Raw genomic sequence first — 912,269 nt, 5'->3', positions numbered from 1 at the left:
GCGCTACCCCCCGTAAGTCTGTGCTCAAGTTCTGCCACAGATTTGCCGAAGGTGTCGCCATGAGCCTTGCCGGACGCAGGGGCGCGCACTTAACATGCGGCGCGCGGACGGCAGGCCGACCTTGCTGCCGCGCTCCCGCCCCGGCGGCTTCCCGCCATTCCAGACGTTGCTTGAACCATGACCCTGCACGATGCCTCCGGGCCCTCCGATGCCAATGCCGGATCCGGCGCTGAACCCGGTGCCGAATCCGATCTTGAGGCCGTTGCGCCGCCCGATGAGCGTTACCGGCTGACGCACAACTCGCAGATCGGCACCGTGCTGCGCGACCTGTCGTGGCAGAAGTGCATGCTGAGCGTGCGCACGCGCACCGGGCACCAGTTCGTCACGTCGATCCTGCAGGTCGATCCGGTCGATCGCACCTTTGTCTTCGACTGGTGCAATGCGGATGCCGAACGGCAGTCGCTGATGACCTCGGAAGAGAACGCTTTCTCGGGGTTGCTGCGCGGCGTGCCGGTCAACTTCGTGGTGGGCCAGCCGGCTGCCACGCGCTTTGAGCAGGGGCCGGCCTTTGTCGTCAGCTTCCCGGAGAAGCTCTACCACTTCCAGCGCCGGCGGCATTTCCGTGCGCGCACGCTGGTGACCAAGGGCTACCGCTGCGAGATCCGCAAGGCGGACAACACCGCGCTGTGCCTGGACATTGCCGATCTGTCGCTGTCAGGTGTGGGACTGCGTTCGAAGACGGTCACGGACGAGCAGTTGCCGGTGGGCACCACCGTCGGCACGTGCCGGCTGGACTTCCGCGAACTGGGCAAGCTCGAGCTGGACCTGCAGGTGGTCGGCCACTGGCTGGTGGGCCACGACGACAACGCCATCCACCATTTCGGCTGCGCCTTCGTCAATCCGGACGGGCGCATGGAGAACTTCCTGCAGCGGCTGGTGTTCTCGCTGGAACTCGCGCACCGCGGCTGAGCCGGCGGGAGCGGCCCGCTCGCGCGGGCCGACGCGCGCGACGCAGCTCGCTATCGCAAGAAAGGTAGGAAAGGGATCAGGAGCCGACCATCCGGCCGATCGCCGCGGCGGCTTCGCGCATCGGCGGCAGCAGCCGCGTAATCATCTCCGCCTCCGACACGCGTGCGGCGCGCACGCTCACGCTCAGCCCTGCCAGCACGATGCCCGAGGCCGAGCGCACCGGCACGGCCATCGCACGTAGGCCCGGCTCCAGCTCTTCGTCGACGATCACGTAGTCCACCTCGCGCGCGCGCTCGAAGCACGCTTCCAGCTCCTGGCGCGAGACCTTGGTCTGCAGCGTGCGCGGGCGCAGTTCGGCATGCTCGAAGAAGCCGTCCAGCACCGTGGCGGGCTGGTGCGCCAGCAGCAGCCGGCCGTTTGAGGTGCAGTAGGCGGGCAGGCGGCTGCCCATGCCGAGTGAGTAGTTGAGGACCCGCTGCACTTCGGAGCGCACCAGGTACAGGATGTCGGTGCCGTCCAGGATCGCCAGCGCGCAGGTTTCATGGATGCGCGCGCTCAGGTTGTCCAGGATCGGCTGCGCCAGCGAGACCAGCGAGGTCGACGAGAAATATGCATGCCCGAGGTGCAGCACGCGCGGGCGCAGCGCGAACTGGCCGTCCTGCTGGCTGACGTAGCCCAGCTGCTCCAGCGTATAGAGGCAACGCCGCACCGAGGCGCGCGAGAGCTGCGTGCGCTGCGCCACCTGCGAGATCGTCAGCGGGCGCTTGCGCTCCGAGAAGGCTTCCAGCACGGTCAGCCCCCGCGCCAGCGACAGCATGAAGTTGGGATCGCCGGCAAAGCTGCTCAGCAGGTCGGCCTGGGGGCGGGCAACGCGGACGGTGTCGGCCTGGGCATGGCCAAGACCGATGGGGCGGAGGACTTCCATAGGCGGGGTGGCGTCTCGGGTCGTTGTTCGATAATCGCGCAATCTTAAACCGGCTTGGCGGCGGGGGCCAGCCCCGGATGCGTTCCCGACTGGGTTTGTGCGCCGCCCGCTGCCCGCGTCGCCCCGCTGCGGTGTCTCAGCCGCGCTGGCGCTCGGCGATCTCGTAGAGCGCCATGCCCCCCAACATCGCCCCGACAAAGCCCCACGCCTTGGCATAGCCCGCCCCGAGCGCCACCAGCGCCGGGCCCGGGCAAAACCCGGCCAGCCCCCAGCCCACGCCGAAAGCGGCACTGCCCAGCACCAGCCGCAGCGTCACCGCCGAGGCGGTCGGCCAGTGCATCGGCAGGCCCAGCCAGGAGCGAGCGCGCCGGCGCGCGAGCGCAAACGCCACCACGCCGACCAGCACCGCGCCGGCCATCACAAAGGCCAGCGACGGGTCCCAGGCGCCCGCCAGGTCCAGGAAGCCCAGCACCTTGGCCGGGTTGGCCATGCCGGACACGATCAGGCCGATGCCGAACACCAGGCCGGCCAGCAGTGCAAACAGCGTCGGAAGGAGCGCGCCCATGTCAGCTACCCAGCAGGTGGCGCTGCACCAGCACCGTCAGGAAGCCGGCCGCCATGAAGGTCAGCGTGGCCACCAGTGAGCGCACTGAACCCCGCGACAAGCCGCACACGCCGTGCCCGCTGGTGCAGCCGCCCGCGTAGCGGGTGCCAATGCCGACCAGCAGGCCCGCCGCCAGCACCTGGCCCCAGCTTGCATCGATATGCGCCTGCGGCATCGCGCCAAGCGCGTTGGCCAGCCACGGTGCCAGCAGCAGCCCCGCCACGAAGGCGACGCGCCAGCGGGTGTCGCCGTGCGGCAGCATCAGCAGCCCACCGACGATGCCGCTGATGCCGGCAATGCGGCCCAGGCCCAGGATCATCAGCGCCGCGGCCAGTCCGATGACCAGCCCGCCGGCCAGCGACAGCCAGGGCGTGAAATGGGTGAAATCGATTTGCATGGGGGATGTCAGCCGGAACGGCCGCCAGCGCGGCCCGAGGCGGGGATTATAGGCGTCGTAGGGTCGCGCGCAGGGCCCGTCTTCCAAGGGCAGCCATGCGCCGCATGCGGGGCGAACGCCCATAAAAAAAGTCACCGCTGGGAAGCGGCGACCGGGGAAGGGTCGTCATTCAAGAGGGGGTCTTGGTGACAGGAAAAGTATAGACATTTGGATTAAGACATTACATACAACTTTGGTGGGGGTTGCCTGGCGCACAGACAGCCGGCCACCGCTTCAGTACGGCTTGCCCAGGTACAGGTAAAAACTGTACGTGCGCGCGGCGGCGCGGCCGTAGGCGAGGTAGAGCGGTCCGAGCGGGCTGTCCAGTGCCAGGAAGACCGAGCCGGACTTGAGCAGCCCGGTCGGGCTGCCCGGCACCAGCGGAGCGCCCATGCGGCCGGCTTCCAGTGAAAAGCCGGCATAGACCCCTTGCAGCAGGGTCTGCTGTGCCAGCTTGTTGTAGTACATCAGCCGCGCGAACTGCAGGTTGCCGCCCAGCAGTTGCCCGGTGGCGTACCCAGACTGCTGCAGGAAGCCGCCCCACTGGAACAAGTCATATCGCGGCAGCGGATTGCCGCCAATATTGCTGCCGACCTTGAAGCCGAGCGAAACCGTATGGTTGCCCCATGAGTGCGCATAGACGCCGTCGGCTTGCGCCTTGACGTAAGTGTCGTCGGCGCCCAGCCCCGGCTGCGAGGCATACACCCGGGCCGAGGCCGCATAGCCGAAACGCGGGAAGTCCACGCTGTCGAGCTGGTCGAAGAACAGCCGCCCGGTGATGGCGCCGCGCCGGATATCGCCCGGCCCGGGAGATAGCACCGCCGGCCCGGTGCTCAGCGTGGCGTCCAGGGTGCCGGTCTGCACGCCAACGCGCAGCTCGCCATACTTGGTGAACTGGCTGCCCACGTCCAGCGCCACGTCGAAGCGCCGCAGGTCGTAGGTGGCGATGCGCGTGCTGCCCTGGAAGATATTGACCGGGCGCCGCTCCAGCTCGATGCGCGGCGCGATAAAGAAGTACTGGCGCGTGTTCAGCGGCTGGTAGAACTCGCTGGTCAGCGACGACGTCTGGCCCGCCTGCAGGTCGGTGCGCCATTCCGCGCCCAGCGAGTTCAGCCAGGTGCGGCGGTAGCTGCCCACCAGGTTAAAGAACGCATCGCCGCGGAAGTCCGAGCTGAGCCCGAGCCCGAAGCGCAGGTAGTCGGGCCCGTACGATTTCTCCACCGCATTGACCACCAGCACGCGCTTGCCGGGCTCTTCCAGGATGCCGTAGTTGACGTGCTCGAAGTCGCCGGTGCCGAACAGGCGGCGCATGTCCTGGTCGAGCGTGGCCTGGTCGACCGGCTCGCCAGGTTTGGTCTCCATCACCGCGGTGGCGTACTCCGGGTTGACCCGATGCAGCGGCGCCATGCGGATCTCGTCCACCGGGCGGGTGTCGGGTGGCAGCACCGCCTGCTGCACCGCGCGCAGCTGCGCGTACTGCGCCGGCGGCAGAGCCAGTGGGGCCAGCCGGTCGGCCACCTTGCGCGCGGCGGCCTCGCCGATGGGCACGGGCGCGAGCAGGTGGTCGAAATCCGTCGCGGAGAATTCGCCCAGCGCGGGCTCGATCAGCACGTCGGTGGGGCGCAGCGAGGCCAGCGACGCGCGCACGTTCTGCTCGGTCAGGATATTGAGCATCTGGCCGGTCACGCCGATGATCGAGTTCAGTTCCTCGCGCTTCATCAGCGGCGTGCCCAGGTTCACGGCGATCACGATATCGGCGCCCATGCTGCGCGCCACGCCGACCGGGAGGTTGTCGGTGAGCCCGCCGTCGACCAGCAGCCGGCCCTCGTACTCGGCCGGCGCCACCGCGCCTGGCACCGACATGCTGGCGCGCATCACGTTGGCCAGTTCGCCCTGGCTGAACACCACCGGCGTGCCCGCCACGAGGTCGGTGGCCACTGCCCGGTACGGAATCGGCAGCTTGTCGAAGTCGCGATAGCCTGGCGCGCGCGCGAGCTGGCGCAGCACGGTTTCCAGCTGCACGCCGGAGACCGCACCCTTGGGCAGCAGCAGGCCCTTGGCCTGCACGCCGATCTCCGGCGTAACCAGGTTGGTGAAGTCATCCTGCTTGCGGCGCACGGTCAGGTCCTGGCGCGGCGGGCGTTCCTTGAAGATCTTGTCGGTGCTCAGGCCGCCGACCAGCCGCTCCATCTCGGCGGGCGACATGCCGGTGGCATAGGCGCCGCCCACCAGCGAACCCATGCTGGTGCCGGCGATGCAGTCGACCGGGATGCGCAGTTCTTCGAGGACCTTCAGGACGCCGATATGGGCGGCGCCGCGTGCGCCGCCGCCAGAGAGCACCAGGCAGATGCGCGGACGCGTGCGCCCGGCGGCCAGTGGCGTGGCGAATGCAGTGGACGGGTCGGCAGCGCCGCTGCCCGACGCTTTGGCGGGAGATGGGACGTCCGCGGCCACGGCTGCGCCGGCCGCCAGCGTGAAGGCCGCGGGCAGCAGCAGGGTGCGCAACCATTGGGAGGTGGCTGCCTTCATGGTTTTGTCATGTCCGCTGTCGGCGCAATGGTGTGTACGCCAGTTTCCCTGCCTGTCCGGGGCCGGGTCGGGGCTTGGGCTATCTTCGGGCAAAACGCCCCATTCGGGGCCGTGTTCGGCACACCGTGCAAAAACAATTCATCACCCCGCACGGAAGCGTGCAGATCGCCGCGCCCACGCCAGCCGTGCGCCGCGCATGGCCTGCGCAACGACTAAGATGGACGCAGGCAAGGTTACTGGGGGGTGTGTGTACGGTTATTTCTTTTGCCAGACCGCCGCGGGCCAGCTCACGCTGATCCCACGCGAGAAGGACTGGATGCTGATGCTGGGCAATGGCGTGATGGGGAGGTTCCCGGATGCCCAGGCAGCAGTGGATGCCCTGCACGGCGGCGCACTGCGCGTGCAGGGCCGGCGCATCGATGCCGGCGCGCTGGGCGTGCCGGCACGCGCGCACGACTGGCTCTACCACGTACTGAGCCGCTGACGCGGCGCACCGGCGGGCACGCTGACCCGCCAGAGGGGGAATCGCCATGACTGCCCTTGTCGAGTGGACCCGCGAGCATACCTGCCGGCTCTTTCCGATGTCGGCCGAATACAGCCCCGGTGGCGGCAGCCAGGTGTACATCAGCTGGCAGGCCGAGCCGGAAGGCTCGCCCGGGCGTTGCCGCATGAGCGCTGCGCTGCAGTTCGACCAGAGCGTGATCGATGCCGTCTACCTGGCCGACGCCACCGAACTCGACCGCATCGGCGCCAGGCTGGCGCGGCTGGTGTCGCGCTGGCTTGCCGATGACGACATCGCCTGCCTGGCCGGCACGGCGCTGGTGATCCCGGTGGGCGAGGTGCTGCTCAGCCACTGAGCGGCGCGGCGCGCACGTGCGGCGCACGGCTGGGGTGCGCAGGCGGGGTGTGGCCGACGGGAATATACTGGTGGCTGATCCGCCATTTGCCTGTTTTCGCGAGCCGTACGTGTCCCAAGTGCCCCCCGACGACCCCCGCCCGGCGCCGCCAGAGCGCCCGGGCGATGACGAATGCTGCGGCTCCGGCTGCGATCCCTGCATCTTCGACTACTACTACCAGGAGCTGGACCGCTACCGCGAGGAACTGCGCGCCTGGGAGGCGCGCCATGCCGAGGACCCGGCCAGTTGAACGCGCCGCTGAATTCACCCCGGGCCGCTGAAGCCGCCGAGTCCGCGCTGCTCGACTTCGTGCAGCGCCATCCACGCCTGTTCGTGCTGACCGGCGCCGGCATCAGCACCGACTCCGGCATCCCCGGCTACCGCGATGCGCGCGGCCAGTGGCAGCGCTCGCCGCCGATCACGCTGCAGGTTTTCCTCGGCTCGCACGCCGGACGCCAGCGCTACTGGGCGCGCAGCATGCTGGGCTGGCCGGTGGCGTGGCAAGCGCAGCCCAATGACGCGCACCATGCGTTGTCGCGGCTCGGCGAGCAAGGGCGGCTGACCGCACTGGTCACGCAGAATGTAGACGGCCTGCACCAGCGCGCCGGCAGCCAAGGCGTGATCGAGCTGCACGGCAGCCTGGCCAGCGCCATCTGCCTGGACTGCGGCACACGCCATGACCGCGCCGGCCTGCAGGACTGGCTGCTTGCGCAGAACGCCGCGCTGCGCGACGTGATCGCCGAGCCTGCCGCCGATGGCGACGTGCATTTCGAATCGCCGCTGTTCGCGCAGTTTCGCGTGCCCGAGTGCGGGCGCTGCGGCGGCGTGCTCAAGCCAGACGTGGTCTTCTTCGGCGAGTCCGTGCCGCGAGCACGCGTCGATGCCGCGCGTGCGGCGCTGGAGGCCGCGGACGCGATGCTGGTGGTGGGCTCGTCGCTGATGGTCTATTCCGGCTACCGCTTCTGTGTGTGGGCTGGCCAGATGGGCAAGCCCGCGGCGGCACTCAATCTCGGCACCACGCGCGCGGATGCGATGCTCGCGCTGAAGGTCGAGGCGGGTTGTGCGCCGGCGCTGCAGGCGCTGGTGAAGCAACTGGAGCAAGGCGCGCCGGCCTGAGTGCTGGCCGCAGCGCTCACAGATTTCGAAAGACGCCGTTGACGCGGCCGCCGCACAGGCATAGCATCGCCAGACCTTCTGTTCGAAGTCTTTTCCCGAATCCCGCCATGACCGCAGACCGCCAACGCCCCGTCAACGCCGCGCCCCCGTGCGACGCGTTGCCGTGCGCGCGTCGCCAGCCTGCGTTCGCTTCTGTCGCACCGCCGCCGCCGTTCTCCGGCGGCGCGCACCCGCCCCCGCCGCCGCTGCGCGGCTGACGGGCACGCACCGCAGCCCCCCTCGTCTCCGGTAATTCCGCAACCGTGTGCCTGCGCGCACGGCAGCCGCACGCCTGTGCGCGCCTGTCGTCGCCCGTGCGCACGCCTGCGCCGGAGCCTGCCATGCTGACGACAGATGACCTCCATGACGATCGAAAAAGACTGCGCGGCGCAATTGGGCGCAGCGACCGACACACGTAACCAGGCCTCCGTCTGGGCCACGCCGCTGTTCGTGCTGCTGTGGAGCAGCGGCGCCATTGCCGCCCGGCTGGCGCTCGACCACGCCACGCCGTTCGGCCTGCTGACGCTGCGCTTTGCGCTGGTGCTTGCCGTGCTGTGCGCCATCGACCTGGCGCGGCATCGGATGCTGCCGCCGCGCGGAGAACGGCTGCACGCGGCGCTGACCGGGTTGCTGCTGATCGGCGGCTATTCCGTTTTCTACTTCCTCGCCCTCGACCACGGCATGACGCCCGGCGTTCTGGCCACCGTGCTCGGCGCGCAGCCGATGCTGACGCTGCTGCTGACCGAGCGGCGCTTCTCCGCGCTACGCCTGGCCGGACTGGCGCTGGCGCTTGCAGGGCTGGCACTGGTGGTGGCCGAGAGCCTGCTGCTGGCGCGGCTGTCGCTGGCGGGCGTGCTGTGCGCGCTGGCCTCGCTCGCCAGCATGACCGTGGGCGCGATCCTGCAGAAGCGCATCACGCGCGCGCCCGCCGAGGTGCTGCCGCTGCAGTACGGCGCGAGCCTCGCGGCATGCCTGCTGTGCCTGCCGTTCCAGCCCTTTGCATTCGAACCATCGCTGGCGTTCGCGCTGCCGCTGTTGTGGCTGACGCTTGGGATCTCGATCGGCGCGACGCTGCTGTTCTATCGGCTGATCCGCGCGGGCAACCTGGTCAACGTGACCAGCCTGTTTTACCTGGTGCCCGCTGGCACGGCGTTGCTGGATTACCTGCTGCTGGGCAACCGGATGGCGCCGCTGGCGATTGCGGGAATGTTCGCGGTGCTGGCGGGACTCGCGCTGGTGTTCCGCGGTGGGCGGGGTTGAGGCCGGGGTGAGCATGCGAGGACGGACGCTGGCCGCACGCCGGTGTAGCCTACCGATGCTTCACCTCCACCCGCACCTCGTCCTTGCCCACCGTGATCGCGCCCGGCTCCACCTCCTGGCCGCCGAAGCGCAATTCCTCGGGCTTGAAGGTGTACACCGGATAGTCCTTCAGCAACTGCTGCGCAACCACCGCACCGATCGCATTGAGCTGCTCGCGATACTGGGCCATGCCGGCCACTTCCACCTGCTGCACGGTCGGGTTGTCGAGCAGCACCGCGCGTTTGGCCGCGTCATAGCGCACGCCGCTGTTCAGCGAGAGCTTGCCGTTCACCGGCGGCGAAGGCAGCAAGGCGTTGGTCAGGCGCGCGTCGAGCTGGGTGGTCACGCGGTTGTTGGCCTCATCGAGCACCAGGCGCGGATGGCTCAGCTGCACGCTGACCACTTCGGCATAACGCAGCGTGGCCGGGAAGCGCTGCTCGATGGCGGTCTGCAGTTCCAGGCGGCTCAGCGTGTATTCGCCGGTCCAGACGTTATAGCCGGCCAGTGCGGAGGTGGCGGTGGCGATGGCGGCCGCGGCGAGGAACAGGGGAGGGTGCAGGCGCATGTGGCGGATGGTGCGCGCCTGGCAGGCGCGTCAAGGGATGGAGTCAGCCAGTCAGACCGCGCGCATAGGATGGCGTTCCGTCACATGGCCAATGGGCCCGTGCCGGAGCGGGCCGCGGCGATCAGTAGTGCGGCGGGATTTCCTGCTGGGGATCGGCCTCGGCGGCCGTGGTGGCGGCGCTGCGCACCTGCTGGTACAGCGCGCGAAACTGCTCCTGCAGCAGGTCCATCTGCTGCTGCTGGCGGGCCACGGTGGCGTTCAAGGTTTCAAGCAGGTCTTCCTGGAAGGCGAGCTTGATTTCGAGTTCGGTGATGCGGTCGTCCATGGCGTGGTCTCTTGGGTTTCTCCGGCAGGCGGCGCATTGTAAGCCCGGGGCGCGTCCCCACCGGGAAACCCACGTAAATCCCGCTTACTTTGGCGCGGTCAGCAGCATCCACATGATGCCGAAACGGTCTGTGACCATGCCGAACTGCTCGGCAAAGAAGGTCTTGTCCAGCGGCATCACCACCTGGCCGCCTTCCTTCAGGCCGTTGAAGGCCTTCTCGACCGCGGCCTTGTCAGGGTAGTTGATCGCCAGGCCGAAGCCCTGGAAGTTCGGCTGGTTCGAGCAGCGGCCGTCGGAGGCCATGATCACGCTGTCGCCGACCTGGAACTCCATGTGCATGACCTTGTCTTCCGTTCCCGGCGGAGGCTGGCAGCCGGGGTCGGCCTTTTGGGGCTCGGGGTTCTCCTTGAACGACATACGCATGTTGACCTTGGCGCCAAGGGTCTTCTTGTAGAACTCGACAGCTTCGTCGCAACGACCTTCGAAGAAGAGATAGGGCTGGACTTGCATGACAACTCCTGTAAGTGGGCCGCCCCGGAAGACAGCCATGAAGAAGGCAGCGTGGATATCGGCAAGGCGCGTGCGCCGCCAGGCGACGGCGACTGGCGCACGCTTTTGTGTACGCCGTCCACAATACCTTAGCAAAGAAAGTGGGCGGTGTCCACATCAACCGAAAGCCTGGTTTTGCTGCGCCCGTGCGCGGCGCGCTGCACTAGAATGGCCGCGAACCTGCTTCCGCCTGACCCCTTTAGACATCCGGGACCGCCTTGCGTTACGAACTGACCGACCTGCGCCTGTTCCAGGCGATTGCCGACGCACAAAGTCTCTCCGGCGGCGCATTGGCCACGCATATCACCGCGTCAGCCGCCAGCTACCGGCTGAAGAACCTCGAGCATGCGATGGGCACGCCACTGTTCGTGCGCAGTGCGCGCGGCATGGAGATGACGCCGGCCGGCGAGACGCTGCTGGTCCACGTGCGCGAACTGCTGCTTGGCGTCGAGCGCATGCATGGCGAAGTCGGACGCTTCTCGGCGGGGCTGAAGGGCAATATCCGGCTGCTGGCCAACAGCAGCTCGCTCAACGGCTTCATCATTCCGAGCGTGAGCCGCTTCCTGCTGGCCAACCCGGATGTGAACATCGACCTGGAGGAACGCGCCAGCCAGTCGATCCTGACGGCGGTGGCGGCGCACGAGGCCGACGTCGGCATCCTGGCCGGCGATTACCAGAGCACTGGCGACACCGCCAACGTGCGCTCGGTGCGCTATGCGCGCGACGAGCTGATCCTGGCGGTGGCCGCCGACCACCCGCTCGCGCGCGAGCCGGAGGTGCGCTTCGGCGCGGCGCTGGCGTTTGATTTCGTATGCATGAGCCGCACCAGCAGCAACTTCCTGTTCCTGCGCGACATGGCGCAGCGCGCGGGCAAAAGTCCCAACGTGCGGTTGCACGCGCACAGCTTCGATGCGGTGCTGTCGCTGGCGGAAGCCGGGGTCGGGGTGGCGCTGGTGCCGCGCAGCGTGGCGGCCCAGGCGCTGCGCGAGGCGCGCGTGGTCGGCGTGCGGCTGGCCGAGCCTTGGGCGTTGCGCGAACTGAACCTGATCGTGCGCGCCGATGGCAAGCTGCCGGCGTTTGCCGAGGCGTTCGCGCAGTTCCTGCTGAACGATCCGCGTGTGGTCGCCACGCGCGAAGGCGGCGCCGTAGCCAGCACGGCGCCGTAACAACGCATCAGCGCTTGCGATTCAGGAAGGTCGCCATGTGCTGCTGCGGCTCGCCGGTGTCGAAGGCGCTGCCGAACTCGGCCACGCTGTTGTTGATCGACACATCCAGCGGTGCATCTTCCCACTCGCGCAGCAGGCGCTTGTGCTGGCGCAATGCGACGGGGCCGAAGCCAGCCAGCAGCGCGGACACGCGCTCGACTTCCAGGTCCAGCTCTGCCAGCGGCACCACCCGGCTGACCAGGCCCCACTGCAACGCTTCGGCGGCGTCGGCAATCTCGCCGGTCAGCAGCATCCACGCCGTGCGCGCATTGCCGATCAGGCGCGGCATCAGCGCGGCGTGGATCACCGAGGGGATGCCGACCTTCACTTCCGGCATGCCAAGCTGCGCGTTGTCGGCGGCGATGCGGATATCGCACGCCAGCGCCAGCTCCAGCCCGCCGCCTAGGCACCAGCCCGGCATGCGCGCGATCACCGGCACCGGCAAGTGGCGCACCGCGTCGCACAAGCGGCGCAGGCCGCTGATAAAGGCTTCCGCGCTCTCGCGGTCCAGCGCCGCCATCTCCTTGATATCGGCGCCGCCGACAAAGCCCTTCTCGCCCGCGCCGCGCAGCACCAGCACGCGCACGGCGTCATTGGCGGCCAGTGTTTCGATGGCGCGCGTCAGCGAGGCGATCACCGGCGTGCTCAGGATGTTCAGGGAACCCGCCTCGCGGATGGTGACGGTGGCAACGCCGCGCGCGTCGATCTCGACGCCGGCGTGCGCTTCGTTTTGCTGTTCGCTCATATTGGTCCTTGCTTACTGGAGCTTGGTGAAATGGATGTCCTCGACCACCTTCTTCCAGTGCGCGTTCTGGCCCCGCACCAGGTCCGAGAAGGCCTGGCGCGAGGTTGGCGCCGGGATTGCGCCCTGCTTCTCGATGGCGGCGATCACCTCCGGCTCGGCCAGCACCTTGCGCACGGCTTCGTTGAGCTTGTCGAGGACCGGTGCGGGCGTGCCCGCCGGGGCGCCAAGGCCGAACCATGAGGGGTTGTTCATCGCCGGCAACCCGGCTTCGGCATAGGTCGGCACATTGGGCAGCACCTTCAGGCGCTGCTTCGCGGCAACCGCCAGCGGCTTCAAGCGCCCACCCTGGATCAGGGCGGATGACGAGGGGATATTGTCGAACACCACCTGGATCTGACCCGCCACCGCATCGTTGAGCGCCGGGCCCAGGCCCTTGTACGGCACGTGCAGCATGCGCGTGCCGGTGCCGTTCATGAACAGTTCGCCGTTCATATGGCTCAGCCCACCGTTGCCGGACGAGCCGAACGAGTACTTGCCCGGGTTTGCCTTCAGCAGCTTGATGAACGCCTGCAGGTCCGTGGCCGGGAACGACGGGTTGACCACCAGCACGTTGGGCACGTCGGCCAGGTTGCTGATCGGCGCGAAGTCTTTGACCGGGTCGTAAGCGGTCTTCAGGTAGACGTTGGGATTGACCGCGTGCGAGCTCTCCACCTCCATCACCAGCGTGTAGCCGTCGGCCGGTTGCTTGGACGCATAGGCGCTGCCAACCGCGCCGCCGGCGCCGGGGCGGTTCTCCACCACCACCGGCTGCCCGAGCATCGGACCCAGGTGCGTGCCGACGATGCGCGCGATGATGTCGGTCGTGCCGCCGGCGGCGTAGGGAACGATCAGCTTGATCGGCCGGTCGGGGTAGGCGGCATGCGCGGTACCCGCTATGCCGAGCAGGGCAATGGCGATCAGGGTTGGCTTCATCAGGTGTCTCCGTGTCAGGGTTATCGGTCTTGTGGTGTTGGTCAGCTCGCCGGACTGTGCTCGCCGAGCAGCGGCGGCGGTGGCAGCGGTGGCAGCGGGCCGTCGTGCCCCGCCAGCATCGGGTTGCGCACCATCGGCACGCGTCCCATTACGGGGTGCTCGGCCACCTGCATCAGGCCGCGGTGCTGCACCTGCGGATGGGCGAAGACCTCATCCATGGTGTGGATCGGCCCCCAGGGCACGCCGTTGGCATCGAAGGCCTCGGTCCATGCGGCACGGGTGCGCGTGGCGAAGACCTCGGTCAGCAGCGCGCGCAGCGCCGGCAGGTGTTCGATGCGCGCAGAGTTGGTGGCATAGCGCGGGTCCTGCGCCAGTTCAGCCAGGCCAGCCACCGTGCAGAAGCGCGCGAACTGGCCGTCATTGCCGATCGCCAGGATCAGGTGGCCGTCTGCGCAGCGGAACACTTCATAAGGTGCGCAGTTGGGATGGGCGTTGCCGCTGCGCTGCGGGTTCTGGCCGGATACCAGATAGTTGGCGGCCTGGTTGGCGTTCATCGCCACCGCCACATCGAGCAGCGCGATATCGAGGTGCGTGCCCATGCCGGTCGCCTGCCGCTGGTACAGCGCGGCCAGTACGGCCGAGGTCGCATACATGCCGGTGCTCAGGTCCACCACCGCCACGCCGGTGCGCAGCGGCCCGGCGCCAGGCGTGCCGTCGGGCTGGCCGGTATAGCTCATCAACCCGCCCATGCCCTGGAACACGTAGTCATAGCCAGGCTTGTCCGCCATCGGCCCGCTCTGGCCGAAGCCGGTGATCGACAGATAGACCAGGCGCGGATTGATCGCCTTGAGCGTGTCGTAGTCCAGCCCGTAGCGGCGCAGCGTGCCGACCTTGTAGTTCTCAACCAGCACGTCGGCCTCGCGCGCCAGCTCGCGTACCTGCGCCGCACCCTCGGGCGTGCCGTAGTCGATCGCGACGGAGCGCTTGCCGCGGTTGCAGCAGATGAAGTAGCCGGACAGGCGGGCATCGTCCTCGGTGCCGGGCGACTCCAGGTAGGGCGGACCCCAGCCACGGGTATCGTCGCCCCGCTGCGGGTGCTCGACCTTGGTCACCTCGGCGCCCAGGTCGGCCAGGTTCTGGGTACACCAGGGACCGGCCAGGATGCGCGACAGGTCCAGGACACGGACCCCTGCCAGGGCGCGATGCAGCATGATGACTCCGCTTTCGAACGACAATGCGGCGGAGTATAGGGAGGGGCTTCCAGGCGAACCAGTCGAGAGTTTTTAAAGGCGCGTTCGCGGGATTTCAACGCTCAGGGACGCTGCAGTACGGGTGGCTGCGCCGCCCTGGCCTGCCCCGCCGTTTGGCGCGTGGGCGTTGCCGTGTCACAATTCGCGTTTGGCACTGACTCGGCACGTGACTCGGCCGGCCGCGTCGCCGTGCTTCCCGCCGCCCTGGCGCGCGCAGTGGAAGCCCGCCCAAGAGCCGACAAATTCACTTAGATTTTCTGGCGATGACTACCATCCTTCAGCACATTCCTTCCGGCCAGCGCGTCGGAATCGCCTTCTCCGGCGGCCTTGACACCAGCGCGGCACTCCTCTGGATGCGCCAGAAGGGCGCCGTCCCCTACGCCTACACCGCCAACCTGGGCCAGCCGGACGAGCCCGACTACGACGACATCCCGCGCCGCGCCAAGGCCTACGGCGCCGAGGAAGCCCGCCTGGTCGACTGCCGCACGCAACTGGTGGCCGAAGGCATCGCTGCCATGCAGTGCGGCGCGTTCCACATCTCCACCGCCGGCATCACTTACTTCAATACCACCCCGATCGGCCGCGCCGTCACCGGCACCATGCTGGTCGCCGCGATGAAGGAAGATGGGGTAAATATCTGGGGCGATGGCAGCACGTTCAAGGGCAATGACATCGAGCGCTTCTACCGCTACGGCCTCCTGACCAACCCCGGCCTGCAGATCTACAAGCCGTGGCTGGACCAGCAGTTCATCGACGAACTGGGCGGCCGCGCCGAGATGTCCGAGTTCATGCGCCAGAACGGCTTCGACTACAAGATGTCGGCAGAAAAGGCGTACTCGACCGACTCCAACATGCTGGGCGCCACCCACGAGGCCAAGGACCTGGAGCACCTGGATTCAGGCATCCGCATCGTGCAGCCGATCATGGGCGTGCAGTTCTGGCGCGATGACGTGGAAGTGAAGCGCGAAGAAGTGACCGTGCGCTTCGAGGAAGGCCAGCCGGTTGCACTGAACGGCCAGACCTTCGCCAACAGCGTCGACCTGTTCATGGAAGCCAACCGCATCGGCGGCCGCCATGGCCTGGGCATGAGCGACCAGATCGAAAACCGCATCATCGAAGCCAAGAGCCGCGGCATCTACGAAGCCCCGGGCCTGGCGCTGCTGTTCATCGCCTACGAGCGCCTGATCACCGGCATCCACAACGAAGACACCATCGAGCAGTACCGCGACAACGGCCGCCGCCTGGGCCGCCTGCTGTACCAGGGCCGCTGGTTCGACCCGCAAGCCATCATGCTGCGCGAAACCGCCCAGCGCTGGGTGGCCGGCGCCATCACCGGCGAAGTCACCATCGAACTGCGCCGCGGCAATGACTACTCGATCCTGAACACCACCTCGCCCAACCTGACCTACAAGCCGGAACGGCTGACCATGGAGAAGGGCGAGTCGATGTTCACGCCGCTGGACCGGATCGGTCAGCTGACGATGCGTACGCTGGATATCGTCGATACGCGCGAGAAGCTGCAGACATATGCCAAGTCGGGGCTGCTGTCGACGAAGGTGAGTGCTTCGTTGCCGAAGCTGGAAGACTGAGCGGGGCGCTGAATGGCGCAACGCTGGCAGTAAGAGGACCGGCACCTTTGGGTGCCGGTTTTTTTGCAGTCTGCTCTGTGCCCCGGACTGTGGATGGACGGCCTCGCTTGTTGCTGTGTAGAGTTACGGAACACTGAGCAAGGCTTGTATTCATGTCGCCCGGTCTAACCATCCCTGCCACCATCCTCGCCGTCGCCAGCTCCGCGACGCATGACTTCGCCAAGCAACTGCGCGACGAAATCCAGCTGCTGCCGGGCCTCGGCGTAGAAGGCGACGCCCACGCCGGCCAGACCGTCAAGCACCGCTCGCGTGTACACGTCGACCCGACCCAGCCCAACCTGCGCCAAGTCCACCTGATCGGCACCGAGCTTCACGCCGAACTGGCACGTGCCGGCTTCGATGTCGGGCCTGCCGATCTCGGCGAGAACATCACCACGCAAGGCATCGACCTGCACGCGCTGCCAGTTGGCACGCAGCTAAAGCTGGGCGCAAGCGCCATCATCGAACTGACCGGCCTGCGCAATCCCTGCGCACAGATCGAAGCCTTCCAGCCGGGTTTGCTCGCACAGGTACTAGGGCGGGCTGACGACGGCACACTGATTCGCAAGGCCGGCGTCATGGGCATTGTCATCGCGGGTGGCGTGGTGCGTGCTGGCGATGTGATCGCCGTCAGGCTGCCGCCGCCTCCTCATCGCGTCCTGGAGCGCGTCTGACGAGGGCCACCGCAAGGCTATCCCCACCGGCGTACACTGTTGCATCCCGACCTCCGGAGACCCGCGCCCATGTCCGCCCTGCGCACCCTCTACCCCGAAATCGAGCCCTATCAGACCGGCATGCTGGACGTCGGTGACGGGCACGTCATCCACTACGAGCGCGTCGGCACGCCCGGCGCCAAGCCGGCGGTGTTCCTGCACGGCGGGCCAGGTGGCGGGATTTCGGCGGACCATCGGCGGCTGTTCGATCCGGCGCGCTATGACGTGCTGCTGTTCGACCAGCGCGGCTGCGGAAGCTCGACGCCGCATGCGGGGCTGGAGGCCAACACCACCTGGCACCTGGTGGACGATATCGAGCGCCTGCGCGCGCTGGTGGACGTGGAGCGCTGGCTGGTGTTCGGCGGCTCGTGGGGCTCGACGCTGGCGCTGGCGTATGCGCAGAAGCATCCGGAGCGTGTCAGCGAGCTGGTGCTGCGCGGCATCTACACGGTATCGCAGGCAGAGCTGGACTGGTACTACCAGTACGGCGTGTCGGAGATGTTCCCCGAGAAGTGGGAGCGCTTCCAGGCGCCGGTGCCCGAAGCCGAGCGCGGCAACATGATGGCCGCCTACCGCAAGCTGCTCACCGGCGACGACAAGGACAAGCAGGTGGAAGCGGCGCGCGCTTGGAGCGTGTGGGAAGGGGAGACGATCACCCTGCTGCCGGATGCCGACAACAGCGCCAAGCATGCCGACGGCCATTTTGCGCTGGCCTTTGCGCGGCTGGAGAATCATTACTTCACTCACCGCTGCTGGCTGGAAGACGGGCAACTGCTGCGCGATGCGCACAAGCTGACCGGCATCCCCGGTGTCATCGTACACGGCCGCTACGATATGCCTTGCCCGGTGCGCTATGCCTATGCGCTGCATCAGGCGTGGCCGAAGGCCGATTTCCATCTGATCGAAGGCGCCGGCCATGCGTGGACGGAGGCGGGCATTCTCGACCAGCTGATCGCCGCGACCGACCGCTTCGCGGCAGCGGGATGACCGACTGGCCGCGTACAACCACAAAACCAGGAGACAACGCATGCAACTGTTTGCCCACCCGTTCTCTTCCTACTGCCAGAAAGTCCTGATCGCGCTGTACGAGAACGCGATCCCGTTCGAGTTCCGCATGCTGTCGCCCGACCATGAGCAGAACATGGTTGAGCACGCCGAACTGTGGCCGCTCAAGCGCATGCCGGTGCTGGTCGATGACGACCGCATCGTGCTCGAATCCAGCATCATCATCGAATACCTGGAGATTCATCACCCCGGCCCGGTGCGTTGGCTGCCTCAATCGGCCGACGCGGCGCTCGAGGTCCGCCTGCTCGACCGTTTCTTCGATCAGTACGTGATGACGCCGATGCAGCGCATCGTGTTCGATTTCATCCGCCCTGAGGAGCATCGCGATGCCTTTGGCGTGGCCGAGGCGCGCAAACAGCTCGAGACAGCCTACGCATGGCTGGAACAAACGCTGGCCGGCCGTGAATGGGCCGCTGGCAGTGACTTCACGCTGGCCGACTGCGCGGCGGCGCCCTCGCTGTTCTATGCCGACTGGGTGCATCCGATCCCCGCGGATTGCGCCAACTTGCGCGCCTACCGCAGCCGGCTGCTGGCGCGGCCGTCGTTTGCGCGCGCAGTGGAAGACGCACGTCCGTACCGCGGGTTCTTCCCGCCCGGCGCACCGGACCGGGACTGAGCGCAGGCCCCCGGAGATTCGCCGATGGACCGCCTTGCCGCGATGGAAACCTATGTCAGCGCGGTCGAGGCCGGCTCGTTCTCGGGCGCGTGCGCGCGGTGCTGACCGACTGGACGCTGCCGCCGGTCGACCTGTGGGCAGTGTTTCCGTCAGGCCGGTTGGCCACCTCGAAGGCGCGCGCGTTCGTGGCCTTCGTCGAGGAAATCCTTGCCAATGCGGGCCATGCCGGGGCCGCGCAGCCATGACACGGCCCCACATGCCGCTCAGGCGGTCGCCGCAGCCCGCTGCAGCAACGGCAGCATCTCCGACGGATCGGGCCGTTGGGTGTAGTCGTCTACCTGGGGGCGGAGATCGCGCGCTTGCCGGTCACGCCGGCGTGAGCAGGCGCGCTGGGGCGCTCAACGCACGCGTCCCCGCGCTACTAGAACCGTGAGCGGCCGCGCCAGCAGCGTGCTGGCCAGCGCCATCAGCAGCAAACCGGAAAACGCCGTCGTGCTGATGATGCGTGCGTCCAGCAGCACGGTCAGCACCACCACCTCGACCAGCCCCTTGGTCTGCAGCAGTGCGCCCAGCGCCAGCGCATCGGACCAGCCCATGCCCGAGCGCCGCGCAGGAACCGCCACGCCGGCCATCTTGCCGGCAATGGCGATGGCCAGCGACACCGCCGCGATCAGCAACGCCATGGGATTGTGCAGCGAGATCTCCGTACGCAGCCCGGCGGCGAGGAAGAAGAAGGGCAACAACACCACCACCGTCACCGGTTCGAGCTGCTGGCGCACGCGCTGGGCTTCGCGCGTGGGCCACACCAGCCCGGCCACGAAGCCGCCCATCACGTGGTGCAGCCCGGCCAGCTCGCCCAGGAATGCCGACGCCAGCACCAGGAACAGTGCCAGCGCCAGCAGCAGCTCGGTCTCGGGCGGCCGGCGGCGCAGCAGCCAGGCCAGCGCGGGGCGCACCGCCAGGAACATGAATGCCAGGTAGGCCCCGGCACGGGCGGTCACGGTGGCGACGCCGTCATTGCCGCCGTGCTGCAGCAGCACCACCGTCAGGAACAGCCACACCCAGGCATCGTTGACCGCCGCGCAGCGCAGCGCCAGCTGGCCCAGCGGCGTGCCGGTCAGGCGCATCTCGCGCAGCACCGCGCCCAGCACCGGCAGCGCCGTGACGGCAGTGCAGATGCCCATGGCGCAGGCGAACCAGTAAGGATCGGTGCGTTCGCCGCCCACCGGCCAGCCGGCTCCCATCATCCACCACCCGGCTGCGGCGCCGAGCGCGAACGGCACGGCGATGCTGCCCAGCGAGATCTGCACGGTCGCGCGCCATTGCGCGGGCACGCTGTCCTCGCGCAGGTGCAGGCCGGTCAGGAAGCAGAACAGCGTCACCGCCAGCCACTGCAGCCCGGACAGCATCGGCAGGTGGTCGGGCCCGAACAGCGCGGTCCAGCCCTGCGGCGCGAGCTGCCCGAATACCGACGGGCCCAGCAGGATGCCGGCCAGCACCTGCACGCAGACTAGTGGGAACACCGACTGCAGGCCGGCGCCGCGCCACAGCAGGTAGGGCAGTGCGACCACCAGCATCGCCTGCAGGAAGAAGATACTGACTGCGTTCATTGCGCGGTCCTCCTGGTACTTACCATTTCGCCTCTCGCACTTCCTGCAGCAGGCGGCGCAGCTCGGGTTCGAGTGCGCGGTCCTGCACGATCAGCGGGATCTCCGCCTGCAGCCGCTCGGCCAGCGGCTGCAGCGGTTGCGGCAGCGTATAGCCAGTGCGCAGGCGCAGCGCGATGCCCTGGCGCACCGCGACCAGCATCGCGGCCGCCACCTGCTCTGTGAGTTCCAGCACGCGCAGGCAATCGCGACTGGCGATGGTGCCCATGCTGACCTTGTCCTGGTTATGGCATTCGGTCGAGCGCGAGAACGCGGTCGCCGGCATGGTGTGCTTGAGTGCCTCGGCAGTCCATGCCGAGGCACCGATCTGCACCGCTTTCAGGCCGTGGTTCAGCGGCGCGTCGGCACCGGTGGCGCCAGACAGGTTGGCCGGCAGCCCGTTGTTGTAGCGCGGATCGACCAGCGTGGCGAGCTGGCGGTCCATCAGGTCGGCGACGCTGGCGACCGCGGTCTTGAGCGCGTCCATGGCGAAGGCGATATGCCCGCCGTAGAAGTGGCCGCCGTGCAGCAGGCGCTCTTCGTCGGGTTCGACCAGCGGGTTGTCGTTGGCGCTGTTCAGTTCGGTCTCGATCCAGCGCCGCGACCAGTCGAGCGCGTCTTCCAGCACGCCGATCACGTGCGGCGCGCAGCGCAGCGAGTAGCGGTCCTGCAGCCGGTTGGCGTGCCGCGGCGCGCGCGAGTCGCCCAGCAGGTGGCGGATGCGCTGCGCGGCGCGCTTCTGGCCGGGGTGCGGCTTGGCGTCGAACAGCGTGGCGTCGTAGTGGTAGGGGTTGCCGTCCACCGCCGCCACCGCGGCGGCCGTCAGCGTGGCGGCCAGCTTCGCCAGGTTGGCGGCGCGCTGCCACGCGAGGCAGGCCAGGCCGGTCATCACCGCGGTGCCGTTCATGATCGCCAGCGCTTCCTTGGGGCGCAGCCGCAGCGGCTCGCGGCCGATCGCGGCCAATGCTTCGGCGGCGGGCTGGCGCCGGCCCTGGTACACCACCTCGCGCTCGCCGCACAGCGCCGCCGCGACATACGACAGCGGCGTCAGGTCGCCGCTGGCGCCGACCGATCCCTCGGCGGGAATGCACGGAAGCACGTCATGGGCGAGAAACGCGGCGAGCTGCTCCAGCAGCGCGGGGCTGACCGCCGAATAGCCCTGGCATAGCGAGGCCAGCCGGGCGGCGAGCACGGCGCGGATCTCGTTGGCGTCCAGCAGCCGGCCCAGCCCGCAGCCGTGGAAGGTGTACAGGTGCACCGGCAGCTCGTAGGCGCGTGCCACCGGGACCGTGGTCTCGCACGAATCGCCGTAGCCGGTGGTGACGCCGTAGACGCGGCCGTCCTCCTGCAGCAGCCGGTCCAGGAAAGCCATGCCGCGCGTGATGCGGGCGCGGAAGGCCGGCGCATCGGACAGCATGGCACCAGCGCGGCGGTGCGCCAGTGCGGCCACCGCTTCGATGGTCAGGGGCGTGCCGTCAAAGACCACCGACGTGGCGGTGTTGGCGGCATCGAACGCAAAGTGTTCAGACATCGGTTCAGGCATTCATCATTGCAGCGGCGCGGTGCCGGAGGGCACGAGCCGCCAGTAGCGGGGAACGGGCATTCCCGGCGCGGTCATGGCACGCAGGTCGTCAGAACAGAGTGCGAGCACGTGGTTGTCGTGCAGCCACGTACAGGCATTGGCGTCCTGCGCGCCCGACGCCGCCTCGATCCCGAGCCCATGGCCCAGCATGGTGGCAAACAAGCCACCGCCGTGGCGCTTGAGTCCCGCCTCCTTCAGCGTCCACGCATGCGCAAACCGGTGCACGGTATCCGCCGGAGCGGCGGTGTGGTCGGCGAGCGCGGCACGCTCGACGTCCGTGGTGATCGCGTCATACAGCGCATCCAGTCCCTTGCGCGACCGGCACGGTTCGAGATCGAGTCCGAGCGCAGCGACGCTCACTGCGCAGGCAACCAGGTCGCCGCTGTGGGAAATCGACAGCTTCGCGGGCACGCCACCGGATACCACCGGCGCGGCATCGGCGCCGCCCGTCAGCATCCAGTCCCGCCACGCGCCGCCGAACGCTTCGGCCAGCAGCGCACGCGCCAGCCAGCGGCCGGCGACGAACTGGCCGCGCCGCCGCGCCGCCTGCATCGCGGCCAGGCGCGCCAGTTCGCCTTCAGACATCCATGACTGCGCGTCGGGCGCCTGCGCGGCAAGTTCCGTCACGCCCCCAAGGCGCAGCCAGGTGGTCATTACTGCGCGATCCTGGCGTAGGTGCCCTTGAGCGCAACGCCCACCACCACGGCGCCGGCGTGGCATTCGTAGTCGGTCGGGCTGGCGACTTCGTTCTTCTTGTAGTAGCTGACGATGTCGATCACCGCATTGGCGCCCTGCGACTTGGCCGTGTCCTGCAGCGCGATCAGCGCCGACAGCGCGGCCCAGCGGCAGCCGTCTTCATCGCTCTTGCCCACGCCGTTGGTCTTGCGGTTGGAGACGCCCGAATCCATGCGCTGCAGCACCTTGGGGGTCTTCTGGCCGGAGAGGTAGAAGCGGAAGGAATCGTCGAGCTTTTCCTTGGCCTCGGGCATGTCGAGCACTTCCTGCAGCGGCATCATGTACTTGGTGTCGCGTGCGTGCGCGGGAGCCGACAGCAAGGCGCTGGCGCACAGGGTGATGGCAACGACAGAGAGAGCGGATTTCAAAGATCTTCCTTTTTGTTGGTTGGCAATCTAGAAAGGACTTCAGTCTTCCCAACGGCGGAACACCAGCGAGGTGTTGATCCCGCCAAAAGCGAAGTTGTTGCTCATCACGTAGTCCACGTCCAGCTGGCGCGGCGTTTCCATGATGTAGTCGAGGGGCGCGCAGCGCGGGTCGGGCGTGCTCAGGTTCAGCGTGGGCGCGAACCAGCCGTCGCGCATCATTTCGATGGTCATCCAGGCTTCCAGCGCGCCGCAGGCGCCCAGCGTATGGCCCATGTAGCTCTTGAGCGAGCTGACCGGCATCGAAGGACCGAACACCGCATGCGTGGCGTGCGATTCGGCGATGTCGCCGTGGTCGGTGGCGGTGCCATGCGCGTTGACGTAGCCGATGCGGCCGGGCTCGAGGCCCGCGTCTTCCAGCGCCAGGCGCATCGCCACGGCCATGGTTTCGGCCTTGGGCTGGGTCACGTGCGCGCCATCGCTGTTGGTGCCGAAGCCGACGATCTCCGCCAGGATGCGCGCGCCGCGCGCCTGCGCGTGCTCCAGTTCCTCCAGCACCAGCGTGCCCGCGCCTTCTCCAAGCACCAGGCCATCGCGCGCGCTGTCGAACGGGCGCGGGGTGGCCTGCGGGGTGTCGTTGCAGGTGCTGGTGGCAAAGAGCGTATCGAACACCGCCGCCTCGGTGGCGTCGAGTTCTTCGGCGCCGCCCGCGAGCATCGCCACCTGGCGGCCGGAGCGGATCGCCTCGTAGGCGTAGCCGATGCCCTGGCTGCCTGAGGTGCAGGCGCTCGACGTGGTCACGATGCGGCCGGTGATGCCGAAGAACACGCCGATATTGACGGCCGTGGTGTGCGGCATCATGCGGATATAGGTGGTTGCGCTGATGTCCTCGGTAGTGCGCTCGCTCCGCATGCGGCCGAAGTCGGCGACCGCCTCGGGGGTGCCGGTGGACGACCCATAGGCGATGCCGAGCTTGCCGCTGGCCAGCAGCGGGTCGCCCACGAGGCCGGCGTCCTGCAACGCGGCTTCGCTGGCCAGCACCGACATCAGCGCCACCTTGCCCATCGAGCGCGTCAGCTTGCGCGTGTAATGCGCCGGCAGCACCAGCGGCGGCACGGGTGCGCCCAGCATCGTGTTCAGGCCCTTGATGCCTTCCCAGTCCGGCATGCGCACGACCGCGCTGCGGCCGGATTCCAGGGTGCTGCGCACCGCGGCCCAGTCATTGCCCAGCGCACAGACTGCGCCGGTTCCGGTGACAACGACGCGCTTCATCCGAACATGCCCCCATTGACCGAGATCACCTGGCGCGTGATATAGCCCGCGTCGGGCGACATCAGGAAGGCCACCGTGGCGGCCACCTCATCCGGCGTGCCCAGGCGGCGCGCCGGGATCATGCGCAGCGCTTCGTCGCGCACGTGCTGCTCGACCATGTCGGTGTCGATCAGCCCGGGCGCGACGCAGTTGACGGTGATCGCGCGCTTGGCGAGCTCGATCGCCAGCGCCTTGGTGGCGCCGATGATGCCGGCCTTGGCCGCGCTGTAGTTGGTCTGGCCGCGGTTGCCCACCAGCCCCGACACTGACGACAGCGTGACGATGCGGCCCGGCTGGCGCCGCTGCACCATTGGCATCACCACCGGGTTGAGCACGTTGTAGAAGGCATCGAGGTTGGTGTGGATCACCTCGTCCCACTCGGCGCCGCTCATCGCCGGGAAGGCCGCGTCGCGCGCCAGGCCTGCGTTGCAAACCACGCCGTAGTAGCAGTCATGCGCGGCGATGTCGGCCAGCAGCACGGCGGCGGCTTCCTCGCGCCGGGCCACGTCGAAGGACAGCACACGGGACTTGCGGCCGCAGGCGCGTACCGCGTCGGCGACGGATTCGGCCTCTTCGCGGCGCGCGCGGCAATGCACCACCACGTCATAGCCGTCGCGGGCCAGCCGCAGGGCGATGGCGCGTCCGATGCCGCGGGACGAGCCCGTGACCAGCACGGTCGGATTGGTCATAACTCTTGTCCTTGCAGAAAGGCCTGCGCATCCGCAGGCTGGAAGACGGAGACATTGGCGCGGGCGACCTCGCGGCCATCGAGCGCCAGCCGGCAGGCGAACTGGCCCAGGCCGTTGTCGCCGGTCAGCTCCGCCTGCACGCTGATCGTGAGTTCGCTGCCGACGGGAAAGGCCGGCACGTCGCATTCATAGCGGCGCGAACCCAGCAGGAAGCCGATGCCCGGCGGGCGTCCCGCGCGCCGGTCGCGCACGCCGGCCCACGCGGCGATGGCCTGCGCCATGTATTCGATGCCGACCCAGCCGGGCATGCCGGCGGGATCGACGAAGAGTTGCCCGGGCCGCACCGTCGCACGTGCGGTGCAGCCGTTGTCGTCGGCCTGCACCAGTGCGTCGAGCAGCAGCATGGCGCCGCCGTGGGGCACCACTTGGGCGATGGGCGGCAGGGTTTGCAGATCTTGCATGGTTTATCCCTCCCCCAGCACCAGCACGCAGTTGCTGCCGCCAAAAGCGAACGAATGGCTCATCACGTAGCGCGGTGCGCGCCCGAGCGTGCTGCCCGGGCCGGCGACGTGCAGCACTGGCAGCGCGGCATCGGCCGCGCCGTCCCACCAGTGCGGCGGCAGCTTGCCATGCGGATTGCCGTTCAGCGTCAGCCACATCAATGCGGCTTCGATTGCGCCGGCCGCACCGAGCGTGTGGCCGGTCAGCGGCTTGGTGGAGCTCACGGGCACCTCGCGGCCGAGCACGTCGGCGACAGCATGTGCTTCCATCACGTCGTTGGCCGGCGTGGCGGTGCCATGCAGGTTCACATAGTCGATCGCCTCTGCGCCGATGCCCGCCCGCGCCAGCGCCTGCTGCATCGCCAGGCGCGCGCCCTTGCCCTGCGGGTCCGGTGCGGAGACATGGAACGCATCCGATGACTCGCCCCAGCCGGGCAGGCGCACCGGGCCCGGCTCGCGCGACATCAGGAACAGCGCCGCGCCTTCGCCAAGGTTGATGCCGTTGCGGTTGGCCGACAGCGGATTGCAGCGCGCCGCGCTGACCGATTCGAGCGCGGAAAAGCCGGCTACGGTAAAGGCACACAGCGTATCGACGCCGCCGGCAAGCACCACGTCAGCCAGCCCATGGCGCAGCAGCCGTGCGCCGGCGGCAAGTGCCTTGGCGCTCGATGAGCATGCGGTCGAAATGGTGTAGGCCGGCCCCTTCGTTCCCAGCACTCCTGCGAGGAAGCTCGCCGGCGAGCCCAGCTCCTGCTGGCCGTAGTGGTAGCTCTGCGGGAAGGCATTGCCGCGCACCAGCGCCTGCACCGCCAACTCGCCTTCGCGGATGCCGGAGGTGCTGGTGCCCATCACCACCGCCACGCGCGCGGGACCGACACGGGCGATCGCGTCATCCACCGCCGGGCGCACCTGCGCCAGTGCGTCGAGCAGCATGGCGTTGTTGCGGCTGCGATGGCGCGGGTCGGTGTGCGCCGGCGCAGCATCGTCCGCAAGATCGTTCACCGTGCCGAGCAGCAGCTGGCGGCCCGGGCTGTAGCGGTCGGTGACTTCACCGGCCAAGGGGGCGTCTGCCTGCCACATGGCTTCGCGCACGGCATCCTGCCCGCGGCCGAGCGCACAGCGGATGCCGACGGTGTTCAGGAACGCCGTCATGCCGCACCGCCTTGCGCCGGAAGGTTGCGGATCGTCAGCCGGTAGCCGTCGCGGTACTGCACGAACAGCGTGGTGGCCGCATCCGGAAAACGGATCTCGGCAACGGTTTCGGTGCCCTGGCGCAACTGGCGCAGTGCGGGTGTTGCGTCGAAGCTCCATCCCGCGGGCAATGCGGCGCGGATCGCGTCAGCCGGCCACAGCGACAACTGCAGGTCGCTCAGGATGCGCTCCGGCTGCAGTTCCGCGGGCGCCCATGGCGAGCGCGAGACCTGCAGGTTCGTCCCGTCCCAGCTCAGCCGCGCCAGCACCTGCCCGCCGGCCACGGCTGCGAGCCGCGTGTGCGCGGCATCGGCTTCCAGCAGCGCCATCAGCTCGCGGCGCTCGGTGCGGCCCTGCAACTGGAACTCGACGATGATGTGCTGCTGCAGCTTCAGTTCGCGCTGCAGCGATGCCGGCGGCAGGCGCAGCAAGGCCGTGGCACCGGGCTGCGGCGCGGCGTGCTCGGGGGCGGCACCCGGGGCGGCACAGCCCGCTGCCAGGGCAGCGGCCAACACCAGCGCGGACAAGGTAAGGCGGCGCATCAGACCTTGCAGAACTCTTCCAACACCGCCAGCCGGCGGCGCGGCTCGGCGACGAAGGGATTGTTGCGGTCCCATGCGTAGCCGGCCAGGATCGCGGAGATCATGCCGCGGATTTCCGGGGTGGCGTTGGGGTGGAAGATCAGCTTCTGGAAACGGCCTTCGTACCAGGCTTCGACAAAGACGCGGAAGCAGTCCACGCCGGCCTTGAGCGGTTGCGCGAACTCCTTCTCCCAGTCCACGGTCTCGCCGGAAAGCTGGCGCACCAGGCATTGCGCGGCGAGGCTGGCCGACTTGAAGGCGATGGTGACGCCGGAGGAGAACACCGGGTCGAGGAACTCGCCGGCATTGCCGAGCAGCGCATAGCCGTTGCCCCACAGCGATTTCACATTGGCCGAGTAGCCTGCGATCTGGCGCGCCGGGGTGTCCCATTGCGCATTGGCGAGCAGCCCGGCCAGGCCCGGCTCCTCGTTCACCAGCGCTTGCAGGCGCTCGGTCTCGGTGCCGGTGTAGCGGTCCAGGAAGGCCTTCTCGGCAACCACGCCCTGCGAGCAGCGGCCGTCGGAGAACGGGATGGTCCAGTACCAGACGTCCTGGTGTTCTGGATGCACGCTGATCAGGATCTTGTTGCGATCGAACTCGCCCGGCGCGATGTGGTCTTCCACGTGCGTGAAGATCGCGCTGCGCACCGGGAAGCCCGACGGCGATTCCAGGTTCAGCAGGCGCGGCAGGATGCGGCCGAAGCCGGAGGCATCGAGCAAGAACTTCGCGCGCACCGTGTACTGGCTGCCGTCCGGCGCGCGCACGGTGACCTCGGGCTGCGCGCCACTCACGTCGACGTTCTCGACCAGGTGCGAGAAGCGCACCTCCGCGCCCTGGCGTGCGGCGTCGCGGATCAGCACGTCGTCAAAGCGCGCGCGCTGCACTTGGTAGGTGGTGCCCCAGCCGGGCGAGAACTTCTCGCGGAAGTCGAACGCGGTCTGCTGCGTGCCGCGCGAGAAGGCGGCGCCGTTCTTGTACTGGAAGCCCGCTTCCACCACCGCGCGCAGCATGCCGGCCTCTTCGATATAGGCCATGCTCTGCGGCAGCAGGCTTTCGCCGATCGAAAAGCGTGGGAACGTCTCCTTCTCGATCACCAGCACCGGGATTCCGTGCTTGCGCAGCAAGCCGGCCGCGACCGAGCCCGCAGGGCCTGCGCCGATGATGACGACATCCGTGGTTTCCGTTTTCATCAGACTTGCTCCGAGAAACCCCGCCCTTCAGGGCCTTCAGGGCGGGGAGTGAAAGGAGCGCCGCCGACAGGCGGCATTCCCAAGTTAGAATGGCCGGCATGCTTCTCGTCTATCGCTACCGGGTGAAGTCGCTGAACGGCCTGCTCAATCAGCAGAGCCGCGTAGTGAACTACGTCTGGAACTTCTGCAATGATACGCAGAAGCACGCGCTCAAATGGGGCAAAAAATGGCCTACGGGCTTCGATCTGAACGTGCTGACGACCGGCAGCAGCAAGGAGCTCGGCATCCATTCGGGTACCGTCAATGCGGTTTGCGAGCAGTACGCCAAGTCGCGTAGCCAGCATCGCCGGCCCTATTTGCGCTATCGCGGCCGCAGATCCCTCGGCTGGGTGCCGCTCAAGGGCCGGGATCTCAAGCGCTCGGGCGACGCATTCCGCTTTGCCGGCAGCACATTTCGCGTGTTCAACTCGAGGCCCCTTCCCGAGGGCAAGATCAAGGACGGCACGAATTTCTCGCGCGACGCCCGGGGCAATTGGTTCCTGAACATCGTGATTGAAGTTGCCGACACTCAGGCCCGCTGCCCGGAACGCGGCGTCGGCATCGATCTGGGCTTGAAGGACCTTGCCACACTCTCCACCGGCGAGAAGATCGGGAATCCGCGCCACCTTGGCCAACTTGAGCAAGCCCTTGCCAAAGCGCAGCGTGCGCGCAAGAAACGACAGGCCACCAACGTCCACGCGCGCATCACCAATGCGCGGCGTGACTTCCTGCACAAGCTCTCGCATCGCATCGTGCGGGACTTCGACTACATCGCGGTGGGTAATGTGAATGCCGCCAGCCTCGCCAGAACCAGCATGGCGAAGTCCGTCCTCGATGCAGGCTGGTCGTCCTTCCGCACAATGCTCGCGTACAAGGCGATTGCGCATGGCGCGTGGTACGAGGAAGTCGACGAACGTTTCACCACCCAGGTCTGCTCTTCGTGTGACACGATGCCGCCGGAGAGGCCGAAAGGTATCGCAGACCTTGGAATAAGGCAGTGGGTATGCAGTCGATGCGGTGCTGTACATGATCGCGATGTGAACGCTGCGCTAAATATCCTTGCCCGATCGGGACATCGATCGCCTGCAGAGGGAATCTCCTCCCTTTAGAGCCTAGGGAGGAGAGGATGTCAAAAGCTTCAATCTCAATACTCAGGGACTGCGAGATGACGGGAACAGGCTCGTGGCTCAGTGCCCGCCATGCGAATTTCCTTGCTGCGCCAGCGGCCGGAACCAGGGCGACAGCACCCAGACCGCGCCGACGCCGGCCAGCATGGTGACGCCGAAGGCATGCAGCGCCGGCGTGGACGACAGCGCCAGCAGGCCGAAGGCGAGCAGCGTACTTGCGGCGCCCAGCACGATCGCCGTCCACGATACGCCATCGCCGGGGTGCTCCAGCAGGAAGATGCCGTAGTCGACGCCGACGCCAAGCAGCAGCGCCAGCGCCAGCACCGGGAACAGCTGCAACGGCACGTGCAGCCAGCCCAGCAGCGCCACGCTGAACAGCGCCGCCAGCAGGGTCGGCACCAGCGCGCGCCAGGCGGCGCGGCCGTAACGCCACGCCAGCAGCACCGAGACCGCGGCGGCGCCGGCCAGCAGCAGCCAGGTCATCAGCACGCGGTAATGGTGCAGCAAGCCGGACAGGTCCGCCACCCGGTCGACCCATTCGACGCCCGCTACGCCGGCCACGGCGGCCTGCACCTTGGGCATGGTCTTCGGGTCGTCCAGGCCGCGCAGCAGCATCACGCTGGCGTAATTGCCGTCCTTGCCTTCGCGGCCCACCCACAGGTGGCGCAGGGCTTCCGATACCGGATGGGCCAGCCACACCGGCAAGGTCAGCACTTCGTCCGGTCCGGCCATTTCGGTGCTGGCAGCGTGGCTGGCGGCCGTGCCGGTCACGTGCGCGACGCGCTCGCGCACCTGCGCCTCCAGCATCGATGCGAGCGCCGCGTCTGCACGCTGGCGTGCCGCCGAGGGGACCCAGTCGGACAGCGCGACAAAGCCGTCGATGCCGCCGTCCGCCATGATGCCAGCCAGCGCCGTCTTGGCGGCTTCCTCTCGCTGCAGCACCTGGTCGGCAGAGTCGCCGCGCACCAGCAGGAACTGGGCCGGGCTGGGGCTGCCGAGCAGGCGGCCGGCGGTGCGCTGGGCTTCGATCAGCGCTGGGGGCGAGCTTTGCAGCTGGCGCACGTCGTCCACCACCTTCACCTGCAGCAGGCCCGGCACGATAAAGGCGGCGAGCATGGCTGCCAGCAGCAACGTGCGGCGATCGGCGCGTGCGCGCGGCCACCGCGCCAGGCTGTCTGCCAGCCACGCGGACAGCCGCGTCGGCCGCAGGCTGCCGCGGTCGAGCAGCGGGAACCACAGCACCACGGTCAGGAATGCAGCGACCAGGCCTACCGCCGAGAACAGCGCCATCTGCCGCAGCCCCGGGAACGGCGCGATGCCCAGCGCCAGGTAGGCGACCACGCTGGTGGAGAGCGCCAGCGTCATGCCCGGCAGCAGCCGGCGCATTACGCCCGCCGGCGTGCGCCGGCCATCGGCCTGCCGCGTCACGAAGTAGTGGATGCCATAGTCCTCGGCGACGCCAACCAGGCTGGCGCCGAACACCAGTGTAATCAGGTGGACGCGCTCGAACACGGCGCCGGTCACGGAGATCGCCGCGGCGGTGCCGATCAACAGCGACAGCGCCACCAGCACGATCGGGCGCAGCGAGCGGAAGGCCAGCCACACCAGCAGCAACACCGCCGCCAGCGAGCCCAGCCCGATCGCGTTCATCTCGAAGCTGGCCTGCGCCGCCGCCGTCTCGGCGTGCAGCGGGATGCCGGCCATCACCACGCGCACCGCATCTTGTCCCTGGCGCGCGCTGGTATTGGCCGTGGCCAGCAGGTCGCCGTAGTCGGTATCGCCGCTGACCGAGAACGCGGGCTTGCTGATGCGATAGGTGAGCAGCACCCAGTGCATGCCTTCGGCCGAGAACGCCGCCAGCCCGTCGCGCTCGCGCACGCGGGTCAGGTCCGCGCGCGACAGCCACCAGCCCTGCCACAGCCCCAGCGGATCGGCCGACCAGCCCGACAGGCTGGTGCCGGCCGAGAACTGGTACAGCCGCGCCAGCGCCTGCTGCGCCAGCGTGTCGGCATCGGCGCGGCCGAGCATGGCGCGCTGGGCGTCGGTCAGCAGGTGGTCGCGCCAGGGGCGGTAGAAGGACAGCGCAGCGTCGAAGTCGAAGGCGGCGATCCTGTCGACCGGGCGCAGCAGCTCGGAATGCGCGCCGGTGGCCTGGCCGAAGCGCTGCGCGGCCGTCTTTGCCTGCTGCCAGTCGGGCGCGCCGACCAGCACGATGATCTCGCGCGAGACGCCGTCGGCCAGCTGGCGCAGCACGCGGTCGGCGGTGGCGGTGCGCTCGCTGCCGGGCAGCAGCGCCATCACGTCGGTATCGATGCGCGCGCTGCGCCAGAAGCTGGCCTGGTGCAAGGCCAGCGCCAGCACGGCCAGCAGCCAGGCGAACGCCAGCACGCGGGCCAGCGGCGCCATGCCCGCCAGGCCGGCGCGGGCACGGACCGGAACGCGGTTGGCGGAATCACTCAAAGCGCTGCGCCTCCGCGGCGGAAAGTCTTGGCGCCGCCACCGGCTCGAGCAGGCGGATCTGGGTGGCATCACCGCCCGCCTCTTCCAGCCGGATGCTGCGCACGAAGCGGTCGCCGCTCAGCTCGATGCGGGCAAAGGCGCGCCGGATGCCGCTGTCGGTGGGCGTCAGCGTCAGTGCCCAGCTGTCCTTGCCAGCCAGCTTCGCATCCAGCGCAAAGCGCGTCGACAACTTCGACAGGTCGCCACGCAGCACCGCGATCATCGATTCGCCGACAACGCGCATCGCCGGCTGCTCGTCGGCGGCAAGACGCTGCTGCACCTGGCCGTCGGCGCCGCGCACCACCAGTTGCGTGGGCGTTACCAGCAGGCTCGACACGATCGGTTCGCGCGTGGTCCAGGCCAGCCCGCGTTCGCGGGCCAGCACGAAGTCGCCGCGCGAGAGCAGCGGATTGGTAAAGCCCGCAAGCTGCCGCTTCTGCTCGAAGCGGCCGCGGATCACCGGCGCATCGGCCAGCCGTGCGGCGATGGCGCCGAGCGTATCGGCAGCCTGCGCCGGCAACGCCGGCACGCAGGCAAGCGCCGCGAGGGCGGCCAGCAAGGTGCGGCGCTTCATGGCTTCACCCCCAGCCGTTCCCACAGCACCGGCGGACACTCGTAGCACATCTCGCCGGTGCGCATGTCCACTGCTACCTGCACCGAATAGCCCTTGGTCAGGCGCTCGCCGGTGGTGGCATCGCGCAGCACGTAGTCGATCTTGAGCCGGTTTTCCCACTCGACGATGGTGGCACGCACGATCACGGTTTGTCCGTAGACCAGCGGGCGCACGTAGCGCAGGCGCAGGTCGACCACCGGCCACGCATAGCCGGAATCGCGCATCGCGGGATAGTCGTACTGGAACCGCGCCAGCAGCGCGCAGCGCGCCTGCTCCAGGTAGCGCACATAGTTGCCGTGCCACACCACGTCCATCGGGTCGAGGTCGTGGAAGGCGGGGCTGAGGGTGATCTCGTGGCTGAGGTCTGGGGTCATGGCGCTGTGAGGGTCGGTCGCGGGCTCAGCGCGCGCGCCCGGGCGTGTTGTCCGGGTCGGCCCAGAAATCGTAGAAGTTGAACCAGTCGTACGGCGACAGCACCAGCAACTGCGCGAGCCAGTCGGCATAGGCGGTGGCATAGCCGGTCAGCGCCTCGGCGCGGCCGGCGCGCGGCAGGCGCACTTGGCGCGCCAGCTCGGTAAAGCGCAGCAGGTGGCCATCGCCGTGGCGGATGCAGCCCATCGCGAACAGCGGGCAGTCCATCAGCGCGGCCAGCACATAGGGGCCGACGGGGAAGCGCGCCGGCGCGCCCAGGAACGGCACGCTGACGGCGCGCCCGCCGTGGGCCGGTGCGCGGTCGCCGGCAATGGCGACGAACTCACCGGCGCGCACCTTGTCGGCCAGTTCCTGCGCGGTGGCCGGCGAGATCTCGTCGACTTGGTACAGCTGCAGCGTCGAGCCGGGATCGAGCCGGGCCAGGATGCGGTTGAAGCGCTGCGCATGCGCGGTATGCACCAGCACGGTCAGGCGCAGGCCAGCGCGATGGCGGGCCAGCACGCGGCACAGCTCCAGGCAGCCCATATGCGCGGTGACGATGATGCCGCCCTGGCCGCTCTCGATCTGGCGCAGCATCACCTCGGCGCCTTCGCGCGTGACGTTGCCGAAGGCATAGCGGCCGCCGATCGCCAGCAGCTTGTCGAGCAGCGTGTCGGCGAACGCGTACAGGTGGCGCAGCGTATGGCGCGCGCCAGGCAGCGGGCCTTGCGCGCCGGTAGCGCGATGCGCGCGGCGCAGGTAATCGAGCGAGGCGCGGCGCGCCGCGCCATGCGCGAGCCAATAGTAGGTCACGACCGGGTACAGCACCGCGCGAAACGCCAGCCGCCCGAACAGGCGGTGGATCGTGTACAGGCACCACACGCCCCACACGCAGGTGGCCTCGCCGATGCGGCTCCAGTGGCGCGCGGCGGGTGTGCTTGCGGGCGGGGCCGCGCCGGGTGCGGTCGTGCTCATGCCAGCTTGCGTCCCATCAGTACGGGCAGGCGCCACAGCATGCCGAAGAACAGGCGCGTATGCATCCACGAAATGCGCAGGTTGTCGCGCCAGACGCGGAAGTGCGAGACGCCGTCGCTGGGGTAGGTCACCGGCGTCGGGATATTGATGATGCGCACGCCGCGCCAGACCAGCCGTACCAGGATCTCGATATCGAATTCCATGCGCGGCCCGATGCGCGCGGCGCGCGTCAGCGGCACCACGTCGGCGAGCGGATAGACGCGCAGCCCGCACATCGAATCGCGCACCGCGAACGACAGCGTGTGGACCCAGACCCACACGTGCGTCAGGTAGCGCCCGATCAGCCGCGCGCGCGGCACCGAGGCGTCGTAGACGGGGTTGCCGCACACCATTGCCGCCGGATGGCGTTGCGCCATGTCGAGGAAGGTGGGGATGCAGCCGGCATCGTGCTGGCCGTCCGCATCGATCTGCAGCGCGTGGGTGTAGCCCGCGCGCCAGGCGGCCTCGAAGCCAGCCATCACGGCCCCGCCCTTGCCCTGGTTCTGTTCGAGTCTGACCAGCGTGACGCGGCCGTCCGGGCGCGCGGCGAGCTCGTGCAGCACTGCGGCGCATTCGGCATTGCTGCCGTCGTCGACCAGCAGGCAGGACACCGGATGCGCCAGGATCGCATCGACCATGGCGCCGATGGCGCGCTCGTGGTTGTAGACCGGCACCAGTACCACCGGATGGAAGTCGGCGTCAGTCATGCTCGCTCCTGAAGATGATGCGGCCGCTGGCGTGCGGGCCTGCCGCGGAGGTCAGCCGGAACGCCAGCGCGGCCTTGGCCGGCAGCCATTCCAGGTCCAGCCGCACCTGGCTGCCGGGGCGGATCACGCCCTGGAACTTGAGCACGTCCAGCCGCAGGAAGCGCTCGCGCGGCGGCACCGGCAGGCGCTGCGGCGCCAGCGTCATGACCCAGTCGATCTGCGCCACGCCGGGCACGATCGGCGTGCCGGGGAAATGCCCGTCGAAAATCGCCAGGTGTTCGCCGACGTCCAGCGTGGCGGCGGCGGCATGTTCGCTGCTTTCGATCCAGACCGCGCGCGGCAGTGTCTGGCGGAACAGTTCGCGCAGCATCGCCTCGGTGGTCTTGCCCTGAGCATTGCAAGGCAGCGCTTCGGTGGCCAGGTGCCAGCGCCGCGGCAGCGCGAGCGGATCGACGGTGTCGGCCAGTGCCGCCTTCAACGCGGCGATCAGCGCGGGCCGGCCGCGAATCTGGCCAAAGCCGGCCAGCATGGCGGCGCCGGCTTCCGCCAGCACCACCGCAGCCGCCACGCGCGTGCCGACATCCAGATCCACCAGCACCACGCGCGCATCCAGCACCAGCGGCGAGGCCGCCAGCGCCTGCTCGATGCGGGTCAACGACACGCGCTTCTCTTCGATCTTGGCGACGCGGTCGGCGCGCCCGGCCAGCACGAAGCCCTGTTCGCCGTCGGCCAGCGCACGGTCCGCGCAGACATGCCAGTCGTCAGTGGGCAGGTGCGCCGAGCGCACCGCCAGGAAGCCGTCCTGCAGGCGCCAGGCCACGCCGGGCAGCGCCGTCCAGCGGTCCTGCTGGCGTGCGCGCTGGCGCCAGGCGATGCCGCCGGTTTCGGAGCTGCCGAAGACTTCGATGGGCGATTGCCCGAGATGGCGCAGCGCGTCGTCCGCCGCCGTGGGCGGCAATGGCCCACCGGAGGAGAACACCGCACACACCGCCGCGCGGGCAGCGGACCAGTCCAGCGATTCCGGCATGCGGCGCAGGTGCGCCGGGCTGCTGACCAGCACCACCGGCGCACTGTCGCAGGCGGCGACCACTTCCTCATGGAAGGCGAGGCGCGCGTGCGGCAACGCGCGGCCGGCTGCCAGCGGCCACAGCACACAGAACAGCAGGCCGTAGATATGCTGGTGCGAAACCGTGGTCAGCAGCCGAACGTCCGGCGGCAGTTGCGCGCCAAAGGCGGCTTGCAGCGCGCCGGTTTCCGCATCGAGCTGCGCCAGCCGCTTGTGGATGGCCTCGGGCGCGCCGGTGGAGCCGGACGTGAACAGCGTGACGCCAGTATCGTCGGGCGACAGCGGCGGCCAATCGCCGGCATCGCCGTCGAGGTCCTGCCGCGGCTGCAAGCCATCCGGCAGTTCGCCGGCCCAGCCGTCAGTGTGCACGCGTAGCGCCTGCAGCGTGTCCGGGCGCATGTCGCCGGGCAGCACCACGTGCTTGCCCGCATGCCATGCGCCGAAGAGGGCGGCGGCGAATTCCTGCGTCGATTCGATATGGATGGCCCAGCGCGCGCACGGCGCTACGGCAAAGGCCGCGCGCCATGCGGCCGCGCGGGCCAGCAGGCGGGCGGCGTCGGCATCGGCGCCGGATTGCGCTGCGACGCGGCGAGCCAGCGCCGCCATCGCGCCGCGGATACCCGTCCACTCAGTCATGACGGCTCCTTGCCATGACCTGCCGGCGCACCAGCCACTCGCCCGCGAACATCGCCCCGATCAGCACGTAGGCGATGGCGCCGTTATAGAGCGCCCACACGCGGTCGCTGGCAAACCAGGCGGTGGCCAGCGCAATCGAGCCGTTGCCGCAGAAGAACAGGCACCACGCAGCGGTGACCCTGCGCGTGTAGGCCACGCCGGCCTGCGGCAGTTCCGGGTCGCGCAGCCGGGCCAGGCGCTCCACCACGGTGGGCGGACGCCACAGGCTCCAGCCGAACACCGCCAGCAGCACCGCGTTGACCAGTGCCGGGTAGAGCTTGAGCGGCATCGCCTCGCCTGAGGCGAGCACCGCCAGCGCGATCGCGCCCGCGACCAGCGCCAGCGGGCGCCAGCCGGCGTGCCGCACTGCGGCCAGGCGCAGCAGCATCAGCGCTACCAGCAGCAATGCCACCATGCGCGGCGGCCAGTACTGCAGCCCGACATAGACCGCCACCGGGTAGCACAGCGTCAGCGCACCCAGGCTCCAGTTGCGCCACGCCATCAGGCCGTCGCAGCGGAATCGGAGTCGATCAGCAGCGCCAGCGCCTGCACCACGTCCTGAATGGTGCGCACGGATTTGAATTGCTCGGGCTTGAGCGGCTTGTCCAGCATCGGCTTGAGCTTGACCAGCAGGTCGACTGCGTCGATGCTGTCGATGTCCAGGTCTTCGTAGAGCCGGGCTTCCGGCCGGATGCGGTCGGCGTCGATTTCAAAGGAGTCCTGCAGGACTGCCGAAATGCGCGCAAAGATTTCGTCGTGGGTCATGGCCTTGCCTACCAGCTTGAAAGTATCGGATACCAGGGGCGTACTCAGGCCGAAGCCTGTTCGGCGCGATGCGCGGTGACGAATGCCGCCAGCGTGGCAACGCTGGCAAAGCGGGCGCGTACCACTTCCTTGTCGCCGCTCATGGAGACGCCGAAGCGCTTCTGCAGCGCCAGGCCGAGTTCGAGCGCATCGATCGAATCCAGGCCCAGCCCTTCGACGAACAGCTGCGCATCGGTGTCGATGTCTGCGGGCGCCACTTCCTCCAGCGACAGCGACGAAACGATCAGTTCTTTGATTTCTTGCTCAAGCGCCTGCACGGCGTATCTCCCTGGAAAAGTAAGCGGTCAGTGCCAGCGTGACCTCGCGTACGGCCATGGCGTCGTCGGTGCCGGCTTTCGCCAGCTGCCGGGTGTCAAAGTCTTCGCGCACGTCGATGACGTAGCGCGGCCTGCGTACCGGTACGCGGTACCACTTCTCGCCCTTGCGCAGCGTGGGCGGCTCGCAGCGGATCACCACCGGTGTCAGCGCAAAGCCGCCGCGCACCGCGATATTGGCGGCGCCGCGCTGCAGCCGCAGGCTGCCGTCGGCCGGGGTGCGCGTGCCCTCCGGAAAAATCACGAGGTTGTTGCCCGCGCGCAGCGAGGCGATGCAGTCCTGCACCATCTGCGCGCCCGAATCGTTCTGCACATAGCCGGTGGCCAGCACCGGCCCGCGCGTGAACGGGTTGCGCGCCAGGCCCGCCTTGACCACGCAGTCGGCACGGCGCGTCAGCGCGATCAGGAACACCACGTCGATCAGCGAAGGGTGGTTGGCCACGATCAGCAGCCCTTGGCGTTGCAGCCGCTGCGCGTTGCGCACCTCGTAGCGGATCACGCCCACCGCGCACATCAGCCACAGGAACAGCCGGAACGCGTGGTGGATCACGTTCTTGCAGATGCGCTGGCGCCGCGCCGCGCTCCATGGCGCCAGCGCGAGCGCCGGGAACACCAGCACGCGCAGCACCAGCCCGCCCAGCCCGAAGCCGGAAAAGCACAGCCCGGTGGCGCATACGCGCCAGGCGCGCTCCATTCTCTCAACCATCGCGCTCAACCATGGCGCTGCCACCGCCAGCCGGCATGCTCGCCCCGATGGCACAGTTGGGCGTCGCCGGCCAGCATGAAGCGCAGCACGTCCAGCCCGTGCGGCAGTCGCGGCGCGGCCGCTGCCGCGGCGGGTGCATCCGCGAGCGCCAGCGTGTAGCAGGGTTCGCCCGCGCGCGGCGCGCCGAGGCGCCAGCACCAGCCATACAGGCAGGCGGGCTCATCCGCGAACGCGGCGTAGGGCGCGGCCACGGGTTCGTCGTAATGGACCAGCATCACTTCGGGTGCGCCGTCCGCGAGCAGGCTGCAGGCTTCGAGCAGCGCCGTCTCCACGGTATCGCGCCCGGCGGACACGGCCAGCAGGTTGCCGGTATCGGCCAGGTCGATCGAGCGCAGCGCGCCGATGGCGTTGTGCACCGACAGGCCGAACGCGGTCGGCGACAGTGCATCGCCGGCCGCCAGTTCGCTGAGCATCGTCACCAGCCGCCCGGTATCGCCGTGGCGCGAGGCAAACACCGCGGGCACCGCGGCCGCGCTATCGCCCGGCGCGCAGCCATAGGCCGCGGCCAGCGCCACGCGCCCCAGCACGGGCAGGCGCCGGCGCAGCATCGCCGCCATCTCCGGCAGGGCCGGGGGCTGCGACGGCGGCGCTGGCAGGTGCGGGGCCGCGCTCCATGCGCGCCAGTCGTCGGCGGAGTGCAGGCCGCCCGCCCAGGCCGACCAGGCCCGGATGGCGAAGGTCACTGCCACGCCTTGCTCCGTTGCGCCGATGCTGCCGCTCATGCCCGCCCGCCTTCCGCGCAGGCCGGACACCCGCGGGCCAACGGCGCGCCGCACTGGCTGCCGGAAGCGAAAGGGAGGGCATGGCGATTCATGATGCTGGCGGGAAAAATGGACGGTGAAGGGGCGGGATTTTGGCGGGCGTCATTTTACTCAAACCGACCCCGGCCGAATGTCAGAAATATTGCTGCTGTGGCGAAAATGCTTATCGGACGGCGGAGATTTATCTCAAGGCCTGCAACCCGCACGGCCTTGCCAGCATTGGCTTTACCCCACTATCGAGGGGCGTCCCAAATGGCGTATTCGGAATATTCCGAGCAAATTGGCTACATTGTCTGATTGACACCGGCGCGAAGCGCCCATGGCGGCTGGCAATTGACCTGAGAGCCACATATGCCTGCCATTTCTGTCGATTCTTTCGCTGAATGGCCGGTAATAAAAGCCCAAATACCGTTGATTTTGCCACGTTGTTCCGCGCCGGCGCCGGCGCCGGCAGGTTTGGCCAAGTCCCGGCAAAATGTCGGATCGTGGTCACAGCCGACCCCGCCACGGTTTTTCATCGCTTTGTCATAGTCCGGCGCGCCTTGCCGCGCCCACCGAAGGAACCGCCATGCCAGATACCACCATGCCTTACCGCCGCCTCGGCGCCAGCAACCTGCGCGTTTCGCCGCTGTGCCTGGGCACCATGATGTTTGCCGACCAGACCGACGAGGCCGAGGCCGCCCGCATCGTCGCCAGCGCGCGCGATCACGGCGTGAACTTCATCGATACCGCCGATGTGTACAGCAAGGGCGGGTCGGAGCAGATGGTCGGGCGGCTGCTGACCGCCGACCGCCACGACTGGGTGCTGGCGACCAAGCTGGGCAACGCGATGCAGTCCGCGCCCAACCACTCGCACTATTCGCGGGTGTGGATCACGCGCGCGGTCGAGGACAGCCTGCACCGGCTGGCGACCGACTATATCGACGTCCTCTACCTGCACCGCGACTACCCCGGCGAGAACCTGGAAGAGGCGGTGCGCGCGATGGGCGACCTGGTGCGCAGCGGCAAGATCCGCTACTGGGCGGTGTCGAACTTCCGCGGCTGGCGCATCGCCGAAATCGCACGGCTGTGCGGCGAGCTGGGCGTGCCGCGGCCGGTGGCTTGCCAGCCGTACTACAACCTGCTGAACCGGATGCCGGAGGTGGAGATCCTGCCCGCGTGCGAATACTACGGGCTGGGCGTGGTGCCCTACAGCCCGGTGGCGCGCGGCGTGCTCACCGGCAAGTACGCGCCCGGCCAGACTCCGGGACAGGGCACGCGCGCGGGGCGCTCCGACCGCCGCATGATGGAGACCGAGTTCCGCGACGAATCGCTGGTGATCGCGCAGCAACTCAAGACCCATGCCGAGGGCCGCGGGCTCACGCCGGGGCAGTTCGCCACCGCATGGGTGCTGGCCAATCCGATCATTTCGTCGGTGATCGCGGGACCGCGCACGCTGGCGCAGTTCGAGGATTATTTCGGTGCGCTGAACGTTGCCATCACGCCCGAGGAAGAGGCGATGGTCGACGCGCTGGTGTCGCCGGGGCATGCCTCGACCCACGGCTATAACGATCCGGGCTACCCGTTCGGCGGGCGCCCGGTGGCACGCGCGCGGATCGCCAAATAATAGTCCCCGATCGCGCCCGATGGCAGCGCTGCATGGGACCTGGGATGTGGCGCAAGCGCTGCCTAGATTGAGGCATGTTCGCAATGGCGCGATGACCTTGCGCACGGTTGCTGCATGCTGGCTTTACTCCTACTAATATCAATACAGGCGGCGCGCGCGGTGCGTGCGCCGCGAGAAAATTGCGCTTCGAGCCGGTGCGAAGACACCCCCTTCGCGCAGCACCGGCCCAACAGGGAAGCCCAAACGTGTCGCGTCGTGGCTGGATCTTCGCTGGCTTGGCGGTCGCCCTAACGGGCGGCGCCTACGTTGTGTATAGCTTTGTCGCAAGCGAAGTGCGCAATTCGCACTGGCAGGCGCGGCTGATCGGCAGCCTTGGCCAGCGGCTGACGTTCGAGATCCAGCCGGGCGCCAGCGACAGCATCCGTTTCCCGCATTCCGGACCCTATGACGCGCGCATGGGCTACGGCATGCTGCCCAGCTTTGCAAGGCGGCTGGAGCAGCGCGGCTACGTGCCGGCCGAACAGGCGCGTATGTCGCCGGACATGGTGCGGCTGATGGACCAGGGCCTGTTCGCGCCCTACCGCGAGAAAAACCAGGCGGGCCTGCTGCTGCGCGACTGCAACGGACTGACGCTGGCGTTCGAGCGCTATCCGCAGCGGCAGTATGCGGATTTCAACGCGATCCCGCCGCTGCTGGTGAGTTCGCTGCTGTACGTCGAGAACCAGGGCCTGCTCAACCCGGAATACCCCAATATGAACCCGGCGCTGGACTTTCGCCGGCTGTCGCGCGCAGTGCTCGACCAGATGATCCGGCTGGCCGACAAGTCGCACGACGCCCCCGGCGGCAGCACGCTGGCCACGCAGATCGAGAAATACCGGCACTCGCCCGAAGGCCGTACCGCGTCGATTCCGGAGAAATTCCGCCAGATGGCGTCGGCGTCATTGCGCGCCTACCTGGATGGGCCCGACACGCAGCGCGCGCGCGAGCGCATCGTGGTCGACTACCTGAACACCGTGCCGCTGTCGGCGCGCGAAGGCTTCGGCGAGATCAACGGCATCGGCGACGCGCTGTGGGTCTGGTACGGCGAGGACTTCAGCGAGATCAACCGCCTGCTGAAGGAGCTCGACCAGCGCGCGCCCGAGCCGCGCCAGGCGCAGGCCTTCAAGCGCGCGCTGTCGCTGATCATCTCGCAGCGCCGCCCGTCCTACCACCTGCGCCGCGACGATACCAACCTGGATGCGCTCACCGCCAGCTACCTGCGCCTGCTGGCGGCCAACAACGTCATTACCGCCGAGCTGCGCGACGCCGCACTGGCGCAGCCGCTGGAGAAGGCGGCGCCGCCGCAGCGCCCGGCGCAGGAGCCCTTCGTCACGCGCAAGGCCGTCAACCGCGTGCGCGCCGACATCACCCGGCTGACGGGGGTGGAAAGCCGCTACGACATGGACCGGCTCGACCTGACCGTGGACAGCACCATCAACCGCGAGGCGCAGCGCATCATCACCGAGACGCTGCAGCGCGTGAACAACAAGGCCGATGCGCGCGCCATGGGCCTGTACGGCCACAACCTGCTGCGCGACAACGATGACCCGTCGAAGCTGACGGCGAGCTTCACGCTGTTCGAGCGCGTGGGCAACGCCAGCGTGGTGCGGGTGCAGGCCGACAATATCGACCAGCCCTTCGACGTCAACAGCGGCGCACGCCTGAACCTGGGATCGACCGCCAAGCTGCGCACGCTGGTGACTTACCTGGAGATCATCAGCGAGCTGCACTCGCGCTATGCCGGCATGAGCGGCGACGAGCTGGCCGCGGTGCACCTGGCGCGCCAGGACGCGCTCAGCCGCTGGGCGGTGGACTACCTGTCCAAGACCCGCAGGCCCGCCGAGCGCGAGCTGATGGCGATGCTCGAAGCCGCCATGGAGCGCAAGTACTCCGGCAGCGCCGGCGAAGGCTTCTTCACCGGCGGCGGCCTGCAGAGCTTCACCAACTTCGAGCGCGAGTCGGGCGAGCGCAACATGACCGTGCGCATCGGGTTCCAGCATTCGGTCAACCTGGTCTTTATCCGCATGATGCGCGACATCGTGCGCTATGAGATGTTCCATGCCAAGCCGGACATGGGCGACCTGTTCGAGGACCGCAACGCACCCGGCCGGCGCGAGTACCTGGAGCGCTTTGCCGACCAGGAAGGCAGCGCCTACATGACCAACTTCTACCAGCGCTACCGTGGCAAGGATTCGGCGCAGCGCCTGGACACGCTGCTGGGCCGGGTACGCATGACCATTCCGCACCTGAACGCGGTGCGCACGTCGGTGACGCTGCTGAGCGCACGGCCATACCTGGATGAGGCCAGCTACATCCACATCATGCGCGCGCGCCTGGGCGACAAGCAGCTGGCCAAGGAAGACCTGCCGGCGCTGTACCGCAAGTACGGCAAGGACAAGTTCAACCTCAACGACCGCGGCTACCTGTCACGCGTGCATCCGCTGGAGCTGTGGATGGTGGAGTACCTGGACCAGCATCCCGACGCTACGCTGGCAGAGGTGCTGCGCGCCAGCACCGCCGAGCGCCAGGAAGTTTACAAGTGGCTGTTCAAGACGCGCAGCAAGGCCGGGCAGGACAACCGCATCCGCACGCTGCTGGAGCAGGACGCCTTCACCCGCATCGCGCGGCGCTGGCAGCGCCTGGGCTATCCGTTCGATTCGCTGACGCCGTCGTACGCCAGCGCCATCGGCGCCGCCGGCGACCGCCCGGCCGCGCTGGCGGAGCTGGCCGGCATCCTGCTGGCGGGTGGCGTGGTCACGCAGAACGCCGCGGTACGCAGCTTGGCCTTCGCCGACGGCACGCCGTACGCCACGCGCTACGTGCTGCAGCCGGGGCAGGGCAAGCGCGTGTTGCCGGCCGAAGTGGCCGCGCTGGCGCGTCGCTCGATGCTGGATGTGGTGGAACGCGGCACTGCCAAGTCAATCCGCGGCGCGTTCACGGTGCCGGGGCGGGATGGCACGACGCTGATGGTGGCGGGCAAGACCGGCACCGGCGACCAGCGCTTCCAGGTGTACGGTCCGGGCGGGCGGCTGATCTCGTCGCGTTCGGTGAACCGCTCGGCGACGTTCGTGTTCACGCTGGGCGAGCGCTTCTTCGGCACCGTGGTGGTCAACGTGAGGGAGCCCTACGCAGTGCGCTACAGCTTTACCAGTGCGCTGGCGGTCAGGGTGCTGCGTGCGATCGCGCCGCAGGTTTCGGCGATGGCGCCGGGCGGCGACCGCGCACTGCTGCGTTGCCGCGACGCGGCCCCGGGGCTGCTCGCCCCGCGCGGGCCGACCATGGCCGCGCCGACCGAAGCCGTGCCCGGCGCCGCGCTGGCGCAAGGGCTCGAGGCCCGCCCGCAGATGGCCGAACCTGCGCCGGCGCCCCCCACACCTTCCAAGCGCGAGGTGCCGAGCCTGGCCGATGCCAACGACGCCGTGGTGCGCAAGGCCAGTCAGCCCTTGCGGCGCACCATGCCGTAGATCACCAGCAGCACGATCGCACCGATCACCGACGCAATCCAGCCGGCGGGTTCGCCCGGCTGGTACCAGCCCAGGGCGCGGCCGACGTAGCCGGCGATCACCGAGCCCAGGACCCCCAGGACGATGGTCATGATCCAGCCCATCTTGTCGTCGCCGGGTTTGACCGCGCGCGCGATCAGTCCGACGATGAGGCCAACGAACACGGTGCCAATGAATGCCATCATGGTGCGCTCCCGGTGGTGGTCTGGATCGATGCCGGCCGCACATGATGCGGCCGGTTGCGCTTCATGATACACGCCGCGGCGCGGCGTGTATGACGGGCATGTAACAAAGTCCACCGGGCCGCCGGCGGCGCTCAGGCCCCCGCCAGCCGGAACTGTCCGACCGCGCGGTGCAGGGCATCGGCCTGGTCTTCCAGCGATGCCGCCGCGGCCGCGGCCTCTTCCACCAGTGCGGCGTTCTGCTGCGCCATCTGGTCCATCTGCGACACCGCCTGGTTGACCTGCTCGATGCCGCCGGTCTGCTCCTCGGTGGCGGCGCGCATTTCGCCCATCAGGTCGGTCACGCGCTTGACCGCCTCGACGATCTCGTCCATCGCCTTGCCCGCGCTCTCCACCAGCACCGCGCCATCTTCCACGCGCTGCGCCGAGTTGCCGATCAGCGCCTTGATCTCCTTGGCGGCGGTGGCGCTGCGCTGCGCGAGCGTGCGCACCTCGCCGGCCACCACGGCAAAGCCGCGCCCTTGCTCGCCGGCGCGGGCGGCTTCCACCGCGGCGTTCAGCGCCAGGATATTGGTCTGGAAGGCAATGCCTTCGATCACGGCGATGATGTCGACCACCTTGCCCGAGGCGTCCTTGATCTCGCCCATGGTATCGACCACCTGGCTGACGATGGTGCCTCCGCGCACGGCGATGTCGGAGGCGCCTTCTGCAAGCCGACTGGCCTGGCGCGCGTTCTCGGCGCTCTGGCGCACGGTGCTGGTCAGCTGCTCCATGCTGGCGGCGGTTTCCTGCAGCGAGGCGGCCTGCTCCTCGCTGCGGCGCGACAGGTCGGCGTTGCCCGCGGCAATCTGCTTGGCCGCGCCCGCGATCGAATCAGCCGAGCCGCGGATGCTGCCGATCGCACCGGTCAGGCGCGACTGCATGCGCTGCATCGCAAAGAGGATGCTGTGCTGGTCGCCGGGGCGCACCTCCACCTGGCCGGCGAGGTCGCCCTCGGCAATGCGCCCGGCGATATGCGCGGTGGTGGCCGGCTCGCCGCCGAGCTGCTTCTGCAGGCTGGCGGAGACGCGCACCATCACCAGCGTCATCAGTGCGCCGACCCCGAGCAGCAGGCCGAGGGCCTTCAACAGCTCGGTGCGAAACGCCGCGTCGATGTCATCCAGGTACAGTCCGGCGATAAAGTTCCAGTCCCACGGGCGGAAGTTGGCAACGTAGCTCAGCTTGGGCTGCGGCGCCTCGGCGCCCGGCTTGGGCCACAGGTAATGGACGAAGCCCTTGCCCGCGCCCTTGCCGATCTCGGCGATATCTCGGAACAGGTAGACGCCGTTGGGATCTTTCATGTCCGACATGTTCTTGCCGTTCATCTCGGTCTTGAACGGGTGCATCACCACCACGGTGTCGGAGCGCATCAGCGTGAAATAACCGTCGGCGCCGAAGCGCATCGCGCGCACGCGCTCGATGGCCTGCTGCCTGGCCTCGTCCTGCGACAGCTTGCCGGCCTTGGCCAGCGCCTCGTACTCGGCCACCACGGAGTAGGCGGTGTCGGTCACGTGGGCCAGGTCCAGGCGCCGTTCTTCCATGCGCAGCTCGCGTATATGCCAGGCGTTCCACAGCGTGATGCCGAGCAGGCATATCCAGCTCAGCACCAGCGGCAACAGCAGTTTCTTTTTTAGGCTCAGGTTGTCCAACATTGCGTTCACTCCTCCTTCTTCCGCGCACTGCGCATGGCTTATCGGTGATGCTCACGGCGACACTCATCGCGCTGTCACTCATTGGTGACAACTGTCGGCGACACTGGCTGGTATAGGGCCAGCGGCATATGGGTGTGCGTCTGCGGCATAACGGCGGGGGCGCAAACTAACTTAATTGGGGTAATACCGCCCATGAAGCCATTGTGGTTGATTGGCTTTAATACAACTGCCATCGGAGTGTCGTATGCATCGCTTCATGTGCGGCGCGAGTGATGTGCGCTTCGCGCCTGTACCGCGATCGGTCAGAATCGCGCGTTGTTCCCATTGACTGAACCATGCTTCCAAAAGGCGATATGGCTACCCTGCCCAGCCCCTCCGATAACACCCGCCAACAGGACGGACCGCTTGCCGTGTTCCTAGTCTTCCTGCGGCTGGGGTTGACCTCGTTCGGCGGGCCGGTGGCGCACCTGGCGTATTTCCGCGAGGAACTGGTGCGCCGGCGGCGCTGGATCAGCGAAGCCGCCTATGCCGACGTGATCGCGCTGTGCCAGTGCCTGCCGGGGCCGGCCAGCAGCCAGACCGGTATCGCGCTGGGGCTGGCGCGTGCCGGTTATGCGGGCGCGCTTGCCGCGTGGATCGGTTTCACGCTGCCGTCGGCGCTCGTCATGATCCTGTTCGCGCTGGGCGTGTCTCACTACGGCATGACCGCGGCGCCCGGCGTGCTGCACGGGTTGAAGCTGGTGGCGGTGGCGGTGGTGGCGCAGGCGGTGTGGGGCATGGCGCGCAGCCTGTGTACCGGGCCCGTGCGCATCGCCATCATGATCGTGGCCGCCGGCATCGTGCTGGCGCTGCCTGGCCCATGGACCCAGGTGGCGGTGATGGCCGCGGCGGCGGCCGCAGGGATCGCGTTGCTGCGGCCGGCACTGGCGGGCGCGCATGAACCGCTGGGGATGGCGGTCACGCATCGGGCGGGCGCACTCGTGCTGGTGCTGTTTGCCGTGCTGCTGGCCGGGCTCCCGTTGCTGGCGCAGGTCGTCGCCGACCCTGCCATGCGCATGTTCGATGCGTTCTACCGTGCCGGTGCGCTGGTCTTCGGCGGCGGGCACGTGGTGCTGCCGCTGCTCGATACCGCGGCGGTGGCACCGGGCTGGGTCGGCAAGGAAACCTTCCTGGCCGGCTATGGCGCGGCGCAGGCCATGCCGGGGCCGCTGTTCACCTTTGCCGCCTTCCTGGGCGCGTCCATGCAGATGCCGCCGACCGGCTTTGCCGGCGGGTTGCTGTGCACGCTGGCGATCTTCCTGCCCGGCGCGCTGCTGGTGATAGGGACGCTGCCGTTCTGGGAAAGCCTGCGCCGCAACCGGCGCGCGCAGGCGGCGCTGGCCGGCGTCAATGCCGGTGTGGTCGGGCTGCTGCTGGCGGCGCTGTGGGATCCGGTGTGGACCAGCGCCGTGCAGGTGCCGCTCGATATCGTGCTGGTCGCGCTGGCGCTGCTCGCGCTGATGGTGTGGAAGCTGCCGCCGTGGCTGGTGGTGGTAGCGAGCGGCGTGGTGGGGTGGGCGGCCGGGGCGTGGTTGTGACGTTCGGCTGCCGCGCTTAACGAGGCGGCGGCGGCGGTGCGTGCGGCAAGGCATGTAACGCGCTGTAATGTTGAGCGGTCACCATTCGTTTGCGCATTCAAATGAGAACGATTATCCTTCTCTCTTGCGTCAATCATTGTGACAACAATGACACAGCCCTTGCTGCCACAGGTGCGCAAGGCGGCGCCCGAGCTTCCAGGACATAAAGGCAACAACTGGCCGCAGGCCGCGCCAGCACCGTGCCCGCCGACCAACCGCAATGACCCAATCCCAGCCGGCTTCCGGCCAGCAGCGCCGCGCCTTCTGGCTCAAGCATCTCCACCAGTGGCACTGGATCAGTTCCGCGATCTGCCTGATCGGGATGCTGCTGTTCGCCATCACCGGCTTCACGCTCAACCATGCGGCGCAGATTGAGGCAAAGCTTGCGGTCGAGAACCGGCACGCCACCATGCCCACGCGCGTGCTCGACAAGGTGCGCGCCGAAGCGCCCGCCAGCGACGCCCAGGCGCGCGAGCGCAAGGCGCCGGTACCCGCGGCGTTGGCCGACTGGCTGGCGCAGGCGCTGGACGTCGACACCCGCGGGCGCGAGGCCGAATGGTCGGCGGACGAGATCTACGTGGCCTTGCCGCGCCCTGGCGGCGATGCCTGGGTCAGCGTCGAGCTCGACAGCGGCGAGGCCCAGTACGAAAAAACCACGCGCGGCGCGATCTCCTACCTGAACGATCTGCACAAGGGCCGCAATACCGGCGCCGCGTGGAGTCTGTTCCTGGATGTGTTCGCGCTGGCGTGCGTGATCTTCAGCGTGACCGGCCTGTTCCTGCTCAAGCTGCATGCGGGCGGACGCGTGGCGACGTGGCCGCTGGTGGGGCTGGGGCTGGTGGCGCCATTGCTGCTCGCCATCCTGTTCATCCACTGATCGACCCATTCTTCTTCCTGCATCTCACTGACGAGGTTCCTTCGATATGCGCCGACTGCTCACCGTCACCCTGACCGGCATGGCCGCGGTTCCCTTGGCGGGACCCGCGATGGCCGCCGACCTGAACGTCAAGGTGGAAATCCCGCGCCTGAACGTGGCCGAATACCACCGCCCCTATGTGTCGATGTGGGTCGAGCGCGCCGACCAGAGCCCCGTACAGACGCTGGCGGTCTGGTACGACGGCAAGCTCAAGGACGGCGAGGGCACCAAGTGGCTCAAGGACATGCGCCAGTGGTGGCGCAAGGCCGGCCGCGACCTGCATATGCCGGCCGACGGCATCTCTGGCGCCACGCGCGCGCCGGGCGAGCACGCGGCCAGCTTCAGCGACGGCAAGACGCCGCTGGGCAAGCTGCCGGCGGGTAACTACCAGCTAGTGGTGGAGGCCGCGCGTGAAGTGGGCGGGCGCGAGCTGCTGCGCGTGCCGTTCACCTGGCCGCCGCAATCCGCGCAGACCGCCCGCGCCAAGGGCGAACACGAACTCGGCGGCGTGACCGTCGAACTGAAGCCGTAAATCTCCCGGAGCCCCGACGATGAAACCTTCCGCGATCCTGTCCGCCGTTCCTTCCCGCCTGGCCACCCGCGTGGCCGTGCTCGCCCTCGCCGCGCTGGCGCCGCTGGCCGCGCATGCGCACCGCCAGTGGCTGCTGCCGTCGGCCACCGTGCTGTCCGGTAGCGATCCGTGGGTGACCGTGGACGCCGCCGTCTCCAACGACCTGTTCTATTTCGAGCACGTGCCGATGCGGCTCGACAACCTGCAGGTGACCGCCCCCGACGGCAGCGCCGTCAAGGCCGAGAGCGCGGCCACCGGCAAGTACCGCAGCACCTTCGACCTGCACCTGACCCAGCCGGGCACCTACCGCGTGGCGGTGGTCAACAACGGCCTCTTCGCCAGCTACAAGGTCGACGGCCAGACCAAGCGCTGGCGCGGCACGGCCGAGAACTTCGCCAAGGAAGTGCCGGCCAACGCGCAGGAGCTGCAGGTCACGCAGGCCGAAGGCCGCATCGAGTCCTTCGTCACCGCCGGCAAGCCCAGCGACAAGGGCCTGCGCATCGCCGGCCGCGGCCTGGAGCTGGCGCCGATCACGCACCCGAACGACCTGGTCGCGGGCGAAACCGCCAGCTTCCGCCTGCTGCTCGACGGCAAGCCCGCCGCCAACCTGAAGGTCTCGGTGGTGCCGGGCGGCATCCGCTATCGCGACCAGCTGCAGGAGTTCAGCGCCACCACCGACGCCGACGGCAAGTTCAGCGTCAAGTGGCCGGCGCCTGGCATGTACTGGATGGAAGCCGAGGTGCGCGACGACAAGGCGACCTTCAAGCAAGCCAAGTCGCGCCGCGCCGTCTATGCGGTGACGATGGAAGTGCTGCCGCAATAAGAGGCTGACGGTTTGAACCGCGTCCTCGTTCCCGTCGCGCTGTCCGCGCCGCCGATGCCGCCCGCGGCGCAGGTGCGGCTGCACCGCTGGTGCGGTGAGAGCATGGGCACGACCTGGTCGGTGGCGGCGTTGTTGCTACGGGCGGCTGATGCCGATCGCATCGCCGCAGGGATCCGGGCCGTGCTCGATGGCGTGGTCGCGCAGATGAGCAACTGGGAAGCGGATTCGGACCTGAGCCGCTTCAATCGCGCCGCGCCGGGCAGCTGGCACACGTTGCCGGACGACTGCTTCGCGGTGCTGCAATGCGCGCTGCAGGTGGCGCGCGACAGCGGCGGTGCCTATGACCCGAGCGCCGGCCCGCTGGTCGACCTGTGGGGCTTCGGCCCGGCGCCGAAGCGTAGCGCGCCGCCATCGCCTGACGCGGTGCAGGCGGCACGCGGCCGCTGCGGCTGGGTGCGCATCGAAGTCGATGGGGCAGGCAAGCGCGCGCTGCAGCCCGGCGGCGCCTCGCTGGACTTCTGCGCCATCGCCAAGGGCTTTGCCGTCGACGCGGTGGCGAGCTACCTGCGCGAGCAAGGCCTGGACCACCACCTGACCGAGATCGGCGGTGAACTGCGCGGCCATGGCGTCAAGCCCGACGGCATGCCGTGGTGGGTCGCGCTGGAAACGCCGCCGGGGCTCGGCACCGGCGCAGCGGGGCAGACGCTGGTCGCGCTGCACGGCTTGTCGGTCGCCACCTCCGGCGATTATCGCCGCTACTTCGACAGCGACGGCCGGCGCTACGCCCATACCATCGATCCGCGCACCGGCTATCCGGCCAGCCACGCGCTCGCTTCGGTCACGGTGCTGCATGCGCAGTGCATGCTGGCAGATGCGCTCTCTACCGCGCTGACCGTGCTCGGCCCCGAGGCCGGCATGGTGCACGCGCACCGCCACGGTATCGCCGCGCGCTTCCTGGTGCGCACGCCGGACGGTTTCGAAGAACACCTTTCCCCGGCGTTCGCCGCGATGCTGGCATGAGCCGGCCTTCCGCTTTCGCCGGCGCGAGCTGGCTCGCCGTGGCCGGCGGCGTGGCACTGGCGCTGCTGGGCCCGTCGCGCGCCGTCACGGCAGCCGGTGTGGTTGCGGCCTATGCGGGCTTCTGCGGCGCGGTGATCGCGCACCATCGCCAGCGGCGCGCGAGCGTGGCGGCGTTGGCAAGCCCCGCGGACGACGCCACGCTGGTCGCCTATGCCAGCCAGACCGGGTTTGCCGAGCAACTGGCGCTGCAGACCGCCACCGCGCTGCAGGGCGCGGGCATGCCGGTGCAGCTGCTGTCGCTGGCCGAGGTCGATGCAAGACGCCTGGCCGCATGCCGGCAGGCGCTGTTCGTGGTCAGCACCACGGGCGAGGGCGACGCGCCTGACAGCGCTTCCGGCTTTGCGCGCCGCTTGCTGGCCGGCGCGGATGGCCTGCGCGAACTGCGCTACGGCATCCTGGCGCTGGGCGACAGCAGCTACGCACGCTTCTGCGCCTTCGGCCACGCGCTCGACGGCTGGCTGCAACGCCATCGCGCGCAGCCGCTGTTCGACCTGATCGAAGTCGACAACGGCGATGCCGGCGCGCTGCGCCACTGGCAGAACCACCTGTCGGCGCTGAGCGGCGGCGCCGAGATCGCCGACTGGGAACGCCCGCGCTACGGCAGCTGGCGGCTGGCGCAACGCCGTCACCTGAACCCGGGCAGCCAGGGCGCGCCGGCCTTCCATATCGCGCTGGCACCGCAAGCAGGCGCCGCATTGGACTGGCAGGCCGGTGACCTCGCCGAGGTCGGCCCCTGCCACGCACCGGCCGAGGTCGAGCGGCTGCTGGCGCGGCTCGCGCTGGATGGCGGCACACCGGTGCGCTGCGATGGCCACGCCATGACGCTGGCCCAAGCGCTCGCCACGCGCATGCCGTTGCCCGAGCCGCACTTTGCCGCGATGCAGGGCCTGCCGCCGCAGCAACTGGTGGACGTGCTGTCGCCCCTGCCGCACCGCGAGTATTCGATCGCATCGCTGCCGCAGGACGGCACGCTCGAGCTGCTGGTGAGGCAGACCCGCCATGGCGATGGCCGCCTGGGGCTGGCCTCCGGCTGGCTGACGGCCCATGCGCAAGCGGGGGCGCGCATCGCATTGCGCATCCGCACCAACCGCAGCTTCCATCCGCCGGCCGACGACCGGCCGCTGATCCTGGTCGGCAACGGCACGGGCCTGGCCGGGCTGCGCGCGCATCTCAAGGCTCGCGCCGCGGCGGGACAGCGGCGCAACTGGCTGTTGTTCGGCGAGCGTTCGGCGCAGCACGATGGTTTCTTTGCCGATGAGCTGGCCGCGTGGCAGGCCGATGGCACGCTGCAGCGCGCGGACCTGGTGTGGTCGCGCGACGGCGGCGCGCTGCGCCACGTCCAGGACGCGCTGCGCGCGCATGCCGGCGCGGTGCGCCAGTGGGTCGACGACGGCGCGGCGATCTATGTCTGCGGCAGCCTGCAGGGCATGGCCGGCGGCGTCAACGACGCGCTGGCGGAGATCCTCGGTGAGGACACACTGCGCCAGCTGGCCGACCACGGCCGCTACCGGCGCGACGTCTACTAAACCTCGTAGCTGCAAGCAACTGCCGTGCGGAGATCGGCCGCGCGGCTCGCGCCCGGGCCGGGCATGCACTATCTTCGGTGTGGTCTGCAAAGCATCTGCAGCCAACAACAATACCGAGGAGACCTGATTGATGTTAAGCACCCCCCGCCGCATCGCGGCCGCGCTGGCCCTGCTCGTCACCACATCGGCCGCCATGGCCCAGGCACCCCGCGCCGAACGCCTGGCTGTACCCGGCCTGGAAAAACCCGCCAGTGTGCTGGTCGACCGCTGGGGCGTGCCGCATATCTATGCCGGTACGCTCTACGACGCCTTCTACGTGCAGGGCTTCATGGCCGCGCGCGACCGCCTGTGGCAGATCGACCTGTGGCGCAAGCGCGGCCTCGGCGAAATGGCCAGGGACTTCGGCCCGGCCTATGCCGACGGCGACCGCATGGCGCGCGCGGTGCTGTTCCGCGGCGACATGTACCGCGAATGGCTCGCCTACGGCTCCGACGCCAAGCGCGTGGCCGAGGCCTTCGTGGCGGGTGTGAATGCCTACGTGGCGCTGACCGAGCAGAAACCCGAACTGCTGCCGCCTGAATTCCGCAAGCTCAACTACAAGCCCGCGCGCTGGCGCGCCGACGATATCGTGCGCATCCGCCACCACGGCCTGACGCTGAACTTCACCGGCGAAGTCGAGCGCGCGCAGCTCTACTGCCGGGCCAGGAACGAGGCCGCGCGCGCCGACTGGCTGCGCCGCGAACTCGATCCGCCGGTCGAGCCCAAGCTGAACCCTGGCCTCGATCCCTGCACGGTGCCCGCGGCCGAACTGCGCCGCGCCTATGAACTGGCCACCGCCGCCGCGCGCTTCCCGAAAGAGGCGTGGACCACCGAACAGGCCGGCACCATCCCGCTCGACCAGCTCTACGCGCTGGTCGATCCCAACAGCGATACCGGCCGCAGCCTCGGCTCCAACAACTGGGTCATCGGCGGCAAGCGCACCGCCACCGGCCGCCCGATCCTGGCCAACGACCCGCACCGCTCGCACGGCGCGCCCAGCCTGCGCTATATCAGCCACCTGAACGCGCCGGGGATGTCGGTGATCGGCGCGGGCGAGCCCTTTCTGCCAGGCATCTCGATCGGGCACAACGGCACCATCGCCTTCGGCCTGACGCGCTTCTACATGGACCAGGAAGATCTCTACGGCTACGAGCTGAATCCGGCCAACCCGCGTGAATACAAGTACAAGGGCCGCTGGGAGCCGATGGAGACCGTCACCGAAGAGATCGCGGTCAAGGGCGAGTCCGCGCCGCGCAAGGTCGCGATCGACTTCACGCGCCACGGCCCGGTACTCCACGCCGATGCCGCGCGGGCGTGGGCGCTGCGCGCCGCGTGGCTCGACTACGGCATGGCGCCGTACTTCGGCTCGATGGACTATATGCGCGCGCGCAACTGGGACCAGTTCCGCGGCGCCATGAACCGCTGGGGCGCGCCGGGCGAGAACCAGGTCTATGCCGACACCGGCGGCAATATCGGCTGGGTCCCGGGCGGGCTGACCGTGAACCGGCCCAACTGGGACGGCCTGACGCCGGTGCCGGGCGACGGGCGCTACGAATGGGCCGGCTACCGCAATATGGACGAGCTGCCATGGGCCTATAACCCCACGCCAGGCTATATCGTCACCGCCAACGAGAACAACATCCCGCCCGAGCACCCGGCCGCCAAGCTGGGCGTGGGCTACGAATGGAGCGACAGCTCGCGCGCGCGCCGGCTCAAGGCGGTGGTGGGCGCCAGTCCGCGCAGCTCGGTGCAGGACTCGATGGCATGGCAGAACGACACCGTGTCGATACCGGCGCAGCGGGTGGTGGCGCTGGTGAAGGACCTGCGCAGCGACGATGCGCAACTGGCGCGCGGCCTCAACCTGCTGCGCGGCTGGGACGGCAACGAGCGCGCCGACAGCGCCGCGGCCGCGCTGTTCGAGGTCTGGTTCAGCAAGCACCTGCGGCCGGCGGTGGTGCACGCGTCGCTGTCGCCGGAGTCCGCCAGGCTGGTTGGCGCGGGCGATGCCGCGCGCGTGCTCGCGGTGCTGGAGCAGCCGGGGCCGTGGATGCCGGTGGAGCGGCGCAATGCGGTGATGCTCGAATCGCTGAAGGCGGCGATGGCCGAGGTCGAGGGCAAGCTTGGTCCCGATCCGCGCGCGTGGCAATGGGGCAAGCTGCACACGGCGGTGTTCTCGCATCCGATGGACCCGATCCTGACGGATGCCGAGCGCCAGCAGTACAACGTGAATGCCGGACCGATCGGCGGCTCGGCGTTCACGCCGATGAATACCAGCTATCGCAATTCCGACTTCCGGCTGACCGCGGGGGCGTCGTTCCGCATGGTGCTGGATGTGGGCGACTGGGATGCGTCGCGCGTGGTCAATACGCCGGGGCAGTCGGGGAATCCGGCCAGCCCACACTATCGCGACCTGGCGCCGTTGTGGGCCAAGGGGGAGTATTTCCCGCTGGTTTATACGCGCAAGGCGGTGGAGAAGGCGAGTCGGGAGAGGCTGGAGTTGGTGCCGCAGTGAGTCTTCGTATGCCGGCGTATCGCAGGCTCATGCGATTCAGGGAGGGCCATTACGCCAGGCAAACGCACCCCTCTCCCGCGCGTGCTTGCCTTTACCCACATCTCGACAGGAAAGGTTGTAAACCGGATTGGACGGTGTTAACTTCGGGTGAAGTTGACAATCAGTGGTGGCAATTTTGCCTGATACGGAAGATCTGGAAGACTGGGCCAGCGACGAATTCGGTGGCGCTCAATTGGGCGATGCACGTCGCACGCAGCGCCTTGTGGCATTGGCGCGCGGACTGGCGCAAAAAGCCCATGTTTCGTTCCCGCAGGCCTTGAGTGGTGCCCAACTCAAGGCAGCATATCGCTTCTTTGATAATGAGGCGGTTGACCCGGACGGAATACTGGCGAGCCACGTCACTCAAACCGTGGGTCGCATGCAGCAGGTACCTGTCGTATTGGCGGTGCAGGACACCACGGAATTCAATCTGGCAAATTTGCCCGCGACTGAGGGACTTGGTCACGGCACGGGCGGCAATTTGCACGGATTCATGTTGCACAGCGTGCTGGCGGTGACGCCTGAGGGCCTGCCACTGGGCGTGTTGAGCATGAAGACGTGGGTGCGTGCGCCGCAAGCATCGGGCAAGGCCAGGCAGCGCCGGGCGCTGTCCATTCGTGACAAGGAAAGCGTGAAGTGGCTGGAGGGGCTGGAATGCCTTGAGCCGCTCAAGATGCAGTGTCCGGACACGCACCTTGTTGCCGTCAGCGATCGCGAGGGCGATGTGTATGACGTGTTCCTGGCGCCGCGCCCAGCGGGGGTGGACTGGTTGGTGCGGGCCGCCTGGAATCGGGGCGTGGACCACCCAGAGAAGTATCTGTGGGAGACGGTTGCTGCGGCTCCTGTACTTGGGGAGACCGTACTGCACGTGCCCAGGAGCGGCGCCAGGCAGGCGCGTAGCGCCCGACTGGCTTTGCGCTGTGTGCCCGTCCAACTGCGACCGCCGCGCAGCCGCGGTGCAGAGGCCCTACCGAGTCTCGAAGTATTTGCCATTCACGCGCTGGAACTCGACCCGCCCGAAGGCGTTGAGCCGCTCGAATGGATGTTGCTCAGTTCAATGCCCACCCAAACGCTGGAAGATGTGCTCGAACGGCTGAGCTGGTACGCCCGTCGCTGGACCATTGAATCCTGGCATCGTGTCCTGAAAAGTGGCTGCCAGATCGAAGCCCGGCAGTTCGGGACGCTGGAGCGGTTCCTGCGGGCCACGGCGCTGTTCGCCGTAATCGGCTGGCGCATCTTGTACGCAACTATGCTGGGCCGGCTCGAAGCCGATATCCCTTGCTCGGTGCTACTGCAATCGCTCGAATGGCAGGCCTTGTACTGCCGCACGCACGGCACAACCAAGCCACCAGAGCAGGCACCCAAACTCAGCGAAGCGGTCCTTTGGGTCGCCAAGCTCGGTGGCTACCTGGGTCGCAAAAACGACGATCCCCCCGGTGCTACTGTCCTCTGGCGCGGCTTCCTCGTTTTGCACGAAATCACCGAAATGTATCGGATCTTCCAGAAAAACGAGTAAGCCGCCGGAAGTTGTGGGTAAAGGCAAGCCCGCGCGTGGGAGAGGGGTGGGGGAGCAAACCGGCGCCGGGCGACGCGCGCCATCTTCACTTCAACATCTTCATCAACGCCTCCGCCGCCACCTCGCCGCGCGCAAGCCGCGCGTCAGGCGCGGTTGACCACCGGCACCAGCGCGCCTTGCACCGCACGCGCGGCATCGGACGCGAGGAACAGGATCACGTCGGCCAGCGCATCCAGGCCGACCCAGCGCGCGTGCTCGGCATCCGGCATGGCCTGGCGGTTCTCCGGCGTATCGAGGATGCTGGGCAGCACCGCGTTGACGCGGATGCCGCGGTCGCGCAACTCGGCCGACATCGATTCGGTCACGCGCGCCAGCGCGTCCTTGGAGGCGCAGTAGGCGCCCATCTGGGCAAGGCCGCGCGCGGCGGAGTTGGCGCCGACGTTGACGATGCTGCCGCCACCGGCTTCGAGCATATGCGGCACCACCACGCGCGCCAGGTTCAGCACGGTGCGCACGTTCATGTCGAACAGGTGGTCCCAGGCCGCGGCGTCGGTCTCATGCACGGCCGGACCCATGGCGAAGCCGCCGGCCAGGTTGCAGACCACGTCGATGCGCCCGCATGCCTGGATCGCCTGCTGCACGGCTTGTCCGAGCTGCGCGGCATCGAGCAGGTCCGTCTGCAACGCCACGTGGCCGTTGCCGGCCTCGGGCAGCGGGGCCGCATGCCGATCCAGCAGCACCACCCGCGCGCCCGCCTGGGCGAAAGCCTGCGCCACCGCGCGGCCGAGGTTGCCGCGCGCGCCGGTGATCAATACGTTCTTGCCGTTGAAGTTCATTTTGGGGGCTCCTGCGCCATGGCGGCGCGCATGATCGGATCAGAAAAGACGCAAGCCAGTCTACAAAACGCCGACCAACATATGCTTGCGAAATTGCCCCGGGCTAACCCTCGAAACGCACAGGAAGTTGCGCGCTTACGGCTTGTGCTGCCGTGGTGGCTTGCGTCGCGGTGCTTCCGGCTCAACGCCCGCGATCACCGGTGCCGCCGCCGTCCGTTCGAGAAACGCCACCAGCAGCCGCGCCGCAGGCGAGAGCAGCTCAAGGTCGCGGAAGCAGATCGCAAAGCGCCGCCGCGCCCAGTCATTGCGCAGCGGGATCACGCGCAAGCCAAAGGTGGCGGCGATTGGCGCGGCGATCTCGGCCGGGATGATGGTGATGCCGAGTTCCGCGCGCACGCAGCGCAGCGCCGCGTCGAAGGTCGATACCACCGCGCGGTAGGCGATGCGCCGGCCCAGGATCGCGGCATAGCGCGTCAGCATGGTCTGCACCGCCGTCTGGGCGGGCATGCCGATATGGTCGTAGCCGAGCGTGTCTTCGAACAGGCAATCGTACGCCCCGGCCAGCGGATGCCCGGCGTGCACCACCGCCGCCAGGTGGTCGGCGCGGTAGGGCCGGGTCTCGAAGCCCTCCAGGTCCGCCGCATCCCAGCAGATGCCAAGCGGCGCCGAGCCCTCGCGCAAGGCGCGCACCACGTCGCTGCTCAGGCTCTCCTCCACGGTGACGCGCACGTCGCGGTGTTCCGGCTGCTGCAGGAACGCGGCGATGTCGTCGGGCAGCGATTCCGCCATCGACGACACCGTGGCCAGCAGCCGCACCTGCCCGCGGATGCCGGAGCCGTAGTCCGCCATGTCCCGGGCCACGCGATCCGCCGCGGCCAGCATCGCGCGCGCATGCGCCAGCACCATCTCGCCGGCGGGCGTGGGGATCACGCCGCGGCGGCGGCGTTCCAGCAGCGTGGCGCCGACGGTCTCTTCCAGCTGCGCCAGGCGCTTGCTGATGGCGGAAGCGACAATATGTTCCTGCTCGCCCGCGCGCGCCATATTACGGGTTTCGCAGACGGCGACGAACAGGCGCAGCGTGGTGAGGTCGAGATCTCGCATTGGGGGCGTCGGTGTTTCCGGAATGGAATGGTAGCCGCGATATGGGTGCTTTATCGGCTCATTCGGGAATTCCCGCAGGTATGGCAGTGGCGCTTTAGAGACTTTCCGATTCGGAACGTTATCGTGCATAAATCACCGCTTCAGCTTGTCGCCAGAAACTCATAGAGTTCTTCCGTCGCCTCCTCCGCGGGGCCTTTCCCGAAGCCCCAAACCATGACCGCCCCTATCCCCCGCCATGCCGTAATCCGCGAAGTCGGCTTGCGCGACGGCCTGCAAAGCATCCGCACCATCCTGCCCACCGCAAGCAAGCAGGCGTGGATCCGCGGCGCCCACGCCGCTGGCCTGCGCGAGCTGGAAGTGGGCTCGTTCGTGCCCGCTCGCCTGCTGCCGCAACTGGCCGATACCGCCGAGCTGGTGGCCTTCGCCCGCACGCTGCCCGGCCTGTTCGTCTCGGTGCTGGTGCCCAACCTGCGCGGTGCGCAGGATGCGCTCTCCAGCGGCGCCGACCTGATGATCGTACCGCTGTCGGCCAGCCATGCGCACAGCCTGGCCAACCTGCGCAAGACGCCCGACGAGGTGGTGGCCGAAGTGGCGCGCATCCGCGCGGCGCGCGATGCCAGCGGCGCCAGGACGCTGATCGAAGGCGGCGTCGGCACCGCCTTCGGCTGCACGCTGCAAGGTCACGTCGATCCCGACGAGGTGCTGCGCCTGATGCAGGCGCTGCTCGACGCCGGCGCCGACCGCGTCAGCCTGGCCGATACCGTCGGCTATGCCGATCCGCGCATGGTGCGCGAGCTGTTCGCGCGCGCCGTCGAGATCGCCGGCGAGCGCTTCTGGTGTGGCCATTTCCACGACACCCGCGGACTCGGGCTGGCCAATGTCCACGCCGCGCTGGACGCGGGCGTGACGCGCTTCGATGCCTGCCTGGCCGGCATCGGCGGCTGCCCGCATGCGCCCGGCGCCAGCGGCAACGTTGCGACCGAAGACCTTGCCTACATGCTCGGCAGCATGGGCATCGACACTGGTGTCGACATCGCCCGCCTGCTGGCGCTGCGTGAAGACGTCGCCGCTTGGCTCAAGGATGAAACCCTGCACGGCACGCTGTGGCGCGCCGGCCTGCCCAAGACTTTCCCGGCCCAGCATGCTGGCGCCGCTTTCTGAGACGCAAGATGACCCAAGACAGCAACAGCAACTCCCTGCCGCTCGCCGGCATCCGCGTGGTCGAATTCACGCATATGGTGATGGGCCCCACCTGCGGCATGATCCTGGCCGACCTGGGTGCCGAGGTGATCAAGGTCGAACCGCCCGGCGGCGACAAGACCCGCAACCTGCCGGGCCTGGGCATCGGCTTCTTCCGCGCCTTCAACCGCAACAAGAAGAGCGTGGTGCTCGATATCACGACCGAGGAGGGGCGCGCCGCCGCCGCGGAGCTGGCCGGCCAGAGCGACGTGCTGCTGGAGAACTTCCGTCCCGGCCTGATGCAGAAACTGGGGCTGGACTACGCCACGCTGTCGCGCGACTACCCGCACCTGATCTACGTCTCGCACAAGGGCTTCCTGCCCGGCCCGTACGAGAACCGGCTGGCGCTGGACGAAGTCGTGCAGATGATGGGCGGCCTGTCCTACATGACCGGCCCCAGCGGGCGGCCGCTGCGTGCCGGCACCTCGGTCAACGACATCATGGGCGGCATGTTCGGCGCCATCGGCGTGCTGGCCGCGCTGCGCGAACGCGACCGCACCGGCCGCGGCCAGGAGATCCAGAGCGCGCTGTTCGAGAACTGCGTGTTCCTGGCCTCGCAGCATATGCAGCAGTTCGCGATGACCGGCGAGGCGCCGCCGCCGATGCCGTCGCGCGTCTCGGCGTGGAGCGTGTATGACGTGTTCACGCTGGCCGGGGACGAGCAGCTCTTTATCGGCGCGGTCAGCGACAAGCAGTTCGTCACGCTGTGCCAGGTGCTCGAACACCCGCAGCTTCTCGGCAAGCCCGAGTACGCCACCAATACCTCACGCGTGGCCGTGCGCCCGCAACTGCTCGCAGAGCTGGGCGCGATCCTGCGCCACCATCGCTCCGACGAACTGGCGCCGAAGCTCGAAGCCGCCGGCATCCCCTACGCGCCGATCGTGCGCCCGGACCAGCTACTCGACGATCCGCACCTGCTCGCCAGCGGCGGACTGGTGCCGATGCAGGCCGACGATGGTTCGACCACGCCCACGGTGCTGCTGCCGCTGCTGATGGGCGGGCGCCGCCCCGGCGTGCGCCGACCGCTGCCCAGGGCCGGCGAGCACAACGAAGAGATCCTGTCGCAGCTCGGCAAGGGCCGCGTTGGCTGAATGGCACGACGGGCATGCCGCGCCACAGCGGCAGCCCGCAAAACGACATCACGATAACGATACGGAGACAACCTCATGCAACGCCGTACCCTTCTCAAGTCTGGAGTGGCGCTGGCCGCCGTGTTCGCCACTGCGCTGGCCGTGCCTGGCTTCGAAGCCCTGGCCCAGGGCGGCACCGGCAAGCCAGTGCGCCTGATCCTGCCGATCAGCGCCGGCTCCGGCGTCGACACCATCGCCCGTGCGGCCGGCCCGGCACTGGGCAAGGCCTTCGGCCAGCCGGTGGTGATCGAGAACCTGCCCGGCGCCGGCGGCATCACCGGCGCCGCGGCGGTGGTCAAGGCGCAGCCGGATGGCAGCACGCTCGGGCTAGTTTCGAACAACCACGTGATCAATCCCAGCGTGTTCCGCTCGATGCCGTTCGATGCGATCCGCGACATCACGCCGATCAGTGTGATCGGCGCCACGCCGCTGGTGCTGGTGGTCAATCCGAAAGTGCCGGCAAAGAACGTGAAGGAACTGGTGGCGCTGCTCAAGGCCAAGCCTGACGGCTACAACTATGGCTCGTCGGGCAACGGCACCATCATCCACCTGGCCGGCGAGATGTTCCTCGACGAGGCGGGCGTGAGTGCGCGCCACGTGCCGTACAAGGGCACCGGGCCGATGCTGAACGACCTGATCGCAGGCCAGGTGGAGATGGGCGTGGTTGCGCTCAATGCCGTGGCTCCGCATCTGAAGGCGGGCACGTTGCGCGCCATCGGCCTGTGCGGTGACAAGCGCACCGCGGCCGCGCCCGAGATCCCGACCATCGCCGAGCAAGGGCTGCCCCGATACAACGTCGCGGGCTGGTTCGCCGTGGTCGGCCCGGCCGGCATGCCGCCCGCGGAAGTGAAGCGCGTGCACGATGCCTTTGCCAAGGCCTTCACCTCGCCCGAAGTGCTCGAGGCGATGAAGAAGCAAGGCACCGTGATCGAACCCGGCACGCCCGAAGCCGCGGCCAGCTTCTTCCGCAGCGAGGCCACGCGCTACGCCGCATTGGTGAAGAAGGCCAACGTCAAGGTCGAATAGCGCACCGCACGCATCCATCCACACTATCCACAACATGACTCTCTACAAGCTTGGCGAGCTCGCGCCCGCCATCGCCGGCAGCGCCTTTGTCGCTGCCGAAGCCACCATCATCGGCCGCGCCGAACTGGCCGATAACGTCTCGGTCTGGCCCGGTGCCGTGATCCGCGCCGACAACGAGCCCGTGACCATCGGCGCCGGCAGCAACGTGCAGGAAGGCGCGGTGCTGCATACCGATCCCGGTTGCCCGCTGACGCTCGGCGCCGGCGTGACCGTGGGGCACCAGGCCATGCTGCACGGCTGCACCGTCGGTGACGGCGCGCTGATCGGCATCCAGGCGGTGATCCTGAACAACGCGATGATTGGCGCCGAGTCCCTGGTGGCCGCCGGCGCACTGGTGACCGAGGGCAAGCAGTTCCCGCCGCGCTCGCTGATCCTGGGCTCGCCCGCCAAGGCCGTGCGCGAACTGACCGATGACGAAGTGAAGAGCCTGCGCGCAAATGCCGAGGACTATGTCCGCCGTGCCGCGCAGTACCGGGTGGCGCTCGAGAAGATCGGCTGATGGGCATCCGGCATATCTTTTGAGGCAGCGGGGCGCTGCCGTGCAGCCAATGCGCGCGGCGCCTAGAATCGTCCTGCATTCACCCGTCGCGGCATCCACCGGATCGCCGCCACGCCACACAGGAGAACGACGATGCCAGACAAGCCAGTCAGGATCCCCGGCCCCGACCATCCCATCACTGTCACGCCGACCTCCGGCCGGATCGTGGTCAAGGTCGGCGGTATTACCGTGGCCGACAGCGATGCCGCGCTGACGCTGCGCGAGGCCGACTACACGCCGGTGCAGTACATCCCGCGCGAGCATGTCGACATGGCGCAGCTGGAACGCACCACACACGCGACCTACTGCCCGTACAAAGGCGACTGCAGCTATTTCTCGATCCCCGCCGGCGGCGAGCGCTCGCGCAATGCGGTGTGGAGCTACGAGACTCCTTACGACGCGGTGGCCGCGATCGCATCGCACCTGGCCTTCTATCCGGACCGGGTCGACAGCATCGAAATCCTCCAACGCTAGCACGCAGGGTGCCGCCACGCAGGGCGGCATATCCATCCGCGAAACCTGTCGTTCCCTCATCCGCAGTGCACTGCTATCGTCTTTACGGCCGCATCCTCGCAGCGGACTCCGGCGTCATGCGCAAGCCCGTATTGGCACCGTTGAAGCACACGTGGCATGCACGCCGTTGCCATGCTTGCATTTCCGCGAGGCATGGCCTTTCATGAAGTCTTCCCGCAGCGGCCCGCCACCCCCCGGCGGATACCGTTCACGCCGCGAGCCGCCACGCCTTGTCCTGCATCGCAGCGCCAACCGCCCGGGAGGCACCATCATGCTCGGACTCACGCAGCTTGGCCTCGTCCATACCCTGATCAGCATCGCGGCACTGACGTGCGGCCTGGTGTCGTTGTGGCGCACGGGAGTGATTCGCGTGAGCAGCGCGCTGGGCTTCAGCTACGTGATCGGCACCACGGCGAGTTGCCTGACTGCCTTCGGCATCTTCCAGCATGGCGGTGTCGGCATGCCGCATGTGCTCGGTGTCATCACGCTGTTTGTGCTGGACGTGGCGGCGTATGCGGCGCGCGGCTCGTTCGGGCGCCCGGGCCGCTATATCGAAGTGGTGGCGCTGTCGCTGACGGTGTTCTTCCACTTCATCCCCGCGCTGACCGAGACCGGCAGGCGGCTGCCGGTGGGCAACCCGGTGTTCGCCAATGCCGACGCACCCGAACTCAAGGCGATCGTCGCCGTGCTGTTCGTGGTGTTCCTGGTGGGTGCCGTGTTGCAGGTCCGCTTCCTGCAACGTGAGCCGGAGGCTGGCATGAGGACTTTCCCCGGGCGCATCGCCTGAAAAATCTCTTACGGTGCGAGCGCCGCATCGATCATCGCCACGCCCAGCCCGACCAGCAGCGCCACGGCCGAGGCGATAAACCATCGCACCGTCTTGCGGTATTCCTCGACGGCGTCGTCCTCGATGCGCAGCGCGCGGAACAGCGCGACGATCTGCAGCGACACAGCGGCCAGCAGCGAGACCGCGGCGAACAGCGCGCGCAGGTTCCAGTGGCCAGGGGTCTCGAAGCCCCAGAAGCGCCAGAACGCCAGCGAGAAGCCCAACAGCACGGTGATGGCGGTGATGATGCCCTGGCGATAGCCGTTGGGCACCACCTGCGGAGCCGGCGTGGCGGGTGGGGTGGCGGGTTCTGCTGCATCCATGGCGCGTCTCCGGGTCGGCGGTGGCGTTGGATGCAGTCTAGTGCGGATCAGCCTTTGCTGAAGATGCTGTAGAAATCCGGCGCGCCGCTGTCGGGCATGCTCAGGTCGAGCGAGGCTTCGATGTGTTCCAGGTGCTCGGCCATCAGCGCGCTGGCGCGCGCGGCGTCGCGCTGTTCGATCGCGTCGATCAGCTGGCGGTGCTCGTGCTCGGCACAGGCGGGGGCGCCGGGGCGGTCATACAGTGTGATGATCAGGCAGGTCAGCGAGACCATCTCGCGGATCAGCTTTTCCAGGATCGCATTGCCGGCCATCTCGGCCAGCAGGATATGGAATTCGCCGGACAGGCGGATCATCGCGGCGCGGTCGCCACGGCCGCGCGCGTTGTCCTCTTCCATTGCATGGCGGCGCAGGCTGCGCACCTTGGCCGGCGTGGCGCGTTGTGCAAGCTCGGCGGCCAGCGCGGGCTCGACCACGCGGCGTGCCTGGAACACCTCGCGCGCTTCGTCCACCGTGGGGCTGGAAACGAAGGCGCCGCGGTTGGGCACCAGCGTGACCAGCTTCTCATGCGCCAGGCGCGCGAACACCTGCCGGATGCGGGCGCGGCTGGCGCCGGTGACTTCGCACAGGCGTTCTTCCACCAGCTTGGTGCCGGCCAGCAGGCGGTGCTCCATGATGGCGGTCAGCAGGCCGAGGTAGATGGCCTCGGTGGCGGAGGCTTCGCTGGCCTCTGTGCCCGCGGCTTCATCCGGTGCGGCATTGTTGGCCTTGGTTGCGGCCCTGGCCGGGGCTTTCGTTGCGGGCCGGCGCGGCGCCCTGGCTGCCGCGTCGGGCGCCGCCTTCTTCGATGTGGTTGCCATATCAGGGTACGGACATTCAGCCTGTCGCCGGAACTGGCGACGAAATCCGGCTATATCGTACACAAATATGGCGACGCGCACGGCGCTATCAGGCCGCGGCGGCTTCCTCGCGTAGCTTGCCGACGGTATCCGCGCGGCTCGCCGGCTGCCACGGATGCGCCTGCGCCCAGTGCCGCGCGATCTCGACACGGCGGCAGATCCACACCTTGTCATGGCCCTGCACATAGTCGAGGAAGCGCTGCAGCGCGCGAAAGCGGCCCGGCCGGCCGAGCAGGCGGCAGTGCATGCCGATCGACAGCATCTTCGGGCTGTCCAGGCCACCGGGATCGCCCTCCTCATATAGGACGTCGAACGCATCCTTCAGGTATTGGAAGTACTGCTCGCCGGTGTTGAAGCCCTGCGGCGTGGCAAAGCGCATGTCGTTGGAGTCCAGCGTGTACGGCACCACCAGGTGCGGCTTCTTCTCGCCGCTGGTGACTTCCACCTCGGTCCAGAAGGGCAGGTCGTCGCCGTAGTAGTCGGAGTCGTACAGCAAGCCGCCGTGCTCGACCACCAGCCGGCGCGTATTCGGGCTGTCGCGGCCGGTGTACCACCCCAGCGGCATCTCGCCGGTCAGCTCCTTGATGATCTGCATGCCGATGCGCATATGCTCGCGCTCGGTGGCTTCGTCGATGCCCTGGTAGTGGATCCAGCGCCAGCCGTGGCAGGCAATCTCATGGCCCAGTTCGACAAAGGCGCGCGTCAGTTCAGGATGGCGCTGCAGCGCCATCGACACGCCGAAGATGGTGAGCGGCAGGCCGCGCTTCTCGAACTCGCGCAGGATGCGCCAGACGCCGGCGCGCGAGCCGTATTCGTAGATCCCCTCCATGCTCATGTGGCGGTCGGGGTAGGCCGCGGCGCCGACGATCTCGGAGAGGAACTGTTCGGAGGCAGCGTCGCCGTGCAGCACGCAGTTCTCGCCGCCTTCTTCATAGTTGAGGACAAACTGCACGGCGATGCGGGCGCCGCCGGGCCAGCGGGCGTGTGGCGGCTGCGCGCCGTAACCGATCAGGTCGCGTGGGTAGCGTGGCTGGAGCATATTGCTTTGGCAGGAAGAGGGGGTCGAAAGAAGGTCAGTTGAGCGCATAAGGCGCCAGCATGCCGGCGTACGCCTTGGGCAGCGGCCGCGCCCAATCGCCGCGCTTGCTGGTGGCCAGGCGCACCGAGACCAGCGCCTCGGCCATCTTGACCGCGCACACCACGCCATCGATCACCGGCGCGCCGATGGCGTCGGCGATCTCGTCGCACAGGTCGGTCATGCCGGCGCAGCCGAGCACGATGCATTCGCTACGGTCTTCGGCGAGCGCGCGGCGGCAGGCCTCGGTGATGATGCGGCGCGCGTCCGAGCCCGGGCGCTCCAGCTCCAGCACCGGCAGGTCGCAGGCGCGCACGTTGTTGCAGAAGCGCTCCATGCCATAGCGCTCGGCCAGGTGCCAGGCGATATTGCAGGTGCGCGCCAGCGTGGTCACCACGCTGAAGCTGCTGCCGACCATGCTGGCCATATGCATCGCGGCCTCGGCAATGCCGATCACGGGCCCGCGCGCCACCTCGCGCGCCGCATACAGCCCAGGGTCGCCGAAGCAGGCGATGACGTAGCCGTCCACGCCTTCCTGCTCGCCGGCCAGGATCTCGTCGAGGATGCCGGGCACGGACAGCGCCTCGTCATAGTGGCTCTCGATCGAGGCCGGTCCCATGCGCGGGCTGACCGCGCTGATGCGCGTGCCCGGCGCCGCCACGGCAACGGCGCACTGGCCGATCTTCTCGGTCATGGTCTGGGTGGTGTTGGGATTGATGATCTTCAGCTTCATGGACGCGGCTCTGCGAAGGTGCGGTCGAATGGATGGGGCGGTCGGGATCAGGCCTGGCTGGCGGCGCGGTTGCCGAAGTGGGCAGCCATCATGCGCGGCGCCAGCTGGCGGTACAGCACCAGCGCGATACCCATGCCGATAAACCAGCTGTAGTTGGCCGCAGGCTGCCACGCGGGCACTACCACGCACAGGATCGGGATGATTGCGGCCGGGATCATGGTGGCCACCGCTGCCGGATTGAAGCCGTTGCGGTACCAGTAGCGGCCGCGCGGGCTCAGCGTGTACAGGTCGTCGACCTCCACGTGCTGGCGGCGCACCAGGTAGTAGTCGGCGATCAGGATGCCGAACAGCGGCCCGATAAAGGCGCCCAGCACATCGAGCGTGTAGTGGATCACGGCCGGGTTGTTGTACAGGTTCCAGGGCGTGATGAAGATCGATGCCACCGCGGCGATCATGCCGCCGGTGCGCCAGCTGATGTGCTTGGGCGATACGTTGGAGAAGTCGAACGCCGGCGAGACGAAGTTGGCGACGATATTGATGCCGATGGTCGCGGTCATGAAGGTGAACGCGCCCAGCAGCATGGCGAAGGTGCTGTCGATATGGCTGACGGTTTCCACCGGGTCGGTGATCAGCTTGCCGAACACCGGCAGCGTGGCCGAGGTGGTGATCACAGTCAGCAGCGAGAAGCCCAGGAAGTTGACCGGCAGCCCCCAGAAGTTGCCGCGCTTGACCGACTTGAAGTCCTTGGCATAGCGCGAGAAATCGCCGAAGTTCAGCATCGGGCCAGAGAAGTACGACACCACCAGCGCGATCGCGCTCAGCATCACCGGTACCGCTTCCCAGCCGGTGTACTTGATGAAGCTCAGCGTGAAGTTGACGTTCTCCCAGCCGGCCTTGCTGACCAGCCAGATCGCCAGCGCGATCATCACCACGTACACCGCCGGGCCGGCCAAGTCGATGAACTTGCGGATGGTTTCCATGCCGGTCCAGAACACCAGCGCCTGCAGCACCCACAGCACCATGAACGCGGCCCAGCCGAGCGTGGACAGGCCGGCAAAGCCATGCAGCTTGACGTCGGAATAGGGCGCAAGTGCCGGGAAGAAGTGCAGCGCCAGCACCAGGAAGGCGCTCGACGCGAGATAGGTCTGGATGCCGTACCAGGCCACCGCGATCAGGCCGCGGATCACGGCGGGGATGTTGGCGCCGAGCACGCCGAACGACGCGCGGCAGATCACCGGATAGGGCGTGCCGGTCACCTGGCTGGGCTTGGCGACCAGGTTGCAGAAGAACTGGACGATCAGGATGCCGACGAGCAGCGATACCAGCACTTGCCAGCTCGTCAGGCCGAGCGCGAACAGGCTGCCGGCGGTGATGTAGCCGCCAACGCTGTGCACATCGGACATCCAGAAGGCGAAGATGTTGTAGGTGCCCCAGGTTTGTTTGCGCAGGGGGGCCAGGTCTTCGTTGGTGAGGCGGTCGTCGTAACTCGGCTTGATCAGGGCGTTGCCGTGGGGGGCGTGCCCGGCTTGCACGTCTGGCGCGTCGGTTGGCGTGGCGCTCGTTTGCATCATCTGAGTCTCCTGGCAGATGGTTGTCTTGACGATAGGCGAACGTGCGGCCGTGTGGCTCTTTTGTGCGCCTTGAGTGGGTTGTTGTACTGTCTACTAAATTGTCGACAAAAATTCGTGTATGTGTAGACGATGTTGTAGATCATGGATTCTTGATTGTCAACATTCGATTTCCCTGAAGAGGGGGAGGCGTTGGCGGCTGGTGCCTGCGGCATGCGTCGGTCGATGCTCGACGGCTCTCGCTGCTGGTGACATGTCGCCGTTGAACCAAGCGGTTCAAGCAACGACAACATGTCACCAGCAGCGAGAGCTATCGAGCCACCAAACAAAAAACCCCACTCCGAAGAGCAGGGTTCTGCAAGGCACACCATCCAGCTACAACAACAACTCAATAAGCAATCCTCGCCGTCAAGCTAACACTGCGAGGATCCCCCGGCTGCAGGTAGTTCTCATACTGGAAGCCCCAGTAGTGCTTGTTAGTCAGGTTGTTCAACGCCGCACGCAGCGTCACGTCCTTGCCTGCAACGCGTGTGTTGTAGGTCGCACCGACGTTAAACACCGTATAGCCAGCCGTCTCCAGCGTATTAGTCGCATTCAGCTTGGTGCCCCCCGTGTACTTGCCATCAACGCCAAGACGCAACCCCGGCACGAACGGCACGCGATAGCTCACGCGGCCGGCGAACACGAAGTCCGGCGCGCCAGCAACGCGGTTGCCACTGTTGGGGTTGCCCTTGTCGTAGTAGGTGTCCAGGTACATCGCGCTGGCGCCGAATTCCCACTGCGAACCCAGGCGATACACACCCGCCAGTTCCACCCCTTGGTAGATCGAGGTGCCGTCCTGCTGACGCGTCGGCACGCCGCCGCTGATGCTGTCATACTCCGCGCCGCGCTCGATCCGGAAAGCGGCCGCCGTGGCGCTCCACTTCTGTTGGTCGGCCTTGACGCCAACTTCATACTGCTTGCTGCGAATTGGGCTCAGCAGCTGGCGCGCGTTGGTATAACCGTCCGGCACGATCGAGCCCGGCTCCAGCGCTTCCACGTAGCTGGCATAGACCGTGGCCGTCGGCACCGGCTTGAACATCAGCGCGAGTGTGGGCGTCACCACGGCGCTCTTGCTGTAGCTCGACGTCACCGGCACATACCCGTTCTGCTCGAAGTTGGTCACGCGCAGGCCCGCCAGCACCGACCAGCGCTCGGTCAGCTGCACGGTATCGCTGGCAAACACCGACTTCTGCGTGATGTCGCTGTTGCGCACCTTGTTGAACGCCGTCGAGCTGAAGTACGTGTTGGTATTGGGCAAGAAGATATTGCCGGTGCCGATCACAGCGCCGAAGCCGTTGTTGTCATAGCGGTCGATCTGCTTCTGCCACGACAGGCCCGCCACCAGCTGGTGGCCGAACGGGCCGGTGCGGAACTTGCCTTCCAGCATCGCCTGCCACTGGCCCACCTGCTGGTTCTGCGCGGTGTCGAAGCGCATGTCGCTGTAGTCCCCAGCCTGGTTCAGCAGGTTGTAGGTACTCTCGTTGCGGCTGCGGTTGACCTTGGTGAAGCTGTAGTTGGTGCTGACCGCCCAGTCCGGATTGACCTGGTAGCGCAGGCCCGTGGTGTAGAGCTGTAGGTTGGTGTTCAAGTGCTGGTCGGCGCCGGCGAAATTGCGGATGCGGCCCGACACCGCGGCCGGCAGCGCCGTGTCGCCGTAGCTCCAGAAGCTGAACGACGGCATCTGCCCGGTGGCGCGGCGGTCCTGGTAGATCGAGTCGAAGGTCCAGGTCAGGTCCTTGGTCAGGCGTGCGTCCAGGCCCAGCGACACCGTGTCGCGCTTGATATTGCGCGCGTTGTAGGGTGTGCCTTCCTCGTGCGTCGCGTTCAGGCGGTAGCCGAACATGTTATTCGGGCCGGCGCGGCCGCCCAGGTCGACGTGCTCGCTCCACACGTTGGCGGCGCGGTAGCCGAGCTCGAACGAGGCGGTGAAGGTGTCGGTCGGCTTCTTGGTGACGTAGTTGACGATGCCGCCCGGCGTGGCAAAGCCGTACATGAAGCCCGGCAGGCCCTTGAGCAGTTCCACCTGCTCCAGATGCTCGTACGGCAGCGTGATGCCGTAGGCCACGAACGGCAGGCCGTTGATCTTGAAGCCGTTCTGCCAGTCGATCTGCAGGCCGCGCACGGTCAGGTAGCTGGACCAGCTGTTGTAGCCGTTGCTGTTGTCGGTGACCGAGGCGTCCATCGCGAACACGTCGCCCAGCTTGCTGACCTGGCGGTCGGCGAGGTCTTCGCCGGTGACGATGGTGGTGGAGTAGGGCGTGTCCAGCTGCGTGCGCGAGCCGAGCGCGCCGGCGCTGGCTTTTTTCTCAAGCTGCAGGCCGGAATCGTCCACCGCGGTGGCGGTGACGGTCACCGCGGGCAGCGACTGCGCGTCGGCCGGGGAGGTGGTTTGCTGCGCCAGGGCGGCCGCTGCGGGGAAACCAGTCAGGACGGCCAGTTGCGCCAGCACGGCGAAATGGCGGGGTTTGGGTGCGCGAAAATGCGCGGCGCGGATGACTGGGCGGCTCATGAGGCAGGGTGAGGCGAGTGGGCCAAAAGGCGAATGTAGATACAAATGCGAATAATTCGCATTTACGAAAAGTCCGAATGATGCCTAGGCCGGGGTGGGGCGTCAAGCTGCGGGGTGGGGTGTTGTGGTGAAAGCAACGGATGGCTCGCGTAGCCCGCTCGCGCTACGCTGTTCGCCTGACTCGCCTAAGGATTGCTGGAGCCTGCCCTGTCTGCTTCGACTTCGTTCGTGCCCGGATCGACGCGCAAATCAAGGAAGAGGCTTCCGCCGTGCTGGCAGCGCTGGGCCTGACGGTGTCAAGCGAACAACCCTACAACGGCTTCTGAATTCCCTCATACACCTTATCCAACTCCGCGATCCGCTCGTTATACCGCTGCTTCAGGCATTCGACATTGCGCCCGCACTGCCGCCGCTGCTTCAGCCACGCCCGCTGCTTGTCCTGCATGTCGCCCCGCACCCCCATTGCAAACAGCCCGCTAAGCAGCTTGTATTTGGTGCTCAGCTCCACGTCCTTGTCATTGAGTGCGCGGTCGGCGCAGATGGCGATTTCATCCGGCAGGCGCGCCTTGCCGCAGTCGAAGCTGGCGGCATTGGCAAGTGGTGCGGTGAGAGCGCCCAGCAGGGCAAGGGAAACAAGCCGGTGGTGAAGGTGCATCGTGCTGTCCTCGGGCGAAATCGGGCGAAATCGGGCGTCGATTAAAGGGCGCGCAGCGCGTATGCATCGCGCGCCCCAACAAGGATAGCTCGCACCCCGCCGCTACAGCCCCAGCTGCTTCGCTGCCAGGTCCTTCATGATCTCCTCCGCGCCGCCGCCGATCATCATCACCTTGACCTCGCGATACAGCCGCTCGACCCGGCTGCCACGCATATAGCCCATGCCCCCAAGCAGTTGCACGGCGCGATCCGCGCAGAACTGGAAGGTGCGCGTGGCCTGGTTCTTGGCCATGGCGATCTGCGCCACCGGCGCGGCACCGTCGTCCAGGCGCGCGGCCAGGTCGTCGAGCAGCGCGCGCGTGGCTTCGATGCGGGCGGCCATGTCGACCAGCTGGTGGCGCACCACCTGGTGGTCGGCCAGCCGCTTGCCGAAGGTGCGGCGTTCGCGCGCCCAGGCCAGCGCGTCGTGGAAGCAGACCTGCGCATAGCCGCATGCGGCTGCGGCCAGCGCCAGCCGTTCGTGGTTGAAGTTGCGGGTGATGGCGGCGAAGCCCTTGCCTTCCTCGCCGATGAGGTTCTCCACCGGCACGCGGCAGTCCTCGAAGAACAGCTGCGCGGTGTCCGACGCCCACCAGCCCATCTTCTTCAGCGGCGTGCGCGTGAGGCCCGGTGTATCGCCCTCGACCAGCAGCAGCGACACGCCGCCAGAGCCCGGTCTGCCGGTACGCACGGCCACCGTGATGTAGTCCGCGCGCATGCCCGAGGTGATGTAGAGCTTGGTGCCGTTGACCACGTAGTGGTTGCCCTCGCGGCGCGCGCTGGTCGTCAGTTGCGCCACGTCGGAGCCGGCACCGGGCTCGGTGATCGCCAGCGCGGAGATCTTCTCGCCCGACAGGATCTGCGGCAGCACGCGGGCCTTGAGCGCATCGCTGCCCACCGCCGCGATCGGCGGCGCGCCGATGGTGTGCGAGAACAGCCCCGAAGCGATGCCGCCCGAGCCGCCCCAGGCGCGCTCCTCGAACAGGATCATGCGGTAGAAGGCATCGCAGGGCGCCCCGCCATATTCCTCCGGAAAGCCCGGCTGCAGCAGCCCGGCTTCGGCCGCCTTGCGGTACAGCTCGCGCGGGAAACTGCCGGCTTCGTCCCAGGCTTCGGCATGCGGGGCGACTTCCTTCTCGAAGAAGCGCCGCACGCTGGCGCGGAACGATTCATGGTCAGCGCTGTAATAGCGCGGGTTGGGCGGCTGCAGGATCATGGTGTCGATCCTTCGGCGGACGGTGTCAGGCACTGCGGCAGCGTGTAGAGCGGAAAGCCGTTGAACGGCTGCGAGCGCCGGTGCTCGGGCAACGCCCACGTGTGCTTGGCATTGGGCACGCCGCCATCGATGCGCAGGGTCGAGCCGGTGATGAACGACGCCGCCGGCGACAGCAGGAACACCACCGCCGCCGATACCTCGGCCTCGGTGCCCAGCCGCTGCAGCGGCACCTTGCGCGCGAGCTGGCGGATCTTGGCCTGGAACTCGGGCGGATAGGTGTCGAAGCCGCTCGAGGCGATCCAGCCCGGCGCGACCGCGTTGACGCGCACGCCGGCCGCGGCCCATTCGCAGGCGGCGGTCTCGGTGAAGGACAGCATGCCCGCGCGCGCCGCGCCGGAGTGGCCCATCCCCGGCATCCCATTCCACATGTCGGCGATGATGTTGACGATGGCGCCGCCGTTGGCTTCCATCCATTGCGTGAAGCACTCGCGCGCTACCAGGAAGCCGCCGGTCAGATTGTTGCGCACCACCGCTTCCCAGCCCTTCAGGCTGATATCGCGCAGCGGCGACGGGAACTGGCCGCCGGCGTTGTTGAACAGGCCGTCGAGGCGGCCATGCGCGGCCAACATCGCGGCCACCGTGTCGCGCACCTGCGCTTCGTCGCGGATATCGCAGGCGTGCAGCGTGATGCGGCTGGCGGCTTCGGGCTCGGCGGCGACGATCTCGGCCTTTACCTGTTCGAGCTTGTCGAGCTTGCGCCCGGCCAGCGCCAGGCCCGCGCCCAGGCTGGCGAGCTCGTGCGCGGTGCAACGGCCGATGCCGCTGCCGCCGCCGGTGATGAGGATGGTGCGGCCCGCGAACAGCCCGCGATGGAAGATCGATCGGTATGGCATGCGGTGCTCCGGGATCATGGATTGGCGCTCAGGCCGAGCCGCTTCACCAGCTTGCCCTGGCTGTCATAGCGCTGGCGCGCGAAGGCGGCGTAGTCGGTGCTGCTCAGGTAGGCGGTTTCCTGGTCGAACCGCTCCAGCATCTGCTGCATGGCCGGATCGTTCAGCGCCTTGCGGAAGGCGTCGTGCAGCACCTGCACCGCCTGCGGGTCCAGGTTGCGCGGCCCGGCGATGCCGAAGGGCGAGGTCGACACCATGTCCAGCCCCACGTCGCGCAGCGTGGGCACCGCGGGCCAGCGGCGCGAGCGCGCGGCGGTCCACAGCACCAGCCAGCGCGCCTTGCCGCTGTCGACGTAGGGCCCGATGCCGCCCGCGGTCACGCCCAGGTCGATATGCTGGCCCATCATCGCGGTGATGATCTCGGACTCGCCCTTGTACGGCACGTGGTTGAGGCGGATGCCGAGCTTCTGGCTGACCTCTTCCATGGTCACGTGCATGGTGCTGTTGGTGCCGGTGGTGCCGTAGCTGATCGCGCCGGGGCGCTTGCGCGCGTCTTCCACCATCTCCTGCCAGGACTTCCACGGCGCCTGCTCGCGCACCGCCACGCCCAGCGTGTAGCCGGTCAGGTGGATCACGTAGGTGAAATCCTGCATCGGGTCGAACTGGGTCTTCTGCAGGTGGGGCAGGCGGAACACCGGCTCCGGCATGATCGTCAGCGTGTAGCCGTCGGGTTTGGCGCGCGCCACCACGTTGGCGCCCAGCACGCCGGCCGCCCCCGGGCGGTTCTCCACCACCACGCGCTGGCCCAGCGTCTTGCTGGCGCCTTCGGCCAGCGTGCGCACCAGGGTGTCGGTGGCGCCGCCCGCGGCGAAAGGCACGATCAGCGTGACCGGCTGCGCCGGGAAGCCGCTGGCGTGCGCCTGGCGCGGTGCCAGTGCGCCCAGCGGCCCCAGCGCGCCGAGCCCCAGCAGGGCGAGCGTGCCGCGGCGGCGGCGGTCGTCGATGGCTTCGGCGGCCGTCCTGGCTATGCCCGTCTTCATTGCGCACCTCCTTCGGGATGGGATGGGGCCATCAGCACCAGCGCGTCGAGGGCCACGGCGCCCTGGCCGGCCTCGCGCACCAGCAGGGGATTCACTTCCATTTCCGCCAGGCCGTCGCCCAGCGCCATGGCGGCATCGGACAACCCGGCAATGGCGGCCACTGCGGCATCGATGTCGGCAGGCGGCTTGCCGCGGAAGCCGGTCATCAGCCGGTAGCCGCGCAGGCTGGCCAGCATCTCGCGCGCCATGTCGCGGTCCACCGGCAGCAGGCGGTGCGCCACGTCGTGGAAGATCTCGGTGAAGATGCCGCCCAGGCCTACCGTCATGGCCAGCCCGAAGACCGGGTCGCGCGTCACACCGACGATCAGCTCGCACACGCCGCCGGCCATCTTCTGCACCAGCACGCCGCGCTGGCGCGCCTGTGGCAGGGCGCGGGTGGCGGCGGCTACTACCTCGGCGGCCGCGGCCTGCACCTGCGCCGCATCGGCCAGGCCCAGCCGAACGCCGCCTATCTCGGTCTTGTGGGCGATGTCCGGGCTCAGCACCTTGACCGCCACGGGGTAACCGATGGCATCGGCGGCCGCCGCGGCTTCCTGTGGCGTGGCCGCAGCGGCTTCGGCGCCAACCGGTACGCCGAAACCTGACAGCCATTGCTTGGCCTGGTGTTCGTCCAGCGTCTCGGCGGGCAGGTAGCCGGCCGCGCCGGTGGTGGCCTGTTGGCGCAGCGCCATCCAATGCGCGGTTGGTGTTGCCGTGCCCAACCAGCCGACATAGGTACCCAGCGCCTTGGCCGCGCGCGCGCAGTCGGGGAACAGCGCGACGCCGGCGGCGGCCAGCTTCGCGCGGCTTGCGGGCTCGCCGGTGGTGGCGACCACGATCAGGCGGTTGGTCTGGCCGGCCACGGCGACCAGCTCGTCGGCCATGCGGTCGAGCAGGTAGGCAGTGGCGTAGAGGAAGATCGCGTCGATGCCGTCGGCGGCGGCCAGCTCGTTTAGCACCGCATGGGCCAGGCCCTCGCGGTTGAACAGTTGCCCGGTCATGTCGACCGGGTTGGCGGTGGCGCCGATCTCCGGCACCGCCGCCTGCAGGCGCTGTTGCACCCCTTCATCCAGGCGCGGCACTTCCAGCCCGGCGGCGCTGAGCAGGTCGGCGGAGAGCGCGCCCATCGCGCCGGAGACCGATGCCACTACCACGCGGCGCCCGGCGCTGCGCTGGCGGAAGCCCGCCAGATGGGCGAGGTCGGTCAGGTGCGTCGGATCGCTCGCCTGCATCGCGCCCAGCTGCGCAAACGCGGCGCGATAGATCGCCTGGTTGCCCGCCAGCACCGCGGTATGCGACTGCGTGGCGGACGAACCCGCCTCGCTCTCGCCCGCCTTGAGCACGATCAGCGGCTTGTCCGCGGCGCGCAGCCGGGCGGCGGCATTGATAAAGCGCGGCCCGTTGCGCAGCCCTTCCACGTAGCCGACCACGGCGCCGGTGTGCGCGTCGTCGGCCAGGTAGTCAAGGTAGTCGGCGTAGTCCAGGCAGGCTTCGTTCCCGGTATTGATGAACTGGTGGAAGCCCACGTCCATCTGGCGCCCGGTGGCGTAGACGATGGCGCAGACATTGCCGCTCTGCGTCAGCAGGCTGACGTGGCCGGGGCCGTCCTGCGGCGGGAAGGCGCGGAAGGTGGTGGCAAAGGCGGTGATGGCGCGCGTGGTCAGGTTGGCCAGGCCCATGCAGTTGGGGCCGGCGATGGCCATGCCGGTCTCGCGTGCAAAGGCGGTCAGCTCGGCCTGCCGCGCGGCGCCGGCCTCGCCCGCCTCGGCAAAGCCGGAGGCGTACAGGATCGCGGCGCGGATGCCGCGTGCGTGGCAGCGCCGCAGTTGCGGCAGCACCTCGTCGGCGCCCAGCGCCAGCACCGCCGCGTCGGGGGTGTGCGGCAGCGCTTCGATGTCGGGATAGCAGGCCAGCCCGGCGATTTCGGCATAGCGCGGGTTGACCGGGTAGACCGTGCCGCGATAGCCGAGGCGCTGCAGGTGGTCCAGCGCCACGCCGCCGATGCGGCTGGTGTCGCGCGAGGCGCCCACGATGGCGATCGAAGCGGGCTCGAGCAACAGGGACAGGGCGGTGCGGCTGGCGGTGCCGGCCGCGGCGGAAGGGGAAAGGCTCATTCGTTGTCTCCATCCTTCCCGTACCGGAAGGTGAGCCGATTCAAGCCGATTGCACCGGGCCGCGGCAAGCGCATGGGCGTGGACTGTGCACATTGTGAACAGCCGCCCATGATGACTGGCCTATGTCTCAGGTGCAGCCGGTGATGTGCGCCCGGCGCCGCTCCGTAGGGTGCGGCAGCGTGCGGTGTAGGACAAACACCCGGTGCGGAAAGGAATGGCACTGCTGCCGCGGCCACGGACCGCGGTATATGTTTGGAGGGTGCGGGCGCTGCACGCCGGCCGGCGTGTGCAGCCGCCCATCCCCGGCGCAGGGAGACCTTGACGGATGTTCCAGACGCTCTGCCATTTCCCGTTCGATGCCAGGCGGCCAGGCACCGCGGGCTGGCTCACGCGCCTGCGCCGGTTCGCTGCCCTCGCGCTGGTCTTCACGCTGGGGGCCGCCGCGATGGGTGGCTGCACCAGCCTGCCGGCCTCGGCACAGCGCACCCCCTCGACCGCGCCCGCCAACACGGCCGACACGTCGCTGGGCAAGGTGCTCACGCGGCGCCTGGCGCAGCATCCCGGCGAGTCGCTGTTCTATCCCCTCGCCTCCGGGCCCGACGCGCTGGCCGCGCGGCTGGCGATGGCGCGCGCCGCCGAGCGCAGCCTGGACCTGCAGACCTATATCTTCGAGCCCACCGGCACCGGCGCCGCGGTGCTGGGCGACATCATCGATGCAGCCGACCGCGGCGTGCGCGTGCGGCTGCTGCTGGACGACCTGAAAACCGGCGGACTGGACGAGGTCCTGTCGGCGGTCGATTCCCACCCCAATATCGAAGTGCGCCTGTTCAATCCGTTCGCCAACCGCAGCATGCGCTGGCTGGAAATGCTGGTGGGCTTCAAGCGGCTGGACCGGCGCATGCACAACAAGTCGATGACGGTGGACAACCAGATGTCGCTGGTGGGCGGGCGCAATGTCGGCGACGCCTACTTTTCCGCCCGCCCCGACATGGACTTCAGCGACCTGGACGTGCTGATCGCCGGGCCCGCGGTGCCGCAGGTGTCGGCCGTGTTCGACGAATACTGGAATGATGAGTCCTCGTACCCGGTCGTGGCGCTGATCCCCGCCGGCAAGGAGGCACCGGTCGAGATGCGCAACCTGCGCAAGCGGCTGGAGGCGCGCGGCGACCTCGCGAAAACCAGCCCCTATGTGCAGGAGTTGCTGGATTCCGGCCTGGCCAAGGGCATCGAGAGCGGCCACATGCCCGGCTACACCGGCAAGGCCACCGTGGTCTCCGACAAGGCCGCCAAGATCACGCACCAGACCGACGACGAGCCGGGCCATGCCACCGCCCGGCTCGAGAAAATGATCGGCAGCGCGCAGAAGGAGGTCCTGCTGATCTCACCGTACTTCGTGCCCGACGACGACGGCGAGGCATGGCTGATCGCGCTGGCCGGGAGCGGCATCCGCGTGCGCATCCTGACCAACTCGTTCGCCGCCACCGACGTGAGCGCGGTCCACGCTGGGTATGCGCCGCACCGCCAGGCGCTGGTGGCCGCCGGGGTAGAACTGTATGAGCTCAAGCCGAGCGCCTACGCGGAGCTTGCGGCTCGCGGCAAGTCCGCGCGCGGTTCGCGCTCGCGCTCGTGGCTGTCTTCCAGCCGCGCCAGCCTGCATGCCAAGAATTACATCGTTGACCGGCGCCTGGTGTTTATCGGCTCGCTCAACATGGACCCGCGCTCGGCCAAGCTCAATACCGAGATGGGCATCGTGCTGGACAGCCCCGCGCTGGCCGAACGCATGATCAAGTCCACCGAGGACGGGCTGCTCGACATGGCCTACCGCGTCGGGCTGCAGACCGATGGCGACGGCGGCAATCCGCGCCTGACCTGGACCACGCGCGAGAAAGGCCAGCTCACTGTCTATGACAGCGAACCCGACATGGGTCCGCTGCAGCATCTGGGCATCGGCGTGCTGCGTGTGCTCCCGATCAAGGAAGAGCTATAGACCCCCTGCGGCGCTGCCCGGCGCCTTTCCTGAACCGGGGTTTGGGGGTATGGTTTTCCGCTTCGTTGCGTGTGCAAAGGAGCTCCATGAAAGCCGCTGTCCTGCATCAACCCAAGACCCCGCTCGCGATCGAAGACGTTGCCATCGGCAAGCCTGGCCCGCGTGAAGTGCTGGTGCGCACCGCCGCCGTGGGCGTGTGCCATTCGGACCTGCACTTCCTCGATGGCGCCTACCCGTACCCGATGCCGGCTATCCTCGGCCACGAGGCCGCGGGTGTGGTCGAGCAGGTTGGCTCGGAAGTGCGCACGGTCAGGCCCGGCGATCACGTCATCACCTGCCTGTCGGCCTACTGCGGCCATTGCGAGCATTGCCTGACCGGCCACCTGTCGCTGTGCACCGAGCCCGATACGCGCCGCCGCGAGGGCGAGGCGCCGCGCCTGATGGCGCGCCAGGGCGGGCCGATGAACCAGTTCCTGAACCTGTCGGCGTTCGCCGAGCAGATGCTGATCCACGAACACGCGCTGGTGGCGATCCGCCGCGACATGCCGCTGGACCGCGCCGCGCTGATCGGCTGCGCGGTGACCACCGGCATGGGCGCGGTGATCCATACCGCCAAAGTCCAGCCGGGCGAAACCGTGGCCGTGATCGGCTGCGGCGGCATCGGGCTGGCCACGGTCAACAGCGCCGCGATTGCCGGCGCCGGGCGCATCATTGCCATCGATCGCGTGCCGGCCAAGCTGGAGCTGGCGCGCAAGTTCGGCGCTACCGATGTGATCGACGCAGGCAATGCCGACGTGCCCGACGCGGTGCGCACGCTGACCGGCGGCGGCGTGCACCACGCCTTCGAGGCCATCGGCCTGAAGCAGACTACCGAGCAGGCCTTCGCCATGCTGCGGCGCGGCGGCACGGCCACGATGATCGGCATGATCGCGCCGGGCGTCAAGATTGAACTGAAGGGCAGTGATTTCCTTGCCGAGAAGCGCATCCAGGGCTCGCTGATGGGCTCCAACCGCTTCCCGGTGGACATGCCGCGCATGGTGGACTTCTACATGGCCGGCAAGCTGCACCTGGACGAGCTGATCGCGCAGCGCCTGCCGCTGGAACGCATCAACGACGCCTTCGACGAACTGCGCCGCGGCGAGCTGGCGCGCTCGGTCATCATGTTCGGGTAAGCCGGGCGCGGCTCAGGCGGCCGGACGCCAGCTGCCGTGGAAGCCGAACGGCACGCGGTGCGACAGGTGGACCAGCGCGACCGGGCCGGTCTCGATGGCACTGGCGTCGTAGACGGCGAGGTCGCTGCGATGCTCGGCGCCGCGGTACACCGTGGCCAGCAGCCAGCCGTCGCCTTCCGCGCTGTCCGGCGCGCGCGGCACGAACACGGGTTCGGACACGGCATCGCCCGCTGGCAACTGGTGCGTGCGGCGCGTGTTGGTGCGCAGGTCCAGGTGCACCAGCGTGTCATAGGTGCCGCGCTCCGTGGCTCCGTGCTGGCGCGATGCGAAATAACCGTGGCGGTAGGACCGTGTTGAAAAGCGTTCGTCGATGCGCGGGAATTCGCCGGGCATGTCGTCGATCCATGCGCGCGTGAAGCTGTCGGTGTTGCCGGCCAGGTCGAAGCTCCAGCGGCACAGGCGCGCGCGGTTGTCGGCGCCCTCCGCGGCGGCGTTGAACAGCGGCGCGCTCTCGTACTGCATCACGTCTGCAACGATGTGCTCGCCTTCTTCCCACGCATTCATCACGTGGAACACATAGCAGGGCTCGCCGCGGAACCAGCGCAGCTGCGCCGGGCTGCCGCCGCGCGGCATGATGCCGATATGCGTGCCCAGGTGCGGCTCCCACGCATAGGCGGGCTCGCCGCGCACGGCGCGTTCCATGCTGCCGGTCAGCGGCATGACCGGGAACAGCACATGGCGCTGCGTAACCATGAAGTCGTGGATCATGCTGGCGAAAGGCGCCTCGAAGTGTTCCAGCCGCGTTAGACGCCCGTCGCCGTCGACCACGCCGTAGCGCATGGTTTTCGTGAACGGCCCGGTGGCGGCATAGGCAAAGAACACCATCTCGCCGGTGACCGGGTCGATCTTGGGGTGCGCGGTCATGGCGCCGGGCAGCTTGCCGCCATAGCTGCAGTTGCCGCGCGTGGCCAGCGTGTGCGGGTCCATCTCGACCGGCAGGTCGGCTTCTTCCAGCGCCAGCAATTTGCCCGCATGCCAGACGATATGGGTGTTGGCGACGCCGTCTTCCTGCCCCTGCACCGACGGATCGGTGGTGCCCGGGTTGCCCCAGCTGCCGAACAGCGCGTGCCCGGCGGCGCGTTCGCGCCCGAACTTGTTGGTGCGCACCCAGCGGTTGTTGTAGCGCACGCGCCCGTCTTCGAGATGGAAGGCATGGACCATGCCGTCGCCGATAAACCAGTGGTACTGGTCGTCCCGCGGGGCATGCTGCGGGTTCGGGCCGTTGCGGTAGAGCGTGCCGTGCAGCGCGCGCGGCAGCTCGCCGCTGACGGGCAGGTCGTGTGCGTCGCACTCCATCAGGATCGGCGCGAAATTGCCGGCCAGGCAGGCGAGGGGCGGGAAGGGCTGGGTCATGGGGCGGGTCTCCGGCAACACATGTCGAAGATTAGTCGCCAGGCGCCGGGCCGGTGTAGGTCTTCAGGAGGGAATGCCTGGAAACCAGCCTGTAGCGTGCCGCCGGCCGCCTGCGCCATTGTTCGCCCTGTGGGACAATCGCGGCGCAAGCGCCGCCTTCCTGACGCCCACGCCGGAGCGGGACCGGCGGCGCTGCAACGACGAGGCGCCGCATGAAGACAATCGAATGGAAGGACTGGGAAATTTTCTGCCGCGTGGTAGAGGGCGGTGGCTTCACCCAGGGCGCCGAACTGGCTGAGGTTCCCAAGTCGTCCGCCAGCGCCGCGGTGGCGCGGCTGGAAAGCCAGCTCGGCATCCGCCTGTTCGAACGCACCACGCGCCGCGTGCGCGTGACCGAGCGCGGCCAGCGCCTGTACGAGCGCGTCGCGCCGCTGTTTGCCGAACTGCACGAGATCAGCGCCGAGGCCGCCTCGGTCAGCGCGGAAGTCAGCGGCCTGTTGCGCATCTCCACCCCGTATGAAGTCGGCTCGCAGCACCTGTCGGAAAGCCTGACGCGCCTGCTGCGCGCCCATCCTGCCCTGCGCGTGCAGGTCGACGTGAGCTGGGATCAGCCCGACCTGATCCGCCACGGCTATGACCTGGCGTTCGTGATGACCAATACCGGCCTGCACGACACCTCGTTCGCCAGCAAGCGCGTGGTGCTGATCGACCGCGGCTTCTTTGCCGCACCGGCGCTGATCCGTGCGCGCGGCCTGCCGCGCACGCCGCAGGACCTGCAAGGCTGGCCGACGCTGGGCCATCCCGAGGACAAGTATTGGGAATTCCTGCGCGACGGCGTGGAGATCGCGCGCGTGGATGTCGAACCCCGCATCTGCACGCACAACGCCGAATTGCGGATGAAGGCGGCCATCGACGGCCTGGGCGTGGTGCGGCTGTCGCCGCGCCTCGTGCAGGACCAGGTCGGGGAGGGGCAGCTGGTGCGGGTGCTGCCGGCCTATACCTCGTCGCCGCTCAAGGTCTATGTGCTGATGCCGGCGCGCAAGCTGATGCCGGCCAGCGTGCGGGTGTTCCTGGACGTGCTGGAACAGACCCTGGGGGTGCCCGACGCGCGCCGGCCGGCGCCGCGCAAGCGGGAGACGACGGCGCTGTAATGCCTGAGGTCCGGCCTATGCGGCTTCGACACCCGCGAGCAGCACCAGGTCAGCAATGGCCTTGCCTCCGGCCGAGATATGGGTACGCATGGCCTCCGCCGCAGCATCCGGATTGCCGGCGACCACCGCCTCGACCACATAGCCGTGCTCCCGATATGAACTCGGCACGCGCGCATCGTTGATCAGCCCCTTCTGCTGCCAGTAGATCGCCAGCCGCCGGCGCAGCTGGACGATCTGCTCGGACAGGAACGGGTTTGCCGCGGCCTGGTACAGCACGTCGTGGAACTTGCGGTTCGCCTCGATGTAGCCCGCCGTATCGCCTGCCGCCACATGCAGTCCGGCGGCCTCGTGTGCCTGCGCGAGTACCTTCTTGCCCGCCGGCGAAATCCTTTGCGTCGCCAGCCGGGCCACCACCCCTTCCATTTCCGCGAGGGTCTCGAACATGGCCACCAGCTCAGCGGCGCTGGGCTTGTGCACGAACATGCCAGCGCGCGGCACGATCGTGATGAGCCCCTGCGCGGCCAGCATCAGCAGCGCTTCCCGAACCGGGGTCCGCGAGCTGTCGAACTTGTCGGCCAGCGCTTTCTCGTCAATCTGCGCGCCCGGGCGCAAGGCGCCGGTCTGGATGGCGGAAACGACGCTTTCTCTAATCTGGTCTTGTAGCGATTGCACGGGTATACACCTGTTTGTCCCATATCAGAAATATCTGTAGGCTTCATGAATATATCAGATGGCCTATGGAGATATTACGGGATGGATGATAACGCACCACTGCTGACTTTTGACGGTCCGGTCGCAACGATCTGCCTGCGTCGCCCGGAAGTCGCCAATCGCCTCAGTCCCGGCGACCTCGGGCGGCTGCGCGAGCACATCGACGCAGTCAATGCGATGGAACGGGTGCTGGTGCTCCGCTTTGTCAGCTCGGGCAAATATTTCTGCAGCGGCTATGACATCGGCGCCCTCGCCGGCAAGTCGGACGAAGGCGCCCTGAACTTCGGCGAGGTCATGGACGCCATCGAGGCGGCCCGCCCCGTCACCATCGCGGCCATCAACGGCGGCGTGTATGGCGGCGCTACGGATCTCTGCCTGGCGTGCGACTTCCGTATCGGCGTACCCGGCTGCGACATGTTCATGCCGGCGGCGCGGCTGGGCCTGCACTTCTATCGCGGCGGCATGGAACGCTATGTGTCCCGGCTGGGATTGAACGCCGCCAAGCGCCTGTTCCTTACGGCAGACAAGATCGATGCGCGGGAGATGCTGCGCATCGGCTTCCTCACCGAAATCGTTGACCCCCCGATGCTGCAGGCTCGCGTGGACGAACTGTCCAGCCAGCTTGCCGGCATGGCGCCGATCGCCCTGCTGGGAATGAAGACACACCTGAACGCCATTTCCCGTGGCGCGCTCGATGCCGACGCGCTGCAGCGGGACATGCATCGCTCGGAAACCTCCGCGGACCTCCGCGAAGGCGCGACTGCGTGGAAAGAAAAGCGCAAGCCGGTATTCAACGGAAAGTAGCACCACAGCTACGGAGGAGACGACCCCATGACGACGACCGCAATCCACCTGGCGGCGCTGGCCGCATTGGCACTGGCCGTGTCGGCCCACGCCGCGCCGGTTGACTACCCGACCAAGCCCATCCGCCTGGTGATTGGCTTCCCCGCCGGTGGCGGCGCCGACAACACGGCGCGCCTGTATGGCGACGCGCTCAGCCGCGAGCTGGGCCAGCCCGTGATTGTGGACAACAAGCCCGGCGCCGGCACCACCATTGCCGCGGAGTTCGCCGCCAAGGCGCCGCCGGACGGCTATACCCTCTACATCGCCACGGCCAGCCTGATGGGCGGCGACAAGGTGCTCTACAAGAACATCAGGTACCAGCCTTCGGACTTCATCCCGATTACCCGGCTGGTGGCGGCGCCGATGATCCTCGCGGTCAACAAGGACACCGGCATCAGGAATGTGGCCGAGCTGGTGGCGCGGGCCAAGGCGCAACCGGGGGCGCTTAACTACTCCTCTTCCGGCAACGGCGTGATTACCCACCTGGCCGGCGTCCAGTTCACCAGGCTGGCCGGCGTGCAGATGACGCACGTGCCCTTCAAGGGCGGGGCGCCGTCGGCGCAGGCGGTCGCTGCCGGCGACGTGCAGCTGACCTTTGGCACCGCACCGTCGGTCAAGCCGATGATCGACACGGGCAAGGTCGTCGCCATCGCCGTGACCTCCGGCCAGCGCTCGCCGGCCAACCCGCAGTTGCCGACCATCGCCGAAGGCGGGGTCAAGGGCTATGACCTGTCAGCCTGGTATGGACTGTTTGCCCCGGCAAAGACTCCCCCGGAGATCATCGACAAGCTGTTCGCCGCGACCAGGAAAGTCATGGCGGATCCCGAACTGAAAAAGCGGTTCCTGGCGCAAGGCGATGAGGTCTCGGTATCGGGCTCGGTGGCGGAGTTCCGCGAGTACGCGGCGCGCGAAGGCAGGCTCGGTGTCGACCTGGCGGTCTCGAGCGGCGCAAAGATCGACTAAACCACGGAGAGCGTAATGACAACAGCAAGTGGCCAACTCCCCCTCGCGGGACTGACCGTGGTGGACCTGACACGGGTGCTCGCCGGCCCGTACTGCACGATGATGCTTGCCGATCTGGGCGCGCGGGTGATCAAGATCGAGAACCCGGCCGGCGGCGACGATTCGCGGCAGGTCGGCCCGTTCGTCGACGGCGAGTCGGCCTACTTCGCGTCGATCAACCGGAACAAGGAATCGATCGCGCTCGACCTCAAGAACCCCGACGACCGCAAGGTGCTTGACCGCATGCTCGCCACGGCGGACGTGCTGGTGGAGAACTTCCGCGCCGGCGTCATGGAGAAGCTGGGGTACACCTGGGAAGCCCTGCACGCCCGCTACCCGCGGCTGGTCTATGCCTCGATATCCGGCTTCGGGCAGACCGGCCCGTATCGCGCCCGCCCGGCCTACGACATGGTGGTGCAGGCCATGGGCGGGCTGATGAGCGTGACCGGCGAGGCGGGCGGCAATCCGGCGCGGGTGGGCGTTTCCATTGGCGATATCGGGGCCGGCCTGTATGCGACCATCGGCATCCAGTCGGCGCTGCTCGAGCGGGTGCAAACCGGCCTCGGCGAACGGGTCGACATTTCCATGCTCGATTGCCAGGTCGCACTGCTGGAAAACCCGATTGCCCGCTATTCCGCGACCGGGGGCGTGCCCAAGCCACTCGGCACCCGGCACCCGTCGATTACCCCGTTCGACATGTTCGCCACCAGCGATGGCTTTATCGTCATCGCGGTCGGCAACGACGCCTTGTTCGCGAAGCTCTGCGACGCGCTCGGCCGTGGCGAATGGGCGCAGGAAGAACGCTTCGCTACCGTGCCGGCGCGCAACGAGCACCATGTCGCGCTCAAAGCCTGCCTGGAACAGCGGCTCGCCGACGCGTCCACGGCCGAATGGGAGGCGGTCCTTGAAGCCGCGGGCGTGCCGCATGGCCCGATGAACAGCGTGCCGCAGCTGGTCAGCAATCCGCATGTCCAGTCGCGCGGGATGATCCTCGATATCGGCATTGGCGACGGCAAGGCGCTGCAGGTGGCCGGCAACCCGGTCAAGATCGGGACGGTCGAGGCGCTTTCAGGGGTACGGAACCCGCCTGCGCTGGACCAGGACCGGGAGCGGCTGCTGGCGGAGTTCTGCGGCTGACGGGCGGACGGACCCGCGCGCCTCAGTACGGCTGGTCCGCCGGCCGGATCTCGAAGCGCAGCGTCTCCGCGATATCCAGCATCTCCTCATCGTCCTCGCTGCGCGTGATCCACCCGCCGTAAGTGTCGCCGTCGGTGTCCCATTGCCACAGCGTATAGCCGGCCACGCGCAGCTGGTTGTGCGCCGCCTCCATCAGCTCCGGCACGCTGGTGCCCTCCAGGAAGGCCTCGTCCTCGGGATCGTCCGTGCCCCAGTCGAGTTCCAGGTCCATCCGCTCGCACAGCTGGTTCAGGCAGCCGATAAAGGACTGGCAGTCCTTCCAGTCGACAAAGAAGCCGGACTGCCAGTCGATGACCTCGCGGATCACCCAGAGCAGTTCCTGGCCGTCGGTGTCATCGTCCTCGGCGTCGAGCAATGCATCCTCGAACATCGCCAGCTGCGCCGAGGTCTGCGCGCTGTCGCCAAGATTGATAAGGGCGAAGAAACGCGCGATGGCGTCCTGCGTGTCGTCGTCCAGTGATGTGGCCATGATCGTCTCCTGAGGCTGCGCGGTCTGCTATGCCGCGATGCGCATGATCTCGCGTTGGCCGGCCGGTGTCACGCGCAGCGCACGCGAGGTGCGCGTGGTCTCCACCCAGCCGCGCTCCAGCAGGCTGCCCAGCAGCGCCGCGCCCAGCGCGCCGCCCAGGTGCGGCTTGCGTTCGCTCCAGTCCGGGCAGGTGCAGGCGAACTGCCGCCGCTTGCGCCGCGCCGCGTCCACGTCGATGCCCAGCCCGGCCAACGCCTGCGCGCCGTCGCCGCCCAGCTCCACGCGCTGCGCGGCCAGCACCAGCCAGCCGGAACGGGTCATCCGCTCGAACAGGCCCACCGCCAGCTCGCCCGCCAGGTGGTCATAGCAGGTGCGCGCCTGGCGCAGCGCCGCCGGTGCCGTGCGCGATACCGACACGTCGCGCAGCCTTGGCGGCTTGCTGGCCAGCGAGGCCGACGCCAGCGCCTCGATCGCTACGCCGATCTCGGGCGCGGCCAGCCGGTAGTAGCGGTTGCGCCCGCGCGTCTCCACCACCAGCAGGCCGCCCTCGCTCAACCGCGCCAGGTGGCCGCTGGTCGATGACGCCGACAGGCCGGCGATCAGTGCCAGTTCGCCCGCCGGGCGCGCACTGCCATCCATCAGCGCCCACAGCATGGCCGCGCGGCCGGGATCGGCGAGCAGGCCCGCCAGCTGGCTGATGCCGGGTGCGTAATCCATGGTTTGGCTCCGGGTGAAATGTGTAATGCGGAGTATAGAGCCGGGATGGGGTTGTTGACCTCGGGGAATAAAGTCCTTCCAAGGGAATAAAGTGCTTGCAGCGGGAATAACAGTTTTACCGAATCAACACCCATCGGCCGAGGCTCGGCTTGCGACATATCGGTGGCCCGGGAATGTACGAGAGTTGCAGCTTGCGAGCATGTGCGCGCCAAAATCTGCTGGCGCTGTCATTAAAGATTCACGATGCATGTGCACCACAGCGGAGTCGACAGAACTATACTTTCATTTCCATTATGCTAGAGATGTGGAATCGTGTGTTTGTCGCATTGCGTCATTGCGTTGGAGGGTAACCAAACATGAGGAAGCAAGCCTTCAGGCTCGTGGTGGGCGCTATCATCCTCGCGGCTGCCGCTGGCGCGGCTCGCGCAACCGAAGTAACGGGTGCGGGCTCAACCTTTGTCTACCCTATCCTTTCTAAATGGTCATCGGACTACGAGCAGGTGTTCGGCCACAAAATCAACTATCAGTCCGTCGGGTCTAGCGCAGGTATTGCACACATCAAAGCCGCCACAGTCGACTTTGGTGCCAGCGACATGCCGCTATCGGCCAACGGGTTGGCTTCCTTGGGGATAGGGCAGTTTCCTTTCGTCATTGGAGGCGTAGTACCCGTGGTCAACATCGACGGCGTGGTTCCTGGCAAGATTCGCTTCACCGGACCACTGCTAGCCGACATATACCTCGGAAAAATCACGATGTGGAACGACCCGGCGCTCGCGAAAGTGAACCCCGGCTTAGCGCTCCCAGCGGCAAAGATTACGGTGGTGCATCGCTCGGACGGCTCCGGTACGACATTCAACTGGGTGAACTATCTGACGAAGGTCAGCCCCGAATGGAAAAGTCGGGTCGGGGAAGGTACCGCGGTGGACTGGCCTACTGGCGTTGGCGGCAAGGGCAATGAAGGTGTTGCTGCCTATGTGAACCGGCAGAAGAATTCTATTGGCTACGTCGAGTTTGCCTATGCGCGGCAGCAGAAGATGGCATATGGTGTGGTGCAGAATCGGGCTGGCAATTTCATTGAACCCAGTGCCAAGGCGTTCCAGGCGGCTGCGGTCACCGCTGACTGGTCAAAATCGAAAGATTTCGAACTGGTGATGACGGATGCCAGTGGCCCGGAGGCTTACCCGATTACCGCAACGGTCTTCATCCTCATGCGCAAGCAGCCGAAGAGTGCAGCCAAGTCCAAGGTTGCGCTGGAGTTCTTCAAATGGACCTTTGAGAACGGGCAAAAACAAGCCGAGGCGTTGGACTATGTTCCATTGCCTGCGGCTCTGGTCGCTCAAATTGAGTCTTACTGGTTGACTAGTTTCAAGTTCTAACGCGGATGATTTCCAAGACTCTGCGCGCGCACCAAGGAGTCAGCGCCGGGTGTCGGCCTGCGCGGTCATTGTTTCTGCGCCTCCTGCTCAAGGGCCTCCTGTGTGAGGTGTCGGACGTCAGTGCCCTTGACGATATAGATGGTGAACTCGGCGATGTTTGTGGCGTGGTCACCGATGCGCTCGATAGCCTTGGCGATGAAGAGGTAGTCCAGCGATACTGATATCAGCTTCGGGTCTTCCATCATGTAGCGCATGAGCTTGCGGACGAAGCCTCGAAACTCCTCATCCAGGGCCGGGTCCTTCCGACCTATCATTGCTGCCTCACTCGCATCAAGCCTTGCAAAGGCATCCAGGGCCTTGTGCAGCATTTCAACAGCCAGTGCGGCCGAGACGCGGACCTCTGAAAAGTCGATGGTGGAATGCGAGACTTGGCCAATGATGCGCTTCGCGCGCTTTGCAATTTTGTAGGCTTCGTCCCCGACACGCTCCAAGTTCGTGATGGTCTTGGATATCGCCATGAGTAATCGCAAGTCGCGCGCAGTGGGCTGGCGGCGGGCAATGATATAGCTGCAATGGGCATCTATCTCAATCTCCTGCCGATTGACACGTTGTTCCGCTGCGATGACGTCATCAGCAATGGCTATGTCGAAGGTCTCCAACGCGCGGATAGCCGATTGAACCTGTGCCTCGACCAGTCCACCCATCAGCAAAACTTCCGTGGAAATATCGGTGAGGTCGGTTTCAAACTGGCTGGACAAATGCTTCTCGGTCATACTGCTTCCCCAAGTCAGCCGAAACGGCCGGTGATGTAGTCCTCCGTTGCTTGTTTACCTGGTTTCAGGAAGATTTGATTGGTCTCGCCATACTCGACAAGTTCGCCCAGATACATATACGCTGTGTAGTCGGAAACACGGGCGGCTTGCTGCATGTTGTGGGTCACGATGAGAATCGTGACGCGCGACCGCAGTTGACTGATAAGTTCCTCGATGCTGCCCGTTGCAATCGGGTCCAAGGAGGAAGTTGGCTCATCAAACAATAGAATCTCGGGGTCGGTCGCCAGGCACCGCGCGATGCACAGACGCTGCTGCTGTCCCCCGGAAAGCGCGGTACCCTGTGACTGCAACCGGTCCTTCACTTCGTCCCATATGGCCGCTGCACGTAGCGCCTCCTCAACACCCTCATCAAGCCTCGAGCGGCTCTTTTCACCCCGCAGCCGCAACCCGTAAGCGACGTTCTCGTAGACGGACTTGGGGAAGGGGTTCGGCTTCTGAAACACCATGCCAATGCGCATCCGTACTTCAATGGGGTCGACTCTGGGGTCGAGGATGTTGGTGTTGTCCGGATATAGCCGGATGCTGCCCTCATACCGGTTGCCGGGATACAGGTCGTGCATGCGGTTGAATGAGCGTAGAAGTGTCGATTTGCCACACCCAGACGGTCCAATCAAAGCGGTCACACGCTTCTCCTGGATAGGAAGATTGACTCCCTTCAAAGCATGGAACGCGCCATAGTAGAAGCCGAAGTCGATGGCAGCCGCCTTGACTGTTGACGGTTCCAGGGCGTGAGGTATAAGCCCTGGCGAAAAGTTATTGCGTGCAGGAGCGGCGGGTTCCCGCTGGCCTTCCGCGGGCATGGTGTTGCTTACCATTTGATGGCCTTCCTCAGACGATAGCGAATCCAGATGGCGAGTGCATTCATCGAAAGTGTCATCAGAACCAGGATGAAGCCGGCGGCCGCGGCGTTCCGTTGAAAGGCCTCTTCGGGCCGGGATGTCCAATTGAACATCTGAATCGGCATGACGGTGAATCCCGACCAGAGCCACTCGAAATTGAGCCAAGGGAAATCTGGCGAAACGGGGGACTGCGGCAGGAATGCGATGAAGGTCAGCGCCCCGATGGTGATGATGGGCGCAGTCTCACCGATGGCCCGCGACATGCCAATGATGACACCGGTCATGATACCGGGCATGGAATACGGCACGATGTGGTCACGGGTGACCTGCCAGCGAGTGGCTCCCAGTGCATACGCGCCCTCACGGATATGCTGCGGGATGGCTCGAATCGACTCGCGCGTAGCGACAATGACGATGGGGAGGATAAGAAGAGCGAGCGTCAAGCCGGCAGACAGGATGCTCTGACCGAACCCAAAGCCATAGACGAAGATGCCCAGGGCAAGCAGCCCGTAGACAATGGACGGAACACCAGCGAGGTTGGTGACATTGATTTCGATGATGTCGGTAACCAGGTTCCTGGGCGCATACTCCTCCAAATATGTGCCGGCAGCGACGCCCAGCGGAACGGCAGTGACTGCGGTGACAAGCATCACCAGCAGGGAGCCAACCCAGGCGGAAAGGATGCCAGCCTGTGGGGCTCGTCTCGAAGGAAAATTCGTGAAGAACTCGGGAGTGAGGCGCTCCCAGCCCGTATAGGCCATCTGGAGGAAGAGCGCGACGAAGGTCAGCACGCCCACAAGCAACGCGAGAAACCCTGCGATGGCGAAGAAGAGGTCCCATCGCTTGTTGGTCCTGATGATGCTGCGAATGGCATCGAGCGGCGGCAGTGGCATGGCGTGCCCCTCAATAGGCTTCGCGATAGCGACGGCGGATGACGTGGCCGAGGATGTTGAAGAGCAACGTCATCAGCATCAGCGTCAGACCGGCGGCGAAGATGGACTGATAGCCGATGGAACCGTGAGGCAGGTCACCTAATGCTACCTGCACAATGTAGGCGGAGATGGTCGCAGCAGGCTCCAGCGGATTCATCGTGAAATTGGGCTGCATGCCGGCGGCCACCGCAACAATCATGGTTTCACCGACCGCGCGAGAGATACCCAGGATGTAGGCCGAGAGAACGCCGGACAAGGCTGCCGGTACGACGACCCGCATAGCGGTCTGGAACCGTGTGGCGCCCATCGCGTATGAACCCTCTCGCAAACTCATCGGTACGGCGCGCATGGCATCCTCGGCTAACGAACTGACGTAGGGGATGATGGCGATGCCCATCACGAGCCCGGCGGATAGCATATTGAAGCCGGGTAGGGAAGGTATCCACGCTTGTAGCAGCGGAGTAACCACGGTGAGTGCAAAGTAACCGTAGACGATAGTCGGGATGCCGCCGAGCAATTCCAGGAACGGCTTAATGACTTCCCGAAGCGAGGGATTCGCGAACTCGGAGAGGTAGATGGCGATGGTCGTGCCGAGAGGAATTGCTACGGCCAGGGCTACCAGCGAAGTGGTCAATGTGCCGAGGAGCAACGGAAGGATGCCGTAGCGAGGTTCGGAGAAAAGCGGTGCCCACAGCGTATCGGTGAAGAAGTCCCCGACCGGGATATTGGCGAAAAAGTGGGCTGATTCGCTAACCAGTACCCACACGATTCCCAGCGTGGTAATAACCGAAACCGAGGCAGCAAGGAACAGAATGAATTCAATCAGGCGCTCAGTGGTATTCCGGAAGGCTTTCTTGGCGAGTCGCTCACTGACCACATGCGAGGTCACGTCATCCGCTGAAGTGGTAAGGGTTGAGGAGTCCGGCATAGGAGCCTTCACACGAGCGTTATGACTGGGCGCGGACTGATGCGCGCGCCCGACGACCGTTACAGCTTTGCTTCGCGGGCTAGTACAGACTCGATAGTTGCACCGACGTCCGCTTCGCCGCCGAAGACCGTGCCGAGCTTCTTCCTGGCCAGGTGTTCAGCGGCTGTCGTGTAGGCCTTTGCCGGCAGAGGCACGTATTTCACCTCTGCAGCCAACCGCTCACCGTTCTGCAAATAGTAGGTCACGAACTCCTTGACCTCAGGCTTGTCGAGAGACTTCTCGTTGACGTAGATGAAGATTGGTCGCGAGAGGGGATTGTAGGAGCCATCAATGACGCTCTTCTCGCCCGGAAGAACAGGCTTGCCAGCCTTGTTCACAATCGGCACAGCCTTGAGTTTGCTCTTGTTTTCTTCGTAATAGGCGTAGCCAAAGTAGCCGATGCTATTCACATCGCGCGAGACGCCCTGGACCAGAACATTGTCGTCTTCCGAGGCGGTGTAGTCACCGCGCGAAGCCTTGGCTTTGCCAACAACGGCTTCAGTGAAGTAATCGAAAGTACCGGAATCGGAACCTGCGCCGAACAGCTTCAAGGGCGCGTCGGGGAAGGATGCGTCAACTTGCTTCCAGGTAGTGACCTTGCCCTGCGCCGCTGGCTCCCACATCTTCTTGAGCTGCTCGACGGACAGTTGCTTGACGAATGTGTTCTTCGGATTGACCACCACCGTCAGCGCATCGAAGGCAATGGGCAACTCGTAGTACTTGATACCAGCCTTGGCGCAGGCCTCCATCTCCTGTTTGAGGATGGGTCGGGAGGCATCTGTAATATCAGTTTCGCCCCGGCAGAACTTCTTGAAGCCACCCCCGGTTCCTGAAATTCCGACGGTGACCTTGATGGCATTTTTCTTCGCCTTCTGAAAGTCTTCTGCAACGGCTTCCGTGATGGGATAAACGGTGCTCGAGCCATCGATTTTCACGATAGCCTGGCCATGCGCGGCATGCGAACCTACAGTTAGCGCTACTGCCGCGAGGACGGAGTGAGAGGAGAGGCGCATCACGGACTCCCTGAGCAAATGAGTGGACAAGGCCAGGTTAGGAAGTACATTTCCATAAATCTAGGCGTATAGAAGCATGGGCTCGACATATGGCGACGAGATGACCGTCCAGACGCCGGAATGACATGCTGCGCTCCAGCGTTGCGCTATCGGTCTCAAGGGCCCTACATTTCAACAAATGATGAAGAGCGAAACTGCAGTTGCGGCTCTGGCTGCACTTGCCCAGACCTCCCGACTTTCCATATTCCGTCTCCTGGTCCAAGCGGGTCTTGACGGTGTGAATGCCGGCCGCATTGGCCAAGAGCTAGGCGTGCCGCCGGCGACACTATCCTTCCACTTGAAGGAACTTGTGCACGCTGGCTTGATTGCGAGTACGCAGGAAGGGAAGTTTGTTATCTACCGCGCCCAGTTCGACCGTATGTACGAGTTGATTGGGTTCCTCATGGAGCACTGCTGCGACGGGCATCCCGAAGACTGCGGCATGGCTGGCGTCCAATGCACGCCAAAGAGTGCCAAGCGGACGAAGCCAGCTGTCGAGGCTGCCTGATAGGCCGTTCCCCTTGCCTTCCCGGGCCGTGGCTCCGCGTGCGAGCAGTTTGATGCTGAGGATAAGGCGTCTATGCCAGTGCCTGGGCTGAGGGCAAAGCTCTGGGGATATGTGGAGAATCGACCGCACCACGTCGTCTTGTTCTGTGCGGCGCTTTCGCTCGCCCTGATTGCGATCCTGTGCTGGCGCGCGGCTGGCATCCTCAATGACCGCCACCTGGCACAGGTACGGCACGAACTGGACCGCACCAAGGTCGCCGTCACGGCATTCATGGAGCAGGAGCTGCGCCGGGTGCAGACGCTGCGCCAGGTAGCCGAGGAGTCGCTGCAATCCCGGCAGGGCAGCGATGCGACCGCGCCGGATTCCCAGTTGCAGGCCGCCTATGCCGGCCGCAACCAGCCGACCTGGCAGCTGCCGCTATCCGCGGGCGGGCCCGTCGCTGTCGGCTTTGGACCCACTGAGCTTGCCAGGCTTCCCGCGTATCTGCGCAATGACGAGACCCTGCTCGCGGATCTGGCCGCGGCGCATACGGTGGGACGCTTGCTGCAGATCACGGCCGGCAATCTCGAGTTTGAAGCAGCCGGTCGCTTCGTGTCCCGCAACGGCTTCTATATAGGGGTGCCGCAAGACACCATCGCGCCCCATCGCGGGCTGGAGCGTTTTGCCGGCATGCCCCTCTATCGCGACACCATGCCAGACCGCAACCCGCAGCGGCACGTGGTGCGCACGCCTGTCTACGTTGGGCTGGCCAGGCCGGAGTTGCGCTTCGCAGTCAGCGCGCCGGTCTACCTCGGGAACGACTTTCGCGGCGCCGTCGTGCTGGAAATCAGCCAGCGCATGCTCAGGCGTGCGCTGGGCGAGACCGTGCCGGGGCCGGGCAAGCGGATACTGGCGGCGCGCAACGGCGAGGTCATCGCCATCAGCGAGCCAGGCATGGCGCCCGGCCAGCAATGGCCGCGAGATTTTGGGGGGACGTGGCGCAATGAATCTGCCGCTGACTTGTGGGCGCGCGGGGAGGGCACGCTGCGGCGCGCGGGTCAGCATCTGCTGTTTCGCCGGGTCGGAAGCACCGACCTGTTGCTGGTGGAGGAGATTTCCGACGCGCAGCTTGTCGCCGCCTTGTTCCGGGATCTGCGCTGGCCGCTGGTAGGTGTGGTGGTGAGCATTGGCCTCTTGCTGTGGGCGTCGCTGGCGGTGATCTCGCGGCTGTTCGCTCGCCTGATCGAGCGTGGCGAAGCGTTGCGCGCGCTGGCCGAACACGACGCGCTGACAGGGTTGGCCAATCGGCGCGCGTTCGAGCACCGCTTCCGGCTCGAACGCGATCGCCGGCATCGCAACCCCGAGCCGCTGTCGCTGGTGCTGGTGGACGTCGACCATTTCAAACGTATCAACGACACCTGGGGCCACGCCAACGGCGATCGCGCGCTGGTCGCGCTGGCCGACGCCTGCAGGGACGGCTTGCGTACCGTCGATTTGCCGGCGCGCTTCGGCGGGGAGGAATTCGCCCTCCTGCTCCCCGCTACCAGCCTTGCAGAGGCCAGCCGCGTGGCCGAGCGCCTTCGCGCAACGGTAGCCGCGCTGGCGGTGCCCGCCATCGGCGACGAGGCGTGGCCCGACGACGATGCCCACCGGATCATCTCGTTCACCGCTTCATTCGGGGTGGCAGAGATGGGTGCGGACCGCGTCGACGAACTCGAGCAACTCGTCGGCGTGGCCGACCGGCGGCTGTATCAGGCCAAGGCGATGGGCCGCAACCGGGTCGTGGCAACCGATGTGGCAGCCGATGACGCAGCGGTTGCCAGCGCACCATCCCCTACAGCGCGATCTTCACGGTCTTGAACACCGTTCCCCAGCGCTCGACTTCCTGCTTCAGGTATTGCCTGAACTCTTCGCGCGAGCCGCCGACCACGATCGCGCCCTGCGACTCCAGCTTCTCGCGCAGGTCCGCCGACGCCAGCGCCTTGTTCACTTCCGCATTGAGGCGGTCGAGGATCGGCTTGGGTGTCCCGGCAGGTGCCAGCAGCCCGTTCCAGGAGTCGGCTTCGAAGCCGGGCAGCCCCGATTCGTCCATGGTGGGAAGCTGCGGCATCTGCGGCAGCCGCTTTTTCGACGCCACCGCCAGCGCGCGCGGGTTGCCGGACTTCAGCGCCGGCAGTGCCGACATCGACGTCATGAAGACCATGTCCACGGTCCCTGCCATCAGGTCGGTCAGGGCCCCGGACGCACCCTTGTAAGGGATATGGAGCATGTCGATGCCGGCCTTCTGCTTGAGCAGTTCGCCGGCCAGGTGCTGCGAGCCGCCCGCGCCGCTGGAGCCGAACGTCAGGCTGCCCGGGCGCTGCTTTGCGAGGGCGATCAGCGACTTCAGGTCGCGTACCGGCAGTTTGGTCGACACCGCCAGCACGGCCGGCGCGTTCATGACATTGGCGACAGGCTCGAAGCTCTTCTGCACGTCGAACTTCAGCCCCTTGTACAAATACCTGGTCATGGTGATGGGCGCCGCGGCCAGCAGCAGCGTATAGCCGTCCGGCGCCGCCGACGCGACATACTCCGAGGCAATGTTCGAGCCGGCGCCGACCTTGTTTTCCACGACCACGGGCTGGCCCATTGACGCCTGCAGCTTGCTGGCCAGCAACCGGGCCGTAAGGTCGGTCGGGCCACCAGCCTGGTAGCCGACGATGATGCGGATCGGCTCGGATGGGTAAGCGGCGGCAGCCATTGCTCCGGTCGGGGCGAGGGCGGTGCCGAGCGCCAGCAGGATGCCGGCCACCGTGCCTCTGGACGCGCGAGGTTGTTGCATGTTGTTGTCTCCATGTGTGATCGGGGATGCGGGCGCCTTCGGCGGGAAGCCGGGCGCTTCTACCGCTCGCGTCGTGCCGCTTTGCAGCACCGGTGCGGACGGTCCGTTCCAGCGCAATAGTGGGCGATTCCTCCGCGGGGGAGAAATTCCGATTCCGCTGTGTGGGATGACAAAAACTCAACCCTGCAAGGAAGGCCGTGCGCGCACGTCGCGGTCTTCCAAAAAGTCATGGCTGGCCCCGCAATTGGAAGTTCTCATCCGGCTCCGGGTCGGCGACGATCAGGGTCCAGCCACGCTGCGCCCGTGCGCGCGAAGATGAACACGACACCATGACGATCATCGAGACCTTTGCGGCCTACGCCGCCGATCCCGGCGCAGGCGCCGACACCCCTGAAGTGATCCATCACGCCAAGCGTGCCGTGGTCGACTGGTACGCCGCGCTGATCCCGGGCGTGGTCGAGGCGCCGGCGACGCTGCTTGAGCACGCGCTCGCCGACGATCTCGACCGGGGCGGCGCGCGGCTGGCACTGGGACGCAGCGCCACCGCCAGGACGGCCGCGCTGATCAACGGCACCGCCGCGCACACGGTCGAGGTGGACGATATCTACAAGCACGCCATCTATCATCCCGGCGCACCGACCATTGCCGCCGCACTCGCCGCGGGGCAGCAACGCCAGGTCAGCGGCATGGCCTTCCTGCGCGCAGTGGTCACCGGCTACGAGGTGTCGACCCGCATCGGCGCCGCCATGGGCCGCACCCACTACCGGTACTGGCACAACACCGGCACCGTCGGGACCTTTGGCGCGGCGGCAGCGGCCGCCGCCATCCTGAAGCTGGACGCGATCCGGACTGCGCATGCGCTGGCAACCTGCGCGACCTTTGCCGCGGGCCTGCAGCAGGCGTTCCGCATGGACTCCATGTCCAAGCCACTGCATTCCGGCCGCGCCGCCGAAGGCGGGCTGCTGGCGGCACTGGCGGCCGAGGCCGGTGTCACCGGCTCGCTGGACGTGATCGATGGCGAAGCCGGCCTCGGGCGTGCCATGAGCGATGGCCCGGACTGGCCGGCCGCTGCCGCGACGCTGGGCCGCGAGTACAACATCACGCAGATGACCTTCAAGAACCACGCCTGCTGCGGCCACACCTTTGCCGCCATCGACGGCGCGCAGGCGCTGCAGCGCGAGCACCGGTTCACCGTGGACGAGATCGAGAGCGTAAGCGTGGCCACCTACGGGCCGGCGCTGGAGGTGGCCGGCAACCGCAATCCGCGCACGGCCGCCGAAGCCCGCTTCAGCCTGCCGTATGCCGTGGCAAGCGCGCTGATCCATGGCAGCGTGCGGCTCGCGGCCTTTACCCCGCAACGTCTTGCCGATCCCGCCATCCGCGCGTTGATGGGCCGCATCGAGCTGCAGGTCGACCCCCGGCTCGATGCGGCATTCCCCGGCCAGCGCGCGGCGCGCGTCACGGTGCGTACCCGCGATGGCAGGTCGTTCGAGTACCTGCAGCCGAACCGAAAGGGCGATCCGGAGGAGCCGCTCAGCGACGCGGACCTCAACGACAAGTTCCTCGAACTCGCCGGACCGGTGCTGGGCGCGCCGGCGGCAACGGACTTGCTGCAACGCCTGTGGCAGCTCGAATCCGCGGCGTCGCTGCCGTGATGGCGGGCGGTGGGTAGTCCCGCCGGGCCCCGCGTTGCCTGGCCGATATAATGAGTACCCACTTTCAGGCATGCAAACGGATGGCGCGGCGTATCCCTCCCATGAACCCGTTGCGGGTTTTCGAAGTCGTTGCCCGCACCCAGAACCTCACGCTGGCTGCGCAGGAGCTGCATGTCTCGCAATCGGCCGTCAGCCGGCAGATTGCGGTCATTGAAGGCTATCTCGGCGTGGAGCTGTTCCGCCGCGAACGGCATGGCGTCACGCTGACACGGGCGGGCCAGGCTTACGCCGAGGAGGTCGTGCCGGCCTTCGACGCGATCGCCAATGCCACCGCGCGCCTGCTGCGCAGCACGTCGCAGGGCGCCTTGCGGGTACGCACCTACACCACCTTCGCCGCCAAGTGGCTGATCCCGCGGCTGCCCGATTTCCAGGCCCAGTATCCCAGCATCGAGGTCCGCATCGACAACGCCATCCCGGACGTGGATTTCGACCGCGACCCCGCCGATGTCGCGATCCAGTACGGTGACGGACGCTGGCCGCGGGTCAGCGCCGAACTGCTGTTTCATGACGAGATCGAGCCCGTCTGCACGCCGGCTTACCTCCGCGCGCACCGTGCGCCGCGGGGCAAGCTGGAGCCGCTGCTGCGCCACCGCCTGCTGGTGTCCCACTACCGGCGCACCGACTGGGACGACTGGCTCGCCTTTGCCGGCCTGAGCGGCATCGCGCAGGGCACCGAGCGCATGAGCTTCGGCAGTTCGGTGCTGACGTGGCAGGCAGCGCTGGATGGACTTGGCATTGCCATCGGGCAGACGGCGATGCTGAAGGCCGAGTTCGACCACGGCCGGCTGGTGCGCCCGTTCGCGCTGCCCCTGACGCGCGACAAGGGCCATTACCTGGTGCGCCCCGCAGTGCAGCGCGAATCGCGCAAGGTAGCGATGTTCCGCGACTGGTTGCTGGAGACTGTGGCGCGCGAGAAGGCTGACGCCACTGAGCCATAAGTCCCAGATCGGCCCCCACGGCCGCACGGCGCCGCTGCCATGAGTTTTTGTTCTGGCTCGCCGCCAAACGCGAAGTTCACAACGTTCTCGATTTCACCGATCCTGACCCTGTCGACGATCCGAATCCAAGAGAACAGACCATGAACTTTGAACTCAGCGAAGAACATCAGGCATTTGCCGAATCGGTGCGCCGGTTCGCGCAGGACCGGCTCGCCGCCGGAGCGCTGGAGCGCGCCCATTCCGCCCAGTACCCCTGGGACGTGGCGCGCATGCTGGCCGAGCAAGGCCTGCTCGGCATCGCCTTTGCAGAAGAAGACGGCGGGCAGGGCGGCACGCTGATGCATGCGGTGATTGCGATCCAGGAGATCGCACTGGTCTGCCCGAAGAGCGCGGACATCGTGCAGGCGGGCAACTTCGGCCCCATCCGCACCTTTGTCGAATACGCCAGCGCCGAACAGAAGGCACGCTTCCTGCCGGACCTGCTGGCCGGCAGGAAGCTGATTGCGCTGGGCATGACGGAGCCGGATGCGGGCTCGGCCGTGACCGAGCTGAAGACTTCCGCGCGCCGCGACGGCGACCACTACGTGATCAACGGCAGCAAGATCTTCTCGACCCATAGCCCGGAGGCCGAGCTGTTCCTGGTCTATGTGCGCTTCGGCCCGGGCGTGGGCGGCATCGGCTCGGTGCTGGTGGAGCGCGGCACGCCGGGCTTCCAGGTCGGCGAACCGTCGAAGTTCATGAGCGGCGAGGAATGGTGCCAGCTTTACTTCGAGGACTGCCGCATCCCCGCCGCCAACCTGCTGCTCGGCGAGGGCGGCTTCAAGCGCCAGATTTCAGGCTTCAACGTCGAGCGGCTGGGCAATTCGTCGCGCTCGCTGGCGCTCGGCCGCCATTGTTTCAACGTGGCGCGCGAGCACGCGCGCATCCGCAAGCAGTTCGGGCGCGAACTGTGCGAATTCCAGGGCGTGCAGTGGAAATTCGCGGAGATGGCGCTCAAGCTCGAATCGGCGCAGTTGCTGCTGTATCGTGCCGCGATGGAAGGCGAGCATGGCCTGCCCTCGGCCCACAGCACCGCCATGGCCAAGCTGGCCTGCAACCAGGCTGGCTGGGATGTTGCCAACGAGGCGCTGCAGATCATGGGCGGCATGGGCTACAGCCAGGAATCGATCGTGGAATACTGCCTGCGTCGGATCCGTGGCTGGATGATCGCGGGGGGCTCCATCGAGATCCTGAAGAACCGCATCGCGGAAGGCGTCTTCGAGCGCACGTTCCCGCAGCGCGCGCCGAAGGCAGGCTGACCCGGTGCCCCAGGCGACTAGCGGATATACAAAGACAAGACAGGCAGGCATTAAAGGCAGGTAATCCAGGATGAACACCACAACCACCGCTCCCTTCCATGCGGATCCCGCGCTGGCCCAGGCGCTGCTCGCCCCTCGCAGCGTGGCGCTGTTCGGCGCCTCGGACGACGCGGGCAAGACCGCCGGCCGGCCACTGAAGTTCCTGCGTGCGGCAGGGTACGAGGGGAACATCTACCCGATCAACCCGAACCGCAGCACCGTGCAGGGCGAAACGGCCTATGCGAGCCTGGCCGCATTGCCCGAAGTCCCCGAGCATGTGTTTATCCTGACGCCGACCGACACGGTGCCGGATGCGGTGCGCGAATGCGCCCGGCTCGGCGTGAAGGTGGTCACCATTCTGGCGAGCGGCTTCTCGGAATCCGGCGCCGAAGGCGTCGCGCGCGAAGCCGCACTGCGCGCGCTGTGCGAGCACAGCGACACCCGCATGCTCGGCCCCAGCAGCCTTGGTGTCGTCAATCCCCGCGCGGGCCTAGTGCTGACCGCCAACGCGGCCTTCGCGGAGCCGGAGCTGCCGCAGGGACGGGTGTTCGTGGCCTCGCACAGCGGCAGCATGCTCGGTGCACTGGTGTCGCGCGGCAAGGCCCGCGGCGTCGGCTTTGCCGGGCTGGTGTCGGTGGGCAGCGAATCGGACCTGTGCGTCGGCGAGATCTGCATGGCCACGCTGGACGATCCCGCCATCGACGGCTACCTGCTGTTCCTGGAGAGCCTGCGCCATGGCGACAAGCTGCGCGCCTTCGCGCTGGAGGCGGCAAGGCGCGGCAAGCCCGTGATCGCCTACAAGCTCGGGCGTTCGGCCGCCGCGGCCGAGATGGCAGCCACCCACACCGGCGCGCTCGCCGGTGAGGATGACATCGCGGATGCCTTCCTCAAGGATCTCGGCATCGCCCGCGTCGGTGTGCTGGAAGCGCTGCTCGAGGCCTTCCCGCTGGCCAGGCGCATCCCGCTGCACGGCGCAGGCGCGCCGCTGCGCCGCGTTGGCGTGGTGACCACCACGGGCGGCGGCGCGGCGATGGTGGTGGACCAGCTCGGTATCCGCGACGTGGTGGTCGAGCCGGCCTCCCCGGCCACGCTGGAGAAGTTCGCGGCGGCAGGCATCGCCGTGTCGGCGGGCCGCGTGCTCGACCTGACCCTGGCCGGCACCAACTACAACGTGATGAAGGGCGCGCTCGACATCATGTTCGATGCGCCGGAATTCGATATCGTGCTGGCGGTGGTCGGCTCGTCCGCACGCTTCCAGCCCCAGCTTGCGGTGAAGCCGATCATCGACAGCGCTGCCAGGCCCAAGCCGTTGGCAGCGATGCTGGTACCCGACGCGCCGGAAGCACTCGCCGCGCTGACCGCGGCAGACGTGCCTTGCTTCCGCTCGCCGGAGGCCTGCGCGGACGCCATCGCCGCGCTGCTTGCGCGCAGGACGCCCGGCGCGCAGCCCACGGTGCAAGGCGCGGGCGCTGCGACCGCCGCTTCGCTGAGCGAAGCGCAGGCGTATGCGATCCTCGACGAACTAGGCGTGCCGCATGCCCCTGCCGCGACCATGCCTCTCGCAGGTCCCGCAGGCAAGCTGCCCTTTGCCTTCCCGGTGGTGGCGAAGGTGTGCTCGGCGCAGATCCCCCACAAGACCGAGGTCGGCGGCGTGGTACTGGGCATCCAGGACCAGGCCGGGCTTGACGCCGCGCTGGCCACGCTGCGGCGGAACCTGGCCGAGCGTGCGCCCGACACGCCGTGCGACGAAGTGCTGGTGCAGCCCATGACCCGCGGGCTGGCCGAGGTCCTGGTGGGCTATCGCGTCGACCCCGAAGCCGGCCCCGTGATCATGCTTGCCGCCGGCGGCATCTGGGCCGAAGTCGCGCGTGACCGCAGCATCCGGCTCGCGCCCGTCAGCGTCGAGGTCGCGCGCGAGATGATCGCCGAGGTCAAGGCCCTGCAAACCGTATCGGGCCTGCGCGGCAGGCAGCGCGGCGACCTCGATGCGCTCGCGCGTGCCGTCAGCGCGCTGTCGCAGCTCGCATGCAAGCCGCAGCTGCGCATTGCCGAGGCGGAGGTGAATCCCATGATGGTCCTGCCCGAAGGACAGGGCGTGCTCGCCGTCGATGCGCTGGTGCTGAGTTCATGACCGCGCGCGCAGCCGACCTCCATGCGGCAGGCGATGCGGGTTTGCTGGCCCGGCTGGAGCGCATGGCCATTCGCCACGACGTGGCGCACCTGGGGCGCACCGTGGTCTGGTGCCGGTTTGGCGAAGGCACGCCGCTGGTGCTGCTCCACGGCGGCCACGGCAACTGGATGCACTGGGTGCGCAATATCGAGGCGCTGGGCACGCGCCATGCGCTGTGGATTCCGGACATGCCGGGCTTCGGCGACTCCGATACGCTGGCCGGCGACGACCACGCCCCCGACCGGCTCGACCGCCTGGCACAGGCGCTGATGGCCACGCTCGACCAGCTCGTGGGCGAAGGCAGCGAGCTGGGCATCGCCGGCTTCTCCTTTGGTGCCCTGGTTGCCGCTCAGATGGCGGCCACGCGGCCGCGGGTTACGCGGCTTGCGCTGCTGGGCCCGGCCGGCCATGGCGGCCCGCGGCGCCAGGGCCAGCCCATGCAGGACTGGCGCATCGACAACGAGGAGGAAATGCGCCGCAGGCTGCGCCACAACCTGCTGGCCTTGATGCTGCACGACGAGGGGCTCGCAGACGGGCTCGCCATGGCCGTCCATGAGCAGGCATGCAAGGCGACCCGCTACCGCAGCCGCGCGATCTCGCGCCAGGCAAGCCTCGGCGACGCGCTCGCCGCATACGGGGGTCCGACCTTGCTGATGTGGGGCGAGCACGATGTCACCGCGGTGCCGGTCGACGTGGCGCAACGGCTGGCGTGCGGCGCGAGCCACCGCGACTGGTGCGTGATTCCGGCGGCCGGACACTGGGTCCAGTTCGAGCGTTGGCAGGAAGTCAATCCGATGCTGCTGCGCTGGTTCTCTGAAGCGGGGCAGCGCTGATGCGCGCGAATTGAGGGAATGCGATTCAGGCCTGGCCCGGCGAAAACACCATGCACACCGGGCTGCCGGTCTGCGCGCTGAACCCTGTGGGCGACAGCCGGCCCGACGACGGATGGATGTGGAAGGCGACGATGGTGTCGCTGTCTTCATTGAGCCCGTAGAGCAAGCGCCCGTTGGGATGGGTCGCGAAGAAGCGCGGCGTGCGCCCCTGCGACAGGTCCGTGCCGGCAAAGCGCAGCAGGCCCGTTCCCGGGTCGACGGCAAACACCGCGATGCTGTCGTGGCCGCGGTTGGACGCATAGACGAAGCGGCCGCTGCGATCCACTTCGATCTCGGCCGCGCGGCTGTTGCCGGTGAAGGTTTCGGGCAAGGTTGGCAGGATCTGCACGGGCGTGAGTTGCGCGGTCGCGCAGTTGTACGCATACGTCGTGACCGTCGAGTCCAGCTCATTGACGACATAGGCATGGCGGCCGTTGGGATGGAAGACGACGTGGCGTGGCCCGGCCGACTCCCGTGACTCGACAAAGGCAGGCGACGCCGGTGTCAGCTTGCCTTTCTCGAAGCGGAACGAGAACGTGCGGTCGAGCCCCTTGTCCGGGACGATGACAAAGTTGCCGGACGGGTCGAACGGGTTGAAATGCGGCTTGGCCTGCTTTTGCTCGGTACGGTGCGGCCCGATGGGGCCGTCCAGCCTGACCAGCTGCGTCATCTCGCCCAGTGCGCCGTCATCGGTCAGCGGCAGCACGGCCAGGCTGGCGCCGATGTGGTTCGAGACCACGATGTACTTGCCCGTCGGGTCCAGCGCCAGGTGCACCGGGTTCTTGCCGTGGGTGCTCTGCCGGTTGATGAACTCGATGCGTCCGGTGGCGCGGTCGACCGCAAAGGCGCTGATGTCGCTCATGTCGCCATGCACGCTGTAGAGGCGGTCGCCCCGCCGGTTCAGCGCCAGGAAGGACGGATTGACCAGGTCCTTGACCACCTGGGCCGGTTCCAGGGCACCGGTGTCCGCATCCACGCGAAACACGCTGATCCCTTCTCCGCGGGCGTTGCGATCACGGGTGGTCCGTGAGCCGAGATAGGCGTACATGAACTTTCCTTTCGATGGATGGGTGTTGGTCCTGACGCTGTGCTCAGCATGCGCGGGAATGGCGATCGCGCCAATCCCCGCGAGGGCGACGGCGGAGGCTGCGCCTTGCAAGAGCCGGCGTCGGCTCTGTACGGGGTGAGGGCAGCCTGCGCCAGGGTATCGATGCTGCACTTCCGTCTCGAGCGTTGAGGGTGTTGACATAGGGCTTCGGGTTTTCGCTTGATTGCATTTTTGAGCAAACACATGCAAAAATACAGTCATGGAAAACACTAATCACTTCCCGGCAGGGTCGATGAGTGTCGACAGCGCCACTTATCGCATCGTTGACCTTCCCGCCCTCATCGGCGCAAGGCTGTGGCGCTTGCCTGTCGTGCTCCGGCTGTTGCTGGAGAACGTGATCCGCAATGCCGAGGGCAGGGAGCGCGACGAGGCCGTCGCCGGCATCCTGGCCTGGCTCGAGCGCGGCACCAGCGAGGTGGAGATTGCCTACCAGCCCGGGCGCGTGCTGATGCACGACACCACCAGCACCCCCGCCCTGGTCGACGTCGCCGCGATGCGCGATGCCGTCGCCGAAGCCGGCCGCGACCCGAACCTGCTCAATCCGGTGCTGCCGGTCGATTCGTCGGTGGACCACTCGCTGGCGGTCGAGTACTACGCCCGCGCCGACGCGGTGCCGCTGAACCTGGAAACCGAGACGCGCCGCAACGCCGAGCGCTACGGCTTCCTGCGCTGGGCCTCCAAGGCCCTGCACGGCGTGCGCATTCATCCGCCGGGCACCGGGATCATGCACACCATCAACCTCGAACAACTGGCGACGGTGGTCAAGACCGAGACCCGCGGCGGCGAGCCGTGGGCGGTGCCGGACACCATGATCGGCACCGACAGCCATACGCCCATGATCAACGGCATCGGCGTACTGGGCTGGGGCGTCGGCGGGCTGGAGGCGCAGACGGTGATGTTCGGCATGCCCGTGATGCAGCGCATCCCCGACGTCATCGGCGTGCGCCTGACCGGTGCGCTGCAGGCCGGCGTGCTGGCGACCGACCTGGCACTGACCGTCACCAAGCGCCTGCGCGACCTCGGTGTCTCGGGCGAGTTCGTCGAATTCTTCGGCCCCGGCGTCTCAACGCTGTCTGCCGGCGACCGCTCGGTGGTGGCCAACATGGCGCCCGAGTACGGCGCCACCACCGGCTTCTTCCCGGTGGACGAGCACACCCTGGCGTACCTGCGCAGCACCGGCCGCGACGAGGCCGCGATCGCGCTGGTCGAGGCCTATACCCGCCGCGTCGGCCTCTGGTTCGACGGCGAGGCGCAGCCGTGCTACACCACCGTGCTCGACCTGGACCTCGGCACCGTCGGCATGCACGTCGCCGGCCCGCGCCGGCCGCAGGACCTGCTCGGCTATGCCGACACGGCACGCGCGTTGCAGCCCTTTGACTTCACCCCGTCGCGCGCCCGCCCGGACATGCCGAAGCACCCGGTCGCGATCGCGGCGATCACGAGCTGCACCAATACCACCGACCCCGCGCTGCTGGTCGCCGCCGCGCTGGTCGCACGCAAGGCGCGCGCGCTTGGCCTGCGCGTGCCGTCGTGGATCAAGACTTCGATGGCGCCGGGATCGCCCGCCGCCGCGCGCTATCTGGAACGCGCCGGGCTGATGGAAGACCTGGCGGCGGTCGGCTTCGACATCGTCGGCTACGGCTGCACAACCTGCATCGGCAACTCCGGTCCGCTGACCCAGCCGATCCACGACGCCATCGCCGACGGCAGCGCGCTGCCGGTCGCGATCCTGTCGGGCAACCGCAACTTCCCGGGACGGGTCCATCCCGACCTGAGCCTGGGCTTCATCATGTCGCCGCCGCTGGTGGTCGCGTTTGCGCTGGCGGGCAACGCCGAAGCCGACCTGAGCCGGGACGCGATCCAGACCGGCGCGGACGGTACGCCGGTGTTCCTGAAGGACCTGTGGCCGACGCGCGAGGAGATCGCCGCACTGGTGGCGCGCGGCGCCCAGCCTGCCGACTACCGCGACGCGTTCCGCGTTGCCACCGCGAACCCGCTGTGGCATGCGTTGCCTTCGCCCGACACGCCGCGTTATCCGTGGAACCCGGCGTCGACCGCGTTGCGCCGCCCGCCGTTTGCCTCGATCGACCAGGGCAGCCAGCTCGGTTCGTACGAGGCTTACCCGCTGCTGGTGCTCGGCGACGACATCACCACCGACCATATCTCGCCGGCCAGCGCCATTCCCAAGGACAGCTTTATCGCTGATTTCCTGGTATCGCGCGGCGAGGATCGCGACGACCTGAACGTGTTCGCCTCGCGCCGTGGCAACTGGGAAGTGATGATGCGCGCGGCGTTCTACAACAAGACGCTGGTCAACCTGCTGCATTCCGAGGTGCCGGTGGGCCACACGCTGCACATTCCCGGCGGGCAGGTGCAGCCGATCTTCGAGGTGGCCGAACGCTACCGCGCCGATGGCGATGCGGTCGTGCTGGTTGCCGGCGAACGCTATGGCACCGGCTCATCGCGCGACTGGGCCGCCAAGGGGCAGCGCCTGCTGGGGATCCGGGCGGTCATTGCGCTGAGCTTCGAGCGGATCCATCGCTCCAACCTGATCGGCATGGGCATCCTGCCGGTCCGGCTGCCCAGGAACGCGGGGCCTGACACGTTGCATATCAAGCTTGGCGACAAGATCCACGTGGATGCCCCCGCGCATGCGATCGCGCCGCGCTGCCGGATCCCGGTGCGAATCGTGCGCGCCAGCGGCGCCGTCGACGAGATCGAGGCAACGGCCGCAGTCGAGACACAACTGGAAGTCGAGCTGCTGCGCCGCGGCGGCGTCATCCCGTTGATCCTGCACAAGACGCTCGCGCAGCCGGCGGGTTGAGCGGCAGCAACGCCACGACGTCATGCACTACGACAAGTCCATTGCCACACTGAAACCCTGACCTGTATTCCCATGCGCCCTGATCCTGAACTCCTCGCCGCCTTTGCACCGACCGGCGTGCTGCGCGCCTCCATCAACCTCGGCAATCCCATCCTGGCCAATCGCGGCGAGGACGGGCAGCCGTTCGGTGTGTCCGTCGACCTCGCCAACGCGCTGGCGCAAAGACTCGGACTGGAACTGAAACTGGTCGTGGTCGATGCCGCCGGCAAGTCCGTCGAGGTCGTATCCGGCGAAGAGGCCGACGTCGGCTTCTTTGCGGTCGATCCCAAGCGCGCCGCGACGATCCGCTTCACGGCGCCCTATGTGCTGATCGAAGGCTATTACCTCGTGCGCGACGACTCGCCGATCCGCAGCAACGCAGAGGTCGATGTGGCAGGCAACCGCGTCGCGGTTGGCAAGGGCAGCGCCTACGACCTGTTCCTGTCGCGCGAGCTGAAGGCGGCGCAGATCGTGGCCGCGCCGACATCGCCGGCGGTGGCACAGACCTTCCTCGAACAAGGCCTGGAAGTGGCCGCCGGCGTCAGGCAACAGCTTGAAGCCGATGCAGCGAAGCACCCTGGACTGCGTTTGCTGGACGAGCGCTTCATGGTCATCCGGCAGGCGATGGGTATCGCGCAGAGCCGGGGCAGCCGCGCCGCGCAATACCTGCATGCGTTTGTCGAGGAGATGAAGGCAAGCGGCTTTGTCGCGCAAGCGCTGGCACGCCATCGGATCGCCGGTGCGTCGGTCGCGCCTGCAGAAAACCTTGCCTGAGTAGTCTTTGCTGTCCCGCAGGTAGCGAGCGGCAGCAGCACGAACCGGCTCTTCGCAACAAAGTGACGAGCCGGTGATCTGCGTTTCCAATCTGATAACGATCGCCAGCCTCTGAGGTCGCATCCGCATTGCGGAAGCGACGTGCCGTCTGGCGCGCTTCTCCTGTAAACCAAGGCTTTATTGGGCCGCTCCGGTTTGCCATTGCCTCCGGATCATTCTCCGATCGCGAACGATACTTTCGCCATTCCTCACTTTTCATCGCAGTCCCCACTGCATAGCATCGAAGAAAACAAAATCCATGTTGCTGCGGCCGGCCCGGCCCCCGCACTTCGGAGACAACACCACGCACAGGGCAACCACCTACGCCCTGCTGTCCACCGCCTCAGGCGGACCTGCATTCCTGCACCGGCAGCCGCGCTGCCGGCACAGACCACCGAACAGATTGAAAAAAGGAGACTCCATGCTTGCCATCATCAACCGGCTTGCGTCCGCCACGGCGCTGACGCTGCTTACCGCTACAGTGCCCCTGCACCTTGCCCACGCACAGGCACCACTGGAACTGAAGATCACCGCCCCGGCCGCGCCCGGCGGCGGCTGGGACGGCGCCTCGCGCTCGCTGCAGCAGGCCATGGTCGCGAGCGGCGCAGCGAAGAGCGTGCAGGTCAACAACATCCCTGGCGCCGGCGGCACGGTGGGCCTGGCGCAGTTCGTCAATAACGCCAAGGGCGACGGCAACCAGCTGATGACGATGGGCATCACCATGCTCGGTGCGGTAGTCACCAACAAGGCGCCGGTCAGCCTCGACAAGGTCACGCCGATCGCCCGCCTCACCGCCGATCCGCTGGTGGTAGTGGTACCTGCCAACTCGCCGCTGAAGACGATCCAGGATCTGTCGGCAGCCATCAAGGCGGATACCGGCAAGGTGGTCTGGGCCGGCGGCTCGGCAGGCGGCGCGGACCATATGCTGGCGGCACTGGTAGTCAAGTCGGCGGGCGGCAACACGGCCCGGCTGAACTACGTGCCTTTCTCGGGTGGCGGTGAGGCGCTGGCGGAAATGCTGGGCGGACGCGTCACGGCGGGCGTGTCGGGCTACAACGAGTTCGAGAGCCAGATCAAGGCCGGCAAGCTGCGCGCGCTGGCGGTCTCGTCGGCGCAACGGCTGCCCGGCATCGCCGTGCCGACGCTAAAGGAGCAAGGGCTCGATGTCGAGCTGCTGAACTGGCGCGGCATCGTGGCCGCGCCCAACGTGTCGCCGCAACAGGCCGCCGCACTGGCCGCTGCCGTCGAGAAGGCCGTGAAGTCGCCGGAATGGCAGAAGATCCTGAAGGCCCGCGGCTGGGACGATGCCTACCTGCCCGCGGACAAGTTCTCGGCCTACCTGAAGACCGAACAGGCGCGCGTGCGCGACATCCTCGCTTCGATCGGACTGGCGAAATGAAAGCGATGTCCACTGATGCAGACCGCGGTCGAGGCGCCGTGACCCCCGCCACCCCCGCCACGCCCGCCACGATCAAGCGCTTCGAGCCTGCCAAGGCCATCGTCGGCGCCGGGCTGTTGCTGCTGGCGCTGGTCGTGTTCATCGATGCGAGCCAGCTCCCGCCGCCGCCGGCCGCCGGCGTCGGCCCCTCTGCAGGCATGCGCTTCGTGGCCGTACTGCTCGCCGTGCTCGGCGTGGGGCACCTGGTGGTCGCTGTGCGTCGCGGCACGGCCGAGGCCACGGCGCCGCGCGGGCCGATGAACTGGAAGGCGGTCGGCTGCGTGCTGGCCGGCTTGCTGGCGCTGATCGCCGCACTGCAGCTGCAGCTTGGCTTCGTGCTGGGCGCCACGGTGCTGTTCATCGCCACCGCGCGCGGTTTCGGCGAACGGCGCATGCTCAGGTCGGCCGCGATCGGCCTGGTCCTGAACCTGCTGGTGTATGCGTTCTTCGCCAAGGCATTGTCGCTGGGGTTGCCCGGCGGCCCGCTGGAACGCCTGGTCTTCGGTTGAGCGGGAGTCGTCATGGATGTCTTTACTTTTCTTGCACAGGGCCTCGCCGTCGCGGCGCAGCCCGGCAATCTGCTGTTCGCCGGCATCGGCGTGCTGCTCGGGACGATGGTCGGGATCCTGCCCGGCATCAGCCCCTCGCTGACGGTGGCGCTGCTGCTGCCGGTCACGTTCAAGCTCGATCCGACCGGGTCGCTGATTATGTTCGCCGGGATCTACTTTGGCGGCATGTACGGCAGCTCGACCACGGCGATCCTGATCAATACCCCGGGTGAAGCGGCCTCGATCGCCACCGCGATCGAAGGGCACCGCATGGCGCGCGCCGGCCGCGCAGGCCAGGCGCTTGCCACGGCCGCCATCGGCTCCTTCGTGGCCGGCACGCTGGCGACCGTGGGGCTGGCGCTGCTGGCGCCGGTGCTGGTCGACGTGGCCGTGCAGTTCACTTTGCGCTGATGGTGCTGGCCTTTGTCACGGTATCGGCGACCTTCGGCGATTCCACCCTGCGCGGCCTCACCAGCCTGGCCGTTGGCATCGGCATGGGCCTGATCGGCATCGACAAGCTGACCGGGCAGGCCCGCCTGACCTTCGGCGTACCCGAGATGCTCGACGGCATCCAGGTGACGACGCTGGCCGTCGGCCTGTTCGCGATGGGCGAGACCTTCTCCTCGGCCGCACGCTTCACCGGTGTACAGGACAAGATCGAAGCCGTGAAGGGCGGACTGCGCATGACCGCGACCGACTGGAAGCGTTCATGGAAGGCCTGGCTGCGCGGCACCGCGCTCGGCTTCCCGATCGGTGCGCTGCCCGCTGGCGGCGCGGAAGTGCCGACGTTGCTGTCCTACACCATCGAGCGCAAGCTGACCGACCACAAGGATGAGTTCGGTCGCGGCGCCATCGAAGGCGTCGCCGGACCGGAGGCCGCCAACAACGCCGCCGCCACCGGCACGCTGGTGCCGCTGCTGACGCTCGGCCTGCCGACCTCGGCGACCGCGGCGATGATGCTGGCCGGCTTCCAGCAATACGGGCTCGTGCCCGGCCCGCTGCTGTTCGCCGACAAGCCCGACCTGGTGTGGGGCCTGGTGGCCAGCCTGTTTATCGGCAATGTGATGCTGCTGGTGCTGAACCTGCCGCTGATCGGCATCTGGGTGCGGCTGCTCAAGCTGCCGCAGCCGTGGCTGTATGCCGGCATCCTGGTGTTCGCGGCAATGGGCACGCTGGCGGCGAATCCCTCGATCGTCGAACTCGCCATGCTGGTTGTGTTCGGCCTCATCGGCTTTGCCATGCGCTGCCTGGATTACCCGGTGGCGCCGATGATCGTCGGGCTGATCCTGGGGCCCATGGCCGAAAGCCAGTTCCGCCGGGCGATGCAGATGAGCCTGGGCGATCCGTGGGTGTTCCTTTCCCATCCCGGCTCGGCTGCCTTGCTGGCCATCGCCGCCGCCGCGCTGATCGCTCCGTTCGTCTTCAAGGGCCTGCGCAAGATGCACGGCTCGGACGAATGACCGAGGGGCGGCCACGCCGTCCTGACCAAGCATCAGCGACAAACACAATCAGGAGGTAGACACCATGAACCTGCCATTCTTCAACCGGCGATTGCCGAAGCGCCTCCTCGCGGTGTTGCTGTTCGGCCTGGTATCCGGCGCCGCGCTGGCCCAGGGCAGCTATCCGACGCGCCCGGTCACCATCGTCGTCCCCTTTTCCGCGGGCGGCGGCGTCGACACCATGGCGCGCGTGCTTGCCGAGAAGCTGCGCACCGTGCTCGGACAGCCGGTGGTGGTGGAAAACAAAGGTGGCGGCAGCGGCATGATCGGTGCCCAGGCCGTGGTCAAGGCGCCCGCCGACGGCTACACCCTGCTGATGGGCTCCGCCGGCGAAACCGCCATCAACCCGTCCGTCTACAAGAGCCGCATGCAGTACGCGCCGCAGACGGACCTGCTTCCCATCAGCCTGATCGTCAAGGTGCCTAACGTCGTCGTCGTCAATCCGTCGCTGCCGTACAAGACCATCGACGAGTTGATCGCGTACGCCAGGGCCAATCCCGGCAAGGTGCGCTACGGCACCAGCGGCGTGGGCAATCCGCAGCATCTCTCCGGCGAGCTGATGGCCAGGCAGGCGGGCGTGCAGCTCACCCACGTTCCCTATCGCGGCGCCTCCAATCAGTTGCTGGATGTGATCGGCGGCAATATCGAGATGACCTTCGTCAGCCTCGCCGGGGCGCGCCAGTTCATCAAGGACGGCAAGGTGCGCGCGGTGGGCACTACGTCGCAGGGCAAGAGCCCGCTGGCGCCGGAAATTCCCGCGATCTCCGATTCGGCGAGCCTGAAGGGCTATACGCTGGAAAACTGGTTCGGCCTGTTCGCGCCCAAGGGCACGCCCGCGCCGGTGGTGGCGCGCCTGAACGCCGCGGTGGCCGAATCGCTCAAGGATCCCAAGCTCGACGCCCGGCTGCGCGAACTGGGCGGCAACCCGAGCCCGTCGTCGCCGGAGCAATTCAAGGCCTTCATCCAGCAAGAGTCGGCGAAGTTCGCGCGCATCGTCGCCGACGCCAGGATTACGCCCGACAGCTGAGCCACGCGGGAGATAGAATCTGCGCGTTGTCCGCCCACGGAGGCAGCCACTGCGATGCGATACGACCTGACCAGTCTGGAAGTCTTTGTTACCGTCGCGGACGAGCAGAACCTGACGCGCGCCGCGGCGCGCCGCAACCTTGCTGTTTCCGCCGTCAGCAAGCGCATCGCCGAGCTGGAAGAAGAGGTCGGCTGTGCCCTGCTGGTGCGGTATCCGCGCGGCGTCGGGCTGACGCCCGCAGGCCAGGCCCTGCTGCACTACGCCAGGCAACTGCTGCACACGCTTCACCAGATGGAGAACGAGCTCAGCGAGTATGCCGACGGCATCAAGGGCCATGTGCGGCTGCACGCCATCAATTCAGCGCTGGTCGAGTTCCTGACGCCGGACCTGCACTCCTTCATGAAGCAGTACCCGCTGATCCGGCTGGATATCGAGGAGCATCCTGGCGGAGCGATCGTGCGCGCCATCGCCGAAGGGGCAGTGGAGGTCGGCGTGTTCTCGGCCCACACGCCGGCGCCCGGCCTGCAGGTGTTTCCATACCGTGTTGACGAGCTTGTTGTCGCTGTCCCGGAGGGACACGAGTTCGCGGGCAAGCGTCGTGTGTCCTTCTTCGAACTTGCCCAGCATGAGCTTGTCGTGCCGCACACCCAAAGCTCCGTACATGCTGTCCTCGAGCGCCAGGCCAAGGAGGACGGTGTGCAGTTGAAGCAGCGAATCCGGGTCAGCAGTTTCGACTCGATGTGCCAGCTGGTGGCTGGCGGCTTTGGTCTGGCGCTCATGCCTCGCGGCGTGCTGCGGCCGTTGGCGCGCACCCTGAAGTTGAAAGCGGTGGCAATCGATGCGGAATGGGCAACCCGGCCGCTGGTGATCGGTGTTCGCGACTACGAAGCGGTCTCGCATGCGGCCCGGGCATTCGTGGATCATCTTCGGCAGCAAGCTGGTTAAGCCTGTACAACTTACTGGCGAGGTTTCTGCTGCGCCACATGGGACTGCCTTGGCGCTGTGCCTCCGCCGGCATGCATGACTCGATTTCCGCAGTCGGGCCCGACCCGGAGCAACGTCTTGCGACGAAAGAAAATGCGGCGTCTAATTGACTGAGCGAAAGTCGGAGGCTCCATGGCGCGCTGCACAATCTGCGGAATTGACAATGCCGAGGGCGCCAATTTTTGCGAGCAGTGCGGCGCCAGGCTGGCACGCCTCTGCGCTCGCTGCGGCCAGGCACTGAATCCGGCCGCGCGTTTCTGCAATGCCTGCGGCACGCCCGTCGGCGACTTGCCGCAAGCGTCTGCCGCGGCTCCCGTCCAATACACCCCGCCCCATCTGGCCGAGCGTATCCGTGCCGAGCAAGCCGCGCTGGAGGCGCGCGGCATGACCAGCGGCGAACGCAAGACCATCACCGTCCTGTTCGCCGATATGGCGGGTTCGACCGCCCTGATCCACGACCGCGACCCGGAAGCGGCCCTGCGCCTGATTACCCCCGTCGTCGAACTGATGATGGAGGCCGTGCACTACTACGAAGGCTATGTGGCCAAGTCCCTGGGCGACGGCATCCTGGCGCTGTTCGGCGCTCCCATTGCGCACGAGGACCATCCCCAGCGCGCGCTGTATGCCGCGCTGCGCATGCAGGAGGCGATGCGCCGGCACAGCGACCGGATCCGGCTGGAGCAAGGCATCTCGCTGCAGATCCGCGTGGGCATCCACACGGGCGAGGTGGTGGTGCGCTCGATCCGCAAGGACGACCTGCGGACCGACTATGAGCCGGTGGGGCCCACCATTCACATCGCCTCGCGGATGGAGACGATGGCCGCGCTGTCCTCGATCCTGGTGAGCGACTCGACCCATAAGCTCGCGGAGGGGTATTTCGACTTCAAGGCCCTGGGCGCGGCCCAGGTCAAAGGCGTGCCCAAGCCGCTGGAGGTCTACGAGGTGCTTGGCCTGGGCGCGCTGCGCACGCGCCTGCAAGTGGCGGCGCATCGCGGGCTGGCGCGCTTCGTGGGCCGCGAGGCCGAACTGGCGGCGCTGCACGGGGCGCTGGAACTGTCCACGGCCGGCAACGGGCAGATCGTCGCCGTGGTGGGCGAGGCCGGCGTCGGCAAGTCGCGGCTGTTCCATGAGTTCAAGGCGCGCTCGCAGCGCGGTTGCCTGGTGCTGGAGACCTTCTCGGTGTCGCACGGCAAGGCCTTTGCCTATTTGCCGCTGATCGAACTGATGAGGAACTATTTCCAGATCACCGCGCAGGACGATGACCGGCGCTGCCGCGAAAAGCTCACGGGCAAGGTGCTGACGCTGGAGCGCAGCCTGGAAGGCCAGATGCCCTATCTGCTCTACCTGCTGGGCCTGGGCGAGCCTGGCTCGGCGGTGGCTGACATGGGCGCCACGCTCCGGCGCGAGTGCGCCTTCGAGGCCATCACTCGCCTGCTGGTGCGCGAGAGCCAGAACCAGCCCGTCCAGCTGGTGTTCGAGGACCTGCAATGGCTGGACAGCGAGACCGAGGCTTTCCTCGCCTACATCGTCGAGCGCGCGGCGGATGCGCGCATTCTCTTGCTGGTGAACTACCGGCACGAGTACCGCTGCGCCTGGGGTGGCAAGGGCAATTACACCGAATTGCGGCTCGCTCCGCTGGGGCCGGACGAGGCGCAAAGCTTGCTCAGCGCCTTGCTCGGCGATGACCCCGGCCTCGGGCCGCTCAGGCAGCTGATCCTGGAGAAGACCGAGGGCAATCCCTTCTTCATGGAGGAGGTGGTCCAGACCCTTGCCGAGGAGAATGCGCTGCTCGGCGAACCTGGCCATTACCGCATCGAGAAGACCCCTGCCGCGCTGCATATTCCGACCACCGTACAGGGCGTGCTCGCGGCGCGCATGGATCGGCTCCCCCTCGCGGAGAAGGAACTGCTGCAGACCCTGGCCGTGATCGGCAAGGAGTTCCCGCTGAGCCTGATCCGCAAGGTCACCGGGCTGGAGCAAGACCCGCTGTACGCACTGCTGGCCAGCCTGCAGGCCGGAGAGTTCATCTACGGGCGGCCTGGCTTTCCGGAGGTCGAGTACGCGTTCAAGCATGCGCTCACCCAGGAAGTCGCAGGCAACTCGCTGCTGTCGGAACAGCGCGGCACGCTGCATGAACGCACGGGGCGGGCCATCGAATCGCTCTTCCGTCATCAGCTGAAAGACCACTGCAGCGAACTGGCCCACCATTACAGCCTCAGCGGCAATACGCCGAAGGCGGTTGAATACCTGCTCTGCGCCGGGCGGCAGGCGCTTGAGCGTTCGGCACACCTCGATACCATCCGTCATCTGGGTACGGCGCTGGAACTGGTGGCACGCTTGCCCCAGACGCCAGAACGCACGCGTCAGGAAATTGCATTGCGCGTCGCGCTTGGGCCGGCGCTGATCGCCGCGAGGAGCTTTTCCTCGAACGAGGTGGAGGCCAACTACAAGCGGGCGCTGAGCTTGTGCGAGATGGAAGGCGAGACCTCGCAGCTGTTCCAGGTGAAGTTTGGCTTGCGCACGTTCTATTCCATTCGTGCGCAGCATCAAACGGCGCATGAACTCGGAGAGGCGATGCTCAGCCTGGCTGAGAACGCACAGGATCCGGTGTTGATGGGGCACGCCGAGGTCGCGCTGGGAATCACCTCTTACCTTCAGGGCGAATTCCGCGCCGCCCGGACTCACCTGGAGCAGGGGCTTGCCCACTATCAGCCCGAACAGCAGCACCTCCACGTCGGTCTTTACGGGCAGGACGCGGGGGTCCGTGGCCTCAGCTTCCTGGCACAGGTGCTGTGGCACCTGGGGTATCCGGCCCAGGCCCGCGACAAGAGCCAGGAGGCGCTGGCGTTGGCCCGTCAGCTCCCTCACCCGTTCAACCTGGCGCTCGCCCTGGTCCATTCTGCCGAAGCGCATCAGTACCGGCATGAGGTGCAACTGGTGCAAGAATGCGCCGATGCCGCCATCGCGCTCTCGACTGAACAAGGGTTCCCGTTCTGGCTGGCGTGGGCAACCGTCATCAGCGGCTGGGCGCTGGCAGAGCAGGGGCGCGAGGAGGCGGGAATCGCTCGGATGCGCGAGGGCCTGGCCGCATACCAGGCCCTGGGCGCCGAATTGGCACGGCCGCATTTTCTCGGCCTGCTGGCCACGGCGTATGCGTCCGCGGGACAGGCGCGGGCGGGACTGGATGTGCTTGCCGACGCCCTGGCCGCTGTCGCCAACACAGGCGAGCGCTACTATGAAGCGGAGCTGCATCGGCTCAAAGGCGAGCTCCTGCTGCAATGCGCGACCGCGGGCACGGAACAGGAAGCGGCGCAAGCATGCTTTCACCAGGCCATCGAGATCGCCCGCCGGCAAGGCGCGAAGTCCCTCGAGCTGCGCGCGGCGCTGAGCCTGGCCAGGCTATGGCAACAGCAGGGCAAGACGGAAGCGGCACGGCAGATACTGACGGGCCTTCAAGAGGCCTTCACGGAAGGTTTCGACTCGGCAGACTGGCAGCAGGCCAAGGCATTGCTGGATGCCTTGGCTCAGGAGGCTGGCGGCATGCCTTGAGCCGCCGATACCTGCGGGCGCGCTTCTGCCGGTCAGAGCGGGTAGAACGGGGCTTCGCCCTTGACGGTCATCCACTGCCATTGGGTGAATTCTTCCCAATTGGCGGGCCCGCCGATGCTGCTGCCGTTGCCGGAAGCGCCAACCCCGCCGAACGGGTTCACGACCTCGTCGTTGACGGTCTGGTCGTTGATGTGCAGCAGGCCCGTGCGCAGTTGCTCGCCGAGCCTGATGGCACGGCCGACGTCGCGCGAGATGATGGCGGCTGAAAGGCCGTACTCGGTGTCGTTGGCCATGCGGATCGCATCGTCGTCGCTGTCGAAGGGGACCACGACCGCCACCGGCCCGAAGATCTCCTCGCGGAACGCGGGATTGTCAGGTTGTACGCCGCTCAGCACGGTGGGCTGGAAGAACAAGCCTTCATAGCTGCCACCGGCTTCCAGCGTGGCGCCGGCCTGTTGCGCCGCCTGGACGATCCGGTAGGCATGATCCCGTTGTTGTGCGTTGATCAGCGGCCCCAGTGCCGCATCGGAACGTGCGGGGTCGCCGGCCACCAGCGTCTTTGCCTTCGTCACCAGCCGGTCCAGGAAGCGGGCGTAGATGGGGCGCTGCACCAGGATCCGTCCGGTCGCCATGCAGATCTGGCCCTGGTGCAGGTAGGCACCCCAGGCGGCATTGGCCACTGCGATGTCGAGGTCCGCGTCGTCCAGCACGATCAGCGAGTTCTTGCCGCCCAGTTCGAGCGAGACCTTCTTGAGGTTGCGCGCGGCGGCCTCGCCGACCTTGCGCCCGGCACCGGTCGAGCCGGTGAACTGGATCATGGCGACATGCGGTGAAGTGGTCAGCGCCGCGCCGGCATCCGCGCCGCCGGGCAGCACATGGAGCACGCCCCTGGGCAGGCCGGCCAGTTCGAACAGGCGCGCGATCACCAGGCCGCCGCAGACGGCGGTGCGCGGGTCCGGCTTGAGCACCACGGCATTGCCCACGGCCAGGGCCGGAGCCACCGCTCGCATGGCGAGATACAAGGGGAAATTGAACGGCGAGATGACGCCGACCACGCCAAGCGGCCTGCGGCGCGCAAGGCTGAGCCGGCCGGGCGTGGAAGGGAGCACCTCGCCCTGGCTGCGCGAAGGCAGGCCGCTGCATTCGTGCAGCAACTTGATCGTCACGGACGCTTCGAATGCCGCCTTGTTCCGTGTCGATCCGCTTTCCCTCACCAGCCAGTCGACCAGTTCTTCGAAATGGGCTTCGGCCAGGTTGGCTGCCGTACGCAACACCTTGGCACGGGCTTCATACGGCGTGGCGTACCAGGCGGGCTGGGCGCGGCTGGCGTCTGCCGCCGAGCGGCAGACCAGCTCCGCGTCCGCCAGCGCGAGCGGCCCCAGCGGGGCGCCGGTCGCGGGCTCGATAACCTCGGCGGGAGGCAGCGTCCCCGCTTGCCACTCGCCGGTATAGAGCCTGGCATGCCAGAGGTCTTTGCCAAGCAGGAGGGAGGTGTCAGTCATCGCAGTTCCTTGATCGTTCCGGGTGGATCCCGGCAGCAACGATCATCGATCAAACTGCGTCCGCAAAATTGACTGGGTTGTGCGAATCGTTTGTCTGGGTTGTGCAGGCCGCCGCGACTAGCGGCTGGTGCACGGAATCCGGTTGTCCGCGCGGGCCAGGCGGCGCTGCGCCGACGGCGTCATGCCATAACGCTGCTGGAACAGGCGGCTGAAGTGCGCGGCCGTCGAGAAGCCACAGCGCCACGCGAGTTCGCCGATACTCAGGTGCGCGAACTGCGGGGAGGCCAGCATCTGATGGGCACGTTCAAGACGTTGCGACCAGAGGTATCGCATCAGCGAGGTGTTGTCGGCTTTGAAGACCCGGTTGAGGTAGTTCACGGACAATTTCATCCCGTTTGCGATGTCGTTCGCACTCAGTCCCGCGTCGCCCAGGTGCTGCTCAAGAAATTGGTCGACGCGCAGGCGGATGGCGTCGGCCGCCCGGGTCCTGGCACAACGGTGATCTTCTCCGATGACGATATCCATCAGGCCCAGCAGATGGTTCGCAAGGCTGGCCCGGGTCCGTTCCCGGACCGCATGACCGTGCGTGCCCGCCATCCGGATCATGCCTTGTATCACCTGGGTATCCGGCAAAAGGGGATCCGGCGCGAGCCAGCCGTCGAGCTGGCAGCGAATGCCGCGCTGCCGCAAGGTGCTGCGCGGGCATGAGACCACGATCAGGTGGGTCTGGTCGTCGATCGTCTCCGTGAACGGGTTGGCGGGATCCACCACGGCGATGCTTCCCGTTTCGAAGCGCTGGCGGAACCCCCTGCGCTCCAGCGTCATGCCGCCGCTTTCCACCAGCTTGACGTAAAGCGCCGGGGCATTTGCGGGTGTGGATCGCACAGGCGTGAGCACCTGGGGGCTCATCCGCACATCCGCCACATCCATGTCATCCATGCTCTGGATGCCGACTGCCGAGACAAAGGGATTTCCGGCGGGAAGGTCACATTCCAGCCCGAAACGGTCCCTCAACAAGGCGCTCCAGCGGGAAAACGGCATGGCCGTGGCCATGCCGCCTTGCGGGGGCGTTGCTCGTGAAGTGTCCATCCGGGTAGTCTCCTGTCCCTCAACTTTGTGCGCTTTGCGACAGGTGCTGGCTGGTACTTGGCTGGCCTGCCCACCTGTCTTGCCTATGCTGAGGGCAAGCGCTTCGGAGGTAAAGCGGGAATTTCCCGATCAGGAATGGATTGCCGGGTGCGTTTGCCGCCCAGCGGAGTGCTTTCGCCGCGACGTGTTGGTCGCGGCAATGGCTGCTGCCGCGCTGGTAGTGGGGTGATCCGGACGGTCTATCTACAGTTCGTGCCGCGGCGCACCCAGCACCTGTTCGAGACACCGGATGATCTCCGTGTCCTCGAACGGCTTGCTGATAAAGCAGGCCGCTCCTGCCGCGCGGGCGCGCTGCTCATAGCGTTCCTTCTCAAATGCCGTCATGAAGATGACCGGCATCTGCAAGCCCCGCGCGCGCAGCGCCTCGCACAGCACAAAGCCGTTCATGCCAGGCATCTGCACGTCCGTGATCACGCATGCAATGCCGCCGATCGAGGGGGATTGCAGCAGTTCCTGTCCGCCCGCGTAGAGTTCCACCGCCAGGTCGAAGGAGCGCACCAGCCGGCCCATGGCGTGTCGCACGGCAGCGTCGTCGTCGACGATGGCAATCACGAGGGTGGCAGTCACGCGAATTCCTTGAGTATCCGTGCGCGATGGCGGAGGTCACGCAAGCATCAAAAGTTGTGCCGCATGCCTAGCGCCAAGGTCTGTGGGTCGGCACCGGCGCGAATGCCCAGGTCGTTGATGGCGAAGTCATAGACCGCGTTGCGCTGGTTGTTGATCCGGCTGTAGTAGGCGTACAGCGCCGTGCGCCGGGACAGCGGGTAGTCGTAGCCGACCGTGAACTGCGTGGCACCCGTCTGCGCGCCGCTGCGGAAGAAGCCGATGGTGTCGGTCGACGAGCCCGTGCCGTTGGCCGCATAGGCCAGCCCGATGCGTACGCTGCCGGTTCCCGCCTGCTGCACCAGCGAGACGTAGTACGCGTTGCGCTGCAGGTCGCCGCTATCGGTGCGGTAGTGCAGGTGCTCATACACCGCGGCGATGCGCGTGCCGGCAAGCACCTGCCACGCCATGCCGGCCTTGAGCGCATCGTCGTTGCGGCCGGCGGCCTGGTAGTGCTGGTGGCGCTCCCAGGCCAGCGTTGCGTTGAGCGGCCCGCGCTCATAGACCGCGGCGACCGAGTACAGCGCTGGATTGCGCGGGACGGAGGCCTTCTCCTCGGGCAACCCCCAGCCCAGCCACAGGCTCACGCCGCGCCATTGGGGCGTGCGGTATTGCAGGATGTTCTTCTGCCGCCGGTCGAACGAGCTGGTGTTCTCGACGTTGTCCGTGCTCGACGCCGAGCCATTGCCGATCAGCGCCATGTAGCCGGCCGTGGTGGGGTAGTACGGGTCGTACCCCATCGTCGCTTCGGTGTAAGGCGTGTGCCAGTGCCCCATGAACAGCAGGCCGTAGCTGCCCTGCAGCCCGATGCGCGAGTTGCGGCTGGCGATCTGGCCCTCGCCGGTATCGAGCGACAGGTTGCTTTCGATCTGCCAGACGGCCTTCAGTGATCCGCCCAGCTCCTCTTCGCCGCGCAGGCCGAATACCGAGCGATTGTTGGTCTGGCGCACGACGCTGCCGAGGTCGGTGCCGTCGGTGGCGGTGCTGGCGCGGCTGTATTCGATGGCGGTGTTCAGGCGGCCATAGACCGTCACGCTGCTCGCCGCGAGTGCCGGCGCGCACAGCAGCGCCAGGCCGGCGCCGAGCAGCGCGAGCGAAGCCGCGTCAGTGCGCGGCATCGTCCGCGGCGGGCCTCTTGCTGGCAGCGCTCAGCGTGGGGCCGGGCGTACCGGTGATCTTCGGCATGCACTCGGCATGGAACCACGCGGCGGTGACCGGTTCGCCCGCCAGCATGCGCTTGATCGGCGGCACCACCTGTTCGCCGATCAGCATGCCGAGCAGGCCGATCAGCGCCACCACCGGCGGCGCCGGCGAGCGGACCTGCATCACGGCGTAGATGATGCCGACCAGGATGCCGGCGGCCAGGGAAACGAGGTAGAGCTTCATCGGAAGGGCTCCTGGAAAATGTCAGTGGCGGGACGGCGCCGCGGGCAGGCCGACGCCGAGCAGGTGGCGCACGCGCGGTGGTGTAGCGCCGGTATGGAAGCGCGTGACCTCGCGCTGCAGGTCAGCATCGGCATGGGGGACGCGCCGGTGCTGGCGCAGGTGTTCGGCCCACGATTCGACCAGGAACCACTCGGTCAGCAGCTCCGGATCGGCCGGGTCTTCCATCACGCCCCAGTTGAAGGCGCCGTCGCGCAGGCGTTCTTCCGAGAGCTGGTGCACCGCGCGCAGGAAGGCGTCGCGATCGTCCGCGCGCACGCAGTACTCGATCAGGATCATTACCGGGCCACGATCGTGGGCGATCTCGTCGGCGCCTTGCGGCTCGGGCCAGTGCTGCGCGGGCCCCAGGTCTTCTTCGCCGCGCGGCAGCCGCAGGCGATGCAGCAGCAGCGCCGCAACCACCAGGCCGCCCGCGGCCACCAGCAGGCCGCCGGAAATGCCCAGCGCCTGGGCAACGAAGCCCCACACCAGGCTGCCTGCCGCCATGGCGCCGTTGAACACCATCTGGTAGACCGCGAGCGCGCGCCCGCGCACCCAGTTGGGCAGGATCGCCTGCGCCACGCCGCCGAGCGTGGTCAGCGCGGTGATCCAGGCCGCGCCGAGGAACAGCAGCAGCGGTAGCGCGACCCACACCGGCGGCGCGATGCAAAGCACCGCCATCACCACCGCGGTGACGATGGCCGACAGCAGCACCAGCCCGTCGGCATCGAGCTTGCGCTGCAGGCGCGGCATCACCAGCGCGCCGAGGATCGCGCCGAGGCCGACCGCGCCCAGCAGCACGCCATACAGGCTGGCGCCGCCGTGCAGCAGCTGCTTTGCCACCAGCGGCAACAGCGCCCAGATGCTGCTGCCGAAGGCAAAGTGCACGGCGGCGCGCGCCAGCACGATATGCAGCTTGCTGTGCGCGCGGGTAAAGCGCATCCCGGCGCGGAACGCGCCGAAGAAGTGTTCGCGCAGCGGGTCGGCCTCACGCGCCGGGCGCTTCCACCACAGCAGCGCGGCGATCACGAAGACATAGCTGACGAGGTCCACGCCATACGTGGTGGCCGCGCCAAACGCCGCCAGCAGCAGGCCGCCGGCGGCGGGACCGATCGCACGGGCGATGTTGACGCCGAGCGCATTGAGCGCGACGGCGCGCTTGAGTTCCTGTTGCGACACCAGCTCCGGCACGATCGATTGCCAGGTCGGGCCCATCATCGCCGCGCCGATGCCGCCGAGAAAGGCCATGCCGATCAGGATCTCGATGGTCAGCGCCTGGCGCCAGGCCAGCACCATCAGCGTGCCGCTGACCATGGCCAGCCCGACCTGCACCGCGATCAGGAAGCGGCGGCGGTCCAGGATGTCGGACAGCACGCCGGCGGGAATTGCGAGCAGGAAGACCGGCAGTGTCGCGGCGGCCTGGATCGTGGCGACCGCGGCCGGTGAAGTGGAAAGGTCGGTGGCCAGCCAGGCGCTGGCCACGTCGCGCATGAAGCTGCCGATATTGCCGAGGATCGTCGCGGCCCACAGCACCGCGAAGGTGGCCTGCGCCAGCGGCGCGAAGGTGCCGCCGCCGGCGGGCGCGGGCGAAGGGCGGATTGCTTGCTCTGCCATGCCGGTCACCTGTCCTTTTCGGTGAGTCCCTTGCGCTCGGTGCGTTCGCGCAGGTCATGCCACGCCACCAGCAGGAAGCCGCCGACCAGGCCAAGATGCTCGAAGAAGGCATTGGCCATCATGAAGCGGGCATCGGGCGGCGCCTGCCAGAAGCGGTTGGCGACGAAGGTGGCCGCCAGCGTGAAGGCTGCCAGCGCCAGCGCGCCGAGCCAGCGGCGCCAGCCGAGCAGGATCATGGCGCAGGCGCCCAGCTCCAGCACGATGGTCGCAATCGCCATCGGCACCGCCGGCGACAGGCCGAAGTGCTGCATCTCGGCGATCGCGCCGGGGAAGTCGGCCAGCTTGACCAGCCCGCCCTGCAGGTAGGCCGCACAGAGCAGCAGCAACGCGAGCCAGCGCAACCAGCCGGGCAGCGGATGGGTGGCGCCACCAGCGGAGGCCGGCGTCAGCGAGGTAGTCGGTTCAGTCATGGCCGGGTCTCCGCATCAGGTTGAGGCTCAGAATGCCCAGCAGGAACAGCCGAGCGCGCCCCAGAACGAACCCTCGTCCGAGGTCGGCACGCCGGAGGTCCAGGCTTTGGCATGCGCGTGGCCGTGTACGCCACACGAGCTGGCGCAGCCGCAAGCAGTGTTCAGCGCCAGCTTGCGCGCCTGCGGCCGTGGCTGGTAGCCGCCGACGTGCCGCACCGGCGACCAGTCCGGCATCGCCGGCGGAATCTCGGGCGAGAGCTTGCCGAAGTCGCCATCGCCATAGACCACCTTGCCGCCGAGAATGGTCATCACCGAGGTGATGTCCTGGATCTCGTCGCCCGGCACGCTGAAGTAGTCGGCCGACAGCACCGCCAGGTCGGCGAGCTGGCCCACCTTGATCTGGCCCTTCTTGCCGACTTCCGACGAGAACCAGGTATTGGCCTCGGTCCACAGCCGCAGCGCGGTCTCGCGATCGAGCAGGTTGGCCTGCGGGTACATCGACATGCCGCCCACGGTCTTGCCGGTGGTCAGCCAGTACAGCGATACCCACGGGTTGTACGAGGCCACGCGCGTGGCGTCCGTGCCGGCGCCGACCTTGACGCCCTTCTCCAGCATCTTCTTCACCGGCGGGGTGGCTTCTGCGGCGCGCGCGCCATAGCGTTCGACGAAATACTCGCCCTGGTAGGCCATGCGGTGCTGCACGGCGATGCCGCCGCCGAGCGCGGCGATACGGTCGATATTGCGGTCGGAGATGGTCTCGGCGTGGTCGAAGAACCAGTTCAGGCCATCGAACGGGATGTCCTTGGCGACCTTCTCGTAGACGTCGAGCGAGCGCGTGATGGTCTGGTCGTAAGTCGCATGCAGGCGCCACGGCCAGCGCTTCTCGGCGAGCAGGCGGATCACGGGCTCGAGGTCGGCCTCCATCGACGGCGCCATGTCGGGGCGCTCGACGCGGAAATCCTCGAAATCCGCCGCGGTGTAGACCAGCATCTCGCCGGCGCCGTTGTGGCGGTAGAGGTCGTCGCCCTGGCCGGGCTTTACCTTCGACGTCCAGGTCTTGAAGTCGCTGAGTTCTTCCTTGGGCTTTTGCGTGAACAGGTTGTAGGCCAGCCGCACCGTGAGCTGCCCCTCCTTGTGCAGCTCCTCGATGATGCTGTAGTCCTCGGGATAGTTCTGGTAGCCGCCCCCTGCGTCGATCACGCCGGTAACGCCCAGCCGGTTGACCTCGCGCATGAAATGGCGCGTGGAGTTCTTCTGGTATTCGGGCGGCAGCTTCGGGCCCTTGGCCAGCGTGGCATAGAGGATGGTGGCGTTGGGCTTGGCCAGCAGCAGGCCGGTCGGGTTGCCGCGCGCATCGCGCAGGATCTCGCCGCCGGGCGGGTTGGGCGTGTCCTTGGTGTAGCCCACCGCGCGCAGCGCGGCGCCGTTGAGGATCGCGCGGTCGTACAGGTGGAGGATGAACACGGGCGTATCGGGCGCCACGGCGTTCAGCTCCTCCACGGTAGGCAGGCGCTTCTCGGCGAACTGGTGCTCGGTGAAGCCCCCCACCACGCGCACCCACTGCGGCGCAGGGGTACGCGCGACCTGGTCCTTCAGCATGCGCATCGCATCGGCCAGCGAGCGCACCCCGTCCCAGCGCAGCTCCATGTTGTAGTTCAGGCCGCCGCGGATGATATGCATATGGCTGTCGATCAGCCCGGGAATGGCCCGCCGGCCCTTCAGGTCGACGACCTTCGTCTGCGCCCCGGCCAGCTTCATGATGTCCTGGCGCGTGCCGGCGCCGACGAAGCGTCCGTCGCGGATGGCAACGGCATCCGCCTGCGGGTTGGATTTGTCGAGCGTGGCGAACTTGCCGTTGACGAGGATGAGGTCGGGTGGGGTGCTTGCCTGCATGGCTAAGATCTCTGAAGAAGCCGCCGCGCCCAGGGCGGCAGCGGAGGCGATGAATTGCCGGCGGGTAACTGACATAAGGTTTATGCGTTCAGGAAGGCCAGCAGGTCGGCATTGACCTCGTCGGCGTTGATGACGCACATGCCGTGCGAGGCGCCCGGGTAGACCTTGAGCGTAGCCTGCCTGACGATCTTGGCCGACAGACGCGCCGAGTTATCGATCGGCACGATCTGGTCGTCATCGCCATGCAGGATCAGCGTGGGCACGTCGATCTTCTGCAGGTCCTCGGTGTAGTCCACCTCCGAGAACTCCCGGATGCAGGCGTACTGGCCAACGATGCCGCCGGCCATGCCCTGCGCCCAGAACGCGTCGATGGTGCCCTGCGAGACCTTGGCGTCCGGACGGTTGAAGCCGAAGAACGGCACCGCCAGATCCTTGTAGAACTGCGAGCGGTTCTCGGCCACGCCATTGCGGATGCCGTCGAACACATCGACCGGCAGGCCGTTGGGATAGGCCGTGGTCTTCAGCATCAGGGGCGGCACGGCGCCGATCAGCACGGCCTTGGCCACACGGCTGGTGCCATGGCGGCCGATGTAGTGCGCGACTTCGCCGCCGCCGGTGGAGTGGCCGACCAGCGTCGCGTCCTTCAGGTCGAGCGCGTCGAGCAGCGCCGCCAGGTCGTCAGCGTAGGTGTCCATGTCATTGCCCTGCGCGGGCTGGTCCGAGCGGCCGTGGCCGCGCCGGTCATGGGCGATCACGCGGAAGCCCTGCTGCGCGAGGAACAGCATCTGCGCATCCCAGGCATCGGCATTGAGCGGCCAGCCGTGCGAGAACACGACCGGGCGGCCCGCGCCCCAGTCCTTGTAGAAGATGCGGGTGCCGTCTTTGGTGGTGACGAAGCTCATGGGAGATCCTTTCCAGGGAGAGTGGGACGACGCTGTCGAACGCTCGCTTATGTCGAACGCTCGCTTAGCAAGCTCAGCGAGATCAGCGGGCCGGCACCGGCGCGACCGACTCGTGCGGCGTCGCCGTGCGCTGCGGGGCCTTGTGGACCATGGTGTAGGCATAGTCGACACCCATGCCGTAGGCGCCCGAATGCTCCTTGACCAGCTTCATCACGGCGTCATAGGTGTCGCGGTGGGCCCAGTCGCGCTGCCATTCGAGCAGCACCTGCTGCCAGGTCACGGGCACGGCGCCGGCCTGCACCATGCGCTGCATCGCGTAGTCGTGCGCTTCCTTGCTGGTGCCGCCGGAGGCATCGGCCACCATGTAGATCTCGTAGTTGCCTTCAAGCATCGCGCACAGCGCGAAGGTGGTGTTGCAGACCTCGGTCCACAGGCCGGCGACGATGACCTTGTTGCGGCCGTTGGCCTTGAGCGCGTCGCGGACTTTCTGGTCGTCCCACGAGTTCATCGAGGTGCGCTCCAGCGTCTTCTGGTCCGGGAACACGTCGAGCAGTTCCGGATAGGTGAAGCCCGAGAATGACTCGCTCTCGACGGTGGTGATGGTCGTCGGGATATTGAAGATCTTTGCCGCCTTGGCCAGGCCGACGACATTGTTCTTCATCGCCTGGCGGTCCATCGATTGCACGCCGAACGCCATCTGCGGCTGGTGGTCGATGATGATCAGCTGGCTGTTGTGCGGGGTGAGGACTTCGAGCTTCGGATTGGACATGATGTCGTTCCTTGGGACAGGGTTGAGCGCAGGCGCGCATGAGAGGGATCGCCGGATCCGGGGGATGACCGCAGCGCAGTCCAGTGGAAGACTAGTTGGCATCGGCGCCTGCGGCCAGTCGTATGTTCGTATTAGTCGGTGCCGCCCCGGATGCGCCGGCATGGTGCGTGGGCGGCCGCAGCTTCGCGGGGGATGCGGTGGCTGGCGCGCATCCGACTAATACATTGGTATGAGTGGCCAGTGCGTCACTGCCGTGCTCAACGCGCGGTCGTTGCGGTGACGTACTTGCTGGTTATAATCGGCGTCACCGTTCCGAGCGACTGGAGATCTGACCGTGACATCCCAAAGCCTGGAGCCTGCCGACGCCAGTGCGAGCGATGACGCGATGGTACTGGTGGTGGACGACGACGCCGCGCTGCGCCGCGCGCTGGGCAGCCTGTTTCGCTCGGTCGGCCTGAACGTGACCTTGTTCGCCTCGGCTGCTGAACTGCTGGCGTTCCCCGTGCCCGACACGCCCTGCTGCCTGGTGCTCGATGTCAGGCTGCGCGGCCCGAGCGGGCTCGACCTGCAGTCCCGCCTCGGCCAGATGGGCATCCCCATCCCGATCATCTTCATGACCGGCTACGGCGATATCGCCATGACCGTCGCGGCCATGAAGGCGGGCGCCGAAGACTTCATGCCCAAGCCGTTCCGCGACCAGGACCTGCTCGATGCGGTGGCGGCCGCGCTGGAGAAGGACCGTCTGCGTCGCGAGGGCCTGCGCCAGGTCGAAGCGCTGCGCGCCCGCCACCAGGCACTGACGCCACGAGAAACCGAGGTCATGGGCCTGGCGGTGGCGGGCCTGCTGAACAAGCAGATCGCCGCCGAGATCGGCATCAGCGAGGTGACGGTGAAGATCCACCGCGGCCAGGCCATGCGCAAGATGAAGGCGCGCACCTTCGCGGAACTGGTGCTGATGGCGCAGCAGCTCGGCATCTGCAAGGTCGGCGACTGAATGGCCGGCCCGCGCGGGCGGCGCCTCACCTCTTGAACTGGGACGACGCACGCATCTTCCTCGCGGTTGGGCGGCGCATGCGGCACTCGAACATGCCATTGGGCGGCATGGCGAAGCGGGTTTCATTCCGGGATCTGCATGAGCTTGCCTCCGGGCCCTCCGACCAATCCTTGCACCCATGACGTCTGGCAACCGCCCGAAGCGGGCATCCGAGCTGACCTTCGACCACGCCTGGCTGATGCGGGTGGCGCAGACCGTGCTCCATGTGTCGGGCGGCATCAGCTATCTCGAACTGTCCGACCCGCGCACCGACCCGCACACGCAGGCCCGCTGGTTCGCCCGCAGCGCGCCGCTGCCAGCGTGCGAGCCGTTGCAGGACGAAGCGCGCTGGGCCGGGCGCCTGCAGGCGGAATGGGCGGCCGTGCCGGTGGCGACACTGCGCACGGCGGACCGCATGGTGGTGGTGTACGGGGCCGGGGCGTCGTCGACGCTCGCCGCCGCATTGACCGCTGGCCCCATGCCCCTCGCGCGCTTTCTCGAACTTGCCATCGGCAGCGCGCGTGCCGTGGCGGCCGCGCATGCGCACGGCCTGCTGCATGGTGATATCCGGCCACACAACCTGCTGGTCGACGGCAGCGCCGGCGTGCGCCTGACAGGCTTTGACCATGCCACGGCGCTCGACGTGATGCCGCCCGTGGTCCCGCATCCCGGTCCGGCTGCACTGGCGTATCTCTCGCCTGAAGTCGCCCGCCACGACCAGGTGCGCACCAGCGCCAGGTCGGACCTCTATTCGCTCGGCGTCACCTTCTACCAGATGCTGACCGGCGCGCTGCCGTTCATGGCCGACTCGCCCACGGCCTGGCAGCACGCCCATCTCGCCATCGAGCCGGTGCCGCCGCAGGCGCGCCAGCCAGACATTGCGCCCGTGCTGGGTTCGATCGTGCTCAGGCTGATGGCCAAGGACCCGGCGGACCGCTACGCCGGCGCCACCTCGCTGCTGGCCGACCTGCTGCGTTGCCAGGCGGACTGGCGCGAACACGGCGAGATCACGCCGTTCGCGCTCGATGCCGCCGGAGCGACCTCCACGCTGAACGTGTCAGGCGAACTCTTCGGCCGCGAGCGTGAAACCGCTATGCTCGCCGATGCACTGGCGCGCGTCAGCCACAGCGGCAAGTCGGAACTTGTGCTGATTGCCGGCGCCGCCGGCACCGGCAAGTCCGCGCTGGCGGCCTGGCTGTCGTGCCAGGCGGGACAGCAGGGCGTGTGCTTCGCCAACGGCAAGAGCGACCAGCTGCAGCTCGATATTCCCTACGCGCCGGTCGCGCAGATGATCCGGGCGCTGACGCTGTCCCTGCTGGGCGCGCCGGAAGCCGCGCTGGCGCCGCTGCGGGAGCGCTGGCTCGGCGCGCTGGCGGGGCAGGGCAGGGCCATCGCCGAACTGGTGCCCGAGGCCGGGCACATACTGGGCCGCACCGCGCCGCTGTCCGACGTGCCGGCGCAGCAGGCGCAGGACCGCGCGGAGACCGCCATCCTGGCCACGTTCTCCGCCTTCGCCGACAAGGGCGCGCCGCTGGTGCTGTTCGCCGACGACCTGCAATGGGCGGACGCGTCGACCATCGCCCTGCTCGAAGCCTTCACCGCGCAACGGCCGGCCAACCTGCTGCTGATCGCCGCCTATCGCGATCACGGCCATGACGTCGAGCAGCGCTTCTCCTGGCTGCTGCATGCCAATCGCTCCGGCGCGCTGCCGGTCACGCGCATCGCCGTCAGGCCGCTGGCCGGGCAGGACCTGACAGAACTGGTGGCGGCCGCGCTCAACGAGCCGCCAGCGCGCGTGGAGGCGCTGGCGCGCGCCGTGCATGCCAAGACCGCGGGCAACCCGTTCTTCTCGTACCAGCTGTTGCGCGCACTGGTCGACGATGGCGTGCTGACTTACCGCAACGACCGCGGCGACGACAGCGGCGGCTGGGAATGGAGCGAGGCCGACGCGGCGCAGAACCGGTATACCGACAGCGTGGTCGACCTGATGACGCGGCGCTTCGCCAGGCTGCCCGGCGTGGGCACGGCGCTGCTGCAGCAACTGGCGTGCGTGGGCATGCGTTGCGAGGAAGGCCTGCTGGCGTGCGTGGCGCAGCTCAGCCCGCTGCAGGTCAGCGAGCGGCTGCGCCCGTTCATGGACGCGGGACTGGTGGTGCGCGTGCCGGACGGCTATGCCTTCCAGCATGACCGAGTGCTGGAATCCGCGTATGCCATGACCGATCCACGGGACCGCCCGGCCGCGCATGCCCGCATCGCCGGCATCATGATCGAGCACTGGCAGGACCAGCTCGCCGGGTATGCCTTCGAGATCTGCAACCAGATCGAGCGCGCGGCCGGCCATGCCTTGTCGGAAGCGGAGCGCGTCGCCTTCGTGCCGGTGCTGCTGCTGGCCGGCAAGCGCGCCAAGCGCAGCGCCGCGATCGCGCAGGCCACGCGCTACACGGACACGGCCTTCGCGCTGATGCAGCCGTCGTGGTGGTCGACGCACTACGCGCTTGCCTACGCCGCCAGCCTGCTGCACTGCGAATGCCTGCTGGCACAGGCCAAGCTGGAGCATGCATCGCGCCAGATCGATGCGCTGCTCACGCGCGACCTGCCGGCGCCGGACAAGGCCGCCGTGCATCGCCTGAAGGCCAGCCTGCAGACCGTGCGCTCGGACTACGAGGGCGCGATCAACGCCGCGCTGTCCGGCCTGGCGCTGCTCGAAATCCACCTGGAGCGCGGCCCCACGCCGGCGCGCATGCGCGAGGCCTATGACGCGGTCAGGACGGCGCTGGGCACGCGGACCATCGACAGCCTGGGCATGTTGGCGGCGACCAACGACAGTCGCATCCAGACTGCCATGGGCCTGCTGTCCACGCTGATCTCCTCGCTGTTCGTGCGTGACGGTATCAGCTTCCTGCACGTGGCCAAGATGGTCGAGCTGACGCTGGAGCACGGCGCCACGCCTGAATCGCCGTATGGCCTGTCCTGGTTCGGCGTTTTCATCGCCAGCCTGTACGAGGAATACGAGGACGGGCTCGCCTGGGGACAGGCGGCGATGGACCTGATCGACCGCCATGGCTACGAGGCCGAGCGCATCGCCACGCTGGTGGCGGTCGACCAGGTCAGCGCCTGGACCCGGCCGCTGTCCTACGCGCTGGGCCATGCGCAGCGCGCGGTCACGCTGGGGCGGGCCTCGGGCGATATCGGCATGGCCTGCTATGCCTGCAACCATATCGCCTCCGACCTGCTCGCCATGGGCGAGCACCTGCGGCTGGTGGAGGAAGAGATCGGCCGTGGCCTGGCGCTGACGCGGCTGGTCCAGTACCGGGATATCGAACTGATCCTGTATTCGCAGCATCATTTCCTGCATCGGCTGCGCGTTGGCGACGAGGCTGCGCTACATGGCGAGGCCAGCCGCCAGATGACCGCGGCACAGCGGGTCGCGCGCAGCATCTCGCTGCCGACCAGGTTCTGGATCTGGCTCTACGACGGCATGGCGTCTGTGTTCCGGCAGGAATGGGACAACGCAGTGCGCAGCCTGACGCAAGCCAAGGCGCTGATCTGGTCGGCGCCGGCCCATTTCAACGTGTCGGATTGCCGGCTGTACCTTGCCATCGGGCTGGCGCGCTCGGCCGCGGCTTCATCCGATCGCGGCCAGGTCATGGGTGCCCTGGCCGCGCATCGTGATTGCTTCGCGCGTTGGGCAGCGCTGAACCCGCTGACCTTCCACGGCAAGCTGTTGCTGGTCGACGCGGAGCTGGCGCGCCTGCGCGGCGATGCGCTGCAGGCGCTGGCTTGCTATGAGCAGTCGGCCACCGCCGCCGCCGCCGCGGGATTCGTCCACGAACAGGCGCTGGCGCACGAGCTTGCCGGCATGCTGTGCGAAGCCAGCGGCCTGCCGACGGCGGCGGCGCAGCATCTGCGCGCGGCCCGCGCCGGCTATCGCCGCTGGGGCGCGGATCACAAGGCCATGCTGCTGACCACGGGCTATCCGCAACTGGACGAGGCAGGGCCTGGCGAGGCCGCCGCCGGTGCCGCCGACAGCAAGCACACCGCGGCGCGCTGGGAACTGGGCATGAAGGCTGCCAGGGCGATGTCCACGGAGATCGTCATGGACCGGCTGATCGAAACCCTGATGACCCATGTCGTGATCCATGCCGGCGCGCAGTACGGCTTGTTGCTGCTGATGCGCGGCGAGCAGCCGATGATCGAAGCCTCCGGCCGCGTGGTCGATGGCAACGTGGCGGTTGCGCTCGGCGCGGCGGTGCCGACCGAGCAGGCCTTGCCGCTGGCGGTGCTTAACAGCGTGCTGCGAACCCGGCAGACGCTGGCGCTGGACGACGCCATGGTCGAGGCGCCGTCGATCCGGACCAAGGGCGCCATCCCCAACGGCTTGCGCTCGGTGCTGTGCCTGCCGCTGCTGCGGGGCGGCAGCCTGATCGGCGTGTTCTACCTGGAAAACAACCTGGCCCCGGGGGTCTTCGATGCAGCCCGGATCGCGGAACTGGAAGTGCTGGCACCGCAGGTCGCGATCTCGCTGGAGACGGCACGCCTGTACGAACAACTGATCGACGAGAACAACCGCCGCGTCGCCGCCGAGATGAACCTGCACACGGCGCGCTCGGAACTGGCCCGCACCTCGCACCTGACCGTGATGGGCAGCCTGGCGGCGTCGATCGCCCACGAAGTGAACCAGCCGCTGACGGCTATCGTAGCCACCGTGGACGCCAGCCTGCGCTGGCTGAACCGGCCCAGGCCAGAGATCGCCGAGGCGCTGGACGGGTTCACCGATATCAAGCAGAACGCCATGCGCGCCGCCGAGATCATCCGCGCGCTGCGCGCGCTGGCCAAGCAGGCCCCCGCGGTGCTCACGCCGCTGCAGCCCGACGATGTGCTGCGCGAAGTGCTGAGCATGGTGCGCGTGGATACCGACGAGCACAACGTCAAGGTCGTCACGCGCCTGGCGGCGGGACTGGCGACGGTCGAAGCCGATCGCGTCCAGCTGCAGCAGGTGGTGCTGAACCTGGTCACCAATGCGCTGGATGCGATGGCGCAAACGCCGGTCGAGCAGCGCGAGCTGGTCGTGACCTCGTACCGGGAGCAGGACACCGTCGTCGTCAGCGTGCAGGACCGGGGCGCGGGCATTCCGGACGAGGTGCTGGGCCAGGTGTTCGAGCCGTTCTTCACGACCAAGGAGGACGGCATGGGCATGGGGCTCGCCATCTGCCGTTCCATCATCGAGGCGCATGGCGGCACGCTGCAGGTCCGCGCCCGCCGCGGCGGCGGCAGCGAGTTCATGTTCCGCCTGCCGGTGTGCGAGGGAGTGCCGCCGCTGGCGGGCGCCTCCTGAGCACATCGCGACGCGGGCGATGGGGTGCCGGCGCTGGCGAACCGGCAAATGCGGACTTCCGCTTACGCCGCGGCTTGCGCCGGCAAGCGTCCCGCCGGTCTTTCCAGGCCCAGGTGCGCGCGCAGCGTGGTGCCCTCGTATTCCGTACGGAAGATGCCGCGCCGCTGCAGGATCGGCACCACGCCGTCGACAAAGTGCTGCAGGCCATCCGGCAGCACATCGGGCATCAGGTTGAAGCCGTCGGCGGCGCCGTGGCGGAACCAGTGTTCGATGTCGTCGGCGATCTGCTCGGGCGTGCCGACGATCACGCGATGCCCGCCGCCGCCGGCGAGTTCGCGGATCAGCGCGCGCACCGTCAGGCGCTGGCGCTGCGCCAGCGCCACGGTGGCGCGGAAGAACGTGTGGTTGCCGTTGGCGGGCAGGGGCAGGTTATCCGGCAGCGGCGCGTCCAGGCTGAGACGCTCCACCGGGATGCCAAGCGTTCCCGCTACGCGCGTGAGGCTGTAGTCCCACGGAATCAGGTCGACCAGCTCGTCGCGGCGTTGCCGTGCCTGCGCCTCGGTGGCGCCGATGATCGTGGTCAGGCCCGGCAGCACCTTCACCGCGTTCGGCCCACGCCCGAGCGCTTCGGCGCGCGCATTGATCTCCCGCTTGTAGGCGAGCGACTCGTCGAACGACTGCGAGGCGGAGAACACCGCTTCGGCATGCAGCGCCGCCAGCTCGCGGCCATCGGCGGATCCGCCGGCCTGGAACACGACAGGATGGCCTTGTGGCGAACGTGGCAGGTTCAGCGGCCCCTGCACGTCGAAGAACGTGCCGTGGTGGGCAATCGGCTGCAGCTTGCCGGTATCGACAAAGCGCCCGCTGTCCTTGTCGCCAATAAAGGCGTCGTCTTCCCAGCTGTCCCACAGCGCCTTGACGATGCGGGTGAACTCGTCGGCGCGCGCATAGCGATGCCCGTGCTCGGGCGGCGCGGCCCGGCCGAAGTTGCGCGCCGAGCCGGCATCGGCCGTGGTCACCACGTTCCAGCCGGCACGGCCGCCGCTGACATGGTCTAGCGTGGCAAAGCGGCGGGCGATGTTGTAGGGCTCGTTGTAGCTGGTCGATGCCGTGGCTACCAGGCCGATATGCGTGGTGGCCGCCGCGACGCTGGCAAGCAGCAGGGTCGGTTCCAGCGCCGTGATCGGCCGGAAGTTGATCTGGTCGGCGATCGAGGCATTGTCGGCCAGGAAGATCGCGTCGAACTTGCCCGCTTCGGCGATGCGCGCCACGCGCACGTAGTGGCCGACGTCGAAGAACGCGCGCGGATCGCTGGCGGGCAGCCGCCACGCCGACGGCACGAAGCCGGCATGGAGGGCGTTGATATTGAGGTGCAGCTGTCGCTGCGAGGGGCTTGCTGTCATCGGGGTCTCCGGGCCGCTTCCTCAGAACACGCGGCCTTCGGTGAGGTGCGTGGTGTCGCCGTTGAGGTGGTACGCGCCCACCACCCGCGCCTTGTGCAGCAGCGGGTTGTGGCTGAAGATCGTGCGCAGGTTGCGCCAGTGACGGTCGAAGTTGTGCCGCCGTGCAGTCGCCGAAGCGCCGCCGGCTTCGAACAAGCGCTCCGCCACGTGCAGCGCCAGCTTGCTGACCACGAGCTGGGTCTGGGCCGTTGCCAGGGCGCCTTCCAGCACCAGCGCTCCGGCGTCGTCCGTCTGCGCCAGCAGCGCATCGGCCGAACGGTCCAGCACGCGCGCGTTCTCGCGCACCAGCGCGTCGATGGCATGGCTGTGCGCGGCCAGGTCGCCGATCACCTGCTGGATGAAATGGTCCTCGCGCGCGGTCGGCGCCGGGCTGTGCAGCACCGGGCGGCCATGGTCGAGCACATAGTGCCGGGCATCGGCCCAGGCATTGCGCACGATACCCGCAGCCACCGCGACGAGGTGCAGCTGGCGCAGCGCGCCGCAATGGCGTCCGGCCAGCGTGCTGTTGGCGCGCGGCGCCACTTCATCGGCGAACACCTGCACGTCATCGAACAACAGGCTGCCGCTGGCCGTCATCCGTTGCCCCATGCCGTCCCAGTCGTCGACCACGCTGAAGCCGGGGCGGTTGGTCGGGATGATGATGAAGACGTCGGCGCCGTCGGCGTCGCGCACGTTGATGCGTGCGTAGTCGGCAAAGGCGGTGCCGGTGGCGTAGTACTTCTTGCCGCTCAGGCGATAGTGGTCGCCGTCTCGGCGCAGCGCGGTGGTGATTTCTCCCGGGCGCGAAGTGCCGCGCTCGGTGGAGGCGCCGCCGAAGGTCGCGCCCTCGACGATGCGCTGTACCTGCAGGTCGTTGAACGCCGAGCGCGGCGCCAGGCGCAGCAATTCGGTCTGGTCGAAGTGGATGCGCAGCGCGTGCGCGACATTCGATTCGTCGGCCGCGATGGTGGCGATGACCTCGAACAGGTCGACCAGCGATCCGCCCAGCCCGCCCCATTCCACTGGCAGCCTAAGCAGCCCGAGTCCGGACTTGCGGAACAGCGCGAAGCCCTCATAGGGCAGCACGCGCCGCGCCTCGCGCGCGGCGGCGTCGACGCCGATGTCCTGCGCCAGCGCCGGCACCTGTTCCAGCGCGGCGCGCAGCGCATGCCGGGCATCGAAGTCCAACGGTGCGTTCATGAGTGAGTCCCTCCCTGACGGATGCGTAGGGGCTCAGGATAGGGAACGGGGGCCGGCGGGGGAACGAAGGAAAGGCCATATCGATATGCGCAGAGACTTGCGCGGCGATACGATGCAGAGCCAGACCGAAACGGCGACTGAGGCCTCGGAGCGTGGCAGGGCGCGGTTCGTGGCGCGTTGTCGAGAGACCAGGCTGTCAGCCTGGTACGCATGCCATGGTGCCGGATGCGTGGGTCCGGATCTGGAATGAATCAGCGCCTGCTTCAAATCAAAAAGAGGATCCACAAGCCTATGCCCGTGGATCCTCTGAAGCCGGGAATGACGTGGAAAGTGTCGCTTAGCGGATGGTCGGCATTCAGGCGGAGACAACCTCTGCTAATGAAGTGCAACGCCAGGTCAGTAGCATGAGCGGTGGGCTAGACCGAGCACGGCTGACTCAGCGAAATACGCGTCTTGCAGACCGGCTGCACATCAGAACTTGTGCCGAACGCCAATCGCGGCACCCAGCATGGTGCTCTCGCCCCTGCCCAGGGAATAGCTGTTGCCAAGAGCGAGGCTGCTGGCATAGCCATTCGCCGCCGAGTCGAGCGTCAGGCCAGCGTTCTTGGAAAACGCCGTGGTCAGGTAGACGTCAGTGCGCTTCGAGAAGCCGTAGGTGGCAATGAATGCAACCTGCCAGGGATTGGCAACGGACGTACTGCCGAACAGGTTCCTGACGTTGTCGTAGTTGTACTCGACCGTGAGTTCCAGCGCGGGTATGACCTTGTAGCTGGCGCCGATCCAGTAGAAGTCATCCCGTTTTATCAGGACATCTCTCTGATCCTTGTTCATGTTCCAGCGGTAGCCGGCCATGATCTTGGCGGTGGTGCCGAACGTGTAGCTGGCCGCCACGGCAGCACTCTTGAAGGTGCCGGTGCCGGTGCCAATGGTCGGATTCAGCTGATCGTAGCCAGCGGCCACGCCGAACGCCCCGCCGTTGTAGCTCAGCCCTGCGCCGTAGGCGGAGTCCCGACGGAACTGCCCGGGTACCTCGCCACTTCCACCCAATGCAACGCCCCCGGGTGTTGTTTGCGGCAAGGCCAGTCCGGTGCCGAAGGACCAGTGCGCCGAGGCGCTCAGCGGACCAAAGACACCCTTGTACTTCGCGGTGTTGTCTTCGCGGAAGTTCGGGCCGAGCAGCACTGCCGACGGCTCATACAGCGTTCCGTAGGCAGCCGGAACGAAGTTTGCCATTACATCGAACAGCGACGTGTACTGGCGACCAAAGGTGATCTGCCCGTAGCGATCGCTCTGCAGGCCAACATACGCATTACGGCCGAAGATGCGGCCACCTTGCTGCAGCGTGCCGGTATCCAGGTTAAAGCCCGATTCCAGCACGAAGATCGCCTTGGTGCCGCTGCCCAGGTCCTCCACGCCGCGCAGACCCCAGCGGGAACCTGCCAGGCCGCCGGAGTCCATGCGGTAAACCCTGTTGCCCGGCCCCGGATTGAATCCATTGGCGGCGGTCGGTACCACGCCGACATGATTGACATACTCGATGGCCATGTCAGCCACCCCATAGAGGGTGACGCTCGATTGTGCCGAGGCCACGCCGGCGAAAGTGCCCAGTGCGGCCAGGGTGATGAGCGAGCCTGTCCATCGAGCCCGTCCGTCTGACTTCAGCGCTTCCCCTTGCCTGACCCAACGCTTGTTCTTGTCCTTCCTCATCTGCAACCTTGCCTCCCTTGTCTGTGTTCTTGGTTGATTCGCAATGACCTGGCTGCCGGCTTACTGCCCGCAGGCCGGGCCTTGCCTTGCCGTTGCCGCCATGGAACGGTCCCACGGGCTTCACCTGACAGCTGAAGCCCTTGCTGCTGCTTACAACTCCTGAATCAGTTCCTCCGCCATCGGCCACGTGCCATATCCATCGGCTGGCGAAAGATGGCCGACGTGGCCGGCGTCGACGAAGCGGCTGTCCCAGTCCTGCGCAAGCTCGCGGATGCGCTCGAACTTGCCGATCGGGTCATTGCGGCTGGCGACGACGATGCTGGGAAACGGCAGGCGCTCGCGCGGCACCGGTGTCCAGCCATTCCTCGCCAGCGTCTGCGGGTCGGAGTAGCCGGCGGGCAAGGGCGTCTCGTAATCAGGAGGTGCGGCCAGCAGCGCCCCCTTGATTTCGCGGCTGGCTTGTTGCGCCCAGTGCACGGTGATCAGAACGCCGACGCTGTGGGCCACCAGGATGACCGGGCCTTCGATGCCGCTCACGACGCGATCCAGGTTGGCCACCCGCGCACTGCGCAGCCTTTGGTCCTGGTCGATCTGGGGCACGATGTGTACGGCTCTGCCTTGCTTCTGCAAATGCTCGGCCAGCAGCGTTTGCCAGTGATCGGGCATGTGATCGCGCAGGCCCGGGACGATCACAACCGTCGGCAGCTTGTTGGAGGTCATGGAGTTCGAGTTCATAGTTAGGCGTGGACGTTCCCGCGCGACGGCGGGATGCGTGGCGTGGCCAGCGTCTCGTGGTAATGCGGTCGCGCCTATGCAGTGCCGGGCGCGTACCATCCTCAGAAGGGGCGATCGCCCTTGATCGTGGCGCGTTCCATCCTGCGCGGCGCCGGCCAGTAGTCGCTCACGGCGTAGTGCTGTGTCGCCACGTTGTCCCAGATCGCTACGCTGTTCGGCTTCCAGCGGAAGCGCACCTGGTACTCCGGAATCGCAGCCTGGCTGATCAGGTAGTTCAGCAGCAGGCTTGCGCCCGGGGTCTTGTCCTGGCCGACGCGCACGTTCTCCGGCGTGTGGTAGTTGATGAAGTGCGTCGAGAACGGTCCCACGTACAGGATCTTTTCTCCTGTCTCCGGGTGCGTCCTGACCACCGGGTGGTCCACCAGGGGGTTCTTCCGCACCAGTTCCTCACGCTCCTCCGTGGTCATGATCGCGCCGAACGAATGCTCGATCCCATGCTTGGCACGCAGACCCGCAATCTTCTGCTTGATCTCTTCCGGCAGGTTCTTGTAGGCCTCGACCATGTTCACCCAGATGGTGTCGCCACCCACGTCCGGGCACGAAATGCAGCGCAGCACCGCGCCCTTGGGCGGGCTCGCGCGCCACGACGCATCGGTGTGGTAGGTATTCTCGAAATGATCCCGCTTGTCGCTCTTGTAGATCTCGATCAGGCCCGGGTACCCCGGTACCGTATTGTTGACAGGGTGGTCTTCCAGCTCACCGAAGCGCCTGGCGAATGCAACATGGTCGGCGCGCGTGATGTCCTGGTCGCGGAAGAACAGCACCCGGTGTTTCAACAGCAGTGCCTTGATCTCCGCAAACAGCGTATCGTCCCGCGCCACGTCGGCGAGATTCACGCCCGACAGTTCGGCTCCAATCGAGCATGTGAGGGGATTGACTTGCATAACGACTCTTCCTTTGGCGTGTGAGATTGACAGGCCCACCGGCCGGTAGCAGATAGCCTGGCTTCGATTGTCGGCACTCGCGTCACCGCGCGCTTGACCCATCGCGCCACAATTTGGCGAGTCGCGCCAGGACCACGGAAAGTGGCAACGCTGCCGCTGAGCGAGCCCGGAACTTAATCGGCAACGAGCACGATCTTGCCCATGTGCTGGCTGCTCGCGATGTACGCGTAGGCGTCGGCGATCGCATCCATCGGGAAGGTGCGGTCGATCGGGAGGCGAAGCTTGCCTTCGCGGAAGAATGGAAGCAGATCGCGTGCGCACGCCTGGATGCAATCGAGGCGTTCCTGCCAGGCGCTGATGTCGGGCCGAGGGTATCGATGCGGACCCGGTCGTCAGGCGGTCCACGGTACTGGCATGGCTAGCCTGCTCACATAAGCAGTTCGCCGCGCCAGCGCGTCGGTGACTTGCCGAATTGCGCGCTGAACCAGCGAGAGAAGGTGCTTACCTCGGAGAACCCGACCAGCATCGCGACCTGGGACACGGGATATCTGTGGTCCCCAAGGTAGCGGTTGGCCAGGCCGCGTCGGACCTCATTCACCACGGAGGAGAACTCTTCGCCTTCCTGCTCAAGCCGTCGTTGCAGCGTGCGGGCGCTCATCCCGAGCTTCTCGCCCACCTGGTCGATGCCGCTTCGGCCGCGCGGCAACAGCATGTGGACCGCGCGACGGACGTTGGACGCCATGGAAGCCTGTCTGCCGCGCGAATTCTGGTCAAGGAACTCCTTGGCGTAGCGGGACAGGTTCACGTCGCCCAGCGGATTGGGTCGATCAAGGTCCTGCTGGTCCAATATGATGCCGTTAAAGTCGCATCCAAAGTCGACTCTTGTGCCGAACAGCCGATGGTGGATATGAAGGCTTGCGGGCGCGGCATGCGAGAAATGCACGCTGCGCGGCTTCCACCGTCCCCCCAGCATCGATTTCATCAGGCACAGCAGCGCGCCGACCGAAAGCTCGACACGCTGCCTTCCCGGCTCGGACCTCTCCGTAATCAACTGCTGATGGACGATGGCGATATCGTCGGCTTCCTCGACGTGGAGGGAAAGGGACTCGCTCAGCAGGTGACGATAGGTCTCCACCTGCCCCAGTGCATGGCGCAGCGTCGGCTGGTGCTGCAGCAGCAGGCTGATGGGGCCGAAGTCAGACAGCCGCCACGCTTCCGCCATCAGCAGGCCCACCGAAGCGCAGCTGGAGGCCTGCTCGGTGGAATCCAGCACCTCGGCCAGCCACGCTTCCGGGACATGCAGGTCCGGCGAACATATACAGGACTGGTCGGCCCCGACGTGGTGGATCATGCGCTCCGGGTCGACACCCAGCGTGCGGGCAATCTCGGAGAACTTGACCAGGAGGGCGCTGCGAATCAGGATGCTCATGGGATCTCAGGCGAATCGTCGCCGGTCGGTGACGCGGCGTTGCTGACAGTGAAGGTATTTTCAGCCCCAGGCTGTGTCAAGATTCCTATATAGAAGTTGGAGTAAACACCTATCGCGAGGTGCGGCCGGAGGCGCCCGCTCGCCGGCTCCCGTGCACTGCACACATGCGCCACCGTCCGGCCGCTCTCCCGGCAAGCCGACAACGTCAGTTGTCGCTGATCCGCGCTCAGAACGTCTTGCGCAGGAAGCCCTGGTTGCCCCCGTTGCGATTGGGGGCGAAGCCGTTCGCCTGCAGGGATTCCTCCACCGTGTCATAGAACACGCCGATCTTCGAGATCTCGCGCGCCTGTTTCGCGGTGGCGATCTCGCGGCCGAACTCGCGCGAGATCCGCACCAGCTGCTCGATCTGCTTCACCGTGCTCATCTTCTCGGTGCGGGACTGGTTCCACAGGCAGTCCTCAGTGCCGCAGCGCACGTGCAGGCCCGCGGCAATGCCCATCATGTTGACCGGCAGTACGTTGCGCACGTTGCTTTCCACCGTGACCACGGCGCCATCGGGCACAGCTCGAATGAAGTTTGCGAGGCTGTAGACACTGGGCGTATCCATGCCGCCGGCGATGGCCACCCAGTTCATGACCAGCGGGCCCTTGTAGAAGCCGCGGCGCATCAGACGCTCCACCGACTCAAAGCTGTTGAGGTTGTAGCACTGGAATGCACTCTGGATGCCCTTGGCAGTCAGGCGGCGGACATGCTCCTCCACCCAACCCGGCTGCGCGGGCACCGTCATTTCCTTGTAGGCGTCGAAGATCGCGGGGTTTGCGCGCGAGGTGCCCCTGAAATCCGCATCTTCGGCCTGATCGGTGACGTTCATCTGCGAGGTGTTGACGGTCACCGTGACCTGGTCCGGCGTGGGTTCGAGATCGGCCAGCATGTGGCGGGTATCGTCAGACAGCCACTTGGCGGCCTGGCCTTCGTTCTCGGGGGCGAAGGAGATCGAACCGCCGACCTGGATGATCATCTCGGGCACCGCCTTGCGCACGCCGGCAACCAGTTCATTGAACTTGGACAGGCGCTTGCTGCCCCGGCCATCGAGTTCGCGCACATGCAGGTGCAGCACCGTGGCACCGGCGTTGTAGCAGTCCACCGCCTTCTGGATCTGGTCTTCCATCGTGACCGGGATGTCCTCGGGAAAGTCGCCAGGCAACCAGCCGGGCGCATAGGGTGCGGCCGTGATGATCAGGGGTTGCTGGTTTTCGGGGAAGAGGTGGCCGTCGAGAAAATTCATGTTTGTTCTCCAGGGGGATAGGTTGCGGTCGGTTCAGCAGGAGGCATCCGGCTTCGATCCGTTCCCCCGAGTATCCCGGGCACCCGCAATTCCCCGCTTGCTTATCGGGGACATTCATTTGCTTATTTGGGACAGAGAAGAAAACGAGAAGTGGCGACGTCCGCAAGCGGCGCTCTAGACATGCCTGCTATCCCGGGTGCTGCAGGATTTCGCTTGCCGCCGGCAGGCCGGGCCCTTGGCGCGATTTGCAAAGACTCTGTCGTGCAATGCAAAGCGCCTGGCGGAGCGACCCCACAGAATCTGTGTTCAGTCGCCACCCAGTTGGCACCACGAAAGGAATTTCGATGAAACGCGCCCCCTCGATTGCGCGCCAGGCCCTGGCGCTCACGATTGCCCTTGTTCCACTGCTGTCGGCCGCGCCCGCGGCGAATGCCGCCGAGTGGCCGACCAAGCCCGTGCGGATCATCGTTGGCGCCCCGCCGGGTGGAACGGCAGATATCCTGGCGCGCCTGTTTGCGCATGAGCTGCAACGCCCGCTCGGACAGCCTGTGATCGTGGAGAACAAGGCCGGCGCAGCGGGAACGATCGGCGTTCATGGCCTGCTGTCGGCGCCGCGGGACGGCTACACCTTCCTGTTGATTCAAAAGGGCATTGCCGCGGAAGTGCCCCACACCATGCAGGTGTCCTACGACCCGTTCAAGGAAATCGTTCCGATTGCACAGCTTACCCGGCAGGGCCTCGTACTTGTCGGCAATCCCGGCCTGCCCGCGAAAAGCCTCGGCGAACTGATCACCTATGTCAAGGCGAACCCGGGCAAGGTCGACTATGCGAATTTCGGTCCCGGCATGCGTAGCCAGACCATCGCTGTGCAATTCAATCGCCTTGCCGGACTGACGGCGGGGAACGTGAGCTACAAGGGGTCGCCGCCTGCGTTACAGGACGTCATGGGCGGGCACGTTCCGCTCATGTTCGACGGCCCGGCAACTTCGCTTCCGTTCATCAAGTCGGGGAAGCTACGGGCCTTTGCCATTGCCTACCCCAAGCGGGTCCCCGCGCTCCCTGATGTGCCGACCTTCGCCGAACTGGGATTCCCCGACCTCAAGGAAGTCAGCTGGATGGGGCTCTGGTCAGCGCAAGGCGTACCGCCAGCTGTGGTGTCGAAGATGCGCGACGCCGCGCTCAAGGCGACGCAATCGCCGGAAGTCCGGAAAAAGGTCGAGGAACTGGGCATGGAGGTCGGTTCGGCGGCTACCAGCGAAGAGCTTTCCGCGGACGTGCGTGAATCCCACGAACGCCAGGGCAAGCTATTGCGCTCGATCAACTTCAAGGCTGAATGAAGCGGAGACACCAGTCATGGCAGCACCCCAAAGCAAGGTCATCGTGACCTGCGCCGTGACCGGCGGAATTCACACGCCGACCATGTCGCCTTACCTCCCGATTACGGGGGATGAGATCGCCCGGGAGGCGATCGCGGCCGCCGAAGCCGGCGCCTCGATCGTCCATCTGCATGCGCGCAAGCCCGAGAACGGCCAGCCGTCGCAGGACCCGGCGCTGTTCCGGGCCTTTCTTCCGACCATTGCCGAGCGTTCGGATGTGGTGATCAATCTCACCACCGGCGGCGCGCCAAACATGCTGGTGGAAGAGCGGCTGCAGCCCGCGTTGCAGCTCAAGCCGGAAGTGGCTTCGCTGAATATGGGTTCGATGAACTTCGGCCTGTATCCGATGCTTGGCCGGCACAAGGAATTCAAGTACGACTGGGAGCGGCCTTACCTGGAAGGTTCGGAAGACCGGGTGTTCCGCAATACCTTCAAGGAGATCCGCTACATCCTTGAATCCTGCGCAGACCATGGCACCCGGTTCGAAATCGAGTGCTATGACACCAGCCACCTCTACACGGCGGCGCATTTCATCGACCGCGGCATCCTCAAGCCACCGTTTTTCATTCAGTCGGTCTTTGGCCTGCTGGGCGGAATCGGCTCTCACCCCGACGACGTCATGCATATGCGCAGGACGGCGGAGCGGCTGTTCGGCAAGGACTACTACTGGTCCGTGCTGGGCGCCGGCCGCAGCCAGTTTCCGCTTGCCACCATGGCAGCGTCGATGGGCGGAAATGTCCGGGTGGGGCTCGAGGATTCCCTCTGGGATGGGCCGGGCCGGCTCGCAACGAGCAACGGCGGGCAAGTGCAGCGCATTGTTTCGATCCTGAGATCGCTGAACCTGGAAGTGGCGACGCCCGATGAAACGCGCGACATGCTGCAACTGAAAGGAAAGCATGCGGTCGCGTTCTGACCCGCTGTGCGCAACCGCGCACCGTTCCTCGCATTCGCGGCCGGTCGTCATGGGGCTCCGAGGCAGTCGCGAAAGCTATGCAATACGTCGGCAAACTTATCCGTAGCGCCAGCCTGAACGGCTACATCGAACTGGTGGAGTCGCTCGGGCGCGATCCCCATGCCTTCCTGCGAGGCGTGGGACTTTCAGCGCGCTTGCTGGAAAACCCCGAAACGCCCATCCCCAGCCACGCCGTGCGCGAACTGCTCGAAGTCACCGCGCGCGCTACCGGCGTGGAGGACCTTGCCCTGCGGCTGGCGGCGCGGCGCAGCTTCTCCAACCTGGGGCCCATCAGCCTGGTGCTGAAGGAAGAACCTACCCCACGGCAGGCGCTCGATACCTTGTGCCGCTACCTGAAACTGCTTAGCGCCACCCTGATGACTCGCATCGAGGACGCCGGGCCGGCCGTGATCATCCGCGATGAGCTTCTGCCCAGTCCCGGCGTGGCCATGCGGCAGGCAACGGAACTGGCGGTCGGCGTGAAGTTCCGCATCCTGCGCGAGCTGATCGGTCCCCAGTGGCGGCCGCTTCAGATTTGCTTCACGCACCGCCCGCCCGTCGACGCGTCGGCGCACCGCGCCTTCTTCGGACGCAGCCCGACGTTCAACCAGCCATTCAACGGCCTGGTCTGCGCGGCGGCGGACCTGCAAATTGCGCGCACGCCCGACAATCCCGGCGCCGCGCGCTTCGCGAGGGACTACCTGGAGGCGGCGCTGCGGCACCGCGAAGAAGGCGTGCGCGAATCATGCCGGGAACTGATCCTGGCCTTGCTACCGGGTGGGCGCTGCACGACCCAGCAGGTGGCGCATCTCCTGCGCGTCGATCGCCGCACGCTGCACCGTTACCTCAGCGCCGAAGGGCTGACATTCTCAGCCCTCCTCAACCAGGTGCGCTCGGAGCTGGCGATGCGCCACCTGCAAGAGAGCGACCTACCGATCGGGGAGGTCGCGGGGCTGCTGGGCTTTTCGGCGCAGAGCAGTTTCTGCCATTGGTTCCACGCCGCGTTTGGTTGCAGTGTCACGGACTGGCGCAAGCGGGGAGCCGGGGACTCATCCTTGACGGATCCCAGGCTGAATCAATCCGATCCATTAGTTCTGTTTTGAGACAAAAGAGGAATACATGATGACTCGCCCCGTCGTTCTGGTTACCGGAGCTACCTCCGGGATTGGCCGCGCAACCGCGCTCGCATTCGGTCGCGAGGGCGCTCAGCTGGTTTGCTCCGGCCGCAATGTCTCTGCCGGCGCCGCGCTTGTTGCCGAACTCCGCGACATGGGCGCCGAGGCCGAGTTTGTCGCGGCCGACGTCAGCAACGAGGAGCAAGTCCGCGAACTCGTCGACCGCACCGTTTCGCGCTTTGGACGGCTCGATGTTGCAGTGAACAGTGCAGGAACGGAAGGAACGGGCGGGTCGATTGTCGACCAGACTGTCGAATCCTATTCGGCGACCTTCGACGCCAATGTCCTGGGGACGTTCCTCAGCATGAAGCACGAGTTGCGCGTGATGCTGGCGCAGGAGCAGGGCGTTGTCGTGAACCTTTCCTCCACGATGGGAAGCCGCGGCAATGCGCAGAATCCGATGTATGTCGCGAGCAAGCACGCGATCGAGGGCCTGACCAAGGCTGCTGCCCTGGAGGCAAGCAGGTCCAACGTACGCGTGAATGCCGTGGCGCCTGGCCCCATCGACACAGGCATGCTGGAGCGCATTGCGGGAGGCGCCGAGCGGATCGCGGCAGTTGCCGCGACCATCCCGGCCGGTCGCATCGGCACCGCGGAAGAGGTCGCCGATGCCATTGTCTTCCTGGCGTCAGATCGGTCCAGGTATATCTCGGGTCAGATTCTTGGCGTCAACGGCGGCAAGACCGCCATGTAGTCCCCCACCTGCGCGCTATCCAACGGTCAGGGCCGGCCCCAGGGAACTGGCCCCCCGTTCACGAGCTGCCTACGTGTTACGCAATCGGCGCCTGAGAGGGTCTATGGCGACATGATGTGGCTGTGGCGTGGTTTTGTATGTAATATACAGAATATCACAAAGCCACCGACACCAGCCATGCTCGATCCCTCGCTGTTTGGTCGCCTGTCCTTTACCCCTGCCGAACCGCGCCACGCGCCGCTGCCGCCCGGGCGCCACCACCTGGGCGTGGCCGGCGCGCGCGATGCCGTGCTGTTCGTCCCGGATAGCCTCGACCCCGCCACGCCGGTGCCGCTGCTGGTGATGTTCCATGGCGCCGGCGGCTTCCCGGAAAAGGTCCTGCCCCACCTGGAGTCGCATGCGCAGCGCCACGGCTTCCTGGTGCTGGCACCGCATTCAATGTTTCCGACCTGGGACATCGTGATCGGCGGCAACGGCCCCGACCTGGAGCGGCTGCACCAGGCGCTGACGGCGGTGACCTCGCGCTACCGGATCGATCCGCAACGGCTGGGCTTTGCCGGCTTCTCCGACGGCGCGAGCTACGCGCTCTCGCTTGGCATCACCAACGGCGATATCGCCAGCCATGTGATGGCGTTCTCCGGCGGCTTCATGTCGGTGTTCATGCAGGAGGGCGCGCCCCGGGTGTTCGTGGCGCACGGCCTGGACGACGAGCAGCTGCCAATCGCGACCAGCGGCCGTGCCAATGCGGCCAGGCTGAAGGCCGCCGGCTACGACGTGCGCTACGTCGAGTTCGATGGCCTGCACGTCATCCATCCGCCGGTCGTCGACCAGGCGATCGAATTCTTCCTGCAGTGACACGCCGGACCCCGGCGTGCGCGGGCAAGCCAATCAACCGGAGTGTGGTCCATGGACTTTGAAATTCCGCAGGCGCTGGTCGATCCCCTGCTGGCGCTGATCGAAACCGGATCGCCGCTGGCGAAGCAGCTGCAGGAGCATGGCGTGTGCCACGGCGACATGCTGGTGTCGAGCAAACTGTTCGATGCGCACGCGCTCAATTCGCTGTACACACTGAGCAAGTCGCAGAACCAGCGCGCGCTGATGTTCCAGATGCTGGCGCTGGACAATATCCACAACGCTCCGCAGGCGCGCACGATCCCGGGGCTCGACCAGCTGATCCCGGGCCTGGTGGCCTACCTGGCGCGCGATGCCATCGATGGCTGGCTCTACCAGCGCAACCGCGACGGCGTGCTGCTGCCCTGGCTGGTGCGCCGCATGCGCTATGTCGCGCCCGACCAGGGCATGCCCTACGTGGTGGTCGACATGCTGGCCAATACCATGCAGTCCGCCAACTCGGAACTGACCGACCACCACAAGCGCCGCGCCGGCATGACCACCTCGATGGTGATCACGCGCGACGATATCGCCAACCGCACCATCCCGGAGCTGCTGGCGGAGTTCGGCTTCTACAAGGAATGCGCGGAGTTCCGGCAGGAATACGAGCAGCACGCGCGGCGCTTCGTGCGTTACCAGCGCCGTTTCGGCGCGCAGTTCGTCGCCGCGCGCTCGGCGTTGACGGTCGATGCCAAGGGCAGCGTCGAGCTGACGCGCATCGCCGAGGTTGCGCCGGCCCGGTGCGTGAACGACGAAGAACGGCTGGAGCGCCGCTTCGAAATGAGCTGCGACCCGGAGTTCTGGCGCGATGCCGGCGTGGACGAGGGCTTCGAGCAGGTGCCGCTGCACTGCTATGTGCACCTGTTCCACCTGGAATGGCACCGCAATATCTGGGTCCATGTGCAGCACCTGTCCGAATACCGCTATCAGCCCGAACTGCGCGACAAGCTGGTGCTGCCGGCCCATCACCGCGACCTGATCGATATCCTGACCTCGCATATGGACGTGCTGGTGCCGGACTTCGTGCCGGGCAAGTCCGGCGGCACCACCATCCTGTGCCAGGGCGCGCCGGGGCTGGGCAAGACGCTCACTGCCGAGGTCTATGCCGAGGTCGTCGGCAAGCCGCTGTATCGCGTGCATTCGGGGCAGCTCGGCACCACGGCGGCGTCGGTCGGCGCCACGCTGACCGGGATCCTGCGCCGCGCCATGCGCTGGAACGCGATCCTGCTGCTCGATGAAGCGGACGTCTATATCCGCTGCCGCGACAACGACCTCGAACACAACGCCATCGTCGCGGAATTCCTGCGCACGCTGGAATATTTCGATGGCCTGCTGTTCATGACCACCAACCGCATCGGCGATGTCGACGATGCCATCCTGTCGCGCTGCATCGCCACCATCCACTACGAGACGCCCGGCAAGGACGATGCACGGCGGCTGTGGCGGCTGCAGGCCGCGCAGTTCGGCGCGGAACTGGGCGATGGCTTGATCGAAGTGCTGATACGCGCCTATCCGAAGGCGAGCGGGCGCGATATCAAGGAATTGCTGAAGCTGGCGACGCGCTATGGCAAGGCGAAGGGGATTCCGTTGTCGGAAGATGTGTTCCGCTTGTGCGGGCAGTTCCGGGGGATCGGCTAGGCGGCGCGGTCTGTCATGCGCCCGCGAACAGCGACTTGCGGATGATCGCGTGCACCCCCCAGTTGCCATTGACCACCTGCGTGATGCCAAAGTCGACCGCAACCGAGATCAGCGTGATCGCCTCATCCTCGCTCAGGCCCTTGACCGACATCAGGAAGCGCCGTGCCTTGCGAAACGCATCGCGCATGGCCTCGTCCAGGGTCGACTTCAGGTAGATGTGGCTCTGTGCCTTCTGCCCCAGCTCGGCCAGGTGGTTTGGCGAGCTGAAGCCGTGGAGCACCCATTCATCCGGCGTCTCGACCAGCGGGTAGGTCAGGTCTGCAAACGGCGCGCCGGGAGCGATCTGCGTGGCCTTGTGCAGAATCAGCTGGAATTCGCCGGTCAGCGAGCATTCGATGGCGGTGCCGCACAGTTCGGAATCCCCCTGGGAAGCATGCGGATCGCCGACTGAGAGCAGGGCGCCAGGCACGGCCACCCGCAGGAAGACACTGGCGCCGCGCGTGACCCGCCAGTTGTCGAGGTTGCCGGCGAAGCTCGACGGCGGGATGGAATCGATCAGCCCGTCCTGAGCCGGGGCCACCGCAATCACCCCGAAATGCGGGCGAATCGGGATGTCGATGCCGCGCAGCACGTCGTGTCGCTTGACGATGGTGGCGTGGTCGACGGGCACGCCGGGGTAGTCGATGGTGGGATGCAGCACGCCGAACGGGTCGCGCTGCGGGGTCCAGCGGAAGTTGTAGACCGCGCGTGCCCGGCCGTCGGCGCGCTCGCAATCGATCTCGAAGACCGTGACGACCTCGCGCTCGCGCGGTTCGGTCAGCATGTCCCGATAGTGGAAGCCCCACCACGTCGCCGCATTGGCGCCGAACGCCTTGCCCGCGAAACGCGGATCGGCGCACGGTCGCGGGCGCACGTCGAGGATCCGGACTTCCAGCACATCGCCGGGCATGGCGCCGCGCACGGCCACCGGGCCGGTGCAGATATGCACGCCGAAGCCTTCGCCCGCGCCGCGGCCATAGACCGAGGCATCGATCGGGCCCGCGCCGCGCCGATTGACATTCTTCTGCTGCGCGGTCCAGTGGAACACGCTCTCCGCGCCGGCGTCGCCTGCGACCATGCGCTCCCAGTCGTCAGCGGCATGCTGCGTCAGCGTTTCGAGCGTGAGCCTGTCGCCCGATTCGACCTCGAGTACCGGTGCCAGGTCGTGGCTGAGATAGCCCCAGTGGACGGTCTTGTCGGTGGCGCGAAGCCAGTGGTGCCGCTCGCCCAGGCGCCCGTCATGCGCTCCTGCGCGGGCCGGCTGCACGGGCGTCCTGGTCCTGGACGCGCCATCGTCCGGTGCTGCCGCAGGGAGCCGCGCGTTGACGGGCAGGCCCCGCGAGACCTTCTGCGTCAGCAGCCTGGCCGGGGCGAGCGTCATTTGCTCGCGATATGCGCTCGGCGACAGGCCGAACTGGTCGCGGAAGGCGTGGCTGAAGTAAGAAGGGTCGTTGAAGCCCCAGCGATAGCAGATATCGGAGACCGTCAGACGGTCGTAAAGCGGATTGGCCAGGTCGGCCCGGCACCGTTCGAGTCGGCTGGTGCGCAGGTACGCCGAAAAGCTGCTGCCCGACTTCTCGAACAGTTTCTGCAGATAGCGCGCCGAGACATGCTCGTCCGCCGCAATGGCGGCCAGGCTCAGGCCCGACTCGGCCAGGCGGGCATCGATGCGCCCGCAGACCCTGGCGAAGATCGCCGCCCGTGACGACGTCATGCCGGGAAGCGGCCGGGGCTGGACGTTTGCCAGCGCGGCGGTCAGGAATTCCGGGATGGTGCTGTCGAAGGGCTGCAGCGCCCGTGGCTCCGCCGCGACGATGGTCTCGAAGCTCTCTGCGATCGATTGCAGCACGCGCGCGAACAGTGTCGCGGTGTCGCCGCCCAACCGCATCGCCGCGCGCGGCAAGGGGGCGGCGATGCGCGCCGTCAGCGCCGTACCGAGATGGACAGCCAGCAGGCGGAACGGCGTGGCAAGCGCCAGCTCCGGGCCGGCGCCCTCGGGTACGCACAGGATGTCACCGGCTTGCAGGCGCTCGCGGACCGGCGTCGCGCCCAGCATGGCTTCGCCCTCGGCCAGCATCAGCAGCATCAGGCCGCGGCCTTCGCCGGCAGTCACGGCCAGCGTCTGCGGCACCGACGCGATATAGGCCAGCTCGATGCCGGCGGCTGTCGCCCTGGACTGGATCGCACCGTGCAGGGTGTGGTCCGCGCACAGGCTCTCACAGCGCAAGCGCACCGCCCTGAGCTGGTCACGCCACGCGGCGCCGCGCCGGTTGCGCGGATAGGCTTCGGTGGAAAATGGCGACAGGTGCAAGTTCAGCCTCCCTGGCATCGGCCTGCAACGGTAATGGGGTAGACGCGCCGCCTACCCCGTTTCTGCCTTGCCGTGCGAAGGCTGGCACCGTGGCTAGCCAAACAGCAGCTGTCCTCGCATGGCCGCCACCAGAACAAAGCCGGCAAACGTGCCAAAGATGGCGAAGATGCCGCCAAGCACGTTTGGTGCAGGGATCGGGGCGCGTACCGCAGTGTAAACAACCCCCGTCACCAGGCCAACGGCCGCGGCCTGCAATTCCGTACTGCCCAATGCGATCTCGACCATTGCATTCCCCATGCTCATGAATCCGCAGTGACGGCGTCGCGTACCGGCGGGCGACCGAAGGTGATGCTGCGGCGCCAGGCGTGGACGATCAGGTAGCCGATATAGGTAAAGAGGATGGCGAAGATACCGCCCATGACGTTCGGTGCCGGGATCGGCAGGCCCAGCCAGGCGTACAGCGTGCCCGTGACCAGCCCGACGACCAGCGCAACGATCTCGTTGCGACCTATGTAGACGTATTGCATGAACTCTCCGTTCGATCGGCCGCCCGGGCGGGCAATGGCTGGCCGCGGCGCCCGGCGGCATGGTTTCGGAATGCGGGCCTGGGCGGCGCTCAACCCTTCTGCCGGGGCGGGAAGATTGCCCGGGGCATCGTGCAATGGATGCCTTGGGTGCCGTCGACAACCTGGGTGACGCCGAAATCGGCGGACACGCTCATCAGCGAATAGGCGTCGTCGCGCGACAGCCCTTGCTGCTCGGTCAGCAACTGGATCATGTCGCGCGCGGCGTTCTTGCCGGCTTCGTCGAGATCCTCGTGAAAACCATGGACGACCCAGCAGTCAGGCGTTTCCAGCAGCGGGGACGGAAAGTGGAAGTCCTTGCGCAGCACCACCTGGAACAGCACGTTCAGCGAGGCCTCGATGGCGGTGCCGCTGATTTCGCCATCGCCCTGCGAGATATGCGGATCGCCGATCGAGAACAAGGCGCCGTCGACTTCGATCGGGTAGTACATGGTGGCGCCGGCGCCGATGCGCCAGTTGTCGATATTGCCGCCGTGCCGGCCGGGTTGCACGGTGGAGACTCGCCCCCGGGCGTCCGGTGCCACGCCGGCCGTGCCGAGATGGGGCCGAACCGGTACGCGCACCCCGGCCAGCGCGGGCTGCCGGCAGCATTCGCGCTGGTCGACAATCTTCCCGGGGGTGGTCAGCTTGCCCGGATAGTCGTAGGCATAGAGGGCGTGGGCGGTGTTGGATGCGTTGTCCAGCTCGTAGATGGTGACGCGTTCCTTCTCGAACTCCGGGTACAGCTGGCCCCAATGCGCGGCGACGTTGGCGCCGAAGCGGAAGCGCGGAATCATCTGCAGGTAGCGGACCTCAAGCACGTCGCCGGGCTTCGCGTCTTCCACAAAGATCGGACCGGTCATGATATGCACGCCGGGATTGCGGTCCTCATGGGGGATCTGCTCGTAGATGGCGCGCACGGCATGGTCCATCATCAGGTCGGGTGCGTCGCCGGCGTGGTGGGTGACCGCTTCCGCGCGGATGATATCGCCGCTCCTGACGGTCAGGGCGGGCGCCCTGGTGGCTTCGAAATAGCCCCAATGCACGGTATCGGGGCGGGCAGGCAGGTCATGCAGCATGTTGTCTCCTTCTTGTTGTGGTGCGGGATTCCGCCAGGGCGCGGGCCCGGCCGGACAGGCGCGGCGAACGGCGATGGGAGCAACGGGAATGCGTGAAGGTCATGAACCGCCCTGCCTGGAATCCCGCTTGCGCCGCACACCGGGCATGGGCCAAGGGGCGGTGAGCTAATGGTAGGAAGGCGGGCTGGCGGGGCCCTAGGGCGATACGCCCCGACAGCTTGTGCTGCAGCGAACTAACGTAAACCCGGCGTCATGCGCCAGGCCGTGCGGCCCTGGATGCTGCGGCTTGCCCGCCTGCAGCTGCGATCCGCCAGCCGTTCAGACAAGAAAAAAGGCCAGCGCAAAGGCGCTGGCCGTTTCGTCTTGAGCTTGCGGACTGCTGTCGATGCGATCAGGCACGTGCGCCCTCGCCGTACGGGTCGAACGCGCCAACCCGGCTGCCTTCGGTGTAGGGATCGAAGCTGCGCGCCGGCGATGCCGATACACCGCTGCGCTCCAGGCCGGCCAGCGTGCGGGCGCCGTCCACATACGGGTCGGGCTTGCCGGCACGGGCGCCGTCGGTGAAGGCGTCGTGCGAGCGGAATTCATAACCATACTTGTCACCCGGCACCGTGATGGCGGCCAGCGTGCGGGCGCCGTCCAGGTACGGGTCGGCCTTGCCGGCGCGGGCGCCGTCGGTGAAGACGTCTTGCGTGCGGAAGTTGTAGCCGTACTTGTCGCCGGGCAGCTGTTCGGCGGCGGTGGCGGCTTGCGCGGTGCCCAGGGCGGCCAGCGACAGGATCAGCGCGGAAACGAGGCGGGTGGTCTTGGTCATGAAATTTCTCCAGGTCTTGTTCGTTGAATTTGTCAGAACGTGTTGTGTTGCGTGTGTGCCGTTCATGTAACGAACTATAGGCGGGGTAGCGGCCTGGAAAGTGGGCTTGTGCTGGATAAGTTATTCAGAAAAATTGAATAACGACTGGGTGTCCGCGCGTCGTAATGTGAACGCGTTTAGATGCGACCACCGGCCCTCGTGGATGCTCCCCTTGCCCGCTCGCGGGAGAGGGGTGCAGACCGCCAGGTATCGCGGCGATGACGCAAATGTAATGACCCCGTCGCGATAGTGGCCGGCACCACTCGGTTAAACTTGCGGCTCGCTGTCTCCGCCACGTCGGATGCCAGCGCAAGCCGCCCGACCATGCAACGCCTCCTCCTCATCCTCCTTGCGCTCATCCTGCCGCTCCAGTTCGCCTGGGCGGGAGCGGCGGCGTATTGCCGGCATGAGGTGGCGGCATCGGCCAAGGCCCATCTGGGGCACCACGAGCACCAGCACAAAGCCGACAGTGGTGCGCACAGCAAAGCCAGCGACAAGCCCGGCGGCACGGTCAGCGACAAGGCCGCCGACGCCGATAAGCTCGGCCTGGCCGATCCCGATTGTGGCATCTGCCATATCGCCTCGCTGCCGTTCGCGCGCGCCGATGCGCCTGAGGTGCAGGCCATGCGCCGCGTCGAACTGGCGCCGCCGGCTTCGCAGCCAGGCTTCTCGTCCCACAGCGCGCGGGCGCCCGACCGTCCGCAGTGGCTGCGTCTCGCCTAGCCGGCGAGACGACGCGCTTCCCCGCTCTCCCTGATGCCCTGACGTCAGGCGTCTCGCCGAATTCCCCGATTTCTTTCCTGGTGCAATTCGATGCGAAGACTTTTGCTGCCGCTTGGGCTGGCGGCCGCCCTATCCAGCCCGTTCTCCGGCGTCGCCCAGACGCCGCCTCCCGCCATGGCGCCCGTGGATGGCAAGCCATTGGCATCCCCCGCCGCGCAGGAGCCGTCCGGCACGCTGACGCTTGACGCCGCGCTGGCGCTGGCCGAAGCCGGCAGCTTCGCGCTCTCGGCCGCCGGCAAGGAACTCGACGCCACCGAAGGCGACGTCACGCAGGCGCGCGTGCTGCCCAATCCGGAGCTGGCGGTGTTGATGGAAGACACGCGCCGCGCTACGCGCAACACCACCGGCCAGTTCAACCTGCCGATCGAGCTGGGGGGCAAGCGCGCCGCGCGCATCGGCGTGGCCGAGCGCGGGCGCGAACTGGCGCAGGCCGAGCTGGGCAGCGTGCGTGCCGAGCTGCGCGCGGCGGTGATCGCGCGCTTCTTCGGCGTGCTGGTGGCGCAGGAGCGCGTGACGCTGGCCGAGGGCTCGGTCGGCATCGCCAGCAAGGCCGCCGCGGCCGCAGGGCGGCGCGTCGCCGCGGGCAAGGTCGCGCCGCTGGAAGAAACGCGCGCCCGGGTCGAGCAGGCCAATGCCGAGCTGGAGCTGGCCGAAGCTACCGGCGCGCTGCAATCGGCGCGGCAGTCGCTGGCCGCGCTGTGGGGCAATACCGCGCCCGGCTTTGCGCAGGCGCGCGGCGATCTCGATGCGCTGCCGTCGCGACCCGCGCCCGCCGCGCTGCAGGCTGCGCTGGAAGACGCGCCGCTGCTGGCGGCGAGCCGGCTGTCGGCCGAGCGCAGCCGCGCCGAAGTGGCGGTGGCGCGCAGCCGCCAGTACCCGGATGTCACCGTGAGCCTCGGCGCCAAGCGCGACAACGAGGCCAACCGCAATATGGCCGTGCTGGGCGTAGCCATCCCGCTGCCGCTCTTTGACCGCAACCAGGGCAACCTGTACGCGGCGCTGCGCCGCGCCGACAAGGCGCAGGACGCGCATGCCGCCAATCGCATCCGGCTGGCGAACGAACTGCAGCAGGCCTCGACCCAGCTCTCGGTAGCACGCGCCGCGGCGCAGACGCTGCAGTCCTCGGTGCTGCCCGCGGCCGAGCAGGCCTATGCCGCCGCCACGCGCGGCTTCGAGGCGGGCAAGTTCAATTTCCTCGACGTGCTGGACGCCCAGCGCACGCTGTTCCAGGCACGCATCCGCTACCTGGACGTGCTGGCCCGCACCTATGACGCCGCGGCCAGCATCGACCGCATCCTCGGACACTGATACGGAAGGCTTCAAGCATGGCAATGAGCAAGCAACAACGGGCCGCCGTGGTGGCCATCCTGGTCGTCGGGCTGCTGGGCGGCGCGGCGATCCTCTTTACCGGCAAGGGCGGCGGCGCCGGGGAGGAGGCCGGACATGGACACGCCGAACATGGCGACGAGCACGCGCACGGCAAGGACGGGGACAAAGCGGCCGACCACGGCGGCGCCAGCGCGCCTGCCGTGCCGCCGCAAGCCGAGAGCAAGCCGCACCTGGTCACGCTGACGCCCGCGCAGATCGAGCAGGCCGGCATCGGCCTCGCCACCGCCGGTCCCGCGCCCTTGCGCAGCAGCGTCGATTTTCCGGGCGAGATCCGCTTCAACGACGACCGCACCGCGCACGTGGTGCCGCGCGTGGCGGGCGTGGCGCAGGCGGTGCCCGCCAACCTGGGCGAGCAGGTCGCCAGGGGTCAGGTGCTGGCAGTGATCGCCAGCACGGCGCTCGCCGAGCAGCGCAGCGAACTGCTGGCGGCGCAGCGGCGCGAGGCGCTGGCGCGCGCCACCTACGCGCGGGAGAAGACCTTGTGGCAGGAGAAGATCTCCGCCGAACAGGACTACCAGCAGGCGCGCACGGCGCTGGAAGAAGCCCGGATCGCGGTGCAGAACGCGCGCCAGAAGCTGACCGCGATCGGCGCCACCGAGGCCCCCGCCGGCAAGGGCGGCAGCCTGAACCAGTTCGCGCTGCGCGCCCCGTTCGACGGCATCGTGGTGGAAAAGCACCTGTCGCTGGGCGAGGCGGTCAAGGAAGACGCCAGCGTTTTCACCATCTCCGACCTGAGTTCGGTATGGGCCGAGTTCGTGGTGTCAGCGCGCGACCTGGACCAGGTGCGCGTGGGCGAGTCGGTCACGGTGCACTCGAGCGCCTCCGACACGCAGGCCGAAGGCAAGGTGTCCTACGTCGGCGCGCTGCTGGGCGAGCAGACGCGCACCGCCAAGGCGCGCGTGACGCTGGCCAACCCTGGCATGGCGTGGCGCCCGGGGTTGTTCGTCACCGTCAGCGTGCTGGGTGTGCCGGTGCAGGCGCCGGTGACGGTGGCCGCGGATGCGGTGCAACAGGTCGACGGCCAGAGTGTGGTCTTCGTCGCGGTGCCGGGCGGGTTTGCGGTACAGCCGGTCAAGACGGGCCGCACCGGCGGCAAGCTGGTGGAGATTACCGAAGGCCTGCAGCCAGGCGCGCGCTATGCCGCGGCCAACAGCTTCATCCTCAAGTCCGAGCTGGGCAAGTCCAGCGCCGGGCACGAGCACTGAGCGGGAGGCAGCCATGTTCGAACGCCTGATCCGCTTTGCCATCGAGCAGCGCTGGCTGGTGCTGCTGGCCGTGCTGGCCATGGCCGCGCTCGGCCTGTACAGCTATACCCGGCTGCCGATCGACGCGGTGCCGGACATCACCAACGTCCAGGTGCAGATCAACACCGCCGCGCCGGGCTACTCGCCGCTGGAGACCGAGCAGCGCATCACCTATCCGGTCGAGACCGTGATGGCGGGCCTGCCGGGGCTGGAGCAGACGCGCTCGCTGTCGCGCTACGGGCTGTCACAGGTGACGGTGATCTTCCGCGACGGCACCGATATCCACTTTGCGCGCCAGCTCGTCAACCAGCGCATCCAGGAAGCGCGTGACAAGCTGCCCGCCGGCATCACGCCCGCGATGGGGCCGATCTCGACCGGCCTGGGCGAGATCTACCTGTGGACAGTCGAGGCCGACCCCGGCGCGCGCAAGCCTGATGGCACGCCCTACACGCTCGCGGACCTGCGCGAGATCCAGGACTGGGTGATCCGTCCGCAATTGCGCAACGTGCCGGGCGTGACCGAGGTCAATGCGATCGGCGGGCATGCGCGCGCCTACGTGGTCGCACCCAGCCTGGAGCGCATGGCGTCGTATGGCCTGTCGCTGGCCGACGTGGTGGCCGCGCTGGAGAAGAACAACGACAACGTCGGGGCCGGCTATATCGAGCGGCGCGGCGAGCAATACCTGGTGCGCGTGCCGGGCCAGGTGCGCTCGCTCGACGATATCCGCGAGGTGATCGTCGGCACCGCGCAGGGCCAGCCGATCCGCGTGCGCGACGTCGCCACCGTGCAGACCGGCGGCGAGCTGCGCACCGGTGCCGCCACCGAGAACGGCCGCGAGGTGGTACTGGGCACGGTGTTCATGCTGATCGGCGAGAACAGCCGCACGGTGTCGCAGGCGGTGGACCGCAAGATGGCGGAGATCAACCGCACCTTGCCCGCTGGCGTGGAAGCGATCACGGTCTACGACCGCACCACGCTGGTCGACAAGGCCATCGCCACGGTCAAGCAGAACCTGCTCGAAGGCGCGGTGCTGGTGATTGCCATCCTGTTCCTGTTCCTCGGCAACCTGCGCGCGGCGCTGATCACCGCGCTGGTGATCCCGCTGTCGATGCTGTTCACCTTCACGGGCATGGTGCACTACCGCGTCAGCGCCAACCTGATGAGCCTGGGCGCGCTGGACTTCGGCATCATCGTCGACGGCGCGGTGGTGATCGTCGAGAACTGCGTGCGCCGGCTGGCGCATGCGCAGGAACGACACGGCCGTGTGCTGACGCGCTCCGAACGCCTGCACGAAGTCTTTGCCGCCGCGCGCGAGGCGCGCCGGCCGCTGCTGTACGGGCAGCTGATCATCATCGTGGTGTACCTGCCGATCTTCGCGCTGACCGGGGTCGAGGGAAAGATGTTCCACCCGATGGCCATCACCGTGGTGCTGGCGCTGCTGGGGGCGATGGTGCTGTCGGTGACTTTCGTGCCGGCGGCGGTGGCGCTGGCCATCGGCAACCGCGTGGCCGAGCGCGAGAACCGGCTGATGGCGTGGGCGCGCCGGCGCTATGCGGTGCTGCTGGAGCGCTCGCTGGCGGCCACGCCGGTGGTGCTGACCTTTGCCGGCGTCGCGGTGGCGCTGTGCCTGGCGATCGCCACGCGGCTGGGCAGCGAGTTCGTGCCCAGCCTGAACGAGGGCGACCTTGCCGTCCAGGCGCTGCGCATCCCCGGTACCAGCCTGACGCAGTCGGTGGCGATGCAGCAGCAGGTGGAGACCACGCTGAGGGTGAAGTTCCCGGAGATCGAGCGCATCTTCGCGCGCACCGGCACCGCGGAGATCGCCTCGGACCCGATGCCGCCGAACATCTCCGATGGCTACATCATGCTCAAGCCGAGGTCGCAATGGCCCGAGCCACGGCGCACCCGCGACGAACTGATCGCGGCGATCCGCGAGGAGGTCGGCAAGCTGCCGGGCAACAACTATGAATTCTCGCAGCCGATCCAGCTGCGCTTCAACGAGCTGATCTCGGGCGTGCGCTCGGACGTGGCGGTCAAGGTGTTCGGCGACGACAACGCCGTGCTGGAGCAGACCGCCAACCGCATCGCCGCTGTGTTGCAAGGCATCCCGGGCGCTGCCGAAGTCAAGGTCGAGCAGACCACCGGCCTGCCGATGCTGACCGTCAATATCGACCGCAACAAGGCGGCGCGCTATGGCCTGAACATGAGCGATATCCAGGATGCGGTGGCGATCGGGATCGGCGGCAAGACGTCGGGCACGTTCTTCAGCGGCGACCGGCGCTTCGATATCGTGGTACGCCTGCCCGATGCGGTGCGCGAGGACGTGGAAGCGCTGCGGCGCCTGCCGGTGGCGCTGCCGAAGGACAGTGCCGCGCGCACCAGCTATATCCCCCTCAGCGAGGTGGCCACGGTGGAGCTCGCCCCCGGCCCCAACCAGGTCTCGCGCGAGAACGGCAAGCGCCGCATCGTCGTCAGCGCCAATGTGCGTGGGCGCGATATCGGCAGCTTCGTGCCCGAGGCCGAGGCGGCCATCCGCGAGCGCGTGCAGGTCCCGGCGGGCTACTGGACCAGCTGGGGCGGCACGTTCGAGCAGCTGCAGTCCGCCACCGAGCGCCTGCGCGTGGTGGTGCCGCTGGCGCTGGGGCTGGTGTTCGTGCTGCTGTTCGCCATGTTCGGAAATGTGAAGGACGGGCTGCTGGTTTTCACCGGCATCCCGTTCGCGCTGACCGGCGGCATCCTGGCGCTGTGGCTGCGCGGCATCCCGCTGTCGATCTCGGCGGCGGTGGGCTTTATCGCGCTGTGCGGCGTGGCAGTGCTCAACGGGCTGGTGATGCTGTCGTTTATCCGCTCGCTGCGCGAGGGCGGGCAGGGGCTCGATGACGCCATCCGCCAGGGCGCGCTGACGCGGCTGCGGCCGGTGCTGATGACGGCGCTGGTGGCTTCGCTCGGCTTCGTGCCGATGGCGCTGGCGACCGGCACGGGGGCCGAAGTGCAGCGGCCGCTGGCCACGGTGGTGATCGGCGGCATTCTGTCGTCGACGGCGCTGACATTGCTGGTGCTGCCGGTGTTGTATCGGCTGGCGCACAGGAACGACGAGGCGGCGGCGGAGGCGGCGCAGGGGGAGGGGGAGTTCGTGCAGGTGGAGACGTAAGCGGCGCGTGAAGACGCATCAAAGACACGTGGTTCCCGCGTACCCGGGAACCCGGCGACTCTTGGCGGCGCAATCGATCTTTCACGACACCGTGAAGCGTTTGCGCCGCGCACGCGGCAAACTGGCAGCACATTCAGCCCCCAATGTGCCGCCATGCTGACAGCCACCCTGCCCGATACCGGGATCGACCCGCTCAGCGCCGTCATCCATCCCGACCCCTATCCGTATTACCGGGAGTTGGCCGCCCGCCGGCCATTCTTCCGCGACGAGCGCCTCGGCCTGTGGGTCGCCGCCGGCCCGCGTGAAGTGGCGGCAGTGCTGGCCCATCCCGACTGCCGCGTACGCCCGCCCGCGCAGCCGGTGCCGCCCGCGCTGGCCGGCACCGCTGCCGGCGACCTGTTCGGCCGGCTGATCCGGATGAACGATGGCGCTGCCCATGCGCCGCTGAAGCAGATCCTGATGCCGATGCTGGCAGGCATCGACCCGGCCGCCGCGGCCCTGCGTGCGGCGGCGATGGCAACGGTGATCGATGCCGGCGCTGCCACCGGCACGCCCGGAGAGCGCGTCAACCGCTGGCTCTTCACCTTGCCTGTGGTGACCGTGGCCGACCTGCTCGGTTTGCCCGTTGCCGAAGGCGACGGGGCGACGGCGGTTGCGCAGCGCGTAGCGGCCTTCGCCGCCGCGCAGTCGCCACTGGCCGATGCGCACACCGTGCGCGCCGGTGCGGAGGCCGCGCAATGGCTGGGCGCATGGCTGGCCGATACCACGCCCGGCGACGGTCCGCTGCCGGCGCTGCATCAGGCCGCGCACGCCGCCGGCATCGATGCGCAGGCTGTCGCCGCCAACACCATCGGCCTGCTGGTACAGGCCTGCGAAGCCACCGCCGCGCTGGCCGGCAACACGCTGCTGCGGCTGGGCCGCGGCGCGTCGGACCTCGCGCTGCAAGCCGTGGTCGCCCGGGTCGCGCAAGACGATCCGCCGGTGCAGAATACGCGCCGCTTCCTCGCCGCCGATGCGCAGCTATGCGGCCATGCCGTCAAGGCGGGCGATGCCGTGCTGGTCCTGCTGGCGGCGGCATCGTGCAGCGGCCTCGCCGGCGGTGCACGCCCATGGACCTTCGGCCACGGCCGCCACGCCTGCCCCGGCGAGCGGCTGGCGCAGGCGCTGGCCGCCGCCACGGTCGCGGCGCTGCTGGAGCGCGGCGCCGATCCCGCAGCGCTGGCGCAGGCTTTCCGCTATCGTCCGTCGCTGAACGCGCGCATGCCGCACTTCCTCTGAGCCCAACAACGCAATCACCGGAGACCCTCATGATCGCCATCATCTTCGAAGTCGAGCCCGCACCGGGCCGCAAGGACACCTACCTGGACATCGCCGCGCACCTGCGCCCCGAACTCGAGGCCATCGACGGCTTTATCTCGGTGGAGCGCTTCCAGAGCCTGACCAACCCCGGCAAGATGCTGTCGCTGTCATTCTTCCGCGACGAGGCCGCCGTGATCGCCTGGCGCAATACGCTGGCGCACCGCCAGGCGCAGGCCGCCGGGCGCGGCGGCGTGTTCGCCGGCTACCGGCTGCGCGTGGCGCAGGTGCTGCGCGACTACGGCATGAACGAGCGCGACGAGGCGCCCGCCGACAGCCGCGCCGTGCACGATCACAAGGCAGGCTGAAGGGGGCAGCGATGACGATCGAAACAATCGGCACGCAAGCCGCCTTTATTGGCCTGACCTTCCTGCTCGCCGGTTTCGTCAAAGGCGTGGTGGGTCTGGGCCTGCCTACGGTCGCGGTGGGCATGCTGGGGCTGGTGATGCCGCCCGCGCAGGCCGCCGCGCTGCTGGTGGCGCCGTCGATGGTGACCAACGTGGTGCAGCTGGTCAGCGGCCCGCGCTTCGGCCTGCTGGTGCTGCGGCTGTGGCCGATGCTGGTGGCGATCTGTGCCGGTACGTGGCTGTGCGCGGCGCTGGTGCCGGCGGGCATGATGACCCATGCGACCCCGGCGCTCGGCGTGGCACTGGTGCTGTATGCGGTGGTGGGGCTCGCCGCTGTGAAGCTGGTGGTGCCGGCGCACGCGGAACGCTGGATGGGCCCGCTGGTCGGGCTGGTCACCGGCGCGATCACGGCGGTGACGGGCGTGTTCGTGATCCCGGCCGTGCCTTACCTCCAGGGCCTCGGACTTGAAAGGGAAAGCCTGGTGCAGGCGCTGGGTCTGTCGTTCACCGTGTCGACCATCGCGCTGGCGGTGAGCCTGGCGCTGGGCGGTTCGCTGCTGCATATGCCGGTGCTGGGCGCCTCGGTGCTGGCGCTGGCGCCCGCGCTGGGCGGCATGTTCATTGGCCAGTGGCTGCGCCACCGGATCAGTGCTGAGCGTTTCCGCAAGCTGTTTTTCTGTGGCCTGCTGGTGTTGGGTGGAGAGCTGGCGATGCGCGGGTTGTCGTGAGCGCGGCAGTCCCCGCATGGCATCAGACTGCGGGCAAACTTGCACGCTGCTGGCTTGCTCCCTCTCCCGCGAGCGGGAGAGGGAGCACCCAAGGCGGTAACCCATCGGGTCAGTATCAGGCGGCCACTTACTGCCCCGCCTGCACCACGCGCCCGTTCAGCGGCTGTACCGGCCGCGCATTCATCCGGTACAGCTGGCGGAATGCCGCCAGCTGCGCCGGCGAGATTTCCACCGGCGTCTTCAGCACCTGCCAGCGCACATCCTCGCTGCACGGCGGCGTGGTCAGCGAGCCGGTGAAGGCCCAGTAGGACTGCTGCGCCGGCAGCAGCGCGGCCACATCCAGCTGCGCGGCCAGCTCGCGCGACTCGCCGGCCTTGCCCGGCAGGCTGGCAAAGACCGGCTTGAGCGCGGCGTTCTCGCGGCCGGACTTGAACAGCACCGCCACCACCGCGAGCTTGCCTTCGGCGTTCTGGTGCACCAGGTGCGCCACCAGCGGATAGGTCTTGCCGTTGATCTTCTCTTCGCTGGGCGTGTGGAAGTGGAACTGCAGCAGCTTGTAGGGCACGCCGTCGAGTTCGATCTGCCCCGCGGCGGGCAGGTTGACCTGGACGGTATGGCCGTTGTTGACCACGGTGGCCGGCGCCGCGGCATAGGCAAAGCCGATCGGCTTCAGGTCCGCGCGCTTGGCCTTGCCGGTGCGGATATCGATCGGGGACTGGTGCTTGCCCAGCGCGCAGGTCTTGTAGCCCGCGTCGAGTTCGGCCCAGTGCGGTGCGCCGGTGGGCCCGGTGTAGCTCCAGTGTGGTTCGTTGCCTGCCCACGCGGCAGGGGCGAGCAGGGCTGCACAGATGGTGAAAGTCGGCAGCTTGATGGTCATGTCGATGCGTCCTCGTGTAGGTGACCCCATGTTTTCCGATGCCCCGGTCGGTCTGGTCTTCGTGCCAGGTCGTCGCCCCGGGCCCGAAATCATGCAGCAAAACCGCTGCCCGGCGAACATTGCATTGCTGAATTCCGGTCTGCATTGCGCTTATCTCTGGTATGGCCGGGATGCGCGCGGCAGCAACCCGCAGCCGGGGCTGACACCGGCGGCTGCCGATACGCTCGACGTGGCTTCGCTGAGGCGGCCGGCTACAGCGTGGTCAGGTGGACGGTCAATGACAGCGCATCGCGCAGCAAGACGCCGGACGACAGCGAGTTTGTCCAGATCCGCCTGCCGAAGGCGCTCAACCTCGCGCGCTGAGGCTTGCGGCCCTGGCGTCGGGCAAAGACCTTCGCCGTCGTTCCCGCTCGCGCGGGAACGACGGGTAGCAGGGTTGGGAGGTTGGCAGGGGTTGAGGGGACTTAATGGGGCCGCATTCCGGCCTGGTAGCCCGGGTTTTCTTCCAGCTGCGCACGCACCGCGGCGATATGGTCGCCGGCGGCATCGACGGCGTGTTCCAGATCGTCCTGGCTGCAGCCCAGCTCGCGGCACCAGTACTGCACTTCAAGCGGATCCATCAGGTTGACGCGGCCCGGATCCAAAGGCCTGAACTGGCTTGTTGCATCGATCATGCTTGCCTCCTGTCCGTGCCTCGGGGCGACACGGCCATTGCATTGTAGGCAGTCATCCGGCGCGCGTTGCATGCAACCTGGAGACTTTTCCGCATTCCCCCCTCAAACGCCTCGTCTGCCTCGCACCCTTCGCGACTCGGCATATGATGCACGGGTTACCCATGCCGACAGGACGCCGCATGCCCCGCTCTTCCGGCGCGAGACTCTGGTCCACGCTGAACAAGACCGCTACCCGCAACGCCCGCCGCATGCAGCGCGCGGTCAACAAGAATTTCACCAAGCCGATGACCGAGGCCATCGTGCGCAACGCGGTGAAGCAATCCGCTGTGGTCACGGCCGCCACCCAGCGCGCGCTGACCGGCGTGGTCTCACCCGTGCAGGCCCCGGAGAGCCGCGGCAGCGGACGCTGGGAGGAGGGCGCTTGGGGCGGGCCGCTGACGCCGCGGCGCTATCGCATCTTCGTGCCGGCCGGCGCCACCGCCTCGCATCGCGCCCCCATGCTGGTGCTGCTGCATGGCTGCGGCCAGGACGCCGCGAGCTTTGCCGCGGTCACGCGTGCCGCCGCAGTGGCGCGCGAATCCGGCTGGGTGGTGTTGCTGCCGGAACAAAGCTCGCAGGCCAACGCGCAGCGTTGCTGGAACTGGTTCCGCCCTTCGGTGCAGGGCGCTGCCGAGGCGGGGCAGCTGATGGGACTGATCGATAACGCCTGCCGCAGGCATCCGGTCGCGCCCGACCGCATCAGCGTGCTGGGCCTGTCCGCGGGCGGTGCGATGGCGCTGATGCTCGGGCTGCGCTACCCGGAGCGCATTGCCGCGGTGGGTTCGCATTCCGGCGCGGTGCCCTGGAGCGCAGCCAATGCCGCGCAGGCGACGCGCGCGATGCGCGGACAGCGCGGGCCCGATGCGCAGGCCATGCAGGCCATGCGCGTGGGGCTGGCCGGGCGCCGCCCGCCGCCGCTGTTGCTGCTGCACGGCGATGCCGATGGCGTGGTCGACTTCAGCAACGCCACCGCGACCGCAGCGATGTGGATGAACCTGCAGCCGGAAGGGGCGCACCCGCTAACCGGCGTGCCAGCGCGGCGCATCCAGCGCGGGATGCGGCGGGCGGTGGATGTGTTCGACTGGACGGCGAGCAAGTGGCCTTACGTGCGCCTGGTGCGGATCGAGGGGATGGGGCATGCCTGGAGCGGCGGGGCTGGCGGGCATGCGTTTTCCGATCCGGCGGGGCCGGATGGGTTGAAGATGGCGCTGCGGTTTTTTCTGGCGGCTGGGGGGTGAGGGGCTCGGATTCATGGCCGGCCTCGGCCAGGTGCCGGACGACTTCGATCAGATGGGGTACGAAATCTGGCGCACGCCAGGCTGACCGATTCCACGAGCCGCTTCGCGCTAACCCAGCGTCACCGGCTCAATCACCACATCACTCTCCGCACAGGCCACGCACGGCAGGATCAAGCCTTCCTCCTTCTCATCCAGGCTTAGCCCCGGCCATTCGATCCGGTAGCGGATCGTCCCCGCGTGCAGCCGGCTGGCACAGGCGCGACAGGTCCCATTGCGGCAGGAGTTGGGCAAGGCCACGCCTTCAAGTAGCGCGGCTTCGAGCAAGCTCAGCGCCGCAGGCGCGGTGAAGCTCACGTCGCCCGGTAGCACCCGTGCGGTAAATTCCGCGCCCTCGTCCGAATCCACCGTCTCTCCCTCAGCCATGCGCACCATCCTCCGCTTGCGGAAACTGGGCACGGCCATGCGTCGCGTCGCGCAGCGCGTCGCGAGCCGCGTCGACCTGGGTGGCAGGTAGCCGAATGACCAGGGTGGCCATTACGCCATAGGCGGTGTCGGCCAGCGTGCAGCCATGCTGCGCTTCCTGCTCGATCCAGCGCCGCACGCGCGGCTCGTCGGCATAGTCCACCGCCACCACCAGCGTGCCATAAGCGATGCGCTCGACACGTTCGGCCGACTTCAGCGCCGCCGCGATGGCATCGGTGTAAGCGCGCACCAACCCGCCAGCCCCCAGCTTGACGCCGCCGTAGTAGCGCACCACCGCAGCCAGCACGCCGTCGAGGTCATGGTGGCGCAGCACCTCCAGGATCGGCCGTCCCGCCGTGCCGGAGGGCTCGCCGTCATCGGACATGCCCGACGCGCCGCCAGCAAGCAGCGCCCAGCACACGTGCGTGGCGGTCGGATGCTCGGTGCGCAGCGCCTGGAGCGCGGCCATCGCGGCCTCCCGGTCGGCCACCGGCAGCGCCAGCGCCAGGAAGCGGCTCTTGCGGATTTCGATCTCGGCCTGGACGGGGTTGGCTAGCGTGTAGGTTGGCAAGCGGAGGGAATGGAAGGCAGGAGAAACGGCGGCGGCCGGCACTCGGTTTCCGCGCCTGTGGGGCCGCGGAAGGCAAACGGGGAGTGTACCGCAGCGGCCGCCATGTCATCGCAGGGCGCCCGGCGATTTTGTGTTGCATCGTCAACCTGGTGTCATATACGCGCCATACGATCCGCAGCGGACGAGCGCAATGCCGCCCGCCGCCCGCCTGTGCCAACAGGTGCCCGGCCGCCTTCGCGGCTGGCCGGAGCGATCACGCAGTCAAAAACCAAATCCATCCTTTTCCCCGGATCAAGAAAATGCATGAACAACCTGATGTTGGCCGCCGCAAGGCGCTGAAACTCCTGGCCGGCGCGCCGATGCTGCCGCTTGGCTTCGCTTCGGCCGGGCTGCTGGCAGGCTGCGGCGGTGGCAACGACGCCGTTGCCGCACCCGCTCCCGCCCCGGCGTCTGCCGCCACCTTCACCACGGCAGAGTTCGTCCCGATGAGCGCGCCCACGCTGGCCGACGCGGCAGCCATGGCGACCACCACCGTGGGTTCGAGCCTGAAGGTGTCGTTCAGCGACGGCAGCAGCCAGACCTACAAGCTCGCCTACCAGCCGTTCTTCGTCACCGGCGACACGCTCTCCGACGGCAAGGGCGGCACCATCGTCGCCGGCGGCTACTACGACATCAACAACAAGCCGATCATGGATACCTCCGTGGCCGGCAAGGAACGCCAGTTCTTCTCCGACGCGCCGGACGGCAGCTCGCTGCTGACCGTGGCCAACCCGACCGTGGCCGGGGTCAAGGGCAACACCGTGTTCGCCGTGGTGCAGTTCGAGTACACCACGCGCAACCAGAACAACGTCAGCATGTACGGCCTGCTGCCGTCGCCGATCGCCATCGTGACGCTGGACCAGGACCCCGCCACCGGCAAGCTGACCCCGGTGAAGTACCACAACGTCGATACCGCGGACGTCAACGGCCTGTGGATCACCTGCGGCGCCAGCCTGTCGCCGTGGAACACCCATCTGTCGAGCGAGGAGTACGAGACCGACCTGATGGACGTCAACGCCGTCAAGCAGCTGCAGGGCTACAGCCAGAACCTGTACGGCGACCCGGCCCGCGCCAACGCCTACAACTACGGCCACCTGCCGGAAGTCACGGTCAACCCGGACGGCACCGGCACCATCAAGAAGCACTACTGCCTGGGCCGCATCTCGCACGAGCTGGTGCAGGTGATGCCCGACGAGCGCACCGTGCTGATGGGCGACGACGCCACCAACGGCGGCCTGTTCCTGTTTATCGCCGACAAGGCGCGCGACCTGTCCAGTGGCTCGCTGTACGTGGCCAAGTGGCACCAGACCTCGGGCGTGGGCCCGGGCAGCGCCACGCTGTCATGGATCAAGCTCGGCAGCGCCACCAGCGCCGAGATCCGCGCGCTGGTCGACGGCGGTATCAGGCTGGCCGACATCATGGACGTCAAGACCGCCGATCCGTCCGATACCAGCTACACGCGCATCCTGTACAACGGCAAGCCCAACTGGGTGAAGCTCGTGCCGGGCATGGAAAAGGCCGCGGCCTGCCTGGAAACCCACCGCTACGCCGCGCTGGTCGGCGGCAGCCTGGGTTTTACCAAGATGGAAGGCACCACGGTCAACATCAAGGACAAGAAGGCCTACTCGGCGATGTCGCGCATCGAGGCGAGCATGCTCATGGGCAATGCCGCCAACGCCGGCGATATCCAGGTCGAAGGCCCGTACTCGGGCGCCGTCTATGAGCTGAACCTGAAGGGCGGCCAGGCCGACAAGAACGGCGCTGCGATGAACAGCGAATGGGTGCCGGTCGACATGGCCGCCGTGCCCGCGCTGGTCTCCGAGGACCTCGGCGGCGGCAAGATGAAGCAGCAGGATGCGCTCGGCAACTTCGCCAATCCGGACAAGGTCGCCACCCCGGACAACCTGAAGTTCTCGGAAAAACTGCGCACGCTGTTTGTCGGTGAGGACAGCAACACCCACGTCAACAACTTCCTGTGGGCCTACAACGTCGATACCAGGACGCTCAGCCGCGTGCTGTCGTGCCCGGCCGGCGCCGAGTCCACCGGCCTGCATGCGGTCGATGAGATCAACGGCTGGACCTACATCATGAGCAACTTCCAGCACGTCGGGGACTGGGAGTCGCCGCTGCATGACATCGTCAAGCCCATGCTGGATCCGCTGGTGCGGGCCAACTACAAGGACCGGTTCGGCTCGGCGGTGGGGTACCTGACAGGGGATCCGACCGGGGTGAAGCTGGCGAAGGCCTGAAAGCGCAACGAAGTTCGGATGTGAAAGCGGCGGGCATTTGCCTGCCGCTTTCTATTCGGAGGCGGTCAGCCCGCTTCCGTCGCATCCACCCGCATGCCCAGTGCGGCCAGCTTGCGGTACTGTCGCCGTCTTGCGGCGACGACGCGGCTACCCCGTGGCCGAGCAGAACTGGCCCAGCCGCCGGATCGCCGAAGCGCCCGGAGGCGCGGTGGTGGGGAGGTCTTCGTCGCCGAAGTACGAACGCGTGATCTACCGCATCCCGGCACACCGTTGACGCGGTGCGGCAAGACTCCGCCATCGCTCTGCGCTTGGCCGCCTTTGCGCCCCGACTCTGCTACGCTAGTCATTCCCCCGCATTGCTCTCGTTCCCATGACTGACCAGACCCGAGATCCCGACGCACGCCGCATGGCGCCCGCCACCGAGCGCAACCGCGAGCCGATCCTGGCAGTGCTGCGCAATGTGCTGCCCGCCAGCGGCACGGTATTGGAAGTCGCCAGCGGCACCGGCCAGCATGCCGTGTACTTTGCCGCCGCACTCCCCGGCCTGACCTGGCAACCGAGCGATCCCGATGCTGCCGCGCGCGAGTCGATCGCCGCGTGGACCGCGCATGCGGGCGTGGCCAACGTACGTCCGCCGCTGGCGCTCGACGTGTGCCGGCAGCCGTGGGGCATCGACGCTGCCGCCGCGGTGGTCTGTATCAACATGATCCATATTTCGCCATGGGCCGCGGCCGAGGCGCTCTTTGCCGGCGCCGGCAAGCTGCTGGGCCCGGGCGGGGTGCTGTACCTTTACGGTCCCTACCGCCGCGGCGGTGCGCATACCGCGCCCAGCAACGCGGCCTTCGACGCGCAGCTGCGCGCCACGGATCCGGACTGGGGCGTGCGCGACATGGAGGATGTGATCGCACTGGGCGCGGCGCAAGGCATGCGCTGCGACGAGCCGGTGCCGATGCCGGCCAACAACTTCAGCCTGGTGTTCTACGTCAAATAGAATCAGATAGGTACCGTTTTTTTGCAGTGGCGGTTCGGGTCCCGCGTGACGTGGGAACTTACCGAGCCGGGCTGCAACTCGCACCAGCGCAAGCATATTCGCGGATCATGCCTCCCATGCAGTTCACGCGATACATGTCGCCGGCTTCACTGCTTGCGACCAGCAGCGCGGCACCGACCGGCATGCACATGTCCCGATTGGCCAGAGCCTCCACACTGTGTGAGTGCGGGCCGGGGCGGGGCGTAGGGAGTACGGGTTTCGGCAGGGCTGATGCAGGAGCTGCAGCGGCTCGCGTTTCCACGCCGCAGCCGCGCTGCACACTTAATGCCTGCAGGTCGTGCATGCGCGCCGTGGCGCTCTCTGTGGCCGCGCTCTGTTCCATCACATTGCCGATCCCAAAGTCGCCCAGGAAGGCGAGGACCGACCGGCCGTCGAACTGGCTTTCCCTGTCCACATGCTGTATGAAGCCGTTGACCTTGGCTTGCTCCAGCGCGATCTCGCGGCAGCTCAGAGTTTGTCGTTCGAAATCTGTCACCGTCCCCTGACGCCCATAATGCTTCGTCGCGCAGCCTTGCGCAGCAATCAGACAAATGCCGATCGCCAAAATTGATCTTTTCATGGCTCCCTCCCCCGTCGTTGTTCCGGAAAGGGTAGGCCCGTGAACTCTTGCCTTCATATCCGCCAGAAGAATGAGTCCTATGAACCCTTGCCCTGGACACGGGCCTCGAACTTATTTCTACAGACTAAGTAATAGTCGTGGCGCAGGTCATACACCAGATGGTTGATGTGATAGGGCAAGCCGGATGACCACCAACCGTGCAAGATACGGCCAGCAAAAGTGATGAATCTACGATACCGCCGCCCGGCCGGTAACGGAGGAAGACCGCGCAAGCAGCGCAGCGCTAGCGCTCTCAGCCTGGTGTTCCGCAAGTAAGCCGCGGCGCGCTTCAGCCGCGCACCAGCATCACGATAGCCGTCGCGATCAGGCACACGGCGAACGCGGCGCGCAGGCGCCGCTCCGGCATCCGGTGCGCCAGCGCCACGCCCCACGAGATCGTCAGCATGCCGCCCAGCGACAGCGGAATGCCGCTGGCCCAGTCGACGTGGCCCGCGTGCGCATAGGTGGCCAGCGCGACCACCGCCCCCGGCGTTACCAGTGCCAGCGCCAGCCCTTGCGCCGCCGCCTGGCGCAGCCCGAACAAGCCCACTAGCGCCGGCGCGGCCACCACGCCGCCGCCCACGCTGAAGAACCCCGAGAACGCGCCGCCGACCACGCCCACCAGCGGGATCCAGCGCGGCGACACGCGCGCCTGCTGCGCCGTGATGGCACGACCCGGCAGCAGGCGCCACAGGAAGTACAGCGCCAGCCCGATCATGAACACGGCAAAGACGCGCCGCAGCAGCTGCGCATCCATCGCGGTGGCGGCACGCGCCGACAGCCAGGTCGCCAGCACCGCCGACAATCCCAGCACCACCGCGGTACGCAAGGCGATGTCCGCGCGCTTGCGGTATTGCCAGAAGCCGATCACCACATTGGGCGCGATCATCACCAGCGCGGTCCCCTGCGCCAGCTGCTGGTCCATGCCGTAGAGCAGCCCCAGCGCGGGAATCGCGATCAGCCCGCCGCCGATGCCGAACAGCCCGCCCACGGCGCCCAGCAGACCACCAAGTCCGAAGATCAGCAGGGAAGACAGCAGGAAATGTGCAGACATTGCGGGAACGGCGGTGATGCGAGGGGAAGAGGGAAGAAGCGAATGCGGGGCGAACGAGGACGCGCGGGCGGGCTCAATCATACGCGAGCAGGCCACGCGGCGTATTGCACTAGAATCGTCCGATCATTCGAGCCACGCAGCGACACAGCCGTGCCGCCGCACCTCTCACGGAGAAGACATGAAGGTAGAGAACATCCTGCAGACCATCGGCAATACCCCGCATATCCGCATCAACCGCCTGTTCGGCAACAGCCATGAGGTCTGGATCAAGTCCGAGCGCAGCAATCCCGGCGCTTCGATCAAGGACCGCATCGCGCTGTCGATGGTGGAGGACGCGGAGCGCCGCGGCGTGCTCAAGCCGGGCGGGACCATCATCGAGCCGACCTCGGGCAACACCGGCATCGGCCTGGCCATGGTCGCGGCCGTGAAGGGCTACAAGCTGGTGCTGGTGATGCCCGACAGCATGTCGGTCGAGCGCCGCCGCCTGATGCTGGCCTACGGCGCCACCTTCGACCTGACGCCGCGCGAGAAGGGCATGAAGGGCGCGATCGCGCGCGCCGAGGAACTGGTCGCCGCCACGCCGGGCGCATGGATGCCGCAGCAGTTCGAGAACCCGGCCAACGTCGACGTGCACGCGCGCACCACTGCGCAGGAAATCCTGAACGACTTCCCCGAGGGGCTGGATGTGCTGATCACCGGGGTCGGCACCGGCGGCCACCTGACCGGCTGCGCCAAGGTGCTGAAGGACAAGTGGCCGCAGCTCATGGTCTATGGCGTCGAGCCGGTGGCCTCGCCGGTGATCTCCGGCGGCGCGCCGGCGCCGCACCCGATCCAGGGCATCGGCGCGGGCTTTATTCCGAAGAACCTCGATACCTCGCTGCTCGACGGCGTGATCCAGGTCGATGCCGAACCCGCGCGCGAGATGGCACGCCGCTGCGCCCGCGAAGAAGGCATCCTGGTCGGCATCTCCTCCGGCGCCACGCTGGCCGCGATCGCGCAGAAGCTGCCCGAACTGCCGGCCAATGCGCGCGTGCTGGGCTTCAACTACGACACCGGCGAGCGCTACCTGACGGTGGAAGGGTTCCTGCCGGCGTAAGCGCCCGAGCGCCTCGACCTCGATTCAGCGCGACAGCAATCCGTGCCGCTTGTGCCAGTCGACCAGCGATTCATCGGGCCATGTCGCGCAATGCACGTGCCCCTTGCCCTTGGGCACATCGACCCACGGCGCCGCAGAATCCAGCCCCGCCTCCACCACCTCCGGCGGGCGCGGCAGCGGCGTGTCGATGGCAGACGCATGCGGATACACGAGGTCCGGCCAGCGCGGGTCCCACAGCCACAGCGCGCTGCCGCACTTCACGCAGAAATGCCGCTGCGCCGGCGAACGCCGCGCGCGCTTGCCCGGCTCGCGCATCACCGCCTGGTAGATGCCCAGATGCTTGCGGCCGCGCACGCGCAGGGTGGCAGCGTCGCCGCCGAGATTGATCGCATAGCCGCCGCCCCCGGCCGTCTTGCGGCAGATCGAGCAATAGCAATGCATGTACGGGTAGGGGGAATCGGCTTCGAGCGAGAATTGGATGGCGCCGCAATGGCAGGAGCCGTCGAGATGCATGGTGTGGGCCTTTGCGCGGTGGCGGTCTGGACAGTCCCTTGACTGTAGAAAACCGTGCGCAAAGTGCAAAGCTGGCGACGACCGCTACAACGCCTTGCGGAATGTCAGGTTGATGCGCAGCCGCCCCAGCAGCGGATGGTCGCCGTCGGCCAGCGGCGCCACGCCGTGAAACGCCAGCCGCGACGGCCCGCCCCATACCACCACGTCGCCATGTGCCAGCCGCACGCGCTGCGGACGATCGGCGCGGCGCATGCCGCCGAACAGGAAGATGGCGGGCAGCCCCAGCGACACCGAGACGATGGGCGCGTTGAAATCGCGCTCGTCGCGGTCCTGGTGCAGCGACAGGCGAGTACCGGGTTCGTAGCGGTTGATCAGGCAGGCGTCTGGTTCGAAGCCGGCAAAGCCGGCCTGCGCCGCCGCAGTAGTGGCCAGCTGGCGGAAGCTTGCCGGCATCTCCGGCCACGGCTGTCCGCTGAGCGGGTCGATCGGGTCATAGCGATAGCCGCGGGCGTCCGAGACCCAGCCGGCGTGGCCGCAGTTGGTCATGGCCACAGACATTTTCAGGCCGCCGGGCGTGATCATGTGGCGCCAGGGGGCGGCGGTGGCGATGGCCTGCACGTCTGCGAGCAGCGATTCGGCGTTGGGACGGGCAACGCCGCGCAGGACGACGGCGCCATCGGCGAGGGGCTCGGAGGTCAGTGTGGCGGGGGCGGCGTCGTCGAGGTTGTCGAAGAGGTCGAAAGTCATGGGGCAGGGGCCGGAGGCGCTGGCAGCGGCAATCCCTTGCATTGTCCTCCTTGCCTGCCCAAGTATGCAGGCATGTCAGCTGACGGTTATTTCCAGTCGCTTGCCCAGCACGCGAAAGGCGGCTTCGACGGTATCGAGCCTGGTTGTATGCCGAAGGTGCGGATAGCAGCGTCCAAATGCACGTGTCGCCACAAAAACCCGGCGCTGCGAACGGGGTTATCGGGGTTTATACTTATGATACTGAATTGCCGAATTTCGCCGGCCGGCGGCCAGCTGCCCGGTCCCCCGCATCATGAAACGCCTCCTCGCCTACAGCCTCGTCACCTGGCTTGCCGCCGCCGTCCTGATCGTCGGTGGCGATTCGCCGGCCATGATTGCGCTGAGCGGCGTGGTCGCGCTGGGCGGGTTTGACCTGCTGCGCCCCTGATCGACCGGAAACGCCATAAGAAAAGGCCGCCTGCAAGGCGGCCTTGTTGCATCTCCCGTGCGGCAAAACCATGCGCCGTCCCGGGGGCGCCATCAGGCGAACGTATCAATCTCCCCACGCCCTGGCGTCCGCGCCGGCCGCACGGTCGCGGTAGCCGGAGCCGCCGCGGGCTCGGCAGCGGCCAACACCCCGGCACCAAATCCCGCCTGCCCCCGCCCATTCCCCGGCGACTGCTGTTGCTGCCCATTCCCCGCCTGGCTGGCGAAGCCGTCGGACCCCACTGAAGTCTGGCCGAGCTGGATCCCGTTTTCCGACAGCGCGGTGCGCAGATGCGGCAGGGCCGCTTCCACCGCGGCACGCACCGCCTGGTGCGGCGAGACGAACTGCGCCTGCGCCTGGTCGTTGACCACGTTAAGCACCACCTTCAGCGGCCCGAGGTCGGGCGGGTTCAGTTGCAGCTCGGCGCTTTGCTGGCCTTGCGTGCTCAGCCGGATCATCTGCTGGCCGAGGGCCTGGGGCCACTGGCTGTCGTACAGCGGCGGTGCGACCACGGGGCGGCTGGCAGCTGCGACCGCGGCGGCGGAAGCTGACGGGGTCTGCTGGCCGGCCAGCGTGGCCGCCAGCGCGGGCGTGCTGTCGGCGCTGGCCGTCGCGGTCGTGGTCTCGCCGGTGCGGGCGGCGGCCTGCGCGGCGGCAAACGGTGCCGCGGCGGGCTTTGCGTCCTGAGTGGCCGCAAGCGGATCGGCGCGCTGCTGGCCGATACCGCTGTCCGGGCGCTGGCCTGCAGACTGCCCGCCAGTGTCCCGCTGCGCGTCCAGGGCGGCGCCAGGCACGGCCTGCGGCGCGGCGGCCGGCGTCTTGCCGTCGGTTCCTGCCGCGGCGTTGCCCTGCATGGCCGCGCGCTGCGAGGCGATGGTGGCCAGTGTGTCGGCGACGGAGGGCTGGGCGGGCCTGGCTTCGGCGGTGACCCCCTGCAGCGTGTCCGGCAGCTTCGTGACGGCAGGCTGCATGGCGTCGGATTGCGTGTCCGGGGCGGCAGCGGCGGTCGGCTGCGTGGCGCCAGCCAGTGCGGCGTGCAGCGCGGCGCTGCTGCCCGCGTCGCCAACACCGCCGACGGCGCCTGCAGTCGACGGAGCCGGCGTGGCCGGCAGCAGCATAGCCAGTGCGGCGGCAGCGGCTGCGTCGGTGGGCGCGGCGGCGGTGGTGTCGTCTTCGTCCTTGTCCTCGCTGCCGTGCGTGTGAGGTTTGGTGGTCGAGGCCGCCTGCTGCGGCTTGCCGGCGTCGGCAGGCGCCGGCTGGGCGGCGGCCGGCTTGCTGTCGCTGGCGGCGCCCTTGTCCTGCGCAGCGGTGTCCTTTGCGGCCGGCGCCGGAGTTTGCGGCTTGCTGGCTTCGCGTGCGCGCGTCAGCGCGTCGCCGAATCCGCCGGCGGCGGTATCTGCCGCGGCGCGTCGGTTCGCATCGGCGGCATTGGCGGCGCTGCTGACAATCTGGCTGATATCGATCATGTGGTCTGTAAAACGGTCCGGGCTTAGCTGAGCCGGCTGGCCGTGGTGCGGGCCAGGCGGGCGGCGTATTCGTCGGTGGCGCGCTGCTCGCGGCGCGCGGCGACCTGTTCTTCCTTGGCCTCGGCGCGCGCGATCAGCGTGTCGAAGGAGTTCAGGCGGCGCTTCTGGTGCTGCCAGTGGTTGCGCCCGGCCAGCAGGTCGGCCTCGGCCTTGGCCAGCGCAGCGGTCTGCTGGCGGATGGCGTGGTCGAGCGAATCGAGAAAGCGCGAGAAATCCTGCCAGCGGCTGGAGGTCATGCCCTCGGCCGCCACGACCTGCATGCGCGCGCGGTATTCCTGCCGGTATTGCGTGAGCTGGTTGAGCTGTTGCTCGGCTTGCGTGCGCAGGCCCTGCAGCCGGCCCAGTTCCCGCGCCGCGGCGTCGGTGTCGTTCTGGGCGAGGTCCGCCAGGGTATTAAGCGGTGAATGCTTGACCATGTTCACTCCTGTCGAAGAGGCTGTGCAGGTGGGCAATGGCGTCGTCGTAGCCGGCGCGTTCGTGGATGTCCTGCTGCAGGAAGGCTTCCATGCGCGGGTGCAGGCGGATCGCCAGGTCCAGCTCCGGGTCGTTGCCCGGCACGTAGGCGCCCACGCTGATCAGGTCGCGGTTGCGCTGGTAGCGCGACATCAGCTGCTTGAAGCGGCGCACCGAGCCGAACTGCTGGTTCGGGATCAGCGCGGTCATGGCGCGGCTGATCGATGCTTCCACGTCGATGGCCGGGTAGTGGCCGGCCTCTGCCAGGCTGCGCGACAGCACGATATGGCCGTCCAGGATGGCGCGCGCGGAATCGGCGATCGGGTCCTGCTGGTCATCGCCTTCGGTCAGCACCGTGTAGAACGCGGTGATCGAGCCGCCGCCTTCGGGGCCGTTGCCGGTGCGCTCGACCAGCGTCGGCAGCTTGGCAAAGACCGAAGGCGGATAGCCCTTGGTCGCCGGCGGCTCGCCAATGGCCAGCGCGATCTCGCGCTGTGCCATGGCGTAGCGCGTGAGCGAATCCATGATCAGCAGCACATGCTGGCCCTGGTCGCGGAAATACTCGGCCAGGCGCGTGGCGTAGGCCGCGCCCTGCATGCGCAGCAGCGGCGAGGTATCCGCCGGCGCGGCCACCACCACCGAACGCGCGCGGCCCTCGGGGCCGAGGATGTTCTCGATGAATTCCTTCACTTCTCGGCCGCGCTCGCCGATCAGGCCGACCACGATCACGTCGGCGCTGGTGTAGCGCGCCATCATGCCGAGCAGCACGCTCTTGCCCACGCCGGAGCCCGCAAACAGCCCCATGCGCTGGCCGCGTCCCACGGTCAGCATGCCGTTGATGGCCCGCACGCCGGTATCGAGCACGGTCTCGATCGGGGCCCGCATCAGCGGGTTGATCTGTTCGCCGGCCAGCGGCACTTCCAACGCGGCGGTGAGCGGGCCGAGGCCGTCTAGCGGACGGCCAGCCGCATCGAGCACGCGGCCGAGCAGGCCCGCGCCGACCGGCAAGCGCTTGGAGCCCGGCTCGCGCGGCATGGCCGCACCAGCCGGTTGCGGCGACGGCTCGAGCGGATAGACACGCGCGCCAGGCAGCAAACCGACCACATCGGATTGCGGCATCAAGTACAGACGATCCGCACCAAAACCAACGACTTCCGCTTCCGCGGTACGCGGGGCGTTGCTGTCGGTAGTGAATTGCCCTGCAGGCAATTCGATCAGGCAGTCGCTGCCCACCGGCATGCGCAGGCCCACGGCTTCGAGCACCAGGCCCGCGGCGCGGGTCAGGCGACCGCAGCTGCGCTTGCTGTCGAGTCCGGCGATGCCGGCGGATGCCGTGTTCAGCGCGCCGATCCAGCGTTGCGTATGCGGGATTGCGGCGCTATCCGGCGCGGTCGTATCGTGCGCGGCGGTGTCAGGCATGCGGCGGCTCCCACCGGTCGTCGCGGCCCAGCGCCTTGACCACGCGCGTCCAGCGCGTGGGCAGCGTGGCATCGCGCTCGCCGCTGGCGGCGCTGGCGGTGCAGCCGCCGCGCGCCACCGTCGGATCGGCGCGCACGGTCCATCCGGCAGCTTGCAGTTCGCCGTGCAGGTGGGTTTCCACAAGCGCCACGTCGTCGGGATGGAGCAGCAGGCTGGGCGAGCCGCACAGCGCGGGCTCGCTGGCCAGCAGCTCGCGCACTGCCGGCAGCAGCACGTCAGGGTTCTCCGCCACGGCGCTGCGCACCAGCTGGCGCGCCACGTCCAGCGCCAGCGACACCAGCGCTCGCGAAACCTGATCGTCCACGCCATTGAGCGCGCCGCGGAAGTTCGCGGCCAGCGCCTGCAGCTGCGCGGCCTCGTTACGGGCGGCTTCCAGCCCGCGGGCATAGCCCTCGCGATGGCCGTCGCCATAGCCCTGCGTCTGGCCCTGGGTGTAGCCCTGGGCATAGCCTTCCTTGCGCGCGCCTTCGCGCATCGCATCGAGGGCCTCGAAGTCGACCGGCGGCGGCGCGGGCTCGGCCGGTACCAGCGGCATCATCTCGGGTGGCTCGCTCTCGCGCGGATCGAGCGAGCCCATCTGCCAGCGCTGCCAGCCGGCCGCGCCACCGCGCGCACGGCGCGGGGGCTCGAACGGCGCAAAGCCGCCGGGATCGGCGGCAGCGGCTCCGCCGGCTCCGCCGGCAAGGGATTCGCCGCGCAGCGCGTGGCGTGCGGCCGAGCCGCGCTCAGACATAGGCATCGTCGCCTCCGCCGATCTGGACTTCGCCCGCATCCGCCAGGCGTCTTACCACCTGCAGGATGGCCTTCTGCTCGGCCTCGACCTGCGACACGCGCACCGGACCCAGCGCTTCCAGGTCCTCGCGCAGCATCTCGCCGGCACGGGTCGACATATTGCGGATGAACTTGTCGCGCAGCTCCTGCGGCGCGCCCTTGAGCGCGACGATGAGCGATTCGGTGGCGATTTCCTTGAGCACGCGCTGGATGCCGCGGTCGTCGACCTCCAGCAGGTTCTCGAACAGGAACATCTCGTCGATGATCTTCTGCGCCAGGTCGCCGTCGTGCAGGCGCACGCCGTCGATCACGGCTTCTTCGTGCGCGGTGCTCATCAGGTTGATGATCTCCGCGGCCGTACGTACGCCGCCCATGCGGCTGCGCTTCAGGCTCTGGCCCGCCAGCAGCTTGGTCAGCACGTCGGTCAGTTCCTGCAGCGCGCCCGGCTGCACGCCGCCGAAGGTGGCGATACGCAGGATCACGTCGTTGCGCAGGCGGTCGGTGAACAGCGCCAGCACCTCGGACGACTTCTGGCGGTCCAGGTGGATCAGGATGGTGGCGATGATCTGCGGGTGTTCGTCGCGGATCAGCTCGGCGATCGCAGTCGAATCCATCCAGTTCAGCGAGTCGATGCCGCCGCCCGGATCGCGCGATTCCAGGATGTCCTCGATCACCGACTGCGCGCGTTCCTCGCCCAGCGCCTTGTTCAGCACGCTGCGGATAAAGGCGCTGGAATCGACGTTCAGCGCCAGGTACTGCTCGGTCTCGGAGCGGAACTCGCCCAGCACCCCGGCCATTTCCTCGCGGGTGACCGAGCTGAGCGTGGCCATGGCCGAGCCCAGTTCCTGCACCTCGCGTTGCGACAGGTGCTTGAATACCTCGGCCGCGGCGTCCTCGCCGATCGCCATCATCAGGATGGCGCTCTTCTGCAGGCCCGATTCGGAGATGGCTTTAGCGGTTGTCATTGGAAATCCAGTTCTTGATCACGCTGGCGACCAGTCGCGGGTCACGCTGGGCGGCGTCGCGCACCAGCGCGAGGTCGCTTTCGTACTTGGCGGCGAGTCGCAGGACTTCCGGATTGGCCGGCTCTTCCGGCGGCAGCAGCACCGCCTCCATTTCGTCCCTGGCTTCCGGTGCCGGCAGCGGCGGCGTGGTGTAGCGGCGCAGGATCGGGCGCGCCACCTTGAACCATACGAACAGCGCCAGCAGCGTCAGCAGCAGGTAGCCTGCGCCGGTCTTGGCAAGATCGATCATTTCAGGCTGTTTCCACAGCGGCACCTCGGGCGTAACGGCCTCGCGGTCTGCGGTGAACGGGCTGTTGACTACGTTGATGGAGTCGCCGCGGTCAGCGGAGAACCCCATCGCTTCCTTGGTCAGGTTCTGGATCTGCGCCAGCAATGCCGGCGGCAGCGGCTGCGCGACGAGCTTGCCCTTGGCGTCGGCCATCTGGCGGTAGTTCACCACTACCGCCACCGACAGGCGGCGCACGCCACCCGGTGCCTGCTGCACGTGGCGCACGCTGCGGTCCAGCTCGTAGTTGACGGTGGAGTCGCGGCGGTTGCTGCTCGGGCCGCTCGATGCGGTCGCGGCCGCGCCTTGCGCGGCCTGGCCTTGCCCTTGCTGGCCCGGCTGCCCGGCCACCGGCGCTCCCGCCTGTCCAGGCGCCTGGCCCGCCCGCGGCGTCTGCGGCGTGGTCACCGGCGCGACGGCGGCAGCGGGCGGCTGGTTCGACAGCGCGCCGGGCACGCCGCCCGGGGGGGTCGCGCCCTGCTGGGTCGACTCGCTGGTCTGCTGGCTACGGATCGCCGTGCGAGTGGGATCCTGGTTGGGCTTGTAGCTCTCGTCGGTGTGCTCGACGATGGAGAAATCGACGTCGGCGGTGACCTGTGCACGCACATTGTCCTTGCCGACGATCGGCGTCAGGATCGCTTCGATGCGCTTCAGGTAGTTCTGTTCCAGCGCATTGACATACTTGAGCTGGGTGGCGTCGAGCATGCGCTCGTTGCCGGTATTCGACAGCAGGTTGCCGTGCTGGTCGACGATCGAGATCGACTTGGGCGTCAGTTCCGGCACGCTCGACGACACCAGGTGGCTGATCGCCGCGACCTGGCCTTCATCGATGGCGCGGCCCGGGTGCAGCTGCAGCACGATCGACGCGGTCGGCTTCTGGCGCTCGCGCACGAACAGCGTCGGCTTGGGAATGGCCAGGTGCACGCGGGCCGACTGCACCGCGGCGATGGATTCGATCGAGCGTGCCAGCTCGCCTTCGAGCCCGCGCTGGTAGTTGACCTGCTCGGCAAACTGGCTGATGCCGAACTTCTGGTTGTCCATCAGTTCCATGCCAGTCGTGCCGCTCTTGGGCAGGCCCTGCGACGCCAGGCGCAGGCGGATTTCGTGGACCTTCTCGGCCGGCACCATCACCGCACCGCCGCCTTCGGCGAACTTGTACGGCACGTTCATCTGCTGCAGCGACAGCAGCACCGCGCCGCCATCGCGCTCGGACAGGTTGCTGTACAGCACCTTGTAGTCTGGGCTGCGCGACCACAGTACGCCCACGGCGATGGCCGCGGCCAGCGCGGCGCCGGCCAGCATCAGCGGCAGCTTCGGGTTGGCCTTCAGGCGCTCCAGCACCTCGGCCGAGCGCCCGGGCAGCGCCACTGCCGCGGTCATGCGCGTGCTCCTGTGCCGCGATGGTCGCCACGGCGGGGGCGAAGATGACCGCCATGGTCGTCGGCACGGCTCACATTACGCTGCAGATAAAACACGCGTACTCCCGAATGGATGGTTGTCTGGCGATGTCCCGGAACCCGGCGCAAGGCGACAGCCCGCGCTTCTCCGGCACGGTGGCAATGATCGGCCAGACTTGAGGCCGACAATCGGGCGAACAGACCGGGTTTTCTGTCCGAATTCGGTCCATGGCGCGAAAGGGGCGGCGGGTACTCTGCTCGGGCTGAAACTCGGCGCGGACCGCCTGCCTTTCCTGCAGGCATGTGATCAAAGGGCCGCGCCATTGACTGAACCGAGCCAGTCCGGGCCCGGCGCCCCGCGCCGGCGGCCGGCACATGACGACGCCAATGACCACTATCACTTCCATCGAGGCCATGCTGCAGCAACTGCGCGGCCTGCCCCAGGTTGCCTCGGACAACAACGCCAGCCAGTCGGCTGCGCCTGTCGCCGGCGGCGGGTTTGCCGGAGAGCTGCAGCGCTCGCTGGGCCGCATCAACGCCGCCCAGGAACGCGCTTACGGCCAGGCCGAGGCGTTCGAGCTGGGCAAGCCCGGCGTGGCGCTGAATGATGTGATGATCGACCTGCAGAAGGCGAATATCTCGTTTCAGACGGGGGTGCAGGTGAGGAATCGGTTGGTGGCGGCGTATCAGGAAATGATGAATATGGGGGTGTAAGCCGGCCCGGGAACCATGCCAGCGACCCCTGCACCGCGCGAGCGGGCAGGGGTCGTTTGCTTCGCGGCGGTTCCCAGGCGGGCGTCAGAGGCGGAAGTACTCCGCGATCGCCGGTTCCGCGGCGGGCTTGCAGACCAGCTCGCCGCCCTGTCCACCAAACACCAGGCAGTTGCCCGGCGTATCCCGGTTGATCACGCCGACGCCCTGGGCAAGCACCGATCCCGCGCCCACATGGCTGCGCCCGATGATGGCGGAGTTGGGATACATCACCACGCCTTTGCCGATCACCGGCGCCACGCCGTGGTTCTTGCCGACGGTGGAGTTCTGGTAGAGCACCAGGTAGTTGCCGTAGGTGGCCTTGGCCAGCACTATGCCGACCGAATGGCCGATAAAGAACACTTCCGGCATCTCGATCTCATAAAACAGGTCGATGCCGTTGAGCGCCTTGTTCAGCAGGAACAGCCGCGTGCAGGCCTGTGCGTCGCGCTCGTTGCGCCAGATCGTGTTGGCCAGGTAATAGAGGTACTGGCAGTGCTGGCTGGAATGCAGGTAGTTGAAGGTGCCTGGCTTCCACATCTTCACTGCGTCGATGCAGCGGCCGGTGCGTTCCAGCGCCTCGTCCAGGTTGCGCGTGATGACCGGCAGCAGGGCGCCGGCCTGTCCGTCCGGCACCAGCGAGCCGATCTGGTTGCAGGTATAGGCCGCCAGGCTGGCGCGGGTCTGCCCGATCAGTTCCATCGTTGAATCTCCTCAAGCCGTGCGTCCACCACGTCGCGTACGTCGCGCGGGACGACGTTGAGCGCATGCAGCCGTTTTACGCTGCACTGCGCCGCGGATTGCGGTGCGGACGCGCGCGCCAGCTCGACCGACCAACCGTGCCGCGCAAACACGGCGGCCAGCTCGGCGTTGGACACGTTGGCGCCGCTGGCCACGTTGAAGATGCCGGTGGCGGGTGTCTCGCACAGTGCGACCAGCGCCGCCACCACGTCATTGAGATGGATGTAGTCGCGCACGAACCCGGCATCAGTCTCCAGGCGGAACACCCGTTCGCGCGCGGCGCGCTGCAGCCACTCGGACAGGAAGCCGGGCGCGTCGTCGTCCCAGTCGAACACGCACGACAGTCGCGCCACGGCGGCACGGCCCGGCGCCTGCGTCAGGCACAGGTTTTCGCCGAGCGCCTTGGACAGGTCATAGAGCGCACGGGGGTTGATCGGGTCGAGCGTCAGCGGCTCGGCCTCGTCGCCGGCCGCTAGCGCGCCGCTGTCATAGAGCCGCGTCGACGACAGGTAGACCAGGTGCGCGAAGTGGCCGGCACGCAGCACGTCTGCCAGCAGGCCGACATGCGCCTGCACCGTGTCGAACGGGCGCGCCGCGTAGTCAGCGGTCAGCCCGGCGCAGTAGTAGACCTTGCCCAGGTCGCGTGCCAGCAGCTCGGGATCGCCCCGCTGTGGGACATAGACGTTGCGCCCGGCACGGCGCAGTGTGTCGACCAGGCGCCGGCCGACAAAGCCGGCGCCGCCGATGACAGTGCAATGCATGACGTGCGGCGCTCAGTGGATCGGGTGGTGCAGCGCCGGGTCGCGGTGCCACAGCAGCTTCGGGCTGACGCCGGGGCACAGCGCGAAATCCGCCGAGCGCAGGATGGCGGGGTCCTTGACCGCCACCATGTTGAAACCATGCGGCGGGCCATCGAGGTAGATGTTGTCGACCGGCACCAGCTCGATCGGCCGGCCCTGCATGTCGACATTCGAATTGAAGTCGCGCACCGCATACACGTGGTAACCGTAGCGCGCCAGTTCGCGCACGATTTCGGCATTCTGCAGCCCCTGGCTCCAGTCGACGTAGTGGCGATGCACCTCGAATACCAGGTTGGGCGCCTCGCCGGCCGGGCGCGCCAGCTGCCTCGTGGCGCCGCGGAACACGTTGAGCTCGGCGCCTTCGATATCCAGCATGATCAGGCTGAGCTTGTCGATGCCTTGCTGCGCGCAGTAGTCGTCGACGGTGATGGTGGCGAAGCTGGACGAGTTTTCGTCAACTTCTGCCCCCGCCTCGGCGCGTTCGGCATGCGCGAACGAGTCGTGGCCCACCAGCCGCAGCTGCGAGGTGCTGTCGGACCACAGCCCCAGGCGCCAGCTCCGGATATTGCCGACCGCGTTCAGCTCGGCATTGCGTCGCAGCATGCTCAGCTGGTCGGGATTCGGCTCGAACGCATGGCAGGTGCCGCCGGCCTGCGCCAGCCGGCGCGCCATCAGCACCACCTGGTCGCCGAAGTAGGCGCCGCCCACTACCGCGTGGCCGCCCTGCGCGGACAGTGCCAGCAGCAGCTTGGTGGTCTGCGGCTCCCACACGTGGTCCGGCTGTTCCGGCGTGCTCATCAGGAAGTCGCGGGCGATCTTGGTGCGGTACAGGAACTCGAACACGGTGCCGTCGGCCAGCGTCTTGCGCAGGCGCGTGGCCTCGGTGTGCAGCGCGTCCACGATCGGGCCGGTGATGTCATCGCGCACGCTGCCGGCATAGCCGCCGAAGTCCTGCTCGATGGCCTTGCACAGCGCGATGACCTTGTCGCGGGCGGTGGCGTTGCTGGCGACTGCCTGCAGCGCGGCGGACAACTTCTGGAATGCTTCGGTGCTCATGGTGTCTCGGCGGATAGGTTCGGTAGAAGGTGGAATCAACGCTGCGCCTGCTCGTCCAACTCGGCCAGCGTCGGCAGCGCGAGATCCTTGGGCGAGATCAGCCGGTGCTCGCAGTCCGGCCAGGCAAGGCCGATATCGGGGTCGTTCCAGCGCAGGCCGCGGCTGCTGTGCGGATCGAAGGGCACCGTCATCTGGTAATACACCTCCGACAGCGCGGTCAGCGTCTGGAAGCCGTGGGCCACGCCTTTGGGGATATAGACGGCGCGCTGCGACTGCGCCGACAGCTCGAAAGCCTGCCATTGCAGGTAGCTCGGCGAATCGCGGCGCAGGTCGACGATCACGTCATGGATGGCGCCGGTGGTCACGCGCACCAGCTTGTCCTCGGCGGCGGCGCCGGCCTGGAAATGCATGCCGCGCAGGATCCCCGCGCGCGTGTTGCGCGAGACGCTCTGCTGCACGAAGCACGCGTCCAAGCCGTGCCGGGCGAATGCGTCGGTGCAGACGGTGCGGGCAAAGAAGCCGCGCTCGTCGTGCAGCGGCTCGGGGTCGACCAGCCAGGCGCCGTCGATGCGGGTCGGCGTGAAGATCATGGATGGACCACCGTCTGCGGAATGGCGGTGACGAACCGGCCGCCCCAGCTACGGATCCCGGCCATCTGCTGCATGATCTCGTCGCGGATATTCCAAGGCAGGATCAGCAGGTAGTCGGGCCGGCGCTCGTCAATGGCCTCGGGCGCCAGCACCGGGATGCGCGTGCCCGGCAGCAGCTTGCCCTGCTTGGCCGGGTTGCGGTCCACCACGAAATCGACCAGGTCGGCCCCCGCGCCGCAGTAGTTCAGCAGGGTGTTGCCCTTGGCGGCTGCACCATACGCGGCAACGCGCTTGCCGGCGCGCCTGGCATCGATCAGGAAACCCAGCAGGTCGCGCTTGGCCTGGCGCACGCGTTCGGCAAAGGCTGCATAGCGGGCTGTCGAAGCCAGCCCGGTAGCCTTCTCTTCGTCGAGACAGGCCTGCACCGCGGCCGTGACTGCGTGGCTCGCGCCGATCTGGCAGGCGTACAGGCGCAGGCTGCCGCCGTGCGTGCTCAGGTGTTCGATGTCGAAAGCGCGCAGGCCGGCGTGTGCCAGCACCGGCATCAGCGCGGTCAGCGACAGGTAGGAATAGTGCTCGTGATACAGCGTATCGAACTGGTTCTCGTCCAGCAGCCGCAGCAGGTGCGGGAATTCCAGCGTGACCACCCCTTCGGGCTTGAGCACCACCGGCATGCCGGCGACGAAGTCGTTGATGTCCGGCACATGCGCCAGCACATTGTTGCCCAGCAGCAGGTCAACCTGCCAGCCGTCGGCGGCGAGTGCGCGCGCGCTGTCGGCGCCGAAGAACACTTCGCGCGTCTGCACGCCCTTGTCGCGCGCCGCTGCTGCGGTATTCGCCGTTGGCTCGATTCCCAGGCACGGCACGCCGGCCTGCACGAAGTACTGCAGCAGGTAGCCGTCGTTACTGGCGATCTCCATCACGCGGCTGTGCGGGCCCAGCGCAAAGCGCTCGCGCATCGCGCTGACATAGCGCCGCGCATGCGCCAGCCAGGACGTCGAATACGACGAGAAGTAGACGTAGTCGTCATGGAAGTGCGCCGCCGCCGGCGTGGCGTCGCGCAGCTGCACCAGCCAGCACTGGCCGCAGACCATGGCGTGCAGCGGATAGAAGGTCTCGCCCTGAGCGGCATGCTCGGGGCGGATAAAGGCATTGGAGATCGGCGACAGGCCGAGATCCACCACAGTCTGTTCGAGCGGCGCGCCGCAGGCGCGGCAGGCCGGTTGGATCGCGAGGTCGGGGTTCATGCGGCGTCAGGTTGCGGTGCGGGTCAGGCGCAGAACGCCTCGATCTGTTGTTCGGTGATGGCGCGGGCCTGGCCGGGCTCGCGCAGCACGCGGCGATACCAGTCGGCGGTTTCGGCCAGCGCCTGTTCCAGGCGCCAGCGCGGGCGCCACGCCAGCATCTGGCGCGCGCGGGCGCAGTCCAGCAGCAGCAGGCCCGCTTCGTGCGGGCCATTGACTTGCGGCTGGGGCATCCAATGCAGTTCCGGCCAGTGCTGCTGCAGGCCGGACAGCACCGTGCCCACCGAGACATTGTCCGCACTGTCTGGCCCGAAATTGAAGGCGGTGGCAAAGTCCTGCTCGCCCGCCACCAGCCGCGATGACAGCAACAGGTAGCCGTAGAGCGCCTCCAGCACGTGTTGCCAGGGGCGCGTGGCGTCCGGATGCCGGATCTGCAGGGTGGCGCCGGCGACCGCGGCGCGTGCGGCGTCGGGGATCAGCCGGTCGGCGGACCAGTCGCCGCCGCCGATCACGTTGCCGGCGCGCGCGGTGGCCAGAAGCACGCCGCGCCCGGCAAGGAAGGACTGGCGGTAGCTGGCCGCCACCAACTCGGCCGCGGCCTTGCTGGCGCTGTAGGGATCATGACCGCCGAGCGCATCGGTCTCGCGGTAGCCCCACGGCCATTCCTTGTTCTCGTAGCACTTGTCGGTGGTGACGACCACCGCCGCGCGCACGGTATCGCAATCGCGCACGGCGTCGAGCACGTTGGCGGTGCCGACCACGTTGGTGGACCAGGTCGCAAGCGGATCCCGATAGCTGGCCCGCACCAGCGGCTGCGCCGCCAGGTGCAGCACCAGTTCGGGCCGGGCCGCGCGCATCGCGGCGCGCAGCGACACGGTGTCGCGGATATCGCCGACGGTGTGCGCGACCATGGTGTCGCCCACGCCGGCCAGCGCGAACAGGCTGGGGTTGGTCGCTGGCGCCAGCGCGTAACCGCTGACCTTTGCCCCCAGGCGCGCCAGCAGCAACGCGAGCCATGCGCCCTTGAAGCCGGTGTGGCCGGTCACGAAGACGCTCAGACCGCGATAGCAGCCAAAACTCCCCGGGAGCCCGGAACGCGGGTCGATCACCATGTCTTCCACGGCGCGGCGCCGGATTGCCACAGGTCTTCCAGCAGGTTCTTCTCGCGCAGCGTATCCATCGGCTGCCAGAAGCCGCGGTGCTCGAACGCCACCATCTGCCCGCTGGCCGCGAGCTTGCGCATCGGGGCTTCTTCCCAGCTGGTGTGGTCGTCCTCGACCAGGTCGATCACGTCGGGATGCAGCACGAAGAAGCCGCCGTTGATCCAGGCGCCGTCGCCGCGCGGCTTCTCGGTGAAGCCCACCACCTTGTCGTTGTCGCGCTCGAGCGCGCCGTAGCGGCCGGGCGGCTGTACCGCGGCTACGGTGGCACGCTTGCCGTGCGCGCGGTGGAACGCGATCTCGGCGGAGATGTCGATGTCCGAGACGCCGTCGCCATAGGTGAAGCAGAACGGCTCGCCGGGAGTCAGGTAGGAGCGCACGCGGCGCAGGCGCCCGCCGGTCAGGGAGTCCTCGCCGGTGTCGACCAGCGTCACGCGCCACGGCTCTGCCTTGCGCTGGTGCACGGTCATGCCGTTCTCGCGCATGTCGAAGGTGACGTCCGACATGTGCAGGAAGTAGTTGGCGAAGTACTCCTTGATGACGTAGCCCTTGTAGCCCAGGCAGACCACGAACTCGTTGACGCCATGCGCCGAGTACATCTTCATGATGTGCCAGAGGATCGGCTTGCCGCCGATCTCGATCATGGGCTTGGGGCGCAGGTGCGACTCTTCCGAGATGCGGGTGCCGAGGCCGCCGGCGAGGATGACTGCCTTCATACTGGTACCTCGGCGGCTTCCGGTGCCGCCGCGGCCTGCGTTTTCACTTCGATCCCCAGGATCTCGAACACCGATGGCACCGGCGACGCTTCCAGCGTTTCCAGCATCAGGCCGAACTGCTCGTGCAGCAGTTGCGCCAGCGAGGACTTGTCCAGTTTGCCCTCATCGAGCCAGTGTGCCAGCAGGCGATAGAGGGGCAGCGCATAGGGGCGCATGCCGATACCCTCGACCAGCAGCTCGATGGCATAGGCCTTGTCGCCGCTTTCATATTCGGTGATGGCCAGCGCGTAGGCGACCATCCAGTGCCGGTACCAGCTCGAGGTCAGGTTTTCCAGCAGGTTGCGCAGCGGCGTGTATTCACGCTGATGCAGGTGGGCCGCCACCGACAGCACGATATCGTTGTAGCCGTGCCAGGTGCCGCCGAAATACACGCCCTGCGCCGGCGACAATTCGCGCGGCGGCACCGGCTTGGCCGGGGCGACCAGTTCGCCCAGGCGTTCTTCCAGCCACGCCGCGAAGCCGGCGGCATCGCACATCGCGCTCTGTTCGGCGCGCTGGCGCAGCGACAGGCGCAGTGCATTGAGCTGCTCGACGTCGTCGGCCAGTGCGCAGGCCACTTCGACATAGCGTTGCGGGGTGTCGCAGATCAGTTCGTCCAGGCCGGTGGCGTGCAGGAATGGCGCCGACACGCGCTGGTGGAACATGCCGCCCGCCAGCGAGACGACGGGCACGCCCATCCACAGCGAGTCGCAGGTGGTAGTGCCGCCGGTGACCGGCGTGGTGTCCAGGGCGATGTCGATGCGGTGATAGGTCAGGTACTGGTTTGCGCTGGAGCGCGCTACCAGTTCTACCCGTGAGGTGTCGATGCCGTGGGCGCGCAGGCGTTGCTCCATGCGTTCGCGCAGGCTGGGCTGGTCCAGGCCGCTGGCCTCGATCAGCAGGCGGCTGCCGGGGCAGTTGGCCAGCACCGCGCTCCAGAGGTCCAGCGTGGGTTTCGTCAGCTTTGCCATGCCGTTGCAGGAGCCAAAGGTGATGTAGCCGTTGGCCAGTGCCGGCGTCTCATTGACGCGGTAGCGCGGCTCGTAGATGGCCAGCGGGTTGCTGACCAGCGGATGGTAGGCGCAGAACACCGGCGCGCGCAGCAGCGTTTCGGTGTAGTTGTCGTCGCAGCCGTCGGGGTCGCCGATGCTGTCGGTGACGCGATACCCGATCTGCTTCATGCCGGTGGTGCCTGGATAGCCAAGCCAGGTCAGCTGCACCGGCGCCAGTTCGTGGACCATATAGGTCAGCGGCGAAGCGCCGGCGTAGCCGCCGAGGTCGATCAGCGCGTCGAGCCCGGCGCTGCGCACCTGCGCCACGACCTCGGCTTCGCCCAGGCGCGAGACGTCGAGGAACTCGTCGGCATACTGGCGGATCTTCTCGGTGACGCGGTCCTGCGAAGGATTCAGCGACACCAGCACCAGTTCGAAGCGGCTGCGGTCCAGGTTGGCAATCAGCGGGATCAGGAAGTAGGCGCAGGCATGCAGGCGCAGGTCATTGGAGAAGATGCCCAGGCGCACCCGGCCCGGGCGCGCCTGCCAGGGAGCACCCGCGGCGGGCGACTGGCTGGCCAGTGCTTCGGCCCAGGCCTGCGTTTCCGCCTTGATCCGGGCGGCGTCGATGCGATGGTCGTACAGACATGCGAACAGCAGGTTGGTGCGGTTGTGGCGATGAGCCGGTGCGATCGCGCAGGCCTTGCGGAAGTAGGGGATGGCCTCCACCGATTCGCCCGTCTCACGCATCGCGGAAGCGTAGTTGCCCAGCGCGGCGGGATCCTCGGGCGTCAGTTGCAGCGCGCGGGCGCCGGCCTGGCGCGAGCCTTCGTAGTCGGCCAGCCGGTACAGCACCGACGCGTACTCCTGCCACACGCCGTCGCCCTTGGGATCGATATCCAGGCTCATTTTCAACACCTTGGCGGCGCGCTTGTACTGGGCGCGCTGGACTTCGATCAGGCCCAGCAGGGCCAGCACGCGGGCATGCCGCGGGTATAGCTGCGCGGCCAGCTCCGCCGCGGGCTGGGCTTCTTCGATGCGGCCCAGGTTCAGCAGCGACGCCGCCTTGATGAAATGCAGGTCGCCGGAGCGTATGCCCGTGCTCTCCGCCTGCGCAAGGGTGCGCATCGCCCCCGCAAAATCGCCGGCCTGGAATTCTGCGCGCGCCTTGTCGAGCAGGCGTTGCGGCGGGGCGGCGGCGGGGATATGGCGAGGCATTGCGGCGGTCTCCGGTGACGAGGTATGGGCCATTGCCGCGCATGACGGGGCAAGGCTAGGGGAATGTAACAAACGGTTCCTCGCATCACCGGCGGAAAAACAGGCCCAAATCGCGCCTATTTCTCGGGGCTGGAAGGAGGGTGCGGCGGGCGGCGGGCAGCATCCGCCGCGTGCGGCCGCGCGACTTATGGCGCCGGCGCGTCGGCCGTGACGCTTTCCAGTTCGTACAGCCACGCCAGCAGCTCGGCCACCGCCACATAGAGCTGCGGCGGGACATTGCTGTCCAGGTCGACCTGCATCAGCAGGTTGACCAGCGTGGGTGAATCATGGATATAGACGCCCGCCTCTCTGGCGCGGGCGATGATGGCCTCGGCGGTCACGCCATAGCCCTTGGCGACGACGCGCGGCGCCTTGTCGCTGTGCCGGTAGGTAAGCGCGATGGCCGCGCCGCGGTCCTGGCTGGATTCACTCATGGGTTGGCTCCGGCGTCGTCCTGCGTCTGCACGTTCAGGCGCTGCAACGGGATGCCTTGCGCTTCCAGCCGGCTGCGCAGCAGCGGACGTGCGGCGATAAAGCGCGCGGCAATATCGGTTTCGGCGGTGGCCACGCGCGCTTCGAGGCCGGACGGGCCGAGCGTCAGCAGCACCTCGACCGTGCCCAGGTTGGGCAGTTGCAGCCGCAGGCGGCTCGACCACGGCCGGCTGGCATCGTCCGGCGCGGCGCCGCCGGCGTCGGAGTCGGCGCGGCGAACCTCCCATGCCATCGGCACGCCGGGCCAGGCCTCGCCGGCAAAGCGGAACTGCTGCGTGGCCAGCAGTTCCAGCTGCTGGCGCACCACGCCCTCGGTGGCGGGATGGATGGCGGGGCCGGCAGGCGCGGACTGCCTGGCGGCATCGGCGGCAGCGGCATCGCCCGGATCGGCGGCGCGCGACGCATGCGCCGCGAGCGCGTCGGGCACCGGGGCACGCGCGGCATCGGCGGTGGCCTGGTAGGCCCGCGTTGCCATCGATGCCACGGACGGGCGCGGCGGCGCGGCGTCGGCCGCGGCCTCGCGACTGTATGGCGCGGTGGAGCCGGCGCCCTGGCGCACGCCCTGTTCGGCGGGCGCATGGCTGTGCGCCACGCGCGGATCGCGCGGCGACGCCAGCGCTTCGGCCAGCACCTGCGAGGCAGGGATCAGGGGCGGTGCCGAAGGCCTGGGCGGTTCGGCGCCGGGCGCGGTGCCGTTGTAGGTCAGCAGCGCGGAGGGCGGCGCGTTGCCGGCCGGCGCTTGTGGCTGGGCCACCGCAGCCGATGCGGCTGGCCGTGGCACGCTTGCCTGCGGCTCCTGCCGGATGCCGGGCAATGCGCGCGCGCCGGCGACCCACTCCGCCAGGTGCGATTCATAGAAGAGCCCGCTCTGGCCCACCGCATTGGCCAGCGCCGCGGCCGCCGCTTGCGCGGAGGCCGGCGTGGGCGCGCTGCCCAGCAATGGCGCCGCAGGGCGGACCGGCTGGGCCTCGATGCCGTCCATCACCGCCAGGATGGCGCGCGCGGCCGCGCTCAGCGATTCCCGCGTCGAGGTGCCCGGCAGCAGCCCGGCCTGGCCCGGTACGCCGTTCGGCCCGGCGGCCTGCTGGCTGTGGCGGATCGCCTGGCCGGTGGAGTTCTGGACATTCGACTCCGTGGCCTCGGGCACGGGCTGGAGCGCGGCGAGTTTGTCGATCACCAGCGCCGTGCGCAGCTGTTGCGGGTCCGGGGCCTGACCGGGTGCCAGGCCTGGAGGCAGATGGATGCCGGTCATACGGGTCGGAGGAAATGCAGGCGGGGTGGAAGACGCGCGCGACGGACCCGGTGGCCCGCCGCGGTCGGCCTGACGTTGTCGTCAGGCGATCGTCAGGCTGTAGCGCCGTAAGCGGCGGACAATTCGAACTGGCGGCGCGAGCTGGTCAGCATGTCGCCAAGCTTCTTCAGCTGCGGTACGGCCAGGTCGCGGATGCGGGCATCGTAGGTCAGGATGCGGTCCAGCAGCTGGTACCGGCGCATGCGCTCCGAGTCGGAGAACGGCGCGTCGTGGTCCAGCTGGCGCAGGCGGTCCACCCGCGCCAGGTAGCAGCGCTGGAGTTCCGTGACCTGGTCCCAGTCGGCGGCCTGGGCAGCCTCCAGCATGCGTGCAGACAGCGCGAGGATTTCCTCGTAGCAGGTGACGATCGGGGAAAACTCAGGGAGGGAAGCCATTTCAGTTGTCCTGTAAGGCGGGCTGCCGGTCGGAGCCCTGGGCCGTGTCATCGATCTGCGCCCAGGCCGAGGCCAGGCTTTCGAGCAGGGCATCGACCTCGGCCAGCAGGGCCGCGTCGCTGCGCAGGTTGGCCAGCATCAGCCGGCGCACCATGTATTCATAGAGGGATTCGAGATTGGCAGAGATCTCGCCGCCGGCCTCGTGGTCCAGCACCGCGCGCAGCCCGTTGTCGATGATGTCGATCGCCTTCGAGATGGCGTTGCCGCGCGCCGGCACGTCGCCGCCCTCCAGGTGGAACTTCGCCCGCGCGATGGCAGCGCGGGCGCCGTCGTACAGCATGGCGATCAGCTTGTGCGGGCTGGCGCTCATGGCACCGGTCTGGACGCCCACCTGGGCGTAGGCGTTTGCGGCTTGGCGGGCGAACATGGCTGGCTTCCTCTGGCTTGCGGTGTTTGCGCTGGGCGCTTACTTCGTCGTGGTGTTGTTCAGCGCGGAGAACTGCTGCGTCAGGTAGCTGCTGGTGCGGTTCATCTGCGCGACCAGCAAGTCCAGCTGTGTGAACTGGGCCTTGTAGCGTTCCACGGTGGCGTTGACGCGATCCTCCACGCGGTTATAGTTGTCCTCCAGGCCCTTCAGCGTCTTGGTGATGCCGTCCTGGGCCGCCTTGAGCGCGCCGTCGGTCTTGCTCAGGCCATCGATATAGTCGCTCGCCTGCTTGCCCAGGCCGCCGGCATTCGCGGTGCTGGAGAACATGTTCGTGACGCCGCCCAGGTTGGTATTCAGCGCCTTGGTCAGCTTGGTGTCGTCCAGCTTCATGGTGCCGTCCTTTTCGAACGTGACACCGATGTCGATCAGGGTGACCTTGCCGCCATTGCCGTCGTCCATGGCGCCGCCCAGCATCGAGCGCAGGCGCGACTGGATCGCACGCAGCGTGGTGTCGCCGGTCAGCGCCGCGGAGGTGCCTGCGTCGGTATCGAAGGCGGTCAGCGACTTGGCCGTGCTCTGGATATTGTTGTACGCGGTGACAAAGCCCTGGATGGCGGCCTTGATCGCCTCGTTGTCGCGCGTGACCACCAGCGACGTGGTGCCGGTCTTGGCCAGGTTCATGGTCACGCCCTGGGCCGCGTCCACTACCGTGTTGCTCTGGCTGACCACGTCGATGCCGTTGATCTTCAGCGTCGCGTTGGCCGGCGGCACCTTCTGCTCCATCTTGTTGACGCCGGCCGCTGCGGCCGGGTCGAAGGCGATCACGTTGTTCAGTGCCGCATCGGTCGACGACACGCGCATGGTGGCCTGCGTGCCGGTCTTGTCGGAGGTCAGCACCAGGCGGTAGGGGCTGGCGCTGCCGTCGTTGACGATGCTGGCGGTCACGCCGATGCCGGCCTTGTTGATGGCGTCGCGCATGCCTTCGAGCGAGGACCCGGCCGGGATCGTGACCTTCTTGGTGCTGGTTGCCGCGCCGCCGGTGGCAAGGGCCTCGCCGAAATCGAACACGATCTCGCCGCCGCCGATCGCGGCCTTCTGGTCGGCAACGTTGCCGCTGACCAGTGACTGCGCAGTGGCGAGCGTGTTGACGGTGATACTGTAGTTACCGGGCACCGCGTTGGCGGCAGTCGTCACGGACATCACGTCGGCCGAGCCCACGGCGGCCTTGACCGCGCCGAAGGTGGCGGCGTCGGACAGCTTCTTGGCCGCAGCCTGGTAGGCGGACAGCACGCTCTGCACCTGGCTGTAGGCCGACAGCTTGGTCTGGTAGCTCTTGGCCTGGTTGGTGATCGCGGTGAGCGGCGCCTGCTCAGCCGTCTGCAGGTTCTGCAGCAGCGTGTTCAGGTCCAGGTTGGAACCGATGCCGAGGGAGGAGATCGTTGCCATGCTTGTCGTGCCTCTTCTTCTTCAACTGTTGTTCGGGTGCGCTGCGCCGGCTTGCGGCCCAGGGTGGCTCAGGCCGCCTGGCTGACGAACAGCCCCTGCAGCTTGTCGATGGCGCGGGCGACGCGCAGCACCTCTTCGGTGGGCATCTGCCGGATCAGTTCGCCGGTTTCCCTGTCGATCACCTTGGTGATGACGCGGTGCGTAGTGTCGTCGATCTCGAAGCGCAGGGCGATCGACGTAGTCTTGAGCGCATCGACCAGTTCGCCGATGGCGGCGCCCGCCTCCACGGTGTCGGCGGCGTCCGCGGCTAGCGTAGCCGGAGCGGCGGCGTCATCCCGGCGAACGGCCTGGCCGGCGCTACGCACCGGGGCCACGGAAGCGACCGCGCCCGCCAGCACATCGGATGGCAGGCGCATTGCGCTCGGGTTCACTGTCGGGGAAGGCGCCATGGTCTGCTCCGTCCGGGTTGGCGTGGTTCACATTCGGTTTGAAACGCTTTGCAGGCAGCGGTCTGCCTGCGAAACGCTCCGCGGGCAAAAAGGCCGGGCCTTGCGGCCCAGCCTTTCATGCCCGTTGCCGTTGCGATTAACGCAGCAGCGACAGCACGCTCTGCGTGGTCTGGTTGGCTTGCGCCAGCACCGAGGTACCAGCCTGTTGCAGGATCTGCGCGCGGGTCATGTTCGACACTTCCGTTGCGTAGTCAGCGTCCTGGATGCGCGAACGCGAAGCCGACAGGTTGGTCACGGTGGTGCCCAGGTTGGCGATCACGGAGTCAAAGCGGTTCTGCACGGCACCCAGCGAGCTGCGCAGGTCGTCCACCTTTTGCAGGGCGGCGTCGATCGAGGCCAGCGGGTTGCTGGTCGCACCGCGCTGCAGGGACGACACGTCGAGCTTCGAGGTGTCGATGCTGTAATTGGCGGTCGTGCCCGATGCCCCGGTCGACGTCGGGTTGGCAGCGTCGATGCCGATGTAGAAAACCTGCTCCGTGCCGGTGGCAATGTCGAAGCCGCTGGCCTTGAGAGCCGTGGATTCAGCAGCGCTACCGGCGCTGATTCGGACTTCCGCGAACCAGTTGTCATTGCCATCAACGATGGCCCTGTTCGTAAAGTTCACGCTGCCGCCGGCGATACCCAGCTTGGTGGCCAGGGTGCCGCCTGTAGCTTCGGAAACGGATGAAGTGGTCAGCGCGGTGCTCGAACCGAACACCTTCTGGAAGTCGCCGGCAGCCGCGTGCGCAGCCGTGGTCGCTACGGCGGCGCCGTTGAAGGTGTTGGCACCCTTGGCCTTCGGGCCATTGACGTTAAAGCTGGTCAGGTTCAGCGTCGAGGAGCTGATTTCTTCCAGGTCGATGGTGATCGTTTCCGAATCGTTGGCGCCAACCTGGACGGTCAGCGGCTTGGCGGCGGACGACAGCACCTTAACGCCGTTGAAGTCGGTCTGGGCCGAGGTACGGTCGATTTCCGACAGGCGTTGCTTGATTTCGTCCTGGATCGACTTCAGGTCCGAAGCCGAGTTCGAACCGTTGGCAGCCTGCACGCTCAGTTCACGGATACGTTGCAGGTTGTTGTTGACTTCGGTCAGCGCGCCTTCGGTCGTCTGAGCCAGCGAGATACCGTCGTTGGCGTTGCGCTGGGCTTGCGTCAGGCCGCGGATGTTGGCGGTGAAGCGGTTCGCAATGGCCTGGCCGGCGGCGTCGTCCTTGGCGCTGTTGATGCGCAGGCCCGACGACAGGCGCTGGATTGCCGTGTTCAGCGACGATTGCGAAGCATTCAGGTTGTTCTGAGTCATCAGAGACAACGAGTTGGTGTTAATGACTTGCGCCATGGTACGACTCCTATATGCAAAGTTTTGGGCATTCCGGCTAGTGCCGTAACGTTGGCTGCCTGCTTTGCAGGGCGTAGAGTGCCTCCGTTGCTTGGGTTATCGACCGAGCTCGGCAAAGGTTTAGAGTGATCTCTGCGATAGTTCGATGGGTGTCGACGGGCGAACGAAGGCATCCCGCCCCTTGGCGTGGGACGGCTGGAAGGGCGTGGCATGCGCGCCGGCGGCGCCAGCTTCAGCGTCGCTTGCGGGTGCGCGGTATATAGATAGGCACGAAGTCCGGCCGGGTCACCGGCGCGGGCAGTTCGGGCACGTCGGCCATGCCCGGGGTGCCGGGAGCGGCGGCCGGGGTGATCAGCGCAATGGCTTGCTTGTAGACCAGGGTGGGTTGGTTGTCGTCCAGTTGCCGGCCGAGCAGCAGCATGTAGTCGTCCGTGGCCAGGACGATGCCCTGCAGCCGCGTGCCGTTGGACAGGTGCACGACCACCGGGGCGCGGCTGTTGGAATGTGCCGCGAGTTGCTGGAACTGCGTTTGTTTGCGGCGGGTTCGCTTGGGCCCGCTTTCCTTCTTCTTCACGACGACTCCGGAAGAGCCCACAAGGGTTCTGGCGGCTGATAACGGTCCGTTGGCCGGCGGCATGGGGAGCGGCACGGCCAGGGCGGCAGGAGAAACATCCGCTCTCGGTACCGGCGGTGGGGCTGGCCGTCGGGGCCACGGTGTCGACGGGCCCGGCGCTCGGACCCCGGGGCGTCACGCAGGTGCCGGCGGTTGGCGCTGCCAGAAGAGAAGGGGAATACTTCAAGGTTGAGAGTAACAAAGTTTTACAAACCTTGACGGGCAGAGCGTCGTTCTGCAACTAGAGGCCCTGCTCTACAAAAAACCTTGCTATCTCGTACGTGGTATTGTAACAGACTTGCCATCGCACAATCCTTGCGGTGGGCGAGGGGGCGACCGCTGTCGTGCCAAGGGCTCGCGGGAAATTCGCCAACTCCTGCTAAAAGTATCCCGGTGTGGCGAAGGGGTGCAAAATACTAAAAGTGCGCAAGCAGACGCTTAGTGTCATAAGGGAATCCCCTGAAAGAAACGGGATTTACACCTCATGTAAGCGCGTTTATATTCATCACCAGAGCCGGTTGGCTCAAGCAGTCCTGGAAAGCCTACGAGCACCCCGCGCGTGGGCTTCTTTTTTTGACCCACGTCGTTTGGGCCGCGCTCTGTGGCGCTACGGTCGGAATTAACCGACCGGTCGGAATGCCCGCCGAGATTAAAAGCCGCCGCGGCTTTGCGCAATCCTCCGAATAGCGGGGGTTTTTGCCATCAATTCTCATTTCCCTTCAAGAAGTGTTCGCTGAACGCCGATAGACCGCCAGCGCTGCCGCCTGGCTGGCAGGACCGCGCTCATACGAACAAAACATATCCAGTTCAGAAGGGAGCGTTGTGATGGCATGGTTCCGAAACCTAGGCATAGGGGTTCGCCTGTCCCTGGCCTTTTTCCTGGTGGTGGTGCTGCTGGTGGGCATCGCCGTAGCGGGCGTGGCTGCCCTGGGCGGCATGAACGACGCGATGCGCATGACCGTCGAGGGCCGCCTGCTGAAGGTGCTGGACCTGAACCGGGTCAAGGAACACGCGCAAGAGGTCGGCATCATGGTGCGCGACGCCACGCTGACCGAGGACCCGGCGATGGCTGCGCAGAATGCCGAGCGCATCCAGGCGCTGCGCAAGTCGATGCAGGAAACGCTGGCCGAGATGGGCAAGGTGACGGCGGCTTCCGGCCGGCCGGACCTGCAGAAGCTCTTTGCCGACCTGGACGCGGCGCGCCAGGCCTACGACGGCCAGCTCGACATGGTGTTGCGCCAGCTCGGCGCCGGCGAGTTCGCCGGCGCGCGCGCCGCGCTGGTGGTGACGCTGCCGGCCGCGCAGGGGCCATATTTCGAACAGCTCGACCGCATCGCGGCGATGGGCCGTGCCAGCGCGGTCGAGGCGGTGAAGGAATCCGGCGCCAGCTACGCCTGGACCCGCAACCTGCTGTTGGGCATGGCGGCGGCCGCGGCGGCGCTGGCCGTGGTGCTGGGCATCGCCATCACCCGTTCGGTCACGCGGCCCGTACGGCAGGCACTGAAGGCGGCCGAGGCGCTCGCCACCGGCAACCTGCGCTACCGCGTCGCGGTGCACAGCCGCGACGAGACCGGGCGCATGCTGGCCGCGCTGGAGCGTGCATTCGGCCACCTGTCGGGGCTGGTGCAGGGGATCCAGCGCGCCTCAGGCTCGATCGAGGGCGCCACGCGCGAGATCTCGCGCGGCAATGCCGACCTGTCGCAGCGTACCGGGCAGCAGGCCGCGTCGCTGCAGCAGACCGCGGCGTCGATGGAGCAGCTGACCTCGACCGTGCGCCAGAATGCCGACAATGCGCGCCAGGCCAGCCAGCTGGCGGTCAACGCGTCGGAGGTCGCCTCCGAAGGCGGCCGCGCCGTGCGCGAGGTGGTGCAGACCATGGACAGCATCTCGAAGTCTTCGTCGCAGGTGGCGGAAATCACCGGCGTGATCGAGAGCATCGCCTTCCAGACCAATATCCTGGCGCTCAACGCGGCGGTGGAAGCCGCGCGCGCGGGGGAGCAGGGGCGCGGCTTTGCCGTGGTGGCGACCGAGGTGCGCAGCCTGGCGCAGCGTTCTTCGGCGGCGGCCAAGGAGATCGCCGAGCTGATTGGCGGCTCGGTGCGCCAGGTGCGGGAAGGCGCGCGCCAGGCCGAGGAGGCCGGCCGCACCATGGACGACATCGTCGGCGCCGTCGGGCGCGTGACGCATATCATTGGCGAGATCTCGGCGGCCAGCACCGAGCAGACCGCCGGCATCGAACAGGTCAGCCTGGCGGTGACGCAGATGGAAGGCGTGACCCAGCAGAACGCCGCGCTGGTGGAGCAGGCCGCCGCGGCCGCGCACAGCCTGCTGCACCAGGCCGACGGGCTGGTGGCCGAGGTCGGGCGTTTCGAGGTGGAGGCCGAGGCGCCGCAGGCGCCGCACGAGACGGCTGCCGCGATGGCTGCAGCCGTTCCCGCGGCTGCCCCGCGTGCCCCGCTGCGTCCCACCCCGCGCGCGAACCCGCGCACCGCTCCGCCCAGGGCCGCGGTCCCGGCGATGCCGGCCGAGCCGGCACCGGTTGCCCCGCGCGCCGCGCGGCCCGCGCCGGTACGGGCGCAGCCCGCCGCCCGGGCACCAACCGCCGCCGCGCCCGCACGCCGGCCTGCTCCGGCCGCTCCTCAATCCAGACCGCCCGCACCGCAACCCAGGCCGTCCGCTGGGCGCCCGCCGGCCGTCCCCGCCGCGAGCCGTCCGCCGGTCGAACGCAAGCCGCAAAAATCCGTGCTGCCGGCGCGGGCGCCGACCACACCGACCCGCCAGCGCCCGCCCGTCACCCACCGCCGCCAGGAGCCGGTGCTGCAAGCGGCGCCGCGCCGGCGCGCGGCACTGCCCGCCATGGCCGACGCGGGCGACTGGGAAACCTTCTGACCGGGTAGCGGCATCGGCGCCGGCACCCCAGCCAGCAACGGCTGCACGAAGCGCCTACAATAGGCGCTCTCCTTGACTCCGCAACAAGAGCAGGCCCGGCCACCGCGCAGCGCCCCCGTACCCCCAGGTACCGTTGCACCCGGCCGCGATCCCGCCGTTCGCAGGTGCCCATGACCGCCGTCTCCCCCCAGCCGCCGCAGCCTGCGGCCGCCAGCACTTCCGCTCCCGCTACCGCCTCGCCTGCGCCGGTCCCGGTCATGCAGGTGATCTTCGGCCTGATGCTGGCGATCCTGCTGGGCGCGCTGGAGCAGTCCATCGTCGCGGTGGTGCTGCCCGATATCGCGCTGCAGCTCAACGGTTTTGACAACATGGCGTGGGTGATCTCCGCCTACCTGGTGGCGTCCACGGTGACCACGCCGATCTACGGCAAGCTCTCCGACGTGCTGGGCCGGCGCTCGGTACTGTCCTTTGCCATCGTGCTGTTCCTGCTGGCCTCGGTTGCGTGCGCGCTGGCGCAGACCATGCCGCAGCTGATCCTCGCGCGCATCCTGCAGGGCCTGGGCGGCGGCGGCCTGCTGTCCGTATCGCAGGCGACCATTGCCGACGTGGTGCCGCTGCGCGAGCGCGGGCGCTACCAGGGCTATGTCAGCGGCGTGTGGGCCGTGGCCAGCATGGCGGGGCCGGTGATCGGCGGCTATCTCGCGCACTTCCTGTCATGGCGCTGGATCTTCTGGATCAACCTGCCGCTGGCGTTCCTCGCGCTCGTGACCGTGCGCCGCGCGCTGCGCCACCTGCCCGCGGGCGGGCGCCGGCACCGCATCGACTATATTGGCGCGCTGTTGTTTGGCGCGGGCCTGAGCGGCGTGCTGGTGTTCCTGACGCGGCTCGGGCAGGGGCAGTCGCCGTGGCGGCCAGACACGCTGGCGATGCTGGTCGCCGGGCTCGCCGCGCTGGTGCTCTTCATCTGGCAGGAGCGCCGCGCGGCCGACCCGGTAATCCCGCTGGCCATGCTGCGCGTGCCGACCGTGGCGATCTGCTGCATCACGCTGTTCCTGTGCTTCTTCCAGCTGATCGCGATGTCGGTGCTGCTGCCGCTGCGCTTCCAGGTGGTGGGCGGTGCGCAGGCCGATGCCGCGGCGCTGCGGCTGGTGCCGCTGACGCTGGCGATCCCGTTCGGCGCGTTCGCGTCCGGGCGGCTGATGTCGTGGAGCGGGCGCTACAAGCCGCTGCAGATGGCGGGCTCGCTGGTGGCACCGCTGGCGATCGTGGCGCTCGCCTTCGTTGACCCGCGCTCGGCGTGGCTGAGCGCGCTGGTGATGGTGGCGCTGGGCTTCGCGATCGGCCTGCAGCTGCCCAGCGGCCTGGTGGCGACGCAGAACGCGGTGCCGCTGCAGCATGTGGGCGTGGCCACCGCGCTGACGGCGTTCTCGCGCATGCTGGGCGGCGCGGTCGGCGTGGCGGTGCTGACCACGGTGCTGATCGCACTGCTGCGTCACGGCGGCATGGCGGTCACGGACCTGGGCGGCGGCGAAGACGTGCTGATGCAGATGTTCCACCGCGTGATGGCGGGCGGCCAGGCCGATGGCGATGCCGCCGCGGTGCGGCAGGCCGCCGAGCATGCCTTCCGGCTGCTGTTCCTGATGAGTGCGGGGGTATCGCTGCTGGCGCCCTTCCTGGTGGCGCGGCTGCCGGAGACGGTGCTGCGGGGCAGCCCTGGCAGCACCGCCAGCGCGGCGGCTGCCGCGGAATAGCGTAGCGGCAGTCGCGCGCTCAGCCGGCAGGGGCCCCTTCGCCGCGGGCCACGCGCCGCCGCGCGCGTGCCGCCAGGCCGGCCCCTAGCACCCAGCGCAGCGCGGGCGCCAGCACGCGCATGCCGGCCAGCGCGGCGGGGCGCCGTATCGACGGCCCGTCCAGGTCGAGTTCGTGCCGCGCCCACGGCGGCAGCAGGGCGATGCCCGCATCGGCCATGATGCGCACCGCCGGCTGCAGCAGCGGGTTGGCGACCGGCATCTTGCGCACCAGCCGCACCACCTCGCGGGTGCGCTCGCTGGCCTGCAGCTGCGGCCGCATCGCTTCCAGGTAGGCCTGCACGGCGGCGCACGAGCGCGGCACATCGGTGGCGCCCAGCATCTGCGCGATGCGCGCGACCTCGTCGTAGTAGCGGTCCTGCTCGGCCTCGCCGAGCGGTCCGACATAGCGCAGGTAGCCCGCCATAAAGCTCGACACCTCGGCCACGTGCACCCATGTCAGCAGCGCCGGGTCGGAGGCCGCATAGTGCCGCCCGTCCGGCGCCACGCCCACCACGCCGGCATGGATGCGCCGCACGCGCTGGATCAACGCCATGGCATCGGCACGGCTGCCGTAGGTGGTGCCGGCGATGAATTGCGCAGTGCGCCCCAGGCGCCCCTGCATGTCGGTGCGAAAGCTCGAGTGGTCCCACACGCCGGCCAGCGCCAGCGGATGCAGCGTCTGCAGCAGCAGCGCGCTGACGCCGCCGGCGAGCATCGAAGGGAAGTCCGCATGCACGCGCCAGCAGACCGCGTCCGGGCCGAACAGGCCGGGGTCGCCGGGCGGGTTGTCATAGTCGAGGCTCAGGCCGGAGTTGCTGCGCGTGAGCGCGCGCACGTGCGCGCCGGCACGCCCGCGCAGCTTTGCGGAGAGATGGTCTAGCGGGCCGCGCGGGCGCTGCGGAGGGCGACCGGTGGCGGGGTCGGTAAAGCTGGACAAGAGCGGTGGCGCTGCAAGGAGGATGTCACGGCCAGCATACACGGGATGCGGCCGGCGTGCGCAGGCCGTGCCGCAGAGGCGGCTGCACAAAAAGGGCCGGAGTTCCCTCGCGGGAGTTCCGGCCTGTCAATTTCCGGCGTATGCCCCTGCGGCAACACCGCATGTTGCTGCCGCACATACCCGGATAGCTGCCTGTTGTCGTCAGCTACTGGGGCTGGTTGACCGGCTTACGGCTGGCGTTGTCCGCCCTGACCGCTTTGCTGGCCACCCTGCTGGCCGCTTTGCTGACCGCTGCGTTGATCGCCTTGCTGGCCCGGTTGCGAGCTGCCGCGATCCTGCTGTTGCTGTTGATCCTGCTTGCGATCCTGGTTACCCATCTGACCGCCGCCTTGTTGTTTATCTGGCTGCTGTTGGCCGCCGCGTTGGCCCGTCTGCGACTGTTCCTGTTGCTTCTGGCCCGACTGCGATTGACCCGGCTGTTGCTGCTGTCCCATTGCTAGTCTCCTTGGCGCGGCGAACTGCCGCATAGCTGTCTCGCAATCACCATGCCAAGCACGACAGCGCCGCCGCGCCGCGCGTTCCGAACCATGGCAGGCCGCATGGATCGGATAAGGCACTGCGGCAGGTAGCCCGCTTTTACAACAGGTGGCCCGATTTACACACGCGGAGCGTCGTAAAGCATGCGTGGCGGCCTAAGGTCACGCGGGTACGGAGCTTGCACAAAAATGCCTTACCAGTGGTTCGTGCGGCGTGCGAGTCATGCGTTGCGGCGAACGCACTGGGAACCCGTACAGGAGAAAGCCATGCGAATTCCCCGAACCTCCGCGCGCACCTTGCGGATGGCATGCGTGTCCGCAGCGCTGGCGGCGGCTGCCGGCAGCGCGCTGGCACTCGACAAGAGCGGCCTGATCTTCGTTGCGGCGGACAATGCGCCCGCGGCGCCCGTCAACTCCGCGCCGGGCATGCCCGGACGCGCCGATCCCGATCGCAGCGCCGCTCCGGACGAGGGCGCCGACAAGGCCAAGCAGGCGGTCGAGGACGGTGCCATCACTACCAAGATCAAGACCAAGCTGCTGGCGACCAAGGACCTGAAGTCCACCGGCATCCATGTGAAGACGACCAACGGCAAGGTCGATGTGACCGGCACGGTGCCCAGCAAGCAGCAGCACGACATGGCGCTGGACGCGATCCGCGGTGTGGAGGGTGTGTCGTCGGTGAATGACAACTTGAAGGTGTCGGTGCGGTGAGGGGGCAGGGGGCGCGTCAAAGCGCGCGTCGAGCTGGATAAAACCGAAGGCCCCGCTTGGTGTGGTTCTTAGCTAGACCACCCCTCACCCCGGTCCCTCTCCCCATGAGGACCATGAGGGGAGAGGGAGAACACCTTGCTTAGGCACGCTCGGGCGGCTTTGGCGCACTCAAAACCGATCTCCTCTTCCGCGTCGGAGTTCGGAGTTCGTTGGCACTACGCCGCCTGCTTCCTCCGCGCGGTGCCGGTACTCTTGCGCGCCGCCGGCGCGCGTTTCGCCGGCGCATGCTTGGTGGCCGTGCCGGCACGCTTTGCCGGCGCCGCAGCCCGTTTGGCCGTCGTCTGTTTCTTCGCCGCCGCATGGCGCGCGGGCGCCTTGCGGCGCGTGCGGCCTTCGCTCCCGGTCTCCTCTTCGGCGTCCTCGGCTTCGGCCTTTGCCCGTTCCTTGCCGCGCGCCGGCTCTTCCTCCGCCTTGCCGCGGTGATCCAGGCTCTTGCGCAGCAGTGCCACCATGTCGATGACCTTGGCTCCCTGGCGCGGCGTCTCTTCCTCTTCGGCAGGCTGCGTCAGCTGGTGGGTGTTGCCGGATTCGATCTTTTCCTCGATGCGCGCCATCAGGTCGTCGCGGTAGGTGTCGCGGTACTGCTCGGGTTCCCAGTCCTGGCTCATGTCCTCGACCAGCTTGGTCGCCATCTCGACCTCGCGCGCGTGCGCGCCGGTGGCCTTGCCCTTTGCCGCCTTGGGCAAGTGTAGTTCGGATATCGGCAGCACTTCGTCGGCGAAGCGCATGGTGTTGAGCACCAGCGCATCGTCATGCACCAGCAGCGCGGCCAGGTGCTGCCGCGCGCGCAACACCACCAGCGCCAGCGCGGCGCGGCCGGTGCGGCGCATGGTCGCGAGCAGCAGTGCGTAGCCGCGCTCGCCGCGCTTGTCGGGCTCAAGGTAGTACGGCGTGTCGAAGTAATAGGGCGGAATGCTTTCCGCGTCGACAAAGCTGACGATATCCACCGTCTGCGTGGCCTCGACATTGGCCTGGCGGAAATCCTCGTCGTTGAGCAGCACGTACTCGTCCTTGGCGTACTGGTAGCCCTTGACGATATGTTCCTTGTCGACCGGCTTGCCGGTGCTCTTGTTGATGCGCTGGTATCCCACCGGCGCCATGTCGCGCACGTCCAGCAGGTCCAGGTCGAGCGTCTGGTTGCGCGACGCGGGCCGCAGCACGACAGGAATGTTGACGAGGCCAAAGGTGATGGCGCCTTTCCAGATGATGCGGGACACTTGACGGCTCCTTTGCGCTAAGCGCGCGGGGGCGCGCTGGCACTGCTTGCACGTTGCGGCGGCGGAGGCGGCGTATCCCCGGGCGGCGGGTCGGCCACGGGTTCGGGTTCGGGGATGCCCGGGGGGTGCTCCGGCGGCGGGCTTTCAGGCTTGCGCGTCGGGATGTCGGGTTCAGGCGTGGTATGCACGGAGGCTCCTTGTTGCGGGTTGGTTCGGTTGCGGCCGCTACGCGCGTTCGCTGCCAAGTGCATCCAGCAGTCGCGTGAGCGCCTCCAGGTCGGCCGGCTTGACCAGGTGCTGGTCGAAGCCCGCTTCCAGCGCGCGGCGGCGGTCTTCGGGCTGCCCGAAGCCGGTCAGCGCGACCAGCGTGGCACCGCGCATCTCGGGCAGCGCGCGCAGGCGGCGCGCGGTCTCGAAGCCGTCCATGGCGGGCATGCCCAGATCGAGCAGCACCACCTCCGGCCGTACAGCGGGCGCGCGCGCCAGTGCGCTGGGGCCATCGGGGGCGGTCACCACGGTATGGCCGAGGGTCTGCAGCGTCATGGTCATGGCCTCGAGCGCATCGACGTTGTCGTCGACCACCATGATCCGGCGCGGCACGCCGCTGCGCGGCGCGGCCTTGCCGGTGCCGGGATGCCACTTCTGCCAGGGCTCCACCGGCAGCGTCACCGTGAAGGTGCTGCCCTGTCCGGCGCCGGGGCTGTGGGCGCGAATCACGCCGCCATGCAGGCGCACCAGCTTCTGCACCAGCGTCAGCCCGATGCCGGGCCCTTCATGGGGGAAGGCGCCGTGCGCAGGCTCGGGGGGCGCGCCGTCTTCAGGCGGCGCCAGCGGATCGAACAGCTGCCGCTGCAGCGCCTCGGACAGGCCGGTGCCGTTGTCGCGCACGTTGACGATCACGTGGCCCGCGTCGTCGAGCGTGGCATCCACTGTGATCTGTCCGCCCGCGGGCGTGTAGGCCGCGGCGTTGTGCAGCAGGTTGCTGAAGATCTGCGTAAGCCGCACCAGGTCGCCGCGCACCGGCAGTGGCTGCTCGGGCAGCGACAGGCGCAGCGTATGGCGGTAGGCGTCCAGCACCGGACGCACCGCTTCCACCGCCGTATTGAGCGCGGTGCGCAGCTCCACCAGGTCCTGGCGCAGCGTGATGCGGCCCTGGTTGAAGCGCGAGATATCGAGCAGTTCGTCCACCAGCCGCGTCAGGTGGTGCAGCTGGCGGCCGATGACGTCGCGCGCGCGGAACATGTCCTCGCGCGATGGCGACAGCTGCTGCAGCAGGTCCGCGGCGCTGCGTAGCGGTGCCAGCGGGTTGCGCAGTTCATGCGCGAGCATCGCCAGGAAGCGGTCCTTGCGCCGTTCCTCGTCGCGCAGCGCGCGCTCGGCGCGGTTGTGCAGCGTCACGTCCTGGCAGGTGCCGGCGATGCGCAGCGGCGGGCTGTCTTCGGCGCCTGCGGTTTCAGCGTCCTTGCTGGCGCCGCGCACGGGGAAAGCGCGCGCGCGGATTTCGCGCAGTTCGCCGCCCGGGCGTGTCAGCTGGAACTCGATATCCATGCGCCCATCGCGCAGCATGCGTTCGAACGCGGCTTCCACGCGCGCACGGTCGGCGGGCACCAGGCGGTCGAGGCAGCGGCGCGGATCTTCCATCAGCTGCTCGGCGGAATGGCCCCACAGCGCCGCGAACGAGCGGCTGACAAAGAGCAGGCGCTTTTGCACCGGGTCCAGGATCCAGACCACGTCCGCCATCGATTCGGCCAGCTGGCGGAACATGTCTTCATTCTCGTGCAGCGCCTGCGAGGTGCGGTGGTAGGCATCCTCGGCGCCGCGCAACCGCAGCAAGGCCTGGATGCTCGACTGCACTTCCTCGGGCTCGGCGGGTTCGACCAGGTAGCCGTCGGCGCCGCAGTTCAGCGCCTCGACCCGCTGGCGCGACTGCGCCAACCCGGACGAGGTCAGCAGCACCAGCGTGCGTGCGGTGTGCGGGTCCTCCTTGAGCAGCCGGCACACGTCCAGCCCGCTGATATCGGGCAGGCGTGCGGACAGTAACACCAGCGCCGGCGCATGCTGGCGGACCAGTGATAGCGCGGAATGGCCGGTGGCGGCTTCGATCACGGAGAACTCGCCGCCGCGGTGCAGGATGCGGCTCTTGACGTAGCGCGGCCCCTCGCGGTCGTCGACGTTGAGGATAAGGGGCGCGGGGTTGGGGGTGTGCGGAGTCATGGCGTCACGCAACCGTGCGCCGGCGCGCCGGTCGAGAAGCCAGCGGGGGCGCCGGCATGGCCGCGCCGCACCAGGTCGATGTGTAAAACTGCGCCGGCCGGCTCTGGCCGTTTGCAATTGTTGCCCCACTGGTGCGCCTGCTGGTTGTCGTAATTACATGCGTACAGAAGTGATCCATCATCGTTCCCCCTTGGCGTCGGCATGGTCGCGGTCTTCACTGAGGCCGTCATGCGTGGCAGTGGCAAGAGGCGTGCCGGGCAGGCGGCGCGTTGGCCGCTTTGCCGTCATCATTGCCACGAAGCTGGCCGGTGCCTGCCTCGCTCACTTGCGCGCGGCTTCGCCACTGTGGGCTTCCGCGCTGGGCGAGGTGCCGCCATGCGGGCCAGCCGTGCCCGGCGCCTCGGCGGCCTTCTGCGGGACTTTGCCGGGTTCGGTCGTGGCCCCCGCGCTGCTGCCCTTGCCGAAACGCGCAGCCAGCTGGTCCTGGACGCGCCCCAGCGCATCGGCCTGGAGCTTGGCAGCTTCTGCCTCCTTGGCCTTCTTGGCCTCGGCTGCCTGCTGCTGCTCCGGCGTGGGGGCGGGCAGGCGTGCATGCAGCGGGCCGGCCGCGAACGACAGCATCGCGCAGGACACCAGCAGCCGGTGCAGCGCGCGGCAGCCACGCGGCGCGGCGGTATCAGGTGCGCCGGCGGCGCGTATCTTCCGGGGAATAGCAAGTCGGCGCATCGCGGTGTCCTCCTGTGTTTGCTGAGTCGTCGGGCACTGCAGGCAGTGCCGCGACGTGCCCGTCGCGGGCGTGCTCATGGGGCGTGATCACGGAGGGAACGTGGCAAGAAATGTGCCGCTCGATGTTGGCGCCGCCAGTTGCGCCGGGCGCCGCGGCCCGCGCCAGTGTCGCTAGCGCACGTGGCCGAGCCTTGCCGCGGCCCGCGTGATGGCCTGCCGCGTGCCAGCGTAGTCCGCCCAGGGGTCGTCCGCTTCCAGCGCTTCCAGCCTTGGCTCGACGTTGGCGACGGTCCATTGCGCCGAGCCTTCCAGCGCGTCGAGTTCTTCCCACGACACCGGAATCGACACGCCCAGCCCTGGCCGCGCGCGTGCGGAAAACGCCGCTGCCGTGGTGGCGCCGACACCATTGCGCAGGTAATCGATGAAAATCTTGCCCACGCGGTTGCGCGCGCCGCTCTTGGCAACGAAGCGCTGCGGGATGGTCGCGGCGACGTGGCGCACCACGTCATGGGCAAAGCCCTTGACCTCGTCCCAGCCCGCGCGCGGCGTGACCGGCACCACCACATGCAGGCCCTTGCCGCCGCTGGTCTTCAGGAAGCTGGCCAGGCCCAGCTCGTCGAGCAGCGCCTTCATCAGCGCGGCGGCCTCCTGCATATGCGACCATGCCACGCCTTCGCCCGGGTCCAGGTCGAAGATGATGCGGTTGGGCCGGTCGATGCTGCGCTTGCTGGCGTTCCAGGTATGGAACTCCACCACGTTGAGCTGCGCGGCCGCGACCAGCGCCTGTTCCGAGACGATTTCCAGCAGCGCTGGATGCCCCGGCCACAGCCCGGGATCGAGCACGTTGATGCCGTCCACGCGCAGCGTGTCGCCATGCCGCTGGAAGAACTGCTCGCCGCCCACGCCCGAGGGCGCGCGCACCATCGCGATCGGGCGCCCGCGCAGGTGCGGCAGCATCAGTGCAGCGGCGCGCTCGTAGTAGCGCACCAGGTCGCCTTTGGTCAGGCCCGAGGCGGTGTCGATCACGCGCCCGGCATTGCTGATGGCAACCTTGCCGCCGGCGGCGGTGGGGCGCTTTGCCGCCGCGCCTGATTTCGCTTTTGCTCCGGTTCCTGTCTTCGTGCTGTCGGCCCTGGCAGTCTCCTTTACGGTCTTTGCCGCGGCCTTGCCCTTCGCGGCAGCCTCGGCCGGGCGTTCCACCGACACCGCGCTCGCGGGTTTGTCGCTGCGCAGCCCATGGAAGACGGCATGGCGCACGCGGCCTTCGCGCGTCCAGCTGCCGAACGACACCTCGGCCACCAGGTTCGGCCGCACCCAGTGGCCCTTGACGCCGGCGGGTACCGTGTCGAACGGCGGGTCATCGGCGCGCAGCGCGTCCAGCTGCTTGCGCAACACGCCGAGCATGCGCGTGTCGAAGCCGGTGCCGACGTTGCCGGCGTAGCGCAGCCGCCCGCCGCTGTCATGTACGCCGAGCAGCAACGAGCCGATGCCTTCGCGGCTGCCCTTGGGGTCGGTGAAGCCCGCCACCACGAATTCCTGGCGCAGCGTGCATTTGAGCTTGATCCACGTGTTGCTGCGCGCGCTCACATATCTGGAATCCGCGCGCTTGCCGATCACGCCTTCCAGCTTCATGCGGCAGGCGGCATCGAGCATCTCTTCGGGGCTCGCTTCAAAGTCCTCGCTGAACCGCAGCCGCGCCGAGGTGTTGTGCTCGAAGATCCGCCGCAGCAGCGCGCGCCGCGCCACCAGCGGCACCTTGCGCAGGTCATGGCCGGCAAAGTACGGCAGGTCGAACGCGAAGTACTGGATCGCCTCCACCCGCGATGTGTCGAAGGCGTTCTGCAGCGCCTGGAAGTCGGTCTCGCCATGCTTGCCGATCACCACGATTTCGCCGTCGAGCCAGCCGTCGGGCAGTCCCAGCGCGCCGACGTCGCGCGCCAGCGCGCGCAACCTGGCGGTCCAGTCATGGCCCTGGCGCGTGAACAGGCGCACGTCCTTGCCGTCGATGCGCGCCAGCAGCCGGTAGCCGTCGAACTTGATCTCGTAGCGCCAGGCCTGGGAAGCGGACGGGGGGTTTTCCACCAGCGTGGCCAGCTGCGGCGCCAGCGCCAGGGGCAGTGCCGCGCGCGCGGCCCCGTGCGGGGGCTTCAGGGCCTTCACTGAGGTGCCTGCCGGTGCGGCCTCCGCGTCGTCAGGGTTCTGCGCGCGCTTTGCCTTTCCCGTGGTGGGGGAGCGCTTTGCCGGGGCCTTGCGTTCGGTGCCACCCAGCACGCTGTCAGGCATGGCCTCGACCACATCGAACTCCGACGCCGGCACCGCGGCTTCGTCGCGTTCCTTGATCAGCAGCCAGGCGTCCTGTTCGCCCTGCGCCTTCTGCCGGCTGCCGTGCATGCGCACCAGCGTCCAGTGCCCATGCAGCTTCTCGCCGCGCAGCTCGAACTTCAGCTTGCCGGCGCGATACCCGGCTTCGGCGTCGCCCACCGGCACCCAGCTGCCGCGGTCCCAGACGATCACCGTGCCGGCGCCATAGTGGCCGGCGGGGATCACGCCCTCGAAGCCGGCGTACTCCATCGGATGGTCTTCGACATGGACGGCCATGCGCTTGTCGGCGGGGTCCAGGCTGGGGCCCTTGGGCACCGCCCAGCTCTTCAGCGTGCCGCCCAGTTCCAGGCGGAAGTCATAGTGCAGTCGCCGCGCGGCATGCTTCTGGATCACGAAAGACAGCTCGCCGGCGCGCTTGCGTGGCGCGGGCCGGGCGCGCGCCGCGGCGGCGCCGGGCTCGGGCGTGGCGCCGAAGTCGCGCATGCGACGGTATTTGTCGAGCGCGGCGGGCGCCGTGCCGGCGGTGCGCTTGCGCGCGGGGGCCGCTGCCTTGGTAGCGGACTTGGTAGCGGACTTGGTCGGGGTCCTGGTTGGGGACTTCGCTGCCGCCTTGCGCGCAGCCGCACGCGGCGCCTTGGCGGCGGCAGTACCCGCGCGCTTGCCGGTGCGCTTTGCCGGGGTGCGGCCTTCACCTGGATCCTGCCGCGTCGTCTTGGCCATGGCTGTCGCCGGTTGCAGGGGAATGCATCCAGCTTAGGCAGCACATGGCCTTGCCGAAATCGGCGCCCGTCCTACAGGCGCCGTGGGCTGGGGACGCGGTATGTGGTTCTTACCGGGCGTTGTAATTCTGCGGCACCCGTCTCGCGACGTTATCCGCGCCCGTACCGGTGCGCCTTGGCGCACCGGACGGGAATACTCCTTGCGACTAGCTAGAGGCATGCCCGGCGCCGTGCCGGGGCCATCCGAGGAGGAAGCGGCAGATGAAACCAACCCTGAAAAAGATCGGCTCACAGGTCATTGTGCTGACCGGCGCCAGCAGCGGCGTGGGCCTGGTCACCGCGCGCAAGGCAGCGCAGCAGGGCGCGCGCCTGGTGCTGGTGGCGCGCAGCGAGGATTCGCTGCACCAGCTGGCGGAAGAACTGCGCGAGCATGGCGCCGAAGTCATTACCGTGGCGGCCGACGTGGGCAAGCATGAAGATGTCGCGCGGGTGGCGCAGACGGCCATCGAGCGTTTCGGCGGCTTCGATACCTGGGTCAACAACGCCGGCGTGACCATCTTCGGGCGCCACTGCGATGTGCCGCTGGAAGACCAGCGCCGGCTGTTCGACACCAACTACTGGGGCACCGTGCACGGCTCGCTGGCCGCGGCGGCGCACCTGCGCGAGTGCGGCGGCGCCATCATCAACATGGGCAGCGAGGCATCGGATGGCCCGTTGCCGCTGCAAAGCGCCTACGCGGCCTCGCAGCATGCGATCAAGGGCTTTACCGATTCGCTGCGAGTGGAGCTGGAACAGGAGCAGGCGCCCGTCAGCGTGACGCTGATCAAGCCGGCCGGGCTGGAAACGCCGCTCGCGCGGCATGCCAAGAATTTCCTCGATGTCGAGCCGCGTCTGCCGCCGCCGCTGTATGACCCGGCGCTGGCCGCCGACGCGATCCTGTTCGCGGCCGAGAACCCGCGCCGCGACCTGTTCGTCGGCGCCGCCGCCAAGGCCTTCTCGGCGGCGGCCTACCACGCGCCGCATACCTTCGACCGCTTTATGCGCCGCTTTATCGGCCGGGCCCAGCAGACCCGCCACCCGGCCGGGCCGCTCGAGGACAATGCGCTCTACGGGAGCGGCAGCGGGCTGCAGGAGCGCGGCGGCACGCAAGGTGCGCTGCACTCGTGCCCGTACACCACCACGGCGCGGTACCCGATGCTGACGACCGCGCTGGTGGTCGGCGCCTCGGCCGCGCTGGCCGCAATGGTCCAGTTGCGGCGTTCGCGCTAGGTGCCATGCTGCCCCGCGTGCGGAGCCGTTCCACGCGGGGCTTTCGCCCCTTTGATGCCTGTGCTCCCCCGAAAGGGTGCGGCGAGGCCTGGTGAAGCCAGAACGGGTGGCGCATGGGCCGCGAGCGCCTATCATTGACACGGATGCCCGCCAAATGGCGGGCATTTGGCCCTGCGCCGCGCGGTTCCGGCCGGGACTTGCCGATTTCCATCTCCACCTATGCAGAAGGTGCGCTCATGGCCGAGCCGCAAACGGCAAAAGGTGTCCGCGCGTCACCCGTTGGCGAACCAGGGGGCGCCATGGCGGGCCATCCCACGCAGCAGCAGGCCATCCAATACGGGCGCCTGCTCGATGCCGTGCAAGACTGCGCCGTGTTCGAGACCGATGCGGACGGCCGCATCGCGCTATGGCCCGAGGTCGCGCGCAAGGTGTTCGGCTACAGCGCCGACGAGATCCTCGGCCGCCACTTTTCCTGCCTGCACCGCCCCGATGACATTGCCGCCGGCCTGCCGCAGCAATTGCAGTGCATGGCCGCGCAAACCGGCAGTGCACGCGACCAGGGCTGGCGCGTGCGCCGCGACGGCAGCCTGTTGCAGGCGGACTGCATGATGCTGGCGATCGGCGCGGAGATGCCGGGCATGCCGTCGCCGAACGGGGATGCAGCCACGGCCGCGTCCAGCGGTTTCGTGGTGTCCTGCCGCGACATCACCGTGCAGCAGGCTGCCACCGAACACGCCGCGCTGGCCGAGTCGCGCCTGCGCCTGCTGGCCGATAGCCTGCCCGGCACCGCGATCTGCGAACTGGACCTCGACGGCACCATCCGCAGCTGGAATGTCGGTGCGCAGGCACTCTCCGGCTATGCCGAAGCCGACGCCGTGGGCCAGCCGCTGGCGCTGCTCTACACCCGCCAGGACGCTGCCGCGGGGCGCCACCGGGTGGCACTGGATGCCGCCCGCGCCTGCGGGCAGTGGGCGGGCGACGAGCGCGTGGCGCGCAAGGACGGCACCATCGTGCGCTGCCAGGCGCGCATCGTGCTGGTGCGCGACGCCGGCGGCTGTCCCAACGGCCTGCTGTGGACCGCGCGCGACCTCAGCGACGCGCTGCGGCTGGAGGTGCTCGAGACCGGCAACCGCCGGCTGCAGTCGTTCCTGGCCATCCTCGCGCATGAACTGCGCAACCCGCTCGCGCCGGTGCGCAACGCGGTGGAGGTGATTGCGCTGACGCCCACCGCCGATACCCGCATCCGTCACTGCGCCGAGATCATCGACCGGCAGCTGCACCAGCTCGAGCGGCTGGTCAACGACCTGCTCGACGTCGGCCGCGTGACCGCGGGCAAGATGAAGATGGAGTTGACGCCGACCTCGTACAACGATGTCGTGACCGCCAGCCTCGACGCGATCCGGCCCATGCTGGACGCCGCCGGCCAGCAACTGGTCGTGGAACTGCCGGCTACCTCGCCCTATGTGCGCGCCGACGCGGCGCGGCTGGGGCAGGTGCTGCTCAACCTGCTCAGCAACGCCACCAAGTACACGCCGTGCGGCGGCACCGTCAGCGTGCGCGTGAGCGTGGAGCCGGCGCGCGTGGTCACGGCCGTGTCCGACACCGGGCGGGGCCTGCCGCTCGCGGCGATGGACCGCATCTTCAACCTGTTCTCGCAGGAGGCCGAGGCCGGCAGCCGCAGCGGGCTGGGCATCGGGCTGGCATTGGCCAAGGCGGTAGTGGAAGCGCATGGCGGCGCGATCCAGGCCGACAGCGCCGGCGCCGGCAAGGGCAGCACCTTTACCGTGATCCTGCCCCGCGTCACCGGCCGCGCGCGCGAGGCGGACGCGCGGCCGCCGGGAACGGTGCCGCGCAGGCGCGTGCTGGTGGTGGACGACAACGCGGATTCGGCCGACAGCATGGCTGAGTTGCTGTCCCTGCTCGGCCACGAGGCGCGCGCGGCCCACGGCGGCCAGCAGGCGCTGGCCGTGGCTGGCGAATTCCGCCCCGACTGCGTGCTGCTCGACCTGGAGATGCCCGACATGTCGGGCTATGAGGTCCTGCAGGCGATGCGCCAGGCGGGCGCGGACCGCGGCGTGCAGTTCCTGGCGCTGACCGGGCGCGGCACCGCCGAGGAGCAGCGACGCAGCCAGCTGGCGGGCTTTCATGCGCACCTGACCAAGCCACTGGCGCTCGATGCCTTGTCGCACGCGCTGGCGCAGCCAGCGGGCAAGGGCCAGCCGCCGGACCAGTCCTAGAGCGAGCGGTAAGCGTCCAGCCGGTTGTATAGCGTCTTCAGGCTGATGCCGAGCGCGCGCGCGGCCTGGCGCTTGTCGCCGTCAAAGCGCGCCAGCGTGGCCATGATGATCTCGCGCTGGGTGTCGGCCAGCGTGGTGCCCACGCGCACGTTGACCACTCCGTCGACGGTGGTCGGGCGCGGTGGCTGCGTGGCCAGGTTGGGGTTGCCGATTTCCACCACCTTGTCGGCCAGGATAAAGGCGCGGTAGACCGCGTTCTTCAGCTCGCGCACATTGCCAGGCCAGTCGTAGCGCACCAGCCGGTCCAGCGACGCGGCCGAGAACGCCTTGTCGGTGTGCTCCATGGCGTTGTACTCAGCCAGGAAATGGCGCGCCAGCGGCACGATATCGTCCAGGCGCTCGCGCAGCGGCGGAATATGCAAGGGGAACACGGCCAGCCGGTACAGCAGGTCCTCGCGCAGGTGGCCTGAGCGCACGGCCTCGACCGGATCGCGGTTGGTGGCCGCCAGGATGCGCACATCGGTGACGATCATCGTGTCGCCGCCGACGCGGTGGAAGGTGCGCCCCTCCAGCACCCGCAGCAGCTTGATTTGCATCTCCAGGGGCATCTCGGTGACTTCATCGAGAAACAGCGTGCCGCCCTGGGCCTGCTCGAAGTAGCCGGCCTTCTGCTCGATCGCACCGGTGAAGCCGCCTTTTTCATGTCCGAACAGTTCGGATTCGATGATCGTGGGCTGGATCGCGCCGCAATTGACGGCGATAAAGGGACCCTTGCGGCGCGCGCTACGCTCGTGCACGGCCCGCGCCACCACTTCCTTGCCAGAGCCGCTTTCCCCTACGGCGAGCATGGTGACGTCGGTGGGCGCAACGCGCTCGATCTGCGCCAGCAAGCGCCGCATCGCGGGCGCGGTGCTCTCCCACAGCAGCGTCACCTGCGACGGCACCGCCCGGCGCGGCGCGGGCTCTCCCCCGGACGCGCTGCCCGGGTGGCTGGAATGGGAGGCGGCGTTGCTGCGCCGCGGTGTGCTGGCAGTCACTGTCACGGTCACTGGCGCCTCGGAGGCCTCGCAGCGGGGCGAGTCAAGTCATGGGAAGGTGGGAACTTCCTATGCTAGCCTTTGCCACGGGGGCTTGCCAGACGTGCGTGAACAGGCGCGGAAAGTTCCGACAGCCGTGTCAGACGGACACCGGCAACGACCGTGCCTGCCCGCGCTTAGACTTGCAATACGCAGTGCAGAACCCCCGGTGCAGTGCCAGTGTCGTCGCCTGTACCTGCCGCCGAGCCACGCCTCGCATGGAGCGTGCCGGCGGATCGTTCCCGTTGCCCCCGGCCGGAGCCAGCCCAAAAGCTACCGCCGCAATGCACGGAGAGCCAGGCGCGCGCAGGGTTGCGCTCAGGACTCTATTAGGTCTCACTGACGGATCGTATGCCCCACATCCTGATTGTCGATGACGATGAAAACGCCTGCGCCGCGCTGGCCGAGATCGTGGCCATGGAAGGCTTCAGTTCCGCCACCGCAGGCACCTTGCGTGAAGCCCGGCTGCAGATCGGCTGGCGCATGCCCGACGCGATCGTCGCGGACCTGCGCCTGCCCGACGGCAACGGCATGGAACTGTTCGACGAGGTCGGCGCGTCCGGCGTCGAGGTGATCCTCACCACCGGCTACGCCAGCGTGGAAAGCGCCGTGGAGGCGCTGCGCGCCGGCGCCACCGACTACCTCGTCAAGCCCATCAACGTGGCGCGGTTGCAGACCGTGCTCAAGCGCCTTGCCACCACCGGCGAGCTGCGCGCCGAGATCCATTCGCTGCGCGGCGAACTGCGCCGCTATGGCCGCTTCGGCCGGCTGATGGGCAGCTCCGAAGTGATGCAGGTAGTCTATGACCAACTCGCGCGCGTGGCGCCCACCGAGGCCACCGTGCTGCTGATCGGCGAAAGCGGTACCGGCAAGGAGCTGGCCGCGCAGACCGTGCACGAGCTTTCGTCGCGCCGGCGCCAGCCGTTCCTGGCGGTCAACTGCGGCGCGATCTCGCCCACGCTGATCGAAAGCGAGATGTTCGGCCACGAGCGTGGCAGCTTTACCGGCGCGGACCGCCAGCACAAGGGCTATTTCGAGCGCGCCGACGGCGGCACGCTGTTCCTCGATGAAATCACCGAGATGCCGGCCGAGTTGCAGGTCAAGCTGCTGCGCGTGCTGGAAACCGGCACCTTCATGCGCGTGGGCACAAACCGTGAATGCCACTCCGACGTGCGCGTGCTGGCCGCCACCAACCGCAACCCGGAAGAAGCGGTGGCGGACGGCAAGCTGCGCGCCGACCTGTTCCACCGCCTGAACGTGTTCCCAGTTGAGCTGCCGCCGCTGCGCGCGCGCGGCGACGACGTGCTCCAGATCGCCAACCTGATGCTGGACCAGCTCAATGCCGAACAGGGCACGCAACGCCGCTTCGCGCCGAATGTGCTGGAGAGCCTGCGCCTGCACGCCTGGCCGGGCAATGTGCGCGAACTGCGCAACTTCGTGCAGCGGGCCTTCATCATGGCCGACGACGACCTGATCACCGAAGTGCAGGTGCCGCTGCAGGTGGCGGCCACGCAGGCGCCGGGCGCGGCGGTGGTGTCGGTGCCGGTGGGCATGTCGCTGGCCGACGCTGACCGGCAGCTGATCTTCGCCACGCTGGAGCAGTGCGCCGGCGTGAAGAAGCACGCGGCCGAGATCCTGGGCATCAGCCTGAAGACTTTGTACAACCGGCTGGAAGATTATGCCGCCCGTGGCGAATTGCCGGAGTGGTTGCGCGCCTCGCGCAACGACAACGGTTCGTCCGCCACCGGGTGACGGCGTGCGTGCCGGCAAGCGGTTGCGGCGGTTCGCGTCCCGTGGTGGCCTACGGTGCCCCCGTGCCGCACGCTTCTTGCTTCAGCCAAAGTAGCCAACCAGGCCGACACGATGATGCTTGAGCAACCGCCGCAATCCGGCACGCCGGACGTCTCTGACCGTCCTCCCCTGCATGGCGCTGGCCATGCAGGAGCGCGCAGCGATGCCACCGCCTCGCTGGACGGGCTGGCCGTGCAAAGCGTGCAGGAAGTGAGCGCGCTGATCGAGCAGTCGGCGCACGACTTGCGTTCTTCCCTCAATGCCATCCAGAGCTGGGCCTACGTGCTGGACCGCGCCTTCGATACTGCACCCGCGCCGGCGCAGCGCGCGCTGGACGGCATTCGCGCCGGCATGCAGCAACAGCTCGCGCTGATCGAGGAAATGGAAGAAGGGGTGCGGCTGCTCGCCGACGAGGCGGTGCCGCGCTGGCAGCAGGTCGACCTGCTCGAAGCCGTGGCCCAGGCCATTGCCGATCGCCGCGCGGCGGCGGAGGCGCGCGGGGTGCTGCTGTCGCCGGTGACCACCGACGGCGCCGGTGATTCCGCCTACGTCATCGACGCCGACGCGGCGCGCCTGGCGCCGCTGCTGCGGCACCTGCTGGTGCACTGCATCTGGCGCGCCCCGGCCGGCGGCACGATCGCCGTACAAATTGCCGGCGAGCCCGACCACGTCAGGCTGCGCATCACCGAAAGCCCGCCGCTGGACCAGCAGCGCAGCGCCAGCCGGCTGGCCGCACTGACCGACTTCTTTGGCCGCCGGCCCCCGGCGGCGGATGGCGCCCCACCGGCGCGGCAAAGTACCGCACTGCTGCTGACCCGCCGCATGGTGGAACTGCATGGCGCCGTGCTGAGCGCGGAAAGCGATGGCTGCGACAGCGACAAGATCAGCGTCTGCATCGCGGTCCGGTTCCCGCGGCATGTGCGCGGAGGGTGAGCGGTCGCGCGCGGCGCGATGACGGCCTCAATGTGCGTTCATAACGCTTCCATGGCGATGTAGTTTTTACAGGCGTGCGGTGCGCGCTACGCGTACCGCTTGCCAGAGCGCGGCGCGCCCGCCGCAGCCTGACCGCAGCCCCACGGCAACATGGCGGCCCCCACGGCAGGCCCTGCCTCCGCTCCCGCCCGCATGTGCCATCCGCCTGGCATCTGGCCCGCGCCTTGCATGGGTAAGTTACTCAACCAAGGAGGGACCAACCATGCCCAAAGCCAGCCGCCCATCCGAGAAGGCCGCGCAGGTTGCCCGCAAGTCGTCCGGCGCGAAGTCCGACATGAAGTCCGACAAGGCGCAGGCCGCCCGCAGCTCGCGCGCTTCGGCTGCTTCCGCAGGCAAGGCCGGCAAGAGCGGCGCGGCGATGAAGGCCGCAAAGCCTGCCGCAAAGCCCGCAGCCAAGGCCGTGGCAAAGCCGGCCGCGAAGCCTGCGGCGAAGTCAGCCGCTAAGGCAGCCGCCAAGCCTTCCGCCAAGCCTGCCGCCAAGGCAAGTGCCAGGCCGTCAGCGAAGCCTGCCGCCAAGCCGGCCGCGAAGACCGGCAAGTCCGCCATGGCCAGTCCTGGCGCACGCGCCGGCCGTGCCGAAACCGGCAAGGTCGCCAAGGCCGGTGACAAGCCGCGCAAGGAAGGCAAGACCTACCAAGCTGCCGTCGACGATTCCCTGGAGATGACTTTCCCCGCCAGCGACCCGATCTCGCCAAGCGCGGCCATGCATGCCGAGAAGAAGACGCAGACCGCGCGCGACGATGTCGACTGGAAGCTCAAGCGCGGCAGCGAACAGCAGCCCGCAGGTGCCAAGCCAGCCGGTCAGCGCAAGGGCTCGACCGGCCGCCGCTGAGAGCGAGCACGTCAGCCACCTTTAGTCCATGCGCGGCAGCGCGGCGCCACCGGCGCTGCGCTGCGGCCCGAACCCATCGGATGAACGAAAAGGAGCCAGCATGTCCGCCATCATTGCAGGTCGCTTCGACAGCTTTTCCGCCGCAGAAACCATAGCCAGCCGGTTGAAGGCGCACGGGTTTGCGGACAAGGACCTCAACCTGTTCTACGTCAACCCGCCGGGACAACACGCGGCCTATCCGCTGGGCGGCGACCACGCCGCCGATGCAGGCGCGCGCAAGTCGGGCATCGGTGCCATCGCCGGCGTGCTGATCGGCGCCGCGGTGGGCGCGGCACTGGGCGCAGCGCTGATTTCCGCGGTGTCGGCCGCGCCGCCGCTGTCGATCCTGGTGATGGTGTTTGCCGTTGGCCTCGGTGCCTACCTGGGGTCGCTGGCCGGCGCGCTGGCGCTCGCGCGCAACGTGCGGCGCGACCCGCTGACCGGGCAGCCGGCGGTGCGCAACGCCGGCGTGGTGCTGGCCGCGCATGTGGCCCGCGGGAACCCGGCCGCGGTGGCGGACCTGCTGCGCCAGGGCGGCGCCAAGGACGTGGAGCGCGCCGATGGCCGCTGGGTCGACGGCCGCTGGGCAGACTTCGATCCGACCGTGCCGCCGGTGCCGGCGGAAAACCCGAGAACGCGCGAATACAGCTAGCGCAGTGCGGGCGCGGGCGATGCCAGCGCCGGCGTCCTTCCATCCCAAGGCATAAACGGAGGTGTCCATGAATCCAGTCCAACCTGAATCCCCGGGCGAACAGCCGCGCGGCGCATCGATCGTCGGCGGCATCGACCGCAATTCCCCGGGTCCCGGCCCGTTCGTGATGGCCGCCGATACGCTCGAGGGCAACAAGGTGGTTGACCCCGCGGGCGACGATATCGGCACCATCGACCACATCATGATCGACGTGCTGGGCGGACGCGTGGCCTACGCAGTGATGGCCATGGGCGGCTTCCTCGGCATCGGCGAGAAGCTGTTCGCCCTGCCGTGGTCGGCGCTGACGCTGGACACGCGGCGCAAGTGTTTCGTGCTCGGCGTCGAGAAGGACCGGCTCAAGGCCGCGCCGGGGTTCGACAAGGACCACTGGCCGAGCATGGCCGACTCGCAGTGGGCCACCAGCATCCACCAGTACTACGGGATTTCGCCGTATTGGGAAGCGGATCGCTACGATCCATGGGAAGACCGCAAGTAGCTTATGCGGTCATCCGGGGGGAGGCCCGGCGCCGGCATGGATCCGGCGCCGGGCCTTTTCTTTTTTTTCACACCTTATGGTGGACCTGCCCCGACGGTTTGCGCGCGGGATCCGCGTTCATGCCGCTGTGCTGCGGCTGCCCCTTTGGCTCGGGCGCGGGCTGGCGGCGCAGCGACAGTTCGTTATGTACCCCGAGCACGCCCGCGCTGACCGCTGCGGCCTTCTCGATGCGCTGCGCGACCCCGACGTCGTCCACGCAGCCGCGCACGGTCACGCGGCGATCCACCACGTCGAGCGTGACGCCTTCAGGAAAGCGGCCAGCGAAGGCCGCGGCAATCTCGGCGCGTATGGCCACGCGCAGGGCTTCGTCATCGGCGGCTGAGGAGGCGTTGCGGTTCATCATTGCTCCTTTGCTGGAATCGAACATCTGAAGGCGTACCCCGCCTTCGCTGCGTAGCCTGTGACCGGCGCAAGAAGCATTCCCGCCAACGCGCCGTCGCGCATGCGAGCGTTTCCACTCCGCACACCGGTGGCGTCGGCAAGATTTATCACCCGATGTAGAAAGGAAAGTCGCGCCGCAGCCCGGACAACGCCAACGGCGGTACAAGTGCAGCGCGCGTTGTAGGACTGCGCCCGCTGCACTTTGGCACCGCGCTCCATACAATGAAATCAGCATGCCGCCGCGTGGCGGTTCAATGTCGGGAGCGCAACGATGAGCAAGACCAGTCCAATCCTGCCGGGCATTGGCCATCAGCCCAATTCCGGCAAACATGCCCGCATGCTGCATGTGTTCGACCGCTTCGCCGGTGCCGCCACGCGCCAGGCGGGCTCGCCCACCGCGTTCGTGCTGGCCGTTGGCGTGGTGGTGGCCTGGGGCATTACCGGGCCGATTTTCGGCTATTCCGAGACCTGGCAGCTCGTTATCAATACCGGCACCACCATCGTCACCTTCCTGATGGTGTTCCTGATCCAGCAGAGCCAGAACAAGGACGCGGTCGCGGTTCACCTGAAGCTCAACGAACTGCTGGCCTCGCATCGCGAAGCCAGCAACATGCTGGTGTCGATCGAAGACCTGGACGAAGAGGAACTGCGCCAGCTGGTCAATTTCTATCGCCACCTGGCCGAGCTGGCCGACAAGGAGGACGGTATCAAGTGCAGCCATTCGCTGGACGAGGCGCGCGAGAACCACGCGGCCAAGCTGCAGGCGCGCGCGTCGCGCCGCGGGCCTGCACAGGATGAGCCAGTGCGGGCGGATACCGGTTCTACCGCCGCGGTCAGCCCCTAGCCGGGCCGCGCCGGGCCCCGCCATGCCGTCGCCTCCCCCCGTGCCGTCGCGCACAACCCAGCAAGGAGCCAGCCGTGTCCGATCCCAACCAGGCAACGAAGCGCAAACGCGCGGGCAGGGCCGCCACGGCCTCGCCGCCGGGCCGCAGCGTCATGGTCTACGGCTGCGAGCCGCTGGGCGATGCCGACAGCCACCATGGCACGACCCTTGCCAATATAGCCCGCAAGGTGGCCGATATCGCGGGCTATGCCTTCGCCGGTGCCTACGCCGCGCCGGGCGCGGGGCAAACCGCGCCCTACCTGGTGCCCGCGCAGACGCTGGTGGGCGCCGACCTGGCCGCCAGCCTCGGCGTGCAGGGCGAGAGCGACCTCTTTGGCGGCGTGGTGCCGTACGCGTTCGTGGCCACCAAGGCGATCACGCACGGCCTGGTGGAACCGGGCGCGGCGGCACCGCAGGGCTGGTGCGAGGGCTTCGTGCAGCGCGTGGTGGGCGCGACCCTGCCGGGCTTTACCGCGTTCACCGTGGCCGACGCGCGCGTGGCCGGCAAGCGCCTGCTGGCGCTGGGACCGGTGCGGCTCAAGGAGCCCTGCGGCATCGGTGGGCTGGGCCAGCGCGTGGTCGACAGCGAGCGCGCGCTGGACGAGGCGCTGGACGCGATGCAGGCCGATATCGTCGAAACCCTCGGCCTGGTGCTGGAGCGCGACCTGGACGCGCCCCAGACCTACAGCGTTGGGCAGGTGGAGCTGGCCGGCCTGCGTGCCGCCTACTGCGGCACGCAGAGGCTGACGGCCAACAACCGCGGCCAGCAGGTGTACGGCGGCTCGACGCTGACGGTGGTGCGCGGCGGCTTTGACGCGCTGCTGGAGCAACCATTCGATGCGCGCACGCAGGCCGCGGTACGCGCGGCGATGGTGTACCACGACGCCGCGCTGGCCTGCTATGGCGGCATGGTGCTGTCGCGCTGCAACTATGACGTGGCCTTCGGGCCCGCGGCCGGAAGTGCCGACCGCGAGTGCGTGCTGGGCGGCGTGCTGGAGCAGTCCTGGCGCGTGGGCGGCGCGACCGGCGCCGAACTGGCTGCGCTGGCGGCGCTGCGCGAGGATCCGAGGCGCACGCGCGTGGTGGCCTCGACCCGCGAGGTGTACGGCAACGGCGTGCAGGTGCCCGACGATGCCGAGATCTATTTCCAGGGAGAGGACCGCCATGTCGGTCCTCTGACCAAATACGCACGACTGGAGCGTGAATCCGATGGCAACGCATGAAGAACTCCTGCAGATACAGACCGAGGGCGGCACCATTGCCGGCACCCTGATCAGTCCTGAAACCAAGCTGCCCGGGGTGCTGTTCGTCCATGGCTGGGGCGGCAGCCAGCAGCAGTACCTGGCGCGCGCGCGCAAGGTGGCGGGGCTGGGCTGTGTCTGCCTGACGTTCGACCTGACCGGCCATGCCGGTACGCGCGCGGAGTACGAAACCGTCACCCGCATGCGCAACCTCGCCGATGTGGTGGCGGCCTACGATTTGCTGGTGCGCCAGACCGAAGTGGACCGCAACGCGATCGCGGTGGTGGGCAGCAGCTACGGCGGCTACCTCGCCGCACTGCTGACCACCTTGCGCCCGGTGCGCTGGATGAGCTTCCGCGCGCCGGCGCTGTACATGGATTCCGGCTGGGAACTGCCCAAGCGCCAGCTGCATCGCGAACAGGACCTGGTCAGCTATCGGCGCAGCGTGGTGCCCCCGGAAAGCAACCGCGCGCTGCGCGCCTGCTGCGCCTTCGCCGGCGACGTGCTGGTGATCGAATCCGAGAGCGACCAGGTGGTGCCGCACGCCGCGGTGATGAGCTATGTCGACGCCTGCCTGCATGCCAATTCGATGACCTACCGCATGATCAAGGGCGCCGACCACGGCCTGACCGACGAGGAAAGCCAGCGCGCCTACACCAGCCTGCTGGTCAACTGGCTGCGCGAGATGATCACCGTCGCGCGCGCCGGCCCGGTCAGCGCGGAGCGCGCGGTGCCACCCAGGCCGCGGCCCGCGCCCCCGGAGCACGAGGAGGAGCTGGGCATGGCGGGCGCCATGTCGGGCACCGGCACGTCGCCATCAGGCGCGAGCGCCCCGCCGGCCCGCGCGGAATAGCGTGCCCGCGCCAGCCTTGCGACGGCCATGGATAGCGCGCTGGCGACCACAGAGGCCGCCGTCACGCTCGAGGCCGTGCTGCGCGACGCGGGCCTGCGCTATGTCGACGACAGCGGACCGGGCATCACGCGCCGCCGCCACGGCAGCGGCTTCCGCTATATCGGTCCCGACGGCGAGCGCGTGCGCGATGCCGGCACGCTGGCGCGCATCGCCGCGATGGCGATCCCGCCGGCCTATGAATCGGTGTGGATCTGCGCGGACCCGCGCGGGCACCTGCAGGCCACCGGGCGCGATGCGCGCGGGCGCAAGCAGTACGTCTACCACGCCGAATGGGCGGTGCTGCGCGATACCGACAAATACGGCCGGCTGCTGGCCTTTGGCACCGCGCTGCCGCGGCTGCGGGCGCGCGCCACGCGCGACCTCGGCCGCAACGGCATGCCGCGCGAGAAGGTGGTCGCCGCGGTGGTGGTGCTGCTGGACGCCACGCTGGTGCGTGTGGGCTCGCCGCGCTACGCTCGGCAGAACCGCACCTACGGCCTGACCACGCTGCGCCGCCGCCATGTGACCGTGCGCGGCAGCCGGCTGCGCTTCCAGTTCAACGGCAAGAGCGGCATCACGCATGACGTCTCGGTCAACGACCCGCGCCTCGCGCGCATCGTGCGCAACTGTGCCGACCTGCCGGGGCAGCGCCTGTTCAAGTACCGCGACAGCGACGGCGAGATCCGCGAGATCGGCTCGGCCGACGTCAACGCCTACCTGCAGGAAGTCACCGGCGGCGACTTTACGGCGAAGGATTTCCGTACCTGGGCCGGCAGCGTGCATGCGCTCGCGATCCTGCGCAAGCTGCCCGAAGCGGACAGCGAGAGCGCGCGCAAGAAGGCCGTCGCGGATGCGATCCGCCAGGTGGCGCACCAGCTGCGCAACACCATGGCGGTGTGCCGCAAGTGCTATGTGCATCCGGAGGTGATCGACGCCTACCTTGCCGGCGCGCTGCAGGCACGCGGCAAGGCGCCGTCGGCGACGCGGCTGCGCGCGGACGAGGCGCGGCTGCTGCAACTGCTGGCGAAGACAACCTCCGGGGCCGGCAAGTGAGCGCGCGCGGCGAGCGGGTTCAGCAGGGCAGCGGGCCGATATAGCCGGGCAGTTCGCGCGCACCCGCCGTATGCGCCAGTTGGAACGCGCGCGCGAGGGCAATGGCGAAGTGGTGCTGCGTGTCGAACGGCCCCGGCACGTTGCGCCGGAAGTAGTCCGCCCAGCGGAAATCCGGGTAGGCCGTTTTTACCTTGCGGTAGCCGCCGGCCAGTTGCACGAATGCCTCCAGGCTGCGGTAGGGATCGTCGCGCATGTCGTGGATCGCGTCCGGCAGCTCCGTCAGAGGGCGGCGCCGGCCGTGCTCGTCATACGGGTGGACCATGTGGTTGGCCACCATGTGGCGCCAGAATGCGCGCGCATCCATGTCGCTGAGGTCAGTGCGCACGAGGCCGGGCACATGGGTCAGGCCCAGGTCGTGCCAGGCGCGCACCCAGTGGTGGTGATCGACCACGTACAGCGCCTGCTCCGGGCCGATCACCAGATGTACCCGGTGCCGGTCCAGGAACGCGGCGCGATGCTCCGGCGGCACGCGCCGGGTGGTGTGGACCTTCTGCGCGACGTGGTAGGCGCCGACCGTGATCTGGGTGGGATGCAGGATGTCCAGCGGCACCATCAACTTGCTGTCGGGCCTGAGTTTGCGTGGAGAGCGAGGCATAGGGGCAGGGGCGGGGCGCGGCAGGGCCGCGCCCGTCGTCATGGTTGGCGGTCAGCTCTTGTTCAGCGTGCGGTCCGGTGAGGTGCCGGCGGGACTGGTGCCCGAGGCGGTGCCGCTCGTGCTGCCACCGGTGCCGCCGGTGCCCGATGTGCCCAGGCTGCCGCTGCGGCCGCCCAAGGTCTCATCGCCGCCGACTTCGGATCCCGCTGCCCACGCGCTGCCCGACTGGCGCTGCACGCGCAGGCGGTTATCCACTTCGGTGACGCCAAACACCGCATCGGCGATCTCCTCGATCACGTACTTCTCGCGGCGCTCGCGCACCGTGCCGTCCAGCGTTACCACGCCGTTGGCGACCTCCACCGTGACCTCGCCGACATCGATATACGGGTTCATTGCCAGGCGTTCGCAGACGTCTTCGCGCACGCGCTCGTCCGGGCGGTGGTAGCCCTTGGGGCCTACCGCGCGGCGCCCGGCGTGGCGGCTGCCCTGTCCGGCCTGCTCGGCATAGGGCGTGCGACGGTGGTAGCCGGGATCGTCCGGATATACGCGCTGGCCGCCGCTGTACGACTGGCCGCCGCGGCCGGCGTCGCCAAAGTAGCCGCCGCCATAGCTGGGCTGGCCGGCGCGCTCCTCGCGATCGCGCTCCATGCCTTCACGCCAGTGCATCGCGCGGCCGCCGCGTTCGCCCCATTCGCTGCGTTCGCGCCGCTCGTCCTCACCGCGCCAGCCGCGGCCTTCGCCGGCGCCCTGGCGGGCGCGTCCGTAGCCTTCATCGCGCGGGCCCAGTTCGCTGCTGCGGCCGCGCGGACCGAAGCGGTCCTCGTCGCGGTAGCCATAGCCGGATTCGCGCTCCTGGCTGCGATAGCCGCTGTCCTGCGGGTTCGGGCGATAGCCGCCATAGCCGCTGCTGTACGGATGCCCGGTGCCGCCGGTATCCGCGGCGCCGTAGCCCTGTTCGCCCCAACTGCCGCGGCGCTGGCCCGCCGGCGTGTCCTGCTGGTACCACGCGCCGCCGCGTTGCGGCGCCTGGCTGCCGCGCCCAGCGCTGCCCTGGCCGTTGTCTTCGCCGCGCCAGTCCTCGCCCCATTCCTGGCCCCAGTCTTCCGAGCCGCTGCCCAGGCGCTCGTCGCGCCGGCGTTCCGGCTGGCCGCCTTCGCGGCGCTGCGCTTCGTGGCTGCCGCGGCTGCGGCCGCCGCGGTCATTACGGAAGTTGAACATATGTGCCTCCTGGCTGTGGCGGCCCGTGCGGGCCGCCGCCTTGCAGGTGCGGCGGTGCGGCAAGCGGGCCTGAACGTTCATGCCTGAAAAGGCCGCAAAAACCGTGCCCCGCTGCGGCGCTGCCCGTGGGCCGCACGCAGCGGCGGCGCGCTGTAAGGATTGCCGGGCGATGTAACGGTTACGGGCGCCGCCGCAGGCACGCTGCGGCGGCGCTGGCGCGTGCGCGCCGCCGGGCAGAACGGCCGCGGCTTGCCGTTCGCGGCATGGAACTTGCGCAGCACGTGCAAAGGCTCTTGCGCGTCTCCCCGGCTGGTCCGATGCGCGCAACAAGCGGCCCCCGCAGTCAGGAGAGAACCATGTCCACACCCTCCACACCCTCCACACGCAAGAGCGTTCCACCCCAGCACCAGGACCGCCAGCCAGGGCTGGAAGCCCCCATGCGCCCGCAGCCGGACAGCGGCGCGGATGACTATGTCGGCAGCGGCCGGCTGAAGGGCCGCGTGGCGCTGGTCACCGGCGGCGACAGCGGCATCGGCCGCGCCATCGCGGTGGCGTTCGCGCGCGAAGGCGCCGACGTCGCCATCGCCTACCTCAACGAACATGCCGACGCGCGCGCGACCGTCGAACTGGTCGAGGCCGCCGGCCGCAAGTGCCTGGCGATCGCCGGGGACCTGGCCGACCATGCGCATGCCGAGGCCGTAGCCCGGCAGACGCTGCAGCAGTACGGCAAGCTCGACATCCTGGTCAACAACGCCGCCGAGCAACACCCGAAGGAATCGCTGGAAGACATCGATGCCGAGCAGGTCGAGGCGACCTTCCGCACCAACGTGTTCGCGATGTTCCATCTGACCCGCGCGCTGCTGCCGCATATGAAGCCCGGCTCGTCGATCCTGAACACGACTTCGGTGACCGCGTATCGTGGCAGCAAGCATTTGCTGGACTACTCTGCTACCAAGGGCGCGATCGTGTCGTTCACGCGTTCGCTGGCGCTGCAGGTGGTGGAGCGCGGCATCCGCGTCAACGGCGTGGCGCCCGGCCCGATCTGGACGCCGCTGATCCCGTCGACCTTCACCCCCGAGGAAGTCGCCGAGTTCGGCAAGAAGACGCCGATGGGCCGCCCGGGGCAGCCGTTCGAAGTGGCGGGGGGTTATGTCTTCCTGGCGTCGGACGCTGCCAGCTACATCACCGGGCAGATTCTGCACATCAACGGCGGGGAAGTCGTCAACGGTTGATCCCGGCCGCGCGCCGCGGCGCCGCGCATGTAGTTCGGGGCCGCGTTTTGCAAATATTGCACGGGCGGCGTGCGCCATGCTCCGCAACATGCCGCAAGCGTTGCCAGGGTTGCTGCATCACGCGCGGGCGTGGCTCTTGCAATGCGAATTGAGCAGTCACGGCCATTGCCGATATCAATCAGGGAGCCATCATGTCACCGATCGTAGCCGGACGTTTTGAATCGCTCGCCAGTGCGGAAGACGCGGCGCGCACGTTGTTCACACGCGGGTTCTCCGTGTGGGACGTATCGATCATGTCGATGCGACAGGGCGCCGCCGGCGCCGCGCCGCCGGGTGGCGTGATGCTGGCCGCGTGCGTCACCAACGGCCTGGATTCGGTCGTGGTCGACGTGCTGCGCGAAGCCGGCGCCAGCGACGTGGAGCGTGCCCAGGGCAGTTGGGAATGCGGCCAGTGGACCGATTTCGACCCTGCCACGCACGGTGAGCCGGTGCAGGACGGCGAGGGCGAGTTCTGGCCACGCCCGATCGCCCGGGAAGCGGTTGCCGAGCAAAGCACCGGCAACGAGGACCCCGGCAGCGAGCTGGAGCACTACGTCGAACGCAAGCGTGTCGAGCACGACTGAGCGCCGCGCGGGCGCGGCAGACGACGGCGAGGCCAGACGCAGCGGCACGGAGCGCGCCGCCGCGCCACGCCGGCTGCGCGGCAAGGCCATGGCTGAACTGGCGCGCCTGCGCCCGACGCAGCTGACGCTGGGCTACGTCCACGTCAACCACAAGATCGAAGTGACCCGGCGCCACGCCGATCCCGAGGACCTGGACGCGCTGCGGCGCTTCCTGCGCCGCCATCGCCTGAAGACCATCGCCGGGCCGGGCGGCGACCTCTATATCGTCGATCACCACCACTGGGCGCGCGCCTGGGTGGAGCTGGGCTATGAGTGGGCGCCGGTGCAGATCCTGCACGATCTCAGTCACATGAGCGCGTCGGCGTTCTGGAAGCGCATGCGCCGGCTCGGTCATGTCCACCCCTATGACGAGCACGGCAAGCTGCTGGGCCCGAAAGCCCTGCCGCCAACCGTGATGGGCATGCGTGACGACCCCTATCGCAGCCTCGCCGCGTTTACACGCGAGGCAGGGGCCTACCGCAAGCCGGGCAATGCCTATGGGGACTTCTGCTGGGCCGGCTTCCTGCGCGAGCGGGTGGAACAGGACATGCACAGCATTGCCGGCTTCGGCCTGGCGCTGGCCGAGTCGATCCGGCTGGCGCGCAGCGCCAAGGCCCGGCGCTTGCCGGGCTACTGCGGTGCGGCTGCGGGCAAACGCCGCAATGGCGCAGCCGCCGCCAAGGGGAAGGATGCGGGCAACGGAAAGGCGGGGCGCGCGGACAGCCCGAAGGGATAAGCGAAAAATAACCTGCGCGGAGCGGCACACCACCAATGCAAAGGGGCAGGCGCGATGGCCTGCCCCTGTCTCGCTGGCCCAGGCAACGGGCCCGCGCGGATCAGCTTTCCGACTTGTGCTTCGGCATGCCCTTGGTCTTGGTCGATGCCATCTTGTCGAGTTCCTTCTCGCTCATCGACTTGACCATCGAGCGTGAAGGCCCTTTGAGCGATCCGGCCTTCTTTTCGCCGCGCTTTGCGGAGAGCGCCGCTCCCGCGGCCTGCTGTTGCGCCTTGGATTTTGCTGGCATGTCAGTCTCCTTGCGAAGGGTGGAAAAGAACCGGTGGAGAGGAACCAGGCGATGCACCGGCACACGCCCGCGCTTCGTTATAGGCCGCTCAGGCGGAGCCTGCAAGCAGGCGCCGCTGCGCTGCCGCCGTGCGCGCGGGTGTGTGCCGGCGTGCATCGCCCGCTGGCTAGCCAGGACGCTATATCCTGCCGAGCACCACGAGCAGCACCACGATCAGGACGATCAGGCCCAGGCCGCCGCTTGGCCAGTAGCCCCAGCCGGAACTGTACGGCCATGCCGGCAGCGCGCCGACCAGCAGCAGGATAAGAATGATCAGAAGGATGGTGCCGATACCCATGGCGTGCTCCTTGTTCGTGGATCGGGGAAGCCGCGGCTTCCGTTCCGAAGTGACCCGCAGGGGTTTGCACAAAAGGCCACTACTCAGAATCCAGCGTAGAACAAGGCACGCGTACGTCCCTCCGGACAAGGGCTGAAATCGGTGTAGGAATCGGACGACGCCGGGAGCGCACGGCTGGCGCGTGGCGCGCCGCACAACGGCTGTGGCGCTCGCTGGTACCGCCCATGGTGGCGCAACGGCAGCGCAGTGCGCAAAGCGCCTCAGCCGGCTTCGGTGAGCCTGTGCTCGACCGCATAGACCGCCACCTGCACGCGGCTGGCCAGGTTCAGCTTCTTCAGGATGTTTTGCACGTGGATCTTCACCGTGCTTTCTGCCACGCCGAGATCGCGCGCGATCTCCTTGTTGCTTTCGCCCCGCGCCAGGCCCTGCACGATCTCGCGCTCGCGCGCGGTCAGGCGCGGGGCTTCGTCCTGGCGCGGCACGGCCAGCGGTGCCGGCGCGCGGAACTGCGCCACCAGCTTGGCGGTCATGCTGTCGGAGATCACCGGTTCGCCGGCGGCGGCGCGGCGGATGCCTGCGATCAGCGCTTCAGTCTCGATGTTCTTGATCAGGTAGCCGCGTGCGCCGCTGCGCAGCGCCGCGGCCAGTTCCTCGGCTTCCTCGGACACGGTCAGCACGATCACCGCGGTTTGCGGCAGGTCTTCCACCAGCAGCTGCAGCGCCTCCAGTCCCGACAGGCCCGGCATGTTCAGGTCCAGCAGGATCACGTCGGGGCGGTGCTGCTTGGCGCGCTTGATGCCTTCCACGCCGTCGGCGGCTTCGTCGACGATCTCGAAATCGGTCTGCCGCTGCAGCAGCGCGCGGATGCCGGAGCGGAACAGCGTGTGGTCGTCGATCAGCAGGATGCGGATGGTCATGGCTGGATTCCGGTGGTCTGGGTAGTCTTGGTGTCGGGGCGGGCGGCGGCTTGCGCCGTGGCGGGCAGGACGAGTTCGATGCGCACGCCGCGCCCCGGGCCGGCCTGCACGTGCAGCTGCGCGCCCAGGCGCGCGGCGCGCTCGCGCATGATGTTCAGGCCGATATGCGCATCGGCGCGCGTGGCCAGCTCGTCGGGATCGAAGCCTTCGCCGTCGTCCTGCACCACCAGGCGGAACTCACGCCCGTGGCGCAGCGCTACCGTCACGTGCGCGGCCATGGCGTGCTTGCGCACATTCGAGAGCGCCTCCTGCAGGATGAACAGCACCTGCAGCTGCTGCTCGGGCGAGAGCGGGCGGCCCGCGCCATCGTCGTCGATGCTGAGCGCGGCCTCCGTGCGGCACTGGCGGCGGAACCTCCCCACGGTTTCCTCCACCGCCGGGCGCAGTTCGCCGGTGCCCAGGCGCGAGCGGAAGTTGTTCAGCAGCTCGCGCACGTCCTGGTAACTCTCTTCCACGCCGTGGCGCAGCATCGGCACGATCTCGCGGGTCTCGGCCAGGTCGTCGCGCGTGACTGCGGCGTCGAGCAGCTGCACCTGCAGGTTCAGGTAGTTCAGGCCCTGCGCGATGCTGTCGTGCAGGCCTTGCGCGACCAGGTTGCGCTCTTCCACCACCGCGAGCTGGCGCGCGGTGGCCGACAGCCGCAGGTGCTCCAGCGCGGTGCCAAGATGCTGGCCGAGCGTTTCCAGCAGCTGGCGGTCCGACGGCGGCAGCGTGCGCGGCGCGCGGAAATGAAGCGCGAACACGCCGGTGGCGCCGCGCTGGCTTTCGATGCGGAACGCGGCCAGCGCCTGGAAGCCGCTGCGCGCGCAGGGCGTTGCGTCCCCGGCGGCGATGCCGCCGCGCGGCGCCGTGCGCAGGTCGGCGATGGCCACCACCGCCGCGCGCGTGGCGTCGCCGCAATGGCAGGCGTCGGCAGTGGCGCAGGCATCGGCATCGGCCAGCGACGCCGGTAGCCCGGTGGCCGCCAGCAGGTGCATCCTGCCGTGGCGGCTGTCGAGCACGCGCACGCTGCCGCCCTCGGCGTCAAACTGGCGCATCACACGTTCCAGGAAGCCGCGCGCCATGGCTTCGGCGTCGCTGGCCTGGTTCAGGAAGGCGGCCATGTCGTACAGGGCTTCCAGGTCGCGGTTCTGGCGCTCCAGCTCCGCGGTCTTTTGCGCCACGCGCGCCTCCAGGTCCTGGTACAGGCCCTGCAGCTCGCCCGCCATGCGGTTGAAGCCCTCGTTGAGCGTGCCGAACTCGTCCCGGCTTTCCACCGGCAGGCGCAGCGAGAACTCGCGCGCGGCCATGCGCTGCAGGCCGTCCTGCAGGCGCAGCACCGGCAGGATGATCCACAGGTAGAGCAGGTAGATCACCGCCACCGTGCCCACGCACGCCATCGCGGCCAGCGCTGCCTGCGACAGCCGCAGCAGGTCGGTCTTGCGCGCGCTGTCGTGTTCGATCATGCCGACCAGGCGGTCAGCCTGCGCGACAAAGCCGGGCAGCGCGGCGATGTACTGGTCCGGCGCGGCAGCGTGGCCCCCATCCGGCAGCGCCAGCGGCCGCAGCAGCTGCTGCCAGTCCTGCGTGACGCGCGCCATCTGCGCGTGGATGGCGGGCTCGTCGGGCAAGAACAGCGGCCGCGCCGGGTTTCCCTTCTTCAACTGGGCCAGCGTGGTGTCCAGCGCATGCACCTGCATCGCGAGCGCGTCGGACCGCCGCTCCTGCGCCAGCGACAGCTCGATCGCCACGCGGTTGGCGCGCATGCGCAGGCTGCCGGCGTCGTTGATGGCGGCGCCGGCGCCTTCTAGCTTCCAGGACAGCCACAGCGTGCCGGAGATCATGCCCAGCACGACCAGCAGCACCGCCAGCGACAGAGAGATGATGCGCGTGGACAGGCGGTGGCGCAGCGCCGGCAGGCCGGAAGCGGCAGGGGGGTCGGTTTGGGGCATGGTTCGGTATCGGGGGCTACCTGGGGGCTACCTGGAGGCTACGGCGCTCGGGCGCGCGCATTTCGTCAGCCATTGTCGGCGGCTGGCCAGGGCGGCTTCCTGCGCCAGATCAACTAAACCCGGGTTTTGGTGCTCGGATGTGCGGGCAGCGACGCATCGGGCCAGGAGCCTGGCGGGGCGATCGCAGCCAGGACAGTGGAGCTGACACCACACCAGATATGTCATGGGGTGATATTTCGTCGCGCCTCCCCGCATGGCACGCGCTTTCACCGGCGGACTTATCCGGGATCAAATCCCGCGGGCAAGGCGCGCTCTAGCATCCGGTCAATACCGATCCGGGAGACCGCAAACCATGTCCACGGGAACCGACTTGCTGGTGCGCCAGCACCGCGACTGCGATGACGCGCTGGCACGGCTCGAAGCCGCCGCGCGCGAAGGAAACTGGGCCAGGGCCGCCGGCGCGTTCGCGCTGCTGGAAGCCGCGCTGGAGGGCAATTTCAACGCCGAGGAAGCGCGCCTGTTCCCAGCCTTCGAGCAGGCCACCGGCATGGCCGGCGGGCCCACCGCCGTGATGCGCCGCGAGCACGACGCGGTGCGCGCGCTGCTGGACAACGCGCGTGAATGGCTGGCCCTGCATGACGGCAATGCGCTGGCGGCCGACCTCGACACGCTGGTGGTGCTGCTGCAGCAGCACAACGTCAAGGAAGAGAACGTGCTGTTTCCGATGTGCCGCGCGCTGCTGCCCGACCTGGACGCCGTGCTCGCCGGCCTCGCGTAGGGCTGGCCGATGCATCGTCAATGCACGACACGCGCCGCATGAAAGCCGCCAACCTGGACTACGAACGCGCGCCGCGCCCGGCGGTGGTGTTCGGCTGCCTGATGCCGGCGCCGTGGCTGGGCGCGGCGGCCGGCGTGCTGCTCGCGGCGGGGCCGGCCGACGGCCTGCCGGACCGGTTCGCGCCGCTGGCGCTGGTGGCCGTGCACATGCTGGCGCTGGGCATGCTGCTGCCGGTGATGGTGGGCGCGCTGTTCCAGATGATGCCGGTGGTGGCCGGCGTGTCCGTGCCGGGCACGGGCGCGCTGGCGCCGTTCGTGGCGGCTGCGGGCGCGGGCATGGCCGCGGCGCTGGCAGTTGGCCTGCTGGGCGGCGAGCCCATGGCCTTGCGCGCGGCGGCGATTGCCGCCGCGGTGCCGCTGCTGGCCGGCGTGCTGTTGCTGGCCGCGGGGCGGCGCGTGGTCGCGGTCGATGCCACCACCCGTACGCTTGCCGGCATCGGCGCGCCGCTGGCGCTCGCGGTGCTGTGCGGCATGGCGCTGGCCGGCACGCTCGGCGGCTGGTGGCGCGTGCCGGTGGCACAGGTGCTGGACCTGCATATGGCCTGGGCGCTGGGTGGCTGGCTGGCGGCGCTGGTGACGGGCGTGGCCACCACCGTCGTGCCGATGTTCTGGCAGACGCGGCGCCTGCCCGCCGCGCTGGAGCGCTGGCTGCCGCTGGGACACTGGCTGCCGCTGGCGGCGTTCAGTGCCGCGGCGCTGTTATGGACAGAAGTGCCTGCGTTGGCGCACGGCGTGCTGCTGCTGTGGCTGGCCTTTGTCGCCGCGCTGGCCGCCTGCGGGCTGGCCGGCACGCTGCGCGCGCGGCGGCGCCATGATCCGCTCTGGCTGCTGTGGCCGGTGGCCTGCGCGAGCATGCTGGGTGCGGCCCTGCTGGCGGGAGTCGCCGTCGCCATGCCCGGCGTGGACCTGCCGCTGGCATGGTGGGCCGGCACCATGGCGCTGGTCGGCGCGGGCGTGCTCCCGGTCACGGCCATGCTCGGCAAGATCGTGCCGTTCCTGGCCTGGCTGCACCTGCGCCGGCTGCTGCCGCCGCGCGCGCGCGTGCCGGCCATGCAGGCCATCATTGCGCCGGCGCGGCAACAGCGCCAGGCCTGGCTGTTGCTGGCGGCTTACCTGTTGCTGCTGGCGGTGCCGCTGGCGCCGGCGTGGCTGGCGCGTGCCGGCGGCGTGTTGCTGGCGGCCGCCAATGCGTGGCTGGGCTGGCAGCTGCTGGGCGCGTTGCGCTGCATGCGCCAGATGCGCAAGCGCGGCGGCCTGCCGCCGCGCCATGTGGGCGTGGGTGCCGAAGGAGGTCATCACCATGATTGAAGCCGTAAGCCTGGACGCGTTGCCGCTGTTCCGCGGCGTCGATGAAGCGGTACTGGCGCAGCTGCGCGCCGCCGCCACACTGCGCTGCCTGCGCAAGGGCGAATACCTATTCCGCTGCGGCGAGCCGTGCGAAGGCCTGTTTATCGTGATGGAGGGGCTGGTCAAGCTGGCCCTGCTGTCGCCCTCCGGCGAAGAGCCGACCGGCGAGCGCGCCATCGAAGTCTTCGGTCCCGGCTCGGTGTTCGGCGAAGACCTGTTGTTTCTCGGGGTGCCACGCCGCATGGCCTGCCAGGCGCAGGCGCGCACCGTGGTGCTGCATATCGGCAAGGCGGCGCTGTGGCACGCGCTGATGCAGGAGCCGCTGCTTGCCGCACAGCTGCTGCGCAACCTGTCCGGGCGGCTGCACGGACTGATGCGCGATATCGAAGCCGTCAGCCTGCAGAGCGCGCTGCAGCGCGTGGCGGGTTTCCTGCGCGAGCAGGCCTTTGCCACGCGCCGCACCTGGCTGGCGTGCACGCAACGCGTGATCGCCTCCAAGCTCGGCATCACGCCGGAAACGCTGTCGCGCGTGATGCATCGCTTCTGCGCGGAGCGGCTGGTCCGCATCGAGCGCGGCAAGATCTACCTGCTCGATCCGGAGGGGCTGGCGCGGCAGGCGGGTGGGCCGGAACTGGCCGCGGCCTGAGCGCAAAAAAAGACGAGGAAGAACAGATGAAGCGTGCCGCGCCGCAAGGCGGGGCACGCGGGATTGCGCGCCGGGTTGCGCGCCGGGTTGCGCGCGTCAAGCCTGCGCGGCCGGCGCCAGCGCTGCGGGCTTTTCCCCGGTCAGCAGGTAGTGCATCAGCTCGGCCACCGGCCGGATCGCCTCCCCGAACGGTAGCGCACCGCGGCCGCGGAAGAACAACCCCCGCTCCACATCGCCGCGCACCGCCTGCGCCAGCTTGAGGTCGATGCAGAACTGGCCGATGCGGGCGATGCCGTCGCGCAGCCCGCAGGTCTGCAGGCAGTCGAAGCCCTCCAGGCATTCGCGCACCTTGGCGCGGCGCTGCAGCCGTGCCTCGCTCGACAGGTAGCGCGCCAGCCACGGCGTCAGCACCGCGCGCGCAGGCAGGCCGGCCACGCTGGTGAACTCGCGCAGCGTCTCCGGCCGCGCAGTGGCCAGCACCTGCTTGAAGGCCGGATGCGCATCGCATTCCTCGGTGACGGCAAAGGCGGTGCCAAGCTGGACCGCGGCTGCGCCCTCGTTCAGCCAGTGGCGCACCTTGGCGTGGCTGTCGATGCCGCCGGCCAGGATCAGCGGAATGCTGTCCCACGCCAGCCCGAGCGTTTGGAACAACTCGCGGCACTCGGCCAGCACGCGCGAGAAGGAGAAGCGCGGCTCGGACAGGTCCTGGATGGTGGCCGCACCGAGGTGGCCGCCGGCATGCGCCGGGTGTTCGATCACGATGGCATCGGGCAGGCGGCCCTTTTTCATCCAGCGGCGCAGCACCAGGCCGATGCCGCGCGACTCTGACAGGATCGGGATCAGCGCCACCTTGGGGTGGCCGGCGGTCAGCTCGGGCAGGTCCAGCGGCAGGCCGGCGCCCATGACGATGGCATCGGCGCCGCTTTCGCACGACTGGCGCACCAGTGCGGCATGCGAGCCCACCGCCTTCATCACGTTGACCGCGATCAGGCCACGGCCTTCGGACAGCCTGCGCGCGGCGCGGATCTCGCGGTCGAGGGCCTCCAGGTTGGCGGCCTCGATGTTGGCCTTGTCGCGGGTGCAGCGCGGGCCGCTGGTGCGTTCGACCAGGTCGGGATGGTGGTGGCGCAGGTCGATGCTGGCAATGGTGCCAACGCCGTTCTCGCGCGCGACCGTGCCGGCCAGCCGGTGCGCGGAGATGCCGATGCCCATGCCGCCCTGCACGATGGGCAACAGGCGGCGGCCGGCCAGCTTGAGCCAGTGTTCATTCATTAACGCTCTCCGGAAAGGTGGTGCGCGCGGGGCCGGCATGCGGCCTGGCGCGATGGGGGTGATTGCGGAAGCGTGGCACAGCGCCAGGGGTCCGCGTTTGCCGCAGGTCAAGCGCACGGGCGTGCCCTGCCATCGGCCTACGCCGACCGGCATAGGTCCGCGTGCGCCGTGTGCGCGTTGGTGCCGCGCGTTGGTGCCGGTTTGCGCGCGATCAAGCCCCTGTCGCGAACGCTTGGCTAGCATCGGCCGCTGTCCTGCCTCCTGCGCCATCGTCGGCGCCATCACCCATGACACCTGCTTCCCCAGCCTTGCCCGACGGCGCAACCGCGCCGCGCCGGCCCCAGCTGGTCGCGCCCGCCGGTTCGCTCGCTGCGCTGCGCATGGCGCTGCAGCACGGCGCCGACGCGGTCTACCTGGGCCTGCGCGACGCCACCAACGCACGCAATTTCGGCGGCCTGAACTTCACCGAGGCCGACATCCGCACCGGCGTTGCCGAAGCCCATGCGCGCGGCGCCGAAGTGCTGTTCGCCATCAACACCTTTGCGCAGATGGGCGCAGTGCCGCAGTGGCACCGCGCCGTGGACGCGGCCGCGGACCTTGGCGCCGACGCGGTCATCATGGCCGACGCCGGCCTGATGGGTTATGCCTGCGAGCGCCATCCCGGGCTGCGCCTGCACCTGTCGGTGCAGGGCTCGGCCACGCACGCCGATGCCATCGAGCTGATGCGCGAGCGCTTCAATATCCGCCGCGTGGTGCTGCCGCGGGTGCTGTCGCTGGCGCAGATCGGCAAGCTGGCGCGCCAGACCAGCGTGGAGCTGGAGGTGTTCGGCTTTGGCAGCCTGTGCGTGATGGCGGAGGGGCGCTGCCTGCTGTCGTCCTACGCCACCGGGGATTCGCCCAACAACAAGGGTGTCTGCTCGCCCGCGCACGCGGTGCGCTGGACTGAGCAGGACGGCACCATGCACGCGCGGCTGTCGGGCATCCTGATCGACAGCTACGCGCCAGGCGAGCCCGCCGGCTATCCGACGCTGTGCAAGGGGCGCTTCGACGTCGAGAGCGAGCGCGGCTACGTGCTGGAAGAGCCGACCAGCCTCAACGCGCTGTCGCTGCTGCCGTCGCTGATCGACATGGGCATTGCCGCGATCAAGATCGAAGGCCGCCAGCGCAGCCCGCGCTATGTGGGCGACGTGGTCGGCGTGCTGCGCGCGGCCATCGACGCCGCCTGTGCCGACCCGGCACGCTTTGCGCCGCGCCAGGAATGGCAGAGCACGCTCGGCCGCCATGCCGAGGGCGACCAGGTGACGCAGGGCGCCTACGACCGGCCGTGGCGGTGATGCCGATGGAACCGATTTGCGTTGATATGGCCATGCCGGCCACGATGGAGTTTCCCATGCCCGACACCGACACCGACACCGACACCGACACCGACACCGCGTTGCCGGACTTCGGCATCGCGCTGGGCCCGCTGCTGTACTACTGGCCGCGCGAGCAAGTGCTGCAGTTCTACGCCGCCGTCGCCGATGCGCCGGTGCAGCGCGTCTACCTCGGCGAAACGGTCTGCACCCGCCGCCATGAACTGCGCCATGCCGACTGGCTGGCGCTCGCGCAGATGCTGCGCGACGCCGGCAAGGAGGTGGTGCTGTCCACCCCGGTGCTGGTGGAGTCCGACACCGATATCGCCTGGATGCGCCGCGCCTGCGCGCAGCACGACTACCTGGTCGAGGCCAACGACCTGGGCGCGGTGCGCAGCATGGGTGGGCGGCCCTTTGTCGGCGGCCCGCACCTGAACGCCTATCACGCCGATACGCTGGCGTGGCTGGCAAGCCTGGGCGCGGTGGGCTGCGTCGCGCCGGTGGAGATGGACGGCCGTACGCTTGGCGCGCTGGCCGCGGCCCGGCCCGAGGGCATGCGTGTCGAAGCCCTGGTCTGGGGCCGCATGCCGCTGGCCTTCTCGGCGCGGTGCTTCACCGCGCGCCACCATCGGCTGCGCAAGGACAGCTGCGAGTTCCGCTGCATGGACTACCCCGACGGCCTGGTGGCCGCCACCGGCGAAGGGCAGGCATTCTTCACGCTCAACGGCGTGCAGACGCAGAGCGCCACCTGCCTGGACCTGTGCGGCGAGGCGCTGGCCATGGCCGCGATGGGCGTGCAGATGCTGCGCGTCAGCCCGCATTCGACCGGCACGCTGGAGGTGGTGCGGCAGCTTGCCGCGATCCGTGCCGGCGTGCAGGCGCCTGCCCCCAGTGGCATCGTCCCGGCCGGCGCGCAGCCCTGCAATGGCTACTGGCATGGCAGCGCCGGCATCGCCTGGGAGGCGCGGGCATGAACGCATTGCACAAGGTGATGGCCGGCGTGCATCGGCGCATGCCCGCGCGGGCGCGCGCGCTGCCGCTGGTGGCGGCGCTGGAACTGGCGCGCCGTGCCGGCTGGCTGGAGCCGCCCGCGGCGCTGGACGGGCATGCCTTCCTGCTGACGGTGCAGGACCTTGGCCTGGAGGTGCCGTTCCGTTGCGAAGGCGGGCGCTTCCATACGGCCGCGGCCGAAGGACCGGCGCCCGCGCTGACGCTGCGCGCCTGCGCGGTGGACTACCTGCGGCTGCTGGGCGGCGAGGCGGATACCGATACGCTGTTTTTCCAGCGCAAGCTGGTGATCAGCGGCGATACGGCGCTGGGGCTGGAGGTCAAGTACTGGCTCGATGCCGCGCCGCGGCCGGCGTGGGTCAGCCGGGCGGCGGCGCGCCTGGTGGCATTGCAGGGGGCGCTGGCGGCAGGCGGCGCGTAGCGGCGCGCTACGCGTCCCCGTCCAGCAGGAAGCGGTTGCGGCCCGCGCGCTTGGCGCGATACATCGCGCTGTCGGCACGGTGCAGCAGCGGCTCCAGGCGCGGCGCTTCGGGCACCGTGCACACCGCGCCGACGCTGATGGTCACCACGGGCTGGACCGGCGTGCCGTTGTGCGCGATGCCGAGGTCGCGCACGGCCTCCACCATGCGGCGCGCGACGGCCCGGGTTTCCTCGCCCGAGGCGTCGGGCAGCAGCGCCGCGAATTCCTCGCCGCCGAGCCGGGCGCAGAACTGCGGGCGCGCCAGCGTCCGGGTCAGGGCCGTGGCGATCTGGCGCAGGCAGTCGTCGCCGGCCACATGGCCGTGCAGATCGTTGTACTGCTTGAACAGGTCCACGTCGAGAATCAGCAAGCCCAGCGCCTGGTTGCGATCGAACGCGCGCGTCACCGCCGCGAGCGACTCGCGCTGGAAGTAGCGCCGGTTGGGGATGCCGGTGAGCGCGTCGATATCGAGGTCGGCCTGCACCTGCGACAACTGTTCCTCGGTCTGCCCGAGCCGCGCGGTCAGGGCCAGTTCGCGCGACTGGAACCGGCTGATATCGCGCATGAACACCAGGCTGCCGATCTGCCTGCCGTCCAGCCTGGCGACGCTTTCCACCGTCAGTTCGAAGGGCGCGCCCGGCGGCACGAAGGGCTGGGCGGCGCTGTTATCCGCGGCGGCAAGCGAGCGCTCCAGCGCGCCTTGCCAGCCGGCCGGCACGGCGCTGCCGCGGTGCAGCGCGGGCCACAACTGCGCGGCGGCCGGGTTGAATTCGACCACCGCGCCCCGGCTGTCGACGATCACGCAGCCTTCGCGCAGCGCACCGAACACGCGCAGCCGCGCATAGTGGCCAATATCGTCGAGGTGGGTGCGCAGCGCGCAGAACCACACCAGCACCGCCATCAGCGAAAACGTCGCCGGCGTCAGGTCGCCGCCGAGCGGGCCGGTCCAGCGCTTCAGGTAAGCGACATGCGTAAGCAGCGGCAACGCCAGGCCGGCGGCCAGGATGGCGCGGCCCCGGCGCGACAGCGCGTCGTTGGGCACTTCCGCCGTGACCAGGAAATACAGGCTCAGCCCGAGCAGCGCATACGACCACGCCGCCACCACCACATAGCCCGGGCCATGCTCGAACACGGCGCCGGGCGCGACCCCGGGCGGCATCAGCGTGATGCGCTGCCAGATCAGGTGGTGGCGTTCGTTGGTGAACACCAGCACCACCGTCACCACCGCGGCCAGCACCGGCAGCCACAGCCTGGACCACGGCACCACGTAGCGCGGGCGGCTCAGGTGCACCATCGCCACCAGCCAGCCGATCGGCACGGCCACGATGCCCAGGTACTGCGCCTTGGACCACAGGATCCGGCCGGGCAGGTCGGTCGAGCTGATTTCCAGCAGGCGGCCGCCGCTCCAGATCACCACGCCGCCGGCCAGCACCAGGAAGGCCTGGATGGTGGGATCGTCGCGCCGCGTCCAGGTGGCAACGACCATGCCAATGCTGCAGATGACAGCAATGGTGAGCAGGAGAACCAGGGGGTAGGAAGGCATGGAGACGGGCGCGTCCTGGAGCGATGGGCCTATGCGCTGGCGCCGCGGGGCATCCCGGTGGGGACGTTGGGGCCCGCATGGTGGCGTGCCGTGCCGGTTCGGCGCCTGGCTCGGGCGCTGGCATATTGGGTTCGCGTTCTCATCGGCATGAATGATACCGGGCTGCGCGGGCCGGTTGTCGTCCAGCCGTAGCCGGTTGGACGGGATGAGCGTCAGCGGCGGGTGGTCGGGACGGGGGAACAGCGATGGGCGCCGCTGCCCCGACCGCCGGTAGAGGGGGTGTGGCCATCCTCGACCGGATCGGAGAAGCGGTCGCTGAAGGCCAGGTCGAGCTTCAGTGCCGGATACGGCACTGACAAGGCCTATATCCTGGACGGGCTCGCGTCAGGGGCGCTGCGGCCTTGCGGGAAGATTGTCGTGACGGCGTGACTGGCCCGGGCCGGCTTACTCCCCGGAGGGCTGCGGTCGCGGCGTCTCGCGGATCGACCAGGACGGCACATCGGTCACGCCATCCCGACCGACCGTCCAGTCAGCAAATTGTCCCCGCATCAGCAGGTGGCCCCAGCCATCGATCCATTTCTGCTGCGCCCGCGCCATCAGTTCCATCATGGCCGAGACGTAGCGCAGCGGTCCGCCGAGCAGAGGCAGCTCGCTGGCGATCTCGCGCGCGTACAACTCCTCCGGGTCCTGCAAGATGATCACGCCCAGGGCATCGAGCCGCAGCTCGTCGAACATGGAACGGGCGAACTCGAGGTTCAGCTCGGCCATCCGGCGCAGGTTGTCAGCCAGGTCGGACTGCATGGACTCATACTGGTGCATGCCGGCAAAATAGGTCGGGAAGGGCCAGAAGGGCTGGGGCCAGAAGACTTGGGTTGCGGTCATCATCACGGAACTCTCCGGTGGGTCCGCAATGCCGGCAGGGGGCAGGGCGGAGTCGTCCGATGGCGGTGGCCATGGCGGCGGCACACCTGCGCGCCGCCCACACGGACGGCATGCTGACTAGCTTAAGCGGTAAGCCGACCCGTCGCCATGACGGATGGGTGCCAGCGGCATTCAGGTGACGCGCCGGACGGAAATCCGCGCGACGACATGCTGGTGACACACAAATGGCGCAGGCACGCATGATCCGTGCCTTCACTTGCACCGCAACCGCTTCGCCAGCTTATGCAGATTGCTGGCATCCACTCCCAATTGCCGCGCCGCCTGCGCCCAGTTCCCATGATGGAACTGCAGCGCCTGCTCGATACAGGCTCGCTGGGTTTGCTCCACCGCGTCGCGCAGCGTCGTGCCCGCCTCCAATGCCGGTGCAGCAAAGGCGCGCGTCATGCCCGCACCGGGCTGGTGCGCCGACGCAGGCGATTCCAGCCCGTCGAGGTCCAGCAACTCCGCCTCCAGCGTCACGATGTCATTGCGGTCCGCGCCGCGGCTGACGGCGCGCAGCGCGGCGCGGCTGATCACGTGTTCCAGCTCGCGCACGTTGCCGGGCCAGCGGTAGCGCCGCAGCGCATCCTGCGCGGCGGCTGAGAGCCGCAGGCTGCGCAGGCCGAGCCGCGCGCGGTTCAGCTCCAGGAAGCGCCCGGCCAGCAGCAGCACGTCGTTGCCGCGCTCGCGCAGCGGCGGGATGGGGATCGGGTAGACCGACAGGCGGTGATAGAGGTCGGCACGGAAGGAGCCGTCGCGCACGTGTTCGCGCAGGTTGCGGTTGGTGGCTGCGATCACGCGCACGTTGACGCGGCGCGGGCGGTCGGAGCCCAGGCGCTGGATTTCGCCATTCTGCAGCGTGCGCAGCAGCTTGGCCTGGATTGCCAGCGGCAGTTCGCCCACTTCATCGAGGAACAGGGTGCCGCCGTCGGCGGCCTCGAAGCGGCCGGGGCGTTCGCCGGTGGCGCCGGAGAAGGCGCCACGGGCGTGGCCGAAGAGCTCGCTTTCGGCCAGGGACTCGGGCAGTGCCGCGCAGTTGACATGCACCAGCGGCTGCGCGCGCCGGCGCGACTGCCGGTGCAGGCGGTGTGCGAACAGTTCCTTGCCGACGCCGGTCTCGCCCAGCAGCAGCACCGGCAGCTCGGTATCGGCCACCACTTCCAGCTCATGCAGCAGGTTGGCGATGGCTTCGCTCTGGCCGACGATCTCGCCGGCGATTTCGCCATTGCCGGCGACGCCCTCATCGGTGGCCTGGGTGCCGCGCGCGAGTTGCAGCGCGCGGATCTCGGCCTCAAGACGCGTGGTGCGGATCGCTGCTTCGACGATCACCGTCAGCCGCTGCAGCTCGGCCTGCGCGGCGGTATCGAAGGTGCCGACCGTCAGCGCATCCAGCGTCAGCGCGCCCCACGGCTGGCCGTCCACTTCCAGGCTGGTGCCCATGCAGTCGTGCACCGGTAGCGGCTCGCCCACGTGTTCGTCGATCAGGCCGTCATACGGGTCGGGCAGCATGCTGTCGTGGTGGAAGCAGGTCACGCCGCGCCGCGCCAGGATCGCCGCCAGGCGCGGATGCAGGCCCACGGCAAAGCGCCGGCCCAGCGCATCGCGCACCAGGCCGTCGACGGCAACGGGGCGCAGATGGTCTTCCTCGAGCCGCAGCAGCGCCACCGCGCCGCAACGGAAATGTGTACGCAGGACGCTGACCAGGCGTTGCAGGCGAACCGCTTGCGGCAGGTCGGTGACGAGGTCGGCCAGCAGGTCGGGATACATCGCGCTCGGTAGCATGGTGAAAAATACCCGTCGGGTCATAAGTACCGCGCGAAGTATAGGGTATTTATGACCTTCCGTGTTTCAAGTCATTGATCCGGATGGGTTTTTTTCAGGCACGCTCCTCGCGTAAGTCATGCAGGCGTAACTTTCCCCACCGGAGAAACATCATGACTTTGCAGGACCAATCCCTCGGCCAGCTCGCCCGTCGCATTCCGGGTGCCACGCGGATCTTCCATGACTACGCGCTGGACTTCTGCTGCGGAGGCAAGCAGACGCTGCGCGATGCGGCGCAGGAAAAGGGTCTCAACGCCGCCGCCATCGAAGCCCAGCTGCGCGTGCTGCAGGACGAAGGCGAGCCCGCGGCCCACGACTGGAGTGCCGCGGCGCCCGCCGCGCTGATCGGGCATATCCTCACGCGCTTCCACGCGCGCCACCGCGAGCAACTGCCCGAGCTGATCCGCCTGGCGCGACGCGTCGAGCAGGTCCATGGCGACCGGCCCGATTGTCCGCTCGGCCTGGCGGATCACCTGACCGGGATGCTCGGCGAGCTGGAAACCCATATGCAGAAGGAAGAGCAGGTGCTGTTCCCGATGCTGTCGCGCGGCATGCATGCCGCCGCGGGCCGCCCCATCGCCGTGATGCGGCTGGAGCATGACGACCACGGCCAGGCGCTGCAGCGGCTGGCGGCACTGACCAACGACATCACGCTGCCGCGCGCGGCCTGCAATACGTGGCGCGCGCTCTACCTCGGGCTGCGCACGCTGCGCGAAGACCTGATGGAACACATCCACCTGGAAAACAACGTGCTGTTCGAGATTGCCGTAGCGCCCGCCGCGGCCACCGAGGCCCCGGCCTGCTCCTGCTCGACGCACGCCTGAGCCGGCCCGCACGCAACCACAACCAACGACTTAGCATCATGGGCTCTTACCGCAGACTCTGGTTCCTGTTGATCGCCGTGCTGGCGGTCACGTTCTCCCTGCTCGGCTACTACGGTGTCGAGGTGTACCGGCAGGCCCCGCCAATTCCGGCCAAGGTTGTCGTGGCCGACGGGCGCACGCTCTTTACCGGCGACGATATCCTCGACGGCCAGACCGCATGGCAGTCCGTGGGCGGCATGCAGCTCGGCTCGATCTGGGGCCATGGCGCCTACCAGGCGCCGGACTGGACCGCCGACTGGCTGCACCGCGAGCTGACCGCGTGGCTGGACCTGGCCGCGCAGGACGCCTACGGCCGTCCTTTCGCCAAGCTCACTCCGCCCGAACAAGGCGCGCTGCGCGAACAGCTGCGCACCGAATACCGCGGCAATGCCACCGATCCGGACACCAACGTGCTGACCGTGTCCAAGCGCCGCGCGCAGGCCATCGCCAACACCGCGGCTTACTACGACAAGCTCTTCTCCGACGCGCCGGCGCTGCACACCACGCGCGAGCACTATGCGATGAAGGAGAACACGCTGCCCAGCGCCGAACGGCGCGAGCAACTGACGCAGTTCTTCTTCTGGACGGCGTGGGCGGCATCGACTGCGCGCCCGGGGCATGAGGCCACCTACACCAACAACTGGCCGCACGAGCCGCTGATCGGCAACCAGCCCACCAGCGAGAACGTGGTGTGGTCGGTGATCAGCGTGGTGGTGCTGCTGGCTGGTGTCGGCTTCCTCGTGTGGGCGTGGGCCTTCCTGCGTGGCAAGGAAGAAGCGCCGCCGCAGGCGCCGGCGCGCGATCCGCTGCTGTCCGTGGCACTGACGCCGTCGCAGCGCGCACTCGGCAAGTACCTGTTCCTGGTGGTCGCGCTGTTCGTGTTTCAGGTGTTGCTGGGCGGCTTTACCGCGCACTACACCGTCGAAGGCCAGAAGTTCTACGGCATCGATGTATCGCAGTGGTTCCCGTACGCACTGGTGCGCACCTGGCATATCCAGAGCGCGCTGTTCTGGATCGCCACCGGCTTCCTGGCCGCGGGCCTGTTCCTCGCGCCGCTGATCAACGGCGGCAAGGACCCGAAGTACCAGCGCCTGGGCGTGGACGTCCTGTTCTGGGCACTGGTGGTCGTGGTGGTGGGCTCATTCACCGGCAACTACCTGGCGATCGCGCAGAAGCTGCCCGCGCACCTGAACTTCTGGCTGGGCCACCAGGGCTATGAGTATGTCGACCTGGGCCGCCTGTGGCAGATCGGCAAGTTCGCCGGCATCCTGATCTGGCTGGTGCTGATGATGCGCGGCATCCTGCCGGCGCTGCGTGCGCGCGGCACCGACCGCAACCTGCTGGCGCTGCTGACCTCGTCGGTGGTGGCGATCGGCCTGTTCTACGGCGCGGGCCTGGCCTACGGCGAGCGCACCAGCCTGACGGTGATGGAGTACTGGCGCTGGTGGGTGGTGCACCTGTGGGTAGAGGGCTTCTTCGAGGTCTTTGCCACTACGGCGCTGGCCTTCATCTTCTCCACGCTGGGGCTGGTGTCGCGTCCGATGGCGACCGCGGCCAGCCTGGCATCGGCCTCGCTGTTCATGCTGGGCGGCATCCCCGGTACGTTCCACCACCTCTACTTTGCCGGCACCACCACGCCGGTGATGGCAGTGGGCGCCGCCTTCAGCGCGCTGGAAGTGGTGCCACTGATCGTGCTCGGCCATGAGGCCTGGGAGAACTGGAGCCTGAAGCAGCGCGCGCCGTGGATGGCAGACCTGAAGTGGCCGCTGATGTGCTTTGTCGCGGTCGCGTTCTGGAACATGCTGGGCGCCGGGGTGTTCGGCTTCATGATCAACCCGCCGATCGCGCTGTACTACATCCAGGGCCAGAACACCACGCCGGTCCACGCGCACGCCGCGCTGTTCGGGGTGTATGGCTTCCTGGCACTGGGCTTCACGCTGCTGGTGCTGCGCTATGTGCGGCCGGCCTACCGGCTGAGCCCCGCTCTGATGAAGACCGCCTTCTGGGGTTTGAATGCAGGCCTGGTACTGATGATCGGCACCAGCCTGCTGCCGGTCGGCATCATCCAGTTCCTGGCCAGCGTCGAGCATGGCACCTGGTATGCGCGCAGTGAGGAATTCATGCAGCAGCCGATCCTGCAGACGCTGCGCTGGGTGCGTACGTTTGGCGACGTGGTGTTTATCGTCGGTGCGGTGTCGTTTGCCTGGCAGGTGGTGCTGGGGCTGGTGAACCGCACGCCGATGGCGGCGGATGCGGTGCCGGCGCGGATGAAGACGGCGGTGCGCTGAACGACGGAAAAGAAGTGGCAGTACTGACCCGCCCGGTGTTCCGGGCGGGTTTTGTTCTTTGCAGAGCAGGTCCGCTCAGCCCTGCGCGGGCTGCTGCGCCTCGGCCAGGATTTCGCGGATGGCCTGTTCGAAGGCTTCCACCGGCTGCCCGCCGGTGACCAGGTAGCGGTTGTTGAAGATGATGGACGGAACCGACTGGATACCCATGCCTTGGTACTCACGCTCCTCGGCACGAACCTCGTTGGCATAGTCATCGCCTTCCAGCAACTTGCGCGCCTGCGCAGCATCGAGGCCAACCGACTCGGCGGCTTCGACCAGCACCTCGCGATTGCTGGGATCCTTGCCATCCGTATGGTAGGCGCCCAGCAGCGCCAGCTTGAGCGGCAGCTGCTTGCCTTCGATGCCTGCCCAATGCAGCAGCCGATGCGCATCGAAGGTGTTGTAGACACGCGTGCGCTCGCCGAAGGTAAAGCCCACGCCGGCGCCGCGCTCGCGGATCATGGCCTGGGACTCGGCAATCTGCGCCGGCGTGCGACCGTATTTCTTGCCGAGGTAGTCGACAATGGCCTCGCCTTCGGGCCGCATGTCCGGATTCAGTTCAAAGGGGTGCAGGACGATCTCGGCGTCCACGGCATCGCCCAGGCGCTGGAGCGCCTGCCGCAGCGAAGACAGGCCGACGGCGCACCAGGGGCAGGCGATATCGGAGACGAAGTCGATTCTCAGGGGGTGGGTCATGGGCTTTTTCCCGGGAGGGCCGCGGGGTCGCGGCCCTCGGCACGTTGTGACAGTGCCGACAGGGTAGCGTGACTTGCGAATCCGTGCAGGAAGGCAAGCCAGGCATCCCCGGTCCCGTCAGTCCCAGCGGCGGCCCGGGCCGTCATGGCCGTGGTGGCGGGCCCATTCGCGCTCGCGCCATTCGCGGCGGTATTCGCGGTGATAGGCGCGGTGATAGGCGCGATGATAGTCGCGGCCGTCGTAGCGGTCATAGCGCACCGGGACTGGCGCCACCACCACCGGGCGCGGCGCATAGGCTACCGGCGCCGGTGCGTACACCGGTGCGGGCGCATAGACCGGGGCCGCCCGATAGACCGGGGCGGGGCGATAGACCGGCGCTGGCTCGGCCACCACCACGCCCGGCACGCCGATACCGATGTCGATATTCACACCGGCATAGGCGCCGGCGCTGGCCGCAAGCATTGCACCACCGACTACTGCCATGGCGACGATTCGTTTCATGGTTGCCTCCCAGGGGGCGTTGGACATGGGCTCACTGTAGAGGGCGGGCTCGTAATATAGGCCGCGCGAAGTGTTGCAAATGTGACGGGGTGTAAGCTGCGCTGCGCCGTGGTGGTGGTGGCGCCGCCGGTCGTCGGGGCCATGCCCTGTATCATTCAGTCCCGCACCAAAGCCCCACCTGCAGCTCTCGCCTCATGCGCCGTACCGTATTTCTCGCCCTTGCCCTGACCGGCCTCACCGTCGCCCCCGCCCGGGCCGAGCCGGACCTCCAGGCCGGCAAGGCCCTGTTCGCCGCGCGCTGCGCCTCGTGCCACCACGTCGGCCGCAACGCGCGTGCCGGGTTTGGCCCGCACCTGAACGGCATCTTCGGCCGCCAAGCGGGCGGCACCAGCGATTTCCAGTACTCAGACGCCATGCGTGCATCGAAAGTGGTCTGGTCGCGCGACACGCTGGACGCCTTTGTCCGCTCGCCGGGCAAGGTCGTGCCCGGCACCAGGATGCGCTTCTGGGGCATCGGCAACGACAAGCAGATCGAAGACCTGCTGGCCTACCTGCAGACTTTCAAATAAGCGCCACTGCGGTTGTCATTGCGCCGCGCCCGGGAAATGCGGCCCCGGGCCTTCGCCCGCCAGCGTGTCCTGCGGATTGCGCAGCGGGCACGCCTTGAGCGACAGGCAACCGCAGCCGATGCAGCCGTCGAGCTGGTCGCGCAGCTGCGTCAGTGTGCGGATGCGTTCATCGAGATCGTCGCGCCAGCTGGCGGACAGCCGGCGCCAGTCGGCGACGGTGGGCGCGCGTCCATCGGGCAGCTTCTGCATGGCCGAGGCGATCACCGCCAGGGGCAGTCCCATGCGCTGGGCCACGCGGATCACGGCCAGGCGGCGCAGCACGGCGCGCGGATAGCGGCGCTGGTTGCCGCCGCTGCGGGTGCTGGCGATCAGGCCGCGCGATTCATAGAAATGCAGGGCGGACACCGCGAGGCCGGTGCGCGCGGCGACTTCGCCGACGGAGAGCAGTGCTTCGGCGGGCGCCGGGCGGCGCCGGCGCGGTGTGTCGGGCTTGTTCGCGGATGCCATGGCAAGGGAGCAGCAGTCGGGCCAAAGAATGCCCATGCTACCACCATGGCTCTGCTTGACCTCAAGCTAAGTTGAGGTTTGATACTTGCGGCTCCATTGTTCGCCATTCCTCGATACAGAGTTGAAGACCATGTCGCCGCATGCCCGCCCCAATGACTCGCTAAGCTTCCTCAATCCTGCCGATCTGTATGACCCGCGTCCCAATGGCTACTCGCACGTGGCCGTGGTGCAGGGACCTGCCCGCATCGTGTATGTGGCCGGGCAGGGCGGCGAGGATGCCGCCGGCGGCCTCGCGCCGGATTTCCCGCGCCAGGTTGCGCGCGCCATGCAGAACCTGCGCATCGCGCTGCAGGCCGCGGGTGCCGACGTGGGCGATGTGGCCAAGCTCACGGTGCTGGTGGTCGACCACTCGCACGACCGGCTGCGCACCTTCGGTGCCGCACTGCGCGAGATGTGGGCCGACAAGCCGGTGCCGGCCTGCACGCTGATCCCGGTGCCGCGGCTGGCGCTGGACAATATGCTGTTCGAGATCGAGGCGACGGCCGTCCTGCCGGGGTGAGCAGGGGCGGGCCCCTGGGTTGGGGCCCGCCTGCCGGCCTTGACGCTTACTTGCCTTGCCCGCGCGGCGCCGCGCTGAAGGTCTTGTTGACGATCTTCCAGGCGCCGTCGATCTGCAGCAGCGTCATGTAGTCGGTGAAGACGACTTCCGGATAGTCCAGCACGACCTTGGCGACGCCGGCATTGCCCACCACGTCGAACTGCGTGATGAAGCGCCTGCGCTGCGCTTCGTCCGGCGCGGGGTGGCCGGGGCAGCGCGCCGAGACGAATTCCTCGACAGACAGCGAGTGCAGTGCGCCGTCTCGGAACGAGACGATGCGGGCGTCGGGGGAAAAGGCCTTGTACATGTACTCCGCCTTGCCGGTGATATGGCCTTGCAGGTAATCCTCGATCGGCGCGAGTGCTGCTACATGGCGGGAAGTCAGGCCGGTTTCACTGAACGTCATGGGTCTCCTCCAAAACTGGAAGCGGCAGTGCGCAGGCCTGCCGCGGCGTTGAAAGTCTTGATTGTATTCCAATTTTGTATGCAAAAACACGACAGATACGCGGTGGCTCAGACCGACGCAGCGATCAGCTCGCGCAACCACTGGTGCGCCGGGTCGCGATGCACGCGCTCGTGCCACAGCATCGACATCTCATAGCCAGGCACCTCGACCGGCGGTTCCACCACCTGCAGCGCCGTCGCACCGCGCACCAGCCGGGCCGGCAGCATCGCCACCAGGTCGGTGCTGGCCACCGCCGACGTGACGAATAGAAAGTGCGGCACGGACAACACCACGCGCCGCTGCATGCCGACGCTGGCCAGCGCCTCGTCCGTGACCCCGTAAAAGCCGCCGCCGTCCGGCGAAACGATCACATGGTCCAGCGCGCAGAACTGCGCCAGCGTAGGCCGGCGCTTGAGCCGTGGATGGCCGGCGCGGCCCACCAACACGTAGCGCTCGGAAAAGAGCGCGCGCCGGTGCATCCCCGGCGGTGCGCCATCGCTGGTGTGGAAGGCGAGATCGAGCTCGGCCTGCTCTGCCTGCCTGGCAATGCGCGAGGGGACCATTTCCACCACGGCCAGCCGCGCGCCCGGCGCCGCGGCGCGCAGCGCCTGCAGCGCTGGCAGCACGATGGTCGATTCCCCATAGTCGGTCGCGGCGACGCGCCAGGTCTGCGTGGCGGCGGCGGGATCGAACGGCGTGTCCGGCGACACGGTTTGCTCGAGCGCGGCCAGCGCCTCGCGCAACGGTTCGCGCAGGGCCTCGGCCCGGGCCGTGGGGCGCATGCCACGCGGGCCGGGCAGCAGCAACGGGTCGCCGAAATAGTCGCGCAGCCGGGCAAGGTGGACGCTGACCGAGGGTTGCGAGTAATTCAGCCGCTGCGCGGCGCGGGTCACATTCTGCTCGGACAGCAGCACGTCCAGCGTGACCAGCAGGTTCAGGTCCAGGCGCCTGAGATTAGTCATGACAATACCTGCGATATCGGATATTCATTTCCAATATACCGGAGCGCGCCCTATGCTGGCCTCACTTTCGCAATCCCTGGAAGCAGCCATCATGAACGTACTTCTCGTCTACGCCCATCCGGAACCCACCTCGCTGAACGGCGCCATTCGCGACTTCGCCGTGCAGCGCCTGCGCGATGCCGGCCATACCGTGCAGGTCTCCGACCTCTACGCGATGCAATGGAAAGCCCAGCTCGACGCGGCCGACAGCAAGGCGCGGCCCGGTTCCGCGCCGTTCCATCCGTCACTGGACTCGAAACACGCCTTCGAGAACGGCCTGCAGAGCGACGATATCGCGCGCGAGCAGGACAAGCTGCGCTGGGCAGATGCGGTGATCCTGCAGTTCCCGCTGTGGTGGTTCTCGATGCCGGCGATCCTGAAGGGCTGGGTCGAGCGCGTCTATGCCTATGGCTTTGCCTACGGTGTGGGCGAGCACTCCGACGAACACTGGGGCGACCGCTATGGCGAAGGCATGCTCGCCGGCAAGCGCGCCATGCTGATTGTCACCACCGGTGGCTGGGAATCGCACTACAGCCCGCGCGGCATCAACGGCCCGATCGACGACATCCTGTTCCCGATCCATCACGGGATCCTGTACTACCCGGGATTCGACGTGCTGCCGCCGTACGTGGTGTACCGGACCAGCCGGGTGGATGACGCGCGCTTTGCCACGATCCGCCACGAGCTAAGCCAGCGGCTGGACACACTCGGGACGACGGCGCCGATTCCGTTCAGGCCGCAGAATGCGGGGGACTATCACATTCCGCACCTGACCTTGCGCGAGGAGATCGCGCCCGGCCAGGCGGGCTTCGCCGCGCATGTGGCGTAGGGTCGGGGGAGTGCGGCCAGCCGCCCGCCATTGCGCTCCCCCGCTGGCTCACTCGCCGCGGATATCCGCCCGCGCCGCCACCGCCCGCATCTCCGGCAGTTCCTTCTCGACCCGCGCCTTGACCGCCGCGCCATTGCCCCACGCCGGCGTCAGCCCGAGTTCGGCCATGCGGGCCCTGGTCGCCGGTGCGTTGGCGACCTCGGCCAGCGCTTTCTCCAGCTTCTGCTGCACCGGCGCCGGCAGGCCGGCGGGTGCCAGCAGCGCGAACCACGTGCCCATCTGGAAGCCCGGATAGCCGCTCTCGGCCACCGTCGGCACCTGCGGCAGCGCGGGCAGGCGCTGCGGCGACAGCACCGCCACCGGCCGGATCTTGCCCCCCTTGATCAGCGGCAGGGTGGCCACGATGGTGTCGACCGCCACCTGCACCTGGCCGCCGGCCAGTGCCGTCAGGCTGGGCGCGCTGCCGTTGAAGGGCACGTGGACCATGCGGATGCCGGTGGCCGACTTGAGCATCTCACCGCCGAAATGCACCGACGAGCCGGTGCCGAAGGAGCCGTAGGAGAACTTGTCAGGACTGGCCTTGGCCTGCGTCACCAGGTCCTTGAGCGAGCGGATGGGCGTGTCCGGGTTGGCCACCAGCACCAGGCTCATGTCGGCGACCAGCCCCAGCGGCGTAAAGCTCTTGATGGGGTCATAGCCGAGGTTGGGGCGGATCGCCGGGTTCAGCGTCAGCGTGGTGCTGGCCCCGAGCAGCAGCGTATAGCCGTCGGGCGCGGCCTTGGCCACCTGGGTCGCGCCGATCACCGTGCTGGCGCCTGGCTTGTTCTCGACCACCACGGACTGGCCCAGCTTTTCGCCGAGGCCGACCGCCAGCAGGCGGCCCAGCACATCGGTGGCGCCGCCGGCGGCGAACGGCACCACCAGCCGCAGCGGACGGTCGGGCCAGGTCTGTGCCGCGGCCGGGGCCGCGGCCAGCGCCATCAGGCTGGCGCATGCGAGTAAGAGCTTCGGGGGCATTGCGGTCATCGGAAATCACTCCTGCCGGCAGTTGGGGGAATTCGAAGCAAGCGATGGCCACGACGGGCGGCCGCCATGGATGGCCGCCCGGTGGCGCGGGCGTTCAGGCCAGCCAGGGGCTGCGCATGCGCGAGAAGCCGCCGGCCTGGTCATAGGCATGGCCAAGCTGCAGCACCGCGGCGTCGGCCTGCGCCGGGCCGATGATCTGCAGGCCAGCGGGCAGGCCCTGCGGGCCAAAGCCTGCCGGCGCGGCCAGCGCCGGCAGCCCGGCCATCGTGGCCGGCACCACTGCCTGCATCCAGCGGTGATAGGTGTCCATGTCGCGGCCGTCGACCGCATGCGGCCAGTCCCAGTTCGCATCGAACGGGAATACCTGGGCGACCGGCAGCACCAGGTAGTCGAAGCGCTCGAACAAGGCGCGCAGCGCCTGGTACCACGCGCTGCGCTCGCACATCGCTTCATAGACGCGGTTGCCGGACAGGGCCAGCCCGCGCTCGATCTCCCACACCGCCTCGGGCTTGAGCAGCATGCGCGTGGCCGGGTCGCGGTAGAGCGCGGCATTGGCGCCCGCCACCGAGAAGCTGCGCAGGTCGATCCACGCCCGCCACAAGCGCTCCAGGTCAAACGCGGGCAGTGCGGCATCGACGCTGCAGCCGAGCGTGCGCAGGTGCATGAGCGCCTGCTCGCAGGTGTCGAGCAGTCCGGGTTCGGTCGGCAGGTGGCCGCCAAGGTCGCCGAGCCAGCCGATGCGCACGCCGGTCCAGTCGCGCTCGGGCGGCAGCGCGAACGTGCCCGGCGGCTCGGTGCGGCGCGTCAGCGGCAGCCGCGCATCGAAGCCGGCCTGCACCGACAGCAGCAGCGCCAGGTCCGGCACGTTGCGCGCCATCGGGCCGGCCACGCTGAACTGCTGGAAGAAGACCTCGTCTGCCGGCCCGTGCGGCACGCAGCCGAACGAGGTGCGCAGGCCGTATACATGGTTGAATGCCGCCGGCGTGCGCAGCGAGCCCATCATGTCGGAGCCGTCGGCGACCGGCAGCATGCGCAGCGCCACGGCCACGCCCGCGCCGCCGCTGCTGCCGCCGGCAGAGCGCGCCGGGTCGAAGGCATTGCGCGTGGTGCCGTAGACCGGGTTGTAGGTATGGCCGCCGAGGCCGAACTCAGGCGAATTGGTGCGCCCGACAAAGAGCGCGCCCCCGGCGCGCATGCGCTCGAACACCACCGCGTCGGCCTGGCTGACCTGGCCGGCAAAGATCGGCGAGCCCTTGGTGGTGACCATGCCCGCGGCCGGGCTGATGTCCTTGGGCGCCTGCGGAAAGCCGTGCAGCGGGCCGCGGCTGGCGCCGCGCGCAAGTTCGGCGTCGAGCCCGGCGGCCTGCGTGCGCAGCGTGTCGCGCTCCATCGGGGCGACGATGGCGTTGACGCGCGGGTTGTGGCGGTCGATCTGGCCGAGGAAGGCATCGAGCACTTCCACGCACGAGAGCTCGCGCGCATGGATGGCGCGCGACAGCGCGACGGCGTCGAGTTCGACGATGGGATCGGTGGGGAGTGGTTCGGGCGACATGGCTGGCGGCGTCTCCTGTGGTTTGTGAGAAAGCATACGGGTGCCGCGGGGTTTCCCACAATCGATGAATTTTTCAAATATCCTTGCGTAAAACGCAAACCGCCACGCCCACCGAGCCGGAGGCCGCCCCATGCTGTCGCATCGTCTGCAAGACACCTCGCTGCGCTATTTCCTGGAAGTGGTGCGCAGCGGCTCGCTGACCGAGGCGGCGCAGCGGCTGAACGTCACGGTCTCGGCGGTCAGCCGCCAGGTGGGTGCACTCGAGGCGCTGCTGGGCGTGCCGTTGTTCGACCGCCGCCCGCGTGGCATGGTCGCCAGCGCCGCCGGCGAGCTGCTGGCCGCCTATGCGCTGCGCGGCGCACTCGAGGCCGATCGCGTGGTGTCGGAGATCGCGGCGCTGCAGGGCCTGCGCCGGGGCCGGGTGCGCGTGGCCAGTTCGGCCGGGTTTGCCATCGAGTTCCTGCCGCGCATCATTGCCGAGTTCCGCGAGCGCTATCCGGGGCTGCACTTCCACGTGCGCGTGGCGCCGCCGGCCGAGGTCACCGGCATCGTGCTGCACGGCGACGCCGATATCGGCATCACCTACAGCCGTGCCGCGGAACAGGGCATCCGCGTGGAGCACCGGCAGCCGGCGCCGGTGATCGCGATCATGCGCCCGGACCATCCGCTGGCGCGTTTTCGCAGCGTCACGCTGGCGCAGATGCAGCCGTATCCGCTGGCGCTGCCGGAGGGCGACAACACCGTGCGCCAGCTGTTCGACATCGCCTGCGGCGAGCGCGGCGTGGTGTTCGAGCCGGTGCTGGTGACCAACCATTTCGAGACGCTGACCAACTTCGTGCTGCATGGCGGCGGCCTGTCGATCTCCGGTGCGGTGACCGTGGGCGACCGGCTGCGCCGCGGCGAGCTGCACGCCGCGGCGATCCGCGAACGCGGCATGAAGAGCCGCGCGATCGAACTGCAGACGCTGGCCGGACGCACGCTGCCCGAGGGCGTGCGCGCGTTCCTGGGGTTTATCCGGGACAGGCTGGCGGCGGAGGGGAGCGTGGCGGGCGCCTAGCACCGCGCCTGGCCCTAAACCGCCCGCTTGCGCCGCGTGGCAGCAGGCCGGTCCAGCACCACCCACGCCGGCGCATGGTCGCTCGGATGCTCCTCGGCGCGCACCCAGCGGTCCACGCCGGCATCGCGCAGGCGCGGTGCCAGGTCGGCGCTCAGCAGCAGGTGGTCGATACGCAGGCCGGAGTCGGTCTGCCAGTGCTGGCGGAAGTAGTCCCAGAAGGTGTAGATGCGCTCGTCGGGGTAACGCGCGCGCAGCGCGTCGGTCCAGCCCTGTGCCAGCAGGCGCGCGTAAGCGTCGCGGCTTTCCGGCTGCAGCAGCGCGTCCTTGCGCCACGAGCGCGGGTTGTAGATGTCTTCGTCGGTGGGTACCACGTTGTAGTCGCCCGCCAGCACCACCGGATGGCCGCTGTCGAGCAGGGTCTGCGCGTGTTCGATCAGGCGCTCGAACCATGCCAGCTTGTAGTCGAACCTGGGTCCCGGTTGCGGGTTGCCGTTGGGCAGGTAGAGGCAGCCGATCACCATGCCCTGCACCGCGGCTTCCAGGTAGCGGCTGTGGCTGTCGTCCGGGTCGCCGGGCAGGCCGCGGCGCACTTCCACCGGCTCGCTGTCGCGCGCCAGGATCGCGACCCCGTTCCATGACTTCTGGCCATGCCAGGTCACGCCATAGCCCGCTTCCCGGATCTCGCGGGCGGGGAAGCTCTCGTCGGCGGTCTTCAGTTCCTGCAGGCAGGCGATATCCGGCGCCTCGTGCTCCAGCCAGCGGAGCAGCGCCGGCAGCCGGCTGCGGATGCCGTTGATATTGAAGGTGGCGATCTTGAGCGTGGGCATGCCGCGTTGCAGGGTTCCAGGAACGAGGCCGGCCGGCGGGTGCCGGCCGGTTTGCTGCGTCAGCGCGTCAGCGCATCAGGCGCGCCATGTACTGCCCGACACGTCGGTGCTGCCCGGGGTGCCGGTGGCGGCGGTGCTGCCGGCGATGCCAGTGCCCTCGCGGCGCACGCGGATGTCGTTGCTGACCTCCGTGACGCCGTAGGTGCCGTCGGCCAGGTCTTCGATGTAGTACTTCTGGCTGCGGCTAGGCACTGTGCCCGCCAGCGTCACCACGCCGCTGCTGACCTCGACGCTCACGTCGCTGACGTCCACGCCGCGCGCATAGCTGAGGCGCTCGCAGATCTGGTCGCGGATGCGGTCGTCGCTGCGCTGATAGCCGCGCGGGCCCGCGTGGCGCTCGCGTTCATGGTAGGGCGCATGGTAGCCCCCATAGCCGCGTTCGCGTTCCCGCTCGTCGTCGGAGCTGCCGAACAAGTCGCCGACGGCCTCGCCGATGCGGCGGCCGAGGTTGTAAAGCACGCCATGGTCCTCGCGGTCATCATCCCCGTCGTCATCGCGCTCGCCGACTTCCCAGCCACGGCGGCGTGCGCTTTCGCGGCTGTAGCGGCGGCCGTAGCGCTGCTCCTCGTCCCAGTCGTTGCCGGGTTCGGTCCAGTAACGGGTGTCGCTGCGCAGTTCGCTGAAGGACGGATCGTGCTCGCCGCTGCGCGCCGCTTCGTGGGGGGCGCGCGCGCGCTCGGCGCTTTCGCGCCACTGGCGTTCGGCGGAATCGTCGTCGCGCTGCCAGGCTTGCGGATCGCGCCATTCGCCAGCGCGTTCCCAGCCGTAGCCGCCGTTCAGGCCGTAGCGCAGGTTGCTGCCGCTGCTGCCGTAGCGGCCTTCTTCGCGGCGGCCGTAGCGGTCGTCATCGCGGCTGCCGAAGCGCTCGTCGCGGCTGCCATAGCGGCCGTAGCGGTCGTCATCGCGGCTGCCGAAGCGCTCGTCGCGGCTGCCATAGCGGCCAGAGCGGTCGTCTTCTCGGCTGCCGTAGCGTTCGTCACGGCTGCCAGAGCGGCTTTCATAGTCCCGGGCGCCGGGCCGTTCGGGATACCGGCGCGCGCTGTACTGCTCGCTGTAGTCGCCGGCCGGGCGGGCCGGGCCGCCATAGCTGGTTTGCCCCGGTGACAGCTGCTGGCGCCGCCGCTGCGCCTGCCAGTGATCGCGCTCGGATTCCGGCTGCCAGTCGTCGTCGTCCCATGCATGGCGGCGCTGGCGTTCGTCGCGTTGGCGTTCGTCGTAGTAGTAGCTCATGCTGATTTCCTGAGTATGTGAGTTTGGCGCCATGAGCGGATGCCGACGCGAAAAAAGCGTGCGGCCCCGCGGGCGGGTATTCAGGAAACGGCAAGATTCGTACCGTGCGGCCGGGCCGCCTGGCAGGGCGCTGCGGCGGCTGGATGCGTGCAACCATTGCAGAGCGTGTAAGGGTTGCAAGCTTGTTGCTTCAAGAAAAATGGCGCGGCATCCACAATAAGGGAGCCGCGCCACTTGTCTTGCTGCCAGCGTGCTGCAGCACAGCATGGTCCTTCCCACGCTTCGGAACCGTCGCGACGGTCAAGGCAGGCGCGCCTGCGGCAGCATCCGCACGGCCAGCGCTGCCAGCGCCGCAGCGCTGGCCAGTGCGGCCACGCCGGTCCAGCCGTAGTGCGCCAGGGTCACGCTGCCGAGGGCGGCGCCCGCGGCCATGCCGGTGAACATGCCGACGAACAGCACCGCGTTCAGGCGGCTGCGGGCGCCGGGGTCGATGCCGTAGACGATGGTCTGGTGCGCCACCAGCGTGACCTGCACGCCCAGGTCGAAGCCAATCGCGCTGGCGCCGATCAGCCACAGCTGGCCCTGGGGGGGCAGCAGCGGCGACAGCAGCATGGCGGCGAAGGAAAGCGCCGTCAGCACGGCCCCGAGCCGGGTCACCAGCTCAGGCCCGCGGCGGTCGGCAATGCGGCCGGCGATGGGAGCACCGAGCGCGCCGGCCGCGCCGGCCAGGCCGAACGCTCCCGCGGCTTCACTGCCGAGATGGAAGGGCGCGCCATGCAGCATCACCGCCAGCGTGGACCAGAACGCGCTGAAGCCCACCGACAGCAGGGCCTGCGCCAGCGCGGCGCGGCGCAGCGCCGGATGCGCACGCCATAGCGTGGCCAGCGACCCGAGCAGCGCCCGGTACGGCAGCACCGCGGTCGGCGTGAAACGCGGCAGGTGGCGCCGTGCCACCAGCGCGATCGCGGCGATGCTCGCCGCTGCCGCCAGGAACATCGCGCGCCAGCCGAAATGCTCGCCGACAAAGCCGCTGACCACGCGCGACAGCAGGATGCCCAGCAGCAGGCCGGTCATCACCGTGCCCACCACCTTGCCGCGTTCGGCGTCGGGCGCCAGCGTCGCGGCCGCGGGCACGATGTCCTGGGCCAGCGTGGCAGACAGGCCGATCGCCAGGCTGGCGGCCAGCAGCATGCCGATGCCGGGCGCGAAGCCCGCCAGCAGCAAGGCGGCTACCAGCACCACGGATTTGGCCAGGATGATGCGCCTGCGGTCGAAGCGGTCGCCGAGCGGGGCCAGCAGCAGGATGCCCAGCGCATAGCCGAGCTGCGTCAGGGTCGGGATGGCGCCGACCACCGTATCGGACGTGCGCAGGTCCGGCGTCATGATGCCGAGCATGGGCTGGCTGTAGTACAGCGAGGCGACCGACGCGCCGGCGCCGGCGGCGAGCAGCAGCACCAGCCTGCCGGGCAGGGCCGGTCTGGCAACGGGCGCGGACGCGGAGGTAGCGTCGAGGGCGGACATATTGTGTTTCCTTGGATCTGGTGTCTGGAATGGGGGGAAGTGTTGTCCAGCCGGCCGCGTTCTGGTAGACGTGTGCCGTGAACAATGGCTATACGAGGCACGTATGAAGCGCCAGGCGGTCCCCACGCCATCGACGCGGCGGCAGGCGCCGCGCAAGCAGGCTCCCGGCCCCGGCGCTACCACGGCCGACCGCATCGAACTGATGCAGACCTTCGTGCGCATCGTCGAGTCAGGCAGCCTGTCGATGGCTGCGGCGCAGATGCACACCACGCAGCCGACCATCAGCCGCCGCCTGCAGACGCTGGAGCGGATGCTGGGCGTGCGGCTGTTGCAGCGCTCCACGCATGCGATGAACCTGACCGAGGACGGCGAGCGCTGCTACGAGCGGGCCAAGGAACTGGTCGCCGACTGGGCGACGCTGGAGGCCGACCTGCGCGGGGTCGGCTACGAGCCCGAGGGCACGCTGCGCGTGCTGGTGCCCCATGCCTTCGGCCAGGAATTTCTGGTCGGCCCGCTGGCCGGCTACCTGCAGCAATATCGCAAGGTCTCGGTGGAATGGCTGCTGCACGACCGCACCCCGGATTTCATTGCCGAAGCCATCGATTGCGCTATCCATGTGGGCGAGGTGCATGAGCCGGGCGTGGTCGCGGTGCGGCTGGCCGAGATACCGCGCCTGGTCATCGCAGCGCCGTCGCTGTTCGAGGGCAGGCCGCTGCCACGCCGGCCCGAGGACCTGGAAGACCTGCCCTGGCTCGCGCTGCGCACCTTCTATCGGAACGAGATCGAGCTGTCGCACCAGGCCAGCGGCGAGCGCCGCCGGATCGGCTTCCGGCCGCGCGTCAGCACCGACAGCCTGTACGCGCTGCGCGCCTCCACCCGGCTGGGGCTGGGCGTCGGCGTGGGCTCGGCCTGGATTTTCGCCGACGACCTCGCCCGTGGCGAACTGCTGCACCTGTTGCCGGACTGGCAGGCGGATCCGTTGCCGATGCACCTGGTCTATCCCTACGCGCGCTTCTACCCGGCCAAGCTCAGGTTCTTTATCGACGCGGTGCGCCAGGCGATTCCGGGACTGGGCGTGGTGGAGTTGCCCGACGCCAGGCGCGGCCTGGGCGGCCGGATCAAGCGCGCGTCAACTGCACCGAAGCGTCGCTGATACGCCGCGCAGGCGAGCGGAGATCCGGTAATGACGTATCCTGTGGCGGTCGCCAGCTTGCCGGTGAACCCCTGGGGCCAGACATCATGGTGCTTGCGTGATCCGCCGCCGCGTCTTTCCAGGCATGCGTAGAAGGGGCCGAATGCTCGCATTGGTTGCCGTCGTTCTCGTGCTCGCCCTAGGCGGCATCGTGGCGTACAACCTGATCGGCGGCGAAAAACGCATCGAGCGCCGCCTCGACCGGCTCTACGGCCTGGCCGACCCCCAGTTCGCCCGCGAGCTGGGCGTCCTGCTCGGGCCGCCGGTCGTCGACGGCAACCGCTACCGCGTGCTCAGGAACGGCGACGAGATCTTCCCCGCGATGCTGGGCGCGATCCGCGGCGCGAAGAAGACCATCAATTTCGAGTCCTACATCTACTGGTCGGGCGATATCGGCAACGAGTTCGCGCAGGCCCTTGCCGAGCGCGCGCAGGCAGGCGTCAAGGTGAAGGTCCTGCTGGACGCGGTCGGCAGTTCCAAGATCGACGAGTCCGCGCTGGGCCTCATGACCCGTGCCGGCGTGGACGTGCGCCGTTATCACCCGGTGCGCTGGTACACCGTCGGCAAGCTCAACAACCGCACGCACCGCAAGGTGCTGGTGGTCGACGGCACGATCGGCTTTACCGGCGGCGTCGGCGTCGCGCCGGAATGGACCGGCAACGCCCAGGATCCTGACCACTGGCGCGATACGCATTTCCAGGTGGAAGGCCCCGTGGTGGGCCAGATGCAGTCCGTGTTCCTGGACAACTGGATCAAGGTCAGCGGCGCGGTGCCGCATGGCCCGGACTACTTCCCTGAACTGCCGCCGGTCGGCAACGGCCGCGCCCAGATGTTCAGCAGCTCCCCCACGGGCGGCAGCGAGAGCATGGCGCTGATGTACCACCTCGCCATCACGGCGGCGGCCCAGGCCATCGACCTGTCCGCGGCCTACTTCGTGCCGGATGAACTGACAGAAAAAGCCTTGCTGGCGGCTTTGGCAAGAGGCGTCAGGGTGCGGGTGATCGTGCCGGGCGAGCATATCGATTCAGAAACCGTACGCTCGGCTTCGCGCGGCCGCTGGGGCGCGCTGCTCAAGGCGGGCGCGCTGATTGCCGAGTACGCGCCGACGATGTATCACTGCAAGGTCCTGATCGTCGATGGCCTGCTGGTGTCGGTCGGGTCGACCAATTTCGACAACCGGTCCTTCCGCCTCAACGACGAAGCCACGCTCAATATCCTGGATGCCGCCTTTGCCGCCGAACAGACCCGGATCTTCGAGGGGGACCTGACGCTGTCGCGCCCGGTGACGTACACACAGTGGGTCAACCGCCCCTGGACCGAAAAGCTGCGCGACCGGATGGCTTCGCTGATCGGCTCGCAACTCTGACGTCATATGCCGGGTGGCCCTCCGATCCGGTGCCGCTTCCTCCGCAAGGTCGCCCCTTGACGCCGGCATCCGCCGACGCCCCCTTCCTTCCCGATGGGTTCGACGCCACACGGTGACCGGCTTGCCGGATAAACCGCCGGCTTTGTGCGCTGCAGATTCCCTCACAAGCATCCCATCGGGCACATTCTGACTTTTGCCTTGACCTGACACCGCCCGTTTCCTATAAATCGACCATCCACATGGATGGTGCATGGATGGCGCATGGATGGGGATTGGAGGGTTATGCGCGTGCTTGCATCGTTGAGCCCAACGCTGAATGAAGACATGACCCCTCAGAAAACCGAAGCCTCACCCCTGACGAAACCGAAGACCGGTGATACGGAAAAAATCACCATCAACCTCGGCCCGGTAGACCTGGGGCAGATCGACCTGCTGGTCGAAGAAGGCTTTTACTCGAACCGCTCTGATCTGATCCGGACAGCCATCCGGAACCAACTGGTCGCGCATGCGGTGGTTATCCAGGAAACGGTGAGCCGTCGCGCCCTGGTCCTCGGGCTGCAGCACTTCACCAAGAAGGACCTGGAGGCGGCGCGCGCGGCCAATGAACGACTCGATATCCATGTCCTCGGCCTGGCGAGCATTGCGTCGGATGTCAGTCCGGAGCTTGCCCTGGCGACCATCGAGTCCGTCGTGGTACTTGGCGCCTTTCACGCCCCGGCTGCAGTCAAGGCTGCGCTGGCCGGGCGAATACGGTAGTTCGCGGCAATGTCGCCGCCCCTGGTTCGCCAGGTTGCCTGGAAACAATGATGAGAATGAATGACGCGTTCCTCGCTTCGATGTACGAGGCCATGCAGCTGCTGCAGACGGCAGGCCCGATGGAGGCCACCGAGGTCATCCAGCGGGCACTGCGCCAGCACGCTTCCGCGGTTGTGCAGCCCGGTCCGGCGGCGCCAATGCCGGCACAAGTGGTCGAACGCCTGTTGACCCATGACGGGGCTGCGGTTCGAACCCGCGGCCCCGATGGCGTGGGCCTGGAGCGCACGGCGGCCCGCGCGCCTTCTGCTGCCCCGGCTTCCCAGCCCGCACAAACCGCTGCCCGCGCCGAACCCGGGCACTTCACCCAGCGCACCTACGCCAACCAGGCCGGCACCCGCGCGTACAAGCTCTACATCCCGGCCGGCCGGCATGCCGAGCCGATGCCGCTGGTCGTGATGCTGCACGGATGTACGCAGGACGCCGACGACTTCGCCGCCGGCACCCGCATGAATGAACTTGCCGAGCGGCTCGGCTTCGCCGTGCTGTACCCGATCCAGCCGACCGACGCCAACCCAACGAAGTGCTGGAACTGGTTCCGGCCCGGCGACCAGCAAGCCGACCGCGGCGAGCCCTCGTTGATTGCCGGCATGACCCGCGAGGTCATCGCCGCCCACGGCATCGACGCCCGGCGCGTCTATGTAGCCGGCCTGTCCGCCGGCGGCGCGATGGCGGCCGTGCTGATCCAGCGCTATCCCGGCCTGTTCGCGGCGGCTGGCATTCACTCGGGCTTGCCCGCGGGCAGCGCGCACGACCTGCCGTCCGCGCTGGGCGCCATGCGGGGAGGCAAGGGCATCGGCGTGTCGAAGGGCAACAGCGCGCAGCCGCTACCGCCCACCAGGCCGATGATCGTGTTCCATGGCGATGCCGACAAGACCGTACACCCGTCCAACGGCAGCGGGCTGGTGGCGCCATTCGAGCAAGGCGCGGCGCGCAAGGGCCAGCAGCGCGGGACCTCGCGCGCGGGTCACGACTACTCGCTGAGCAAGATCACGACGCCCGCCGGCATCGACGCCGAGTACTGGGTGATCCACGGCGCCGGACACGCGTGGTCGGGCGGCAGCGGTCGCGGCAGCTACACCGATCCGAAGGGGCCCGACGCCAGCGCGGAGATGCTGCGGTTTTTCCTGGCGCATCCGCGCGCAGACTGAGGCGTGCACGGAGCGGAGGAAAACGCTGGATTTCCGCCCACAAGCCGTGCATTTCGCCCCACCCAGGGGCATTTTCTGCACCCTCTTTGAGCGTCATCAAAGTCTTTGCCAAACGGCCTTCAGCCCCCGAAAACACGGCCGATAGGACGGTAACCACCCCGTTCCATCGAGCCCCATGACCCCCTTCCTACGCCCCGCCGAGCGCCTGATGGCGCGCCTCAATATCAACCAGAAGCTCACGCTGATCGCGGTGCTCTTCCTGGTGCCGCTGTGTGGCGCGATGTATGTCGTGCTGAGCGCTTCCGCGCATGCGATCCGAGCCACCGACAGCGAGATGCGCGGGCTTGCCATCGTCGAGCACGCGCTCGATTTCATGCGCGAGACCCAGGTGCGTCGCGGCGCCGCCAATGCCGTGCTGGCGGGCAATGCGGGTTTCCGCCCGACCTTCGACGGCGCGGATAACAACGTCGCCGCCAATCTCGCCCAGCTGATCCGCACGGCCGCGGAGAATCCCGCCTTCGGCCTCGATGACGGCGCGCGCAAGCTGGAGCAGGACTGGCAGCAGATTCGCGGCCTGGGCCTGAACACCACAGCCGGGCCGCTGTTCGCGCGGCACAGCGCGCTGGTCAGGCAGACGCAACTGTATATCGGTGATGTGGCCGACCGCTCCGAACTGGCGCTGGACGGCGAAGCCGCCTCGTACTATCTGATCAGCCTGCTGGCGGGCCCCATGCCCCGGCTGGCCGAGCAGAGCGCGCTGGCGCGCGGTCGCGGCGCCGGCATCATTGCGCGCGGCGGTTATGCGGATGCGGCGCAACAGGCCGATCTTGGCGCACTGGCCGAGCAGATCCACGAAGGGCTGGAAGCGGTGCGGCGCGATCTTGCACGCGTGCGCTACAACGCGCCCGCCCACCAGGCTCAGGTGGACGCGGCCCTGGCAAAACTGGCGGCAATGGACAACTTCTATCGCACGCTCAAGGTGCGCATGCTGGGCGCGGGCGGCATCGACATCGAGGCCAAGGCGTATTTCGATGAGGCGAGCGCGGCGATCGACGGCGTGCTGGCGGCCAACAAGGCGTTCTCCGCCATTGCTGGCGCGATGCTTGCGCAGCGCATCGCCGCGCAGAAACGGCAGTTCGCACTGCTGGCGGGGGTTGCGCTGGTCACGGTGTCGATCGCGTTCTACCTGTTTATCGGCTTCAGCCGCGGCATGCGCAGTGACGTGCGCGAGGTGGCCGGGATGGTCGAGCGCATCAATGCCGGCGACCTCGGCCTGCGCATGGCGGTGCACGGGCGCGACGAGTTCAGCGACGTCAAGCGGCACCTGCTGTCGCTGGTGGACAGCTGGCGCGCGCTGATCGGCGATACCAAGGCCGGCGCCCACAACGTGCTGGCGGCGGCGGGCGATATCGCGCAGGGCAATATCGACCTGTCGCAGCGCACTGAGGAGCAAGCCTCGTCGCTGGAGCAGACTGCGGCCAGCATGGAGCAGCTCACCGCCACCGTGCAGCAGAACGCCGGCAGCGCCGGGCAGGCCAGCGAACTGGCGCGCGAAGCCTCGGGCATTGCGCTGGCCGGTGGCGAGGCGGTGGGCCGCATGCAGCAGACCATGCAGCAGATCGAGGCCGATTCGCGCCGCATCGTCGACATCATCGCGGTGATCGACAGCATTGCCTTCCAGACCAATATCCTGGCGCTCAATGCGGCGGTGGAAGCCGCGCGCGCCGGCGAGGCCGGACGCGGCTTTGCCGTGGTGGCGACCGAGGTGCGCGGGCTGGCGCAGCGCGCGGGCAGCTCGGCCAAGGAGATCCGCGCGCTGATCTCGCAGTCGGCAGAGCGCGTGGCAGCCGGCAACACGCTGGCACTGGATGCGGCGGCGACCATGGAGAACACCGTCAGCGCGATCGCGCGCGTCACCGCGATGATGGACGAGATCAGCCACGCCTCGCGCGAGCAGAGCACCGGCATCGCCCAGGTCAACCAGGCGATTGCGCAGATGGACCAGGTCACGCAGCAGAATGCCGCGCTGGTGGAAGAGGCCGCCGCCGCCGCGCAGTCGCTGCAGGAGCAGGCGCTGCATATGCAGCGGGCGATGGCGGTGTTCCGGACGGAGGCGGAAGCCTAGCCACCTCGCAGTGCTCAGCGCCGGAAGATCCAGATCACGACGGACACCAGCACCGACACCAGGATGCAGGTCGTGATCGGAAAGTAGAAGCTGAACCCGTCCCGGACGATATGGATATCGCCGGGCAGCCGCCCGAGCGGCAGCTTCGACAGCCAGGGCCAGGCAGCGGCGGCTGCGATCAGCAGGCAGCCAAGGATGAGAAGCAGGCGTTGCATGATTGGATGGGATTCGGTTCGGCCGTGCCTTGTGGTAGCCCCATGTCCTGATACGTTGGACAGGCACGTCGCCGCGGGATTGCATCGGCTCGGCGCAGCGGGGCCAGGGACTATAGGTCGCGGGTTTCGGAATGTAAATTGAGAGTTGGCGCTCTTTACATGAAATTTCCTTATCTGATCGGATTGTCGCAGGGGTAGTCTGTGAATAAGTTTCGCGACTAGCCTCTTTCTTGATAGAAACCACCGTTCCATGAAGCCAAAATGGCCAACCCCGGGCCGCAAAGGGCAAGAATCCTGGTGAATTCCGCATGCCCACGGCCGCTGGACTGCCCCATTTCCTGCCGGGTTTACGCCAATTTTGAGTCGCAATGCCCGTTGCCTAAGATTCGTTCAATTAGGGAACATTAGTTCGCTATTAGAACATGATCGCATGTCCTGCCTGGAGGGCGGTTAGTGCGATTTCCAGGCAAACGGAGACAGCAGTGACACATCCCACCCAAACCAAAGGCGGCGTCGCAGACGTCCAGGCCTTGATCGACGGCCAGCGATTCACTGGTTACCAGTGGCTCATTCTTGGCCTGTGCTTCCTGATCGTTGCCGTTGACGGATTCGATACCGCGGCGATGGGCTATATCGCGCCGGCGCTGGTGCAGGACTGGGGGATCGAGAAATCAGCCCTCGGGCCCGTCATGAGCGCGGCCCTGTTCGGCCTTGCTTTCGGTGCGATCTTCGCCGGTCCGCTGGCCGATCGTGTCGGCCGCAAGAAGGTGCTGGTGCTGTCGGTCTTCTTCTTTGGCGCCTGCAGCCTCGCCACCGCGTTTGCGCCCACGCTGGGCTGGCTCACGGTCTGGCGCTTCCTGACCGGCCTGGGCCTGGGCGCCGCCATGCCCAATGCCGTGACGCTGACCTCGGAGTTCGCGCCGCAACGCAGCCGTGCCGTGCTCGTGAACACCATGTTCTGCGGTTTTCCGCTCGGTTCCGCGGCTGGCGGCTTTGTCGCCGCCGCGGTGATTCCGCACTTCGGCTGGCACAGTGTGCTGCTGCTTGGCGGCATCGTGCCACTTGCGCTCGCGCTGTTCCTGGTGGTGCTGCTGCCGGAGTCCGTGCGCTACATGGTCCTGCGCAAGTATCCGGCGGACCAGATCCGCAAGGTGCTGCGGCGCGTGACCGGCGCGGACCTGCCCGAGGCCAAAAGCTTCATCATCAGCGAGCAGGCCCCGGCGACCCGATCCGCCATCGGCACCGTGCTGGCTCCCGGCTATCGCCTGGGCTCGGCGATGCTGTGGTCCACTTACTTCATGGGCCTCGTCATCTTCTACCTGCTGACGAGCTGGATGCCGACACTGATGAAGGACGCCGGCTTCTCGATCCAGCACGCGTCATTCCTGACGGCGCTGTTCCCGCTCGGCGGCGGCATCGGCACCATCGCGGCCGGCTGGTTCATGGACCGCTTCAATCCGAACAAGGTCATCGCCATCACGTACGCCGCAACCGGCGTGCTGATCTACGCAGTGGGCCACGGCACCGGCAGCCAGGTGCTGCTGGGCGTGCTGATCTTCATCGCCGGTACGGCCATGAACGGCGCCCAGTCGTCGATGCCTTCCCTGGCCGCGGCCTTTTACCCGACGCAGGGCCGCGCCACCGGCGTCGCCTGGATGCTTGGCATCGGCCGCTTCGGCGGCATCACCGGTGCGCTGCTAGGTGCTGAACTGCTGCGCCTGCACCTGGGCTTCGACACGATCTTTACGCTGCTCACCGTGCCGGCATTCCTTGCAGCCGGCGCACTGCTGGTGAAGCATTTCAGCAGCCGCCCCGCGGCGGTTGCCGGCGACCCGGTCAAGGGCGGCGCGAGCATCGCAAGTCACTGAGCGGAAGCAGGCTGGGCCGCGGCGCGAATGCAGTTCGCCAGCGCCTCGGCCATCGGCGTGAGCGTGCGGTCGCCGTGCCGCAGCAGGCCGATCGGCTCCTCGGTGCCCTGCGTATCGATCGGCAGGAGTACCAGATCCCCCTCGGATACCGCGCGCCTGGTTGCAGAGAGCGGCGCTGCCCACACGCTGTCGCTCTGCCGGGCCAGCAGCCGTCCGAGATAGGCGTCCGCGGTTTCCACGCAGCCGCCCGGCAGGGGCAGGCCGTGCCGGGCGAGCAGGCTTTCCGTGTTGTGGCGTGGAATCGAGCCCGCGGCCGGGATGACCAGCGGCCACGCCAGCGCGTCGACCAGCGTTGGCCGCGATACGGCGGCGAGGGGATGCCCGGGGCGAACCGCCAGCGCCAGCGAGTCCGGGCCCAGGGACTCGAACCACAGGCTCTCCATGGCCACCGGGTCATCCATCCGGCCAATGACGAGGTCGAGCACATCCGCCTTGAGCTGGTCGATGAGGTTGCGGTTCATGCCGGTCTGCACGGCAAGGCCGACCTCGGGATGCGCGGCGCGGAAACGCAGCAGGGCGTCAGTCAGCACTGCCGGCACGACGCTCGGCAGTGCACCCAGCCTGATGCGCTCCTGCGGCAGCGCATCCGCGCCGGCCATGCTGTCCGCCGCCGCATCGATATCCGCGAGGATGCGCAGGGCGTGGCGCAGGAAGCGCGTGCCGGCGGTGGTCAGTTCGGTGCCGGCCCGCTGCCGGACCAGCAGGCGGGTGCCGGCCAGTTCCTCGAGCTCGCTCAGTGTCTTGGAGACGGCCGGCTGCGTCAGCCCCAGGCGTTCGGCGGCGCGGCCCAGGTGCTGGGTCTGGGATACTGCCACGAAGCAATAGAGATGCCGGAGCCGCACGCGATTGCGGAAGATTTCGAGTACGGGCGGTGGCATAGGCGCGGGATGGGGTTTCATGCCAAAAAGTTATCGTATTTCGCAAGAATCTTAATTTACATGACTTTATGTGTTGTTTAAAGTCAAACCATTCCAATGACAAGGAGACTGCGCGATGACCCGTCTTGCCCAGTACCGCCGTCCCTACTGGGACACCCAGCCCGAATACCGCTTCGATACCTATGCCTCCACGCAGAAGCGCTCGCCGGGCCAGCCGCTGATTGCGCTGCCGCAGTCGCTGTCTGAAGTGACCGGGCCCAACTTCGGCGCCGAGTTCGTCCGCGAAGGGGATAACGACCTCACCGTCGGCAACGGCGGCGAGCCCATCGGCGAGCGCATCCTCGTCACCGGCCGGGTGCTGGACGAGAATGGCAGGCCGGTGCCGAATGCGCTGATCGAAGTCTGGCAGGCCAACGCGGCCGGCCGCTACGTGCACAAGCGCGACCTGCATGATGCGCCGCTCGACCCCCATTTCTCGGGCGAGGGCCGCACCGTCACCGATGCCAGCGGGCGCTACCAGTTCAAGACCATCAAGCCTGGCGCCTATCCCTGGCGCAACCACCACAATGCCTGGCGGCCGCAGCATATCCACTTCTCGCTGTTCGGCAACGCCTATGCCACGCGGCTGGTGACGCAGATGTATTTCCCCGGCGATCCGCTGTTGCCGTTCGATCCGATCTTCAACTGCGTGCCGGACGAAAAGGCGCGCGACCGGCTCGTCGCCAGCCTCGACTGGGAGACGACCCAGCCCGAATACGCGCTCGGCTACCGTTTCGATATCGTGCTGCGTGGCCGCGATGCCACGCCGATGGAGTAAGACCATGCTTTACGCCACCGCATCCCAGACTGTCGGCCCTTATCTCCATATCGGCCTGAGCGGCCTGAACTGCGCCGACCTGACCGCCAGCGCGCCGGAACTGGCCGGCCAGCGCATCGTGATCGAAGGCCGCGTGACCGACGGCAACGGCGAGCCCGTGCCGGACGGCATGGTCGAGATCTGGCAGGCCAACCCCGCCGGCCGCTACCGCCACCCTGACGATGCGCGCGAGCTGCCGCTGGTGCCCGGCTTTACCGGCTTCGGCCGCGTGCCGACCGAGGCCGACGGCTCGTTCCGCTTCGTCACCGTCAAGCCGGGCACCGTGCCCGGTCCGGACGGCCGGCCACAGGCGCCGCACATCATGGTGTCGGTGTTCATGCGCGGACTGGTCAAGCATGTCGCCACGCGGGTGTATTTCCCGGAGGAGGCCGCGGCCAATGCGGCCGACCCGGTCCTGGCGCTGGTGCCGGCCGAGCGGCGTAGCACGCTGGTTGCCAGCGATGCCGGCAACGGCACGCTGCGCTGGAATATCGTGCTGCAAGGGCCGGACGAGACCGTGTTCTTCGATATCTGAGGGCCGCGCACCCGGCCACGCCGGCAGCCGGGGCATCTGCCCTGGCTGCGGCGACAGACGCATAATCAGGTGGCCGTCAAACGTCACGGCCACGCACGCTACCCATCGCCCGCCCCCATGCCAACAGTCACGCGTCTCACCGACCCCATGTTCGGCAGCCCGGCTGTGCTGGACATCTTCTCCGATGCCGGCACGGTGCAACGCATGCTCGCCGTGGAGGCCGCGCTCGCGCGTGCGGAAGCGGCATGCGGCGTGATTCCGGCCGCTGCCGCGGCGGTCATCTCCGACGTCTGCGGCGACGTCGGCGTCATTGACCTCGATGCGCTCGCACAGTCAGCGGTCGCCGCCGGCAATCTCGCCATTCCCTTCGTCAAACAGCTCACCGCCGCGGTCGCCGCGCGCGATGCCGAAGCCGCGCGCTTCGTGCACTGGGGCGCCACCAGCCAGGACATCATTGATACCGCGCTGGTGCTCCAGCTCGGCGCTGCGCTGCGCGCGCTCGACACCGACTTGGTCCGCCTGGGCGCAGCCTGCGCCGCGCTGGCCACCGCGCATCGCGCCACGCCGATGGTCGCGCGCACCTGGCTCCAGCACGCACTGCCGGCCACTTTCGGCCTCAAGGCCGCCGGCTGGCTCGACGCGCTGCGCCGCGATCTCGGCCGCCTTGATGCCACGCGCGCGCAGGCCCGCGCGCTCCAGTTCGGTGGCGCCGCGGGCACGCTTGCCAGCCTCGGCGATGCCGCCGCCGGCGTGACCGCTGCGCTGGCCCGCGAGCTGGATCTCGCCGCACCCGTCCTGCCGTGGCACGCGCATCGCGACCGCATGGTCGAGGTTGCCACCACGCTTGGCATGCTGACCGGCACGCTCGGCAAGGTGGCACGCGATATCTCGCTGATGATGCAGACCGAGGTGGCGGAAGTCGCCGAGCCCGCCGGTCCCGGGCGCGGCGGCTCCAGCACGATGCCGCACAAGCGCAATCCGGTCGGCTGCGCGGCGGTGCTGACGGCATCGGTACGTGTGCCGCCGCTGGTGGCAACGATGCTGTCCGGCATGGTGCAGGAACACGAGCGCGCGCTCGGCGGCTGGCAGGCGGAGTGGGACACGCTGCCGCAGATCGTCTCGCTGGCTGCGGGCGCGCTGCGCCAGATGGGCGAGGTGGTGGCAGGGCTGCAGGTCGATGCGGCGCGCATGCGTGCCAACCTCGATCTCACGCACGGCCTGATCCTCGGCGAGGCCGCGATGCTGGAACTCGGTGGCAGGATCGGCCGGCTGCAGGCGCACCATCTGGTGGAGAACGCCTCGCAGCGCGCCGTGGCCGACGGGACCAGCCTGCGCGAAGCCCTCGCGCGCACGCTGCAGGAGAATCCCGCCCATGCCTGCCTGCTCGATGACGCCACGCTTGACCGCCTTGCTGATCCCGCCAACTACGCGGGCCAGTCATCGGCCTTTGCGGATGCCGCCGTGCAGGCATGGCAATCCGCGCTGGCCGCGCGCACATCGGACTGACTGTGCACTGACTGCCCCCAGACCCGAACCACCACGACGCGCCGGCCACGCGGCCGCCCGCGATCCCAAGGAGACTGCATTGCCCTATCTCGACCACGCCGGCGCCCGCCTCTTCTACACCGTCGACGGCCCCGAGTCCGCCCCGGCCATCCTCTTCTCCAACTCGCTCGGCACCAACCACACCATGTGGGACCCGCAGGCGGCCGCGCTGGCCGGGCGCTTTCGCGTCGTGCGCTATGACACGCGCGGACACGGCCGCTCGACCGCGCCAGGCGATGCCTTCTCCGTCGAGCAACTCGGGCACGATGTGATCGCTATCCTGGACGCATTGGGGATCGGGCAGGCGGTGTTCTGCGGCCTGTCGATGGGCGGTCTCACGGGGATGTGGCTGGGCATCCATGCGCCCGAGCGCTTCTCCCGCATCGTGCTGGCCAATACCGCCGCGAAGATCGGCAATGCGGATGGATGGAATACGCGCATCGACACCGTGCTGCGCGACGGCATGGCCGTGATGGTCGCGCCTTCCGTCGAGCGCTGGTTTACGCCGGGGTTTGCCGCCACGGCGGACCGCGCGCTGGATGGCCTGCGCAGCGTGCTCGCGGGGCTCGATCCGCGCGGCTATGCGGCCAGTTGCGCGGCCGTGCGAGACGCCGACTTCCGCCAGGGGGTGTCGTCGATCACGGTGCCCGTGCTGGTTATCGCGGGCAGCCAGGATCCGTCGACGAGTGCACAGGAGGGCCGCTCGCTGGCCGATGCGATTCCCGGCGCGCGCTTCGTCGAACTGCCTGCCGCGCATATCTCCAGCTTCGAGCAGCCCGGCCGCTTCACCGCCGCGCTGATCGATTTCGTGCACGGCCGCCTGCCCGTGACCGACGACCACGCGCGCTACGACGCCGGCCTCTCGGTGCGGCGCGACGTGCTCGGCAGTGCGCATGTCGATCGCTCGCTCGCGCGGCTGACGCCGCTCAACGAGGAGTTCCAGAACCTGATCACACGCTACGCCTGGGGCGAGATCTGGACGCGCGAGGGCTTGCCGCGGCATACGCGCAGCCTGCTGACCATCGCCATGATGGTGGCGCTGAACCGCTCGGAAGAACTGGCGCTGCACCTGCGCGCCGCCGCCAACAATGGCGTGACGCGTGACGAGATCAAGGAGGTGCTGCTGCAAACCGCGATCTATTGCGGCGTGCCCGCGGCGAACTCCGCCTTCCATCTGGCCGCGGAAGTGTTCGCGGCGATGGATGCCAGCCCGGGCAGCTGACACCGGCGTGGCCACTTACTGAGCCGCCCGGCGAAGCAAAAAAAAAAGCGCGGCATCGCCGCGCCTTCGATCTTCCCGCGTCAGTTCTCATGTTGCCCGCTTTGCCGCAAATACGCGTTCCACGATCGGCTCGAAGACATGCAGCGGCAGCGTGTCGTAATCGGGATCGAATGATCTTTGGTCCCATCTCTCGCAGAACCGTTCGGCGGACTGGAAATACTGGTGGCCGCGAAAGGCTTCGCGCGCGTTCTGGTCCCGGCCGATATGGTGCCAGTAGTAGAACCCCTGGAAGACCCCGTGGTGCCTGATCACCCAGCAGATCTCTTCCGAGACGAACGGCCTGAGAATCTCGGCGGCGACGGCGGAATGATTGTCCGGGGCCAGGACGTCGCCAATGTCGTGCAGCAGGGCGGCCACGATCCATTCTTCGGACGCGCCGTCCCGGTAGGCGCGGGTCGCGGTCTGCAGCACATGTTCGAGACGATTCACCTGGTAACCGCCGTCATCGCTCGCCTGTAGTTTCAGCATATCGATGAGCCGACGCGGCAACCCGTCGCTATAGATTTCGTCGCGGGCAGCAAGCATCTGGAACTCTTCCGCCGAACCGGCCTTCATCTCAATAAACTTCACTTTTTCCATGTTGTACGCCGTCACAATGATGAAAGGATGGCTCCGCTTTGGTCCCGTGCTGCACAAAAACGTCACATAAGCGGATGCCTTGGGTCACGAGGGAGCCAGCGCAGGGGATCAATCCAGCTTGATCCCCACGTCGTCGACGACCTTCTTCCACTTGACGGTCTCGCTCTTGATCAGCGCGCCGAGTTGTTCCGGTGATCCGCCTGCGGGAGTGAGTCCCATCTCGGTCATCTTGGCGACGGTTTCCTTCTCATGGAGAATCCCGTCGATGGCCTGGTTGAGCTTCGTGACGATCTCCTTGGGCGTACCGGCCGGCGCCACGAACGCGGACCAGAAGATCAGCTCGAATCCTGGCACTCCCGACTCAGACACCGTAGGCAGATCGGGATAGTCGGGAACGCGCTTCGCGGTGGTTACCGCCAGGGCCTTCAGCTTGCCCGCCTTGACCAGGGGCATCGCCTCGGGTATCAGCCCGAGCATGACCTGAACCTGGCCAGCCATCAGGTCCTGCAGCGCCGGCGCACCACCCTTGTACGGGACGTGCATCGGGCTCACGTTGGTCGCCTTCTTGTACAACTCCATGCCAAGGTGGTTCGGCGTTCCGTTTCCTCCCGATGCATAGGCGATGCCGGGCCGGGCCTTCAGGTAGTCGAGCAACTGCGCCATGGATTGCACCGGCACGTTCGGATTCACGACGACGACACTGGGGATCGTTGCCGCCAGGGCAATCGGGGCGAAATCCTTTTGCGGGGCGTACGACAGCTTGCTGAACAGGCTTGGGTTGACCGTTAGCCCCGTCATGGTGGAGAGGAAGAGGGTGTAGCCGTCGGCCGGGGACTTGGCCACGAAGCTCGCGGCGATGGTCTCGCTCGCTCCCGGCCTGTTTTCGACCACGACAGGCTGGCCCAGCTTCGCGGAGAGCTTTTGACCGACGAGGCGTGCGACCGCATCGGTCGACCCGCCTGCCGGATACGGCACAACCAGGCGAATCGGCTTGGTGGGATATTCGGCCGGCTGCGCCAGCGACTGCGTCGAGGTCAGCGTGAGGCACGCGGCGAAGAAGGTAACAGCAAACTTCATGACAATCATCCTCTAGGTGGGGATAAAGCGTACCTGGCGTAAGAAGGAACAAGCGCAATCCAGCCGCCAGGTTCGTCGGGTGCTCTACCTGTGGTGCCGTGCGGCCCAAGGTCGCCATACGGGCATCATCGGCGATCGATATCGCCGGCGACAAACAAGAAATTGATGGCGCCAGGACAAGCCTTGCTGGTTCCGTGGAAACCCCAAGTCGGAACTGGTGCATCGCACAGCCGCCTCGTCACACTGGTGGTGCATGGCGGCCACCGGACCGCGCCTCGCTTCCATGCTTCTGCCCAGGCCTAGGGTTTATCCCGGATCAGTGTGGCTTGCCCTAGCGCATCAATTTCTTGTTTGTCACCCGCCACATCGATCGCCGAAGATGCATTGCATCGCGACGTCGAAGCAATCGGTGCAACGCACCCGTCGCGGCAAACCACTTGAGGCAAGGGCATCGAGACAATGGGTACGAACACGCAAAACATCAGGGCGGGCGTCGATATCGGCGGCACCTTCACCGACGTCGCCCTGGAGTGCGACGGAAAGATCTACACGGCGAAGATCCTGACCGACTATGAAATGCCTGAGCGCGCGATCGTCGCGGGACTGAAGGCCGCCGCGCGCGAGGCCGCCATCGCGGTGGCGCAGATCGGCACGATCATCCACGGCACGACGCTCGCCACCAACGCGCTGATCGAGCGGCGCGGCGCGCACACGGCCTTTATTACCTCCGAGGGCTTTCGCGACGTTATCGAGATGCGTACCGAAGGGCGGTTCGAGCAGTACGACCTGGGCATCGAACTGCCGGCCCCGCTGATTCCGCGCAATGACCGCTTCACCGTAGCCGGACGGCTGGACGCGCGGGGGCGGGAACTGGTGCCATTGGCCCAGGCTGGTGTCGATCAGGTGATACGGAAACTGCGCGCCGGTGAGTACGAAAGCGTTGCCATCGGGCTGATGCACAGCTATCGCAACGACGCGCACGAGCGCGCGGTACGCGATCTCATCGCGCAGGCCCTGCCGGACATCGCCATCTCCATTTCCAGCGAGGTCTCGCCGCAGATCCGGGAGTTCGAGCGATTCAACACCGTCTGCGCGAATGCCTACGTCAAGCCCCTGATTTCCTCTTACCTGAACCGGCTTACCGATGCACTGGCCCGGGAAGGCATGCGGTGCCCCTTGTATCTGATCCACTCGGGCGGCGGGCTGATGTCGTTGCGCAGCGCCGCCGAGTTTCCCGTCCGGCTGCTGGAATCCGGCCCGGCGGGCGGAGCGATCTTCGCCAGCCATATCGCCACCCGTCATGCCTTGCCGAACGTAGTGTCGTTCGACATGGGCGGCACCACGGCGAAGATCTGCCTGATCGAGGACCAGGTGCCCAAGACGGGACGTGTCTTTGAAGTGGCGCGCACCTACCGTTTCAAGAAGGGCAGCGGGATGCCGATCTCGATCCCCGTGATCGAGATGATCGAAATCGGCGCGGGCGGGGGCTCCATTGCCCACGTCGACGACCTGAAACAGGTCCGCGTGGGCCCGGCGAGCGCAGGTTCGGAGCCGGGACCGGCTTGTTATGGCCGCGGAGGCGAACGCCCCACGGTCACCGATGCCGACCTGGTGCTGGGCAAGCTCGATCCCGGCCGCTTTGCCGGCGGCAGCATCCAGCTTGACCGTGCCGCATCGGAGCTCGCGCTGGCCAACGACATCGCCGGACCGCTCGACAGCGAACCGCTACAGGCTGCCCATGCCGTTGCGGAAGTGGTCGACGAAAACATGGCCAACGCCGCGCGCATGCATGCAGTCGAGAATGGCCGCGACCTGGAGCAATACACCATGATCGCCTATGGGGGCGCCGCCCCGCTTCACGCCGTGCGCCTGTGCGAGAAGCTGGGCATTCGCAGGCTGCTGGTGCCCGCCGGAGCGGGAGTCGGGTCGGCAATCGGTTTTCTTCGCGCGCCGTTCTCCTACGAGTCGCTGCGCAGCGCCGTGATGCGCCTGGGCGAATTCGATGCCGGCACCGTTACCGGGCTCCTGGGGCAGATGGAGGCGGAGGTGTCGTCTTTCCTGCGCGATGCCGGCTACCAGGGCGACACCATCCGGGAGCTGCGCGCTTTCATGCGTTACGCGGGGCAGGGCTGGGAGATCCCCATCCCCGTGGATATCGAACGCTTTGACGCGGCCAGCGCGGCAACGCTGCGCGACCGCTTCGTCTCCTCCTATATCGAGCTGTTCGGGCATGCCGTCGACGGCCTCGACGTCGAGGTCGTCAGCTGGTCGCTGTCGCTGCGGACCGGGCGGAACGCGCCGCAACGCGTGCCTGACGGCAGCGGACAGGCGCCCTTGGGCGCGGCCGCCACGCCGCCCATGGCATGGCGGGATGTCTTCGATGCGAAGACCGGGCAGCAACACCGCTGTGCCATCTATGAGCGCGGGCAGCTCGTGCAAAGTGTCGGCATCGACGGGCCGCTGATCGTCGTCGAACGCGAGACTTCTACCTATGTCAGCCCAGACTACCGGGTCACGCGGCTGCAGGATGACAGCCTGCTGATCGAGCGCCGCAACTGAGGAGTGGAACCATGAGCAACCAAATCGCCGTACACCACCAGATCATGTGGAACCGCCTGATCTCGGTGGTGGAGGAACAGGCCATCACCCTGATGCGCACCGCATTCTGCACCAGCGTGCGCGAGGCAGGCGACCTGTCCGCCGGGGTCTTCGACGGTCAGGGCCGCATGGTCGCGCAGGCCGTCACCGGCACGCCCGGCCATGTCAACTCCATGGCAGAGTCGGTGGCACACTTCGCGCGCTTGTTCGAGCCGGCACGACTGGAGCCCGGCGACGTGCTGGTGACGAACGACCCCTGGATGGGAACGGGGCATTTGCATGACATTACCGTGGTCACGCCGGTGTTCCGCCCGCACGGCGGAGGGCACCGCCTGATCGGCTACTTCGCATCGACCGCGCATGTCGTGGACATCGGTGGCAGGGGCTTCGGGCCGGACGCGGGGGATGTCTTCGAGGAGGGGATCTGCATTCCGCCGATGAAGCTCTACAAGCGCGGGGAGCTCAATCAGGATCTCATTGCGATCCTGCGATCCAACGTGCGCGAGCAAGACCAGGTCATCGGCGACTTCCAGTCGCTCGCGGCCTGCAATGAGACCGGCCGGCGTCGCCTGGACGCGATGCTGGACGAATTCTCGCTCCCGGATCTCGAAGCCCTGGCTGGCTTCATCTTCGCTCACAGCGAGCGGGCCACCCGGGCACGCATCGCGGCGCTGCAGGGCGGGCAACACCGCTATGCGATGACGGTTGACGGCTACGAGCGCCCGATCGACCTGAAGGTGGCGGTCGAGGCCCGGTCCGGCACGCTCCATGCGGATTTCGCCGGCACCTCGGGCACCAGCCGCTTTGGCATCAACGTGCCGCTGACCTACACCAAGGCCTACGCCTGCTATGCGCTCAAGTGCGCGATCGCACCGGACATTCCCAATAACTGGGGCTCCTTGCTGCCATTCGACATTTCAGCCCCGGATGGCTGCATCCTGAACGCGCCGCGGCCCTGTCCGGTGTCGGTACGGCACGTGCTGGGTCACCTGATTCCGGACGTCATCCTGGGCGCGCTGCAGCCGCTGTGCCCGCGGACCGTTCCCGCCGAAGGCGCCAGTGCGCTGTGGAACCTGCAGATGCGCTTCGAGGGCATCGCCCCCGAGACCAGCGGGCGCCAGCATGAAGTCCTGATGTTCAACACCGGCGGCACGGGAGCGCGTCCGGCCAGCGACGGGCTCAGCGCGACGGCATTCCCGAGCGGGGTGCATGCCATGTCGGTGGAGGTGACCGAGAGCGTCGGCCCGATCGTGATCTGGCGCAAGGAGCTGCGGCCGGACTCGTCGGGGTCGGGAAAGTGGCGGGGCGGCCTGGGGCAGCACATCGAGATCAGTGCGTGCGAGGGTTACCAGTTCAGCCTCAACGCCATGTTCGATCGCGTGGCGTTCCCCGCGAGGGGCCATAACGGCGGCGGCGACGGTGCCGTCGGCCGAGTAGCGCTTGACGATGGCACGATCCTGAAGACCAAGGGCAAGCAAGCGATCCCGTCGGGCCGCAGGCTGGTGCTTGACCTGCCTGGTGGCGGCGGCAACGGGCAGGCCAGCGAGCGTGCCCAGGACCTGGTCAGGCGTGACGTCGCGTTCGGCTACCTGAGCCGTCAGCAGGCCGAGCATGACTACCCGCACGCCTTTGCATCGGCGGCAGGCAAAACCGACTGAGCGGCCGGCTCAGACCTCGGCTTCCACCTGGGGCCGGCGCCGTATCACGCGGCTGCCGGCCCCAGGTCATTGCGCTGCCGGCATCTCGATTCGTAGCCGACCACTTCGGGCTGGCAGACGTACTCGAGCAGCCATTCGATAAAGTGCTTGAGCAACGGCGCGTGCGCGCGCTCCTGCTTGAAGCAGAGAAAGAAGCGCGGGCTCTTCTCCAGGGGCAGCCGTCGCAACAGATCCACGCCGAGCGGCGCCACCAGCTGCCCGGCTTCAATATGCTTCAACGCGTCCAGGTAGGAAATAAAGCCGATTCCCAGCCCGGCCAGGGTCGCCTCGAGCATGGCATCGTGGGTATGCAGTTGCAGGACAGGCTGGCTGGCCTTCGGCTGAAGCCCCAGCATCTCCAGCGTGTCTTGCCACAGCGAGTTCCTGGCAAGCGGCAGGACCAGGCTGTGGTGCAGCAGGTCCTCCGGCGAGCTGATAGGCTGGCGCGCCAGTAGCGACGGGGCGGCGACCAGCACTTTCAGATCCTCGATCAGCGGGATCTCGGTCAGTGCGCTGCTGCCGCCGTAGCCCCAATGGATGGCGGCGTCGATGCCCTGATGATCGAGGTCCACCATCTCCACGCCGACGGACATGCGGAATTCCAGCTCGGGCAGGTCGGCCGTGAAGTTTCCCAGATTGCGCACCAGGTAGTGGGTAGCGAAATAGGGGCTCACATGCAGGTACAGGCTTTTCCTGGCCGTTTCGCCGGTCACGGAACTGACGCCCTCGGCGAACTGGTCCAGCCCCTGCTTGACGGGGCCGTAGAGACGCCTGGCGGCTTCGGTGGGCGTCAGGCTGCGGATACTGCGCTCGAACAGGCTCAGCCCCAGTGAGGACTCCAGGATCTTCAGTTGCTGGCTGATCGCCTGCGGCGTCAGGCAAAGTTCGGCGGCGGCCTGGCGGATGGAGCCACGGCGATAGATGGCCTCGAAAATGCGAAGCGTGTTCAGGGGCGGCAGTCTGTATTGCATAGGTCTTTGAATCGGGAGGAGTCGGGGGCTCCTCGGTCGGTCGATGGTCGACCTCGGCTGGGAGTCAATGCCTTGCTATGCAGGAAGTGCGCCAGTCGTCGCGGCATGTCCCGGGGAGGATGGCACAGCCGTGCAAGCTTGCCTGGCGTGATCGTCGGGCGTCGATGCCGCGACCGTTATAGCACGGGGCATGGGACCCGTAAATCTAGGCTTGCCCTCGCCCGACGTTTTTCTTGTTTGTCAGCCCGTGCCGTGGCGGACAAGAATATCAGGGCAGCCACTTACGCATTTCCGCCCGCGCCGGCTTCCCGGCAATTCGATACCTGACAAGAGACGACACCCGCCATCATGATCTCGACGACCGATCCGCATATCAATCGCGTACCCCGCAACATGTCCAGGGAGGAATGGGATACGCGGGTCCAGCTTGCAGCCGCATACCGCCTTGCGGCGAAGTTCGGGATGACGGACCTGATCTACACGCACATTTCCGCTCGCGTGCCCGGCACCGGGGATCAGTTCCTTATCAACCCCCACGGATGGTTCTTCGATGAGATCACCGCCTCGTCCCTGGTGAAGATCGACGTGAACGGCCGGCCGATCGGCGACGAGCGATTCGAGGTCAACGCGGCCGGCTTCACCATCCACAGCGCGCTGCACATGGCGCGTCATGATGTCGAGTGCGTGGTGCATCTGCATACGACCGCGGGCATGGCCGTGGCGGCGATGAAATGCGGCTTGCTTCCCGTCAACCAGATCAGCATGCAGTTCTACGGCCGCGTGGCCTACCACGACTACGAAGGCATCTCGCTGGAGCTGGACGAGCGCGAACGCATCGTGCAGTCCATCGGCAGCAAGGACTACCTGATCCTGCGCAACCACGGCCTGCTCACCACGGGCCGCTCCGTCGCCGAGGCCTTTACCCGGATGTTCTACCTGAACCGCGCGTGCGAGATCCAGGTAACGACCTTGTCCGCGGGGCAGGAATTGATCATCCCTTCGCCTGAAGTCTGCGAGCACGCCGCCAGGCAGCACGACGACTACGCTTACCTTGACACCGTCCACCTCGATCGCGAGTGGACGGCGCTGCTGCGCTTGCTCGAGCGGGATGGCGCAGCCTACCGCTGTTGAGTCTGGCGAGCCGAAACGCTGGCGCATCACCCGCAAACAAAAAAAGCGCGGGATCGCCGCGCTTGATAGTCTCCATCTGCGTCGCCGCCCGATCTTGCCGTCGGGCTGACAGCGGGCCAGTCGTGCTGGCACTGGCCCGCCACCCCTCACCTCACATTAACCATCACCGCGCGTTCCGCTTCCGCCTGGCGACGCAGGCTTTCCGTGGTCTCGCCGCCACCGTCGGGCGCCCAGCCCGGAGGCATGATCAGGTAACCCACCGCCTTGGTCACGCTGCCGGCATTGGCCATGTCGCGGAACAGGCTGGCCCAGTGCTCGAACTGGTTGACGATCGGGTTGTGCGTGGTGGTCGGCTTGACCAGGCCGTAGCGGCAGGGTTCGTCCTCGCGTTCTTCTACGTAGGTGCCGAACAGGCGGTCGAAGATGATCAGCACGCCGCCGTAGTTGGCATCCAGGTAATCGACATTCGAGGCATGGTGCACGCGGTGCGCCGACGGGGTGTTGAAGACGTATTCGAGCCAGCCCAGCTTCGGGATCCAGGTGGTGTGCAGCCAGAACTGGTACAGCAGGTTCAGGCTCAGCGCGGCCAGCACGACTTCAGGACGAACACCGAGCCAGACCAGCGGCGCGAAGAACATCGCGGTGCCGGTGATCTTTCCGGTCCAGCCCAGCCGATAGGCGGTGCCCAGCGTCAGTTCGTTCGGCGAGTGGTGCACCGCGTGTGTCGCCCAGAAGAAGCGGATGCGGTGCGAGGCGCGGTGGTACCAGTAGTAGCAGAACTCTTGTCCGAGGAAGAGCAGCAGCACCGCCAGCGCGCTGTTGATCTCGACCGTGAAGATGCGGTGTTCCCAGGCGAACGAGAAGATCGGCGTGGCCAGCGACAGCGGCAGCAGCGCGAACAGCTTGCGCCCGACGAGGTCCGCCAGCGACATCCCGAGTTCATGCCAGGGGTAGGCCTTGCCTTGCTGGCGCGCCTTGCGTGCCAGCACGAAGGCTTCGACCAGTGAGACCGCCACGACGAACGCCGTGACGTAGAGGGTGAGTTTTCCGAGGTTGTGCATGATGGGTCCAGTGCAGTGAGGTGGGACGCTTTGCTTTGCGGAGGGGGCCGTCGCCGCGTCGGTGAGGCAAATGTAGTGGGTGGGCCCGGGCTGCGCCATGCAGGAAATATTTCGCCGTATGTCATGGCCGGCGGCGTGGCGGCAGGCCATGAAAAGCCGCGATGCGCAGCGCTATCCGGCGCTTGCATGCGGGGCGCGCCGGCGTAACACCGCGACATTTTTTCGACCGCGAAAAACACAGGCCCCTTTCCTATAGTTCGTCCCGTCGCCGCGCCACGGTGCGCGGCATGAACCGAACCTGAAGGACCTGCGATGACAATCCTGCCCACCCAACCCTCCCGCTTCCACCGTGTGCCGCGCCTGCTCGGTATCGCGTCCGGCGCGCTGGTGATTCTTGCCAGTACCCCGGCCTTCGCCGCCTGGTCCGGCCACGGCACGGCCTACACCTCACGTGGCGTCTACAACGGCGCACACGTTGGTGCCTGCGGTGGCGGCAGCTGCTCGCATGCCGGCGGCGTCGTCGGTCCCTATGGCGGCCTGGCCACCAACACCGGCACCGTGACCCGCGCCGCGCCGGGCCAGTTCAGCAACGCCGGCACCGCGACCGGCCCGAACGGCCGCTCGGTGCAGCACGACGGCAGCACCAGTTGCGCCGGCGACACCTGCTCGCACAGCGGCGACCTGACCGGGCCCAACGGCCAGACCGCCACCACCTCGGGCAGCGTGACGCGTGAAGGCGTCGGCCAGTACTCGTCGTCGGGCACCGTCACTGGCGCAAATGGCAATACCGCCGGCCATGCGGCCTCGACGAGCTGCGCCGGGTCGACCTGCAACCGCTACGGCACCGTGACCGGTGCGCAGGGCGGCACCGTCACCCATTCGGGCAGTGCTACCCAGGTCGCGCCGGGCGTCGTCACCACCGGCAGCGGTGCCACCGTGGTCCACGGCACCACGGTGACCACCGGCGCCAGCATGACGGCGGTCGGTGCGACGGTGGCCGTCAGCACGCCGCCAGTGGTAGTGACGCCGCCGCCCCCGCCGGCAACGGTGTATGTGCCGCCGCCCGTGCCGGCCACGGTCTACGTGCCGCCGCCCGCCAAAGTGGTGGTCGCCGCGCCGCCGGCCAGCGTTGTCGTGCCGCCGCCGCCGTCGAGGGTCGTGGTGGCCACCGCGCCGCTGCCGACCGTGGTGGTCCGGTCCGCGCCGCTGCCGCGTGCCGTCTATGTCGCGCCGCGCGCCGTCTACGTCGCCCGTCCGGTCAGGGCGGCGGTGCTGGTGCCTGGCCATTGGGCCGGCGCCGTCTGGGTGCCCGCCCACCTGGCCTGAGGGCCATCAGGTTTCCATCCACCCGCCGGCATGGCCGGCTACCCCACGGAGTCCATCATGAAGAAGATGATTGCAGTGCTTATGTTGTGTATTGTTTCAGCAGGCGCGTCCGCGCAAAGTGCCGAGATGCCGGCAGCCGGCGGCCCGCGCGTGGAGCGTGCGCTGCAGCAATTGCAGGCGCGCTTTGCCAGTGCCAATACCACGCGCGACGGCAAGCTGACCCGCGCACAGGCCGCAGCAGGCATGCCGATGGTTGCCAGCCACTTCGACCAGATCGACACGCAGCGCGCCGGCTACGTGACGCTGCCGCAGATCGAAGCGTTCATGAGGCAGAAGATGATGTCGCGCTGAAGGTTGGCACCGGAGGCCGGCATCGCCGGAGACCCACCATGGAACAGGTGAACAGGATTGTCGTGCTCGACGATGAAGCCGAGCTGCGCAACATGCTGCAACGGTTCCTGTCGGGGCACGGCTTCCGCGTGCGCGCGGTGGCCGACGGCAAGCAGCTCGACAAGTACCTGCAGCGCGAGCCCCACGACCTGCTGGTGCTGGACCTGATGATGGAGCCGGAAGACGGCCTCACCATCTGCCGGCGCCTGCGCGCCGAGGGCCATACGCTGCCGATCCTGATGCTGACCGCCAAGGGCGACCCGGTCGACCGCGTCGCGGGCCTGGAGACCGGCGCCGACGACTACCTGGCCAAGCCCTTCGTGCCGGACGAGCTGGTGGCGCGCATCCGCGCGCTGCTGCGCCGGCAGAAGATCGCGGCCGGCGATCCGACCGTCACGACGCAGACGCTGCGCTTCGGCGACTTCACCTTCGATGTCGGCAAGCAGACCCTGATGCGCGCCGGCGAGCTGGTCGAGGTGCATTCCGCGCAGATGCTGTTGCTGCACGCGCTGGGGTCGTCGCCGAACCGGGCCGTCAGCCGCGAGAACCTGCTCGCCCGCGCACGCGGGCGCGACCACGATGCGCTCGACCGCAGCATCGACGTGCAGATCCTGCGGCTGCGCCAGATCGTGGAAGCGGATCCGTCCAAGCCGCGCTTTATCAAGACCGTGTGGGGCGTCGGCTACATGCTGGTGGCCGGCGTCGAATCGTGATGCGCCTGCTGCCGCGCTCGCTGCTGGCGCGCAATATCGCGCTGCTGGTGGCGCTGGTGGCCATTACGCAGGCGTGCTCGCTGAGCGTGCTGCTGCATTTCGTGCAGCGCCCGCGCATCGAGCGCGCTGCCATCATCTTCGCCGACTATGTGAAGACGCTCGACGGCGTGCTGGCCACGTTGCCGCCCGGGGCCGGCGGCGCGGCTGCCGCGCGGCTGGGCGCGCAGCTGCAGGACCCCGCCCACGCCGCGCCGGCGCCCGCGCCGGACCTGGCGCACCTGATGCGCACCTGGCAGCGCGACGTCTTCCTCGAAGCCTTGCGCCGCCAGCTGCCACCCGACATGCCGGTGCGCTGGCAGAGCGGCGACGGCGAGCGCCTGTGGATCCGCTTGCATGTGGCCGGCTCGCCGCGCTGGATCGCACTGCCGATGACCGAGGATGCACGCGCCGGCGGCATCGTCACGGCGCTGGCGTTATCCCTGGCGCTGGCGCTGCTGGCGGCACTGACCGGCTACCTGCTCCAGCGGCACCTGAACCGCCCGCTGCAGGACCTCGCGCACGCGGCGCGCCAGATCTGCGCGGGCGAAACGCCGCCGCCGCTGCCCACCGACGGCCCCACCGAGATCGCGCAGGTCGGCAGCGCCTTCAACCAGATGACGCAGGCGTTGCGTCAGGCCGAGCAGACGCGGGCACTGATGCTGGCCGGGGTCTCGCACGATATCCGCACGCCACTGACCAAGCTGCGGCTGGCGATGGCGATGGCGATCCCGCGCGGCGCCGACGACGCCTTCGTGGCGTCGGCAGAAGGCTATCTGGACCATATCGAGACCATCTTGCAGCAGTTCATGGACTACGCCGGTAGTGGCGAGAAGGAATTGCCGCAGCCGGGCGACCTCAATGCGCTGGTCGGTCAACTCGCATCGGACTTCGCCGGCCTCGGCCTCGCGTTCGAGCTGTCGCTGGGCGAGCTGCCGCCGGTGTCGTTCCGGCCGGTCAGCCTGATGCGGCTGCTGATGAACCTGATGCAGAACGCTGTCGTGTACGGCAAGTCGGGGTTCAGCGTGCGCACCTGGCGCGACGCAGCATGCGCTTACGTGGCCGTGGGCGATCGCGGCACCGGCATTGCTGCGCAGGAGCTGGAGCAGCTCAAGGCGCCGTTCAGCCGGGGCGCCAACGCGCGCGGCCACGCCGGCGGCACCGGCCTGGGACTGGCCATCGTGGAGCGCATTGCGCGCCTGCATGGCGGTTCGCTGCAGTTTCGCGCACGCGATGGTGGCGGCCTCGAGGCCGTGGTGGCGCTGCCGTTGCAAGCCCCCTCCGCCTAGCGCGAGGGCGCGCGCGCATGGCATCGCGCCGTGACATCGCGCGAAATAATTCCCACATGGCGCATCCCCGGGGTTTTTCCGATACTTCGGTCACCGCGATGCAGCGCCCGGAAAAACCGAAGCGCACAGCGCGATGACAGGCTCTCCGATGGTTTGCGACTTGTAGTCGAACGATTGTCGGTGACAGCTTTCCCCCATCACCGACGGCACCGACGTGCCAAAGAAGGATCCACAAATGCGCAACCCCATCCAGACCATCGCCACCCAGACCAAACGCCTGACCATCGCCGCGCTTGCCGCCACCGCCATGCTGAGCGCGGGCTGCGCCAGCGCCGGCGTTACCGGCATCAGCCAGACGGGCCTGCTGCAGCCGGTGCACGCGGACGTCATCGTGGTCCGCGCGTTCGACGCCGATGCCGGCCAGGTGCAGCTGGATGGCGGCCTCGCGCAGAAGGTCAGCATGATGGCGACGGGCGGCTCGTCCGCCGGCGCGCAGTCGCGGGCCGCGGCGGAAGCACGCGAGCAGGTCGCCGACGAGATCGTGAGCCAACTGAAGGCCAAGGGATTGAATGCGGTGCGCTCGGACGCACCGGTGCCGGCCGGCGCCAATGCGCTGATCGTCGCGGGCGACTTTCGCAAGATCGATGAAGGCAGCGGCCGCCGCCGGCTGCTGATTGGGCTGGGTGCTGGCAAGAGCGAAGTCGGCGCCGACGTGCGGATCTCGTACAAGCCGGCCAACGGCGTCGCGGTGCCGCTGCAGAGCTTCGTCGCCGATGCCGACAGTGGCAACATCCCGGGCGTGGCGGAAACCGCCGGCATCGGTGCGGCCGCCGGCCACCTGGCGATGGCCGCTGCAGGCGGCGCGGGCGTGCACGGCGTCTCGGAAGTGAAGCATGACTCCGTCTATGCCGATGCCACGCGCCTGGGCGACACGATCGCGAGCCAGGTCGCGGCCGCGAGCACGGAAGAGGGCTGGCTGACCGCCAGGGCCGCCATCTGATTGCGCCGGGACGGCAGGCAGTCCGATTTTGGATCGATGCCTGTCGCATATCGGTTTGGCCGTGGCCGGGGCGCTCCCTAGACTCGAGGCGTTCATTCAAGGAGAACGCCCATGGCAACCGCGCCATCCCTCATGCCCCGCGTCCCAGCCTGCCTGCTGGCGGCGCTCTGTGTTGTCCACGCCGGCAGTGCCGGCGCTCAGGACTGGCCGGTAAAGCCGGTCACGCTGGTGGTCCCGTTCCCGGCCGGCGGCGGCACCGACCTGCTGGTGCGCATCGTCCAGCCCAAACTGCAGGCCGAGCTGGGCCAGCCAGTCGTGATCGACAACCGCAGCGGCGCCGGCGGCACCATCGGCTCCACCTTCGTCGCGCGTGCCGCGCCCGACGGCTATGTGGTGGGCGTGGCCACCACCAGTACGCATGCGGTCAGCGCCAGTGTTTATCCCCGCCTGCCGTACAAGCCCGCTACCGACTTTGCCTATGCCGGCTTCCTCGGCACCTCGCCCTACGTGCTGGCGGTCAACCGCGCGCTGCAGGCGCCGGACATGAAGACGCTGCTCGACAAGCTGCGCCAGGACAAGACCCCGCACAGCTTCGGCTCGGTGGGTGTGGGCACGGTATCGCACCTGATCGGCGCGCAGTTCCAGGCGCTGTCCAAAGTGCCGCTGACGCATGTGCCGTACCGCGGCGCGGCGCCGGCCTATACCGACCTGATCGGCGGCCAGGTGCAGCTGATGTTCGACAACCCCGTCGGCCTGGCGCCGTATATCCGCGCCAACAAGCTCACTGCCGTCGCCACCACCGCGGCCACGCCGCTGATGCCCGGCGTGCCGACCTTTGCCAGCCAGGGCGTGCCGGGCTTCTCGCAACAGCTCTGGTATGGGCTGGTGTTTCCGCGCGGCACGCCGGCGGCGGTGGTGGCGCACATGAACCAGGCGCTCAACAGGGTGCTGGCCGACAAGGACACCGTGCGCGAGCTGGCGGACAAGGGCGTGACCGCACGCGCCGGCACGCCTGCGGAGATGCTGGCCACGGTTCAGCACGACATTCCGTACTGGGGCGCGATCGCCCGTTCGGTGGGAGCGACGATTGAATAAGCCCACGCCACCCATCGTTCCCGCGCGCGGCGCCGAGACACTGATCGATGTGTTCGTGCGCGCCCCGGGCGGCGGCAACCCGGTGCCGCTGGTCGCGGACGCGAGCGGCATGCGCGACAGTGAGATGCAGCAGGTCGCCGCCCGCCACGGCCACGAATCCGCCTTTATCCTGCCGCCCACGCGCGCCGATGCCGACCTGCGCTTGCGCTTCTTCGTGCCGCGGCACGAGATGGAGATGTGCGGCCACGCCACCGTGGGCGCGCTGTGGGCGCTGCGGCAGTGGGGCCGCTGGCGCACGCCGGCCGCGCGCATCGAGACCCTGAGCGGCGTGGTCCACGCGCGCTGGGACGAGGCTGCGCAGCGGGTGTGGATCTCGCAGCCGCGCGTTCAGACACAGCCGCTGGACGAAGCGCAGCGCCGCGCCGTGGCTGCCGTGCTGGGGCTGCCCGCGCATGCCGCCGCGTACCCGATGACCAATGCGGCCACCAGCCGCGTCAAGACGTTGGTGGCGCTGCCGGATGTGGCCACGCTGGCCGCGCTGCAACCGAGGTTCGCAGAGGTGGAGGCGCTGTGCGAAGCGATCGGATCCACCGGCCTCTATCCCTACGCCCCGGGCGCGCCGGAGGATCCACCCGCGGCGCCGGCCACGCGTGCCGTGCATGCGCGGCAGTTCCCCCGTGCATCCGGCTACCCGGAGGACGCGGCGACCGGCATTGCCGCAGCCGCGCTGTGGGGCCACCTGGCCGCCGCGCCCGGCGGCGATGCGCTGGTGCTGGCGGTGCGCCAGGGCGAGAGCATGGGCCGGCCGTCGGAGATCCTGGTGGCGCCGCGCCTCGGCCCGGATCGCACGGTCGAGGGCTGCTGGCTCAGCGGCGCGGTCCGGTGGAGCACGCCATGAATGCGCCGACACCGGAAGCGCGGCTCGTGGCCGCGGGCTTCGTGCTACCGCCCGCGCCGCTGCCGCGCGGCAGCTACGCGCCGGCCTGCGTGGTCGATGGCCGCGTCAGCCTCAGCGGGCAGACGCCCCGGCGCGATGGCATTGCCATGGCCGGCTGCTGCGTCACGGAGAACGATATCGCGGCCGCCAGCCGCGCGGCCGAAGTGGCGATGCTGAATGCGCTCGCCGCGCTGCGGGCCGCAGCCGGCGGGCAACTGGCCGGCGTGCGGCAGGTCACGCGGCTGCGCGGCTTTATCCGCGCGCATGAGGACTTCACGCGGCTCTCGCTGGTGCTCGATGCCGCTTCGTCGGTGCTGGCGCGGGCGTTCCCTGCCCAAGCGTTCCCGGCGCGCACCGCCGTGGGCGTGGCGAGCCTGCCTGACGGGGCGTGGATCGAGATCGAACTGGAGGCCTGCCTGGCCGCGCAGACGCAGGGCTGAGCCGATGCCCGCCCGCTCAGCGCGCGGGCGGCACCTCGCGCAGCAGTCGCGCCAGGTGGCCGCTGCTGGCAAAGCCCAGGCGCTCGCTGACGCGCGCCACCGGCTGGCCTTCGGCGAGCAGGGTGCGGGCATGCGTGGCTAGCACGCGCCGCCGTACCGCCACCGGGCTGGCGCCGAATTCCAGCTGGCAGGCGCGCTGCAGCTGCCGCGCCGACACGCCCAGGCTGCAGGCGACGGCATCGATCGACGGCAGCGGCTGCTCGCGCTCCAGCGCCGCCGTGAAACAGCGCACCAGTCGGAGCGCCAGCGAGGCCGGCTCTTCGGGCAGCGGCAGCACCGGGCTGGCCATGACCTGGCCGACGATCGCGCGCACCAGCAGTTCGGCGCTAGCCGGTGCCAGCGCGGGTGCCAGCAGCGCCTCGAGCATCGCCAGCGCCGCGCCGTCGAGCCGCAGCGCGCCGTAGTGCCGGTGCCCGCGCAACCGGTCGGGCGGCAGGTAGAGTTCGCCGTGATGCTGGCGGCCGGTTTCGGCCGCGGTGAAATGCCGCGTAGATGCCGGCAGCAGCACGGCGCCGCCGCGCACCAGCATGGCTGCTACCGGGCCTGCCTGCTGCACCCGCTCGCTCCGCTCGATTTCCCAAACGCTGCGCAGGCGGCCAGTGCGCGGCCACAGCAGCATGCTGCAGTCGTGCGTATGCCATTCGCGCCGGAAGCTGGCCTGCCGGCTTTCATGCAGCGCAAAGCCGCGCTCGGCGGTCAGGTGCAGCTTGGGAGAGTGATGTGTGGAGGCAGCCACTTTCGGCGTCCAATGCGGGTGGGGCGTGGCAACGATGGTGCCCGATGGTGCCATATCCCGCGCGCTACCGGGAGTCCCGTGCACGCGGGCCTAGCGCGATGCGGCAAGAGCCGGCACGCCTTCGGCCACCACGGCGCCCACCAGCACCACCGACGGGCTCGCCAGCCCCGCCGCGAGCGCATCCGCCAGCGTGCGCAGCGTGCCGGTCCAGGCGCGCTCGCACTCGCCACCAGCATGCATCACCACCGCGGCCGGCATGTCTGCCCGCATGCCTGCCGACAGCAAGCCGTCGCGGATTGCCGCAAGCCGGCTCATGCCCATGTAGATGACCAGCGTGGTGCCGCCGCGCACCAGCGCCTGCCAGTCGGGCGAGCCGTGCTCGCTGGTATGGCCGGTGACGAAGGTCACGCCGTGGCAGTGCGCGCGGTGCGTGAGCGCAATCCCCAGCGCCTGCGCCGCGGCCATGCCGCTGCTGATGCCGTTGACCACTTCCACCGGCACCCCGTGGGCGTGCAGGAAGGCGGCCTCCTCGCCACCGCGGCCGAACAGCAGCGGATCGCCGCCTTTGACGCGCGCCACGGTGCGGCCGGCCAGCGCGTGCGCCAGCGTCAGTTGCTGGATGCGCGTCTGGCTGACCGAGCAGCGCCCGCCGCGCTTGCCGACCCACTCGACATGGGTGCCGGGGCTGGCGTAGCACGACATCTGCGGCGACACCAGGTCGTCAACCAGCCACACGTCGGCGGCGGCCAGCGCGCGCATCGCGCGTACCGTGACCAGGTCCGGGCTGCCGGGGCCGACGCCGACGAGCCAGACCTTGCCGGGCTTCAGGGGAGGGTTCACTTGGGACTCCTGCCACACCGCTTCAGTGGCTGGTGCCGGCCGAGCGCGTGGTCTTGTTGAACACGTTGTACTTGCCGATGGGCTTGTCCATCGGGATGCGCTTCACTTCCTGCAGCGTGGCGGCGTCATAGACCACGATGGCGCCGTCGCGCTCCATCAGGCTGACCAGCGCATAGCGCCCGTCGCGCGTGAATTCCACATGCGCCGCGGTGCGTCCCGGCGCGGGCGTGACGCTGCCCACCACCTGCAGGGTCTGCTTGTCGATCACCTGCAGCGTGTCGCGCCGGGGGCTCATCATCGCGTCGGCCCAGGCGTACGGGGTGTTCTCGTGGCTGCGCAGGAAGAAGCCCGGGCCGTTGGCCGGCACCGTGGCGATGGTCTGCCAGCTCTGCATGTCGATCACCGTAATGCGCCCCTGTCCAAGGTCGGGCGACGCCATCACTTCACGGCCATTGCGCTGCCACGTGATGCCACTGCCCAGGTGCGGCATGCCGCCGAGCGCCAGCGCCGCCACCTTGCGGCCCGCGTCGAGGTCGATCACCTGGCCGCCGCCGCTGCGCGAAGCGCCCAGGATATGCCGGTAGGGCTGGTCGAAGAAGAAGTCGTCAAGCACATTGTCCAGCGCGATCACGCGCGGTGTGAGCGTCGGCAGCGGCGTGCCGGCGGCATCGGGATACGGGATCTCCCAGACCTCGGGGATGTCCTTCAACGCCGCGATAAAGCCGTGGCGCGGCGCCGCGTCATAGACGGCCGATACGCGCGACAGCTCGCCTTGCCGCCCCTTGACGTCGATCACCCGCGCCAGCGACAGGTCCCCGGCGTCAAGCAGTACCAGCGTGCGCGGCAGCGTGTTGCCGGCCAGCACCCAGCGCCCGTCGTCGCTGACGGCAACGTTGCGCGTGTTCAGGCCGACGCGGATTTCCGCCACATAGGCCAGGTTCCACAGGTCGTATTTGCTGACCCAGCCGTCGCGGCTGGCCATGTAGACGTAGCGGCCGTCGCGGCTGAACTTGGGGCCGCCGTGCAGCGCAAAGCGGGTGGCAAAGCGATGGATCGGTGCAAGCCGGTCGCCGTCGAGCACCGTCATATGGTGGGTGCCGGCCTCGACCACCACGAACAGGTTCTGCGGATCGGCGCTGAATACGGGCCGGGCCGGAAGGCTGCCCGGCGCGTGGTGGACGATGTGGCTGGCGCGGATGGCTGCCTCGTTCCACTGCGGGGCCGCCGCGGGCGCCGTGCGCAGCCAGCGCGCCAGCGCCTGCAAATCCGGCTCGGCCGGCGTGCCGCTGAAGCCGGCCATTTGCGTGGCGGCGCGGCCATCGCGCAGCACGCTGTCGAGTTCGCTGGCGCGCAGCCGTTCCAGGCTTTCCGGCAGCAGCGCCGGACCCATGCCGCCGAGGCGGTCGGCGCCGTGGCAGGCGGCGCAGTGCTGGCGGTACACCAGGGCCGGTTCGGCCGCATGGGCAGCCTGCATGGCGCAGGCCATTGCCAGCGCGCCCAGCCATCGAAACAAGGTCGTCATGCGGCGACCTCCGTGGCGGGGCCGTGCGCGATCTCCGCATCACTCAGGTAGCAGCCTGGGTCTTCTGCCCAGGGATTGCCGGTCAGCGCAAACGCACGCACGCGCGTATTGCCGTTGCAGATCGCGCGATGCGCGCAGGTGGCGCAGCGCCCTTGCAGCGGACGAGGCGTGCTGGCCAGGCCCGCCATCAGTGGATCGGCGCGGCTGGCCCAGATCTCGCCGAACGGGCGCTCGCGCACATTGCCCAGCGTTACGTGCCACCACATGGTATCGGGGTGGACATTGCCGAGGTTGTCGATATTGGCCACGCCTACACCGGTGGCATTGCCGCCCCAGTGTTGCAGCCGTCGGCGCATATCGGCCACGCGCTGCGGGAAACGCCGCGCGATCCAGTACAGCAGGTAGACCCCGTCCGCATCGTTGTTGCCGGTGACGAAGTCGCCGGCATGGCCTTGCTGTGCGCGCTGCCAGACGTGCTCGAACAACCAGTCGAGCGCGGCGCGGGTACGGGCGTGGTGCGCGTCTTCGGCGCGGTGGCTGCGCGCGCGGCCGGCGTAGTTGAAGTGCGACAGGTAGAACTTGTCGATGTCTTCGCGCTCGTTCAGCGCCACCAGTTCCGGCAACTGCGCAGCGTTGGCTTCGGTCAGCGTCATGCGCACGCCCACGCGCAGCCCGGCCGCACGTGCAGCGCGCAGTCCGGCGAGGGCCTGCCCGAAAGCACCATCGCTGCGCCGGAAGCGGTCGTGCGTGGCAGGCAGCCCGTCCAGGCTGACGCCGACATAGTCGAAGCCGGCCGCGGCCAGCCGCGCGGCATGGCCGGCATCGAGCAGCGTGCCGTTGGAGGACAAGGACAGGTGGAAGCCGAGTTCGCGTGCGCGTGCGGCAATCTCGTACAGGTCCGGGCGCAGCAGCGGCTCGCCGCCGGACAGGATCAGCGCCGGCACGCGCGCGGCGTGCAGCTGCGCCAGCACGCGCAGTGCCTCGGCGGTATCCAGCTCGCCCTTGAAGTCGGTGTCGGCCGAGGTGGCGTAGCAGTGCCGGCAGTTCAGGTTGCAACGGCGGATCAGGTTCCAGATCACCACCGGGCCGGCGGGCTTGCGCGCCGGCGGTACCGGCCCGGCATCGCGCAGGGCTTCCATGAAGCGGGACAGGCGGAACATCAGCGGGTTTCCTGGTTGGCTGGTGCGGCCGGCGGCAGGCGCAGGCCGGTTTTCTTCAGGATGCGGGTCGACCACAGCACGTCGTGCGCCCGGCAGGCATCGCCCAGCAGCGCAGCGATGCGGGTGATCTGCGGCGCCGCGTCTTCATGCGTGCGCGCGTGGACCATCGCGAACAAGTTGTAGGGCCAGTGCGGCAGGTGGCGCGGGCGGCGGTAGCAGTGGCTGACGAAGGGCAGCGCGCCGATGCGCTCGCCCAGCGCATCGACGCGGGCATCATCCACGTCCCACACGGTCATGCCGTTGGCGCGCCAGCCCAGCCGGTAGTGGTCGGGCACCGCGCCGATGCGGCGCAGCACGCCGCGCGCCTGCATCGCCGCCAGCCTGGCGATGACTTCTGCCTCGCTCAGGGCAAGGCCGGCCGCGACCTCGGCATAGGGCGCGGGCACCAGTGGCAGGCCGGCCTGGGTGGCGCGAATGAGGGCAAGGTCGATGGCATCGGGCGGGCCCGCGGGGTCGGTAGGAGCGTCAGGGTCGGGCATCAGGCGGGCAGGTAGAGGTTGACGAAGAACTCGCGTTCCTTGGCGAACGGCAGGACCTGGACGCCGGCCCTCGCGGCGATGCGCGCGAGCGTGGGCGCCACGTCCTGTGCGCGCGCCACGGCCAGCACGAACCACAGGTTCAGATGATGGGTGCGGGCGTAGTGATGCGCGACTTCCGCATGGGCATTGATGGCCGCGATCACCGCTTCGAGCCGATCGGCTGGTGCGTGGCAGGCGCACAGCACGAAGCGGCCGCCCGCGCGCTCGATCTGGTACAGCGGACCGAAGCGGGTCAGGACGCCCCGCTGGAGCAGCGCGTGCAGCCGCGCCAGCAGCTCGGCCTCGGCAATGCCGAGCGCGGCGGCGGCTTCGGCATACGGGCGCGGCACCAGCGGCAGGCCGCGCTGCAGCGCGTTGACGATGCGGCGGTCCAGCGCGTCGAGCGGATCGCAGTGGACAGTCATGCCGCCACCTGCGTGGCATAGCGCATGCCGCGCTGCCGGTAGCAGCGCGTGCCTACCAGCACCGCGCCCGGGGTCTGGTCCAGGCCCGCGGTCGCGCGGATATGTTCCAGCGCGGGCTTCAGGTCGTGCGCGTCGCGCGCATGGATCATCGCGAACAGGTTGTAGGGCCAGTCAGGCAGCCGGCGCACGCGGCGGTAGCACAGCGTCACGCGCGGCAGCCGGGCCAGCCGCAGGCCGACGGCGTCGACGCGGGCGTCCGGCACATCCCACACGCACATGGCGTTGTGGCGATAGCCGAAGCGGCCGTGGTGCAGCACCACGCCCAGGCGCCGGATCACGCCTTGCGCGGACCACTGCGCCAGGCGCTCCAGGATGCGCGGCAGCGGCATGCGCGTGCGCAGCGCCAGTTCATGGAACGGGCGGGGCGTCAGCGGCAGGCCGGCTTCCAGTGCGGCCACGAGGCGCCAGTCGTTGTCGTCCAGCGTCACCGGCGGCGTTGGCGGTGTGGTACCGCGCGTGCGCCGGTGTGTCGGCGCGTTACCGCGGGCAGGGCGGTGCGTGAGCGTAAAGCCGAGGTCGATGTGGTACTCGCGCGCCATCGGCAGATCCAGCGGCGCCTGTCCGGCATCGCTGGCAATGCTCGCCAGCGCGCCATCGAGCAGGCGCCGGTCGCGCGCGCCGGCGACGAACCACAGGTTGTACGGGTGTCCGCCGCGCGCGTAGTTGTGGCTGACCGCGGCGCAGGCGTTGACGCGCGCCGCCACGCGGTCCAGTTGTGCCGGCGGCACCGACAGCGCGGCCAGCGTGCTGACGCCGATGACATTGGGCGCGAACACCGCGCCCACGCGGCTGATGCGCCCCGCGCCGAAGTCGCGCGCCAGCAGCGTCAGCAGCGTGTGCTCGCACAGGCCCAGCCGTTCGGCCAGCGCCTGGTAGGGGCGGGGCTGCAGCGGGAAGTCGCGCTGCAGGCAGTCATAGAGGTTTCGCTCGTCGTACATGATGGCGTCTCACATGCCAAACCGTTGCGCCCGCGCGGTGAAGAAGATGCCGCTGGGGTTGCCCGCCGGCAGCGTGGCGATGCGCGCGAGGCTGGCGGTGTCGTAGACCTCGACGCGGTTGTCGTCGCGGCAGGACAGCCACAGCGCCTCGCCCTTGGGCGTGAATTCCATATGCAGCACGCCGCGGCAGGGGCGCAGCGTGCGCACCACCTCGCGCGTGGCGGTGTCGATCACCTGTACGGTGTCGTTGTGGGGGAAGGCAAAGTTGACCCAGACCTGGCGCCCGTCGGGGCGCGCCATGACGAACACCGGCTGGCCGGCCAGCGCCACGCGCGCCGTCTGCTGCCAGCCGCGTGCGGGATCGGCCACCAGCACTTCGTGCCGCCCGATCGCCGGCAGCCACGCCAGGCCCTGCGCCATGGCCCAGCCGCGCAGGTGCGGCATCTTGTAGACCGGCATCGGCGTGCTGCCGCGGCCATAGCCGGACAGGATGCGTCGCGCCTGCGGCGGCGTCTGCCACAGGTCGACCAGGGCCAGGCCGTCTTCGCCGAACAGACCCGCCAGGTACCAGCGGCCATCGGGCGTGACCAGCCCGTCGTACGGCTCGCGGCCAGCGGGCAGGCGCGTCACCTGCGGATGGCGCGGGTCGGCCGCGTCGATGATCCAGATCTCGCCGGACTCGAACAGGCTCGCGGCAAAGCGCCGGCCGGGCAGGTCGGCCAGGCCCACCACCTTGGCGCGGCGCCCATCGTTGCCGATGGCCGGAAGGTCCGCCAGCGGCTCAAGTGTCTGTGCGTCGAACAAGCGGATGCCGCCCGGCGCGTAGTTCTGCGCGGCCACCACGCGACCGTCCTGCGAGATCGCGCCACCGATGCTGTTGCCGGCCTGCAGCATGCGGTGGGTAATGCGCGCGCTGAGCAGGTCCACGCGCGTGAGCCCGCCATCGCGGCCGAACACATAGGCGTAGCGCGCATCGCGCGAGAACACCACGCTGGCGTGCGACAGGTCGCCCAAACCGTCCACCGTGGCCAGCCGCGTCATGCCGGTGGTTTCGACGATCTGCAGCCGGCCGGCAGCGCGCTCCACCACCACGCCGAGATCGCCGGTGCCGCGCACGGTGGTGGCGCAGGCGGCCAGCAGCGTCGCAGCGAGCATTGCGCCGAGGGCCGCCGCAATGCCCCGGATCAGTTTGCCGGTGGCGCCACGGCCGGCGGGTTGCCGGCCTGGAGTCGATCGATCAGCCATTGGGCTTCATCCTGCGTCATGAAGGGTTGCCAGGGCGGCATCGCGGTGCCGGGCCGGCCGTAAAGCACGGTGGCGACGAGGCTCTCCCGCGGCTTGCCGGCCAGCGCCTCGCGCGTCAGCGGCGGACCCAGCCCGCCGCGTAGCGTCATGCCGTGGCAGGCACCGCAGTCATCGCGCAGCCAGTGCGCGAGCTGCGCCTTCCGCGTGGGCGCAGGCTGGGCGAACGCAGCGGGCGCGGCGCCCAGCATGGCCGCGGCCAGCGCCGCCAGCACGACATGCCGGCTCAGAGCGAAAGGATCCATTTGGCCAGCGTATTGGCCTCAGCGTCGCTGACCGCGTTGGCCGGCATCGGCACCGGGCCCCACTGGCCGTTGCTGCCCTTCATGATGGACTGGACCATATGCGCCTGGCCGTCCTTCCTGGCGGCGTACTTGCCCTTGATGTCCTTGAAGGCGGGTCCGATCATCTTCTTGTCGATACCGTGGCATGACAGGCAGGCCTTGCTGGACGCGAGCTGCTGGGTGGCGTGGGCAACACCGGGGATGGCAACGCCGAGCAACAGGGCGCAGCCGACGGCCGCCAGCAGGGAAGGCAAGGTTTGTTGTGTTCGCATGGTGTTCTCCGTTGTGGGAATGGCGTTTGGGCCTCGCACCGCAGAGGCGGTGCGAGGCCGCTGGCTTAATAGACGTCGTGCTGCGTGTTGTAGGCGTTGAACTTGCCGGTCGGCGTGACCAGGCGCTTGTCCTTGATCACGGTCTTGAGCGTGCGGGTCTTGTCATCGACCACCACCAGCGCGGATTCGCCGTCCTTGGTCCCCCAGATGGAGAACCAGACTTCGTCGCCGGCCTTGTTGTACTCGGCCTGCACCACGCGCTTGGCGCCCGCGCCCTTCAGCTCGGCCCAGTCGGCGATGGGCAGCACCTTGAAGCCGCCTTCCAGGTTGCGCGTATCAAACACCGCCACCGACTGGTTGAGCTTGGCGTCCGGGTTCAGCGGCGTATCCACCCACAGGTTGGACGACTTCGGGTGCGTCTTGATGAAGAGCGAACCGCCGCCCTGGCCCTTGAGGGTCTGCACCACCTGCCACGCCTGCGCCGGATGGCCGGCGGGGTCGGTGCCGATCAGGCTGATGGCTTCGTCGCCGAGGTGGCTGGTGGCCCAGACCGGGCCGAACTTCGGATGCGTGAAGTTGGCGCCGCGCCCCGGGTGCGGGGTTTTGCCTACTTCGATCAGCGCGGCCAGCTTGTCTTCCTTGGTATCGACCACTGCGATCTTGTCCGACGCATTGGCCGCGACCAGGAAGTAGCGGCCGGTGGAATCGAAGCCGCCGTCATGCAGGAACTTGGCCGAATCGATGGTGGTGGTCTTCAGGTTGGACAGGTCGGAGTAGTTGACCATCAGGATCTTGCCGGTCTCCTTGGCATTGATCACGAATTCCGGATGGAAATGGCTGGCCACGATCGAGGCCACGCGCGGCTCGGGATGGTACTCGTTGTCGACCGTCATGCCGCGGGTGGAGACGACCTTGAGCGGCTTGAGGGTGTCGCCTTCCATGATCACGTATTGCGGCGGCCAGTACGAGCCTGCTACCGCGTACTTGTCTTCATAGCCCTTGTACTTGGAGGTCTCGACCGAACGCGCTTCCATGCCGATCTTCACTTCGGCAACGATGTCAGGCTTGGGCAGCCACAGGTCGATCAGGTCCAGCCGCGCGTCGCGGCCGATCACATACAGGTAGCGCCCGGATGCGGACATGCGCGAGATATGCACGGCATAGCCGGTCTTGACGATATTGATGATCTGCTTGCTGTCGCCATCGATCAGCGCCACCTCGCCGGCATCGCGCAGCGTGACCGAGAAGAGGTTGTCCAGGTTGTACTGGTTCATCTTCTTCGTCGGGCGCTGGGCCACCGGCATGATGTCCTTGCGGCTTTTCTCGATATCGGCCAGCGAGAACTCGGGTGGTGTCGGGGGATCGAGCTGGATGTAGCGGGCCATCAAGTCGACCTCCTTATCGGAGAGGTCGCCGGAGGTGCCCCAGTTCGGCATGCCGGCGGGGCTGCCGTACTTGATGAAAATCTTCAGGTATTCAGTGCCGCGTGCGCGGGTGATGTCAGGCGTCAGCGGCTTCCCGGTGGCGCCTTTGCGCAGCACGCCGTGGCAGCCGGCGCAGCGCTCGAAGTAGATCTGCCTGGCGTGGTCGAATTCGGTGGCGGTGAGGGTGGGGATTGCTGCTTTCTGTTCGGCCTTGGGTGCGGCCGTTGACGCGGTGGTGGCTGCCTGTGGTAGTCCCAGACAGAGTGAGAGCGGTATTGCCGCGATTGCGGGGTACAGCCGGCTTTTTGCTTTCATGATGCTGTGGGTCAGCGGGTTGAGGAAAGCTAGGTCGCGGTGCTTGGGGTGTGTGTTGGGCACCTGGCGTCTGGGGTCATCATGGTGAAACACTGGCGGTGTGGGATTGACTGGGGTCAAACGGGGAGGCGGGTTGGAGGCCTGTGTTTGAGAGTGTTGATCGTGGGCAGGGGTGGTTATGGGGTGTGCCTGTGGCGTGCATCTGGTCTGATGCTCGACGGCTCTCGCGGCTGGTGACATGTTGTCGCTGTTTGAACCGCTCTGTTCCGCCCTCCTGGGCGGGTCACTTTTTGTCCGAGCGGCGTGTGTCAAGGTAGTTGTCGGTGTGCCAAGAAGGAAAGCGACAACATGTCACCAGCAACGCGGGGATGGCGGGGGTGTCAGGATTTTTGTGTGCAAGGCTAAAGGCCTGCCTGCCGGGCAGGCTGCCCGGCAGGCAGGCCTTTGATCCTATCTCAGCGATGGGGTTGTGTGAAGCGATCCTCGTAGAGGATCGCGAACTGGTTCATGGCCGCTTTCCAGTCGTGCGTGGCGCTGCCCCACTTGCAGGTGATGTTGCGCAAGGCTAGCCACAGCAGCTTGGTGGCCGCTTCATCGCTCGGGAAGTGTCCGCGGGTCTTGATGATCTTGCGCAGTTGCGCGTTGATGCTCTCGATGGCATTCGTGGTGTAGATGATCTTGCGGATGGCTGGCGGGAACGCAAAGAATGGAATCACGCGGTCCCACGCGCGGTGCCAGGAGGCTGCAATCGGCGGGTAGCGCTTGCCCCAGTCGCTTTGCTCGAAGGCCAATAGCGCCGCCTGTGCGGCCTCTACCGTGGCTGCTGTGTAGACAGGCTTGAGCGCGGCCGCCACCGCACGGCGGTCCTTCCAGCTCGCGTAGTCCAAGCTGCCGCGGATCAGATGCACGATGCATGTCTGCAGTGTTGTGCTCGGGAACACCGCGTTCAGGGCCTGCTCCATGCCCTTCAAGCGGTCGGTCACCGCGATCAGGATGTCTTGGGTGCCTCGCGTTTTCAGGTCGTTGAACACCTTCATCCAGAACTTCGCCCCTTCGGTGGTCTCGATCCAGAGGCCCAGGATGTCACGCGTGCCATCGGGCAGCACGCCCAGCGCCAGATAGACCGCCTTGCTGCGCACGACGCCATCCTCGCGCATCTTGACCCGCAGCGCGTCGAAGAACACCACTGGGTACATGACCTCTAACGGGCGGGCCTGCCAGGCGGTGACTTCCTCCATGACCGCATCCGTTACCGAGCTGATGAACGCAGGCGACACCTCGGTGCCGTACTGCTCGACCAGAAACGCCTGGATCTCGCGCACCGTCATGCCGCGGGCATACATGGCGATGATCTTGTCGTCAAAGCCAGTGAAACGCCGGTCGTGCTTGGGAATCAGGATGGGCGCGAAGCTGCCGTCGCGGTCGCGCGGGATCGCCAGGCGCAGCGGTCCCGTGTCGGTAAGCACCGTCTGGCGCTGGAGCCGTTGCGCTGGTTGGTGGCATTCTCGGGGCGCTCAGCACCCTCCGGGTAGCCCAGGTGATGGCCCAGCTCCGCGCCCATCGCCCGCTCGATCAGGGCCTTCTTGAACGCCATGGCGGCATCCTGCACCGCCTCAGCAGTCATCGGACCTTTGACGAGCTGATCAATTAGCTCCTTGGGGATGCTCGGAAGGTCCCGGGGTGTGGCTTTTGGTTTGCGTGGCATACATGCTCCTTCTCGACATGTTATGCCCTACACACAAAATCCCGTACAGGCCCGGGATGGCGGAACCGAGCGGTTCAACAGCGACAACATGTCACCAGCAACGCGGGGAGGGCGAAACCGAGCTGTTCAACAGCGACAACATGTCACCAGCAACGCGGGGAGCGCGGAACCGAACGGTTCAACAGCGACAACATGTCACCAGCAACGCGGGCGGTCGAGCGTCGGCCCCTTGATCCTTCATCGCGAGAATGAACGCCCCCACCTGCGCCACATCATCCAGCCGTAGGCATGGCAACATCGTATCCATCCGCGCATCAGTAGCCAACGCAACAATGGAAGGATCACCAGGATAGTAGGGCGCACGACCATGCGCCGGCCGATAGACCTCGATCCGCGGAATTGCCTCGCGCCGAAAGCCCTCTACCAGTGTGATATCAGCACCCCGCAGTCGCGCCACCTGCTCGGCCAGCGTCGGCTCAGCTTCATCCACCAGTTCGCGCACGATGGCATAGCGATACGGCGAAGCCACCATCACCTCCGCCGCGCCGGCGGCGCGAAAGCGTGCGCTGTCCTTGCCGGGCGGCTCCAGTTCCAGCGGGTGATGGCTGTGCTTGACCACGTTGACGGTCAGGCCGCGGGCACGAAACCAGGGCAGCAATGCAGTAATCAACGTGGTCTTGCCGCTGCCGGACGTGCCGGTGATGCCAAGGATAAAAGGACTCATGATGTCAGGATTCTGATTGGGCCGGCAGCGGGCATACCAGCGGCAGGAACGCGTCGGCGCGCTGTGAGTAGGCAAGCAGCGCACCGGCCTGCAAGTCGAAGTACCAGCCGTGCAGCGTCAGGTCGCCCGCACTGAGCGCGCGCCGCACGAACGGAAAGGTCTGCAGGTTGCGCAGCGATACCAGGATCGCCGCCTGCTCGCAGGCGCGCTGGCGCTGCGCCGGGCTGGCGTGCGCGAGCGTCTGTTCAACCTGCCGGCGCGCCGGCGCGGCGATGCGCACCCAGGCGCCGAGGTAGTCGGCTTCTTCATCTTCGTCGGGCGGATGATCGCCCGCGTCGCACGGCTGCGCCAGCAAGGCGCGGATGCCGCCGCAGCCGCCGTGGCCCATCACGATGATGCGTGCCACGCGCAATTGCTGTACGGCGAACTGGATCGCGGCGGAGACGCCGTGCAGGCTGCCTTCATGGCGGCCGGTGCAGGGCGGCACCAGGTTGCCGATATTGCGCACGGTGAAGAGCTCGCCCGGGTCGCAGCCGAGCAGCAGGGCCGGGTCGACCCGCGAATCGCAGCAGCCGATCAGCAGCGTCGGCGGCTGCTGGCCGGAGCGCAGGCTGTCGAACAGCCGCGGTTCGTCGTCGAAGTAGCGTTGCTGGAACCGCTCGAAGCCTTTGAGCAGATGTTCGATCTGATGCATGGCGGTTTCCGGTGGCGTTGGTAAGAGAACGGTGGCTACTGCACCAGCGGGCTGTCGGCACCTTCCAGTTCGATGCCTTCGATCCGCGCGCGGCCGATCAGCAAGCTCGCGTACTGCTTCCAGGCGCGGTCGCGCGCGGCGGCTGCGAGGGCGCGGGCGATATCGCCGCGCACCGCGTCGAAGGGCAGGCGCGTGCCGGGGCAGCGCTCGAGGATGCGCACGATATGCAGGCCGAACCGGGTTTCGACCAGTTGCGGCAGCACGCCGTCCTGCTGCGCCGCGAACAGCGCGCGCTCGAACTCCGGTGCAGTCTCGCCGCGGAATACGCGGCCCAGGCGGCCGCCGTTGGCGCCGCTGGGGCAGTTGGACAGCGCCCGGGCATGCTCGGCAAAGGTCGAGGGATCGCCGCGCACGAGCGCCAGGGTCTGCGCGGCGATCTCGCGCAGCGCGTCCAGCGGTACGCGCGGCGTGACCTGGAACAGGATATGGTCGGCTTCGACCCATTCGCCGTCGCGAAAGCGCTCGGGGCGGCTGTCGTAGTGGCGGCGGCAGCTGGCTTCGTCGGGCTCGGGGATGCCGGCCTCGCGTTCCAGCAGCGCCTGTGCCAGGGTGTCGTCGTCCAATCCTTCGGCGGCGAGGCCGATGCGGTCGGCTTCGGTGCGCACCAGTTGGCGCAGGATGGCCGAGATGGTGGCCAGCCGCGCCGGGTTGACCGCATCGTGATGGTGGTCCAGCTCGCATTCGATATCGGCGTCGCGCAGTTCCACGCCGTTGACGGTGACAGGCATGCTGTTCTCCTTGTCGGGTTGCGGCGCTCAGCGGCTACGCACGAGTTGCCAGGCACGGCCGAGGTAGCCGACCGAGGCGAAGCCGCTCCACACGTGCACCAGCCGCGTGAACGGGAAGATCGCGAACAGCGTGATGCCCATGAACAGGTGCGCCTTGAACAGCAGGGGCGCATCGGCGATATGGCTGGCCGCGTCGCCGCGCAGCGTGACGATGTGCTGCGCCCAGGTCATCAGCTGCACCATCATGTGGCCATCCATATGGCCGGCGGATTCGAAGATGGTGGACAGGCCCAGCAGCAGCGTCACCAGCAGCCACAGCAGCAGCACCTTGTCGCCGGTGCGGGTGACGGCCGATACGCGCGCATTGCTCAGGCGGCGGTGCAGCAGGATCAGCAGGCCGGCCAGGCACATGGTGCCCATCACGCCGCCGGCGGCCATTGCCACGCCCTGCTTGAATCCGTGCGAGACACCCAGCGCATCCCACACCGCCACCGGCGTCAGCAGGCCGACCAGGTGGCCGAAGAACAGGCCGAGGATGCCGAAGTGGAACAGGATGTTGCCCGTGCGCAGGTTGCCGCGATACAGCACCTGCGAGCTGTCGGTCTTCCACGTGTATTGCTCGCGCTCGAAGCGGGCCAGGCTGCCGAACAGGAAGATGGCGGCAGCGATGTACGGGTAGATGCCGTAGAGGAATTGGTGGAGCGTTGCCATGGTGTTAGCTCAGTAAGTTGCCTTTGCTGGCGCGGGGTGGATGGGGCTGTGGGCTTGCTTCGGCGTTTATGTCAGCCAACTGTGTTCCCTCTCCCCTCAGGGGAGAGGGGCGCAAACAGTCGGTTCGTGTAAGCATTTCAGCAAGCCGCTGGCACCGGCACCGGTGCCGTGCCTCGCGGATAGAAGCGCACCGCCTGCGGCCCGCCCTGCGGCGCCAGCAGCGGTTCCACGCCGTCGGCCCCCGGCCCGAAGGTCTCCAGGGCCTCGTCCATGTCGCGCACCGGCGGCTCCTGCTGCGGTTGCGGCTGCACGTCGGTCAGCGTGCGCAGCACCGCGAACACGCCGGCGTACGGGCTTTCATTGCGCGCCAGGCGGTCGCCGATCGCGGCCAGCACGTGGATCGCGTCGCCCAGCAAGTGCTCGGCGCGCGCTTCCTTGTCGTCGGCCACCAGCGCGCCGAGGAACTCCAGGAACAGCGGCACGTAGTCGGGCAGTTCCGACGCGGCAGGTTCAAAGCCGTCGCGCCGGTACTCTTCGATCAGGTCGACCATGGCCTGGCCACGGTCGCGGCTTTCGCCGTGCACGTGCTCGAACAGGTGCAGCGAGTGCGCCGGGTTGCGGTCGAAGGTGGCGACGTAGTTTTCCTGCAGCGCGATCAGCGACTCGCTGCGCAGCAGGCCGGTCACGGGGGCCAGCAGCTCGCGCGCCTGCGGCCATTCGGCCAGCGCGGCGTCGATCTCGGGCAGGGCGTCCAGCAGTTCCTGCTCGGGATAGCCGAGCAGGGCGCTGAGGATGGGATAGAGGGGCATGTTCTACTCCGGGCGATTCGTGGATGCGGGCACGCGCTCAGCTCATCACGGCTTTTTTGCGCGACTTGGGCATGTCGACAAAGTGGACGCTGCCTTGCGGCTTCTTGCCGAACAGCGAGCCGTCCGAGGTGCCGCCCGAGCAGCCGTTGCCGAAGGTGAAGCCGCAGCTGGCCTTGTCGTTGAAGCTGTCCTCGACCATCTCCTTGTGCGAGGACGGGATCACGAAGCGATCCTCGTAGTTGGCGATGGCCATGGTCTGGTACATGTCCTCGACCTGCGCGGGCGTCAGGCCCACCTGCTCCAGCACGGCCAGGTCCTGCACGCCGTCGACCACCTGCGAGCGCTTGTAGGCGCGCATGGCCAGCATGCGGTCCAGCGCGGACAGCACCGGCATCACCTCCCCGGCGGTCAGCAGGTTGGCCAGGTACTTGACCGGGATGCGCAGGCTCTTCACGTCAGGGATCACGCCGTTCATGCCCATGTGGCCGGCCTCGGCCGCGGACTGGATCGGCGACAGCGGCGGGACGTACCAGACCATCGGCAGGGTGCGGTACTCCGGGTGCAGCGGGAAGGCGATCTTCCACTCGCATGCCATCTTGTAAACCGGCGACTTGCGCGCGGCGTCCAGCCAAGTTTGCGGGATGCCCTGGCGCAGCGCCTCGGCCTGCACCGCCGGGTCGTGCGGATCGAGGAAGACGTCGAGCTGCGACTGGTACAGGTCGCGCTCATCGGCCACCGATGCCGCCTGCTCGATGCGGTCGGCGTCGTACAGCATCACGCCGAGGTAGCGGATGCGGCCGACGCAGGTCTCGGAGCAGACCGTGGGCTGGCCGGCCTCGATGCGCGGATAGCAGAACAGGCATTTCTCGGCCTTGCCGCTCTGCCAGTTGAAGTAGATCTTCTTGTAGGGGCAGCCCGAGATGCACATGCGCCAGCCGCGGCACTTGTCCTGGTCGACCAGCACGATGCCGTCGTCTTCGCGCTTGTAGATTGAGCCCGACGGGCACGAGGCCACGCAGGCCGGGTTCAGGCAGTGCTCGCACAGGCGCGGCAGGTACATCATGAAGGTGTTCTCGAAGGTCGAGTACATCTCCTTCTGCACGTCGTCGAAGAGCTTGTCGCGGCCGCGCGAGCTGAACTCGCCGCCGAGATCGTCTTCCCAGTTCGGGCCCCACTCGATCTTCTCCATCTTGCGGCCGGTCAGGACGGACACCGGGCGCGCGGTGGGCGGGGTCTGCACCAGCGGCGCCTTCTGCAGGTGCTCGTAGTCGTAGGTGAAGGGCTCGTAGTACTCGTCGATCTGCGGCAGGTTGGGGTTGGCGAACAGGTTCGCCAGAATCTTCAGCTTGCCGCCCTGGCGCGGCTCCAGCGTGCCGTCGGCGTTGCGCTTCCAGCCGCCCTGCCACTTGTCCTGGTTCTCCCATTCCTTGGGGTAGCCGATGCCGGGCTTGGTCTCGACGTTGTTGAACCAGGCGTACTCGACGCCGTCGCGGCTGGTCCAGACGTTCTTGCAGGTCACAGAGCAGGTATGGCAGCCGATGCACTTGTCGAGGTTCAGCACCATGGCTACCTGGGCGCGGATCTTCATTGCGTTGCTCCTTCCTTGTTCGATTCCACCAGCGGGCCTTCCAGCCAGTCGACCTTCTTCATCTTGCGCAGGATCACGAACTCGTCGCGGTTGCTGCCCACGGTGCCGTAGTAGTTGAAGCCGTAGGCCAACTGCGCGTAGCCGCCGATCATGTGGGTGGGCTTGGTCACGGCGCGCGTGACCGAGTTATGGATGCCGCCGCGCATGCCGCTCATCTCGGCGCCGGGCACGTTCACGATCTTTTCCTGGGCGTGGTACATCAGGCACATGCCTTTGGGCACGCGCTGCGACACCACTACGCGCGCCGTCAGCGTGCCGTTGACGTTGAACACCTCGACCCAGTCGTTGTCGCGGATGCCGTTGGCCTTGGCCTCGACCTCCGAGATCCACACGTGCGGGCCGCCGCGCGACAGCGTCAGCATGCGCAGGTTGTCCGAGTAGGTGGAGTGGATGCCCCACTTCTGGTGTGGCGTGATCCAGTTCAGCACCAGCTCCGGGTTGCCGTTGGGCTTCTTGCCCAGCATCGGCGCCACGGTCTTGGTGTCGATGGCCGGCTTGTACACGCACGCGCCTTCGCCAAAGTCCAGCATCCAGCGGTGGTCCTGCCAGAACTGCTGGCGGCCGGTCAGGGTGCGCCAGGGGATCAGCTCATGCACGTTGGTGTAGCCGGCGTTGTAGCTGACCTCTTCCGATTCCAGGCCCGACCAGGTCGGCGCGGAGATGATCTTGCGCGGCTGCGCCTGCACGTCGCGGAAGCGGATCTTGTCGTGCTCGCGGCCCTCGGCCAGGTGGGTGTGGTCGCGGCCGGTGATCTTCGACAGCGCTTCCCATGCCTTGACGGCGACATGGCCGTTGGTCTCGGGCGCGAAGGTCAGGATCATCTCGGCGGCGTCGATCGCGCTTTCCAGCCGCGGGCGGCCCTGGCTGACGCCGGGCTCCTTCACGGTATGGCTGAGCTGGCCGATCTCCTTGACTTCATGCTGCGTGTTCCAGTTGATGCCCTTGCCGCCGTTGCCGAGCTTGTCCAGCAGCGGCCCGATCGAGGTGAACTTCTTGTAGATGTCCGCGTAGTTGCGCTCCACCACGGTCATCGACGGCGCGGTCTTGCCGGGGATCAGGTCGCACTCGCCGGCCTTCCAGTCCTTCGGCTCGAACGGCTGGCCGAGCTCGCCCGGGGTGTCGTGCAGCAGCGGCGTGCAAACCAGGTCCTTGCGCGTGCCGAGGTAGGGCCCGGCGATCTCGCTGAATTTCTTGGCGATGGCCTTGTAGATCTCCCAGTCGGTCTTGCTTTCCCACAGAGGCTGCACCGCTTCGGACAGGGGGTGGATAAAGGGGTGCATGTCGGACGTATTGAGGTCGTCCTTCTCGTACCAGGTGGCGGTGGGCAGCACGATGTCGCCGTACAGGCAGGTGGTGCTCATGCGGAAATCCAGCACGGTCAGCAGGTCCAGCTTGCCTTCGGCGGCCGGGCGCACGTTGACTTCGCTCGGCTTGATCGCATCATCCTCGTCGCCGAACACGGCGTTCTGCGTGCCCAGCAGGTACTTCAGGAAGTACTCATGCCCCTTGCCCGAGCTGCCCAGGATGTTGGAGCGCCACACGAACATATTGCGCGGGAAGTTGGCCGGGTTGTCGGGATCGTCGCAGGCGAACTGCAGCTTGCCGGACTTCAGTTGCTCGACCGTGTAGGCGACCGGGTCCTGCCCGGCGCGCTCGGCCGCATCGACCACGTCGAGCGGGTTGGTGCCGAGCTGCGGCGCCGACGGCAGCCAGCCCATGCGTTCCGAGCGCGCGTTCAGGTCCAGCAGCGAAAGGCCGTCGTAGCGCTTGCGGTCGGCGGTCGGCGACAGGATCTCGTCGACGCCCAGCTTCTCGTGGCGCCACTGGCTGGTATGGTTGTAGAAGAACGAAGTGCCGTTCATCTGGCGCGGTGGGCGCGACCAGTCCAGGCCGAAGGCCAGCGGGGCCCAGCCGAACTGCGGGCGCAGCTTCTCCTGGCCGACGTAGTGGGCCCAGCCGCCGCCGCTCTTGCCGATGCAGCCGCACATCATCAGCAGGTTGATGATGCCGCGGTAGATCATGTCGTTGTGGTACCAGTGGTTGAGCGCGGCACCGACGATGACCATGCTCTTGCCCTGCGTGCGGTCGGCGTTGTCAGCGAATTCGCGCGCTACCTGCGTCACCAGCCGGGCCGGGACGGAGGTGTGCTTTTCCTGCCAGGCGGGGGTGTAGGGCACGTCATCGTCGTACGAAGCGGCAACGTTCGGGCCGCCGAGTCCCTGATCCACGCCGTAGTTGGCCATCTGCAGGTCGTACACGGTGGCCACCAGCGCGGTGCTGCCGTCAGCCAGCGTCAGCCGGCGGGCCGGCACGCGGCGGCGCAGGAGTTCGTCGTGTTCGCCGCCGAAATAGGGGAAGCCCACTTCTACCACCTCGTCTTCCTTGCCGAGCAGCGACAGGCGCGGCTCGACCGCGCGGCCGCTGCCGCCGTCCTTCATCTCCAGGTTCCAGCGACCGACCTTCTCGCCGCCGTTGTGTGCGCCTTCGCCCCAACGGAAGCCGATCGAGCCATTGGGCGCGACGATCTCGCCGGTGGCGTCGTCGACCAGCAGGGTCTTCCACTCGGGATGGTTGGCTTCGCCGAGGTTATCGGCCAGGTGCGAGGCGCGCAGGAAGTGGTCGGGCACCAGCGTGCCCTGGTTGTCACGCAGCAGCACCAGCATTGGCATGTCGGTGTACTGCTTCACGTAGTCGCGGAAGTAGGCGGACCTGCCGCTGGCGTGGAATTCCTTCAGCACCACGTGGCCCATGGCCATCGCCAGCGCGGCGTCGGTGCCTTGCTTCGGCGCCAGCCAGATGTCGCCGAACTTGACCATCTCGCCGAAGTCGGACGACACCGCCACGGTCTTGGTGCCCTTGTAGCGGACCTCGGTGTAGAAGTGCGCGTCGGGCGTGCGGGTCTGCGGCACGTTCGAGCCCCACACCATCAGGTAGGTGGAGTTGTACCAGTCGGCCGATTCCGGCACGTCGGTCTGTTCGCCCCAGACCTGCGGGCTGGCCGGCGGCAGGTCGCAGTACCAGTCGTAGAAGGACAGGCAGGCGCCGCCCAGCAGGCTCAGGTAGCGCGCGCCCGCGGCATACGACACCATCGACATGGCCGGGATCGGCGAGAAGCCGATCACGCGGTCCGGGCCGAACTTCTTCACGGTAAAGGCATTGGCCGCGGCGATGATCTCGGTGGCCGTGTTCCAGTCGGCGCGCACAAAGCCGCCCTGGCCGCGCACGCTCTTGTAGCGCGCGGCCTTCTTCGGATCCTGGCTGATCGATTCCCAGGCGGCGATCGCGTCCATGGTCTTGCGGGCCTCGCGCCACATCTCCATCAGCCGGCCGCGGATCATCGGGTACTTGACGCGTTGCGCGGAGTAGACGTACCAGCTGTACGAGGCGCCGCGCGGGCAGCCGCGCGGCTCATGGTTGGGCAGGTCCGGACGCGTGCGCGGATAGTCGGTCTGCTGGGTTTCCCACGTGATCAGGCCGTTCTTCACGTAGACCTTCCAGGAGCAGGAGCCGGTGCAGTTCACGCCGTGGGTCGAGCGCACGATCTTGTCGTGCTGCCAGCGGCTGCGATAGCCGTCTTCCCACTTGCGGTCTTCGTTCACCACCGCGCCGTGGCCGTCCGCATAGGTGGACTTGACGCGCGACATGAACTTCAGTCGATCCAGGAAATGACTCATTGCTTTGTTCTCCGCGAGTGCTTTTCTGCGGGCGCTCCGGCTGTTGCGGGAGCGCTTGCAGGGACACCCTCAGCTTATGGGGGAGGAGGGCGGCAGCCAATTCGCTGGTGGAACAGCCGCCGCATGGCGATCGGGCTAGGTGCCGCGCGCGGGACTAGTTCGACAGAACTAGTCCGGCCGGCAAGACGGTCAGCAGGGCATGGGGGCGTTGCGGCGCGCGTAGTGCCACCACGTCACCAGCATGCAGCTGACATAGAAGGCGATAAAGCAGTACAGCGCGGCATCCGGTGCGCCGGTCAGCTCCAGCGAGGTGCCGAAGCTCTTGGGGATGAAGAAGCCGCCGTACGCGCCGATCGCGCCGGAGAAGCCCAGCACCGCCGCGGATTCCTTGCCGGCCTCCTGCAGCGCCTGCCGCTGCGCGGCATCGCCCTTGCCTGCGGCAGCGCGCTGGCGCTCCGTCAGGAAGATCACCGGGATCATGCGGAAGGTCGAGCCATTGCCGATGCCGGTCAGCGCGAACAACGCGATAAAGGCGGCCAGGAAAAAGGTGAAGTTGCCGCCGGCGCCGTCATGCGGCAGCGCCGCCAGCACCGCGAACACTGCCGCGATCATGCCGACGAAGGTCCACAGCGTGACGCGCGCACCGCCGAGCTTGTCGGAGATCCAGCCACCTACCGGCCGCGTCAGCGCACCCACCAGCGGCCCCAGGAAGGCATAGGCGGTCGGGTTCACGCCCGGGAACTGCGACTTGGTCAGTAGCGCCAGCCCCGCCGAGAAGCCGATGAACGAGCCAAAGGTGCCCACGTACAGCCAGCACATCAGCCAGTTGTGCTTGCGCTTGAAGATCACGGCCTGCTCGGCAAACGATGCCTTCGCATCCGCGATGTCATGCATGCCGAACCACGCCGCCAGCGCCGAGACGATGATGAACGGCACCCAGATAAAGCCGGCGTTCTGCAGCCACAGGTCTTGCGTGGCGCCGTTGGCCTGGTACTGCTGGGGCTCGCCGCCGAGCGCGCCGAACACCGCCACGGACACCACCAGCGGCGTGACGAACTGCACCACCGACACGCCCAGGTTGCCAATGCCAGCATTCAGGCCCGTGGCCAGCCCCTTCTTCGCCTTGGGGAAGAAGAAGCTGATATTGGCCATCGACGAACTGAAGTTGGCCCCGCCCAGCCCGCACAGCAGCGCCAGCACCAGCAGCGTCGGATAGCCGCTGGACGGGTCGTGCAGCGCGAAGCCCATGCCCAGCGCCGGGATCAGCAGCAGCGCGGTGGAGATCGCGGTGAAGCGGCGCCCGCCGAAGACCGGCACCAGGAAGGAATAGAAGATGCGCAGCGTGGCGCCGGACAGCGCCGGCAGCGCGGTCAGCCAGAACAGCTGGTTCTTGGTGAACTGGAAGCCGGCGCGGTCGAGGTTGACCGCCACCACGCTCCACAGCATCCAGACCACGAAGGCCAGCATCAGCGCCGGGATCGAGATCCACAGGTTGCGGTAGGCGATGCGTTCGCCCTGGCTTTGCCAGAAGGCCTTGTTCTCTGGCTCCCAGCGGGTGAGTACGGAAGATGACATGACAGTGTGCCTTGGTTGTTTGCGTGACAGGGGCCGTCAGGCGGCCTGGGTGAGGCCGACGGCCTGTTCTTTGCGCCGGCGCTCGCCGCGCTGGCTGTAGTGCATCCACACCAGGCTCACGCATACGGTGCCGTACATCAGCATGAAGCAGCTGCTGCGCACGCCGGTCAGGTCGGCCAGCATGCCGAACAGGATCGGCAGCACGAAGCCGCCCAGCCCGCCGGCCAGGCCGACCACGCCCGAGACCGCGCCGATGTTGTGCGTGAAGTCGTTGGAGATGAACTTGAAGACCGAGGCCTTGCCGATGGCGAAGGCGATGCCGACCACGAACAGCAGGAAGGTGAAGACGGTGGGCGTCAGCGCGATGCGGAAGGCCTGCGGGCCGCTGATGGTCTGGATGATGAAATCCGTCTGCGGATAGCTCAGCAGGAAGAAGCCGACCCAGCTCACCCACATCACCCACCAGGTGGTGCGGTGTGCGCCGTAGCGGTCGGAGATCCAGCCGCCGATGGCGCGCAGCACGCCGCCGGGCAGCGAGAAGCACGCGGCCAGGAAGGCGGCGGTCTTGATGTCGAAGCCGTATTCGCCGATGTAGTACTTGGTCATCCACAACGACAGGCCGACATAGCCGCCGAAGACCACCGAGTAGTACTGCGAGTAGCGCCATACGCGCGGGTCGCGCATCACGGCGAGCTGCTCGCGCCAGCCGACGCTGGACTTCACCAGGTGGGCCGGATTGCTGCGCGAGAACACCCAGAACAGCACGGCGGTGATGAGCATCGCCACCGAGTACACGCGCGGCACCGCGGCCCAGGTGCCGGCGGCCAGGATCATCGCCGGCGCGACGAACTTGGTCAGCGCCGCGCCCGAGTTGCCGGCGCCGAAGATGCCCATCGCCAGGCCCTGGCGCGAGCGCGGGAACCAGCGCGCCACATAGGGCGTGCCGACCGAGAACGAACCGCCGGCCAGCCCGACGAACAGGCCCAGCACCAGCAGCTGCCACAGGCTGTGCGCGTACGAGATCAGCCAGATCGGGATCACCGTGGCCAGCATCAGCACGAAGAAGACGATACGGCCGCCGTAGCGGTCGGTCCAGATGCCAAGCGGCACGCGGATCAGCGAGCCGCTCAGCACGGGGGTTGCCGCCAGCAGCCCGAATTCGGTGTCGTTGAGGCCGAGTTCCTGCTTGAGCGGAATACCGAGGACGGCGAACAGCATCCAGACGGCAAAGCAGATGGTGAAGGCGAAAGTGCTCGACGCCAGCGTGATTGCGGCACCGGGCGGTACGGGCTCCGGCGCGCGTGGTTGGGTGGCCATGGCCATGCTCCTGTGTCAACTTTGGCGGGGGTGATGCCAGAGTAGGGGCGGTCACCTGCGCTGCCTATTCGCCGGCAGCACAGCGCAGGCGAGGGAGCGATCTGCCTTTGGAGGTAGTTCTACCGACGGAGGCCATCGGCGCGGCGGCGGTGCTATCGTGCTTGCAGCACCGACGCATCCGTTCGTGTGCATGCGGCAATGCTGCGCTGGATCAAGAATCCGGCGCGCACCGCACCGGCGCTGCCGGTCTACCTGACTTCTTTCTTCCGCCATGGAAACCATCCCGATCCTTCCCGCCCGGCGCCCGTCGCCATCCGGCAAGACGCCCGCCGGGCCGCCGCCGCGCGGCTTTGCCCTGTTTGCGCTGGGGTTCCGGCCGTTCTACCTGGGCGGGGCGGTGTTCGCCGCGCTGGCGATCGCGGCATGGTCGGCGATGCTGGCGGGTGTAAATGCGGTCGGTCCGGCAGCCGCGATCCCGGCGATGTTCTGGCATGCGCACGAGATGGTGTTTGGCTTCGCCGCTGCCATCGTGGTCGGCTTCCTGTTCACCGCGGGGCGCGCATGGACAGGGCAGCCCACACCGACCGGCGCCGCGCTGGCGGTGCTGTTCCTGCTGTGGCTGGCGGGGCGCGTGGGCATGTGGGTGGCGCCGGGCATCGCGGCCTTCGTGATCGAGGGCGCGTTCCTGCCGCTGGCGGCGCTGGCCTTCACGCGCACGCTGGCAAAGGCCGGCAACCGCCGCAACTATCCGCTTGCGCTGGCGCTGTGGCTGCTTGCCGTCGCTGACATCGCCAGCCTGTGGCTGCAGGCGCGCGGCCAGGATGGCGCGGCGATGCAGGCGTGCCGCGCCGGCGTCGCGCTGGTAACGCTGTTCGTGGTGGTGATCGGCGGCCGCGTGATCCCGATGTTCACGACCAATGCGATCCCGGGATTCCGCCTGCGGCAATACCGGCAGGTGGACCGCATGGTGGTGCCGGCGGCGGTGCTGGGGTTGGCCTCTGGGCTGCTGCCCCTGCCGGGCTGGCTGGCGGCGGCGCTGTCGTTGCTGGCGGCCGCGGTGCTGGCCGTGCGCGTGGCAGGCTGGCGCGGCTACGCGGTGGGCAACCGGCCGCTGCTGTGGGTGCTGCACCTGGCCTATGCGTGGCTGCCGGTGGCGCTGGCATTGCAGGCACTGGGCGCGCTCGGACTGGTGATGGCCGGGCTGGCGACGCATGCCTTCACCGTCGGCGTGCTCGGCGTGGCGATCATCGCCATGATCACGCGCACCGCGTTGGGCCACACCGGACGCATGCTGGCAGCGGGCCGCGCGGAAACCGCGGCGTACTGGCTGGTGGCTGCCGCCGCGGTGCTGCGGGTGTTCGGGCCGATGCTATGGCCGGCCGGGTATTTGCACTGGGTCTGGGGTGCGGGCGCGTGCTGGGTGGCGGGGTTTGCGCTCTACGCGCTGACCTATGCGGCGCGGCTCATGCGCCCGCGGGTGGACGGCAAGCCGGGCTGAGGTGCGGGGTCAGGGGCAGGCTTGCGCCACGGGCACGGCGGCGCGGCTGCCGTTTTCCAACCTCACGCTGAGCCATGCCACCGCGAGCGCAGCCAGCGGTGCCAGCGCGGCCACCCACGGCAATGCTGTCAGCCCCGGGCCGTGATCAACCACCACGCCGCCCAGCCATGCGCCAATGCCATTGCCGAGGTTGAAGGCGGCGATGTTGAAGCTTGACGCCAGGTTCTCGCCGGCACCCCGGGCGTGGCGCAGCACTCGCAGTTGCAGCGGCGAGACGGTGGCAAAGGCGGCAATGCCGAGGATGCCGACGAACGCCACCACCATCACCTGGCTGTGGATCGCCAGGGTCATCGCCGCCAGCACCAGCGTCAGCGTGGCCAGCGTCGCCAGCACCGCGCGGGTCGGCGTGCGATCGGCAAAGCGGCCGCCAAGGATATTGCCGATGATCATGCCGGCACCGAACAGCAGCAGGATCGGTGACACTGCCGCTTCGCCAAAGCCGGACACCCGCGTCAGCAGCGGCTGCACGTAGGTGATCACCGCAAAGATCCCCATCGACTGCAGCACCGTCATCAGCAGGCCCAGCAGCACCTGCGGGCGGCCGATGGTGGCCAACTCGTCGCGCAGCGCCACCGGTGCGCTGTGGTCGCGGCTCTTCTTCACCAGCAGCGCGATCACCGCCAGCGACAGCAGCCCGATCAGTGTCATCGCCCAGAAGGTCGCGCGCCAGCCCAGGTGCAGGCCCAGCCAGGCGCCGGCGGGCATGCCCAGCAGCGTCGCGAGCGTCAGGCCGGAGAACATCACCGAGATCGCGGAGGCGCGGCGGTCTTCCGGCACCAGCCCGGTCGCCACCACGGCGCCGACGCCGAAGAAGGTGCCGTGCGTGAGCGAGGTCAGCACGCGCGCGATCATCAGCGTGGTGTAGTCCGGCGCCAGCGCGCAGGCCGCATTGCCGATGGTGTAGATCACCATCAGCGCCAGCAGCACGGCCTTGCGCGGCATGCGCCGCGTCAGCAGCGTCAGCACCGGCGCGCCGGCGAATACGCCCAGCGCATAGCCGGACACCAGCATGCCGGCCGCGGCGATGGTCACCTGCAGGTCGGCGGCGACCTGCAGCAGCAGGCCCATGATGACGAACTCGGCGCAGCCGATGCCGAACGAGCCGGCGGTCAGGGCATAGAGCGCGACGGGCAACCGGCCGCGGGCGGGCGGGGCGCCGGCGGGGGTGGTGCCTGATGAGGCGGGGGCGGAAACTGGGGAGGCCATTTTTCTGAAGGAACGGTCGGCGAGGAAAGGAAGGCCGCAGTCTGCGCCTTTCCGTCTTCAGCAAAAACCGGCATGATCCATAATCAGTTTCAATGGAATTTTGATAATCATGGACCGGATCGGCGATATCGGCCTGTTCCTGCGCGTGCTCGACCTGGGCTCGATCAGCGCCGCGGCGCGCAGCCTGGACTTGTCGGTGGCGGTGGCCAGCCAGCGGCTGCAGCGCGACCTGGGCGTGCGCCTGCTGCATCGCACTACGCGCCGGCTGCATGCCACGCCCGAGGGCGCGGTGCTGGCCGAGCAGGGCCGCGCGCTGGTGGATGACCTGGAGGCGCTGAGCACGTCGCTGCGGCAAGCGGGCACCGGCGTGTCGGGAACGCTGCGGATTACCACGTCGTCATCATTCGGGCGGCTCTACGTATCGCCGCTGTTGCCGGAATTCCTGCGGCAGCATCCCGGGCTGACGATGAGTGTCAACCTGACCGACAACGTGCTGGACCTGGTCAGCGCGGGCTTTGACCTCGCCATCCGCATCGGCGCGCTCGACGACTCCACGCTGGTGGCGCGGCGCCTGGCCAACAACCAGCGCTTGCTGTGCGCCTCGCCCGATTACCTGCGGCGGCGCGGCATCCCGCAGACGCCGCAGGACCTGGCGCGGCATGACTGCCTGGTGCTGGTCGGCAGCCAGGGGCGGCAGGATATCTGGCGCTTGGGCGATGGCACTGGCGGCGAGATGGCCGTGCGGGTGCGCGGGCGCATCGAAGCCAATACCGGCGAGTTGCTGTCCGATGCGGCGCTGGCCGGCTTTGGCATCGCGCTGCATTCCACCTGGCATGTCTGCGCCGACCTGCGCGCCGGCCGGCTGGTACAGGTGCTGGCGGACTACCCGGTGGCCGACACCGGCATCTACGCGGTGATGCCGCAGCGCCGGCTGGTGCCGCCGCGCGTGCGCGCCTTTGTCGATTTCCTGGCCGGGCGCTTCGGCGACAACCCGCCGTGGGAGTAGGCGGCCGGCGCGTAAGGCGCCGGCCCCGCTCTCCGCGCTAGCCGGGCGGGTGCGCCGCCGCGCGCCGGTAGTCGCCCGGCGTCATGCCGGTCCAGCGGCGGAAGGCGCGGAAAAACGAGTTGGCATCGTCAAAGCCTAGCCGGAACGCGATCTCTCCCAGCGACATCGCGCCCTCGGTCAGGAAGCGGCCGGCCAGGTCGCGGCGCGCTTCCTCGCACAGCGCCCGGAAGCCCGTGCCCGCGGCCATCAGCCGGCGCTGCAGCGTGCGTTCGCTGACGTCGAGGTGGCGTGCCACCGCGGCCAGGCTCAGCGCGCGTTCGCCCGCGAGCTGTTGCAGGGCGGCGCGGACATCGTCCAGCGACGCCGCCGACGGCCGCGGCTCGCCCGTGGCCGACTGTGTCGACGGGCTGGGGCGGGCGCGTGCCATCAGCCGCAGCGCCAGGTCGCGGCGGCCGAACACGATCGCGTCCTCCGGCTCGCCGAAGCGCACCGGGCAATCGAACGCCTCGGTATAGCGCAGGTGCCAGTCCGGCTGGCCGATGCGCAGCGACACGCGCAGCGGATGCAGCGGCTTGCGCGTGAACTGGCGCCCGAAGGCCAGCAGCGAACACAGTTCCATGTCGATGCGCGGGCGGGTGTCGGGCGCTTCGGGCTCGCTCGGGCAGATGCAGACCCAGGCCTCGTCGCCCTGGCGGCGCAGTTCGATGCGGTCGCCCGACATCAGCCGCTGGTAGCGCGCGATGCGCCGCAGCGCGGTGCCCAGCGACGGGCCGGCCATGGCGGGCAAGCCGGCCAGGCCGAGCAGGTCGGGCTGCATCCGGCTGCCCAGCCACAGGCCGATGGCCGGGTCGCCGGTGGCCTGGTAGACGGCGCACAGCAGATGGCTGGCCTGTTGGGGGCCGGCCGCCGGCGCGGCGGACGGGAAGTCGGTATCGGATTCCGGGGCGGGCGCGAGTGCCGAAACGTCGTAACCGCCTTCACGCAGCGCGTGCAGCAGGTCACGAGGCAACGGCCCGGTTTGGTTGGGCTCTTGTATTGTCATTGTCATTGTCTGGCTGGTCGGCGCAACAAGCGCCATTGCAGCCCCCGGTAACAAAAAGATTACGCGGTGCCATGCGCGCCTTCAAGGGCACAAGGCGTGTCGGAGTGTGGCCTAGCCGGCTAAGCAAAGGGGCGAATGCGTGCGAGGCCGCGCAGAGCCGGGCCGGGAGTGGGATGCAACCCGTTGCCTAAAATTTGTGCGGTCCGGTGCGTTGGCGCACAGACTGGGCTTTCCGGGCTGGTGTGGGGGAGGATATCCACAGATTCTGTGGATATCACGTCGGGGTTTTCAACATGGGTTTGTGCGGCTGCCGCGACGCGGCGTAAACCGTTATGCTTGGCGGGCTCTGGTGCATGCCGGTCGCGCCCGACGTCGCCCGTGCCTTCGATGGGTTGGCGTCGTGCCGCCATCGTGCGCCATCTGTGCGGCTTCTGCCGCCATACTGCGGCCAACCTGGTTGGCCTAACCGCGACTCCACCTGCCTGCCGCCATGCGCCATGACCGGTCGTCCGCAGTCCCGCCCCGCCTTGTCTTGTTGCCGCTGCTCGCCGCCGCCGTGGCACTGCCCGGCTGCGTGGCCCAGTACCGCGTGCCGTCCGGCGCCCCCACCGCGAGCGTGCGCCTGCTGACCAGCACCGACGACAACACCTCGTTCACCGTGGTCGATCCGGCCAAATGCCCGGTGCCGGCCCGGCCGCTGGTCCTGGCGGGGATGGGCAAGCAGTTGTCGGCGATGGGACGGGATCGTGGCCTGGACATGCCAGGGCGCTCGCCTGAGCCGCCCGCGCGCACGCGTGAGCGGCTGGTCGAGGCCGGGCGACGCATCTACCTGGCGGCGACGTCGGCCGCGGCGCCCCCGTTGCCGGAGATGCGCTGTGCCGCGGGCGTGTCGTTCGTGCCGCAGGCCGGCAGCCAATATGAGATCCGCTATCAGCGGGACGAGACGGCGAGCCAGTGCTCGGCGCAGGTATTGCGCATGCAGCCGCTCGCGGACGGGGGCGCGCGCCTCACCAGCGAGCCAACCCAGCAGGGCTTCAGGGCGCTGCGCAAGGAGTATGTCTGCCAGGCGCTGTGACAGCGCGCTGGCGATCGGCGCTGGCGATCGGGATCCGGCGATTAATACGGGCGTTTCAGCGCGCCCGTCCTCTTAATCGCCAGCCTTGGTTTATTGCTCGATCAGGAAGCGTTCCGGGCGCTTGCCCAGCCAGGCCGGGGCACGGCCGCGACCCGACCAGGTCTTGCCGGTCTTGGGATCCATATACTTGGGAGGCAGTCCCGAGGCCGCCTTCCTGCTGGCCGTGCCGGCCGGGCGGCCACGCTTGCGCCGGGGCAGGATGTCTTCAGCGGTCAGGCCATATTCGGTCATCAGCTCGCGGATTTTGTCGATCACGCCGGCCACTTCCGATGCGCGCACTTCATTCAGCTTGGCTTCCAGCGCTTCCTTCTCAGCCAGGAGTTGCTTGTATGTCGCCATTTATATCCCCTTTCTGCAAATAGGCCGCTGCATGGTACTAGAAATTGCGTTGGCGGTTGACATAAAAAATTTTACAAAAAATAACGGAGAATGCACGGACAGATTGATTGCCGGCCCGAATCGATCGTTTCACACCACACAATGCGGTCCGCATTGCCTGGTTCAATGCCCGGGTTTGCCCTCGTTTTAACGGCAATCAAAATCGCGCATCCGGGGGGTTTAGCGCCTAGACTGTTTGTCTGCGCGCCGCGCAGCGTCCGACACGACTACCGGAGCCCCCGATGAACCAGCAGATCTTTGTCAATTTGCCCGTCCGCGACCTGCAAAAGTCGATCGCCTTCTTTACCCGGCTCGGCTTTTCCTTCAATCCGCAATTCACCGACGAGACCGCCACCTGCATGATCGTGGGCGAGAACATTTTCGTCATGCTTCTGACCGAAGCGAAGTTCCGCAGCTTCTCGCCCAACGACATCTGCGATGCGCGCAAATTCACCGAGGTACTGGTTTGCCTGTCGATGGAAACCCGTGCGCGCGTCGATCAAATGGTGAGCGATGCGGTGGCGGCGGGCGGCAATACTTACAAGCCGCCGATGGATTTGGGATTCATGTACGGCCACGGCTTCCAGGACCTGGATGGGCACGTCTGGGAACTGGTGTACATGGATATGGCCGCGATGCAGAACGCGAGCGCGGAATCCCAGTGAGTCCGGCGCAGTGAGGCGGGATTTGGCGAAGCGTTATTTCGCCAGCGGCTGAATAAACCGACAGGCAAAAAAAAAGCCCGGGAAAGCAGGAAGCCCGGGCTTGAAATCCACCAGGATCACGGTGGAGGAGACAACTCGTTGTCAGCGTCCCGGGCACGGTGCCCGGGACGCGGCAGGCATCGGTCAGATCGCCCAGCCACCGGCATAGAACGCGGCCAGCACGATGGCGATGGCAACCGTGCCGAGATTGAGCTTGCGCCATTCGCCGGCGACCACGCGGCCCACCACCAGGGTGCAGAAACCCAGCATGATGCCGGTGACGATATTGCAGGTGAGCACGATAAATACGGCGCAAACCAGGCCCGCGAGCGCATCGACCAGGTCGTCCATATGCAGGCGGCTGACGCTGGACAGCATCAGCAGGCCCACGTACATCAGCGCCGGCGCGGTGGCGTACGACGGCACCAGCGCGGCCAGCGGCGAGAAGAACATCACCGCCACGAACAGCAGGCCCACCACCACCGCGGTCAGGCCGGTCTTGGCGCCGGCGGCCACGCCCACGGTCGATTCGATATAGGCCGCGGCCGGGGCGCCGCCGAACATTGCCGAGAAGATCGAGCTGACCGAGTCCGCGGTCAGTGCGCGCCCGCCGTTGTGGATATGGCCGGCGGCATTGAGCTGTCCGGCTTGTCCGGCGACGGCACGGATGGTGCCGGTAGCGTCAAACACTGCGGTCATCACCAGCGCCAGCACGCTCGGCAGCACCGCCGCCGACAGCGCGCCGCGCACGTCCATGGCGCCGATCAGCGACTGATGGCCCGGCGCGCTCAGTGACGGCAGCGCGAACACGCCGGTGAACTTTACCGCCGGATCGAAGGCCAGGCCCAGCGCCGAGATCGCGATGATCACCAGCAGGATGCCGCCCGGCACCTTGCGGCGCTCCAGGCCAAAGATCGCGGCCAGGCCCAGCACCGACATCACCACCGGGAACGAGGTGATCTTGCCCAGCGACACCGGCAGGCCGGCGTGGGCGTTCTTGACCACCAGGCCGACCTCGTTCGAGGCGATCAGCAGCAGGAACAGGCCGATGCCGATACCGGTGCCGTGCGCCACGCCGGCCGGCAGGTTGCGCAGAATCCAGGAGCGCACGCCGGTGACCGAGATCGCGGTGAAGACCACGCCCATCAGGAACACGGCGCCCAGCGCGACGGCCGGCGACAGGCCCTGCCCCAGCACCAGCCCGAAGGCCATGAACGCGGTCAGCGAAATCGCGCAGCCGATCGCAATCGGCAACTTGGCCCACAGTCCCATCAGCAGCGAACCGAACGCGGTGGTCAGGCATACGGCGACGAATACCGCGCTGGTGTCAAAGCCCGCCTTGCCCAGCATGCCGGGCACGACGAACACCGCGTAGACCATCGCCATGAAGGTGGTGACGCCGGCCACCACTTCGCGCCGCTGGGTGCTGCCGCGCGCGGTGATCTGGAAATAGGCATCGAGCCGGTTCCTGACTTCCGGGACTTGGGGGACCTGGGGGCGTGTGGCATCGGCTTCCGTCACCGACGACGGATAGGGCTGTTCGATCATGGTGATCTGTCTCCTTGCGGGCGCTGCAACGTCCGTCGTACGGATCGTCGTCAGGCTTTGTCTCACTTGGTTCTGGGTATCGGGCCGGAACCTGGCCGACCCTCTTTTATCGGTGTGCCGGCTTGTCGGTGCCTTCTGTGCGGGCGTGATCTGGGCAAGGCTGAAGGCTAGGTGACCGCGCGGATTCCGTCATAACGGCCGGAAAATGCGCGGCATGTGCCGGGGGGAATATCGAATGTGAGCAATCAGCCTCTTGAGACGGGAGATCTTTCCCAAGTGCGCTTTGGACGGCCTGGCGTTATCACGCGACTGATATAGGGCCTATAGGGGCAGACCCGGATGATTCGGGCGTAACTTCTCTATACTAGGGATAACCCTGAATCGCCTCATTCGGCCGGCCATGCGATGGCTTGGTGTGCAGCATGAGGCCCCTGTCTATCCCCTCCGTCCGGAAAGGAAACCACAATGCAAGTGCTCGCCGACACGCTCTATCGCCAGCCCGTCCAGTCCAAGTCCCGGCCGGCGGCCGCCCGCGACATCGCTTGCTACGCCCGCATGGGTTCCGGCCGCTCGCTGGCGGCGCGCGTGCGCGACTGGTTCGCCCGCGGCTGGACGCTGTACCTGGGCAATGCCCGCGACGCCGCGCCCATCACGCATCTCTGAACTGAACACTGTCCTTTTTCCCGTCAGTACATGCCGGTGCGGTCCATGAACGCCTGCAGCGTCCAGCCCTGCCCGAGCAGCAGCATCCGCGTGTGCAGCCCATCCCGGACCCCGGCGCTGACCGTCTCGCCAAGCCACGTCAGCGTCTTGTGGCGCAAGTCCACATAGCCGGCGGCATAGTCGCTGCCCAGCGCCTGCCATAGCGCATTGGCGCCAGCCGACTGCCGCGCGCCGCTCAGCAGGCACAGCCCGCCATCCAGCGCCCAGCGGTACAGCGCCGTGGCCAGGCCGCGGCGCTGGTAAGCGGGTGCAAACTTCGTATGCGGCGCGCGCACCCAGGGATCGGCCCGGCGGCCGACCTCGATCAGCCGGTTGAAGACGGTATAGCCCGCCAGCCGGCGCTGCATTACGTCTTCCACATACACGTAATACTCGCCGTCCGCCTCGCGGTAGCGCAGGCGCAGGCCTGGCGCGCCCGCCGGCAAGGACGGCATCGCGTGCAGCCGGTCGCCGGGCCGGCCGATGCGGTCGTGCAGGGCGCCGAGCTCGCGCTCGATGTCACCTGGGGCGAGGTCTACGTCGATGCGCAGTTCGAGCGCGCGCGCGAGCGGTGAGAAGGCCTGCACCGGTAGGCGCAGGGCATGGCGGTTCAACATGGCTGCACTCCACCCGGCTCAGGGATTGAGGATCAGGTAGAGGGCGGCAAGCGCCACCATGGCGCAAACGGTATGGCGGTAGAGCGGTGGCATGACTGGCTTTCTCCTGGCTGCATGTTCGGGCGGATACCGGATGGCATCCGCGACATGGGCCGTGCGGGAAAGCTCAGGGTTGGAGGGTGGTGCCCCGAGCTGCCCGCACGGCCAGGAAAAGCACGGCGCGGCGGACCTGGCCGATGGCGGCCTGGTCGATGGCAACGCCCGGACGCTGCGCGGTGCCCGCGCGCACGCCTGCCGCCGGCAGGGCCGGGCGGTTCAGTGCGGCGAAGCGGACGGGGCGGAACATGGTCGTCGGGGCGGCGATGTCGGAAGGAACATTGCTTATGCCATACATGAGCGGCAATGTCTACCCAACCTGCGGATATCCTCTTTTAACTCCGTACTACTTCGCGGCCGGTTCGCGGGAGCTTGCAGCCGCCCACGCAGATCGGCTCAAGCGTCAATTGTGAACACTGTCTACATGTACTAGACTCGGAAACATCGTTCGACGGCCTTATTGCAGGAGCCAAGATGACGACTTCCACTGCCCCCGACACCGGCCCCGTGATGTTGCTGGTCGCCACGACCAAGGGCGCCTGGTTCCTGACCAGCGACGCCACGCGGCGCGACTGGCAGATCCAGGGCCCGACGTTCCTCGGCCACACCATCCACCACATCGTGCAGGACCCGCGCGAACCGTTGCGCATGCTGATGGCCGCGCGCACCGGCCACCTTGGCCCGACCGTGTTCCGCTCCCCCGACGGTGGCCGCAACTGGACCGAAGCCACGCGCCCGCCCGGCTTCGACAAAGTGCCGGAAGGTGAAACCGGCCGCGTCGTCGACCACGTGTTCTGGCTCACACCCGGCCACGCCAGCGAGCCCGGCACCTGGTACGCCGGCACCTCGCCGCAAGGCCTGTTCCACAGCACGGACCACGGCGCGACCTGGGAACCGGTGACCGGCTTCAACGATCATCCGAAATGGCGCGAATGGACCGGCGGCGAGCAGGACGGCACGCCCGACGGCCCCAAGATGCATTCCGTGCTGGTCGATCCGCGCGATGCGCGGCATCTCTATATCGGCATGTCCAGCGGCGGCGTGTTCGAGAGCACCGACGGCGGCGCCGACTGGCAGCCGCTGAACCGCGGCAGCCTCGCCACCTTCCTGCCCGATCCCAACCCGGAATACGGCCAGGATCCGCACTGCGTGCTGCAACACCCCGCCGCGCCCGACATCCTGTACCAGCAGAACCACTGCGGCATCTACCGCATGAACCGGCGTGAAGGCGTGTGGAAGCGCATCGGTGAAGCCATGCCGGCCGAGGTCGGCGACATCGGCTTTCCCATCGTCGCCCACCCGCGCGATGCGCGCACCGTCTGGGTCTTCCCGATGGATGGCAGCGACGTCTGGCCCCGCGTCAGCCCCGGCGGCCGCCCGGCGGCCTACGTCACGCGCGACGGCGGCGAAAGCTGGCAGCGCCAGGACCGCGGCCTGCCGCCCGAACAGGGTTGGTTCACCGTCAAGCGCCAGGCCATGGCCACCGACGGCCATGCGCCGGTAGGCGTGTACTTCGGCACCACTGGCGGCGAGATCTGGGCCAGCGGCGATGAGGGCGATTCATGGCAATGCCTCGCCAGCCATCTGCCGCAGGTGTACGCCGTCACCGTGGCGCGGCCCGCGTAACGAAGCAACAGTCGATCCGGAGAACATCCATGCAGGTCCGCATCGCGACGCCGCTCTTCTCCTACACCGGGCAGCGGGAGTACGTCGAAGCCCATGGTGCCAGCATCGGCGAACTGCTCGAGGATCTCGACCGGCAGTTTCCGGGCATGCGCTTTCGCATCGTCGACGAGCAGGGCAAGCTGCGGCCGTATATCCGCGTGTTCGTGAACCGTACGCAGCTGATGCGGCTGGATGCGGCGCTGAAGGAGACGGACGAGGTGCATATCCTGCAGGCGCTGGCGGGAGGGTAGATGCCCGCCTACAGCGCCTGCAGATACGGCCAGGGGTAGATGCCGCGGTCATGTCCGTCGCTGAACACGATCTGGATGCCGTAGCCCATTTCCTCCAGGGCAGTGATGCGCACCGCCTGCGCTGCCCCTTCTTCAGAAGGCAGGCTGCGGCAGGCGGCGCATCGGCATGCCGCGCGCAAGCGGGCATGGTCCAGTGACTGGCACTGTCCGTCCGGCCACCAGATGCGCAGCCTGCCTTCGGCGGGCGCAAGCTCCAGGCGCGTGGGTACAACCATGCCGCCGCTCATGCCTCACCCTGCGGTTGGCCGATCTGTGCCAGCGCAATCCATACCGCCTTGCGTACCTCCGGATCCGCGTCGTTCGCCGCGGCGGCCAGCGCCGGCAGCGCCGCAGCGTCCTGCAGGCTTCCCAGCGACAGGGCAGCTTCCTTGCGCAGGTTGCTGATCGAATGAACAAGCTGCGCCGTCAGCGGCACCAGCGCCGCGCGGTCACGCAGCTTGCCGAGGGCTCTCGCAGCCTGCAGCCGGACCTGCCAGTAGGGATCTTCCAGTGCATCGATCAGCGGACGCACGGCTTCGGGGAATTTCAGCTTTCCCAGCGTCTGCGCGGCTTCTTCCCGCACCTGCCAGGCGCCGTCGCGCAAGGCGGAGAGCAGGGCGTCGCGCGCTGACGGGTCCGCTGCCAGGCCGAGCGCGCCCGCGGCGGCCCGCCTGACTTCGGTGTCGGCATCGCTGGCGGCGACCTGGGCCAGCGCGGGCAGGGCTTCGCTGCGTTTGAGCCAGCCCAGCACAGTCACCGCTTCGCGCCGCACTGAGGCCGCCGCGTCGGACAGTGCGGCCATCGCCGCATCGAATCCCGCTGCGTAGCGCAGCTCGCGCAGGCCGCGCCAGGCGGCCGCGCGGACAAAGGGATCGTCGTGCGACACCCATGGCAGCAAGGCGGCGCCGGAGGCGGGATCCTTCAGTTCCGACAGGCCCTGGGCCGCAGCCTCGGCTACGTCGCGGCAGGGGTCGGCCAGCGCCGCCGCCAGCGCCGGCACGACCGCTTCCAGCTCCCAGCTGGCCAGCGTGCGCGCGGCCTCGGCGCGCACGGTCTCGGCCGGATCGGTTTGCAGGCGTTGCAGCAGCAGGGGCACACCGGCTTCATCTTCGAGGTCGGCCAACTGGAGCACCGCCACCCGGCGAATCGCCGGGTCGGGGTCGGCCAGGCGTGGCGCCAGTGCGCCAATGGCGGGATGAAGGTCAAACAGGGAATCGTCGGGCAAGGCGAAAACGTGCGGCATAAGTCGGGGCAATAGGGCAGTCAGGCGGCAGTCGCCAGCGCGCTTTGGATGGGAGCGGGCACGCCCTGGAGCGGGCCGCCCCGGTAGTGCTCGTGCAGCAGCTCGCGGCAGTGGCGCTTGAGACGGATAAAGCCGTCATCGGTCAGCAGGTCGCCATCGCGAGGCCGGTCGAACGGAACGAGGATGTCTTCAAGGATGCGGCCGGGCCGGTGCGACATCACCAGCACGCGGTCGGCCAGGAACAGCGCCTCGTCGATGTCATGGGTGACGAAGACCACGGTGGTGCGCATCTGCGCCCAGACGTCGAGCAGCAGCGCCTGCATATAGGCGCGGGTCTGTGCATCCAGTGCGCCGAACGGCTCGTCCATCAGCAGCACCCGCGGCCGGTTGATCAGCACGCGCGCAATCTCCACGCGCTGTTGCATGCCGCCCGAGAGCTGGGCGGGGTAGCGCTGCGCGAAGCTGCCCAGGCCGACGAGGTCGAGCAGGGCCTGCGCCTCGCGCCTGCGCTCCGCGGCGGGCACGCCCTGCATCTTGAGGCCGAAGCCGACGTTGTCGAGCACGCGCTTCCAGGGAAACAGCGAGTGTTGCTGGAACACGAGCCCACGCTCCGGGGCAGGGCCGCGCACCGGCACGCCGTCGAGCAGGATCTCGCCGGCCGCGGCCGGCAGGTGGCCGGCGATGGTGCCCAGCAGCGTGGACTTGCCGCAGCCGGAGGGCCCGAGGATGCAGACGAACTGCCCCGCCGGGATATCGATGGAAAGCTGGTGCACGGCGGTAAAACCTGCATCGCCGTTGCCCAGCGCCACGTCAAGGCCGCGCACCTGCAGGCGGCCCGCGCGGATGTTCTGGCTGGTCCCGGTCATGCGCGCACCTCCTGCAGGCGGGTCCACGGCATCAGCCAGGCGCCGACGCGCTTGATCAGCGCGCTGCTGCCCATGCCGAAGGCACCGATCAGCAGCATGCCGACGACGATATCCGCATAGTTCTGCAGGTTGTACGCCTCCCAGGTGTAGTAGCCGATGCCGTACTGCCCGGCAATCATCTCGGCGGTGACCAGGCAGAACCAGGACGTGCCCATGCCGATTGCCAGTCCGGTGACGATGCTGGGGAGCGCGGCGGGCAGCAGCACCTCGGGGAAGACGGTCCAGCGCCCCGCGCCCAGGCTGCGTGCGGTGGCAACCAGGCGGGGATCGGTACGCTCCACGCCGTGGATGGTGTTGAGCAGGATGGGGAAGAGCGCGCCGATAAAGGTGATGAAGATCATGCTCAGTTCCGAAGAGGGGAACATCAGGATCGCCAGCGGAATCCACGCCACGCCCGGGATCGGCCGCAGCACCTCCAGCGGCGGCAGCAGCAGGTCCTCCAGCCAGCGCGAGCGGCCGATCGCCATGCCGAGCACGATACCCGTCAGCGCCGCCGCGCCGAAGCCGGCGAACACGCGGTACAAGCTGTTGCCCAGGTGCAGCACCAGCTTGGGCGACTGCAGCAGCTGCCAGGCCGCGGGCACCACGTCGCTGGGCGCCGGCACGTTGGCGAAGGTGACGATGCCAAGGTGGGCCCGGTGCGACGAAGCCAGTTGCCACAGCGCGATGCAGCTCGCCAAGGCGGCGACGCGCACCAGCCAGCGGGCCAGCCGCACCCGGGCCAAGCCCGCCGGGGCGGGCGCAGCCGGGGGCGCCGCCGCTTCAAGAGAGATCGAGGTCATCGCTGCGCTCCGCTTCAGTGGCTGGCCACGGCGACAGCGCTGCCGCTGACCGCGGCAAAGTCACGCACGTTGCCGCCATGGCTGCTGGCCCAGCTATCGGCCGAGCCCTTGAGCAGGAAGGCGCTCACCTGTCCCTTGCCGTCCTGCACGTACCACGCCTTGTCGGCCAGCAGCTTCAGGCCGGTGTTGCGGTCATGCACATACAGCACACGCGCCTTCTTGCCATCCTTGCCGGCCTGCCTGAGCGCCGCGAACGCCGCCGCCGGCGAGGCATAGGCGCGCACCTTCGGCTCGCCCTGCAGCCACAGCTGTGCGGCCAGTTTCGGATCGGCGATCGGTTTGCCTGTGGCGGCGTCCTTGGCCGCCAGCGGCTGTTTGTCGTAAGACTTCAGGCGCGCGGCGTAATCCAGCCCTTCCAGCCGGAAGGCTTCGCGGATATAGCGGTCGTCGATCACGCTATCGGCGCTGAGGTCGGCATCGGTGCGCTTGAGCAGCTTCAGCGTCTCGATCGAGGTCTGCAGCGCCTGGCGATACTCCGGCTTCCAGGTGTAGTCGCGGTTCTGCAGGCCGAGCGGGCCGTGGAACAGGTAGTCCACCTCGGCGTCGATGCCGGTCACCTTCGCGATCAGCTCGCTGTATTTCTCGGGCTCCGCTGCCATCAGGCGGTCGGCCTCGATCGCGGCACGCAGGTAGGCCACCACGATCTCCGGGTACTTCTGCGCGTATTCCGCGTTCACCAGCGCGCCGTGGAAGGTGGGTGCCTCGGCCTGGGCGCCGTCATAGATCTTGCGGGCAAAGCCGCGGAAGGCGAACAGCTCCGGGAACGGCACAAAGTTGGCATGCCCGTCCACCTTGCGCGCCTGCAGCGCCGAGCCGCCGACTTCAGGCGATTGCGAGACCAGTGTCACGTCCTTGTCCGGGTCCCAGCCCTGCCGCTTGATCGCGCGCAGCAGCATGCCGTGCGCGGTGGAGCCGAAGGGCACCGAAATGGTCTTGCCCTTGAGTTCCGCCAGCGACTGGACAGGAGAGTCCGCCGGCACCACGATGCCATTGCCGGTGCCGATCGCATTGCCGGACAGCGGGGCGATAAACAGGCTCTTCTTGCCGGCCTTCTGGAAGGCCGCGGCATTCAGCGAGCCGGGGAAATCCGCCATCGCGCCGAGGTCCAGCTTGTCCGCCACCATCTCGTTGGTCAGCGGCGGGCCGGAGGTGAAGTTCTTCCATTGCACGTCGTAGCTGACGTCCTTGTACTTGCCGGTGCGCGGCAGGTACTTGTCGAGCAGCTTGAGCTCGCGAATCAGCAGGCCGCCGGTGGCGCAGTTGATGGTGGTGTCCTGCGTGCCGATGGCGACGCGGATGGCTTCCGCGCTGGCCGGCCCGGCCAAGCTGGCGGCAGCCAGCGCAAGGAGCAGGCGGATGGTGCTGGTGGATGCTTTCATGGGTTTCCTCTGATCTGTTCTGTTGTCTTTGGCGGACGCATGCACGCGCGGGCTAAGGGGGGCTTGTCGGGCAGGGAAAGCAGGGCGCATCGGGCTTGCGCGGAATTCCGGAGAATCAGGAAAACGAAGCGCGTCAGCGCAGCAGGTACGGGATCTCGACCCGGACCGCGCCGGTGGGGCAATCCTTCTCGCAGGGCATGCAATACCAGCATTCGTCGAACTGCATGTAAGCCTTGCCCTTGGTCAGGTCGATGGCCAGCAGGTCCATCGGGCAGACATCGACGCAGACGGTGCAGCCCTTGTCGGCAATGCACTTGTCTTCATCGATGGTGACCGGCGCGCTGCTGCGCTGGGCGATCTCATGCGGTGTGTAGGCCATGGCAGTGTTTCCTTCAGGCGGCGGCCAGGGTGGTGGCTTTGGCAGTGGCGGTGGCTGACGTTGCGGATTCACCGCGGCTGACGCGCAGCCGCTGGTAGGCGGTGGCGTCGTCGCCATCCACCGGGACGATGTACGGTTCGATCGCGCGCTTGTGGCTGACCATGCGCCCGGATGCGTCCTTGCTCAGGTGGGCATGGCAGAACCATTCCGCATCATTGCGCTGCGGATAGTCCACGCGGTGGTGATAGAGACCCCATCGGCTCTCGGTGCGGAACAACGAGGCACGTGCCGCCATTTCCGCGCAGTCGCGGATCGCCATCACCTCCACCGCGCGCATCAATTCGTGCGGATTGGCGGCGCGGATCTGGTCGATATCCTCAGCGATGGCGTCGAAACGCTGCAGGCCAATTTCCATCTTGCGCGTGACCTTGGGCGGCTGCAGGTAGTCGTTGACCATGCGGCGCAGCTTGTATTCCACCTGGGCCGGGGGCAGGCCGTGCTCGCGCGCGAGCGGCGCTAGCACGCGGGCACGCTCCGCCTCCACCTGGGCCGCATCGGCTTCGGGCAGGCTGCGGCCAACGACATACTCGGCCGCGTTCTGCCCGGCAAACCAGCCATAGGTGAAGGCACCCAGCATGTAGTTGTGCGGCACCGCGGCCATGTCGCCGGCGGCATACAGGCCCGGCACGGTGGTCTCGGCGCGTTCGTTCACATGCACGCCGGAGGCGCTGTGGCCGCTGCAGAAGCCGATCTCCGAGATATGCATCTCCACCATCTGCTTGCGGTAGTCGGTGCCGCGGCCGGCGTGGAACTGTCCGCGGCTGGGCCGTTCGTTGGTGTGGAGAATGGTCTCGATGGTCTGGATAGTCTCTTCCGCGAGATGGTCGAGCTTCAGGAAGACGGGGCCGTTGCCGCCCTGGAGCTCCTGATAGAACTCCCACATCATCTGGCCGCTCCAGTAATCGCATTCGATAAAGCGCTCGCCCTTGCCGTTGGCGGTATAGCCTCCCAGCGGTCCGGTTACATAGGCGCACGCCGGCCCGTTGTAATCCTTGATCAGCGGATTGATCTGGAAGCATTCGAGATTCGCCAGCGCCGCACCGGCGTGATACGCCATGGCATAGCCGTCGCCGGCATTGGTCGGGTTCTCGTAGGTGCCCATCAGGTAGCCGGAGGCGGGCAGGCCAAGGCGGCCGGCGGCACCGCAGCACAGGATCACGGCGCGCGCGCGGATCACGTGGAAGTCCGCGGTGCGGCAGTCGAATCCCATCACGCCGCAGGCGCCGGCGTTGGCATCGGTCAGCACGCGGGTGGCGACGATGCGGTTGGTGATCTCCACCCGGGCGCGCTTGAGCTGGCGGTAGAGCACCTTCTTGACGTTGTGCCCTTCCGGCATCGGCAGGACATAAGAGCCCATGTGATGGACCTTCTTCACCGCGTAGTCGCCGGTCTCGTCCTTCTCGAACCTGACGCCCCAGCGGTCGAGCTGCTCGATGGTGGTGAAGCTGTGGCGCGCGTAGGCGTAGACGGTCGACTGGTCGACGATGCCGTCGTTGGCCACGGTGATCTCGCGGGTGTACTGCTCGGGCGTGGCATGGCCGGGGATCACGGCATTGTTCAGGCCGTCCATGCCCATCGAGATGGCGCCGCTGCGCTTGACGTGCGCCTTGTCGAGCAGCAGCACGCGCAGCGCGGGGTTGCGCTCCTTGGCCTTGATCGCGGCCATCGGACCGGCGGTGCCGCCGCCGACGACAACGATGTCGTATTCGTGAGTCAGGGTGTTCATGCGGAGGACTTCCCCTTGCTGGCAGGGTTGCGAGGCCGGGCCGGGCCTGCGGCCTTGGTGGAGGTTGTGGCTGGCGCCACGGTCGCGGGTGCAGCCTTGTGCCGGTCGACGCGCAGCCGGTACTGGAACGCGTCGCCGCGGAAGTAGAGAAACTCGTAATCGATCGGCGTGCCCTGCGCATCGTGGGTCAGGCGTTCGATGCGCAGCACCGGCGCGCCTTCCTGGATGCGCAGGGCCTGGGTCAGGTCTTCGTCGGCGAGGATCGCATCGACGCTGAGGTCGGCATGGCCGAGCTTTACGCCGCAGTCGTTCTCCAGGATCAGGAAGATGTCGCGCGTGGCCAGGTCGGCCGTGACCAGCCGCTTGCCGACGGCCTCGGGCACCCAGGTCAGCTCCAGCGACACCGGTTCGCGGTTGAGCAGGCGCACCCGCCTGATCTCCACCACCGGATCGCCCTCGCGCAGCCGCAATTGCGCGGCAACGTGGCGGCTGGCCGGCACGCATTTGCAGCTGCGCACCTGGTTGAGGATCTCGTAGCCCATGCTCGACATCGCCTCGGCAAAGCCTTGCAGGGAGGTGATGTTCTGGAAGGCGCGGGGTTTGGAGACGAACGTGCCCTTGCCGTGGATCTTGAAGATCAGGCCCTCTTTCTGCAGGTCGCCCAGTGCCTGCCGCACGGTGATGCGGCTGGCGGAGAAGCGCTCGCCCAGCTCGCTTTCCGATGGCATCTGGTGATGCGGCGGATAGGTGCCGTCGAGGATGCGGGCACGCAGGGCGTCCTTGATCTGGGTGTAGAGCGGCAGCGGGATCGGTGTCGCTTCGGACAGTTCCGCTGTTTCGGGTGTGGGTTCCGCGTTGGTCCGGGTCGTCATCGGATCGACATCTTGTTATGACAAGTTGGAAACAACTATATGGACGACCCTGTCGCGACGGAACGAAGCAATCCGGATATCCAACGACGAAATCCGAGCTTGCGGCACGCCCCCGCGGCGTGCCGCCTTGTGATGGCGTGCCCCGGACCGCTGCGCCGCGCAGCCCGTCGCGCTGCGTCCCTCAACTCTCCATTCCCCAGGCCGATATCCAGTCATGACCCCTGCCGCCCGCCATCCGCCGCGGCCGCAGGCACAGGACAACGACGGCGGGAAACACCATCCAACGCAGGCACGGGAGCGACGCATGAGCAGTTCCATGAGGGACATCGACGAACGGACGAACCTCACCAACAACAACCAGTTCGAGCTGCTGCTGTTCCGGCTCGGCGACGCGGAGCAGTCCGGCCAGTCGGAGCTGTTCGGCATCAACGTGTTCAAGGTGCGCGAGATCCTGGTGATGCCGCCGGTGACCACGGTGGTCGGCGCCGATCCGTCGATCCTGGGCATGTCCGACATCCGCGGCCAGGTGATTCCGGTGATCGACCTGCCCAGGCTGGTTGGCTGCAAGCCGCGCAGCGGGCTGGGCATCCTGCTGGTGACGGAGTACGCGCGCTCGACGCAGGGCTTTGCGGTGGAGGCGGTGGAGGAAATCGTGCGCCTGGAGTGGAACCAGGTGCATTCGGCCGAGGCGAGCGTGCGCACCGGCCATGTGACCAGCATCGCCAAGCTCGATGCGGGCACGGACAACGCGCGGCTGGTGCAGGTGCTGGACGTGGAGCAGATCCTGCGCGACGTGCTGCCGAAGCGCCAGCCGGACGTCGACCCGGGCGCGGTCGGACCGCAACTGAACCTGCGGCCGGGGGCCAAGGTGATTGCCGCCGACGATTCGGCCCTGGCGCGTGGGCTGATCGAGCAGGGGCTGAAGGCCCTGGGCGCCCCGGTGGTGATGACCAAGTCGGGCAAGGAGGCCTGGGACCTGCTCGACAAGATCGCTGCCGAGGCCGCCAGCCATGGCAAGTCCGTGCACGACGAGGTGGCGCTGGTGCTGACCGACCTGGAAATGCCGGAGATGGACGGCTTTACACTGACGCGCAAGATCAAGGCGGACAGCCGGCTGAAGCAGTTGCCGGTGGTGATTCACTCGTCACTGTCGGGCGAGGCCAGCGAGGAGCATGTGCGCAAGGTGGGCGCGGACGCCTATGTGGCGAAGTTTGTTGCGAAGGAACTGGCGGATACCATCCGCGATGTGCTGACGCGTTGAGCACTCGGTGACGGTTTCCCGACGGTCATTGCGGCCTTGACTTGGAATCGTCACAAAATCATCGAACGGCGGCCATCGTGCCGCCATTTTTATTGCTGCCCTCGCTGCCGGCCCGGCAGGCAGCAATAGGCACAAAATGCAAGCGGCCGCAAGCATTCCCGTACGTAAACAGGTTGCCTATAAAACGGGCACTCCAGTGCGTTCCAGCGCCGGCGCGCCCTTTGCGGTTGTCAAGAGGGGGGATATCCACTGAACCTGTGGATAGATGCTGTGGACAAGTCAGGGCGTCCCGGCCGGTACTGCTCCGGGACGCCTGCCTGCGGTCTTGCGTGACCTCCACGCTCTTGCTGCGCTCCCTGTCGCTCGCTCTCCCTTTCCTGGCTCCCCGATTACTTGGGCTGTTCCACCGTGCGCAGGTAAGGCTTCAGGGTCTTGAAGCCTTGCGGGTATTTTTTCTTGGCATCTTCGTCCGAAACCGATGTCGGAATGATGACGTCCTCGCCCGGCTTCCAGTTCACCGGCGTGGCCACGGTGTGCTTGGCGTTGAGCTGCAGCGAATCCAGCAGCCGCAGCACTTCATCGAAATTGCGCCCGGCGCTCATCGGGTACACCAGCATGGCCTTGACCTTCTTGTCCGGACCGATGAGGAACACCGAGCGGACGGTCGCGTTGTCGACCGCCGTGCGCGGGCCGCTGCCGCTGGCCTCGGGGTGGATCATGTCGTAGAGCTTGGCCACGGTCAGGTCGGCATCGCCGATCATCGGGTAGTTGACGGCATGGCCCTGCGTTTCCTCGATGTCCTTGGCCCAGCGCTGGTGGTCGCTGACCGGGTCGACGCTCAGGCCGATGATCTTGGTATTGCGCTTGTCGAACTCGGGCTTGAGCCCGGCCATATAGCCCAGTTCGGTGGTGCATACCGGCGTGAAGTCCTTGGGATGCGAGAACAGGATGGCCCAGCCGTCGCCGATCCACTCATGGAAATTGATCTTTCCCTCGGTGGTGTCGGCGGTGAAGTCGGGGGCTTGTTCGCCCAGTCTAATCGCCATGGTTGCGCTCCTTGCAAGTTGGCATTGGGGTGGAAAAGCGCGTCGCCGGCCGGCGACGCTCGCTGTTGCCTTGGCGCCTAGCGGAATACCAGTACCGGTATCGCGCTGTGTGTCAGGACCTTTTGCGTTTCGCTGCCGATCAGCAGTGCCTGCAACCCGCGCCGGCCGTGCGAGGACATCACGATCAGGTCGCAGCCGCGCTGCTCCGCGCACTGGATGATGGCCTGCCAGGGATGGTCGTCGGTGGCGGTGACGGTTTCACAGGGCACGCCGGCCTGCCCCGCGGCGCGGCTGAGCGCGGCGAGAAAGGTGTCCGCGTGGCGCGCGGCTTCGGCGGCGAAGGTGTCCTTGGTGTCCTGCAGGCTGGTCAGCCGGTAGGTCAGGATGTGGTACTCGGGAATCACATGCAGGCCGGTCACGCGGGCCTCGATGCGGCTGGCAAACGTCATGGCGCGGGCCGCCATGGCTTCGGCGCGCGGCGAACCGTCGGTGGGGACAAGGAGGTGCTTGAACATGGTGGGCCTCCGATTGCGAAATAATTTACCGCCTCCGCCTGGCCCGTCCCCCGGACTGCCGGGCGAGCCCATCCAGTATAGGAATTGGGCGCTGATAGCGACAGGGTGACGCGGGCGTGCCGGCGCGCTTTTTGCACGCCTTCATGCCAGGTCCTTGCGCCCCGCGGCGCAAGCCGCAAGTGCCGGGCCGGCATGTTATGGGAATTAACATACTGTTATCATCCGATGCACCCGCACTCCTTCACGCCCACCCCACGACTGAAAGGGATCTACGCATGATCGCGCTGCGCGAAGCATGGCTGGCCGGGCTGTTCCGGCGCGGCAACTGGCTGCCTAACCTCGTCTCGGGCGTGATCGTCGGGGTGGTGGCGCTGCCGCTGGCGATGGCGTTCGCGATCGCTTCCGGGGCCAAGCCGGAGCAGGGCCTGTACACGGCCATCGTCGCCGGGCTGGCGGTGTCGCTGTTCGGCGGCAGCCGGCTGCAGATTGCGGGCCCCACAGGCGCCTTCATCGTGGTGCTGTCCGCGATCACCGCGCGCTACGGCATCGACGGCCTGCAGATCGCCACGCTGATGGCCGGGCTGATCCTGCTGGCGATGGGCCTGACGCGGCTGGGCAGTGTGATCCGGTTTATCCCGGCGCCGGTGATCGTCGGCTTTACCGCGGGCATCGGCGTCATCATCTTCGTCGGGCAGTGGCGGGATTTCTTCGGCCTGCCTGCGGTGGCTGGCGAGCATTTCCACGAAAAATTCTGGCACCTGCTGCAGGCCCTGCCGCAGTGGCATCCGGCCACCACCGCGCTGGCGCTCGGCAGCCTGCTGCTGGTGGTGGGCGCGCCGCGGGTGCGCTGGCTGCACCGCATCCCCGGTCCGCTGGTGGCGCTGGTGGTGGCGACCGCGGTGCAGGCGCTGTTCGGCTTCGACGGCGTGGCCACCATCGGCAGTGCCTTTGGCGGGCTGCCGCGCGGGCTGCCGGCGCCAACCCTGCCGGAGGTCACGCTGGCGCGCGTGATCGAGCTGGCCGGGCCCGCGTTCACCATCGCCATGCTGGGCGCGATCGAATCGCTGCTGTCGGCGGTGGTGGCCGACGGCATGGCCGGCACGCGGCACGATTCCAACCAGGAGCTGGTGGGCCAGGGCATCGCCAATATCCTGGCGCCGCTCTTTGGCGGGTTTGCTGCCACCGGCGCGATCGCGCGCACGGCCACCAATGTCCGCAACGGCGGCAACAGCCCGCTGGCTGGCGTGGTCCATGCGCTGACACTGGTGATGGTGCTGCTGTTCCTGGCGCCACTGGCGGCGAGCGTGCCGCTGCCCACGCTCGCGGCGATCCTGTTCGTGGTGGCGTACAACATGAGCGAGGTGCGCCACTTCGCGCGCATGGTGCGCCGGGCGCCGCGTGCCGACGTGGCCATCCTGCTGATCACCTTCACGCTGACCGTGCTGACCGACCTGGTGGTGGCGGTCAATATCGGCGTGATCCTGGCCATGCTGCAGTTCCTGCGCCGCATGTCGGCCTCGGTGGAAGTGGCGCACCAGGATGCGCTGGAGATCGAGCGCGAACTGGGCACGGCCGGTGGCGACCAGGGCGGCCTGCCCATGCGGATGTCGCCGGGCGTGATGGTCTACTCGATCGAGGGCCCGTTCTTCTTTGGCGCGGTGGAGACCTGCGAGCGCGCGCTGGTGCAGACGCATACCGATCCACGCGTGCTGCTGATCAGGTTGGGGCGCGTGCCCTTCATGGACATGACCGGCTTGCAGACGCTGGAAGCGGTGATCGGCACGCTGCGCAAGCGTGGCGTGGCGGTGGTGCTGGCCGAAGCCAACGGGCGCGTCCGGCAGAAACTGGCGCGCGCGGGGGTGATGGCGGTGCTGGGCGAGGAGAACTACGCGGATTCGCTGGCGGACGCGGCAAGGCGCTGCAGCGTGCTGGCGGGAGATGCGGGAATCTAGTGGGCGAGGCCTTGCGCTGGCTTACTTCTTCGGCCGGGTATTGCCCGCCGGTCGTGCCTTGGTGGCGTATTCCACGCCATGCTGCGCCAGGTAGTCGCGGATCAGCTGGCGCACCACCTGCGAGGGCGTCAGGTCCTGCGAGGCGCACAGGGTTTCGAAGGCCTTCTTCTTGTCCGGATCGATCAGGATGGTGAGGCGGGCGGTTTTGGATTCCATGAGGGGTGTCAGGCGGTCCCGGCTGGGTGACGGCGGCGGCAATTGGAATCGCATTATATACAGCGTATTTGCAGCGCCAACCAGCTCCGAAGCCCGACAGTTTTCTCTGTTCGCCAGGGGTGGCAGCGTTTTCCAGACGCTCCCGTACTGTGAGTCCCTGCGAAGTCCTGCTACGTCGCCAGCTCCAGGTCCGCAATCACCGCCGCCAGGAACCGCGCCGCCTCGCCACCGGTCACCACCCGATGGTCAAAGGTCAGGCTGAGCGGCATCACCCGATGCACGGCCGGCACGCCTTTCGCCGCCACCACTTCTTCCCGCACGCGGCCCGCCCCCAGGATCGCCACCGTAGGCGGCACCACGATCGGTGCGGCATAGCGGCCCGCGATCATGCCGAAGTTGGACAGCGTGATGGTGTTGCCGCGCATCTCCTCCGGTGCGATGGTGCGCGCGCGGATATCGGTGCGCATGCGATCCAGGCCCTTGCGCAGGTCGCCCGGGTCGCGGTTGCCCACGTCGCGCAGCACCGGCACGAACAGGCCTTCGGGCAGGTCGGCGGCGATGCCGACGTCGATCTTCTTCAGCACATGGCGGCGCCCGGTCTGGCCTTCGTACCAGGCATTGAGTCCGGGCTCCGCGCGGCAGCCGGCAACCAGCGCGCGCACCAGCCGGATGGTGACATCGGCGCCGGCTTGCCAGGCATGGATATCGGCATCGTCCATCACCGTGGCCGCGGCCACTTCGTTCTGCGCGCGCGCCATGTTCTGCGCCATCGCGCGGCGCACGCCCCGCAGTACTTCCGGCGCGCCGAGTTCTGCCAGTGTGGCCGCCACGCGCTCCACGTCGTCGGCGGTGATCACGCCTTCGGGACCGGAGGCGGTCGCCATCGCCAGGTCCACGCCGAGGCGCCGTGCCAGCACGCGCACCGCCGGCGCGGCCTTGACGCGCGCCGCCATGCCGGCCACGGGCGCCGCCGCACCCGGCGGCCCGGCTTCATTGACCACGCGCGTGCCGACCTGTACCGAGCCCACCACCGTGCCCGCATCGGCATCCTCGCCCGCGCCCTCGAAGGCCACCAACGGCGCGCCCAGGTGCACGATATCGCCCGGCTCCGCAAACAGCTTGCCGATGGTGCCCGCATAGGGCGACGGGATCTCGACGATGGCCTTGGCCGTCTCCACCGACAGGAGCGGCTGGTCCGCGGCCACGGTATCTCCTGCCTTGACATGCCAGGTCACGATCTCGGCCTCTTGCAGGCCTTCGCCCAGGTCGGGCAGCTTGAAGACTCTCATCGTCACTCCTTGCCCACCCTTGCCAATCATTCAGCTCATGCCGCCATGGCCTTGCGCGCCGCGTCGACGATGCGCGCGACGCTGGGCAGGTAGGTATATTCCAGCCGCGCCAGCGGCACCACGGTATCGAAGCCCGTCACGCGCTGCACCGGCGCGGCCAGCGAATAGAGCCCCGCGTCGGCCAGCCCCGCAGCGATCTCGGCGCCAAAGCCGGCGGTGCGGGGCGCCTCGTGCACGATCACGCAGCGCCCGGTGCGCGCCACCGAATCCAGGATGGTCTGCAGGTCCAGCGGCTTGAGCGTGGCCACGTCGATCACCGTGGCGGTCACGCCTTCGGCGGCCAGTTCGTCGGCCGCGGCGAGCGTTTCCTGCATCATCGCGCCCCAACTCACCAGCGTGATGTCGTTGCCTTCGCGCAGCGTGAAGCAGGTGTCCAGCGGCAGCGCCGCGCCGTCGTCGGCCACCTCCTGGCGGAACAGCCGGTACAGCCGCGTGGGCTCCAGGAAGATGACGGGGTCGGGATCGGCGATGGCGGCCAGCAGCAGGCCGTAAGCACGCGCCGGGGACGACGGCACGACCACGCGCAGGCCCGGCATATGCGCGAACATCGCCTCCGGGCTCTCCGAATGATGCTCGGGCGCATGGATGCCGGCGCCGAACGGCGAGCGCACCACCATCGGACAGGACAAGCGCCCGCGGGTACGGTGCCGCATGCGCCCGGCATGGTTGATGATGTGGTCGACCGTCGGATAGATAAAGCCGGTGAACTGGATCTCGGCCACGGGCTTCAGCCCCATCGCCGCCATGCCGATGGCCGCGCCGACGATGCCGCCTTCGGCCAGCGGCGTGTCCATGACCCGCGCCGCGCCGAAGCGCGCCTGCAGGCCCACGGTGGCGCGGAACACGCCGCCGTTGACGCCGATGTCCTCGCCCAGCAGCAGCACGTCGGGATCGTTGGCCAGCGCGTGGGCCAGCGCCAGGTTGACCGCTTCGACCAGATTGACTTCCGCCATGGTTCGCTCGCTATGTCGCGTGAGGATCGTTCGGGCCGTACGCTGCAGTGCCTCGCTATCCGTGCGGCGCCGCGAAGCGCCGTGCCGTCTCCAGCTGCGCCTGCAGTTCGGCCGGCATGGTCGCGTACAGGCAGTCGAACATCGCCGCGGGGTCCGGCGGCGGCAGCGCCAGGTAGGCTTCCACCGCCTGCGCGACCTTCTGCGAGCACGCCTTGACCAGTGCCTCTTCGCGTGCGGCGTCCCACGCTTGCAGCGCCAGCAGGTGGGTGCGCAGCCGCAGCAACGGTTCTTCCTCCCAGTGCGCCTTGACGGTGGCCTCGTCGCGGTAGCGCGAGGCGTCGTCGGCCGTGGTGTGGTCGCCCAGGCGATAGGTGATGGCCTCGATCAGTGCGGGCCCGCCGCCTGCGCGGGCGCGTTCGATCGCCTCGCCGACACGGTGGCGCACCGCGACGATGTCGTTGCCGTCGATCTGCTCGCCCGGGATGCCCGCCGCGATGGCCTTCTGCGCCAGCGTCTGCGCCGCGGTCTGCTTGCTGCGCGGCATCGAGATCGCCCACTGGTTGTTGTTCACCACGATCACCAGCGGCGCGTGCCACGCGCCGGCCATGTTCATGCCTTCATAGAAGTCGCCCTTGGAGGTGCCGCCGTCGCCCAGCAGGCAGACCGCCACGCGCGGCTCGCCGCGCAGCTGGAACGCATACGCGGCGCCGGCCGCGTGGCATACCTGGGTGCCGATCGGCACGCAGTTGGCAAAGTCATGCGGCGCTGCGGCAAAGCCGCTGCCGCGCTCGTCGCCGCCCCAGTAGAGCAGGCTCTCGGTCATCGTGACGCCCCGCACAAACTGTGCGGCGTGGTCGCGGTACGACGGCACCAGCACGTCCTCCGGTCGCATCGCATGCGCCACGCCCACGCCGATGGCTTCCTGGCCCAGCGCCGAGGCAAAGGTGCCGATCTTGCCGGTGCGCTGCAGCGCGATCGCCTTCAGGTCGAACTGGCGCGTCAGCACCATCGCCTGGTACAGCGTCACCAGCGCGTCAGGATCGCGGGCAAGGGGTGGGGGAGGGGAAGTGGGGGAAGACGTGTCGCCTGGCGGGGCGAGATAACGGGTGTAGCCGATCTCGAAGCTCGCAACCGTGGACATGGCAGGTCTCTCGATGCGCGTGTCGTGTTGTGGTCCCGGGCGTGCCTTGTGGGCGTGCCCGGGTGTGTAGTCGAGTGTAGGGCATTTGCCGCGGGATGGCGGGGGCGATTGTCGTGCTGCGCACAAGCGCCTGCTGGCGCCGGCCGGGCGACCTGCCGCGCGCGGTACCGTTGCACTACGCTGGATCCCATCGCCACCCCGATGCGAGGCCGACATGCCCGAGCAACTCACCCGGCATCCGGAAGTCACGATCCAGGTCTTGCGCAGCGCCGGCGCCCGCTGTGGCGAGGGCGCGCCGCAGCAGATCCTGAAGAGCTGCCCGCGCGAGCGCTTCTGCCAGCTGCCCGGCGGCGAGATCTGCGTCTACGGGCTGGACGGCGCCGCGGCGATGACGCAGATCACGCCCGCGGACTGGCAGGCGCTGGGCCCGCTGGCAGGCGCGCGGCAGGCCGATGCGCCGTCGATGGCAGTGGTGGTGGCGGCGCTGGCCGGACTGCTGGCCGGGGTGCTGCTGGCGGCATTGCTGGCGCGCTGGCGCCACGGCCGGTGGCGTCAATAGCCACACTTGCCGGGGAGCCCACGGTGTCATGCCGGCGCTGGCACGGTGTTTGCGGCTCCACTCCGGCCATGACACCGCTGCCGTCCGCCCCCGCCAGCATTCGCCTGCTAGAGAACGGCGAAGAGTACTTTCCGCGCGTGTTCGACGCGATTTCGCGCGCGCGTGAAAGCGTGCTATTGGAAACTTTTATCCTCTTCGACGACGAGGTAGGAAAGAAATTGCAAGCGGCACTGCTGGACGCCGCACGCCGCGGCGTGCGCGTGGCCCTCACAGTGGACGGCTTCGGCTCGCACGACCTGCCGCCCGGCTTCGTCGCCGAACTGGTCAGGGCGGGCGTGCACTTCTGCACTTTCTCGCCGCGGCGGCGGTTGTTCGGCGTGCGCACGCATATCTTCCGGCGCATGCACCGCAAGCTGGTCGCCATCGACGGCGAGGTGGCCTTCGTCGGCGGCATCAACTTCTCGGCCCAGCACCTGTATGACTTCGGTCCGCGGGCCAAGCAGGACTATGCGGTGGAGATCCGCGGCCCCGCGGCCCGGCAGGTGCAGGACTTCCTGCTGCGCGCAATGCCCGAGGCCTGCCCCGGCCCGCCGCCGCCGCGCGTACACGGCCGCGCCGCCCCGGCTGCGCCCACCACGGTGCGCCTGGTGACGCGCGACAACCACCGCCATCGCAACGATATCGAGTTCGCCTACCTCGATGCGATCCGCGCCGCGCGGCGCGAGGTGGTGATCGCCAATGCCTACTTCCTGCCGGGCTACCGGCTGCTGCATGCCCTGTGCGAAGCCGCGCAGCGCGGCGTGCAGGTGCGCCTGCTGCTGCAGGGCAAGCCCGACATGCCATGGGTGGCGCGCGCGGGTGGCCTGCTGTACAGCCACCTGCAGGACGCCGGCGTGCAGATCCTGGAATACGTCGAGCGTCCCTTCCACGGCAAGGTGGCCGTGGTCGACGACGCCTGGGCCACCGTGGGCTCGAGCAATCTCGACCCGCTCAGCCTGTCGCTGAACCTGGAGGCCAACCTGGTGATCCGCGAGCCCGGGTTTGCGCGCCTGCTGCGCGCACGGCTGCAGGCCCTGATCGCCGAGCGCTGCCGCGAAGTGCCGGCGCGCAAGCACGACCGCACCCTGCTCGACGCCGCCGGATCCACGCTGATGTTCCACTTCCTGCGCCGCTTCCCGGCATGGGCGGGCTGGCTGCCCGCGCATACGCCGCGGCTGGTGGCACCGCGCGAGGGCGATCCGCGCCGCCGTGGCCGCGTGATCGTGCTGGAAGGGGAGGCTGAATAGTGGTCGCGCAAGCCATCTCCGCAATCCGGCAGCATGCGCGCTGGCCGATGTGGCGGCGTGCCATCGGCATCGTGTTCATTGCCGCGGTGGTGGCGCTGATCGCACGCAAGCTTGGGACCATCGACTGGGATGCGGTGATCACCGCGCTGCGCGGCTTCGATCGCCGTACGCTGCTGCCGGCCGTCGGCTGCGTCGCGCTCACCGGGCTGCTGTACAGCCAGTTCGACGTGCTCGGCGTGCGCTATGCCGGACACCCGCTGCCGGTGCGCCGCACGATGGCGATCGCCTATGTCAGCTACACGCTCAGCCTCAACCTCGGGGCGACGCTCGGCGGCGCGGGCGTGCGCTATCGCCTGTATTCGCGCGCGGGACTCAGCGCGCCGCAGGTCTGGAGCGTGTTCGCGGTGGCGGTGACCAGCAACTGGCTCGGCTATGCGCTGCTGGCGGGGACCATATTGGCCGGGCAGTTGGTGGTGCTGCCGCCGGAGTGGGGCATTCCGCCGGTGGCGACGCGCCTGCTGGGTGCGCTGATGCTGGCCGCGCCCGCGGGCTACATGGCCGCCTGTGCGGTATGGCACGGCCGGCATCGCACTGTGCGCGACCATGACATCTATGTGCCGTCGGTCGGCTTTGCCGCGCTGCAGATTCTGGTGTCGGCCGGCAACTGGATGGCCGTGGCCGGAATCATGCATGCGCTGCTGCATACGCATGCGGACTACTTCACGGTGCTCGGGGTGCTGCTGGCCTCCGGCCTCGCGGGCGTCGTGGTCCGCGTGCCGGGCGGCCTTGGCGTGATCGAGACGGTGTTCTTTGCGATGCTGGGGGACCAGGTGCCGCATGCGCTGTTGGTGGCGGCGCTGATTGCGTACCGGGCGTTGTATTACCTGATTCCGCTGGTGGTGGGTTCGGTGGGATATTTCTTGCTGGAGGCGCGGGGGAAGCGGGAGGGTGGCCGACAGGAAACAGACTGAGCGAAGCCAACGGTATTAACCCGCCGCCCTCAGCCCTTGAGCCTCCTGCCCTCTCCCCCGGCCCCCTCTCCGGCACGCGGGAGAGGGGAGCAAGCAGGCCGTGCCGTCAGGCCCCGACCGCCACCGGCTGGCGCCAGCGCAGGTTTTCCGGCCGGCGCAGGCCAAGATGTTCGCGCAGCGTGGTGCCCGTATAGCGCTCGCGGAACAGGCCGCGGCGTTGCAGCTCCGGCACCACCAGCTCGATAAAGTCATCGAGTCCGCCCGGCAGCCATGGCGGCATCACGTTGAAGCCGTCGGCCGCTTCGTTTTCGAACCACGCCTGCAACTGGTCGGCGATGGATTGCGGCGTCCCGTGGATCGACCAGTGGCCGCGTGCGGTGGCCACGCGCAGGCACAGCTGGCGGATGGTCAGCCCCTCGCGCCGCGCCAGTCCGGTGACCAGCTGGAAGCGGCTCTTGGCACCGTTGGGTTCCACCAGGTTTTCAGGCAGCGGGCCGTCCAGCGGATAGGCGCTCAGGTCGATCCCGCCCAGATGCTGCGACAGCAGCGCCAGTCCCACGCTCGGATGGATCAGGCTTTGCAGCGCTTCGAACTTCTCCTGCGCCTCGGCCTCGCTGCGTCCCACTACCGGGAACACGCCCGGCAGGATCTTGAGCTGGTCCGGCGAGCGCCCGTAGCGCGCCAGCCTGCCTTTCAGGCCGCGGTAGAAGGCCTGCGCCTCGGCCAGCGACTGCTGCGCGGTGAAGATGACTTCGGCGGTGCGCGCGGCCAGTTCCTGCCCGGCCTCGGAAGAACCCGCCTGCACGATCACGGGATGGCCCTGCGGCGGACGTGCGACGTTGAGGGGTCCGCGCACCTGGAAATGCGCGCCGCGATGGTCGAGCGCGTGCAGCTTGTCCGCATCGAAATGCAGGCCGCTGTCCTTGTCGTAGAGAAAGGCGTCGTCCTCCCAGGTGTCCCACAGCCCGGTGACCACGTCGACGAATTCTTCGGCGCGCGCATAGCGGTCGGCATGCGCGGGATGGCGCTCCAGGCTGAAATTGTGCGCCTCGGCGTCTGACCGACGTCACCACGTTCCAGCCCGCGCGGCCGCCGCTGAGGTGGTCGAGCGAGGCGAACTTGCGCGCCACGTGATAGGGCTCGTTGTAGGTGGTGGAGGCGGTCGCCACCAGGCCGATGCGATGCGTCACCGCCGCCAGCGCCGACAGCAGCGTCAGCGGCTCGAAGGTTGCGGCGCGCGCGGTGCGCGGCAGCGTGGCTTCGTCCATGCCGCGGATGGCCACGCCGTCGGCGAGGAACAGCGCGTCGAAGCCCGCGGCCTCGGCGCGCTGCGCGAGCGCCACGTAGTGCGCCAGGTTACGGCCGGCGTCGGCCTGCGCGCCGGGATGGCGCCAGCCGGCGACGTGATGCCCGGTGACCTGGACAAAGGCGCCGAGATGCAGCTGGCGCGGCGGCTTGTGCTGTGACATGGATGCCCTCCGTGGCTGGCCGGGTCAGGCGGCGCGCTGCTGCGCGGCGTCGGCGGACTGGTTGGCCGGCGCGCTGCCCTCGCGGCGCACGCCCGCCTTGACCGCCACGCTGCGGCGGCCGTCCACGCTGACCGGCACGTCACCGGCAACCGTCGCACGGCGCACCACGCGGTGCGCATCGCCGTAGTCGTTGATGGCGTAGTGCTGGGTGGCGCGGTTGTCCCAGATGGCAACGTCGCCGGTGCGCCAGCGCCAGCGCACGGTGTTCTCGAGCCGGTGCACGTGGCCTTGCAGCACCGACACCAGGTGCGCGGAATCCGTCGCGGAGTAGCCCAGCAGCTTCTTGACGAAATGTCCCAGCACCAGCGTGCGTTCGCCGGTTTCGGGATGCACGCGCACCACCGGGTGCTCGGTCTCGTAGAGCGCCGAGGTGAACAGTTCACGGTAGCGCCTGAGGCTGGCGCTGTTGGCATTGACGTGGCTGGCGGCGTAGTCGTAGTCGTTGGTATGCAGCGCCCACAGCTTGTCCGCGAGCTCGCGCAGCGGCTCAGGCAGGTCCTGGTAGGCTGCGGCGGTGTTGGCCCACACCGTGTCGCCGCCGGCGGCGGGGATGGTCACCGCGCGCAGCACCGACACGGCCGGATAGGCCAGGTCGAAGGTCACGTCCGTATGCCAGGAGTTGGCGCGCCCGCCGTGCTCGGAATCGAGTTCGAGAAGCTGCGTGCCGTCGCGCGACGGCACGGTCGGGTGCGGCACGGTGTCGCCGAACTGGCCGGCAAAGCGCTGCTGCGCCGCATCGTCCAGGTGCACCTGGTCGCGGAAGAACAGCACCTTGTGCCTGAGCAGCGCGGCGCGAATCGCCGCGAAGGTAGCGGGATGCAGGTCGCCGTGCAGTGCGACGCCGCGCACTTCGGCGCCGATGCGGCCGGCGACCGGGTGGATGTCGAGCTGGACCGGTTGGTCTTGCGGGGTATTGGCTTGTGTCATCACGAGGCTCCGGGGAGGAAAGAGGATTGGGTCAGGCGGGTGCGAGTTCGGGCTGCTCCGTCGGCACCTGCCCGGCGAACTCGCGCAGCACGGCATCGCGCACGCCGGCGAAGGGCGGCCCCGCGCGCTCGCGCGGATGCGGCAGGTCGACCGGCACGATGCGGCGGATGCGGCCGGGGCGCGGCTCCATCACCACCACGCGGCCGCCGAGGAAGACGGCTTCCTCCACGTCGTGCGTGACCAGGATCATGGTGATGCCTTCGGCCTGCCAGATGCGGTGCAGCTCCTGCTGCAGGTAGGCGCGGGTCATTGCATCGAGCGCGCCGAAGGGTTCGTCGAGCAGCAGGATTTCCGGGCGCGTCACCAGCGCGCGCGCAATCGCCACGCGCTGCGACATGCCACCGGAGAGCTGGTGCGGATACGCCTGCTCGAAGCCGCGCAGGCCGACCAGCGCGATATGCTCGGCGACGCTGCGTTCCTTCTCGGCGGTGCTGCCCGGCAGGTTGAGCAGCGCCAGCCGGATGTTCTGTTCCACCGTCAGCCACGGGAACAGCCGGTGCTCCTGGAACACGATGCCGCGCTGCAGGCTGGTGCCGGCCACGCGCTTGCCGTCGAGCAGGATCTCGCCGCGGTAGTCTTCCTCCAGCCCCACCACCAGCCGCAGCAAGGTCGACTTGCCGCAACCGCTGGCGCCGACGATGCTGACGAACTCGCCGGGAGCGATGGTCAGGGTGATGTCCTCGAGCACGGGCAGGGCCCGGCCCTTGACTTCGTATTGCTTGTGCAGGTGCGCGATGCTGAGCGTGCCGGCATGTGGCATGGGGTTCTCCGTCAGTCAGGTTAGATCAGCCGGCCGCTACCGAGCGTCCGCGCCACGCCAGCAACCGTCGTTCGATACGGCTGGCGATCCAGTTCAGCGTGAAGCCGACCAGGCCGACCACGATCACGCCGAAGATCACCAGGTCCATCCAGAAGTTCTCGCGCCCGTCGACCATGGTGTTGCCGATGCCCTTGCCCGAGACCAGCAGGTACTCCGCGCCCAGCGTCGCCAGCCATGCATAGATCAGCCCCAGGTGGATGCCGGCGAAGATCGACGGCGCCGCCGATGGCAGCACCACGCGCCACAGCACCTGCACACGGGTAAAGCGCAGCACGCGCGCCACTTCCAGCAGGTCGGCGGGCACGGCGCGGATGCCTTCGAAGGTATTGAGCACCACCGGGAAGAACGCCGCCAGCGACAGGAACACCACCTTGGCGGCATCGCCCAGCCCGAACCAGACCGAGATCAGCGGAATCCACGCGAACAGCGAGATCTGCTTGACGGTGTGGAAGCTCGGGCCCGCCAGCCGCTCGAACAGCCGCGACAGCCCCAGCGCCGCGCCGAACACCAGCCCCACGGTGGCGCCGATGGCAAAGCCAGCCAGGTCGCGCCACAGGCTGGCGGACAGCGACACGAACAGCGCGCCGCTCTGCACCTGGCGCACGGCGGCGTCCCAGACGCTGGAGACCGGCACCAGCAGCGGCGAGGTGGTCCAGTTGAAGCGCACGGCGGCCCACCACAACGCGAGCAGCGCGAGCGGCAGGACCCAGCCGCGCAAGGCGCGGGGCACAGAGAGTCGGCGCACGGAGTTTGCGGAAATCGTCATCGCTGCCTCGCCTCAGAAGCCCGGCTTGCGCCAGCGCAGCACCGCGCCCTCGGCCAGCGCGAGCGCCTTGTCGAGCGTAAAGCCGACCACGCCCACCACCACCACCGCGGCGATCACCATATCGAGCTGGAACAGCTGGCGGCCGTAGACGATCATGTAGCCCAGCCCCTCGGACGAGGCCAGCAACTCCACCACCACCAGCGCCAGCCACGCATGCGTGAGCCCGTAGCGCACGCCGTTCCACACCGGCGCGGCCGCCGCGGGCAGCACCACGCGCGACAGCGTCTGCCAGCGCGTGAGCCGCAGAACGCGCGCCACTTCCAGGTAGCGCACGGGAACGCTGCCGATGCCCTTGTACGTGTTCAGCGCAACAGGAACGAAGGCGGCCTTGGCGATCAGGATCACCTTGAGCGCTTCATCGATGCCGACCAGCAGCATCAGCAGCGGCAGCCAGCCCAGCACCGGCACCTGGCTGAAGGCCTTGAAGGTCGGATAAACGTAGTCGCGCAGGGCCGGCGACAGTCCCATCGCCGCGCCCAGCGCCAGCCCACCGGCCAGGCCCACGGCAAATCCGCCGGCCACGCGCAGCGCGCTGATCGCCAGGTTGGCCTGCAGCTCGCCGCTTTGCCACAAGTCGGCCAGCGTGCGGGCCACGTCTTCGGGCGCGGGCAGTACCTGCGGCGGGATCCATGCATTGCGGGCCGCGACGTACCAGATCAGCAGCAGCGTCAGCGGTACCGGCCAGGCCAGCAGCCAGCGCGTGGCGTGTTGCCAGCCTGGTGTCCTGCGGGGAGAAGCCGCGCGCGGGGCAGCGGCGGCGGGAAGTGAGAGCGAATCGGCGGCGGACATGGTGTCAGGCTCCGAGGATCTTGCCGTTGGGCTGGTAGATGGGCCAATAGCTTTGCAGGCTTAGCTCGGTGAGCGCGGCCTTCAGGAAGCGCTGGTCGATCCACTGGTCGACGTCGAAGCGCGCGCGGCTCAGCCGGAAGCGATAGGCCTGCTCGGTGGCATCCTTGTAGCGGCTGACCAGGAAGGGATCGAAGTTCGGATTCAGGCGCACGCGCAGCGGCTCGCCGTCGAAGTCTTCCTTCCAGTGGTCGTAGGGCGTACCGGCGCGCGCCCAGGTGCGCAGCACGTCTTCGCGATGGCTTTCGTCGGAGGCCCAGCGCGCGGTCTCGACCGCGGCCTTGACCAGGTGCTGTGTCGCTTCCGGATAGCGCGTGGCGAAGTCATCGGTCACCAGCACATGGCTTTGCCGCGTGTAGATCGGCGACTGGTTCTTGCTCGAATACAAGATGCGCACCGCGCCCTTGTCGCGCAGGCGCAGGATGTCCATGGCGCCGATGGCTGCGTCGATATCGCGTGTGGACAATGCGGCGAGGTAGCCGGCCGTATCGAGGTTCAGAAGGCGCAGGTCCTTGTCGGTCAGCCCGTTGGCTTCGAGCAGGCGCAGCGCGGGCAGATGCATGTTGGTGCCTTTGAACAGCGACACGCGCTTGCCGCGCAGGTCGGCAACCGTCTTCAGCGGCGAGTCGGGTGGCACGCCCACGTAGATATTGGCGCGCACGCCGGTGGCCAGCACCAGCCGCGTCTTCAGGCCTGCGGCACGTGCCACGATGGAAGGCAGGTCGCCCTGCAATGCGAAGTCGAGCTGGCGATTGGCCAGCGCCTCGTTGACGGCCGGGCCCGCGCCCTTGAAGAAGAACCACTCGACGCGCGTACCGCTGGGCTTGAACGATTCCTCCAGCCAGCCGCGCGCATGGGCGATCGCCAGCGAACTGCCGGCGAAGCTCGGCGGCGTGCCGGTGGCTGGCTGCGCCACGCCGATGTGGATCACGTCAGGGCGGGCGGAGGCGCTGGCGCTGAATGCGGGCAGCGGCGACAGCGACGCGGCCAGGCCGAGCCCGGACCAGGCCACACAGCGCAGCATGTCGCGGCGGTTCAGCGTGTGCGGGGCATGGGCAGCGGGGCGACGCTGGGGCTTCATCGTGCAGGCCTTGTCGGAGTGGAGAACGGCTCCACGATAAGCGGCGCCGCAGCCGTACCTGAACGAATGATTGCGGCATTGGTTATCGGCTTTGCGCATATGGCCTCACTGCGCGTGCGTGGCGTCCTGCAGCGCACCACAGTGCCGGCAAGGGCAAGCCATGGGCGCACTCGCACCAATGTCCAGACATGGATATGCGATAAGCGGATAAGGGCCAGCGATTTGATTCGTTGACGGTGCGCTGGCCGGCTCCCTACAGTGCAAGCTTGTACGCGGCATCCCGGGACAGTTGTCACGGGAGCCGCACCGGCCTCCCCCGTATGCCATCGCTTGCCATGACGACCGCAACTGCCCACGCCAGTGTTTCGCGCCACCAGAGCGCACCGCCTTCCACGACCTTCGCCGAGGCTTTCGAAATCCGCCCGCTCGATGCCCCGCTGGGCGCCGAGGTGATCGGGCTCGACCTGTCGCAACCGCTGTCCGATGCGGACTTCGCCCGCATCCATCGCGCGCACCTGGACTATCACGTGGTGGTGTTCCGCGACCAGCAGATCACGCCCGCGCAGCAGATCGCATTCAGCCGCCGCTTCGGGCCGCTGCAGATCCACGTGCTGCACCAGTTCCAGCTGCCGGGCCACCCGGAAGTGCTGGTGGTGTCCAACGTGGTCGAGAACGGCAAGCCGATCGGGCTGGGCGATGCCGGCCACTTCTGGCATTCGGACCTGTCGTACAAGGAAAAGCCGAGCCTCGGCTCACTGCTGCATGCGCGCGAACTGCCCGCCGAAGGCGGCGATACGCTGTTCGCCAACATGCACCTCGCATGGGACACGCTGCCGCCTGCGCTGCAGAAGGCGGTGGACGGCCTGCAGGCCGAGCACACCTACCTGGCGCGCTATGCCGAGCTGCAGCAGCGCAGCCCGTGGCGGCCGAACCTGACGCCCGACCAGATCGCACAGGTCAAGCCGGTGCTGCAACCGGTGGTCCGCACCCATCCGGAAACAGGCCGCAAGGCGATCTTCGTCAGCGAGCACTTCACCACGCGCATCGTCGGCCTGCCCGAGGATGAAAGCCGCGACCTGCTCGACCAGCTGTTCGCGCACAGCACCAGGCCTGAGCATATCTATCGCCACCAGTGGCAGCCGCACGACCTGGTGTTCTGGGACAACCGCTCGCTGCTGCACCTGGCCGCAGGCTGTCCGCCCGAGCTGCGGCGCGTGATGTACCGCACCACCATCGAAGGCGACGTGCCGCGCTGAAGCGGAAACGCTTGCGCAAGTCATGCAAGTCATACACAAGGCGCCCGCATCGGCGAGCGCCGGTCCAACGTATTCCCCGGAGTTTCGACCATGTTCTCTCGTTTTTCCCGCAAGATCGGCCTGCTCGTACTGAGCGCAGGGCTGGCTGTTTCCGGCGCGGCACATGCCGAAGGCAAGCTGCGCATCGCCGAGCAGTTCGGCGTGGTCTACCTGCTGCTCAATGTGGCACGCGATCAGCAACTGATCGAAAAGCACGGCAAGCAGCAGGGCGTCGACATCAAGGTCGAATGGACGCAGCTGTCCGGCGGTGCCGCGGTCAATGATGCGCTGCTGTCGGGGGCCATCGATATCGCCGGCGCCGGCGTCGGCCCGCTGCTGACGCTGTGGGACCGTACCCACGGCAAGCAGAACGTGCGTGGCGTGGCATCGCTGGGCAACTTCCCGTACTACCTGGTCAGCAACAACCCCAAGGTCAAGTCGATTGCCGACTTCACCGAGAAGGACCGCATTGCGCTGCCGGCAGTGGGCGTGTCGGTGCAGTCGCGCGTGCTGCAGCTCGCCGCCGCCAAGCAATGGGGCGACAAGGAATACAACCGGCTCGACAAGTGGACCGTCGCGATACCCCATCCCGATGCGGCGGCCGCGATCATCGCCGGCGGCACCGAGATCACCGGCCACTTCGGCAACCCGCCGTTCCAGGAGCAGGAACTGGCCGGCAACCCGAACGCGCGCATCGTGCTGAATTCGTATGACGTGCTCGGCGGCCCCAGCTCGTCCACCGTGCTGTACGCGACCGAGAAGTTCCGCAACGACAACCCCAAGACCTATCGTGCCTTCGTCGATGCGCTGGCCGAAGCCGCTGTCTTCGCCACCGCCAATCCGGAAGCTGCGGCGGACATCTACCTGCGCCAGAGCAAGGCCAGGACCGACCGCGCGCTGCTGCTGCGCGTGCTGAAGAACCCGCAGGTGCAGTTCCGCGTGGCGCCGCAGAACACCTTTGCGCTGGCCGCCTTCATGCACCGCGTGGGCGCGATCCGCAACCAGCCCAAGTCCTGGCAGGACTACTTCTTCCATGACCCCGTCACCGCGCAGGGGAGCTGATCATGGCGACGCACAACCTGCGCGTGGTGTCCGACCGCGTTGCCCCGTTGCTGCAGGTCGATGGGGTGTCACTGGAGTACCGCACGCCCGAGCGCATCGTGCGCGCCACCCATCGCGTCAGCTTCGACGTGCATGCGGGCGACCGCTTCGTGCTGCTGGGGCCGTCCGGCTGCGGCAAGTCCACGCTGCTGAAGGCCGTGGCCGGCTTCGTGCCGCCCTGCGAAGGCGAGATCCGGCTGGAAGGCCGGCGCGTGCAGCAGCCCGGCCCGGACCGCATCGTGGTGTTCCAGGAGTTTGACCAGCTGCCGCCGTGGAAGACCGTGGTGCAGAACGTGATGTTCCCGCTGCGCCAGGCGCGCGGGCTGTCGCGGGCCGAGGCGCGCGAGCGTGCCATGGACAGCCTGGAGAAAGTGGGGCTGGCCGACTTTGCCGATGCCTACCCGCACACGCTGTCGGGCGGCATGAAGCAGCGCGTGGCGATTGCGCGTGCGCTGGCGATGCGCCCCAAGGTGCTGCTGATGGACGAGCCCTTCGCCGCGCTCGACGCACTGACGCGCCGGCGCATGCAGGAAGAGCTGCTGGCGTTGTGGGACGACGCGGGCTTTACGCTGCTGTTCGTCACGCATTCGATCAAAGAGGCGCTGGTGGTGGGCAGCCGCATCCTGCTGTTGTCGCCGCATCCGGGCCGCGTGCGCGCCGAGCTCAACAGCCAGCAGTTCACCCTGGCCAGCCAGGGCGGCACCGAGTTCCAGGCCGCCGCGCAACGCATCCACACCTTGCTGTTCGGCGCCCCCGCCGCCGACGCGCAGCCACAGCGCGCGCGCAGCGCTGTGGGTCGCTGAATTTGGCCGCTGAACCTGAAGGAACCGCATCATGACGCAACCGACCGTGGCGTTCGCCGACGTGCTTCGCCCCGAATACGAACGCGAGCCCGAACCCTTTACCGAAGCGCCGCTGGCACGCGCGCTGCCGTGGCACCAACAGCTGTGGCAGCATGGCTGGCTGCGCAAGGCGGTGATCCTGCTGGCGCTCGCGCTGGTGTGGGAAGTGGTGGCGCGCGTGCAGGACAACGACCTGCTGCTGCCCTCGTGCCTGGCCACGCTGCGCGCCTTCGCCGACGCGGTTGCCAGTGGCGAGCTGCCTGGCAAGGCGGCGCTGTCGATCTCCGTGCTGCTGCGCGGCTATGCGCTGGGCATCGTGCTGGCGTTCGCGCTGACTTCGCTGGCGGTGTCCACCCGCTTCGGCCGCGATGTGCTGGACACGCTCACCGCCATGTTCAACCCGCTGCCCGCGATCGCGCTGCTGCCGCTGGCGCTGCTGTGGTTCGGGCTTGGCACCAAGAGCCTGGTGTTCGTGCTGGTCCATTCGGTGCTGTGGCCGCTGGCGCTGAACATGTACGCGGGCTTCCGGGGGGTGCCGCCGACGCTGCGCATGGCCGGGCGCAACTACGGCCTGCGCGGGCTGCGCTATGTCGCGTTGGTGCTGGTGCCGGCGGCGTTGCCGGCGATCCTGTCCGGGCTGAAGATCGGCTGGGCCTTTGCCTGGCGCACACTGATCGCGGCCGAGCTGGTGTTCGGCGCGTCGTCGGGGCAGGGCGGGCTGGGCTGGTTTATCTTCCAGAACCGCAACGAGCTCTACACCGACCGCGTTTTCGCCGGGCTGGCCGCGGTGATCCTGATCGGGCTGCTGGTGGAGGGGCTGGTGTTCACCACGCTCGAACGGCTGACGGTGCGCCGCTGGGGCATGCAGCAGTAGGCTTGCCGCCTGCGGTCATGCGGAGTAGGCTACCGCACCGGTACGCAACCGGAGCCCCCATGACCGCCATCCACGAAGCCGCCGCGCAGGGATTCGCCAGCCAGGCCGATACCTACGCGCGCGGACGCCCCGACTATCCCGCTGAAATCGATATCTGGCTGCGCGACACGCTCGGCCTGCGCGCCGGCCGCACCGTGCTCGACCTGGGCGCGGGCACCGGCAAGTTCACGCGCCGGCTGGCCGGGACCGGCGCCACCGTGATCGCGGTGGAACCGGTCGCGCAGATGCGCGCACAACTCGCCAGCGCGCTGCCTGCAGTGCAGGCGCTGGAAGGCAGTGCCGAATCGATCCCGCTGCCCGACGCCAGCGTCGATGCCGTGGCCTGCGCGCAGGCCTTCCACTGGTTTGCCAATGCCAGCGCGATGGCCGAGATCCGCCGCGTGCTGCGCCCCGGCGGCCGGCTCGGGCTGGTGTGGAACGTGCGCGATGAACGCGTGGACTGGATCGCGCGGCTGACGGCGATCATGACGCCGTATGAGGGCGACGCGCCGCGCTTCTACAAGGGCGACTGGAAGCGCGTCTTTCCTGCCGCGGGCTTCGGGCCGCTGGCGTTGGCGAGCCTGCCCTATGCGCATGTCGGCCCGCCGCAGCAGGTAATCGTGGACCGGGTGATGTCGGTCAGCTTCATCGCCGCGCTGCCGGCAGCAGAACAGGCTCGGGTGCGGGTACGGCTGCAGGCGCTCATCGACGGCCATGCGGCACTGGCCGGCCGCGCGGAGGTTGCCTTTCCCTACCGGACTGAAGCGTACAGCTGCGAACGGCTGGCCTGAGCCGCTACATGGTCGACTGGCGCACCCAGAACCCCAGGCCGTCGCGCCCGCTGTCGTTGACCGCCGGCGGCGCCGCGGTGTCGTGCTGGCGGGCACATGTCGCCGGTTCCAGCTGGTCCCAGATGGCGAGCATGGCGATCACCTTGGGCAGCGCGTTCACGCCGATGGGCGTAGGCAGCCAGGCCGGACTGCCCACGCGGAACAGCAGCGTGCCGAGCGCGGTCTCGAGGCCACGGATCTGGTAAAGGAGTCTTTGTGACTGGATGCCCAGCGCGCGCGCGGCGCGGGTGGTGTCACGGTGCTGCATCAGTGCGATGAATGCGCGCAACGACAGGAAGCTGACGCGCCTGTTGTTGAGATGGAAAGCCATGCCTTTGCCCTTGCCGGGGCGGGCGGCTGCACCATGCGCATGCGCGCTGGCCACGCTGGACCGTCACCCGGCGGATCGAAGTGAAGCGATCGTAGCGGTGGCACCAGGTGGCTTGTAGCGATCTGTTTCTGAGTTGGTCTGGTGAATTGTCCGCAATCAGGCGCGCCCGTTGCCGGGCGCCGATGCGGTCAGTGCATCGGCAACTGTCCGATGGCCGTCAGCGCCTGCACCACCTCGGGTGACAGACGGCGCTCGCTGCAGGGCACGCCCGCGGTCTCGAGCGTGGTCCACAGGTCGGCGTCGCCCGTGACGATACGTTGCCGCAGGTGGGCAAGGTACGCATACTCGGCGGAAGTCAGCGGGCGCGGAGCGCTGCGCAAGTCATCCAGGATGGCGCCAAGCGAGAGAAGGGGAACGGTCATACCAGGTTGGGATAGCACGGCTTTAAAACATTGCGACGATAGGCAACGCATGATTCTATCCACGCCGTGCAGTGGCTGCTTAACCAAAAGCGGGGTACTTCCCCTCTAATTCCGCGCCAGATCGGCCAACCAGGGGCAGAGTGGCGAATACGCGCACGCAATGTGGCGCATCGGTTCCAGCGTGGGAAGGCGAAGGCGCTTGCTGCCGCTCCGCAGCCCGCCAAGGTGTTGCAGAAAAACGCCAACGTGCAATCAACGCGTAGATCACTTCGACTGTGCGGCGCCCTGCGATGAAGGGGCGCAGGCCGATATGATTTATAGAGCACATGCTCTGACGCCGACATGGGGAGCGGCGTGTTGCCGGACAGTACTGCTTTCGCAGGGCACGACGGCAAGTCTTGCGGCGTATACCCGACCCGGCTTGTCGGGGGTGCCACCGGGCAGTACGCGCGGGCTATCATGCGCGATGTCGCGCGCAACCCGCGCTTTACGACAGCCCCTGTGACCCGATGCCCGCCGATCGATATTGACGGCAGGGCGGACGGCCTCCTTGAGGAATCCCCGTGCACCTGGACCAGCAGACCATTGCGGTCGTCATGATGGTGTTTTTTTGCAGCACGCTGATCATTGCGGCGGGGCTGGTGTTCGCGCTGCGCGCGAGCGAGGCGGGGCGGCTGTGGGCCTTCGGGCATGTGCTGGTGTCCGCCGCGGGGCTGGCGCTGGCGCTCAGCGCGGCCGGCGCCGCCGGTGGCTCGGGCCATCTGGGCACGTTCGGCGCGGCGGCGTTCGTCGCCGGCTGGCTGGTGATCTACCGCGGCGTGCGGGTGTACTACGGCGTGCCGGCACACCCCGGCGCGCTGGCGGGCGCGGGCGTGATCGTGCTGGGGCTGATGGTGAGCACCACCGGCCTGCCCGACGGGCCGCAGATCACGCTGCGCGTCGTCTACGGCGTGCTGGCGCTGGTGTCGCTGGCGACCTTCGCCACGCTGGCGCGTGCCGGACGCGGGCGCCGCAGCATTGGCGCGCCGCTGGTGCTGGTGGCGAGCCTGGTGCAGCTGGCCACGCAGCTGGCCGGCTTCAGCCATGCCATGAGCCTCCCTGCGCTGGGCGCCGCCCCCGTGACGCTGTTCTTCGCCAACCCGGCCGGCTCGGGCTGGGTGCTGGCGCCGCTGATCGCCACGCTGCTGGGCCTGTTCGGCTTTACCGTGATGGCGATGGAGCAGATCGTCGCGCACAACGAAAGCGGCGCGCGCGTCGATGCGCTGACCGGGTTGCTCAATCGCGGCGCGCTGGAGATGTCGGCACTCGGGCTGGTGGCGCGCTGGCAGCGCGACGGTGCGCCGCTGGCCTGCCTGGTGATCGACATCGACTATTTCAAGCAGGTCAACGACACCTTCGGCCACCATGCCGGCGATGCGGTGCTGCGCGAGGTGGCGCATGCGCTCGACAACTCGCGTCGCGCCTCGGACGTGGCCGGGCGCTACGGCGGCGAGGAGTTCTGCATCCTGTGCCCGCATACCGACGAGCAACAGGCCTCGGCGCTGGCCAACCGGATCCTGCGCAAGGTGCGCGCGATCGAGCTGCCGGCCGGGCAGGGCCATGCCAGCGTCAGCATCGGCGTGGCGCAGCTGCGTGGCGGCCCAGGCAACAAGGAAGGGCTGTGGCGCACGCTGTTCGCCGACGCGGACCGTGCGCTCTACCACGCCAAGGAGCACGGGCGCGACCGCTATGTGCTGGCGTCGTCGATGGCGGCGCCGGCGACCACGCGCGCGCTGGCCACGTCCCTGCTCGAGCCGACGCCCGATCTGGCCGGCTGAACCGCGCTCAGCGCAGGGCACGTTGCGCTGCTGCGCGCCGTCTGAGAATGGTGCGCAGGCAACACCGATTGCCCCGCGCCTCGCAACCGGCCCCGCGACTGCCCTACAATGACGCCCCCGCCCACGCCGGCTTTGCGCCGCGCGGGCCACTTTCTGCGGTGTAGGAAAACGGAATTCGATGATGTCAAACGCATGCGGCCTGGACTTCGGCACGTCCAACTCAACGGTGGGCTGGAGCCGCCCCGACCGGCCGGCGGCGCTGCTGCCGCTGGAAGACGGCAAGGCGACGCTGCCCTCGGTGATCTTCTTCCACGCCGAAGACCCGCTGGTCAGCTACGGCCGCGCCGCGCTGGGCGATTACCTGGCTGGCTATGAAGGGCGGCTGATGCGCTCGCTCAAGAGCCTGCTCGGCACCTCGATGATGGACGACAGCACCGAGGTGATGGGCCAGGCGATGCCGTTCCGCAAGCTGCTGGCACATTTCATCGGCGAACTGAAGACCCGTGCCGAGCAGGCCGCCGGCACCGAGTTCTCGCGCGCGGTGCTGGGCCGGCCGGTGTTCTTTATCGACGAGGATCCCGCCGCCGACCAGCTTGCGGAAGATACGCTGGCCGGGATCGCGCGCGACGCGGGCTTTCGCGAGATCGCCTTCCAGTACGAGCCGATCGCCGCGGCGTTTGACTACGAGGCCGGGATCTCGCGCGAGGAGCTGGTGCTGGTGGTCGATATCGGCGGCGGCACCTCGGACTTCTCACTGGTGCGGCTGTCGCCCGAGCGCGCCCGCCGCAGCGACCGGCGCGAAGACATCCTGGCCAACGGCGGCGTCCATATCGGCGGCACCGACTTCGACCGCGCGCTCAGCCTGGCGCGGGCGATGCCGCTGCTGGGGCTGGGCAGCCAGCTGCGCAACGGCAAGGCGATGCCGTCGAGCCAGTATTTCGACCTGGCCAGCTGGCACACCATCAACCTAGTCTATACGCGCAAGGCGTGGTCGCTGGTGATGGACAACTACCGCGACGCGGCCGACACCATCAAGCTCGACCGCCTGGTCCGGCTGATCCGCGAGCGCGCCGGGCACTGGCTGGCGATCCAGGTGGAAGCGGCCAAGATCGCGCTGTCGGATGCCGGCAGCACCGAGGTCGACCTGCATCGGCTGGAGCAGGGGCTGACGCTGTCGATCACGCGCGAGGAGTTCGACGAGTCGATCGACAAGCTGGTGGCGAAGACGGAGAAAACGGTGCAGCAGATGCTGGCGGATGCTGGCGTGGATGGGGCGGCGGTCGACACCATCTTCTTTACTGGCGGGTCCAGCAGCGTGCCGTTGCTGCGGCAGCGGCTGGCGGCGTTGTTGCCGGAGGCGCGCTGCGTTGAAGGGGACCGGTTCGGGAGTATTGGTAGCGGGCTGGCGCTGGACGCGGTGCGGAAGTTTGGTTGAGGGCAGGCCGTGGCATACCGCAGCGCCTGACTCCGCCGACACGCCGGCCCGCTCCCCAACCCTCTCCCTGAGGGTCCCTGAGGGAGAGGGAGGACACAAGCAGCAAGGTTCTCAGCTTGCGCCGGGGAACGCTCACTGCGCCAGCACTTCCCGCAACCCGAATTCATCGCCCAGCGCCAGCCTGGCCGCCCGCAGCGCTCCACGCGCCACCGCTGCATCGCCCGCCAGCCTGAACAGCGCCGGCAGTTCCCACGGCGCCCGCAACAACCCGCCCAGCACCGCCCCCACATCGGTCTTGCCACCTTCGCCCATGCCGGCAGCGGCCGCCGCGGGCACCGCCCGCTCGGCCGGATCGATCACCACGCGGCAAGCCGAGAACGGCAGCCGGCATGCCGCCGCCATGCGCGCGGCGATATGCGATTCCATATCGACGCACAGCGCCCCGCACGCCTGCCGCAGCAACTGCTTGCCGGCAACCGTCAGCACCGGCTGGTCAGCCCCCGCGATCGTGCCGACCCTGGCATGCGCCATCGCCGCATGCATCGCCCGTGTCCATGACAAATCGGCGTCGTAGCGCTCGCCATCCGCGCAGACCCGGTCGGCAATCACGATATCCCCCGGCGCCAGCGCCGGATCGAGCCCGCCGGCAACGCCGAAACTGATGATGCCCACGCACTCGCGGCTGGCTAGCGCCGACACGCCCTGTTCCAGCGCAATGCCGCGCAGCCCGTGCACCACCCGGCAATGCGGCCCGGCAGCGATGCGCGCCTCGAATTCCATGCCGGCAACGACCAGCACGAACGGCCCTTTCACAGGCCCCACGACACGTGCCCAGCGCCGCCACGCTGCAGGTTGCGATAGCGCGCCAGCGCCCACAACGGAAAGTAGCGCGCATAACCGTGGTAGCGCAGGTAGAACACCCGCGGAAAGCCCACCGCGGTAAAGCGGGGCTCATGCCACAGCCCGCCGGACTGCTGCGTGCGCAGTAGGTAGTCGATGCCGCGCGCCACCGCGGGGTGCCGGGCGGCGCCGGCCGCCATCAGCGCCAGCAGCGCCCATGCGGTCTGCGAGGCCACGCTGGGCGCGGGCTCGTAGCCGCGGTAGTCGAGCCGGTAGCTGCTGCCGTCCTCGCCCCAGCCGCCGTCCGCGTTCTGGATCTGCACGAGCCACGCCACCGCGCGGCGCATCTCCGGCGCCTCCGGCGGCAGGCCGGCGGCATTCAGCGCGCACAGCGCGCTCCAGGTGCCATAGATATAGTTCGTGCCCCAGCGGCCGAACCAGCTGCCGTCGGGCATCTGTTCGCGCCGCAGGTAGCGCAGCGCGCGTGCGGCGGGCTCGCTCTTGTCGGGGGTGGCGCCGGTCTGGCACAGCATCGACAGGCAGCGCGCCGACACATCGGCGGTGGGCGGGTCCAGCAGCGCGCCGTGGTCGGCGAAGGGGATGTTGTTCAGGTAGAGGTGGGTGTTCTCCGGCTCGAACGCGCCCCAGCCGCCATTGCCGCTCTGCATGCCGACGATCCACTCGCTGGCACGCGCCACCGCTTCGTCGTAGCGGCCCGGCGCGCCGTGCGCGCGCATGTAGCGGTCCATCGCGGCCGCGACCACGGCGGTGTCGTCCACGTCCGGGTAATAGTCGTTGGCGTACTGGAAGGCCCAGCCGCCGGGGCGTACCAGCGGGCGGCGCACCGCCCAGTCTCCGCGCACGTCCAGCACCTGCAGCGGCTTGAGCCAGTCCAGGCCGCGCCCGACCGCCGCGGCCGCGCGTGCCTCGCCGGTTTCGAGCAGCGCATGCGCGGCCAGTGCGGTGTCCCACACCGGCGACAGGCAAGGCTGGCAGTAGGCTTCGTCGCCGTGCTCGACCAGCAGACGCTCGACCGAACGCCGCGCCACCGCGCGCGCGGGATCGTCGGGCGGCACGCCCAGCACGTCGAACATCATCACGCTGTTGGCCATCGCCGGGAAGATCGCGCCCAGGCCGTCCTCGCCGTTGAGCCGCTCGCGCACGAAGGCCTGCGCGGCGTCGATGGCGCGCCGGCGCAGCAGGCGCGGAAAGAGCGGCTCGGCCACGCGCATCAGCGCATCCAGACCGCGGAATGCCGCGTACCAGCCGGCGTGCTGGTGCGCGGCGCGGCGCGGCAGCCGCACGTTGTGGCACGGGCCCACGAACAGTTCGTTGATGCCGACCGCGCGCGGGTTGCGCGCCAGCGGGCGCAGGCTGTTGAGCACCAGCAGCGGCACGATCACCGTGCGCGCCCAGTACGAGACCTTGGACAGGTGGAACGGGAACCACTGCGGCAGCAGCATGATTTCCACCGGCATCATCGGCACCGCCGACCATGGCATCGCGCCGTACAGCGCCAGCAGCGTACGCGTGAAGACATTGCAGGCCTCGGCCCCGCCCAGCGCATGGATGGCCTGGCGCGCGCGCTGCATATGCGCGGCCTGCGGATCATCGCCGGCCATCTTCAGCGCGAAATACGCCTTCACGCTGGCGCTCACGTCAGAGCGGCCTTCGTGGAACAGCGGCCAGCCGCCGTCGGCGTTCTGGATGCGGTGCAGGTAGCGCGCGATGCGGGCCTCGAGCGCCAGGTCCGGGGTCTCGCCGAGGTAGTGCACCATCAGCACGTATTCGGCGGGGATGGTGGCGTCGGCCTCGAGTTCGTAGACCCAGTGACCGTCGGGACGCTGATGGTGCAGCAGCGCGTCGATGGCGCGGCCGATGCCCTGGTCGAGCGCCGGCGCGGCGTGGCGCGGCGCGGGCATCGCCGGATCGGCAGCTGGCTCCGCACGCGGCGCGGCCGTGGCGAAGGCGGTCTCGTTTAATGCAGACTCCGACATGCAAACTCCTTGTGCCGGCGCACGGCGACGCCGTGCACGGCATGCATCGGGTGGCCGCGCTCAGCCAATGGCGTGGCGCAGCACGATCCAGAGCAGTTGCGCGCGCGGCAGGCGCACGCGCTGGCGCGGTGCGCGCCAGCCCTGCGTGCGCAGGCGCGCCAGGATGCGGTGGTAGACCTCGGCCATGATCCGCGGCGAGCGCACCTGCCGGGCAGGGCAGCGCGCCATGACCGCGTAGGCCTGGTCGTAGTGCGCCTGCGCTTCCTGCGCTAGCAAGGCGCAGGCCTGCCCGAGCGCGGGATGCGCCGCCACCGCCTGCGGCCCGTCTGCCGCGAGCCCGGCGGGGACGCCGGCGGCGGCCAGTGCCTGCGCCGGCAGGTACAGCCGGCCAATGGCGGCGTCCTCGTCGATATCGCGCAGGATATTGGTCAGCTGCAGCGCGCGCCCCAGGTGGTGTGCCAGCGCGATGCCGCAGGTTTCTTCCAGCCCGAACACGCGCACCGCAAGCCGGCCCACGGCACTGGCGACACGGTCGCAATACAGGTCCAGGGTGGCGGCATCCGGGGCGCGGATGTCTTGCTCGACGTCCATGGTCATGCCGTCGATCACGGCGAGGAAGTCCTGCTGCTGCAGGTTGAAGGCGCGGATCTGCGCGCACAGCGGCTGCAGGGCTGGCGGCGGGGTGCCGGCGTAGCAGGCGGCGATGTCGCCCCGCCAGGCCTCGAGCGCGGCCAGGCGTTGGGCATGCGGCGCGTCGCCGTCGGCGATATCGTCGACGGCGCGGCAGAACGCATAGATCTCGAACATGGCCTGGCGCTGCACTGCCGGCAGGATGCGCAGCGCTGCATGGAAGGAGCTGCCCGCCGAGGCCGCGGGTCCGGCATGGGGGCCGTGCATGGCTGCTGCGGCGGCAGGGGCGTCTGGCGTTGCGATTTGAGTACCGGCCACGTAACTCCTCGACACGCTGCAAACCGTCCCGCTGATGGCTGTATTGCCAACTGTATTGCCAGCTGTACTGAACGCGCTACGGCGAACCGTATGGCGCCATGGGGGCGGCCAGTGGCGGGAGGGTGGTTGTGGGTCGGCCGATTATAGCAACATCGTCCGAAACCTCGCCGGTAACATTTCGGCCGTCAGGGCTCCTTCTGGGGCGTGTTCCCAGGCGATTTCTGAGGCGCAGGCCGGGGTGCATCCGGCGTTCCGGCCGGCAGCGCGACATAGCGCGCGTACGGCACGCCCCGCGCCGGTGTGGCGGTGGTCTGGTCGATCACGCGTTCCACGTCGGCCACCTCGCCCAGCGCGGCGAGGAAGGGCGCGACGGCAAATCCCGGCCGGACGCAGCCCTGCACCACCAGCCAACGCCCGCTGACGGTGATCCACAGCGAGCTGTCGCGCCAGCCCGGCAGCGTGGCCGACAGCGTCTCGAGGCGCCGCCGCAGGCTGTCGGCGATCTCGCGGTCGTACTGGAAGGCGTTGGACAGGCGGCAGCGCCCCTCGGTCCAGCAATGGTTGCCCTGTTCGATGCGGTGGTGCGCATCGTGCCGCCATTGCGCCTCGGTGATGCGCGGGCCCGCCGGCTCGGGACATGCCGGGATGCGCGCGGACACCTGCAGGAAGGGGTCGTTGCCGCGGTTGAGCAGGGCTCCGGCCCCGGCGTCCGCGGCGGGCGCAGGCATGGCAGCCAGCGCCAGGGCGCCGGCGACCAGCGGCGCCAGTGGCGGCAGGCGGTGGGCAGGCATCGCAAGACTCCTCGGTGGCGGGGTCAAGGAAGCGCGGGGCCATGCAATGGGACATGCGCTCCGGGACAAAAGTCAAAGGCAAAGACAAATGAAAAGGCCCCGCGCCGAAGCTGCGGGGCCTTGCCTGCTCCGGCCAGTCCTTGGGGACCGGCCCGGTACTCAAACCGGTATCAGAGGGCCTGGATCTTGGTGGCTTGCTCGCCCTTCTGGCCCATGGCCTTGACGTAGCGCACCTTCTGGCCTTCCTTCAACGACTTGAAGCCCGAGCCTTCGATTGCGGAGAAGTGCGCGAACAGGTCATTGCCGCCTGCGTCCGGCGTGATGAAGCCGAAGCCCTTGGCGTCGTTGAACCACTTAACGGTACCGGTTTCCATATCTATCTCAACCTTGAATTTCAAAATGAGCGAAAACGCTCGTTATACACCGTGTGCAACGCATGTAGCGTGTCTTAATTGGTTACGCGCTACTGCATCCATATGACCTCGATATGTCGCTGTCGTGACAACCGAAAACGGCATGGCCGAAACGTCACGGAACGACACACTGCACAGTGGGAATCATTCTGCCGAATTTTCCCGATGTGTCAATCAGGCGAAGCGCCTAATCATGATGAGAGGTTCCGATAGGAGATATTAGCGTTTTCTACTTCGCATTCGGTTCAGTGAATTCCCTGATTCTTTTATGCGCTTAACTTGGGCAGATGCACCGCCAGCGGGCGCCATGCCGTGACCTCGTGCATAATGGCTGCCGTCCGGTGCAGGGTGGGGCCATCTTTTTTACAAATTCTTACGACGGCGGTAACTTACCGCAATCGGGGGAAGCCCGTGGCTCCGGATATATCATTATGAAAATAAAGCCAAAACCGGTCGGTGTTGTCATCCTATGCATGAACATACGTGAGCGCGCCGACTGTATGCGAGGCCATACATAAAAGACAGGAACGGGAAAACATGTTGGCGTTTCAAACCTAGCTGTTCGGAATTGTCGTTGCGGACAGTGTCGCGACACGTCGCGCACGGGACCTGGTCGGTTCTCCGTTGATTCGTTTGTGCCCGCGGGGCTTGGTGGTCGCCAGTGCCCGCGTAACGCGTTGCCGCGAGGGCGCTGCGCGTCCATGAACATGCCCCCTATGTGCATGGGGGCAAGGCAGCCGTGGGTCGGGCGTTAACGCGTAGGCAGGGACAATGTCTCAATTTCGGAACAATTGTTGACAGTGCGACTCGGGCGTCTGTCATAGCATCCGCAGGTCAAATAACATCGGAAGTTTCCGAGCTCGACCGACAAAGTCGGGCAAGGCGGCGGCGACCGTCCAAAAATGTCGTGCCGGGCGCACATGAGGCGCGGCGCGCAGATAAAGAGGAAGCTAGCTGTGGAGCAGTCGGAGGAAGCAGGGAGCCGGGGCGCGCGAAGGCGGTCCCGATTGCACGGGGTGATGGCGGTGGCGATGCGACGGTTGGTGCAAGGCACGGCGGTGCTGCTGTCGCTGGTATCGGTCAATGCGGCGATGGCGGCGACGGCGGCCGCACCGGCGCCGGGGGCGCCGATGCCGTCAATCGCCTTCCACTATGGGGCGAAGCCGCCGGTCGATGCGCTGCAGGCCTTCGATATCGCCGTGGTCGAACCCGACAGCGGCTTCGATCCGCGCCAGGCCGCCACGCCCGCCACCGCCTGGTTCGCCTATGTCAGCGTGGGCGAGGTCCTGGAAAGCCGCCGCTACTACAAGGACATCCCGCAGGCCTGGCTCACCGGGCGCAACGACGCCTGGAGCGCGCGCGTGGTCGACCAGGCCGCAGAAGGCTGGCCTGCTTTCTACGTCGACAAGGTGATCGCGCCGCTGTGGCAGCGCGGCTTCCGCGGCTTCTTCCTCGATACGCTCGACTCCTACCAGCTGGTGGCAAAGACCGATGCCGAGCGCGCGCGCCAGGAAGCGGGCATGGTGCGCGTGATCCAGGCCATCAAGGCGCGCTATCCCGAGGCGCGCCTGGTCTTCAACCGTGGCTTCGAGATCCTGCCGCAGGTCCATGGGCTGGCCTATGCCGTGGCCTTCGAATCGCTGTTTCGCGGCTGGGACCAGGGCAAGGGCCGCTATGTCGAGGTGCCGCAGGCGGACCGCGACTGGCTGCTGGCGCAGGCCCGCACCATCCGCGAGCAATACCGGCTGCCGGTGATCTCCATCGACTATTGCGCGCCGGCGGACCGCCGCTGCGCGCGCGAGACCGCGCAGCGCATCCGCGCGCTGGGGATCACGCCGTACGTGGCCGATCCGGCCTTGCAGACCGTGGGCGTGGGCAGCGTGGAAGTGCTGCCGCGCCGCGTGCTGGTGCTGCAGGATCAGCGTCCCGGGGAGTCGATCGACAATTCCGAAGGCGTGCGCTTCGTGTCAATGCCGCTCAACTACCTGGGCTACCGTGTGGAGTTCGCCGGCGTCGGCGAACCGCTGCCGGACCTGGGCGTCGACCGCTACGCCGGCGTGGTGATCTGGCTGGAAGGACCGGTCGACGACGCGGCCGCCGGGCGCCTGCGTCAGTGGCTCGGCAAGCAGGTGGAGCAAGGCATCCCGGTGGCCTTCCTGAACGACTTCGGGCTGCGCATGACCGGGACGATGGCGCACAGCCTGGGGCTGAGCCTGGCCAGGGGCCGCGTCGAGGGGCCGGTGCAGGTGGTGTCGAAAGACCCGATGATGGGCTTCGAGGCGCCGGTATTGCCCGACCGCTCGCGCGCGGTGCCGGTGCAGGTAGGCGCCGGGTCGCGCTCGCTGCTGCGGCTGCGCTCGGGCACGCTCACCTATGACGCTGCTGCAATCACGCCCTGGGGCGGTTACGCGATCAGGCCGTACGCGGTCTTGACCGGCATCCAGAACACCGACCCGGACCGCTGGATCGTGCAGCCGCTGGCCTTCCTGCGCGAGGCGCTGCGGCTGCCGGCGATGCCGGTGCCCGACGTCACTACCGAGAACGGCCGCCGCCTGCTGACCATCCATATCGACGGCGACGGCTTTGCCTCGCGCGCGGAGATGCCGGGCGGCGGCTTCTCGGGCGAGGTGCTGTTCCGCGAGGTCTTCGACCGCTACCGGCTGCCGATGACCATGTCGGTGATTCAGGCCGAGCTCAGCGCCGACGGCATGTACCCGAAGCTCAGCGCCGAGCTCGAGCCGATCGCGCGCAAGATCTTCGCGCAGCCGTACGTGGAGGTGGCCAGCCATACCTTCTCGCACCCGTTCACCTGGGCGCTGACCGTGCCCGAGGGCCGACAAAGGGCGCAGGCCGCCGGCAAGGATCACGGCCACGAGCACGGCGCGGGCAAGCAGGCCAAGGCAGAAGAGGCCTACCACCTGCCGGTGCCCGGCTACACGATGGACCTGAACCGCGAAATCGGCGGTTCGATCGACTACATCAACCGCAAGCTCGCGCCCGCCGGCAAGCCGGTCACGCTGCTGCTGTGGTCGGGCGACTGCCAGCCGCCGGCGCAGGCGCTCAAGCTCGCGGCGCAGGCGCGCGTGCTCAACATGAATGGCGGCGACACCATGATCACGCGCAGCAACCCGAGCTGGACCGCGATCTCGCCGCTGGGCATCAACAAGCCGGACGGCACTTTCCAGGTGTTCGCGCCGAACCAGAACGAGAACGTCTATACCAACCTGTGGCACGGCCCGTACTACGGCTTTGAGCGCGTGATCGAGACCTTCGAGCTGACCGACAAGCCGTACCGCTTCAAGCCGGTCAATATCTACTACCACAGCTATTCGGGCACCAAGGTGGCGTCGCTGAAGGCGCTGCGCAAGGTCTACGACTACGTGCTGGCGCAGCCGCTGCTGCCGCTGCATTCGACCGACTACGTGCGCAAGGTGCTGGACTGGCAGGACATGGCGGTGGCGCGCGAGCTGGGCGATGGCACGCAGCCCGGCGCCTGGATCGTGCGCGGCGACGGCAACCTGCGCAACCTGCGCTGGACCGGCGCCGGCGTGCCGGAACTGGCCTCGGCGCGCGGGGTCACCGGTACCTCGGCGGCGCCGGGCGGAGGCGTCTACCTGCACCTGGACGGCGGCGACGTTCGCTTTGTCACGCGCGACGCGCCGGCCGTGGCGAGCGCTCCGCAGCTGGCCGAAGCCAACGGCATCGTGCGCAACTGGCAGCGCGATGGCAGCGTCACGCGCTTTGCCTTCGGCGGCTACTACAAGCCTTTCTTCCGGCTCGCCGGCGCGGCCAACTGCCGCGTGAGCGTTGACGGCAAGACCGTCCAGGGTGTGCGCGAGCGCGATACCTTGCGCGTCGATACCGCGCCCCTTACCGACCTGAACCATGCCAGCCAAGCCGTCGAAGTCCGCTGCGCCGGCTGAGCGCGAGCGGCTGCTGCCGCCGGCGCTGGTACTGACCTTTACCGCGATGGTGGGAGTCGGCCTGGCACTGATGTTCCCGCGCGAGACGCTGCGCGAGCGCTTGCTGGGGCAGGGCCGCACCATGGACGGCCTGACCGTGGCGTACCTGGAAGCGTGGTCCAAGGCCGCGCCGGACGATCCGGGGTTCATGGCGGTGCTCGCCGAGCAATACGCGCGCAGCGGCCGGCTGGACGAGGCCGAGGCCATGCTGGCGCGCATGCAGGCGCTGCAGCGCGCCGACTTGTCCGCCACGATCCTGCGCACGCGCATCGACATCGCGCAGCAGCGTACCTGGGCGGCGCAGCCCGATACGCCTGAGCGCGCGCAGTTCCTGGCACAGGCGCAGGCCTTGCTCAAGGAAGCCACGGCGCGACGCTGGACCATTGCAGAGCTGCAGAGGCTGGCCATGCAGGCACGCGAGCTCGGCGCGACCGATGCACTGGCGGGCTTCTACCGCGAACTGGCGCGCGCCGACCGCGGCCATGCCGATTTCTGGAATCGCCAACTGGCCGAGATTGCGGTCTCCGGCGGCAACTACCGCGACGCCGCGCGCGCGCTGTTCGCGGCCCAGGCCCGCGCCGGCACGCTGGCCGAGCAGCGCGCGCTGTTCCTGAAGGCCGTGCAGACGCTGCAGTCCGGCAACCTGCTGGACGAGGCACTGGCCGAAGCCGAACGCCATGCCGGGCCGCTGCTCGACGATCCCGAGGTGCTGCGCTACCTGACCAGGCTGGCGCTGGCGGCCAACCGGCCGGAGCAGGCCGCCCGCTACGTGGAGCGGTTGCTGAAGCTGTCTTCGTTGCGGCACCGCCCGGCTGCGCAGGCGGCGCGCATGCTCGCCGCGGCGCAGCCGTGGGCCGCGCAAGGGGTGGTCTTCCTCGACGGCCCGCGCGGGCTGGCGCTGCGCGATGCGCTGCAGGCCGCCGGCGTGCTGCAAACGCGCAAGGCGGCCGCCAGTGCCGCTGACAAGGCCGAGGGCGCCGCCGCCGAGAAGCCCTTCAACGCCGAGGACCATGACCTCGCCTATCGCGTCTTCCTCGCCGCCGGCAAGCTTGACCAGGCCCAGCGCGTGGCCGAGACCGCAGTGCGCAGGCTGCCCGGCGACCTGCTGTGGCGCGAGCGCCTGGCGCAGGTGGCCGAATGGAACCGCCAGCCCGCAGTAGCATTGCAAAACTGGCTGGCGTACGCGCAGGCCAGCAACGACGAGCGCGCCTGGGACCATGTGCTGCGCCTGGCGCCGGGGCTGTCGGATGACGCCGCCTACCTGGTCGCGCTGCGCCACCGGGCGCGCGCCGGCGACCTGCGCACCGTGGACGCGGTGGTCGCCGCCTACGAGCGTCTGGGCGAGCCGGAACAGGCCATGGCCTTCCTGGACGGCCTCAGCCGCGGCCCCAATGCGCGCGAGATCATGGAGCGCAACGCGGCACTGGCCGAGCGCGCCGGCAAGGACGGGCGTGCCTTCACGCTCTACACCGAGCTGCAGGAGCGCTTCGGCCCGCGCCCCGCGTATGCGCTCAAGCTCGCCAACTCCAACTATGTGCATGGCCGCCTGAGGCAGGCGCTTGACGCCATGCTGGTTGCGCGCGCCGCCGCCGGCACGGCCCAGGGTGACGCGCTCTACTGGCGCACCTTCACCGAGCTGGCCAGGCTGAACCAGCGCGACGACCTGCTCGACGAGGGCTATCGCAAGCTGACGGCATCGATCTCCGGCCCGCAGGAGGACCCGTGCCGGCGCCAGCCCGAAGGCAGCCTGCGCAACGACTGCGCGGACGCGCAAACCACCGTGCAGGAACGCGACCTGGCCAACCTGCTGGCGTACTACGACCGCAGCCCGATCGATGCCGGCCGCATCGCCGAAGCCTACTGGCGCAAGCACGGCAGCCAGGAGGCGCTGGAGCTGACGGTCTACTACTACACCCAGGCGCGCGCCTGGGCGCGCGTCGAGCGCTTCCTGGCCAGTCTGACCCCGGCGCAGTTGCGGGCGTCCGAGCAATCGGGCCGCTTCCTGACCTACCGCGCCGAATACCTGCGCGCCATCGGCCAGCGCGAGCGCTCGATGGCAGACCTGCGTCGTGCCGCCAACCTGCCTGAAGCCAGCAGCCAGGCACTGGGCGGGCTGCTGTGGGCACAGGTCGACATGGGCACCGACAACGAAGTGCGCGCACTGATGCGCCGCCTGAAAGGCGAGGCAGAAGACAGCCCCGACCTGTGGGGCGCGTTCGCCGCCGGCCATATGCGCTTCCAGGACGGCCGCTCGGCGCTGCACTACCTGCGCAAGCTCAATGACGGCAAGCAGGCCGATCCGCTCTGGCTTGGCTTGACCGCCGACGCGTATGAGGCCATCGGACAAACCGACACCGCCTGGCGCACCCGCCGCCAGGCATGGGTGGCACTGCATCACGGCTGGGCCGAAGGCGGCCGCATGCATGCGCGGCTGCGCGCCGATGACGAAGACGATGCCGTGGCCGAGGGCGACGAGCCGGGCCTGCCGTCGCGCGCCGAACTGCGCCGCCAGACCGTGGCGCTGGGGCAGGTGTTCGCCTCGGGCGATGTGTCGCGCGCCCTGGTGATCCAGATGCTGCGCGACGACCGTGCCGCCACGGCGCAGGCGCGCAACGCGCCGCGGCCCGCCGGTGCGAAGTCGAAGCTGGGCGATATCGCCGGGCTGCCGCCGCTGGACGTGGCGCCGCCCGCAGCCGTGGTGCAGCGCGAGGCCGCGCGCGAAAAGGCATTATCCGCCGCCGGCCGCGACGTGGCGCTGGCCTGGGCCCTGTCGTCCGAGGCCAACCCGCTCGCGCGCGCCTGGCTCGCCAGGCACTACGCGCGCACGCTGACGCGCCCGGCCTATGCCGAGATCGCGCTGGCGCTGGACAGCAACGACATGGACGCGCTGGACCGCGTGCTGGAACGCCAGGCCGGCCGCGTGCCGGTAACCAACCAGATCGAGGCCAACCTGCGCCTGGACCGCCTCGGCGCCGCGCAGACGCTGGCGTTCGAGGCCCAGGAGGTGGCGCGCACCGACGACGCGCTGCAGGAGACCCTGCAGGACGCGCTGCTCAACAACGCCCAGGCGATCGAGCCGCGCGTCAGCTTCACGCACCAGAAGCCGCTGGAATACACCGAAGGCAGCCTGGCCGGCGGCGTGCGCCTGTGGGATGGCTATGACCTGAACCTGCGCGGCAGTTGGCGCGACCAGCGCAGCACGGACCCCACGCAGCTGGTGAACGTGCCGTCGTCCGACCGGCGCGCCGACCTGTCGCTGGGCTATCAAGACAACGGCAAGCGCTGGCGTGCCACGGCGGGCTACCGCGAAGGCCTGGACACCATGGCCACCGCGCGTTTCTTCGGCGAGTGGAACCGGCAGGGGCGCCTGCAGTTCAGCACGCTGGCGGGGTTGAACCAGCCCGCCGACGAATCCGCCGCGCTGCGCGTGGGCGGAGCCAAGGACGTGGCGGCGCTGGGCGCGACTTACCGCATCGGGCTGCGCGAGTTCGTCGGCGGCCGCATCGAGTACAGCAGCTTCCGCGGGCAGGACCGCAGCGCGCTGGGGCACGGCATCGTCTATGACGTCGAGGCCGGCTACAAGATCCGCACCGCCTATCCTGACTACACCGTGCGCGTGGTTGGCACGCATGCCAGCTACAGCGCCAACGGCGGCAGCCTGACGCCGCGCATGGCTTCGCTGGTGCCGGCCGGGGACGCGGCCACGCCGGGGTTCTACATGCCGCAGGGCTTTACCCAGGCGGGCGTGCTGTTCGGCTTCGGCACCGGGCTGCTGGACGAATACACGCGCAAGTGGCGCCCGTTCGGCGAAGTCGGGCTGCTGCGCGACACGCGCGCGCGCCAGAACTTCCGCATGCAGCTCGGCGTGGCCGGGTCGGTGTTCGGCAACGACCACCTGTCGCTGTTCGTCTCGCACGAGACCGCGGCGCGCAACGGCGGCGTGCCGCTGACGGAGCTGGGAATGCGCTACCGCTGGCTGTACTGAGCCGGCGCGGGCGTGCGGCGATCGGCTGACAACAGGATATGGATCGAGGGAAAAAGGGGAAAACGATGAGCAAAGAGACCAGGGAATCGACGGGCAAGGCAATGAGGCGGCTGGCCGCATGGTGCGGCGCGCTGGGCGCGGCGCTGTGGCTGGCGGGCTGCGCGGTGACGGACGTGGGCCGAGCGCCGCAGCTTGCACGTGGCGAGACCATCGCCGTGCTGCCGATCGTCAACTACACCGAGACGCCGCAGGCGGGCCTGCGTGCCGAGGCGATTGCGGAGAGCCTGCTCAAGACCGGCGGCGTGGCCAGCCTCAAGCGCTACCCGGCCAGCCTCAACCCGGAAACGCTGTTCGAGCCCGCCGAGCGCGAGGCCGTGGGCAAGGCGCTGGAATGGGCGCGTGCCGAGAAGGCGCGCTATGCGCTGACCGGGGCGGTGCAGGAGTGGCGCTACAAGGTCGGCGTCGACGGCGAGCCGGCGGTGGGCATCTCGCTGCAGCTGCTGGACGTGGCCAGCGGCGAGGTGGTCTGGTCGGCCACCGGCAGCGACAGCGGCTGGAGCCGCGCCTCGCTGTCGGGCACCGCGCAGAAGCTGTTGCGCCGCCTGCTGGCGCCGCTGATGCAGGGTTGAGGTGTTAGCGCGAAGCATGACAATGCCGCAGGCATGCGGCAAACCGGTTGAAGCAAGGGGATAAGCGTGGCCAATCCGGCTGACAACACACATCGCGCGCGGCAAGGGCAGGGCATCGGCCTGGGCGGACGCTATGCGCGCCTGCTGGCGCCCGCGGTGAATGGGCGCGCGGCCGTGGTCGAACTGGTGGTGGCGATGCTGCTGGCGATGGGGCTGGCCTGGCTGGTGCTGCCGCAGAACCCGCTGCTGCTGGGCCTGGGCTTTCCTTGGGCCTGGCTGCTGCCGGTGATCCTGGCGCTGCGCTATGGCACGCTGATCGGCGTGGGCAGCGTGCTGATGCTGCTGGGCGGGTGGTTCTTCTTCGAGGAGGCCGGCGCGGTCAGCGGCCCGTTCCCGCGCATGTTCTTCCTGGGCGGGCTGCTGCTGGTGCTGGTGGCCGGGCAGTTCGGCGATATCTGGGGCACGCGCCTGGCGCGCGCCCGCGCGGTCAACCGCTACCTGGACGAGCGCCTGGCGGCGCTGACCAAGAACCACTACCTGCTACGCATCTCGCACGCGCGGCTGGAGAACGACCTGCTGGCGCGGCCGACCACGCTGCGCGACACGCTGTCGCAGCTGCGCGGCGTGGCGCAGGACGAGGCAGTGCGCACCGGCCAGCCGCTGGCGGGCGCGCAGCCGATGCTGCAGGTGGTGGCGCAGGCGTGCCAGCTCGAGGCCGCCGCGCTCTACGCGAGCGACGGCGACAAGATCGACGCCGCCCCCGCGGCGAGCGTCGGCCCGCTCTTCGCGCTCGACACCACCGACCCGCTGGTGCGCCACTGCCTGGACACGCGCCAGCTCGCGCACCTGCGCGCCGAAGGCCTGCAGCATGATGCGCAGACCCGCTACGTGGCGGTGGCGCCGGTGCTGGCCGGCTCCGACCACCTGATCGGCGTGCTGGTGGTCGAGCGCATGCCGTTCCTGTCGCTGACCTATGAAAACCTGCAGATGCTGATGGTGCTGCTGGGCTACTACGCCGATGGCGTCGAGCATGCCGGCGCCACCCGTTCGATCCAGGCGGCAGCGCCGGGCTGCCCGTACTCGTTCGCGCTCGATTACGCGCGTCTGTCGCGGCTGCGGCGCGAGACCGGCATCGACAGCTCGGTGGTGGCGCTGGTGTTCGACCTGGACCCCGAGCGCGACGCGCTGTTCGACCAGGTGGTGCGCAGCCGGCGCGCGCTGGATGTGGCGTGGCCGGTGGTCAACAGCCATCACCGGGCCATGCTGACGCTGATGCCGCTGTCGGATGCGCAGGCGGTTTCCGCGTATCTGGTGCGTATCGAAGACATGCTGCGCGCGCAGTTCGGCACCGATTTCACCAGCGCGGGCATCGGCGTCTATACGCTGGCCGTGCCCGGCACCGGCTCGGAAGACGCGCTGCTCAAGCTGCTGCACCGCGCCCAGGTGGATGGCGCTGTGGCGCAGACGAAGGTGCAAGCCGGGGAAGCCCGCCATGTTTAAGCTCGGCGCCGGCGGCCTGGCCGCGCAGCTCGCCGCGCTGGCCTTGCTGGCCCGCGCCGGCAACAGTACCGCGCTGCTGCTGGCCTTTGTCGGCATGCAGGCGGTGGCGGCCGCGCTGACCGCTCTGGTGCTGTGGCGCCTGCTGCCGCGGCGCATGCGCGTGCCGTTCGCGTGGAGCTACGGCTTTCTCGCGCTGTTCTGCTTTTTCGTGCCGCTGGGCGGCGTGCTGGTGTGGTTTGGCAGCTATCTGTTCTCGAAACTGTTCCCACGACGCACGGACGCCAGCGGCATCGGCACCGTGGGCCTGCCCGAGTTCGTCACGCACCTGATGGCGCGCGTCACGCACGGCGGCGGCGCACGCCTGCGTGCGCAGCTGGGCAACGCGCGTGCGCCGTTGCCTGAGCGCCTGACCGCGCTGGTGGCGATGCAGTCGATGCCGGCGCGCACCGCCAGCCCGGTGCTGCGCGAGCTGCTGGCCGACAGCGCCGACGATATCCGCCTGCTCGCCTACGGCATGCTGGACGGCGCCGAGAAGCAGCTGACCCAGCAGATCCTGGCCGAGCTGCCGCGGCTGGAAAGCGCCGCCAGTGCCGTCGAGCGCGCCGAGATCAACAAGCGCCTGGCCGATCTCTACTGGGAGCTGATCTACCAGAACCTGGTGCAGGGCGACGTCTACCGCTACACCGCCAGCCAGGTCGAGCGCTATGCCGGCGCGGCGCTGGAGCATGACGACCGCAACGCCTCGCTGTGGTACATGCGCGGCCGGCTGGCGCTGGTGCGCAACGCCCCGCGCGAAGCGCGCGAATGGCTGCAGCGCGCCGAATCCCTCGGCTTTGCGCGCGAACGCGTGCTGCCGCTGCTGGCCGAAGCCGCTTACCTGGAACGCGACTACGCCGCGGTGCGCCAGCTGATGGCATCGTTCGACAGTCCCTCGCCGCTCCCGCTGGTGCGGCCCCTGCTGCGTTACTGGCAGTCCGGAGCACAAGCCGGAGCGCAATCATGAGCGAGATCCTGCTGAAAGGGACGTCGGCCGACGTCATGCTGCTGCTCGAAGGCACCTTCCCCTATGTGAGCGGCGGCGTATCGAGCTGGGTCAACCAGATGATTCGCGCGTTCCCCGACGTGCGCTTCGGCATCGTCTTCATTGGCAGCCGGCGCCAGGACTATGGCGACATGGCCTACCGGCTGCCGCCCAACGTGGTCCACCTGGAAACCCATTTCCTGTACGATTTCCCGCCGCCGCCGATGGTCCACGGCAGTTCCGGCGATCCCGCCGCGTTCGACGCCTCGGACCGGCTGCACGACCTGCTGCGCCAGCCCGGCCACGAAGCCGAAGCCGGCGCCATGATCCGCGCGCTGATGCCGGCGCTGCGCGAGGGCGGGGCGCTGGGCGAAGACGCCTTCCTGTACAGCCGCCGCGCCTGGCAGACCATCACCGACCAGTACCGGAGCTTCTGCACCGACCCGTCGTTCACGGACTATTTCTGGACCGTGCGCATCATGCACAAGCCGCTGTGGCAGCTGATGCGCATTGCCGACGGCCTGATCCCGGCGCAGGTCTACCACACCGTTTCCACCGGCTACGCGGGCTTTCTCGGCGCGCTGCTGCGCCACCGCAACCAGCGCCCGCTGCTGGTGTCGGAGCACGGCATCTACACCAAGGAACGCAAGATCGACCTGTTCCAGAGCCAGTGGATCCGCGACAACCGCAATGTGTTCGAGCGCGACATCTCCCAGATCAGCTACTTCCGCGAGCTGTGGGTGCGCTTTTTCGAGACGCTGGGGCGGGTCTGCTATGACGCCGGCGATGACATCGTCGCGCTGTATGAAGGCAACCGGCGCCGCCAGGTGCTCGATGGCGCCCCCGAGGCGCGCACGCGCAGCATCCCCAACGGCATCGACCTGCCGCGCCTCGCGCCGCTGCGCGACCAGCGCAAGCCGGGCGTGCCGCCGGTGCTGTGCCTGATCGGCCGGGTGGTGCCGATCAAGGACGTCAAGACCTTCATCCGCGCGATGCTCACGGTGGTGCGCGAGTACCCGGAGGCCGAAGGCTGGATCGCCGGCCCGGAGGACGAGGATCCGGAATATGCGCGCGAATGCCGCAGCCTGGCGCAGAGCCTGGGGCTGGGTGACAAGGTCAGGTTCCTCGGCTTCCAGCGCATCGACGCGCTGCTGCCGCAGGTGGGCGTGCTGGTGCTGAGCTCGATCAGCGAGGCGCTGCCGCTGGTGGTGCTCGAAGGCTTTGCCGCCGGCGTGCCGTGCGTGACCACCGACGTGGGCTCATGCCGCGAGCTGCTGTTCGGCCTGCCCGGCGAGGATGCCGCGCTGGGCGCCGCCGGCGGCGTGGTGCGCATTGCCGACCCCGCGGCGCTGGCCGGCGAGGCCCTGGCGCTGCTGAAAGACCCGGCGCGCTGGCAGGCGGCGCAGGCGGCGGGCGTTGCCCGGGTGGAGCGCTACTACACCCAGCAGCGCATGGTGGGCAGCTACCGCGACCTGTACCAACGGCTGATGGCGCAACCCGACGGCGCCGGGCATGACCGGCGCGGCGGCGGCAATCCCGCGCGCTGCCCGGTCCACGGAGGAGCCTGAGCATGGCGGGCATTGGATTCGAGCTGCGCAAGATGCTGCGCCGGGACAACCTCTCCGGCATGCTGGGCGCCTATGCGTACGCGGGCATCATCAGCTCCGGGCCGTGGATCCTGTCGATCGTCGGCATCCTGCTGATTGGCATGCTGAGCCTGCCCTTCGTGGTGCCGGGCACGCTGATCACGCAGTTCCAGGTGTCGGTGACCTACCTGATCGCGGGCAGCCTGATCCTGACCGGGCCGATGCAGCTGTCGTTCACGCGCTTTACTTCCGACCGGCTGTTCGAGAAGCGCGACCACCTGGTGCTGAGCAACTACCACGCGGTGGCGCTGCTGGTGACCGTGCTGTCGGGCGGCACCGGCCTGGCCTGCGCAGTGTTCAGCTTCGGCGAGCAGTCGGTGCTGTACCGGCTGCTGATGGTGGCCGGCTTCGTGGTGCTGAGCAATATCTGGATCGCCGCGATCTTCCTGTCCGGCATGAAGCAGTACAAGGCCATCGTCTGGACCTTCCTGCTCGGCTACGCGATTTCGGTGGGCGCCGCGCTGGCGCTGCGCGGCCACGGGCTGGAAGGGCTGCTGGGCGGCTTCGTCGCCGGCCAGCTGTGCCTGCTGACCGGCATGGTGACGCTGATCTACCGCAACTACACCAGCCGCCAGTTCATGACGTTCGAGGTGTTCGAGCGTCGCTACGCCTACCCCAGCCTGGTGGCGATCGGCCTGCTGTACAACCTCGGCATCTGGATCGACAAGTTCATGTTCTGGTACGCGCCGTCCACCGGGCAACAGGTGATCGGTCCGCTGCACGCGTCGATCATCTACGACATCCCGGTGTTCCTGGCCTACCTGGCGATCATCCCGGGCATGGCGGTGTTCCTGGTGCGCATTGAGACCGATTTTGTCGAGTACTACGACGCGTTCTACAACGCGGTGCGCGGCGGCAGCTCGCTCGAGCATATCGAGGACATGCGCAACACCATGGTCCAGACCATCCGGCTGGGGCTGTACGAGATCGTCAAGGTGCAGGCCATCGCCGCGCTGCTGCTGTTCGTGGTGGGCGCGTGGGTGCTGCGGCTGCTGGGTATTTCCGAGCTGTACATGCCGCTGCTCTACGTGGACGTAATCGGCGCCAGCCTGCAGGTGGTGTTGCTGGGCGTGCTCAACATCTATTTCTACCTGGACCGGCGCCGCGAGGTGCTGCTGCTGACCGCCACCTTCGTGGTGCTGAACCTTGCGCTGACGGCGCTGACGCTGCGGCTGGGGCCGGCCTGGTATGGCTACGGGTTTGCGGTGTCGCTGCTGGTCGTGGTGGCGCTGGCGCTGTACCTGCTGGACCGCAAGCTGGACCGTCTGGAGTACGAAACCTACATGCTGCAGTAGGGCGCCCGGGCCCGGCGCGATCGCCGCAGGGAATGGGAGATCGCGGGACGTTCGCGGGAGGATCGGCGCAGTTCGCACCGATACCCCCTCATCGGGAGTCTCGACGGGTGGGGCCGCGATTAGGTAACATTGCGGCAGCCGGCGGGCTTCGGCCTGGCCCGCCGGATCAGATCGACGGCCGCGCCGCCCTTGCGGGGGTGAATTCAGGGAATGGACTTGCCGGCCGAGCCGTCGACATGCCGTGGCAGAGACCGCAGTTGCAGTCGGAAGCTGGCAGAAGGATGTAGAGGTATGCGTATTGCCTCCGTGGAGGATGATCCGGATCAGGCCGAACTGATCCGGCAGATATTGGGCGAGGCCGGCTTCGAGTGCGAGTCCTTCGCCAACGGCGCGGACCTGCTGCGCGCGCTGCGCGAGCGCGCCTACGACCTGCTGATGGTCGACTGGCAACTGCCCGGGACCAGCGGCTACGAACTGGTCAGCTGGGTGCGGCAGAAGTCCGGCAACATGCCGCCGATCCTGTTCGTCACCAGCCGCACCGACGAGGCCGACATCGTCGCGGGCCTCACCGTCGGCGCCGACGACTACATGCTCAAGCCTATCCGCGCCGGCGAACTGATCGCCCGCGTGCGCTCGCTGCTGCGCCGCGCCTATCCCGAGGCCGCGCAGGAAGTCGAGCTGATCCGGCGCGGCAACTACACCGTCGATCCGCGCACGCGCACCATCGCCATCGGCGGCCAGGCGGCCCTGCTGTCGCCGCGCGAGTACGAGCTGGCGCTGTTCCTGTTCCGCAATACCGGCCGCCTGCTGGCGCGCGAGGTGGTGGAGCAGGCCGTCTGGGGCCGCGCCATGGGCGCGGGCTCGCGCACGCTCGACACGCATATCTCGCGGCTGCGCCTGAAGCTGGCGCTGCGCGCCGAGAATGGCGTGCGGCTGACATCCGTGTATTCGCACGGCTACCGGTTTGAAGAAATCTCCGCGGCCGACGCGGAGGCAAACGAGGCCGGGGCGGATGCGTAGGTGGATGAAGGCGGCCGCGCTGGCCTGGCTGTTCGGCGCGGGGATTTCGGTCCAGCAGGTCCAGGCCGGACCGGCGGGCGCGGAAGGCGCCGATTTCCTCTACCTGGTCGAGCCGGGCGATACGCTGATCGCGCTGGCCGAGCGCTATATGGCCTCTGCCGACGGCTGGCGCACACTGCAGCGCCTGAACGGCGTGGCCGACCCATACCGGCTGGTGCCGGGCTCGCGGCTGCGCATCCCGCTGAGCCAGATTCCGGAACAGGCGGCCTCGGCACGCGTGGTCTATGTGCAGGGCGAGGTCCGGGCCAACGGCCGGCCGGTGCAGGTGGGCATGACGCTGGACGAGGCGGCGCGCATTGAGACGCCCGCGGGCGGCTCGGTCACGCTCGAGCTGCCGGACCGCACCCGCGTCACGCTGCCGCCGGCCACTGCGGTGGCGGTGCGGCGCCTGCGCACATTCGCGCGCAGCGGGCTGACCGATACCGTGATCCGCATCGAGAAGGGTGCCGCCGATACGCGCGTGGCGCCCGAAGGCGGCGGTGTCGGCCGCTTCGAGCTGCATACGCCGATGATGGTGACCGGCGTGCGCGGCACCCGCTACCGCGTCTCGGCCGACGCCGAAGGCAGCCGCAGCGAGGTGCTGGAAGGCCGTGTCGGCGTCAGCGCGGCGCGCGGCGCCCACGCGGCGGCGGACCGCGCCATGACGGCAGCCGCTTCGGTCGGCGCAGGCTACGGCATCGGCGTGTCGGCCAATGGCCGGCTGTCGCATCCGGTGGTGCTGCTGCCGGCGCCGGCCTTGCAACCGCCGGCCGATACCGTGCTCGGCCCAGGCTTCGACGCAACCTGGCAACCGGTGGCGGGCGCCGCGGCCTACCGCGTGGCGGTGGCGCGTGATGCCGCGCTGAGCGAGCTGGTCTGGACCGGCATCACCACCGCTACCACCGCCCGCGTCGACGGCCTGCCCGAAGGCACCCTCTACCTCAGCGTCAGCGCCGTGGATGCGCATCAGCTGACCGGTCACGGCGCGCAGGCGCCGGTGTCCGTGCGCCTGAATCCGCCGGCCCCGTTCACGCTGCAGCCCGCCGCCGATGCGGTGCGGTATGCCGAGGCCGTGGCCTTCGAATGGGCCGAGGTGCCTGGCGTGGCGCGCTACGAGCTGGCGCTTGCCGCCGATGCCGGCTTCACGCAGCAGGCCGCGCTGTACCAGGCCGCACAATCCGCCGCCGTGCGGCCACTGGCGCCGGGCCGCTGGTGGTGGCGCGTGCGCAGCGTGGACGGTGCTGGCCGCCCGGGTCCGTGGTCGGCGCCCGTCGCCTTCACCGTCGAGCCGGCGCCGCCGGTGCCGACCCTGCAGGACAATGGCAGCACCCTGCATATCGGCTGGCGCGGGGATAGCAGCGCCGGCTACCGCGTGCAGCTGTCAGCGGACGCAGGCTTCGCCACGCTGCTGGCGGACGAGCACGCCGCCGCCAACGCTATCGACCTGCCACGCCCGGCGGCGGGCGTCTACTACGTGCGGATCGCGCGCGCGGCACCGGGCACGGCCCCGGACCCCGCGGCATTCTCCGCGCCGCAGCGCATCGAGATCTTCGCCTACCTGCGCGATGGCCAGGGCGGCGCGATCGGTGGCATGGGCCCGGGCGACCGGGCCGACGGCGGTGGCCGCATCTGGCTCCGCTGACGCCGCGGGCACGGGTGCGCCCGCGCCCGGCCGCGCCTTCGCGCGCCGCACGCTGATCGAATGGTGCCTGCTGGCCGCCGCCGTGCTGGCACTGGTGGCGCTGGCCGCGCGCGAGGGCTGGACCGAGCGCGCCGACCTGGCCGCCTACGACATCGCCATCGGCGCACAGCACCATCCCGCCCGCGACGATATCGTCATCGTCGCCATCGACGACGCCAGCATCACCGCCATCGGCCGCTGGCCGTGGCGCCGTGCAGTGCTGGCGCACTTGGTCGAGCGCATTGCCGCCGGCGCCCCGCGCGTGATCGGCGTGGACGTGATCCTGTCCGAGCGCGACACCCGCTACCCGCAGGACGACGCGGTGCTGGCGCGCAGCCTGGCGCAGGCCGGCAACGTGGTGCTGCCGGTGGTGGCCGAGCATGCCGGCGCCGGCATGCTGGTGCGCTACCCGCTGGCCGGCCTGGGCGCGGCGGTGGGCCATATCAACATGGTGGTCGATACCGACGGCGTGGCGCGCCAGGTCTACCTGCGCGAAGGGCCGCACCCGGTGCAGGCCGCCGGCGTGCCGCACCTGGCGGCGGTGATGGCGGAGTCCGGGCGCACGCCGCGTCCGCTCGACAGCTACCGCCAGGAGCGCGCGCAGACCACCGAAGGCAACGGCTGGGAACGCCGCGGCCGCTTGCGCATCCCCTATGCGGGGCCGCCCGGCACCTTTGCGCGCGTGTCGGCGCGCGACGTGCTGGAAGGCCGCGCCGATCCGGCACGCTTTGCCGGCAAGGCCGTGCTGATCGGCGCCATGGCCACCGGCATGGGCGACGTGCTGCCCACGCCGGTGTCGCGCGACGGGCGCGGCATGAGCGGCGTCGAGATCCTGGCCAACACGCTGCAGGCGCTGACCGATGGCAACGCCATCGTGGCCGTGCCGCGCGGCTGGCAGCTCGCCGGCACCTTGCTGGCGGTGCTGCTGGCGGCGCTGACTGCATTGCGGCTGCCCCCGCGCGGCGCGCTGGTGGCCACCGGGCTGCTGCTGGCGGGCCTGCTGGGCGGCTCGCTGGTGCTGCTGGCGCTGGCGCGGCTGTGGTTCGCGCCGGCGGCGGCGGTGCTGGGCTGCCTGCTGTTCTACCCGCTGTGGAGCTGGCGCCGGCAGGAAGCCGCGCTGCGCTTCCTGTCCGACGAACTGGCGCGGCTGGAGCGCGAACCCGGCCTGATGCCGGCGCCGCGCCACACCGGCGCCACACTCGACAGCCGCATGCGCGCGGTCTACGGCATGAGCGCGCGGCTGCGCGGCGTGCGCCGCTTCCTCTCCGACGGCCTGGAAAGCCTGCCCGATGCCACCGCGATCTGCGACCTGGACGGCGGCGTGATGCTGGCCAACCGCCGCTGTGTGGCGCTGGCGCCCACGGTGCTGGGCGGCGAACCCGCGCCCGCCGCAGGCGATGCCGGCCCGCCGCGCCCCGCCATCCGCGCTGTGATCGAGGCGCTGTTCCCCGCACCGGCGCCGGCGCTGGCGTACTGGCAGGCGCTGCACGAGCGCCACGCGCGCGCCAGCACGGCCCCCGCGCAGGTCCCTGAAGGCGGCATCGAAGTCGCCGGCCGCGGTGACCGCCGTTACCTGCTCCATGGCGCGCCGCTGCACGGCGATTCGGGCGCCGTGGCCGGCCTGATCGTCAGCGTCACCGACATCACGGCGATCCGGGTCGCCGAGCGCCAGCGCGATCAGATGCTGCGCTTCCTGTCGCACGACATGCGCTCGCCGCAGGCGTCGATCCTGGCGCTGATCGAGTTGCACGAGCGGCGCAACCGTAACGATGGCGCTGCCACGGCCGCTGACGGCACCGTGCTGTCCCGCATTGCCGCGCACGCGCGCCGCACCATGACGCTGGCCGACGATTTCATCAGCGTGGCGCGCGCAGAGTCGAAGTCGCTGGCGTTCATGGAGGTGGAGCTGGGTAGCGTGGTGCTCGATGCCACCGACCAGCTGTGGGCGCTGGCCAACGCGCGCGACGTGTCGTTGCAGATCGATCTGCCGGACGAGCCAGCGGTGGTGCAGGGCGAGCCGGCGCTGCTGGTGCGCGCTATCGCCAACCTGGTCAGCAACGCCATCAAGTTCAGCCCGCGAGGTCGGCCCGTGACGGTATCGCTGGCGCGTGAGCCGGGGCATTTCGCTATCGCCGTGCAGGACCATGGCCCCGGCATCGCGCTGGCCGACCAGGCGCGGTTGTTCGAGCCCTTTGCGCGGCTGCACGAAGGTCAGCAGGGGGCGCCCGATGGCGCTGGCCTGGGGCTGGTGCTGGTGCGCGCTGTGGCCGAGCGGCATGGGGGCAAGGTTGAGGTGCACAGCGTGGTGGATGCGGGGGCCGTGTTCCGGATCGTGCTGCCGGCGGGCTGACCGCTGTTACGTCCGTCGACACAATTGTTGCCATTCGCCCGTGGCGGATTTGCGTAGGAACGAATGGCCGCTGGAGCCGCATCCGGTGGTCTTCACGCCCACGCCAGTTCCCCCAATGGAAGTACCTGGCGTGGGTGGTTTTTTGGCTCCTTGCTGGAGTGGGCGCTTTGCCTGCGGGTTTCATCTGGTTTGATGCTCGACGGCTCGCGCTGCTGGTGACATGTTGTCGTTGCTTGAACCGCTCTGTTCCGCCCTCCTGGGGGGGTTACTTTTTGTCCGAGCGACAAAAAGTAACCAAAAAGCGCGTCGCCTGCGGCTGGCCTTTATCAAGGAGGCGGCGTGGGTGGTGCGGGCGGTGGTGATTTCCGTTTTGGCGTGGTCGCGGTTCGAGCCTGCTACGCCAGGTGAGTCAGTGACGGTGCCTACGTACACCGACTTTTGAACGATCCCCATGCAGGGTGTAGGCCGTCTGCTAAGCACCGTATCGCATCAACGCCTTCGGCTGCGCTGCGCGCGGCGTCCGGGTCCTGATGGTTGCGATGCGTCTGTCTGTGGCAACCTCATGGGGTGACAAACGAGTTCAATCACATGGGTAACACGCTGAGGCTTGCGTAGTCACATTAGAAACCTGTTACCTTTGAGCTTGAACTGTTTTGTCACCTACATCGGTGAACCGTACCGATTCATGCGGGCGGGAATCTGATGGGACCTATCCGGAATTTTGTGTGCGAGGCATATCATGAGAGGTAACGACCATGGATATGCCGATGAAGAAGAAACGTACGGTGGCATCTCAGGCAGCGGCCCGCGGCCCGCTGCCGGCTTTGCCTGACGGCTTACTTGACGAGTTGGTTAAAGGGCCGATGACGCCCGGCGAGGTCCAGGATCTGATGCTGGCGTTCAACAAGGCCATCATCGAACGGGCGATGAGCGCCGAAATGAGCATGCATTTGGGCTATAAGCCAGGCGAGCCCAAGCCGGCCGAGCAGTCCAATGAGCGTAACGGTGTCAGCGGCAAGACCGTTGATCACCGACCGCGGCCCGGTGCGGGTCGAATTGCCACGCGACCGCGATGGCAGCTTCGATCCGATTCTGATCCCGAAGCATGAGCGGCGCTTTACCGGCTTCGATGAGCGCATTATTGCCATGTACGCGCGCGGCATGAGCGTGCGCGAGATTCAGGCGTTTCTGGCTGAGAGCTACGGAACCGAAGTCTCCCCGGACTTCATCAGCTCGGTCACCGACGAAGTCATGGCCGAGGCGAGAGCCGTCGAGCATCGACCAGATGCCAGCCGTAGCAAGCGTGCCGCCGCGCCTCTAATCCGAAGTTCACCAGCCGCCTGGGCGAGTTTCCCCTTTTGCGACAGGCACTTGTCGTGATTCCCGGGTTCCAGTTTCTGTCTACACGCGGATTTGCTGAAGCAATTCCAGAGCCTGCTTCTGTTTCGCGTTTGCCGTGGTGACGAGTTCGAACGTCGGCACTTCAGCGCCAGCGCTGGGTGTGCGGCAGGTGTTACGCACGATCGTGGCGAGTTCGGCCATCAAGCTCGAGAAGCTGTGCACGGGCGTGCCGTCGTCAAGTGTGTGGCGCGCCGCCTTGGCCAGCGCTGCCGCAGAGCGCACGGCAGGCGCCACCGGATCACGCGTGGCCTTGGCGGCCTGATCCGGGTCGGCGAACATCAGTTCGCGCCAAGCCTCACGCATGTGCCATTCGACGTAGTAGGCCAGCATGCACAGCAGGATATGCGCACGCACCCGATCGGCCGTGCGGTGATGGATTGGCCGCACCTTCAGGTCCACCGTTTTTAGCGAACGGAACGCGCGCTCCACGTTGGCCAGCGCCTTGTAGTTGCGCACGCACTCGGCCGAGTCCATCTGCGCCGCACTCACCGAAGTGCGGATGATGTAGAGGCCGTCGAGCGCCGCCTCGCGGGCGATGCCCTCGCTGTTGCGGCTGAACGTGAAGGCCGCGTCGTCGATACTCAGCGCAAAGTGCTTGGCCACCTTGTACTTGTCGATCACCTTGCCCACGCGCAGGCCGATCTGATCGCGCCCGGCAAGCTTGCCCGCCTGCACGCGGGCAACGATCGGCTGCAGGCACGCCTCGGTGGCCGCCAGCAACTCTTCTCGCTTGTGGGCACGTAGCCTGGCCAGTTCCGGATTGCGGCACGCCACCAGCCGCTCGCCCGGATAGTCCGGTGAACTCAGCTCCAGCAGATTGCGCTCGTCGAACAGGCCAAGCTGCAGTTGCCCTTGCTCGAGCAGCGGGCGGATCGAGGCGCTCTTGAGCGCGGTGATCCAGCCCAGGTCACCGCCTTCACGCATCTGGTCGATGGCCTTGCTGGAGATCATGCCGCGATCGCCCACCATGACCAATCGGGAGAGACCAAATTCCTCTTGCAGGCGCCGCACCTCGGGCATGAAGGTCTGGCTGTCGGCCACGTTGCCCTCATGCACCGACACCGCCACTGGGCAGCCGCGCGCATCGGTGAGCAAGCCGTAGTTGACCTGTAGCAGCCCCTTCTTGCCATCGCGGCTGTAGCCAAGCTTGGCCAGCGGGCAGGTGCTGCCCTCGAAGTAGCTGGAGCTCAGGTCATACAGCACCAGGCCACCGGCGCTCAAGTGGCGCGCGGCGAGCTTCTTCTGGATTGTGCCCTGGCGCGCGAGCAGCCAGTCCATTGCCGCGTACAGGTCGTTCTCGTTGGCCTCGGTCACGCCGAAGTCCTCCGCCAGGGTGCTGGTGTGCCACCAGCGCGTGGTGGCCAGCTTCGTGTGCGGCGCCGCGATGCGCGCGGCCACCATCGCCAGCACCAGGTCGCGCTCGCGCGAAGGCTTGGAGGCGATCAGCGAGGCAAAGCCCAGACGCTGCATGGCCGTGGCCACCGCCTGCACGTGGCCGTGAGCGCGCGAGCGTGTCACCTCGAACGCCTCGCCCAGCGGCACGAAGGTCTCGCCCTTGAGTGAGCGGCGGATGATCTCGATCAGTGCCTCGGGCAAGTGGGACAGGTTGCCCAGCGTCTCGTTCTTGACCACGCCGTCCTCGCGGTAACTGCGCCGCAACAGGTGGGTGCGATAGATCTGGTCCTTGTACTTGCGGGTCGTCGTAACGACGTGAGCGGTTCCGTTTCGTGCTGGCATAGCCAGCAGAATAGGAGAAAACCCGCCAATGTCAAGAACTTTTAGTGACTACAAAATGAGGGCATCGAACGCCCCCCGATGAGCCGATTCCTCAATCAGGAAAAGGGCTTCGCGACGCCGCAGCGGCGGCGTCACCATGGAACTTCGGGCTAATGCCCCCGTGGCACTGTCAGCCTATCCCATCCCCCTGCACCCGAAACATCAGCACAAACCGCGTCCTCCCCTCCACCGACTCCACCGCCACACTGCCACCATGCGCGGCCATGATCGCCTGCGTAATCGCCAGCCCCAACCCCGCCCCCTCCGAATCCGGCCGCGCCCGCGCTTTGTCCGCACGGAAGAAGCGATCAAACAGCGACGGCAGCAGCTCAGGCCGAATGGTCTCGCCTTCATTCTCGACAACCACCATCACCGCATCGGCGCGCGGCGCGATCTCCACCACGATCCCCTTGCCCGCAGGCGTATGCCGCAGTGCATTGGAAAGCAGATTGCTGAGCGCGCGCCGCAGCATCAGCCGGTCGCCGCTGATGCTGCCGCTGCCGCGCTGCTGCAGTCGCACGCCCTTATCCTCCGCCAGCGCATCGTAGAACTCGAGCAACGCGGCGACTTCCTCCGCGACCTCGATGCGCTCCGCGTTTGGCAACGTAATGCCGTGCTCCATCTTGGCCAGATAGAGCATGTCCGACACCATGCGCGCCAGCCGTTGCAGTTCCTCGGCATTCGAGGTCAGCACATCGCGGTACCTGGCCGCATCGCGCGGCTGCGACAGCACCACGTGGGTCTGCGTCATCAGGTTGGTCAGCGGCGTACGCAGCTCATGCGCCAGGTCCGACGAGAACGCCGAAAGCCGGTTGAAATCGCTTTGCAGTCGTTCGAGCATGGCATTGAGCGTCGCGGCCAGGTCCGCCATTTCCACCGGCACGGCCTCGACCGGCATGCGCTCATCGAGCTTGTACGCGGTGACCGTGCGCGCGCGCGAGGCCATGGTGCGCAGCGGCGCCAGCCCGCGCCGGGCCGCCCACCAGCCGAGCAGGCCGCTGGCCAGCGCGGCCAGCGCCGTGTAGAAGGCCAGCGATTGCCGGAACGCCTGCATGAAATGGGCGTGCAGCGCGGTGTCCATGCCGACCACGATCCGCAGCGGTCCCGGCTGCGCGCCCGGCATCGGGGCCACCGCGCGCATGCCGCGGTAAGTCTGTCCCTGCTGCCCCCAGACGAAGGTATCGCGGTCCGCCGGCAGCTTCGCGGCGATGGCCTGCGCGATGCCGAAGTCGAACGCCTGCGTGGCATACACGCTGTTGCCGTCGGCGGTGCGCACCTCGGCGACGAAACCCGGATGGTGCTCCAGCGTCTGCGCCAGGCGCTGCGGCACGGCGCTCGCCGGGCCTTCGGCCGCGATCATCTGGATCAGCCGGACGTTGTCGCCCAGCACGGCGTAGTCCTCGTCGGCAAAATGCCGGTCCATCGCCAGCCAGATCAGCGCACCCAGCCCCAGCAGCACCGCCGCCGACGACAGCGAGAATAGGATGGTCAGCCGCGCCGTCAGCGACAGGCGGGCTTTCATTCGCCATCCTCCGCCGGCTCCGGTTCCTCCAGCACATACCCCATGCCACGCACGGTCTGGATCAACTTGGGCTCGAAGTCGTCGTCGATCTTGGCGCGCAGGCGCCGGATCGCGACGTCGATCACATTGCTGTCGCTGTCGAAATTCATATCCCACACCTGCGAGGCAATCAGCGAGCGCGGCAGCACTTCGCCGCGGCGGCGCGCCAGCAGTTCGAGCAGCGCGAACTCCTTGTTGGTCAGCGTGATGCGCCGGCCCGCGCGCGTGGCGCGGCGGCGGGCGAGATCCAGCACCAGGTCGGCGACCTGGATGCGGTCCACCGCCACCTGCGCCGTGCCCCGGCGCAGCAGCGTGCGCACGCGCGCCAGCAGCTCGGAGAACGCGAACGGCTTGACCAGGTAGTCGTCTGCGCCCAACTCCAGGCCCTTGACGCGGTCGGCCACGCTGTCGCGCGCGGTCAGGAACAGCACCGGCACGGCGTTCTGCGCCGCGCGCAACGCCTGCACGATGCGCCAGCCGTCGACGTCTGGCAGCATCACGTCGAGGATCACCAGGTCATAAGGCTCGGTCATCGCCAGATGCTGGCCGTCCAGCCCGTTTGCCACCAGGTCGACGACAAAGCCGGCCTCGGTCAGGCCCTGGCGCAGGTATTCGCCGGTCTTGGACTCGTCCTCCACCACAAGCAGTTTCATCAGCTCCCTTCCTTCCGATCCGATCCGACCCGGCCCGCCGCGCTGGCGGGGTCCGGCAACTCTACGCCAGCGGCGCGAGCGTGAACATGACGCCAAGATTACCGGATTGTCATGTCCAGGTCAGGCGCGGGTAGGGTGGCCCCGGCTACGCTTGGAGTGCCTCAGACAACGGACGCGATTCATGCAACGCCACCCAGCCACCGGCATTCTCCTGCCCGATCTTCCCCGCCGCCGCTTCGTACAGGGGCTGGTAGCCGGTGGCGTGGTTGCCGGCCTGGCCGGCCTTGGCGGCGGCGCCTGGGCGCAACCGGCGGGGCGGCCGGCGCACGCGGCCGCGGGTACGGCGCCCGTGCTGCGCGGCACGGAATTCGACCTGGTGGTGGGCGAGTCGCTGGTCAACTTCACCGGCCAGGCGCGGGTCGCCACTACCATCAACGGCATGCTGCCCGGCCCCACGCTGCGCTGGCGTGAAGGCGACACCGTCACCATCCGCGTCACCAACCGCCTGCGCGAGGCCACTTCGATCCACTGGCACGGCATCATCCTGCCGTTCGGGATGGACGGCGTGCCGGGCATCAGCTTTGCCGGCATTCCTCCCGGCGAAACCTTCACCTACCGCTTCAAGGTCGCGCAGCGCGGCAGCTACTGGTATCACTCGCACTCGGGCTTCCAGGAGATGACCGGCGTGTACGGCGGCATCGTCATCGATCCGCCCGCGGGCCAGCCTGGCATGCAGGCCGACCGCGACTACACCATGCTGCTGTCCGACTGGACCGATGAAGACCCGATGCGGGTGCTGACCAAGCTCAAGGTGCAGGGCGACTACTACAACTACAACCAGCCGACCGTGGTCGATTTCTTCCGCGATGCTTCGCGCGATGGGCTGAAGCAGGCGCTGGACAAGCGCCGGATGTGGAACCAGATGCGGATGAGCCCGACCGACCTGGCGGACCTGTCCGGCGCCACGCTGACCTACCTGACCAACGGCGTCACGCCGGCCGGCAACTGGACCGGGCTGTTCCGCCCCGGCGAAAAGGTGCGGCTGCGCTTTATCAACGGCTCGGGCAATACCTTCTACGACGTGCGCATCCCCGGGCTGAAGCTGCGGGTGGTGGAGGTCGACGGGCAGGGCATCGAACCGGTCACGGTGGATGAATTCCGCTTCGGCCCAGGCGAGACCTGCGACGCCATCGTCGAGCCACGCGGCGATGCCTACACCATCTTCTCGCAGGCGATGGACCGCACCGGCTATGCGCGCGGCACGCTGGCCGTGACGCAAGGGCTGAGCGCGCCGGTGCCCGCGTTGGACAAGGCGGAATGGCTGACCATGACCGACATGATGGGCGAGATGGGTGGCATGGGTGGCATGGGGGGCATGGATCACGGCGGTATGGCGATGCACGGCATGAACCACGGCGCAATGCAGGGCATGGATCATGGCGCGATGGCGATGGACCACAGCCAGCACGGCGCCGGCGGCAAGGCAATGGACCACAGCGAGCACGCCATGGCGAGCATGGCCGGCAATCCGCTCAAAGTCCCCAGCAAGACCGCCCGCCATGCCCGCACCGAATACGGCGCCAGCACCGACATGCGCGTCGATATGGCCCGCACCAACCTGGATGACCCCGGCATCGGCCTGCGCAACAACGGCAGGCGGGTGCTGACGCTGGCCGACCAGCACACCATCGGCGGCGCGATGGACCCGCGCGGCCCCGGGCGCGAGGTCGAACTGCACCTGACCGGCAATATGGAACGCTACTCCTGGTCGCTCGACGGCGTGGAGTTCGGCAAGTCGACGCCGGTGTATTTCAAATACGGCGAACGGCTGCGCGTGATCCTGCACAACGACACCATGATGACGCACCCCATGCATCTGCACGGCATGTGGAGCGAACTGGAAGCGCCCGACGGCAGCTTCCTGGCGCGCCGCCACACCATCCCCGTGCAGCCGGCGCAGCGCATCAGCTTCCTGGTCACCGCCGATGCATTGGGACGCTGGGCCTGGCATTGCCACCTGATGCTGCATATGGATGCGGGCATGTTCCGCGAAGTGGTGGTGGCCTGATGTCTGCATTCCGATCCGCAATCCCCTTGCTGCAAACCACCAGGATCCTTGCCGCGGTGCTGGCCCTGGCCGCCACGGGCGCCGCCTCGGCGCAGGACCCGCACGCCGGCCACGCTCATCACCACAACGCGCCCGCCACCAGCGCTGCGGCCCCGATGACGGAAATGGACCACAGCCAGATGGAAGGCATGGAGGCAGCCAGCGCACCGATGACGGACATGAAAGGCATGGACACCATGGAGCAGGGCAGCGGCGTGTCCGCACCGGCCATGGACCACGGCGACATGAAGATGCAGGGCGGCAGCGCGCCGCCCGACGCCCGCGATCCGCATGCCTATTCCGGCGGCTACCAGTTGGGCGTCGGCAAGTACGCGCACGGCGACAAGCGCCAACTGGTGATGGCTGACGAGCACTTGTTCGCGTCGGTGCTGGTCGACCGGCTCGAATGGGCCCACGCCAGCGGCAGCAACGCCGCCGCCTACGAGGCGCAGGCGTGGTTCGGCACCTCGTACAACAAGCTGGTGCTCAAGGCCGAGGGCGAGGCATCGAAGGGCAAGCTGCACGAGGCCCGCACCGAACTGCTTTGGGGACACGCCATCGCCAGCTACTGGGATACCCAGCTGGGCATCCGCAACGACGCCGGCAGCGGGCGCCCGGCGCGCAACTGGCTGGCGTTCGGCGTGCAGGGACTGGCGCCGTACTGGTTCGAGGTCGATGCCACCGCCTATGTCGGCACCAGCGGCCGCACGGCGATGCGGCTTTCCGCGGAGTATGAGCTGCTGCTGACGCAGCGCCTGATCCTGCAGCCGCGCATCGAGGCCAACCTCTATGGCAAGAACGACCCGGCGGTCGGCATCGGCAGCGGTTTGTCCAGCGGTACGGTGGGCCTGCGCCTGCGCTATGAGTTCAGTCGCCAGTTCGCGCCGTATATCGGCCTCGAGCGCTACCAGGCCTTCGGCAACACGGCCGACATGATCCGCATATCCGGCGGCCGGGCAGGCGAGACCCGCTTCGTGGCGGGCGTCCGGATCTGGTTCTGACAAGACACGCTCACCAACAAAATTTCCGGAGTAGACCATGCAAGCCAAGCACCCCCTGATTCGATCGATGGTCGCCGCGACAGTCGCGCTGGCCAGCAGCATCGCCATGGCCCATCCCAAGCTGGTGTCATCCACACCGGCGGACAAAGCCGAGGTGGCCGCCCCGCAGAAGATCGAACTGCTGTTCTCGGAGAACCTCCTCACGCAGTTCTCCGGCGCCAACCTGGTGATGACCGGCATGCCGGGCATGGCCGACCATGCGCCAATGAAGGTCGCCGCGAAGGTCTCCGGCAGCGACGACCCGAAGGCGATGGTGATCACGCCCGCGCGTGCGCTGTCGCCCGGCAGCTATCGCGTGGACTGGCGCGCCGTGTCGTCGGATACCCATCCCGTTACCGGGAATATCGCTTTCACCGTCAAGTGAGCGCCGATGGACTGGGTCGCTGTCGGGCTGCGCTTCGCGCTGTATGTCGACCTGGCCTTGCTGTTCGGGCTGCCGCTGTTCTGCCTGTACGCGCTGCACGGCCATGAACGTGCTTCGTGGATCGCGGCCCGATGCCAGGTCATGGCACGGGCAGGTGCGATAGCCGGCATCCTGCTTTCGCTGGGCAGCATCGCGGTGATGGCCAAGGCAATGAGCGGGGCTGCCGGGTATTCGGCCTTGCAAAGCCATGTCTTCGGGATGATTGTCACCGGGACCGATTTCGGCGTGGCCTGGTCGGTGCGCCTGGTTGCCCTGGTGCTCTGCCTGCCAGCCGCCCTGCCAGGGCGAGCGCGGCCCGGTACGCGGCTGGCGGCGCTGGCAGCGTTTGCCGGGATTGCGCTTGCCACGCTGGCATGGGGCGGGCACGGTGCGATGCATGACGGGGCCGGGCGCTACCTGCACCTTGGTGCCGACGTGGCGCACCTGCTGGCCGCGGGCGCGTGGACCGGCGCGCTCGCTGCCTTTGTACTGCTGTCGCTGGCAAAGCCGTCATCGGGCCCGCAGGCCATGGCGTTGCTGAGCCGCACGTCGAACGGGTTTGCCCACATCGGCACCGTCATTGTCGCCACGCTGGTGCTGACCGGCGCCGTCAACTACTGGTTCATCGTGGGCCCGGTCCTGCCAGACCTGGCGCCGATGTCCTACGGCGGACTGCTGGCCGGCAAGCTGGCGCTGTTCGTGGCGATGCTGGGCCTGGCCGCGGCCAACCGCTTCCGTCTGAGTCCCCGGTTGGCACAGGCGCTGCAGGCAGGGAATCAGGGCGTGGCGATTCGCGCGCTGCGGCGCAGCCTGATGATGGAGTCCGGCGCCGCCACGCTGGTCCTGGCGCTGGTGGCCGTGCTCGGCACGCTGTCGCCGGCGACCGTCTAGCGCGCCGAAGGCAAGCGGCAGGGGGCGCTACTGTCCCGCCCTGGACTGCTCCGTCACGTCGCGCTGGGCTGCCGCCATCTTTGCCGGCCAGGTGCTCTTGATATAAGCGAGCACGGCAATGATCTCGTCGTCAGACAGGATCGCGCCGAACGCCGGCATATCGCTTGTATAGCCTTGCGGCGCCGTCACGCCGGGCACCAGGCCGTTCTTCGTGATCGCAAACAGCACGGCATCCGGGTGGTGCCAGGTGTGGCCGGACGCGTCATGCGGCGGGGCCGGCATGCGGCCGCTGGGCAGGCGCTCGCGCCAGTCCGGCTGGCCTTCCAGTTTGGCGCCGTGGCATGCGGCGCATTGCTGTGCGTAGATCAGTTTGCCGCGGCTCACGCGCGCGGTGTCCGAGGCATCGATGCGCAAGCCGCCGGCGCCTGGCGCCGACGAATCGAGATAGGACTTTGTCTTCAGCGCAATGGCCGTGGCTACAATCGCGCCCAGCGCGAGCAGGCCGCCCACGAGCCAGCGTGTTCTTGTCGAATGTTCCATCAGCGTTGTCTGGCAGTGCCAGGGGCTTGCAGCGCGGGCAAGGGACGGCAAGGCACGCCAGTGTGCCGCGCGGCTCAGACATAGGCAATCAGGCGTCCCGCACAGATCACCAGCGACCACGCCACCAACGACACGATCGCGCTGATCCGCGCGCCCGCCGGCGGCACGGTGCCGACGTCCCATCCCCGTTGCGCGTCGCGCAGGCTGCGATAAGGCCCGGTGTGGAACCACACCACGTTCACCAGCGCCAGCGCAATCAGGCACAGCTTGACGAGAAAGGCAGGGTTGCCGGCCAGCTCATCCGCATGGGCCAGGAACAGCAGCGCACCACTGCCCACCACCGCGACAAAGGCCGCGACGGAAAACGGCAGCGCGTGGCGCAGCAGCAGGGTCACCGGCAACTGCCGGCCAAGCCCCGCCAGGCGCATGTCCACCACAACGATGGAACCGAACAGCAGTGCCATGCCCGCCAGGTGGACGATCTCCACCGCAGGGTAGGCCCAGGCTGAGCCACGCAGCGCGGCCGAGAACGGCAGGCGCGCCAGCGTGGCGCCCCACTCAGTCCATTGCGCCAGCAATGCCTGCATGCCGCGCGCAGCGGGTCAGCGCAGCTCGACGGTCTTGCCGTCCACGGTGATGCGTTCGGCGCGCAACTCGTCCGCCTTTTCCTTGCTGGCGTAGCCGACCAGCGTGACCTCGCGGCCCACGGCGACCTTGTCGGCGGTGGCGCCGCGCGCCTCCATCCGTGAGACGGGGGCCAGGATGGCCAGCCAGCGCTTGCCGCCGGCCTCGATGCGGATGTGCGCGTGGGGGTTCTCGTAGTGGCTTTCGACGATCTTGCCGGTCAGCGTCAGCGGCTTGGTTTGGTCGTAGGTGGACCAGCCGTGATGCGCCACGGCGGGCAGGGCGGCCAGCGCCAGCGCAGCGGTAACCAGGGCGGGGCGCAGCAGGTTGCGGACTAGCTTGGGCATGGGGCAGGGCTCCGTTCAGGGCTTGTGCAGTATAAGCGGCGATGCGTTGTCCGGGGCACCGGGTCGCGCTACACGCGGCACGCGTCTGCGCGCTGCACCAGCCGGTACAGGCTGGGGCTCATCGGCTTGAGTGCGGCGCGTTCGGCAGTGAGCGCATTGGCCAGGTTCGAGCGGCCGGCGCGCAAGGCGGCCTCGATCAGGGTCAGGCTGATGACGTCGCGCTGCGCATGGCTGCCGCCGAAGCGGTGCGCGACCAGGCGCACCGGCGCCAGCAGCTCGATGGCGGTGCCGTAGTCGCCCTGCTCGAACGCGATCAGGGCGTCGGCCACCGGCAGGCCCACGTCATGCGACATCATCGCATTGGTGCCGTCACCGAGTTCCGCGCGCTGCAAGGCGGCACGCCCTGCGGCGGCGGCCTCGGGCCGGCCCGCGCCAAGGCTGGCCATCACGGCATGGACGTCGTTGAAGGCGTAGTAGCCGGCCGCGCCGCGGCCCAGCCAGTCATCCGCCACGGGCTGCCAGCGCTTGCCGACGTCGACGCCGCGCAAGCGCAGGCGCCACAGCAGCGCGGTGGCGTCCACCAGGTCCAGCGCGATGGCGGGCGCCGGGCGGCTGATATAGCGGTCGTAGAGCGCCAGCACGTCTTCGATCCGGCCGTCCTCCAGCTGGAACAGCGCCAGGTGCCACCAGTTGTGCACCGCCAGCATGTTGTCGTCGGCCCAGTCGTCGCGGCGCGCGTCCAGCCAGGCGATGCCATCCGCCAGCCGGCCCTGCATCTCCATCACGTGCGCCACGGCATGCACGGCCCACGGGTCGCGCGGATTCAGTTCCAGCGCGCGGCGCCCGCGTTCCTCGGCGCGCTCGTAGAGCTGGGTTTCTTCCAGCCCGAAGGCGTGCATGCCGAGCAGGTAGCCATAGCCGGGCATGCCGGCATCCCAGTGCGGCAGCGCCTGGGCGACGCGGTCGCGCAGCATGGTCGACTGCCCGAGCAGGAAGTCGCCGAGGTGGGCGACCTGGAGCGCCAGCAGGTCGCGTGGATGGTCGATCACGATTTCGCCGTACAGCTGGTTGGAGCGGCTGAAATCGCCATCGAGCCAGGCGCGCGCGGCAGCTATATGGCGGCGCTCGCGGTCATTGGCAAGGTGGTGCAGGGCTTCGCCGGCTTCCACGCTCTGGCGCAGCATGGGTTCTACCGTGCCGTCGCCCGAGGTCACCATCAGCGCCGCGCGCAGCGCGTGGCCCATGACGAAGTCCGGGTTCTCCGCCAGGGCCGCGTCGATGACGGCGAGCGGGTCGCCGTAATAGCCGTTCAGCAAGCGCAGGGCCGTCTCGAACCGCTCGACCGACCGGGGGCTCTGTGTCGAGACCGCGAGGTCCCTGGAATCCGTCTGTGCCATGGCACCCTCCGTGCGCCCGACAGGTGCCGGGCTGTCAACAACCATCGTAGACGGCAAAACGGCATGTGTAACGGGCGAGGGCGTGCAAATCCGGCCCAAAGGGCCAGGCGCGCGCATGTTGTGCGCTATGTGCCGCTGCGGCCAAGGGGCGGTCGCTGCTCTTCCCACCGGGGCCGGCTTCCGGCCTCGGTTAAACTGCCACAACCCCATCACGACATCACAACGGGCTACCCATGAAGACACTCGCGCTTTTCCTCGGCTCCCTGACCTTCGCCTGCGCCGCTTCCGCGGCTGCCCCGGCGGCATCGGCTCCGACGGCCGCGGCGGCCCCGGTCGCGCCTGCGGCCGCACCGCAGACGCTGCCTTCGGGCATGACCATCCAGCACCTGGTCAAGGGCAACGGCGCCTCGCCCAAGGCCACCGACACGGTGCAGGTCCACTACCGCGGCACGCTGGCCGACGGCACGGAGTTCGACAGCTCGTACAAGCGCGGCCAGCCGATCTCGTTTCCGCTCAACCGCGTGATCCCGTGCTGGACCGAAGGCGTGCAGGCGATGCAGGTGGGCGGCAAGGCCAAGCTGACCTGCCCGGCGTCCACTGCCTACGGCGCGCGCGGCGTGCCGGGCACGATCCCGCCGAATGCCACGCTGACGTTCGAGGTGGTGCTGCTGGGCATCGGCAGCTAAGGCTGCGGGTGTGCGACAGCAGCTTAGGCTGCCTTAGCGCGGCGCCGCTTGCTGCGCCGGCGCCGGCGTGCCCGTCGGTGCGGCTGGTGCGGCCGGTGCGGCTGGCGCGGCTGGCGCGGTTGGCGCGGCGGCCGGTGCAGCTTCGCCGCTGTCCTCGTCTTCGCCGTAGTCCGGCAGCGCCGTGCTCTCGCCCAGCAGGTAGCGGCGCCGCTGCAGGTACCCGTCGCGCACGAAGGCGTACCTGTCCAGCGCCGCCAGCCTGAGCAGGTCGGTGGCGCCCAGCAGGTTGGTGCGCACATCCACCACGTTCATCGCGAACAGCGAATTGCGCACCGCCGGCTCGGCATAGGTGATCGGGTCAAACTGGAAATTCACATACAGGCCCACGCCGTCACGGAACGAGCTGGGACCGAACAGCGGCAGTACCAGGTAGGGTCCCGATGGCACGCCCCACGTGCCCAGCGTCAGGCCGAAGTCCTGCGAATGCTTCAGCAGCCCCGCCGGCGTGGCGATATCGATCAGCCCGCCGATGCCAAGCACCGAATTCATCGCCACCCGCATAAAACTCTCCGCCGCGTCCACGCCCTTGCCCTGCAGCACGTTGTTGGCAAAGTTGCCCACGTCAGCGAGGTTCGAGAAGAAGTTGGTGACGGCGGTGCGCACCGGCTCAGGCGTGACCGCCTTGTAGCCCTTGGCGACGGGCATGGCCACATACTCGTCGAGCTTGTCGTTGACGGTGTACACCACGCGGTTCATGGGCTCAAGCGGATCGTCCGGATTGGCATTCGGGCCGGTCGCGCAGCCGGCAAGCATGGCAGTGGCGACGGCGATGGCGGCGACGACCGGGCGCCCGGCTTGCGAGAGGGGTGTGGGGGGAGGCATCGGGTAAGGCGAAGCGAATCGCTCTGCGGGGAAGGGGGGGCGTGATCGATGGGCGCTATGGCCGGACGGGTTTGTCATGGGCGAGGTGCGCGTCTTCGCGCGGCCGGCCCATCAGGATCGGCTGGAAGAACACCGCGCCGATCAGCGTGCACACCAGCGCCAGCGCCAGCAGCTTGCCCATGCTGGCAGTGCCGGGATGTTGGGACAGCCACAGGCTGCCAAACGCGGTGGCGGTGGTGGCGGCGCTGTAGAGCACCGCATGCGTCAGGCTCGACTGCAGCAGCTTGGTCTTGCCGTGCCGCCAGGCAATCACATAGTAGATTTTGAACGCCACGCCGATGCCCAGCAACAGCGGCAGTGCGATCACGTTGGCAAAGTTCAGCGCAATGCCGAACAACACGCACAGCTCCAGCGTGACGATGGCCGATACCAGCAGCGGCACCAGCGTGCGCAACACGTCGGCAAAGCGGCGCAGCGTGATCCACAGCATGATGGTGATCGACACCACCGCCCAGGCACCGGCCTGTGCGAAGGCAGTCATGATGGTGTCGGCCGAGCCGCGGATGGCGATGGGCCCGCCGGTGGCGTTGGGTTCCACGCGCTGCACGGCGGCGATAAAGCGGTCCAACGCGGCTTCGCGCTGCGCGCTGCCGGCCGGCGGCAGCCTGGGACTGATGCTGACCAGTGCACTGCCATCGGGCGTGAGCCAGTCGCGCACCAGTTCGGGCGGCAGCGTCTGCTGGCTGACCGGCTGCGGGCCCAGCGCCAGCTTCAACTTGGCAAGCGCCAGCTGCAGCGGCAGCGCGATGGCCCGTTCGGCGTGGTCGCGCATGGCGGCGTCGGCGGCGGCGAGCGTCTTGAGCGTGGCGGCCAGGTGCGCGGCCTCGGCGGCGCCGGGGCCGGGATGCTCGTCGGCGGCGATGGCCAGCTGGCGTGAAGCATTGCGCAGCGCATTCACGCGCGCCAGATCGCTTGCCGGCGTTGCGGTGGGTTGCGTGAGGGCCGGCATCAGCGCGGCCGATGCCTGGCCGATAGCCTGCAGCTTGGGGGGCTGGTCATCGGGGATAAAGGTCTGCAGCGTGACCACGCGCGCCACCTCGGGCAGCGCGGCAAGCTTGCCGGCTGCCCCGCGCGCGGCCTCCAGCGACGGTGCCAGCACGCTGACATCGTCGGTGCCGGCTTGCGGCGCGTCCTTCAGCGCCAGCAGTGTTGCCATCGATTCCGACTTCGGGTCCTTCAGGTGCAGTGGGTCGAAGTCGAAGCGCAGGTGCGGCAGCAGCGGCGCGCCCGCCAGGATCGCCAGCAGCGTGACCAGCAGCACCGGCTTGCGGTAGCGCTCGAAAAACAGGTCCACCGGCGCCAGCCAGGCAAAGCCCGGTGCCTCGGCCTCGCCGCCGGGGTGCAGCACGGTGATCAGCGCCGGCACCAGCGTAAAGGTGGTGGCAAAGGCCACCATCATGCCGACGCCGGCGATCAGGCCCAGCTCGGCCACGCCGCGATAGTCGGTCGGCAGGAAACAGAAGAACGCCGCCGCCGTGGCCGCCGCGGCCAGCGCCAATGGCGTACCCACCGCGCGTGCGGCCAGCCCGAGCGCTTCGACCACGTGGTTGCGCTCATGGCGCTCGGCGCGGTAGCGCACCCCGAACTGGATGCCAAAGTCCACCCCCAGCCCGACGAACAGCACCGCGAACGCCACCGAGATCATGTTCAGCGCGCCGACCATCGCCAGCCCCAGCGCGGCGGTGATCAGCAACCCCGCGAACAGGCTCGCCAGCACCGCCACGATTAGCCGCACCGAGCGCAGCGCCATCCACAGGATCAGCACGACCACCAGCATCGTCAGCACGCCGTTGAGCAGCGCGCCCTCGCTGACCGAGGCGAACTCATCGTCGGCCAGCGCCTGCGGGCCCGTCAGCCGCACCGTGGCCTGGTAGCGCTGCGCCAGCTGCAGGTCCGCGGCGGCCTGTCGGATCGCACGCGAGGCAGCGGCGCCGGCCTGCAGGTCGCTGTAGTCCAGTACCGGGCTGACCGCGACAAAGCTGAAGACCTGTCCATCGGGGCCGGGCTTGAGGCTGTCGTCGAGCATGCCGGCCCACGACAGCGCTGCGGGCTTGCCGGTCAGCACCTGGTCGAGCGTATCGGCACTGCTGTCGAGCATTTTCGCCATGTCGCCCAGCCTGACCTGGCCCATCTGCAGCGGCAGCGTCAGCGTGGTGGTGAGCGTATCGGCCAGGCCGCGCAGGGTGGGGTCGTGCGCCAGCGCACCGACCAGCGGGCGCGCCTGCGCGAGCTGTTGCGTAAGCTGGCGGACTTCGTCCGTGCTGGCGAACAGCAGCCCATTGCGTTCGAAGAACGGCCCGCTGCCGGGCTGGCTGACGGCGTTGAAACGTGCCGGCTGCCGGCGCAGCGCCTCGGCCAGCGCGCTGGCGGCGGCGTCGGCCAGTTCCGTCGCTGGCGCCTGCACCACCGCCAGGATCAGCTGGTTGCGCTGCGGGAAGGCGTCACCGATGGCGGCGTCGCGTACGGCCCAAGGCGCATCCGAGTCCAGCAGGCGGCCGATATCGGTGTTGATCGCAAAGTTGCGGGCCACGTAGACGCCGCTGACAGCAGTCAGCAATGCCGACAGGACGATGACCCGCCACGGCCAGGAGGTGGCAAGCCGGACGATGCGAGTCAGCAACGAAGTCAGCATGGGCGGATCCGGAAGGAGCACGAACCCGGAGTATATCGGCTGGCGCGCGCACGGGAGGGCGGGCGTGGCGCATGCGGCATGCCGGGGCAGAACCGAGGCGATCCGCTATAAACTGTCAGGCATGCGCCGTCATACAGCGACGACGCTGCCCCCACTGTCTTTTCCGGCACTCACGTCCATGAAGATTCACGCATTGTTTCCCCTGGCGCCGCTCGCGGCGGTGGCCATGGTTTGCACGGTGCACGCCCAGGCCGTCCAGCCCGGCGACCTGCGCGCCAGCCCCGAGCGGCTGGTCCAGGCCGCGGTGGAGGGTGTGATCGGCACCATCCAGTCCAACCCCGACACCCGCGCCGGCGACCTCGACAAGATCACCACGGTCGTGCAGAAGCAGTTCCTGCCCTATACGGATTTCCAGCGCACCACGCGGCTGGCGGTGGGCAGCGCCTGGCGCACGGCCACGCCTGAACAGCAGAAGCAGCTCTACGAGCAGTTCGAGGTGCTATTGGTGCGCAGCTACGCGGTGTCGCTGGCGCAACTGCGCGAGCAGAACGTCAAGTTCCGCTACCAGCCGGTCAAGGCCGCCAGCGGCGCGACCGACGTGGTGGTACAGACGCGCGTGATCAACAGGGTTGACGAGATGCAGATCGACTACCGGCTGCAGCGCACCGCCAACGGCTGGAAGATCTATGACATCAATATGATGGGGGCGTGGCTGATCGAGGTTTACCGGAAGCAGTTTGCGGATATCGTCGCGCGCAGCGGGGTGGAGGGGCTGGTCAAGTACCTGACCACTCACAACGCGCGCCAGGCCTGACACCTGAGCGCGGGGCGCTGCCAACACTTCGTGGCGCCGCGGGCCCGGTGACTTGATCTCGCGCCTGGCCTGGTAGCGCGAGCCGGCACCGCCGTCGAAGCCGTCGAAGGAGGGTGCCTGGAGGAAGAGGTTTTACGTCCGCCGCGTGTACGCCGCGGCCATCGGCAGTTGCCTTCAGTGGGTGACGGCGGCGTTGGCCTTGGCCCCCCGGTTGCGGTTCGCGGGCGGCTTCGCGCGCTGGATCTGCTCCAGCTTGATCTCGACGTGGCGCGAGAACACGTATTCCGCCGGCCGCTGTTTGTCCAGCGCAATATCTGGCGCCATCGGCCCGTTCGTGCGCACGCCGCGCAGGCTCACTCCCAGCGCCTTGAGCGGATGGGCAAAGGTGTCGGCGACCGCAGTGGCCTCATAGCCGCTGTGCACCATGCAGTCGGCGCACTTCTCGTAGTTGCCGGTGCCGTAGGCGTCCCAGTCGGTCTCATCCATCAGCTCACGGAAGGAGGCGGCGTAGCCTTCGCCCACCAGGTAGCAGGGGCGCTGCCAGCCGAACACCGTGCGTGCGGGGTTGCCCCACGGCGTGCAGTGGTAGGTCTGGTTGCCAGCCAGGAAGTCCAGGAACAGCGTGGACTGGCTGAAGGCCCAGTTCTTGCCGCTGCGGCCGCGGCTGAGGATGTCGCGAAACAGCTGGCGGGTCTTGCCGCGGTTCAGGAAGTGCTGCTGGTCCGGCGCGCGCTCATAGGCATAGCCCGGCGACACCGTGATGCCGTCCACGCCCAGCGCCTTGACCGAGTCGAAGAACTTCGCCACGCGCTCGGGCTGGGCATCGTTGAACAGCGTGCAGTTGATATTGACGCGGAAGCCTCGTTGCTTGGCCAGCCGGATCGCTTCGACGCAGCGGTCGTACACGCCTTCCTGGCAGACCGAGCGGTCATGCATCTCGCGGTCGCCGTCCAGGTGCACCGACCAGATGAAATAGGGGCTGGGCTCGTACTGGTCCAGCTTCTTTTCCATCAGCAGGGCATTGGTGCACAGGTAGACGAACTTGCGCCGTGCCATGATGCCGCGCACGATCTCCGGCATGTCCTTGTGCAGCAGCGGTTCGCCGCCGGCGATCGACACCACCGGCGCACCGCACTCGTCGACCGCGTCCAGGCATTCCTGCACCGACAGGCGCTGGTTCAGGATGGGATCGGGATAGTCGATCTTGCCGCAGCCCGAGCACGCCAGGTTGCAGCGGAACAGCGGTTCGAGCATCAGCGCGAGCGGGTAGCGTTTCTGCCGCGACAGATGCTTGCCGACGATGTAGGCGCCCACGCGGGCGACCTGCAGGAGCGGGATGGCCAAGGCAGCTTCCTCAGGTTGGGTTCAGCCGGCGATGTTCTCGCTGGCGGGCGCGGGCGCGGCGGCGGTCTCTGCCGTGGCAGCGCCCTTCCCGGGTTTGCGCGGGGCCGATGACGGCTTGACGTCGGCCAGCTCGGCCGGCAGGCGGAATTCGGCGTGTTCTTCGCGCCCGGCCATGGTGGTGACGTCCACCGGGCCCAGCCGGCGCAGCGCGGCAATCACGTCCTCGACCATTTCTTCGGGCGCGGAGGCGCCAGCGGTGATGCCGACCACGTTGGCGGCGCGCACCCAGGCGGGATCGAGTTCGCTGCCGTCGGCGATCAGGTAGCTGGGCACGCCGCTTTCGGTGCCGATTTCGCGCAGGCGGTTGGAGTTGGAGCTGTTGGTCGCGCCGATCACCAGGATCACGTCGGCCAGCTTGCACAGGTCGCGCACCGCGCTCTGGCGGTTCTGCGTGGCGTAGCAGATATCGCGCGTGTCCGGGCCGACCAGGTCGCTGAAGCGGCGCCCGAGGGCGGCGATGATATTGCGGGTGTCGTCCACGCTCAGCGTGGTCTGGGTGACATAGGCAACCGGCGCGTCTGCGGGCAGGTCGAGCTGCTCGACCTCGGCCTCGTTCTGCACCAGGATCACCTTGCCGGGGATCTGGCCCATGGTGCCTTCCACCTCGGGGTGGCCGGCATGGCCGATCAGGATCACCGTGCGGCCGCTGGCGGCGTACTGGCGGCCCTGGGTGTGGACCTTGATTACCAACGGGCAGGTGGCGTCGATCGCATGCAACTCGCGCTGGCTGGCTTCGGCGACCACCTGGCGCGACACGCCGTGCGCGCTGAAGATCGTCACCGCGCCGGCGGGCACCTCGTCCAGTTCTTCGACAAAGCGCGCGCCTTTTTCCTTCAACCCCTCTACCACATGCTTGTTGTGCACGATCTCATGCCGCACGAACACCGGGGCGCCGTGCTTGACGAGGGCGCGGTCGACGATTTCGATCGCGCGCACCACGCCGGCACAAAAGCCCCGGGGCTGAGCAAGAATCACCTGCATAGAGAAGACCCCCAACTCTTTGCAACGGGTTTCATGTATGGGACGGCGGGATGGAGATGCACGCAGATCCACCGCAGATCACATTTCCACCGCACGGTGGTTACTATATACCCGACACGCCGGCTTTGTCTGGCAGCGCTGCGGCCCTGCGGGCGGCTTCCGGGTGGTTCGTTGGCGATTGGCTGGCGATTCCCGGGCAGGATTGCGGCGCATTCATCTCACCGGGAAAACGGCTTTATGGCGATAAACGATGACGTGCTGGTGACAGGAGCCTCGGGTTTTCTCGGCTCGGCTGTGATGCGCCAGGCGCTGGCGCGCGGTTTCCGGGTGCGGGTGCTGGTGCGCCCGCAAAGCCCGCGCACCAACCTGGCCGGTTTGCCGGTAGAGGTGGCGGAAGGCGACATGCGCGACCCGGCCGCGATGGCCGCCGCGCTGCGCGGCATGCGCTACCTGTTCCATGTCGCGGCCGATTACCGGCTATGGGCCCCGGACCCCGAGGCCATCGTGCGCACCAACGTCGACGGCACGCTGGCCGTGATGGAGGCCGCGCAGCAGGCCGGCGTGGAGCGCGTGGTCTACACCAGCAGCGTGGCCACCTTGCGTGTGGCCGGCGCCCAGGGGCCGGTGGATGAAACCGCGCCGTTGACCCCGCACGAGGCCATCGGCGCGTACAAGCGCAGCAAGGTGCTGGCCGAGCGCGTGGTGGAGAAGCTCGTGGCCGAGCGCGGCCTGCCGGCGGTCATCGTCAACCCGTCCACCCCGATCGGCCCGCGCGACGTGCGGCCCACGCCGACCGGGCGCATCATCCTCGAGGCGGCCAGCGGCAAGATCCCGGCCTTTGTCGATACCGGGCTGAACCTGGCGCATGTGGATGACGTGGCCGAGGGCCATTTCCTGGCGCTGGAGCGCGGGCGCACCGGCGAACGCTACATCCTGGGCGGCGAGGACGTGATGCTGCAGCAGATGCTGCGCGATATCGCGGGGTTGTGCGGGCGGCGGGCGCCGACCATGCAACTGCCGCGCTGGCCGCTGTACCCGCTGGCGCATGCGGCGGAGGCGGTGGCGCGGTTTTCCGGCAAGGAGCCGTTTATCACGGTGGACGGGCTCAATATGTCGAAGTACCGGATGTTCTTTACGTCGGAGAAGGCGCGACGGGAGTTGGGGTATGTGCCGCGGCCGTATCGGGATGGGTTGCGGGATGCGTTGGAGTGGTTCCGGGCGCAGGGGTATCTTGGCAAGTAACGGTGCGGCCCTGAACCACAAACCTCAGGGCCGCACCGGCGCCTGCGCCCGCCCTTTCCACTGCCCACCCCGCCGCAACCAGTAGCGCCGCGCCGAATCGATCGTCGCCCCGAGATAGAACAGCGCCGTCACCGGCAGCAGCGGTGCCAGCCACGCCGGCTGCCGGTATTCGCGCAGCATCGGCAGGTAGGCGCACGCCATCGCACCCCACGCCAGCCACGCCGGCCAGAACTGCCCGCCCCCCGCCAGCGCCAGCACGGGCGGAAGCAAGTAGGTAATCACCATCCCCGCCCCAGCCCCCGCCAGCAGCAGCGGCGAGTAGCGCAACTGCGTATAAGCACTGCGCGCGATCATGTCCCACAGGCTGCGCCAGTCGTTATAGGGGCGCAATGAATGGCTGTCGTCCGCCAGGTCCAGCCGGATCGCGCCGCCGGGCTTGATGCGCGCGGCCAGGCTGCAGTCGTCGATCAGTTCGCCGCGGATCGCGGCAAAGCCGCCGATGCGCGCCAGCGCCGCGCGGCTGGCCAGCATGCAGCCGCCGGCCGCGGCGGCCACGCGGCTGCGCGGGTCGCGCACGCGGGCAAACGGGTAGAGCTTGGCGAAGAAGAACACGAAGGCCGGCACGATCAGCCGTTCCCAGGCCGACTCGCAGCGCAGCCGCACCATCAGCGAAACCAGGTCGCGCCGCTCGTGCTCCGCGCGCGCGACCAGCGCGGCCAGCACGCCGGGTCCGTGCCAGATATCGGCATCGGTGAGCCAGACGTAGCGCGCCTGCGGCGCGAGCCGGTCGGCTTCGGCCAGCCCCTCGGACTGGGCCCACACCTTGCCACTCCAGCCGGCCGGCAGCTCGCTCGCGCCGATGACTGCCAGCGCCTGCGGGCGAGCCGTGGCCGCGGCTGCGGTGCGCGCCATATCGGCGGTGCCGTCGTGGCTGTGGTCGTCCACCACTACCAGCGAAACCCGGCCCGGGTAGCGCTGGCCCAGCACGCCCGCCACGGCGCGGCCGATCACCTCGGCCTCGTTGCGCGCGGGGACGATGGCGACGACTTCAGGCCAATGCGCCGGGTCCGGCGCGGCATGCGGCTTGCGCACCCGCCAGAAGCCGGCGCGGGCAAAGAGCAGCGCCAGCCAGACCGCCAGCGACAGCAGCGACAACGCAAAAGCCATGCGCATGGCTCGCGCTTACTTGACGAAGCGCCGCGCCAGGCGGGCCAGCCGTGGTACGGTTTCCGGCCGCAGCAGGCGCGCGTCGTAGCCGGCCATGCGCCGCTCGTTCTCCACCAGGCACAGGTCGATCATCGCGCCCGGCGTCAGCGCCTCGCCCAGCGCCGCCGAGCCGTTCATGGTGAAGTTGGCGTCCTGCGCCGCGCCGTCGGCATCGATGCCGCGCGCGATGCCGATGCGCTCCCGGATCAGGAAGGCCCACACCCGCGCCACCTTCAGCGCGAACAGCGGGCGGCGCCACCCCGGCCAGTCGATGACGGCGGGTTTGTAGGGGTTGTGGGTCTGCTGCAGCATATGGCAGAACATCTGCAGGTGCTGTGCGGAGCCGATGCGCACCGGCCCCGGAGTGGGGTCGGTCCAGTGGCGCATGGCATGGTCGGCCTGCTCGACGGCAGTGCGCGCGACTGTATCGGCAACCGCGATGGCGCGGGCCTCAGCATCGGCGGCGCTGTTGCGCAGCGGCGCAGCGGCCGCGCGGCTCGCAATCTCGGTGGTCTCGGACATTCGGCCCCCTGGCGTTGGATTGCCCGGGGGCCATTGTAGCGAGGCGCGCCGGCCGGCGCACCCCGCTGGCTACAGCCAGGTCAGGCGCTGTAGCTGACCGGACCGCGCGAACGCATGTCCAGCGCGTAGTAGCACACCGTCAGCAGGACCAGCCAGCCCGGGCCCACGTACAGCGCCACGCGGGTGTCCGGGAAATAGGCCATCAGCGCCACCACCAGCGCCAGGAAGGCCAGCGCGATGTAAGAGCCATATGGCCAGAACGGCATGCGGAAGGCCAGCGCCTTGCGCTCGGCCGGCGCCAGGCTGCGGCGGAAGTTGATCTGCGTGACCAGGATGATGGCCCAGGTCCAGACCGCGCCGAAGGTGGAAATCGCCGTCACCCAGACGAAGACCTTCTCCGGCACCAGGTAGTTGAGCAGCACGCCGCACAGCAGCGCGGCGATCGACACCAGCAGCGCACGGCGCGGCACGCCGTTGCGGTCGACCCTGGCAAAGGCGGCCGGCGCCTGACCCTGCTGCGCCAGGTTGTACAGCATGCGCCCGGTGCTGAAGATGCCGCCGTTGCACGACGACAGCGCCGCGGTCAGCACCACGAAGTTGATGATGCCGGCGGCGGTCTTGATGCCCAGCCGCTCGAAGGTCAGCACGAACGGGCTGCCCTGGGCGCCGATCTCGTTCCACGGGTACAGCGACAGGATCACGAACAGCGCGCCCACGTAGAAGATCAGGATGCGCCAGAACACCGAGTTGATTGCGTCCGGAATCGACTTCTTCGGGTTGCGCGCCTCGCCGGCGGTCAGGCCGATCATCTCCACGCCGAGGTAGGCGAACATCACCATCTGCAGCGACATCAGCACGCCCGAGGCGCCGTTGGGCATGAAGCCGCCGTGCTGCCACAGGTTGGCGATGCCGGTGGCGACACCGCCGTTGCCAAAGCCGAACACGATCATGGCGCCGCCGCCGATCAGCATCAGCACGATGGTGACGATCTTGATCATGGCGAACCAGAACTCGAACTCGCCATAGGCCTTGACCGCCATCAGGTTGACCGAGCCCATCGCCGCCAGCGCGGCCAGCGCCCAGATCCAGCGCGGCACGTCGGGGAACCATATGCCCATGTAGATGGCCACGGCGGTGATTTCCGCCACGCACGTCACCAGCCACAGGAACCAGTAGTTCCAGCCGGTCAGGTAGCCCGCCAGAGGGCCTATGTGGTCCTGCGCGTAGCGGCAGAACGAGCCGGCCACCGGGTTCTGCACGGCCATCTCGCCCAGCGCGCGCATGATCAGGAAGATCACCGCGCCGCCGATCAGGTAGCCCAGCATGATGGAGGGCCCGGCCATCTTGATGGCGTTGCCCGCGCCAAGGAACAGGCCCACGCCGATGGCCGAACCCAGCGCCATCAGCCGGATATGCCGTTCGCCCAGGCCGCGTTGCAGATGCTCTGCGCTTGCACTCATGTCTCGTTGTCTCCGTGTGATCAGAATGGCCGCGCCGGCCCTTGTGGGGTCGGCGGGAGCAGGTCATTTTCGCGTTTACAGGGGTAGCTGCCGCGAGCAGTCTAATCGGCACATCGCGCAATCGGCGCACGCCAACGCAGCCTCGCCCGATCGGACATTGCTGACGGACCGCGTGCCGCAAACGGAAAATAGCGGGCAGATTAATAAGATTGCGGGGGCATTTGTTGCTGAATTCATTCCGAAATTCAGAAAAGATTGCTCGCTGAGCAGGGCTCGATCATCGTCAGCCAGGCATTCCGGAGCCCCAGCACCACCGACTGAGCGCTGTGTGTTCAGCCCCGGCGATCCCGTGACGCTGCCTCGCGCCATGCCCCGGGCGGTTGCCCGAAGCGCCGCGTAAAGCTGCGCGTGAAGGTGGTCTGGTCCGGATAGCCCGAGGCCAGCGCGATCTCCGCCAGCGGCAGCGTGGTCTGCGACAGCAGCTGCACCGCCCGGTCCAGCCGCAGGCGGGTCTGGTAGCGATGCGGTGTATCGCCGAAGGCCTCGGCAAAGAGCGTCTGGAAGCGCCGCACGCTCCAGCCGAAATGCCCGGCCACTTCCGCCACGTGCAGTGTGGAGGCCAGGTTGGCGCGCAGGTAGGCGTCCACCGCCATCAGTGGGAACAGGTCCTGGTCGCCCGGCATGCCCAGGCAATCGGCCAGCGCCGCCGCCAGCGTGGCGGCGAGTTGCCAGTCAGTCTGCGGGCCGCGCGCCGCGGCCGCGGCGCGCCATGCCGCCAGCGCGCGCACCCGGCTGCCGAAGGCGCCGTCCAGCGAGAACGTGCGCGAGCGCGCCATCAGCCGCGCCGGCAGCGCCACCGAGTGCGCGGGGAAGTCCGCCACCAGCTGCAGGTTGCCGTCGAAGCCCAGAAATTCATGATGACTGCCGGCCGGCACGATCAGGCCGGTGCGGTCGTCCACGCGGTAGACGTGGCCGTCGATCTCCAGCTCGGTGGCGCCGGCCAGGCCGAACAGCAACTGGTGGTAGCCGTGCTGGTGGCCGTCCGGTTGCGGGCGGTAGCGCCGGTGCTCGACCAGCGGGGACGCGTGCGAGGAGGGTTCAGCGCGCTTCGGCATGCCGCAACCTGCCCCGGGTCTGGCACAGCCAGACGCCTGCCCCGGCCACCGCCATGCCGAGCCCCTGCACCGCGTCGAGCCGCTCGCCGAACAGCAGCCACGCCTGCAGCGCGGCCAGCGGCGGCGCCAGGAACATCAGCGCGGCGGCGTTGGCGGCCTGGCCGCGCCGCACCAGGCTGACCAGCAGCCAGGTGCCGGCACCGGACAGGCCAAGCGCAGCCCAGGCCAGCGTGGCCCACAGTGTCGCGCTGCCGTGCCAGTGCAGTGGTGCGTCAGCGGCCTGGATCGCCACCATGACGCCGGCGACCAGCATGGCGCCAAGGTTCTGCCACGCCGAACTGGCGCGCAGGTCACAGGCGGCGATGGCGGATTTCTGCAAGAGGGTTCCCATGGTGATCGAGACGATGGCCAGCACGCCCAGCAGCACGATCCACGGCGAGACCGGCTGAGAACCGACCTGCATCGCCGGGGCGACCACCAGCGCGACGCCCAGCGCACCGAGCGCCAGGCCTTGCCACGTCCGCCTGGAAGGTAGCTCCTTGAGCAGGGGGATGGCAAGCAGCGCGGTCAGCAGGGGCTGCAGCGCGCCCAGCAGCGCCATGATCGCCGGCGGCAGCCCTTGCGCCACGGCGCCGTAGCCGGCGCACAGGTAGATGCCCTGCATCAGCGCACCGGCCAGCAGGTGGCGCGGCGCCTCGCGCAGCGGCGGCCACGCCGCGCCCGCGGCCAGCGACCACCCGACGAACATCAGCCCCGCCACGGCAAAGCGCGCCAGCAGGAACAGGCTGGTATCGGCCAGCGGCACGATGGCCTTGCCGACGATAAAGCCGGTGGACCAGACCAGGACGAAGGCGAGGCTCGGGAGCCAGGCGGTGGCGGGGAGGGGGCGCGACATGACAGCAGGCATTTCCGCCCAAGGGGCGCGATCGGGATGGCAAAGCGCAAGGCTAGCCAGCCGCGCCGCCGCTGTCTTGGCAATTCCGGCAATCGCCCGCTGGAAGCATTGGTAACACTCCCCCCACACTTACGGGTCAACGGAAACGCGCTTGCCACGTAACATCGTCATAGGCGATACAGCGAAGGAGCGGGCATGGATGCAGTGCAGCATGCGAAACAACCCGGCACGGCCGGCTGGCTGGATGCGAGGTACGCGGCCTGGCGCGCCGCCGCGGCGCTGGCCCTGGCCGCGTGCCTGGGCGCCTGCGCGCAGCTGCCGGCCGGTGCCACCGACAGCACCGCGGACCTGCACTGGCTCAACACCGTCACCTACGGCGCCGACCAGACCAGCCTGGCCGAACTGCGCCAGCTCGGCCGCAAGGGTTATCTCGACCGGCAACTGGCACTGCCGCTGGCCGATCCGCCGGAACTGGCAACGGCCATTGCCGCACTGCCCGGCCTGCAGGCCGATGCCGCCGCGCAACTCAAGGCTGCGCGCGAGGCCCGCGAGCGCATCGACGCGCTGCCCGACGACAGCAAACAACAAGCCCGCCAGGCACTGAACGCGCAGGGCCGCGAGCTGGTGGCCGATACCGCGCGGCGCCACCTGCTGCGCGCGCTGTATTCGCCGGCGCAGCTGCGCGAGCAGATGACGTGGTTCTGGATGAACCATTTCAACGTCTACGCGGGCAAGGGCCAGGTGCGGCTGCTGCTGCCCGACTACGAGGAACGCGCGATCCGCCCGCACGCGCTGGGCCGCTTCCGCGACCTGCTGATGGCCACCGTCACCGCGCCGGCGATGCTGCTCTACCTGGACAACGCCCAGAGCAGCGCCAACCGCATCAACGAGAACTACGCGCGCGAGCTGATGGAACTGCATACGCTGGGCGTATCGGGCGGCCCCAGCGGGTCACGCTACACTCAGCAGGACGTGCAGGAGCTGGCGCGCGTGCTGACTGGCGTGGGCGTCAACCTGCGCGGCACGCCACCGCCGCGGCTGGCCCCGGCGCGCGCGGCGCTGTATCGCAGCGAAGGCGTGTTCGAGTTCCATCCGGGCCGGCATGACTTCGGCGTGAAGACGCTGCTGGGCCAGCGCATCGAGCCCGCCGGCTTCGCCGAGGTGGAGCGCGCCGTGTCGATCCTGGCGCGCGAGCCGGCCACGGCGCGCTTTATCAGCGCCAAGCTGGCCACCTACTTTATCGCCGACAACCCGCCGCCGGCACTGGTCGAGCGCATGGCGCAGACGTTCACGCGCAGCGACGGCGATATCGCGCAGGTGCTGCGTACGCTGTTCCTGGCGCCTGAGCTGGACCGGCTGCTGGCCTCGCCCGCGCGCAAGTTCAAGGACCCGATGGTCTACGTGGTGTCGTCGATGCGCCTCGCCTATGACGGCCGCCCCGTTACCAACCTGCGCCCGGTGCTGAACTGGCTGAACCAGCTCGGCGAGCCGCTGTACGGCCACGTCACGCCTGACGGCTATCCGTCGGCGGAGAGCGCGTGGGCCAGCTCGGGGCAGATGGTGCGGCGCTTCGAGATCGCGCGTGCGATCGGCTCGGGGCCGGCTGGTCTCTTCGCCGGCGATGCGGGCAAGCCGCGCGGCGCGCGCTTCCCGATGATCGGCAACAAGCTGTACTACGACACCATCGAAGCCACGCTCGGCCCCGCCACGCGCGCCGCGCTGGCACAGGCCGAATCGCAGGCCGAATGGAACACCGTGCTGCTCGGCTCGCCGGAATGGATGCAGCGCTGAGGGACAAAGGAGCGAACCATGCAACGCCGACAATGGCTGAAGACGATGGGCGCCGCCACGCTCGGGCTGGCGCTGCCCGCCATCGCCTCGCGGGTCTATGCGCTGCCGGCGCAGGCCGATGCGCGCTTCCTGCTGGTATTTCTGCGCGGCGGCTATGACGCCGCCAGCGTGCTGGTGCCGGCCGGCAGCGAGTTTTACTATGCATCCCGGCCCAACATTGCCATCCGGAAACCGGTGACAGGCGCGGACGCCGACCCCAACGCGGCCGTGGCACTGGCGCCCGCCTTTGCCGCCGACAGCGCCGCGCGCGGCATTGGCGACTGGGCGCTGCACCCGGCGCTGGCCCCGACCATGCTGCCGCTGTGGCAGCGCGGCCAGCTCGCCTTCGTGCCGTTCGCCGGCACGCACGACCTGTCGCGCAGCCACTTCGAGACCCAGGACGGCATCGAGGCAGGACTGCCGGGCGAGGGCGAGGATCGCAAGGACGTGGCGTCCCTGCGCGGCAGCGGCTTCCTCAACCGGCTGGCACAGGCGATGGGCGGCCAGGCCGCACCGGTGGCGTTCACCGATGGCCTGCCGGTGGTGCTGTCTGGCCCGCGCGACGTGCCCAATGTCTCGCTCAAGGGCAGCGGCCGCACGCCGTTCGATGCGCGCCAGTCGAAGCTGCTGGCGCAGATGTACCAAGGCACGCGCTTCGAGTCGCTGATCGATGAAGGCTTCGAGCTGCGCGAGACGGTCGCGCGCCAGGCCCGGTCTGCGCAACCCGCCATGTCAGGTGGCGATCCCGGCACGATGGCGTCGCGCCAGCAGGAAATGCAGGCCGCCAACCGCCGCTCGCTCAGTGCGCGCGGCTTCGAGGTCGAGGCGCGCCGCATGGCGGGGCTGATGCGTGAGCGCTTCAACCTGGGCTTTATCGACGTGGGCGGTTGGGATACCCACGTCAACCAGGGCGGCGCGCAGGGACAGCTTGCCGGCCTGCTCGACAACCTTGGCCGCGGCCTGTCGGCCTTTGGGGCGGAGATGGGCCCAGCGTGGAACAAGACGACGGTGGTGGTGCTGTCAGAGTTCGGCCGCACCTTCCGCGAGAACGGCACGCGCGGCACGGACCATGGGCATGGCACGGTGTACTGGGTCACCGGCGGCGCGGTGCGCGGCGGTCGTATTGCGGGCGAGCAGGTGGCGGTGGAGCAGGCTACGCTGAACCAGAACCGGGACTGGCCGGTGCGCAATGAATATCGCGCCTTGCTGGGCGGCGTGTTCCGCAGGCTCTACGGGCTGGATGATGCGCGGCTGGCGCAGGTGTTTCCCGGCGTGCGGGCACGGGATATCGGGCTGGTGTAGCGGCCTGGTGCAGCGGCCCGCGCGGCTGGCCGTGGCCGGTGCTCAGTAGCTGCCGTTCCCGGAGGTGATGGTTGCCGGCGCGACGGGGTAGACCGGTGCGGCAGACGAGGGTGCCGATGGCTGCGGGGCGGGCGCAGGCGGCGCGGCCGGAGCGGGCGGATTGACCGGAGCAGCCGGATAGGCGGGCGCGGCAGGAGCCGGTTGTTCCGCCGGCGATATCGGCGCAGCGGGCGCACTGCCGGCGCTCACGCCCGGCGGCACCGCGATCACCGATTCCCCCCGGTCCAGCGCCAGGCTGGACTCCTCCGGGCTCATCTCCGCGCCTGGCGCCGAAGCAGTCGCCGGCGCGCTCGCCGGCGGCGCAACCTCAGCCTCCTGCGCCGGCAACGCCTGCCGGCGCGGCGCCGGGCGCGGGGCCGGCGCTTCGGCCGGCTTGTCGCGGCTGAACAGCTGGCTGAACCAGCCACGCACCTGCGTGCCCAGCGACGCAAGCAGGCTGGTTTCCTCGTGCTCGGCAAAGCGGGCGCGGCCGTCGACGATGCGGGCGCGCAGCGCGCGCTGGTAGAAGTCGCCCACCATCGGCAGCGCGCTGTGCGCGCCCTGGCCCCAGTAGTCGCTGCGCAGCGTGACGCGGCTGTCGTTGAAGCCGACCCAGGCCCCTGCCACCAGCTCCGGATGCATCAGGATGAACCAGCCGTCGGCGTTGTCCTGCGTGGTGCCGGTCTTGCCGGCGACGTCGGCGCGGATGCCGAAGCGCGAACGGATGCTGGCGCCGGTGCCGCGGTCGATCACGTCGCGCATCACGTCGAGCAGGGTCTGCGTGGTGGCCGCGGGCAGCGCGTGTTCGGCGCGCGCCTGGCGGAAGGTCTGCAGCACGTTGCCGTTGCGGTCTTCGATGCGCGTCACCATGGTTGGCGCGATGTAGTCGCCGGCGTTGGCGATGGTGCCGTAGGCGGCCACCATCTCCTTGAGCGTGACCGGGCTGGTGCCCAGCGCCAGCGACGGCACCACGTCGAGCTGGCTCTCGCGCACGCCCATCTCGCGCGCGAGCCGCGCCACGCGGTCCGGCCCGACCTGCTGCATCAGCTGCGCGGTGATGGTGTTGCGCGAATAGACCAGGCCGTCGCGCAGCGTCATGGCGCGGCCGGTGGGACGGCCCTCGTCGGTGGGGCGCCAGATTTCGCCGCCGGCCAGCTCGATCTCGACCGGCTGGTCCATCAGGGTGTCGTCGGGCGACTTGCCTTCTTCGAAGGCCGCGCCGTAGACAAAGGGCTTGAAGGTCGAGCCCGGCTGGCGGCGCGCCTGCTGCACGTGGTCGAACGCGTCCTGGGTGTAGTCGCGGCTGCCAACCCAGGCGCGGATCTCGCCGTTGCGCGGGTCGATGGCGATAAAGCCGGCCTGGATGCGCGTCTTCTGCTGGTGCAGCGCGCGCATGAAGGCGCCGTCGGCGAGCAGGTGCTTCATGACCTCTTCAGGCGGGGTCCCGGCGGCGGTGGCGGCGCGGTATTCCGGTGTTTCGCGCACGAAGGCCTGCACCAGCGCCTTGTCGGCGGCCCAGCCCGCGCGCGGCGCCCACGCCGCGTTGGCGACCGCCTGCAGCCGGTTGCCCTGCTGCACCACGGCCTGCGTGGCCATGGCCTGCAGCCGTGCGTCGATGGTGGTGCGCACCACCAGCCCGTCGGCGTAGATGTCGTAGCCGTTGCGGTCGGCCCAGCCGATCAGCCACTTGCGCAGCTGCTGCGCGAAATGCGGCGCGGGGCCGGGCGGCTCGGTCTGGCGTTCGAAGTCGATGCGCAGCGGGCGCTTCTTCAACTGTTCATAGCGGGCCGCATCGAGCTTGCCGCGCTTGACCATCTGGCCCAGCACGGTATTGCGCCGGTCCAGCGCGCGCTCGGGGTTGAGCACCGGGTTGTAGTAGCTGTTGCCCTTGAGCATGCCGATCAGGGTGGCGCTCTGCAGCACGTCGAGCGACCGGGCCGGCTTGTCGAAGTACGTGCGCGCGGCCATCTCGATGCCGAACGCGTTGTACAGGAACGGCACCGTATTGAGATAGGTCTCGAGGATCTCGTCCTTGGTATAGAGCGCCTCGATCTTCAGCGCGGTGATCGCTTCCTTGAGCTTGCGCGTCAGCGTGGGCGCGCGCCCGATCTCATCGGGATAGAGGTTGCGCGCGAGCTGCTGCGTGATGGTCGAGCCGCCCTGGCGGTCGCCGGTGAAGGTATGCACCGCGGCCGAGGCGATGCGGCGCCAGTCCAGCCCGTGGTGCTGGTAGAAGCGATGGTCTTCGGTGGAGATCAGCGCGGCCAACACATTGGGCGAGATCTGCGCCAGCGGCACCCAGTCGCGGTTGGCCCACTTGAAGACGGCCAGCTCCTTGCCGTCGGCGGACAGGACTTGCGCTGGCTGCTCGGACTTGGCCTTGCGGATGTCGCTGATGCCGGGCGTGAACGGGACCAGGATAAGGACATAGAGCAAGAGGGCCGCCGGGATGGCGGCCACGCCCACCAGCACGCCGCGCCGGGTCGGGCGCAGCGAACCGGGCTGCGTCAGCCCGAGGCGCGCGGTGCGCGCGCCCAGAGAGGACAGCCGTTGCTTCAGGGAGGCAGGCAGCAAGGCCTGCATTGAGGCAAGCCGCGGGGCAAGCCGGGTCTTGATCTCTGCCAGCCTCATGACGCGAAGCTGTCGAGGCAAAGGCACATGGCGGCACGGGGCACTGGCATTACCGTCGTCGGAAAAGCCTGCATCCTACCAAATCGTTCCCGTTGCTCACAGGGAAAACCCCCATCCGAGAGCTATGCGGCACATCTTGCTGCCAAGCATGCGTCACAAGGCTTTCATATTGCGCCAGCACAATGCGCAGGCCGCCACTCGTGCGGACGATGCGCCGTTGCCGGGTTGATCGGGTTAGTCGCTTTAAGCAAGTTGAGCGGAATAAGCGGAATAAGCGGATTAAGCAGGTTGGCCGGGTCTGGCTCGGGACGGGTCCGGCGCAGTGTCATGAATCAAACAGAATACAGAGAAACTACAGTGAAGAAAGCTCTCCTTGCAATGACGGCAGCAGTGGCCGCTTCGGCGGCATCCGGGGTGGCGTCGGCCCAGACCGCGTCGAACGTGACGCTGTATGGCATCGTGGATGCCGGCGTCGAAGTGATTAACAACATGCCGGGCAGCAATGGCGCCGAGGGTACGGCCGTGCGCATGAACTCGGGCAACCTGTCCGGTTCGCGCTGGGGCCTGCGCGGCACCGAAGACCTGGGCGGCGGTCTGAAGGGTATCTTCGTGCTGGAGAGCGGCTTCGACATCGACACCGGCACCTCAGCCCAGGGCAACCGCCTGTTCGGCCGCCAGGCCTACGTCGGCCTGCAGAACGGCTTCGGCGCCGTCACGCTGGGCCGCCAGCAGAACGCGCTGTACGACCTGTTCGGCGCCTTCGACCCGATGGGCGTGGGCCCGCGCTACTCGCTCAACAGCGTTGATTCGGCCTTCAACGGCCGCGCCGACAACGCCATCAAGTACACCGGCAAGTTCGGCGGCCTGACCGCCACCGCGTTCTACAGCTTCGGCCGCGACAACAACGGCGAAGTGCCGGGCGAATTCAAGGTCGCGAAGAGTTTCGGCGGCGGGCTGTCGTATGCCGCCGGCGGCTTCTCGGTCGGCGCCGCCTATGACCAGTTCCAGGGCGCCACCGTGGCGCTGCAGGACCGCGCCGCCAAGCGCGCCGCGGTGGGCACCGCCTATGCCTTCGGCGACGCCAAGGTGTTCGCCGGCTACCGCTGGCTGCTCGACGACGGCGTTTCCAGCGCCACCGCCGCCAGCACCCGCAGCAACGTCTACTGGGCCGGCGCGCAGTATCGCTTCACGCCCGCGTTCCAGCTGACCGGCGCCGCGTACTACACCGACACGCGCAACAGCGATGCGGATCCGTGGATGTTCGTGTTGTCGGCCGATTACTCGCTGTCCAAGCGCACCGACGTGTACCTGAACGTGGGCTACGCCAAGAACAAGTCCGGCTCCGCGCTGGGCCTGAACGGCGTTGGCACCGTGGTCGCCGGCGAGAACCAGACCGGCGCCACCATCGGCCTGCGCCACCGCTTCTGATCGTAGCCGCCCGACGCCCGCCCGGCACGTTCTCGACACGCGCACGGGCGGGCGCGTGATGTTCATATCGACGCCTGCGGTTTGCATTGCGGGATTCGTTGGGCCGGTTCCTCGATCGGTCCTTTTTTCCCTTTCCTTCCCGCCCTGGCGAGGGGTCATTGCCGCTTCGCTTACCGGTACGCCGCCGCGCTGATGAACTGCCCGAAGCGCTCGCACCAGATCACTACCGCCTTGTATTGCGACGGATCCACGCCGGCGGGCAGCGTCGCGGTAAAGTTGCCGAAGGTCTTCAGTTCTGCCACCTGCAGCGCTCGCTCTTTCAGGCTGAGGAAAGCAGCCTCGGTGTCGACGAATTCCGGCGCAAGGTAGATGCGGTAGTCCGGCCCGGGTGCCACCTCGCCTTCGAAGGCGATGGCCTGCGGCGAGACATGGAGGCGCCCGCTGGCCCAATGGAAGGCGTCGCTGCCGGCCAGGTCCTTGCGGAAGGTGCCAGAATAGCGGGCCTGCTGTGACACTTTCTGCACTTGTTCCGGGCTGGCGCCGGCCTGTGCCGTCAGGATCGGCAGCACGTAGATGCCGGCCGCGAAGCCGGCCGCCAGTGCGGCCAGGTGCGAAAACACGAGAATCAGTACCTTTCGATAGGTTGGCGCCCGCATCGCTGTCTCCCGGCGTTCAAGATTGCTGCAGATTGTCCGTCAATTCATTGTTGCCCGGCAGCCTCGTCCCGAGGGAATGGTGGGATGATGGGAGGGCGGCCGAGGCCGCGAACCTGTACAGTCGGTCATCAAACCAACACACGACTGTGGATAAGATTTCAGAATCTCCACGACGAGACGATGCCTATGCCGCTCCACGTCACGATCCGCACCATCCGCACCGGCGAGCTGCAAACCGCCCGCTACCAGGCGCGCGTCTACCCGACCACCGACGCTGAAGCCGCGCCGTTGCTGGCGACGGCATGGAGCGAGCGTGAGGCCGAGGCCTTCCGCACCGCGCAGTTCTGGGCGCAGCGCAACGCCTATGTGGTATCCAACCCGCGCGCGGGCACCTTCTACGGAGTGACATGCCGGCGCTGAGGCTGCGCGGCATGCAGTTGTGGTGGTGGCTCGCGGCGGCCCTGGCCTTGCCGGGCTGTACCGCCGAGGGCGTGATCGGCACGCTGTCGGGCGGGCGCGACGGCTTGTGGCGCAACGTGCAGCAGCGTTGCCTGGCCAGCGCCCCGGCATCGCATCCGGACTGCGCCCAGGTGGACCGGTCGCGCGGGCTGGTGCTGTACAAGGACGCCATTGGCGTGTCGCACTACCTGGTGATCCCGGCACACCCGGTGACCGGCGTGGAAGACGGCAAGGCGTGGGACGGCGCGGGCGCCAACCCGTGGGCCTTCGGCTGGGAGGCGCGCGGCATCGTCGGCCAGGCGCTCGGCAAGGCGGTGCCTGACGACATGCTGGGCCTGGCGATCAATTCCCGCAGTTCGCGCAGCCAGGACCAGTTGCACATCCACCTCGATTGCATCAGCGCGGCTGCGCGGGCGCTCGTCAATGGCGGCAGCGGCGCGATCGGCACGGGCTGGACCGCGCTGCGCCACGACGGCAAGCCGGTACGCGCGAAGTTTGTACCGGCCAGCACGCCTGTGCTGACGGTCGATCCGTTCCTGCTGGTGCGCAACGGGGCCAATGACGGCGCCGCGGCGCCGCCGCCCGACCGCGGCATCTTTGTCACCTATGTGCGTGACCGGCAGGGCCGGACGGGGTTTGTCGTGGTCGACCAGCCGGTCGACAAGACAGCCGGCAGCAACGGGCATGCGAGCGATTTCCTGGACCGGCGCTGCCGGTTGGCGCAGGAACTGGCCGCGGCGGCGTGAGCGTGCCGCGGGTCACCGCGCCCGCGCACCCGAGGCCGGCGGTGGAGCAGGCGGCGTGGCCGGCGCAGCCGCACCGCCGCGGGCCATCCCATCCAGCACCTTTGCCGCCGCCAGGTGCTGCGGGATCACCAGCCCCTCGCGGGAGGTGGCCACGCTGATCTGCCCGCCCTGGGCGCTGCCGCGCGCGACAAAGTCGCGGCCGTGCGCATAGACCAGCCGGGTGAGTTCGGCCACCTCGGTATCCGACAGGTCCGGCCCGGTTACCAGGATGGCGGCCGTGGCCAGGCTGCGCACCGGCTCGTGCAGGCCGGGATAGGTGCCTGGCGCGATGGTGGCGCGGAAATACCCCGCCTTCTGCGCCACCATCGCGGCGATCGCGCGCTCATCCAGCGGCAGCAGCCGCAGCGGCATTTCGCCGATGGCCTCGCGGATACTGTCGGACGGCACGCCGATCACCTGCATCACGGCGTCGACCTGGTTCTGGCGCAGCGCCACCAGCGCCGGGCCCAGCCCGACCTCCTCGGCCTTGAAGTCCTTGTCTGTCAGGCCATGCGCGGCCAGCACGCGCAGCACGGTGACGCGCGATGCGGAGCCGCGCTCGCCCACGGCGATGCGCTTGCCGCGCAGGTCGGAGACCGACCTGGCCGGATCGGCGCCCCGGACCAGCACATGGACCGGTTCCGGGTACAGGCTGCCCACGGCGCGCAGCGACGCATGCGGGCCGTCGCCGGCGAACACGCCCTTGCCCTCGTAGGCCTCCAGCGCGGCATCGGCCTGCGCCAGCGCCACCGAGACCTTGCCGGCACGCAGCAGCCGCAGGTTTTCCTCGCCGCCGCGCGTCACCAGCGGGATCGCGCGCACCTTGACACCGTCCACCAGCGCCTGCGCAAAGCGCAGGTACTGGCCGTGTTCGGCGCCGGCGGCGATGGCATAGCCTTCGTTGGCGCGCGCCAGCCGGGCGCGGATATTGGCGTGCGCGGTGGTCAGCTCCTGCTCGATGATCGCGCGCTGTGCCGGCGAGGCGTCTTTCTGCACGGACTCGATCACCTTGCGCATTGCGTCGAGGATGGCTGCGGGGCCGCTCGGCGCATTGGTGGCGACGGCGGGGGCTTCGGCCGGGCGGTAGCCGGCCGGCAGCACGCTGACCCAGCGTTCCCCTTCGCGCTTGTACAGCGCGGTGCCGTGCGCGCGGATGATGTCGCCCGCCTTGTTGCCGCCGCTGGTGATGCCGGTGATGCCGCGCGGGCCTGAGCCGAGCGCGGACACCAGCCCCGCCACGCCGGGCGAATCCCAGGCGCCGAAGTCGTAGTCGCGCAGCAGCTTCAGCTCCGCATCGAAATACACCACCCGGCGCGTCTCGCCGGCCGGCGCCTTGGTGTCGGACTGCGAACCGCGCCGGTCGATGCCGACCAACTCCACCGTGCCCGGCGGCAACGCCTGTGCCAGGCGCTCGTTCAGGCCGGTACGGATGCCTTCGGCGGGCGGCCCGCCGCCGCAGCCTGCCAGCCAGGCCGTAGCCAGCAGCGCGAACAGGATGGCAAAGAAGGCGCGGCGCATGTCAGCCTCCGATCAGCGGCAACGCCAGCATCATGGTCAGCACGAACGCATTCATCAGGTCGACGAAGAACGCGCCGGCCAGCGGCGTGATCAGGTAGCTGGTGGGCGCCGGCCCGTAGCGGGAGGTGATGGCGCGCATATTGGCCATGGCGGTGGCGGTCGAGCCCATGTTGAAGCCGATAAAGGCGGCCGAGGTCACCGCCGCCTCGTAGTCGCGCCCCATGAAGCGGAAGCACACCAGCACCACGTAGAGGATGATGAACACCACCTGCATGGCGATGATCAGCAGGAAGGGCCCGGCGGACAGTGCCACCTCGGCCAGGTCCAGCGCCATCATGGTCATCACCAGGAACAGCGACAGGCAGACATTGGTGATCAGGTCGGTGGCGCGGTCGTCAAAGCGCAGCCCGATAAAGGGCAGCAGGTTGCGGATGGCGATGCCGAGCATCATGCACCACAGGAAGCCCGGGATGGTGATGGGGCCGGCGGGCATCTGCGCGGCGATCCAGCGCCCGCCGATCACCGCGGCCAGCATGCCGGCCAGCGCCGCCAGCGCGCCGACGGTGGTGATGGGCGAGATGGCGGCGGCTTCTTCCTCGGTGTCGCCGGCCTCGCGCGCGGTCGAGCGCAGCTTGTAGCGCGAGATCAGGTACTGCGCCACCGGGCCGCCGATGATGCCGCCGACGATCAGGCCGATGGTGGCCACGGTCATCGACAGGTCCATCACCGCCTGCAGGTTGTTGACCTCGGCAAAGCGCTCGGCATATGCGGCGCCGGTGCCGTGGCCGCCGACCAGCGTGATGGAGCCGCTCACCAGCCCGAAGATCGGGTGCAGGTCCAGCGTCTTCGCCATGGCCACGCCCACCACGTTCTGCACCAGGATATAAGGCAGCAGGATGATCAGGAAGATGACCAGCGCCTTGCCGCCGCGCTTGAGCATGCGCAGGTCGGCGCCCAGCCCGACGCCGCCGAAGAACATCAGCAGCAGCACCGGCTTCATGCCGGGGTCGATGACCACGCGGAAACCTGTTGTCGCCAGCGCCAGCGACGCCACGATCGCGAACAGCAGTCCGCCGGTGACGGGGTCGGGGATGTTGTAGCGCGACAGTACGCCGACGCTCCGGTTGACCAGCGTACCGATCAGCAGCACCACGACGGCGGTCAGCAATGAGGCCAGCAGGTCGAGATTCATCGGGGGCGTCCTGGCTGATAGTCCTGCGGTGAAGCGCCGCTGGCCGTGCCGGGTGCGCACTGGCCGCCAGCGATGCCTGGCGAGTAGCATGCATCACTAGGGGTTGTAGTCGGGCGGGGGGAAGAAGGCAAGGAAAGGATTGGCGGCCCCTAGACCCACCCCGCAAGGCCAAGCCAACGGTTTTGGGTGCTCCAACGCCGCCCGAGCTTGTCTGGGCCTTCTCCCTCTCCCCTCAGGGCTTGCCTTTACCCACATCTCGATAGGAAAGGTTGTAAACCGGATTGGACGGTGTTAACTTCGGGTGAAGTTGACAATCAGTGGTGGCAATTTTGCCTGATACGGAAGATCTGGAAGACTGGGCCAGCGACGAATTCGGTGGCGCTCAGTTGGGCGATGCACGTCGCACGCAGCGCCTTGTGGCATTGGCGCGCGGACTGGCGCAAAAAGCCCATGTTTCGTTCCCGCAGGCCTTGAGTGGTGCCCAACTCAAGGCGGCATATCGCTTCTTTGATAATGAGGCGGTCGACCCGGACGGAATACTGGCGAGCCACGTCGTTCAAACCGTGGGTCGCATGCAGCAGGTACCTGTCGTATTGGCGGTGCAGGACACCACGGAATTCAATCTGGCAAATTTGCCCGCGACTGAGGGACTTGGTCACGGCACGGGCGGCAATTTGCACGGATTCATGTTGCACAGCGTGCTGGCGGTGACGCCTGAGGGCCTGCCACTGGGCGTGTTGAGCATGAAGACGTGGGTGCGTGCGCCGCAAGCATCGGGCAAGGCCAGGCAGCGCCGGGCGCTGTCCATTCGTGACAAGGAAAGCGTGAAGTGGCTGGAGGGGCTGGAATGCCTTGAGCCGCTCAAGATGCAGTGTCCGGACACGCACCTTGTTGCCGTCAGCGATCGCGAGGGCGATGTGTATGACGTGTTCCTGGCGCCGCGCCCAGCGGGGGTGGACTGGTTGGTGCGGGCCGCCTGGAATCGGGGCGTGGACCACCCAGAGAAGTATCTGTGGGAGACGGTTGCTGCGGCTCCTGTACTTGGGGAGACCGTACTGCACGTGCCCAGGAGCGGCGCCAGGCAGGCGCGTAGCGCCCGACTGGCTTTGCGCTGTGTGCCCGTCCAACTGCGACCGCCGCGCAGCCGCGGTGCAGAGGCCCTACCGAGTCTCGAAGTATTTGCCATTCACGCGCTGGAACTCGACCCGCCCGAAGGCGTTGAGCCGCTCGAATGGATGTTGCTCAGTTCAATGCCCACCCAAACGCTGGAAGATGTGCTCGAACGGCTGAGCTGGTACGCCCGTCGCTGGACCATTGAATCCTGGCATCGTGTCCTGAAAAGTGGCTGCCAGATCGAAGCCCGGCAGTTCGGGACGCTGGAGCGGTTCCTGCGGGCCACGGCGCTGTTCGCCGTAATCGGCTGGCGCATCTTGTACGCAACTATGCTGGGCCGGCTCGAAGCCGATATCCCTTGCTCGGTGCTACTGCAATCGCTCGAATGGCAGGCCTTGTACTGCCGCACGCACGGCACAACCAAGCCACCAGAGCAGGCACCCAAACTCAGCGACGCGGTCCTTTGGGTCGCCAAGCTCGGTGGCTACCTGGGTTGCAAAAACGACGATCCCCCCGGTGCTACTGTCCTCTGGCGCGGCTTCCTCGTTTTGCACGAAATCACCGAAATGTATCGGATCTTCCAGAAAAACGAGTAAGCCGCCGGAAGTTGTGGGTAAAGGCAAGCCCCTCAGGGGGAGAGGGGTGGGCTAGCACGGAACCACGTCAAGCGAAGCCTTCGGCTTTGCCGAGCATAACTTTCCTTGCAGCGCCTGCCCTCTCCCCCGCCCCCTTTCCCGCAAGCGGGAGAGGGGAGCACACCGGCGGGAGGCGACCGCTTATCGGCTACTCACTACCGCGCCCGCAACGCATCCACGATATTCATCCTCGCCGCCCGCACCGCCGGCAGGAAGCCGCCCACCAGCCCCATCGTCATCGAGAACGCCAGCGTCTGCAGCGCAATCACCGGCGTCAGGATGAAGCGGAAAGACAGGTCGGCGAAGGTCTGGAAGTTGGTGGTCGAGAACGACGCGAACTGCATCAGCGCCGCGCACGCGAGCCCCGCCACGCCGCCCACCAGCCCCAGCAGCGCGGCCTCGATCAGGAAGGCCACCAGCACATTGGCGCGCTTGAAGCCGAGCGCGCGCAGCGTGCCGATCTCCGCCACGCGGTTGGCCACCGACGCGTACATGGTGATCATCGCGCCGATCATCGCGGCGATCGAGAAGATGGTGGACAGCGTGAAGCCCAGGATATTGATAAAGCTGGACAACGCCTTGGACTGGTCACTGTAGAAGGTCTGCTCGCGCTTGGCCTCGTCCGCCAGGCGCGGGTCGACGTCGATTTCGGCGCGAAAGCGCTCGAACTTCGCGGTGTCGGCCAGCCGCACCACCATCGACGAATACGCGTTGCGCCGGAACGACTGCATCAGCTGGTCCACGTCGCCCCAGATCTCGGAATCGAAGCCGCTGCCGCCGGCGTCGAAGTGGCCGACCACGGTCCAGTCGCGCTGGGCAAAGCGCAGGTGTTCGCCGATCTGCACGCCGGCAAAGCCGCCGGCAATGCTGCTGCCGACGATGATCTCGGCCGAGCCCGGCCGGAACATGCGCCCCGCCACCAGCTTCACCTGCGGGCGCAGGTCCATGCCCAGCGGCGAGATGCCGCGGATCACCACGTTGGAGGGTTGCCCGGTACTGGCCTTGGTCAGCGAGATCAGCACCACCGCCTCGCGCGAGGCCAGCGGCTGGCCGGTGCCGCTCATGGCCACCGCAGGATGCATCTCCATGATGCTGGCCTGGTCGCGATTGACCGAGCTCTGGATCTCGGTCTCGGCGCCCTTGCGGATCACCACCACGTTGTTCTGCTCGCCGGTGGTGACCAGCGTCTTCTTCAGGCCCGCGTCCAGCATCAGCATGGTGGCGAAAACAAAGACCACCAGCGCCAGCCCGCCCGCGGTCAGCGCCGTGGTCAGGCGCCGGGCCCACAGGTTGCGCGCGATATAGGTCAGGGGGATCGCCACGGCCGCCTCCGCTAGCCGATGGCCCGCAGGCCTTCGACGATGCGCACGCGCGCGGCCTGGACCGCGGGCACGATGCCGGCAAAGACTCCCACCGCCAGCGCGCATGCCGCCTGCAGCTGCATGGTTTGCGGCGACACCGTGAACACCGGGAACACGCCGCCCACCGCCTGCTTGAAGGCCGTTGCCATCGGTGGCGTCGCCAGCATGCCGAGGGCGCCGCCGACCACGCAGATCGCCAGCGATTCGCCAAACACCAGTATCGCCAGGAAGCCGGGCCCGAAGCCCAGCGCCTTGAGCGTGGCGTACTCAACGGTGCGCTCGCGCGCGCTCATCGCCATGGCGTTGGCCATCACCGCCATGATGATCAGGATCACCACGTAGGAGACCACGCGGATCGCAGCGATGATCTGGTTGGACATGGCGACAAAGCCCAGCTGGAAGGCCTGCTCGGTTTCGGTCAGGGTCTCGGCCAGCGAGTTGCGGAACACGGCGTCGACATTGCGCGAGATCGCCGCGGTGTTGTCAGGGTTGTCGACACCCAGCACGAAGACGCCGACCTGGTCGGCCTGGCGCGAGGTGCGCTTGCGCACGGTCTCGTTCAGGTACTCCCAGTGGAACACCATCTGCCGCGTGATGATGCTCTCGTCGCGCCCGTCCATGATGCCGCGCACCACGAACTCCCAGGTGCCGGGGTAGATGGTGCCCTTGATCGGGATCACGTCGCCGATCTTGAAGCCAAACTGGTCCGCCAGCTGGCGCCCGACCAGCGCGCCCTTGCGGTCGCGCCGGTAGTCTGCGCGCTGCTGCTCGGGCACGATGAACTCGGGATAGAGGTCGAGGTAGTTGTCCGAAACCGCGAACTGCGCGAAGAAATTCTTGGGATCGCGGTAGACGCCGCCGAACCAGTTGGAGCGCGCCACCATGGTCACGCCTTCGACGCCCTTGATGCGGTTCTCATAGCTGAGCGGCAGCGGGAACACCAGCGAGATCGCGTTGCGCGTCACCAGCCGTGCGCTGGACGCGGCCGAGGCGCCCGCATACCAGGCGTCGATCACGGTCTGCAGCAGCCCGAACGCCAGCACCGCGATCACCAGCCCGAACACCGTCAGCGCGGTGCGCAGCTTGTGGCGCAGCGCGTTGCGGGCGATCAGCTTGAGCGCGTACATGAGCAGTCAGGCGACCTCGCCACGGATCAGCTCCCCTTTCTCCAGGTGCACCAGCGAGCCGGCCGCGGCGGCCGCATGCGCATCGTGCGTGACCATGATGATGGTCTTGCCGACTTCCGCATTGAGCCGCTGCATCATCGCCAGGATCTCCGCGGCGGAGGTGCGGTCCAGGTCGCCGGTGGGTTCGTCGGCAACGATCAGCGTCGGGTCGGTGATCAGCGCGCGCGCGATCGCCACGCGCTGCTGCTGGCCGCCGGACAGCTCCGACGGGTAGTGACTCATGCGATCGGACAGGTTCACCATGCTTAGCACCAGTTCCACGCGCGCGCGCCGTTCCGCGCGCGGCAGGCCGGTCAGCATCAGCGGCAGTTCCACGTTCTCGAACGCGGTCAGCACCGGCATCAGGTTATAGAACTGGAAGATAAAGCCAACGTTGGCGGCGCGCCATTCGGCCAGCGTGGCTTCCGGCAGCTGGGTGATGTCGAGCCCAGCCACGCGCAGCGTGCCGCTGTCGGGCCGGTCGATGCCGGCGATCAGGTTCAGCAGCGTGCTCTTGCCCGAGCCGGACGGCCCCATCAGCGCGACAAAATCGCCTTCGCCGATCTCGAGCGAAATATCGGTCAGCACCGGCACGGTCTGCACGCCGCGGCGGTAGGACTTGGCGACGTGGCTGATCTGCACCAGCGGCGTGGCGCCAGGGGGAGGCGAGGGGGCGTTCATGCCGCCATCCTCATGGCTTGGCCGGCGCCACGCGGTCGCCGTCGCCGATCTTGTCGCCGGGCGAAAGCACCAGCACGTCGCCGGGCTTGACGCCATGCACCGCAACCAGCTCGCCCAGCTTGTCGCCGGTCTTCACCTGCACTTCGTGGGCCTTGCCGTCCTTCACCACATAGGCTACCTGCCGGCCGTCGCGCGTGACCACGGCGGCAGCCTGCACTGCCACCATCGGCTGGCGGTCCTGCGCCGTGGCCGCGCGCGACAGGAATGCGATCTTGGCGCTCATGTCCGGCAGCACGCGCGCATCGCGGTCGACAAAGCGCACCTTGACCAGCACCGTGGCCTTGGAACGGTCCACCGTCGGCACGATGCGCGACACCTGCCCGGCCAGCCGCAGCCCGGGCAGTGCATCCAGCAACAACTCGCACGGCTGGTCGACGCGGATCTTGCCGATATTGGATTCGGCGACGTCGGCTTCCACCTCCAGCGTTTCCATGTCGGCGATGGTCACGATCGCACCCTTGGTGTCGGCGGCGGCCGAGAACGGCGTGATGTTGTCGCCCACGTTGGCATGCTTGACCAGCACCACGCCGTCAAACGGAGCGCGGACCACGGTCTGTTGCACCGCCACTTCGGCGGCGCGCGCATTGGCCTGCGCCGAGTCGATCGAAGCTCGCGAGCTGTTGATCGACGCGCGCGCCTTGTGGTACCGCGCCACGTCGGCGTCGTACTGGTTGCGCGAGATCGCGTTGGGCACGATCAGGATCTCGGAGCGGCGCAGGTTGACTTCAGCGTCGCGCAATTCGGCCTGCTGCAACTCCAGGTTGGCCTGCGCCACCTTCACCTGGGCCTGGGCCTGCGCGAACGAGGCTTCCACGTCCTTGCTCTCCAGCCGGGCGATGATTTCGTCCTTCTTGACGCGCGAGCCTTCCAGCACGCCCAGCCATTCCAGCCGGCCCTGCGCCTTGGACGCGACCGCCGCCTTGCGTTGCGGCACGACGTAGCCGGTGGCGTTGAGCAGCGTGAAGTTCTGCGTGGGATAGGCGGAGGTGACGGTGGTGGTCTGCACAGCCTGGGGGCCGGCGAGCCGGATGGCGATGCCGATGACGGCGAGCAGGACCAGCGCGATCACTGCATAGCGCACCCATCTGCGCCGGGGACGGATGCGGGCGCCGGGCGCGGCGGTGGCGCTGCGGTCGATTTTCAGCCTTGCCAGGTCTTGATCAGCCAATTGCGCGCTTCCTCCGGCAGGACGGCGCGGGCCTGACTGCGCCTGCCTGCGAGTTGCTGTGTGGGCGGGCTCTCAGTATAGCGGCGGGTGATCCAGTGTCCATTGCCCGCGCGCAAGGCGGGGCGCGGGCAGGGGGGCGTTAGTGCTCTTGCTCCACCGCCAGCTTCAGCTTCATCAGCGCATGGTCCCACTGCCGCCCGATCGTCTCCAGCGAACGCCGCGCGGCGTCGAGTTGCTCCGGCTCGAACTGCCACAGGCGTTCGCGCCCGGCCTTGCTGTCGCGCACCAGGCCCGCCTGCGACAGCACCTCCAGGTGCTTGGTGACCGCCTGCCGCGTCATGGCGCTGCCCGCGGTCAGCTGCGCGATCGACATCGTGCCGCCGGCGCACAGCGCCGCCACCAGCCGCAGGCGGGTTTCATCGCCCAGCGCGGCAAAGACCACTGCAGACTGCCGCACGTCCAGGGCTTCAGGCAGCGCCGGTGAGATGCTTGCGGACATTGTTCACTTGTTCATCCCAGCCGCTGCTGTTGATGCGAAAGGCGTCCATGCGGCGTTCGGGCGGGATCTGGTCGAAGCCGGACTCCACCACGGTCAGCATGGTGCCGCCGTCCACCTCCCGGAGCGTGAATTCCACCAGCGTGGCCGGTTCGTCGGAATAGTCGCGCCCGCGTTCCAGCGGGGCCGGGTGCCAGCGCCAGGACAGCAGCTTTTCCGGCTCCATGCGTTCGACCTGCACGTCGAACTTCAGGTATTCGTAGCCGGGGTAGGTGATGCTGCCGACAGCGCGCTGGCCGGGGGCGAAAGTGACGCCGTCAAACTTGACGCCAAACCAGCTGCCGAAGGTGTCGGCATCGGTCAGCGCGTGCCAGACGCGCGCCACGGGGGCTTCTATCAGGATGCTGCGTTCGATGCGGTCGGTTTCGGTCGGCATGTCCGGTCTCCTGTCAGGGTTCGATATGCAACGCTGTGGTTGCATATTAGGAGACCGGGTGGGGAAATGCAACCGAAAGGTTGCTGATAGTGCCGGGCCTGCTTAAAGATCCAGCACCAGCCTCTGCCCCTTGCAACGCGACACGCACAGCATCATGGTCTTCTGCGCCGTCTTCTCCGCATCCGACAGGTACTGGTCGCGATGGTCGGCCTCACCGTCCAGGATGGCGGTCTCGCACGACCCGCAGATGCCCTCGCGGCACATGCAGTCCACCTTGACGCCGGCCTTCTCGATGGCGCGCAACAGCGACTCGTCCGCCCCGACCTGCAGCGTCCGCCCGCTCTTCTGCAGCACGGCCTCGAACGCGCCGCCGGTGGCGTCCACCTCGTTGCGGAACTGCTCGAAGTGGATGCGGCCCGCGTCCCAGCCAGCCGCGCGCGCCGCGTTGACCACCGCATCGTTCAGTACCGACGGCCCGCACACATAGACATGCGTATCGGCCGGCTGCGCGGCGATCAGCGCGGCGATGTCGAGCATGGTGCCGGTATCGCTCTCATAGAGATGGAGCTGGCCGGGCTGCAGCGTGCCCGGCAATACGTCCAGGAAGGCCGCGGACTGCCGGTTGCGGAAGCAGTAGTGCAGCTGGAACTCGGCGTTGCGCGCCGCCAGCGCCTGGATATGCGTCATGAACGGCGTGATGCCGATGCCGCCGGCGATCAGCAGGTGGCGGCCGGTGCCGTGGTCCAGGCCGAACAGGTTGGCCGGTGCGCCGATGTGCAGCTCGTCGCCCTCGCGCACCCGCTCGTGCATGTAGCGCGAGCCGCCGCGCGAGGCCTCTTCCAGCCGCACGGCGATCTGGTAGTGCGCCGGGTTGTCCAGCGCGCTGGTCAGCGAGTAGGCGTTGCGCAGCCGGCCGCCGTCCATATGGACAACCACGTGGCTGCCGCTGTCGAAGGCGGGCATCGCACCGCCGTCGCAGGGTTGCAGGGTGAAGCGCTTGATGCCGGCGGCCAGCGGCTCGACGCGGCCGACGCGTACGCGGAGCGTGTCAGTCATGGCGGTACCTCGGAAATTCAGGGAAATCGGGAAGGGAGGCAGGCCGGCCAGGGCGCCGGCCTGCCGAAGGCCGTCAGGTGATCACCGTCAGCTTGGCAGCGATCCACACCACCAGGCCGCCGACGATCAGCGCCACGTAGGGCAGCACGCCGGCGCGGGCATTGGGCAGTTCCATGTCGCGTCGCATCGACTTGGGGAACCGGCCCTTGTCCTGGATGTAGTGGCGGTACACGAACACCGGCACGATCAGCAGCGCGGCGATCAGGCCGTTGCGCAGCGTGTTCTCGCCCTGGAAGTTGGCCCCGGCGCCGACGAAGGCCAGGTCGAAGAACCCGAAGAACGCGCCCAGTGCCAGCAGCCAGTTCTTGCACTTGTACGGGCGCGCCCAGTCCGGGCGGTCCATGCGGTGGATCCAGCCCGACTGCAGGTTCAGGAACACGAAGATCATATAGCAGACGTTGGAGATCGACAGCACCGCCATGTAGTTCGACATCAGCAGCAGGAACAGGTTGAACACCAGGTCCGTCCACATCGCGCGCGTCGGGGCGCCGTGCTCGTTGACGTGCGAGAGGTAGCGCGGCAGCCAGCCGTCGAGCGAGGCCTGGTACAGCGTGCGCGACGAGCCCATCATCGAGGTCATCACGATCAGCAGGATCGCGAGCACCAGCATCACCACGATCACGTTGAACACCACCGCACCGCCGCCGACGAAGCGCGCCATGGCCGCGCCCACGCCGGAGCCGTCGACGATGGACGGTTCCAGCATTCCCGTTAGCCCGAGCGAGCCCTGGAAGGCGATCGGCACCGCGATGAACATGAACAGGCACAGCACGCCGGACCAGAAGATCGCCTTGAAGGTGTCCTTCTGCGGGTCCTTGAACTCGCGGGTGTAGCAGACCGCGGTCTCGAAGCCGAAGGTCGACCAGCACGCCAGGAACATCGCGCCCATCGCGGTGCTGATGCCGGCGGCGTTCCAGCCACCCAGCACCGCGGCGCCCGAGGCATCGTGCGTCAGCGGCAGCAGCGGCAGGAAGCTGGTGGACGGCATGTCGCCGGTGAACATCGGCACCAGCGCGATCACCACCAGCGGCGTCAGCGAGGCGATGCCCAGGATGCGCTGCGTGGTGGCCGCGGCCGACGCGCCGCTGTGCTGCAGCTTGAAGGTGATCAGCAGGAAGGCCGTGGCCAGGATAAAGGTGGAGTTCACCCGCAGCGTCAGGCCTTTGCTGACGAAGCCCAGGTCCAGCAGCGTCAGTTGCCAAGTATTGATGACCGAATCGGGCGGGAACAGCGCGCTCAGCATATAGCCGGCGGCAAGACTGGTGCCCAGCGCCAGCATCGGCGACCAGGCCACCCAGTTGCACCACACCGATACCGGCGCGACGAACTTGCTGTAGCGCACCCAGCCGAGCGCGCCATACACCGAGGCGCCGCCGGACTTGTGCGGATACAGCCCCGAGATCTCGGCGTAGACGAAGCACTGCGCAAAGCCGACCAGGATGGCGATGATCCAGATCACCCACGCAGGGTTGCCAATGGTGGCGGATACGCCGCCGATGGTGAAGAGCACGCCCGCGGGCACGCCGCTGGTAACCCAGAAGGCATCCTTCCAGGTCAGCGTGCGCTGCAGTTCATGGGGTTGGGTTGATTGCGTCTGTTGCTGGGCAGGGGCGAGCGGCGCCTGCGCGCCGAGCGACAGCGCGTCTTTCTGTGAATACACGATTTGTCTCCTTGCTTCCCGGGGTGCCGTTTGTCTGGAGCGGGGCTCCGTCACGGTCTGCCGTCTGCGGTCTGGGTAGGTACTTGAGGGGTACTGCCTGCCGGTCGGTTACGACGGTCGGGAATGTCTGTCGGGGATTCTGGGGGCGTTTCTCATCCTTGTCTCCTGTTGTCATCCCGGGTTGCCACGCGGCCAATTACAGGTCTTGCGGCTTCCGGTTTGGCTGTAAATTCACTAATAGTGAATTAAGTTACTATTGGTGTTTAGAGTGAGTATAGGAGCGGCCCTGCGCCAAGGCAACGGAAGATTGATTGCGTTGCAAACAGCGCCGGCCGCCTCCCGGTTACTGCTGCACAGGCTGTCCCGGCCGCGGGCCGCCCAGCGTTTCCACCACCGGCCGTCCCGCCCGCCGGTTGCGCCACCACCCCACCAGTGTCAGCCCCAGCCAGAAGCACTGGGTGAGAAACGACGCCAGGTTGAAGGCGCCGGTCAGCGAAACCAGGATGCAGCTCGGCCCGATCACGTTGAGGACGACGGCCAACCTGCCGGTCGGGGATTTGTGCAGGACCTGCACGGCAAAATGCGCGGCAACGTAGGCGGCAACGCCGACAAGTCCGGTCGCGTCGGTAAGACCCAGGGAGGCCATGGTGGTATGAAGCGGTAAAACAGCGGTTGAGGATTGCCGTCAGAACGTCTTGGTCAGCGAGACCAGGAACGTGCTTTTCAGCGGGTTGGAAACGGAAGGGTTGCCGGACGAATCCAGCGCCCCGGTGGTGTAGTTGTCATAGACGTCGGTACGCCCCCAGCCGCGCGTATAGGCGCCGGTCAGCGTCCAGCCACCCTCGAAGGCCTTGGATACCGCCACGCGCACGTCGCGGAAGCTGTAGGCGGCAAAGTTGCGCACGCGCTCCTGGCCGTAGTGCAGCAGCAGCGAGACGCCGTGGCCGAGGTCGAAGGTGCCGTTGATGTCCAGGTAGCCCGAGCCGCGGCTGTGCAGGTCGTTGCCGCTCAGCAGCGAGGCGCTGTTATACCCGAAGTAGTCGCGGGTGTAGGTCAGCCAGTACTTGACGTTGAACCACTTGTAGGTCAGCGACGCGACCGCCTCGCCGTAGTTGTATTTGGTCTGTGCGTACTGCAGCTTCGCGCCCGGGTACAGGTAGTAATAGATCTGGCCGGCATAGACGAAATCGCCCACCGTGCCGGTGTAGCCCGCATACAGGTCCCATTCGACCGTGCCGCCCTCGATGAACTTGTCGCTGATGCTCGACATCCAGGTGCCGGCGGAGAAGCCGCTCGGATGGGCGTAGTCGATGCCGCCCTGCACAGCAGGCTTTCCCCAGGTCTGGCGGAAGCCGCGCGAGACGTACTGAGAGGTCAGGGTCATGTTGGCCGTCAGCGGCGACGGTGCGGCAGCCTCGGCCGGCGGTACGGTAGCAGTGACCTGCGGCACCGGCGCGACGGCCAGCGTGGTTGCAGCATCGTCGGTCGCCTGCGCCTGCGCGGCCAGCGCCTGGCACAGCATCAGGGGCAGGGCGCCTTGCAGGGCCCGTCTTGGAGCAAAGCATTTGCGCAGCATGGAAGTCTCCTCCTTGCAGCCGGTCTGGGTTTGTTATGGGAGCCGGCTATGTGGGGTGAGGACGCGACGCGTCAACCGGGCGCACGCTGCCCGCCGGGACGTTGGTCCCGGCAGCAGGTGTGCCGCAGTCAGGGATCTGGTAGGGAAACCCGGGCGCCGCGCCGCCGTGTCAGGCAGGCATCGGCATCGGCATTCGCGCGGCCGACGGCTGTTGCCCTGGCGCGTCCGCGAGCGTGGCGCTGCGCGCGGGTTTGGCCTTGTAGTAAGGCGCCGTCGAGCGTTGCAGTGGTGCCCGGCCGCGGATCACATCGGCCAGTTTCTCGGCCATCATGATCGTGGGCGCGTTCAGGTTGCCGGTGATGATCTTCGGCATGATCGAGGCATCGACCACGCGCAGGCCCGACAGCCCATGCACCCGGCCCTGGTTGTCCACCACGGCCATCGGGTCGGAGGCGTCGCCCATCTTGCAGGTGCAGGACGGGTGCAGCGCGGTCTCGGCGTGCTCGCGCACGAAGGCGTCGATCTCGGCATCGCTCTGGATCATCATGCCGGGCTTGATCTCGCGGCCGCGGAACTGGTCCATCGCCTGCTGGCCGATGATCTCGCGCGTCAGGCGCACCGCGGCACGGAACTCGCGCCAGTCGACGTCATGCGCCATGTAGTTGAACAGCAGGCGCGGCTTCGCGCGCGGATCGCGGCTGGCCAGCTTGACAAAGCCGGTGCTGGGCGAGCGCATCGAGCCGACATGGCACTGGAAGCCATGCGACTGCACCGGGTTGCTGCCGTCGTAGTTCATCGCCAGCGGGATGAAGTGGTACTGCAGGTTGGGCCAGGCGAAGTCATCGCTGCTGCGAATAAAGCCGCCCGCCTCGAAGTGGTTGGACGCGGCGATGCCGGTGCCGCGCAGGTACCACTCGATGCCGATGGCCGGCTTGTTCCACCACTTCAGCGCGGGATACAGCGAGACCGGCTTGGTGCATTCGTACTGCAGGTACATCTCGAGGTGGTCCTGCAGGTTTTCGCCGACGCCCTTCAGGTCTGCGACCGACTCGATGCAGAAGGCGCGCAGTTCGTCCGCATTGCCCACGCCCGAGCGCAGCAGCAGTTGCGGCGAGGCGATCGCGCCGTTGCTGACGATCACTTCGCGGCGTGCGCGGGCTTCGCGCACGTGGTCGCCCTGCATGTACGAGACACCGATGGCGCGCTGCCCCGAGAACAGGATGCGATTGGCCAGCGCACGCGTATGCACGGTGAGGTTCGGCCGGTCCTTGGCCTGGTCCAGGTAGGCGAGCGAGGTGCTGCAGCGGCGCCCGCGCGCGGTGGTGGTGCGGTCCATCGGGCCGAAGCCTTCCTGCCGGTAGCCGTTCAGGTCGTCGGTCTGGCCGTAGCCGGCCTGCTCGCCGGCCTGGATAAAGGCGCGGAACAGCGGGCTGATATCGGCCTTGGGCGTGGTCACGTGCAGCGGGCCGTTGCTGCCGTGGTAGTCGTTGGCGCCCTTGTCGTAGGTCTCCGCCTTGCGGAAGTAGGGCAGGCAGTCGGCGTAGCTCCAGTTCTCCAGCGACCGGTTTGCGGCCCAGCCGTCGTAGTCCATCGCGTTGCCGCGGATATAGACCATGCCGTTGATCAGCGACGAACCACCCAGCCCCTTGCCGCGGCCCTGCGTCATGCGGCGGTTGTTCATATGCGGCTCGGGCTCGGTCACATAGGCCCAGTTGTAGGTCGTGCCCTGCAGCGGATACGCCAGCGCGGCCGGCATCTGCGTGCGCCAGTCCAGGCGCCAGTCGGGGCCGCCGGCTTCCAGCAGCAGCACCGAGACATCGGCATCCTCGGTCAGCCGCGCGGCCAGCACGCAGCCGGCCGAGCCCGCGCCGACGATGATGTAGTCGTACTCATGGATTGCCTGCATGGTGCAATCTCCTTGTTTGCTTGACGCCGTGCGTGGCAGCCCGGGGGCGGGCAGGATTCCACTCGGCGCACGCGATTGCGAAGTCAGCTGCGCTCAGGCGCCAAACCAGCCCATCGCCTTGGGGGCCAGGTTGATATAGCTGTGCTTGAGTTCGGTGTACTCGTCCAGGCCGACGCGGGCCAGCTCGCGGCCGATGCCGCTCGCCTTGTAGCCGCCCCACGGCGCTTCCGGGAAGTACGGGTGGTAGTCGTTCACCCATACCGTGCCGAAGCGCAGGCCGCGCGACATCCGGTTGGCCTTGTCCAGGTCGCGGGTCCAGACCGCGCCGGCCAGGCCGTACGGGGTGTCGTTGGCTGCACGCAGCACTTCTTCCTCGGAGCGGAAGCGCTCGGCCGTGATCACCGGCCCGAAAATCTCTTCCTTCGCAATCTTCATCTCGGCAGTCACGTCGGCCAGCAGCGTCGGTTCCAGCCAGTAGCCCTTCTTGAACACGTCCCCCGTCGGCCGCTTGCCGCCATGGACCAGGCGTGCGCCCTCGGCAATGCCGGCCTGCACCATGCCCAAAATCTTCTCGTGCTGTTGCGCCGACTGCACCGGGCCCATCTGGGTCTCGGCATGGAAGCCGTTGCCGATCACGATGCGCGGCAGGCGCTCGGCCAGCCGGCTGATGAATGCATCATAGATGCTGTCTTCGATCATCAGGCGCGAGCCGGCGGAGCAGACCTGCCCGGCATGGAAGAACGCGGCGTTGAGCGCGTAATCGACCGCGGCATCCAGGTCGGCATCGGCAAAGACGATGTTGGGGTTTTTGCCGCCCAGCTCCAGGCCGATGCGCTTGAAGTTGCCGGTGGCGGCCTTCATGATGCTTTCGCCGGCATAGGCGCCGCCGGTGAAGGACACCAGGTCCACGTCCAGGCTTTCGGCCAGCTCGGCGCCGACTTCGGCGCCGGCGGTCACCAGGTTGAACACGCCCGGCGGCAGGTCCAGCTCGGCCACCAGTTGCGTGAAGTGGTGCGTGGTCAGCGGCGTCAGGTTGCTGGGCTTGATCACCACGGTATTGCCGGCGCCCAGCGCGGGCGCGATCTTCCACGCGGCCTGCAGCAGCGGGTAGTTCCACGGCGTGATCAGGCCGCACACGCCGACCGGCTCGCGCAGGGTGCGGCTGATCACATGGTGCGGCGCTTCGTTGACGGCGCCCGACTCGGATGCGACCAGCCCCGCGAAGTAGCGGAAGGTTGCGGCGATATCGCCCATGTCGGTGCGGCTCTCGGTCAGCGTCTTGCCGGTGTTGAGCGACTCCAGGTGGGCGAGCTTCTCGGCATCGCGGTCGATCAGTTCGGCGATCTTGTTCAGCAGTCTGGCGCGATCACGGATCGTCGTCTGGCGCCAGGGACCGTCGAAGGCCTTGCGCGCAGCGGCGATGGCCAGGCGCGCATCGGCGCGGGTGGCTTCGGCGGCCTGCGCGATCACGGACTCGTCGGCCGGGCTCAGGATGGCGCGCGTGCCGTGGTCGATGGGCGACTGCCACTGGCCGTCGATATAGAGCTGGGTCTGGATCATTGCTGCGGTTCCGGTTCAGTTGTTCGTTTCAGGCGGCCAGGGCGTCGAGCACCATCTGCTGGAAGTGCTGCACGCCGTGCTCGCCGATGGCGGAGGTTTTGTCGTCGGTGACCAGCAGCGGGCCCTGCCCGTTGCGGTAGCCGCGCGACTTCAGGCCGCGCTGCACCGATTCGACGATGCTCAGATCTTCCGGCTTGAGGACGTTCTTGTAGTACTCGATCAGCTGCTCCTGCTCGGCCGTGGGCGTGCTGTCGCGGAAGTAGAACTCGAAGTGCTGGATGGTGGTGTCGGCATCCACCGGGAACATATAGAACACGCCGTAGTTGCCGTCGCCCGGCAGCACGTTCAGCGTGACGTTGGGCCACAGCCAGTAGGCAGCGAAGTCGGTGTTGGGGGCGTCGCTGTCATAGGTGAAGGCATCGCTGCCCGAGCGGGTCTGGCCGACCTGGCTGGTGAAGAGGCCGCGCACTTCGTGCTTGTAGGTCTCCATCCTGATTGACTCGACCAGCGCCGGGTGCGCGGTCTGGCAGTGCAGGCACTCCAGGTAGTTGTCGACCACCACCTTCCAGTTGGCCTTCATCTCGTAGGTGAGCTTGTGCGCCGGCACCAGCTTGTCGACATCCGGGCAGCGCGCGCGGATCTCGTCGTTGAGGCTGCCCGCCAGCTCGGCCAGCGGCTTGGCGTCCATGTCCAGGTTGACGAAGACCAGGCCGCAGAACTCCTCCACGCGCACCGGCGTCAGGCCGGCGTTGTCCTTGCAGAAGCCCGGCACGTTCTCGGCGTTGCGCACATGGATCAGCTTGCCGTCCAGGCCGAACGACCAGGCGTGGTACGGGCAGGTGATGACGTTCCTGGCCTTGCCGGCGCCGTCGGCGAACAGCTCGTGGGCGCGGTGCGGGCAGACGTTGTAGAACGCGCGCAGCACGCCGTCGCGGCCGCGCACCACGAACACGTTCTCGCCGGCCACCTTCACCGTGGCGTACTGGTTGTTCTCGGCCACCTGGCTCTTGTGCATCACGCACACCCAGCTGCGCGCGAAGATCGTCTTCTTTTCCTGCTCGAAGACTTCCTGAGAGGTGTAGTAGTGGGCCGGCAGCGTGTAAGCCAGCGGGGCGGCGGTGCCGCAGACGGGGGCGGTGGTCTCTTGCATGGGGATTGTCTCCTCGTTTGTCTCGGTGCTTTGGCGATTCACTATTAGTAAATTAAATTACTATTGGTGATGTGAGTGAAGTCTAGTGAGGAGCAAGGTGGCCCTGCAATATCAAAAAATCGATGAGATCCGGTGTGCTGATTGTTCGACGCTATCAATTCGCGCGTTTTGCGGTGATGGTGTAAGGTTCGAGTTACTCAATTCACCATCGGTTGAAAAAAAGTGGAGGGGATGCCCATGACCGAAGACACTTTTGCCACGCGCCTGAAAGGGGTGCTGGAAGGCAAAAGGATCATGCTCAAGCAGGTGGCCGAGGCGCTGTCGGTATCGCCGTCGGCGGTGCACAAGTGGACCCGCGGCGGCGAGATCGAGTACGAGCGCCTGCTGGCGCTGGCGCGCTTCCTGGGCGTCAACTGGCTGTGGCTGCGCTACGGCGAGCAGGCCATCGCCGACCTGGAGGCGAGCACGGCCTCCGATCCGCACATCAAGGAACTGCGCCAGAAGCACCTGGCCGAGATCATGGAAAGCGAGGCGCGCATGAAGTTCGCGCAGGAGGTCTCGGGCATCGTCACGTGGGAATGGAACGTGCTGACCGACGGCCTCATGTACTCGTCCAACGACGTCACGCTGTTCGGCCGCCATATCCGCAACATGGACGACTTCTGGGCCTGCGTGCATCCGGCCGACGTGCCGCGCCTGAAGGAAGTGCTGGAGCGCACGCTGCGCGCGCAGGAAATGCACGAGTGGGAATTCCGCGTGGTGTACGAGGACTCCACGCGCTGGATCTCGTCGCGGGCCACGCTGGTGCGCGACTTCGACCAGCGCCCGGTGAAGATGATCGGCGTCAGCCTCGATATCACCGAGCGCCGCCGCGCCGAGGCTGCGCTGCGCCAGAACGAGGCGCTGCTCGCCAAGGCGCAGGAGATCGCGCACCTGGGCGGCTGGTACTGGAACATCCAGAACGACGACTGCGCCTGGACCGACGAGGCCTACCGCATCTTCGGCTGGGCGCCGCAGGCGTTCAAGGTGACCATGGACCGCTACCTGTCATCGATCGTCGAGGCAGACCGCCCGCGCGTGCAGGCCGCCATCCGCGCCGCCATCGTCGACAAGGCGCCGTACCGCGTCGACTACCGCATCACGCTGCCCGACGGCAGCCACCGCGATATCCACGAGGAAGGCGAGGTCACGCTGGACGAGCACGGCAACGCGCTGACCATGGTGGGCGCCTCGCAGGACGTCACCGACCAGAAGCGCGTCGAGGACGCGCACCGCGACAGCGAGGAGCGCTTCCGCGCGACCTTCGAGCAGGCAGCGGTGGGCATTGCGCACGTCGACCTGAACGGCCACTGGCTGCGCGCCAACCGCAAGCTGTGCGAGATCCTCGGCTATGACAACGCCGCGCTGTCGCAACGCACCTTCCAGGAGCTGACGGTCGCGGAAGACCTGGACGAGAACCTGGCCCTGTACCAGCGCCTGCTGGACGGCGAGGTGGAGACCTATACGCTGAAGAAGCGCTTTATCCGGCCCGATGGCTCGACGGTGTGGACCAAGGTGACGACGTCGCTGAGCCGGCGGCCTGGGGATGGCGAGCCGGGGTACCTGATTGCGATTGTGGAGGCGCTGGACGACGGCGTGCCGCAGGGTGAGGCGGCATCCGGCTCAACGCGGGCGCCTCGGCGGCGGGCGGCGGACAAGTCGCGCCAGGCGGTGTGAAGCGGGGTCCTTGTCGGTCAGGTGATGCGTCTGAAACAATTGTTTCTCGTAGTTCTCTGTGAGCCGGATTGTGGGGTGTTGCACGGATTGGGCGGCATAGTGGGTGCGGGAAAATAAGCATGAAACAATTGTTGCGCAGCTGGCCGGCTCGTACTTATACTGCGAGGACACCGCCTCCACACCACCATGACCCACGTATTCCATCGCAATCCGCGCCAGAAGCTGCCCGTTGCCGTCGCCGGGCAGGGGATCGAACTGATCGACAGCGAAGGCCGCCGCTATCTCGACGCCTCGGGCGGCGCGGCCGTCTCTTGCCTGGGCCACGCCCATCCGCGCGTGATCGCGGCGATCAAGGCGCAGCTCGACACCATCGCCTACGCGCACACCTCGTTCTTCACCACCGAGGTGTCGGAGACGCTGGCCGACACGCTCGCGCAGGCCGCGCCGGGCGACCTGGACCATGTCTATTTCGTCTCGGGCGGCTCCGAGGCGGTGGAGTCGGCGCTGAAGCTGGCGCGCCAGTACTTTGTCGAGCTGGGGCAGCCCAGCCGCCGCCACTTCATCGCGCGCCGGCAGAGCTATCACGGCAATACCCTGGGCGCGCTGGCAATCGGCGGCAATGCGTGGCGGCGCGAGCCGTTCCTGCCGCTGCTGGTGCCGGCGCACCACGTATCGCCGTGCTACGCCTATCGTGACCAGCAGGCCGGCGAAACCGATTCGCAGTACGCCCAGCGCCTGGCGGATGAACTGGAAGCGAAGATCCTGGAACTGGGGCCGGACACCGTGGCCGCCTTCGTCGCCGAGACGGTGGTGGGCGCCACGGCCGGCGCGGTGCCCCCGGTGGGCGACTACCTCAAGCGCATCCGCGCCGTGTGCGACAAGTACGGCGTGCTGCTGATCCTGGACGAAGTGATGTCAGGCATGGGCCGCACCGGCTACCTGTTCGCGTGCGAAGAGGATGGCGTGGTGCCCGATATCGTCACCATCGCCAAGGGCCTGGGCGCGGGTTACCAGCCGATCGGCGCGATGCTGTCGACGCGTCGCATCTACGACACCATCGTCGGCGGCAGCGGCTTTTTCCAGCACGGCCATACCTATATCGGCCATGCCACGGCATGCGCCGCAGCGCTGGCGGTGCAGCGGACGATCGCTGAAGACAACTTGCTGGCCAACGTGCAGGCACGCGGCGAACAACTGCGCGCGCGGCTGCGCGAAGCGTTGGGCGAGCACCCCAACCTGGGCGATATCCGTGGGCGGGGCTTGTTCGTCGGTGTGGAGTTCGTGGCCGACCGCGGCAGCAAGGCCACCCTCGATCCCGCGCTGAAGACGCATGCGCAGCTGAAGTCGGCCGCGATGCAGAACGGGTTGCTGGTCTATCCGATGGGCGGCACGGTGGATGGCGTGCACGGCGACCACGTGCTGTTCGCGCCGCCGTTTATCTGCACGCCGCAGGATATCGACAGCATTGTCGAGCGCTTTGCCGCCGCGGTGCGGGCGGTGCTGCCGGCCGCGGCGACCGCCACGGCCTGACATGGAAGGACGCCGTTCAGGCGTCCAGCTTGAACTCGCCGACCACCTGCTGCAGCTCGGTGGCCTGTCCAGCCAGCGCGCTCGAGGCGCTGGCCGCCTGCTCGACCAGCGCGGCGTTCTGTTGCGTCACGGCGTCCATCTGCGCCACCGCCTCATTGACCTGCGCGATGCCGGCGCTCTGCTGCTCCGACGCCGCGGTGATCTCGCCCAGCAGCGTGGTCACGCGGCCCACCGACTGCACGATCTCGTGCATGGTCTCGCCGGCCTGGCCTACCAGCGCCGAACCGCTGTCCACCTGCTGCACGGAGGCGTCGATCAGCTGCTTGATCTCCTTGGCCGCCGCCGCGCTGCGTTGCGCCAGTGTGCGCACCTCGCCGGCCACCACGGCGAAGCCGCGGCCCTGCTCGCCGGCGCGGGCGGCTTCCACCGCCGCGTTCAGCGCCAGGATATTGGTCTGGAAGGCAATGCCTTCGATCACCTCGATGATGTCGGTCACCTTGCGCGAGCTGGCGCTGATCGCGGACATGGTCTGCACCACGTTGCCGACCACCTCGCCGCCGCGCGCGGCGATGCCGGATGCGGTTTCCGCCAGGCCGTTGGCGGCGCGCGCGCGTTCGGTGTTCTGGCGCACCATCGCCGTCAGCTCGCTCATGCTCGACGCAGTCTGCTGCAGCGACGCGGCCTGTTCCTCGGTGCGCTGCGAAAGGTCAGTATTGCCGGCGGCGATCTGGTGCGAGGCTGCGCCGATCGAATCGGTGGCGGCCTTGATGCGCGTCACCAGGCCGGTGAGCATGTCTTCCATCTCGCCCAGCCCGCCCAGCAGCCGGCCGAATTCGCCGCCACGCTCGGTCTCGAATTCCTGGCTCAGGTCGCCGGCGGCCACGGTTTCGGCGATATAGACCGCCTCAGACAGCGGCGCCTCGATGCTCCGCGCCAGCCACCAGGTGCCGGCGACGGCCAGGCCCAGCCCTGCGGCGCCCAGTGAGATCAGCAGGTTGCGCGCGTCGGTGGCGCCCTGCATGCGCGGCAATGCCACCGCAATCCCGATCGCCATCAGCGACCACATGGCGCCAAATGCCGCGCCCAGGCGTATGCGAATCCCCAAATTCTGCATGTTGCTACCGTCCCCCCTTAAAGTGCAGACGCCGGCGCGCCCGCGCCGGCGTTTCCCGCTAACCCGCGCCATCTGCCTGTCTCGCGATTTTTCGCTGGTCAACGTTTGCTTAACGGCGGCGGCGGGCGGGGCCTTTAGGGTTTGCTTACCCTGCTTTGGGAGGGGGCGCCCCGGGCTGCGGGATTTCGTCGCGGAGCGGACGGCGGCGCTGGCCGCGCTTCAGGCTTCGCGATAGGCGAACGTCTCGAACCACGACGCCAGCGCGTCCCTTGCTGGTGCGCTGAGGGTTGCGTCCGGCACTGCCACCGTGCCCGCGCGGCATGCCTGCACGGCGTAGTGCCGCACGCCTTGCTCCGCAAGCGTGCGCGCCAGCGTCATCAGGCGGGCTTCGCTGAGCCAGGCCGGATCCCAGGTCGTGCGGCATTCAAACGGACAGGACGCGCGCAGCAGCAGCGCAAGGCTTGCCTGCACGCTTTGGTAGCCGCCGGGCCGGCCCACCAGTGCGTCATGGCTGTCGGCGTCGGCCTTGATGTCGAGTCCGACCCAGTCCAGTGCAGGCAAGACTGCCGCCAGCCGGTCAGGGTAGATGCCCGCGGTGTGCAAGGCCACCTTGAAGCCGAGCGCTTTCACGGTGTTCACGAGCGCCGGCAGTTGCGCTTCGCTGAGCGGCTCGCCGCCGGAGACCACCACGCCGTCCAGCAGCCCTGCGCGGGTCGCAAGCCAGTCGGCTACGGCCGGCCAGGCGTAGGCCGCATGGCGTCGCTGCAAGTGGGCGTTATGGCAATATCCGCAGCGCCACGGGCAGCCGGCGATAAACAGCACCGCCGCCAGCTTGCCCGGCCAGTCGACGCTGGAAAACGGCACCAGCCCTGCCAGCGCCGGCCCGCCGCGCAGCGCCTGCGCCGCCGCAGGCGGGGCGGCGCAGGGGAGCGGTCCGTCAATGGGTCTGGGATTCTGTAAAGAAGCGCCGCTCATGGAATTCGCCCTGCTTGCCGGTGTTGAAGGAGGAGACCGGCCGGTGGTAGCCCATCACCCGTGTCCAGACTTCGCAGCGCGTGCGCAGTGCGGGATCGAGGGCCGGCGTGGCCGGTTGGTGCAGGTCTGTGTTCATGTGAGCTCCTTTTCAAGTTGGGTTTGCGGCGCGTCGGCCGCGGCGTGGGTGCGTGCCAGCAGGTCGGCATCGCATTTGGGACAGAACTCGTGGTGCCCGCTCAGGTAACCGTGCGTCGGGCAGATCGAGAAGGTCGGCGTGACGGTGATATACGGCACGCGGAAGCGCGACAGCGATCGCTGCACCAGTGCCTTGCAGGCCTGCGCGCTGGAGATGGCCTCGTTCATGTACAGGTGCAGCACGGTGCCGCCGGTGTACTTGCCCTGCAGCGGCTCCTGCATCGCCAGCGCGGTGAACGGGTCGTCCGTATAGCCCACCGGCAACTGGCTGGAATTGGTGTAGTACGGATGCTCCGGCGTGCCGGCCTGCAGGATGTCGGGCCAGCGCTTGCGGTCCTCGCGCGCGAAGCGGTAGGTGGTGCCTTCCGCCGGTGTGGCTTCCAGGTTGTAGAGGTGGCCGGTCTCTTCCTGGAAGGCGGTGATGCGCGCGCGCACGTGGTCCAGCAATCGGATCGCCATCGCATGGCCGCGGGGCGAGGTGATGTCGTCCGCGTCGCCGGAGAAGTTGCGGATCATCTCGTTGATGCCGTTCACGCCCAGCGTGCTGAAGTGGTTGCGCAGCGTGCCCAGGTAGCGCCGCGTGTAGGGGTAGAGCCCCTCGTCGATGTAGTGCTGCACCACGCGACGCTTTTCTTCGAGCACGTCGCGGCCCAGTGCGAGCAGGCGGTCGAGCGCTTGCAGCAATGCAGCTTCGTCGCCGTGATGGAGGTAGCCCAGCCGCGCGCAGTTGATGGTGACCACGCCCACCGAGCCGGTCTGCTCGGCCGAGCCGAACAGGCCGTTGCCGCGCTTGAGCAGCTCGCGCAGGTCCAGCTGCAGGCGGCAGCACATGGAGCGGACCATATGCGGCTCCAGGTCGGAATTGACGAAGTTCTGGAAGTAGGGGAGCCCGTAGCGCGCCGTCATCTCGAACAGCGGTTCGGCGTTGGGATGGTCCCAGTCGAAGTCCGGCGTGATGTTGTAGGTCGGGATCGGGAAGGTGAAGGCCCGGCCGCGCGCGTCGCCCTGCATCATCACTTCGATGTAGGCGCGGTTGATCGTGTCCATCTCGGGCTGGAGGTCGCCATAGGTGAACGGCATCTCTTCACCGGCGATATACGGCACCTGGCCGGCCAGGTCCTGCGGGCAGGTCCAGTCGAAGGTGAGATTGGTGAACGGCGTCTGCGTGCCCCAGCGGCTCGGCACATTCAGGTTGAAGACCAGCTCCTGCATGGCCTGCCGCACCGTGCGGTAGTCCATGCGGTCGCGGCGCACGAACGGCGCCATATAGGTATCGAAGCTGGAGAAAGCCTGAGCGCCCGCCCATTCGTTCTGCAGCGTGCCGAGGAAGTTGACGATCTGCCCGACTGCGGCCGACATATGCTTGGGCGGGTTGGCCTCGACCTTGCCCGGCACGCCGTTGAAGCCCTCCGTCAGCAACTGGCGCAGCGACCAGCCGGCGCAGTAGCCGGACAGCATGTCGAGGTCGTGGATATGCAGGTCGCCGTCGCGATGCGCGCGCGCCGCCTCGGGGCTGAAGATATGCGACAGCCAGTAATTGGCCGTGACCTTGCCCGCGACGTTAAGGATCAGGCCGCCGAGACTGTAGCCCTGGTTGGCATTGGCGCGCACGCGCCAGTCGCGCTGCGCCAGGTATTCCTCCATGGCGTTGCCCACGTCTACCTGGTCGCCCTTGCCGGGCCGCTGAAGATCGCTCATGGTTCCCCTTATCTAGTGTGTGCGTGGCAGGTTAGCACTAGATATAGTAGTGCTGAGCGATCGGCGGCCGGGGTTTGCCTGCCGCTTGATGGCCATCAAGCGGGCGTGGCGGGAGGGTTTGCGCGAGTGCCGGACTTGCGCGCGGGCAAATCCATGTCGGCAGCCGGGGAACGTTGGATGGAGGGCGGGCCCCGGAATGACAATCGGCCCCCAGGGGGCCGATCGCGTGAAACAACGCTGCCGGGGATCAGGCGGCTTGCTTCAGCGTCGCCAGCGCGCGGCGGCCTACGGCTAGTTGCTGCGCGACTTCCGCCACGCGTGCGCCGAGGTGTTCGGCGGTGCGCAGGTCGGCCAGCGGCGGCACCACGTCGGCGCTTTCATCCGCGTTGGATTGCGCGGCAGCGCCCAGGAAGAAGCCGTGGCGGTTCAGCGTGTCTTCGGTCGACTTGGAGTTGTTGTGGCCCGGGGGCAGGCCCAGGTTGACCCAGTGCATGCCGTGCTGCGCGGCGAAGATCGCCATCTGCTGCAGCGTGGCCAGCTTGTCGCCCGAACGCGAGGCCGCGTTGGTGAAACCCGCTGCCACCTTGTTGGCCCACTTGCCGCCCTTGGCAAAGACATTGCGCGAGGTGGCGTCCATGAATCCCTTGAACTGCGCCGAGGCACTGCCCATGTAGGTCGGTGCGCCGAAGATGATGGCGTCGACCTGTTCCAGCGTGTCCCAGTGCTGGTCGATGTCTTCCACCGGGATCAGCAGGCTTTCGGCGCCTGCGACGCTGCCGGCGCCGCGTGAGACGGCCTGGGCTTGCCTGGCGGTATGGCCATAGCCGCTGTGGTAGACGATGGCGACGCGGGTGAGTTCGGTGGTGGTCATGGTGTCGGGTCCCTGATAGTTTCGGAAATCTGAATACCGTGATGCTGCAACTGCGTGATGGATTGGTGCGGTTGCGGCGGGTGGTGAATGCAGTGTAGGGAGCGGAGAGGGCGGTTGCGTGGACATTCCTGCAACCAGTCATTGAATTTTTTTGAATATCGCCCAGCCTGGTGATGGCATCGCTCCGCCCGCGGGTTTTCCCCGCAATGCCGCACGTGGTAATGACGGTTCGGACACGTTAAAGTTGCGACACATCCACCTGTGGCCGGCGCCCCAGAGGTGCTCACGTGCTGCGCCAGCTTCACAACCGCTTCCCCACCCATGAGACCAGCCGGCACGCAGCGTTTGGCGGTCAGGCAGCACTACCGTCTCCTTATCCCGAGCCCTGCCCGGCATGCGCTGGCGCTCGCCGTGCTGGCGCTGGCCGGCGCGGGCGCGCATGCCGCGGATGCGCCTGGTACGGAAGCGGCCGTTGCCACCGCCGAGACCCTGCCCGATGTGGTGGTCAGCGCCACCCGCAGCGAACAGCGCCGGTTCGATGCGCCGGCCGCGGTCGACAGCGTGCCGGTCGATCCGCTGCGCAGCGCCACGCCGCTGGTCAACCTGTCCGAGGTGCTGGCCGGCGTGCCAGGTGTGGCGGTGCGCGACCGGCAGAACTACTCGCAGGACCTGCAACTGGCGGTGCGCGGCTTCGGCACGCGTTCGACCTTTGGCGTGCGCGGCGTGCGGCTGTATGTCGATGGCATTCCCGCCACCATGCCCGACGGGCAGGGCCAGGCTTCCACGGCGGATCTCGCCAACGCCAGCCGGGTGGAGGTGCTGCGCGGTCCGTTCGCGCAGATGTACGGCAACGCCTCGGGTGGCGTGGTGCAGGTGTTCACGCCGGATCCTCCCAAGGATGGCTTCACCGGCCGCGTGTCGACCGGCTTCGGCTCGGATGGCCAGTGGCAGGCCGGCGTGGCGCTGGCCGGCGGCAACGAGCGGCTCGGCGGCACGCTCGATGCCTGGACTTACCAGACCGACGGCTACCGCGACCACAGCGCGGCGCGCCGGTACCAGCTCAATGCCAAGGTCGTGGCGCAGCCCGCCAGCGGCACGCGCGTGACGGGACAGTTCAACTACTTCAACCAGCCGCTGGCGCAGGACCCGCTCGGCCTGACGCGCGCGCAGGCCGATGCCAACCCGCGCCAGGCGGTGCCCGCCGCGACCCAGTTCGACACCGGCAAGAACGTCGAGCAGGCCCAGGCCGGCGTGGTGGTGGACCACCAGCTCACCGGGACCGACAGCCTGTCCGCGCGCCTCTACGGCGGCACGCGCAACCTGTACCAGCGGCTGGGCTTCAGCGGCGCCGCGCCAAACTCGGCCGGCGGCATCGTCGACCTCGACCGCACCTACGGCGGCGCAGCGCTGTCATGGAGCCGGCGCACCACCGCCAACGGCCTGCCGCTGCTGTGGAGCGCGGGCCTGGAAGCCAACGGCATGCGCGACGGCCGCAACGGCTACGTCAACCAGGACGGCACGCAGGGCCCGTTGCGCCGCGATGAAACCGATACCGCGACCGACCTCGGCGCCTTCGCGCAATTCGACTGGACCTTCCATCCGGCGTGGCAACTGGTGGGTGGCGTGCGCGCCAGCCGGGTGCGGCTGGGCATCGACGATCATTTCATCACCGCGGCCAGTCCCGACGACAGCGGCAGTTCAACCTACAGCAATGTCAGCCCGGTGCTAGGACTGGTGTGGCACGCGCTGGACTCGCTCAATATCTACGCCAACCTCGGGCGCGGTTTCGAAACGCCGACGCTGACCGAGGTCGCGTACGGTCCCGGCGGTGTCGGCAGCAACCTCGGCCTGCAGGCATCGACCAGCCGCCAGGGCGAGATCGGCATCAAGTGGCAGGCGGCGGGGCAGCGACTGGAGGCGGCGCTGTTCGATGCCGACAGCCATGACGAAGTGGTGCCGCTATCGAACAATGCCGGCCGCACCGTCTACCAGAACGTCAGCGGCGTGCACCGGCGCGGCTTCGAACTGGGCTGGCGCGGCGGCTTTCTCGGGCAGGTGGGGACACCGGGGCAGGGCGGCGGCAGCCGCATCGAGGCGGGCCTCGCCTATACCTGGCTCGACGCCTACTTCGGCGACAGCTTTTTCAACGCGCAGGGCCAGACCGTGGCTGCCGGCAACCGCCTGCCTGGCACCGCGCGCCACAGCCTGAGCGCAGACCTGTCATGGCGGCCGCTGGCCCCGCTGACGCTGGGCGCCGAGATGCGTGTCGACAGCCGCGTCTATGCCGACGACCTCAACACGCAGGCCGCGCCCGGCTACGCCGTGTTCAACCTACGCGCGGGCTATGAATTCCGCATCGGGCCGACGCGGCTCTATGTCTTCGGCCGCATCGACAACATCACCGACCGGCGCTACATCGGCTCGGTGATCGTCAACGAGGCCAACGGGCGGTATTTCGAACCCGCGCCCGGGCGGCGCTTCTTTGTGGGCCTGCGCGCCGCCCTCTGAGCCGCGCTGCACTAATTCTTGACCAGCAGCACCGGGCAGTGCGCATGGGCAAGGACTCGCCTGGCTACCGAGCCGACGATGGCATCGAGAAAGCCGCCGCGGCCATGCGAACCCATCACGATCAGGTTGGCGCCGATGCTGCCCGCATACTCGACGATGCGGGTCGGCGCGAAGCCGGTGAAGCCATGGCGCTCGAACGGGATACCGGCTGCGCCCAGGATGCTGGCCACCGACTGCATCGCCTTGTCGTTCTGTTCGCGATGCCAGGCGTCGAGGGTGGCCCGGTCGATGAAGGTCTTGATATCGCCGGGCACATCCGGTTCGCAGTGCACCACGTGCACGACGAAATCGCGGGTGAGCAGCGGACTTTCTACCAGGTAGCGGGCAGCCGCATCGCTATAGGCCGATCCGTCGGTCGCAAGCAGGATCTTGTTCATGGCAATTGCTCCTCATGTGCGCCGGTTCCCGGCCCTGCGCTCGCGCGATGCGCAGTGGCCACCCAGTTCGTCCCCCGCGTGCGCAAGTGCGTGCCTGGCCCTGACCCGGCTGATCAGGACGGACACCAGCAACGTCGCGGCGACGGCGCCGAGAGACCAGTGCACCGGCACATGGAACCACGGCTCAGCCAGCATCTTCGCGCCGATAAAGGCAAGCACGATTGCCAGGCCGTACTTCAGGTAGTGGAAATGCTGCGCCATGTTGGCCAGCAGGAAGTACAGCGCCCGCAGCCCCATGATCGCGAAGATGTTCGAAGTAAAAACGATGAAGGGGTCGGTCGTGACGGCGAAGATGGCCGGGATACTGTCGACGGCGAACACCAGGTCGGTCGCCTCGACCAGCAGCACCACCAGGAACATCGGCGTCGCGTAGCGCAGGCCGTCCAGGCGCACGAAGAAACGCTCGCCGTGATAGTCCGGGGTGATTCGCATATGCGCGCCCAAGAAGCGAACGATGGGATTGCGCGAGAGATCCGGGGCACGCCTGGAGACGAACAGCATCTTGATGCCGGTGAACAGCAGGAACACGCCGAACACATAGAGGATCCACGAGAATTCGCTGATCAGCCACACGCCGAGCAGGATCATGACAGCGCGCATCACGATCGCGCCGACCACGCCGAACAGCAACACCCTGCGCTGCAACTCCGGCGGCACCGCGAAATAGCCGAAGATCATCGCGAACACGAACATATTGTCGACCGACAGCGACAGCTCGATCAGGTAGCCGGTATAGAACTCCAGCACCTTGCGATTCGCGGCCTCGCGTCCGGCGCTCTCGGCCAGCAGCCACCAGAGTGCGATGCCGAAGAGCACGGCCAGGGTCGACCAGGCCAGGGTCCAGCCCAGGGCCTCACGTGTCGAAACGCGGTGCGCGTGCCGGCCGCCAAGGACGAACACGTCCACGACCAGCGTTCCCAGCACCAGGATCAGGAAGCCGACCCACATCGGCGCGGTGGCAAAGGTATCCATGCCGCTAGTTTCCTGCTTCGTCAGCAGATGTCATGGCGAGTTCCTCGCGGCGCGGGACACTAGGCCCGCCTCGCATCGCGGTGCGTCATGCGCCGGGCATCCGGTTCGCCGCAGTAATGCAGGATCTCGGCGCGGGCGGTATTGCGCAGGCGCATGGCGGCCGGCCAGTCTTCGCCGTCCGGCCAGAGCGGGCTGCCGATGACCACGCCGATCGGCCCCCGGCGCGGCAGCCACTGGCCGTCGCGCAGCACCGAGCGGGTGCCGCGGATGGCGATGGGCACCACCGGCGCGCCGGCCCGCGCGGCCGCCAGGAAAGCGCCCGAGCGGAAGGCCTGCAGCCCCGGCGCCCGCCCGAAGGTGCCTTCGGGGAAGAACAGCGCCGAATGCCCGGCACGCACCGTGGCCACCACGCGCTCCACGTCCTCGTGCTCGCGCACGTTGTCGAAGCGGTCGATGAAGTCGGCGCCGATGCTGGCCAGGTAGGCGCCGGGGATGCGCTGGCCCTGCAGTTCGCGCTTGGCGACCATGCATACCGGCGTGGGCAGCGCCGCCACCAGCACGATGCCGTCCAGGTAGCTGGCGTGATTCGAGACCAGGATGCAGGGCCGGTCGCGCGGCAGGTGCTCAATCCCTTGCACGAACCAGGGTACCGCGCCCAGCCTGAGAAAAAGCCGGGCGGCGTGGTGGCTGAGCGCCCAGCCCAGTGTCGGCCGGTGCAGCGCAACCGATGCCAGCCAGGTCACCGGCGCCAGCGTTGCGAACAGGATCCAGGTGTAGAGGGCATATGACAGGCCCACGGCGGTCTGCCGGCCACGCCGCAGCTCCGGCCACAGCGCCCGCCAGCCAAAGCGCGCGATCTGCAGCCAGGGCGCTTCCACGCCGCGGCCGGGGCGTCCGTGCTCGAAGCGCTCGCGGCAGGCGGCGCGCCGGATCTTGCCGCTCGACGTCTTCAGGATGGTGTGCGGTGGCACCAGGGCGATATGGTCGGGCGGCATGCCCAGCACGTCGAGGGCGGTCTTCAGCGCCTGCCGGTGCAGCGCGCGGCGCGCCTGCACATCCTTCTCGGAGGTTTCCGCCATCACCACGATGCGTTCGGTGCCGCTATCCGGATCGGGACTGCCGAACACGGCCACGCAGCCCTTGCGTATGCCCGGGATGGCGCCGACGGCCTGCTCCAGCTCGTAGGGATAGATATTGCGGCCGCCGCGCACGATGGTCTCCTTGGCGCGCCCGGTGATAAAGACCTCATCGGCGGCGATATAGGCATAGTCCCCTGTGTTCAGCCAGCCGCGGTCGAACAACTGGCGGGTCTGCACGGGATTGCGGAAATAGCCGGTGGTGGCCGAAGGGCCGCGGAACTGCAGCAATCCCTCATGCCGCTCGGCCAGTTCGCGCCCGGTGGCGTCGACGATGCGGACTTCGTGGCCGTCCAGCGGCCGGCCACAGGACGGGAATTCCAGGGTCTCGCGCTCGCCAGGGATCTCGCGTTCGCCGGCGGGCACTGCCACGGAAGTGCGCGTGAATTCGGCACGGTCGATGCGGTCGGACGCCAGTCCGCGGCCCAGCGGCGGAAAGGTCAGGCCCAGCGAAGCCTCCGCCAGCCCGTACACCGGCGCCGCGGCCTGCGGGCGCAAACCGTAGCGGGCAAAGCGCTCCATGAAGGCGCGCATGGTCTGCAGGCTCACCGGCTCCGCGCCATTGAAGGCGAAGCGCCAGCTGGAAAGGTCCAGCCCGGCCAGATCGGCGTTGGCCAGCTTGCGCAGGCACAGCTCGTAGGCAAAGTTGGGCCCGCCCGAGAGCGTGCCACGGTACTTGTGTATCGCCCAGAGCCAGCGCTCGGGCCGCGCCAGGAAGGCAAGCGGCGACATCACCACCAGCGGGTACGCGTAGTACAGGCTGCCCAGCCAGGCGCCGATCAGGCCCATGTCGTGATAGAGCGGCAGCCAGCTGACAAAGACGTCCTGCGAGCCGACGGCCAGGGTCTTGCCCATGGCGCGAAGGTTGGTCAGCAGGTTGGCATGGCTGAGCACGACCCCCTTGGGCGAGCCGGTGCTGCCCGAGGTGTATTGCAGCAGGGCGATGTCGTGCGTGCGCAGCATCGCATGGACCGGGGCGCCGGCGCCGTCCTCCAGCTCCTCCGGCGTGAGCACGCCTTGCAGCGTTCCCGTGCTGGCCTTGAGCAGGGCGGCCAGCGGCCGCGCCTGGGCCACCGTGATCAGGATCGGCGCCTGCGCGTTGGCCAGGATGCCGGCGTGGCGCTGCAGGTGGTCGCCGATCTGCGCCAGCCGCGCCGGCGGGTAGAGCGGTACCGGAATCCCGCCCGCCAGCAGCACGCCGCAGAAACTGTAGAAGTACCCGGGGCTGGTGGGCAGCATGATGGCCACTGCCGTGCCCGCCCGCACGCCGCGGGACACCAGCCCGGCGGCGATGGCCGCGGCGCGGCGGTGCAGCTGCGCAAAGCTGATCTGCGTGTCTTCGCCGTCGCCGTCCTGCAGGATGATGTGGGTGCGGTCCGGGTGGCTGCGCAAGTGCCAGCGCAGCACGTCCGGCAAGGTGGCGGCGCCCTCGGGCGCCTGTGCCGCCGGGGCAGGGCGGGCTTGCCGCAGGTGTGCGCCGCTCGCTTCTGGCGGCAGGTCCTTGGCGGCGAGCAAGGCACGCAGCAGGGCGCGCGGGGTGTCGGCCTGGGCCAGCACCTGCTCCGGCAGGCTGACGCCGAAGCGCTGCTCGAGGCGGGTCAGCAGCTCGGCACGCGTCAGGCTGTCGAAACCCAGTTCGCCTTCGAGGGTGCTGTCCAGCGAAACCGCTACCTCGCCCTCGGCTGGCGGGCGCATTGCCGAAGACATCTCCCTCACGATGCCGAGCAGGGCATCCTCGTAGTTCTGCCTCGGGGAGGAATCCTCTTTCATGCGCTTATGGCCTCTGTCCACGCGAAACGGTGGCCGCCGCCGGTGCTGGCTGGCACGGCGGCCTGTCCGGATGGCGCCTGGACTGACACCCTTAAGATAGGCTGCGTGTGGAAATTGTCGAGGCAGGTGCCGAGCCGGGCACAAGCCGGCAGGCCCCGCACTGCACACCGATTCGAAGATGCGGCATCGTGCACCTGGCGCAGAAATCGGCGCTCGCGCCCGCGCTGCCTTTCTATGCTGGAAGGGAGAGCGCAGACGCATTCCCGAGGATGGCAAAGCCATGAACGACGATGCAGCCCTGGCCGGCCGGATCCTGGAGGTCGCCCTGATGCTCGGCGAGCGCAGCGGCTGGGACGCGCTGCACCTTTACGACATCGCCGACGACATGGGAATCGGCCTGGATGAGATCCATCGGCACTACCGGACGAAGGACGACCTGGCCGAGGCCTGGTTCGAACGGGCCGATCGTGCGCTCGTGCGCATCTCCGCGCGCGAAGGCTGGGCCGCCCTGTCCTGCCGCGAGCGCCTGGAACAGGCCATTCTCGCCTGGCTCGAAGTCCTGGCCCCGCACCGGCAGCTCACCGCCCAGATGCTGCGCTACAAGCTGCAGCCGGAGCACCTGCATCTGCAAGTACAGGGCCTGCTGCATATCAGCAGCACCGTGCAGTGGATCCGGGAATCCGCCCGCCTGCCCGAATCCGGCTGGCGCCGTGAGATGGAAGAGGTCTTGCTGACCGGCATCTTTCTCTCCACCTTCGGCTTCTGGCTGCGCGACAGTTCGCCGGATGCCGGCCGCACGCAAGCCTGGCTCGAACGGCAACTGCGCTGCGCCGAGCGCCTCGCCTTGCGCCGCCCAGTCGACAAGGGACCGGCCCGGTCCGGATGGACACGATCACCCATGCCTTGATGGGGGCGCAGGCCGCGCTCGCCATCCCCACGGCCGAGGTCCCGGGCCAGCGGCTAAGCACACGCGAGCGCCTGCTGCTGGGCGCTGTCGCCGGGGCCTTTCCGGATCTGGATTTCCTGGGCTTCCTGGTCCATCCGCTGCGCTTCCTGGCGCAGTGGCACCAGGGGCCGACCCATTCGCTGCTGCTGCTTCCCGCCTGGGGAGCGTTGCTTGCCGGCCTGTTCTGCCTGGTGGCGCGCCGGCGCGACGCCTGGCGAGAGGCGTTGGCCGTCAGTTGCCTCGGCGTGGCCAGCCATATCGCGCTGGACCTGATCACGGTCTATGGCACCCGCATCTTCTATCCCGGCTCCGAACGGCGCTTCAGCCTTGGCACCAGCTTCCTGGTCGATCCGCTGCTGAGCGGCATCGTCGTATCCGGCCTGGCCCTGGCACTGTTCCTGGCGCCGCAGTGGCGCAGCCGGGGCGCACTGGCGGGCATGGCGCTGCTCTGCGCCTATGTCGGCGTCCAGGCTGTGCTCAAGCAACGGGCGCTGGAACTGGGCAACGAATCCTTGCGCGCCGCCGGCTTCCAGGCGCAGGGGGTAGACGCGCTGCCCCAGCCGTTTTCCCCGTTCAACTGGAAACTGATCGCCCGCGCGGACATGGATTACCGCGTCGCCCACGTCAACCTGGCCGGGCATCCGGCGTGGATACCGCCATGGCAGGCGCTGGGGCGCCTGCCTGCCATGGCCAGGGCCTATGTGGCGCCCGGGCGCATGGTCTGGATGGCGCGGTCGCGGCTGCCGGAGGCGCCGGACGAGCGGGCCCTGGCATCGCAGCTCTGGCTGCGGCCTGACTTTGCGGATTTCAGGCAATTTGCGGTCTATCCGGCCTTGTCCGCCATAACGGCCATGCCGTCCCTGCCAATTGGTGGAACCGCCGCCTGCGTCTGGTTCACCGACTTGCGCTATGACCTGCCCGCGGTGGAAGACATCTTCCGCTATGGCTATTGCCGCGACAGTGCGCAGGCACCATGGCGGCTGCACCGGCTTGCTTACTTCAGCCGCGACCAGCGCCAGCGTATCGATTAGGGCGGCGCCACCAGCAGCGCTGCGAGTGCCGACGCATGGATTTGCCTGCTCAGCGATTGCCCTTTAAGGTGTTGGCTTTGGCCGGCGCGCACCGGGATGCCGGGGCCCGGCCGGACCGGAGCCTGCAAACATGACCACGCCACCGCCCGACGACCGCACCCGCCGCATCATGCTGTGGGTGGTGGCGGTCGGCTTCTTCATGCAGACGCTGGATTCGACCATCGTCAACACCGCGCTGCCGTCGATGGCGCGCAGCCTGGGCGAAAGCCCGCTGCGGATGCAGTCGGTGGTGATCGCCTACTCGCTGACCATGGCGGTGATCATCCCGGCCTCGGGCTGGCTGGCCGACCGCTTTGGCACCCGCACCATCTTCCAGACCGCGATCGCGCTGTTCGTGGCCGGCTCGCTGCTGTGCGCGTATGCGCCGACGCTGAACTTCCTGGTGGGCGCTCGTGTGGTGCAGGGCGTGGGCGGGGCGATGCTGCTGCCGGTGGGGCGGTTGTCGGTGCTGCGCACCTTCCCGCGCGACCAGTACCTGCAGGCGCTGAGCTTTGTCGCCATCCCCGGCATGATCGGACCGCTGATCGGGCCGACGCTGGGCGGCTGGCTGACGCAGGCGCTGTCGTGGCACTGGATCTTCCTGATCAACGTGCCGGTCGGCGTGCTGGGGGCGCTGGCCACGGTGCACTATATGCCCAATGCGCGGCTGGCGGGCATCGGCCCCTTCGATATCGCGGGCTACCTGCTGCTGGCGGTCGCCATGCTGGCGCTGTCGTTCTCGCTCGACGGGCTGGCCGGGCTCGGCTTCCAGCACGCCACCGTGCTGATGCTGCTGATCGCCAGCATGGCCGCGCTGACCGCCTACGGGCTGCACGCCAACCGCCGCAAGCAGCCGCTGTTTCCGCTGCGGCTGTTTCGCATCCACAGCTTCAGCGTCGGGCTGCTGGGCAGCCTGTTCGCGCGCATCGGCAACGGCTCGATGCCGTTCCTGATCCCGCTGACGCTGCAGGTGAGCCTGGGGTATTCGCCCTTCGACGCCGGCCTGATGATGCTGCCCGTCACTGCCGCCGGCATGGCCTCCAAGCGGCTCGCCACGCGGCTGATCCAGCGCTACGGCTATCGCCGCGTGCTGGTGACCAATACCTTTGCGGTCGGGGTGGTGATGGCGGCGTTCGCGCTGATCACGCCGCAACTGCCGCTGTGGCTGCTGATCCCGTTGCTGGCGATGTTCGGCATGGTCAATTCGATCCAGTTCACGGCGATGAACACGGTCACGCTGAAGGACCTGAGCGGCGCGGGCGCGAGCAGCGGCAACAGCATGCTGTCGATGGTGCAGATGCTGTCGATGAGCCTGGCGGTGACCTCTGCGGGGGCGCTGCTCGCGACCTTCCAGCACCGTTTCGGCGGCGAGGCGGCGGCGGTGCTGCCGGCGTTCCACGCCACCTTCATCTGCATGGGGCTGATCACCTGCGCATCGGCGTGGATCTTCATGCAGCTCGGCGCGCAGGAGGCGGCGCCGGCGCTGGCGGTGCGGCACGGCGAGAAGGAGGTGTGAGCTGCGGCACCGGGCTGCTCGCGTCATCGGCCCAACCCGCCGGCTCACCCCGCCGGCTCAGCGCCGCCGGGCGTTGCAGCGTGCGGCTCAGAACTACACTGACATGCTGAGCCAGTAGCGCCGGCCGTCCTCGACATTGCCGGCGCGGTCACGGAGGGTTTGCCGGCTGCCTGCCTGACTCACTGGCATTCGCAGTGCCTGAAGCCTCGTACTCGCCACAAGACGGATCGCGCATCGCCGCGCGGATAGCGGCTGCCGGAGAACTTCCCGGCCGGCCACGGCTCCTAATGGTCATAGGCCCGCGACGCCCCCGCCGCGCGCTCATGCACGGAGACGCCCCCATGAAGCTGACAGGCAGGACGGCATTCGTCACCGGCGGCGCCAGCTGCGTGGCCGATATCGCGCGCATGATGGAGCAGGCGCTGGCCGCGGCAGGCGCCATCGACACCATGCTGGTCGATGGCGGCCTGCAGTGGAACTATGCGGAACAGTGACCCCACCCCCGCGCCCGGCACGATCTCCGCCGCGGGCGGCTACACGGTGCCGCGCACGGACCCGGCCACGCCGGATGGCGCCGGCGCAGTCGCGGGGCCGTCCGCCGCGCCCGCCAAGGTCCACGCGGTGGCCAGCCCGCCGCTGGTCACGCACCGCGAATGCCCCGCGCCGCATGTGCTGCCAAGCTGCGCGCAGGCCGATGCGCTGTCACCGGCGTCGCGCTATGGCGAACTCTTCGTTGACGTGCAGCACAGCGGCCTGTTTGCCGACAGTAAGACCTTCCCGGACTGCATCCCCAACTGCGATCCCGAGTTGATCCTGGCGCGCTACCGCGAACAGCGCAACTCGCCGGGCTTCCTGCTGGCCGATTTCGTGCAGGCGCATTTCACCCGCGCCATCGTGCCGGACAGCCACTATGTCTCCGATCCCGCCTGCACGCTGCGCGAACATATCGACGGGCTGTGGCCGGTGCTGACGCGCGAGCCGGTGGAGCACCCGCCGCGCTCGTCGCTGTTGCCGCTGCCGCACCGCTACGTGGTCCCGGGCGGGCGTTTCGGCGAGCTGTACTACTGGGATTCGTACTTCACGATGCTGGGGCTGGCGGGCAGCGGCCGCGGCGGCCTGCTGCTGGAGATGGTGCAGAACTTTGCCTACCTGATCGACAACTACGGGCTGGTGCCCAACGGCACGCGCAACTACTACCTGAGCCGCTCGCAACCGCCGGTGTTCGTGCTGATGGTCGACCTGCTGGAGCGCGAGCAGGTCGCCCGCGCCATCGACTTCCTGCCGGAGCTGCGGCGCGAGTATGCATTCTGGATGGATGGCGCGCATGCGCTTCGGCCCGGGCATGCGCACCGGCGCGTGATCCGCCTGCCCGACGGCGTGGTGCTCAACCGCTACTGGGACGACCGCTGCTGCCCGCGCGAGGAAGCCTTCCTGGAAGACATGCAGACCGCGCTGTGCAGCGGCCGGCCGCACCATGCGGTGTTCCGCGACCTGCGCGCCGCCGCGGAATCAGGCTGGGACTTCAGCTCGCGCTGGCTCGACACGCCCGCCGCCGCGCAGCCCGCGAGCCTCGCGACCATCCACACCACGGCCATGTTGCCGGTGGACCTGAACGCCTTGCTGTGGCACCTGGAGACGCGCCTTGCCGAACTCGCCGGGCAGGCCGGCGACGCGGATGCGGAGGACTATCGCGCCGCCGCGCAGCAGCGCAAGGCGGCCATCATGCAGACCATGTGGGACGACGCAGCAGGCGCCTTCGTCGACTATGACTGGTGCCGCGGCGAGCCGCGCCGCTGCCTGACCGCGGCGACGGTGATGCCGCTCTACCTTGGCCTGGCAACACCTGCGCAGGCGCAGGCCGTGGCGCAGGCGATTTCTGCGCGGCTGCTGGACCAGGGCGGCCTGGCGACTACCGAACTCTCATCCGGGCAGCAGTGGGACAACCCCAACGGCTGGGCGCCGCTGCAATGGCTGGCCGTGCGCGGCCTGGCGCGCTACGGCCATGACACGCTGGCGCGCGAGATCGCGCAGCGCTGGCTGGCCACGGTGGCCAGCCTCTACACCCACGAATGCAAGCTGGTGGAGAAGTACCGCATCGAAGCGTGCGAGGCGCATGCCAAAGGCGGGCGCGGCGGCGAATATCCGCTGCAGGATGGATTCGGTTGGACCAATGCCATCGCCAGCGCGCTGATGGCCCTGTATGGCGATGTACCCGCGACGTGCCGGGCCGAAGGCGGCATGCTACCCTGACTCGTGCCGTCGGCGCCACTGCCAGCGGGCACCTTTGCCGACATCACGCTCACGGTATAGCCTTTCAGGAACCCTGTTTCGCGGGAGCCCCCCATGGCCGCACGCTCCATCGCCTCCCTGTCCGTCAGCTTTGGCCTGGTCTCGATACCGGTCAAGGTCTACTCGGCTACCGAAAGCAAATCGTCCGTCACCTTCAACCTGCTGCACAAGGACTGTGGCTCGCGCCTGCGCCAGCAGTACATCTGCCAGCGCGAGGACGTGGTCGTCGACCGCACGGACATGGTCAAAGGGTATGAGTTCGAGAAGGACCGCTACGTCACCTTCACGGCGGAAGAGCTGAAGGCGCTGGAAGATGCGGCACAGCACACCATCGACATCATCGCCTTCATGCCGGTCAAGGCCGTCGATCCGATCTACTATGACAAGGCCTACTACCTCGGGCCCGACAAGCGGGGCGCCAAGCCTTACACCCTGCTCTCTGAAGCGATGCGCAAGACCGACACCTGTGCGCTGGCCAAGTGGGTGTGGAAGGGCAAGCAGTACATGGTCCAGATCCGCGTTGGCGACGATGGCCTGATCCTGCAGCAACTGCTGTACGCCGACGAGGTGCGCTCGATGGCAGACCTGCATGTCGAGCACACCGACGTGCTGCCCGCGGAACTGGCACTTGCCGAGCAGCTGATCGGACAGAACACGGTGGAGGGCTATGACCCCTCGGCCTATACCGACGACGAGAAGCAGCGCATCCTGGAGCAGATCGACAAGAAGATCGCCGGCAAGAAGATCACCGTCGCGGCGGAAGCGCCGGAGTCCGCCGGCGGCGAGGTGATCGACCTGATGGAAGCGCTGCGCAACAGCCTCAGCACCGCGAAGAAGCGGCCTGCGGCCACCAAGACTGCGCGCGAGCCCGCGCCACGCAAGAGCGCAAAGCGCGTGGAAACCGTGACGACGCTGCCGAAGCGGGCGGCCAGGAAATAGCCGGCAATGGAGTTCTACACGCTGCGCGACGTGCAGGCCCTGCTTGGCGTTCCGCGCTCGGTGGTCAATGCCCTGGTCTCCGCGGGCGTGATCGCGCCGCGCCGGGGTGCGCGCGGTCAGCTGCAATTCGCCTTCCAGGACGTGCTGTTGCTGCGTACCGCGCAGTCACTGAGGGCGTCGCATGTGCCCACGCGCCACATCGTGCGCGCATTGCAGCGACTCGATACCATGGGCGCGGGGCGCCCTGCGACGGGCATGCGCGTGCGGGCCGTCGGTGGCGCAGTTGCGGTCAGGGACGAGTACGGTGCCTGGCAGGTCGATACCGGGCAGCGCATCATCGATTTCGAGCCGGAAGGCAGGCCCGGCACCGTGGTCGAGTTTGCGCGGCGGGCAGGGCATGATGCCTCTGGCAGCTTCAGTGGTACCGAACTGTTCGAGATGGCGCTGGAGCTGGAGCCGGCCGATCCGGCGGCGGCCGAATCGGCGTACGGCCGGGCGCTCACCGAGGATCCCGGCCTGCTTGACGCCTGGCTGAACCTGGGTTGCCTGCTGTGCGACCAGTCGCGCTTCGCGGAGGCGATCGAGCTGTACCGGCAGGCGCTGGCGCGTTTTCCGGATGCGCCCCTGGTCTACTACAACCTCGCGGTGGCCATGGAAGATGCCGGCGCCTATCGCGAGGCGCTCGCAAACTACCACGAGAGCATCAGCCTGGCGCCGGATTTTGCCGACGCCCACTATAACGCCGCGCGGCTGCATGACGAGCTGGGGGACACGCAACGTGCCATTCGTCATTACAACCGGTACCGGCAGCTTGGCGCGGGCAAGCGGGAGACGGACTGAAGGGGGCGGTCGGCGCGGTGGCGTGGCTTGCGCGCGTCCGCACATCGGTCACATGCGGTGCGTCAATTTATAGGACAGGTCTGTCTGCAGGACATTCTCCCAGCAGCGGCTCCACCTTTACAGAGACAGGTCTGTCTGCAATACTCCAGTCATCAACTTGAGCAAAAGGTGGTCGGCATGGCACAGGCTTCTGCACGTGACCGGATCCTTGAGACCGCGGCGCGCCTGTTCTACCAGGACGGATTTCGTGCGACCGGGATCGACAAGATCATTGCGGAGTCGGAGGTGGCCAAGATGTCGCTCTACCGGCACTTCGCTTCCAAGAATGACCTGATTACGGCCTTCCTTGAGCGGCGGCACGACTTCTGGATGCAGTGGTTCACCGAGGAAGTGGAGGCGCGGTTTGCCGAGCGGCCCGGCCTGGCGGTCATCGCCGACGCGCTTGGCGTGTGGTTCGCGCAGGCGGACTTCCGCGGCTGCGCGTTTATCAACATGGTCGCCGAGGCCGGTTCGACGGGCGACGCCACGCATTTGCAGCAAGCCGTGGCGCACAAGAAATCGCTGGAGACCTATATCGAGACGCTGGCCCGACGCATTGGCCTGGAAGATGCCGCGACCGTCGCGGCGGACGCTATGCTGTGCATCGAGGGCATGATCGTGCGGTACCAGATGACGCACGGCCCGGCCATCGTGGAATCGGGCAAGCGGGTACTTGGCCATATCGAGGGCGCGGCGCGCCCGGCGAAGAAGACAGCCAGGGCGGCATAGCCTTCGCGCACGCGCGACGCAGTCTGCGGGCTGTGTCGTTTTTTTTGCGCCGACAGTGCCCGGAGCGGCTCGTCCGCCCAATGCAAAGCAGGCTCCGGCAGCATGTCGCCACCGGAGCCCGCTCCTTGTTGCCGCAGCGCCCGGATCAGAACCCGAATGAGGACAGGCCCGGGTGATCGTCGGGACGACGGCCAAGCGGCCAGAAAAACTTGCGCTCGGACTCCTTGATCGGCATGTCGTTGATGCAGGCAAAGCGGCGCTGCATCACCCCTTGCTCGTCGAACTCCCAGTTCTCGTTGCCGAACGAGCGGTACCAGTTGTTGGCGTCGTCGCGCCACTCATAGGCAAAGCGCACGGCGATGCGGTTGCCTTCGAACGCCCACAATTCCTTGATCAGGCGGTACTCCAGTTCCTTGTTCCACTTGCGGGTCAGGAACTCGATGATGGCTGCGCGGCCGTTGACGAACTCGGCGCGGTTGCGCCACGCGCTGTCCGGCGTATAGGCCAGCGCAACCTTTTCCGGGTTGCGGCTGTTCCAGCCGTCTTCGGCAAGGCGAACCTTTTCGATTGCGGTTTCGAGGGTGAACGGGGGGGCCGGCGGGCGGACTTCATTGGTGGACATGGCTTTCTCCTGACAAGATGGATGGCATGTTGCTGACGGATAGGGCAGGCGATCTGCCGACTGGCGCATTGGTGGACTAGCAGCGCTGGCGCATGCCTTGCGCCACCTTTGTCCAGACTTCCCGGCGAGACCAGGTCGTGAGATGCAGTGTGGAAGAAAAGCCGTCGAAGCTATATCGAGATCGCACGGTTTCCACTCAATTGGCACGGCATCGCGGGCTGGGCACAGGGCCCGTGCCTCAGAACGGCTTGGTCGGCAGGTACTTGCCGTTCGTGAAGCGAACCCGGATGGCGACCATGCTGCCGGCCGCGGTCGCGCGCGAGCATGAAGCGTTGTTCCAGATACGGCTCCAGCCGGAGCCGCCGCAGCGCACGGCGGCGCTGCTGCAGCGCAAGGGCGCTTACCGTAGCGCGGCGGCAAAGGCGTTCGTGGCCATCGCGCTCGAAGTCGTCGGCTGACGCAGGCCCCACCGGCATTGCATCGGCCAATGCGAAAGCGGGAAGTGTTTTAGCGCTTCCCGCCCCGTCCCGCCTGCGTCAGGCTACGCGGTCCAGGCCGCCGACTCCATCAGCGACAGGATCGCGCCGGCGATCTCTTCCAGATGGGTTTCCAGTGCGAAGTGGCCGGTGTCCAGCATCTGCACGCGCGCATTCGGGTTGTCGCGCCGGTAGGCCTGCGCACCCGCGGGGATAAAGAAAGCGTCGTGCTTGCCCCAGATCGCCAGCGTGGGCGGCTGGTATTCGCGGAAGAACGCCTGGAATGCCGGGTAGAGCTTGAGGTTGTTGGCGTAGTCCAGGAACAGGTCGAGTTGGATCTCCTTGTTGCCGGGGCGTTCCAGCAGCGCGGCGTCGAGGAAATAGGCCTCGGGCTCGATCACCTCCGGGTTGGCCACGCCATGTTCATATTGCCAGCGCGTACCTGCCAGCGTCAGCACGTCATGCAGCGCTTCCCGGTTGGCCTGCGTGGGCTCCTGCCAGTAGCGTCGAATCGGGTCCCACGCGTCGCCCAGCCCTTCGAGGTAGGCATTGCCGTTCTGCGAAATGACCGCGGAAACGCGCTCGGGGTGCGCGAGCGCGAGGCGCAGGCCCACGGGCGCGCCATAGTCGAAGACATAGATGCCATAGCGGGTCAGGCCGAGCGCGTCGACAAAGGCCAGCGTGGTCGTGGCGAGGCTGTCGAAGGTGTAGCGGTAGTCGCGCGCTTGCGGCACCACCGTGAAGCCGAAGCTCGGCAGGTCGGGGGCGATCACGCGGTAGCGCTGCGCCAGGATCGGGATCAGGTGGCGAAACATGTGCGACGACGACGGAAACCCGTGCAGCAGCAGGAGCACGGGCGCGTCGGCGGGGCCGGCCTGCCGGTAGAAGACCTGGACTCCGTCCGCTTCCACGGTGTGGACGGTGACGGCCGGGATGGTGGGGGTGGCGTTTGGCATGGAGACTCCTCATTGAGAACCGTGTGAAACCGTTAAAAGTTTACGATAACGGTTACAGGATAATCGCGTCATGTAACTTGTCAATGTCATTTTTGATGGTTACACTTGTTCGCAGGAGATACCTGCCATGAGCGCCATGACCCGCCACACCCACGAACCCGATGCCCATATGGCCCCGAGGCTGCTTGCCGACCACGTCGCCCTCGACCTGATCAATACAGTCGAGCAGGTCGACGGCGTCCCGACGGACCGCTGGCAGGGCAATGCGGATGTGATGGACTGGCTGGTGGCGACCGGCCTGGTCGCACAGGCGGAGCGGCCGAAGAAGCTGCCCGAGGATCTGCTGGTCGCGGCCAGGGCGCTACGCGAGGTTGTGCGCGGTGCGGTGCACAAGCGCAAGCATGGAGAAGCGGTAGATCTGGCGGCGCTGAACTGTATCCTGGCGCAAGGCGCAAGTCATCTTGAGCTGCGACGGGACCGGGACGGCGCGGTCACGGTGCACCGGTGCCATGACCGGACCGGTGCCTCAGGCTGGCTGGCACCGCTGGCCGAGGCGGCCGCCGAACTGCTCGCGTCCGGCGACTTCGCGCTGATTCGCAAGTGCGAGAGCGACGATTGCGCCCTCTGGTTCTACGACCGCACCCGTTCGCACCGGCGCCGCTGGTGCAGCATGGCGCTCTGCGGCAACCGCCACAAGGTGGCTTCGTTCCGCAAGCGCAACGAAGCGGCCGCCGGGTAGGCAGGCGAGGCGGGGCTCGCTATTTCAAGCTCACGCGGGCAGGCGCGCGTTGAGGCGCCCGCGCGTGATCGCGGCGATCTGCGCCAGCGCTTCGTCCAGTTCCTGCGGCGTGCTGCGGCCGATGCGGCGTTCGAACGCGGCGAAGATGCCTTCACGCGTGTAGTGCCGCACGCAGATGATGAACGGAAAGCCGTGGCGCCCGAGGTAGTCGGCGTTGAGCCGGTCAAGCTCGCCTTCCTGCTGTTTCGACATCGCATCGAGCCCCGCGCTCTTCTGCTCGGCATTGGAATCCGCCGTCATCGTCCCCGCACGGATATTGCGCGCCGACAGCTGCGGGTGCAGGTTGAGGAAATCGCGCTGGCCCTGTTCGTCCAGCTTGCGCACCACGTCCATCATGGCTTCATGCAGCGCCGCGACCGACGCAAACGGACGGCGCGCCCACGCGCCTTGTGCCGCCTGCGGAAAATGCTCGAATACGCTGCCAAAGGCGCTGGCAAAGCCCGCGTGGTCCAGCGCGTTGACCGAAGCCAGATCGAGTGGCTGTGACATGGACTGCTCTCCCGTAAAGATCCCGAAGACTCGGTGAATACGGGCCGAGTATAGAAAGGGCCCATCGCCGCGGCGAGAGGCCCTGTCCTATAGGTCGCATAACAGAATCCGATACCGCCTACCGCTGCATGTCGCGCAGCTCGCGCAGTTCATGCGAGGCGGCGGTCAGCATGCCGCGCAGCCAGATATGCGAGGCCGAGCGGTGGCGCGACGGATGCCACAGCTGGTAGAAGCGCATGAACGGGAAGTCGATGGGCGGTTCGAGCACCGCCAGCGGCACATGCTGCGCGTGGTAGTTGGCAAAGTGGCGCCCGGTGGTCAGGATCAGGTCGGTGCCGGGGATCAGGCTGGGCGCAAGGTTGAAGTACGGGCAGCTCACGCGGTTGTCGCGATGCACGCGCATCGTGCTTAGCCCGGAATCGACCAAGCCACGCTGGTCGCGCGAGTAGGGCGTGGGCACGATATGCGACGCGCCGAGGTAGGCCTGCGCGGTGAACTTGCCGGGCTGCGTGTGCGTGCTGTCCTGCGCCACCACGCACACCACCTCGTCTTCCAGCAGGACCGACAGGTGCAGGTGCTCCGGCGGATTCGGCCAGTTGCCGATCACGATATCGGCCGAGCTTTCCGACAGCGCCTGCTCGTAGTCGAAGCTGGAGCCGAGCGGCATGGCCACCAGCCGCGCGTGCGGCGCGGCACGGCGGAACTCGCGCACCACGTGGGCAAAGAAGGGCGGCGCCAGGTAGTCGGGCATCGCCACGACAAAGCTCTGCTCGGTGGTGGCCGGGTCGAAGCGCTCGTCGGACACCAGCAGGTTGTCCAGCGCGCTGAGCGCGGCCTGTGCATTGCGTGCCAGCTGCAGCGCGCGCTCGGTGGGCACCATCACGTTCTTCTCGCGCGTGAGCAGCGGGTCGTTGAAGATCGCACGCAGCCGCTTGAGCGCCGCGCTGATCGCCGGCTGCGACTGGTTCAGGCGGATCGCGGTGCGCGACACGCTGCGCTCCGCGATCAGGATGCACAGCACCCGCAGCAGGTAGGTGTCGAACGGATCGTCGGCGCGAATCATGGTGAATCCGGTGAGCTAGTGGGAGGCTGGTGCACTGGGCGCCGCAAAAGCTGGCACGCCCCGGCCGCCAATGGCGACTTTGTAGCGTGTCGCGCACCGCGCGGCAACGCGGTGGAACCCGGACAAAGCGAGCGGCCGACTACGCAGCCGGCGCCCGATCCGCCCCCCATGGGGGTGCAAAGGCCCGCCTAGGGGTAATCCATAGGTGGGCGCCGGGCCCTGCCAGATCCCCGGAAAGCCGCTCCACACAAGGCTTTGCGGCCCATATCGCGGCTGCTATAGGGCCTATACCAGCACCCGCGTTTCCCATTGCCGGGCCGTTTCTATACTTGCACCCAACCAAGCGGACGCCGGGCCCTGCGCCCCGGCTGCAAGCCGCACAGGACTAGCAAGACGTAACGACACGATAAGACAGGAGACACCATGTCAATCACAAAGCAAGGGATTCCGATCTACGCCGGCGCGGCCGACGACACGGAAGACAGCGTCTACCGCAAGGTCTCGTGGCGCCTGCTGCCGTTTCTCGGCGTGCTGTGGGTGCTGGCGTGGCTGGACCGCGTGAACATCGGCTTTGCCAAGCTGCAGATGCTCGACGCGCTGCAGTTCAGCGAAGCGGTGTACGGGCTGGGCGCGGGCATCTTCTTCCTCGGCTACTTCTTCTTCGAAGTGCCGTCGAACATGCTGCTGCAGAAGATCGGCGCCAAGAAGACCATCATGCGCATCACGATCTGCTGGGGCGTGATCTGCATGCTGCAGACCTTTGTCACCACGCCCACGCAGTTCTACATCCTGCGCTTCCTGCTCGGTGCCTTCGAGGCGGGCTTCTATCCGGGCGTGATCCTGTACCTGACCTACTGGTACCCGACGCAGCGGCGCGCCCGGGCGTTCGGCACCTTCATGTCGGCATCGGCCATCGCCGGCGTGCTGGGCGGTCCCCTCGCCGGCTGGATCATGACCTCGATGGGCGGCGTGCAGGGCATGCACGGCTGGCAGTGGCTGTTTATCCTGGAAGGCATTCCGTCCGTGCTGGCCGGCATCTTTGCCTGGTTCTACATGACCGACAAGCCGGAGCAGGCGCGCTGGCTGAGCGAGAGCGAGAAGCGCGTCGTCCTCGAAACGCTCAAGCATGACAACGCCGCCATGGGCGAGCGCGGCCACGACTGGCGCAAGCTGTTCACCAACGGCAAGGTCTGGCTGCTGATCGCGATCTACTTCTGCCTGCTGTGCGCCAACTCCACGCTGACTTTCTGGATCCCGACCGTGATCAAGGACGTGGGCTTCAGCGGTCCGATGGCGGTGGGCTGGATCGCGGCGGTGGCGTACCTGTGCGGCGCGGCCGGCATGATCGCCAACGGCGCCCATTCGGACCGTCGCAACGAAGTGCGCTGGCACTTCAGCTGCGCGGCGCTGGTGGGTGGCGGTGCGATGGCGGTGCTGGCGGTGTTGCTCGGCGCGCAGGTGATGTCGCCCATGGTGGCACTGTTTGCGATGACGGCCGCGCTGGTCGGCACCATGAGCGCCATCCCGGTGTTCTGGCAGCTGCCCAACCGCTACCTGGCCGGCAGCGCCGCCGCGGTGGGCGTGGCGCTGATCAACTCCGTGGCGAACCTGGCCGGCTTTGGTGCGCCGTATGTGATGGGCCTGATCAAGAACACCACTGGCAAGCTCACCACCGGCCTGTATCTCGTCGCCGTGATCGAAGTGCTGGCCGCGCTGCTGGTGCTGGTCGGCATCCGCAAGCTGGGCAACAAGCGCGAGGCCTGACATGAGCCAGGACAACCACGACAGCCACGACAAATTCGATGCAAGCCGCCGGCGCTTCGCGCTGCAATCGATGACGCTTGGCGGCGGCGCGCTGCTCGCCGGTGCGAGCTGGGGCGCGACGCCTGAAGCGACATCGCCGGCCGTGCCCAACCAGGCCACCGGCCCGGTGCAGCAAGGTGGCCTGGGCCCGCGCCTGACCATGCACGCGCTCGACACCTGGCACGGCACGCCCGCCGCCGGCATGCGCGTGGACCTGTTCCGCATCGACAACGGCCAGCCGCGCCTGATGCAGACCGTCACGCTCGCCGCCAATGGCCGTAGCGAACCGCCGCTGCTGATCGGCGACAGCTACCGCACCGGCACCTACGAACTGCTTCTGCACGTGGACGAGTACTTCGCCGCGCGCAAGGCCAGCCTGCCGCAGCCGCTGTTCCTGTCGAAGATCCCGCTGCGGCTGCGCGTGACCGATGCCAGCCAGCGCATCCACCTGCCCGTGCTGGTCGGGCCGTGGAGCTACAACTACTACCGCGGCAGCTGAAGCCGCGCACCTATCCGGAGGCATCGCATCATGGCAGGCATCAGCACGCATGTTCTCGACGTATCGCTGGGCAAGCCCATCGCCGGCATGCAGGTCGAGTTGTTCGACATGGGCACGCAGCCGCCGCGGCTGATCGCCCGCACCCGCACCAACCAGGACGGACGCACCGACGCGCAGATGCTGCCCGCGGCACAGGCGCGTACCGGCGAGTTCGAACTGCGCTTCTGGGTTGCGGACTATTTCAGGACACCGGACGTGTTCGCCGATATCGTTCCGGTGCGCTTCACCATTGCCGATGCCGCGCAGCACTACCACGTGCCACTGCTGTGCTCGCCGTGGAGCTTCGGGACATATCGGGGCAGCTGATGCGGTGGGGTTCTGTCGCCGTCCCACCTCGGCGCAGGCCTCGAAATCAAGACGGCGCTCCCTCGTATTCCTCGATCAACCAAAAAAACGGTGCGCCGCGACAGGGGAAATATAGGCGCGCCAGGCCGCGGTGCCAGAGCACAGTCCTCTGGGTTGCGCCTGGATACAGTCTGCCGCCTCCGTGTCGCCGGCCTGGTTGTGCCGCATTCCGGCGATGAACTGTACTCCGGAATCTGCCGCCTCTTTGTGCGCCTCGGTTACCGCTGGCCGCGCCTATTCTGGCCAGGTTGCATCAAGGGCTGGCCCGGCCCGATCCCTGCCGGGCAGCCCATGCGCCTACCAGAGGAAACCGCCATGAGTTCGCCCGCGCCAGAAAAAGGCCAGATCGCCCCCCTCGACCGATTGCTTTCCCTTTCCTGCGCCGTGCTGACGGTAAGCGACCATCGCACGCCCGCGACCGATACCTCCGGCGACCTGCTCGTCCGCCACCTCGAAGCAGCGGGACACCGCTGCATTCGCCGCGACATGTCGGTGGACAACGTCTACGCCATCCGCCGCATCCTGAGCGACTGGATCGTGGCCGGCGACGTAAAGGTGATCCTGACCAATGGCGGCACCGGCTTCAAGCCGGGCAACTCGGTGCCCGATGCGGTAGTGCCGCTGCTCGATCGCGAGATCGACGGCTTCGGCGAGCTGTTCCGCATGGTTTCCTACCGGGAAATCGGCAGTGCGGCCATGCAGTCACGCGCCTTGGCCGGCGTCGCCAACAGCCGCATCATCTTCTGCCTGCCGGGATCCGAGGGCTCCTGCAACCTTGGCTGGGAACACCTGATCCGGCCGCAACTGGATAGCCGCACCCGCCCGTGCAACTTCGCTACCGCATTCCGGCAGGGGGCCACGACATGCTGAGCTTCGATGCAGCACAAAGCCTGTTTGCCGGCAGCGTCGTGCCTGTCGCCGACACCGAGCCGGTCTGGCTGGGGCTGGCATCGGGCCGGGTGCTGGCGCGCGATGTGCCGGCACGGCTCGACGTCCCTGCCGCCGACAAGAGCGCCATGGACGGCTATGCCATCCGCATGGCCGACTGGCGTCGGGGGCAAAGCTTCCCGGTCCAGCAAGTCTGCTACGCAGGCAGCTGCCCGGAACCACTGGCAGCCGGACATGCCATCCGCCTCTTCACCGGATCGCTGGTTCCGCAAGGCGCCGACACGGTGATTGCCGACGAGCATGCCGTGCTGTCCGAGGACAAGGTGTCGTTCCTTCGCGCGCCGGTAGCGGGGCGCAACATCCGCCGCCAGGGGGAGGACGCACGGGCCGGCGGCCCGTTGCTCAGCGCAGGCACGCTGCTCCGCCCCGGGCATATTGCCGCGCTTGCGTCCCAGGGCGTGACCACCATCCCGGCCGTGAGGCTGGTCGAGGTCGCGCTGCTGATCTCGGGCGACGAAGTCGCGGCGCATGACGAGCCGCTGGGCCGCCACCAGATCCACGATATCAACGGGCCCATGCTTGAATCGCTGGTGGAGTCGCTTGGCGCCATCGTGGTCACGCGCAAGTACATCAGGGACGAGGAGCGGGCGGTCCACCAGTCGCTGCTTGAACTGGTGGACGACGCCGACATCGTGCTGCTGACCGGCGGCGCCTCGGGCGGCGTCAGGGACCTGGCGGCGCCGGCGCTGGTGTCGGCGGGCGGCGAACTGCTGTTCCACCAGGTCAACATGAAGCCGGGCAAGCCGGTCGCGGTGGGGCGGCTGCGCGCAAAGCCGGTGGTCTGCCTGCCGGGCAATCCGGCTGCGGCCTACACCACCTTTGCGCTGCTGGTGACACCGATGCTGCGCAAGCTCCAGGGGCGGGCGCAGATCTATCCTGCGGTCAGCCACGTCCGCGTCGACCTCGGCAAGCGTGAGAAGGGCCAGCGCGATGAGTTCTGGCGGGCTACCAGGGTCGCGCGCCAGGTCGGCTACGACAGGGCGCAGGTCCACAGCCAGCAGGGTGCTGCGTCGGTTTCCGCACTAGGCGATGCCGCCGGCTTTATCCGCGTTTCGCCGCAGGCGGATATCGCCGCCTACGATCTCGTGCCGTACTACGACCTGCGTTGCTGGCTGGCCTAGCACGCGGTTCCACGCCGCCCGGCTCAGGCCGCCGAGCGCTTGCCGTGGCGATGCCGCCAGCGCGACGGCGTATCGCCCGCGAAGCGCTTGAACACGCTGGCGAAATGCGCCTGCGTCTGGAAACCGACGTCCATGGCGACGTGCACGATCGGATGATCGGTCGAGGCCAGCAGGTCCTGGGCGCGTTCGATGCGCCGGCGCAGCAGGTAGTCGTGCGGACGCTGCCCGGTCGTGGCCTTGAACTGCGCGGCAAAATGCATGCGCGTGAGGCCGGCGGCTTCGGCCAGGTTCGCCAGCCTGATGGCGTCGGCCAGATTTGCCTCGATGTACTCGGTCGCCTTGCGCAGGCGCCACGCGGCCAGCGGTGCTGTGGCCGGCGCGCCGCGCCGCGAAGGCGGTGCAGTGTGGCCTTCCTGCTCCGGCCGCTGCGCGACGGCTGCCGCTTCGAAGGTTGTCGTGCTCATCGCGCCATTCCTTACTATGATACAGACCTGTCTCATTTGTAATGGATACAGATCTGTCTGTCAAGGTGAAATCCAATCAGCAGTTATCCCATTCCTCAGCCACTTCTCAGTTTCCTGTCCTATAATCATTGACAACGCAACGATTGACCGAGCAACAAAATGACACCACAGCCACAAAGCGACCACGCCAACGGCCAGGTCCTGCCATTCCGGGAGTCCTTGCTGGCCATGCTGGGCGTGGCTTTCGTGGTGATGCTGGTGGCGCTGGACCAGACCGTGGTCGGCACGGCGCTGCCGACGGTGGTCGCGGAGTTGCAGGGCTTCGAGTACTACGCGTGGGTGGCCACGGCCTACCTGCTGACCTCGGTGATCACCGTGCCGATCTTCGGGCGGCTGGGGGACTATTACGGGCGCAAGCCGTTCGTGCTGGCGTCGATCGTGGTGTTCTCGGTGGCCTCGGCGCTGTGCGGCATGGCGCCGAGCATGCCGTTCCTCGTGCTGGCGCGCGCGCTGCAGGGCATCGGTGGCGGCATGCTGGTCGGTACGGCCTTTGCCTGTATCGCCGACCTGTTCCCGGATTCGCATGTGCGGCTGCGCTGGCAGGTGATGCTGAGCGCGGCGTTCGGCATTGCCAATGCCGTCGGTCCTTCGCTGGGCGGGGTGCTGACGGAGTGGTATGGCTGGCGCGCGGTGTTCTACGTCAACCTGCCGGTGGGCGTGCTGGGGCTGTGGTTCGCGTGGCGCTACCTGCCGCACCTGCGCCAGCAGGTGCACAGCGGACCGATCCGGGTGGACTGGCTGGGCGCCTTGCTGATTGCGGCGGGGCTGGGCTGCATGCAGCTGAGCGTGGAACTGCTGCCGGAGCGCGGCTTCGATGCATATACCGGCGGCCTGCTGGTGCTCGCCGTGGCTGTGCTGGTGGCGCTGTGGCACTGGGAGAAGCGCTGCGCCAACCCGATCCTGCCGGTGGAGATGTTCCGCAACCCGGGGCTGGCGCCGCTGTTCCAGTTGTCGGTGTTCGCGGGCTTCACCATGTTCGCGCTGCTGCTCTACGCGCCGCTGCTGTTCCAGGGTGGCTTCGGCTATTCGCCCAAGGAGGCGGGCCTGCTGATTACGCCGCTGGTGGTCTGCATCACCGTCGGCAGCATCGTCAACGGCCGCATCGTCACGCGTATCCGCCACCCCAATGCCATGCTCTATGCCGGCTTCGGCATGCTGGCCGTGGCGTGCCTGGGGCTGTCGCAGGCCACGCGCGGCATGCCCCACGGGCTGCTGATGGCGATCATGCTGGTGGGCGGGCTGGGGCTGGGTTTTATCATGCCGAACCTGACCGTGTTTGCGCAGCAGACCGCGGGGCGCGAGCATCTTGGCATCGCCACCGCCATGCTGCAGTCCCTGCGCATGGTGGGCGGCATGGTGGGCACGGCGATCGTGGGCACGCTGGTCACGCGCAGCTACACCGGTGGCGTCGACCATGCGCTGGCGGCGGCCAATGCGAGTCAGTGGGCGGCGCGCATGGCCGACCCGCAGGTGCTGATCGACAAGGCCTCGCAGGCGGTGCTGCTCGGCCAGCTCGGCCAGGCCGGGCACAATGGCGCGCTGCTGCTGGAGCAGGCGCGCGTGTCGCTGGTCAGCGCCATCCACCTGGGCCTGCTTGCCGCCGCGGCCGCGGCGGCGTTCGGGGTCTGGCGCGCGCGCCAGGTGCCGCCGGTGACGCTGGCGCGCACCGCGGCACCGGCGATGGCGGCAGACTAAGATACGGGCCAGCAACGGGGCCAGCAACGGGGCCTGCAATGCACCCCTGAGGAGAACGGATGGAACTGGAGCGACAAAGCGTGGCCGTACTGCAGCAGTTCGGGCGCACCTACCGCGCCTACGCGGCGGCGTTCGAGCAGCGCATGGGCCTGCCGCTGGCGCGCTGGCGCGTCTTGCATGCGCTGCATCTGCAGGACGATGCGATCGCGCAGAAAGCGCTGGCCGACCGCGTTGGCATGGATCCGGGTGCGTTGACGCGCCAGCTCAAGGCCATGCAGGAACTCGGCTGGGTGGAGCGCTCCACCTCCGAGCGCGACAACCGCGTGACGCATGTCACGTTGTCACGGGAAGGGCAGCAGATGGTGTCGCAGATGATGCCCGTGCGCTCGGCCTTCCTCGAAGACGTACTGGCCGAGGTCACGCCTGCCACCATGCAGGAGCTGTCGCACGGCCTGGCGCAACTGGAAGCCGGCATCGCATACGCGCAGGCACGCGCGGCGGAAGCGGTCGACGCAGCCTGAAGCATCGCCAACGGCGCCGCGCAGGTTCAGGAGGCCGTCAGCAGCATGCCCTTGAGCGCGGCGAACTCGAACAGCTCGCGGTCATTGGTGACGCCGAGCTTGTGCATGGCGCAATTCTTCTGCCGGCTGATGGTCTTGACGCTGCGGCACAGCAGGTTGGCGATCTCGCTGACCGAGCGGCCGGCCAAATACAGCCGCAACACTTCCATCTCGCGCGCGGAGAGGCGGTCGGCGCCGGCCTGGCCTGGCGCGACCGGATTGCCCGGATCGGCTTGTGACAGGACCTCCATGGCCGACTTGCCGATGTAGTGGAAGCCGCGCTGGATGCGGTACACCACGGTAACCAGTTCCGACAGCGGTGAATCCTTCAGCAGCAGGCCATGCACATGGGTGTCGAGGATGGCGCGCAGCACCAGCGGGTTGGTGATCATGGTCAGCACGATCACGGCGAGCGAAGGATGGCGCCGCCGCAGGCTGGCCAGCAGGCGCAGCCCGTCGCTGTTGCCCTCTTCCTGCGCGGGCATGTGGTAGTCGGTGATCACGACATCGGGACGCAGCACCTCGACACTGTTCAGCAGCGCTGCCGCGCTGGTCACTCTGCCGCAGACTTCCCAGCCGGTCTGGGTACGCAAGCGGTCGGCAACGGCCGCGCTTACCACCGGATGGTCGTCGGCAAGCAGGATCCTCAATGCCATCGGGTTGCTCCTCGGTTCTTGTTTGCGGCGGCGCCGGCGACCGCGCCGGCCTCAAGAAAACGCCGCACGTCTCCAGACGTGCGGCGCAAGAACGACGCCAGACAAAACGGCGCCAGACAACTGCGTGCATTGCCGCAGGACCTGGCCAAACGGGAGACGGCCGGAGTGCGCCAATGCCAGGGCAGGATACCGGCCGCGCTTGCGGGCGAAGCTAGGATGATTCGCAAACCGCGCCGGGGACGGGGCGCGAGGCATGCGGCGCCGGACAAAACTCGAGCGAGTGTAGTGCAGGCCCGGGATTCGGGAAAATGTCTAAGGACTGCAATAAACGGCCGGCGCGCAGGCGCGTCCGGCCGCTGGAAGTCAGGCCAGCGCAGGCTCGGCCTGCGCGGCCGGGCGGCCCTTGCGGCGGCCGTCGATGGCCTTGAGCGGATCGCGCAGCACGGCACTGCCCACGTCCATGATGTCGCGCAGCACGCCTTTGTCGCGGCCACGTTCGGGCGACCAGAAATGCAGCGCGGCCCATTCCGGGAAGCTGCTCGGCGGCGCCAGCAGGCGCGTCTTGCGCTCGCGCGTGACCAGCGGCACGTTGAAGTCCAGCACCGGACAGATGCCGCCGGCCGCATGCAGCAACGTGATCTGCGTATGCCAGGACGGCACCACGGTCTCGCGGTGCCCGGGCGTGCTGGCCTGCCGGCTCAGGAAGGCACGCAGCGGGCTGCCAGCCTCGCAATCCTCCTGCAGCAGGATCCAGTCGCTTTCACTGTCGTCATAGCTGCCTTCGCGCGTGGCGCTGACCAGCCGGCGCGGCGTGGCCATGATGTTTTGTTGCCGCACATGTTCGGGGACGTGCCCGCCGTCGACGACGAAGGCGCAGTCCAGTTCGCCGGCATCGAGGTGGCCTGCGAGCGCGGCATCGGCAATCACCGGGCGGGTGATAAAGCTGTCATGCGGGAACTGCTCGCACAGCGCGGTCAGGATCTCGGTGATGACGGGGTCTCCGATCGATGACGAAAACCCGATGGAAACGCGCCTGCCGCCTTCTTGCCGCCTGCTCAGGCCCGACTCGCCGGGCCGCACCAGCTGGTTCCATTTGGCCAGGATCTGGCGCGCGGTCTGCTCCAGGCGCAGCGCATGCGGGGTGGGCTCGAGCATGCCGTTGCGCTTGACGAACAAGGGATCGCCGGTGATTTCGCGCAGGCGCGCGAGGCTGTAGGCGACCGTGGGGACGCGTCCCTGCGTGCAGGCTGCGACGGCGTTGAGGTCGCGGTACTCCATGACAAGGACAAAGACGTGCAACAACTTCGTGCTGACATGACGCATTCCGACTTCTCCCGATTCATGACTTTGTTTTGGTTTTTAGTTTGTCTGATGCGTACGGTGCTGCGCGACTAAGGAGCGCAGTAGCGGCGCCGAAGCCCGGTCAGGCGCAGGGGCGACTGTCCCGGCTTCTGGTGTGCGCGGCTGGCATGAAGTGCCGATGCGGCAATGTCGCCGGGTGAGCGCGGTCCAGGCAGGATGCGGTGCAAAAGCATGACACGACTCCTAGATGTCTGACTTGCGTGTCGACAAATGGCGCAGTGACTCTTCGATCCTTCAGGCCTGGTGCTTGCCGGCAGCGTGAGGGCGCGCACCTGGGCGGGGTAGGGCCTGGTGCGGGCTGCCGGGCCGCCATCTCTGCATGCGCTGCGTGGCGCATCGCGATTGGCGTGCCAAATTTAGTTGATGCCGAGGAAGCTTAATACACGCATGGCAAAAGTCATAGAAACTTGATTTGATGACAGTGTTCTAATTTCGTTTTTTTCGGCTTTGTCTGAACATCCGGACATGGCGGGAAATGCGGAAAAATAGCGGATAGAACGGGCCCTGGCGCCGTCGCGGTGCAACCGTCCTTGCCGGGCGTAACACCGGTGAAACAGAGTGCGCTCCAATTTGGCATAACAAAATTTGCGCGGGAAGATGCCGATGCCAGCGCAATGGCGCAGGCCCGCAGGCCTGGCGACGGATTGAATGACCAGCTGGAATCTCTTTCCTGATCTCTTGCCTGTGCCAAGTCAACCTGGTGTGGGAATCACCCGGCTCCGTCGCATGACGATCACTGCCGGGCACCGATGCCTGCATCCCCGGCCGAGAAAATTTTCTTAACTCGGCCCGCGAAGACACTGAATTGCTTTTTGCCGCGGGCGTGGGCTAACGTACCGCCAGAGTCGGCACGGTTGGTGGCGCGGCTGGTGGCGCTCGTGGCGCCGCGCATGGCGCCGTGCGAAGCGGAGAAATTCGTGAACAGACGGTATTCAGAAGAACAGATCCGCAGCTACCTGGCCGAGGCGGCCAGCGGCGTGCCGGTGCGTGAGCTGTGCGCGCGCTACGGCTTCAGCGATGCCTCGTTCTACGGATGGCGCGCCCGCTACGGCCAGCCAAGCCAGGGCGATGCGCGCGACGGGCGCAAGCTGCGCGAGCTGCAGGAAGAGAATGCCCGGCTCAAGAGTATGCTTGCGGACGCGCTGCTCAAGCTCGAGCTGCTGCGTAACCGTACCGGCCGCCGCAACGGCAACAGCAAGGATCGCTAGCGGCGGACGGTTTCCGCAACGCACCGTGCCGCGACCCGTGCATCCCCCATGCACCGCGCACGGCTCTGGAGTATTGGTTTGACGAAGTTCCTGTTCAAGGCGGGCGTGCTGGCATGCGCCGCGATGGTGGCCGTTCCGGTGCTGGCGGCAAGTGATACGAAAACGGGTACTGCAACCGGCGCGGCAGGCAATGCCGCTGCCGCCGGCACGCCGATGGTGGCACCGCCCCCGCCACGGATGCTGGATGAAGGCACCGCCGTGGTGGAAGGCACCGACGGCACGTTGTCCGCATCGCAGCGCCAGCATTGCCAATCATTGCTGGACAAGATCAACGCTCTGCCCGCGGGGCCGCAGTGGTCCGAGGGTAAATCGTCGGTGACCACCGCCGACGGGCGCAAATACCCTGCGCTGGAGCGGCAGGCCGACCGCAAGCGTCTGGAGGAAGCCTATCGGCAGGAGTGCACGCAGCAACGTCGCTGAGTGCGCAACCCGGGCAGCACGCTCTCACCAGGCCCCTGCGCAGATCCTGGAGAGCGAACATGCAACGTTTCAAACACCTCTTCGCATGGTGCCTCGCGCTGATGGTGCTGGCGCCGGCGGGCATCGCGCAGGCGCAGTCCACGCTGAGCAATGCTCAGCTCGACCAGCTGACCGCACCGGTCGCGCTGTACCCGGATGCGCTGCTGTCGCAGGTGCTGATGGCGGCCACTTATCCGGCCGACGTCGCGGCCGCGGCGCAATGGTCCAGGTCCAACCCCAGCCTGTCGGGCGATGCCGCGACCAAAGCGGTCAGCAACGAGTCGTGGGATCCGAGCGTGCAGTCATTGGCGGCCTCTGGGGCCCTTCACCGCCGCGCGCGTCAAGTCCATCCGCAGCTTTGCCCCCGATGGCTGGGGGCGCGTGGCGGAGCGCTGAGCCGCAGCGCGCCGGCTGGCCGTTTTCAGGCCAGCCCAGCCCGGGCTCGATGCCGCAAGCGGTGCTGAACTCGATCGCAACGGTGGCGTCCCGCGGCTTGGCCGGGGCCGGCTCCAAGTCCGCATAGACCGCTGCCAGCCCGTCCCGGTCGACGTCAACGCAATCTATCTGACTGCGATCTGCATTCTTTCGTGTCCATCATTTATGTTTTCGCCATTTTTGACGAATGCGGAATTCCCGCGGCGCTGCGAGGCGTGGGCCAGGCCGTGACCCATAACCTACATGCGCGGAGTGCGCCTCGACCCGCTTGCCGAGTGTGGTATGCTGCAACGCAACAATAAAGGCACTAGGGGGAGATTCCGTCATACGACCAGGAGTCCTCATGACCAAAAGCCTCGCCCATGACTGGCATGCACGAATCCGGCGACTGAGCCGGGTGCAGGCCCGCACGGAAGCCCAGGTGAAGTCCTGGCTGGAACGCATGGATTCGCTGAATCCGCTGACGCCGGCGCGCCCGGCTGACAAGCCCGGCAAGCGCCGGCGTGCCAGGCCAGCGCCCGAGCCCGGCCAGCTGCCCGGCACCTGGCAAGCGCACCGCCTGCGCCTGGCGCCGCTGCCGGGCGAGCTGGTGCCGCAGCTGTCTTACCATCTCTATATCCCGTCCAAGGCACATCGCGGCCCATTGCCCGTGGTGGTGGTGCTGCACGGCTGTCGCCAGACGCCGGACGACCTGTCCGCGGGTACCCGCATGAATGAACTGGCCGAGCGCGAGGGCTTTATCGTTGCCTATCCGCAACAGCCGCTGCGCCGTCAGGTGCAGCGCTGCTGGCAATGGTTCGACCTGGGCGCGGCCGAAGGCGGGCGCGAAGCGCAGGCGGTGGCGGCGCTGCTCGACGCGCTGGCGGCCCGCCACGAGGTGCGCGAGCGCGAGATCTACCTGGCTGGCATGTCGGCCGGCGCGGCTATGGCCGCCGTGGTGGCGCTGCGCTACCCAGGCAAGGTCGCCGCCGCGGCGCTGCACTCCGGTGTGGTCATCGGTGCGGCCGATACGCCGCGCGCGGGCCTGCGGGCGATGCAGCACGGCTCGGCGGCCGACCCGTCATGGCTGCTGGATGCCGCGGGGGTGACGCCCGGCGGTCCCGAGATGCCGGCCCTGGTGCTGCACGGCCTGGCCGACGACGCGGTGCATCCGGTCAACGGCCGCCTGCTCGCGCGCCAGTTCCTGGCCTACAACGGGCTGGAGGACCGGCTCGCCGGTGTGCCGGACAAGCCACAGGAGGGCGCGGGCGAGCGCCCGGGCCGCTCGCATGAATACCGCTTTGGCCGCTGGAGCCGCGACCTGGTGACGCTGGTGGAAGTGGAAGGCCTGGGCCACGCCTGGAGCGGCGGCGATGCCAGCTATGGCTACCACAGCGAAATCGGCCCCGATGCCAGCGCGATGATGTGGCGGTTCTTCCGCCAGCACCGGCGCTGAGCCGGGGCGTGATTACGCACAAGCTCACACAAAAGCAGCGCATGAAAAAGGGAGGGCATCGGGCCCGCCCTTGTCTTTTAGGCCGATGCGGCCGTCAGCCGCGCGAGCGGTCCTTGACGAACAGCGCCGTCACCATGCCGAGCACGCACAACGCCACCACATAGTGCGCCGGCGCCAGCCGGTCGTGCTTGAGCATCAGCGTGACCACCATCGGCGTCAGGCCGCCGAAGATCGCGTACGACACGTTGTACGAGAACGACAGCCCCGAGAAGCGCACCTGCGCCGGGAATGCATTGACCAGCACAAACGGCACCGCGCCGATGGTGCCGACCAGGAAGCCTGCCAGCGCGTACAGCGGTAGCAGCAGGTCGGGGCGGGTGAAGATCGTGGTGTAGAAGGCATACGCGCAGATCGCCAGCAGCAGGCCGCCGAAGAACAGCGTGCGGCGTGGGCCGATGCGGTCGGCCAGCGCGCCGGACACGATGCAGCCGACGGTCAGGCACAGGGTGGCGACGCTGTTGGCCACCAGCGCGGTGCGCGCGTCAAAACCGTACAGCTTCTGCAGGAAGGTCGGCGTCATCAGGATCACCACCACGATGCCGGCAGACAGCATCCACGTCAGCAGCATCGACACCGCCACGCCGCGGCCGTGGTCGCGCACCACGGACTTCAGCGGCATCTCGGCCGCCAGCGCCTTGCGCTGCTTCAGCTCGGCAAACACCGGGGTCTCGTGCAGCCAGCGGCGCAGGTACACCGAGGCAATGCCGAACACGCCGCCGATCAGGAAGGGCACGCGCCAGCCGTAGTCGGCCAGCTCCGCCGGGGTGAACACGCTGTTGATGCCGGTGGCCACCAGCGAGCCCAGCAGGATGCCCGCGGTCAGCCCCGCGGTCAGCGTGCCACAGGCGTAGCCAACGTGGCGTGCCGGCACGTGCTCGGACACGAACACCCAGGCGCCCGGCACTTCGCCGCCGACGGCGGCGCCTTGCAGGATGCGCAGCACCAGCAGCAGCACCGGCGCGGCCAGTCCGATAGACTGGTAGGTCGGCATCAGGCCCATCAGCAGCGTCGGCACCGACATCAGCAGGATGGACAGCGTGAACATCTTCTTGCGGCCGAGCAGGTCGCCGAAGTGGGCCATGATGATGCCGCCCAGCGGCCGGGCCAGGTAGCCCGCGGCGAAAATGCCGAAGGTCTGCAGCTGGCGCAGCCAGTCCGGAACCGACGGCGGGAAGAATAATTGCCCGATGACCGTCGCAAAAAAGACGAAGATGATGAAGTCGTAGAACTCGAGCGCGCCGCCGAGGGCGGCGAGGGAAAGCGTCTTGTAATCCTGGCCGATCAGCGGGCGCGCGCTGGCACTGGTATGGGCCGGCGCGCCGACACCTGCGGCGGTACTGCTGGTGGTGGACATGAAGGGACTCGCATGGAAAAGATCGCATGCGAAGCGCGCAACACGGAGTACGTGGAGGGTGTGGCCGGAGGGTACAGCGCAGGTGAGGCAGGCACGGTGTGGCGGGTAAGCCGCAGGCTTGCGACGAAACGCTTCGCAAAGCCCGTAAAGATACCAGATCGGCCTGTCCCTCATTGTCCGAGTGGTTGAACAGACAATTTTGCTTTCTTTGCATTGTACGAATCCGTTGCGATAATGTCGGCAAAAAAGTGAAATCCGGGGCACAAACCGTCGTGCAGCACCGGTAAGCGGGGTCAGATCTTCTGGAACGTCATGGCTTTCAAGCAATCCATCCAGGCAGTGGCGGCGACGCCCCGTGGCCGTCTGGCTACCCGTGTCGTCGGCGGCGTGGTGGCCGCGCTCGCGGTATTCGGGCTGGCCGGCTATTTCGGCGGACCGCCGCTGCTCAAGTACCTGATCGAAAAGAACGCGACCGAGGCGCTCGGGCGCAAGGTCACGCTGGGCAAGGCACATGTGCGCCCGTTCGAACTGGCGGCCACGCTCACTGACCTGACCATCTACGAGCGCGACGGCAAGACCCCCGCGCTGACGCTGGGCGAGGCCGAGGCCAATACCTCGCTGGCGTCGATATGGCACCTGGCGCCGGTGGTCGACAACCTGCATATCGACCGGCTCGCCGTGCGCGTGGCGCGCGGCGCCGACGGCCGCGTGAGCTTTGCCGATGTCCAGGACAAGCTCGCGGCCCAGCCGCCCAAGCCGGCCGATGCCAAGCCCGCGCGCTTCTCGGTCAACAACATTGCCGTGACCGGCAGCAGCTTCAGCTATGACGACAAGCAGCTCGATACCAGTCTGCGCGTCGACCACCTGACGCTGACGCTGCCGTTCCTGTCCAACCTGCCGCACGACGTGGAGATCGTGACCCGGCCCACGCTGAGCGCGCAGGTCAACGGCACGCCGCTGGCGCTCGACGGCGAGGTGCTGCCCTTTGCCGATTCGCGCCAGACGCGGCTGAACGTCAACCTCGACGGGCTCGACCTGACGCGCTTCATGGCGTTCGCGCCGCCGCTGCGCGATGCCGAGGTCAAGGCCGGCAAGCTCGATACGCGCCTGACGGTGACGTTCCGCCAGCAGAAGGACACGCAGGAAATGCTGCTGATGGGCACGGCCACGCTGCGCGATGCCGATATCCGCACGCGCGCGGGCCAGCCATTGATCAAGACCAGCCGCCTGGCTGTCGACATCGGCAAGCTCGAGCCGCTGGCGCACCGCGCGCAACTGCGCAGCGTGGAGATCGAGGGCCTGGGCGTGGAGGCCGCGCGGCGCGCGGACGGCACGCTGAACCTGGCGACTGCGTTCCTGCCGCAGGCGGTGAGCAAGTCGACCGATGGCGTGGCGCCGGCCCCGGCATCCGCGCCCGCCGCGGCGTCGGGCGTGCAAGCGCAGCCCGCCACACCGGCCGCGACGGCGAAGAAAGACGAGCCATGGCGCTACGCGGTCGACCGCATCGTCGTGAAGCAGGCGAAGCTGGGGTTTGAAGACGCGCTGGCACCATCCGGCCCCGGCAAGCTGGCGCTGGGCCCGCTCGATGCCGAGGTCAAGGGCTTTGCCGGCACCGAGGGCGACAAGCCCGCCCGCATCGAAGCCACGCTCACCGTGGCCGACGGCCAGACCCTGCACCATACCGGCGACCTGCTGCTGCGCGACGGCACGCTGGCGGGCACGCTCGAAACCACTGGCCTGCGCCCGCAGGGCTTTGCCGCGTGGTGGCCGCGCGAACTGCGCAGCCAGTTCGGCGAGTCCGCGGTCAATGCCGAGCTGCACTACCGCATGGCCTGGGCCACGCCGCAATTCCAGTTCGTGCTGGAAAAGTCGCGGCTGGAGCTGGCGCCGCTCTATGTCGCCACGCGCGAGCCGGTGACGATGCCGGTCTCGGCGGCAGCGCGCATGGGCAGCGACACGCGGGCGCAGCCCGCCGCCAACGGTGACGCCACCCCGCGCGCCAGCCGCCGCGCGCGCGAGCGCGCCGCTGCCGACCGCGAGGGCGCCAACCTGCCGCTGCTGCGCGCGGAAAAGCTGGTGCTGGAAGATATCCAGTTCGACCTCGCCAAGCAGACCTTCGCCACCAGCCAGGTCACGCTGGCACAGCCGCAGATCTCCGCCACGCGCGACCACCGCGGCCAACTGCTCGAGATGGCGCGGCTGTGGGCCAGCGAATCGGCACAGCAGGCGCGTAGCGCGCCGCGCCGCACAGCCGCCAATGGCACCCCCGCCACCAACGGCACCACCAACGGCGCGCCTGCCGCGGGCGTGTGGAAGGCCAACATCGGCAAGGTCACCGTTGACGGTGGCAGCGCGCGCCTGGCGGACTACCAGCCCGCCGAGGCCAACCGCGGCCGCCCGGTGATCCACGAGTTCCGCAATATCGCGCTCGCCACCGGCGCCATCGCCTGGCCGCTGACGCCGGCGGCGGTGCCAGTCAAGCTGCATGCGGAGTCAGGCCGGCGCGGCGTGATCGGCGTGGACGGCTCGGTGCTGCCGACCGTCCCGGCCAGCCGCCTGCAACTGGACCTGCGCGAGGTGGAAATGCGCCCGCTGCAGCCCTATTTGGCCGACCGCTTCAACGCCGCGCTGCGCAGCGGCACGCTGACGGTCAAGGGCAAGCTCAACGTCGACGCGCCCACCGGCAAGCCCATCGCGGCGCAATTCGCCGGCAACGTGCTGTCCGGCAACGTGCGCACGGTCGACCGCGTCAGCGGCGACGACTTCCTGCGCTGGCGTTCGCTGGCGGTCTCGGGCATCGACTTCGCGATGGACGAGAGCAAGGGGCCGATGCGCGTGAGCCTGGGCAACATCGCGCTGTCCGATTTTTATGCGCGCGTGATCCTGAACGCCAACGGCCGCCTGAACCTGCAGGACGTAATGGCCGGTGGCGCGGCCAAGGGCGAGGCGGCGCCGTCCACCAGCCTCACGCAGGCCAATCCGGCGTCCGCGCCGGCGACGCCGCCGGTGCAGGCCGGCGGCACGCGCACCGCCCAGGTCGAGCAGAAGCCGGGCGGGCCCAAGCCGCAGGTGCGCATCGGCGGGGTGTCAGTCAGCCAGGGCAACATCAATTTCTCGGACTTCTTCGTCAAGCCCAACTACACCGCCAACCTGACCGGCATGAAGGGTTCGGTGTCCAAGGTGTCGTCGGGCGATCCCACGCCGGCCGACCTGGTGCTGGACGGCCGCATCGATGACGACGCCCCGGTCAATATCAACGGCAAGATCAACCCGCTCGGCGAGCAACTGTTCCTGGACATCGCCGCCAAGGCATCGGGCGTGGAGCTGACGCGGCTCACGCCCTACGCGGCCAAGTACGCCGGCTACCCGATCACCAAGGGCAAGCTGACCGTGGACGTGGCCTACAAGATCGAAAACGGCAAGCTCGATGCCAGCAACCACCTGTTCCTGGACCAGCTCACCTTCGGCGATCGCGTCGACAGCCCGGATGCGACCAAGCTGCCGGTGCTGCTGGCGGTGTCGCTGCTCAAGGACCGCAACGGCGTGATCGACGTGAACCTGCCGGTATCGGGTTCGTTGTCGGATCCGGAGTTCAGCATCGGCGGCGTGATCGTGCGCGTGATCGTCAACCTGCTGACCAAGGCGATCACCTCGCCGTTCTCGCTGATCGCGTCGGCATTCGGCGGCGGTGGCGGCGAAGAACTGGGCTATGTCGAATTCGCTCCCGGCACTTCGACCCTGACGCCGGCGGCCAGGGAGAAGATCGGCAAGCTCGGCCAGGCACTGAACGACCGCCCCGCGCTGCGGCTGGAGATCAGCGGCCGCATCGATCCGGCCACCGACGAGGCCGGCGCGCGCCGCGCCTGGCTGGATGCGCGCGTGACCGAGCAGAAGCGACGCGACCTGCGCGCCAGCGCCCAGTCCGGCGACGAAGCCGGCGACGGCGAGGCGGGCGAGCAGGGCGCCGAGGTCAAGGTGTCGAAGCAGGAGTACCCGAAGTACCTGGAAGAGGTCTACAAGCGCACCTCGATGAAGAAGCCGCGCAACTTCGTCGGCTTTACCAAGTCCTTGCCGCCCGAGGAAATGGAAAGGCTGCTGATGGCCAACGCCACGGTGACCGAGGCTGACCTGAAGCGCCTTGCCGAGCAGCGTGCGCTGGCAGTCAAGCAGGCGCTGGAGCGCGAGGGCAAGGTGCCGGAGAGCCGGCTGTTCCTGACGGCGCCGAAGCTCAGCGCCGAGGGCATCAAGGACAAGGGTGCGCCCAACCGGGTGGACTTCTCCATCCGCGGGTAGACGCGCGGGTAGACGTGTCGCAAAGCCGCCCGCCGCATGGCGGGCGTGTCATGCCGTCACATCTCCGGCATGCTGCGCGTTCCGGACTGGGATTTCAACACCTGCTCAAGCCCAGCCGCGAAAACCGGTATGATTCCGCCCGGACAATCCGTTCCATAGCCGATTCAGGAGTGTGTTTTGCAGCAGGAGCAACTGGAAGCCGCCGTCGCCTTCAAGACCTGGGTGTGCGTGATCTGCGGCTGGGTTTACGACGAAGAACAGGGCTGGCCGGAAGACGGCATCGCCCCCGGCACGCGCTGGGAAGATATCCCCGAAGACTGGCGTTGCCCGGAATGCGACGTCGGCAAGGCCGAGTTCGCGATGATCGAGCTGTAACGCGACAGGCGCTTTTGCAGCGCCTGTGGAAGTGGTTGGAAAGGCCTGCCGCAGCGGTGGGCTAGCCGTAATGCCGGCGGGGTGCCTGCCGGCCCAGGCCCATGCGGCGCTTTTGCACAATGCAGCGGCGGTAGCGCATCCGGTACGGATGGCTGCAGCGCCAAATGGCCCGCAAGACGGTCAGGAACAGCAAGGCCGCCATGACGGCGGCAAGCAAGCCGATGGACATGGCGGCCCTCCCTCTGCGGACACTGCCCGGCAGGCTCCCTGACGGAAGTCAGATCAGCATCGGTAATGCCTCCAGCACCAGCACCGCGACCAGCGCACCAATCAGCGCACCCATGGTCCGGCAACTGATGCGCAGGTATTTGGCGGTCACCGGGATCGAACCCATGGCGATCACGCCTACCAGCGCCATCGGAATCAGGAATACAAGATCATGCGCTGTGATGTGCATGGCGGTCTCCTGTCTCTCTCTCTTGTGATTCCAGTATAGGCAGTGTGTGCCCGATACAAGGCGGCGCGCATCGGGATTGTCCCGTAGGGCGCACGCTGCGTGCGGCGGCAGGTATCTGCACCAGCACATCGACCGCGGGGGTGTTGCGCCGCGCACGCATTGCCCACGTTTTTGCCCCCCTGAAGGCCGATGCACAAGCCGCGTGTCCTATGCTGATCAGATACGCGGGGCCGGTTCCCACTCATGTCCATGCAGCCCCGCCATTTGAGAGAGACGGAGGTGGATATGGAACTACACATGCAATCGCACCACTACGTGCGGCGGCAGCCGGACTGGAAAGCGGCAGCGGTTTCCGGGCTGGCGGCCGGGGCCTTGCTGCTGGTGCTGGAACTGTTCTGGTCGTCGATGGTGTCCGGCGTCAACCCGTGGGTCGCCACGCGCATGATCGCGGCGATCGTGATGGGGCCTGACGTGTTGCAGACGGCGCTGTTCAGTGTCGGCACCGTTGCCGCGGCGCTGCTGATCCACTTCGTGCTGGGGGCCGTGCTGGGCATGATCCTGGCTGCCATCATCGCGCCGTTCACGCTCGATTCCAGCCTGGGCATGGCGCTGCTGGCCGGCGCGGTGTTCGGCCTGGTGGTCTATGGCTTCAACTTCTTTGTGATGACGCGGGCCTTCCCGTGGTTCACGGAAGTGCGAGGCTGGCACACCTTCGTCGGGCATCTGATCTTCGGCATGACCGCGGCGGCGTGCTACTGGAAGCTGGAAAGCAAAGACGTATCGCATTGACGGCTTGACCGGATCAGGCGCATCGCGGTTTCGCCGCACGCGCTTGCCACTACACGGGCCCGCGCGCGACGGATGCGGCGGAGGGAACCTGCGTTCCTTCCGCCGCTTTTTCTTGGGCGCGCACTGGTGTCACGGCTGCAGAAACGGCTTGTGCGGCGCCGCATGCGACGCCTGCCGTGTCGCCTTGCAGTGACCTGACGGGATGCACTAGTCTTACTCTACTTGCGTGCCTTACGCATCCCTCGCCGCGTGCGAGGAGGGAGGGTGGATATGGCGTTGGCCATCGCGCTGGTAGTCATGGTCGTCGCTTCGGTGCTCTTTCATTTCCTGAGCCCGTGGTGGGCGACCCCGCTGGCGTCCAACTGGAAGCAGATGGACGACACGCTCACCATTACCCTGGTCATCACCGGGATCTTCTTCGTCGTCATCAACCTGTTCGTCGGCTATATCGTCTGGCGCTACCGGCACGAGGCGCCGCATCCCAACGGCGGCACCGGGCACCGCGCGGCCTACCAGCCTGAAAACAGCAAGCTCGAGCTGTGGCTGATCGCCGGCACCACGCTGGGCGTGATTGCGCTGCTGGCGCCGGGGCTGTTCGTCTACGCGGACTATGTGCGTCCGCCGCGTGAGGCGATGGTGATGGAAGTGGTGGGGCAGCAGTGGCAATGGGCCTTCCGCTTTCCCGGCAAGAGCGGCGTGCTGGGCGCATCGGATCCGCGGTTCGTCACCGGCACCAACCCGCTCGGGCTGGACCCCGACGACCCGCGCGGGCTGGACAATATAGTGATCGTCGGCCCGGAAGTCCACCTGCCGTTGAACCGGCCGGTCAAGGTGCTGCTGCGCTCCAAGGACGTGCTGCACGACTTCTACGTGCCGCCGTTCCGCGCGCGCATGAACATGGTGCCGGGCATGGTCACGTCGTTCTGGTTCACACCGACGCAGCCGGGGCGCTTCGACATCCTGTGCGCGCAGCTTTGCGGCGTGGGGCACTACAACATGCGCGGCACGGTGGTGGTGGAAGAGCCGGCCGCCTATGAGGCCTGGCTGGCGAAGCAGCAGACCTTCGCCATGACACTGGCCAAGGCGGCCGCGCCGCCGGCCGCGCTGGCCGCCGCCGCGCCGGGCGCCGCGGGCGACGCCGGCACCATCGAGAAGGGACGCGCGCTGGCGCAGAGCAAGGGCTGCACCGGCTGTCACAGCATCGACGGCAACCCGGGCGTCGGGCCGACCTGGAAGGGCCTGTACGGCAAGACCGAGACCTTTGCCGACGGCAGCAGCGCCAAGGTCGACGATGCCTTCCTGCACAAGGAGATCGTCGACCCGCACGCGCGGCTGGTGAAGGGCTTCGGCCCGGTGATGCCGAAGCTGCCGATGAGCGAGGACGAGGTCGCGGCGCTGACCGCGTACATCAAGTCTGCCGGCAGTGGTGAGGGTGCGCCAGGCACCGTTGCGCCGGTAGCACCGGAGGCCGTACCCGCTGGCCCCGCCGCCGCGACCAGCGCCGCCACGACCGCCGCCGCCGGCACCGCGGCGCCAGCGCCGACGCCGGGCGCGGCGTCCGGCACCTATACGACTTCGACGGCCGTGGCCGTGCCGCCTTCGGCGGTGGTCGCGCCCGCCACGAAGTGAGGAGACCCGCATGGCTTACGCCGACGATGCCGCCCATCACGCGCCGCAGAGCTTCTGGACCAAGTACGTCTGGAGCCAGGACCACAAGGTGATCGCCGTGCAGTACACGATCGTGGCGATCGTGGTCGGGCTGGTGGGCGTGGCGCTGTCCAACCTGATGCGGATGCAGCTGGGCTTCCCGGGGCGCTTCGAATTCATCGACGCCAACCGCTACTACCAGTTCGTCACCATGCACGGCATGATCATGGTGATCTACCTGCTGACCGCGCTGTTCCTGGGCGGCTTTGGCAACTACCTGATCCCGCTGATGGTGGGGGCGCGGGACATGGTGTTCCCCTTCCTCAACATGCTCAGCTTCTGGGTCTACCTGCTGTCGGTGATCGTGCTGCTGACCAGCTTCTTCGTGCCGGGCGGGCCCACCGGCGCGGGCTGGACACTGTACCCGCCGCAGGCCATCCTGCCCGGCACGCCGGGCTATGAGTGGGGCATCATCCTGATGCTGGTGTCGCTGGCGATCTTTATCGTCGCGGCAACGATGGGCGGCCTGAACTATGTCACCACCGTGCTGCAGGCGCGCACCGAGGGCATGACGCTGCTGCGCATGCCGCTGTCGGTGTGGGGCATCTTCATGGCCACCATTCTGGCGCTGCTGGCCTTCCCGGCGCTGTTCGTCTCCGCGGTGATGATGCTGCTGGACAAGACGCTCGGCACCAGCTTCTTCATGCCGGCGATGGTATCGATGGGGCAGCAGCTGCAGTACAAGGGCGGCAGCCCGCTCCTGTTCCAGCACCTGTTCTGGTTCTTCGGCCATCCCGAGGTGTATATCGTGGCGCTGCCGGCCTTCGGCATCGTCTCGGACCTGGTCAGCGTGCATTCGCGCAAGAGCATCTTCGGCTACCGCACCATGGTGTGGGCGATCCTGGCGATCGGCGTGCTCTCGGTGGTGGTGTGGGCGCACCATATGTTCGTCAGCGGCATGAACCCGTACTTCGGCTTCTTCTTTGCCACCACCACGCTGATCATCGCCATTCCCACCGCGATCAAGGTCTACAACTGGGTCATCACGCTATGGCGCGGGGATATCCATTTCACGGTGCCGATGCTGTTTGCCATCGCCTTTATCAGCACCTTCGTGATCGGCGGGCTGACGGGGCTGTTCCTTGGCAATGTCAGCGTCGATATCCCGCTGTCCAACACGTATTTCGTGGTGGCGCACTTCCATATGGTGATGGGCGTGTCGCCGATCCTGGTGGTGTTTGGCGGCATCTACCACTGGTATCCCAAGGTCAGCGGGCGCATGCTCGACGACACCATGGGCCGCGTGCATTTCTGGATCACCTTCGTCGGCACCTACGCGATCTTCTTCCCGATGCACTACCTCGGCGTGCTGGGCATGCCGCGGCGCTACTACGCCTACGAGAACTACGCCTTTATCCCGGAATCGGCGCACGTGATGAATATGTACATCTCGGTGGCGGCCTTTGTCGTGGCCGCGGCGCAGCTGCTCTTTGTCTTCAACCTGGTCTGGAGCCTGCGCTATGGGCGCAAGGCCGACGGCAACCCGTGGCGGGCCGCCTCGCTGGAATGGCAGACGCCGCAGACGCCGCCGGTGCACGGCAACTGGGGCCCGCACCTGCCGGTGGTGTACCGCTGGGCCTATGCCTACAGCGTGCCGGGCGCGCGCGAGGACTTTATCGCGCAGAACGCACCGCCTGAAGAGGGCGGGTCCGAGCCCGAACCGCATGCCAGCCGCGGAGCCGTCGCATGAATGCCGAAGCCCTCTACAAGGTCAGCCGCGACGACTTCGGCGGCAACCCGTCTGGCGAGAACGCCGCCAACCACCGCCCGCGCGGGCGCGCGCCCGCGAGCATCGGCCTGTGGGTGTTCATGGGCGTGGTCAGCTCGCTGTTCGCGTTGTTCCTGACGGCCTATGCGCTGCGCATGGACAGTCCGGACTGGCACCGCATCGCGCTGCCGTGGCAGGTGTGGCTGTCCACCGTGCTGCTGGCGGCGGGCAGCGTTGCGATGGAAGTGGCGTCGCGCGCCGCGCACAAAGGCAGCATGGCCGCTGCCCGGCTCGCGCTGCGCCTGGGCGGGCTGGGTGCGGCCGGCTTCGTGGTCTCGCAGCTATGGGCATGGCAGGCGCTGGCGGCGATGCAGGTGGTGCCCGCCGGCAATCCCGCAGGCAGCTTCTTCTACCTGCTGACGGCGATGCATGGGCTGCACGTGCTGGGCGGCCTGGGCGGCTGGGCCTTCGCCGTATCGTCGCGCGGCAGCGGCGACGCGACGGTGCTGCGCATGACGCTGTGCGCGCGCTACTGGCACTTCCTGCTGGGAGTATGGGTGGTGTTGCTGGCGGCGCTGGGCTGGCTCACGCCCGAGCTGGTGCGCTACATCTGCGGCACGGCCTAGCGGGCGACGGCAGCACGACGGGCAACAAGGGGGACCGGCATGTCAACGCAACTGTCTTCACCTTCGGCCAGGCCGGCCGTCGCGCCACCGCCGCCGCTGGGCGGCCTGCGCGGCATGCTGGCCGACTGGTCGTCGGACCAGCAGGCCTTCAAGGTGTCGTGGGGCAAGGCCATGATGTGGATCTTCCTGCTGTCCGACACCTTTGTCTTCAGCTGCTTCCTGACCGGCTACATGACGGTGCGGATGTCGACCACGGTGCCATGGCCGAACCCCAGCGAGGTGTTCGCACTGCACGTGGGCGGCGCTGACATCCCGCTGCTGCTGATCGCCATCATGACCTTCGTGCTGATCACCAGCAGCGGCACCATGGCGATGGCGGTCAACTTTGCCTACCGGCGCGAGCGCCGCCAGTGTGCGATGCTGATGCTGGCGACTGCGGTGTTCGGCATGCTGTTCGTCGGGATGCAGGCCTTCGAGTGGACCAAGCTGATCGTCGACGAGGGCGTGCGCCCGTGGACCAACCCGATGGGCGCCGCGCAGTTCGGCTCGACCTTTTTCATGATCACGGGCTTCCACGGCCTGCACGTATCGTGCGGCGTAATCTACCTGCTGGTGGTGGCCACGCGCGTGCTGCGCGGGCGCTATGAGGCCACCGGCAACTACCAGATCGTCGAGATTGCCGGCCTGTACTGGCACTTCGTCGACCTGGTGTGGGTGTTTATCTTTGCGTTGTTCTATCTCTGGTGAGGGCGGCCATGGCTTCCACTTCCGCAACTCCCGCAACTCCCGCACAGCCGGCCCCGCACGAGGCTGGCCACGATGCCGGCCATGCCGCGGCACAACACGGCCAGCAGCATCCCATCGGGCTGTACCTGAAGATCTGGCTGCTGCTGTTCGTGCTGTCGACACTGTCCTACCTGGTCGACTATTTCCATGTCACCGGCTACCTGCGCTGGACGCTGATCCTGGTGTTCATGGCGCTGAAGGCGGGGCTGATCGTGGCGGTGTTCATGCATATGGCATGGGAGCGCATGGCGCTGATCTGCGCCATCCTCGTGCCACCGATGTGCCTGCTGGTGCTGGTCTGGCTGATGGCGGAAGAAGCGAACTATACGTTCCTGACGCGCGGCGCGTTCTTCCGCTGACGGGGAGGCGCCGCCGGCTCCGGGAGGGAGCCGGCGGCACGCCGCCTTGCCTGGATATGGACGGTCAGACCTGGGTGATGAACTTGGTCACCAGGTAGCCGTCGAAGGTCTCCTGGCCGCCTTCGCTGCCGATGCCCGAGTCCTTGATGCCGCCGAACGGCGTCTCGGCCAGCGCCATGCCGAAGTGGTTGATATTGACCATGCCCGCTTCCAGGCCGTTCGACACTTCCGTGGCGGTCTTCAGCGAGTTGGTGAACACATACGACGCCAGGCCGTAGGGCAGGCTGTTGGCGCGGCGCAGCACTTCTGCCGTGTCCTTGAAGCGCGTCACCGGCGCCACCGGGCCGAAGGGCTCGTCGGTCATCAGGCGCGAATCGTCGGGCAGGTCGGTCACCACGGTCGGCGCGAAGAAGTAGCCCTTGTCGCCCAGGCGCGCGCCGCCGGCCACCACCTTGCCGCCGCGCTGGCTGGCGTCGTCCAGGAACTGCTCCATCGACAGCACGCGGCGCTCATGCGCCAGCGGGCCCATCTGCGTGCCGTCTTCCAGGCCATTGCCGACCTTGATCGAGCCGATCACCTCGGTAAAGCGCGCCAGGAACTTGTCATACGCCTTTTCCTGGACGTAGAAGCGCGTCGGCGACACGCATACCTGGCCGGCGTTGCGCAGCTTGAAGCGCGCCAGCATCTCGGCCGCCGGCTCGATATCGGCATCGTCGAACACCAGCACCGGCGAGTGGCCGCCCAGCTCCATGGTCACGCGCTTCATATGCGAGCCGGCCAGTGCCGCCAGCTGCTTGCCCACCGGCACCGAGCCGGTGAACGAGATCTTGCGCACGATCGGCGATTCGATCAGGTAGGTCGAGATCTCGCCCGGCACGCCCCAGACGATGTTCAGCACGCCCGGCGGCAGGCCGGCATCATGGAACAGCTGCGCCAGCGCCACCACCGCGCTGGGCGAATCCTCCGGTCCCTTCAGGATCAGCGTGCAGCCGGCGCCCAGCGCCGACACGATCTTGCGGATGGCCTGGTTGAACGGGAAGTTCCACGGCGTAAAGGCCGCGCACACACCGATCGGCTCGCGCACCACGATCTGGCGCACATTGGGCTGGCGCGGCGGGATCACGCGGCCATAGATGCGGCGGCATTCCTCGGCGTGCCAGTCGGCGTGCTCGGCGCAGATCATCACCTCGCCCACGGCTTCGGCGAGCGGCTTGCCCTGGTCCAGCGTGATATTGCGGCCGATCTCCCTGGCGCGCTCGCGGGTCAGCTCGCCCACGCGGCGCAGGATCCTGGAGCGCTCCAGCGGCGAAGTCTTCTTCCAGCTTTCGAAGGCGCGCTGGGCGGCGCCGAGGGCGCGGTCCAGGTCGGCGCGGGTGGCGTGCGGCAGCTTGCCCAGCACCTCTTGCGTGGCCGGATTGATGACGTCCTGTTCGCGCCTGTCGCCTCCCTTGATGAATTCCCCGTCGATATAGAGCGCGAGATCCTGGTACATGCGTGTTCTCCTGGTGGGCGTTGTGCGTGGCGGCAGCCGCGGCAAAGGGGGCGGGCCCCGGCCGCGGCCGTCAGTGAAACCGCAAGCTTACCCCGACTGCGGCGATCATGCAGTGGGCCAGGTGCCCGGACGGCCCCGGCATCAGGAGGAATGTGCCGCAACGTCCCCGGCGCGGGGGCGGGAGCACTCAGGCGGGATCGCGCCGCTGCGCCGCGGCCTCGGCGCCGGCGCGGGTGGCTTCCACCACCAGGATCACCAGCAGCGTGATCAGCGTCAGGCCGAACACCGCATAGCCGATGCTCTCGCCCTCGATCGCGAACAGGCTCGGCGCATAGGTCGGGCTGGTGCAGACCATGGTGCCCGCCGACATGCCGGTGTAGTGCATGCCGCAGACCGCCACGCCCATCACCACCGCCGCCGCAAACTGCTTGCCGCCGGTCTTGACCGTGGTGGCCAGCCACAGTGCGACCACCGAAACCACCACCGCGATCACGGCGGACAGCGCGATCACGCCCAGGTCCCAGTCAAAGCGCGTATTGGAGCGGATCGCGGCCATGCCGGTGTAGTGCATGGCCACCACGCCCAGCCCGGTCAGCACCCCGCCCCTGACCACGTTGTCGGTGCGGCTGCCGCGCGGGCGCGAGGCGATTGCCAGCCCGGCGCCTGCGAGCACCATCACCACCAGCAGCGAAGCCAGCGTCAGGAACAGGCCGAACTCGCGGTGGGTCGGCGTCTGGTAGGCCACCATGCCGATAAAGTGCATCGACCAGACCGCGCCGCCGCCCAGCGCCACGCTGGCGCACAGCAGGCGGTCCACGTCCAGCCGGCCGTCGGGCAGGCGCACGCGCCGCGACCAGCGCAGGCCCACATAGGCGCCGCAGACAGAGATCAGGAACGACAGGCCCACCATCGGCCAGTCATAGGCGAACGGCACCAGGGCGCCGGGAACAGGCTGGAAACCGACAAACATGACCCCACCTCCTCGTTATGACTGCGCGTTTGGACGGCGTCTCAAGTTCGCTCGCGTAAGCGGGTACGCAGCGTTTGCTGCCGGGGTTGCGGGCGGCCCTCCGCGCGGCGGGTATCCCGTCCGGCAGCGGGCCTGGCGCGCGCTGGCCCCGCGCCGAGTATGCCGCGCGCGGCCAGCGCAGCGGAATAACTCATTCAGGTAGAAAGCGCGCCGTGCGGCAGGGCGGGCGCGCTTGTGGCGCCCCCGACTCAGGGATAGACTGGGCCGATTTCCCGATCCCGCCTCCATCCCTCTCCCCGAAGCGCCCACGCGTCGCGCCGCCGGTGCCGCGCACAGCGCCACGCCCCATGAAGCCAGACGCCAGACTGACCACCGGCCCGATCGGCCGGACCCTGCTGCTGTTCTCGCTGCCGGTGCTCGGCAGCAATATCCTGCAGTCGCTGAACGCCTCGATCAATTCGGTCTGGGTCGGGCGCTTCCTCGGCGAAGCTGCGCTGACGGCGACCTCCAACGCCAACATCATCCTGTTCTTCCTGCTGGGCGTGGTGTTCGGCATCAGCATGGCCAACACCATCATGATCGGCCAGGCGGTGGGCGCGCACGACCTGGACGAGGCGCGCCGCGTGGTCGGCACCAGCACCACTTTCTTCGTCGCGATGTCGGTGCTGGCGTCGGTGCTGGGCTTTATCTACACGCCCGACATCCTGGCCGCCATGAACACGCCGGAAGATGCCGCGCCGCTGGCGGTGACCTACCTGCGCATCATCTTCCTGGCGCTGCCGTTCATGTATTTCTACAACTTCGTGATGATGACGCTGCGCGGCGCGGGGGATTCGCGCACGCCGTTCTGGTTCATGCTGCTGTCGGTGGTGCTGGACGTGGCGCTCAACCCGGTGCTGATCTTCGGCGTGGGGCCGATCCCGCCGCTTGGCATCGGCGGCTCGGCGCTGGCGACGCTGATTGCGCAGCTGGTGAGCCTGGCGGCGATGATGGTGCTGCTGTACCGGCGCCGCCATTTCCTGTTGCTGCATCGCGGGCAGCTCGCGTTGCTGCGGCCGGATCCGGCAATCCTGCGTGCACTGGTGGTGAAGGGGCTGCCGATGGGATTGCAGATGGTGGTGATCTCGTCGTCGGCGATCGTGATGATGGCATTGGTCAATGCCTACGGTTCGCAGACGACTGCGGCTTACGGGGTGGCTTCGCAGTTGTGGACGTACGTCCAGATGCCGGCGCTGGCGGTTGGCGCGAGTGTTTCGTCGATGGTGGCGCAGAACGTCGGCGCGGGGCTGTGGCAACGCGTGTCGCGCATTACGCGCGTCGGGCTGGTGTTCAACGCGGCGATGACCGGCGCGCTGGTGGGGTTGATCTACCTGTTCAACCGGCATTCGCTCGGGCTCTTCCTCGGCACCGACGGCGTGGCCATCGGCATCGCCCAGCATATCAACATGGTGGTGCTGTGGTCGTTCATCCTGTTCGGCTTCACCATCGTCATCTTTGGCACGGTGCGTGCCACCGGCGCGGTGATGGCGCCACTGGTGATCCTGTTCCTGTCGATGTGGGTGATCCGGCTGCCGTTCGCGTGGGCGCTGGGGCCGCGCATCGGCGCGGATGCGATCTGGTGGAGCTTCCCCGTGGGCTCGGTGGTGTCGCTGGTGCTGGCGGTTGGCTACTACCGCTTTGGCAACTGGCGTCGTAGTCATATCCTGCCGGCGGGGGCGCATGTGGGTGAGGCGGTTGGGCAGGCGCCGGATACCAGCATGGGTACGCCGTGCGAAGACGCGGGTCCCGTCGCGGACGAGGCCGAGACCGCAACGCCTGCGGCGCAAGGCGTGCGCTGATGCGGCGTTTTCCAGGCAAAAAAAATATCGCGTCTTGAAAGCCGTTCGAAAGATCGGCGTGTCATCTTGTCACCGCTGGCACTCCCTCCCAGCACACGCGCGTCCTGTCGCCAAGGCTGTGATCGCGCGTCTTTCCGGCCGCGCCTTGCGTTGATGCAAGCGCGCGTGCCGTCTTGTTCGGCACTCTCCTCAGCCGAATTCATCCCCAATTTTCACAAGCGAAAATACATCACAACGTGATGCATTGACACGCGCTCGCCCCGCAGCATTAGCCCTGTTTTTCAGGTGCATCGGTAAATACCCCTAAGCCAAGACAAATGAAAGGCGCCTGAAAGATCGCGTCTCTAAGGTTCGGTTCAACCGTCGGGGAGCATGCCTTGCGCATGTCTCGTTGCGCCAGAGCCAGCGCGCGGCCCGGCACGGAATTTCGTGAACTTTGAGGAGAATCATTTTGCGCATACGCAGCCAAAAGGACTTTGCCTCCGGCCTGATGTTCGTTCTGGTCGGTCTGGGCTTTTCCTGGGTCGCTCGCGGCTATTCCATGGGAACGGCCGCAAAGATGGGACCCGGATATTTCCCCTTCCTGCTGGGACTGGTGCTTGCCGCGCTTGGCGCGGTGGTGCTGTTGTCTTCGCTGTCGTCCAGGGGCGAGGAAGACCATCTCGCACGCTGGGACGTAAAGACGCTGCTGTGGATCCTGGGCTCGGTGGTGCTGTTCGGCCTGCTGCTCAAGCCGCTGGGCGTGGTGCTGTCGGTGTTCGTGCTGGTCATGGTGTCGTCGATGGCGAGCCATGAGTTCAGCTGGAAGGGTGCGCTGCTCAACGCCGTGGTGCTGGTGCTGATCAGCCTGGGCGCCTTCGTCTACGGCATCAACCTGCAGATGCCGGTGTGGCCGGCCTTCATCACCGGTTAAGGAGACGCCGACCATGGAATTGCTTGATCACCTTGCGCTGGGTTTTTCCACGGCGCTGTCGCTGCAGAATCTCGCCTACGCCTTCCTCGGCTGCGTGCTGGGGACGCTGATCGGCGTGCTGCCGGGCCTGGGGCCGCTGGCCACCATCGCCATGCTGCTGCCGATCACCTACACGCTGCCGCCGGTGGCCGCGTTGATCATGCTGGCGGGCATCTACTACGGGGCCCAGTATGGTGGTTCGACCACCGCCATCCTGGTGAACCTGCCCGGCGAATCGTCCTCGGTGGTGACCACCATCGACGGCTACCAGATGGCAAGACGAGGGCGAGCGGGGGTGGCGCTGGCCACCGCCGGCCTGGGCTCATTCTTCGCCGGCTGCGTCGCCACGCTGATCCTGGCCGCGTTCGCCACGCCGCTGTCGGAACTGGCTTTCAAGTTCGGCCCCGCCGAATACTTCTCGCTGATGGTGCTGGGCCTGATCGGCGCCGTGGTGCTGGCCTCGGGCTCGCTGCCCAAGGCGATCGCGATGATCGTGCTGGGCCTGCTGCTGGGCCTGATCGGCACCGACGTGAACTCGGGCGCCGCGCGCTTCTCGTTCGACGTCCCGGAACTGACGGACGGCATCGACTTCGTCGCGCTGGCCATGGGCATGTTCGGCTTTGCCGAAATCATCGCCAACCTGGAGCAGAAGGAAGCGCGCGAGACCTTCACCGACCACGTCACCAACCTGTTCCCGACCAAGGCCGACTTCAAGCGCATGATCCCCGCCGTGCTGCGCGGCACCGCGTTGGGCTCGGCACTGGGCATCCTGCCGGGCGGTGGTGCGTCGCTGGCCTCGTTTGCCGCGTACTCGCTGGAGAAGAAGACCTCCAAGTTCGCGCATGAGTTCGGCAAGGGCGCGATCGAAGGCGTGGCCGGTCCGGAGTCGGCCAACAACGCCGCGGCGCAGACTTCGTTCATCCCGCTGCTGACGCTGGGCATTCCGCCCAACGCGGTGATGGCGCTGATGGTGGGTGCCATGACCATCCACAACATCCAGCCCGGCCCGCAGGTGATGACCAGCAACCCGGCGCTGTTCTGGGGCCTGATCGCCTCGATGTGGATCGGCAACCTGATGCTGATCATCCTGAACCTGCCGATGATCGGCATCTGGGTGAAGCTGCTGACCGTGCCGTACCGCTTCCTGTACCCGGCGATCCTGGTGTTCTGCGGCATCGGCGTGTACTCGGTCAACAACCAGACCTTCGACGTGTTCATGGCCGCCGGCTTCGGCGTGATCGGCTACCTGTTCCTGAAGCTCAAGTGCGAGCCGGCGCCGTTGCTGCTGGGCTTCGTGCTGGGGCCGATGATGGAAGAGAACTTCCGCCGCTCGCTGCTGCTGTCGCGTGGCGACTTCACCGTGTTCGTGACGCGCCCGCTGTCGGTCGGCCTGCTGATCGCAGCCGCGGCGCTGGTGGCGGTGGTGGCCCTGCCGTCGATCAAGGCCAAGCGCGAAGAAGCGTTCCAGGAAGAATAGCGCCGCACGCGCCCCGGGGCTGCGCCGTCCTGACTTCCAGTCAGGGCGGCGCATACAACGCAAGCATTCGGGGTGCCTTCGTGCACCCCTCTTTTTTTCGCGGGCCGCACGCGCTGCAGCGCAGGCTGCGCCCGCACGACAAGAGAGTGCCCGACTGCGGCAGCAGTCATGGGCTGCGCATGATGATCAGGATTCCCGCACCATCGGGTGCGCCGACAGCGCCCATGAAACCGCCTACCATTGACCGGTTTTTTTCCCGCGTCTACGTTCTCAAGCTCGTCCAGTCAAGCCCGTCCACGGTCCTGAACCTGGTTGACCGCCTGCGCGAGCGCGGCATCGACAAGAACATCCGCTCGCTGCGGCCGGTGCTGCGCAGCCTGATGATGGCGCGTGCCATCACCGCCGAACTGGTCGAAGGCAGCGGCCGTGTCTACTGCATTACCGAACGCGGGCGCGCCGAGCTGGAGCAGTACATAGCGCATCTCGCCGTGCTGAAGGCGGACCTGGTGCCGGGCGACGGCGACGACGCCCATCAAGGCTGCGCTACCACATAGAAAAAAGGCCGACCTTCTCGGATCGGCCTCCTGCCTGCCTGCCCCACACACGCGGTGCAGGGAGGCGAAACCAGCTGCGGCGCTTACTGCGTCACCAGTTCCAGGCCGGCTTGCGACTCGTCATCGCCGCGCGCCACCAGCACCTTGATCTTGTTCGGCACGGTCGCGCCGATGCCGTCGACCGGGATGGTCGTGATCAGCCAGTCGGCATTGTTGGCCAGCGTGAGCGCACCGGAGTCAAAAATAACCGTCTTGCTTCCCGCCGGCGTGATGCGCAGGCGATAGGTGCCGCCGTCCAGGTCAATCGAGTCCTGGCCCGAAGCCGGCGAGGCCTGCTTGTACGCCACGGCGCCGAAGGTCGGTCCGACCGAGTTCAGGTCGATCGCGGGCATGGTCACGTAGATATCAACGTTCTGCGCATTGAACGAGGCGTTCAGGCTGCGCACCCGCGCCTTGTTCGACAGCAGGCCCTTTTCGAACGGATCGTCGATGGTCAGCGCTTCGGCAACGGTCGAAGCCGGCAATGCCACCACGGTGTACTTATGGCCGGTGGCCGCGACAAACGAGGCCCGCGCCAGTTCGGTCTGCGTGCCGGCGACATTGAAGGCGATCAGCTGGTTGCCTGTCTCGACGTTGAAATAGGTCGAGACGAACTTGTAGGGCTTGTCCAGGAAGCTGGTCTTCGCACCGTTCTGCAGCACGTCGACGTTTGGGCCGCCAGTCACTGCGTGGATCGCGCGGATCGAGGGCTTGCTCAGTCCGACGCGGTCATCGATGCCATCGTCGCCGCCACCGCAGGCGGACAGGACTGCCGTTGCGGCCAGGGCGAGGCCGAGGATAAGACTGGTCTTGGATCGGAACATGGGTCACCTCTTACCGTTGGAATCAGAGACGAGCTGGCCCATGCCCGCGCTGGGCGCGACGGTCGCGTGGCCAGTTTGCTATCTGCTGCAGGCGCGGCGATTGCGCTTGCGGTGATGCAACGATAGGTAGCAGCGCTAATACAAGGCAGGCGCGCGGTTCCGAATTCCATGTCGGACGATTCCGACAAGAAGCGATTCGTACAGGAGGCGGTGTGGGGCAAAGCCAGTCGGCGCATGGCCGCGCGGGCGGAAGGAGGGCGGCTGCGCAAAAGGTCCCAGTGTGTAACCGGTTGTTGCAGCCGGGTGCTCGTGCACAGACCGACGTCCCGTGGTCCGGTGCGGCAGTCTGCTTCTGTTCACGGCAATGACATCATCACCTGGTTGCGGCCATTGCGCTTGGCCTGGTAGAGGCCGCCGTCCGCCACTTCCACCAGCCGGCTTGCCGGCTCCGCAGGCTGCGGCACCAGTACGGCACCACCGATGCTGACGGTGACGCAGTCGCTGGTGGTCGAGCCGCTGTGGACGATGCGCAGCGCCTCGACCGCGCGTCGCACCTTTTCGGCCAGCAGCCGCACGCCGCCAGGCGAGGTGCCCGGCAGCACCATCGAAAATTCTTCGCCGCCAAAGCGCGCCGGCAGGTCGGCCGCACGCGTGCAGTTGTCGCGGAGCACCGCGGCGACGCGGCGCAGCACCTCGTCGCCGGCAACGTGTCCGTAAGTGTCGTTGTACGCCTTGAAACTGTCGACATCGATCATCAGCAGCGCCACTTGCGTCTGCTCGCGCTGCGCGCGGCGCCATTCGGCGCCGAGGTATTCGTCGAAGTAGCGGCGGTTGGACAGCCCGGTCAGGCCGTCCGAATTGGTCAGCCGCTGCAGCTCCAGGTTGGTCTCGAGCAGCTGCTGCTGGCTTTGCCGCAGCGCGCGATAAGCCTCGTCGCGCTGCAGCAAGTTGAGGTAGGAGCGCGAGTGGTAGCGGATGCGCGCGATCAGTTCGATGCTGTCGGGCAGCTTGACCAGGTAGTCGTTGGCCCCGGCAGCGAACGCCGCGCTCTTCATCGCGGCTTCTTCCTTGGTCGACAGCACGATGATCGGGATATCGCGCGTGGCGGCGTTGTCGCGGTAGCGCCTGACCAGCGTGAGGCCGTCAACGCCCGGCATCACCAGGTCCTGCAGGATCACGGTGGGCTTGGTGCGCTCGGCCACGGCGACCGCCTCGTCGGGGTTGGCGCAGTAGTGGAAGTCGATGTCCGGCTCGGTCGACAGGGCGCGGCGGACGGCCTCGCCGACCATGGCCTGGTCGTCCACCAGCAGCACCATCGCCACGTACTCTTGCGTGGCCGCGCCAGGGCTGGCGTGTCTGGTAGGGGCTGGCTGTTCGGTTTGCATTGTTCTGGGTCCTGGGTGTGCTGTCCCGGTGCCGCCCGGGACGTATGACAGTGCTTCGCTATGCCTGGAGAAAGCGCGCCGTCAGGGTAGTACGGTACGGCTGCCGCATACCTGCACCAGGCGCGGCGCGATGCGCGGCAGCGGCAGGATTTCGGCGGCGGCGCCCATGGCCGCGGCGGCCTTGGGCATGCCGTACACGGCGCTGGTGGCGCGGTCCTGGGCGATGGTGAGGAAGCCGCGCTCGCGCATCGCCTTCAGTCCCAGTGCGCCGTCGCGCCCCATGCCGGTCAGCAGCACGCCGACCACGTCGCCGCGCCAGTGCTCCACCACGCTTTCAAAGAAGACATCGATGGAGGGCCGGTACAGGTAGTCGCACGGTTGCTCAGTGTAGGCCATGCGCGTGGGGCCGGTCAGGCGCAGGTGGTCGTTGGTGCCTGCCAGCAGCACCGTGCCCGCCTGCGGCGTGTCGCCGGGGCGCGCCAGGCGCACCGGCAGCGCGCACTGGCCGTCAAGCCAGTCGGCCATGCCGGCGGCAAAGGCCTCGTCGACATGCTGCACCGTGACCACCGCCGCGCCGAAATCGGCCGGCAGCGCGCCCAGCAGCGTGGCCAGCGCGGCAGGCCCGCCGGCCGAGGCGCCGATGGCCACCAGCCGCGGCGCGGCCACCGCGCGTGGCGGCGCCGCCAGCGTGTGCTGCGGTGCAACGCGGCCCGCCAGCAGCCGGCCGATATTGCGCAGCTTGCGCAACAGCGGCCCGGCGGCGAGCTGGGCATCGGCTTCGGCCAGCGTGGGGGTGTCGACCGCATCGATGGCGCCGTGGCCCATCGCGTCGAACACCTGCGAGGCATTGCGGCCCAGGTCCATGGTCACCACCACGATCGCACAGGGCGTTTCGGCCATGATGCGGCGCGTGGCCTCGACGCCGTCCATCACCGGCATCAGCAGGTCCATCAGGATCAGGTCCGGCGTGTGGCTGGCGGCCATCTGCACCGCCTGCGCGCCGTCGCCGGCGACCCAGGCGATCTCGAAGGACGGATCGAGCGCAAGCGCCCGGCGCAGCGCGGCCACCGCGAGTGGCGAGTCGTTGACGATGCCGATTTTCATGTGCGTGCCTCGCCGATCAAATCCTGTACCGCGTCCAGCAGCGCGGCGTCGTGGAAACTGCCCTTGGCCAGATAGTAGTCTGCGCCGGCCTCCAGGCCACGCTGGCGGTCCTGTTCTCGGTCCTTGTACGACACCACCATCACCGGCAGCTGGCGCAGCGCGGCGTCCTGCCGGATGCGGCGCACCAGCTCGATGCCGTCCATGCGCGGCATGTCGATATCCGTGATGACCAGGTCGAAGGGCTCGGCGCGCAGCACGTTCCAGCCGTCCATGCCATCGACCGCCACCGCCACGTCGTAGCCACGCCCGGCCAGCAGCTTGCGCTGCAGTTCGCGCACGGTGAGCGAGTCATCAATCACCAGTACGCGCCGCGCGCGCACTTGCACAGCGGCCGCTGCTGCCTGGCGCACGCCGGCGATGCGGCCCTCGGATACCAGCTTCTCGACCGAGCGGATCACGTCCTCCACGTCGAAGATCAGCACCGGCGTGCCGTCGTCGGTCAGGCTGCCGGCGGCAATGTCCTTGACCTTGCCCAGCGCCGCCGGCAGCGGCTGCACCACCAGCAGCCGCTCGCCCAGCATGCGGTCGACGGCGATGCCGTAGGTCCGCTCCGCCTCGCCCACGATCACCACCGGCACATCGTCGTGCTCTTGCGCGCTCTCGGGCCGCTGCAGCACCTGCGCGGCGCTGACCAGGCCCACCGCGCGGCCTTCGTGGCGGAAATGCTGGTGGCCTTCGGTCTGCTCGATCTCGCTGCGTGCCACCGCGGCCGCGCGCAGCACGCGGCCCAGCGGAAAGGCATAGGCTTCGCCCGCGACCTCCACCAGCAGCGTGCGCACCACCGACAGCGTCAGCGGTAGCTCCAGCTGGAAATGCAGGCCTTGCCCCGACTGCTGCGTCAGGCGCAGGCTGCCGCGCACGCGGCGCACCATTTCCTGCACCGCGTCCAGGCCCACGCCGCGGCCCGAGACCTCGGACACGGTGTCGCGCATGCTGAAGCCGGGCAGCAGCAGGAAGTCGAGCAACTCGGGCTGCGACAGCCGTGCGGCGGTGTCGTCCGAGGCCAGGCGCCGGCGCACGATGGCGCGCCGCAGCGCCTCCAGGTCAACGCCCGCGCCGTCGTCGAAGATTTCGATCACCAGCCGGCCCGCATTGTGGCGCGCCTGCAGCGTGATGCGGCCCTCGGCGGGCTTGCCCTGCGCGGCGCGTATCTCGGGCGGCTCGATGCCGTGGTCGACGGCGTTGCGCAACAGGTGCGCCAGCGGCGCGTCCAGCGCTTCCAGGATGTCGCGGTCCACCTGCGTGCCCGCGCCGATCAGCTCCAGGTGCACGGACTTGCCGAGGGTGCGGCCGAGGTCGCGCACCATGCGAGCGTAGCCGGTCAGGCCGTCCGCCAGCGGCCGCATGCGCGAGGCCAGCGCGCTGTCATAGAGCCGGCGCGCCAGCCGCGTGGCGCGATGGTCGTACTGGTCGAACTCTTCCAGCCGTTCGGCGAGCTGGCTGTGGCCGTCGTCCAGCAGCTCGCGCAAGGTTGTCAGCGCCGCGCGCGCGTCGCCGGCCGCGCCGGCGTTGCCGTCCAGCACCTGCTGCAACGTCTCCTTCAGCGTATCGGCGGCATGCAGCGCGCGCGCTTGCTGGCGCCTGGCCTTCTGCAGCGACTTGCCGAAGGGGCGCAGCCAGTGCGACTCGACCATGGCCTCGCCGGACAGCGCCAGCAACTGGTCGAGGGTGTCGGCGCTGACGCGCAGCATACGTTCGTGGCCATCGGCCGCAGCCGCAGGGGACGGCGTTTGCGGTGGTGGCGCGGCCAGCGGCTCGGCGCTATCCGCAAGGGGTGGCGCGAAAGCGGCGGGCTCCGGTTCGGCTTCGACGACTTGCGCTTGATCCGGCAGCGGCGCCGGTGCCGTGGCGAACGGCGCCGCCGCGCCGCCATCCAGCGTGCCCAGCCGCTGCACCACCGCCTCGATCTGCGCGCGGCCGGCGCCGTCGGCCCAGCCCAGGTCGCCGCCGGGCGGATGGCCGATGCGCAGCAGCAGGTCCGTGCCTTGCAGCAGCGCATCGATATGCGCGGCGGTCAGCGGCATGCCGCCCTGCGCGGCCACCAGGCAGTCTTCCATCGCATGCGCGACGCGCACGCCGCCATCCAGCCCGACGATGCGTGCCGCGCCCTTGAGCGAATGCGCGGCGCGCATGCAGGCTTCGAGCTGGTCGGCCGCGGCCGGATTGCGCTCCAGCGCCAGCAGCCCGGCATTGAGGACGTCGGCCTGGGATTCGGCTTCGAGCGCGAACAGCTCCAGCAGCGAGGCATCGCGCAATTGCTCGGGATTCATGCCAGGCTCCGTGCCAGCGCCTGGCGTACCAGTGCCGCGTCGAGCAGGCCGACGGTGCGCCCCTGGTCGGCGAACAGCGCCTGCGTATAGCGCGCCGACGCGCGCGCGAGCGTAGCGGGCAGCGGCTGCAGCGCGTGCTCCGGCACGCGGGCGACGCCGGACACCTCGGCCACCGGAAGCGCGATAGCGCCGCGGCCCTGGCCGAGGATCAGGAAGCGGGTGCCGTTACCGTGGCTGTCGGCAGGCGCGGCGCCCGCGTCGAACAGCTGTGCCAGCGACAGGCAGGCCAGCAGGTTGCCGCGCACTGCGGCCAGTCCCAGCACTGCGGCATCGCGCCGGTGCGGCAGCGAATGGACCGGGGCGGGGGCCGTGACCTCGCCCAGCGCCGCGGTCGGCAGGGCCAGCCATTCATCGCCGATGCGGAACACCAGGCAGGACTGCGCGGCGCCTAGCCCGGCGGACGTGTCCGGATCGTCCGCGGCGAGGGTGGCGGCATCGGGCAGTTCGTCCAGCAGCGCATCCAGCCGTTGCGCGTCCAGCAGCGTCGCCGCAGCCTGGGCGTAGGTGGGGCAGTTGCGGCAGTGCCCGTGTTCGGCCAGCGCGGCGCAGGAGCCGTCGCCGCGTACGCCGATGCGCCGCCAGCAGTCGTCGATGGCGTCGGTGCGCAGGAGGATGCCTTGAGGCTCAGCCATGGTGCTTGCGGGTGTGGCGCTGCGCGCGCTGGCGCAGGCGCATGGCGCCGTCGTGGTCGCCCAGGGTGTCGAGCAGCGCGGCCAGGTGGTACAGGCTTTCCTGGTGCTCGGGGTCCAGGTAGAGCGCCTTGCGGTAGGCGGCGTGGGCCTGCGCGGTGCGGCCGGTGGCGTCGTGCAGCACGCCCAGCATGCAATAGGCGTCGGCATCGGCATCCGGCCCCGGGCCGTCGAGCAGCGCCAGGCACGCCGCGGTGGCGGCTTCGAGTTCGCCACGGTCGGCCATGCCGGCAATGCCGGCCAGCGCGGCGCAGCGGCCGCTGGCCGCTGCCGTGGCCGCCGGCACCGGACGCACGGGTGCCGGCCGCAGCGGCACCGGCGTGCGTGGCAACCTCGGCGGCGCGGCCATCCGCAGCGGCAGCTTCGCCTGGACGGACGCAGACGCCGGCGCTGCCGCGGCGCGCGCCGGGTCGGGCTTACGGAAGGCAAAAGTGAGCGGCACGCCCACCGACTCCAGCCCCTGCGCGCTCAGCAGGCTGGCCTCGGCCGGCCCCACGAACAGCATCCCGTCGGCCATGGCCAGGCGCGCCAGCGTCTGCACCGCGCGCCGCTGCCCCGGCGCATCGAAGTAGATCAGCAGGTTGCGGCAGAAGACGAAGTCATAGGGCGGCTCGCCCGCCAGCAGGCCGGGATCGACCAGGTTGCCCTGCAGCAGCCGCACCTGTGCCCGCACGCGCGGGTCCAGCGTGTAGCCGGTCGCCGTGGGGGTGAAATAGCGCTCGCGGAAATCCAGCGGCGCGCTGCGGAAGGCGTTGGGCCCGTATTCGCCCTGGCGCGCGCGGGCAAGGGCGCGGGCGCTGATGTCCACCGCGTCGATGCGAAAGCGCGCCGGCGGCACGCCGGCATCGAGCATGGCCATGGCGATCGAGTAGGGTTCCTCGCCGGTGGAGCAGGGCAGGCTCAGCACCCGCAGCGTGCGCGCGGTGTCGGCGAAGGCGCGCTCGGCGGCAAAGCGGCCCAGCGCCAGCAGGGCTTCGCGATGCCGGAAGAACCAGGTCTCCGGCACCACCACGGCTTCTATCAGCGCCTGCATTTCGTCGGCGGTGCCGTGCAGCAGGTTCCAGTAGGCCTGGGTGTCGGCTGCCTGCAGTGCCTGGCTGCGCTCGCGCACGGCGCGCTCCACCGCGCCGGTGCCGATGGAGCCGGCATCCAGGCCGATGCGTGCCTTGAGCAGGGCCTCGATGTGCGTGGCAGTGCTCATGATGCGGCCTCCGGTGATGTGTCGGCGAACAGCATGGCATGGATTTCGTCTGGCAGCAGGGCCTCGACGCGCACCCACTGCACCAGGCCGCGCGCGTCCTGGCGCACCGGCCCGAGGTAGCGCGGGCTGGCGCCGGCCAGGCCGCCATCGACAAACGATTCCGGCGGGCAGCGCATTGTCTGCGTGGCGGATTCCAGCCGCAGGCCCAGCAGCCGCGGCGCCTCATCCCGGTGGCGGCGGTAGTGGACCAGCACCGTGCGCGTACTGGTACGCAGCGCCGCCGGCACGCCGGTGGCCAGCGCCGGCAGGTCGATCACCGGTACCGGCTGGCCGCGGCGTTCCATCATGCCCGCCACCCAGGCCGGCGCGCCGGGGATTTGCTTCAGGCGCGTGAGCGGCAGTACCTCGGCGATCTCGGCGGCATCGAGCGCATAGTGGTCATTGCCGAGGCGGAACAGCAGGAACAGTTTCATGGAGGCGGCGCGCAGGGCTGGAGCGCAATGACTGGCGGCCTAGACCTTGAAGCGCGACACGCCGCTGCGCAGGTCGTTGGCCACCAGCGTCAGTTCGTCGATCGCCTGGCTCGACTGCCGCAGCGAATCCACGGTCTGCTGCGCGGCCTCGGACAACTGCATCAGCGCCTGGTTGATCTGCTCGGCGCCGCCCGCCTGGGCCTGCATGCCTTCGCTGACCATCTGCACGCGCGGCGCCAGCGACTGCACCTGCGCGATGATCTGCGAGAGCTGGTCACCAACCTGGGTGACATCGGACATGCCGCGGCGCACTTCCTCCGAGAACTTGTCCATGCCCATCACGCCGGCCGACACCGCCGACTGGATCTCGCGCACCATCTGCTCGATGTCGTAGGTGGCAACCGCGGTCTGGTCGGCCAGGCGGCGGATCTCGGTTGCCACCACCGAAAAGCCGCGGCCGTACTCGCCGGCCTTCTCCGCCTCGATCGCGGCGTTCAGCGACAGCAGGTTGGTCTGGTCGGCCACCTTGGCGATGGTGGTGACCACCTGGTTGATATTGCCGGCCTTTTCATTGAGCGTGGCGAGCTTGGCGTTGACCGAGCCGGCGGCGCCCATCACATGCTGCATGGTGCCTTCCATGCGCGACAGGCCGACCTGCCCGGTGCCGGCCAGGCCTGCGGTCTGTTCGGCGGCGCTGGAGACCTCATGGATGGTGCGTACCAGGTCGCGCGCGGTGGCGGAGATCTCGCGCGAGGTGGCGCCGATCTCGGTGGTGGTGGCCGCGGTCTCCGTGGCGGTGGCCTGTTGCTGGCGCGCGGTGGCGGCGATCTCGTTGACCGAGGTGGTGACCTGGATCGCAGTGCGCTGTGCCTGGCCCACCAGCGAGGTCAGCTCGCTGCTCATCTGGTTGAAGCCTTCCTCGACTTCCAGGAACTCGTCCTTGCGGCGCAAGGCCATGCGCAGCCGCAGGTCGCCGCCGCGGAGGCCGGTCAACAGCTCGACGATGGACCGCATCGGCACCGTGATCGCACGCAGCAGCAGGTAGCCGGCGATCACGGCGACGATTACAGCCGCGATCAACGCGGCTTCGATGCCGATCTTGGCGGCTTCGACGGCCTTCTCGATGCCATGCGCCGCGCGCGTGCTGATGGCGCTGTTGTCGTCTACCAGGTGTTGCGCGGCATTGCGCGCGGCGTTCCAGCGCGTGTGGATGTCGCCGCGCATTGCCGCCAGGGCGGCGGCCGCGTTCCATTCGCCGGGACGGACCAGGCTTTGCGCGGCCTGTTCGTATTGCGCGCGCAGGTCGCGATAGGCCTTGAAGGCGACGCGGTCCTCGTCGCGCTGGATCGAGTCTTCATACTGCTGCTCGACCTTGTCCAGCCGGCTCGCCACTTCCTGGCTCCGCTGCTGGAGGTCGCGCCGTTCGGCGTCGCCCGAAGCGTTGAGGATCTCCCATGCCAGCACGTAGCGCTCGCCCCAGATGCCGCGGATGCCGGCGCTGTGGTTCAGCCCGGGCAGCGCGTCTTGCAGCAAGACCGCGGTGCCGCGTTCAATCGCGTTCAGGCGGGTATAGGCGACAACGCCCATCATGGCCATGACAAGCAGGATCAGCGAGAAGCTTGCCAGGATGCGCGTGCGGATGGTCCAGTGGTTCACGGTGAAGTCCCGGTGATGTTCTTGTTCAGGAGCTGCCGTTGCCCGCATCGCCGCATTGGCTGCCGCGCCGGGGCGGGGGCGCGGCCCGGGGGGCGGCTCGATGCGCGGTAGGGTACTGCAAGCCGGGTGCCGATTCAACGCGCAGGGCCATGCCGGACGGCCGGCGTTGCGTGGCGGCATTGCCGTTTGCGCGGAAATCGGAACTGCTTGATTTTTTCCAAGTTTTCGTCACACTTGCTAAATTGCGAACGGGTAACAATGTCGACAATTACAGATGGGGCAGGGATGGTGGCCAAGTCGGGAGCGAAGGCGACTGGTGCCTCGCCAGGCTCGGATCTCGATCCGCTGACCGGCGTTGACAATCGCCAGGGATTTCTGAAGCGGCTGGAGGCACGCCTGCACAGCGAGGCGGTGCCCCGCTGTGCTTTGCTGCTCATCGGTATCGACGACTTCCGTGCCTTCAACGACATGCACGGGCATGCGGAAGGGGACATCATCCTGCAGCGCGTGGCCCGGCGCCTGCGCGACGCCTCTCCCCGCGACGCCGCCATTGGCCGTGTCGGCAGCGACGAATTCGGCGTGCTGCTGCCCTCCATTTCAGATCCCACGCTGGTGCGCCATGTCGGCGCCGCAATCCTGTCGATGCTGTCGTCCCCGCACGAGCATGACGGCCGCCGCCACCATGTGCTGGCCAGCATCGGCGCCTGCGTGGTCCCCGCCGCCGGCGAACAGGGCTCGGACGTACTGGCCGCCGCCAGCCTGGCGCTGGCCCGCGCCAAGCACGACGGCGGCCGCACCATGCGCTTCTTCAAGCCGCAGATGCGCTCGGACGTGACCACGCGGCTGTCGCTGGTGCAGGCGCTGCACGAAGCCTATGCGCAACGCCAGTTCGAACTGCTGTACCAGCCCCAGGTAGACCTGCGCGACGGCCGCATCCGCGGCGCCGAAGCGCTGATGCGCTGGCGCCATCCGACGCGCGGGCTGCTGACGCCGGCCGTTTTCATCGATGCACTGGCCGCGAGCAGTATCGCCAGCGATGTCGGCATGTGGCTGCTGCAGACCGCGTGCGCGCAGGCGCGCGCATGGTCGCTGGCCTTTCCGCAGGCGCCGCGCGTGGCGATCAACCTGTTTGCCGCGCAGTTGTCCGAAAGCCGGCTGCTGACCGAGGTGCGCCACGTGCTGCGCTCGCTGGAGCTGGCGCCCGACTGCCTGGAAATCGAGATCACCGAGACCATCGCGCTGCAGCAGGGCGACGAGGTTTCCGACCAGCTGCAGGCGTTGCGCCGCGACGGCGTGACGCTGACCTGCGACGACTTCGGCACGGGCTATGCCTCGCTCAGTTTCCTGAAGTCGTTCCCGGTGGACCGGCTCAAGATCGATCAGTCCTTTATCCGCAACGTAACCGAAGATCCGGTCGATGCGGCGATCGTGCGCTCGGTGATCAACGTGGGTGCGAGCCTGCACATCGGCGTGGTGGCTGAAGGCGTGGAAACGCCCGAGCAGCGCGACTTCCTGCTGGCCAATGGCTGCCATGAGGCGCAAGGCTACCTGTACGGCCGCCCGATGCCGGCCGAGCAGCTGACCCAACGCCTGCGCGAGCAGGCGGGCGGCTGAGCCCCGGGAAAACCCTTGCCAGCCCGCCTGTCGGGAAAGAGTTGTTTCCACCTTTGACACCCCCCGCGACCCGCCCGCACGGCCGCTGACCTGCCGCCCGCCCGCAGGCTGACTCAGGCCCGCCAGCCGTTCGCATTGCGGTGCCGCATGGCGAAATACAAGCTTACAAAGTCCGCCGGCCCGCCCATGCTGCCGCGCCCGGCGTCATGTATGGTGACAATAGTGTGACGGCTGCCGCAGGCAGGCGCGCCCTGAAGCGTCTTGTCCCCGTTGCCGACATCCATGTCCGATCCCTCCCGCGATTTTTCCCGAGCTTCTTCCCCGGCTTCTTGCCAGGCTGCCGGCCATAACCGCCGCGCGCAGCGCTCCCGGCTGGCACTGACCGCGCTGGCGGCGGCTGCCGGCCTGGCCGTGGCGGCCGCTGCACTGGCGCAGGTGCCCCCCGCGCCCGGCGAGGCTTACCTCGATGCGCCGGTGGCCGATGCCCCGGCGCAGCAGATCGACCCGTCCTCGCGCATCGCCACGCTGACCGCCGTCGACGGCAACCTGAGCTTTGCGCCGGCGGGGTCGGACGACTGGGCCGCGGCGGGCCTGAACCGGCCGGTCACCACCGGCGACCGGCTGTGGCTGGACGCCGGCGGCCGCGCCGAGCTGCATGCGGGCGCCGTCGCGATCCGGATGGGTGGCGCGACCGCGGCCAGCATCCTGAACCTCGACGACAGCACCACGCAGGTCAAGCTGACCCAGGGCACGCTGCAACTGCGCGTGCGCGCGCTGCCGCAGGACCAGACCGTGGAGGTGGATACCCCCAACCTGGCCTTCGTCCCGCGCGAGCCGGGCGACTACCGTCTTGACGTAGCGCCCGACGGCAGCACCACCACCGTGACCATGCGCCATGGCAGCGCCGTGGTCTACGGCGACAGCCGCTCGATCGAAATGCAGCGCGGCGATCGCATGCGCTTTGGCGGCACCGACCTGGCCGACGCGGGCGGCGGCGGCGCGCCGGAAGACGCCTTCGATCGCTGGACCGCGGCCCGCGATGCGCGCGAAGACGCTTCGCCGTCGGCGCGCTACGTGCCGCGCGAGATGCCGGGCTACGCCGCGCTGGATGGCTATGGCGACTGGCAGGAAGATCCCGGCTACGGCGCGGTCTGGTTCCCGCGCGTGGTGAGCGCGGGCTGGGCGCCGTACAGCGTTGGGCATTGGGCCTGGATCGCGCCGTGGGGCTGGACCTGGATCGACGATGCGCCGTGGGGCTTCGCGCCCTCGCACTATGGCCGCTGGGCCTATGTCGGCACGCGTTGGGGCTGGGTGCCCGGCCCGCGCGTGGGGCGTCCGTGCTACGCACCTGCGGTAGTTGCCTTCGTCGGCGGCGGCGGTCCGCACTGGAACGTACGCGTGGACAAGGGGCCTGGCGTGGCCTGGTATCCGCTGGGTCCGCGCGACGCGTACCGCCCGGCTTATCGGGCCAGCCCGACCTACGTCGCGCGCATCAACCGCGTTACCGTCAACAACATCGTGATGGGCGACCGCCGCCCTGGCCCCTACGCCAACCGCAACGTGCCCGGTGCGATCACCGGCATGCCGGCACGCAACTTCGTCGAAGGCCGGCCGGTGCGCGGCATGCACCGCGAGGAATGGCGCAACCTGCCGACCGGCGAGGCCCGCGGCGGGCCGCCGGTGGCACCGGTCAAGGGCAGCCTGCTGGGCGCGGCCCCGGCGCGGCCGCTGCCGCCGCAGGCGCGGCATGGCTTCGAGCGCCAGGCCATCGCCGCGCGCCCGCCGGGCCGGCCCGCCAGCGACGACCTGGCCCGGCGCTTTGCGCGCGAGGGCGCGGTCGTGCCGGGTGCGGGGCCGGTCTGGCGCGGCGAGCGCGTGGATCGCGGTGAGCGCGGGCGTCCCGGACGCGCCGACGCGCGCCCGGCGCCCGAGGTGCGCATGAGCCAGGCCGCCATCGCAGCGCGCGATCGCGGCAATGCGAACGCGCCGGGTGAGCCGTGGCGCGGCAACGGCCGGGGCTTCAGCAACCGGCCGGACGAGGCACGCGGCTTCGCCGACCAGCCGGGTGCGCCCGACGCGCAGCGCCAGGGCCAGGCCATGCAGCGCGAACAGCAGCAGGCGCTGCAGCGCCAGCAGATGGAACAGCAACGCGCGCTGCGCGACCAGCAACGGCAGTTGCCCGAGATGCAGCGCCAACAGCAGGAAGCCCTGCAGCGGCAGCAGCGTCAGGGACAGGACCCGCAGCAACAGGCGCGCGAACTGCAGCGCCAGCAGCAGGAAGCGATGGACCGGCGCCAGCAGGAGCAGCAGCGACAGTGGCAAGGCCAGGCACGCGAGCAGCAGCAGGCGCGTGAACTGCAGCGCCAGCAGCAGGAAGCGATGGACCGGCGCCAGCAGGAGCAGCAACGCGCCCAGCAGCGCCAGTGGGCCGACGGCCAGGATCGTCCCGATCCGGCGCGGCAGTCGCAGGAGATGCAGCGCCAGCGCTTCGAGCAACAGCGGCAGATGCAGGAAGCGCAGCAGCAGCGGCAGATGCATGAAACCCAGCAACGCCAGGCGCAGGAGGTCCAGCAGCAGCGGCAGATGCAGGAAGCGCAGCAGCAGCGGCAGATGCATGAAACCCAGCAACGCCAGGCGCAGGAGGTCCAGCAGCAGCGGCAAATGCAGGAAGCGCGGCAGCGCCAGGCGCAGGACGCGCAACGGCAGCAGGTGGAGCAGCAGCGCCAGTTCGACACGCAGCAGCGGCAGGCCGCAGACCAGCAGCGCCAGCAGATGGAGCGGCAGCGCCAGATGGCCGAGCAGCAGCGCCAGGGCGAGGAGATGCAGCGCCAGCGCTTCGAGCAGCAGCGGCAGGCGCAGGAGGCGCAGCAGCGCCAGGCGCAAGCCCAGGCACAGGCCCAGGCGCAGGCCGTGCAGCGCCAGCAGATGGAGCAGCAACGGCAGATGCAGGAGCAGCAACGCCAGCAGGCCATGCAGCGCCAGGTGCACGAGCAGCAGCAACGCGCCGCGCAGGAGCAGCAGCGCGCAATGCAGGAGCAGCAGCGCCAGCAGGCCATGCAGCGCCAGGTGCACGAGCAGCAGCAGCGCGCCGCGCAGGAGCAGCAGCGCGCAATGCAGGAGCAGCAGCGCCACCAGCAGGATCAGCAACGGCAGATGCAGGAACGGCAGCGCCAGCAGATGGAGCAGCAACGGCAACAACAACAGCAACAACAGCAACAACAGCAACAACAGCAGCGTGCGCAGCACGAGCGCGGGCAGATGGAAGCGCGCAACGGACGGGACGGGGATCGCCGCCAGTAGGGCACGCACGACTGGAGAGCAAGAACAATCAACCCCGGCAAGCCTCGCGGCCTGCCGGGGTTTGTTTGTTGCCGGTGCCGCGCAGGCGGCACCTCGACCTTGCTTACTTCGCCAGTTCAGACAGGCGCACCTGCGAGATCTTGCCGTTCTGCACCCAGCCCACCACGGTATCGGCCATCGACCCACCCTTGGCATCGATGCCATCGACCTCGTTGGGATTGACCTCCCTGGCCAGCCCCTTGACCGCATCCGGCATCTTCGCGCGGATCGCGGCGGCATCGCTGGTGGTGCCGGCCAGCTTCATCGCGCCGGCCAGCGCATACACCATGGTGTAGTTCAGCGACATCTCGGTGGTGGCATCGCGCCCGTCATGCAGCTTCTTGTACTTGGCGTTGAAGTTCTGCGCGGCCGGGCGGCTGTCGTTGACCAGCGGCAGCACGCCGATCGAGCCCTCCAGCATGCCCAGGCCGTTGGTGACCCTGGCCATCTCGTCCATCTTGGCCTGGTCCATCACGATAAAGCCACCCTTGAAGCCCAGCTCGCGTGCCTGCTTGACCACCAGCGCGGTCGGCTCCGACGGGCCGCCGACGAACATCACGTCCGGCTTCTCGCTGATCGCGCGCGACACGCCGCTGTAGAAATCGGTCGCCTTGGTGTACGACATCGGGTTGTTGGCCACCACCTTGCCGCCGGCCGCTTCCCACGCCGGCGTGAAGGCCTGCACCCATGCCTTGGCGTAGTCGTGGTCAGCCGGCGCCAGCGCCACGTTCTTGCCGTAGCGCTTCATCTGCGCCTTGATAAAGGGCTCGATATAGCCGGTGTAGGCCGGCGGGATGCGGATGGTCAGCTTGTTGCCGGCGTCGGTGATGCGCGGCACGCTGGAGTAGGCCATCACCAGGAACTTCTCCTGCTCGTTGAAAGCCTGCAGCGCAAAGATGCCGCCCGAGTGCGGCACAAAGATCGCCGCGGTCTTGTGCTGCTGCACCAGGCGGCGCCCGTTGATCGCGGCCTCGGCGGGCGAGTACTTGTCGTCCAGCGCCACCACTTCCAGCTTGACCTTCTTGCCTTTGACCTCCAGGCCGGAGGCGTTGACCTCGTCCACGGCCATCTGCACGCCCGACAGCACGTTCTTGCCATACAGCGCGGCGCCGCCCGACAGCGGGCCGGTATAGCCGATCTTGACCACTTCCTGCGCCAGCGCGGCGCCCGAGGCCAGCATGGCGGCCACGGCGGTGGCGGCCAGCGGGAAGATACGGCGCATGATGTTGCTTTGCATGCTATGTCTCCTGATAGTACTGCGCTTGTTATGTCTGCTATGCCTGCCGAACCGCTTGTTTGCGCCCCTCTCCCGCTTGCGCTTGCCTTTACCCACATCTCGATAGGAAAGGTTGTAAACCGGATTGGACGGTGTTAACTTCGGGTGAAGTTGACAATCAGTGGTGGCAATTTTGCCTGATACGGAAGATCTGGAAGATTGGGCCAGCGACGAATTCGGTGGCGCTCAGTTGGGCGATGCACGTCGCACGCAGCGCCTTGTGGCATTGGCGCGCGGACTGGCGCAAAAGGCCCATGTTTCGTTCCCGCAGGCCTTGAGTGGTGCCCAACTCAAGGCGGCATATCGCTTCTTTGATAATGAGGCGGTTGACCCGGACGGAATACTGGCGAGCCACGTCGCTCAAACCGTGGGTCGCATGCAGCAGGTGCCTGTCGTCCTGACGGTGCAGGACACCACGGAATTCAATCTGGCAAATTTGCCCGCGACTGAGGGACTTGGTCACGGCACGGGCGGCAATTTGCACGGATTCATGTTGCACAGCGTGCTGGCGGTGACGCCTGAGGGCCTGCCACTGGGCGTGTTGAGCATGAAGACGTGGGTGCGTGCGCCGCAAGCATCGGGCAAGGCCAGGCAGCGCCGGGCGCTGTCCATTCGCGAGAAGGAAAGCGTGAAGTGGCTGGAGGGGCTGGAATGCCTTGAGCCGCTCAAGATGCAGTGTCCGGACACGCACCTTGTTGCCGTCAGCGATCGCGAGGGCGATGTGTATGACGTGTTTCTGGCGCCGCGCCCAGCGGGGGTGGACTGGTTGGTGCGGGCCGCCTGGAATCGGGGCGTGGACCACCCAGAGAAGTATCTGTGGGAGACGGTTGCCGCGGCTCCTGTACTTGGGGAGACCGTACTGCACGTGCCCAGGTCCGGCGCCAGGCAGGCACGTAGTGCCCGACTGGCTTTGCGCTGTGTGCCGGTCCAACTGCGAGCGCCGCGCAGCCGCGGTGCAGAGGGGCTACCGAGTCTCGAAGTGTTTGCCATTCACGCGCTGGAAATCGAGCCGCCCGAAGGCGTTGAGCCGCTCGAATGGATGTTGCTCAGTTCGATGCCCACCCAAACGCTGGAAGATGTGCTCGAACGGCTGAGCTGGTACGCCCGGCGCTGGACCATTGAATCCTGGCATCGTGTCCTGAAAAGTGGCTGCCAGATCGAGGCCCGGCAGTTCGGGACGCTGGAGCGGTTCCTGCGGGCCACGGCGCTGTTCGCCGTGATCGGCTGGCGCATTATGTACGCGACCATGCTGGGCCGGCTCGAAGCCGATATCCCTTGCTCGGTGCTACTGCAATCGCTCGAATGGCGGGCTTTGTACTGCCGCACGCACGGCACCACCAAGCCACCGGAGCAGGCGCCCAAACTCAGCGAAGCTGTCCTTTGGATCGCCAAGCTCGGTGGCTACCTGGGTCGCAAAAACGACGATCCCCCGGGAGCCACCGTCCTGTGGCGCGGCTTCCTCGCCCTGCACGAAATCACCGAAATGTATCGGATCTTCCAGAAAAACGAGTAAGCCGCCGGAAGTTGTGGGTAAAGGCAAGCGCTTGCGGGAGAGGGGCAGGGGGAGAGGGCAGGCGCGTCATCCGCGACAAACGCCCGCCACCCGATCACCCCCCGATATACGCCTTCCGAATCCCCTCATCCTTCAGCAACGTATCCCGATCCCCCTCCATCACGATGCGCCCGCTCTCGATCACATAGGCACGATGCGCGATGCCCAGCGCCGCATAGGCGTTCTGCTCCGCCAGCAGCACCGTCGTGCCCGCACGATTGATGCGCTGGATGATCTCGAACATCTGCTTGACCACCAGCGGCGCCAGGCCCAGCGACGGCTCGTCGAGCAGCAGCGCGCGCGGCCGGCTCATCAGCGCACGCCCCAGCGCCACCATCTGCTGCTGCCCGCCCGACAGCGAGCCGGCCGGATCATCCTTCTTCTGCCGCAGGATCGGGAACAACTCGTATACCTCTTCCAGCGTCTTGCGGATGCCTGCGCCATCGCGCCGGTGCACATAGGCGCCCAGCACCAGGTTCTTCTCCACGCTCATCGCCGGGAACAGCTTGCGGCCCTCGGGGCAATGCACCAGCCCCGCCTGCACGATCTGTGACGGCTTCATGCCCGACAGCTCGCACCCGTCAAAGCGCATGCTTCCGCCGCTGATGCGGTGGATCGCGCTCATCGCCAGGAAGATCGAGCTCTTGCCGGCGCCGTTGGCGCCCAGCAGCACCACCAGCTCGCCGGCGCTGGCGTGCAGGGTGATGTTGTCCAGGGCGCGGAAGCTGCCGTACGACAGCGAGACGCGTTCAAGCTGTAACATGGTCGGCTCCCAGGTAGGCCTCGATGACATGCGGATCCTGCTGGATCTGCGCGGGCGTGCCTTCGGCGATCTTCTCGCCGTAGTTCAGCACCATGATCTTGTCTGCGAGGCGCATGATCATGTCCATCTTGTGTTCGATCAGGCAGACCGTCTTGCCATGGCGCACCATCTTGCGAATCAGCTCGGCGAGGCCGACGGTCTCTTCGGGGTTGACGCCGCCGGCCGGTTCATCCAGCAGCAGCAGTTCGGGGTCGGTAGCGAGCGCCAGGGCAAAGGCCACGCGCTTGCGCGCTTCCTGCGTGATATCGGCGGCGACCTCGTGCGCCAGGTGCGACAGCCCGACAAAGTCCAGCGCCGCTTCGGCCTTGTCGCGGCACAAGCGCTCTTCTTCACGCAGGCGGCGCGTGTTGAACAGCACGTCGCACAGCCCGGCGTGGGTGCGCAGGCGGTGGCCGACGATCAGGTTGTCGAGTACCGTGGCGCGGTCGAACAGCGCCGTGGCCTGGAAGGTGCGCGCCACGCCCAGGCGCGCGATCTGGTCGGCGCGCAGGCCGGCGACGTCCTGGCCCTTGAACAGGATCTGGCCGGAGCTGGGCGCATGCGTGCCCGCCACCAGGTTGAAGAAGGTGGTCTTGCCGGCGCCGTTGGGCCCGATGATGGCGTTGATATGCCCTTGCTCGAAGGTCACCGACACGTCGTGCACCGCGGTCAGGCCGCCGAATTTCTTGGTGAGGTTGCGGATCTCAAGCATGGTCGGCTCCGGCGCGGGTGGTCGATACGGCGGGGGGGCTGGCAGACGGGGCGGAGGGGGCGGACTGCGCCAGCTTGCCGCGCCGCGCGGCCGCGGCCTTGCGCGCCTGCTTCTTCAGGTAAGAGCCGGCGATGCCGTCCGGGAAGAAGATGATCAGCAGGATCAGTACCGGGCCGAACACCAGCATGCGGTAGTCCTGCATGAACTGCAGCGATTGCGTGACCCACGGCACCAGCACCGCGCCCAGCAGCGGCCCGAAGATCGTGCCGATGCCGCCCACCAGCATCGACATCACCATGTCGAAGGTCAGGTCGGTGCGGGCGATGTCCGGTCCCAGGAAGCGCACCTGGCCGGCGTACAGCGCGCCGGCAAAGCCGGCGTAGCCCACCGACAGCACGAACGACAATACCTTGGTGCGCATCAGGTTGATGCCCAGCGCCTCGGCCAGCGCGTCGCTGTTGCGCACGGCCATGAAGCTGCGGCCCAGCAGCGAGGTGACGATGCGGTGCATCAGGAACGTGCCCACCGCCAGGAAGAACAGCACCAGGTAGTACTGCCCCTGCACGCTGTCGAACGCGACCGGGCCGATCGCCGCCGGCACCGGGATGCCGATCAGGCCCACGGTGCCGTGCGTCAGGCTTTCCCACTTCTCGATCAGCAGGTAGATGATGTAGCCGATGCACATGGTGAAGATCGAGAAGTAATGGCCCTTGAGCCGCAGCGACACCACGCCGACCACATAGCCCAGCACCATGCAGACCAGGCCCGCCAGCGCGAACGCCAGCCAGAACGGCACCTGGTGGTCCACGGTCAGGATGCCCAGCGTATAGGCGCCGATCGCCATGAAGCCGCCGTGTGCCAGGTTGAGCTGGCCGGTATAGCCGGTGATCAGGTTCAGTCCCAAGGTGGCGAGGGCATAGATGAATGCCAGCGTCATCACGGTCAGGTAGTAGCTGTTGGGCGTGATCAGCGGGAAGGCGATGGCCAGTGCCAGCAGCAGCATCCAGCCGGTTTTTCCTTGCAATGCTTTCATGTTTTGCGCTCCTCAGGCTGCCTTGCCGGCAAACAGGCCCTGCGGCCGGATCGACAGGATCACCACCAGCAGCACGAAGGCGATGATGTCCTTGTAGTCGGTGGAAACGTAGAAGCCGCCGAAGCTCTCGGCCATGCCGATGATCAGCCCGCCAACGATGGCCCCGGGGATGCTGCCCATGCCGCCCAGGATGATGATGACGAAGGCCTTGGTGATCACCAGGTTGCCCATGCTGGGGTAGACCAGGTTGATCGGCGCATAGAGCGTGGCGGCGATCGCGGCGAGCGCGCCGGAGATGGCGAAGACCAGCAGCGTCACGCGCGTGGCATCGATGCCGACCAGCGCGGCGCCCTCGCGGTTCTGCGCCATGGCCATGATGGTGGCGCCGGTCATGGTGCGCGTGAGGAACAGGTGCAGCAGCACCATCAGCGCGAAGGCGGCGCCGATGATCAGCAACCGCTGCAGCGGTGCGGTCAGGCCGAAGATATCGACGATCTGGCCATACGGCGTGGGCATGCGGTGGAAGTCCGCGCCCCACAGCGCCTGCGCGCCGGCTTCCAGGAACAGCAGGATGCCGATCGCCGCGATCATGTCGTGCAGTTCGGGCGAGTTGCGCAGCGGGTGGAACACCAGCCGGTCGGCCAGCATCGACAGCACCGCCACCACCAGCGCCGCGCCCAGCATTGCCAGCCAGTAGTTCACGCCGAGCGACGTCATCAGGTAGTAGGAGACGTAGGCGCCGGCCATGTAGAACGCGCCGTGCGCGAAGTTGGGCACGTGCAGGATGCCGTAGACCAGCGTCAGGCCAAGGGCCACCAGGCTGTACACGCCGCCCAGCGTCAGGCCGTTCAGGATCTGTTGAAGGAACAATGCCACAGGGGTACCTCGTGCGGTTCGCGAATCGTGGGAAACCAGGCACGCGCCGGCAAGGGCCGAGCGTGCTCCGTCGCGGCGGCGCCAGGCGCGGCCACGGCAGGGAATCGGGGAGCGAGGATCAGGCGGGCGGCGGGGCCGGTGCGCGCGTGCCGCTGCGCGGGCGTGGCACCGTGGCCGGAAGCGCGCCGTGGCTGTCACGGCGCGGGTGCGCAGATGCGTGTTGCAGGTGCTGCATGGCTGTCTCCTGTGCGATGCGGCGCGGTGGCCGCCCGGCAAGCCGTATCGCGGGCCGCGTCGGCTTGGACGGCGGCGTTGCGAACCGGTGACGAGGTGTCGGGAGTATTCCCGCACGGTCGTTCGTTTTCACCGACTGTTGCATAGGCTTTGCGGCATCGTCAAGGAAAGCGACCGAGTATTCCGCACAGCGAAATAGCGCGACGTGGCCCTCCGGGTAAGTCCCGAGCGGGCCTACCCGCTGTCATCGACGGCGCATATGACTCCTATGTTTTCCCTACATACCGGTCCACTGCGCGGCCCCGAAACTGCTATCAAGAGTCTTGTTCCGGACCCCCCTGCCAATGAAGCGCACCACCACCATCCCGATGCCGCCCCCCGACGCCGCGCACACGCTGGCGCCGGCCGACGCGCAGGCGGGCGCTGGCGGCGCCGACGACCGCAACTTCGTCACGGCGCTGGCGCGCGGCATGGAGCTGCTGCGTGCCTTCGGCCCGCAGGACGACTACCTGGGCAATGCCGAGTTGTCGCGGCGCACCGGCATCCCGCGCCCGACCGTGTCGCGCCTCACCTATACGCTGGCCACGCTCGGCTACCTGACCTATATCGAGGCCAGCGAGAAATACCGCCTGGGGCAGGGCGCGATGGTGCTTGGCCACCGCTATGTGGGCGGGGCCGGCATCCGCGAGATCGCGCAGCCGCTGATGCAGTCGCTGGCGTTCGCCACCGATTGCACGGTGGCGCTGGCGATGCCAGACCGGCACGCCATGGTCTATCTGGAAAGCTGCCAGCCGCGCGGCGCGCTGGTGATCCGCCTGGCGCCCGGCGCGCGCCTGCCGATGGCGACCTCGGCGATCGGTCGCGCCTGGCTGGCGGGACTGGACGCCGACCACCGCGAGGCCGCGCTGGCCGAGCTGGCGCGTCACCACGGCGCGGGCTGGCCTAGCGTGCGCGCCGGCATCGAACGCGCGCTGCGCGACCACGCGCGGCGGGGCTTCTGCGTGGCGCATGCCGAATGGGACCGCACCGTCAGCGGCGCCGCCGCGCCGCTGCGGCTGGCCGGCAGCAGCGAGGTGCTGGCGCTGAATATCGGCGGGGCCGCGGCGCGGCTGTCGCCGGAAATCCTGGAAGGCAACCTGGGCCCGCGCATCCGCGAACTGGCCGAGACGCTGCAGGCGCGCCTGTGGCAGCCCGGCGGCGCGCGCGCGTCGGCCCGCGTTGCGTCGGCGCAGCCCGAACCCCACACCGAACCATGCAACCACGCGTCCAACGACTGACGCGGCCATCCCTATTCAACGAGGAGACAACCGATGGAAGTACGCAACAAGACCGTGGTGGTGACCGGCGCCGCCACCGGCATCGGACGCGCGCTGGCGCTGGCCTTTGCCCAGGCCGGCGCGCGCGGCGTGGCGGTGGCCGACCTGAACGCGGCGGGTGCCGCCACCGTGGCCGCCGAAGTCCAGGCCGCGGTGCCGGCGTGCGACGTGTTCGCACAGGCGGTCGACGTCGCCGATGCCGCCGCCGTGCAGGGCCTGGCCGACGAGGCCACGCGCCGCTTCGGCCAGGTCGATATCTTCTGCTCCAACGCCGGCATCATCCTGCGCAAGGGCCTGGAAGCGAGCGCCGACGACTGGCAGCGCATCTGGGAAATCAACGTGATGGCGCATATCCACGCGGCGCGCGCGGTGCTGCCGCAGATGCTGGAGCGCGGCGACGGCTATTTCGTCAATACGGTGTCGGCCGCGGGGCTGCTGTCGCAGATCGGCTCGGCGCCGTACGCGGTGACCAAGCATGCCGCCATCGGCTTTGCCGAATGGCTGTCGATCACCTACGGCGACCGTGGCATCAAGGTCAGCTGCATCTGCCCGCAAGGGGTGCAGACCAATATGCTGTTCGGCGAGAAGGGCGAGCGCAAGGGCTTCCTGCAGGAAGGCTCGGTCACCGCCGAGCATGTGGCCGCGGTGACACTGGAAGGCGTGGCCGACGAGCGCTTCCTGATCTTGCCGCACCCCGAGGTGCTTGAGTACTATCGCCGCAAGGGCCAGGACTACGACCGCTGGCTGCGCGGCATGCGGCGTCTGCATGACAAGGTGATGCAGGAGTTCGGCGGTATCGCGGTGTAGGGCGTGGCAGGTTCAGGCGGCGGCAGTGGCCGCCGTCTTCACATAGCGGGCGGCCACGCAGCCGCCGGCAACAGGAGGAGCACCCATGCGTTTCGGCACCCTTGCCGCGGCAATGCTTGCCACATCCGCGCTGGTCGGCGCGGCCCCCGCGCTCGCACAAAACTGGCCCGCCAAGCCGATCCGGATCGTGGTCGGCTTCCCGACCGGCGGCGCGCCCGATACGCTGGCGCGCATCGTCTCGGAGAAGATCTCGCCATCGTGGGGCCAGCCCGTGATCGTGGACAACAAGCCCGGCGCGGGCGGCAATATCGGCGCCGAGGCGGTGGCGCACGCGCCGGCAGACGGCTACACGCTGGCACTGGGGACGGTCGGCACGCACTCGATCAACGGCGCGCTGTACAGCAAGATGCAGTACGACATGGTGAAGGACTTCGCGCCGGTCATGCTGATCGCCTCGACGCCCAACGTGCTGGTGGTCAACCCCGGCGTGCCGGCGAAGACCACGGCCGAACTGATCGCGCTGGCAAAGACCAAGCCCGGCGCGCTGACCTTCGGCACGCCCGGCGTCGGCACCTCGCCGCACGTGGCGGGCGAGATGTTCAATTCGATGGCCGGGGTCAAGATCACGCACGTGCCCTACAAGGGCCGCGCCATGGCCATCCCCGACCTGCTCGGCGGCCATATCACGATGATGTTCGACAACCTGCCGTCGGCGCTGCCGGTGGTGCGCGAAGGCAAGCTGCGCGCGCTGGGCATCACCAGCGCGAAGCGCTCGGCTTCAGCGCCGGATATCCCGACGCTCGCCGAGCAGGGCCTGCCGGGCTTCGAGGCCGATTCGTGGTTTGCGGTATTCGCGCCGGCCAACACGCCGAAGGAGGTGGTGGCGAAGCTCAATGCGGAGTTCAACCGCATCTTCACGCTGCCTGACGTGCAGGCCAAGCTGAAGACGCTGGGGCTGGACCCGATCCTGGGCTCGCCGGAGAAGCTGGCGTCGTACCAGCGCCAGGAGATCGCGAAGTGGGCGAAGGTGGTGAAGGAATCGGGGGCGAAGGCGGAGTAGCTGCAGAAGCGTGTAGCGAGACGTCCCGATCCCGACGGTTTGCTCCCCTCTCCCGCTTGCGCTTGCCTTTACCCACAACTTCCGGCGGCTTACTCGTTTTTCTGGAAGATCCGATACATTTCGGTGATTTCGTGCAGGGCGAGGAAGCCGCGCCACAGGACGGTGGCTCCCGGGGGATCGTCGTTTTTGCGACCCAGGTAGCCACCGAGCTTGGCGATCCAAAGGACAGCTTCGCTGAGTTTGGGCGCCTGCTCCGGTGGCTTGGTGGTGCCGTGCGTGCGGCAGTACAAAGCCCGCCATTCGAGCGATTGCAGTAGCACCGAGCAAGGGATATCGGCTTCGAGCCGGCCCAGCATGGTCGCGTACATAATGCGCCAGCCGATCACGGCGAACAGCGCCGTGGCCCGCAGGAACCGCTCCAGCGTCCCGAACTGCCGGGCCTCGATCTGGCAGCCACTTTTCAGGACACGATGCCAGGATTCAATGGTCCAGCGCCGGGCGTACCAGCTCAGCCGTTCGAGCACATCTTCCAGCGTTTGGGTGGGCATCGAACTGAGCAACATCCATTCGAGCGGCTCAACGCCTTCGGGCGGCTCGATTTCCAGCGCGTGAATGGCAAACACTTCGAGACTCGGTAGCCCCTCTGCACCGCGGCTGCGCGGCGCTCGCAGTTGGACCGGCACACAGCGCAAAGCCAGTCGGGCACTACGTGCCTGCCTGGCGCCGGACCTGGGCACGTGCAGTACGGTCTCCCCAAGTACAGGAGCCGCGGCAACCGTCTCCCACAGATACTTCTCTGGGTGGTCCACGCCCCGATTCCAGGCGGCCCGCACCAACCAGTCCACCCCCGCTGGGCGCGGCGCCAGAAACACGTCATACACATCGCCCTCGCGATCGCTGACGGCAACAAGGTGCGTGTCCGGACACTGCATCTTGAGCGGCTCAAGGCATTCCAGCCCCTCCAGCCACTTCACGCTTTCCTTCTCGCGAATGGACAGCGCCCGGCGCTGCCTGGCCTTGCCCGATGCTTGCGGCGCACGCACCCACGTCTTCATGCTCAACACGCCCAGTGGCAGGCCCTCAGGCGTCACCGCCAGCACGCTGTGCAACATGAATCCGTGCAAATTGCCGCCCGTGCCGTGACCAAGTCCCTCAGTCGCGGGCAAATTTGCCAGATTGAATTCCGTGGTGTCCTGCACCGTCAGGACGACAGGCACCTGCTGCATGCGACCCACGGTTTGAACGACGTGGCTCGCCAGTATTCCGTCCGGGTCGACCGCCTCATTATCAAAGAAGCGATATGCCGCCTTGAGTTGGGCACCACTCAAGGCCTGCGGGAACGAAACATGGGCTTTTTGCGCCAGTCCGCGCGCCAATGCCACAAGGCGCTGCGTGCGACGTGCATCGCCCAACTGAGCGCCACCGAATTCGTCGCTGGCCCAGTCTTCCAGATCTTCCGTATCAGGCAAAATTGCCACCACTGATTGTCAACTTCACCCGAAGTTAACACCGTCCAATCCGGTTTACAACCTTTCCTATCGAGATGTGGGTAAAGGCAAGCGCTTGCGGGAGAGGGGCCACACAATCGGTGTGCGGAATCCCTAAGCGTCCGGCTCCACCGCCGTGCGCGCGGGCTCCACGCCATTCGTGTCCCGCAACCGGCTCAGGCTGATCACCGCCCCCAGCGTCGCCACGACCGCCGCCACATACAGCGCGATACGTGCCGCTCCGGTCGGCGCCAGGCTGAACAACAGCGCCACCACCGCCGTGCCGGTCGTCTGACCCAGCAGCCGCGTGGTCGCCTGCGCGCCGCTGGCGCCGCCGCTGCGCTCCGGCGGCGTGGCGCCGATCATGGCGCGATTGTTGGGCGACTGGAAGAAACCGAAGCCCGTGCCGCACATTGCCATGCGCCAGGCAATATCCAGGCTGCTCGCATCCGGCCCCAGCGTCGCCAGCCCGACCAGCCCGCCCGCCAGCATGGCCAGCCCGACGCCGGCCAGGATGCTCGCCGGGTAGCGGTCCGACAGCCGGCCCGATACCGCCGCCATCACCGCCACCATCAGCGGCCAGGGCGTGATCAGCAGCCCGGTTTGCTGCAGCGAGCGGCCGAGCTGGTACTCCAGGTAGAAGGGCAGTGCCACGAAGGCCAGCATCTGCGTCATGAACGAGCAGAACGACGTGCCCACCGCCAGCGTAAAGGCGCGGCTGGCGAACAGGTCCACCGGCACCAGCGGCGCGGCCCGTCCGTGCTGGCGCCGCACCAGCAGCCAGCCCAGCGCCACGGCCGCGGCCAGCCCCACGCCGCCGGCAATGCGCCAGCCGGCGTGCCCGAGCCCGTCCACGCTGAGGATAAACATGCCGAACACCAGCGCCGACAGCGCCGCGCTGGGATAGTCGAAATCGCGCGGCTGTGGCGGCGTCGCCGGCAGCGCGGTGCGGCTCAGCGCCAGCGCGAAGATCGCCACCGGCACGTTCACCGCGAACAGCCACTGCCAGCTCGCCACCGCCAGGATCAGCGCCCCGAGCGACGGACCCACGGCGATGGTCACGCCCACCACCAGCGCGTTCAGCCCGATGCCACGGCCCAGCTTGGTGGGCGGATAGATAAACCGCACCAGCGCGGTATTGACGCTCATGATGCCGGCACCGCCGATGCCCTGCAGCACGCGTGCCGCCACCAGCATCGGCAGGTTGACCGCCAGCGCGCACAGCAGCGAGCCCACCAGGAAGGTTGCGAGCCCGGCGCGGTACACGCGCTTGTAGCCGAGGATATCGCCCAGCGAAGACAGCGGCAGCAGGCACACGGTCACTGTCAGCTGGTAGGCGTTGACCACCCAGATGGTGCTGGCCGGGTCGGAGTGCAGCTCGCGCGAGATCGACGGCAGGGCGATGTTGGCGATCGAGCCATCGAGCACGGCCATGATCAGGCCGCAGAAAACGGTGAGGATCGCCCAGGTGCGCTGTGGCTGGGGGAGGCCTTGTTCTGGCTGCATGGGGGGAGACATTGAAGACAATGCCGCGCCAGGAATAGCCAGGGTGGCGGCCAGGGCACGGCACCGCCATTATCGTCCGGCGTGGCGGCACTCGCAAATCCGCCAATTGTGGTAGGCGGGCCGCACCGTATGCGCGAGGGCCCGCCGCTGCGGCGCTATCCGGGTGCCTCCCCGGCCTTCATATAGCGCTGCAGCCGCGCCTGCAGCGCCTCGGCCGCGGCCGAGGCGGCCGGCGTCCAGCCTGCGGCGGCCTCGTTCCAGCGCCCGGCACTCGCCGACGATGGACTTGCGGCGCACGATCATGAAGGCGCCTGCCGCTGCGTGCGCCCAGCGCTGCAGGGCTGGCAGGCCCCGCAGCGCCACGATGCGGGCCAGTTCCGGCAGGTCGTGCCGGAGCTGGCTGCGCAGCATGGTTTCGTAGCGTCGGCGGTTGGCAGTGTCGGCGGGGTTGTCGGTAGCGGAATCGCAATCGGAATCAGTGGAGATATTGTCATCGATACCGGCAGCCGTGGCGCCCCCCGCCCATATCCACGGGTGCGTCCCCGCTGCCAGCGCCCGTAGCGCCACCCCCCGCGCCACCGATGTCCGCCAGCCCCGGCAGCCCGCGCAGGCACGCCTGCAGGTCCTGCAGCGACGCCGGCTTGGCGACGTACCCGCTGAATCCGCGCTGCTGCCAGTCTTCGGACGATTCGCTCGTGAATGCGCTGAAGGCCAGCACCGGTAGGCAGGGATGCTGCGCGCGCACCGCGCTCAGCAGTTCGTGGCCGTCCATCACCGGCATGTGCATATCGGTCAGCATCGCGTCGACACGCGTGCTTTCCAGCACCGCCAGCGCCTGCTTGCCATTGCCGACCACGATCGGCTGGCAGCCGAGCGTCTGCAGCTGCTCGGTGATCAGGGTCTGGTTCAGCGGGTTGTCCTCGGCGACCAGGATCGTTGGCGCCGCCGTTGCCGCGGCCAATGCAGGCAGTCGCTGTGGCGGTGCGTGCCCGGGCGCCGGCGCCGCACTGTCGACCGCCAACGCCACGCACTCAAGCAGCGCACGGTGGCTGAACCCGGTGACCTCCAGGACGCCGGGTGCACGCTGGTGCGCACGGTGCGGGCCCTCCAGCGTGACCCACACCACGTGATCGGGGTGGCCTCGCGCAGGCTGGCCAGCGTCTCCAGCGGATACTCGTCGGTGGCCACGATGACCTGGGGCGCCTTGAAATGCAGGGTTTCCTGCACCGCAGCCAGCGAGCCCAGCACATTGGTGCGCCAGCCCGCCGCATTCAGCCACGCTTCGAGATGATCCCCGGTGCGCGCGTCCTGGTACAGCACCATCACATGGCCGCTCCGCGAATCGAGCGACAGCGCCGGTTCCGGCGACGGCGCGAGCGGAATCGACACCGTGAAGGCACTGCCCACGTCCTGCACGCTGTCCACCGCGATGCTGCCGCCCATCAGCTCGCACAGCCGCGCGCAGATCGACAGCCCCAGCCCGGTGCCGCCATGGCGGCTGACGCTGACGGCATCGCCCTGCACGAACGGCTGGAACGCGCGGGCGAGCAGCGACGGCGGCATGCCGATGCCGGAGTCGCTGACGCGGCAGACCAGCCGTTGGGTGCCGTGCTCGTCCTGGCGGAGATCGCCGCTGACCGTGATGCGGCCGCTGGCGGTGAACTTGAAGGCGTTGCTGAGCAGGTTGTTGAACACCTGCACCAGCCGCGTGCGGTCGCCGATGACTTCCACGTCCAGCGATGGCGACAGGTACAGGTGGAAGCGGATTGCGCGGCCAGCCACCATCGGCGCGTAGGTCAGCGCCAGGCTTTCCAGCGCATCGATGGGGCGGAAGGGTTCGTTGATCAGCCTGAGCTTGCCGGCATCGATCTTGGAGAAGTCCAGCACATCGTTGACGATGCGGCGCAACGACTCGGCCGCGGTGTCGAGCACCTTGAGCCGCGGCGCACAGGCTTCCATGCCGGCGCTGCGCGCCAGCAGTTAGAGGTTGCCCAGCAGCGCATTCAGCGGCGTGCGGATCTCGTGGCTCATGGCCGCAAAGAAGGTGGCGCGCACGCGCATCATGGCCTCGGTGGCCTGCTGCGCCGAGCGCAATTGCTCCTGCAGCGCCTGCTGTGCGGTGCAGTCCTGCACGGCGCAGAACAGCACCTCGTCGTCGCGATAGCGCGCCGGCGCGTAGGTGACCTGCAGGAAGCGCTGCCCGCCCTCGCCGGCAGGGCGCTGCGCGTCGGCGGCTTCCGGCGGTGCCGCGACGGTAAAGCTGGCAATGGCGGACTTGGCGGCCTGGCCGCCCCCGCCGCGGCGCGGCTGCCTGTCGAAGCCATCGGCCACGGCATCCGGCAGCAGGCGCTCGCGCCCGTGCAGTTGCAGCAGCGTATCGGCCAGCAGGTTGGACATCAGCACGGCGTAGTCGCGCTGGCGCACGATGCACAGGCCGACCCGCGTGGCGCTGACCAGGATGTGGTTCATCAGTTCGCTTTCCAGCGCGCGCGAGGCTTCGGCGTGCGTGCGCCGCAGCAGGTGCCGGCTCCAGTAGCGCGCGCTCAGCACGATCGCGCTCACCAGCAGCAGCATGGCGCCGAGGATGACGGCGAGTTCAGCCGCCAGTGCGGAAGCCAGCATCCGGTACGGCAGGTAGTAGGCGAGCAGCCCGAACTCCGCGCGCAACTCCTGCACCAGCAGCACGCCCAAGCGCGTGTAGTGCAGCGAATCATGCGACATATGGCGCGCCCGCGCGCTGATCTCCCGGAGGGTGGCATCCGATGCCGGCCACGCGCGCGGCCACCAGCATGTCCGGGGTATTGCCGACATAGGCGGCGCCGGCCAGCACCATGATGGGGGAATCATCCACCGGATGGCGCAGCGGGCCGACCCAGACCTGCTCGTCGCGCCCCGGCACGGCGTGGCCGGTGCGGTCCAGCAGCGCCTGCGTGAGCCGCGTGCGCCAGCAGCGGGATCAGCGTCGGGTCGAGCGCCATTGGGGCGCGCGCGCCGGCGTCTGGCTGGCTGATGACAATGGCGCTGTCTTCGTTGAGCGAGACCGCGTAGGCGCCGTGGCCGAGATCGAACGCCTGCTGCGTGGCCACGGTCGCCAGCGCGATATCGCGCTGGCGCACGAACTGCGCCGGCAGCGCGGCGCCCCAGGCGCGCTGCGTCGCATCGGCGGCAAGCAGGTGGTAATCCTTGCGCACGGCCTCGACGTGGGCGCTGGCCGCGCCAGTGCGCCGGAACGCCTCGTAGCCGGCATGGCGCGACGGGTCCGGCGCACGCGCGTCAGGGTAGTAGCGGATCGTCAGCATGGTGCGCCGCAGGAACGACGATTCATTGTGCAGCAACTGCGCGATCGAGGCCACGTACTGCGACACGTGGCTGCGGCGGTAGTCCAGGTGCTTGCCCGCCGCCAGGCCGGCGAGCAGCAGGCCGGAAAACGATGGCGATCAGCACCGCGATCGTCACCGAGTACAGGTGTTGCTGGCGGCGGGCGTTGTCGGAAAGCGTATCGAAGGCGCTGGCCAGCGATTCCCGGGTACGGTCGAGGTCTTGCTGCATCGGCCGTCGCTCAGGCGGCTGCCCCAGGACCGGCTGCGTCAGATAAGGCCATTCTCATAGGCGTAGCGGATCAGGCTGGTATTGGTCTACACGCCGAGCTTGCGCATGGCCACGGTCTTCTGGCTGGAGATCGTGCTGACCGAGCGGCCGAGCTTGCTGGCGATGTCGGTCAGCTGGAAGCCTTGCGCATAGAGCCTGACCACTTCCAGCTCGCGCTGCGTGAGTTCGGTGGCAGGCGCACCGGCGAGCGCGGCGTGCTCCAGGATGGCCCGCACCGAAGGCGAATGGAAGCAGCTGTTGTCGCTGAGCGCGACGTGGATGCAGGCGCGCACCGCGTCCTCCAGCGGGTCTTCCTTGCTGACGAAGGCGCGCACGCCCAGCTTCATGGTGCGGCGGATGATGGCGGGATTGGTCTGGGCGCTGATCACCACCACGCGCGTGCGCGGATGGCGGCGCGCCAGCCGGCTCAGCAGGTTGAAGCCGTCCAGCGATGCATCGCCGTGGCCCATGCAGAAATCGGTGATGGCGATATCGGCCGGATGCTTGTCCAGCGCGCCCAGCAACTCGGTGCCGTTGCGGCATTCGCAAGTGATTTCGACGCCGGCGGTGCGCTGCAGGCAGCCGCGCAGGGCGGCCACGACCAGCGGGTGGTCGTCCGCCAGGGCGACACGTATGACTCGGTCGTGCATACCTCGGATCCTTTGCTCAAGAAACTGAAATTGGACGGCCCCGGGAGTTCCATGGGGCGTGGCGTGCGCGATGCTGCCCGGCGCAGCGCACGGGTGGGATGGGGTGTCGGCCGTGTCCGGCACAAGTGGGGGGACAGCGCGGCCACGCGGGCACGACACCAGTCGGGGTGGGGTGATTCATTGCACAGCGTCTCCGGATCGGGATGGCAACCGGCCGGTTCCGGTTGCGCCAGGTCATTGCGTCAGCACAAATTCCGCATTCTGGCTATGTTCCTCGCCCCGTTGAATCGCAATTTGGCTAGTTCCGGGATCGGGCCGCGAGGGGGCGGCCCGGCGCGCGATGTGGGACAGGCATGACCAGCCAGAGAGTAAGGCGCCGGGCCGGCGCACTTGGCCCGGGATTGCGCGCGATTTCATGGCCTGATCCGCGACATCAGTGCCAGGTCTTTTGTCTGAAATCATTGCGAGGCCGAAAACCGCCGCGACGGCAAGTGGATTTGCGATGGCCCCGGCTCGCAGGCCCCGGAGCCAGGCATGTCGTGTAACGAAACTTTCACGCTGCGCGTGGCAAATCGCTGTCCTAGAATGAACCTGACACGCGTCCGGCATCGTGTGCGGCGCAGCATCCGGCCACGGCCGGGTGGCGCTTGCGGCGCCCGCGGCGTGTGCACCGCGTGAGGGAATGCCATGCCCGTCTACCAATACCGCTGCGAGAAGTGCGGCCATGTGTTCGAGAAAACCGAGCATCTCGCAGAACATACCTCTTCCCATCCGAATTGCCCGAATTGCGGCAGCCAGTCCGTGCAGCACGCGCCGGCCCCGTTCGTGGCAGTGACCCAGCGCAAGAGCTGAGTCCGAACAACAATCCCTGGAGGGTCTGCGCGCCGCCGCCATGGTGCGGCGGCGCGCGACGTGCCGCCGTTGGATGACAACGGCACGCCTGTTTTCATGCGTGGCGCATGGTGTGCCACGCACGTTCGCGCTGCGCGCAAGCGGCGATCTCAACCTTGACGGAGGATGCCATGGCTACGAGACCGTTCTCACAATTTCCCGCCGACGAGCAGCAACAGGTCACGCAGGTGTGCATGCAGGTCGGACTGGCGCCCGAGATGTTCGATATTTCCGATGAGAGCAACGGCGGCGGGGCGCGCCGTGTCAGCGTGCGCCGGGCGGGCACGGACAAGCAGAGTATCTACGAGGCCGGACCCGGTTCGGTCTGGGTCGAGGAGTTCGAGAGCGACCTGGAATGCGGCCTGTTCGGCCAGGTGACTGCCTAGCGCGCCGGGGCACGGGCTAGCGCTGCGGGTGCGGGTGCTTAGCGCGGAAAGGACTGCGGCCCAAGTGCCGCAGGCAGCGAGGAGATGATGCGAGGACCGCCGCAGGACAGCCCGGGCGGTTCAGATGCGACGCAGTTGCGGCGCAGTGACCGCTCGTGATGGCTCAGTGACGGCCGCGTTCGCCGGTGCGCGAGACCACCGACGCGCCCGCGATCAGCTCCTTGAGCAGCGCCAGCGAGGCCGCGCCCGAGGTGCGGTATGGATCCAGTTCGGCGCGCGCCGAGAACTTCAGCAGCGTGGCGGTGTTGATGCGCGCGGCATTGACCTGGCCCATGGCCCAGCCGGCGAAGTCGCGCGCGCAGGTTTCCTCGAAATGCAGCAGCGTCACGTCGTGATGGCGGGGATCGCGCGCGATCGCCTGGTACAGCTGCGACACGTCCTGCCGGTCGCCTTCCAGCGCCTGGAGGAACATGCCGTTGCCATGGCACAGCACGCCGGTGATGCCGTGGCGCGGATTGCGTTCGAGGCTGGTGGCCAGGATCGCATCGAGGAGGGCGGCGTCGATGGGCTGGCGGGCGCGGCTGGCATAGAGCAGGCGGACTAGCATGATCGTGGCGGCTCCGGTATCGGGCGTGGCTTAAGGGGCGTGATCCTGGGGCGGGGCCTCTAGCCGCGGTTGTTGTTCAGCAGCGTGAGGAATTCGCGGCGCAAGCTGTCGTCCTTCAGGAACGAGCCGCGCATCACGCTGTTGGTCATCTTGGCGTCGGTGTCGCGCACCCCGCGCCAGTGCATGCAGAAGTGCTCGGCCTCCATCACGATGGCCAGGCCGTCGGGGTTCATCTTCTCCTGCAGCAGGTCGGCCACCTGCGCCACCGCCTCTTCCTGGATCTGCGGCCGGCACATGATCCATTCGGCCAGCCGCGCGTACTTGGACAGGCCGATCAGGTTGGAATGCTGGTTCGGCATCACGCCTACCCACAGCTTGCCGATGATCGGGCACAGATGGTGCGAGCAGGCACTGCGCACCCGCAGCGGGCCGACGATCATCAGCTCGTTGAGCTGGCCGACGTTGGGGAATTCGGTCACCGCCGGCGCCTTGGCATAGCGGCCGGCGAAGATCTCTTTCAGGTACATCTTGGCGACCCGGCGCGCGGTTTCCTGCGTGTTGTGGTCATTGTCGACGTCGATCACCAGCGCGCGCAGCACGTCTTCCATGCGCGCCTGCACTTCGGTCTGCAACTGTTCCATCTCACCCGGCTCGAGGTAGGGCGCGATATTGTCGTTGGCGTGGAAGCGCTCCTGCGCGGCCTGCAGCCGGGCGCGGATGCGGGACGAGACGGTGGGGGCCGCGCCATGCTCCTTGCCGTGGGCGTGGTCTTCGGCCGGGCTGAATTCCTTCGCGCGGTGCGCCGCGTCCTTGCTGGTCATGAGTCGGGGTGTCCGGATTGCATCGAGAGCTGCCAGAGGCTTGCACTGCGCGCGGCGGCGGCGCCGCCGCGCGGGTGTGCCGGGTCCACTATATGGCAGATGCACGGGCCGAACAACCCGCCACGGAAGCCGCCATGCGGGCGGCGGTGGGCCGAGTACGCCACAACCGTACGCCCTTCCGTGAATAGTTCATGACATCGCTCAAGCCCGCCCCGCACGGCGCCGACAAGCGCACATAATGGGTGCACCCGCCAGGCGGCCCGATGAAGGAAGGCCGCCGGCGACCGGCCGCTGCATCGGGCGGCCATACTCTTGTCGGGACAACGAGACCATGCCGATTGCCTTTCCGTGCAGCAGCCTGATGCTGCTCCATGTCGTGACGGTGCCGCTGCCGGCGGCACCGGTGGAAACGGGCGTGGCGGAACACCACGCCAGCGCCGCACGCCTGGCCGCGCCCGGCCTGCGCCGGCCGCTGCTGCCGGCAGCACGCACGCCGGCCACCGCCGGCACCCCTACCGGCTGAGGCCGCCGCTTACCAGAGCAGCAACGCCAGCGCCGGCAGCATCGCTGCCGGCATGACCACGGCCCCCACGCGCAGGAACTGGCCGGCGCTGATCATATGCCCTTCGCGCCGCAGCGCGGTCAGCCACAGCAGCGTGGCCAGCGACCCCGTCACGGACAGGTTGGGGCCAAGGTCGATGCCGACCAGCACCGCGCCGGTGACGGCATGCGACGCATGCCCGGCAGCCAGCGCCGACGCGGCGATCAATCCGGCCGGCAGGTTGTTGGCGATATTGCCCGCCAGCGTCACCACCGCGCCCACCGCCAGCAGCGCGCCGGCCCCGCCGTGGCGCGACGCGGCCTCGACCGCGTCGGCCAGGTGGCGGATCACCACGGTCTGCTCCAGCGCCGCTACCAGCACGAACAAGCCCGCCACCATCGGCAGTACGCCCCATGACACTTCGCGCAGCGCCGGCGCCAGCAGCTCGCGCCGCGTGGCGCAGACCAGCAGCAGCGTCGCCACGCCAGCAGCAAAGGTGGGCCAGCCCAGGTCGCTGCCGCGCAGCGAGGCGATCAGCAGCGCGATGCCGGTCAGCACGATGCCCAGCGCCGTCAGCCAGGCCTGCAGCGACAGCGGCGGCACCGGCACGTCGTGTTCGATCGGCTCCGACAGCGCATCGCGCTGGGTCCACCACAGGGCGGCCAGCGTAGCCAGGATCGCGGCCAGCGACGGCAGCGCGAAGCTCGCCAGCCAGGCCGCCAGCGGCGGCATGCGCTCGCCGAAGATCACCAGGTTGGCGGGGTTGGAGATCGGCAGCACGAAGCTGGCCGCGTTGGCGATAAAGGCGCACGCATACAGGTAAGGCAGCGGATGCCGGACCCGCGCCGCGCGCGTGGCGGCGAGCACCGCCGGCGTGAGCACCACCGCGGTGGCATCGTTGGACATGAACGCCGTCACCAGCGTGCCGAAGCCGTACACCAGCAGGAACAGCCGCAGCGCCGAGCCGCGCGCCTGGCGCACCGCCAGTGCGGCGACGTGGTCGAACAGGCCGGTCTTGCGGGCCAGTTCGGAGATCAGCATCATGCCGGCGAGAAACAGGTACACGTCATAGCCGCGCATCACCGCCGCCAGCGCGTCGGGCAGCGCCAGCAGGCCGGTCACGCACAGCAGCAGGGCGCCGGCGGCGGCCCAGAAGGCCTCGGGCAGGCGAAAAGGGCGGAACAGGACGCCGGCCGTGGTCAGCGCGGCGACCGACCAGATCAGCAGTGGGCTGTGGCTGGACATCGGTATTGTTGTTGTGATGGTGGGGAAGGGACTACAGGTTGGGGTCGACGGGCGCAATGGGCGTCGCTTGCGGTGCAGCGCCGGGGGTGGGCAGGCCGATGGCCTCGCTGGTTACCGGCGTCGGCGCGGGCGCCGCGGGCTCGTTGCTGGCGACGGGGGCCGGGGACGGGGTGGCCGGCGGCGGGAAGCCAAGGGAGGCGATGCCGCGGTTGCTGTCGGCATACTCCGCATACATCCAGTCATCGCCCACGCGCACCACGCCAGCCGGCGCATGCGCCTCAGGCACTGGCACGCCGGCGAGGCGGCCTTCCATGTAGGAGGCCCAGACCGGCAGCGCGGTGGTGGCGCCGAATTCATGCTCGCCCAGGCTGCGGTTGTCGTCATAGCCCATCCACGCCACCGTGACCACGCCGCCGGCATAGCCCGCGAACCAGCCGTCGACCGAATCGTTGGTGGTGCCGGTCTTGCCGGCCACGTCGTCGCGGCGCAGGTAGCGGCGCACGCCCGCGCCGGTGCCGTCGTCGACCACGCTGCGCAGCAGGCTGTCCATTACGAAGGCATTGCGCTCGCTGATCACCCGCGGCGGCGCCGTGCCCTCGGCCCCCTGACCGTTGCCGGCGGAGAACAGCACGTTGCCTTCGCTGTCCGTGATGCGCTCGATCAGGTAAGGCTCGACGCGGTGGCCGCCATTGGCGAACACGCCGTAGGCAGCGGCGAGGCGCAGCGGCGAAGTGGTGCCGGTGCCCAGCGCCAGCGGCAGGTAGCGCGGCAGCCGCTTGGGCGAGAAGCCGAAGCGGCTGGCGAACTCCACCGCATACGGGATGCCGATTGCCTGCAGCGTGCGGATGGCAGGCAGGTTGCGCGATTCGGCCAGCGCCTGGCGTACCGTGATCGGGCCGACAAAGCGCCCATCGTCATTGGAAGGCTGCCAGCGCGAGCTGTTGGCCAGCGGTGCGTCGTTGATCACTGTGCCGGGCGATACCCCGTGCTCCAGCGCCGCCGCATAAACGAAGGGCTTGAAGGTCGAGCCCGGCTGGCGCAGCGCCTGGGTGGCGTGGTTGAAGCGGCTGGCGGCAAAGTCGGCGCCGCCCATCATCGCCTCGATCGCGCCGGTGGCGCAGTCCAGCGACACCAGCGCCGCCTGCGGTCCCTGCGCCAGCGCCTTGATTGCCTTGCGGTGGCGGCGCGCGTAGCCTTCCAGCCCGCCATGCACCGCGTCGTAGGCCAGCGTCTGGCGCACCGACGACACCGTGGTGTAGACGTTCAGGCCGCGCGTATAGGCCTCGTCGCCAAAGCGGTCGCGGGCCAGCTGGCGCGCCAGGTCGGCCACGTACTCGGCATGACCGGCGAAGCTGCCGGGGCTGTCATTGGAGATGGCGAGGCGTGCGGCGCGGGCCTCGCGGTAGTCGTCCTGGCTGATCATGCCGAGCGCCAGCATGCGGCCCAGCACATATTCCTGGCGCCGCTTGGCGCGCGGGAAATTGACCACCGGGTTCATGGTCGACGGTGCCTTGGGCAGCCCCGCCAGCATCGCTGTCTCGGCCAGCGACAGCGCGGCCAGCGGCTTGCCGAAATACGCATGCGCGGCGCTGCCGAAGCCATAGGCATGCTCGCCCAGGTAGACCTGGTTCATGTACAGCTCGAGGATGCGGTCCTTGGACAGCGACTGGTCGATGCGCCAGGCCAGCAGCATTTCATACCACTTGCGTGCCAGCGTCTTCTCGCGCGACAGGTAGAAGTTGCGCGCCACCTGCATGGTGATGGTCGACGCGCCCTGCGCATAGCCCTGGCCCAGGTTGGCCAGCGCCGCGCGCAACACGCCGGGGATATCGACGCCCTCGTGCTGGTAGAACTGGTCGTCCTCGGCAGCCAGCAGCGCCTTGACCATGCGCGTGGGAATCTGCTCGAAGGGAATGAACTCGCGGTGCTCGCTGCCGAATTCGCCGATCTGCACGTTGTCGCTGGTGTAGATCCGCAGCGGCACGTCTGGCCGGTAGTCGCGCAGGGCGTCAACGGGAGGAAGCTGCCGCAGGCTCACCACCGCGGCAAAGCCGGCAAGCAGAATGCCGGCCGCAGCCAGCGCCAGCGCGGCGCCGCCTGCCTTGACTGCGATTTTTTTCATGCGCGCATTCTACCCGCTGGCCGTGCCGTCGTAGCGGTTATCGGGACGCGGCCAGCGGCAGCGGGCAGCCGTCCTCGTCGTGTTCGGCCGGTGCTGCCGGTGCTGGGGGTAATGCCGGTAATGCCGGTAATGCCGGCGCTTCCTCGGGCTGCGCCGCCCCGACGCGCAAGCGGGCCTCGCTGTTTTGCTGCGCGAATTCGCACAACGCCAGCCAGGTTTCCTCGCGTTCGATGATGGTGAAGTGATCCGTGCCTGGCATGGTCTGCAGCGCCACCGGTCCGGGCCATGCGGCCATCAGGCGCTCGGAGCACTCGTGTGGTACCACCTCGTCGGTCTCGGCCAGCAGCACCTTGGTGCTCTGCACGACCTTCTTGCAGTGCGAGATCGAATCGAAATGGTGACGCATCAGCTGGCGCAGCGGCACCAGTGGGAAACGCTTGCCCACCAGCTCCAGCAGCGAGTCGTAGGGCGTGACCAACTGCAGGCTCTCGAAATCCTGCAGGTCCGCCAGCTGGATCGCGACACCGGTGCCAAGGCTGCGGCCCACCACATGCACGCGGGTGTCGGGAAAGACACGTCGCACGTGCAGCAGGAACTGGCTGGCATCAGCCACCGCGGCGGCCTCGGACGGGCGGCCGTCGGAATGACCCAGGCCGCGGTAGTCGTAGGTGGCGAAGCCCATGCCGGCCGGCAGCCAACGCGCGTATTGCAGCGTTTCGAGCACATCCTCTCCGCGGCCGGGCAGGTAGAACAAGAGGTCGAGCACGGTGTCGCCGGGCGCCTGGTAGATGTAGCCGCGCACCACGCCGCCGGGGATCCGGTGCGAATAGCCGATGATGCCGTCGGGCAGGTCGCGCGGCGGGCGCCGGCGCACGGCGAACAACAGCCGTTCCTGGTTGAGCGTCAGGTAGGTCCAGTAGCTGGCGAAGCCGCCGGCGGTGACCAGCGCTGCCGCCAGCGCGCGGCGGGTGGGGAATTTCATGGCTCGTCCACGGTGTCGCGGCCTGGCGTGGCGCCCCGGGGGCGCAGGCCTTGCCGCCTAGCCGCGCAGCCTACCTCATTTTTGTCAGGCGCGAGGCCGCAGCGCAAGCCAGCCGGCGCAGTTCTTGTACGATATGCCTCATTCAGGCGCGCGCACCCCCCACACCCAACGACGCGCAAACGGAGCTGACAAGCATGAGCGAGCAGAAGCACGAGCAGTACCGCGCCGAAGAGGCGCAGGCAATGGAACGCGTCGTCGCGGCGACGCGGCAGGTCCAGGTGGCATTCACCGCCCTGCAGGCCCACTACCCGCCGCAGGGCAGCGGCAAGCCGTCCAAGCTCGCACTGCAGACCTTCGATGCGGCCCTGCAGGCGCTGGAGGACGCGCAGGCCACGTTCGACGAGATCCTGAACGACCTGCTCGACGAAAAACGCTGATGGCGCGGGCCCGGGCCGCCGGGCCTGATACAGGGGCCCCGCCCTGTGCTATGGTTGCCGGATAAAGCCGCCCGGCCTGCCGCAGCACACGCCTGCACGGTACGCGACACGGGACGGCAGGGCAGCGGCCGCTAAGCCTTTTGCGATGCGCGCCGTCTGCCAGCACAGGAGACCCGCCGTCATGCATCGTGCCGCCCGTTCTGCTGACCATCCTGCCGCCGACGCTGCGCTCCAGGCCGTCGACCCGGCCGACGCCGACCGCGCCGGCCTGATCGCCCGCTCCCATGCGCGCTCGGCCGGCTTCGGACTCGACGCGCGCCATGCGCCGGACTTCGACATCGCCGGCGTGCGCGCACTGGGCGAACTGGTCGATGCCAGCCGCGACCTGTACCGCCATGCGCTGCCGGTGATGGAGACCCTGCACGCGCAGATCGCCAATACCGACAGCATGGTGCTGCTGACCGACAGCAGCGGCGTGATCCTGCACAGCCTGGGCGACGGCGATTTCGTCGGGCGCGCCCGGCGCGTGGCGCTGGCGCCGGGCGTGTCATGGGCCGAACCCAGCAAGGGCACCAACGCCATCGGCACCGCGCTGGCCGAGGCCCGTCCCACCATCATCCACGCCAGCGAGCACTTCCTGCAGGCCAACCACCAGCTCACCTGCTCGTGCGCGCCGATCGCCGGCCCGACCGGCGCGATCCTGGGCGCGCTCGACGTCAGCGGCGACCATCGCGGCTTCCATCGCCACACCATGGCGCTGGTGCGCATGTCGGCGCAGATGATCGAGAACCACCTGTTCGCCAACCATTTCCCCGAGGCGGTGCTGGTGCGCTTTCATGCGCGCCCGGAGTTCGTCGGCACGCTGTTCGAGGGCATGGCGGCGTTCACGCCCGACGGCGCCTTCCTGGCCGCCAACCGCAGCGGGCTGTTCCAGCTCGGGCTGGCGCCGCAGGCGCTGGCGCTGTCTGGATTCGCCGAGCTGTTCGGCCAGCCGGTGCGCGTGGCGATGCAGGCGCGCGCCACCTCGGCCGGATCGCTGCAGGTGCTGACGCTGCCGAGCCGGGTCCAGGTGTTCGCGCGCGTCGAATACCTGGCCGCGCCGGTGACGGTGCGCCAGCCAGTCGCCGACGACCCGCTGCCGCCGGCGCTGGCCGCGCTCGACACCGGCGATGCCGCCGTGGCCGCGGTGCTGCGCCGCGTGCGCAAGGTCAGCGGGCGCGATATTCCCATCCTGGTCCAGGGCCGCACCGGCACCGGCAAGGAATGGCTGGCGCGCGCCATCCACGCCGCCTCGCCGCGCGGCAACGGGCCTTTTGTCGCTGTCAACTGCGCGGCCATCCCCGAGTCGCTGATCGAGGCCGAGCTGTTCGGCTACGAAGAGGGTGCCTTCACCGGCGCGCGCCGCCGCGGCTGCGTAGGCAAGCTGGCGCAGGCGCATGGCGGCACGCTGTTCCTCGACGAGATCGGCGACATGCCGCTGGCGCAGCAGGTGCGGCTGATGCGGGTGCTGCAGGAGCGCGCGGTCACGCCGCTGGGCGGTGCGCGCGCGATGCCGGTTGATGTGCGGGTGGTCTGTGCCACCCACCGGGACCTGCGGGCGATGATTGCCGATGGTTCCTTCCGTGAGGACCTGTACTACCGCATCAATGCGCTAGCCGTGACGCTGCCGTCGCTGTGCGAGCGCAGCGACCTGCCGGTGCTGGTGGAGCGCATTTTGCAGCGGCAACGGGAAGAGACTGGCACGGAGGTGCCGTTGCGAGTTGGCGCAGAGGTGCTGGCGCTGCTGCGGCGGCATCCGTGGCCGGGGAATATCCGGCAGCTTGCCAATGTGTTGCGAACGGCGGCGATCCTGGCGGAAGGGGAGGCGGAGATCGGCTGCGAGCACCTGCCGGAAGGGTTTGAGCAGGAGTGCGACGACGACGCGGAACGCTGTGAGGACACGTCGGCTGCCCGGTCAACGCCAGCGACCGGGACCGCGGCAGCCGCCGGGCGCATGCGCGACTGGGAAGCGGGCGTTATCCGCCAGACGCTGGCGCGGCATGGTGGCAATGTCAGTCATGCCGCCCGCGAGCTGGGGGTTTCGCGCAATACGATCTATCGGAGGTTGAAGGAAGGGCTGGATGACGAGCCGGGGTCTGAGGGCTGAGGCGTTGCACAAGCGCTGACGCGTTTCATCTCCCGTTTGCTCCCTCTCCCGCAAACGGGAGAGGGAGCACCCAGTTGGCTAGCGCGAACAGTGAGGCAGCTCACAACCCCGCCTGCGCAGCCAGCCAAGCCGCCTCCTCATCACTGAACAACTCCGACCGCGTCAGAAACCGCAGCCCAGTCGGCCCCTCCAGCGAAAACATCCCACCCGCCCCCGGCACCACGTCTATCACCAGCCGCGTGTGCTGCCAGTACTCGAACTGCGCGCGCGTCATATAGAACGGCGCGCCGCCGATCTCGCCCAGGCACACATCAGCCTGCCCCACCAGCAGTTCGCCGGCCGGGTAGCACATCGGCGCACTGCCGTCGCAGCAGCCGCCGGACTGGTGGAACATCAGCGGGCCATGCCGCGCGCGCAGTTGCGCGACCAGCGCGAGCGCGGCGGGCGTCGCAACGACGCGCGCAACAGGCGCATCGGCCGAACCAGGAACGAATGACGGCATGGCCTGTCTCCCGCTCACGCGGCCAGGTCCAGCACCACGCGCCCTTCGATCTTGCCCTCGCGCAGTCGCCCGAGCACATCGTTGATATCGTCGAGTTTCGCGGTCGACACCGTGGCCTTGACGTCGCCATGCGCGGCAAAGTCCAGCGACTCCTGCAGATCGCTGCGCGTGCCGACGATGGAGCCGCGGATGGTGATGCCCTTGAGCACCACGTCGAAGATCGGCGTGGCGAACTCGCCCGGCGGCAGGCCGTTGAGCGCGATCGTGCCGCCGCGGCGCACCATGCCGATGGCCTGCGAGAACGCGATCGGCGACACCGCGGTCACCAGCACGCCATGTGCGCCGCCGATCTCTTTCTGCAGCCACGCGGCAGGATCGGTAGTGCGCGCGTTGACGGTCGCCTCCGCGCCGAGCCGGCTTGCGAGTGCGAGCTTCTCGTCATCGATGTCCACCGCGGCCACGCGCAGCCCCATCGCCCGCGCATACTGCACAGCCACGTGGCCCAGGCCGCCGATGCCGGAGATCACCACCCACTGGCCCGGCCGCGTATCGGTGACCTTCAGGCCCTTGTAGACCGTGACGCCCGCGCACAGGATCGGCGCGATCTCGACAAAGCCGATCTTGTCGGGCAGCAGGCCCACGTAGTTGGGATCGGCAACGACATATTCACCGTAGCCGCCGTTGACGGAATAACCGGTGTTCTGCTGCTTCTCGCACAGCGTCTCCCAGCCCTGCAGGCAGTGCTCGCAATAGCCGCAGGCACTGTACAGCCAGGGCACGCCGACGCGGTCGCCTTCCTTCACGCGGGTGACGCCGCTGCCGACGGCAGAGACAAAGCCCACGCCTTCATGGCCGGGGATAAAGGGCAGCGTGGGTTTGACCGGCCAGTCGCCGTCGGCGGCGTGCAGGTCGGTGTGGCAGACACCGGAGGCCTCAATCTTCACCTGGATCTGGCCGGGACCGGGTTGCGGAACAGGAACTTCATCGATCGTCAGCGGCGCGCCGAACTCTCGCACCACTGCAGCTTTCATCATGGCAGGCATCTCGACTCCTTGAATGACTCCCTGATCGGGTTGGCCCCGCGCCCGCGGGGCTCAATCCGATCATGGCACGCACATGGCAGCGTGCCTTGCGCATCGTCAGAAAAATCCGAGAGCGTTGGGGCTGTAGCTCACCAGCAGGTTCTTGGTTTGCTGGTAGTGATCGAGCATCATGCGATGGTTCTCACGGCCGATGCCGGACTGCTTGTATCCCCCGAACGCCGCATGCGCCGGATAGGCATGGTAGCAGTTGGTCCACACGCGGCCAGCCTGGATGCCGCGCCCCATGCGGAATGCGCGCGCGCCGTCACGCGTCCACACGCCTGCGCCCAGGCCGTAGAGCGTGTCGTTGGCGATCGCCAGGGCTTCTTCCTCGTCCTTGAAGGTCGTCACCGAGACCACCGGCCCGAAGATCTCTTCCTGGAAGATGCGCATCTTGTTGTGGCCGGCGAATACCGTCGGCTTCACGTAGTAGCCGCCGGCGAGGTCGCCGTCCAGCGCATTGCGCTCGCCGCCTGTCAGGCACTGCGCGCCTTCCTTGCGTCCCAGGTCGATGTACGACAGGATCTTCTCGAGTTGTTCGGCCGATGCCTGCGCGCCGATCATGGTGCCCTTGTCGAGCGGATGCCCCTGGCGGATCGCCGCCACGCGCTTGAGCGCGCGCTCCATGAAGCGGTCGTAGATCGATTCCTGGATCAGCGCGCGCGACGGGCAGGTGCAGACCTCGCCCTGGTTCAGCGCGAACATGGCGAAGCCTTCCAGCGCCTTGTCGAAGAAGGCGTCGTCGGCGGCCAGCACGTCCTCGAAGAAGATGTTCGGCGACTTGCCGCCCAGTTCCAGCGTCACCGGGATCAGGTTCTGCGAGGCGTATTGCATGATCAGGCGCCCGGTGGTGGTCTCGCCGGTGAAGGCCACCTTGCTGATGCGCGGGCTCGATGCCAGCGGCTTGCCGGCTTCCAGCCCGAAGCCGTTGATCACGTTGACCACGCCCGGCGGCAGCAGGTCGCCGATCAGTTCCATCAGCACCAGGATCGAGGCGGGGGTCTGCTCGGCGGGCTTGAGCACCACGCAGTTGCCGGCCGCCAGCGCCGGGGCCAGCTTCCACGTGGCCATCAGCAGCGGGAAGTTCCACGGGATGATCTGGCCGACCACGCCCAGCGGCTCATGGAAGTGGTAGGCCACGGTGTCGGCATCGATCTCGGAGATGCCGCCTTCCTGCGAGCGGATGCAGCTGGCAAAGTAGCGGAAGTGGTCGACCGCCAGCGGCAGGTCGGCGGCGCAGGTCTCGCGCACCGGCTTGCCGTTGTCGATGGTCTCGGCCACGGCCAGCAGCGTCAGGTTGGCCTCGATGCGGTCGGCGATGCGGTTCAGGATATTGGCGCGCTCGGTGGTGGAGGTGCGCGCCCAGGCGGCCTTGGCGGCGTGCGCGGCGTCCAGCGCGGCATCGACATCCTGCTGGTTGGAGCGCGGCACGCGCGTGAACGGCTTGCCTGTGATCGGCGTGATCGACTCAAAGTACTCGCCACCGGCGGGCGGCACCCAGGCGCCGCCGATGAAGTTCTCGTACTGTTGCTTGTAGGGGTTGCTGACGCCCAGCTGGGCGATTTCCGCCATATTCATGTCTCGCTCCGTTCGTTGATCTGTGTGGTGTCGTCACGGCCTCGCGCCGTGCGCACGGCAGGCAGATCGCAAGAGGTGTGCCGGAGCGGAAACCGGCGTAAAACTGGCGGAAAAGCCGGGGAAAACGCCGTGGCGGGTGCCTGCGCCCGCGCCGGATGTGTCACGCGGTAGCAGCGGTGTGCCAGCGCGTGACAGCAGGTGTTCCAGAATGGAACAGTTGCTCGTCAGGCCTTGGGCCGGGACGCGAGGGCGGCCGCTACCACGTCGACGTGGCCGACGAGCCGCTGCCCGTGCGCGTGCACCTGCGCGCGCCGTACGACCCGGCATCGTGCGCCGCCATCCTGAACCGCGCCGCGGCGCTGCTGCGCGAGCGCTCCGAGGAAGCTTCGGACCTGATCACGCTCGAGTCCGGCCTGTCCAGGAAGGACTCGCTTTACGAGATCGGCCGCGTCGCCGACGTGCTGGGCTTTGCCGCGACCGAGGCGCTGCGCGACGACGGCCAGATGTTCTCGTGCGACCTGATGCCGCACGGCAAGAAGCGCAGCGTGATGACGCAGCGCGAGCCGCTGCCGGGCGTGATCTGTGCCATCACGCCGTTCAACCACCCGATGAACCAGGTCGCGCACAAGGTCGCGCCGTCGATCGCCACCAACAAGCGCATGGTGCTCAAGCCCTCGGAGAAGGTGCCGCTGTCGGCGTACTACCTGGCCGACCTGCTGTACGAGGCCGGCCTGCCGCCGCAGATGTTCCAGGTGGTCACCGGCGACCCGCGCGAGATTGCCGACGAGCGGATCACGCACCCGTCGGTGGACCTGGTGACCTTCACCGGCGGCGTGGCGATCGGCAAGTACATCGCTAGCAAGGCGGAATACAGTTGTCCCGCTACCACACCGATTTCGCCTTTATCGGCATCGGCGGCGTCACGCCGCGCGGCGAGATCTGCGACTTCTCGCGCGCCGCGGCCGAACTGCGCAGCCGCATGCTGCTGGCCTCCGACGTGCCCTGCGTGGTGGCCGACCATACCAAGTTCGGGCGCAATACAGGTGTGACCATCAAGCATTTCGACCAGGCTGCCTGGCTGATCACGGACATGGCGCCGGAGCCGGAGCTGGGAGCGGCGCTGAAGGAATGCGGTACTAAGCTGCTGATTGCCTGAATTGCCACGGCGCGTTGGGCTGTCCGCTGATCGCACGGAAATCCCCAACGTCTGCACCAGAATGCGGCTTTCTCGCCGCTGTCACAGGTGTTTTGACTGTCACATGCCCCATGCTGGTGCTACAGTTTCATGTTGTCCGACAGGCACGGTGCGCCGTGAATGTATGGACAACCGGAGGCCACCCACCTTCCATCGGCGCAACGCCAAACGGCACAAGAGACCGGCATCGACCGGCAAGGCGGCCGGATCCAGCCACAGTACCCAGCACAGCAGAGACAACCGTGAGTTCTCCCTCCCTTGACGCATTCCTGGCGGGGGTTGCCCGCCGCGACCCCAATCAACCTGAATTCCTCCAGGCCGTGAAGGAAGTGATGATGACGCTCTGGCCGTTCGTCGAGCGCAATCCGCGCTATGCCGACCAGGCCCTGCTCGAGCGGCTGGTGGAGCCCGAGCGCGTGATCCAGTTCCGCGTGTCCTGGACCGACGACCAGAACCGCGTGCAGGTCAACCGCGCCTTCCGCGTGCAGCACAGCTCCGCAATCGGCCCGTTCAAGGGCGGCATGCGCTTCCACCCGACGGTGAACCTGTCGGTGCTGAAGTTCCTGGGCTTCGAGCAGACCTTCAAGAACGCGCTGACCACGCTGCCGATGGGCGGTGGCAAGGGCGGCTCCGACTTCGATCCCAAGGGCAAGTCCGACGGCGAGGTGATGCGCTTCTGCCAGGCGCTGGTGACCGAGCTGTACCGCCACCTGGGCCCGGACACCGATATCCCGGCCGGCGATATCGGCGTGGGCGCGCGTGAAGTCGGCTTCATGGCCGGCATGATGAAGAAGCTGTCCAACCAGTCTGCCTGCGTCTTCACCGGCAAGGGCCTGGCCTATGGCGGCAGCCTGATGCGCCCGGAAGCCACCGGCTACGGCACGGTCTACTTCGCCCAGGAAATGCTGCACAAGCGCGGCCGTGCCTTTGACGGCCTGCGCGTGCTGATCTCCGGCTCGGGCAACGTGGCGCAGTACGCGGCCGAGAAGGCGATCGAACTGGGCGCGACGGTGCTGACACTGTCCGACTCGGGCGGCGTACTGCACTACCCGGAGGGCATGACCAGCGAGCAACTGGCAGAAGTGATGGCCTTCAAGAACGAAGAGCGCGGCCGCCTGTCGGACTTCGCTGCCCGCCACGGCATGACCTTCCAAGCCGGCCGTACCCCGTGGCACGTGCCGGCGGACGTGGCGCTGCCGTGCGCGACGCAGAACGAGGTGGACGGCAATGACGCCGAAACGCTGCTCGGCAATGGCGTGATCTGCGTGGCGGAGGGCGCCAACATGCCGTCGACGCTGGAAGCGGTGGACCGATTTGTCGATGCGAAGATCCTCTATGCACCGGGCAAGGCCAGCAACGCCGGCGGCGTTGCTACGTCCGGCCTGGAGATGTCGCAGAACGCGATGCGCCTGTCCTGGCACCACGCCGAGGTCGACGAGAAGCTGCACGCGATCATGAAGGACATCCACCAGAACTGCATCCACCACGGGCAGAAGGCGGATGGCTACATCAACTATGTCGAAGGCGCGAATATCGCGGGCTTCGTCAAGGTGGCGGACGCGATGCTGGCGCAGGGCGTGATCTGAGCCAAACGGCCGGCGCAACGCCGGCCGGTGCAATACCGACGGCGTAGCGCGATCGGTCGGGGCTGAGTTCGCGCCGGCGGCGTCATCCGGCAAGGCCTGAACCTTTCAGGATCTTGCTGTCAATGTGCGGCAGGCTAACGGCGAGGACAGGGGTCGCAGCGATGGCCATTCCTGTGAATTCGCGCCTTGTGGGTGTGCTACTTCCGCGCGCTGCAGATCGGTGACGCGTCGAAGGTGGCGCCGGTCGACACGTTCAGCCCGGTGCTGGTGGCGGTGTTCGCGGTTCTGTTCCTGGGCGAGCGGCCCGCGCCACGCGAGTGGCTGGGCATCGCGCTGGTGGCGGCCTGGGTGATCGTGCTGAGCCTGCGGCGGTAGCGCCGCGGCGCTGGCGCAAGGCATGGCGCACCGCCCCGGAACTTGCCACAATAGCCGTCCATCCACCCGGAAGGAGCGCGGCATGGACAAGCCACTGGCAGGCAAGGTTGCGCTGGTTGCCGGCGCCACCCGCGGGGCGGGACGCGGCATTGCCGTTGCGCTAGGCGAAGGCGGGGCGGCGGTCTACGTGACGGGGCGTACCACGCGTGCCGCGCGTTCTGAGATGAACCGGCCGGAGACAATCGAGGAAACCGCGGAAATGGTCGATGACGCCGGCGGGCGCGGCATCGCCGTGCGGGTCGATCACCTGGTGCCGGCCGAGGTGCAGGCACTGGTCGAACGCATCCGGCGCGAGCAGGGGCGGCTCGATATCCTGGTCAACGATATCTGGGGCGCGACCAGGATGGAGTGGAACAAGACCGTGTGGGAGTCCGACCTGGACTATGGGCTGCGCACGCTGCGGCTCGGCGTGGATACCCACGTTATCACCAGCCACTGCGCGCTGCCGCTGCTGATCGAAACGCGCGGCGGGCTGGTGGTCGAAGTCACCGACGGCACCGCCGAATACAACGCGCACAACTACCGCGTGTCCTTCTTCTACGACCTGGCCAAGGCGGCGGTGGGCCGCATGGCGTTTGCCCTGGCGCATGAGCTCGCGCCGCACGGTGGCACGGCGGTGAGCCTGAGCCCGGGCTGGCTGCGCTCGGAGGCGATGCTCGACGCCTATCGCGTGACCGAAGCCAACTGGCGCGACGCCACCCGGATCCAGCCACACTTCGCAATCTCGGAAAGCCCGCTATTCGTCGGCCGCGCCGTGGCCGCGCTGGCGCAAGACCCGGACGTGGCGCGCTGGAATGGCCAGTCGCTGTCCAGCGGACAACTGGCGCGCGTGTATGGTTTTACCGATGCCGACGGCAGCCAGCCGGATGCCTGGCGCTATGTGCCGGAAGTGCAGGACGCGGGCAAGCCTGCCGACACCACCGGCTATCGCTGAACGACCGCCGGTGGGCCGTTCAGCGTCAGCCGTCTCCCGCGTCAGCGGTTGCGATCGTTAGCCTTTCGATTTGGGCGGCTGGAACAGCGCGCCCGCCTCCTTCACGTTCTGCTCAGCGCGCTTGCCGATCACGGTGAGCGCTTCGGCCTGTGCCTTCTGCGCCGTCTCGGCCAGCTCGCGCATGTTCTCGAACGCCTGGTGCAGCGTCTGCTGCACCAGTTCGCTGTGCTTGGCCATGGCCTCGGCCGGGTTGCCGGCCGTGGTGTATTGCTGCGCCGCGGCCTGCAGCTGCTGCATGGTCTTGGTAAAGATCTCCTGCTGCTTCTGCATCACCGCCTGGATGCCCTCGTAGGCCAGCTTGTTGGCCTCGGTCAGGGCCTCGATGTCCTTGCGGCGTGCTTCGATCACGGCGCTCATGTCCACGCCTGGCAGGCGGAACTGTTCCATCATCTTGGTGAAATCTGCAAAAGGATTGGGGGGCGTGGCCATGCTGGATCTCCTCGGGTGGAAAGGCGGACAGGGTGGCAGGGCGGGGCGCCGCGAAGCGTTGCGCCACCTGGCCTGGGCCGGTTTCACTCCACTATAACCGGTATCCGCACACTTCTAGCCGTCAATCGAGGAAGACCCTAAAGTTTCGCTGCCCCACGCCGTTGGCATCCATAGCCCGCACGTGCGTAGCCGACCCGGCCCGCCAGCGGACGATGAGAGCGAAGAATGCCGCGCCGAGCGATGGTCCCGGGCCGGCACCTCGCCGTAAACAGTCCTAATCAGGTAGAAAAAATGAAGAATCTAGGCATCGGGGTCCGCCTCGGCATCGGCTTTGGGGTGGTATTGCTGCTTTCGGCGCTCATGACGGTATTCGGCATGATGCGCCTGCAACAGGTGGCTGAACGCACCCACGCGATGATGCAGCAGCCGCTGACCAAGGAGCGGCTGGTCAGCGACTGGTACCGGCTCATGCACACCAGCGTGCGCCGCACCACGGCGGTGGCGCGCAGCGCCGACCCGTCGCTGGGCGCATTCTTCGCCGCCGAGACCAAGGCGTCGATCGAAGGCATTGCCGCGCTGCGCGACAAGATAAAGCTGCTGCTCAGCTCGGAAGAAGAGAAGGCCGCGTTCCAGAAGATCTTCAGCGTGCGCGACCCGTACAACAACGGCCGCGACAAGATCACCAGGCTCAAGCAGGAAGGCCTGACCGAAGAGGCCAACCAGGTGCTGGAGAACGAGTTCGTGCCCGCGGGCGACGCCTACCTGGCCGAGATCCAGAAGCTGCTCGACATCCAGCGCGCCAGCATCGACGCCACCGCGCGCGAGATCAACGGCATCTACGTCAACTCGCGCAACAGCCTGATCGGGGTTGGCGCGGTGGTGCTGGCCATCGGCATCGCATTTTCGGTCTGGCTGACCATCGGCATCACGCGCCCGCTGCATCGCGCGGTGGCCGTGGCGCGCACCGTGGCATCGGGCGACCTGACCAGCCGCATCGATGTGGATAGCCGCGACGAGACCGGCCAGTTGCTGCAGGCGCTGGCGGACATGAACGCCAATATCCTGCGCATCGTGCGCCAGGTGCGCGCCGGCACCGAGTCGATCGTCTCCGGCACCAGCCAGATCGCGGCCGGCAACACCGACCTGTCGCAGCGCACGGAGGAACAGGCCTCGTCGCTGCAGCAGACCGCGGCCAGCATGGAAGAGCTGACCAGCATCGTGCGCCAGAACGCGGACAACGCGCGCCAGGCCAGCACGCTGGCGGTCAATGCCTCCGACATCGCCGAGAAGGGCGGCGAGGTCGCGGGCAAGGTGGCCGACACCATGGAAGAGATCAACGGCGCGTCGAAGAAGGTGGTCGACATCATTGCCGTGATCGAGGGCATTGCCTTCCAGACCAATATCCTGGCACTGAACGCCGCGGTGGAAGCCGCGCGTGCCGGCGAGCAGGGGCGTGGTTTTGCCGTGGTGGCGGGCGAGGTGCGGAGCCTGGCGCAGCGCAGCGCTACTGCCGCGAAGGAGATCAAGGCGCTGATCGGGGATTCGGTGGATCGCGTCGAGAAGGGCTCCATGCTGGTGACGCAGTCGGGGCAGACCATGGAAGAGATCGTCGCTGCGGTCAAGCGAGTGACCGACATCATGGGCGAAATCAGCGCGGCGTCGGCGGAGCAGAGTGCCGGGATCGAGCAAGTCAATCAGGCCGTCACGCAGATGGACACCGCCACGCAGCAGAACGCCGCGTTGGTGGAAGAGGCCGCCGCGGCGGCCGGCTCGCTGGAGGAGCAGGCGCAGCGTCTGAAGGAAGCGGTGTCGACGTTCAGGCTGGCCGCCTGAGGCCGAGAGGGCGGTGGCGCATCAGCGCCGCCTTGTTTCTCCCCTCAGCTATGTCTATGTATTGGCGAGGGGCGGGGGCCAGGCTCCCCCGAAGGCCACGGGGACCAGCGGCAAATGTCGAGACATTGTGTCTCCTTGGCGTTGAAGTTTGACAAGTCTGTGATCTGTGGGGCGCACGCGCCATGCCGGGGCGCGATAACGCGTCCCCGAAGGCACCGTAGCGGTGCAATTAGCGAACGACCGTGCCAGTACGCGAACAGCCGGCCGATTTTCTGAACGATTGCCGCGCAAAATCCAGTGGTTTTCCGTCTCGCGAAAGGAAACTGAGGCAAAATTCTATTTTTGCTGCCCCGCTGTGACCCAGCAGGCGGATGTCCCACCACCCGTTCGAGGATCTGAGAGAAGCAATGAGTATCCAGCAACCCACCATCATCTACACGCTGACCGACGAAGCTCCGCTGCTGGCGACCAGTGCGTTCCTCCCGATCATCCAGACGTTTACCAAGCCCGCCGGCATCAACGTCACCACCAGCGACATCTCGGTGGCTGGCCGTATCCTGGGCGAGTTTTCCGAATTCCTGACCGAAGAACAGCGCGTGCCGGACAACCTGGCCGAGCTGGGCAAGCTGACGCAGTCGCCGGACACCAACATCATCAAGCTGCCGAACATCAGCGCCTCGGTGCACCAGCTGGTCAGCGCCATCCGCGAACTGCAAGGCAAGGGCTACAAGGTGCCGGACTATCCGGAAGACCCGAAGACCGACGAAGAGAAGGCCATCCAGAAGCGCTATTCCAAGTGCCTGGGCAGCGCCGTGAACCCGGTCCTGCGCGAAGGCAACTCCGACCGCCGCGCCCCCGCCGCGGTCAAGAACTACGCGCGCAAGCACCCGCACAGCATGGGCGAGTGGAGCATGGCCTCGCGCACGCACGTGGCCCACATGAAGCACGGCGACTTCTACCACGGCGAAAAGTCCATGACCCTGGACAAGGCCCGCGACGTCAAGATGGAGCTGGTCACCAGGAGCGGCAAGACCATCGTGCTCAAGCCCAAGGTTTCGCTGCAGGACGGCGAGATCATCGACAGCATGTTCATGAGCAAGAAGGCCCTGTGCGCCTTCTATGAGGAGCAGTTCGAAGACGCGCGCCAGACCGGCGTGATGCTGTCGCTGCACGTCAAGGCGACCATGATGAAGGTGTCGCACCCGATCGTGTTCGGTCACGCCGTCAAGATCTTCTACAAGGAAGCCTTCGCCAAGCACGGCGCGCTGTTCGACGAACTGGGCGTGAACGTCAACAACGGCCTGGTCAACCTGTACGAGAAGATTGAGTCGCTGCCCAGCTCCAAGCGCGAAGAGATCATCCGCGACCTGCACGCCTGCCACGAGCATCGCCCGGAACTGGCGATGGTGGATTCGGCCAAGGGCATTTCGAACCTGCACGCGCCCAACGACGTGATCGTCGATGCCTCGATGCCGGCCATGATCCGCATCGGCGGCAAGATGTGGGGCGCCGACGGCCGTCCGAAGGACACCAAGGCCGTGATCCCGGAAAGCACCTTCGCCCGCATCTATCAAGAGATCATCAACTTCTGCAAGACCAACGGCAACTTCGACCCGACCACCATGGGCACGGTGCCGAACGTCGGCCTGATGGCGCAGAAGGCCGAAGAGTACGGTTCGCACGACAAGACCTTCGAGATCACCGAAGACGGCGTCGCCAACATCGTCGACCTGGCCACCGGTGAAGTGCTGCTGACGCAGAATGTCGAACAGGGCGACATCTGGCGCATGTGCCAGGTCAAGGACGCGCCGATCCGCGACTGGGTCAAGCTGGCCGTCACGCGCGCGCGCAACTCGGGCATGCCGGCCGTGTTCTGGCTGGACCCGTACCGTCCGCACGAGGCCGAGCTGATCAAGAAGGTCGAGGCCTACCTGAAGGACTACGACACCAACGGCCTGGATATCCAGATCATGTCGCAGGTGCGCGCCATGCGCTACACGCTGGAGCGCGTGATCCGCGGCCTGGACACCATCTCGGTGACCGGCAACATCCTGCGCGACTACCTGACCGACCTGTTCCCGATCATGGAACTGGGCACCAGCGCCAAGATGCTGTCGATCGTGCCGCTGATGGCTGGTGGCGGCATGTATGAAACCGGCGCCGGCGGTTCGGCTCCGAAACACGTCAAGCAGCTGGTGGAAGAAAACCACCTGCGCTGGGATTCGCTGGGTGAGTTTCTGGCGCTGGCGGTGTCGCTGGAAGACGTTGGCATCAAGACCGGCAATGCCAAGGCCAAGATCCTGGCCAAGACGCTGGATGCTGCCACCGGCAAGCTGCTGGACAACAACAAGAGCCCGTCGCCCAAGACCGGCCAGCTGGACAACCGCGGCAGCCAGTTCTACCTGGCGATGTACTGGGCACAGGAACTGGCCGCCCAGTCGGATGACGCGGAACTGGCTGCCAAGTTTGCGCCGCTGGCCAAGACGCTGACCGACAACGAGCAGAAGATCGTCGGTGAGCTGGCCGCCGTGCAGGGCCAGCCGGTGGACATCGGTGGCTACTACCAGCCGGACGCCGCCAAGCTCAGCGCCGCAATGCGTCCGAGCCAGACGCTGAACGCCGCACTGCAGACCGTGGCAGCCTGATTGGTCCGGCCCGCGTCGCGGGCTGGCTGATCACGACCCCGGGCCCATGCCTGAGCCATGCCATGCTGGTTGATCCGGCAGGCAGGCGATGGTGGGGCCCGGGGTTTTTTATTGCGGTGCCGACGGCGGTGGTTCAGCTTCGCCAACTACCTGCCAGCCCTGTTCGGGGCCCGTCTTCTGGTCGCGATAGGTCCATAGCGTGCCGCAGTCCTGGCACACGAAGGTGCTGATGGTGACCGCGGCCTTGCCCGGCGGCTTGATGCGCTGGGTATCGGTGATGCGCAAGGCAGCGTGCCCGGGGGCGCCGCGCAGGTGAAGTTCGATGGCCTGGCAGGCAGTGCAGAGTGTCATCCGTGTCTGGTCCGTGTGATGGGCCACTGTAGCACGCGCGCGCATGCCGCACGCCCTGCAAGCCGGATGTGCGGCGCGCGTCGGCACCGGTGCGCTGGTGGGACCCGCAACCCGCACATTCCGCATTGATTTTTGGCCAATCGGGCCAAGTTCGTTGACATCAGGGTGGGGCACCTGTATAAGGTTGGGTGCAGGATCTTTCAAGCAGCAACCTAGAAGTCCAGGTGCTTGCCCACACGGCGCCACTTATTCTCCTTGTGTCTTCCTTGATCGTCATGCCTTGCCGGCGCTTTTGCCAGGTGAGAAAAAATTATTGAGGAATCCAACATGGAAACCGGTACCGTAAAGTGGTTTAACGATTCGAAGGGTTTTGGCTTCATTACCCCTGACGCAGGTGGCAACGACCTGTTCGCGCACTTCTCCGAAATTCAAGGCAGCGGCTTCAAGTCGCTGCAAGAAGGCCAGAAGGTTCGCTACGTCGCCGGCGTCGGCCAGAAGGGCCCGGCCGCGACCAAGATCGAGCCGATCTGAGTCTTACCGCCTGAACTGAGCGCCACGGCGCCAGTGCGATGAGAAAAAGCTCCGCTTAGGCGGAGCTTTTTTCTTTCTGTTCCCGCCATTTGCCGCCATTTCCCGCGATAGTGAAATAAAGCCACTGCGGGCCCGGCAACAAGCGTAGAGTGGGGGCAACACCACCAAAACGGCGGAGGCTGCCATGGATATCTATCCAGCTGCGACTTACAAGGGATATGACCTTTATCCCCTGGTGTACAAGCATGCCGTCACGCGCGTATGGCCCGAGCCGCGGCCCGACCGCTCGTTCGATGCCGCGGTGGTGATCTGCCTGGAGGGCGAATCGCCCGAAGGCGGGCAGGCGCGCACGTTCCGCCTGGAGGCCGCGCCCTGGGACAACGTCGGTGGAGCGCGCCGCGGTGCGCTGCGCTATGCCGAAGCCATCATCAACGGCACGGTGCCGGGGATGTCGATAGCTTCGCCCGGCATGCCGATGACGTCCTGAGCGTCTGTCACGCCCTGGCGCCCCCTATCTGCGACATTGCGCGACTTTCCGCGCGATTGCAGCAACCTTTTCCACCAACGCGGCACGATGCCGCATGGAGCCGCCGTGAGCGACAGCAGTCCGAGCCGCAGTCCCGGCAACAACCTGCCTGGCAGTACGCCTTTTGCCAGTTACAAGGGTTTCGATCTCTATCCCCTGGTCTACCGCCACCGGCCCGAGCAGGCTTGGCCGCGCACCAGGCCCGACACCAGCTTCCTTGCCTCGATCGTGATCTGCCGCGAAGGCTACCGGCCGGGCAGCGACCATGCGCGCGTGTTCCCGATGGCCGAATCGCGTTGGGAGAATATCGGCTCCGCACGGCGCGGCGCGCTGCGGTTCGGGGAAGACATCATCAACGGACTGGTCGCGGGTGAATCCGTGACGTCGCTCTAGCGCGCCGTACCAAACATGCCGCCTGGCGGCAACCAGCCATCCGTCAGACTGCAAGGAGTCCATTCATGGACATGCGTTCGGGATCATCCGGTTTTCTGTGCACCCTGCCCGGCGAGGGCAAAGGCATCACCTATCACGTTGCGGTGTGCTTTATCGATGCGGAGCGCCCCACCGGGGTATTGTTCACCAGCTTCGTGGGGATAGGGCGGCGTTCGTTCGGCGTGCTGGCCGAGGCGGGAGCATTGCAGGGCCAGCTAGCTGCCAGTGGCGAGGCGCTGTGCCGGCTGGCCATCGGCCAGGTGGTGCGCGACCAGCTGCACGACAAGGCGCGCGAGGGCGACTATGTGCTGGACCTCGCCGCCGAGCCGTGGGACGGCGAGCTGAGGACGGTCGGCGCGGGGCTCAGGACGGCCCGGCCGCATGTGCGCGTGCTTGGCTGAGGCGCAGGCCGCAGCGGCCTCGCCAACCCAAACGCGCTGAACCCAGGGTTCAGATGCCGAAGACCGGGGCGCCGTGGCGCTCCAGCAGCGCTTCGATCAGCGCCATGTCGGTAATTTCAGGCGTGCGTTCTTCCACCGCGCGCGACGGTCCGCAATAGGTGGCCGTCACGTGACGCCTCACGGTCAGCACGCCCGATGCGGGCGGCGCGACGTCTACTGCCTGCCACGGCGCATGCCGGTAGCTGCCTGCCTGCCAGCCTTCCGGCGTCAGGTGCACGGCTTCCCATTCTTCAATGACGGACATGATCGGTTCTCCTTTGCGATGAATCGTTGCGGGACGGCACGCGCCGGCGGGGCGCATGCCATGACGAGAGGACGCGTGAACTACGACTTGTGCCGGTAGTTGATGCGTCCCTTGGTGAGGTCGTACGGCGACATCTCCAGCGTGACACGGTCGCCCGCGAGCACGCGGATGCGGTTTTTCTTCAGGCGCCCGGACGAGTACGCCCACACCTCGAAGCCGTTTTCCAGGATCACGCGAAAACGGTTGTCAGGCAGGACTTCGGATACCTTGCCGCCAAATTCCACCAGTTCTTCTTTTGCCAAGGAGGCTCCTTGCTGTAGCCGCGCCGCCACGGCGCGCGCTGTTGTGAGGCCTTGCAGGCCGATGTATGCGTTTATTGCTGGCGCAGGCGTGCCGCGGCGCTTTCGCCGGCATGCTGCGCGGCCTGCCTGGCGCGCGCCTCGGAGCGGTGCGTGTCGTGGCGCATGGCCACGTTGGCGACGATGCGCTCGGCGCCGTTGCGGTACTCCGCGATCATGTAGGTCGCGAACCAGAGGCCCGGTTCCTGCTGGATGGGATAGACGGAAACGGTGTACGGGCCGTGGCCGTGGTGATGGCCGTGGCTGAGGTTATGGTTGCTTTGCTTCAATGTGATGCCTGTTCATGGGCGCGGCCGCGAGCGGCGCGGTGCATCGGTGCGATGCATGCGGCGCAGGATGGCGACCGTTCGCCGTTGCTGTGGGCCAGCGTCGGGGCCGGCGCGAGGCGCAGGCGGGGAATCTGGCGTGAAGTGGACCATGCCTGCGCAAGCCGATACGCCAGGTACAGGCGCGATCGTTGCGGAGCGGACGTGCCGCCGGTCGGAAAGGGTGATGGGCCAATCGTGAATCGTGTCGTCGATCCGGCCCGTGAAGTATCGGGTGTACTTCCCCGATTTGCCGCGGCTGTATGTCTTGTTGGGGTGTTCCGCGGCTGACGCAACGGTGTCGGGCGTGCTGCCGATCCGTGCGGAGGAAGGCCGATGATACCACGTATGGCGCTTTCCTGCCGGTGTGACGGGCGATGCGCCTGGTAGTGGCGCGCGGTGTGCGGCTCAGTCTTCGCGGATCTGCGCAAAGCGCAGTGTCAGGAAATCGATCAACTCGCGCACCGACGGCAACAGCCCGCGGCGCGACGGGAACACGGCGTGGATCATGCCGCCCTTGACCGACCACGCCGGCAGGATCTTCACCAGCCGGCCGGTACGCAATTCCTCGGTCACCATCATCGTCGGCAGCTGCACGATGCCGGCACCGGCAACGGCGGCCGCGCGCAGCATAATCATGTCGTCCGTGACCAGCCGCGGCTTGTGGTGCAGCTCGAAACTGGCGCTGTCGGGCCCGTGCAGGGCCCAGGCGTGCGCTGCGCGCGGCGGACCCAGGTCCAGCGTGGGCAGCGCATTCAGGTCCGCTGGCGCCACCAGCGGGCCGTGGCCCGCCATCAATGACGGGCTGGCGACGATGCACCAGGCGCGTTCGGCCAGCACGCGCATTACCAGGTCGCTGTCTTCCAGTGGCGGCACGCGTACGCGGATCGCCAGGTCCACGCCTTCGGCGACTACGTCGACGCGGCGGTTGGTGGCCTCCAGGTGCACCGTGACCTTGGGGTTGGCGGCCATGAAGTCCGCGATCATGTCGCCCACGCGCGCATGCAGCAGTGCCACCGGACACGTCATGCGCACCAGCCCGCTGGGTTCTGCGCGCGTGCGCTCGATAGCGCTTTCCGCCGCCTCCGCTTCCACCAGCATCGCCTTGCAGTGCGCGTAGTAGGTCTGGCCAAGCTCGGTCACAGAAAAGCGGCGCGTCGAGCGCTGGATCAGCCGCACGCCCAGCCGCTCCTCCAGCATCGCCACGCGCCGGCTCAGCTTGGACTTGGGGATGCCAAGCACGCGCCCGGCCGGCGCGAAGCCCTGGTAGTCGACCACCTGCGCAAAGTAGTACAGGTCATTGAGGTCCGGATGCAAAGGCAGCTCCTGTCGTCCTGCCAGTAGGACGCTGAGGGCCGATTTTCCGGCCTACCGATGCGTTCTGCCAAGACCTATCCTTTCGCCACGGTCGGCCCGCACTGCCGGAGCCGACGGATCGCCAACCCGTGCCAAGGAGAATGCGAATGACCACCCCCGCCAATTTCAACGGCAAGCGCCCGGTCCTGGACCCCGCCGATACGGCCATGCTGCTGATCGACCACCAGAGCGGCCTGTTCCAGACCGTGGGCGACATGCCGATGCCAGAATTGCGCGCCCGAGCCGCCGCGCTGGCCAAGATGGCCACGCTGTGCAAGCTGCCGGTGATCACCACGGCGTCCGTGCCGCAGGGCCCCAACGGCCCCCTGATCCCCGAAATCCACGAGAACGCGCCGCACGCGAAATATGTCGCGCGCAAGGGCGAGATCAATGCCTGGGACAACCCCGACTTCGTCGCCGCGGTGCGCGAGACTGGCCGCAAGACGCTGATCATTGCCGGCACCATCACCAGCGTGTGCATGGCATTCCCGTCGATCAGCGCGGTTGCCGACGGCTACAAGGTATTCGCGGTGGTGGATGCCTCGGGCACGTATTCCAAGATGGCGCAGGAAATCACGCTGGCGCGCATCGTACAGGCCGGCGTGGTGCCGATGGACACCGCCGCGGTCGCCTCCGAACTGCAGCAGACCTGGAACCGCCCCGACGCACAGCAATGGGCCGAGGTCTACACGCAGATCTTCCCGGCCTACCGCCTGCTGATCGAAAGCTATACCAAGGCGCAGGAAGTCGAGAAGAACCATGAAGTGCTGGACTCCCGGCGTTGAAGCCTGACGCGCAAGTCACTACATATCCCCAAGGGCGCGGCCGCATGACGAACATGCCCTTCGCGCCCCCCCTACACAGGAGCACACCATGAGCAAGCCCTACAAGCGCCTGGACAAGAGCCAGGCGGCCGTCCTGATGGTCGACCACCAGGCTGGCCTGCTGTCGCTGGTGCGGGACATCGAGCCCGACAAGTTCAAGAACAACGTGCTGGCACTGGCTGACCTGGCCAAGTACTTCAAGCTGCCGACCATCCTGACCACCAGCTTCGAGGACGGGCCGAACGGCCCGCTGGTGCCCGAGCTGAAGGCGACGTTCCCCGACGCGCCGTTCATCCCGCGCCCGGGCCAGATCAATGCGTGGGACAACGAGGACTTTGTCGCCGCGGTGCGCGCCACCGGCAAGAAGCAGCTGATCATCGCCGGCGTGGTGACCGAGGTGTGCGTCGCGTTCCCGGCGTTGGCGGCGATCGAAGAGGGCTTCGAGGTGTTTGTCGTGACGGATGCTTCCGGAACCTTTAACGAAGTCACGCGCCATTCTGCCTGGCAACGGATGTCCGATGCGGGCGCGCAGCTGATGACTTGGTTCGGCGTAGCGTGCGAGCTGCACCGCGACTGGCGCAATGATATCGAGGGGCTGGGGACGCTGTTCTCGAACCATATTCCGGACTATCGGAACCTGATCACGGCGTACACGACGGTGAAAGGCGGGAAGTAAGCTGAGGAACCGCGATAGGTCTGGCGAACGGTCGGTTCGCTCCCCTCTCCCGCCTGCGGGAGAAGGGAGCGTTCGCAAGGCGTGGAGGCCTGCACCCAGCGCATTGGCATACGACCGCTACACACCCTCGGCTTCTCAAGCCTCCTTTACCGCAGCCGCAGGCGCCACCACACCAATTCCCGCCTGCGCCTGCGCCGACGCCGACCGCCGGTTATCAATCAGCGCCACCGCCACCACCGCAATCACCGCCGGAATCGCAATCGCCATGAAGTTCTGCTGCAACGGCAGCGACATCCCCACCAGCACGCCAATCACGATCGGCGCCAGGATCGCGCCGCTGCGCCCCACGCCCGACGCCCAGCCGATGCCGGTGCCACGCACCGCCATCGGGTAGAACTGGCCCGCATAGGCATAGGTAACGATCTGCGTGCCGATGGTGGAGGCGCCGGCCAGTCCCACCACGACGAACAGCGCGGCGCTCGGCATCGGGTAGCCCAGCAGCGTGATCGACACCGCGGCCAGCGAGTACATGCCGATCAGCACGTACTTGATCGGCAGCCGGTCGGCCAGCCAGCCGCCACCGATCGCACCGATCATCGCGCCGAAGTTCAGCACCAGCACGAAAGTCAGCGCCGAGCCCAGGCTGTAGCCCGCGCCGGCCATCAGTTTTGTCAGCCACGAGCTGAGCGCGTACACCATGAACAGGCACATGAAGAACGCCACCCAGAACATCACCGTGCTGAAGCCGCGGCCGTCCTGGAACAGGCGGCGGATCGGCGCGCTGCCGGCCTTGTCGTCGGCAGCCAGCGTGAAGACGTCGCCGGCTTGCGCGCGATGCGAAGGCACCAGGCGCGATACCACGGATTGCAGGGCGTCGGTCTGGCCGGTGCGGAGCAGGTAGGGCATCGACTCCGGCAGCGAGCGCAGCACCAGCGGGACCAGCAGCACCGGCAGGCCGGCGGCGAGGAAAACCGACTGCCAGCCATAGCTCTCGATCAGCCCCTTGCCCAGCAGCGCGGCCAACATGCCGCCGACCGAATAGCCGCTGAACATCAGCGTCACCAGCGTGCCGCGCAGCTTGCGTGGCGAGTACTCGGTCATCTGCGCCACCACGTTGGGCATCACGCCGCCGATGCCCAGCCCCGCCAGGAAGCGCGTGATGCTGAACGTCACCGGGTCACTGGTAAAGCCCGCGGCCGCGGTAAAGGCGCTGAACAGCAGGATGCAGATGGCGATAGCGCGGCGCCTGCCGATGCGGTCGGCCACGGTGCCGAGGAAGATCGCGCCGAACATCATGCCGAACAGCGCCGAACTGACCATAAAGCCCGCGCTGGTGGCGGTCACGCCCATTTCCTTCATGATCGATGGCAGCGCGATGCCGGCGACGGCCAGGTCATAGCCGTCGAAGATGATGATGATCGCGCACCAGAACAGGATAAGCGCATGGAAGCGGTTAAAGCGGGCCTCGTCGGCCAGCTTGTGGACATCGATCTGACGCATGGTTTGTCTCCGGTATGGTGGTATGGCGGGGCAGCCGGCGTTGCCGGTCATGCCACCGCTGCGGCACGCTTTTCGGCGGCCTTCAGTTCGCGCTCGCGCAATACGAAACGCTGGATCTTGCCCGTGGCGGTCTTGGGCAGTGCATCGACGAACTCGATCGCGCGCGGGTATTTGTAGGCGGCCAGCCGCTCCTTGACGAAGGCCTTCAGCTCGCCATCGCCAAGCTGCGCGCCCGCCTTCAGCACCACGAAGGCCTTGGTCTTGACCAGTCCTTCAGGGTCGGGCACGCCGATCACCGCGGCTTCCAGCACTGCAGGGTGCTGCACCAGCGTGGCCTCGACCTCGAACGGCGACACGTAGATGCCGCTGACCTTGAGCATGTCGTCGCTGCGACCGGCGTAGCTGTAGGTGCCGTCGGGATTGCGCACATACTTGTCGCCGCTCTTGGTCCAGCCGCGGTGGAAGGTCTCGCGCGACTTCTCGCGGTTGGCCCAGTACATCATGGCGGCGCTGGGGCCCTGGATATAGAGGTCGCCGATTTCGCCGTCGGGCACCGGGCGGCCTTCCTCGTCGCGCAGCTCGATGGTGTAGCCCGGCACCGGCCAGCCGGTAGTGCCATAGCGCACCTGGCCGGGCCGGTTGGACAGGAAGATATGCAGCATCTCGGTGGAACCGATGCCGTCGATGATCTCGCACCCGAAATGCGCGGTGAAGCGCTGGCCGATGTCGGCGGGCAACGCCTCACCGGCGGACGAGCACAACCGCAGTGCCACCTCATCGCGCGCGGGCAGCGCCGGCGAAGCGAGCATGCCGGCATAGCCCGTGGGCGCGCCGAAGAACACGGTGGGCTTCTGCTCGCGCCAGCGGCGGAAGTTGGCTTCGGGCGTGGGCCGTTCGGCCATCAGCACCACCGTCGCGCCCACGCTTAGCGGGAAGCTGAGGCCGTTGCCGAGCCCATAGGCGAAATAGAGCTTGGCCGCGGAGAAGCAGATGTCCTGTTCCTGCAGGCCGAGCACGGGGCCCGCATACAGGGCGGCCGTCCAGTACGGATTGCCGTGGCTGTGCACCACGCCCTTGGGCTGCCCCGTCGAGCCGGACGAATAGAGCCAGAAGCCGGGATCGTCGGGACTGGTCGCGGCAGGCGCGGACAATGGCGTTTGCGTGGCGAGCACGGTATCGAGCGCCACCATGCCGTCCGGCAGCGGTCCGCGCGCCCGCGACACGAACACCTTGCCCACTTCATGCCCGGGCCGCGCCAGGGCGTCCTGCAGCAGCGGCAGCAGCGCGGCCGAGACCAGCACCGCCTGCGCGCGGCTGTGCTGCAGCATGTAGGCGTAGTCGTCGGCGGTCAGCAGCGTGTTGACGGCAACAGGCACGATGCCGGCATACATCGCGCCGAGGAAGCACACCGGCCAGTCGGTGCAGTCGTGCATCAGCAGCAGCACGCGCTCCTCGCGGCGGATGCCGGCATCGAGCAGCGCGGCGGCCAGGCGGCGCACCCGCTGCGCCAGCTCGCCATAGGTAAGCTGGCCGTCGTCGTCGATATAGGCGGCCTTGCCGGTGCGCCCCGCATTGCAGCCGAGCAGGTGCGCGGCAAAGTTGAAGGACGTGCCCGGTGGCTGGACCGGGACGTCTGCGGTGATGGCGGTCATGCGTGTCTCCCCGTTTCTGGTGTACGGTGTGCTGCGCGCCGCCATGCGGACGTGGCGGCGCGGTAAAGCCGGATGGCTGACTGTCAGGCGAGGGTGTCGAGCACCGCGGTGCTGGCCTGGATGGCGCTGCGACGGTGGTAGAAATTCAGCGCGCGCAGGCCGCCCAGTTCTTCACCGCCGCCGGCGCGGCCGGGGCCGCCGTGCAGCGATTGCGGCATCACGTTGCCGTGGCCGGTGTGCAGTTGCGCGACGTCGGGCGAGATCACATGCACGCGGCCGTGGCTGTCGGCCAACGCCACCGCTGCGGCGCCCAGCGCCGGAGCGTTGCTGCCATAGAGCGATGTCACCAGCGAGCCCTGGCCGCGGCGCACCAGCGCGAGCGCGTGGGCGGTATCGCGGTAGGGCAGCAGCGTGGCGACGGGGCCGAAGACTTCGGTGTCATGCACCGCGGCGGCAGCGTCCGCATCGTTGGCGCCGAGCAAAGTCGGGCCGATGCAGCAGGCAACGGCGGGATCGGCATCGACCAGCAGCTGCTGCGTGCCGTCATGCAGCACCTTGGCATGCTTGCGCAGGTTTGCCAGGCCTTCCTGTACGGCGTTGAACTGTGCGCGGCTGACCAGCGCGCCCATGCGCACGGCGTCGTTGCGCGGGTTGCCCACGGTGACTTTCGACAGACGCGCACCGATGGCCTCCGCCGCTTGCCCGTACAGCGCCTCGGGCACGAACACGCGCCGGATCGCCGTGCACTTCTGCCCGGACTTGACCGTCATCTCGCGCACCACTTCCTTGACCAGCAGGTCGAAGGCGGCGGTGTCCGGGCTATCGCTCGGCAGCAATACCGCGGAATTGATGCTGTCCGCCTCGATATTCACGCGCACCGAGCGCTGCGCGATCGCCGGATGCGAACGGATCACCGCAGCCGTATCGGCCGAGCCGGTGAACGACACCACGTCGAACGGCTGCAACTGGTCGAGCAGTCCGGCCGAGCTGCCGCACACCACCGACAATGCACCCGCAGGCAGCACGCCGGCCTCGACCACGTCGCGCACCATGCGCTGGGTCAGCCAGGCAGTGGCCGTGGCGGGTTTGACGATCACCGGCACGCCGGCCAGCAGCGCGGGCGCGGCCTTCTCCCACAGGCCCCAGCTCGGGAAGTTGAAAGCATTGATAAACAGCGCCACGCCGCGCGTGGGCACCAGCACGTGCTGCGACTGGAACAGCGGATCCTTGCCGAGGCGCGCGGCCTCGCCATCGAGCAGGTAATGCCGGTCGCCGAGCGTGTCGCCCAGCTTTGCATACGTGCCCAGCGTGAAGATGCCGCCGTCGATGTCGACCGCCGAGTCGTTCTTCACAGTACCGCTGTTGGCGGTGGCGATCTCGTAGTAGGCGTCGCGGTTGGCCTGCAGCACCTTGACGACCTCGGCCAGCAGCGCGGCACGCTGGCGGTAGCTCAGTGCGCGCAGTGCGGCACCGCCCTGTTCGCGCGCGAAGGCGAAACCGGCCGCCAGGTCCAGCCCGGTGGCGTCCACGCGCACCAGCTCACCGCCGAGCACCGGATCGAACAGCGCCGTGCCGGCACCGCTGCCGGCTTGCCACTTGCCGCCGAGGTAGTTGGAAAGCAATTCAGTCATGGGGATCTCAGCGCGTGAAGTCGATGCGGCCTTCCGGCAGCAGGTAGAGCACCAGCGCGCGGCCGTTGCTGACGGTGGGGCGGTGGGCGCTGCCCGGCGGGCACACCAGCCAGCCGGCGGGGCGGCCGTCGAACTGCGCGTCGCCCTCGAGCGGCATGATCAGGTCGATCTCGCCATTGGGATGGGTATGGTGCGGGCCGGCAATGTCCTGCATGTCGACCACGTCCACCGAGAAGCCATGCAGGTCGTCGGCAGGCTTGAAGATGCGGCCGTAGCGGATGCCGCCGCCTTCACGGTCGCACAGCCAGCCTTCGGCCACTCCGGCCTGGCAGGCTTCCTTCAGTTGCTGGTAGGTAGGGCTGCCGGCGCCGTGCTCGGCATTGAGCCAGGCGTCGAGTGCCGCATCGAGCGGGCGGCCTGCCAGTTGCACGGTGAGCTGCGCGATCTGGCTGCGGAATTCAGTTGGGGACAGGGTGCGGGACATAAGAAGAGGGGGGCTCCGTCTGATTCGCCAGTTGCTATCGCTGGCTTCATGCATTATTGTGCATGTATGAAAAATAGGACCACCGAGAAATCATGTCAAGCACTATATTGCATGAGTCTGGGTTAACCCGGGATGCCGATCTGCATCATGATTCAGGCGTCGCTGCCGCCAGCAGCGGGGAGAAAAACCCGTTCCTGGTCGCGCTGGGCGAGCGCGTGCGCGAGCTGCGCGCTCGCCGCGGCCTGACGCGCAAAGCCGCGGCGCACGCGGCCGGCGTGTCGGAGCGGCACCTGGCCAACCTGGAGTACGGCAGCGGCAACGCTTCCATCCTGGTGCTGCAGCACATTGCCGACGCGCTGCAGTGCTCGCTGGCCGGGCTGCTGGGCGACGTGACCACCTCTTCGCCCGAATGGATCCTGCTGCGCGAACTGCTGGAGCAACGCGACGAAGCCACGCTGCGGCGCGTGCGCATTGCCGTGGGCGAGATGCTCGGTACCGGCGGCGAGAACGCCGGGCAGGCCGCGCGCAGCTCGCGGGTGGCGCTGATTGGGCTGCGTGGCGCCGGCAAGACCACGCTGGGCGGCATGCTGGCGGAAAACCTGGGCTTTCCTTTTGTCGAGCTGAGCCGCGAGATCGAGAAGTTTGCCGGCTGCAGCATTGCCGAGATCCAGGGCCTCTACGGCATGAACGCCTACCGCCGCTACGAACGCCGCGCGGTGGAAGAAGCCATCCAGATCTATCCCGAAGCGGTGATCGCCACGCCTGGCGGACTGGTGTCGGACCCGGCCACCTTCAATCTGCTGCTCGCCCACTGCACCACGGTGTGGCTGCAGGCTGACCCGGTAGACCATATGGAGCGCGTGCGCGCGCAGGGTGACTTCCGGCCGATGGCGGCCAGCAAGGAGGCGATGGAAGACCTGCGCCATATCCTGGCGGGCCGCGCGGCGTTCTATTCCAAGGCGGAGTTCGCGCTGGACACCAGCGCGCAGCCGCTGGAGCCAACCTTTGCCGCGTTGCGCGAGTTGGTGCGAAACGCCCTGCGCATGCCGGCCTGATGCGAGCCGGCCACTTCCTTGGGCCCATGAAGGTGGTACAGGAGCATCGCGCGACGCTTCTCTAAAAATCTGCACAATAGTGCTTGCATGGAATTCGAATGATGAACTATAGTTCGTCTCACTAGATTCCTGTTCGTGCACGATAGTGCAGTTTCGCAGAGGAGACACCGCCGTGACCATCGCCCCCCGCGTCGAATACCAGACCGACCCCTCCCAGTACAAGCACCTGAAGCTCAAGTTCGAGGGCCCTGTCGCCACGCTGGCGGTGGACATCGACGAGAACGCCGGCCTGCGTCCCGGCTACAAGCTCAAGCTCAACAGCTATGACCTCGGCGTCGACATCGAACTGAACGATGCGCTCAACCGCATCCGCTTCGAGCATCCGGAAGTGCGCACGGTGGTCGTCACCAGCGGCAAGGACAAGGTGTTCTGCTCCGGCGCCAATATCTTCATGCTGGGCGTCAGCAGCCATGCGTGGAAGGTCAACTTCTGCAAGTTCACCAACGAGACCCGCAACGGCATCGAGGACTCGTCGCAGCACAGCGGCCTGAAGTTCCTGGCCGCGGTCAACGGCGCCTGCGCCGGCGGCGGCTATGAACTGGCGCTGGCCTGCGACGAGATCCTGCTGGTGGACGACCGCTCGTCGGCCGTCAGCCTGCCTGAAGTGCCGCTGCTGGGCGTGCTGCCGGGCACCGGCGGCCTGACCCGGGTGACCGACAAGCGCCGTGTGCGCCATGACCTGGCCGACATCTTCTGCACCACCACCGAAGGCGTGCGCGGCCAGCGGGCCAAGGACTGGCGCCTGGTCGACGATATCGCCAAGCCGGCGGTGTTCGCGCAGAAGGTGCAGGAGCGCGCGCTGGCGCTGGCCGCGCAGAGCGACCGCCCGGCCGATGCGCAGGGCGTGGCACTCGCGCCGATCGAGCGGACCATCGACGCCGATGCGCTGCGCTACACGCACGTGACGGTCGAGATCGACCGCGCCGGCCGCAGCGCCACCTTCACGGTCAAGGCGCCCACCGGCGCACAGCCGCAAAGCATCGAAGAGATTGTGGCAGCCGGCGCCGCCTGGTACCCGCTGCAACTGGCGCGCGAACTGGAAGACGCGATCCTGTCGATGCGCACCAATGAACTGGACATCGGCACCTGGCTGATCAAGACCGCCGGCGACGCCGCCGCAGTGCTTGCCACCGACGCCACATTGCTGGCGCACAAGGACCACTGGCTGGTGCGCGAGACCATCGGCCTGCTGCGCCGCACGCTGAGCCGCCTGGATGTGTCGTCGCGCAGCCTGTTCGCGCTGATCGAGCCGGAGTCGTGCTTTGCCGGCACCTTCCTGGAACTGGCGCTGGCCTGCGACCGCAGCTACCACCTGGCGCTGCCGGACGACGAGGCGCGCGCGCCGAAGATCACCGTGGCGGAAGTCAATTTCGGCCTGTACCCGATGGCCACCGGCCAGAGCCGCCTGGGCCGCCGCTTCTACGACGAACAGCCCGCGCTCGATGCCGTGCGCGCCAAGGCCGGCCAGCCGCTCGATGCCGATGCCGCTTATGCGCTGGGTCTGGTCACCGCCAACCCCGACGATATCGACTGGACCGACGAAGTGCGCATCGCGCTGGAAGAACGCGTGGCGATGTCGCCCGATGCGCTCACCGGCATGGAAGCCAACCTGCGCTTCAACGGCCAGGAAAACATGTTCACCCGCATCTTCGGCCGGTTGACCGCTTGGCAGAACTGGATCTTCCAGCGCCCCAACGCCGTCGGCGACAAGGGTGCGCTCAAGGTCTACGGCAAGGGCGACAAGGCCGCCTTCGACTGGAACCGCGTCTGATCCAGCACCCACCGCGAACCAAACGACAACCGAATCGTCCCCCGAAGGAGACCACCATGTCCGGCATCAACTACAGCGACAAGATCCCCAACAACGTCAACCTGAGCGAAGACCGCACCCTGCAGCGCGCGCTCGAGCAGTGGCAGCCCAACTACCTGAGCTGGTGGAACGACATGGGCCCGGAAGGCTCGCACAGCCATGACATCTACCTGCGCACCGCCATCAGCGTCGATCCGCAGGGCTGGGCCCACTTCGGGCACGTCAAGATGCCGGACTACCGCTGGGGCATCTTCCTGAACCCGGCCGAGGCCAACCGCAAGATCCACTTCGGCGACCACAAGGGCGAGGACGCGTGGCAGGACGTGCCCGGCGAATACCGCGCGAACCTGCGCCGCATCATCGTGACGCAGGGCGATACGGAACCGGCATCGGTCGAACAGCAGCGCCACCTCGGCCTGACCGCGCCCAGCATGTACGACCTGCGCAACCTGTTCCAGGTGAACGTGGAAGAGGGCCGTCACCTGTGGGCCATGGTCTACCTGCTGCACAAGTACTTCGGCCGCGACGGGCGCGAGGAAGGCGAGGCGCTGCTGGAGCGCCGCAGCGGCCAGCAGGACAACCCCCGCATCCTGCAGGCGTTCAACGAGCAGACGCCGGACTGGCTGTCGTTCTTCATGTTCACCTACTTCACCGACCGCGACGGCAAGTTCCAGCTGTGCGCGCTGGCCGAAAGCGCATTCGACCCGCTGGCCCGCACCACCAAGTTCATGCTGACCGAGGAAGCGCATCACATGTTCGTGGGCGAGAGCGGGGTGTCGCGCGTGATCCAGCGCACCTGCCAGGTGATGAACGAACTGAAGACCGATGATCCCGCCAAGCTGCGCGCGGCCGGCGTGATCGACCTGCCGACCTTGCAGCGTTACCTGAACTTCCACTACAGCGTGACCATCGACCTGTTCGGCGCCGATGAGTCGAGCAACGCCGCCACCTTCTACAGCACCGGCCTCAAGGGCCGCTACGAAGAAGGCAAGCGCGTGGACGACCACGTGCTCAAGGGCCAGACCTACCGCATCCTGCAGGCGCAGAACGGCCAGCTGACCGAGAAGGAAGTGCCGATGCTCAACGCACTCAATGAAGTGCTGCGCGACGACTACATCAAGGACAGCATGGGCGGCGTGGAGCGCTGGAACAAGGTCATCGAGAAGGCCGGCATCCCGTTCCGCCTGAAGGTCCCGCACAAGGCCTTCCACCGCAATATCGGCGCGCTGGCCGGCGTCAAGGTATCGCCGGACGGCCGCGTGATCTCCGAGGCCGAATGGCGCGACTTCCGTGACCAGTGGCTGCCCTCCGAAGGCGACCGCGCCTTCGTCGCCAGCCTGATGGGCCGCGTGGTCGAGCCGGGCAAGTTCGCCAACTGGATCGCGCCGCCGGTAATGGGCATCAACCGCCAGCCGGTGGATTTCGAGTACGTGCGCTTCAACTGAGCCACGCGCTTATCAATTGCTCCCTGTTTGCTCCCCTCTCCCGCTTGCAGGAGAGGGGCCGGGGGAGAGGGCTGGCGCTTCAACGAAGCGCCGCTGCTTAAACGACCCTCACCCCGAGCGCCCCTGATTCTGTGGAGACCGCCATGGACATGGCAGAAATTCAAGTCATCAAGCAGCACCTGATCGATCCCGAGATCTGCATCCGCTGCAACACCTGCGAAGCGACCTGCCCGGTGGGCGCGATCACGCACGACTCGCGCAACTACGTGGTCGATGCCGACAAGTGCAACCTGTGCATGGCCTGCATTTCGCCGTGCCCGACGGGCTCGATCGACAACTGGCGCGCCATGCCCCGGCTGCGCGCCTACAGCATCGAAGAGCAACTCACCTGGGACACGCTGCCGGAAGAACTGTCGCCTGAGCAGCTGGCCGATCTGGCGCCCGGCGCTGAGATGCAGACCGCCGCGCCCGAGATTCCAGCCACGTCGCCGCTGGCCGGCACCGGCGCAGACGCCTTCAACAGCGCCCGCTACGGCGCTACCGTGCCGCCGTGGTCCGCCGCGCATGCCTACACTAACCTGTACGGCGCCAAGTCCGCCAAGAAGACCATCACCGCCACCGTGACCGGCAATGTGCGCGTGACCGAAGTAGGACGCGAATACGACACGCACCACATCGTGCTGGATTTCGGCGCGACACCGTTCCCGGTGCTGGAAGGCCAGTCGATCGGCATCGTGCCGCCGGGCGCCGACGCCAGCGGCCGCCCGCATCATGCGCGCCAGTACTCCATCGCCAGCGCGCGCAATGGCGAGCGCCCGGGCTACAACAACCTGTCACTAACTATCAAGCGCGTGCTGGACGACCACGACGGCAATCCCGTGCGCGGCGTCGCGTCCAACTACATGTGCGACCTGAAGGTGGGCGACAAGGTGGAAGTGATCGGGCCGTTCGGCGCCAGCTTCCTGATGCCCAATCATCCGCGCTCGAATATCGTGATGATCTGCACCGGCACCGGCAGTGCGCCGATGCGGGCCATGACGGAATGGCGCCGGCGCCTGCGCAAGGCCGGCAAGTTCGACGGCGGCAAGTTGATGCTGTTCTTCGGCGCGCGCACGCGGGAAGAGCTGCCTTACTTCGGCCCGCTGCAGAGCCTGCCGAAGGACTTCATCGACATCAACCTGGCGTTCTCGCGCACGCCGGGGCAGCCCAAGCGCTATGTGCAGGACCTGATGCGCGAGCGCGCGGCGGATCTGGCGGCGCTGCTGGCGAGCCCCGACACCTGCTTCTACGTGTGCGGGCTGAAGAGCATGGAAGATGGTGTGGTGCTGGCGCTGCGGGATGTGGCGCAGCAGGCCGGACTGAATTGGGAGTCGCTGGCTGAAGGGCTGAAGCGCGACGGTCGCTTGCATCTGGAAACGTACTAAGCCGGTATCAATTCCCACAGACCCGCTCCCTCTCCCGCGCGCGGGAGAGGGGAGCAGACAAGCGGCCTGCGGGACGTCAGGTATGTGTAAAGCGCTTGTGCAACTCACGCTTCGCGTCCAGCAGCGCACCATCTGCCGCCTCTATCACCCCGTGCAGATACTTCTCGCTCGCATCCAACAACGCCGTATAAATCTCGCTGCACATCCCCCGCGCCGTGCGACCAGGCCAGTCCGCCGGCAGAAGCACTTCCGGCAGGTTCGGATCGCGCAGCAGCACGCGCCGGTACTCATGCACCAGCAGCGTCCGCACGAAGAAGGCATCGGCCGGCGCGAGCTGTGCCGCTTCTTCCGCCAGCGGTGAAAACCGCCGCAGCAGCGCCTGCCACGCGTCGGCCACGTCGCCCAGCTTGAAGGTCTGGTGCATCAGCGCCTGCAGCGGCCTGATAGAAAACGCCTCCAGGCTGCTCGCCTCCATCACCGCCACATACTCCTGCGCCCGTGCCGCCTGGACGATCTCGCGCAGCGAGGCCAGGTCGGCATTGGGGTGCGCCATCACCCCGGTCGCGATCGCGCCGAACCCTTCCCAGAGCAACTCCCGCTTCAGTCGCTGCCGGATCGTGGCGCGTACGTCACCGCGCACCATTACCAGCGTCCAGCGCCCGTCCCATTCGGGCGCTTCGCCCGCATAGATGCGCTTGCCCGCGTGCAGCACGCGTTGCAGGCCAGCTTCCGACAGTCCGTAGTAGCTGCGCCGCCCGATGCGCGTGGCGGCCAGCCAGTCGTCGGCGGTGAGGCGGAAAGTGGCGGTGCGCACCAGCCGGTCATTGATGCCGAACGGCGCCGCCAGGCGGATCAGGCTGCCCAGCCAGATCGCCTGCGGCCGTGGCGCGACCACGTCGCCGAACAGCGTCACCAGCAGCGAATTGGCGCCCAGCTTGAGCCCGCGTGCCAGCCGCGCCACGCGAGGGGAAACCGGATCGGGGTCTGGCGTAGCCATCGGGGGCCTCCGAAAGTGATACACAAACGGCGATTGCTTGAATCAAATTGTATCACTACCATCTATTTCAACTTACGAGATTGACGCAGATCAAGACGTTGATCACGACCAAAACAGGTGGAGCAGGCGATGTACGCACAGCTGGTGGAGACAGGAGCAACAAGGCTCCGCGCAATGGAAGAAATGGACCCGCAGGAACGCGAGTTCCAGGCCCGCGTGGATGCCGGCATCAAGATCGAGGCCAAGGACTGGATGCCCGAGTCGTACCGCAAGACCCTGATCCGCCAGATCTCGCAGCACGCCCATTCGGAGATCGTCGGCCAGTTGCCCGAAGGCAACTGGGTCACCCGCGCCCCCACGCTGGAGCGCAAGGCGGTGCTGCTGGCCAAGATCCAGGACGAGGCTGGCCATGGCCTGTACCTCTACAGCGCGGCCGAGACGCTGGGTGTGTCGCGCGACCAGATGCTGGGCGACCTGCATTCGGGCAAGGCCAAGTATTCCAGCATCTTCAATTACCCGACGCTGAGCTGGGCCGATATCGGCATGATCGGCTGGCTGGTCGATGGCTCGGCCATCATCAACCAGGTGCCGCTGTGCCGCTGCTCGTTCGGCCCGTATGCGCGCGCTATGGTGCGTGTCTGCAAGGAAGAGTCCTTCCACCAGCGCCAGGGCTACGACATCCTGCTCTCGCTGTGCAACGGCACGCCCGAGCAGAAGCAGATGGCGCAGGACGCGCTGAACCGCTGGTGGTGGCCGGCGCTGATGATGTTCGGCCCGTCCGACGGCGATTCGCCCAACAGCGCGCAATCCATGCAATGGCGCATCAAGCTGTTCTCCAACGACGAGCTGCGCCAGAAGATGGTCGACCAGACCGTGCCGCAGGCCGAGTACCTGGGCCTGACCATTCCCGATCCCGACCTGAAGTGGAACGAGGAACGCGGCCACTATGACTTCGGCGAGATCGACTGGTCCGAGTTTTACAACGTCCTCCAGGGCAACGGCCCTTGCAACCGCGACCGCCTGCGCACCCGCGTGAAGGCCTGGGACGACGGCGCATGGTTCCGCGACGCGCTGGTGGCCCACGCCGACAAGCAGGCGCAGCAAGCCGCCGCCTGACCCCGCGGCGCGCGGCGCCGCTCCCCATCGAACCCGCATCAAACAGGAGGTAGCCATGAAAGAGTGGCCGCTTTGGGAGATCTTTATCCGCAGCCAGCACGGCCTGGCCCACAAGCACGTGGGCAGCCTGCACGCGCCCGACGGCGAAATGGCGATCAACAATGCCCGCGACGTCTACACGCGCCGCAACGAGGGCGTCAGCGTCTGGGTGGTGAAGGCCGGCGATGTGGTCGCCAGCAGCCCCGGCGACAAGGGCCCGCTGTTCGAGCCGGCCAACAGCAAGGTCTACCGCCACCCGACGTTCTTCCCCATGCCGGAAGCGGTCAAGCACATCTGATACGGCGCGCATCATGGACAACCACAAGCTCGAATACCTGCTGCGCCTCGGCGATTCCACGCTGGTGCTCGGCCAGCGCCTGTCGGAATGGTGCGGCCGCGGCCCGGCGCTGGAGGAGGACATTGCACTGACCAACGTGGCGCTCGACCTGGTCGGCCAGACCCGCCTGTGGCTGGGTTATGCCGCGGAAGTGGAGGGCACCGGCCGCACCGCCGACCAGCTCGCCTACCTGCGCGACGCCCACCAGTTCCGCAACCTGCTGCTGGTCGAGCAGCCCAACGGCAGCTATGCCGATACGCTGGCGCGCCAGTTCCTGTTCGACACCTGGCATTACTTCCTGCTGGAAGGGCTGCAGCGCTCGACCGACGCGCGCATCGCAGAGATCGCCGCCAAGTCGCTCAAGGAAGTCACCTACCACGTGCGCCGCAGTGCCGACCTGGTGGTGCGCCTGGGCGACGGCACCGAAGAGAGCCATCGCCGCATGCAGGACGCCTTCGACGACCTGTGGATGTTCACCGGCGAACTGTTCGAAGCGGATGCGGCCGAGGCCGCGCTGGTGCGCGACGGCGTGATTCCCGATCCCGCAACCCTGGCCGAGCCCTGGCAGCGCCATGTTAGCGAGGTGCTGGAAGAAGCCACCCTGCGCGTGCCCGCCGGCCAGTGGGCACAGAGCGGCGGCCGCCACGGCCGGCATACCGAACACCTCGGCTACCTGCTGGCCGAAATGCAGTTCCTGCAGCGCGCCTATCCCGGCGCGCAGTGGTGAGCGCCATGACCGCGCAAACGCTGGCACGCCCCGCCGTCGAACAGGTCTGGACCTGGCTCGATACGGTGCCGGACCCTGAGATCCCGGTGATCTCCGTGGTGGACCTTGGCATCGTGCGCGACGTGGCATGGGTCGGTGAGACCTGCGTCGTCACCATCACGCCGACCTATTCCGGCTGCCCGGCCATGACGGTGATCCGCGAAGGCATCGAAAGCGCGCTCGCCGCACAGGGCGTTGATTCCGTGCGGGTGCAGACGCAACTGGCGCCGGCCTGGACCACCGACTGGATGACCCCGCGCGGCAAGGCCAGCCTGAGCGGCTACGGCATCGCGCCGCCGGCGCAGCAGGTGATCGATATCAGCGGCATCAGCCGCAAGGCGTCGCCCGCGCTGGTGGTGGCCTGCCCGCATTGCGGCTCGCGCCATACGCGGCTGGTCAGCCAGTTCGGCTCGACCGCGTGCAAGGCGTTGTATCGCTGCGGCGACTGCAAAGAGCCGTTCGACTACTTCAAGGCTCACTGAGAAGGAAAGGTGGGGAGATGAGCAAATTCCATGAACTGACCGTGGCCTCGGTCACGCGCGAAACCCGCGACGCCGTGGCCGTGACCTTCGCCGTGCCCGACGAACTGGCCGACACCTACCGCTACGTGCAGGGCCAGCACCTGACGCTGCGCACCGGCATCGGCGGCGAAGACGTGCGCCGTTCCTACTCGATCTGCTCGGCGGTGCAGGATGCACGGCTGCGCGTGGCGATCAAGCGCGTCGACGGCGGCCTGTTCTCCAACTGGGCCAACGAGCAGCTGCAGCCGGGCATGACGCTGGAAGTGATGCCACCCTCCGGCCATTTCCACGTGCCGCTGTCCGCCACGCACGCGAAGCACTACGTCGCCTTTGCCGCCGGCAGCGGCATCACGCCGATGCTGTCGATCATCAAGACCACGTTGCAGGCCGAGCCGGAGAGCCGCTTCACGCTGTTCTACGGCAACCGCGCTTCGTCGTCCGTGTTGTTCAAGGAAGAGCTGGAAGACCTGAAGGACACCTACCTGCAGCGCTTCAACCTGGTGTTCGTGCTCAGCCGCGAGCAGCTTGATATCGATCTCTTCAACGGCCGTATCGATGGCGCGAAGGTCAATGCCTTGCTGAAGCACTGGGTGAAGCCACAGGACATCGACGTCACCTTTATCTGCGGCCCGCATTCGATGATGGAAGAGGTGTCGCAGGCGCTGCAAGACAACGGCGTCGACAAGACACGCATCAAGCGCGAGCTGTTCGCCACCAGCATCCCTTCAGCCCGCCCGGCGGCGCATGCGCACAAGCAGGCCGGTCAGCAGCAGTGCGAAGTCACCGTGATCCAGGACGGCCGCACCCGCAGCTTCACGCTGGAGAAGAACAAGGAGACCGTGCTGGACGCCGCGCTGGCGCAGGGCATCGAACTGCCTTACTCGTGCAAGGGCGGCGTCTGCTCGACCTGCCGCTGCAAGCGCATCGAAGGCGAGGTCGACATGGACGTGAACTTTGCGCTGGAAGACTACGAAGTCGCCCGCGGCTTCATCCTGAGCTGCCAGAGCTATGCCGTCAGCGACAAGCTGGTGATCGACTTTGACCAGGAATCCTGAAGCGTCCTGGTCCTCCCCCTGATTACAGAAACCCGACATCCCCCGGAGCAAGCCGTGTCCCATCCGTTTTTTGAGCGCCACCAGGCGCTGCTGGAACAAGCCACCCAAGCCATCGCCGAGCGCGGCTACTGGAGCCCGTTTTCCGAAATGCCGAGCCCCAGGGCCTACGGCGAAACCGCCAACGCCGACGGCAAGGCCGCCTTTGAAGCCCGCCTGAACAAGCCCTTTGCACTGTCGCAGCCGGGCACCGTCGGCCAGGCCGGCAAGGAAGTCTCGCCGTACGGCCCGGAACTGGGCATCACCTATCCGAAGCCCGACCTCGACCAGCTCTTCGCCGGCGTCGCCAAGGGCATGCCCGCCTGGCGCAAGGCCGGACCGGAAGCCTGGGTCGGCGTCTCGCTGGAGATCCTGCAGCGCCTGAACCGCCGCAGCTTCGAGATCGCCTACGCGGTGATGCACACCACCGGCCAGGCCTTCATGATGGCCTTCCAGGCGGGCGGCCCGCACGCGCAGGACCGCGGCCTGGAATCCGTGGCCTATGCCTGGGACGAGCTTCGCCGCATTCCGAAGCAGGCCATCTGGGAGAAGCCGCAGGGCAAGAACGAACCGCTGCGTATGGAGAAGCGCTACAGCGTGGTGCCGCGCGGCGTGGGCCTGGTGATCGGCTGCTGCACCTTCCCGACCTGGAACGGGTATCCCGGCCTGTTCGCCAGCCTGGCGACCGGCAATGCGGTGGTGGTCAAGCCGCACCCCGGCGCAATCCTGCCGCTGGCGATCACGGTGGAAGTGGCGCGTGAAGTTCTGGAGGAAGCCGGCTTCGACCCGAACCTGGTCACGCTGGTCGCCAACGACCCGAGCGAGCGCATGGCGTCCAAGCTGGCCCTGCGCCCGGAAGTCCGCCTGATCGACTTCACCGGCAGCAGCACCAACGGTGACTGGCTGGAGCGCAATGCGCGCCAGGCGCAGGTCTACACCGAGAAGGCCGGCGTCAACCAGATCGTTATCGCCTCTACCGCCGACTTCAAGGGCATGGTGCGCAATATCGCGTTCTCGCTGTCGCTGTACTCGGGCCAGATGTGCACGGCGCCGCAGAACATCTACGTGCCGAAGGACGGCATCGATACGCCGGAAGGGCGCGTCAGCTTCGAACAGGTCGCCGCGGCGATCGGCGAGGCCGTGAGCAAGCTGACCGGCGATCCGGCGAAGGCCGTGGAACTGCTGGGTGCGATCCAGAACGACGGCGTGGTCGAGCGCATCGAGTCGTCGCGCGCGCTCGGCGAGATCGTCGCCGACAGCCGCGTGCTGGAACATCCGGAGTTCCCCGGCGCGCGCATCCGCACGCCGCTGGTGCTGAAGGTGGACGCCAGCGACGAGGGCAAGATTATGCAGGAACTGTTCGGCCCGATCTCGTTCATTGTCGGCACCGACAGCACCGCGCACAGCATTGCGCTGGCGCACCGCGGCGCGAAGCAGCACGGCGCGCTGACGCTGTCCGCCTACACCACTGATGCGGGCGTGACCGAAAGCATCCGCGATGCCGCCGAAGACGCCGGCGTGGCGCTGTCGCTCAACCTGACCGGCGGCGTGTTCGTGAACCAGTCGGCCGCGTTCAGCGATTTCCACGCCACCGGCGCCAACCCGGCGGCGAACGCCTCGCTGTCGGATGCCGCCTTCGTCGCCAACCGCTTCCGCGTCGTCCAGAGCCGTTCGCATATCTGACGCCAAGGCTTGCAGTCGTAGTACCCCGGCGCCGGCCCCCCTCGCTTGTGGCGCCATCATAACGAGATGGAGTAGACAATGGTTCAACGCATCCCCAACCCCAACGAGCTGGAGCCGATCGAGCGCGCCAGCCGCGACGAACTGCAAGCCTTGCAGCTGGAACGGCTCAAATGGAGCGTGCGCCATGCCTACGACAACGTGCCGCATTACCGCAAGGCCTTTGCCGCGGCGGGGGTGCATCCGGACGACCTGCAGTCGCTGTCGGACCTGTCGAAGTTCCCGTTCCTGACCAAGCAGGACCTGCGCGACAACTATCCCTTCGGCATGTTCGCGGTGCCGCGCGAGCAGGTGGCGCGCGTGCATGCGTCGAGCGGCACCACCGGCAAGCCGACCGTGGTCGGATACACGGCGAAGGATATCGATACCTGGGCCAGCGTGGTGGCGCGCTCCATCCGCGCCGCCGGCGGGCGCGCCGGCGACCTGGTCCATGTCAGCTACGGCTATGGCCTGTTCACCGGCGGCCTGGGTGCCCACTACGGCGCGGAGAAGGCCGGCTGCACCGTGATCCCGATGTCCGGCGGCCAGACCGAGAAACAGGTTCAGCTCATTCGCGAGTTCCAGCCCAACATCATCATGGTGACGCCGTCGTACATGCTGAACCTGATCGAGGAGATGGAGCGCCAGGGCATGGATCCGTCGGACAGCTCGCTGAAGGTCGGCATCTTCGGCGCCGAGCCGTGGACCGATGCGATGCGCGCCGAGATCGAGGCGCGCGCCGGCATCGATGCGGTGGACATCTACGGGCTGTCTGAAGTCATGGGTCCGGGTGTCGCGTGTGAATGTATCGAGAGCAAGGATGGCCCGGTGATCTGGGAAGACCATTTCTACGCCGAGATCATCGACCCGGTGACCGGCGAGGTGCTGCCGGACGGAGAGGAGGGCGAACTGGTGTTCACCTCGCTGACCAAGGAAGCGCTGCCGGTGATCCGCTACCGCACGCGCGACCTCACGCGTCTGCTGCCGCCGACGTCGCGGTCGATGCGGCGCATCGGCAAGATCACCGGGCGCTCGGATGACATGCTGATCATCCGTGGCGTGAACGTGTTCCCGTCGCAGATCGAGGAACTGATCCTGAAGGCGCCGGCGCTGGCACCGCAATATCAGCTGGTGGTGACCCGCGACGGGCACCTGGACAAGCTGGAGGTGCGTGTCGAGGCGCGCCCCGAGCGCTCGGCGTCCCTCTCCGCCGACGACCGCGCGGCGCTGGAGCGCGAGCTGAAGGACCAGATCAAGACCTATGTCGGCGTTACTACGCGGGTGCAGGTGGTGGCCGCCGAGGGCATCGAGCGCACCAGCGTCGGCAAGGCGCGGCGCGTGGTGGATATGCGGTCCAAGGTTACGCACGAGCAGCCGGTCGGCGCAATCTGAAGCGCTGCTTTCTACCACCACCCCCGGCAAACGCCCCCCTCTCCCGCCTGCGGGAGAGGGGAGCAAACCGCCGGCAGATCCAGAACCTCAACGATTCACCCCCGCGATGGCGCCCACCCAGAGCCGCCACGCCAACCCCTGCGCCAAAGGAGACAACGATGGACGCGCGACAACTGGAAACCATCCAGAACCACCCCGATTTCCTCCGGCTGACCAGCGGGCGCGCACGCCTGGGCTGGTCGCTGACGCTGCTAATGCTGGCGATCTACTTCGGCTTCATCCTGCTGCTGGCCTTCTCCCCGGCCACGCTCGGCACGCCCGTTGGCGCGGGCGTGATGACGGTGGGCATTCCGGTAGGCGTTGCGGTGATCTTCGCCGCCGTCCTGCTCACCGGCATCTATGTCCACCGCGCCAACCGCGACCTGGACCCGCTCAACGAACGCGTACGCAAGGAGTGCCAAGCATGAAGCCGGTACACCGTTTCCTCTGCGCGGCCCTGGCCGGGCTCGCCAGCACGGCCGCCATGGCGGCCCCCGCCATTCAGGCCGAAGCCGCGCCGCGGCCGCTGAACTGGAGCGCCATCGTGATGTTCCTGCTGTTCGTGGTGTTCACGCTCGGCATCACGCGCTGGGCCGCGCGGCGCACGCGCTCGGCGTCGGATTTCTACGCAGCCGGCGGTGGCCTCACAGGCTTCCAGAACGGCCTGGCGATCGCCGGCGACATGGTCTCGGCGGCGTCCTTCCTGGGCATCTCGGCGATGATGTTCGACAAAGGCTATGACGGCCTGATCTACGCCCTGGGCGTGGTCGCCGGCTGGCCGATCATCCTGTTCATCGTCGCCGAACGGTTGCGCAACCTCGGCCGCTACACCTTTGCCGACGTGGTGTCGTACCGGCTGTCACAGAAGCCGGTGCGCATCACCGCCGCCTGCGGCACGCTGACCGTGGTCATCATGTACCTGGTGGCGCAGATGGTCGGCGCCGGCAAGCTGATCGAGCTGCTGTTCGGCACCAGCTATGAATCGGCGGTCGTCATCGTCGGCGCGCTGATGGTGCTGTACGTGATGTTCGGCGGGATGCTGGCCACGACGTGGGTGCAGATCATCAAGGCCGCGCTGCTGCTGGGCGGGGTGACCTTCATGGCCATCATGGTGCTCGCCTATTTCGGCTTCAGTCCCGAAGCCATGTTCGCCGGCGCCGCCAAGGTGCATGACAAGGGCGCCGCGATCCTGTCGCCGGGAGGGCTGGTGTCCAACCCGATCGATGCGATCTCATTGGGCGTCGGCATGATGTTCGGCACCGCCGGGCTACCGCATATCCTGATGCGCTTCTTCACCGTGGCCGACGCCAAAGAGGCGCGCAAGTCCGTGCTCTACGCCACCGGCTTTATCGGCTACTTCTACCTGCTGATCCTGGTGGTGGGCTTCGGCGCGATCGTGATGGTGGGCGCGGACCCCGCCTACCGCGACGCGGCTGGCAAGATCATTGGCGGCAGCAATATGGTGGCGGTGCACCTGTCGCACGCCATCGGTGGCGATCTCTTCCTCGGCTTTATCTCGGCGGTGGCGTTCGCGACCATCCTGGCGGTGGTGGCGGGCCTGGCCCTGTCGGGCGCATCGGCGGTCTCGCATGACCTGTACGCCAACGTGTTCCGCCGCGGACAGGCCAACGAGAAGGACGAGATCCGCGTGTCGAAGGCAGCCACGCTGGTGATCGGCGTGCTGGCGATGGTGCTGGGCGTGATGTTCGAGAAGCAGAACATCGCTTTCCTGTCAGGGCTTGTGCTGGCGATCGCCGCCTCGGTCAACTTCCCGGTGCTGTTCCTGTCGATGTTCTGGAAAGGACTGACCACGCGCGGCGCGGTGGCGGGCAGCCTGGCCGGGCTGGCGTCGGCGGTGGCGCTGCTGGTGCTGGGCCCGACCGTGTGGGTCGGCATCCTGAAGCATCAGCAGGCGATCTTCCCTTACGCCAACCCGGCGCTGTTCTCGATGACCCTGGCCTTTGCCTGCGCCTGGCTGGTATCCGTGCTGGACCGGTCCGCCCAGGCGAGCACCGAGCGCCAGCGCTATGGCGCGCAGTTCGTGCGCGCCATGACCGGCATCGGCGCGGCCGGCGCCAGCCAGCACTGAGTCGAGCACTAAGCGCTCAGTCGGTGTCCTGCTGCGCCTTGTGGCGGGACGCCATCTTTTCCTGCTGCGCCGGCGGCACGTTGTCATAGTGGCTGAACTGGATGGTGTAGCTGCCGTGGCCGCCGGTCAGGCTGTTCAGCCGTGACTGGTAGTCGCTCAGCTCCGACAGCGGCACCTGTCCGGCCACGGTCACCGCGTTGCCGGCCGCGGTGCGGGTGCCATGGACCTGGCCGCGCTTGGTGGAAAGGTCGCCGATGATGTCGCCCATCGAAGTGCCCGGCACCGTGACCTCGATATCGACGATCGGCTCCAACACGCTGGGCCGCGCCTTCAGCACCGCGTCGATAAACGCCTTGCGTCCGGCGGTCGCGAACGCGACTTCCTTCGAATCGACCGGATGGCTCTTGCCGTCATACACCGTCACGCGCACGTCCTGCATCGCGAATCCAGCCAGCGGACCGCTTTCCAACGCCTGGCGGATGCCTTTCTCCACCGCGGGAATAAACTGGCCCGGAATCGCGCCACCCTTTACCGCATCGATAAACTCGAAGCCTTCGCCGCGCGCCAGCGGTTCGACCCGCAGCATCACCTCGCCGAACTGCCCGGCGCCACCGGTCTGCTTCTTGTGCCGGTGATGGCCCTCGGCCTTGCCGCCGATGGTTTCGCGGTAAGCGATCTTGGGCGGGCGCGTCACCACCTCCACTTTGTATTGCTCGGTCAGCCGCTCCAGCGCACAGCGCAGGTGGAACTCACCCAGACCAAACACCACGGTTTCGTTGGTGCCGGCCGGATGCTCCACGCGCAGGCACGGGTCTTCCGCGCTCAGCTTGTGCAGTACCTCCGCCAGCCGCTGCTCGTTGCCGCGGCGCGCCGGCTCGATCGCCAGCCCGTAGATCGGCGTGGGGAATTCCAGCGGCGTCAGGTGGATATCGCCGTCCTCGGTGGCATCGTGCAGCACGGCATCGAAGCCGAGTTCATCGATCTTGGCCACCGCGCAGATATCGCCCGGCCCGGCGCGTGGCACTTCCTGTGTCTCCTTGCCTTGCAGCCGCAGCAGGTGCGCCACCTTGAACGGCTGGCGTCCTTCGCCGATATAGAGCTGGCTGTCGCGCGTGATCGTGCCCTGGTGGATGCGGAACACCGCCAGCTTGCCGACATAGGGATCGATGACCATCTTGAACACGTGCGCCAGCACATGCTTGTCCGGCACGGGCTCCGCGCGGACGGCCTTGCGGTTCTCGCTGCCTTCCCCCGTATCGCGATAGAACAGCGGTGGGTTGCCCTCGGTGGGATTGGGCAGCAGCCGCACGAATACATCCAGCAGCTCGGTGATGCCGGCGCCCGTCGCCGCCGAGGTAAAGCAGATCGGCACCAGGTGGCCTTCGCGCAGCGCGCGCTCGAACGGCGCGTGCAGCTGCTCCGGCGTGATCGCCTCGCCTTGTTCCAGGTACAGCTCCATCAGCTCGGGATCGATCTCGATGACCTGGTCGATCAGCGCATCGTGCGCGGAGGGCACAGATAAAAAATCCGACTCGCCGGCCGGATTGAAGAAGCAGTCAACCACCTTGCTGCCGTTGTCGGCCGGCAGGTTGATTGGCAGGCATTCCTTGCCGAAGGCCTCCTGGATATCCGCCAGCAGCGCGGGCAGATCGACCTTGTCGCCGTCGATGCCGTTAATGATGATCATCCGGCACAACTGGCGCGCCTGCGCCCAGGCCATGGCCCGGCGCGTGGTCATCTCGATGCCGGTCTGCGCATTGATGACGATGGCGGCGGTTTCCACGGCCGCCAGCGCGCTGATCGCCAGCCCGGAGAAGTCCGGGTAGCCGGGGGTGTCGACCAGGTAGATGCGGGTGTCGCGGTAGTGCAGGTGGGCGACCGCGGAGGTCAGCGAGCGTTTGTACTTGCGCTCCAGCGGATCGGTGTCGCACACCGTGGAACCGCGCTCGATGCTGCCGGGCGTGTGCAGGGCACCGCCCTTGTACAGCAGCGCCTCGATCAGCGAGGTCTTGCCGCACCCCGCGTGCCCAAGCAGGGCGACGGTGCGGATGGCATCGGGACTATCGTGCATGGTGGCTCTCGGTTCGTCCGGCAATGACTCTCAGGGCATTATTGGCGAAATTCGCCGGAAGCGACATACGCGCATGCCCGACTCGGTGCATTGCCTGACGCAAGCTAGCCCGTAAGTGGCGAGGCCGGCGCTTGGCCGGCCTGAGTTCGCGTGTCGCACGGCATGCCCGCATTGCAGCAAGCCGTGCGCTGGTGCGCTGCAGCAAGATCAGCGGCGCACGTCGTCGTGGTCGGTCGACACCGCCAGCGCCTGCCACGTGGCCAGTTCGCTTTCCACCTTGCGGTTCTTCTCGGTGATGCGGTAGACCGCGTCGGAGCCCAGCGGCAGGCGCACCGGCGGGGTTTCGCTGTCGGCCAGGGTCAGCAGCGCTGCCGCCAGCTTGGCCGGGTCGCCGGGCTGCTGGTGGTTGGCCGAAGCCATGTGCTCACGCATTGCCCCGACCGTATCGGCATACGCCGCGATCTCGGTGCGCACGCGCACCAGCGAGCTGGCATCGAGGAAGTCGGTGCGGAAGAAGCCCGGCTCGACCACGGTGGCGCGGATGCCCAGCGGCGACAGTTCCGCATCGAGCGCTTCCGTCAGGCCCTCCACCGCGAACTTGGTGGCGCCATAGACGCCCCAGCCGGGATACGCGGCGTAGCCACCAATTGACGAGATGTTGAGGATGCGGCCGCTGCGCTGCCGGCGCATCTGCGGCAGCACGGCACGCGTCACGGTCAGCACGCCGAACACGTTGGTGGCGAACTGCTGCTCGACTTCCTGCGCGGAGGCCTCTTCGACCGCGCCCAGCAGGCCGTAGCCGGCGTTGTTGACCAGCACGTCGATGCGGCCGAAGCGGGCCACGGCGGCCTCGGCGGCGGCGATCGCCTGCGCTTCGTTGGTGACGTCCAGCGCCACGCCCAGCAGGTTGTCGTGATCGCCCAGTGCGGCGGTGATCGTCTCCGGGCGGCGCGCGGTAGCGACGACGCGATCGCCGCGTGCCAGCGCGGCACGGGTCAGTTCCAGGCCGAAGCCGCGCGAAGCGCCGGTGATGAACCAGACCTTGCTGGTGGCGTTGATGGTGGGGTTGGTGGTGTTGGCGGACATGGTGAATCTCCTTTCAGGGTGCTCGTTTTGACTGCGATGTCTGATGGCGGGGGCCACGGAGACAAATTTAGGCCGGCAACGCCCTCAACACTAGGCAGTGCAATCGCGATTAAATGACAACCAAAAGTTGGGAATGAAATGCCGGGCACTTCGATTGAGTAAACCTCAACCGTGTGGCAGACTCGCCGACATGGACAAACTGCCCCCACTGAACGCCTTGCGCGCCTTCGAGGCCGCCGCCCGGCATCTCAGCATCACCACGGCTGCCGAGGAGTTGCACGTCACGCCTGGCGCCGTCAGCCGCCAGATCCGCGCGCTGGAAGACGGCCTGGGCGTGCAATTGCTGCACCGTGGCCACCGCCAGATCTCGCTGACCCGCACCGGCGAGGACTACTACCGCGCCGTGACCAAGGCGATGGACGACCTGCGCGAGGCCACGCGGCGGCTGAGCAAGCGCGCGAAGCGCAAGCAGCTCAAGGTGCGCGCCTACACCACCTTTGCCATGCGCTGGCTGATCCCGCGGCTGTCGAGCTTCCATGCCGCCAATCCCGGCATCGAGGTGCTGCTCACCGCCTCGCTCGACCCGGTCGACTTCCGCAAGGAAGACATCGACGGCGCGATCCGGCTGGGCGACGGCAAGTGGAGCGGTGTCAATACCTACCGGCTGGTCTCCAACATCCTGGTGCCGGTATGCAGCCCCGGCCTGCTGACAGCCGGAAACAAGGTGAAGAAGCCCGCCGATTTGCAGCACCAGACGCTGCTGCACTCGATTGCGCGCCCCGACGACTGGGCGCACTGGCTCAAGGCGGCCCGCGCCGACGGACAGGTCGATGCGCGCAGCGGCATGACCTACCAGAGTTCCGCCATGGCGTATGCGGCGGCGGTCGAAGGGCAGGGCTTTGCCATCGCGCAGCGCTTCCTGGTGGCGGCCGACCTGGACGCCGGCCGACTGGTGGCGCCGTTCCGCCAGACCGTCGACATGGGCGATTTCACCTACTACCTGCTGACGCCGGCGGAGCGCAAGGAAGGTCCGAGCATGGCCGTGTTCCGCCAGTGGCTGCTGGCGCAGTTCGGCACGCAGGGCTGATACGATTCGCGCCGCTCACCAGCCGGTGAACTGCGCAAACGCCTCCACCGGTTCGCGCGCGGTGCGCAGGCGGTTGGCCGGCTCGCGCGGATCGGGATGGCCGAGCGACATGCCGCACACCAGGATCTCGCTGTCCGGAATCTCCAGCTGCGCGCGAATGACCTGGTGGTAGCGCGCGAACGCCTGCTGCGCGCAGGTCGCCAATCCATGCCCGAGCGCCGCCATCATTACCGCGTGCAGGAACATGCCGAGGTCCAGCCAGGCCGCCTGTCCCTGCCCGCGCTCGATGGTAAAGAACAGCCCCACCGGCGCGCCGAAGAATGCATAGTTGCGCGCGTACTGGCGCGCCATGCCGGCGCTGTCGCCGCGCGGGATGCCAAGCAGGCCATACAGCGCCTTGCCCAGCGTGCGGCGCCGTGCCAGGTAGGGTTCGCGCCACGCGGGCGGGTAGTAGACATACTCTTCGCGATGCTCACCGCCGCCGCTGTCATGCAGCGCCAGCAACGCGTCAGTGAGCCGCTTGCGCACCTCGCCTGCGCAGGCGTAGACGCGCCACGGCTGCGTGTTCGACGCGCTCGGGCTGCGCGCCGCATCGTCCAGGATCGCGGCAACGGTCTCCCGCGGCACCGGCGTATCGAGAAAGCCGCGCACGCTGCGCCGCGCGTAGAGTGCGGCGATGATGTCGGCGCGGTTCATGATGCCGCCGCGGCAAGCTGCGGCGCCCCGGCATCGGTACAGTGGATCGCGCCACGCGCCTGCAAGCTGGCGATCTGCGCCGCGCTGAAGCCAAGCTCGCCCAGCACCGCCTGCGTATGCTGCCCGCAAGCCGGCGCCGGCCGCGCCGGCAGCGCGTTTTCCTGCGCGCTGTTGATCGGGAAGCCGGGCACGCTGATCTCGCCCAGCGTGTCGTGCGGGATGCGCTGCACCATGCGGTTGGCCGCCACCTGCGGATGCGCCATCAGGTCTTCATAGGTGGCCACGCGCGCGCACAGGATGTCGGCGTCCTGCAGCAGGGCCAGCCAGGCGTCGGTGGACCGGGTCACGAACACGCCGGTCAGCGCTTCTACCATCGCCGCCCGGTTGGCCACGCGCAGCGGCGAGGTGGCGAAGCGCGGGTCGTCGGCAAGCGCCGGCAGGCCCAGCACGCTGCACAGCCGGCGCCAGCGCTCGGGCATGTAGGCGGCGACCATGATCCAGCCGTCGGCGGTGCGGAAGGCCTGGTTGGGCGCGGAGTAGGGCGCGGCGCTGCCCGCGCGCTCCGGCAGTTGCCCGTCCGCGCAATAGCTGGTGATTGACGACTGCTGCAGCGCCAGCGCCGCATTGAGCAGGTTGACGTCGAGATGCCCGCCCTGCCCGTCGCGCGCCCGTTGCGCCAGCTTGCCGAGGATGCCCACGCAGGCCACGTAGCCGGTCATCACGTCGACCACCGGCGCCTGCACCTTGCACGGTTCGCCGTCGGGCAGGCCGATCAGGCTCATCAGCCCGGAATCGGCCTGGATAATGCCGTCGACGCCAGCGCGGCCGGCATAGGGGCCGTCCTGGCCATACGCGGAGATCGAGCAATAGACCAGCGACGGATGCCCCTGCGACAGCTCGGCGTAGCCCAGGCCCAGGCGCTCCATCACGCCCGGGCGCATGCTTTCCACCACGATGTCGGCTTCGGCAACCAGCCGGCGCGCCACGGCCAACCCGTCGGGGGATTTCAGGTCGAGCGCCACGCCCAGCTTGTTGCGATTGAAGCCGTGGAACAGCGCGCTGTCGTCGCCGAGCCAGCCGGGACCCAGTCCGCGGCCGAGTTCGCCGCCGGGCGGCTCTATCTTGATGACCCTGGCGCCCATGTCGGCGAGCAGCATGGTGCAGGTTGGCCCGGCGCCGATCTGGGTGAAGTCGATGACGGTCAGGCCGTCCAGTGCGTCGCGCAGCATGTCAGGTCTCCGGAAGGGTGCGGGATCGTTTGAACGTGCCTTGCGCGGTGGCCACCAGCACGCCGGCATCGGTGGCCAGTTCGGCCGAGGCAAAGTACAGGCTCTTGCCGGCGCGGGTCACCGTCGCCGTGGCGCGCAGCCGGCCGGCGCTGGCCTTGCTGAGGTAGCTGATGTTCAGCATCACCGTCACCGCGTGGCCCAGCGCGCCGTCGGGGCCTGTGGGCAGGCCGGCGTAGCCGCAGGCGGCGTCGAGCAGGGTGGCGGTCACGCCGCCCTGGACGCTGCCCTGCCGGTTCAGGTGGCGCGGCTCGATATCGAGCTCGAAGGTACAGCGGCCATCGCCGACGCTGGCCAGGCGGATGCCCAGGTAGTCCAGCAGCGGGTTGTCGGTGGGCGGCAGGACATGGCGTTCATTAGGGGCGTTCATAGGGACACCTTGATGTTGTTGTCCTGGATCACGCGCTGCCAGCGCGACATTTCCTTGCTGATATAGGCCTTGAGTTCGGCCGGCGTGGAGGCCTGCGCCTCGAAGCCCTGCCGGGTCAGCTGCTCGGCGACGTCGGGCGACTTTAGCGCGGCCACCAGCGCGGCGTTGACCTTGTCGACCACGGCTTTCGGCGTGTGGGCCGGTGCCAGCATGCTGTACCAGAGTTCCGCGTCATAACCGGTGATGCCGGCTTCGGCGAAGGTGGGCAGGTCCGGCATCAGCTTGCTGCGCTTCTTGCCGGCAATGCCCAGCGCGCGCAGCTTGCCGGCGCGCACGTACTGGATCGACGAGGCAAAGGTGGCGAACGAGATCTGAACCTGGCCCCCCATCAGGTCGGTGATCGACGGGCCGGTGCCGCGGTAGGGCACGTGCAGCAGTTCGGTCTTGTTCAGCTTGGCGAACACCTCGCCGGCCAGGTGCTGCGGGGTGCCGGGGCCGGGGCTGCTGTAGCTGAGCTTGCCCGGATTGGCGCGGGTGAACTGGATGAACTCCTGCAGCGTGCGGAACGGCTGGTCGGGATTGGCGACCAGCATGATCGGCACCGACGCGATCAGCCCGACCGGCTCGAAATCGCGCTCGATCCGAAACGGCACCTTCATGCCGAGGAACGGGTTCATGGTGACCTGGCCGGATGCGATCACCAGCGTGTAGCCATCCGGGGCCGCATGGGCGACGTAATCGGTACCGAGGTTGCCGCCCGCGCCCGGCTTGTTCTCGATCACGATGGTCTGGCCGAGCAGTTGGCCCATCTTGGGCGCGATCACCCGCGCCAGGATGTCGTTGCCGCCGCCGGGGGCGAACGGCACCACCAGGGTGATCGGCTTCTGCGTGGGGAAGGGGGCCTGCGCCCCCGCACCCAGCGCCGTGGCTGCGAGCACGCCGGCCAGCGCCGCGCGCATGAATCGGGAAATTCCTGCCATGGTTGTCTCCTGTCTAGCTATGGTGGGGCCGCTCAGCGGCCCGTGTAGCGAGGCTGCCGCTTTTCGGCGAATGCCTGGCGGCCTTCGGTGCGGTCGGCGGTATCGCGCAGCACGCCCCAGTAGAGTTCGGTCAGCTGCTGCGCATCGGCTTCGCTGAGGTGGCTGGTCTGGCGCGACAGCTTCTTGACCGCCTGGACGGCCAGCGGTGCATTGGCGGCGATGCGTGCGGCCAGAACGAGGGCACGGTCGAGCAAGGCATCGGGCGCCACCGTCTCGCTGACCAGGCCGATGCGCGCGGCATGCGCGGCGTCAATGCGTTCGCCGGTCAGCACCATCTGCATCGCGTGGGCCGCCGGCACGGCCTTGAGCAGCCGATGCAGGCCGGAGACCGCCGGGATCGAGCCGACCGCGGCTTCGGGCAGGCCGAAGCTGGCCTGCGCCGACGCAATCCGCAAGTCGCACTGCAAGGCGATCTCCAGCCCCGCGCCCAGGCAGTGCCCGTTGACCGCCGCGATCAGCGGCTTGTTCAGGCCGAGGTCGGTCAGGTCCATCAGCCGGATATAGAGGCCCAGGTCCACCGCCTGCTCCGGCGCGCGGAACAGCGCTTCGGGGTAGGTGGCGGGTGAAGTGCGCGTGCCTTTCAGGTCCGCCCCGGCGCAGAAGGCGCGCGTGCCGGCGCCGGTCAGCACCGCGACGCGCAGGTCGACGCGGTCGCGCACTTCGGCCAGTTGCGCGCGCAGTTCGCGCAGCGTGTTCACGTCCAGCGCATTGAGCGCCTCGGGCCGGTCGATGGTCAGCACGGCGACCGCCCCTTCGATATGGCGTTGGATGGTCATGGCGTCCTCCTTACACGCTCGGCGACGACAGGCTGCGCCCGCCGCACACGTAGAGCGTCTGCCCGGTTACGTAGGACGATTGCGGGTCAAGGAAGAAGCTGACTGCGTTGGCGATATCGTCGGCCGTGCCGATGCGCTGCACCGGCACCGATTTCTGCAGCCGGGCCTGTACCTCGGGCGCAAAGGCCTGAAACAGCGGTGTATCGACGATGCCGGGCGCGACCGCGTTGACGGTGATGCCCTTGGCCGCGAACTCGATCGCCAGCGAGCGCGTCAGGCTGACCACGCCGCCCTTGGCGGCAGAATAGTTGGCCTGCCCGAAGCCGCCCAGCCAGGCCCGCGACGAGATATTGACCACGCGCCCGTAGCCGCGCTCGACCATGCCGGGCAGCGCCGCGCGGCAGCACAGGAACTGCGAGCGCAGGTTGGTATCGATGACCAGGTCCCAGTCCTCGTCGGTCATCTTCAGGAAGCGCATGTCGCGCACGGCGCCGGCGTTGTTGACCAGGTAGTCGATCCGGCCGGCGCGTGCCGATACCTGCGCAAACGCGTCGTTGACGGCGGCGGAATCGGTCAGGTCGACGGTGGCGCCGAAGGCGTTAAGCCCTGCGGCGGCCAGTCCGCCGACCGCCTCGTCAAGCGCGCCGCCATCGCGGTCCAGCAGCGCCACCGTCAGGCCCTGCCGCGCCAGTTGCGTGGCAATGCCCAGGCCGATGCCGCGCGCGGCGCCCGTGACCACGGCCACATGCGTGGGATCGAATCGTTGTGTACCCATCTCAGACTCCCAGCAGGTGGACGGAAGAGGCGGCGTGGTCCACGCCCGCGATGCCACCGCCGGTGCACTGGGTCAGGCCGATGCGGGCATCGTCAACCTGGCGCTCGCCGGCGCGCCCTTGCAAGTGCCACAGGATCTCCACCATCTGCGCCACGCCGGTGGCGCCGAGCGGATGGCCCTTGGCCAGCAGGCCGCCGCTGGGGTTGACCGGCACGCGGCCGCCCAGGCGCGTCGCGCCGGACTTCAGCAGCGACACCGCCTCGCCTTGCGGTGCCAGCCCCAGCGCTTCGTAGTAGAGCAGTTCGGCGATGGTGAAGGCGTCGTGCAGCTCCACCACGTCGACATCCTGCGGGCCCAGTCCGGCCTGTTCATAGGCCTGTCGCGCGGCGCGCGCGGTGATCTCGGCGTCGAGGATGTCGTCGTCGGCTTCCTCGCGCAGGCCCGACACCACCACCGAAGACAGCACCTTGACCGGGCGCGCCTGCGCCGGGCGGCGCGTGCTCAGCACCAGCGCGGCCGCGCCATCGACCTGCGACGGGCAGCACTGCAGCAGCGTCAGCGGGTCGGCGATCATGCGCGAGGCCAGCACTTCTTCGACCGTGGTGGCCTTGCGCTGCTGGGCGTAAGGATTGAGCGAGCCGTTGTAGCGGTTCTTGACCGCCACTTCGGCCAGGTCAGCGGGTGACGCGTCGCGCTCGTGCAGGAAGCGCGTGCCGCGCATCGCATACACCGCGGGCAATACCATGCCGGCCTTGGCATAGAGCTCGGTCTTGTGGTCGTTGCGCTGCAGCGGGATGGTGCCGCCGCCCAGCGCGGTGAGCTGCTCGATGCCGAACACCAGAACCGTGTCATATTGCCCGGCCAGCAGCGCATGCCGCGCCAGGTGCACACCGGTGGCGCCGCTGGCGCAGGCGTTCTCGATGTTGTAGACGGGGATGCCCTTCAGGCCCAGGTCGCGCACGATCAGCTGGCCCAGGATCATGCCGCCGAGCACGTTGGCGCAATACACCGCCTGGATGCGGCTGGCCGGCACGTCGGCATCGGCCAGCGCCTTGAGGATGGCCTGTTGCGCCAGTTCCGGCGCCAGCACGCCGGGGTGGCGGCCGAACGGCGTCATTGCGCCGCCGTGGATGTAGATGTCCTGCATGTTGCTTACCTTTCCTTTTCTCGATCGGTCAGGCCGTGACGGCCTCGAAGACATAGCCGAATTCGGCGTCGGGGCGCACCTCGTAGCGGTCGCCGATGACCGGGCGCGCCTTGCCTTGGAGGCGCCCGAAGATGCGCACCGGGCCGACGAAGTCGACATAGCCCAGCGCATAGGGCGGCTGGCCGGTCTTGGGCGCGGGATGGATCACGGTGAAGCTGTAGACCACGCCGGAGCCGCGGATGGTGACGTTGTCGTGGCTGGCGGCGAGCGGTGAATCGGCCGGCAGCGCCGGGAAGATCCATTCGCCACTGGCGCGGTCGCGCGAGGCAATCAGGTGGGGGACGGGTTCCGCGCTCCAGAGCGGATAGGGCTGGTCTGACATGGCTGTCTCCTGTTGGTTGGCCTTGGCGTAATAGTTGTCGTCGGCGGGCTGCGCGACAAACGATATTTCCGGCCTTTTCGGTTGAGAAAAAGTCAATTGAAAGGGCGAGGCAGGGCGTCTGGACAGGCGTTTTGTCCGGAGATCGGAGTCAGCCGTTCAGGGCTTGCCCTGACGCATTGCGTCGACTTCGGATCGGGGGATCACACCCACGCCGGCACGCTATTCAACGCGGGGCCGCGCAGGCGCGGATCGCCTTCGACCGCGCGGGCACCATCGGTGTAAGGATCGAACTTCCGCGCCGGCGTGGCCGAGGCCCCGCTGCGGTCCAGGCCGGCGACGAGCGCTGCGGCAGCACTGCCATGCGCGCCTTCGGAGAAGGTGTCGAAGCGGCCCTGCCGCTGGCCGTCGGTGAAGACGTCATGCGTGCGCGCTGCCACGGCGGCCGGCACGTCAGCGGCCTGAGCCGCGTTCGCGTTCTGCAGGGAGACGCCGACCACCAGCGAGACGGCGGCGGGAACAAGGGTGCGTGCGAGTTGGGCAATCATGATGTCGCTCCTGAAGACTGGTCATCGAATGAAGAGAGGGACGGTGGCTGCTGCGTGCGTCCCGGTGAGTTCCGGGATGGCGCTGTGCAGCCGCCGTTGAGACCAATCTATGCGTGGAGCGACCGTAGCACTAGGGAGAGGAATGGCGTTTCAATGACAACTCATGGTTGCCGATGGTCGAAGGGCGACGGTTCACGGCAAAAGTCCCACCAGCCGTGACAGCGCCTGCTCCGCGCCCCGGCTCGCCTCAACCACAAAGTCGATAAACCGCCGGACCCGCACCGGCATCTGGCTGCGATGCGGGTAGTACATATACATACCGACATTGCTGCTGCTGTACCCCGGCAGGATCGGCTTCAGCCGTCCGCTGACCAGGTCGGCGTGGATCATGTAGGCAGGCAACTGGCCGATGCCCATGCCGGACCGCACCGCCTCGACCTCGGTTTCGACGTCATTGAAGCTCGCCACCGCAGGGACCTCCTGGTAGACCAGGTCGCCGCCCACCTGCAGCTCCCAAGGCACCATGCGCCCGGTCGAGGGACGCCGGAAGCCGGTGCACTGGTGCCGCAGCAACTCGTCGAGGGAGGCCGGCTCGCCGTGCCGCGCCAGGTAGTCCGGTGACGCGCAGATGACCAGCGGCAGGTCGCACAGCCGCCGCGCCACCAGGTTCTGGCCGGGGCTGGTGCCGACGCGGAAGCCAACATCGATCTTGGCTTCGACCAGGTCGGTGAAGAGGTCGCTCAGCACCACGTCGAAGGTAATGCCGGGGTACTGCTGGCGAAAGCCTCGCACCAGCGGCACCAGCACGCGGCTGCCGATCGACGGTGGCGCGGTCAGGCGGATCAGGCCGTCGTCGTCGCTCCTGCTGCTGCGGACCAGTTCGAGCGCCTCGTCGAGCTGGCGCATGCCGGGAGCGGCCAGTTCGAACAGGCGGGCACCTTCGGTGGTCAGGCTGAGCTTGCGGGTGGTGCGGTGGAGCAGGCGTACGCCGAGGTGGTCTTCCAGCGTGCGCACGGCCTTGCTGGCGGCCTGGGGCGTTACGCCGGCCTCGACCGCCGCGCGATGGAAGCTATTGGCACGGACGACGCCGAGGAAGAGGGTGAGGACGCGGGCCTTGTCCATGATTGGCAACCGGGGGTTGGGGATGTGGGCATCATAGTGCGAATCACGGCAGGATTCGACGGCCGTTGCCCGCCCCGCCCAGGCCTAGGAAACCGCGCGCTTCAACGACTCGCACTACGCCGCGCCACGGAGATTGGTGAGCGCGCCGAACCCAAGATGTGCAGTTTCAGCGTCGGGGGCAGCGTAAAGCAGTCAATGCAAGACGCCAATACCACGGCTTTGTAATTAAAACCCGTCTTCTTTGTAATAAGAGGATTCCTGACCGGCTTAATTGCTGGTGCTAGCGAAGAATTGCACTGCGAGCTAAGGCAGATGCAGCAGTTCCGCTTCGGCACGAATGTTGCGGGGCTTCTGATAGCGATGGGCATATCGCCGGCGCGAGGTTGGACGAGTCCCCCAATACGACCTTCCACGTGCAAAAGGGCGTCAGTCGGTTTTCGACCTCACTAGCGCCGATACATTTGGAACAAGGAGAGCTGTCATGAATATAGTCTGGCTTGTTGGAGCTGTTGTAATCATCCTCGCCGTACTCAGTTTCTTCGGATTGCGATAGCCCCCAGCGTGATGGGCGCTTGAGTGCCTCGCGCCCCACGCGGTACACGCAATGAAAAATAGCCCAGCCGGTTCAGGCTGGGCATATCCCCATTGCAGCGTGGCTACAGCCACGCTTGTCCTCTCTCCCCCGTCCGAAGCGACGGCGGCCCGCTCCACCGCACACCCAAATTTCATCCATTCCGACGACGAGCTTTGCCGCCCGCCATGTCAACAATGTCCGACCAAGGCAGCAACAGACCACCCCGAGGAGACAGAGAGACATGAGCAAGCACCCGTTTGACCTGACAGGCAAAGTGGCGCTGGTGACCGGCGGCAACGGCGGCATCGGCCTGGGCATTGCCGAAGGGCTGGCTGCGGCCGGTGCCGATATTGCAATCTGGGGCACCAACGCGGACAAGAATGCTGCGGCGGCCGACCGGCTGCAGCAGCACGGCCGCAAGGTGCATACCGAGGTCTGCGACGTGGGCGACGAACAGGCGGTCGATGGCGCCATGCAGCGGACCATCGCCGCGCTGGGCCGCATCGACGGCTGCTTTGCCAATGCTGGCGTCGGCGGCAACAAGAGCCCGTTCGACGCCATGACGGCGGAGGTCTGGCGCAAGACCATGCGCGTCAACCTGGACGGCGCCTTCTTCACGCTGCGAGCCGCGGTGCGGCAGATGCTGGCGCAGGGCGAGGGCGGCTTGCTTTGCACCACGGCGTCGGTGGCGGCGATCGAGGGCGCGCCGCGCTCGGAACACTATGCCGCGACCAAGGGCGGCGTGATCTCCATGATGCGCGGGCTGGCCGTCGAGTACGCGCGCAAGGGCATTCGCGCCCATTCGATCCTGCCGGGCTGGATCACGACCGAGATGACCGGCGCGGCGCAGGCCAACGACGCGTTCCAGGAGATGGTCCACAAGCGCGTGCCGATGCGCCGCTGGGGCGAGGGCAGCGACTTCGCCGGCATCGCGGTCTACCTGATGAGTCCGGCGTCGGCCTATCACACGGGCGACACCTTCGTCATCGACGGCGGCTATACCCTGTTCTGAGCGGAAAGCCCCACCGGCCAGACCCGGCCGCCGCCGACCACATAGGCGCGCTCATCCGGCAGCGGCCGCACCGTGGCGTGGCCGGTGAAGGCGCCGAAGGCGGGCAGGATGGCGCCGCGCGGGCCGAACAGGAAGCAGGGCAGGCGCAGGCTGTCCGCGCCCGCACCGCGCAGGCGGCAAGCCGGGTGGAGGTGGCCGGCCAGCACGTAGCCATGCGGCGAAACGCCGGGCATATGGCATAGCGCGAACGCCTCAGCGCCGACAGGCGCTCCAGGGTATCGGCCAGCCGGTGCGTATCCAGCTCCTGCATCAGTACCTCGCACTCGGCCTGGCCGAGCAGCAGGTTGCCGGGATCGTGCTTGCGGAAGACCTCCTAGAACAGGAGGCCCACGTTCGGCACGCGCCGGACGCCTTCCGCGTCCGGCACCGCGCGGCGGGCTCATGCCGCATCCTCCCGCGGCGCAGCGGTACCGGGCAGCATTGCTTCCAGCGTGGCCAGCGTGTCGGCTTCTTCGATGGGCTTGTCGGTGCGCCAGCGCAGCATGCGCGGAAAGCGCACCGCGATGCCGCTCTTGTGGCGACCGCTGCGGGCGATGCCCTCGAAGCCGAGCTCGAATACCTGCGTGGGCTCCACGCTGCGCACCGGGCCGAATTTCTCTACCGTAGTCCGGCGCACGATCGCGTCGACCGCGCGCATCTCTTCATCGGTCAGGCCGGAATATGCCTTGGCGAACGGCACCAGCGCGCGGTCGGGCGTGCCGGCTGGGGCATTCCAGACCGCGAAGGTAAAGTCGGTGTAGAGGCTGGCGCGGCGGCCATGTCCGCGCTGCGCGTAGACCAGCACCGCATCGACAGAATACGGGTCGATCTTCCACTTCCACCAGACGCCTGCGTCCTTGGTGCGCCCGGCGCCGTAGGCGGCACTGGCGGCCTTCAGCATGAAGCCTTCGACGCCAAGTTCGCGCGAGGCATCGCGCAGTCGCGCGAAGTGTTCCCAACTTTCGGCCTCGACCAGCGGGCTGAGCTCCAGCGAGGGATGGACGTAGTCCGACACCACCTGTTTCAGGCGCGTGCGCCGTTCGGCCTGCGGGCGGGTGCGCCAGTCCTCGCCCTCCCATTCGAGCAGGTCATAGGCCATCAGGATGGCGGGCGCCTCGCGCAGCAGCCTGGCGCTCAGCGTCTTGCGGCCGATGCGCTGCTGCAGCAAGGCGAACGGCTGCACGCGGCCCTGTTGCCAGACGACGATCTCGCCGTCGAGCACGGTGCCGTCAGGCAGGTGTTCGGCCGCTTGCAGGATTTCCGGAAAGCGTTCGGTGATCAGTTCCTCGCCGCGCGACCACAGCCAGGTCTGGCCGCCGCGGCGCACCAGTTGCGCGCGGATGCCGTCCCATTTCCATTCGACCAGCCAGTTTGCCGGCTCGCCGAGCACGATATCGAACTGCTCGACCGGTGCTTGCAGTGGATGCGCCAGGAAGAACGGGTAAGGTTGCCCGCTGGCGCGCAATTCGCGGTTGTCGTCGCTCTCTGGCGCGAGCAGCGCGAGGAATCGTGCCGCATCGGGCCGGGCCGACAGGTCGGTGTAGCCGACCATGCGCTCGGCCACGCGCTTGGGATCGATACTCGCCACTTCACCCAGCGCACGCGTCACCAGCAGCCGCGACACGCCGACGCGGAAGGCGCCGGTGATCAGCTTGAACAGCACCAGCCGGCCGTGCGCGTCGAGCGGCCGCCACAGGGTGTCGAGGCGCGGCATCAGTTCCTCCGGCGGCAGTCCGCGCAGCGGCAGCAGCCGTTGCTCGACCCATTCCGCCAGGCCGGCGTGGTCGGCATCCATCGGGTCGGGCAGCAGCAGGGCGATGGTTTCGGCGAGGTCGCCGACGGCCTGGTAGCTCTCCTCGAACAGCCAGTCGGGTAGGTCCGCGGCCTGGCGCGCCAGTTCGTGCAGCAGCGACACCGGCACGATCTGGCGCGGCTTGCCGCCTGCCAGGAAGTACACGGCCCAGGCGGCGTCTTCCGGCGGTGCGACGCGCAGGTAGCCGACCAGTGCGGCCAGCCGGGCCTTGGTGGATGTGGTGCCGTCTAGCGCGGCGTAAAGGTCGGCGAACGCCTTCATGGCGCCGCCTCTTCGTTGCTGGTGTCAGGGGTCTCCGCAGCCTGCGTTTCACTGCGCGCCGATTCGTCGTCGTCGCCGTATTCGGTGTCGAAGGCCTGCGCCTGCCAGCCGCGTTCGTTCAGGTACCGCACCATCACCGGCACGTTGCCGTGGGTCACGATGATTCGGCCGGCGCCGGTGGCGTCGATGGCAGTCAGCAGCCCGGGCCAGTCCGCATGGTCGGACAGCGCAAAGCCGCGATCCACGCCACGGCGCCGGCGTGTGCCGCGCAGCTGCATCCAGCCACTGGCGAAGGCGTCGGACGCGTCGCCGAAGCGGCGCAGCCACGTCGAGCGTTGCGCCGATGGCGGCGCCACCACCAGTGTCTGCCGCAGCAGCGGGCTGCGCGGCGGCAGCTCCGTGGCCAGCGCCATCGGCGGCAGCGCCACGCCGGCTTCGGCATAGGCGGCGTTGAGCATGGTCAGCGCGCCATGCACGACTACCGGGCCGGGCATGCCGTCGGCGCCGGCATGGCGCAGCAGGCCATGAAGGATGCGCTGCGCCTTGCCGAAGGTGTAGGCGTAGACGATGCTGGCGCGGCTGGCCTGCGCGTTGGTTTGCCACCAGTGGAAGATTTCAGCCATCAGCGCGGCCTGTGGCGGCCAGCGGTAGATCGGCAGGCCGAAGGTGCTTTCGGTAATGAAGGTGTCGCAGGGCACCGGCTCGAACGGGTCGCAGGTGCCGTCGGCTTCGAGCTTGTAGTCGCCGGAGGCCACCCAGACCTGGCCGCGGTATTCCAGGCGTACCTGGGCTGAACCCAGCACGTGGCCGGCGGGGTGGAGGCTCAGCGTGACGCCGTGGTGCGTGATGCGCTCGCCGTAGGGCAGGGTATTGAGGTGGATGCCGGGCAGGCGCGCCAGCAGCACGCCCCGGCCCGGTTCCGAGCACAGGTATTGCCCGTGGCCGAACCGCGCGTGATCGGAGTGGGCGTGGGTGATGACGGCGCGTTCGACCGGGCGCCAAGGGTCGATATAGAAGTCGCCGGGCCGGCAATAGAGGCCCTCCGGGCGGGCGACGATGAGGTCGCCGGCGGGGGCGGGTTCAGCCTGCAGGAGCCGGGCTGGGTCCAAGCGTGCCTCCTGATGCACTGCGGCCAGCGGGCGGCCGCGATGCTCCCGGGGCGGGAGACTTGGGAATCATACTGCGGCGCTGTGCGGGCTGTGGAGGCGGTGGGGTCCGGTTTGGGTGTCGGTGGAATCCGACAGGGTAGGATCGTACTGCGACTGCGGGCTTGCTCCCCTACCCCGCGAGCGGGAGAGGGGAACGTTCAAGACGGGCGTCGGCAAGTGCAGGCGCTTCCGGCAAGCAATGCCGCCACACACCGCTCACAACACGTCATCCTTCAAGTGATACCAGTGGTAAAGCACCCGCTGCCCCATCCTCCGGAACGGCGCGAACATCTGCGATTCCACCATCTCCCGCACATTCGGGAACGGCAGCGGCGAACGGAAGATCGGCAGTTCCGGCAGCGCGGAGGCCTTGCCGGCAATCAACGCCGCCAGCCGCTTGCCAGCCTGCGCGGAGTACATCACGCCATTGCCGCCATAGCCCATCGCGTAGTAGATCGACTGCGCCGGATCCGGCTGCGTGATGCGCGGCATCATGTCGTGGCTGACATCGACCCAGCCCCACCACGAGTAATCGACCTGGATACCCTGCAGCGCCGGGAATTTGCGATACATATCCCCGATCAGCTTCTGCTTGTACTGTTCCTGCGGCGCGTCATTGCCGGTGATGGCGCTGCGGCTGCCGATCTGCAGGCGGCCGTCGGGCATCAGCCGGTAGTAGTGGCGCAGGATGCGCGTATCGGTAATGACCTGCGTCGTGCGGAAGTTGCACGCTGCGCGTTCCTCGGCGGTGAGCGGGCGCGTGACGATCGAGTTCGACAGGATCGGGAACAGCCGGTTCTTGAGTTCGCGATGCAGCGTCTGCGAGGTATAGCCGCCGGTGGCAACGCCCACGGCGCGGGCGCGCACGATGCCGCCGGGCGTGCGCAGGTAATGCACGCCGTTGCGAGTTTCCCAGCTGGTCACCGGGCTGGACGGATGCACCTTCGCACCGAGCTCGCGCGCGCGCCGCAGGTAGCCGAAGGCGAGCTTGCCGGCGTGGATGCCGATGCCTTCAGGTTCGTGCATGGCGCCGGCGGCCTCCTTGTCGTCGACGTATTCGCGTCGCACGGTGTCGGCATCCAGGATCCGCGCGTCGTAGTTGAATACTTCGCGCAGGACCTTGGCTTCCTTCTCCAGCGTGGGCATCACCTTGTCGCGGTGCGCGATGTACAGGTGGCCGCCCGGCTGCGGATCGCACTCGATGTCCTTGATCAGGCCCTTGAAGGTCTCCATGCCGGCGCAGATCTCTTCATGCAGGCGCAGCGCGGTATCGAGCCCGTAGCGCTGGATCCATTGCGAACGCTTGAGCCGCCCCGACGCGCATTGCGCCTGGCCGCCGTTGCGCGTGCTGCAGCCCCAGCTGACGCGGTTCGCTTCCAGCACGGTGGCCTTGATGCCGTACTCCTGCGCCAGGAAGATGGCGCAGGTCAGGCCGGTGAAGCCCGAGCCGATGATCGCCACATCGACGTCGATGTCATGCGTGATCGGGCCGTCGTCGGCGGGCGGCTCGCCGGCGGTGCCGATCCAGTAGGTCGGCGCGTATTCGCGCCCGTGTCCGGGAGTGGGGGTGTGCAGCGGGTCGTAGGCGGGGTCGTACGGCCGGGCTGGCGCGGTCGAGTGCTCGCCGGCCAGGACACTGCGGGGGACTACGGCTTGCATGGCGCGTCTCCTGTTCTCAGGCTGCGGGAGCCACTACGGGCGGACGGTCCTTGCGGTACGCGTTCTTGACCGCGATCTTGCCGTCGCGGAAGGTAAAGACGTCCACCATGCGCGCCTCGATGCGCGCGCCGTCGGTACGGGTGCCGCGGAAGGTCGATTCGCTGACGCCGCGGGCGCCGGCGACGAAGTGCTCGCCATCGACCCATTGCGCGTCCGGGAAGGTCTGCCACGCGAGCTGAAAGCCTTCGCGCACCGCGTCGCGGCCGATAAAGCTGCGGCCCAGCAGCTCGCCCCCGGCCACGCCGTGGAAGGCGCAGTCATCGGCCATGAAGCCCATCAGCGCGTCGAGGTCGTGGCGGTTCCAGGCGTCGTTGAAGGCCTGCAGCAGTTCGATGCCGGCGGCGTTGTGGTTCTGGTCGGACATGGCTTGGTCTCCTGAGTGTAGTCTGCCGATCCGTCCAGGACCGGCCATGACTCGAGGATAGGGAAGCCGGGCGTCGCGCTGTAGCGCCAGTTCGGGACAATCGCTTGGGCCAGCGACGCCGCCAGCGATCAGGCGGCGGGGCGCGCCCGGGAAGTGACGGCAGGTGCGCTGCCGGCGGCAGCCTGCAGCTCACGCGCCACGCAGGCCAGCACGCGGATGCCGGGTTCGATGCGGTCCAGCGAGATCGACGAGTAGCCCAGCCGGAAGCAGTTGCGCGGCGCGGGCTCCGCCATGAAGAAGACGCTGCCCGGCTCGATCAGCACGCCCTGCAGCTCCGCCAGCCGCGCCAGCGCATCGGCATCGAGCCACGACGGGCCTTCGATCCAGCAAGAGGCGCCCCCGGCGATCGGCACGGGCCGGAAATCGGGCATATGCGTGGCCAGCGCCGCCAGCACCGCATCGGCGCGCTCGCGGTGCGCCGCCGACAGCCGGCGCAGGTGCGCGTCATAGTGTCCGAGCGACAGGAACAGCGAGAACGCGCGCTGGATATAGGCCGACGGGTGCCTCAGCATCAGCCGGCGCGCGCCGCGCAACTCGGCGATCAGCGCCGCTGGCCCGACGATATAGCCGATGCGCAGCCCCGGCGCCAGGCTCTTGGACAGGCTGCCGACGTAGATCACGCGGTTGCTGCGGTCCAGGCTCTTGAGCGTGGGGGTAGGGTCGCCCTCGAAGCGGCTCTCGCTTTCGTAGTCGTCCTCGATCAGCACGAAGTCCGCGTCCTCGGCCTGGCGCAGCAGCGCCTGGCGCCGCGCCAGCGGCATGGTGACCGTGGTGGGGCACTGGTGGCCGGGGGTCACGTAGACGTAGTCGCAAGCGCGCTGCGCGTCGGACAACACCAGGCCGTCGCCGTCGACCGGCAGCGGCACCAGCTGCGAGGTATGCGAGCCGAAGATATTGCGCGCATCCGGATAGCCGGGGTCTTCGATGCCGAGCGGCGTGTCGGGACTGACCAGCAGGTCGGCCAGCAGGTACAGCGCCTGCTGCGCACCCACCGTCACCACGATCTCGTCGGCGCCGGCCCACACGCCGCGGCGTGGCAGCACGCGCGTGCGGATCTGCTGCACCAGCGATTCGTCGTCGCGCAGGATCATGTCCTGCGCCCAGTCGTGGATGTCGAGCACGCTGAGCGCCTTCAGGCAGCATTCGCGCCAGTCGGCGGTGGGGAACAGCACGGGGTCGTACTGGCCGTAGAGGAAGGGGTAGGGATAGTCGCGCCAGTTGGCGCGCTTGACGATATTGCGCTGCTGCGTGGGGCGGAACACGAAGCGCCGCTCCCAGTCGGGTTCGCCCGCACGCGCGGGCACCGGCTCGCCGCGCAGCGAGGCGACGCCGCTTACGCGCGTGCCGAGGATCTCCGGGTTGACAAAGTAGCCGCTGCGCTCACGCGCCACCAGGTAGCCCTCATCGACCAGCTGCTGGTAGGCCAGCACCACCGTATTGCGCGCCACGCGCAGTTGCGCCGACAGCTCGCGGCTGCTGGGCAGCGGCTCGCCCTGCGGCAGTTGCTCGTCGAGGATGGCCGAGACCAGCATCTGGCGGATCTTGCCCTGCAGGCTCAGGCCCGACAGCGCGTGCTGCTGGAACAGCTGGAACCACATCGTGGTGGGGGACTTGAGGCTCATGGGGCGGCAGGCGACACGGCGAAGCGCGCCAGCATACTGCACCGGCGCGCCGCGTCAGACATCAATACTCGTGCAGGTCCGGTCGGGGCATCTCTGCCAGCGGCACTACCGGATCCACGCCACGACGAAACAGTTGCCGCGCCGCGTACGCCACCAGCAGGATCGCCAGGCTGACCACGCCCAGGGCTAGCGGCGTGCGCTGGTCGGGAATGAATGCCATCGCGATCACGATGCCAAGCATGCCCAGGATCGCCACATAGGTGAGATACGGATAGCACCACATCCGCACGCGCAGCCGCTCCGGGGCTTCGCGTTCCAGGCGGGCGCGCAGGCGCAGTTGGGAGATCGCGATCAGGATGTAGACGAAGATCGCGACGGTGCCGTACGAGTTGACCAGGAAGGCGAACACTGTATCGGGCGAGACATAGGACATCACCACCGCAACGTAGCCGAACAGCGTGGCCATCAGGATGGCGCGCGTCGGTACGCCGTTGCGGCTCACGCGGGCCAGCGACTTGGGCGCGTCACCGCGGCGTGTCAGCGCGAACAGCATGCGCGACGAGGCATACAGGCCAGAGTTGAGCGCCGACAGCACCGCGGTCAGCACGATCGCGTTCATGATCTGCGCGGCGGCCGGCACGCCCATCACGTTCAGCGCGCTGACATACGGCGTGGCGATGCCGGTGGAATTCCACGGTACCAGGCACACCACCAGCAGGATCGAGCCGACATAGAACACCAGCACGCGCGTGATCACCGAGTTGGTGGCCTTGGCCACGGCCTTCTGCGGCTCGGCGGTTTCGGCGGCGGCGATGGTGACGATCTCGGCGCCGAAGTAGAAACCCGTGGCCGCGACCGCACCGGTCAGCACCGGCACGATGCCGTGGGGCATGAAGCCGCCGTTGGCGGTCAGGTTGGCCACCTGCATGCCATGCGCGCCCGGGGCCAGGCCCAGTACATAGACGCCCGCGACGAACAGGAAGACCATGATCGCGGCCACCTTGATCGACGCGAACCAGAACTCGAACTCGCCGAAGGATTTGACCGAGACCAGGTTGGTCAGCGTCAGCATCACCAGCAAGACGAGACTGATGATCCAGTTGGGGACGTCGGGCAGCCAGTAGCGCACCAGGTCGGCACCGGCCACGGCTTCGAGCGCCACCACGATGACCCAGAAATACCAGTACATCCAGCCGGTCAGGAAGCCGGCGAGGTTGCCCACCGCCGGGCGGTCGCGCCAGGCTTCGCGCGCGTATTCGTAGAAGGAGCCGCCGCCGGGCATGGCGCAGGCCAGCTCGCCCAGCATGCGCATCACCAGCACCACGAGCAGGCCGGTGATCAGGAAGGAAAGGACCGCGGCCGGGCCGGCCGACTTGATGACGACGCCGCTGCCGACGAACAGGCCCGCGCCGATCACGCCGCCGAGGGCGATCATGGTCATGTGGCGTTGCTTGAGGCCGTGGGATAGCCCGTTGCCGGACTGGGGTTGTTGAATCATGTTGTGTCTCCTGTGCTGCGCTTGCTGCCGGTACTGCGTTGCAGCCAGTACAGCGTTTTGGGCAGGCGCCACGGCTTCTCTTCTGTATAGGTGGCGGGGCAGTAATTACCAGCCTGTGCCAGCCTGGGGCCGTGGTCGGTTCAGTGTTCGCAATCCCGGGAGGGATCGGCTATCCGTCCATGTCGACTCGTCTCCGGTGTTCGCTTAAAAATCGGAACCATAAGTTCCAAAAAATAGTTCTTTTGCTGGAATGTAGGCCGTCGGCCGTGGAAGGTCAACCAGAAGTTTCGATAATTGATATGATTTGACTCTGAAAATGAAACTTACCTATGATGGAGCCAGGCATGAACGATATGCGCCTCACCAAAAGTGACGCCAAGCCTGACGGAGACACGCCGGCACTGCGGCTGTTCGGCCTGCTCGAAGTCATCGCCGAGAAGGACCAGGCCTTCAACCTGCAGGCGCTGGTGGAAGAGACCGGCCTGCCCAAGCCCACGCTGCACCGCATGCTGCAGCAGTTGGAAGCCGCAGGCCTGATCCAGCGCAACGGCGACGGCAGGCAATACGGCACCGGCCTGCGGCTGCGCCGGCTGGCGGAGAACCTGTTGCTCAACAGCACCTCGCACGGCGCGCGCCACATGGTGCTGCGGCGGCTGGTGGAAGAGGTCGGCGAGAGCTGCAACCTGACCGCGTTCTCGGGCGGCGAAGTGCTGTACCTGGATCGCGTGGAGACGGCGGCGCCGCTGCGCTTCTACCTGCATCCGGGCTCGCGCGTGCCGGCGCATTGCTCGGCCACCGGCAAGCTGTTCCTCGCGCAACTGGCGCCGGCGCAGCGGCAGCGGCTGCTGGGGCACGTGGAGCTGGAGCGCTACACGCAGAACACGCTGACCGACCACGCGCAGCTGGAAGCCGAACTGGAGCGCGTGAAGCGCGACGGCTACGCGATGGACGACGAGGAGTTCCTGCCCGGGCTGGTCTGCATCGGCGTGCTGGTGCCGGCCACGGACGGCGGCAAATCCAACCTGGGACTGGCGCTGCAGGCCCCTGTGATGCGCGTGGCGCGCGACAAAGCGCTGCAGCTGCTGCCCGCACTGCAGCGCGCAGCCGGTGCGCTGGCGGCGATCGAGGCCGACAGTGCCAGCGCCTGGCACGGCGGCGCGGAAGAGGACGAATAGCGCGCACGGCGTCACGCGGTTTGCTCCGCTGGTCGCGCTGCGCAAGGCATGGCGACAAGCAACGAGGAGCAAGAGGTGACGCAAGACCAGTTTGGCAAGCCGGACCGGATGATTCCGGTGCGCAGCGTGTTCGGCATCGATTCCGGCCTGATGGTGCCGGCCTTCAGCCAGCGCGACGACCACGTGCCGGAGATCGACCCGGCCTACCGCTTCCAGCCCGAGGTGACGCTGGCGATCCTGTCCGGCTTCATGCGCGACCGGCGCGTGATGGTGCAGGGGCTGCACGGCAGCGGCAAGTCGACCCATATCGAGCAGGTGGCCGCGCGGCTGAACTGGCCCTGCGTGCGCGTCAACCTGGACGGGCATATCAGCCGGCTCGACCTGGTCGGCAAGGATGCCATCGTGGTGCGCGACGGGCGCCAGGTGACCGAGTTCCAGGAGGGCATCGTGCCGTGGGCGCTGCAGCGGCCGGTGGCGCTGATCTTCGACGAGTACGATGCGGGCCGCCCCGATGTGATGTTCGTGATCCAGCGCATCCTGGAGCGCGACGGCAAGTTCACGCTGCTCGACCAGAACCGCGTGATCCGGCCGCATCCTTCTTTCCGGTTGTTCGCCACTTCCAACACGGTGGGGCTCGGCAACGTCAACGGCCTCTACCACGGCACGCAATTGCTCAACCACGCGCAGATCGACCGCTGGAACGTGGTGGCCACGCTGGACTACCTGCCGCATGACGAGGAGGCCGGCATCGTGCTGGCGCGCGTGCCCGAGCTCGACAACGATGCCGGCCACGCGCTGGTCGATGCGATGGTGGCGCTGGCGGGGCTGACGCGCCGCGGGTTTGCGGCGGGCGACGTGTCGGCGCTGATGTCGCCGCGCACGGTGATCAGCTGGGCCGAGAACTGCCAGATCTTCCACGATCCCGCGCTGGCGTTCCGCCTGACCTTCCTCAACAAGTGCGACGAGGCCGAGCGGCCGGTGGTGGCGGAGTACTACCAGCGCTGCTTCGGCCACCTGCCCGGCGAAGCCGCCGCAGCGCCCGCCGAGTCGGAGTCCGCGCGATGAGCGCCGCCGCGGCCGCGCAGCAACTGCGCCGGCGCCAGCGGCAGGATGAACTGTCCGGCGCCGCCGTGCGCGCGCTGACGGGCGACGCCGCGCTGCATTTCCGCGACGGGCAGCTTTGGCGCGCGATGCGGCCGGTGCCGCAGCATGCGCCGCACCTGCGTACCGATCCGGAAACCGATACCGCCACGTGCCTGCGTGGCGCCGCTGACGGCGCGGCGCTGCGCCAGGCGCATTCCGATGCCGCGCTGCATCGCCGGCTTTGCCCCGCCGATCCGGTCGAGCGCCTGGTGTTCGAACTGCTCGAACAGCTGCGTTGTGAGACGCGGTTGCCGCGCGGCATGGCGGGCGTGGCGGCCAACCTGCGCCATCGCTTCATGGCGTGGTCGCGGGCGTTCCATCGCTCCGGTCTGACTGAAGGGCATCTCGGCATCCTGCTTTACACTGTGGCGCAGGTCGCATGGTCGCGACTGACCGGCGAGCCGGTGCTGGAAGAGACCGAAGACCTGATCGAAGCCACGCGCGCCGCCATCGTGCCCGTGCTGGGCACATCGCTGGTCGGGCTGCGTGCTTGTCGGCATGACCAGTCGGCCTATGCGGCACATGCACTGGCGCTCGCCCGCGCAGTGGCGGAAATGGTTCGTACCGAAGCGCCACGTGCCGGCGAGGCTGACGACAACGCCGCTTCCGCCGCGCGCGCGGGGTTTGCGCTGTGGCTCGATTTCGACGAACCGCCCGCGGAAGACTTCGCCCTCGCCGATAGCGGCCACAGCCGCGTACTGGCCGAGGCCACCGATGGCTACCGCGCCTTCACCACGCGCTACGACCGCGAGGTGCGCGCCGCCACCCTGGTACGGCGCGCGCTGCTGGACGAGTACCGCACGCGGCTCGACGCCCGCATCGCCCGCGCCGGCGTCAACATCGCACGACTCGCGCGCCGGCTGCGCGCGGCGCTGGCGCAACCGCGCGTGGACGGCTGGTCTTTCGGCGAGGAAAGCGGCCGCATCGACGGCCGCCGCCTGGCGCAGCTGGTCAGCTCGCCTGCCGAGCGCAGGCTCTTCCGCCGTGAAGCACACAAGGCCCATGCGGATTGCGTGGTGGGCTTCCTGATCGACTGCTCAGGTTCGATGAAGGCGCAGGCCGAGCCGCTGACCCTGCTGATCGACATGCTCACCCGCGCGCTCGACCAGGCCGGCGTCGCCACCGAGGTGCTGGGCTTCACCACCAACGCCTGGAACGGCGGCCGCGCCCGCGCCGACTGGCTGGCGCGCGGGCGCCCGGCGCATCCGGGCCGGCTCAACGAGACCTGCCATATGGTGGTCAAGGATGCGCAGCGCAGCTGGCGGCTTGCGCGCACCGATATCGGTGCGCTGCTCAAGGCCGACCTGTTCCGCGAAGGGGTGGACGGGGAGGCGGTCGAGTGGGCCTGCGCGCGGCTGCATGCCACCGGCAAGGTGCGCCGCATCCTGCTGGTGGTATCGGACGGCAGCCCGATGGATACCGCGACCGGGCAGGCCAATGACGCCTGCTACCTCGACAACCACCTGAAGGCGGTGGTGGCGCGGCATGAGGCGCTGCGGGACGTCGAAGTGCTGGGGTTGGGGGTGGGGCTGGATCTCAGTCCGTATTACCGGCATACGCTGGCGCTGGATTTGTCGCAGCCGGTGGATATGGCGATGTTGGATGAGGTGGCGGGGCTGGTGGGGGCGCGGCGGCGGTGAGGTAGCCGGCTCTGTCTGGTTTTTCACTATGTACGCGTTACGCGTACATGACGGAAAGCTCGTACTAGCCGCTCTGGTGTTTGGGCCATCGTAAGCCCCATGCCTGACGCGGCCGCCTGGCGAGGGCCTCCGCCGTCAGCCACCCTCAGCAGCCGCTCACCACCACAATCACGCGCGCACCGCCTCCTTCGGCTGCCACGACACCGCGATGTCGCCATTGATAAAAGTCTGACAGGCCAGCCGGAACCCGGCGGCCAGCTCCGCCTCCGCCAGTAGCTTCTTTTCCTTCGGCTTGACCGCGTCGGTGTGCTCGTGGCCCTTTTCGATGCGGCACTTGCAGGTGCCGCACAAACCGCCGCCGCACTTGAAGGGGATGCCACCTTGCTCGCGCAGCGACACGCGCAGCAGGTTGCTGTTGACCGGCGCGCTGACCGTCTTGCCGTGGTTGGTGAGGAAGGTGATCTGGATCATGGCGATGAATTTGTTGCGTGACCACGTGAGGGCCGGGGGATCAGCACCGCCCGCATACGGCGACCGGCGTGGGCACCAGGGCGATGTCCATGCTGCCGAAGCTGGCCAGCTCGCGTAGCGCGGCGCGGGCGGCCTCCAGCGTGGCGTACTTGTCCAGGAACTTGGTCGACACCAGGTTGACGATGCCGGGCGGCGTTTCTTCCAGCACCCGCACCTTGGTATCGGCGGCCAGTTCGGCGATGACAAAGCGTGCGGTGCGCTTGCCATAGAAGACGTAGTCGTACGCTTCGACCGCGGTCATGCCCGCGGTGGGCTCGGTGCGGAACTGGCCGGGGCGGCTGGTGAGGAGGACGAACATGTCAGGCGTCCGCGCTGGCCGTGGCCAGGGTGCCGGCGGTGGCCGGGGCCGCGCTGGTCAGGTCGTCCTGCGCCAGTTCGATGTCGTGCTCGATCCAGAGCTGGCAGGCCAGCCGGTAACCCTGTTCGAGCCGGTCGCCGAGCTGCTTCTTTTCCTTCCAGTTGGGCGGCGGCAGGTGTTCGGCGCCGGCGATCACGCGGCAGGCGCACTTGGAGCACTTGCCCATGCCGCACTCGTAACGCAGGTTGGGGTAGGGAAACTGGCGAATCCCGGCGCGGACGACCAGGTTGGTCTGGGGCTTGACCTCGTCGACGAAGGTCTGGCCCTGCTTGTGGAAAGTGACTGTCGGCATCGTGCGGTTCCTGCCGGGTGGGGCGCCCACCCGGCGTCAAGAGAAGTCGGGGAAATCTGTCCGGCCTGGCGGCACTTGCGGCCGCCTACGACCACAACACCATGGCGGCCACGGTGGAGCAGGCCAGCCCGATCAGCACCGGGATCAGCAGCGCGCGCACCGCTTCCAGCACCGGCACCCGGGCGAAGCCGGCCACCGCGATCAGCGACGACCACGCCACCAGCGTGCCGCCGCCGGTCCAGACCGCGCCCATCTGGCCCACCGCGGCCAGCGTGGCCGGGTCGAAGCCGACCACCGGGCCGAGGGCGCCGGCCAGCGTGCCGGTCAGCGGCAGGCCCGCGAAACCCGAGCCGTCGATGCCGGTGATCATGCCGACCAGCAGCACGCCGAAGGCGACCAGCACGTGGTTGTCCGGGATCATGTGCTGGTAGGCCTGGATCAGTTCGAACAGCAGGCTCGGCGCCTTGCCCGGCGGCAGGCCCAGGATCTGCGCGGCGGTTTCGCCGGCGCCGACGAAGAAGAAGCCGGCGATCGGCAGCACCGAGCCCATCGCCTTGAAGGCGAAGACGAAGCCGTCGGTGATGTGCTCCGGGCACACGTCGAGCATGCGGCGCGGGCCTTCGGCGGCCAGCGTCGCCAGCATCATCAGCACCGCCGCGACGCCGCCGACCAGCGCCGCCGCATCGCCGCCCTTGAGGTCCTGCACGCCAGTGCCGAGCTTGGGCAGCACCATGACCGCGACTACGGCGAGGAAGGCGACGGGCGTCACGATCGCGAAGCATTTCGACCACTTCACCCGGCGCCGGGCCACCATCGACAGGCTTGCTTCGATATTGCTGTCGGTGGCCAGCGGCTCGGCGTGGGCGGTGCCCTTGGCGATCTCGGCCTTGTCGAAGGTGCCGCCGCCTTCCAGCGCCTCGGCGGTGCCGCCGGCGCGCGCCTGCCAGCGGTCGAGCAGGGTGCCGCAGGCGGGCACGATGTGCTTGCGCATCGACAGGTAGGCCAGGCACAGCGCAATAGTGCCGGTGATGAGCGACAGCGCCAGCGCGCGATCGGCCACCACCGCGGCGCTCACCGCTGCGCCGGCCGCCTTGGCACTGATGCCGGGGGCTACGCCGATCACATAGTCGGACGACAGCGCCATGCCCTGGCCGGCGATGGCGATCGCCATCGCACCCGCCAGCGGCGGCAGCCCCGCCGCAATGGCGGCCGGCAGCAAGATCGCCGATACCAGCGGCACGGCCGGGGTCGGCCAGAAGAACAGGGAGATGACGTAGGTGATGCCCGCCAAGATAAAGAACGCCGAATGCCCGTTCTTCATCACCACGCGGAAGGGCTCGACCATGCGGATGTCGGAGCGCAGCGTCTTGAGCGCATTGAGCAGCGCCGTCATGAACGCGATCACCAGGAAGATATTGAACAGCTCCTTGGCGGCAACCAGGCTCGCGGAAAACACTCCGCCCAGCGCCGAAACCGGGCTGCCGGTGAGCGCAAACACGACCAGGGCGGTGCCGACGATGGAAGGGACGACAACATTGGCGCGCAGGATCATCGTCAACACGATGACTGCTACCCCTGACAGATAGATCCAGTGCGCGGCACCGATCACGACTTGTTGTGACATGAAGACTCCCTGGGGGCGGAGGGGTTGTGGGGCCCTGGGTTCCGTACCAGTTCTGGAACCCAGTGTCGGTATACTATATTCCAGTGCGAACTCGCGACAACAGGTTTTTCATCCGGACTTACGCCTATACCAGACTGGTGCAAGTTGCCCGAACGCCGCACATATATTGGCCCTGCGACGGTGCGAACGTCCTTTAAGTGGTGCGCAGACGGGATGAAACCGTTTGCTCGGCTCCGCTGTGACATGTAGACTGTATACCGTTTTGCGGCGACTTCCACACGAAGTGCGAGCAATATAAGCAGGAGGCGTGCCCCTTATGAGGCCGTCCGTCCGACGCGCTTCATTCGCGCCTTCCAAGCCGCTATTTCGACCTGCCGCCATGACCTCTGCCTTGCCCGCCACGTTGTTCTCCCTGCTTCCCGCCGGGCTCTCCGTCACCACTTATCTATGGATGGGTGCGCTCATCCTCGTGGGCGCCTGCCTGCAAGGCGTGGGCGGGATCGGCTTTGCGATGCTTTCGGCACCGCTGGGGGCAATCTTCTTCCCCGACCTCGTGCCGGGACCGCTGCTGGCGATGGGCTGCTGTCTCTCCTTGATGGGCGCGCTGCGTGAGCGGGAGGCGATCGCGTGGCGCATCGCAGGCTTCGCCCTGATCGGGCGCGCGCTCGGCGGGGCGGCGGCAGTGCTGACCATGGCGTGGCTGGCGCCGGGTCCGCTGGGGGTGCTGTTCTCGGTGTCGATACTTGCCGCCGTGGCGCTGAGCCTGCTGGGCTGGCGCCTGCTGCCGACCTCGCCCAATGTGACCATCGCCGGCACCCTGTCGGGCTTCATGGGAACGATCACTTCGGCCGGTGCGCCCCCGTTCGCGCTGGTCATGCAGCACATGGCGCCGGCGCCGCTGCGCGCCACGATGGGTTGCATCCTGTCCGGCGGCGCAGTGCTGTCGCTCTCCATGCTGGCGATGGCGGGGCGCTTCGGTTTGCCGCAACTGGTGCTGGCGGCGGCCCTTGCGCCATTCCTGTTTGCCGGCTTCGCGCTGTCGAACCGCTTGCGCGGGCACGTTTCGCCCGGGGCGGTGCGCCGGCTGCTGCTGGGTCTTTGCGCTGCCGGGGCGCTCGGTGTGCTCGGCCGCACTGCCTTTTCGTGAGGCTCTGGCCCGCAGAGATCTCCCTCTTTCCCTGTCCCCATCCCAACCAGCGGAGTCCCCATGCAGCACATCACAGACGCGATGATCGATGCCCACGTCAGCCCGGAGGATGCCCGGCAGGTCATGGAGGCAGCGTTTTCCAGCTTCGGGCGTGGCGACGCCGCGATGCAGGAGCGCATCCGCACCGAGGCGGGCGGCGTCAAGCTGTCCACGCTGGGCGCGGTGATCCCGCAGCAGGGCGTGGCGGGCGCCAAGGTCTACACGACCATCAACGGCCAGTTCTCCTTTGTCATCCTGATCTTCTCGGCCGACGACGGGCGCCCGCTAGCTTCGTTCGACGCCGGCGCCATCACGCGCCTGCGTACGGCCGCCTGCACCACGCTTGCGGCGCAGCGGCTGGCTCGGCCCGGTGCGCGCACGCTGGCGCTGTTCGGCGCCGGCATGCAGGGCGTGCAACACGCGCGCCAGCTTAGCGCGACGCTCGGGCTGGAGCGCATCCTGGTGTCTGATCCGCACGCCGATGAAGGCATGCCGGAGCGGCTGTCGGCCCTGTGCGGCATCCCGGTCGCGCTGACAGAGCCCGATGCTGCCGTGGCCGAGGCCGATATCGTCGTCACGGCGTCGCGCGCGACAACGCCGCTGTTCGCGGGCGCGTCGCTGCGGCCGGGCGCCTTCGTTGCCGCCATCGGCTCCAGCCTGCCGCATACGCGTGAACTGGACGACACCGCGCTGCGCCGCGCCGCCGCCGTGGTGGTCGAGTGGCGCCCGCAGTCCGTGCGCGAGGCCGGCGACATCGTGCTGGCCGATCCGCAGGCCCTTCCGCACGAGAAGATCGTCGAACTGGGCGACGTGGTCCTGGGCAAGGTGTCGCCGCGCCAGCGGGACGACGACATCCTGATCTACAAGTCAGTCGGCGTGGGGCTGGAGGACGTGGCGCTGGCGGGCTTCGCGTGGTCGCGGATCACTGGCGCGGCGGAGCGTCGCGCGGCCTGAGTCGCATTGCCCGGTCCGCCGCCGGGTAAACACTTACGTGATTAGTCAACGAAGCCCTTGTTGTCGCTGACTAACTGTATATAGTATACAACAATGCAGGGGCCGATCGATTCACGAAGAGACCCCGGCATCCAACCCACTTGATTGCCCCCCATCGCCAACCAGGAGCCTCCGCCATGGCCGAACTGATGAACCGCGAAGCATTCCGTGCCGCCCTCGAAGAAGCCATCAAAGGCAAGAGCGCCAACAAGGCGCCGTTCAGCGTGGCCTGGGCCAGCGGCAAGCTGACCCGCGCCCATCTCGCACGCTGGGCCGAGAACCACTATCACTACGTCGGCCCGTTCGCGGATTACCTGGGCTACATCTACGCGCGCACGCCGGACCGCTATACCGAAGCCAAGGATTTCCTGCTCGCCAATATGTATGAGGAAGAGATCGGCGGCGACCGCCATACCGACCTGCTGATCCGCTTTGCGGAAGCCTGCGGCACCACCCGCGAGCGCGTGATCGACCCGGACAATATGTCGCCCACCACGCGCGGCCTGCAGAGCTGGTGCTACGCCGTGGCCATGCGTGAAGACCCCATCGTCGCGGTGGCCGGCCTGGTAGTCGGGCTGGAGTCACAGGTGCCGTCGATCTACCGCAAGCAGACCCCGACGCTGCGCGACAAGTACCAGTTCACCGACGAGGAAGTCGAATTCTTCGACCTGCATATCGTCTCGGACGAGATCCACGGCGAGCGCGGCTACCAGATCGTGCTCGAGCACGCCAACACGCCGGAACTGCAGCAGCGCTGCCTGAAGATCTGCGAGATCGGCGCGCAGATGCGGCTGCTGTATACGACGGCGCTCTATCACGACTACGTCGAGAAAGAACTGCCGCTGCCCGAACTCGACATGGCCGCCTGAGCGCCGCCGCGCAACCGGATCGACGATGACCGTATTCCTCAACCATATCGACGGCGAATGGACGGCCTGCCAGTCGGGCCGTACCTTCGACAATGTCAACCCGGCCGATACCGCCGATATCGTGGGCCGCTTCCAGGCGTCTTCCGCGGTGGACGCGCAGGCGGCCGTCGCCGCCGCGGCGGCAGCGTTCGCCGGCTGGAAGAAAACTCCGGTCGGCAAGCGCGCCGCCATCCTTAACCGCGCCGCCGATCATCTTGAAGCCAATGCCGACAGCATTGCCGCCGAGCTGACCCGCGAGGAAGGCAAGGCGCTGGCACTGGCTCGCGACGAGGTGCTGCGCTCGGCCCAGACGCTGCGGTTCTACGCGGTGGAAGGGCAGACCTTCACCGGCGAGGTGTACCCGAACGACGACCCCGACCAGCTCGTCTACAGCCAGCGCGAGCCGCTGGGCGTGGTGACGGTGATCGCGCCGTGGAATTTCCCGGTGTCAATCCCGGCGCGCAAGATCGCCCCGGCGCTGGTGACCGGCAACACGGTGGTGTTCAAGCCGTCGTCCGAGGCGCCGCTGTCGGGCTACCGGCTGGCCGAGGCACTGGTCAAGGCCGGCCTGCCCAAGGGCGTGCTGAACTTCATCACCGGCAGCGCGGCCGAGATCGGCCCGGCCATCACCGAGGCGCCGGCTGTGCGGGCGATCTCGTTCACCGGCTCGTCGCGCGCCGGCGAGCAGATCCACCGCGCCGTGCCGCTGACCACGCGCACGCAGATGGAGCTGGGCGGCAAGAATCCGCTGATCGTGATGGAAGATGCCGACCTCGACCGCGCCGTCGATCTGACCATCAAGGGCGGCTTCTCGCTGTCGGGGCAGGCGTGTACCGGCACCAGCCGCGTGCTGGTGGCCGAGTCCGTCAAGGCCGCGTACACCGAGCGGTTGCTGGCGAAGGTCGCCACGCTCAAGGTCGGCAGCGGCATGACGGCCGGGATGGACCTCGGGCCGCTGGCCTCGCACAAGCAGCTGGAAACGGTGCTGCGCTATATCGATATCGGCAAGTCCGAAGCGACGCTGCTGTGCGGCGGCGCGCGCCTCGCCGGCGGCGACTTTGACAAGGGCTACTACGTGGCGCCGACCGTTTTCACCGACGTGACCCAGCAGATGCGGATCGCGCGCGAGGAGATCTTCGGGCCGGTGATCGCCATCCTGGGCTTCACCGACTACGCCGACGCCATCGCCAAGGCCAACGACACCGAGTACGGGCTGGCCGCGGCCATCGTCACCAGCAACCCGCGCTACATCCACCACTTCGCCACGGACATCGAGGCGGGCACGGTCAAGGTCAACCGCACCACCACCGGCAATCTGGTCAACGCGCCGTTCGGCGGGGTGAAGCGCTCAAGCACCTCGACCTTCCGCGAGTCGGGCCGCACCGGGCTGGAGTTCTATACGCAGGTCAAGACGGTCTATCGGGGCGCCTGAGCCCGGCCGTTACAAGGAGTCAAGAGACATGAAAAAAGCCATCAAGCTGGAACTGCGCGAAGCGCGCCACATGGTTGCCGCGGCGATCCGGCGCTCGGAGGAAATCGGCGTGCTGGAATCGATCTGCGTGGTCGACGAGGGCGGCTATCCGCTCGCGCTCGAGCGCATGGACGGCGCCCGCATCACCGGGCCGCAGATCGCATGGAACAAGGCGTTCACGGCCGCGGGGCACAAGCGCTCCACACACCTGTTCACCACGCCGCCCAACGGGCCGGCGCTGCCGGGCAATGAGGCGTTCGGCATCCAGTGGAGCTTCGAGGGCAAGTTCGCCGCGTTCGTGGGCGGCTTCCCGATCGTGGTCAACGACGAGGTGATCGGCGGCATCGGCCTGTCCGGCGGCAACGGCGAGCAGGATACGCAGGCCGGGCTGGCCGCGCTGCAGGCGCTGGCCGAGCTGCTGGCGCCGCAGGACCTGAAGGTGCTGGTGCAGGCCGACATCAAGAAGTAAGCCAGGCGGGCGCCGGCCGCCCGCCACCATTTCGAACACGCGCGGAGGTTCCATGTCATACCGCATCCAGATCGCCGAAACGCAGCAGGTCTTTTTTGTCGAACGGGGCGAGACCCTGCTGCAGGCTGCCGGGCGCGCCAGCATTGCCTTGCCGCACGACTGCCAGCTGGGTGGCTGCGGCACCTGCCGCATCCGGCTGCTTGACGGGCAGGTGCGGTATGACGAGGAACCGTTCGGCCTGGCGCCGGATGAGGCCGCTGCCGGCTATGCGCTGGCCTGCCAGGCGCAGCCGCTGGGCGACCTCGTCATCAGCACGGCGCGCGAGGACGAGGCGTGCGCCGAGCCGGCGCGTTATCGGGCGCTAGTGCAGGCGGTGCGGCCGTTGTCGGCTGACGTCTTGCATATCGAACTGGAGGTGCCGGACGCTGGCGCGCTCGACTATCGCCCCGGCCAGTACCTGAAGCTGCTGAGCGACGACGGGCGCGCGCGCAGCTTCTCGATGGCCTCGGTGCCGCGCGACGGACGGGTCGACCTGCATGTGCGGCGCATCCCGGGCGGTGCCTTCACCGACGGCATCCTGCCGCAAATGAAGGCGGGCGACGCGATTGACATAGAGCTGCCGCTCGGCACCTTCTTCTACCGCGCCAAGGATTACCGGCCGCTGCTGATGGTGGCCACCGGCACCGGGCTGGCGCCGATCAAGGCGATACTGGAATCGCTGATGGACGATCCCGACTGCCCGCCGGTGTCGCTCTACTGGGGCATGCGCCAGCCGGAAGACCTGTATCTGCATACCGATATCCCGACATGGGGCGAACGCCTTTACGACTTCCAGTACATTCCCGTGCTGTCCCGCGCCGGCGCCGACTGGCAGGGCAGGCGCGGCTATGTGCACGACGCGGCGCTGGCTGATCTCGGCGATCTCAGCGAGCACGCCATCTACCTGTGCGGCTCGCCTGACATGATCCGTGACGCCCGTGCCGCTTTCCTCAGGCGCGGGGCAAGTTCGGATCACATCTATGCGGACAGCTTCACCTTCCAGTATTGTTAAGACATGGCGGTATACAGGGACCGGCTGGTATACAATAACGCCAGCCTTTCCGCTTACGCCTTTGCCGACTCATGTCCCTCACTCCATCTCCTGCCGCGCCCGCCGAGCCGCTGAGCCTCGGTGCCAGCCACTCGCCGCTGTTCGCCCTTGTCACCGACAAGCTGCGCGAAGGCATCCTGAACGGGAAGTACGCGCCAGGCGAACGGCTGGTGGAAAACAAGCTGTCGGCCGAACTGGGCGTGTCGCGCATCCCGGTGCGCGAAGCGCTGCGCGCGCTGGCCAGCGAAGGCCTGGTGGTAATCGAGCCGCGCCGCGGCGCGACGGTGGCCAGCCTGTCGCCGGTGATCGCGCGCGAGATGGTAGAGGTGCGCGCCACGCTGGAAGGCTTGAACGCCAAGCTCGCCGCGCAGCGCCGCGACCCGGCGCTGGTGGCGGAACTGGAAACCGTGCTGCGCCAGGGCATGGATGCCGCCGCGCAGGGCCGCGCGGATGAGCTGCTTGCCCTCAATACCCGCTTCCATGAAGTGCTCGGCACCATCGCGGCCAACAGCGTGCTGCAGGAAATGATGCGTTCGCTGCGCGAGCGCACCGCGGTGCTGTTCGGACCGGCCAACGTGGTGCGCGCGCGCCAGAACTGGGACGAGCACGCCCAGATCCTGCAGGCCGTGATCGCGGGAGACGCCGACCTTGCCGCGCTGCTGGCCGCGCGCCATGTCTACAGTGCGGCCAAGGCAGCAGACTTGCCGGTGGACGGGCAGGGCAGGGCAGAGGCGGCCTGAGGGCGTCGTGCCCGGCTTGCGGGCAAACTGATCGCTGGCCGCTCCCGTCCGACGTTCTTGCAGTAGGCCTCTCTCCATTTGGTGCGGCGTACGCCGTGCCGGATGTCCAGCCGCGTTACCGCGCGCGTCGGTACTTTCCTGGTTCTCTTCCCCTTTCGTTGCATGCCCGGCAATTGGGCATTGCATGCGCCGTCATGACGCATTGCACCAACTTAGGTATACTGTAGGCATTCCAGATCAATAGGGATTTACCATGCAGTCGCCCGAGCAATGCTATCTCTCGCAATCCGTCGGCCAGCAACTGTTGCGCCACTTTGCCGCGCGCGATGCCGTCCGCCATGCGACGCCGCTGCTGCCGCTACGCCTGCGCGATATCGGCCGCTTCCTCGTGGCCCTTGGCGGCCGCACGCCGAACCGTGGCCATTGCTGATCCAGCCTGATTGACACGGCGGCGCCGCCGCGCCGCCGCTGCCTCCCGGCGCGCGGCCTGCCCGCCGACGGCTCTCCCCAGCTGTCCACTCCACCGCTGCGCTGTCCAGCGCGCCGGCACGCGCGCCCATATTCGTCTTGCTCTCTGCGCGAGAGTGAATATAGTATACCAACGCAAGCGCAGCACTTCCCGAAGCCTGTCCTATACGCCCCCACCGCGTCCCATTGCTGGCGCGGATAACGACAAGGAATCAACGTGAACCTGCCTGACCGGAGTGCCGGCGGTTTTCCGCCGCTATGGGAGGTGGCACAGCAGCTCGCTGCCGGCCAGGTCTCTTCGGTGGAACTGGTGGACGCCTGCGAGGCGGCCTGGCGCGACTGGCACGGCGTCATCAATGCGCTGGTGCTGTCGGACTTTGGTGCCACCCGCGCCGCCGCGCTGGAAAGCGACCGGCGCCGCAGGGCGGGGCAGTCGCGCGGCGTGCTCGATGGTGTGCCGTTCTCGGTCAAGGAATCGTTTGACGTCGCCGGCTGGCCGACCACTTGCGGCAATCCGGCCTTGCACGCCCGCGCGGCCCAGCGCGACGCCGTAGTGGTGCAGCGCCTGCGCGAGGCCGGCGCCGTGCTGCTCGGCAAGACCAACGTCCCGCTTGGCCTGCGCGACTGGCAGAGCTACAACGCCATCTACGGCACCACCCGCAATCCGCACGATCCGTCGCGCACGCCGGGCGGCTCGTCCGGCGGCAGCGCGGCGGCGGTGTGTGCCGGCCTGTCGTATTTCGATGTCGGATCCGATATCGGCTCCTCGCTGCGCAATCCGGCCCATTACTGCGGCATCTTCGCGCTCAAGCCCAGCCATGGACTGGTGCCGCTGGCCGGCCACGGCACCGGTCCGGCCCGCTTCGGCGAACAGGACATCAACGTAGCCGGCCCGCTTGCACGCAGCGCGCGCGACCTCGAACCGGTGCTGCGCGCCATCGCCGGCCCCGACGGCGACGATGCGCTTGCGTACCGCTTCGACCTGCCAGTTTGCCCGCACCGCCGGCTGGCTGACTTCCGCGTCGCCGTGCTGCCCACCCATCCGCAGGCCGAAGCCGACGGCGAGGTCGCCGCGCAGATCGAACAGCTCGGCCACTGGCTGGCCGGGCAGGGCGCCCGCGTGGACTTGCACGTGCGGCCGGACTTCGACGCCGCCGAACTGTGGTACGTCTACGTGACCCTGCTGCGGGCCACCACCGCGGTGCACATGGACGAAGCCGCTTATGCCGATGCGCTGGCCCACAGCGCCGCCGCCGCCGCGGACGACCATTCCTATGCCACCCTCCAGTACACCGGCGCGACGCTGAGCCACCGCGACTGGCTGCGCCTGCAAGCCGCCCGCGAGCGCTTTGCCGCGGCCTGGCGTCGCTTCTTCTCGGCCTATGACGTGCTGCTGTGCCCCGCCGCGGCCACCACCGCCTTCGCGCTGAACGAGGAGGGCGAGCCCTGGCAACGCACCGTCACCGTCAACGGCTGCGCGCAGCCGATGACCACGCAATTGTTCTGGGCTGGCCATTCCGGGCTGTGCGGGCTGCCTTCGGCGGTCGCGCCGATCGGCCCCGGCACTAGCGGCCTCCCGGTCGGCGTGCAGATCGTTGCCGGCCGCTACCAGGATCTCACCGCCCTGCGTTTTGCCAGCCTGCTGGAAGACGCGGGCTACGCGTTCCGGCCCCCGCCGCGGCCGTCTGTCTTGCCGGCGGACTACAACAACTGAGCCACCACACCACACACACCACAGGGAGGGATCATGTTCGACTGGTTCCGTGATTTGTCGCGCATGGAGCGCAAGGGCTTTTATGGCGCGTTCCTGGGGCATGCGGTCGATGTCTTCGACTTCATGATCTATTCATTCCTCATCTCCACGCTGCTGGGGCAGTGGGGCATGAGCAAGTCGACGGCGGGCGCCATCGTCACCTGGACGCTGGTGTCGTCGCTGGTGGGTGCGATCGGCGCCGGCATCCTGGCCGACCGCTACGGGCGCGTGCGGGTGCTGCGCTGGACCATCGTGGTGTTCGCGGGGGCCTGCTTCCTGTGCGGACTGGCGCAGTCACCGGAGCAGCTGATGCTGTTCCGCATGATCCAGGGCCTGGGATTCGGCGGCGAGTCGTCGCTGTGCATGGTGCTGGTGACGGAGATGATCCGCAACCCGGCCCATCGCGGCAAATACTCGGGCTTTACCGCCAGCAGCTACTCCTTCGGCTGGGGTGCGGCGGCCATCGTGTATGCGATCGCCTTCAGCGTGCTGCCGGCCGAGACGGCGTGGCGAGTCTGCTTCTTCCTCGGCATCCTGCCGGCGCTGGTGGTGGTCTACCTGCGCCGCAACCTGGAAGAGCCGGAAATCTTCCTGAAGACCCGGGCCGCGGGCAGGCAGGGGACGGCACTGGCGGGCCTCGGCCGGCTGTTCCGCGGGCCGCTGCTGTCCAAGACCTTGCTGTGCAGCCTGCTCTCCGGCGGGATGCTGGGTGCGTATTACGCCATCGCCACGTGGTTGCCTACCTTCCTCAAGACCGAGCGCGGCCTGTCGGTGTTCGGTACCAGCTCTTACCTGGCGGTTACCATCATCGGCTCATTGATCGGCTACGTGGCGGGCGCCTACGCTACCGACCGCTGGGGCCGGCGCCTGACCTACATCGCCTTCGCGGCCGGGGCGTTCCTGGCAGCGCTGGTCTATATGGTGATCCCGGTGTCGAATACGTCGATGCTGTTCCTTGGCTTTCCGCTCGGCATCCTGATGCAGGGCGTGTTCGCGGGCATCGGCGCGACCATCTCCGAGTCTTATCCCAACGATATACGGGCGACGGGGTATGGCGTGTCGTATAACGCCGGGCGGGTGATCGGCTCGCTGTTCCCGCTGTCGGTGGGGTGGCTGAGCACGGGGCACACCTCGTTGCCGATCGCGATCGCCATCGTGGCGGGAGTCGGCTACGCGATGGTCGTGGTCGCCGCGGTGCTGCTGCCAGAGACCACCGGCATGGATCTGGGGCAGGCCGGCGGCGGCGGGGACCAGGAAGAAGCCGCACCGCTGGCGCGGCCGGCGGGGACGGTCGCCTGAGGAGGCGTTGCAGGGCGTGGCGGATTAAGGGCGCACCCCGGCGCCCTTACCGCACCCAGCCCGAAATCGCCGGCAACATCAGGCTGACCCCGATCCCGATCAACACCCCGAACGCCACCCGCCGCGTCGTGGTCGGCGAAAACGGCGGCGGAAAACGCCGCCCCAGCAGCGTGGCGATCACCACCACCGGCACCCCGACCGCGGCCTGCAGCCAGATCGTGGCATCCAGTTGCCCCTGCCACGCCGAGAACAGCGTGCGCACGGTGGAAGTCACGGTAAAGACCAGGATCAGCGCGCAGCGGATTTCTACCGGCTTCATCGGCTGCCGGTAGAACTGGAAGATCAGCGGCGGCCCGGACACGCCGAACATGCCGCTCAGCAGCCCGCCGAAGACCCCGCTCATGAAGAAGCTGCCGTCGCCCGAGCGGCGCGGCAGCGGGTCGGGCTTGAACGCGGCGCTCAGGCCGCCGTACAGGATCACCGCGCCGAGCAGCAGTTGCAGCAGCGTGGCGGCGCTGGAACTCAGGTACTCCAGCACCAGCACGCCGACCAGCACCGACGGCAGGATGCCGATGGCGGCGGCGCCCACGGCGCGCCAGTCGATATGCTGGAACTTGCCGGGCAGCGCGCAGGCGCTGTTGGCCAGCGTGACCAGGCTCACCACCGCGGCCACGGTCGCCACCGGCGCCAGGCCCAGCCCGCTGGTGGCGCCCATCACGATCATGCCCAGGCCAAAGCCGGTCACCGTCTGGAAATAGGTGCCGGCGCCGAGCAGGGCCTGCAGGCCCAGCAGCGGCAACAACAATTCTGCTTTCATGCGGCCGCCTGCTCGCCCTTGCTGGCCTGTTCCGCGGTGGCTTGCGCCTGGACCACGGTGACGGCGATGACATGGAACACATCGTCGGCGCTGCAGCCGCGCGACAGGTCGTTGGCCGGCTTGTTCAGGCCCTGCAGCATCGGGCCGATGGCCTTGGCGCCGCCGACGCGCTCGGCCAGCTTGTAGCCGATATTGCCGGCTTCGAGGTTGGGGAACACCAACACATTGGCGCGGCCGTTGACCTGCGAATGCGCGACCTTGCGCGCGGCGATCTCGGCGACGATGGCGGCATCGAGCTGCACGTCGCCGTCGATGGCGAGGCCGGGGCGCTGCGCGCGCACGCGCTCGGTCGCGGCCACCACCTTGTCCACGGCGGCGTGGTGGGCGCTGCCGCTGGTCGAGAACGACAGCATCGCCACGCGTGGCTCGTCCATCAGCAGCGCGCGGGCGCTGTCGGCGGCGGCCATGGCGATATCGCCCAGCGCGTCCGCGTCAGGGTCCACCACCAGCCCGCAATCAGAGAAGATCAGCCCGCCCTTGAGCGTATGGAAGGGCTCGCACAGCATCATCAGGAAAAAGCTCGACACCAGCCGGAAACCCGGGGCCAGCCCGATCAGCTGGATCGCGTTTCGCACCACGTCGGCGGTGGTGTGGTCGGCGCCTGCCACCGAGCCATCGGCGTGGCCGAGGCGCACCATCAGGTTGGCGAAGCACAGCGGGTCGAGCACCGCGCGTTTGGCTTCGTCGAGCGTCATGCCCTTCTTCTGCCGCAATGCATAGAGCTGCTGCGCGAAGGAAGGCGTCAGCGCGGAGGTGGCGGGATCGACCAGCGTCATGCCGTCCAGCGCGATGCCGTGGATGGCCGCGGCGGCGTTGATCTGGCGGGCGTTGCCGACCAGCACGATGTGGGCGATGCCTTCCTGCGTGGCGCGTTGCGCGGCTTGCAGGATGCGCGGGTCTTCGGCCTCGCACAGCACGATGCGGCGGGGGGCGGCGCGGGCGCGGTCGATGATGCGGAGGATGGGTTTCATGGTTTTCTCTCAGAAATGAAGAAAGGGCCGAAGCCCTTGCTATGCCGGTGGTTTGCTCCCCTCTCCCGCAAGCGGGAGAGGGGGCACACAGTCAGCTAGCGAGATGCAACAGCCTGATCAGACGTAGTCCTTGTACTTGTCCAGGTAACGCACCGGCTTAGCCAATGCATCGCGGCGGAACGGATCCCCCAGCTCACGCGTGCACATGATCTCGATGATCGTGGTCTTGCCATGATTCATCTGCAGATCGATCGCACGCTTCAGCGCCGGGCCCACGTCTTCCAGCCGATCGACCACGATGCCTTCCGCACCCATCGCCTTGGCGATGTCGGCAAAGCTCTGGTTGTCCAGCTCGCCCGCCACAAAGCGGCGATTGTAGAAGTCCACCTGGTTCTTCTTCTCCGCGCCCCACTGGCGGTTGTGGAACACCACCGCGGTCACCGGGATGTTATGGCGCACGCAGGTCATGGTTTCCATCAGGCTCATGCCCCAGGCGCCGTCACCGGCGTACGACACGGCCGGGCGGTGCGGTGCCGCGACCTTGGCGCCGATGATGGTCGGGAAGGCGTAGCCGCAGTTGCCCCAGCTCATCGCCGCAAAGAAGCTGCGCGGTTTCTCGAAGCGCAGGTAGCTGTTGGCCACCGAGTTGATGTTGCCGATGTCGGTCGACACCATCACGTCTTCCGGCATGGCCTTTTCCAGCTCGCGCAGCACCTGGCGCGGATGCAGGTAGTGGCCGCCGGTGGGCGTGCGTTCGTTCTTCTGCTCTTCGATCATGTCCAGGCTGTACGCGTCGCGCTCATGCGTCCAGTCGTCCAGCTCCTTCTCCCACGCGGCCTTCTCGTTGGCGATGTCGGTGGCGCGGGCGTCGCGGGTGGCGTCGCAGGCCAGCGTGCGGCCGGCCAGGCGCTGGGTCAGCGCGACCGCGGCGGCCTTGGCGTCGCCACAGATGCCCACCGAGATCTTCTTCACCAGGCCCAGCATCTTGTGGTCGGCGTCGATCTGGACGATCTTGGCGGTCTTGGGCCAGTAGTCCATGCCGTGCTGCGGCAGCGTGCCGAACGGCCCCAGGCGCGAGCCCAGCGCGATCACCACGTCGGCGCGCGAGATCAGCTTCATCGCTGCCTTCGAGCCCTGGTAGCCCAGCGGGCCGCACCACAGCGGGTGGCTGGCGGGGAACGAGTCGTTGTGCAGGTAGCTGTTGACGACCGGCGCGCCCAGGCGCTCGGCCAGTGCCTTGCATTCCTCGATCGCATCGGCCATCACCACGCCGCCGCCCGAGATGATCACCGGGAACCTGGCGTTGGCCAGCAGCTCGGCGGCTTCATTCAGGCTGTCATCGCCGCCGGGGCCGCGGTCGAGGCGGCGCGGTTGCGGGATCTCGGCGGTGATCTTGCCGTAGAAGTGGTCGCGCGGAATGTTCAGCTGCGTCGGGCCCATTTCCGACATGGCGCGGTCGAAGCAGCGCGCGGTGTACTCGGCCATGCGCGCCGGGTTGGTGACGTGGCCCTGGTACTTGGTGAACTCCTGGAACATCGGCAGCTGGTTGGCCTCCTGGAAGCCGCCCAGGCCGATGCCCATGGTGCCGGCCTCGGGCGTGACGATCACCACCGGGCTGTGGGCCCAGTAGGCGGCGGCGATCGAGGTCACGCAGTTGGAGATGCCCGGGCCGTTCTGGCCGATCACCACGCCGTGGCGGCCCGACACGCGGGCGTAACCGTCGGCCATATGGCCGGCGCCCTGCTCGTGCACCACCGGGATCAGGCGGATGCCGGCCGGCGCGAAGATGTCCATCGCATCCATGAAGGCCGAGCCCATGATGCCGAACATGTCGGTCACGCCGTTGGCGGCCATCGTTTCGACGAAGGCTTCGGACGGGGTCATGGTCTGCGGGCCAGCCGGAACCTGGCTCTCCTTCGCGGCGGCCGAGCCACCGGAAACGGCGGGATTCGAGGTGGTATCGAGGTCGCGCATGGCGTTGTCTCCTGATGAGGGTGTTATAAAGTGGAACTAAACGTTCCGAAAAATTGTTTGTTGGGAGGAATGTAGGCGCAAGACTGGCCGAGGTCAATAGAAAGTTTTGGTTTACGGAATGAATTAGACAAAAAATCGAGACAAAACTGTCTACAGGGTGGCGTATAAGTCGCTAACGCCTCCGCGGCTTTCGACAAATTGCGGCGGGAACGAGGGCGAGACAGCGCAGCGCTGGCCGGTGTGTACCGGCGCCGGCCAAGGCGGGAAGTCGGGAGGCAGGGCCGCCGCGGCTCAGGCCGCAGGCGGAGAGAGGAAGCGCAGGGCCGTCAGGCCTTCAGGAAAAATGGCAGGCGACCCAGTGCCCAGGGCTGCCTTCGCGCAGTTCGGGCGCGGCCTCGCGGCAACGCGGCGCGGCATACGGGCAACGCGTATGGAAGCGGCACCCCGTGGGCGGGTCGAGCGGACTCGGCAGGTCGCCCTCCAGCAGCGCGCGCGGCCTGGCGCGAGCGGCCGGATCGGCCGACGGCGCCGCGGCGATGAGCGCGCGGGTGTAGGGATGGGCAGGCGCGTTCCACACGGCGTCACGCTCGCCGATCTCTACCACCTGCCCCAGATACATCACCGCGATGCGGTCCGACATATGTCGCACCACGGACAGGTCATGCGAGATGAACAGGTAGGCCATGCCGAACGCCTGGCGCAACTCCAGCAACAGGTTCAGCACCTGCGCGCGGATCGATACGTCCAGCGCCGACACCGCTTCGTCGCAGACGATCAGGTCCGGCTGCAGCATCAGCGCGCGTGCAATCGCCACGCGCTGCCGCTGGCCGCCGGACAGCTCGTGCGGCAAGCGCGCAGCGAACTCTGGCCGCAGGCCGACGCGCGACATTGCCCACGCCACGCGTTCGCGGCGCTCGGTGGCATTGCCACGGCGATGCACGACCAGCGGCTCTTCCAGCGCGCGGCCGATGACTACGCGCGGATTCAGCGAGGCGGCCGGATCCTGGAACACCATCTGCAGCCGCGCTCGCACGGGATGCAGCGCATGTCCGCGGCGGTGGGTGATGTCCTCGCCATCGAGCACCACGCGCCCCGCATCCGGCGCCGTCAGGCGCATGGCGATGCGCGCCACGGTGGACTTGCCGCAGCCGCTCTCGCCGACCAGCCCAAGGGTCTCGCCGCGCTGCACGGCCAGCGATACGCCGTCGAGCGCGCGTACGGTGCCGGCCTGGGTGCGATAGTGGCGGCTGACGTCGTGCAGCGCCAGCAGCGGCGTACTCATGCGGCGATCTCCCATGCCGCTTGCGCGGGGCGTTCAGGCTGCGCCAGCGGCGCGTGGCAGGCGACCTGCCGCGTTCCGCTGGCCTGCAGTGCCGGCACCTGCCGGCTGCAGCCCGCTTGCGCAACCGCGCAGCGCGGCGCGAAGGCACAGCCGGGCGGCATCGCCGACAGCGGTGGCACCGTGCCGGGAATCTCCGGCAGGCGCGCGCCCGGCGGCAACGTCTCGATGGCCAGCGACGCCAGCAGGCCGGCCGTATAGGGATGGGCGGGAGCGGCCAGCAGCGCGTCCACCGGCCCCTGTTCGACAATGCGCCCCGCGTACATCACGGCCGCCCGGTCGGCGGTCTCCGCCACCACGCCAAGGTCATGCGTGATCAGCAGCATTGCCATGCCGGTCTCGTTCTGCAGGCGCCTGAGCAGCGCCAGGATCTGCGCCTGCGTGGTGACGTCCAGTGCGGTGGTGGGTTCGTCGGCGATCAGCAGGTCGGGCTCGCACGCCAGCGCCAGCGCGATCATGGCGCGCTGGCGCATGCCGCCCGACATCTGGTGCGGATAGTCGCGCGCACGCGCGGCGGGCGAGGGCATGCGCACCTGTTCGAGCAGCGCCAGCACGCGCGCCCAGGCCTGCGCGTGGCTCACCTTGCGGTGCAGGCGGATGGCCTCGGCGATCTGGTCGCCGATGCGCATCACCGGGTTCAGCGCCGACATCGGCTCCTGGAAGATCATCGCGATGCGGTTGCCGCGGATCGCGCGCATGGCCTTGTGGTCGAGCGCCAGCAGGTCGGTGCCGTCGAACCACGCCTGGCCGCCGGTCACGCGCGCGCCGCGGCGCGGCAGCAGGCCCAGCAGCGAGCAGGCGGTGACGGACTTGCCGCTGCCGCTTTCGCCGACCAGCGCCAGCGTTTCGCCGCGGTCCAGCGACAGCGATACGCCGTCTACTGCGGTGACGGTGCCGGCGCGCGTGTCGAACGCGGTGCGCAGCTGTCGAAGATCGAGCAATGGCATCCTGTATTCCCTATCGTTGCCGGAGATGCGGGTTGAGCGCGTCGTTCAGGCCTTCGCCCAGCAGGTTGAAGGCCAGCACCGTCACCACGATCGCCAGCCCGGGCAGGCCGCAGATGTACCAGGCATCGACCACTTGCTCACGGCCGCTGCCGATGATCGTGCCCCAGCTCATCACATTGGGATCGCCCAGGCCGAGGAACGACAGCGAGGCCTCGGTCTGGATCGCGGTGGCGACCGTCAGCGTCGACATGGCGATGACCGGCGGCAGCGCGTTGGGCAGGATCTGCGTCAGGATCAGGCGCACATGGCCCATGCCGATGGTCTCGGCGGCCAGCACGAACTCGCGCTCGCGCAGCGTCAGGAACTCGGCGCGCACCAGGCGCGCGGTGGCGGGCCACGAGACCACGCCGATCGCCATCACCACCGTGGTCACCGACGGCTTGAAGATCGCCACCAGCACCACCGCCAGCACGAACTTGGGCACGGTCTGGAACAGCTCGGTCAGCCGCATCAGCGTGGTGTCGATGCGGCCGCGGAAGTAGCCGCCGATCGCGCCCACCGCAATGCCCAGCGTGGCGGACAGTGCCGTGCTGACCAGCCCGATCAGCAGCGACACGCGCGCGCCGGCCGCCAGGCCGGTGGCGAGGTCGCGGCCCATGAAGTCAGTACCGAGCGGATGGGCGGGGTCGTCGCCCGGCCACAGCATTGGCGGGCCGGCCATCTCCCAGGGATCGCCCGGGAACAGCACGGGTCCGAGCGCGGCGGCTACGATCACGGCGAGCAGCAGGATCGCACCGGCCAGCGCAGGCGGATTGCGCAGCAGGCCTTGCGCCAGCGCGCGGCCGCGCTGCCATCCGGCACGCAGGCGCGCCAGTGCGGGCAGCGTCAGTGTGCTCATGCCCGCCCTCCCGCCTGCCCGACCGCGACGCGCGGATCGAGCAGCGCATAGAGCAAGTCCACGAGGATATTGACGCAGGTCACCAGCAACGAGCTCAGCAACAGGATGCCCAGCAGCAGGTTGAAGTCGCGCGCCAGCACGGACTCGAACGCCAGCCGCCCGAGGCCGGGCCAGCTGAACACCGACTCCACCAGCACCGCGCCGCTGAGCAGCGACGCCACCTGGTAGCCCGCCATCGTCACCAGCGGCAGCAGCGCGTTGCGCAGCGCATGCGCGAGCGTCACGCGGATTTCGCCGGCGCCCTTGGCGCGCGCGGTGCGCACGAAGTCGGCGCCATCCAGCTCCAGCATCGCCGTGCGCACCAGCCGCGTATAGACCGCCAGGTAGAAGGTGGCCAGCGTGCAGGCGGGCAGCACCGCATGGCGAGCGACATCGAGCACCAGCGCCAGCCCCGTGTGCCCGGCGCCCACATCGGTCATGCCGCCGGACGGCAGCCAGCCGAGGCGCGCGGAGAACAGCACCACCGCCATCAGCCCCAGCCAGAACGTGGGCATCGCGTAGGCCACCAGCGCCGCCAGCGAGATCACCCGATCCGGCCAGCGCTGTACCCGCACCGCGCTGATCACGCCCAGCACCACGCCCAGCCCCAGCGCAATCCCCATCGCCAGCAGCATCAACAGCAGCGTGGCCGGCAACCGCTTCACGATCAGCTCGAACACCGGCATGTTCTGCCGGAACGAATAGCCAAGGTCCAGCGTCAGCACATTGCCCAGGTAGTGCAGCAGTTGCAGCCACAGCGGCTGGTCCAGGCCGAAGCTGGCGCGCAGGTGCGCCATGTACTCCGGGGTGGCCGCCCCGGCCTCGCCCGCCAGCACATCCACCACATCGCCGGGGGCGAGCTGCAGGATCAGGAAGTTGAGCAGGGCGATGCCGAGCACGACCGGCACCACCTGCAGCAGCCGCTGGCGCAGGAAGCGGAGGAACGACGCGCGCATGGCCTCAGGCCCGCGGCTGCAGCCAGGCATCCGCGTACGAGGCAAAGAGCCCGTCGCCCTGCGCGGTGCGCTTGCGGAAGCGCGCGGTCGACACCGTTACCCAGGTCTGCTCGACCAGGTCCAGCACCGGCACGTCCTCCTGCACGAACTGCTGCCAGGACTTGATCAGCGCCTTGCGTTTGGCCACGTCGGCTTCCCGGCCCGCGGCTTCCATGATCTGGTCCAGCTGCGGGTTGGAGTAGCCCGAGCCGTTGGTCCACGGCGCGCCCTTGATGATGTTCTTGGTCCAGAACAGCCGCTGCACGCCCAGCGTGGGATCGGGCAGCCGGTGCAGGCTGGAAATCATCAGGTCGTAGTCCTGCTCGGTGAAGACGCGGCGCAGGTAGGTGGCGGTATCGCCCGCGCGCAGTTCCACCTCCACGCCCACGCGCGCCAGCGACTGCTTGATGAACTCCGCCGGCCGGCTCGCGTTGACGCCGCCGCCGCCGTCGTAGTCGAGCGTGATCTTCAGGCGCTTGCCGTCCTTGCCCGGCTTCAGTCCCGCTTCGTCCAGCAGCGCGGCGGCCTTCTTCAGGTCGTACGGGTACTGGCGCGTATCGGGCGAGTAGTAGTTGACCACCGACGACGGCACCGGCCCGGTGGCCGGCTTGCCGTAGCCAAGGAACACCACCTTCAGCAGCGCGTTGCGGTCGATCGCATACGCCAGCGCCTGTCGGACGCGCTTGTCGCCGAAGTACGGCTTGCGCACGTTGAACTGCGTCAGGAAGATGGTCGCCAGGTAGCGGCCGTCGTCCAGGTTGATCGCGTAGCGCTGCTTGTCGCGGAAGCGGTTCAGGTTGGACAGCGGGATGCTGGAGCCCAGCGCCACGTCGATCTCGCCGGCCTCCAGCGCCACCGTGCGTGCCGCGGCGTCGGGGATGAAGCGGAACACCACGCCATCCAGGTAGGGCTGGTCCTTCTGCCAGTAGTTGGGATTGCGCTCCAGCCGCACATGGCTGCCCTTGACCCACTCCCTGAACACGAACGGCCCGGTGCCGATGGGCGCGTTGTTCGCGGGGTTGCTGAGCACGTCCTTGCCTTCGTAGACGTGCCGCGGCAGGACCTGTGCGCCGTAGGTGTTGATGTAGTTGAGCAGGTAGGGCGCCGGTGACGACAGCCGGATCACAACGGTATGCGGATCGGGCGTATCGACCGCGGTCACGTTGGCAAACGCGGCGCGGCCGAACGGGTGCAGCTTCTTCCAGACTTCCAGCAGCGTGTATTTGACGTCCGCCGCGGTGAAGTCCTTGCCGTCATGCCAGCGCACGCCCTTGCGCAGGTGGAAGGTCGTGGTCAGGCCGTCCGGCGTAGTGTTCCATGAGGTCGCCAGCGCCGGCACGGGTTGCAGGTTCAGGTCGTAGCTGACCAGCCCTTCCAGCACCTTGCTGGAGACCTGGCCGATGTTCATGGTGGTGATGAAGGCCGAGGTCAGCAGTGTCGGCTCGGGCGAGACCGCCACGTTCAGCACGCCGCCGCGAACGGGCGATTCAGCGGCGGCTTGCGCAAAGGCTTCGGCGGACAGCGGCAGTCCGATGGAGAGAAGGGCAGTGGTGGCGAGGAAGTCTCTGCGGTGCATGTTGGCTTGCGGTCGGTGACGGGCAAGCCAGGATGTTATGTGCCGCGCGCGCGGCGGCGAACGAACAAAATGCTCTTTGGTTATCAGGTCCGTGTCAGCGTCCCTTGTCAGCGCCCCGACAGCGCTTCCAGCACCGGCAGGTTGCCCTCGCCAAAGCCATGATGGCCGTCGCGCTGGACGATCTCGAAAAAGAACTCGCCCGCCTCGCGCTTCACGAACGCCTGCTGGAAGCGGTCCAGCGTGCCATCTGCGCGCACGGCGCCGTCGGCGAGGATGCCGTAGCGCTGCAGTGCGGCCAGGTCGAGGCCATGACCGGGCAGGCGCGTGTCGACGGAATCGTAGTAGGCCGCCGGCGGCTGCACGAACCGCACGCCGTTGCCCGCCAGTGCCGCGGCGCTGGCGAGTATGTCGGTGCTGGCCAGCGCAATGTGCTGGATGCCTTCGCCATGCTGGTCCGACAGGTAATGACGCATCTGGTCATGGCGCGGCGTGCCTTTCTCGTACAGCGGAATCCGGATGCGCCCGCACGGCGACACCAGCGCGTGGGCCTCGCTGGCGACCACGATCTCGCGGAAGCCCAGCACCTTGCGGTAGAACTCCAGCCATTCCTCCAGATGGCCGGGCTCGACCGCCTGGGTCAGGTGGTCGACGCGCATGAGTCCCGCATCGGGCGCATCGGTGGCCTGCGCCAGCGGGCGGAAATCGACGTCGTAGATCGAGATATCGCCCACGTCGCCCGGCCGGCCTTCCTTGCCGCGCCAGCGGTCGATGAAATAGAGGACCGACTGGCCGATGCCCTGGATCGCGGGGATATTGAGCTCCATCGGTCCCACCGTGCCGCCCTCGAACGGCCAGGCGCCGGCTTCCAGTGCGCGGGCAAAGGCGGCTGCGGCGTCGTGCACGCGGATGCCGATGGCGCAGATCGACAGGCCGTACTCGCTGGCATAGCGCGTCGCGAACGAATCCGGCTCGGCATCGACGATGAAATTCATCTCGCCCTGCCGGTACAGCTTCACGGCCTTGTGGCGGTGGCGGGCAATGGCGGCGAAGCCGAAGCGTTCAAGGGTGCGGCCCAGCGCGGCCGGGTCGGGCGAGGCAAATTCGATGAACTCGTAGCCCTGGATCCCGAGCGGGTTGTCCCAGGCCTGGGATTCGTCGGCGCGCGGGGAAGAGACGTCTGCGGCGCTCATTGTCGTTGCTCCTGTGGGGGTGGCGAGGGGGCAGTGCCGGGCCATTGCGGCGACGATCGGATCATAGCAACGCACCACCGCCGGGCCGAGTCCGGACGGCGCGGGGGGGCACCTCGTAGAAACCCGAACTGCGCGCCTTGATCGCGCATGTACGTTCACTGATCGCGCAATATGGCGTAAGGGACGCTTGGCGGAGGCGTGGACGACCACTAATCTCCGGTCAACGAAACACGCCCCGGCCTGGCCCCAAGGCCCGTGCCCCGAACTCACAAACACCATGATCAACGGCAAGACCACGCTCATCCCACACCTTGGCTATCCCACGGAGTCGTTCAAGGCGCCCATGATCTACAACCCCTGGTTCGCGCAGCAGGGCATCGACGCGGTGGTAGTGCCGATGGGCGTCAAGCCCGACGACTACGCCGACGTGTTCCGTTCCCTGTTCCGCCTGACCAATATCCGCGGCGCGCTCGTGACCATGCCGCACAAGGTCGCCACGCTGGAGCTGGTGGACGAGCTCACGCCGGCCGCCCGCATCGCCGGTGCCTGCAACGCCGTGCTGCGGCGCGACGACGGCACGCTGGTCGGCGACCAGTTCGACGGCGCCGGCTTTGTGCGCGGCATCGCGCGCAAGGGCTGCAAGCTGGAAGGCGCGCGCGCCATTGTGTCGGGCAGCGGCGGCGTGGGCAGCGCGATCGCCGCGTCGCTGGCGCAAGCCGGCGTGGCCGAGCTGGCGCTGTTCGATGCCCGCGAGGGCGCCGCGCGTGCACTGGCCCGCCGCCTGGCCGAGCATTACCCGGCGCTGCGCGTGACCACCGGCTCGGACGATCCGCAAGGCTTCGACGTGGTGGTCAACGCGACCCCGCTGGGCATGCATGCGGGCGACCCGCTGCCGTTCGACGTCACGCGCATTGCCCCCGGTGCCATGGTCGGCGAGGTCGTGATGAAGCACGAATACACGCCTTTCCTCGAAGCCGCGCTGGCCCGCGGGTGCAAGGTCCAGGTGGGCACCGACATGCTGTTCGAGATGATCCCGGCCTACCTGGAGTTCTTTGGCTACGGCACGGCCACACCTGAAGCGCTGCGCACGGTTGCGCAGATCCGGTATTGAGGGCAGGGCGCATGCCCTGGCCGACAGCCGAGCGGATGCCGTCCCATAAAGGCACGCCGGCAAGCATTTCCAATCCAACGGTGGAGACAGACAAGATGACCACGACTCACAAGGAGCTGCCGGCCGCTGCGGCACCCGGCAACTCGATCGGCGACAAGGTCCGCGCCGCCTTTGCCTTCGGCAAGGTGCGCTGGGGCATGCTGGCGCTGGTGTTCTTCGCGACCACGCTGAACTATATCGACCGTGCCGCGCTTGGCGTGCTGCAGCCGGTGCTGGCCAAGGCCATGGCGTGGACCGCGCAGGACTACGCCAATATCAACTTCTGGTTCCAGGTGGGCTACGCCATCGGCTTTGCGCTGCAGGGGCGGTTTATCGACATGGTCGGCGTCAAGCGGGCCTTTGCGCTGGCGGTGCTGTTGTGGAGCATCGCCTGCGGCGCGCACGCGTTCGCGGCCTCCGCGGTCGGCTTCATGATCTGCCGCTTCTTCCTCGGCTTGTCCGAGGCGGCCAACTATCCCGCCTGCGTCAAGACCACGCGCATCTGGTTCCCGGCGAGCGAGCGCGCTATCGCCACCGGGATCTTCAATGCCGGCACCAATGTCGGCGCCATGCTCACGCCGATCATGCTGCCGCTGATCCTGCAGGCCTGGGGCTGGCAGGCGGCCTTTATCGTCATCGCCTTGCTGGGCGCGGTGTGGCTGGCGTTCTGGTATGCCCGCTATCACAACCCGGAGCAGCACCCGACCGTCAGCGCTGCCGAACTGGCCCATGTCACGCGCGACGTCGAACCGCCGCCGCACCGCATCCGCTACTCCCAGATCCTGCGCATGCGCGGCACCTGGGCCTTCGCCATGGCCTACGCCATCACCGCGCCGGTGTTCTGGTTCTACCTGTACTGGCTGCCGCCGTTCCTGAACCAGCAGTACCAGCTCGGCATCAGCGTCACGCAGATGGGCATTCCGCTGATCGTGATCTACCTGGCGGCCGATGTGGGCAGCGTGGGCGGCGGCGCGCTGTCGTCGTGGCTGATCAGCCGGGGCATGCCGGCGGTGCGTGCGCGCCTGCTGTCGATGCTGGTCTTCGCGGCATGCATCATCTCGGTGGTGATGGCCGCCGGCGCCAGCAGCCTGTGGATGGCCGTGGCCGCGATCTCGGTTGCCATCGGCGCGCACCAGGCCTGGACCGCCAATATCTGGAGCATGGTGATGGACTACACGCCCAAGCATGTGGTCAGCTCGGTGTTCGGCTTCGGCGGGATGATCGGCGCCATCGGCGGCATGTTCATGACGCAGCTGGTCGGCTACGTGCTCACCGCGACGCACAACAACTATGCGGTGCTGTTCACGATGATCCCCTGCGCCTACTTCATCGCGCTCACGTGGCTGTTCTTCCTCGCCCCGCGCAAGGTGCCGGACGTCGCCTGACGCCTTTCATTGCATCACAACAACCAGACCCAGAGACAAAGCTCCGATGCAAAAACGACTGATAGCGCTGCTCGCGCTGGGCGCGGGCGGCCTGCCCGCGCTCGCCCAGACTTCCGGTGGCGTCACGCTCTACGGGCTGCTGGATACCACCATCCGCTACAGCACCCATGAAGACGCGGCCGGCCACGGCCGCACGCAGATGACCGATGGCGTGCTGACCGGCAGCCGCTGGGGAATGCGCGGCACCGAGGATATCGGTGGCGGCAACAAGGCGTGGTTCATCCTGGAATCGGGCTTCTCGCCCGACACCGGCACCAGCCAGCAGGGCGGGCGGCTGTTCGGGCGCACCGCCGTGATCGGGCTCGACGGCGATTACGGCAAGCTCGCGATCGGCCGCCAGTACACGCTGGCGCACGAGCTGCTGTCGTCCTACGAGGCCATGGCCTTTGCCAACAACTCCATCGTCGGCTACCAGGGCGGCAACTACACCGGGCTGCGCTATGACAACACCGTCAAGTACATCAAGAACTTCAACGGCTTGCAGGTGGCGGCGGCCTACACCTTCGGGGAGGTGCCGGGCAGCATCAAGAGCGGCTCGGCCGCTGCCGGCTCGCTGGCCTACACGTCGGGGCCGCTGGAGATCGGCGCCGTGTACCAGCAGACGCAGAACGTGACCACGGCCTTCTTCGGTGCGGTGCCGGCGGCGCAGGCCAGCAAGCAGACGGTGTGGGGCCTGGGTGGCACGTGGAAGGCGGCGCGGGCGCAGTACTACCTCGGCTATACCAACAACCGGCTGGATGTGGCGGACTATCGCAACAACGTCGGCTATGTGGGAACCCGGTTCAACATCACCGACGCGCTGGTGTTTATCGGCACGCTGCAGTACGACTGGCTGCGCCATGCAGGGCAGGGGGGCAAGCGGCTGACCACGGCAGGCATGCTCGACTACAACTTCAGCAAGCGCACCGATGTGTATGTGGAGGTGGACTACACCCACCTGCAGGGGCAGTGGATTGCGTTGAACAGTTCGCCGACGTTTGCTAACAGTGGGAATACTTATGGCAATGCGTCGCGCATCGGGGTGATGGCGGGGGTGCGGCATAAGTTTTGATCGGGCCGGGCTGCGGGCAATCTGGCGCTTTCGCCCAATGCGCCGCTTGTTTGCGCCCCTCTCCCGCCTGCGCTTGCCTTTACCCACAACTTCCGGCGGCTTACTCGTTTTTCTGGAAGATCCGATACATTTCGGTGATTTCGTGCAGGGCGAGGAAGCCGCGCCACAGGACGGTGGCTCCCGGGGGATCGTCGTTTTTGCGACCCAGGTAGCCACCGAGCTTGGCGATCCAAAGGACAGCTTCGCTGAGTTTGGGCGCCTGCTCCGGTGGCTTGGTGGTGCCGTGCGTGCGGCAGTACAAAGCCCGCCATTCGAGCGATTGCAGTAGCACCGAGCAAGGGATATCGGCTTCGAGCCGGCCCAGCATGGTCGCGTACATAATGCGCCAGCCGATCACGGCGAACAGCGCCGTGGCCCGCAGGAACCGCTCCAGCGTCCCGAACTGCCGGGCCTCGATCTGGCAGCCACTTTTCAGGACACGATGCCAGGATTCAATGGTCCAGCGCCGGGCGTACCAGCTCAGCCGTTCGAGCACATCTTCCAGCGTTTGGGTGGGCATCGAACTGAGCAACATCCATTCGAGCGGCTCAACGCCTTCGGGCGGCTCGATTTCCAGCGCGTGAATGGCAAACACTTCGAGACTCGGTAGCCCCTCTGCACCGCGGCTGCGCGGCGCTCGCAGTTGGACCGGCACACAGCGCAAAGCCAGTCGGGCACTACGTGCCTGCCTGGCGCCGGACCTGGGCACGTGCAGTACGGTCTCCCCAAGTACAGGAGCCGCGGCAACCGTCTCCCACAGATACTTCTCTGGGTGGTCCACGCCCCGATTCCAGGCGGCCCGCACCAACCAGTCCACCCCCGCTGGGCGCGGCGCCAGAAACACGTCATACACATCGCCCTCGCGATCGCTGACGGCAACAAGGTGCGTGTCCGGACACTGCATCTTGAGCGGCTCAAGGCATTCCAGCCCCTCCAGCCACTTCACGCTTTCCTTCTCGCGAATGGACAGCGCCCGGCGCTGCCTGGCCTTGCCCGATGCTTGCGGCGCACGCACCCACGTCTTCATGCTCAACACGCCCAGTGGCAGGCCCTCAGGCGTCACCGCCAGCACGCTGTGCAACATGAATCCGTGCAAATTGCCGCCCGTGCCGTGACCAAGTCCCTCAGTCGCGGGCAAATTTGCCAGATTGAATTCCGTGGTGTCCTGCACCGTCAGGACGACAGGCACCTGCTGCATGCGACCCACGGTTTGAACGACGTGGCTCGCCAGTATTCCGTCCGGGTCGACCGCCTCATTATCAAAGAAGCGATATGCCGCCTTGAGTTGGGCACCACTCAAGGCCTGCGGGAACGAAACATGGGCTTTTTGCGCCAGTCCGCGCGCCAATGCCACAAGGCGCTGCGTGCGACGTGCATCGCCCAACTGAGCGCCACCGAATTCGTCGCTGGCCCAGTCTTCCAGATCTTCCGTATCAGGCAAAATTGCCACCACTGATTGTCAACTTCACCCGAAGTTAACACCGTCCAATCCGGTTTACAACCTTTCCTATCGAGATGTGGGTAAAGGCAAGCGCCTGCGGGAGAGGGGGCCCGCTTGCAGGATTTGTCAGCGTATCGCAATGCGCAAACCTTTCCCTCTGGCATGTATGCGCAAACGGGTGGGCTTATGCAGAAGCGACAGCCGTCACCTGCACCAGCGCCTCGACCGCCAACCCATACCCCTTCACCCCCAGCCCCGCCATCACCGCCCGCGCCACCGGCGAAATCCATGAATGGTGCCGGAACGCCTCGCGTGCGTGGATATTGGAGATGTGGTACTCCACCACCGGCACCGCCGCGCCCTTGATCGCATCATGCAGCGCAACCGACGTATGCGTCAGCGCTCCCGCATTCAGCACCACGCCGATCATTTCCCCTTGCGCGCACAGCCGCCCCGCTTCGTGGATCCAGTCGATCAGCTGGCCTTCATGGTTGGTCTGCCGGCATTGCGCCTCCAGCCCTAGCCGCTGCGCGGCTTCCTGGCAGATGCGCTCCACATCGGCCAGCGTTTCACTGCCATAGACTGCTGGCTCGCGGGTGCCGAGCAGGTTGAGGTTGGGCCCGTTGAGCACCAGTACTGTCTTCATCATGTCTCCTTGAATCGGCCGCGGCGCTGGCGCGGCCATCGCCGATAGCCTATCGTTAGTCCCTTCATCCAATCATCGACCGCCATGGAAACTCAGAATGCGCTGACGGCGAACAATGACCCGTTCCTGCGGGACCTGCGGCTGTTCTGCACGGTAGCGCGGCGCGCCAGCTTTATCGCTGCCGCCAACGAGACCGGCATCTCGCCGGCCCATGTGAGCAAGCGCATCGCCATGCTCGAAGCCATGCTCGGTGCCAGGCTGTTCCATCGCACCACGCGCCGCGTCAGCGTGACCGCCGAGGGCGAAAGCGCCTTTGCCTGGGCGCAGAAAATCCTGGAAGACGTCGACGGCATGCTCGAGGCCGTGGGTGCCACCGGTGGCGAGCCGCGCGGGCTGCTGCGCATCGCCACCAGCGTGCGGCTTGGGCGTCGGCATGTGGCGCCGGTGCTATCGCTGCTGCGGCAGCAGCATCCGGGGCTGGAGGCCTGGCTGGAACTGCTCGACCGCCGCGTCGACCTGATCGGCGAGAGCTTCGACCTGGACATCCGCGTGGGCGAGGTCGAGGAACCGCACCTGATCGCCAGCAGGATCGCCACGGGCAGCCGCGTGCTTTGCGCCGCGCCCGCCTACCTGGCGCGGCGCGGCACGCCGGAGCACCCGACCGAGTTGCCCCGGCACGACTGCCTGTTGCTGCGCGAACGCGACCAGGCCTTTGGCGTGTGGCGGCTGCAAGGGCCGGACGGGTGGGAGACGGTGAAAGTGACCGGGCCGATGGCTTCGAACCACAGCGATGTGACCCACCAGTGGGCACTGGAAGGCTTTGGCATCATCATGGCCTCGGTCTGGGACATGGCCGCCAGCGTGCGCGCCGGCGAACTGGTGCGCGTGCTGCCGGACTGGCGGCAGCCGGCCGATATCTGGGCCGTGACCAGCGCGCGGGCGTCGGCGTCAGTCCGGATGCGCGTGTGCCTCGAGTTCCTCAAGACGCAGTTGTCGCAAGGGCCGCACGCGCTGGCGACGAGCCTGGACTAAAGCACCCGCATGATCAGCAATGCGGTGTCCTGCAACACCTGCAGCACCCGGTCCAGCGCCTGCTGTGGCGTCTCGTCGCCGATCGGCATATTGACCGAGAGCGCGGCAATCACCTTGCCGTGGCGGTCGCGCAGCGGGACCGCGATGCCGCGCACGCCGGTCTGCAACTGCTGCTCGAGCATCGCATAGCCCTGCGCGCCGGCCTTGCGGATCTCTTCGAGCAGGCGCTCGTGCTGCAGGATGGTGTAAGGCGTGTAGGGCGCCAGCACGCAGCTTTCCAGCCATTCGCGCACCTGCTCCTCGGGGCGCGAGGCCAGCATCATCACCCCCGCCGAGCCCAGCGGCGCCGGCACCCGCGCCCCCAGCACGAAGCCGGTGCTCATCACGCGGCTGGTGCCGGTGCGGGCGATAAACACCAACTCCCAGCCATCGAGCACGCTCAGGTAGGCCGCCTCGCCGAGTTGCGCAGTGATCTGCTGCAGGAACGGCTGCACCGTGCGCGGCAGCCGCGCCGAATCGAAATACGACCAGCCCACCTTGAGCACGCGCGGCGTCAGGCTGAACAGCGTGCCGTCGCTGGTGGTGTAGCCGAGGTGCTCCAGCGTCAGCAGGTAGCGGCGCGCGGCGGTGCGCGTGAGCCCCGTCAGCTGCGCCGCCTGCGTGGGCGTGAGGCGCGGATGGTCGTTGTCGAAGGCCTCCAGGATGGCCAGGCCTTTTTCCAGCCCGGCGATCCAGTCGCGCCGGTTCAGCGGTTCCTTTTCCATGGTTAACCCGAGTTTCGCGCGAGTGATGATCGCAATGGAGCGATTGTCGCACGCCTGCGCGCGAATTGTGGTTGTTGACGGGCTGGCTGGCTCATAACCTTTGGGGCAACACCGTCACCTCGCTATCGCCATGACCGCAGTCCGCAGGCCCCTCCCGAAATCGATCGCCACCGTCTCCCTTTCCGGCACGCTGCCGGAAAAGCTCGAAGCCGCCGCGGCCGCTGGCTTCGACGGTGTGGAGATCTTCGAGAACGACCTGCTGCACTTCGACGGCTCGCCCGCCGAAGTGCGGCGCATGGCGGCCGACCTCGGCCTGCAGATCCTGCTCTACCAGCCGCTGCGCGACTTCGAGGCCATGCCCGGCGACGTGTTCGCACGCAATATGGCGCGCGCCGAACGCAAATTCGATGTGATGGAGCAGCTTGGCGCGGAGATGGTGCTGGTCTGCAGCACTGTGCAGGACGCGGCCATCGACGACCCGGCGCGTGCCGCCGCGGACCTGCGACGCATGGCCGAGGCCGCCGCCCGGCGCGGCCTGCGCGTGGGTTACGAAGCGCTTGCCTGGGGCCGCCACACGCGCCGCTGGCGGCAGGCGTGGGACATCGTGCAGCGCGCCGACCACCCAGCGCTCGGGCTGGTGCTCGACAGCTTCCATACGTTGTCGCTGGGCGATTCTCTGCAGGGCCTCGACGCCGTGCCGGCGGACAAGATCTTCTTTGTCCAGCTGGCCGACGCGCCGCGCCTGTCGATGGACGTGCTGTCATGGAGCCGCCATTACCGCAACTTCCCCGGCCAGGGCGACCTGCCGGTGACCGATTTCGCCCGCGCCGTGCTGCAGGCAGGCTATACCGGGCCGCTGTCGCTGGAGGTGTTCAACGACGACTTCCGCGCGGCGCCGGCGCGGCAGACCGCGCAAGACGGGCTGCGCTCGCTGATCTGGCTGGAGTCCGAGGCCGGCGGGGCGCCGCTGCCCGAGCCGCCGGTGTTCGGCGGCGTGGATTTCATCGAGTTCGCCGTCGACTACGTGGCCGGCCGCGAGCTTGCGCAACGGCTGGAATCGCTGGGGTTTGCCCACGCCGGCCGCCATCGCTCCAAGGCGGTCGACCTGTACCGCCAGGGCGGCATCAACCTGATCCTGAATGCTGAACAGGACAGTGCCGCCGCCGAGCATTTCCAGCTGCACGGGCCGTCGGTATGCGCCATTGGCCTGAAGGTGGACGACGCCCGCCGCGCCATCGCGCGCGCCCGTGCGCTGCTGTGCAAGGAATGGCGCGAGCCGGTCGGGCCCGATGAACGGGTGATCCCGGCGCTGCGCTCGCCCGACGGCATGCTGTTCCATTTGATCGACGACCGCGATGCCGACCGCAGCATCTACGAGAGCGACTTCCTGCTCGACCCGCCGGCAGAAGCCGTCCACCACGGCGCCGGGCTGTCCGCCATCGACCATCTCGCGCAGGCGCTGCCGGCGAACCGGCTCAACAGCTTCGTGCTGTTCTACCGCGCGGTGTTCGGCATGCAGCCCCAAGCCGTGCACGAGATCGCCGATCCGTATGGCCTGGTGAAGAGCCGCGCCATGGTCAGCCCCGGCCAGAAGGTGCGCATCCCGCTCAATGTGTCCGAGAGCGGCCGCACTGCCACCGGGCGCTTCGTGGCCGCTTACGCAGGTTCGGGCGTGCATCACATCGCCTTCCGCTCCGACCGTATCGAACCGACGCTGGAAGCGATCGACCGCCGCCGCGCCGCGATGCTGCATGTGCCGGACAACTACTACGATGACGTCGCCGCTCGGCTGGCGCTCGACGATGCGCTGCTAGGGCGCCTGCAACGCCTGGGCGTGCTCTATGACCGGGACGCGCAGGGCGAATTCCTGCATGCCTATACCGAGCCGTTCCACGAACGCTTCTTCTTCGAACTCGTGCAGCGCACTGGCTACCTCGGCTATGGCGCGGCCAACGCCGCGGTGCGCATGGCCGCGCAGGCGCAGCTGCGGCACGGCTGAGCGGCTAGGTCGCGCCGACTGGCCGCGCCGGCAGCGCACGTTCGCGCGCTGCCGCCACCGTGCCACCCACGCCGCTGGCGGCAATCAGTGCCACGCCGAGCACCGACCATGTATCTGGCAGGTAGGCAAACGCCAGCCAGCCGCCGACCATCGCAAAGGCAATCTGCAGGTAGAGATAGGGTGTCAGCAGACTGACCGGCGCGCGCGCATAGGCCAGCACCAGGAGCATGTGACCGGCGCTGCCGGCGAGCGCCATGCCCGCGAGCAGGCACCAGTGCCACACCGTGAGCTGCGAGGTCCAGCCGAACGGCAGCGCCACCGACAGCAGTACCGTGGCCACGCAGCCGGTATAAAAGTGCGTGGTGCCGGCGCCGTCGGCGCGGGTCAGTACGCTGGTGAGCAACTGGTAGACGGCATTGCACAGCACCGCGCCGAGCGGCAGCAGCATCGCCGGCTGCAGGCCTGCGTCCGGCCGGATCACCACCAGCGCGCCGGCAAATCCGGTCAGCAGGCACAGCCAGCGCATGGCCGACACGCGTTCGCCCAGCGTGGCCGCGGCGGCCAGCGCCATCACCAGCGGTGTCAGGCTGACCACGGCGGTGAACTCGCCCACGGGTAGCACCTGCAGGCTGAAGAACGCGCAGCCGCTGGACAGCACCATGGCCACCGCCCGCACCCCTTGCAGCAGCGGCCGGCGCGTGCGCAGCAGGGCCCGGCCGCGCGCCGGCAGCAACACCGCGCCGGTCAGCGCGGCCTGCACCAGGTAGCGCAGCCACAGTGCCATCACGACCGGCACCGCGGCGCCGGCGATCTTGGTCAGCGTGTCCAGTGCGGCGAAGCAAGCTACCGCCCCCACCATCAGCGCGATCCCTTGCAGCGCCCGGGCGCCCCCGACGGGCCTCACGCCGCAGGCCGGCAAGCTGCGCTTGCCACGGCCGTCCTCATCTGCACCATGTCACCGACCCACGTTGGCTTTGTCTCGATGTGCAGGGTACTGTCACGAGCGGGGGGAGATCACGGCAATGGGTGGAAAGTCAGAATTCGCTGGCAGCGAACAATCCGGGGAAGGCGATGGCCACGCTCAGTGAATGAAGCCGCCTTTGACGAAGCGCACCGGCTCGGCATCCATGCGCAGCAGCAGCGCGGTCAGGCCATCCGGGGCCGGCGCAACATTGCGCGGTGTGTTGGCCTCCGGGCCCGACACGCATACAAGGTCCGCATCGGACCATTGCCGGCCCGGTGCACCACGCGCACGCAGCCACCCGGCGCGGTCGGCCAGCAACTGGGTTCCCGCCAGCCGGGAGGGGGATGCCCCGGCGATCGATGCCACCGCCTGCCACGCAAGCGGCGACGTGGCCGTGCAGCCGGCGCGAAAGCGCGCTACCTCTGCGGGTGGCCGACCGTCCGGCGTGACCAGCACGGTCAGGAAGCGCGGATCCTCGTATGGCAGTGAGGCCGTGCCATCGACCGCCACCAGCCGCACGCGCTGGTCGCCGCGCCATTGCGACAGCGCCAGCGGCGCCTCGGTGCCGCAGCGGATCGCCATCTCCGGCAGCCGCAACGGAACCGGCCAGTTGCCATCGGCATCGCTGCCGGCCGACAGTGCCTTCATGTAGTCGATCACGGCCCAGGTCTCGCGCTCGCCCAGCTTGCCGCTGAACGCGGGCATGGTGAACTGGCCGTAGCGGTCACGCATCCCGGCGAGCACATGCCAGAACAGCTCGCCGTCGGCGCGACGCGCCAGCAGTGGGCTGGCCAGCGTCGGCGGCCACTGTGACAGGCTCGCGGCCAGCGGCCCCTCGCCGCGTCCGTCGGCGCCGTGGCAGCCGACGCAGTGTTGCGTGTAGACGCGCCCGCCGAGGGCGATGGCATCGACGGAGAAGCGGGTCGGACTGGCGTGGAAGCTGGTGGGCACTGCCGGGCCAAGCAGCAGCGATGCCTTGGGCCACGGCGCCACCATCAGCGCGAGGGCGGCAGCGGCCAGCAGCACGCCACGCCGGCGGTGCCAGGCCAGCGCAATGGCCACGGCCAGCACGGCGAAGGCCATGGCACATACGCTCAGGCCGACATGGCGTGCGAGGCCCAGGTCGATCAACAGCGTTTCGCCGGCCACGCGCTGCGCCCACGGCCACGCCGGCTGGCCGTGGCTGTCGCCGGTCAGGCCCAATGCGTGCCACAGCGACAGCAATCCAAGCTGAAACTTCTCGATCAGCACAAGCAGCGCGTTCAGCCATGCTTGCGGAGGCGGGCCGCTCATGATGCGGCCCGCGGGGTGGAACGTTGGGGCATTACCAGCTCGCGTCCAGTCCCAGGTGACGCAGCGCTTCGTGCCGCAGCCCGGTCAGCCGCGGGTCGCCGCGATGGCGCGGATAGGGCAGGTCGACCTTGATCTCGGCGGTGATGCGCGCCGGGCGCTGGCTGAAGATGATCACGCGCTGGGCCAGGAACAGCGCCTCTTCCACATCATGCGTGACCAGCAGCGCCGAGAAGCGCGAGCGTTGCCACAGTTCGACCAGGTCGCTCTGCATTGCCAGCCGTGTCAGCGAATCCAGCTTGCCCAGCGGTTCGTCCAGTACCAGCAGGCGCGGATCGTTGACCAGCGCGCGCGCCAGCGCCACGCGCTGCGCCATGCCGCCGGAGAGCTGGTGCGGGAAGGCGCGGGCGAAGGTCTCCAGCCCGACGCGGCGCAGCGCGTCATCGACGCGATGGCGCTCCTGCGCCAGGATGCCGCGCGCCTGCAGGCCAAGTGCGACGTTGTCCCAGACGCGGCGCCAGGGGTACAGCGTGGGGTCCTGGAACACGACGATGCGTGAGGGGTCGGGCTCGGTGATGGGCGTGCCGTCCTGCAGGATGTCGCCGGAGGAGGGTTGGTCGAGGCCGGCGACCAGGCGCAGCAGCGTGGATTTGCCGCAGCCGCTGGGGCCGAGCAGGGCGACGAATTCGCCGGGGGCGACGTTGAGGTCGACGTTGTCGAGGACTTGCAGCTGGTCGCTGCCGGTGCCGAACCAATGGCTGACTTTGTGGATATCGATACGTGCGCCCGTTAGAACTCCGGGCGTATCGCCTGCCGCCGCGTTAACTCCCTTCTCCCGCTCGCGGGAGAGGGAGGCCTTCTCCAGGCTGCCGTGGGGTCTCGATGCTTTCAACCGCTCAACCACACTCACCATTTCACCGTCCCCTTCTGCCACGACAACACCCGGTCCCGCGCCACGAACAACAGCGTGATCACACTGGAGAACAACAACGCCATCACAATCAGCGCCGCATACATATTCACGTACGAAGCCCAGCCCTGCGCCCACGTCAGGTACCAGCCCAGCCCCGACTTCACCCCCATCATCTCCGCCGTCACCAGCACAGAAAACGACGCGCCCAAGCCCATGAACAGTCCGACAAACACCTGGGGCAGCGCCGCCGGAATCGCCACCCGCAGCACCAGGAACCACCCGGAAGCGCCCAGTGTGCGCGCCACGTCGTAGTAGCTCTTGTTGACACCGGCCACGCCCGACCACGTCAGCACAGCGACCGGAAACGCCGTAGCCAGCGCGATCAGGAATACCGCGGCCGAATAGCTCGACGGAAAGAAGTAGAACGTCAGCGGCAGCAGCGCGGTCGAAGGCAACGGCCCCAGCACCCGCAGCACCGGATGCACCCAGTACCCGATCCGCCGCGACCAACCGATCGACACCCCAACGAGGAAGCCGGCCAGCCCGCCATACGCCACGCCCAGTCCCAGCAGCTTGAGCGTATTGAGCACACTGTCGCCCAACCGCCGCCAGTCGTCGGTATAGACTTCGATCAGCGCCTGTGGCGGCGCAAAGAAGGGTGTAGGCAGGATCGCGGTCTTGGCGGTCAGGATCTCCCACGCCGCCAGCACCACCGGCACTGCGACCAGCCACGGACCGGCGGTGCGCAACGCGGCCAACGCGCGTTGCGCCGCACGGAAACGCTGCCCGAAGATCGCGACCAGCGTGAGAAGCGCGGCACCGGCCAGTGCCGCAATACCCAGTTCCTCCGTATAGGCCCAGTCGCTGAAGCCGACCATCTGGTTCGGCCATTGCCACGTCAGCGCGCCGAACGCGGCCCACGCCAGGGCCGCGACGACGCCCGTGGCCCAGACCGGGCTGGTACCAGGAACGGTGGCGATGGCAGGTGCGGCAGGCTCGCGCGCGAGCCCCGCATCGAGTGCAGCTTGGCTTGTCGTCATCGCATTACCCCAGGACATTGGCGTAGACATGCTGCGCCAGGCGTTTGGCATCTGTGGTCTTCTTCAGCACGCCGATGCGGCGGAAATCGTCGGCGTAGAACGCGATCTCGTCGCGCAGGTCGATGCCGGTCGGGTGGTGGGTATAGGTCAGCGTCGCGTACAGCTTGCGCAGGTCGTCCGGGTTGATCTTGGGCGAGTACTTGGCGAAGACCTTGGCGGCTTCGTTGGGGTTCTCGTTGACGTAGTCGGTCGCCTGCACGATCGCGCGCGCCAGCGACGTCGCCGCCGGGCGGTCGTTGCGCACCAGCTCGCCGCGCGCGCCGATCACGCAGCAGACCTTGCGCGCGTACTCGCCGGTGAGGTTGGTGGCCAGTTCGACGTAGGCGCCGTTGGTGCGCTTCTCCAGCAGGTAGAGGTTGGGATCGCCGTCGGCGATGGCCTGGATCTCGCCCTTGTCCACGGCAACGCCCAGCAGGTCGGCCGGGTACTGCCGCCAGGTGATGTCCTTGTCCGGGTCGATGCCGTTCTTGGCCAGCAGGATGGTGAAGAAGTGCTGCCCGGCGCCGCCAGGTCGCTGACGCCGACGGTCTTGCCCTTGAGCTGCTGCAGGTTGGTCACGCCCGCCGCCTTCGATCCCACCAGCCGCACGCAGCCGCCGTGCGAGCTGCCGATGATCTTGACGTCGAAGCCGGCTTCGAGCGGCTTGAGCCAGCGGTGGATCATGCCGACCGCGGCATCGGCCTTGCCGGTGGCGATCGATTCCAGCAACTGGTCGGTCGAGCCGCTGTAGTTGATCAGGTCGACCTGCAGGCCGTTCTTCTCGAAGAAGCCCTTCTCCTGCGCCACTACGATCGGCGTCAGGCAGAACGAGTTCTGGTTCCAGGCGAAGGTCAGCTTGCGTGGCGCCGACCAGGCCTGGCGGCCGAGGATCAGCGATGGCGCGGCAATCGCCGCGGCGCCGGCAACGCGCAGCACGTCGCGGCGGCGCGGATTGGCGGTGGTGTTCTGGCTCATGGTGAAACTCCCCGTTTTCGTTGTTGGTGTGAGGCGTCAGTCCAGCAGGTCGGGCTCGGCGTCGACCAGGCCGGCATACAGGCTTTCAAAGGCGTGCAGCGAGCCCTCGTTGCCCCCGACTTGCGAATGCGTATGGCGCGCGGTGGCCACGTCGATGGGCTGCGGCGTGCCGGCGGCTTCGGCCAGCAGCTGCGTGTGCGCGGCGTTCTCCAGCGCGATGTACCACCACGCTGCGGCCTCCACGGTCGGGCCGGCGGTCAGGATGCCGTGGTTCTTCAGGATCGCGTCTTTGTAGGTCTCGTCATTGCCCTTATCGAGCGCGCGCGCGATGCGTTGGCCTTCGCTGTCGTCCACCACCATGCCGGTGAAGTCATCGAACAGCGCGTGATGCTCGAAGAACGAGCATGAGTCCTGCGTCAACGGGTCGAGCTTGCGGCCCAGCGTCGACCACGCTTTGCCGTAAGTCGAATGCGTATGCGCCGCCGCGACGATATGCGGATGCGCCTCATGGATCGCGGCATGAATCGCAAAGGCGGCCTTGTTCAGCGGCCGGTTTCCGATCACGGTTTCTCCGCGCGCGTTGACCAGGAGCAGGTCAGACACGCGGATGCGCGAGAAATGCACGCCCAGCGGATTGACCCAGAAATGGTCGGTCAGCTCCGGATCGCGCGCGGTGATATGGCCAGCCAGCCCGAGATCGAAGCCCTGCCGGGCAAAGAGGCGGAAGGCGCCGGCCAGGCGTTCCTGGCGATGGCGGCGCTCGGCCTCGATGGTTGGGCGCGGCGGCACCGGTTCGAACCAGAACTTCTGCTGCGGCTGCGGGTTCAGCTTCAGCGCGGTGGGGCGCTGGATGGGGACGACGGCGTTCATGATTGTTGTTATCCGGGGCGTTCGGGGTCAGGCGGCCTTGCGTTCGGCCTGGCCTGCGGCGTCGTGCTGCGCCACCAGTTCGCGCACGCGCGGGATCAGTTCGCGGCCGTAGTCGATGGCGTCTTCCAGCGGATCGAAGCCGCGGATCAGGAAGGTGGTCACGCCCAGCTCGTAGTACGCCAGCAGCGCCTGTGCCACCTGTTCGGGCGTGCCGACCAGGCCGGTGGAGTTGGAGCGCCCGCCGGTCTCGCGCGCGATGGCGGTCCACAGCCGCTGGTCGACGCGGTCGCCCTTGTCGGCAGCAGCCAGCAGGCGCCGCGCACCTTCGCTCTGCTGCGGGCCGCCACGGCTGTAGCCCGCCTGCACGCGCAGCGCGCGGGTGCGCTCCAGGATGCTGTCGGCGCGGGCCCAGGCTTTCTCTTCGGTCTCCGCCAGCACCGGGCGGAACGACACCGAGAAGCGTACCTCGCGCCCATGCTTCGCGGCCTCGGCGCGCACGCGCGTGGTCAGCTCGCGCACCTGGTCGAGCGATTCGCCCCACAGCGCGTAGACGTCGGCATGCTTGCCGGCCACGGTGAGCGCCGCATCGGAGGCACCGCCGAAGTAGATGGGCACGTGCGGCTGCTGTGCGGGCTTGACTTCGGAGAAGCCCTGCGTAAAGCGGTAGAACTGGCCTTCATGATCGAACGGCGCGGTCTCGGTCCAGATGCGACGCAGGATCTGCAGGTACTCATCGGTGCGCGCATAGCGCTGGTCATGGTCGAGGTAGTCGCCGTCGCGCTGCTGCTCGCTGTCGGAGCCGCCGGAGATGAAATGGACCCCGAGCCGGCCGCCGCTGAACTGGTCGAGCGTGGCGATCTGGCGCGCGGCCAGTGTCGGCGCGGTAAAGCCGGGGCGGTGCGCCAGCATGAAGTGGATGCGCTCGGTCACGCTGGCGGCGTAGGCGATGGTCAGCGTGGCCGACGGGCCGGTGGAGTGGTGCGGCACCAGGATGCGGTCGAAGCCAGCCTGCTCATGCGCCTGCGCAAAGGCACGCACGTAGTCGCGGTTGATCACGGGACCCGCTGGCGGATGGATCTCGGACTGCTTCTGGCTCTGGATCATGCCGATGAAATCGACGCTCATGCGGGTGCTCCTGTATCGGTGATGGCGGCAGCGTGGCTGCTCGGATGGTTTTGGGCTGAGGAAGAAAGTACGACAGCCGCGCCGCGCCACTAACGAATAAAAACGACGGACCATATTCAATAAGCGTCGTTTCCGGAACCCGGGGCCGGCGGTACGCTATGCGGCATTCTTGGCGATGCCGTCCGCAGCGGCAGGCGTCGGCCGTCATCCTTCCCGGAGCGTTTCCCATGTCTTTGACGTCTTCCCTGCGCCGGCTGCCCAGCAGCGACGCGCGCCTTGGCGACGTGCTGGCCGAGCTGTCCGCGCGCTTTGCCGCCGGCGCCGGCGCGCATGATGCGGCCGCCAGCTTTCCGCACGACAACTTCGCGCAATTGCACGCGCATGGCCTGACCGCACAGGTGGTGCCGTGCACGCACGGCGGCGGCGGGGCAGGGCTGGCGCAGGCGCGCCGTATCGTGGCCGCGGTGGCGGGCGGCGAGCCGGCCACCGCGCTGGTGCTGACCATGACCTACCTGCAGCACCGCGCCATTGCCCGCGCCGACTCGCACTGGTCAGCGACCGTGCGCGACCAGGTGTTTGCCAGTGCCGTGCAGGACGGTGCGCTGATCAACGCGCTGCGCGTTGAGCCGGAGCTGGGCTCGCCCGCGCGCGGCGGGCTGCCGGGTACCATCGCCACGCGCGTCGCGGATGGCTGGCGCATCAGCGGGCGCAAGCTCTACAGCACCGGCATCCCGGCGCTGCGCTGGCTGGCGGTGTGGGCGCGTACGGACGATCCCGAGCCGCGCGTCGGTGTGTTCCTGGTGCCCGGACCGGCCTCGGGCATCGCGGGCGTGCGCATCGTCGAGAACTGGAACCACCTCGGCCTGCGCGCCTCAGGCAGCCACGAGACCGTGCTCGACAATGTGTGGATTCCACCCGATCACGCCGTCGATATCCGCCCGCCGTCGGCCTGGGTGCCGGCCGGCGCGAGCCAGGCCGACATCGACGCCAACGCCGACCAGCAGGCGTGGATGGTGGTGCTGCTCGGCAGCCTCTACGACGCCGTGGCGCGGGCCGCCGACGCGTGGGTCCGCACCTTCGTGCGCGAGCGTGCTCCCGGCAGCCTGGGCGCGCCACTGGCCACGCTGCCGCGCGTGCAGGAAGCCATCGGCGAGATCGCGGCGCTCCTGCGGACCAACGCCGTGCTGCTCGACGACGCCGCCGCGCGCACCGACGCGGGCGAGCCGCCGTCGCCTGCCGACAGCGGCCTGCTGAAGTTCACCGTGACCGGCAACGCGATCCGCGCGGTGGAACTGGCGTTGCAGCTGTCTGGCAACCACGGCCTGAGCCGCAACAACCCGCTCGAGCGCCACTACCGCGACGTGCTGTGCAGCCGTATCCATACGCCGCAGAACGACGCCATCCTGGGCGCCGCCGGGCGTGCGCAGCTCGGCCTGTAGGCACGCGCCCCGCCGTGCCGTGCTATGTTTGCAGGACCAGCGCCCCGCAGAGGGCCGCGCGGCCGGCGCCCGGCGCGCCGGCAAACCAGAAAGAGACACTCCGGAGTGATTCCCATGGGCAATTCCATCAACCCCGATGCGCCAAATGCACTGGCGCCGCTGCGCGACTTCGTCACCGCGTTGTCCGCGCTGCTCGACCAGCATCCCGACGAGCCCCGCATCCTGCGCGAGGGCGGGGCGCTGCTGGCAAAGCTGGTGGCGCGCGACGACTGGCTGCCCGACACCTGGGCCCAGCCGCATCCCGAGTACTACCAGCAGCACCTGCTGCATTGCGATTCCGCCGAACGCTTCTCCGTCGTCAGCTTTGTCTGGGGTCCGGGGCAGCGCACGCCGATCCATGATCACACCGTGTGGGGGCTGATCGGCATGCTGCGCGGTGCCGAGGACTCGCAACCGTTTGTGCTCGATGCCGCCGGCAGGCCCGTGCCGCAGGGCGACGCGGTACGCTTGCTGCCCGGCCAGGTAGAAGCCGTTTCGCCCACGGTCGGCGATATCCATCGCGTCAACAACGTTCATGACGACCGCGTCTCGGTCAGCATCCACGTCTACGGCGGCAATATCGGCGCGGTACGCCGCTCGGTCTATGCCGAGGACGGCACGCGCAAGCCTTTTGTCTCCGGCTATTCCAACCAGACCCTGCCCAACCTGTGGGACCGCTCCCGCGAACTTGCCCAGTCATGACCAACAACAACGCTGACTTTCCGACTTATTCGCGCGAGGACGTGCGCAAGGCCCTGCTCGACGGCGAGGAGATCGCGCTGATCGACGTGCGCGAGGAGGACCCCTTCGCGCAGGAACATCCGCTGTGGGCGGCCAATTTCCCGCTGTCGAAGCTTGAGCTTGAAGCAAGGTCGCGCATCCCGCGCCGCGACACGCTGGTCGTCGTCTACGGCGAATACGCCGGCGAAGACCTGGCGCCGCGCGCGGCAGCCGTGCTGCGCGAGCTGGGCTATACGCGCGTGCATGTGCTCGAAGGCGGGCTGCGCGCATGGATCGCTGGCGGTGGTGAGGTTTTCCGCGACGTCAACGTGCCCAGCAAGTCGTTCGGCGAGGTGGTGGAGGCCAAGCGCCATACGCCGTCGCTGGCGGCCGAGGAAGTGCAAGCGCTGATCGACAGCAAGGCCGACGTGGTGATCGTCGACGCGCGCCGCTTCGACGAATACCAGACCATGAGCATCCCCACCGCCACCAGCGTGCCGGGCGCCGAGCTGGTGCTGCGCGTGCGCGAGCTGGCGCCCGATCCGCGCACGCGGGTGATCGTCAATTGTGCCGGGCGCACGCGCAGCATCATCGGCACGCAGTCGCTGGTCAATGCCGGCATCCCCAACCCGGTCGCCGCGCTGCGCAACGGCACCATCGGCTGGACCCTGGCCGGGCAGCAACTGGACCACGGCGCCGGCCGCCGTGCGCCCGCCGCAGTCAGCGACGCCAACCGTGACAGCGCCCGCCGCGGCGCGCGCGAGATCGCGGACCGCGCCGGCGTGCGCCGCATCGCGCTGGGCGAGCTTGACTCGCTGCAGCAAGCAGGCCGCACGCTGTACCGCTTCGATGTGCGCACGCCCGAGGAATTCGCCGAGGGCCACCTGCCAGGCTTCGTCAACGCGCCGGGCGGCCAGCTGGTGCAGGAAACCGACCACAACGCCCCGGTGCGCGGCGCGCGCATCGTGCTGGCCGACGACGATGACGTGCGCGCCAATATGACCGGGTCGTGGCTGGCGCAGATGGGATGGGACGTCTGGGTCGTGGAGCCGGTGGACGCCGCGGCGCGCAGCGAGACGGGCGCGGTCGCCGCGCCGGTGCCTGCTTCAGCGCCGGTGCCATCGGTGACGCCCGCGGAACTGGCTGCATGGATCGATGCGAAGGATGGCAGCACCGCCGTGCTCGACTTCACCGCGAGCGCCAACTACGTCAAGCGCCATATTCCCGGGGCGTACTTCGTCATTCGCGCGCAGCTGGCTGAGGCGTTGCCGCGCATCCCGCAGCCGCGCCGCTATGTGCTGACCTGCGGCTCCAGTCTGCTGGCACGCTTCGCGGCCGCCGACCTGCGGCGCCTGACCGATGCGGAGGTCTTGGTGCTGAAAGGCGGCACGCAGTCGTGGATCGCCGCGGGCCTGCCGCTGGAGAGCGGCGAAACGCGGCTGGCGTCGGAACGCACCGACCGCTACCGCCGGCCTTATGAGGGCACCGACAGCCCGCGTGAGGCGATGCAGGGCTATCTCGACTGGGAGTTCGGCCTGATCGCGCAACTGGAGCGCGACGGCACGCACGGCTTCCGGGTGGCGTAGGGCGATCTCACTTCGGGCGGCGCGTCCCGGCGCCGCCCACTCCCTGGCCCGGATCGAGGCCAAGCTCCGCGCACAGCCAGGTGACGAAGGTTGCCACCTTGGGCAGGTGCGCTTCATTCTGCCGGTAGCAGAGGAAGTGCGTTTCCCGCGCGACCGGGCGGAACTCGCTTTCGCCCACCGGCACCAGGTCGCCGCGCGCCAGGTCGCGCTCGGCCAGGCGGATGCTCTCCAGTGCCACGCCCATGCCGTCCACGGCGGCAGAAATCGCCAGCGCGCCACGGTCGAATGACGCGCGCGGGCGCGTCGGGCACACCATGCCGTTGGCATCGAACCAGTCCGGCCACGTCACCCTGCTCAGTTGGGAATCGATCAGCGGCAGCGCCTGCATCTGCTCGCGCGCGGGCGCATCGCTATCGAGCAGGCGCGGCGAACACAACGGCAGGATCCGCTCCTTGCCCAGCGGCGTCACGATCACGCCCGCGCGCGCCTGCGCCGTGCCGTAGGTGATGGCCAGGTCGATCTCGCGCGCCAGCGTCATGTCGATCGGCTCGGCCCCCGAGGACAAGCGGATGGTGATGTCGGGATGCTGCTGCATGAAGGCCGGCAGCCGCGGCCCCAGCCACTTCACCGCAAAGCTGGGTGCGCTGTAGACGGCCAGCACCTGCGCCTGTGGTGCCAGCACGACCTCGTTGCACGCGGCCTCGATCACGTCGAACACGCGCGACAGGCTTTCCAGCAGGCGCTGTCCTTCCGGCGTCGGCTCGACCCGCCGGTTGCGCCGCACGAACAGCTTGCGGCCGAAGTAATCCTCCAGCTCGCGCACCTGGTGGCTGATCGCCGATTGCGTCAGGTGCAGCTCGTTCGCCGCCAGCGTAAAGCTCTCCAGCCTGGCCGCCGCCTCAAACGCGCGCAGCAGCACGAAGTTCGGTACACGCCTCATGGGATTGCCCCGCCGTTGTAATTCATGAATGTGGTTCATGCTTCCATGAACACCCATCGTTTGTCAACGCATCGGCGCGGCGCGACTATGCCTCCACGCAGTTTTCCATTCGATCCCAACAAGGAGCAAATCATGGCGGCAGTACTCGAACGCACCCCGCAGGTGTTCAACGATGAGGAACGCGTTTCCATCTATCAGCCCGAACAGCGTGGCCTGATCTTCCCGTCGATCCCGAAATTCTCCTCGTTCGCCGAGGAGCGCCAGTACTGCAAGGAGCGGCTGGTGGCGGCATGCCGCGCCTTTGCGCTGGAAGGCTATGACTACGGCTTCGCCGGCCACCTGACGGTGCGCGACCCGGAGCATCCGGAGCTGTACTGGACCAACCCGATGGCGGTCCATTTTGCGCAGGTGAAGGTGTCGAACCTGATCTGCGCCGATCACGAAGGCAAGGTGGTGGAAGGCCGTCATGCGATCAACCGCGCCGGCTTCGTGCTGCATGCCGCCGTGCATGAGATGCACCAGGACATCGTCGCCATGTGCCACGCACACACGGAATATGGCACCGCGTTCGCAGCGCTGGGCAAGCCGATCGAGCCGATCACGCAGGACGCGGCCGCCTTCTTCGAAGACCACGTAGTGATCGGCGACGAGGCCGGCAAGGTCGCGGTCGAAGTCAAAGGCGGCCACAAGGTCGCCAACGCGTTCAAAGGCGTCAAGGCGGCGATCCACCAGAACCACGGCCTGCTGACCGCGAGCCGGCACAGCATCGAGTCGGCCGCGTTCTGGTTCATGGCACTGGAGCGCTGCTGCAAGCAGCAGCTGATGGTGGAGGCGACCGGCATCACCCCGCGCCTGGTTTCGCCGGATCGCGCGCGCTACAGCCGCGAGCACGTCGGCAGCGACTACATCGGCTGGCTGCACTTCCAGCCGATCTGGGACCACCTCGCCGCCACCCAGCCTGACATGTTCGACTGAGCGGGCGCACGCCCGCCTGTCGCGGCCGCCACGCGCAGTGGCACGGCGGCCGCCGATGCAGCCCACCGCAACGATCTCGCAACGACAGCGATGACGCCCCCAGGAGACACCCATGCAATCCCCCAGCGCAACCGCGGCGCCGTTTGCCGCCACCGAATCGGAAACCTATACCCGGGTCATGTGGCGGCTACTGCCGTTCCTGTTCCTGTGCTACCTGTGCGCCTACCTTGACCGCATCAACGTGGGCTACGCCAAGCTGCAGATGATGCAGGACCTTGGCCTGAGCGACGCCGTCTATGGCCTGGGCGCCGGCATCTTCTTCGTCGGCTACCTGCTGTTCGAAGTGCCCAGCAACCTGATCCTGCTGAAGGTCGGCGCGCGCCGCTGGATCGCCCGCATCATGGTGACGTGGGGCCTGATCTCCGCCGCCATGCTGTTCGTGAGCACGCCGACCAGCTTCTACATCATGCGTTTCCTGCTGGGCGTGGCCGAGGCTGGCTTTATCCCGGCGATCCTGCTGTACCTGACGTACTGGTTTCCGGCGTCGCGGCGCAGCAAGGTGACGGCGCTGTTCCTCACCGGCATCCCGATGTCGGGCGTGGTCGGCGGGCCGCTGTCGGGCTGGATCATGAGCGCGATGCACGGCGTGCACGGCTGGGCGGGGTGGCAGTGGCTGTTCTTGCTGGAAGGCATTCCGACGGTGCTGGTGGGCGTGATCGCGTACTTCTACCTGGACGACAAGGTGGCCGACGCCAAGTGGCTGACTGCCCAGCAACGCACCATGATCGAGACCAACCTCGCAGCGGAGAACCGCGGCCATGCGCTGCATTCCGTGCGCGACGGCCTGACCAACCCGCGCATCCTGCTGCTCAGCGTGATCTATTTCTTCTTCACCATGGGGTTGTATGGCGTCAGCTTCTGGCTGCCGACCATCGTCAAGGCCAGCGGCGTTTCCGATCCGCTCGACATCGGGTTGCTATCGGCGATTCCGTATGCCGCGGCCACGGTGTCGATGATCCTGGTAGGCCAGCGCTCCGATGCGCGAGGGGAGCGGCGCTGGCACCTGGCCGTGCCGGGTGTGCTGGGAGCACTGGGCCTTTGCCTGAGCGTGGCCTATGCCAGCAACACGGCGCTGGCAATGCTGGCGCTGACCATCGGCACCATGGGCATCATGACCACCATCTCGCAGTTCTGGACCCTGCCGCCGGCGATCCTGGGCGGTGCGGCCGCCGCAGCCGGCATCGCGCTGGCCAATTCGGTCGGCAGCATCTCGGGCGTGATCAGTCCCTACCTGATCGGCTGGGTGCAGTCGAGCACGGGCACTACCGGCAACGGCGTGCTGGTGCTGGCGGCGAGCCTGGTGATCGGCGGGATGCTGGTGTTCACGGTGCCGGCGCGGCTGGTCAACAGCGGCGCGCGCAAGGACTGACGATGGGCTGCCGCTGCAACCTCAGGGCGCGCTCAGGCGATCTGGCGCGTCTCGCCCAGGAACTCACCGAGGCGGCGGGTCAGGTTCTCGCGCGCGCGGGTGGTGTGCAGGTCGGTCAGCTCGGCGGCGCGCGCAGCGTCGCCGGCGGCGATGGCCTCGGCAATCGCCTCGTGCTCGTCCCAGATCGTCTCACGCTGCGCCGCCGACGATTGCAGCACGGCGCCCATGGCGCGGCGCAGGTGGACCCAGTACAGCTCCGCGCTGCGCGCCAGCAGCGGGTTGCCGGCGGCCTCGTAGATGGCGTGGTGAAAGGCCATGTCGGCATCCATCATCGCCTTCACGTCCTTGCCGCGCGAGGCGCGGCGGCCCTGCGCGATCAGTGCCGGATCGACCTGGTAGCGCCGCGCCGCGGCCAAGCGTGCGGCGAGCGCGTCCAGCGCGCCGCGGACCTCGTAGAGGTGGCCAATCGAGGCCGCATCCAGCGGGGTCACCAGCACGCCGCGGCCGGGCGCGTCCTGCACGAAGCCGTCTTTCTTCAGCAGCCGCAGCGCCTGCAGCACCGGCGAGCGCGAGACCTGCATCTGGTCCGCGATTTCCTCCTGCGTCAGGCGCGTGCCGGGGGCCAGGGTGCCGTCGCTGATGGCGTCGAGCAGCATCTTGTACACCTCGTCGACGTAGTCGGGGCGGGCCTGGATCTTGGGAAGAGTGGGTGTCATGGTCGGCTTTCTGCACTTTGTATTCAGACTACACGCGGCGCTCGGCGCCCGTCAATGCAAAGCCACCCGGGGTGAGAGCCGTTTTACAGAGTACGAAAAGGAGTGAATGACTATGCACGTGTATTACGACAAGGACGCTGACCTCGCGCTGATCCGCGCGCGCAAGGTGGCGGTGATCGGCTACGGCTCACAGGGGCATGCCCACGCGCTGAACCTCAGGGACAGCGGCATCGATGTAGTGGTGGGTCTGCGCGAAGGCGGCGACTCATGGCGCAAGGCCGCCGCCGCGGGACTGCAGGTGGCGACGATGGCGGAGGCGGCGGCGCAGGCGGACATCGTCATGCTGCTGATCCCGGACGAGACCATCGGCCAGGTCTACCGCGAGTCGGTGGCGCCGGTGATGCGTGCCGGCGCGGTGCTGGCCTTCGCCCACGGCTTCAATATCCACTACGGACAGGTGGTGCCGCGCGAGGACCTCGACGTGATCATGATCGCGCCGAAGGCGCCGGGGCATACGGTGCGTTCGACTTACGCGCAGGGCGGCGGCGTGCCGGCACTGGTCGCGGTGGCGCAGGACCGGTCGGGCATGGCGGGCGATATCGCGCTGGCCTACGCATCGGCCATCGGCTGCGGACGTTCCGGCGTGATCGAGACCGATTTCGGCGAAGAGACCGAGACCGACCTGTTCGGCGAGCAGGCCGTGCTGTGCGGCGGCACCGTCGAACTGATCAAGGCCGGCTTCGATACCCTGGTGGAAGCGGGCTACGCGCCGGAAATGGCGTACTTCGAATGCCTGCACGAGCTGAAGCTGATCGTCGACCTGATCTACGAGGGCGGCATCGGCACCATGAACTACGGCATTTCCAACAACGCCGAGTTCGGCGAGTACCTGACGGGGCCGCTCATCGTCACCGACCAGACCCGCGCCGCGATGCGCGAGGTGCTGCAAGGGATACAGTCCGGCGACTATGCCCGGCAGTTCATCCTGGAAAGCCAGGCGGGCGCACCGACGCTGCAGTCGCGCCGGCGGCTGACCGCCGCGCATCCGATCGAAACCGTTGGCGCCCGCCTGCGCGCCATGATGCCGTGGATCGGGCAGGGCGCGCTGGTCGACCGCGAACGCAACTGAGGAGGCGAGCAAGAATCGGGTAAACCTTTACTTACATCGCCGCTTTCCGCGCCTAATCTCTGTATACAGAGTTCAGAATTCGGTAGCCGGTAATGAAACCGGCATCCCCCATCCTCGCAGGAGACAAGTCATGACCCAGACATCCGACAAGCTCGAATCGCCCCGCACCGCCGGCGGCAACGCCGTCGTCAAGAAACTGATCCCCTTCGGCGGGTACTACGCCAACCGCGTGCCCGCCCACGACCCCGAACTGACTGAAACCGGCCCCGGCACGCCGATGGGCGAATACATGCGCCGCTTCTGGCACCCGGTGTGCATGTCGCTGGAACTGACCGACACCCCGCGCTTCATGAAGATCCTCGGCGAAGAGCTGGTCGCCTTCCGCGACGGCAGCGGCCGCGTGGGTGTGCTGCATGCGCATTGCTGCCATCGCGGCGCATCGCTCGAATATGGGGCGATCCAGGAGCGCGGCATCAAGTGCTGCTACCACGGCATGGTGTTCGACGTGGACGGCGCCTGCCTGCATGTGCCCTTCCCCAAGGGCGAGGAGAAGGAAGCCGAGAAATACGCCTGCTCGATCCGGCAGGGTGCGTACAAGGCGTTCGAGCGCAATGGGCTGGTGTTCGCCTACATGGGCCCGCCCGACGAAGAGCCGCCCTTCCCGGAGTGGGAGTCGGACTTCACGGTGCTGCCGGGCGACGAACTGGTGCCGTACAGCAACTTCCAGCACTGCAACTGGCTCCAGGTCCAGGACAATGCCGCCGACAACTTCCACCCGACCGCGCTGCATGCGGCAAAGAATGTCGTGGGCGGCAACTACCAGGGCACCACCTTCGATGAAGTGGGCGCCGCGTCGATGGAGGTCGCGCCCGACATGCAGTTCATCCCTGTGCACCAGGGCCGCGGGCTGGCGTGCGCCGGCGCGCGCCGCGTCGACAAGGACAAGCTGTTCCTGCGCGTGCAGCACCAGGTGCTGCCGAACCTGAGCCTGCATGCCTACACCTCGGAGGACGGCTCGAAGAAAAAGCTGTTCAGCCGCTTCCACATCATCCGCTGGACCGTGCCGGTGGACGACGAGAACAGCAAGATGATCGGCTGGCGCGTGATGGGCCCCGGCATCGACACGCGTGGCGTGGGCGACAAGAGCCTGGTCGGCTATGAAACCATCGACTTCCTGGAAGGGCAGGTGGCCATGCGCCGTCCGGAACGGTTCGGCCAGTACAAGCTGGAGGACCTGCCGCCGATCCCGTCGAACCACCGCGAGCGGCACGACTACAAGGCCGCGCAATACGCGCCGGGCGACTACGAGGCCATCATCAGCCAGCGCCCGATCGCCGTGCATGCGCTGGAAAACCCGACCAAGTTCGATGCCGGCCTCTTTGCCTTCCGCAAGATGCTGCGCGACGCGGTGCGCGGCACCAACCCGTCATCCGAGGCGCGCGGGTTTGCCGACTGGCTGCGCGCGGCCAGCGGCGAGCCCAACAGCTTCTGCTCCGGCAACGTGTTCGAGATCCCGGAAGCCGGGACGGTCGAACAGGAAGTGGCCAACCGCCGCCGCGTGGCGCGCGAGGTGGTGGCCATCCTGGCGGAGTCCGATGGCCTGAAGGGCGACGAGCGCGCCGACTTTGTCCGCGCCAGGTTCGAGGCGCTGGAACAGAGCTTCCGCGCCTGACGCGGTTCGCCTGAATGGAGCGGGCGGCGCTGCCATGCGCGCCGCCGTCCGCGCCGATGCTTGCAGTCAAGGAATCCGAAATGAGCACCACCACTGAACACGGCGCCGGCCCGATGGAACTGCTGGTCCGGCAAATCCGCGCCGAAGCCGCCGGCATCAATGCCTATGAACTGGTCGAGCCCGACGGGCGGCCGCTGCCGCCGTTCACGGCGGGCGCGCATATCGACGTGCATGTCGCGCCCGGGCTGGTGCGGCAATACTCGCTGTGCAATGATCCGGCCGAGCGCCACCGCTATGTCATCGCCGTGCTGCGCGACGAGGGCGGGCGCGGCGGCTCGCGCACGGTGCATGAACGCATCCGCGTGCGCGACCGTGTCGCGGTCAGCGCGCCGCGGAATCACTTTGCGTTGGTGGGCGGGGCGCGTAAGGTGGTCCTGCTGGCGGGCGGCATCGGCGTGACGCCGCTCAAGGCGATGGCGCACAGCCTGCGGGCGGCGGGCGCCGATTTTGAACTGCATTACTGTGCCAAGGCGCCGGAGTGTGCCGCCTTCCCGGACGAGTTGTCGACGCTGGGCGGCCATGTCCACTATCACTTCGACGGCGGCAATCCGGCCAACGGGCTGGATATCGCCGGCATGCTGGCGCGGCCGGCGGCCGACACGCACCTCTACTACTGTGGTCCGGGTGGGTTCATGAAGGCCTGCGGCGAGGCCTCGGCGCACTGGCCGGCCGGTACGGTCCATTGCGAGCACTTCAAGGCGCCGGCTGCGCCGGCGAGCGCGGGCGGCGTTGCGGACGCCGGAGGCTTTATCGCGCAGATCGCCAGCACCGGCCAGGAAGTCAGCGTTGGCGCAGCCCAGAACCTGGCCGAGGCGCTGCAGGCCGCGGGCGTGGCGCTCGAGACGTCGTGCCAGTCAGGGCTTTGCGGGACTTGCAAGGTGCGTTACCTGAGTGGCGAGGTGGACCACCATGATTACATCCTCGATGAGGCAGAACGGCAGTCGTGCCTGACGCCGTGCGTGTCGCGCGCACGCAGCGAGCGGCTGGTGCTGGATCTTTGAACTGGCAGGAGGGAGAAAACCATGCGCGATGATCGGATGCTGGACCACACCGCGTGCGAAGCCGTTGCCGTAAGCCAGCATCCGCTCGAACTCGGGTCTGGCGTCGCCTTTTCTTCCGCGTGAGCGACGGACCCGAACACCATTACCTGGAATCACGCACGAATCTCCGCCGCGGCCGGCACAAGCAGGTGCACAAGGCGACTGATACCGCGTGCGTCCACTTCCGATTCCGCCACAACGTAGCTAAGGCTCCCGACTGGACGCCCGTCTTCGTTAAGGATGGGGGCGGCGATCCCCACGCGACCAGGGTCGATCTCTCCATGTGAGACGGCATGGCCCGCCTTGCGCAGGCGGCTCAGGGTCTGACGGAATGTCGTCCAGTCCTCGCCCAGGCCCGCCGCGCGAATCTCCTCCGCATGCTTGCTGTAGATCGCTTGCAGTGTCCGCGTCTGCTGGTACGCAAGGATGATCCGCGATGTGGCGCCGCGAAACATGATCATTGGTCGGCCGCGCTCATAGCTCACCACGGCTTGCGGCCCTTGGTTGAGCACCTGATGCACGCACAGCACAGAGTCTCCAAATGCGCGGCACAACAGCATCACCGATCCCGGCGGCGCATAAACGATCAACTCCTCCATGATCGGGCGCGCCTGCCGCAGCATGGGGTCGGTCAGCTGGATCTGGCGGTCGAGTTGAATAATGGCGGGCCCCAGGACATAGCGGCCTGCACCAGCAGTCGCGACTAGTCCCATGTCCATCAGATTCGACAGGTAGCGGTAAGCGCTGCTGATCGACACCTCAAGCTGCGCGGCCACGTCCTCGGCCGTCCACACCGGTTTGTCCAGCGAAAACAGGCTCAGCACACCAAGTGCGCGGTCCGTGGCCATTCTCCATTGCTCCGTAGTCCAATTCCGCGAGCATAACACCAAGCGCGTCTGGATGCATGCAAGAATCCCGCCAACTGCGTCTAATGGTAAACATTGACTGCATTATTCGCGTATTTTGCGAATAATGCAGTCAACCAGGCGGCTGCGACCCAGCCTGACATTGCCTTTGGACCCAGGAGTATCAGATGAAACTCACCAGCTTCCTTCATGCCGGCCACCACGCCTTTGGTGCCGTGATCGGCGACAAGATTGTCGACCTTACGCCACACATCGAGTCCGTCGGTGCCAGCCTGCGCGAAGCCCTCGCGAATGGCGCCCTGCCGCGCATCGCCGAAATCGTGGCTGGCAGCCAGCCATCGCTGGCTCTTGCCGAGGTCGAACTCCTGCCCGTGATTCCCGATCCGGAGAAGATCCTTTGCGTTGGCATCAATTACGCATCGCACGTTCGCGAAACCGGCCGCGACATGCCGCAGTACCCGATGTTCTTCACCCGCTTTGCCGACTCGCAGGTGGCGCACGGCAAACCGATCCTTCGTCCGCGTGTATCGGAAAAGCTCGATTTCGAGGGCGAGCTGGCCGTCATCATCGGCAAGACTGCACGCCACGTCCGTGCCGCCGACGCGCTGGGCTACGTGGCGGGCTATTCCTGCTACAACGACGGCAGCGTGCGCGACTGGCAGAAGCACACCATCCAGTTCACGCCTGGCAAGAACTTCCCGCAAACGGGGGCATTTGGCCCGTGGCTGGTGACCACTGATGAGATTCCTGATCCATCGAAGCTGACGCTGACTACGCGCCTGAACGGTGAGGTCGTGCAGCAGGCACGCACCGACGATCTCATCTTCAGCGTGGGCGACGTCATCGCCTACTGCTCCACCTTTACTGAACTGCGTCCCGGCGACGTGATCATCACCGGCACCACCGGCGGCGTGGGGGCGTTCCGCAATCCGCCGCTCTGGATGCGTGCGGGCGATACGGTCGAAGTGGAAATCTCCGGCATCGGCGTCCTGTGCAACGGTATCCAGGACGAGTGACGGCAGGCCGGCGCCATCGAGCGCCGGATAAGGAGACACCCATGACCCATTCCCCTTCGCTTGCGACCGCCGTGCTGGTGGTTGGCGCCGGCCCGACAGGCCTGACACTGGCCAACATCCTGGGGCAGCAAGGCATCGACACCATCCTGATCGACCGCAAGGCAAGCACCGTGGCTGAACCACGCGCGGTATCCATCGATGACGAATCGCTGCGCACCATGCAGGCGATCGGCCTGGTCGACGCCGTGTTGCAAGACGTGGTGCCCGGCTACGGCGTGCACTACCTGACGCGCCCCGGCGGCCACTGCTTCGCCAAGGTTGAACCCACTGCCAGCGAGTACGGATTTCCGCGGCGAAACGCATTTCGCCAGCCACTCTTCGAAGCGACGCTGCGCGATGGACTGAAGCGCCACCCCTCGGTGCGCGTGCTGTTCGGCCATACGCTCGAATCCCTGTCGCAGGATGACGATGGCGCGCGTGCCATCGTGCAGTGCGCCGACGGGCAGGTCCAGATCAACGCCGCCTATGTGGTCGGCACCGATGGCGGCCGCAGCTTCGTGCGTCAGTCCATCGGTGCGACGCTGGTCGGGTCGTCGTTCAACGCGCGCTGGCTGGTCGTCGATACCGAAAGCGACGACGACACGTTCTGGCAGACCCGGGCGTACTGCGATCCCGCACGCCCCACCGTCGAAGTACCCGGTCCCCATCAGACACGCAGGTTTGAATTCCTGCTGAAGCAGAGCGAGACCGACGAAGAGATTCTGCGGCCAGAGCGCATTGCCGAACTGCTGCGCCCGTTCCGCGCGGATCGCCCTGCGCATATCGTGCGCAAGACGGTCTACACGTTCCATGCCCGCGTTGCCGATCGCTGGCGCGTAGGGCGCATATTCCTTGCCGGCGATGCGGCGCACCTGACTCCACCGTATGCAGGCCAGGGCATGAACAGCGGTGTACGCGATGCACACAATCTGGGTTGGAAGCTCGCGGCCGTGCTGCACAACAAGCTGGCGCCGGCCGCTCTGGAGTCTTATGAAGCCGAGCGCCGCGACCATGCATGGGCGCTGATTCGCCTGGCACTGAACCTGGGCATTGTGATGGCGCCGCGCAGCCGCCTGGCAGCCTGGGCCTTCTCCACGTTCTTCCGCGCGACCGCGCTGATGCCGCCCGTACGCGACTATTTCCTGCAAATGAAGTTCAAGCCAAAGCCGCGCTTCCACAACGGCTTGCTGGAAATGAGCGAAACCGACACCGTCGGACTTGTCGGCACCATGTTGCCGCAGCCGAGTGTGCGCACCGTCGAGGGCAAGCTACTGCCGCTCGATGAGGTCACCGGTCATGGCTTTGCTCACATCGCCATCGGCGCCGAGGCACTGGTAGATACCACCGGACTCGCCCGCGCCCTGTGGCGCAGGCTGGAAACGCGCCGCGTCGTGCTGCTGCCGGCACTGGCGCCGGAGACGGTGCGCCTCGCGACTGAACGCGGCTATGTGCCGGTCGAGCTGGCACCGGCGGCCATGCCCCAGGCACTGAGGGGGCTGGCCGGAAAAGTGGTCGTGGTTCGTCCGGACAGATATGTGGCCGGTGTGTTCGCGCACCACGATGCTGATGCGTTGTCCACGGCATTTGGCCGGCGCATCGGCATCGACATGTCAAACGCCAGCGCCGCGAATGAGGCAGTCGCCAACGGGCGCGCGGCTTTGACACGCTGATTCCGGGCCAACAGACAAGCAAGGTTCATCATGACCACACTACAAACTACGACGCCGCTCCGGCTCCACCACCTTCATCTCTGCAGCAGCGCACCAGACGCACTCGCCGCGTTCTACCAGGAGTTGTTCGAGCTGCAGCCGGTGTCGGCCCCAGAAAGACTGATCGCCCTCGCCGGTGGTGAACGCGCTGTAGTGATCCATCAAGGTGAGAGCGGCGGGTTGGCCATGGCAGCCTATGCCGCGCGCTCGCCGGAAGAGCTGGCGCAACTGCGCGATCGTCTGGCTGAGCTGGTTTGCGACTCAGGCCCGGAAGGTGAGATCTTCTTTGCCCCGGGGGCATTCACGGTGACAGACCCGCAGGGGCGCAGGCTGCTGTTTGGCGTGCCACGCTCCGGCCGCCAGCCGGACCGATTGGCGGCCCGGCTGCAGCACACCGTGTTCCAGACCACGGAGCTCAAGACTGTCGTCGATTTCTACGTGGAACGCATCGGCTTCACGATCTCCGACGAAGTTGTGGCGGATGAGGGGACAGTCGCCACATGCTTCTTGCGCTCTGACGACGAGCACCACTCGCTGGCGTTCTTCCAGGGATCCCGCAATGTCTGGGACCACCATTGCTACGAGACCAGTTGCTGGAACGATATCCGGGATTGGGGAGACCGCTTTGCACGTGTGCGGCGAGGCATCTTCTTTGGTCCTGGTCGACACGGTCCGGGTAACAACCTTTTCTTCATGGTGACGGACCCCGACGGCAATCGCGTCGAGTTGTCCGCGGAGCTGGAGCGTGTTGCGGCGGATCAGGCCCCCGGCGTCTGGCCGCATGAGGAGTACACGCTCAACTCCTGGGGGCGAGGCTGGATTCGCACCTGATCAGGACCGGCGCCGGCCGGCGCCGATCTTACCCATCCATAAAAAGAGGGGGAATCCTCCCCGATATCGGAGACAACGCCATGATTGCGCCCCTGTTGGTCCACGAAGTCATCGATGCCCGCCCGCTCGGGCGGTTCCAATGCCTTGCCATCGGCCTGTGCATCCTTGTCGCGATCCTCGACGGTTTTGATACCCAGACCATCGGCATGCTGGCGCCATCGATTGCCGCCAGTCTCGGCGTTCCGCTCACGTCCTTCGGCCCGACGTTCGGTGCCGGGCTGATTGGCATGCTGCTGGGCGCCGTGGTACTCGGACCATTGGCCGACCGCTACGGCCGCAAGACGATGATCGTGTTCTCCTGCGTGCTGTTCGGCAGCCTGTCCCTGGCTACGGCCTACGCGGCGTCACTGGAGCAATTGTTCGTGCTGCGGCTGCTCACCGGCGTGGGCCTTGGTGGCGCGCTGCCCAACGCCATTGCGCTGGCCTCCGAGTATGCGCCGCAGCGCTACGCGCGGACCACCGTTACCACGCTGATGTGCGGCATGCCGCTGGGCGCCGTGCTTGGCGGCGCCGTGTCTGCTGCTTTGCTGCCACGGTTCGGCTGGCAGTCGGTATTTATCGTGGGCGGTGTGCTACCGCTGGCCGTTGCATTGCTGATTGCATGGATCATGCCGGAATCGGCTCGGTTCCTGATTGCCCGAGGCCACGACATGGCCAGGCTGTCGGAGATCATGCGCCGCATTGCGCCCGATCTGCGCGCAAACGAAGCCTATCGGTCCGCCGATCCCACCACGGCCGGCGTGCCGATCCGGCTGCTTTTCACCGAGGGTCGTGCCACCGGCACCATCCTGCTGTGGATTCCGTATTTCCTCAACCTCGTGGTGCTGTACTTCATCGTGAGCTGGATGCCAGCCGTGCTGATCAGCGCGCATCACCCCACGTCGGTCGGCATTGCGGCAATCACGGCGTTCAGCGTCGGTGGGGTGCTGAGTTCGGTGGTGCAGGGCGCCTTGATGAACCGGTTTGGCGCGCGTCGAGTTCTCCTCTGCGAATTGCTCACCTACGCCGCGCTGGCGCTGGTGCTTGCGGCCTGGCCGCACGACCATGCACTGGTGGTTGCGGTCAGCTTTGCGATCGGCGCAGCGGTGCAGGGCGCGCAGGCGGGCTTCAACGCGCTGGCCGCCGAGATCTATCCCACCCGGATGCGTGCCACCGGTATCGGCTGCGCGGTCGGCATCGGCCGCATCGGGTCCATCAGCGGCCCGTCCTGGGCGGCGTGCTGCTTGGCTGGAACTGGGGCGCCGGAGACATTTTCATGGCGGGCATCGTGCCGGCGTTGATTGCCGCGGCTGCGGTCGACGCCAATCGGAGCCCTCGGTAGCGCCATTCCTACAAGACAAGAAAGTCAGAGGAGACACAATGAAGCAGTCAGCAATGGCCGCGGCGCTTTGCGCTTGCGTGGCCGGGATGGGTCACGCCCATGCCCAATCCGTCACCATCTATGGGGTCGTCGATACGGGCATCGAGTTCGTGTCCAACGTGGGCACCAGCAAGGACAACCTGGTTCGCATGCCTGGCCTGGCCGGCACGGTGCCTTCACGCTGGGGTCTACGCGGCACGGAGGATCTCGGTGGAGGACTCAAGAGCCAGTTCGTGCTGGAATCCGGCTTCGCCCCCGACACGGGCGCGTCCAACCAGGGTGGCCGGCTATTCGGCAGGCAAGCATGGGTCGGGCTGTCCGGGAATTGGGGCCAGGTGGCATTCGGGCGGCAGTACACCATGCTGTTCTGGTCGATGCTGGAACCAGACATGCTTGGTCCCAACACGTTCGGCTCCTCCTCGCTCGACAGCTACCTGCCGAGCGCGCGCACCGACAACGCAGTCTCTTACAAAGGCGCGTTCGGCCCGCTGACGGTCGGTGGCACGTACAGCTTCGGCCGCGACACCGTCAACGCGGGCCCCGGGCCTTCGGGCACCAACTGCGCCGGGGAGAACCCGGCCGACCACCGTCGTGCCGGGAATGGTCCGTATTGCTGAAGTACGACACTTCTACTTGGGGAGCAAGTGCAGCCTACGACTCGATCCGCGGCGGCACCGGGGCATTCGGCGGGCTGACCAACAGCGGCCTCAAGGATGATCGCCTGACCGTCAACGGCTATGCAAATATCGGCAAGGGCAAGGTTGGCGGCGGTTGGCTGCGGCGCGACAACGACGGAAGTACCACGCCCCGGAGCGATATGTGGTTCCTCGGCGCCTCCTACGCACTGACGCCAGCGCTCAGTGTCGACGCCGAGGCGTTCTACCTGCGCTTTCACGACAGCGCCAACAAGGCGTGGCTCTACGCAGCGCGCACGACCTATACATTCAGCAAGCGGACCTCGATCGACGGCACTGCCGGCTTCCTGGATAACCGAGGCAACCTTGCGCTGTCGGTCAGTTCCGGTGCAGCCGGTGCCAACGCTGCCCCGGGCGGCAATCAATTCGGCGCGATGGTTGGCGTGAAGCATATTTTCTGAGGGGGTACCCATGGAAACTCTTGTCGAGAACCTGGCCGACGCCGGCCATATCCTGTTCCATGAAGGCGTACTTGACGCGTTCGGGCATGTGAGCGCCCGTCATCCGGACGGTGACCGCTTCCTGATGTCGCGCAGCATGGCTCCCGCGCAGGCCGGCCCCGATGACATTCTCACCTTCGGTCTCGATGGCGAGCCCATCGAAGCGCACGGCCACAAGGTGTTTCTCGAGCGCTATATCCACGCTGCACTCTATCGCGCGCGGCCGGAAATCAGGGCCGTGGTGCACAGCCACGCGCCGGCACTGATTCCATTTGGTGTGGTACGAGGCGCCACCTTGCGACCGATTTGCCATATGAGCGGCTTTCTTGCGCGGGGCGCTCCGGTGTTCGACATCGCCGAGGCAGCGGGCGATGGCTCTGACATGCTGATCCGTGACAACCGCCTTGGTGATGCACTCGCTGCAAGGATGGGCGACGCCACGGTCGTGCTGATGCGCGGGCACGGTGTCACGGTTGCGGCTGACTCGCTTGAAAAGGCCGTCTATTGCGCCGTGTATGCCCAGGTCAATGCCCGTCTCGTACTGGATTCGGTACGCCTTGGCGGCGAGATCCGCTACCTCACGGTGGCCGAGGCCCTGGCCGCGGAGCGTGCCAACGACAGCCAGATTGGCCGAGCGTGGGATCTATGGCGCCGCGCCGCGCGACAGGCCACGGCGGTTTTCCGGGAGCCATCGAATGCGTGACGACATCAGCACGTCAACCGGATCCCCGACTATCAGGAGACACAAGACATGAATTCGTTATCAACCACCGTATCGGGGCCGCGCCGCATGGCGCTGGCATACAGCGCGCTATTCCTGTTCGGGGCAGCCTCGTTCGCATCGCCGGTTCTGGGGCAGGAAACCTGGCCGTCTCGCCCCGTCAAGCTCATCGTGCCCTCGGCACCGGGCGGCGGTACCGATGTCTATGCGCGCCTTGTCGCAACGCAGTTGTCCAGATCGATGAAGCAGTCGTTTGTCGTCGACAACCGCCCGGGAGCCAGTGGACATATCGGTACCCAGGTAGTCGCCCGTTCGCCTGCGGACGGCTATACGTTCCTGGTGACAGCGAATGCATCCGTCGCCATCAGCCCTGCGCTATATCGCAAGTTGCCGTTCGACGTGGACAAGGATCTGGCGCCCGTGGCCCGTGGCGTGCTGGCGCCGATGGTGCTTGTCACAAATCCGTCGGCGGGGATCAACAGTTTTAATGATCTTGTCAGGCTGGGCAAGCAACGGCCGAACCAGATTCCGTATGGCTCGGCAGGGGAGGCTAGTCCGCCCTACCTCAGCGTTCGCATGATCGAGGAGGCCACGGGAGCCCGCTTCCTGCACGTGCCATACAAGGGCGTGGGCCCGGCGTATCAGGATCTGCTCAGTGGTCGACTGCAGTTTATGTTCACGGACTTGAGTTCCGTGCAGTCCTATATCAAAGCCGGAAAGCTCAAGCCCCTGGCTGTCAATCAGAAGACCAGGTTGTTGCCCGACGTGCTCTCCCTGGCCGAACCCGGTCCAGCCCACATCGACGTCTGGACGTCGTTCAGCGTGTTCGCGCCTGCCGGCGTGCCTGCCCCGATCCTGAAGAAAATGAGCGAGGAGATTAACGCCGCCATGAGGACACCTGAGCTGGCGCGCGCACTCGAGGCTAACGCGTTGGTGCCGGTGTTCGACACACCGGAAACCTTCCGGGTGTCGATCAAGAAAGAGCGCGAGCAGTGGGCCTCGTTCATCAAGCGCAATGGCATCCATATCGAATGATGCCGCCAGCCGCTCATGACATCGCAATCTACCTGGAGACAAAGCAATGAAACTCGGACCTGACAACAAGCGCGCCATGCTCATCGACGGCGAACTGACCGAAGCCGCAAGCGGGCAATGGATCGAGAGTGTCAATCCTGCGACCGAGGACGTGATTGGCCTCGTGCCGGCTGCCGACGCTGCCGATGTTGACCGTGCAGCATGGGCGGCAAAGGCAGCCTATCCGGCCTGGCATGCACTTGGCATCGAGGGACGGGCCGAATGCCTGCGCGAGTATGCACGCAGGATCCAGGCTTCGGCGCAAGCGTTGCTCGACGTCGAGGTCGCCGATACCGGCAACACGATGGCCGCGTTGCGGGGCGATGTGAATGCCGCGTCGTGGGGGCTGAACTACTATGCCGGGCTCGGCTACGAACTCAAGGGGGAGTCAATTCCTGCCACCACGCCCGACAACCTGCACGTCACGCTGCGCGAACCCTACGGCATTGTCGGACGCATTGTGCCGTTCAATCATCCGATCATGTTCGCGACCGCGCGCACTGCGGCAGCGCTGATGGCAGGTAATGCGGTCATTGTGAAGCCGCCAGAAACCAGCTCACTGTCGGCGACGATGCTGTCCGAGATCGCGCGTGACGTATTTCCACGCGGCGTGATGAACATCGTGACCGGCACCGGCCGGGGCGCCGGGGACGCCATCGCCCGTCATCGGGATATCAAGCGCATTGCATTCATCGGCTCGCCCCAGACCGCCCGGCAGATCCAGCGCAGCGCGGCCGAGGTTTGCGTGAAGCACATCTCGCTCGAACTCGGTGGCAAGAACCCGTTGATCGTGTATCCGGATGCCGATGTGGATGGCGCCGTTGACGCGGCCGTATGTGGCATGAATTTTCTCTGGCAGGGGCAGTCATGCGGCTCCACGAGCCGGCTGCTGGTACACGACAGCCTCTACGAGCGCTTCGTCGAGGGAGTTGTGGAGCGCGTGAAAGAGATTCGCATCGGTGATCCGCGTTCGCCGGACAGCAGCATGGGGCCGATCAACTCGAAGGCCCAGCACGAAAAGGTGCTGGGCTACATCGAAGTGGCGATGCAGGATGGCGCGCGGCTTGTGTGCGGGGGCAAACGCCCGGCCGGTAGCGCATACACGCGCGGCTACTGGGTAGAGCCGACCGTATTCGCGGACGTCACCCCCGATATGCGCATCGCTCAGGAAGAGGTTTTCGGCCCCATCCTGTCGATCATGCGATGGTCCGACGCGGAGCAGGCAATCACGATGGCAAATGGCGTCGAGTACGGTCTCACCGCGTCCGTATGGACTCGCGACCTGCGAACGGCCATGCAGGCGGTACGTCGCCTGGATGCCGGGTACATCTGGGTCAACGGCGTGGGTACGCACTTCAAGGGTGTTCCTTTCGGTGGTTACAAGAACTCAGGCGTGGGGCGGGAGGAAGGCATCGAGGAGATGCTGAGCTACACGGAAACCAAGGCGGTGAATTTCCTTGGTACCTGAGGTGCAATCAGGGTGGGGTTGACCGTAGCCCGGACGGCAAGGATCCAGATGACGATCTCTGGATTCTGCTCGACGGCCGCTGGCAGGTCGAGGAGAGCGGTGTTTGCTGGCGTACGGTTGCTTCAACTAGGGTCGCTTGACAATAACAAACCAGTCATCTATATTCGGCTGGTAGATTGTCAACCGACTCGATATGCCAAGACCAGCCAATCCCGAGGTCCGTAACCGACTCCTTAGCGAAGGGGGTCGCGTTATTCACGAGCTGGGCTTCAATGCGTGCGGCGTGCAAGACATTGTGGCTGCCGCGAATGTTCCGAAAGGATCCTTTTACAGCTATTTCGATAGTAAGGAAGTTTTCGCCGCCGAGGTGGTGGAGGCCTATTGGGAGTCTATCGAGAGTCGCCACGGAAAAGTGATGTATGACGCTCGAGTCCCGCCTCTCACGCGTATTGAAAGACTGTTTGATTGGCTGGTGGAGGACCATGCAGCACAGGAATTCAGGCTGGGGTGTCTTGTGGGTAACCTCTCCCTTGAATTGTCAAATACTTCCAGTCACGTCCGCAGCGCCCTGGAGGGCATCATGAAGCGCTGGGAGGGCATGATTGTCGCGTGCTTGGATGAGGCGAAGTTGCGCCAGGAGCTTTCTGCGGATACGGATTGCCATCAGCTCGCGGCCGTTATTGTCGAGGCTTTCGAGGGGGCGGTTCTGCGTAGCAAGGTCGAGCGCAACGGCGATGCTTGCCGACGTTTTCTGCACCTCACTCTGAAGCGGTTGTTGTATTGAATTTTTTTTGCTTTGTTATATAGACGACTGGTCGGCTATTTATTTGGGTAAATTGGCCGAAGTCTTGAAAGACCATCCAATGCCGCCGAGTGCGGTCGAGACAGGAGTACTACCAATGTCTTCAAATAATCACACCAAGGGTGTGTCGCGGCGTGACTTGTTGCTCGGCAGCGCTGCCGCAGCCGGCTCGCTTGCCGCGGCTAGCTTGCCGAGCCCGGCAATGGCCGCTCCGTCAGCAAGGGAGGCGCATCACGCAAAGGCAGGCGGCACGGCCTCAGGAAGCTACATCGCGACAAAGGACGGCACGCAGCTCTATTACAAGGACTGGGGCGCTGGTCGCCCCATCGTCTTCTGTCATGGTTGGCCGCTCAGTTCGGACAGCTGGGAATCTCAAATGATGTTGGTTGCGTCGGAAGGGTATCGTGCCGTCGCACATGATCGTCGTGGCCACGGCCGTTCAAGCCAGCCCTGGAATGGCAACGAGATGAACACCTATGCCGACGATTTGGCCGCTGTGTTCAACACTCTTGACCTGCGCGATGCCGTACTCGTGGGTTTCTCCACGGGCGGGGGCGAGGTGGCTCGGTATCTCGGCCGGCACGGTACGCGACGCGTCTCCAAAGTCGTGCTGGTTTCAGCAGTGCCGCCTTTGATGCTCAAGACGCCCGCCAACCCGCTTGGCTTGCCAATTGAAGTCTTCGATGGCCTGCGCGCCGCGCAGCTCGCCAATCGTTCCCAGTTCTACAGGGATGTGCCGGCCGGCCCGTTCTATGGCTTCAACCGTCCCGGCGCAAAGCCTTCGCAGGGGCTGATCGACGCATGGTGGGCCCAAGGCATGCAGGGCGGGCACAAGAACACTTATGACTCGATCAAGGCGTTCTCGGAAACCGATTTTACCGAGGACCTCAAGAAGATCGACGTGCCTGCTCTCATTATCCACGGTGACGATGACCAGATTGTTCCTATCGATGCTGCCGGACGTGCTTCGGCAAAGCTGATCAAAAACTCCAGGCTGATTGTCTATCCCGGTGCGCCGCACGGACTGACCGATACGCGCAAGGAAAAATTCAACGCCGATCTGTTGGCGTTCATTCGTAGTTGAAATCCCGTCGGCTCGATGCCGGACATCGTTTTTCGGTGCCGGCAGCGAACCAACGAAACCTGAGAGGTAATTCCCATGAGCAACCACCACAATAGCTATGCAGATCCCGTTGAACCGGCTTTGCCGAAGAGCGATCTGACACTGGACCTCCCGCGGACGGCGCTGGTGGTCATCGACCCGCAGATCGACTTCATGAGTCCCGAAGGGCGTAGCTGGGAGGTCGTCGGCGAAAGCGTGACGGAGCAGAATATGGTGCCCAACCTTATCCGCCTGTTCCAGGCTGCGAAGCAGGCGGGCATCACCGTCGCCATCTCTCCCCACTATTACTATCCCCATGACCACACATGGAAAGTGCACGGCCCCGCCGAGAAATTTCAGCATGCCTTGGGCATGTTTGACCGACCTGGTGCGCTGACGCTGGACGGCTTCCGGGGTTCGGGGGCAGATTTCATGCCCGAGTTCAAGCAGTACATCGAAGATGGAAAAACCATTGTCTGCTCGACGCACAAGCTGTACGGCCCACAAGCCAATGACCTCGTTTTGCAGTTGCGCAAGCAGCGCGTCGATCAGGTGATCCTTGCTGGCATGGCCGCCAACCTGTGCGTCGAGTCCCATCTGCGGGATCTGCTGGAGCAGGGTTTCGAGGTTGCGGTCGTACGCGACGCGGTGGCAGGTCCGAAGGTGCCGGAAGGCGACGGATATCACGCGGCGCTGGTCAACTTCCGCTTTATCGCAAACGCGCTCTGGGATACCGACGAAACTGTGCGGCGGCTGGTAGGAAGTGTTCGCGCAGCGGCGTAATCCCTGACCCCATGCGCCAAGAGGCGACTTCTCCTGGCGCGGCCATGGGGCAGCGGGCACATCAATGTCTGGTTAAAAGGTAGAGGGATGACCCTAATGCTTAAGATGCCTTCACGCTACAGCCATTTCGTCTATGGCGTTATCCAGGCCGGATTAACCTGTGCCATCGCTGCCGCCATCGCAAGCATTCCATTTGCAGAAAAAGGCTTGTTCTTTCAGCAATGGCTAAGGTCCTGGAGCATTTCCTGGCTGACCATGTTACCGGTTGTTTTGTTGGCGGCTCCGTTGATTCGACGTATGGTGGAGCGAATGACAATCAATTCTTAACATCACGGTTTCATAAAGAATGGGATATCAAAGTACAACCAAGGAGTGATCTGATGCTGCAATCCCGTGTAGGCCAACGCGTTCCCAATGTCGCTTTCCGCGTGCGTGAAGACAACGAGTGGAAGACCATCACCACCGGCGAGCTGTTCAGCGGCAAGACCGTGGTCGTGTTCTCGCTGCCGGGCGCCTTCACGCCGACGTGCTCGTCCACCCACCTGCCGCGCTACAACGAACTGGCACCGGTGTTCGCCAAAAACGGTGTCGACGACATCCTGTGCGTGTCGGTCAACGACACCTTCGTGATGAACGAGTGGGCCAAGGACCAGGAATCCGAAAACATCACCATGATCCCCGACGGCAACGGTGAATTCACCGAAGGCATGGGCATGCTGGTGGACAAGGCTGACCTGGGCTTCGGCAAGCGCAGCTGGCGCTATTCCATGCTGGTCAAGGACGGCGTGGTGCAGAAGATGTTCATCGAGCCGGAAGAGCCGGGCGACCCGTTCAAGGTGTCCGACGCCGACACCATGCTGGCCCATATCGCCCCGGATGCGCGCAAGCCTGACCAGGTGGTGGTGTTCTCCAAGGTCGGCTGCTCGTTCTGCGCCAAGGCCAAGCAACTGCTGGACGACAACGGCTACGACTACATCGACGTGCCGCTGGACAACAAGGTGCGCGGCAAGGTGCTGGGCGCCGTGTCGGGCGAGATGACGGCACCGCAGGTCTTCATCAACGGCAAGCTGGTCGGCGGCGCCGAGGCGCTGCAGCAGTACCTGGCCAGGTAAGTCACCCGATCCCCGTCGAATTCCGCACCGCGCGGATCCGGCAGTTGCCGGACCCGATGGCACCGCCTTGCCCTCCGCTTCGTGCGCGAGGGACATGGCGGTGCCATCCAGCCCGCTGATTGGCAGCCGCTTTGACACCATAAAAACAGAGGAACCGTACGCCATGACTACCATCCAGACCGACGTCGCCGTGATCGGCGCGGGCACCGCCGGCCTTGCCGCCTACCGCGCCGCGATTGCCGCCGGCAAGCGCGCCGTGATCATCGAAGGCGGCCCGTACGGGACCACCTGCGCCCGCGTGGGCTGCATGCCGTCCAAGCTGCTGATCGCCGCCGCCGAGGCCGCGCACGAGCTGCGCCACACCGCGCCGTTCGGCGTGCATGTCGACGGCCAGGTCCGCATCGACGGCCGCGAGGTGATGGCCCGCGTGCGCAGCGAACGCGACCGCTTCGTCGGCTTCGTGGTGCGCGGCGTGGAGAACATCCCGGAAGCGGACCGCATCCGCGGCTACGCCCGCTTTATCGACAACACCACGCTGGAAGTGGACGGCCAGATCACCGTGCGCGCCAGCCGCGTGGTCATTGCCACCGGCTCCACGCCGACGCTGCCGGCGCCGTTCAAGGCCTTCGGCGACCGCCTGATCGTCAATGACGACGTGTTCGCGTGGGAAGAGCTGCCCGGCAGCGTGGTGGTGTTCGGCCCGGGCGTGATCGGGCTGGAACTGGGCCAGGCGCTGTCGCGGCTGGGCGTGCGGGTGCGCGTGTTCGGCGTCAGCGGCTCGCTGGGCCCGCTGACCGATCCGGTGATCCGCGCCTATGCGGCCAGTACCTTCAATGACGAGTTCTACCTCGACCCCCATGCCAGGGTGAGCGAAATGGGGCGCGATGGCGACCAGGTGGTGGTGTCCTATCTCGACCGCGAATGCCGCAGCGTGACCGAGCGCTTCGACTACGCGCTCGCCGCCACCGGCCGCGCGCCCAATGTTCGCGGCCTGGGCCTGGAGAACACCGGCCTGGCACTGGACGAGCGCGGCGTGCCACTGTTCGATGCGCAGACGCTCCAGTGCGGCAATGCCCCGGTATTCATTGCCGGCGATGCCAACAACATCCTGCCGCTGCTGCACGAGGCCGCGGACGAGGGCAAGGCCGCCGGCGAGAACGCCGCCAGCTATCCGCAGGTGAAGCCGCTGGCGCGCCGGGCGCCGCTCGCGGTGGTGTTCTCCGATCCACAGATCGCCATGGTCGGCCAGCGTTATGCCGACCTGGCCGAAGGCCACTTCGTCACTGGCAGAGTCAGATTCGAAGACCAGGGCCGCAGCCGCGTGATGCTGAAGAACCGCGGCCTGATGCACGTCTATGCCGACAAGGCCAGCGGGCGCTTCCTGGGGGCTGAATGGACCGGCCCGCGTGCCGAGAACATCGCCCACCTGCTGGCGTGGTCGTACCAGCAGGGCCTGACCGTTGGGCAGATGCTGGCGATGCCGTTCTACCACCCGGTGGTGGAAGAGGGCCTGCGCACGGCGCTGCGCGATGCGGCGGCACAGCTGAGGGGCTGAGGCTGCGCCGTGTTTGTAAGACAGGTCTGTCTGACACCGGCGCAGAACCGCCTGATCTCCGCGCAGCTAACGACGTCTTAGGGAAACTTTCTATTGAGTCTCCCGGGGAACGAACGTAACGATTTTCTGTCAATCGTAATCGTTAAGTTACAATGCTGTACCGCAGCACGGCCGGTTAGCCCAGAAAATGGCGTCCCCGGCCCCTGCCGCCACGCCCCCGACCATGCGATTGTTGTTCCTGCTGCTGACTGCCATGTGCCTGTCGCTGCTCTCCTCTGGAGCAGTGGCGGACGCGCGCGCGCCGCGCCAGGCGCAGGCCAGCGTGGACCTCGCGGACATGGCGGCGCTGCAGTCGGTGGACGACCTCGGCCGGGTCATCGTACCGGGCGACGACGGCCTGCATGACGACGATATCTGCGATGACCCGCCGCCCGGGTACTGCAATATCTGGTCGGCCGACCTGCTCGATCCGCTCGACCTGCTCGACGAGATCGAGGAATCCGGTGCCCTGTTTGCCCTGCCGCCGGTGAAGGTGCTGTTGCCCAGTGGCGACGTCGCGCAATCTCCCCCCGGCCGCGCCGATCCGCCGCCTTCGGCCTTCTTCCGGCCACCGATTTCCCTCTCCTGAGCGCCGGGCGTTCGCACGCCTTGCCGCTCGCTCCCGCACGCACGCGCTGCGCTCGCAGTGGCCGTGCCGCGGGCCGCGCCCCCTTGCCTGATATCGCCAGCCTGCCCGCTGCCTTGCCGCGCGGGTAAGCCGCTGCCGTTTTCCGTCCTGCCGTGACTTGTGCGCGCCGGGGCGCGCGGCGGCATGGCGCAGGCGTCGTATTGCTTGCATTCCGGACTCATGACAACAATCAAGCTGACCCTGATCGCGTCGCTTTCGCTGCTCGCGCTCGCCGCCCCGGCCCACGCCGGCGCGCAAGGCGCATCGGCCGCGAAAGCCGCGGGTACCGCACCCGCTGCCCCAGCCACTGCGCCCCTCTCCAGGCCTGCCCCCGCCACCCTGCCCACGCCGGGCGCCGAGCTTCTGGCCGCCACGCCAGTGCCCAAGGCCGCTTCGGCCCGCCCCGCCGGCCAGACCGGCCCCGCCTACTCGCTGCCCCAGCTGCTCGACATGGCGCAGTCCACCAACCAGGGCGTGGTGGCCGCCGAGGCGGGTGTCGATGCCGCCGCCGCCGCCATCAGCAGCGCGCGCGCCTATCCCAACCCGCAGGTGGAAGTGATGTACGGCCGGCTGTCGGGGAAACAGCCTGGTGTGACCAGCGGCAATGCCCCCAGCTACGCCGTCGTGCAGAAGCTGGACTACCCGCACCAGCGCAGCCTGCGCGAGGCCATGGCGACCCGCGGCCTGGAGTCCTCGCAGGCAGTGCGGCAGGGTTTCCGTGCCGACCTGGCTGCACGCGTCAAGACTTCCTACTACAACGTGCTGCGCCGCGAGAGCGAGCTGCACGCCGCCGAGGAAGACCTGGCGATGATGCGCCAGATCCACTCGCGGGCGCGCCTGCGCGTGGAGGTGGGCGAAGCGCCGCGCTATGAGCTGATCAAGGCCGAGACCGAACTACTGACCTCGCAGAAGAGCCAGCAGACCGCCGAGCTGCGCGTCAACCAGGCCAAGGCCGCACTGCGCCAGCAGGTGGGCGGCGCCATGCCTGGCCAGTTTTCGCTGGCCGGCACGCTGGGCCAGTCGCCCGATGTGCCGCCGCTGCCGGTGCTGCGCGACACCATGACCGCCAGCAATGCCGAACTGGTCCAGCGCCGCACGGAACTGGAACGCGCCCGCCTGGGCGTCGATTACCAGCGCTCGCTGCGCTGGCCGGAAGTGGCGGTGCGCGCCAGCACCGACCGCCAGCCTGACAACAACGTCTCGCAGATCGGCCTGGTCATGACGATCCCGCTGTGGGACCGCCGCAGCGGCCCGGTGGGCGAGGCCACGGCCCAGGCCACCCAGGCGCGCAGCACGCTGGAAGCGCGCGAGTTCGAACTCACGCAAGAGCTGGAATCCGCCTTCCGCCAGTACGAGATCACGCAGGCGCAGGTGACCGCGCTGGAGTCGGGCATCGTGCGCGAGGCCGAGTCGGCGCTGGGCGTGGCCGAGGCCGCCTACCGCTTTGGCGAGCGCGGCATCCTCGACTACATCGATGCCCAGCGCGTGCTGCGCGGCGCGCGCAACGAGCTGATCGCCGCCCAGTACGAGCTGCAGGTGGCCGCCATCCAGATCGAAAAGCTCATGTCGACCGCCCCGGGCGCCACCGCCGCGCCGGGCCTGCAGCCGACCTCCACCATCGAACAGAAATAACCATGCGTCCCAATTTCCTGCTTTCGCTGACGGCCGCGGCCGTCCTGACGTTCAGCCTGGCGGCCTGCTCCGACAAACCTGAACCCGTTGCCGAAGCGCCCAGGCTGCCACCCGGCGTGATCCAGCCGGAAGGCAACCTGCAGAAGTCGCTGAAGGTGGCGCCGGTGAACACCTCCCCGTTCAGCGAGATGCTGCGCGTGGCCGGCCGCATCGACTTCGACGAGCAGCGCGTGTCGCGCATCGGCGCCAGCGTGACGGGCCGCGTGACCGACCTGTACGCCACCCTGGGTCAGGAAGTGAAGGCTGGCCAGGTGCTGGCGCGCCTGCACAGCAGCGAGCTGGGCGCCGCCCAGATGGCCTTCCTGAAGAGCGAGGCGCAGCACGATCTGCAGGTGCGCAACGCCGAGCGCGCGCGCCAGCTGTTTGCCGCCGACGTGATCGGCCGCGGCGAACTGCAGCGCCGCGAGAGCGAACTCGCCATCGCCTCGGCCGAGATGCGCGCCTACCGCGACCAGCTGCGCGTGCTGGGCATGTCGCAGGCCTCCATCGCCGAGCTGGCGAAGAACGGCAGCATCAACTCGCACTCGCCGGTGCATTCCAGCATCAGCGGCACCGTGGTCGAGCGCAACGTGGCGCAAGGGCAAGTGGTGCAGCCGGCCGACGCACTCTACACCGTGGCCGACCTTTCGCGCGTATGGGTGGTGGCCGAGGTGCCCGAGCAGCAGGCCGCGCAGGTGGCCGAAGGGCAGAGCGTCGAAATCGAGGTGCCGTCGCTGGGCAACGGCGCCGGCCGCGAGACCATCACCGGCAAGCTGATCTACGTCGGCCGCACGGTCAATCCGCAGTCGCGCACGGTGCTGGTCCGCACCGAGCTGGAGAACCGCGAAGGGCGACTCAAGCCCGCCATGCTGGCCAGCATGCTGATCGCCGGCAAGCCGGTCGACCAGCTGGTCATCCCGGCTTCCGCGGTGGTGCGTGATGGCAACGACGAGCTGGTCTATGTCGAGATGCCCGGCAACAAGTTCCGCCTGACCAAGGTCAAGCTGGGCGCCGAGAGCGACGGCATGCGCGTGGTGCAGAACGGCGTCAAGGCCGGCGACCGCATCGTGGTCGATGGCGCCTTCCACCTGGACAACGAGCGCAAGCGCATCGAACAAGGGTAATCGACCATGATGAAATCCCTAGTCGAAGCCGCCATCAAGCAGCGGCTGGTGGTGTGCGTGATTGCCGTGGTGCTGTTTTTCTTCGGCCTGAACGCTGCCACCAAGCTGTCGGTGGACGCCTTCCCCGACGTTACCAACGTGCAGGTGCAAATTGCCACGGAAGCCGCGGGCCGCTCGCCCGAGGAAGTCGAGCGCTTTGTCACCGTGCCGGTGGAAATGGCGATGACAGGCCTGCCCGGCCTGGAAGAAATGCGCTCGCTGAACAAGGCGGGCCTGTCGCTGATCACGCTGGTGTTCACCGATGCCACTGACGTGTATTTCGCACGCCAGCTGGTGCTGGAACGCCTGATCGAAGTGGGCGGACGCATGCCGGAAGGCGTGGCGCCGGTGCTGGGCCCGGTCTCGACCGGCCTGGGCGAGGTCTACCAGTACACGCTGGACCGCGCCGACGACGGCGACCGCGAGCTGACCCAGGAAGAGCTGGCCGAGCGCCGCATCGCCCAGGACTGGGTGGTGCGCCCGCTGCTGCGCTCGATCCCGGGCGTGGCCGAGATCAACTCGCAGGGCGGTTACGTGCGCCAGTACCAGGCACTGGTCAACCCGGAGCGCATGCGCCACTACGAGATCTCGATCCAGCAGGTCTACCAGGCGCTGGCGCGCAACAACGCCAACTCCGGCGGCGGCGTGCTGCCGCATTACGCCGAGCAGTACCTGATCCGCGGCGTCGGCCTGGCCAAGGGCGTGGACGACCTCGGCAGCATCGTGCTCAAGGAGGTCAACGGCACGCCGGTGTACCTGCGCGACGTGGCCAATGTCACCATCGGGCATGAGGTGCGGCAGGGCGCGCTGGTCAAGAACGGCCAGACCGAGGCGGTCGGCGGCATCGTCATGATGATGCGCGGCGGCAATGCCAAGGAAGTGGTCAGCCGCGTGAAGGAACGCGTGGCCGAGATCAACGAGCGCGGCATGCTGCCCGGCAAGCTGCAGATCGTGCCGTACTACGACCGCAGCGAACTGGTCGACTCCGCGCTGTGGACGGTGACCAAGGTGCTGCTCGAAGGCGTGGTGCTGGTGGTGATCGTGCTGTTCCTGTTCCTGGGCGATGTGCGCTCGTCGGTGATCGTGCTGGCCACGCTGGTGCTGACGCCATTACTGACCTTCATTGTGATGAACGAGGTCGGCCTGTCGGCCAACCTGATGTCGCTGGGGGGGTTGGCAATCGCCATCGGCCTGATGGTCGATGGCTCGGTGGTGGTGGTCGAGAACGCGTTCGAGCGATTAGGACACAAGGAGCCGGGCCTGACCAAGACCGAGATCTTGGTCAAGGCCGTGCAGGAAGTGGCCACGCCGGTGATCGTGGGCGTGGGCATCATCATCCTGGTGTTCCTGCCGCTGATGACGCTGTCGGGCATGGAAGGCAAGATGTTCGCGCCGCTGGCGTTCACCATCTCGATCGCGCTGGCGATCTCGCTGTTCCTGTCGCTGACGCTGTCGCCGGTGCTGTCGTCTTACCTGCTCAAGGGCGGTGCCGAGCATGACACGCACGTGATCGCGTTCATGAAGCGCCACTACCTGCGCATGCTGCACTGGGCGCTGGGCAACAGCCGCAAGACCATCATCGGCGCGGTGGCGGCCTTCGTCGCCACGCTGGCGATCGTGCCGCTGCTCGGTACCTCGTTCATCCCGGAGATGAAGGAAGGCTCGATCGTGCCTGCGATCGACCGCGTGCCGAACATCTCGCTGGAAGAGTCGGTCAAGCTCGAGAAGGAAGCCAACAAGCTGGTGCTGGGCGTGCCGGGCGTGAAGTCGGTGGTGTCCGGCGTGGGCCGCGGCGAAAGCCCGGCAGACCCGCAGGGCCAGAACGAATCGACCCCGATCGCCAGCCTGAAGGACCGCGACGAGTGGCCCGACGGCTGGACCCAGGACGATATCGCCAACGCCATCCGCGAGAAGCTCAAGGCCATCCCCGGCGTGCAGATCGTGATGGCGCAGCCGATCTCGGACCGCGTCGACGAGATGGTCAGCGGCGTGCGTTCGGACGTGGCGGTGAAGGTGTTCGGCGACGACCTGGACAAGCTGCGCGAGCTGGCGGGCGAGATTTCGCGCGTGGCCGGCGGCATCCAGGGATCGCAGGATATCCGTATCGAGCGGGTCTCGGGGCAGCAGTACCTGTCGATCGAGATCGACCGCCAGGCGATTGCGCGCTATGGGCTGAACGTGTCGGACATCCATGACGTGATCGAGATCGCGATCGGCGGCAAGCGTGCCACGGATATCTTCGAGGGCGAACGCCGCTTCGCCGCGGCCGTGCGCCTGCCGGAAGAGTTCCGCAGCAACGTGCAGGCGATCCGCCAGCTGCTGGTCTCGACGCCCAACGGCACGCAGGTGCCGCTGCAGAGCGTGGCAAAGATCGAGGTCAATGACGGCCCCGCGCAGATCAGCCGCGAAATGGCCAAGCGCCGCGTGGTGGTGATGATCAACGTGAAGGACCGCGACCTCGGCGGCTTTGTGGCTGAGCTGCAGCAGGCGGCCGGTGCCAAGGTCAAGCTGCCGGAGGGCTACTACCTCGAGTGGGGTGGCCAGTTCCAGAACATGGAACGCGCCATGGGCCACCTGAAGATCATCGTGCCGGTGACCATCGCCGCGATCTTCTTCCTGCTGTTCCTGCTGTTCAACTCGGTGCGCTTTGCCACGCTGATCATCACGGTGCTGCCGTTTGCATCGATCGGCGGCATCATCGGGCTGTTCGTCACCGGCGAGTACCTGTCGGTGCCGGCCTCGGTGGGCTTTATCGCGCTGTGGGGCATGGCGGTCCTGAACGGGGTGGTGCTGGTGTCGTATATCCGCACGCTGCGCGATTCGGGTTTGTCGCTCGATGAAGCGGTGGTGCAGGGGGCGACGCAGCGGTTCCGGCCGGTGATGATGACGGCGACCATTGCGATGCTGGGCCTGGTGCCGTTCCTGTTCTCGACGGGGCCCGGCTCGGAGGTGCAGCGGCCGCTGGCGGTGGTGGTGATCGGCGGGCTGATAACGTCGACGCTGCTGACGCTGGTGATGGTGCCTACGCTGTATCGCTGGTTTGATGATCGGAAGCCGGATCCGACCAGGGATGTGCCGGTGTAAGGCTGGCCCGTTTGAAGATACCGCTTGTTTGCTCCCCTCTCACGCTTGCGGGAGAGGGGGCACGTCAGTGGCTATTCAGAGCCCGTGGCGGTTGCCATCAGTCTGAAAACCGACGCCCCATGTCCTGCATGGGGCGTTTTTTTATCTGCGAATTGAGCCGGGGCGGGCTGCCTCAGTAGCCGTAGTACGGAGCTTCCTGGTAATAGCCGGAAGGCTGCGGCCCGCACGGGACATAGGCGCGGTCGTACTCGCGGTAGCAGTAGCCCGGAGGGGCGGCCGGCGGGGCGTACGAGACCGGTGCCGGGGCGTATGTGACCGGAGGCGGCGCCACGGCAACAGGGGCGGCGACCACCGGCGCCGAGGCAAGGGCCGCGCCGAAGGCCAGCCCGACCAGGGCGCCGACTGCGAGCACCGCTCCGGCATTCGACCCGCCGCCGTGGTGGTGGCGGCCGCGTGCGGATGCGGGGCCGGCCGCCGCCATGGCTACGCACAGGGCAACCGCGGAGACGATTCGGATGGAGGGGCGCATGTCGAACTCCTTGTTATGCAGCTTTGTGTGAATGAATGATGCACGCAAAGCGGCAGCCAAGGTGTTTCGCGACGGCGCCCGACTTGTTAGGTTTGTAACGGCTGCTTTTAACCGGACCCCGCGGGCCGGGCCGCACTCATGCGGCGCTCCTTGCGGATTCGGCCGCCGGCGGCGGGAAGTTAAGGCCCACGGCGATGCGGTTCCATGCCCGGATCGCGCTGACCGCGCAGGGTAAGGCTTTGCTTGCCAGATGCCGGGAACGGGTGCTGGCCGATGAGGCCCGCCTTGCGGCAGGCCTTTCGGCGCAGGAGGAGTAGGTGATCCGCCGCTGGCTGGTGGCGCTGGCGGAAGGAGCGGGCGGGACGGAAGCATGACGCGTCGCGGACCGCCCGGGATCATCAGCCCGCCGCCAGTGACTGCTGCGGGGCGTTCCCGAACGGCGGCGGCATGTTCTCCAGCCGCAGCGACTGCGGCACCGACAGCGAAATGCCTGCGGCGCGCAGCCGCTTGAGGATCTCGAACAGCAGGTCGCTGCGCGTGTTGGCCGCGATGCGCGGGCTGCCGACGTAGCCGGTCACCGACAGCGTGATGCCGTTGGGTGCAAGCTGGCTGAACATGACCGAAGGCGCGGGCACGTCCAGGATGGTCTCGTTCTTGTGGAAGACGTCGAGCAGCAGGTCGCGCAAGTGTTCGGGGTCGGTGTTCAGCGGGAAGGTCAGCTGCAGCGACGCCACGCCCTGCGTGCTGTTGCTCATGGTCACGTTGCGCAGGTTCTGCGAGATCAGCTGCGAGTTGGGCACGATCACGGTGGAGCGGTCCCCCAGCTGGATCTCGGTGGCGCGCACGTTGATGCGGCGGATATCGCCCTCGACGCCGGCGATGCTGACCATGTCGCCGACCTTGACCGGGCGCTCGGTCAGCAGGATCAGGCCCGAGACGAAGTTCTTGACGATCTCCTGCAGGCCGAAGCCGATACCCACCGACAGCGCGCTGACGATCCACGCCAGGTTGTCCCAGCGCACGCCCAGCAGCGACAGCACCAGCAGCACCAGCAGCACGTAGCCGACATTGCTGTACAGCGTGATCAGCGAGGCGCGCAGGCCCGGCTCCTTGCAGACCTTGGGCAGCAGTTCCCCATCGAGCCAGCGCCGCACCGAGCGCAGCAGCCAGATGCCGACGCCCAGCGCGACCAGCGCGTTCAGGATGCGGTCGGGCATGATGTTGAGGCTGCGCAGCTTCTCGCCGCCCAGCACCATCACCAGGCTGTTGAGCAGGTCCGCCGGCGTGGTGCCGAAGCCGCCGGTCAGCAGCGCCAGCACCGCCACCAGCAGCAACACGCTGGCGCCGATGCCCGAGAGGATGGTCGAGGCCTGCTCCAGGTGCGCATCGTCGACGCCGAACAGTTGCTTGATGACGCGGCCCGTGGCGTAGTTGGTGGAGAGCAGGCTTTCGCAGACGTCGCGCGTGACCTGCGTCAGCAGGTACAGGCTGCACAGCACGATGTCGAACCAGACCAGCTCGTAGGTCATGAAGCGGGCAAAGCTGATATAGCCGGCCAGCAGCGCCACCATCGACACCAGCACGATGACCGACACGCCGGCGTGGATCATGCCCGCCAGCGTGGCGCGTGCCTCGGGCCGCTCGCCCGCGGCGGCCAGCACGTTGCGCACGCGGTTGGCGCGCAGCAGCGCCGCGCCGATGGTCAGCACCACCACCAGCGACACCAGTCCACGCCCCAGCAGCGTGACCTGCACGCTGGTGTCGGCGATCCGGTTGAGCTGTTCGAGCGTGCCGGCCAGCAGCAACAGCCCCGCCAGCACGGCGGGGAAGGGCTTCATCGCGAGCGCGACCGGATCGGCCATCGCCGGCAGCCGCCACGACGGATGGCGCGTGCACAGCAGCGCGCGGCCCAGGCCCGCGATCAGCGCGCTGGTCAGCGTCAGCTTGACCAGCTGGGCGTACAGCGCCATCAGGTCCGGCGGCAGTTCATACTGGCGCGTGAAGGCGTTGTAGACCAGCTGCACCGCCAGCCCGGTGGTGGCAACGGTCGCCAGCGTGGTTGCCAGTGCCAGCGCGCTGCGCCGCAGGCGTGTCTCGGGCAGCCTGGTCAGGCAGAACCACGCCAGCGCGCGCTCGGCCAGGCGCCGGCCGAGCGTCCAGACCGCGAGCGCCAACAGCAGCAAGGCGATGGTGGCCGCGCGCTGCGATGGCTGCCAGGCCAGTTGCACCATCGGCACCACCTGGTCGTGGAAGGTGTCCATGCGCGCGCGGTCTTCCGGCGACCGGCTGAACAGCGGCTGCCAGAACTGCGGGTTGAGGATGCTCTCCGAGCGCAGCGCGAGCTGGTCTTTCAGGTGGCTGCGCTGCAGCCGCCCGAACTGCTCGCTCAGGTTGGCAATGTTCTCCTTACTTTCCGCGGCCTGCTTGAGCTGCGCGTCCAGCTGCATCCGGCGCGCATTCAGCTCGGCGCGCTGGCGGACCACGGCGGGCGCTTCCTTGGTGGTGCCGTCCGCAGGCGGCGGACCGAGCACATCGAGCTGTGCCTGCAGCTGCGCACGCTGGGGCGTCAGCGCCGCGGTCAGCTTGTCGATGTCGGCGTCGAGCTTGTGCAGCGCATTGTCGAGGTCGTCCAGCTTGGTGTTGCCGTCCGGATCGGAGGCCTCTTGCTTGATGCGGTCCTGTTCGGTCTGCAGGCGCTTGAGGTCGGCGGCGGCTTCGCCGTGCGTGATCGCGGGCGGCTGCTGCGCCTCGGCCTCGGAGGCGGTCTTGTCTGCGAGAGGTGCAGCAGCGGCGGCCGGCAGCGTGGCCGGCATCAGGTGGCATAGCGCAGCGAGCGCAAGGCCCAGTGCGAGCCGTGAAGCTTTGCTCATGGCGGAATCTCGTCGGATGGTGACGGCTTCCGGCTGGTCCGGCATCGGCAAGGGATCGCGCTGGCAAGGCGGTGTGTGCGGGGGCTGCGCAGCGCAGCGGCGATCGGGATGCGGGTACTGCCGGGACACCGGCGATGAACACGGGAAGGGCGGGCCACTCGCTGGCTCGCCGCTTCGGCGAAATCTGGTCAGGGCACGAAGCGCGGCGGGCTGCGCCGCAGGCCGGGATGCGTGGCACGAGGTGTGCTGACCGAGGGCGGCAGGGCCGGTGGATCCAGGCTCGCCGCAGCCCGGGAATTATACGAAAGCGTTCAGATCACACGGCCTTGTGGTGCGGCGCATGGTGCACCGCGCGCGAAAATTTTAGCGGGATCGTGCGAGTTGGGGACAGCCCGGGGCAGCCGGCCGGCACCATTGCCGCGATCGCATTACCATCTCGCTTTGCGGGCCACAGGCGGCCCATCGTTATCACAAGGAGACGGCATGGCAGTTCCGTCGCGCACGGAAAAGGCACAGCTCGGCGGCGAGGCCGGGCAGATCGAAATGCTGGTCGACCGTCCCGGGGGCGCGCCGCGCGGCATTGCGGTGGTGGGGCATCCACATCCGCTGCTGGGCGGGTCGGCCACGCACAAGGTGCCGCACCAGCTGGCCAAGACGCTGGTCGCGCGCGGCTTCCTCACCGTGCGGCCGAATTTCCGGGGCGTCGAAGGCTCGGCGGGCGAGCATGACCAGGGCCGCGGCGAGGCGCAGGACATGCTTGCCGTCGTCGCCCACCTGCGCGAAACCCATCCGGGCCTGCCGCTGGCGCTGGCAGGCTTCTCCTTCGGGGCCTTTGTGATCGCGCACGTGGCCGCCACGCTGGCGGCGCAGGGTGTGCCGATCCGGCACCTGGTGCTGGCCGGTACGCCGTATGGCACGGTCAAGGGCCATCGCAGCTATGACACGCCAGCCGTACCTGCCGACTGCCTGCTCGTGCATGGCGAGCAGGACGAGCGCGCGGGACTCGGCGCGCTGTTCGATTGGGCCCGGCCGCAGGACCTGCCGGTGGTGGTGGTCCCAGGCGCGGATCACTTCTTTACCGGCAAGTTGTCGCTGCTGGTCCGCATCGTCGGGCAGTACCTGGACCGCCCCGAAGGCGCCACGGCGTAGCGCGCAGGCCTGCGCGTTGTTGCGCGCGCGTCGCCGCTGCTGTGTAAAAATTTCGATTCGCGACGCGTCCTCGACCCCGGCAGCGGGCCCCAGGCACGGCATGGTTGATGCTACCGATACTAGGCAATGACGTCAGATCGGAGGCGATCCATGAAAGACTATCCACCGTCCGAAATCACGGAAACGTGGCGACACCGGGGCTACGGTGAACCTGGCGACACCCGCCGGCGCGGCGGCAACCCGGGCGGCTCGCCGTTCGGTTACGGGCAGGCGCGCTATGGCGCGGAGGGCAGCGAAGGCCCGGATGACAGCTACCGGCCCGAGCGGGCCGCGCCGTGGGCATCGCGCCGCTTGCCCAAGAACTACCAGCGCTCCGACGCCAGCATCCGCGACGACCTCTGCGAGCGCCTGGCACACGCCGACGACAATGTCTCGGACGTGACCGTCGAGGTGGGCTCGGGCGTCGTCACGCTGGCCGGCACCGTGGCCGACCGCAACGTCAAGTTCAGGATCGAGGAAATGGCCGAGGCTGTGCTCGGCGTCACCGGGGTCCACAACAATATCCAGGTGGCACGGGGCAAGGACGACGGAACTGGCCGCGAACAAGGCGCCAGCCAGGACCGGCAGGGCCGCGAGCGGTCCGTTGGCCAGCCGGCCGGCCAATGGCAGGAGGTCGGCGAGCTCGCGGGCAATGTGCTGTATATCGTCCAGGCCCGCGACGGGCGCTTCCTCGGTTCTGAATCGGGCGAGGCCGTGCTGGTGCCGTTGATCGCCCAGGCCGGGCTCTTCGACGATCCCGACGAAGCCCGCGCGGCGGCTGCCGAGCATTGCGCCCGCGGCTACCGGCTGCTGGCCACGCGCCGCTAAGGCAAGGCCAGGAGGCAAGGCCAAGGCATCCAGCGTGCTGGGCGCCGGACTTCAGGCGTTCGGCACGGCCGGCGCGCCGCCGATCGGATCGGGATGGATCTGCATCACGGCGGCGCGCTTGTCCAGCAGGTGCTGGCGCAGGATGGCCGCCAGCCGCTTGCCGTCGCGCGCTTCCAGGGCGCGGATCATTTCCTCATGGTCGTGCACGGCGCGGTCCCACTTGTCGGTCTGGTGGTTGGAGCGGAAGCGCATCGCCTTGAGCCGCCGGTTCAGGCTCAGGTAAGTCTGCCGCAGCATCTGGTTGCGCGCGGCTTCATTGATGCGGTCGTGGATTTCCTGGTTGCGGCTGTAGTAGCCGGGCAGGTCGTTCTGCGCGCGGCAGGCCAGCATCGCATAGTGCAGCGCCTTGATCTCGGCCAGCTCCTGCGGCGTGATGCGCTCGCACGCCAGTTCGCCGGCGAAGGCCTCGAGGCCGCTCATCAGTTCGAAGGTTTCCCACGCCTCGGCCTCGCTCATCCGTGACACGCTCGCGCCGCGGTTGGGCGAGATCTCGATCAGCCCTTCGGCGGCCAGCACCTTCAGCGCCTCGCGCAGCGGCGTGCGCGAGATGCCCAGCGTCTCGCACAGCTCGCGCTCGTTGAGCTTCATGCCCGGCGCCAATACGCCCTCGACGATGAAGTTGCGCAGATGGTCGACCACGGTGTCGTGCAGCCGCTGGCGCATGACTTTGGGCAGGACCAGGGCACCGGCCGCGGCATCCTCGCTGTCGGAATTTTGCATGCAATGTCCTTTTATTGGCGTCCATCGCATTCTAATGCATTGCCGTGAGAGTGCAGCCGGCGTTGCGAATCCCGTGTGAATACGCGGGTAAACGCCAAGGCTGCGCCCGCCAGATTCCACCTGCTGTTCCGGTTTGCTCTGTTAAAGTATTTTGAATGCAAAATTCAAATTCAAATAGGGAGGCAGCGCACCCACTATCCAGCTCGATTTCCATCGAGGCCAACCAGAACGGCTACTGGCCCTAAACGCCCAATACCAACCTGCTGTACGGCCTGTCCGAGGCGCTCGACATCGATCTCGCAGCGGAGGGGGGCGCCGAAGTGCTGGTCCACGGCCACTGCCATCAGAAGTCCTTCGACGCCTTCACACCGGTGCAGACCGTGCTCGGCTGGATCCCCGGGCTCAAGGTATCGACGGTGAAGTCGTCATGCTGCGGCATGGCCGGCAGCTTCGGCTGCGAGGCCGAGCATTGCGCCGCGTCCCAGGCCATGGCCGAGCTGTCCCTGCTGCCGGCAGTGCGCAAGCGTGCGCCCGGTGCTATCGTGGTGGCCGACGACACCAGTTGCCGCCACCAGATCCACGATGGCGCGGACACCGAAGCGGTCCACGTCGCACGCGTGCTCGCCGCGGCCTTGCATAAGCGGGCCGGCCGGGCCAGGAGTGAATATGCATGAAACCAGGGGTTTGAAACCGCCGCCGGCGGCGGTTGTGGGCCATGCCTTGTCGGCGCTCGCCACGCCCGCGCTGCTGATCGATCTCGATGCGTTCGAGGCCAACCTGGCGCGCATGTCGGAACTGGCGGCAAACGCAAGCGTGGCGCTGCGCCCGCATGCGAAGGCGCACAAATCGGTGGCCATCGCCGAGCGGCAGGTGGCTGCGGGCGCGGTGGGCATCTGCTGCCAGAAGCTGTCCGAGGCTTACCCGTTTGCCGCCGCCGGCATTGGCAGCATCCACCTGAGCAACGAGTTTATCGGCCCCGACAAGGCCGCGATGGCGGCCGAGCTGGCCGCGCATACGCGGCTGTCGGTCTGCGTCGACGATGTGCGGCAGGTGCGCGAGATCGGCGCCGCCGCGGCGCGCGCCGGGGTGCGCATCGACGTATTGCCGGAAGTCGATGTGGGGCAGGGCCGCTGCGGTGTTGCCAGCACCGACGAACTGCTGGCGCTGGTGGAGGCCATCGACGCCCAGAAGTCGTTGCGCTTCGGCGGCCTGCAGGGTTATCACGGCGGTGTGCAGCATATCGAAGCGTGGGGCCAGCGGGGCGAGGCGGCGCAGCGCGCGGCGCAGGCCACCGCGGCCTATGTGCGCGAGCTCGAGACGCGCGGCCTGCGCTGCCCGGTGGTAACCGGCGGCGGCACCGGTACCGCGGAGTTCGACCTGGCCAGCGGCGTTTATACGGAGATCCAGCCGGGTTCATACCTGTTTCTCGACGGCCACTACGGCGCCATCGAATGGCACGGCGCGCTGCAGCCGCTCCATTCGCTGTTCGTCGCCGCGACGGTGATGAGTGCCGCGCGACCGGGCGTGGCGGTCTGCGATGTCGGGCTCAAGTCGGTGGCGGTCGATTCCGGCCTGCCGCACGTGTGGCCGCGCGACGCCGACGGGGCCCTCACCTATGCCGCGGCCAACGACGAGCACGGGGTGCTGCAAATCAGCGAGATCGAAAGCAAGACCCTGCTCGGCGAGAAGCTGTGGCTGGTGCCGGGCCATTGCGACCCGACCGTCAACCTACACGACGCCTATGTCTGCGTGCGCGGCGAGCGCATCGAGGCCGTGTGGGCGATCGAGGCGCGCGGGCTGAGCCGCTGACGCGCCGCGGCCCGGGCCGCAATGCGGCCGCCTTCACCACGCCGTTACCGGGCATCGCTGCCATCAAGCAGTGAATTCAGCGGCATGGCGCTTCACGAACTCATGCATGCTCGTCGGCGTCTTGCCGGTGAGCTTGATGAGGTCGTCAGTCATACGGTCGTACCGCCCCTGCGCATGAAGCTCCGCCATCACGGCAAGGTGATTGACCAGGTGTACCGGCACGCCCGCCTCCCGCAGCTTGTCAGCCCACGCCGCGACCGGTACATCGCGATAGTGGATCGTCCTGCCGAGCGCCTCGGAAAAGACGCGCGCGTAATGCTCCAGGTCGGCCGACTCAGGTCCGGTCAGGTTATAGATATTGCCGATGTGTGGCGCCGGGTTGTCGAGGATCCCGGCAACGGCGTGCGCCACATCGACAGCCGAGACCGGTGAAGTCCTGCTGCTGCTCAGCGGCAACGCCAGTTCGTCGCGTTCCCGTACGCCGGCGGCGGCGAGACGCAGGAAGAAGCCTTCAAGGAAGACCGTAGGCCGCACCGTGACGACCGGCAGCCCGGACCATGCCAGGGCCTGCTCGGCAAGCCAGTGCAGCTTGTGTTGCGGGCTGTCGGTGGTTTGCGTGATGCTCATCTGCGTGACCGTCATCTGCGACATATTCACGAAGGCTTCAACGCCGTGGTGGCGCGCAACCGCGGCGGTGTTGATCGTGGCTTCCAGATAAGCCGCCGACACCGACATGCCAAAGTAGATGCGCGAAACACCTTCGATGGCGCGATGCATCGAGTCGAGGTCGGTCAGGTCGCCCTGCACGACCTCGGCGCCGATGCGACGCAGATCTTCAGCGCGTTCATCTTCCTGGCGCACCAGGGCGCGTACCTTGTGCCCCTTGTCGAGCAGCATGGCGGTGACGTTGCGGCCGATGGCGCCGATCGCGCCGGCGGCTCCGGTTACGAGGATAGGGCGGTCATGTGTGGAGGTCATTGTCTTCGTCTCGGGTATTCAGATAAGGAAATGTCGGGCGGCACCGATGCTCAGGCAACGGTGGTGCGCAGATCGTCCGGGCCTGGTTCCGCGCTTGACTTGGGATGCGCTGCGCGTTCGTGAACGTGCGCGGTGGGCGTGCGATCGATCAACAGGCTCAGCAATTCCGGCCGGCTGTAGTGGCCGCGCGAGTCCATCATCTGCTTGCGCCTGTCGATTAGCGTGAAGTCGAGGTCGGCGATGACCTCGCCTTCACCAGCGCGCAGCGGTTCGCCCAGCAAGGTGCCATCGGGTGCCACGATCGCGGTGAAGCATCCGCCGGAGATCGGACCGATGGCGCAGCCGGTGTCCTTCATGATCTGCGCCTGCTGGTCGGCGTCCAGCCAGGCCGTGGCATTGACGACGAAGCACGCCGACTCCAGCGCATGCTGCCGGATGTTGATTTCCGTCTGTTGGGCGAACAGGTCGCCGAAGATCGAGCCCGGATACATGGCCGAATGGATCTGTTCGCCGTCGGCCATCATCGCGTAGCGCGCCAGCGGGTTGTAGTGCTCCCAGCATGCCAGCTGGCCAATGCGGCCGACCTTGCTGTCGACGGCGCGCAGGCCCGAGCCGTCGCCCTGGCCCCAGATCATGCGCTCGTGATAGGTGGGAGAGATCTTGCGGCGCCGCTGGATCAGCGTGCCATCGGCATCGAAGAGCAGTTGCGTGTTGTACAGGGTGCCGCCGTCACGCTCGTTGACGCCGATGGACACCACCACGCCCGCCTGCCGGGCGGCTTCGCCGATCGCATCGGTGGCGGGCGACGGCACCGTCACGGCCTGGTCCATGAGCTTGCGCTGCTCGGGCCCCGCGATGTTCTGCAGGGGACTTTGCACGAAGGAAAAGTACGGGTAGTAGGGCACCACGGTCTCGGGGAAGGTGGCGAACTGCACGCCCTGCCGGCCAAGCTCGTGGATCTTGCGCACGACCTTGTCGACGGTTGCTTCCCGGCTGTAGAGGACGGGGCTCATTTGCACTGCTGCGGCTTTGACGACTTTCATTGCGATCTCCGTTTCTGCGGGGGAGGGGACTTGAAGTCCCGGCATTCACACGCCGATGATGTTGCATATGCAACATCATCGGCAAAAAAATTCAATTCATCCGGCGCGGCAGCTCTTTCGCGATCCCCATGATCGCGCTGGCGCCGTCCTCGCCCAAAACCTTCCTGGCTTTCGCTTGCGCGGCCGACCATGCGGATGCAGCGCTGCGCAGCAATGCTTTGCCTTCCGCCGTCACCGAAAGCGGGCGAATGCGACCATCCTCGGCGGGGGATTCTTCGGCAAGCCACCCTTGCGCGATCAGCGGCTGCAAATTCCTGGTCAGCGTCGAACGCTCGTGATGGTTCCTGCGCCCGAGGTCTGCCCGGCTGATCGGACCAAGCTCCATGACGAGCACGAGCAACGTGAACTGGGGAGCGTTAATGCCGAACGGCCGCAGCTCCTGGTCATAGATCGCGGTCAGGACCCTGGAAATCTGCCGTGTGCGCGTAAGCAGGCAGTTCCGCGTGATCTCGCCGGTCACATCGCGAGCCGCTTTGTGTTGAACGTCTGAAGTCATGCAGGAGAGTATGTTGCATATGCAACGAGTATGCAAGGAAAATCTATCCACGTCGTATCCGCCACCTGGTCGTGTTCAAAGCCCCAGGTGGCTGGCTATTCACGTGGTCCGTTGCGCGACGTGCGCTCGCCTTGCTTCCCGTACATGCCTGGCGGGTAGATGGGATAACGCAGCGCCGCGAACACGAGCACGACGGCGCCAATTGCAGTGATCCAGTCGAGAAGGTCCATAACCCTCCTTGCGCGCGATATCAGGCATGGCTTGCTTTGCACCATAGCCTTGGCGGAGGGATGCTATCGCCGGGAGGCGCCGCGACCAACGAAGGTTTGCGGATATCGATATGTCGATGATCCGCACCCTGGCCGGCGCCTTATTCCTTGCGAGCGGGACGGCTACCCTCCGCCAGGGTGCCCGCTCTTTTCCAATTGTGTATTGGGGAGGCTTGCTTTTTCTTTTTCATCAGCCACGCCTTGGTCGGCGCGGTCTGCAAGCTTTCCGTTTTCGGCAGCAATGGCCGGGTCACTGAAATCAACCCGCTCGGTAATTGCGCCTTGCTTGTCGTGTATATAAAGAAGCACACGCCTTTCCACGGCGAGCGCGGTTGCAACCGCTATCGCCTGGGTCAATTCCAGATCGACTTCCAGGCGGCCTTCGCCTTCGGCAGCTACTGCCCACCGCTTTCCGTCGTAAACAACATGAAGATTGCTGTTCTGAGCTTCCATAAATGGTCCCTGGAGAACTTGTGGAAATCTGTCAGTGGCTCTTCAGGTAATTCTAAGCGGCCCAAAGGGCGGGGGGATAGCGTGGATCGAGGCGGAATGGTCCGAGCGTTGTGTGCGGTCGATTCTGCACGGCTTTCGGACATCAGCATAAACCCTCGGGCCGGTCGCTGCCACGTTTCGCTACGACCCTTCACAAAGCGTGAATACCCCTTGATGGGTAGCGTCTGGCGGCGGGCAGGCGGCGCCCGTACAGTCTCGCTCAACAACGGAGACTGTGCAGATGTGGGACGTACTTGTAGTGGGCGGCGGCAACGCGGCGTTATGCGCAGCGCTGATGGCGCGGGAGGCCGGGGCTAGCGTATTGCTGCTGGAGGCCGCGCCGCGCGCCTGGCGCGGCGGCAATTCGCAGCACACCCGGAACCTGCGCTGCATGCACGATGCACCACAGGACGTACTGGTCGACAGCTATCCGGAAGAGGAATACTGGCAGGACCTGCTCAAGGTCACGGGCGGCATTACCAACGAGAAGCTCGCGCGCCTGGTGATCCGGGCCTCGTCGACGTGCCGGCCGTGGATGCGCCGGCATGGCGTGCGCTTCCAGCCGCCGCTGTCCGGCGCGCTGCACGTGGCGCGCACCAACGCCTTCTTCATGGGCGGGGGCAAGGCGCTGGTCAATGCCTACTACCGCAGCGCCGAGGCGCTCGGCGTGGAGATCCGCTACGAAACGCCGGTGGATGCCATCGAACTGAAGGACGGGCGCTTCGCGGCCGCGCGCTGCGGCGACCAGCGCTTCACCGCGCGGGCCTGCGTGCTGGCGGCCGGCGGCTTCGAGTCCAACCGCGAATGGCTGCGCAACGCCTGGGGCCAGAACGAGCGCGGCGAATGGCCGGCCGACAACTTCCTGATCCGAGGCACGCGCTTCAATATGGGCGTGTTGCTGAAGTACATGATCGACGCGGGCGCCGACGCCATCGGCGATCCGTCGCAGTCGCACTGCGTGGCCATCGACGCCCGCGCGCCGCTGTACGACGGCGGCATCTGCACGCGCATCGACTGCGTATCGCTGGGCGTGGTGGTCAACCGCGACGCACAACGCTTCTATGACGAAGGCGAGGACTTCTGGCCGAAACGGTATGCCATCTGGGGCCGCCTCGTCGCCCAGCAACCGGAGCAGATCGCTTACTCGATCATTGACGCCAAGGCAGTAGGCCGCTTCATGCCGCCCGTCTTTCCGGGCACGACGGCCCAGACGCTGCCTGAGCTGGCCCGCAAGCTCGGCCTGCCGGAGCAGGCGTTCGTGGACAGTATTGCCGAATATAACGCAGCGTGCCGCACCGGTACCTTCGACCACACGGCGCTCGACGACTGCCACACCGAGGGCTTGTCGCCGGCCAAGACTCACTGGGCCCGGCCGCTCGACACCGCACCGTTCTACGGCTACGCGCTGCGGCCGGGGATCACGTTTACCTACCTCGGCCTGAAGGTGAATGAGCATGCCGCCGTGCATTTTAACGGCCAGCCCAGCGACAACCTCTTCGTCGCCGGCGAAATGATGGCGGGCAATGTGCTCGGCAAGGGCTATACGGCCGGCGTGGGCATGTCCATCGGCACGGCGTTCGGGCGCATTGCGGGCACGGAAGCGGCAAAGGCCGCCGCGCAACAGAAGCAAGGAGTACAACGTGAAGCAGCTTGAGGCCCTGGCGCGCGAAGCCCGCGATCTCGCCGCCGAGTCCGGTGGTGCGTCTGGTGAAGCGGGCGGACGCAAGGCGATCCCGATCCGGGTGCTGCCGCTGACCGACAACGAGGCCGAAGTGGCGCGCCAGATGCAGATCTGCAATGCGTGCCGCTATTGCGAAGGATTCTGCGCCGTGTTCCCGGCCATGACCCGGCGACTGGAGTTCGGCAAGGCTGACGTCAACTACCTGGCCAATCTCTGCCATAACTGCGGCGCTTGCTATCACGCCTGCCAGTACGCGCCGCCGCACGAGTTCGGCGTCAACGTGCCGCAGGCCATGGCGAAGGTGCGGCTGGAGACCTACACCGAGTATGCCTGGCCGGCCCCGCTGGGCAAGCTGTACCAGCGCAACGGCCTGACGGTATCGGTGGCGCTTGCGGTTGGCCTGGCGCTGTTCCTGGTGCTGGCCGTGGTGCTGGGCGGTCCGCTGTGGCGCGAGTATGCCGGCGGCAATTTCTACGCGGTGTTCCCGCACAACACGCTGGCGAGCCTGTTCGGCGCGGTGTTCGGCTTTGCCGTGCTTGCGCTCGGCATCGGGGTACGTGGGTTCTGGCGCGATGTGTCGGCGGGTACCGCGTCGACATCGGCCGTTGCCGAAGCCACGAAGAACGTGCTGACGCTCTCGTACCTGGATGGCGGCCACGGCGAAGGCTGCAATGAAGCGGACGACCGCTTCACGCTGGCGCGGCGGCGTTTCCACCATTTCACGTTCTACGGCTTCATGCTGTGCTTTGCGTCCACGACCGTGGCGACGGCTTATCACTATCTGCTGGGCTGGCATGCGCCGTATCCGGTGCTCAGCCTGCCGGTGCTGCTCGGCATTGCCGGGGGCGTGGGCCTGCTGATTGGTCCCGCGGGCTTGTTGTGGCTGAACCTGCGGCGGCATCCGATGCAGGGCGACACGAAGCAGCGTCCGATGGACCGCGGTTTCATCGCGCTGCTGCTGCTGACCAGTGCGACCGGCCTGGCCTTGCTGGCGTGGCGCGAGACGGCGGCCATGGCGACGCTGCTTGCCATCCACCTCGGTGTGGTGATGGCGCTGTTCGCGACGCTGCCCTATGGCAAGTTCGCGCACGGCATCTATCGCAGCGCGGCGTTGCTCAAATTCAATATCGAAAAACGCAAGCCGAGCGGACTGACCCTCGGCTCGGACTGAAAAGTCCCAGGACAAAAGACAAAGGAGCCCGACCATGAGGAAACCCGGTGTGCTGAACATCCCTTCGATGCGCGAGCAGTGCAGTGAGGCCGAGTGGCAGGCCCGCGTGGACCTTGCTGCCTGCTACCGGCTGGTGGAGCTGTATGGCATGGCCGACATGATGGCCAACCACATCTCCGTGCGCGTGCCCGACGAGGAAGATGCCTTCCTGATCAACCCCTATGGGATGATGTATGAGGAGATCACAGCGAGCTGCCTGATCAAGGTCGACCACGACGGCAAGATCCTGTCGAAGCCGGATTTCGGGGAACACAACTACGGCATCAACAAGGCCGGCTATGTGATCCACAGCGCCGTCCACCATGCCCGCCCGGAAGTGGCCTGCGTGATCCACACCCATAGCTGGGCCTCGATGGCGGTGTCGTCGCTGGAATGCGGCTTGCTGCCGATCACGCAGACAGCCATGCGCTTCCTGAAGATCGGCTACCACGAGTACCAGGGCGTGGTGCTCGACACTGCCGAGCAGGCCTCGCTGATCGAGGACCTCGGCAAAGGCGAGGCGCTGATCCTGCGCAACCATGGCGCGCTGACGGTGGGCAGCACCGTGGGCGAGGCCTTCAACTGGATGCACCGGCTGGAGCTGGCCTGCCGCTCGCAAGTGGCGGCGATGTCGTGCGGCACGCCGCTGCACGCGGTGCCGGCGGATGTGCTGCAGGAAACCTGGAACAACTACCAGCCCGGCACGCGCCGCCCGTATGGCGTGATGGAGTGGCCGGCGCTGCTGCGCAAGCTGGACCGCATGGACCCGAGCTTCCGGGACTGACGACCCGGCTGGCTGCCCCTGCAGCACCAACAGAAGATAAAGAGAAGAAGGCCCCCACGGAGTGAGACAAATGAATCGCAGACGCATGCTGGCGCAAGTGCTGGCGCTCGGCGCCGCCCCCTATGTCCTGTCGTCGCCGGCGCTGGCGCGCGCCGGCAAGCCCGTCACGCTGGTCGTGCCGTTCGCCCCCGGGGGCAACCTCGACGTGGTGGCGCGTGCCATCGTTCCGGCGCTGGAAGCCAGCCTCGGCCGCAACGTGATCGTCGACAACCGGCCCGGTGCCGGCGGCGTGATCGGCGCCACGCTGGTGTCGCGTGCGGAGCCTGACGGCAGCACACTGCTGGTCACCACGCCCAACGCCATTGTCGTGCTGCCGCGCATGACGCGCACCGGCTTCAGCCTGGCCAGCTTCAGCCCGGTCGGGCTGGTGTCGAGCACGGCGCTGGTGCTGGTGGTGAAGGGCGGCGACGCGCGCTTCAAGGACGTGGGCGCGCTGCTCGCCTTCGCCCGCGCCAATCCCGGCAAGCTTTCGGCGGGCCACGCCGGACCCGGCACCACCAACCACATGGCCACCATGCAGCTGGAGGATGCGGCCGGCATCCGCCTGACGGAGGTGCCGTACAAGGGTTCGGCGCCCGCGCTGGTGGACCTGATGGGTGGCCAGATCGACCTGGTGGTCGACCAGCTGTCCAGCTCGGCGCCGCATATCCAGTCGGGCGCGCTGCGCGCCCTGGCGGTGATGTCGCGCGAGCGCGATGCCATGCTGCCCACGGTGCCGACCCTGCGCGAGGCGGGTCTCGCCAACTTCGAGGCGACTACCGCCACCGGTCTGCTCGCTCCTGCCGGCACGCCCGTGGCGGTGGTCAGCGACATCAACGCCGCGCTGCGCAAGGCCCTGGCCGAAGGCAGCGTCAAGAGCCGCCTGCTCAGCGTGGGCAGCATGGCAAAGGGTTCCACCCCAGCGGAATTCCTCGCCTTGCTGCAGCGCGAAGACGCCCGTGCGCAAACGCTCGCCGCGGCCGGCCGCCTGAAGGCTGCCGAATAAGCCACGGAGAGACCACCCATGACACGACCCTGCCTGCCCCCGCAAGATACGCTGACACCGCCGGCCTTCCGCGCCCCGGACGGCGCCTGCGACAGCCATGCCCACGTATTCGGGCCCTTTGCCAGCTTTCCTCTGGCCGAGGACCGCAGCTACACGCCGGCCGAGCATCCGGCCGACGCCTTTATCGGCCACCTGGACGCACTCGGCCTGACGCGCGGCGTGCTGGTCACGGCGAGCGCCAGCGGCAGCGACAACCGCGTGGTGCTCGACGCGCTGCGCCGGTACCCGGCGCGCCTGCGCGGCATCGCCGTGCCCGCTGCCGGCACCACGGACGCCGAACTGGACGACTGGCACGACGCCGGCGTGCGCGGCGTGCGCATCAACCTGTACCAGCTCGGCGGCCATGCGGTGTACCGCAACGGCGTGGGGCTCGACGTGCTGGGGGCGCTGGCGCCCCGTCTGGCCGAGCGCGGCTGGCATGCGCAGATCTGGATTCACGCGCCGGACCTGGTCGAACTCGGCCCGCGCCTGAAGGCGCTCGGCGTGCCGCTGGTCATCGACCACATGGGCCGCATGGCGACTTCGCGCGGCGTGGACGATCCCGGTTTCCGTGCACTGTGCGCGCTGCTGGCGGAGGGCGCCGCGTGGACCAAGATTTCCGGCGCCGACCGCCTGCAACCGGCCGGGGCGCCATATTGCGAGGTCGATCCGTTCGTCGCCGCGCTGCTGGCCGCCAATCCCGGGCAGGTGGTATGGGGCTCCGACTGGCCGCACATCAACTACTACGAGTCCGCACAGGTGCCGGACGACGGCGTGCTGTTCAACCTGCTGGCGCGCTGGCTGCCGGATACGGCTGCCAGCGAGCGTGTGCTGGTCAGCAATCCGGCCCGGCTGTACGGCTTTCCTGCGGCCTGATCGCGGCTTCCATTCCCACCACAACAGACGGCGGCCAACCACCGGAGCACCGCCGCACCACGAGAGGAGACACACCCCATGCCCCGCTTCGCATTCCGACGCTGGCCGGCCCGGCTCGCCGCCACCCTGGCGCTGGCCGCAGCCAGCCTCGCCGCCCACGCCGCCGACCCGTATCCCGACAGGCCGGTGCGCGTGGTGGTGGCCTTTACCGCCGGCGGTACCACCGACATGCTGGCGCGCAGCGTGAGCCAGAAGCTCGGCCAGCAGCTGAAGCAGTCGTTCGTGGTGGAGAACAAGCCCGGCGCGGGCGGCAACATCGGCACCGAATACGTGGTGCGCGCGCCGGCGGATGGCTACACGCTTCTGGTCAACTCGGTCGGGCCCATTTCCATCAACCAGACGCTCTACAAGAACCTCGGCTACGATCCGCTTACGGACCTCGTGCCGGTGGTGCAGATCGCTGACGTGCCCAACGTGCTGGTGGTCCACCCGTCGCTGCCGGTGAAGACCTTTGAGGCGTTCGTCGGCTACCTCAAGGCCAACCCGGGCAAGCTGAACTACAGTTCGACCGGCGTGGGCACCTCGTCGCATCTGTCGGGCTTCATGCTGACCGAGCGCAGCGGCGCGCCGGCCATCCACGTGCCATACAAGGGCGCGAACGCGCTCAACGACCTGTTGTCGGGGCGCGTGCAGTTCATGTTTGCCACCATTCCGTCGGTGATGTCGCATATCCAGGCGGGCAAGCTGCGGGCCCTGGCGGTCACCAGCGCCCAGCGTTCCCGCTCGCTGCCAAACCTGCCGACCGTTGCCGAGAAGGGCTTCCCCGGCTTCGAGGCGGGTTCGTGGTTCGGCTTCTTCGCGCCGAAAGGCACGCCGGCACCCGTCATCGCCAGGCTGAACAAGGCGGTGAACGAGGCGCTGCCGTCGCTGCAGGCTCAGATGATCCGCGAGGGCGCCGACCCGGTGGGCGGCTCGCCTGACCAGTTCGGGCAGTTCACGCGCAAGGAGTACGTCAAGTGGAAGGCCGTGGTGCAGGCGACCGGCGCCACCGTCGAGTGAGGGCGGCATGACGACTGATCAGCCGGGCGCGGCACCGCTGCGCATCTTGTTGTCGGAGCCGGCGCTGCGCCAGCATGGCGAGGCCATCGGCGCGGCGGCGGGCACCTGGCAGCCGGTGCTGGCGCCGTCCGTTGACGATGCGGGCCAGGTCGATGCCGACGTCGCCTTCGTGTCGCGCGATGTGACGGGCCTTTCCACCAAGCACGAGATCCACGCCGCCACCCGGCGCTTCTACGACGCCATGCTGCAGGCGCCGTCGCTGCGCTGGGTGCACACCCATTCGGCCGGGGCCGATCGCGCCGTGTTCGGCCAGTTGCGCGGGCGCGGGGTAGAGGTGAGCACGTCGTCCGGCGCCAACGCGGCGGTCGTGGCGCAAACCGCGCTGGCAGGGGTGCTGGCGCTGGCTCGCCATTTCCCGCAATTGCTCGCCGCCCAGCGCGAACGCCGCTGGGCGCCGCTGATCGGTTCCGGCCTGCCGCGGGACCTGCAAGGGCAGACGGCCACGATCGTCGGCTGGGGCCCGATCGGGCAGCGGCTGGGCACGGTGCTGAAGCTGCTCGGCCTGAAGGTGGTGGCGGTGCGGCAGCGCGCCACACCCACGGGGGATGACATCGCCTGTGTCGGGGTGGACGACCTGCTGGATGTACTGCCGCGCACGGACTGGCTGATCCTGGCTTGCCCGCTGACGGACCGCACGCGCGGGCTGGTCGGCGCGCAGGCGCTCGCGCTGCTCCCTGCCGGTGCGCGCCTGGTCAATATCGCCCGCGGCGAGGTGGTGGACGAAGGCGCGTTGATCGCGGCGCTGCACGACGGCCGCCTCGCGGGCGCCTACCTGGACGTGTTTGCACACGAGCCGCTGGATGCGGATTCGCCGCTCTGGGCGATGCCAAACGTCATCGCTACGCCGCACAGTGCCGGGTTCTCCGATGGCAACGCGGCGCGCGTGCTTGGCATCTTCCTCGACAACCTGCGTGGCTGGCGAAACGGGATGCCTCTGTGTAATCGGGTGCCATAGGAGCTCCGCCCCTTCCGGACGGTCGGGAGAGCAATTTAGCGAGCGACCGCTTCCGGCCGGGCTTCGCCGAGCTGGTAGCCCCTGACGGGAGACTCACAGAGGGTAACCGTCTCAGCGGTGCGGGGCTGCAATGCCGCCGGGTAGACGACAAGAGCAGGGCGTGCACGACTGGCTCGGGGCCGATACACCTTGAACTCGGAGGGGGAGGTGGGCGTGCGGAGCATTGACCAGCGTAACGGGTACCCGCGAGCGTCGCATGAGCTGCGCCGGAATACCGGCGCCTGCAAGGGCCAGGAAGCGCGACCAGGCTGACAGGCCCAACACAATGCCATCGCATTGGCACACCTGTGCAGCGGTCAAAATTGTAGTCGCCGGCGAGCCGATGCCAATCTGCGCCACATAATCCACGCCGGAATCGTCAAGGATTTCTCCCGCACATGCCAGCGCGGCTTCGCCTTCGCTGCGTTCCCGCTCCCGCAACCGGGCAAGGGAATGATAGGCGCGGGCGCGGCCCTGCTCAATCGGGGCTTGCACGTTAAGCAGCAAGACCTGCGAAATGCTGCCCTCTCTATAGAGGAACGCGGCATGCCTGACAGCCCATAACGAACTGTCTGAGCCGTCAACAGCGACAAGAAGCTTGATCATTGCGGTTCAACACTGGTAGCGGTGCCGCGGCGACGATTTGTCGGGGCAGCAATTCCGATGCAGCCAGCGTATGCGAGTTCGTGTTTACCTCGCATCAAGATATGGCGGTAGCGCATAAAGATCCGATAAAGGGGCAGCGGGCGAGCCAGCAAGGCGCATGGATGCCTGCTCTGCAGCCATCAGCGCCAAGCCGATTTCGGCGAGCCCGCAGCGACGGATCATCGCGGCAAAAGCGGCTGGAGTGTGACTTGTCGTCCGCTTCCCAGCCCCATCCACGCCGATCTTTATGCGTTCTTTATACGCGCCGCTCACCTTTCTACCCTGTTTTTACTACCCCGTCGCTAAGCTCCAAGCCGAAACCACTCAAGGGTGTTTTGTCATGGACGGGATCTTTCTGATCGTATTGATAGGCTTCGCCGTGCTGAGCGCGGCCCTGCTGGGGCTGTGCGCGGTGCTTGCCCCGCAATCTCCGGCGGGCAACGGGCACGGCGGTTCGCATAACCAGCTGTCGGCAAAGAACAGCGCATCGGACAGGGGCTTGTGATGAGCTGGACCGATCTGTTGAGCGGTGTGTTGGCGGCCGCCATTTTCATTTATCTACTCATCGCGCTGTTCCGGCCGGAGAAATTCTGATGTCCTCCCAATTCGTGGGCCTGCTGGTCCTCTATCTCGCCATCCTGCTGGCGTGCGCTCCATTTCTCGGACGCTATCTCCGGCGTGCGGTGGAGGACGGCAACTATTCGCTGACTGTCTGGGGCCGTCCGCTGGAGCGGCTGCTGTATCGCCTGGGCGGCGTGCGTGCCGATACCGAGATGGGGTGGAAGCAGTACACCATCGCCGTCCTGGCGTTCAACCTGCTTGGGGTTGTGGCGGTCTATGCGCTGCAGCGCCTGCAGGGCATGCTGCCGCTGAATCCGCAAGGCTTCGGCGCGGTCACGCCAGACTCGGCCTTCAACACGGCCATCAGCTTTGTCAGTAATACGAACTGGCAGGGCTATGCCGGCGAGTCGACCATGGGCTATCTGATGCAGATGCTCGCACTCACCGTGCAGAATTTCCTGTCCGCCGCGACCGGCATCGCCGTGGTCTTCGCGCTGATCCGCGGCTTCGCGCGCCAGAGCGCGGCCACAATCGGCAACTTCTGGGTCGATATGACCCGGATCACCCTGTATGTCCTGGTGCCGATTTCGACGGTGATCGCGCTGGCACTGGTCAGCCAGGGCGTGATCCAGAATTTCGATGCCTACAAGGAAGTCAGCCTCGTCACGCCAGTCGAATACACCCAGCCCAAGGTCGATGCCGCCGGGCAGCCGGTGCTCGATGCACAGGGCAAGCCGGTGACGGAAGACCTGAAGACGGACAAGCAGACGCTGGCCATGGGTCCGGTCGCCTCGCAAGAGGCCATCAAGATGCTGGGCACCAACGGCGGCGGCTTCTTCAATGCCAACTCGGCGCATCCGTTCGAGAACCCGAATGCCCTGGCCAACTTTATCCAGATGCTGGCGATCTTCCTGATCCCGGCGGCCCTGTGCTTCACTTTCGGCGAGATGGTGGGGGACAGGCGACAGGGGGTGGCGGTGCTGGCTTCCATGACAGTGATCTTTGTCGCCATGGCTTGCGTCGCCGCAATGTCCGAGCAGATGGCCAATCCTGCGCTGTCCGGCTTGCCGGTCGACCATGCCAGCTCCCTGTTGCAGGCGGGCGGCAATATGGAAGGCAAGGAAACGCGCTTCGGCATTGCGGCGTCGGCGCTGTTCGCCACCATCACGACCGCGGCATCGTGCGGCGCGGTCAATGCGATGCATGACTCGTTCACCGCCATTGGCGGGCTGGTGCCGATGCTGCTGATGCAACTGGGCGAAGTGGTGTTCGGCGGGGTCGGCTCGGGGCTGTACGGCATGCTGGTCTATGCAGTGCTCGCTGTCTTCATCGCCGGCCTGATGATCGGCCGCACGCCGGAGTACCTCGGCAAGAAGATCGAAGCCTACGAAATGAAGATGACTGCCGTGGCGATCCTGGTCACGCCGCTGCTGGTGCTGCTCGGCACCTCGGTGGCGGTCATGGCCGAAGCAGGGCGCGCGGGCGTCTTCAATCCCGGCACGCACGGCTTCTCGGAGATCCTTTATGCGCTCTCGTCGGCGGCCAATAACAACGGCAGCGCCTTTGCGGGCCTCTCTGCCAACACGCCGTTCTACAACACGCTGCTGGCGGCGGCCATGTGGTTCGGCCGGTTCTGGATCATCATCCCGGTCCTTGCGCTGGCGGGCTCGCTCGCGGCCAAGAAGCGCGTGCCGCCCAGCGGCGGCACGATGCCGACGCACGGCCCGTTGTTTGTCGTGCTGCTGGTGGGGACGGTACTGATGGTCGGCGCGCTCACCTATGTGCCGGCACTGGCGCTCGGGCCGGTTGCCGAGCAGCTCCAGGGCGCGGTGATGGCAACCGCGGCGAAGTAAGGCGACTACTGACGAAGAGATATCGAGCATTCGTACACGTCCGGTACCTGCACTGCCTCACAGGCGAGGTGCCGGGCGTTTCCAGCGGATTGCGGAGAAACCATGCAACATGATTCGATGGCCCCATCGGCCAAGCGCGGCGGCAAGACGCCGGACGCTGCTTCCTCCAACACGCTTCCTGCCAAGGTCGCGCCGGTCTCCGGCCAGCAACGCGGCACGCATCATCATCCGCATCGCCCGCCGGCGCGCAGCATGTTCGCGCCGGAACTGGTGAAGCCTGCGCTCGTTGCGGCCCTCAGGAAACTATCGCCGCGGGACCAGTTGCGCAACCCGGTGATGTTCGTGGTCTACGTCGGCAGCATCCTGACGACCATCCTCTTCCTGCGGGCGATGTTCGCGCCCGCGGCTGCCCCTGGCGGCGAGAGCGCGGGCTTCATCCTGGCGGTATCGGTCTGGCTGTGGTTTACGGTGCTGTTCGCCAACTTTGCCGAGGCATTGGCGGAAGGGCGGAGCAAGCAGCAGGCCGAGGCGCTGCGCGGCCTGAAGACGACCGTCACCGCGCGCGTGCTGAAGGAAGGCAAGCGTGGCAGTGCCACGGAGGCCCGTGCGGCCACGGCGCTGCGCCGTGGCGACGTCGTGCTGGTGGAAGCCGGCGACATGATCCCTGGGGACGGGGAAGTGATCGACGGCGTGGCCTCGGTCGACGAAAGCGCGATCACGGGCGAATCGGCACCGGTGATCCGCGAGTCCGGCGGCGATTTCTCGTCCGTGACCGGCGGCACGCGCGTGCTGTCCGACTGGATCGTAGTACGCATCACGACCAACCCGGGCGAGAGCTTCATCGACCGCATGATCACGATGGTCGAAGGCGCCAAGCGGCAGAAGACCCCGAACGAGCTGGCCCTGACGATCCTGCTGGTCGGCCTGACCCTCGTACTGCTGCTGGCCACGGCCACGCTGCAGCCGTTCTCGCTCTACAGCGTGCTGGTGACCAAGGCTGGCGTGCCGGTGACGATCACCGTGCTGGTGGCGCTGCTGGTCTGCCTGATCCCGACCACCATCGGCGGCCTGCTGTCGGCAATCGGTGTCGCTGGCATGAGCCGGATGATGGAAGCGAACGTGATCGCAACGTCGGGCCGTGCCGTCGAAGCCGCCGGTGACGTGGATGTGCTGCTGCTCGACAAGACCGGCACGATCACCCACGGCAACCGCCAGGCATCGCGCTTTATCCCGGCACCGGGCGTGTCGCTGCTGCAGCTCGCGGAAGCGGCCTGGCTGTCGTCGCTGGCCGACGAGACCCCGGAAGGCCGCAGCATCGTCACGCTCGCCCGGCAGCAGCCGGGGTTGGCGGCGCCGGAGATGGCCAAACTGAAGCCGGAGTTCGTACCGTTCACGGCCCAGACCCGCATGAGCGGCGTCGACCTGGGCAATGGCGGCGAACGCCACGTACGCAAGGGCGCAGCGGATGCCGTGCGCCGCTACGTCACCGAGCGCGCCGGCAAGTACCCGGATGCCGTATTGCAGGCCGTGGATGAGGTGGCGCGCGTCGGCAGCACGCCGCTGGTGGTGGCTGACGCCCGGGGTGACGATGTGCGTGTGCTGGGCGTGATCGAGCTGAAGGACATCGTCAAGACCGGCATCCGCGAGCGCTTTGGCGAGCTGCGCAAGATGGGCATCAAGACCGTGATGATCACCGGCGACAACCGCCTGACCGCAGCCTCGATCGCCGCGGAAGCCGGCGTCGATGACTTCCTGGCCGAGGCCACGCCGGAAGCCAAGCTCAAGCTGATCCGCCAGTACCAGACCGACGGGCGACTGGTGGCGATGACCGGCGACGGCACTAACGATGCGCCGGCGCTGGCCCAGGCCGACGTCGCCGTGGCGATGAACAGCGGCACGCAGGCGGCCAAGGAAGCCGGCAACATGGTGGACCTGGACAGCAACCCGACCAAGCTGATCGAGATCGTCGAGATCGGCAAGCAGATGCTGATGACGCGCGGCTCGCTGACAACCTTCAGCGTTGCCAACGACATCGCCAAGTATTTCGCCATCATCCCGGCGGCATTTGCCACCACGTATCCGCAGCTCAACCTGCTGAATGTGATGGGGCTTGCCACGCCGGCCTCGGCCATCATGTCTGCCGTGATCTTCAATGCGCTGATCATCGTCGTGCTGATTCCGCTCGCGCTCAAGGGCGTTGTCTACCGGCCGTTGGGTGCGGCGGTGCTGCTGCGCCGCAACCTGCTGATCTACGGTCTTGGCGGCATCCTGGTGCCGTTTGCCGGCATCAAGTTGATCGACATGGTCCTTGCGCTGTTTGGCTGGATCTGATTTCCCTACGATTCGGAGTTCTCATGATTACCCAAGTGCAATCTCCCCAGCCCGCACCGCAACCCGTGCAGGCGGGCCTTGCGAGGCCGATGCTGGTGGTGTTCGTCGCGCTGTCGCTGTTGACCGGCCTGTTGTATCCGGGCGTGATTACCGCGATTTCGAAAGTCGTGTTCCCGCACCAGGCAGGGGGCTCGCTGATCGAGAAGGACGGCAAGCCCATCGGCTCCGAACTCATCGGCCAGCCGTTCTCCGACCCGAAGTACTTCTGGGGCCGGTTGTCGGCGACGGCGCCCATGCCGTATAACCCTGCGGCGTCGGTCGGCTCGAACCTGGGCCCCACCAACCCGGCGCTGACCGACACGGCCCGCGCGCGCATCGACGCGCTGCACGCCGCCGATCCGGACAACCAGGCGCCGGTACCCGTGGACCTGGCCACGGCATCCGGTAGCGGCCTCGATCCGCATATCAGTCCCGCCGCGGCCGAATACCAGGCGGCGCGCGTGGCCCGCATCCGCGGGATTCCCGTCGAACAGGTGAAGCAGCTGATCGCCGCGCATACCGAGGCGCCGCTGCTGCCGGTTCTGGGCGAGCCGGGGGTCAATGTCCTGAAGCTGAACCTGGCGCTGGACGGCATTGCGCCGAAGCGATGAAGACGATGACGGCAGCGCCATGCATGCAGCCCTGACCGGGAGCGAGCCTTCCCATGCCTGATGCCGAATTCCGCGAAGCCGCCGGGCGGCCCGATCCCGATGCGCTGCTCCAGATGGTCCAGGCCGAAGGGGAGCGTGCAGCGCGCGGCAGGCTGCGGGTCTACTTTGGCGCTTCGGCCGGGGTAGGCAAGACCTTTGCCATGCTTACCGCGGCGCGGGCGGCGTCGGCGCAGGGCACGGATGTCGTCATTGGCATCGTCGAGACCCACGGCCGCGCGGAGACCGAGGCGCTGGTCGCCGGCGTCGAGCGGCTGCCGATGAAGGAGGTGCCATATCGCGACCGGGTGCTCAAGGAATTCGACCTGGATGGAGCGCTGGCCCGCCATCCCACGCTGATCCTGGTTGACGAGCTTGCACATTCCAATGCGCCGGGGTGCCGTCATCCCAAGCGGTGGCAGGATATACAGGAGTTGCAGGCGGCCGGCATCGACGTCTGGACCACGGTCAATGTGCAGCACCTGGATAGCCTGAACCAAGCGGTTGGGGGCATCACCGGCATTCGCGTGTGGGAAACGGTGCCGGACATTGTTTTCGACAGCGCGGACGAAGTCGTGCTGGTGGACCTGCCCGCCGATGAACTGCTGCACCGGCTGAAGGAGGGCAAGGTCTACCTGCCGGAGCAGGCGCGGCACGCGGCGCGCAATTTCTTTCGCAAAGGCAACCTGATCGCGCTGCGCGAGCTGGCGTTGCGTCGGACGGCGGACCGCGTCGACGACGATGTCCGGGCATGGCGCCAGTCTGAATCCGTGCAGTCGGTCTGGCGCACGCGCGAGGCCGTGCTCGCCTGCATCGGCAGCGGCGACGATGCGGAGCAGGTCGTCAAGAGCGCGCGGCGGCTGGCCGGCCAGCTCGATTGCGACTGGCACGTGGTGACCATCGCTACACCGAGACTGGCGCCGCCATCCAATGCGGCGAAGCTGCGCCTGCAGACGGCAATGCGCCTTGCCGAAGAACTGGGCGCGCGCACCGAGACACTGGCTGGCAATGACATGGTCCAGGCTGTGGTCGGGTATGTGCGTCGCCATAACCTGACCAAGGTGGTGATCGGTCGCGCGCCGGCAGACTGGCGCCGGGGCGGCGCGTCCGTTGCCGAGCGGGCGCGTTCGCTCCTCGAGCGCGCCCTGTCGCCGTTTGTCAGTGCCCCGGCGTGGCTGTTCGGGCGCCGCAGTTTTGCCGATGCGCTGGCGCTCGGCTGCCCGGAGATCGATATCATCCGCGTGGCGGCCGACACGACCCGGGCCGATATCCGGCCGCGCCATGCCGCCGAAGCGCCGGAGGCGCAGCAGGCCACCGACGGTGCGACCCGCAAAGACTACCTGTGGGCAGTGGTATGGTGCGCGGGCGCCACCGCGCTGTCGGCGCTGGCGTTTCCCTGGTTTGACGTCGTCAACATTGCCATGCTGTTCCTTGTGGCGGTGGTCGGGGTGGCGCTGCGCCATGGGCGCGGACCTTCGGCGTTGGCTTCGGTGCTGGCCGTGGCCGCTTTCGACTTCTTCTTCGTGCCGCCGCGGCTGTCATTCGCCGTCAGCGACGTGCAGTATCTGCTGACCTTCCTGGTACTGCTTTCCGTGGGCCTGGTCATCGGGCAGCTGATGGCTGGCATGCGCGAACAGGCGCAGGTGGCCGTCCAGCGCGAGGAAGATGCGCGCACGCTGTACGAGCTGGCCCGGGAGCTGTCCGCGGCGTTGATGCCGGACCAGATCGTCTCGATCGGCAGCCGGTTCCTGCGCGCGGCGTTCGATGCCAACTCGGCCTTCTTCCTGGTTTCACCCGACGGGCGCTTGCTGGCGCCGGTGTCGGATGCCGCGCAACAAGACACGGCGGCCCGAACCGACTCGATCGACCGCGTGCTGGCGGAGTGGGTCTTCGCTCATGGCCAGCCGGCGGGCACCGGCACCCATACCTTGCCCGGCAGCACCGTGCTGTACGTGCCGTTGAAGGCGCCGATGCAGACGCGTGGCGTCCTGGCGGTGGAGCCCGCGGCCGCGCACGCCTTTGCGCAACCCGCGCTGCGGCGGCAGGTCGACGTGTTCTGCACGCTGATCGCGATCGCCATCGAACGCTTGCACTACGTCGACGTGGCACAGCAGGCGCTGCTGTCGATGGAGTCGGAGCGCCTGCGCAGTTCCTTGTTGGCAGCCGTTTCGCACGACCTGCGAACCCCGTTGACGAGCCTCATAGGCATGGCCGAGACCATGCAGCGCAGTGTGCCCGCACTGGCACCCCCGCTGGACGAGACGGTAGCCGCCATGCTGGAGCAGGCAAGGCGGATGCGGACGATGGTGGTCAATCTGCTCGATATGGCCAGGCTGCAGAGCCGCGATGTCCGCACGAGTATGGAGTGGCAGTCGGTGGAGGAGCTCGTCGGCGCCAGCCTCGCTGCCATGCGCGACGCGCTGGTGCGCCATCGCGTCGTCGTCGCCGATCTGTCCGGCGTGCCCCTGGTGGAATGCGACGCCGTGCTGATGGAGCGCGTGCTGTGCAACCTGCTGGAGAATGCTGCCAAGTACACGCCGGCGGGAACCGAGATCCGCTTGTGGGCGGCGCCGGTCGATGCTGAAATCAGGATCGCGGTCGAGGATGACGGCCCGGGTGTGCCGGGCGGCAAGGAGCGGCAGATCTTCGAGAAATTCACCCGCGGCGAGCGCGAGTCCGCGACCGCGGGCGTCGGGCTTGGCCTCGCCGTCTGCGAGGCCATCGTCCAGGCCCATGGCGGCCGCATCTGGGTGGAGCCGGCGCAGCGGCCGGAGCGCCCGCGCGGGCAGGCGGGCGCGCGCTTCATGGTGGCATTGCCGCGCGGCAATCCGCCGGCCCTGGAGCCTGAGCCTGAGCCTGTGGGCTAGTATCGATATACGCAACACGAAACACCGCAACGCTGACTAGAGAGAGTTCATGCCATTCGATTTTTCCCCGACGATCCTGCTGGTGGAGGACGAGCCCCATATCCGGCGCTTTGTCCGCGCGACGCTGGAGTCGGAAGGCTGCACCGTGCACGAGGCGGAAACGCTCAAGCGCGGACTGATCGAATCGGGTACGCGGCAGCCCGACCTTGTCATACTCGACCTGGGGTTGCCGGACGGCGATGGCGTGCAGCTGATCCGTGAAATGCGCACGTGGACCGAGGTGCCGATCCTCGTACTATCCGCGCGCAGCGGGGAAGCCGACAAGATCGGCGCGCTGGATGCCGGGGCGGACGACTACCTGACCAAGCCATTCGGCGTCGGCGAGCTGGTGGCGCGCGTGCGCGTGCTGCTGCGCCGGCATGCCAGGGCCAATGCCCACGGCACCCACCATGTCACGTTCGGGGACGTCCAGGTCGACCTGGCGAACCGTGTGGTCACCCGCTCCGGAGAGTCCGTGCACCTGACCCCGATCGAGTATCGCCTGCTGGCGGTGCTGATTGCCCACCGCGGCAAGGTCATGACACACCGTGAACTGCTGCGTGAGGTGTGGGGACCTGCGCAGTCCGAGAGCAGCCAGTACCTGCGCGTGTACATGGGACATTTGCGGCACAAGCTTGAAGCGGACCCAGCCCAGCCGGCCCATTTGCTGACCGAAATCGGGCTGGGTTACCGTTTTGCCGGGTGATTCGGATTGCGGATCTTTACCGTATTTGGATGGCGGCACGGCGGGTTTTGATACCGTTTTTAGGCGTAAATCCATATCGTGGCGATGCCCGTCGTAACGGGATTCCATCAACTTCCGCCACAACAAAAATGCCTGTACTGCGCCAGACCGCCGCGCTGCTTGCGTGTTCCGTCCCCGCTCTCTTCACGTTCGCCGCCATGCCCGCCATGGCCCAATCCCAGCCAGACGCAGAGACGTCGGCGCATACGTTCACGGCCAATGTCTCCGTGGCCACCGATTATCGCTACCGTGGCCTGATGCAGACAAATCGCCGGCCCGCGATCCAGGGCGGTTTCGACTACAGCCATTCGAGCGGCTTCTACCTCGGCAACTGGAACTCGAGCATCAGCTGGCTGGGCGACAGCAATGCCGAGGTGTCGGCACCGATCGAAATGGATTTCTACGGGGGCTACAAGAGCACGTTCGGCGGAGACTGGAGCTACGACATCGGGGTGCTGCAGTACTACTACCCGGGCGACTATCCGGCCAGCTACACGCGGCCATATACCACCGAGGTGTACGCAGGCCTGGGCTATGGTCCGGTGACTTTGAAGTACTCCTATGCGCCAACCAATCTCTTCGGCTTCGCTGACAGCAAGCACAGCTGGTACATCGACCTGTCGGCCAACGTGCCGTTGAACTTCTGGGACCTGACGCTGAATACGCATGTGGGCTACCAGAAGGTGCAGGTAGCCAATGCATCGTATGTGGACTGGAAGATCGGCCTGACGAAGGACCTGGGCAAGGGCTTCTCGCTGGCGGTGGCCTACATTGACACCAACGCCGACAAGGCCGTGTACACCAATGCCAAGGGCCGCTACATGGGGCGTGGCACGGCCTGGGCTTCGCTGACGAAGACGTTCTGAGCGCGTGAGCCTTGCCAGCGCCGCCGGTTTTGATGCCGATTTAACACCCCGGCCCCATATCCTTGCATCAAATTTAGACGGCGCTGGCTAGCATAAAGCCATGTCCAACACGCGACCCGCTACCGCGAGGGTCCACCGAATCATGCGACAGTCAAGCCTGGCCGTTGACACCGTTCCCCGACGTACCGCCTTGCATAGTGGCGAAGGCACCGTGACCGCACTGCGGACGGTTCCGCTGCAGGCGCCATGCCGCATCCGGCTGCGCCTTGCCGTGGCCTCCATCGATGTGTTCGCGCTGCGGCAGACCATGCACCGGGCACTGGGCGAGCTTGCGCGCGCCTATGTGGTCAAGGTGGACTACCGGCACGGGCAAACCACGATGCAAGTGGATCTGGCTCGCGGCGACCGCGACGCCGCCATGCACGCCATCATGATGGCTTTGCCGGCCGCGGAGTTCGGGACCACCACAGCCTTGGGAGAGTAAGCATGTGGCGCACTGATGAGGAGAGTTTCTCCGGTGCCGCCGTCCGCGCCTGGGTCGGCATCGATGCGGGCCTCCGGACGTCGCCGTGGGGCATCTGGGTGCCCATGGTCACGCCGATGCGCGCCGGGGCGCTCGACCTGCCGGCAGCCGCCAGGCTGGCCGAGCGCTATGCCGAGGCAGGCGTGAACGGGCTGGTCATCCTCGGCACGACGGGCGAGGGAAGCCTGCTTGCGAGCCATGAACGGCAAGCCTTCACGGCAGCCGTGCTCGAGGCCGTTCATGGCGAACTGCCGGTGATGGCCGGCGTGGGCGCGGTGGATACGCGCACAGTCTGCGCGCAGGTTGCCGAACTCGATGCCTTCGACCTGGCTGGCTACCTGGTGCCGCCTCCTTACTACCTGCGCCCGTCCGATGAGGGCATCACCTGGCATTTCAACGAAGTGGCGCGTGTTACGGGCCGCCCGCTGATGCTGTACAACGTCCCGAAGCGGACCGGATGCGAGATGTCGCCCGCGCTGATCCGATCTCTGCTTGCCCATCCGCGCATCGCCGCGGTGAAAGAGTGCGACAGCGGCAACCTCGCCGCGCTTTCTGACGATCCGCAGGCCACCGTGATGTGTGGCGAGGACGCCGCCATGCTGGATCATCTGCTTGGCGGCGGTGCCGGAGTCATCGCGGCGTCGTCGCATATCCGCCCCGATCTCTTCGTGCGCCTGCTGCATCTGTCGCAAACCGGCCATGTCGACGCCGCCCGCGCCTTGTTCGCCCGGCTCGCGCCACTGATTGCCTTGATGTTCTCAGAACCCAATCCGGCGCCGGTGAAGGCGGCGCTCGCGCTTTCCGGCGAGATTTCCGCGGAAACACGGCTGCCGTTGCAGCCGGCAAGGTCCGCGTTGGTCCAGCGGCTGGAGGAGGCCATGGCCCTGCTTCCGCCGTGCAAGGAACGGGAAGACGGGCCGTTGCCAAAGCGCCGGGCGCTTGCGTAGAGGCGAAATGAAACCTCCCGTGCCTATCTTCCTTACCTGCACGGTGTGCGGTCATGTGCATTCGGAGACCCTTCAGGATCTGGTCTCCGGAAAGCTGCCACTGCCGTTGCTTTGTCCCGCCTGCCACCATGAGCTTGCCGTCGACCGGGATTGGATCGCCGATCAGGCTGAACTCATGGGGCTCACGCAAACGGCGCGATAACGCGCCGTTCGTGCGGGGCTTGTGGTCCTTGGACGCTCAGAACTCCTGTACCGTCGGACGCAGCACGATTTCGTTGATATCCACGTCTGCCGGCTGCTCGATCGCGTAGGCGATGGCGCGCGCCACAGCCTCTGACGGAATCGCGATCTGGTAGAAGTCCTTCACGAACTGCGCGCTGGCCTCGTGGCTGCTGCCCAGCTTCAGTTCGGAGTCGACCGCGCCCGGCTCGATGGTGGTGGTGCGAATCGCGCCGCCCACTTCATGGCGCAGCCCTTCCGAGATGGCCCGCACCGCAAACTTGGTGCCGCTGTAGACCGTGCCGCCCGGGCTGAATACCTTGATGCCCGCGACGGAAGCGATGTTGATGAAGTGGCCGCTGCCCTGCCGCTGGAATACCGGCAGCGCCGCGGCGATGCCATAGAGCACGCCCTTGATGTTGATGTCGATCATGCGGTCCCATTCGTCGACCTTCGTCTCGCTCAGCGGTGCGATGGACATCAGGCCCGCGTTATTGATCAGCACATCGAGCTTGCCGAATACGCGCACGGCGGTGTCGATCAGCGTGCGCACGTCCTCCTGGCGCGTCACGTCGGTGGGCACCACTTCCACCTTGCCACCCGCGGCGCGGATTTCTTCCGCGATGGTGGCCAGCCGGTCCGCCCGGCGCGCTGCCAGGACCACCGACGCACCACGCGCCGCCAGGTAACGCGCCGTGGTTTCGCCAAGCCCGCTGCTGGCGCCCGTAATGACGACTACCTTGCCTTCGATATTCGTGCTCATGTCATCTCCTTTCAAAGGATCGTTGATGCGATGAAGCGAGTATCGGCGGACTGGCGCTTGCAGAAAATGGAAATGTTAAGATTTCAGAATTCCTGAAACTGGAATCGAAACGCCATGCTCAATCGCCTTGAGATGCTGCGCATCTTCGTGACCGCAGCGGAAGCTGGCAGCTTCAAGCACGCGGCGATCCGACTCGGCATCTCGCCACAGGCGGTCACGCGCGCCGTCCAGGAGCTGGAGCGCATCCAGGGCGAATTGCTGTTCCACCGGAACACACGCCAGATCCGCATTACGGCGTTCGGCGAGCAACTGGCCGCCCGGGCGCGCGACGGCGTCATGCAGCTTGACGCGCTGTTCGCGCCACGTAGTGATCCGGAAGGCCCCGACTTCACGGGTGTGGTCCGGGTAACGGCGCCCAAGGCGCTGGGCCGCATCGGCGTTCTGCCTACGCTGGCCGGGCTCGCGCTCCGGCATGCCGGGCTGCGCATCGAGCTGGACCTCAGCGACGTGCCGGCGGATGTGGTGGATGGGCGGATCGATATTGGCGTGCGCTTCGGTTTCGTGCGCGACAGCCGTTTTGTGGTGCGCAAGGTGGCGACGCATGCCTTCCACGTGGTGGGCGCACCGGCATTGATCGACCGGCTCGGCCGGCCAAGGCAGATCCAGGATCTGGAGACACTGCCCACCACCGTGATGCAGGACGTCACGACGGGGCGGCCGTGGCCCTGGTGGTTCGCGCGGGGCCAGCAGTACACGCCCTCGGCCCCTGCCTTCACCAGCAACGATTCCGAGGCCGAGCGCGATGCGGTGCTGTCAGGACTGGCCTTCGGCCAACTCGCGGCGATTCTGGCGGACGAGCATATTGCCGCCGGCAGGTTGGTGCCGGTGCTGCAGAAGTACGCGCCGGAGCCATGGGACCTCTTTGTCTATCGTCCGCAGCGTGGGCCCGTTCCGCCACGCATTCGCCTGGTGTTCGATGGCCTGGTGAACGCGCTGTCGGGAGGGTATCAGGTCGGCGCTTGAGTGCCTTGCCCGGAGCGGGCGCCTTGCCCGGACGGGGCGCTCTTAGGCCGACGGGCCTTTAGTTGCTGCGCCCGCTTCGCATCCGTCTGGCTGACGACGCCAGCCTCCTGCCCGTCCAGGTCTACCCGTTTGGCCCCTTCAACCAGGCAAGACCAATAGCGTGTCCCTTTGCACCAGGTACGAATCGCTTCGCGCAATTCCTCCTCGGTCAAGGCAAGCGCCGTCGCATGCTGCCTGAGATCCTCAAACGTGCCGACCTTGAGCGGCACTTTGGGGGCGGGGTTCTTCGGAAAGGCCTTGGGAAAGTGCTTCTGCAGCCGGGCAATGGAATGCACCACCGGATCGACCGGTTTCGCGGGCGTGTCAGCGCGCGGATTCTTCTTGCGCTGTGCCCCTGCCTTTGACTCGGCCTGTGCCTTCTTCGCCAGTTGTTCTTTCAGTGCTGCCAGTTTTTCAAAGCCCATGGTATCTGCCGTTCTGTATGCGACTGGATTGTAGCAAGGCTGCGCCGGCCGCCTTGCATCGCGTCAATTTGGAGACTTCGCCGTGCCGCCGCGCGGCAGGCAGCCGAGCAGCCTGTCGAAGGCTGGCGCGATGTCCTCCTCCGGCACGCAGGCGTACCCCAACAGCAGGCCTTGCTGCACGGCATCGCCAATGAAATAGCGCGACAGCGGCCGCACCACGATGCCGCGCGCCCGGGCGGCAGCGGTGATGGCCACGTCGTCGGCATCGTCGGGCAGCCGCAGCACCAGGTGCAGGCCGGCGTTGCTGCCGTGCTCGTGCAGCGCACCGGGGCCGAGGTAGCGCTCGATCAACGCGGCCAGGATGGCCCGCCGCCTGGCATACAGCGGCCGCATGCGACGGATGTGGGCGGCATAGTCACCGGCCTGCATGAATTCGGCGACAGTTGCCTGCGTCATCAGGTGGCCGGCCCGGTACAGCTCGGCGTGCGCGGTCTGGAAGGCGCCGGCCAGGCTGCGCGGCAGCACCAGGTAGCCCATGCGCAAGCCCGGATAGAGCGTCTTGCTGAAGGTGCCGATATAGATCACCGGCGCATCCGGCTCCATGCCCTGCAACGACGGAATCGGCTGTCCGGAGAAGCGGAATTCGCTGTCGTAGTCGTCTTCCACGATCCAGCTGCCGCGCTGGCGGGCGTATTCCAGCAGCGCGCGCCGGCGCTTCAGGCTCATCACGGCGCCGAGCGGGTACTGGTGCGAGGGCGTGACGAAGATAAAGCGCGGCGCAGGCGTCTCCTTGCCGGTCTCGCTGTCGGGCAGCGTCAGGCCCTCGTCGTCCACCGGCTTCGGCACCATGCCGATATCGCTGACCTGCAGCACGCCGCGAATGCCCCAATAGCTGGGCTCTTCCACCCACGCCTGGTCACCGGGCGAGCCCAGCATCCTCACCACCAGGTCGATGGCCTGGTGTATGCCCTCGGTGATCAGCACCTGGTCGGGATCGCAGCGCACCGAGCGCGCCACCCGCAAATGCGTCGCCACCGCTTCGCGCAGCGCCGGCAGCCCGCCACCATGGCCATAGCTCAGCCATTCCGGCCGCGGCTGGCGCCACAGGCGGGCCGCGATCTGGGCATAGCGCCGGTGCGGGAAGCGCGTCACGTCGGGCACGCCCGGCATGAACGCCCCCCATTGCGTGGGCGAAGCCGAGGCGTTGGCGATCAGCCGCTGTCCGCGCGGCGACAGCCCGGGCATGGCCTGCGGCCCGACCTCGGTCGCCGGGACGGCGGCGGCATTCAGGTAACTCTCCGGCGCGGTGGCGGCAACGAAGGTGCCACTGCCGGTGCGCGCGTACAGGTAACCCTCTGCCAGCAGCTGGTCGTAGGCAAACATCACCGTATTGCGCGACAGCCCCAGTTCGGCGGCAAGGTCGCGTTGCGGCGGCAGGCGAGTGGCCGGCGCGAGGCTGCCGTCCTGAATCGCGCCGCGGATGCATTCGTAGAGGCCCCGGTTGAGCGGCTTGCCCAGCGCCGCCGGGCCTTCGGGGCCCAGGCGCTGGAGCAGCAGGTCGCCGCAGATCGATTTCAAATTGGCACCATCGGATTTGCGTAAGCGGTACTGGATTATAGGGCCAAAGCCGGATGAAATGGCTGGCATCGCTTGCTGCTGCCGGCGGTGCCCGTTTCGCGAGTCGGCTGGTGCCGACAGCCCTTACCGCACAATGACCATGAAAAACCTCGAACTGAACCAACGCCGAACCCTCGCGACGCCGCGCGGCGTGGGCGTGATGTGCGATTTCTATGCCGACCGCGCGGAGAACGCCACGCTGTGGGACGTAGAAGGCCGTGCCTACACCGACTTCGCCGCCGGCATCGCCGTGCTCAATACGGGCCACCGCCATCCGCGCGTGATGCAGGCCATCACCGCGCAGCTGGAGCGTTTCACGCATACCGCCTACCAGATCGTGCCCTACCAGAGCTATGTCGCGCTGGCCGAGCGCATCAACGCGATGGTGCCGATCCAGGGCCTGAACAAGACGGCCCTGTTCACCACCGGCGCCGAAGCCGTGGAAAATGCCATCAAGATCGCCCGTGCGCATACCGGCCGCCCGGGCGTGATCGCCTTCTCGGGCGCCTTCCATGGCCGCACGTTGCTGGGCATGGCGCTGACTGGCAAGGTGGCGCCGTACAAGGTCGGGTTCGGCCCGTTCCCGTCCGACATCTACCACGCGCCGTTTCCCAGCGCGCTGCACGGCGTCAGCACCGAGCGGGCGCTGCAGGCGCTGGACAGCCTGTTCAAGACCGATATCGACCCGGGGCGCGTGGCCGCGATCATCGTTGAGCCGGTGCAAGGCGAAGGCGGCTTCCAGGCGGCGCCGTCCGATTTCATGCAGGGCTTGCGGGCGGTATGTGACCAGCACGGCATCGTGCTGATCGCCGATGAAGTGCAGACTGGTTTTGGCCGCACCGGCAAGATGTTCGCGATGTCGCACTATGACGTCGAGCCGGACCTGATCACGATGGCCAAGAGCCTGGCCGGCGGCATGCCGCTGTCGGCGGTCTGCGGCCGCGCGCAGATCATGGATGCGCCGCTGCCAGGCGGCCTCGGTGGCACCTATGCCGGCAATCCGCTGGCGGTGGCGGCGGCGCACGCGGTCATCGATGTGATTGAGGAAGAAGGGCTGTGCGAGCGCTCCGCCGAGCTTGGCAACCAGTTGCGCGATCACTTGCTCGCACAGCGCAAGCACTGCCCCGCAGTGGCCGAGGTGCGCGGGCTGGGTTCGATGATCGCTGCCGAATTCTGCGATCCGGCCACGGGCCAGCCCAGCGCCGAGCATGCCAAACGCGTACAGGCCCGTGCGCTGGAAGCCGGCCTGGTGCTGCTGACCTGCGGCACCTACGGCAATGTCATCCGTTTCCTCTATCCGCTCACCATCCCGCAGGCGCAGTTCGACGCAGCGCTGGCGGTGCTGGCCCAGGCGCTGGCCGAATAAGGGGAACCCATGGAACTCCAACATACCGCGCTGTTGCGCAGCCATTGCCTGATCGACGGCGAATGGACCGGGGCGCAAAGCGGCGCAGAACTCGCGGTCTACAACCCGGCGACCCACGAACAGATCGGCTCGGTGCCCCTGGCCGGCGCGGCCGAAACCGAACAGGCGGTGCGCGCCGCCGAGCGCGCGCTGCCGGCATGGCGCGCGCAGACGGGCAAGGCGCGCGCCGCCGTGCTGCGCCGCTGGGCCGATCTGATGCTGGCGCACCAGGAAGACCTGGCCCAACTGATGACCGCCGAGCAAGGCAAGCCGCTGGCCGAGGCGCGCGGCGAGGTCGCCTATGCCGCGAGCTTCCTCGAGTGGTTCGGGGAAGAAGCCAAGCGGGTCGATGGCGAGGTGCTGGCCAGCCCGCGCAGCAGCCAGAAGCTGGTGGTGCTGCGCGAGCCGGTGGGTGTGTGCGCGGCCATCACGCCGTGGAACTTCCCGGCGGCGATGATCACGCGCAAGGTCGGCCCGGCGCTTGCCGCCGGCTGCACCATCATCGTCAAGCCCGCCGAACAGACGCCGCTCACGGCACTGGCGCTGGCCGTGCTGGGCGAACAGGCCGGCGTGCCGCGTGGCGTGCTGCAGGTGGTGACCGGCGACGCCGTGCAGATCGGCGGCGTGCTGTGCGCCAGCCCGGTGGTGCGCAAGCTCAGTTTTACCGGCTCGACCGCGATCGGCAAGCTGCTGATGGCGCAGTGCGCCGGCACCGTGAAGAAGCTCTCGCTGGAACTGGGTGGCAACGCGCCGTTGATCGTCTTCGACGACGCCGACCTCGACCGCGCGGTGGAGGGCATCCTCGCCTCCAAGTTCCGCAACAGCGGCCAGACTTGTGTCTGCGCCAACCGCATCTATGTGCACGAGCGCGTCTATGACGAGGTCGCGCGCCGTCTCGTCAGCGCGGTCGAGCAGTTGCGGCCGGGCCATGGCGTCGACAGCGAGGTCACGCAAGGCCCGCTCATCGACGCGGATGCCGTGGCCAAGGTCGAAGCGCATATTGCCGACGCGCTGGCGCACGGCGCCGCCGTGTTGACGGGCGGCCAGCGCCATGCGCTCGGCGGCACCTTCTTCGCGCCGACGGTGCTGGCCAATGCGACTTCGTCGATGCGGGTGGCACGCGAGGAGACCTTCGGCCCGCTGGCACCGCTGTTCCGCTTCAGCACCGAAGAGGAGGTGGTGGCGATGGCCAACGATACCGAGTCGGGGCTGGCCGCTTACTTCTTCTCGCGCGACATGGGGAAGATCTGGCGCGTGGCGCAGGCACTCGAGTACGGCATGGTCGGCATCAATACCGGGCTGATCTCGAACGAGGTGGCGCCGTTCGGCGGCGTCAAGCAATCGGGGCTGGGCCGCGAAGGCTCAAGCCATGGCATCGACGAGTATCTGGAGACCAAATACCTCTGCATGGACGTCGAATAACAACGATGGGGTGAAGGACACCCCCCACCAGGGCGGGGCCATGGCGCACCCACGCAGTGCGCCGGCCCCATGGAGACAAGACAGTCCGGCAATTGCCGGTGCGAAGCTGACGACTCCGGTGCAAGACGTGCGCAAACTTCCAGGAAAGGGAAGGGGGCGGGCGGGACGCGCGCCGGAATCGGCCCGACACCAATGGCACGCATATTGCGGACTGGGAAGTGCCATCCCTCCCTGTGAGCGGATGACATTTCTTCTATCGATGAGGGTATAAACATGCGTTTCACTGCTATCCGTAGCCTGCTTGCGGTCACCATGCTGGCGGCCTCTTCCCTGGCACTCGCGGAGGGCGCCCGCGACTGGCCCAGCCAGCCGGTGCGTATCGTCGTGCCGTTCCAGGCTGGCTCGGCCACCGACCTGATCTCGCGGCAGATCGGCCTTGGCCTCGGCAAGGAATATGGCCAGACCTTCGTGATCGAAAACCGGCCAGGCGCCGCTGCCATGATCGGCAGCGAAGTGGCTGCGCGCGCGCCTGGCGATGGCTATACGCTGCTGATGTCCGGACCGGCGTCGATGGTGACCAACCGGTTCCTGTACAAGAAGCTCAGCTATGACCCGGATGCGTTCGAGAAGGTGGCGGTCGTCGCGGTCACGCCTAACATCCTGTTGTCCAACCCCTCGCTGCCGTTCAAAACGCTGCCCGAGATGGTGGCGTATGCCAAGGCCAATCCGGGCAAGCTGACCTATGCCTCGTTCGGTGCCGGCACCACCTCGCATATCGCCGGCGAAATGCTGAAGGCCGCGGCCGGCATCGATATCGTCCATGTGCCGTACAAGGGCGCTGGCGAAGCGATTCCCGCGCTGCTGTCCGGCCAGGTGTCGATGTACTTCGACACCATCATGACCGGCCTGCCGTATGTGAAGGCGGGCAAGCTGCGTGCGCTTGGCATGTCCACCGCGAAGCGCTCGCCGAACGCGCCGGAGATCCCGACGATCGCCGAGCAGGGCTATGCCGGCTTCGATATCGCGCCGTGGTACGGCATTGTCGCGCCCAAGGGCACGCCGGCGGACGTGGTCGGCAAGCTCAATGTCTCGATCAATAAGCTGCTCAAGTCACCGGAATTCCGCGAGCGGCTGGCGGCCACCGGCGCCGAGCCGCGTGGCGGCAGCGTCGGCGAATTCAGCGCGATGGTCAGCGCCGAGATTCCGCGTACCGAGAAGCTCGTCAAGCAGTCCGGCGTGACTTTGCAATAACCAGCGTGCTGCAACCCTGGGGCGCCGCCCGCGCGCCCTTTTACCTGTTCTGAATGGAGTTCCCGATGTTGCCTTTCGACTGGACCTTTCCCTACCCGTCGCAGAAGATGCCGCTGCTGGCCGCCAACGCGGTCAGCACCAGCCAGCCGCTCGCCGCGCAGGCGGGGCTGCGCATGCTGTACGAAGGCGGCAATGCCATCGACAGCGCCATTGCCAGCGCGATTGCGCTGACCGTGGTGGAGCCGGTCATGAACGGCATTGGCGGGGACATGTTCGCGCTGGTCTGGCACGAGGGGCAACTGTACGGGCTCAACTCCAGCGGCCGTGCGCCGGCGCGCTGGACGCCGGAGCATTTCGCCGGGCGCGACGCCATGCCCGAGGTGGGCTGGGACACCGTCACCGTGCCGGGCCAAGTTGCGGGCTGGAAGGCGCTGTCGGCCCGCTTCGGCAAGCTGCCGTTCGCGCGGCTGTTCGCGCCGGCCATCGAGTACGCCGAACAGGGCTTCCTGGTGTCGCCGCAGATCGCACGGCAATGGGCCGCGCAGGTGCCGGTGCTGGCCGGGCAGCCTGGCTTTGCCAAGGCGTTCCTGCGCGACGGCAGGGCGCCGCAGGCGGGCGAGCGCTGGCGTTTCCCGGGGCAGGCCGCCACGCTGCAGCGCATTGCCGAGAGCGATGGCGAGAGCTTCTACACGGGTGAACTCGCCGCGCGCATCGTCGCGTTCGCCGAGGAAACCGGAGGCGCCATCCGCGCCGACGACCTGGCCGCACATCGCGCTGCCTGGGTCCAGCCGATGGCGCAGGAGTTCCGCGGCTACACGCTCCACGAAATTCCCCCGAACGGCCAGGGCATCGCCGCGCTGATCGGCCTCGGCATCCTGGACCGCTTCGACGTGGAAAGCATGGGTTGCGACAGCGCCGACTTCTACCACGTCAGCATCGAGGCAATGAAGCTGGCCTTTGCCGACCTGCACCGCCACGTGTCGGACCCGGCCACCATGCAGCACGCGCCCGCCGCCTTCCTGGACCCGGCGTATCTTGCCGAGCGCGCGGCGCTGATCGACATGAAGCGGGCCGGCGCACCGACTGCAGGGATCCCGAAGACCGGCGGCACCGTCTACTTGTCGGCAGCGGATGCCGCGGGTTCGATGGTTTCGTACATCCAGTCCAACTACCGCGGCTTCGGCTCCGGCGTGGTGGTGCCCGGCACCGGCATCGCGCTGCACAACCGCGGCGCGGGTTTCAACCTGAAGCCCGGCCACGCCAACTGCGTGGCGCCCGGCAAGCAGCCGATGCACACCATCATCCCGGGATTCGTCACGCGCAACGGCGCACCGGTGATGTCATTCGGCGTGATGGGTGGCTCGATGCAGGCGCAGGGCCATGTCCAGATGATGGCGCGGCTTGCCGCCTTCGGCCAGAATCCGCAAGCCATGAGCGATGCCCCGCGCTTTCGCGTGGAGCACGGGCCGGTGGTGAATGTCGAGGCGCATCTGCCGCCGGACGTGGTCGCCACGCTGCGTGGCATGGGCCATCGCGTCGAGGTGGCGCCGCGTGACAGCCTGGAGTTCGGCTCGGCGCAGCTGATCTACAAGGCGCCGGACGGCTATATTGCCGCTTCCGACTCGCGGCGCGACGGGCAAGCGGTGGGGTTCTAGGCGGGGCGCGATCTGATTGCCTTGCGAAACGCCGCCGGGCAATCATAATGAGCGGCATGTGTGCAAAGCGGCTGATCCCCATCCTGTGCCTGGCCCTGCTTTCCGTGCCGACTTACGCGGAGCGGGTGGCCGTCAGTATCGAAAACCTGAGCACTCCGGTTTCGTGTGCGGAGGAAGACAATGTCTCATTCGCCCTTTCCGCTGCCGCCGTCGGGAAGTTCCGGATCCAGGCATTGCATCCTCCCTATGTCGATGCAATCCGCACCGACAGCTCCGCGCCTGATTTCTCCGGGTGCAACTTCGGTCAGGCGCCACACCCGACCGATCCGCGCCATGTTTTCGTGCCTCGCACGACCAGCCTCTATGACGGCAGGAACATTGCCATTGTCGGTATCACGTTTGCGAGTTTCTGGCGGCCGCATAAGGTGCCTGTCACGGTTGCGGGCAGGCCGGACGCCGGCTTTCACCTGGTTCAGGTGTTCCACAAATCCGGCCGGACGCGTACTGAGGTACTGGTGCTCTATCCCGCCGATGGCTACTGGCGGGCGAAACCGTTGCCGGCGCGCCATCTGGGCGTCAATGCGTATGGCTCTTCGTTCCTGCTGGGGCCGATAGAGCAGGATGGGCGCCCGGTGGTCAACATCGCGCGAATCGACATCGAGCCGGAGCCCTTGTCTGTCAGGCTGCATTTCACGCGCGGGGGCCAGGCCACGGTCACGATCACTGAGATCAGCGACAGACGCACCGCGCTCGATGTCCGGTTCCAGCCGCTCTTTGACGCCAATCGACCCTTCGCAATGCTGCGCTCGATGTACGTTGCCGATGACAACGCGGACGCGAGCGAGGCCACCTGGTGGACCGGGCCGGCACGTGAAGCCCGCAGGAAGCCGGTGATGGCCGTCTCCTCGATGCAGGCGACTGGGGTGCGATTTGGCCGTACTGTCTGGTCGCGTCACAACACCAGTGCGCCTGACTTGATGTTCGACGCTTTCGAGGCGCCTGCAGCGGAGCCCCTGAGGCCAACAGACAAACGACTGGACTGAAATGCCGGAGCCCTTTGAGGAAGCGGCCGCACGCATGCCAGATCGGCACTCACTTCCCCCCCGTACTCAACATGCCGGCGCCATGGCGCTGCCATTGGCGCTGGCATTCGCCCTTTCCGGCTGCGCAGCCATGTCCGGCCCCGCATGCACGGCCAGCGAGGAACGCGCGGTCAGCGAACTGATGTACTTTGGAACAGCGAAGCCCGATGGGGTGGTGTCGGTATCCGAATGGGAAGCCTTCCTGCAAGCCTCGGTGACGCCGCGCTTTGCGCAAGGCTTCACGGCCTGGCCGGCCTCAGGACAATGGCGCGGCGCCGATGGCGGCGTGGTTCGCGAAACCTCGTACGTGCTCAGCCTGGTGCACGCCGCGGACGAGCGCAGCGAAGCCGCGGCGCGAGCCATAGTCAGCGAGTACAAGACCCGCTTCCAGCAGGAAGCGGTGCTCCGGCTCCGCAGCCCGGTGTGTGTATCGTTCTAGCCAGCGCACCTGCCCCGCGCGGCGTGCACTATGCTGAATTGGTTCACGCCCGCCGCGCTTACCGGAGATCAATCATGTGCCATCGCCTGTCCGTCTGGCTGGCCGCCGCAGCGGCAACCCTGCTATGTGCCTGTGCCACCCTCCAGCCCGTGGAGACCGCCCAGAAGATGTTCGGCAGCCCGCAGAGCGCCGTGCGCGATACCTTCGGCGCGCCCTCGGAGACATACCAGCTCGCCAACGGCACCAGCCGGTGGATCTACTCGAAGCAGCCGCTCGGCTTCCAGGTCTACGCGGCGGACTTCGACGCAAGCGGCAAGCTGACCAATTTCCGCCAGATGCTGACCGAGAAGGAGATCTACGAGGCCCGTCCCGGCGTCTGGACCAAGCAGGACGTCGCCGAGCGCTTCGGCCGCCCGCGCGAGCCGATCGAATACTACCCCTTGATGAAACGGGAGGCCTGGTCCTACCGGCTCTACGCCGGCGCCTATCAGCCTGCGCACTTCAGCGCCTACTTTGACGATCGCGGCGTGCTGGACCGCACCATGATCATCATCGACGCAATCGGCGGCGACGCGCGCGACGGCAGCAAGTAGGCGCTGCCCGCCCTGCGCCACTGGATTTCCTCCCCGCCTCAGCGTTGGGGAGGCTCGCTCGTGGCCGGCTTTCCGTCCTCGCTCCGGCGTTGCGGTTCGGCTTTTCTTCGAGGTGATTAATAAGGCTTATTGGTAACGACCTGATGCGATTGCCCCGCAAGCTGTTTCCCATGGCCGCACTGCTGGCCTCACTTGCCGCCGTCGGCCAGACGCCAGCGGCTCCCTACCCGGAACATCCTGTCGAACTCGTGGTGCCAAGCGCGGCAGGCGGTGGCACCGACACGGTTGCACGGGCCTTCAGCGAAGCCATGCGCAAGTACCTGTCGCAGCCGCTGACCGTGGTGAACAAGCCAGGTGCCAGTGGCGCAATTGGCATGACGGAAGTGGCCCGCGCCAAGCCGGATGGCTACAAGCTCGGCATCATCATCGCGGAAGCCGTGATCGTCCCGCATCTCGGGCCGACCACGCTCGACGCCGCCCAGCTGGTGCCGATCGCACGCCTGAATGCCGATCCGTCCGCAATCACGGTCAAGGCCGACTCGCGCTGGAACACCATCGAGGCGTTCCTGGAATTCGCGGCGGCGCATCCGGGGGAGGTGCAGGTAGGGAACTCCGGCTCGGGCTCGATCTGGCACCTGGCGGCGACGGCGCTGGAGGACAAGGCGCACGTCAAGTTCAATCATGTGCCGTTCTCCGGTGCGGCGCCGGCCCTGGTGGCATTGATGGGCGGGCATATCGACGCGGTGGCCGTCAGTCCCGCCGAGGTATCGGCCTATGTGGTCGCAGGCAAGGTGAAGACGCTCGCGGTGATGGCCGAGCAGCGGGTCAGGGGTTTCGCGAACGTTCCGACGCTGCGTGAGCGCGGTATCGACCTCTCGATCGGCACGTGGCGAGGGCTGGCCGCGCCAAGAGGCACTCCACCCGAAGTGCTCGAAGTCCTTGCAGCCGCCAGCCGCAAGGCGGTGGCGGATCCTGTCTTCGTGGCAGCGCTGCGCCGGCAGAACCTGGGCATTGCCTATGCCGACGCGGCGACCTTCACGGCGATGATCGCGGCAGACAACGCCGTGATGAAGGCACTGGTGGCCAAGACCAACCTGCGGAAGTGAGGCGGCGCGTCGGCTGCCACTGGCCGCAATGCTCGGAAGACCAAGCGCGGCAGGGGCTTAAGACAGGCGGGCGATCTCCTCTAGCAGCGCGGCTTCCATCGCTTCGATCGGCGCGCGTGCGCAGCCGGTGTAGAACTCGACCTGGGCGCACGCCTGGTGCAGCATCATGCGCGTGCCATCGATGGTGCGGCAGCCAAGCGCGGCGGCATCGCGGATCAGCTTGCTCCTGACCGGGATGAAGGCAGCGTCCATGACGATCAGGTGCGCGACGAGCTGTCCGGCGACCGGGTTGACATCGGGTGCGCGAAAGCCCGCGGCGGTCGCGTTGGCGAGCAAGTCGAAGTCCGCTGCGCGGAAGTCGGATAACCCGCCCCCAAAGCGCAGGCCAAGCGAGGCGGCCAGTTCCTCGCCCCGCGCCGCGGTGCGGTTGAACACGGTCACGCTGGCGCCGGCCTCGCGCAGGCCATAGGCCATCGCCCGCGCCGCGCCGCCCGCGCCCAGCAGCGCAATGCGCTTGCCGGCCACTTCTGTCACCTCCTGGAACGCCCGGACGGCGCCGATGCAGTCGGTGTTGTAGCCGGTCAGCATGCCATCGATATTGTTGATGGTGTTGACCGCGCCGATGGCGCGGGCGGTCTCGTCGAGATGGTCGAGATGCGCGATCACCGCCTGCTTGTGCGGCATCGAGACATTCATCCCGCGCACGCCGAGCGCGCGGATCGACTGCACGGCGCCGGGCACGTCCTGCACCCCGAAGCACACAAAGGTGTAGTCGATCCCCAGCGCCCGATAGGCGGCGTTGTGGATGCGCACATTGAAGGTGAAAGGCTCGCCCATGATCGAGCCGCACAGCGTGGGAATGGAACTGGGCATTGCGGGTGTCCTTGCGGGGAAAATCAGGCGGCTGCCTGGGCGGCAAAGGCCGCCAGGTCAAAGCGCGCGGCGGGCTGCCGTCCGGCGAGCGCATCCAGCAGGTTGCGCGTGGCGAGCTCTGCCATGGCGCGCCGGGTCTCATGCGTGGCCGAGCCGATATGGGGCAGGGCGGTCACCTTGGGATGGCTGCGCAGCGGCGAGTCCTGAGGCAGCGGCTCGGTGGCGAAGACATCCAGCCCGGCCGCGCACAGGTGGCCGCTCTCGAGGGCCGCGAGCAGCGCGTCTTCCTGCACGATCTGGCCGCGCGCGCCATTGACAAAGATCGCGCCCGGCTTCATCAGCGCGAACTCGCGCAGGCCCATCAGGCCGCGCGTGCTGTCGGTCAGGGGCAGGGTGACGGCGACGATATCGGCGCGCCGCAAGGCATCGTCGAGATCCGTCCGGGTGGCGCGTCCCACCAGGTCGGGCGGCTCCGCGGCGGTCTCGTTGACGTAGAGCACCTCCATGCCGAAGCCGAGCGCCGCGCGCCGCGCCACGGCCTGGCCGATGCGCCCGAAGCCCAGGATTGCCAGGGTCTTGCCGTGCACGTCCCAGCCGAACAGGCCCTCTCCGATGTTGGCGGTCCAGCGGCCCTCGCGCACATGGGCTGCAAGCTCGACCAGGCGGCGGCTCGTGGCCATGATGAGCGCGAAGACGGTGTCGGCGGTGGTCTCGGTGAGTACGCCGGGCGTATGGCACAGGGTGATGCCGCGCCGATGCAGGCAGGGGAGGTCGTAGCTGTCGACCCCCACCGAAATACTTGAGATCACCTCCAGGCGGCCGGCTTCGGCGAGTTCCGCCGCGCCAAGCTTCACGCTGGAGCCGATCAGGCCGTGGGCTCCCGACAGCGCGGCGCGGAAGGCCGGCCGTTGTGCCGGCTGGCGCGGGTCGGCCACGATCACGTCATGCTCCGACTCGATCGTGGCGAGGAGGTCCTCAGGAATCGGGCGGAACACCAGAACATTCTTGCGCATGGGTAATCCTTGCTGTGGCTTCACAAGCTGACGGCCGCCAGTTGGGCATGGGTCGGGAGGCCTTCGGTATCGCCCCGCACCTGCACCGCCCGCGCGCCGATCCAGGCGCCGCGCCGGACGGCTTCGCCCACCGGGCGGCCCTCCAGCAGCGCGCTGATCACGCCCACGGCAAAGCCATCGCCGGCGCCAACGGTGTCGACGACACGCTCGACGCTGAATGCCTCGACATGGCCGGTGCCGGCCTCGCCATCGAAGTAGGCGCCGTCGGCGCCCAGTTTCACTACCACCAGCCTGGCGCCGCGTGCACGGTAGAAGGCGGCAATGCGTTCCGGCTCGGGATGGCCGGTGAGGAAGCGGCCTTCCTCGATGCCGGGCAGGACCCAGTCGCACTGCCGCGCGAGGTCGTTCAGCGTTTCGCGCATCAGCTCAGGCGTGGCCCACAGCGTGGGCCGCAGGTTGGGATCGAACGAGATCGTGCGGCCGGCGGCGCGCATGGTGGCGATGGCCTGGCGCGTGGCAGCCTGCGTGCCTGCGGCCAGCGCGGGGAACACGCCGGTGACGTGCAGGTGCCGCGAGCGCCGCAGCCAACTGTTGTCCAGGTGCTCCGGATTCATGCGGCTCGCCGCCGAGCCGCGGCGGTGGTATTCGACGGGCGGATCGCTGCCGTCGTCGACCCGTCCCTTGAACTGGAAACCGGTGCGCTCACCGGGCTCGCACACCACCTGGCTGCAATCCACGCCTTCGCGCTGCATTTCACCGAGCAGGTAGCGCGCCATCGAGTCGTCGCCCAGCCGGCTGGCCCAGCCGACCTTCAGGCCCAGGCGCGACAGGCCGATGGCCACGTTGGTCTCGGCACCGGCGGTGCGCTTGTGGAAGGTCTGCGCGCCTTCGAGCGGCCCGGCTTCGCCGGCGACCAGCATCAGCATCGCCTCGCCCAGGGTGACCACGTCAAGATCGGTGCTCATGCCGGAATCTCCACTGAACGCAGCAGTTCGACATGATGGCGCGTGACCTGCACCAGGTCTTCGCCTTGCAGCGGGAATTCGATCGCACGCGCAACGTGCGTGGGCAGGCGGCGCAAGATGCTGCGCCATGGTGCCGCCGACTGGTCAAGCGGCACCGCGATCCATTTGGCGGGCGTGCGCTGCACGCCTTTGCAGTGCACGTAGCCGACGCCGGCGCCGAGGACCTGCGCGGCGTCGAGCGGGTCTTCGCCGGTCCAGTGCCAGTTGCCCATGTCGAAGGTCATCGGGGCGCTCTCCCCGAGCGCCGTGATGCGCGCGAAGAAGTCGCGCAGCGGCGGTACGGTGCCGGCCTGGGCGGTCTGGTCGTTTTCCACGACGAGTTCGATGCCGTCGTGCCGCAGCCAGGGCAGCAGTGCTTCCAGCGCCGTGCCTGCCCGATAGCCGCCAAGCGACATCTTGACCCGGGTCGCACCGAGCGCCAGCGCGGTCGTGAAGGCACGGTCGAGCGCGGCGGCATCGAGGCTGCCGGCGTCATTCCAGAGGCCTTCCGGGCTGGACCAGACCACGCACAGTCCATGCTGCCCGGCGACCTCGCGTTGTTCGCTGACTTCGTCCTTGTACCGGCGCTGGAGTTCGCCGCGGAATTCCACGCCGTCCGCGCCTGCGGCCGCGGCAATCCGTGCCAGCGCAGCCTGTCCGTTGCTCAGGGCGAGGTCGGCGCCATAGGCCGTCAGCGAGATCAACACCGGCGGGCGGGATGAACCATCTGCTTGCCACTGGCTCATTTCAGTGCTCCCGCGCTGAGGAATTGCTGCAGTTCCGGTGTCCGCGGCTGCGCGAACAGCGCCTTCGACGGGCCCGCCTCGTGCACCTTGCCCTGGTGCATGAAGATGGTGGTATGCGCCATGCGGCGCGCGAACTCCATTTCATGCGTGACCAGCACCATGGTCATGCCGGAGGCAGCCAGGTTTTCCATGACCCGAAGCACTTCCGCGGTCAGCTCGGGGTCGAGCGCGGAGGTGACCTCGTCGAACAGCATCACCTTGGGCTCCATCGCCAGCGAACGGGCGATGGCCACGCGCTGCTGCTGTCCGCCCGAGAGCTGCTCGGGGTAGCAGTCCTTCTTGTCCAGCAGGCCGACCTGGGTCAGCACCTGGTCGACGATGCCGTCGTTCCTGCTCGCAACCAGCTTCTTCACAATCGACGGCGCCAGCGCGATGTTCTGGCCCACGGTCAGGTGCGGAAACAGGTTGTAGCTCTGGAACACCATGCCCACGTCGCGGCGCAGGTCGAGCAAGCGCTTGCGGTCGTGATCCAGTTTGTGCCCGGCGACGGTGATGTTGCCGGCGTTGATCGTCTCCAGGCCATTCAGGCATCGCAGCATGGTGCTCTTGCCGGAGCCGCTGCGGCCGATGATGGCGACCACCTGGCCCGGCTCGATCGCAAACGAAACGCCCTTCAGGACTTCGACGGAACCATATGACTTGTGCACGCCTTGTGCTTCAACGATTGACATGGAGCCCCCTTTCCATGCGCCGGGCTGCCGCCGAAAGCGGGAAGCAGAGCGCGAAATAGATAAGTGCGACGACGACGAAGACCGCGAAGGGCTGGAAGGTCGCGTTGTTGATCAGTTGGCCGGCGCGGGTCAGTTCGATGACGCCGATGATGGAAGTGATCGAGGTGTTCTTGACCAGCTGGACCGAGAACCCCACCGTGGGCGGCAAGGCCAGCCGGACGGCCTGCGGCAGCACCACGTAGCGCAGCTGCTGCCAGCGGGTGAGGGCGAGCGCTTCGCTGGCTTCCCACTGTCCTTGCGGCACGGCCTCGATGCAGCCGCGCCAGATTTCGCCGAGATAGGCGCTGGCGTAGATCGACATCGCCAGCATGGCCGCGACCATCGGCGACAGCTTGAGCCCGAGCACGGAGAGCCCGTAGTAGCTCAGGAACAGCACGATCAGTACCGGCGTCCCTTGCACGATCTGGATATAGGCCGTGCTGGCGAGGCGCAGCAGCGGGCTTCTGGAGGTACGCGCCAGCGCCACCAGGAACCCGGCGAGCGTGCCGCCGACGAAGGCGAGCAAGGTCACCCACAGCGTCCAGCGTGCCGCCAGCAGCAGGATTTCAAGATGATTCCAGGAGAACTCGGTGATCATTTCGCGCTCCCTGCAACCGCTGCCGTCAGTTCCGCCTGCGCCAGCGGCGCGATCCGGGTTGTGCGTGCCAGCTTTCGTGCGCGCGCCACCACGCGGCGCCGCTTGAACACCAGGTTGCCGATCAGGGCGAACATGGCGCGCAGCAGCAGTGCCAGGCCGATATAGATGAACATGACGAGGATGTAGCTCTCGAAGGTACGGAAGGTCTGCGAATCGACCTGGCTGGCGACCGCCGTCAGCTCTTCCACCGAGATCGTCGACACCACGCTCGACGTCAGCATCATCAGCGTGAACTGGCTGGTCAGGGCTGGATAGACCTTCTCGAAGGCCGGCACCAGGGCGACGTGGCGGATCAGCTGCCAGCGTGTCATGCCCAGCGCGGCGGCGGCCTCGAGCTGCGAGCGATGCACCGCCTGCAGGCCGGCCCGGATGATTTCCGTCGAGTAGGCGCCGAGGTTGACGGTCATGGCGATTACCGCGGCCGTGACGGCATCGATCTGCAGGCCCACGGTTGGCAAGCCGAAGAAGATGATGAAGAGCTGGATCAGGAAGGGCGTGTTGCGGATGGCTTCAACGTAGGCCCTGGTGGCGCGCTGCAGCCAGGGGCCGCCAAAAGCAGCGGCAATGGCGCCGGCGGCGCCGACCACGGTGCCGAGCAGGATCGAGCCGAAGCTGAGCGCCAGCGTCATCGCCGCGCCTTCCGCGAAGCGATCCAGCTGCGACAGCACCGGGGTCCATTCGAATTGATAGTTCATGCGGGTCTCCTGGCACGCCGGCTGGCGCCGGCGCGCAACCTCAGACGGCCTGGTTCAGAACGCTTGCAGTGCGGGCAGAGCCTTGCCGGTCCACTTCTGCGCAATGGCATCGAGTTCGCCATTCAGCTTGACGTAGGAGATGGTGGTGTTGAGCCACTGGCGCAGTTCGAAGGCGTCGCGGCGCACGGCCATCGAATTCGGCTGCACCGAGAACGCGAACTTGGCGTCGAACTTGCCGGCGCCGCGCGCCTTCATGATCTCGTTGCCGGTGGTATTCGGCAGCGCAATGGCGTCGACCTGGTTGCTGATCAGGGCCTGCGCGCAGGTGGCATCGTCCTCGAAGCGGACGATATTCATGCCGGGCACGGCCAGCCGGGTCAGCGCGGTGTCCTGCGTGGTGCCGCGCGTCACGCCCACCTTCTTCTTCCCGAGCTCGGTCAGCTTGGCGTACTTGGCTGCGGTGGGCGCAAAGATGGTCAGCTCGAACGCGCTGTAGGGCGCACTGAACATGATGGCCCGCGCCCGCTCGGGCGTCGGCGCCAGCGTCGCCACCAGGAAATCGACCTTGCCGGCCTCCAGCGCCGGAATCCGGCTGGGCGAGGTGAGCGGAACGATATCGACCGGCACGCCCAGGTACTTGCCCAGCAGGTTGGCCACGTCGACGTCATAGCCGGCGGGTTTGCCGGTGGCGTCCGTGGTGCCAAAGGGCGGGGCGCCGGTCACGACGCCGATGGTGACCTTGCCCTTCTTGACGATCTCGGCGACGGTCTGCGCCTGGGCGGTGAAAGCGGCGCTGGTCAGGACCAGCAGAGTCAGCACGGGCGCGGCTACGCGGCGCAACAAGCGTTGGACGTTCATCAATGTCTCCTGCACGTATATGGGATGTGTCGCTGGCGTCGCAGCGTTCGGCAAGCACCGTCTTGAAACCGGTTTCAGAATTATAGGAAACCGGTTTCAGAGGTCCAGCAGTGGAAACCCTTACGGGGAGGAACGCGTTGGAACTGCGGTGGGAAGGGGCACGTTCGTGCACCCGCTGGGCCGACGCAGCGGGTCTATGCGTGGCTCACGCGTGCGCGCTCGGTCGGCGGCGGGGGAAGGATCAGCCGCGGCGCGTGGACCCGCGAGTGACCAGGGTGCCGGGCAACAGGACCCGGCGCGGCGGCAGCTGCGCGCCTTGCAGGCGCTCGATCAGGCAGTTGGTGGCGACGCGCCCGATATCGTCGGTGGGCTGGGAAATGGCGCTGAGGCCTGGACCGACCAATGCAGCCCATTCCGGATCATCGAAGCCGATCAGGCCAAGGTCGGTGCCGAGCTGCCACCCCAGTCTGGCGGCCGATGCGGCCACGCGCAGCGAGATCACTGCGTTGGCCGCCAGCACGGCAACGGGCGCCTGGCCGGCACGGCGGCGCAGGTCGCGCAGCGCTTCATCCAGGGCATCGTCGTCACCCCTGTGGGCTTCAAAGATGGTCCCGCCAAGCGAGTCCGCGTGTTCGGCGATGTAGCTCTGGAAGGCGCGGGCCCGCTCGTTGCGTGAGCTGATGGCCTTGATCGGCTCGCTGATGAAGAGCACGTGCCGATAGCCGGCTTCGACCAGGTGGCCGGCAGCTTCATGGACGGCGGTCAGGTTGTCCAGGGCCACCAGGTCGACTTCCGCATCGCCGACCTTGCGGTCGACCAGTACAACCGGTTTGCCCAATTGCGCCGCATCGGCAAGGGCGCCGGCATCGTGGCCCAGTGTGTGCAGGATAAAACCCTCGACCCGGTAGGCCGACAGCGAGCGGATGGCCTCTCGTTCCAGTTGCTCGTCATTGCCGAGGTTGAACAGCATCACCATATAGCCGGCGTCGCGACAGGCCTTTTCTACTCCACGCAGCACGGCCACCGAGAACGAATTGGAAACATCCGCCACCACCAGCCCGATCAGGCGCGACTTGCCGCGCTTGAGCCCCTGCGCCATGGGGCTGGGGCTATAGCCGAGCGCGCGGATGGCCGCGGCCACGCGCGCCTCTACGTCCGCGGACAACTGCTCGCCGCCCCGGTTCAGGTAGCGCGATACGGTTGCCTTCGAGACGCCCGCATAGTCGGCAACGTCCTGGATGGTGAGTTTCTCGGCAGGTTTCAGGTCGGACGCAGGTCGGGTCACGGGGCGCGGCGGCATAGGGTTCGGGTCTCGGTGAAACCAGTTTCAGAATTATGCCTCGGACGTGCCGGGATATGCCAGCGCCTGGGATCCCCCCACGCGCTGCACCCCCGGCCGCCCGTCCTCCACGACAAACGCCGCCTGCGTTCCGACCGGGCTGTCCACCCGCGCCACGTCCTCCACACCGCGCAGCGTGCTGGCCCAGCGTTCGGGCGTGGCCTCGACCACGGTGTAGCCGCGCTGGTCCGGCCGCGCGTGGAGGATATGCGGGTTCAGCGCCGCGATCCTGGCGGCGCTCTCCACGGTGCTTCCCGACGCCGAGGCGATCGAGGTCGTGCAGAACTCGCTGGCGATCACGCGAGACTTCGCGTCGTTGAAATCGGCCAGCACATTGCAGGCATAGTGCTGGTGGATATCGCCGCCGATGAACACCGTATTGCGCGGCGCCGCCGCCACGATGCTGTCGAGCAGCCGCTGGCGCGCGGCGGGATAGCCGTCCCAGGTGTCGCTGTGGAAGGATTCCGCCGGCAACGCCTTGTAGTTGCGCCGCGAGAAGATGGTCTGCTGGGCGATCGCGCTCCAGCGGGTCTGGTCGCGCCGGTCCTGCGCCAGCCCTTGCGCGAGCCATTGCCCCTGCGCGCTGCCGAGCATGGTGCGGCGCGGGTCGTCGAGGGCGCTGCACTGGTCTGGCGACACCGAGCCCTTGCGCGGCTGCCCCGGCTCGCGACAGGCCTGGATATCGCGATACTGCCGGTCGTCCAGCACATGGAAATCGACCAGGCGTCCCCAGCGATGCCGCGAATGGACGCGCAGCGCGTCCGGCGTGCCCAGGCCGGACGAGCCATGGACCAGCGCGCTCGCCCGGAGCGGCATGTTCTCGTAGAACGCCTGGTATCCCGCGGTGCGCCGGGCGAGGAAGTCCGCCGCCGGTTCGCTGCCCACGCGTGCCGCGTAGTCGTTCTGGACTTCGTGATCGTCCCAGGTGACCAGCCACGGGCAGGCGCCATGCATGGCCTGCAGAAGCGGATCGCTCTTGTACAGCGCATAGCGGTCGCGGAAGTCCTGCAGGCTGGTCGCCCTGGGCAGGCTGTGCGTGCGCGGCAACTGCGCCGCGCTCGCCACCACTGCGTTCTCGTAGATGTAGTCGCCGAGGAACACCACCAGGTCCAGGTCTTCCTGCCGCATCTGCCGGTACGCCGCATAGTGGCCCTGTTCCCAGCGCTGGCACGAAGCGAACGCGAAGCGGACGCGCGGCGCCAGCGTATCGGCCGCAGGCGCGGTGCGGGTGCGTGCGGTAGTGGTCGCCGCGTCACCATGCATGAAACGGTAGAAGTACCAGCGGTCCGGGCGCAGCCCGCCGACCTCCACGTGGACGGAGTGGCCGAGCTCCGGCAGGGCTTGCGCGTGGCCACGGCGGACGATCCGCCGGAATGCCTCGTCTTCGGCGACTTCCCACTGGACTGTCAGTGCGCCCTGCAATGGTGTGATGCCACGCGCATCGGCTTGCGCCGTGCCCGGGATCGCCCCGTCGAGCAGGCGGGTCCACAGCACGAATCCGTCGGCAGTGGGCGCGCCGCTCGCCACGCCCAGCGCGAACAGGTCGCGCTGGGGCAGCGTGGCCGATCTTGCCCAGCGGGGCAGGTGCGTGGCGAGGCCGGCGGCTGCCGCCAGATGCAGAAAGGTTCTTCGTTGCATGCCAGAAAACGGTGGGTTCAGGCGACCGAGGGCGGTTGAAAGGTTCGATTGTGCCGGACGTCCGCGGCGCCGTGGCCACGTATGGGAGATGAAACGGATCGTCTCGTCGAGCCGCGTTCGTTGCGCGTTACGGATCTCATTGATGAAATATTGAATTTCAATTATGAAACTAAAGGGGCTGAGTCACTTGAAAATTGCGCGCTGAATCAATGGGATACGTGATTTGGCTCCCGTTGGTCCATTTCTTGCGCAAAGAAGATCGAACGGGCACGCCTGTGGTCGTGCCTGCAAATTTGCCGTCGCCTGGCTATCGCGTTGCGTTGAAGGGCAGGCGCCCTGGATCTTGAAGAGGAATGCACCGCGATGTACTACGGAAGGAACGGAGCCGGCGCGGACAGCCGCGAGCTGGCCGGAGATGCCAGCAAGCCGCGCGCTGGCCAGGAACGAAGCGAGCGTTGCGATTGCAATGAGCCGTCGCCACGGCAAACCAACTGGGCCTGGGCGACGACGACAGAGCACTACGACTGGATGGATTCGCACACCCCGTTTGCTCACTACGACTAGCGGCCTGGCGAAGCCTTAATCCTTCTCCTGCTCTCCGATCCATTGACCACGCCGTGCCGTCGTGCACGGCTGGTTCATTTCTTTGCGCGCCCCATGGACTACACACCGATCAAATCCCTGCTGATTGCCAACCGTTCCGAGATCTCGATCCGCGTGATGCGCGCGGCCGCCGAGATGAATGTCCGCACGGTGGCGATCTATTCGAAAGAAGACCGCCTCGCGCTCCATCGCTTCAAGGCTGACGAGAGCTACCTGGTCGGCGAGGGCAAGAAGCCGCTGGCCGCTTACCTCGACATCGACGACATCCTGCGCATTGCCAGGCAGGCGAAGGTCGACGCCATCCATCCAGGCTATGGTTTTCTCTCTGAAAACCCCGACTTCGCGCAGGCAGTGATCGATGCGGGGATCCGCTGGATCGGCCCGTCGCCGGAGGTCATGCGCAAGCTTGGCAACAAGGTGGCGGCGCGCAATGCGGCGATCGAGGCGGGCGTCCCGGTGATGCCGGCAACCGATCCGCTGCCCCATGACCTGGAAGCGTGCAAGCGACTGGCCGCGGGCATCGGCTACCCGCTGATGCTCAAGGCAAGCTGGGGCGGCGGCGGGCGCGGCATGCGGGTCCTGGAAAGCGAGCAGGACCTCGAGGGCGCTCTCGCCGCCGCGCGGCGCGAGGCGCTGGCCGCGTTCGGCAACGACGAGGTGTATGTCGAAAAGCTGGTGCGCAAGGCGCGCCATGTCGAGGTGCAGGTGCTCGGCGACACGCATGGCAACCTCGTGCATCTCTACGAGCGGGACTGTACCGTGCAGCGGCGCAACCAGAAGGTCGTCGAACGGGCTCCCGCCCCCTACCTCGACGATGCCGGCCGGGCTGCGCTGTGCGAGTCGGCACTGCGGCTGATGCGCGCGGTCGGGTACACGCACGCCGGCACGGTCGAATTCCTGATGGATGCGGACTCCGGGCAGTTCTACTTCATCGAGGTCAATCCGCGCATCCAGGTCGAGCACACGGTCACGGAGATGGTCACCGGGATCGATATCGTCAAGGCGCAGATCCGCATCACGGAGGGCGGCCATATCGGCATGACCGAAAACACGCGCAACGCAGACGGTGCCATCACCGTGCGTGCCGCGGGCGTTCCGGCCCAGGCGCAGATTGCGTTGAACGGGCACGCGCTGCAATGCCGGATTACGACCGAGGACCCGGAAAACGGCTTCCTGCCGGACTATGGACGGCTCACCGCCTACCGCAGCGCTGCGGGCTTCGGCGTGCGCCTGGATGCCGGTACCGCCTACGGTGGCGCGGTGATCACGCCGTATTACGATTCCCTGCTGGTCAAGGTCACGACCTGGGCACCGACCGCCGCCGAGTCGATCCGGCGCATGGACCGCGCGCTGCGCGAATTCCGCATTCGCGGTGTCGCTTCAAACCTGCAGTTCCTCGAAAACGTCATCAATCATTCCGCCTTCCGGTCTGGCGATGTCACCACGCGCTTTATCGACCTGACGCCGGAACTGCTGGCGTTCACCAAGCGCCTGGACCGCGCCACCAAGCTGCTGCGCTACCTGGGCGAGGTCAGCGTCAACGGCCACCCGGAAATGAGCGGCCGCTCGCTGCCGTCGCTGCCGCTGCCCAGGCCGGTGCTGCCGGCCGTGGATACCAGCGGTGCGCTGCCCTATGGCACGCGCGACCGCCTGCGCGAGCTCGGCGCCGAAAAGTTCTCGCGGTGGATGCTGGACCAGAAACAGGTGCTGCTGACCGACACGACCATGCGCGACGCGCACCAGTCATTGTTTGCCACGCGCATGCGCACCGCGGACATGCTGCCGATCGCGCCGTTCTACGCGCGCGAGCTGTCGCAGCTGTTCTCGCTGGAGTGCTGGGGCGGCGCCACCTTCGACGTGGCGCTGCGCTTCCTCAAGGAAGATCCGTGGCAACGCCTTGAGCAGTTGCGCGAGCGGGTGCCCAACGTGCTGTTCCAGATGCTGCTGCGTGGTTCGAATGCTGTCGGCTATACCAACTATGCGGACAACGTGGTGCGCTTCTTCGTACGCCAGGCCGCCAGTTCCGGCGTGGATGTGTTCCGCGTGTTCGATTCGCTGAACTGGGTGCGCAATATGCGCGTGGCGATCGATGCCGTCGGCGAAAGCGGCGCGCTCTGCGAAGGCGCGATCTGCTATACCGGGGACCTGTTCGACAAGTCGCGCGCCAAGTACGACCTGAAGTACTACGTCGGTATCGCCCGCGAACTGCAGCGTGCCGGCGTGCACGTGCTGGGCATCAAGGACATGGCGGGCATCTGCCGTCCGCAGGCGGCGGCCGCGTTGGTCAAGGCACTCAAGGAGGAAACCGGACTGCCGGTGCATTTCCATACGCACGACACCAGCGGCATCTCGGCGGCTTCCGCACTGGCTGCCATCGAGGCCGGCTGCGATGCCGTCGACGGCGCGCTCGATGCCATGAGCGGGCTCACCTCGCAGCCCAACCTGTCAAGCATCGTCGCGGCCCTGGCGGGCAGCGAACGCGATCCCGGACTCAGCCTGGAGCGGCTGCATGAGGCGTCGATGTACTGGGAAGGGGTGCGTCGTTACTACGCGCCGTTCGAATCCGAAATCCGCGCCGGCACGGCCGACGTGTACCGTCACGAGATGCCGGGCGGCCAGTACACCAACCTGCGCGAGCAGGCCCGCTCGCTCGGTATCGAGCATCGCTGGACCGAGGTGTCGCGCGCCTACGCCGATGTCAACCACTTGTTCGGCGACATCGTCAAGGTGACGCCCACGTCCAAGGTAGTGGGGGATCTGGCATTGATGATGGTGGCCAACGATCTGACTGCCGCCGATGTGTCCGATCCGGCCAAGGAGATCGCATTTCCTGAATCGGTGGTCTCATTGTTCAAGGGTGAACTGGGCTTCCCGCCCGATGGCTTCCCCGCGGAACTCTCGCGCAAGGTGCTCAGGGGCGAGCCGCCCGCGCCTTACCGGCCAGGGGACCAGATCCCGGCAGTCGATCTCGATGCGGCCCGCGCCGCGGGCGAAGCGGCCTGCGAGCAGGCGCTTGACGACCGGCAGCTGGCGTCGTACCTGATGTATCCGAAGCAGACCGGCGAGTACCACGCGCATGTGCGCGCCTATAGCGATACTTCGGTGTTGCCCACGCCGGCATTCCTGTACGGCCTGCAGCCGCAGGAAGAAGTGGGCGTCGACATCGCGGCAGGCAAGACCCTGCTGGTTTCCCTGCAAGGCACGCACCCTGATGCCGAAGAGGGCGTCATCAAGGTCCAGTTCGAACTGAACGGACAATCGCGCACAACCTTGGTCGAGCAGCGCAGCACCACGCATGCGAGCGTGGTGCGCAGCAGCCGTCCGGTTGCCGATCCCGGCAATCCGCTGCATATCGCCGCGCCCATGCCGGGCTCGATCGTGACGGTGGCGGTCCAGCCGGGACAGCGCGTGGCAGCGGGTACGACGCTGATGGCGCTGGAGGCGATGAAGATGGAAACCCACATCGCAGCGGATCGCGACTGCGAAATCGCCGCGGTGCATGTGAAACAGGGTGACCGTGTGGCGGCGAAGGACTTACTGATTGAGCTGAAGCAGTGAGAGTTGCGGCTATCGGGATCCATATCGGTTCACGGAACTGCGCGGAGACTACGGTGGAGCGTCAGCAACTTGGTCAGCGTGGGCGGGGGCCATTTCTTCGGGTGACGCGATGGCTGACCGAGGTTCCGGACGCCATTCACGCCGTGCACAAAGTCCTTCCGCTGCGGGAGACCGCACTGGCCCACGTGGAAGTCGAGGCGCACGGCAAGATTGGCACGGTCCTGGTGGGCTGCGAATGATCAATAACTCGTGGAAAGCGAGGGCCTGACCAGGCTGCCGCCGCTCGAGCAGCCGAAGGACGGGAGCCGCTGATCAGATATCCAGTACGATCTTGCCGATGTGCTGATTCAACTCCTGGTACCGAAAGGCGTCAGCCATCGCTTCCAGCGGGAAGTGCCGGTCAATGACCGGGCGGATGCCAGTGGCATTCAGGGCACGTACCATGTCAAGCTGGTGTCGGCGGCTCCCCACCAGCAAGCCGGTCAGGCGCAGATGCTTGCGCAGCAGCTGGGTGACGGTGACCGGCCCGGTCGGGTTCCCCAGCGAGCCGATCACGGCGATATGTCCGCCGACACGGGCCGCCGTCATCGATTGGTCGAGGGTCGCGGCGCCGCCAACCTCGATAACATGGTCGACGCCAGCGCCATCTGTCATCTCGCGTACGGTCTCGCCCCACTGCGCCGTCTTGCGATAGTTGATCAGGCAATCTGCGCCAAGCGTCTGAAGCCTGCCAAGCTTCTCGTCCGAGGATGAGGTGGCAATTACCCGCGCGCCGGCCGCTTTGGCAAATTGCAGCGCAAAGACCGATACGCCGCCAGTGCCGAGGACCAGCACGGTCTCTCCGGGCTTCAAGGCGCCATCGACAAACAATGCCCGCCAGGCTGTCAGCCCGGCCGTGGTCAGCGTTGCGGCCTCGGCGTGGCTGTAGCCGTGCGGAGCGCGCGTGAAGCAGGCTTCAGGCAACGTCACGGTTTCCCGCGCAAAGCCGTCGACGCCATCCCCGGGGACAGTAGCGAAATCGCACAAGCGCGGCTCTCCGTCATGCCACGTCGGGAAGAACGTGCTGACGACATGGTCGCCGACCGCGAATGCCTTAACGCCCGCGCCAACGGCTGTGACCTCCCCGGCGCCGTCCGCCATCGGAATGCGCCTTTCCGTCAAGCCCCGACGGCCGGACACCACGGCGTAGTCATGATAGTTGAGCGAACTGGCACGTATGCGGACGGTGATCTCGCCCGGTCCCGGGGGGGCGGCCGTGGCTTCCCCGATGACGATGCGCTCGAAGCCGGCCGGCGGATCGAGGTAAACGGCTTTTGCTGCAGTCATGGCATTCCCCTGGTTGGCGACAAAACAGTGCGGAACGAGTTTAGCATCGCAAAATTATTAATGTCGACGATATGTGGGGCGCCGGTTGGTCAGCGGTCCGGCATGCAGCGGAAGTTCAGCCAGCCGGCCCGGGGCACGACGTGAGGTAAGATCTTGGGCGCCGCGCGCTCCGCCGTGCCTGCGCTGGCCCCGATCGCAACTCTCGGAAGTACCGCCACTCATGGGCAGACTCAAGACTACCAATACGCCTGAACTGCAAGCCCTGCTGACGCCGAAGACCCCACAGAATCCTGTCACGCTGGCGGTGGAGCAGGCGCTCATGCATGGACGCGACTGGTCGGCATCGGTGGCTGAGCAGATTGCGGTGCGGCTGGCGGGCCTGATCACCATCGACGTGATCCATGCCGGCCAGCGCCTGCTGGAGAAGGATATCAGCGATGTCCTCGAGGTCAGCCGCGCCCCCGTGCGCGAGGCCCTGCGCATCCTGGAGCGCGAACGGCTCATCGAGTTCCGGGCCCGGCGCGGCGCCATCGTCACGGAGCCGAATGCGCAGGACCTGAAGGATATCTACGTCGTGCGCGAAGCACTGTTCGCCATCCTGCTGCGCGAACTGATGGAAGAGCGCGCCGAGGCGCTTGACGCCCTGTTCGAGGCGTTCATGCCGAAGCTCGGCAAGGCGGTGGAGGATTCCGCCGTGGATGCCTATATCAGCGCGACGTTCCTGGCGAACATGGCGATGGCGGACCTGTCGAGAAACCGGCTGGTCGGGGAATTACTGAATTCCATCGCGCTGCGCACGCTGCGCTATGTGCGACTCGGGCTCGCAGCCAATCCCGGCTCGCTCGAGAATTCAATCAAGACCTGGCGTGCGCTGCAGCGTGCCGTGGCCAGGCGCGACATCGACGTGGTCCTGCAGACCGCGCGCAAGCGCATCGAAAGCTCCCGCGACGCCGCCATCCGTACGCTGTCATCCGGCGCGCCGACGAGCAAGGGCGCCGCTTCCCGCCGCAGCGCCGCGCCGGCCACGGCCGCCTGAGCGGCCGCGTCTTCCATAGCACGCCGGTCAGCTTCCGCATCAGCAGGCTGCTGGCGACAACGCTCAGCCAGAGCAGCAGCCCCAGCGCAGCATCCGCCACCCTGCGCGCCTGAGCCGTGCGATATCCGTACTAGGTTCGGCGCAAAGCCGTCCACGGTGTGCTTCGCGTGCATGAAAATCCACCTTGGTCGGTCCTTTCCCTAACGTCTCTACCCCACAATGAATTGATGTCGACAATAAAAATAACGACTGCTATGATCGTACTCACGTTAGCCTGAGGGGTAGAAATCGTGTGTCGCACGCTTGGTTGGGTGAGGCAGGCAGCACTTGGCAGGCTGGGTAATAGTCGAAAAAACATGGGGACGACGATGTCATCACTAAGGAAGCTGCTCTCAATCACGCTGTGCACCACGGCAAGCATCGCCTTGTGCGTGCCAGGGCCGGTGCAGGCACAGGAAGCCTGGCCCGCGCGCCCGATTCAAATGATCGTGCCCTCGTCCGCCGGATCGGGAACCGACGCGCTGGCGCGGGCCATGGCGCAGCGCCTTTCCGAGTCGCTGAAGCAGGCTGTGGTCGTGGAGAACCGGCCAGGAGGCAGCGGAGTGATCGGGACTAACGCCGTCCTCAAGGCGGCGCCGGATGGCTACACGATTCTCTACACAACGGCATCCAGCATGGTGGTTGCGCCGGCCGTCATCAAATCCGTTTCCCAGGATGCAAGAAAGAACCTCGTGCCGATCGCGCAGACAGCTGTAGGGGGGGTGTTGCTGCTGGTGAGCCCGGATCTGCCGGTGCACGACTTGCCTGGACTCATCCAGCTCGTGAAGGCGAATCCGGACAAGTACAGCTATGGTAGCTGGGCCACCGGCTCGTCCGCGCACCTGACGATGGAGTGGCTGAAGAATCAGACTGGCATGAAGACCGAGCACGTCGCATATCGGACAGCCAGTCAACTGCTCACCGAGCTTTCCTCGGGTGTGTTGAAGATCGGCTGGACGGATCCCAGCGTGGCGGTTCCGTTCCTGCGTTCCGGGAAGGTGCGCGGCATTGCCATTGTGGGCAACGTGCGCTCGCCCCAGCTTGCCGACGTCAAGACGATGGGTGAGCAGGGCTACAAGTTCAATACGGTGGGATGGTTCGGCATGTTCGCGCCGCCCGGGACTAGTCCGGCAATCGTGAAGCGGCTGGCCGACGAGGTCAACAAGGTGCAGGGGACGCCGGAGATCGCGGCCCTGATGAAGAAGCTGAACTTCGAGTCGCCTCCGGTAAAGTCCTCGGCGCAGTTGGGCGAGATTGTCCGGAACGATTTGCAAGTCTGGACGAAGATCGCCAACGACGCAGGGATCAAGGTCGACGAATAAGATGAGGTGCACGCGCCATTGCGGCCTGCGCAGGACAAGGCTGCCATTTCCCGGCAGTTGGGATGCCAGCGCACCCTCCGCCCACCAGTCTGCAATGGGGGGCGACCATGCAGGAGGGGTCCCTCATCTCGTCTTCAATGGACGATGGCCGGTCACTGGCGCCGTTCCGGCAAGCGAGCTGGTTCACGTCATGCAGCAGGCCGTGGTGGCCAGGCGCTTGAACAACGAGTGCAAAGCCAATGCCTGATTCCAATTGGATTCTGATCGGGCCTCCGGAGTCACTGGCTCCGGGCGCACGCAAACTGGTCTTCCTGCAAGACGGTCCGTCGGCAATCGTGTTCAATGTTGGCGGCCAGTTTTTTGCCATGGAAAACAGTTGCCCGCATGCGGGAGCCTCCATGGCCGGAGGTCCTTGTGTTGAGCACATTATCAGTTGCCCTGCACACGGCTTGCGCTTTGACATCCGCAACGGCCAGTGCACGGCATCCGCGAGCATGCGTATCCCCACCTATGAAGTCGTGATGGACAACAAGCAACTTTGGCTGCGCCTGCCAGAACTCAATTGTTGAAAATACCCAATTGGTGTTTCCAGAATTCACGACGACGCTTCACGCTTGTCGTCCACGTGCAAGCGGGGATCCGGTGTCCTTGACGACGCGGATTACTGTCATAAAAAGGAAAGTTCAAGGCGTGCAAGGTAAAGCAGAAAATAGCGCCAGGGCAGATGATTTAATCGTCGCGAACGGCACTCGGACTTGGTCGGGCCGCCTGTGGCAAATCTTCTGCAGCCGGATCAACTGTGTCCCACAACTGGGTCGTCCTTTGGTGAGCTCAAGCGGCATGCCCAGGTGAACTGTCCATACTTGATAGAAAATAGGAGAAGACATGGCGAAAGCCGTTAAATTTTACGAAACAGGCGGGCCCGAGGTCCTTCGTTTTGAGGACGTCAGCGTTGGTGAGCCGGGACCGGGAGAGGTGCGCGTCCGCCATGTGGCCGTAGGCCTGAATTTTGCTGACACCTACTTCCGCGGCGGTACTTATCAGGTTCCGCTGCCCAGCGGCCTCGGCAACGAAGCCGCCGGCGTAGTCGAGGCCGTCGGTGCCGGCGTAACTCATCTGGCGGTCGGCGACCGTGTGACCTACACGGGCTTCATCAACACGCTGGGCGCCTACAGCACTGAGCGGCTGATCTCTGCCGCACCGCTGATCAAGCTGCCTGAGGCAATCAGTTGCGAAACCGCGGCGGCCATGACCATGCGGGGCTTGTCCGCCGCCTACCTGGTGCGCCGGATCTACCCCTTCAAGGCGGGCGACGCCGTGCTGCTGCATGCCGCGGCAGGTGGTGTTGGCCTTATCGTTTCGCAATGGGCCAAACTGCTGGGGCTGACGGTGATCGGCACGGTTTCTACCGATGCCAAGGCCGAAGTGGCGCGCGCCCACGGCTGCGATCACACGATCAACTACAGCCATGAGGACGTGGCCAAGCGCGTGCGGGAACTGACGGACGGAGTGGGTGTGTCCGTGGTCTTCGACAGCGTGGGCAAGGCGACCTTCATGTCCTCGCTGGACTCCCTCAAGCGCCGTGGCCTGATGGTCTGCGTGGGTACCGCCTCCGGCACAATCCCGCCGTTCGATCCGCAAATTCTGGCCCGCAAGGGCTCGGTGTACCTGACCCGCCCGGGCCTGGCCGACTATATCGCCGATCCTGCCGAAAAGGCGGAACTGGTCGATGAGCTGTTCGGCCACGTGGCGGCGGGCCGTATCCGCATCGAGATCAATCAGCGCTATGCCTTGGAGGATGCGGCGCAGGCACATCGGGACCTGGAGGCTCGAAAGACCACGGGCTCGTCCATTTTCGTGATCTGAGTGTTCCCCCTCCTGGGAAACTCGAGCCGTCTGGCTCGTTGGCTCCGCAAGACGTAGCCCAGTGATTTGGCAGTCGGGTCAGGTTGTTCAGGACCCGCTGCCGCTGGCGCTCATCGTTGTACGCAGCACCCGTATCTTCATACTCGACGCCATCTCGCAGCGCGTCGCAATATCCGTCAGCACAACAAGAAGCCCAGGTCAATCAAGTGGAAGTACGACGATCCACCGGGGCGAATCCGTCCGGTCCCGTTTCAATGACGGATTGGGCTAGATGATGACGGAATTGTTCACATCCGCGAGGGTCTGCGCGCCAAGCATAGCCATGTTTCGATCGACTTCATCGCGCAGGAGAGTGATGGCGTGGCGAACGCCTTCGGCTCCTCCAATGGCCGCAGCGTAAACAAAAGGCCGCCCCAGGAAGACAAAGCGGGCGCCCAGTGCCAACGCTTTCAGAACATCACCGCCTCGCCGGATACCGCTGTCCATCATGACGGTTGTCTTGTGCGCGACGCTTTCACAGATTTCCGGCAATACAGCAAGCGGTTCCACGGCACCGTCCAATTGGCGGCCGCCGTGATTCGAGACAATGATGCCGTCGGCGCCCAGGGCGACAGCGCGCTCGGCGTCGGACTTATGCAAAATGCCCTTTATGACCAGGTTGCCGCGCCATCTTTGCCGGATTCGTTCGATGTCCGTCCAATTCAGGTGATCACGCCCCGTCGTGTCGCGAATAGCCGAGGCCGACAAGATCGGTGCGCCGCGAGTCGCAAAGGAATTCTCAAAATGCGGCATCCCACTCGAGAGGAGTGTTCTGGCGAACGTCCCCGCCAGCCAACGCGGTCGGGACACGCCATCGAACGCCAAACGGACAGACGGTCGCAAAGGCAAAGAGAAGCCAGTACGGACGTTATTCTCCCGGTTGGCCCAGACGGGAATGTCGACCGTAAGGACAAGCGTAGCGAACCCGGCCGCTTCAATCCGCTCAATCAGGGCGTCCCGCCGGGTGGCGTCACCCGGCAGGTAGGCCTGAAACCACGTGCCTGGCGCCGCAGCGTGAACGGCCTCCATCGGGATCAAGGACGTGCCGCTCATGATTGCGGGTATCTGCTCTTCCCGCGCCGCTTGCGCCAGGACCACATCACCACGGTAGGCAGCAATCGCACTGATTCCGACGGGCGCTATGCCAAAGGGAGAAGCATAACGTTGCCCGAAGATCTCGGTCGCTTGCGACCTTCCCGAGACGTCGACAAGGACCTTGGGACGAAACTTGACCTTGTCGAATGCCGTCCTGTTCACGGCTAGCGACTTTCCATCCTCCGCGGCGCCGGCAATATAGCCAAAGATCGGGCGCGGAAGCGCCCTCTTTGCGGCGACTTCAAAATCGGCAAGCGAGAGGATAGGGCGTAGTCGTCGATGAATCTGACGGTTGGCGCCATAGGCAGGCTTGGCAGGTATTCCAGCGCTCGGAGCGACCTGGCTTTCTGTAACTTCTGTTCGAGATGTCATCTTGATTTGAAGAGTCTAACAGGCCCAACCGCTGTCACTGCCAGCCGCGCCGGATCCCATTGAGCGATCAGGCAAACATGCCGCGCTGGCGCATCAGTTCACGGAACAGCGCCTCATTCTTTTCGAACGGCGCTCGCCCGTGGACGTAGAAGTAGTTATTCAGGACAACCAGATCGCCGACGGGCAGCGACACTTCCTTTGTCCCCGACGAGGCCTCCATGGAAGTCGACAGGGCGTTGAGAAATGCTGCCTCCTCGCGATTGCGCGGCTGTACAAACTGATCGATGAATGACAGCGACAACCCAAACTCGTTCTGAAAAAAGACCGGGCGCTCGACCTGATCGCTGACATTCTTGGATCCCGGCGCCTTGTAGAGGAAAGGCTGCGTTCCGAGACGGTGACTGACAAACTGGTTAAGCTCTTCCCAGTCGTCCAGATGCAGGAATCGGGACTCGCCGCCAATGGCATTCTGTTCTGCAAACTTCATCATCAACAGCCAGTCCGTCGCTTCGGTAACGAAGGTGCCATCGGTGTGCATCGTGAAGAGTCGATAGGCCTGGCGCAAATAGGAGTCGCTATTGTCCGTGTGCCTGACCACGAAGCGGGCATAGTAAGTGCCCGACATCGCATCGTGGTTGCTTGGGCCCAAGAGGTGCCCAACGGCGGTGCCGAAGCGAACGAAATCGTCGGCATCCGCCGTCAGTCCCTGGAGTCCTACCGTGAAGCCACCGTGCTGCCGGTCCTTCACGATGCCGTTGATGGTTGTAGCAAAGTCCTCGCCGACATGCTTCGCGAGTGCGCTCGCGAGCTCGTGGCGCATGAAGGGAACATACTCGAGGTTCTGCACATCGACCTTGCGTACGTCATGCAGGAACCCAAGAAGGGCATCGCGCTCAACGGCCACATGCAGGATGCGATGGTGATCCGGGTGGGCAGACAACTGGAAACGGGATTCGTCATTGCCGGCAAGCAATGCCGCAGGAAGCGGGGCATTCATCGATGGTTCTCCGAGATGGTGTATGGCGCTATTTCATCCGGATTCTTTGATATGATCCAGATATAAAGATGTAATCTTTGTTCCGAAATCTGGATTAAATCGATGATTGACGTTCGCCAGTTGCAGTGCTTCCTCGCCGTGGCGGAAGAGCTTCACTTTGCGAAGGCGGCGGATCGCTTGGGTGTCGCACAATCAGGGCTCAGCACCCAAATCCAACGCCTTGAGCGGGATTTGGGGGTTACGCTTTTGAACCGGAACAAAAGGAAGCCGGTGTCACTTACCGATGCGGGGCACTTGTTCCATGCCGAGGCTGTCGCTGCGTTGCGGCATATTGAGCGAGCCGACCAGGTCGGACGCCTGGCTGCCAGAGGGCTGGCTGGCGTCATCCGTGTCGGCTATGTGGCATCGGGCGTAAGCAGCGGCCTGCTGTCGATGCTGCTGAGCGAGTTTCGGAAGTCACACGAGATGGTCCGGCTCGAAGTCATGCCAATGGAAACGCCGAGACAGCTCGAAGCGCTCAGCGATGGACAGATTGATGTGGGAATCGTCAGGCCCAGACGGCTCAATCCGGCTGGCGTAATAACAAAGGTCGTGCAGACTGAGCGCTTGCTGGCTGCCATGACAGGAAGCCATCCCCTTGCAAGCCGAGGGACGGTTCCAGCGCGCGCGCTGGCCGATCAATCGTTCATCGTGCCGCAGTTTGCAGAGGAGGAAGGATTCGGGTCGGCGTTATCCGCCCTGGGCAAAACCGGAGGGTTCACGCCTCATCTGGAATATCGCGTCCAGGATTTCATCTCTGCAATTTGCCTGGCGTCCGCGGGATACGGAGTGGCCATCGTGCCGGAGTCTATGCAGAACTTCTCCCAGCCAGGTGTCATCTACAAACAGATCGCCGACTTTAGACTCTCAGTGCACCTGGCGCTGGCTTACAGGCGTCGAGAAGTATCGCCAGCGGTACGAGCTTTTGTGAAACTCGGAACTCAGACATTCAATGGCCGGGCGTCCTAGACCCACCTTTTGATGCCAACGGCAGGCCCCGTGAACGTAAGCGTCCCGTTCTTCCGACTTTGAGCCGATCACCTCAAGACCCCGTCGCCGCGTGTCCGATACAGCGAGCAGGGTTTTCCCTCTGTTGGCGCCAATCGACAACAACTTGTCGTGATCGGTCAAGCCGGCTGACGCGGGGCGCTCCGAGAATGGAGAAAAGGTGGATGTATCACCAAGCCCCACAGTATTGGCGCAAGTCATCAGATTCGAAAAGACTGAAGGGCCGGAGGTGCTGGACTCGATGTCATCCGCGCGCAGAGACAAGTGCGCGAACTGCCCACCAATGAATCTTTCTAAACACGCAAAGCGTAGCAATCATAAGGTACAGACATGAAGAAGCAGACCAATCACTTCTGGTGGCGCGGATACGCCTTGGCGATCGGTGTTGGGGTCGTCGGTGGGATGCCCGTGGCTCAGGCCCAGGAGAATTGGCCAAGCAAGCCGATCCGCCTGGTGGTGGGGGGGCCTGCCGGCGGCAGCGCCGACGCGTTGGCGCGGCTGCTGGCGGAAGGCCTGCAGAAGACATGGAGCAAGCCGGTTATCGTAGAAAACAAGCCCGGTGCCGCCGGGGCGCTGGCGATCAGCGATTTGCAGTCCACCGGCAAGGATGGTCATACCCTCCTGGTCATCCAGGGCGGCGTCGTGAGCGAAGCTCCGTTGGCCTACAAGGTCCAATACAAGCCCTTTGCCGACCTGAAGCCCCTGGCCCAGATCAGCCGCACGGGGTTGGTGCTGGTTGCCAACAAGGATATGCCTGTCTCCAACCTGAAGCAGTTGGTGGACTACGGAAAATCGCAAAAGGAAGGGCTGGTTTTCGCTTCTTACGCTGCGGGATTGAAGGGCCACACCTCGGGCATACTGCTCGGGCAACTCACCCATGTGCCAATGCGGCATGTTGGCTACAAGGGCTCTCCTCCGGCATTGAACGACCTGATGGGCGGCCATGTGCCGCTGATGTTCGATGGGGTGACGACCTCATTGCCGCTGATCAAGGCGGGAAAGATCAAGGCGATTGCGGTGGCCTATCCAAACCGGATTGCCGCATTGGCGGATGTGCCTACGTTCAAGGAGCTCGGCTACCCGCAGTTGGCGCAAGCAGGCTGGTTCGCCGTCTGGTCCCGCCCGGATGTCGCTCCGGCAGTCCAGCAAAAAATCCGCGAGGCGACGCTGGCGTATTTCAAGCAACCCGGAGTGCAGAACCGCATCAAGGATATGGGCATGGAGCAGGGGGATGCCGCCACCTCGGAAGAGATGATGGCGGACCTGAAGCAGGCATACCAGCAACAGGCCGCGCTGCTGAAGTCCATTAACTACCAGCCGGAATAATATGAAGATACTTTGAGCGAACTTGCCACGGCACCTCCGATGCGCTTTGCGCAATCCTCCGTCAGCGTATGCGGCATCGGCCAACCGGCGAGTTCCTCATATCGAGATCCTATGAGACAGGGGGACAAGCCTGCTTAGAATCAGCGTGTCGTGCTTGGCTCACAGGAGATAGCGTCATGCGTACAGATCAGGCATACACGAGTATCGAGGACGTGTTGGCGGTCTCGCTCGAACTGGCGGCCGCGAAGTGGAAGGTCGCGTTACACGACGGGCACCGCGAGCAGCCTGCGGTGCATACGGTCGCGCAGCTGCAAGCCGTAGCGCGTCTGCAGGCGGTGCTGGACCTGATCGAACAGCACAAGGACCAGTGGTCGCTGCCAGCAGGTGTGCGCGTCGTCGTAAGCTACGAGGCCGGCCAGGACGGATTTTGGATCTGTCGTGCGCTTCAGGGGCGCGGCATCGAGTGCTACGTCATCGATCCAGCCAGCATTCCCGTCGAACGCCACAAGCGACGCGCGAAGACCGACCGGCTCGATGCCATCAAGCTGGTGATCAACCTGCGCGCATGGCTACGTGGCGAGCGCGACCGCATGCACGTGGTTCACGTCCCATCGCCGCAGGACGAAGCGTCGCGGCACCTGATGCGCGATCGCGGGCAACTGCAGAAGGAAGTGCTGCAGCACTGCGACCGGATGCGAAAACTGCTGGCCACGCTCGGCTGCTGGGATGAGGTGGATCACAAGCACTTCGCCGGCCGGCTCGCCCGTGACGAGGTGAAGTGTCACGACGGCGCGCCGTTGTCGCCCGAAATGCGCGGGCGGCTGCTGCGTGAGTGCGAACGGCTCGCGCTGGCGCAGCAGCAACTCGCGGAGCTGGAGAAAACGCGACAGGCAAGCCTGCCCGCCCCCGCGCGCCAGCGACGCGATGACCTGGCGCGCCTGAAAGGGATTGGCGAAGTGGGCGCGTCGCGCCTCGCGCTCGAACTGTTCTGGAGGGAGTTCAGCAACCGGCGCCAAGTGGGGGCCTGTACGGGCCTGGTGCCCCAGCCCTACGACAGCGGCGAGAGCCAGGTCGACCAGGGCATCAGCAAACAGGGCAACCGACGAGTGCGCGCGTTACTGGTCGAGATGGCATGGTGCTGGCTGCGTTACCAGCCCGACAGTGCACTTACGCGCTGGTTCAACGAGCGCACCCAGAGCACGGGACCAAACCGGCGGGCTCGGCGCATCGCGATCGTTGCAGTCGCACGGCGACTGGCTATTGCGCTGTGGCGCTATCTGAAAGACGGTGAGATTCCCAATGGCGCACGCCTGAAGTCGGCGTAGGCCTCCTAAAAGCTTGCAGGAAAGAGGTAACGGCCCGGTCAGGCAACTACGCAAGCACAAACGGTCTGAGGTGAACATGCCCGTCCTCCTCCCGGGTTGCTGATGCAACCGATTTATCAAGATGGGGCATGTTCCTGGTTGATGATTCCGGCGTAATGCGCATGCAGGATGAGGCTGGCCAAGCGCCGGCGGATAGAAGGTGGTCAGACGTCACGTCTGACGCGCGCACAACAGACGGCTTCAGACTACGCCGCACGTAGGAAGATTTGGTCGGCTAGCTCCAAAGGAACTTGACAAACCAGTGCTCATAGAAGGGAGGGGGGCGGGCTTTCCTCCCAGCTGGCTTCTGGCGGAAATCAGATCAGCGGCCATGCACCGGATGCATGGAGAGGGCGGCGCGTCCGTAAGGTAAGCATACGAAACGTGGTCATTGCGTCTGGCCGGGTCGCCCGTAGGGGCCTGTCGTCCGGAATTCCCGCAGGACCCTGTCGTTTTTCCCGGCCGGTGGCACTCGGCCGTGGGTCGATCACGAGAGTTCGCGAATGAACGCTTCCGCCCGCGGCCACTCGCCATAGCCGGAAGCGGGATTCAGATGCCCGACCTCGCCGAGTTCGACGAAGCGGCTTCCCCACGCCTGGGCCAGTTCACGGGCGCGATCGAGACGCGTCAGAGGATCGTTGCTGCTTGCCGCAACGATGCTCGGAAACGGCAATTTGCCGCGAGGGATCGGCAGCCAGCCGTGGTCGCGCAATGTGTCGGTCGTCGGGTAGCCTGGGGGCATGGGCGTCTCGAGGTCCGCGGGTGCAGCGAGCAGTGCGCCGGCGATGTTCCGTGTGACGCCTCGGGCCGCCCAATGGGCGATCATCATCGCGCCTGCGCTGTGCGCCACGATGATGACCTGCCCCTCGATGTCGGCCAGAGCGCGATCGATCGCATCGACCCGGGCAGCGCAGCTCAGCTTGTCTTGCTCAAGCGGGGCGACTGAGACCACGCAAGGCAGCTTCGACGCAAGAAGGGTCTGCCAGTGTTCCGGTACATGGTCACGCAGGCCAGGGACGATGAGAACGGTAGGTATCGTAGAGGTCATGTCCAGCTTTCAGTAAGGCGCGTCACCGATGATCGCGGTGCGCTCCATCTTTCGGTGGCACGGGGGGTAATCCATCACCGCGTAGTGCTGGGTTGAACGGTTGTCCCAGAACGCAACACTGTTTTTCTTCCAGCGAAAACGCACCTGGTATTCGGGGATGTTGGCCTGGCTGACCAGATAGCTAAGCAAATTGCTGGCACCCGGCGCCTTGTCCAGCCCGAAGCGCACGTTGGCCGGCACGTTGTAATTGGTGAAGTGCGTCGTAAAACTTCCGTTGACGAATAGCACCTTCTCTCCGGTTTCCGGATGGGTGCGCACCACGGGGTGCTCGGCGTCGGGGTACTGAGCCTTCAGTGCAAGACGCTTTTCGATCGGCATCGCAGCGCCGAAGCTCGCCTCGATGCTGTGGCGCGCACGCAAGGACGCGATCTTCGTCTTGATCTCTTCGGGCAACTGGTTATAAGCCTCGACCATGTTGACCCACATTGTGTCGCCGCCCACAGGCGGGCATTCGATACAGCGCAGCACGCAGCCCAGCGGAGGCTTTTCGCGCCAGGTGGCATCGGTATGCCAGGAATTCTCGTTGCGTTCGGGAGGACTGTCAGGAGTCTTGTAGATCTGAACCAGTCCCGGGTAGTCGGGGTGGCTGCCCACCACTGGATGGTCTTCCAGCTGGCCGAAGTGGCTCGCAAAGGCCACGTGCTGCGCGCGCGTGATGTCCTGGTCGCGGAAGAACAGCACACGATGCTTCAGGAGCAGCGACCGGATCTCTGCCATCTGTTGGTCGTCCTCGGCAGCTGCCCCCAGGTTGACGTTGCTGAGCTCTGCACCGATGGTGCAAGTGAGGGGCTCGACCCGGATCGAGCTGCTCAGAGATGCTGCGCGGACCACTGCGGGTGCCGCCTTCAGGCGTTGATTCATGAACGTTGTCTCCTGTGTTCTATGAGGCTGATCGATCCTGGCGAGTTTGGATGTTGCAGATGGCTCCCGCTTGACAATACGTGACAGGCATTTATCATTCGGTGTCAAAGCTCTACGCAATTTTCCCATGTCGTCACTTGTCCGCGCTGCGGCCCTCACAAACTACAGCGAGGTTGCCCGAGCCGCCGGACTGGATCCGGTGCGGATGCTCCTTGACGCGGGGTTAAGTCCCAGCGTGCTGCGCGAGCCGGACCTCATGATTCCTGTGGAGCGTGTCGGACGACTGCTTCAGGCGTCCGCAATCATGTCAGGCAACGAGAGTTTCGGGCTGTGCATGGCCGAGTCGCGCCTGTTGTCCAATCTTGGGCCGGTAGGACTGCTGATCCGCGACCAGGCGACGCTGCGCGACTCGCTGCAGATGCTGATGCGCTATCAAGCGTTGCTTAACGGTGCGCTGTCGCTGGCGATCGAGGAGTGCGGCGACCTGGTCATTATTCGCGAAGTGGTAATGGCCGGCAATGCACATGAGCCCACGCGTCAACGGGTTGAACTGGCGCTAGGCGTAATGGTGCGGTTGATACGCCAGCTCCACAAGCCCGACTGGGAGCCGGGGCGTGTATGCTTTGAGCACCCGGCGCCACGCGACCTTAGTGTGCACCAGCGGTTTTTCGGCCCGTGCGTCGAGTTCAACTATGACTTCAACTGCATCATCTGCGCGAAGGCCGATCTCGATGCACGCAACCCGGCTGCCGATCCGGCCATGGCGCGCTACGCGCAGCAGTTGATAGACGCCTCTACCATGTTGCAGCAGGCGACAATGCTTGAGGACGTTCGGCGCATTGTCCTGCTGCTGCTGCCCAGCGGGCGTTGCAGCATCGAGCAGGTGGCCGAACACCTGGGCATGGTGTGCCGCACGGTCCAGCGCCGGCTGGCAGAAGAGGGACAGACCTTCTCGTCGGTCGTTAACGATATCCGCACGGAACTCGCCGCGCGTCACGTCATCGAGACCGATCGTCCGTTGACAGAGGTGGCGACCCTACTCGGTTTTTCCGCGCCGAGCGGATTCTCGCGCTGGTATCACGCGCAATTTGGTTGCAGCCCCAAGGAAAGCCGGGACACACGCGGAACAGTGCGCCGACAGACGACACCTCCGCGGGCGGGCAGAACATTACCCTAGGCGAAGCCAAGTTGTGTACGGGTTCGCGGGATGCGAACCGGCCGGTCAGCGCGCTGCGGTCGTGATAAGCCTGGGGCAATCAGCCCAGCTCAGCGGGCGCGATTCGTGTGCGTTCCTCAACGACGCGCTGACCCGCCTGCCTGCCCACTTGAACAGCACCATCGACGAGCTGCGCCTCCACAACTGGCATCCCGCGTCCTGAACGCATCCTATCTCTCCCAACCGTCGAGGGGTCGGTAAGGGAAGGTGCCTCCCTTCCATTTTGCTCGCGTGAGTCGTCTTCCAGGTTGACGGGCGGTATGTGCCTTGCGGGTGGCTCAACGGACAGGGGTGCGTTGTTGTCATGAAGAGTTAAGTTCGAGACATCCAATGTAAAGCGGGAACTGGTGCGAGGCCAGATGATTCACTCCTAGTTCGGCATTCTCAATATTCACATTACAACTTGGAGATCCATCCTCATGAACTTCCTTGACGGCCACCTGTATCCCGAGAACCAGCAGCCTCTGATCATTACGGCCGCTCCCTATGCGCCGGGCTGGATTCCCTCAGATTTCCCGGAAGATATCCCTGTCACCATGGAGGACCAGATCCAGAAGGCGGTGGATTGCTACGAAGCCGGTGCCACCGTGCTGCATCTGCACGTGCGCGAACCCGACGGCAAGGGCAGCAAGCGCCTGTCCATGTTCAATGAGCTGATCGCCGGGGTGCGCGCCCGCGTGCCGGAAATGATCATCCAGGTGGGTGGCTCGATCAGCTTCGCGCCGGAAGAGGGCCAAGCCGCCAAATGGCTTAGCGACGACACGCGGCATATGCTGGCCGAACTCGATCCGAAGCCGGACCAGGTGACGGTGACCGTCAACACTACGCAGATGAATGTCACAGAGCATGCTGGTATTGATGACTTCAAGGGCGTTTCGCGGGGATTCCCGCACCTCTATTCCACCTACAGGGACATGATCGTCCCCTCGAATCCCAGCTGGGCCGAGGAACACATTCGACGCCTGACGGCCGCCGGAATCCAAAGTGAGTTTCAGTGCTACAACATCAATAGCTTTGAAACGATCGAGCGGATGATTCGCCGCGGCGTCTACAAGGGGCCACTGGTGATGAACTGGGTGGCTATCAGCGGCGGCATGGATCAAGCGAACATCTACAACCTGGCCAACTTCCTGCGTGCTGCGCCAGACGGAGCGGTGGTTACGGTGGAGAGTTCGGTGCTGAATGTGCTGCCCGTGAATATGATCGGCATCGCTTTGGGCCTGCATGTGCGGTGCGGTATCGAGGATGTACTCTGGAACCAGACCCGCACGGGAAAGATGTCTTCCGTCGAGCAGATCAAGCAGTTGGTTCGTATCTCCGGCGAATTTGGTCGTCCCATCGCGACAGCGAAACAGGCGCGAGAGATCATGCAGATCGGGGTCTTCTACGACACCGTGGAAGAGACGCTTCAGCGCAATGGCTTCGCGCCCAATCGTAACGGTGGCAACCAGGGATTCCTGCGCAAGCCGACCTGAAGCCTATGGGGGAATTGACATCATATGTTTATGAGTCGTCCAGCATTTTCTGGAGACGGACTCAAGCTGAAGTTGAAGTTCCCCCCCTCGACCGGACTCCTGACAATTTCTCGACAAAGGAGTCCGTCATGATCCAAAAGCCAGCAGACTTACCCTCCTGGGGGTTAGCCCGAACTTTGACTTCCCAAATAGCCGGAACCCGCATCGACGCTGGGTTTCGGCTATTTTTGAGACTATTATGTAGCCATGTAACTTAGTATTTATCTATTGCGGTTCAGCAGTTTTGTGCTTGAATAAGTGTTCATGTATATCGAACACGTCCCGAACCGCAACTCGCCCCCCGCCATCCTGCTGCGCGAGTCCTATCGCGACGGCAACACGGTCAAGAAGCGCACCCTCGCCAATCTCTCGTCGCTGCCCGCCGAGGTCATCGAAGGCTTGAAGGTGCTGCTACGCGGTGGCGTCGCGGTGTCGTGCGCCGATGAGGCCTTCGTGATCGAGCGCAGCCTGCCACACGGACACGTGGCCGCCGTGCTTGGCGCGGCGCGCGCCTGCGGCGCCGAGCAGTGGTTTGCCTCGGCACCGGCCGCGCTGCGCTCGGTGGTGATGGCACTGCTGGTGACGCGGGTGGTGTCACCCGCTTCCAAGCTCGCCACGCATCGCATGTTGCGCGACGAGACCGCGACCCACTCGGTGTCGCGGCTGCTGAAGTTGGGCGACGTCGAACTCGAACAGGTCTATGCCGCGCTCGACTGGCTGGGAGAAGCTCAGGAAGGCATCGAGAAGCGCCTTGCCAGGCAGCATCTGAGCGGCAGTACGCTGGTGCTCTATGACCTCACTTCCACGTGGGTGACGGGACGCTGCTGCGAGCTTGCCGCCCACGGCTACAGTCGCGATGGCAAGCGCGACGACCCGCAGATCGTGTTCGGTCTGGTTTGCACTCGTGAGGGCTGTCCGGTGGCGGTCGAAGTCTTCGCCGGCAACACCGCCGATCCGGCTACCGTGGCCTCGCAGGTGGACAAGCTCAAGAACCGCTATGGCATCGAGAAGCTCGCGTGGGTGGGCGACCGGGGCATGCTCACGCAGGCGCGCATCGACACGGTATTGCGCCCGGCTGGCCTGGACTGGGTGAGCAGCCTGCGCGCGCCGCAGATGGCCGCACTTGCCCGGGAGAAGGGCCCCTTCCAGCCCTCGCTATTCGATGAGCGCAACCTGCTAGAGGTGACCAGCGAGGCGTTCCCCGGCGAGCGGCTCATCGTGTGTCGCAATCCGCTACTGGCCGAGGAGCGCAGCCGCAAACGCGAGGCGCTGCTGCAGGCCACCGAAGCCGAGTTGATGAAGATCACCGACGCGACCACGCGTGCCCGCAATCGCCTCAAGGGCACCGAGGAGATTGCCCTGCGCGTAGGCCGCGTCATCGATCACTTCAGGATGGGCAAGCACTTCGAGTTGAACATCACCGACTCGAGCTTCACGTGGGAACGCAAGGCCGAACAGATTCAGCAGGAGGCCGCACTCGATGGCCTTTACGTGGTGCGTACGAGCCTGCCGGCAACGGACTTGCCGGCTGAGGCGGCCGTGACGGCCTACAAGGGTCTGGCGGTGGTGGAGCGGGCCTTCCGTTCGCTCAAGACGGTCGATCTGCAGGTGCGTCCCATATTCCATTGGAACGCCGCGCGCGTGCGCGCTCACGTCTTTCTGTGCATGCTTGCCTACTACATCGAGTGGCACATGCGCGAGAAGTTAAAGCCGATGCTGTTCGACGATGAATACGTCGAGCTCGCGCGTACGGCCCGGCCCTCGCCAGTGGCCAAGGCACGACGCTCGGACCAGGCGAAAGCCAAGGACGCCACCAGGCTTGGCGAGGACGGCTTGCCGGTGCACAGCTTCCGCACGTTGCTCGATGATCTGGCCACGCTCGCGTACAACGTCTGTCACACACCCCTCAACCCGCAAGCAAAGATCGTCATGATCACGCGGCCGACCCCAGTTCAAGAAAAGGCCTTCCGCCTGCTCAACGTCAGCCCCGTCGCCTGTACCCAGTAATCGACTCGCTCGCGCGCACATAACCGTGAGAAATCCAAGCATTATGCGCGCCGCCAGCTCAAAGTTCGGGTTAGCCAACGAATCGCAGAGCTAGCCAAAGCCGGAGGCTGACCTAGCCGTCGTTTCGTGCAGTTCCTGGCCAGCGGTTCACGCGGCCTTTTTGCGTCCTTTTACCTCGCTGGTGTGGGGCCAGAGCGCACGACTGGTGTGCGCCGATATGTTGTCCAGAGCTTATTCATGATGGATTCCGGAGGCGGCGTTGACTCGAAGCCTGCGACGTTCTCGAAGATACCGAGAACGTGGTCTCTGAATGAGGCAAGATCTGTCAGAGGGTTGGGTGGAGTGAGAGATATATCGACAATGGTATGCAACTGCTCACTCGATAGTTCGGCAATGGCAGACCACATGTCGTCAGACGCGGAGCCGGCTTGGGTGGGTTGGCAGAGCATGCTTCTCGTTGGGGAGCGTGATGGGGCGACGTCGCGTAGGCTGGTCCCTGAGAGGCCTTGCTCTCCAGACCGTCGCAGCAGGCGACACGGGGGCTTACCCCGCGCGAAGCTCTACACCAGCATGAGCCAGCGCACGAGAGAGGACTGGCTCCCATTCAGTGCCAAGCGGAGTCAAGGGCAGGCGCAACGCTCCCTCGATTCGACCCATCCTGGCTAGCGCCCACTTCACGGGAATCGGATTTGACTGGACAAACATGGCTTGATTCAGGAGGTAGATCTTCCTGGAGATGAGCCTCACCATGGCTACGTCTCCGTTCATGGCGGCATCACAGAGCTCCCGCATCAAGCGGGGAACGACGTTGGCAGTAACGGAAATATTTCCCCTTGCCCCGAGCAAGATCAGCGCAGCCGCAGTCTCATCGTCGCCGCTATACACGGAGAAGGTCTCAGGCAACGTATGAATGAGTCTGGCGCAGCGAGCGACATCTCCGGTGGCGTCCTTAAGCCCTACGATTCCTGGAACCTCGGCAAGCCGCCGAATCGTATCCTCGGCCAAATCAACGCCGGTGCGACCTGGCACGTTGTACATGATGAGTGGAATTTCAACATTCTCCGCGAGCTTGCGGTAATGCTGGAAGAGTCCCTCTTGTGTCGGTTTGTTGTAGTAGGGGGTAACCGAGAGGGCGGCGCTGGCTCCCGCGCTCTTTGCATACCTGGTCAGAGCAAGAGCTTCGCTGGTCGAGTTTGCGCCGGTGCCTGCGATGACGGGCAATCGCCCCGCAGCGTATGTAACCACTTCACGTATCGTCGTGCAGTGCTCATCCATGTCGAGGGTCGCTGACTCACCTGTTGACCCCATGACGACCAATGCCGATGTACCTTCGTTGACATGCCAGTCAACCAGGGCTCGAAGCCTGGGAATGTCCAGCATCCCGTTGTCCTTCATCGGCGTAACTAACGCAGGGATGCTGCCTGTGATGTGACTGCGATTGAGCATGGGATCGTCAGCGCGAGCGTTCATGATTTTCCTCCAGGCGTGAGATTGGACACACGCCCATTGAATGTTCAGCGTACGCTGGAAGTCCGGCAGAGAACAGGATCAGGCGATCGCCGAAATTGCATATCAGAGGGGCGCTTCGGCAAAATCAAACGATTTGGCGCGACGCAGTTCAGCCCCTCTGTCGCGTGCGGGAAACTGGTATGGCGGTTTGATCGCCAACTGGTACTCCTGGCTTAATGACCGTAGGCGGCTATCAGTCGTCCAAGGGTGATGAGGGCCTTTTCGGAACGAGCATCCCATGTATGCCCGTAGTTCAGTCGCAAGCAGTTGCAGAATTCCTGCTTGGCGGAAAAGATGGGACCTGGTGCTGTGCTGATCCCTAGCGACAGCGCTTGGCGGTGGATATCAAGGGCATCAACGTGTCGGGGGAGCTCGACCCACAGCAGGTACCCCCCAGCCGGGCGAGTTGCTTTTGTCCCTGCCGGAAAATGCTCGCTGATAGCCTGCACGAAGCAGCTTTGCTGAGTGCTCAAAGTCTCACGAAGGCGCCGGAGGTGTTTGTCGAATCCCCCTTTTTCGAGATAGGAACCGATGGCCTCCTGGGCTGGCGCGGATGAAGCCAACGTTGTCACCAGCTTAAGGCGCGCAACCTTGCGTGCAAACTTGCCGGGAGCGGTCCAACCGATGCGGTATCCCGGTGCCAGGCATTTGGAGAAGGACGAGCAGTGCATCACGATGCCGGCCGTGTCGAATGCCTTGGCCGGCTTGGGGCGGTTGGCGCCGAAGTACAGTTCGCCGAACACGTCATCTTCAATGAGCGGGACGCCATATCGCGTGAGCAACTCGACCAATGCGCGCTTCTTTTCGTCTGGCATGAGGCTGCCGAGCGGATTCTGGAAGTTTGTCATGAGCCAGCAAGCCTTAGGTCTGTGCCGCTCCAGGGCTTGCTGCAAGGCGTCGAGATCGACGCCTTCGCGTGGATGTGTTGTGACTTCGATGGCATGAAGGCCCAGGCGCCCCAGCGCCTGCAAGGCCGGAGAGAACGTGGGGGACTCCACGACAACGGCGTCGCCAGGGCGGGTTACCGCACTCAGGCACAGATTGAGCGCTTCCAGCGCGCCGTTGGTGATGACGATGTCGTTGGTATGAATCTGCAGGCCATCTGCCAGATAACGAAGCGCAATCTGACGGCGAAGGCGTGCGCTCCCAGGCGTCAGGTCATCAACGCTGCTCCATGGGTCCAGTTTCTGTACGCTGGAGGCGAAGACCTGGCCTAGCCGCGTCATTGGAAAGTGCAGTGGGCTGGGAAACGCCGAGCCAAAGGGCACGAGATCTCTTGCCAAGCTGGACTCCATGACCTCAAAGACACGTTCGCTTACATCCGGGGACACCGCCTCTTCAAGCGGTCGCGGCGCGGTCTCAGGTTCCGGAGGAATCGCTGTGTCTCCTGCGGCGACGAAATACCCGGAACGATGCCGGGCACGAACGAGCCCCTGCGCCTCCAGCCGGTAGTAAGCCTGAAAGACAGTCGACTGGCTGATTCCACGACTTTCACTACAGTGCCGGACGGACGGTAGCCGGTCGCCGGGCCTGAGAACACCCTTGCGGATGGACTCCGCAATGTCGGACGCAAGGGTTTCATATCGCTTCATGCTGCTCATCTGAATTCGTATGCTGTATGTGCGGAAGACTGCCGGAGTGGCGTTTGACGTGTGTGCAGCGTATCAGATGCTCATGCGCGTCTTGCAGGAACCGGATCCGGTCGTCCTCATCGGGCCGCCATGAAAGCCCCATGCCAGCGATTGCGATCCGTGAATCTGCTCCGCTCTTTTTTCCCGCATCTGCGTCTTTCGCCCGGTGAAATGACCGCATAGCATAGCCGCGTACCGTCCGCCGACAAACGGCTGACATTCGTCCTGGCAGAGAGCGTAGAAGTTCATGAATCCCACAGGTTTGCTATTGGCCACTTTCGTTCTATCGATCGTGGGCCTCTTTTCCTTCATATGGTCACTGCGGCGCGGCCTGTTTGATCTTGACACCAACGCGGCGAAAGTCATCTTCTCGGCCAATGAGATTGGCGTTCCCGAGGAACCCGCTGCCGATCCGGCACAGCATGATGCCCTCGAGCGCAATGTGGGACGCCGCGATCATGCAACGACCGGGGTTTCCAGGGAAGACCTGGCGTTGCGCGAGAGCGCGGATCGGTCGAGCGCCTTTCCAGCGTTCATCATGTTGATGTCCTCGGTGGTGTGGCTAATTGTCGCGTCTGCAGCTGGTCTGCTCAGCTCGATGAAGCTTCACTGGCCTGACCTGCTTACAGACAGCGCATGGATGACGTTCGGGCGCCTGCGCACCATTCACCTGAATGCCGTGGCTTACGGATGGGCGCCGATGGGGCTGCTTGGCCTCGCTATCTGGATGATGCCGCGCTTGCTGCGTACGCCCCTGGTTGGCGGGCGCTTTGCGATCTTTGGCGCGATTGTCTGGAATGCCGGGGTGGTGGCGGGCCTTGGTGCCATTGCTGCAGGTCTGAGCGCCGGGATGGAGTGGCTGGAAATCCCATGGCAGATCGGTGGCTTGTTTGCGGTCGGTGGAATGATGATTGGCCTTCCGCTGGTTTTCATGCTGCAACGCCGGAACGTACATCATCTCTACGTTTCGGTCTGGTATATGGGAGCGGCCCTCTTTTGGTTCCCCGTTCTCTATATCGTGGCCAAGATCCCAGGTGTCCACTTCGGGGTAGAGCAGGCGACGATGAATTGGTGGTTTGGCCATAACGTGCTTGGCCTCTTCTATACGCCGCTGTCTCTCGCAACCATTTACTACCTGTTGCCAAAGGTCATTGGCAAGCCAGTCCAATCCTACAACTTGTCACTACTCGGTTTCTGGACCCTTGCATTCTTCTATGGTCAGGTGGGCGCCCATCATCTGATTGGCGGCCCGGTTCCTGAGTGGCTCATCACCCTGTCCATTGTGCAGAGTGTGATGATGATCATCCCGGTGGTCTCCTTCTCCTTGAACCAGCACCTGACATTGAAGGGGAACTTCGGGGCGCTGCGCCATTCGCCAACCCTGCGTTTCATCGTCTTTGGCGCGATTATGTACACGTTGGCCTCGTTGCAGGGCAGTTTCGAGGCGCTGCGGAGTCTAAATGCCATAACGCATTTCACCCATTTCACAGTGGCCCACGCCCACCTGGGTATGTACGGGTTCGTCTCGATGGTTATCTTTGGTGGTGTCTATTTCGCACTGCCGCGGATCCTGGATACCCGCTGGCCGCATCCCAGGCTGATTGCGTTGCATTTTTGGCTCGTGGTGGCCGGGTTCACCGTCTACATGGTTACGCTAAGCATCGGCGGCGTCCTGCAGGGGCTGTCGCTGTTGAATCCGGACCAGCCGTTCCTCGAATCGGTGACGGTCACGCTGCCGTGGCTATACGGCCGCTCGATTGGTGGTGCGTTAATGACGCTCGGACACCTCGTGTTTGCCACGCATATGGTCTTGTTCGCGCTTCCGTCCGGTGTCTTCACGCAGAACGAGCAGAAACCCCTGCATTCGGCAGCATAGAAATGGAAAACGAACTGAAACTGGTGGGCGGGGCAATGGTGACGCTGTCGCTCGCTACCGCGGCGATGGTGGTGACACCGTTCCTGCAACTGAAGGATGTGCCTGCTCCTAAGGACCTGAAGCCTTATACCAGTGCCGAACTGCGTGGTAGGGAAGTCTATATGGCGAACGGTTGCATCGCCTGCCATACGCAGCAGCCCAGCAGCACAGGCGCCGGCCGCGCTGATGCCAGGCGAGGCTGGGGGCGCCCCTCGGTAGCGGCAGACTATCACTACGACGATCCCCCGCTCCTTGGCACGATGCGTACGGGGCCTGACCTGTTCAACATTGGCGCCAGGCAACCCAGCGCCGACTGGCATCTCGGGCATTTGTTTCAGCCGAGGGCGTATGTGCCGGAAAGCATCATGCCGGCCTATCCCTTCCTGTTCGAGGTCAAGGACGAGTCTGCGGTCGCGAAGGGTGAGCGAGTGGTGTCCTTGCCGCCAGGCGTTGCGCCATATGACAAGGTGGTAGTCGCTCGTCCTGAGGCCATGGACCTGGTTGCGTATCTGCAATCCCTGAACCACACATACGCGGTGCTCACGCCGGAGGATGCTGCGAATGCAACCAGGATAAAGCCCCCTGCGGCCAGTTCGGAGCACGCGAAGTGAAAGAGGTTATGCAATGACGTCTGAAGATATCCGCCGCGGCGAGCATTCCGATCCGCATGAGCAATACAATCCGGTGCCACGCGTGGTATTGGGCCTGGTTTGCGGCATGGTCTTGTGGGCTGTCGGCTATATTCTCATCGCTCGTCCCGATGAGAGCAGCGCGTTAGGTGACCAGCGGCCTGCGTCGGCACTTGTCGGAACGGGAGGCAAGTCGACTGGTCGTGTCGATGGCGCACAGGTGTATGCCGCCAACTGCCAAGCCTGCCACCAGGCCGGCGGGCAGGGCTTGCCCGGCGTCTTTCCGCCGCTGGCAGGCTCGCCATGGGTCACCGGGGACCCCGGGCCGTTGGTACAGCTCGTCCTGCACGGGATGACCGGTGAAATTGAAGTCCTGGGCAAGACCTATAGCGGCTCGATGCCGGCGTTCGGCGCGCAACTCGCGGATAATGAGCTCGCTGCGGTCCTGAGCTACGTCCGGTCGAATTGGGGCAATAGCGCTCCAGCGGTCGAGCCCGATGCGTTGGCGGCTGCGCGGCAGCTATCGGCTGACCAGAAGGCCCAATGGAACGGGGCGGCCGAGCTGCGAGCCTTCGTCGCTGGTAAAGGCGGGCAGGGTGACGCCAGGTGAACCAGGCGATCTCGAAGCCCGGGTTGTCGGGAACGATCGTCGCGCTGCTCGCGGTAATTGTTCTGGGTATCGCTGCGTACTGGGCGACGACGGCCGGCTTTTCGGCTGTCACCAGTGACGGACTTCGCCGAATCGAGATTGCCCGCGCCCCGCGGGAGTTGCCTCCCGTGAAGCTGGTCGACCAGGAAGGCTCAACCTTCAGCTTATCAGCGCTCGACAGGGGAGGCCGACAGCTCACGCTTGTCCTATGGGTCTACATTGAGTGCCAGACTGTCTGCCGCTCGACGCTGGCCGAGTTCTCCTACCTGCAGCAGCAGCTGAAGGCGAGAGGGCTTGATGACCGGGTCAGGCTCCTCACGCTGAGCTTTGATCCAAGGCGGGACACGCAGGCTGTGCTGGCCGCTGCCGCGCGCAGAATGCAGGCCGATGCCCCAAACTGGCGCTTTGCCACTGTCACGGATCCGGCCGAGATCAAGTCAGCGTTGCGTGAGTTTGGCATCGTTGTCCTGCCCGACGGGCTTGGAGGTTACTCCCACAATACTGCGCTATTCCTCGTGGATGCGAGCGGACACCTTGTCCGTGCCTACGATGTTGCCCGACCGGATCTCGCCCTGGCCGAGATTGCCTCCGCACTCAAAGGGTGACCACGCTATGTATGTCCGGCTTCTGCCGTGGTTGCCTGGCATGATGCTCAGCGCCGCCGCGCTACTGCGCCCATGGCTGGAAGCATCGATGGCGCGGCACATGGCGATAGAGTTGCCACTATTGTTTGCAGTCGGGTTTCATGCCGCAGTCCTATGCCGGGCACCAATGCGCCATGCGTTGGAGCGCTGGAATGCGTTCGGGATTCCGGGTCTTGCCGGCTCAGCGTTGATTCTGGGCTATTGGATGCTACCCGTGGCATTAGACAGTGCGGTGCTCAGTCCGAGTGCCGGCATGGGCAAGGTTGGCAGTATGGTCCTGGCCGGCGTGCTTGGCGGGCTATCGTGGCGTAGTGCCGGCATCATCGTGCAGGCGTTCTTTGTGCTTAACTGGGCGTGGATGACATTTGTCGCGGGCTTGCTATACCAGTCGACGCCTGAGCAGCTCTGTAGTGTCTATCTTTCCAACCAGCAGGAGTCGGCCGGCTTAGCCATGATGGCACTTGCCGCCGCTGTCCTGATGGCTTGGCTGTTCAAGGCGTTCCAGTGGCGCCCCCGCCAATTCGAGGAGGCGCCTTAGCTTTGAAGGAAAAGCCACCTGCGGGCAGGTGGCTTGGCGCTCTGCACTATCTGTTTCAGTTATGCAACAGCGTGGCTCGGGAGCTAACGAGTCGCTGCAAAAAAAAGAATCCCCCGAGGCTGTTACTCGGGGGAGGTGCTGGTTTGTGGCCGGGTACCCTGTACGCCCGACCACTGTGTTCTATTGGGGACCCTTCTGTAGTTGCTTACTTACTGACATACTGACGTCAACCAGTCCATCGCGGTTGGTGATTCATGCGCCATCGGTGAACCCGTCTCGCCTATCCGTGACTCTCGCACCATCTGAATAGACGTCAAACTTGGTGGTCTTTCCCCCATCGGTATATGGATCTCGCGGCCCCATCACGCTGGCGCCGTCGGTGTAGACATCTCGCGCCCCGATGCCGGCATAGGCCACCCCGGCGCTAAGCGCCGCACCCGCCGCAGCGAGCAGTAAGAACGTTCTTACCATTTTTCTCACCTCCTAAGGTGGTTGCAAGAACCCGAGACGAATTCTTTCCGCGCCAGTTTGTGCGCCGCAACTTTGTACCACTTCAATGTATGCCCTGACGGCAAGCGCATGTATAAGGGGCTGGTCCGAAAAGAGGCTAGGGGATTGCCCTATTCGATGGCGGGGCGGACTCCGCCCTGTTGGGCTGCCCCGGATCCTGGACGAATACCCGAAACCCGGCGCTAATACGGAATCTCGCGTCGAACCCGGACGGTATAGCTCACCGAATCCACCTGGCTACGCTTACCGCACAGGGGAGTTCTGAAGTAGATTCATAGTAGTCTTGCGGCACCTTGGTTTCGCAGCACTTCGCCTGGCAGGAATTTGGTGCAAATACGTGATTTGCCACAGGTGCGTCGGATACTAACTATCGCAAGAGTATTGTCATTGCGGCTAACGAGAAAAAGACCTGATGTGCCACGGGCTGTCCCCAGGATTCGAAGCGAGCAATGGTAATCATTACGCGAAACTCGAGGCTCAGCCTCTTCGTTAACACTGCATTGGTCGCATTGGCGTATTTCGCAGGTGCAAAGCTGGGACTTGCCTATGCGGTAGTGGGCGGTGCAGTGTCCCTGGTGTGGCCTTCCAGCGGCATCGCCCTCGTTGCACTGCTTGTCATGGGCTTCGCAGTTGCCCCCGGAATTGCCATCGGCTCCGTTTTGGCAAACGTGTCGGTGGGCGTGCCGCTACCGGTGGCTGCGGTGATTGGCCTCGGGGCAACGGCTGCAGCCTTGACGGCTTCGTTATTGTTGAAGCGGGTAGCCCGATTCCAAATCACCCTGGATCGCATCAACGACGTGATTGCCTTCATCATCCTGGCTGCGACGGTCAGCACGGCAGTGAGTGCGCTGATCGGTGCGAGCGCCCTCGTAGGAGCGGGCCTGGTGCCAGTCAGCGGGTACGGCGCAGCTCTTCTAAAATGGTGGCTCGGTGACATGATGGGGGTGCTCGTGGTGGCCCCGCCGCTGCTCATCTTGCTCAAGTATCCGAGCCCGATCCGCTCCGCAAAGCAGGCCGTGGAAGCGTGCGGACTGACCGTTGCGATCTTCTGGGTGAGTTACCTTATCTTCGGCGCCACCGAACTTGCCGGGCACGGCTACTATCCGGCAGCCCTCGCGATTTTTCCGTTCACGATCTGGGCGGCTCTCCGCTTCGATCACTTGGGCACCTGCCTCTCAACCTTGCTGGTCTCAATCGTGGCCATCTGGGGCACCGCGAACGGCACCGGTCCCTTTGCCGCCGAATCTCCGGTGGATAGCCTCGTGAGATGGTGCGCCTTCGCCAATGTCGTGGCAGTTACCGGACTGTTGCTGGTAGCGGCACATGCTCAGGGAAAGCGCTTCCATAGCCTCCTGCTCGCCTCCCACGTCGAGTTGGAACGGCGCGTGCAAGAGCGAACCCAGGAACTGGAGCGCGCCAACAATGAACTGAAGCAGGAGATGGCGCGACGTCGTCGGCTGGAAGGAGAGCTGATCCGAATCGGCGATCGGCAGCAGAGACTCATTGGCCGGGAACTGCATGACGGCCTCGGGCAGCACCTCACCAGCCTTGGCTTCTACTGCACCACCTTGAATCAGGAACTACAGGAGCATTGCCACCCGGCCGCCGCGGAGGCGGCTACCATCGTCGAACTGGTGAAGCAGGCGTCCCAGATGACGCGCAAGATTGCCCATGGCCTGGACCCGGTCGCCATGGAATCTGGTGGCCTTACGGTCGCCCTGCAAGGGCTGGCACAGACGACCCGCTCGCTGAATGGCATCGAATGCGCGCTTCGCATCGAGTCAGATGTGGACTTACTGGATCCGCCGATGCAGATCAACCTCTACCGTGCGGCACAGGAAGCCGTCAATAACGCGCTGAAGTATAGCCAGGGCCGCCACATCTGGATCGACCTGGAGCGCGATGGCGGAATGCAGAGGCTTTCCATCAGTGACGACGGGGTGGGGGTCGACCCGGAGCAAATGGAGCGTGCCTCGGGACTGGGACTTCACAACCTGCGTCACCGGGCGAGCCTTCTGGGCGGCTCTTGCACGGTCACCCGCAATGCTTTGGGTGGCACCACGGTTGCCATCAGCTATCCGATACCGGAGAGTCCGGGCAATGAAAGGGAAGCCATCTAGCCTGGGCCGTGCGACCCAGATCCTGATCGTGGATGACCACCCCATTATCCGGGAGGGGTTAACCCACTTGCTGAATCAGCATGAGGATCTGCACGTCTGCTGTGCGGCCGCCAGTGCCGAAGAAGCCATGGCGGCGGTGGCCTGCCAGCCTGACCTGGCCATTGTGGACCTCAGCCTGCACTCGAACTCCGGCCTGGATCTTGTCAAGACGCTGCGGCAACACTATCCAACGCTGGCAATCCTCGTCCTCAGCATGCATGACGAAACCTTGTTTGCCGAGCGCGCACTGCGGGCAGGAGCAAACGGGTATCTGATGAAACTGGAGGCCACGGAGCATATCTTGAACGCGATCCGCGAGGTGCTGGCCGGTAATATTTACCTGAGCGCCGCAATGCATGAGAGGTTGGCGCGGGCTCTGACGGTTCCCAAAAAAATTGCGACGGGCTCGATCGCGAGCCTTTCGGAACGGGAGTTCGAGGTCCTGCACCTGATCGGACTCGGCTTCAGCACCCGCGAGATCGCCGGGAAACTGAATCGGAGCGTCAAAACCGTCGAGGCACATCAGGCCAACATCAAGGAAAAGCTGGATATTCCTAACGGCAAGGAACTGATGCGCTTCGCCATTCAGTGGCTCGAGAGCCAATAGGGCGGGGTCCACCGGATCAGGCAATCGCCTGGAAACTCTCTGGCCGGGCACCGCGGTCAGGCGTGAACCATGACCCGATCGCGGCGCATGAATGCGCTGGCGGCGTCGACCAGTGCCGCAAGGACGAGCATGGCGATGATGACCGTGCAGGCCTGCGCCAGGTGAAAGAGCGAGAGTTCGAAGTACAGCATCTGCCCAAGCCCGCCGGCGCCGACGAAGCCCAGGATCGCGGCCATGCGGATATTTGTCTCCCACCGATACAGGGTGTAGGCCAGGAACTGCGGCTGGACGCAGGGGAGCGTGCCATACAGGAAGGCGAGGGCGGGGGACGCCCCGGTTGCCAGCAGCGCCTGTGCCGGTGCGGCCGGGGCATTCTCCAGTGCTTCGGCGAACAGGCGGCCAAGCACGCCGGCGGTGTGCAAGGCCAGGGCAAGGGTGCCGGCAAATGGTCCGAGGCCCACAGCCAGTACGGTGAGGACCGCCCACACGAGCTCGGGCACCGAGCGCAACAGGTTCAGTGCCAGCCGCGACAGCGCCTTCAGCGCAGCGCCATGACGGCCGGAGGCAGGTAAGGCCAGGACCAGGCCAAGGACCGCCGCGCACAAGGTGCCCACGGCAGACATTGCAAGCGTTTCGAGCATGCCCCTCGCGGTCCTTGCAAGAAGGCCGGCCGACAGGTCGGGGGGGAAGAAGGATTGCAGGAAGCGCAGCATCTCGCCGGCCGCGTCCATGGAGAAGAGCCGGCCAAGATTGAGCGAGAGATAAGCGAAACTGGCCGACACTACCAGTGCCACGGCGAGGAGGGTGAACAGGCAGCTCAAGCAGAGCTGGGCGGCCTTGGTCTTGTCTGCCATGATTTACGCCAGCAGTTTGCGCAGCCGGGCGCTGATCGCGTCCGCCAGCAGGACCAGCAGCAGGAAGACAAGCAGGATGGTCGCGGCTTCACCGCCATTGAGCAGTTTCATCGCCTGGTCCATCAATTGGCCGAGCCCACCGGCGCCGACGAAGCCCATCACCACCGAAGCCCGGATCGCGCACTCCCAGCGATAGACCGTGTAGGAAACCAGCTCCTGCGCCGCATTCGGCAGCAGCCCATAGAGCAGCGCCACCACGCGCCCGCTGCCACCGCCGAGCAGCGCGTCCACCGCGCGCCGGTCGCCGGACTCGAGGATTTCCGCATAGACCTTGGCCAGCATGCCGCCATAGGTGATGGCAAGTGCCAACACGCCGGCCGCTGGCCCCAGGCCCAGGGCGCGCACGAAGAGCAGGGCCCAGACCAGTTCGGGCACTCCGCGCAGCAGGAGCACAAGGGCGCGCACGCCGATGCGCAATGCCATGCGCTGCTTGCGGGCGGGGCCGGGTCCGATGCGGGAGATCGACAGGCTGTTCGTCATCGCTACGGCCAGCGGCGTGGCAACGACGAAGGCGAGGGCAATTCCCGCCGTGGCGATCGCCAGTGTCTCCAGCGTGGCCTTGACCACGTAGCCGAGAAACTCGGCCGAAACCTCAGGGGGGAGAAAGTTGCGCAAAAAGCTCCCCATCACCTTCAGGTTGCCGGCCTCGAACAGCGCCGACGGATCGAACTGGGAAAGCCTCAGCAAGGGCCACAGCAAAAGCAGCGCAACGACCAGGCCGCTCGCCCGGCGCAGCGCCTGCGGATCGCGCGGGTGGGCGCTCATCGGCACGCCGATTTGGGCCGGTCGCCGCCAGCCGATCCGGCGGCCATGAGCAGCGGCTCGCGGCCCTGCACCGGCGGCGACTCGCTTTCGGAGGCATAAAGCTCCCGCAGCAGGGCATCGGTGACGCGTTCGGCCGGCAGGTCGAAGGCGATCGCGCCTGCCCTGAGCCCCACGATGCGCGGAAACCAGCGCAAGGCCAGATCCACTGCGTGCAGGCTGGCGACCAGCGTCGCTGTCCGCGTCGCCGCTTCCTTGCTCAGCTCGCCCAAGGTCAGGTTGGCCAGCGCAGGGTCCATGGCCGCGACGGGTTCGTCCGCCAGGATCAGCTCCGGGCGCTGGTATAGCACGCGAGCGACGCCTACCCGCTGGAGCTGGCCCCCGGACAGTTGATCGCAACGGTCGAACAGGCGGTCGGCCAGATCGAGGCGGGCGAGCTGTTCGGTGGCGCCGGCAAGATCAGCCGGGTAGGCCAGGGACAGCATCGACTTCCATGCTGGCCAGACGCCGAGGCGGCCGGCCAGAATGGCGGTGACGACGCGCTGCCGTGGTGGCATTGGCGGCGCCTGGTGCACCATGCCGATACTGCAGCGCAAGCGCCGCAGGTGTCCGGCGGACAGCGCCCAGGGGCTTTGCTCCAACACCTCGACGCGGCCCTCGCTTGGCCGCAGGGCCGTTGCCAGCAAACGCAGCAAGGAAGTCTTGCCGGCCCCCGATGGGCCGATGACGGCGATGCGTTCGCCGCGGCCCCCGGCGAGCGTCAGCTGGCTGAGCGCGCGCTGTCCGTTGGCGTAGCGGATGCTCGCGGTCTCGATGCGGAAGCTCACTTGATCAGGCCCGCGCCACGCGCCGCGGACTCGATGCCCGCGTAGTTCTCCGGCCGGGTGGTGATGTATTTAGACGTCCGCTGCAATGCCATGATCTCCCGCTGTTCGGGGTTGCCCGGGTCAAGCCGGAGGAAGGCCTCGGTCAGCTTCTTGCGCAGGGCCGGATCGAGACCGCCGCGTACGGTCCAGTTGTAGTCGTAATAGGGCGGCGTGACGGCGAACACCCTGACCTTGTCGGGATCTACCTTTTTCTGCTCCACCAGCTTGTCCCAGACCGAGGCATTGAGGACGCCGGCGTCGGCCCGGCCGGCCTGGACGAAGGCGACCGTCGCATCGTGGGCGCCTGAATAGGCGACGGTCTTGAAGTCCTTGTCCGGATTGATGCCGGCCTGCAACAGGAAATGCCGCGGCATCAGGTGGCCGGAAGTCGAGGACGGCGAACCGAAGGCGAAGGTGCGGCCCTTCAGGTCCGCCAGGGACCTGATCGTCTTGTCGGCGGTGATGAATTTACTGGTGAAGGCGGCATCTTCCTGCCGCTGGACGATGGGGATGGTCGCCCCATTCGTGCGGATCTTGCTCTGCACGTAGGTAAAACCGCCCAGCCAGGCCATGTCGATCTTGCCGGTTGCCAGCGACTCCACCACGGCAGCGTAGTCCGTGACCGGCACGAACTCCACCTTCATGCCAGTCTCCTTCTCCAGGTATTTGCCCAGCGGCGCGAACTTGCGCTGCAATTCGGTCGGTGACTCATCGGGGATGGCCGACACCTTGAGCACCGGCTGGGCGCTGGCAAGACCGGCCAGGCCCAGCAGGCCAAGCATGGAAAGGCGCCTCAGGGTGCGCGAGAGAACAGGGAACATGGTGGAGAAGGATCCAGGGTTGGCACGGCAATGGTGGGGACGGCCTTTCATCGCTGGCCGCGATACCGACCAGCAGCGATGACGGGGCCGGGAAGTACCTCAATTTGCCTTGAATTCATGAGGATCTCCGACAGCACACCGGGGTCCGCAACCTCCGCCATTCGTTGCCTGGTTCACGGCGGGGATGCGGCTTGTGCTTGTTTCAGGGCGTCGGCGACAAGTTTAGTCACTTCCGCCTGTTCCCGCGTCGGTGCGAACAGCGGCGCCCGGTGCGCAACTTGCTCCCGCAGGCGGGCCAGAAAGCCGGCATCCCGGCTGACCCGCTCGAGCAGGAGCGCCAGCTGCCGGGCGTCTCCCGCGGGGAAATAACCCTCATAGTCGCAGCCCAGCATGCCGATATTTCCCGGGATGCGGCTGGCCAGCACCGGCACACCGCTGGTTACGGCCTCGGCGATGACGTTGGCGCCGCCTTCCATCACGCTAGAGATCACCATCGCCTGTGCTTGCCGGATGCGCCGGCGCGTCTCGGCATGCGGCAGTCTGGCCAGCCAGACGTAGCGCTGCACCGCTGGCCAGGCGCGCGCTTGCAGAGCCTGCGCCGCCTGCACGTACGCATCGTCAAGGGCGCCGCCTATGTGGATGAGCCGCACGCGCGAATCGTCGGGAAGCAGTTCCAGCGCCCGCATGGGGGTCAGAGGGTCCTTTTCCGCCCGCATGTGGCCTACCAGTACGATATCGAAGGTGCTGCCACCACCGGATGTGCCCGGCACGTATGCCGGGGCCGACTGGTAAATCACACGGCACTTGGCGCGATGCCGGGGAGGCAGTTCGGCTAGCCCTTCATCCTGCAGCACCACCAGGTGGGTCGCGAGATCGAGGGAGCGCCGGGCGGATTCGTCACAGTGGATGTCGCGATAGAGGTCGGTTCCGGTCAGCACCGCCACCAGCGGCCGATCCGGGCAGGCCGCGGCAAACCTTGAAATACTGTCCGCCGACCGCCGGGCGTGCAAGGCGATCATGCAGTCGGGCAGGGCGCCGCGCTCGCCGTCCGACGGCCACTCCGCGGCCAGCACGACACCGTAGTCGGCGCGCAAAAAGCGGGACCAGCGGCTGGCGGTCTGCCAGTTGCCATTATTGGCTTTCCGGAGTGCCGGACTGATAATTGCCACGGTGGCCTTTGGAGGGTGCATGGCGATGAGGGCTGAAGGGCTTGCTGCGAGAAGCATAAACAAGTTCGGGCTGGATGAGGCGTTCGTCGAAGCGCATCGACGCACGTGGGCCATCCTGCAGGATTTGTCGCCGTCCCAATGGCGGGTTCGCTACGATCCGGGGATCAACCCGCCATTATGGGAGTATGCCCATATCGCCTGGTTCACGGAGCACTGGATCCTGCGCGATCCGCGCGCCGGCCAGGGAGGGCGATTCGCTGCCAGGCTCCCCTCCTTGCTGGCCGACGCGGACCGCTGGTTCGATTCCATGCGCGTTGCCCACCAGGACCGCTGGCATCTGGACCTGCCTCAGCTCGCAGAGATACGCGACTACGTGGGCGCGGTGCTCGATGGCGTGCGCAACAGGCTTGCCGCCACTGACGACACCGACGAGGCGCTCTATTTTTGCCGTCTCGCCTTGTTCCACGAGGACATGCACGCCGAGGCGCTGACCTACATGCGCCAGACGCTTGACTATCCGCTGCATGCTCCGCTGGCGATGCCTTCGCTCGCGCCCGGCGGCGGCGATGTGGCGATCGCCGACGATGCCTTCCTGATGGGGGCGTCGGGGGACAGCGGGTTCGTGTTTGACAATGAGAAGTGGGGGCACCCGGTCCGTATCGCGCCCGCTCGTATCGACCGCCAATGCGTCAGCAACGCGGCATTCGCCGAATTCGTGGCCGCGGGCGGCTATCGCGACCGGCGCTGGTGGTCGGATGAAGGTCTGGCGTGGCGGCAGCAGAGCGGGCTGGCGCATCCGGCACGGTGGCGCCAGGCGGCGCGCGACGTGCCGGGGCAATGGGAATCGCGCTGGTTCGGGCAGTGGGTGCCGCTTCCCCTCGACCTGCCGGTCTGCCATGTCAACGCCTATGAAGCGCAGGCCTATTGCCGGTGGGCCGGCAAGCGCCTGCCCACGGAAGCTGAATGGGAGTATGCGGCGAGCCGCGGCCTGATCGAATGGGGTGGGGCGGTGTGGGAATGGACGGCCGATCCGTTCCTGCCTTTTGCGGGTTTCTCGGCAGACCCCTACCAGGAGTACTCCGCGCCCTGGTTCCGCACGCATCGCGCGGTGCGCGGCGGATCGTTCGCCACGCATGCCCGCATGCAGCATCCCCGTTACCGGAATTTCTACCTGCCGCACCGCAGTGACATGTTTGTCGGATTCCGGTGCAGCGATTGACGGCCGGTTACGCGTCGACGATGGACGCAGGCGAAGCGATGGGCCATCGGCAAGAGCCAGCGTACGGAGCTTAAGACTGGAGTCGGTGCCGCTTTCGGTCCCAGGTCTCCTGGGCTGCGTACGCGGCACCCCCTTACCTCTCGATTACTCGGCGAAGTCCGTGGCTTCAGAGGACCCCTTCCACACGTCGAGATCCTTCCTGACCCCTTCGGCCTTGGCTGCCGCGAGTTCGTTCGCGATCTTGCCCGCAAACAGGTGCAGCGGCGGCGATTCGACACTGGCGGCCTGAATGATCAACCGGGCCAGCTTGTCGGGGTCACCAGCCTGCCGTCCATGCAGCGTGCCGAGATGAAGGTCGATCGATGCCTTGGCCTCCGTATACTCACTGATCTGGTGCGTGGCCACCGCCAGCGCACCACTTGACAGGAAGTCGGTGCGCACGGGCCCCGGATAGACCACGGTCGCGCGAATGCCGAGTTCGGCGACTTCCGCGGCCAACGACTCGGTCAGACCCGCCAGCGCGAACTTGCTCGCCACGTAGCTGCCCCAGCCGGCGTAGCCGCCCTGGTAGCCGACGATGGATGCAATATTGATGATGTGTCCGCTGCGCTGGCCCCGCAGATGCGGCAGGGCATGGCGCTGCACGAGCAGTGGCGCGAAAAAGTTGACCTCGAAGTTCTGGCGGACCTCCTCGTCGGACAGCGCCTCGACAGTCCCTTGCTGTGCGTAGCCGGCATTGTTGACGATCACGTCGATCGAGCCAAACCTTTGCACGGTGCTTTCGATCGCCGCGTGGACGCTTCGGTCATCGGTCAGGTCGACCTCGAGTGGTAGAAATCGTTCGGACGAGTCACCGATGGCGTGCGCAAGTGAGGCTGCCGTGCGTGACGTTGCGGCCACGCGATGGCCCTGCTCAAGGAGATGCTTGACGAGCTTCTGACCCAGGCCTTTCGATGCGCCGGTTACAAACCAGGTGCGGGATGCTTGCTTCATGATGGTATTCCTGTGGGGTTGGGATTGTTGACTACGCGCGTTCAAGGCAACGCGACGCTCATGCCGCCGTCGGCCATCACGAGCGCGCCGACGATGTAGCTGGCCTTTTCCGAAGCCAGGAATGCGATCACTTCTGCAATCTCCTCGGGCTGGGCTGCGCGGCGTATGGGAGCATTCTTGCCGTGTTCGGCCAGGAACGCTGGTCCATCGGCATGGATGTGGTTGGTGATGTTGGTCACCACGTCGCCTGAGCCCACCGCATTGACGCGGATGCCGTGCCCGATGGCTTCGAGCGACAACGCGCGCGTCAATTGCGCCAGTGCGCCCTTCGAGGCGGCATAAGCCGCGATGAGCGGAAACGCCTGCTGGCATGCATAGGAGCCGACATTGACGATGGCGCCCGACCTGGCCGACACCATCACGCGCATCGCCTCGCGCGAGAACAGGAACGCGCCGGTTGCGTTGACTGCCTGGATGCTGTTCCAGTCGTCGAGCGACATCTCGACCACCGGCTTGTTGATGATGATCCCGGCGTTGTTGACGAGGATATCCAGCTTGCCAAACTGTTCGACGGCGGTCGACACAGCTCGCACCGCGCTTTCCTCGCGCGCAATGTCGGCCACGAGCGGCAGGACGCCGGGTCTGCTGAGCGTCTCGACGTTGGCGTTGCGGTCAACTGCGACAACGTTTGCGCCCTGGGCGTGCAGCAGTTCAGTGGTGGCCAGTCCGATGCCGCTGGCCGCGCCGGTTACGATTGCGACCTTGCCTGCGAAGGCGCCAGTCGCTGCATTGCGTGGTGTCATGATGAGGTTCTCCTGGGATTGACTTGTGCTATGTGTTCAACGCGTTCAGAACGGGCTGGCCGTCGGACGCACGATGATCTCGCTCACGTCGACATCGGCCGGTTGTTCCACCGCGTACGCAATGGCGCGGGCGATCGCATCTGGCGTGATGGCGATGCGTCGAAATTCCTGCATCGCCGAGCGTGCGACATCGTCGGAGATCGAGTCGGCCAGTTCGGATTCGACGACGCCGGGACAGACGACTGTCACGCGGATCTTGTCCGTTTCCTGGCGCAGCCCATCGGAAATGGCGCGCACGGCGAATTTGGTTGCGCAGTAGACGGCTGCGGTCGGCGAGACGGACAAGCCGCCGATCGACGAGATGCTGATGATCTGGCCCGCGCCTTGCTGCTCCATCGCTGGCAGCACGGCGGCGATGCCGTGCAGCACGCCGCGGATGTTCACGTCGATCATCCGGTCCCACTCATTGACCTTCAGCGCGTTCAGCGGAGAGAGCGGCATCACGCCAGCGTTGTTGATCAGCACGTCGATGCGGCCGAAGGATTCGAGCGCGAAGCGCGCGAAGGCAGCAACGTCTTCGGCCGAAGTGACATCGAGTGCGCGATAGCGGACGGTGGCGCCGGCCGCCTGCAGCGATTCGGCCAGTTCGGCGAGCCGATCCGTGCGTCGTGCGCCGATGACAAGGCGATGACCTTGGGCGGCGAGCAATCGGGCGGTGCCTTCGCCAATGCCGCTGCTGGCGCCGGTGATGAGGATGACCTTCGATTCGGTGGGTTGGATTGCCATCTTGCATACTCCTATTGGTGGCTCGGTTTGGGAGGCGGCTGCCGGCGATTGCCGCGCGAGACGTCTTTCCAGGATCGGCCTTCAGGAAAGCGATACTGTTCGTTGGCCGGTGAGGGAATGTTAGGTACGTCCAGCGCCGCGGCGAATACACGTATCGATGGCGTTATTGCCTATTTCTATCAATCTGGGTGACGGGCGCGGATGGCGGGGACTAGAATGGCGACAATCGCAAGCGAAAGGAGAGAGCCGTGTCGAACGCCCTGAATCCTGCTTCCACTCGCATGGTCCGCCTGCTTGAGCGACTGGCGCCGAACGAGGGCTATACCCAATCGGCGCTCGACAGCGTCCGGCTGATGCGCTCGGACCGTCCGCTCGGGCGCACGCCAGTGCTGTATGAGCCGAGCATCGTCATTGTTTGCCAGGGGCGCAAGATCGGATTCCTGGGCGATGGGGTCTACGTCTACGACGCGCAGCACTATCTCGTGCTGTCCGTGCCGTTGCCGTTCTCGACAGAGACTCAGGCCACGCCAGGGGAGCCAATGCTCGCGGTGTCGGTGCGCCTGGACTTGATCGAACTCAGCGAATTGATCACGCAGATCGACGCCGCCGGGCATCATCCCGAGGCGCCCCCGACCGGCATCGTTTCCACACCGCTTGCAGGGGATCTTGCTGACGCGACGCTACGGCTGTTGCAGGCATTGACGTCACCGCTCGATGCGCAGGTTCTGGGGCCCGACATCGTGCGCGAAATCTGCTATCGCGTGCTGACGGGCGAGCAAGGCGGGGCAATGCGCGCTGCGCTGGCGCATCATGGCCGATTCGGACGGGTGGCGCGGGCACTCAAGCGGATTCATGCCGACTATGCAACGCCGCTCAACGTCACGCGTCTTGCGGAGGAAGCGGGCATGAGTGTGCCGGCGTTTCATGCCAACTTCCGTACGGTGACGCAGACATCGCCGATCCAGTACATCAAGTCGACCCGTCTTCATCAGGCCCGGCTGCTGATGATTCGAGACGGCGTGACCGCGGCGGCGGCTTCGGCGCGTGTTGGCTATGAAAGCGCATCCCAGTTCAGCCGCGAGTTCAAGCGCCTGTTCGGCAGGACGCCGGTCGAAGAGGTGCGTGACATGCGCGAGTCGTTCACGCTCTCGCCGGCGGTAATGCTCGACCATTTGGAATGGGACAGTATGGCGCTCACGCGGCAGAAGCGTGCGCGATCGGCTGTTGCGACGTCACGGCGCCGCGTTACTGCGTGATCGGTTGGGCGTGGGGCGCCTGACAGTAATACCGAAACGTGGCACAGGCACATATCGGAGAGGTGCCGCGGATGCCGTGGGGCCGCGGGCCGGCGCGTAGCCCTGTCGGCCGTTCGTAGTGACACCCTCCGCGAAGCGTTGTTCGTTGGTCAACCGCTTGGCTTTTCTATTCGTGCCGCAGCTTGTCAAAAGGCATATCGCTTCACTTCCGACATCTCAGGCTGTCTTTCTCGGCACTAACCGTTGCTTTCCCCCATACGTACTTTCACCTAATGCTGCGATGCGACAATTCCTTTGCTACAATCAGGGAAAACCCGATGAGGGTAATCCCGAAAGGAAGAACGCCATGAACACCCAATCCGATATCAAGCTGACTGACCAACTCGAACGCGATCTGATCGACCGCGAACTCGGTACGCAACGCCTGGGTTTCGCCCACGACGTGAAGCGCACCATCGCTGCCTTCCAGGCCATGGTCGAGCGCCTGCAGACCCAGGCCCGCAAGGCCAAGGTAGTTTACGCCAACGGCTAAGCTGTGCTGAAGCTGCGGTAATTTGCGGTATCTGCGGCAAATTGCGGGCTTTCTGCGGCCTCGCGGCTGCATTGTAGAACCGGCCATACGCGCGCCCGCTGGGGGCTGACGCGCGGCCGGTTTTGTTTTTCCTGCGGTTTTTGCGTGCTTTGTGAGCAACTTTCGCAAGGCTTGCCAGACCTTTTCGTTTGGTCGCGCCGGATGCGGGGGCTATCGTGGATGCCTTCTCTACGCTCCCGTCCGACCATGCCACCGCTTGTCCTGCTCTGCCTGCTGATCACCTACGTGGTGTGGGGCACGACCTACCTGGCGATCCGCTTTACGCTGGAGAGCTTTCCGCCGCTGTTCATGATGGGCACGCGCTTCCTGTGCGCGGGCCTGCTGCTGGCCGCCTGGCTGGCGTGGCGCGGCACGCCGATGCCGAACTGGCGGCAGCTACGCAACTGCGCGGTGCCGGCGGTGTTCCTGCTGGTGGGCGGCATGGGGCTGACGGCGATTGCCGAGCAGACCATCTCGTCGGGCGCGACCACGGTGATGATCGGGTCGATGCCGATCTTCGCGCTGATCTGGGGTGCGTGCTTCGGCAACCGGCCCAGGTGGTACGAGTACGTGGCGATCGCGATCGGCAGCGTCGGCATCCTGGTGCTGACGGCGGGCGCGGAATTCCGCGTCAGTACCATGGGCGTGGTGGCGCTGATGCTGGCGGTGGCGAGCTGGTCGTTCGGCTCGGAGCTGGCGCGCCGGCTGGAGCTGCCGCAGGGGCCCGCGGCCTTTGCAGCGGAGATGCTAATCGGCGGGGCGGTGCTGATGGTGCTGTCGGCGCTGCGCCAGGAACCGTGGCCGGCATCGGTCAGCGCGCAGGCCGGCTGGGCCTGGGTCTACCTGGTGGTGGCGGGCTCGCTGGTGGCGTTTTCCGCCTATATGTACCTGGTGTCGACGGTCAGCCAGACGCTGGCCGCCAGCTACGTCTACGTAAATCCGCCGGTGGCGCTGGCAATGGGCGCGTGGCTGGGCGGCGAGCAGATCGCGCCGCAGACGCTGGGCGCGGTGCTGCTGATCCTGCTGGCGCTGACCGTGCTGAGCCTGGGCACGCTGCGCACGGCGCGCGCTCAGGCTGCGGCCTGATCCGTCCGGTCGCCGTTCAGGTGCCGGACTGCTCCTGGATCCAGAGCGAGAGCCGGACTTTGTAGGCCTGCTGGATATGCCGGCGCGCGATCTGTTCCGCCAGCGCCGGGTCGCGCTGTTCCAGCGCCTCCACCAACGCGATATGTTCCTCGTACGAGCTGCGCGCACGCCCCGGCACTGACAACGTGGTGCGCCCGAGCAGCGCCATCGATTCATGCAGCGAGCGCAGGTTCTTCAGCAGGTAGCGGTTATGGGCGCAGCGGTGCAGGGTTTCGTGGAACAGCCGGTTGTTCTGCGCGAGCCGGTCCGGATCGTCGGCGAACGCCAGGTCGCGCTCGACGATATCGCGCAGCAGCGAGATCTCCACGTCGGTGGCATGGCGCGCGGCCAGCGCGGCAGCGGTGCCTTCCAGCACTTCGCGCATTACGTACAGCTCGCTGACCATGCTGGCGTCGAGCTGGGTCACCATCATGCCGCGGTTGGGCTCGTTGACGACCAGGCCTTCGGATTCCAGCCGCGACAGCGCTTCGCGCACGGGCGTGCGCGACAGGCCCAGCGTTTCCGCCAGTTCCACCTCGCGCAGCCGCGTGCCGGGCGAGAGCTGGCCAGCCTGGATGGCGGCGCGCAGTTGCTGGTAGGCGCGCTCTGAGCGCGGGAGCGATGCAGCCTGGCCGCCCTCGGCGGCACCGGCGAACTCTTGAGAAATCATGTGAGGCTGGCTGGTGCTGTGTGACTGTTGTTACCAGCCATCATACCCGGTCGTGCGCGGTCGACATCACGGGGTCGCAATATGGTGCAAGGCGATCCCGGCTTCAGCCCGCCGGCGACTGGAACGGGTGGTACTGGTACAGCCAGGTTTCCGACAGCGGCTTGCCGTTCAGGCGCAGGAACAGGCGGATATCGACTGGCTGGTTGCCATCGGCGGCGAGGTCGAACTGGGCGCGCCAGTGGCCAGGCACGTTATTGGGCACGGCTTCGGTGAAGACATAGGAGAAGGTGCCGCGCGAGGCGGTCAGCACGGCCTCGGGCTTGACGCCGAAGGGGATTTTCTCCAACGGTGCGCCCTTGAACTCCACCATGAACTTGCGTACGCCCTTGGGCCGCTGCTGCCCGGGCTGGCCGCCATTGCCCAGGCGCGTGGCGACGCAGCGCGCCAGCGGCGAGGGAGAGGGCTCGTCGGCCTGCCAGTGCAGGCGGTAGCGCAGGCGATAGGTGTTGCCGGCCTTGGCGGGCGCCTTGGGCACCCACATGGCGACGATGTTGTCGTGGATCTCGTCGTCGGTGCGCAGCTCGATCAGCTGCACCGCGCCGGCGCCCCAGCCGTCGCGCGGCTCGACCCACAGGCTCGGGCGGCGCTCGTAGTTGACGCCGTCCTGGTAGTGGTCGAACAACCGGTCGCGCTGCAGCAGGCCGAAGCCCTTCGGGTTCTCGTCGGAAAACGCCGAGGCGGTGGTCTGCGGCGGATTGTTCAGCGGGCGCCAGATATGCTCGCCCGCGCCGTTCCAGAGCGCCAGGCCGTCGGAATCGTGCACCTCCGGCCGCCAGTCGACGGCGGTGCCCTTGATGCTTTCCGAGAACCAGTACATCGACGTCAGCGGCGCCAGCCCCAGGCGCCCCACGTCCTTGCGCAGGAACAGCGCGCACTCCACGTCCATGATCACGGCCTTGGCGCGCTGCATGACGAAGCGGTAGGCGCCGGAGATGCTGGGGCCGTCGAGCAGCGCATAGACGGTGACCTTATCGCCGTTGCCTTCGGGTGTCTCAAACCAGAAATGGGTGAAGGCAGGGAATTCCTCGGACTTGCCCGCCTCGGCCACGTCGATGGCGATGCCGCGCGCCGACAGCCCGTACTGGTACAGGTCGCCGATGGCGCGGAAATACGAGGCGCCCAGGAAGGCAACCCAGTCGTTCTTGCGCCAGTCGCGCACCTTCTGGTCGCCCAGGCGGCTTTCCTGGAAGCGGAAGCCGGCAAAGCCGCTGCCAGGCGGCAGCTTGTGCGCGGGACTGTCGGCCGGCATGTCGAAGTAGGCATCGTCGTAGACGATCTCGCGCGCCTTGCCCGCGCCGTCCTTGCCGCGCTCGATCACATGCATGCGCACCGGCGTGCGGAAGTAGGTGCCGAGGTGGAAGAAGGTGACCGGGAACTGGCCAGGGCCATTGGCGAACAGCGCGTCGTCGGTGCGGAAGCGGATCTTGCCGTGGGCATCGTAGTCGATGCGCGATAGCACATCGGCCGGGGGCGACGGCGGCGCCGCGTACGGCTTTGCCGCCAGCGCGCGGGCGCGCTCGATCAGGGCGTCGAAGCCGAACGGCTGGGCGTCGCCGAGCTTGATCCGGCTGGCTGCCAGTACCGATGGGGTAATGCCGAGCGCGGCAAGCGCGGCAGAGGCGGTGGCGGAGACCAGCAGGGTTCGGCGATTCATCATGTGGCGAAAGCGTCCTTTTTTTGTCCGGGGTTAGTGCAGAACTGTAAAAGACGGCGCCGTCCGCGGAAAGTTCGGACACCGTCTGTTACAGGCTACGGGCACCCGCTATGTGTGCGGCGCAGAACACACTCAGTGCGCTTCGCCATGCTCCCGGCGGTGCTTGCGCCGCTGGCGCGACAGCATGTTGAGCCCCTCGACTCCCGCCGAGAACGCCATCGCCGTATAGATATAGCCCTTGGGCACATGGTGGCCGAGCCCTTCGGCGATCAGCGTCATGCCGATCATGATCAGGAAGGCCAGCGCCAGCATCACGATGGTCGGGTTGCGGTTGATGAAGTTGGCCAGCGGGGTGGCGGCGAACAGCATCGTCATCACGGCGGCGATCACCGCCACGAACATGATCTGCACGTGCTCGGTCATGCCGACCGCGGTGATGATGCTGTCGATCGAGAACACCAGGTCGAGGACCAGGATCTGCCCGATGGCCGAGGCAAAGCTCTGCACCGCCTTGGCCGTGCCGCTGTCCTCGCCTTCTTCGTCGCCGCTGACGTGCTGGTGGATTTCACGCGTTGCCTTCCACACCAGGAAGGCGCCGCCGGCAATCAGGATCATGTCGCGCCACGAGATTCCCTGGCCGAGGATGGTGAACACCGGCTCGGTGAGCTTGACGATGATGGCGATGGTGGCCAGCAGCCCCAGCCGCATCAGCAGCGCCAGGCTGATGCCGATCTTGCGTGCCTTCTCGCGCATGGCTTCGGGCAGCTTGTTGGTCAGGATCGAGATAAAGATCAGGTTGTCGATCCCCAGTACGATTTCCATGGCCACCAGGGTAGCCAGCGCCGCCCAGGCGGCCGGGTCCTGCACCAATGCCAGCGTCGATTCCATACAAGCTCCGGGTGTCAGTTTTAAGGCTGGCGCCCGGCGCGTGATTCGCCGAAGGCGCATGAAGCTTCATGTTAGCGCAGCGTCGCTTGTCGCCAAACGTGTCCGGAAAGATAAAGGTTGTTTTGCGCCTTTGTGGAATATAGTATGTGATATATCAAAAGATCGTTATCGAGCTTCATATCGAGCCACAAGGAGACAGGCATGAAAGTGTGTATCTATGGCGCGGGCGCCATTGGCGGCTATGTCGGGGCGCAACTGGCGCGCGCGGGGGCGGAGGTCAGCTTCGTTGCGCGCGGTCCGCACCTGGCGGCGATGAAGGAGAACGGCGTCAGGCTGCTGATCGACGGCGAGGAGCGCGTGGCGCAGGTGCGCTGCACCAGCGATCCGCACGAACTCGGGCCGCAGGATTATGTGTTCATTACCCTGAAGGCACATTCGGTGCCCGGCGTGGTCGACCTGATACAGCCGCTGCTGGGGGCCCAGACCGCGATCGTCACCGGCGTCAACGGCATCCCATACTGGTACTTCTACAAGCATGGCGGCGACCTCGCCGGCAGCACGCTGGAGAGCGTGGATCCTGGCGCGCGCCAGTGGAAAGGCCTGGGCCCTGAGCGCGCGATCGGCTGCGTGGTCTATCCCGCCGCCGAGATCGTGGCGCCCGGCGTGATCAAGCACGTCTACGGCAAGAAGTTTCCGCTGGGCGAGCCCGACGGCAGCCGCTCGTCGCGCGTCACGCAGCTGAGCGAGATGATGATGGCCGCCGACCTGGAGGCGCCGGTGCGCGATAACATCCGCGACGAGATCTGGCTCAAGCTGTGGGGCAACCTGTGCTTCAACCCGATCAGCGCGCTCACGCATGCCACGCTCGACGTCATTACCTCGGACCCCGCCACGCGCGCGCTGTCGCGCCAGATGATGGTCGAGGCGCAGGCCATTGCCGAGCGCTTCGGCGTGAAGTTCCGTGTCGACGTGGAGCGTCGCATCGACGGTGCCGGCGCCGTGGGTGCGCACAAGACTTCGATGCTGCAGGACCTGGAGGCAGGGCGGGCCATGGAAATCGACCCGCTGCTGACCGTGGTGCAGGAGATGGGGCGGCGGGTGGGACAGCCCACGCCGATGTGTGACGCCGTTCTGGGCTTGATCAAGCAGCGCGACGCGATGGCGAAACTGGCCGCCTGAAGACGGACCACAGCGGGGGGCATCGCAGTGTCGGGTGCCCCCTGCGGCACGCCGGCGGCGCAAATGTTGCGCGCGCCTGGCTTGCAAAGCGGGAAGGCAGGGCGATAGTGATATACCATATACGACAGACCGCGCACCGCCGCAGTGCCGATGCATGACGACGACGCATTGCTTGATGCATATTCGTAATGAGTCGGGCGTTTTTGCTAAGCTGTGCGGGAATGCGGAGGGCAGCCATTCCGGCCGCCGCGCCACGGTCTCACACGAGCTCATTCATGTCTGCGCAAAGCCAATCGATCGCTCAGCCTCCCGGCCTGAGCCTGTCCGTGCAACCGATCAACGCCGGCGCCAGCCTGCGCGACCAGGCCTACGCCATGCTGCGGCAGGCCATTGCCGACGCCGACATCTACCAGTCGCATGAAGAGATCCGGCTCGATGAACGGGTGCTGAGCGAGGCCATGGGCGTGAGCCGCACGCCGATCCGCGAAGCGATGACGCTGCTGGAGCAGGAAGGCTTCCTGCGCACCGTACCGCGCCGCGGCATCTACATCATGCGCAAGACCAAGCGCGAGATCGTCGAGATGATCCAGATGTGGGCGGCGCTTGAAAGCATGGCGGCGCGGCTGGCGACCCAGAACGCGACCGATGCGGAGATCAGGCAGCTGCGCCATATGTTCGACAGCTTCCGCGATTCCACGCCGGCCGAGCATATTGAAGAGTATTCCGACGCCAATATCGCGTTCCACCAGGCGATCGTGCAGCTGTCCAAGTCGCAGATCATCATGGACACGATCCGCAATATCTTTATCCACGTGCGGGCGATCCGGAAGATGACGATCTCGCAGAGCGACCGCGCGTCGCGTTCGATCGTGGACCACCTGCGCATCATCGAAGCGCTGGAACGGCGCGATACCGAGCTGGCCGAGCGGCTGGTGCGGCAGCACTCTCTGGACCTGGCCGACTACGTCGAGACGCACTGCGATTTCCTCGACTGACGACGGCGGGGCAGGGGCAGGGCGGCGGAATGGCGGACGATGTCCGCCGTTTTCATTTCTGGCAGTCTGACTCCGTTTCGCTTGATGGTATGTGATATATCAATGCGAAAAGTCGGTCGGCCGGATTGATGCGCGGATGTTCTGAACCCTCCGGCATTACGCTGAATTGTCGGGAAAAGACGGCTTCCTGGCCGGATTTGCTGCGCTGCACCGTCGAAATGTGCGTGGGATCGGGCAAACTCCCCTTGCTCTCTTCTGATATATCACATACCGTATGTCATCAAGGCAGCCGAAAACGGTAAATCCACGAGGAGACCAAGACATGTCCGAAGTCGTCGAAGCCACGCGGGCCGGGAGCACCACCGCGGATGACACCCTGACGCCCGGCAAGTCGGCGGTGATCAGTATCTGGGTGGATCCGAGCGAGTACGCGCCAGGCACCAAGAACCAGACCATGTACAAGTAAAACCATCGCCCGAGGAGACAACCGCAATGGAAACCAAGGCCCTGCAAGGTGTTCGCATCCTGGACATGACCCACGTCCAGGCAGGCCCCTCGGCCACGCAGCTGATGGCGTGGCTGGGCGCGGACGTGATCAAGGTGGAAATGCCGGGCCGCGGGGATATCACCCGCAGCCAGCTGCGCGACGTGCCCAACGCCGACAGCCTGTACTTCACCATGCTCAACTCCAACAAGCGCAGCCTGACGCTGAACATGAAGACGCCCGAAGGCAAGGCGCTGCTCGAAGACCTGGTACAGCGCAGCGACGTGCTGATCGAGAACTTCGGGCCCGGCGTGCTGGCGCGCGCCGGCTTCGACTGGGAGCACCTGCAGGACCTGAATCCGCGGCTGGTCTATGCGTCGATCAAGGGCTTCGGCCCGGGGCCATACGCCGACTGCAAGGCGTATGAGAACGTGGCGCAGTGCATGGGCGGCTCGGCCTCCACCACGGGCGATGCCGAGGGCGTGCCCACCGTGACCGGCGCGCAGATCGGCGACTCGGGCACGGGCGTGCATTGCGTGGTCGGCATCCTGGCCGCGCTGCTGCAGCGCGAGCACACCGGCCGCGGCCAGCGCGTGGAGGTGGCGATGCAGGATGCGGTGCTGAACCTGTGCCGCGTCAAGCTGCGCGACCAGCAGCGCCTGGACAACGGACCGCTGCGCGAGTACCCGAATGAAGAGTTCGGCGACCACGTGCCGCGCGCCGGCAATGCCTCGGGCGGCGGCCAGCCGGGCGCGGCGTTGCGCTGTGCGCCGGGCGGCCCCAATGACTATGTCTACGTCATCATCCAGCCGCAGGGCTGGGAGCCGCTGATGCGCCTGTGCGGCCGTGAGGACCTGATCAACAATCCCGACTACGCCACGCCAGAAGCGCGGCTCAAGCACCTGGCCGACTGTTTCGCCGTGATCGAGAAATGGACCGGCGGCCTGAGCAAATTCGACGTGATGGCGGCGCTCAATGAAGTCGATGTGCCGTGCGGCCCGATCCTGTCGATGAAGGACCTGATCGAGGACCAGTCGCTGTACCAGCGTGGCTACCTGGTGGAGCTCGAGCATCCGCAGCGCGGCAACTACGTGCAGCTGGGTTGCCCGATCACGCTGTCGGCCTCGCCGGTGGAAGTCGAGCGTTCGCCGCTGCTGGGCGAGCATACCGACGAGATCCTTGAGTGGCTGGGACGCACGCCCGCGCAGATCGCGGCGATGAAGCTGGCCGGGGCGGTATGAGGTAGCGACCGACGCGACGCCTTGCCACCATGTCGTTCCCGCCTGCGCGGGAATGACAGGCAAGGCGCGCGCGCCGCCCCGAATTCCTTTTTCTCTTCCAATATCCTGCAACCCATCACGGAGCAGGCAAGCCCCCCTTTTGCCTGCGCAAGGAGCACGTTGTGCAAACCTGGATACGCTTTCGCCGCGCTGACGGCCGCATCGCCCATGGCCGTCTGGATGGACCCGATGGCAGCCGCGTCGTCGAATACGACGGTGATGGTTTCAACGACCCCGCCCCGACGGGTGCCGTGCACGAGCGCGCGGCGCTGACACTGCTGGCACCCTGCGAGCCCGGCAAGGTGGTGGCGCTGTGGAACAACTTCCACGCGCTCGCCCGCAAGCTGGAAAAGCCCGTGCCCACGCACCCGCTGTTCCTGATCAAGCCGGCATCGTCGCTGGCCGGACCCGGCGACGCGGTGCAGCGCCCCAAGAGCTATGACGGCAAGATCGTCTATGAGGGCGAGCTCGGCATCGTCATCGGCAAGATGGCGCGTAACGTGTCGGTGGCGGAAGCGGGCGCGCATATCTTCGGCTACACCATCGTCAACGACGTCACCGCGGCCGAGCTGATCACCGCCGACCCCAACTTCCCGCAGTGGACGCGCGCCAAGGGCTTCGACACCTTCGGCTGCGTCGGCCCGGCCATCGTCACCGGCTTCAACTGGAAGGCGGCCAGCGTGGTGACGCGCCTGGACGGCGTGGAGCGGCAGAACTACCCGCTGTCGGACATGATCTTTTCGCCCGAGGAGCAGGTCAGCCGCATCTCGCAGGACCTGACGCTGATGCCGGGCGATGTGATCGCGGTCGGCACTTCGCTCGGCGTGGGCTCGATGAAGGACGGCGCGGTGGTGGAGGTGGCGATCGCGGGCATCGGCTCGCTGGTCAACCACGTGCACGGCTGAACGCCGTCCGCACTCACATACAGGACGGTGAATGCCATGCCAATGACGATCGGTGTGCCACGCGAGGTCCATCCGGGAGAGCGGCGCGTCGCCGCCACCCCGGACTCGGTCAGGGAACTGCTCAAGCTCGGCTACCAGGTGGCGGTAGAAACCGGCGCGGGCCAGGAGGCCTCGTTCTCCGACGATGACTATCGCGCCGCCGGCGCGGCCATTGTCGATGCGGCCAGCCTGTGGGCGTCGGTCGACGTGGTGATCAAGGTGCGCCCGCCGCAGGTCCATCCCAGCCTGGGCGTGGAAGAGGCGGCGCTGCTGAAGAAGCACGCCACGCTGATCGGCTTTGTCTGGCCGGCGCAGCAGATGGCGATGCTGGAGCGGCTGACGCAGCGCGGCGCGACGGTGCTGGCGATGGATTGCGTGCCGCGCATCTCGCGCGCGCAAAAGCTCGATGCCCTCAGCTCGATGGCCAATATGGCGGGCTACCGCGCGGTGATCGAGGCCGCCCATGCCTTCGGCCGTCCCTTCGCCGGGCAGATCACGGCGGCGGGAAAGATCCCGCCGGCGCGCGTGCTGGTGATCGGCGCGGGCGTGGCGGGGCTGGCGGCGATCGGCGCGGCGCGCAGCCTGGGCGCGGTGGTGCGCGCCTTCGATACGCGGCCGGTGGTGCGCCAGCAGATCGAAAGCCTTGGCGCCGAGTTCCTCACGGTTGAGATCGAGGAAGACGGCAGTGGCAGCGGCGGCTATGCCAAGGAGATGAGTCCCGCGTTTATCGAGGCGGAGATGCGCCTCTTTGCCGAGCAGGCACGCGAGGTCGACATCATCATCACGACCGCGCTGATCCCGGGCAAGCCCGCCCCGAAGCTGCTCGAGGCCGGCACCGTTGGCCTGATGCGCGCGGGCAGCGTGGTGGTGGACCTGGCCGCGGAGCAGGGCGGCAACTGCGTGCTGACCGAGCCTGGGGAATCGGTGCGCCGCAACGGCGTGACGATCATCGGCTATACCGACCTGCCCAGCCGCATGGCGGCGCAGGCCAGCCAGCTCTACGCCACCAATATCCGCCACCTGCTGACCGAGCTGACGCCGGGCAAGGACGGGCAGCTCGTGGTCGATATGGATGACGAGATGATCCGCGGCGCCACGGTGCTGCACCAGGGCGCGGTGACGTGGCCACCGCCGCCGCTGACGGTGGCCATCCCGCAACAGCAGGCGCCGGCCGCGACGCCACCGGTGCAAGCGGAAGCCCCCGAGCCGCCAAGCCGTACCGGCGTGACGCTAGTCGCGCTGGCGCTGGCGGCGGCTGCGCTGCTCGGCCTGGGCGCGGTCGCGCCGCCGACATTCATGGCGCATTTCACGGTGTTCGTGCTGGCGATCTTCGTCGGCTACCAGGTCGTGTGGAACGTCACCGCCGCGCTGCATACGCCGTTGATGAGCGTGACCAATGCCATCAGCGGGATCATCGTGGTGGGGGCGCTGGTGCAGCTGGGCAAGCCGTCGTTGGTGACGGCGGTTATTGCGGGCTGCGCGGTGTTTGTCGCCACCATCAATATCGCCGGCGGCTTCCTGGTCACGCAACGCATGCTGAAGATGTTCCAGCGAGATTAAGGCCAAGGAGACAGCCATGCCTTCCGGAATCAGCAATATCGCTTACCTGAGCGCCAGTGCGCTGTTCATCCTCAGCCTGAGCGGCCTGAGCCATCCCGACACCGCGCGGCGCGGCAACATGCTGGGCATCGCCGGCATGGTGATCGCGATCGCGACCACCGTGCTGGCCGGCAGCCCCGACGGCATCGCCATCATCATCGGCGCGATGCTGGCGGGCGGCATCGCCGGCTCGATGCTGGCCAAGCGCGTGGAGATGACGCAGATGCCGCAGCTGGTGGCGGTGCTGCACAGCTTCGTCGGCCTGGCCGCGGTGCTGGTGGGCTATGCCAGCTACCTGGAGCCGACCAAGCTCGCCGGCGCGGAGAAGGTGATCCACGAGGTCGAGACCTACCTCGGCATCCTGATCGGCGCGGTCACCTTCACCGGCTCGATCATCGCCTTCCTGAAGCTGCAGGGCACCATGGGCGGCAAGCCGATGCTGCTGCCGGGCCGCCACATGCTCAACGCCGGCGCGCTGCTGGTGTGCGTGTGGCTGGGGTATAGCTTCCTCAGCGCTGCCGATCCGCAGCAGGGGCTGGTGCCGCTGGCGGTCATGACCGGGATCGCGCTGCTGGTCGGCGCGCACCTGGTGCTGGCCATCGGCGGCGCCGACATGCCGGTGGTGGTGTCGATGCTGAACAGCTATTCCGGCTGGGCCGCGGCGGCCACCGGTTTCATGCTGGGCAACGACCTGCTGATCATCACCGGCGCGCTGGTCGGATCGAGCGGCGCCATCCTCAGCTACATCATGTGCAAGGCGATGAACCGCAAGTTCCTGTCGGTGATCCTGGGGGGCTTCGGCGCGGTGCAGGCGCAGGGGGCGGCGACAGAGCAGGGCGAGGTGCTGCCAGTGTCGAGCGAGGAAGTCGGCAACCTGCTCAAGGATGCCAGCGACGTCATCATCGTGCCGGGCTACGGCATGGCGGTGGCGCAGGCGCAGGGCACCATCAGCGAGATCGCGCGGCGGCTGCGCGCGCAGGGGGTCAACGTCCGCTTCGGCATCCACCCGGTGGCGGGCCGTTTGCCCGGGCATATGAACGTGCTGCTGGCCGAGGCTCGGGTGCCATACGACATCGTGCTCGAGATGGAGGAGATCAACGACGACTTCGAGAAGGCCGACGTGGTGCTGGTGGTGGGCGCCAACGATATCGTCAACCCGGGCGCGCTGGAAGATCCCGCCAGCCCCATTGCCGGCATGCCGGTGCTGGAGGTGTGGAAGGCCAGGACCGTGGTGGTGTCCAAGCGCAGCATGGCCGCGGGCTATGCCGGGGTCGACAATCCGTTGTTCTACAAGGACAACACGCGGATGTGGTTCGGCGACGCCAAGGGCAGCGTCGATGCCTTGCTGCGGCAGCTCGAAGAAGCGCCTGCCTGAGACGGGGCGGTGTTCCATGGACGGGAAGCTATGGAACACCGCCGGGGCATTTCATGCCGATCGTGCGGTGTATAAACGGTCGTGAATAGATACGATAAAAAACTTTAAGACTTGGCAAATTAAGCTTCAGGTAGCATCAATCCACGGTTTCATGCGCAACAATGCCAGGCACCGGTCACGGTGCGTGATGCGGATTTAGCGGTAGAGAGGCCTGGCGCGGTGTGACCGGGCCTCGGGCTGACGACTGACCACTTCTATTAGTGGAGGACGTGGCTTCCGAAGGGAGCCAGGGCCATGACAAGCCTTTTCAGTGAGCCAAATTGTCACTGGAATGGTGGTATGTGATATATCTAAGGCGACGTGACGGGCGTATTTCCTGTCGTGGATCGCGGGTCGACAATCTGTGTCGTTCGCGCATCAATGGCTAGCACTAAGTAATTGCCCTGATTTAGCAGCAGTAGCCTGCAAGATTGCTGCGCCGCACCGACGAAAGTTGAAGAGTCAGTAGAAATTCTTCTTGCGCCGTTCTGATATATCACATACCGTATGTCATCAAGATCGGCTGAAACGATCGGGCGCCGCGAGGCAAACGGGCAGCAACTAGCGGCGAGAGGCACAGGACCTGAGCCCGGCGAAAAGCAGAGTTCAACGAGGAGACCAAGACATGTCCGAAGTCGTAGCGAAGTTGGCCGAGAGCACCACCGCGGAAGACACCCTGGAATAGAAAAATTCCAACCCCAGTCAATTTGTCTAGAAGGAAGCAACCATGGCAGAAGTCGGAAACGAGTTGCAGCGTCACGCCGCGGAAGAACATCAGGCACAAACCGATGGTTTTCATCTGGTCATCGACGCGCTGAAGCTGAACGGCATCGAAAACATCTACGGGCTGCCCGGCATTCCGGTCACCGATCTGGCTCGTCTCGCGCAGGCCAACGGCATGCGCGTCATCAGCTTCCGTCACGAGCAGAACGCAGGCAACGCAGCAGCGATTGCCGGCTTTCTCACGCAAAAGCCGGGCGTGTGCCTGACCGTTTCTGCGCCCGGCTTCCTGAACGGGCTGACGGCGCTGGCGCATGCGACCACCAACTGCTTCCCGATGATCCTGATCAGCGGTTCGAGCGAGCGCGAGATCGTCGATTTGCAGCAGGGTGACTACGAAGAGATGGACCAGCTGGCCATCGCCCGTCCGCACGCCAAGGCTGCCTTCCGCGTGCTGCACGCTGAAGACATTGGTGTCGGGATCGCGCGTGCTATTCGTGCCGCCGTGTCGGGCCGTCCGGGCGGTGTGTATCTGGACCTGCCGGCCAAGCTGCTGGGCCAGTCGATGGAAGCCGAGAAGGGCCGCAAGTCGCTGATCAAGGTGGTGGATCCGGCCCCGCGCCAACTGCCTGCACCGGACTCGGTCGACCGTGCCGTCGCGCTGCTGAAGAACGCCAAGCGCCCGCTGATCCTGCTGGGCAAGGGTGCCGCTTACGCACGCGCCGATGCGGATATCCGCACGCTGGTCGAGAAGACGGGCATTCCATACCTGCCGATGTCGATGGCCAAGGGCCTGCTGCCCGATACACACCCGCAATCGGCCTCGGCCGCACGCTCGTATGTGCTGGCTGAAGCTGACGTGGTGTTGCTGGTCGGCGCCCGCCTGAACTGGCTGCTGTCGCACGGCAAGGGCAAGACCTGGGGTGGCCCGAAGCAATTCATCCAGATCGACATCGCGCCGACCGAGATGGACAGCAACGTTGCCATCGCCGCGCCGGTGGTGGGTGACATTGGTTCGTGCGTGTCGGCGATCCTCGACAAGGTCGGCAACGACTTTGCCAAGCCGGGCGCCGAGTGGCTGAACGCGGTGGACGAACGCAAGGACAAGAACCTGGCGAAGATGGCCGAGACCCTGGCCAAGGCCAAGGATGTCTCGCCGATGAACTTCCACGGTGCGCTGAACGTGCTGAAGGATGTGGTCAAGGCCAACCCGGGCATCTCGTTCGTCAACGAAGGCGCCAACACGCTGGACTACGCCCGTGCCGTGATCGACATGTACGAGCCGCGCAAGCGCCTTGACGTGGGCACCTGGGGCGTGATGGGCGTGGGCATGGGCTACGCGGTCGCCGCGGCGGTCGAGACTGGCAAGCCGGTGCTGGCGCTGTGCGGTGACAGTGCGTTCGGTTTCTCGGGCATGGAAGTCGAGACGATCTGCCGTTACAACCTGCCGGTCTGCATCGTCATTTTCAACAACAACGGCGTCTACAAGGGTATCGACGTGAATCCGACCGGCGGCAAGGATCCGGCCGTCACGACGTTCGTTCCGGGCGCGCGCTACGACAAGATGATGGAAGCGTTCGGTGGCGTCGGTCACAACGTCACCACGCCGGCGGAACTCGAAGCTGCGGTGAACGAAGCCCTGCGGTCGGGCAAGCCCACGCTGGTCAATGCCGTCATCGACCCGGCTGCCGGCACCGAAAGCGGTCGTCTGACCAATCTGAATCCGCAAAGCTCGGCCAAGAAGTAATTCACCCGAATTTCACCCCTCTGATCCAATAGGAGAACGAAAGTGAACCTCCCGCTCAACGGCATCAAGATCATTGACTTCACGCACGTCCAGGCCGGTCCCGCCTGCACGCAGCTTCTCGCGTGGTTCGGCGCAGACGTGATCAAGGTCGAGCGCCCCGGTTCCGGCGATGTGACGCGCACCCAGCTGCGCGACATCCCGGACGTCGATGCGCTGTACTTCACCATGCTCAACTCCAACAAGCGCAGCCTGACGCTGGATACCAAGAAGCCGGACGGCAAGAAGATCCTGGAGCAGCTGATCCGCGAGTCGGATGTGCTGGTCGAGAACTTCGGCCCGGGCGCGCTGGACCGCATGGGCTTCTCGTGGGAGCGCATCAACGAGCTGAACCCGAAGATGATCGTGGCTTCGGTCAAGGGCTTCAGCGACGGCCACCACTATGAAGACCTGAAGGTCTACGAAAACGTAGCCCAGTGCGCCGGCGGCGCGGCTTCGACCACGGGCTTCTGGGACGGCCCGCCGACGGTATCCGCCGCGGCGCTGGGCGATTCCAACACCGGCATGCACCTGGCCATTGGCATCCTCACCGCGCTGATCGGCCGCGACAAGACCGGCAAGGGCCAGAAGGTGGCCGTGTCGATGCAGGACGCCGTGCTCAACCTTTGCCGCGTCAAGCTGCGCGACCAGCAGCGCCTGGACCGCCTGGGCTTCCTGGAGGAGTATCCGCAGTATCCGCATGGCAGCTTCAGCGACGTGGTGCCGCGCGGCGGCAACGCGGGCGGCGGCGGACAGCCGGGCTGGGTGCTGAAGTGCAAGGGCTGGGAGACCGACCCCAACGCCTATATCTACTTCACCATCCAGGGCCACGCCTGGGAGCCGATCTGCAAGGCGCTGGGCAAGCCGGAATGGATCGACGATCCCAACTACAGCACGGCCAAGGCACGCCAGCCGCATATCTTCGATATCTTCAAGACCATCGAGGACTGGCTCGCCGACAAGACCAAGTACGAGGCGGTGGACATCCTGCGCAAGCATGACATCCCGTGCTCGCCGGTGCTGTCGATGAAGGAGATCGCTGCGGATCCGTCGCTGCGCGAGAGCGGCAGCATCACCGAAGTCCCGCACAAGGAGCGTGGTACCTACCTGACGGTGGGCAGCCCGATCAAGTTCTCCGACCTGAAGCCGGAGATCACCGGGTCGCCGCTGCTGGGCGAGCATAGCGAGGAGGTGCTGGCCGGCCTGGGCTACGGTCCGGACGACATCAAGCGCCTGCGCGAGTCCCAGGTCATCTGACGCCGTCCGCCGGCACATGTGCCGGTGCGTACGCCGGGGCCGCGCGCAAGCGGGCTCCGGCGTTTTGACTTGCGCAGCGGCTTCATGCCGCGCTAACTTGATGGCAACGACAGGCTTGCAACGACCCAAGCGGCAATGACCGATAAAGAGGGAATCCCCATGCCAGACCAGATCGATTACGCGCAACTGGTGTCCGCCATCGGCGACGCCGTCATTATTTCCGACGCAAAGGGCGCCATCACGCTGTGGAATCCCGCAGCCGAGCGCATGTTCGGCTACACCCAGGCCGAGGCCATGGGCCAGTCGCTCGACCTGATCATCCCGGAGCGCCTGCGCGGACGCCACTGGGAGGGCTACGACAAGACCATGGCCACCGGCATCACCCGCTACGGCCACGACCTGCTCAAGGTGCCCGCGGTCGACAAGGACGGCAAGTCGATGTCGATCGCCTTCACCGTGGCGCTGCTCAAGGATGACGCCGGCGCCATCACTGGCATCGTCGCCGTGGTCCGCGACGAGACCGTGCGCTTCCAGGAAGAGCGGGCGTTGAAGAAGCGCATCGTCGAACTGGAGAGCCAGATCAAGGAGCAGGCCTAGCACGCCCCTTCGCTCGAAACCCGGGCCGGCCCACAGCGGCCGTGTCCGGATGGCCCGGTTCGACCTGGCCTGTTCTGCACCACCTGATCCCGGCGGTGGCCCCTGTCCGGGGCTGCCCGCATCTGCCTCTCCCCCGATCCCGCACACCTGACACACCGAGCGAATTCCGCGTCGCTTCGGCGTAGCCGATGCCGGCCTTTTCGGTACCAAAAACGTTGACGTGGTACCAAATGGCTCCTACATTGGGAACCCGGATAAAAAACAAAGCGAGGAGACAACATGACCCGTAAGGCTTCGGCTTTGTACGGCGGCGCGACCGTGGGCCAGCTTTATGCGGCGGCCCTGCGCAGCCGCCCCGGGGTGCCCGCCGTCGTCGGCGACGGCATTTCGCTGAGTTATGAAGCGCTGGCGCAGCAGTGCGCGCGCCTCGCGCGGCTGTTTGCCGCCAGGAGCCTGGCGCGGCAGGATGCCATCGGGTTCCTGGTGGGCAACCGCGCCGAGGCGGTGGCCGCGATCATTGCCGCACAACTTGCAGGGCTGAAGAGCGTGTCGCTGCATCCGATGGCGTCGGAAGCGGATCACGCCTTCGTGCTGCAGGACGCCGGGGTCAGCGCGCTGGTGGTCGACAACGCGCGCTTCGCCGAGCGCGCCCGCGCGCTGGCGGCCAGCGCCGCGGTGCGCATCCTGCCGCTGGACGACGGCGAATTCGGCGCCGGGCTGGCCAGTGAGGCGGCGGCATTCGACGCGGCGGAATACCCTGCCGGCGACGACCCCACGGAAATCAGCAAGCTCTCCTATACCGGCGGTACCACCGGCCGTTCCAAGGGCATCCTGCATACGCATCGCACCACGGTGACGATGCTGCAGCACATGCTGGCCACCTACGAGTGGCCGGCACAGATCCGCTACCTGGTGACCACGCCGATCTCGCACGCCTCGGGCAGCCTGATCCTGCCGACGCTGCTGCGCGGCGGCACGGTCTACCTGTGCGACAAGTTCAGCCCGGCCGACTTCCTGCGCCGGGTAGCGCAGCATCGCATCAACCTGACTTTCCTGGTCCCGACGCAGATCTATGGACTCCTCGATTGCGACGGCCTCGATGCGGCCGACCTCTCCAGCCTGGAACTGGTGCTCTACGGCGCTGCGCCGATCGCGCCCGTGCGGCTGGCCGACGCGCTGCGCCGGATCGGGCCCGTGTTCGGCCAGGTGTACGGGCAGGCGGAAGCGCCGATGTGCATCAGCTACCTGAGCCGGCACGACCACGATCCCGCACGCCCCGAGCGGCTGCGCTCCTGCGGCCGCGTCATCACCGGCAACCAGGTGCGGCTGCTGGACCGCGACCTGCGTGAGGTCGCGCCAGGCGAAGTGGGCGAACTGTGCGTGCGTGGCCCGCTGGTGATGGACGGCTACCTGAACCGGCCGGAAGAGGACGCCAAGGTCTTTGCCGGCGACTGGCTGCATACCGGCGACATGGCCCGCTGTGACAGCGAAGGTTACCTGTACCTCGTCGACCGCGCCAAGGACATGATCATCAGCGGGGGCTTCAATGTGTACCCCAGCGAAGTGGAGCACTGCCTGGCGCAGCACCCGGCCATCGCGATGTCCGCGGTGATCGGCATTCCGGACCCGAAGTGGGGCGAGGCGGTCACCGCCATCGTCGTCACCCGGCCCGGCGCGGTGCTTGCCGAGGCCGACGTGATCGGCCACGTGACGCAGCACAAGGGCGTGGTCAATGCGCCCAAGCAGGTGGTGTTCGCGGCGGAACTGCCGCTCACCGCGCTGGGCAAGATCGACCGCAAGGCCATTCGCAGCCGCTACTGGGGCGGCCAGGACCGGCAGGTGGCCTGACGGCCATCGCCGCGCGCCGCACGGCCCCGACAGAGGGTCAGCGGCTGACCCAGCCAATCACACCGGAGGAGACCCCATGCCATTGCGCTTGCCCCAACTCAATGCCCGCCATGCCGTGCGCGCGGCCAAAGCCTGCCTGCTGGCGCTCGGCCTGGCCTGCGCCGGCGTTCAGGCCGCCGAAAACTACCCGGCCCGGCCGATCCGCTTCGTGGTGCCTTTTGCGCCGGGCGGCGTCACCGACCTGACCGCGCGTACCTTCGCCAAGTACATGGGCGATGCGCTCGGCAAGCCGCTGGTGACGAGAACAAGCCCGGCGCGGGCGCGACCATCGGCGCCAACTTTGTCGCGCGCTCGGCGCCGGACGGCTATACGCTGCTGCTCGGTACCAACGTCACCCATGCGATCAACCCGCGGCTGCTCGCGTCGACGCCCTATGATCCACTGAAGGATTTCCAGGCAGTGGCGGTGTTCGGGCTGAACGGCAACGTGCTGCTGGTCAGCAACGAGTTTCCGGCCAAGACCTTTGCCGAGTTCCTCGCCTATATCAAGGCACGGCCCGGCAAGGTCAACTATGCGTCCGGCAGCGTCGGCAGCTCGGCGCACCTTGCGGCCGAACTGCTGAAACAGGAAGTGAAGGGCCTGGAATATACGCACGTGCCGTACGGCGGGCCTTCCGAGGCGATGTCGGGGCTGATCGGCGGACATGTGGACTTCCTCTTCGCCAACATCGGCGCGGCAGTCACGCAGGTCAAGGCAGGCAAGGTGCGGGCGCTGGCGGTGACCACCGCCAAACGCGCGCCGCAGTTGCCGGAGGTGCCGACGATTGCCGAGTCGGGCGTGCCTGGCTTCGAGGTGGTCGGCTGGATGGCGGCGTTCGTGCCCAAGGGCACGCCGGCGCCCGTGGTGGCACGGCTGAACGAGGTCATCAACCAGGCGCAGAAGAACCCGGACCTGCGCACCACGCTGGATGCGGCGGCACTGATTCCGGTGGCGGGCGCGCCGGACCAGGCCAGCCGCTTCGTCCAGGACGAGTACACCAAGTGGGGCCGCGTGATCCGCGCCGCCAATATCCCGCAGCACTAGCGCGAGGCAGGGAGCGAGCCAGCGCGCGCGCCTGGCTCCGGCCGGCACAGCAGGCCGTTAAGGATGATCTCGTAGAACTCGCTGAAGGCGTCACCGATCTTCATGCCGGTTTCCTTCAGGAACTGCTGGTTGCGCAGCCGGTGCGCGGCGCCGAGGATCGCCTCGGACACCAGCCGCGGGTTGTGCGGCGCCATCAGGCCGGCGCGCATGCCGGCTTCAAGCAGGCTTTCCAGGCCGCGCACGCGCGCCAGCTGGTAGGCATCGAAGGCCGCCTTGCCGCTGTCGATCGCATCCAGGTCGACCAGCGCCGCCTTGCTCAGTCCTGACGTATTCAGCGTTGCGTGCAGGTAGGCGGACACCGCGCGCGCCGGATCGCTTTCGCGGCGCGCCGCGGCGAAGCCCTTTTCCAGGCTGGCCGCCAGCACATCGCTGCAGATCCCTACAAACAGTGCTTCCTTGGTCGGGGCGATCTCATACAGGCGCCGCCGCGAACAGCGCATGCGCCGGGCAAGCTCGCCGATGGTCAGCGACGACACGCCTTCGGTGCTGAGCAGCCGGGTCAGTTCCTGGACAAATTCTTCGTCGGTGCGTCGCGTGGCCATGAAGCTGGGATCGGGGACATCCGCCGGGGCGCCGGCGGGGTATGGGGTCGGGATCCCGAATCTTACGACGATTGCCGTGTCGATTCTCTTCCGTGAAGTGTGCGTCCCACGTAAAGCTTGCAACCGGCTCCGCCGGAATTACCACGTGTGCTGCTTCAGCGCCTGCGCCCGGCGCGTCGCACCAGCAGCGAACCCAGCGGCAAGGCCAGCCCAAAGACCAGGTAGACCAGCGCCAGCATGCGCGGCGACAGCCGGCGCTCGAACCCGGGTGTAAGGCGGTGCGGCGTGCACTTCATGTCCACGAGGCAGGCGAGCCCCGCTACCGCGAGGCCGCTCATCACCAGCGCCGGATTACCGGCCCCATGCGCTGCCCGGCTCACCACCGCGCCTTCATAGAGCACCGCCCAGAATACCGACATCGCATGATGGATGACGTAGCCCAGCACGGTATGCCGGAACGAAGGCCGGTTTGCATGCATGGCACGCTCGCCCCAGATCCAATGGCTGACCGCGTTGACCGGCGCGGAAGCGCTGCCGCAGTCGAGCCTGCCGCCGCAGGCCAGCATGCCGGAGGACAGCAGGCTGGCACACGCGCCGGAGACTACGGCGCGGCGCAGCACGGTGGCCGCGTCCACCGCGTGCTGGTGCTCGGTGCCGGCAGCTATATCGGCCGGCATGCCCGCGCCGCAATGCTGGCTGGAGGCTTTCATGTGATAAAGGGGCGCGGCGCATGCCCGCGCCGGCTCGCCCCGGAGCGCCTGGCGGCGATGCCGTGTTGGCAAGCGAATATCGTGCCGATCGTGGCTGTACTGGCGCCTGTTCCGGTGGTTCTCTTTGGGCTTCCGGGCGCTGTTCTCGTTCCTGGCGATCTGCTGCCTGATGGTGGCGAAGACCAACTGACCGGCGCGCGCCCACCGCATCGTCGTCACAACAAAAAAGGCGAGGCCGCTCGCGCGCCTCGCCCGTAACCGATCAGGCCCCCTCAGTTGAGGTGGCCGACCGCGCGCAGGTATTCGTTCTTCTTCTCGAAGATCAGCTCGCTCAGGAAGGCAGCGTCATAGGCCGCCAGCAGGTGGGCGTGGTGTTCTTCGATATAGCGGGCCACGCGGGCTTTTTCGCATTCGATGCCGCACAGCCATTCATACATCTCGGCGTCCCAGCGGAAGCGCAGGCCCAGTTCGATAAAGGCGGCGTTGTAGGCGGCGAGCTGGGTCTCGCGCGGAATCGGTTGGTTGTCGGTGCCGACCGTGATGGCAGCGGGTCGGCTTTGCAACTGGGTCTGGTTCATGCTCGTCTCCTCGTGGCACGCTGGCGGTGGCGTTGAGACAAGCATAGGGTCGAGCATGGATTTACGATAATTAAAGTTTCATTGAGAAACCATAAGTAATCGTTTATGCATGCTGGCGGATCAATCCTTCCACCCCGGTGATCCGCTCAATCAGCCCTGACCCTTCCTCCATCAGGAATTGCTTGAACGCCAGCGCCACCGGCGGCAGCCGCTTGTTCTTGCGGTGCACCACATACCAGTTGAGCATGACCGGAAAGCCCTCGATATCGAGCACCGCCAGCTTGCCGGCCTGCAGTTCCAGCCCGACCGTATGCGCGGACAGGAAGGCGATGCCCATATTGGCGATCACCGCCTGCTTGATGGTCTCGGTGCTCTTGATCTCCATCGCGATGCGCAGGTTGGAGAGGCGCCCGGCAAAGCCTTCCTGCATCGAATTCCAGGTATCCGAGCCTTTCTCACGCGAAACGAAGGCTTCGTCGGCCAGCCCCGCCAGCGGGATATTGCGCTGGCCGACCAGCCGATGGGTGGGGGCGGCCACGATCACATAAGGGTGTGGGGCGAACACTTCGTTGATGGTGTCCATGCCCTCGGGCGGTCGCACCATCACAGCCAGGTCGGTCAGGTTGCCGGCTAGCTGGTGCAGCAATTCCTCCCGGTTATGGACCGCCAGGTTCAGCGTCACGCCCTCGTGGCGCTCCATGAACTCGGCCAGCAGCCGTGGGAAGAAATAGTCGCCGGCGCTGATCACCGCCACGTTGAGCCGCCCGCCGGAAATCCCCTTGAGCTGGGACATGGCGTCCTCGGCCTCGCGGAACTGCTGGATGATGCTGCGGCTGTAGTGCAGCATTTCATGCCCGGCCGGGGTCAGGTAGATCTTCTTGCCGAGCTGCTCGAACAGCGGCAGCCCGACGTGGTGCTCGAGCTGCCGCACCTGGGTGGAAACCGCCGGCTGCGTCAGGTGCAGCTCCTCGGCGGCACGTGAAAAGCTCATATGACGGGCGACGGTTTCAAAGACCTTGAGCTGCCGCAGCGTGGCGTTCTTCATTCCCTCGTTCCGTGCAATATATAAACGATCGTCAATACAAACGATAAAAAACTTTATGCGGTGTTGATCTTAGATTCAAGTAGCATCAATCGTCAGATTTGCATGCCGCAATGTCAGGCGCCGATCTCATCGTGACCAAGGGCCCGTTCTGAAGAGGCCCGGGAGGGTGTCCCGTCCGGGACGCAGCAAACAAGCACAAGGAGACAGAGACAGATGGCGCAATATGAAGCAGCGGCCACGCCCGGTCACGGCAACGTGAACGGGCGTGGCCTGCAGAACCGTTGGGTACAGCTCGCGATCGGGGTGGTTTGCATGGGGCTGGTAGCCAACCTGCAGTACGGCTGGACCCTCTTTGTATCACCGATGGACGCCAAGCATCACTGGGGCGCGTCCGCGATCCAGGTGGCGTTTTCCATTTTCATCGTGACCGAGACCTGGCTGGTGCCGCTGGAGGGCTGGCTGGTCGACAAGTTCGGGCCGCGCCCGGTGGTCGCCGGCGGTGCGATCTGCGCCGGGCTGGCGTGGGTGATGAATGCGTATGCGACGACGCTGCCGGAGCTGTACGCGGCGGCTGTGATAGCCGGCATCGGGGCTGGCGGCGTCTATGGGACCTGCGTCGGTAACGCACTGAAGTGGTTCCCGGACAAGCGGGGGCTGGCGGCGGGGCTGACGGCAGCGGGCTTTGGCGCCGGCGCGGCGATCACGGTGATCCCGATCGCCAACATGATCCAGAGCTCGGGCTATGAGAAGGCGTTCCTGACCTTCGGCATCCTGCAGGGCGTGTGCATCTTCGTGCTGGCGCTGCTGCTGGTGAAGCCGAAGGCGCCGAAGGGCCTGGTCGCGGCCAGGGCGGTGCTGACCAATTCGGTGGAGTACTCGCCGGGCCAGATGGTGAAGACGCCGGTGTTCTGGCTGATCTATGTGAGCTTCGTCGCGGTGGCCGCCGGCGGGATCATGGCCACGGCGCAGTTGGGCCCCATCGCCAAGGACTACGGCTTTGCCTCGATGCCGGTGACGATGCTCGGCATGACCTTGCCGCTGCTGACCATGACCCTGTCGATCGACAACCTGTGCAACGGCTTCACGCGGCCCTTGTGCGGCTTTCTGTCCGACCGGTTCGGGCGCGAGAACACGATGTTCGTGATCTTCATCGGCGAGGGGCTGGCGTTGTTCGGGCTGATGGAGCTGGGCCACAACCCGTACTGGTTCATGTTCTTCGCGGCGCTGACATTCCTGTTCTGGGGCGAGATCTTCTCGATCTTCCCGGCGCTGTGCGCGGATACGTTCGGCAGCAAGTTCGCGGCGTCGAATGCCGGCACGCTTTATACGGCCAAGGGCACGGCGGCGATGCTGGTGCCGCTGGCGTCGATCCTGTCGGCGCGAGGGGGCTGGGAAGCGGTGTTCACGGTGGCAGCGGTGGTGACCATCGCGGCCGGGATCTCGGCCAAGGTATTCCTGGCGCCGATGCGCAGGCGCTTCATCACCGGCCAGGCCGACGGCGAGGCCGTGTCCGGCGCCACCTACATGCCCGGCATGCAAAGCAAGGGAGACTAGCCCGCACACGGAGCAAGGAGGACCCTCACAAGGGGCGCGCGTCGAGCCAGGCAGCCAGCGCGCCCCGGCAGCATCGACCCGGCATGCCGGCCTGCGCTTTGCGCCGGCCGCTGCCACGAGAATGACCGACACCAAACGATGGCTGCACACAGCCACGATCCACCTAGGAGACTGCCGTGACCGGACTGAACGGAACGGTGCTTGCACCACGATGCCTCGCCACCCCCCACGCCAGGCTTGCTGACTCGCCTTGCACCCGCGATGCCGGTGCCCGCCAGGGAGCGCAGTCATGAATATCTCGCTGCCACAACTGAAAGCCTTCGCCGCGGTCGCGCGGCACAAGAGCTTTACGCGCGCGGCCGCTGAACTGGGCCTGACGCAGTCCGCGGTCAGCCGCAGCGTGCGCGAGCTGGAAGAGGAGATCGACCAGCGCCTGTTCGATCGCACCACACGCCAGGTGGAACTGACCGACGCCGGCCAGCACCTGTCGCAGCGCATCTGCCACCTGATCGAGGAAGTGGAGCAGACCCTACGCGACAGCCAGAGCGCCAGCCGTCCGTGCCAGGGCCTGGTGCAGATCGCCTCGGATCCGGTGCTCAGCTCGATGTCGCTGCCCGCGTGGCTGGCCGGCTGCCGGCAGGCGTGGCCCGCGATTGCCATCCACCTGAAGGACCGCTCGCAGGAATCGGTACTGCAAAGCGTGCGCAGCGGCGAGGTGGATTTCGGCATCTCCACCGACCCCAGGGCGGGCGACGACCTCTATTGCGAACCGCTGTGCATCGACCCCTATCACGCTGTGCTGCCTGCCCAGCATCCGCTGGCATTGCGTGACTCGGTAGGGTGGGGCGACCTGAGCGACGCCAACTTGCTGACACTGGACCAGCAGTGCGGCGTGCAGCCGGCGGTGGAGAAGGCGTTCAGCAACTACCACGTGCGCGCGGGCTCGCTGCAGTTGCTCGGGCACTTTGCCGCGGTATTCAGCATGGTGGCGCTGGGGCTGGGGATCGGCGTGGTGCCGTCGCGCGCGCAGGCGGCGGGCATGAACCCGGCCGCGGTAATGCGGCCGCTCAGGCCGCAGGTGACCTCGACCGTCATGCTTGTGCGCCGCAAGAGCCGATCGCTGAAGCCTAATGCGGCGGCGATCTGGGACGCCTTGCGCGGCCTGGAGTACAAGGAGTCACCCCCGGCGCGCCGTGAAAACACCTTGGTGTGATCGACGCTGACCATCCGCATGAATCTGTTGGATTAGTGCAAAAATTCTACTGATATATTACATACAGGATATTTACACATACTGCAGCGCACCATATAATGAAAACTCCTGATCACAACGCTACTGGAGTTTTCAAATGGAAGTCGCTCTTCTCTTCGTCCTTGGCCTGGTTCTTATCGCTGGCGGCGTCAGCATGACCATCATGCTGGCAACCCGCTTGCCGATGGAGGTACTGGCGACCGCGCAGGAGCACGGTCGCTTTGCCGGCCTGGGTTCGAACCAGGAAAGCAATGGCGTGGGCCGTGCCCGCCAGTCCCGCATCGTGCCCGCAGCCGGCGAACTGGCATACGCTTGATGCACGCCGGCAAGGCCGTGCGCCCGCGGGCGTCAAACGGCTAAAACCGCGGCCGCGCAGGCACGCAGGACGCGCACCGTTCCTGCCTGGCGGCAAACCCACGCAAGGGCTGTAGCGGCCGGCACCCCTTGTAGCAGTACCCACGGTGCGATTTCCCTGGTTGCCGCACAAGCCGGCAGGCAGGGCAGGGTTCCTCGCGAACCAGCGGCCGCCATCCCCCCTTAAGCTCGCTGCAGGCAGTCCCGCTACATGACGCCCGCAGGCGTTCCTTCCGCGCGCTCTGGCAGCCTCTCTGCCGGGCCAGCCCGCTTCCTCCCCAGGCATTTTCCGCATGATTCCGGCGCCATCCATGCGTTTCATGTATTGATTGTATTGAACTAGGGACTTTCCCGAACTGGCCTTTTCCCCGATTTTCGCGAGGCCCGATCCCCGGCATTCTGGATGCTGCCATGCGCCAGCGAATTGATGCGCCGGCACATGGCAACTGCTTGATTTCCAAAGAACTCTTGATGCTTTCGGATGCGTTATTGATGCAGCGTGCGCACCAGTCGCACTGCAGCATCGGCCAGAAAGGCGTCGATCACGGCCACCTCATGCTGCAGGGCCGCAGAGAAGTCGCTTGACTTGGTTGATATATCACATACCGTATAGCACTAGAACGGCTAAGCTGTTCGAGACCGAGAGTCACGCAAGAGGCGTCACAAGGCGCCCAACCTTCCACCTTGGCGGCATGCCGCTAACAGGAGACATCAATGGAACTGCAGCAGAGGGAGTCCACGTCGCGCTTTGCGTCGCCGTGGGTGCAATTAGCCTTCGGCGTGATCTGCATGGCGATGATCGCTAACATGCAGTATGGCTGGACGCTGTTCGTCAACCCGATTGATGACAAGTACCACTGGGGCCGTACGGCGATCCAGGTGGCCTTCACCATCTTCGTTGTTACTGAAACCTGGCTGGTGCCGATCGAGGGCTACCTGGTCGACAAGTATGGCCCGCGCCCGGTGGTAGTGGGCGGCGGCCTGCTGTGCGCGATTGCGTGGGCCCTGAACTCGGTGGCGTCGTCGCTGCCGATGCTGTACTTCGCGGCGGCCATCGGCGGTATCGGTGCCGGCGCCGTGTATGGCACCTGCGTGGGCAACGCGCTCAAGTGGTTCCCGAATCGCCGGGGGCTGGCGGCGGGGATTACCGCGGCGGGCTTCGGCGCGGGCTCCGCGATGACGGTGGTGCCCATCGCCAACATGATCAAGTCCTCGGGCTATGAAGCCACGTTCCTGTGGTTCGGCCTCGGCCAGGGCCTGATCGTGTTCCTGCTGGGCATGGCCCTGTACCCGCCGTCGGCCAAGATCCTGAGCGAGGTCAAGTCGACGCTGAAGGCTGCCGCGACCTACAACGCCACGCCGCGCCAGGTACTGAAGTCGCCGATCTTCTGGATCATGTACGGCATGTTCGTGATGATGGCCGCCGGCGGCCTGATGGCCACCGCGCAGCTCGGCCCGATCGCCAAGGACTTCGGCCTGCACGATTCGCCGGTGTCGATCCTCGGCCTGACGCTGCCCGCGCTGACCTTCGCGCTGACCATCGACCGCGTGCTCAACGGCCTGACCCGACCGTTCTTCGGCTGGATCTCGGACCATATCGGCCGCGAGCGCACCATGTTCTTCGCCTTCGCGGTAGAGGCCGTAGGTATCCTGCTGCTGTCCAAGTACGGCCACAACCCGGTTGCCTTCGTGGTCCTGACGGGCGTGGTGTTCTTTGCCTGGGGTGAGATCTACAGCCTGTTCCCGGCTACCTGCGGCGATACCTTCGGTCCGAAGTTCGCCGCCACCAACGCCGGCCTGCTGTACACCGCCAAGGGCACGGCCGCGCTGCTGGTGCCGTTCTCCAGCGTGATCACGGCCGCCACCGGCGACTGGCATGCGGTGTTCATGCTCGCCTCCGCCATGGCGGCACTGTCCGCGATCCTGGCGTTGTTCGTGCTCAAGCCGATGCGCGAAGCCCATGCCCGCAAATATGTGCATGCCAATACCTCGGCGCCGATGGGCTACCGCGCCGTGCCGGAAGACCTGACCTGATGAAGAAAGCAGTACGGCGCCCCGGCGCCGGCATCACCCGGGTGTGGCGGCTGCGATGCCTGCACAGCGGCCTCGCCCGGTAGCACAATATGACAACAACAAAGCACGACAGGAGAGCCGCCCGCCGGGCGCCTCCTGATTGCGCATCCGAACCCCACAAAGAGAATCCAGGCACCGCCATGAACCAGGTTGTCATCCCCCTCGAGGCGACAGGACTCGGCCGGCAGCGCAAGCGCCGCCAGCCCAAGGGCCGGCAGGTCGACCCGGCCGCGCTGGCCGAAGTGCGCGTGGCGCTGGGCGACATGCCCCGCCGGCGCGACCTGCTGATCGAACACCTGCACTGCATCAACGACCGCTACGGCCAGCTCGCGATGCCGCACCTGGTGGCGCTGGCCAGCGAACTGCGCCTGTCGATGACGGAGGTGTACGAGGTCGCGACCTTCTACCATCACTTCGACGTGGTGCGCGAGGACGCCGACGGCGAGATCGCGCCGCCACCCGCGCTGACCGTGCGCGTGTGCGAAGGCATCGCCTGCGAACTGGCGGGTGCGCAGGCGCTGATCGACAAGCTGCCGGCGCTGCTGGGCACCGAAGTGCGCGTCGTCGCGGCACCGTGCATCGGCCGTTGCGAGAAGGCGCCCGCGGCGCTGGTCGGCCAGCATCCGGTCGATGGCGCGACCGCTGAAACGATCGAGGCAGCGGTGCAGGCCAGGGCCGTGCGCCACGAGCCCGAACCCTATATCGACTACGACGCCTATCGCGAAGGCGGCGGCTATGCCTTGCTGAAGTCGCTCGCCGCCGGCGACCTGGACCCTGCCGCCGTGCTCTGCACGATGGAGGACTCCGGCCTGCGCGGCCTGGGCGGCGCGGGCTTCCCGACCGGGCGCAAATGGCGCATCGTGCAGAACGAGCCCGCGCCCCGGCTGATGGCCGTCAATATCGACGAGGGCGAGCCCGGCACCTTCAAGGACCGCGTCTACCTGGAGCGCGATCCGCACCGTTTCCTGGAAGGTATGCTGATCGCCGCGACCGTGGTCAACGTGTCAGCGATCTATATCTACCTGCGCGACGAATACGCCGGCTGCCGCGCGCTGCTGGCCGAAGAACTGCGCCGGTTGCACGAACATCCGCCAATCCCCGGCCTGCCAATCATCGAGCTGCGCCGCGGCGCGGGCGCCTATATCTGCGGCGAAGAATCGGCCATGATCGAGTCGATCGAAGGCAAGCGCGGCATGCCACGGCTGCGCCCGCCGTATGTGGCGCAGGTGGGCCTGTTCGGCCGGCCCACGCTGGAGCACAACTTCGAGACCCTGTACTGGGTGCGCGACATCATCGAGAAGGGCGCCGAGTGGTTTGCCTCGCAGGGGCGCAACGGGCGCAAGGGGCTGCGTTCGTTCTCGGTCTCCGGCCGTGTGAAACGGCCTGGCGTACACCTGGCGCCAGCGGGCATCACCGTGGGCGAACTGATCGACGAGTACTGCGGCGGCATGCTCGATGGCCACGCGTTCTATGGCTATCTGCCGGGCGGCGCGTCGGGCGGCATCCTGCCGGCATCGATGGGCAATATCCCGCTGGACTTCGACACGCTGCAGCCCTACGGCTGCTTTATCGGCTCGGCCGCGGTGGTGATCCTGTCCGACCAGGACAGCGCCACGCAGGCAGCGCGCAACCTGATGCACTTCTTCAAGCACGAGTCCTGCGGGCAATGCACACCGTGCCGCACCGGCACCGCCAAGGCGCTCGACCTGATCCGCCAGCCGAAGTGGGACCTGTCGGCGCTGGATGACCTGTCCGCGGTGATGCGCGATGCATCGATCTGCGGGCTGGGGCAAGCCGCGCCAAATCCAGTCGACTGCGTGATCAAGTACTTCCCGCACGAACTGGCCTGAGAGACTGACATGAATGCACTAACCCGCGCCGAACGCGCGCTTGTCGAATCCGCCGAGCCAGCCGTCACCTTCACGCTCAATGGCCGCGACGTATCCGCGCAGCCCGGCGAGAGCCTGCTCAAGGTGGCCCAGCGCGAAGGCTTCGATGTCCCGCACCTGTGCTACAAGGACGGCCTCGAACCCGCCGGCAACTGCCGCGCCTGCATGGTCGAAATCAAGGGCGAGCGCGTGTTGGCCCCGTCCTGCTGCCGCTATCCCGCCGAAGGGATGCAGGTACAGACCGAGTCCGAGCGCGCCCTCCGTGCGCAGCGCACCGTGCTGGAGCTGCTGCAGTCGGACATGCCGGAGACCGAATACACCCGCAACAACGAGCTTGACCAGTGGGCCGCGAAGCTGGAAATCGGCAAGCCCCGCTTTGCCCCGCGCGAACGCGTGGCGGCGGACCTGTCGCACCCGGCCATTGCCGTCAACCTGGATGTCTGCATCCAGTGCACCCGCTGCCTGCGCGCCTGCCGCGACGAGCAGGTCAACGACGTGATCGGCCTGGCGCTGCGCGGCGACGAAGCCCGCATCGTGTTCGACATGGACGACCCGATGGGCGCCTCCACCTGCGTGGCCTGCGGCGAATGCGTGCAGGCGTGCCCGACCGGCGCGCTGATGCCCGCGCGCGACGCGGCGCTGGCGGTGCCCGACAAGCAGGTGGACTCGGTCTGCCCGTATTGCGGCGTGGGCTGCCAGCTGACCTACAACGTCAAGGACAACCGCATCCTGTTCGTGGAAGGGCGCGACGGCCCGGCCAACCACCAGCGGCTGTGCGTGAAAGGCCGCTACGGCTTCGACTACGTACAGCACCCGCAGCGGCTGACGGTGCCGCTGGTGCGCCGCGAAGGCGTGCCCAAGCGCGGCGATTTCGTCATGGACCCGGACCACGTGATGGACGTGTTCCGCGAAGCCACGTGGGAAGAGGCGCTGGCGCTGGCCGGCGGCAAGCTCGCACAGATCCGCGATACGCACGGCAAGCGCGCGCTGGCAGGGTTTGGGTCGGCCAAGGGCAGCAATGAAGAGGCCTATCTGTTCCAGAAACTGGTGCGCACCGGGTTCGGCAGCAACAACGTCGACCACTGCACGCGGCTGTGCCATGCCTCGTCGGTGGCGGCGCTGCTGGAGGGCATCGGCTCGGGTGCGGTCTCGAATCCGGTGATGGATGTCGACAAGGCCGAGGTCGTGATCGTGATCGGCGCCAACCCGACCGTGAACCACCCGGTGGCGGCGAGCTGGATCAAGAACGCGGTGAAGAACGGCACCAAGCTGATCGTGGCCGATCCGCGCCGCTCCGACCTGGCGCGCTTTGCGCATCGCTTCCTGCAGTTCAAGCCCGATGCGGACGTGGCGCTGCTCAACGCGATCATGCATGTGATCGTCGCCGAGGGCCTGGTGGACAAGGACTTCATCGACGAGCGCACTATCGGCTTCGACGAGCTGCAGCGCAACGTGGCGGCGTACAGCCCCGAACTGATGGCGCCGGTGTGCGGCATCGAGGCCGAGACCATCCGTGAAGTCGCGCGGCTCTATGCGACCTCGAAGGCGTCGATGATCCTGTGGGGCATGGGCGTGTCGCAGCACGTGCACGGCACCGACAACGCGCGCTGCCTGATCGCGCTGGCGCTGATGACCGGCCAGATCGGCCGCCCCGGCACCGGACTGCATCCGCTGCGCGGGCAGAACAATGTGCAGGGCGCGTCCGACGCCGGCCTGATCCCGATGATGTATCCGGACTACCGCCGGGTGGACGACCCGTCCGCGATCGAAAGCTTCGAGGCGCTGTGGGGCATGCCGCTGGACCGCCAGCCGGGCCTGACCGTGGTCGAGGTGATGCAGGCGATCGAGCGCGGCGAGGTGCGGGGCATGTACATCATGGGCGAGAACCCGGCAATGTCCGACCCTGATGCCGAGCACGCGCGCGACGCGCTGGCCTCGCTCGACCACCTGGTGGTGCAGGACATCTTCCTGACCGAGACCGCCTACCTGGCCGACGTGGTGCTGCCGGCCTCGGCCTTCCCGGAGAAAACCGGCACCTTCACCAACACCGATCGCACCGTGCAGCTCGGCCGCCAGGCGCTCAACCCGCCGGGACAGGCGCGCCAGGACCTGTGGATCATCCAGCAGATGGCGGCGCAGTTCGGCCTCGACTGGCATTACGACAGCGTGGCGGACGTGTTCGACGAGATGCGCCATGCCATGCCCAGCATCGGCGGCGTGACCTGGGAGCGGCTCGAGCGCGAGCACGCCGTGACCTACCCGTGCAAGGAAGAGGGCGACCCCGGCGAGCCGGTGATCTTCACCGACAGCTTCCCGACCGCCAGCGGGCGCGGGCGCTTCGTGCCGGCCGATATCATCCCCGCGGCCGAGCGGCCCGATGGCGACTACCCGATGGTGCTGATCACGGGCCGCCAGCTCGAGCACTGGCATACCGGCAGCATGACGCGGCGCGCCGGGGTGCTGGATGCGATCGAGCCGGACCCGGTGGCGCTGGTGCATCCGCTGGACCTGGATGCGCTGGGCGGCAAGCCGGGCGACGTGGTCACGCTGTCGTCGCGGCGCGGCGAGGTCGTGCTCTATGCACGGGCCGATGCCGGCACGCCGCGTGGGGCGGTGTTCGTGCCGTTCTGCTACTACGAGGCGGCGATCAACAAGCTGACCAACTCGGCGCTGGATCCGTTCGGAAAGATTCCGGAGTTCAAGTACTGTGCGATAAGCATGAAGCTGGGTGGCGAGGCGCCGGTGCAGTCGAGCTACGGCGGGGGGCAGATCCTGGCCGTATAGCAGTTGCCGCGACAAACAGCAGGGCCGTTCTGCGCCGGTGGCGCAGGCGGCCCTTTTTCAATGGCGCCGATTTTCCTGATTTCCGGGAAATTGATTGTCATAGTTTCCGGCTAATCAAATTAATCCAGACGGGCTACGCTTGAGTCCATTCCCGACACAACCGGAGCCCCGCCATGAAAGCCATAGGCCTGACCCAATACCTGCCCATCTCCGACCCGCGCTCCCTGCAGGAGGTCGAGATCGACAAGCCCACCCCCACCGGCCACGACCTGCTGGTCAAGATCGAAGCCATCGCCGTCAACCCGGTCGACACCAAGGTGCGCGCGCCCAAGCCGCAGGTCGAACCCGCGCCGCGCGTGCTGGGCTGGGACGCAGCCGGCACGGTGGCCGCCGTCGGGCCCGGCGTGACGCTGTTCAAGGTCGGCGATCCCGTCTATTACGCCGGCAGCATCACCCGGCCCGGCACCAATGCCGAATATCACCTGGTCGACGAACGCATCGTCGGCCACAAGCCCGCCTCGCTCGATTTTGCCAATGCGGCGGCGCTGCCGCTGACGGCGATCACCGCCTGGGAGGCGCTGTTCGATCGCCTGGGCATTTCGCCCAAGGGCGACCACGCCGGCCGTTCGGTGCTGATCATCGGCGGCGCCGGCGGCGTGGGCTCGATCGGCATCCAGCTGGCCAAGGTGCTGGCCGGGCTGACCGTGATCGCAACGGCATCGCGGCCGGAGTCGCAGGAATGGTGCCGCAAGCTGGGCGCCGACCATACCGTGGATCATCGCGGCGATCTGCCGGCGCAGTTGAAGGCGTTGGGGTTTGCCGGGGTCGACTACATCCTCTGCTTCAACGACACCGACGGCCATTTCCCGGCGATGGCCGAGCTGGTCGCGCCACAGGGCAAGATCTGCACGATCGTCGAAAACGCGCGGCCGCTGCCGGTGGAACTGCTCAAGAGCAAGAGCGCGACCTTCGTATGGGAATTCATGTTCACGCGCGCAATGTTCGGCACGCCGGACATGATCGCGCAGCACCGGCTGCTCAACGAGGTGGCGAGGCTGGTCGATGCCGGCCGGCTGCAGACCACACTGGGCGAGAACCTGGGCCGCATCAGTGCCGAGAACCTGCGGCGCGCTCACGCCATGCTGGAGGGCGGGCGCACTATCGGCAAGCTGGTGCTGGAAGGCTTCTGAGGCGTCGCGCAGGCTGCCGCAGGCAACGACGCCCCCCGGGTTGGCCCCGGCGGGCGTTTTTCGTTCTTGAGGCGGATCAGGACATCTTGCCGAGGATGGCCTGCATCTCGTCGGCATTGAAGGCGCGCAGGGTCTCCGTGCGCACGTTCCCCAGTGAGCCAACGGCCAGCCCGAAGGCGGTCATGCTGGCGTCGTCCGGCGCCTCGACGGTGAGCACGATGTCGTATTCGCCCAGCGTCCAGTAGATGTCCTTCATCTCCACGCCGAAGCGCGCGCCCATCTCGCGCACGGCGGCGGCGCGCTTGGTGGTGTCCTTGACGGCGCGGATGCCCTGGTCGGTGAAGCTGGCTAGCACGATGTAACGGGTCATGGCGGGATCTCCTGTCTGGATGGATCGAACGCCGTCCCGGCCGTACGCACGGCGCGAATCGCCGCAATCGGCCGGGGCAGTGGTTCAGGGCTTCGGAGCAAGGGCGGGCGGCCGGCACCGTGGCCGGCGTGGTGGCCGCCGCGGGCAAGGCGTGAAATGCATGGCGCCTCGCCGGGCATGCACCCGGATATCTGAGCAACTTCGTACCGACGCATATTGCGCGCCAGTCGGCGTGGCAGGCCGCAATGCGGGCAACGGCCGCGCCGCGTGGTTGGGCAGCGGGCCGGTGTGTTTCAGGTGCGATACAGCTAACGGTCAGTCCGACGGGTCGCCGACGTCTGCGCCCTCAGGCGTGTCGAGCGCCCGCATGTTGTCCAGCAGCTTAAGCAAGTAGTGCAGCGTGTGGGTCAGGTCGTTGGTCGAAAAACCGTCGAGCGCCCGCTCGTAGTAGTCGCGGATCTTGGGCTGCGCCTGGTGCAGCCAGACCTCGCGGCCCGGCTCGCTCATTCGCACCAGCCGCGAGCGGCGGTCGCGCCCGTCCGGCGCCAGCGTTATGTGGCCGTCGCGTTCCATACGGCTGACCAGCCCCGACAGGTTCTGCCGGCTCACCATCAGATAGCGGGCCAGGTCGCCCACGCTCATGCCGTCGGCCGCCTCCGGGCGCGACAGCGCGCCCAGCACGGCCCATTGCTGCGTGGTCAGGCCTTCCGCCTCGACCGCCCGCGAGCCCGTTTTATGCAACATGTTTGCGCATTGGTAGAGCCGGAAGAACAGCCGGTTGGCCAGTTCCATGCGTGCATTTGTCGGGAGTTCTCCTCCCGTGTCGGGGTTAACCATAGTCGTTTCCATCGGGTTGGCGCCTTGCGCGGACTGCGGCTGCCTCCTATTATAGGTAAATATATTTACCTAATTCGCGGCGCAGGTGTCGGCGGCATCGCCCGGCACGATAGCACCGTAACCCTGAAAGGAGAACGCTGTGCAAGGACTCGAAGACAAGACGGTCATCGTGACCGGTGGTGGTGGCGGCATCGGCAGCGCAACCTGTTTGCGCTTTGCGCGGGCGGGAGCGGCGGTCGGCGTGCTCGACCTGAACCCGGAAGCGGGCGAACGCGTGGCCGCGCAGATCCGCGAGGCCGGCGGTCGCGCGCTGGCAATGCGTTGCGATATCACCGACCGCGCCAGCGTCGATGCCGCGGTCGCCGCGGTGGAGCGGGAACTGGGCCCGGTGGATGTACTGGTCAACAACGCCGGCTGGGATGTGTTCCGTCCCTTTATCAAGACCGAGCCCGCGCAATGGGAACGGCTGATCGCCATCAACCTGACCGGCGCGCTGCACATGCACCACGCGGTGCTGCCCGGCATGGTCGAGCGCAAGCGCGGGCGCATCGTCAATATCGCCTCCGACGCCGCGCGCGTGGGCTCGTCCGGCGAAGCGGTCTATGCCGCGTGCAAGGGCGGGCTGGTGTCATTCTCCAAGACCATCGCGCGCGAGCATGCGCGCCACGGCATCACCGTCAACGTGGTGTGCCCTGGGCCGACCGAGACCGCGCTGTTCGAAGACTACAAGCAGGGCGCGGGCAACCCCGAGAAGCTGGTGGAAGCCTTTACCCGCTCGATCCCGCTGGGCCGCATCGGCCAGCCCGACGACCTGCCCGGCGCGGTGCTGTTCTTTGCCGGCGACGACGCTGCCTTTATCACCGGCCAGGTGCTGAGCGTGTCGGGCGGCCTGACCATGAACGGCTGAACCCACCACACAACCAGATCACGGAGATCACCATGCAATACGAAGACATCCTGTACGAAGTGCGCAACGGCGCCGCCTGGATCATCATCAACCGCCCGGAAAAGATGAACGCCTTCCGCGGCCGCACCTGCGACGAGCTGATCCACGCCATCAACCGCGCCGGCTATGACCGCGAGATCGGCGCCATCGTGCTGGCCGGTGCCGGCGAGAAGGCCTTCTGCACCGGCGGCGACCAGTCCGCGCACGAGGGCCAGTACGACGGCCGCGGCACCATCGGCCTGCCGATGGAAGAACTGCACAACGCCATCCGCGACGTGCCCAAGCCGGTGATCGCACGCGTGCAGGGCTATGCCGTCGGCGGTGGCAACGTGCTGTGCACGATCTGCGATTTCACCATCGCGTCGGAGAAGGCCGTGTTCGGGCAGGTCGGGCCGAAGGTCGGCTCGGTCGACCCGGGCTACGGCACTGCCTTCCTGGCGCGCGTGGTGGGCGAGAAGAAGGCGCGCGAGATCTGGTACATGTGCCGCCGCTATCCGGCCGCGGAAGCGCTGGCGATGGGGCTGGTCAATGCGGTGGTGCCGCACGAGCAGCTCGATGCCGAGGTGCAGAAGTGGTGCGACGAGATCATGGAAAAGAGCCCCACCGCGATCGCCATCGCCAAGCGCTCCTTCAATATGGATACCGCGCACCAGAGCGGCATCGCCGGCATGGGCATGTACGCGCTCAAGCTCTATTACGACACCGAGGAATCGCGCGAGGGCGTGCGCGCCTTCCAGGAAAAGCGCAAGCCCGAGTTCCGCAAGTACGCCAAGTAAGCCTTGCCGTCCCAGTCCCATCGAGCGGAGACCAACATGAATCCCTATCTTGACGAAGACCTGACGGCACTGGCGGAGCACGCCCGCCGCTTTGCCGATGCGCGCGTGGCGCCCGGCTACCTGGAGCGCGACCAGACCCGCGTGCTGGACCGCGCGCTGATGCGCGAAATGGGCGAGATGGGCTTTATCGCGCCCGAATTGCCCGAGGCGTATGGCGGGCAGGGCATGGGCTCGCTGGCGGCTGGCGTGATCCATGAAGCCGTGGCGCGTGCGGACCTGAGCCTGTCGTACATCAACTTACTAGCTTCCCTCAATGGCCAGATCCTGGCGCAGCACGCGCGGCCGGAAATCGCCGCGCCGTGGCTGCAGCGCCTGACGCGCGGCGAGGCGCTGCTGGCGATCGCACTGACCGAGCCGCGCGGCGGCTCCGATGCGGCCAGCTTGCGCCTGCGCATGGAGCGCGATGGCGACGTCTACGTGCTCAACGGCGAGAAGACCTCGATCTCCGCCTCCGACCAGGCCGATGCCGCGGTGGTCTTCGCCCGCAGCGGTACCGTCGAGTCCGGCGCACGCGGAGTATCGGCCCTGCTGGTGCCGATGGACCTGCCGGGGATCACGCGCAACCGCTTCGACTGCCACGGCCAGCGCGCCATTGGCCGCGGCTCGATCTTTTTCGAGAACGTGCGCGTGCCGGCCAGCCATCTGCTCGGCAACGAAGGAGAAGGGTTCGTGCAGGTGATGCAGGGCTTCGACTTCTCGCGCGCGCTGATCGGCCTGCAGGTGCTGGCGGTGGCACAGGCCGCGCTGGACGAGACCTGGGCCTACGTGGCCGAGCGCCAGGCCTTCGGCAAGCCGCTGTCGGCCTTCCAGGGCGTGTCCCATCCGCTGGCCGATTTCGAGACCCAGGTGCAGGGCGCGCGCCTGCTGTGCCTGCAAACGCTGTGGCTCAAGGACCATGGCCTGCCGCATACCGCCGAGGCGGCGATGTGCAAGTGGTGGGCGCCCAAGCTTGCGTACGACGTGGTACACCAGTGCCTGCTGTCGTTCGGCCACGGCGGCTATGACCGTGGCGTGATGGAGCAGCGCCTGCGCGACGTGCTCGGCTTCCAGATCGGCGACGGCACGGCCCAGATCATGAAGACCATCATCGCCCGCACGCGCGCGGGGCGCGAAGCGGTACCGGCCTGACGCGGCGCCACGACCGACCGCGCCATCCGATAAAGAGGAGACACCCATGGATTTCGACGCCGTACTGATCGCGCCGCGCCGTGCCGCCAGCATTGCCGCCGGGCACTGGCACGACCGCACCGTCAACGACTACCTGACCGCCTGCGTGCGCGACCGGCCCGACGCCCCCGCGCTGACGGCGGTGAGCATCGACAGCGGCAGCGTGACACGCTTCACCTGGCGCGAACTGGCCCAGATGGCCGACCGGGTGGCGGTCGGGCTCAGCCGCCTAGGCATCGGCGCGCAGGACGTGGTGTCCTGCCAGCTCCCCAACGGCTGGCACCTGACCGTGCTGTATCTTGCCTGCGCGCGGCTGGGCGCGGTGCTCAACCCGCTGATGCCGATCTTCCGCGAGCGCGAGCTGTCGTTCATGCTGGCGCATGCGCAATGCAAGGTGGCGGTGGTGCCGCAGGTGTTCCGCGGCTTTGGTCATGCGCAGATGCTGCAGGGTCTGCGCGAGGCATTGCCGGCGTTGCGCCACATCGTCGTTGCCGGCGGCGACGGCGCGGACAGCTTCGAAGCACTGCTTAGCGTTCCCGCCTGGGAAGATGAGCCAGATGCCGCCAACATCCTGCTGCGCAGCCGCCCCGGCCCGGACGACGTCACCCAGCTTATCTACACCTCCGGCACCACCGGCGAGCCCAAGGGCGTGATGCATAGCGCCAACACGCTGTTCTCCAACATCGTCGCCTACGCCGAACGGCTCCGCCTCTCCGGCGACGATGTGGTGCTGATGGCCTCGCCGATGGCGCACCAGACCGGCTTCATGTATGGACTGCTGATGCCGGTAGTGCTGGGGGCGCATGCGGTGCTGCAAGACATCTGGGACCCCGCGCGCGCCGCCGCGCTGATTCGCGAGGAGCGCGTGACCTTCACCATGGGCTCGACGCCGTTCCTGACCGACCTGGCGCGCGTGGTGGCGGAGTCCGGCACGCCGGTTCCCAGCCTGCGCACCTTCCTGTGCGCGGGTGCGCCGATTCCCGGCGCGCTGGTCGAGCGCGCGCGCACGGCGCTCGGCGCGAAGATCGTTTCGGCCTGGGGAATGACGGAGAACGGCGCGGTCACCACTACGCTGCCGGATGACAGCGACGAGCGCGCCTCGACCACCGACGGGTGCCCGTTGCCAGGCGTCGAAATCCGAATCGTGGACGGCACCGACGCCGACGTGCCGCCCGGCGAAACCGGCCGCCTGCTGGTGCGCGCCTGTTCCAACTTCGGCGGCTACCTGAAGCGCCCGCAGCTCAACGGCACCGATGCCGACGGCTGGTTCGACACCGGCGATCTCGCGCGGCTCGATGCCAACGGCTACCTGCGCATCGCGGGGCGCAGCAAGGACGTGATCATCCGCGGCGGCGAGAACATCCCCGTGCTGGAGGTCGAGACCCTGCTGTACCGCCATCCCGCGGTCTCGCAGGTGGCCATCGTCGCCTACCCTGACGAGCGCCTGGGCGAGCGCGCCTGCGCCTTCGTTGTGCCGCGCGCCGGCCAGCCGTTCGACCAGGCGGCGATGGTGGAGTGGCTCAAGGCGCAGAAGATGGCGCTGCAGTACATCCCCGAGAAGCTCGTGGTGCAGGACGCGCTGCCGGCCACGCCCGCCGGGAAGATCCAGAAGTTCCGGCTGCGCGAGACGCTGCGCGGCGAGCCATCCTGAACCCGCCCCCGCGGTGGCCGCGACGCCGGCCACCGCGCAATGGCGCGCAAGCGCTCAGCGGCATTGCTTGTACGCCGCGCCGACCGCCTCGCCGAACAACTCGGCCACCAGGTCGATCTCGGCCTCGCCGATGACCAGCGGCGGCAGGAAGCGTACGGTCGCGCCGTGGCGGCCGCCCAGCTCGACGATCAGCCCGCGCTGCAGGCATTCGCGTTGCACCGTGCGCGCGAAGGTGCCGTCGGCGGGGTAGGCGCCCACCGCATCGGGCTCGGCACGTTCGTCGATCAGTTCCACCCCGATCATCAGGCCGCGCCCGCGCACTTCGCCGATCGCGGGGCACGCGGTATGCAACTGCCGCAGCCGCGTGGCCAGGCGCTGGCCCATGGTCTCGGCATGGGCGACGATGCCCTGCGCGACCAGGGTGCGGATGGTGGCGGAGCCCGCCGCCATCGCCAGCTGGTTGCCGCGGAAGGTGCCGGCGTGCGCGCCCGGCTGCCACGCGTCGAGTGCGCTGTCGTAGATCACCACCGACATCGGCAAGCCGCCGCCAATCGCCTTGGACAGTACCAGCACGTCCGGCACGATGCCGGCATGCTCGAACGCGAACATGCGTCCGGTGCGGCCCAGCCCGGTCTGGACTTCATCGAGCACCAGCGCGATGCCGTGCTCGCGGGTGATGCGGCGCAGTTCGCGCAGCCAGCGCGCGGGCGCGGGGATCACGCCGCCTTCGCCCTGTACCGCTTCCACCACCACCGCCGCCGGCGGCAGCACGCCGGATTCCGGGTCGGCCAGCATCTGCTCGATATAGCGCAGGCCCGCGTCGATGCCGGCGTCGCCGCGCAGGCCGAACGGGCAGCGGTAGTCGTACGGGTAGGGCAGGAACTGCACGCTGCCGCCGAGCGCGCCCAGCGGCGCCTTGGGGCCGAGGTTGCCCATCAGCGCCAGCGTGCCGTGCGTCATGCCGTGGTAGCCGCCGGCGAAGCTCAGCACCGTATGGCGGCCGGTGGCGGTCTTGGCCAGCTTGAGCGCCGCCTCGATGCCGTCGGCGCCGGTCGGGCCGCAGAACTGGATGCGGGCGCGCGCGGCGAACTCGGGCGGCAGCAGCCCGAACAGGTCGTCGACAAAGCGGTCCTTGACCGGGGTGGCCAGGTCCAGCGTATGCAGCGGCAGGCCGCTGTCGAGCGTGTCGCGCAGCGCGCGCACCACCGCCGGGTGGTTGTGGCCGAGCGCCAGCGTGCCGGCGCCGGCCAGGCAGTCGATAAAGAGCTGGCCGCTGGTGTCGCGCAGGTACACGCCATAACCCTGTTCCAGCGCCAGCGGGATGCGGCGCGGATAGGAGCGGGCGTTGGACTCGCGCGCGGACTGGCGCTGCAGGTACGGGTTGTCGTCGAGCCGGATCGGCGCTTGCCGGACGAAGGCGCCAGCCGAGAACGGCGCGGGTTGGCCGTGGGCGTGCGTGGCGAGCGAGGGAGGCGTCATGGTGTCGTTCCTAACGGGGCGTTGAGCGGGGGCGTTGAACAGGGACGTTGACTGCAGGGCCCGGCACGGGAGCCGGGCAGGATCGGTTGGCCGCGCGCGGGGGCAGTTCGCGCGGCCGGTATTGCCGGTGCACCACACGCGCGGCTGGCAGCGGCGTGGCGAGGCTTGCGACGTAGCGGGTGTCGCAATCGGAGAGGCCGCGTGCATCGTGGATATGCCAGACGCGCAGGTCGGCCTCGGCGCGCGCCAGCGGCGGCACGCCGGCAGCGCACGGCGGTAGCGCCACGCGCACCGACTGCGGCGAAGCCGACAGACCGGTGCCGACGGCCTTGCTGCACGCCTCCTTGGCGGTCCACAGGCGCAGGAAAGCGAGCATGGCGTCCTGCGGCTGGCGCTGCGCCAGCGCACTCAGCCAGCGCATTTCGCCGGGGGTGCAGGCCACGGCCGCGCTGTCGTGCCAGGCGGCCCACGCCATGTCGGCACGCCAGGCTTCGATGTCGATCCCGACCGGCTCGCGCGACAAGGCGATCACGGCGCGCGCGCCGCTGTGGCTGACGTTGAACTGCAGCGGGGGCGCCGCGGTATCCAGGCTGCCGAGCGTGGGCTTGCCGAAAGCGTTGGCGACCAGCGGCACGGCGTCGGGCGCCATGCCCAGGCAGTGCCCCAGGATCGCGCGCAAGGCCGAGCGTGCCGCGCTGAAGCGGGCGCGATCGGCGGGTTGCCGGAACGCTGCGGCGCGCGTGCGTTCGTCCGCCGACAACGCGGACAGGTCGGCCGCGGCGTCGACCGTCACGTGCCAGACGTGGATCTCGCCGTGCGGTAGCGCGGCCATGTCAGGCGTGCGCATGGCCGTGGTCTCTGGCGGTGCGCATCGCGCAACCGAGTACGGCTTCGGTGACGGCGTCCAGCACGTCCTGCGCCGCCTCGTGCAGGAAAAAATGCCCGCCCGCAAACAGCCGGTGATCGCAGTCGTGCAGGGTCTCGTCGCGCCACGCCGCCAGCATCGCGGGCGGGGCGTGGACGTCGTCCCTGCCGCCGAGCACGGTGATCGGACAGCCCAGGCGCGGGCCAGGACGATAGTGCCACGCCTCGCACAACGCGATATCGGCGCGCAGCACGGGCAGGAAGAAGGCGAGCGCTTCCGGCGTTTCGCGGATCTCGGCCGGCATGCCGCCCATGGCGGCGATGACGTCGGCAAAGGCGCCGTCCGGCAGGCTGCTGAACGGCGGGCGTGCCGACGGCAGCGCGGGCGCGCCGCGACCGGACACCACCAGCGCGGCGGGGGAGAGGCCGTACACGGTCTCGAGCACGCGCGCGGTTTCGAACCCGAGCAGCGCACCCATGCTGTGGCCGAACAGCGCAAAGCGCGGCGCGTCGGCACGGGCCGCGCGCGCGATCGATGCGGCCAGCGCGGTGGCCAGCTCGTGGATCGATGCGCCATGCGGCTCGGCCGTGCGCGTGCCGCGCCCGGGCAGGCATACCGGCGCCAGCTCGATCGCGGCGGGAAGCGCGGATCGCCAGCCGTGATACGCGGTATGGCCGGCGCCGGCGTAGGGCAGGCAGTAGAGGCGCACGCGATCGCCTGATGCCGGGCCGCAGCGGCCTGGCATCACGGCGTACCAGGGATCGCGCATCGGCTGCGCGGAGCTCATGCGCCGGCCAGCGCGCGCTGCAGGCTCAGCGGACGCATATCGGTCCAGACCGTCTCGATATGGGCCAGGCACGCGTCGCGGCTGCCCTGGAAGCCCGCGCTTGCCCATCCTGCCGGTACGGGCTTGTAGTCGGGCCAGATCGAATACTGGCCTTCATCGTTGCGGACGACGTGGAAACGCGTATCGGGATGATCCCAGCTCATGGCTGTGCTCCTTCAGGTTGTGTGAAACGCCGCCGCAGCCGGCGCCGCGACGGAAATGAAAAGTCTGCGGACAACATCGTAAATGATAATGATTTGTATTTCCATTCGTAAATATTTCCGGTAGACTCGCCTTCCATCCAATGTGCAGACATTGTTCGCGTGGCCGCGCCCCTCTCGCCTCAGGCCCCGCTGCAACGCCTTCCGGCGCGTGCGGCTAGCGCGAACGAACCCAGCGAGGCAACAGGGATATGGATTTGGACACGACCGGCACCATCGCCGACCTTCATGCGGACCATCGCGCCGGCTCTGGCGCGGCTGCCACCGCATCGACAGCAAGGGCGGGCGCGCTGCGCACCGCGCCGATGTTTGCGCACCGCGCGCTGCCGCTGGTGGTCACGCCCGACGGCGACACCGACTGGCGCCGCCAGTTCGGCGCCATGGCCGCGATCGCCACGGAACAGTTGCCGCGCGTCGGCGGCGTGCTGTTCCGCGGCTTTCGTTTTGACAACGACTCGGATTTCCGCGCCTTCGCCAGCGCCTTCGGCCACCCGCTGCTGAGCTACGAGTTCGGCTCGACGCCGCGCTCGCAGGTGAAGGAGGGCGTCTATACCTCCACCGAATACCCGGCGCACCAGGTCATCCCGCTGCATAACGAGCAGTCGTACACGCTGAAATGGCCGATGAAGATCTGGTTCCATTGCGTGCAGCCGAGCGAGGCGGGCGGCGAGACGCCCATCGCCGACAGCCGGCTGGTCTACCAGCGCCTGGACCCCGCCATCCGCGAACGCTTCGCCGCGCGCCGCCTGATGTACGTGCGCAACTACGGCAATGGCCTCGACCTGAGCTGGCAACGCGCCTTCAACACCGAGGACCGCGCGCAGGTGGAGCGCTTCTGCCGCGCCCAGCAGATCGATTTCGAATGGAAGGCCGACGGCGAGCTGCGCACGCGCCAGCTATGCCAGGCCGTCGCGCGGCATCCGGTGACCGGTGAGATGGTGTGGTTCAACCAGGCCCACCTGTTCCATGTCTCGGGGCTCGCGCCCCACGTGCGCGAGGCCTTGCTGGCCGTGGTCGGCAGCGTCGACGAACTGCCGCGCAATGTCGTCTACGGCGACGGCGCGCCGCTGGAAGACGACGCCCTCGCTTCGATCCGTGCCACGCTCGACGACTGCACCGTGCGCTTTCCCTGGCAGCAGGGCGACGTGCTGATGCTCGACAACATGCTGGCCGCTCATGGGCGCGGCACCTTCAGCGGCCCGCGCCGCGTGATTGTCGCCATGGCCGAGCCCGCGCCGCCCGGCCTGGGCTGATCCCGCCGCCGTCCTGACGCCCACTGGCCGCTCCTGCGGGCCAGGGCTTTGTCATCTCCAACGTTTTCGCCATGTCGTCTTCCGTAGCTTCCTTGCAGCACGCCGCTTCCCTGCCGGCCGAAACCGGTGCCCTGATGCGAACCCTGCGCGCTGAAGGCGTGCGCCTGCGCCTGCAGGACGGGCGCTGGCGCGTGGCCGAGGGCAGCGCCGCCAGCCCCGGGGCGCTGGACGCCGCGGCCACGCTGCTCGCCACGCGCGCGGCCGAGGCCGATGCCTGGCTGGCCGCGCATCCCGGCTACTTCGACCGCTATCCCGCCGGGCCCGGGCAACTGGCCTTGCTGGCCTTCCATCGCCGCCATCCGCACAGCGCCGCGTACAACATGGTGTTCGCGATCGAGCTGGCGCCGGGGCTGCGCTTCGACCTGCTGGAGCAGGCCGTGCGCCATGTGGTGGACTGCCACGAGGCGCTGCACAGTGCCTGCCTGGAAGAGGACGGCGAGATCGTGATGGCACGGCCGGCCGGCTTTGCAGCAGAGGTCTCGCTGACGCGCGTCGACGGTATTGCCGAGCCCGACCTGCTGGCCTGGTTCGAGCGCGAAGCGGACGAGCCGTTCGACCCCGATGCCGGCCAGGTCTGCCGCTTCCGCTTCCTGGTGTCGCGTCAGGCCGACGGCAGCGAGCGCACGTGGATGTGTGCCGGCATGCACCATATCGCCGGCGACTACCTCGGCTTCGAAACGGTTTGCGACCAGATCTTTGCGACCTGCGATGCGCTGCGCGTCAACGACCCGGCCAGTCCGCCGATGGCGTCGCAGACAGGGCGCTACCGCGACTGGCTGGTGCGCCAGCGCCAGTTGCTGGCGGGGCCGCGCGGTGCATCGCTGCGCGCCTACTGGGACGGCGTGCTCGAGGACGCGCCCGCGTCGCCGGCGCTGGCCGGCGAGCGCGCCGTCGAGCCGCGCCTGCGCGGCGCCGAGCTCGAATTCCACCTGACGGCGCAACAGACGCAGGGCCTGCGCGACCTGGCCGCGCGGCTGGAGGTCAGCGTCTTCGTGGTGATGCTGGCGCTGTTCAAGACCGTGCTGCACCGGGCCAGCGGCGAGGACGACTTCCTGGTCGGCACGCCCACGGCCGGACGCTCCGGCGCGCAGCATGCCGACCTGATCGGCTATACGCTCAACGCCGTGCCGTTGCGCGCGGATTTCTCCGCCAATCCGGCCTTTGCCGCGGTGGTGCGCGACTGCGCCCGGCAGATGCGCGGCGCCTTGCGCCACCAGCAATATCCGCTGGCGCGCATGGGCGGCGCGGATCGCACCTCCGGACCCTTGTTCCGGCACATGACGACCTTCGTGCCGGTGGGCCCGCGCAAGGTGCTGGGCCGCTACCTGGTGCGCGAATACCTGGCCACGCAGCGCGGCGCGGCCAACGACATGAACCTGCGCTGGCAGGATGAAGGCGAGCGCCTGCGCGGCCAGTGGCGCTACGACGCCGACCGCTTTACCCCGGAGGCAGTGCAGCGGCTGATCTCGGCGCTGCGTGTGGCGGTGGATGCGGTGCTCGACGATGCCGGGGTGCGTGTCGGCGATCTGTCCTTGTTCGATGCAGCGGTGCTTTCGCATGCGCAGGCCAGTGGCACCGCAACGCAAGCCCATGTCACCGCGCTGGCGGCCTTCGAAGCCGGCGTGCGCGCCCATCGGGAGCGCCTCGCGGTAGACGCTGCCGATGCGCAGTTGTCCTACGGTGCGCTCGACGCTGTCGCTTCCGCGCTCGCTGCGCGATTGCAGCACGGCGGCGTGCGCGCCGGCGACGTGGTCGGCCTGCTGCTGCCGCGCGGCGCCGGCATGGCCGTGGCCATGCTCGCCTCGTGGAAAGCGGGAGCCGCGTTCCTGTGTCTCGACGCAGCCATGCCCGCCGCGCGGCTGTCACAACTGGCGAGGGATGCAGGCCTGGAAGCGGTAGTGGGCGAGGGTAGCCGGCCGCAGTGGCTGGCGGACGCGCTGCCCGATGCCGGCTGGCATGCCGCATCCCTGCAAGCCGATGCTGCAGCCCTCCCGGCGACATGGCCCGCTGCCGTGCCCGCCCAGCCCGCCTACCTGATCTACACCTCCGGCTCGACCGGCACGCCCAAGGCCGTGGTGGTGACGCAAGGCAATCTCGCGCACTACGCCGCCGGCGTGCTGCACGCGCTGGCCCTGCCGGCGGGATCGTCGATGGCGTCGCTGTCCTCCGTGACCGCTGACCTTGGCCACACCGCATGGTTTGGCGCGCTGCTGGGCGGCCACACGCTACGCGTCCTGGACGATGCGCTGGGCGAAGACCCCGAGGCCCTCGCCAGCGCCCTGGCGGACCGGCCAGTCGATTGCCTGAAGATCGTGCCCTCGCACCTGCGCGCGCTGCTGGCCGTCGTCGATCCGGCGCGGCTGGTGCCGCGGCAATGCCTGGTGTTCGGCGGCGAGGCGCTGGATGCGGCGCTGGTGGCGCGCGTACAGGCCCTGCGCCCGGCCTGCCGTGTAGTCAACCACTATGGGCCCACTGAAACCACGGTTGGCTGCCTGACGCATGCGGTGCCATCGAGCGGAGCGCCAGGTGCGGTCCCGGTCGGTCGCCCGCTGCCCGGCGTCAGTGCCTACGTGCTCGATCGCCACCTGAATCCCGTGCCGCGCGGCGCGGCAGGCGAGCTCTACGTCGGCGGGGCCGGCGTGGCGAGCGGCTACCTGCGCCGCCCGGCGCTGAGCGCCGAGCGTTTCGTGCCGGATCCGTTCCAGCCTGGCGGCCGCCTGTACCGTACCGGCGACCGCGTGCGCATGACTGAAGACGGCGCCATCGTCTTCCTCGGCCGTGCCGATGCCCAGGTCAAGATCCGCGGCTTCCGCGTCGAACCCGGCGAAGTCGAAGCCTGGCTGCGCCAGGCGCCGCACGTGCGTGATGCCGTGGTGCTGGCGCAGCCCTCGCCCGCAGGCGAAGGGCTGCGGCTGGTCGCCTATCTCGTGCCCGCCGACGGCTTCGACCTGGCCGCGCTGCGCACCGCCATGGCCGCGGCACTGCCGGCGCCGATGCTGCCGGCGGCCTTCGTCCGGTGCGATGCCTTCGCGCGGCTGCGCAACGGCAAGGTCGATCGCAAGGCCTTGCCGCCGGTGCCCGATGAAAGCGCCGCGCCTGCCCGCGGCACACCGCAGGATGACACCGAGGCCACGCTGGCGCGCCTGTGGGCGAGCGTGCTCGGGTGCGATGCCGTCAGCACCGACGACAACTTCTTCGCCCTGGGCGGCGACTCCATCCTCGGCCTGCAACTGGTCGCGCAAGCGCGCCAGGCCGGTCTGGCGCTGACGCCCAAGCTGCTGTTCGCACATCCCACGCCGTCGGCGCTGGCCGCCGCGCTGCGCGCGTGCGCCGCACCGGCCGACGCAACGGCTGCCATCGAGCAGACGCTGCGCGCCCTCTGGTACGAGATCCTCCAGCGCGACGAGATCGACCGCGACGCTGACTTCTTCGCACTCGGCGGCGATTCCATCCTGGCGCTGCAGATCGTGGCCAAGGCCCGCGCGCAGCAACTGATGCTGGCGCCCAAGGACCTGTTCGCGCACCCGACGCTGGCGCGCCTGTCGGCGCACCTCGCCGCGCGCGCCCGCGCTGTCGCCACTACCGCCGCTGCCGCTGCAACGCCGGCTGCGGCACAGCCATTTGCGCTGAGCGGTTGCGACGCGCAAGCACTGGAGCGCCTGCGCGCCGCGCAGGGCGGCATCGAAGATGCCTATCCGCTGTCGCCGCTGCAGGAAGGGCTGCTGTTCCACCACCTGCGCGACGGCGGCAACGGCGCCTACGTCAACCAGCTGGTGCTGGAGATCGACGGGCCGCTCGACCCGGCGCGCATGGCCGCCGCATGGCAGGCACTGCTCGACGCCCACCCGATCCTGCGCACCACCTTTGTTGCGCCAGGCGAAGCCGGTTGCGGCGACCGCGCACTGCAATGCGTGCATGCCCGCGCCACGCTGCCGGTGGCCGTCGAGGACTGGCGCGGCGACGACGGCCCGGCGCTGGCCGAGCGGCTGGCAGCCTGGTGCCGCGCCGACCGCGCGCGTGGCTTCGATCCGGCGGCGCTGCCGCTGATGCGGCTGGCGCTGCTGCGCACCGGCGAGCAGGGATGGTGGCTGGTCTGGAGCCGGCACCACCTGATCGTCGACGGCTGGGGCTCGGTGCAACTGCTCGACGAGGCGCTGGCCCGCTATGCCGATCCAGCTCATGCCCCGACGCCGCGCCGGCCGTACCGCGACTACATCGCCTGGCTCGCCGCGCAACCCGCGACGGCACGGCAGGCTTTCTGGCGCGACGCCTTCGCCGGGCTGCCCGGTCCCACCGTGCTGCCGGGCATCGCGCCGGCCGCCGCGAACCACAGCGCGGTGCCGCTGTGCCGCGACCTGGTGCTGCCGGCCGGACTCGATGCCAGCCTGCGCGCGCTGGCCGCCGCGCATCGCGTCACCCTCAATACCGTGATGCAGGCGGCATGGGGCATCGTGCTGGCGCGTCATTGCGGCAGCGACGATATCGTCTTCGGCGTGACCTCGGCGGGCCGGCCGACCGGCCTCGACGGCGCCGAGCGCATGCTGGGCGTGTTCATCAACACACTGCCGCTGCGGCTCCGTCCACGCGGCCCGCTGGCGGTGGCGGAATACCTGCAGGCCACGCAGAGCGCCGGCATCGCCATGCGCGAGTTCGAGCACGCCGCGCTGGCCGAGATCCAGGCGCAGGCCGGCACCGGTGGCGCGCTGTTCGATACGCTGATGGTGTTCCAGAACCTGCCCGACCTGAACGATCGGGCGCGCGAGGTGGCGGGCCTGCGCCTGCGCCAGCACGACAACATCGAGCAGACCCACTACGGCCTGACGCTGGAAGTGATGCCTGATCGTCGCTTCACGGTCCGCTTCACCTGCGATGCCGGCCGCGTTGAGGCGGAACGCCTCGCGCAATGGATGGACGCGTACGCGGCCGCGCTGGCCTCGCTGGCCGATGGCGCGGCGCATGTCGGTGCCATCGATATGCTTGACCCGGCCACGCGCGCGCGGCTGCAGGACTGGGGCGCCAGCGATGACACCAGCGTACCGCCCGCCGCCCTGCACGACGACTATATCCAACGCGTGGCGCGCCGGGTTGCCGCGCATCCGGAGCGCGTGCTGGCGCGCTGCGGCGACGCCGCACTGACCTATGGCGAGTGGTGGCAACGTGCCGGCCGGCTTGCCGAGGGCCTGCGCGTAGCGGGCTTGGCGCACGATGACGTCGTGGCTGTGCTGCTGCCGCGCGGGCTAGACTGGCTGGTCGCGCTGGCCGGCATCCTGCGCGCCGGCGCGGCCTGGGTGCCGCTTGACGCCAGCCATCCCCCGGCGCGCTGGCAGCAGGTGCTGGCGCAGGCGCGCCCCGCGCAGGTGCTGACGGATGCTGCAGGCGTTGCCGCGCTCGCCGAGGCAGGGGTCGCAGGTGCCCGGACGCTGGCCGCCGTAGTGGCCACCGCTGCGGGAACGACGGCACTGCCCACAGCCGCGCATCCTGCCCAGCTCGCCTACGTGCTGTTCACCTCCGGCTCGACCGGCGTACCCAAGGGCGCGATGGTCACGCGCGCCGGCATGCTCAACAACATGCTGGCCAAGGTGGTGCCGCTCGGACTGGGCGAGGGCGATGTGATTGCCCAGACCGCGCCGCCGTGCTTCGACATCTCGGTATGGCAGGCCCTTGCCGCGCCGCTGTTCGGCGCCCGCGTGGAAATCGTCGCCGACGACGTGGTGCGCGATCCGTCCGCGCTGACGGCGCTGCTGGCGCAGCGCGGCGTCACGCTGTTCGAACCGGTGCCGTCGCTGCTGCAGGCCATGCTCGACTGCCAGGCCGCGGAGGGCCGCGACACGCCGCTGCCGGCGCTGCGCTGGGTGCTGCCCACCGGCGAGGCACTGCCGCCCGCCACCGCGCGCGCCTGGTTCGGGCGTTATCCGGTGGTGCCGCTGATGAACGCCTACGGGCCCGCGGAATGCTCCGACGACGTGGCCTTCCACCCCTTGTCTGCCGATAGCCTGGAGCCGGGCAGCGACACCGTGCCGATCGGCCGTCCTACCGCCAATGCCGTGCTGCAGGTGCTCGATGCCGACGGCATCCTGGCCGCACCCGGCGTGATCGGCGAAATCGCGGTGGCCGGCGCGGGCGTGGGCCGGGGCTATCTGGCCGACCCGCGCCGCACCGCGGCGGCCTTCGTGCCCGATCCGACCGGCGCCCCGGGCAGCCGCCGCTACCTGACCGGCGACCTCGGCCGCTGGCATGCCGACGGCGTGCTGGAGTACGTGGGCCGCAAGGACTTCCAGGTCAAGCTGCGCGGCTACCGCATCGAACTGGGTGAGATCGAGGCCGTGGTGGCCGCGCATCCCGCCGTGCGCCAGGCGCTCGTAACGGTGTACCAGGCCCCCGCCAGCGAATGGCTGACGGCGTACTGGCAGCCAGAAGCCGGCCATGCGGAAGCCGCGCTGGAAGCGGAGCTTGCCGCCAGCGTCGCGGCGCGGCTGCCGGCCTACATGGTGCCCGGCGCGTGGGTGTGCATGCCGGCCTGGCCGCTCAACGCCAACGGCAAGATCGACCGCAAGGCGCTGCCCGCACCGCAGGTGGCAGCCGCCGGTGAGGAGGGCGATCCCCCGGCCAACCCGGTCGAGCTGGCCGTGGCGGAAATCTGGGAGGCACTGCTGCCCGGTGTGCGCGTTGGCCGCGACAGCCATTTTTTCCGCCTCGGCGGCCATTCGCTGATCGCCACCCGCGTGGTGGCGCGCTTGCGCGCCGCCGGTCACGCACAAGCCGCGCTGCGCGATGTGTTCGAAGCCCCGGTGCTGCGCGACTTTGCCGCGCGCCTCGCCACGGCAGCACCAGCGCCGACGTTGCCGGCGCTGGTGCCCGTCCCCCGCGTGGCGCGCATGCCGGTATCGATGGCGCAGCAGCGGCTGTGGCTGGTCGAGCGCCTGCAGGGCAATGCCGGTGCCGCCTACAACATGGCCGGCGCGCTGCGCCTGCGCGGGGCGCTGGATGTTGCCGCGCTGCGCCAGGCCATGGCCGCCGTGGCCGCCCGCCACGAGATCCTGCGCACCGCCTATCCCGACGACGACGGCGAGCCTTTCGCCAGCATCGATGCCGCTGCCGGGATCGGCCTGCCGGTGGCCGACCTCCAGGCGCTGGCGCCCGAGGCCCGCGACGCAGCGCTGCGCGAGGCCATGCGTGAGCACGCGTCACGGCCCTTCGCGCTCGACCAGGCGCCGCTGTGGCGCGCCACGCTGCTGCGCTGCGCACCGCAGGAACACGTGCTGCTGGTCGCGATGCACCACCTGGTGTCCGACGGCTGGTCGGTCGGGTTGCTGGTCGACGAGATCACCCACGGCTACCGCCGCGCACTGGCGCCGGACCAGGTCACACCGCTGCCGCCACTGGCCCTGCAATACGCCGACTACGCCGCCTGGCAACGCGACTGGCTGCGCGGCGCCGCGCTCGACGGGCTGACCGCCTACTGGCGCGGCGCGCTCGCCGGCGCGCCGGCGGCGCTGGCCTTGCCGGCTGACCGCGCGCGCCCGCCGGTGGCGCGCATGGAAGGCGATGCCGTGCCGCTGCACATTGACGCCGCGCGCATGGCGCAGGTGCATGCGCTGGCCCGCGCCGAACAGGTCACGCCCTTCGTCGTGCTGCTGGCCAGCTTCCAGTGCTGGCTGCACCGCGTCACCGGCATGGACGACCTGGTGCTCGGCACCGATGTCGCCGGCCGCCACGACGCAGCACTCGAGCCCCTGATCGGCTTCTTCGTCAACGTGCTGCCGCTGCGCTCCCGGCGCGTCGCCGGCGCCAGCTTCCGCGACACGCTGGCCGCCTGCCGGCGCGACGTGCTGGCCGCGTTCGAGCATGAGGGCCTGCCGTTCGACCGCATCGTCGAGGCCGCCGGCGTGCCGCGCGACCGCAACCGCAACCCGTTGGTGCAGGCCCTGTTCGTGCTGCAGAACACGCCGGCCGGACAGCTCGCCATGCCCGGCGTGCAGGCCGAGATGCTGCCGCCGGTGGAGCGCAATTCCAAGTTCGACATGGCGCTGTTCCTCGAGCCCGAGGGCGGGCAGGAAGCCGCGGCGCTGCGCGGCGACTGGGTGTTCGCCACTGCCTTGTTCGAGCGGACCACGGTGGCGCGCTTCGCCAGCGACTGGCTGGCCACGCTGGACGCGCTGCTGCGCGCGCCGGACCAGCCCGTCGACCACGTCACCGAACTTGTCCCGGGCGCCGCGCGCCCGTCCCAACCGAACCCCGAGGAGTCCCGAACCATGGAAACCAGCCAACGCATGGCGGCCAAGCTCGACCAGCTCAAGTCGCTGGCGCGGCCACGCCCGGCCGCCCTCGCTCCCGCCGCCGCGGTGCCGGCCGCCGCCGACCCGGCCAGCCAGGTGCGGCTGCGCCCGCTGCGGGCCGGTGAGGTCTTTCCCATCGTGATCGAGCCGGCGGCGCCCGGCCTGGATCCCGTCGCCTGGGCCGCCCGGGCTCGCGGCCTGATCGTCGACACGCTGCATCGGCACGCGGGCATCGTCTTCCGCGGCTTCGACCTGTCCACGCCGCAGGCGTTCGAGGCCTTTGCCGAAGCGATGCATCCCGGCCTGTACGGCAGCTATGGCGACCTGCCCAAGAAGGAGGGCGGCCGCAACACCTACCGCTCCACACCGTACCCCGAGCGCCAGATGATCCTGTACCACAACGAAAGCGCGCACCTGGAGCGCTGGCCGCGCAAGCAGTGGTTCTATTGCGAGCTGCCTTCGGCCATCGGTGGCGCCACCCCCATCGTCGACTGCCGCGAACTGCTGCGCCGCCTGCCGCCCGAGCTGGCCGCCGAGTTTGCCAGCCGCCAACTGATGTATGTGCGCACCTTCACGCCGCGGCTGGACGTGGACTGGCGCGACTTCTACAAGACCGAGGACCGCGCCGAAGTGGAAGCGCGCTGCCGCGCCGCCGGCATCGACTGCCGCTGGCTGGACGGCGACATCCTGCAGACCCGCACCGTGTGCCCGGCCATCGTCAGCCATCCGGTCACCGGCGAGCGCAGCTTCTTCAACCAGGTGCAGTTGCACCACGTGTCGTGCCTGGAGAAAGACGTGCGCGAAGACCTGCTCGAGATGGTGGGGCTGGAGCGCATGCCCCGCCACGTGATGTTCGGCGACGGCACGCCAATCCCGGACGAGGCGATGAAGCGGATCGGCGAGCTGTACGAGGCCTGCGCCGTGCGCTTCGACTGGCAGCGCGGCGACGTGGTGATGCTCGACAACATGCTGGCCGCGCACGCCCGCGACCCCTATGAAGGCCCGCGCAAGATCGTCGTCGCGATGGGCGACATGTTTGACCGCACCCGGCTCGACGGCAATGCCGCCGCGGTGCCGCAGGAGAACGCCGATGCCTGAACTGCAGTCCGCCTGGACCCCGACGCCTGAACAGCAGGCTGCCTGGCAACAATGGCGCGACGCGCCGGTGCCGCGCGCGCATGTGGCGCGTATCGCGCTGCACAGCCAGCCTGACTCTGCCGCCGTGGATGCGGCGCTGGCCGCGCTGCGCGCGCGGCATGAAGCGCTGCGTACGGCGTATATCGACGATGGCAAGCAGCTCGTGGCCTGCGTGCCGCAGGCGGGCACCGGCGGTGTCGCCACGGCCATCGCTGAGCTCCGGGATGCGCCGTCGTTGCCCGCGCTCGATCCGGCGAGCGGCGACGTATTGCGCGCCTGCATCAGCCCGCTACCCGCGGGCGGCACCACGCTGTGGCTGCTGGCGAGTCCGCTGGCGGCAGACCGCAGCACCGTGCTGAGGCTTGCCGAAAGCGTGCGCGATGCACTGGATGCGCCGGCTCGGATCGATAGCGATGAGGAATTGCCGCTGCAATACGCGCAATACGCCGACTGGCAGCAAGGCGCGCGCCTGGGCGAAGACGGCACCGGCAGCGCCGGCCGCGCGTACTGGCAGGCGCAGGCCGCCGGCCTGCCGGCCCCGCTGCGCATCCCCGATGCGCTGGCCGGATCTGCCGCCGCGCAAGGTAGCGACACCTCGCGCCACACGCTGCATGGCGCGCACCGGCAGGCGCTGGCCGCGTCGGCACGACAGTTCGGGACCACGCCCGAGCGCGTGGTGCAGGCCGCCTGGTGGACCGTGCTGGCGCGCCTGTGCGCGCAGACGGCCTTCAGCGGTGCCTGGCTGCATGATTGCCGCCGCGACTATGACGTGATGGCCGATGCGGCTGGCGTGTTCGTCAAGGCGCTTCCGGTCGGCGTGGCATGGGACGCGCAGCGCAGCGTGGCCGAGCACTGGCGCGCATGGCTGCCCGGGCTCGACAGTCACGCCGCGTGGCAGGAAGCCTGGCAGCCCGGGGATGCCGCGCCCCGTATCGGGTTTGCGGTAGCGCCGCTGCCGCCCGCCGGCGTGGCGATGTCCAGCCCGGCATGGCCGGGCTTCGACCTGGTGTGCGAGGCGCTGGATGACGGGCAGGGCATGGCGGCGCTCGCGCTGCATGCGCGCTCCGGTGTCCTGCATCCGCGCGTTGCACAGTGGTTGCTGGCGCATCTGGCGGCACTGATCGGCACACTGCCTGCGGCGCTCGACGCACCGCTGGAATCGCTGTCGTGGCCTGCCGACGATACCTTGCGCGTGCCGCAGTGCTGGAGCGCCGAAACGCCGGCGGATGCGGAGCAGCCCCTGCTCGCACGCATCGCGCAGCATGCCCGGCAGACACCGGATGCGCCCGCGCTCGATGCCGCGGACCTGGTGCTCGACTACGCGGGCCTGCAGCGCACCGTGCAAGCCGCCGCGCAACGGCTGCGCGCGCTCGGCGTCGGCCCCGGCACACGCGTGGCGCTGGCGCTGCCGCGCAGCGGCGCGCTGGTGGCGAGCCTGCTGGCGGTATGGGCCGCGGGCGGCGCCTATGTGCCGCTCGACCCGGCATGGCCGCAGGCGCGCCGCTGCAGCGTGCTGGCGCAGTCGGCGCCGGTGCTGACCATCGCGCAGCAGGCTGCCGACGATGACGCGACGGTGATCAGCGCCGAAGTCCTGCTGGCCGAGGGCGCCCACGCCGCTGACGAGGCATTGGTCGCCAGTTCCCCGGAAGACGCCGCCTACGTGCTCTTCACCTCCGGCTCCACCGGCGAGCCCAAGGGCGTGGTGATCGGGCACCGGCAGATCAGCCACTACACCGCGGCGGTGTGCGAGGCGCTGTCGCTGGCGTCGTGCCGGCGGCTCGGCCTGACGTCGTCGGTCGCGGCCGACCTCGGCAACACCACGTTGTTCGCCGCACTGTGGCAGGGCGCGTGCCTGGCGGTCGCCAGCGATGACGACATGGCGCATCCCGCCGCCTTCTCCCGTTACCTGCGTGGGCGCGACGTCGACACCATCAAGATCGTGCCGTCGCACCTGGCGGCGCTGCTGGAAACGGATGCACTGGCAGTGCCCGCCACGGTGATCCTGGGCGGCGAGCCCTTGCCCGCCAGCCTGGTGCAGGGGCTGCGCCGCCAGGCGCCGGCCTGCCGGATCTTCAACCACTACGGCCCGACCGAAACCACCATCGGCGTGATGGTCCACGCCGTCGGCGCGGAGGATCCCGCGTGGCCCGCCGGCACGGCGCCGCTCAGCCGGGCGCTGGGCGCGACGCGCGTGCGGCTGCTGGACGATGCCTTGCGCCCGGTCCCGGCCGGCGTGGCCGGGCAGCTCTACGTCGGCGGTCCGCAACTGGCGCATGGCTACCTCGGCCGCCCGGACCTGGACACCGCCGCGTTTGTCGACGACCCGTTCGCGGCAGGGCAGCGCCTCTACCGCACCGGCGACCTGGCGCGCGCCACGCCCGCCGGCCTGCAACTGCTGGGCCGTGCCGACCAGCAGGTCAAGATCCGCGGCATCCGCGTCGAGCCGGCGGAAGTCGAGGCCGCGCTGCTGGCGCAGCCGGCGGTGGCGCAGGCTGCGGTCTGTGCGGTGCCTGGCCCCGGCGGCGCAGTCGTCCTGTGCGCGTTCATCGTGCCGGCATCGGCCGATGCCGCCGACACGGATGCGCTGCGGCGCGCGCTTGCCGCCATGCTGCCCGACGCGATGGTCCCGTCGCGCTTTATCGCGCTGCCTGCGCTGCCGCGGCTGCCGAACGGCAAGACCGACCGCACGGCGCTGCGCGCGCTGGCCGCGTCGCAGGACGACATTGCCGCACCGGCGCCGCAAGCTGCCACGGCATCCGCGGACGCCGTGGAGACCCTGATCTGCGTGCTGATGGCCGAACTGCTGGAGCAGGACCGGGTCGACCCGCACGCCGACTTCTTCGCGCTCGGCGGCCATTCGCTGCTGGTGATCAAGCTGGTGGCGCGGCTGCGCCGGCGCCTGCAGGTGGAGATCGCGCCGGGCGTGGTGTTCGACCACCCGACCGCTCACGCGCTGGCCGCGGCCGTGCGTGAACACAGCGAGACCGCGGGCGAACTCGACGCGCGCGCACTCACCGCGCTCGGCGCGGCGCCGCAAGCGGCCTTGGCCGCCTGAGCGCTCCCCGATATCCATTGACCGTGATCCCGCTCCCATGTCAGATGCACTGAATACCGCGCACGCGCAGGTCGCCGCGCGCTTTGCCCGGCTGGCGCCAGCGCAGCGCGCGGCGTTCCTGGCCGCCCTGCACGACAAAGGCGTTGCCTTCTCCACGCTGCCGATCGTGCCGGCGCCGCGCAGCGAAGCGCTGCCGCTGTCGTACGCGCAGCAACGCCTGTGGTTCCTGCAGCAGCTCGATCCGGCCGGCACCGCCTATCACATGCCGGGCGCGTACCGGCTCGAAGGGGCGCTCGACGTGGCAGCCCTGCGCCGCGCATTCGACCGTATCGGCGCGCGCCATGAGGTGCTGCGCACCACGTATCCGACCGACGCCGCCGGCGTGGCGCGCCAACAGGTGCACGACAGCCTGCCGCCGGCATTCGTCGAGATGGAGGCCGGTCCCGCCGGCCTGGACGCCGCCATCGACGGCATCGTCCACGCCCCATTCGACCTCGCGGCGGGACCGCTGTGGCGCGTCGCGCTGATCCGCGAAACCGCCCGGTCCCACGTGCTGGTCGTGGTGCTGCACCACATCGTCGCCGACGGCGCCTCGATCATGCGCCTGGTCGCGGAACTGGCGGCCTGCTACGCCGCCGAAGCCACCGGCACGCAGGCCGAACTGCCGCAGCTGCCGGTGCAGTACGCCGACTATGCCGCCTGGCAGCGCAACTGGATGGAGGCCGGCGAGGCCCAGCGCCAGCTCGGCTACTGGCGCGAACGCCTGGGCGATGCGCCCGGCGCCGCGCTCGACCTGCCGGCCGACCGGCCGCGCCGCGCGGCGCGCACCGGCGAAGGCGCCGAGCACACCTTCGCCATTCCGGCCGACGTGGCCGGGGCGCTGCGCACGCTCGCCGGCGCGCGTCAGGCCACACTCAACATGACGCTGCTGGCCGCGTATGCAATCTTGCTGAACCGCTACACCGGACAGGCCGATGTCTGCATCGGCGTGCCGGTGGCCAACCGGCAGCGCAGCGAAACCGAGGCGCTGGTCGGCTGCTTCGTCAACATGCAGGTGATGCGCGCCGAGGTGGCACCAGACGAGCCGTTTGCCGAGCTGCTGTCGCGGCTGGCGCGGCAGGCGGCGGCGGACCAGGAAAACCAGGCGCTGCCGTTCGACCTGCTGGTGGAGGCGCTGCAGCCCGGCCGCAGCCTGGCGCAGCCGGCGCTGTTCAACGTCACCTTCGACCATCGCACCGCTGGCTCGGCGGCGGTGCCGCAGCTGAACGGATTGCGTGTCACGCCGCTGGAACTGCCGGTGACGACCGCGCGGTTCGAACTCAGCCTGGCCACCACCGAGTTGCCCGATGGCAGCCTTTCGGGCCGGATCGCCTATACCGCCGACCTGTTCGATGCCGCCACCGTGGTGCGCATGGCGGGGCATTATGTGCGCCTGCTGCAGGCGTTCGCCACCGATCCCGCCACGACGCCCGCCGTAGCGGTACTGCTGGGCGACACCGAGCGCGACGCGCTGGCGCGCTGGAGCCAGCCCGGCTGCGCGGCACCGCCGTTCGTGCCGGTGCATGCGCAGGCGGCGGGCCACGCCCGCCGCGCGCCCGAGGCCCCGGCAGTGCTGTTCGGCGATGCCACGCTCGGCCATGGCGAGCTGAACCGCCAGGCCAACCGGCTGGCGCACCGGCTGATCGCGCAGGGCATTGGCGCCGAGTGCCGCGTCGGCGTGGCGCTGGGGCGTTCGCCGCGCATGATCGTGGCGCTGCTGGCGGTGCTGAAGGCTGGCGGCTGCTTCGTGCCGTTCGACCCCACCTATCCGGCCCGGCGCCTGCTCGACATGCAGGAAGACGCCGCGCCGCAACTGCTGCTGACCGAGCGCGCGCTGCGCGATGCTTTCCCGGTGGCTGAAGGCCTGCCGGTGCAGCTGGTCGATGACGACGCGGACGCATCCTGGCCCGAGCACGATCCCGAGATTGCCGTCCATCCGGCGCAGCTTGCCTACGTCATCTACACCTCCGGCTCGACCGGCAAGCCCAAGGGCGTCGCGGTGGCGCACGGCCCGCTGGCGATGCATGTGGTTACCACCGCCGAGTGCTACGACATCACGGCCGCCAGCCGCGAGCTGCATTTCCTGTCGTTCAGCTTCGACGGCGCGCACGAGCGCTGGATGGTGCCGCTGGCCAGCGGCGCCAGCATCGTGCTGCGCGACGACATGCTGTGGAGCGTGGAGCAGACCTACGCCGCGCTGCGCCGCCATGCGGTCACCCACGCGGGTTTTCCGCCGCGCTACCTGCACCAGCTCGCCGCCTGGGCCGAGTCGCAGGGTGATCCGCCGCCGCTGTGGCTCTATTCCTTCGGCGGCGAAGCCATGCCCCGCGCGGGCGTGGCCCGCCTGACGCAGGCGCTGCGGCCGCAACACATCATCAACGGCTATGGTCCGACCGAGACGGTGGTGACGCCGTTGGTGTGGAAGGCAAGGGCCGCCGACGCGGAAGCGCAGGTCACCGGCGCCTATGCGCCGATCGGCCGGCCGGTGGGCGCGCGCAGTGCGTACGTGCTGGACAGCCGGCTGGAACCGGTGCCGGTAGGCGTACCGGGCGAGCTCTACCTTGGCGGCGAAGGGCTGGCGCGCGGCTACCTGGGCCGGGCTGGCATGACGGCCGACCGCTTTATTCCCGATCCCTTCGGCGCACCCGGCGGGCGGCTTTACCGCACCGGCGACCTGGTGCGCTGGCAGCCCGACGGCTGCATCGAATACCTCGGCCGGCAGGACCACCAGGTGAAGATCCGCGGCTTCCGCATCGAACTTGGCGAGATCGAGGCGCATCTCCTGGCGCAGCCCGGCGTACGGCAAGTGGTGGTGCTGCCGCACGAGACGCCCGCCGGCACGCGGCTGGTCGGCTACGTCGTGGCGCAGCAGGCGGCGGTATCGTGCGAGTCCCTGCGCGCAGCGCTTGCGGCGGCCTTGCCGGACTACATGGTGCCGGCGGCGATCCTGCAAGTCGACAGCCTGCCGGTCACGCCCAACGGCAAGCTTGACCGGCGCGCGCTGCCGGAACCGCAGTGGCAGGCCGAGACCGCCTACACCGCGCCGGTGTCGGCGGCGGAGCGGATGCTGGCGGCCGTGTGGGAAGACGTGCTCGGCATCGCGCAGGTGGGCCTGCATGACAACTTCTTCTCGCTCGGCGGCGACTCCATCCTGAGCCTGCAGATCGTCGCGCGTGCCCGGCTGCAGGGATGGCGGCTGACGCCGCGCCAGGTCTTCGAGCACCAGACGGTGGCAGCGCTGGCGCGGGTGGCGGAGTGCGTGGGTGGCACGGCGCAGGATGCAGCCAACGATGACGCTGGCGCGGCACCGCTGACGCCGGTGCAGGCTGCCTTCCTCGGGCAACCGCTGGCCGAGGCCAGCCGCAATCGCTTCAACCAGTCGGTGCTGCTGCGTCCACAGTCGGCCATCGACGCGCCGGCATTGCAGGGCGCGCTGAAGGACGTGGCCGGCCACCATGCCGCGCTGCGCTACCGCTTTACCCGCACCGATGAAGGCTGGTGCCAGCAGGCCGTCGCCGAAGCAGGGGACGCGTTCGCACTGATGACCATTAACGTGCCGGACGCCGCAGCAATCACCGCTGCCTGCGATGAAGAGCAGGACCGGTTGGACATCGCCCGCGGCCCGCTGCTGCGCGCGCTGCACCTGCGCGTCGCCGATGGCAGCGAGCGGCTGTTCCTGGTCTGCCACCACCTGGTGGTGGACGGCGTGTCATGGCGCATCGTGCTGGAAGACCTGCAAGCCGCCTATGCCGCACGGCTGGCGGGACAGGCACCGGCGCTGGCGCCGGTGGGCGCCAGCTATGCTGCATGGAGCCGCACGCTGGCGGGCCCGGCGCGCGACGTGTTCCGTGATGAGGCCGAGTACTGGCATGCCGTTACCCGCGACAAGATGATGCTGCCGAGCGATGGCCCGGACGGCGCACCGGCGCGCGCGCGCACCGCAAGCTTTGCGCTGGACGCGCCCACGACCGACGCCTTGCTGCGGCGGGCCCATGCCGCCTACCGCACCGGCGTCAACGACCTGCTGCTGGCGGGATTCGCGCGCGCGCTGTGCGCCTTTGCAGGGCGCGACGACATCCGCATCCACGTGGAGGGCCATGGCCGCGAAGCCGAGGCGGCCGGCAGCGCGCTCGATCTCAGCCGCACGGTAGGCTGGTTCACCAGCGTCTGGCCGGTCCGGCTGGCGAGCGTTGCGGACGTGGGCGACACCATCGCCGGCGTCAAGGAAGCGCTGCGCGCGGTGCCGCGGCAAGGGCTGGGATACGGTGTGCTGAGCGCTTTCGCGCCCGCAGCGCTGCCGCAGTGCGCGCCGCAGGTGTTGTTCAACTACCTCGGCCAGTTCGATGGCAGCCTTGGGGAAGGCGGCTGGCAGGCCGCAGCGGAGGATACCGGCCGCGGCGTCTCCGATGACATCCGGTTGCCGGTGCCGCTGGCGTTCGACGGCAGGGTCCAGGGCGGCCGCCTGCAGTTCCGCTGCACCTACTGCGGCGCGCAGTTCCGCGAGGCCACCGTCGAAGCGCTGATGGCGCGCATTGCACAGGCGCTGCGCGACGTGGCCGGGCATTGCGTGGCGCAGTCCGCGACGCGGCTGACGCCCTCCGACGCGCCGGCCAGCGGGCTGTCGCAGCAGCAACTGGATGCGCTGGCGCTGCGCGCCGGCGAGATCGAGGACATCTGGCGGCCCACGCCGATGCAACGCGGCATGATCCGGCACGGCGCGCGGCATCCCGGTTCGCCCGCCTACACCGTGCAGGTGCAGGCCACCATGGACGGGCTCGACGTGGAGCGCATGGTCGCGGCATGGCAGGACGCGGTGCGGCGGCATCCGGTGCTGCGGGCCCGGGTGGCGTGGCTGGAAGCGGGCGCGGGCAGGGAGGCCGAGCCGCTGCTCGTGGTCCCCACGCAAGCCACGCTGCCGGTCACGCACCACGACTGGCGCGAGCGCAGCCATCGCCCGGCCGCAGCCGCGGACGATGCCCAATGGCAGGCGCTGTGCGAGGCCGGGTTCCGCCACGGCTTCGAACTGGGCCAGGCGCCGCTGATGCGGCTGACGCTGGTGCGCATCGGCGACCACACCTGGCGCTTCCTCTGGACCTGGCATCACCTGCTGCTGGACGGCTGGAGCATGTCGCGCCTGCTGGGCGAGGTGCTGCGCGGCTACGACGGCGAGCAGCCGGCCCAGCCCGCGGTGTCGCTGCGCCGCTACGTGGCGTGGCAGCAGGCGCAGTCGGGCGCCGACTCTGAACAACGCTGGCGCGAGCAGCTTGCGCCGCTGGCACGCCAACCGGTGCGCATCACGCGCGAGGTCGCGCCGGCACAGCGCGGGCAGCTGATCCGGGCGGTGGAGCACGTGGTGCAGGCCGAGGCGCTGCGCAGGCTGGCAGCCTTCGCCAGCCGGCAGCACGTCACCGTCAACACGCTGGTGCAGGCGGCATGGATGCTGGCGCTGCGCCAGGCCACCGGCGCGCGCACGGTGGGGCTGGCCGTGGTGGGCTCGGGCCGTTCGGCGGAGCTGCCCGGCATCGAAGACATCATGGGTTTGCTCGCCAGTACCTTGCCGCTGGTGCAGGCGCTGCCCGACACGCTGCGCGTGGCCGACTGGCTGCCGGCGCTGCAGGCCGACAACCTGGCGCTGCGCGAGACCGAGCATGCGCCGCCGGCGTGGCTGCAGAGCTGGGCGGCCGGCAGCGACGATGCCGCGCACGCGCCGTTCGACACCATGCTGATCTACGAGAACTACCCGGTCGACAGCACGCTGCGGGAAACCCAGCGCGGCGCGCTGCGCTTCAGCGATGTCGATAACCGCGGGCAGATGAGCTACCCGGTGACCGCCATCGTGATCCCGCGCGAAACGCTGACGCTGCGCGTGGAGTACGACACGGCGGCGCTCGACGACAGCGCGGCGGAGGAGCTGACCCGGCAGTGCGTGGCGATCCTGCTCGCGCTGCCGGCGCTGGCCGGCGCCACGCTGGGCGAAGTGCCGGTGCGCGTGGATGGTGGCAGCGCCAGCGCGCTGGCGGCCTGAGTGCCTACAGTGCTAGCGCAGCAGCCGGCGCGGACAGTCGCCACACAGCGTGAAGGCCGGCAAGCGGTAGCGCAGGCAGCACAACCGGCGCAGCCACAGCGTGGTGGTAGTGCCGTCCTGCGTGACGCGGTGCGCGCGCATCGGCGCATGTAGCGGGTTGTCGCGGCCGTCGGGGCGGGTGCGGGTGTCCATCAGCCAGGCCGCGTCGGCCGCCAGCGTGGCGTCCGTGGCCGGCAGGCCCGGCTGCAGCAGGGCGGGCGCATGGCGGAACACCTCGGCGACGACGGCGCCGGCATTGGCCCACAGCAGGCGCGGCGACGCGCCGCTGGCCGCTGCCAGCGCTTCGACCAGCGGCACCAGCAGGTCATCCAGCAGGGCGCTGAAACGCTGCTGCGGGGGCGCACCGGGCAACGTCCGGCCGGCATGTGGCAGCACCAACGTCACGGCGCGGCCATGACCATCCGGCCGAATGGCCGCGTCGCGCAACGGCAGCACGTGGTGCGCCAGCGCCGCGGCGGCCACCGTGCCGGGCAGCAGCGCGGAGAAACAGTGCCGCGCCCAGACCGAGCCGGCCACGCGCGCATCGTCGCCACCGTAGTGGGCGGTCATGGCGTTGAGCGCATGCCGTAGTGGGGCGGGACCCGCGGGCTCGGACATGAGCGCGGCGGGCATGACGTCATCGCCCGTTGCCGGGCCGATGCGTACGGCCTCGGCGTAGTGGCGCAGCGGTTCGGGAAACAGTGCAAGCAGGATCGGTAACGGAAACAAGTGGCGCCCTGAACGGCGTTGCAGTTGTGCAGACAACGCCTTTTCTTTGTTGAAAATGAGAATGATTATCAGGTATATTCGCAATTCGATTTGTAACGCCGATATCGCACCTGGGCGCCCCCTTGCCAGTCAGTCGCGGCATAGCCGCGGCTGCGGGGCGGTCCTGGCCTTGCCGTTCGCATGGGAAGGCCGTGCGCGCGGCGGCAGCCAGGCCAGCATCGGCTGCCCCACGGCTCCCGAGGAGACCCAATGACGCAGCCTATGCCCGACCTGACGATCCGCGCGCGCGCCACGCAAGGCCCCGCGCCGCTCTCGTTCGCGCAGCAGCGCCTGTGGTTCCTGCAGCGCTACGCGCCGGACAGCACCGCCTACAACCTGGTGCGCGCCTGGCGCCTGCAGGGCCCGCTGGCGGCCCCGGCGCTGGAGCAGGCACTGGCGCAGGTGACGGCGCGCCATGCGGTACTGCGTACCCGTTTCTCGACCGGTGACGGCGAGCCTCGCCAGATCGTCGACGACGCGCTGCCGGCCGTGCAATGGATCGACTTGCCCGCAGGCGAGCTCGATGCGCTGCTGCGCCGCGAGTCGGCGCGCGTATTCGACCTGCACGCCGCCGCGCCTTTCCACGTCACCGTCGCCCGGCTGGAGGACGGCGCCCATGTGCTGGTGCTGGCCATGCACCACATCGTATCGGACGGCTGGTCCAACCCGATCCTGGCGCGCGATCTCGCGCGGGCCTATGCAGCGGCCGTCAATGGCAGCGAGCCGGGCTGGACGCCGCTGCCGGTGCAGTACGCCGACTACGCGGCCTGGCAACGCGAGCGTCTCAACGGCCCTGCGCTCGATGCCGCGCTGGCACGTTGCGCGACGCGCCTGGGCACTGGCATTCCCGCGCTGGAATTGCCGCTCGATGCCCCGCGCCCGGCGCGGCCGGCCGGCAAGGGCGCGCGCATCCGCTGGACGCTGTCGGACGGCGTTGTGACAGCGCTGCGCACCTATTGCACCAGTGGCACGGGTGCGGGCGGCCGGCTCACGCCGTTCGCCGTGCTGCTGGCCGCATGGCAGGCGCTGCTGGCGCGCTACAGCGGCCAGTCCGATTTCGCAGTGGGCGTGCCCAACGCAGCCCGCACGCATGAAGAGCTGGACGAACTGGTCGGCTGCTTTATCAATACCCAGGTCTATCGCGCACGGCTGACGCCTGGCCTGAGCGGCCATGCGCTGTGCCAGCAGGTACGCGACGACGCGCGCGCAGCGCTGGACCACGCCGACCTGCCGTTCGAGCTGCTGGTCGACAGGCTGGCGCCGTCACGTGACCCCAGCCGCACGCCGTTGTTCCAGGCAATGTTCAACCTGCAGATGGGCGAGCCCGCCGCCTTCACGCTGCCCGGGCTGCAGGCGAGCGCGCTGCCGGTGCCCGACGACAGCGCCAAGTTCGACGTCACCTTTGACCTGCACGCCAGCGCCACGCGCGTGTCCGCCACGCTTGAATACGACGCCGCGCTGTTCAACGCGGCTACGGCGCAGCGTATGGCGCGGCACTATGAACACCTGCTCGGCGCCATGCTGGCCGCGCCCGAGACGCCGCTCGAAGCACTGCCCCTGATGGGCGCCGGCGAGCAGGCCCGGACGCTGGCCTGCGGCAACGACACCGGCCTCGCAATCGACCCGGCCGATGACGTGGCGGCGCGCATCGCCCGCGCCGCCGCGGCCACGCCCGATGCCATCGCGGTGACGGACGGCGCGTCGAGCCTGACCTATGCCGGGCTGGAAGCCACCGCCAACCGCATCGCGAACTGGCTGGCCGCGCAGGAGGTCGGCGCCGAGACACTGGTTGGGGTGTGCCTGCCGCGCACGCCCGCGCTGGTGGCGGTGTTGCTCGGCATCCTGAAGTCGGGCGCCGCCTACCTGCCGGTCGACGCCCACCATCCGCCCGCGCGCAATGCGCACATCCTAGGCCATGCCCGTGCGCGCCTGATCCTGGCGAGCGCCGATACGGGCGCCGCGCTCGGCGACAGCGGCGCGGTGGTGCTGGTCGACGGTGAAACGCCGCCCTGGAGTTCGGCCCCCGATACGCCGCCGGCGGCGCTATTCCATCCGGCACAACTGGCCTACACGCTCTACACCTCCGGCTCGACCGGCACGCCCAAGGGCGTGCAGATCTCGCGCGGCGCCTTCGCCAACTTCCTGCGGGCGATGGCGCCGGTGGTGCCGATGGACGGCAGCGGCCGGCTGCTGGCGGTGACCACGCTCGGTTTCGATATCGCGGGGCTGGAGCTGTTCCTGCCGCTGGCCAGCGGCGCCCGGGTGGTGATCGCCACGCGCGACGACGCGCGCGACCCGGCGCGGCTGGCGGCGCTGATGTCCGCGCACGGCATCACCGTGATGCAGGCCACCCCCGCGACCTGGCAGATGCTGGTGACGCAAGCCACGCCGGCATGGCAGGGGCTGCGCGTGCTGTGCGGTGGCGAGGCACTGGGGCGCGAGCTGGCCGCGGCACTAGTGGCCAGGGGCGCGCAGGTCTGCAACGTCTATGGCCCCACCGAGACCACGGTCTGGTCCTCGGCGCATGCGCTGGCGGGCGAGGGCGCTCCCGCGTGGGCGGTAGCGCCGGTCGGCCGGCCGATCGCCAACAACCGGCTCTACGTGCTGGACGCGCGGCTGGAGCCGGTGCCCCCGGGCGTGGCCGGTGAACTCTTCATCGGCGGTGCGGGTCTGGCGCGCGGTTATGCCGATGACCCGGCGCGTACCGCTGCGGCATTCGTGCCCAACCCGTTCGCGCCCGGCACGCCGGGCGCGATGGCGGGCGACCGGCTGTACCGGACCGGCGACCTGGCGCGCAAGCGCGCCGACGGCATCGTCGAGTTCCTCGGCCGGCGCGACCACCAGGTCAAGGTGCGCGGCTTCCGCGTCGAACCGGGCGAGGTCGAGGCGGCGCTGGGCGCGTGCCCGCAGGTGCGCCAGGCCGTCTGCGTGGCCCGCCAGGGGCCGGACGGGATGGCGCGGCTGTGCGCCTACTACGTCGCCGCCACGGCCGGTGATGACTCGGACGACGCCATCCTGGCGCGCCTGCGCGAGCAGTTGCCCGGCTACATGGTGCCGTCCAGCCTGACGCGGCTCGATGCGCTGCCGCTCAACGCCAACGGCAAGGTTGACCGCCAGGCGCTGCCGGAGCCGGCCGCGCCGCGCGTTGCGGCGGCGCCATCGACGCCGACCGAGCACGAGTTGGCGGCGCTGTGGTGCGCGGTGCTGGGCGTGGCCCAGGCGGGTGCCGACGATGACTTCTTCCTGCTGGGCGGCCATTCGCTGCTGCTGGTGCGGCTGCAGACGCGCATCCGCGAGCAGATGGCCTGCGAACTGGCGCTGCCGGCGCTGTTCGCGGCGCCCGTGCTGCGCGACATGGCCGCGGCGATCGACCAGGCCGGGCGTCGCGATGCCGACGCCGACCTGGCCTTCATGAACGACCTGCTGGAGGCCCTGTGAATCTGTTCCTCTCATTGCGCCGCCGCTTCGGCGGCCTGCTGCTGCTGGCGCTAGCCGCCGGTACCTGCAGCGCGCTCGCCGGCATCGCGCTGATTGCCGAGATCAACCGCATGATCGCCGCGCCGGCGGCGCTGGAAGCGGGGCGTATCGGCGTGCTGCTGGGCCTGCTGGCGGTGCTGTTCGGCTGCGGCTTCGGCTCGCAGGCGCTGCTGACCGCGCTCGGCCACCGCGTGGTGTACGACATCCGCCTGCGCATGCTCAAGCGCGTGCTCGATACCGACGTGGAGCGCCTGGAAGCGATCGGCGGCCCGACCGTCTATGCCACGCTGACCAAGGACATCGCCTCGATCGGCATGGCCTTCAACCGCGTGCCATTCGTGTTCTACAACGGCGTGCTGGTGCTGGGCGGGCTGCTGTACCTGGGCTGGCTGTCGTGGCAACTGTTCGTGCTCGGTGCCGCGGTGCTGGGCGCGGGCGTGCTGCTGGCGCAGCGCTGGGTGCTGCGCATGCGCACCCTGATGAAGGCGGTGCGCGACACCGACGACCGGCTCTACGCCGGCTACCAGGGCGCCATCGACGGACGCTACGAACTGGCGCTCAATGCCTGGCGCAAGCAGAGCTTCTACCAGCGCGACTTCGAGCCCGCCGCGGAGTTTGCGCGCGCGCACGAGGTGCGGGCCGACCGCTACTGGGTGCTGAGCCTGTCGTTTACCGCGACGCTGATCCTGGGGCTGGCGTGCGCGATCTTTATCGCCGGCGATGCGCTGGGCATCGCGCGCGAGCGCATCACCGCCTTCGTGCTGGTGCTGATGTTCCTGCGCATGCCGCTGAACGACCTGGTCGGCACGCTGCCGATCCTGATGACCGGCAACGTCGCGCTGCGCAAGATCGAGACGCTGCGGCTGGCGCCGTACACGGAGGATTTCGCGCTGCATACGGCCAATACCGCCGACGCGCCGCCGGCGCCGGGCACGCCGCTGATCACGCTGCAGGACGTGCGCTACGACTATCCCGGCCAGGGCGACGAGCGCGGCTTCCGCCTCGGCCCCGTGTCGCTGACGCTCTCTGCCGGCGAGACCGTCTTCATCGTCGGCGGCAACGGCAGCGGCAAGTCCACCCTGATGAAGCTGCTGGCGGGCCTGTACCAGCCGAGTGCCGGCAGCATGGCGCTCGGCGACAGGCCGGTGAGCACGGCCGAGCTGCCCTGGTACCGCTGCCATTTCGCCACGGTGTTCTCCAACGCCCATCTGTTCGCGCGGCTGGTCGGCCCGGACGGGCGCTTCGACGCGGCGGTGGCCAATGCCTTCCTGAAGCGGCTGCACATGGACCACAAGGTCGCCATTCGCGACGACCTGCTGTCGACCACGCAGCTGTCGCAGGGGCAACGCAAGCGGCTGGCGCTGCTGGCGGCCTATGTCGAGGCGCGCCCGGTGCTGCTGCTCGATGAATGGGCGGCCGACCAGGATCCCGTGTTCCGCGCCTATTTCTATGAATCGCTGCTGCCGGAGCTCAAGCGCAGCGGCAAGACCATTGTCGCGGTCAGCCATGACGACCGCTATTTCCACGTGGCCGACCGCGTGATCCGCGCCGACAGCGGCGTGATCCGCGCCGACAGCGCCACCGACAGCCCCGCCGCCCCCGCCGCGGCCGGCCAGACCGACCATCAGGCCGCCGCATGACGCGCGCCAACACAGACAGGGAGTCAGTTCACATGCAAAGCAATGTCGCGCCTTTGATGACCCACGCGATCGCGAACCAGCCCTGGTCACCCGCGACGATTTCCACGCTGCAGAGCCGCTGGGAAGGCCCCTCGCTGCAGGTAAGCCTGGACGGCACGCCACTGCAGGCCTGGCAGTTCACGCCCGGCACTCAGCCGCGGCTGGCACTCGCCGATACCGACCCGGCCCACCCGCTGGCGCGCGCCGCTACCTTTGCCGCCTGCGAGGCGGTGCTGGCGCGCGCGCCCGCGACGCAGGCCATCGCGCTGGACCTGCCCGAAGCCATCGCCAACGCGATGCTGCGCGAGGGCAGCGCCACGCGCCCGGCCGGTGGCGACCTGGTGACGCGCGTCGAGCAGCTCTGGCAACTGCCGGCGCTGTGGCACACCGGCACCTCGGGCCGCGACTATCCGCTGCAGTACGCGATGACCCAGGGCCGGCGCCATCCGGTGCGCGTGCCCAAGCCGTCCGGCCAGGTCTATGCACGCCATATCCCGTGGCTCGACCAGGTGTTCTCGATGCGGGTGGCCGATCTCGACGCCGACCTGGAGTACTTCCACGGCTGGATGAACGATCCGCGCGTGGCGGTGTTCTGGCAGGAAGAGGGCGATCTCGCCAAGCACCGCGACTACCTGTCGGCGCAGCTCGCGGACCCGCACACCATCCCGCTGATCGGCTGCCTGGACGGCAAGCCGTTTGCTTACTTCGAGGTGTACTGGGCCAAGGAGAACCGCATCGGCCCGTACTACGACGCCGACGACTTCGATCGCGGCTGGCATGTGCTGATCGGCGACGGCGAGATCCGCGGCAAGGCCTATATCAGCGCCTGGCTGCCGTCGCTGATGCACTACATGTTCCTGGACGACCCGCGCACGCAGCGCATCGTGGGCGAGCCGCGCATCGACCATGTGCAGCAGATCCGCAACCTGGACCGCTCCGGCTTTGCCAAGATCAAGGCCTTCGACTTCCCGCACAAGCGCGCCATGCTGGTGATGCTGCTGCGCGAACGCTTCTTCGGCGAGCGCCTGTGGGTGCCGCAGGAAGACGGGCAGGCTGCAGAACCCGTCGCGCCGGCCGCATTGGCCGCCTGAGCAAGCCGCGCAAGGAGAGACCATGCTCTATTCCGCTTCTACCTTCGCCGCCAACGGCACTGATGCCAGCACGTCGCCCGTGCTCGACCTGCTCGGCATCGGCTTCGGGCCGTCCAACCTCGCGCTCGCAGTGGCCCTGCGCGAAATGCTGCCGCAGCAGGCGCCGTTCCGCTTCGGCTTTATCGAGAAGAAGCCGGGCTTCGTGTGGCACGGCAATATGCTGCTCGACAACAGCCGCATGCAGATCTCGTTCCTGAAGGACCTGGTCACGATGCGCAACCCGGCCAGCCGCTATACCTTCATCAACTACCTGCACGAGCGCGAGCGGCTGCTGGACTTCATCAACACCAGGACGTTCTATCCCAGCCGCTACGAGTTCAACGACTACCTGTCCTGGGTGGCCGCGGATTTTGCCGACGCCTGCCACTACGGCGAAGAGGTTGTCTCGGTGCAGCCCGAGCCCGCCGGTGGCAATGGCGCGCTGGCCTGCCTGCGCGTCACCTCGCGCACGGCCGACGGCGCGCTGACCGAGCGCTGCGCGCGCAACGTGGTGGTCAGCGTCGGCGGCGCGCCCAGCATCCCCGACACCTTCGCGCCGCTGCGCGGCCATCCGCGGGTGTTCCATTCCTCGTCGTACCTGGAATCGCTGGAGCGTCTGGAGCGCACGGCGCCGGTGCGGCGCGTGGCGGTGATCGGCTCGGGCCAGAGCGCCGCCGAGATCTTCCTGGACCTGAATAGCCGCGAAGGCAGCATCGCGGTCGACCTGGTCAGCCGTGCGCCGGCGCTCAAGCCGGCCGACGACAGCCCCTTCGTCAACGAGATCTTCAACCCGCGCTATATCGACTACCTGTTCTCGCGGGAGGCGACCGAGCGCGAGCAACTGCTGCGCGAGTTCGGCAACACCAACTACGCGGTGGTCGATACCGACCTGATCGAAGCCATCTATGAGGTGCTGTACCAGCAGAAGGTCACCGGCAAGGTGCGCCACCGCCTGCTGGCCGGCAGCGAGGCACGCCATGCCGAGGCCGATGCCGACGGTGTGCGGCTCGACATTGCGCGGCGCGACGATGGTGCGCACCAGTTGCAGCGCTATGACGCGGTGATTCTCGCCACCGGCTACCGGCGCGAACTGCACCAGTCGCTGCTGGCGCCGCTGGCGTCCTATCTGGACGACGCCAAGGGTTTCCAGGCGGACCGCGACTACCGGCTGCAGATGGCGCCGGGCTGCCAGGCGGGCGTGTTCCTGCAGGGATGCTGCGAAGCGACGCACGGCTTGTCGGACACGCTGCTGTCGGTGCTGGCGGTGCGCGCGCAGGAGATCGCCGCCGCGGTGCTCGGCAACCGCCCGGGCGAGGGATGCGCCATGCAGGCTGAGCCGCCTCGCAGCCGCGCCGCGCGCGTGGCGCACGCCGGCACGCACTGAGGCTTCGCCCATACACAAAGCAATTTTGAGGACCGGCGGCCGCGACCAGGCGACCAGCCGGGGCCCACGGCCTTTATTTTCACAACAGAGCAGGGGAGTAAGAAGGGCATGAAACATAGCAACAGACGCGCGACCGAACGCGCGCAGGCAAGGCGGCATGGGTCCGTGCAATGCCGCACCGCCATGCGCTGGATCCCGGCCGCCGTCGGCCTCATGGTCAGCGCGTCGGCCTTCGGACAGGAAGCCACGACGGGAGCAGCGCCGGCAGCAGCGCAGGCAGCGAAGCCGACCGCTACGGGCAGCGCCGCCAGGCAACCGGAGGCATCATTGCCGGCGGTGACGGTCAACGGCGACCGCGAGAATCCCATCAACCCGCCCACGACCGCCGGTAGCAAGGTGCCGCTGACTGCGCGCGAGGTGCCGCAATCGGTCACCGTGGTCAATGCCGATCGCATCCGCGAGCAGAACCTGACCACGCTGGAGGATGCGATGATGCAGGCCACTGGCGTGTTCGTCGAGAAGCGTGACCAGGAGCGCTCGATCTTCTATTCGCGCGGGCTGGAGATCGACACCGTCATGCTCGATGGCGTGCCAACCAAGTATGACTGGCGCAACACGGTGCAGCCCGACCTGTCGATGATCGAGCGGGTAGAAGTGCTCAAGGGCCCGTCGGGCCTGCTGTCCGGCGCCGGCAAGACCGGCGGCGCGATCAACCTGGTGCGCAAGAAGCCCACGCGCGAAGTGCAGGTGCAGGGCGCGCTGTCGGTGGGATCGTGGAACAACTATCGCGCCGAGATCGACGCCGGCGGCCCGCTGAATGCCGACGGCACGCTGCGCGCGCGCCTGACCGGCGCGTTCCAGGACAAGGACTCGTTTATCGACAAGGCCAATATGCGCACCGGTGCGCTGTACGGCGTGATCGAGTACGACATCACGCCGAGCACCATGGTGACGGTGGGCGCGAGCTACCAGGACTCCGAGGGCCGCCAGCCGTGGACGCTGCCGGCCTACTACAACCCGGTCACGCGGCAGGCGAGCCTGCTCGACGTGCCGCGTTCGACCTTCCTTGGCGCAGACTGGAACAGCGACCACTTCTACACCACCTCGGCGTTTGCCGAACTGGAGCACAAGTTCGACAGCGGCTGGCAGGTCAAGGGCGCGCTGCGCTACCTCAACAACCGGCTGCACCGCGAGCAGGCCTATGCATACTCGCCAGTCATCCCGGGCGTGAACACCACCACGCTGTTCGCTGCCAAGCAGACCTACACGCAGGAGCAGACCAGCTTCGACGTCTATGCCAACGGGCCATTCTCGCTGTTTGGGCGCCGGCACAAGGCGCTGATCGGCTTCAATTTCTCCGATTCGGAACGGCGCGACCCGAGGTACTCGTCGACCCCGTTCACGCAAGTCGTGAACATCTTTAGCCCGCGCAGCGACTTTGCCAAGCCAATTTTCACCCCTAATGGCTCGGGCACGAATACCACGACCAGGCAGTATGGCGTGTACGGCGACGCACGCTTCTCGATCGTGGATCCGGTGACGCTGGTGCTGGGCGGCCGCCTGAGCTGGTGGGACATCAACGCGCGCCAGTACACGCCGACGGCCAGCACGACCAAGGAAGACAACATCAACGCGAAGTTCACGCCGTTCGCCGGGCTGATCTACGACTTCACCGAGCACTGGTCGGCCTACGCCAGCTATGCCGAGATCTTCCAGCCGCAGGACGAGTACTTCACCGCCAGTGGCAACCTGGTCGATCCGATCAAGGGCAAGCAGTACGAGGTCGGCGTCAAGGGCGAGTTCTTCGAGGGGGCGCTGAACACCTCGCTGGCGCTGTTCCAGGTGCGCGAGACCGGCCGCGCCACGCTCGACAACATCAACACGACCAACCCGAGCAATCCATTCTTCGTGTCGCAGGGCGAGACCAAGAGCCAGGGCTTCGAACTGGAAGCCAGCGGCCGCATCACGCCGAGCTGGACCATCTACGCCGGCTATACGTTCAACGTCACGCAGGACCTGCAGAACCGCACCGGCCAGGTCAACACGGCGTTCTCGGCGATTGCGCCCAAGCACCTGTTCAAGCTGTGGACGCAGTACCGGCTGCCGGGCGACTTCAACCGCTGGCGCCTCGGTGCGGGCATGACGGCGGTGAGCCATGTACAGAACACCGCGCTGTTCCCGGCACCGATCGGTGCGGTCACGCTGCGCCGCGGCGGCTATGCGACGTTCGATGCGGCGATCGGCTATGACTTCAACAAGCACGTGTCGGCCGATCTGAACCTGACCAACCTGTTCGACCGCAGCTACTACTCACGGATCAACAACCCGCGCGAAGGTAACATCTGGGGCCAGCCGCGCGCGGCCATGTTCACCGTGCGCATGAGGATGTAAGCGCAGCGGCCGGCGTGGCGGTGCGATGCCATTGCACCCGCCACGCCGGTCGCGCGTTGCCAAGAATTCCAATGAACGATAGTCCCTCATCCCTGCCCTCGCGCCGCGCCATCCGGCCCGCGCTTGTCATGACCGCCCGCGCGCTGGCCGCGCTGGCGGGCAGCTATGCCTTTGTCTGGGGCATCACCGCCGGCGGCGCCGCACTCGGCTGGCGCCTGGGCCTGGCCCGCAGCGAAGCCGTGCTCTGGTTTTCGATGCTGGCTTTCCTGCTGTTCCCGCTGATGTCGCTGTGGGCGCTGGTCACGCGGCGCCTGCAGCGCGTGTGGTTGGTGATGGTGGCCGGCGCGGCCATCGGCACCGGCGTGGCGTGGTGGCTGGGGGAGAGGCTGGCATGACGCGACCCGCACGAAGCAACAAGTCCCGCTCCGGCGCACAGAAGGCCGATGCACATGCGGGCGGCCTGCGCCAGGCCATGACCTGGGCGCACACCTGGATCGGCGTATTGCTCGGCGGTGTGCTGGTGGTGGCCTTCTTCATGGGCTCGGTGGCGGTGTTCGACCGCGAGATCGACCGCTGGATGATGCCGGCCACGCGCCTTGACGCAGCGCCGTCCACGATCGATATCGACACCGTGGTGCCGAGCGCCGTGGCGGCGCTGGCGGGTGGCAAGCCGCTGCGTGAATGGGCGGTCACGCTCCCCGAGCAACGCACGCCGGTGATGATCGCGCGCGTGCGCTATGCCGCCGCGGGCGGGCAGATCCGCCTGGCCGATCCGCGCAGCGGCGCGCTGCTGCCGGACGTGGGCACGCTGGGCGCGTCGTCGTTCTTCTATCCGCTGCACTACAACCTGCACCTGCGCGCCTGGAATATCGGCTACTGGCTGGTGGGCCTGGCGGCGATGGCGATGCTGGCGGCGATCGTATCGGGGGTGATCATCCACGTCCGGATCTTCCGCGACTTCTTCACGTTCCGGACGCGCAAGCAGCTGCAGCGCAGCCTGCTGGACCTGCACAACCTGACCGGCGTGCTGGCGCTGCCGTTCCATGCGGTGATCACGTTCTCGGGCATCTGCATCGTGTACATGATCCTGATGCCGGCCGGCATCGGCGCGCTGTACCAGCAGCCGAACACCTTCTACGACCAGGCCTTGTCCGGCTACTCGCGCGCGCCTGCCGGGGTGGCGGCGCCGATGGCCGCGCTCGGCCCGATGGTCGAGACCGCGCGCGCACGCTGGGGCGGCGCCGCGCCGGCCGCGATCCGGGTCTGGAACCCTGGCGATGCCAACGCCGTGGTCAAGATCAGCCGCTCGGTGGGTGACCGCGTCAGCCTGGCCGACGACGCGGCCTACTTCGACGGTGCCACCGGCGCGTTGCTGAACCACGTGCCGTTGCAGCCGGCCGCGACCACGCAGCGCTTCCTGACCGGCATGCACTTCATCGTGTTCGACCACTGGCCGCTGCGCTGGCTGTATTTCCTGGCCGGGCTGGCGGGGTGCTTGCTGATCGCTACCGGGCAGTTGTACTGGCTCGACAAGCGCCATGCGCGCCATGGCGAAAAGGGTGTGCGGCTGGCGGCCGCTGTAACCGCTGGCACCACTACCGGCCTGGTCATTGCCACGCTCGCGATGATGGTGGCCAACCGGGTCCTGCCGATGACGCTGCCGTCTCGCGAGTTTATCGAGGCCGGGCTGTTCTTCCTGGTCTGGCTGGCGACTGCGATCCACGCGCGCGTGGCGATGCGCCCCGGCAGCCGCACGCTGGTGCCATGGCGGCAGCAATGCCTGGCGATCGCCGTCCTGGCGCTGGCGGCGCCGGTGCTCAACGGCCTGAGCACCGGCGACTGGCTGCCGCTCGCGCTGGCGCGCGGCCCTCTTGCGGTGGCCGGCGTGGACATCACGCTGCTGTTGACGGGTGGGCTGGCGCTGGCGGCGGCGCGCCGGCTGCGGCGCGTCGACGCGGCCCGCCAGGCCCGGACCGCTGCTGCCAGCGGGCAGGCGCTAGAGGAGATGGACCGTGCCAACCACGCTTGAACACTTGCTGTTGCTGGGCCTGGCGCTGTGCGCGTACAGCGCCTTCGTGCTGTTCGCCTGCGCCACGGAGCGGCACTGGACCGAACTTTCGGGGCAGGGCGGCGACCTGCCGGCCAGCCGCCGGCGGCGCCTGCGCCTTGCGGCCTGGGCACTGGTGGTCCTAGGCGCCGTGGCCGCGCTTGCGGGCAACCGCACCGGCTTTGGCGTGCTGCTGTGGGCGCTGGCCATGATGGCGGGAGCGCTGGCGGTGTCGTTCACGCTGACCTGGCGGCGCGGCTGGCTGCAAGCCGTCGCGCGCGGGCTGCTGGTGGTCTTGCGCATCTGAGGCGTGCGCCCCTTGGGGGGGCGCACGATTTTCACTGGAAAACGCAATTAACCGCCAAGCATTACACCCAACCATGTTCGCGCCGACGCGCCAAAGCCAGCAAAGAGGGGTGTTGTTCATCGGAGCGAGTATCCGGGGCAACCGGCACACGCGACGCACCATTTCGCACAAGTCGCGCGCCTTGGTCCCCGCCAGCCCCAGCCGGATGTCACCGGCCGGCGCCGGTATAACCCCGGCCGTGTGTCGCCAACATGCGCCGCAACCATTGCCGCCACGCGCCTGCCGCTTGCCCGGCGCCTTGCCGGCACCGCGTCACGTGCAGCGATGCCGTGGTGACGGCATACAACTCGATGTGGCTGCTATCGGACAACGTAAAGCTCTCGCTCGCCGTCAGCGCCGTGTCTTTGGGGTCGCCGTCACGGATCAACCAGAGCTCGCCTGCGGTGCAGCGCACGGCAACGTGTTCGCCGGGGTCCGCCACCAGCCGCAGCGAACTGCGCGCGGGCAGGGTGGCGGTCATGTCGTTGCTTACCAGGAACATGATGGTCTCCAGGTTCAGTCGACGGCCAAGCCGTGCGGCGCCGGCGCGGTCACATTGCGCGCGGGCGCAGCGGCGGGGCGGATAAAGTCCGCGATCTGGCGGATCACGGCCGGGTCCTGCAGGATGCGGCGGTGGCCCAGCCCCGTGGTGGTGGCCAGTTGCGCGCCGGGCCATGCGCCGGCGATGGCGGCGCCGTCTTCCCAGCGCACTTCCTTGTCGTCGCGGTCATGGATCACCAGCGCCGGTGGCACCGGCCGGGTACGGCCGACATCCGGCACGTTGAACGCCGCCCACGGCATGCCCAGCCAGCGCTCGCTCTGCCGCTGCATACGCGCCAGCACTCCAGGGGCAAAGCCAAGTTGCCAGGCCAGCGACGCGCACGCGGCATGCATGTCCGCCGGCGAGCCGACCAGCACCGCCGCGCGGGCGGGGAGCCCTTCGCGCAGCGCCAGCGCGGTGGCCGCGCCGCCGAGCGAGTGCGCCACCACCGCATGCACCGGCCCGGCGTGCCATGCGGCCGCCAGCAGCGAGTGCGACATCTCCAGCACCGAGGTCTGCGCCGCGCCACGCGCGCCCGCATCGGAGGCGCCATGCGAGAGCGCGTCGAACGCCACCACTCGCATGCCGGCGGCGAGCAGGCCTTCGACCACCGCGTGCCATTGCCCGGCATGGCCGCCCCAGCCATGCGCCAGCAGCACGACAGGACCGCTGGTGCCCCAGCGATAGACGCGCACGCGCCGGCTGGGGCCGTGGCCGGTGACCAGGGCCCAGTCGGCCCGCGCGCTGTCCAGCAGCCGCCGTGCCGCCGACGTGGCCGCGGCGCGCGGCGGGGTGAACCAGAGGCGCTCAAGCTCCCGCGCGCTCGCGGCCGGGAAAACCAGGCTGCCGGCCTGCCGGCGTAGCCGTTGCCAGCCGAGCATCGCGTGCTGCAGCGGACTCGCGGAGCCCCTGCGTGAGGATACGGTGCCGGCACGCACGGGCGCCGGCGCACGGGGCTGGGAAGAAGAAGCCGGGGAAGGGGAAGATACTGCTTGCGTCACGACCTGCACCTCCAATGGATTCTGGATTTGCGCGGGTCATCGGAACCGGCCCAACCGGAGGCGTTCCGCGCTCTTCTAAGACCGACCAGTCGTGCTTTTTTGTAGACAAAAAACGACCGGAAGGCTTGCTGCCCGCCGGCGGGATAGCGCCGGCGCCAATGTCTTGCGTGTCAGTGCTTCCCGGTGCCCTCGGCGGCACGGGCCACCAGGGACGCGAAGGCGCGCCGCGCCATGAGTTCGGCATCCGCCCTGCCGAGCAGCTTGAACGACTGCTGGAAGGCCATGCCGATGCCGGACAGATCGAAGGCGAACTGGCGCGGATCGGTGTCGGGACCAAAGTGGCCTTCGTCGATGGCGTCACTCACCACGCGCGCCACGGTGCTGTGCCAGTCCTTCAGAGACTGCACCACCAGGTCGCGTATCGAACCCGGCTTGTCACGGTATTCCTGGCTCAGCGCCATGAACAGGCAGCGCCCCTGGGTGACCGTGCCGCCCAGCCAGTCCAGGTAGCCTTCGAACAATGCCTCAAGGCGTGGCAGGCCTCGCGGCTGGCGCATGGCCGGCCGCACCACGATCTCGCCGAAACGCTCTACGGCCAGGTCGAGCACCGCCTGCTGCAGCGCCTCCTTGGACTTGAAGTGCGCATACAGCCCGCTCTTCGACATATTGGTGTCCGCGGCCAGCGTGGCCAGCGACAACTGTTCGAAGCCGACCTTGGCGGCGGTATCGAGCGCCTGTTCGATGATGGCGTTACGGGTGAGCTGTCCTTTTTGCATGCATTGTAGAATAGCACGACCGGTCGGTTTGTCAACGAAACCAGATGCATGGTAGTTGCCCGGACTTGCACAGTTCTGGCGGGGAGGCCATAACGTCATATAGGGGGGCATGTGACGTCAACGCGAACTGCAAAGCCTCGTTAGAGACTGACAGCGCGACGATTTGGTGCACGATTCGGCTCATTGCACACCGGTTGCCGGCCGGTGTCAGGCCCGGATGGCGGACTTGGAAGAAATCTGCACAAAGTGTTTCGGCGGGTACATACGGAACGCTTTGCGTGCTCTATACTCGAATGCACGTCCGCGCACTTTTTTTCATTGGTGACTGGAGACCGACATGAACAGTACAGCCGTGCCAAGAGGCGCTAGCGAACCGTTCCGGCAACTGCGGGCGTTGCGTCGCGCGCGCAAGCTCAAGCAAGAGGACGTCGCCCGCAAAGCGGGCATTTCCCGGGAAGCGTACCTGCGAGCGGAGTCGGGTCAGGCCGATCCACGCATGTCGACGTTCCTGGCCGCATGCGAAGCGCTGGGCCTGGAAGTGGTGCTGGCCCCGCAGCATCTTGCCGCCGACGTGAACGCATTTATTGCCAGCCGCAATGGCGGCGTGACCGCAGCTTCGATGGCCGGCCAGCCGGCCGCCGGCGGTGCCCAGGCACCGGCCGCGGCTCCCGCGACCGGCAGCTTCGGCTCCGGCACCGGCGAGGGCCACAAGCCGGTCTGAGCGGGCCGATGCCTGGCCGGCACTGTTCTCCACAGGCCGGTGCAGGCAACTGGCGTCCAGACCACCATCCTGACAACCGGCGCGGGGCGATCCGCTCCGCGCCGGTTGCTGTCGTCCGGAGCAGCGCTTCGCTAGCCGGGCGCCTATGACGCCACAGGCCTGGCTGCCTGCATCGGCGCTTTCCCGCGTGTCCCCGTTTTAACTTTCCCACCTTAGCTATTCGCCATTGCGCCGCCGCGTGCACTGCACAGCGCTGACGTCTTTCCCGCTTTTCCCGTTTCCGGCCTACAACTGCAATGAAAGCGACGCCCGACGCATGCGTTCTCAGGCGCCGTTTGACACGTCCCGTGGCGACGATTACGATATGGTAAATGCATTACGTATTCCGTAATTCTCGCGGGATGCAGCAGGCATCGGACAAACAGCAGACCGGCAGGCGCTCTTGAGAGCCCGCCAGGGCGCCAGCGCAGCGCCACATGGAGACACCGTGGACACCAACTACCCGCAACGCACCTTCGCGTACCAGCCTTGCGCCGAGCAGCGCCAGGCCGGCGGCGCCGTGCCCGCGGTGCATCCGGTGGCCGTGGTCGGCGCAGGCCCGGTCGGGCTCGCCGCGGCCATCGACCTCGCGCAGCGCGGCGTACCCGTGGTGATCCTGGACGACGACTGCACGCTGGCGACCGGCTCGCGCGCGATCTGCTTTGCCAAGCGCACGCTCGATATCCTGGACCGCCTGGGCTGCGGCGAGCGCGTCGCGGACAAGGGCGTGAGCTGGCATGTCGGCAAGGTGTTCTTCGGCGATGCGCAGGTGTACAGCTTCGACCTGCTGCCTGAGGCGGGCCATCGCCGCCCGGCCTTTATCAACCTGCAGCAGTACTACCTGGAAGGCTTCCTGGTCGATCGCGCCGCCGAGCTGCCGGGCCTCGAGTTGCGCTGGCGTCATCGCGTGACCGGCGTTGTGCCCGGACCCGACGAAGTGGTGCTGACCGTGTCGACCCCGGAAGGCGACTACGTCCTGCACACCCGCTATGTGGTGGCCGCCGACGGCGCCCACAGCGGGGTACGCCAGTGCCTGGGCCTGGAGAGCAAGGGCCGCGTCTTCCGCGATCGCTTCCTGATTGCCGATGTGAGGATGGCGGCGCCGTTCCCCGCCGAGCGCTGGTTCTGGTTCGATCCGCCGTTCAACCGCAACCAGTCGGCGCTGCTGCACCGGCAGCCCGACGATGTCTGGCGCATCGATTTCCAGCTGGGCTGGGACGCCGATCCCGAGACGGAAAAGCAACCGGAGCGCGTAGTGCCGCGCATCCGCGCGATGCTGGGCGACAAGGTCGCCTTTACGCTGGAATGGGTCAGCGTCTACAGCTTCTGCTGCAAACGCATGGACGCCTTCCGCCATGGCCGCGTGCTGTTCGCCGGCGACGCCGCGCACCGCGTCTCGCCGTTCGGCGCGCGCGGCGCCAACAGCGGCGTGCAGGATGCCGAGAACCTGGCGTGGAAGCTCGCGCTGGTGCTGGCTGGGCAGGCCGGGGATGCCTTGCTCGATACCTACGCCAGCGAACGCGAGGCCGCGGCGGACGAGAACATCCGCCACTCCACGCGTTCCACCGATTTCATTACGCCCAAGAGCGCGGTCAGCCGCACCTTCCGCGACGCCGTGCTGCGCCTGGCGCGCCGCCATGCCTTTGCGCGCCAGTTGGTCAACAGCGGCCGGCTGTCGCTGCCGACGGTGCTGGCGGCGTCGCCGCTCAATACGCCGGATGCCGACCGCTTTGCCGGCGCCATGGTGCCCGGCGCCCCGTGCGTGGATGCACCGCTGCTTCGCAACGGCACCGCCGGATCTGGCTGGCTGCTGGGCGAGCTGGGCGGCGATTTCACGCTGATGGTCTTTGGCGACGGCAGCGCCGTCCCGGCCGACGTGCGGCACAAGCTGGCAACGGGCGCGGTGCCCGTGCGCATCCTGCTGGTGCTCGCGCAAGGCCAGCAAGCCGCTTCGCCGCAGGGCGCGCGCTGCGTCACCGACGGCGAAGGCCTGCTCGCGCGCCGCTACGACGGCCGCGACGGCACCTGCTACCTGATCCGCCCGGACCAGCATGTCTGCGCCCGCTGGCGTGCCGTGGATGCCGACGCCGTGCATGGCGCGCTGCTGCGCGCGCTGTGCCGGCCGCCGGACAGCCAGCCTCACTAGTGAACCTGCAACCCCGAACCTCCGACCGACACCCGCAACGCTGACGACACCATGAACCTCACGCACACCCAGCTCGCCGAGCACGGCTACATGTCCGGCTTCGCCAATGAATTCGCCACCGAGGCGCTGCCCGGTGCGCTGCCCGTGGGCCAGAACTCGCCGCAACGCGCGCCTTATGGCCTCTATGCCGAGCAGCTGTCCGGCACGGCCTTCACCGCGCCGCGCGCTCACAACCGACGCTCGTGGCTGTACCGCATCCGCCCGGCGGCAATGCACAAGCCGTTCACGCAGATCGAGCAGTCGCGCTTCCTGAGCCGCTTCGACCAGGTGCCGCCGTCGCCCAACCAGATGCGCTGGAGCCCGCCGGCGATGCCGTCCGTGCCGACCGACTTTATCGACGGCATCGTCACCATGGCCGGCAACGGCGGCCCCGAGGCGATGACCGGCTGCGGCCTCCACCTGTACCTGGCCAACCAGTCGATGCAGGACCGCTACTTCTACAACGCCGACGGCGAGATGCTGATCGTGCCGCAGCAGGGCCGCCTGCTGCTGGTGACCGAGCTGGGCCGCCTGGAAGTGGAACCGCAGGAAATCGTGGTGATCCCGCGCGGCGTGCGTTTCCGCGTGGAACTGCCGGATGGCGAGGCGCGCGGCTATATCTGCGAGAACTACGGCGCGCTGTTCAAGCTGCCCGACCTGGGTGTGATCGGCTCCAACGGCCTGGCCAACCCGCGCGACTTCCTGTCGCCGGTGGCGAGCTATGAGGACCGCGAGGGCGATTTCGAGCTGGTGGCCAAGTTCCAGGGCAACCTGTGGCGCGCCGACATCGGCCACTCGCCGCTGGACGTGGTGGCCTGGCACGGCAATTACGCACCGTACAAGTACGACCTGCGCAACTTCAACACCATCGGCTCGATCAGCTTCGATCACCCGGACCCGTCGATCTTCCTGGTGCTGCAGTCGCCGTCGGACACCCCAGGCGTGGACACCATCGACTTCGTCATCTTCGGGCCGCGCTGGCTGGCGATGCAGGATTCGTTCCGCCCGCCCTGGTTCCACCGCAATATCGCCAGCGAATTCATGGGCCTGATCACCGGCGTCTACGACGCCAAGGCCGAGGGCTTCGCCCCGGGCGGCGCCAGCCTGCACAACTGCATGAGCGGCCACGGCCCGGACGCGGAAACCTTCGAGAAGGCCAGCGCCGCCGATACCTCGACGCCGCACCATATCGAAAACACGATGGCCTTCATGTTCGAAACGCCGGGCGTGATCCGCCCGACGCCGTATGCGGCGCAGTCGGCCTCGCTGCAGCAGGAGTACTACACCTGCTGGCAGGGCCTGAAGAAGCATTTCAACCCGAACGTTCGCTGAACCCCGGACGCCTGCCCCTACACGCCGGTTTGCTCCCCTCTCCCGCATGCGGGAGAGGGGCCGGGGGAGAGGGCAGGCGCCCGCCAAGAATGGCAAGCCACGGCACGCGCCACCCGCGGTGCCACCCCAACCATCACGGAGTAACCCAATGACCGCCCCCCAAATCAGCTGGATCGCCTCCGCCAACGACGGCCAGACCCATTTCCCTCTGCAGAACCTGCCCTACGGCGTGTTCTCGACCAAGGGCCAGTCCCCGCGCATCGGCGTGGCCATCGGCGACCAGGTGCTCGACCTCGCCGCGCTCGATGAAGCTGGCCTGCTGCCGGCCGCCGCCAAGGGCACGTTCGCCGCAGCCAGCCTGAACCGCTTCATCGCACTGGGCAAGCCGGTGTGGAGCGAGACCCGCAAGCGCCTGACCGCATTGCTGTCCGGCGAAGACGCCGCGCTGCGCGACAATGCCGCACTGCGCGACAAGGCACTGGTGCCGATGTCCGCCGCCGCGCTGCACCTGCCGGTGGAGATCCCGGGCTACACCGACTTCTATTCATCGAAGGAACACGCCACCAACGTCGGCCGCATGTTCCGCGACCCAGACAATGCGCTGCTGCCGAACTGGCTGGAAATCCCCATCGGCTACAACGGCCGCGCCAGCTCGGTGGTGGTGAGCGGCACGGCGCTGCATCGCCCCAACGGCCAGATCAAGCTGCCCAACGAGGCGCGCCCGGTGTTCAGCGCTTGCCGCAAGCTGGATTTCGAACTGGAGATGGGCTTTATCGTCGGCAAGGAATCGGCGCTGGGCGAGTCCATCAGCACCGCCGATGCGCCGGCGCATATGTTCGGCATGGTGCTGCTCAACGACTGGAGCGCGCGCGATATCCAGCAGTGGGAATACGTGCCGCTGGGGCCATTCAACAGCAAGGGCTTCGGCACCTCGATCTCGCCGTGGGTGGTGACGATGGAAGCGCTCGACCCGTTCCGCCGCGACAACCCGGAGCAAACGCCGCAGCCGCTGCCGTACCTGCAGCAGCAGGGCAGGAACGCCTATGACATCGCGCTGGAAGTCGCGCTGCAGCCGCAGGGCGCAGCGGCCCCCAGCACCATCTGCCGTACCAACTTCAAGGCGATGTACTGGACCATGGCGCAGCAGCTGGCGCACCACACGGTGTCGGGCTGCAATGTGCGCGTGGGCGACCTGATGGGCTCGGGCACGATCAGCGGCACCACGCCGGACTCTTACGGCAGCATGCTGGAACTGACCCGCAACGGCGCCGAGCCGGTGACGCTGGCCGACGGCAGCCGCCGCGGCTTCCTGGAGGATGGCGACGAGGTGATCATGACTGGCTTCTGCCAGGGTGAGGGGTATCGAGTCGGCTTCGGTTCGGTGTCGGGCAAGATCCTGCCGGCTCGCTGAAACGCTTCAGCCGGCGTGGCTGTCATGCAGGGCGGCATCGAGGATCACGGCCGCCCGGCCTGACAGCAGCAGCCGGCCCGCGGCGCTGACGGTGAAGGCGTACAGCACACTGTTGCCTTCGCCGCTCTCGCGTTGCGCTGCAACCTCCAGGGGCGCATCGATATCGTCGAGCCGCTCCACCTGCAGCACCAGCTTTCGTACGCTGGCCAGGTAGCCTGAGCGCGGGCGCTGCGGCGCTCGTTCCGCAGCGGCTTCCGCCAGCAGCGCGCCGTGCACGGCCATCGCCTGTGCCGCATATTCGATCCCGCATACCGCCGCCAGCCGGCCCTGCGCCCGCAGCGGGTTGTCTACGCGCGTGTGCGTGGCCGACACGCAGCGCACCGAGTCCGCATCCCAGTCCAACACGCCATCGAGCAGGCACATCGTGCCCTGGTGCGGAATGCGCGCCGCGATCCAGTCGCGGTCCCTCACCACATCAGGTATCCGCATTGCCGGGGGCCACGTCGGCTTCGATGCGCACGGTGTCGAGGTAGTCGAGCACCACGGTGGTGGTCGCGCCGCGGGCGATCGCCGCCAGCAACGGCAGCACGCGTGCCGCGGGCGCGGACATGCGCAGCGCTTCCAGCGCCGCATCCGGCATCCCGGCAGCGGGCGCCTGCGTCAGTGCCACGCCGATGCGCGCGAGCGAGCGCGCCGTCGCGTGCGGCGTGACCACCAGGGCCACACCGAACGGATCCGGGATCGGCCGGTGGCTGTGCAGCGGCTCCGGGTAGCCGGTGTCGTAGGCAATCAGCAGGCAGGGCTCCGCGTCGGCGGCCACCTGCAGCACGCATTCCAGCAGGCCTGCGCCGAAACTGCCGTCCATCGCGCACAGCACGTTGGAGGTGCGCATCGCGCCCGCCGCGATCGACCAGTAGCCGGCGGTGGCGTTGTGCACAGAGTTGTGGAAGCGCGTGGGCGACATCAGCGGGGCGGGCTCGGCCAGCGCTTCGCAGATCGCATGGAAGTTGAAGCCGTCGCTGCTGGACGAGGCAAAGATCGTCGGCAGCTGCGCGGCGTCGCGGCCGCTGGCGGCCACCGCCTCCTGGCCTGCGCCAAGCGCCAGGCGCACGGTCGGGCCGGTGCGGCGGCGCTCTGCGGCCGGCAAGCCGGCGGGAGGCGGCAGTTCAGTGGGCGCGTGCGCGTACGGCGCGCGGCCGGCAAGGACTTCAGCGGCCTGCGTCCAGCCGGTCAGGCCGGGACCGAGCAAGCCGATGCTTTCGATATACACGTGCTGCGGCATGGCGCTGGCTCAGTGAGAGGCCGTGTTCGCGCGGGCGAACAGCAGGCTGCAGTTGGATCCGCCGAAACCGAACGCATTGCTCATCGCGTAGCGCAGCGGCGTGTCGCGGTTCAGGAGCACGTAGTTCACGTCCAGCGCAGGGTCCGGCTGCGTGGTGTTGATGCCGCCGGGCAGCAGCTCGTGGCGCAGCGCCAGCGAGCAGATGACCGCTTCGAGCGCACCCGCCGCGCCCAGCGCATGGCCGGTTGCGCCCTTGGTGGAGCTGCACGGCGTGCCGGGCAGCACCGCGGCCATGGCCAGCGCTTCGGCCGCGTCGTTGCTGCGCGTGGCGGTGCCATGCAGGTTGACGTAGTCCACCTGTGACGGCGCGATGCCCGCGCTCGCCAGCGCCTGTTCCATCGCCAGCTGCGCGCCAAGCCCTTGCGGGTGCGGGGTCGACATATGGTGCGCATCGCTCGATTCGCCGATGCCCGCGAGCAGGATGGCATCGCCTTCGAGCACGCCGTCAGCGCGTTCGAGCAGCCCGAAGGCCGCGCCTTCGCCGATCGAAATACCGTTACGCGCCACGTCGTACGGACGGCACGGCTGGTCGGACAGCAGCTCCAGCGAATTGAAGCCGTACAGCGTCGTGTAGCACAGCGAATCGACCCCGCCGACCACGGCCGCGTCGATCAGGCCCGCTTCCAGCATGCGCCGCGCCGAGCTGAACACCTTGGCGCCGGACGAACACGCGGAGGACACCGCCGCGGCCGGGCCGGCAATGCCGAGCAGCTGGCGCAGGAAGGCGGGCAGGGAATACGGGTTGTGGGTGCCGCCATAGTTGAAGCCCGGCGGCAGCGCGCCGGTGGCGGGATCGCGCTGGCGGTAGGCCAGCTCGGTCTGCAGCACGCCGGCCGTGCTGGTGCCGAGAAAGACGCCGATCCGGTCGGCGCCGTAGCGCGCCACGGCTTCGCGCACACGCGCGGCAAAGCCGTCCTGTTCGAGCGCCAGCTGCGCCAGGCGGTTGTTGCGGGAGTCGAACGGCGACAGGGCGGGCGGCAACGCCACGGCATCCAGGCCCGGCACTTCGCCGACATAGGTATCGAGCCTGACGTCGCCAAAGCGGCAGGGCGCCAGGCCGCCGCGCTGCGCGCGCAGCGCCGACAGGGTGGCGTCAACGCCGGTGCCGATGCAGCTGGTGGCCGTGAAGTGCGAGAACAGGAGCGGGGACACGGCTTTGGGGGAAGGGATGGGAATCTCGGAAGGGCTGGGCTAATTGTAACAAGGCGCCGGCCGATCAGGCTGGCGGCACCACGGAGCGCAGCGTGACGCAGCGCAGGCCCGCCTGGTCGATGGCGGCAAGCAGGCCCGGCAGCACCGTGATGCAATGCGCGTTGCCGGCCGCATCGATGCCGGGATCGCCGTCGTGCAGCAGCAGGATGTCGCGCCCGGCCAGGTTGCGGGTGAGGCGCTTTGCCACGCTGGCCGCGTCGTAGTCCGAGCGGGTATCGAAGCCGCGCCGCGTCCAGGCGGCAAGCTGAAGCCCAAGCCGGCACAGCACGGGCTCCAGGAAGGGGTTGCGCAGCCCCGCAGGTGCGCGGAAGAAGCGCGGCGCCTGTCCCGTGATATCGGACAGCACCTGCTGCGCGGCGCCGATATCGCGCAGCATGCGCCCCGGGCCGAAGACGGAGAAGTGCAGCCGGTGGTACATGCTGTGGTTTTCCACGGCATGGCCGCGCCGGATGATCTCGCGCACCAGCGCCGGATGCGCCGCGGCGCGCTCGCCAATGCAGAAGAAAGTCGCGCGCGCGCCGTGCTGGTCGAGCATGTCGAGCACGCGCGGCGTCAGTTCCGGATTGGGGCCGTCGTCGAAGGTCAGCCCCACGCAGTCCTGCGCCGACGCCGGCAGCCGCAGCAGGTTGGGGCCCAGCCAGTTGCTGCGCGGCCACAGGCCGGCGAAGCACATCGCCGCATGCGTGGCGGCAACGCCCGCCAGCGCCACGCCCATGCCCGGCGGATACGCCAGCATGGCGCCGGCCGCGGCGGCGTGGACGGCGGCGGTGCCGCACAGCAGCGGGCTGGGCCGCCAGGGGCGGCTGTGGACGGCGTCGCGCAGGTCGACGCCGGGGGCGGATAACGGCTTCATTTGCTTGAACTCCCGGCTGCATCCGGCGCCGCGGGGCGCGCCAGGATCGCCGCAAACCACAGCGCCAGCACCGCACCTGGCCCGACCGTTAGGCCGAAGGCCTTGAGCAGCGGCAGGCTGGACAGCGCCAGCAGCCCGAAGGCGGCAACCGTGGTCAGGTTGGCCAGCAGCAGCGATACCAGCGTATGCGGTGAGGTCGCCGCCACCTGGCTGCCCGCCGTGGGGCCGTTGAAGAATAGCGCGTAATTGGAACCCACGGCGACCAGCAGCAGCAAGCCCACCAGGTGCAGCAGCGTCAGTGGCTGGCCCAGCGCGGCCAGGCCGCCCAGCACCACCAGGGCCGCTGCCGCCAGCGGCAGCACGGTGGCCACCACACGCCGCACGGAGCGCAGCGCCAGGACCAGCAGCGCGATGATCGCCAGCAGGCCGGCCAGCGACAGCAGCAGCGCCTCGCGCATATAGCCGGTGTAGAGCCGGTCGGATTCGCCCTTTAGGTCGACGAACAGTGTGTCGGGCGCGCCGGCCCGCGCGATCGCGGCGCGCACCGCGGCGCTGTCGACGCCATCGCCGGCGCTGCCCTGCGCGTGGGTCGGCGCGCGCAACGGCAGCGTTGCGCTCCAGCGCCCGTCGCGCTGCGACAGCAGTGCGTCGACCGCCAGCGCCATCGACGTGCCGCGCAGGTCCTCGCGCCGCAGCAGCGGGGCGGTGCGCGTCTTTTCAACGTCTTCCAGGAACGGTGCGAACAGCGACGCGCGCACCGGGTGCGCGGCGATGGCCGCCTGCAGGCGCTGCGCCATCGCCTCCGGCTGCGGCAGGCTGGCCTGGCGGGCGCGCTGGGTCGCTGCGCTGGGCAGGTAGCGTGCCGGGTTCTCGTAACCGCCGATGAAGTTCTGCGCCACCAGCGGGTCCAGCTCATGCGCCACGCGCTCGGCGCCCTGCAGCACGGACTCCTGGTCGGGGCCGGACAGCACCACCAGGTAGCGCACGTCGGGCGCGCCCAGGTCGGCCCGCAGCGAGGCGTCGAGTGCCTGGTCGCTCGCAGATACCGGGCTCAGTGCCTGCAGCTCGCGGCCCCACAGCGTGCCGCGATGCGCCACCAGTACCGCGCATGCCGCCAGCACCAGCACGATGACCAGCCAGCGCAGCCGGTGCGCGCGCGTTGCCAGCCAGGCCAGACGGCGGCCCAGCGGCGTCACGTCGCGCAGGTGCAGCGTGGCGGGCATCAGCTGCGGCAGCACGAAGCGCGTCACCAGCGCCGCCGTCGCCAGCCCGGCGATCGAATACAGCCCCAGCTGCGCCAGCCCCGGAAAGCCCGACAGCAGCAGCGAGGCGAAGCCGCAGATCGAGGTCAGCACGCCCAGGCGCACCGTGGGCCAGAAGCCGCCCAGCCACGCGCGTTCGTCGCGTTGGCCACCGCGCACATACTGCGCCGACTGCACGAACAGGTAGATCGAATAGTCCACCGCCTCGCCGATCAGCGTGGTGCCGAAGCCGAGCGTCAGGCCATGCACGGTGCCGCCAAAGCCCAGGCTGACCGCGGCGATGCCCGCCAGCGCGCCGCTGAGCACGGGCACCAGTCCCAGCACCAGCAGCGGCACCGAGCGGTACACCACCAGCAGCAGCGTGACGATGATGGCCAGCCCGATCGTCGACAGCCGCTCGACATCATGGCGGATGGTGTCGCGCGCCTGCACCGAGAACACGCCCGGACCGGTCATCACCAGCTTGTAGGCGCCGGGCGCCGCCGTCTGCTCGAAGGTCTGGCGAATGGCGCCGATGGCTTGCGCCTGGCCATCGGTATCGGAGCCGGTTGCAGCGGTCTGCGCCAGCAGCACGGCACGCCCGCCGTCGCGCGAGGCCCACGCGCCGGCGTGCATGGGCACGCGCTGGCCGGCGTCGAGCTGCGCCATCATCGCCGCGACTTCGCCGGTGGGATCGCGCGGCAGCAGCGACTTGGTAAAGAGGCCCGCTGACGATGCCAGCAGCTCGAACGACTCGTTCAGCGCCGCCGTCAGGCCGCGCTCGCTGAATCGCTCCGGCGTGACCGCGGGGCTCAGCAGGTAGCGGTTTGCGTAGACGTACTGGCGGTCAGCCGCCTGGTTGACCGGCTCGCCGTTCTGGATCGAGGAGAAACGCGGGTCGCCGCGCAATTTGGCCGCCATCGCGCGCGAGATCGCGGCGCGGCCATCGGCGTCGCCGCCCTCGATGCCGACCAGCACCAGGCGCGACACAAGCCCGTCGCGCAGCTGGTTCACCAGCAACTGCTGCTCGGCACTGGGCAGCCGCGGCAGAAAGGCCGACAGGTCGGCGGTGAAGGTGGTGCGGCTGATGATCGCCGCGCAGGCGAGCAGGGCGAGGATCCACAGCGCCAGCGCCAGGCGTGCGCCCGGCAGCGTGACGCGGCGTGGCATCCCGGGTGGTTGTCCCGGTGGCGTGGTGCTCATGGACGGCCCGCGGGCTTGCCGGCGGGTCGGATCTGCATCACGGAGCGGTCGCCGTCGGCCTGCCGGATCTCGACGCGGTTGAGCGCATCCTGGCTGCCCTCGATGCGCACCTGGCTGATGACCCCGGCCATGCGCGAGTCCGCCGGCGTCAGCGTCAGCGTCCAGCGGCTGGCGCGGCCTTCGAGTCCGAGCTTGTAGTAGCGCTCCAGCGTATCGCGGTTGCCTGCCAGCGTGCCGCGGATGCTTTCGATAAAGGCAGCCACCTCGGGGTAGTTCTGCAGCGGCAGGGTGTGGCGCTTGCCGTCGCGCTCGACCGTCAGCATGTCGCCGTCGAGCACCAGGTTCTCTTGCTTGGGTGACAGCGTGCGCTTTTCCAGGTGATCGGGCGCCGTGAACAGCAGCTCGCCCGACGACTGCACCGGCTTGCCGACAATCGCCAGGTACTTGGTCTCTGTGAACAGCACGCGGCCGGACTTGCGCTGCGCCAGCGTCGCCATCAGCTGGTCGACGCCGAAGGCCGCGGCGCCTTCACGCGCGGCGGCGCCGCAAGGGATCGCAAAGGCCAGCACGGCGCTTGCCAGCAGCATTGGCAGCAGGGAACGGAGAGGGCGCTTGGACAGGAACATGCGGGAGGAGATCTCAGGGTTCGTTGCCCCGCGGCGGCTGCTCGGAGAGCGGCGGCCCGGCGTGCCAGAAGTCGTAGAAGTTGAACCAGTTGTATGGCGCGCTGCGGCAGAACTGCTCCAGCAAGCGCACGTAGCCATCCAGTGCCGATTGCACCGCGGCCTCGCGCTGGCCGCGCCTGGTCTGGGTGAAGTCCGCCAGCGGTACGAAATGGACATCGTAGCGGTTGCCGCCGCGGTACAGGCCGGTGATAAAGAACACCGGCCGGCGCAGCATGGCGGCCATGCGCAGCGGCCCGGTCGGGAAGCCCGTGGGCGTGCCGAGGAAGCTGCACTGCTGCACCGGGTCGGTGGAGCGCTGCGACAGTGTGCGGTCGGCCAGCATGCCGATCATGTAGCCGCGGTCCAGGTAGTCGCGCACCTTGAGCATGGTGTCGAAGCGGCCCAGCGCGATCACGTCCTGGCGCATCGCGGGATTGATCGACTGCAGCACGTCGTTGAGCTTGTGCGCGTTCTCCTCGTACATGGTGATCGCCACTTCCATGTCCGGGTGCTGCCGCCCGAGCGCGCGCACCACCTCGAAGCTGCCCAGGTGCGCGCCCAGCAGGATCGCGCCGCGCCCTTGCGCCATGGCGGCTTCGAGCTGCGCCTCGCCATGCAGGCGGATATCGAACAGGTCGAAGCGTCCGTTAAGCAAGTAGATGCGATCGAGGATGGTCGAGGCGAAGGTGAACACATGCCGGTAGCCGTCGATCCAGTTCGCCTCGCGCCCGAGCGCGCGGTCCATGTAGGCGCGCGAGGCATGGCGCGCCGCCGGCGAAAACAGCGTGAAATACGCCGCGATCAGCCGCAGCAGCACGCGCCCGACGGGGCGCCCCAGTGCCAGCGAAATCGTCGTCATGATGCGCAGCAGCGGGATATTGCTGCGCTCCTGCTGGCGGGACCAGTCGGTTTCCAGGGACTGCTGCCGCTTCCAGGGCCAGGTCAGCATGGTGCGGCCTCCGCTGGCGGCGTGGCGTCGCGCACCTGCAGCGTGCCGCTGGCGACATCGCGTCCCGCGCTGCGCAGCGTGAAACGCAGGCTGTCGCCGCCTTGCTGGTGCAAGACCTCAACGCGCTCGCCGGGCCGCACCGGACTCAGGAACTTGACGGTGCCGACCTGCGTGGGCACAAGCCACCGGCCCAGCGCCGCGCCGAGCCCGAGCACAGCGTGGTCCAGCAGCACCACGCCGGGCACGATCGGGTTGCCGGGGAAGTGGCCGGCAATGGCCGGATGGTCTGCGCCGATGACAAAGGCGGGCGGCTCGATGGTATCGCCGTGGTGCGCCGCGGCCAGTTGCGCGATCAGCGCCGCCAGCGCGGCGCGCGGCAGCTTGCCGGCGTCGTTGCGCGGCAGGCTCTCTGCGAACAGCAGCGGCCGCGGCAGGAAGGCCGGGTCGATGCCCATGCGCAGCCCCCGCAGCACCTGCGCCGGTGTCAGGCCAGGCGCGACTACGACCGCGGCCAGGCGCACCACGTGGCCGCGGAGGTCGCCCTCGTGGGCGTCGTCGGGCATGAAGAACGCGCCGTCCTGCACGCCTTCGATCGCATTGAGCTGGTGGTTCAGGTAGGCCAGCGAGGTGCGCTTGCCGGCGATGTTGAGCACGTCGGCCTTGCGGCCGTGCAGCAGGAAGTGGCTTGCATCCAGCGGCGCGATGGCATCGCCCAGCGGCACCGGCTGCTCGATATGGCCGCCTTCGGCCCAGGTCTCGGTGTCGTCGCCGCTGGCGCTGGGACGCTGATGCAGGCTTACGCCCGGGACCAGCGTCCAGGTGTCGGTCTGCGCGGTGCGCCGGGTGGCGAGCTGGCCGGTCTCGGTGCTGCCGTAGATTTCGCACAGCGGCGCGCTGAACAGCGTTTCGGTTTCGGCGGCGAGCTGGCGGCCGAGCGGGGCGGTGGCGCACAGCACCAGGTCGGTGGGAGGCATGGCCATGCCGGCTTGCACCAGCGTGCGCAGGTGCACCGGCGAGCTGACCAGCGCGCGCGGCCCCGGCACCGACGCCAGCGTGTCGCGCACATCGGCCGGGTAGAACGCGGTGGCTGCGGCCAGCGCGGCGCCGCCCTGCAGCGCCAGCATGACGGTGGCTTCCAGCCCGAACATATGCTGCGGCGGCACCGTGCCAACCAGCGTCCACGCGCGCCCGTCCAGCAGCCCCAGCCGCTGTGCCGCGGCGCGCGCGCTGCGGGCCATCGCGCCCCAGGTCTTGCGGTGCGGCACCGGCGTACCGGTCGAGCCGGAGGTGAATACGTAGGCCATCACCTGCGCCGCGGGAATCTCGGGGATGTCCACGACCCCGGCTGCGGCCGCGTCCGAAACTTCCGGATAACGGACCGCCGGCATCGCGAAATCCGCGACAGGCTGGTCATGCAGGCAGAACGCATCCGGCGCGAAGGCGGCCAGCTGGCGCACCATCTCCGTCGTCTGCGACGGCGGCAGCAGCGTAGCCTTGCGGGCCAGCAGCGCGGCGCACAAGCCGACGGTGAAACGGTAGCGGTCCGTGCAGGCGTTGAACACATGGCCGCCCACGGGCATCGCGGCGGCCACGCGGTTTACGTCGGCCAGGAACTGCCGCACGGTAACGGGCCGCCCGTGCGCCCAGGCGATAACGCCTTCGGGCGAGGCATGCGCGACGATCGGGAACTTGGTCATGGGCCAGAAGAGCCTGTGCTGAGGGCGGCGGGCGCGTCAGCGCGACGACCCGGACCGGCCCGCCCGGGCAGCCATGACCGCGCGGTAGCCGTGCACGGCGTCAAGCAGGCCGGTATGGCGCATGCCGGGGAAGGCGATGCGGCGGCACGCGGCTTCGCCCGCGAACATCGCGGCAATCAGCAGCGGCGTGCCCAGGTTGGCGAAGCTGGACCAGGTCGCCACCGGCGCCAGCACGAACAGCAGCGTGGACACGCCCACCATCGCCGCGAAGAACAGCGTCCAGGCCTGGGTCACGCGCAGTGTGTACTGCGCGTGCGAGGGCGACAGCGGTCCGTGCAGCGCCGTGGCGATCTGCATGCACAGCGGCGTGCTGCCCGCGCGCAGGCTCTGCCCGAACATCACGCCCAGCGCCGCGTTCACGCCGGCATGTTGCAGGAAATAGGTCCAGCCGAAATGCCCGGCCAGCGGCGCGCGCCAGATCCACAAAGCGGCGCATGCCGCCAGCAAGGCCAGCCATGCCGGCGCGCGCCATCCGGCGCGCCGCAGCGCGACGAAGCCGATTGCCAGGAACGGCGCCGCGCCGAGGAACAGAGCGGCGACCTCGGCACCCGGCTGGTGGGCGGCGCGATGCAGGGCCGATTCATAGACGACGAAACCCAGCACCGCGGCGATCCATCCGTGGCGCTGCAATGGCGAAGCCAGGACATCCGGACGGGCTGGGAAGCCCGGCGCGGCGGGCGGGGTGGGGAGGTCTAAGGGCTGGCTCGAAGGCATCTGCAGGGTTATCGTGTGTTGCGTAAGGCGCTTCATGGGCGCCCTCTGTATAGTGCGTGCGGTGCGGGCGGCATTGCTGCGGCGGCGCAACGGCGCGCGAAGCGAACGCTTTATACCTCAAAAGACCCGGCCGACGGCGCGATGATTCCCCAAAGCCCCGCCTTTGTTGTTACTAAACTTCTCTCAACTGGCTCGGAATTGGGCCCTTTGATAGCATCGGTTGCCCTGCCCAGCGATCCAGGTCGACCATTGCCCGGACCGCGTGCCGCAGCGGCCTTCCTGCTGCCCCTTTGCAACATGACCGAACTCGAAACCGAACTTGCCCGCCTGATCATCGACGAACTCGACATTGCCGAGCTGCGGCTGGAGGACGTCAAGGCCGACACGCCGCTCTATGGCGAGGGCTTCGGGCTGGATTCCATCGATATCCTCGAGATCGCGCTGCTGGTTTCGCGCAAGTACGGCGTCGAGTTGCGTTCGGACAATCCCGACAACAAGACCATCTTTGCCTCGCTGGGCAGCCTGGCCGCCTACCTGGCAGCCAACCGCGCGCGCTAGCGCGGCGCTTCCCCGCCACCCGGCCAGCCCTCCCAGCACACGACCATGCCGCAGCAAGCCACGCCCCGCCCGGCGCTGGTGGCCGGCGGCACGCCCCATCCCATCGGCGGCTCCGCGCCGTCGGCCACGCACTTTGTCCTGATCCCCAGCTACAACCCGGGCCAGCGCCTGCACGACACGCTGCGCGCCGCGCGCGAGGCCTGGTCGCCGGTCTGGGTCGTGGTCGACGGCAGCACCGACGGCAGCGACCGCTGGCTGCAGGCGCAGGCCGCCACCGATTCAGGGCTGCGCGTGCTGGTGCTGCCCAGCAACCAGGGCAAGGGCGCCGCCGTGCTGCAGGGCATCGAGGCCGCCGCCGCCGAGGGCTTTACGCACGTGCTGGTGATGGATTCCGACGGCCAGCATCCCGCGCACCTGATCCCCGAGTTCATGGCGCTGTCGCAGCGCCAGCCCGGCGCGATGGTGCTGGGCCGGCCCGTCTTCGACGCCAGCGCGCCGCGCGAGCGGGTCTACTGGCGGCGCATGTCCAATTTCTGGTCCGACCTGGAAACGCTGTGGGCCGGCATCGGCGATTCGCTGTTCGGCTTTCGCGTCTACCCGATCGCGCCGCTGCGCGCGGTGATGAAGGAGAGCCGGTGGATGCGGCGTTTCGACTTCGATCCGGAGGTCGCGGTGCGGCTGTGCTGGCGCGGCGTTTGGCCGATCAACCTCGATGCCCCGGTGCGGTACTTCGCCCGGGGCGAGGGTGGGGTCTCGCACTTCCGCTACCTGCGCGACAACCTGTTGCTGACGGGGATGCATCTGCGGCTGGTGGCGGGCTTCGTGCTGCGGCTGCCGGTGCTGGTGTGGCGACGGTTGCAGCGTTCCGCGGGCAACACGTCGTCCGACGACGTGGCCTGACGCTTCCTGGCTCTTTCTGGCTCTTTCGCACCGGCCAGTCCGTACCGCCGCCGGACTTTGACCTGCCGCAACAAGGCTGCATTTGCCGCTCAAGAACTGATGGGACGTGTCGAAATCCCCTACATAGCCTATTGCGCAGGGTGGTGAGGTTCCATACAATCGCCCGACTCGCATTTGTAACTATTTGTAATCGGGGGAATGATGGGTTTCAGCAGGTTGTTGGCTGCAGGCATGTGCCTGGGGTTGGGCGCTTGTGCCACCGTCACCACGCCGCCCAAGGTCGTGGAGGCGCCCACGCCGCGCCAGCAGCAGCTCGCCGCACAGGAGGCCGTATCGCTGCCGCCGGTGCACCAGCTCAAACGCAAGATCGCCATCGGTCGCTTCTCCAATGAAACGCGCTATGGCCGCACGTTCTTCACGGACCAGAATCTGGATCCGCTCGGCAAGCAGGCCAGCGACATCCTGTCCAGCCGGCTGGTGGCCTCCAAACGATTCCTAGTGTTCGAACGGCCCGATCTGGGCAAGGTCCAGGCTGAGCAGAGCCTGACCAAGGACAGCCAGCTGGTGGGTGTGGATACGCTGATCATCGGTTCCGTGACGGAATTCGGTCGCGCCACCACGGGCAAGGCGGGCTTCCTCAGTTCGACCAAGGTGCAGACCGCCCACGCCAAGGTGGAAATCCGCCTGGTCGATGTGAAGACCGGCCATGCTTTTTTCTCCGCCAGCGGTGCTGGCGAGGCTTCCACTGAGTCCGGTGAGGTGGCGGGATTCGGCAGCAAGGCCGACTACGACGGCACGCTCAACGACAAGGCCGTTGCCGCCGCCATCTCGGATGTGCTGGGCCGCCTGATGAGCAAGCTCGAAGAGCGCCAGTGGAAGACCGACATCCTCAAGGCCGAAGGCCGCACGGTGTACATCTCCGGCGGCAGCCGCCAGGGCATCCGTGCCGGCGACATGCTGTACGTCTATGCCGAAGGCGAACAGGTCAAGAGCGCGCAGAGCGGATTCCAGATTGCGCTGCCGGCGCGCCCCGTGGCCAAGGTGCGGGTGCAGTCGTCGTTCGGCGACAGCGAAACCAATGAGGGATCCGTGACGGAACTCGTGTCCGGCACGCTGCCCAAGGGCACTGCCAACCTCTTCGTCGCGCAATAGGGAACCGCAAGATGAAACAGCTTCTGTGCGCCGCGGTTGCGGCGCTGGCCATGTACGGCTGTGCATTGCCGAATACGACCGTACAGAGCGGGCAGGGCCGTCCGACCCTGCGTGTCGTCGGCGCACCGCCACAGTCCGTGCTGATGGTAGATGGCATCCAGGTGGGCCAGGCGTCCGCCTTCGATGGCGTGCAGTCGGTGCTCAAGATCGAAGAGGGCCCGCACGAGGTCGAGGTCCGGCAAGGTGGGCGCGCACTGCTGACGCGCAGCATCTTTGCCTCGGGCGGCGAGTCCGTCAGCATCGAAGTTTCCGCGGAGCAACAACAATGAAAATGATCCACATCACCAGCGTGCTGGCGACCGCCGCGCTGCTGAGCGCCTGCGCGCCGCAGCAGAAGTACGCCTGGGGCTCGTACGAGCCGGCGCTCTACACCTACTACAAGACGCCAGCCGCTTCCGAGGCATTCGCGGAACAGCTCGGCAAGACAATCTCGGGCGCCGAAAGCAGTGGCGCCAAGGTGCCGCCAGGGCTCTATGCCGAGTACGGTAACGTGCTGCTCGAGCAAGGCAAGGCGAAGGACGCCGTGGTCTGGTTCGGCAAGGAAAAGGCCACGTGGCCGGAATCTGCCGCACTGATGACGCGCATGATCCAGATCGCCAGCGCACCGGCTGCCGACAAGGGTAAAGGCAAGGTGGTGGAAAACACTCAGACCAGCGTTCAGGCTGTCGCTCCTGCACAGGCCCCAGGTCAGACTACCAAGCAATAAGGGGAATCCATGCGCCTTATCCAATCGTTCCGCACGCTCGGCCTGCTGGCACTGGCAGGCAGCCTTGCTGCCTGCGCGCCCATGGCCAAGCGTTCCGACTACACTGCCTTCCGTTCCGAACAGCCGCGTTCGATCCTGGTGGTGCCGGTAGTGAACCGCAGTGTCGATGTCGATGCGCCTGACTACTTCCTGTCGACTATCTCGCGACCCATCGCAGAGCGCGGCTACTACGTTTTCCCGGTGCACCTGACCAAGCGCCTGATGGAAGACGAGGGCCTGTCCGACGCCGACCTGGTGCACAGCAATGACCCTGCCGTGATTGGGAAAATGTTCGGCGCGGATGCAGTGATGTATGTCCGTATCGACCGATGGGATTCCAAGTACCTGGTCTTGCAGACCACGACGACGGTAGAGCTCGACTACACGCTCAAGAGTGCGAAAGACGGCAAGACCTTGTGGACTCGGCATCAGCAACTGGCCTACACGCCCAACAACAATGCGGGCGGCGGTCTCGCAGGCCTGATCGCTTCGGCAATCGCTGCAGCCGTGGAAAAGGCAAAGCCTAACTACGTGCCGCTGGCACAGCAAGCCAATGCCTCGGCAGTCGGCTTGGCAGGCGTTGGCCTGCCCGCTGGCCCGTACGACCCGAAGTTCAAGGCTGACTCGGCCGAGTTCTGAGAGCCGACGCCACCATGCAGAAAGGCCGCGCGATGCGGCCTTTCTGCATTCCTGGCCCGCCTGGGCCGGGCATCAGCTTACTTGCCCAGTTCGTGGCCGATCACGCCGCCAACCACGGCGCCGCCGATCGTGCCCGCGGCGCTGCCGTCGGTCAGCTCATGTCCGGCCACACCGCCCGCCACTGCACCGGCCGCGGTACAGCCAGCCAGCGCCATGCTTGCGCTTACCAGTAGCGCACCTGCGAGTTTCCACATGATGGTCTCTCCTGCATCGTTGCCGGGCCGGCCCCACTGGACGGGCCCCATGTCTCCAGCTTAGGCCCGCGCCCGGCAGCGGCCTTTCCGAGACACGCCGATTGCGCTGTAGGAATCGGACGACGGCAGGTGACGCCGCGGCGACGTCAGGAGGTCTTCGTGTGCTGGCGCAGGCGCTTGATCAGCGACGAAGTGTCGGCGCGGCCGCAGCCCATCTGCTGCAGGTCTGCGTAGAACTGGTCCACCAGTGCCGTCACCGGCAGGCCGGCGCCGTTGCGGCGCGCCTCGTCCAGGCACAGGCCGAGGTCCTTGCGCATCCAGTCCACCGCGAAGCCGAAGTCGAACTTGTTGTCGATCATCGTCGGCCCGCGGTTTTCCAGCTGCCACGAACCGGCCGCGCCCTTGCTGATGACGTCCAGCACCAGCTTCATGTCGAGGCCGGCGCGCTCGCCGAAGGCAATGGCCTCGGACAAGCCCTGGATCAGGCCGGCGATGCTGATCTGGTTGACCATCTTGGCCAGTTGCCCGGCGCCCGATTCCCCGATGCGCGTGACCGCGCGCGCGTAGGCGGCGATGACCGGCTCGGCGCGCGCATAGACCTCGGCGTCGCCGCCGCACATGATGGTCAGGATGCCTTTTTCCGCGCCGACTTCGCCGCCGGAAACCGGGCCGTCGATAAAGTGCAGGCCGCGCTCGCCCGCGGCGGCGTAGAGCTCGCGCGCGACGTTGGCGCTCGCGGTAGTGTGGTCGACGAAGATGCAGCCGCTCGGCGCGCTGAAGAAGGCACCGTCATGCCCGGTCAGCACGGAACGCAGGTCGTCGTCGTTGCCCACGCAGGAGCACACCACCTGTGCATCGCGCACGGCCAGCGCCGGCGTGGCGGCCGCCTTGCCGCCGAACTTCTCGACCCAGGCCTGTGCCTTGGCGGCGGTGCGGTTGTAGACCGTGACCTCGTGTCCCTTGGCGGCGAGGTGGCCGGCCATGTGGAAACCCATGACGCCGAGTCCGAGAAATGCGACACGCATGCTGCTGCTCCGTTGCTTGTTTGTTCGTTGTGAGATCGGTGAGGCGGTCCCGTTTGCGCCGGGGCGCTTGCGCGGGTGGGCGCGGGTGGGACGCGTCCCGGACACAGAGTATACGGGTGCGGTGGGGCGGGGGACAGATACAGCGATGCGCCAGTCAGGGCATGACAGGGCGGCTATCGGGCACAAATACCTATCACATCGCCAAACCAGAAATACGCATGAGATAGGTATTTGCCGAAATACTCATGACAAACGGAAGCGGCATTGACAGCCCATTGACAGCCGTTAACCCCGTCCATCACCTACGCCTTCGGGTCAGGATGCGCTGACCAGCATGCGGCGCGTTGAGGGTCTTCCTCTCCTGGCTTGCCTCCCGACACAGGTCGCTCCCAGCGACCTGTTGTTCTTTGTCGGGAGCAATACCGAGGCTCCGCCGCTCACTCCGGCTTCACCCCCGCCTCCCTGATCACCGCATTCCACTTGCCCACCTCCGCCTTGATCCGCGCCCCCGTCTGCGCAGGCGTGGTCCACGTGGCGATCGCCCCCTGCTTCAGCAGCGTGGCCTGGACCTCCGGCTCGGCAAGGATCTTCTTCAGGTCGCTGCTCAGCCGGTCGATCACCGGCGCGGGCGTGCCGGCAGGCGCGACGATGCCGAACATCGAACTCACCTCAAAGTCCTTCAGGCCCGCCTCATTGGCGGTCGGCACTTCGGGCAGGGCGCTCACGCGTTCGGATGAAGTCACGGCCAGCGCGCGGAGCTTGCCACTCTTGACGTAGGCCTGCGCGGCGGGAACGGTCTCGACCATGCTCAGCACCTGGCCGCCGATCAGGTCGGTCATGGCGGGGCCGCTGCCCTTGTAGGGCACGTGCAGCATTTCCACGCCGGCCATGCGCTTGAACATTTCACCGGCGAGGTGCTGCGGCGAGCCGTTGCCTGCCGATGCAAAGGTGATCGCGCCCGGCTTCGACTTGGCCAGCGACACCAGCTGCGGCAGGTTGTTGGCGCTCACCGACGGATTGACCACGAACACCAGCGGCACCGTGCCCACGATGGATACCGGTGCGAAGCTCTTTTCCAGGTCATAGGGAACGCGGCTCTTGTACAGCGCGGCGTTGATGGCATGGCTGGTGAGCGCGCCCATCAGCAGCGTGTACCCGTCGGCGGGCGACTTGGCGACCAGTTCGGCGCCGATATTGCCAGCGGCGCCGGCGCGGTTGTCGACCACCACCTGCTGGCCCAGCGTGATGGAGAGGCGCTGCGCCAGCGTGCGGCCGATCACGTCGGTGGCGCCGCCCGGCGGGTAGGGCACGACCAGCCGGATCGGCTTGCCGGGCCAGGTTTCCGCGGCGCTGCCGAATGCGGGTGCGAGCAGCATGCCGGCAAACGCGAGCGAGGCAACCAGGACGGAGCGGCGAGGGGTGCGGCGCGGCGCAAGAATGCCGCGGCCGGACAGGGAAATGCCAGGCATGGGGGTCTCCTGTGCCGGGAAGTCTTTGAAATTGGAGGAGTGCCCGACGGATGAGCGCCCGCCCGGCCGATGACGCCCCGGCTTCGTCATCGGGCCCAAGTGTAGGGGGCGGCTCTTGATTGATGAAGACGTATTTTTCTATCGACTGATCTGAAATTCAGATTAATTTTCCCTGCGCGCTTCCATGCTTGCGCCGTTCGTGCTTTGGCAGCTAAGCTTCTGTCATCGATTATCAATAATCCTATTGGAGATAACCCTCGTGTCCCTCACCGACCACAGCAAGGCCAGCCCGGCTACCGCCACCGACCCCAAGGCCCAGGACGAAGGCGCCGCGGCCGGCAGCCCGCAAGGCTTGGCCAAGGGCCTGACCAACTACGGCGACACCGGCTTCTCCCTGTTCCTGCGCAAGGCCTTTATCAAAGGCGCGGGCTACACCGACGACGCGCTGGCGCGCCCGGTGATCGGCATCGTCAATACCGGCAGCAGCTACAACCCCTGCCACGGCAACGCGCCGCAACTGATCGAGGCGGTGCGCCGCGGGGTGATGCTGGCCGGCGGCCTGCCGGTGGACTTCCCGACCATCTCGGTGCACGAGAGCTTCTCCGCGCCGACCAGCATGTACCTGCGCAACCTGATGTCGATGGATACGGAAGAGATGATCCGTGCCCAGCCGATGGACGCGGTGGTGCTGATCGGCGGCTGCGACAAGACCGTTCCGGCGCAGTTGATGGGCGCGGCCTCGGCCGGCGTGCCGGCGATCCAGCTGGTGACCGGGTCGATGCTGACCGGCGCGCACCGCGGCGAGCGCGTGGGCGCGTGCACGGACTGCCGCCGCTACTGGGGCCGCTACCGCGCCGATGAAATCGACGCGGTCGAGATTGCAGACGTCAACAACCAGCTGGTGGCCAGTGTGGGCACCTGCTCGGTGATGGGCACGGCCAGCACGATGGCCTGCGTGACCGAGGCGCTGGGGATGATGGTGGCGGGTGGCGCGTCGGCGCCGGCGGTGACGGCCGACCGTATCCGCGTGGCGGAGCGCACCGGCACCACCGCGGTGGCGATGGCCAAGGCGCGGCTGACGCCTGACCGCATCCTGACCGGCAAGGCCTTCGAGAACGCGCTGCGCGTGCTGCTGGCGATCGGCGGCTCGACCAATGGCATCGTCCACCTGACCGCGATTGCGGGACGCCTGGGCATCGACATCGACCTGGCCGGGCTCGACCGCATGAGCCGCGAGACGCCGGTGCTGGTGGACCTGAAGCCTTCCGGCCAGCACTACATGGAAGACTTCCACAAGGCCGGCGGCATGACCGCGCTGCTGCGCGAACTGCGCCCGCTGCTGCACCTGGATACGCTGACGGTCTCGGGCCGCACGCTCGGCGAAGAACTGGACGCGGCGCCGCCGCCGTTCGCGCAGGACGTGATCCGCCGCGCGGCCGACCCGATCTACCCGGCCGGCGGTCTCGCGGTGCTGCGCGGCAACTTGGCGCCGGGCGGCGCCATCATCAAGCAGTCGGCGGCCGACCCGGTGCTGATGGAGCATGAGGGCCGCGCGGTCGTGTTCGAGAACGCCGAGGACATGGCGCAGCGCATCGACGACGAAGCGCTCGACGTCAACGCCGACGACATCCTGGTGCTCAAGCGCATCGGGCCGACCGGCGCGCCCGGCATGCCGGAGGCCGGCTATATGCCGATCCCGCGCAAGCTGGCGCGCGCCGGCGTCAAGGACATGGTGCGCATCTCGGACGGGCGCATGAGTGGCACCGCGGCCGGCACCATCGTGCTGCACGTGACGCCGGAAGCCGCCATCGGCGGGCCGCTGGCGCTGGTGCAGAGCGGTGACCGCATCCGGCTGTCGGTGCGCGAGCGCGACCTGACGCTGCTGGTGGACGATGCCGAACTGGCCAGCCGCGCGGCGGCGCAGCCGGTGGAGCGCCCGCGCGCGGAACGCGGCTATCGCAAGCTCTTCCTCGAGACCGTGACGCAGGCCGACCAGGGTGTCGACTTCGATTTCCTGCGCGCCACGCAGACGGTGGAAACCGTGCCGCACAAGCGCTGAGCCATGAACGATGTGCAAACCGAAGCCGGCGCCATGCAGCAGGCCGTCGACACCCTCGAAGAGGACATCGTCTTCGGCCGGCTGCATCCGCGCGAGCGGCTGACCGAAGACGACCTGATGGCGCGCTTTGACCTGAAGCGCCATGTGGTGCGGCAGGTGCTGGCCGGGCTGGAGGCGATCGGCGTGGTCGAGCGCAAGCGCAACGTGGGTGCCGTGGTGCGCGCCTTCTCCGAGCGCGAAGTCCTCGAGCTGTATGCGCTGCGCGAGGTGCTGGAATGTCACGCGGCCGCGCTGATCCCGTTGCCGGTGCCGGCGGCGCGGCTGTCGCCGCTGGTGGCGGTGCAGAAGCAGCATGATGCGGCGGTCGCGGCCGGCAACGCGCGCGCGGTGTTCCGCATCAACCAGGCCTTCCACCGCGAGCTGTTCGCGCTGACCGACAACGCGGTGCTGCAGCAGGCCATCGGGGACTACGCGCGCCGCACCCACCCGATCCGCTTCGGCACGCTGGCTGCGGCGGCGTACCGCGAGCGCGCGCGGCAGGAGCACTGGGCGATGATCGAGGCGCTGAAGACTGGCGACCGCGACGCGCTCATGACACTGTGCCGGCGCCACCTGCTGCCGTCGCGCGATGCCTACCTGGCCGCCGAGCAGGCGCGCGGGGCGGCCTGAAGAAACGCCTCACGCATCACAGCCGAGTCAGAACCCGCCTACGCCAGCATCCGCCCTTGTCCTATCCCTTGCGTGCCCGCCACTACCTACATTGAAGCTAGCACCACCGCAAGGAGCCGACTTATGTCATTCGCGCTATACATCATAGGCCTGCTGGTCCTGGTGGGCGGCATCGCCTGGGGCATGTCAACGGCCGGCCTTGCGCCCGTCTATATCGGCATTGCCTGCCTGATCGTGCTGGGGATCGGGATCATGGCGGCCGTCTCCCGTACCCGCACCAAAGATCCATCCTGAACGCTGCGGGCCCGGCGCCATGCCGGGCCCATTTGCTTGTCCGCTTCCGCTTGTCTTCACGCCGCGTAGCGGCCTCGCGCGCGGCAGTCGATGATGCTCATGCGCCGGCCTCCGCAGTGCTGCTTTGCGCGGCTGAAGGATGGGCCAGCTGTGTGCGCACCGCAGCCGCCAGTTCCGCGGCGGCGGGCGACAGGGTGCGATTGCGTGACGTCACCAGCCCGATCGAGCGCTCGGTCACCGGCGCGGTCAGCAGCCGCTCGACGATGCCGGGCTGGCGCACGGTGCCGGCGGCAATCTCCGGCAGCGCGGCGACACCGAAGCCGCATTCGACCATGGCCGCGATGGTCGCCAGGTGCTCGGCCTCGAACACCGGCTGGAAGCGGATGCGGTTCTGCAGGAAGGCCCATTCGGCGTACTGGCGCACGCTGCTGGGATGCGTCATCGACACGTGCGGCGCGTTGGCGGTATCGGCCCAGCGCAGCGGCCCGGCGGTGCGCGCCATCGGGTGCGCGGACGGGATCAGCAGCACGAAGCGGTCGGACAACAGCGGCTCGTACTGCAGGTCGGCCTGCTGCGGATCGGCCGCGGTCAGCGCAAAGTCGACTTCGCCGGCGCGCACCAGGTCGAAGGCGGGGCCGGACAGCGTGTCGATCACCTTCAGCGCCACTTCCGGGCGCGCGCGGTGGTAGGCCATCAGCACGCGCGGCAGCATGCGCGCCGCCAGCGACGGCAGCGCCGCCACCGCCACCTGCCCGCGCTCGGCGCTGGCAATGCCGGTCACGGCGTCGATGGCGCCGCGAAAGGCCGCCTGCAGCAACGCGGCCTGTTGCATGAAGACCTGGCCGGCGGCGGTCAGGCGCACGGTGCGGGTGGTGCGGTCAAAGAGGCGCACCCCGAGGGACTCCTCGATGCGCAGGATCTGCGTGGACAGGGCGGACTGCGACAAATGCAGCTGGCTGGCGGCCTGGCGGAAGTTCAGCGTGCGGCCGAGGACCAGCGTGGTATCGATGTCGCGCATCGACAGGTTGATTTTCATGGTGTGGCTGCGGCGGGCGGGCACCGGCCGGCGGAGTCTTGCGATTGATCTGATTTGCGGATCATTTTATCCAAAGAATCGACTTCATCAATCAAAGGGAGTTCTCTACACTGCCGGGATTCGATGGCCTGGCGCGTTGTTGGCGTGTGCGGGCCGCACCGCATCCACCCTGGAGGACCTATGCCGAACCCGACCGATCCGGTCATTCTCAGCCGCCCCGGCACCGCGCATGCGGTTGTGGTGGGCGGCGGCACCATGGGCGCCGATGTCGCCGTAGTGCTGACGCGCGCGCTGTGCCGCACCACCGTGATCGAGCCGGACGCCGGCCGCGCCGCCGCATTGCCTGAGCGAGTGCGCGACAACCTCGCCACCATCGGCTGCGAGCAAGGCGCCGCACGGCTGGTCGTGGCCGCGACGCTGGACGACGTGGACTGGTCCACCGTGGACCTGGTGATCGAGTGCATCCCGGAACGCCTGGACCTGAAGCAGGCGCTGTTCGCCGACCTGGTCCGGCGCGCGCGCGCCGATGCCGTGCTGGCCAGCAACAGCTCCAGCTTCCCGATCAGCGCCATCGGCGAAGGCCTGGACACGCGTGCGCGCATGCTGGGCCTGCACTTCTTCATGCCGGCGCACCTGGTGCCGCTGGTGGAAGTGGTGATGGGCGAGGGCAGCGACGAGGCATGCGCCGACGCGCTGATCGCCTTTATGCGTCGCTGCGCGATGGTGCCGGTCAAGGTGCGCAAGGATCTGCCGGGCTTTCTCGCCAACCGGCTGCAGCATGCGCTGTCGCGCGAAGCCTTCAGCCTGATCGACCGCGGCATCGCCTCGCCCGAGGACGTGGATGCGGCGGTGCGATTCGGCTTCGGTTTCCGCTTCCTGGCGGCCGGCCCTGTGCTGCAGCGCGACCACGCCGGCATCGACGTGCATGCCGCCGCGGGTGCCACCATGTACCCGAGCTTCTGCAATGACGACCATCCCGCGCGCTGCCTGTCGGAGCGCGCCGCCGACGGCCGCCACGGCATGAAGCGCGGCGAAGGCTTCTACCAGTGGACCCCCGAGACCATTGCCGCCGAGCGCGCGCGCTATGACCGCCTGCTGCGCGCCGGCCTGGAACTGATTGCCCCCGAATTGCCCGAGATCCAGCCATGACCCAAGCCCATCCCAATGCCGCGCTGCGCACGCCGCTGGCCGACTCGCCCCTGATCGTCACGGTTGCACCGAACGGCGCCTACAAGAAAGCCGCCGACCATCCCGCAGTGCCGCTGACCGCGGCGGCGCTGGCCGCTGAGGCGCGCGCCTGCCTGGACGCCGGCGCGGCCATGATGCACATGCATGTGCGCGATGCCGAGGGCCGTCATTCGCTCGACGTGCAGGCCTACCGCGACGCGCTGGTGGCTGTGAAGCAGGCGGTCGGCGACTCCCTGCTGGTGCAGGTGACGAGCGAGGCCGCCGGGGTCTACAAGGCTGCCGAACAGATGGCGATGGTGCGCGAATTGCGCCCCGAGGCGGTGTCGGTGGGCCTGCGCGAAGTGGCGGCACCGGAGATCCCCGAAAGCGAACTGGCCGCGTTCTTCGCGTGGCTGGCCAGCGAACGCGTGATGACGCAGGTCATCCTGTATGACGTCGCCGACGTGCGGCGCTGGCAGTCGATGCGCGAACGCGGCATGGTGCCGCCGGGGGCGTGGTCGGTGCTGTACGTGCTGGGGCGCTATTCGGCCGGGCAAGTGTCGTCGCCGCACGACCTGCTGCCGTTCCTGCAGGTGGCCGCGGAGCGGGACGAAGCGCTGCCGTGGGCAATCTGCGCCTTCGGCCGCGAAGAGAATGCCTGCGTGACCGCGGCCGCCGCGTTCGGCGGCCATGTGCGGGTAGGTTTCGAAAACAACCTGCTGCTGCGCGACGGCAGCCGCGCGCCCGGCAACCACGCGCTGGTGGCGCAGGCGGTGCAGGGCGGGCTGACGCTGGGCCGGCCGATCGCCGATGCCGCCGACGCGCGCCGGATCTACGGCGAGGTGCGCTGAAGGCGCCCTGGCCCGATCAGGTGCCGTCAGGCGCCGTCGGAGAAGCTGTCGCGCGGGCCGTTCGGGTTATGCGCGCCGTCGGTAAAGGTGCTGCGGGTGCCGGTGGCGCTGTGTGCGCCGTCGGTGAACGAACTGCGCGTGCCAGTGGCGCTGTGCGCACCGTCGGTAAAGGTGCTGCGGGTGCCGGTGGCGCTGTTGGCACCGTCGCTGAACGGGTCGACGCTGCGCGGTGCGGCCTGCGCAGTGCCGACCACTGCGGCAATGAGGGCGGTAGCTGTAAGGATTTGCCTGAGTGCTTGCATGGATCGATGCTCCTGAAGAGTGCCGACCGGGGGTGGGCGGCGGTATGGAAAGTCTAGAAAGCGACCGCCCACGCCAGCATGACTGGCACATGACAATGCCGTCATTTTTGTCATTTCTCGCAGCCGCCCGCAGCCGGCTGCCCGTGCCGACACAATGGAGAAGCGGGAGCACCGGCAAAGGCTGTAGAATCATGGCTGTCTGACCGGCCTGCTGTTCCATCGCCGGTTCTCCATTGCCCGCGGGAATGCAGCGGGTTTCTCACGAAAGTCATGTCCGAGTCTGATTCAGCCAAACTCGCTGCGGTGGCCTGGATCCGCGAGCAAATGGACCGTCATGCCCTGACGCTCGACGACCTGGTCGCCGCCGGATGCTTCGACAAGGTCCCGGCGCCCGCTGCCCAACCTGTTGCCGCGAAAGCACCGCGAAAGACTGCGGCCGCGCCGCAGTCCGATGTCGCCGTCGCGAAGTCGCCGCTTGCGGAGCCTGCGCCGAACGGTACGCCGCAGGCTTCCGCGTCCCGCCCGCTTTACCGCAATGCCCTCGGGCAGAGTTGGGACGGCCAGGGCGAATATCCCGACTGGCTGCAGCGCGCGGTCAACGCCGGGCAATCGATCGAATTCTTCCGCGTCGAATAAGGCGCACGCACGCACGCCGTGCTGCGCAGCCTTTGGCGTGATTCGGGGAAAATGCGCAGCGCGTGAAGCCCGCGCCGCGAATGCCGTCAGCAGTGCGGGGCCAACGGCAGCAGGCCGGTGAACACGGCCGGCGTCGCCAGCGGCGCCGCGTGGGCCCAATGGACCAGGACCTCGGCAGGCAGTTCCGGCAGTTCGCCTGTTGCGGCAGAGGATTGTGCCGGCGAGGCGGTGCTGTCGTCGGGCGACTGCGGCGCATTCGCATCCTGCAACCTCAGCGGCGCGCCATTGTCGGCGGGCTCCGCCATCACCTGCACCGCGCTGCCGCTGCAACGCTGGCTGGCGCCATCGAGTGCCGCTTCCGCTTCCATCTTTGCGGCGACATGCCGTTCCGGCAGCGACAGCCCCGCCGCCTGCACCGCGCTGCATACCGTCGTCACCGTCGCTGCTGCGACGCAGAGCGGCAGCGAGGACAGCGCAAGGCACAGCAGCAGGCGGTTCGGGAGGCGTTTCATCGGAAGGGCAGGCGAAGGGAATTCGCGACAGAATGACTGCGGAGTGGCGTGAACCAAAGGCGATGCCCGTGGTCATCGCGCATTTTACCGGGGTTTTCCCCTGCATTGCCCTTGCCGGGGGATGACATTTCTGAAATCTTCGCCCATTTCCGGCCATCCTCGGATAGCGTTACGCCATGGCGGCGCTGGTGCCGCCGGAAAGTGACTGATTCATGCGTATCCTGATTGTCGAGGACGAACCCAAGGCGGGCGACTACCTGCACAAGGGCCTGAGCGAGTCCGGCTTCGTGGTGGACCTGGCGCGCGACGGCGTCGATGGCCTGGCCCACGCGCGCGAACACCCGTACGACCTGATCGTGCTGGACGTGATGCTGCCCGGCCTGGACGGCTGGCAGGTACTGCGCGAGCTGCGCCGCGAACGCGACACGCCGGTGCTGTTCCTGACCGCGCGCGACGAGTTGTCCGACCGCCTCAAGGGCCTGGAACTGGGCGCCGACGACTACATGGTCAAGCCCTTCGCCTTTGCCGAGCTGGTGCTGCGCATCCGCACCATCCTGCGCCGCGGCCCGCTGCGCGAGAGCGAATTCATCGAAGTGGCCGACCTGCAGATCGATGCGATCCGCCGCCGCGTGGTGCGCGCCGGCCAGAAGATCGACCTGACCTCCAAGGAATTCGCGCTGCTGTACCTGCTGGCGCGCCGACGCGGCGAAGTGCTGTCGCGCTCGCTGATCGCCTCGCAGGTGTGGGACGTGAATTTCGACAGCAATACCAATGTGGTGGACGTGTCGATCCGGCGCCTGCGCGCCAAGGTCGACGATCCCTTCCCGCGCAAGCTGATCCATACGCGCCGCGGCATGGGCTACGTGCTGGACGACGGCGACGAGGGTGAGGACCGCAGGCTGCGCGACGAATGAAGCGGCTCACGTCTTCCCTTACCACGCGGCTGGCACTGGCGTACGGGCTGGCCACGGCCGTGATCCTGGCCGGCGTCGCGGCCTATCTCTCCAGCGCGCTGTCGACCCAGCTGGAAGGGCGCGATGAAAGCGAGCTGGTGGGCGAGGTGCTGCTGGTGCGCCACCTGCTGCGAGAAGTGAGCAGCGAAGCCGAGATCCGCGCCGATTCCCACCGATTTGCCGACATCGCCATGGGCCACGAAGGCCTGATCCTGGTGGTGCGCACGCGCCAGGGCGAGCCGCTGGTCACGCTGAATCCGCGTAATGAGACCGTGCCGCCGCTGCGCGTGCTGCCCGTCACCACGCAGCCTGAAAAGGGCATGCTGCAGACCTGGTACCCGCGCAACCGCGTGCCGTCGCGCGGCATTGCCGCGCTTGGCCAGCTGGGCAACTCGGACAAGGCCGTGGAGATCGTGGTGCTGCGCGATGCCGGCTACCGTGTGGCGCTGATCCGCGAATACCGCCACCAAGTGCTGTGGGCCATGCTGTGCGGCGCCGCGGTCGCGGCGGGGCTGGGCTTCGTGCTGGCGCGGCGCGGGCTGCGGCCGCTGCGGCGCATGGCCGCAGATGCCGCCGCGGTCACCACCAGCCGCCTGGCCACGCGGCTCGACGTGGGCAGCGCGCCGGCCGAGCTGCGCGAGCTGGCGGCGGCGCTCAACGACATGCTGGCGCGGCTGCAGGACAGCTTCTCGCGCTTGTCCGAGTTCTCGGCGGACCTGGCGCACGATTTCCGCACGCCGATCAGCAACCTGATCGGCCAGACCCAGGTGACGCTGGCGCAAAGCCGCGGCGTGGCGGAGTACGAAACCCTGCTCGAATCCAACCTGGAAGAGTACGAACGGCTCGCGCGCATGATCGAGAACATGCTGTTCCTGGCGCGCGCCGACCACGCGCAGGTGGCGCTGGGCGTGCGCACGCTGGACGCGCGCGAAGAGCTGGACAAGATGGCCGAGTACTTCGAGGCTGTCGCCGCCGACCGCGATGTCACGCTGGCGGTCGCCGGGCGTGCGCCGGTGCAGGCCGACCAGACCCTGCTGCGCCGCGCCGTCACCAACCTGCTCGACAACGCGCTGCGCCATGCGCCGGCGGGCAGCACGGTGCGGCTCGACGTCAACCGCATCCCGGCGCCCGGCGGCGCCACTACCTGCATCCGCGTGGCCAATTCCGGGCCGGCGATCCCGCCCGAGACCCTGCCGCATATCTTCGGGCGCTTCTACCGGGCCGACCCGTCGCGCCGCAATTCGGCGGCGTCTACCGGGCTGGGGCTGGCCATTGTGGACACCATCATGCGGCTGCATGGCGGCAGCGTGACGGTGCGCAGCCTCGACGGCGAAACGGTGTTTTCTCTGGAGTTCCCGGCTGATGCCACGGCGCCTGCCGTGCCCGCTGCGGCTAGCGTTTCCTGAGCCATCTCCGTCACTTGCATGCAGCCGGCACGCGCGCATAATGGCGCGCGTGCCGCTTCGCTCCACCCGGGTGTGCGGTACATCGCCAGTGCAATGCAACCCCGAATGGCAACCCCGAATGGCAACCCAATTGGCAACCCAAAAGGAGAATGACATGCAGGTGCAACCCTATCTGGACTTTGGCGGCCGCTTCGACGAGGCCGTGGCCTTCTACGGCAAGGTGCTGGGCGCGCAGGTCACCTTCGTGATGCGCTACAAGGACGCTCCGAGCGAGGGCATGGAAGTCCCGGATGACTGGAAGGACAAGGTGATGCACGCCAACATCCAGTTCGGCGAGAACCAGCTGATGGCGTCCGACGGTCAACCCGGCGCGCGGCCGTCGTTCAGCGGCTTCAGCCTGTCGGTGGGCGCGGTCGGCAAGGACGAGGGCCAGCGCATCTTCGACGGCCTCAGCGAAGGCGGCCAGGTCGTGGTGCCGTACCAGAAGACCTTCTGGGCCGAAGGCTTCGGCATGCTGGTGGACCGCTTCGGCATGTCCTGGATGGTCAACTGCGAGCACTGACCCGCATGGCGGACAGTGGCGCCGCCATGCCGCTTGACTCTGTAGTCGCTACAGGGTCTTCAATGTCATCAGGTCAAACCAGCGGGAACAACAAGAGATGGCTCGCACGTCACCTGAAGACGCCCTTCCTCAAGATCACGCCGCCCATGCGCACGATGGCGCCGCGCACCGCCACGGCGGCCACGACCACGATCACCACCACCACGGGCATGAGCACGACCATGCGCACGACCACGCGCACGCACATCCGGCTCCTGCCTGCTGCGGTAGCGGCTGCTCGTCGACGGTCGCGCTGACGCCGCCGACACCTGTCGAAGTGCCGGCCGGCGCCCGCACCGCCGTCTGGCGCATCGACGCCATGGACTGCCCGACCGAGGAAACGCTGATCCGCAACAAGCTGGGCGGCATGGCGGGCGTGGCAGCGCTCGAATTCAACCTGATCCAGCGCGTGCTGACGGTGCACCACACGCTGCCGTCGCCGGAGCCGGTGGTCAAGGCGATCCAGAGCCTCGGCATGCAGCCGGTGCCGCTGAGCCCGGAGGCCGCGCAGCAGGTGCTGCCGGAAACCACCGCACGCAAGTCCTGGTGGCCGCTGGCGCTGGCCGGCGTTGCCGCGGTCGGTGCCGAGGGGACGGAATGGCTGGCGCTGGGACTGCCGTGGCTGCCGGCCGTGCTGGCGCTGGCGGCGGTGGCGCTCGGTGGCCTGACCACCTACCGCAAGGGGTGGATCGCGTTGCGCAACGGCAACCTCAATATCAATGCGCTGATGAGCATCGCCGTCACCGGCGCACTGCTGCTGCGCCAGTGGCCAGAAGCGGCCATGGTGATGGTGCTGTTCGCGCTGGCCGAGCGCATCGAGGCCGCATCGCTGGACCGCGCCCGCAACGCCATCCGCGGGCTGATGGCGATGGCGCCGGAGCAGGCCACGGTGCGGCGCGCCGACGGCAGCTGGGAAGCCGTGCCCGCCGCCGGTGTGGCGGTGGGCGCGCTGGTGCGGCTGCGTCCGGGCGAGCGCGTGGCGCTGGACGGCAAGGTCGTGCGCGGCCAGTCGGCGCTCGACCAGGCGCCCATCACCGGCGAGAGCGTGCCGGTGGACAAGGCGGAGGGCGATGCGCTCTTTGCCGGCTCGATCAACCAGTCCGGCGAGCTGGAATACACCGTGACCGCGCCGGCCAGCGATTCCACGCTGGCGCGCATCATCCACGCCGTGGAAGCCGCGCAAGGCAGCCGCGCGCCGACGCAGCGCTTTGTCGACCGGTTCGCACGCATCTACACGCCGACGGTGTTCGCGATTGCGCTGGCGGTGGCCGTGGTGCCGCCGCTGTTCATGGGCGGTGCCTGGGTCGACTGGATCTACAAGGCGCTGGTGCTGCTGGTGATCGCCTGCCCCTGCGCCCTGGTGATCTCCACCCCGGTGACCATCGTCAGCGGGCTGGCGGCGGCCGCGCGGCGCGGCATCCTGGTGAAGGGCGGCGTCTACCTGGAGCAGGGCAGGCACCTGGGCTGGGTGGCGCTCGACAAGACCGGCACCATCACGCACGGCAAGCCCGCGCAGACCCACCACGCGCTGCTGGCCGACGATGTGCCGCAGGCGCGCGCCATTGCCGCCAGCCTGGCGGCGCGCTCGGACCATCCGGTTTCTCGCGCGGTGGCCGCGGCGGCCGTGGCGGACGGCATCGCCACGCTGGCGGTGGATGACTTCGAGGCGCTGGCGGGCCGTGGCACGCGCGGCAAGGTGGATGGTGTGGAATACCGGCTCGGCAACCACCGGCTGGTGCATGACCTGGGCGCATGCTCGCCGGTGCTGGAGGCGCGGCTCGAGGCGTTCGAGCGCGACGGCAAGACCGTGGTGCTGCTGGCACGTGTCGACGGCAACGGCGCCGCCACCGCGCTGGCCTTGTTCGCCGTGGCCGACACCGTGCGCGACACCAGCCGGCAGGCCATCGCGGAGCTGCATGCGCTGGGCGTCAGGACGCTGATGCTGTCGGGCGACAACCCGCACACGGCACAGGCCATCGCCGCCGAGGTCGGCATCGACGAGGCGCGCGGCAACCAGCTGCCGCAGGACAAGGCCGACGGCATCGCCGCGCTGGCCGACGCGGCGCATGCGCGCGGCGGCCGCATCGGCATGGTGGGCGACGGCATCAACGACGCGCCGGCGCTGGCGCGCGCCGATATCGGCTTTGCCATGGGGGCTGCGGGCACGGATACCGCCATCGAGACCGCGGACGTGGCGCTGATGGATGACGACCTGCGCAAGATCCCGGCTTTTGTGCGGCTGTCGCGCCGCACCTCGCGCATCCTGGTGCAGAACATCACGCTCGCGCTGGGCATCAAGGCGGTGTTCCTGGTGCTGACGGTGATGGGGATGGGGACGATGTGGATGGCGGTGTTCGCCGATATGGGGGCTAGCCTGCTGGTGGTGTTTAATGGGCTGCGGGTGGGGGCGGTGGGCAAAAGCAACGCTTAGCGTCGGTTTGCACCCCTCTCCCGCTCGCGGGAGAGGGGTGCCTGGTTCATGCGGTGTTGGCTGCGACTTAGCGCGTCACCACTTCCGGCTGCACAATCAACTCCCCACTACGCCCCGGAATCTCTCCCCACGTCACCGGCAATTCCGGCAACCCTTCGCGATCCAAGCCGCGATACCAGGTCGCCATCGACACCAGCTCGTGCCCCTGCGCACGCCACCCCGCCAGCAGCCGCTCGAACACCGGCGCCAGCTTGCCGCCTTCCAGCTCGGTATGCAGCGTGAACACATGGTCGCGCGCGCCTTCGGTCAGCTTCAGCAGTGCGGTGTGGACGTTGTCCTCGCTCAGGTCGTCGGTGCCGATCAGTTCGTCCAGCGTCGGCAACGTGGTCGGCATCTGCACATGCCGGCACGCCACGCCGTCGATGGTCGGGAGATACGGCGCAGTGCCGCGTCCGTCTGACGCATAGGCCATGCCCCAGTCATCGATCTGCCGGAACGCATCCTCGTTCATCTGCCAGCCGGCCGCGCCGTGCGTGGTGGGTGCTTCGCCAAAGATCTCGGTATAGCGCGCGAATGCCTGCTGCATCTGCCGCCGCGTCCACGCGGCATCGCGCTCGCGCACGTTGTCCTGCCAGTAGACGTGGTCCCAGGTGTGGATGCCACATTCATGGCCGGCCGCGCGTGCGGCGCGCATCTCGGCCGCGCCCTTGCGGCCGATGTCGGGCCCGGGCAGCAACACGCCGTACATCAGCGTGCGCAGCCCGTAGATGGACACCACCGAGGTGCGCGACACCTTTTTCAGGAAACCCGGCCGGAACACGCGCCGCAGCGCCCAGCCGGTATGGTCGGGCCCGAGGCTGAACAGGAAGGTGGCCTGCGCCTGTGCGGCCGCCAGCATCGACAGCAGCTTCGGCACGCCTTCGCGCGTGCCGCGCAGCGTGTCGACGTCGACCTTCAGGGCAATGCGTGCCATCTGCGGTGCGCGCTCAGTTGGCCGAATCGACCAGCGTGCGGGCCTCTACCACCTTGCCTCGGTACGCCTCGAAGATACGGCGCAGCGCCGCTTCCATGCTGATCTCCGGCTTCCAGCCCAGTTCCTCGATGGTGTTGTCGATCTTCGGCACGCGGTGCTGCACGTCCTGGTAGCCCTTGCCGTAGAAGTCGCCCGACGAGGTCTCGACGATCTGCGTCTTGCGTGCCTCGTCGGCGTACTCAGGATAGTCCGCGGCCATCTTCAGCATCATCTCGGCCAGTTCGCGCACGGAGTGGATATTGTCCGGGTTGCCGATGTTGAAGATCTTGCCGGTGGCGATGCCGTTGGGGTTCTCGATGATGCGCATCAGCGCGCTGATGCCGTCCGCGATATCGGCAAAGGCCCGCTGCTGCGCGCCGCCGTCGACCAGCTTGATCGGCTCGCCGCGCACGATATGGCCGAGGAACTGCGTCACCACGCGCGACGAGCCTTCCTTCGATTCGAAGATCGAATCCAGCCCCGCACCGATCCAGTTGAACGGGCGGAACAGCGTGTAGTTCAGGCCTTGCTCCATGCCGTAGGCGTGGATCACGCGGTCCATCAGCTGCTTGGAGCAGGCGTAGATCCAGCGCGGCTTGTTGATCGGGCCGTAGACCAGCGGCGAGGCTTCCGGATCGAACTCGTCGTCGCTGCACATGCCGTAGACCTCGGAGGTCGACGGGAACACCAGGTGCTTGCCGTACTTGACCGCGGCGCGCACGATCGGCAGGTTGGCCTCGAAGTCCAGCTCGAACACGCGCAGCGGCTCGCGCACGTAGGTGGCGGGCGTGGCGATGGCCACCAGCGGCAGCACCACGTCGCACTTGCGGATGTTGTACTCGATCCACTCCTTGTTGATGGTGATGTCACCCTCGAAGAAGTGCATGCGCGGGTGCTCGACGAGGTCGCCCAGACGGTCCGCCGACATGTCCATGCCGTAGACCTCCCACGACGTGGTTTCCAGGATGCGGCGCGTCAGGTGGTGGCCGATAAAGCCGTTGACGCCAAGAATCAGGACCTTTTTCATGGATTTTCTTTGGACTGTCCGGTAAGAAGTTGGGCGATGGCATCCGGCGCGACGGCCGAGCCGTCCTGCGCCAGCAGTTGTGTCACGAGTACCTGGCTGCCGTCGCCGCACAGGCCGACGATGTGGCCGTCGCGCACGTGCAGGCCGGGCGGAGTGCCGGACGACAGCGCCAGGGCGGCATCGGGCAGCGGACGGCGGGCTTGCGCGACGATAAAGCGCTGTCCCGCCAACTCGGTGAAGGCGCCGGGATACGGCGGCGCCACCGCGCGGATCAGGTTGTAGACCTCGGCCGCGGGGCGGCTCCAGTCAATGCGCCCATCCTCGGGTTTGCGGCCGGAATAATAGCTGCCTTCAGCCAGCCGATTGGGGCGTTGCGGCGTTTGCCCGGCCATCATCGCGGGCAGGGCGCGCCACAGGGTCTGCTCGGCGGCTACGGTGACCTTCTCGAAAACCTCGCCGGCGGTATCGTCCGGCAGGATCGGCACGGCGGTCTGGTCGACGATATAGCCGGCGTCCGGCCTGGCTTCCATCGCGTGCAGCGTGGCGCCGGTCTCGGTCTCGCCGTGCAGCACCGCCCAGTTCACCGGCACGCGGCCGCGGTACTTGGGCAGCAGCGAGCCGTGCATGTTGAAGGCGCCGCCCGGCGCCAGGGCCAGCACGCTCGCGGGGATCATCGAGCGGTAGTAGAACGAGAAAATTACGTCCGGGCGGCCATCGCACACGGCCTGCGCGATGGCGGGGTCGGTCGGGTCCTCGCCGTATAGGAACGGGATGCCCAGCTCGGCGGCGGTGTCGGCCACGCGCCGGAACCAGATGTTCTCGTCGGCGCGATCGCGGTGGGTGATCACCAGTGCCACCTCCACGCCGCGCGCATGCAGCACGCGCAGGCAGCGGTCGCCGACATTGTGGTAGGCAAAGACGACGGCGCGCATCATCGCTCCGTGCCGGCCGCGTGGGGCGCGGCAGGGGCGCGCGTGGGATCGCCCTCAAGCACCGCCTTGATGCGGTAGCGCGGGCGGTCGCGCACTTCCTGGTAGATGCGGCCGACGTATTCGCCCAGCAGGCCCAGGCCGAACAGCAGGATGCCGATCAGGAAGAAGTTCATGGCGAACAGGGTGAACAGACCCTGGACTTCCGAACCGAACAGGAAGCGCCGTACCAGCAGTACCACGACCAGGGCGCCCGAAAGCAGCGACAGGATCGTGCCGATCGCCGAGAACCACTGCAGCGGCACGATCGAGAAGCCCGTCACCAGGTCGAAGTTCAGGCGGATCAGCTGGTACAGCGAATACTTGGATTCGCCGGCGTGGCGCTGCTCGTGGCTGACCTCGATCTCGACAGGGTTGGAAGCAAAGGTGTACGCCAGCGCCGGGATGAAGGTATTGACCTCGCGGCAGGCGTTGATGGTGTCGATCACATTGCGGTCATAGGCGCGCAGCATGCAGCCCTGGTCCGTCATGCGGATCTTGGTGATGCGCTCGCGCAGCCGGTTCGTCGCGCGCGAGGCATAGCGGCGGAACGCGGTGTCGTTGCGATCGCGGCGGATGGTGCCGACGTAGTCGTGGCCGGCGCGCATGGCTTCGACCAGGCGCGGTATTTCTTCCGGCGGGTTCTGCAGGTCGGCGTCCAGCGTGATCACGATCTTGCCGCGGGTATGCTCGAAGCCCGCCAGGATCGCCATATGCTGGCCGAAGTTGCCGTTGAACAGGACCACCCGGGTCACGTCCGGGCGCTTGTGGAACTGCGCGGCAAGTATCTGCGCCGAGCGGTCGACGCTGCCGTCGTTGATGAAGATGATCTCGTACGACTCGCCGAGGCCATCCAGCGCCGGATAGAGGCGGTCGAACAGGGCTTGCAGCCCGTCTTCTTCGTTGTAGACCGGAATGACGACCGAGACCTCGACCGGGCTCATTTGGAAAGACGTTTGCATGTTTCGCTGAGGGTTGCGCAGACCCGCTCCACGTCGGCGGCTTGCATGGCGGGGAACAGCGGCAGCGTGACGATGCCGCGCCCGATGCGCTCGGCATGCGGCAGCATGCCTTCGCGCCAGCCGAGCGAGCGGTAGTAGGTGAAAAGATGAATGGGCGGATAGTGCACGCCGGTGCCGATGCCGCGCTCGCGCATCGCCTCCATGACCTGCTTGCGTGCCTGCGCCGGTCCGCCCTCGAGGCGCTCGGTCGGCAGCACCACCTGGAACATATGCCAGTTGGTGGTGGCGGCCTGGGGATCGAGCGGCTGCGGCAGTTCGATGCCGAGTTCGGCCAGGCCGCTGTCGGCCGCGCAGCGGAAATAGGCTTGTGCCAGTTCCGCGCGGCGCGCGGTGATGGCATCGAGTCTGGCGAGCTGCGCCAGGCCGACGGCGGCATTGACGTCGGTCAGGTTGAACTTGCCGCCCGGCTCCTCGACATCCATGCCGTCCATGCCGGTACGGATCACGCCCTGCAGCCGCAGGCGCTCGGCGCGCACGGCTTCTTCCGGCGTGTTCATCACCAGGCAGCCGCCTTCGATGGTGGTGATGTTCTTGTTGGCCTGGAAGCTGAAGCTGACCAGGTCGCCGAAGCTGCCGATGCGCTGGCCGCGCCAGCGCGAGTCGATCGCCTGCGCGGCGTCCTCGATCACGCGCAGGTTGTGTTTGGCGGCGATGGCGTAGAGGCGGTCCATGTCCACCGGCAGGCCCGACAGGTACACCGGCATGATCGCGCGCGTGCGCGGCGTGATCGCGGCCTCGACCGCATCCAGGTCCAGGTTGCGCGTGCGCGGGTCGATATCGACGAACACCGGCCGCGCGCCCACCGTCAGCACCACGTTGGCGGTGGCGACCCAGGTGACAGGGGTGGTGATGACTTCATCGCCCGGGCCGATATCGGCGATGCGCAATGCGATCTCCATCGTCGCCGAGCCATTGGCGAAGGTGCGCACCGGGCGGCCGCCGAAGAGGTCAGACAGCGCGGCCTCGAAGGCCTGCATCCGCGGGCCGGAGGTGATCCAGCCCGAGGCCAGCACCTTGCTGACTTCAGCAATGGCGGCGGCGTCGATGTCGGGGCGGACGAAAGGCAGGAATGCGGCGGGAGCGGTCATGGAAATGGCGATGGAGTGCGGTTGGTGCTGGGGGCGCCGGGCAACCGCGTCAGGATCGGGCGATCAGGAAGACGCCAGCCAGTATCAGCAGGATGCCGACCACGCGCAAGGGGCCGATCATCTCGCCGAACAGGTACCATGCGGCCACCGCATTGACCACGTAGCCGAGCGACAGCATCGGGTAGGCGATCGACACGTCCACGCGCGACAGCCCCACGATCCACACGCCCACGCTGACCACGTACAGCGTCAGCCCGGCCAGTACCGGCCATTGCGTCAGCACGCGCAGTGCCGTGACCAGCAGCGTGCCGCGGTCCAGCGTGATGGCGCCGATGGCGTTGACGCCGGCCTTGAGCAACAGTTGCGCGGCCGCATTGAGCAGCACGCCGGAAAAGATGAAAGCGAAAGTCGAAAGCGTCATGGCGCCGCGTAATGCCGGTTACTGTCCTTGGGATTGCGCCTGCGGGCCCTGGCCCGGCAGCACGAAATTGGCCACCGCCACGCGCCGGCGGTCGCCGGCGATCTTGTGCATTGGCACACCGCGCGCCGCCAGCGCGTTGTAGGTGTCGGGCAACATGATCGCCACCGCGCGCTGCCCGTCCTGCCAGCGGGCGATAAAGTCCTCCATGGTCGGGATCCACTTCTGCGGCTCCTGGCCGACGCCGAATTCCAGCTCGTCCGGATGCTCGACCAGGATGGTGGTGCGGCGCAGGTAGAACGGCAGCGTGTGGTCCAGCAGCCCCACGCTGTACAGCGGCATGTCCGGCGCCAGCACGGCGTTGATGGCGGGCACCAGGTCCGCGCCGGAGTTGGGCCGGCCCATGGCCTCATGGCCGCGCAGCGCCACCGTACAGCAAACTAACATCGCCAGCGCATAGGCCACCACGCTGGGGAACACGCCGCGCGTGCGCAGCAGGCGGCGCGCCAGCAGCGCGCCGGCCAGCATCACGACGAAGGCGATGCCGATCCACAGCGTGAATTCGCGATAGACCGCATTGGGCGTGCTGGGCTTGTCCAGCATGGCGACGAAGGGGCAGGCCAGCAGGCCCACCACGCCGAGCGCGATCATGGCATTGACCTGCCAACGCCATGCGCGTTCCGTCACGGTGTCCAGCGCGACGCCGGCCAGCAACGCCAGCGCGGGGAAGATCGGCACGATATAGCCCGGTAGCTTGGAGCCCGACAGGCTGAAGAAGACAAAGATCGCCGACGCCCACAGTGCCGCCAGCAGCGCCGGCTGGAACGGCCGCGGCGAGGTGCCGCGCTCGACGCCCGCGCGCTCGCCAACCGCCTGCAGCATCTGCGGCGCCAGGCCCAGCCATGGCAGGAAGCCCATCAGCAGCAGCGGCACGAAGAACCAGATCGCGCCCCCGCGCTGGTGCACGTTGGAGGTGTAGCGCTGCCAGTGCTCGTGGATAAAGAAAAAGCGCAGGAATTCAGGGTTGCGCTCCGACACCAGCCAGAACCACGGTACCGTCACCAGCAGCAGCATCGCGATGCCGGCCAGCAGATGCAGGCGGCGCCACAGACCCAGGTCCCGCGTCACCACCGTGTAGACCACCAGCACCAGGCCAGGCAGCGCCAGACCGACCAGGCCCTTGATCAGCACCGCCACGCCCATTGCCGCCCAACAGGCCAGCATCCAGTTGCGGCGCGACGCCGGCGTGGCGTCCGGGTGCTGTGCCAGCAGCATGAAGGCCAGCACGCACGTCATGGCCCCGGCCAGCGTCATGTCCAGCGAATTGAAATGTCCGGCGATATTCCACATCGGCGCCGACACCAGCACGAGCCCGGTCAGCAGGGCTGCGCGCGTGCCGAACCAGCGCGCCGCGGCCAGCATCGACACGCCCACCCCGAGCATGCCCGACAGCGCCACGCACAGGCGCGCCTGCCAGTCGCCGACGCCGAACAGCGTATAGGCCACCGTGGTCACCCACAGGTGGAAGGGCGGTTTCTCGAAGTACTTGAGTTCGTGGTAGCGGATCGTGACCCAGTCGCCGGTGGTGAGCATCTCGCGGGCGATCTCGGCATAGCGGCCCTCGTCCGAGCGCAGCAGGTGGCGCATGTCGAGCGTGCCGAACCAGACCAGCAGGATAAACAGGCTGACCAGGGCGATGGCACCCGTGGCGGCTCCAACGGACAGCCCGGCATACCGCGAGGTCAATGAACTACGCATAGATCTCCTGGAAAAGCACGACGGATGGATGGTCCTGCGAGGGTGCGCGGTGAGGGGAAGCCATCACAACGCATGGCGCCGCCCATTGGTGGACATCAGGGGAAACACCGGGGTGCAACACCTCCGGATGGACACCTCCGGTGACCGGCTGACAGGCGCCTGGAACGCCACAGCCGGCGCGGGGGCACGCGCGGCGGGCAATGGTAGCACGGCGGCAGGGGAGTCTCGCCGGGAGGCGGGAGCTTCACCGCAAGCGTGCGCGAAGGCACCCCGGTGCCTTCGCAGCGAGAGGAAAGTGCCTCAGGCGGCCTGCACGCCCACCGTGGCCGGGCGCACCCGGCGCAACCGGAACGCCACCCAAGGAGGATACCGGCATGGAAAACGCGGCCAGGACTGGAATCGAGGAAAACCCGGCCAGACAGTAGCGGGTAAAAACGCGACAAAGGCGCGCCAAAGACACCATAATTTCAGTGACCAGGCCGTCGCCTGGCAGGCCGGGCGCTACATCGGGGGCGTCTGGACATTCTAGACAGGGAATGATGTGAAGACAAAGGCGCAGCAATACCGGCTGGCGGGCCTGATGGCGGGGATGGCGCTGGCAAGCGGGGCCGGCGCGCAGCAGGCGGCCGCGCCCTCGGCCGCGGCAGGCGCCGCGGCGATGGCGGCGGCGCACACGGCGGTCAGCGAGGTCTCGGCCTCGGCTGCGGCCGTGTTGTGCAACGCGCCCTGGTTCCAGTCCGGCGCGCACGTGCAGATGGAAGGCGACGGCGTGCTGCCGATGTCGATCCGCATGACGCTGCGCGATGTCAGCCGCAGTCCCTCCGGCTGCCGCGCGCGGCTTGAGGTCAACTCCAAGTCGGCGATGTCGGCGCTGATGGGCCCGCCGGTGGTCATGGACCAGGTGCACGAGGTGGTGATCGACCGCCGCACTCCGGCCGACCAGACCAGCATCGAAAGCCAGCATGCCATCATCAACGCCCGCGCCCGCTATGCGCGCATGTACGGCGAGGCGGCTTTCCGCGGCAAGGGCGTGTTCAACTACGCGGGCCTGGAACTGCGCGAGGGCAGCACGCTGGAGGGCGAGACTTTCGAGTCCAGCGTCTCGCTTAAGATCTACCCGCTGGCATCGGACCAGGTGGTCAGCACCATGCGCGCGTTGCACGCATCGATCCATATCGACTCGCGCAAGGTGGGACGCAAGCAGATGATCAATACGGCGATGGGGCGCAAGGAATGCCTGCCGATCACCTACGACAAGCGCACCTCGCTGGGCCCGCTGATGGTCGGCGAGGAGGTGGTGCAAGTCGAGCCCACGGTGATGCATATCACCGACTGGTACTGTCCTGCCGAGGCCTTCGTGTTGCGCACGGAGGTGCGCCAGAATGACCAGGTGCAGCGCGTGGACGTGACGGCGCTCGAGCGCGATTCGCAAGCGCCCTGAGCCGGGCTGGCCATCGGCAAGACACAAAAAAACCCGCCGCGGCGGGTTTTTTTGTGCACGTGGTCAGCGCTCAGCTGGCGGCCGGTGCGGGGGCGGCTTTCTTCTTGGTCTTCTTGCTGGTGGCCTTCTTGGCGGGCTTTTCAGCGGCCGGCGCCGCAGTGCCGGTCAGGTCGCTGCGCGTGCTCTTGTTTGCGCCTTGCGAGTACGGGTCGAACTTGTCGCCGGACTTGGCGCCCTGCGAATATGTGTCGAACTTCTCGCCCGACTTGGCTCCCTGGGCATACGGGTCGAACTGCTTCTTGCCGGCGGTCTGGGCCTGCACGGCCAGCGAGGCGGCGCCGAGGCAGAGCGCAATCGCGGTCGCGACGAACTTGTTCATGGTTTCTCCTGAGAAAAGCCGCCGTCGGGCGGTCGATTATGTGGCCTACCCCTCGCAGGGACGGACCGGGCCAGTGTCGCCAACATCGTTCTTTGCTGTCAACTTGGGGCTTGCCCGGCGCCAACGCCTCATGGAAACCCTGAATTGCGGCCCCGCTCCGATTGCGATTGGGGCCGCCGGCACGGCGGCTTACTCGGTAACGGCGTCGGACGGATGCTTCCAGGCCGCACGCACCTCGCCCGATGGCGCCAGCGCCAGGTTGATGCCGCGGCTGCCGATCGGCTCCTGGAACCAGCGCTTCTGCAGCGCGGTGACCTCGGCGCCGGCAAAGGTGGTGGTCAGCGCCTGGTCGACCACGCGCTTCCATTCCGGATCGGCCTTGGACAGCATCAGCGCGTTCTGCTCGACCGACAGCACCGGACCGATGATCACGAACTGCGACGGGTCCTTGGCGCGGGCGCGCAGGCCAGCCAGCAGCACGTCGTCCATCACGAAGGCCTGGGCGCGGCCGGACTCGAGCAGCAGGAACGACTCGCCGTGGTCCTTGGCGTAGACGTCGTGGTAGCCGTATTGCCCCTTCAGGCGCCGCACGTGGCGGTCGCCGGTGGAGCCCGCGCTGGTGACCACGGTCTTGCCGCGCAGGTCGCCGAGCGAGCGTATGCCCGAATCGGCCCGCACCAGCATGCGCACCGTCGAGACATAGTGCGAGACGCTGAACGCAACCTGCTTCTGGCGCTCGAGCGTATTGGTGTTGGGCGCGCAGTCCAGGTCCACCAGCCCGTTGACCACCGACGGGATGCGGTTCTGCGGCGTCAGCGGCATCCAGCGCACCTTCAGGTCCTTCAGGCCCAGCTTCTGGCGCGCCGCCTCGGCCGCGCGCAGGCACAGCTCGACCGCGTAGCCGGCGGGCTGGCCCTTGTCGTCGGCAAAGGAGAACGGCAGCGCGGATTCGCGGTAGCCGAGCACGATGGTGCCGGACTCGCGGATCTTGTCGAGCACGGGGGTCTGCGCCTGGGCGGAGGCCGGCGTCAGCGCGCCAGCCACGGCCACGCCGGTGGCAACGGCGACGCTGGAAAAGGCCAGTGCCGCCAGCGAACGACGGGCACGGAACAGGCGGGCGAGCAGGGAAGGCAGGGCAAAGGCGGGCATGCAGGAGAAACCGGAAGCGGCCGGCAATGCGGCAAAGACGCTAGGGTATACCCGGGCCCAGGTTGGGCGAAGAACATTCTCGTCATAAGCAAATGCCTGTATGTTAAGACATGGAGGACCAGGCCCACGGCATTGGAGTCTGGCTGAGGAGTATGTAACCAATCGCAATTTGTGGATGTTTCGCCACATTGTTGAGGGGGCAACAGGGTAGAATCGCGCCTTCGTGCCTTTTGTCGCCTTCTTATAACAATGAGCCCCCGTCCGTCGCGCCTGCCGTGCATCGACGCCCTGAAGGCGGTCAGCTCGCAGCTGATCGTGCTCCACCACCTCGCGTTCTATGGTCCGATGTCGGACGCCGCCTACCAGCTGGCGCCCGGCCTGGTGGACTGGCTGTATGACTACGCCCGCATCGCGGTGCAGGTCTTCCTGGTGATCAGCGGTTTCCTCGCCGCACGCAGCCTCGCGCCGTACGGCCGGCTGGAGCTGCGCCAGCATCCGCTGCTGGCGTTGTGGCAGCGCTACCAGAAGCTGGTGGTGCCCTACGCCGCGGCAATCCTGCTCAGCATTGCCGGCGCCGCCCTGGCGCGGCAGTGGATGGTGCACGAGTCGATCCCCGCACCGCCGCACCTGATGCAGTTCCTCGCGCACCTGGCGCTGCTGCACAACGTGCTCGACGTTGATGCCCTCTCGGCCGGGGTCTGGTACGTGGCCATCGACCTGCAACTGTTTGCGCTGCTGCTGGCGGCACTGTGGGCGGCGCGCGCCATGTCGCGCGGGCGGGCGGCTGCCGGCGCGGGCGTCGGCATCGTGTCCGTGCTCGCGGTGGCCTCGCTGTTCTGGTTCAACCGCGAAGCCGCGTGGGATATCTGGGCGGTGTACTTCTTTGGCGCCTACGCCATGGGCACGCTCGCCTGGTGGGCGTCGAACCCGGGCCGCTCGGCGATGGCGCTGCTGGTGCTCGGCGCCGTGGTGCTGGCGGCGCTGATCGTCGACTTCCGCCTGCGCATCGCCGTGGCGCTGGCGACGGCGCTGCTGCTGGCGATCTCACGCCGCGGCGGCTGGATGGAACGCTGGCCGCGCGCGCACGTGGTCGGCTTCTTCGGGCGGATCTCCTATTCGCTGTTCCTGGTCCATTTCCCGGTGTGCCTGCTGGTCAATGCCACGGTGTCGAACCTCGCGCCGGGGCAGCCGGTGCTGAATGCGCTCGGCATGGCAGCTGCGTGGATACTCAGCAACGTGGCGGGAGCGCTGTTCCATCGCTACGTGGAAAGTGCCAGCCCGCTGGCGGCGCTGCGCGCGCTGCTGGCCGACAACCGCGGCTCGGCCAGCCGTCCCACCGTGTAACGCTTGCAAGTGCTGCGCATCACTCCTCGTGCGCAGCTTGCAGCGACAGACTGTGCCCCACTGTGCCCGCGATGTGGCGCCGCGCCTGCAGGCCGTGCGCCGCTTCTTGCTGGTGCGTGCGCACCGCGGATGTCATGCGCCAGGCACGTGGCGTGTGCATGCCGCTGCCCCGGACTTGCGTACGCCGTCATACACATGGCGGCAAAACTCGCGTAAACGGGCATTGGGCGATGGCATGAAGGTTGCCTAGTATGGAATCGTAAACCTGACCATTTGGTCAGGATTCCATCGGGAACCGAGGGAGCCATGTCCGACCATATCGTCCTCACCTCGCACGCGCGCCGCGACAAGCCGGCCGAGCCGATCCACTGGGGCGCCCCGACTGCGGCCGAGCGCGGACCGGTGATCGCCAGCCTGGCGAACCCCGCGCAGCGCAATGTGATCGGCACCCATGCCGGCGCCTATGCCATCTATCGGGCGCTGGCGGTGGCCGCGGGCTCGCTGCAGCGCGACCACCGTACCGACCTGACCGATACCGCGCCGGCCGAGGCCATCGGGCCGCACCCGCAATGGGGCGATCCGGGCAAGATTGTCTCGCTCGACCCGTGGGGGCATCTGGTGTCCACCGTGTTTGCCGACCGCATCGCCGCCGGCGTCGATATCCGCCCGACCATCGCCGTCACGCGCGCGCATATCAATATGCCGGAGCTGGGCGCTGCCATCGCCGCGGGCCGGCTCACGCCTGACGGCAACATCCTCTACGCCAACGGCGACGTGCGCGTGACCAAGGCGGCGGTCGACCCGGTGTGGTACCTGCCCGGGCTCGCGGCCCGCTTCGGCATCAAGGAGAGCGTGCTGCGGCGCAGCCTGTTCGAGCAGACCGGCGGCATGTTCCCGGAACTGGTGACCCGTCCCGACCTGAAAGTGTTCCTGCCGCCCATCGGCGGCATGACGCTGTACTTTTTCGGTGACGTCAGCCAGCTCGGCAAGCCCGAGACCCGGGTGGCGTGCCGCGTGCACGATGAATGCAACGGATCCGATGTGTTCGGGTCAGACATTTGTACCTGCAGGCCGTATCTGGCGCATGGCATCGAGGTGTGCATCGAGATGGCGCAGCAGGGCGGCGTCGGGCTGGTGGTCTACAACCGCAAGGAGGGCCGCGCGCTGGGCGAGGTGACCAAGTTCCTGGTCTACAACGCCCGCAAGCGGCAGGCGGGCGGTGACCGCGCCGAGACTTACTTTGCCCGCACCGAATGCGTGGCAGGCGTGCAGGACATGCGTTTCCAGGAACTGATGCCGGATGTGTTCCATTGGCTGGGCATCCGCCGCATCGACCGCTGGGCGTCGATGAGTAACATGAAGCACGGCGCGCTGGTGGCGCAGGGCATCGAGGTAGTCGAGCAGGTGGCGATCCCCGAAGCCCTGATCCCCGCCGACGCGCGCGTGGAGATCGATGCCAAGGTGGCCGCCGGCTACTTTACGCGCTACACGCCGCCGGATGCCGACGAACTGGCCCTGGCAAAGGGCAGGGGGTTGAACGAATGACAATGTATCCCGAAGAGGATCGTGGCGGCATGGACCGTCGGGGAGCAGGCGAGGAAATGCGGCCGGGCGCCGGCTGGCTGAGCCCGGTGCCGGAAGGGCATCCCGCCTCGGCGCTGCTGTGCGCCGAGGCGGTGCGCACGCATTGCGCGGCAGTCACGGAGCACGTGGCCAGCGGCGCGTCGACGTTGTTTACCTGGCATCCCGACCGCGTGCATGCGATTGCCGATTACGTCGCCAGCACCATCCGGCAGCGCTACCCGGACCTGCAGGTGCCTTATCACAGCCGCTGGCGCCACTTTGAAAGCGGTGGCATCGAGCAGCGCGCGGACCGCTGGCAGGTGCTGTGCGAGCGCGCCGGCCTGAGCGGGCCGGATCATCGCGAAGAGCGCGCCCGCATCGGCATCGACCTGGTGATTCCGAGCGTACTGCTGGATGCCGGCGCCGGCCCTGACTGGCGCTATCGCGACCCGTCGAGCGACCTGGTGCTGACCCGCTCCGAAGGCCTCGGCGTGGCCAGCTTCGTGCTGTTCGCGCGCGGCGGCTTCTCGGCCGCGCCCGGCGACCCGCTGCGCGCGGATGCCGAACGGCTGCAGCGCATCGACGCCGACAGCATCGCGCACGCCTTCCAGGTCGCGCAGCACAACCCGCTGGTGGGGCTGGAAGGGCGCGCCGGGCTGCTGCGCCAGCTGGGCGAGGTGATGGAGGCGACGCCGGCGCTGTTCGGCCGGCCGGCGCGACTGGGCAACCTGTTCGACTACCTGAAGGCGCACGCGGTCAACGAGCGGCTCGACGCCAGCTTCCTGCTGCGCACGCTGCTGGTGGGCCTGGGGCCGGTGTGGCCGGGCCGCATTTGCATCGAAGGCGTGTCGCTGGGCGACTGCTGGCGCCATCCGGCCGCGCCGGGCGGGCTGGTGCCGTTCCACAAGCTGACGCAGTGGCTGACCTACTCGCTGCTGGAGCCGCTGGAAGACGCGGGCCTGACCGTGACCGGGCTGGACGCACTGACCGGCTTGCCCGAATACCGCAACGGCGGCCTGCTGTACGACTTCGAGCTGATGGTGCCGCGCGACCCGAACTTCGCTGCCGAGCCGCATGCGGTGGACGAGCCGGTGATCGTCGAATGGCGCGCGCTGACCGTGACCGGGCTCGACCTGGTGGCCGATGGCGTGCGCGAGGCGTTGGGCCTGGCGGAAGCGGACTTCCCGCTGGCGCGCGTGCTGGAAGGCGGCACCTGGGCAGCCGGCCGGCGCATCGCGGCCAAGCGGCGCCCGGGCGGGCCGCCGCCGTTCAGCATCATCAGCGACGGTACGGTGTTCTGACGCACGGGCGCCCGGGGGGGCGCCCGCGGCAGGACCGGCGCTGCGCCAGCCGCGGCGCCGGCAAGGAATTGCGTGTGAAACGTGGCCATCAGGAGCGTCCCATGAATGACATGTCCGCTGTTCCCGCCGATGTCGCTGTGGTTGCCGACACCGCGGCCGATCCTGCCGGCATGCCCGGCGTGCTGGTCGTGGACCACCCGCTGGTGCAGCACAAGGTCACGCTGGTGCGCAGCGAAGAAACCACCACCGACAACTTCCGCCGGCTGGTGCGCGAAATCGCGCAGCTGCTTACCTATGAGGCCACGCGCGATCTGGCGATGGAGACCATCGCCATCCGCACCCCGATCGCGTCGACGCAGTCGCGCGTGCTCTCCGGCAAGAAGCTGTGCCTGGTGTCGATCCTGCGCGCGGGCAACGGCTTTATCGACGGCATGCTGGAGTTGCTGCCGGCGGCGCGCGTCGGGCATATCGGGCTGTACCGCGACCCCGAGACACTGGAGCCGATCGAGTACTACTTCAAGATGCCCGAGGACATCCACGAGCGCATGGTGATCGTGGTGGACCCGATGCTGGCCACGGGCAACTCGGCCATCGCCGCGCTCAACCGCCTGAAAGAGGCCGGGGTCACGACGATGAAGTACGTGTGCCTGATCGCCTCGCGCCCGGGCTTGCGCGCGTTGCGCGCCGCGCATCCCGAGGTGGGCATCGTCACCGCGGCCATCGACGAAACACTCAACGAGCACGGCTACATCGTGCCCGGCCTGGGCGACGCCGGCGACCGCCTCTACGGCACACGCTGATGGACGCGCCCGCGCCCGCGCGCGCCGCGCCGCGGCGAGCGCTGCCCGTACGCGCTGCCGCGGGCGGCCGCATTCGCCAGGAGAACCAGGCCATGATCCTGTGCGCGGCCGAGCATGTGTTCGCGCGCGCCGGGTTTGCCGGGGCCACCATGGCGGAGATCGCGATGCGCGCGGGCGTGCCCAAGTCCAATTTGCATTACTATTTCCGCACCAAGCAGGCGCTGTACCGCGCGGTGCTCGCGCACACGCTGCAGCTGTGGCTGTCCGAGACCGACATCATCCGCGCCGAGCTGCCGCCGCAGGTGGCGCTGGAGCAGTACATCCGCGCCAAGATGCGGCTGTCCGCCAGCCATCCGGACGCATCGCGCGTGTTCGCCAACGAGCTGCTGCACGGCGCGCCCGAGATCGGCGAGATCCTGCGGCATGCGCTGCGCGAACTGGTGTCGCGCAAGGCGGCGGTGGTGCAGCATTGGATCGACAGCGGGCAGATGGCGCCGGTCGATCCGCAGCATCTGTTCTTCACCATCTGGGCGGCCACGCAGACGTACGCGGACTTTGAAGCGCAGGTCTGTGCCGTGCTCGGCGTCAGCCGCCTGGGGCGGCAGGACTACGCGCAGGCCACCGAGCACCTGGTGGCGCTGCTGCTGCGCGGCTGCGGGCTGGCGCCCGAGGCCGCGGCCCTTGCCGCGCTCTCCGACGGACAGGCGTGAGGCCCGGATCGATCGCACGTGGCGCGTGATCCCGCGCCATGAGAATATCGCCGTGCATCCAGCCCTGAGAGACACCCCATGCTCGACCTGATCCTGCGGCACTGCAATCTCCCCGATGGCCGTACCGATATCGATATCGGCATTGCGGGCGGGCGCATCGCCGCGGTGGAGCCGGCGCTTGCCGCAAGCGCGGGCGAGGAGATCGACGCGGCGGGCCAGCTGGTGACGCCGCCCTTCGTCGACGCGCACTTCCATATGGATTCCACGCTGTCGTACGGCCTGCCGCGCGTGAACCAGTCGGGCACACTGCTCGAAGGCATTGCGCTGTGGGGCGAACTGAAGCCGATGCTGACGCAGGAGGCCATCGTCGAACGCGCGCTGGCCTACTGCGACTGGGCCGTGGCGCGTGGGCTGCTGGCGATCCGCTCGCATGTCGATATCTGCGACCCGCGGCTGCTGGCGGTGGAAGCGCTGCTGCACGTGCGCGAGCACGTGCGCCCCTACCTCGACCTGCAACTGGTGGCGTTCCCGCAGGACGGCGTGCTGCGCGCGCCCGGTGCGCTCGACAACCTGAAGCGCGCGCTCGACATGGGCGTCGACGTGGTCGGCGGCATCCCGCATTTCGAGCGCACCATGGCGCAGGGCGCGGAGTCGGTGCGGCTGCTGTGCGAGCTTGCCGCCGACCGCGGCCTGCGCGTCGACATGCATTGCGACGAGAGCGACGACCCGCTGTCGCGCCATATCGAGACGCTGGCGAGCGAGACAATGCGGCTCGGGCTGCAGGGCAGGGTGGCGGGTTCGCACCTGACCTCGATGCATTCGATGGACAACTACTACGTGTCCAAGCTGATCCCGCTGATGCGCGAGGCCGGCGTGGCGGCGATCGCCAACCCGCTGATCAACATCACGCTGCAAGGCCGGCACGACTCCTACCCGAAGCGCCGCGGCATGACCCGCGTGCCGGAGCTGCTGGCGGCCGGCGTGCCGGTGGCGTTCGGCCACGATTGCGTGATGGACCCCTGGTACGGCCTGGGCTCGGGCGACATGCTGGAAGTGGCGCACATGGGCCTGCACGTCGCGCAGATGACCGGGCAGGAGGCGATGCGCGCCTGCTTTACCGCGGTCACCGGCACGCCGGCGCAGATCCTGGGCCTGGAGGGCTACGGCATCGCGCCGGGCAACCGCGCCGACTTGGTGCTGCTGCAGGCGCGCGACCCGGTGGAGGCGATCCGCCTGCGCGCCACGCGGCTGCGGGTGCTGCGTGCGGGCAAGGTCATCGCCAGCACGCCGGCGGCGACGGCGACGCTGCACCTGCCGGAGCGGCCGGCGCAGGTGGATTTCCTGCGCGGCGGCGGTGCGGCGTAGCGGTTGGCACGGCAAAGTTTTTTCGCGAGGGGGTGTTGACAGTGTCCGCTGTGCTCAGCATAATGTCGTTCTTCGGATCGCGGCAGCAAAGCAGCGAAACGAAGCCCAGATGGCGGAATTGGTAGACGCACTAGGTTCAGGTCCTAGCGGTGGCAACACTGTGGAGGTTCGAGTCCTCTTCTGGGCACCAATTTTTAAGAAAGGCTCGCGCAAGCGAGCCTTTCTTCGTTTCAGGCCAGACACCCGCCCATTCGATGCCGGGGCAGTTGCCTCGGATATCTGGAAGAAACCCGCAGCGATGCGGGTTTTTTTCGTCCGCGTTTTCTTGTTTGCCGCATCGCTGAGATCCGGCGGCGGCGCAGCGGGTCAGGCCGCCGGCGCGCCTTCCAGGCTCTGGCCTCGCGCACGCAGTTGTGCGAATTCTTCGCCGCCAAAGCGCGCCAGCACGCTTTCCGGCGGCACCAGCGCGCGCATCAGCGCGGCCATGTCACGCAGTACCTGGTCGCCCGCGGCATGGCCGCGGCGGTCGTTGATCTGCTTGAAGCGGTCGACGTCGATCAGCACCAGGCTGGCGCGCTCGTGCGCCGCGTACTGCGTGGCCACCAGTTCGAGTGCGCGCCGGTTCAGCAGGCCGGTCAGGCTGTCGGTACGGGGCCTGTTGCTCAAGCTGCGCGGTCAGCGAGGCGTGCTCGCGCAGCTTGCGGCGCAGGATATCCAGCGCATCGAACAGCGGCCGCATTTCCGCCGCCGGCGCGCAGCAGCGGCAGGAACATCTTTTCGATCGCGCGCCGGATCTCGTCCATCTGGGGCTCCTGCGGCGGGCGCGCGGCAATCTCGTCGATCTGCGCGCGTGCGCGCACCAGGCGTTCGCGCGCGGCGCTATTGTCAGAGGGTGGCTCGCCCAGCACGCTGTTGGCTGGCCCGCGTTCCGCAGACAGCACGTTGGCGGCGTCCAACACCAGGCGGTATTCGGAGATGTCGTAGCATCGCGGTGCACAGTCCGCCGATCGCGGTGGCGATCGCCAGCTTGCGTTTCAGGCTGCTGCCGCGCGCGGGCGTCGGCGCGCTCCCGGCGCCGGGGAATCCACGCTGGCGCGCTCGTTGCCACAGCGCCATAAGGTCTCCTCCCGGCGCCTGCAAGCCGGGCAATGCTTGGAGGATTTGTCATTAGCGCCATTATTGACGAAAGGGCGTGATTTTCGGATAGATCCCCCAGCGATTTACTCCACTGACGCCT

The 912,269-nt window shown here is 67.6% G+C and carries 813 protein-coding genes, 1 tRNA gene and 12 pseudogenes; 404 read left to right on the top strand and 422 right to left on the bottom strand.

Annotated elements, in window-relative coordinates; all coding sequences use genetic code 11:
* Positions 1-177: 177 nt before the first annotated feature.
* Positions 178-969, top strand: coding sequence for a flagellar brake protein (locus ABNX08_RS32105; protein WP_022539835.1), 792 nt, complete (start codon positions 178-180; stop codon positions 967-969).
* A 76-nt stretch (positions 970-1,045) separates the two neighbouring features.
* Here the strand turns inward: ABNX08_RS32105 and ABNX08_RS32100 are convergent, their stop codons facing one another.
* From ABNX08_RS32100 to ABNX08_RS32085, 4 genes are all read right to left on the bottom strand, one after another.
* Positions 1,046-1,894, bottom strand: coding sequence for an IclR family transcriptional regulator C-terminal domain-containing protein (locus ABNX08_RS32100; RefSeq protein ID WP_022539834.1), 849 nt, complete (start codon positions 1,892-1,894; stop codon positions 1,046-1,048).
* 136 nt (positions 1,895-2,030) lie between these two features.
* The gene (locus tag ABNX08_RS32095) at positions 2,031-2,459 is read right to left on the bottom strand and encodes a DUF6691 family protein (RefSeq protein WP_022539833.1); all 429 of its coding nucleotides are present in this window, start codon (positions 2,457-2,459) and stop codon (positions 2,031-2,033) included.
* 1 nt (position 2,460) lies between these two features.
* The gene (locus ABNX08_RS32090) at positions 2,461-2,895 is read right to left on the bottom strand and encodes a YeeE/YedE family protein (protein WP_041681875.1); all 435 of its coding nucleotides are present in this window, start codon (positions 2,893-2,895) and stop codon (positions 2,461-2,463) included.
* A 273-nt stretch (positions 2,896-3,168) separates the two neighbouring features.
* A complete protein-coding gene (locus ABNX08_RS32085) occupies positions 3,169-5,463 on the bottom strand; it encodes a patatin-like phospholipase family protein (RefSeq protein WP_022539831.1) in 2,295 nt (764 codons plus the stop codon).
* Positions 5,464-5,680: 217 nt separating this feature from the next.
* Here ABNX08_RS32085 and ABNX08_RS32080 point away from each other — a divergent pair, with 217 nt between their 5' ends.
* The 5 genes from ABNX08_RS32080 to ABNX08_RS32060 all read left to right on the top strand — a co-directional run bounded on the left by ABNX08_RS32080 (position 5,681) and on the right by ABNX08_RS32060 (position 8,774).
* Positions 5,681-5,947, top strand: coding sequence for a hypothetical protein (locus ABNX08_RS32080; RefSeq protein WP_349605168.1), 267 nt, complete (start codon positions 5,681-5,683; stop codon positions 5,945-5,947).
* Positions 5,948-5,993: 46 nt separating this feature from the next.
* Entirely contained in the window at positions 5,994-6,320 is a 327-nt protein-coding gene (locus ABNX08_RS32075; RefSeq protein WP_022539829.1) for a hypothetical protein, read from the top strand.
* A 109-nt stretch (positions 6,321-6,429) separates the two neighbouring features.
* Positions 6,430-6,609 carry an oxidoreductase-like domain-containing protein gene (locus ABNX08_RS32070; RefSeq protein WP_051370045.1) on the top strand — a complete coding sequence of 60 codons (180 nt, stop codon included), beginning with the start codon at positions 6,430-6,432 and terminating at the stop codon, positions 6,607-6,609.
* Positions 6,606-7,475, top strand: a complete 870-nt coding sequence (locus ABNX08_RS32065; protein WP_022539827.1) for an NAD-dependent protein deacetylase — start codon at positions 6,606-6,608, stop codon at positions 7,473-7,475. Before ABNX08_RS32070 ends, ABNX08_RS32065 begins: the two co-directional genes overlap by 4 nt.
* Before the next feature lie 402 nt (positions 7,476-7,877).
* The gene (locus ABNX08_RS32060) at positions 7,878-8,774 is read left to right on the top strand and encodes a DMT family transporter (RefSeq protein WP_041681874.1); all 897 of its coding nucleotides are present in this window, start codon (positions 7,878-7,880) and stop codon (positions 8,772-8,774) included.
* Between the two features lie 49 nt (positions 8,775-8,823).
* Here ABNX08_RS32060 and ABNX08_RS32055 read toward each other — a convergent pair whose 3' ends face one another.
* The 3 genes from ABNX08_RS32055 to ABNX08_RS32045 all read right to left on the bottom strand — a co-directional run bounded on the left by ABNX08_RS32055 (position 8,824) and on the right by ABNX08_RS32045 (position 10,213).
* Complete coding sequence (locus ABNX08_RS32055; RefSeq protein WP_022539825.1) at positions 8,824-9,378, bottom strand: DUF1439 domain-containing protein; 555 nt, start codon at positions 9,376-9,378, stop codon at positions 8,824-8,826.
* A gap of 121 nt (positions 9,379-9,499) precedes the next feature.
* Positions 9,500-9,703 (bottom strand): SlyX family protein, encoded by a 204-nt coding sequence (locus ABNX08_RS32050; protein WP_022539824.1) that lies wholly within the window; start codon positions 9,701-9,703, stop codon positions 9,500-9,502.
* An 84-nt stretch (positions 9,704-9,787) separates the two neighbouring features.
* Positions 9,788-10,213 carry a VOC family protein gene (locus ABNX08_RS32045; protein WP_022539823.1) on the bottom strand — a complete coding sequence of 142 codons (426 nt, stop codon included), beginning with the start codon at positions 10,211-10,213 and terminating at the stop codon, positions 9,788-9,790.
* A gap of 257 nt (positions 10,214-10,470) precedes the next feature.
* Here ABNX08_RS32045 and ABNX08_RS32040 point away from each other — a divergent pair, with 257 nt between their 5' ends.
* Positions 10,471-11,418 carry a LysR family transcriptional regulator gene (locus ABNX08_RS32040; protein WP_022539822.1) on the top strand — a complete coding sequence of 316 codons (948 nt, stop codon included), beginning with the start codon at positions 10,471-10,473 and terminating at the stop codon, positions 11,416-11,418.
* 7 nt (positions 11,419-11,425) lie between these two features.
* Here ABNX08_RS32040 and ABNX08_RS32035 read toward each other — a convergent pair whose 3' ends face one another.
* Genes ABNX08_RS32035 through ABNX08_RS32025 form a run of 3 tightly spaced genes read right to left on the bottom strand, consistent with a single transcriptional unit; the run spans position 11,426 to position 14,385 of the window.
* The gene (locus ABNX08_RS32035) at positions 11,426-12,202 is read right to left on the bottom strand and encodes an enoyl-CoA hydratase (protein ID WP_022539821.1); all 777 of its coding nucleotides are present in this window, start codon (positions 12,200-12,202) and stop codon (positions 11,426-11,428) included.
* A 12-nt stretch (positions 12,203-12,214) separates the two neighbouring features.
* Complete coding sequence (locus tag ABNX08_RS32030; protein WP_022539820.1) at positions 12,215-13,174, bottom strand: tripartite tricarboxylate transporter substrate binding protein; 960 nt, start codon at positions 13,172-13,174, stop codon at positions 12,215-12,217.
* A 41-nt stretch (positions 13,175-13,215) separates the two neighbouring features.
* Complete coding sequence (locus ABNX08_RS32025) at positions 13,216-14,385, bottom strand: CaiB/BaiF CoA-transferase family protein (protein WP_022539819.1); 1,170 nt, start codon at positions 14,383-14,385, stop codon at positions 13,216-13,218.
* Between the two features lie 302 nt (positions 14,386-14,687).
* Between ABNX08_RS32025 and argG the strand changes: the two genes are divergently transcribed.
* The 5 genes and pseudogenes from argG to ABNX08_RS32000 form a co-directional block, all read left to right on the top strand.
* Positions 14,688-16,013: an argininosuccinate synthase gene (gene argG, locus ABNX08_RS32020; protein WP_013954052.1), complete on the top strand. Its 1,326-nt coding sequence runs from the start codon at positions 14,688-14,690 to the stop codon at positions 16,011-16,013.
* A 152-nt stretch (positions 16,014-16,165) separates the two neighbouring features.
* Positions 16,166-16,726, top strand: a complete 561-nt coding sequence (locus ABNX08_RS32015; protein ID WP_022539818.1) for an MOSC domain-containing protein — start codon at positions 16,166-16,168, stop codon at positions 16,724-16,726.
* 69 nt (positions 16,727-16,795) lie between these two features.
* Positions 16,796-17,752, top strand: coding sequence for a prolyl aminopeptidase (pip, locus tag ABNX08_RS32010; protein WP_349605167.1), 957 nt, complete (start codon positions 16,796-16,798; stop codon positions 17,750-17,752).
* 40 nt (positions 17,753-17,792) lie between these two features.
* Complete coding sequence (locus ABNX08_RS32005) at positions 17,793-18,446, top strand: glutathione S-transferase family protein (protein ID WP_022539816.1); 654 nt, start codon at positions 17,793-17,795, stop codon at positions 18,444-18,446.
* Between the two features lie 74 nt (positions 18,447-18,520).
* Positions 18,521-18,691 (top strand): annotated as a pseudogene (locus ABNX08_RS32000) (LysR family transcriptional regulator); the annotation flags it as partial.
* Positions 18,692-18,844: 153 nt separating this feature from the next.
* Here the strand turns inward: ABNX08_RS32000 and ABNX08_RS31995 are convergent.
* The 10 genes from ABNX08_RS31995 to ABNX08_RS31950 are packed head-to-tail and all read right to left on the bottom strand — an operon-like array spanning position 18,845 to position 28,236.
* Positions 18,845-20,056 (bottom strand): cation:proton antiporter, encoded by a 1,212-nt coding sequence (locus ABNX08_RS31995; protein WP_022539814.1) that lies wholly within the window; start codon positions 20,054-20,056, stop codon positions 18,845-18,847.
* A 19-nt stretch (positions 20,057-20,075) separates the two neighbouring features.
* Positions 20,076-21,623: a histidine ammonia-lyase gene (hutH, locus tag ABNX08_RS31990; protein WP_022539813.1), complete on the bottom strand. Its 1,548-nt coding sequence runs from the start codon at positions 21,621-21,623 to the stop codon at positions 20,076-20,078.
* Positions 21,624-21,638: 15 nt separating this feature from the next.
* Positions 21,639-22,328: a 4'-phosphopantetheinyl transferase superfamily protein gene (locus ABNX08_RS31985; RefSeq protein ID WP_022539812.1), complete on the bottom strand. Its 690-nt coding sequence runs from the start codon at positions 22,326-22,328 to the stop codon at positions 21,639-21,641.
* Positions 22,328-22,777: a hypothetical protein gene (locus ABNX08_RS31980; RefSeq protein WP_022539811.1), complete on the bottom strand. Its 450-nt coding sequence runs from the start codon at positions 22,775-22,777 to the stop codon at positions 22,328-22,330. Before ABNX08_RS31980 ends, ABNX08_RS31985 begins: the two co-directional genes overlap by 1 nt.
* A 39-nt stretch (positions 22,778-22,816) precedes the next feature.
* Positions 22,817-24,046: a beta-ketoacyl-ACP synthase gene (locus ABNX08_RS31975; RefSeq protein ID WP_022539810.1), complete on the bottom strand. Its 1,230-nt coding sequence runs from the start codon at positions 24,044-24,046 to the stop codon at positions 22,817-22,819.
* Positions 24,043-24,774, bottom strand: a complete 732-nt coding sequence (gene fabG, locus ABNX08_RS31970; RefSeq protein WP_022539809.1) for a 3-oxoacyl-ACP reductase FabG — start codon at positions 24,772-24,774, stop codon at positions 24,043-24,045. Before fabG ends, ABNX08_RS31975 begins: the two co-directional genes overlap by 4 nt.
* Positions 24,771-25,235 carry a hotdog family protein gene (locus tag ABNX08_RS31965; protein WP_022539808.1) on the bottom strand — a complete coding sequence of 155 codons (465 nt, stop codon included), beginning with the start codon at positions 25,233-25,235 and terminating at the stop codon, positions 24,771-24,773. Before ABNX08_RS31965 ends, fabG begins: the two co-directional genes overlap by 4 nt.
* Positions 25,236-25,238: 3 nt before the next feature.
* Positions 25,239-26,426 carry a beta-ketoacyl-ACP synthase gene (locus ABNX08_RS31960; RefSeq protein WP_022539807.1) on the bottom strand — a complete coding sequence of 396 codons (1,188 nt, stop codon included), beginning with the start codon at positions 26,424-26,426 and terminating at the stop codon, positions 25,239-25,241.
* Positions 26,423-27,007 carry a DUF3261 domain-containing protein gene (locus tag ABNX08_RS31955; RefSeq protein ID WP_022539806.1) on the bottom strand — a complete coding sequence of 195 codons (585 nt, stop codon included), beginning with the start codon at positions 27,005-27,007 and terminating at the stop codon, positions 26,423-26,425. The genes ABNX08_RS31960 and ABNX08_RS31955 overlap by 4 nt, the downstream gene beginning before the upstream one ends.
* A complete protein-coding gene (locus ABNX08_RS31950) occupies positions 27,007-28,236 on the bottom strand; it encodes an NAD(P)/FAD-dependent oxidoreductase (protein WP_022539805.1) in 1,230 nt (409 codons plus the stop codon). The genes ABNX08_RS31955 and ABNX08_RS31950 overlap by 1 nt, the downstream gene beginning before the upstream one ends.
* Positions 28,237-28,334: 98 nt before the next feature.
* On the opposite strand from ABNX08_RS31950, the gene ABNX08_RS31945 reads away from it, so the two are divergent.
* Entirely contained in the window at positions 28,335-29,384 is a 1,050-nt protein-coding gene (locus ABNX08_RS31945; protein WP_041681325.1) for an RNA-guided endonuclease TnpB family protein, read from the top strand.
* A 78-nt stretch (positions 29,385-29,462) separates the two neighbouring features.
* On the opposite strand, the gene ABNX08_RS31940 is transcribed toward ABNX08_RS31945, so the two are convergent.
* From ABNX08_RS31940 to ABNX08_RS31885, 12 genes are all read right to left on the bottom strand, one after another.
* The gene (locus ABNX08_RS31940; protein WP_022539804.1) at positions 29,463-31,862 is read right to left on the bottom strand and encodes an MMPL family transporter; all 2,400 of its coding nucleotides are present in this window, start codon (positions 31,860-31,862) and stop codon (positions 29,463-29,465) included.
* The gene (locus ABNX08_RS31935) at positions 31,855-32,475 is read right to left on the bottom strand and encodes an outer membrane lipoprotein carrier protein LolA (RefSeq protein ID WP_022539803.1); all 621 of its coding nucleotides are present in this window, start codon (positions 32,473-32,475) and stop codon (positions 31,855-31,857) included. Before ABNX08_RS31935 ends, ABNX08_RS31940 begins: the two co-directional genes overlap by 8 nt.
* On the bottom strand, positions 32,472-32,888 hold the full coding sequence (locus ABNX08_RS31930; RefSeq protein ID WP_022539802.1) for a thioesterase family protein: 417 nt from the start codon (positions 32,886-32,888) through the stop codon (positions 32,472-32,474). Before ABNX08_RS31930 ends, ABNX08_RS31935 begins: the two co-directional genes overlap by 4 nt.
* 25 nt (positions 32,889-32,913) lie before the next feature.
* The gene (locus tag ABNX08_RS31925; RefSeq protein WP_022539801.1) at positions 32,914-33,900 is read right to left on the bottom strand and encodes a lipid A biosynthesis acyltransferase; all 987 of its coding nucleotides are present in this window, start codon (positions 33,898-33,900) and stop codon (positions 32,914-32,916) included.
* On the bottom strand, positions 33,897-34,646 hold the full coding sequence (locus ABNX08_RS31920; protein ID WP_022539800.1) for a glycosyltransferase family 2 protein: 750 nt from the start codon (positions 34,644-34,646) through the stop codon (positions 33,897-33,899). Before ABNX08_RS31920 ends, ABNX08_RS31925 begins: the two co-directional genes overlap by 4 nt.
* On the bottom strand, positions 34,639-36,348 hold the full coding sequence (locus ABNX08_RS31915; RefSeq protein ID WP_022539799.1) for an AMP-binding protein: 1,710 nt from the start codon (positions 36,346-36,348) through the stop codon (positions 34,639-34,641). Before ABNX08_RS31915 ends, ABNX08_RS31920 begins: the two co-directional genes overlap by 8 nt.
* Positions 36,341-36,889: a membrane protein gene (locus ABNX08_RS31910; RefSeq protein ID WP_022539798.1), complete on the bottom strand. Its 549-nt coding sequence runs from the start codon at positions 36,887-36,889 to the stop codon at positions 36,341-36,343. Before ABNX08_RS31910 ends, ABNX08_RS31915 begins: the two co-directional genes overlap by 8 nt.
* Positions 36,889-37,152, bottom strand: a complete 264-nt coding sequence (locus tag ABNX08_RS31905) for an acyl carrier protein (RefSeq protein WP_022539797.1) — start codon at positions 37,150-37,152, stop codon at positions 36,889-36,891. The genes ABNX08_RS31910 and ABNX08_RS31905 overlap by 1 nt, the downstream gene beginning before the upstream one ends.
* Positions 37,153-37,196: 44 nt before the next feature.
* A complete protein-coding gene (locus ABNX08_RS31900) occupies positions 37,197-37,469 on the bottom strand; it encodes a phosphopantetheine-binding protein (protein ID WP_022539796.1) in 273 nt (90 codons plus the stop codon).
* Positions 37,456-38,232 (bottom strand): 1-acyl-sn-glycerol-3-phosphate acyltransferase, encoded by a 777-nt coding sequence (locus ABNX08_RS31895; protein WP_022539795.1) that lies wholly within the window; start codon positions 38,230-38,232, stop codon positions 37,456-37,458. The genes ABNX08_RS31900 and ABNX08_RS31895 overlap by 14 nt, the downstream gene beginning before the upstream one ends.
* Positions 38,233-38,237: 5 nt before the next feature.
* A complete protein-coding gene (locus ABNX08_RS31890) occupies positions 38,238-39,014 on the bottom strand; it encodes a beta-ketoacyl synthase chain length factor (RefSeq protein WP_022539794.1) in 777 nt (258 codons plus the stop codon).
* Between the two features lie 323 nt (positions 39,015-39,337).
* Entirely contained in the window at positions 39,338-39,571 is a 234-nt protein-coding gene (locus tag ABNX08_RS31885) for a hypothetical protein (protein WP_349608751.1), read from the bottom strand.
* Positions 39,572-39,621: 50 nt separating this feature from the next.
* On the opposite strand from ABNX08_RS31885, the gene ABNX08_RS31880 reads away from it, so the two are divergent.
* Positions 39,622-40,659: an aldo/keto reductase gene (locus ABNX08_RS31880; protein ID WP_022539793.1), complete on the top strand. Its 1,038-nt coding sequence runs from the start codon at positions 39,622-39,624 to the stop codon at positions 40,657-40,659.
* A gap of 245 nt (positions 40,660-40,904) precedes the next feature.
* Positions 40,905-44,162 (top strand): transglycosylase domain-containing protein, encoded by a 3,258-nt coding sequence (locus ABNX08_RS31875; protein WP_041681873.1) that lies wholly within the window; start codon positions 40,905-40,907, stop codon positions 44,160-44,162.
* On the opposite strand, the gene ABNX08_RS31870 is transcribed toward ABNX08_RS31875, so the two are convergent.
* Complete coding sequence (locus ABNX08_RS31870; protein WP_022539791.1) at positions 44,135-44,386, bottom strand: GlsB/YeaQ/YmgE family stress response membrane protein; 252 nt, start codon at positions 44,384-44,386, stop codon at positions 44,135-44,137. The genes ABNX08_RS31875 and ABNX08_RS31870 overlap by 28 nt on opposite strands.
* Positions 44,387-44,517: 131 nt before the next feature.
* Positions 44,518-46,074, bottom strand: a complete 1,557-nt coding sequence (locus tag ABNX08_RS31865; protein ID WP_022539790.1) for a methyl-accepting chemotaxis protein — start codon at positions 46,072-46,074, stop codon at positions 44,518-44,520.
* Positions 46,075-46,427: 353 nt separating this feature from the next.
* Here ABNX08_RS31865 and chrA point away from each other — a divergent pair, with 353 nt between their 5' ends.
* The 8 genes from chrA to ABNX08_RS31825 all read left to right on the top strand — a co-directional run bounded on the left by chrA (position 46,428) and on the right by ABNX08_RS31825 (position 56,712).
* Complete coding sequence (gene chrA / locus ABNX08_RS31860; protein ID WP_041681872.1) at positions 46,428-47,651, top strand: chromate efflux transporter; 1,224 nt, start codon at positions 46,428-46,430, stop codon at positions 47,649-47,651.
* A gap of 259 nt (positions 47,652-47,910) precedes the next feature.
* Positions 47,911-48,567 carry a PepSY-associated TM helix domain-containing protein gene (locus ABNX08_RS31855; RefSeq protein ID WP_022539788.1) on the top strand — a complete coding sequence of 219 codons (657 nt, stop codon included), beginning with the start codon at positions 47,911-47,913 and terminating at the stop codon, positions 48,565-48,567.
* Between the two features lie 46 nt (positions 48,568-48,613).
* Positions 48,614-49,138: a DUF2271 domain-containing protein gene (locus ABNX08_RS31850; protein WP_022539787.1), complete on the top strand. Its 525-nt coding sequence runs from the start codon at positions 48,614-48,616 to the stop codon at positions 49,136-49,138.
* A gap of 19 nt (positions 49,139-49,157) precedes the next feature.
* Complete coding sequence (locus ABNX08_RS31845) at positions 49,158-50,000, top strand: DUF4198 domain-containing protein (RefSeq protein ID WP_022539786.1); 843 nt, start codon at positions 49,158-49,160, stop codon at positions 49,998-50,000.
* Between the two features lie 12 nt (positions 50,001-50,012).
* Complete coding sequence (locus ABNX08_RS31840) at positions 50,013-51,020, top strand: FAD:protein FMN transferase (RefSeq protein ID WP_022539785.1); 1,008 nt, start codon at positions 50,013-50,015, stop codon at positions 51,018-51,020.
* A complete protein-coding gene (locus ABNX08_RS31835; protein ID WP_022539784.1) occupies positions 51,017-52,606 on the top strand; it encodes a sulfite reductase flavoprotein subunit alpha in 1,590 nt (529 codons plus the stop codon). Before ABNX08_RS31840 ends, ABNX08_RS31835 begins: the two co-directional genes overlap by 4 nt.
* Positions 52,607-52,736: 130 nt before the next feature.
* A complete protein-coding gene (locus ABNX08_RS31830) occupies positions 52,737-55,157 on the top strand; it encodes a penicillin acylase family protein (protein ID WP_022539783.1) in 2,421 nt (806 codons plus the stop codon).
* 163 nt (positions 55,158-55,320) lie between these two features.
* Positions 55,321-56,712, top strand: a complete 1,392-nt coding sequence (locus ABNX08_RS31825; protein WP_374063698.1) for an IS4 family transposase — start codon at positions 55,321-55,323, stop codon at positions 56,710-56,712.
* 143 nt (positions 56,713-56,855) lie between these two features.
* Here ABNX08_RS31825 and ABNX08_RS31820 read toward each other — a convergent pair whose 3' ends face one another.
* Positions 56,856-57,548, bottom strand: a complete 693-nt coding sequence (locus tag ABNX08_RS31820) for an SDR family NAD(P)-dependent oxidoreductase (RefSeq protein WP_022539781.1) — start codon at positions 57,546-57,548, stop codon at positions 56,856-56,858.
* Positions 57,549-57,683: 135 nt separating this feature from the next.
* Positions 57,684-58,649, bottom strand: a complete 966-nt coding sequence (locus ABNX08_RS31815; protein WP_022539780.1) for a LysR family transcriptional regulator — start codon at positions 58,647-58,649, stop codon at positions 57,684-57,686.
* 213 nt (positions 58,650-58,862) lie between these two features.
* Between ABNX08_RS31815 and ABNX08_RS31810 the strand changes: the two genes are divergently transcribed.
* The 6 genes from ABNX08_RS31810 (at position 58,863) to ABNX08_RS31785 (ending at position 63,942) form a co-directional block, all read left to right on the top strand.
* Entirely contained in the window at positions 58,863-59,810 is a 948-nt protein-coding gene (locus tag ABNX08_RS31810; RefSeq protein WP_022539779.1) for a hydroxymethylglutaryl-CoA lyase, read from the top strand.
* 8 nt (positions 59,811-59,818) lie between these two features.
* On the top strand, positions 59,819-60,979 hold the full coding sequence (locus tag ABNX08_RS31805; protein WP_022539778.1) for a CaiB/BaiF CoA-transferase family protein: 1,161 nt from the start codon (positions 59,819-59,821) through the stop codon (positions 60,977-60,979).
* 75 nt (positions 60,980-61,054) lie between these two features.
* On the top strand, positions 61,055-62,044 hold the full coding sequence (locus tag ABNX08_RS31800; protein WP_022539777.1) for a tripartite tricarboxylate transporter substrate binding protein: 990 nt from the start codon (positions 61,055-61,057) through the stop codon (positions 62,042-62,044).
* Positions 62,045-62,078: 34 nt separating this feature from the next.
* Positions 62,079-62,603, top strand: coding sequence for a gamma carbonic anhydrase family protein (locus tag ABNX08_RS31795; RefSeq protein WP_022539776.1), 525 nt, complete (start codon positions 62,079-62,081; stop codon positions 62,601-62,603).
* A gap of 132 nt (positions 62,604-62,735) precedes the next feature.
* Positions 62,736-63,116, top strand: a complete 381-nt coding sequence (locus tag ABNX08_RS31790) for a DUF427 domain-containing protein (protein ID WP_022539775.1) — start codon at positions 62,736-62,738, stop codon at positions 63,114-63,116.
* A gap of 310 nt (positions 63,117-63,426) precedes the next feature.
* Positions 63,427-63,942: a hypothetical protein gene (locus ABNX08_RS31785; protein ID WP_022539774.1), complete on the top strand. Its 516-nt coding sequence runs from the start codon at positions 63,427-63,429 to the stop codon at positions 63,940-63,942.
* An 8-nt stretch (positions 63,943-63,950) separates the two neighbouring features.
* Here ABNX08_RS31785 and ABNX08_RS31780 read toward each other — a convergent pair whose 3' ends face one another.
* From ABNX08_RS31780 to ABNX08_RS31730, 11 genes are all read right to left on the bottom strand, one after another.
* On the bottom strand, positions 63,951-64,304 hold the full coding sequence (locus tag ABNX08_RS31780; RefSeq protein ID WP_022539773.1) for a hypothetical protein: 354 nt from the start codon (positions 64,302-64,304) through the stop codon (positions 63,951-63,953).
* Between the two features lie 47 nt (positions 64,305-64,351).
* Positions 64,352-65,161: a GntR family transcriptional regulator gene (locus tag ABNX08_RS31775; RefSeq protein ID WP_041681871.1), complete on the bottom strand. Its 810-nt coding sequence runs from the start codon at positions 65,159-65,161 to the stop codon at positions 64,352-64,354.
* A gap of 88 nt (positions 65,162-65,249) precedes the next feature.
* Positions 65,250-66,239: an allantoinase PuuE gene (gene puuE, locus ABNX08_RS31770; protein ID WP_022539771.1), complete on the bottom strand. Its 990-nt coding sequence runs from the start codon at positions 66,237-66,239 to the stop codon at positions 65,250-65,252.
* A 34-nt stretch (positions 66,240-66,273) separates the two neighbouring features.
* A complete protein-coding gene (locus ABNX08_RS31765) occupies positions 66,274-67,008 on the bottom strand; it encodes an aspartate/glutamate racemase family protein (RefSeq protein WP_022539770.1) in 735 nt (244 codons plus the stop codon).
* 47 nt (positions 67,009-67,055) lie between these two features.
* Positions 67,056-68,579 carry an NCS1 family nucleobase:cation symporter-1 gene (locus ABNX08_RS31760; RefSeq protein WP_022539769.1) on the bottom strand — a complete coding sequence of 508 codons (1,524 nt, stop codon included), beginning with the start codon at positions 68,577-68,579 and terminating at the stop codon, positions 67,056-67,058.
* 385 nt (positions 68,580-68,964) lie between these two features.
* Entirely contained in the window at positions 68,965-71,127 is a 2,163-nt protein-coding gene (locus ABNX08_RS31755; protein ID WP_022539768.1) for a TonB-dependent siderophore receptor, read from the bottom strand.
* Between the two features lie 310 nt (positions 71,128-71,437).
* Positions 71,438-71,782 (bottom strand): lysozyme inhibitor LprI family protein, encoded by a 345-nt coding sequence (locus ABNX08_RS31750; RefSeq protein ID WP_022539767.1) that lies wholly within the window; start codon positions 71,780-71,782, stop codon positions 71,438-71,440.
* A gap of 102 nt (positions 71,783-71,884) precedes the next feature.
* Positions 71,885-73,036, bottom strand: coding sequence for an acyl-CoA dehydrogenase family protein (locus ABNX08_RS31745; protein ID WP_349607265.1), 1,152 nt, complete (start codon positions 73,034-73,036; stop codon positions 71,885-71,887).
* Positions 73,033-73,929 (bottom strand): SDR family oxidoreductase, encoded by an 897-nt coding sequence (locus tag ABNX08_RS31740; RefSeq protein ID WP_041682253.1) that lies wholly within the window; start codon positions 73,927-73,929, stop codon positions 73,033-73,035. Before ABNX08_RS31740 ends, ABNX08_RS31745 begins: the two co-directional genes overlap by 4 nt.
* A 14-nt stretch (positions 73,930-73,943) precedes the next feature.
* Positions 73,944-74,966, bottom strand: coding sequence for a tripartite tricarboxylate transporter substrate binding protein (locus ABNX08_RS31735; RefSeq protein WP_022539764.1), 1,023 nt, complete (start codon positions 74,964-74,966; stop codon positions 73,944-73,946).
* Positions 74,963-77,119, bottom strand: coding sequence for an acetate--CoA ligase family protein (locus tag ABNX08_RS31730; RefSeq protein WP_022539763.1), 2,157 nt, complete (start codon positions 77,117-77,119; stop codon positions 74,963-74,965). Before ABNX08_RS31730 ends, ABNX08_RS31735 begins: the two co-directional genes overlap by 4 nt.
* A 325-nt stretch (positions 77,120-77,444) precedes the next feature.
* Between ABNX08_RS31730 and ABNX08_RS31725 the strand changes: the two genes are divergently transcribed.
* On the top strand, positions 77,445-79,106 hold the full coding sequence (locus ABNX08_RS31725; protein WP_022539762.1) for a phospholipase D family protein: 1,662 nt from the start codon (positions 77,445-77,447) through the stop codon (positions 79,104-79,106).
* An 86-nt stretch (positions 79,107-79,192) separates the two neighbouring features.
* Entirely contained in the window at positions 79,193-80,278 is a 1,086-nt protein-coding gene (locus ABNX08_RS31720; RefSeq protein WP_022539761.1) for a Zn-dependent alcohol dehydrogenase, read from the top strand.
* Between the two features lie 12 nt (positions 80,279-80,290).
* Here the strand turns inward: ABNX08_RS31720 and ABNX08_RS31715 are convergent, their stop codons facing one another.
* Positions 80,291-81,691 (bottom strand): carotenoid oxygenase family protein, encoded by a 1,401-nt coding sequence (locus tag ABNX08_RS31715; protein ID WP_022539760.1) that lies wholly within the window; start codon positions 81,689-81,691, stop codon positions 80,291-80,293.
* 212 nt (positions 81,692-81,903) lie between these two features.
* On the opposite strand from ABNX08_RS31715, the gene ABNX08_RS31710 reads away from it, so the two are divergent.
* Positions 81,904-82,842 carry a LysR family transcriptional regulator gene (locus tag ABNX08_RS31710; protein WP_022539759.1) on the top strand — a complete coding sequence of 313 codons (939 nt, stop codon included), beginning with the start codon at positions 81,904-81,906 and terminating at the stop codon, positions 82,840-82,842.
* Positions 82,843-82,857: 15 nt separating this feature from the next.
* Here ABNX08_RS31710 and ABNX08_RS31705 read toward each other — a convergent pair whose 3' ends face one another.
* Positions 82,858-83,514, bottom strand: a complete 657-nt coding sequence (locus ABNX08_RS31705; RefSeq protein ID WP_022539758.1) for a GntR family transcriptional regulator — start codon at positions 83,512-83,514, stop codon at positions 82,858-82,860.
* 81 nt (positions 83,515-83,595) lie between these two features.
* On the opposite strand from ABNX08_RS31705, the gene ABNX08_RS31700 reads away from it, so the two are divergent.
* The 3 genes from ABNX08_RS31700 to ABNX08_RS31690 are packed head-to-tail and all read left to right on the top strand — an operon-like array spanning position 83,596 to position 86,535.
* Positions 83,596-84,357 (top strand): enoyl-CoA hydratase/isomerase family protein, encoded by a 762-nt coding sequence (locus tag ABNX08_RS31700; protein WP_022539757.1) that lies wholly within the window; start codon positions 83,596-83,598, stop codon positions 84,355-84,357.
* Between the two features lie 27 nt (positions 84,358-84,384).
* Positions 84,385-85,359: a tripartite tricarboxylate transporter substrate binding protein gene (locus ABNX08_RS31695; RefSeq protein WP_022539756.1), complete on the top strand. Its 975-nt coding sequence runs from the start codon at positions 84,385-84,387 to the stop codon at positions 85,357-85,359.
* 15 nt (positions 85,360-85,374) lie between these two features.
* A complete protein-coding gene (locus ABNX08_RS31690) occupies positions 85,375-86,535 on the top strand; it encodes a CaiB/BaiF CoA-transferase family protein (protein ID WP_022539755.1) in 1,161 nt (386 codons plus the stop codon).
* A gap of 22 nt (positions 86,536-86,557) precedes the next feature.
* Here ABNX08_RS31690 and ABNX08_RS31685 read toward each other — a convergent pair whose 3' ends face one another.
* Positions 86,558-87,064: a hypothetical protein gene (locus tag ABNX08_RS31685; RefSeq protein ID WP_022539754.1), complete on the bottom strand. Its 507-nt coding sequence runs from the start codon at positions 87,062-87,064 to the stop codon at positions 86,558-86,560.
* 27 nt (positions 87,065-87,091) lie between these two features.
* Positions 87,092-87,781 (bottom strand): helix-turn-helix transcriptional regulator, encoded by a 690-nt coding sequence (locus ABNX08_RS31680; protein WP_022539753.1) that lies wholly within the window; start codon positions 87,779-87,781, stop codon positions 87,092-87,094.
* Positions 87,782-88,137: 356 nt separating this feature from the next.
* Between ABNX08_RS31680 and pstS the strand changes: the two genes are divergently transcribed.
* Positions 88,138-89,157, top strand: coding sequence for a phosphate ABC transporter substrate-binding protein PstS (gene pstS, locus ABNX08_RS31675; protein WP_022539752.1), 1,020 nt, complete (start codon positions 88,138-88,140; stop codon positions 89,155-89,157).
* Between the two features lie 65 nt (positions 89,158-89,222).
* Here the strand turns inward: pstS and phoU are convergent, their stop codons facing one another.
* Genes phoU through ABNX08_RS31650 form a run of 5 tightly spaced genes read right to left on the bottom strand, consistent with a single transcriptional unit; the run spans position 89,223 to position 93,741 of the window.
* Positions 89,223-89,930, bottom strand: coding sequence for a phosphate signaling complex protein PhoU (phoU, locus tag ABNX08_RS31670; protein ID WP_022539751.1), 708 nt, complete (start codon positions 89,928-89,930; stop codon positions 89,223-89,225).
* Positions 89,931-89,944: 14 nt separating this feature from the next.
* Positions 89,945-90,805, bottom strand: coding sequence for a phosphate ABC transporter ATP-binding protein PstB (pstB, locus tag ABNX08_RS31665; protein ID WP_022539750.1), 861 nt, complete (start codon positions 90,803-90,805; stop codon positions 89,945-89,947).
* Complete coding sequence (gene pstA / locus ABNX08_RS31660) at positions 90,799-91,722, bottom strand: phosphate ABC transporter permease PstA (RefSeq protein ID WP_022539749.1); 924 nt, start codon at positions 91,720-91,722, stop codon at positions 90,799-90,801. Before pstA ends, pstB begins: the two co-directional genes overlap by 7 nt.
* A 10-nt stretch (positions 91,723-91,732) precedes the next feature.
* Entirely contained in the window at positions 91,733-92,689 is a 957-nt protein-coding gene (pstC, locus tag ABNX08_RS31655) for a phosphate ABC transporter permease subunit PstC (protein WP_022539748.1), read from the bottom strand.
* Positions 92,690-92,748: 59 nt separating this feature from the next.
* Positions 92,749-93,741 carry a PstS family phosphate ABC transporter substrate-binding protein gene (locus tag ABNX08_RS31650; RefSeq protein WP_022539747.1) on the bottom strand — a complete coding sequence of 331 codons (993 nt, stop codon included), beginning with the start codon at positions 93,739-93,741 and terminating at the stop codon, positions 92,749-92,751.
* A 181-nt stretch (positions 93,742-93,922) separates the two neighbouring features.
* Here ABNX08_RS31650 and ABNX08_RS31645 point away from each other — a divergent pair, with 181 nt between their 5' ends.
* Both ABNX08_RS31645 and ABNX08_RS31640 read left to right on the top strand, forming a co-directional pair.
* A complete protein-coding gene (locus ABNX08_RS31645; protein ID WP_022539746.1) occupies positions 93,923-94,288 on the top strand; it encodes a helix-turn-helix transcriptional regulator in 366 nt (121 codons plus the stop codon).
* A 72-nt stretch (positions 94,289-94,360) separates the two neighbouring features.
* The gene (locus ABNX08_RS31640; protein ID WP_022539745.1) at positions 94,361-96,127 is read left to right on the top strand and encodes a diguanylate cyclase; all 1,767 of its coding nucleotides are present in this window, start codon (positions 94,361-94,363) and stop codon (positions 96,125-96,127) included.
* Here ABNX08_RS31640 and ABNX08_RS31635 read toward each other — a convergent pair.
* On the bottom strand, positions 96,102-97,088 hold the full coding sequence (locus ABNX08_RS31635) for a tripartite tricarboxylate transporter substrate binding protein (protein WP_022539744.1): 987 nt from the start codon (positions 97,086-97,088) through the stop codon (positions 96,102-96,104). The two genes, ABNX08_RS31640 and ABNX08_RS31635, sit on opposite strands and share 26 nt — an antisense overlap.
* Before the next feature lie 329 nt (positions 97,089-97,417).
* On the opposite strand from ABNX08_RS31635, the gene ABNX08_RS31630 reads away from it, so the two are divergent.
* The 5 genes from ABNX08_RS31630 (at position 97,418) to ABNX08_RS31610 (ending at position 104,081) form a co-directional block, all read left to right on the top strand.
* Positions 97,418-98,743, top strand: a complete 1,326-nt coding sequence (locus ABNX08_RS31630) for an MmgE/PrpD family protein (protein ID WP_022539743.1) — start codon at positions 97,418-97,420, stop codon at positions 98,741-98,743.
* An 80-nt stretch (positions 98,744-98,823) separates the two neighbouring features.
* Positions 98,824-99,741, top strand: a complete 918-nt coding sequence (gene gcvA / locus ABNX08_RS31625; RefSeq protein WP_041681868.1) for a transcriptional regulator GcvA — start codon at positions 98,824-98,826, stop codon at positions 99,739-99,741.
* A 140-nt stretch (positions 99,742-99,881) separates the two neighbouring features.
* A complete protein-coding gene (locus ABNX08_RS31620; protein ID WP_022539741.1) occupies positions 99,882-101,039 on the top strand; it encodes an acyl-CoA dehydrogenase family protein in 1,158 nt (385 codons plus the stop codon).
* Between the two features lie 70 nt (positions 101,040-101,109).
* A complete protein-coding gene (locus ABNX08_RS31615; protein WP_022539740.1) occupies positions 101,110-103,209 on the top strand; it encodes an acetate--CoA ligase family protein in 2,100 nt (699 codons plus the stop codon).
* Positions 103,206-104,081 carry an alpha/beta fold hydrolase gene (locus ABNX08_RS31610; protein ID WP_349607266.1) on the top strand — a complete coding sequence of 292 codons (876 nt, stop codon included), beginning with the start codon at positions 103,206-103,208 and terminating at the stop codon, positions 104,079-104,081. The genes ABNX08_RS31615 and ABNX08_RS31610 overlap by 4 nt, the downstream gene beginning before the upstream one ends.
* Positions 104,082-104,106: 25 nt before the next feature.
* Here the strand turns inward: ABNX08_RS31610 and ABNX08_RS31605 are convergent, their stop codons facing one another.
* Positions 104,107-105,369, bottom strand: coding sequence for a lactonase family protein (locus ABNX08_RS31605; protein ID WP_374063697.1), 1,263 nt, complete (start codon positions 105,367-105,369; stop codon positions 104,107-104,109).
* A gap of 58 nt (positions 105,370-105,427) precedes the next feature.
* On the opposite strand from ABNX08_RS31605, the gene acnA reads away from it, so the two are divergent.
* The 8 genes and pseudogenes from acnA (at position 105,428) to ABNX08_RS31565 (ending at position 117,949) form a co-directional block, all read left to right on the top strand.
* Entirely contained in the window at positions 105,428-108,052 is a 2,625-nt protein-coding gene (gene acnA, locus ABNX08_RS31600; RefSeq protein WP_041681867.1) for an aconitate hydratase AcnA, read from the top strand.
* Positions 108,053-108,124: 72 nt separating this feature from the next.
* Positions 108,125-108,865: an ABC transporter substrate-binding protein gene (locus tag ABNX08_RS31595; protein ID WP_022539736.1), complete on the top strand. Its 741-nt coding sequence runs from the start codon at positions 108,125-108,127 to the stop codon at positions 108,863-108,865.
* Between the two features lie 460 nt (positions 108,866-109,325).
* Positions 109,326-110,303 carry a tripartite tricarboxylate transporter substrate binding protein gene (locus ABNX08_RS31590; RefSeq protein ID WP_022539735.1) on the top strand — a complete coding sequence of 326 codons (978 nt, stop codon included), beginning with the start codon at positions 109,326-109,328 and terminating at the stop codon, positions 110,301-110,303.
* 38 nt (positions 110,304-110,341) lie between these two features.
* Entirely contained in the window at positions 110,342-110,851 is a 510-nt protein-coding gene (locus ABNX08_RS31585; protein ID WP_349607267.1) for a tripartite tricarboxylate transporter TctB family protein, read from the top strand.
* Positions 110,852-110,863: 12 nt separating this feature from the next.
* Positions 110,864-112,350, top strand: a pseudogene (locus ABNX08_RS31580) (tripartite tricarboxylate transporter permease).
* Between the two features lie 64 nt (positions 112,351-112,414).
* Positions 112,415-113,416 (top strand): tripartite tricarboxylate transporter substrate binding protein, encoded by a 1,002-nt coding sequence (locus tag ABNX08_RS31575; RefSeq protein WP_022539733.1) that lies wholly within the window; start codon positions 112,415-112,417, stop codon positions 113,414-113,416.
* A 54-nt stretch (positions 113,417-113,470) separates the two neighbouring features.
* Positions 113,471-114,361, top strand: coding sequence for a LysR family transcriptional regulator (locus ABNX08_RS31570; RefSeq protein WP_022539732.1), 891 nt, complete (start codon positions 113,471-113,473; stop codon positions 114,359-114,361).
* A 171-nt stretch (positions 114,362-114,532) separates the two neighbouring features.
* Positions 114,533-117,949 carry an adenylate/guanylate cyclase domain-containing protein gene (locus tag ABNX08_RS31565; protein WP_022539731.1) on the top strand — a complete coding sequence of 1,139 codons (3,417 nt, stop codon included), beginning with the start codon at positions 114,533-114,535 and terminating at the stop codon, positions 117,947-117,949.
* Between the two features lie 32 nt (positions 117,950-117,981).
* Here ABNX08_RS31565 and ABNX08_RS31560 read toward each other — a convergent pair whose 3' ends face one another.
* The 10 genes from ABNX08_RS31560 to ABNX08_RS31515 form a co-directional block, all read right to left on the bottom strand.
* On the bottom strand, positions 117,982-119,451 hold the full coding sequence (locus tag ABNX08_RS31560) for a benzaldehyde dehydrogenase (protein WP_022539730.1): 1,470 nt from the start codon (positions 119,449-119,451) through the stop codon (positions 117,982-117,984).
* Between the two features lie 117 nt (positions 119,452-119,568).
* Positions 119,569-120,540, bottom strand: coding sequence for an AraC family transcriptional regulator (locus ABNX08_RS31555; protein ID WP_022539729.1), 972 nt, complete (start codon positions 120,538-120,540; stop codon positions 119,569-119,571).
* Between the two features lie 243 nt (positions 120,541-120,783).
* Positions 120,784-121,167 (bottom strand): response regulator transcription factor, encoded by a 384-nt coding sequence (locus tag ABNX08_RS31550; RefSeq protein WP_022539728.1) that lies wholly within the window; start codon positions 121,165-121,167, stop codon positions 120,784-120,786.
* Between the two features lie 47 nt (positions 121,168-121,214).
* Positions 121,215-122,321 carry a porin gene (locus tag ABNX08_RS31545; RefSeq protein WP_022539727.1) on the bottom strand — a complete coding sequence of 369 codons (1,107 nt, stop codon included), beginning with the start codon at positions 122,319-122,321 and terminating at the stop codon, positions 121,215-121,217.
* The gene (locus tag ABNX08_RS31540; RefSeq protein WP_022539726.1) at positions 122,308-122,589 is read right to left on the bottom strand and encodes a XapX domain-containing protein; all 282 of its coding nucleotides are present in this window, start codon (positions 122,587-122,589) and stop codon (positions 122,308-122,310) included. Before ABNX08_RS31540 ends, ABNX08_RS31545 begins: the two co-directional genes overlap by 14 nt.
* Positions 122,590-122,610: 21 nt before the next feature.
* On the bottom strand, positions 122,611-124,239 hold the full coding sequence (locus tag ABNX08_RS31535; RefSeq protein WP_022539725.1) for an MFS transporter: 1,629 nt from the start codon (positions 124,237-124,239) through the stop codon (positions 122,611-122,613).
* A gap of 5 nt (positions 124,240-124,244) precedes the next feature.
* A complete protein-coding gene (locus ABNX08_RS31530) occupies positions 124,245-124,709 on the bottom strand; it encodes a DoxX family protein (RefSeq protein ID WP_022539724.1) in 465 nt (154 codons plus the stop codon).
* 27 nt (positions 124,710-124,736) lie between these two features.
* Complete coding sequence (locus tag ABNX08_RS31525; protein WP_022539723.1) at positions 124,737-126,677, bottom strand: amidohydrolase; 1,941 nt, start codon at positions 126,675-126,677, stop codon at positions 124,737-124,739.
* Between the two features lie 5 nt (positions 126,678-126,682).
* On the bottom strand, positions 126,683-127,504 hold the full coding sequence (locus ABNX08_RS31520; protein WP_022539722.1) for an alpha/beta fold hydrolase: 822 nt from the start codon (positions 127,502-127,504) through the stop codon (positions 126,683-126,685).
* 82 nt (positions 127,505-127,586) lie between these two features.
* Positions 127,587-128,273 carry a hydrolase gene (locus ABNX08_RS31515; RefSeq protein ID WP_022539721.1) on the bottom strand — a complete coding sequence of 229 codons (687 nt, stop codon included), beginning with the start codon at positions 128,271-128,273 and terminating at the stop codon, positions 127,587-127,589.
* A gap of 334 nt (positions 128,274-128,607) precedes the next feature.
* Here ABNX08_RS31515 and ABNX08_RS31510 point away from each other — a divergent pair, with 334 nt between their 5' ends.
* On the top strand, positions 128,608-129,267 hold the full coding sequence (locus tag ABNX08_RS31510; protein WP_022539720.1) for a response regulator transcription factor: 660 nt from the start codon (positions 128,608-128,610) through the stop codon (positions 129,265-129,267).
* A gap of 178 nt (positions 129,268-129,445) precedes the next feature.
* Positions 129,446-134,641: an ATP-binding sensor histidine kinase gene (locus ABNX08_RS31505; RefSeq protein WP_022539719.1), complete on the top strand. Its 5,196-nt coding sequence runs from the start codon at positions 129,446-129,448 to the stop codon at positions 134,639-134,641.
* 62 nt (positions 134,642-134,703) lie between these two features.
* Here the strand turns inward: ABNX08_RS31505 and ABNX08_RS31500 are convergent, their stop codons facing one another.
* The 8 genes from ABNX08_RS31500 to ABNX08_RS31465 all read right to left on the bottom strand — a co-directional run bounded on the left by ABNX08_RS31500 (position 134,704) and on the right by ABNX08_RS31465 (position 143,383).
* Positions 134,704-136,044, bottom strand: coding sequence for an LLM class flavin-dependent oxidoreductase (locus tag ABNX08_RS31500; RefSeq protein ID WP_022539718.1), 1,341 nt, complete (start codon positions 136,042-136,044; stop codon positions 134,704-134,706).
* A 21-nt stretch (positions 136,045-136,065) separates the two neighbouring features.
* Entirely contained in the window at positions 136,066-137,283 is a 1,218-nt protein-coding gene (locus tag ABNX08_RS31495) for an acyl-CoA dehydrogenase family protein (RefSeq protein WP_022539717.1), read from the bottom strand.
* A gap of 471 nt (positions 137,284-137,754) precedes the next feature.
* Positions 137,755-138,990, bottom strand: coding sequence for a porin (locus ABNX08_RS31490; RefSeq protein ID WP_022539716.1), 1,236 nt, complete (start codon positions 138,988-138,990; stop codon positions 137,755-137,757).
* 150 nt (positions 138,991-139,140) lie between these two features.
* On the bottom strand, positions 139,141-139,710 hold the full coding sequence (locus ABNX08_RS31485; protein WP_041681866.1) for an alpha/beta hydrolase: 570 nt from the start codon (positions 139,708-139,710) through the stop codon (positions 139,141-139,143).
* Between the two features lie 116 nt (positions 139,711-139,826).
* Positions 139,827-140,669 carry a TauD/TfdA family dioxygenase gene (locus ABNX08_RS31480; RefSeq protein ID WP_041681865.1) on the bottom strand — a complete coding sequence of 281 codons (843 nt, stop codon included), beginning with the start codon at positions 140,667-140,669 and terminating at the stop codon, positions 139,827-139,829.
* A gap of 173 nt (positions 140,670-140,842) precedes the next feature.
* Positions 140,843-140,977 (bottom strand): zinc-binding dehydrogenase, encoded by a 135-nt coding sequence (locus ABNX08_RS31475; protein WP_374063733.1) that lies wholly within the window; start codon positions 140,975-140,977, stop codon positions 140,843-140,845.
* A gap of 119 nt (positions 140,978-141,096) precedes the next feature.
* Entirely contained in the window at positions 141,097-142,098 is a 1,002-nt protein-coding gene (locus tag ABNX08_RS31470) for an AraC family transcriptional regulator (RefSeq protein ID WP_022539713.1), read from the bottom strand.
* Positions 142,099-142,324: 226 nt separating this feature from the next.
* Positions 142,325-143,383, bottom strand: a complete 1,059-nt coding sequence (locus ABNX08_RS31465) for a 3-keto-5-aminohexanoate cleavage protein (RefSeq protein ID WP_022539712.1) — start codon at positions 143,381-143,383, stop codon at positions 142,325-142,327.
* A gap of 344 nt (positions 143,384-143,727) precedes the next feature.
* Between ABNX08_RS31465 and ABNX08_RS31460 the strand changes: the two genes are divergently transcribed.
* The 6 genes from ABNX08_RS31460 (at position 143,728) to ABNX08_RS31435 (ending at position 150,109) form a co-directional block, all read left to right on the top strand.
* Positions 143,728-144,720: a tripartite tricarboxylate transporter substrate binding protein gene (locus ABNX08_RS31460; RefSeq protein WP_022539711.1), complete on the top strand. Its 993-nt coding sequence runs from the start codon at positions 143,728-143,730 to the stop codon at positions 144,718-144,720.
* A 16-nt stretch (positions 144,721-144,736) separates the two neighbouring features.
* Entirely contained in the window at positions 144,737-145,672 is a 936-nt protein-coding gene (locus ABNX08_RS31455; RefSeq protein ID WP_022539710.1) for a 3-keto-5-aminohexanoate cleavage protein, read from the top strand.
* A 77-nt stretch (positions 145,673-145,749) separates the two neighbouring features.
* Positions 145,750-146,814, top strand: a complete 1,065-nt coding sequence (locus ABNX08_RS31450) for an AraC family transcriptional regulator (protein WP_022539709.1) — start codon at positions 145,750-145,752, stop codon at positions 146,812-146,814.
* A 19-nt stretch (positions 146,815-146,833) separates the two neighbouring features.
* A complete protein-coding gene (locus ABNX08_RS31445; RefSeq protein WP_041681864.1) occupies positions 146,834-147,580 on the top strand; it encodes a glucose 1-dehydrogenase in 747 nt (248 codons plus the stop codon).
* Between the two features lie 177 nt (positions 147,581-147,757).
* A complete protein-coding gene (locus ABNX08_RS31440) occupies positions 147,758-148,435 on the top strand; it encodes an esterase (RefSeq protein ID WP_041681863.1) in 678 nt (225 codons plus the stop codon).
* A gap of 51 nt (positions 148,436-148,486) precedes the next feature.
* Complete coding sequence (locus ABNX08_RS31435) at positions 148,487-150,109, top strand: ATP-binding protein (RefSeq protein WP_022539706.1); 1,623 nt, start codon at positions 148,487-148,489, stop codon at positions 150,107-150,109.
* Positions 150,110-150,122: 13 nt separating this feature from the next.
* On the opposite strand, the gene ABNX08_RS31430 is transcribed toward ABNX08_RS31435, so the two are convergent.
* The 5 genes from ABNX08_RS31430 to ABNX08_RS31410 all read right to left on the bottom strand — a co-directional run bounded on the left by ABNX08_RS31430 (position 150,123) and on the right by ABNX08_RS31410 (position 154,915).
* On the bottom strand, positions 150,123-152,459 hold the full coding sequence (locus ABNX08_RS31430) for an acetamidase/formamidase family protein (protein ID WP_349607269.1): 2,337 nt from the start codon (positions 152,457-152,459) through the stop codon (positions 150,123-150,125).
* Between the two features lie 93 nt (positions 152,460-152,552).
* Entirely contained in the window at positions 152,553-152,744 is a 192-nt protein-coding gene (locus ABNX08_RS31425) for a DUF1427 family protein (protein WP_041681862.1), read from the bottom strand.
* Positions 152,745-152,758: 14 nt separating this feature from the next.
* The gene (locus ABNX08_RS31420) at positions 152,759-152,986 is read right to left on the bottom strand and encodes a XapX domain-containing protein (protein ID WP_022539703.1); all 228 of its coding nucleotides are present in this window, start codon (positions 152,984-152,986) and stop codon (positions 152,759-152,761) included.
* A gap of 89 nt (positions 152,987-153,075) precedes the next feature.
* Positions 153,076-154,101: an acetamidase/formamidase family protein gene (locus ABNX08_RS31415; RefSeq protein ID WP_022539702.1), complete on the bottom strand. Its 1,026-nt coding sequence runs from the start codon at positions 154,099-154,101 to the stop codon at positions 153,076-153,078.
* 391 nt (positions 154,102-154,492) lie between these two features.
* Complete coding sequence (locus tag ABNX08_RS31410) at positions 154,493-154,915, bottom strand: hypothetical protein (protein ID WP_022539701.1); 423 nt, start codon at positions 154,913-154,915, stop codon at positions 154,493-154,495.
* Between the two features lie 363 nt (positions 154,916-155,278).
* Here ABNX08_RS31410 and czcI point away from each other — a divergent pair, with 363 nt between their 5' ends.
* The 7 genes from czcI (at position 155,279) to ABNX08_RS31375 (ending at position 163,952) form a co-directional block, all read left to right on the top strand.
* Positions 155,279-155,677, top strand: coding sequence for a cation efflux protein, CzcI family (gene czcI, locus ABNX08_RS31405; RefSeq protein WP_022539700.1), 399 nt, complete (start codon positions 155,279-155,281; stop codon positions 155,675-155,677).
* Between the two features lie 90 nt (positions 155,678-155,767).
* Positions 155,768-157,045, top strand: coding sequence for a TolC family protein (locus ABNX08_RS31400; RefSeq protein ID WP_022539699.1), 1,278 nt, complete (start codon positions 155,768-155,770; stop codon positions 157,043-157,045).
* Positions 157,046-157,062: 17 nt separating this feature from the next.
* Entirely contained in the window at positions 157,063-158,331 is a 1,269-nt protein-coding gene (locus ABNX08_RS31395; RefSeq protein WP_022539698.1) for an efflux RND transporter periplasmic adaptor subunit, read from the top strand.
* Between the two features lie 13 nt (positions 158,332-158,344).
* Positions 158,345-161,521, top strand: a complete 3,177-nt coding sequence (locus tag ABNX08_RS31390) for a CusA/CzcA family heavy metal efflux RND transporter (RefSeq protein ID WP_022539697.1) — start codon at positions 158,345-158,347, stop codon at positions 161,519-161,521.
* Between the two features lie 153 nt (positions 161,522-161,674).
* A complete protein-coding gene (locus ABNX08_RS31385) occupies positions 161,675-162,799 on the top strand; it encodes a cytochrome P450 (RefSeq protein WP_022539696.1) in 1,125 nt (374 codons plus the stop codon).
* 29 nt (positions 162,800-162,828) lie between these two features.
* Entirely contained in the window at positions 162,829-163,185 is a 357-nt protein-coding gene (locus tag ABNX08_RS31380) for an antibiotic biosynthesis monooxygenase (protein ID WP_022539695.1), read from the top strand.
* A gap of 11 nt (positions 163,186-163,196) precedes the next feature.
* Entirely contained in the window at positions 163,197-163,952 is a 756-nt protein-coding gene (locus ABNX08_RS31375) for a sulfite exporter TauE/SafE family protein (protein WP_022539694.1), read from the top strand.
* A gap of 127 nt (positions 163,953-164,079) precedes the next feature.
* On the opposite strand, the gene ABNX08_RS31370 is transcribed toward ABNX08_RS31375, so the two are convergent.
* Together ABNX08_RS31370 and ABNX08_RS31365 are read right to left on the bottom strand one after the other, a co-directional pair.
* Positions 164,080-164,829 (bottom strand): carbonic anhydrase family protein, encoded by a 750-nt coding sequence (locus ABNX08_RS31370; protein WP_041681861.1) that lies wholly within the window; start codon positions 164,827-164,829, stop codon positions 164,080-164,082.
* Between the two features lie 464 nt (positions 164,830-165,293).
* Complete coding sequence (locus tag ABNX08_RS31365) at positions 165,294-165,503, bottom strand: DUF3606 domain-containing protein (RefSeq protein ID WP_022539691.1); 210 nt, start codon at positions 165,501-165,503, stop codon at positions 165,294-165,296.
* 179 nt (positions 165,504-165,682) lie between these two features.
* Here ABNX08_RS31365 and ABNX08_RS31360 point away from each other — a divergent pair, with 179 nt between their 5' ends.
* Complete coding sequence (locus ABNX08_RS31360; RefSeq protein WP_022539690.1) at positions 165,683-166,780, top strand: PHB depolymerase family esterase; 1,098 nt, start codon at positions 165,683-165,685, stop codon at positions 166,778-166,780.
* A 108-nt stretch (positions 166,781-166,888) separates the two neighbouring features.
* Here ABNX08_RS31360 and ABNX08_RS31355 read toward each other — a convergent pair whose 3' ends face one another.
* Entirely contained in the window at positions 166,889-167,203 is a 315-nt protein-coding gene (locus ABNX08_RS31355) for a 2Fe-2S iron-sulfur cluster-binding protein (protein WP_022539689.1), read from the bottom strand.
* Complete coding sequence (locus tag ABNX08_RS31350; protein ID WP_041682244.1) at positions 167,196-167,813, bottom strand: YigZ family protein; 618 nt, start codon at positions 167,811-167,813, stop codon at positions 167,196-167,198. Before ABNX08_RS31350 ends, ABNX08_RS31355 begins: the two co-directional genes overlap by 8 nt.
* Before the next feature lie 299 nt (positions 167,814-168,112).
* On the opposite strand from ABNX08_RS31350, the gene ABNX08_RS31345 reads away from it, so the two are divergent.
* Together ABNX08_RS31345 and ABNX08_RS31340 are read left to right on the top strand one after the other, a co-directional pair.
* A complete protein-coding gene (locus ABNX08_RS31345; protein ID WP_022539687.1) occupies positions 168,113-170,101 on the top strand; it encodes a PhoX family phosphatase in 1,989 nt (662 codons plus the stop codon).
* Between the two features lie 370 nt (positions 170,102-170,471).
* On the top strand, positions 170,472-171,092 hold the full coding sequence (locus ABNX08_RS31340) for a DUF938 domain-containing protein (RefSeq protein WP_022539686.1): 621 nt from the start codon (positions 170,472-170,474) through the stop codon (positions 171,090-171,092).
* Between the two features lie 58 nt (positions 171,093-171,150).
* On the opposite strand, the gene ABNX08_RS31335 is transcribed toward ABNX08_RS31340, so the two are convergent.
* Complete coding sequence (locus ABNX08_RS31335) at positions 171,151-171,711, bottom strand: hypothetical protein (protein ID WP_022539685.1); 561 nt, start codon at positions 171,709-171,711, stop codon at positions 171,151-171,153.
* 328 nt (positions 171,712-172,039) lie between these two features.
* A complete protein-coding gene (locus ABNX08_RS31330; RefSeq protein WP_022539684.1) occupies positions 172,040-172,804 on the bottom strand; it encodes a sulfite exporter TauE/SafE family protein in 765 nt (254 codons plus the stop codon).
* Positions 172,805-172,982: 178 nt separating this feature from the next.
* Here ABNX08_RS31330 and cysK point away from each other — a divergent pair, with 178 nt between their 5' ends.
* On the top strand, positions 172,983-173,900 hold the full coding sequence (gene cysK / locus ABNX08_RS31325) for a cysteine synthase A (protein WP_022539683.1): 918 nt from the start codon (positions 172,983-172,985) through the stop codon (positions 173,898-173,900).
* A gap of 24 nt (positions 173,901-173,924) precedes the next feature.
* Here the strand turns inward: cysK and ABNX08_RS31320 are convergent, their stop codons facing one another.
* Positions 173,925-174,413, bottom strand: coding sequence for a GFA family protein (locus tag ABNX08_RS31320; protein ID WP_022539682.1), 489 nt, complete (start codon positions 174,411-174,413; stop codon positions 173,925-173,927).
* 84 nt (positions 174,414-174,497) lie between these two features.
* Complete coding sequence (gene alkB, locus ABNX08_RS31315; RefSeq protein WP_041682242.1) at positions 174,498-175,160, bottom strand: DNA oxidative demethylase AlkB; 663 nt, start codon at positions 175,158-175,160, stop codon at positions 174,498-174,500.
* Positions 175,161-175,452: 292 nt separating this feature from the next.
* On the opposite strand from alkB, the gene ABNX08_RS31310 reads away from it, so the two are divergent.
* Entirely contained in the window at positions 175,453-175,587 is a 135-nt protein-coding gene (locus tag ABNX08_RS31310; protein WP_349607270.1) for a hypothetical protein, read from the top strand.
* A 92-nt stretch (positions 175,588-175,679) separates the two neighbouring features.
* On the opposite strand, the gene ABNX08_RS31305 is transcribed toward ABNX08_RS31310, so the two are convergent.
* The 6 genes from ABNX08_RS31305 to fliF are packed head-to-tail and all read right to left on the bottom strand — an operon-like array spanning position 175,680 to position 182,525.
* The gene (locus ABNX08_RS31305; RefSeq protein ID WP_022539679.1) at positions 175,680-177,092 is read right to left on the bottom strand and encodes a flagellar hook-length control protein FliK; all 1,413 of its coding nucleotides are present in this window, start codon (positions 177,090-177,092) and stop codon (positions 175,680-175,682) included.
* A 23-nt stretch (positions 177,093-177,115) separates the two neighbouring features.
* Positions 177,116-177,568 (bottom strand): flagellar export protein FliJ, encoded by a 453-nt coding sequence (fliJ, locus tag ABNX08_RS31300; protein ID WP_022539678.1) that lies wholly within the window; start codon positions 177,566-177,568, stop codon positions 177,116-177,118.
* Positions 177,546-179,024 (bottom strand): flagellar protein export ATPase FliI, encoded by a 1,479-nt coding sequence (gene fliI, locus ABNX08_RS31295; protein WP_022539677.1) that lies wholly within the window; start codon positions 179,022-179,024, stop codon positions 177,546-177,548. The genes fliJ and fliI overlap by 23 nt, the downstream gene beginning before the upstream one ends.
* Positions 179,017-179,823, bottom strand: a complete 807-nt coding sequence (gene fliH / locus ABNX08_RS31290) for a flagellar assembly protein FliH (protein WP_041681860.1) — start codon at positions 179,821-179,823, stop codon at positions 179,017-179,019. Before fliH ends, fliI begins: the two co-directional genes overlap by 8 nt.
* Positions 179,810-180,820, bottom strand: coding sequence for a flagellar motor switch protein FliG (gene fliG, locus ABNX08_RS31285; RefSeq protein WP_022539675.1), 1,011 nt, complete (start codon positions 180,818-180,820; stop codon positions 179,810-179,812). The genes fliH and fliG overlap by 14 nt, the downstream gene beginning before the upstream one ends.
* Positions 180,807-182,525 (bottom strand): flagellar basal-body MS-ring/collar protein FliF, encoded by a 1,719-nt coding sequence (gene fliF / locus ABNX08_RS31280; protein WP_022539674.1) that lies wholly within the window; start codon positions 182,523-182,525, stop codon positions 180,807-180,809. The genes fliG and fliF overlap by 14 nt, the downstream gene beginning before the upstream one ends.
* A 44-nt stretch (positions 182,526-182,569) precedes the next feature.
* Between fliF and ABNX08_RS31275 the strand changes: the two genes are divergently transcribed.
* Together ABNX08_RS31275 and fliE are read left to right on the top strand one after the other, a co-directional pair.
* Complete coding sequence (locus ABNX08_RS31275; protein WP_349607271.1) at positions 182,570-182,722, top strand: hypothetical protein; 153 nt, start codon at positions 182,570-182,572, stop codon at positions 182,720-182,722.
* Positions 182,723-182,929: 207 nt separating this feature from the next.
* A complete protein-coding gene (gene fliE / locus ABNX08_RS31270) occupies positions 182,930-183,256 on the top strand; it encodes a flagellar hook-basal body complex protein FliE (RefSeq protein ID WP_022539672.1) in 327 nt (108 codons plus the stop codon).
* 84 nt (positions 183,257-183,340) lie between these two features.
* Here fliE and ABNX08_RS31265 read toward each other — a convergent pair whose 3' ends face one another.
* The 16 genes from ABNX08_RS31265 to ABNX08_RS31190 all read right to left on the bottom strand — a co-directional run bounded on the left by ABNX08_RS31265 (position 183,341) and on the right by ABNX08_RS31190 (position 198,336).
* Entirely contained in the window at positions 183,341-183,994 is a 654-nt protein-coding gene (locus ABNX08_RS31265; protein WP_022539671.1) for a hypothetical protein, read from the bottom strand.
* Positions 183,985-184,794: an NAD(P)-dependent oxidoreductase gene (locus tag ABNX08_RS31260; protein WP_022539670.1), complete on the bottom strand. Its 810-nt coding sequence runs from the start codon at positions 184,792-184,794 to the stop codon at positions 183,985-183,987. Before ABNX08_RS31260 ends, ABNX08_RS31265 begins: the two co-directional genes overlap by 10 nt.
* Positions 184,795-184,806: 12 nt before the next feature.
* Positions 184,807-185,889: an FkbM family methyltransferase gene (locus ABNX08_RS31255; RefSeq protein ID WP_022539669.1), complete on the bottom strand. Its 1,083-nt coding sequence runs from the start codon at positions 185,887-185,889 to the stop codon at positions 184,807-184,809.
* 35 nt (positions 185,890-185,924) lie between these two features.
* A complete protein-coding gene (rfbC, locus tag ABNX08_RS31250) occupies positions 185,925-186,479 on the bottom strand; it encodes a dTDP-4-dehydrorhamnose 3,5-epimerase (protein ID WP_022539668.1) in 555 nt (184 codons plus the stop codon).
* Positions 186,476-187,726 carry a class I SAM-dependent methyltransferase gene (locus ABNX08_RS31245; protein WP_022539667.1) on the bottom strand — a complete coding sequence of 417 codons (1,251 nt, stop codon included), beginning with the start codon at positions 187,724-187,726 and terminating at the stop codon, positions 186,476-186,478. The genes rfbC and ABNX08_RS31245 overlap by 4 nt, the downstream gene beginning before the upstream one ends.
* Before the next feature lie 23 nt (positions 187,727-187,749).
* Positions 187,750-188,835 carry a CDP-glucose 4,6-dehydratase gene (rfbG, locus tag ABNX08_RS31240; protein ID WP_051370038.1) on the bottom strand — a complete coding sequence of 362 codons (1,086 nt, stop codon included), beginning with the start codon at positions 188,833-188,835 and terminating at the stop codon, positions 187,750-187,752.
* Complete coding sequence (gene rfbF, locus ABNX08_RS31235) at positions 188,829-189,599, bottom strand: glucose-1-phosphate cytidylyltransferase (protein ID WP_022539665.1); 771 nt, start codon at positions 189,597-189,599, stop codon at positions 188,829-188,831. Before rfbF ends, rfbG begins: the two co-directional genes overlap by 7 nt.
* A complete protein-coding gene (locus ABNX08_RS31230; protein WP_022539664.1) occupies positions 189,596-191,848 on the bottom strand; it encodes a tetratricopeptide repeat protein in 2,253 nt (750 codons plus the stop codon). The genes rfbF and ABNX08_RS31230 overlap by 4 nt, the downstream gene beginning before the upstream one ends.
* Positions 191,849-192,033: 185 nt before the next feature.
* Positions 192,034-192,321, bottom strand: a complete 288-nt coding sequence (locus ABNX08_RS31225; RefSeq protein WP_022539663.1) for an EscU/YscU/HrcU family type III secretion system export apparatus switch protein — start codon at positions 192,319-192,321, stop codon at positions 192,034-192,036.
* The gene (locus tag ABNX08_RS31220) at positions 192,318-193,631 is read right to left on the bottom strand and encodes a flagellar hook-length control protein FliK (RefSeq protein WP_022539662.1); all 1,314 of its coding nucleotides are present in this window, start codon (positions 193,629-193,631) and stop codon (positions 192,318-192,320) included. The genes ABNX08_RS31225 and ABNX08_RS31220 overlap by 4 nt, the downstream gene beginning before the upstream one ends.
* A 92-nt stretch (positions 193,632-193,723) precedes the next feature.
* Complete coding sequence (locus ABNX08_RS31215; protein ID WP_022539661.1) at positions 193,724-194,065, bottom strand: flagellar protein FliT; 342 nt, start codon at positions 194,063-194,065, stop codon at positions 193,724-193,726.
* Between the two features lies 1 nt (position 194,066).
* Positions 194,067-194,492, bottom strand: coding sequence for a flagellar export chaperone FliS (gene fliS, locus ABNX08_RS31210; RefSeq protein WP_022539660.1), 426 nt, complete (start codon positions 194,490-194,492; stop codon positions 194,067-194,069).
* A 39-nt stretch (positions 194,493-194,531) separates the two neighbouring features.
* Positions 194,532-195,938, bottom strand: a complete 1,407-nt coding sequence (fliD, locus tag ABNX08_RS31205) for a flagellar filament capping protein FliD (protein WP_022539659.1) — start codon at positions 195,936-195,938, stop codon at positions 194,532-194,534.
* Positions 195,939-196,006: 68 nt separating this feature from the next.
* A complete protein-coding gene (locus ABNX08_RS31200; protein ID WP_022539658.1) occupies positions 196,007-196,387 on the bottom strand; it encodes a flagellar protein FlaG in 381 nt (126 codons plus the stop codon).
* Positions 196,388-196,523: 136 nt separating this feature from the next.
* A complete protein-coding gene (locus tag ABNX08_RS31195) occupies positions 196,524-197,762 on the bottom strand; it encodes a flagellin FliC (RefSeq protein ID WP_022539657.1) in 1,239 nt (412 codons plus the stop codon).
* Between the two features lie 232 nt (positions 197,763-197,994).
* Positions 197,995-198,336 (bottom strand): RNA chaperone Hfq, encoded by a 342-nt coding sequence (locus ABNX08_RS31190; RefSeq protein ID WP_022539656.1) that lies wholly within the window; start codon positions 198,334-198,336, stop codon positions 197,995-197,997.
* 864 nt (positions 198,337-199,200) lie between these two features.
* Here ABNX08_RS31190 and ABNX08_RS31185 point away from each other — a divergent pair.
* Both ABNX08_RS31185 and ABNX08_RS31180 read left to right on the top strand, forming a co-directional pair.
* Positions 199,201-201,264, top strand: coding sequence for a methyl-accepting chemotaxis protein (locus ABNX08_RS31185; RefSeq protein ID WP_022539655.1), 2,064 nt, complete (start codon positions 199,201-199,203; stop codon positions 201,262-201,264).
* 170 nt (positions 201,265-201,434) lie between these two features.
* Positions 201,435-203,015, top strand: coding sequence for an MDR family MFS transporter (locus ABNX08_RS31180; protein WP_022539654.1), 1,581 nt, complete (start codon positions 201,435-201,437; stop codon positions 203,013-203,015).
* 19 nt (positions 203,016-203,034) lie between these two features.
* Here ABNX08_RS31180 and ABNX08_RS31175 read toward each other — a convergent pair whose 3' ends face one another.
* Positions 203,035-203,991: an oxygenase MpaB family protein gene (locus ABNX08_RS31175; RefSeq protein WP_041681859.1), complete on the bottom strand. Its 957-nt coding sequence runs from the start codon at positions 203,989-203,991 to the stop codon at positions 203,035-203,037.
* A gap of 239 nt (positions 203,992-204,230) precedes the next feature.
* On the opposite strand from ABNX08_RS31175, the gene ABNX08_RS31170 reads away from it, so the two are divergent.
* Both ABNX08_RS31170 and ABNX08_RS31165 read left to right on the top strand, forming a co-directional pair.
* On the top strand, positions 204,231-204,491 hold the full coding sequence (locus tag ABNX08_RS31170; RefSeq protein WP_349607272.1) for a hypothetical protein: 261 nt from the start codon (positions 204,231-204,233) through the stop codon (positions 204,489-204,491).
* A 303-nt stretch (positions 204,492-204,794) separates the two neighbouring features.
* The gene (locus ABNX08_RS31165; RefSeq protein ID WP_041681858.1) at positions 204,795-205,238 is read left to right on the top strand and encodes a BON domain-containing protein; all 444 of its coding nucleotides are present in this window, start codon (positions 204,795-204,797) and stop codon (positions 205,236-205,238) included.
* A gap of 215 nt (positions 205,239-205,453) precedes the next feature.
* Here the strand turns inward: ABNX08_RS31165 and ABNX08_RS31160 are convergent, their stop codons facing one another.
* The 4 genes from ABNX08_RS31160 to ligD all read right to left on the bottom strand — a co-directional run bounded on the left by ABNX08_RS31160 (position 205,454) and on the right by ligD (position 212,497).
* Positions 205,454-206,515, bottom strand: a complete 1,062-nt coding sequence (locus tag ABNX08_RS31160) for a Ku protein (RefSeq protein WP_022539650.1) — start codon at positions 206,513-206,515, stop codon at positions 205,454-205,456.
* Between the two features lie 225 nt (positions 206,516-206,740).
* Positions 206,741-208,729, bottom strand: coding sequence for a response regulator (locus ABNX08_RS31155; protein WP_022539649.1), 1,989 nt, complete (start codon positions 208,727-208,729; stop codon positions 206,741-206,743).
* A 321-nt stretch (positions 208,730-209,050) separates the two neighbouring features.
* Complete coding sequence (locus ABNX08_RS31150) at positions 209,051-209,455, bottom strand: hypothetical protein (RefSeq protein ID WP_022539648.1); 405 nt, start codon at positions 209,453-209,455, stop codon at positions 209,051-209,053.
* 171 nt (positions 209,456-209,626) lie between these two features.
* Positions 209,627-212,497 carry a DNA ligase D gene (ligD, locus tag ABNX08_RS31145; protein WP_022539647.1) on the bottom strand — a complete coding sequence of 957 codons (2,871 nt, stop codon included), beginning with the start codon at positions 212,495-212,497 and terminating at the stop codon, positions 209,627-209,629.
* Positions 212,498-212,757: 260 nt separating this feature from the next.
* Between ligD and ABNX08_RS31140 the strand changes: the two genes are divergently transcribed.
* Together ABNX08_RS31140 and ABNX08_RS31135 are read left to right on the top strand one after the other, a co-directional pair.
* On the top strand, positions 212,758-213,765 hold the full coding sequence (locus ABNX08_RS31140; RefSeq protein WP_022539646.1) for an SDR family oxidoreductase: 1,008 nt from the start codon (positions 212,758-212,760) through the stop codon (positions 213,763-213,765).
* A 236-nt stretch (positions 213,766-214,001) separates the two neighbouring features.
* Positions 214,002-216,002: an ATP-binding protein gene (locus ABNX08_RS31135; protein ID WP_022539645.1), complete on the top strand. Its 2,001-nt coding sequence runs from the start codon at positions 214,002-214,004 to the stop codon at positions 216,000-216,002.
* On the opposite strand, the gene ABNX08_RS31130 is transcribed toward ABNX08_RS31135, so the two are convergent.
* Positions 215,999-217,045, bottom strand: coding sequence for a sigma-54 dependent transcriptional regulator (locus tag ABNX08_RS31130; protein ID WP_041682238.1), 1,047 nt, complete (start codon positions 217,043-217,045; stop codon positions 215,999-216,001). The genes ABNX08_RS31135 and ABNX08_RS31130 overlap by 4 nt on opposite strands.
* Positions 217,046-217,429: 384 nt before the next feature.
* On the opposite strand from ABNX08_RS31130, the gene ABNX08_RS31125 reads away from it, so the two are divergent.
* The 5 genes from ABNX08_RS31125 to ABNX08_RS31105 all read left to right on the top strand — a co-directional run bounded on the left by ABNX08_RS31125 (position 217,430) and on the right by ABNX08_RS31105 (position 221,920).
* A complete protein-coding gene (locus ABNX08_RS31125; protein ID WP_022539643.1) occupies positions 217,430-218,830 on the top strand; it encodes a sigma-54 dependent transcriptional regulator in 1,401 nt (466 codons plus the stop codon).
* Positions 218,831-218,944: 114 nt separating this feature from the next.
* Positions 218,945-219,802, top strand: a complete 858-nt coding sequence (locus ABNX08_RS31120; RefSeq protein ID WP_349607282.1) for a sensor histidine kinase — start codon at positions 218,945-218,947, stop codon at positions 219,800-219,802.
* A gap of 262 nt (positions 219,803-220,064) precedes the next feature.
* Positions 220,065-220,694, top strand: a complete 630-nt coding sequence (locus ABNX08_RS31115; protein ID WP_022539641.1) for a hypothetical protein — start codon at positions 220,065-220,067, stop codon at positions 220,692-220,694.
* A 100-nt stretch (positions 220,695-220,794) separates the two neighbouring features.
* Complete coding sequence (locus ABNX08_RS31110) at positions 220,795-221,385, top strand: hypothetical protein (RefSeq protein WP_022539639.1); 591 nt, start codon at positions 220,795-220,797, stop codon at positions 221,383-221,385.
* A gap of 67 nt (positions 221,386-221,452) precedes the next feature.
* Positions 221,453-221,920: a PRC-barrel domain-containing protein gene (locus tag ABNX08_RS31105; RefSeq protein ID WP_022539638.1), complete on the top strand. Its 468-nt coding sequence runs from the start codon at positions 221,453-221,455 to the stop codon at positions 221,918-221,920.
* 67 nt (positions 221,921-221,987) lie between these two features.
* On the opposite strand, the gene ABNX08_RS31100 is transcribed toward ABNX08_RS31105, so the two are convergent.
* Positions 221,988-222,323: a BON domain-containing protein gene (locus tag ABNX08_RS31100; protein WP_022539637.1), complete on the bottom strand. Its 336-nt coding sequence runs from the start codon at positions 222,321-222,323 to the stop codon at positions 221,988-221,990.
* A gap of 309 nt (positions 222,324-222,632) precedes the next feature.
* Between ABNX08_RS31100 and ABNX08_RS31095 the strand changes: the two genes are divergently transcribed.
* The 4 genes from ABNX08_RS31095 to ABNX08_RS31080 all read left to right on the top strand — a co-directional run bounded on the left by ABNX08_RS31095 (position 222,633) and on the right by ABNX08_RS31080 (position 226,430).
* Positions 222,633-223,205, top strand: a complete 573-nt coding sequence (locus ABNX08_RS31095; RefSeq protein ID WP_022539636.1) for a low affinity iron permease family protein — start codon at positions 222,633-222,635, stop codon at positions 223,203-223,205.
* Positions 223,206-223,279: 74 nt separating this feature from the next.
* A complete protein-coding gene (locus ABNX08_RS31090; RefSeq protein WP_022539635.1) occupies positions 223,280-224,467 on the top strand; it encodes a DUF3182 family protein in 1,188 nt (395 codons plus the stop codon).
* The gene (locus ABNX08_RS31085; protein WP_022539634.1) at positions 224,454-225,338 is read left to right on the top strand and encodes a S9 family peptidase; all 885 of its coding nucleotides are present in this window, start codon (positions 224,454-224,456) and stop codon (positions 225,336-225,338) included. The genes ABNX08_RS31090 and ABNX08_RS31085 overlap by 14 nt, the downstream gene beginning before the upstream one ends.
* Positions 225,339-225,365: 27 nt before the next feature.
* Entirely contained in the window at positions 225,366-226,430 is a 1,065-nt protein-coding gene (locus ABNX08_RS31080; protein ID WP_022539633.1) for a DNA topoisomerase IB, read from the top strand.
* A gap of 19 nt (positions 226,431-226,449) precedes the next feature.
* Here the strand turns inward: ABNX08_RS31080 and ABNX08_RS31075 are convergent, their stop codons facing one another.
* Positions 226,450-227,085 (bottom strand): ParB-like protein, encoded by a 636-nt coding sequence (locus ABNX08_RS31075; RefSeq protein WP_041681857.1) that lies wholly within the window; start codon positions 227,083-227,085, stop codon positions 226,450-226,452.
* Positions 227,086-227,136: 51 nt separating this feature from the next.
* The gene (locus ABNX08_RS31070; protein ID WP_041682233.1) at positions 227,137-228,303 is read right to left on the bottom strand and encodes a BON domain-containing protein; all 1,167 of its coding nucleotides are present in this window, start codon (positions 228,301-228,303) and stop codon (positions 227,137-227,139) included.
* 356 nt (positions 228,304-228,659) lie between these two features.
* Between ABNX08_RS31070 and ABNX08_RS31065 the strand changes: the two genes are divergently transcribed.
* The 3 genes from ABNX08_RS31065 (at position 228,660) to ABNX08_RS31055 (ending at position 230,933) form a co-directional block, all read left to right on the top strand.
* Positions 228,660-229,535, top strand: a complete 876-nt coding sequence (locus ABNX08_RS31065) for an SDR family oxidoreductase (protein ID WP_022539629.1) — start codon at positions 228,660-228,662, stop codon at positions 229,533-229,535.
* Between the two features lie 191 nt (positions 229,536-229,726).
* A complete protein-coding gene (locus tag ABNX08_RS31060; protein ID WP_022539628.1) occupies positions 229,727-230,158 on the top strand; it encodes a hypothetical protein in 432 nt (143 codons plus the stop codon).
* On the top strand, positions 230,142-230,933 hold the full coding sequence (locus ABNX08_RS31055) for a ParB/Srx family N-terminal domain-containing protein (protein WP_022539627.1): 792 nt from the start codon (positions 230,142-230,144) through the stop codon (positions 230,931-230,933). Before ABNX08_RS31060 ends, ABNX08_RS31055 begins: the two co-directional genes overlap by 17 nt.
* Positions 230,934-231,033: 100 nt before the next feature.
* Here the strand turns inward: ABNX08_RS31055 and ABNX08_RS31050 are convergent, their stop codons facing one another.
* The 4 genes from ABNX08_RS31050 to ABNX08_RS31035 form a co-directional block, all read right to left on the bottom strand.
* Positions 231,034-231,222 carry a DUF3008 family protein gene (locus ABNX08_RS31050; protein ID WP_022539626.1) on the bottom strand — a complete coding sequence of 63 codons (189 nt, stop codon included), beginning with the start codon at positions 231,220-231,222 and terminating at the stop codon, positions 231,034-231,036.
* A 178-nt stretch (positions 231,223-231,400) separates the two neighbouring features.
* Positions 231,401-231,559, bottom strand: coding sequence for a DUF3309 family protein (locus ABNX08_RS31045; RefSeq protein ID WP_022539625.1), 159 nt, complete (start codon positions 231,557-231,559; stop codon positions 231,401-231,403).
* Between the two features lie 260 nt (positions 231,560-231,819).
* Complete coding sequence (locus ABNX08_RS31040) at positions 231,820-232,476, bottom strand: response regulator transcription factor (protein ID WP_022539624.1); 657 nt, start codon at positions 232,474-232,476, stop codon at positions 231,820-231,822.
* Positions 232,473-234,467, bottom strand: coding sequence for a type IV pili methyl-accepting chemotaxis transducer N-terminal domain-containing protein (locus tag ABNX08_RS31035; RefSeq protein WP_022539623.1), 1,995 nt, complete (start codon positions 234,465-234,467; stop codon positions 232,473-232,475). Before ABNX08_RS31035 ends, ABNX08_RS31040 begins: the two co-directional genes overlap by 4 nt.
* 352 nt (positions 234,468-234,819) lie before the next feature.
* Between ABNX08_RS31035 and ABNX08_RS31030 the strand changes: the two genes are divergently transcribed.
* Genes ABNX08_RS31030 through ABNX08_RS31020 form a run of 3 tightly spaced genes read left to right on the top strand, consistent with a single transcriptional unit; the run spans position 234,820 to position 237,297 of the window.
* Positions 234,820-235,245: a hemerythrin domain-containing protein gene (locus tag ABNX08_RS31030; protein ID WP_022539622.1), complete on the top strand. Its 426-nt coding sequence runs from the start codon at positions 234,820-234,822 to the stop codon at positions 235,243-235,245.
* A 38-nt stretch (positions 235,246-235,283) separates the two neighbouring features.
* Positions 235,284-236,612: a hypothetical protein gene (locus ABNX08_RS31025; RefSeq protein ID WP_041682231.1), complete on the top strand. Its 1,329-nt coding sequence runs from the start codon at positions 235,284-235,286 to the stop codon at positions 236,610-236,612.
* A complete protein-coding gene (locus ABNX08_RS31020) occupies positions 236,605-237,297 on the top strand; it encodes a Crp/Fnr family transcriptional regulator (protein ID WP_022539620.1) in 693 nt (230 codons plus the stop codon). Before ABNX08_RS31025 ends, ABNX08_RS31020 begins: the two co-directional genes overlap by 8 nt.
* Positions 237,298-237,393: 96 nt before the next feature.
* On the opposite strand, the gene ABNX08_RS31015 is transcribed toward ABNX08_RS31020, so the two are convergent.
* Positions 237,394-238,569 carry a nitronate monooxygenase family protein gene (locus tag ABNX08_RS31015; RefSeq protein ID WP_022539619.1) on the bottom strand — a complete coding sequence of 392 codons (1,176 nt, stop codon included), beginning with the start codon at positions 238,567-238,569 and terminating at the stop codon, positions 237,394-237,396.
* Positions 238,570-238,856: 287 nt separating this feature from the next.
* Here ABNX08_RS31015 and ABNX08_RS31010 point away from each other — a divergent pair, with 287 nt between their 5' ends.
* From ABNX08_RS31010 to ABNX08_RS31000, 3 genes are read left to right on the top strand one after another with little or no spacing between them, the layout of a single operon-like run.
* Positions 238,857-239,903: a peptidase U32 family protein gene (locus tag ABNX08_RS31010; RefSeq protein WP_349607274.1), complete on the top strand. Its 1,047-nt coding sequence runs from the start codon at positions 238,857-238,859 to the stop codon at positions 239,901-239,903.
* A gap of 56 nt (positions 239,904-239,959) precedes the next feature.
* Positions 239,960-240,895: a U32 family peptidase gene (locus ABNX08_RS31005; protein WP_349607275.1), complete on the top strand. Its 936-nt coding sequence runs from the start codon at positions 239,960-239,962 to the stop codon at positions 240,893-240,895.
* A complete protein-coding gene (locus ABNX08_RS31000) occupies positions 240,892-241,350 on the top strand; it encodes an SCP2 domain-containing protein (RefSeq protein ID WP_022539616.1) in 459 nt (152 codons plus the stop codon). The genes ABNX08_RS31005 and ABNX08_RS31000 overlap by 4 nt, the downstream gene beginning before the upstream one ends.
* Before the next feature lie 7 nt (positions 241,351-241,357).
* On the opposite strand, the gene ABNX08_RS30995 is transcribed toward ABNX08_RS31000, so the two are convergent.
* The 4 genes from ABNX08_RS30995 to norR form a co-directional block, all read right to left on the bottom strand.
* Positions 241,358-242,932 carry a histidine kinase N-terminal 7TM domain-containing protein gene (locus tag ABNX08_RS30995; protein ID WP_022539615.1) on the bottom strand — a complete coding sequence of 525 codons (1,575 nt, stop codon included), beginning with the start codon at positions 242,930-242,932 and terminating at the stop codon, positions 241,358-241,360.
* Between the two features lie 212 nt (positions 242,933-243,144).
* Positions 243,145-243,291 (bottom strand): hypothetical protein, encoded by a 147-nt coding sequence (locus ABNX08_RS30990; RefSeq protein WP_349607276.1) that lies wholly within the window; start codon positions 243,289-243,291, stop codon positions 243,145-243,147.
* An 85-nt stretch (positions 243,292-243,376) separates the two neighbouring features.
* Entirely contained in the window at positions 243,377-243,817 is a 441-nt protein-coding gene (locus tag ABNX08_RS30985; protein WP_022539614.1) for a phasin family protein, read from the bottom strand.
* Between the two features lie 249 nt (positions 243,818-244,066).
* Positions 244,067-245,635: a nitric oxide reductase transcriptional regulator NorR gene (gene norR / locus ABNX08_RS30980; protein ID WP_022539613.1), complete on the bottom strand. Its 1,569-nt coding sequence runs from the start codon at positions 245,633-245,635 to the stop codon at positions 244,067-244,069.
* Between the two features lie 152 nt (positions 245,636-245,787).
* On the opposite strand from norR, the gene ytfE reads away from it, so the two are divergent.
* Both ytfE and ABNX08_RS30970 read left to right on the top strand, forming a co-directional pair.
* Positions 245,788-246,498: an iron-sulfur cluster repair protein YtfE gene (gene ytfE, locus ABNX08_RS30975; RefSeq protein WP_022539612.1), complete on the top strand. Its 711-nt coding sequence runs from the start codon at positions 245,788-245,790 to the stop codon at positions 246,496-246,498.
* Between the two features lie 38 nt (positions 246,499-246,536).
* Positions 246,537-248,825: a nitric-oxide reductase large subunit gene (locus ABNX08_RS30970; RefSeq protein ID WP_022539611.1), complete on the top strand. Its 2,289-nt coding sequence runs from the start codon at positions 246,537-246,539 to the stop codon at positions 248,823-248,825.
* A 75-nt stretch (positions 248,826-248,900) separates the two neighbouring features.
* Here ABNX08_RS30970 and ABNX08_RS30965 read toward each other — a convergent pair whose 3' ends face one another.
* Positions 248,901-249,560, bottom strand: a complete 660-nt coding sequence (locus ABNX08_RS30965; protein WP_022539610.1) for a DsbA family oxidoreductase — start codon at positions 249,558-249,560, stop codon at positions 248,901-248,903.
* Positions 249,561-249,677: 117 nt separating this feature from the next.
* Positions 249,678-250,061 (bottom strand): hypothetical protein, encoded by a 384-nt coding sequence (locus ABNX08_RS30960; protein WP_041681855.1) that lies wholly within the window; start codon positions 250,059-250,061, stop codon positions 249,678-249,680.
* A gap of 194 nt (positions 250,062-250,255) precedes the next feature.
* Here ABNX08_RS30960 and ABNX08_RS30955 point away from each other — a divergent pair, with 194 nt between their 5' ends.
* On the top strand, positions 250,256-250,630 hold the full coding sequence (locus tag ABNX08_RS30955) for a cytochrome c family protein (RefSeq protein WP_022539608.1): 375 nt from the start codon (positions 250,256-250,258) through the stop codon (positions 250,628-250,630).
* Between the two features lie 15 nt (positions 250,631-250,645).
* On the opposite strand, the gene soxR is transcribed toward ABNX08_RS30955, so the two are convergent.
* Positions 250,646-251,137: a redox-sensitive transcriptional activator SoxR gene (gene soxR / locus ABNX08_RS30950; RefSeq protein WP_041681854.1), complete on the bottom strand. Its 492-nt coding sequence runs from the start codon at positions 251,135-251,137 to the stop codon at positions 250,646-250,648.
* Positions 251,138-251,267: 130 nt separating this feature from the next.
* On the opposite strand from soxR, the gene ABNX08_RS30945 reads away from it, so the two are divergent.
* Complete coding sequence (locus tag ABNX08_RS30945) at positions 251,268-251,696, top strand: RidA family protein (RefSeq protein WP_022539606.1); 429 nt, start codon at positions 251,268-251,270, stop codon at positions 251,694-251,696.
* A gap of 46 nt (positions 251,697-251,742) precedes the next feature.
* On the opposite strand, the gene ABNX08_RS30940 is transcribed toward ABNX08_RS30945, so the two are convergent.
* Positions 251,743-252,141 carry a nuclear transport factor 2 family protein gene (locus tag ABNX08_RS30940; RefSeq protein ID WP_022539605.1) on the bottom strand — a complete coding sequence of 133 codons (399 nt, stop codon included), beginning with the start codon at positions 252,139-252,141 and terminating at the stop codon, positions 251,743-251,745.
* Positions 252,142-252,248: 107 nt separating this feature from the next.
* Positions 252,249-253,142 (bottom strand): LysR family transcriptional regulator, encoded by an 894-nt coding sequence (locus ABNX08_RS30935; protein ID WP_022539604.1) that lies wholly within the window; start codon positions 253,140-253,142, stop codon positions 252,249-252,251.
* A 91-nt stretch (positions 253,143-253,233) separates the two neighbouring features.
* Between ABNX08_RS30935 and ABNX08_RS30930 the strand changes: the two genes are divergently transcribed.
* Positions 253,234-254,010 carry an NAD(P)H-dependent oxidoreductase gene (locus tag ABNX08_RS30930; protein ID WP_041682228.1) on the top strand — a complete coding sequence of 259 codons (777 nt, stop codon included), beginning with the start codon at positions 253,234-253,236 and terminating at the stop codon, positions 254,008-254,010.
* 48 nt (positions 254,011-254,058) lie between these two features.
* Here the strand turns inward: ABNX08_RS30930 and ABNX08_RS30925 are convergent, their stop codons facing one another.
* Entirely contained in the window at positions 254,059-255,036 is a 978-nt protein-coding gene (locus ABNX08_RS30925; protein WP_022539602.1) for a tripartite tricarboxylate transporter substrate binding protein, read from the bottom strand.
* A gap of 94 nt (positions 255,037-255,130) precedes the next feature.
* Positions 255,131-256,588, bottom strand: a complete 1,458-nt coding sequence (locus ABNX08_RS30920) for an amidase (protein WP_022539601.1) — start codon at positions 256,586-256,588, stop codon at positions 255,131-255,133.
* 130 nt (positions 256,589-256,718) lie between these two features.
* Between ABNX08_RS30920 and ABNX08_RS30915 the strand changes: the two genes are divergently transcribed.
* Positions 256,719-257,645, top strand: coding sequence for a LysR substrate-binding domain-containing protein (locus ABNX08_RS30915; protein ID WP_022539600.1), 927 nt, complete (start codon positions 256,719-256,721; stop codon positions 257,643-257,645).
* A 14-nt stretch (positions 257,646-257,659) separates the two neighbouring features.
* On the opposite strand, the gene xth is transcribed toward ABNX08_RS30915, so the two are convergent.
* From xth to ABNX08_RS30900, 3 genes are all read right to left on the bottom strand, one after another.
* A complete protein-coding gene (gene xth / locus ABNX08_RS30910; protein ID WP_022539599.1) occupies positions 257,660-258,472 on the bottom strand; it encodes an exodeoxyribonuclease III in 813 nt (270 codons plus the stop codon).
* 75 nt (positions 258,473-258,547) lie between these two features.
* Complete coding sequence (locus ABNX08_RS30905) at positions 258,548-259,762, bottom strand: BON domain-containing protein (protein WP_022539598.1); 1,215 nt, start codon at positions 259,760-259,762, stop codon at positions 258,548-258,550.
* 300 nt (positions 259,763-260,062) lie between these two features.
* A complete protein-coding gene (locus ABNX08_RS30900; RefSeq protein WP_022539597.1) occupies positions 260,063-261,283 on the bottom strand; it encodes an MFS transporter in 1,221 nt (406 codons plus the stop codon).
* A gap of 103 nt (positions 261,284-261,386) precedes the next feature.
* On the opposite strand from ABNX08_RS30900, the gene ABNX08_RS30895 reads away from it, so the two are divergent.
* The 5 genes from ABNX08_RS30895 (at position 261,387) to ABNX08_RS30875 (ending at position 267,930) form a co-directional block, all read left to right on the top strand.
* On the top strand, positions 261,387-262,436 hold the full coding sequence (locus ABNX08_RS30895; RefSeq protein WP_374063696.1) for a LysR family transcriptional regulator: 1,050 nt from the start codon (positions 261,387-261,389) through the stop codon (positions 262,434-262,436).
* Positions 262,437-262,560: 124 nt separating this feature from the next.
* Positions 262,561-263,841 (top strand): phospholipase D-like domain-containing protein, encoded by a 1,281-nt coding sequence (locus tag ABNX08_RS30890; RefSeq protein WP_051369987.1) that lies wholly within the window; start codon positions 262,561-262,563, stop codon positions 263,839-263,841.
* A 324-nt stretch (positions 263,842-264,165) separates the two neighbouring features.
* Positions 264,166-264,597 (top strand): CopG family transcriptional regulator, encoded by a 432-nt coding sequence (locus tag ABNX08_RS30885; RefSeq protein ID WP_041682227.1) that lies wholly within the window; start codon positions 264,166-264,168, stop codon positions 264,595-264,597.
* A 50-nt stretch (positions 264,598-264,647) separates the two neighbouring features.
* Positions 264,648-265,805 (top strand): PHB depolymerase family esterase, encoded by a 1,158-nt coding sequence (locus ABNX08_RS30880; protein ID WP_041681853.1) that lies wholly within the window; start codon positions 264,648-264,650, stop codon positions 265,803-265,805.
* A gap of 175 nt (positions 265,806-265,980) precedes the next feature.
* Positions 265,981-267,930: a methyl-accepting chemotaxis protein gene (locus ABNX08_RS30875; RefSeq protein WP_349607277.1), complete on the top strand. Its 1,950-nt coding sequence runs from the start codon at positions 265,981-265,983 to the stop codon at positions 267,928-267,930.
* Between the two features lie 14 nt (positions 267,931-267,944).
* On the opposite strand, the gene ABNX08_RS30870 is transcribed toward ABNX08_RS30875, so the two are convergent.
* A complete protein-coding gene (locus tag ABNX08_RS30870) occupies positions 267,945-268,145 on the bottom strand; it encodes a DUF2905 domain-containing protein (RefSeq protein WP_010810842.1) in 201 nt (66 codons plus the stop codon).
* Positions 268,146-268,627: 482 nt separating this feature from the next.
* On the opposite strand from ABNX08_RS30870, the gene ABNX08_RS30865 reads away from it, so the two are divergent.
* Positions 268,628-270,013 carry an aromatic acid/H+ symport family MFS transporter gene (locus ABNX08_RS30865; protein ID WP_022539591.1) on the top strand — a complete coding sequence of 462 codons (1,386 nt, stop codon included), beginning with the start codon at positions 268,628-268,630 and terminating at the stop codon, positions 270,011-270,013.
* On the opposite strand, the gene ABNX08_RS30860 is transcribed toward ABNX08_RS30865, so the two are convergent.
* Complete coding sequence (locus tag ABNX08_RS30860; RefSeq protein WP_349607278.1) at positions 270,007-270,972, bottom strand: LysR substrate-binding domain-containing protein; 966 nt, start codon at positions 270,970-270,972, stop codon at positions 270,007-270,009. The genes ABNX08_RS30865 and ABNX08_RS30860 overlap by 7 nt on opposite strands.
* A gap of 94 nt (positions 270,973-271,066) precedes the next feature.
* Between ABNX08_RS30860 and pcaH the strand changes: the two genes are divergently transcribed.
* The 4 genes from pcaH to pcaD all read left to right on the top strand — a co-directional run bounded on the left by pcaH (position 271,067) and on the right by pcaD (position 275,109).
* Entirely contained in the window at positions 271,067-271,768 is a 702-nt protein-coding gene (gene pcaH, locus ABNX08_RS30855; protein WP_022539589.1) for a protocatechuate 3,4-dioxygenase subunit beta, read from the top strand.
* Between the two features lie 4 nt (positions 271,769-271,772).
* A complete protein-coding gene (gene pcaG / locus ABNX08_RS30850; protein ID WP_022539588.1) occupies positions 271,773-272,342 on the top strand; it encodes a protocatechuate 3,4-dioxygenase subunit alpha in 570 nt (189 codons plus the stop codon).
* Positions 272,343-272,459: 117 nt separating this feature from the next.
* Positions 272,460-273,848, top strand: a complete 1,389-nt coding sequence (locus ABNX08_RS30845; RefSeq protein ID WP_041681852.1) for a 3-carboxy-cis,cis-muconate cycloisomerase — start codon at positions 272,460-272,462, stop codon at positions 273,846-273,848.
* 79 nt (positions 273,849-273,927) lie between these two features.
* Positions 273,928-275,109 (top strand): 3-oxoadipate enol-lactonase, encoded by a 1,182-nt coding sequence (pcaD, locus tag ABNX08_RS30840; protein WP_022539586.1) that lies wholly within the window; start codon positions 273,928-273,930, stop codon positions 275,107-275,109.
* Between the two features lie 87 nt (positions 275,110-275,196).
* Here the strand turns inward: pcaD and ABNX08_RS30835 are convergent, their stop codons facing one another.
* Both ABNX08_RS30835 and ABNX08_RS30830 read right to left on the bottom strand, forming a co-directional pair.
* Complete coding sequence (locus tag ABNX08_RS30835; protein ID WP_041681851.1) at positions 275,197-275,748, bottom strand: HD domain-containing protein; 552 nt, start codon at positions 275,746-275,748, stop codon at positions 275,197-275,199.
* Positions 275,749-275,856: 108 nt separating this feature from the next.
* Entirely contained in the window at positions 275,857-276,825 is a 969-nt protein-coding gene (locus ABNX08_RS30830) for a tripartite tricarboxylate transporter substrate binding protein (RefSeq protein WP_022539584.1), read from the bottom strand.
* A gap of 459 nt (positions 276,826-277,284) precedes the next feature.
* Here ABNX08_RS30830 and ABNX08_RS30825 point away from each other — a divergent pair, with 459 nt between their 5' ends.
* Positions 277,285-279,384: a hydantoinase/oxoprolinase family protein gene (locus ABNX08_RS30825; protein ID WP_022539583.1), complete on the top strand. Its 2,100-nt coding sequence runs from the start codon at positions 277,285-277,287 to the stop codon at positions 279,382-279,384.
* 11 nt (positions 279,385-279,395) lie between these two features.
* Positions 279,396-281,081, top strand: coding sequence for a hydantoinase B/oxoprolinase family protein (locus ABNX08_RS30820; protein WP_349607279.1), 1,686 nt, complete (start codon positions 279,396-279,398; stop codon positions 281,079-281,081).
* 44 nt (positions 281,082-281,125) lie between these two features.
* On the opposite strand, the gene ABNX08_RS30815 is transcribed toward ABNX08_RS30820, so the two are convergent.
* Positions 281,126-282,091 carry a LysR substrate-binding domain-containing protein gene (locus ABNX08_RS30815; protein WP_022539581.1) on the bottom strand — a complete coding sequence of 322 codons (966 nt, stop codon included), beginning with the start codon at positions 282,089-282,091 and terminating at the stop codon, positions 281,126-281,128.
* A 348-nt stretch (positions 282,092-282,439) separates the two neighbouring features.
* Here ABNX08_RS30815 and ABNX08_RS30810 point away from each other — a divergent pair, with 348 nt between their 5' ends.
* Positions 282,440-283,222: a class II aldolase/adducin family protein gene (locus ABNX08_RS30810; RefSeq protein ID WP_022539580.1), complete on the top strand. Its 783-nt coding sequence runs from the start codon at positions 282,440-282,442 to the stop codon at positions 283,220-283,222.
* A gap of 146 nt (positions 283,223-283,368) precedes the next feature.
* On the opposite strand, the gene ABNX08_RS30805 is transcribed toward ABNX08_RS30810, so the two are convergent.
* Positions 283,369-284,283 carry a sterol desaturase family protein gene (locus ABNX08_RS30805; RefSeq protein ID WP_022539579.1) on the bottom strand — a complete coding sequence of 305 codons (915 nt, stop codon included), beginning with the start codon at positions 284,281-284,283 and terminating at the stop codon, positions 283,369-283,371.
* 312 nt (positions 284,284-284,595) lie between these two features.
* Here ABNX08_RS30805 and ABNX08_RS30800 point away from each other — a divergent pair, with 312 nt between their 5' ends.
* The 8 genes from ABNX08_RS30800 to ABNX08_RS30765 all read left to right on the top strand — a co-directional run bounded on the left by ABNX08_RS30800 (position 284,596) and on the right by ABNX08_RS30765 (position 291,509).
* Positions 284,596-285,609 carry a hypothetical protein gene (locus tag ABNX08_RS30800; protein WP_022539578.1) on the top strand — a complete coding sequence of 338 codons (1,014 nt, stop codon included), beginning with the start codon at positions 284,596-284,598 and terminating at the stop codon, positions 285,607-285,609.
* Positions 285,610-285,666: 57 nt separating this feature from the next.
* Complete coding sequence (locus ABNX08_RS30795) at positions 285,667-285,960, top strand: hypothetical protein (RefSeq protein ID WP_041682223.1); 294 nt, start codon at positions 285,667-285,669, stop codon at positions 285,958-285,960.
* A 38-nt stretch (positions 285,961-285,998) separates the two neighbouring features.
* Positions 285,999-286,712 (top strand): response regulator, encoded by a 714-nt coding sequence (locus ABNX08_RS30790; protein WP_022539576.1) that lies wholly within the window; start codon positions 285,999-286,001, stop codon positions 286,710-286,712.
* Entirely contained in the window at positions 286,712-288,037 is a 1,326-nt protein-coding gene (locus ABNX08_RS30785; protein WP_349607285.1) for an ATP-binding protein, read from the top strand. Before ABNX08_RS30790 ends, ABNX08_RS30785 begins: the two co-directional genes overlap by 1 nt.
* 235 nt (positions 288,038-288,272) lie before the next feature.
* Positions 288,273-289,037: a DUF4410 domain-containing protein gene (locus ABNX08_RS30780; protein WP_022539574.1), complete on the top strand. Its 765-nt coding sequence runs from the start codon at positions 288,273-288,275 to the stop codon at positions 289,035-289,037.
* A 111-nt stretch (positions 289,038-289,148) separates the two neighbouring features.
* The gene (locus tag ABNX08_RS30775; RefSeq protein WP_022539573.1) at positions 289,149-290,132 is read left to right on the top strand and encodes a tripartite tricarboxylate transporter substrate binding protein; all 984 of its coding nucleotides are present in this window, start codon (positions 289,149-289,151) and stop codon (positions 290,130-290,132) included.
* Entirely contained in the window at positions 290,125-291,030 is a 906-nt protein-coding gene (locus tag ABNX08_RS30770) for a PhzF family phenazine biosynthesis protein (RefSeq protein WP_022539572.1), read from the top strand. The genes ABNX08_RS30775 and ABNX08_RS30770 overlap by 8 nt, the downstream gene beginning before the upstream one ends.
* Positions 291,027-291,509 carry a RidA family protein gene (locus ABNX08_RS30765; RefSeq protein ID WP_022539571.1) on the top strand — a complete coding sequence of 161 codons (483 nt, stop codon included), beginning with the start codon at positions 291,027-291,029 and terminating at the stop codon, positions 291,507-291,509. The genes ABNX08_RS30770 and ABNX08_RS30765 overlap by 4 nt, the downstream gene beginning before the upstream one ends.
* Before the next feature lie 16 nt (positions 291,510-291,525).
* Here the strand turns inward: ABNX08_RS30765 and ABNX08_RS30760 are convergent, their stop codons facing one another.
* The 21 genes and pseudogenes from ABNX08_RS30760 to ABNX08_RS30660 all read right to left on the bottom strand — a co-directional run bounded on the left by ABNX08_RS30760 (position 291,526) and on the right by ABNX08_RS30660 (position 315,070).
* Positions 291,526-292,305, bottom strand: a complete 780-nt coding sequence (locus tag ABNX08_RS30760) for a helix-turn-helix domain-containing protein (protein ID WP_041682220.1) — start codon at positions 292,303-292,305, stop codon at positions 291,526-291,528.
* A gap of 90 nt (positions 292,306-292,395) precedes the next feature.
* Positions 292,396-293,145: a uroporphyrinogen-III C-methyltransferase gene (gene cobA, locus ABNX08_RS30755; RefSeq protein ID WP_022539569.1), complete on the bottom strand. Its 750-nt coding sequence runs from the start codon at positions 293,143-293,145 to the stop codon at positions 292,396-292,398.
* Positions 293,146-293,167: 22 nt separating this feature from the next.
* Positions 293,168-294,667 carry a nitrite reductase gene (locus tag ABNX08_RS30750; protein WP_022539568.1) on the bottom strand — a complete coding sequence of 500 codons (1,500 nt, stop codon included), beginning with the start codon at positions 294,665-294,667 and terminating at the stop codon, positions 293,168-293,170.
* A complete protein-coding gene (gene nirJ, locus ABNX08_RS30745) occupies positions 294,664-295,827 on the bottom strand; it encodes a heme d1 biosynthesis radical SAM protein NirJ (RefSeq protein WP_022539567.1) in 1,164 nt (387 codons plus the stop codon). Before nirJ ends, ABNX08_RS30750 begins: the two co-directional genes overlap by 4 nt.
* On the bottom strand, positions 295,827-296,366 hold the full coding sequence (locus ABNX08_RS30740; RefSeq protein ID WP_022539566.1) for an AsnC family transcriptional regulator: 540 nt from the start codon (positions 296,364-296,366) through the stop codon (positions 295,827-295,829). The genes nirJ and ABNX08_RS30740 overlap by 1 nt, the downstream gene beginning before the upstream one ends.
* Entirely contained in the window at positions 296,366-296,830 is a 465-nt protein-coding gene (locus tag ABNX08_RS30735; RefSeq protein ID WP_022539565.1) for an Lrp/AsnC family transcriptional regulator, read from the bottom strand. Before ABNX08_RS30735 ends, ABNX08_RS30740 begins: the two co-directional genes overlap by 1 nt.
* On the bottom strand, positions 296,827-297,828 hold the full coding sequence (locus ABNX08_RS30730) for an Lrp/AsnC family transcriptional regulator (RefSeq protein ID WP_022539564.1): 1,002 nt from the start codon (positions 297,826-297,828) through the stop codon (positions 296,827-296,829). Before ABNX08_RS30730 ends, ABNX08_RS30735 begins: the two co-directional genes overlap by 4 nt.
* 9 nt (positions 297,829-297,837) lie before the next feature.
* Positions 297,838-299,073, bottom strand: a complete 1,236-nt coding sequence (locus tag ABNX08_RS30725; RefSeq protein WP_022539563.1) for a cytochrome D1 domain-containing protein — start codon at positions 299,071-299,073, stop codon at positions 297,838-297,840.
* Complete coding sequence (locus ABNX08_RS30720; protein ID WP_022539562.1) at positions 299,013-299,375, bottom strand: cytochrome c; 363 nt, start codon at positions 299,373-299,375, stop codon at positions 299,013-299,015. Before ABNX08_RS30720 ends, ABNX08_RS30725 begins: the two co-directional genes overlap by 61 nt.
* A complete protein-coding gene (locus ABNX08_RS30715) occupies positions 299,357-299,686 on the bottom strand; it encodes a c-type cytochrome (protein WP_022539561.1) in 330 nt (109 codons plus the stop codon). Before ABNX08_RS30715 ends, ABNX08_RS30720 begins: the two co-directional genes overlap by 19 nt.
* Before the next feature lie 65 nt (positions 299,687-299,751).
* Entirely contained in the window at positions 299,752-301,425 is a 1,674-nt protein-coding gene (locus tag ABNX08_RS30710) for a nitrite reductase (RefSeq protein ID WP_041682217.1), read from the bottom strand.
* 455 nt (positions 301,426-301,880) lie between these two features.
* Positions 301,881-303,130: pseudogene (locus tag ABNX08_RS30705) on the bottom strand (IS256 family transposase).
* 178 nt (positions 303,131-303,308) lie between these two features.
* Positions 303,309-303,854, bottom strand: coding sequence for a molybdopterin-guanine dinucleotide biosynthesis protein B (gene mobB, locus ABNX08_RS30700; protein ID WP_022539559.1), 546 nt, complete (start codon positions 303,852-303,854; stop codon positions 303,309-303,311).
* Positions 303,855-303,858: 4 nt separating this feature from the next.
* Positions 303,859-304,548 (bottom strand): carbonic anhydrase, encoded by a 690-nt coding sequence (locus ABNX08_RS30695; RefSeq protein ID WP_022539558.1) that lies wholly within the window; start codon positions 304,546-304,548, stop codon positions 303,859-303,861.
* Between the two features lie 35 nt (positions 304,549-304,583).
* Entirely contained in the window at positions 304,584-305,336 is a 753-nt protein-coding gene (locus tag ABNX08_RS30690; RefSeq protein ID WP_022539557.1) for a peptidylprolyl isomerase, read from the bottom strand.
* Between the two features lie 27 nt (positions 305,337-305,363).
* Entirely contained in the window at positions 305,364-306,047 is a 684-nt protein-coding gene (gene narI / locus ABNX08_RS30685; RefSeq protein WP_022539556.1) for a respiratory nitrate reductase subunit gamma, read from the bottom strand.
* A 137-nt stretch (positions 306,048-306,184) separates the two neighbouring features.
* On the bottom strand, positions 306,185-306,856 hold the full coding sequence (gene narJ, locus ABNX08_RS30680) for a nitrate reductase molybdenum cofactor assembly chaperone (protein WP_022539555.1): 672 nt from the start codon (positions 306,854-306,856) through the stop codon (positions 306,185-306,187).
* A gap of 37 nt (positions 306,857-306,893) precedes the next feature.
* Positions 306,894-308,444: a nitrate reductase subunit beta gene (gene narH / locus ABNX08_RS30675; protein ID WP_022539554.1), complete on the bottom strand. Its 1,551-nt coding sequence runs from the start codon at positions 308,442-308,444 to the stop codon at positions 306,894-306,896.
* Entirely contained in the window at positions 308,441-312,178 is a 3,738-nt protein-coding gene (locus ABNX08_RS30670) for a nitrate reductase subunit alpha (protein WP_022539553.1), read from the bottom strand. Before ABNX08_RS30670 ends, narH begins: the two co-directional genes overlap by 4 nt.
* 189 nt (positions 312,179-312,367) lie before the next feature.
* Positions 312,368-313,753, bottom strand: a complete 1,386-nt coding sequence (locus ABNX08_RS30665) for a NarK family nitrate/nitrite MFS transporter (protein WP_022539552.1) — start codon at positions 313,751-313,753, stop codon at positions 312,368-312,370.
* Positions 313,754-313,789: 36 nt separating this feature from the next.
* Positions 313,790-315,070, bottom strand: a complete 1,281-nt coding sequence (locus ABNX08_RS30660; protein WP_022539551.1) for a nitrate/nitrite transporter — start codon at positions 315,068-315,070, stop codon at positions 313,790-313,792.
* Positions 315,071-315,341: 271 nt separating this feature from the next.
* On the opposite strand from ABNX08_RS30660, the gene ABNX08_RS30655 reads away from it, so the two are divergent.
* A complete protein-coding gene (locus ABNX08_RS30655; protein ID WP_022539550.1) occupies positions 315,342-316,568 on the top strand; it encodes an NnrS family protein in 1,227 nt (408 codons plus the stop codon).
* Between the two features lie 9 nt (positions 316,569-316,577).
* Here the strand turns inward: ABNX08_RS30655 and ABNX08_RS30650 are convergent, their stop codons facing one another.
* Positions 316,578-317,834 carry an MFS transporter gene (locus ABNX08_RS30650; RefSeq protein WP_022539549.1) on the bottom strand — a complete coding sequence of 419 codons (1,257 nt, stop codon included), beginning with the start codon at positions 317,832-317,834 and terminating at the stop codon, positions 316,578-316,580.
* Between the two features lie 109 nt (positions 317,835-317,943).
* On the opposite strand from ABNX08_RS30650, the gene ABNX08_RS30645 reads away from it, so the two are divergent.
* Positions 317,944-318,840: a LysR family transcriptional regulator gene (locus ABNX08_RS30645; protein WP_022539548.1), complete on the top strand. Its 897-nt coding sequence runs from the start codon at positions 317,944-317,946 to the stop codon at positions 318,838-318,840.
* Positions 318,841-318,877: 37 nt separating this feature from the next.
* Here the strand turns inward: ABNX08_RS30645 and ABNX08_RS30640 are convergent, their stop codons facing one another.
* Positions 318,878-319,882, bottom strand: coding sequence for an AraC family transcriptional regulator ligand-binding domain-containing protein (locus ABNX08_RS30640; protein ID WP_349609800.1), 1,005 nt, complete (start codon positions 319,880-319,882; stop codon positions 318,878-318,880).
* 532 nt (positions 319,883-320,414) lie between these two features.
* On the opposite strand from ABNX08_RS30640, the gene ABNX08_RS30635 reads away from it, so the two are divergent.
* The gene (locus ABNX08_RS30635; protein ID WP_349609798.1) at positions 320,415-320,957 is read left to right on the top strand and encodes a hypothetical protein; all 543 of its coding nucleotides are present in this window, start codon (positions 320,415-320,417) and stop codon (positions 320,955-320,957) included.
* A 90-nt stretch (positions 320,958-321,047) separates the two neighbouring features.
* Here ABNX08_RS30635 and ABNX08_RS30630 read toward each other — a convergent pair whose 3' ends face one another.
* On the bottom strand, positions 321,048-321,356 hold the full coding sequence (locus ABNX08_RS30630) for an H-NS histone family protein (RefSeq protein WP_022539545.1): 309 nt from the start codon (positions 321,354-321,356) through the stop codon (positions 321,048-321,050).
* A gap of 281 nt (positions 321,357-321,637) precedes the next feature.
* Between ABNX08_RS30630 and ABNX08_RS30625 the strand changes: the two genes are divergently transcribed.
* Positions 321,638-322,060 (top strand): VOC family protein, encoded by a 423-nt coding sequence (locus ABNX08_RS30625; RefSeq protein ID WP_022539544.1) that lies wholly within the window; start codon positions 321,638-321,640, stop codon positions 322,058-322,060.
* Positions 322,061-322,243: 183 nt separating this feature from the next.
* On the opposite strand, the gene ABNX08_RS30620 is transcribed toward ABNX08_RS30625, so the two are convergent.
* Positions 322,244-323,647, bottom strand: coding sequence for an NCS2 family permease (locus tag ABNX08_RS30620; RefSeq protein ID WP_022539543.1), 1,404 nt, complete (start codon positions 323,645-323,647; stop codon positions 322,244-322,246).
* 465 nt (positions 323,648-324,112) lie between these two features.
* On the opposite strand from ABNX08_RS30620, the gene ABNX08_RS30615 reads away from it, so the two are divergent.
* Positions 324,113-324,310 carry a hypothetical protein gene (locus tag ABNX08_RS30615; protein ID WP_022539542.1) on the top strand — a complete coding sequence of 66 codons (198 nt, stop codon included), beginning with the start codon at positions 324,113-324,115 and terminating at the stop codon, positions 324,308-324,310.
* A 23-nt stretch (positions 324,311-324,333) separates the two neighbouring features.
* On the opposite strand, the gene ABNX08_RS30610 is transcribed toward ABNX08_RS30615, so the two are convergent.
* The gene (locus ABNX08_RS30610) at positions 324,334-324,966 is read right to left on the bottom strand and encodes a hypothetical protein (RefSeq protein WP_022539541.1); all 633 of its coding nucleotides are present in this window, start codon (positions 324,964-324,966) and stop codon (positions 324,334-324,336) included.
* Between the two features lie 166 nt (positions 324,967-325,132).
* A complete protein-coding gene (locus ABNX08_RS30605; RefSeq protein WP_041682216.1) occupies positions 325,133-325,312 on the bottom strand; it encodes a hypothetical protein in 180 nt (59 codons plus the stop codon).
* Positions 325,313-325,536: 224 nt separating this feature from the next.
* On the opposite strand from ABNX08_RS30605, the gene ABNX08_RS30600 reads away from it, so the two are divergent.
* Positions 325,537-326,688: a sialidase family protein gene (locus ABNX08_RS30600; RefSeq protein ID WP_022539539.1), complete on the top strand. Its 1,152-nt coding sequence runs from the start codon at positions 325,537-325,539 to the stop codon at positions 326,686-326,688.
* Positions 326,689-326,717: 29 nt separating this feature from the next.
* Complete coding sequence (locus ABNX08_RS30595; protein ID WP_022539538.1) at positions 326,718-326,978, top strand: MoaD/ThiS family protein; 261 nt, start codon at positions 326,718-326,720, stop codon at positions 326,976-326,978.
* An 8-nt stretch (positions 326,979-326,986) separates the two neighbouring features.
* On the opposite strand, the gene ABNX08_RS30590 is transcribed toward ABNX08_RS30595, so the two are convergent.
* From ABNX08_RS30590 to ABNX08_RS30555, 8 genes are all read right to left on the bottom strand, one after another.
* Complete coding sequence (locus tag ABNX08_RS30590) at positions 326,987-327,253, bottom strand: DUF971 domain-containing protein (protein WP_041682215.1); 267 nt, start codon at positions 327,251-327,253, stop codon at positions 326,987-326,989.
* An 8-nt stretch (positions 327,254-327,261) separates the two neighbouring features.
* Entirely contained in the window at positions 327,262-328,260 is a 999-nt protein-coding gene (locus ABNX08_RS30585; RefSeq protein ID WP_022539536.1) for a HEAT repeat domain-containing protein, read from the bottom strand.
* A gap of 20 nt (positions 328,261-328,280) precedes the next feature.
* A complete protein-coding gene (locus ABNX08_RS30580) occupies positions 328,281-329,126 on the bottom strand; it encodes an ABC transporter ATP-binding protein (RefSeq protein WP_022539535.1) in 846 nt (281 codons plus the stop codon).
* Positions 329,123-329,968 carry an ABC transporter permease gene (locus tag ABNX08_RS30575; RefSeq protein WP_349609793.1) on the bottom strand — a complete coding sequence of 282 codons (846 nt, stop codon included), beginning with the start codon at positions 329,966-329,968 and terminating at the stop codon, positions 329,123-329,125. The genes ABNX08_RS30580 and ABNX08_RS30575 overlap by 4 nt, the downstream gene beginning before the upstream one ends.
* Before the next feature lie 14 nt (positions 329,969-329,982).
* Positions 329,983-331,407 carry an ABC transporter substrate-binding protein gene (locus ABNX08_RS30570; protein WP_022539532.1) on the bottom strand — a complete coding sequence of 475 codons (1,425 nt, stop codon included), beginning with the start codon at positions 331,405-331,407 and terminating at the stop codon, positions 329,983-329,985.
* 133 nt (positions 331,408-331,540) lie between these two features.
* Positions 331,541-331,786: a ferredoxin family protein gene (locus ABNX08_RS30565; protein WP_022539531.1), complete on the bottom strand. Its 246-nt coding sequence runs from the start codon at positions 331,784-331,786 to the stop codon at positions 331,541-331,543.
* Positions 331,787-331,799: 13 nt separating this feature from the next.
* Entirely contained in the window at positions 331,800-333,572 is a 1,773-nt protein-coding gene (locus tag ABNX08_RS30560) for a fumarate reductase/succinate dehydrogenase flavoprotein subunit (protein ID WP_022539530.1), read from the bottom strand.
* Entirely contained in the window at positions 333,569-334,444 is an 876-nt protein-coding gene (locus ABNX08_RS30555) for a GntR family transcriptional regulator (protein WP_022539529.1), read from the bottom strand. The genes ABNX08_RS30560 and ABNX08_RS30555 overlap by 4 nt, the downstream gene beginning before the upstream one ends.
* A gap of 304 nt (positions 334,445-334,748) precedes the next feature.
* Here ABNX08_RS30555 and ABNX08_RS30550 point away from each other — a divergent pair, with 304 nt between their 5' ends.
* Positions 334,749-335,705 carry a chemotaxis protein gene (locus ABNX08_RS30550; RefSeq protein ID WP_022539528.1) on the top strand — a complete coding sequence of 319 codons (957 nt, stop codon included), beginning with the start codon at positions 334,749-334,751 and terminating at the stop codon, positions 335,703-335,705.
* A 389-nt stretch (positions 335,706-336,094) separates the two neighbouring features.
* On the opposite strand, the gene ABNX08_RS30545 is transcribed toward ABNX08_RS30550, so the two are convergent.
* Together ABNX08_RS30545 and ABNX08_RS30540 are read right to left on the bottom strand one after the other, a co-directional pair.
* On the bottom strand, positions 336,095-336,751 hold the full coding sequence (locus tag ABNX08_RS30545; protein ID WP_022539527.1) for a peroxiredoxin: 657 nt from the start codon (positions 336,749-336,751) through the stop codon (positions 336,095-336,097).
* Between the two features lie 77 nt (positions 336,752-336,828).
* Complete coding sequence (locus tag ABNX08_RS30540; RefSeq protein ID WP_022539526.1) at positions 336,829-337,266, bottom strand: universal stress protein; 438 nt, start codon at positions 337,264-337,266, stop codon at positions 336,829-336,831.
* A 275-nt stretch (positions 337,267-337,541) separates the two neighbouring features.
* Between ABNX08_RS30540 and ABNX08_RS30535 the strand changes: the two genes are divergently transcribed.
* Positions 337,542-339,218: a SulP family inorganic anion transporter gene (locus tag ABNX08_RS30535; protein ID WP_022539525.1), complete on the top strand. Its 1,677-nt coding sequence runs from the start codon at positions 337,542-337,544 to the stop codon at positions 339,216-339,218.
* A 21-nt stretch (positions 339,219-339,239) separates the two neighbouring features.
* Here ABNX08_RS30535 and ABNX08_RS30530 read toward each other — a convergent pair whose 3' ends face one another.
* The 4 genes from ABNX08_RS30530 to pdhA all read right to left on the bottom strand — a co-directional run bounded on the left by ABNX08_RS30530 (position 339,240) and on the right by pdhA (position 342,877).
* On the bottom strand, positions 339,240-339,434 hold the full coding sequence (locus tag ABNX08_RS30530; RefSeq protein ID WP_022539524.1) for a ribbon-helix-helix protein, CopG family: 195 nt from the start codon (positions 339,432-339,434) through the stop codon (positions 339,240-339,242).
* A gap of 170 nt (positions 339,435-339,604) precedes the next feature.
* The gene (locus ABNX08_RS30525) at positions 339,605-340,723 is read right to left on the bottom strand and encodes a dihydrolipoamide acetyltransferase family protein (RefSeq protein ID WP_022539523.1); all 1,119 of its coding nucleotides are present in this window, start codon (positions 340,721-340,723) and stop codon (positions 339,605-339,607) included.
* Between the two features lie 35 nt (positions 340,724-340,758).
* Positions 340,759-341,736 carry an alpha-ketoacid dehydrogenase subunit beta gene (locus ABNX08_RS30520; protein WP_022539522.1) on the bottom strand — a complete coding sequence of 326 codons (978 nt, stop codon included), beginning with the start codon at positions 341,734-341,736 and terminating at the stop codon, positions 340,759-340,761.
* Between the two features lie 55 nt (positions 341,737-341,791).
* Complete coding sequence (pdhA, locus tag ABNX08_RS30515; RefSeq protein WP_022539521.1) at positions 341,792-342,877, bottom strand: pyruvate dehydrogenase (acetyl-transferring) E1 component subunit alpha; 1,086 nt, start codon at positions 342,875-342,877, stop codon at positions 341,792-341,794.
* A 214-nt stretch (positions 342,878-343,091) separates the two neighbouring features.
* Here pdhA and ABNX08_RS30510 point away from each other — a divergent pair, with 214 nt between their 5' ends.
* From ABNX08_RS30510 to ABNX08_RS30500, 3 genes are all read left to right on the top strand, one after another.
* A complete protein-coding gene (locus ABNX08_RS30510; RefSeq protein WP_022539520.1) occupies positions 343,092-343,436 on the top strand; it encodes a hypothetical protein in 345 nt (114 codons plus the stop codon).
* A gap of 68 nt (positions 343,437-343,504) precedes the next feature.
* Positions 343,505-344,722 (top strand): cardiolipin synthase ClsB, encoded by a 1,218-nt coding sequence (gene clsB, locus ABNX08_RS30505; RefSeq protein ID WP_041681847.1) that lies wholly within the window; start codon positions 343,505-343,507, stop codon positions 344,720-344,722.
* Positions 344,722-345,693 (top strand): lysylphosphatidylglycerol synthase domain-containing protein, encoded by a 972-nt coding sequence (locus ABNX08_RS30500; protein WP_022539518.1) that lies wholly within the window; start codon positions 344,722-344,724, stop codon positions 345,691-345,693. Before clsB ends, ABNX08_RS30500 begins: the two co-directional genes overlap by 1 nt.
* Positions 345,694-345,799: 106 nt before the next feature.
* On the opposite strand, the pseudogene ABNX08_RS30495 reads toward ABNX08_RS30500, so the two are convergent.
* The 6 genes and pseudogenes from ABNX08_RS30495 to ABNX08_RS30470 all read right to left on the bottom strand — a co-directional run bounded on the left by ABNX08_RS30495 (position 345,800) and on the right by ABNX08_RS30470 (position 351,782).
* Positions 345,800-347,162: pseudogene (locus ABNX08_RS30495) on the bottom strand (LLM class flavin-dependent oxidoreductase).
* 24 nt (positions 347,163-347,186) lie between these two features.
* The gene (locus ABNX08_RS30490; protein WP_022539515.1) at positions 347,187-348,149 is read right to left on the bottom strand and encodes a TauD/TfdA family dioxygenase; all 963 of its coding nucleotides are present in this window, start codon (positions 348,147-348,149) and stop codon (positions 347,187-347,189) included.
* Between the two features lie 31 nt (positions 348,150-348,180).
* Entirely contained in the window at positions 348,181-348,969 is a 789-nt protein-coding gene (locus tag ABNX08_RS30485; RefSeq protein ID WP_022539514.1) for an ABC transporter ATP-binding protein, read from the bottom strand.
* A 25-nt stretch (positions 348,970-348,994) separates the two neighbouring features.
* A complete protein-coding gene (locus tag ABNX08_RS30480; RefSeq protein WP_022539513.1) occupies positions 348,995-349,795 on the bottom strand; it encodes an ABC transporter permease in 801 nt (266 codons plus the stop codon).
* Between the two features lie 12 nt (positions 349,796-349,807).
* A complete protein-coding gene (locus ABNX08_RS30475) occupies positions 349,808-350,644 on the bottom strand; it encodes an ABC transporter permease (protein ID WP_022539512.1) in 837 nt (278 codons plus the stop codon).
* 4 nt (positions 350,645-350,648) lie between these two features.
* Positions 350,649-351,782 carry an ABC transporter substrate-binding protein gene (locus ABNX08_RS30470; protein WP_022539511.1) on the bottom strand — a complete coding sequence of 378 codons (1,134 nt, stop codon included), beginning with the start codon at positions 351,780-351,782 and terminating at the stop codon, positions 350,649-350,651.
* A gap of 335 nt (positions 351,783-352,117) precedes the next feature.
* On the opposite strand from ABNX08_RS30470, the gene ABNX08_RS30465 reads away from it, so the two are divergent.
* The 5 genes from ABNX08_RS30465 (at position 352,118) to ABNX08_RS30445 (ending at position 356,724) form a co-directional block, all read left to right on the top strand.
* The gene (locus ABNX08_RS30465) at positions 352,118-353,038 is read left to right on the top strand and encodes a TauD/TfdA family dioxygenase (protein WP_022539510.1); all 921 of its coding nucleotides are present in this window, start codon (positions 352,118-352,120) and stop codon (positions 353,036-353,038) included.
* A 90-nt stretch (positions 353,039-353,128) separates the two neighbouring features.
* Positions 353,129-354,139, top strand: a complete 1,011-nt coding sequence (locus ABNX08_RS30460) for an ABC transporter substrate-binding protein (protein ID WP_022539509.1) — start codon at positions 353,129-353,131, stop codon at positions 354,137-354,139.
* Positions 354,140-354,141: 2 nt separating this feature from the next.
* Positions 354,142-354,981 carry an ABC transporter ATP-binding protein gene (locus ABNX08_RS30455; protein WP_022539508.1) on the top strand — a complete coding sequence of 280 codons (840 nt, stop codon included), beginning with the start codon at positions 354,142-354,144 and terminating at the stop codon, positions 354,979-354,981.
* Between the two features lie 31 nt (positions 354,982-355,012).
* Entirely contained in the window at positions 355,013-355,894 is an 882-nt protein-coding gene (locus ABNX08_RS30450) for an ABC transporter permease (RefSeq protein WP_022539507.1), read from the top strand.
* 59 nt (positions 355,895-355,953) lie between these two features.
* Positions 355,954-356,724, top strand: coding sequence for a class I SAM-dependent methyltransferase (locus tag ABNX08_RS30445; protein WP_349609785.1), 771 nt, complete (start codon positions 355,954-355,956; stop codon positions 356,722-356,724).
* Positions 356,725-356,728: 4 nt separating this feature from the next.
* On the opposite strand, the gene ABNX08_RS30440 is transcribed toward ABNX08_RS30445, so the two are convergent.
* On the bottom strand, positions 356,729-357,094 hold the full coding sequence (locus tag ABNX08_RS30440) for a LysR family transcriptional regulator (protein WP_041681846.1): 366 nt from the start codon (positions 357,092-357,094) through the stop codon (positions 356,729-356,731).
* Between the two features lie 188 nt (positions 357,095-357,282).
* The gene (locus ABNX08_RS30435; RefSeq protein WP_022539504.1) at positions 357,283-357,516 is read right to left on the bottom strand and encodes a hypothetical protein; all 234 of its coding nucleotides are present in this window, start codon (positions 357,514-357,516) and stop codon (positions 357,283-357,285) included.
* A gap of 563 nt (positions 357,517-358,079) precedes the next feature.
* Between ABNX08_RS30435 and ABNX08_RS30430 the strand changes: the two genes are divergently transcribed.
* Positions 358,080-359,333 carry a diguanylate cyclase gene (locus tag ABNX08_RS30430; protein WP_022539503.1) on the top strand — a complete coding sequence of 418 codons (1,254 nt, stop codon included), beginning with the start codon at positions 358,080-358,082 and terminating at the stop codon, positions 359,331-359,333.
* Between the two features lie 178 nt (positions 359,334-359,511).
* Positions 359,512-360,768, top strand: coding sequence for an Hsp70 family protein (locus tag ABNX08_RS30425; RefSeq protein WP_022539502.1), 1,257 nt, complete (start codon positions 359,512-359,514; stop codon positions 360,766-360,768).
* A 132-nt stretch (positions 360,769-360,900) separates the two neighbouring features.
* Here the strand turns inward: ABNX08_RS30425 and ABNX08_RS30420 are convergent, their stop codons facing one another.
* From ABNX08_RS30420 to ABNX08_RS30400, 5 genes are all read right to left on the bottom strand, one after another.
* Complete coding sequence (locus ABNX08_RS30420; protein ID WP_022539501.1) at positions 360,901-361,581, bottom strand: phosphorylase; 681 nt, start codon at positions 361,579-361,581, stop codon at positions 360,901-360,903.
* Positions 361,578-363,605: a squalene--hopene cyclase gene (gene shc, locus ABNX08_RS30415; RefSeq protein ID WP_022539500.1), complete on the bottom strand. Its 2,028-nt coding sequence runs from the start codon at positions 363,603-363,605 to the stop codon at positions 361,578-361,580. The genes ABNX08_RS30420 and shc overlap by 4 nt, the downstream gene beginning before the upstream one ends.
* Positions 363,606-363,665: 60 nt before the next feature.
* Positions 363,666-364,553, bottom strand: coding sequence for a presqualene diphosphate synthase HpnD (hpnD, locus tag ABNX08_RS30410; protein ID WP_041681845.1), 888 nt, complete (start codon positions 364,551-364,553; stop codon positions 363,666-363,668).
* Between the two features lie 185 nt (positions 364,554-364,738).
* Positions 364,739-365,344 (bottom strand): hypothetical protein, encoded by a 606-nt coding sequence (locus ABNX08_RS30405; protein WP_022539498.1) that lies wholly within the window; start codon positions 365,342-365,344, stop codon positions 364,739-364,741.
* Between the two features lie 170 nt (positions 365,345-365,514).
* Positions 365,515-365,718, bottom strand: a complete 204-nt coding sequence (locus tag ABNX08_RS30400) for a cold-shock protein (RefSeq protein WP_022539497.1) — start codon at positions 365,716-365,718, stop codon at positions 365,515-365,517.
* A 1,058-nt stretch (positions 365,719-366,776) separates the two neighbouring features.
* Here ABNX08_RS30400 and ABNX08_RS30395 point away from each other — a divergent pair.
* From ABNX08_RS30395 to ABNX08_RS30345, 11 genes and pseudogenes are all read left to right on the top strand, one after another.
* A complete protein-coding gene (locus ABNX08_RS30395) occupies positions 366,777-369,680 on the top strand; it encodes a bifunctional glycoside hydrolase 114/ polysaccharide deacetylase family protein (protein ID WP_041681844.1) in 2,904 nt (967 codons plus the stop codon).
* The gene (locus tag ABNX08_RS30390) at positions 369,643-373,704 is read left to right on the top strand and encodes a tetratricopeptide repeat protein (RefSeq protein ID WP_022539495.1); all 4,062 of its coding nucleotides are present in this window, start codon (positions 369,643-369,645) and stop codon (positions 373,702-373,704) included. The genes ABNX08_RS30395 and ABNX08_RS30390 overlap by 38 nt, the downstream gene beginning before the upstream one ends.
* Positions 373,705-373,769: 65 nt before the next feature.
* Positions 373,770-374,333 (top strand): hypothetical protein, encoded by a 564-nt coding sequence (locus ABNX08_RS30385; protein WP_022539494.1) that lies wholly within the window; start codon positions 373,770-373,772, stop codon positions 374,331-374,333.
* Positions 374,334-374,393: 60 nt separating this feature from the next.
* A complete protein-coding gene (locus ABNX08_RS30380; RefSeq protein ID WP_041681843.1) occupies positions 374,394-375,833 on the top strand; it encodes a PelD GGDEF domain-containing protein in 1,440 nt (479 codons plus the stop codon).
* Positions 375,826-376,836, top strand: a complete 1,011-nt coding sequence (locus ABNX08_RS30375; protein ID WP_022539492.1) for a lipopolysaccharide assembly protein LapB — start codon at positions 375,826-375,828, stop codon at positions 376,834-376,836. The genes ABNX08_RS30380 and ABNX08_RS30375 overlap by 8 nt, the downstream gene beginning before the upstream one ends.
* Positions 376,833-378,422, top strand: coding sequence for a GT4 family glycosyltransferase PelF (pelF, locus tag ABNX08_RS30370; RefSeq protein ID WP_022539491.1), 1,590 nt, complete (start codon positions 376,833-376,835; stop codon positions 378,420-378,422). The genes ABNX08_RS30375 and pelF overlap by 4 nt, the downstream gene beginning before the upstream one ends.
* Positions 378,423-378,424: 2 nt before the next feature.
* Positions 378,425-379,795, top strand: coding sequence for an exopolysaccharide Pel transporter PelG (gene pelG / locus ABNX08_RS30365; RefSeq protein ID WP_022539490.1), 1,371 nt, complete (start codon positions 378,425-378,427; stop codon positions 379,793-379,795).
* A 291-nt stretch (positions 379,796-380,086) separates the two neighbouring features.
* Positions 380,087-380,815 (top strand): response regulator transcription factor, encoded by a 729-nt coding sequence (locus ABNX08_RS30360; RefSeq protein WP_022539489.1) that lies wholly within the window; start codon positions 380,087-380,089, stop codon positions 380,813-380,815.
* Positions 380,808-382,496, top strand: coding sequence for a FecR domain-containing protein (locus tag ABNX08_RS30355; protein WP_041681842.1), 1,689 nt, complete (start codon positions 380,808-380,810; stop codon positions 382,494-382,496). The genes ABNX08_RS30360 and ABNX08_RS30355 overlap by 8 nt, the downstream gene beginning before the upstream one ends.
* Entirely contained in the window at positions 382,420-384,885 is a 2,466-nt protein-coding gene (locus ABNX08_RS30350) for a CHASE2 domain-containing protein (RefSeq protein ID WP_051369985.1), read from the top strand. Before ABNX08_RS30355 ends, ABNX08_RS30350 begins: the two co-directional genes overlap by 77 nt.
* Before the next feature lie 761 nt (positions 384,886-385,646).
* Positions 385,647-386,169: pseudogene (locus ABNX08_RS30345) on the top strand (transposase); the annotation flags it as partial.
* Positions 386,170-386,286: 117 nt separating this feature from the next.
* Here the strand turns inward: ABNX08_RS30345 and ABNX08_RS30340 are convergent.
* The 3 genes from ABNX08_RS30340 to ABNX08_RS30330 form a co-directional block, all read right to left on the bottom strand.
* Positions 386,287-388,023 carry an IS1634 family transposase gene (locus ABNX08_RS30340; RefSeq protein WP_022534593.1) on the bottom strand — a complete coding sequence of 579 codons (1,737 nt, stop codon included), beginning with the start codon at positions 388,021-388,023 and terminating at the stop codon, positions 386,287-386,289.
* Positions 388,024-388,192: 169 nt separating this feature from the next.
* The gene (locus ABNX08_RS30335; protein ID WP_022539484.1) at positions 388,193-389,584 is read right to left on the bottom strand and encodes a heavy metal sensor histidine kinase; all 1,392 of its coding nucleotides are present in this window, start codon (positions 389,582-389,584) and stop codon (positions 388,193-388,195) included.
* Positions 389,581-390,276 (bottom strand): heavy metal response regulator transcription factor, encoded by a 696-nt coding sequence (locus ABNX08_RS30330; RefSeq protein ID WP_022539483.1) that lies wholly within the window; start codon positions 390,274-390,276, stop codon positions 389,581-389,583. The genes ABNX08_RS30335 and ABNX08_RS30330 overlap by 4 nt, the downstream gene beginning before the upstream one ends.
* A gap of 181 nt (positions 390,277-390,457) precedes the next feature.
* On the opposite strand from ABNX08_RS30330, the gene ABNX08_RS30325 reads away from it, so the two are divergent.
* The 4 genes from ABNX08_RS30325 to copD are packed head-to-tail and all read left to right on the top strand — an operon-like array spanning position 390,458 to position 394,738.
* Positions 390,458-392,344, top strand: coding sequence for a copper resistance system multicopper oxidase (locus ABNX08_RS30325; protein WP_022539482.1), 1,887 nt, complete (start codon positions 390,458-390,460; stop codon positions 392,342-392,344).
* Positions 392,344-393,384: a copper resistance protein B gene (locus ABNX08_RS30320; RefSeq protein WP_022539481.1), complete on the top strand. Its 1,041-nt coding sequence runs from the start codon at positions 392,344-392,346 to the stop codon at positions 393,382-393,384. Before ABNX08_RS30325 ends, ABNX08_RS30320 begins: the two co-directional genes overlap by 1 nt.
* A 37-nt stretch (positions 393,385-393,421) precedes the next feature.
* Positions 393,422-393,808, top strand: a complete 387-nt coding sequence (gene copC, locus ABNX08_RS30315; protein WP_022539480.1) for a copper homeostasis periplasmic binding protein CopC — start codon at positions 393,422-393,424, stop codon at positions 393,806-393,808.
* Between the two features lie 6 nt (positions 393,809-393,814).
* Positions 393,815-394,738: a copper homeostasis membrane protein CopD gene (gene copD, locus ABNX08_RS30310; protein ID WP_022539479.1), complete on the top strand. Its 924-nt coding sequence runs from the start codon at positions 393,815-393,817 to the stop codon at positions 394,736-394,738.
* Between the two features lie 27 nt (positions 394,739-394,765).
* On the opposite strand, the gene ABNX08_RS30305 is transcribed toward copD, so the two are convergent.
* The 4 genes from ABNX08_RS30305 to ABNX08_RS30290 all read right to left on the bottom strand — a co-directional run bounded on the left by ABNX08_RS30305 (position 394,766) and on the right by ABNX08_RS30290 (position 397,646).
* On the bottom strand, positions 394,766-395,278 hold the full coding sequence (locus ABNX08_RS30305) for a c-type cytochrome (protein ID WP_022539478.1): 513 nt from the start codon (positions 395,276-395,278) through the stop codon (positions 394,766-394,768).
* 74 nt (positions 395,279-395,352) lie between these two features.
* The gene (locus tag ABNX08_RS30300) at positions 395,353-395,865 is read right to left on the bottom strand and encodes a DUF6644 family protein (RefSeq protein WP_022539477.1); all 513 of its coding nucleotides are present in this window, start codon (positions 395,863-395,865) and stop codon (positions 395,353-395,355) included.
* A gap of 15 nt (positions 395,866-395,880) precedes the next feature.
* Positions 395,881-396,249: a DUF6152 family protein gene (locus ABNX08_RS30295; RefSeq protein ID WP_022539476.1), complete on the bottom strand. Its 369-nt coding sequence runs from the start codon at positions 396,247-396,249 to the stop codon at positions 395,881-395,883.
* Positions 396,250-396,317: 68 nt separating this feature from the next.
* On the bottom strand, positions 396,318-397,646 hold the full coding sequence (locus ABNX08_RS30290) for a tetratricopeptide repeat protein (protein ID WP_022539475.1): 1,329 nt from the start codon (positions 397,644-397,646) through the stop codon (positions 396,318-396,320).
* A 233-nt stretch (positions 397,647-397,879) separates the two neighbouring features.
* Between ABNX08_RS30290 and ABNX08_RS30285 the strand changes: the two genes are divergently transcribed.
* Complete coding sequence (locus tag ABNX08_RS30285) at positions 397,880-398,332, top strand: FKBP-type peptidyl-prolyl cis-trans isomerase (RefSeq protein ID WP_022539474.1); 453 nt, start codon at positions 397,880-397,882, stop codon at positions 398,330-398,332.
* A gap of 33 nt (positions 398,333-398,365) precedes the next feature.
* Here ABNX08_RS30285 and ABNX08_RS30280 read toward each other — a convergent pair whose 3' ends face one another.
* Both ABNX08_RS30280 and ABNX08_RS30275 read right to left on the bottom strand, forming a co-directional pair.
* Positions 398,366-399,214 carry a VacJ family lipoprotein gene (locus ABNX08_RS30280; RefSeq protein ID WP_022539473.1) on the bottom strand — a complete coding sequence of 283 codons (849 nt, stop codon included), beginning with the start codon at positions 399,212-399,214 and terminating at the stop codon, positions 398,366-398,368.
* A gap of 55 nt (positions 399,215-399,269) precedes the next feature.
* Positions 399,270-401,906 carry an MMPL family transporter gene (locus ABNX08_RS30275; protein ID WP_022539472.1) on the bottom strand — a complete coding sequence of 879 codons (2,637 nt, stop codon included), beginning with the start codon at positions 401,904-401,906 and terminating at the stop codon, positions 399,270-399,272.
* A gap of 178 nt (positions 401,907-402,084) precedes the next feature.
* Here ABNX08_RS30275 and ABNX08_RS30270 point away from each other — a divergent pair, with 178 nt between their 5' ends.
* The gene (locus ABNX08_RS30270) at positions 402,085-402,720 is read left to right on the top strand and encodes a phospholipid-binding protein MlaC (protein WP_022539471.1); all 636 of its coding nucleotides are present in this window, start codon (positions 402,085-402,087) and stop codon (positions 402,718-402,720) included.
* 174 nt (positions 402,721-402,894) lie between these two features.
* On the opposite strand, the gene hpnH is transcribed toward ABNX08_RS30270, so the two are convergent.
* Both hpnH and ispH read right to left on the bottom strand, forming a co-directional pair.
* Positions 402,895-404,064, bottom strand: a complete 1,170-nt coding sequence (gene hpnH / locus ABNX08_RS30265; protein ID WP_022539470.1) for an adenosyl-hopene transferase HpnH — start codon at positions 404,062-404,064, stop codon at positions 402,895-402,897.
* A gap of 21 nt (positions 404,065-404,085) precedes the next feature.
* Entirely contained in the window at positions 404,086-405,105 is a 1,020-nt protein-coding gene (ispH, locus tag ABNX08_RS30260) for a 4-hydroxy-3-methylbut-2-enyl diphosphate reductase (protein ID WP_022539469.1), read from the bottom strand.
* Between the two features lie 237 nt (positions 405,106-405,342).
* Between ispH and hpnA the strand changes: the two genes are divergently transcribed.
* Positions 405,343-406,347, top strand: coding sequence for a hopanoid-associated sugar epimerase (hpnA, locus tag ABNX08_RS30255; RefSeq protein WP_022539468.1), 1,005 nt, complete (start codon positions 405,343-405,345; stop codon positions 406,345-406,347).
* Between the two features lie 24 nt (positions 406,348-406,371).
* On the opposite strand, the gene ABNX08_RS30250 is transcribed toward hpnA, so the two are convergent.
* The 5 genes from ABNX08_RS30250 to ABNX08_RS30230 form a co-directional block, all read right to left on the bottom strand.
* Positions 406,372-407,520, bottom strand: coding sequence for a glycosyltransferase (locus ABNX08_RS30250; protein WP_022539467.1), 1,149 nt, complete (start codon positions 407,518-407,520; stop codon positions 406,372-406,374).
* A 9-nt stretch (positions 407,521-407,529) separates the two neighbouring features.
* On the bottom strand, positions 407,530-407,940 hold the full coding sequence (locus ABNX08_RS30245) for a hypothetical protein (RefSeq protein WP_349608723.1): 411 nt from the start codon (positions 407,938-407,940) through the stop codon (positions 407,530-407,532).
* Between the two features lie 215 nt (positions 407,941-408,155).
* Positions 408,156-409,535: an amino acid permease gene (locus tag ABNX08_RS30240; protein WP_022539465.1), complete on the bottom strand. Its 1,380-nt coding sequence runs from the start codon at positions 409,533-409,535 to the stop codon at positions 408,156-408,158.
* A 332-nt stretch (positions 409,536-409,867) separates the two neighbouring features.
* Positions 409,868-410,650 carry an AraC family transcriptional regulator gene (locus ABNX08_RS30235; RefSeq protein ID WP_022539464.1) on the bottom strand — a complete coding sequence of 261 codons (783 nt, stop codon included), beginning with the start codon at positions 410,648-410,650 and terminating at the stop codon, positions 409,868-409,870.
* Entirely contained in the window at positions 410,634-411,545 is a 912-nt protein-coding gene (locus ABNX08_RS30230) for a DMT family transporter (RefSeq protein ID WP_022539463.1), read from the bottom strand. The genes ABNX08_RS30235 and ABNX08_RS30230 overlap by 17 nt, the downstream gene beginning before the upstream one ends.
* A 195-nt stretch (positions 411,546-411,740) precedes the next feature.
* Here ABNX08_RS30230 and ABNX08_RS30225 point away from each other — a divergent pair, with 195 nt between their 5' ends.
* Both ABNX08_RS30225 and ABNX08_RS30220 read left to right on the top strand, forming a co-directional pair.
* Entirely contained in the window at positions 411,741-413,336 is a 1,596-nt protein-coding gene (locus tag ABNX08_RS30225) for a DUF1800 domain-containing protein (RefSeq protein WP_022539462.1), read from the top strand.
* An 18-nt stretch (positions 413,337-413,354) separates the two neighbouring features.
* Positions 413,355-414,677 (top strand): DUF1501 domain-containing protein, encoded by a 1,323-nt coding sequence (locus tag ABNX08_RS30220; protein ID WP_022539461.1) that lies wholly within the window; start codon positions 413,355-413,357, stop codon positions 414,675-414,677.
* Between the two features lie 42 nt (positions 414,678-414,719).
* On the opposite strand, the gene ABNX08_RS30215 is transcribed toward ABNX08_RS30220, so the two are convergent.
* On the bottom strand, positions 414,720-417,347 hold the full coding sequence (locus ABNX08_RS30215) for a penicillin-binding protein 1A (RefSeq protein WP_022539460.1): 2,628 nt from the start codon (positions 417,345-417,347) through the stop codon (positions 414,720-414,722).
* Between the two features lie 357 nt (positions 417,348-417,704).
* Here ABNX08_RS30215 and ABNX08_RS30210 point away from each other — a divergent pair, with 357 nt between their 5' ends.
* Positions 417,705-418,775, top strand: coding sequence for a porin (locus tag ABNX08_RS30210; protein WP_022539459.1), 1,071 nt, complete (start codon positions 417,705-417,707; stop codon positions 418,773-418,775).
* A gap of 170 nt (positions 418,776-418,945) precedes the next feature.
* Here the strand turns inward: ABNX08_RS30210 and ABNX08_RS30205 are convergent, their stop codons facing one another.
* Positions 418,946-419,431, bottom strand: coding sequence for a DM13 domain-containing protein (locus tag ABNX08_RS30205; protein ID WP_022539458.1), 486 nt, complete (start codon positions 419,429-419,431; stop codon positions 418,946-418,948).
* Positions 419,432-419,617: 186 nt separating this feature from the next.
* On the opposite strand from ABNX08_RS30205, the gene ABNX08_RS30200 reads away from it, so the two are divergent.
* Both ABNX08_RS30200 and ABNX08_RS30195 read left to right on the top strand, forming a co-directional pair.
* The gene (locus ABNX08_RS30200) at positions 419,618-419,851 is read left to right on the top strand and encodes a hypothetical protein (RefSeq protein WP_022539457.1); all 234 of its coding nucleotides are present in this window, start codon (positions 419,618-419,620) and stop codon (positions 419,849-419,851) included.
* Positions 419,839-420,636 (top strand): CDP-diacylglycerol diphosphatase, encoded by a 798-nt coding sequence (locus ABNX08_RS30195; protein ID WP_022539456.1) that lies wholly within the window; start codon positions 419,839-419,841, stop codon positions 420,634-420,636. The genes ABNX08_RS30200 and ABNX08_RS30195 overlap by 13 nt, the downstream gene beginning before the upstream one ends.
* Before the next feature lie 12 nt (positions 420,637-420,648).
* Here the strand turns inward: ABNX08_RS30195 and ABNX08_RS30190 are convergent, their stop codons facing one another.
* Positions 420,649-422,193: a TAXI family TRAP transporter solute-binding subunit gene (locus tag ABNX08_RS30190; protein WP_022539455.1), complete on the bottom strand. Its 1,545-nt coding sequence runs from the start codon at positions 422,191-422,193 to the stop codon at positions 420,649-420,651.
* Position 422,194: 1 nt separating this feature from the next.
* Positions 422,195-423,385, bottom strand: coding sequence for a sodium/glutamate symporter (gltS, locus tag ABNX08_RS30185; RefSeq protein WP_022539454.1), 1,191 nt, complete (start codon positions 423,383-423,385; stop codon positions 422,195-422,197).
* A gap of 317 nt (positions 423,386-423,702) precedes the next feature.
* Here gltS and ABNX08_RS30180 point away from each other — a divergent pair, with 317 nt between their 5' ends.
* Positions 423,703-425,094: an IS4 family transposase gene (locus ABNX08_RS30180; RefSeq protein ID WP_022539453.1), complete on the top strand. Its 1,392-nt coding sequence runs from the start codon at positions 423,703-423,705 to the stop codon at positions 425,092-425,094.
* Positions 425,095-425,288: 194 nt separating this feature from the next.
* On the opposite strand, the gene ABNX08_RS30175 is transcribed toward ABNX08_RS30180, so the two are convergent.
* The 13 genes from ABNX08_RS30175 to ABNX08_RS30115 form a co-directional block, all read right to left on the bottom strand.
* On the bottom strand, positions 425,289-426,455 hold the full coding sequence (locus tag ABNX08_RS30175; RefSeq protein WP_022539452.1) for an ABC transporter permease: 1,167 nt from the start codon (positions 426,453-426,455) through the stop codon (positions 425,289-425,291).
* Between the two features lie 11 nt (positions 426,456-426,466).
* A complete protein-coding gene (locus ABNX08_RS30170) occupies positions 426,467-427,621 on the bottom strand; it encodes an ABC transporter permease (RefSeq protein ID WP_022539451.1) in 1,155 nt (384 codons plus the stop codon).
* A gap of 6 nt (positions 427,622-427,627) precedes the next feature.
* Positions 427,628-428,341, bottom strand: a complete 714-nt coding sequence (locus ABNX08_RS30165; RefSeq protein WP_022539450.1) for an ABC transporter ATP-binding protein — start codon at positions 428,339-428,341, stop codon at positions 427,628-427,630.
* 10 nt (positions 428,342-428,351) lie between these two features.
* A complete protein-coding gene (locus tag ABNX08_RS30160) occupies positions 428,352-429,569 on the bottom strand; it encodes an efflux RND transporter periplasmic adaptor subunit (protein ID WP_022539449.1) in 1,218 nt (405 codons plus the stop codon).
* A 139-nt stretch (positions 429,570-429,708) separates the two neighbouring features.
* A complete protein-coding gene (locus ABNX08_RS30155; RefSeq protein WP_022539448.1) occupies positions 429,709-430,068 on the bottom strand; it encodes a helix-turn-helix transcriptional regulator in 360 nt (119 codons plus the stop codon).
* Entirely contained in the window at positions 430,037-430,501 is a 465-nt protein-coding gene (locus tag ABNX08_RS30150) for an SRPBCC family protein (protein ID WP_022539447.1), read from the bottom strand. Before ABNX08_RS30150 ends, ABNX08_RS30155 begins: the two co-directional genes overlap by 32 nt.
* A 102-nt stretch (positions 430,502-430,603) precedes the next feature.
* Positions 430,604-431,557: a PDR/VanB family oxidoreductase gene (locus ABNX08_RS30145; protein ID WP_022539446.1), complete on the bottom strand. Its 954-nt coding sequence runs from the start codon at positions 431,555-431,557 to the stop codon at positions 430,604-430,606.
* A gap of 73 nt (positions 431,558-431,630) precedes the next feature.
* A complete protein-coding gene (locus tag ABNX08_RS30140; protein ID WP_022539445.1) occupies positions 431,631-433,277 on the bottom strand; it encodes an APC family permease in 1,647 nt (548 codons plus the stop codon).
* Between the two features lie 343 nt (positions 433,278-433,620).
* Positions 433,621-433,923 carry a hypothetical protein gene (locus tag ABNX08_RS30135; RefSeq protein WP_022539444.1) on the bottom strand — a complete coding sequence of 101 codons (303 nt, stop codon included), beginning with the start codon at positions 433,921-433,923 and terminating at the stop codon, positions 433,621-433,623.
* Between the two features lie 39 nt (positions 433,924-433,962).
* Positions 433,963-434,853 carry a TorF family putative porin gene (locus tag ABNX08_RS30130; RefSeq protein ID WP_022539443.1) on the bottom strand — a complete coding sequence of 297 codons (891 nt, stop codon included), beginning with the start codon at positions 434,851-434,853 and terminating at the stop codon, positions 433,963-433,965.
* 169 nt (positions 434,854-435,022) lie between these two features.
* Positions 435,023-436,759: a choline dehydrogenase gene (gene betA / locus ABNX08_RS30125; protein WP_022539442.1), complete on the bottom strand. Its 1,737-nt coding sequence runs from the start codon at positions 436,757-436,759 to the stop codon at positions 435,023-435,025.
* Between the two features lie 93 nt (positions 436,760-436,852).
* Positions 436,853-438,319, bottom strand: a complete 1,467-nt coding sequence (locus ABNX08_RS30120) for an aldehyde dehydrogenase family protein (RefSeq protein ID WP_022539441.1) — start codon at positions 438,317-438,319, stop codon at positions 436,853-436,855.
* A gap of 28 nt (positions 438,320-438,347) precedes the next feature.
* A complete protein-coding gene (locus tag ABNX08_RS30115; RefSeq protein WP_022539440.1) occupies positions 438,348-439,469 on the bottom strand; it encodes an aromatic ring-hydroxylating dioxygenase subunit alpha in 1,122 nt (373 codons plus the stop codon).
* Positions 439,470-439,706: 237 nt separating this feature from the next.
* Between ABNX08_RS30115 and ABNX08_RS30110 the strand changes: the two genes are divergently transcribed.
* Both ABNX08_RS30110 and ABNX08_RS30105 read left to right on the top strand, forming a co-directional pair.
* Positions 439,707-441,185 (top strand): helix-turn-helix transcriptional regulator, encoded by a 1,479-nt coding sequence (locus ABNX08_RS30110; RefSeq protein WP_022539439.1) that lies wholly within the window; start codon positions 439,707-439,709, stop codon positions 441,183-441,185.
* A gap of 186 nt (positions 441,186-441,371) precedes the next feature.
* Complete coding sequence (locus ABNX08_RS30105) at positions 441,372-442,715, top strand: aspartate aminotransferase family protein (protein ID WP_022539438.1); 1,344 nt, start codon at positions 441,372-441,374, stop codon at positions 442,713-442,715.
* 16 nt (positions 442,716-442,731) lie between these two features.
* On the opposite strand, the gene ABNX08_RS30100 is transcribed toward ABNX08_RS30105, so the two are convergent.
* The 5 genes and pseudogenes from ABNX08_RS30100 to ABNX08_RS30080 form a co-directional block, all read right to left on the bottom strand.
* Positions 442,732-443,829 (bottom strand): methyl-accepting chemotaxis protein, encoded by a 1,098-nt coding sequence (locus tag ABNX08_RS30100; RefSeq protein WP_022539437.1) that lies wholly within the window; start codon positions 443,827-443,829, stop codon positions 442,732-442,734.
* 219 nt (positions 443,830-444,048) lie between these two features.
* Positions 444,049-444,804, bottom strand: coding sequence for an anaerobic ribonucleoside-triphosphate reductase activating protein (locus ABNX08_RS30095; protein ID WP_022539436.1), 756 nt, complete (start codon positions 444,802-444,804; stop codon positions 444,049-444,051).
* Positions 444,767-444,940, bottom strand: coding sequence for an anaerobic ribonucleoside-triphosphate reductase (gene nrdD / locus ABNX08_RS30090; protein ID WP_022539435.1), 174 nt, complete (start codon positions 444,938-444,940; stop codon positions 444,767-444,769). Before nrdD ends, ABNX08_RS30095 begins: the two co-directional genes overlap by 38 nt.
* A gap of 50 nt (positions 444,941-444,990) precedes the next feature.
* A pseudogene (locus tag ABNX08_RS30085) lies at positions 444,991-446,661 on the bottom strand (ribonucleoside triphosphate reductase); the annotation flags it as partial.
* 283 nt (positions 446,662-446,944) lie between these two features.
* Positions 446,945-447,568, bottom strand: coding sequence for a flavodoxin family protein (locus ABNX08_RS30080; RefSeq protein WP_022539433.1), 624 nt, complete (start codon positions 447,566-447,568; stop codon positions 446,945-446,947).
* 321 nt (positions 447,569-447,889) lie between these two features.
* Between ABNX08_RS30080 and ABNX08_RS30075 the strand changes: the two genes are divergently transcribed.
* Positions 447,890-450,076 carry a TonB-dependent receptor gene (locus tag ABNX08_RS30075; protein ID WP_041681841.1) on the top strand — a complete coding sequence of 729 codons (2,187 nt, stop codon included), beginning with the start codon at positions 447,890-447,892 and terminating at the stop codon, positions 450,074-450,076.
* An 11-nt stretch (positions 450,077-450,087) separates the two neighbouring features.
* Here the strand turns inward: ABNX08_RS30075 and ABNX08_RS30070 are convergent, their stop codons facing one another.
* From ABNX08_RS30070 to ABNX08_RS30060, 3 genes are read right to left on the bottom strand one after another with little or no spacing between them, the layout of a single operon-like run.
* Positions 450,088-450,513, bottom strand: a complete 426-nt coding sequence (locus ABNX08_RS30070) for a universal stress protein (protein ID WP_022539431.1) — start codon at positions 450,511-450,513, stop codon at positions 450,088-450,090.
* A 12-nt stretch (positions 450,514-450,525) separates the two neighbouring features.
* A complete protein-coding gene (locus tag ABNX08_RS30065) occupies positions 450,526-451,545 on the bottom strand; it encodes a TerC family protein (RefSeq protein WP_022539430.1) in 1,020 nt (339 codons plus the stop codon).
* 59 nt (positions 451,546-451,604) lie between these two features.
* Positions 451,605-454,451: an AMP-binding protein gene (locus ABNX08_RS30060; RefSeq protein ID WP_022539429.1), complete on the bottom strand. Its 2,847-nt coding sequence runs from the start codon at positions 454,449-454,451 to the stop codon at positions 451,605-451,607.
* Between the two features lie 280 nt (positions 454,452-454,731).
* On the opposite strand from ABNX08_RS30060, the gene ABNX08_RS30055 reads away from it, so the two are divergent.
* The 8 genes from ABNX08_RS30055 (at position 454,732) to ABNX08_RS30020 (ending at position 462,819) form a co-directional block, all read left to right on the top strand.
* Entirely contained in the window at positions 454,732-455,358 is a 627-nt protein-coding gene (locus ABNX08_RS30055) for a TetR/AcrR family transcriptional regulator (RefSeq protein WP_022539428.1), read from the top strand.
* A complete protein-coding gene (locus tag ABNX08_RS30050; RefSeq protein ID WP_022539427.1) occupies positions 455,334-456,428 on the top strand; it encodes a metal-dependent hydrolase in 1,095 nt (364 codons plus the stop codon). Before ABNX08_RS30055 ends, ABNX08_RS30050 begins: the two co-directional genes overlap by 25 nt.
* A 130-nt stretch (positions 456,429-456,558) precedes the next feature.
* Positions 456,559-457,983 (top strand): multidrug transporter subunit MdtD, encoded by a 1,425-nt coding sequence (mdtD, locus tag ABNX08_RS30045; RefSeq protein ID WP_022539426.1) that lies wholly within the window; start codon positions 456,559-456,561, stop codon positions 457,981-457,983.
* A 341-nt stretch (positions 457,984-458,324) separates the two neighbouring features.
* Positions 458,325-458,477 (top strand): hypothetical protein, encoded by a 153-nt coding sequence (locus ABNX08_RS30040; protein WP_022539425.1) that lies wholly within the window; start codon positions 458,325-458,327, stop codon positions 458,475-458,477.
* The gene (treF, locus tag ABNX08_RS30035) at positions 458,464-460,233 is read left to right on the top strand and encodes an alpha,alpha-trehalase TreF (protein WP_022539424.1); all 1,770 of its coding nucleotides are present in this window, start codon (positions 458,464-458,466) and stop codon (positions 460,231-460,233) included. Before ABNX08_RS30040 ends, treF begins: the two co-directional genes overlap by 14 nt.
* Positions 460,234-460,326: 93 nt before the next feature.
* Positions 460,327-461,211: a Ku protein gene (locus ABNX08_RS30030; protein WP_022539423.1), complete on the top strand. Its 885-nt coding sequence runs from the start codon at positions 460,327-460,329 to the stop codon at positions 461,209-461,211.
* 6 nt (positions 461,212-461,217) lie between these two features.
* The gene (locus ABNX08_RS30025) at positions 461,218-462,051 is read left to right on the top strand and encodes a tetratricopeptide repeat protein (RefSeq protein WP_022539422.1); all 834 of its coding nucleotides are present in this window, start codon (positions 461,218-461,220) and stop codon (positions 462,049-462,051) included.
* A 177-nt stretch (positions 462,052-462,228) separates the two neighbouring features.
* Positions 462,229-462,819 carry a TetR/AcrR family transcriptional regulator gene (locus ABNX08_RS30020; protein WP_022539421.1) on the top strand — a complete coding sequence of 197 codons (591 nt, stop codon included), beginning with the start codon at positions 462,229-462,231 and terminating at the stop codon, positions 462,817-462,819.
* Between the two features lie 145 nt (positions 462,820-462,964).
* Here the strand turns inward: ABNX08_RS30020 and ABNX08_RS30015 are convergent, their stop codons facing one another.
* Positions 462,965-463,441, bottom strand: coding sequence for a nuclear transport factor 2 family protein (locus ABNX08_RS30015; RefSeq protein ID WP_022539420.1), 477 nt, complete (start codon positions 463,439-463,441; stop codon positions 462,965-462,967).
* A gap of 272 nt (positions 463,442-463,713) precedes the next feature.
* Between ABNX08_RS30015 and ABNX08_RS30010 the strand changes: the two genes are divergently transcribed.
* The gene (locus ABNX08_RS30010) at positions 463,714-463,899 is read left to right on the top strand and encodes a hypothetical protein (protein WP_349607496.1); all 186 of its coding nucleotides are present in this window, start codon (positions 463,714-463,716) and stop codon (positions 463,897-463,899) included.
* An 83-nt stretch (positions 463,900-463,982) separates the two neighbouring features.
* On the opposite strand, the gene ABNX08_RS30005 is transcribed toward ABNX08_RS30010, so the two are convergent.
* Complete coding sequence (locus tag ABNX08_RS30005) at positions 463,983-464,873, bottom strand: alpha/beta fold hydrolase (protein WP_022539418.1); 891 nt, start codon at positions 464,871-464,873, stop codon at positions 463,983-463,985.
* Positions 464,874-465,000: 127 nt separating this feature from the next.
* Between ABNX08_RS30005 and ABNX08_RS30000 the strand changes: the two genes are divergently transcribed.
* Positions 465,001-465,612 carry an ABATE domain-containing protein gene (locus tag ABNX08_RS30000; protein WP_022539417.1) on the top strand — a complete coding sequence of 204 codons (612 nt, stop codon included), beginning with the start codon at positions 465,001-465,003 and terminating at the stop codon, positions 465,610-465,612.
* A 30-nt stretch (positions 465,613-465,642) separates the two neighbouring features.
* On the opposite strand, the gene uraD is transcribed toward ABNX08_RS30000, so the two are convergent.
* Positions 465,643-466,161, bottom strand: a complete 519-nt coding sequence (gene uraD, locus ABNX08_RS29995) for a 2-oxo-4-hydroxy-4-carboxy-5-ureidoimidazoline decarboxylase (protein ID WP_022539416.1) — start codon at positions 466,159-466,161, stop codon at positions 465,643-465,645.
* Positions 466,162-466,279: 118 nt separating this feature from the next.
* The gene (locus tag ABNX08_RS29990; RefSeq protein ID WP_022539415.1) at positions 466,280-467,224 is read right to left on the bottom strand and encodes a LysR family transcriptional regulator; all 945 of its coding nucleotides are present in this window, start codon (positions 467,222-467,224) and stop codon (positions 466,280-466,282) included.
* 423 nt (positions 467,225-467,647) lie between these two features.
* On the opposite strand from ABNX08_RS29990, the gene ABNX08_RS29985 reads away from it, so the two are divergent.
* The 5 genes from ABNX08_RS29985 to ABNX08_RS29965 all read left to right on the top strand — a co-directional run bounded on the left by ABNX08_RS29985 (position 467,648) and on the right by ABNX08_RS29965 (position 472,000).
* Positions 467,648-468,988: an MFS transporter gene (locus tag ABNX08_RS29985; RefSeq protein WP_022539414.1), complete on the top strand. Its 1,341-nt coding sequence runs from the start codon at positions 467,648-467,650 to the stop codon at positions 468,986-468,988.
* A 1-nt stretch (position 468,989) separates the two neighbouring features.
* Entirely contained in the window at positions 468,990-469,526 is a 537-nt protein-coding gene (gene uraH / locus ABNX08_RS29980) for a hydroxyisourate hydrolase (protein WP_022539413.1), read from the top strand.
* Positions 469,527-469,556: 30 nt separating this feature from the next.
* Complete coding sequence (gene uraH, locus ABNX08_RS29975; RefSeq protein ID WP_022539412.1) at positions 469,557-469,892, top strand: hydroxyisourate hydrolase; 336 nt, start codon at positions 469,557-469,559, stop codon at positions 469,890-469,892.
* A gap of 354 nt (positions 469,893-470,246) precedes the next feature.
* Entirely contained in the window at positions 470,247-470,801 is a 555-nt protein-coding gene (moaB, locus tag ABNX08_RS29970; protein WP_022539411.1) for a molybdenum cofactor biosynthesis protein B, read from the top strand.
* Positions 470,756-472,000 carry a molybdopterin molybdotransferase MoeA gene (locus ABNX08_RS29965; protein WP_349607492.1) on the top strand — a complete coding sequence of 415 codons (1,245 nt, stop codon included), beginning with the start codon at positions 470,756-470,758 and terminating at the stop codon, positions 471,998-472,000. The genes moaB and ABNX08_RS29965 overlap by 46 nt, the downstream gene beginning before the upstream one ends.
* Positions 472,001-472,023: 23 nt before the next feature.
* Here ABNX08_RS29965 and ABNX08_RS29960 read toward each other — a convergent pair whose 3' ends face one another.
* Positions 472,024-472,464 carry a helix-turn-helix domain-containing protein gene (locus tag ABNX08_RS29960; protein ID WP_022539409.1) on the bottom strand — a complete coding sequence of 147 codons (441 nt, stop codon included), beginning with the start codon at positions 472,462-472,464 and terminating at the stop codon, positions 472,024-472,026.
* Positions 472,465-472,623: 159 nt separating this feature from the next.
* On the opposite strand from ABNX08_RS29960, the gene ABNX08_RS29955 reads away from it, so the two are divergent.
* Positions 472,624-474,219, top strand: a complete 1,596-nt coding sequence (locus ABNX08_RS29955) for an MFS transporter (protein ID WP_349607490.1) — start codon at positions 472,624-472,626, stop codon at positions 474,217-474,219.
* A gap of 59 nt (positions 474,220-474,278) precedes the next feature.
* Entirely contained in the window at positions 474,279-474,740 is a 462-nt protein-coding gene (locus tag ABNX08_RS29950) for a MarR family winged helix-turn-helix transcriptional regulator (protein WP_022539407.1), read from the top strand.
* A gap of 26 nt (positions 474,741-474,766) precedes the next feature.
* Here the strand turns inward: ABNX08_RS29950 and ABNX08_RS29945 are convergent, their stop codons facing one another.
* Positions 474,767-475,435: a response regulator gene (locus tag ABNX08_RS29945; RefSeq protein ID WP_022539406.1), complete on the bottom strand. Its 669-nt coding sequence runs from the start codon at positions 475,433-475,435 to the stop codon at positions 474,767-474,769.
* Positions 475,436-475,798: 363 nt separating this feature from the next.
* Positions 475,799-476,758 (bottom strand): LysR family transcriptional regulator, encoded by a 960-nt coding sequence (locus ABNX08_RS29940; protein ID WP_022539405.1) that lies wholly within the window; start codon positions 476,756-476,758, stop codon positions 475,799-475,801.
* Between the two features lie 956 nt (positions 476,759-477,714).
* Here ABNX08_RS29940 and ABNX08_RS29935 point away from each other — a divergent pair.
* The 4 genes and pseudogenes from ABNX08_RS29935 to ABNX08_RS29920 all read left to right on the top strand — a co-directional run bounded on the left by ABNX08_RS29935 (position 477,715) and on the right by ABNX08_RS29920 (position 480,394).
* Positions 477,715-478,005, top strand: coding sequence for an IS3 family transposase (locus ABNX08_RS29935; RefSeq protein ID WP_022539404.1), 291 nt, complete (start codon positions 477,715-477,717; stop codon positions 478,003-478,005).
* A gap of 78 nt (positions 478,006-478,083) precedes the next feature.
* A complete protein-coding gene (locus ABNX08_RS29930) occupies positions 478,084-478,485 on the top strand; it encodes a hypothetical protein (protein WP_022539403.1) in 402 nt (133 codons plus the stop codon).
* A 59-nt stretch (positions 478,486-478,544) separates the two neighbouring features.
* Positions 478,545-478,916, top strand: a pseudogene (locus tag ABNX08_RS29925) (DUF3300 domain-containing protein); the annotation flags it as partial.
* A 386-nt stretch (positions 478,917-479,302) separates the two neighbouring features.
* A complete protein-coding gene (locus ABNX08_RS29920) occupies positions 479,303-480,394 on the top strand; it encodes a PHB depolymerase family esterase (protein ID WP_022539401.1) in 1,092 nt (363 codons plus the stop codon).
* A gap of 94 nt (positions 480,395-480,488) precedes the next feature.
* Here the strand turns inward: ABNX08_RS29920 and ABNX08_RS29915 are convergent, their stop codons facing one another.
* On the bottom strand, positions 480,489-481,808 hold the full coding sequence (locus tag ABNX08_RS29915; protein ID WP_022539400.1) for an MFS transporter: 1,320 nt from the start codon (positions 481,806-481,808) through the stop codon (positions 480,489-480,491).
* A 312-nt stretch (positions 481,809-482,120) separates the two neighbouring features.
* Here ABNX08_RS29915 and ABNX08_RS29910 point away from each other — a divergent pair, with 312 nt between their 5' ends.
* Both ABNX08_RS29910 and ABNX08_RS29905 read left to right on the top strand, forming a co-directional pair.
* Entirely contained in the window at positions 482,121-486,101 is a 3,981-nt protein-coding gene (locus ABNX08_RS29910; RefSeq protein WP_022539399.1) for a DUF748 domain-containing protein, read from the top strand.
* Between the two features lie 177 nt (positions 486,102-486,278).
* Positions 486,279-486,476 (top strand): rubredoxin, encoded by a 198-nt coding sequence (locus ABNX08_RS29905; RefSeq protein WP_022539398.1) that lies wholly within the window; start codon positions 486,279-486,281, stop codon positions 486,474-486,476.
* Positions 486,477-486,537: 61 nt separating this feature from the next.
* On the opposite strand, the gene ABNX08_RS29900 is transcribed toward ABNX08_RS29905, so the two are convergent.
* Together ABNX08_RS29900 and ABNX08_RS29895 are read right to left on the bottom strand one after the other, a co-directional pair.
* A complete protein-coding gene (locus tag ABNX08_RS29900) occupies positions 486,538-486,705 on the bottom strand; it encodes a hypothetical protein (RefSeq protein ID WP_022539397.1) in 168 nt (55 codons plus the stop codon).
* A gap of 48 nt (positions 486,706-486,753) precedes the next feature.
* Positions 486,754-486,933, bottom strand: coding sequence for a hypothetical protein (locus tag ABNX08_RS29895; RefSeq protein WP_022539396.1), 180 nt, complete (start codon positions 486,931-486,933; stop codon positions 486,754-486,756).
* Positions 486,934-487,218: 285 nt separating this feature from the next.
* On the opposite strand from ABNX08_RS29895, the gene ABNX08_RS29890 reads away from it, so the two are divergent.
* The 6 genes from ABNX08_RS29890 (at position 487,219) to ABNX08_RS29865 (ending at position 492,908) form a co-directional block, all read left to right on the top strand.
* Complete coding sequence (locus ABNX08_RS29890; RefSeq protein WP_022539395.1) at positions 487,219-487,722, top strand: hypothetical protein; 504 nt, start codon at positions 487,219-487,221, stop codon at positions 487,720-487,722.
* 270 nt (positions 487,723-487,992) lie between these two features.
* Positions 487,993-489,351 (top strand): cytochrome c oxidase subunit II, encoded by a 1,359-nt coding sequence (locus ABNX08_RS29885; protein ID WP_022539394.1) that lies wholly within the window; start codon positions 487,993-487,995, stop codon positions 489,349-489,351.
* A gap of 10 nt (positions 489,352-489,361) precedes the next feature.
* On the top strand, positions 489,362-491,119 hold the full coding sequence (ctaD, locus tag ABNX08_RS29880) for a cytochrome c oxidase subunit I (RefSeq protein WP_022539393.1): 1,758 nt from the start codon (positions 489,362-489,364) through the stop codon (positions 491,117-491,119).
* On the top strand, positions 491,116-491,763 hold the full coding sequence (locus tag ABNX08_RS29875) for a cytochrome oxidase subunit III (protein WP_022539392.1): 648 nt from the start codon (positions 491,116-491,118) through the stop codon (positions 491,761-491,763). Before ctaD ends, ABNX08_RS29875 begins: the two co-directional genes overlap by 4 nt.
* Positions 491,764-491,802: 39 nt before the next feature.
* Positions 491,803-492,510, top strand: coding sequence for a heme-copper oxidase subunit III family protein (locus ABNX08_RS29870; RefSeq protein ID WP_022539391.1), 708 nt, complete (start codon positions 491,803-491,805; stop codon positions 492,508-492,510).
* An 8-nt stretch (positions 492,511-492,518) separates the two neighbouring features.
* On the top strand, positions 492,519-492,908 hold the full coding sequence (locus tag ABNX08_RS29865; protein ID WP_022539390.1) for a cytochrome C oxidase subunit IV family protein: 390 nt from the start codon (positions 492,519-492,521) through the stop codon (positions 492,906-492,908).
* Positions 492,909-492,972: 64 nt separating this feature from the next.
* On the opposite strand, the gene ABNX08_RS29860 is transcribed toward ABNX08_RS29865, so the two are convergent.
* Positions 492,973-494,400, bottom strand: a complete 1,428-nt coding sequence (locus tag ABNX08_RS29860) for an NAD-dependent succinate-semialdehyde dehydrogenase (protein WP_022539389.1) — start codon at positions 494,398-494,400, stop codon at positions 492,973-492,975.
* A gap of 187 nt (positions 494,401-494,587) precedes the next feature.
* Positions 494,588-495,370, bottom strand: coding sequence for an MHYT domain-containing protein (locus ABNX08_RS29855; RefSeq protein WP_022539388.1), 783 nt, complete (start codon positions 495,368-495,370; stop codon positions 494,588-494,590).
* Positions 495,371-495,717: 347 nt separating this feature from the next.
* On the opposite strand from ABNX08_RS29855, the gene ABNX08_RS29850 reads away from it, so the two are divergent.
* The 4 genes from ABNX08_RS29850 (at position 495,718) to ABNX08_RS29835 (ending at position 500,191) form a co-directional block, all read left to right on the top strand.
* A complete protein-coding gene (locus tag ABNX08_RS29850) occupies positions 495,718-497,208 on the top strand; it encodes an MATE family efflux transporter (RefSeq protein ID WP_022539387.1) in 1,491 nt (496 codons plus the stop codon).
* A gap of 451 nt (positions 497,209-497,659) precedes the next feature.
* On the top strand, positions 497,660-498,121 hold the full coding sequence (locus ABNX08_RS29845) for a tripartite tricarboxylate transporter TctB family protein (protein ID WP_022539386.1): 462 nt from the start codon (positions 497,660-497,662) through the stop codon (positions 498,119-498,121).
* 13 nt (positions 498,122-498,134) lie between these two features.
* Positions 498,135-499,637, top strand: a complete 1,503-nt coding sequence (locus ABNX08_RS29840; protein ID WP_022539385.1) for a tripartite tricarboxylate transporter permease — start codon at positions 498,135-498,137, stop codon at positions 499,635-499,637.
* 224 nt (positions 499,638-499,861) lie between these two features.
* Positions 499,862-500,191 carry a helix-turn-helix transcriptional regulator gene (locus tag ABNX08_RS29835; protein WP_041681840.1) on the top strand — a complete coding sequence of 110 codons (330 nt, stop codon included), beginning with the start codon at positions 499,862-499,864 and terminating at the stop codon, positions 500,189-500,191.
* 83 nt (positions 500,192-500,274) lie between these two features.
* Here ABNX08_RS29835 and ABNX08_RS29830 read toward each other — a convergent pair whose 3' ends face one another.
* The 8 genes from ABNX08_RS29830 to ABNX08_RS29795 all read right to left on the bottom strand — a co-directional run bounded on the left by ABNX08_RS29830 (position 500,275) and on the right by ABNX08_RS29795 (position 510,000).
* On the bottom strand, positions 500,275-501,054 hold the full coding sequence (locus tag ABNX08_RS29830) for a DUF4397 domain-containing protein (RefSeq protein ID WP_022539383.1): 780 nt from the start codon (positions 501,052-501,054) through the stop codon (positions 500,275-500,277).
* Between the two features lie 356 nt (positions 501,055-501,410).
* Positions 501,411-502,439, bottom strand: a complete 1,029-nt coding sequence (locus ABNX08_RS29825; RefSeq protein ID WP_022539382.1) for a diguanylate cyclase — start codon at positions 502,437-502,439, stop codon at positions 501,411-501,413.
* Between the two features lie 81 nt (positions 502,440-502,520).
* Positions 502,521-503,543 (bottom strand): chemotaxis response regulator protein-glutamate methylesterase, encoded by a 1,023-nt coding sequence (locus ABNX08_RS29820; protein ID WP_022539381.1) that lies wholly within the window; start codon positions 503,541-503,543, stop codon positions 502,521-502,523.
* Positions 503,540-505,873, bottom strand: a complete 2,334-nt coding sequence (locus ABNX08_RS29815) for a hybrid sensor histidine kinase/response regulator (RefSeq protein ID WP_022539380.1) — start codon at positions 505,871-505,873, stop codon at positions 503,540-503,542. Before ABNX08_RS29815 ends, ABNX08_RS29820 begins: the two co-directional genes overlap by 4 nt.
* Positions 505,870-506,565 (bottom strand): chemotaxis protein CheW, encoded by a 696-nt coding sequence (locus ABNX08_RS29810; RefSeq protein ID WP_022539379.1) that lies wholly within the window; start codon positions 506,563-506,565, stop codon positions 505,870-505,872. Before ABNX08_RS29810 ends, ABNX08_RS29815 begins: the two co-directional genes overlap by 4 nt.
* Positions 506,558-507,823: a CheR family methyltransferase gene (locus tag ABNX08_RS29805; protein ID WP_022539378.1), complete on the bottom strand. Its 1,266-nt coding sequence runs from the start codon at positions 507,821-507,823 to the stop codon at positions 506,558-506,560. The genes ABNX08_RS29810 and ABNX08_RS29805 overlap by 8 nt, the downstream gene beginning before the upstream one ends.
* Entirely contained in the window at positions 507,820-508,296 is a 477-nt protein-coding gene (locus tag ABNX08_RS29800; RefSeq protein WP_022539377.1) for a chemotaxis protein CheW, read from the bottom strand. Before ABNX08_RS29800 ends, ABNX08_RS29805 begins: the two co-directional genes overlap by 4 nt.
* Before the next feature lie 39 nt (positions 508,297-508,335).
* The gene (locus ABNX08_RS29795) at positions 508,336-510,000 is read right to left on the bottom strand and encodes a methyl-accepting chemotaxis protein (protein WP_041681839.1); all 1,665 of its coding nucleotides are present in this window, start codon (positions 509,998-510,000) and stop codon (positions 508,336-508,338) included.
* 237 nt (positions 510,001-510,237) lie between these two features.
* On the opposite strand from ABNX08_RS29795, the gene ABNX08_RS29790 reads away from it, so the two are divergent.
* Entirely contained in the window at positions 510,238-511,566 is a 1,329-nt protein-coding gene (locus tag ABNX08_RS29790) for a bifunctional diguanylate cyclase/phosphodiesterase (RefSeq protein ID WP_022539375.1), read from the top strand.
* A 113-nt stretch (positions 511,567-511,679) separates the two neighbouring features.
* Here ABNX08_RS29790 and ABNX08_RS29785 read toward each other — a convergent pair whose 3' ends face one another.
* Positions 511,680-511,850, bottom strand: a complete 171-nt coding sequence (locus ABNX08_RS29785) for a hypothetical protein (RefSeq protein WP_349607478.1) — start codon at positions 511,848-511,850, stop codon at positions 511,680-511,682.
* Here ABNX08_RS29785 and ABNX08_RS29780 point away from each other — a divergent pair.
* The gene (locus ABNX08_RS29780) at positions 511,849-514,866 is read left to right on the top strand and encodes a DUF6600 domain-containing protein (protein WP_022539374.1); all 3,018 of its coding nucleotides are present in this window, start codon (positions 511,849-511,851) and stop codon (positions 514,864-514,866) included. The two genes, ABNX08_RS29785 and ABNX08_RS29780, sit on opposite strands and share 2 nt — an antisense overlap.
* Positions 514,867-514,969: 103 nt before the next feature.
* Here the strand turns inward: ABNX08_RS29780 and ABNX08_RS29775 are convergent, their stop codons facing one another.
* On the bottom strand, positions 514,970-516,142 hold the full coding sequence (locus tag ABNX08_RS29775; RefSeq protein ID WP_022539373.1) for an ABC transporter substrate-binding protein: 1,173 nt from the start codon (positions 516,140-516,142) through the stop codon (positions 514,970-514,972).
* Between the two features lie 160 nt (positions 516,143-516,302).
* On the opposite strand from ABNX08_RS29775, the gene ABNX08_RS29770 reads away from it, so the two are divergent.
* Positions 516,303-517,694 carry an IS4 family transposase gene (locus ABNX08_RS29770; protein WP_022535542.1) on the top strand — a complete coding sequence of 464 codons (1,392 nt, stop codon included), beginning with the start codon at positions 516,303-516,305 and terminating at the stop codon, positions 517,692-517,694.
* 94 nt (positions 517,695-517,788) lie between these two features.
* On the opposite strand, the gene ABNX08_RS29765 is transcribed toward ABNX08_RS29770, so the two are convergent.
* The 4 genes from ABNX08_RS29765 to ABNX08_RS29750 are packed head-to-tail and all read right to left on the bottom strand — an operon-like array spanning position 517,789 to position 521,156.
* A complete protein-coding gene (locus ABNX08_RS29765) occupies positions 517,789-518,496 on the bottom strand; it encodes an ABC transporter ATP-binding protein (RefSeq protein ID WP_349606028.1) in 708 nt (235 codons plus the stop codon).
* The gene (locus ABNX08_RS29760) at positions 518,483-519,247 is read right to left on the bottom strand and encodes an ABC transporter ATP-binding protein (protein WP_022539371.1); all 765 of its coding nucleotides are present in this window, start codon (positions 519,245-519,247) and stop codon (positions 518,483-518,485) included. The genes ABNX08_RS29765 and ABNX08_RS29760 overlap by 14 nt, the downstream gene beginning before the upstream one ends.
* A complete protein-coding gene (locus ABNX08_RS29755; RefSeq protein ID WP_022539370.1) occupies positions 519,240-520,280 on the bottom strand; it encodes a branched-chain amino acid ABC transporter permease in 1,041 nt (346 codons plus the stop codon). Before ABNX08_RS29755 ends, ABNX08_RS29760 begins: the two co-directional genes overlap by 8 nt.
* 12 nt (positions 520,281-520,292) lie before the next feature.
* A complete protein-coding gene (locus ABNX08_RS29750; protein ID WP_022539369.1) occupies positions 520,293-521,156 on the bottom strand; it encodes a branched-chain amino acid ABC transporter permease in 864 nt (287 codons plus the stop codon).
* Between the two features lie 578 nt (positions 521,157-521,734).
* On the opposite strand from ABNX08_RS29750, the gene ABNX08_RS29745 reads away from it, so the two are divergent.
* The 3 genes from ABNX08_RS29745 to ABNX08_RS29735 all read left to right on the top strand — a co-directional run bounded on the left by ABNX08_RS29745 (position 521,735) and on the right by ABNX08_RS29735 (position 524,573).
* Positions 521,735-522,667, top strand: coding sequence for an IclR family transcriptional regulator (locus tag ABNX08_RS29745; RefSeq protein WP_022539300.1), 933 nt, complete (start codon positions 521,735-521,737; stop codon positions 522,665-522,667).
* A 33-nt stretch (positions 522,668-522,700) separates the two neighbouring features.
* Positions 522,701-523,513, top strand: a complete 813-nt coding sequence (locus tag ABNX08_RS29740; protein ID WP_022539299.1) for an SDR family oxidoreductase — start codon at positions 522,701-522,703, stop codon at positions 523,511-523,513.
* Between the two features lie 85 nt (positions 523,514-523,598).
* Positions 523,599-524,573 carry a tripartite tricarboxylate transporter substrate binding protein gene (locus ABNX08_RS29735; RefSeq protein ID WP_349606029.1) on the top strand — a complete coding sequence of 325 codons (975 nt, stop codon included), beginning with the start codon at positions 523,599-523,601 and terminating at the stop codon, positions 524,571-524,573.
* A gap of 89 nt (positions 524,574-524,662) precedes the next feature.
* Here the strand turns inward: ABNX08_RS29735 and ABNX08_RS29730 are convergent, their stop codons facing one another.
* From ABNX08_RS29730 to ABNX08_RS29685, 10 genes are all read right to left on the bottom strand, one after another.
* Positions 524,663-526,051, bottom strand: a complete 1,389-nt coding sequence (locus ABNX08_RS29730) for an IS4 family transposase (protein WP_374063693.1) — start codon at positions 526,049-526,051, stop codon at positions 524,663-524,665.
* Positions 526,052-526,174: 123 nt separating this feature from the next.
* Complete coding sequence (locus ABNX08_RS29725) at positions 526,175-527,566, bottom strand: MFS transporter (RefSeq protein WP_022539297.1); 1,392 nt, start codon at positions 527,564-527,566, stop codon at positions 526,175-526,177.
* Positions 527,567-527,635: 69 nt separating this feature from the next.
* Positions 527,636-527,977, bottom strand: a complete 342-nt coding sequence (locus ABNX08_RS29720) for a hypothetical protein (protein WP_022539296.1) — start codon at positions 527,975-527,977, stop codon at positions 527,636-527,638.
* 79 nt (positions 527,978-528,056) lie between these two features.
* Positions 528,057-528,527, bottom strand: coding sequence for a response regulator (locus tag ABNX08_RS29715; RefSeq protein WP_051369982.1), 471 nt, complete (start codon positions 528,525-528,527; stop codon positions 528,057-528,059).
* Positions 528,473-529,525, bottom strand: coding sequence for a HAMP domain-containing sensor histidine kinase (locus tag ABNX08_RS29710; RefSeq protein WP_022539294.1), 1,053 nt, complete (start codon positions 529,523-529,525; stop codon positions 528,473-528,475). Before ABNX08_RS29710 ends, ABNX08_RS29715 begins: the two co-directional genes overlap by 55 nt.
* Positions 529,526-529,546: 21 nt before the next feature.
* The gene (locus tag ABNX08_RS29705; RefSeq protein ID WP_022539293.1) at positions 529,547-530,287 is read right to left on the bottom strand and encodes a histidine kinase dimerization/phospho-acceptor domain-containing protein; all 741 of its coding nucleotides are present in this window, start codon (positions 530,285-530,287) and stop codon (positions 529,547-529,549) included.
* Complete coding sequence (locus ABNX08_RS29700) at positions 530,277-530,417, bottom strand: hypothetical protein (RefSeq protein ID WP_349608841.1); 141 nt, start codon at positions 530,415-530,417, stop codon at positions 530,277-530,279. Before ABNX08_RS29700 ends, ABNX08_RS29705 begins: the two co-directional genes overlap by 11 nt.
* Positions 530,410-530,931, bottom strand: a complete 522-nt coding sequence (locus tag ABNX08_RS29695) for a hypothetical protein (protein ID WP_022539291.1) — start codon at positions 530,929-530,931, stop codon at positions 530,410-530,412. Before ABNX08_RS29695 ends, ABNX08_RS29700 begins: the two co-directional genes overlap by 8 nt.
* Entirely contained in the window at positions 530,888-531,115 is a 228-nt protein-coding gene (locus ABNX08_RS29690; protein ID WP_349608843.1) for a hypothetical protein, read from the bottom strand. The genes ABNX08_RS29695 and ABNX08_RS29690 overlap by 44 nt, the downstream gene beginning before the upstream one ends.
* A gap of 86 nt (positions 531,116-531,201) precedes the next feature.
* Positions 531,202-531,804 (bottom strand): response regulator transcription factor, encoded by a 603-nt coding sequence (locus tag ABNX08_RS29685; protein WP_022539290.1) that lies wholly within the window; start codon positions 531,802-531,804, stop codon positions 531,202-531,204.
* A 687-nt stretch (positions 531,805-532,491) separates the two neighbouring features.
* On the opposite strand from ABNX08_RS29685, the gene ABNX08_RS29680 reads away from it, so the two are divergent.
* Positions 532,492-532,656, top strand: a complete 165-nt coding sequence (locus tag ABNX08_RS29680; RefSeq protein ID WP_041681830.1) for an FmdB family zinc ribbon protein — start codon at positions 532,492-532,494, stop codon at positions 532,654-532,656.
* A 170-nt stretch (positions 532,657-532,826) separates the two neighbouring features.
* The gene (locus ABNX08_RS29675; protein ID WP_041682184.1) at positions 532,827-533,081 is read left to right on the top strand and encodes a hypothetical protein; all 255 of its coding nucleotides are present in this window, start codon (positions 532,827-532,829) and stop codon (positions 533,079-533,081) included.
* Between the two features lie 163 nt (positions 533,082-533,244).
* On the opposite strand, the gene ABNX08_RS29670 is transcribed toward ABNX08_RS29675, so the two are convergent.
* Both ABNX08_RS29670 and folE read right to left on the bottom strand, forming a co-directional pair.
* Positions 533,245-533,688, bottom strand: coding sequence for a BLUF domain-containing protein (locus ABNX08_RS29670; RefSeq protein ID WP_022539288.1), 444 nt, complete (start codon positions 533,686-533,688; stop codon positions 533,245-533,247).
* Positions 533,689-533,747: 59 nt separating this feature from the next.
* On the bottom strand, positions 533,748-534,509 hold the full coding sequence (gene folE / locus ABNX08_RS29665) for a GTP cyclohydrolase I (protein WP_022539287.1): 762 nt from the start codon (positions 534,507-534,509) through the stop codon (positions 533,748-533,750).
* Positions 534,510-534,840: 331 nt separating this feature from the next.
* Here folE and ABNX08_RS29660 point away from each other — a divergent pair, with 331 nt between their 5' ends.
* Positions 534,841-535,032, top strand: a complete 192-nt coding sequence (locus ABNX08_RS29660; protein ID WP_022539286.1) for a hypothetical protein — start codon at positions 534,841-534,843, stop codon at positions 535,030-535,032.
* Between the two features lie 9 nt (positions 535,033-535,041).
* On the opposite strand, the gene ABNX08_RS29655 is transcribed toward ABNX08_RS29660, so the two are convergent.
* Genes ABNX08_RS29655 through ABNX08_RS29645 form a run of 3 tightly spaced genes read right to left on the bottom strand, consistent with a single transcriptional unit; the run spans position 535,042 to position 539,399 of the window.
* Positions 535,042-536,295 carry an arsenic transporter gene (locus tag ABNX08_RS29655; protein WP_022539285.1) on the bottom strand — a complete coding sequence of 418 codons (1,254 nt, stop codon included), beginning with the start codon at positions 536,293-536,295 and terminating at the stop codon, positions 535,042-535,044.
* Positions 536,296-536,326: 31 nt separating this feature from the next.
* The gene (locus ABNX08_RS29650) at positions 536,327-538,417 is read right to left on the bottom strand and encodes a penicillin-binding protein 1A (protein WP_022539284.1); all 2,091 of its coding nucleotides are present in this window, start codon (positions 538,415-538,417) and stop codon (positions 536,327-536,329) included.
* A 37-nt stretch (positions 538,418-538,454) separates the two neighbouring features.
* Positions 538,455-539,399, bottom strand: coding sequence for an alpha/beta hydrolase (locus ABNX08_RS29645; RefSeq protein ID WP_022539283.1), 945 nt, complete (start codon positions 539,397-539,399; stop codon positions 538,455-538,457).
* Positions 539,400-539,593: 194 nt separating this feature from the next.
* Between ABNX08_RS29645 and ABNX08_RS29640 the strand changes: the two genes are divergently transcribed.
* Together ABNX08_RS29640 and ABNX08_RS29635 are read left to right on the top strand one after the other, a co-directional pair.
* Positions 539,594-539,836, top strand: coding sequence for a hypothetical protein (locus tag ABNX08_RS29640; protein WP_010812795.1), 243 nt, complete (start codon positions 539,594-539,596; stop codon positions 539,834-539,836).
* A gap of 181 nt (positions 539,837-540,017) precedes the next feature.
* The gene (locus tag ABNX08_RS29635) at positions 540,018-541,982 is read left to right on the top strand and encodes a sigma-54-dependent Fis family transcriptional regulator (protein WP_022539282.1); all 1,965 of its coding nucleotides are present in this window, start codon (positions 540,018-540,020) and stop codon (positions 541,980-541,982) included.
* Positions 541,983-542,082: 100 nt separating this feature from the next.
* Here ABNX08_RS29635 and ABNX08_RS29630 read toward each other — a convergent pair whose 3' ends face one another.
* From ABNX08_RS29630 to adh, 3 genes are all read right to left on the bottom strand, one after another.
* Positions 542,083-542,484, bottom strand: coding sequence for a DUF779 domain-containing protein (locus ABNX08_RS29630; RefSeq protein WP_022539281.1), 402 nt, complete (start codon positions 542,482-542,484; stop codon positions 542,083-542,085).
* Between the two features lie 14 nt (positions 542,485-542,498).
* Positions 542,499-543,527, bottom strand: a complete 1,029-nt coding sequence (gene adhP, locus ABNX08_RS29625; RefSeq protein WP_022539280.1) for an alcohol dehydrogenase AdhP — start codon at positions 543,525-543,527, stop codon at positions 542,499-542,501.
* A gap of 96 nt (positions 543,528-543,623) precedes the next feature.
* Positions 543,624-545,144 carry an aldehyde dehydrogenase gene (gene adh, locus ABNX08_RS29620; protein ID WP_022539279.1) on the bottom strand — a complete coding sequence of 507 codons (1,521 nt, stop codon included), beginning with the start codon at positions 545,142-545,144 and terminating at the stop codon, positions 543,624-543,626.
* Between the two features lie 338 nt (positions 545,145-545,482).
* Between adh and ABNX08_RS29615 the strand changes: the two are divergent.
* From ABNX08_RS29615 to ABNX08_RS29595, 5 genes and pseudogenes are all read left to right on the top strand, one after another.
* A pseudogene (locus ABNX08_RS29615) lies at positions 545,483-546,016 on the top strand (aldehyde dehydrogenase family protein); the annotation flags it as partial.
* Between the two features lie 2 nt (positions 546,017-546,018).
* Positions 546,019-546,174, top strand: a pseudogene (locus ABNX08_RS29610) (DeoR/GlpR transcriptional regulator); the annotation flags it as partial.
* Between the two features lie 407 nt (positions 546,175-546,581).
* On the top strand, positions 546,582-547,925 hold the full coding sequence (gdhA, locus tag ABNX08_RS29605) for an NADP-specific glutamate dehydrogenase (protein ID WP_022539276.1): 1,344 nt from the start codon (positions 546,582-546,584) through the stop codon (positions 547,923-547,925).
* A 192-nt stretch (positions 547,926-548,117) separates the two neighbouring features.
* Positions 548,118-548,300 (top strand): EamA family transporter, encoded by a 183-nt coding sequence (locus tag ABNX08_RS29600; protein ID WP_374063731.1) that lies wholly within the window; start codon positions 548,118-548,120, stop codon positions 548,298-548,300.
* Positions 548,301-548,382: 82 nt separating this feature from the next.
* Complete coding sequence (locus ABNX08_RS29595; protein ID WP_022539274.1) at positions 548,383-549,294, top strand: SDR family oxidoreductase; 912 nt, start codon at positions 548,383-548,385, stop codon at positions 549,292-549,294.
* A 57-nt stretch (positions 549,295-549,351) separates the two neighbouring features.
* Here ABNX08_RS29595 and ABNX08_RS29590 read toward each other — a convergent pair whose 3' ends face one another.
* Positions 549,352-549,783, bottom strand: a complete 432-nt coding sequence (locus ABNX08_RS29590) for a phasin family protein (protein WP_022539273.1) — start codon at positions 549,781-549,783, stop codon at positions 549,352-549,354.
* A 291-nt stretch (positions 549,784-550,074) separates the two neighbouring features.
* On the opposite strand from ABNX08_RS29590, the gene ABNX08_RS29585 reads away from it, so the two are divergent.
* A complete protein-coding gene (locus ABNX08_RS29585) occupies positions 550,075-551,616 on the top strand; it encodes a methyl-accepting chemotaxis protein (protein ID WP_022539272.1) in 1,542 nt (513 codons plus the stop codon).
* Positions 551,617-552,023: 407 nt separating this feature from the next.
* Entirely contained in the window at positions 552,024-554,261 is a 2,238-nt protein-coding gene (locus tag ABNX08_RS29580; RefSeq protein ID WP_022539271.1) for an NADP-dependent isocitrate dehydrogenase, read from the top strand.
* Between the two features lie 108 nt (positions 554,262-554,369).
* Here the strand turns inward: ABNX08_RS29580 and ABNX08_RS29575 are convergent, their stop codons facing one another.
* Positions 554,370-554,612, bottom strand: a complete 243-nt coding sequence (locus ABNX08_RS29575) for a hypothetical protein (RefSeq protein ID WP_022539270.1) — start codon at positions 554,610-554,612, stop codon at positions 554,370-554,372.
* Between the two features lie 327 nt (positions 554,613-554,939).
* Between ABNX08_RS29575 and ABNX08_RS29570 the strand changes: the two genes are divergently transcribed.
* The 4 genes from ABNX08_RS29570 (at position 554,940) to ABNX08_RS29555 (ending at position 556,502) form a co-directional block, all read left to right on the top strand.
* Positions 554,940-555,143: a cold-shock protein gene (locus tag ABNX08_RS29570; RefSeq protein ID WP_020202065.1), complete on the top strand. Its 204-nt coding sequence runs from the start codon at positions 554,940-554,942 to the stop codon at positions 555,141-555,143.
* A gap of 184 nt (positions 555,144-555,327) precedes the next feature.
* A complete protein-coding gene (locus tag ABNX08_RS29565; protein WP_022539269.1) occupies positions 555,328-555,630 on the top strand; it encodes a hypothetical protein in 303 nt (100 codons plus the stop codon).
* 105 nt (positions 555,631-555,735) lie between these two features.
* Complete coding sequence (locus tag ABNX08_RS29560) at positions 555,736-556,062, top strand: hypothetical protein (protein WP_022539268.1); 327 nt, start codon at positions 555,736-555,738, stop codon at positions 556,060-556,062.
* A gap of 65 nt (positions 556,063-556,127) precedes the next feature.
* The gene (locus ABNX08_RS29555; RefSeq protein WP_022539267.1) at positions 556,128-556,502 is read left to right on the top strand and encodes a hypothetical protein; all 375 of its coding nucleotides are present in this window, start codon (positions 556,128-556,130) and stop codon (positions 556,500-556,502) included.
* Positions 556,503-556,551: 49 nt separating this feature from the next.
* Here the strand turns inward: ABNX08_RS29555 and ABNX08_RS29550 are convergent, their stop codons facing one another.
* The 4 genes from ABNX08_RS29550 to ABNX08_RS29535 form a co-directional block, all read right to left on the bottom strand.
* On the bottom strand, positions 556,552-556,806 hold the full coding sequence (locus ABNX08_RS29550) for a hypothetical protein (RefSeq protein ID WP_022539266.1): 255 nt from the start codon (positions 556,804-556,806) through the stop codon (positions 556,552-556,554).
* A gap of 80 nt (positions 556,807-556,886) precedes the next feature.
* The gene (gene infA / locus ABNX08_RS29545) at positions 556,887-557,108 is read right to left on the bottom strand and encodes a translation initiation factor IF-1 (RefSeq protein WP_008646230.1); all 222 of its coding nucleotides are present in this window, start codon (positions 557,106-557,108) and stop codon (positions 556,887-556,889) included.
* 71 nt (positions 557,109-557,179) lie between these two features.
* Positions 557,180-557,434: a hypothetical protein gene (locus ABNX08_RS29540; RefSeq protein WP_022539265.1), complete on the bottom strand. Its 255-nt coding sequence runs from the start codon at positions 557,432-557,434 to the stop codon at positions 557,180-557,182.
* Between the two features lie 444 nt (positions 557,435-557,878).
* On the bottom strand, positions 557,879-558,787 hold the full coding sequence (locus ABNX08_RS29535; RefSeq protein ID WP_374063695.1) for a LysR family transcriptional regulator: 909 nt from the start codon (positions 558,785-558,787) through the stop codon (positions 557,879-557,881).
* 146 nt (positions 558,788-558,933) lie between these two features.
* On the opposite strand from ABNX08_RS29535, the gene ABNX08_RS29530 reads away from it, so the two are divergent.
* Complete coding sequence (locus ABNX08_RS29530) at positions 558,934-559,611, top strand: isochorismatase family protein (protein ID WP_022539263.1); 678 nt, start codon at positions 558,934-558,936, stop codon at positions 559,609-559,611.
* A gap of 88 nt (positions 559,612-559,699) precedes the next feature.
* A complete protein-coding gene (ycaC, locus tag ABNX08_RS29525) occupies positions 559,700-560,326 on the top strand; it encodes an isochorismate family cysteine hydrolase YcaC (RefSeq protein WP_022539262.1) in 627 nt (208 codons plus the stop codon).
* A 135-nt stretch (positions 560,327-560,461) separates the two neighbouring features.
* On the opposite strand, the gene ABNX08_RS29520 is transcribed toward ycaC, so the two are convergent.
* The 4 genes from ABNX08_RS29520 to ABNX08_RS29505 all read right to left on the bottom strand — a co-directional run bounded on the left by ABNX08_RS29520 (position 560,462) and on the right by ABNX08_RS29505 (position 565,581).
* The gene (locus ABNX08_RS29520; protein WP_349608856.1) at positions 560,462-561,826 is read right to left on the bottom strand and encodes an MFS transporter; all 1,365 of its coding nucleotides are present in this window, start codon (positions 561,824-561,826) and stop codon (positions 560,462-560,464) included.
* Between the two features lie 47 nt (positions 561,827-561,873).
* Positions 561,874-563,478, bottom strand: coding sequence for a benzoate-CoA ligase family protein (locus ABNX08_RS29515; RefSeq protein WP_022539260.1), 1,605 nt, complete (start codon positions 563,476-563,478; stop codon positions 561,874-561,876).
* Between the two features lie 83 nt (positions 563,479-563,561).
* The gene (locus tag ABNX08_RS29510) at positions 563,562-565,109 is read right to left on the bottom strand and encodes a 3,4-dehydroadipyl-CoA semialdehyde dehydrogenase (RefSeq protein ID WP_022539259.1); all 1,548 of its coding nucleotides are present in this window, start codon (positions 565,107-565,109) and stop codon (positions 563,562-563,564) included.
* A 7-nt stretch (positions 565,110-565,116) separates the two neighbouring features.
* Complete coding sequence (locus tag ABNX08_RS29505) at positions 565,117-565,581, bottom strand: DUF4863 family protein (RefSeq protein ID WP_041682180.1); 465 nt, start codon at positions 565,579-565,581, stop codon at positions 565,117-565,119.
* A 104-nt stretch (positions 565,582-565,685) separates the two neighbouring features.
* Between ABNX08_RS29505 and ABNX08_RS29500 the strand changes: the two genes are divergently transcribed.
* The 4 genes from ABNX08_RS29500 to boxA all read left to right on the top strand — a co-directional run bounded on the left by ABNX08_RS29500 (position 565,686) and on the right by boxA (position 571,387).
* Entirely contained in the window at positions 565,686-566,648 is a 963-nt protein-coding gene (locus tag ABNX08_RS29500; protein ID WP_022539257.1) for a helix-turn-helix transcriptional regulator, read from the top strand.
* A gap of 172 nt (positions 566,649-566,820) precedes the next feature.
* Positions 566,821-568,479, top strand: coding sequence for a 2,3-epoxybenzoyl-CoA dihydrolase (gene boxC, locus ABNX08_RS29495; protein WP_022539256.1), 1,659 nt, complete (start codon positions 566,821-566,823; stop codon positions 568,477-568,479).
* Between the two features lie 56 nt (positions 568,480-568,535).
* A complete protein-coding gene (boxB, locus tag ABNX08_RS29490; RefSeq protein WP_022539255.1) occupies positions 568,536-569,963 on the top strand; it encodes a benzoyl-CoA 2,3-epoxidase subunit BoxB in 1,428 nt (475 codons plus the stop codon).
* A 143-nt stretch (positions 569,964-570,106) separates the two neighbouring features.
* A complete protein-coding gene (gene boxA, locus ABNX08_RS29485; protein WP_349608859.1) occupies positions 570,107-571,387 on the top strand; it encodes a benzoyl-CoA 2,3-epoxidase subunit BoxA in 1,281 nt (426 codons plus the stop codon).
* Between the two features lie 76 nt (positions 571,388-571,463).
* Here the strand turns inward: boxA and paaX are convergent, their stop codons facing one another.
* Positions 571,464-572,384, bottom strand: a complete 921-nt coding sequence (gene paaX, locus ABNX08_RS29480) for a phenylacetic acid degradation operon negative regulatory protein PaaX (protein ID WP_349608861.1) — start codon at positions 572,382-572,384, stop codon at positions 571,464-571,466.
* A gap of 129 nt (positions 572,385-572,513) precedes the next feature.
* Between paaX and paaA the strand changes: the two genes are divergently transcribed.
* The 9 genes from paaA to ABNX08_RS29435 all read left to right on the top strand — a co-directional run bounded on the left by paaA (position 572,514) and on the right by ABNX08_RS29435 (position 581,493).
* Positions 572,514-573,500: a 1,2-phenylacetyl-CoA epoxidase subunit PaaA gene (gene paaA, locus ABNX08_RS29475; RefSeq protein WP_022539252.1), complete on the top strand. Its 987-nt coding sequence runs from the start codon at positions 572,514-572,516 to the stop codon at positions 573,498-573,500.
* 55 nt (positions 573,501-573,555) lie between these two features.
* On the top strand, positions 573,556-573,837 hold the full coding sequence (gene paaB / locus ABNX08_RS29470) for a 1,2-phenylacetyl-CoA epoxidase subunit PaaB (RefSeq protein WP_010809321.1): 282 nt from the start codon (positions 573,556-573,558) through the stop codon (positions 573,835-573,837).
* A 13-nt stretch (positions 573,838-573,850) separates the two neighbouring features.
* Positions 573,851-574,603, top strand: coding sequence for a 1,2-phenylacetyl-CoA epoxidase subunit PaaC (gene paaC / locus ABNX08_RS29465; RefSeq protein WP_022539251.1), 753 nt, complete (start codon positions 573,851-573,853; stop codon positions 574,601-574,603).
* A gap of 5 nt (positions 574,604-574,608) precedes the next feature.
* Positions 574,609-575,124, top strand: a complete 516-nt coding sequence (paaD, locus tag ABNX08_RS29460) for a 1,2-phenylacetyl-CoA epoxidase subunit PaaD (RefSeq protein WP_022539250.1) — start codon at positions 574,609-574,611, stop codon at positions 575,122-575,124.
* Positions 575,125-575,141: 17 nt separating this feature from the next.
* Positions 575,142-576,218 (top strand): 1,2-phenylacetyl-CoA epoxidase subunit PaaE, encoded by a 1,077-nt coding sequence (gene paaE / locus ABNX08_RS29455; RefSeq protein WP_022539249.1) that lies wholly within the window; start codon positions 575,142-575,144, stop codon positions 576,216-576,218.
* Positions 576,219-576,272: 54 nt separating this feature from the next.
* Positions 576,273-577,937: a phenylacetic acid degradation protein PaaN gene (gene paaN, locus ABNX08_RS29450; RefSeq protein WP_022539248.1), complete on the top strand. Its 1,665-nt coding sequence runs from the start codon at positions 576,273-576,275 to the stop codon at positions 577,935-577,937.
* A gap of 78 nt (positions 577,938-578,015) precedes the next feature.
* Positions 578,016-579,365: a phenylacetate--CoA ligase PaaK gene (paaK, locus tag ABNX08_RS29445; RefSeq protein ID WP_022539247.1), complete on the top strand. Its 1,350-nt coding sequence runs from the start codon at positions 578,016-578,018 to the stop codon at positions 579,363-579,365.
* A gap of 158 nt (positions 579,366-579,523) precedes the next feature.
* Positions 579,524-579,832: a DUF485 domain-containing protein gene (locus ABNX08_RS29440; RefSeq protein WP_022539246.1), complete on the top strand. Its 309-nt coding sequence runs from the start codon at positions 579,524-579,526 to the stop codon at positions 579,830-579,832.
* Complete coding sequence (locus tag ABNX08_RS29435) at positions 579,829-581,493, top strand: cation acetate symporter (protein ID WP_022539245.1); 1,665 nt, start codon at positions 579,829-579,831, stop codon at positions 581,491-581,493. Before ABNX08_RS29440 ends, ABNX08_RS29435 begins: the two co-directional genes overlap by 4 nt.
* 16 nt (positions 581,494-581,509) lie before the next feature.
* On the opposite strand, the gene fusA is transcribed toward ABNX08_RS29435, so the two are convergent.
* Together fusA and ABNX08_RS29425 are read right to left on the bottom strand one after the other, a co-directional pair.
* Entirely contained in the window at positions 581,510-583,564 is a 2,055-nt protein-coding gene (gene fusA / locus ABNX08_RS29430) for an elongation factor G (protein ID WP_022539244.1), read from the bottom strand.
* 207 nt (positions 583,565-583,771) lie between these two features.
* Positions 583,772-584,650 carry an oxidoreductase gene (locus tag ABNX08_RS29425; protein WP_022539243.1) on the bottom strand — a complete coding sequence of 293 codons (879 nt, stop codon included), beginning with the start codon at positions 584,648-584,650 and terminating at the stop codon, positions 583,772-583,774.
* Between the two features lie 190 nt (positions 584,651-584,840).
* On the opposite strand from ABNX08_RS29425, the gene gcvA (ABNX08_RS29420) reads away from it, so the two are divergent.
* Positions 584,841-585,737, top strand: coding sequence for a transcriptional regulator GcvA (gene gcvA / locus ABNX08_RS29420; RefSeq protein ID WP_022539242.1), 897 nt, complete (start codon positions 584,841-584,843; stop codon positions 585,735-585,737).
* Positions 585,738-585,752: 15 nt separating this feature from the next.
* Here gcvA (ABNX08_RS29420) and ABNX08_RS29415 read toward each other — a convergent pair whose 3' ends face one another.
* The 10 genes from ABNX08_RS29415 to ABNX08_RS29370 all read right to left on the bottom strand — a co-directional run bounded on the left by ABNX08_RS29415 (position 585,753) and on the right by ABNX08_RS29370 (position 593,876).
* Positions 585,753-586,433, bottom strand: coding sequence for a nitroreductase (locus tag ABNX08_RS29415; protein ID WP_022539241.1), 681 nt, complete (start codon positions 586,431-586,433; stop codon positions 585,753-585,755).
* Entirely contained in the window at positions 586,430-587,662 is a 1,233-nt protein-coding gene (locus ABNX08_RS29410) for a CaiB/BaiF CoA-transferase family protein (RefSeq protein ID WP_022539240.1), read from the bottom strand. Before ABNX08_RS29410 ends, ABNX08_RS29415 begins: the two co-directional genes overlap by 4 nt.
* 1 nt (position 587,663) lies before the next feature.
* Positions 587,664-588,089: a PaaI family thioesterase gene (locus tag ABNX08_RS29405; protein ID WP_022539239.1), complete on the bottom strand. Its 426-nt coding sequence runs from the start codon at positions 588,087-588,089 to the stop codon at positions 587,664-587,666.
* The gene (locus ABNX08_RS29400; RefSeq protein ID WP_022539238.1) at positions 588,086-589,069 is read right to left on the bottom strand and encodes a tripartite tricarboxylate transporter substrate binding protein; all 984 of its coding nucleotides are present in this window, start codon (positions 589,067-589,069) and stop codon (positions 588,086-588,088) included. Before ABNX08_RS29400 ends, ABNX08_RS29405 begins: the two co-directional genes overlap by 4 nt.
* A 32-nt stretch (positions 589,070-589,101) precedes the next feature.
* Positions 589,102-589,905, bottom strand: a complete 804-nt coding sequence (locus ABNX08_RS29395) for an enoyl-CoA hydratase/isomerase family protein (RefSeq protein WP_022539237.1) — start codon at positions 589,903-589,905, stop codon at positions 589,102-589,104.
* 10 nt (positions 589,906-589,915) lie between these two features.
* The gene (locus tag ABNX08_RS29390) at positions 589,916-590,680 is read right to left on the bottom strand and encodes an SDR family NAD(P)-dependent oxidoreductase (protein WP_022539236.1); all 765 of its coding nucleotides are present in this window, start codon (positions 590,678-590,680) and stop codon (positions 589,916-589,918) included.
* Between the two features lies 1 nt (position 590,681).
* Positions 590,682-591,827 (bottom strand): thiolase family protein, encoded by a 1,146-nt coding sequence (locus ABNX08_RS29385; protein WP_022539235.1) that lies wholly within the window; start codon positions 591,825-591,827, stop codon positions 590,682-590,684.
* A 28-nt stretch (positions 591,828-591,855) separates the two neighbouring features.
* Positions 591,856-592,209 (bottom strand): Zn-ribbon domain-containing OB-fold protein, encoded by a 354-nt coding sequence (locus ABNX08_RS29380; RefSeq protein ID WP_022539234.1) that lies wholly within the window; start codon positions 592,207-592,209, stop codon positions 591,856-591,858.
* A gap of 200 nt (positions 592,210-592,409) precedes the next feature.
* Positions 592,410-592,754, bottom strand: coding sequence for a hypothetical protein (locus ABNX08_RS29375; RefSeq protein WP_022539233.1), 345 nt, complete (start codon positions 592,752-592,754; stop codon positions 592,410-592,412).
* Between the two features lie 192 nt (positions 592,755-592,946).
* Positions 592,947-593,876, bottom strand: coding sequence for a LysR family transcriptional regulator (locus tag ABNX08_RS29370; protein WP_022539232.1), 930 nt, complete (start codon positions 593,874-593,876; stop codon positions 592,947-592,949).
* Positions 593,877-594,691: 815 nt separating this feature from the next.
* Here ABNX08_RS29370 and ABNX08_RS29365 point away from each other — a divergent pair.
* Positions 594,692-595,462: an SDR family NAD(P)-dependent oxidoreductase gene (locus ABNX08_RS29365; RefSeq protein ID WP_022539231.1), complete on the top strand. Its 771-nt coding sequence runs from the start codon at positions 594,692-594,694 to the stop codon at positions 595,460-595,462.
* Here the strand turns inward: ABNX08_RS29365 and ABNX08_RS29360 are convergent.
* From ABNX08_RS29360 to ABNX08_RS29330, 7 genes are all read right to left on the bottom strand, one after another.
* Positions 595,447-595,695 carry a hypothetical protein gene (locus ABNX08_RS29360; RefSeq protein ID WP_349608889.1) on the bottom strand — a complete coding sequence of 83 codons (249 nt, stop codon included), beginning with the start codon at positions 595,693-595,695 and terminating at the stop codon, positions 595,447-595,449. The genes ABNX08_RS29365 and ABNX08_RS29360 overlap by 16 nt on opposite strands.
* A gap of 206 nt (positions 595,696-595,901) precedes the next feature.
* Positions 595,902-597,575, bottom strand: a complete 1,674-nt coding sequence (locus tag ABNX08_RS29355; protein WP_022539229.1) for an ATP-dependent DNA ligase — start codon at positions 597,573-597,575, stop codon at positions 595,902-595,904.
* Positions 597,572-598,702 (bottom strand): ligase-associated DNA damage response exonuclease, encoded by a 1,131-nt coding sequence (locus ABNX08_RS29350; RefSeq protein WP_374063694.1) that lies wholly within the window; start codon positions 598,700-598,702, stop codon positions 597,572-597,574. The genes ABNX08_RS29355 and ABNX08_RS29350 overlap by 4 nt, the downstream gene beginning before the upstream one ends.
* A 237-nt stretch (positions 598,703-598,939) precedes the next feature.
* Positions 598,940-600,382, bottom strand: a complete 1,443-nt coding sequence (locus tag ABNX08_RS29345; protein ID WP_022539227.1) for an FAD-binding oxidoreductase — start codon at positions 600,380-600,382, stop codon at positions 598,940-598,942.
* 16 nt (positions 600,383-600,398) lie between these two features.
* The gene (locus ABNX08_RS29340) at positions 600,399-600,806 is read right to left on the bottom strand and encodes a nuclear transport factor 2 family protein (protein ID WP_022539226.1); all 408 of its coding nucleotides are present in this window, start codon (positions 600,804-600,806) and stop codon (positions 600,399-600,401) included.
* A 128-nt stretch (positions 600,807-600,934) separates the two neighbouring features.
* Positions 600,935-602,488, bottom strand: a complete 1,554-nt coding sequence (locus ABNX08_RS29335) for a PLP-dependent aminotransferase family protein (protein ID WP_041681829.1) — start codon at positions 602,486-602,488, stop codon at positions 600,935-600,937.
* A 61-nt stretch (positions 602,489-602,549) separates the two neighbouring features.
* A complete protein-coding gene (locus ABNX08_RS29330) occupies positions 602,550-603,986 on the bottom strand; it encodes an amino acid permease (RefSeq protein WP_022539224.1) in 1,437 nt (478 codons plus the stop codon).
* 344 nt (positions 603,987-604,330) lie between these two features.
* On the opposite strand from ABNX08_RS29330, the gene ABNX08_RS29325 reads away from it, so the two are divergent.
* From ABNX08_RS29325 to ABNX08_RS29315, 3 genes are read left to right on the top strand one after another with little or no spacing between them, the layout of a single operon-like run.
* Positions 604,331-605,161, top strand: a complete 831-nt coding sequence (locus tag ABNX08_RS29325; protein WP_022539223.1) for an IclR family transcriptional regulator — start codon at positions 604,331-604,333, stop codon at positions 605,159-605,161.
* 48 nt (positions 605,162-605,209) lie between these two features.
* Positions 605,210-606,226 carry an AAA family ATPase gene (locus ABNX08_RS29320; RefSeq protein WP_041681828.1) on the top strand — a complete coding sequence of 339 codons (1,017 nt, stop codon included), beginning with the start codon at positions 605,210-605,212 and terminating at the stop codon, positions 606,224-606,226.
* A complete protein-coding gene (locus ABNX08_RS29315; protein ID WP_349608875.1) occupies positions 606,223-607,944 on the top strand; it encodes a cobalt chelatase in 1,722 nt (573 codons plus the stop codon). Before ABNX08_RS29320 ends, ABNX08_RS29315 begins: the two co-directional genes overlap by 4 nt.
* Positions 607,945-608,112: 168 nt before the next feature.
* On the opposite strand, the gene ABNX08_RS29310 is transcribed toward ABNX08_RS29315, so the two are convergent.
* From ABNX08_RS29310 to ABNX08_RS29295, 4 genes are all read right to left on the bottom strand, one after another.
* Positions 608,113-608,415, bottom strand: a complete 303-nt coding sequence (locus ABNX08_RS29310) for a 2Fe-2S iron-sulfur cluster-binding protein (RefSeq protein ID WP_022539220.1) — start codon at positions 608,413-608,415, stop codon at positions 608,113-608,115.
* Between the two features lie 40 nt (positions 608,416-608,455).
* A complete protein-coding gene (locus tag ABNX08_RS29305) occupies positions 608,456-608,773 on the bottom strand; it encodes a hypothetical protein (RefSeq protein WP_022539219.1) in 318 nt (105 codons plus the stop codon).
* Position 608,774: 1 nt separating this feature from the next.
* Complete coding sequence (locus tag ABNX08_RS29300; RefSeq protein ID WP_022539218.1) at positions 608,775-609,125, bottom strand: 2Fe-2S iron-sulfur cluster-binding protein; 351 nt, start codon at positions 609,123-609,125, stop codon at positions 608,775-608,777.
* Between the two features lie 85 nt (positions 609,126-609,210).
* Complete coding sequence (locus tag ABNX08_RS29295) at positions 609,211-610,749, bottom strand: hypothetical protein (RefSeq protein WP_022539217.1); 1,539 nt, start codon at positions 610,747-610,749, stop codon at positions 609,211-609,213.
* A gap of 451 nt (positions 610,750-611,200) precedes the next feature.
* On the opposite strand from ABNX08_RS29295, the gene ABNX08_RS29290 reads away from it, so the two are divergent.
* The 10 genes from ABNX08_RS29290 to ABNX08_RS29245 all read left to right on the top strand — a co-directional run bounded on the left by ABNX08_RS29290 (position 611,201) and on the right by ABNX08_RS29245 (position 621,126).
* Positions 611,201-611,896: a sulfite exporter TauE/SafE family protein gene (locus ABNX08_RS29290; RefSeq protein ID WP_051369981.1), complete on the top strand. Its 696-nt coding sequence runs from the start codon at positions 611,201-611,203 to the stop codon at positions 611,894-611,896.
* 60 nt (positions 611,897-611,956) lie between these two features.
* Positions 611,957-612,889 (top strand): ornithine cyclodeaminase family protein, encoded by a 933-nt coding sequence (locus ABNX08_RS29285; RefSeq protein WP_022539215.1) that lies wholly within the window; start codon positions 611,957-611,959, stop codon positions 612,887-612,889.
* Between the two features lie 176 nt (positions 612,890-613,065).
* Positions 613,066-613,797, top strand: a complete 732-nt coding sequence (locus ABNX08_RS29280) for a TenA family transcriptional regulator (protein WP_010810360.1) — start codon at positions 613,066-613,068, stop codon at positions 613,795-613,797.
* A gap of 25 nt (positions 613,798-613,822) precedes the next feature.
* A complete protein-coding gene (locus ABNX08_RS29275) occupies positions 613,823-615,268 on the top strand; it encodes an aldehyde dehydrogenase family protein (RefSeq protein ID WP_022539214.1) in 1,446 nt (481 codons plus the stop codon).
* A 28-nt stretch (positions 615,269-615,296) separates the two neighbouring features.
* Positions 615,297-615,776: a heme-binding protein gene (locus ABNX08_RS29270; protein ID WP_013953475.1), complete on the top strand. Its 480-nt coding sequence runs from the start codon at positions 615,297-615,299 to the stop codon at positions 615,774-615,776.
* A gap of 52 nt (positions 615,777-615,828) precedes the next feature.
* A complete protein-coding gene (locus tag ABNX08_RS29265; RefSeq protein WP_022539213.1) occupies positions 615,829-616,827 on the top strand; it encodes a 2Fe-2S iron-sulfur cluster-binding protein in 999 nt (332 codons plus the stop codon).
* A gap of 71 nt (positions 616,828-616,898) precedes the next feature.
* Positions 616,899-617,606, top strand: coding sequence for a GntR family transcriptional regulator (locus ABNX08_RS29260; protein WP_022539212.1), 708 nt, complete (start codon positions 616,899-616,901; stop codon positions 617,604-617,606).
* Positions 617,607-617,859: 253 nt separating this feature from the next.
* A complete protein-coding gene (locus ABNX08_RS29255) occupies positions 617,860-618,036 on the top strand; it encodes a hypothetical protein (protein ID WP_022539211.1) in 177 nt (58 codons plus the stop codon).
* Positions 618,037-618,291: 255 nt separating this feature from the next.
* Positions 618,292-619,788: an amidase gene (locus ABNX08_RS29250; RefSeq protein WP_022539210.1), complete on the top strand. Its 1,497-nt coding sequence runs from the start codon at positions 618,292-618,294 to the stop codon at positions 619,786-619,788.
* A gap of 33 nt (positions 619,789-619,821) precedes the next feature.
* Positions 619,822-621,126, top strand: coding sequence for an MFS transporter (locus ABNX08_RS29245; RefSeq protein ID WP_022539209.1), 1,305 nt, complete (start codon positions 619,822-619,824; stop codon positions 621,124-621,126).
* Between the two features lie 46 nt (positions 621,127-621,172).
* Here the strand turns inward: ABNX08_RS29245 and ABNX08_RS29240 are convergent, their stop codons facing one another.
* The 9 genes from ABNX08_RS29240 to ABNX08_RS29200 form a co-directional block, all read right to left on the bottom strand.
* Positions 621,173-621,943, bottom strand: a complete 771-nt coding sequence (locus ABNX08_RS29240; protein ID WP_022539208.1) for a sulfite exporter TauE/SafE family protein — start codon at positions 621,941-621,943, stop codon at positions 621,173-621,175.
* Positions 621,940-622,974 (bottom strand): phosphate acetyltransferase, encoded by a 1,035-nt coding sequence (gene pta, locus ABNX08_RS29235; RefSeq protein WP_022539207.1) that lies wholly within the window; start codon positions 622,972-622,974, stop codon positions 621,940-621,942. The genes ABNX08_RS29240 and pta overlap by 4 nt, the downstream gene beginning before the upstream one ends.
* 117 nt (positions 622,975-623,091) lie before the next feature.
* On the bottom strand, positions 623,092-624,858 hold the full coding sequence (gene xsc, locus ABNX08_RS29230; RefSeq protein WP_041682176.1) for a sulfoacetaldehyde acetyltransferase: 1,767 nt from the start codon (positions 624,856-624,858) through the stop codon (positions 623,092-623,094).
* Positions 624,859-625,282: 424 nt separating this feature from the next.
* The gene (locus ABNX08_RS29225; protein ID WP_022539205.1) at positions 625,283-626,230 is read right to left on the bottom strand and encodes an ABC transporter ATP-binding protein; all 948 of its coding nucleotides are present in this window, start codon (positions 626,228-626,230) and stop codon (positions 625,283-625,285) included.
* Positions 626,227-627,234, bottom strand: a complete 1,008-nt coding sequence (locus ABNX08_RS29220; protein ID WP_022539204.1) for an ABC transporter ATP-binding protein — start codon at positions 627,232-627,234, stop codon at positions 626,227-626,229. The genes ABNX08_RS29225 and ABNX08_RS29220 overlap by 4 nt, the downstream gene beginning before the upstream one ends.
* A 10-nt stretch (positions 627,235-627,244) precedes the next feature.
* Positions 627,245-628,132: an ABC transporter permease gene (locus ABNX08_RS29215; RefSeq protein ID WP_022539203.1), complete on the bottom strand. Its 888-nt coding sequence runs from the start codon at positions 628,130-628,132 to the stop codon at positions 627,245-627,247.
* Positions 628,129-629,127 (bottom strand): ABC transporter permease, encoded by a 999-nt coding sequence (locus ABNX08_RS29210; protein ID WP_022539202.1) that lies wholly within the window; start codon positions 629,125-629,127, stop codon positions 628,129-628,131. Before ABNX08_RS29210 ends, ABNX08_RS29215 begins: the two co-directional genes overlap by 4 nt.
* A gap of 4 nt (positions 629,128-629,131) precedes the next feature.
* Positions 629,132-630,742 carry an ABC transporter substrate-binding protein gene (locus tag ABNX08_RS29205; RefSeq protein WP_349608882.1) on the bottom strand — a complete coding sequence of 537 codons (1,611 nt, stop codon included), beginning with the start codon at positions 630,740-630,742 and terminating at the stop codon, positions 629,132-629,134.
* Positions 630,743-630,849: 107 nt separating this feature from the next.
* Positions 630,850-631,932, bottom strand: coding sequence for a 4-hydroxyphenylpyruvate dioxygenase family protein (locus ABNX08_RS29200; protein ID WP_022539200.1), 1,083 nt, complete (start codon positions 631,930-631,932; stop codon positions 630,850-630,852).
* A gap of 277 nt (positions 631,933-632,209) precedes the next feature.
* On the opposite strand from ABNX08_RS29200, the gene ABNX08_RS29195 reads away from it, so the two are divergent.
* The 3 genes from ABNX08_RS29195 (at position 632,210) to ABNX08_RS29185 (ending at position 635,578) form a co-directional block, all read left to right on the top strand.
* Positions 632,210-633,043: a shikimate dehydrogenase gene (locus ABNX08_RS29195; protein WP_022539199.1), complete on the top strand. Its 834-nt coding sequence runs from the start codon at positions 632,210-632,212 to the stop codon at positions 633,041-633,043.
* A 95-nt stretch (positions 633,044-633,138) separates the two neighbouring features.
* The gene (locus ABNX08_RS29190; protein ID WP_022539198.1) at positions 633,139-634,467 is read left to right on the top strand and encodes an MFS transporter; all 1,329 of its coding nucleotides are present in this window, start codon (positions 633,139-633,141) and stop codon (positions 634,465-634,467) included.
* A 46-nt stretch (positions 634,468-634,513) separates the two neighbouring features.
* Positions 634,514-635,578, top strand: coding sequence for a porin (locus tag ABNX08_RS29185; protein WP_022539197.1), 1,065 nt, complete (start codon positions 634,514-634,516; stop codon positions 635,576-635,578).
* 100 nt (positions 635,579-635,678) lie between these two features.
* On the opposite strand, the gene ABNX08_RS29180 is transcribed toward ABNX08_RS29185, so the two are convergent.
* Complete coding sequence (locus tag ABNX08_RS29180) at positions 635,679-637,067, bottom strand: IS4 family transposase (protein WP_374063693.1); 1,389 nt, start codon at positions 637,065-637,067, stop codon at positions 635,679-635,681.
* Between the two features lie 175 nt (positions 637,068-637,242).
* On the bottom strand, positions 637,243-637,704 hold the full coding sequence (gene aroQ / locus ABNX08_RS29175; RefSeq protein WP_022539196.1) for a type II 3-dehydroquinate dehydratase: 462 nt from the start codon (positions 637,702-637,704) through the stop codon (positions 637,243-637,245).
* A gap of 84 nt (positions 637,705-637,788) precedes the next feature.
* Between aroQ and ABNX08_RS29170 the strand changes: the two genes are divergently transcribed.
* Positions 637,789-638,736, top strand: coding sequence for a LysR family transcriptional regulator (locus ABNX08_RS29170; RefSeq protein ID WP_349607820.1), 948 nt, complete (start codon positions 637,789-637,791; stop codon positions 638,734-638,736).
* Here the strand turns inward: ABNX08_RS29170 and ABNX08_RS29165 are convergent.
* The gene (locus ABNX08_RS29165; protein WP_022539194.1) at positions 638,733-639,500 is read right to left on the bottom strand and encodes an IclR family transcriptional regulator C-terminal domain-containing protein; all 768 of its coding nucleotides are present in this window, start codon (positions 639,498-639,500) and stop codon (positions 638,733-638,735) included. The two genes, ABNX08_RS29170 and ABNX08_RS29165, sit on opposite strands and share 4 nt — an antisense overlap.
* 130 nt (positions 639,501-639,630) lie before the next feature.
* Between ABNX08_RS29165 and ABNX08_RS29160 the strand changes: the two genes are divergently transcribed.
* Positions 639,631-641,499, top strand: coding sequence for a bifunctional sugar phosphate isomerase/epimerase/4-hydroxyphenylpyruvate dioxygenase family protein (locus ABNX08_RS29160; RefSeq protein ID WP_022539193.1), 1,869 nt, complete (start codon positions 639,631-639,633; stop codon positions 641,497-641,499).
* Between the two features lie 4 nt (positions 641,500-641,503).
* Here the strand turns inward: ABNX08_RS29160 and ABNX08_RS29155 are convergent, their stop codons facing one another.
* The 7 genes and pseudogenes from ABNX08_RS29155 to ABNX08_RS29125 all read right to left on the bottom strand — a co-directional run bounded on the left by ABNX08_RS29155 (position 641,504) and on the right by ABNX08_RS29125 (position 648,715).
* The gene (locus ABNX08_RS29155; protein ID WP_041682172.1) at positions 641,504-642,403 is read right to left on the bottom strand and encodes an EamA family transporter; all 900 of its coding nucleotides are present in this window, start codon (positions 642,401-642,403) and stop codon (positions 641,504-641,506) included.
* Between the two features lie 177 nt (positions 642,404-642,580).
* The gene (locus tag ABNX08_RS29150) at positions 642,581-643,756 is read right to left on the bottom strand and encodes a cytochrome c (protein ID WP_022539191.1); all 1,176 of its coding nucleotides are present in this window, start codon (positions 643,754-643,756) and stop codon (positions 642,581-642,583) included.
* 31 nt (positions 643,757-643,787) lie between these two features.
* Entirely contained in the window at positions 643,788-644,666 is an 879-nt protein-coding gene (locus ABNX08_RS29145; protein WP_022539190.1) for an ABC transporter ATP-binding protein, read from the bottom strand.
* Positions 644,660-645,706, bottom strand: coding sequence for an ABC transporter permease (locus tag ABNX08_RS29140; protein WP_022539189.1), 1,047 nt, complete (start codon positions 645,704-645,706; stop codon positions 644,660-644,662). Before ABNX08_RS29140 ends, ABNX08_RS29145 begins: the two co-directional genes overlap by 7 nt.
* 4 nt (positions 645,707-645,710) lie before the next feature.
* Positions 645,711-646,720, bottom strand: a pseudogene (locus ABNX08_RS29135) (ABC transporter substrate-binding protein).
* Between the two features lie 36 nt (positions 646,721-646,756).
* Positions 646,757-647,590 carry a class II aldolase/adducin family protein gene (locus tag ABNX08_RS29130; RefSeq protein ID WP_022539187.1) on the bottom strand — a complete coding sequence of 278 codons (834 nt, stop codon included), beginning with the start codon at positions 647,588-647,590 and terminating at the stop codon, positions 646,757-646,759.
* 27 nt (positions 647,591-647,617) lie between these two features.
* On the bottom strand, positions 647,618-648,715 hold the full coding sequence (locus tag ABNX08_RS29125; protein ID WP_022539186.1) for an LLM class flavin-dependent oxidoreductase: 1,098 nt from the start codon (positions 648,713-648,715) through the stop codon (positions 647,618-647,620).
* Positions 648,716-648,942: 227 nt separating this feature from the next.
* On the opposite strand from ABNX08_RS29125, the gene ABNX08_RS29120 reads away from it, so the two are divergent.
* From ABNX08_RS29120 to ABNX08_RS29110, 3 genes are all read left to right on the top strand, one after another.
* Positions 648,943-650,154, top strand: a complete 1,212-nt coding sequence (locus tag ABNX08_RS29120) for an acyl-CoA dehydrogenase family protein (RefSeq protein ID WP_022539185.1) — start codon at positions 648,943-648,945, stop codon at positions 650,152-650,154.
* A 114-nt stretch (positions 650,155-650,268) separates the two neighbouring features.
* Positions 650,269-650,895, top strand: coding sequence for a cysteine dioxygenase (locus tag ABNX08_RS29115; protein WP_041681827.1), 627 nt, complete (start codon positions 650,269-650,271; stop codon positions 650,893-650,895).
* Positions 650,892-652,499: a rhodanese-related sulfurtransferase gene (locus tag ABNX08_RS29110; protein WP_022539183.1), complete on the top strand. Its 1,608-nt coding sequence runs from the start codon at positions 650,892-650,894 to the stop codon at positions 652,497-652,499. The genes ABNX08_RS29115 and ABNX08_RS29110 overlap by 4 nt, the downstream gene beginning before the upstream one ends.
* A 7-nt stretch (positions 652,500-652,506) precedes the next feature.
* On the opposite strand, the gene ABNX08_RS29105 is transcribed toward ABNX08_RS29110, so the two are convergent.
* Positions 652,507-653,439, bottom strand: a complete 933-nt coding sequence (locus ABNX08_RS29105; RefSeq protein WP_022539182.1) for a LysR substrate-binding domain-containing protein — start codon at positions 653,437-653,439, stop codon at positions 652,507-652,509.
* A 132-nt stretch (positions 653,440-653,571) separates the two neighbouring features.
* Here ABNX08_RS29105 and ABNX08_RS29100 point away from each other — a divergent pair, with 132 nt between their 5' ends.
* Together ABNX08_RS29100 and ABNX08_RS29095 are read left to right on the top strand one after the other, a co-directional pair.
* Positions 653,572-654,414, top strand: coding sequence for a class II aldolase/adducin family protein (locus ABNX08_RS29100; RefSeq protein WP_022539181.1), 843 nt, complete (start codon positions 653,572-653,574; stop codon positions 654,412-654,414).
* A 112-nt stretch (positions 654,415-654,526) separates the two neighbouring features.
* Positions 654,527-655,843, top strand: coding sequence for an MFS transporter (locus ABNX08_RS29095; RefSeq protein ID WP_022539180.1), 1,317 nt, complete (start codon positions 654,527-654,529; stop codon positions 655,841-655,843).
* A gap of 32 nt (positions 655,844-655,875) precedes the next feature.
* Here ABNX08_RS29095 and ABNX08_RS29090 read toward each other — a convergent pair whose 3' ends face one another.
* Complete coding sequence (locus ABNX08_RS29090; RefSeq protein WP_022539179.1) at positions 655,876-656,559, bottom strand: GntR family transcriptional regulator; 684 nt, start codon at positions 656,557-656,559, stop codon at positions 655,876-655,878.
* A 112-nt stretch (positions 656,560-656,671) separates the two neighbouring features.
* Here ABNX08_RS29090 and ilvC point away from each other — a divergent pair, with 112 nt between their 5' ends.
* From ilvC to ABNX08_RS29075, 3 genes are all read left to right on the top strand, one after another.
* Positions 656,672-657,688 (top strand): ketol-acid reductoisomerase, encoded by a 1,017-nt coding sequence (gene ilvC / locus ABNX08_RS29085; protein ID WP_022539178.1) that lies wholly within the window; start codon positions 656,672-656,674, stop codon positions 657,686-657,688.
* A 130-nt stretch (positions 657,689-657,818) separates the two neighbouring features.
* A complete protein-coding gene (locus ABNX08_RS29080) occupies positions 657,819-659,360 on the top strand; it encodes a Rieske 2Fe-2S domain-containing protein (RefSeq protein WP_022539177.1) in 1,542 nt (513 codons plus the stop codon).
* 80 nt (positions 659,361-659,440) lie between these two features.
* Positions 659,441-660,421, top strand: coding sequence for a PDR/VanB family oxidoreductase (locus ABNX08_RS29075; protein ID WP_041682171.1), 981 nt, complete (start codon positions 659,441-659,443; stop codon positions 660,419-660,421).
* 152 nt (positions 660,422-660,573) lie between these two features.
* Here the strand turns inward: ABNX08_RS29075 and ABNX08_RS29070 are convergent, their stop codons facing one another.
* Complete coding sequence (locus ABNX08_RS29070; protein WP_022539175.1) at positions 660,574-661,308, bottom strand: IclR family transcriptional regulator; 735 nt, start codon at positions 661,306-661,308, stop codon at positions 660,574-660,576.
* Between the two features lie 185 nt (positions 661,309-661,493).
* Here ABNX08_RS29070 and ABNX08_RS29065 point away from each other — a divergent pair, with 185 nt between their 5' ends.
* The 18 genes and pseudogenes from ABNX08_RS29065 to ABNX08_RS28980 all read left to right on the top strand — a co-directional run bounded on the left by ABNX08_RS29065 (position 661,494) and on the right by ABNX08_RS28980 (position 682,678).
* Entirely contained in the window at positions 661,494-662,342 is an 849-nt protein-coding gene (locus ABNX08_RS29065; protein ID WP_022539174.1) for a fumarylacetoacetate hydrolase family protein, read from the top strand.
* Between the two features lie 41 nt (positions 662,343-662,383).
* Positions 662,384-664,051: a bifunctional 3-(3-hydroxy-phenyl)propionate/3-hydroxycinnamic acid hydroxylase gene (locus tag ABNX08_RS29060; protein ID WP_022539173.1), complete on the top strand. Its 1,668-nt coding sequence runs from the start codon at positions 662,384-662,386 to the stop codon at positions 664,049-664,051.
* A 30-nt stretch (positions 664,052-664,081) separates the two neighbouring features.
* The gene (locus ABNX08_RS29055; RefSeq protein ID WP_022539172.1) at positions 664,082-664,921 is read left to right on the top strand and encodes a VOC family protein; all 840 of its coding nucleotides are present in this window, start codon (positions 664,082-664,084) and stop codon (positions 664,919-664,921) included.
* Positions 664,922-665,001: 80 nt separating this feature from the next.
* Positions 665,002-666,261 (top strand): MFS transporter, encoded by a 1,260-nt coding sequence (locus tag ABNX08_RS29050; RefSeq protein ID WP_022539171.1) that lies wholly within the window; start codon positions 665,002-665,004, stop codon positions 666,259-666,261.
* 79 nt (positions 666,262-666,340) lie between these two features.
* Positions 666,341-667,437: pseudogene (locus ABNX08_RS29045) on the top strand (porin).
* Positions 667,438-667,447: 10 nt separating this feature from the next.
* On the top strand, positions 667,448-668,179 hold the full coding sequence (locus tag ABNX08_RS29040; RefSeq protein WP_022539169.1) for a class II aldolase/adducin family protein: 732 nt from the start codon (positions 667,448-667,450) through the stop codon (positions 668,177-668,179).
* Between the two features lie 48 nt (positions 668,180-668,227).
* Positions 668,228-669,232 carry a tripartite tricarboxylate transporter substrate binding protein gene (locus ABNX08_RS29035; protein ID WP_022539168.1) on the top strand — a complete coding sequence of 335 codons (1,005 nt, stop codon included), beginning with the start codon at positions 668,228-668,230 and terminating at the stop codon, positions 669,230-669,232.
* Positions 669,233-669,278: 46 nt separating this feature from the next.
* On the top strand, positions 669,279-670,739 hold the full coding sequence (locus ABNX08_RS29030; RefSeq protein ID WP_022539167.1) for an aldehyde dehydrogenase family protein: 1,461 nt from the start codon (positions 669,279-669,281) through the stop codon (positions 670,737-670,739).
* 193 nt (positions 670,740-670,932) lie between these two features.
* Complete coding sequence (locus tag ABNX08_RS29025; RefSeq protein WP_022539166.1) at positions 670,933-671,523, top strand: TetR/AcrR family transcriptional regulator; 591 nt, start codon at positions 670,933-670,935, stop codon at positions 671,521-671,523.
* Positions 671,524-671,638: 115 nt separating this feature from the next.
* The gene (locus ABNX08_RS29020; RefSeq protein WP_022539165.1) at positions 671,639-672,625 is read left to right on the top strand and encodes an alpha/beta fold hydrolase; all 987 of its coding nucleotides are present in this window, start codon (positions 671,639-671,641) and stop codon (positions 672,623-672,625) included.
* A gap of 75 nt (positions 672,626-672,700) precedes the next feature.
* Entirely contained in the window at positions 672,701-673,426 is a 726-nt protein-coding gene (locus tag ABNX08_RS29015) for a cysteine hydrolase (RefSeq protein ID WP_022539164.1), read from the top strand.
* A gap of 96 nt (positions 673,427-673,522) precedes the next feature.
* Positions 673,523-673,753: a DUF2798 domain-containing protein gene (locus ABNX08_RS29010; protein WP_349607831.1), complete on the top strand. Its 231-nt coding sequence runs from the start codon at positions 673,523-673,525 to the stop codon at positions 673,751-673,753.
* 53 nt (positions 673,754-673,806) lie between these two features.
* On the top strand, positions 673,807-674,538 hold the full coding sequence (locus ABNX08_RS29005) for a glutathione peroxidase (protein WP_022539163.1): 732 nt from the start codon (positions 673,807-673,809) through the stop codon (positions 674,536-674,538).
* Positions 674,539-674,701: 163 nt separating this feature from the next.
* Positions 674,702-676,093, top strand: a complete 1,392-nt coding sequence (locus ABNX08_RS29000; RefSeq protein WP_041681826.1) for a dihydrolipoyl dehydrogenase — start codon at positions 674,702-674,704, stop codon at positions 676,091-676,093.
* 223 nt (positions 676,094-676,316) lie between these two features.
* Positions 676,317-676,721: a hypothetical protein gene (locus ABNX08_RS28995; RefSeq protein ID WP_041681825.1), complete on the top strand. Its 405-nt coding sequence runs from the start codon at positions 676,317-676,319 to the stop codon at positions 676,719-676,721.
* A gap of 219 nt (positions 676,722-676,940) precedes the next feature.
* Positions 676,941-678,392: a TolC family protein gene (locus ABNX08_RS28990; RefSeq protein WP_022539160.1), complete on the top strand. Its 1,452-nt coding sequence runs from the start codon at positions 676,941-676,943 to the stop codon at positions 678,390-678,392.
* Positions 678,393-678,394: 2 nt separating this feature from the next.
* Positions 678,395-679,555, top strand: coding sequence for an efflux RND transporter periplasmic adaptor subunit (locus ABNX08_RS28985; protein WP_022539159.1), 1,161 nt, complete (start codon positions 678,395-678,397; stop codon positions 679,553-679,555).
* Between the two features lie 6 nt (positions 679,556-679,561).
* Positions 679,562-682,678 carry an efflux RND transporter permease subunit gene (locus ABNX08_RS28980; RefSeq protein ID WP_022539158.1) on the top strand — a complete coding sequence of 1,039 codons (3,117 nt, stop codon included), beginning with the start codon at positions 679,562-679,564 and terminating at the stop codon, positions 682,676-682,678.
* Positions 682,679-682,850: 172 nt separating this feature from the next.
* On the opposite strand, the gene ABNX08_RS28975 is transcribed toward ABNX08_RS28980, so the two are convergent.
* Together ABNX08_RS28975 and ABNX08_RS28970 are read right to left on the bottom strand one after the other, a co-directional pair.
* A complete protein-coding gene (locus tag ABNX08_RS28975; RefSeq protein ID WP_022539157.1) occupies positions 682,851-683,207 on the bottom strand; it encodes a hypothetical protein in 357 nt (118 codons plus the stop codon).
* A 398-nt stretch (positions 683,208-683,605) separates the two neighbouring features.
* Positions 683,606-686,077: a DUF3772 domain-containing protein gene (locus ABNX08_RS28970; protein WP_022539155.1), complete on the bottom strand. Its 2,472-nt coding sequence runs from the start codon at positions 686,075-686,077 to the stop codon at positions 683,606-683,608.
* A 483-nt stretch (positions 686,078-686,560) separates the two neighbouring features.
* Between ABNX08_RS28970 and ABNX08_RS28965 the strand changes: the two genes are divergently transcribed.
* Positions 686,561-687,226: an alpha/beta hydrolase gene (locus ABNX08_RS28965; protein WP_022539154.1), complete on the top strand. Its 666-nt coding sequence runs from the start codon at positions 686,561-686,563 to the stop codon at positions 687,224-687,226.
* A 150-nt stretch (positions 687,227-687,376) separates the two neighbouring features.
* The gene (locus ABNX08_RS28960; RefSeq protein ID WP_022539153.1) at positions 687,377-688,093 is read left to right on the top strand and encodes a BON domain-containing protein; all 717 of its coding nucleotides are present in this window, start codon (positions 687,377-687,379) and stop codon (positions 688,091-688,093) included.
* Between the two features lie 51 nt (positions 688,094-688,144).
* On the opposite strand, the gene ABNX08_RS28955 is transcribed toward ABNX08_RS28960, so the two are convergent.
* Entirely contained in the window at positions 688,145-688,873 is a 729-nt protein-coding gene (locus ABNX08_RS28955; protein ID WP_349607836.1) for a GntR family transcriptional regulator, read from the bottom strand.
* Positions 688,874-689,193: 320 nt separating this feature from the next.
* Between ABNX08_RS28955 and ABNX08_RS28950 the strand changes: the two are divergent.
* A pseudogene (locus ABNX08_RS28950) lies at positions 689,194-689,547 on the top strand (hypothetical protein); the annotation flags it as partial.
* The gene (locus ABNX08_RS28945; RefSeq protein ID WP_022539150.1) at positions 689,540-690,682 is read left to right on the top strand and encodes a DSD1 family PLP-dependent enzyme; all 1,143 of its coding nucleotides are present in this window, start codon (positions 689,540-689,542) and stop codon (positions 690,680-690,682) included. The pseudogene ABNX08_RS28950 and the gene ABNX08_RS28945, both read left to right, overlap by 8 nt.
* 63 nt (positions 690,683-690,745) lie before the next feature.
* On the opposite strand, the gene ABNX08_RS28940 is transcribed toward ABNX08_RS28945, so the two are convergent.
* The 5 genes from ABNX08_RS28940 to ABNX08_RS28920 form a co-directional block, all read right to left on the bottom strand.
* The gene (locus tag ABNX08_RS28940; RefSeq protein ID WP_022539149.1) at positions 690,746-691,660 is read right to left on the bottom strand and encodes an NAD(P)H-binding protein; all 915 of its coding nucleotides are present in this window, start codon (positions 691,658-691,660) and stop codon (positions 690,746-690,748) included.
* Between the two features lie 50 nt (positions 691,661-691,710).
* Entirely contained in the window at positions 691,711-692,703 is a 993-nt protein-coding gene (locus tag ABNX08_RS28935) for a nitrilase-related carbon-nitrogen hydrolase (protein WP_022539148.1), read from the bottom strand.
* 91 nt (positions 692,704-692,794) lie between these two features.
* Positions 692,795-693,223: a MarR family transcriptional regulator gene (locus ABNX08_RS28930; protein WP_041682170.1), complete on the bottom strand. Its 429-nt coding sequence runs from the start codon at positions 693,221-693,223 to the stop codon at positions 692,795-692,797.
* A gap of 131 nt (positions 693,224-693,354) precedes the next feature.
* A complete protein-coding gene (locus ABNX08_RS28925; protein WP_022539146.1) occupies positions 693,355-693,489 on the bottom strand; it encodes a hypothetical protein in 135 nt (44 codons plus the stop codon).
* Between the two features lie 162 nt (positions 693,490-693,651).
* Entirely contained in the window at positions 693,652-693,981 is a 330-nt protein-coding gene (locus ABNX08_RS28920) for a DUF2188 domain-containing protein (RefSeq protein WP_349607840.1), read from the bottom strand.
* 280 nt (positions 693,982-694,261) lie between these two features.
* Between ABNX08_RS28920 and tcuA the strand changes: the two genes are divergently transcribed.
* The 7 genes from tcuA to ABNX08_RS28885 all read left to right on the top strand — a co-directional run bounded on the left by tcuA (position 694,262) and on the right by ABNX08_RS28885 (position 701,729).
* A complete protein-coding gene (tcuA, locus tag ABNX08_RS28915) occupies positions 694,262-695,674 on the top strand; it encodes an FAD-dependent tricarballylate dehydrogenase TcuA (RefSeq protein WP_022539145.1) in 1,413 nt (470 codons plus the stop codon).
* Positions 695,661-696,872: a tricarballylate utilization 4Fe-4S protein TcuB gene (gene tcuB, locus ABNX08_RS28910; protein WP_022539144.1), complete on the top strand. Its 1,212-nt coding sequence runs from the start codon at positions 695,661-695,663 to the stop codon at positions 696,870-696,872. Before tcuA ends, tcuB begins: the two co-directional genes overlap by 14 nt.
* A gap of 34 nt (positions 696,873-696,906) precedes the next feature.
* Positions 696,907-697,695, top strand: a complete 789-nt coding sequence (locus ABNX08_RS28905) for a class II aldolase/adducin family protein (protein WP_022539143.1) — start codon at positions 696,907-696,909, stop codon at positions 697,693-697,695.
* A gap of 70 nt (positions 697,696-697,765) precedes the next feature.
* On the top strand, positions 697,766-698,740 hold the full coding sequence (locus tag ABNX08_RS28900; RefSeq protein WP_041681824.1) for a tripartite tricarboxylate transporter substrate-binding protein: 975 nt from the start codon (positions 697,766-697,768) through the stop codon (positions 698,738-698,740).
* An 18-nt stretch (positions 698,741-698,758) separates the two neighbouring features.
* Positions 698,759-699,655 carry an amidohydrolase gene (locus ABNX08_RS28895; protein WP_022539141.1) on the top strand — a complete coding sequence of 299 codons (897 nt, stop codon included), beginning with the start codon at positions 698,759-698,761 and terminating at the stop codon, positions 699,653-699,655.
* Positions 699,656-699,733: 78 nt separating this feature from the next.
* Positions 699,734-700,714, top strand: coding sequence for a tripartite tricarboxylate transporter substrate binding protein (locus ABNX08_RS28890; RefSeq protein WP_022539140.1), 981 nt, complete (start codon positions 699,734-699,736; stop codon positions 700,712-700,714).
* A gap of 7 nt (positions 700,715-700,721) precedes the next feature.
* Entirely contained in the window at positions 700,722-701,729 is a 1,008-nt protein-coding gene (locus ABNX08_RS28885) for a D-2-hydroxyacid dehydrogenase (RefSeq protein WP_022539139.1), read from the top strand.
* A 111-nt stretch (positions 701,730-701,840) separates the two neighbouring features.
* On the opposite strand, the gene ABNX08_RS28880 is transcribed toward ABNX08_RS28885, so the two are convergent.
* Positions 701,841-702,374, bottom strand: a complete 534-nt coding sequence (locus tag ABNX08_RS28880) for a universal stress protein (RefSeq protein WP_022539138.1) — start codon at positions 702,372-702,374, stop codon at positions 701,841-701,843.
* A 379-nt stretch (positions 702,375-702,753) separates the two neighbouring features.
* Here ABNX08_RS28880 and ABNX08_RS28875 point away from each other — a divergent pair, with 379 nt between their 5' ends.
* From ABNX08_RS28875 to dapA (ABNX08_RS28830), 10 genes are all read left to right on the top strand, one after another.
* A complete protein-coding gene (locus ABNX08_RS28875) occupies positions 702,754-702,918 on the top strand; it encodes a hypothetical protein (protein ID WP_022539137.1) in 165 nt (54 codons plus the stop codon).
* Positions 702,918-703,007 (top strand): K(+)-transporting ATPase subunit F, encoded by a 90-nt coding sequence (kdpF, locus tag ABNX08_RS28870; protein ID WP_022539136.1) that lies wholly within the window; start codon positions 702,918-702,920, stop codon positions 703,005-703,007. The genes ABNX08_RS28875 and kdpF overlap by 1 nt, the downstream gene beginning before the upstream one ends.
* On the top strand, positions 703,007-704,827 hold the full coding sequence (gene kdpA, locus ABNX08_RS28865) for a potassium-transporting ATPase subunit KdpA (protein WP_022539135.1): 1,821 nt from the start codon (positions 703,007-703,009) through the stop codon (positions 704,825-704,827). Before kdpF ends, kdpA begins: the two co-directional genes overlap by 1 nt.
* 252 nt (positions 704,828-705,079) lie before the next feature.
* Positions 705,080-707,158: a potassium-transporting ATPase subunit KdpB gene (gene kdpB, locus ABNX08_RS28860; protein ID WP_349607860.1), complete on the top strand. Its 2,079-nt coding sequence runs from the start codon at positions 705,080-705,082 to the stop codon at positions 707,156-707,158.
* 23 nt (positions 707,159-707,181) lie between these two features.
* A complete protein-coding gene (kdpC, locus tag ABNX08_RS28855; RefSeq protein ID WP_022539133.1) occupies positions 707,182-707,808 on the top strand; it encodes a potassium-transporting ATPase subunit KdpC in 627 nt (208 codons plus the stop codon).
* A 53-nt stretch (positions 707,809-707,861) separates the two neighbouring features.
* Positions 707,862-710,711 carry a sensor histidine kinase KdpD gene (locus ABNX08_RS28850; protein WP_022539132.1) on the top strand — a complete coding sequence of 950 codons (2,850 nt, stop codon included), beginning with the start codon at positions 707,862-707,864 and terminating at the stop codon, positions 710,709-710,711.
* 49 nt (positions 710,712-710,760) lie between these two features.
* On the top strand, positions 710,761-711,456 hold the full coding sequence (gene kdpE / locus ABNX08_RS28845; protein ID WP_022539131.1) for a two-component system response regulator KdpE: 696 nt from the start codon (positions 710,761-710,763) through the stop codon (positions 711,454-711,456).
* Between the two features lie 128 nt (positions 711,457-711,584).
* The gene (locus ABNX08_RS28840; protein ID WP_022539130.1) at positions 711,585-712,361 is read left to right on the top strand and encodes a TorF family putative porin; all 777 of its coding nucleotides are present in this window, start codon (positions 711,585-711,587) and stop codon (positions 712,359-712,361) included.
* Between the two features lie 211 nt (positions 712,362-712,572).
* The gene (locus ABNX08_RS28835; protein ID WP_051369978.1) at positions 712,573-712,845 is read left to right on the top strand and encodes a hypothetical protein; all 273 of its coding nucleotides are present in this window, start codon (positions 712,573-712,575) and stop codon (positions 712,843-712,845) included.
* A gap of 2 nt (positions 712,846-712,847) precedes the next feature.
* Entirely contained in the window at positions 712,848-713,831 is a 984-nt protein-coding gene (dapA, locus tag ABNX08_RS28830; RefSeq protein WP_022539128.1) for a 4-hydroxy-tetrahydrodipicolinate synthase, read from the top strand.
* A gap of 238 nt (positions 713,832-714,069) precedes the next feature.
* Here the strand turns inward: dapA (ABNX08_RS28830) and ABNX08_RS28825 are convergent, their stop codons facing one another.
* Entirely contained in the window at positions 714,070-714,813 is a 744-nt protein-coding gene (locus ABNX08_RS28825) for an SDR family oxidoreductase (RefSeq protein ID WP_022539126.1), read from the bottom strand.
* A gap of 114 nt (positions 714,814-714,927) precedes the next feature.
* Here ABNX08_RS28825 and ABNX08_RS28820 point away from each other — a divergent pair, with 114 nt between their 5' ends.
* Positions 714,928-715,836 (top strand): LysR family transcriptional regulator, encoded by a 909-nt coding sequence (locus tag ABNX08_RS28820; RefSeq protein WP_022539125.1) that lies wholly within the window; start codon positions 714,928-714,930, stop codon positions 715,834-715,836.
* Here ABNX08_RS28820 and ABNX08_RS28815 read toward each other — a convergent pair.
* Positions 715,821-716,300: a ProQ/FinO family protein gene (locus ABNX08_RS28815; protein WP_022539124.1), complete on the bottom strand. Its 480-nt coding sequence runs from the start codon at positions 716,298-716,300 to the stop codon at positions 715,821-715,823. The two genes, ABNX08_RS28820 and ABNX08_RS28815, sit on opposite strands and share 16 nt — an antisense overlap.
* Before the next feature lie 63 nt (positions 716,301-716,363).
* Positions 716,364-717,878: a PLP-dependent aminotransferase family protein gene (locus ABNX08_RS28810; protein ID WP_041681822.1), complete on the bottom strand. Its 1,515-nt coding sequence runs from the start codon at positions 717,876-717,878 to the stop codon at positions 716,364-716,366.
* Between the two features lie 139 nt (positions 717,879-718,017).
* Between ABNX08_RS28810 and ABNX08_RS28805 the strand changes: the two genes are divergently transcribed.
* The 8 genes from ABNX08_RS28805 to ABNX08_RS28770 all read left to right on the top strand — a co-directional run bounded on the left by ABNX08_RS28805 (position 718,018) and on the right by ABNX08_RS28770 (position 726,870).
* Complete coding sequence (locus tag ABNX08_RS28805; protein ID WP_041682165.1) at positions 718,018-719,283, top strand: 4-aminobutyrate--2-oxoglutarate transaminase; 1,266 nt, start codon at positions 718,018-718,020, stop codon at positions 719,281-719,283.
* Positions 719,284-719,292: 9 nt separating this feature from the next.
* Positions 719,293-720,744 carry an NAD-dependent succinate-semialdehyde dehydrogenase gene (locus ABNX08_RS28800; RefSeq protein WP_022539121.1) on the top strand — a complete coding sequence of 484 codons (1,452 nt, stop codon included), beginning with the start codon at positions 719,293-719,295 and terminating at the stop codon, positions 720,742-720,744.
* A 273-nt stretch (positions 720,745-721,017) separates the two neighbouring features.
* Positions 721,018-721,995, top strand: a complete 978-nt coding sequence (locus ABNX08_RS28795) for a tripartite tricarboxylate transporter substrate binding protein (RefSeq protein ID WP_022539120.1) — start codon at positions 721,018-721,020, stop codon at positions 721,993-721,995.
* A gap of 65 nt (positions 721,996-722,060) precedes the next feature.
* The gene (locus ABNX08_RS28790) at positions 722,061-723,650 is read left to right on the top strand and encodes a gamma-glutamyltransferase family protein (protein WP_022539119.1); all 1,590 of its coding nucleotides are present in this window, start codon (positions 722,061-722,063) and stop codon (positions 723,648-723,650) included.
* Positions 723,651-723,706: 56 nt separating this feature from the next.
* Positions 723,707-724,693 (top strand): hypothetical protein, encoded by a 987-nt coding sequence (locus ABNX08_RS28785; protein WP_041682164.1) that lies wholly within the window; start codon positions 723,707-723,709, stop codon positions 724,691-724,693.
* A 130-nt stretch (positions 724,694-724,823) separates the two neighbouring features.
* Positions 724,824-725,171: a DUF3574 domain-containing protein gene (locus tag ABNX08_RS28780; protein WP_349607849.1), complete on the top strand. Its 348-nt coding sequence runs from the start codon at positions 724,824-724,826 to the stop codon at positions 725,169-725,171.
* Positions 725,172-725,245: 74 nt separating this feature from the next.
* Positions 725,246-725,764, top strand: a complete 519-nt coding sequence (locus ABNX08_RS28775; protein ID WP_022539116.1) for a hypothetical protein — start codon at positions 725,246-725,248, stop codon at positions 725,762-725,764.
* A 143-nt stretch (positions 725,765-725,907) separates the two neighbouring features.
* Positions 725,908-726,870, top strand: coding sequence for a tripartite tricarboxylate transporter substrate binding protein (locus ABNX08_RS28770; protein ID WP_022539115.1), 963 nt, complete (start codon positions 725,908-725,910; stop codon positions 726,868-726,870).
* 57 nt (positions 726,871-726,927) lie between these two features.
* On the opposite strand, the gene ABNX08_RS28765 is transcribed toward ABNX08_RS28770, so the two are convergent.
* The 10 genes from ABNX08_RS28765 to ABNX08_RS28720 all read right to left on the bottom strand — a co-directional run bounded on the left by ABNX08_RS28765 (position 726,928) and on the right by ABNX08_RS28720 (position 736,464).
* A complete protein-coding gene (locus ABNX08_RS28765) occupies positions 726,928-727,743 on the bottom strand; it encodes a shikimate dehydrogenase (RefSeq protein WP_022539114.1) in 816 nt (271 codons plus the stop codon).
* A 23-nt stretch (positions 727,744-727,766) separates the two neighbouring features.
* Positions 727,767-728,756, bottom strand: coding sequence for a D-glycerate dehydrogenase (locus ABNX08_RS28760; RefSeq protein WP_022539113.1), 990 nt, complete (start codon positions 728,754-728,756; stop codon positions 727,767-727,769).
* A gap of 20 nt (positions 728,757-728,776) precedes the next feature.
* On the bottom strand, positions 728,777-729,721 hold the full coding sequence (locus tag ABNX08_RS28755; protein WP_022539112.1) for a sugar kinase: 945 nt from the start codon (positions 729,719-729,721) through the stop codon (positions 728,777-728,779).
* On the bottom strand, positions 729,718-730,506 hold the full coding sequence (locus tag ABNX08_RS28750) for a sugar phosphate isomerase/epimerase (RefSeq protein ID WP_022539111.1): 789 nt from the start codon (positions 730,504-730,506) through the stop codon (positions 729,718-729,720). The genes ABNX08_RS28755 and ABNX08_RS28750 overlap by 4 nt, the downstream gene beginning before the upstream one ends.
* A complete protein-coding gene (locus ABNX08_RS28745; RefSeq protein ID WP_022539110.1) occupies positions 730,503-731,237 on the bottom strand; it encodes an amino acid ABC transporter ATP-binding protein in 735 nt (244 codons plus the stop codon). Before ABNX08_RS28745 ends, ABNX08_RS28750 begins: the two co-directional genes overlap by 4 nt.
* The gene (locus tag ABNX08_RS28740; RefSeq protein WP_022539109.1) at positions 731,224-731,874 is read right to left on the bottom strand and encodes an amino acid ABC transporter permease; all 651 of its coding nucleotides are present in this window, start codon (positions 731,872-731,874) and stop codon (positions 731,224-731,226) included. The genes ABNX08_RS28745 and ABNX08_RS28740 overlap by 14 nt, the downstream gene beginning before the upstream one ends.
* Positions 731,871-732,629 (bottom strand): amino acid ABC transporter permease, encoded by a 759-nt coding sequence (locus ABNX08_RS28735; RefSeq protein WP_022539108.1) that lies wholly within the window; start codon positions 732,627-732,629, stop codon positions 731,871-731,873. Before ABNX08_RS28735 ends, ABNX08_RS28740 begins: the two co-directional genes overlap by 4 nt.
* A 54-nt stretch (positions 732,630-732,683) precedes the next feature.
* Positions 732,684-733,487, bottom strand: a complete 804-nt coding sequence (locus ABNX08_RS28730; RefSeq protein ID WP_022539107.1) for a transporter substrate-binding domain-containing protein — start codon at positions 733,485-733,487, stop codon at positions 732,684-732,686.
* Between the two features lie 241 nt (positions 733,488-733,728).
* A complete protein-coding gene (locus ABNX08_RS28725; protein WP_022539106.1) occupies positions 733,729-734,787 on the bottom strand; it encodes a LacI family DNA-binding transcriptional regulator in 1,059 nt (352 codons plus the stop codon).
* Positions 734,788-734,820: 33 nt separating this feature from the next.
* Positions 734,821-736,464 (bottom strand): alkaline phosphatase, encoded by a 1,644-nt coding sequence (locus tag ABNX08_RS28720; RefSeq protein ID WP_022539105.1) that lies wholly within the window; start codon positions 736,462-736,464, stop codon positions 734,821-734,823.
* Positions 736,465-737,121: 657 nt separating this feature from the next.
* Here ABNX08_RS28720 and ABNX08_RS28715 point away from each other — a divergent pair.
* Positions 737,122-740,625 (top strand): pyruvate carboxylase, encoded by a 3,504-nt coding sequence (locus ABNX08_RS28715; protein ID WP_022539103.1) that lies wholly within the window; start codon positions 737,122-737,124, stop codon positions 740,623-740,625.
* A gap of 53 nt (positions 740,626-740,678) precedes the next feature.
* Complete coding sequence (locus ABNX08_RS28710) at positions 740,679-740,864, top strand: hypothetical protein (RefSeq protein ID WP_349607855.1); 186 nt, start codon at positions 740,679-740,681, stop codon at positions 740,862-740,864.
* Positions 740,865-740,937: 73 nt separating this feature from the next.
* Here the strand turns inward: ABNX08_RS28710 and ABNX08_RS28705 are convergent, their stop codons facing one another.
* Positions 740,938-741,951: an NAD(P)-dependent alcohol dehydrogenase gene (locus tag ABNX08_RS28705; protein ID WP_022539101.1), complete on the bottom strand. Its 1,014-nt coding sequence runs from the start codon at positions 741,949-741,951 to the stop codon at positions 740,938-740,940.
* Positions 741,952-742,171: 220 nt separating this feature from the next.
* Between ABNX08_RS28705 and ABNX08_RS28700 the strand changes: the two genes are divergently transcribed.
* The 4 genes from ABNX08_RS28700 to ABNX08_RS28685 all read left to right on the top strand — a co-directional run bounded on the left by ABNX08_RS28700 (position 742,172) and on the right by ABNX08_RS28685 (position 746,214).
* On the top strand, positions 742,172-742,987 hold the full coding sequence (locus tag ABNX08_RS28700; protein ID WP_022539100.1) for a GntR family transcriptional regulator: 816 nt from the start codon (positions 742,172-742,174) through the stop codon (positions 742,985-742,987).
* A gap of 368 nt (positions 742,988-743,355) precedes the next feature.
* Positions 743,356-744,348 carry a tripartite tricarboxylate transporter substrate binding protein gene (locus ABNX08_RS28695; RefSeq protein ID WP_041682161.1) on the top strand — a complete coding sequence of 331 codons (993 nt, stop codon included), beginning with the start codon at positions 743,356-743,358 and terminating at the stop codon, positions 744,346-744,348.
* A 239-nt stretch (positions 744,349-744,587) separates the two neighbouring features.
* Positions 744,588-744,917: a Rieske (2Fe-2S) protein gene (locus ABNX08_RS28690; protein WP_022539098.1), complete on the top strand. Its 330-nt coding sequence runs from the start codon at positions 744,588-744,590 to the stop codon at positions 744,915-744,917.
* Positions 744,918-745,233: 316 nt separating this feature from the next.
* Positions 745,234-746,214, top strand: a complete 981-nt coding sequence (locus ABNX08_RS28685; protein WP_022539097.1) for a quinone oxidoreductase — start codon at positions 745,234-745,236, stop codon at positions 746,212-746,214.
* A 267-nt stretch (positions 746,215-746,481) separates the two neighbouring features.
* Here ABNX08_RS28685 and ABNX08_RS28680 read toward each other — a convergent pair whose 3' ends face one another.
* Together ABNX08_RS28680 and glaH are read right to left on the bottom strand one after the other, a co-directional pair.
* Positions 746,482-747,720: an alpha-hydroxy acid oxidase gene (locus tag ABNX08_RS28680; protein WP_022539096.1), complete on the bottom strand. Its 1,239-nt coding sequence runs from the start codon at positions 747,718-747,720 to the stop codon at positions 746,482-746,484.
* Positions 747,721-747,787: 67 nt separating this feature from the next.
* On the bottom strand, positions 747,788-748,717 hold the full coding sequence (glaH, locus tag ABNX08_RS28675) for a glutarate dioxygenase GlaH (RefSeq protein WP_022539095.1): 930 nt from the start codon (positions 748,715-748,717) through the stop codon (positions 747,788-747,790).
* A gap of 102 nt (positions 748,718-748,819) precedes the next feature.
* Here glaH and ABNX08_RS28670 point away from each other — a divergent pair, with 102 nt between their 5' ends.
* The 3 genes from ABNX08_RS28670 (at position 748,820) to ABNX08_RS28660 (ending at position 752,415) form a co-directional block, all read left to right on the top strand.
* Positions 748,820-749,725 carry a LysR family transcriptional regulator gene (locus ABNX08_RS28670; protein WP_022539094.1) on the top strand — a complete coding sequence of 302 codons (906 nt, stop codon included), beginning with the start codon at positions 748,820-748,822 and terminating at the stop codon, positions 749,723-749,725.
* Positions 749,726-750,094: 369 nt separating this feature from the next.
* Complete coding sequence (locus ABNX08_RS28665; protein WP_022539093.1) at positions 750,095-751,090, top strand: tripartite tricarboxylate transporter substrate binding protein; 996 nt, start codon at positions 750,095-750,097, stop codon at positions 751,088-751,090.
* A gap of 176 nt (positions 751,091-751,266) precedes the next feature.
* Positions 751,267-752,415, top strand: coding sequence for an IS110 family transposase (locus ABNX08_RS28660; protein WP_022539092.1), 1,149 nt, complete (start codon positions 751,267-751,269; stop codon positions 752,413-752,415).
* Positions 752,416-752,941: 526 nt separating this feature from the next.
* Here the strand turns inward: ABNX08_RS28660 and ABNX08_RS28655 are convergent.
* Together ABNX08_RS28655 and ABNX08_RS28650 are read right to left on the bottom strand one after the other, a co-directional pair.
* Positions 752,942-753,502 (bottom strand): alpha/beta hydrolase, encoded by a 561-nt coding sequence (locus tag ABNX08_RS28655; RefSeq protein ID WP_022539091.1) that lies wholly within the window; start codon positions 753,500-753,502, stop codon positions 752,942-752,944.
* Between the two features lie 9 nt (positions 753,503-753,511).
* Positions 753,512-754,423: a TauD/TfdA family dioxygenase gene (locus tag ABNX08_RS28650; RefSeq protein WP_022539090.1), complete on the bottom strand. Its 912-nt coding sequence runs from the start codon at positions 754,421-754,423 to the stop codon at positions 753,512-753,514.
* Positions 754,424-754,550: 127 nt separating this feature from the next.
* Between ABNX08_RS28650 and ABNX08_RS28645 the strand changes: the two genes are divergently transcribed.
* From ABNX08_RS28645 to ABNX08_RS28635, 3 genes are all read left to right on the top strand, one after another.
* Positions 754,551-755,600, top strand: a complete 1,050-nt coding sequence (locus ABNX08_RS28645) for an AraC family transcriptional regulator (protein WP_022539089.1) — start codon at positions 754,551-754,553, stop codon at positions 755,598-755,600.
* Between the two features lie 458 nt (positions 755,601-756,058).
* Positions 756,059-757,114, top strand: coding sequence for a 3-keto-5-aminohexanoate cleavage protein (locus ABNX08_RS28640; protein WP_022539087.1), 1,056 nt, complete (start codon positions 756,059-756,061; stop codon positions 757,112-757,114).
* Between the two features lie 303 nt (positions 757,115-757,417).
* Entirely contained in the window at positions 757,418-759,160 is a 1,743-nt protein-coding gene (locus tag ABNX08_RS28635) for an IS1634 family transposase (protein WP_022539086.1), read from the top strand.
* Between the two features lie 543 nt (positions 759,161-759,703).
* Here ABNX08_RS28635 and dapA (ABNX08_RS28630) read toward each other — a convergent pair.
* Both dapA (ABNX08_RS28630) and ABNX08_RS28625 read right to left on the bottom strand, forming a co-directional pair.
* Positions 759,704-760,630 carry a 4-hydroxy-tetrahydrodipicolinate synthase gene (gene dapA, locus ABNX08_RS28630; protein WP_022539084.1) on the bottom strand — a complete coding sequence of 309 codons (927 nt, stop codon included), beginning with the start codon at positions 760,628-760,630 and terminating at the stop codon, positions 759,704-759,706.
* A gap of 212 nt (positions 760,631-760,842) precedes the next feature.
* The gene (locus tag ABNX08_RS28625; RefSeq protein ID WP_022539083.1) at positions 760,843-762,261 is read right to left on the bottom strand and encodes a PLP-dependent aminotransferase family protein; all 1,419 of its coding nucleotides are present in this window, start codon (positions 762,259-762,261) and stop codon (positions 760,843-760,845) included.
* A gap of 286 nt (positions 762,262-762,547) precedes the next feature.
* Here ABNX08_RS28625 and ABNX08_RS28620 point away from each other — a divergent pair, with 286 nt between their 5' ends.
* Genes ABNX08_RS28620 through ABNX08_RS28600 form a run of 5 tightly spaced genes read left to right on the top strand, consistent with a single transcriptional unit; the run spans position 762,548 to position 766,675 of the window.
* Positions 762,548-764,176, top strand: coding sequence for a cbb3-type cytochrome c oxidase subunit I (locus ABNX08_RS28620; protein WP_022539081.1), 1,629 nt, complete (start codon positions 762,548-762,550; stop codon positions 764,174-764,176).
* Between the two features lie 2 nt (positions 764,177-764,178).
* A complete protein-coding gene (locus ABNX08_RS28615; protein ID WP_022539080.1) occupies positions 764,179-764,826 on the top strand; it encodes a cbb3-type cytochrome c oxidase subunit II in 648 nt (215 codons plus the stop codon).
* A 13-nt stretch (positions 764,827-764,839) separates the two neighbouring features.
* Complete coding sequence (locus ABNX08_RS28610) at positions 764,840-765,454, top strand: cytochrome c (RefSeq protein WP_022539079.1); 615 nt, start codon at positions 764,840-764,842, stop codon at positions 765,452-765,454.
* Positions 765,451-766,098, top strand: coding sequence for an SCO family protein (locus ABNX08_RS28605; protein WP_022539078.1), 648 nt, complete (start codon positions 765,451-765,453; stop codon positions 766,096-766,098). The genes ABNX08_RS28610 and ABNX08_RS28605 overlap by 4 nt, the downstream gene beginning before the upstream one ends.
* 40 nt (positions 766,099-766,138) lie before the next feature.
* Complete coding sequence (locus ABNX08_RS28600) at positions 766,139-766,675, top strand: DUF1404 family protein (protein WP_349607010.1); 537 nt, start codon at positions 766,139-766,141, stop codon at positions 766,673-766,675.
* 252 nt (positions 766,676-766,927) lie between these two features.
* On the opposite strand, the gene ABNX08_RS28595 is transcribed toward ABNX08_RS28600, so the two are convergent.
* On the bottom strand, positions 766,928-767,146 hold the full coding sequence (locus ABNX08_RS28595; protein ID WP_022539076.1) for a hypothetical protein: 219 nt from the start codon (positions 767,144-767,146) through the stop codon (positions 766,928-766,930).
* A gap of 488 nt (positions 767,147-767,634) precedes the next feature.
* Between ABNX08_RS28595 and ABNX08_RS28590 the strand changes: the two genes are divergently transcribed.
* A complete protein-coding gene (locus tag ABNX08_RS28590) occupies positions 767,635-769,305 on the top strand; it encodes an MASE1 domain-containing protein (protein ID WP_022539075.1) in 1,671 nt (556 codons plus the stop codon).
* Positions 769,286-769,951 (top strand): response regulator transcription factor, encoded by a 666-nt coding sequence (locus ABNX08_RS28585; protein WP_022539074.1) that lies wholly within the window; start codon positions 769,286-769,288, stop codon positions 769,949-769,951. Before ABNX08_RS28590 ends, ABNX08_RS28585 begins: the two co-directional genes overlap by 20 nt.
* 56 nt (positions 769,952-770,007) lie before the next feature.
* On the opposite strand, the gene phnE is transcribed toward ABNX08_RS28585, so the two are convergent.
* From phnE to senB, 5 genes are all read right to left on the bottom strand, one after another.
* Positions 770,008-770,805: a phosphonate ABC transporter, permease protein PhnE gene (gene phnE, locus ABNX08_RS28580; protein WP_022539073.1), complete on the bottom strand. Its 798-nt coding sequence runs from the start codon at positions 770,803-770,805 to the stop codon at positions 770,008-770,010.
* Positions 770,806-770,808: 3 nt separating this feature from the next.
* Entirely contained in the window at positions 770,809-771,630 is an 822-nt protein-coding gene (locus tag ABNX08_RS28575) for an ABC transporter permease (protein ID WP_022539072.1), read from the bottom strand.
* Positions 771,627-772,454: an ATP-binding cassette domain-containing protein gene (locus ABNX08_RS28570; protein WP_349607012.1), complete on the bottom strand. Its 828-nt coding sequence runs from the start codon at positions 772,452-772,454 to the stop codon at positions 771,627-771,629. The genes ABNX08_RS28575 and ABNX08_RS28570 overlap by 4 nt, the downstream gene beginning before the upstream one ends.
* Positions 772,451-773,275 carry a putative selenate ABC transporter substrate-binding protein gene (locus ABNX08_RS28565; protein ID WP_022539070.1) on the bottom strand — a complete coding sequence of 275 codons (825 nt, stop codon included), beginning with the start codon at positions 773,273-773,275 and terminating at the stop codon, positions 772,451-772,453. The genes ABNX08_RS28570 and ABNX08_RS28565 overlap by 4 nt, the downstream gene beginning before the upstream one ends.
* A gap of 212 nt (positions 773,276-773,487) precedes the next feature.
* A complete protein-coding gene (gene senB / locus ABNX08_RS28560; protein WP_022539069.1) occupies positions 773,488-774,504 on the bottom strand; it encodes a selenoneine biosynthesis selenosugar synthase SenB in 1,017 nt (338 codons plus the stop codon).
* Between senB and senA the strand changes: the two genes are divergently transcribed.
* The gene (gene senA, locus ABNX08_RS28555) at positions 774,503-775,702 is read left to right on the top strand and encodes a selenoneine synthase SenA (RefSeq protein ID WP_022539068.1); all 1,200 of its coding nucleotides are present in this window, start codon (positions 774,503-774,505) and stop codon (positions 775,700-775,702) included. The genes senB and senA overlap by 2 nt on opposite strands.
* A 144-nt stretch (positions 775,703-775,846) precedes the next feature.
* On the opposite strand, the gene ABNX08_RS28550 is transcribed toward senA, so the two are convergent.
* From ABNX08_RS28550 to ABNX08_RS28540, 3 genes are read right to left on the bottom strand one after another with little or no spacing between them, the layout of a single operon-like run.
* Complete coding sequence (locus tag ABNX08_RS28550) at positions 775,847-776,695, bottom strand: SDR family oxidoreductase (RefSeq protein WP_022539067.1); 849 nt, start codon at positions 776,693-776,695, stop codon at positions 775,847-775,849.
* A 41-nt stretch (positions 776,696-776,736) separates the two neighbouring features.
* Positions 776,737-777,498 carry an SDR family NAD(P)-dependent oxidoreductase gene (locus ABNX08_RS28545; protein ID WP_022539066.1) on the bottom strand — a complete coding sequence of 254 codons (762 nt, stop codon included), beginning with the start codon at positions 777,496-777,498 and terminating at the stop codon, positions 776,737-776,739.
* A 45-nt stretch (positions 777,499-777,543) separates the two neighbouring features.
* Positions 777,544-778,284 carry an SDR family oxidoreductase gene (locus tag ABNX08_RS28540; RefSeq protein ID WP_022539065.1) on the bottom strand — a complete coding sequence of 247 codons (741 nt, stop codon included), beginning with the start codon at positions 778,282-778,284 and terminating at the stop codon, positions 777,544-777,546.
* A gap of 281 nt (positions 778,285-778,565) precedes the next feature.
* Between ABNX08_RS28540 and ABNX08_RS28535 the strand changes: the two genes are divergently transcribed.
* The 3 genes from ABNX08_RS28535 to yedA all read left to right on the top strand — a co-directional run bounded on the left by ABNX08_RS28535 (position 778,566) and on the right by yedA (position 781,197).
* On the top strand, positions 778,566-779,540 hold the full coding sequence (locus ABNX08_RS28535) for an AraC family transcriptional regulator N-terminal domain-containing protein (protein ID WP_374063730.1): 975 nt from the start codon (positions 778,566-778,568) through the stop codon (positions 779,538-779,540).
* Positions 779,541-779,886: 346 nt separating this feature from the next.
* The gene (locus tag ABNX08_RS28530; protein ID WP_022539063.1) at positions 779,887-780,072 is read left to right on the top strand and encodes a hypothetical protein; all 186 of its coding nucleotides are present in this window, start codon (positions 779,887-779,889) and stop codon (positions 780,070-780,072) included.
* Between the two features lie 246 nt (positions 780,073-780,318).
* Positions 780,319-781,197, top strand: coding sequence for a drug/metabolite exporter YedA (yedA, locus tag ABNX08_RS28525; protein ID WP_022539062.1), 879 nt, complete (start codon positions 780,319-780,321; stop codon positions 781,195-781,197).
* A 16-nt stretch (positions 781,198-781,213) separates the two neighbouring features.
* On the opposite strand, the gene ABNX08_RS28520 is transcribed toward yedA, so the two are convergent.
* The 3 genes from ABNX08_RS28520 to ABNX08_RS28510 all read right to left on the bottom strand — a co-directional run bounded on the left by ABNX08_RS28520 (position 781,214) and on the right by ABNX08_RS28510 (position 784,508).
* Positions 781,214-781,906, bottom strand: coding sequence for a GntR family transcriptional regulator (locus ABNX08_RS28520; protein ID WP_022539061.1), 693 nt, complete (start codon positions 781,904-781,906; stop codon positions 781,214-781,216).
* Positions 781,907-782,009: 103 nt separating this feature from the next.
* The gene (locus ABNX08_RS28515) at positions 782,010-783,623 is read right to left on the bottom strand and encodes a glucan biosynthesis protein (RefSeq protein ID WP_022539060.1); all 1,614 of its coding nucleotides are present in this window, start codon (positions 783,621-783,623) and stop codon (positions 782,010-782,012) included.
* A 129-nt stretch (positions 783,624-783,752) separates the two neighbouring features.
* Complete coding sequence (locus ABNX08_RS28510) at positions 783,753-784,508, bottom strand: TerC family protein (RefSeq protein WP_022539059.1); 756 nt, start codon at positions 784,506-784,508, stop codon at positions 783,753-783,755.
* Between the two features lie 201 nt (positions 784,509-784,709).
* Here ABNX08_RS28510 and ABNX08_RS28505 point away from each other — a divergent pair, with 201 nt between their 5' ends.
* The 13 genes from ABNX08_RS28505 to ABNX08_RS28445 all read left to right on the top strand — a co-directional run bounded on the left by ABNX08_RS28505 (position 784,710) and on the right by ABNX08_RS28445 (position 799,691).
* On the top strand, positions 784,710-785,687 hold the full coding sequence (locus ABNX08_RS28505; protein ID WP_022539058.1) for a 2-dehydropantoate 2-reductase: 978 nt from the start codon (positions 784,710-784,712) through the stop codon (positions 785,685-785,687).
* A 275-nt stretch (positions 785,688-785,962) separates the two neighbouring features.
* Complete coding sequence (locus tag ABNX08_RS28500) at positions 785,963-786,682, top strand: GntR family transcriptional regulator (RefSeq protein ID WP_022539057.1); 720 nt, start codon at positions 785,963-785,965, stop codon at positions 786,680-786,682.
* A gap of 322 nt (positions 786,683-787,004) precedes the next feature.
* Positions 787,005-787,148, top strand: coding sequence for a hypothetical protein (locus tag ABNX08_RS28495; RefSeq protein WP_022539056.1), 144 nt, complete (start codon positions 787,005-787,007; stop codon positions 787,146-787,148).
* Between the two features lie 26 nt (positions 787,149-787,174).
* Positions 787,175-788,407, top strand: coding sequence for a formyl-CoA transferase (gene frc, locus ABNX08_RS28490; protein WP_022539055.1), 1,233 nt, complete (start codon positions 787,175-787,177; stop codon positions 788,405-788,407).
* A gap of 161 nt (positions 788,408-788,568) precedes the next feature.
* Complete coding sequence (locus tag ABNX08_RS28485) at positions 788,569-789,351, top strand: fumarylacetoacetate hydrolase family protein (protein ID WP_022539054.1); 783 nt, start codon at positions 788,569-788,571, stop codon at positions 789,349-789,351.
* Between the two features lie 36 nt (positions 789,352-789,387).
* Positions 789,388-790,950 carry a Re/Si-specific NAD(P)(+) transhydrogenase subunit alpha gene (locus tag ABNX08_RS28480; RefSeq protein ID WP_022539053.1) on the top strand — a complete coding sequence of 521 codons (1,563 nt, stop codon included), beginning with the start codon at positions 789,388-789,390 and terminating at the stop codon, positions 790,948-790,950.
* A gap of 16 nt (positions 790,951-790,966) precedes the next feature.
* Entirely contained in the window at positions 790,967-792,364 is a 1,398-nt protein-coding gene (gene pntB, locus ABNX08_RS28475; protein ID WP_022539052.1) for a Re/Si-specific NAD(P)(+) transhydrogenase subunit beta, read from the top strand.
* 766 nt (positions 792,365-793,130) lie between these two features.
* On the top strand, positions 793,131-794,870 hold the full coding sequence (oxc, locus tag ABNX08_RS28470; RefSeq protein WP_022539051.1) for an oxalyl-CoA decarboxylase: 1,740 nt from the start codon (positions 793,131-793,133) through the stop codon (positions 794,868-794,870).
* A 42-nt stretch (positions 794,871-794,912) separates the two neighbouring features.
* Positions 794,913-796,163 (top strand): formyl-CoA transferase, encoded by a 1,251-nt coding sequence (frc, locus tag ABNX08_RS28465; RefSeq protein WP_022539050.1) that lies wholly within the window; start codon positions 794,913-794,915, stop codon positions 796,161-796,163.
* A gap of 159 nt (positions 796,164-796,322) precedes the next feature.
* Positions 796,323-796,760 (top strand): PAS domain S-box protein, encoded by a 438-nt coding sequence (locus ABNX08_RS28460; RefSeq protein WP_022539049.1) that lies wholly within the window; start codon positions 796,323-796,325, stop codon positions 796,758-796,760.
* A 279-nt stretch (positions 796,761-797,039) separates the two neighbouring features.
* Positions 797,040-798,608, top strand: a complete 1,569-nt coding sequence (locus ABNX08_RS28455; protein WP_022539048.1) for an AMP-binding protein — start codon at positions 797,040-797,042, stop codon at positions 798,606-798,608.
* A 76-nt stretch (positions 798,609-798,684) separates the two neighbouring features.
* Positions 798,685-799,053: a hypothetical protein gene (locus tag ABNX08_RS28450; protein ID WP_349607020.1), complete on the top strand. Its 369-nt coding sequence runs from the start codon at positions 798,685-798,687 to the stop codon at positions 799,051-799,053.
* On the top strand, positions 798,936-799,691 hold the full coding sequence (locus ABNX08_RS28445; RefSeq protein ID WP_349607049.1) for a tripartite tricarboxylate transporter substrate binding protein: 756 nt from the start codon (positions 798,936-798,938) through the stop codon (positions 799,689-799,691). The genes ABNX08_RS28450 and ABNX08_RS28445 overlap by 118 nt, the downstream gene beginning before the upstream one ends.
* Here the strand turns inward: ABNX08_RS28445 and ABNX08_RS28440 are convergent.
* The 4 genes from ABNX08_RS28440 to ABNX08_RS28425 form a co-directional block, all read right to left on the bottom strand.
* On the bottom strand, positions 799,688-800,293 hold the full coding sequence (locus ABNX08_RS28440; protein WP_022539046.1) for a TetR/AcrR family transcriptional regulator: 606 nt from the start codon (positions 800,291-800,293) through the stop codon (positions 799,688-799,690). The genes ABNX08_RS28445 and ABNX08_RS28440 overlap by 4 nt on opposite strands.
* A 155-nt stretch (positions 800,294-800,448) precedes the next feature.
* Positions 800,449-800,970, bottom strand: coding sequence for a hypothetical protein (locus ABNX08_RS28435; protein WP_022539045.1), 522 nt, complete (start codon positions 800,968-800,970; stop codon positions 800,449-800,451).
* A 305-nt stretch (positions 800,971-801,275) separates the two neighbouring features.
* Positions 801,276-801,581 carry a hypothetical protein gene (locus ABNX08_RS28430; RefSeq protein ID WP_022539044.1) on the bottom strand — a complete coding sequence of 102 codons (306 nt, stop codon included), beginning with the start codon at positions 801,579-801,581 and terminating at the stop codon, positions 801,276-801,278.
* A gap of 103 nt (positions 801,582-801,684) precedes the next feature.
* A complete protein-coding gene (locus tag ABNX08_RS28425) occupies positions 801,685-802,626 on the bottom strand; it encodes a LysR family transcriptional regulator (protein ID WP_022539043.1) in 942 nt (313 codons plus the stop codon).
* A 213-nt stretch (positions 802,627-802,839) separates the two neighbouring features.
* On the opposite strand from ABNX08_RS28425, the gene oxlT (ABNX08_RS28420) reads away from it, so the two are divergent.
* The 8 genes from oxlT (ABNX08_RS28420) (at position 802,840) to ABNX08_RS28385 (ending at position 813,722) form a co-directional block, all read left to right on the top strand.
* Complete coding sequence (gene oxlT, locus ABNX08_RS28420; RefSeq protein WP_349607023.1) at positions 802,840-804,180, top strand: oxalate/formate MFS antiporter; 1,341 nt, start codon at positions 802,840-802,842, stop codon at positions 804,178-804,180.
* A gap of 289 nt (positions 804,181-804,469) precedes the next feature.
* Positions 804,470-805,393: a LysR family transcriptional regulator gene (locus ABNX08_RS28415; RefSeq protein WP_022539041.1), complete on the top strand. Its 924-nt coding sequence runs from the start codon at positions 804,470-804,472 to the stop codon at positions 805,391-805,393.
* A gap of 136 nt (positions 805,394-805,529) precedes the next feature.
* Positions 805,530-805,748 (top strand): hypothetical protein, encoded by a 219-nt coding sequence (locus ABNX08_RS28410; protein WP_022539040.1) that lies wholly within the window; start codon positions 805,530-805,532, stop codon positions 805,746-805,748.
* 449 nt (positions 805,749-806,197) lie between these two features.
* Positions 806,198-806,371, top strand: a complete 174-nt coding sequence (locus tag ABNX08_RS28405; protein ID WP_349607026.1) for a hypothetical protein — start codon at positions 806,198-806,200, stop codon at positions 806,369-806,371.
* 129 nt (positions 806,372-806,500) lie between these two features.
* Complete coding sequence (oxlT, locus tag ABNX08_RS28400; RefSeq protein ID WP_022539038.1) at positions 806,501-807,820, top strand: oxalate/formate MFS antiporter; 1,320 nt, start codon at positions 806,501-806,503, stop codon at positions 807,818-807,820.
* A 179-nt stretch (positions 807,821-807,999) separates the two neighbouring features.
* A complete protein-coding gene (locus tag ABNX08_RS28395; RefSeq protein ID WP_022539037.1) occupies positions 808,000-809,709 on the top strand; it encodes an NADH-ubiquinone oxidoreductase-F iron-sulfur binding region domain-containing protein in 1,710 nt (569 codons plus the stop codon).
* Positions 809,710-809,718: 9 nt separating this feature from the next.
* Positions 809,719-812,532 (top strand): formate dehydrogenase subunit alpha, encoded by a 2,814-nt coding sequence (fdhF, locus tag ABNX08_RS28390; protein WP_022539036.1) that lies wholly within the window; start codon positions 809,719-809,721, stop codon positions 812,530-812,532.
* 173 nt (positions 812,533-812,705) lie between these two features.
* Positions 812,706-813,722: a zinc-binding alcohol dehydrogenase family protein gene (locus ABNX08_RS28385; protein ID WP_022539035.1), complete on the top strand. Its 1,017-nt coding sequence runs from the start codon at positions 812,706-812,708 to the stop codon at positions 813,720-813,722.
* Between the two features lie 76 nt (positions 813,723-813,798).
* Here the strand turns inward: ABNX08_RS28385 and ABNX08_RS28380 are convergent, their stop codons facing one another.
* Complete coding sequence (locus ABNX08_RS28380; RefSeq protein WP_022539034.1) at positions 813,799-814,092, bottom strand: GYD domain-containing protein; 294 nt, start codon at positions 814,090-814,092, stop codon at positions 813,799-813,801.
* Positions 814,093-814,407: 315 nt separating this feature from the next.
* Entirely contained in the window at positions 814,408-814,929 is a 522-nt protein-coding gene (locus tag ABNX08_RS28375; RefSeq protein WP_041681818.1) for a MarR family transcriptional regulator, read from the bottom strand.
* A gap of 139 nt (positions 814,930-815,068) precedes the next feature.
* Here ABNX08_RS28375 and badH point away from each other — a divergent pair, with 139 nt between their 5' ends.
* Genes badH through aliA form a run of 4 tightly spaced genes read left to right on the top strand, consistent with a single transcriptional unit; the run spans position 815,069 to position 819,529 of the window.
* On the top strand, positions 815,069-815,836 hold the full coding sequence (badH, locus tag ABNX08_RS28370) for a 2-hydroxycyclohexanecarboxyl-CoA dehydrogenase (RefSeq protein WP_022539032.1): 768 nt from the start codon (positions 815,069-815,071) through the stop codon (positions 815,834-815,836).
* Positions 815,837-815,868: 32 nt separating this feature from the next.
* Positions 815,869-816,651: a 2-ketocyclohexanecarboxyl-CoA hydrolase gene (gene badI / locus ABNX08_RS28365; protein WP_022539031.1), complete on the top strand. Its 783-nt coding sequence runs from the start codon at positions 815,869-815,871 to the stop codon at positions 816,649-816,651.
* Positions 816,652-816,687: 36 nt separating this feature from the next.
* A complete protein-coding gene (gene aliB / locus ABNX08_RS28360; RefSeq protein ID WP_022539030.1) occupies positions 816,688-817,839 on the top strand; it encodes a cyclohexanecarboxyl-CoA dehydrogenase in 1,152 nt (383 codons plus the stop codon).
* Positions 817,840-817,885: 46 nt separating this feature from the next.
* Positions 817,886-819,529 carry a cyclohexanecarboxylate-CoA ligase gene (gene aliA, locus ABNX08_RS28355; protein ID WP_022539029.1) on the top strand — a complete coding sequence of 548 codons (1,644 nt, stop codon included), beginning with the start codon at positions 817,886-817,888 and terminating at the stop codon, positions 819,527-819,529.
* A 54-nt stretch (positions 819,530-819,583) separates the two neighbouring features.
* Here aliA and ABNX08_RS28350 read toward each other — a convergent pair whose 3' ends face one another.
* The 4 genes from ABNX08_RS28350 to ABNX08_RS28335 are packed head-to-tail and all read right to left on the bottom strand — an operon-like array spanning position 819,584 to position 822,863.
* A complete protein-coding gene (locus ABNX08_RS28350; protein WP_022539028.1) occupies positions 819,584-821,008 on the bottom strand; it encodes a diaminobutyrate--2-oxoglutarate transaminase in 1,425 nt (474 codons plus the stop codon).
* A gap of 10 nt (positions 821,009-821,018) precedes the next feature.
* Positions 821,019-821,855: a 4'-phosphopantetheinyl transferase superfamily protein gene (locus ABNX08_RS28345; protein ID WP_022539027.1), complete on the bottom strand. Its 837-nt coding sequence runs from the start codon at positions 821,853-821,855 to the stop codon at positions 821,019-821,021.
* A complete protein-coding gene (locus tag ABNX08_RS28340; protein ID WP_022539026.1) occupies positions 821,842-822,660 on the bottom strand; it encodes a thioesterase II family protein in 819 nt (272 codons plus the stop codon). The genes ABNX08_RS28345 and ABNX08_RS28340 overlap by 14 nt, the downstream gene beginning before the upstream one ends.
* Positions 822,657-822,863 (bottom strand): MbtH family NRPS accessory protein, encoded by a 207-nt coding sequence (locus tag ABNX08_RS28335; RefSeq protein ID WP_022539025.1) that lies wholly within the window; start codon positions 822,861-822,863, stop codon positions 822,657-822,659. The genes ABNX08_RS28340 and ABNX08_RS28335 overlap by 4 nt, the downstream gene beginning before the upstream one ends.
* A 362-nt stretch (positions 822,864-823,225) precedes the next feature.
* Here ABNX08_RS28335 and ABNX08_RS28330 point away from each other — a divergent pair, with 362 nt between their 5' ends.
* The 4 genes from ABNX08_RS28330 (at position 823,226) to ABNX08_RS28315 (ending at position 842,765) form a co-directional block, all read left to right on the top strand.
* Positions 823,226-824,173, top strand: coding sequence for a TauD/TfdA family dioxygenase (locus ABNX08_RS28330; RefSeq protein WP_051370028.1), 948 nt, complete (start codon positions 823,226-823,228; stop codon positions 824,171-824,173).
* A gap of 71 nt (positions 824,174-824,244) precedes the next feature.
* Positions 824,245-833,607: an amino acid adenylation domain-containing protein gene (locus tag ABNX08_RS28325; protein WP_349607031.1), complete on the top strand. Its 9,363-nt coding sequence runs from the start codon at positions 824,245-824,247 to the stop codon at positions 833,605-833,607.
* A complete protein-coding gene (locus ABNX08_RS28320) occupies positions 833,600-836,701 on the top strand; it encodes an amino acid adenylation domain-containing protein (protein ID WP_022539021.1) in 3,102 nt (1,033 codons plus the stop codon). Before ABNX08_RS28325 ends, ABNX08_RS28320 begins: the two co-directional genes overlap by 8 nt.
* 37 nt (positions 836,702-836,738) lie before the next feature.
* Positions 836,739-842,765: an amino acid adenylation domain-containing protein gene (locus ABNX08_RS28315; RefSeq protein WP_349607032.1), complete on the top strand. Its 6,027-nt coding sequence runs from the start codon at positions 836,739-836,741 to the stop codon at positions 842,763-842,765.
* A 12-nt stretch (positions 842,766-842,777) separates the two neighbouring features.
* Here the strand turns inward: ABNX08_RS28315 and fhuF are convergent, their stop codons facing one another.
* A complete protein-coding gene (gene fhuF, locus ABNX08_RS28310; RefSeq protein ID WP_349607033.1) occupies positions 842,778-843,569 on the bottom strand; it encodes a siderophore-iron reductase FhuF in 792 nt (263 codons plus the stop codon).
* Between the two features lie 213 nt (positions 843,570-843,782).
* Between fhuF and ABNX08_RS28305 the strand changes: the two genes are divergently transcribed.
* From ABNX08_RS28305 to ABNX08_RS28270, 8 genes are all read left to right on the top strand, one after another.
* Positions 843,783-847,010, top strand: a complete 3,228-nt coding sequence (locus ABNX08_RS28305; RefSeq protein ID WP_022539018.1) for a non-ribosomal peptide synthetase — start codon at positions 843,783-843,785, stop codon at positions 847,008-847,010.
* On the top strand, positions 847,007-848,689 hold the full coding sequence (locus tag ABNX08_RS28300; RefSeq protein ID WP_022539017.1) for a cyclic peptide export ABC transporter: 1,683 nt from the start codon (positions 847,007-847,009) through the stop codon (positions 848,687-848,689). Before ABNX08_RS28305 ends, ABNX08_RS28300 begins: the two co-directional genes overlap by 4 nt.
* Positions 848,690-848,721: 32 nt before the next feature.
* Entirely contained in the window at positions 848,722-849,819 is a 1,098-nt protein-coding gene (locus tag ABNX08_RS28295; protein ID WP_041681817.1) for a GNAT family N-acetyltransferase, read from the top strand.
* Positions 849,820-849,841: 22 nt separating this feature from the next.
* Complete coding sequence (locus ABNX08_RS28290) at positions 849,842-851,242, top strand: lysine N(6)-hydroxylase/L-ornithine N(5)-oxygenase family protein (protein ID WP_022539015.1); 1,401 nt, start codon at positions 849,842-849,844, stop codon at positions 851,240-851,242.
* A 108-nt stretch (positions 851,243-851,350) separates the two neighbouring features.
* On the top strand, positions 851,351-853,633 hold the full coding sequence (locus ABNX08_RS28285; RefSeq protein ID WP_022539014.1) for a TonB-dependent siderophore receptor: 2,283 nt from the start codon (positions 851,351-851,353) through the stop codon (positions 853,631-853,633).
* Between the two features lie 71 nt (positions 853,634-853,704).
* On the top strand, positions 853,705-854,028 hold the full coding sequence (locus ABNX08_RS28280; RefSeq protein WP_051369975.1) for a hypothetical protein: 324 nt from the start codon (positions 853,705-853,707) through the stop codon (positions 854,026-854,028).
* Positions 854,025-855,662 (top strand): PepSY-associated TM helix domain-containing protein, encoded by a 1,638-nt coding sequence (locus tag ABNX08_RS28275; protein WP_349607034.1) that lies wholly within the window; start codon positions 854,025-854,027, stop codon positions 855,660-855,662. The genes ABNX08_RS28280 and ABNX08_RS28275 overlap by 4 nt, the downstream gene beginning before the upstream one ends.
* Complete coding sequence (locus ABNX08_RS28270; protein WP_022539011.1) at positions 855,646-855,987, top strand: DUF3325 domain-containing protein; 342 nt, start codon at positions 855,646-855,648, stop codon at positions 855,985-855,987. Before ABNX08_RS28275 ends, ABNX08_RS28270 begins: the two co-directional genes overlap by 17 nt.
* 208 nt (positions 855,988-856,195) lie before the next feature.
* On the opposite strand, the gene ABNX08_RS28265 is transcribed toward ABNX08_RS28270, so the two are convergent.
* The 3 genes from ABNX08_RS28265 to ABNX08_RS28255 all read right to left on the bottom strand — a co-directional run bounded on the left by ABNX08_RS28265 (position 856,196) and on the right by ABNX08_RS28255 (position 858,344).
* Positions 856,196-856,528 carry a DUF2917 domain-containing protein gene (locus ABNX08_RS28265; protein ID WP_022539010.1) on the bottom strand — a complete coding sequence of 111 codons (333 nt, stop codon included), beginning with the start codon at positions 856,526-856,528 and terminating at the stop codon, positions 856,196-856,198.
* A gap of 14 nt (positions 856,529-856,542) precedes the next feature.
* Entirely contained in the window at positions 856,543-857,568 is a 1,026-nt protein-coding gene (locus ABNX08_RS28260) for an alpha/beta fold hydrolase (protein WP_022539009.1), read from the bottom strand.
* A gap of 170 nt (positions 857,569-857,738) precedes the next feature.
* Positions 857,739-858,344, bottom strand: coding sequence for a TetR/AcrR family transcriptional regulator (locus ABNX08_RS28255; protein ID WP_041681816.1), 606 nt, complete (start codon positions 858,342-858,344; stop codon positions 857,739-857,741).
* Positions 858,345-858,681: 337 nt separating this feature from the next.
* On the opposite strand from ABNX08_RS28255, the gene ABNX08_RS28250 reads away from it, so the two are divergent.
* From ABNX08_RS28250 to fahA, 4 genes are all read left to right on the top strand, one after another.
* Positions 858,682-859,065 (top strand): helix-turn-helix domain-containing protein, encoded by a 384-nt coding sequence (locus tag ABNX08_RS28250; protein ID WP_022539007.1) that lies wholly within the window; start codon positions 858,682-858,684, stop codon positions 859,063-859,065.
* Positions 859,066-859,552: 487 nt separating this feature from the next.
* A complete protein-coding gene (locus tag ABNX08_RS28245) occupies positions 859,553-861,250 on the top strand; it encodes an FAD-dependent oxidoreductase (protein WP_022539006.1) in 1,698 nt (565 codons plus the stop codon).
* A 51-nt stretch (positions 861,251-861,301) separates the two neighbouring features.
* Positions 861,302-862,621 (top strand): homogentisate 1,2-dioxygenase, encoded by a 1,320-nt coding sequence (hmgA, locus tag ABNX08_RS28240; protein WP_022539005.1) that lies wholly within the window; start codon positions 861,302-861,304, stop codon positions 862,619-862,621.
* Positions 862,622-862,769: 148 nt separating this feature from the next.
* The gene (fahA, locus tag ABNX08_RS28235; protein WP_022539004.1) at positions 862,770-864,032 is read left to right on the top strand and encodes a fumarylacetoacetase; all 1,263 of its coding nucleotides are present in this window, start codon (positions 862,770-862,772) and stop codon (positions 864,030-864,032) included.
* Between the two features lie 6 nt (positions 864,033-864,038).
* On the opposite strand, the gene ABNX08_RS28230 is transcribed toward fahA, so the two are convergent.
* From ABNX08_RS28230 to ABNX08_RS28190, 9 genes are all read right to left on the bottom strand, one after another.
* A complete protein-coding gene (locus ABNX08_RS28230; protein WP_374063692.1) occupies positions 864,039-864,521 on the bottom strand; it encodes a hydroxymyristoyl-ACP dehydratase in 483 nt (160 codons plus the stop codon).
* Positions 864,508-865,314 carry a beta-ketoacyl synthase chain length factor gene (locus ABNX08_RS28225; RefSeq protein WP_022539002.1) on the bottom strand — a complete coding sequence of 269 codons (807 nt, stop codon included), beginning with the start codon at positions 865,312-865,314 and terminating at the stop codon, positions 864,508-864,510. Before ABNX08_RS28225 ends, ABNX08_RS28230 begins: the two co-directional genes overlap by 14 nt.
* A 9-nt stretch (positions 865,315-865,323) precedes the next feature.
* Positions 865,324-866,526, bottom strand: a complete 1,203-nt coding sequence (locus ABNX08_RS28220; RefSeq protein WP_022539001.1) for a beta-ketoacyl-[acyl-carrier-protein] synthase family protein — start codon at positions 866,524-866,526, stop codon at positions 865,324-865,326.
* Positions 866,527-866,590: 64 nt separating this feature from the next.
* Positions 866,591-867,439 carry a polysaccharide deacetylase family protein gene (locus tag ABNX08_RS28215; RefSeq protein ID WP_022539000.1) on the bottom strand — a complete coding sequence of 283 codons (849 nt, stop codon included), beginning with the start codon at positions 867,437-867,439 and terminating at the stop codon, positions 866,591-866,593.
* Positions 867,436-869,850 carry an MMPL family transporter gene (locus ABNX08_RS28210; RefSeq protein ID WP_022538999.1) on the bottom strand — a complete coding sequence of 805 codons (2,415 nt, stop codon included), beginning with the start codon at positions 869,848-869,850 and terminating at the stop codon, positions 867,436-867,438. Before ABNX08_RS28210 ends, ABNX08_RS28215 begins: the two co-directional genes overlap by 4 nt.
* Before the next feature lie 29 nt (positions 869,851-869,879).
* Complete coding sequence (locus tag ABNX08_RS28205) at positions 869,880-870,509, bottom strand: LolA-related protein (RefSeq protein WP_022538998.1); 630 nt, start codon at positions 870,507-870,509, stop codon at positions 869,880-869,882.
* A 13-nt stretch (positions 870,510-870,522) separates the two neighbouring features.
* The gene (locus tag ABNX08_RS28200; protein WP_022538997.1) at positions 870,523-871,497 is read right to left on the bottom strand and encodes an acyl-CoA synthetase; all 975 of its coding nucleotides are present in this window, start codon (positions 871,495-871,497) and stop codon (positions 870,523-870,525) included.
* Entirely contained in the window at positions 871,491-873,194 is a 1,704-nt protein-coding gene (locus tag ABNX08_RS28195) for an AMP-binding protein (protein ID WP_022538996.1), read from the bottom strand. Before ABNX08_RS28195 ends, ABNX08_RS28200 begins: the two co-directional genes overlap by 7 nt.
* Before the next feature lie 36 nt (positions 873,195-873,230).
* A complete protein-coding gene (locus tag ABNX08_RS28190) occupies positions 873,231-874,004 on the bottom strand; it encodes a membrane protein (RefSeq protein WP_022538995.1) in 774 nt (257 codons plus the stop codon).
* A gap of 261 nt (positions 874,005-874,265) precedes the next feature.
* On the opposite strand from ABNX08_RS28190, the gene ABNX08_RS28185 reads away from it, so the two are divergent.
* From ABNX08_RS28185 to ABNX08_RS28160, 6 genes are all read left to right on the top strand, one after another.
* On the top strand, positions 874,266-874,526 hold the full coding sequence (locus tag ABNX08_RS28185) for a phosphopantetheine-binding protein (protein WP_022538994.1): 261 nt from the start codon (positions 874,266-874,268) through the stop codon (positions 874,524-874,526).
* 45 nt (positions 874,527-874,571) lie between these two features.
* The gene (locus ABNX08_RS28180; RefSeq protein ID WP_022538993.1) at positions 874,572-875,426 is read left to right on the top strand and encodes a glycosyltransferase family 2 protein; all 855 of its coding nucleotides are present in this window, start codon (positions 874,572-874,574) and stop codon (positions 875,424-875,426) included.
* Positions 875,427-875,624: 198 nt separating this feature from the next.
* On the top strand, positions 875,625-876,578 hold the full coding sequence (locus ABNX08_RS28175) for a CsgG/HfaB family protein (protein ID WP_374063691.1): 954 nt from the start codon (positions 875,625-875,627) through the stop codon (positions 876,576-876,578).
* 11 nt (positions 876,579-876,589) lie between these two features.
* Positions 876,590-876,907, top strand: coding sequence for a hypothetical protein (locus ABNX08_RS28170; RefSeq protein WP_022538991.1), 318 nt, complete (start codon positions 876,590-876,592; stop codon positions 876,905-876,907).
* Positions 876,904-877,344: a DUF4810 domain-containing protein gene (locus ABNX08_RS28165; RefSeq protein ID WP_022538990.1), complete on the top strand. Its 441-nt coding sequence runs from the start codon at positions 876,904-876,906 to the stop codon at positions 877,342-877,344. The genes ABNX08_RS28170 and ABNX08_RS28165 overlap by 4 nt, the downstream gene beginning before the upstream one ends.
* A gap of 9 nt (positions 877,345-877,353) precedes the next feature.
* Positions 877,354-878,022: a GNA1162 family protein gene (locus ABNX08_RS28160; protein ID WP_022538989.1), complete on the top strand. Its 669-nt coding sequence runs from the start codon at positions 877,354-877,356 to the stop codon at positions 878,020-878,022.
* Between the two features lie 77 nt (positions 878,023-878,099).
* Here ABNX08_RS28160 and ABNX08_RS28155 read toward each other — a convergent pair whose 3' ends face one another.
* From ABNX08_RS28155 to ABNX08_RS28145, 3 genes are all read right to left on the bottom strand, one after another.
* On the bottom strand, positions 878,100-878,276 hold the full coding sequence (locus ABNX08_RS28155) for a glycine zipper 2TM domain-containing protein (RefSeq protein WP_010810161.1): 177 nt from the start codon (positions 878,274-878,276) through the stop codon (positions 878,100-878,102).
* 146 nt (positions 878,277-878,422) lie between these two features.
* On the bottom strand, positions 878,423-879,337 hold the full coding sequence (locus ABNX08_RS28150; protein WP_349607050.1) for an NAD(P)-dependent oxidoreductase: 915 nt from the start codon (positions 879,335-879,337) through the stop codon (positions 878,423-878,425).
* Between the two features lie 401 nt (positions 879,338-879,738).
* Entirely contained in the window at positions 879,739-880,770 is a 1,032-nt protein-coding gene (locus tag ABNX08_RS28145; RefSeq protein ID WP_022538987.1) for a tripartite tricarboxylate transporter substrate binding protein, read from the bottom strand.
* Positions 880,771-881,122: 352 nt separating this feature from the next.
* On the opposite strand from ABNX08_RS28145, the gene ABNX08_RS28140 reads away from it, so the two are divergent.
* From ABNX08_RS28140 to ABNX08_RS28130, 3 genes are all read left to right on the top strand, one after another.
* Positions 881,123-882,829 carry an IlvD/Edd family dehydratase gene (locus ABNX08_RS28140; protein ID WP_349607051.1) on the top strand — a complete coding sequence of 569 codons (1,707 nt, stop codon included), beginning with the start codon at positions 881,123-881,125 and terminating at the stop codon, positions 882,827-882,829.
* A 3-nt stretch (positions 882,830-882,832) separates the two neighbouring features.
* Complete coding sequence (locus ABNX08_RS28135; RefSeq protein ID WP_022538985.1) at positions 882,833-883,498, top strand: GntR family transcriptional regulator; 666 nt, start codon at positions 882,833-882,835, stop codon at positions 883,496-883,498.
* Positions 883,499-883,621: 123 nt separating this feature from the next.
* Positions 883,622-883,792, top strand: coding sequence for a hypothetical protein (locus ABNX08_RS28130; protein ID WP_022538984.1), 171 nt, complete (start codon positions 883,622-883,624; stop codon positions 883,790-883,792).
* Positions 883,793-883,889: 97 nt separating this feature from the next.
* Here ABNX08_RS28130 and ABNX08_RS28125 read toward each other — a convergent pair whose 3' ends face one another.
* A complete protein-coding gene (locus ABNX08_RS28125) occupies positions 883,890-884,828 on the bottom strand; it encodes a LysR family transcriptional regulator (RefSeq protein WP_022538983.1) in 939 nt (312 codons plus the stop codon).
* A 180-nt stretch (positions 884,829-885,008) separates the two neighbouring features.
* Between ABNX08_RS28125 and ABNX08_RS28120 the strand changes: the two genes are divergently transcribed.
* Both ABNX08_RS28120 and ABNX08_RS28115 read left to right on the top strand, forming a co-directional pair.
* Positions 885,009-885,977: a 3-hydroxyacyl-CoA dehydrogenase NAD-binding domain-containing protein gene (locus tag ABNX08_RS28120; RefSeq protein ID WP_349607035.1), complete on the top strand. Its 969-nt coding sequence runs from the start codon at positions 885,009-885,011 to the stop codon at positions 885,975-885,977.
* Positions 885,974-886,846 (top strand): 3-keto-5-aminohexanoate cleavage protein, encoded by an 873-nt coding sequence (locus tag ABNX08_RS28115; protein ID WP_022538981.1) that lies wholly within the window; start codon positions 885,974-885,976, stop codon positions 886,844-886,846. Before ABNX08_RS28120 ends, ABNX08_RS28115 begins: the two co-directional genes overlap by 4 nt.
* A 26-nt stretch (positions 886,847-886,872) precedes the next feature.
* Here ABNX08_RS28115 and ABNX08_RS28110 read toward each other — a convergent pair whose 3' ends face one another.
* The gene (locus ABNX08_RS28110) at positions 886,873-887,148 is read right to left on the bottom strand and encodes a hypothetical protein (protein ID WP_022538980.1); all 276 of its coding nucleotides are present in this window, start codon (positions 887,146-887,148) and stop codon (positions 886,873-886,875) included.
* 270 nt (positions 887,149-887,418) lie between these two features.
* On the opposite strand from ABNX08_RS28110, the gene ABNX08_RS28105 reads away from it, so the two are divergent.
* Positions 887,419-887,784, top strand: a complete 366-nt coding sequence (locus ABNX08_RS28105) for an H-NS family nucleoid-associated regulatory protein (RefSeq protein ID WP_022538979.1) — start codon at positions 887,419-887,421, stop codon at positions 887,782-887,784.
* A gap of 86 nt (positions 887,785-887,870) precedes the next feature.
* On the opposite strand, the gene ABNX08_RS28100 is transcribed toward ABNX08_RS28105, so the two are convergent.
* Positions 887,871-888,296, bottom strand: coding sequence for a hypothetical protein (locus ABNX08_RS28100; protein ID WP_022538978.1), 426 nt, complete (start codon positions 888,294-888,296; stop codon positions 887,871-887,873).
* 212 nt (positions 888,297-888,508) lie between these two features.
* Here ABNX08_RS28100 and ABNX08_RS28095 point away from each other — a divergent pair, with 212 nt between their 5' ends.
* From ABNX08_RS28095 to ABNX08_RS28085, 3 genes are all read left to right on the top strand, one after another.
* Positions 888,509-889,210, top strand: coding sequence for a heavy metal response regulator transcription factor (locus tag ABNX08_RS28095; protein ID WP_022538977.1), 702 nt, complete (start codon positions 888,509-888,511; stop codon positions 889,208-889,210).
* Positions 889,207-890,655 carry a heavy metal sensor histidine kinase gene (locus ABNX08_RS28090; protein WP_022538976.1) on the top strand — a complete coding sequence of 483 codons (1,449 nt, stop codon included), beginning with the start codon at positions 889,207-889,209 and terminating at the stop codon, positions 890,653-890,655. The genes ABNX08_RS28095 and ABNX08_RS28090 overlap by 4 nt, the downstream gene beginning before the upstream one ends.
* Positions 890,656-890,809: 154 nt before the next feature.
* Entirely contained in the window at positions 890,810-891,217 is a 408-nt protein-coding gene (locus ABNX08_RS28085; protein ID WP_022538975.1) for a VOC family protein, read from the top strand.
* Between the two features lie 109 nt (positions 891,218-891,326).
* On the opposite strand, the gene ABNX08_RS28080 is transcribed toward ABNX08_RS28085, so the two are convergent.
* Positions 891,327-891,464, bottom strand: a complete 138-nt coding sequence (locus ABNX08_RS28080) for a hypothetical protein (protein WP_349607036.1) — start codon at positions 891,462-891,464, stop codon at positions 891,327-891,329.
* A gap of 69 nt (positions 891,465-891,533) precedes the next feature.
* On the opposite strand from ABNX08_RS28080, the gene ABNX08_RS28075 reads away from it, so the two are divergent.
* A complete protein-coding gene (locus tag ABNX08_RS28075; protein WP_374063690.1) occupies positions 891,534-893,687 on the top strand; it encodes a heavy metal translocating P-type ATPase in 2,154 nt (717 codons plus the stop codon).
* 67 nt (positions 893,688-893,754) lie between these two features.
* Here the strand turns inward: ABNX08_RS28075 and ABNX08_RS28070 are convergent, their stop codons facing one another.
* Genes ABNX08_RS28070 through ABNX08_RS28040 form a run of 7 tightly spaced genes read right to left on the bottom strand, consistent with a single transcriptional unit; the run spans position 893,755 to position 900,980 of the window.
* Positions 893,755-894,660 carry a polysaccharide deacetylase family protein gene (locus tag ABNX08_RS28070; protein WP_022538973.1) on the bottom strand — a complete coding sequence of 302 codons (906 nt, stop codon included), beginning with the start codon at positions 894,658-894,660 and terminating at the stop codon, positions 893,755-893,757.
* Between the two features lie 13 nt (positions 894,661-894,673).
* Complete coding sequence (locus ABNX08_RS28065; protein ID WP_022538972.1) at positions 894,674-895,726, bottom strand: bifunctional UDP-4-keto-pentose/UDP-xylose synthase; 1,053 nt, start codon at positions 895,724-895,726, stop codon at positions 894,674-894,676.
* Complete coding sequence (locus ABNX08_RS28060; RefSeq protein WP_022538971.1) at positions 895,723-896,658, bottom strand: formyltransferase; 936 nt, start codon at positions 896,656-896,658, stop codon at positions 895,723-895,725. The genes ABNX08_RS28065 and ABNX08_RS28060 overlap by 4 nt, the downstream gene beginning before the upstream one ends.
* Positions 896,658-897,656: a glycosyltransferase gene (locus ABNX08_RS28055; RefSeq protein ID WP_041681814.1), complete on the bottom strand. Its 999-nt coding sequence runs from the start codon at positions 897,654-897,656 to the stop codon at positions 896,658-896,660. The genes ABNX08_RS28060 and ABNX08_RS28055 overlap by 1 nt, the downstream gene beginning before the upstream one ends.
* Positions 897,635-898,804, bottom strand: coding sequence for a DegT/DnrJ/EryC1/StrS aminotransferase family protein (locus ABNX08_RS28050; RefSeq protein ID WP_022538969.1), 1,170 nt, complete (start codon positions 898,802-898,804; stop codon positions 897,635-897,637). The genes ABNX08_RS28055 and ABNX08_RS28050 overlap by 22 nt, the downstream gene beginning before the upstream one ends.
* A gap of 49 nt (positions 898,805-898,853) precedes the next feature.
* Entirely contained in the window at positions 898,854-899,225 is a 372-nt protein-coding gene (locus ABNX08_RS28045) for an EamA family transporter (protein WP_022538968.1), read from the bottom strand.
* 18 nt (positions 899,226-899,243) lie between these two features.
* Complete coding sequence (locus ABNX08_RS28040; protein WP_022538967.1) at positions 899,244-900,980, bottom strand: glycosyltransferase family 39 protein; 1,737 nt, start codon at positions 900,978-900,980, stop codon at positions 899,244-899,246.
* Positions 900,981-901,521: 541 nt separating this feature from the next.
* Between ABNX08_RS28040 and ABNX08_RS28035 the strand changes: the two genes are divergently transcribed.
* The gene (locus ABNX08_RS28035; protein WP_022538966.1) at positions 901,522-902,421 is read left to right on the top strand and encodes a hypothetical protein; all 900 of its coding nucleotides are present in this window, start codon (positions 901,522-901,524) and stop codon (positions 902,419-902,421) included.
* Between the two features lie 70 nt (positions 902,422-902,491).
* Here the strand turns inward: ABNX08_RS28035 and ABNX08_RS28030 are convergent, their stop codons facing one another.
* Together ABNX08_RS28030 and ABNX08_RS28025 are read right to left on the bottom strand one after the other, a co-directional pair.
* Positions 902,492-902,800, bottom strand: coding sequence for a hypothetical protein (locus tag ABNX08_RS28030; RefSeq protein WP_022538965.1), 309 nt, complete (start codon positions 902,798-902,800; stop codon positions 902,492-902,494).
* 189 nt (positions 902,801-902,989) lie between these two features.
* Positions 902,990-903,949 (bottom strand): amino acid ABC transporter substrate-binding protein, encoded by a 960-nt coding sequence (locus tag ABNX08_RS28025; RefSeq protein ID WP_022538964.1) that lies wholly within the window; start codon positions 903,947-903,949, stop codon positions 902,990-902,992.
* 249 nt (positions 903,950-904,198) lie between these two features.
* Between ABNX08_RS28025 and ABNX08_RS28020 the strand changes: the two genes are divergently transcribed.
* The 7 genes from ABNX08_RS28020 (at position 904,199) to ABNX08_RS27990 (ending at position 911,222) form a co-directional block, all read left to right on the top strand.
* On the top strand, positions 904,199-905,293 hold the full coding sequence (locus ABNX08_RS28020) for an acyltransferase (RefSeq protein WP_022538963.1): 1,095 nt from the start codon (positions 904,199-904,201) through the stop codon (positions 905,291-905,293).
* A 306-nt stretch (positions 905,294-905,599) separates the two neighbouring features.
* Positions 905,600-906,838 (top strand): GTP cyclohydrolase II, encoded by a 1,239-nt coding sequence (locus ABNX08_RS28015; RefSeq protein WP_022538961.1) that lies wholly within the window; start codon positions 905,600-905,602, stop codon positions 906,836-906,838.
* Positions 906,835-908,157 carry a URC4/urg3 family protein gene (locus tag ABNX08_RS28010; RefSeq protein WP_022538960.1) on the top strand — a complete coding sequence of 441 codons (1,323 nt, stop codon included), beginning with the start codon at positions 906,835-906,837 and terminating at the stop codon, positions 908,155-908,157. Before ABNX08_RS28015 ends, ABNX08_RS28010 begins: the two co-directional genes overlap by 4 nt.
* Before the next feature lie 101 nt (positions 908,158-908,258).
* The gene (upp, locus tag ABNX08_RS28005) at positions 908,259-908,957 is read left to right on the top strand and encodes a uracil phosphoribosyltransferase (protein ID WP_022538959.1); all 699 of its coding nucleotides are present in this window, start codon (positions 908,259-908,261) and stop codon (positions 908,955-908,957) included.
* A complete protein-coding gene (locus ABNX08_RS28000) occupies positions 908,957-909,667 on the top strand; it encodes a TetR/AcrR family transcriptional regulator (protein WP_022538958.1) in 711 nt (236 codons plus the stop codon). Before upp ends, ABNX08_RS28000 begins: the two co-directional genes overlap by 1 nt.
* Before the next feature lie 78 nt (positions 909,668-909,745).
* Complete coding sequence (locus tag ABNX08_RS27995; RefSeq protein ID WP_022538957.1) at positions 909,746-911,032, top strand: amidohydrolase family protein; 1,287 nt, start codon at positions 909,746-909,748, stop codon at positions 911,030-911,032.
* Positions 911,033-911,135: 103 nt separating this feature from the next.
* Positions 911,136-911,222 (top strand) — tRNA-Leu (locus tag ABNX08_RS27990).
* A gap of 176 nt (positions 911,223-911,398) precedes the next feature.
* Here the strand turns inward: ABNX08_RS27990 and ABNX08_RS27985 are convergent.
* Together ABNX08_RS27985 and ABNX08_RS27980 are read right to left on the bottom strand one after the other, a co-directional pair.
* Positions 911,399-911,698 carry a GGDEF domain-containing protein gene (locus ABNX08_RS27985; RefSeq protein ID WP_022538956.1) on the bottom strand — a complete coding sequence of 100 codons (300 nt, stop codon included), beginning with the start codon at positions 911,696-911,698 and terminating at the stop codon, positions 911,399-911,401.
* The gene (locus tag ABNX08_RS27980) at positions 911,695-911,991 is read right to left on the bottom strand and encodes a hypothetical protein (RefSeq protein WP_022538955.1); all 297 of its coding nucleotides are present in this window, start codon (positions 911,989-911,991) and stop codon (positions 911,695-911,697) included. Before ABNX08_RS27980 ends, ABNX08_RS27985 begins: the two co-directional genes overlap by 4 nt.
* Between the last annotated feature and the right edge of the window lie 278 nt (positions 911,992-912,269).

Origin of the sequence: Cupriavidus sp. DF5525 (assembly GCF_040149425.2) — a bacterium.
Taxonomy (GTDB): Bacteria; Pseudomonadota; Gammaproteobacteria; order Burkholderiales; family Burkholderiaceae; genus Cupriavidus; species Cupriavidus pickettii_A.
This window is presented reverse-complemented; position numbering and strand designations above follow the sequence as displayed.

Coding starts and splice junctions, on each gene's coding strand:
- ABNX08_RS28625 (WP_022539083.1), bottom strand. CDS start 762,261: ATGAAGCGATATGAAACCCTTGCGTCCGACATTGCGGAGTCCATCCGC.
- pelF (WP_022539491.1), top strand. CDS start 376,833: ATGAGCGAGATCCTGCTGAAAGGGACGTCGGCCGACGTCATGCTGCTG.
- ABNX08_RS31765 (WP_022539770.1), bottom strand. CDS start 67,008: ATGAAGCTGAAGATCATCAATCCCAACACCACCCAGACCATGACCGAG.
- ABNX08_RS28690 (WP_022539098.1), top strand. CDS start 744,588: ATGCCTGATTCCAATTGGATTCTGATCGGGCCTCCGGAGTCACTGGCT.
- ABNX08_RS30740 (WP_022539566.1), bottom strand. CDS start 296,366: ATGCCCGACCCTGACGCTCCTACCGACCCCGCGGGCCCGCCCGATGCC.
- ABNX08_RS29855 (WP_022539388.1), bottom strand. CDS start 495,370: ATGTTTGTCGGTTTCCAGCCTGTTCCCGGCGCCCTGGTGCCGTTCGCC.
- ABNX08_RS31015 (WP_022539619.1), bottom strand. CDS start 238,569: ATGAATGAACACTGGCTCAAGCTGGCCGGCCGCCGCCTGTTGCCCATC.
- ABNX08_RS29360 (WP_349608889.1), bottom strand. CDS start 595,695: ATGCCCGGCGTTTCGCCGCATGGCTACGTGCTGGCCGGCCACCTCCAC.
- ABNX08_RS29040 (WP_022539169.1), top strand. CDS start 667,448: ATGGAAACTCTTGTCGAGAACCTGGCCGACGCCGGCCATATCCTGTTC.
- ABNX08_RS30360 (WP_022539489.1), top strand. CDS start 380,087: ATGCGTATTGCCTCCGTGGAGGATGATCCGGATCAGGCCGAACTGATC.
- copD (WP_022539479.1), top strand. CDS start 393,815: ATGGACTGGGTCGCTGTCGGGCTGCGCTTCGCGCTGTATGTCGACCTG.
- ABNX08_RS31800 (WP_022539777.1), top strand. CDS start 61,055: ATGCAACGCCGTACCCTTCTCAAGTCTGGAGTGGCGCTGGCCGCCGTG.
- ABNX08_RS30335 (WP_022539484.1), bottom strand. CDS start 389,584: ATGAAAGCCCGCCTGTCGCTGACGGCGCGGCTGACCATCCTATTCTCG.
- ABNX08_RS31735 (WP_022539764.1), bottom strand. CDS start 74,966: ATGAAGACGGGCATAGCCAGGACGGCCGCCGAAGCCATCGACGACCGC.
- ABNX08_RS28495 (WP_022539056.1), top strand. CDS start 787,005: ATGTCCGAAGTCGTCGAAGCCACGCGGGCCGGGAGCACCACCGCGGAT.
- ABNX08_RS32090 (WP_041681875.1), bottom strand. CDS start 2,895: ATGCAAATCGATTTCACCCATTTCACGCCCTGGCTGTCGCTGGCCGGC.
- ABNX08_RS28670 (WP_022539094.1), top strand. CDS start 748,820: ATGATTGACGTTCGCCAGTTGCAGTGCTTCCTCGCCGTGGCGGAAGAG.
- ABNX08_RS28800 (WP_022539121.1), top strand. CDS start 719,293: ATGGAACTCCAACATACCGCGCTGTTGCGCAGCCATTGCCTGATCGAC.
- ABNX08_RS29720 (WP_022539296.1), bottom strand. CDS start 527,977: ATGCTGCGCAGCCAGCTCCGGCACGACCTGCCGGAACTGGCCCGCATC.
- ABNX08_RS30825 (WP_022539583.1), top strand. CDS start 277,285: ATGGGTACGAACACGCAAAACATCAGGGCGGGCGTCGATATCGGCGGC.
- ABNX08_RS28425 (WP_022539043.1), bottom strand. CDS start 802,626: ATGAAGAACGCCACGCTGCGGCAGCTCAAGGTCTTTGAAACCGTCGCC.
- xth (WP_022539599.1), bottom strand. CDS start 258,472: ATGCCCACGCTCAAGATCGCCACCTTCAATATCAACGGCATCCGCAGC.
- ABNX08_RS31100 (WP_022539637.1), bottom strand. CDS start 222,323: ATGATGAACCGCAACGCCTCCTCAGCCGCCGATGACGAAGCCCTGCGC.
- ABNX08_RS28795 (WP_022539120.1), top strand. CDS start 721,018: ATGCGTTTCACTGCTATCCGTAGCCTGCTTGCGGTCACCATGCTGGCG.
- ABNX08_RS31595 (WP_022539736.1), top strand. CDS start 108,125: ATGCGCCCTGATCCTGAACTCCTCGCCGCCTTTGCACCGACCGGCGTG.
- ABNX08_RS29375 (WP_022539233.1), bottom strand. CDS start 592,754: ATGATTGCCCAACTCGCACGCACCCTTGTTCCCGCCGCCGTCTCGCTG.
- ABNX08_RS31805 (WP_022539778.1), top strand. CDS start 59,819: ATGACCCAAGACAGCAACAGCAACTCCCTGCCGCTCGCCGGCATCCGC.
- ABNX08_RS29685 (WP_022539290.1), bottom strand. CDS start 531,804: ATGCACGACCGAGTCATACGTGTCGCCCTGGCGGACGACCACCCGCTG.
- ABNX08_RS28735 (WP_022539108.1), bottom strand. CDS start 732,629: ATGAACTATCAATTCGAATGGACCCCGGTGCTGTCGCAGCTGGATCGC.
- ABNX08_RS30115 (WP_022539440.1), bottom strand. CDS start 439,469: ATGCAAGAGACCACCGCCCCCGTCTGCGGCACCGCCGCCCCGCTGGCT.
- ABNX08_RS28545 (WP_022539066.1), bottom strand. CDS start 777,498: ATGACACCACGCAATGCAGCGACTGGCGCCTTCGCAGGCAAGGTCGCA.
- ABNX08_RS29590 (WP_022539273.1), bottom strand. CDS start 549,783: ATGGCCACGCCCCCCAATCCTTTTGCAGATTTCACCAAGATGATGGAA.
- ABNX08_RS30510 (WP_022539520.1), top strand. CDS start 343,092: ATGCCCGAGCAACTCACCCGGCATCCGGAAGTCACGATCCAGGTCTTG.
- ABNX08_RS31435 (WP_022539706.1), top strand. CDS start 148,487: ATGGACTTTGAAATTCCGCAGGCGCTGGTCGATCCCCTGCTGGCGCTG.
- ABNX08_RS29515 (WP_022539260.1), bottom strand. CDS start 563,478: ATGACCGCCATCACCGCAGACGTCCCGGTCCAGCCACCGGGCACGTCC.
- ABNX08_RS28265 (WP_022539010.1), bottom strand. CDS start 856,528: ATGTTCCTGGTAAGCAACGACATGACCGCCACCCTGCCCGCGCGCAGT.
- ABNX08_RS31040 (WP_022539624.1), bottom strand. CDS start 232,476: ATGACCATCCGCATCCTGCTGATCGACGACCACACGCTGTTCCGCTCC.
- ABNX08_RS31715 (WP_022539760.1), bottom strand. CDS start 81,691: ATGACCCAGCCCTTCCCGCCCCTCGCCTGCCTGGCCGGCAATTTCGCG.
- ABNX08_RS29060 (WP_022539173.1), top strand. CDS start 662,384: ATGACCCATTCCCCTTCGCTTGCGACCGCCGTGCTGGTGGTTGGCGCC.
- ABNX08_RS31590 (WP_022539735.1), top strand. CDS start 109,326: ATGCTTGCCATCATCAACCGGCTTGCGTCCGCCACGGCGCTGACGCTG.
- ABNX08_RS29215 (WP_022539203.1), bottom strand. CDS start 628,132: ATGAGCACACTGACGCTGCCCGCACTGGCGCGCCTGCGTGCCGGATGG.
- copC (WP_022539480.1), top strand. CDS start 393,422: ATGCAAGCCAAGCACCCCCTGATTCGATCGATGGTCGCCGCGACAGTC.
- ABNX08_RS30235 (WP_022539464.1), bottom strand. CDS start 410,650: ATGCCGAAGCGCGCTGAACCCTCCTCGCACGCGTCCCCGCTGGTCGAG.
- ABNX08_RS28955 (WP_349607836.1), bottom strand. CDS start 688,873: ATGCAAAATTCCGACAGCGAGGATGCCGCGGCCGGTGCCCTGGTCCTG.
- aliB (WP_022539030.1), top strand. CDS start 816,688: ATGAATCCCTATCTTGACGAAGACCTGACGGCACTGGCGGAGCACGCC.
- ABNX08_RS31725 (WP_022539762.1), top strand. CDS start 77,445: ATGTTCCAGACGCTCTGCCATTTCCCGTTCGATGCCAGGCGGCCAGGC.
- ABNX08_RS29385 (WP_022539235.1), bottom strand. CDS start 591,827: ATGCAGGACATCTACATCCACGGCGGCGCAATGACGCCGTTCGGCCGC.
- ABNX08_RS30665 (WP_022539552.1), bottom strand. CDS start 313,753: ATGTCATCTTCCGTACTCACCCGCTGGGAGCCAGAGAACAAGGCCTTC.
- ABNX08_RS29595 (WP_022539274.1), top strand. CDS start 548,383: ATGGACAAGCCACTGGCAGGCAAGGTTGCGCTGGTTGCCGGCGCCACC.
- ABNX08_RS29780 (WP_022539374.1), top strand. CDS start 511,849: ATGTCCGATCCCTCCCGCGATTTTTCCCGAGCTTCTTCCCCGGCTTCT.
- ABNX08_RS30245 (WP_349608723.1), bottom strand. CDS start 407,940: ATGCGCCACTGGACCGACCCCACTCCGGGGCCGGTGCGCATCGGCTCC.
- ABNX08_RS29415 (WP_022539241.1), bottom strand. CDS start 586,433: ATGAACCGCGCCGACATCATCGCCGCACTCTACGCGCGGCGCAGCGTG.
- ABNX08_RS32105 (WP_022539835.1), top strand. CDS start 178: ATGACCCTGCACGATGCCTCCGGGCCCTCCGATGCCAATGCCGGATCC.
- kdpC (WP_022539133.1), top strand. CDS start 707,182: ATGATTACCCAAGTGCAATCTCCCCAGCCCGCACCGCAACCCGTGCAG.
- ABNX08_RS30730 (WP_022539564.1), bottom strand. CDS start 297,828: ATGTACGACGAGCGAAACCTCTATGACTGCCTGCAGCGCGACTTCCCG.
- pntB (WP_022539052.1), top strand. CDS start 790,967: ATGCCTTCCGGAATCAGCAATATCGCTTACCTGAGCGCCAGTGCGCTG.
- ABNX08_RS30880 (WP_041681853.1), top strand. CDS start 264,648: ATGAGAATGAATGACGCGTTCCTCGCTTCGATGTACGAGGCCATGCAG.
- ABNX08_RS30810 (WP_022539580.1), top strand. CDS start 282,440: ATGATCTCGACGACCGATCCGCATATCAATCGCGTACCCCGCAACATG.
- ABNX08_RS28345 (WP_022539027.1), bottom strand. CDS start 821,855: ATGCGCACGCCTGACATGGCCGCGCTACCGCACGGCGAGATCCACGTC.
- ABNX08_RS31505 (WP_022539719.1), top strand. CDS start 129,446: ATGACGTCTGGCAACCGCCCGAAGCGGGCATCCGAGCTGACCTTCGAC.
- fliF (WP_022539674.1), bottom strand. CDS start 182,525: ATGACCGCGGCAGTGGCGCTGCCCGGGCGCTCGGCCGAGGTGCTGGAG.
- ABNX08_RS30535 (WP_022539525.1), top strand. CDS start 337,542: ATGATCGCGCTGCGCGAAGCATGGCTGGCCGGGCTGTTCCGGCGCGGC.
- ABNX08_RS31780 (WP_022539773.1), bottom strand. CDS start 64,304: ATGGATGCAGCAGAACCCGCCACCCCACCCGCCACGCCGGCTCCGCAG.
- ABNX08_RS28925 (WP_022539146.1), bottom strand. CDS start 693,489: ATGGACCTTCTCGACTGGATCACTGCAATTGGCGCCGTCGTGCTCGTG.
- ABNX08_RS31500 (WP_022539718.1), bottom strand. CDS start 136,044: ATGACAGCAAGCCCCTCGCAGCGACAGCTGCACCTCAATATCAACGCC.
- pstS (WP_022539752.1), top strand. CDS start 88,138: ATGAGGAAGCAAGCCTTCAGGCTCGTGGTGGGCGCTATCATCCTCGCG.
- ABNX08_RS28410 (WP_022539040.1), top strand. CDS start 805,530: ATGGAAGTCGCTCTTCTCTTCGTCCTTGGCCTGGTTCTTATCGCTGGC.
- ABNX08_RS30460 (WP_022539509.1), top strand. CDS start 353,129: ATGTTCTCTCGTTTTTCCCGCAAGATCGGCCTGCTCGTACTGAGCGCA.
- ABNX08_RS28890 (WP_022539140.1), top strand. CDS start 699,734: ATGCCCCGCTTCGCATTCCGACGCTGGCCGGCCCGGCTCGCCGCCACC.
- ABNX08_RS31640 (WP_022539745.1), top strand. CDS start 94,361: ATGCCAGTGCCTGGGCTGAGGGCAAAGCTCTGGGGATATGTGGAGAAT.
- ABNX08_RS28645 (WP_022539089.1), top strand. CDS start 754,551: ATGTCGTCACTTGTCCGCGCTGCGGCCCTCACAAACTACAGCGAGGTT.
- ABNX08_RS29735 (WP_349606029.1), top strand. CDS start 523,599: ATGCGTTTCGGCACCCTTGCCGCGGCAATGCTTGCCACATCCGCGCTG.
- ABNX08_RS31820 (WP_022539781.1), bottom strand. CDS start 57,548: ATGAACTTCAACGGCAAGAACGTATTGATCACCGGCGCGCGCGGCAAC.
- ABNX08_RS30820 (WP_349607279.1), top strand. CDS start 279,396: ATGAGCAACCAAATCGCCGTACACCACCAGATCATGTGGAACCGCCTG.
- ABNX08_RS30555 (WP_022539529.1), bottom strand. CDS start 334,444: ATGACGACCCGGACCAACGCGGAACCCACACCCGAAACAGCGGAACTG.
- ABNX08_RS28840 (WP_022539130.1), top strand. CDS start 711,585: ATGCCTGTACTGCGCCAGACCGCCGCGCTGCTTGCGTGTTCCGTCCCC.
- ABNX08_RS28750 (WP_022539111.1), bottom strand. CDS start 730,506: ATGAGCCAGTGGCAAGCAGATGGTTCATCCCGCCCGCCGGTGTTGATC.
- ABNX08_RS29315 (WP_349608875.1), top strand. CDS start 606,223: ATGAGCGCCGCCGCGGCCGCGCAGCAACTGCGCCGGCGCCAGCGGCAG.
- ABNX08_RS31610 (WP_349607266.1), top strand. CDS start 103,206: ATGACCGCGCGCGCAGCCGACCTCCATGCGGCAGGCGATGCGGGTTTG.
- ABNX08_RS28700 (WP_022539100.1), top strand. CDS start 742,172: ATGGGCAGACTCAAGACTACCAATACGCCTGAACTGCAAGCCCTGCTG.
- ABNX08_RS28655 (WP_022539091.1), bottom strand. CDS start 753,502: ATGACCTCTACGATACCTACCGTTCTCATCGTCCCTGGCCTGCGTGAC.
- ABNX08_RS30350 (WP_051369985.1), top strand. CDS start 382,420: ATGGCCAGGGCGGCGCGATCGGTGGCATGGGCCCGGGCGACCGGGCCG.
- ABNX08_RS31025 (WP_041682231.1), top strand. CDS start 235,284: ATGAAAGCCGCCAACCTGGACTACGAACGCGCGCCGCGCCCGGCGGTG.
- ABNX08_RS31570 (WP_022539732.1), top strand. CDS start 113,471: ATGCGATACGACCTGACCAGTCTGGAAGTCTTTGTTACCGTCGCGGAC.
- ABNX08_RS32055 (WP_022539825.1), bottom strand. CDS start 9,378: ATGCGCCTGCACCCTCCCCTGTTCCTCGCCGCGGCCGCCATCGCCACC.
- ABNX08_RS29950 (WP_022539407.1), top strand. CDS start 474,279: ATGGAACTGGAGCGACAAAGCGTGGCCGTACTGCAGCAGTTCGGGCGC.
- pip (WP_349605167.1), top strand. CDS start 16,796: ATGTCCGCCCTGCGCACCCTCTACCCCGAAATCGAGCCCTATCAGACC.
- ABNX08_RS28875 (WP_022539137.1), top strand. CDS start 702,754: ATGGACGGGATCTTTCTGATCGTATTGATAGGCTTCGCCGTGCTGAGC.
- ABNX08_RS28730 (WP_022539107.1), bottom strand. CDS start 733,487: ATGAACGTCCAACGCTTGTTGCGCCGCGTAGCCGCGCCCGTGCTGACT.
- ABNX08_RS32045 (WP_022539823.1), bottom strand. CDS start 10,213: ATGCAAGTCCAGCCCTATCTCTTCTTCGAAGGTCGTTGCGACGAAGCT.
- ABNX08_RS31265 (WP_022539671.1), bottom strand. CDS start 183,994: ATGGAACTGATCGGGCAGACCCGCGCCAGCCTGGCGGCCTATACCTGC.
- ABNX08_RS30860 (WP_349607278.1), bottom strand. CDS start 270,972: ATGAAACCCCATCCCGCGCCTATGCCACCGCCCGTACTCGAAATCTTC.
- ABNX08_RS30575 (WP_349609793.1), bottom strand. CDS start 329,968: ATGACCTCGATCTCTCTTGAAGCGGCGGCGCCCCCGGCTGCGCCCGCC.
- ABNX08_RS28085 (WP_022538975.1), top strand. CDS start 890,810: ATGCAGGTGCAACCCTATCTGGACTTTGGCGGCCGCTTCGACGAGGCC.
- ABNX08_RS30450 (WP_022539507.1), top strand. CDS start 355,013: ATGACGCAACCGACCGTGGCGTTCGCCGACGTGCTTCGCCCCGAATAC.
- ABNX08_RS28185 (WP_022538994.1), top strand. CDS start 874,266: ATGACCGAACTCGAAACCGAACTTGCCCGCCTGATCATCGACGAACTC.
- ABNX08_RS28480 (WP_022539053.1), top strand. CDS start 789,388: ATGCCAATGACGATCGGTGTGCCACGCGAGGTCCATCCGGGAGAGCGG.
- ABNX08_RS30015 (WP_022539420.1), bottom strand. CDS start 463,441: ATGTCCACCAATGAAGTCCGCCCGCCGGCCCCCCCGTTCACCCTCGAA.
- ABNX08_RS28325 (WP_349607031.1), top strand. CDS start 824,245: ATGTCGTCTTCCGTAGCTTCCTTGCAGCACGCCGCTTCCCTGCCGGCC.
- ABNX08_RS28530 (WP_022539063.1), top strand. CDS start 779,887: ATGAACACCCAATCCGATATCAAGCTGACTGACCAACTCGAACGCGAT.
- ABNX08_RS32005 (WP_022539816.1), top strand. CDS start 17,793: ATGCAACTGTTTGCCCACCCGTTCTCTTCCTACTGCCAGAAAGTCCTG.
- ABNX08_RS30110 (WP_022539439.1), top strand. CDS start 439,707: ATGACCGAAGACACTTTTGCCACGCGCCTGAAAGGGGTGCTGGAAGGC.
- ABNX08_RS30605 (WP_041682216.1), bottom strand. CDS start 325,312: ATGTTCCGCCCCGTCCGCTTCGCCGCACTGAACCGCCCGGCCCTGCCG.
- ABNX08_RS30795 (WP_041682223.1), top strand. CDS start 285,667: ATGAAGAAGATGATTGCAGTGCTTATGTTGTGTATTGTTTCAGCAGGC.
- ABNX08_RS28880 (WP_022539138.1), bottom strand. CDS start 702,374: ATGATCAAGCTTCTTGTCGCTGTTGACGGCTCAGACAGTTCGTTATGG.
- ABNX08_RS28415 (WP_022539041.1), top strand. CDS start 804,470: ATGAATATCTCGCTGCCACAACTGAAAGCCTTCGCCGCGGTCGCGCGG.
- ABNX08_RS30225 (WP_022539462.1), top strand. CDS start 411,741: ATGGATGCAGTGCAGCATGCGAAACAACCCGGCACGGCCGGCTGGCTG.
- ABNX08_RS31910 (WP_022539798.1), bottom strand. CDS start 36,889: ATGGCGTGGCGCAACTGGAGCCTGGGTGCGCTGACGCTGTGCTACCCG.
- nrdD (WP_022539435.1), bottom strand. CDS start 444,940: ATGAACACAGACCTGCACCAACCGGCCACGCCGGCCCTCGATCCCGCA.
- ABNX08_RS29895 (WP_022539396.1), bottom strand. CDS start 486,933: ATGCACATCACAGCGCATGATCTTGTATTCCTGATTCCGATGGCGCTG.
- ABNX08_RS29210 (WP_022539202.1), bottom strand. CDS start 629,127: ATGCGCGCGTCGTTCCTCCGCTTCCTGCGCCAGCGGCTGCTGCAGGTG.
- ABNX08_RS28130 (WP_022538984.1), top strand. CDS start 883,622: ATGTCATTCGCGCTATACATCATAGGCCTGCTGGTCCTGGTGGGCGGC.
- ABNX08_RS31085 (WP_022539634.1), top strand. CDS start 224,454: ATGGCAACGCATGAAGAACTCCTGCAGATACAGACCGAGGGCGGCACC.
- ABNX08_RS31870 (WP_022539791.1), bottom strand. CDS start 44,386: ATGATGGCATTCATTGGCACCGTGTTCGTTGGCCTCATCGTCGGACTG.
- ABNX08_RS31440 (WP_041681863.1), top strand. CDS start 147,758: ATGCTCGATCCCTCGCTGTTTGGTCGCCTGTCCTTTACCCCTGCCGAA.
- ABNX08_RS31865 (WP_022539790.1), bottom strand. CDS start 46,074: ATGTTGGACAACCTGAGCCTAAAAAAGAAACTGCTGTTGCCGCTGGTG.
- ctaD (WP_022539393.1), top strand. CDS start 489,362: ATGGCTTACGCCGACGATGCCGCCCATCACGCGCCGCAGAGCTTCTGG.
- ABNX08_RS29890 (WP_022539395.1), top strand. CDS start 487,219: ATGGAACTACACATGCAATCGCACCACTACGTGCGGCGGCAGCCGGAC.
- ABNX08_RS28120 (WP_349607035.1), top strand. CDS start 885,009: ATGCCGAACCCGACCGATCCGGTCATTCTCAGCCGCCCCGGCACCGCG.
- ABNX08_RS29795 (WP_041681839.1), bottom strand. CDS start 510,000: ATGCGGGCAACGGCAGCTCCTGAACAAGAACATCACCGGGACTTCACC.
- pstC (WP_022539748.1), bottom strand. CDS start 92,689: ATGCCGGACTCCTCAACCCTTACCACTTCAGCGGATGACGTGACCTCG.
- ABNX08_RS29150 (WP_022539191.1), bottom strand. CDS start 643,756: ATGAGCGGCCCGCCTCCGCAAGCATGGCTGAACGCGCTGCTTGTGCTG.
- ABNX08_RS30435 (WP_022539504.1), bottom strand. CDS start 357,516: ATGACCGTTCCCCTTCTCTCGCTTGGCGCCATCCTGGATGACTTGCGC.
- uraH (WP_022539412.1), top strand. CDS start 469,557: ATGGCAGGCATCAGCACGCATGTTCTCGACGTATCGCTGGGCAAGCCC.
- ABNX08_RS30270 (WP_022539471.1), top strand. CDS start 402,085: ATGAAGATTCACGCATTGTTTCCCCTGGCGCCGCTCGCGGCGGTGGCC.
- ABNX08_RS31495 (WP_022539717.1), bottom strand. CDS start 137,283: ATGAACGCACCGTTGGACTTCGATGCCCGGCATGCGCTGCGCGCCGCG.
- norR (WP_022539613.1), bottom strand. CDS start 245,635: ATGCTACCGAGCGCGATGTATCCCGACCTGCTGGCCGACCTCGTCACC.
- ABNX08_RS29410 (WP_022539240.1), bottom strand. CDS start 587,662: ATGCTGCGCGACGCACTGGACGGCCTGACCGTCATCGACTTCACCCAG.
- ABNX08_RS31845 (WP_022539786.1), top strand. CDS start 49,158: ATGAAACCTTCCGCGATCCTGTCCGCCGTTCCTTCCCGCCTGGCCACC.
- ABNX08_RS28025 (WP_022538964.1), bottom strand. CDS start 903,949: ATGCCCGCCTTTGCCCTGCCTTCCCTGCTCGCCCGCCTGTTCCGTGCC.
- ABNX08_RS28280 (WP_051369975.1), top strand. CDS start 853,705: ATGAACGATAGTCCCTCATCCCTGCCCTCGCGCCGCGCCATCCGGCCC.
- ABNX08_RS29775 (WP_022539373.1), bottom strand. CDS start 516,142: ATGCAAAGCAACATCATGCGCCGTATCTTCCCGCTGGCCGCCACCGCC.
- ABNX08_RS31760 (WP_022539769.1), bottom strand. CDS start 68,579: ATGATGCAAACGAGCGCCACGCCAACCGACGCGCCAGACGTGCAAGCC.
- ABNX08_RS30240 (WP_022539465.1), bottom strand. CDS start 409,535: ATGAGTGCAAGCGCAGAGCATCTGCAACGCGGCCTGGGCGAACGGCAT.
- pcaH (WP_022539589.1), top strand. CDS start 271,067: ATGACCCGTCTTGCCCAGTACCGCCGTCCCTACTGGGACACCCAGCCC.
- ABNX08_RS28680 (WP_022539096.1), bottom strand. CDS start 747,720: ATGACATCTCGAACAGAAGTTACAGAAAGCCAGGTCGCTCCGAGCGCT.
- ABNX08_RS31920 (WP_022539800.1), bottom strand. CDS start 34,646: ATGACTGACGCCGACTTCCATCCGGTGGTACTGGTGCCGGTCTACAAC.
- ABNX08_RS30205 (WP_022539458.1), bottom strand. CDS start 419,431: ATGCGGGCGCCAACCTATCGAAAGGTACTGATTCTCGTGTTTTCGCAC.
- ABNX08_RS29110 (WP_022539183.1), top strand. CDS start 650,892: ATGACCAACAACAACGCTGACTTTCCGACTTATTCGCGCGAGGACGTG.
- ABNX08_RS28405 (WP_349607026.1), top strand. CDS start 806,198: ATGCGCCAGCGAATTGATGCGCCGGCACATGGCAACTGCTTGATTTCC.
- ABNX08_RS29405 (WP_022539239.1), bottom strand. CDS start 588,089: ATGAACGCCCCTAATGAACGCCATGTCCTGCCGCCCACCGACAACCCG.
- ABNX08_RS28215 (WP_022539000.1), bottom strand. CDS start 867,439: ATGAAGCCGTTATCCGCCCCCGGCGTCGACCTGCGCGACGCCGTCCAC.
- pstA (WP_022539749.1), bottom strand. CDS start 91,722: ATGCCACTGCCGCCGCTCGATGCCATTCGCAGCATCATCAGGACCAAC.
- ABNX08_RS29530 (WP_022539263.1), top strand. CDS start 558,934: ATGACCACCCCCGCCAATTTCAACGGCAAGCGCCCGGTCCTGGACCCC.
- ABNX08_RS28065 (WP_022538972.1), bottom strand. CDS start 895,726: ATGAAAAAGGTCCTGATTCTTGGCGTCAACGGCTTTATCGGCCACCAC.
- ABNX08_RS31125 (WP_022539643.1), top strand. CDS start 217,430: ATGCCCCACATCCTGATTGTCGATGACGATGAAAACGCCTGCGCCGCG.
- yedA (WP_022539062.1), top strand. CDS start 780,319: ATGCCACCGCTTGTCCTGCTCTGCCTGCTGATCACCTACGTGGTGTGG.
- ABNX08_RS30170 (WP_022539451.1), bottom strand. CDS start 427,621: ATGTACGCGCTCAAGCTGATCGCCCGCAACGCGCTGCGCCACAAGCTG.
- ABNX08_RS29190 (WP_022539198.1), top strand. CDS start 633,139: ATGACCACGACTCACAAGGAGCTGCCGGCCGCTGCGGCACCCGGCAAC.
- ABNX08_RS29690 (WP_349608843.1), bottom strand. CDS start 531,115: ATGCAGCAAGACCTCGACCGTACCCGGGAATCGCTGGCCAGCGCCTTC.
- ABNX08_RS28510 (WP_022539059.1), bottom strand. CDS start 784,508: ATGGAATCGACGCTGGCATTGGTGCAGGACCCGGCCGCCTGGGCGGCG.
- ABNX08_RS31630 (WP_022539743.1), top strand. CDS start 97,418: ATGACGATCATCGAGACCTTTGCGGCCTACGCCGCCGATCCCGGCGCA.
- ABNX08_RS29900 (WP_022539397.1), bottom strand. CDS start 486,705: ATGTCCATCGGCTTGCTTGCCGCCGTCATGGCGGCCTTGCTGTTCCTG.
- ABNX08_RS30150 (WP_022539447.1), bottom strand. CDS start 430,501: ATGCCGACCGAAACCGACCGCATCGAACGCAGCATCCTGATAGAAGCC.
- ABNX08_RS30790 (WP_022539576.1), top strand. CDS start 285,999: ATGGAACAGGTGAACAGGATTGTCGTGCTCGACGATGAAGCCGAGCTG.
- ABNX08_RS32050 (WP_022539824.1), bottom strand. CDS start 9,703: ATGGACGACCGCATCACCGAACTCGAAATCAAGCTCGCCTTCCAGGAA.
- ABNX08_RS28970 (WP_022539155.1), bottom strand. CDS start 686,077: ATGAGCAAAGCTTCACGGCTCGCACTGGGCCTTGCGCTCGCTGCGCTA.
- ABNX08_RS28885 (WP_022539139.1), top strand. CDS start 700,722: ATGACGACTGATCAGCCGGGCGCGGCACCGCTGCGCATCTTGTTGTCG.
- ABNX08_RS30600 (WP_022539539.1), top strand. CDS start 325,537: ATGACGACTTCCACTGCCCCCGACACCGGCCCCGTGATGTTGCTGGTC.
- ABNX08_RS29575 (WP_022539270.1), bottom strand. CDS start 554,612: ATGACACTCTGCACTGCCTGCCAGGCCATCGAACTTCACCTGCGCGGC.
- ABNX08_RS28225 (WP_022539002.1), bottom strand. CDS start 865,314: ATGCCGCAGCACGTGTATATCGAAAGCATCGGCTTGCTCGGTCCCGGC.
- ABNX08_RS31960 (WP_022539807.1), bottom strand. CDS start 26,426: ATGACGGCGTTCCTGAACACCGTCGGCATCCGCTGTGCGCTCGGCCGC.
- ABNX08_RS30095 (WP_022539436.1), bottom strand. CDS start 444,804: ATGAGCGGCGCTTCTTTACAGAATCCCAGACCCATTGACGGACCGCTC.
- clsB (WP_041681847.1), top strand. CDS start 343,505: ATGACACCGCTGCCGTCCGCCCCCGCCAGCATTCGCCTGCTAGAGAAC.
- ABNX08_RS29370 (WP_022539232.1), bottom strand. CDS start 593,876: ATGGACAAGGCCCGCGTCCTCACCCTCTTCCTCGGCGTCGTCCGTGCC.
- ABNX08_RS30965 (WP_022539610.1), bottom strand. CDS start 249,560: ATGACCCACCCCCTGAGAATCGACTTCGTCTCCGATATCGCCTGCCCC.
- mobB (WP_022539559.1), bottom strand. CDS start 303,854: ATGAGTCCTTTTATCCTTGGCATCACCGGCACGTCCGGCAGCGGCAAG.
- ABNX08_RS29340 (WP_022539226.1), bottom strand. CDS start 600,806: ATGTCCGACCAGAACCACAACGCCGCCGGCATCGAACTGCTGCAGGCC.
- ABNX08_RS31445 (WP_041681864.1), top strand. CDS start 146,834: ATGACTCGCCCCGTCGTTCTGGTTACCGGAGCTACCTCCGGGATTGGC.
- ABNX08_RS28330 (WP_051370028.1), top strand. CDS start 823,226: ATGTTTGCGCACCGCGCGCTGCCGCTGGTGGTCACGCCCGACGGCGAC.
- ABNX08_RS28015 (WP_022538961.1), top strand. CDS start 905,600: ATGTCCGACCATATCGTCCTCACCTCGCACGCGCGCCGCGACAAGCCG.
- ABNX08_RS30935 (WP_022539604.1), bottom strand. CDS start 253,142: ATGACTAATCTCAGGCGCCTGGACCTGAACCTGCTGGTCACGCTGGAC.
- ABNX08_RS32060 (WP_041681874.1), top strand. CDS start 7,878: ATGACGATCGAAAAAGACTGCGCGGCGCAATTGGGCGCAGCGACCGAC.
- ABNX08_RS30375 (WP_022539492.1), top strand. CDS start 375,826: ATGTTTAAGCTCGGCGCCGGCGGCCTGGCCGCGCAGCTCGCCGCGCTG.
- ABNX08_RS28155 (WP_010810161.1), bottom strand. CDS start 878,276: ATGTGGAAACTCGCAGGTGCGCTACTGGTAAGCGCAAGCATGGCGCTG.
- ABNX08_RS31525 (WP_022539723.1), bottom strand. CDS start 126,677: ATGTCAGTTACCCGCCGGCAATTCATCGCCTCCGCTGCCGCCCTGGGC.
- ABNX08_RS29095 (WP_022539180.1), top strand. CDS start 654,527: ATGCAATCCCCCAGCGCAACCGCGGCGCCGTTTGCCGCCACCGAATCG.
- ABNX08_RS31685 (WP_022539754.1), bottom strand. CDS start 87,064: ATGGCCACATCACTGGACGACGACACGCAGGACGCCATCGCGCGTTTC.
- ABNX08_RS32025 (WP_022539819.1), bottom strand. CDS start 14,385: ATGCTGCATCGCGCCCTGGCAGGGGTCCGTGTCCTGGACCTGTCGCGC.
- ABNX08_RS30340 (WP_022534593.1), bottom strand. CDS start 388,023: ATGCCAGCACGAAACGGAACCGCTCACGTCGTTACGACGACCCGCAAG.
- ABNX08_RS29440 (WP_022539246.1), top strand. CDS start 579,524: ATGGACGCGCGACAACTGGAAACCATCCAGAACCACCCCGATTTCCTC.
- ABNX08_RS28940 (WP_022539149.1), bottom strand. CDS start 691,660: ATGACCTCCACACATGACCGCCCTATCCTCGTAACCGGAGCCGCCGGC.
- ABNX08_RS29200 (WP_022539200.1), bottom strand. CDS start 631,932: ATGAGCGCCGCAGACGTCTCTTCCCCGCGCGCCGACGAATCCCAGGCC.
- ABNX08_RS29710 (WP_022539294.1), bottom strand. CDS start 529,525: ATGGAAGCCTGTGCGCCGCGGCTCAAGGTGCTCGACACCGCGGCCGAG.
- ABNX08_RS30805 (WP_022539579.1), bottom strand. CDS start 284,283: ATGCACAACCTCGGAAAACTCACCCTCTACGTCACGGCGTTCGTCGTG.
- ABNX08_RS29325 (WP_022539223.1), top strand. CDS start 604,331: ATGAACGATATGCGCCTCACCAAAAGTGACGCCAAGCCTGACGGAGAC.
- ABNX08_RS28160 (WP_022538989.1), top strand. CDS start 877,354: ATGCGCCTTATCCAATCGTTCCGCACGCTCGGCCTGCTGGCACTGGCA.
- betA (WP_022539442.1), bottom strand. CDS start 436,759: ATGCAGGCAATCCATGAGTACGACTACATCATCGTCGGCGCGGGCTCG.
- ABNX08_RS31380 (WP_022539695.1), top strand. CDS start 162,829: ATGATCGCCATCATCTTCGAAGTCGAGCCCGCACCGGGCCGCAAGGAC.
- ABNX08_RS31030 (WP_022539622.1), top strand. CDS start 234,820: ATGTCCACGGGAACCGACTTGCTGGTGCGCCAGCACCGCGACTGCGAT.
- ABNX08_RS29790 (WP_022539375.1), top strand. CDS start 510,238: ATGGTGGCCAAGTCGGGAGCGAAGGCGACTGGTGCCTCGCCAGGCTCG.
- ABNX08_RS29115 (WP_041681827.1), top strand. CDS start 650,269: ATGGGCAATTCCATCAACCCCGATGCGCCAAATGCACTGGCGCCGCTG.
- ycaC (WP_022539262.1), top strand. CDS start 559,700: ATGAGCAAGCCCTACAAGCGCCTGGACAAGAGCCAGGCGGCCGTCCTG.
- phoU (WP_022539751.1), bottom strand. CDS start 89,930: ATGACCGAGAAGCATTTGTCCAGCCAGTTTGAAACCGACCTCACCGAT.
- ABNX08_RS31885 (WP_349608751.1), bottom strand. CDS start 39,571: ATGAAAAACCGTGGCGGGGTCGGCTGTGACCACGATCCGACATTTTGC.
- ABNX08_RS28985 (WP_022539159.1), top strand. CDS start 678,395: ATGCGTCCCAATTTCCTGCTTTCGCTGACGGCCGCGGCCGTCCTGACG.
- ABNX08_RS28030 (WP_022538965.1), bottom strand. CDS start 902,800: ATGAACAAGTTCGTCGCGACCGCGATTGCGCTCTGCCTCGGCGCCGCC.
- fahA (WP_022539004.1), top strand. CDS start 862,770: ATGACCGCCCCCCAAATCAGCTGGATCGCCTCCGCCAACGACGGCCAG.
- ABNX08_RS31490 (WP_022539716.1), bottom strand. CDS start 138,990: ATGAGGAAGGACAAGAACAAGCGTTGGGTCAGGCAAGGGGAAGCGCTG.
- pelG (WP_022539490.1), top strand. CDS start 378,425: ATGGCGGGCATTGGATTCGAGCTGCGCAAGATGCTGCGCCGGGACAAC.
- ABNX08_RS30655 (WP_022539550.1), top strand. CDS start 315,342: ATGGAAACCATCCCGATCCTTCCCGCCCGGCGCCCGTCGCCATCCGGC.
- ABNX08_RS28815 (WP_022539124.1), bottom strand. CDS start 716,300: ATGGGCTTTGAAAAACTGGCAGCACTGAAAGAACAACTGGCGAAGAAG.
- ABNX08_RS32075 (WP_022539829.1), top strand. CDS start 5,994: ATGACTGCCCTTGTCGAGTGGACCCGCGAGCATACCTGCCGGCTCTTT.
- ABNX08_RS31575 (WP_022539733.1), top strand. CDS start 112,415: ATGAACCTGCCATTCTTCAACCGGCGATTGCCGAAGCGCCTCCTCGCG.
- ABNX08_RS31645 (WP_022539746.1), top strand. CDS start 93,923: ATGAAGAGCGAAACTGCAGTTGCGGCTCTGGCTGCACTTGCCCAGACC.
- ABNX08_RS28705 (WP_022539101.1), bottom strand. CDS start 741,951: ATGACTGCAGCAAAAGCCGTTTACCTCGATCCGCCGGCCGGCTTCGAG.
- ABNX08_RS31745 (WP_349607265.1), bottom strand. CDS start 73,036: ATGATCCTGCAGCCGCCCAACCCGCGCTATTACAGCGCTGACCATGAA.
- ABNX08_RS31455 (WP_022539710.1), top strand. CDS start 144,737: ATGGCAGCACCCCAAAGCAAGGTCATCGTGACCTGCGCCGTGACCGGC.
- xsc (WP_041682176.1), bottom strand. CDS start 624,858: ATGACCCCGTCCGAAGCCTTCGTCGAAACGATGGCCGCCAACGGCGTG.
- ABNX08_RS30530 (WP_022539524.1), bottom strand. CDS start 339,434: ATGGAATCCAAAACCGCCCGCCTCACCATCCTGATCGATCCGGACAAG.
- ABNX08_RS29280 (WP_010810360.1), top strand. CDS start 613,066: ATGGCCGAACTGATGAACCGCGAAGCATTCCGTGCCGCCCTCGAAGAA.
- ABNX08_RS31930 (WP_022539802.1), bottom strand. CDS start 32,888: ATGACCCCAGACCTCAGCCACGAGATCACCCTCAGCCCCGCCTTCCAC.
- ABNX08_RS29955 (WP_349607490.1), top strand. CDS start 472,624: ATGACACCACAGCCACAAAGCGACCACGCCAACGGCCAGGTCCTGCCA.
- ABNX08_RS30295 (WP_022539476.1), bottom strand. CDS start 396,249: ATGCCCAAGCTAGTCCGCAACCTGCTGCGCCCCGCCCTGGTTACCGCT.
- ABNX08_RS30275 (WP_022539472.1), bottom strand. CDS start 401,906: ATGCTGACTTCGTTGCTGACTCGCATCGTCCGGCTTGCCACCTCCTGG.
- ABNX08_RS30830 (WP_022539584.1), bottom strand. CDS start 276,825: ATGAAGTTTGCTGTTACCTTCTTCGCCGCGTGCCTCACGCTGACCTCG.
- ABNX08_RS29075 (WP_041682171.1), top strand. CDS start 659,441: ATGAGCACCACCACTGAACACGGCGCCGGCCCGATGGAACTGCTGGTC.
- upp (WP_022538959.1), top strand. CDS start 908,259: ATGAATGACATGTCCGCTGTTCCCGCCGATGTCGCTGTGGTTGCCGAC.
- ABNX08_RS29960 (WP_022539409.1), bottom strand. CDS start 472,464: ATGAGCACGACAACCTTCGAAGCGGCAGCCGTCGCGCAGCGGCCGGAG.
- ABNX08_RS28535 (WP_374063730.1), top strand. CDS start 778,566: ATGGTCCGCCTGCTTGAGCGACTGGCGCCGAACGAGGGCTATACCCAA.
- ABNX08_RS28505 (WP_022539058.1), top strand. CDS start 784,710: ATGAAAGTGTGTATCTATGGCGCGGGCGCCATTGGCGGCTATGTCGGG.
- rfbG (WP_051370038.1), bottom strand. CDS start 188,835: ATGGTGATCGACCCGCGTTCCGGGCTCCCGGGGAGTTTTGGCTGCTAT.
- ABNX08_RS30920 (WP_022539601.1), bottom strand. CDS start 256,588: ATGTCGCCCGAACCACTCCCCACCGATCCCATCGTCGAACTCGACGCC.
- paaD (WP_022539250.1), top strand. CDS start 574,609: ATGACCGCGCAAACGCTGGCACGCCCCGCCGTCGAACAGGTCTGGACC.
- ABNX08_RS30060 (WP_022539429.1), bottom strand. CDS start 454,451: ATGAAAGAGGATTCCTCCCCGAGGCAGAACTACGAGGATGCCCTGCTC.
- ABNX08_RS31370 (WP_041681861.1), bottom strand. CDS start 164,829: ATGACCATCAAGCTGCCGACTTTCACCATCTGTGCAGCCCTGCTCGCC.
- ABNX08_RS28335 (WP_022539025.1), bottom strand. CDS start 822,863: ATGAGCTGGGATCATCCCGATACGCGTTTCCACGTCGTCCGCAACGAT.
- ABNX08_RS28440 (WP_022539046.1), bottom strand. CDS start 800,293: ATGGCCACGCGACGCACCGACGAAGAATTTGTCCAGGAACTGACCCGG.
- ABNX08_RS29875 (WP_022539392.1), top strand. CDS start 491,116: ATGAATGCCGAAGCCCTCTACAAGGTCAGCCGCGACGACTTCGGCGGC.
- ABNX08_RS30040 (WP_022539425.1), top strand. CDS start 458,325: ATGAAGCTGACAGGCAGGACGGCATTCGTCACCGGCGGCGCCAGCTGC.
- paaC (WP_022539251.1), top strand. CDS start 573,851: ATGGACAACCACAAGCTCGAATACCTGCTGCGCCTCGGCGATTCCACG.
- ABNX08_RS31150 (WP_022539648.1), bottom strand. CDS start 209,455: ATGCGCCGACTTGCTATTCCCCGGAAGATACGCGCCGCCGGCGCACCT.
- ABNX08_RS29835 (WP_041681840.1), top strand. CDS start 499,862: ATGAAACCGCCTACCATTGACCGGTTTTTTTCCCGCGTCTACGTTCTC.
- ABNX08_RS31400 (WP_022539699.1), top strand. CDS start 155,768: ATGCGAAGACTTTTGCTGCCGCTTGGGCTGGCGGCCGCCCTATCCAGC.
- ABNX08_RS28180 (WP_022538993.1), top strand. CDS start 874,572: ATGCCGCAGCAAGCCACGCCCCGCCCGGCGCTGGTGGCCGGCGGCACG.
- fliH (WP_041681860.1), bottom strand. CDS start 179,823: ATGCCTATGTCTGAGCGCGGCTCGGCCGCACGCCACGCGCTGCGCGGC.
- ABNX08_RS29080 (WP_022539177.1), top strand. CDS start 657,819: ATGACCCAGACATCCGACAAGCTCGAATCGCCCCGCACCGCCGGCGGC.
- fliG (WP_022539675.1), bottom strand. CDS start 180,820: ATGACAACCGCTAAAGCCATCTCCGAATCGGGCCTGCAGAAGAGCGCC.
- ABNX08_RS30785 (WP_349607285.1), top strand. CDS start 286,712: ATGCGCCTGCTGCCGCGCTCGCTGCTGGCGCGCAATATCGCGCTGCTG.
- ABNX08_RS28520 (WP_022539061.1), bottom strand. CDS start 781,906: ATGATTTCTCAAGAGTTCGCCGGTGCCGCCGAGGGCGGCCAGGCTGCA.
- ABNX08_RS29785 (WP_349607478.1), bottom strand. CDS start 511,850: ATGGATGTCGGCAACGGGGACAAGACGCTTCAGGGCGCGCCTGCCTGC.
- ABNX08_RS30215 (WP_022539460.1), bottom strand. CDS start 417,347: ATGAGGCTGGCAGAGATCAAGACCCGGCTTGCCCCGCGGCTTGCCTCA.
- ABNX08_RS31835 (WP_022539784.1), top strand. CDS start 51,017: ATGAGCCGGCCTTCCGCTTTCGCCGGCGCGAGCTGGCTCGCCGTGGCC.
- ABNX08_RS28060 (WP_022538971.1), bottom strand. CDS start 896,658: ATGCGCGCCGTCGTCTTTGCCTACCACAATGTCGGCGACCGCTGCCTG.
- ABNX08_RS28565 (WP_022539070.1), bottom strand. CDS start 773,275: ATGCTTGGCCTGCTGGGCCTGGCCGGTCTTGCCAGCGCCCAGCCGGTG.
- ABNX08_RS31255 (WP_022539669.1), bottom strand. CDS start 185,889: ATGAGCACCGAAGCATTCCAGAAGTTGTCCGCCGCGCTGCAGGCAGTC.
- ABNX08_RS30890 (WP_051369987.1), top strand. CDS start 262,561: ATGCGTAGAAGGGGCCGAATGCTCGCATTGGTTGCCGTCGTTCTCGTG.
- ABNX08_RS31005 (WP_349607275.1), top strand. CDS start 239,960: ATGCCCGACACCGACACCGACACCGACACCGACACCGACACCGCGTTG.
- dapA (WP_022539084.1), bottom strand. CDS start 760,630: ATGAACGCTCGCGCTGACGATCCCATGCTCAATCGCAGTCACATCACA.
- ABNX08_RS28600 (WP_349607010.1), top strand. CDS start 766,139: ATGATGCTCAGCGCCGCCGCGCTACTGCGCCCATGGCTGGAAGCATCG.
- ABNX08_RS30070 (WP_022539431.1), bottom strand. CDS start 450,513: ATGAACAAGATCCTGCTTGCGACCGACGGATCGGCCTATAGCGATGCG.
- oxc (WP_022539051.1), top strand. CDS start 793,131: ATGGCAGAAGTCGGAAACGAGTTGCAGCGTCACGCCGCGGAAGAACAT.
- ABNX08_RS30130 (WP_022539443.1), bottom strand. CDS start 434,853: ATGCTGCGCAAATGCTTTGCTCCAAGACGGGCCCTGCAAGGCGCCCTG.
- ABNX08_RS31815 (WP_022539780.1), bottom strand. CDS start 58,649: ATGCGAGATCTCGACCTCACCACGCTGCGCCTGTTCGTCGCCGTCTGC.
- fdhF (WP_022539036.1), top strand. CDS start 809,719: ATGAATGCACTAACCCGCGCCGAACGCGCGCTTGTCGAATCCGCCGAG.
- ABNX08_RS28380 (WP_022539034.1), bottom strand. CDS start 814,092: ATGACCCGTTACATCGTGCTAGCCAGCTTCACCGACCAGGGCATCCGC.
- dapA (WP_022539128.1), top strand. CDS start 712,848: ATGTGGCGCACTGATGAGGAGAGTTTCTCCGGTGCCGCCGTCCGCGCC.
- ABNX08_RS30595 (WP_022539538.1), top strand. CDS start 326,718: ATGCAGGTCCGCATCGCGACGCCGCTCTTCTCCTACACCGGGCAGCGG.
- ABNX08_RS29030 (WP_022539167.1), top strand. CDS start 669,279: ATGAAACTCGGACCTGACAACAAGCGCGCCATGCTCATCGACGGCGAA.
- ABNX08_RS30355 (WP_041681842.1), top strand. CDS start 380,808: ATGCGTAGGTGGATGAAGGCGGCCGCGCTGGCCTGGCTGTTCGGCGCG.
- ABNX08_RS30290 (WP_022539475.1), bottom strand. CDS start 397,646: ATGGCACAGACGGATTCCAGGGACCTCGCGGTCTCGACACAGAGCCCC.
- ABNX08_RS31470 (WP_022539713.1), bottom strand. CDS start 142,098: ATGAGCATCCTGATTCGCAGCGCCCTCCTGGTCAAGTTCTCCGAGATT.
- pstB (WP_022539750.1), bottom strand. CDS start 90,805: ATGGTAAGCAACACCATGCCCGCGGAAGGCCAGCGGGAACCCGCCGCT.
- ABNX08_RS30930 (WP_041682228.1), top strand. CDS start 253,234: ATGAACGTACTTCTCGTCTACGCCCATCCGGAACCCACCTCGCTGAAC.
- ABNX08_RS28540 (WP_022539065.1), bottom strand. CDS start 778,284: ATGGCAATCCAACCCACCGAATCGAAGGTCATCCTCATCACCGGCGCC.
- ABNX08_RS28500 (WP_022539057.1), top strand. CDS start 785,963: ATGTCTGCGCAAAGCCAATCGATCGCTCAGCCTCCCGGCCTGAGCCTG.
- ABNX08_RS30400 (WP_022539497.1), bottom strand. CDS start 365,718: ATGGAAACCGGTACCGTTAAGTGGTTCAACGACGCCAAGGGCTTCGGC.
- ABNX08_RS30735 (WP_022539565.1), bottom strand. CDS start 296,830: ATGACTGTCCACTGCGATCCGCTCGACGCGCTGGACCGCCGCATCGTC.
- ABNX08_RS28515 (WP_022539060.1), bottom strand. CDS start 783,623: ATGATGAATCGCCGAACCCTGCTGGTCTCCGCCACCGCCTCTGCCGCG.
- ABNX08_RS30050 (WP_022539427.1), top strand. CDS start 455,334: ATGGACACGATCACCCATGCCTTGATGGGGGCGCAGGCCGCGCTCGCC.
- ABNX08_RS30620 (WP_022539543.1), bottom strand. CDS start 323,647: ATGATCGAACAGCCCTATCCGTCGTCGGTGACGGAAGCCGATGCCACA.
- frc (WP_022539055.1), top strand. CDS start 787,175: ATGGAAACCAAGGCCCTGCAAGGTGTTCGCATCCTGGACATGACCCAC.
- ABNX08_RS31995 (WP_022539814.1), bottom strand. CDS start 20,056: ATGAACGCAGTCAGTATCTTCTTCCTGCAGGCGATGCTGGTGGTCGCA.
- ABNX08_RS31035 (WP_022539623.1), bottom strand. CDS start 234,467: ATGCCCCAAACCGACCCCCCTGCCGCTTCCGGCCTGCCGGCGCTGCGC.
- ABNX08_RS31545 (WP_022539727.1), bottom strand. CDS start 122,321: ATGCCGCGCACTGACGCGGCTTCGCTCGCGCTGCTCGGCGCCGGCCTG.
- ABNX08_RS30650 (WP_022539549.1), bottom strand. CDS start 317,834: ATGGCCTCCCCAGTTTCCGCCCCCGCCTCATCAGGCACCACCCCCGCC.
- ABNX08_RS29755 (WP_022539370.1), bottom strand. CDS start 520,280: ATGAAAGCATTGCAAGGAAAAACCGGCTGGATGCTGCTGCTGGCACTG.
- ABNX08_RS31180 (WP_022539654.1), top strand. CDS start 201,435: ATGACCGCCGTCTCCCCCCAGCCGCCGCAGCCTGCGGCCGCCAGCACT.
- ABNX08_RS28095 (WP_022538977.1), top strand. CDS start 888,509: ATGCGTATCCTGATTGTCGAGGACGAACCCAAGGCGGGCGACTACCTG.
- ABNX08_RS31740 (WP_041682253.1), bottom strand. CDS start 73,929: ATGCCATACCGATCGATCTTCCATCGCGGGCTGTTCGCGGGCCGCACC.
- ABNX08_RS30405 (WP_022539498.1), bottom strand. CDS start 365,344: ATGCCTGCCCACCGCCTGCCGCCACTGGCGCCGCTGGTCGCCGGCGCC.
- ABNX08_RS29990 (WP_022539415.1), bottom strand. CDS start 467,224: ATGATTCGCGCCGACGATCCGTTCGACACCTACCTGCTGCGGGTGCTG.
- ABNX08_RS29055 (WP_022539172.1), top strand. CDS start 664,082: ATGACCACACTACAAACTACGACGCCGCTCCGGCTCCACCACCTTCAT.
- paaK (WP_022539247.1), top strand. CDS start 578,016: ATGGTTCAACGCATCCCCAACCCCAACGAGCTGGAGCCGATCGAGCGC.
- chrA (WP_041681872.1), top strand. CDS start 46,428: ATGGCTACCCTGCCCAGCCCCTCCGATAACACCCGCCAACAGGACGGA.
- ABNX08_RS30540 (WP_022539526.1), bottom strand. CDS start 337,266: ATGTTCAAGCACCTCCTTGTCCCCACCGACGGTTCGCCGCGCGCCGAA.
- ABNX08_RS29205 (WP_349608882.1), bottom strand. CDS start 630,742: ATGCACCGCAGAGACTTCCTCGCCACCACTGCCCTTCTCTCCATCGGA.
- ABNX08_RS28190 (WP_022538995.1), bottom strand. CDS start 874,004: ATGAAGCGCCTTACGCAACACACGATAACCCTGCAGATGCCTTCGAGC.
- kdpF (WP_022539136.1), top strand. CDS start 702,918: ATGAGCTGGACCGATCTGTTGAGCGGTGTGTTGGCGGCCGCCATTTTC.
- gltS (WP_022539454.1), bottom strand. CDS start 423,385: ATGAATCTCGACCTGCTGGCCTCATTGCTGACCGCCGTCGTGGTGCTG.
- treF (WP_022539424.1), top strand. CDS start 458,464: ATGCGGAACAGTGACCCCACCCCCGCGCCCGGCACGATCTCCGCCGCG.
- ABNX08_RS31680 (WP_022539753.1), bottom strand. CDS start 87,781: ATGGATTACGCACCCGGCATCAGCCAGCTGGCGGGCCTGCTCGCCGAT.
- ABNX08_RS28040 (WP_022538967.1), bottom strand. CDS start 900,980: ATGCGTAGTTCATTGACCTCGCGGTATGCCGGGCTGTCCGTTGGAGCC.
- ABNX08_RS29745 (WP_022539300.1), top strand. CDS start 521,735: ATGAAGCGCACCACCACCATCCCGATGCCGCCCCCCGACGCCGCGCAC.
- ABNX08_RS30285 (WP_022539474.1), top strand. CDS start 397,880: ATGAAGACACTCGCGCTTTTCCTCGGCTCCCTGACCTTCGCCTGCGCC.
- hutH (WP_022539813.1), bottom strand. CDS start 21,623: ATGTCTGAACACTTTGCGTTCGATGCCGCCAACACCGCCACGTCGGTG.
- ABNX08_RS29380 (WP_022539234.1), bottom strand. CDS start 592,209: ATGTCAGACCAGCCCTATCCGCTCTGGAGCGCGGAACCCGTCCCCCAC.
- ABNX08_RS27995 (WP_022538957.1), top strand. CDS start 909,746: ATGCTCGACCTGATCCTGCGGCACTGCAATCTCCCCGATGGCCGTACC.
- ABNX08_RS29585 (WP_022539272.1), top strand. CDS start 550,075: ATGAAGAATCTAGGCATCGGGGTCCGCCTCGGCATCGGCTTTGGGGTG.
- ABNX08_RS29865 (WP_022539390.1), top strand. CDS start 492,519: ATGGCTTCCACTTCCGCAACTCCCGCAACTCCCGCACAGCCGGCCCCG.
- soxR (WP_041681854.1), bottom strand. CDS start 251,137: ATGGCATCCGCGAACAAGCCCGACACACCGCGCCGGCGCCGCCCGGCG.
- ABNX08_RS29850 (WP_022539387.1), top strand. CDS start 495,718: ATGAAGCCAGACGCCAGACTGACCACCGGCCCGATCGGCCGGACCCTG.
- ABNX08_RS31385 (WP_022539696.1), top strand. CDS start 161,675: ATGCTGACAGCCACCCTGCCCGATACCGGGATCGACCCGCTCAGCGCC.
- ABNX08_RS31155 (WP_022539649.1), bottom strand. CDS start 208,729: ATGACTCCGCACACCCCCAACCCCGCGCCCCTTATCCTCAACGTCGAC.
- ABNX08_RS32095 (WP_022539833.1), bottom strand. CDS start 2,459: ATGGGCGCGCTCCTTCCGACGCTGTTTGCACTGCTGGCCGGCCTGGTG.
- ABNX08_RS28715 (WP_022539103.1), top strand. CDS start 737,122: ATGGACTACACACCGATCAAATCCCTGCTGATTGCCAACCGTTCCGAG.
- ABNX08_RS29650 (WP_022539284.1), bottom strand. CDS start 538,417: ATGAAAAAAATCGCAGTCAAGGCAGGCGGCGCCGCGCTGGCGCTGGCT.
- ABNX08_RS30585 (WP_022539536.1), bottom strand. CDS start 328,260: ATGCCGCACGTTTTCGCCTTGCCCGACGATTCCCTGTTTGACCTTCAT.
- ABNX08_RS30985 (WP_022539614.1), bottom strand. CDS start 243,817: ATGATGACCGCAACCCAAGTCTTCTGGCCCCAGCCCTTCTGGCCCTTC.
- ABNX08_RS29005 (WP_022539163.1), top strand. CDS start 673,807: ATGCTGCAATCCCGTGTAGGCCAACGCGTTCCCAATGTCGCTTTCCGC.
- ABNX08_RS29300 (WP_022539218.1), bottom strand. CDS start 609,125: ATGCCGACAGTCACTTTCCACAAGCAGGGCCAGACCTTCGTCGACGAG.
- fliE (WP_022539672.1), top strand. CDS start 182,930: ATGACCACTATCACTTCCATCGAGGCCATGCTGCAGCAACTGCGCGGC.
- ABNX08_RS31465 (WP_022539712.1), bottom strand. CDS start 143,383: ATGAATTTTCTCGACGGCCACCTCTTCCCCGAAAACCAGCAACCCCTG.
- ABNX08_RS29640 (WP_010812795.1), top strand. CDS start 539,594: ATGAGCGAGCAGAAGCACGAGCAGTACCGCGCCGAAGAGGCGCAGGCA.
- ABNX08_RS28080 (WP_349607036.1), bottom strand. CDS start 891,464: ATGTGCGTGCGCGTGGTCGTGCGCATGGTCGTGCTCATGCCCGTGGTG.
- ABNX08_RS30690 (WP_022539557.1), bottom strand. CDS start 305,336: ATGCCTGTCACCGTCAACGGCGTGGAACTGCGCGACGCCGATATCGAA.
- ABNX08_RS30195 (WP_022539456.1), top strand. CDS start 419,839: ATGCCGGCGCTGAGGCTGCGCGGCATGCAGTTGTGGTGGTGGCTCGCG.
- ABNX08_RS30580 (WP_022539535.1), bottom strand. CDS start 329,126: ATGACCGGGACCAGCCAGAACATCCGCGCGGGCCGCCTGCAGGTGCGC.
- ABNX08_RS30135 (WP_022539444.1), bottom strand. CDS start 433,923: ATGGCCTCCCTGGGTCTTACCGACGCGACCGGACTTGTCGGCGTTGCC.
- ABNX08_RS28595 (WP_022539076.1), bottom strand. CDS start 767,146: ATGGTAAGAACGTTCTTACTGCTCGCTGCGGCGGGTGCGGCGCTTAGC.
- ABNX08_RS31230 (WP_022539664.1), bottom strand. CDS start 191,848: ATGCCTCGCCATATCCCCGCCGCCGCCCCGCCGCAACGCCTGCTCGAC.
- ABNX08_RS30025 (WP_022539422.1), top strand. CDS start 461,218: ATGGAGTTCTACACGCTGCGCGACGTGCAGGCCCTGCTTGGCGTTCCG.
- ABNX08_RS28615 (WP_022539080.1), top strand. CDS start 764,179: ATGGAAAACGAACTGAAACTGGTGGGCGGGGCAATGGTGACGCTGTCG.
- ABNX08_RS29395 (WP_022539237.1), bottom strand. CDS start 589,905: ATGACCATCCAACGCCATATCGAAGGGGCGGTCGCCGTGCTGACCATC.
- ABNX08_RS31010 (WP_349607274.1), top strand. CDS start 238,857: ATGACACCTGCTTCCCCAGCCTTGCCCGACGGCGCAACCGCGCCGCGC.
- ABNX08_RS28550 (WP_022539067.1), bottom strand. CDS start 776,695: ATGAAGCAAGCATCCCGCACCTGGTTTGTAACCGGCGCATCGAAAGGC.
- ABNX08_RS31985 (WP_022539812.1), bottom strand. CDS start 22,328: ATGACCACCTGGCTGCGCCTTGGGGGCGTGACGGAACTTGCCGCGCAG.
- ABNX08_RS28275 (WP_349607034.1), top strand. CDS start 854,025: ATGACGCGACCCGCACGAAGCAACAAGTCCCGCTCCGGCGCACAGAAG.
- ABNX08_RS30775 (WP_022539573.1), top strand. CDS start 289,149: ATGGCAACCGCGCCATCCCTCATGCCCCGCGTCCCAGCCTGCCTGCTG.
- ABNX08_RS30750 (WP_022539568.1), bottom strand. CDS start 294,667: ATGACGACCTTGTTTCGATGGCTGGGCGCGCTGGCAATGGCCTGCGCC.
- ABNX08_RS31965 (WP_022539808.1), bottom strand. CDS start 25,235: ATGCAAGATCTGCAAACCCTGCCGCCCATCGCCCAAGTGGTGCCCCAC.
- ABNX08_RS29185 (WP_022539197.1), top strand. CDS start 634,514: ATGCAAAAACGACTGATAGCGCTGCTCGCGCTGGGCGCGGGCGGCCTG.
- moaB (WP_022539411.1), top strand. CDS start 470,247: ATGAGTTCGCCCGCGCCAGAAAAAGGCCAGATCGCCCCCCTCGACCGA.
- ABNX08_RS32035 (WP_022539821.1), bottom strand. CDS start 12,202: ATGAGCGAACAGCAAAACGAAGCGCACGCCGGCGTCGAGATCGACGCG.
- ABNX08_RS31950 (WP_022539805.1), bottom strand. CDS start 28,236: ATGAAAACGGAAACCACGGATGTCGTCATCATCGGCGCAGGCCCTGCG.
- ABNX08_RS28805 (WP_041682165.1), top strand. CDS start 718,018: ATGAAAAACCTCGAACTGAACCAACGCCGAACCCTCGCGACGCCGCGC.
- ilvC (WP_022539178.1), top strand. CDS start 656,672: ATGCACGTGTATTACGACAAGGACGCTGACCTCGCGCTGATCCGCGCG.
- ABNX08_RS28785 (WP_041682164.1), top strand. CDS start 723,707: ATGTGTGCAAAGCGGCTGATCCCCATCCTGTGCCTGGCCCTGCTTTCC.
- ABNX08_RS29165 (WP_022539194.1), bottom strand. CDS start 639,500: ATGGAAAAGGAACCGCTGAACCGGCGCGACTGGATCGCCGGGCTGGAA.
- ABNX08_RS28395 (WP_022539037.1), top strand. CDS start 808,000: ATGAACCAGGTTGTCATCCCCCTCGAGGCGACAGGACTCGGCCGGCAG.
- ABNX08_RS28620 (WP_022539081.1), top strand. CDS start 762,548: ATGAATCCCACAGGTTTGCTATTGGCCACTTTCGTTCTATCGATCGTG.
- ABNX08_RS28285 (WP_022539014.1), top strand. CDS start 851,351: ATGAAACATAGCAACAGACGCGCGACCGAACGCGCGCAGGCAAGGCGG.
- ABNX08_RS31750 (WP_022539767.1), bottom strand. CDS start 71,782: ATGCACCTTCACCACCGGCTTGTTTCCCTTGCCCTGCTGGGCGCTCTC.
- ABNX08_RS28350 (WP_022539028.1), bottom strand. CDS start 821,008: ATGACGCCTCCCTCGCTCGCCACGCACGCCCACGGCCAACCCGCGCCG.
- ABNX08_RS31390 (WP_022539697.1), top strand. CDS start 158,345: ATGTTCGAACGCCTGATCCGCTTTGCCATCGAGCAGCGCTGGCTGGTG.
- ABNX08_RS30695 (WP_022539558.1), bottom strand. CDS start 304,548: ATGCATCAGATCGAACATCTGCTCAAAGGCTTCGAGCGGTTCCAGCAA.
- ABNX08_RS30960 (WP_041681855.1), bottom strand. CDS start 250,061: ATGAAACGAATCGTCGCCATGGCAGTAGTCGGTGGTGCAATGCTTGCG.
- ABNX08_RS29885 (WP_022539394.1), top strand. CDS start 487,993: ATGGCGTTGGCCATCGCGCTGGTAGTCATGGTCGTCGCTTCGGTGCTC.
- ABNX08_RS31480 (WP_041681865.1), bottom strand. CDS start 140,669: ATGCAAGTCAATCCCCTCACATGCTCGATTGGAGCCGAACTGTCGGGC.
- ABNX08_RS30565 (WP_022539531.1), bottom strand. CDS start 331,786: ATGGCCTACACACCGCATGAGATCGCCCAGCGCAGCAGCGCGCCGGTC.
- ABNX08_RS29090 (WP_022539179.1), bottom strand. CDS start 656,559: ATGACACCCACTCTTCCCAAGATCCAGGCCCGCCCCGACTACGTCGAC.
- ABNX08_RS31395 (WP_022539698.1), top strand. CDS start 157,063: ATGGCAATGAGCAAGCAACAACGGGCCGCCGTGGTGGCCATCCTGGTC.
- ABNX08_RS28165 (WP_022538990.1), top strand. CDS start 876,904: ATGAAAATGATCCACATCACCAGCGTGCTGGCGACCGCCGCGCTGCTG.
- ABNX08_RS30630 (WP_022539545.1), bottom strand. CDS start 321,356: ATGGCGACATACAAGCAACTCCTGGCTGAGAAGGAAGCGCTGGAAGCC.
- ABNX08_RS31310 (WP_349607270.1), top strand. CDS start 175,453: ATGAAACGCCTCCTCGCCTACAGCCTCGTCACCTGGCTTGCCGCCGCC.
- ABNX08_RS29655 (WP_022539285.1), bottom strand. CDS start 536,295: ATGTCCAGCCACAGCCCACTGCTGATCTGGTCGGTCGCCGCGCTGACC.
- ABNX08_RS30905 (WP_022539598.1), bottom strand. CDS start 259,762: ATGAGCTACTACTACGACGAACGCCAACGCGACGAACGCCAGCGCCGC.
- ABNX08_RS31605 (WP_374063697.1), bottom strand. CDS start 105,369: ATGTCAACACCCTCAACGCTCGAGACGGAAGTGCAGCATCGATACCCT.
- ABNX08_RS29170 (WP_349607820.1), top strand. CDS start 637,789: ATGGAAACTCAGAATGCGCTGACGGCGAACAATGACCCGTTCCTGCGG.
- ABNX08_RS29290 (WP_051369981.1), top strand. CDS start 611,201: ATGGGTGCGCTCATCCTCGTGGGCGCCTGCCTGCAAGGCGTGGGCGGG.
- aliA (WP_022539029.1), top strand. CDS start 817,886: ATGGATTTCGACGCCGTACTGATCGCGCCGCGCCGTGCCGCCAGCATT.
- ABNX08_RS31260 (WP_022539670.1), bottom strand. CDS start 184,794: ATGCATTGCACTGTCATCGGCGGCGCCGGCTTTGTCGGCCGGCGCCTG.
- ABNX08_RS29160 (WP_022539193.1), top strand. CDS start 639,631: ATGACCGCAGTCCGCAGGCCCCTCCCGAAATCGATCGCCACCGTCTCC.
- ABNX08_RS31050 (WP_022539626.1), bottom strand. CDS start 231,222: ATGCCAGCAAAATCCAAGGCGCAACAGCAGGCCGCGGGAGCGGCGCTC.
- ABNX08_RS29390 (WP_022539236.1), bottom strand. CDS start 590,680: ATGGGTACACAACGATTCGATCCCACGCATGTGGCCGTGGTCACGGGC.
- ABNX08_RS32080 (WP_349605168.1), top strand. CDS start 5,681: ATGGACGCAGGCAAGGTTACTGGGGGGTGTGTGTACGGTTATTTCTTT.
- hmgA (WP_022539005.1), top strand. CDS start 861,302: ATGAACCTCACGCACACCCAGCTCGCCGAGCACGGCTACATGTCCGGC.
- ABNX08_RS30940 (WP_022539605.1), bottom strand. CDS start 252,141: ATGACGTTCAGTGAAACCGGCCTGACTTCCCGCCATGTAGCAGCACTC.
- gcvA (WP_041681868.1), top strand. CDS start 98,824: ATGGCGCGGCGTATCCCTCCCATGAACCCGTTGCGGGTTTTCGAAGTC.
- ABNX08_RS28825 (WP_022539126.1), bottom strand. CDS start 714,813: ATGAGCACGAATATCGAAGGCAAGGTAGTCGTCATTACGGGCGCCAGC.
- ABNX08_RS28320 (WP_022539021.1), top strand. CDS start 833,600: ATGCCTGAACTGCAGTCCGCCTGGACCCCGACGCCTGAACAGCAGGCT.
- ABNX08_RS31890 (WP_022539794.1), bottom strand. CDS start 39,014: ATGAGCGGCAGCATCGGCGCAACGGAGCAAGGCGTGGCAGTGACCTTC.
- ABNX08_RS30425 (WP_022539502.1), top strand. CDS start 359,512: ATGATGTCAAACGCATGCGGCCTGGACTTCGGCACGTCCAACTCAACG.
- ABNX08_RS30590 (WP_041682215.1), bottom strand. CDS start 327,253: ATGGTTGTACCCACGCGCCTGGAGCTTGCGCCCGCCGAAGGCAGGCTG.
- ABNX08_RS29765 (WP_349606028.1), bottom strand. CDS start 518,496: ATGTTACAGCTTGAACGCGTCTCGCTGTCGTACGGCAGCTTCCGCGCC.
- nirJ (WP_022539567.1), bottom strand. CDS start 295,827: ATGTTCCGCCTGTCCCGCTTCATGGAAGCCCTGCGCGATGCCGGGCCG.
- ABNX08_RS31925 (WP_022539801.1), bottom strand. CDS start 33,900: ATGAGCACGACCGCACCCGGCGCGGCCCCGCCCGCAAGCACACCCGCC.
- kdpB (WP_349607860.1), top strand. CDS start 705,080: ATGTTCGCGCCGGAACTGGTGAAGCCTGCGCTCGTTGCGGCCCTCAGG.
- ABNX08_RS29675 (WP_041682184.1), top strand. CDS start 532,827: ATGGCTACGAGACCGTTCTCACAATTTCCCGCCGACGAGCAGCAACAG.
- ABNX08_RS30800 (WP_022539578.1), top strand. CDS start 284,596: ATGACAATCCTGCCCACCCAACCCTCCCGCTTCCACCGTGTGCCGCGC.
- ABNX08_RS31060 (WP_022539628.1), top strand. CDS start 229,727: ATGTCACCGATCGTAGCCGGACGTTTTGAATCGCTCGCCAGTGCGGAA.
- ABNX08_RS31065 (WP_022539629.1), top strand. CDS start 228,660: ATGTCCACACCCTCCACACCCTCCACACGCAAGAGCGTTCCACCCCAG.
- ABNX08_RS31095 (WP_022539636.1), top strand. CDS start 222,633: ATGAGCAAGACCAGTCCAATCCTGCCGGGCATTGGCCATCAGCCCAAT.
- ABNX08_RS30300 (WP_022539477.1), bottom strand. CDS start 395,865: ATGCAGGCATTGCTGGCGCAATGGACTGAGTGGGGCGCCACGCTGGCG.
- ABNX08_RS30475 (WP_022539512.1), bottom strand. CDS start 350,644: ATGTCCGCCGCCGATTCGCTCTCACTTCCCGCCGCCGCTGCCCCGCGC.
- ABNX08_RS28775 (WP_022539116.1), top strand. CDS start 725,246: ATGTGCCATCGCCTGTCCGTCTGGCTGGCCGCCGCAGCGGCAACCCTG.
- ABNX08_RS31635 (WP_022539744.1), bottom strand. CDS start 97,088: ATGCAACAACCTCGCGCGTCCAGAGGCACGGTGGCCGGCATCCTGCTG.
- ABNX08_RS28850 (WP_022539132.1), top strand. CDS start 707,862: ATGCCTGATGCCGAATTCCGCGAAGCCGCCGGGCGGCCCGATCCCGAT.
- ABNX08_RS28340 (WP_022539026.1), bottom strand. CDS start 822,660: ATGAGCTCCGCGCAGCCGATGCGCGATCCCTGGTACGCCGTGATGCCA.
- ABNX08_RS31690 (WP_022539755.1), top strand. CDS start 85,375: ATGACAACAGCAAGTGGCCAACTCCCCCTCGCGGGACTGACCGTGGTG.
- ABNX08_RS31915 (WP_022539799.1), bottom strand. CDS start 36,348: ATGACTGAGTGGACGGGTATCCGCGGCGCGATGGCGGCGCTGGCTCGC.
- ABNX08_RS29705 (WP_022539293.1), bottom strand. CDS start 530,287: ATGTCGCATGATTCGCTGCACTACACGCGCTTGGGCGTGCTGCTGGTG.
- ABNX08_RS28385 (WP_022539035.1), top strand. CDS start 812,706: ATGAAAGCCATAGGCCTGACCCAATACCTGCCCATCTCCGACCCGCGC.
- ABNX08_RS30390 (WP_022539495.1), top strand. CDS start 369,643: ATGCCAGCCAAGCCGTCGAAGTCCGCTGCGCCGGCTGAGCGCGAGCGG.
- ABNX08_RS30455 (WP_022539508.1), top strand. CDS start 354,142: ATGGCGACGCACAACCTGCGCGTGGTGTCCGACCGCGTTGCCCCGTTG.
- ABNX08_RS30440 (WP_041681846.1), bottom strand. CDS start 357,094: ATGGCTTTCCATCTCAACAACAGGCGCGTCAGCTTCCTGTCGTTGCGC.
- argG (WP_013954052.1), top strand. CDS start 14,688: ATGACTACCATCCTTCAGCACATTCCTTCCGGCCAGCGCGTCGGAATC.
- ABNX08_RS30080 (WP_022539433.1), bottom strand. CDS start 447,568: ATGACCACCACCGAACTCACCCGCGTCGCCATCGTCTACCACAGCGGC.
- ABNX08_RS29940 (WP_022539405.1), bottom strand. CDS start 476,758: ATGCGTCATGTCAGCACGAAGTTGTTGCACGTCTTTGTCCTTGTCATG.
- paaA (WP_022539252.1), top strand. CDS start 572,514: ATGTACGCACAGCTGGTGGAGACAGGAGCAACAAGGCTCCGCGCAATG.
- ABNX08_RS29345 (WP_022539227.1), bottom strand. CDS start 600,382: ATGCAAGCCGTAGTCCCCCGCAGTGTCCTGGCCGGCGAGCACTCGACC.
- ABNX08_RS30645 (WP_022539548.1), top strand. CDS start 317,944: ATGGACCGGATCGGCGATATCGGCCTGTTCCTGCGCGTGCTCGACCTG.
- ABNX08_RS29355 (WP_022539229.1), bottom strand. CDS start 597,575: ATGAAGGCGTTCGCCGACCTTTACGCCGCGCTAGACGGCACCACATCC.
- ABNX08_RS31375 (WP_022539694.1), top strand. CDS start 163,197: ATGACGATCGAAACAATCGGCACGCAAGCCGCCTTTATTGGCCTGACC.
- ABNX08_RS32100 (WP_022539834.1), bottom strand. CDS start 1,894: ATGGAAGTCCTCCGCCCCATCGGTCTTGGCCATGCCCAGGCCGACACC.
- ABNX08_RS29520 (WP_349608856.1), bottom strand. CDS start 561,826: ATGCGTCAGATCGATGTCCACAAGCTGGCCGACGAGGCCCGCTTTAAC.
- ABNX08_RS29285 (WP_022539215.1), top strand. CDS start 611,957: ATGCAGCACATCACAGACGCGATGATCGATGCCCACGTCAGCCCGGAG.
- ABNX08_RS28175 (WP_374063691.1), top strand. CDS start 875,625: ATGATGGGTTTCAGCAGGTTGTTGGCTGCAGGCATGTGCCTGGGGTTG.
- ABNX08_RS28435 (WP_022539045.1), bottom strand. CDS start 800,970: ATGCCGGCCGATATAGCTGCCGGCACCGAGCACCAGCACGCGGTGGAC.
- ABNX08_RS31790 (WP_022539775.1), top strand. CDS start 62,736: ATGCCAGACAAGCCAGTCAGGATCCCCGGCCCCGACCATCCCATCACT.
- ABNX08_RS31135 (WP_022539645.1), top strand. CDS start 214,002: ATGGCCGAGCCGCAAACGGCAAAAGGTGTCCGCGCGTCACCCGTTGGC.
- ABNX08_RS29510 (WP_022539259.1), bottom strand. CDS start 565,109: ATGACTGAATTGCTTTCCAACTACCTCGGCGGCAAGTGGCAAGCCGGC.
- ABNX08_RS29295 (WP_022539217.1), bottom strand. CDS start 610,749: ATGTCACAACAAGTCGTGATCGGTGCCGCGCACTGGATCTATCTGTCA.
- ABNX08_RS29105 (WP_022539182.1), bottom strand. CDS start 653,439: ATGAGGCGTGTACCGAACTTCGTGCTGCTGCGCGCGTTTGAGGCGGCG.
- ABNX08_RS30520 (WP_022539522.1), bottom strand. CDS start 341,736: ATGGCGGAAGTCAATCTGGTCGAAGCGGTCAACCTGGCGCTGGCCCAC.
- paaE (WP_022539249.1), top strand. CDS start 575,142: ATGAGCAAATTCCATGAACTGACCGTGGCCTCGGTCACGCGCGAAACC.
- rfbC (WP_022539668.1), bottom strand. CDS start 186,479: ATGATCTTCACGCCGACCCGCATCGACGGCGCCTGGCTGGTCGACCCC.
- ABNX08_RS28020 (WP_022538963.1), top strand. CDS start 904,199: ATGAGCCCCCGTCCGTCGCGCCTGCCGTGCATCGACGCCCTGAAGGCG.
- ABNX08_RS31105 (WP_022539638.1), top strand. CDS start 221,453: ATGAATCCAGTCCAACCTGAATCCCCGGGCGAACAGCCGCGCGGCGCA.
- ABNX08_RS29870 (WP_022539391.1), top strand. CDS start 491,803: ATGTCAACGCAACTGTCTTCACCTTCGGCCAGGCCGGCCGTCGCGCCA.
- ABNX08_RS29425 (WP_022539243.1), bottom strand. CDS start 584,650: ATGTCCGCCAACACCACCAACCCCACCATCAACGCCACCAGCAAGGTC.
- ABNX08_RS29635 (WP_022539282.1), top strand. CDS start 540,018: ATGCATCGTGCCGCCCGTTCTGCTGACCATCCTGCCGCCGACGCTGCG.
- ABNX08_RS31895 (WP_022539795.1), bottom strand. CDS start 38,232: ATGGTTGAGAGAATGGAGCGCGCCTGGCGCGTATGCGCCACCGGGCTG.
- uraD (WP_022539416.1), bottom strand. CDS start 466,161: ATGTCACAGCCACTCGATCTGGCTTCGGTCAACGCGCTGGACCACGCG.
- ABNX08_RS31615 (WP_022539740.1), top strand. CDS start 101,110: ATGAACACCACAACCACCGCTCCCTTCCATGCGGATCCCGCGCTGGCC.
- ABNX08_RS28980 (WP_022539158.1), top strand. CDS start 679,562: ATGATGAAATCCCTAGTCGAAGCCGCCATCAAGCAGCGGCTGGTGGTG.
- ytfE (WP_022539612.1), top strand. CDS start 245,788: ATGACTTTGCAGGACCAATCCCTCGGCCAGCTCGCCCGTCGCATTCCG.
- ABNX08_RS29435 (WP_022539245.1), top strand. CDS start 579,829: ATGAAGCCGGTACACCGTTTCCTCTGCGCGGCCCTGGCCGGGCTCGCC.
- ABNX08_RS28790 (WP_022539119.1), top strand. CDS start 722,061: ATGTTGCCTTTCGACTGGACCTTTCCCTACCCGTCGCAGAAGATGCCG.
- ABNX08_RS30955 (WP_022539608.1), top strand. CDS start 250,256: ATGCGCCGTACCGTATTTCTCGCCCTTGCCCTGACCGGCCTCACCGTC.
- ABNX08_RS29830 (WP_022539383.1), bottom strand. CDS start 501,054: ATGTTCCGATCCAAGACCAGTCTTATCCTCGGCCTCGCCCTGGCCGCA.
- ABNX08_RS29120 (WP_022539185.1), top strand. CDS start 648,943: ATGTCTTTGACGTCTTCCCTGCGCCGGCTGCCCAGCAGCGACGCGCGC.
- ABNX08_RS28935 (WP_022539148.1), bottom strand. CDS start 692,703: ATGAAAGTCGTCAAAGCCGCAGCAGTGCAAATGAGCCCCGTCCTCTAC.
- phnE (WP_022539073.1), bottom strand. CDS start 770,805: ATGGCAGACAAGACCAAGGCCGCCCAGCTCTGCTTGAGCTGCCTGTTC.
- ABNX08_RS31140 (WP_022539646.1), top strand. CDS start 212,758: ATGAAACCAACCCTGAAAAAGATCGGCTCACAGGTCATTGTGCTGACC.
- ABNX08_RS31420 (WP_022539703.1), bottom strand. CDS start 152,986: ATGCAATACGTCTACATAGGTCGCAACGAGATCGTTGCGCTGGTCGTC.
- ABNX08_RS29265 (WP_022539213.1), top strand. CDS start 615,829: ATGTCATACCGCATCCAGATCGCCGAAACGCAGCAGGTCTTTTTTGTC.
- ABNX08_RS28610 (WP_022539079.1), top strand. CDS start 764,840: ATGACGTCTGAAGATATCCGCCGCGGCGAGCATTCCGATCCGCATGAG.
- ABNX08_RS31075 (WP_041681857.1), bottom strand. CDS start 227,085: ATGCCTCGCTCTCCACGCAAACTCAGGCCCGACAGCAAGTTGATGGTG.
- ABNX08_RS31460 (WP_022539711.1), top strand. CDS start 143,728: ATGAAACGCGCCCCCTCGATTGCGCGCCAGGCCCTGGCGCTCACGATT.
- ABNX08_RS29020 (WP_022539165.1), top strand. CDS start 671,639: ATGTCTTCAAATAATCACACCAAGGGTGTGTCGCGGCGTGACTTGTTG.
- ABNX08_RS28770 (WP_022539115.1), top strand. CDS start 725,908: ATGCGATTGCCCCGCAAGCTGTTTCCCATGGCCGCACTGCTGGCCTCA.
- ABNX08_RS30835 (WP_041681851.1), bottom strand. CDS start 275,748: ATGGAAAAAGTGAAGTTTATTGAGATGAAGGCCGGTTCGGCGGAAGAG.
- ABNX08_RS29310 (WP_022539220.1), bottom strand. CDS start 608,415: ATGATCCAGATCACCTTCCTCACCAACCACGGCAAGACGGTCAGCGCG.
- ABNX08_RS32085 (WP_022539831.1), bottom strand. CDS start 5,463: ATGAAGGCAGCCACCTCCCAATGGTTGCGCACCCTGCTGCTGCCCGCG.
- ABNX08_RS30325 (WP_022539482.1), top strand. CDS start 390,458: ATGCAACGCCACCCAGCCACCGGCATTCTCCTGCCCGATCTTCCCCGC.
- ABNX08_RS29365 (WP_022539231.1), top strand. CDS start 594,692: ATGAGCAAGCACCCGTTTGACCTGACAGGCAAAGTGGCGCTGGTGACC.
- uraH (WP_022539413.1), top strand. CDS start 468,990: ATGAGCCAGGACAACCACGACAGCCACGACAAATTCGATGCAAGCCGC.
- ABNX08_RS31425 (WP_041681862.1), bottom strand. CDS start 152,744: ATGGTCGAGATCGCATTGGGCAGTACGGAATTGCAGGCCGCGGCCGTT.
- puuE (WP_022539771.1), bottom strand. CDS start 66,239: ATGCTCCAGCCACGCTACCCACGCGACCTGATCGGTTACGGCGCGCAG.
- ABNX08_RS31120 (WP_349607282.1), top strand. CDS start 218,945: ATGCTTGAGCAACCGCCGCAATCCGGCACGCCGGACGTCTCTGACCGT.
- ABNX08_RS29815 (WP_022539380.1), bottom strand. CDS start 505,873: ATGAATCCCGAGCAATTGCGCGATGCCTCGCTGCTGGAGCTGTTCGCG.
- ABNX08_RS31905 (WP_022539797.1), bottom strand. CDS start 37,152: ATGACCCACGACGAAATCTTTGCGCGCATTTCGGCAGTCCTGCAGGAC.
- kdpE (WP_022539131.1), top strand. CDS start 710,761: ATGCCATTCGATTTTTCCCCGACGATCCTGCTGGTGGAGGACGAGCCC.
- ABNX08_RS30465 (WP_022539510.1), top strand. CDS start 352,118: ATGACGACCGCAACTGCCCACGCCAGTGTTTCGCGCCACCAGAGCGCA.
- ABNX08_RS29255 (WP_022539211.1), top strand. CDS start 617,860: ATGCAGTCGCCCGAGCAATGCTATCTCTCGCAATCCGTCGGCCAGCAA.
- ABNX08_RS31720 (WP_022539761.1), top strand. CDS start 79,193: ATGAAAGCCGCTGTCCTGCATCAACCCAAGACCCCGCTCGCGATCGAA.
- ABNX08_RS28050 (WP_022538969.1), bottom strand. CDS start 898,804: ATGACCGCTCCCGCCGCATTCCTGCCTTTCGTCCGCCCCGACATCGAC.
- ABNX08_RS30100 (WP_022539437.1), bottom strand. CDS start 443,829: ATGCAGAATTTGGGGATTCGCATACGCCTGGGCGCGGCATTTGGCGCC.
- ABNX08_RS30945 (WP_022539606.1), top strand. CDS start 251,268: ATGTCGCCGCATGCCCGCCCCAATGACTCGCTAAGCTTCCTCAATCCT.
- ABNX08_RS29245 (WP_022539209.1), top strand. CDS start 619,822: ATGTTCGACTGGTTCCGTGATTTGTCGCGCATGGAGCGCAAGGGCTTT.
- ABNX08_RS30570 (WP_022539532.1), bottom strand. CDS start 331,407: ATGAAAGCATCCACCAGCACCATCCGCCTGCTCCTTGCGCTGGCTGCC.
- ABNX08_RS31045 (WP_022539625.1), bottom strand. CDS start 231,559: ATGGGTATCGGCACCATCCTTCTGATCATTCTTATCCTGCTGCTGGTC.
- ABNX08_RS29000 (WP_041681826.1), top strand. CDS start 674,702: ATGACTACCATCCAGACCGACGTCGCCGTGATCGGCGCGGGCACCGCC.
- ABNX08_RS29810 (WP_022539379.1), bottom strand. CDS start 506,565: ATGGCTGAGCCTCAAGGCATCCTCCTGCGCACCGACGCCATCGACGAC.
- ABNX08_RS30845 (WP_041681852.1), top strand. CDS start 272,460: ATGCCAACAGTCACGCGTCTCACCGACCCCATGTTCGGCAGCCCGGCT.
- shc (WP_022539500.1), bottom strand. CDS start 363,605: ATGTCGGAGTCTGCATTAAACGAGACCGCCTTCGCCACGGCCGCGCCG.
- ABNX08_RS31330 (WP_022539684.1), bottom strand. CDS start 172,804: ATGTCTGCACATTTCCTGCTGTCTTCCCTGCTGATCTTCGGACTTGGT.
- ABNX08_RS28575 (WP_022539072.1), bottom strand. CDS start 771,630: ATGAGCGCCCACCCGCGCGATCCGCAGGCGCTGCGCCGGGCGAGCGGC.
- ABNX08_RS28895 (WP_022539141.1), top strand. CDS start 698,759: ATGACACGACCCTGCCTGCCCCCGCAAGATACGCTGACACCGCCGGCC.
- ABNX08_RS28255 (WP_041681816.1), bottom strand. CDS start 858,344: ATGCAAAAAGGACAGCTCACCCGTAACGCCATCATCGAACAGGCGCTC.
- ABNX08_RS29740 (WP_022539299.1), top strand. CDS start 522,701: ATGGAAGTACGCAACAAGACCGTGGTGGTGACCGGCGCCGCCACCGGC.
- ABNX08_RS30120 (WP_022539441.1), bottom strand. CDS start 438,319: ATGATCCAGACCCAGCTCTATATCGACGGCCAGTGGCAGTCGCCCATC.
- ABNX08_RS29270 (WP_013953475.1), top strand. CDS start 615,297: ATGAAAAAAGCCATCAAGCTGGAACTGCGCGAAGCGCGCCACATGGTT.
- ABNX08_RS29320 (WP_041681828.1), top strand. CDS start 605,210: ATGGCGACAAGCAACGAGGAGCAAGAGGTGACGCAAGACCAGTTTGGC.
- ABNX08_RS30995 (WP_022539615.1), bottom strand. CDS start 242,932: ATGCCTTCCTACCCCCTGGTTCTCCTGCTCACCATTGCTGTCATCTGC.
- ABNX08_RS28200 (WP_022538997.1), bottom strand. CDS start 871,497: ATGCTGACCTGGCCCTGGAAGCGGCAGCAGTCCCTGGAAACCGACTGG.
- ABNX08_RS29725 (WP_022539297.1), bottom strand. CDS start 527,566: ATGCAGCCAGAACAAGGCCTCCCCCAGCCACAGCGCACCTGGGCGATC.
- ABNX08_RS31410 (WP_022539701.1), bottom strand. CDS start 154,915: ATGACCAAGACCACCCGCCTCGTTTCCGCGCTGATCCTGTCGCTGGCC.
- ABNX08_RS31340 (WP_022539686.1), top strand. CDS start 170,472: ATGACTGACCAGACCCGAGATCCCGACGCACGCCGCATGGCGCCCGCC.
- ABNX08_RS30720 (WP_022539562.1), bottom strand. CDS start 299,375: ATGGATCCTTTCGCTCTGAGCCGGCATGTCGTGCTGGCGGCGCTGGCC.
- ABNX08_RS28720 (WP_022539105.1), bottom strand. CDS start 736,464: ATGCAACGAAGAACCTTTCTGCATCTGGCGGCAGCCGCCGGCCTCGCC.
- ABNX08_RS30670 (WP_022539553.1), bottom strand. CDS start 312,178: ATGAGTCATTTCCTGGATCGACTGAAGTTCATGTCGCGCGTCAAGTCC.
- ABNX08_RS31110 (WP_022539639.1), top strand. CDS start 220,795: ATGTCCGCCATCATTGCAGGTCGCTTCGACAGCTTTTCCGCCGCAGAA.
- rfbF (WP_022539665.1), bottom strand. CDS start 189,599: ATGAAGGCAGTCATCCTCGCCGGCGGCCTCGGCACCCGCATCTCGGAA.
- ABNX08_RS30305 (WP_022539478.1), bottom strand. CDS start 395,278: ATGGAACATTCGACAAGAACACGCTGGCTCGTGGGCGGCCTGCTCGCG.
- ABNX08_RS31945 (WP_041681325.1), top strand. CDS start 28,335: ATGCTTCTCGTCTATCGCTACCGGGTGAAGTCGCTGAACGGCCTGCTC.
- ABNX08_RS30030 (WP_022539423.1), top strand. CDS start 460,327: ATGGCCGCACGCTCCATCGCCTCCCTGTCCGTCAGCTTTGGCCTGGTC.
- ABNX08_RS31555 (WP_022539729.1), bottom strand. CDS start 120,540: ATGGACACTTCACGAGCAACGCCCCCGCAAGGCGGCATGGCCACGGCC.
- paaX (WP_349608861.1), bottom strand. CDS start 572,384: ATGGCTACGCCAGACCCCGATCCGGTTTCCCCTCGCGTGGCGCGGCTG.
- ABNX08_RS29130 (WP_022539187.1), bottom strand. CDS start 647,590: ATGAACGCCGTCGTCCCCATCCAGCGCCCCACCGCGCTGAAGCTGAAC.
- ABNX08_RS29910 (WP_022539399.1), top strand. CDS start 482,121: ATGGCTTTCAAGCAATCCATCCAGGCAGTGGCGGCGACGCCCCGTGGC.
- ABNX08_RS29050 (WP_022539171.1), top strand. CDS start 665,002: ATGATTGCGCCCCTGTTGGTCCACGAAGTCATCGATGCCCGCCCGCTC.
- ABNX08_RS30885 (WP_041682227.1), top strand. CDS start 264,166: ATGACCCCTCAGAAAACCGAAGCCTCACCCCTGACGAAACCGAAGACC.
- mdtD (WP_022539426.1), top strand. CDS start 456,559: ATGACCACGCCACCGCCCGACGACCGCACCCGCCGCATCATGCTGTGG.
- ABNX08_RS31795 (WP_022539776.1), top strand. CDS start 62,079: ATGACTCTCTACAAGCTTGGCGAGCTCGCGCCCGCCATCGCCGGCAGC.
- ABNX08_RS30190 (WP_022539455.1), bottom strand. CDS start 422,193: ATGCGCCGCGCCTTCTTTGCCATCCTGTTCGCGCTGCTGGCTACGGCC.
- ABNX08_RS28115 (WP_022538981.1), top strand. CDS start 885,974: ATGACCCAAGCCCATCCCAATGCCGCGCTGCGCACGCCGCTGGCCGAC.
- ABNX08_RS28045 (WP_022538968.1), bottom strand. CDS start 899,225: ATGACGCTTTCGACTTTCGCTTTCATCTTTTCCGGCGTGCTGCTCAAT.
- ABNX08_RS28210 (WP_022538999.1), bottom strand. CDS start 869,850: ATGCCACGCCGCGTCACGCTGCCGGGCGCACGCCTGGCGCTGGCGCTG.
- ABNX08_RS30055 (WP_022539428.1), top strand. CDS start 454,732: ATGAACGACGATGCAGCCCTGGCCGGCCGGATCCTGGAGGTCGCCCTG.
- ABNX08_RS28590 (WP_022539075.1), top strand. CDS start 767,635: ATGGTAATCATTACGCGAAACTCGAGGCTCAGCCTCTTCGTTAACACT.
- tcuA (WP_022539145.1), top strand. CDS start 694,262: ATGTGGGACGTACTTGTAGTGGGCGGCGGCAACGCGGCGTTATGCGCA.
- ABNX08_RS31935 (WP_022539803.1), bottom strand. CDS start 32,475: ATGAAGCGCCGCACCTTGCTGGCCGCCCTCGCGGCGCTTGCCTGCGTG.
- ABNX08_RS31000 (WP_022539616.1), top strand. CDS start 240,892: ATGAACGCATTGCACAAGGTGATGGCCGGCGTGCATCGGCGCATGCCC.
- ABNX08_RS30925 (WP_022539602.1), bottom strand. CDS start 255,036: ATGACCGCAATGCCCCCGAAGCTCTTACTCGCATGCGCCAGCCTGATG.
- ABNX08_RS29400 (WP_022539238.1), bottom strand. CDS start 589,069: ATGGCAGGAATTTCCCGATTCATGCGCGCGGCGCTGGCCGGCGTGCTC.
- ABNX08_RS28995 (WP_041681825.1), top strand. CDS start 676,317: ATGCGATTGTTGTTCCTGCTGCTGACTGCCATGTGCCTGTCGCTGCTC.
- aroQ (WP_022539196.1), bottom strand. CDS start 637,704: ATGAAGACAGTACTGGTGCTCAACGGGCCCAACCTCAACCTGCTCGGC.
- kdpA (WP_022539135.1), top strand. CDS start 703,007: ATGTCCTCCCAATTCGTGGGCCTGCTGGTCCTCTATCTCGCCATCCTG.
- ABNX08_RS29820 (WP_022539381.1), bottom strand. CDS start 503,543: ATGAAAATCGGCATCGTCAACGACTCGCCACTCGCGGTGGCCGCGCTG.
- ABNX08_RS28375 (WP_041681818.1), bottom strand. CDS start 814,929: ATGGTTAACCCCGACACGGGAGGAGAACTCCCGACAAATGCACGCATG.
- ABNX08_RS31185 (WP_022539655.1), top strand. CDS start 199,201: ATGGCATGGTTCCGAAACCTAGGCATAGGGGTTCGCCTGTCCCTGGCC.
- ABNX08_RS28640 (WP_022539087.1), top strand. CDS start 756,059: ATGAACTTCCTTGACGGCCACCTGTATCCCGAGAACCAGCAGCCTCTG.
- ABNX08_RS28920 (WP_349607840.1), bottom strand. CDS start 693,981: ATGGAAGCTCAGAACAGCAATCTTCATGTTGTTTACGACGGAAAGCGG.
- ABNX08_RS30875 (WP_349607277.1), top strand. CDS start 265,981: ATGACCCCCTTCCTACGCCCCGCCGAGCGCCTGATGGCGCGCCTCAAT.
- glaH (WP_022539095.1), bottom strand. CDS start 748,717: ATGAATGCCCCGCTTCCTGCGGCATTGCTTGCCGGCAATGACGAATCC.
- alkB (WP_041682242.1), bottom strand. CDS start 175,160: ATGACTTTCGACCTCTTCGACAACCTCGACGACGCCGCCCCCGCCACA.
- ABNX08_RS31195 (WP_022539657.1), bottom strand. CDS start 197,762: ATGGCGCAAGTCATTAACACCAACTCGTTGTCTCTGATGACTCAGAAC.
- ABNX08_RS31115 (WP_022539641.1), top strand. CDS start 220,065: ATGCCCAAAGCCAGCCGCCCATCCGAGAAGGCCGCGCAGGTTGCCCGC.
- ABNX08_RS28055 (WP_041681814.1), bottom strand. CDS start 897,656: ATGCAAACGTCTTTCCAAATGAGCCCGGTCGAGGTCTCGGTCGTCATT.
- boxB (WP_022539255.1), top strand. CDS start 568,536: ATGTCCGGCATCAACTACAGCGACAAGATCCCCAACAACGTCAACCTG.
- ABNX08_RS28900 (WP_041681824.1), top strand. CDS start 697,766: ATGAATCGCAGACGCATGCTGGCGCAAGTGCTGGCGCTCGGCGCCGCC.
- ABNX08_RS30710 (WP_041682217.1), bottom strand. CDS start 301,425: ATGAAAGCAAAAAGCCGGCTGTACCCCGCAATCGCGGCAATACCGCTC.
- ABNX08_RS30480 (WP_022539513.1), bottom strand. CDS start 349,795: ATGACGATTTCCGCAAACTCCGTGCGCCGACTCTCTGTGCCCCGCGCC.
- ABNX08_RS30020 (WP_022539421.1), top strand. CDS start 462,229: ATGGCACAGGCTTCTGCACGTGACCGGATCCTTGAGACCGCGGCGCGC.
- ABNX08_RS28990 (WP_022539160.1), top strand. CDS start 676,941: ATGACAACAATCAAGCTGACCCTGATCGCGTCGCTTTCGCTGCTCGCG.
- ABNX08_RS28145 (WP_022538987.1), bottom strand. CDS start 880,770: ATGCCTGGCATTTCCCTGTCCGGCCGCGGCATTCTTGCGCCGCGCCGC.
- ABNX08_RS31335 (WP_022539685.1), bottom strand. CDS start 171,711: ATGAAAAGATCAATTTTGGCGATCGGCATTTGTCTGATTGCTGCGCAA.
- ABNX08_RS31730 (WP_022539763.1), bottom strand. CDS start 77,119: ATGAGCCTTTCCCCTTCCGCCGCGGCCGGCACCGCCAGCCGCACCGCC.
- ABNX08_RS30005 (WP_022539418.1), bottom strand. CDS start 464,873: ATGCCAAACGCCACCCCCACCATCCCGGCCGTCACCGTCCACACCGTG.
- ABNX08_RS29915 (WP_022539400.1), bottom strand. CDS start 481,808: ATGTCCACCACCAGCAGTACCGCCGCAGGTGTCGGCGCGCCGGCCCAT.
- ABNX08_RS28305 (WP_022539018.1), top strand. CDS start 843,783: ATGACGCAGCCTATGCCCGACCTGACGATCCGCGCGCGCGCCACGCAA.
- ABNX08_RS29550 (WP_022539266.1), bottom strand. CDS start 556,806: ATGTCCGTCATTGAAGAATGGGAAGCCGTGCACCTGACGCCGGAAGGC.
- ABNX08_RS31320 (WP_022539682.1), bottom strand. CDS start 174,413: ATGCATCTCGACGGCTCCTGCCATTGCGGCGCCATCCAATTCTCGCTC.
- gcvA (WP_022539242.1), top strand. CDS start 584,841: ATGGACAAACTGCCCCCACTGAACGCCTTGCGCGCCTTCGAGGCCGCC.
- ABNX08_RS28755 (WP_022539112.1), bottom strand. CDS start 729,721: ATGAGCACCGATCTTGACGTGGTCACCCTGGGCGAGGCGATGCTGATG.
- ABNX08_RS30765 (WP_022539571.1), top strand. CDS start 291,027: ATGAATGCGCCGACACCGGAAGCGCGGCTCGTGGCCGCGGGCTTCGTG.
- ABNX08_RS30155 (WP_022539448.1), bottom strand. CDS start 430,068: ATGTCCGCAAGCATCTCACCGGCGCTGCCTGAAGCCCTGGACGTGCGG.
- ABNX08_RS28585 (WP_022539074.1), top strand. CDS start 769,286: ATGAAAGGGAAGCCATCTAGCCTGGGCCGTGCGACCCAGATCCTGATC.
- ABNX08_RS31345 (WP_022539687.1), top strand. CDS start 168,113: ATGCATGAACAACCTGATGTTGGCCGCCGCAAGGCGCTGAAACTCCTG.
- ABNX08_RS28460 (WP_022539049.1), top strand. CDS start 796,323: ATGCCAGACCAGATCGATTACGCGCAACTGGTGTCCGCCATCGGCGAC.
- ABNX08_RS30065 (WP_022539430.1), bottom strand. CDS start 451,545: ATGGATACCTTTGCCACCGCGCCGATGTGGGTCGGCTTCCTGATCCTG.
- narI (WP_022539556.1), bottom strand. CDS start 306,047: ATGGCAACGCTCCACCAATTCCTCTACGGCATCTACCCGTACATCGCT.
- ABNX08_RS31020 (WP_022539620.1), top strand. CDS start 236,605: ATGATTGAAGCCGTAAGCCTGGACGCGTTGCCGCTGTTCCGCGGCGTC.
- ABNX08_RS29840 (WP_022539385.1), top strand. CDS start 498,135: ATGGAATTGCTTGATCACCTTGCGCTGGGTTTTTCCACGGCGCTGTCG.
- ABNX08_RS31225 (WP_022539663.1), bottom strand. CDS start 192,321: ATGAGTGAATCCAGCCAGGACCGCGGCGCGGCCATCGCGCTTACCTAC.
- ABNX08_RS30900 (WP_022539597.1), bottom strand. CDS start 261,283: ATGTCCGCCCTCGACGCTACCTCCGCGTCCGCGCCCGTTGCCAGACCG.
- ABNX08_RS29065 (WP_022539174.1), top strand. CDS start 661,494: ATGAAACTCACCAGCTTCCTTCATGCCGGCCACCACGCCTTTGGTGCC.
- ABNX08_RS29920 (WP_022539401.1), top strand. CDS start 479,303: ATGACCAAAAGCCTCGCCCATGACTGGCATGCACGAATCCGGCGACTG.
- ABNX08_RS28665 (WP_022539093.1), top strand. CDS start 750,095: ATGAAGAAGCAGACCAATCACTTCTGGTGGCGCGGATACGCCTTGGCG.
- ABNX08_RS31365 (WP_022539691.1), bottom strand. CDS start 165,503: ATGATCGATGCAACAAGCCAGTTCAGGCCTTTGGATCCGGGCCGCGTC.
- ABNX08_RS28660 (WP_022539092.1), top strand. CDS start 751,267: ATGCGTACAGATCAGGCATACACGAGTATCGAGGACGTGTTGGCGGTC.
- ABNX08_RS31880 (WP_022539793.1), top strand. CDS start 39,622: ATGCCAGATACCACCATGCCTTACCGCCGCCTCGGCGCCAGCAACCTG.
- ABNX08_RS31165 (WP_041681858.1), top strand. CDS start 204,795: ATGCGAATTCCCCGAACCTCCGCGCGCACCTTGCGGATGGCATGCGTG.
- ABNX08_RS29945 (WP_022539406.1), bottom strand. CDS start 475,435: ATGGCATTGAGGATCCTGCTTGCCGACGACCATCCGGTGGTAAGCGCG.
- ABNX08_RS29145 (WP_022539190.1), bottom strand. CDS start 644,666: ATGGTGAGTGTGGTTGAGCGGTTGAAAGCATCGAGACCCCACGGCAGC.
- ABNX08_RS28295 (WP_041681817.1), top strand. CDS start 848,722: ATGCAAAGCAATGTCGCGCCTTTGATGACCCACGCGATCGCGAACCAG.
- ispH (WP_022539469.1), bottom strand. CDS start 405,105: ATGCAGGTGATTCTTGCTCAGCCCCGGGGCTTTTGTGCCGGCGTGGTG.
- ABNX08_RS30395 (WP_041681844.1), top strand. CDS start 366,777: ATGGCGGTGGCGATGCGACGGTTGGTGCAAGGCACGGCGGTGCTGCTG.
- ABNX08_RS28740 (WP_022539109.1), bottom strand. CDS start 731,874: ATGATCACCGAGTTCTCCTGGAATCATCTTGAAATCCTGCTGCTGGCG.
- fliD (WP_022539659.1), bottom strand. CDS start 195,938: ATGGCAACGATCTCCTCCCTCGGCATCGGTTCCAACCTGGACCTGAAC.
- ABNX08_RS29100 (WP_022539181.1), top strand. CDS start 653,572: ATGGCGGCAGTACTCGAACGCACCCCGCAGGTGTTCAACGATGAGGAA.
- ABNX08_RS30445 (WP_349609785.1), top strand. CDS start 355,954: ATGACCGCCATCCACGAAGCCGCCGCGCAGGGATTCGCCAGCCAGGCC.
- ABNX08_RS28650 (WP_022539090.1), bottom strand. CDS start 754,423: ATGAATCAACGCCTGAAGGCGGCACCCGCAGTGGTCCGCGCAGCATCT.
- ABNX08_RS28230 (WP_374063692.1), bottom strand. CDS start 864,521: ATGCGGATACCTGATGTGGTGAGGGACCGCGACTGGATCGCGGCGCGC.
- ABNX08_RS31710 (WP_022539759.1), top strand. CDS start 81,904: ATGAAGACAATCGAATGGAAGGACTGGGAAATTTTCTGCCGCGTGGTA.
- fliI (WP_022539677.1), bottom strand. CDS start 179,024: ATGCCTGACACCGCCGCGCACGATACGACCGCGCCGGATAGCGCCGCA.
- ABNX08_RS30970 (WP_022539611.1), top strand. CDS start 246,537: ATGGGCTCTTACCGCAGACTCTGGTTCCTGTTGATCGCCGTGCTGGCG.
- ABNX08_RS29825 (WP_022539382.1), bottom strand. CDS start 502,439: ATGCAAACCGAACAGCCAGCCCCTACCAGACACGCCAGCCCTGGCGCG.
- ABNX08_RS30715 (WP_022539561.1), bottom strand. CDS start 299,686: ATGCGAACACAACAAACCTTGCCTTCCCTGCTGGCGGCCGTCGGCTGC.
- badI (WP_022539031.1), top strand. CDS start 815,869: ATGCAATACGAAGACATCCTGTACGAAGTGCGCAACGGCGCCGCCTGG.
- ABNX08_RS29275 (WP_022539214.1), top strand. CDS start 613,823: ATGACCGTATTCCTCAACCATATCGACGGCGAATGGACGGCCTGCCAG.
- ABNX08_RS29630 (WP_022539281.1), bottom strand. CDS start 542,484: ATGCCGTCATTCGTTCCTGGTTCGGCCGATGCGCCTGTTGCGCGCGTC.
- ABNX08_RS29660 (WP_022539286.1), top strand. CDS start 534,841: ATGCCGATTGCCTTTCCGTGCAGCAGCCTGATGCTGCTCCATGTCGTG.
- ABNX08_RS31695 (WP_022539756.1), top strand. CDS start 84,385: ATGACGACGACCGCAATCCACCTGGCGGCGCTGGCCGCATTGGCACTG.
- ABNX08_RS31450 (WP_022539709.1), top strand. CDS start 145,750: ATGCAATACGTCGGCAAACTTATCCGTAGCGCCAGCCTGAACGGCTAC.
- ABNX08_RS30470 (WP_022539511.1), bottom strand. CDS start 351,782: ATGAAGCCCCAGCGTCGCCCCGCTGCCCATGCCCCGCACACGCTGAAC.
- ABNX08_RS29565 (WP_022539269.1), top strand. CDS start 555,328: ATGGATATCTATCCAGCTGCGACTTACAAGGGATATGACCTTTATCCC.
- ABNX08_RS31620 (WP_022539741.1), top strand. CDS start 99,882: ATGAACTTTGAACTCAGCGAAGAACATCAGGCATTTGCCGAATCGGTG.
- oxlT (WP_022539038.1), top strand. CDS start 806,501: ATGGAACTGCAGCAGAGGGAGTCCACGTCGCGCTTTGCGTCGCCGTGG.
- ABNX08_RS29760 (WP_022539371.1), bottom strand. CDS start 519,247: ATGCTTGAGATCCGCAACCTCACCAAGAAATTCGGCGGCCTGACCGCG.
- ABNX08_RS30615 (WP_022539542.1), top strand. CDS start 324,113: ATGCAAGTGCTCGCCGACACGCTCTATCGCCAGCCCGTCCAGTCCAAG.
- ABNX08_RS29860 (WP_022539389.1), bottom strand. CDS start 494,400: ATGTACCAGGATCTCGCGCTCTATATCGACGGGGAATTCATCAAGGGA.
- ABNX08_RS30815 (WP_022539581.1), bottom strand. CDS start 282,091: ATGCAATACAGACTGCCGCCCCTGAACACGCTTCGCATTTTCGAGGCC.
- ABNX08_RS30220 (WP_022539461.1), top strand. CDS start 413,355: ATGCAACGCCGACAATGGCTGAAGACGATGGGCGCCGCCACGCTCGGG.
- ABNX08_RS28170 (WP_022538991.1), top strand. CDS start 876,590: ATGAAACAGCTTCTGTGCGCCGCGGTTGCGGCGCTGGCCATGTACGGC.
- senB (WP_022539069.1), bottom strand. CDS start 774,504: ATGCACCCTCCAAAGGCCACCGTGGCAATTATCAGTCCGGCACTCCGG.
- ABNX08_RS31275 (WP_349607271.1), top strand. CDS start 182,570: ATGACCGCCATGGTCGTCGGCACGGCTCACATTACGCTGCAGATAAAA.
- ABNX08_RS28100 (WP_022538978.1), bottom strand. CDS start 888,296: ATGAAACGCCTCCCGAACCGCCTGCTGCTGTGCCTTGCGCTGTCCTCG.
- ABNX08_RS29645 (WP_022539283.1), bottom strand. CDS start 539,399: ATGAAATTCCCCACCCGCCGCGCGCTGGCGGCAGCGCTGGTCACCGCC.
- ABNX08_RS31540 (WP_022539726.1), bottom strand. CDS start 122,589: ATGAAGCTCTACCTCGTTTCCCTGGCCGCCGGCATCCTGGTCGGCATC.
- ABNX08_RS29240 (WP_022539208.1), bottom strand. CDS start 621,943: ATGAAAGCAGAATTGTTGTTGCCGCTGCTGGGCCTGCAGGCCCTGCTC.
- ABNX08_RS30385 (WP_022539494.1), top strand. CDS start 373,770: ATGAGCAAAGAGACCAGGGAATCGACGGGCAAGGCAATGAGGCGGCTG.
- ABNX08_RS31785 (WP_022539774.1), top strand. CDS start 63,427: ATGCTCGGACTCACGCAGCTTGGCCTCGTCCATACCCTGATCAGCATC.
- ABNX08_RS29580 (WP_022539271.1), top strand. CDS start 552,024: ATGAGTATCCAGCAACCCACCATCATCTACACGCTGACCGACGAAGCT.
- fliJ (WP_022539678.1), bottom strand. CDS start 177,568: ATGGTCAAGCATTCACCGCTTAATACCCTGGCGGACCTCGCCCAGAAC.
- ABNX08_RS28820 (WP_022539125.1), top strand. CDS start 714,928: ATGCTCAATCGCCTTGAGATGCTGCGCATCTTCGTGACCGCAGCGGAA.
- ABNX08_RS28960 (WP_022539153.1), top strand. CDS start 687,377: ATGAAAGACTATCCACCGTCCGAAATCACGGAAACGTGGCGACACCGG.
- ABNX08_RS30660 (WP_022539551.1), bottom strand. CDS start 315,070: ATGGCCACCCAACCACGCGCGCCGGAGCCCGTACCGCCCGGTGCCGCA.
- ABNX08_RS30780 (WP_022539574.1), top strand. CDS start 288,273: ATGCGCAACCCCATCCAGACCATCGCCACCCAGACCAAACGCCTGACC.
- ABNX08_RS30200 (WP_022539457.1), top strand. CDS start 419,618: ATGCCGCTCCACGTCACGATCCGCACCATCCGCACCGGCGAGCTGCAA.
- oxlT (WP_349607023.1), top strand. CDS start 802,840: ATGGCGCAATATGAAGCAGCGGCCACGCCCGGTCACGGCAACGTGAAC.
- ABNX08_RS30145 (WP_022539446.1), bottom strand. CDS start 431,557: ATGACTGACACGCTCCGCGTACGCGTCGGCCGCGTCGAGCCGCTGGCC.
- ABNX08_RS29010 (WP_349607831.1), top strand. CDS start 673,523: ATGCTTAAGATGCCTTCACGCTACAGCCATTTCGTCTATGGCGTTATC.
- ABNX08_RS29335 (WP_041681829.1), bottom strand. CDS start 602,488: ATGAGCCTCAAGTCCCCCACCACGATGTGGTTCCAGCTGTTCCAGCAG.
- ABNX08_RS29195 (WP_022539199.1), top strand. CDS start 632,210: ATGATCAACGGCAAGACCACGCTCATCCCACACCTTGGCTATCCCACG.
- ABNX08_RS31535 (WP_022539725.1), bottom strand. CDS start 124,239: ATGGCAGAGCAAGCAATCCGCCCTTCGCCCGCGCCCGCCGGCGGCGGC.
- ABNX08_RS28010 (WP_022538960.1), top strand. CDS start 906,835: ATGACAATGTATCCCGAAGAGGATCGTGGCGGCATGGACCGTCGGGGA.
- ABNX08_RS28290 (WP_022539015.1), top strand. CDS start 849,842: ATGCTCTATTCCGCTTCTACCTTCGCCGCCAACGGCACTGATGCCAGC.
- ABNX08_RS28455 (WP_022539048.1), top strand. CDS start 797,040: ATGACCCGTAAGGCTTCGGCTTTGTACGGCGGCGCGACCGTGGGCCAG.
- ABNX08_RS31650 (WP_022539747.1), bottom strand. CDS start 93,741: ATGCGCCTCTCCTCTCACTCCGTCCTCGCGGCAGTAGCGCTAACTGTA.
- ABNX08_RS29800 (WP_022539377.1), bottom strand. CDS start 508,296: ATGAAACTGTTCCTGCTGTTCCGCCTCGGCAATGACCACTATGCGCTC.
- ABNX08_RS28430 (WP_022539044.1), bottom strand. CDS start 801,581: ATGAACCAGACCCAGTTGCAAAGCCGACCCGCTGCCATCACGGTCGGC.
- ABNX08_RS31355 (WP_022539689.1), bottom strand. CDS start 167,203: ATGGCTGAGGGAGAGACGGTGGATTCGGACGAGGGCGCGGAATTTACC.
- senA (WP_022539068.1), top strand. CDS start 774,503: ATGGCGATGAGGGCTGAAGGGCTTGCTGCGAGAAGCATAAACAAGTTC.
- ABNX08_RS31220 (WP_022539662.1), bottom strand. CDS start 193,631: ATGACCGGCATCCATCTGCCTCCAGGCCTGGCACCCGGTCAGGCCCCG.
- ABNX08_RS29140 (WP_022539189.1), bottom strand. CDS start 645,706: ATGACGACAAGCCAAGCTGCACTCGATGCGGGGCTCGCGCGCGAGCCT.
- ABNX08_RS29680 (WP_041681830.1), top strand. CDS start 532,492: ATGCCCGTCTACCAATACCGCTGCGAGAAGTGCGGCCATGTGTTCGAG.
- pcaG (WP_022539588.1), top strand. CDS start 271,773: ATGCTTTACGCCACCGCATCCCAGACTGTCGGCCCTTATCTCCATATC.
- ABNX08_RS31360 (WP_022539690.1), top strand. CDS start 165,683: ATGCCCCGCTCTTCCGGCGCGAGACTCTGGTCCACGCTGAACAAGACC.
- folE (WP_022539287.1), bottom strand. CDS start 534,509: ATGACCAGCAAGGACGCGGCGCACCGCGCGAAGGAATTCAGCCCGGCC.
- ABNX08_RS30000 (WP_022539417.1), top strand. CDS start 465,001: ATGAGCGCCATGACCCGCCACACCCACGAACCCGATGCCCATATGGCC.
- narH (WP_022539554.1), bottom strand. CDS start 308,444: ATGAAGATCCGCGCCCAGGTAGCCATGGTGCTGAACCTCGACAAGTGC.
- ABNX08_RS29220 (WP_022539204.1), bottom strand. CDS start 627,234: ATGCCATTGCTCGATCTTCGACAGCTGCGCACCGCGTTCGACACGCGC.
- ABNX08_RS32030 (WP_022539820.1), bottom strand. CDS start 13,174: ATGAAGCCAACCCTGATCGCCATTGCCCTGCTCGGCATAGCGGGTACC.
- acnA (WP_041681867.1), top strand. CDS start 105,428: ATGGAAAACACTAATCACTTCCCGGCAGGGTCGATGAGTGTCGACAGC.
- pdhA (WP_022539521.1), bottom strand. CDS start 342,877: ATGTCCACGGTTGCGAGCTTCGAGATCGGCTACACCCGTTATCTCGCC.
- ABNX08_RS28760 (WP_022539113.1), bottom strand. CDS start 728,756: ATGCGCAAGAATGTTCTGGTGTTCCGCCCGATTCCTGAGGACCTCCTC.
- ABNX08_RS28205 (WP_022538998.1), bottom strand. CDS start 870,509: ATGTTCCTGTCCAAGCGCCCTCTCCGTTCCCTGCTGCCAATGCTGCTG.
- ABNX08_RS31850 (WP_022539787.1), top strand. CDS start 48,614: ATGCGCCGACTGCTCACCGTCACCCTGACCGGCATGGCCGCGGTTCCC.
- ABNX08_RS28195 (WP_022538996.1), bottom strand. CDS start 873,194: ATGACCAAGTTCCCGATCGTCGCGCATGCCTCGCCCGAAGGCGTTATC.
- cysK (WP_022539683.1), top strand. CDS start 172,983: ATGAAGGTAGAGAACATCCTGCAGACCATCGGCAATACCCCGCATATC.
- ABNX08_RS31855 (WP_022539788.1), top strand. CDS start 47,911: ATGACCCAATCCCAGCCGGCTTCCGGCCAGCAGCGCCGCGCCTTCTGG.
- ABNX08_RS28965 (WP_022539154.1), top strand. CDS start 686,561: ATGGCAGTTCCGTCGCGCACGGAAAAGGCACAGCTCGGCGGCGAGGCC.
- pta (WP_022539207.1), bottom strand. CDS start 622,974: ATGAAACCCATCCTCCGCATCATCGACCGCGCCCGCGCCGCCCCCCGC.
- ABNX08_RS31775 (WP_041681871.1), bottom strand. CDS start 65,161: ATGGCAACCACATCGAAGAAGGCGGCGCCCGACGCGGCAGCCAGGGCG.
- hpnA (WP_022539468.1), top strand. CDS start 405,343: ATGGCGATAAACGATGACGTGCTGGTGACAGGAGCCTCGGGTTTTCTC.
- ABNX08_RS31245 (WP_022539667.1), bottom strand. CDS start 187,726: ATGAACCCCGACCTCGCGATCCAACCGGCCTGCCGCGCCTGCGGCGCG.
- ABNX08_RS30230 (WP_022539463.1), bottom strand. CDS start 411,545: ATGTCGCGCCCCCTCCCCGCCACCGCCTGGCTCCCGAGCCTCGCCTTC.
- ABNX08_RS31955 (WP_022539806.1), bottom strand. CDS start 27,007: ATGCGCCGCCTTACCTTGTCCGCGCTGGTGTTGGCCGCTGCCCTGGCA.
- czcI (WP_022539700.1), top strand. CDS start 155,279: ATGCAACGCCTCCTCCTCATCCTCCTTGCGCTCATCCTGCCGCTCCAG.
- ABNX08_RS31810 (WP_022539779.1), top strand. CDS start 58,863: ATGACCGCCCCTATCCCCCGCCATGCCGTAATCCGCGAAGTCGGCTTG.
- ABNX08_RS30725 (WP_022539563.1), bottom strand. CDS start 299,073: ATGGCTGATCGATCGACTCCAGGCCGGCAACCCGCCGGCCGTGGCGCC.
- ABNX08_RS28945 (WP_022539150.1), top strand. CDS start 689,540: ATGCATGAAACCAGGGGTTTGAAACCGCCGCCGGCGGCGGTTGTGGGC.
- boxA (WP_349608859.1), top strand. CDS start 570,107: ATGGACATGGCAGAAATTCAAGTCATCAAGCAGCACCTGATCGATCCC.
- ABNX08_RS29125 (WP_022539186.1), bottom strand. CDS start 648,715: ATGAGCGTCGATTTCATCGGCATGATCCAGAGCCAGAAGCAGTCCGAG.
- ABNX08_RS29570 (WP_020202065.1), top strand. CDS start 554,940: ATGGAAACCGGTACCGTAAAGTGGTTTAACGATTCGAAGGGTTTTGGC.
- ABNX08_RS30320 (WP_022539481.1), top strand. CDS start 392,344: ATGTCTGCATTCCGATCCGCAATCCCCTTGCTGCAAACCACCAGGATC.
- ABNX08_RS28090 (WP_022538976.1), top strand. CDS start 889,207: ATGAAGCGGCTCACGTCTTCCCTTACCACGCGGCTGGCACTGGCGTAC.
- ABNX08_RS31560 (WP_022539730.1), bottom strand. CDS start 119,451: ATGACTGACACCTCCCTCCTGCTTGGCAAAGACCTCTGGCATGCCAGG.
- ligD (WP_022539647.1), bottom strand. CDS start 212,497: ATGGCCAAGACGACGCGGCAGGATCCAGGTGAAGGCCGCACCCCGGCA.
- ABNX08_RS31520 (WP_022539722.1), bottom strand. CDS start 127,504: ATGAGCTTCGTCACCACCAAAGACGGCACCCGCATCTTCTACAAGGAC.
- ABNX08_RS29305 (WP_022539219.1), bottom strand. CDS start 608,773: ATGTTCGTCCTCCTCACCAGCCGCCCCGGCCAGTTCCGCACCGAGCCC.
- ABNX08_RS30640 (WP_349609800.1), bottom strand. CDS start 319,882: ATGACAATACAAGAGCCCAACCAAACCGGGCCGTTGCCTCGTGACCTG.
- ABNX08_RS30625 (WP_022539544.1), top strand. CDS start 321,638: ATGAACCAGCAGATCTTTGTCAATTTGCCCGTCCGCGACCTGCAAAAG.
- ABNX08_RS28765 (WP_022539114.1), bottom strand. CDS start 727,743: ATGCCCAGTTCCATTCCCACGCTGTGCGGCTCGATCATGGGCGAGCCT.
- ABNX08_RS28070 (WP_022538973.1), bottom strand. CDS start 894,660: ATGGCACGCATTGCCCTGAAGGTCGACGTCGACACGCTGCGCGGCACG.
- ABNX08_RS30895 (WP_374063696.1), top strand. CDS start 261,387: ATGAAGCGCCAGGCGGTCCCCACGCCATCGACGCGGCGGCAGGCGCCG.
- ABNX08_RS29555 (WP_022539267.1), top strand. CDS start 556,128: ATGGACATGCGTTCGGGATCATCCGGTTTTCTGTGCACCCTGCCCGGC.
- ABNX08_RS31080 (WP_022539633.1), top strand. CDS start 225,366: ATGGATAGCGCGCTGGCGACCACAGAGGCCGCCGTCACGCTCGAGGCC.
- ABNX08_RS29035 (WP_022539168.1), top strand. CDS start 668,228: ATGAATTCGTTATCAACCACCGTATCGGGGCCGCGCCGCATGGCGCTG.
- adh (WP_022539279.1), bottom strand. CDS start 545,144: ATGAATATGGCGGAAATCGCCCAGCTGGGCGTCAGCAACCCCTACAAG.
- fliS (WP_022539660.1), bottom strand. CDS start 194,492: ATGTTCGCCCGCCAAGCCGCAAACGCCTACGCCCAGGTGGGCGTCCAG.
- ABNX08_RS31415 (WP_022539702.1), bottom strand. CDS start 154,101: ATGCTGCATGACCTGCCTGCCCGCCCCGATACCGTGCATTGGGGCTAT.
- ABNX08_RS30490 (WP_022539515.1), bottom strand. CDS start 348,149: ATGACACAAGCCAATACCCCGCAAGACCAACCGGTCCAGCTCGACATC.
- ABNX08_RS31975 (WP_022539810.1), bottom strand. CDS start 24,046: ATGAAGCGCGTCGTTGTCACCGGAACCGGCGCAGTCTGTGCGCTGGGC.
- ABNX08_RS30250 (WP_022539467.1), bottom strand. CDS start 407,520: ATGCGCATGGCTTTTGCGTTGTCGCTGCTGTCGCTGGCGGTCTGGCTG.
- ABNX08_RS29225 (WP_022539205.1), bottom strand. CDS start 626,230: ATGAGTACGCCGCTGCTGGCGCTGCACGACGTCAGCCGCCACTATCGC.
- fusA (WP_022539244.1), bottom strand. CDS start 583,564: ATGCACGATAGTCCCGATGCCATCCGCACCGTCGCCCTGCTTGGGCAC.
- ABNX08_RS29330 (WP_022539224.1), bottom strand. CDS start 603,986: ATGATTCAACAACCCCAGTCCGGCAACGGGCTATCCCACGGCCTCAAG.
- ABNX08_RS28000 (WP_022538958.1), top strand. CDS start 908,957: ATGGACGCGCCCGCGCCCGCGCGCGCCGCGCCGCGGCGAGCGCTGCCC.
- narJ (WP_022539555.1), bottom strand. CDS start 306,856: ATGCCCCTCTATCCCATCCTCAGCGCCCTGCTCGGCTATCCCGAGCAG.
- ABNX08_RS30610 (WP_022539541.1), bottom strand. CDS start 324,966: ATGTTGAACCGCCATGCCCTGCGCCTACCGGTGCAGGCCTTCTCACCG.
- ABNX08_RS29260 (WP_022539212.1), top strand. CDS start 616,899: ATGTCCCTCACTCCATCTCCTGCCGCGCCCGCCGAGCCGCTGAGCCTC.
- ABNX08_RS30550 (WP_022539528.1), top strand. CDS start 334,749: ATGAGCAGTTCCATGAGGGACATCGACGAACGGACGAACCTCACCAAC.
- ABNX08_RS28105 (WP_022538979.1), top strand. CDS start 887,419: ATGTCCGAGTCTGATTCAGCCAAACTCGCTGCGGTGGCCTGGATCCGC.
- ABNX08_RS30545 (WP_022539527.1), bottom strand. CDS start 336,751: ATGGCGATTAGACTGGGCGAACAAGCCCCCGACTTCACCGCCGACACC.
- ABNX08_RS28780 (WP_349607849.1), top strand. CDS start 724,824: ATGTCCGGCCCCGCATGCACGGCCAGCGAGGAACGCGCGGTCAGCGAA.
- ABNX08_RS29500 (WP_022539257.1), top strand. CDS start 565,686: ATGTCAAGCACTATATTGCATGAGTCTGGGTTAACCCGGGATGCCGAT.
- ABNX08_RS31700 (WP_022539757.1), top strand. CDS start 83,596: ATGGATGATAACGCACCACTGCTGACTTTTGACGGTCCGGTCGCAACG.
- ABNX08_RS29070 (WP_022539175.1), bottom strand. CDS start 661,308: ATGGCCACGGACCGCGCACTTGGTGTGCTGAGCCTGTTTTCGCTGGAC.
- ABNX08_RS28905 (WP_022539143.1), top strand. CDS start 696,907: ATGAGGAAACCCGGTGTGCTGAACATCCCTTCGATGCGCGAGCAGTGC.
- ABNX08_RS28695 (WP_041682161.1), top strand. CDS start 743,356: ATGTCATCACTAAGGAAGCTGCTCTCAATCACGCTGTGCACCACGGCA.
- ABNX08_RS32015 (WP_022539818.1), top strand. CDS start 16,166: ATGTCGCCCGGTCTAACCATCCCTGCCACCATCCTCGCCGTCGCCAGC.
- ABNX08_RS30560 (WP_022539530.1), bottom strand. CDS start 333,572: ATGAACACCCTGACTCACGAATACGACATCGTTGTCGTCGGCGGCGGC.
- ABNX08_RS31485 (WP_041681866.1), bottom strand. CDS start 139,710: ATGACCTCCAACAAGCTGCCGACGGTTGTGATCGTCCCGGGCCTGCGC.
- ABNX08_RS29805 (WP_022539378.1), bottom strand. CDS start 507,823: ATGAGCACTGCCACGCACATCGAGGCCCTGCTCAAGGCACGCATCGGC.
- ABNX08_RS30525 (WP_022539523.1), bottom strand. CDS start 340,723: ATGAGAGTCTTCAAGCTGCCCGACCTGGGCGAAGGCCTGCAAGAGGCC.
- ABNX08_RS31565 (WP_022539731.1), top strand. CDS start 114,533: ATGGCGCGCTGCACAATCTGCGGAATTGACAATGCCGAGGGCGCCAAT.
- ABNX08_RS31070 (WP_041682233.1), bottom strand. CDS start 228,303: ATGTTCAACTTCCGTAATGACCGCGGCGGCCGCAGCCGCGGCAGCCAC.
- ABNX08_RS28745 (WP_022539110.1), bottom strand. CDS start 731,237: ATGTCAATCGTTGAAGCACAAGGCGTGCACAAGTCATATGGTTCCGTC.
- ABNX08_RS30165 (WP_022539450.1), bottom strand. CDS start 428,341: ATGAACGCCCCCTCGCCTCCCCCTGGCGCCACGCCGCTGGTGCAGATC.
- ABNX08_RS30485 (WP_022539514.1), bottom strand. CDS start 348,969: ATGCCACATGCCGGCACGCTCAGCATCGCGCACCTGCACAAGCAATAC.
- ABNX08_RS31830 (WP_022539783.1), top strand. CDS start 52,737: ATGTTAAGCACCCCCCGCCGCATCGCGGCCGCGCTGGCCCTGCTCGTC.
- ABNX08_RS30075 (WP_041681841.1), top strand. CDS start 447,890: ATGAGACCAGCCGGCACGCAGCGTTTGGCGGTCAGGCAGCACTACCGT.
- ABNX08_RS29985 (WP_022539414.1), top strand. CDS start 467,648: ATGTCAATCACAAAGCAAGGGATTCCGATCTACGCCGGCGCGGCCGAC.
- adhP (WP_022539280.1), bottom strand. CDS start 543,527: ATGCCTGCCATGATGAAAGCTGCAGTGGTGCGAGAGTTCGGCGCGCCG.
- ABNX08_RS28635 (WP_022539086.1), top strand. CDS start 757,418: ATGTATATCGAACACGTCCCGAACCGCAACTCGCCCCCCGCCATCCTG.
- ABNX08_RS30870 (WP_010810842.1), bottom strand. CDS start 268,145: ATGCAACGCCTGCTTCTCATCCTTGGCTGCCTGCTGATCGCAGCCGCC.
- fabG (WP_022539809.1), bottom strand. CDS start 24,774: ATGACCAATCCGACCGTGCTGGTCACGGGCTCGTCCCGCGGCATCGGA.
- ABNX08_RS28685 (WP_022539097.1), top strand. CDS start 745,234: ATGGCGAAAGCCGTTAAATTTTACGAAACAGGCGGGCCCGAGGTCCTT.
- ABNX08_RS28125 (WP_022538983.1), bottom strand. CDS start 884,828: ATGAAAATCAACCTGTCGATGCGCGACATCGATACCACGCTGGTCCTC.
- ABNX08_RS28315 (WP_349607032.1), top strand. CDS start 836,739: ATGTCAGATGCACTGAATACCGCGCACGCGCAGGTCGCCGCGCGCTTT.
- ABNX08_RS30915 (WP_022539600.1), top strand. CDS start 256,719: ATGCTGTCGCATCGTCTGCAAGACACCTCGCTGCGCTATTTCCTGGAA.
- ABNX08_RS28975 (WP_022539157.1), bottom strand. CDS start 683,207: ATGCGCCCCTCCATCCGAATCGTCTCCGCGGTTGCCCTGTGCGTAGCC.
- ABNX08_RS31305 (WP_022539679.1), bottom strand. CDS start 177,092: ATGATCGATATCAGCCAGATTGTCAGCAGCGCCGCCAATGCCGCCGAT.
- ABNX08_RS31215 (WP_022539661.1), bottom strand. CDS start 194,065: ATGGCTTCCCTCCCTGAGTTTTCCCCGATCGTCACCTGCTACGAGGAA.
- ABNX08_RS29670 (WP_022539288.1), bottom strand. CDS start 533,688: ATGCTAGTCCGCCTGCTCTATGCCAGCCGCGCCCGCCAGCCCATCGAC.
- ABNX08_RS29015 (WP_022539164.1), top strand. CDS start 672,701: ATGAGCAACCACCACAATAGCTATGCAGATCCCGTTGAACCGGCTTTG.
- ABNX08_RS31200 (WP_022539658.1), bottom strand. CDS start 196,387: ATGGCGCCTTCCCCGACAGTGAACCCGAGCGCAATGCGCCTGCCATCC.
- ABNX08_RS31755 (WP_022539768.1), bottom strand. CDS start 71,127: ATGAGCCGCCCAGTCATCCGCGCCGCGCATTTTCGCGCACCCAAACCC.
- ABNX08_RS31530 (WP_022539724.1), bottom strand. CDS start 124,709: ATGACTGAACCGACTACCTCGCTGACGCCGGCCTCCGCTGGTGGCGCC.
- ABNX08_RS28250 (WP_022539007.1), top strand. CDS start 858,682: ATGAACAGTACAGCCGTGCCAAGAGGCGCTAGCGAACCGTTCCGGCAA.
- ABNX08_RS30330 (WP_022539483.1), bottom strand. CDS start 390,276: ATGAAACTGCTTGTGGTGGAGGACGAGTCCAAGACCGGCGAATACCTG.
- ABNX08_RS28110 (WP_022538980.1), bottom strand. CDS start 887,148: ATGCAAGCACTCAGGCAAATCCTTACAGCTACCGCCCTCATTGCCGCA.
- ABNX08_RS30105 (WP_022539438.1), top strand. CDS start 441,372: ATGACCCACGTATTCCATCGCAATCCGCGCCAGAAGCTGCCCGTTGCC.
- paaB (WP_010809321.1), top strand. CDS start 573,556: ATGAAAGAGTGGCCGCTTTGGGAGATCTTTATCCGCAGCCAGCACGGC.
- ABNX08_RS28135 (WP_022538985.1), top strand. CDS start 882,833: ATGAACGATGTGCAAACCGAAGCCGGCGCCATGCAGCAGGCCGTCGAC.
- ABNX08_RS28725 (WP_022539106.1), bottom strand. CDS start 734,787: ATGCCGCCGCGCCCCGTGACCCGACCTGCGTCCGACCTGAAACCTGCC.
- ABNX08_RS31515 (WP_022539721.1), bottom strand. CDS start 128,273: ATGTCCAATCCGAAGCTCGAAGTCCTCACCCCGCACAACAGCCAGCTG.
- ABNX08_RS30280 (WP_022539473.1), bottom strand. CDS start 399,214: ATGCCTCCCCCCACACCCCTCTCGCAAGCCGGGCGCCCGGTCGTCGCC.
- ABNX08_RS29025 (WP_022539166.1), top strand. CDS start 670,933: ATGCCAAGACCAGCCAATCCCGAGGTCCGTAACCGACTCCTTAGCGAA.
- ABNX08_RS28450 (WP_349607020.1), top strand. CDS start 798,685: ATGCCATTGCGCTTGCCCCAACTCAATGCCCGCCATGCCGTGCGCGCG.